Annotated in this window: 805 protein-coding genes, 6 tRNA genes, 6 rRNA genes, 3 pseudogenes, 1 CRISPR repeat array, 8 riboswitches and 2 other annotated features (1 of these 831 only partly in view); of the genes and pseudogenes, 607 read left to right on the forward strand and 213 right to left on the reverse strand. The window is 51.8% G+C overall.

All coding sequences use genetic code 11. The annotated features are described in order from the left end of the window. Nucleotides 1-18 precede the first annotated feature (18 nt). Nucleotides 19-1089 (forward strand): Gfo/Idh/MocA family oxidoreductase, encoded by a 1071-nt coding sequence (locus MKY59_RS02815; protein WP_339275878.1) that lies wholly within the window; start codon nucleotides 19-21, stop codon nucleotides 1087-1089. A gap of 37 nt (nucleotides 1090-1126) precedes the next feature. Here MKY59_RS02815 and MKY59_RS02820 read toward each other — a convergent pair whose 3' ends face one another. Both MKY59_RS02820 and MKY59_RS02825 read right to left on the reverse strand, forming a co-directional pair. Beyond that, the gene (locus MKY59_RS02820) at nucleotides 1127-1492 is read right to left on the reverse strand and encodes a hypothetical protein (protein ID WP_236417502.1); all 366 of its coding nucleotides are present in this window, start codon (nucleotides 1490-1492) and stop codon (nucleotides 1127-1129) included. A 119-nt stretch (nucleotides 1493-1611) separates the two neighbouring features. Then, on the reverse strand, nucleotides 1612-4173 hold the full coding sequence (locus MKY59_RS02825; protein ID WP_339275879.1) for a UvrD-helicase domain-containing protein: 2562 nt from the start codon (nucleotides 4171-4173) through the stop codon (nucleotides 1612-1614). A gap of 360 nt (nucleotides 4174-4533) precedes the next feature. On the opposite strand from MKY59_RS02825, the gene MKY59_RS02830 reads away from it, so the two are divergent. Then, a complete protein-coding gene (locus tag MKY59_RS02830) occupies nucleotides 4534-5331 on the forward strand; it encodes a zinc ribbon domain-containing protein (protein WP_236417501.1) in 798 nt (265 codons plus the stop codon). Between the two features lie 71 nt (nucleotides 5332-5402). Then, on the forward strand, nucleotides 5403-6209 hold the full coding sequence (locus MKY59_RS02835) for a helix-turn-helix domain-containing protein (RefSeq protein ID WP_339278311.1): 807 nt from the start codon (nucleotides 5403-5405) through the stop codon (nucleotides 6207-6209). A gap of 269 nt (nucleotides 6210-6478) precedes the next feature. On the opposite strand, the gene MKY59_RS02840 is transcribed toward MKY59_RS02835, so the two are convergent. Beyond that, entirely contained in the window at nucleotides 6479-7177 is a 699-nt protein-coding gene (locus tag MKY59_RS02840) for an NUDIX hydrolase (protein WP_339275880.1), read from the reverse strand. 80 nt (nucleotides 7178-7257) lie between these two features. Between MKY59_RS02840 and MKY59_RS02845 the strand changes: the two genes are divergently transcribed. Further along, complete coding sequence (locus MKY59_RS02845; RefSeq protein WP_339275882.1) at nucleotides 7258-7560, forward strand: hypothetical protein; 303 nt, start codon at nucleotides 7258-7260, stop codon at nucleotides 7558-7560. A 179-nt stretch (nucleotides 7561-7739) separates the two neighbouring features. Here the strand turns inward: MKY59_RS02845 and mscL are convergent, their stop codons facing one another. Continuing rightward, the gene (gene mscL / locus MKY59_RS02850) at nucleotides 7740-8240 is read right to left on the reverse strand and encodes a large conductance mechanosensitive channel protein MscL (RefSeq protein ID WP_339278312.1); all 501 of its coding nucleotides are present in this window, start codon (nucleotides 8238-8240) and stop codon (nucleotides 7740-7742) included. A gap of 237 nt (nucleotides 8241-8477) precedes the next feature. Further along, a riboswitch (purine riboswitch) is annotated at nucleotides 8478-8577 on the forward strand. Nucleotides 8578-8825: 248 nt separating this feature from the next. Between mscL and MKY59_RS02855 the strand changes: the two genes are divergently transcribed. After that, on the forward strand, nucleotides 8826-9413 hold the full coding sequence (locus tag MKY59_RS02855) for a xanthine phosphoribosyltransferase (protein ID WP_236417497.1): 588 nt from the start codon (nucleotides 8826-8828) through the stop codon (nucleotides 9411-9413). 1 nt (nucleotide 9414) lies between these two features. Then, complete coding sequence (locus MKY59_RS02860) at nucleotides 9415-10776, forward strand: nucleobase:cation symporter-2 family protein (protein ID WP_236417496.1); 1362 nt, start codon at nucleotides 9415-9417, stop codon at nucleotides 10774-10776. Between the two features lie 314 nt (nucleotides 10777-11090). Here the strand turns inward: MKY59_RS02860 and MKY59_RS02865 are convergent, their stop codons facing one another. The 3 genes from MKY59_RS02865 to MKY59_RS02875 all read right to left on the reverse strand — a co-directional run bounded on the left by MKY59_RS02865 (nucleotide 11091) and on the right by MKY59_RS02875 (nucleotide 14794). Further along, on the reverse strand, nucleotides 11091-11429 hold the full coding sequence (locus tag MKY59_RS02865; RefSeq protein WP_236417495.1) for a hypothetical protein: 339 nt from the start codon (nucleotides 11427-11429) through the stop codon (nucleotides 11091-11093). 172 nt (nucleotides 11430-11601) lie between these two features. Next, nucleotides 11602-13458: an IucA/IucC family protein gene (locus tag MKY59_RS02870; protein ID WP_339275884.1), complete on the reverse strand. Its 1857-nt coding sequence runs from the start codon at nucleotides 13456-13458 to the stop codon at nucleotides 11602-11604. Between the two features lie 22 nt (nucleotides 13459-13480). Continuing rightward, nucleotides 13481-14794 carry an MFS transporter gene (locus MKY59_RS02875; RefSeq protein ID WP_339275885.1) on the reverse strand — a complete coding sequence of 438 codons (1314 nt, stop codon included), beginning with the start codon at nucleotides 14792-14794 and terminating at the stop codon, nucleotides 13481-13483. Between the two features lie 235 nt (nucleotides 14795-15029). Between MKY59_RS02875 and sbnA the strand changes: the two genes are divergently transcribed. The 15 genes from sbnA to MKY59_RS02950 all read left to right on the forward strand — a co-directional run bounded on the left by sbnA (nucleotide 15030) and on the right by MKY59_RS02950 (nucleotide 35378). After that, nucleotides 15030-16043: a 2,3-diaminopropionate biosynthesis protein SbnA gene (gene sbnA / locus MKY59_RS02880; protein ID WP_339275887.1), complete on the forward strand. Its 1014-nt coding sequence runs from the start codon at nucleotides 15030-15032 to the stop codon at nucleotides 16041-16043. 25 nt (nucleotides 16044-16068) lie between these two features. Further along, nucleotides 16069-17091 (forward strand): 2,3-diaminopropionate biosynthesis protein SbnB, encoded by a 1023-nt coding sequence (sbnB, locus tag MKY59_RS02885; RefSeq protein ID WP_339275889.1) that lies wholly within the window; start codon nucleotides 16069-16071, stop codon nucleotides 17089-17091. 65 nt (nucleotides 17092-17156) lie between these two features. Beyond that, nucleotides 17157-18368 carry a type III PLP-dependent enzyme gene (locus MKY59_RS02890; RefSeq protein ID WP_339278313.1) on the forward strand — a complete coding sequence of 404 codons (1212 nt, stop codon included), beginning with the start codon at nucleotides 17157-17159 and terminating at the stop codon, nucleotides 18366-18368. Between the two features lie 41 nt (nucleotides 18369-18409). Next, nucleotides 18410-20254: an IucA/IucC family protein gene (locus MKY59_RS02895; RefSeq protein ID WP_339275890.1), complete on the forward strand. Its 1845-nt coding sequence runs from the start codon at nucleotides 18410-18412 to the stop codon at nucleotides 20252-20254. Further along, complete coding sequence (locus MKY59_RS02900) at nucleotides 20251-22191, forward strand: IucA/IucC family protein (protein WP_339275892.1); 1941 nt, start codon at nucleotides 20251-20253, stop codon at nucleotides 22189-22191. The genes MKY59_RS02895 and MKY59_RS02900 overlap by 4 nt, the downstream gene beginning before the upstream one ends. Before the next feature lie 129 nt (nucleotides 22192-22320). Next, complete coding sequence (locus tag MKY59_RS02905) at nucleotides 22321-23331, forward strand: iron-siderophore ABC transporter substrate-binding protein (protein WP_339275893.1); 1011 nt, start codon at nucleotides 22321-22323, stop codon at nucleotides 23329-23331. Nucleotides 23332-23552: 221 nt separating this feature from the next. Further along, nucleotides 23553-24554 carry an iron ABC transporter permease gene (locus tag MKY59_RS02910; protein WP_339275894.1) on the forward strand — a complete coding sequence of 334 codons (1002 nt, stop codon included), beginning with the start codon at nucleotides 23553-23555 and terminating at the stop codon, nucleotides 24552-24554. After that, entirely contained in the window at nucleotides 24551-25558 is a 1008-nt protein-coding gene (locus MKY59_RS02915; RefSeq protein WP_339275895.1) for an iron ABC transporter permease, read from the forward strand. Before MKY59_RS02910 ends, MKY59_RS02915 begins: the two co-directional genes overlap by 4 nt. A gap of 46 nt (nucleotides 25559-25604) precedes the next feature. After that, complete coding sequence (locus MKY59_RS02920) at nucleotides 25605-27215, forward strand: helix-turn-helix domain-containing protein (RefSeq protein WP_339275897.1); 1611 nt, start codon at nucleotides 25605-25607, stop codon at nucleotides 27213-27215. Nucleotides 27216-27440: 225 nt separating this feature from the next. Further along, entirely contained in the window at nucleotides 27441-29153 is a 1713-nt protein-coding gene (locus MKY59_RS02925) for a helix-turn-helix domain-containing protein (protein ID WP_339275898.1), read from the forward strand. A 42-nt stretch (nucleotides 29154-29195) separates the two neighbouring features. After that, the gene (locus MKY59_RS02930; RefSeq protein WP_339275900.1) at nucleotides 29196-30209 is read left to right on the forward strand and encodes an ABC transporter substrate-binding protein; all 1014 of its coding nucleotides are present in this window, start codon (nucleotides 29196-29198) and stop codon (nucleotides 30207-30209) included. Between the two features lie 24 nt (nucleotides 30210-30233). Then, complete coding sequence (locus MKY59_RS02935) at nucleotides 30234-31277, forward strand: iron ABC transporter permease (protein WP_236417480.1); 1044 nt, start codon at nucleotides 30234-30236, stop codon at nucleotides 31275-31277. Beyond that, entirely contained in the window at nucleotides 31274-32305 is a 1032-nt protein-coding gene (locus MKY59_RS02940) for an iron ABC transporter permease (protein ID WP_339275903.1), read from the forward strand. Before MKY59_RS02935 ends, MKY59_RS02940 begins: the two co-directional genes overlap by 4 nt. Nucleotides 32306-32309: 4 nt before the next feature. Next, nucleotides 32310-33926 (forward strand): alpha/beta hydrolase-fold protein, encoded by a 1617-nt coding sequence (locus MKY59_RS02945; RefSeq protein ID WP_339275905.1) that lies wholly within the window; start codon nucleotides 32310-32312, stop codon nucleotides 33924-33926. A gap of 213 nt (nucleotides 33927-34139) precedes the next feature. Next, on the forward strand, nucleotides 34140-35378 hold the full coding sequence (locus MKY59_RS02950) for a M48 family metallopeptidase (RefSeq protein WP_339275906.1): 1239 nt from the start codon (nucleotides 34140-34142) through the stop codon (nucleotides 35376-35378). A 125-nt stretch (nucleotides 35379-35503) separates the two neighbouring features. Here MKY59_RS02950 and MKY59_RS02955 read toward each other — a convergent pair whose 3' ends face one another. After that, the gene (locus MKY59_RS02955) at nucleotides 35504-35785 is read right to left on the reverse strand and encodes a transposase (protein ID WP_236417474.1); all 282 of its coding nucleotides are present in this window, start codon (nucleotides 35783-35785) and stop codon (nucleotides 35504-35506) included. A gap of 398 nt (nucleotides 35786-36183) precedes the next feature. Here MKY59_RS02955 and MKY59_RS02960 point away from each other — a divergent pair, with 398 nt between their 5' ends. The 8 genes from MKY59_RS02960 to MKY59_RS02995 all read left to right on the forward strand — a co-directional run bounded on the left by MKY59_RS02960 (nucleotide 36184) and on the right by MKY59_RS02995 (nucleotide 43346). Then, nucleotides 36184-36372: a hypothetical protein gene (locus MKY59_RS02960; RefSeq protein WP_236417473.1), complete on the forward strand. Its 189-nt coding sequence runs from the start codon at nucleotides 36184-36186 to the stop codon at nucleotides 36370-36372. 208 nt (nucleotides 36373-36580) lie between these two features. Next, nucleotides 36581-37342 (forward strand): type I methionyl aminopeptidase, encoded by a 762-nt coding sequence (gene map / locus MKY59_RS02965; protein ID WP_339275908.1) that lies wholly within the window; start codon nucleotides 36581-36583, stop codon nucleotides 37340-37342. A gap of 552 nt (nucleotides 37343-37894) precedes the next feature. Further along, a complete protein-coding gene (coxB, locus tag MKY59_RS02970) occupies nucleotides 37895-38947 on the forward strand; it encodes a cytochrome c oxidase subunit II (RefSeq protein ID WP_236417471.1) in 1053 nt (350 codons plus the stop codon). 32 nt (nucleotides 38948-38979) lie between these two features. Then, the gene (gene ctaD, locus MKY59_RS02975) at nucleotides 38980-40869 is read left to right on the forward strand and encodes a cytochrome c oxidase subunit I (protein ID WP_339275910.1); all 1890 of its coding nucleotides are present in this window, start codon (nucleotides 38980-38982) and stop codon (nucleotides 40867-40869) included. Further along, nucleotides 40866-41495 carry a cytochrome (ubi)quinol oxidase subunit III gene (locus MKY59_RS02980; RefSeq protein ID WP_236417469.1) on the forward strand — a complete coding sequence of 210 codons (630 nt, stop codon included), beginning with the start codon at nucleotides 40866-40868 and terminating at the stop codon, nucleotides 41493-41495. The genes ctaD and MKY59_RS02980 overlap by 4 nt, the downstream gene beginning before the upstream one ends. 3 nt (nucleotides 41496-41498) lie before the next feature. Next, a complete protein-coding gene (locus tag MKY59_RS02985) occupies nucleotides 41499-41819 on the forward strand; it encodes a cytochrome C oxidase subunit IV family protein (protein WP_236417468.1) in 321 nt (106 codons plus the stop codon). A 105-nt stretch (nucleotides 41820-41924) separates the two neighbouring features. Continuing rightward, nucleotides 41925-42848 (forward strand): cytochrome c oxidase assembly factor CtaG, encoded by a 924-nt coding sequence (ctaG, locus tag MKY59_RS02990; protein WP_339275913.1) that lies wholly within the window; start codon nucleotides 41925-41927, stop codon nucleotides 42846-42848. Between the two features lie 33 nt (nucleotides 42849-42881). Then, nucleotides 42882-43346: a DUF420 domain-containing protein gene (locus tag MKY59_RS02995; RefSeq protein ID WP_236417464.1), complete on the forward strand. Its 465-nt coding sequence runs from the start codon at nucleotides 42882-42884 to the stop codon at nucleotides 43344-43346. Between the two features lie 120 nt (nucleotides 43347-43466). Here MKY59_RS02995 and MKY59_RS03000 read toward each other — a convergent pair whose 3' ends face one another. Beyond that, entirely contained in the window at nucleotides 43467-43769 is a 303-nt protein-coding gene (locus tag MKY59_RS03000) for a hypothetical protein (RefSeq protein WP_236417462.1), read from the reverse strand. Between the two features lie 216 nt (nucleotides 43770-43985). Here MKY59_RS03000 and MKY59_RS03005 point away from each other — a divergent pair, with 216 nt between their 5' ends. The 6 genes from MKY59_RS03005 (at nucleotide 43986) to MKY59_RS03030 (ending at nucleotide 49824) form a co-directional block, all read left to right on the forward strand. Next, entirely contained in the window at nucleotides 43986-44696 is a 711-nt protein-coding gene (locus MKY59_RS03005) for a hypothetical protein (RefSeq protein WP_339275915.1), read from the forward strand. An 88-nt stretch (nucleotides 44697-44784) separates the two neighbouring features. Further along, nucleotides 44785-45186 (forward strand): GntR family transcriptional regulator, encoded by a 402-nt coding sequence (locus MKY59_RS03010; protein WP_236417459.1) that lies wholly within the window; start codon nucleotides 44785-44787, stop codon nucleotides 45184-45186. Nucleotides 45187-45193: 7 nt separating this feature from the next. Then, nucleotides 45194-46111, forward strand: coding sequence for an ABC transporter ATP-binding protein (locus MKY59_RS03015; protein ID WP_339275918.1), 918 nt, complete (start codon nucleotides 45194-45196; stop codon nucleotides 46109-46111). Continuing rightward, nucleotides 46108-47010, forward strand: a complete 903-nt coding sequence (locus MKY59_RS03020; protein ID WP_236417455.1) for an ATP-binding cassette domain-containing protein — start codon at nucleotides 46108-46110, stop codon at nucleotides 47008-47010. Before MKY59_RS03015 ends, MKY59_RS03020 begins: the two co-directional genes overlap by 4 nt. Continuing rightward, on the forward strand, nucleotides 47003-48298 hold the full coding sequence (locus MKY59_RS03025) for an ABC transporter permease (protein WP_236417453.1): 1296 nt from the start codon (nucleotides 47003-47005) through the stop codon (nucleotides 48296-48298). Before MKY59_RS03020 ends, MKY59_RS03025 begins: the two co-directional genes overlap by 8 nt. A gap of 305 nt (nucleotides 48299-48603) precedes the next feature. Next, a complete protein-coding gene (locus MKY59_RS03030; protein ID WP_339275922.1) occupies nucleotides 48604-49824 on the forward strand; it encodes a TraB/GumN family protein in 1221 nt (406 codons plus the stop codon). Nucleotides 49825-50069: 245 nt separating this feature from the next. Here MKY59_RS03030 and MKY59_RS03035 read toward each other — a convergent pair whose 3' ends face one another. Next, entirely contained in the window at nucleotides 50070-50570 is a 501-nt protein-coding gene (locus MKY59_RS03035; protein ID WP_339275924.1) for a MarR family transcriptional regulator, read from the reverse strand. A 506-nt stretch (nucleotides 50571-51076) separates the two neighbouring features. Here MKY59_RS03035 and MKY59_RS03040 point away from each other — a divergent pair. Further along, on the forward strand, nucleotides 51077-51523 hold the full coding sequence (locus MKY59_RS03040) for an SgcJ/EcaC family oxidoreductase (RefSeq protein WP_236417445.1): 447 nt from the start codon (nucleotides 51077-51079) through the stop codon (nucleotides 51521-51523). 422 nt (nucleotides 51524-51945) lie between these two features. Here the strand turns inward: MKY59_RS03040 and MKY59_RS03045 are convergent, their stop codons facing one another. Continuing rightward, the gene (locus MKY59_RS03045) at nucleotides 51946-52245 is read right to left on the reverse strand and encodes a sulfatase/phosphatase domain-containing protein (RefSeq protein WP_339275926.1); all 300 of its coding nucleotides are present in this window, start codon (nucleotides 52243-52245) and stop codon (nucleotides 51946-51948) included. A 391-nt stretch (nucleotides 52246-52636) separates the two neighbouring features. On the opposite strand from MKY59_RS03045, the gene MKY59_RS03050 reads away from it, so the two are divergent. The 23 genes from MKY59_RS03050 (at nucleotide 52637) to MKY59_RS03160 (ending at nucleotide 81469) form a co-directional block, all read left to right on the forward strand. Continuing rightward, nucleotides 52637-54220, forward strand: coding sequence for a histidine-type phosphatase (locus MKY59_RS03050; RefSeq protein ID WP_339275927.1), 1584 nt, complete (start codon nucleotides 52637-52639; stop codon nucleotides 54218-54220). A gap of 549 nt (nucleotides 54221-54769) precedes the next feature. After that, nucleotides 54770-56321: ribosomal RNA gene (locus tag MKY59_RS03055) — 16S ribosomal RNA — on the forward strand. A 320-nt stretch (nucleotides 56322-56641) separates the two neighbouring features. After that, nucleotides 56642-59566 (forward strand): 23S ribosomal RNA (locus MKY59_RS03060). Nucleotides 59567-59643: 77 nt separating this feature from the next. Then, nucleotides 59644-59760: ribosomal RNA gene (rrf, locus tag MKY59_RS03065) — 5S ribosomal RNA — on the forward strand. Together the 16S, 23S and 5S rRNA genes form the textbook arrangement of a ribosomal RNA operon. A gap of 197 nt (nucleotides 59761-59957) precedes the next feature. Next, nucleotides 59958-60440, forward strand: a complete 483-nt coding sequence (gene ybaK, locus MKY59_RS03070; protein ID WP_339275928.1) for a Cys-tRNA(Pro) deacylase — start codon at nucleotides 59958-59960, stop codon at nucleotides 60438-60440. 376 nt (nucleotides 60441-60816) lie between these two features. Then, nucleotides 60817-61806: a LacI family DNA-binding transcriptional regulator gene (locus tag MKY59_RS03075; RefSeq protein ID WP_339275930.1), complete on the forward strand. Its 990-nt coding sequence runs from the start codon at nucleotides 60817-60819 to the stop codon at nucleotides 61804-61806. Then, nucleotides 61799-62680, forward strand: coding sequence for a ribokinase (gene rbsK / locus MKY59_RS03080; protein ID WP_339275931.1), 882 nt, complete (start codon nucleotides 61799-61801; stop codon nucleotides 62678-62680). Before MKY59_RS03075 ends, rbsK begins: the two co-directional genes overlap by 8 nt. Beyond that, a complete protein-coding gene (gene rbsD / locus MKY59_RS03085; protein ID WP_339275932.1) occupies nucleotides 62677-63078 on the forward strand; it encodes a D-ribose pyranase in 402 nt (133 codons plus the stop codon). Before rbsK ends, rbsD begins: the two co-directional genes overlap by 4 nt. 14 nt (nucleotides 63079-63092) lie before the next feature. Continuing rightward, complete coding sequence (locus MKY59_RS03090) at nucleotides 63093-64574, forward strand: sugar ABC transporter ATP-binding protein (RefSeq protein ID WP_236420730.1); 1482 nt, start codon at nucleotides 63093-63095, stop codon at nucleotides 64572-64574. Between the two features lies 1 nt (nucleotide 64575). Continuing rightward, nucleotides 64576-65547 (forward strand): ribose ABC transporter permease, encoded by a 972-nt coding sequence (gene rbsC / locus MKY59_RS03095; RefSeq protein ID WP_236420731.1) that lies wholly within the window; start codon nucleotides 64576-64578, stop codon nucleotides 65545-65547. Between the two features lie 14 nt (nucleotides 65548-65561). Then, nucleotides 65562-66491, forward strand: coding sequence for a ribose ABC transporter substrate-binding protein RbsB (gene rbsB, locus MKY59_RS03100; protein ID WP_339275933.1), 930 nt, complete (start codon nucleotides 65562-65564; stop codon nucleotides 66489-66491). A gap of 176 nt (nucleotides 66492-66667) precedes the next feature. Next, complete coding sequence (locus tag MKY59_RS03105) at nucleotides 66668-68188, forward strand: spore germination protein (protein WP_339275934.1); 1521 nt, start codon at nucleotides 66668-66670, stop codon at nucleotides 68186-68188. A gap of 64 nt (nucleotides 68189-68252) precedes the next feature. Then, nucleotides 68253-69368: an endospore germination permease gene (locus MKY59_RS03110; RefSeq protein ID WP_339275935.1), complete on the forward strand. Its 1116-nt coding sequence runs from the start codon at nucleotides 68253-68255 to the stop codon at nucleotides 69366-69368. Next, nucleotides 69365-70564 (forward strand): Ger(x)C family spore germination protein, encoded by a 1200-nt coding sequence (locus MKY59_RS03115; RefSeq protein WP_339275936.1) that lies wholly within the window; start codon nucleotides 69365-69367, stop codon nucleotides 70562-70564. The genes MKY59_RS03110 and MKY59_RS03115 overlap by 4 nt, the downstream gene beginning before the upstream one ends. Nucleotides 70565-70599: 35 nt before the next feature. Beyond that, nucleotides 70600-70818 carry a hypothetical protein gene (locus tag MKY59_RS03120; RefSeq protein ID WP_236420736.1) on the forward strand — a complete coding sequence of 73 codons (219 nt, stop codon included), beginning with the start codon at nucleotides 70600-70602 and terminating at the stop codon, nucleotides 70816-70818. A 609-nt stretch (nucleotides 70819-71427) separates the two neighbouring features. Continuing rightward, entirely contained in the window at nucleotides 71428-72666 is a 1239-nt protein-coding gene (locus MKY59_RS03125; RefSeq protein ID WP_236420737.1) for a saccharopine dehydrogenase family protein, read from the forward strand. A 1-nt stretch (nucleotide 72667) separates the two neighbouring features. Then, nucleotides 72668-73795: a carboxynorspermidine decarboxylase gene (gene nspC, locus MKY59_RS03130; protein WP_236420738.1), complete on the forward strand. Its 1128-nt coding sequence runs from the start codon at nucleotides 72668-72670 to the stop codon at nucleotides 73793-73795. Nucleotides 73796-74130: 335 nt separating this feature from the next. Continuing rightward, on the forward strand, nucleotides 74131-77250 hold the full coding sequence (locus MKY59_RS03135; protein WP_339275937.1) for a GNAT family N-acetyltransferase: 3120 nt from the start codon (nucleotides 74131-74133) through the stop codon (nucleotides 77248-77250). 15 nt (nucleotides 77251-77265) lie between these two features. Continuing rightward, on the forward strand, nucleotides 77266-78135 hold the full coding sequence (locus tag MKY59_RS03140) for an amidohydrolase family protein (protein ID WP_339275938.1): 870 nt from the start codon (nucleotides 77266-77268) through the stop codon (nucleotides 78133-78135). 155 nt (nucleotides 78136-78290) lie between these two features. Beyond that, a complete protein-coding gene (locus MKY59_RS03145; RefSeq protein ID WP_339275939.1) occupies nucleotides 78291-79130 on the forward strand; it encodes a MerR family transcriptional regulator in 840 nt (279 codons plus the stop codon). A 45-nt stretch (nucleotides 79131-79175) separates the two neighbouring features. Then, nucleotides 79176-79307 (forward strand): hypothetical protein, encoded by a 132-nt coding sequence (locus tag MKY59_RS03150; protein ID WP_339275941.1) that lies wholly within the window; start codon nucleotides 79176-79178, stop codon nucleotides 79305-79307. A gap of 43 nt (nucleotides 79308-79350) precedes the next feature. Continuing rightward, nucleotides 79351-80439 carry a DUF418 domain-containing protein gene (locus tag MKY59_RS03155; protein ID WP_339275943.1) on the forward strand — a complete coding sequence of 363 codons (1089 nt, stop codon included), beginning with the start codon at nucleotides 79351-79353 and terminating at the stop codon, nucleotides 80437-80439. Nucleotides 80440-80617: 178 nt separating this feature from the next. Beyond that, on the forward strand, nucleotides 80618-81469 hold the full coding sequence (locus MKY59_RS03160) for a Cof-type HAD-IIB family hydrolase (RefSeq protein WP_339275945.1): 852 nt from the start codon (nucleotides 80618-80620) through the stop codon (nucleotides 81467-81469). 89 nt (nucleotides 81470-81558) lie between these two features. On the opposite strand, the gene MKY59_RS03165 is transcribed toward MKY59_RS03160, so the two are convergent. Further along, entirely contained in the window at nucleotides 81559-82917 is a 1359-nt protein-coding gene (locus MKY59_RS03165) for an MATE family efflux transporter (protein ID WP_339275947.1), read from the reverse strand. 167 nt (nucleotides 82918-83084) lie between these two features. Here MKY59_RS03165 and MKY59_RS03170 point away from each other — a divergent pair, with 167 nt between their 5' ends. The 10 genes from MKY59_RS03170 to MKY59_RS03215 all read left to right on the forward strand — a co-directional run bounded on the left by MKY59_RS03170 (nucleotide 83085) and on the right by MKY59_RS03215 (nucleotide 91531). After that, complete coding sequence (locus tag MKY59_RS03170) at nucleotides 83085-83819, forward strand: class I SAM-dependent methyltransferase (RefSeq protein ID WP_236420743.1); 735 nt, start codon at nucleotides 83085-83087, stop codon at nucleotides 83817-83819. A 142-nt stretch (nucleotides 83820-83961) separates the two neighbouring features. Continuing rightward, the gene (locus MKY59_RS03175; RefSeq protein ID WP_339275948.1) at nucleotides 83962-84540 is read left to right on the forward strand and encodes an RNA polymerase sigma factor; all 579 of its coding nucleotides are present in this window, start codon (nucleotides 83962-83964) and stop codon (nucleotides 84538-84540) included. Then, nucleotides 84537-85835: a hypothetical protein gene (locus MKY59_RS03180; RefSeq protein WP_339275950.1), complete on the forward strand. Its 1299-nt coding sequence runs from the start codon at nucleotides 84537-84539 to the stop codon at nucleotides 85833-85835. Before MKY59_RS03175 ends, MKY59_RS03180 begins: the two co-directional genes overlap by 4 nt. 66 nt (nucleotides 85836-85901) lie before the next feature. Further along, nucleotides 85902-86360: a DUF523 domain-containing protein gene (locus MKY59_RS03185; RefSeq protein ID WP_339275951.1), complete on the forward strand. Its 459-nt coding sequence runs from the start codon at nucleotides 85902-85904 to the stop codon at nucleotides 86358-86360. Nucleotides 86361-86505: 145 nt separating this feature from the next. Next, complete coding sequence (locus MKY59_RS03190; protein WP_339275952.1) at nucleotides 86506-87183, forward strand: NAD(P)H-dependent oxidoreductase; 678 nt, start codon at nucleotides 86506-86508, stop codon at nucleotides 87181-87183. 172 nt (nucleotides 87184-87355) lie between these two features. Continuing rightward, complete coding sequence (locus tag MKY59_RS03195; RefSeq protein ID WP_339275954.1) at nucleotides 87356-87730, forward strand: MarR family transcriptional regulator; 375 nt, start codon at nucleotides 87356-87358, stop codon at nucleotides 87728-87730. 137 nt (nucleotides 87731-87867) lie between these two features. Beyond that, nucleotides 87868-88449 (forward strand): NAD(P)H-dependent oxidoreductase, encoded by a 582-nt coding sequence (locus MKY59_RS03200; RefSeq protein ID WP_339275956.1) that lies wholly within the window; start codon nucleotides 87868-87870, stop codon nucleotides 88447-88449. A 115-nt stretch (nucleotides 88450-88564) separates the two neighbouring features. Beyond that, complete coding sequence (locus MKY59_RS03205; protein ID WP_236420754.1) at nucleotides 88565-88876, forward strand: ArsR family transcriptional regulator; 312 nt, start codon at nucleotides 88565-88567, stop codon at nucleotides 88874-88876. Nucleotides 88877-89044: 168 nt separating this feature from the next. Next, nucleotides 89045-90079, forward strand: coding sequence for an LLM class flavin-dependent oxidoreductase (locus MKY59_RS03210; RefSeq protein ID WP_339275958.1), 1035 nt, complete (start codon nucleotides 89045-89047; stop codon nucleotides 90077-90079). A gap of 300 nt (nucleotides 90080-90379) precedes the next feature. Continuing rightward, entirely contained in the window at nucleotides 90380-91531 is a 1152-nt protein-coding gene (locus MKY59_RS03215; protein ID WP_339275960.1) for an AI-2E family transporter, read from the forward strand. A 100-nt stretch (nucleotides 91532-91631) separates the two neighbouring features. On the opposite strand, the gene MKY59_RS03220 is transcribed toward MKY59_RS03215, so the two are convergent. Then, nucleotides 91632-92003 (reverse strand): metalloregulator ArsR/SmtB family transcription factor, encoded by a 372-nt coding sequence (locus MKY59_RS03220; protein WP_236420757.1) that lies wholly within the window; start codon nucleotides 92001-92003, stop codon nucleotides 91632-91634. A gap of 226 nt (nucleotides 92004-92229) precedes the next feature. Between MKY59_RS03220 and MKY59_RS03225 the strand changes: the two genes are divergently transcribed. After that, complete coding sequence (locus MKY59_RS03225; protein ID WP_339275962.1) at nucleotides 92230-94566, forward strand: heavy metal translocating P-type ATPase; 2337 nt, start codon at nucleotides 92230-92232, stop codon at nucleotides 94564-94566. A gap of 114 nt (nucleotides 94567-94680) precedes the next feature. Continuing rightward, the gene (locus tag MKY59_RS03230) at nucleotides 94681-95016 is read left to right on the forward strand and encodes an SdpI family protein (RefSeq protein ID WP_236420759.1); all 336 of its coding nucleotides are present in this window, start codon (nucleotides 94681-94683) and stop codon (nucleotides 95014-95016) included. Nucleotides 95017-95082: 66 nt separating this feature from the next. Here MKY59_RS03230 and MKY59_RS03235 read toward each other — a convergent pair whose 3' ends face one another. Continuing rightward, a complete protein-coding gene (locus tag MKY59_RS03235) occupies nucleotides 95083-95460 on the reverse strand; it encodes a glyoxalase (protein ID WP_339275964.1) in 378 nt (125 codons plus the stop codon). Between the two features lie 337 nt (nucleotides 95461-95797). On the opposite strand from MKY59_RS03235, the gene MKY59_RS03240 reads away from it, so the two are divergent. From MKY59_RS03240 to MKY59_RS03255, 4 genes are all read left to right on the forward strand, one after another. Further along, a complete protein-coding gene (locus MKY59_RS03240) occupies nucleotides 95798-96247 on the forward strand; it encodes a MerR family transcriptional regulator (protein WP_236420761.1) in 450 nt (149 codons plus the stop codon). Nucleotides 96248-96364: 117 nt separating this feature from the next. Continuing rightward, nucleotides 96365-97585 carry an MFS transporter gene (locus tag MKY59_RS03245; RefSeq protein ID WP_236420762.1) on the forward strand — a complete coding sequence of 407 codons (1221 nt, stop codon included), beginning with the start codon at nucleotides 96365-96367 and terminating at the stop codon, nucleotides 97583-97585. An 18-nt stretch (nucleotides 97586-97603) separates the two neighbouring features. After that, the gene (locus MKY59_RS03250) at nucleotides 97604-98026 is read left to right on the forward strand and encodes a universal stress protein (RefSeq protein ID WP_236420763.1); all 423 of its coding nucleotides are present in this window, start codon (nucleotides 97604-97606) and stop codon (nucleotides 98024-98026) included. A 79-nt stretch (nucleotides 98027-98105) separates the two neighbouring features. Then, on the forward strand, nucleotides 98106-99530 hold the full coding sequence (locus tag MKY59_RS03255) for an aldehyde dehydrogenase family protein (RefSeq protein ID WP_339275965.1): 1425 nt from the start codon (nucleotides 98106-98108) through the stop codon (nucleotides 99528-99530). 197 nt (nucleotides 99531-99727) lie between these two features. Here the strand turns inward: MKY59_RS03255 and MKY59_RS03260 are convergent, their stop codons facing one another. Next, entirely contained in the window at nucleotides 99728-100210 is a 483-nt protein-coding gene (locus tag MKY59_RS03260) for a GAF domain-containing protein (protein ID WP_236420765.1), read from the reverse strand. A gap of 191 nt (nucleotides 100211-100401) precedes the next feature. Between MKY59_RS03260 and MKY59_RS03265 the strand changes: the two genes are divergently transcribed. From MKY59_RS03265 to MKY59_RS03275, 3 genes are all read left to right on the forward strand, one after another. Beyond that, complete coding sequence (locus MKY59_RS03265) at nucleotides 100402-100698, forward strand: hypothetical protein (protein ID WP_339275966.1); 297 nt, start codon at nucleotides 100402-100404, stop codon at nucleotides 100696-100698. 184 nt (nucleotides 100699-100882) lie between these two features. Next, a complete protein-coding gene (locus MKY59_RS03270; protein WP_339275967.1) occupies nucleotides 100883-101458 on the forward strand; it encodes a GNAT family protein in 576 nt (191 codons plus the stop codon). Between the two features lie 49 nt (nucleotides 101459-101507). Then, a complete protein-coding gene (locus tag MKY59_RS03275; RefSeq protein ID WP_339278315.1) occupies nucleotides 101508-103019 on the forward strand; it encodes an MDR family MFS transporter in 1512 nt (503 codons plus the stop codon). A 162-nt stretch (nucleotides 103020-103181) separates the two neighbouring features. Here the strand turns inward: MKY59_RS03275 and MKY59_RS03280 are convergent, their stop codons facing one another. Then, nucleotides 103182-103649, reverse strand: a complete 468-nt coding sequence (locus MKY59_RS03280) for a MarR family transcriptional regulator (RefSeq protein WP_339275969.1) — start codon at nucleotides 103647-103649, stop codon at nucleotides 103182-103184. A 590-nt stretch (nucleotides 103650-104239) separates the two neighbouring features. Here MKY59_RS03280 and MKY59_RS03285 point away from each other — a divergent pair. Further along, nucleotides 104240-104581: a hypothetical protein gene (locus MKY59_RS03285; protein WP_339275970.1), complete on the forward strand. Its 342-nt coding sequence runs from the start codon at nucleotides 104240-104242 to the stop codon at nucleotides 104579-104581. 217 nt (nucleotides 104582-104798) lie between these two features. Beyond that, nucleotides 104799-105059, forward strand: coding sequence for a hypothetical protein (locus tag MKY59_RS03290; RefSeq protein WP_339275972.1), 261 nt, complete (start codon nucleotides 104799-104801; stop codon nucleotides 105057-105059). 429 nt (nucleotides 105060-105488) lie between these two features. On the opposite strand, the gene MKY59_RS03295 is transcribed toward MKY59_RS03290, so the two are convergent. Next, on the reverse strand, nucleotides 105489-105932 hold the full coding sequence (locus tag MKY59_RS03295) for a hypothetical protein (RefSeq protein ID WP_339275974.1): 444 nt from the start codon (nucleotides 105930-105932) through the stop codon (nucleotides 105489-105491). Here MKY59_RS03295 and MKY59_RS03300 point away from each other — a divergent pair. The 6 genes from MKY59_RS03300 (at nucleotide 105908) to MKY59_RS03325 (ending at nucleotide 110275) form a co-directional block, all read left to right on the forward strand. Continuing rightward, complete coding sequence (locus MKY59_RS03300; protein WP_339275976.1) at nucleotides 105908-106528, forward strand: MFS transporter; 621 nt, start codon at nucleotides 105908-105910, stop codon at nucleotides 106526-106528. The genes MKY59_RS03295 and MKY59_RS03300 overlap by 25 nt on opposite strands. A 206-nt stretch (nucleotides 106529-106734) precedes the next feature. Then, a complete protein-coding gene (locus tag MKY59_RS03305; RefSeq protein ID WP_339275977.1) occupies nucleotides 106735-107463 on the forward strand; it encodes an ABC transporter ATP-binding protein in 729 nt (242 codons plus the stop codon). A gap of 18 nt (nucleotides 107464-107481) precedes the next feature. After that, entirely contained in the window at nucleotides 107482-108729 is a 1248-nt protein-coding gene (locus tag MKY59_RS03310; protein ID WP_339275978.1) for an ABC transporter permease, read from the forward strand. A gap of 101 nt (nucleotides 108730-108830) precedes the next feature. Then, nucleotides 108831-109031 (forward strand): hypothetical protein, encoded by a 201-nt coding sequence (locus MKY59_RS03315; protein ID WP_339275980.1) that lies wholly within the window; start codon nucleotides 108831-108833, stop codon nucleotides 109029-109031. 17 nt (nucleotides 109032-109048) lie between these two features. Next, the gene (locus tag MKY59_RS03320; protein WP_339275981.1) at nucleotides 109049-109849 is read left to right on the forward strand and encodes an alpha/beta hydrolase; all 801 of its coding nucleotides are present in this window, start codon (nucleotides 109049-109051) and stop codon (nucleotides 109847-109849) included. Between the two features lie 39 nt (nucleotides 109850-109888). Further along, nucleotides 109889-110275, forward strand: coding sequence for a hypothetical protein (locus MKY59_RS03325; protein WP_339275983.1), 387 nt, complete (start codon nucleotides 109889-109891; stop codon nucleotides 110273-110275). Between the two features lie 120 nt (nucleotides 110276-110395). Here MKY59_RS03325 and MKY59_RS03330 read toward each other — a convergent pair whose 3' ends face one another. After that, nucleotides 110396-111667: an NAD(P)/FAD-dependent oxidoreductase gene (locus MKY59_RS03330; RefSeq protein ID WP_236420774.1), complete on the reverse strand. Its 1272-nt coding sequence runs from the start codon at nucleotides 111665-111667 to the stop codon at nucleotides 110396-110398. 286 nt (nucleotides 111668-111953) lie between these two features. Between MKY59_RS03330 and MKY59_RS03335 the strand changes: the two genes are divergently transcribed. From MKY59_RS03335 to mutY, 5 genes are all read left to right on the forward strand, one after another. Beyond that, complete coding sequence (locus MKY59_RS03335; RefSeq protein ID WP_339275984.1) at nucleotides 111954-113639, forward strand: ATP-binding protein; 1686 nt, start codon at nucleotides 111954-111956, stop codon at nucleotides 113637-113639. Nucleotides 113640-113820: 181 nt separating this feature from the next. Then, entirely contained in the window at nucleotides 113821-114255 is a 435-nt protein-coding gene (locus MKY59_RS03340) for a BrxA/BrxB family bacilliredoxin (RefSeq protein WP_236420776.1), read from the forward strand. Nucleotides 114256-114390: 135 nt separating this feature from the next. Next, the gene (nadE, locus tag MKY59_RS03345) at nucleotides 114391-115200 is read left to right on the forward strand and encodes an ammonia-dependent NAD(+) synthetase (RefSeq protein WP_236420777.1); all 810 of its coding nucleotides are present in this window, start codon (nucleotides 114391-114393) and stop codon (nucleotides 115198-115200) included. A gap of 347 nt (nucleotides 115201-115547) precedes the next feature. Next, nucleotides 115548-115970, forward strand: coding sequence for a holo-ACP synthase (gene acpS, locus MKY59_RS03350; protein WP_339275986.1), 423 nt, complete (start codon nucleotides 115548-115550; stop codon nucleotides 115968-115970). A 53-nt stretch (nucleotides 115971-116023) separates the two neighbouring features. Beyond that, the gene (gene mutY, locus MKY59_RS03355; protein WP_339275988.1) at nucleotides 116024-117283 is read left to right on the forward strand and encodes an A/G-specific adenine glycosylase; all 1260 of its coding nucleotides are present in this window, start codon (nucleotides 116024-116026) and stop codon (nucleotides 117281-117283) included. A 100-nt stretch (nucleotides 117284-117383) separates the two neighbouring features. Here the strand turns inward: mutY and MKY59_RS03360 are convergent, their stop codons facing one another. Next, entirely contained in the window at nucleotides 117384-117995 is a 612-nt protein-coding gene (locus MKY59_RS03360) for a superoxide dismutase (protein ID WP_236420780.1), read from the reverse strand. A gap of 412 nt (nucleotides 117996-118407) precedes the next feature. Here MKY59_RS03360 and MKY59_RS03365 point away from each other — a divergent pair, with 412 nt between their 5' ends. The 8 genes from MKY59_RS03365 to MKY59_RS03400 all read left to right on the forward strand — a co-directional run bounded on the left by MKY59_RS03365 (nucleotide 118408) and on the right by MKY59_RS03400 (nucleotide 125963). After that, nucleotides 118408-118833 carry a GNAT family N-acetyltransferase gene (locus MKY59_RS03365; RefSeq protein ID WP_236420781.1) on the forward strand — a complete coding sequence of 142 codons (426 nt, stop codon included), beginning with the start codon at nucleotides 118408-118410 and terminating at the stop codon, nucleotides 118831-118833. An 884-nt stretch (nucleotides 118834-119717) separates the two neighbouring features. Then, complete coding sequence (lepB, locus tag MKY59_RS03370) at nucleotides 119718-120311, forward strand: signal peptidase I (protein WP_236420782.1); 594 nt, start codon at nucleotides 119718-119720, stop codon at nucleotides 120309-120311. A gap of 166 nt (nucleotides 120312-120477) precedes the next feature. Beyond that, complete coding sequence (gene queG, locus MKY59_RS03375) at nucleotides 120478-122322, forward strand: tRNA epoxyqueuosine(34) reductase QueG (RefSeq protein ID WP_339275990.1); 1845 nt, start codon at nucleotides 120478-120480, stop codon at nucleotides 122320-122322. A gap of 15 nt (nucleotides 122323-122337) precedes the next feature. Then, the gene (locus MKY59_RS03380) at nucleotides 122338-123369 is read left to right on the forward strand and encodes an HD domain-containing phosphohydrolase (protein ID WP_339275991.1); all 1032 of its coding nucleotides are present in this window, start codon (nucleotides 122338-122340) and stop codon (nucleotides 123367-123369) included. A gap of 189 nt (nucleotides 123370-123558) precedes the next feature. After that, nucleotides 123559-123822: a YneF family protein gene (locus tag MKY59_RS03385; RefSeq protein WP_236420785.1), complete on the forward strand. Its 264-nt coding sequence runs from the start codon at nucleotides 123559-123561 to the stop codon at nucleotides 123820-123822. A 53-nt stretch (nucleotides 123823-123875) separates the two neighbouring features. Continuing rightward, nucleotides 123876-124469 carry a GTP cyclohydrolase I FolE gene (gene folE, locus MKY59_RS03390; RefSeq protein ID WP_236420786.1) on the forward strand — a complete coding sequence of 198 codons (594 nt, stop codon included), beginning with the start codon at nucleotides 123876-123878 and terminating at the stop codon, nucleotides 124467-124469. A 351-nt stretch (nucleotides 124470-124820) separates the two neighbouring features. Further along, a complete protein-coding gene (locus tag MKY59_RS03395) occupies nucleotides 124821-125669 on the forward strand; it encodes a lipoate--protein ligase family protein (protein ID WP_236420787.1) in 849 nt (282 codons plus the stop codon). 69 nt (nucleotides 125670-125738) lie between these two features. Next, entirely contained in the window at nucleotides 125739-125963 is a 225-nt protein-coding gene (locus MKY59_RS03400; RefSeq protein ID WP_236420788.1) for a hypothetical protein, read from the forward strand. A 111-nt stretch (nucleotides 125964-126074) separates the two neighbouring features. On the opposite strand, the gene MKY59_RS03405 is transcribed toward MKY59_RS03400, so the two are convergent. The 3 genes from MKY59_RS03405 to MKY59_RS03415 form a co-directional block, all read right to left on the reverse strand. Next, a complete protein-coding gene (locus tag MKY59_RS03405) occupies nucleotides 126075-126686 on the reverse strand; it encodes a hypothetical protein (RefSeq protein ID WP_339275993.1) in 612 nt (203 codons plus the stop codon). A gap of 133 nt (nucleotides 126687-126819) precedes the next feature. Beyond that, the gene (locus MKY59_RS03410) at nucleotides 126820-128121 is read right to left on the reverse strand and encodes a Fe-Mn family superoxide dismutase (protein WP_339275994.1); all 1302 of its coding nucleotides are present in this window, start codon (nucleotides 128119-128121) and stop codon (nucleotides 126820-126822) included. A gap of 165 nt (nucleotides 128122-128286) precedes the next feature. Beyond that, nucleotides 128287-129312 (reverse strand): alpha/beta fold hydrolase, encoded by a 1026-nt coding sequence (locus MKY59_RS03415; RefSeq protein WP_236420791.1) that lies wholly within the window; start codon nucleotides 129310-129312, stop codon nucleotides 128287-128289. A gap of 546 nt (nucleotides 129313-129858) precedes the next feature. Here MKY59_RS03415 and MKY59_RS03420 point away from each other — a divergent pair. Both MKY59_RS03420 and thiC read left to right on the forward strand, forming a co-directional pair. After that, on the forward strand, nucleotides 129859-130602 hold the full coding sequence (locus MKY59_RS03420; RefSeq protein WP_339275996.1) for an IclR family transcriptional regulator: 744 nt from the start codon (nucleotides 129859-129861) through the stop codon (nucleotides 130600-130602). Between the two features lie 127 nt (nucleotides 130603-130729). After that, a riboswitch (TPP riboswitch) is annotated at nucleotides 130730-130843 on the forward strand. 383 nt (nucleotides 130844-131226) lie between these two features. Next, a complete protein-coding gene (gene thiC / locus MKY59_RS03425) occupies nucleotides 131227-132963 on the forward strand; it encodes a phosphomethylpyrimidine synthase ThiC (RefSeq protein WP_339278316.1) in 1737 nt (578 codons plus the stop codon). A 150-nt stretch (nucleotides 132964-133113) separates the two neighbouring features. On the opposite strand, the gene MKY59_RS03430 is transcribed toward thiC, so the two are convergent. The 4 genes from MKY59_RS03430 to MKY59_RS03445 all read right to left on the reverse strand — a co-directional run bounded on the left by MKY59_RS03430 (nucleotide 133114) and on the right by MKY59_RS03445 (nucleotide 136406). Next, nucleotides 133114-133806, reverse strand: coding sequence for a hypothetical protein (locus MKY59_RS03430; RefSeq protein WP_339275998.1), 693 nt, complete (start codon nucleotides 133804-133806; stop codon nucleotides 133114-133116). Nucleotides 133807-133900: 94 nt separating this feature from the next. Then, entirely contained in the window at nucleotides 133901-134068 is a 168-nt protein-coding gene (locus MKY59_RS03435) for a hypothetical protein (RefSeq protein WP_236420795.1), read from the reverse strand. Between the two features lie 523 nt (nucleotides 134069-134591). Further along, nucleotides 134592-135380, reverse strand: a complete 789-nt coding sequence (locus MKY59_RS03440; RefSeq protein WP_339276000.1) for a zinc ribbon domain-containing protein — start codon at nucleotides 135378-135380, stop codon at nucleotides 134592-134594. Nucleotides 135381-135455: 75 nt separating this feature from the next. Further along, nucleotides 135456-136406 (reverse strand): YafY family protein, encoded by a 951-nt coding sequence (locus MKY59_RS03445; protein WP_339276001.1) that lies wholly within the window; start codon nucleotides 136404-136406, stop codon nucleotides 135456-135458. A gap of 83 nt (nucleotides 136407-136489) precedes the next feature. On the opposite strand from MKY59_RS03445, the gene MKY59_RS03450 reads away from it, so the two are divergent. From MKY59_RS03450 to MKY59_RS03465, 4 genes are all read left to right on the forward strand, one after another. Beyond that, on the forward strand, nucleotides 136490-137185 hold the full coding sequence (locus MKY59_RS03450) for a response regulator transcription factor (protein ID WP_236420798.1): 696 nt from the start codon (nucleotides 136490-136492) through the stop codon (nucleotides 137183-137185). Then, on the forward strand, nucleotides 137178-138275 hold the full coding sequence (locus tag MKY59_RS03455; protein ID WP_236420799.1) for a HAMP domain-containing sensor histidine kinase: 1098 nt from the start codon (nucleotides 137178-137180) through the stop codon (nucleotides 138273-138275). Before MKY59_RS03450 ends, MKY59_RS03455 begins: the two co-directional genes overlap by 8 nt. A gap of 94 nt (nucleotides 138276-138369) precedes the next feature. Continuing rightward, nucleotides 138370-139251, forward strand: coding sequence for a M15 family metallopeptidase (locus MKY59_RS03460; RefSeq protein WP_339276002.1), 882 nt, complete (start codon nucleotides 138370-138372; stop codon nucleotides 139249-139251). Nucleotides 139252-139286: 35 nt separating this feature from the next. Beyond that, a complete protein-coding gene (locus tag MKY59_RS03465) occupies nucleotides 139287-139832 on the forward strand; it encodes a VanZ family protein (protein WP_236420801.1) in 546 nt (181 codons plus the stop codon). A gap of 812 nt (nucleotides 139833-140644) precedes the next feature. On the opposite strand, the gene acnA is transcribed toward MKY59_RS03465, so the two are convergent. Then, nucleotides 140645-143359, reverse strand: coding sequence for an aconitate hydratase AcnA (gene acnA / locus MKY59_RS03470; RefSeq protein ID WP_236420804.1), 2715 nt, complete (start codon nucleotides 143357-143359; stop codon nucleotides 140645-140647). Nucleotides 143360-143721: 362 nt separating this feature from the next. Here acnA and MKY59_RS03475 point away from each other — a divergent pair, with 362 nt between their 5' ends. The 14 genes from MKY59_RS03475 to MKY59_RS03540 all read left to right on the forward strand — a co-directional run bounded on the left by MKY59_RS03475 (nucleotide 143722) and on the right by MKY59_RS03540 (nucleotide 158884). Then, nucleotides 143722-144723 (forward strand): amidase domain-containing protein, encoded by a 1002-nt coding sequence (locus MKY59_RS03475; protein WP_339276005.1) that lies wholly within the window; start codon nucleotides 143722-143724, stop codon nucleotides 144721-144723. Nucleotides 144724-144849: 126 nt separating this feature from the next. Continuing rightward, entirely contained in the window at nucleotides 144850-145950 is a 1101-nt protein-coding gene (locus MKY59_RS03480) for a D-alanine--D-alanine ligase (protein ID WP_339276006.1), read from the forward strand. 26 nt (nucleotides 145951-145976) lie between these two features. Further along, nucleotides 145977-146300 (forward strand): hypothetical protein, encoded by a 324-nt coding sequence (locus MKY59_RS03485; RefSeq protein ID WP_236420807.1) that lies wholly within the window; start codon nucleotides 145977-145979, stop codon nucleotides 146298-146300. Nucleotides 146301-146448: 148 nt separating this feature from the next. Next, complete coding sequence (gene uvsE, locus MKY59_RS03490) at nucleotides 146449-147450, forward strand: UV DNA damage repair endonuclease UvsE (RefSeq protein WP_339276007.1); 1002 nt, start codon at nucleotides 146449-146451, stop codon at nucleotides 147448-147450. A gap of 98 nt (nucleotides 147451-147548) precedes the next feature. Beyond that, on the forward strand, nucleotides 147549-148421 hold the full coding sequence (locus MKY59_RS03495) for an inositol monophosphatase family protein (protein ID WP_236420809.1): 873 nt from the start codon (nucleotides 147549-147551) through the stop codon (nucleotides 148419-148421). A 32-nt stretch (nucleotides 148422-148453) separates the two neighbouring features. Beyond that, nucleotides 148454-148738 carry a hypothetical protein gene (locus MKY59_RS03500; protein ID WP_339276009.1) on the forward strand — a complete coding sequence of 95 codons (285 nt, stop codon included), beginning with the start codon at nucleotides 148454-148456 and terminating at the stop codon, nucleotides 148736-148738. A 182-nt stretch (nucleotides 148739-148920) separates the two neighbouring features. Then, nucleotides 148921-150234 (forward strand): stalk domain-containing protein, encoded by a 1314-nt coding sequence (locus tag MKY59_RS03505; protein WP_339276011.1) that lies wholly within the window; start codon nucleotides 148921-148923, stop codon nucleotides 150232-150234. A 233-nt stretch (nucleotides 150235-150467) separates the two neighbouring features. Continuing rightward, the gene (locus MKY59_RS03510; protein WP_236420812.1) at nucleotides 150468-152252 is read left to right on the forward strand and encodes a sensor histidine kinase; all 1785 of its coding nucleotides are present in this window, start codon (nucleotides 150468-150470) and stop codon (nucleotides 152250-152252) included. Continuing rightward, on the forward strand, nucleotides 152227-153780 hold the full coding sequence (locus MKY59_RS03515) for a response regulator (RefSeq protein WP_339276013.1): 1554 nt from the start codon (nucleotides 152227-152229) through the stop codon (nucleotides 153778-153780). The genes MKY59_RS03510 and MKY59_RS03515 overlap by 26 nt, the downstream gene beginning before the upstream one ends. A 222-nt stretch (nucleotides 153781-154002) precedes the next feature. Then, a complete protein-coding gene (locus MKY59_RS03520) occupies nucleotides 154003-155295 on the forward strand; it encodes a sugar ABC transporter substrate-binding protein (protein WP_236420814.1) in 1293 nt (430 codons plus the stop codon). Nucleotides 155296-155441: 146 nt separating this feature from the next. Continuing rightward, nucleotides 155442-156347, forward strand: a complete 906-nt coding sequence (locus MKY59_RS03525) for a sugar ABC transporter permease (RefSeq protein WP_236420815.1) — start codon at nucleotides 155442-155444, stop codon at nucleotides 156345-156347. A 2-nt stretch (nucleotides 156348-156349) separates the two neighbouring features. Then, entirely contained in the window at nucleotides 156350-157189 is an 840-nt protein-coding gene (locus MKY59_RS03530; RefSeq protein WP_236420816.1) for a carbohydrate ABC transporter permease, read from the forward strand. Nucleotides 157190-157264: 75 nt separating this feature from the next. Next, the gene (locus MKY59_RS03535) at nucleotides 157265-158446 is read left to right on the forward strand and encodes a rhamnogalacturonan acetylesterase (RefSeq protein ID WP_339278317.1); all 1182 of its coding nucleotides are present in this window, start codon (nucleotides 157265-157267) and stop codon (nucleotides 158444-158446) included. 42 nt (nucleotides 158447-158488) lie between these two features. Next, nucleotides 158489-158884, forward strand: coding sequence for a sensory rhodopsin transducer (locus MKY59_RS03540; RefSeq protein ID WP_339276015.1), 396 nt, complete (start codon nucleotides 158489-158491; stop codon nucleotides 158882-158884). A 68-nt stretch (nucleotides 158885-158952) separates the two neighbouring features. Here MKY59_RS03540 and MKY59_RS03545 read toward each other — a convergent pair whose 3' ends face one another. From MKY59_RS03545 to MKY59_RS03560, 4 genes are all read right to left on the reverse strand, one after another. Next, a complete protein-coding gene (locus tag MKY59_RS03545) occupies nucleotides 158953-160155 on the reverse strand; it encodes a Ger(x)C family spore germination protein (RefSeq protein ID WP_339276016.1) in 1203 nt (400 codons plus the stop codon). Further along, nucleotides 160152-161633, reverse strand: a complete 1482-nt coding sequence (locus MKY59_RS03550; protein ID WP_339276017.1) for a spore germination protein — start codon at nucleotides 161631-161633, stop codon at nucleotides 160152-160154. Before MKY59_RS03550 ends, MKY59_RS03545 begins: the two co-directional genes overlap by 4 nt. Then, nucleotides 161602-162720: an endospore germination permease gene (locus MKY59_RS03555; RefSeq protein ID WP_339276018.1), complete on the reverse strand. Its 1119-nt coding sequence runs from the start codon at nucleotides 162718-162720 to the stop codon at nucleotides 161602-161604. The genes MKY59_RS03550 and MKY59_RS03555 overlap by 32 nt, the downstream gene beginning before the upstream one ends. A gap of 379 nt (nucleotides 162721-163099) precedes the next feature. Further along, nucleotides 163100-164071: a DMT family transporter gene (locus MKY59_RS03560; protein ID WP_339276019.1), complete on the reverse strand. Its 972-nt coding sequence runs from the start codon at nucleotides 164069-164071 to the stop codon at nucleotides 163100-163102. A gap of 175 nt (nucleotides 164072-164246) precedes the next feature. On the opposite strand from MKY59_RS03560, the gene MKY59_RS03565 reads away from it, so the two are divergent. Next, nucleotides 164247-165641 carry a PLP-dependent aminotransferase family protein gene (locus MKY59_RS03565; RefSeq protein ID WP_339276020.1) on the forward strand — a complete coding sequence of 465 codons (1395 nt, stop codon included), beginning with the start codon at nucleotides 164247-164249 and terminating at the stop codon, nucleotides 165639-165641. A 117-nt stretch (nucleotides 165642-165758) separates the two neighbouring features. Here the strand turns inward: MKY59_RS03565 and MKY59_RS03570 are convergent, their stop codons facing one another. Together MKY59_RS03570 and MKY59_RS03575 are read right to left on the reverse strand one after the other, a co-directional pair. Next, on the reverse strand, nucleotides 165759-167078 hold the full coding sequence (locus tag MKY59_RS03570) for a glutamate-1-semialdehyde 2,1-aminomutase (protein WP_236420823.1): 1320 nt from the start codon (nucleotides 167076-167078) through the stop codon (nucleotides 165759-165761). A 298-nt stretch (nucleotides 167079-167376) separates the two neighbouring features. Next, nucleotides 167377-168420, reverse strand: coding sequence for an LCP family protein (locus MKY59_RS03575; protein WP_236420824.1), 1044 nt, complete (start codon nucleotides 168418-168420; stop codon nucleotides 167377-167379). A 210-nt stretch (nucleotides 168421-168630) separates the two neighbouring features. Here MKY59_RS03575 and MKY59_RS03580 point away from each other — a divergent pair, with 210 nt between their 5' ends. From MKY59_RS03580 to bcp, 4 genes are read left to right on the forward strand one after another with little or no spacing between them, the layout of a single operon-like run. Continuing rightward, nucleotides 168631-169677 (forward strand): ATP-binding cassette domain-containing protein, encoded by a 1047-nt coding sequence (locus MKY59_RS03580; RefSeq protein ID WP_339276022.1) that lies wholly within the window; start codon nucleotides 168631-168633, stop codon nucleotides 169675-169677. A 1-nt stretch (nucleotide 169678) separates the two neighbouring features. Beyond that, on the forward strand, nucleotides 169679-170473 hold the full coding sequence (locus MKY59_RS03585) for an ABC-2 family transporter protein (protein ID WP_236420826.1): 795 nt from the start codon (nucleotides 169679-169681) through the stop codon (nucleotides 170471-170473). Between the two features lie 4 nt (nucleotides 170474-170477). Next, entirely contained in the window at nucleotides 170478-171263 is a 786-nt protein-coding gene (locus tag MKY59_RS03590; RefSeq protein ID WP_339276023.1) for an ABC-2 family transporter protein, read from the forward strand. A 42-nt stretch (nucleotides 171264-171305) separates the two neighbouring features. Next, nucleotides 171306-171770, forward strand: a complete 465-nt coding sequence (bcp, locus tag MKY59_RS03595; RefSeq protein WP_339276025.1) for a thioredoxin-dependent thiol peroxidase — start codon at nucleotides 171306-171308, stop codon at nucleotides 171768-171770. Between the two features lie 107 nt (nucleotides 171771-171877). Here the strand turns inward: bcp and MKY59_RS03600 are convergent, their stop codons facing one another. The 5 genes from MKY59_RS03600 to MKY59_RS03620 are packed head-to-tail and all read right to left on the reverse strand — an operon-like array spanning nucleotide 171878 to nucleotide 177147. Further along, entirely contained in the window at nucleotides 171878-173005 is a 1128-nt protein-coding gene (locus MKY59_RS03600) for an endospore germination permease (protein ID WP_339276026.1), read from the reverse strand. 43 nt (nucleotides 173006-173048) lie between these two features. Then, complete coding sequence (locus MKY59_RS03605) at nucleotides 173049-174143, reverse strand: endospore germination permease (protein WP_339276027.1); 1095 nt, start codon at nucleotides 174141-174143, stop codon at nucleotides 173049-173051. A gap of 17 nt (nucleotides 174144-174160) precedes the next feature. After that, nucleotides 174161-174397: a hypothetical protein gene (locus tag MKY59_RS03610; protein ID WP_236420831.1), complete on the reverse strand. Its 237-nt coding sequence runs from the start codon at nucleotides 174395-174397 to the stop codon at nucleotides 174161-174163. Between the two features lie 6 nt (nucleotides 174398-174403). Then, the gene (locus MKY59_RS03615; protein WP_339276028.1) at nucleotides 174404-175609 is read right to left on the reverse strand and encodes a Ger(x)C family spore germination protein; all 1206 of its coding nucleotides are present in this window, start codon (nucleotides 175607-175609) and stop codon (nucleotides 174404-174406) included. Nucleotides 175610-175629: 20 nt separating this feature from the next. After that, nucleotides 175630-177147 (reverse strand): spore germination protein, encoded by a 1518-nt coding sequence (locus MKY59_RS03620; RefSeq protein WP_339276029.1) that lies wholly within the window; start codon nucleotides 177145-177147, stop codon nucleotides 175630-175632. A 173-nt stretch (nucleotides 177148-177320) separates the two neighbouring features. Here MKY59_RS03620 and MKY59_RS03625 point away from each other — a divergent pair, with 173 nt between their 5' ends. Continuing rightward, nucleotides 177321-178571: an MFS transporter gene (locus MKY59_RS03625; RefSeq protein WP_339276031.1), complete on the forward strand. Its 1251-nt coding sequence runs from the start codon at nucleotides 177321-177323 to the stop codon at nucleotides 178569-178571. A gap of 64 nt (nucleotides 178572-178635) precedes the next feature. Here MKY59_RS03625 and MKY59_RS03630 read toward each other — a convergent pair whose 3' ends face one another. Then, nucleotides 178636-179292 (reverse strand): DedA family protein, encoded by a 657-nt coding sequence (locus MKY59_RS03630; protein WP_236420835.1) that lies wholly within the window; start codon nucleotides 179290-179292, stop codon nucleotides 178636-178638. Between the two features lie 336 nt (nucleotides 179293-179628). On the opposite strand from MKY59_RS03630, the gene MKY59_RS03635 reads away from it, so the two are divergent. From MKY59_RS03635 to MKY59_RS03660, 6 genes are all read left to right on the forward strand, one after another. Then, on the forward strand, nucleotides 179629-180837 hold the full coding sequence (locus tag MKY59_RS03635; protein ID WP_339276032.1) for a polysaccharide deacetylase family protein: 1209 nt from the start codon (nucleotides 179629-179631) through the stop codon (nucleotides 180835-180837). 93 nt (nucleotides 180838-180930) lie between these two features. Beyond that, on the forward strand, nucleotides 180931-181923 hold the full coding sequence (locus tag MKY59_RS03640) for a MoxR family ATPase (RefSeq protein ID WP_339276034.1): 993 nt from the start codon (nucleotides 180931-180933) through the stop codon (nucleotides 181921-181923). Further along, nucleotides 181920-183236, forward strand: coding sequence for a DUF58 domain-containing protein (locus MKY59_RS03645; RefSeq protein ID WP_339276036.1), 1317 nt, complete (start codon nucleotides 181920-181922; stop codon nucleotides 183234-183236). The genes MKY59_RS03640 and MKY59_RS03645 overlap by 4 nt, the downstream gene beginning before the upstream one ends. Then, nucleotides 183223-185550 carry a transglutaminase domain-containing protein gene (locus MKY59_RS03650; protein WP_339276037.1) on the forward strand — a complete coding sequence of 776 codons (2328 nt, stop codon included), beginning with the start codon at nucleotides 183223-183225 and terminating at the stop codon, nucleotides 185548-185550. Before MKY59_RS03645 ends, MKY59_RS03650 begins: the two co-directional genes overlap by 14 nt. A 435-nt stretch (nucleotides 185551-185985) precedes the next feature. Further along, nucleotides 185986-187524: a glutamine-hydrolyzing GMP synthase gene (guaA, locus tag MKY59_RS03655; RefSeq protein ID WP_236420840.1), complete on the forward strand. Its 1539-nt coding sequence runs from the start codon at nucleotides 185986-185988 to the stop codon at nucleotides 187522-187524. Between the two features lie 242 nt (nucleotides 187525-187766). Continuing rightward, entirely contained in the window at nucleotides 187767-188435 is a 669-nt protein-coding gene (locus MKY59_RS03660; RefSeq protein ID WP_339276038.1) for a hypothetical protein, read from the forward strand. 296 nt (nucleotides 188436-188731) lie between these two features. Here the strand turns inward: MKY59_RS03660 and MKY59_RS03665 are convergent, their stop codons facing one another. Next, nucleotides 188732-189655: an ArsR family transcriptional regulator gene (locus tag MKY59_RS03665; RefSeq protein WP_236420842.1), complete on the reverse strand. Its 924-nt coding sequence runs from the start codon at nucleotides 189653-189655 to the stop codon at nucleotides 188732-188734. A 327-nt stretch (nucleotides 189656-189982) separates the two neighbouring features. Between MKY59_RS03665 and MKY59_RS03670 the strand changes: the two genes are divergently transcribed. From MKY59_RS03670 to MKY59_RS03715, 10 genes are all read left to right on the forward strand, one after another. Then, nucleotides 189983-190966 (forward strand): family 43 glycosylhydrolase, encoded by a 984-nt coding sequence (locus tag MKY59_RS03670; RefSeq protein WP_339276040.1) that lies wholly within the window; start codon nucleotides 189983-189985, stop codon nucleotides 190964-190966. A 290-nt stretch (nucleotides 190967-191256) separates the two neighbouring features. Beyond that, entirely contained in the window at nucleotides 191257-192498 is a 1242-nt protein-coding gene (locus MKY59_RS03675; RefSeq protein ID WP_236420844.1) for an extracellular solute-binding protein, read from the forward strand. Nucleotides 192499-192610: 112 nt separating this feature from the next. Next, nucleotides 192611-193486, forward strand: coding sequence for a sugar ABC transporter permease (locus MKY59_RS03680; protein WP_236420845.1), 876 nt, complete (start codon nucleotides 192611-192613; stop codon nucleotides 193484-193486). 45 nt (nucleotides 193487-193531) lie between these two features. Beyond that, nucleotides 193532-194377 carry a carbohydrate ABC transporter permease gene (locus tag MKY59_RS03685; protein ID WP_236420846.1) on the forward strand — a complete coding sequence of 282 codons (846 nt, stop codon included), beginning with the start codon at nucleotides 193532-193534 and terminating at the stop codon, nucleotides 194375-194377. Between the two features lie 167 nt (nucleotides 194378-194544). Then, nucleotides 194545-194644, forward strand: a riboswitch (purine riboswitch). 177 nt (nucleotides 194645-194821) lie between these two features. Then, nucleotides 194822-196198, forward strand: coding sequence for an NCS2 family permease (locus MKY59_RS03690; protein ID WP_236420847.1), 1377 nt, complete (start codon nucleotides 194822-194824; stop codon nucleotides 196196-196198). 189 nt (nucleotides 196199-196387) lie between these two features. Next, on the forward strand, nucleotides 196388-196744 hold the full coding sequence (locus MKY59_RS03695) for a hypothetical protein (RefSeq protein ID WP_339276042.1): 357 nt from the start codon (nucleotides 196388-196390) through the stop codon (nucleotides 196742-196744). Between the two features lie 567 nt (nucleotides 196745-197311). Then, nucleotides 197312-198863 (forward strand): 16S ribosomal RNA (locus MKY59_RS03700). A 280-nt stretch (nucleotides 198864-199143) separates the two neighbouring features. Beyond that, nucleotides 199144-202069 (forward strand): 23S ribosomal RNA (locus tag MKY59_RS03705). A 141-nt stretch (nucleotides 202070-202210) separates the two neighbouring features. Further along, nucleotides 202211-202327, forward strand: a 5S ribosomal RNA gene (gene rrf, locus MKY59_RS03710). 347 nt (nucleotides 202328-202674) lie between these two features. Beyond that, nucleotides 202675-203682 (forward strand): ketoacyl-ACP synthase III, encoded by a 1008-nt coding sequence (locus MKY59_RS03715; RefSeq protein WP_339276043.1) that lies wholly within the window; start codon nucleotides 202675-202677, stop codon nucleotides 203680-203682. Between the two features lie 134 nt (nucleotides 203683-203816). Here MKY59_RS03715 and MKY59_RS03720 read toward each other — a convergent pair whose 3' ends face one another. Next, nucleotides 203817-205748 (reverse strand): amidase family protein, encoded by a 1932-nt coding sequence (locus MKY59_RS03720; RefSeq protein WP_339276044.1) that lies wholly within the window; start codon nucleotides 205746-205748, stop codon nucleotides 203817-203819. 368 nt (nucleotides 205749-206116) lie between these two features. On the opposite strand from MKY59_RS03720, the gene MKY59_RS03725 reads away from it, so the two are divergent. Further along, entirely contained in the window at nucleotides 206117-208246 is a 2130-nt protein-coding gene (locus MKY59_RS03725; RefSeq protein WP_339278318.1) for a DNA topoisomerase 3, read from the forward strand. Nucleotides 208247-208316: 70 nt separating this feature from the next. On the opposite strand, the gene MKY59_RS03730 is transcribed toward MKY59_RS03725, so the two are convergent. Further along, nucleotides 208317-209501 (reverse strand): AraC family transcriptional regulator, encoded by a 1185-nt coding sequence (locus MKY59_RS03730; protein ID WP_339276046.1) that lies wholly within the window; start codon nucleotides 209499-209501, stop codon nucleotides 208317-208319. A 228-nt stretch (nucleotides 209502-209729) separates the two neighbouring features. Between MKY59_RS03730 and MKY59_RS03735 the strand changes: the two genes are divergently transcribed. The 24 genes from MKY59_RS03735 (at nucleotide 209730) to MKY59_RS03850 (ending at nucleotide 234915) form a co-directional block, all read left to right on the forward strand. Then, nucleotides 209730-210647 (forward strand): ROK family protein, encoded by a 918-nt coding sequence (locus tag MKY59_RS03735; RefSeq protein WP_339276048.1) that lies wholly within the window; start codon nucleotides 209730-209732, stop codon nucleotides 210645-210647. 114 nt (nucleotides 210648-210761) lie between these two features. Further along, nucleotides 210762-210899 carry a hypothetical protein gene (locus MKY59_RS03740; protein ID WP_236420597.1) on the forward strand — a complete coding sequence of 46 codons (138 nt, stop codon included), beginning with the start codon at nucleotides 210762-210764 and terminating at the stop codon, nucleotides 210897-210899. A 125-nt stretch (nucleotides 210900-211024) separates the two neighbouring features. Continuing rightward, the gene (locus tag MKY59_RS03745; RefSeq protein ID WP_236420716.1) at nucleotides 211025-211288 is read left to right on the forward strand and encodes a DUF1294 domain-containing protein; all 264 of its coding nucleotides are present in this window, start codon (nucleotides 211025-211027) and stop codon (nucleotides 211286-211288) included. A 99-nt stretch (nucleotides 211289-211387) separates the two neighbouring features. Continuing rightward, nucleotides 211388-211822, forward strand: coding sequence for a universal stress protein (locus tag MKY59_RS03750; RefSeq protein ID WP_236420717.1), 435 nt, complete (start codon nucleotides 211388-211390; stop codon nucleotides 211820-211822). Between the two features lie 260 nt (nucleotides 211823-212082). Continuing rightward, nucleotides 212083-212184: riboswitch (purine riboswitch) on the forward strand. Between the two features lie 163 nt (nucleotides 212185-212347). Continuing rightward, the gene (purE, locus tag MKY59_RS03755; RefSeq protein WP_339276050.1) at nucleotides 212348-212833 is read left to right on the forward strand and encodes a 5-(carboxyamino)imidazole ribonucleotide mutase; all 486 of its coding nucleotides are present in this window, start codon (nucleotides 212348-212350) and stop codon (nucleotides 212831-212833) included. Further along, nucleotides 212830-214026 carry a 5-(carboxyamino)imidazole ribonucleotide synthase gene (purK, locus tag MKY59_RS03760; protein ID WP_339276051.1) on the forward strand — a complete coding sequence of 399 codons (1197 nt, stop codon included), beginning with the start codon at nucleotides 212830-212832 and terminating at the stop codon, nucleotides 214024-214026. Before purE ends, purK begins: the two co-directional genes overlap by 4 nt. Next, nucleotides 214023-215321 carry an adenylosuccinate lyase gene (purB, locus tag MKY59_RS03765; RefSeq protein WP_339276052.1) on the forward strand — a complete coding sequence of 433 codons (1299 nt, stop codon included), beginning with the start codon at nucleotides 214023-214025 and terminating at the stop codon, nucleotides 215319-215321. Before purK ends, purB begins: the two co-directional genes overlap by 4 nt. A 225-nt stretch (nucleotides 215322-215546) precedes the next feature. After that, the gene (locus MKY59_RS03770; RefSeq protein ID WP_339276054.1) at nucleotides 215547-216422 is read left to right on the forward strand and encodes a phosphoribosylaminoimidazolesuccinocarboxamide synthase; all 876 of its coding nucleotides are present in this window, start codon (nucleotides 215547-215549) and stop codon (nucleotides 216420-216422) included. A gap of 435 nt (nucleotides 216423-216857) precedes the next feature. Then, nucleotides 216858-217103 carry a phosphoribosylformylglycinamidine synthase subunit PurS gene (gene purS / locus MKY59_RS03775; protein ID WP_236420602.1) on the forward strand — a complete coding sequence of 82 codons (246 nt, stop codon included), beginning with the start codon at nucleotides 216858-216860 and terminating at the stop codon, nucleotides 217101-217103. Nucleotides 217104-217107: 4 nt separating this feature from the next. Beyond that, nucleotides 217108-217797: a phosphoribosylformylglycinamidine synthase subunit PurQ gene (gene purQ / locus MKY59_RS03780; RefSeq protein WP_339276056.1), complete on the forward strand. Its 690-nt coding sequence runs from the start codon at nucleotides 217108-217110 to the stop codon at nucleotides 217795-217797. Then, nucleotides 217775-220018, forward strand: a complete 2244-nt coding sequence (gene purL / locus MKY59_RS03785) for a phosphoribosylformylglycinamidine synthase subunit PurL (RefSeq protein WP_339276058.1) — start codon at nucleotides 217775-217777, stop codon at nucleotides 220016-220018. Before purQ ends, purL begins: the two co-directional genes overlap by 23 nt. Then, the gene (gene purF, locus MKY59_RS03790) at nucleotides 220003-221481 is read left to right on the forward strand and encodes an amidophosphoribosyltransferase (protein ID WP_236420605.1); all 1479 of its coding nucleotides are present in this window, start codon (nucleotides 220003-220005) and stop codon (nucleotides 221479-221481) included. The genes purL and purF overlap by 16 nt, the downstream gene beginning before the upstream one ends. Nucleotides 221482-221483: 2 nt before the next feature. Next, nucleotides 221484-221918 (forward strand): immunity 26/phosphotriesterase HocA family protein, encoded by a 435-nt coding sequence (locus MKY59_RS03795; RefSeq protein ID WP_339276059.1) that lies wholly within the window; start codon nucleotides 221484-221486, stop codon nucleotides 221916-221918. A 58-nt stretch (nucleotides 221919-221976) separates the two neighbouring features. After that, nucleotides 221977-223017 carry a phosphoribosylformylglycinamidine cyclo-ligase gene (gene purM, locus MKY59_RS03800; protein WP_339276060.1) on the forward strand — a complete coding sequence of 347 codons (1041 nt, stop codon included), beginning with the start codon at nucleotides 221977-221979 and terminating at the stop codon, nucleotides 223015-223017. Next, nucleotides 223017-223637 (forward strand): phosphoribosylglycinamide formyltransferase, encoded by a 621-nt coding sequence (gene purN / locus MKY59_RS03805; RefSeq protein WP_236420608.1) that lies wholly within the window; start codon nucleotides 223017-223019, stop codon nucleotides 223635-223637. The genes purM and purN overlap by 1 nt, the downstream gene beginning before the upstream one ends. A 240-nt stretch (nucleotides 223638-223877) precedes the next feature. Then, entirely contained in the window at nucleotides 223878-225425 is a 1548-nt protein-coding gene (gene purH, locus MKY59_RS03810) for a bifunctional phosphoribosylaminoimidazolecarboxamide formyltransferase/IMP cyclohydrolase (protein ID WP_236420609.1), read from the forward strand. A 409-nt stretch (nucleotides 225426-225834) separates the two neighbouring features. Further along, on the forward strand, nucleotides 225835-227100 hold the full coding sequence (gene purD, locus MKY59_RS03815) for a phosphoribosylamine--glycine ligase (RefSeq protein WP_339276063.1): 1266 nt from the start codon (nucleotides 225835-225837) through the stop codon (nucleotides 227098-227100). A gap of 503 nt (nucleotides 227101-227603) precedes the next feature. Continuing rightward, complete coding sequence (locus tag MKY59_RS03820; RefSeq protein ID WP_236420611.1) at nucleotides 227604-228929, forward strand: hemolysin family protein; 1326 nt, start codon at nucleotides 227604-227606, stop codon at nucleotides 228927-228929. Between the two features lie 83 nt (nucleotides 228930-229012). Further along, a complete protein-coding gene (locus MKY59_RS03825) occupies nucleotides 229013-230095 on the forward strand; it encodes a hemolysin family protein (RefSeq protein ID WP_236420612.1) in 1083 nt (360 codons plus the stop codon). Nucleotides 230096-230300: 205 nt separating this feature from the next. Then, nucleotides 230301-231254: a ring-cleaving dioxygenase gene (locus tag MKY59_RS03830; protein ID WP_236420718.1), complete on the forward strand. Its 954-nt coding sequence runs from the start codon at nucleotides 230301-230303 to the stop codon at nucleotides 231252-231254. A gap of 11 nt (nucleotides 231255-231265) precedes the next feature. Then, nucleotides 231266-231877 (forward strand): alpha/beta hydrolase, encoded by a 612-nt coding sequence (locus MKY59_RS03835; RefSeq protein WP_339278319.1) that lies wholly within the window; start codon nucleotides 231266-231268, stop codon nucleotides 231875-231877. 194 nt (nucleotides 231878-232071) lie between these two features. Then, a complete protein-coding gene (locus tag MKY59_RS03840) occupies nucleotides 232072-232950 on the forward strand; it encodes an alpha/beta hydrolase (protein ID WP_339276064.1) in 879 nt (292 codons plus the stop codon). A gap of 79 nt (nucleotides 232951-233029) precedes the next feature. Further along, entirely contained in the window at nucleotides 233030-234322 is a 1293-nt protein-coding gene (gene ilvA / locus MKY59_RS03845; protein ID WP_339276065.1) for a threonine ammonia-lyase IlvA, read from the forward strand. Next, complete coding sequence (locus MKY59_RS03850) at nucleotides 234322-234915, forward strand: GNAT family N-acetyltransferase (protein ID WP_339276066.1); 594 nt, start codon at nucleotides 234322-234324, stop codon at nucleotides 234913-234915. The genes ilvA and MKY59_RS03850 overlap by 1 nt, the downstream gene beginning before the upstream one ends. Before the next feature lie 90 nt (nucleotides 234916-235005). On the opposite strand, the gene MKY59_RS03855 is transcribed toward MKY59_RS03850, so the two are convergent. Beyond that, on the reverse strand, nucleotides 235006-235968 hold the full coding sequence (locus MKY59_RS03855) for a hypothetical protein (RefSeq protein WP_339276067.1): 963 nt from the start codon (nucleotides 235966-235968) through the stop codon (nucleotides 235006-235008). A gap of 271 nt (nucleotides 235969-236239) precedes the next feature. Here MKY59_RS03855 and MKY59_RS03860 point away from each other — a divergent pair, with 271 nt between their 5' ends. Beyond that, nucleotides 236240-239443 carry a copper amine oxidase N-terminal domain-containing protein gene (locus MKY59_RS03860; RefSeq protein ID WP_339276068.1) on the forward strand — a complete coding sequence of 1068 codons (3204 nt, stop codon included), beginning with the start codon at nucleotides 236240-236242 and terminating at the stop codon, nucleotides 239441-239443. A 162-nt stretch (nucleotides 239444-239605) separates the two neighbouring features. Continuing rightward, entirely contained in the window at nucleotides 239606-240493 is an 888-nt protein-coding gene (locus MKY59_RS03865) for an AraC family transcriptional regulator (protein ID WP_339276069.1), read from the forward strand. 120 nt (nucleotides 240494-240613) lie between these two features. Here MKY59_RS03865 and MKY59_RS03870 read toward each other — a convergent pair whose 3' ends face one another. Then, a complete protein-coding gene (locus MKY59_RS03870; RefSeq protein ID WP_339276071.1) occupies nucleotides 240614-241435 on the reverse strand; it encodes a hypothetical protein in 822 nt (273 codons plus the stop codon). Nucleotides 241436-241861: 426 nt separating this feature from the next. Here MKY59_RS03870 and MKY59_RS03875 point away from each other — a divergent pair, with 426 nt between their 5' ends. From MKY59_RS03875 to MKY59_RS03885, 3 genes are all read left to right on the forward strand, one after another. After that, complete coding sequence (locus MKY59_RS03875; RefSeq protein ID WP_339276072.1) at nucleotides 241862-242089, forward strand: hypothetical protein; 228 nt, start codon at nucleotides 241862-241864, stop codon at nucleotides 242087-242089. A 261-nt stretch (nucleotides 242090-242350) separates the two neighbouring features. Further along, the gene (locus tag MKY59_RS03880) at nucleotides 242351-243184 is read left to right on the forward strand and encodes an alpha/beta fold hydrolase (protein ID WP_339276074.1); all 834 of its coding nucleotides are present in this window, start codon (nucleotides 242351-242353) and stop codon (nucleotides 243182-243184) included. Nucleotides 243185-243342: 158 nt separating this feature from the next. Further along, on the forward strand, nucleotides 243343-244128 hold the full coding sequence (locus MKY59_RS03885; protein ID WP_236420629.1) for a class III extradiol ring-cleavage dioxygenase: 786 nt from the start codon (nucleotides 243343-243345) through the stop codon (nucleotides 244126-244128). Between the two features lie 134 nt (nucleotides 244129-244262). Here MKY59_RS03885 and MKY59_RS03890 read toward each other — a convergent pair whose 3' ends face one another. Further along, a complete protein-coding gene (locus tag MKY59_RS03890) occupies nucleotides 244263-244478 on the reverse strand; it encodes a hypothetical protein (protein ID WP_236420630.1) in 216 nt (71 codons plus the stop codon). 180 nt (nucleotides 244479-244658) lie between these two features. Further along, nucleotides 244659-245192, reverse strand: a complete 534-nt coding sequence (locus tag MKY59_RS03895) for a DoxX family protein (RefSeq protein ID WP_236420631.1) — start codon at nucleotides 245190-245192, stop codon at nucleotides 244659-244661. Nucleotides 245193-245544: 352 nt separating this feature from the next. Between MKY59_RS03895 and MKY59_RS03900 the strand changes: the two genes are divergently transcribed. The 4 genes from MKY59_RS03900 to corA all read left to right on the forward strand — a co-directional run bounded on the left by MKY59_RS03900 (nucleotide 245545) and on the right by corA (nucleotide 249778). Then, nucleotides 245545-246609, forward strand: coding sequence for a DUF3048 domain-containing protein (locus MKY59_RS03900; protein ID WP_339276075.1), 1065 nt, complete (start codon nucleotides 245545-245547; stop codon nucleotides 246607-246609). 266 nt (nucleotides 246610-246875) lie between these two features. After that, complete coding sequence (locus MKY59_RS03905; protein WP_339276077.1) at nucleotides 246876-247490, forward strand: DUF47 family protein; 615 nt, start codon at nucleotides 246876-246878, stop codon at nucleotides 247488-247490. Between the two features lie 13 nt (nucleotides 247491-247503). Further along, complete coding sequence (locus tag MKY59_RS03910; RefSeq protein WP_236420634.1) at nucleotides 247504-248502, forward strand: inorganic phosphate transporter; 999 nt, start codon at nucleotides 247504-247506, stop codon at nucleotides 248500-248502. A gap of 316 nt (nucleotides 248503-248818) precedes the next feature. Then, complete coding sequence (gene corA / locus MKY59_RS03915) at nucleotides 248819-249778, forward strand: magnesium/cobalt transporter CorA (protein WP_339276079.1); 960 nt, start codon at nucleotides 248819-248821, stop codon at nucleotides 249776-249778. A gap of 174 nt (nucleotides 249779-249952) precedes the next feature. On the opposite strand, the gene MKY59_RS03920 is transcribed toward corA, so the two are convergent. Both MKY59_RS03920 and MKY59_RS03925 read right to left on the reverse strand, forming a co-directional pair. Further along, nucleotides 249953-251038 carry a DNA alkylation repair protein gene (locus tag MKY59_RS03920; protein WP_339276080.1) on the reverse strand — a complete coding sequence of 362 codons (1086 nt, stop codon included), beginning with the start codon at nucleotides 251036-251038 and terminating at the stop codon, nucleotides 249953-249955. Between the two features lie 166 nt (nucleotides 251039-251204). Further along, nucleotides 251205-251816, reverse strand: a complete 612-nt coding sequence (locus MKY59_RS03925; protein WP_339276081.1) for a tyrosine protein kinase — start codon at nucleotides 251814-251816, stop codon at nucleotides 251205-251207. A gap of 456 nt (nucleotides 251817-252272) precedes the next feature. On the opposite strand from MKY59_RS03925, the gene MKY59_RS03930 reads away from it, so the two are divergent. Genes MKY59_RS03930 through MKY59_RS03940 form a run of 3 tightly spaced genes read left to right on the forward strand, consistent with a single transcriptional unit; the run spans nucleotide 252273 to nucleotide 253511 of the window. After that, complete coding sequence (locus MKY59_RS03930; protein ID WP_017690665.1) at nucleotides 252273-252563, forward strand: YerC/YecD family TrpR-related protein; 291 nt, start codon at nucleotides 252273-252275, stop codon at nucleotides 252561-252563. A gap of 4 nt (nucleotides 252564-252567) precedes the next feature. After that, the gene (locus MKY59_RS03935; RefSeq protein ID WP_339276082.1) at nucleotides 252568-253347 is read left to right on the forward strand and encodes a CbiX/SirB N-terminal domain-containing protein; all 780 of its coding nucleotides are present in this window, start codon (nucleotides 252568-252570) and stop codon (nucleotides 253345-253347) included. Nucleotides 253348-253358: 11 nt separating this feature from the next. Then, nucleotides 253359-253511 carry a hypothetical protein gene (locus MKY59_RS03940; RefSeq protein WP_339276083.1) on the forward strand — a complete coding sequence of 51 codons (153 nt, stop codon included), beginning with the start codon at nucleotides 253359-253361 and terminating at the stop codon, nucleotides 253509-253511. 1 nt (nucleotide 253512) lies between these two features. Here MKY59_RS03940 and MKY59_RS03945 read toward each other — a convergent pair whose 3' ends face one another. Then, the gene (locus MKY59_RS03945) at nucleotides 253513-254229 is read right to left on the reverse strand and encodes an NPP1 family protein (RefSeq protein ID WP_339276085.1); all 717 of its coding nucleotides are present in this window, start codon (nucleotides 254227-254229) and stop codon (nucleotides 253513-253515) included. A 485-nt stretch (nucleotides 254230-254714) separates the two neighbouring features. Between MKY59_RS03945 and MKY59_RS03950 the strand changes: the two genes are divergently transcribed. From MKY59_RS03950 to MKY59_RS03960, 3 genes are all read left to right on the forward strand, one after another. Then, nucleotides 254715-255596 (forward strand): diacylglycerol kinase, encoded by an 882-nt coding sequence (locus MKY59_RS03950; RefSeq protein WP_236420639.1) that lies wholly within the window; start codon nucleotides 254715-254717, stop codon nucleotides 255594-255596. 801 nt (nucleotides 255597-256397) lie between these two features. After that, entirely contained in the window at nucleotides 256398-258023 is a 1626-nt protein-coding gene (gene rlmD, locus MKY59_RS03955) for a 23S rRNA (uracil(1939)-C(5))-methyltransferase RlmD (RefSeq protein ID WP_339276086.1), read from the forward strand. A 353-nt stretch (nucleotides 258024-258376) separates the two neighbouring features. Next, complete coding sequence (locus MKY59_RS03960; protein WP_339276087.1) at nucleotides 258377-262825, forward strand: endo-1,4-beta-xylanase; 4449 nt, start codon at nucleotides 258377-258379, stop codon at nucleotides 262823-262825. 35 nt (nucleotides 262826-262860) lie between these two features. On the opposite strand, the pseudogene MKY59_RS03965 reads toward MKY59_RS03960, so the two are convergent. After that, a pseudogene (locus MKY59_RS03965) lies at nucleotides 262861-262974 on the reverse strand (IS3 family transposase); the annotation flags it as partial. Between the two features lie 555 nt (nucleotides 262975-263529). Here MKY59_RS03965 and cysD point away from each other — a divergent pair. Together cysD and MKY59_RS03975 are read left to right on the forward strand one after the other, a co-directional pair. After that, complete coding sequence (cysD, locus tag MKY59_RS03970) at nucleotides 263530-264429, forward strand: sulfate adenylyltransferase subunit CysD (protein ID WP_236420643.1); 900 nt, start codon at nucleotides 263530-263532, stop codon at nucleotides 264427-264429. Nucleotide 264430: 1 nt separating this feature from the next. Then, a complete protein-coding gene (locus MKY59_RS03975) occupies nucleotides 264431-266104 on the forward strand; it encodes a GTP-binding protein (protein ID WP_339276088.1) in 1674 nt (557 codons plus the stop codon). 180 nt (nucleotides 266105-266284) lie between these two features. Here MKY59_RS03975 and MKY59_RS03980 read toward each other — a convergent pair whose 3' ends face one another. Beyond that, on the reverse strand, nucleotides 266285-266491 hold the full coding sequence (locus MKY59_RS03980; protein WP_236420645.1) for a DUF2536 family protein: 207 nt from the start codon (nucleotides 266489-266491) through the stop codon (nucleotides 266285-266287). 244 nt (nucleotides 266492-266735) lie between these two features. Here MKY59_RS03980 and MKY59_RS03985 point away from each other — a divergent pair, with 244 nt between their 5' ends. From MKY59_RS03985 to MKY59_RS04010, 6 genes are all read left to right on the forward strand, one after another. Continuing rightward, nucleotides 266736-267263, forward strand: a complete 528-nt coding sequence (locus MKY59_RS03985; RefSeq protein ID WP_339276090.1) for a hypothetical protein — start codon at nucleotides 266736-266738, stop codon at nucleotides 267261-267263. A gap of 73 nt (nucleotides 267264-267336) precedes the next feature. Continuing rightward, on the forward strand, nucleotides 267337-267906 hold the full coding sequence (locus MKY59_RS03990; RefSeq protein ID WP_339276092.1) for a hypothetical protein: 570 nt from the start codon (nucleotides 267337-267339) through the stop codon (nucleotides 267904-267906). 284 nt (nucleotides 267907-268190) lie between these two features. Beyond that, complete coding sequence (locus tag MKY59_RS03995; RefSeq protein WP_339276093.1) at nucleotides 268191-269180, forward strand: tRNA-dihydrouridine synthase; 990 nt, start codon at nucleotides 268191-268193, stop codon at nucleotides 269178-269180. A 637-nt stretch (nucleotides 269181-269817) separates the two neighbouring features. Then, nucleotides 269818-270978, forward strand: coding sequence for a cobalamin-independent methionine synthase II family protein (locus MKY59_RS04000; protein WP_339276095.1), 1161 nt, complete (start codon nucleotides 269818-269820; stop codon nucleotides 270976-270978). A gap of 430 nt (nucleotides 270979-271408) precedes the next feature. Beyond that, nucleotides 271409-274780, forward strand: a complete 3372-nt coding sequence (locus tag MKY59_RS04005) for a HEAT repeat domain-containing protein (protein WP_339276097.1) — start codon at nucleotides 271409-271411, stop codon at nucleotides 274778-274780. 94 nt (nucleotides 274781-274874) lie between these two features. Further along, nucleotides 274875-275684 carry an AAA family ATPase gene (locus tag MKY59_RS04010; RefSeq protein WP_339276098.1) on the forward strand — a complete coding sequence of 270 codons (810 nt, stop codon included), beginning with the start codon at nucleotides 274875-274877 and terminating at the stop codon, nucleotides 275682-275684. 199 nt (nucleotides 275685-275883) lie between these two features. Here MKY59_RS04010 and MKY59_RS04015 read toward each other — a convergent pair whose 3' ends face one another. Then, entirely contained in the window at nucleotides 275884-276429 is a 546-nt protein-coding gene (locus MKY59_RS04015) for an NAD(P)H-dependent oxidoreductase (RefSeq protein WP_339276100.1), read from the reverse strand. Nucleotides 276430-276653: 224 nt separating this feature from the next. Here MKY59_RS04015 and MKY59_RS04020 point away from each other — a divergent pair, with 224 nt between their 5' ends. Then, nucleotides 276654-277055, forward strand: coding sequence for a helix-turn-helix domain-containing protein (locus tag MKY59_RS04020; RefSeq protein WP_339276101.1), 402 nt, complete (start codon nucleotides 276654-276656; stop codon nucleotides 277053-277055). A 257-nt stretch (nucleotides 277056-277312) separates the two neighbouring features. Beyond that, nucleotides 277313-278491: a DUF4317 domain-containing protein gene (locus tag MKY59_RS04025; protein WP_236420654.1), complete on the forward strand. Its 1179-nt coding sequence runs from the start codon at nucleotides 277313-277315 to the stop codon at nucleotides 278489-278491. Nucleotides 278492-278558: 67 nt separating this feature from the next. On the opposite strand, the gene MKY59_RS04030 is transcribed toward MKY59_RS04025, so the two are convergent. Next, a complete protein-coding gene (locus MKY59_RS04030) occupies nucleotides 278559-280364 on the reverse strand; it encodes a flagellin (protein WP_339276104.1) in 1806 nt (601 codons plus the stop codon). Between the two features lie 375 nt (nucleotides 280365-280739). Between MKY59_RS04030 and MKY59_RS04035 the strand changes: the two genes are divergently transcribed. The 8 genes from MKY59_RS04035 (at nucleotide 280740) to MKY59_RS04070 (ending at nucleotide 289267) form a co-directional block, all read left to right on the forward strand. Continuing rightward, nucleotides 280740-281444, forward strand: coding sequence for an ABC transporter ATP-binding protein (locus MKY59_RS04035; protein ID WP_339276105.1), 705 nt, complete (start codon nucleotides 280740-280742; stop codon nucleotides 281442-281444). A gap of 5 nt (nucleotides 281445-281449) precedes the next feature. Continuing rightward, a complete protein-coding gene (locus MKY59_RS04040) occupies nucleotides 281450-283783 on the forward strand; it encodes an ABC transporter permease (RefSeq protein ID WP_339276107.1) in 2334 nt (777 codons plus the stop codon). A gap of 112 nt (nucleotides 283784-283895) precedes the next feature. Further along, nucleotides 283896-284603, forward strand: a complete 708-nt coding sequence (locus tag MKY59_RS04045) for a DNA alkylation repair protein (RefSeq protein WP_339276108.1) — start codon at nucleotides 283896-283898, stop codon at nucleotides 284601-284603. Between the two features lie 99 nt (nucleotides 284604-284702). Then, entirely contained in the window at nucleotides 284703-285584 is an 882-nt protein-coding gene (locus MKY59_RS04050) for an aminoglycoside 6-adenylyltransferase (protein ID WP_339276109.1), read from the forward strand. Between the two features lie 60 nt (nucleotides 285585-285644). Further along, nucleotides 285645-285893, forward strand: a binding site (T-box leader). 52 nt (nucleotides 285894-285945) lie between these two features. Beyond that, the gene (locus tag MKY59_RS04055; RefSeq protein WP_339276110.1) at nucleotides 285946-286752 is read left to right on the forward strand and encodes a class I SAM-dependent methyltransferase; all 807 of its coding nucleotides are present in this window, start codon (nucleotides 285946-285948) and stop codon (nucleotides 286750-286752) included. A gap of 45 nt (nucleotides 286753-286797) precedes the next feature. Continuing rightward, nucleotides 286798-287241, forward strand: coding sequence for a GNAT family N-acetyltransferase (locus MKY59_RS04060; RefSeq protein WP_339276111.1), 444 nt, complete (start codon nucleotides 286798-286800; stop codon nucleotides 287239-287241). 40 nt (nucleotides 287242-287281) lie between these two features. Then, a complete protein-coding gene (locus tag MKY59_RS04065; protein ID WP_339276112.1) occupies nucleotides 287282-288136 on the forward strand; it encodes a GNAT family N-acetyltransferase in 855 nt (284 codons plus the stop codon). A 105-nt stretch (nucleotides 288137-288241) separates the two neighbouring features. Further along, nucleotides 288242-289267, forward strand: coding sequence for a phosphotransferase (locus MKY59_RS04070; RefSeq protein ID WP_339276114.1), 1026 nt, complete (start codon nucleotides 288242-288244; stop codon nucleotides 289265-289267). 96 nt (nucleotides 289268-289363) lie between these two features. Here MKY59_RS04070 and MKY59_RS04075 read toward each other — a convergent pair whose 3' ends face one another. Then, complete coding sequence (locus MKY59_RS04075; RefSeq protein WP_339276116.1) at nucleotides 289364-290356, reverse strand: DUF4003 family protein; 993 nt, start codon at nucleotides 290354-290356, stop codon at nucleotides 289364-289366. Nucleotides 290357-290427: 71 nt separating this feature from the next. Further along, nucleotides 290428-291369: an AraC family transcriptional regulator gene (locus MKY59_RS04080; RefSeq protein WP_236420663.1), complete on the reverse strand. Its 942-nt coding sequence runs from the start codon at nucleotides 291367-291369 to the stop codon at nucleotides 290428-290430. A 231-nt stretch (nucleotides 291370-291600) separates the two neighbouring features. On the opposite strand from MKY59_RS04080, the gene MKY59_RS04085 reads away from it, so the two are divergent. The 3 genes from MKY59_RS04085 (at nucleotide 291601) to MKY59_RS04095 (ending at nucleotide 295656) form a co-directional block, all read left to right on the forward strand. Next, a complete protein-coding gene (locus tag MKY59_RS04085; protein WP_339276118.1) occupies nucleotides 291601-292623 on the forward strand; it encodes a glycoside hydrolase family 88 protein in 1023 nt (340 codons plus the stop codon). Between the two features lie 12 nt (nucleotides 292624-292635). Next, nucleotides 292636-294837, forward strand: coding sequence for a 1,3-beta-galactosyl-N-acetylhexosamine phosphorylase (gnpA, locus tag MKY59_RS04090; RefSeq protein WP_339276120.1), 2202 nt, complete (start codon nucleotides 292636-292638; stop codon nucleotides 294835-294837). Between the two features lie 87 nt (nucleotides 294838-294924). Continuing rightward, complete coding sequence (locus MKY59_RS04095) at nucleotides 294925-295656, forward strand: SMI1/KNR4 family protein (RefSeq protein ID WP_339276122.1); 732 nt, start codon at nucleotides 294925-294927, stop codon at nucleotides 295654-295656. A gap of 340 nt (nucleotides 295657-295996) precedes the next feature. On the opposite strand, the gene MKY59_RS04100 is transcribed toward MKY59_RS04095, so the two are convergent. Further along, a complete protein-coding gene (locus tag MKY59_RS04100; protein ID WP_339276124.1) occupies nucleotides 295997-296392 on the reverse strand; it encodes a hypothetical protein in 396 nt (131 codons plus the stop codon). Nucleotides 296393-296963: 571 nt separating this feature from the next. Between MKY59_RS04100 and MKY59_RS04105 the strand changes: the two genes are divergently transcribed. The 5 genes from MKY59_RS04105 (at nucleotide 296964) to MKY59_RS04125 (ending at nucleotide 303377) form a co-directional block, all read left to right on the forward strand. Continuing rightward, complete coding sequence (locus tag MKY59_RS04105; protein ID WP_339276126.1) at nucleotides 296964-298331, forward strand: amino acid permease; 1368 nt, start codon at nucleotides 296964-296966, stop codon at nucleotides 298329-298331. Between the two features lie 382 nt (nucleotides 298332-298713). After that, a complete protein-coding gene (locus MKY59_RS04110) occupies nucleotides 298714-299616 on the forward strand; it encodes an SDR family oxidoreductase (RefSeq protein ID WP_339276128.1) in 903 nt (300 codons plus the stop codon). A 378-nt stretch (nucleotides 299617-299994) separates the two neighbouring features. Then, a complete protein-coding gene (locus MKY59_RS04115; RefSeq protein ID WP_339276129.1) occupies nucleotides 299995-302373 on the forward strand; it encodes an NdvB protein in 2379 nt (792 codons plus the stop codon). A 203-nt stretch (nucleotides 302374-302576) separates the two neighbouring features. Continuing rightward, a complete protein-coding gene (locus MKY59_RS04120) occupies nucleotides 302577-302996 on the forward strand; it encodes a hypothetical protein (protein ID WP_236420670.1) in 420 nt (139 codons plus the stop codon). A gap of 33 nt (nucleotides 302997-303029) precedes the next feature. Beyond that, complete coding sequence (locus MKY59_RS04125) at nucleotides 303030-303377, forward strand: hypothetical protein (protein ID WP_236420671.1); 348 nt, start codon at nucleotides 303030-303032, stop codon at nucleotides 303375-303377. 148 nt (nucleotides 303378-303525) lie between these two features. Here the strand turns inward: MKY59_RS04125 and MKY59_RS04130 are convergent, their stop codons facing one another. Continuing rightward, a complete protein-coding gene (locus MKY59_RS04130) occupies nucleotides 303526-304281 on the reverse strand; it encodes a GNAT family N-acetyltransferase (RefSeq protein ID WP_339276130.1) in 756 nt (251 codons plus the stop codon). A 185-nt stretch (nucleotides 304282-304466) separates the two neighbouring features. Between MKY59_RS04130 and MKY59_RS04135 the strand changes: the two genes are divergently transcribed. The 6 genes from MKY59_RS04135 to MKY59_RS04160 all read left to right on the forward strand — a co-directional run bounded on the left by MKY59_RS04135 (nucleotide 304467) and on the right by MKY59_RS04160 (nucleotide 309634). Then, complete coding sequence (locus MKY59_RS04135) at nucleotides 304467-305123, forward strand: SprT family zinc-dependent metalloprotease (RefSeq protein ID WP_236420673.1); 657 nt, start codon at nucleotides 304467-304469, stop codon at nucleotides 305121-305123. An 86-nt stretch (nucleotides 305124-305209) separates the two neighbouring features. Further along, nucleotides 305210-305596, forward strand: coding sequence for a DUF1801 domain-containing protein (locus tag MKY59_RS04140; protein WP_236420674.1), 387 nt, complete (start codon nucleotides 305210-305212; stop codon nucleotides 305594-305596). Between the two features lie 22 nt (nucleotides 305597-305618). Beyond that, a complete protein-coding gene (locus MKY59_RS04145; protein ID WP_339276132.1) occupies nucleotides 305619-305909 on the forward strand; it encodes an isochorismatase family protein in 291 nt (96 codons plus the stop codon). A gap of 171 nt (nucleotides 305910-306080) precedes the next feature. Then, the gene (locus tag MKY59_RS04150) at nucleotides 306081-307670 is read left to right on the forward strand and encodes a glycosyltransferase family 39 protein (RefSeq protein WP_339276133.1); all 1590 of its coding nucleotides are present in this window, start codon (nucleotides 306081-306083) and stop codon (nucleotides 307668-307670) included. Continuing rightward, complete coding sequence (locus MKY59_RS04155; protein WP_236420677.1) at nucleotides 307660-308253, forward strand: hypothetical protein; 594 nt, start codon at nucleotides 307660-307662, stop codon at nucleotides 308251-308253. The genes MKY59_RS04150 and MKY59_RS04155 overlap by 11 nt, the downstream gene beginning before the upstream one ends. 397 nt (nucleotides 308254-308650) lie before the next feature. Beyond that, nucleotides 308651-309634, forward strand: coding sequence for a phosphotransferase (locus MKY59_RS04160; RefSeq protein ID WP_339276134.1), 984 nt, complete (start codon nucleotides 308651-308653; stop codon nucleotides 309632-309634). Between the two features lie 86 nt (nucleotides 309635-309720). On the opposite strand, the gene MKY59_RS04165 is transcribed toward MKY59_RS04160, so the two are convergent. After that, the gene (locus MKY59_RS04165; protein ID WP_339276135.1) at nucleotides 309721-310287 is read right to left on the reverse strand and encodes a hypothetical protein; all 567 of its coding nucleotides are present in this window, start codon (nucleotides 310285-310287) and stop codon (nucleotides 309721-309723) included. 180 nt (nucleotides 310288-310467) lie between these two features. Continuing rightward, a complete protein-coding gene (locus tag MKY59_RS04170; protein ID WP_339276137.1) occupies nucleotides 310468-311469 on the reverse strand; it encodes a helix-turn-helix domain-containing protein in 1002 nt (333 codons plus the stop codon). Between the two features lie 309 nt (nucleotides 311470-311778). Here MKY59_RS04170 and MKY59_RS04175 point away from each other — a divergent pair, with 309 nt between their 5' ends. The 6 genes from MKY59_RS04175 to MKY59_RS04200 all read left to right on the forward strand — a co-directional run bounded on the left by MKY59_RS04175 (nucleotide 311779) and on the right by MKY59_RS04200 (nucleotide 319925). Further along, on the forward strand, nucleotides 311779-314472 hold the full coding sequence (locus MKY59_RS04175) for a glycosyl hydrolase (RefSeq protein WP_339276139.1): 2694 nt from the start codon (nucleotides 311779-311781) through the stop codon (nucleotides 314470-314472). A 69-nt stretch (nucleotides 314473-314541) separates the two neighbouring features. Further along, entirely contained in the window at nucleotides 314542-316452 is a 1911-nt protein-coding gene (locus MKY59_RS04180; RefSeq protein ID WP_339276141.1) for a beta-glucoside-specific PTS transporter subunit IIABC, read from the forward strand. Between the two features lie 157 nt (nucleotides 316453-316609). Further along, nucleotides 316610-317182, forward strand: a complete 573-nt coding sequence (locus MKY59_RS04185) for an RNA polymerase sigma factor (RefSeq protein WP_236420680.1) — start codon at nucleotides 316610-316612, stop codon at nucleotides 317180-317182. Then, nucleotides 317157-318002: a hypothetical protein gene (locus tag MKY59_RS04190; RefSeq protein ID WP_339276142.1), complete on the forward strand. Its 846-nt coding sequence runs from the start codon at nucleotides 317157-317159 to the stop codon at nucleotides 318000-318002. Before MKY59_RS04185 ends, MKY59_RS04190 begins: the two co-directional genes overlap by 26 nt. Continuing rightward, nucleotides 317983-318858, forward strand: a complete 876-nt coding sequence (locus MKY59_RS04195; protein WP_236420682.1) for an ABC transporter ATP-binding protein — start codon at nucleotides 317983-317985, stop codon at nucleotides 318856-318858. Before MKY59_RS04190 ends, MKY59_RS04195 begins: the two co-directional genes overlap by 20 nt. Next, entirely contained in the window at nucleotides 318855-319925 is a 1071-nt protein-coding gene (locus MKY59_RS04200) for an ABC transporter permease subunit (protein WP_339276143.1), read from the forward strand. The genes MKY59_RS04195 and MKY59_RS04200 overlap by 4 nt, the downstream gene beginning before the upstream one ends. A 414-nt stretch (nucleotides 319926-320339) precedes the next feature. Here the strand turns inward: MKY59_RS04200 and MKY59_RS04205 are convergent, their stop codons facing one another. Then, nucleotides 320340-320825: a hypothetical protein gene (locus tag MKY59_RS04205; RefSeq protein ID WP_236420684.1), complete on the reverse strand. Its 486-nt coding sequence runs from the start codon at nucleotides 320823-320825 to the stop codon at nucleotides 320340-320342. A 210-nt stretch (nucleotides 320826-321035) separates the two neighbouring features. Between MKY59_RS04205 and MKY59_RS04210 the strand changes: the two genes are divergently transcribed. Continuing rightward, nucleotides 321036-321962 (forward strand): copper amine oxidase N-terminal domain-containing protein, encoded by a 927-nt coding sequence (locus MKY59_RS04210; RefSeq protein WP_339276145.1) that lies wholly within the window; start codon nucleotides 321036-321038, stop codon nucleotides 321960-321962. Between the two features lie 201 nt (nucleotides 321963-322163). Here the strand turns inward: MKY59_RS04210 and MKY59_RS04215 are convergent, their stop codons facing one another. After that, entirely contained in the window at nucleotides 322164-322568 is a 405-nt protein-coding gene (locus tag MKY59_RS04215; RefSeq protein ID WP_236420722.1) for a CBS domain-containing protein, read from the reverse strand. A 148-nt stretch (nucleotides 322569-322716) separates the two neighbouring features. Between MKY59_RS04215 and MKY59_RS04220 the strand changes: the two genes are divergently transcribed. From MKY59_RS04220 to MKY59_RS04250, 7 genes are all read left to right on the forward strand, one after another. Continuing rightward, nucleotides 322717-324822, forward strand: a complete 2106-nt coding sequence (locus MKY59_RS04220) for a penicillin-binding transpeptidase domain-containing protein (protein ID WP_339276146.1) — start codon at nucleotides 322717-322719, stop codon at nucleotides 324820-324822. Between the two features lie 106 nt (nucleotides 324823-324928). Continuing rightward, nucleotides 324929-325057 carry a hypothetical protein gene (locus tag MKY59_RS04225; RefSeq protein ID WP_290371496.1) on the forward strand — a complete coding sequence of 43 codons (129 nt, stop codon included), beginning with the start codon at nucleotides 324929-324931 and terminating at the stop codon, nucleotides 325055-325057. A 185-nt stretch (nucleotides 325058-325242) separates the two neighbouring features. Then, a complete protein-coding gene (locus tag MKY59_RS04230) occupies nucleotides 325243-326481 on the forward strand; it encodes an FxLYD domain-containing protein (RefSeq protein WP_339276148.1) in 1239 nt (412 codons plus the stop codon). A 12-nt stretch (nucleotides 326482-326493) separates the two neighbouring features. Continuing rightward, a complete protein-coding gene (locus MKY59_RS04235) occupies nucleotides 326494-327642 on the forward strand; it encodes a trypsin-like peptidase domain-containing protein (protein ID WP_339276149.1) in 1149 nt (382 codons plus the stop codon). Nucleotides 327643-327765: 123 nt separating this feature from the next. Beyond that, on the forward strand, nucleotides 327766-328362 hold the full coding sequence (locus MKY59_RS04240) for a TetR/AcrR family transcriptional regulator (RefSeq protein ID WP_339276151.1): 597 nt from the start codon (nucleotides 327766-327768) through the stop codon (nucleotides 328360-328362). An 88-nt stretch (nucleotides 328363-328450) separates the two neighbouring features. Further along, entirely contained in the window at nucleotides 328451-329674 is a 1224-nt protein-coding gene (locus MKY59_RS04245) for an MFS transporter (protein WP_339276153.1), read from the forward strand. A 203-nt stretch (nucleotides 329675-329877) separates the two neighbouring features. Continuing rightward, nucleotides 329878-330045, forward strand: a complete 168-nt coding sequence (locus MKY59_RS04250; RefSeq protein WP_236420691.1) for a DUF3934 family protein — start codon at nucleotides 329878-329880, stop codon at nucleotides 330043-330045. A 74-nt stretch (nucleotides 330046-330119) separates the two neighbouring features. Here the strand turns inward: MKY59_RS04250 and MKY59_RS04255 are convergent, their stop codons facing one another. After that, on the reverse strand, nucleotides 330120-331181 hold the full coding sequence (locus MKY59_RS04255) for a hypothetical protein (RefSeq protein WP_339276155.1): 1062 nt from the start codon (nucleotides 331179-331181) through the stop codon (nucleotides 330120-330122). Nucleotides 331182-331513: 332 nt separating this feature from the next. Here MKY59_RS04255 and MKY59_RS04260 point away from each other — a divergent pair, with 332 nt between their 5' ends. From MKY59_RS04260 to MKY59_RS04270, 3 genes are all read left to right on the forward strand, one after another. After that, entirely contained in the window at nucleotides 331514-332137 is a 624-nt protein-coding gene (locus MKY59_RS04260; protein WP_339276156.1) for a deoxynucleoside kinase, read from the forward strand. Beyond that, nucleotides 332134-332790, forward strand: coding sequence for a deoxynucleoside kinase (locus MKY59_RS04265; protein WP_339276157.1), 657 nt, complete (start codon nucleotides 332134-332136; stop codon nucleotides 332788-332790). The genes MKY59_RS04260 and MKY59_RS04265 overlap by 4 nt, the downstream gene beginning before the upstream one ends. Nucleotides 332791-332998: 208 nt before the next feature. Next, nucleotides 332999-333478: a hypothetical protein gene (locus MKY59_RS04270; protein WP_339276158.1), complete on the forward strand. Its 480-nt coding sequence runs from the start codon at nucleotides 332999-333001 to the stop codon at nucleotides 333476-333478. A gap of 984 nt (nucleotides 333479-334462) precedes the next feature. On the opposite strand, the gene MKY59_RS04275 is transcribed toward MKY59_RS04270, so the two are convergent. The 5 genes from MKY59_RS04275 to MKY59_RS04295 all read right to left on the reverse strand — a co-directional run bounded on the left by MKY59_RS04275 (nucleotide 334463) and on the right by MKY59_RS04295 (nucleotide 337905). Next, the gene (locus MKY59_RS04275) at nucleotides 334463-335209 is read right to left on the reverse strand and encodes a MerR family transcriptional regulator (RefSeq protein WP_339276159.1); all 747 of its coding nucleotides are present in this window, start codon (nucleotides 335207-335209) and stop codon (nucleotides 334463-334465) included. 239 nt (nucleotides 335210-335448) lie between these two features. Further along, on the reverse strand, nucleotides 335449-336114 hold the full coding sequence (gene thiE / locus MKY59_RS04280; RefSeq protein WP_339276160.1) for a thiamine phosphate synthase: 666 nt from the start codon (nucleotides 336112-336114) through the stop codon (nucleotides 335449-335451). Further along, nucleotides 336114-336926: a bifunctional hydroxymethylpyrimidine kinase/phosphomethylpyrimidine kinase gene (thiD, locus tag MKY59_RS04285; protein ID WP_339276161.1), complete on the reverse strand. Its 813-nt coding sequence runs from the start codon at nucleotides 336924-336926 to the stop codon at nucleotides 336114-336116. Before thiD ends, thiE begins: the two co-directional genes overlap by 1 nt. After that, nucleotides 336923-337735 (reverse strand): hydroxyethylthiazole kinase, encoded by an 813-nt coding sequence (gene thiM / locus MKY59_RS04290; RefSeq protein WP_339276162.1) that lies wholly within the window; start codon nucleotides 337733-337735, stop codon nucleotides 336923-336925. The genes thiD and thiM overlap by 4 nt, the downstream gene beginning before the upstream one ends. Before the next feature lie 17 nt (nucleotides 337736-337752). Then, on the reverse strand, nucleotides 337753-337905 hold the full coding sequence (locus MKY59_RS04295; RefSeq protein WP_339276164.1) for a hypothetical protein: 153 nt from the start codon (nucleotides 337903-337905) through the stop codon (nucleotides 337753-337755). Between the two features lie 101 nt (nucleotides 337906-338006). Continuing rightward, nucleotides 338007-338106: riboswitch (TPP riboswitch) on the reverse strand. Between the two features lie 218 nt (nucleotides 338107-338324). On the opposite strand from MKY59_RS04295, the gene MKY59_RS04300 reads away from it, so the two are divergent. The 9 genes from MKY59_RS04300 to MKY59_RS04340 all read left to right on the forward strand — a co-directional run bounded on the left by MKY59_RS04300 (nucleotide 338325) and on the right by MKY59_RS04340 (nucleotide 348396). Continuing rightward, entirely contained in the window at nucleotides 338325-339200 is an 876-nt protein-coding gene (locus tag MKY59_RS04300) for a radical SAM/SPASM domain-containing protein (protein ID WP_236420700.1), read from the forward strand. 320 nt (nucleotides 339201-339520) lie between these two features. Further along, on the forward strand, nucleotides 339521-340189 hold the full coding sequence (locus tag MKY59_RS04305; protein ID WP_339278320.1) for a pectate lyase: 669 nt from the start codon (nucleotides 339521-339523) through the stop codon (nucleotides 340187-340189). Between the two features lie 191 nt (nucleotides 340190-340380). Next, nucleotides 340381-340490, forward strand: a riboswitch (TPP riboswitch). A gap of 212 nt (nucleotides 340491-340702) precedes the next feature. Continuing rightward, a complete protein-coding gene (locus tag MKY59_RS04310) occupies nucleotides 340703-341296 on the forward strand; it encodes an ECF transporter S component (RefSeq protein ID WP_339276166.1) in 594 nt (197 codons plus the stop codon). Then, nucleotides 341297-342772 carry an ABC transporter ATP-binding protein gene (locus MKY59_RS04315; RefSeq protein ID WP_339276168.1) on the forward strand — a complete coding sequence of 492 codons (1476 nt, stop codon included), beginning with the start codon at nucleotides 341297-341299 and terminating at the stop codon, nucleotides 342770-342772. Then, nucleotides 342747-343541 carry an energy-coupling factor transporter transmembrane component T gene (locus MKY59_RS04320; protein ID WP_339276170.1) on the forward strand — a complete coding sequence of 265 codons (795 nt, stop codon included), beginning with the start codon at nucleotides 342747-342749 and terminating at the stop codon, nucleotides 343539-343541. Before MKY59_RS04315 ends, MKY59_RS04320 begins: the two co-directional genes overlap by 26 nt. 140 nt (nucleotides 343542-343681) lie before the next feature. Next, nucleotides 343682-345946 carry a PQQ-binding-like beta-propeller repeat protein gene (locus MKY59_RS04325; RefSeq protein ID WP_339276171.1) on the forward strand — a complete coding sequence of 755 codons (2265 nt, stop codon included), beginning with the start codon at nucleotides 343682-343684 and terminating at the stop codon, nucleotides 345944-345946. 131 nt (nucleotides 345947-346077) lie between these two features. Beyond that, nucleotides 346078-346860 (forward strand): ATP-binding cassette domain-containing protein, encoded by a 783-nt coding sequence (locus MKY59_RS04330; RefSeq protein WP_236420705.1) that lies wholly within the window; start codon nucleotides 346078-346080, stop codon nucleotides 346858-346860. Next, complete coding sequence (locus MKY59_RS04335; protein ID WP_236420706.1) at nucleotides 346850-347518, forward strand: methionine ABC transporter permease; 669 nt, start codon at nucleotides 346850-346852, stop codon at nucleotides 347516-347518. Before MKY59_RS04330 ends, MKY59_RS04335 begins: the two co-directional genes overlap by 11 nt. A 41-nt stretch (nucleotides 347519-347559) precedes the next feature. Continuing rightward, nucleotides 347560-348396, forward strand: coding sequence for a MetQ/NlpA family ABC transporter substrate-binding protein (locus MKY59_RS04340; protein WP_236420707.1), 837 nt, complete (start codon nucleotides 347560-347562; stop codon nucleotides 348394-348396). Nucleotides 348397-348814: 418 nt separating this feature from the next. On the opposite strand, the gene MKY59_RS04345 is transcribed toward MKY59_RS04340, so the two are convergent. Further along, nucleotides 348815-350044 (reverse strand): nitrate/nitrite transporter, encoded by a 1230-nt coding sequence (locus MKY59_RS04345; RefSeq protein WP_339278321.1) that lies wholly within the window; start codon nucleotides 350042-350044, stop codon nucleotides 348815-348817. Nucleotides 350045-350875: 831 nt separating this feature from the next. Between MKY59_RS04345 and MKY59_RS04350 the strand changes: the two genes are divergently transcribed. Together MKY59_RS04350 and MKY59_RS04355 are read left to right on the forward strand one after the other, a co-directional pair. Then, a complete protein-coding gene (locus MKY59_RS04350) occupies nucleotides 350876-353596 on the forward strand; it encodes a glycoside hydrolase family 3 C-terminal domain-containing protein (RefSeq protein ID WP_339276174.1) in 2721 nt (906 codons plus the stop codon). Between the two features lie 102 nt (nucleotides 353597-353698). Continuing rightward, nucleotides 353699-355243, forward strand: a complete 1545-nt coding sequence (locus MKY59_RS04355; protein ID WP_339276176.1) for a glycoside hydrolase family 30 beta sandwich domain-containing protein — start codon at nucleotides 353699-353701, stop codon at nucleotides 355241-355243. A gap of 209 nt (nucleotides 355244-355452) precedes the next feature. On the opposite strand, the gene MKY59_RS04360 is transcribed toward MKY59_RS04355, so the two are convergent. From MKY59_RS04360 to MKY59_RS04375, 4 genes are all read right to left on the reverse strand, one after another. After that, a complete protein-coding gene (locus MKY59_RS04360) occupies nucleotides 355453-356241 on the reverse strand; it encodes a formate/nitrite transporter family protein (RefSeq protein ID WP_236420725.1) in 789 nt (262 codons plus the stop codon). Nucleotides 356242-356624: 383 nt separating this feature from the next. Then, nucleotides 356625-357035, reverse strand: coding sequence for a hypothetical protein (locus MKY59_RS04365; protein WP_339276177.1), 411 nt, complete (start codon nucleotides 357033-357035; stop codon nucleotides 356625-356627). A gap of 109 nt (nucleotides 357036-357144) precedes the next feature. Beyond that, nucleotides 357145-357366: a bacteriocin immunity protein gene (locus MKY59_RS04370; protein WP_339276179.1), complete on the reverse strand. Its 222-nt coding sequence runs from the start codon at nucleotides 357364-357366 to the stop codon at nucleotides 357145-357147. A 140-nt stretch (nucleotides 357367-357506) separates the two neighbouring features. Further along, nucleotides 357507-358499, reverse strand: coding sequence for a zinc-binding dehydrogenase (locus MKY59_RS04375; protein WP_339276181.1), 993 nt, complete (start codon nucleotides 358497-358499; stop codon nucleotides 357507-357509). A 164-nt stretch (nucleotides 358500-358663) separates the two neighbouring features. On the opposite strand from MKY59_RS04375, the gene MKY59_RS04380 reads away from it, so the two are divergent. The 4 genes from MKY59_RS04380 to MKY59_RS04395 all read left to right on the forward strand — a co-directional run bounded on the left by MKY59_RS04380 (nucleotide 358664) and on the right by MKY59_RS04395 (nucleotide 364201). After that, the gene (locus MKY59_RS04380) at nucleotides 358664-359554 is read left to right on the forward strand and encodes a LysR family transcriptional regulator (RefSeq protein WP_339276183.1); all 891 of its coding nucleotides are present in this window, start codon (nucleotides 358664-358666) and stop codon (nucleotides 359552-359554) included. Further along, nucleotides 359551-360651: a beta-eliminating lyase-related protein gene (locus tag MKY59_RS04385; RefSeq protein WP_339276185.1), complete on the forward strand. Its 1101-nt coding sequence runs from the start codon at nucleotides 359551-359553 to the stop codon at nucleotides 360649-360651. Before MKY59_RS04380 ends, MKY59_RS04385 begins: the two co-directional genes overlap by 4 nt. A gap of 577 nt (nucleotides 360652-361228) precedes the next feature. Then, the gene (ltrA, locus tag MKY59_RS04390) at nucleotides 361229-362521 is read left to right on the forward strand and encodes a group II intron reverse transcriptase/maturase (RefSeq protein WP_339276187.1); all 1293 of its coding nucleotides are present in this window, start codon (nucleotides 361229-361231) and stop codon (nucleotides 362519-362521) included. A 300-nt stretch (nucleotides 362522-362821) separates the two neighbouring features. Beyond that, nucleotides 362822-364201, forward strand: coding sequence for a discoidin domain-containing protein (locus tag MKY59_RS04395; RefSeq protein WP_339276189.1), 1380 nt, complete (start codon nucleotides 362822-362824; stop codon nucleotides 364199-364201). Between the two features lie 119 nt (nucleotides 364202-364320). Here the strand turns inward: MKY59_RS04395 and MKY59_RS04400 are convergent, their stop codons facing one another. Then, nucleotides 364321-365364 carry a PocR ligand-binding domain-containing protein gene (locus MKY59_RS04400; protein ID WP_339276191.1) on the reverse strand — a complete coding sequence of 348 codons (1044 nt, stop codon included), beginning with the start codon at nucleotides 365362-365364 and terminating at the stop codon, nucleotides 364321-364323. A 332-nt stretch (nucleotides 365365-365696) separates the two neighbouring features. Between MKY59_RS04400 and MKY59_RS04405 the strand changes: the two genes are divergently transcribed. The 5 genes from MKY59_RS04405 to MKY59_RS04425 all read left to right on the forward strand — a co-directional run bounded on the left by MKY59_RS04405 (nucleotide 365697) and on the right by MKY59_RS04425 (nucleotide 372390). Beyond that, nucleotides 365697-366836: a glycerol dehydrogenase gene (locus MKY59_RS04405; protein WP_339276193.1), complete on the forward strand. Its 1140-nt coding sequence runs from the start codon at nucleotides 365697-365699 to the stop codon at nucleotides 366834-366836. After that, nucleotides 366837-368612 (forward strand): dihydroxyacetone kinase subunit DhaK, encoded by a 1776-nt coding sequence (gene dhaK, locus MKY59_RS04410; RefSeq protein ID WP_339276195.1) that lies wholly within the window; start codon nucleotides 366837-366839, stop codon nucleotides 368610-368612. Between the two features lie 205 nt (nucleotides 368613-368817). Then, nucleotides 368818-369993: an alanyl-tRNA editing protein gene (locus tag MKY59_RS04415; RefSeq protein WP_339276197.1), complete on the forward strand. Its 1176-nt coding sequence runs from the start codon at nucleotides 368818-368820 to the stop codon at nucleotides 369991-369993. Between the two features lie 161 nt (nucleotides 369994-370154). Beyond that, the gene (locus MKY59_RS04420) at nucleotides 370155-371459 is read left to right on the forward strand and encodes a DUF1963 domain-containing protein (RefSeq protein ID WP_339276199.1); all 1305 of its coding nucleotides are present in this window, start codon (nucleotides 370155-370157) and stop codon (nucleotides 371457-371459) included. Nucleotides 371460-371514: 55 nt separating this feature from the next. Continuing rightward, nucleotides 371515-372390, forward strand: a complete 876-nt coding sequence (locus MKY59_RS04425; protein ID WP_339276201.1) for a PhzF family phenazine biosynthesis protein — start codon at nucleotides 371515-371517, stop codon at nucleotides 372388-372390. A 137-nt stretch (nucleotides 372391-372527) separates the two neighbouring features. Here MKY59_RS04425 and MKY59_RS04430 read toward each other — a convergent pair whose 3' ends face one another. After that, entirely contained in the window at nucleotides 372528-373100 is a 573-nt protein-coding gene (locus tag MKY59_RS04430; protein WP_339276202.1) for a GNAT family protein, read from the reverse strand. Between the two features lie 283 nt (nucleotides 373101-373383). On the opposite strand from MKY59_RS04430, the gene MKY59_RS04435 reads away from it, so the two are divergent. From MKY59_RS04435 to MKY59_RS04460, 6 genes are all read left to right on the forward strand, one after another. Then, nucleotides 373384-373839 (forward strand): GNAT family N-acetyltransferase, encoded by a 456-nt coding sequence (locus MKY59_RS04435; protein ID WP_236421049.1) that lies wholly within the window; start codon nucleotides 373384-373386, stop codon nucleotides 373837-373839. A gap of 268 nt (nucleotides 373840-374107) precedes the next feature. Further along, nucleotides 374108-375463 carry an amino acid permease gene (locus tag MKY59_RS04440; RefSeq protein ID WP_339276204.1) on the forward strand — a complete coding sequence of 452 codons (1356 nt, stop codon included), beginning with the start codon at nucleotides 374108-374110 and terminating at the stop codon, nucleotides 375461-375463. A gap of 166 nt (nucleotides 375464-375629) precedes the next feature. Continuing rightward, the gene (locus MKY59_RS04445; RefSeq protein ID WP_339278322.1) at nucleotides 375630-376346 is read left to right on the forward strand and encodes an endonuclease V; all 717 of its coding nucleotides are present in this window, start codon (nucleotides 375630-375632) and stop codon (nucleotides 376344-376346) included. Nucleotides 376347-376963: 617 nt separating this feature from the next. Further along, complete coding sequence (locus MKY59_RS04450; protein WP_339276206.1) at nucleotides 376964-378148, forward strand: polymorphic toxin type 30 domain-containing protein; 1185 nt, start codon at nucleotides 376964-376966, stop codon at nucleotides 378146-378148. Between the two features lie 2 nt (nucleotides 378149-378150). Continuing rightward, nucleotides 378151-378558: a hypothetical protein gene (locus MKY59_RS04455; protein WP_236421036.1), complete on the forward strand. Its 408-nt coding sequence runs from the start codon at nucleotides 378151-378153 to the stop codon at nucleotides 378556-378558. A gap of 154 nt (nucleotides 378559-378712) precedes the next feature. Further along, a complete protein-coding gene (locus MKY59_RS04460; protein ID WP_339276207.1) occupies nucleotides 378713-378913 on the forward strand; it encodes a hypothetical protein in 201 nt (66 codons plus the stop codon). Between the two features lie 282 nt (nucleotides 378914-379195). Here the strand turns inward: MKY59_RS04460 and MKY59_RS04465 are convergent, their stop codons facing one another. Further along, nucleotides 379196-380101 carry a LysR family transcriptional regulator gene (locus MKY59_RS04465; protein WP_339276209.1) on the reverse strand — a complete coding sequence of 302 codons (906 nt, stop codon included), beginning with the start codon at nucleotides 380099-380101 and terminating at the stop codon, nucleotides 379196-379198. A gap of 143 nt (nucleotides 380102-380244) precedes the next feature. Between MKY59_RS04465 and MKY59_RS04470 the strand changes: the two genes are divergently transcribed. Beyond that, nucleotides 380245-381288, forward strand: a complete 1044-nt coding sequence (locus MKY59_RS04470) for a 2,3-butanediol dehydrogenase (protein WP_339276211.1) — start codon at nucleotides 380245-380247, stop codon at nucleotides 381286-381288. A 98-nt stretch (nucleotides 381289-381386) separates the two neighbouring features. On the opposite strand, the gene MKY59_RS04475 is transcribed toward MKY59_RS04470, so the two are convergent. Both MKY59_RS04475 and MKY59_RS04480 read right to left on the reverse strand, forming a co-directional pair. Beyond that, complete coding sequence (locus MKY59_RS04475; RefSeq protein WP_339276212.1) at nucleotides 381387-381899, reverse strand: GNAT family N-acetyltransferase; 513 nt, start codon at nucleotides 381897-381899, stop codon at nucleotides 381387-381389. Nucleotides 381900-382026: 127 nt separating this feature from the next. Beyond that, complete coding sequence (locus tag MKY59_RS04480) at nucleotides 382027-382791, reverse strand: AraC family transcriptional regulator (RefSeq protein WP_339276214.1); 765 nt, start codon at nucleotides 382789-382791, stop codon at nucleotides 382027-382029. 196 nt (nucleotides 382792-382987) lie between these two features. Between MKY59_RS04480 and MKY59_RS04485 the strand changes: the two genes are divergently transcribed. The 6 genes from MKY59_RS04485 to MKY59_RS04510 all read left to right on the forward strand — a co-directional run bounded on the left by MKY59_RS04485 (nucleotide 382988) and on the right by MKY59_RS04510 (nucleotide 390877). After that, on the forward strand, nucleotides 382988-385309 hold the full coding sequence (locus MKY59_RS04485; RefSeq protein WP_339276215.1) for a beta-L-arabinofuranosidase domain-containing protein: 2322 nt from the start codon (nucleotides 382988-382990) through the stop codon (nucleotides 385307-385309). 78 nt (nucleotides 385310-385387) lie between these two features. Beyond that, nucleotides 385388-385963 (forward strand): Uma2 family endonuclease, encoded by a 576-nt coding sequence (locus MKY59_RS04490; protein ID WP_339276217.1) that lies wholly within the window; start codon nucleotides 385388-385390, stop codon nucleotides 385961-385963. Between the two features lie 327 nt (nucleotides 385964-386290). Further along, nucleotides 386291-387022 carry a hypothetical protein gene (locus MKY59_RS04495; protein WP_339276218.1) on the forward strand — a complete coding sequence of 244 codons (732 nt, stop codon included), beginning with the start codon at nucleotides 386291-386293 and terminating at the stop codon, nucleotides 387020-387022. 13 nt (nucleotides 387023-387035) lie between these two features. Beyond that, the gene (locus MKY59_RS04500; RefSeq protein WP_236421027.1) at nucleotides 387036-388724 is read left to right on the forward strand and encodes a VWA domain-containing protein; all 1689 of its coding nucleotides are present in this window, start codon (nucleotides 387036-387038) and stop codon (nucleotides 388722-388724) included. Between the two features lie 28 nt (nucleotides 388725-388752). After that, nucleotides 388753-389892: a toxic anion resistance protein gene (locus MKY59_RS04505; protein WP_339276220.1), complete on the forward strand. Its 1140-nt coding sequence runs from the start codon at nucleotides 388753-388755 to the stop codon at nucleotides 389890-389892. A gap of 223 nt (nucleotides 389893-390115) precedes the next feature. Further along, a complete protein-coding gene (locus MKY59_RS04510) occupies nucleotides 390116-390877 on the forward strand; it encodes an SH3 domain-containing protein (RefSeq protein WP_236421025.1) in 762 nt (253 codons plus the stop codon). A 115-nt stretch (nucleotides 390878-390992) separates the two neighbouring features. Here the strand turns inward: MKY59_RS04510 and MKY59_RS04515 are convergent, their stop codons facing one another. Further along, nucleotides 390993-391571, reverse strand: a complete 579-nt coding sequence (locus tag MKY59_RS04515; protein ID WP_236421024.1) for a TetR/AcrR family transcriptional regulator — start codon at nucleotides 391569-391571, stop codon at nucleotides 390993-390995. A 189-nt stretch (nucleotides 391572-391760) separates the two neighbouring features. On the opposite strand from MKY59_RS04515, the gene MKY59_RS04520 reads away from it, so the two are divergent. Continuing rightward, nucleotides 391761-392519, forward strand: a complete 759-nt coding sequence (locus MKY59_RS04520) for an SDR family oxidoreductase (RefSeq protein ID WP_339276222.1) — start codon at nucleotides 391761-391763, stop codon at nucleotides 392517-392519. A gap of 378 nt (nucleotides 392520-392897) precedes the next feature. Here MKY59_RS04520 and MKY59_RS04525 read toward each other — a convergent pair whose 3' ends face one another. The 4 genes from MKY59_RS04525 to MKY59_RS04540 all read right to left on the reverse strand — a co-directional run bounded on the left by MKY59_RS04525 (nucleotide 392898) and on the right by MKY59_RS04540 (nucleotide 395778). Beyond that, nucleotides 392898-393773 carry an IS3 family transposase gene (locus MKY59_RS04525; RefSeq protein ID WP_339278323.1) on the reverse strand — a complete coding sequence of 292 codons (876 nt, stop codon included), beginning with the start codon at nucleotides 393771-393773 and terminating at the stop codon, nucleotides 392898-392900. Then, nucleotides 393770-394087 carry a transposase gene (locus tag MKY59_RS04530; protein ID WP_236415676.1) on the reverse strand — a complete coding sequence of 106 codons (318 nt, stop codon included), beginning with the start codon at nucleotides 394085-394087 and terminating at the stop codon, nucleotides 393770-393772. Before MKY59_RS04530 ends, MKY59_RS04525 begins: the two co-directional genes overlap by 4 nt. A gap of 325 nt (nucleotides 394088-394412) precedes the next feature. After that, nucleotides 394413-395009, reverse strand: a complete 597-nt coding sequence (locus tag MKY59_RS04535) for a hypothetical protein (RefSeq protein ID WP_339276223.1) — start codon at nucleotides 395007-395009, stop codon at nucleotides 394413-394415. A gap of 289 nt (nucleotides 395010-395298) precedes the next feature. Beyond that, complete coding sequence (locus tag MKY59_RS04540) at nucleotides 395299-395778, reverse strand: GNAT family N-acetyltransferase (RefSeq protein ID WP_339276224.1); 480 nt, start codon at nucleotides 395776-395778, stop codon at nucleotides 395299-395301. Between the two features lie 307 nt (nucleotides 395779-396085). Between MKY59_RS04540 and MKY59_RS04545 the strand changes: the two genes are divergently transcribed. After that, nucleotides 396086-399538: a glycoside hydrolase family 2 TIM barrel-domain containing protein gene (locus MKY59_RS04545; RefSeq protein ID WP_339276226.1), complete on the forward strand. Its 3453-nt coding sequence runs from the start codon at nucleotides 396086-396088 to the stop codon at nucleotides 399536-399538. A gap of 165 nt (nucleotides 399539-399703) precedes the next feature. On the opposite strand, the gene MKY59_RS04550 is transcribed toward MKY59_RS04545, so the two are convergent. After that, nucleotides 399704-401290 (reverse strand): hypothetical protein, encoded by a 1587-nt coding sequence (locus MKY59_RS04550; RefSeq protein ID WP_339276228.1) that lies wholly within the window; start codon nucleotides 401288-401290, stop codon nucleotides 399704-399706. Nucleotides 401291-401510: 220 nt separating this feature from the next. Between MKY59_RS04550 and MKY59_RS04555 the strand changes: the two genes are divergently transcribed. The 3 genes from MKY59_RS04555 to MKY59_RS04565 all read left to right on the forward strand — a co-directional run bounded on the left by MKY59_RS04555 (nucleotide 401511) and on the right by MKY59_RS04565 (nucleotide 403553). Next, entirely contained in the window at nucleotides 401511-401984 is a 474-nt protein-coding gene (locus tag MKY59_RS04555; RefSeq protein ID WP_236421018.1) for a DinB family protein, read from the forward strand. A 57-nt stretch (nucleotides 401985-402041) separates the two neighbouring features. Next, nucleotides 402042-402521: a DUF4362 domain-containing protein gene (locus tag MKY59_RS04560; protein WP_339276231.1), complete on the forward strand. Its 480-nt coding sequence runs from the start codon at nucleotides 402042-402044 to the stop codon at nucleotides 402519-402521. A gap of 123 nt (nucleotides 402522-402644) precedes the next feature. Next, a complete protein-coding gene (locus MKY59_RS04565; RefSeq protein ID WP_339276233.1) occupies nucleotides 402645-403553 on the forward strand; it encodes an ATP-grasp domain-containing protein in 909 nt (302 codons plus the stop codon). Between the two features lie 362 nt (nucleotides 403554-403915). On the opposite strand, the gene MKY59_RS04570 is transcribed toward MKY59_RS04565, so the two are convergent. The 3 genes from MKY59_RS04570 to MKY59_RS04580 all read right to left on the reverse strand — a co-directional run bounded on the left by MKY59_RS04570 (nucleotide 403916) and on the right by MKY59_RS04580 (nucleotide 407180). Next, nucleotides 403916-404452: a GerMN domain-containing protein gene (locus MKY59_RS04570; protein WP_339276234.1), complete on the reverse strand. Its 537-nt coding sequence runs from the start codon at nucleotides 404450-404452 to the stop codon at nucleotides 403916-403918. Between the two features lie 33 nt (nucleotides 404453-404485). Further along, complete coding sequence (locus tag MKY59_RS04575; RefSeq protein WP_339276235.1) at nucleotides 404486-405880, reverse strand: N-acetylmuramoyl-L-alanine amidase family protein; 1395 nt, start codon at nucleotides 405878-405880, stop codon at nucleotides 404486-404488. Between the two features lie 703 nt (nucleotides 405881-406583). Next, nucleotides 406584-407180 (reverse strand): hypothetical protein, encoded by a 597-nt coding sequence (locus MKY59_RS04580; RefSeq protein WP_339276237.1) that lies wholly within the window; start codon nucleotides 407178-407180, stop codon nucleotides 406584-406586. A 952-nt stretch (nucleotides 407181-408132) separates the two neighbouring features. Here MKY59_RS04580 and MKY59_RS04585 point away from each other — a divergent pair. The 6 genes from MKY59_RS04585 to MKY59_RS04610 all read left to right on the forward strand — a co-directional run bounded on the left by MKY59_RS04585 (nucleotide 408133) and on the right by MKY59_RS04610 (nucleotide 411816). Then, nucleotides 408133-408624, forward strand: coding sequence for a hypothetical protein (locus tag MKY59_RS04585; RefSeq protein WP_339276239.1), 492 nt, complete (start codon nucleotides 408133-408135; stop codon nucleotides 408622-408624). 1 nt (nucleotide 408625) lies between these two features. Then, complete coding sequence (locus tag MKY59_RS04590) at nucleotides 408626-409108, forward strand: hypothetical protein (protein ID WP_339276240.1); 483 nt, start codon at nucleotides 408626-408628, stop codon at nucleotides 409106-409108. Between the two features lie 72 nt (nucleotides 409109-409180). Then, the gene (locus MKY59_RS04595) at nucleotides 409181-409654 is read left to right on the forward strand and encodes a hypothetical protein (RefSeq protein ID WP_339276241.1); all 474 of its coding nucleotides are present in this window, start codon (nucleotides 409181-409183) and stop codon (nucleotides 409652-409654) included. 44 nt (nucleotides 409655-409698) lie between these two features. Further along, entirely contained in the window at nucleotides 409699-410535 is an 837-nt protein-coding gene (locus MKY59_RS04600; RefSeq protein ID WP_339276242.1) for a hypothetical protein, read from the forward strand. A gap of 35 nt (nucleotides 410536-410570) precedes the next feature. Further along, complete coding sequence (locus MKY59_RS04605; RefSeq protein WP_339276244.1) at nucleotides 410571-411272, forward strand: hypothetical protein; 702 nt, start codon at nucleotides 410571-410573, stop codon at nucleotides 411270-411272. Nucleotides 411273-411318: 46 nt separating this feature from the next. Then, nucleotides 411319-411816: a hypothetical protein gene (locus tag MKY59_RS04610; protein ID WP_339276246.1), complete on the forward strand. Its 498-nt coding sequence runs from the start codon at nucleotides 411319-411321 to the stop codon at nucleotides 411814-411816. Between the two features lie 80 nt (nucleotides 411817-411896). Here the strand turns inward: MKY59_RS04610 and MKY59_RS04615 are convergent, their stop codons facing one another. Further along, complete coding sequence (locus MKY59_RS04615) at nucleotides 411897-412622, reverse strand: hypothetical protein (RefSeq protein WP_339276248.1); 726 nt, start codon at nucleotides 412620-412622, stop codon at nucleotides 411897-411899. A gap of 228 nt (nucleotides 412623-412850) precedes the next feature. Between MKY59_RS04615 and MKY59_RS04620 the strand changes: the two genes are divergently transcribed. Then, nucleotides 412851-413153 (forward strand): hypothetical protein, encoded by a 303-nt coding sequence (locus tag MKY59_RS04620; protein ID WP_339276250.1) that lies wholly within the window; start codon nucleotides 412851-412853, stop codon nucleotides 413151-413153. A gap of 800 nt (nucleotides 413154-413953) precedes the next feature. Here the strand turns inward: MKY59_RS04620 and MKY59_RS04625 are convergent. The 4 genes from MKY59_RS04625 to MKY59_RS04640 form a co-directional block, all read right to left on the reverse strand. Further along, nucleotides 413954-414874, reverse strand: coding sequence for a hypothetical protein (locus tag MKY59_RS04625; protein ID WP_339276251.1), 921 nt, complete (start codon nucleotides 414872-414874; stop codon nucleotides 413954-413956). Next, nucleotides 414871-417177, reverse strand: a complete 2307-nt coding sequence (locus MKY59_RS04630; protein WP_339276252.1) for an ATP-binding protein — start codon at nucleotides 417175-417177, stop codon at nucleotides 414871-414873. Before MKY59_RS04630 ends, MKY59_RS04625 begins: the two co-directional genes overlap by 4 nt. Nucleotides 417178-417207: 30 nt before the next feature. Then, nucleotides 417208-418485, reverse strand: a complete 1278-nt coding sequence (locus MKY59_RS04635) for a DNA cytosine methyltransferase (protein ID WP_339276253.1) — start codon at nucleotides 418483-418485, stop codon at nucleotides 417208-417210. A gap of 975 nt (nucleotides 418486-419460) precedes the next feature. Beyond that, the gene (locus MKY59_RS04640) at nucleotides 419461-419802 is read right to left on the reverse strand and encodes a helix-turn-helix transcriptional regulator (RefSeq protein WP_339276255.1); all 342 of its coding nucleotides are present in this window, start codon (nucleotides 419800-419802) and stop codon (nucleotides 419461-419463) included. A 142-nt stretch (nucleotides 419803-419944) separates the two neighbouring features. On the opposite strand from MKY59_RS04640, the gene MKY59_RS04645 reads away from it, so the two are divergent. From MKY59_RS04645 to MKY59_RS04660, 4 genes are all read left to right on the forward strand, one after another. Further along, complete coding sequence (locus MKY59_RS04645) at nucleotides 419945-420466, forward strand: hypothetical protein (RefSeq protein ID WP_339276257.1); 522 nt, start codon at nucleotides 419945-419947, stop codon at nucleotides 420464-420466. Between the two features lie 36 nt (nucleotides 420467-420502). Beyond that, nucleotides 420503-420880, forward strand: coding sequence for a hypothetical protein (locus tag MKY59_RS04650; protein ID WP_339276259.1), 378 nt, complete (start codon nucleotides 420503-420505; stop codon nucleotides 420878-420880). Between the two features lie 126 nt (nucleotides 420881-421006). Continuing rightward, a complete protein-coding gene (locus tag MKY59_RS04655; protein WP_339276261.1) occupies nucleotides 421007-421333 on the forward strand; it encodes a nucleoside triphosphate pyrophosphohydrolase in 327 nt (108 codons plus the stop codon). Continuing rightward, nucleotides 421317-423761, forward strand: a complete 2445-nt coding sequence (locus MKY59_RS04660; protein WP_339276262.1) for a DEAD/DEAH box helicase family protein — start codon at nucleotides 421317-421319, stop codon at nucleotides 423759-423761. The genes MKY59_RS04655 and MKY59_RS04660 overlap by 17 nt, the downstream gene beginning before the upstream one ends. 485 nt (nucleotides 423762-424246) lie before the next feature. On the opposite strand, the gene MKY59_RS04665 is transcribed toward MKY59_RS04660, so the two are convergent. Continuing rightward, complete coding sequence (locus MKY59_RS04665) at nucleotides 424247-424966, reverse strand: hypothetical protein (protein WP_339276264.1); 720 nt, start codon at nucleotides 424964-424966, stop codon at nucleotides 424247-424249. A gap of 83 nt (nucleotides 424967-425049) precedes the next feature. Between MKY59_RS04665 and MKY59_RS04670 the strand changes: the two genes are divergently transcribed. After that, nucleotides 425050-425823, forward strand: coding sequence for a hypothetical protein (locus MKY59_RS04670; RefSeq protein WP_339276266.1), 774 nt, complete (start codon nucleotides 425050-425052; stop codon nucleotides 425821-425823). 139 nt (nucleotides 425824-425962) lie between these two features. Here the strand turns inward: MKY59_RS04670 and MKY59_RS04675 are convergent, their stop codons facing one another. Beyond that, nucleotides 425963-426550, reverse strand: coding sequence for a hypothetical protein (locus tag MKY59_RS04675; RefSeq protein ID WP_339276268.1), 588 nt, complete (start codon nucleotides 426548-426550; stop codon nucleotides 425963-425965). Between the two features lie 441 nt (nucleotides 426551-426991). Between MKY59_RS04675 and MKY59_RS04680 the strand changes: the two genes are divergently transcribed. The 4 genes from MKY59_RS04680 to MKY59_RS04695 all read left to right on the forward strand — a co-directional run bounded on the left by MKY59_RS04680 (nucleotide 426992) and on the right by MKY59_RS04695 (nucleotide 428754). Then, nucleotides 426992-427615: a sigma-70 family RNA polymerase sigma factor gene (locus tag MKY59_RS04680; RefSeq protein WP_339276270.1), complete on the forward strand. Its 624-nt coding sequence runs from the start codon at nucleotides 426992-426994 to the stop codon at nucleotides 427613-427615. Between the two features lie 3 nt (nucleotides 427616-427618). After that, nucleotides 427619-427798: a YvrJ family protein gene (locus MKY59_RS04685; protein ID WP_236420984.1), complete on the forward strand. Its 180-nt coding sequence runs from the start codon at nucleotides 427619-427621 to the stop codon at nucleotides 427796-427798. Continuing rightward, nucleotides 427779-428048, forward strand: coding sequence for a helix-turn-helix domain-containing protein (locus MKY59_RS04690; protein WP_339276271.1), 270 nt, complete (start codon nucleotides 427779-427781; stop codon nucleotides 428046-428048). The genes MKY59_RS04685 and MKY59_RS04690 overlap by 20 nt, the downstream gene beginning before the upstream one ends. Before the next feature lie 205 nt (nucleotides 428049-428253). Continuing rightward, a complete protein-coding gene (locus MKY59_RS04695; RefSeq protein ID WP_339276272.1) occupies nucleotides 428254-428754 on the forward strand; it encodes a copper amine oxidase N-terminal domain-containing protein in 501 nt (166 codons plus the stop codon). A 201-nt stretch (nucleotides 428755-428955) separates the two neighbouring features. Here the strand turns inward: MKY59_RS04695 and MKY59_RS04700 are convergent, their stop codons facing one another. Further along, nucleotides 428956-430245, reverse strand: coding sequence for an MFS transporter (locus MKY59_RS04700; protein ID WP_339276274.1), 1290 nt, complete (start codon nucleotides 430243-430245; stop codon nucleotides 428956-428958). Between the two features lie 366 nt (nucleotides 430246-430611). Between MKY59_RS04700 and MKY59_RS04705 the strand changes: the two genes are divergently transcribed. Next, on the forward strand, nucleotides 430612-431901 hold the full coding sequence (locus tag MKY59_RS04705) for a galactokinase family protein (protein WP_339276276.1): 1290 nt from the start codon (nucleotides 430612-430614) through the stop codon (nucleotides 431899-431901). 155 nt (nucleotides 431902-432056) lie between these two features. Then, nucleotides 432057-432272, forward strand: coding sequence for a hypothetical protein (locus tag MKY59_RS04710; RefSeq protein WP_236420979.1), 216 nt, complete (start codon nucleotides 432057-432059; stop codon nucleotides 432270-432272). 429 nt (nucleotides 432273-432701) lie between these two features. Here MKY59_RS04710 and MKY59_RS04715 read toward each other — a convergent pair whose 3' ends face one another. Continuing rightward, nucleotides 432702-433247 carry a hypothetical protein gene (locus MKY59_RS04715; protein WP_339276279.1) on the reverse strand — a complete coding sequence of 182 codons (546 nt, stop codon included), beginning with the start codon at nucleotides 433245-433247 and terminating at the stop codon, nucleotides 432702-432704. 87 nt (nucleotides 433248-433334) lie between these two features. Between MKY59_RS04715 and MKY59_RS04720 the strand changes: the two genes are divergently transcribed. Together MKY59_RS04720 and tnpB are read left to right on the forward strand one after the other, a co-directional pair. Beyond that, nucleotides 433335-433700, forward strand: a complete 366-nt coding sequence (locus MKY59_RS04720) for a hypothetical protein (RefSeq protein ID WP_339276281.1) — start codon at nucleotides 433335-433337, stop codon at nucleotides 433698-433700. A gap of 285 nt (nucleotides 433701-433985) precedes the next feature. Next, complete coding sequence (gene tnpB / locus MKY59_RS04725) at nucleotides 433986-435179, forward strand: IS200/IS605 family element RNA-guided endonuclease TnpB (protein ID WP_339276282.1); 1194 nt, start codon at nucleotides 433986-433988, stop codon at nucleotides 435177-435179. A 273-nt stretch (nucleotides 435180-435452) separates the two neighbouring features. Here tnpB and MKY59_RS04730 read toward each other — a convergent pair whose 3' ends face one another. Genes MKY59_RS04730 through MKY59_RS04740 form a run of 3 tightly spaced genes read right to left on the reverse strand, consistent with a single transcriptional unit; the run spans nucleotide 435453 to nucleotide 439208 of the window. Next, a complete protein-coding gene (locus MKY59_RS04730; RefSeq protein ID WP_236420976.1) occupies nucleotides 435453-436616 on the reverse strand; it encodes a Ger(x)C family spore germination protein in 1164 nt (387 codons plus the stop codon). After that, complete coding sequence (locus tag MKY59_RS04735; RefSeq protein ID WP_339276283.1) at nucleotides 436613-438115, reverse strand: spore germination protein; 1503 nt, start codon at nucleotides 438113-438115, stop codon at nucleotides 436613-436615. The genes MKY59_RS04730 and MKY59_RS04735 overlap by 4 nt, the downstream gene beginning before the upstream one ends. Next, complete coding sequence (locus MKY59_RS04740) at nucleotides 438084-439208, reverse strand: endospore germination permease (protein WP_339276285.1); 1125 nt, start codon at nucleotides 439206-439208, stop codon at nucleotides 438084-438086. The genes MKY59_RS04735 and MKY59_RS04740 overlap by 32 nt, the downstream gene beginning before the upstream one ends. Before the next feature lie 201 nt (nucleotides 439209-439409). Here MKY59_RS04740 and MKY59_RS04745 point away from each other — a divergent pair, with 201 nt between their 5' ends. The 24 genes from MKY59_RS04745 to MKY59_RS04860 all read left to right on the forward strand — a co-directional run bounded on the left by MKY59_RS04745 (nucleotide 439410) and on the right by MKY59_RS04860 (nucleotide 467233). After that, nucleotides 439410-440300, forward strand: a complete 891-nt coding sequence (locus tag MKY59_RS04745; protein ID WP_339276286.1) for an NAD(P)-dependent oxidoreductase — start codon at nucleotides 439410-439412, stop codon at nucleotides 440298-440300. Between the two features lie 305 nt (nucleotides 440301-440605). Then, the gene (locus MKY59_RS04750; protein ID WP_339276287.1) at nucleotides 440606-441334 is read left to right on the forward strand and encodes a nuclease-related domain-containing protein; all 729 of its coding nucleotides are present in this window, start codon (nucleotides 440606-440608) and stop codon (nucleotides 441332-441334) included. A gap of 521 nt (nucleotides 441335-441855) precedes the next feature. Continuing rightward, nucleotides 441856-442776, forward strand: a complete 921-nt coding sequence (locus tag MKY59_RS04755; protein ID WP_339276289.1) for a hypothetical protein — start codon at nucleotides 441856-441858, stop codon at nucleotides 442774-442776. Nucleotides 442777-442957: 181 nt separating this feature from the next. Continuing rightward, nucleotides 442958-444733 (forward strand): histidine kinase, encoded by a 1776-nt coding sequence (locus tag MKY59_RS04760; protein WP_339276290.1) that lies wholly within the window; start codon nucleotides 442958-442960, stop codon nucleotides 444731-444733. Further along, nucleotides 444730-445800, forward strand: a complete 1071-nt coding sequence (locus MKY59_RS04765) for a response regulator (protein ID WP_339276291.1) — start codon at nucleotides 444730-444732, stop codon at nucleotides 445798-445800. The genes MKY59_RS04760 and MKY59_RS04765 overlap by 4 nt, the downstream gene beginning before the upstream one ends. 131 nt (nucleotides 445801-445931) lie before the next feature. Beyond that, nucleotides 445932-446903, forward strand: coding sequence for an ABC transporter permease subunit (locus MKY59_RS04770; protein WP_339276292.1), 972 nt, complete (start codon nucleotides 445932-445934; stop codon nucleotides 446901-446903). 11 nt (nucleotides 446904-446914) lie between these two features. Further along, entirely contained in the window at nucleotides 446915-447784 is an 870-nt protein-coding gene (locus tag MKY59_RS04775) for a carbohydrate ABC transporter permease (protein ID WP_236420967.1), read from the forward strand. A gap of 76 nt (nucleotides 447785-447860) precedes the next feature. Beyond that, a complete protein-coding gene (locus MKY59_RS04780; RefSeq protein ID WP_339276293.1) occupies nucleotides 447861-449519 on the forward strand; it encodes an extracellular solute-binding protein in 1659 nt (552 codons plus the stop codon). A gap of 432 nt (nucleotides 449520-449951) precedes the next feature. Further along, nucleotides 449952-450398, forward strand: coding sequence for a tellurite resistance TerB family protein (locus MKY59_RS04785; RefSeq protein ID WP_236420965.1), 447 nt, complete (start codon nucleotides 449952-449954; stop codon nucleotides 450396-450398). 62 nt (nucleotides 450399-450460) lie between these two features. After that, nucleotides 450461-451054: a TerD family protein gene (locus MKY59_RS04790; protein WP_236420964.1), complete on the forward strand. Its 594-nt coding sequence runs from the start codon at nucleotides 450461-450463 to the stop codon at nucleotides 451052-451054. A 76-nt stretch (nucleotides 451055-451130) separates the two neighbouring features. Continuing rightward, nucleotides 451131-451706: a TerD family protein gene (locus MKY59_RS04795; protein ID WP_339276294.1), complete on the forward strand. Its 576-nt coding sequence runs from the start codon at nucleotides 451131-451133 to the stop codon at nucleotides 451704-451706. A gap of 152 nt (nucleotides 451707-451858) precedes the next feature. Beyond that, nucleotides 451859-452440 (forward strand): TerD family protein, encoded by a 582-nt coding sequence (locus MKY59_RS04800; protein ID WP_236420962.1) that lies wholly within the window; start codon nucleotides 451859-451861, stop codon nucleotides 452438-452440. A gap of 29 nt (nucleotides 452441-452469) precedes the next feature. After that, on the forward strand, nucleotides 452470-453714 hold the full coding sequence (locus MKY59_RS04805; RefSeq protein ID WP_236420961.1) for a TerD family protein: 1245 nt from the start codon (nucleotides 452470-452472) through the stop codon (nucleotides 453712-453714). Between the two features lie 29 nt (nucleotides 453715-453743). After that, nucleotides 453744-454478 carry a TerC family protein gene (locus tag MKY59_RS04810; protein WP_236420960.1) on the forward strand — a complete coding sequence of 245 codons (735 nt, stop codon included), beginning with the start codon at nucleotides 453744-453746 and terminating at the stop codon, nucleotides 454476-454478. 217 nt (nucleotides 454479-454695) lie between these two features. Further along, nucleotides 454696-455820 carry an HpcH/HpaI aldolase/citrate lyase family protein gene (locus MKY59_RS04815; protein WP_339278324.1) on the forward strand — a complete coding sequence of 375 codons (1125 nt, stop codon included), beginning with the start codon at nucleotides 454696-454698 and terminating at the stop codon, nucleotides 455818-455820. Beyond that, nucleotides 455756-457156, forward strand: coding sequence for a phosphoribosyltransferase family protein (locus MKY59_RS04820; RefSeq protein WP_339276297.1), 1401 nt, complete (start codon nucleotides 455756-455758; stop codon nucleotides 457154-457156). Before MKY59_RS04815 ends, MKY59_RS04820 begins: the two co-directional genes overlap by 65 nt. 9 nt (nucleotides 457157-457165) lie before the next feature. Continuing rightward, a complete protein-coding gene (locus MKY59_RS04825; RefSeq protein WP_339276298.1) occupies nucleotides 457166-458317 on the forward strand; it encodes a cysteine protease StiP family protein in 1152 nt (383 codons plus the stop codon). Then, on the forward strand, nucleotides 458314-459141 hold the full coding sequence (locus MKY59_RS04830; RefSeq protein ID WP_339276299.1) for an HAD family hydrolase: 828 nt from the start codon (nucleotides 458314-458316) through the stop codon (nucleotides 459139-459141). Before MKY59_RS04825 ends, MKY59_RS04830 begins: the two co-directional genes overlap by 4 nt. Beyond that, nucleotides 459138-460178, forward strand: a complete 1041-nt coding sequence (locus MKY59_RS04835; RefSeq protein ID WP_339276300.1) for an ATP-grasp domain-containing protein — start codon at nucleotides 459138-459140, stop codon at nucleotides 460176-460178. Before MKY59_RS04830 ends, MKY59_RS04835 begins: the two co-directional genes overlap by 4 nt. A gap of 179 nt (nucleotides 460179-460357) precedes the next feature. Further along, nucleotides 460358-461137 carry a hypothetical protein gene (locus tag MKY59_RS04840; protein ID WP_339276301.1) on the forward strand — a complete coding sequence of 260 codons (780 nt, stop codon included), beginning with the start codon at nucleotides 460358-460360 and terminating at the stop codon, nucleotides 461135-461137. Between the two features lie 11 nt (nucleotides 461138-461148). Beyond that, a complete protein-coding gene (locus MKY59_RS04845) occupies nucleotides 461149-462252 on the forward strand; it encodes a toxic anion resistance protein (protein WP_236420954.1) in 1104 nt (367 codons plus the stop codon). 530 nt (nucleotides 462253-462782) lie between these two features. Beyond that, the gene (locus MKY59_RS04850; protein WP_236420953.1) at nucleotides 462783-463358 is read left to right on the forward strand and encodes a hypothetical protein; all 576 of its coding nucleotides are present in this window, start codon (nucleotides 462783-462785) and stop codon (nucleotides 463356-463358) included. Nucleotides 463359-463623: 265 nt separating this feature from the next. Beyond that, the gene (locus MKY59_RS04855) at nucleotides 463624-465408 is read left to right on the forward strand and encodes an ABC transporter ATP-binding protein (protein ID WP_339276304.1); all 1785 of its coding nucleotides are present in this window, start codon (nucleotides 463624-463626) and stop codon (nucleotides 465406-465408) included. Continuing rightward, nucleotides 465389-467233 (forward strand): ABC transporter ATP-binding protein, encoded by a 1845-nt coding sequence (locus tag MKY59_RS04860; RefSeq protein ID WP_339276306.1) that lies wholly within the window; start codon nucleotides 465389-465391, stop codon nucleotides 467231-467233. The genes MKY59_RS04855 and MKY59_RS04860 overlap by 20 nt, the downstream gene beginning before the upstream one ends. 70 nt (nucleotides 467234-467303) lie before the next feature. Here MKY59_RS04860 and MKY59_RS04865 read toward each other — a convergent pair whose 3' ends face one another. Continuing rightward, complete coding sequence (locus MKY59_RS04865) at nucleotides 467304-469289, reverse strand: DUF4832 domain-containing protein (RefSeq protein WP_339276308.1); 1986 nt, start codon at nucleotides 469287-469289, stop codon at nucleotides 467304-467306. A 634-nt stretch (nucleotides 469290-469923) separates the two neighbouring features. Between MKY59_RS04865 and MKY59_RS04870 the strand changes: the two genes are divergently transcribed. The 5 genes from MKY59_RS04870 (at nucleotide 469924) to MKY59_RS04890 (ending at nucleotide 475538) form a co-directional block, all read left to right on the forward strand. Next, nucleotides 469924-471024, forward strand: a complete 1101-nt coding sequence (locus MKY59_RS04870; protein ID WP_339276309.1) for a Gfo/Idh/MocA family oxidoreductase — start codon at nucleotides 469924-469926, stop codon at nucleotides 471022-471024. Between the two features lie 11 nt (nucleotides 471025-471035). Beyond that, a complete protein-coding gene (locus MKY59_RS04875; RefSeq protein WP_339276311.1) occupies nucleotides 471036-471926 on the forward strand; it encodes a sugar ABC transporter permease in 891 nt (296 codons plus the stop codon). Nucleotides 471927-471938: 12 nt separating this feature from the next. Continuing rightward, nucleotides 471939-472772: a carbohydrate ABC transporter permease gene (locus MKY59_RS04880; RefSeq protein WP_339276313.1), complete on the forward strand. Its 834-nt coding sequence runs from the start codon at nucleotides 471939-471941 to the stop codon at nucleotides 472770-472772. Nucleotides 472773-472840: 68 nt separating this feature from the next. Continuing rightward, complete coding sequence (locus MKY59_RS04885; protein ID WP_339276314.1) at nucleotides 472841-474184, forward strand: sugar ABC transporter substrate-binding protein; 1344 nt, start codon at nucleotides 472841-472843, stop codon at nucleotides 474182-474184. A 307-nt stretch (nucleotides 474185-474491) separates the two neighbouring features. Beyond that, entirely contained in the window at nucleotides 474492-475538 is a 1047-nt protein-coding gene (locus tag MKY59_RS04890) for a LacI family DNA-binding transcriptional regulator (protein ID WP_236420252.1), read from the forward strand. A gap of 126 nt (nucleotides 475539-475664) precedes the next feature. Here MKY59_RS04890 and MKY59_RS04895 read toward each other — a convergent pair whose 3' ends face one another. Continuing rightward, a complete protein-coding gene (locus tag MKY59_RS04895) occupies nucleotides 475665-476570 on the reverse strand; it encodes an AraC family transcriptional regulator (RefSeq protein WP_339276316.1) in 906 nt (301 codons plus the stop codon). 183 nt (nucleotides 476571-476753) lie between these two features. Between MKY59_RS04895 and MKY59_RS04900 the strand changes: the two genes are divergently transcribed. From MKY59_RS04900 to MKY59_RS04910, 3 genes are read left to right on the forward strand one after another with little or no spacing between them, the layout of a single operon-like run. Next, on the forward strand, nucleotides 476754-477401 hold the full coding sequence (locus tag MKY59_RS04900) for a carbohydrate-binding family 9-like protein (RefSeq protein ID WP_339276317.1): 648 nt from the start codon (nucleotides 476754-476756) through the stop codon (nucleotides 477399-477401). Nucleotides 477402-477456: 55 nt separating this feature from the next. Further along, nucleotides 477457-478305: a sugar phosphate isomerase/epimerase family protein gene (locus tag MKY59_RS04905; RefSeq protein ID WP_339276318.1), complete on the forward strand. Its 849-nt coding sequence runs from the start codon at nucleotides 477457-477459 to the stop codon at nucleotides 478303-478305. A 54-nt stretch (nucleotides 478306-478359) separates the two neighbouring features. Beyond that, nucleotides 478360-479373 carry a Gfo/Idh/MocA family oxidoreductase gene (locus tag MKY59_RS04910; protein ID WP_339276320.1) on the forward strand — a complete coding sequence of 338 codons (1014 nt, stop codon included), beginning with the start codon at nucleotides 478360-478362 and terminating at the stop codon, nucleotides 479371-479373. A 74-nt stretch (nucleotides 479374-479447) separates the two neighbouring features. On the opposite strand, the gene MKY59_RS04915 is transcribed toward MKY59_RS04910, so the two are convergent. After that, nucleotides 479448-481208 (reverse strand): bifunctional UDP-sugar hydrolase/5'-nucleotidase, encoded by a 1761-nt coding sequence (locus MKY59_RS04915; RefSeq protein ID WP_339276321.1) that lies wholly within the window; start codon nucleotides 481206-481208, stop codon nucleotides 479448-479450. 246 nt (nucleotides 481209-481454) lie between these two features. Here MKY59_RS04915 and MKY59_RS04920 point away from each other — a divergent pair, with 246 nt between their 5' ends. From MKY59_RS04920 to phnE (MKY59_RS04935), 4 genes are all read left to right on the forward strand, one after another. Further along, nucleotides 481455-482450, forward strand: a complete 996-nt coding sequence (locus MKY59_RS04920) for a phosphate/phosphite/phosphonate ABC transporter substrate-binding protein (RefSeq protein WP_236420246.1) — start codon at nucleotides 481455-481457, stop codon at nucleotides 482448-482450. 172 nt (nucleotides 482451-482622) lie between these two features. Next, complete coding sequence (gene phnC / locus MKY59_RS04925) at nucleotides 482623-483420, forward strand: phosphonate ABC transporter ATP-binding protein (protein WP_339276323.1); 798 nt, start codon at nucleotides 482623-482625, stop codon at nucleotides 483418-483420. Next, nucleotides 483417-484271 (forward strand): phosphonate ABC transporter, permease protein PhnE, encoded by an 855-nt coding sequence (gene phnE, locus MKY59_RS04930; protein ID WP_339276325.1) that lies wholly within the window; start codon nucleotides 483417-483419, stop codon nucleotides 484269-484271. The genes phnC and phnE (MKY59_RS04930) overlap by 4 nt, the downstream gene beginning before the upstream one ends. Continuing rightward, nucleotides 484268-485074, forward strand: coding sequence for a phosphonate ABC transporter, permease protein PhnE (gene phnE, locus MKY59_RS04935; RefSeq protein WP_339276327.1), 807 nt, complete (start codon nucleotides 484268-484270; stop codon nucleotides 485072-485074). The genes phnE (MKY59_RS04930) and phnE (MKY59_RS04935) overlap by 4 nt, the downstream gene beginning before the upstream one ends. Nucleotides 485075-485342: 268 nt before the next feature. Here phnE (MKY59_RS04935) and MKY59_RS04940 read toward each other — a convergent pair whose 3' ends face one another. Then, on the reverse strand, nucleotides 485343-486197 hold the full coding sequence (locus MKY59_RS04940) for an SDR family oxidoreductase (RefSeq protein ID WP_339276329.1): 855 nt from the start codon (nucleotides 486195-486197) through the stop codon (nucleotides 485343-485345). 240 nt (nucleotides 486198-486437) lie between these two features. On the opposite strand from MKY59_RS04940, the gene MKY59_RS04945 reads away from it, so the two are divergent. Continuing rightward, nucleotides 486438-487031 (forward strand): TetR/AcrR family transcriptional regulator, encoded by a 594-nt coding sequence (locus MKY59_RS04945; protein ID WP_339276330.1) that lies wholly within the window; start codon nucleotides 486438-486440, stop codon nucleotides 487029-487031. A 499-nt stretch (nucleotides 487032-487530) separates the two neighbouring features. Here the strand turns inward: MKY59_RS04945 and MKY59_RS04950 are convergent, their stop codons facing one another. Next, nucleotides 487531-490272: a chitinase N-terminal domain-containing protein gene (locus tag MKY59_RS04950; protein ID WP_339278325.1), complete on the reverse strand. Its 2742-nt coding sequence runs from the start codon at nucleotides 490270-490272 to the stop codon at nucleotides 487531-487533. A gap of 474 nt (nucleotides 490273-490746) precedes the next feature. Continuing rightward, nucleotides 490747-491223: an RNA polymerase sigma factor gene (locus MKY59_RS04955; protein WP_339276332.1), complete on the reverse strand. Its 477-nt coding sequence runs from the start codon at nucleotides 491221-491223 to the stop codon at nucleotides 490747-490749. A 253-nt stretch (nucleotides 491224-491476) separates the two neighbouring features. Here MKY59_RS04955 and MKY59_RS04960 point away from each other — a divergent pair, with 253 nt between their 5' ends. The 12 genes from MKY59_RS04960 to MKY59_RS05015 all read left to right on the forward strand — a co-directional run bounded on the left by MKY59_RS04960 (nucleotide 491477) and on the right by MKY59_RS05015 (nucleotide 510198). Then, a complete protein-coding gene (locus MKY59_RS04960; protein ID WP_236420239.1) occupies nucleotides 491477-492190 on the forward strand; it encodes a response regulator transcription factor in 714 nt (237 codons plus the stop codon). Beyond that, nucleotides 492187-493647, forward strand: a complete 1461-nt coding sequence (locus MKY59_RS04965) for a HAMP domain-containing sensor histidine kinase (RefSeq protein WP_236420238.1) — start codon at nucleotides 492187-492189, stop codon at nucleotides 493645-493647. Before MKY59_RS04960 ends, MKY59_RS04965 begins: the two co-directional genes overlap by 4 nt. Beyond that, the gene (locus tag MKY59_RS04970) at nucleotides 493644-494816 is read left to right on the forward strand and encodes a hypothetical protein (protein ID WP_339276333.1); all 1173 of its coding nucleotides are present in this window, start codon (nucleotides 493644-493646) and stop codon (nucleotides 494814-494816) included. The genes MKY59_RS04965 and MKY59_RS04970 overlap by 4 nt, the downstream gene beginning before the upstream one ends. A 190-nt stretch (nucleotides 494817-495006) precedes the next feature. Then, nucleotides 495007-497034: an AraC family transcriptional regulator gene (locus tag MKY59_RS04975; RefSeq protein WP_339276334.1), complete on the forward strand. Its 2028-nt coding sequence runs from the start codon at nucleotides 495007-495009 to the stop codon at nucleotides 497032-497034. A 7-nt stretch (nucleotides 497035-497041) separates the two neighbouring features. After that, entirely contained in the window at nucleotides 497042-498109 is a 1068-nt protein-coding gene (locus tag MKY59_RS04980; RefSeq protein ID WP_236420235.1) for an iron chelate uptake ABC transporter family permease subunit, read from the forward strand. An 81-nt stretch (nucleotides 498110-498190) separates the two neighbouring features. Continuing rightward, nucleotides 498191-499252 (forward strand): iron chelate uptake ABC transporter family permease subunit, encoded by a 1062-nt coding sequence (locus MKY59_RS04985; protein ID WP_339276336.1) that lies wholly within the window; start codon nucleotides 498191-498193, stop codon nucleotides 499250-499252. A 31-nt stretch (nucleotides 499253-499283) separates the two neighbouring features. Beyond that, nucleotides 499284-500114, forward strand: coding sequence for an ABC transporter ATP-binding protein (locus MKY59_RS04990; RefSeq protein WP_339276338.1), 831 nt, complete (start codon nucleotides 499284-499286; stop codon nucleotides 500112-500114). Nucleotides 500115-501242: 1128 nt separating this feature from the next. Continuing rightward, nucleotides 501243-501941, forward strand: a complete 699-nt coding sequence (locus tag MKY59_RS04995) for an ABC transporter ATP-binding protein (RefSeq protein WP_339278326.1) — start codon at nucleotides 501243-501245, stop codon at nucleotides 501939-501941. Nucleotide 501942: 1 nt separating this feature from the next. After that, nucleotides 501943-503310, forward strand: a complete 1368-nt coding sequence (locus MKY59_RS05000; RefSeq protein WP_339276339.1) for an ABC transporter permease — start codon at nucleotides 501943-501945, stop codon at nucleotides 503308-503310. 87 nt (nucleotides 503311-503397) lie between these two features. Beyond that, entirely contained in the window at nucleotides 503398-504474 is a 1077-nt protein-coding gene (locus MKY59_RS05005) for an efflux RND transporter periplasmic adaptor subunit (protein WP_339276340.1), read from the forward strand. Between the two features lie 661 nt (nucleotides 504475-505135). Continuing rightward, on the forward strand, nucleotides 505136-507313 hold the full coding sequence (locus MKY59_RS05010; protein ID WP_339276342.1) for a glycoside hydrolase family 6 protein: 2178 nt from the start codon (nucleotides 505136-505138) through the stop codon (nucleotides 507311-507313). 542 nt (nucleotides 507314-507855) lie between these two features. Next, nucleotides 507856-510198 carry a rhamnogalacturonan lyase gene (locus MKY59_RS05015; RefSeq protein WP_339278327.1) on the forward strand — a complete coding sequence of 781 codons (2343 nt, stop codon included), beginning with the start codon at nucleotides 507856-507858 and terminating at the stop codon, nucleotides 510196-510198. Between the two features lie 291 nt (nucleotides 510199-510489). Here MKY59_RS05015 and MKY59_RS05020 read toward each other — a convergent pair whose 3' ends face one another. After that, the gene (locus MKY59_RS05020; RefSeq protein WP_339276344.1) at nucleotides 510490-511107 is read right to left on the reverse strand and encodes a histidine phosphatase family protein; all 618 of its coding nucleotides are present in this window, start codon (nucleotides 511105-511107) and stop codon (nucleotides 510490-510492) included. Between the two features lie 330 nt (nucleotides 511108-511437). Between MKY59_RS05020 and MKY59_RS05025 the strand changes: the two genes are divergently transcribed. From MKY59_RS05025 to MKY59_RS05090, 14 genes are all read left to right on the forward strand, one after another. Beyond that, nucleotides 511438-511908 (forward strand): hypothetical protein, encoded by a 471-nt coding sequence (locus MKY59_RS05025; RefSeq protein ID WP_339276345.1) that lies wholly within the window; start codon nucleotides 511438-511440, stop codon nucleotides 511906-511908. Beyond that, nucleotides 511905-512924 (forward strand): CehA/McbA family metallohydrolase, encoded by a 1020-nt coding sequence (locus tag MKY59_RS05030; RefSeq protein WP_339276346.1) that lies wholly within the window; start codon nucleotides 511905-511907, stop codon nucleotides 512922-512924. The genes MKY59_RS05025 and MKY59_RS05030 overlap by 4 nt, the downstream gene beginning before the upstream one ends. A 12-nt stretch (nucleotides 512925-512936) precedes the next feature. Further along, a complete protein-coding gene (locus MKY59_RS05035) occupies nucleotides 512937-513677 on the forward strand; it encodes a glycerophosphodiester phosphodiesterase (protein WP_339276348.1) in 741 nt (246 codons plus the stop codon). Next, complete coding sequence (locus tag MKY59_RS05040; RefSeq protein WP_339276349.1) at nucleotides 513674-514693, forward strand: LacI family DNA-binding transcriptional regulator; 1020 nt, start codon at nucleotides 513674-513676, stop codon at nucleotides 514691-514693. The genes MKY59_RS05035 and MKY59_RS05040 overlap by 4 nt, the downstream gene beginning before the upstream one ends. A gap of 19 nt (nucleotides 514694-514712) precedes the next feature. Beyond that, on the forward strand, nucleotides 514713-515537 hold the full coding sequence (locus MKY59_RS05045) for an ABC transporter permease subunit (protein ID WP_236420223.1): 825 nt from the start codon (nucleotides 514713-514715) through the stop codon (nucleotides 515535-515537). A 40-nt stretch (nucleotides 515538-515577) separates the two neighbouring features. Then, nucleotides 515578-516618 carry an ABC transporter ATP-binding protein gene (locus MKY59_RS05050; RefSeq protein WP_339276351.1) on the forward strand — a complete coding sequence of 347 codons (1041 nt, stop codon included), beginning with the start codon at nucleotides 515578-515580 and terminating at the stop codon, nucleotides 516616-516618. A gap of 15 nt (nucleotides 516619-516633) precedes the next feature. After that, nucleotides 516634-517806 carry an extracellular solute-binding protein gene (locus MKY59_RS05055; protein ID WP_339276352.1) on the forward strand — a complete coding sequence of 391 codons (1173 nt, stop codon included), beginning with the start codon at nucleotides 516634-516636 and terminating at the stop codon, nucleotides 517804-517806. Next, entirely contained in the window at nucleotides 517803-518642 is an 840-nt protein-coding gene (locus MKY59_RS05060; protein WP_236420220.1) for an ABC transporter permease subunit, read from the forward strand. The genes MKY59_RS05055 and MKY59_RS05060 overlap by 4 nt, the downstream gene beginning before the upstream one ends. Nucleotides 518643-518868: 226 nt before the next feature. Further along, entirely contained in the window at nucleotides 518869-519909 is a 1041-nt protein-coding gene (locus MKY59_RS05065) for an AraC family transcriptional regulator (RefSeq protein WP_339278328.1), read from the forward strand. 138 nt (nucleotides 519910-520047) lie between these two features. Next, nucleotides 520048-521553, forward strand: a complete 1506-nt coding sequence (locus tag MKY59_RS05070) for an alpha-glucosidase/alpha-galactosidase (protein ID WP_339276354.1) — start codon at nucleotides 520048-520050, stop codon at nucleotides 521551-521553. A gap of 237 nt (nucleotides 521554-521790) precedes the next feature. After that, complete coding sequence (locus MKY59_RS05075) at nucleotides 521791-522978, forward strand: amidohydrolase (protein ID WP_339276356.1); 1188 nt, start codon at nucleotides 521791-521793, stop codon at nucleotides 522976-522978. Between the two features lie 152 nt (nucleotides 522979-523130). Continuing rightward, the gene (locus MKY59_RS05080; RefSeq protein ID WP_236420263.1) at nucleotides 523131-523901 is read left to right on the forward strand and encodes an amino acid ABC transporter substrate-binding protein; all 771 of its coding nucleotides are present in this window, start codon (nucleotides 523131-523133) and stop codon (nucleotides 523899-523901) included. A gap of 167 nt (nucleotides 523902-524068) precedes the next feature. Continuing rightward, nucleotides 524069-524728, forward strand: a complete 660-nt coding sequence (locus MKY59_RS05085) for an amino acid ABC transporter permease (RefSeq protein ID WP_236420218.1) — start codon at nucleotides 524069-524071, stop codon at nucleotides 524726-524728. Nucleotides 524729-524782: 54 nt separating this feature from the next. Then, nucleotides 524783-525538: an amino acid ABC transporter ATP-binding protein gene (locus MKY59_RS05090; protein WP_290371486.1), complete on the forward strand. Its 756-nt coding sequence runs from the start codon at nucleotides 524783-524785 to the stop codon at nucleotides 525536-525538. A 307-nt stretch (nucleotides 525539-525845) separates the two neighbouring features. Here MKY59_RS05090 and MKY59_RS05095 read toward each other — a convergent pair whose 3' ends face one another. The 6 genes from MKY59_RS05095 to MKY59_RS05120 all read right to left on the reverse strand — a co-directional run bounded on the left by MKY59_RS05095 (nucleotide 525846) and on the right by MKY59_RS05120 (nucleotide 530983). After that, entirely contained in the window at nucleotides 525846-526058 is a 213-nt protein-coding gene (locus MKY59_RS05095) for a DUF554 family protein (RefSeq protein ID WP_339276358.1), read from the reverse strand. A gap of 38 nt (nucleotides 526059-526096) precedes the next feature. Continuing rightward, nucleotides 526097-526390: a DUF554 family protein gene (locus MKY59_RS05100; protein ID WP_339276360.1), complete on the reverse strand. Its 294-nt coding sequence runs from the start codon at nucleotides 526388-526390 to the stop codon at nucleotides 526097-526099. 18 nt (nucleotides 526391-526408) lie between these two features. Further along, nucleotides 526409-527731, reverse strand: coding sequence for an amidohydrolase family protein (locus MKY59_RS05105; protein WP_339276362.1), 1323 nt, complete (start codon nucleotides 527729-527731; stop codon nucleotides 526409-526411). 86 nt (nucleotides 527732-527817) lie between these two features. Further along, nucleotides 527818-528426: a TetR/AcrR family transcriptional regulator gene (locus MKY59_RS05110; RefSeq protein ID WP_339276364.1), complete on the reverse strand. Its 609-nt coding sequence runs from the start codon at nucleotides 528424-528426 to the stop codon at nucleotides 527818-527820. A gap of 333 nt (nucleotides 528427-528759) precedes the next feature. Then, nucleotides 528760-529131: a CRISPR direct-repeat array (repeat unit 33 nt; unit sequence GTCGCACTCTGTATGGAGTGCGTGGATTGAAAT). Between the two features lie 123 nt (nucleotides 529132-529254). Beyond that, the gene (locus MKY59_RS05115; protein ID WP_236420213.1) at nucleotides 529255-530199 is read right to left on the reverse strand and encodes an EcsC family protein; all 945 of its coding nucleotides are present in this window, start codon (nucleotides 530197-530199) and stop codon (nucleotides 529255-529257) included. Between the two features lie 79 nt (nucleotides 530200-530278). Continuing rightward, nucleotides 530279-530983, reverse strand: a complete 705-nt coding sequence (locus MKY59_RS05120; RefSeq protein WP_339276367.1) for a hypothetical protein — start codon at nucleotides 530981-530983, stop codon at nucleotides 530279-530281. A gap of 611 nt (nucleotides 530984-531594) precedes the next feature. Between MKY59_RS05120 and MKY59_RS05125 the strand changes: the two genes are divergently transcribed. Together MKY59_RS05125 and MKY59_RS05130 are read left to right on the forward strand one after the other, a co-directional pair. Beyond that, complete coding sequence (locus MKY59_RS05125; protein ID WP_339276369.1) at nucleotides 531595-532260, forward strand: DUF6709 family protein; 666 nt, start codon at nucleotides 531595-531597, stop codon at nucleotides 532258-532260. Between the two features lie 347 nt (nucleotides 532261-532607). Next, a complete protein-coding gene (locus tag MKY59_RS05130) occupies nucleotides 532608-532907 on the forward strand; it encodes a DUF4190 domain-containing protein (RefSeq protein WP_236420261.1) in 300 nt (99 codons plus the stop codon). Between the two features lie 286 nt (nucleotides 532908-533193). Here MKY59_RS05130 and MKY59_RS05135 read toward each other — a convergent pair whose 3' ends face one another. Further along, nucleotides 533194-535380, reverse strand: a complete 2187-nt coding sequence (locus tag MKY59_RS05135; RefSeq protein WP_339276370.1) for a YhgE/Pip domain-containing protein — start codon at nucleotides 535378-535380, stop codon at nucleotides 533194-533196. Nucleotides 535381-535438: 58 nt separating this feature from the next. After that, entirely contained in the window at nucleotides 535439-536017 is a 579-nt protein-coding gene (locus tag MKY59_RS05140; RefSeq protein ID WP_339276372.1) for a TetR/AcrR family transcriptional regulator, read from the reverse strand. 251 nt (nucleotides 536018-536268) lie between these two features. On the opposite strand from MKY59_RS05140, the gene MKY59_RS05145 reads away from it, so the two are divergent. From MKY59_RS05145 to MKY59_RS05185, 9 genes and pseudogenes are all read left to right on the forward strand, one after another. Then, nucleotides 536269-536817, forward strand: a complete 549-nt coding sequence (locus MKY59_RS05145; protein WP_339276374.1) for a hypothetical protein — start codon at nucleotides 536269-536271, stop codon at nucleotides 536815-536817. A gap of 53 nt (nucleotides 536818-536870) precedes the next feature. Further along, nucleotides 536871-537221, forward strand: a complete 351-nt coding sequence (locus MKY59_RS05150) for a DUF4190 domain-containing protein (RefSeq protein ID WP_236420201.1) — start codon at nucleotides 536871-536873, stop codon at nucleotides 537219-537221. A gap of 783 nt (nucleotides 537222-538004) precedes the next feature. Continuing rightward, nucleotides 538005-538373, forward strand: coding sequence for a hypothetical protein (locus tag MKY59_RS05155; RefSeq protein WP_339276375.1), 369 nt, complete (start codon nucleotides 538005-538007; stop codon nucleotides 538371-538373). A gap of 277 nt (nucleotides 538374-538650) precedes the next feature. Beyond that, on the forward strand, nucleotides 538651-538908 hold the full coding sequence (locus MKY59_RS05160) for a hypothetical protein (RefSeq protein ID WP_339276377.1): 258 nt from the start codon (nucleotides 538651-538653) through the stop codon (nucleotides 538906-538908). Between the two features lie 740 nt (nucleotides 538909-539648). Beyond that, entirely contained in the window at nucleotides 539649-539849 is a 201-nt protein-coding gene (locus MKY59_RS05165; protein ID WP_339276378.1) for a hypothetical protein, read from the forward strand. 54 nt (nucleotides 539850-539903) lie between these two features. Further along, nucleotides 539904-540179, forward strand: coding sequence for a hypothetical protein (locus tag MKY59_RS05170; RefSeq protein WP_339276379.1), 276 nt, complete (start codon nucleotides 539904-539906; stop codon nucleotides 540177-540179). Nucleotides 540180-540688: 509 nt separating this feature from the next. After that, on the forward strand, nucleotides 540689-541282 hold the full coding sequence (locus tag MKY59_RS05175; RefSeq protein WP_339276380.1) for a TetR/AcrR family transcriptional regulator: 594 nt from the start codon (nucleotides 540689-540691) through the stop codon (nucleotides 541280-541282). Between the two features lie 175 nt (nucleotides 541283-541457). Further along, nucleotides 541458-542387, forward strand: a pseudogene (locus MKY59_RS05180) (MBL fold metallo-hydrolase). A gap of 106 nt (nucleotides 542388-542493) precedes the next feature. Continuing rightward, nucleotides 542494-543543: an aldo/keto reductase gene (locus tag MKY59_RS05185; RefSeq protein ID WP_339276382.1), complete on the forward strand. Its 1050-nt coding sequence runs from the start codon at nucleotides 542494-542496 to the stop codon at nucleotides 543541-543543. Between the two features lie 281 nt (nucleotides 543544-543824). On the opposite strand, the gene MKY59_RS05190 is transcribed toward MKY59_RS05185, so the two are convergent. Next, nucleotides 543825-545591 (reverse strand): HAMP domain-containing methyl-accepting chemotaxis protein, encoded by a 1767-nt coding sequence (locus MKY59_RS05190; protein WP_339276384.1) that lies wholly within the window; start codon nucleotides 545589-545591, stop codon nucleotides 543825-543827. Between the two features lie 421 nt (nucleotides 545592-546012). Between MKY59_RS05190 and MKY59_RS05195 the strand changes: the two genes are divergently transcribed. Next, nucleotides 546013-548079 carry a CotH kinase family protein gene (locus MKY59_RS05195; RefSeq protein WP_339276385.1) on the forward strand — a complete coding sequence of 689 codons (2067 nt, stop codon included), beginning with the start codon at nucleotides 546013-546015 and terminating at the stop codon, nucleotides 548077-548079. 350 nt (nucleotides 548080-548429) lie between these two features. Here MKY59_RS05195 and MKY59_RS05200 read toward each other — a convergent pair whose 3' ends face one another. Then, complete coding sequence (locus MKY59_RS05200) at nucleotides 548430-549347, reverse strand: EamA family transporter (RefSeq protein WP_339276386.1); 918 nt, start codon at nucleotides 549345-549347, stop codon at nucleotides 548430-548432. A 117-nt stretch (nucleotides 549348-549464) separates the two neighbouring features. Here MKY59_RS05200 and MKY59_RS05205 point away from each other — a divergent pair, with 117 nt between their 5' ends. The 7 genes from MKY59_RS05205 to mglC all read left to right on the forward strand — a co-directional run bounded on the left by MKY59_RS05205 (nucleotide 549465) and on the right by mglC (nucleotide 559150). After that, nucleotides 549465-550361, forward strand: a complete 897-nt coding sequence (locus tag MKY59_RS05205) for an AraC family transcriptional regulator (protein WP_339276387.1) — start codon at nucleotides 549465-549467, stop codon at nucleotides 550359-550361. Nucleotides 550362-550603: 242 nt separating this feature from the next. Further along, nucleotides 550604-552316, forward strand: a complete 1713-nt coding sequence (locus tag MKY59_RS05210; protein ID WP_339276388.1) for a response regulator — start codon at nucleotides 550604-550606, stop codon at nucleotides 552314-552316. Between the two features lie 29 nt (nucleotides 552317-552345). After that, the gene (locus tag MKY59_RS05215) at nucleotides 552346-554145 is read left to right on the forward strand and encodes a sensor histidine kinase (protein WP_339278329.1); all 1800 of its coding nucleotides are present in this window, start codon (nucleotides 552346-552348) and stop codon (nucleotides 554143-554145) included. Continuing rightward, the gene (locus tag MKY59_RS05220; protein WP_339276390.1) at nucleotides 554120-555271 is read left to right on the forward strand and encodes a substrate-binding domain-containing protein; all 1152 of its coding nucleotides are present in this window, start codon (nucleotides 554120-554122) and stop codon (nucleotides 555269-555271) included. Before MKY59_RS05215 ends, MKY59_RS05220 begins: the two co-directional genes overlap by 26 nt. Nucleotides 555272-555464: 193 nt before the next feature. Then, nucleotides 555465-556538, forward strand: a complete 1074-nt coding sequence (locus tag MKY59_RS05225; protein ID WP_236420194.1) for a galactose ABC transporter substrate-binding protein — start codon at nucleotides 555465-555467, stop codon at nucleotides 556536-556538. Nucleotides 556539-556609: 71 nt separating this feature from the next. Then, nucleotides 556610-558115 carry a sugar ABC transporter ATP-binding protein gene (locus MKY59_RS05230; RefSeq protein ID WP_236420193.1) on the forward strand — a complete coding sequence of 502 codons (1506 nt, stop codon included), beginning with the start codon at nucleotides 556610-556612 and terminating at the stop codon, nucleotides 558113-558115. Between the two features lie 15 nt (nucleotides 558116-558130). Beyond that, nucleotides 558131-559150 (forward strand): galactose/methyl galactoside ABC transporter permease MglC, encoded by a 1020-nt coding sequence (gene mglC, locus MKY59_RS05235; protein WP_236420192.1) that lies wholly within the window; start codon nucleotides 558131-558133, stop codon nucleotides 559148-559150. A gap of 177 nt (nucleotides 559151-559327) precedes the next feature. On the opposite strand, the gene MKY59_RS05240 is transcribed toward mglC, so the two are convergent. Further along, on the reverse strand, nucleotides 559328-559657 hold the full coding sequence (locus MKY59_RS05240; RefSeq protein WP_236420191.1) for a hypothetical protein: 330 nt from the start codon (nucleotides 559655-559657) through the stop codon (nucleotides 559328-559330). A 199-nt stretch (nucleotides 559658-559856) separates the two neighbouring features. Here MKY59_RS05240 and MKY59_RS05245 point away from each other — a divergent pair, with 199 nt between their 5' ends. Then, a complete protein-coding gene (locus MKY59_RS05245; protein WP_339276394.1) occupies nucleotides 559857-561431 on the forward strand; it encodes an ATP-binding protein in 1575 nt (524 codons plus the stop codon). A 91-nt stretch (nucleotides 561432-561522) separates the two neighbouring features. Here the strand turns inward: MKY59_RS05245 and MKY59_RS05250 are convergent, their stop codons facing one another. Genes MKY59_RS05250 through MKY59_RS05260 form a run of 3 tightly spaced genes read right to left on the reverse strand, consistent with a single transcriptional unit; the run spans nucleotide 561523 to nucleotide 565622 of the window. Then, nucleotides 561523-563346: an ABC transporter ATP-binding protein gene (locus tag MKY59_RS05250; protein WP_339276395.1), complete on the reverse strand. Its 1824-nt coding sequence runs from the start codon at nucleotides 563344-563346 to the stop codon at nucleotides 561523-561525. Then, a complete protein-coding gene (locus tag MKY59_RS05255; RefSeq protein WP_339276397.1) occupies nucleotides 563339-565147 on the reverse strand; it encodes an ABC transporter ATP-binding protein in 1809 nt (602 codons plus the stop codon). The genes MKY59_RS05250 and MKY59_RS05255 overlap by 8 nt, the downstream gene beginning before the upstream one ends. Before the next feature lie 40 nt (nucleotides 565148-565187). Next, entirely contained in the window at nucleotides 565188-565622 is a 435-nt protein-coding gene (locus MKY59_RS05260) for a MarR family transcriptional regulator (protein WP_339276399.1), read from the reverse strand. Between the two features lie 280 nt (nucleotides 565623-565902). On the opposite strand from MKY59_RS05260, the gene MKY59_RS05265 reads away from it, so the two are divergent. The 4 genes from MKY59_RS05265 (at nucleotide 565903) to MKY59_RS05280 (ending at nucleotide 568781) form a co-directional block, all read left to right on the forward strand. Next, a complete protein-coding gene (locus MKY59_RS05265; RefSeq protein ID WP_339276401.1) occupies nucleotides 565903-566832 on the forward strand; it encodes an NUDIX domain-containing protein in 930 nt (309 codons plus the stop codon). A 96-nt stretch (nucleotides 566833-566928) separates the two neighbouring features. Then, on the forward strand, nucleotides 566929-567420 hold the full coding sequence (locus MKY59_RS05270; protein WP_236420185.1) for an NADAR family protein: 492 nt from the start codon (nucleotides 566929-566931) through the stop codon (nucleotides 567418-567420). 5 nt (nucleotides 567421-567425) lie between these two features. Continuing rightward, nucleotides 567426-568322 (forward strand): TIGR02452 family protein, encoded by an 897-nt coding sequence (locus MKY59_RS05275; protein WP_339276403.1) that lies wholly within the window; start codon nucleotides 567426-567428, stop codon nucleotides 568320-568322. A 36-nt stretch (nucleotides 568323-568358) separates the two neighbouring features. Further along, nucleotides 568359-568781 carry a macro domain-containing protein gene (locus tag MKY59_RS05280; RefSeq protein WP_339276405.1) on the forward strand — a complete coding sequence of 141 codons (423 nt, stop codon included), beginning with the start codon at nucleotides 568359-568361 and terminating at the stop codon, nucleotides 568779-568781. Nucleotides 568782-568904: 123 nt separating this feature from the next. On the opposite strand, the gene MKY59_RS05285 is transcribed toward MKY59_RS05280, so the two are convergent. The 6 genes from MKY59_RS05285 to MKY59_RS05310 form a co-directional block, all read right to left on the reverse strand. Then, entirely contained in the window at nucleotides 568905-569855 is a 951-nt protein-coding gene (locus MKY59_RS05285) for an iron-hydroxamate ABC transporter substrate-binding protein (protein WP_339278330.1), read from the reverse strand. Between the two features lie 41 nt (nucleotides 569856-569896). Continuing rightward, complete coding sequence (locus MKY59_RS05290) at nucleotides 569897-570940, reverse strand: iron ABC transporter permease (RefSeq protein ID WP_339276406.1); 1044 nt, start codon at nucleotides 570938-570940, stop codon at nucleotides 569897-569899. Then, nucleotides 570940-571911 carry an iron ABC transporter permease gene (locus tag MKY59_RS05295; protein ID WP_339278331.1) on the reverse strand — a complete coding sequence of 324 codons (972 nt, stop codon included), beginning with the start codon at nucleotides 571909-571911 and terminating at the stop codon, nucleotides 570940-570942. Before MKY59_RS05295 ends, MKY59_RS05290 begins: the two co-directional genes overlap by 1 nt. A gap of 207 nt (nucleotides 571912-572118) precedes the next feature. Further along, entirely contained in the window at nucleotides 572119-573870 is a 1752-nt protein-coding gene (locus MKY59_RS05300) for an AraC family transcriptional regulator (protein WP_339276408.1), read from the reverse strand. A gap of 37 nt (nucleotides 573871-573907) precedes the next feature. After that, the gene (gene fetB / locus MKY59_RS05305) at nucleotides 573908-574657 is read right to left on the reverse strand and encodes an iron export ABC transporter permease subunit FetB (RefSeq protein WP_236420180.1); all 750 of its coding nucleotides are present in this window, start codon (nucleotides 574655-574657) and stop codon (nucleotides 573908-573910) included. Nucleotides 574658-574671: 14 nt separating this feature from the next. Next, nucleotides 574672-575418, reverse strand: a complete 747-nt coding sequence (locus MKY59_RS05310) for an ATP-binding cassette domain-containing protein (RefSeq protein ID WP_236420179.1) — start codon at nucleotides 575416-575418, stop codon at nucleotides 574672-574674. Nucleotides 575419-575630: 212 nt separating this feature from the next. Between MKY59_RS05310 and MKY59_RS05315 the strand changes: the two genes are divergently transcribed. Beyond that, on the forward strand, nucleotides 575631-576632 hold the full coding sequence (locus MKY59_RS05315) for a Gfo/Idh/MocA family oxidoreductase (protein ID WP_339276410.1): 1002 nt from the start codon (nucleotides 575631-575633) through the stop codon (nucleotides 576630-576632). A gap of 362 nt (nucleotides 576633-576994) precedes the next feature. Here the strand turns inward: MKY59_RS05315 and MKY59_RS05320 are convergent, their stop codons facing one another. Further along, nucleotides 576995-577828: a 1,4-dihydroxy-6-naphthoate synthase gene (locus tag MKY59_RS05320; RefSeq protein WP_236420177.1), complete on the reverse strand. Its 834-nt coding sequence runs from the start codon at nucleotides 577826-577828 to the stop codon at nucleotides 576995-576997. Then, on the reverse strand, nucleotides 577825-578604 hold the full coding sequence (locus MKY59_RS05325; protein ID WP_339276411.1) for a futalosine hydrolase: 780 nt from the start codon (nucleotides 578602-578604) through the stop codon (nucleotides 577825-577827). Before MKY59_RS05325 ends, MKY59_RS05320 begins: the two co-directional genes overlap by 4 nt. Nucleotides 578605-578984: 380 nt before the next feature. Between MKY59_RS05325 and MKY59_RS05330 the strand changes: the two genes are divergently transcribed. From MKY59_RS05330 to MKY59_RS05355, 6 genes are all read left to right on the forward strand, one after another. Further along, nucleotides 578985-579374, forward strand: a complete 390-nt coding sequence (locus MKY59_RS05330; RefSeq protein WP_236420175.1) for a GntR family transcriptional regulator — start codon at nucleotides 578985-578987, stop codon at nucleotides 579372-579374. Then, nucleotides 579367-580269 carry an ABC transporter ATP-binding protein gene (locus MKY59_RS05335; RefSeq protein ID WP_236420174.1) on the forward strand — a complete coding sequence of 301 codons (903 nt, stop codon included), beginning with the start codon at nucleotides 579367-579369 and terminating at the stop codon, nucleotides 580267-580269. Before MKY59_RS05330 ends, MKY59_RS05335 begins: the two co-directional genes overlap by 8 nt. Next, nucleotides 580244-582271 carry a hypothetical protein gene (locus tag MKY59_RS05340; protein WP_339276413.1) on the forward strand — a complete coding sequence of 676 codons (2028 nt, stop codon included), beginning with the start codon at nucleotides 580244-580246 and terminating at the stop codon, nucleotides 582269-582271. The genes MKY59_RS05335 and MKY59_RS05340 overlap by 26 nt, the downstream gene beginning before the upstream one ends. A gap of 290 nt (nucleotides 582272-582561) precedes the next feature. Continuing rightward, nucleotides 582562-583467, forward strand: a complete 906-nt coding sequence (locus tag MKY59_RS05345) for a hypothetical protein (RefSeq protein ID WP_339276415.1) — start codon at nucleotides 582562-582564, stop codon at nucleotides 583465-583467. Between the two features lie 106 nt (nucleotides 583468-583573). Then, on the forward strand, nucleotides 583574-583768 hold the full coding sequence (locus MKY59_RS05350; protein WP_339276417.1) for a hypothetical protein: 195 nt from the start codon (nucleotides 583574-583576) through the stop codon (nucleotides 583766-583768). Between the two features lie 22 nt (nucleotides 583769-583790). Beyond that, on the forward strand, nucleotides 583791-584618 hold the full coding sequence (locus MKY59_RS05355) for an alpha/beta hydrolase (RefSeq protein WP_339276419.1): 828 nt from the start codon (nucleotides 583791-583793) through the stop codon (nucleotides 584616-584618). A gap of 77 nt (nucleotides 584619-584695) precedes the next feature. On the opposite strand, the gene MKY59_RS05360 is transcribed toward MKY59_RS05355, so the two are convergent. Further along, nucleotides 584696-585886 carry a MalY/PatB family protein gene (locus MKY59_RS05360; RefSeq protein ID WP_339276421.1) on the reverse strand — a complete coding sequence of 397 codons (1191 nt, stop codon included), beginning with the start codon at nucleotides 585884-585886 and terminating at the stop codon, nucleotides 584696-584698. Between the two features lie 232 nt (nucleotides 585887-586118). Continuing rightward, the gene (locus tag MKY59_RS05365; protein WP_339276423.1) at nucleotides 586119-588116 is read right to left on the reverse strand and encodes a S9 family peptidase; all 1998 of its coding nucleotides are present in this window, start codon (nucleotides 588114-588116) and stop codon (nucleotides 586119-586121) included. A gap of 260 nt (nucleotides 588117-588376) precedes the next feature. On the opposite strand from MKY59_RS05365, the gene MKY59_RS05370 reads away from it, so the two are divergent. The 5 genes from MKY59_RS05370 to MKY59_RS05390 all read left to right on the forward strand — a co-directional run bounded on the left by MKY59_RS05370 (nucleotide 588377) and on the right by MKY59_RS05390 (nucleotide 591835). Next, complete coding sequence (locus MKY59_RS05370) at nucleotides 588377-589246, forward strand: aldo/keto reductase (RefSeq protein ID WP_339276425.1); 870 nt, start codon at nucleotides 588377-588379, stop codon at nucleotides 589244-589246. 175 nt (nucleotides 589247-589421) lie between these two features. Continuing rightward, on the forward strand, nucleotides 589422-589826 hold the full coding sequence (locus MKY59_RS05375; RefSeq protein ID WP_236420166.1) for a GntR family transcriptional regulator: 405 nt from the start codon (nucleotides 589422-589424) through the stop codon (nucleotides 589824-589826). Beyond that, nucleotides 589810-590508 (forward strand): ABC transporter ATP-binding protein, encoded by a 699-nt coding sequence (locus MKY59_RS05380; protein WP_236420165.1) that lies wholly within the window; start codon nucleotides 589810-589812, stop codon nucleotides 590506-590508. The genes MKY59_RS05375 and MKY59_RS05380 overlap by 17 nt, the downstream gene beginning before the upstream one ends. Further along, entirely contained in the window at nucleotides 590505-591242 is a 738-nt protein-coding gene (locus tag MKY59_RS05385) for a hypothetical protein (RefSeq protein WP_339276427.1), read from the forward strand. Before MKY59_RS05380 ends, MKY59_RS05385 begins: the two co-directional genes overlap by 4 nt. 92 nt (nucleotides 591243-591334) lie before the next feature. Next, nucleotides 591335-591835 (forward strand): hypothetical protein, encoded by a 501-nt coding sequence (locus MKY59_RS05390; RefSeq protein ID WP_339276429.1) that lies wholly within the window; start codon nucleotides 591335-591337, stop codon nucleotides 591833-591835. 113 nt (nucleotides 591836-591948) lie between these two features. Here the strand turns inward: MKY59_RS05390 and MKY59_RS05395 are convergent, their stop codons facing one another. Both MKY59_RS05395 and MKY59_RS05400 read right to left on the reverse strand, forming a co-directional pair. Continuing rightward, nucleotides 591949-592839, reverse strand: a complete 891-nt coding sequence (locus MKY59_RS05395; RefSeq protein ID WP_339276431.1) for a WYL domain-containing protein — start codon at nucleotides 592837-592839, stop codon at nucleotides 591949-591951. Further along, complete coding sequence (locus tag MKY59_RS05400) at nucleotides 592787-594142, reverse strand: WYL domain-containing transcriptional regulator (protein ID WP_339276433.1); 1356 nt, start codon at nucleotides 594140-594142, stop codon at nucleotides 592787-592789. The genes MKY59_RS05395 and MKY59_RS05400 overlap by 53 nt, the downstream gene beginning before the upstream one ends. Nucleotides 594143-594613: 471 nt before the next feature. On the opposite strand from MKY59_RS05400, the gene MKY59_RS05405 reads away from it, so the two are divergent. From MKY59_RS05405 to MKY59_RS05440, 8 genes are all read left to right on the forward strand, one after another. Beyond that, nucleotides 594614-595420, forward strand: a complete 807-nt coding sequence (locus MKY59_RS05405) for a nucleotidyltransferase domain-containing protein (protein ID WP_339276435.1) — start codon at nucleotides 594614-594616, stop codon at nucleotides 595418-595420. 42 nt (nucleotides 595421-595462) lie between these two features. Then, nucleotides 595463-596884: a 3' terminal RNA ribose 2'-O-methyltransferase Hen1 gene (locus MKY59_RS05410; RefSeq protein ID WP_339276437.1), complete on the forward strand. Its 1422-nt coding sequence runs from the start codon at nucleotides 595463-595465 to the stop codon at nucleotides 596882-596884. A 113-nt stretch (nucleotides 596885-596997) separates the two neighbouring features. Beyond that, nucleotides 596998-599580 (forward strand): polynucleotide kinase-phosphatase, encoded by a 2583-nt coding sequence (locus MKY59_RS05415; RefSeq protein ID WP_339278332.1) that lies wholly within the window; start codon nucleotides 596998-597000, stop codon nucleotides 599578-599580. Nucleotides 599581-599766: 186 nt separating this feature from the next. After that, nucleotides 599767-600291: a GNAT family N-acetyltransferase gene (locus tag MKY59_RS05420; protein ID WP_339276439.1), complete on the forward strand. Its 525-nt coding sequence runs from the start codon at nucleotides 599767-599769 to the stop codon at nucleotides 600289-600291. A gap of 238 nt (nucleotides 600292-600529) precedes the next feature. Continuing rightward, nucleotides 600530-600781: a hypothetical protein gene (locus tag MKY59_RS05425; protein WP_236420157.1), complete on the forward strand. Its 252-nt coding sequence runs from the start codon at nucleotides 600530-600532 to the stop codon at nucleotides 600779-600781. Nucleotides 600782-601052: 271 nt separating this feature from the next. Further along, on the forward strand, nucleotides 601053-602933 hold the full coding sequence (locus MKY59_RS05430) for an S-layer homology domain-containing protein (RefSeq protein WP_339276441.1): 1881 nt from the start codon (nucleotides 601053-601055) through the stop codon (nucleotides 602931-602933). Between the two features lie 15 nt (nucleotides 602934-602948). Next, nucleotides 602949-603464, forward strand: a complete 516-nt coding sequence (locus tag MKY59_RS05435) for a hypothetical protein (RefSeq protein WP_339276443.1) — start codon at nucleotides 602949-602951, stop codon at nucleotides 603462-603464. A 78-nt stretch (nucleotides 603465-603542) separates the two neighbouring features. Further along, nucleotides 603543-604073: a hypothetical protein gene (locus MKY59_RS05440; protein ID WP_236420154.1), complete on the forward strand. Its 531-nt coding sequence runs from the start codon at nucleotides 603543-603545 to the stop codon at nucleotides 604071-604073. Nucleotides 604074-604213: 140 nt separating this feature from the next. Here MKY59_RS05440 and MKY59_RS05445 read toward each other — a convergent pair whose 3' ends face one another. Then, nucleotides 604214-605134 (reverse strand): AEC family transporter, encoded by a 921-nt coding sequence (locus tag MKY59_RS05445; RefSeq protein ID WP_339276445.1) that lies wholly within the window; start codon nucleotides 605132-605134, stop codon nucleotides 604214-604216. 119 nt (nucleotides 605135-605253) lie between these two features. Here MKY59_RS05445 and MKY59_RS05450 point away from each other — a divergent pair, with 119 nt between their 5' ends. From MKY59_RS05450 to MKY59_RS05460, 3 genes are all read left to right on the forward strand, one after another. Next, entirely contained in the window at nucleotides 605254-605760 is a 507-nt protein-coding gene (locus tag MKY59_RS05450; RefSeq protein ID WP_236420152.1) for a mismatch-specific DNA-glycosylase, read from the forward strand. Between the two features lie 163 nt (nucleotides 605761-605923). Further along, on the forward strand, nucleotides 605924-606508 hold the full coding sequence (locus MKY59_RS05455) for a sigma-70 family RNA polymerase sigma factor (protein ID WP_339276448.1): 585 nt from the start codon (nucleotides 605924-605926) through the stop codon (nucleotides 606506-606508). Then, a complete protein-coding gene (locus MKY59_RS05460) occupies nucleotides 606489-608099 on the forward strand; it encodes a hypothetical protein (protein WP_339276449.1) in 1611 nt (536 codons plus the stop codon). The genes MKY59_RS05455 and MKY59_RS05460 overlap by 20 nt, the downstream gene beginning before the upstream one ends. Nucleotides 608100-608536: 437 nt before the next feature. On the opposite strand, the gene MKY59_RS05465 is transcribed toward MKY59_RS05460, so the two are convergent. After that, nucleotides 608537-609607 (reverse strand): LacI family DNA-binding transcriptional regulator, encoded by a 1071-nt coding sequence (locus tag MKY59_RS05465; protein WP_339276450.1) that lies wholly within the window; start codon nucleotides 609605-609607, stop codon nucleotides 608537-608539. Between the two features lie 178 nt (nucleotides 609608-609785). On the opposite strand from MKY59_RS05465, the gene MKY59_RS05470 reads away from it, so the two are divergent. After that, complete coding sequence (locus MKY59_RS05470) at nucleotides 609786-611105, forward strand: glycoside hydrolase family 125 protein (protein WP_339276452.1); 1320 nt, start codon at nucleotides 609786-609788, stop codon at nucleotides 611103-611105. A 74-nt stretch (nucleotides 611106-611179) separates the two neighbouring features. Here MKY59_RS05470 and MKY59_RS05475 read toward each other — a convergent pair whose 3' ends face one another. Both MKY59_RS05475 and MKY59_RS05480 read right to left on the reverse strand, forming a co-directional pair. Then, complete coding sequence (locus MKY59_RS05475) at nucleotides 611180-612235, reverse strand: Gfo/Idh/MocA family oxidoreductase (RefSeq protein ID WP_339276453.1); 1056 nt, start codon at nucleotides 612233-612235, stop codon at nucleotides 611180-611182. Between the two features lie 39 nt (nucleotides 612236-612274). Further along, on the reverse strand, nucleotides 612275-613162 hold the full coding sequence (locus MKY59_RS05480) for a sugar phosphate isomerase/epimerase (RefSeq protein ID WP_236420146.1): 888 nt from the start codon (nucleotides 613160-613162) through the stop codon (nucleotides 612275-612277). 127 nt (nucleotides 613163-613289) lie between these two features. Between MKY59_RS05480 and MKY59_RS05485 the strand changes: the two genes are divergently transcribed. Then, nucleotides 613290-614192, forward strand: coding sequence for an AraC family transcriptional regulator (locus MKY59_RS05485; protein WP_236420145.1), 903 nt, complete (start codon nucleotides 613290-613292; stop codon nucleotides 614190-614192). A gap of 292 nt (nucleotides 614193-614484) precedes the next feature. Here the strand turns inward: MKY59_RS05485 and MKY59_RS05490 are convergent, their stop codons facing one another. Next, nucleotides 614485-615168: a serine/threonine protein kinase gene (locus MKY59_RS05490; RefSeq protein WP_236420144.1), complete on the reverse strand. Its 684-nt coding sequence runs from the start codon at nucleotides 615166-615168 to the stop codon at nucleotides 614485-614487. Between the two features lie 347 nt (nucleotides 615169-615515). Between MKY59_RS05490 and MKY59_RS05495 the strand changes: the two genes are divergently transcribed. Further along, the gene (locus tag MKY59_RS05495; protein WP_339276455.1) at nucleotides 615516-616433 is read left to right on the forward strand and encodes a PD-(D/E)XK nuclease family protein; all 918 of its coding nucleotides are present in this window, start codon (nucleotides 615516-615518) and stop codon (nucleotides 616431-616433) included. A 139-nt stretch (nucleotides 616434-616572) separates the two neighbouring features. Here MKY59_RS05495 and ald read toward each other — a convergent pair whose 3' ends face one another. Together ald and MKY59_RS05505 are read right to left on the reverse strand one after the other, a co-directional pair. Then, the gene (ald, locus tag MKY59_RS05500; RefSeq protein WP_339276457.1) at nucleotides 616573-617706 is read right to left on the reverse strand and encodes an alanine dehydrogenase; all 1134 of its coding nucleotides are present in this window, start codon (nucleotides 617704-617706) and stop codon (nucleotides 616573-616575) included. 411 nt (nucleotides 617707-618117) lie between these two features. After that, on the reverse strand, nucleotides 618118-618402 hold the full coding sequence (locus MKY59_RS05505; RefSeq protein ID WP_236420141.1) for a hypothetical protein: 285 nt from the start codon (nucleotides 618400-618402) through the stop codon (nucleotides 618118-618120). A 367-nt stretch (nucleotides 618403-618769) separates the two neighbouring features. Between MKY59_RS05505 and MKY59_RS05510 the strand changes: the two genes are divergently transcribed. Beyond that, nucleotides 618770-620839: an ATP-binding protein gene (locus MKY59_RS05510; protein WP_339276458.1), complete on the forward strand. Its 2070-nt coding sequence runs from the start codon at nucleotides 618770-618772 to the stop codon at nucleotides 620837-620839. A 22-nt stretch (nucleotides 620840-620861) separates the two neighbouring features. Here MKY59_RS05510 and MKY59_RS05515 read toward each other — a convergent pair whose 3' ends face one another. Together MKY59_RS05515 and MKY59_RS05520 are read right to left on the reverse strand one after the other, a co-directional pair. Next, nucleotides 620862-622550 carry a sigma 54-interacting transcriptional regulator gene (locus tag MKY59_RS05515; protein WP_339276459.1) on the reverse strand — a complete coding sequence of 563 codons (1689 nt, stop codon included), beginning with the start codon at nucleotides 622548-622550 and terminating at the stop codon, nucleotides 620862-620864. Nucleotides 622551-622955: 405 nt separating this feature from the next. Then, complete coding sequence (locus tag MKY59_RS05520) at nucleotides 622956-623879, reverse strand: proline dehydrogenase family protein (RefSeq protein WP_339276460.1); 924 nt, start codon at nucleotides 623877-623879, stop codon at nucleotides 622956-622958. A 250-nt stretch (nucleotides 623880-624129) separates the two neighbouring features. Between MKY59_RS05520 and pruA the strand changes: the two genes are divergently transcribed. Together pruA and rpoN are read left to right on the forward strand one after the other, a co-directional pair. Next, nucleotides 624130-625677, forward strand: coding sequence for an L-glutamate gamma-semialdehyde dehydrogenase (gene pruA / locus MKY59_RS05525; RefSeq protein ID WP_339276461.1), 1548 nt, complete (start codon nucleotides 624130-624132; stop codon nucleotides 625675-625677). Between the two features lie 338 nt (nucleotides 625678-626015). Next, on the forward strand, nucleotides 626016-627317 hold the full coding sequence (rpoN, locus tag MKY59_RS05530) for an RNA polymerase factor sigma-54 (RefSeq protein WP_339276463.1): 1302 nt from the start codon (nucleotides 626016-626018) through the stop codon (nucleotides 627315-627317). Nucleotides 627318-627432: 115 nt separating this feature from the next. On the opposite strand, the gene MKY59_RS05535 is transcribed toward rpoN, so the two are convergent. Continuing rightward, entirely contained in the window at nucleotides 627433-628848 is a 1416-nt protein-coding gene (locus tag MKY59_RS05535; RefSeq protein ID WP_236420135.1) for an aspartate ammonia-lyase, read from the reverse strand. Nucleotides 628849-629178: 330 nt separating this feature from the next. Here MKY59_RS05535 and MKY59_RS05540 point away from each other — a divergent pair, with 330 nt between their 5' ends. Next, the gene (locus tag MKY59_RS05540) at nucleotides 629179-630456 is read left to right on the forward strand and encodes a methyl-accepting chemotaxis protein (protein ID WP_339276465.1); all 1278 of its coding nucleotides are present in this window, start codon (nucleotides 629179-629181) and stop codon (nucleotides 630454-630456) included. Between the two features lie 239 nt (nucleotides 630457-630695). Beyond that, nucleotides 630696-631550 carry a hypothetical protein gene (locus MKY59_RS05545; protein WP_339276466.1) on the forward strand — a complete coding sequence of 285 codons (855 nt, stop codon included), beginning with the start codon at nucleotides 630696-630698 and terminating at the stop codon, nucleotides 631548-631550. 195 nt (nucleotides 631551-631745) lie between these two features. Here the strand turns inward: MKY59_RS05545 and MKY59_RS05550 are convergent, their stop codons facing one another. Next, a complete protein-coding gene (locus MKY59_RS05550; RefSeq protein WP_339276467.1) occupies nucleotides 631746-632720 on the reverse strand; it encodes a ring-cleaving dioxygenase in 975 nt (324 codons plus the stop codon). 312 nt (nucleotides 632721-633032) lie between these two features. Between MKY59_RS05550 and MKY59_RS05555 the strand changes: the two genes are divergently transcribed. After that, nucleotides 633033-633818 (forward strand): TIGR02206 family membrane protein, encoded by a 786-nt coding sequence (locus MKY59_RS05555; protein WP_236420131.1) that lies wholly within the window; start codon nucleotides 633033-633035, stop codon nucleotides 633816-633818. A gap of 111 nt (nucleotides 633819-633929) precedes the next feature. On the opposite strand, the gene MKY59_RS05560 is transcribed toward MKY59_RS05555, so the two are convergent. The 3 genes from MKY59_RS05560 to MKY59_RS05570 all read right to left on the reverse strand — a co-directional run bounded on the left by MKY59_RS05560 (nucleotide 633930) and on the right by MKY59_RS05570 (nucleotide 636351). Next, on the reverse strand, nucleotides 633930-634721 hold the full coding sequence (locus MKY59_RS05560; protein WP_339276468.1) for an SDR family NAD(P)-dependent oxidoreductase: 792 nt from the start codon (nucleotides 634719-634721) through the stop codon (nucleotides 633930-633932). Between the two features lie 200 nt (nucleotides 634722-634921). After that, nucleotides 634922-635179 (reverse strand): YqkE family protein, encoded by a 258-nt coding sequence (locus tag MKY59_RS05565; protein ID WP_236420129.1) that lies wholly within the window; start codon nucleotides 635177-635179, stop codon nucleotides 634922-634924. Between the two features lie 521 nt (nucleotides 635180-635700). Beyond that, nucleotides 635701-636351 carry a peptidylprolyl isomerase gene (locus MKY59_RS05570; protein ID WP_236420128.1) on the reverse strand — a complete coding sequence of 217 codons (651 nt, stop codon included), beginning with the start codon at nucleotides 636349-636351 and terminating at the stop codon, nucleotides 635701-635703. A gap of 257 nt (nucleotides 636352-636608) precedes the next feature. Here MKY59_RS05570 and MKY59_RS05575 point away from each other — a divergent pair, with 257 nt between their 5' ends. Then, entirely contained in the window at nucleotides 636609-637832 is a 1224-nt protein-coding gene (locus MKY59_RS05575) for an MFS transporter (RefSeq protein WP_236420127.1), read from the forward strand. 125 nt (nucleotides 637833-637957) lie between these two features. On the opposite strand, the gene MKY59_RS05580 is transcribed toward MKY59_RS05575, so the two are convergent. Then, entirely contained in the window at nucleotides 637958-638317 is a 360-nt protein-coding gene (locus MKY59_RS05580) for a hypothetical protein (protein ID WP_236420126.1), read from the reverse strand. Between the two features lie 230 nt (nucleotides 638318-638547). Between MKY59_RS05580 and MKY59_RS05585 the strand changes: the two genes are divergently transcribed. Together MKY59_RS05585 and MKY59_RS05590 are read left to right on the forward strand one after the other, a co-directional pair. Continuing rightward, nucleotides 638548-638829, forward strand: coding sequence for a hypothetical protein (locus MKY59_RS05585; protein ID WP_236420125.1), 282 nt, complete (start codon nucleotides 638548-638550; stop codon nucleotides 638827-638829). Nucleotides 638830-638988: 159 nt separating this feature from the next. Beyond that, nucleotides 638989-640890: a HAMP domain-containing sensor histidine kinase gene (locus tag MKY59_RS05590; protein ID WP_339276469.1), complete on the forward strand. Its 1902-nt coding sequence runs from the start codon at nucleotides 638989-638991 to the stop codon at nucleotides 640888-640890. A gap of 63 nt (nucleotides 640891-640953) precedes the next feature. On the opposite strand, the gene MKY59_RS05595 is transcribed toward MKY59_RS05590, so the two are convergent. Both MKY59_RS05595 and MKY59_RS05600 read right to left on the reverse strand, forming a co-directional pair. Beyond that, nucleotides 640954-641196 carry an NHLP leader peptide family RiPP precursor gene (locus tag MKY59_RS05595; protein ID WP_236420123.1) on the reverse strand — a complete coding sequence of 81 codons (243 nt, stop codon included), beginning with the start codon at nucleotides 641194-641196 and terminating at the stop codon, nucleotides 640954-640956. A 35-nt stretch (nucleotides 641197-641231) separates the two neighbouring features. Next, nucleotides 641232-642182: a hypothetical protein gene (locus MKY59_RS05600; RefSeq protein ID WP_339276470.1), complete on the reverse strand. Its 951-nt coding sequence runs from the start codon at nucleotides 642180-642182 to the stop codon at nucleotides 641232-641234. Between the two features lie 292 nt (nucleotides 642183-642474). On the opposite strand from MKY59_RS05600, the gene MKY59_RS05605 reads away from it, so the two are divergent. After that, on the forward strand, nucleotides 642475-643206 hold the full coding sequence (locus tag MKY59_RS05605; RefSeq protein WP_339276471.1) for a hypothetical protein: 732 nt from the start codon (nucleotides 642475-642477) through the stop codon (nucleotides 643204-643206). A gap of 106 nt (nucleotides 643207-643312) precedes the next feature. Here the strand turns inward: MKY59_RS05605 and MKY59_RS05610 are convergent, their stop codons facing one another. Further along, complete coding sequence (locus MKY59_RS05610) at nucleotides 643313-644551, reverse strand: acyltransferase (protein ID WP_339276472.1); 1239 nt, start codon at nucleotides 644549-644551, stop codon at nucleotides 643313-643315. Between the two features lie 120 nt (nucleotides 644552-644671). Further along, nucleotides 644672-645691, reverse strand: coding sequence for an LCP family protein (locus MKY59_RS05615; RefSeq protein ID WP_236420119.1), 1020 nt, complete (start codon nucleotides 645689-645691; stop codon nucleotides 644672-644674). Between the two features lie 184 nt (nucleotides 645692-645875). Between MKY59_RS05615 and MKY59_RS05620 the strand changes: the two genes are divergently transcribed. From MKY59_RS05620 to MKY59_RS05640, 5 genes are all read left to right on the forward strand, one after another. After that, nucleotides 645876-646436, forward strand: coding sequence for an undecaprenyl-diphosphatase (locus MKY59_RS05620; RefSeq protein WP_236420118.1), 561 nt, complete (start codon nucleotides 645876-645878; stop codon nucleotides 646434-646436). A gap of 385 nt (nucleotides 646437-646821) precedes the next feature. Beyond that, on the forward strand, nucleotides 646822-648558 hold the full coding sequence (locus MKY59_RS05625) for a methyl-accepting chemotaxis protein (protein ID WP_339276475.1): 1737 nt from the start codon (nucleotides 646822-646824) through the stop codon (nucleotides 648556-648558). A gap of 318 nt (nucleotides 648559-648876) precedes the next feature. Next, nucleotides 648877-651798, forward strand: coding sequence for a glycoside hydrolase family 9 protein (locus MKY59_RS05630; RefSeq protein WP_339276476.1), 2922 nt, complete (start codon nucleotides 648877-648879; stop codon nucleotides 651796-651798). 75 nt (nucleotides 651799-651873) lie between these two features. Next, the gene (locus MKY59_RS05635; RefSeq protein WP_339276478.1) at nucleotides 651874-655143 is read left to right on the forward strand and encodes a glycoside hydrolase family 48 protein; all 3270 of its coding nucleotides are present in this window, start codon (nucleotides 651874-651876) and stop codon (nucleotides 655141-655143) included. Between the two features lie 646 nt (nucleotides 655144-655789). Beyond that, complete coding sequence (locus tag MKY59_RS05640; RefSeq protein WP_339276479.1) at nucleotides 655790-656596, forward strand: SH3 domain-containing C40 family peptidase; 807 nt, start codon at nucleotides 655790-655792, stop codon at nucleotides 656594-656596. 22 nt (nucleotides 656597-656618) lie between these two features. Here the strand turns inward: MKY59_RS05640 and MKY59_RS05645 are convergent, their stop codons facing one another. Continuing rightward, nucleotides 656619-656774 (reverse strand): hypothetical protein, encoded by a 156-nt coding sequence (locus MKY59_RS05645; protein WP_339276481.1) that lies wholly within the window; start codon nucleotides 656772-656774, stop codon nucleotides 656619-656621. A gap of 4 nt (nucleotides 656775-656778) precedes the next feature. Then, nucleotides 656779-657687, reverse strand: a complete 909-nt coding sequence (locus tag MKY59_RS05650; protein ID WP_236415372.1) for an ArsR family transcriptional regulator — start codon at nucleotides 657685-657687, stop codon at nucleotides 656779-656781. Nucleotides 657688-657862: 175 nt separating this feature from the next. Here MKY59_RS05650 and MKY59_RS05655 point away from each other — a divergent pair, with 175 nt between their 5' ends. Beyond that, nucleotides 657863-659371 (forward strand): alpha-N-arabinofuranosidase, encoded by a 1509-nt coding sequence (locus tag MKY59_RS05655; RefSeq protein WP_290371442.1) that lies wholly within the window; start codon nucleotides 657863-657865, stop codon nucleotides 659369-659371. 211 nt (nucleotides 659372-659582) lie between these two features. Here the strand turns inward: MKY59_RS05655 and MKY59_RS05660 are convergent, their stop codons facing one another. Then, nucleotides 659583-661328, reverse strand: a complete 1746-nt coding sequence (locus MKY59_RS05660) for an ABC transporter ATP-binding protein (RefSeq protein WP_339278333.1) — start codon at nucleotides 661326-661328, stop codon at nucleotides 659583-659585. A gap of 103 nt (nucleotides 661329-661431) precedes the next feature. Then, nucleotides 661432-663183: an ABC transporter ATP-binding protein gene (locus MKY59_RS05665; protein WP_339276482.1), complete on the reverse strand. Its 1752-nt coding sequence runs from the start codon at nucleotides 663181-663183 to the stop codon at nucleotides 661432-661434. 421 nt (nucleotides 663184-663604) lie between these two features. Between MKY59_RS05665 and MKY59_RS05670 the strand changes: the two genes are divergently transcribed. After that, nucleotides 663605-664525 carry an S-layer homology domain-containing protein gene (locus MKY59_RS05670; RefSeq protein WP_339276484.1) on the forward strand — a complete coding sequence of 307 codons (921 nt, stop codon included), beginning with the start codon at nucleotides 663605-663607 and terminating at the stop codon, nucleotides 664523-664525. Nucleotides 664526-664632: 107 nt separating this feature from the next. Here MKY59_RS05670 and MKY59_RS05675 read toward each other — a convergent pair whose 3' ends face one another. Both MKY59_RS05675 and MKY59_RS05680 read right to left on the reverse strand, forming a co-directional pair. After that, a complete protein-coding gene (locus MKY59_RS05675) occupies nucleotides 664633-666156 on the reverse strand; it encodes a glycoside hydrolase family 43 protein (RefSeq protein WP_339276485.1) in 1524 nt (507 codons plus the stop codon). A gap of 12 nt (nucleotides 666157-666168) precedes the next feature. Further along, the gene (locus MKY59_RS05680) at nucleotides 666169-667857 is read right to left on the reverse strand and encodes an ABC transporter substrate-binding protein (protein WP_236415368.1); all 1689 of its coding nucleotides are present in this window, start codon (nucleotides 667855-667857) and stop codon (nucleotides 666169-666171) included. 278 nt (nucleotides 667858-668135) lie between these two features. Here MKY59_RS05680 and MKY59_RS05685 point away from each other — a divergent pair, with 278 nt between their 5' ends. Next, a complete protein-coding gene (locus MKY59_RS05685) occupies nucleotides 668136-668999 on the forward strand; it encodes a helix-turn-helix domain-containing protein (protein ID WP_236415367.1) in 864 nt (287 codons plus the stop codon). 192 nt (nucleotides 669000-669191) lie between these two features. Beyond that, nucleotides 669192-670040 (forward strand): EcsC family protein, encoded by an 849-nt coding sequence (locus tag MKY59_RS05690; protein ID WP_339276487.1) that lies wholly within the window; start codon nucleotides 669192-669194, stop codon nucleotides 670038-670040. A 253-nt stretch (nucleotides 670041-670293) separates the two neighbouring features. Here MKY59_RS05690 and MKY59_RS05695 read toward each other — a convergent pair whose 3' ends face one another. Further along, nucleotides 670294-671565 carry an MFS transporter gene (locus tag MKY59_RS05695; RefSeq protein WP_339276488.1) on the reverse strand — a complete coding sequence of 424 codons (1272 nt, stop codon included), beginning with the start codon at nucleotides 671563-671565 and terminating at the stop codon, nucleotides 670294-670296. 424 nt (nucleotides 671566-671989) lie between these two features. On the opposite strand from MKY59_RS05695, the gene MKY59_RS05700 reads away from it, so the two are divergent. Beyond that, a complete protein-coding gene (locus tag MKY59_RS05700; protein WP_339276490.1) occupies nucleotides 671990-673768 on the forward strand; it encodes a phosphatase PAP2 family protein in 1779 nt (592 codons plus the stop codon). A 1083-nt stretch (nucleotides 673769-674851) separates the two neighbouring features. On the opposite strand, the gene queF is transcribed toward MKY59_RS05700, so the two are convergent. The 7 genes from queF to MKY59_RS05735 form a co-directional block, all read right to left on the reverse strand. After that, the gene (queF, locus tag MKY59_RS05705) at nucleotides 674852-675343 is read right to left on the reverse strand and encodes a preQ(1) synthase (RefSeq protein ID WP_236415359.1); all 492 of its coding nucleotides are present in this window, start codon (nucleotides 675341-675343) and stop codon (nucleotides 674852-674854) included. Between the two features lie 62 nt (nucleotides 675344-675405). Further along, on the reverse strand, nucleotides 675406-676182 hold the full coding sequence (gene queE / locus MKY59_RS05710; protein ID WP_339278334.1) for a 7-carboxy-7-deazaguanine synthase QueE: 777 nt from the start codon (nucleotides 676180-676182) through the stop codon (nucleotides 675406-675408). Nucleotides 676183-676231: 49 nt separating this feature from the next. Then, nucleotides 676232-676723, reverse strand: a complete 492-nt coding sequence (gene queD / locus MKY59_RS05715) for a 6-carboxytetrahydropterin synthase QueD (protein WP_339276491.1) — start codon at nucleotides 676721-676723, stop codon at nucleotides 676232-676234. After that, complete coding sequence (queC, locus tag MKY59_RS05720; protein ID WP_236415407.1) at nucleotides 676720-677400, reverse strand: 7-cyano-7-deazaguanine synthase QueC; 681 nt, start codon at nucleotides 677398-677400, stop codon at nucleotides 676720-676722. The genes queD and queC overlap by 4 nt, the downstream gene beginning before the upstream one ends. A gap of 387 nt (nucleotides 677401-677787) precedes the next feature. Next, nucleotides 677788-678495 carry an AIM24 family protein gene (locus MKY59_RS05725; protein WP_339276493.1) on the reverse strand — a complete coding sequence of 236 codons (708 nt, stop codon included), beginning with the start codon at nucleotides 678493-678495 and terminating at the stop codon, nucleotides 677788-677790. 18 nt (nucleotides 678496-678513) lie between these two features. Further along, on the reverse strand, nucleotides 678514-678780 hold the full coding sequence (locus MKY59_RS05730) for a hypothetical protein (protein WP_339276494.1): 267 nt from the start codon (nucleotides 678778-678780) through the stop codon (nucleotides 678514-678516). Beyond that, nucleotides 678768-678968 carry a hypothetical protein gene (locus MKY59_RS05735; protein ID WP_339276496.1) on the reverse strand — a complete coding sequence of 67 codons (201 nt, stop codon included), beginning with the start codon at nucleotides 678966-678968 and terminating at the stop codon, nucleotides 678768-678770. Before MKY59_RS05735 ends, MKY59_RS05730 begins: the two co-directional genes overlap by 13 nt. A 515-nt stretch (nucleotides 678969-679483) precedes the next feature. On the opposite strand from MKY59_RS05735, the gene MKY59_RS05740 reads away from it, so the two are divergent. From MKY59_RS05740 to MKY59_RS05750, 3 genes are all read left to right on the forward strand, one after another. Then, complete coding sequence (locus MKY59_RS05740) at nucleotides 679484-679651, forward strand: hypothetical protein (protein ID WP_236415353.1); 168 nt, start codon at nucleotides 679484-679486, stop codon at nucleotides 679649-679651. Between the two features lie 209 nt (nucleotides 679652-679860). Then, nucleotides 679861-680556 carry a hypothetical protein gene (locus MKY59_RS05745; protein WP_236415352.1) on the forward strand — a complete coding sequence of 232 codons (696 nt, stop codon included), beginning with the start codon at nucleotides 679861-679863 and terminating at the stop codon, nucleotides 680554-680556. A gap of 169 nt (nucleotides 680557-680725) precedes the next feature. Then, entirely contained in the window at nucleotides 680726-681691 is a 966-nt protein-coding gene (locus MKY59_RS05750) for a WYL domain-containing protein (RefSeq protein ID WP_236415351.1), read from the forward strand. Between the two features lie 34 nt (nucleotides 681692-681725). Here MKY59_RS05750 and MKY59_RS05755 read toward each other — a convergent pair whose 3' ends face one another. After that, nucleotides 681726-682394 (reverse strand): 3'-5' exonuclease, encoded by a 669-nt coding sequence (locus tag MKY59_RS05755; RefSeq protein WP_236415350.1) that lies wholly within the window; start codon nucleotides 682392-682394, stop codon nucleotides 681726-681728. A 539-nt stretch (nucleotides 682395-682933) separates the two neighbouring features. Here MKY59_RS05755 and MKY59_RS05760 point away from each other — a divergent pair. Continuing rightward, entirely contained in the window at nucleotides 682934-684760 is a 1827-nt protein-coding gene (locus MKY59_RS05760) for a proline--tRNA ligase (RefSeq protein ID WP_339278335.1), read from the forward strand. 469 nt (nucleotides 684761-685229) lie between these two features. On the opposite strand, the gene MKY59_RS05765 is transcribed toward MKY59_RS05760, so the two are convergent. The 3 genes from MKY59_RS05765 to MKY59_RS05775 form a co-directional block, all read right to left on the reverse strand. Then, on the reverse strand, nucleotides 685230-687032 hold the full coding sequence (locus MKY59_RS05765) for a 5'-nucleotidase C-terminal domain-containing protein (protein WP_339276499.1): 1803 nt from the start codon (nucleotides 687030-687032) through the stop codon (nucleotides 685230-685232). A 180-nt stretch (nucleotides 687033-687212) separates the two neighbouring features. Further along, on the reverse strand, nucleotides 687213-687629 hold the full coding sequence (locus MKY59_RS05770) for an ImmA/IrrE family metallo-endopeptidase (RefSeq protein ID WP_236415347.1): 417 nt from the start codon (nucleotides 687627-687629) through the stop codon (nucleotides 687213-687215). 42 nt (nucleotides 687630-687671) lie between these two features. Continuing rightward, complete coding sequence (locus MKY59_RS05775; RefSeq protein WP_236415405.1) at nucleotides 687672-688118, reverse strand: XRE family transcriptional regulator; 447 nt, start codon at nucleotides 688116-688118, stop codon at nucleotides 687672-687674. A 380-nt stretch (nucleotides 688119-688498) separates the two neighbouring features. On the opposite strand from MKY59_RS05775, the gene MKY59_RS05780 reads away from it, so the two are divergent. From MKY59_RS05780 to MKY59_RS06040, 53 genes are all read left to right on the forward strand, one after another. After that, complete coding sequence (locus tag MKY59_RS05780) at nucleotides 688499-688981, forward strand: ArpU family phage packaging/lysis transcriptional regulator (RefSeq protein WP_339276502.1); 483 nt, start codon at nucleotides 688499-688501, stop codon at nucleotides 688979-688981. A gap of 93 nt (nucleotides 688982-689074) precedes the next feature. After that, complete coding sequence (locus tag MKY59_RS05785; protein ID WP_339276504.1) at nucleotides 689075-690766, forward strand: GAF domain-containing sensor histidine kinase; 1692 nt, start codon at nucleotides 689075-689077, stop codon at nucleotides 690764-690766. Continuing rightward, nucleotides 690763-691491, forward strand: coding sequence for a response regulator transcription factor (locus MKY59_RS05790; protein WP_339276505.1), 729 nt, complete (start codon nucleotides 690763-690765; stop codon nucleotides 691489-691491). Before MKY59_RS05785 ends, MKY59_RS05790 begins: the two co-directional genes overlap by 4 nt. Nucleotides 691492-691722: 231 nt before the next feature. Further along, nucleotides 691723-692289: an NADPH-dependent FMN reductase gene (locus MKY59_RS05795; RefSeq protein ID WP_339276507.1), complete on the forward strand. Its 567-nt coding sequence runs from the start codon at nucleotides 691723-691725 to the stop codon at nucleotides 692287-692289. Between the two features lie 68 nt (nucleotides 692290-692357). Next, nucleotides 692358-692810: a VOC family protein gene (locus tag MKY59_RS05800; protein ID WP_339276509.1), complete on the forward strand. Its 453-nt coding sequence runs from the start codon at nucleotides 692358-692360 to the stop codon at nucleotides 692808-692810. A gap of 32 nt (nucleotides 692811-692842) precedes the next feature. Further along, the gene (locus MKY59_RS05805) at nucleotides 692843-693517 is read left to right on the forward strand and encodes a VOC family protein (RefSeq protein ID WP_236415336.1); all 675 of its coding nucleotides are present in this window, start codon (nucleotides 692843-692845) and stop codon (nucleotides 693515-693517) included. A 476-nt stretch (nucleotides 693518-693993) separates the two neighbouring features. Next, complete coding sequence (locus MKY59_RS05810; protein WP_339276512.1) at nucleotides 693994-695844, forward strand: DUF4127 family protein; 1851 nt, start codon at nucleotides 693994-693996, stop codon at nucleotides 695842-695844. Nucleotides 695845-696235: 391 nt separating this feature from the next. Further along, nucleotides 696236-697171 carry a hypothetical protein gene (locus MKY59_RS05815; RefSeq protein ID WP_339276514.1) on the forward strand — a complete coding sequence of 312 codons (936 nt, stop codon included), beginning with the start codon at nucleotides 696236-696238 and terminating at the stop codon, nucleotides 697169-697171. An 85-nt stretch (nucleotides 697172-697256) separates the two neighbouring features. Further along, a complete protein-coding gene (locus MKY59_RS05820) occupies nucleotides 697257-697457 on the forward strand; it encodes a hypothetical protein (RefSeq protein ID WP_339276516.1) in 201 nt (66 codons plus the stop codon). Beyond that, nucleotides 697457-698920, forward strand: a complete 1464-nt coding sequence (locus tag MKY59_RS05825) for a phage tail sheath subtilisin-like domain-containing protein (RefSeq protein ID WP_339276518.1) — start codon at nucleotides 697457-697459, stop codon at nucleotides 698918-698920. The genes MKY59_RS05820 and MKY59_RS05825 overlap by 1 nt, the downstream gene beginning before the upstream one ends. A gap of 328 nt (nucleotides 698921-699248) precedes the next feature. Continuing rightward, entirely contained in the window at nucleotides 699249-699656 is a 408-nt protein-coding gene (locus MKY59_RS05830; RefSeq protein ID WP_236415328.1) for a phage tail tube protein, read from the forward strand. A 138-nt stretch (nucleotides 699657-699794) separates the two neighbouring features. Further along, nucleotides 699795-700229 carry a hypothetical protein gene (locus MKY59_RS05835; RefSeq protein ID WP_339276520.1) on the forward strand — a complete coding sequence of 145 codons (435 nt, stop codon included), beginning with the start codon at nucleotides 699795-699797 and terminating at the stop codon, nucleotides 700227-700229. A 188-nt stretch (nucleotides 700230-700417) separates the two neighbouring features. Next, entirely contained in the window at nucleotides 700418-702214 is a 1797-nt protein-coding gene (locus MKY59_RS05840) for a hypothetical protein (protein ID WP_339276522.1), read from the forward strand. Between the two features lie 54 nt (nucleotides 702215-702268). Beyond that, nucleotides 702269-702898: a LysM peptidoglycan-binding domain-containing protein gene (locus tag MKY59_RS05845; RefSeq protein ID WP_236415404.1), complete on the forward strand. Its 630-nt coding sequence runs from the start codon at nucleotides 702269-702271 to the stop codon at nucleotides 702896-702898. Further along, entirely contained in the window at nucleotides 702895-703881 is a 987-nt protein-coding gene (locus MKY59_RS05850) for a phage portal protein (protein ID WP_339276523.1), read from the forward strand. The genes MKY59_RS05845 and MKY59_RS05850 overlap by 4 nt, the downstream gene beginning before the upstream one ends. Next, complete coding sequence (locus tag MKY59_RS05855; protein ID WP_236415320.1) at nucleotides 703874-704284, forward strand: hypothetical protein; 411 nt, start codon at nucleotides 703874-703876, stop codon at nucleotides 704282-704284. Before MKY59_RS05850 ends, MKY59_RS05855 begins: the two co-directional genes overlap by 8 nt. Beyond that, a complete protein-coding gene (locus MKY59_RS05860) occupies nucleotides 704277-704738 on the forward strand; it encodes a DUF2634 domain-containing protein (protein ID WP_339276525.1) in 462 nt (153 codons plus the stop codon). Before MKY59_RS05855 ends, MKY59_RS05860 begins: the two co-directional genes overlap by 8 nt. Before the next feature lie 3 nt (nucleotides 704739-704741). Continuing rightward, nucleotides 704742-705881: a baseplate J/gp47 family protein gene (locus MKY59_RS05865; protein WP_339276527.1), complete on the forward strand. Its 1140-nt coding sequence runs from the start codon at nucleotides 704742-704744 to the stop codon at nucleotides 705879-705881. 195 nt (nucleotides 705882-706076) lie between these two features. Continuing rightward, complete coding sequence (locus tag MKY59_RS05870; RefSeq protein ID WP_236415403.1) at nucleotides 706077-706637, forward strand: YmfQ family protein; 561 nt, start codon at nucleotides 706077-706079, stop codon at nucleotides 706635-706637. Next, entirely contained in the window at nucleotides 706637-707689 is a 1053-nt protein-coding gene (locus MKY59_RS05875; RefSeq protein ID WP_339276529.1) for a phage tail protein, read from the forward strand. The genes MKY59_RS05870 and MKY59_RS05875 overlap by 1 nt, the downstream gene beginning before the upstream one ends. 12 nt (nucleotides 707690-707701) lie before the next feature. Continuing rightward, nucleotides 707702-707986, forward strand: a complete 285-nt coding sequence (locus MKY59_RS05880; protein ID WP_339276531.1) for a hypothetical protein — start codon at nucleotides 707702-707704, stop codon at nucleotides 707984-707986. A gap of 50 nt (nucleotides 707987-708036) precedes the next feature. Next, nucleotides 708037-708168: a hypothetical protein gene (locus MKY59_RS05885; protein WP_339276533.1), complete on the forward strand. Its 132-nt coding sequence runs from the start codon at nucleotides 708037-708039 to the stop codon at nucleotides 708166-708168. Nucleotides 708169-708250: 82 nt separating this feature from the next. Continuing rightward, nucleotides 708251-708736 carry a phage holin family protein gene (locus tag MKY59_RS05890; RefSeq protein ID WP_236415308.1) on the forward strand — a complete coding sequence of 162 codons (486 nt, stop codon included), beginning with the start codon at nucleotides 708251-708253 and terminating at the stop codon, nucleotides 708734-708736. An 8-nt stretch (nucleotides 708737-708744) separates the two neighbouring features. Continuing rightward, nucleotides 708745-708924, forward strand: a complete 180-nt coding sequence (locus MKY59_RS05895; RefSeq protein WP_339276535.1) for a hypothetical protein — start codon at nucleotides 708745-708747, stop codon at nucleotides 708922-708924. 129 nt (nucleotides 708925-709053) lie between these two features. Beyond that, complete coding sequence (locus MKY59_RS05900) at nucleotides 709054-709482, forward strand: DUF6838 family protein (protein ID WP_339276537.1); 429 nt, start codon at nucleotides 709054-709056, stop codon at nucleotides 709480-709482. A 47-nt stretch (nucleotides 709483-709529) separates the two neighbouring features. Next, a complete protein-coding gene (locus MKY59_RS05905) occupies nucleotides 709530-709844 on the forward strand; it encodes a hypothetical protein (protein ID WP_339276538.1) in 315 nt (104 codons plus the stop codon). Next, a complete protein-coding gene (locus MKY59_RS05910; protein ID WP_339276539.1) occupies nucleotides 709845-711161 on the forward strand; it encodes a phage tail sheath family protein in 1317 nt (438 codons plus the stop codon). Between the two features lies 1 nt (nucleotide 711162). After that, complete coding sequence (locus MKY59_RS05915) at nucleotides 711163-711621, forward strand: phage tail tube protein (protein WP_145320645.1); 459 nt, start codon at nucleotides 711163-711165, stop codon at nucleotides 711619-711621. A 252-nt stretch (nucleotides 711622-711873) separates the two neighbouring features. Continuing rightward, nucleotides 711874-712296, forward strand: a complete 423-nt coding sequence (locus MKY59_RS05920; protein ID WP_236415298.1) for a phage portal protein — start codon at nucleotides 711874-711876, stop codon at nucleotides 712294-712296. A gap of 200 nt (nucleotides 712297-712496) precedes the next feature. After that, nucleotides 712497-714572 (forward strand): hypothetical protein, encoded by a 2076-nt coding sequence (locus MKY59_RS05925; protein ID WP_339276542.1) that lies wholly within the window; start codon nucleotides 712497-712499, stop codon nucleotides 714570-714572. Beyond that, nucleotides 714573-715274 carry a LysM peptidoglycan-binding domain-containing protein gene (locus MKY59_RS05930; RefSeq protein WP_236415294.1) on the forward strand — a complete coding sequence of 234 codons (702 nt, stop codon included), beginning with the start codon at nucleotides 714573-714575 and terminating at the stop codon, nucleotides 715272-715274. It abuts the gene before it with no gap. Nucleotides 715275-715290: 16 nt separating this feature from the next. Beyond that, on the forward strand, nucleotides 715291-716262 hold the full coding sequence (locus tag MKY59_RS05935; RefSeq protein WP_339276543.1) for a hypothetical protein: 972 nt from the start codon (nucleotides 715291-715293) through the stop codon (nucleotides 716260-716262). Between the two features lie 5 nt (nucleotides 716263-716267). Then, nucleotides 716268-716522, forward strand: coding sequence for a DUF2577 family protein (locus MKY59_RS05940; protein WP_339276544.1), 255 nt, complete (start codon nucleotides 716268-716270; stop codon nucleotides 716520-716522). Further along, complete coding sequence (locus tag MKY59_RS05945) at nucleotides 716519-716935, forward strand: DUF2634 domain-containing protein (RefSeq protein WP_339276545.1); 417 nt, start codon at nucleotides 716519-716521, stop codon at nucleotides 716933-716935. The genes MKY59_RS05940 and MKY59_RS05945 overlap by 4 nt, the downstream gene beginning before the upstream one ends. Next, complete coding sequence (locus MKY59_RS05950) at nucleotides 716928-717986, forward strand: baseplate J/gp47 family protein (protein WP_339276546.1); 1059 nt, start codon at nucleotides 716928-716930, stop codon at nucleotides 717984-717986. The genes MKY59_RS05945 and MKY59_RS05950 overlap by 8 nt, the downstream gene beginning before the upstream one ends. Next, complete coding sequence (locus MKY59_RS05955; protein ID WP_339276547.1) at nucleotides 717983-718528, forward strand: putative phage tail protein; 546 nt, start codon at nucleotides 717983-717985, stop codon at nucleotides 718526-718528. The genes MKY59_RS05950 and MKY59_RS05955 overlap by 4 nt, the downstream gene beginning before the upstream one ends. 1 nt (nucleotide 718529) lies before the next feature. Then, the gene (locus tag MKY59_RS05960) at nucleotides 718530-721091 is read left to right on the forward strand and encodes a hypothetical protein (protein WP_339276549.1); all 2562 of its coding nucleotides are present in this window, start codon (nucleotides 718530-718532) and stop codon (nucleotides 721089-721091) included. 12 nt (nucleotides 721092-721103) lie between these two features. Next, nucleotides 721104-721622 (forward strand): hypothetical protein, encoded by a 519-nt coding sequence (locus MKY59_RS05965; RefSeq protein WP_339276550.1) that lies wholly within the window; start codon nucleotides 721104-721106, stop codon nucleotides 721620-721622. Continuing rightward, nucleotides 721615-721758: an XkdX family protein gene (locus MKY59_RS05970; protein WP_236415278.1), complete on the forward strand. Its 144-nt coding sequence runs from the start codon at nucleotides 721615-721617 to the stop codon at nucleotides 721756-721758. Before MKY59_RS05965 ends, MKY59_RS05970 begins: the two co-directional genes overlap by 8 nt. 183 nt (nucleotides 721759-721941) lie before the next feature. After that, nucleotides 721942-722886, forward strand: coding sequence for a glycoside hydrolase family 25 protein (locus MKY59_RS05975; RefSeq protein WP_339276552.1), 945 nt, complete (start codon nucleotides 721942-721944; stop codon nucleotides 722884-722886). Between the two features lie 754 nt (nucleotides 722887-723640). Beyond that, a complete protein-coding gene (locus tag MKY59_RS05980) occupies nucleotides 723641-725293 on the forward strand; it encodes an ABC transporter substrate-binding protein (RefSeq protein WP_339276554.1) in 1653 nt (550 codons plus the stop codon). Nucleotides 725294-725680: 387 nt separating this feature from the next. After that, entirely contained in the window at nucleotides 725681-726685 is a 1005-nt protein-coding gene (locus tag MKY59_RS05985; RefSeq protein WP_236415275.1) for an ABC transporter permease, read from the forward strand. Between the two features lie 24 nt (nucleotides 726686-726709). Continuing rightward, nucleotides 726710-727606, forward strand: coding sequence for a nickel transporter permease (nikC, locus tag MKY59_RS05990; RefSeq protein WP_339276556.1), 897 nt, complete (start codon nucleotides 726710-726712; stop codon nucleotides 727604-727606). A 656-nt stretch (nucleotides 727607-728262) separates the two neighbouring features. Beyond that, nucleotides 728263-730143, forward strand: a complete 1881-nt coding sequence (htpG, locus tag MKY59_RS05995; RefSeq protein WP_339276557.1) for a molecular chaperone HtpG — start codon at nucleotides 728263-728265, stop codon at nucleotides 730141-730143. A gap of 292 nt (nucleotides 730144-730435) precedes the next feature. Further along, entirely contained in the window at nucleotides 730436-730984 is a 549-nt protein-coding gene (locus MKY59_RS06000; RefSeq protein WP_339276559.1) for a MarR family transcriptional regulator, read from the forward strand. A gap of 23 nt (nucleotides 730985-731007) precedes the next feature. Further along, nucleotides 731008-732474, forward strand: coding sequence for an aryl-sulfate sulfotransferase (locus MKY59_RS06005; protein WP_339276561.1), 1467 nt, complete (start codon nucleotides 731008-731010; stop codon nucleotides 732472-732474). 34 nt (nucleotides 732475-732508) lie between these two features. Beyond that, nucleotides 732509-733534, forward strand: coding sequence for an ABC transporter substrate-binding protein (locus MKY59_RS06010; RefSeq protein WP_236415269.1), 1026 nt, complete (start codon nucleotides 732509-732511; stop codon nucleotides 733532-733534). Between the two features lie 29 nt (nucleotides 733535-733563). Next, the gene (locus MKY59_RS06015; protein ID WP_339276562.1) at nucleotides 733564-734340 is read left to right on the forward strand and encodes an ABC transporter ATP-binding protein; all 777 of its coding nucleotides are present in this window, start codon (nucleotides 733564-733566) and stop codon (nucleotides 734338-734340) included. 13 nt (nucleotides 734341-734353) lie between these two features. Then, nucleotides 734354-735130, forward strand: a complete 777-nt coding sequence (locus MKY59_RS06020; RefSeq protein ID WP_236415265.1) for an ABC transporter permease — start codon at nucleotides 734354-734356, stop codon at nucleotides 735128-735130. 287 nt (nucleotides 735131-735417) lie between these two features. Next, nucleotides 735418-736833, forward strand: a complete 1416-nt coding sequence (gene dgt, locus MKY59_RS06025) for a dGTP triphosphohydrolase (protein WP_236415263.1) — start codon at nucleotides 735418-735420, stop codon at nucleotides 736831-736833. Nucleotides 736834-737031: 198 nt separating this feature from the next. Continuing rightward, nucleotides 737032-738048, forward strand: a complete 1017-nt coding sequence (locus tag MKY59_RS06030; RefSeq protein WP_339278336.1) for an MsnO8 family LLM class oxidoreductase — start codon at nucleotides 737032-737034, stop codon at nucleotides 738046-738048. A 278-nt stretch (nucleotides 738049-738326) separates the two neighbouring features. Then, a complete protein-coding gene (locus MKY59_RS06035) occupies nucleotides 738327-740039 on the forward strand; it encodes a methyl-accepting chemotaxis protein (protein ID WP_339276563.1) in 1713 nt (570 codons plus the stop codon). Nucleotides 740040-740080: 41 nt separating this feature from the next. Further along, a complete protein-coding gene (locus MKY59_RS06040; protein WP_339276564.1) occupies nucleotides 740081-741058 on the forward strand; it encodes an RsmD family RNA methyltransferase in 978 nt (325 codons plus the stop codon). A gap of 74 nt (nucleotides 741059-741132) precedes the next feature. Here MKY59_RS06040 and MKY59_RS06045 read toward each other — a convergent pair whose 3' ends face one another. Beyond that, nucleotides 741133-742089, reverse strand: a complete 957-nt coding sequence (locus tag MKY59_RS06045; RefSeq protein WP_236415258.1) for a D-2-hydroxyacid dehydrogenase — start codon at nucleotides 742087-742089, stop codon at nucleotides 741133-741135. Between the two features lie 238 nt (nucleotides 742090-742327). On the opposite strand from MKY59_RS06045, the gene thpR reads away from it, so the two are divergent. Further along, complete coding sequence (gene thpR, locus MKY59_RS06050) at nucleotides 742328-742891, forward strand: RNA 2',3'-cyclic phosphodiesterase (RefSeq protein WP_236415256.1); 564 nt, start codon at nucleotides 742328-742330, stop codon at nucleotides 742889-742891. 125 nt (nucleotides 742892-743016) lie between these two features. Next, on the forward strand, nucleotides 743017-743871 hold the full coding sequence (locus MKY59_RS06055) for a cell wall hydrolase (RefSeq protein ID WP_339276566.1): 855 nt from the start codon (nucleotides 743017-743019) through the stop codon (nucleotides 743869-743871). 275 nt (nucleotides 743872-744146) lie between these two features. Here MKY59_RS06055 and MKY59_RS06060 read toward each other — a convergent pair whose 3' ends face one another. Beyond that, complete coding sequence (locus tag MKY59_RS06060; RefSeq protein WP_236415252.1) at nucleotides 744147-745361, reverse strand: glycosyltransferase; 1215 nt, start codon at nucleotides 745359-745361, stop codon at nucleotides 744147-744149. A gap of 353 nt (nucleotides 745362-745714) precedes the next feature. Between MKY59_RS06060 and MKY59_RS06065 the strand changes: the two genes are divergently transcribed. From MKY59_RS06065 to MKY59_RS06080, 4 genes are all read left to right on the forward strand, one after another. Beyond that, a complete protein-coding gene (locus MKY59_RS06065) occupies nucleotides 745715-746296 on the forward strand; it encodes a TetR/AcrR family transcriptional regulator (RefSeq protein WP_236415250.1) in 582 nt (193 codons plus the stop codon). Between the two features lie 198 nt (nucleotides 746297-746494). After that, the gene (locus MKY59_RS06070) at nucleotides 746495-748780 is read left to right on the forward strand and encodes a YhgE/Pip domain-containing protein (protein WP_339276569.1); all 2286 of its coding nucleotides are present in this window, start codon (nucleotides 746495-746497) and stop codon (nucleotides 748778-748780) included. Between the two features lie 705 nt (nucleotides 748781-749485). Then, entirely contained in the window at nucleotides 749486-754084 is a 4599-nt protein-coding gene (gltB, locus tag MKY59_RS06075; protein ID WP_339276570.1) for a glutamate synthase large subunit, read from the forward strand. Nucleotides 754085-754312: 228 nt separating this feature from the next. Continuing rightward, the gene (locus MKY59_RS06080; protein WP_236415245.1) at nucleotides 754313-754471 is read left to right on the forward strand and encodes a hypothetical protein; all 159 of its coding nucleotides are present in this window, start codon (nucleotides 754313-754315) and stop codon (nucleotides 754469-754471) included. Between the two features lie 102 nt (nucleotides 754472-754573). Here the strand turns inward: MKY59_RS06080 and MKY59_RS06085 are convergent, their stop codons facing one another. Beyond that, the gene (locus tag MKY59_RS06085; RefSeq protein WP_236415243.1) at nucleotides 754574-754942 is read right to left on the reverse strand and encodes a helix-turn-helix transcriptional regulator; all 369 of its coding nucleotides are present in this window, start codon (nucleotides 754940-754942) and stop codon (nucleotides 754574-754576) included. A 389-nt stretch (nucleotides 754943-755331) separates the two neighbouring features. On the opposite strand from MKY59_RS06085, the gene MKY59_RS06090 reads away from it, so the two are divergent. From MKY59_RS06090 to MKY59_RS06205, 24 genes are all read left to right on the forward strand, one after another. After that, complete coding sequence (locus MKY59_RS06090) at nucleotides 755332-755766, forward strand: hypothetical protein (RefSeq protein ID WP_339276571.1); 435 nt, start codon at nucleotides 755332-755334, stop codon at nucleotides 755764-755766. Nucleotides 755767-755915: 149 nt separating this feature from the next. Then, nucleotides 755916-756668: a CpsB/CapC family capsule biosynthesis tyrosine phosphatase gene (locus tag MKY59_RS06095; RefSeq protein ID WP_236415240.1), complete on the forward strand. Its 753-nt coding sequence runs from the start codon at nucleotides 755916-755918 to the stop codon at nucleotides 756666-756668. Nucleotides 756669-756726: 58 nt separating this feature from the next. Continuing rightward, nucleotides 756727-757479: a Wzz/FepE/Etk N-terminal domain-containing protein gene (locus tag MKY59_RS06100; protein ID WP_236415239.1), complete on the forward strand. Its 753-nt coding sequence runs from the start codon at nucleotides 756727-756729 to the stop codon at nucleotides 757477-757479. Then, the gene (locus MKY59_RS06105) at nucleotides 757460-758134 is read left to right on the forward strand and encodes a CpsD/CapB family tyrosine-protein kinase (RefSeq protein WP_236415238.1); all 675 of its coding nucleotides are present in this window, start codon (nucleotides 757460-757462) and stop codon (nucleotides 758132-758134) included. The genes MKY59_RS06100 and MKY59_RS06105 overlap by 20 nt, the downstream gene beginning before the upstream one ends. A gap of 231 nt (nucleotides 758135-758365) precedes the next feature. Further along, on the forward strand, nucleotides 758366-759277 hold the full coding sequence (gene galU, locus MKY59_RS06110) for a UTP--glucose-1-phosphate uridylyltransferase GalU (protein WP_339276573.1): 912 nt from the start codon (nucleotides 758366-758368) through the stop codon (nucleotides 759275-759277). Further along, nucleotides 759274-759942, forward strand: a complete 669-nt coding sequence (locus tag MKY59_RS06115) for a sugar transferase (RefSeq protein ID WP_339276574.1) — start codon at nucleotides 759274-759276, stop codon at nucleotides 759940-759942. Before galU ends, MKY59_RS06115 begins: the two co-directional genes overlap by 4 nt. A gap of 25 nt (nucleotides 759943-759967) precedes the next feature. Beyond that, nucleotides 759968-760930, forward strand: a complete 963-nt coding sequence (locus MKY59_RS06120; protein ID WP_236415235.1) for a UDP-glucuronic acid decarboxylase family protein — start codon at nucleotides 759968-759970, stop codon at nucleotides 760928-760930. A gap of 4 nt (nucleotides 760931-760934) precedes the next feature. Further along, nucleotides 760935-762128, forward strand: coding sequence for a glycosyltransferase family 4 protein (locus MKY59_RS06125; RefSeq protein ID WP_339276575.1), 1194 nt, complete (start codon nucleotides 760935-760937; stop codon nucleotides 762126-762128). An 8-nt stretch (nucleotides 762129-762136) separates the two neighbouring features. Further along, a complete protein-coding gene (locus MKY59_RS06130) occupies nucleotides 762137-763423 on the forward strand; it encodes a hypothetical protein (RefSeq protein WP_339276577.1) in 1287 nt (428 codons plus the stop codon). 17 nt (nucleotides 763424-763440) lie between these two features. Beyond that, the gene (locus MKY59_RS06135; RefSeq protein WP_339276579.1) at nucleotides 763441-764610 is read left to right on the forward strand and encodes a glycosyltransferase; all 1170 of its coding nucleotides are present in this window, start codon (nucleotides 763441-763443) and stop codon (nucleotides 764608-764610) included. After that, nucleotides 764603-765685, forward strand: a complete 1083-nt coding sequence (locus tag MKY59_RS06140; protein WP_339276581.1) for a glycosyltransferase family 1 protein — start codon at nucleotides 764603-764605, stop codon at nucleotides 765683-765685. The genes MKY59_RS06135 and MKY59_RS06140 overlap by 8 nt, the downstream gene beginning before the upstream one ends. Nucleotides 765686-765722: 37 nt before the next feature. Further along, nucleotides 765723-766868: a glycosyltransferase family 4 protein gene (locus MKY59_RS06145; RefSeq protein WP_339276583.1), complete on the forward strand. Its 1146-nt coding sequence runs from the start codon at nucleotides 765723-765725 to the stop codon at nucleotides 766866-766868. Between the two features lie 32 nt (nucleotides 766869-766900). Beyond that, nucleotides 766901-767797, forward strand: a complete 897-nt coding sequence (locus MKY59_RS06150; protein ID WP_290371441.1) for a glycosyltransferase — start codon at nucleotides 766901-766903, stop codon at nucleotides 767795-767797. Then, nucleotides 767797-769182 carry an oligosaccharide flippase family protein gene (locus tag MKY59_RS06155; protein ID WP_339276587.1) on the forward strand — a complete coding sequence of 462 codons (1386 nt, stop codon included), beginning with the start codon at nucleotides 767797-767799 and terminating at the stop codon, nucleotides 769180-769182. Before MKY59_RS06150 ends, MKY59_RS06155 begins: the two co-directional genes overlap by 1 nt. Next, on the forward strand, nucleotides 769175-770137 hold the full coding sequence (locus MKY59_RS06160) for a polysaccharide pyruvyl transferase family protein (RefSeq protein WP_339276588.1): 963 nt from the start codon (nucleotides 769175-769177) through the stop codon (nucleotides 770135-770137). Before MKY59_RS06155 ends, MKY59_RS06160 begins: the two co-directional genes overlap by 8 nt. Before the next feature lie 36 nt (nucleotides 770138-770173). Then, nucleotides 770174-771565, forward strand: a complete 1392-nt coding sequence (locus MKY59_RS06165) for a sugar phosphate nucleotidyltransferase (RefSeq protein ID WP_236415221.1) — start codon at nucleotides 770174-770176, stop codon at nucleotides 771563-771565. Further along, entirely contained in the window at nucleotides 771562-772893 is a 1332-nt protein-coding gene (locus MKY59_RS06170) for a UDP-glucose/GDP-mannose dehydrogenase family protein (RefSeq protein WP_339276589.1), read from the forward strand. The genes MKY59_RS06165 and MKY59_RS06170 overlap by 4 nt, the downstream gene beginning before the upstream one ends. A gap of 39 nt (nucleotides 772894-772932) precedes the next feature. Beyond that, nucleotides 772933-773850: an LCP family protein gene (locus MKY59_RS06175; protein WP_339276590.1), complete on the forward strand. Its 918-nt coding sequence runs from the start codon at nucleotides 772933-772935 to the stop codon at nucleotides 773848-773850. Between the two features lie 14 nt (nucleotides 773851-773864). After that, on the forward strand, nucleotides 773865-774440 hold the full coding sequence (locus MKY59_RS06180) for a VanZ family protein (RefSeq protein WP_339276592.1): 576 nt from the start codon (nucleotides 773865-773867) through the stop codon (nucleotides 774438-774440). A 115-nt stretch (nucleotides 774441-774555) separates the two neighbouring features. Next, nucleotides 774556-775065: a hypothetical protein gene (locus MKY59_RS06185; protein WP_339276594.1), complete on the forward strand. Its 510-nt coding sequence runs from the start codon at nucleotides 774556-774558 to the stop codon at nucleotides 775063-775065. Between the two features lie 358 nt (nucleotides 775066-775423). Beyond that, entirely contained in the window at nucleotides 775424-775603 is a 180-nt protein-coding gene (locus MKY59_RS06190; RefSeq protein ID WP_236415212.1) for a hypothetical protein, read from the forward strand. Between the two features lie 32 nt (nucleotides 775604-775635). Continuing rightward, nucleotides 775636-776544, forward strand: coding sequence for an ABC transporter ATP-binding protein (locus tag MKY59_RS06195; protein ID WP_339276596.1), 909 nt, complete (start codon nucleotides 775636-775638; stop codon nucleotides 776542-776544). After that, nucleotides 776537-777319: an ABC transporter permease gene (locus MKY59_RS06200; protein WP_339276597.1), complete on the forward strand. Its 783-nt coding sequence runs from the start codon at nucleotides 776537-776539 to the stop codon at nucleotides 777317-777319. Before MKY59_RS06195 ends, MKY59_RS06200 begins: the two co-directional genes overlap by 8 nt. A 168-nt stretch (nucleotides 777320-777487) precedes the next feature. Then, the gene (locus tag MKY59_RS06205; RefSeq protein ID WP_339276598.1) at nucleotides 777488-778567 is read left to right on the forward strand and encodes an AI-2E family transporter; all 1080 of its coding nucleotides are present in this window, start codon (nucleotides 777488-777490) and stop codon (nucleotides 778565-778567) included. Between the two features lie 76 nt (nucleotides 778568-778643). Here the strand turns inward: MKY59_RS06205 and MKY59_RS06210 are convergent, their stop codons facing one another. Then, nucleotides 778644-779990: a hemolysin family protein gene (locus MKY59_RS06210; protein ID WP_339276599.1), complete on the reverse strand. Its 1347-nt coding sequence runs from the start codon at nucleotides 779988-779990 to the stop codon at nucleotides 778644-778646. A 302-nt stretch (nucleotides 779991-780292) separates the two neighbouring features. Between MKY59_RS06210 and cls the strand changes: the two genes are divergently transcribed. Then, nucleotides 780293-781732: a cardiolipin synthase gene (cls, locus tag MKY59_RS06215; RefSeq protein ID WP_339276600.1), complete on the forward strand. Its 1440-nt coding sequence runs from the start codon at nucleotides 780293-780295 to the stop codon at nucleotides 781730-781732. A gap of 342 nt (nucleotides 781733-782074) precedes the next feature. Then, on the forward strand, nucleotides 782075-782983 hold the full coding sequence (locus MKY59_RS06220; protein WP_236415201.1) for a YitT family protein: 909 nt from the start codon (nucleotides 782075-782077) through the stop codon (nucleotides 782981-782983). Between the two features lie 58 nt (nucleotides 782984-783041). On the opposite strand, the gene ligD is transcribed toward MKY59_RS06220, so the two are convergent. The 5 genes from ligD to MKY59_RS06245 form a co-directional block, all read right to left on the reverse strand. Then, nucleotides 783042-783932 carry a non-homologous end-joining DNA ligase gene (ligD, locus tag MKY59_RS06225; RefSeq protein WP_236415200.1) on the reverse strand — a complete coding sequence of 297 codons (891 nt, stop codon included), beginning with the start codon at nucleotides 783930-783932 and terminating at the stop codon, nucleotides 783042-783044. Between the two features lie 57 nt (nucleotides 783933-783989). Beyond that, a complete protein-coding gene (locus MKY59_RS06230; protein WP_339276602.1) occupies nucleotides 783990-784940 on the reverse strand; it encodes a DNA ligase in 951 nt (316 codons plus the stop codon). A 63-nt stretch (nucleotides 784941-785003) separates the two neighbouring features. Further along, the gene (locus tag MKY59_RS06235) at nucleotides 785004-786101 is read right to left on the reverse strand and encodes an endospore germination permease (protein WP_236415198.1); all 1098 of its coding nucleotides are present in this window, start codon (nucleotides 786099-786101) and stop codon (nucleotides 785004-785006) included. A gap of 222 nt (nucleotides 786102-786323) precedes the next feature. Beyond that, a complete protein-coding gene (locus MKY59_RS06240; RefSeq protein ID WP_236415197.1) occupies nucleotides 786324-787190 on the reverse strand; it encodes a VOC family protein in 867 nt (288 codons plus the stop codon). A gap of 326 nt (nucleotides 787191-787516) precedes the next feature. After that, entirely contained in the window at nucleotides 787517-788434 is a 918-nt protein-coding gene (locus tag MKY59_RS06245; RefSeq protein WP_236415196.1) for a Ku protein, read from the reverse strand. 157 nt (nucleotides 788435-788591) lie between these two features. Between MKY59_RS06245 and MKY59_RS06250 the strand changes: the two genes are divergently transcribed. The 7 genes from MKY59_RS06250 (at nucleotide 788592) to MKY59_RS06280 (ending at nucleotide 794769) form a co-directional block, all read left to right on the forward strand. Next, nucleotides 788592-788876, forward strand: a complete 285-nt coding sequence (locus MKY59_RS06250; RefSeq protein WP_236415195.1) for a hypothetical protein — start codon at nucleotides 788592-788594, stop codon at nucleotides 788874-788876. Further along, nucleotides 788876-789052 carry an H-type small acid-soluble spore protein gene (locus tag MKY59_RS06255; RefSeq protein WP_236415401.1) on the forward strand — a complete coding sequence of 59 codons (177 nt, stop codon included), beginning with the start codon at nucleotides 788876-788878 and terminating at the stop codon, nucleotides 789050-789052. Before MKY59_RS06250 ends, MKY59_RS06255 begins: the two co-directional genes overlap by 1 nt. Before the next feature lie 165 nt (nucleotides 789053-789217). Then, on the forward strand, nucleotides 789218-789703 hold the full coding sequence (gene tsaE / locus MKY59_RS06260) for a tRNA (adenosine(37)-N6)-threonylcarbamoyltransferase complex ATPase subunit type 1 TsaE (RefSeq protein ID WP_339276603.1): 486 nt from the start codon (nucleotides 789218-789220) through the stop codon (nucleotides 789701-789703). 1 nt (nucleotide 789704) lies between these two features. Then, nucleotides 789705-790556, forward strand: coding sequence for a tRNA (adenosine(37)-N6)-threonylcarbamoyltransferase complex dimerization subunit type 1 TsaB (gene tsaB / locus MKY59_RS06265; RefSeq protein WP_339276604.1), 852 nt, complete (start codon nucleotides 789705-789707; stop codon nucleotides 790554-790556). 14 nt (nucleotides 790557-790570) lie between these two features. Next, complete coding sequence (rimI, locus tag MKY59_RS06270) at nucleotides 790571-791086, forward strand: ribosomal protein S18-alanine N-acetyltransferase (RefSeq protein ID WP_236415191.1); 516 nt, start codon at nucleotides 790571-790573, stop codon at nucleotides 791084-791086. Then, the gene (gene tsaD, locus MKY59_RS06275) at nucleotides 791086-792141 is read left to right on the forward strand and encodes a tRNA (adenosine(37)-N6)-threonylcarbamoyltransferase complex transferase subunit TsaD (protein WP_236415189.1); all 1056 of its coding nucleotides are present in this window, start codon (nucleotides 791086-791088) and stop codon (nucleotides 792139-792141) included. Before rimI ends, tsaD begins: the two co-directional genes overlap by 1 nt. Nucleotides 792142-792646: 505 nt before the next feature. Continuing rightward, nucleotides 792647-792991, forward strand: a binding site (T-box leader). Between the two features lie 221 nt (nucleotides 792992-793212). Then, a complete protein-coding gene (locus MKY59_RS06280; RefSeq protein ID WP_339276606.1) occupies nucleotides 793213-794769 on the forward strand; it encodes a 2-isopropylmalate synthase in 1557 nt (518 codons plus the stop codon). 707 nt (nucleotides 794770-795476) lie between these two features. Here MKY59_RS06280 and MKY59_RS06285 read toward each other — a convergent pair. Further along, on the reverse strand, nucleotides 795477-797441 hold the full coding sequence (locus MKY59_RS06285; RefSeq protein ID WP_339276608.1) for an ABC-F family ATP-binding cassette domain-containing protein: 1965 nt from the start codon (nucleotides 797439-797441) through the stop codon (nucleotides 795477-795479). Nucleotides 797442-797786: 345 nt separating this feature from the next. On the opposite strand from MKY59_RS06285, the gene MKY59_RS06290 reads away from it, so the two are divergent. The 17 genes from MKY59_RS06290 (at nucleotide 797787) to MKY59_RS06370 (ending at nucleotide 814544) form a co-directional block, all read left to right on the forward strand. Further along, nucleotides 797787-798410 (forward strand): 5-formyltetrahydrofolate cyclo-ligase, encoded by a 624-nt coding sequence (locus tag MKY59_RS06290; protein ID WP_236415182.1) that lies wholly within the window; start codon nucleotides 797787-797789, stop codon nucleotides 798408-798410. Between the two features lie 16 nt (nucleotides 798411-798426). Continuing rightward, a complete protein-coding gene (gene moaC, locus MKY59_RS06295; RefSeq protein WP_290371440.1) occupies nucleotides 798427-798927 on the forward strand; it encodes a cyclic pyranopterin monophosphate synthase MoaC in 501 nt (166 codons plus the stop codon). Between the two features lie 37 nt (nucleotides 798928-798964). After that, on the forward strand, nucleotides 798965-799450 hold the full coding sequence (locus MKY59_RS06300) for a MogA/MoaB family molybdenum cofactor biosynthesis protein (RefSeq protein WP_236415180.1): 486 nt from the start codon (nucleotides 798965-798967) through the stop codon (nucleotides 799448-799450). 188 nt (nucleotides 799451-799638) lie between these two features. Then, nucleotides 799639-799887 carry a twin-arginine translocase TatA/TatE family subunit gene (locus tag MKY59_RS06305; RefSeq protein WP_236415178.1) on the forward strand — a complete coding sequence of 83 codons (249 nt, stop codon included), beginning with the start codon at nucleotides 799639-799641 and terminating at the stop codon, nucleotides 799885-799887. 78 nt (nucleotides 799888-799965) lie between these two features. After that, nucleotides 799966-800751, forward strand: a complete 786-nt coding sequence (gene tatC / locus MKY59_RS06310; protein WP_339276609.1) for a twin-arginine translocase subunit TatC — start codon at nucleotides 799966-799968, stop codon at nucleotides 800749-800751. 345 nt (nucleotides 800752-801096) lie between these two features. Then, nucleotides 801097-801378 carry a co-chaperone GroES gene (gene groES, locus MKY59_RS06315; RefSeq protein ID WP_236415176.1) on the forward strand — a complete coding sequence of 94 codons (282 nt, stop codon included), beginning with the start codon at nucleotides 801097-801099 and terminating at the stop codon, nucleotides 801376-801378. Between the two features lie 74 nt (nucleotides 801379-801452). Then, entirely contained in the window at nucleotides 801453-803084 is a 1632-nt protein-coding gene (groL, locus tag MKY59_RS06320; protein WP_236415175.1) for a chaperonin GroEL, read from the forward strand. Between the two features lie 539 nt (nucleotides 803085-803623). Beyond that, nucleotides 803624-804850, forward strand: a complete 1227-nt coding sequence (locus MKY59_RS06325; protein ID WP_339276610.1) for an MFS transporter — start codon at nucleotides 803624-803626, stop codon at nucleotides 804848-804850. A gap of 473 nt (nucleotides 804851-805323) precedes the next feature. Continuing rightward, nucleotides 805324-805812 carry a DinB family protein gene (locus MKY59_RS06330; protein WP_236415173.1) on the forward strand — a complete coding sequence of 163 codons (489 nt, stop codon included), beginning with the start codon at nucleotides 805324-805326 and terminating at the stop codon, nucleotides 805810-805812. 182 nt (nucleotides 805813-805994) lie between these two features. Continuing rightward, nucleotides 805995-806282 (forward strand): hypothetical protein, encoded by a 288-nt coding sequence (locus MKY59_RS06335; protein ID WP_236415172.1) that lies wholly within the window; start codon nucleotides 805995-805997, stop codon nucleotides 806280-806282. Nucleotides 806283-806352: 70 nt separating this feature from the next. Then, nucleotides 806353-806805 carry a hypothetical protein gene (locus tag MKY59_RS06340; protein WP_339276613.1) on the forward strand — a complete coding sequence of 151 codons (453 nt, stop codon included), beginning with the start codon at nucleotides 806353-806355 and terminating at the stop codon, nucleotides 806803-806805. A gap of 133 nt (nucleotides 806806-806938) precedes the next feature. After that, nucleotides 806939-807508, forward strand: a complete 570-nt coding sequence (locus tag MKY59_RS06345; protein ID WP_236415170.1) for a GNAT family N-acetyltransferase — start codon at nucleotides 806939-806941, stop codon at nucleotides 807506-807508. A 317-nt stretch (nucleotides 807509-807825) separates the two neighbouring features. Continuing rightward, a complete protein-coding gene (rhaD, locus tag MKY59_RS06350; RefSeq protein WP_236415168.1) occupies nucleotides 807826-808677 on the forward strand; it encodes a rhamnulose-1-phosphate aldolase in 852 nt (283 codons plus the stop codon). 329 nt (nucleotides 808678-809006) lie between these two features. After that, nucleotides 809007-810824: an APC family permease gene (locus MKY59_RS06355; RefSeq protein WP_339276614.1), complete on the forward strand. Its 1818-nt coding sequence runs from the start codon at nucleotides 809007-809009 to the stop codon at nucleotides 810822-810824. Nucleotides 810825-811128: 304 nt separating this feature from the next. Next, entirely contained in the window at nucleotides 811129-812094 is a 966-nt protein-coding gene (locus MKY59_RS06360) for a sugar ABC transporter permease (protein WP_339276615.1), read from the forward strand. Beyond that, nucleotides 812091-812915, forward strand: a complete 825-nt coding sequence (locus MKY59_RS06365) for a carbohydrate ABC transporter permease (protein WP_339276617.1) — start codon at nucleotides 812091-812093, stop codon at nucleotides 812913-812915. The genes MKY59_RS06360 and MKY59_RS06365 overlap by 4 nt, the downstream gene beginning before the upstream one ends. A 243-nt stretch (nucleotides 812916-813158) precedes the next feature. Further along, nucleotides 813159-814544, forward strand: a complete 1386-nt coding sequence (locus tag MKY59_RS06370; RefSeq protein WP_339276619.1) for an ABC transporter substrate-binding protein — start codon at nucleotides 813159-813161, stop codon at nucleotides 814542-814544. Nucleotides 814545-814786: 242 nt separating this feature from the next. On the opposite strand, the gene MKY59_RS06375 is transcribed toward MKY59_RS06370, so the two are convergent. Continuing rightward, nucleotides 814787-817390, reverse strand: coding sequence for a glycine betaine ABC transporter substrate-binding protein (locus MKY59_RS06375; RefSeq protein WP_339276621.1), 2604 nt, complete (start codon nucleotides 817388-817390; stop codon nucleotides 814787-814789). Next, the gene (locus tag MKY59_RS06380) at nucleotides 817387-818586 is read right to left on the reverse strand and encodes a glycine betaine/L-proline ABC transporter ATP-binding protein (RefSeq protein WP_236415161.1); all 1200 of its coding nucleotides are present in this window, start codon (nucleotides 818584-818586) and stop codon (nucleotides 817387-817389) included. The genes MKY59_RS06375 and MKY59_RS06380 overlap by 4 nt, the downstream gene beginning before the upstream one ends. A gap of 493 nt (nucleotides 818587-819079) precedes the next feature. On the opposite strand from MKY59_RS06380, the gene MKY59_RS06385 reads away from it, so the two are divergent. Next, nucleotides 819080-819655 carry a GbsR/MarR family transcriptional regulator gene (locus MKY59_RS06385; protein ID WP_236415160.1) on the forward strand — a complete coding sequence of 192 codons (576 nt, stop codon included), beginning with the start codon at nucleotides 819080-819082 and terminating at the stop codon, nucleotides 819653-819655. A 49-nt stretch (nucleotides 819656-819704) separates the two neighbouring features. Here the strand turns inward: MKY59_RS06385 and MKY59_RS06390 are convergent, their stop codons facing one another. Both MKY59_RS06390 and MKY59_RS06395 read right to left on the reverse strand, forming a co-directional pair. After that, nucleotides 819705-821321 carry a helix-turn-helix domain-containing protein gene (locus tag MKY59_RS06390; protein ID WP_339276623.1) on the reverse strand — a complete coding sequence of 539 codons (1617 nt, stop codon included), beginning with the start codon at nucleotides 821319-821321 and terminating at the stop codon, nucleotides 819705-819707. A gap of 159 nt (nucleotides 821322-821480) precedes the next feature. Further along, complete coding sequence (locus MKY59_RS06395; protein WP_236415158.1) at nucleotides 821481-822767, reverse strand: DUF5050 domain-containing protein; 1287 nt, start codon at nucleotides 822765-822767, stop codon at nucleotides 821481-821483. A 239-nt stretch (nucleotides 822768-823006) separates the two neighbouring features. On the opposite strand from MKY59_RS06395, the gene MKY59_RS06400 reads away from it, so the two are divergent. Then, nucleotides 823007-824020, forward strand: coding sequence for a Gfo/Idh/MocA family oxidoreductase (locus MKY59_RS06400; protein ID WP_339276626.1), 1014 nt, complete (start codon nucleotides 823007-823009; stop codon nucleotides 824018-824020). Nucleotides 824021-824054: 34 nt separating this feature from the next. Beyond that, on the forward strand, nucleotides 824055-825038 hold the full coding sequence (locus tag MKY59_RS06405; protein WP_339278337.1) for a Gfo/Idh/MocA family oxidoreductase: 984 nt from the start codon (nucleotides 824055-824057) through the stop codon (nucleotides 825036-825038). On the opposite strand, the gene MKY59_RS06410 is transcribed toward MKY59_RS06405, so the two are convergent. From MKY59_RS06410 to MKY59_RS06420, 3 genes are all read right to left on the reverse strand, one after another. After that, nucleotides 825029-825823 (reverse strand): MurR/RpiR family transcriptional regulator, encoded by a 795-nt coding sequence (locus MKY59_RS06410; protein WP_339276628.1) that lies wholly within the window; start codon nucleotides 825821-825823, stop codon nucleotides 825029-825031. The two genes, MKY59_RS06405 and MKY59_RS06410, sit on opposite strands and share 10 nt — an antisense overlap. 113 nt (nucleotides 825824-825936) lie before the next feature. Continuing rightward, a complete protein-coding gene (locus MKY59_RS06415; RefSeq protein ID WP_339276629.1) occupies nucleotides 825937-826782 on the reverse strand; it encodes an ABC transporter permease in 846 nt (281 codons plus the stop codon). Further along, nucleotides 826775-827737 (reverse strand): ABC transporter ATP-binding protein, encoded by a 963-nt coding sequence (locus MKY59_RS06420; RefSeq protein WP_339276630.1) that lies wholly within the window; start codon nucleotides 827735-827737, stop codon nucleotides 826775-826777. Before MKY59_RS06420 ends, MKY59_RS06415 begins: the two co-directional genes overlap by 8 nt. Nucleotides 827738-828068: 331 nt before the next feature. Between MKY59_RS06420 and MKY59_RS06425 the strand changes: the two genes are divergently transcribed. Then, nucleotides 828069-829901: an HSP90 family protein gene (locus tag MKY59_RS06425; RefSeq protein ID WP_339278338.1), complete on the forward strand. Its 1833-nt coding sequence runs from the start codon at nucleotides 828069-828071 to the stop codon at nucleotides 829899-829901. Nucleotides 829902-829908: 7 nt separating this feature from the next. Then, a complete protein-coding gene (locus MKY59_RS06430) occupies nucleotides 829909-830970 on the forward strand; it encodes a hypothetical protein (RefSeq protein ID WP_236415148.1) in 1062 nt (353 codons plus the stop codon). Nucleotides 830971-831135: 165 nt separating this feature from the next. Here the strand turns inward: MKY59_RS06430 and MKY59_RS06435 are convergent, their stop codons facing one another. Next, nucleotides 831136-833283, reverse strand: coding sequence for a serine hydrolase (locus tag MKY59_RS06435; RefSeq protein WP_339276632.1), 2148 nt, complete (start codon nucleotides 833281-833283; stop codon nucleotides 831136-831138). Nucleotides 833284-833434: 151 nt separating this feature from the next. Beyond that, on the reverse strand, nucleotides 833435-834709 hold the full coding sequence (locus MKY59_RS06440) for an MFS transporter (protein WP_339276634.1): 1275 nt from the start codon (nucleotides 834707-834709) through the stop codon (nucleotides 833435-833437). A gap of 136 nt (nucleotides 834710-834845) precedes the next feature. Between MKY59_RS06440 and MKY59_RS06445 the strand changes: the two genes are divergently transcribed. Then, nucleotides 834846-836678 carry an ABC transporter substrate-binding protein gene (locus tag MKY59_RS06445; RefSeq protein ID WP_339276636.1) on the forward strand — a complete coding sequence of 611 codons (1833 nt, stop codon included), beginning with the start codon at nucleotides 834846-834848 and terminating at the stop codon, nucleotides 836676-836678. A gap of 132 nt (nucleotides 836679-836810) precedes the next feature. Here the strand turns inward: MKY59_RS06445 and MKY59_RS06450 are convergent, their stop codons facing one another. Further along, complete coding sequence (locus tag MKY59_RS06450; RefSeq protein WP_339276637.1) at nucleotides 836811-838313, reverse strand: serine hydrolase; 1503 nt, start codon at nucleotides 838311-838313, stop codon at nucleotides 836811-836813. Nucleotides 838314-838554: 241 nt separating this feature from the next. Between MKY59_RS06450 and MKY59_RS06455 the strand changes: the two genes are divergently transcribed. The 6 genes from MKY59_RS06455 (at nucleotide 838555) to MKY59_RS06480 (ending at nucleotide 847281) form a co-directional block, all read left to right on the forward strand. Continuing rightward, nucleotides 838555-839787: a DUF4367 domain-containing protein gene (locus MKY59_RS06455; protein WP_339276638.1), complete on the forward strand. Its 1233-nt coding sequence runs from the start codon at nucleotides 838555-838557 to the stop codon at nucleotides 839785-839787. Between the two features lie 519 nt (nucleotides 839788-840306). Beyond that, a complete protein-coding gene (gene alr / locus MKY59_RS06460) occupies nucleotides 840307-841494 on the forward strand; it encodes an alanine racemase (protein WP_339276640.1) in 1188 nt (395 codons plus the stop codon). A gap of 267 nt (nucleotides 841495-841761) precedes the next feature. Then, nucleotides 841762-842043 (forward strand): ribbon-helix-helix protein, CopG family, encoded by a 282-nt coding sequence (locus MKY59_RS06465; protein WP_290371439.1) that lies wholly within the window; start codon nucleotides 841762-841764, stop codon nucleotides 842041-842043. 3 nt (nucleotides 842044-842046) lie between these two features. Continuing rightward, nucleotides 842047-842397, forward strand: a complete 351-nt coding sequence (locus MKY59_RS06470) for a type II toxin-antitoxin system PemK/MazF family toxin (protein WP_236415139.1) — start codon at nucleotides 842047-842049, stop codon at nucleotides 842395-842397. Between the two features lie 197 nt (nucleotides 842398-842594). Next, nucleotides 842595-844784 (forward strand): alpha-galactosidase, encoded by a 2190-nt coding sequence (locus MKY59_RS06475; RefSeq protein WP_339276643.1) that lies wholly within the window; start codon nucleotides 842595-842597, stop codon nucleotides 844782-844784. Between the two features lie 295 nt (nucleotides 844785-845079). Beyond that, nucleotides 845080-847281: a Tex family protein gene (locus MKY59_RS06480; protein ID WP_339278339.1), complete on the forward strand. Its 2202-nt coding sequence runs from the start codon at nucleotides 845080-845082 to the stop codon at nucleotides 847279-847281. A 124-nt stretch (nucleotides 847282-847405) separates the two neighbouring features. Here MKY59_RS06480 and cmpA read toward each other — a convergent pair whose 3' ends face one another. Together cmpA and MKY59_RS06490 are read right to left on the reverse strand one after the other, a co-directional pair. Next, on the reverse strand, nucleotides 847406-847552 hold the full coding sequence (cmpA, locus tag MKY59_RS06485; protein WP_236415136.1) for a cortex morphogenetic protein CmpA: 147 nt from the start codon (nucleotides 847550-847552) through the stop codon (nucleotides 847406-847408). A gap of 267 nt (nucleotides 847553-847819) precedes the next feature. Next, on the reverse strand, nucleotides 847820-848176 hold the full coding sequence (locus tag MKY59_RS06490; RefSeq protein WP_339276646.1) for a hydrolase/acyltransferase: 357 nt from the start codon (nucleotides 848174-848176) through the stop codon (nucleotides 847820-847822). Between the two features lie 117 nt (nucleotides 848177-848293). Between MKY59_RS06490 and MKY59_RS06495 the strand changes: the two genes are divergently transcribed. From MKY59_RS06495 to MKY59_RS06505, 3 genes are all read left to right on the forward strand, one after another. Further along, nucleotides 848294-848761 (forward strand): SprT family protein, encoded by a 468-nt coding sequence (locus tag MKY59_RS06495; protein ID WP_339276648.1) that lies wholly within the window; start codon nucleotides 848294-848296, stop codon nucleotides 848759-848761. A 143-nt stretch (nucleotides 848762-848904) separates the two neighbouring features. After that, nucleotides 848905-848980, forward strand: a tRNA-Asn gene (locus tag MKY59_RS06500). Nucleotides 848981-848987: 7 nt separating this feature from the next. Further along, a tRNA-Ser gene (locus tag MKY59_RS06505) sits at nucleotides 848988-849076 on the forward strand. 86 nt (nucleotides 849077-849162) lie between these two features. On the opposite strand, the gene MKY59_RS06510 is transcribed toward MKY59_RS06505, so the two are convergent. Continuing rightward, entirely contained in the window at nucleotides 849163-849855 is a 693-nt protein-coding gene (locus MKY59_RS06510) for a metalloregulator ArsR/SmtB family transcription factor (RefSeq protein ID WP_339278340.1), read from the reverse strand. A 156-nt stretch (nucleotides 849856-850011) separates the two neighbouring features. Between MKY59_RS06510 and MKY59_RS06515 the strand changes: the two genes are divergently transcribed. Next, nucleotides 850012-850662 (forward strand): flavin reductase family protein, encoded by a 651-nt coding sequence (locus MKY59_RS06515; RefSeq protein ID WP_339278341.1) that lies wholly within the window; start codon nucleotides 850012-850014, stop codon nucleotides 850660-850662. 170 nt (nucleotides 850663-850832) lie between these two features. Next, the gene (locus tag MKY59_RS06520; protein WP_236415130.1) at nucleotides 850833-851504 is read left to right on the forward strand and encodes an MgtC/SapB family protein; all 672 of its coding nucleotides are present in this window, start codon (nucleotides 850833-850835) and stop codon (nucleotides 851502-851504) included. A 13-nt stretch (nucleotides 851505-851517) separates the two neighbouring features. Here the strand turns inward: MKY59_RS06520 and MKY59_RS06525 are convergent, their stop codons facing one another. Further along, nucleotides 851518-852405, reverse strand: a complete 888-nt coding sequence (locus MKY59_RS06525) for a Cof-type HAD-IIB family hydrolase (RefSeq protein ID WP_236415129.1) — start codon at nucleotides 852403-852405, stop codon at nucleotides 851518-851520. 2 nt (nucleotides 852406-852407) lie between these two features. Beyond that, nucleotides 852408-853184, reverse strand: a complete 777-nt coding sequence (locus MKY59_RS06530) for a DeoR/GlpR family DNA-binding transcription regulator (protein ID WP_236415128.1) — start codon at nucleotides 853182-853184, stop codon at nucleotides 852408-852410. A 281-nt stretch (nucleotides 853185-853465) separates the two neighbouring features. Between MKY59_RS06530 and MKY59_RS06535 the strand changes: the two genes are divergently transcribed. The 4 genes from MKY59_RS06535 (at nucleotide 853466) to MKY59_RS06550 (ending at nucleotide 854506) form a co-directional block, all read left to right on the forward strand. Then, nucleotides 853466-853537: transfer RNA gene (locus tag MKY59_RS06535), tRNA-Glu, on the forward strand. A 180-nt stretch (nucleotides 853538-853717) separates the two neighbouring features. Then, nucleotides 853718-853793 (forward strand) — tRNA-Lys (locus MKY59_RS06540). Between the two features lie 17 nt (nucleotides 853794-853810). Further along, a tRNA-Leu gene (locus MKY59_RS06545) sits at nucleotides 853811-853893 on the forward strand. A gap of 196 nt (nucleotides 853894-854089) precedes the next feature. Then, nucleotides 854090-854506 carry a helix-turn-helix transcriptional regulator gene (locus tag MKY59_RS06550; RefSeq protein WP_236415127.1) on the forward strand — a complete coding sequence of 139 codons (417 nt, stop codon included), beginning with the start codon at nucleotides 854090-854092 and terminating at the stop codon, nucleotides 854504-854506. Nucleotides 854507-854613: 107 nt separating this feature from the next. Here MKY59_RS06550 and MKY59_RS06555 read toward each other — a convergent pair whose 3' ends face one another. The 6 genes from MKY59_RS06555 to MKY59_RS06580 all read right to left on the reverse strand — a co-directional run bounded on the left by MKY59_RS06555 (nucleotide 854614) and on the right by MKY59_RS06580 (nucleotide 859443). Beyond that, on the reverse strand, nucleotides 854614-855558 hold the full coding sequence (locus tag MKY59_RS06555) for an urease accessory protein UreD (RefSeq protein ID WP_339276651.1): 945 nt from the start codon (nucleotides 855556-855558) through the stop codon (nucleotides 854614-854616). Further along, the gene (gene ureG, locus MKY59_RS06560) at nucleotides 855491-856213 is read right to left on the reverse strand and encodes an urease accessory protein UreG (protein ID WP_236415125.1); all 723 of its coding nucleotides are present in this window, start codon (nucleotides 856211-856213) and stop codon (nucleotides 855491-855493) included. Before ureG ends, MKY59_RS06555 begins: the two co-directional genes overlap by 68 nt. A 40-nt stretch (nucleotides 856214-856253) precedes the next feature. After that, on the reverse strand, nucleotides 856254-856949 hold the full coding sequence (locus MKY59_RS06565; RefSeq protein ID WP_339276653.1) for an urease accessory UreF family protein: 696 nt from the start codon (nucleotides 856947-856949) through the stop codon (nucleotides 856254-856256). Between the two features lie 71 nt (nucleotides 856950-857020). Beyond that, nucleotides 857021-858739, reverse strand: coding sequence for an urease subunit alpha (gene ureC, locus MKY59_RS06570; RefSeq protein WP_339276655.1), 1719 nt, complete (start codon nucleotides 858737-858739; stop codon nucleotides 857021-857023). Next, nucleotides 858736-859122, reverse strand: a complete 387-nt coding sequence (locus MKY59_RS06575) for an urease subunit beta (protein WP_339276657.1) — start codon at nucleotides 859120-859122, stop codon at nucleotides 858736-858738. The genes ureC and MKY59_RS06575 overlap by 4 nt, the downstream gene beginning before the upstream one ends. Nucleotides 859123-859140: 18 nt before the next feature. Then, entirely contained in the window at nucleotides 859141-859443 is a 303-nt protein-coding gene (locus tag MKY59_RS06580) for an urease subunit gamma (protein ID WP_236415119.1), read from the reverse strand. 257 nt (nucleotides 859444-859700) lie between these two features. On the opposite strand from MKY59_RS06580, the gene urtA reads away from it, so the two are divergent. From urtA to urtE, 5 genes are all read left to right on the forward strand, one after another. Continuing rightward, nucleotides 859701-860951, forward strand: a complete 1251-nt coding sequence (gene urtA, locus MKY59_RS06585) for an urea ABC transporter substrate-binding protein (RefSeq protein ID WP_339276659.1) — start codon at nucleotides 859701-859703, stop codon at nucleotides 860949-860951. 147 nt (nucleotides 860952-861098) lie between these two features. Continuing rightward, the gene (gene urtB, locus MKY59_RS06590; protein WP_236415116.1) at nucleotides 861099-862004 is read left to right on the forward strand and encodes an urea ABC transporter permease subunit UrtB; all 906 of its coding nucleotides are present in this window, start codon (nucleotides 861099-861101) and stop codon (nucleotides 862002-862004) included. 20 nt (nucleotides 862005-862024) lie between these two features. Next, entirely contained in the window at nucleotides 862025-863116 is a 1092-nt protein-coding gene (urtC, locus tag MKY59_RS06595; protein WP_339276661.1) for an urea ABC transporter permease subunit UrtC, read from the forward strand. Continuing rightward, nucleotides 863079-863888 (forward strand): urea ABC transporter ATP-binding protein UrtD, encoded by an 810-nt coding sequence (gene urtD / locus MKY59_RS06600; RefSeq protein WP_236415112.1) that lies wholly within the window; start codon nucleotides 863079-863081, stop codon nucleotides 863886-863888. Before urtC ends, urtD begins: the two co-directional genes overlap by 38 nt. Continuing rightward, nucleotides 863866-864561, forward strand: coding sequence for an urea ABC transporter ATP-binding subunit UrtE (gene urtE, locus MKY59_RS06605; protein WP_236415110.1), 696 nt, complete (start codon nucleotides 863866-863868; stop codon nucleotides 864559-864561). Before urtD ends, urtE begins: the two co-directional genes overlap by 23 nt. A 25-nt stretch (nucleotides 864562-864586) precedes the next feature. On the opposite strand, the gene MKY59_RS06610 is transcribed toward urtE, so the two are convergent. The 3 genes from MKY59_RS06610 to MKY59_RS06620 all read right to left on the reverse strand — a co-directional run bounded on the left by MKY59_RS06610 (nucleotide 864587) and on the right by MKY59_RS06620 (nucleotide 866474). Then, a complete protein-coding gene (locus tag MKY59_RS06610) occupies nucleotides 864587-865243 on the reverse strand; it encodes a hypothetical protein (RefSeq protein ID WP_339276663.1) in 657 nt (218 codons plus the stop codon). A 62-nt stretch (nucleotides 865244-865305) separates the two neighbouring features. After that, the gene (locus tag MKY59_RS06615) at nucleotides 865306-865509 is read right to left on the reverse strand and encodes an XRE family transcriptional regulator (RefSeq protein ID WP_236415107.1); all 204 of its coding nucleotides are present in this window, start codon (nucleotides 865507-865509) and stop codon (nucleotides 865306-865308) included. Nucleotides 865510-865772: 263 nt separating this feature from the next. Beyond that, a complete protein-coding gene (locus MKY59_RS06620; RefSeq protein ID WP_339276665.1) occupies nucleotides 865773-866474 on the reverse strand; it encodes an urease accessory UreF family protein in 702 nt (233 codons plus the stop codon). Between the two features lie 389 nt (nucleotides 866475-866863). Here MKY59_RS06620 and MKY59_RS06625 point away from each other — a divergent pair. Next, nucleotides 866864-866946 (forward strand) — tRNA-Leu (locus MKY59_RS06625). 200 nt (nucleotides 866947-867146) lie between these two features. On the opposite strand, the gene MKY59_RS06630 is transcribed toward MKY59_RS06625, so the two are convergent. Beyond that, a complete protein-coding gene (locus MKY59_RS06630; RefSeq protein WP_236415104.1) occupies nucleotides 867147-867626 on the reverse strand; it encodes a glutathione peroxidase in 480 nt (159 codons plus the stop codon). 313 nt (nucleotides 867627-867939) lie between these two features. Then, a riboswitch (cyclic di-AMP (ydaO/yuaA leader) is annotated at nucleotides 867940-868100 on the forward strand. Between the two features lie 120 nt (nucleotides 868101-868220). Here MKY59_RS06630 and MKY59_RS06635 point away from each other — a divergent pair. Continuing rightward, the gene (locus tag MKY59_RS06635) at nucleotides 868221-868616 is read left to right on the forward strand and encodes a hypothetical protein (RefSeq protein WP_339276667.1); all 396 of its coding nucleotides are present in this window, start codon (nucleotides 868221-868223) and stop codon (nucleotides 868614-868616) included. 222 nt (nucleotides 868617-868838) lie between these two features. Continuing rightward, on the forward strand, nucleotides 868839-869522 hold the full coding sequence (locus MKY59_RS06640; protein ID WP_236415099.1) for an HAD family hydrolase: 684 nt from the start codon (nucleotides 868839-868841) through the stop codon (nucleotides 869520-869522). 106 nt (nucleotides 869523-869628) lie between these two features. Here MKY59_RS06640 and MKY59_RS06645 read toward each other — a convergent pair whose 3' ends face one another. Beyond that, nucleotides 869629-870921 carry an Nramp family divalent metal transporter gene (locus tag MKY59_RS06645; RefSeq protein WP_339278342.1) on the reverse strand — a complete coding sequence of 431 codons (1293 nt, stop codon included), beginning with the start codon at nucleotides 870919-870921 and terminating at the stop codon, nucleotides 869629-869631. Nucleotides 870922-871349: 428 nt separating this feature from the next. On the opposite strand from MKY59_RS06645, the gene MKY59_RS06650 reads away from it, so the two are divergent. From MKY59_RS06650 to MKY59_RS06670, 5 genes are all read left to right on the forward strand, one after another. Next, the gene (locus MKY59_RS06650) at nucleotides 871350-871769 is read left to right on the forward strand and encodes an organic hydroperoxide resistance protein (RefSeq protein WP_339276668.1); all 420 of its coding nucleotides are present in this window, start codon (nucleotides 871350-871352) and stop codon (nucleotides 871767-871769) included. 177 nt (nucleotides 871770-871946) lie between these two features. Further along, the gene (locus MKY59_RS06655; RefSeq protein WP_236415095.1) at nucleotides 871947-872192 is read left to right on the forward strand and encodes a zinc ribbon domain-containing protein; all 246 of its coding nucleotides are present in this window, start codon (nucleotides 871947-871949) and stop codon (nucleotides 872190-872192) included. Between the two features lie 162 nt (nucleotides 872193-872354). Continuing rightward, on the forward strand, nucleotides 872355-872633 hold the full coding sequence (locus MKY59_RS06660; RefSeq protein ID WP_236415093.1) for a hypothetical protein: 279 nt from the start codon (nucleotides 872355-872357) through the stop codon (nucleotides 872631-872633). A gap of 126 nt (nucleotides 872634-872759) precedes the next feature. Further along, complete coding sequence (locus tag MKY59_RS06665; RefSeq protein ID WP_236415091.1) at nucleotides 872760-873182, forward strand: thiol-disulfide oxidoreductase DCC family protein; 423 nt, start codon at nucleotides 872760-872762, stop codon at nucleotides 873180-873182. Between the two features lie 68 nt (nucleotides 873183-873250). Further along, nucleotides 873251-874117, forward strand: coding sequence for a DUF6612 family protein (locus MKY59_RS06670; protein ID WP_339276670.1), 867 nt, complete (start codon nucleotides 873251-873253; stop codon nucleotides 874115-874117). Between the two features lie 352 nt (nucleotides 874118-874469). Here the strand turns inward: MKY59_RS06670 and MKY59_RS06675 are convergent. Next, a pseudogene (locus MKY59_RS06675) lies at nucleotides 874470-874589 on the reverse strand (excalibur calcium-binding domain-containing protein); the annotation flags it as partial. 346 nt (nucleotides 874590-874935) lie between these two features. On the opposite strand from MKY59_RS06675, the gene MKY59_RS06680 reads away from it, so the two are divergent. The 11 genes from MKY59_RS06680 to MKY59_RS06730 all read left to right on the forward strand — a co-directional run bounded on the left by MKY59_RS06680 (nucleotide 874936) and on the right by MKY59_RS06730 (nucleotide 886210). Next, a complete protein-coding gene (locus tag MKY59_RS06680; RefSeq protein ID WP_236415087.1) occupies nucleotides 874936-875319 on the forward strand; it encodes a VOC family protein in 384 nt (127 codons plus the stop codon). Between the two features lie 170 nt (nucleotides 875320-875489). Next, the gene (locus tag MKY59_RS06685; RefSeq protein ID WP_339276672.1) at nucleotides 875490-876728 is read left to right on the forward strand and encodes a ParA family protein; all 1239 of its coding nucleotides are present in this window, start codon (nucleotides 875490-875492) and stop codon (nucleotides 876726-876728) included. Nucleotide 876729: 1 nt separating this feature from the next. Continuing rightward, entirely contained in the window at nucleotides 876730-877995 is a 1266-nt protein-coding gene (locus MKY59_RS06690; protein ID WP_339278343.1) for an ATPase, T2SS/T4P/T4SS family, read from the forward strand. Between the two features lie 48 nt (nucleotides 877996-878043). Beyond that, nucleotides 878044-878805 (forward strand): type II secretion system F family protein, encoded by a 762-nt coding sequence (locus MKY59_RS06695; protein WP_339276673.1) that lies wholly within the window; start codon nucleotides 878044-878046, stop codon nucleotides 878803-878805. 13 nt (nucleotides 878806-878818) lie between these two features. Beyond that, entirely contained in the window at nucleotides 878819-879688 is an 870-nt protein-coding gene (locus MKY59_RS06700) for a type II secretion system F family protein (RefSeq protein WP_339276674.1), read from the forward strand. A gap of 11 nt (nucleotides 879689-879699) precedes the next feature. After that, nucleotides 879700-879888: a Flp1 family type IVb pilin gene (locus tag MKY59_RS06705; RefSeq protein WP_339276676.1), complete on the forward strand. Its 189-nt coding sequence runs from the start codon at nucleotides 879700-879702 to the stop codon at nucleotides 879886-879888. Next, on the forward strand, nucleotides 879872-880546 hold the full coding sequence (locus MKY59_RS06710) for a TadE/TadG family type IV pilus assembly protein (protein ID WP_339276678.1): 675 nt from the start codon (nucleotides 879872-879874) through the stop codon (nucleotides 880544-880546). Before MKY59_RS06705 ends, MKY59_RS06710 begins: the two co-directional genes overlap by 17 nt. 95 nt (nucleotides 880547-880641) lie before the next feature. Continuing rightward, nucleotides 880642-882753, forward strand: coding sequence for a hypothetical protein (locus MKY59_RS06715; RefSeq protein WP_339276680.1), 2112 nt, complete (start codon nucleotides 880642-880644; stop codon nucleotides 882751-882753). Nucleotides 882754-882780: 27 nt separating this feature from the next. Beyond that, nucleotides 882781-883854 (forward strand): TadE family protein, encoded by a 1074-nt coding sequence (locus MKY59_RS06720; RefSeq protein WP_339276681.1) that lies wholly within the window; start codon nucleotides 882781-882783, stop codon nucleotides 883852-883854. Nucleotides 883855-883872: 18 nt separating this feature from the next. Beyond that, nucleotides 883873-884376 carry an A24 family peptidase gene (locus MKY59_RS06725; RefSeq protein WP_339276683.1) on the forward strand — a complete coding sequence of 168 codons (504 nt, stop codon included), beginning with the start codon at nucleotides 883873-883875 and terminating at the stop codon, nucleotides 884374-884376. 31 nt (nucleotides 884377-884407) lie between these two features. After that, nucleotides 884408-886210 carry a DUF6382 domain-containing protein gene (locus MKY59_RS06730; RefSeq protein WP_339276685.1) on the forward strand — a complete coding sequence of 601 codons (1803 nt, stop codon included), beginning with the start codon at nucleotides 884408-884410 and terminating at the stop codon, nucleotides 886208-886210. On the opposite strand, the gene MKY59_RS06735 is transcribed toward MKY59_RS06730, so the two are convergent. Next, a complete protein-coding gene (locus MKY59_RS06735) occupies nucleotides 886202-887101 on the reverse strand; it encodes a TIGR01777 family oxidoreductase (RefSeq protein ID WP_236415067.1) in 900 nt (299 codons plus the stop codon). The two genes, MKY59_RS06730 and MKY59_RS06735, sit on opposite strands and share 9 nt — an antisense overlap. 174 nt (nucleotides 887102-887275) lie before the next feature. Next, complete coding sequence (locus tag MKY59_RS06740) at nucleotides 887276-887743, reverse strand: DUF2621 domain-containing protein (RefSeq protein ID WP_236415388.1); 468 nt, start codon at nucleotides 887741-887743, stop codon at nucleotides 887276-887278. Between the two features lie 170 nt (nucleotides 887744-887913). On the opposite strand from MKY59_RS06740, the gene MKY59_RS06745 reads away from it, so the two are divergent. From MKY59_RS06745 to MKY59_RS06775, 7 genes are all read left to right on the forward strand, one after another. Further along, a complete protein-coding gene (locus MKY59_RS06745; RefSeq protein ID WP_236415386.1) occupies nucleotides 887914-889041 on the forward strand; it encodes a deoxyribonuclease IV in 1128 nt (375 codons plus the stop codon). A gap of 21 nt (nucleotides 889042-889062) precedes the next feature. Continuing rightward, on the forward strand, nucleotides 889063-889956 hold the full coding sequence (gene purU / locus MKY59_RS06750) for a formyltetrahydrofolate deformylase (protein ID WP_236415065.1): 894 nt from the start codon (nucleotides 889063-889065) through the stop codon (nucleotides 889954-889956). 476 nt (nucleotides 889957-890432) lie between these two features. Next, nucleotides 890433-892475 (forward strand): transketolase, encoded by a 2043-nt coding sequence (gene tkt / locus MKY59_RS06755; RefSeq protein ID WP_236415063.1) that lies wholly within the window; start codon nucleotides 890433-890435, stop codon nucleotides 892473-892475. A 53-nt stretch (nucleotides 892476-892528) separates the two neighbouring features. Further along, a complete protein-coding gene (locus MKY59_RS06760; protein ID WP_236415061.1) occupies nucleotides 892529-892846 on the forward strand; it encodes a pyrimidine/purine nucleoside phosphorylase in 318 nt (105 codons plus the stop codon). A gap of 176 nt (nucleotides 892847-893022) precedes the next feature. Then, a complete protein-coding gene (locus tag MKY59_RS06765) occupies nucleotides 893023-894378 on the forward strand; it encodes a glucose-6-phosphate isomerase (RefSeq protein ID WP_339276690.1) in 1356 nt (451 codons plus the stop codon). A gap of 167 nt (nucleotides 894379-894545) precedes the next feature. After that, a complete protein-coding gene (locus MKY59_RS06770) occupies nucleotides 894546-895178 on the forward strand; it encodes a YigZ family protein (RefSeq protein WP_236415057.1) in 633 nt (210 codons plus the stop codon). A 5-nt stretch (nucleotides 895179-895183) separates the two neighbouring features. After that, complete coding sequence (locus MKY59_RS06775) at nucleotides 895184-895786, forward strand: TetR/AcrR family transcriptional regulator (RefSeq protein WP_236415056.1); 603 nt, start codon at nucleotides 895184-895186, stop codon at nucleotides 895784-895786. 150 nt (nucleotides 895787-895936) lie between these two features. Here MKY59_RS06775 and MKY59_RS06780 read toward each other — a convergent pair whose 3' ends face one another. Further along, nucleotides 895937-896338 (reverse strand): secondary thiamine-phosphate synthase enzyme YjbQ, encoded by a 402-nt coding sequence (locus MKY59_RS06780; RefSeq protein ID WP_339276692.1) that lies wholly within the window; start codon nucleotides 896336-896338, stop codon nucleotides 895937-895939. Between the two features lie 310 nt (nucleotides 896339-896648). Between MKY59_RS06780 and cysT the strand changes: the two genes are divergently transcribed. From cysT to clpP, 8 genes are all read left to right on the forward strand, one after another. After that, nucleotides 896649-897464: a sulfate ABC transporter permease subunit CysT gene (cysT, locus tag MKY59_RS06785; RefSeq protein ID WP_236415054.1), complete on the forward strand. Its 816-nt coding sequence runs from the start codon at nucleotides 896649-896651 to the stop codon at nucleotides 897462-897464. Beyond that, nucleotides 897461-898258 (forward strand): sulfate ABC transporter permease subunit, encoded by a 798-nt coding sequence (locus MKY59_RS06790; protein ID WP_339276694.1) that lies wholly within the window; start codon nucleotides 897461-897463, stop codon nucleotides 898256-898258. The genes cysT and MKY59_RS06790 overlap by 4 nt, the downstream gene beginning before the upstream one ends. Before the next feature lies 1 nt (nucleotide 898259). Continuing rightward, nucleotides 898260-899324 (forward strand): sulfate ABC transporter ATP-binding protein, encoded by a 1065-nt coding sequence (gene cysA, locus MKY59_RS06795; RefSeq protein ID WP_339276696.1) that lies wholly within the window; start codon nucleotides 898260-898262, stop codon nucleotides 899322-899324. Between the two features lie 93 nt (nucleotides 899325-899417). Continuing rightward, nucleotides 899418-900485 carry a sulfate ABC transporter substrate-binding protein gene (locus MKY59_RS06800; RefSeq protein ID WP_339276698.1) on the forward strand — a complete coding sequence of 356 codons (1068 nt, stop codon included), beginning with the start codon at nucleotides 899418-899420 and terminating at the stop codon, nucleotides 900483-900485. 164 nt (nucleotides 900486-900649) lie between these two features. Further along, nucleotides 900650-901096: a hypothetical protein gene (locus tag MKY59_RS06805; RefSeq protein ID WP_236415050.1), complete on the forward strand. Its 447-nt coding sequence runs from the start codon at nucleotides 900650-900652 to the stop codon at nucleotides 901094-901096. A gap of 177 nt (nucleotides 901097-901273) precedes the next feature. Continuing rightward, a complete protein-coding gene (locus MKY59_RS06810; protein ID WP_339278344.1) occupies nucleotides 901274-902068 on the forward strand; it encodes an MBL fold metallo-hydrolase in 795 nt (264 codons plus the stop codon). Between the two features lie 92 nt (nucleotides 902069-902160). Continuing rightward, a complete protein-coding gene (locus MKY59_RS06815; protein ID WP_339276700.1) occupies nucleotides 902161-903090 on the forward strand; it encodes an RNA polymerase sigma factor in 930 nt (309 codons plus the stop codon). An 18-nt stretch (nucleotides 903091-903108) separates the two neighbouring features. Next, complete coding sequence (gene clpP, locus MKY59_RS06820) at nucleotides 903109-903690, forward strand: ATP-dependent Clp endopeptidase proteolytic subunit ClpP (protein WP_236415048.1); 582 nt, start codon at nucleotides 903109-903111, stop codon at nucleotides 903688-903690. 100 nt (nucleotides 903691-903790) lie between these two features. On the opposite strand, the gene MKY59_RS06825 is transcribed toward clpP, so the two are convergent. Next, entirely contained in the window at nucleotides 903791-905212 is a 1422-nt protein-coding gene (locus MKY59_RS06825) for a PLP-dependent aminotransferase family protein (protein WP_339276702.1), read from the reverse strand. A gap of 120 nt (nucleotides 905213-905332) precedes the next feature. Between MKY59_RS06825 and MKY59_RS06830 the strand changes: the two genes are divergently transcribed. Beyond that, the gene (locus MKY59_RS06830; protein ID WP_339276704.1) at nucleotides 905333-906265 is read left to right on the forward strand and encodes an EamA family transporter; all 933 of its coding nucleotides are present in this window, start codon (nucleotides 905333-905335) and stop codon (nucleotides 906263-906265) included. 99 nt (nucleotides 906266-906364) lie between these two features. Here MKY59_RS06830 and MKY59_RS06835 read toward each other — a convergent pair whose 3' ends face one another. The 3 genes from MKY59_RS06835 to MKY59_RS06845 all read right to left on the reverse strand — a co-directional run bounded on the left by MKY59_RS06835 (nucleotide 906365) and on the right by MKY59_RS06845 (nucleotide 908889). Continuing rightward, nucleotides 906365-906700, reverse strand: coding sequence for a DUF3139 domain-containing protein (locus tag MKY59_RS06835; RefSeq protein WP_339276705.1), 336 nt, complete (start codon nucleotides 906698-906700; stop codon nucleotides 906365-906367). A 295-nt stretch (nucleotides 906701-906995) separates the two neighbouring features. Next, entirely contained in the window at nucleotides 906996-907799 is an 804-nt protein-coding gene (locus MKY59_RS06840) for a Cof-type HAD-IIB family hydrolase (RefSeq protein ID WP_339276706.1), read from the reverse strand. Nucleotides 907800-907887: 88 nt separating this feature from the next. Further along, nucleotides 907888-908889, reverse strand: coding sequence for a lipoate--protein ligase (locus tag MKY59_RS06845; RefSeq protein WP_339276707.1), 1002 nt, complete (start codon nucleotides 908887-908889; stop codon nucleotides 907888-907890). A gap of 353 nt (nucleotides 908890-909242) precedes the next feature. Between MKY59_RS06845 and cobD the strand changes: the two genes are divergently transcribed. From cobD to MKY59_RS06900, 11 genes are all read left to right on the forward strand, one after another. After that, nucleotides 909243-910427: a threonine-phosphate decarboxylase CobD gene (cobD, locus tag MKY59_RS06850; RefSeq protein WP_339276708.1), complete on the forward strand. Its 1185-nt coding sequence runs from the start codon at nucleotides 909243-909245 to the stop codon at nucleotides 910425-910427. After that, nucleotides 910424-911224, forward strand: a complete 801-nt coding sequence (locus MKY59_RS06855) for an adenosylcobinamide amidohydrolase (protein ID WP_339276710.1) — start codon at nucleotides 910424-910426, stop codon at nucleotides 911222-911224. Before cobD ends, MKY59_RS06855 begins: the two co-directional genes overlap by 4 nt. 41 nt (nucleotides 911225-911265) lie before the next feature. Beyond that, nucleotides 911266-912246, forward strand: a complete 981-nt coding sequence (cbiB, locus tag MKY59_RS06860) for an adenosylcobinamide-phosphate synthase CbiB (protein ID WP_339278345.1) — start codon at nucleotides 911266-911268, stop codon at nucleotides 912244-912246. Further along, the gene (locus MKY59_RS06865) at nucleotides 912237-912929 is read left to right on the forward strand and encodes a histidine phosphatase family protein (protein ID WP_339276712.1); all 693 of its coding nucleotides are present in this window, start codon (nucleotides 912237-912239) and stop codon (nucleotides 912927-912929) included. Before cbiB ends, MKY59_RS06865 begins: the two co-directional genes overlap by 10 nt. A gap of 136 nt (nucleotides 912930-913065) precedes the next feature. Then, nucleotides 913066-913222: riboswitch (cobalamin riboswitch) on the forward strand. Nucleotides 913223-913435: 213 nt separating this feature from the next. Next, nucleotides 913436-914434 carry an ABC transporter substrate-binding protein gene (locus MKY59_RS06870; RefSeq protein WP_339276713.1) on the forward strand — a complete coding sequence of 333 codons (999 nt, stop codon included), beginning with the start codon at nucleotides 913436-913438 and terminating at the stop codon, nucleotides 914432-914434. After that, complete coding sequence (locus MKY59_RS06875) at nucleotides 914431-915477, forward strand: iron chelate uptake ABC transporter family permease subunit (RefSeq protein WP_339276715.1); 1047 nt, start codon at nucleotides 914431-914433, stop codon at nucleotides 915475-915477. Before MKY59_RS06870 ends, MKY59_RS06875 begins: the two co-directional genes overlap by 4 nt. Next, nucleotides 915474-916271: an ABC transporter ATP-binding protein gene (locus MKY59_RS06880; protein WP_339276717.1), complete on the forward strand. Its 798-nt coding sequence runs from the start codon at nucleotides 915474-915476 to the stop codon at nucleotides 916269-916271. The genes MKY59_RS06875 and MKY59_RS06880 overlap by 4 nt, the downstream gene beginning before the upstream one ends. Nucleotides 916272-916337: 66 nt before the next feature. Next, complete coding sequence (cobT, locus tag MKY59_RS06885) at nucleotides 916338-917423, forward strand: nicotinate-nucleotide--dimethylbenzimidazole phosphoribosyltransferase (RefSeq protein WP_339276719.1); 1086 nt, start codon at nucleotides 916338-916340, stop codon at nucleotides 917421-917423. Further along, on the forward strand, nucleotides 917420-917980 hold the full coding sequence (cobU, locus tag MKY59_RS06890; RefSeq protein ID WP_339276721.1) for a bifunctional adenosylcobinamide kinase/adenosylcobinamide-phosphate guanylyltransferase: 561 nt from the start codon (nucleotides 917420-917422) through the stop codon (nucleotides 917978-917980). The genes cobT and cobU overlap by 4 nt, the downstream gene beginning before the upstream one ends. Beyond that, complete coding sequence (gene cobS / locus MKY59_RS06895) at nucleotides 917977-918876, forward strand: adenosylcobinamide-GDP ribazoletransferase (protein ID WP_339276723.1); 900 nt, start codon at nucleotides 917977-917979, stop codon at nucleotides 918874-918876. Before cobU ends, cobS begins: the two co-directional genes overlap by 4 nt. Nucleotides 918877-918906: 30 nt before the next feature. Then, nucleotides 918907-920484 carry a cobyric acid synthase gene (locus MKY59_RS06900; protein ID WP_339276725.1) on the forward strand — a complete coding sequence of 526 codons (1578 nt, stop codon included), beginning with the start codon at nucleotides 918907-918909 and terminating at the stop codon, nucleotides 920482-920484. Between the two features lie 178 nt (nucleotides 920485-920662). Here the strand turns inward: MKY59_RS06900 and MKY59_RS06905 are convergent, their stop codons facing one another. After that, nucleotides 920663-922363, reverse strand: a complete 1701-nt coding sequence (locus MKY59_RS06905; RefSeq protein ID WP_339276727.1) for a methyl-accepting chemotaxis protein — start codon at nucleotides 922361-922363, stop codon at nucleotides 920663-920665. Between the two features lie 336 nt (nucleotides 922364-922699). Between MKY59_RS06905 and MKY59_RS06910 the strand changes: the two genes are divergently transcribed. Then, nucleotides 922700-922746: the 5' portion of an L-cystine transporter gene (locus MKY59_RS06910; protein ID WP_339276729.1), read on the forward strand. The gene runs 1351 nt beyond the window's last position; 47 of the gene's 1398 nt are visible here — the first part of the coding sequence; it begins with the start codon at nucleotides 922700-922702; its stop codon lies beyond the right edge, outside the window.

The raw sequence follows: 922746 nt of genomic DNA on the forward strand, positions 1-922746 counted from the left end.
AAGGGAGGAAGCGCGAGGATGAATACGGGCAAAAGGCTGCATATCGGCATGATTGGCACAGGCTCCATTTCGGATCTTCATCTTAGATACTATGCCCAGAACGAACAGGCCGTGATCTATGCGATCTGCGATCTGAACGAGCAGCGGGCTGCGGCAGCGGCGCAGAAATACGAGGCACAGTCGGTGTACACCGACTACCGTGAAATGTTGAAAGACCCTCATGTGGACGCCGTCAGCATCTGCACATGGAACAATACCCATGCCGATCTTGCCATCGCAGCTTTGGAAGCGGGAAAACATGTCTTGCTGGAAAAGCCGGTTGCCACCACGGTTGTGGATGCGCTGCGCATTCAGGAGGCGGTAAAGAAGAGCGGCTGCACCCTCGTCGTCGGATTCGTCCGGCGTTATGACAACAACATGCAGATGCTGCGCAGATTTGTGGAGGCCGGGGAGTTCGGGGAACTGTACTACGCCAAGGCTTCCCTTCTCCGAAGGCACGGGAATCCGGGAGGCTGGTTTGCCGACAAAAATCGCTCCGGCGGAGGTCCCCTAATCGATCTGGGCGTACATATCATCGACCAATGCTGGTACATGATGGGCAGGCCCAAACCGATATCGGTAAGCGGCAATACGTACCGGAAGCTGGGCAACCGGGCAAACGTAGAGCATCTTTCCTTTTACAAAGCAGCCGATTACAGTTCAGCCGTCAACGACGTGGAGGATATGGCCAACGCGATGATCCGATTCGAGAACGGCGCTTCGCTCGTCGTGGACGTGAGCTTTACGCTCCATGCTCGCAAGGATGAAACCTATGTGAAGCTGTACGGCGAGCGAGGGGGGCTCGAGCTCGAACCGGAGACGCTGATCGTTGCGGAGAAACACAATACGATCCTCAACATCGAACCGCAGACGGATCATTCCGGTCTTCATATTCACAGTGCGTTCCAGAACCAGATCGACCATTTCGTGGATTGCTGTCTGAACGGCACGGAGCCGATCAGCCCCATCGCCGATGGCGTGACTTCCACCAGAATGCTGTGCGGCATTTACGAGTCAGCCGAGAAGGGAAAAGAAATTCGTTTGGACTAAACGCATTCACTTGGAACTATTAGATATAGCCTGGAATCTACTTGTTCATCGGTGACTGTTCATAACCAGGGTCGTCATAGTCTGTATCCTGAAGACGGTCAAGCACATTCATCTCTTCAATGGCCTGACGGGTCGGCAGCGTTCCATGATGATGCAAAAAGGCGTACAGCAGGACTAGTCCATTCGCAAACCGCTCACTTGCATCATCGTGATCAGCCGACTTATAAGGTACGGGAGCGCGTTGCAGCGTGTAGGCATCGTCATTTTCCGCAAGATCCATCAGCTCCTCCAGCCTGGCCAGCTCTTCGTCATCCAGGACGACTTCGAAAGGCGTTGATTCGCTGCGGGACTGTTCGATGAGGTTATGGGTTACCGATACATAATAATGCTTTTTTTCGACCATCCTCGTTCAACCTCCATTCAAAAATGGAAAAAAGACGCTTTCCACTGTTAATAAACAGCGGAAAGCGTCATGAAACGAAATGAGAACGGAAGGGCAACGTCCTGAGCTCATTGTATAGTTTATCTGAAGCGTGCATCCCTTCCGGTAACGGGAACGCTGCGTGTGCCCGCCTCCATGGGGCCGGAGCACAAGGGGCATTCAGGCGGACCCGAGGCTGTTCTGCGCCCGGAGCTGCTGCGGGAGTGAGTGTCCGTCTTCTGCCGCAGCCACGCCTTGCACGTCGGCGAGCTGCATTTCCAGATCGCCACAACTTCCGTGCGTCCGCCGTCGCTTGATGTTCCACTATTTGTGGCGGATGCCGAAATGGAGGACGTGTTCTGCCGGACGCTTGGCGTACTGTAGGCTTTGTGATTGCGTACTTCCCCGCTTCGCCTGCGATCCTTTGGCTCCGGTGTTTCGGCATCGCCGCCGTTGATTTTGCGCCTGTGGATCATATCCCTTTTGCCGGAGTCTGCTCCGGAGCGAGTGGGAGAGGCGGAGCCGTTGCCATAGGATCTATGCGAGGAGCCATAAGCTCCGGAATCCGTGTTTTTGCGTTTGTCCGGCACGGTGATGCCGAACGCCTCCAGCAGAAAACGCGACACATCGGCAGGTTTGCCGTGGTGGCTGGCAGGAGAAGTCACGTACAGGTACTGCTTGGCACGCGTTACGGCTACGTAAGCAAGCCGCCGTTCTTCCTCGATCGCAAGCTCCAGGTCGGCAGCGGTTTGCTGCACGGTGAGGGCGGCCTTTTGATCATCGGGCAAATCTTGCCGGAGGGCCGAGCTATGCGGAATTATGCCTTCACTGGCGCCGATCCAATACACGCAGGGAAATTCGAGCCCTTTGGCACGATGGATCGTCATAAGCTGAACGGCATCGCTGTCCTCGGCCCGGCGCAATGTTTCCATTTCCCTATGCCTGCGGGACAGCTCGTCGGCGAAGCCGATGAATTCTTCGACGGTTTCGAAGCGTTTGGCTGCCGCTTCGAATTCGTCGAGCGTCTCCAGCATCGTTTCCCGGTAATGCGTAAATATGCTGGGGTCTCCGCTCTCCATGTATTTGTCGTAGAATTGGCGCCGCATTTCCTGAACGGCAAAGACCGGTTTCATTTTGCTGAGCGATTTGATCAGCTTGATGCGTTCCTTCACTTGTTCCTGCTGGAAAGGCTTCAGCTTATCCCATTTGGCCAGATGAATCAGCGGATACTTCTTGGCCTGCTGTTGTTCGGAGCGTTGAATCCACTCCAAGCCGGCATCGCGGGATACGTACAGCGGACCGAGCGCGCTGGGGAGTGCTTCCGCCGAACGGGGGTTGAGCGACAACCGCAGGTGATCCATCAGCGGCCGGATCAAGGACTGATCATAGAAGACAGGGGATGCGCCATGTTGAATGAAGGGCACGTCCTTCAATACCAGTTGCTCGAAAACGGCCCGGCTGCTGCTCGCGGTACGGTGAAGAATCGCAATGTCGCGGTAACGGAACATGCCGTCCTCGACCTGGCTGCACAATTGCTCGACGACCCAGGCAGCTTCCTCCTCGGCATTGGAGGGCGTTGCGAAGCGCGGTGCGTCACCGCGATGTCCGGCTGCTCGCAGCGTTTTGTGGCGCCTGCGTTTGTTGCGGGCAACAAGCTCGCTCCCAAGCCCCAGGATGCGCGCATCGCTGCGATAGTTGATGTCCAGCGTCACGATGCGTGCTCCGGGATAGACTTTATCGAACTCCAGAATCGATTCCTGCCTCGCGCCATTAAAGGTATAGATCGTCTGGTCGTCATCGCCGACAACCATCAGGTTGCGATGCGCCGATGCCAGCTTCTGCACGATTTCGTATTGAAGATGATTCGTATCCTGGAATTCGTCGACCATGATGTACTGGAAGCGCCTTTGCAAGGGCTCAAGGACGGCCGGATCGCGGAGCAAGGCGGCGGCACGCAGCAAAATATCGTCGAAATCCATTTTGTTCCGGTCCCGTTTCCATTCCTCGTATCCGATCAGCACACGTTTGGCGTCGCGTTCTTCCTGCGTTTTTTCGGGGAGGTCGGCCGTTGCGGAGCCTTGCATTTTCCAGGCGGACAGCATGGCAAGCAGGCTTTCTGGCTGGAATGCCTCACTCATGCCATATTGGCGCAAAAGCATTTTGATCACGGTGTGCTGGGCTCTTGGTTCGCCGAAGATGTCTTCTTGCGTGCCGTAGTGGCGAAGCAGCGTCAGCGCAAAGGAGTGGAACGTACGGGCCTGCACCGCTCTTGCGGCTGCCGGGCGAATGCCGGGCAAGGAGGCGATGCGGTCCTTCATCTCCGCTGCGGCTTTATTCGTGAACGTCACCAGCAGAATGCTGCCGGCGTGCACGCCGTGAATCGCCATCAGGTAGCCTGCTCTGGCTGCCAGCACCGTCGTTTTGCCGCAGCCGGCACCAGCGAGGGTGAGCAGCGGGCCTTTGTTGTGGCGCACAGCCGAAATTTGCGGCCCGTTGAGCCGGATGCCGGCTTCCTCCAGCGAACGGAAATAGGCTGCATCCGCCTCGTCTGCCCTGACGAGCTGCCTGCTTGTTTCCAGCGGCGCCGAGGGCGATTGCGGCAAGGAAGCAGCGGCGGTAACCCCCAGGGGACGGGGATAAAACGTTGAGTTCGGACTTAACATCATTCATCCACCTCGATATGATTCAGGGATCCGTGAAGATCCCGTTAAAAGTAATCCATTTGCCCTTTTCACAATCCCATTGTAAATTGGTATGATAGGGTTAGCCGCCCGAATGGGCGAACAGACAGGGCCAAAGCTTCATTATACCGAACGTATGGTCCTGACGAAAGCCCCCGATTTCATCCAAGCGGAGGAACGAAGGGCGTGGATGAGGTTTTGCGCAACTTTTCGCCATCACGTCGTATAAGTTATATGTCGGGGCGTGACGTACCTGCTAATGATGAATGGAAATGAATCTATCAAAGGCTTTTCTCGTTGAATCGAGCGATTCAACGTTTGACGGACGGAGGAGGAGATGTCATGAAATTGCTTCAACGTATCAAAAACGGAGCAAACCGCGCTACGGAACGCGCACAGCACGCGGTTGAAATTGGCAAATTGAACAATCAGATTTTGGGCTTGCAGGAGGAACAGAGAGTCCATTTTACAGATATGGGACGTATTTTTTACGAAGGCTACCGGGCGAATGACATGATCAATATCGAGAAGGACATGGTGGAGCTTTCGAATCTGTGCGATGAGCTTCAGGATGAAATCGACGGATTGCGTACCAAAATCGCGGAATTGAAGAACGAACGCTTATGCGAATGCGGTCATGTTGCCTCGCTGGATGCCAATTTTTGTCCGAAATGCGGACGCAAGCTTGGCGAGTTCAAGCCTGCTGCACAACAACAGGCTGATCCAGGATACCCATCTGCGCGCAACGAAGCTGCAGTGTCTCTGAGCAAGGAAAGCCCTGCCCCAGAGAATCCGAAATCGATGCCAGCGGAGGAGGAAGACCCGTACGAAGCGGCCATCCCTTCCATTGCCGATCTGGAGGAAGAGATGGAGTATAACGGCATGGATTTCACCCAAGAGGAGAAGGAAGCTTTCGATGCCGAGTGGGAGCGGCGCCGCGAGGAGGAAATGCAGCGCGAACGCGAGCGCCAGCAGGAATTGGACGAACGGATCAGGTATTGGAAGGAAAACAATCCGATTGTGGGCAACGTTCATGTGCAGAATGAGGTTGCCCGCGAATTGGTGAATTGCCAGATTTGCGCCTCGGAGCTGCCGAAGGGCTCCAAATGGTGCCCGCGCTGCGGAGCAGAACAGATTTGAAGCAGTAGAATGGCTGCTTCACAAAAGAGGAGAGGCAGCACAGGTTGTCGACAGCATGGGGGGACGGGATAATGGACCGACTGCTGCATCATATCCGTCATCTTGGCTTTACCGAGATGGAAGCAAAAATCATGGTGGAACTCGCCAAGCACGGTTCGGCTTCGGGTTATGAGGTTGCGAAACGCCTTGGCGTGTCCCGCTCGAACGTATATGCCGCGTTACAGCGAATGGAGCAGCGGGGCTTTTTGCTCCGCAGCGCCGGCGAGCCGGCCAAATACAGCGTGCTTGAACCCGAGGAACTGACGCGTCTGATCACCGAGCAAATGCGTTCATCGCTCGATTACGTGCAGAGCAGCATGCCTAGACATGAACCGGAACAGCCTGCTTTTTATAATCTCGAAGGTGACCGGAACGTGCTGGATGCGCTAAGCCTTAAGCTGGCCGAGGCGAAACACGAGATCGTGGTGGATCTTTGGTGGGAGGAGGCCGAGCTGCTTCACGTCGAACTCCAGCGCGCCGAAGAGCGGGGCGTACGCGTATTATGGTCTTGCGATGGCGGAGAGGGAGGTATGGAACCGCCTGTCCCGTGGGCATTTGATTCACTGGGTGGCATGAGCAATGGCCGGAGATTCACGCTGGTCGTGGATCGCCGCTGGAGCATGCTTGGCATGCGTGGGGAAGCATGCATGACTCAAGCCGTAGTCACGGCTCATCCGGCCATGACCGGTCTGCTATTGAACCATTTTGCACAGGCATTGGTTCTGTTTGAACTGGAACAGGACATGGGCGGGGAACTCGAGGCGCGATACGGACCGCGTTATGCCGATTTGGCTGCACGTTACTGGGGGGCATTTCCCGAAGGAAATTCGGGAAGCTGATCCATGCGAGATTAGGGGATGCTCTCGCTCAGGTAGGGAGCAGGGCGGAGCATCCGGACAGGTCTTGCGTTTTTCATATTTGAGGCTGCAACGAGGCGCTGCGATCGGCAGCGCCTTGTTGTATTATCGCCTTATGAAACAGGGAGGCTGTCGCACGAAGAAAGTATAACGCCATCCGGTTTCAGGGAACATAAACATCGGAAGTGAAACATATGCTGATCAGGCAAAATGAATTCGTCGAGCCATCAAAGCTCCCTATTTCTTAAGTCTTAAGGACAACCGGGCACATGATGGAGTGCTTCAAGGATCTCGGTATAATACGTGGTTCCATGAGGCACGAAATCGGCTGCGCGCACCTGGCGAATCACCCGCTTGAAGGGGAAAGCACTGCCGGACGCACCTTCATCTGCGACGGAGAGGGGCCCGTGGTCGCCGGAATCCTCGTATTCCGCCTGTATTCCGGTAGCTTTTACGCGGTCTGTCTGACCGCGGAACAAGGCAAGCAGCTCGTTTAAAGGAACTTCATACAGACTGTCCACTTCGCTGGCCTGGAGCGTATAGGCCTCGAGCGGTTGATCGACGCACAGGCCATAAACGGCGCTGATTTCGTTATCGATAAAAGGAACTCCGCGCACTTCGCCTTGCAATTGCTGTTTGACGGTAAGCAGGTAGGTCAGCGCTTCAAACGGAACCGCCACCCCCAGCTCCTCTTCCGGCTCCCGGCTGGCCTCGTGCAATTGCTCGCCGGCGGTGAGATGGCCTGCAGCCGTAATATCGTAACAGCCAGGGAACGTGTCTTTGGTATCACGGCGGCGCTGGAACAACACCATGCGCTGCTTCCCTTCGTCGCGCACGAGCCAGCAGTGGAAGGAGCGATGCCAATATCCTTGGGCATGGACTTCGTGGCGAGGTGCCGTGCCGATCCAATTTTGACGTTCATCGTAAATATCGAAACGTTCTGGGGTCATGAAACGTATCTCCTTATATAACAAGTTTAAAAGTTCAAAATTTCACAAAGTTTGCTTGACGATGAAAGGGGAAGGATTCCATGGAATGCATTGTACACTTTCAAGTGATTTATCCGCAACCTCAGGAGCGCAAAAGCCTGCGCGGCCTCATTTTTGTAGGGCAAGGCCAGGAACCGGCAAACAGCCAGTTGGCGAACATGTTTAAGGATATGGGATTCAACGTACGTTTGGAGGATGAAGAGCAGCTGCTGTTTAAACCGACGGACCCTGGAGCGGATTTCGAATTTATTCGCGTGACAGAACTCGATACAGGGGAAGAAGTATACAAGGAAGACCGTGATCTGAAGGCAATTCTGGAGCATCTCCTGCCACGTCGTTTCTAGAAGCGGGCGGCGTGGTTTTCCGGGGCACCCGTTCTCCGGTATACATATTCAGCAATGTTGAGCAGTATTGACGCAGACAGTAAGCCATAGTAAAAGGCCAAGCCCATACCGACGCTGCATACGCAACGTAGAGGACTTGGCCGGTTTTTTTCCCGCAGGAAACGCGCAGAACCTGTTTTTTAGGCCGGCGATCCGCTTCCTTCCACATCCAGATGGGACGTGCAGTGCGAGCAGCGCGTGGCCGCAATCGGGATTTCGGACAGGCAGTACTTGCATTCCTTGGTCGTTTTCGCGGGTTCGGGTTTCTTCTCTTCTTTACGTTTGAGCAAGTTAATGCCCTTCACCAGCATGAAAATGCAGAATGCCACGATGAGGAAATCGATAAGTACGTTGATGAATTGCCCGTAAGCGATGACCGTAGCTCCTAATTCATTCGCTTGCGCGAGCGTTGTAATGTCCTGACCGTTTGCCGTTTTGATATCAGGGTCCAGGTTAATGATTTTCTGGCTGAAATCGATGCCTCCAAGCAGTTTGCCGACAGGCGGCATAATGATGTCGTTGACGATGGACGTCACGATTTTGCCGAATGCCGCACCGATGATCACACCGACCGCCAGATCGATGACGTTGCCGCGTACGGCAAATTCTTTGAATTCTTTAAGCAAGCCTTTCAATCTCAGTTCCTCTCCTTTGACCGGCAAAATGCTGCCAGTGCTTATTTTCCCCATCCATTTCGCCCCAAAGCGAACTTCCGTTTACATATTGTACAAAAAAATGTCGCTGCCATCATCCTATTTCTACAATTTTAACGGGATTTCCGCAAATTACATGAAAATACTTCTTTATTTCACGGCGCCAATTCGGTATACTTCTAACATTGTCAGTTATGTATACACGTTTATGTTCCTTATGAACATTCAAAAGAATATGCCTTTACTCGTATATGTGCAGGAATAGGCCTGCATGTCTCTACCCGATCACCGGAATGATCGGACTACGGGAAGGAAACGCCGCATCATCGGGGTTGCTGAAACCCTTGGACTGCGAGGACGGAGCTGGGTTATCGGCTGCCGGCCTTCGAGTTCTGGATGATCCGTGCGTTTTGCCGACACGTTTTGACTTTGCGTGTTTGCAACAAGTCCGTCTTCCCGTCTCTGGTCCAATCCGCAGTGAGGAAGGCGGGCTTTTTGTTTTTCCCGTTCTCCCGGTGAAGGGTATGAGGCCGGCCGCACATCGCGAGGGCAATTACAGGGGGAAGCTTGCAAATGAAGTTGTTGAAGGACAAGGTGCGCCAGGAAGGCATTGTGCTGTCCAATCAGGTGCTGAAGGTCGACTCGTTTCTGAACCACCAGATGGACCCGGTGTTGATGAAAGAAGTCGGCAAGGAATTCACCCGCCGTTTTGAAGGGGAAAAGATTACACGGGTCCTGACGATCGAATCGTCCGGAATCGCGCCAGGCATCATGACTGCGCTGGAGTTGAACGTGCCGCTCATTTTTGCACGCAAACAGAAGTCGCTTACGCTGCGCGAGGATATTCTTGTAGAGAAGGTGTACTCCTTCACCAAGCAGGAAACCAATGAAATCACGGTAGCCAAAAAGTTCATGGAACCGGGCGACCGCGTGCTGATCATCGACGATTTTCTTGCCAACGGCGAAGCGGCATTTGGTCTGGCACGGATCGTGGAGCAGGTTGGGGCCGAGGTTGTGGGCATCGGCATCGTGATCGAGAAGGCGTTCCAGCCAGGCGGCCGTTTGCTGAAGGAAGCCGGATACCGCGTGGAGTCGCTGGTTCGCATCGGCGCCCTGTCGGACGGACAGGTCACGTTTGCGGATGAGGAGGGCACGAACTGATATGGCACGCGAACGTATCTTTCAAGGCCACCGTCATCCCATCCAAACGTTCTCGCTGGGGCTCCAGCATGTGCTGGCTATGTATGCAGGGGCCGTGGTGGTGCCGCTCATCGTCAGCAGTGCGCTCGGTTTTACGACAGAGCAGCTCACATACCTGATCGCGATCGACTTGCTTGCTTGCGGCGTGGCTACGCTGCTGCAGGTATGGGGAAACCGCTTCTTCGGCGTCGGGCTGCCCGTCATGCTCGGTTGTGCGTTTCAAGCCGTTTCGCCAATGATCCTGATCGGCATGAAGAGCGGAGTGTCAGCCATCTATGGCGCCATCATTGCCTCCGGATTGTTCGTGGTATTGTTCTCGGGATTGTTCGGCAAACTGATCCGGCTCTTCCCGCCTGTCGTGACGGGTTCAGTAGTAACCATTATCGGACTTACCCTGATTCCGGTCGCATTTAATGACCTGGGCGGCGGTCAGGGAGCCGAGGACTTCGGCAGCGGTACTCATCTGATCCTTGGTTTTGGCGTGCTGGTGTTCATCATCCTGATGACGCGTTTCACGACAGGATTCCTGCGTTCCATTTCCGTATTGGTCGGACTGCTTGCAGGCACGATTGCAGCCGGATTCATGGGCGCGGTCGATTTCGCACCGGTTCGCGAAGCGAGCTGGTTCCATGTCGTGCAGCCGTTTTATTTCGGGAAGCCGACCTTTGAAATCGTTCCGATTCTGACCATGATTCTGGTTTCCATCGTCAGCGTAGCGGAGTCCACGGGTGTGTTTATGGCGCTGGGCAAAATTTTGGACAGAGACCTTGACTCGAAGGATTTGGCGCGCGGTTATCGTGCCGAAGGATTGGCCATCGTGCTCGGCGGTATTTTCAATTCGTTCCCGTATACGACGTATTCGCAAAACGTAGGGCTTGTCCAGATGACCCGCGTCAAAACGCGTGATGTGATCGTTGTTGCCGGCGGATTGCTGGTCGTCATCGGATTCGTACCGAAAATCGCGGCGCTGGCGCAGCTGATTCCAGGTTCGGTTCTGGGCGGGGCGATGGTAGCCTTGTTCGGCATGGTTGTGTCTTCCGGCATCCGTATTTTGGGCACGCAAGTCGATCTGGGCCGTCATGAAAATCTGTTCATCATTGCCTGCTCCGTCGGGATGGGGCTTGGCGTAACGGTCGTTCCGCAATTGTTTGCGGGTGCGCCGGATTGGGCGCAAATCATGCTCGGCAACGGCATCATTGCCGGCAGCTTTACAGCCATTTTCATGAACCTGTTGTTTAATGGACTGGGTACAAAGGAATCTGCAGCCCGGATGGCCGAGAAACAGGCTGAAGGCATTCTTGGAGAAACGGGCAAATCGGCATAATCGTCGGGGAGCCTGATCGGGGAAGCCAAGCTGCATCTTGTTATATATGTTGAATGGTTAACCATGTAAATTCATGTGGTTAATCTCGCAAATGATATACAGCGTAAATCATGAATCTCATGAATGATTTACGCTGTGAATGATTCAGGTCATGAACCGCTTACGTCATGAACCACTACACCGAGAACATCGGCATCGGCTGCCATGTTTTCGGTGTTTTTGTTTTGGCTGGAAAACGTCGGGTCAGGTAATGAGGATGAACGGTTGGGGGCGTGAAATGTTGATATCCGATTTATTATGTTTACTCACCTAAATTAGAAATGACGCATCTGCTTTTCCGCAAAATCGCCGACCCATGGCAGCTTGAGCCATTTTCCCTGCAAGCTGGTGACCACCATGATGAGCCAAACGACCAAGCCCAGCATGGACAACAGCGCAGCCAGGAGCGCACCGAACAGGGGGAGAAAGGCAGACAGGACGTGGCCCACCATAATGATGCCGAACACGGTAACCGATTGCAGCGCATGAAAGAGAACGAACCGGCTCCGTTTCTCCACCGCCAGAAAGATGATGCCGCCTACAAAGGTAAACAGGTAACAGAGCATGGCTGCGATATTTTCATCCAGACCGCTTGACGATTTTCTGGAAGGCATTCCGGCCCAGCCTCCTTTGTCCTTTTTCTATAGGTTATGAGCGAGAGGGACAGAACTGAACCGTGATCTGATTGTTCCGAATAATTCAAGTTGCTGCCTTAGGTCTTTCCCTAGGTCCTTCCTTAAAACGTGAAGAAGCCCGTCTCCCTTTGGATGCAGGCTTCTTAGTATGCTATTCCTTCACCCGCATCGGGTTCGGAATATCCACGTATAACGGCGTTTCGCCCCGCTGATGGAATCGGCTGAGCAGATTGGCTTTCGCCGGAAGCGTGGGTACAGTGAGCAGGTCGCAGACGATGTGTTCCAGCAACGATCCGGGCAGTGCCTGTTCGCGAAGACGCTCCAGCGTTCGGCTTGCAATATGCCAGAAGGGCATCTCCGACTGTCCGGAGTAATAGGCCAAACGTTGTACGACATGGCTGAGATGATTGACGAAAAAATAATACTTCAAACGATGGCGCGCCTGCTCCTCCGAATACAGGACCGGGCTGTCCCTTTGGACGATCGTCCCGATCCAGCCCTGCTGCTCCGCAAGCTCCCGATTCACGCTGATGCCTTCCAGATCGCGCACGATGAAAGAGGACGGTTTGCCATCATGGAGGCGCAGCATCGAATTTTGCACATGCGCTTCCAGGCTGATTCCCGTTTCGGCGTAGAGCCGCAGCATCGGCGCGACGGTCAGCTCCGCATATTCGCGGAACCAGGCCTGCCAATCCGGCTGAAAATTTGTATCGACTTCTCCGCCTGAACCTGCCTGTTTGCTTTCCCGCACGGCGCGGAACAGAAGCGGTTCGCGTTCGCCGGGCAGCACCTCCATCAGCGAAGCGATGACGTAAGGTATGCCTTGGGCACTGCCGACCTCGTCGGGTGCTTCACGCACGATCATGGAAAAGCCGGACATCAGCTGCTCCCGTCTCGTCGGGGAAGAAGCTTGCGGCGGTTCCAGTGTACGATAGCCTTTTTCCAGCAAAATTTGAAAACGCCGGGACTGCCAACGTTCCTTTATACTCGCCACAATGCTCGACGCATCCAGCGTCCGCAGCAGCTGTTCCTCATTGTTCTCGCGAATGAAATTGGTGATCCGAATATGCAGGGAGAGCTTGTAGAAACACCGATCCTTCGGGTTCCACACCGTCCTGACCGATGAAGTGGGAACCACGGCAGGGCCCGTGCTGCCCAAATCGACCAGGTGCCCCTCTGCCAGTAACTTCTGCACCGATTCAAGCGAGCGCAAGTATCCTGCCTGCCAAGGGTGGCAAGGGAGCAATACGTAATGGCTGCGTTCCGACGGAAGAAGACGATGCGCGGCTTCCCTCATTTCGGCAGGGATCCAGGAAGCGTCCGATGCGCCGTCCGCGGGATCAAGCCAGTCTTCGCCGATCCATTCAGGCGCTGCGGCAAAGCAGCTGAGCGGAAATGTTACGCCATATTCCGGCGAATAAGCGAGCGAATCGGCAGAACTGAAGCCTTCAAGGCTTTTTGGCGTCGGATGGAACGGATGTCCGCACAACAAGGCCTGCTCGGCAGCGTTGAAGTCCAGACTGGCCGGAGGCCCGGACACGTAAGCATGCTCAAGATAGGATTCCATATGCTGCAGGCTGTTGGTAACCATCTGCTGCAACTCGATCTTTTGGGCCATGGCATCATGAGATGTTCCTTGTTGAGACAGCGCAATGTCGTCCAGCAGAAGGGCAACGGCTTCCTCAAAAGATAGCGCTTTCCAATCGTCCGGATGTTGTCGTTCAATTTCGGAGGCATACAGGTTTTCCCCATAAACGTGATGCCCGGCCAGCGAGCGGTGAAGCAGCGAACCGTAAACGATCTGTCCGATGGATGGGAGCTTAATGGCCAGCGATATGTTCGGTAGGCGAGAATCTGTGAAGTAAGGATCATGCTGTCCCGTTTCGCGCAAATAGGCGTTCAGTATCCTGCTCAGCATTTCGCGGCGAGCCAGCAGGGAAGGAGAAGGCGAGCCCTCCTCCAACCAAGCATGGCCTTGTAACGGGTCGATGAGTTGCTCTTTGCTCATGGTCAAGTCGTCCTTTCGTGATTTATTGGAGCGGCACCTGCAAGGGGGCTTGTCTTTCGGACACAGGGCTGCGCGGAACGAGGAATAGAGCTGCAACCATGACAAATCCCATGACGAGGTATACCGCCGATATTCCCCAAGCAGCGCCGATCCAAACGCCAAGCGTAGGTCCCGTGAGCTGCCCGACCATCAGCATGCTGTTGGTTGCGCCGATCCGGACGCCGCGGTCCGAGTCGGTTGACGACCGCAGCACGTTCAGCATGACGGTCTGAAGCAGGGCGCTATAGAAAAAGCCCTGCAGGAAGCGAATGGCGATCAGCCATGCCACGCCAAGCGGAAGTGTATGCGCCAGTACGCAAATTCCGCACAACAGAGCTGCCCAACGGAGATTGCGCTCGGGTGCATGCCGGTCGTTCCGCTTGCCCCACCAGGATGCGCCCACGAGTTCGCCGACGGAAGACATGGCCAGCAGCAGTCCGACGACAAGCGCCGCGGTGGACGACGGAATGAGCTCGCGGATGAATGGCGTAAACATCGTGAATGTTGCAAAATCGACCAGCTTGAACACGATTCCGGCAAGTACCAATCTTCTGGCTAACGGATGAAAAACAAGCGAACGGAACGCGTGTAGAATGCCGCCTTTGTCGGGCGGAGCTTTCGCAGCCGATTCTGTGACTGGAACGGATCGTTGAACTGGCGAAGCTGATCCGTCCGCACTTTTATCCGCAGAAAAAGGGATGGAAAGGCTCTTGCCCGGCTTAGCCGCACCTGCAAGCGAAGAGGCGGCCAGCAGGGCGAAGGCCATCGTCAATCCGGCCGTAATGAACAAGAGCGGGCGGCTTCCCCACGTATTGACGCAGATGCTGCCGAGCAGTGGACCGACGAGCAGTCCGGCTGCCGATGCCCGCTCCAGTCTGCCAAGCGCAAACCCTTGCTGCTTGGCGGGCGCATGCGATCCGACGAAGGCGCTGCTGGCATCGGATATGCCCCCGAAGGCCCCTTGGCAGAGACGGAACAAAAAGAATTGGAACGGCGTCTGTGCGATGCCCATCAAGAACATGCTCAGTGCCAGGCCGACAAGGGCGCGAACGACCATCCATTTGCGGCTCCACCGATCCCCGATTTTCCCCCAGAAGGGAGTGAGCAGGGCGTACGAAAGGGCGGGCGCAGATACGGACAGACCGGTCCACATCAGCACTTCCTCGGGGGTTCCCGCGTTCATGTGCTCCATGTAGTACGGAATGAACGGGCTGATTCCCGTCAGTCCTGCACTGGAAAGAAACCGTCCCCCGGAGAGGATGCGAATGCTCTGGTTCCAGGCTTTATGTGGCATCATTTTGCCGTTTCACCCACCCCGATTTTGGAAATTACAAGCAATTGCTGAACAGATTATCAAGAATGATTCTCAATGTCAATGCCGATTTTTGTGAAAAATTCTCTGTCGATTTTTCGGTTGACAGGAAAAAAAAGGGTATGCATAATAGGTCCTGCGTCCAAATGAGACTAATTATCATTATCAAAAACCCTGCATCTGGACGACAAAAAACTGCCCGGAAAGCTGGTGTAAACCTTTGGAACACAGTGTCCTGCAAGTGAAAAATCAGTCGCTCAACGTTGCCGATTCCATCCTGGATTGCATAGGTCAGACTCCACTGGTTCGCTTGAGTTCGCTATTTGGAGCAAAGGGGCCATCCGTCTATGCCAAGCTGGAGATGATGAATCCCGGCGGCAGCATGAAGGACCGTCCCGCAAGGTACATTATCGAGCAAGGGTTAAGGGATGGAACGATCACGCCCCAAACGCATCTCATCGAGAGCACTTCGGGAAATTTGGGAATCGGGTTGGCCCTTGCGGCGAAAAGGTATGGCCTGAAGTTCACCTGCGTCGTAGATCCGAAGATCACGTCAACGAATTTGCGGATGATCACGTATCTTGGCGCCAACGTGGACATGGTGAGCGAAGCCGACGAACACGGCAGCTATCTGCAATCCCGCATCCGCAGAGTCAAAGAACTGGCCAGCCAAGATCCCGCGGGATACTGGATCAACCAATACGCCAATCCGTTGAACTGGAAAGCCCACTACCACGGTGCCGGACAGGAAATCGTGGAACAGTTGAACGGCCGCATCGACGTTTTGGTTTGCGCGGTCAGCACGACGGGCAGCATTCTCGGGATTTCCCGGAGGGTGAAGGAAGCGAATCCGCAGGCCAGAATCGTGGCCGTGGATGCTGTCGGTTCGGTGATTTTCGGTACGCCATCCAAGCCACGGGAACTGCCGGGCATCGGTGCCAACCGGGTGCCGGAGCTGTTCAGTCCTGCCGAAATCGATCAGGTCATTCATGTGGATGACCGCGAATCGGTGCTTGGCTGCCGCAAACTGCTGGAGCGGGAAGGGATTTTTGCCGGCGGGTCCTCGGGTTCTTTGGTTGCCGCACTGGAGAAATTGTTGCCGACCTTGTCGGCGAATGCAAATGTGGTCACCGTTCTGCCGGACCGCGGCGAACGTTATCTGGATACCGTGTATGACGAACAGTGGGTAGGCCAATTGCCGCCAGGTCCGACCGTTTACCATGCAACCAACTAAATCGAACAAGGGAGAGAATGACGATATGAGTACCGTTCAACAGGAACACAGCCTTTTGTATTTAAATAAACAAGACATTATAGATCTCCAAGGGCTGCAATCAGAACCATATGTCAAAGCAGTTACCCGAGCGTTGGAGCTGCATGCCCGCAAAGATACTGTCCAACCGCTCAAGCCATACCTTCGGGTGAACGAAGAGACCGGGCATATCGCCGACCGGATTATCGCAATGCCCGCCTATGTTGGCGGAGATATTGCGATCAGCGGTTTGAAGTGGATCGGCAGCAAACACGACAATCCGCAAAAACGCCAAAAGGAACGTGCAAGCGCTCTTATCATCCTGAACGACCCCGAAAGCAACTATCCGGTTGCCGTGATGGAGGGCAGCATTATTAGCGGCATGCGGACTGCGGCGGTAACGGTGATCGGTGCCAGGCATTTGGCAAAAGAGGGATTCCGCGTCGTCAGCGTGATCGGCTGCGGCGTCATTGCAAAAATGCAGGCGATGTCGCTGCTGGAGCAATTCAGCTCCATTCGTGAGCTGCACTTGTTTGATCTGAATGCCGATACGGCCCGGAGCCTTGCGGACGAGATAAGCTCCCGCTTCGGCGATGTGGATGTACAAGTAGCCGTATCCTCCGAGCAGGCCGTTCGCAAGGCGGAAGTGCTGGTGACGGCAACGGTGGCTTCTGCGCCTCACATTCCTTACGAGTGGCTGTCCAAAGGCACGTTTGTAAGCAACATTTCGATCATGGACCTGCACAAGGACGCGTTTGTTCAGGCAGACAAGGTGGTGGTGGATGATTGGGACCAGTCCAACCGCGAGAAAAAAATCATCAACCAGCTGGTGCTGGAAGGCAGGTTCTCCCGCGAGCAGCTGCACGCCGAGCTCGGCGAGATTCTGATCGGAGCCAAGCCTGGCCGGGAGCATGACGACGAGATTATCGTACTGAACCCGATGGGCATGGCCATCGAGGATATTTCAAGCGCTGCGGAGATGTATGCCCGTGCGGTTGAGCAGGGGAAAGGAACGCGGCTATGGCTGTAAGTCGGCAGGAACCGAACGTAAGCTTTGAACAGCAGCGCGGGCGTATCCATGCCCACGTTCGCGAAATGAAGCAGCGGGGTCATGAACCGGTGTGCGCTTATATCCGGGACGTGAGTGCATTGGTTAGCCATGTACGTCAGCGCGTGCAATCGATGCCGCCGTCCAGCAGGCTGTTCTATGCCATCAAAGCAAACTCGGAAGAACATGTTCTAAGGGCGTTGGCTCCGGTGGTGCATGGCTTCGAGGTTGCATCACTCGGCGAGGTTGCGAAGGTTCGCGAGGTGTCGGCCGATATTCCGATCGTTTTTGGCGGCCCGGGCAAAACCGAAGCCGAACTGACCGGTGCCATCGATTACGGGGTACAGCTCATTCACGCGGAAAGCCTGCATGAGCTGAACAAGCTGAACGATCTCGCAGGAAAACGCGGCGTGACGGTATCCGTGCTGCTGCGCATCAACCTGAAAGGGCCGCTGCCCCAGGCCACGCTGGCGATGGGCGGACGTCCCACCCAGTTCGGCATCGATGAGGACATACTGCCGATCGTGGCGGAGCTGGCCATGGGGATGGAGAATGTCAGGGTGGAAGGATTTCACTTCCACTCGCTCTCCAACAACCTTGCCGCAGACCAGCATGTGAAGCTGGTCGAATATTATTGCCGACTTGCCCGCGAATGGGCCGCGCAATATGGTTTTCCTTTGCGGTATTTGAACGCGGGAGGAGGAATCGGCGTGAACTATGCGGATCTGGAACGACAATTCGAGTGGGAGGCATTCGTAGGGGAACTTGCTCCAATGCTGGACAGGGAATTGCCTCAAGGCACCACGCTGCTGTTTGAGTGCGGCCGCTATCTTACGGCATCCAGCGGTTATTATGCGACAGAAGTGCTGGACGTGAAAAAGAACCATGGGCGGACATATGCCATCGTGCGCGGCGGCACGCATCATTTTCGGCTGCCGGTGTCCTGGCAGCACAGTCACCCGTTCGAGGTGATCCGCGTGGAGGAGTGGCCGCATGAATACGCGCGGCCTGCGGTGTACGGGGAACCATTCACGGTTGTCGGGCAGCTGTGCACGCCGAAGGACGTGCTGGCAAGCGATGTCGTTGCCGGCGAGGTGCGCGTCGGGGACATTCTGCTGTTTCAATATGCCGGTGCTTACGGCTGGGCCATTTCGCATCATGATTTTCTCAGCCATCCCCATCCTGAGCATGTGTATTTGACTTCATCGCCGCAACAAGAGCATCCGCAGGAATCAGGGGAATCTGAGCAGAGCAGGTAGGCAGTGCATGACAAAAATTTGATCAGGGAGGTACCGCGCGCATGAATGGTTTAGCAGCATCGCTCGCCAGGTCCGACGAATGGATTCGGGTACGACGACGGGTTTTCAGGCAGCTTATCGAATCGCTGCTGTACGAGCAAGTGATTCAGGAGCCTGTCATTAAGGGGCAGAAAGAGGAAGAGTACGTGTTGGTAGGGAGGACAGAAAGAGGAGAACCGGTACAATACGCATTCAGGGCTGTTCGCAAAAAAAGCTTTGGCCGGATCCGCTTGTCCGAGCAGCCGATCCTGCGCATCACGCCTGAGGGGAGCGCGGAGGCGGAATCCTTGCCGCGCTTTCTGCTGGAGATGTCCGCCGGAATCGTCGGTACGACAGCAGAATTGCTCTCAAGGTTTGCGTCCGAGCTGGAGCAAACGCTGCTGAAGGACGCTCAAGCGGTTCGCTGGAGGTCAGGGCTGCCTGACCCGGAGACCCCGGACTACGACGAATGGGAGTCAGCCCTGATTGAAGGGCATCCATACCATCCTTGTTATAAATCGAGAATCGGGTTCACGCTGGAGGACAATATGGCGTATGGCCCGGAATTCCGGCCCGAATTCCGAATCGTCTGGTTGGCGATCCGCCGGGAAGCGGTCGTGGTCACGCTCTCGGAAACGCTTGGCACCTACGACGAGTTCGTGCATGAGGAGCTGGGTGAGGGTGAGCTGAAGAGGTTCGGGGAAATCGTACGAGAGACGTTGCCCCACGTCGATGCGAATGACTATGCATACGTACCTGTTCACCCGTGGCAGTGGGAACGGATCATATCGGCAGCCTGTCTGGATCAGCTTCACACTGGAGAGATCGTGTATCTTGGACAAGCCGGGGATATGTACCGTCCCCAGCAATCCATTCGCACGCTGACGAATGTTGCCGATTCGGGCAAGCCTTACGTGAAGCTGCCGATGAACATCGTGAACACGTCTTCGGGCCGCATTTTGGCGCAGCATACGATCATGAATGCGGCGCGCATCTCCGACTGGCTGGGCAGCATCGTGACGCGAGATGTCTTTCTGGGGCAAGAGCTGGGCCTGATCGTGCTGAAGGAAATCGCGGGCATTTCGTACCGCCACCAGAAGCTGCCGGAGCTGCTCGAACGAAACGTGTATGGCTCGCTGGGTGCCATTTGGCGGGAAAGCCTGCATCCTCGGCTCGGGGCGGATGAGACAGCTCTGCCGTTTAATGCGCTGACCCAGCTTGATCGCGAGGGAAAACCGATCATTGCTCCATGGGTGGAGCGTTATGGACTGGAGAGCTGGTCCGCTCAGTTGCTGCGCGTATCAGTAGTGCCGCTGCTTCACCTGCTGTATGCACACGGCGCAGGGCTGGAATCTCATGCGCAGAACATGATCCTCATCTTGAAGCAAGGCTGGCCGACTCGCATTGCGCTTAAAGATTTTCACGACGGCGTCCGCTACTGTCCGTCCTTGCCGCACCCGCTGGGCTATCCAAGCATCGAATATCCGCCAGCCAATCATCACGGGGTGAACCGCAATTCATTCGTGGAGAAGGAAGAGCCCGCCGAAGTGAAAGATTTCCTGCTGGATGCGCTGCTGTTCATCAACCTGACGGAGATTTCGCTTTTCCTGGAGAAGCATTACGGGTTAGGCGAGGAGGCATGGTGGGAAACGCTGGCCGGGATTATTCGGCGTTATCAGGAAAGGTTCCCGGAACTGCGGGAACGGTTCGAGCAATTCGACGTATTTTCGCCCGAGATCGAGATCGAGCAGTTAACCCGGCGGCGCATACACGCAGGTCCAGGAGATTGTGTTCAACGGGCAGCAAATCCGCTGCATGCATACAGGCCTGTACGGCAGAACGAACCTGTTGGAGGAGGGAACGCATGAGTACAGAAGCAGCATGGGAGGATTCGCAGACGAGTATGGGGGATATCAAGCCAAACCCGGAGAGGGCAGAGTCAGAAAGGCAGCTGCGGCAGCAAAGACTTTACTTCGAGGCACTATCCTCCCACCACTACCCAGCTGCCCGCAGGCGCATCTTCAGGCAGCTGGTCGAATCATTGCTTTACGAGAGAATTATCCAAGCAACGTCGACCGAGCAGGCGGATGGGAACACACTATGGACGCTGGAAGGCCGAGGCCTGAATGGGGAGCAAGTGCATTATTTCTGCAAAGGCAAAAGACATCTGACGTTTGGCCGCCTGCGGCTGACGGACGAACCGATCATGAGAGTGATGAAGCAAGGATCATGCCAAGAGCAGAAAGAGGCGGATTCCATCCCGCTTTTCCTGCTTGAAGTCGTCCGGGGAACCGGGGCTGATGAAGCAAAGCTGCTGCATTTTATCCGGGAGCTGGAGCAGACCTTGATCAACGATACGCTGGCTCGCCATGTCCGTTCACTGCGGCAGGCTGATCCCGTGCCGGTACACGATGAAGAGTGGGAGCAGCGGGTCATCGAGGGCCATCCCTATCATCCCAGCTACAAATCACGCATCGGCTTTCGTGTGGCAGATCAGCTGAAGTATGGGCCGGAATTCGGGAATGCCATCAGGCCGTTATGGCTGGCTGTCCGCAAAGAGCGGGTGCGTGTCAGTCGTTCAGCACAAGCACGAGTGATCGGATCTGCTAACAACGGGGAATGGGTACGCGAACAGATTGGGGAAGAGACGTTATCCCGATTTGATCGGTTCCTCCGCGAAAATGGAGCCCATGCCGCCGATGCGTACACGCTGATCCCCGTACATCCCTGGCAATGGGAGTCGGTAATCACCTCCGTATTGGCAGAGGATTTGCGGAATGGATACATCGTCCCGCTGGGGATCGGCGATCACGCATACACGGCACAGCAATCCATTCGTACGCTGGCGAATCGCTCCCGTCCGGATCTGGCTTCGCTGAAGCTGTCGCTCAGCATCATCAACACGTCCACGGGCAGGGTGATCGCGCCGCACACGGTACAGAACGCTCCCCTCATCACGGACTGGCTTCAGGGAATTGCCAGCGAAGACCCTTATCTAAGGGATGAACTGCGCGTCATCATGCTTGGCGAGATAGTCGGGGCCGCATACGATAACAGTCATGTTCCCGACATGCTCCAACCGGATGGTTACGGCGTATTGTCTTGCATCTGGAGGGAGAGCGTGTATGCGCAACTCGGAACGGGTGAATCGGTCTTGCCGTTCAACGCGCTCGCCACGCTGGATGCCGAAGGCTGCCCGGTCATCGAGCCATGGATCGGACGCTATGGCGCAGAAGCATGGTTGAACGATCTGTTGAATGTGTCAGTCCTTCCCCTTATTCACTGGTTGTTCGCCCATGGCATCGCATTGGAATCGCACGCCCAGAATATGCTGCTAATCCACGATGATGGCAAGCCCCTTCGGATTGCCCTGAAGGATTTTCACGACGGCATCCGTTTCAAGACAGATTTGCTGGCAGAGCCCGGTCGCTGCCCGGAACTGGTGGATGTACCGGAATACCACCGCAGAGTGAACGGCAATTCGTTCCTGGTTGCGGAAGAAGCGGAAGCAGTGCGCGATTTCGTGCATGATGCCTTTTTCTTTATCAACCTGGGCGAATTGGCTTTGTTCATGCAAGAGCATTACGGCATTCCAGAGCGGCATTTCTGGAACCGAATTCGCCGAATCATCGAGCAGTACCAGCACCGATTCCCGGAACATCAAGCGAGATACGAGGCGTTTTCTTTGTTCGAGCCGGAGATCGGAGTTGAACAGCTGACGAAACGGAGGATGTATCCGGATGACGAATTGAGAATGCATCAAGTTCCCAACCCGCTCTCTGAACCAAGCAATGTACTCTCTTAAATGCAGCCATTCAAAAAAGTATATGAGATCAACAGATTTTTGCATGGACATAATCCGGAAAAATGGGCTATTGTCTTAATAATGATAATCATTATTAATTAGCACGCAGAGAGGAGAATTGGGGGTCATATGGCAATGCAGGTAAAGAGACAAAACAAAGGCAAGTTATCTTGGGGACAATGGGCCTTGTTAGCGATATTGATGTTGGTACTGGCAGGTTGCGGGAATGCCGGGTCGGGTGCTGCAACGAACTCGGCAGTCGAAACGGGAACAACCGACACCAAGCAGGAGGAACAAGCTGCAAACGCAGTCGACACACGCACGATCACGGATGCGTACGGTGAAGTAGATGTTCCGGCCGATGCCAGCCGCGTCGTCGTGCTGGACATCGGTGCACTGGATAATTTGCTGCAACTGGGCGTGAAACCTGTAGGAGCGCCATCGATCCTGGCACCGGGCGAGCCGTACCCGGCTTATTTGCAAGGAACGGACGGCATCGAAAACATCGGTTCCGTCAACGAGCCGAATCTGGAAGCCATCGATGCTTTGAAACCGGACCTGATCATCGGCAATAAAGATACGCATGACGCCATTCACGATCAGTTGAAACAAATTGCGCCAACCGTTTTCGTTGAAACGCTTGGAGTGACCTGGAAAGAAAACCTGAAGCTTCATGCGGAGGCGGTAAACAAACAGGAAGAAGGCCAAAAACTGCTGGAAGGTTACGAGCAGCGCGCTGCTGAATTGAAAGCCGCATTGGCCGGACAGGATGCCAAGGAAGTATCGCTGATCCGTCCGCGTGAGGACAAAATCCAGATTTACCTGAAAGAAACGTTTGCAGGAACGATCATGGAGGATGCCGGAATCGTGCGCCCGGCGGCCCAGCAGGAGGCAGGCTTTTCGAAGGACGTCACCGAAGAACAGATTGCCGATCTCGACGGGGACATCATTCTCTGGTTCAATCGGGAGCAGGATGCCTTCGCCAAGTTGGAAAAAAGCCCGCTGTGGGCCACGTTGAAAGGGGTCCAAAGCAAGGCTGTGCATCCGGTCGATTGGGAATACTGGCTCAGCGGGCTGGGGATCCAAGCCGTGAACCAAGTACTGGACGATCTGAACCAATATGTGGCGAATCCATCATAAGGTTTGTCCGGTGCCGGTGTAATGAAGCCGCAGAATGACGTCTATAATGAAGGATTTTTATAGCATGCGCTCGAATTGGGTCGTCAACGTGACGATCCAATTTTTCTGCATCAACAGGCTGCTGTCATTGATTCCGTTTTATATAGAAGAAACTCGGATCTTTAATCATATCGTTACCTTAGAAATAGATCAGCTATGTGGGGCAAGAGGTGGATTTAACAATGAGGATGAATACAGGATTACGAGCGACGGGATTGGCCCTGCTGCTGGTTATGGTGTCTCTCGCATTTCTGGGCAGCATTATGTTTGGCATCGTGAAGGTCCCGCTGCGTTCCGTTATGGATGCGTTCTTTTCATTCGACGGTTCGCGCGAGCATTTGATCATCCGCAGCGTGCGTCTGCCGCGAGCGGTCATCGCGGTGCTGGTTGGGTCTTCGCTGGCCGTGGCCGGATGCATGATGCAGGCGGTGAGCCGCAATGCGCTTGCCGGTCCAGAGTTGTTCGGCATTAATTACGGTGCGGCACTGACCGCAGTGGTCGCATCGTTCTGGCTGGGTACGACTTCGCTGCAAATGTTTGCGTGGTCATCGCTGCTAGGTGCAGCGGTGGCAGGTTTGCTGGTATTTCTGCTCAGTTCTGCAGGCAAAGGGGCCATGTCGCCGATCAGGCTGGTATTGGCCGGTTCAACGTTGAATCTGCTGTTTGCGTCGCTGACGCAAGGCATTCTGATCATGAACGAGCAATCCCTGGATACGATGCGCTTCTGGCTCGCCGGAGCATTGACCGGAAGAGATATGGGTTTGCTGGTTCAATTGATGCCGTACATCGGCATCGGATGGGTTGGCGCGGCCATGCTTAGCAGGCAGCTGAATATTTTCGGACTTGGCGAAGAAGTAGCGCAAAGCCTTGGGCAACGAATGCTGCTGATTCGCGTGGGCTGCATTGCAGCGGTGGTACTGCTCGCAGGCAGTGCGGTCGCCATCGCCGGGCCCATCGGGTTCATCGGCCTCGCCGTGCCGCATATTGCACGGATGCTGGCCGGTGAGGACTATCGCTGGATTGTGCCGTTTTCGGCCCTGCTGGGAGCGCTTCTTTTGCTCGCGGCGGATATTGGCGCAAGATTCGTACTGCCGGGTCAGGAAATTCCGGTCGGCGTGGTAACGGCCTTTTTCGGGGCTCCATTTCTGATTTACCTTGCCCAAAGAAAGGAGAGACGTTCATGATCCCCGCTCATATTCGCAAACGTGCATCGTTGATCCTGATGGGCTTATTGTTTCTGAATGCAGGCGTGCTGGTGCTGAATGTCATGTTGGGCGAGCGCTCGATCCCGCCGATGGAAGTGCTGCGCAGCCTGATTGGAGCGGGTGACCCGGAGTATCATTTCACGATCTTCCAGCTCAGGCTGCCGCGTGTGCTAACCGGCTTTCTGGTCGGCTGCGGGCTCGCCCTCGCGGGCGCAGTGCTGCAGGTCATTACCCGCAATCCGCTGGCTTCTCCGGGTATAATTGGATTAAACGCTGGGGCGGCTGCGGCCGTGGTTGCCGTTATGGTACTGGTGCCTGCTTTCCCGATGCGGGCGATGCCATGGATTGCGTTCAGTGGAGCACTGCTCGCGGCTTCGGTCATTTATGGTCTGTCGTGGCGAAAAGGGGAGGCGGCTTCGATCTCGCGCATGCTGCTGATTGGCATTGGGATCTCCGCGATGGCCGGGGCACTGATTACCTATCTGTTAACGTTGGGCAAAATCTTTCGGGTATCCCAAGCTTCCGTATGGATGGCAGGCAGCCTGTACGGGCGAACATGGGATCATTTCTGGCCGCTGCTTCCTTGGGTACTGATCCTGTTTCTACTATTATTATGGAAGGCAGGCGTGCTGGATTCGTTCTTGCTGGACGTGCAATCTACGGCCGGTCTTGGCGTTCGGGTGGAACCGATGAAAATGCTGTTCATTCTGATCAGCGTTGGTTTGGCGGGAGCTGCGGTTTCGATGGCGGGCACCATCGGGTTCGTGGGATTGATGGCGCCCCATATGGCGAGAAGCATCATCGGCAGCCGAAGCCTGGTGCGATTGCCCGTTGCCGCACTGATTGGTGGGCTGATCGTCATGCTGGCCGACCTGGCCGGGCGGCAATGGTTCGCTCCTTACGAAATTCCGGCGGGGCTAATTACTGCACTTGTCGGCGCGCCGTATATGATTTATTTGCTGCTGGGCCGCAGGGCTATATAATGAAGGAAAAGAATGCAGTCTGACGAAAGGCGGGTGCATCCGTTCCATGTCATCTCTTTCCAACGAAGCCCAGCAGATCTATCTTTTGTCTTCCGTACGCAAACGCAGATTTCCTAAACGCAGCGGGGCCGGAAAGTTAAGGATTCCCGCATACATATTATGCTTCATTATCGAAGGCGAGGGCGTCATCGTGCTGGACGGAGCATTGCAAAAGGTGCGGCCATTCCAGCTGTACCTGCTCGTTCCGGGCATGATCGTCGATATTCCAGAGCAAGCAAGCACGTTTGAGTATTACGGTATTTGGTTCGATCCGATCCGTTTAACGAAAAAGCAAGGAGCTTACGAGGCACGGACTGCCTCGCCATTGGCAGGAGCGCTGTCACCCGGCATGCTGCCGGTTCATCAGCCGCAATCCATCCTGCAGGCCATGGTACAGCTGTACCAATTGGGCAAAAAAGAATCCATCCGCCATTCCTTTCAAGGAAGGATGCTGTTGGAGCAGCTGATTCATGACCTTGCCCAACAAGGGCCTGTACCGTCGGCCAAGGCCATGGATGAACGGATCGAGCGGAGCATCCTGTACATGAAGCGGAACTATCCCGGTAAAATCAGCATCGAACAGCTGGCCGAAGCGGCCGGCGGCATGTCGGCAGCAGCCTTTTCCCGGCTGTTTCGCCGAGAAACCGGCATGCCTCCGATCGAGTATTTAAGCAACGTGCGCATGGCCGAGGCCAAAGTATTGCTTAGCGCCAAGGACAGTCGCGTGAAAGAAGTGGCAGCAGAAGTCGGGTTTCGGAGCGAGTTTTACTTTAGCCGCATGTTTCAGCGAACCGTCGGCGTTTCGCCCACCCAGTACATGAAGCGAGGCATGCTGAAGGTAGCGGTGGCATCCTCCTTGAGCCTGGAAGACCACCTCAAATCACTGGGCATCGAACCGGTATGCGTTGTAGATTTGTTTCGTTACCCCGGGCAGAGCGAAGAACAGCATGCGGATCACATGAAAGACCAGCTTGCGCTGTTGCAGCAGTCCAGTCCGGATCTGATCATCGCCGACGATTATCATGCCGAGTTCCGGGACGAGTTCAAAAAGTCAGCTTCTCCGGTATTCCTTGACTTTGAAGTGTGGGATTGGAAGAGGAACTTTGAGCAAATCGCCGAACTTGTCCATCGGGAACGGGAAGCGTCCGAGATGCTGACAAGGCTGTATGTGCAGAGCGAAACGACCGGGCAGAAGCTGCGCGGCATGTTGGGAGACGAACGGCTGATGCTGATGCAGGTCAATCACCGGGCGATCGGCATTCAGGGCCGGGCGGGTCATCCGCTGAACGAATTGATTTATGGCGAACTGGCCTTGAATCACGGCGCACCGGCATCGGAGGAGCTGTGGCGGCTGGAGATGCAGCCGGAGGAGATTGCCATTCTGGAAGCGGAGCATGTGTTTATTCATCAGCATCATGTATTGGCTGGAAGCAGCGAACGTTATCAGGATCTGATGCGTACGCCCGCCTGGTCCGGCATGGAGGCTGTACGGCTCGGCCGCGTATATGAGATTCCGAACTGGTTTGCGATGAGCTGGACGCCGCTGGGCAGACAGCGCATCATGGTGGAGCTGCTGGACATGTTGAACGGCCGATGGCAAAGCGAAAACAGGAATTAAGCCGCGTTGAGTTCGAATCGAACAACGATGAAGAAGGACAGGTTGCAGCCTTGGTTGCAGCGCTGTTCTTTTTTGTGCTGGAAATGGCAAGGGAATGTACATAAAGCGTTGATTTTCATTTATAATGATAATGATTCTCAATCAACAAGAACTATACGAATCTATCTAAGCCGCAAATTTGTGGTTTCTATCATCGTTTATAACCATAGATCAGGAGTGTATGAAATGGAATTATCGCGAACCGGATCGTCGGCATACCCTGCACCAGCGCCGGAAAGGACGATTTATCTGCATCATGCCGAATTGGCGACCGTTGGACATGCCGGGCATTTGACCCAAATGATGGCTACCCAAACGACATTGATCATTCTGCTCGAAGGCCATTGCCATTTAAAGAAAAAAAACCGCAGCACGTTGATGAAGATGGACACGGTCTACACCTGTTATCCGGGCACGACCTTTGAATTCATCGGAAAAGGCGAGCCGTCGCTCGTCGCCATTCTGCGAGTGGAACTCTACCAGCCGTCAACGAGCCGGCCCGGAATGCTCGAATCGGCTTCGCAGCATATCTCCGCACTGCTGCCTGACGAAGCAGCGCATCCTGTTCCCGGGGCGGCGGGAGATTGCTGCAGATCCGTGTGCGCAATGCTTCGCTCGGGAGATCCGATCCAGCAGCTGCGGGCCCAGCTTCAGGTCATGGGGTTGGTGATCGATGCCGCTTCGGCGTGCTCCTCCGGTTCATCCATGCAGGCCAGCGGCGTCGAACGGGTCAAACATTACATGGATGAGCATCCGGAAGAACCGCTGAACTCAGGTAAATTGGCCGAGCTGGCCGGACTAAGCCCTAAACACTTTGCGGAACAATTCAAGAAACGATATGGAAAAAGCGCTCGCGAATATATCACGGAATTGCGTCTCGCCAAAGCCAAACGCCTGATGCTCCGACCCGGCCGAAAGCTGAAGGATGTCGCCCACGAGGTGGGGTACCAGGACGAGTTTTATTTCAGCCGGTTGTTCAAAAAAGAATTCGGCGTTTCCCCCTCAAGCTATATCGGCAAACGCAAGCACAAAATCGCCGCTTATGCATGTGCCTCCACATTAGGAACATTGCTCGCGCTGGAACAGCTGCCTTACTTGGCCCCGCTTCATCCCAAATGGACGAACTACTATTTGGAGAGATACGGGGACGACATCCCCTACCATCTGGAATATGGTTCAAGCGATTCGGCAGCACACCCGAACATCAAGCAGATCGCGGAGGCTGCGCCGGAGCTTATCGTATGTCCGGATTATGTTACCGGGACGGAGTATGAAACATTGAGGGATATCGCTCCGGTGTTCAAACTTCCTCCGGAAGGGCCGGGCAGTTGGAAACAGGGTTTGATTCAGCTTGGCACCATTTTGGGCCTGGAGGAAGAGGCATTGCAGTGGACTCGGGAGTTCGAGATCCGAAGCCAAAAGACAAGTCGCGCGATATCCAGCCTTCATGGGCGAAAGGCGGCCCCCTCCATTTTATTTGTGCGCATGATCCGAGGCCGACTGCTTGGATTTGACTCGGCGGGCACGCTCGATTACGTGTATAACGATCTCGGAATCCGGCGTCCGCGGTATACTCCGAGAGACGGCGACGAGTGGTCGCCGGTCACGTGGGAGCAGCTGCAGGCAGAAGACGTGGACTACGTGGCGTTGATGATTCGGCAGGACTCGAAAACGCTGGAGCAGTGGCAAGCACTCAGCCGGTCGCCCGAATGGCGGGCACTGCGAGTGGTTCGTCAGGATCGGGTATTCATGCTGTCCTCCAATCCGTGGCGCGAGTATTCTCCGATTGGTTTGGACCGGGCACGCCTGGATTTGTTTAACCATTTGAAGTCTGCCGGAAAAAAGTCCATGCCGAATCCTCCTGCAGTCTATGGAGAAGACATCGCAAACCGCTCATAATAAATGATAATGATTATCAATATTAGCGGAGGGGTCAACCAGATGAAAAAAGCAACGATACTTCTGCTGTCCACCATCATGCTGGGCATGTTGGCAGCTTGCGGAGGACAGAACAATACAAGCGGCGAGGCCCAGTCGGCAGGGCAGGCCGCACAGACGAAAACAACCGAGAATGCGGCATCGGGCGAGACCGCATCGGCGACGGCGGAGAGCGGCACACGAACGGTAAATTACCTTGGAACGGACTATGAGGTGCCTGCCCAGATCGACCGATATGTCATTACCGGTGCGCTTGAAGCGATGGAGGATTCCATTCTTCTCGACATCCATCCGGTAGGAGCCATTACTTCCGGAGGCAAATTCCCGGACATGTTCGCTTCCATCACGGATCAAGCGGAGTCGATCGGTGAGAAAATCACTCCGAACTTCGAGAAAATCCTCTCCTTGAAACCACAGGTCATTCTGGGAAGCACCAAATTCGAGGCAGCGGTATTGGACAAGCTGAAACAGATTCAGACCACCATTCCGTATTCCCACGTTGCAACCAACTGGGAAGCGAACTTGATGCTGCTCGGCGAGTTGAGCGGCAAACAAGACAAGGCCGCAGAGCTGATCCAAACCTACAAATCCGATCTGGAACAAGCCAAACTGACCGTGAACGAAACGCTCAAGGATAAAAAGGTCGTGCTGGTTCGTATCCGTGACGGCGGCATTTATATTTATGGACCCGACCTGTACTTCAACACGCTCCTCTATGGCGAGCTTGGACTGACGGTGCCTGATGCCGTTGCGGCTGCGGAAAAACAAGAACTGCTGTCCATGGAACAATTCGCTGCCATCAACCCGGACGTGCTGTTCATCCAGTTCTCGGAGGACGAGAATCCGGATAATACGGCCGCGCTTGAGGAGATCGAGAGCAATCCGATTTTCCAAAGCGTCAATGCCGTCAAGGAAAAGCAGGTGTACGTAAATATTGTGGACCCGTTGGCACAAGGGGGGACCGCATACAGCAAAATCCAGTTCTTGAAAGCTTTCATGGAAAAAGTTCAACCATAATGTCAGGGGTATGGGTATGATTCAATGTTAACTACCAAAACCATGGAACATCACGATTCGGGCTCCCGCAAAAACAGGCGGCTTGCGCTCCTGCTTGTTCTGTCTCCGGCAGCGGCGCTGCTGATCGTAACTTGTTCGGTTCTTTATGGCGCCAAGGATATTGCTCCGGATGACGTTTGGAATGCGCTGATATACTACGATTCAGGCAACGTGGACCACCAGATCATTCTGCATTCACGCATTCCGCGGGCAGCAGGTGCACTGCTGGTCGGCTTGATGCTGGCCATGTCGGGGGCTGTCATGCAGGGAGTAACCCGTAATGACCTGGCTTCGCCATCCCTGCTCGGAGTGTCGGACGGTTCGGTGTTTGCCGTTACGCTATGCATGATTTTGGTTCCAAACGTTGGCGGCTCGGGGCTGATCCTGGTATCGATGGCCGGATCGGCGCTCGGAGTTGCGCTTGTATTTGGCATGGCTGCGCTCATTCCACGAGGCAGCTCGCCCGTCACGCTGGCTATATTGGGGATCATTACGGGCATGTTCTTGAACGGTGTATCGGATGCATTAGCCATGTATTATCATATCCCGCAAAAAATCAGTTTCTGGTACAACGCCAGATTGTATCAAATGGAACTTGGAGAGCTGGAAATGGTTTGGCCATACGCCTTGGCAGGCATCATTCTCGTACTGCTTTTGTCCCGATACATCTCCGTGCTCGCGCTGGGAGAAGAGGTTTCGGCCGCGCTTGGGCAGCGGGTGCGGCTGATCAAAGGCATTTCGATGCTGGCAGTGGCTTTGTTGACCGGCATCGCGGTGGCTATTGCCGGCAAAATCGCTTTTGTCGGCCTGATCATTCCCCATGTGGCGAGAATGATCATCGGCAACGACTACCGGCGGGTCATTCCTCTATCCGGTGCGCTCGGTGCATTGTTTTTGGGACTGTGCGACATTTTGTCCCGCTTCATGAATTATCCGTTTGAGATGCCGATCGGGGTCGTGCTGGCGATCTTTGGCGTTCCTTTCTTTCTGTATCTGATTCGCCGCAGGAAGAAGGAGGTGGCATCGTGAGAAATGCAAAGAAAACGACGGCCGGTTATGCTGCCGTGATCGGTTGTACCTTGGCCGCCATTGCGGGCATGTTTCTTCTCGGACTGATGACCGGCGAGATGAAGCTTTCCATCGGCGACGTGTTAGGTACCTTATTGGGCAATCAAGGACAGTCGGACTATGATATCGTCATATTCCAGTTCCGCCTGCCTCGCATCGTACTCGGCGCATTGCTTGGGGCAGCTCTGGGCATGTCCGGGGCCGTCGTGCAGAGCCTGACGCGCAACCCGCTGGCAGACCCGGGCATTCTGGGCATCCATGCGGGCGCAGGCATGTTCGTTATCCTGTTCATGTTTGTCTTCCAGGACTTGATTCCGTCGACCGGACGGTTGGCGGTCATGCTCATGCCTCTATTCGGCGTCGCGGGAGGCGTGCTTGCGGCGCTGACGATATTCATGCTGGCGCGAAACAATGGACATCTTGAGCCGCAGAAGCTCATTTTGGTCGGGATCGCGGTGACGACGGGATTTTCGGCAGTGACGCTGTACATTTCCCTGAAGATGAATCCGCATGATTTCGAGCGGGCGGCAATGTGGCTTGCGGGAAGCTTGAATTCCGCCAACTGGATTTTCATCGTCTCCATTCTGCCTTGGATGGTTGTGCTGCTGCCGTACCTGTTCTGCAAAACGCGGGTGCTTGATCTGCTGCGGCTGGGCGACGACAATCTGATCGGACTCGGAATGTCCGTACAGCGGGAACGGAACTTGCTGCTGTTTGCCAGCGTGGGCGTAGTGACGGCTGGCGTGGCCGTGGCAGGCAGCATCGGGTTCGTCGGGCTGATCGCCCCTCATATGGCGATGCGGCTTACAGGACTCGCACACCGCAGATCACTTCCGATCAGCGGTTTGTTGGGCGCAGCGCTGGTGCTGATCAGCGACTACGTTGGCAGGACGGTATTTTCCCCGTCCGAATTGCCCGTCGGCGTTGTGCTGTCCATTGTCGGCGTCCCTTATTTTGTGTGGCTGATGTGGTCACGTTCACGGAGGTAAAATGATGATTGAAATGCAGCAGCTGGAGGTGGAGGGACGCAAGCTCACTGTTTTTCTGCCTCCTTCGTATGCCTTTTCCGGAAGGCCGTATCCCGTTGTGTACCTTCACGACGGGGCCAAGCTGATGATGAGCACGTTGAACTACATGTACAGGTTGTTCCGTGAAGGTTTGCTGGCAGAGGTGATCGTTGTTGGCGTGGATAGCGAAGCACGCAATGACGAATATACTCCCTGGCCAGCGCATGCCGCGACCGAAGGGAAAGAACCGTTTGGAGGTTTGGGGGGAAACTACGTCAATGAACTGGCGGATGTGATCAAACCCGAGATCGACCGCCTGTTCCGCACGGTTCAAGATGCCCGCTCGACGGGGCTGGTCGGTTATTCGCTCGGGGGATTGATTACGCTCTATGCCGCATATCGGAGGCCCGATGCTTTCGGCAACTTTGGCATGTTATCGCCATCGACGTGGTATGAAGGCATGCTGGAGTATGTGGAGCAGCATTCGCTGCCAAACCGGGAAATCCGCATGTACATTTCGCTTGGCAATCGGGAAGGCATATATAAGAGCAATATTCAGCAAAATGCGGTGGCAAACACACTGCAAGTGTATCATCGGTTAAGCGGGCAGCTGCAGGAAACAAATCGTTTGCGTTTGGACATTTTGGATGATGCAACGCATGATCTGGTTTTTATGGCACGCCAGTTCCCGGAGGCGCTCGGATGGATGTACGGGCATAAGGGTCGGCAGGTTACCATCAAGCCAAACGAAATCAGCCGCGGCATTGTCCATAAAGGAGATGCTATCGTTACGGGGGCGAGTCCTGCTTTGCCGGGCACGGAAACATGGGACATTCGTTCCATGCGCAATGGAATGCTCTACCGCATTTTCGTTCATCTTCCGCTCAAGCCGCCTCCACCTGAAGGCTATCCGGTTTTGTACACGGTGGACGGCAATGCCTACTTTGCTTCGTTGAACGACGCGATGCGATTGCAAACCCGCCATCCGAAAGGGCTGCCCTCCGGCCTGATCGTTGCCGTCGGTTATCCGGAAGATGGACCGTTCGTGGCGGAACGCAGGTTCAGGGATTTGACGGTCCCGGATCGGCAGCAGGGATTGCGTCCGGATGGTTCTTCATGGCCGGTAAACGGAGGCGCTGACACGTTTCTGGATTTCATCGAATTTGAATTGATGCCGCAGATCGAGGGCAGGTATCCGGTGGATACGCGTCAGCAAGCGTTGTTCGGCCATTCGCTGGGCGGTTTTTTTACGCTGTATACGCTCATGAGGCGGAATCACTTATTCCAGAATTACGTGGCAGGCAGCCCGTCGATCTGGTGGAAAGACCGCGTTTTGTTTGACATGCTGCCTGAATTTGAGACAAGGCTTCGGAACAGCCGGTTGGACTGCTCGCTGATGATCGGCATAGGGGGAGAAGATACCAAATTGCTGGCTAATGCGAAACAATTTTACGATCGGCTGGTTCCTTACGAGGGAAGCTCCATTCAGCGACTACGGCATCACGTTTTCGAGGGCGAGGGGCACATGTCGGTGCTGCAGCCGATGTTCAGCCCGATGCTCCGCTTCGTTTTTGCCAAAGAGGGCGAGAGATTGCGCATCTAAAATAAGTGGCGGCATGACACCGATAATACGAAAAACAATGCTCTGGTTCGGAATGATCCGAATCAGGGCTTTTCTAATAGATTAAGGTTGGAACGAGTTAACGTAAATGTGCAAAATGTTTGTAGTTCCCTAGATACTGTAAATCGATTGAAGTCGCTTATACAATGGTTTACAACATAAATGCCTATTAGGCGGCTTGGAGGGAAATGCATTTTGAATGACAGTGAATGGTATGTCTGTCCGGACTGCGGGCAAGACATCGAGGTCAATGAGGGCTATAAAGCCTGGTGCGAACATTGCAATTGGAACATTGCCGAGGAGGAGGAACAAGGGGAAACGGGCTGGCTCCGAACAATAAACCGGAAATTGGACGAACGTTTTTCAGGGCGCCTGCTCGATGAATTCAAGTATAGCGTAACCCGAGAGTTTCCATTGACCAAATATCGATTATATGCGTACATGCTGGCTTTAATTGTACATACATCGACGTTAGCCATCTTGGGCCTCGCGATTCTTTGTTTTGCCACCAATTCGACTTGGCTCGGTTTTTTGGGAATACTCCTTTTATTGCTATGGATTGCGGTAATGCTTCCTTATCGCAGGCGTTTGCCAGGAAGGGTTATTACGAAAGAGGATTATCCCGAACTTCATCAACTGATCGAAGAAATACGGCAACAATTAAACGCGCTGTCTGTGCACATGATTCGGGTAACTGAGGATTACAACAGTTATATTTTAAGCTGGAAGGGGAAAAGAAAGATTCTCGTGCTCGGCATACCGCAACTTGCTGCATTGACGACGGAAGAAAAGATAGCGATAATCAGCTTTCAAATGAGCCTGCTGGCACATCCAAATGCAGCCAAACACGCCTTTGTGGATCGGGCGATGAACCTCCTGCAATCTTGGCAGGATGCACTTGATCAGAGCGATAGCGGCATTTTGGCCATTCTTCTGTTTCCGCTTGTCATTCTGGGACAGGTCGTTGCTTTCTTTCTGGCGCTTTTTCAAATTCTGTTGATGCTGACCTTAAGGGATGAGATGCAGCGTTCCATCTACATTGCTGATTACGAAGCTTCACTGATCGCGGGCAGCCAGGCATGGAAGTCCCTGCTCCTGAAAGCAACCATGGAAGAGTTCTTTCTTACCACAGCTTTTCAAGTCGCAAAGTATCCGTATAGCAAGGAGTTGTATGAAGAATTCAGACAACGCATCGCAACGATTCCGCGCAAGGAAATGTTGCGCGCCGAACGGTTGCAGGAAATGCAAGAAGTACATAACGTGTTTAACCATCCTTCCGCAAAAAACCGCTTGGAAGTCATGAGGGAGCACTGGTGTTTTGCCCCATCATATCAGCCTGATGCAGCACAAGTAAAAAAAATTCAAGCCGAGTTTCATGATCTTGAACAGCGTTCCCAAAAGATTTTGTTAAGCCATCTTCGAGAGACTGGATAAAGGAGTACGGTAAAAGGGACATTGCTTTGCGCATGGCAAGCATGTCCCTTCATTGTTGCCAGCAAGACAACACTTGCCGTTGGAGCATTTGTTGTGCTGGTCTCGATAGCACGCCGTCTTCTAATCTAGCGGTCTCCCCGCTCCAAATGTCGGCGTGGATGCGTGATTTTACCCATTTTGTCCGTATCGTTTTCCTTAGGAACCAAGCGCTCATCCGTTCGGCCTTCATGATGGTTGTCAAACGCAAATTCGGTCAGTTTCCATTCGCTCTTGCCGAGCACGGGATCGGCGGGAAAATGTTGTCCGCGATGAAGATGTTCCTCGCGTCCGGCTTCATTAACGTAAACGCCATCCACTTCCACTTCTTCATGGGAAAGAGGGAGCATATCGTTTTCCTTGCGTTCCATGAATGGGCACCTCCTTGAACAAGGGGAATTTGACTCAAAATGATGTCCTTGATAATATCCCCCGAACAGTCAGGTGATATGCTTTGCAGAGAATGGCAAATAAAAAGCTCAAAAATTTCGCTAAAAAAATATAATGCGGATTAAACTTTTTGGGCATGGACACCGTTATATTTATTAGGGAGAAATCGTCAATTCGAAAGATGTTTCCGAATATGCTATAATAAGATCATGATTCGAACCGAATCATATCGGGTATTGATGTGTCAGGTGCTTGCTACGCAAAGTTCCCGACCAGAAGCTTGTTCAAGCCGCGTACACAACTTCATGAATGGCATTTAAGACTTATTCGGCGTTCCTAAACGGAGCATTCACTTTCAACGTTTTGGGAGGGAATTACTATGGCAACGAAAGGTCACAATGAGGTCAAAGAAAGTTTGAGGGAGATGACTCGGATTTTCCGTCCTAAAGATCCCAAAAAATTCGTGAAGGAGTATGTGAAGAAATACCGGATTACGGGTGGATACGAGGAAGAACTGACTTCTGTGGTCGAGCATGAGCTTGTCAAAATGGATTCTTCCGTATCCTGAAACGAACGACCATGAATACTGTTCCGAATATGAATAGAACCGTCTACCGGGCATCGGCTCCGGCAGACGGTTTTTTTTGTTGCTCACTGTTCATTTTGGCTGCTGATCTTGGCGGTAGCGTTCACGATTCTTGCCTGTGTGCTTTTAAGGGGCTGTGCCTCAGGTCTTCTGCATATATATGGAATTACAACATCGGCAGGAAGGATGAATGCAAGTGGACCCTATATTGAAGACCAAAGAGGAAATCGGCTATATGCAGGAAGCAGGGCGTATTCTGAGGAGCTGCCATGAGCAGATCGAACGATGGCTGGCTTCGAGAATAACGACGCTTGAAATCAACGAACGGGTCGAGGCATTTCTGGCAAAGCAGGGGGCCACGCCGGAGCAAAAGGGATATAAAGGATACCCGTATGCGATATGTGCTTCCGTAAATGATGTGGTATGCCACGGCTTTCCGGATGAGCGAGAGCTGGCCGACGGGGACGTCATCACCATAGACATGGTGGTCAACAAAGACGGATGGCTGGCCGACTCTGCCTGGACGTATGCCGTAGGCGAGCCCGGAAGGGTTTTGCGCAAATTGATGAAGCGTACGGAAAGGGCGCTTCATCGGGCGATTGCTCAGGCAGTACCGGGCAAAACGCTCGGGGATATCGGGAATGCCATTGAGCGGGTAGCCAGACTGCACCGGTATGGCATCGTGAAACCGCTCATCGGTCACGGGATCGGTCAGTACATACACGAACCGCCGAACGTGCTTCCTTACGGCAAACGAAGAACGGGAATGATGCTTACCGAGGGCATGGTCATCACGATCGAGCCGATTTTCACGAAAGGCTCGTCGGGAGCCGTGATCTGGGATGACGACGGTTGGACCGTACGCACGGCCGACGGCAGCGTCGGCGTTCAATACGAACACACCGTGGCCATTACGGCGGATGGACCGCTTGTGCTGACAGCTGGCAGTTAGGTTAGAGGCAGACCTTTGATCGTCGCGGAGCTTCACGCTGTTTTGCAGGTGATGCTGCAAATGGCGTGAAGCGGACAGGGAGGCGGGAAAAAATCTTTTGGGCCGCAGAAGGAACTGGAGTCCGCGAAAGCGAATTCCTTTTGCATAAAAGTACATTTTTTGAAACAGGATCGAAGTTGAGAAAAATAGCATGGCCTCACCGAATTATGGAAAATACTTTCAAAGTCAAAGGTTATAATTTATAACTGAAATCGTTTGCAAAACGAGTGGTGGTGCGGACTTTTTATAAATGTGAACAAAGTGTGAATATGTGTCCAAAGATTGACAAAATCATACCCTCAACTTATATTTAATAAGTGATTTGTCCATATAGAATGATTTGGAATAATGCGCAGACATACCCTTTGGAGGAAATGGAGGGAGCCATGGAAGCGTTATTTTTTCAAGTTCTTCCGTAAGATGGACAGGATTGTGGCTTCCGCCTGATGCGTTTTCTGGAGATTGTCAGGATGCCGCCATAATCTGCGAAAATGCCAAAGGTGAGGTGGATCAATGATGAAACAGTGGCAGGCCGCAAAGAGAATCGTCCCGTTAATCGCGATGTTGTCTTTGCTGCTCTCCGCATGCGGGCGGGAAGACTTGTCGGTAATGAAACCTCAGGGTCCGGTGGCGCAAAGCCAGCTCGATCTGATGAAGCTCTCCATCACGATTATGATTGTTGTGCTCATCATTGTGTTTGCGATTGCCGCTTACGTCCTGATCCGTTTCCGCAGGCGGTCCGGACAACAAGAAGTGCCCGAGCAGGTAGAAGGCAATTTCAAGCTGGAGGTCATTTGGACAGCCATTCCGCTCCTTCTGGTCGTTATTTTGGCCGTACCCACGGTCCAAACCATTTTTGCCCAAGGCGAGGACGCCTCCAAAGACAAAAATGCCATTCAAGTCCAAGTTACCTCGCATCAATACTGGTGGGAATTCACTTACCCTCAATATGACATCACCACTGCACAGGATCTCATCATCCCGACCGGGAAAAAAATCGCATTCGAATTAAAAACCGCAGACGTGCTTCATTCCTTCTGGGTGCCGTCGCTCGCGGGCAAAATGGACACAAACCCGGATGGAACCGTCAACAGATTCAGCTTCTCCGCACCAAACGAAGGCGTATACCGAGGCAAATGCGCCGAGCTGTGCGGCAGATCGCATGCCTTCATGGAGTTTAAGGTCAAGGCGGTAAGCCAAGAATCCTTCGACCGTTGGGTCAATGAAATGAAGGCGCCGGCCGTGCTCCCCGAAGATGCTCAGCTTGCCGAGAAATTCAAAACCAACTGCCTCTCCTGCCACGCGGTGGGCGATCAAGGCGGGCCGGTTGCTCCCAATCTCACCGGAATCGGCGGCAAGGAATCGGTAGCAGGGATTCTGCTAAACAAACGGGAAGGGCAGGAGGAAGGCAACCCGGTGCTCGACAACATGAAGGAATGGCTCCATGATCCTCAAAGCGTGAAGCCGGGCAATACGATGCCGAATCCGAAGGATCTCGGATTGACGGACGAAGAGATCGACGGCATTGCCGAATATTTGGCCAACTACAAATTGAACTATGAATAGAATAGCGGGGACGAAAGAGGGGGTATGGAACCTTGGCTCATGCTCATAGCGTCAAGCGCTACACGGGTTTAATGGATTGGATTACCACCGTCGATCACAAAAAAATCGCCATCCTTTATCTGATTGCCGGCGGGCTGTTCTTTGGCATCGGGGGGATCGAAGCCATTCTGATCCGGATTCAGCTGATGAAGCCGATGAACAACTTCGTATCGGCCCAGGTGTTTAACGAACTGATCACGATGCATGGAACAACGATGATCTTTCTTGGCGTCATGCCGATTATTTTTGCCATTATGAATGCAGTCATTCCGCTGCAAATCGGAGCGCGTGACGTCGCGTTTCCGTTTATCAATGCACTTGGCTTTTGGACGTTTCTCTTCGGCGGGCTGCTGCTGAATCTGAGCTGGATCATGGGCGGAGCTCCCGATGCGGGCTGGACGGCCTATACGCCTCTCTCCGGCAGCGACTACAGCGGGACGCACGGGGTCGACTTTTACACGATCGGGTTGCAAATTGCAGGTTTGGGTACGTTGATCGGGGGCATTAACTTTCTCGCGACCATCATTACGATGCGTGCGCCAGGCATGTCTTACATGCGCATGCCGATGTTTGCCTGGACGACGTTTATCACGTCGGCCATTATCCTGTTCGCGTTTCCGGCCATTACGGTCGGCCTCGTATTGTTGACGTTTGACCGGATTCTCGGAGCCAACTTTTTCGATGTTTCGGGCGGGGGAAACCCCGTGCTCTGGCAGCATATCTTCTGGATTTTCGGTCACCCGGAAGTGTACATACTCATTTTGCCGGCATTCGGCATCATTTCCGAGGTGATTCCGACCTTTTCGCGCAAGCGGTTGTTCGGATACAGCTCCATGGTGTTTGCAACGATCCTCATTGCGTTCCTCGGCTTCATGGTCTGGGCGCATCACATGTTTACGACGGGGCTGGGGACGGTTGCGAACGCGCTGTTTTCAATCTCGACGATGCTCATCGCGGTGCCGACCGGGATCAAAATCTTTAACTGGCTGTTTACGATGTGGGGGGGACAGATTCGTTTCACTGCGGCGAACCTGTTCGCCGTCGGGTTCGTTCCGACCTTTGTCATGGGCGGAGTTACGGGTGTCATGCTGGCTTCCGCGCCGGCCGACTTCCAGTTCCATGATACGTACTTCGTCGTGGCGCATTTCCACTACGTCATCGTGGGTGGCTTGGTTCTGGGCCTGTTTGCAGGGCTGCATTACTGGTGGCCGAAAATGTTCGGGCGCATCCTGAGCGAAACGCTGGGCAAATGGACGTTCTGGACGTTTATGATCGGCTTCCAGCTCACGTTCTTCGTACAGCATTTCCTCGGATTGATGGGCATGCAGCGCAGGATCGTTACGTATTTGCCGAACCAGGACTTCGACCTGTTGAACCTGGTCAGCTCCATCGGGGCATTCCTGATGGGCGTCGGAGTGATCCTGTTCCTGATCAACATCGTCATCACAACGAGAAAACCGGCGAATGCGCCAGCCGATCCGTGGGAAGACGGACGAACGCTGGAATGGTCCATTCCTTCGCCTCCGCCGGAATACAATTTCAAGCAAACTCCGCTTGTGCGCGGAATCGATGCCTTTTGGAAGGAAAAGATGGCCGGCCACAAAGAAATGACGCCTGCGGAGCCGGTAGGACCGATCCATATGCCGTCGGCTACGCCGCTGCCGTTCGTCATGTCCGTAGGCATTTTTATCGCCGGGTTGGGCTTCATGTTCAGCAAGGACGACTTTGGCAATGCGTTGATGAACGGGCTTTTCAACAATTACATCGTCGTCATTATCGGTCTTCTGATCACCTTTGGTTCGATGCTGCTGCGCTCGCTCTATGATGACCATGGCTGGCATATCGAACCTGAGGACCAAGACGGGAAGGGGGCTGCACTATGACAACTGCACATGTCGAAACGGCAGCAAACGGAAACCTGCCCCATGAGCCGGAGAAAGCCACGCTGGAAGGCCGCAACAAGCTGATCGGTTTCTGGCTGTTCCTCGGCGGGGAAACGGTATTGTTCGGCACGTTGTTTGCCACCTTCCTGGCCCTGCGCGGCCAGACGAACGACGGTCCGACGGCTAACGAGCTGTTTCACCTGCCGCTGGTGGCGGCGGCGACCTTCATCCTGCTTGTCAGCAGTTTGACCAGCGTATTCGCCATCCAGGCCATGCACCGCGGGGATCGGAACAAGCTTGCGCTATGGCTTGTTATCACGGTTGTATTGGGGCTTGGATTTCTGGGACTGGAAATCTACGAGTTCTACGAGTACGTGAAGCATAAGGAATTCGGCATGACCACGAGCGCGTTCAGTTCGGCATTTTATACGTTGGTCGGCTTTCATGGTGCCCACGTTGCTTTCGGTATTTTCTGGATCAGCATTCTGGTCGGGCAATTGTTCAGAAAAGGATTAACGGTGGTCACCGCTCCCAAAGTATACGTCTCGGCCATGTACTGGCACTTTATCGACGTCGTGTGGGTATTCATCTTTACGGTTGTGTATTTGCTTGGAAAGGTGGGGTAGCGCATGTCGGCACAGGATAAAACGGATCAGCATCCTGCAAAGCACCGTCACCGCATGGAAGGTCCGCAAAAACACGTCGTGGTATTCATATTTTCCGTTATTTTGACCCTGATTGCTTTTGCGGCCGTGAAGGCAGGCGGAGTTAACGCCACCTTTACCATTATTCTGCTGGTCGTCATGGCCATCCTGCAGGTGTTCGTTCAGTTGGGATATTGGATGCACATGAAGGATAAAGGGCATTTAATGCCCATCCTGTTCATGGCTTTTGGATTTTTCGTAGCGTTTACTTGTATTATCATGGCTCTCTATTGGGTCTGGTGGTAAAAAGAATGACGGCGGCGCGCCAAGCGCCGTCTTTTCCCCTTTCGGGCGATGCCCCCTAGGGGGAGCAACTCAACAACCATTAACGTTCACGGGGAGGATTCCCGTATGCTTGGATTGCAGTATTTCAGCTTCAGTGATCTTTGGAACCCGTTGGTGTTGGCGCTGTTTCTCGTTGTCGCGGCGGCCTACCTTGTGATCGTCGGTCCTTTCAGCGAGCGTGTCAAAGATGCCGAACCGGCGACGGGCACGCAGAAACTGCTGTTTCTGGTCGGATTGGCGGTGCTGTATCTGGCTCAAGCCGGCCCGTTCAATTTGCTCGGACATGTCATGTTTAGCTTTCATATGGTGAGCATGGCGCTGTCTTACCTCGTGGCGCCTCCGCTGCTTATGAAAGGGCTGCCGGTCTGGATATGGCGGCGAATCGCAAGGCGAATGCCGGCCAAATCATTATCGTTTCTGGCCCATCCCATTGTGGCCGCAGTTGTGTTCAACGGCCTGTTTTCGATGTACCATTTGCCAGTCGTTCACGATTACGTCATGTTGAATTTCACGGTACATCGTTTGTACTATATCGCACTTTTTGTAACTTCCATGCTGATGTGGTGGACGCTGCTTAATCCACTGCCGGAAGGCAGGCAAGCGTCAGGGTTGTCCAAAATGGGCTTCATCTTCCTGAACATGGTGCTGTTGACGCCTGCTTGCGGACTTATTATTTTTGCGCCGCAACCGCTCTACGCCACATATAGCGATCCTTCGGTATGGGCAGAGGCGATGCGATATTGCGTATCCACGGGTTCGTCGGCATTGCTAAGATCATTCGGCGGACCGGGTTTCTTTAATTTCTTGTCCTCGGCTCAAGAGGATCAGCAGGTAGGCGGCATTTTGATGAAGTTTATTCAGGAAGGGATTTTCATCTCCATGCTGGGTTACGTGTTTTTCCAATGGTATCGCAAGGAAAAGCGAGAAGATGATGACGACCCGCGTTCTTTGGACGGTACGGGCGAACCGTTTCATTCCGCGGCGAAATAACGCCAGTGATGTTGCAGCAAAGGGGGATTTGCGATGGATATGTATTTGTTGTTGCCCACGATCAGTACGGCTTTGATTGTCATCAGCGCCCTGCTGGTCGGCATCGGTTGGGTGCTGATCGTACGGGGCAAGCGGGAGGCACACCAATCGATGATGGTCGCCGGTGCCGTTGCCGCAGTATTGTTTTTTATCATTTACATGTCGCGTACCGTTTTTGTGGGGAATACGTCCTGGGGCGGCGATCCGGAGATGGAAGTGTTTTATCGGATTTTTCTGATTTTTCATATCATTCTGGCCACCGTTGCGGCGGTGTTCGGCATTTCAACCTTGGTGCTGGGATTCAAAAAAAAATTCAGTACCCATCGGCGCTGGGGCCGATTTACGTCCATGATCTGGTTTAGCAGCGCGTTGACCGGGGTCGTCGTGTATGTGCTGTTATATCTGTTGTATCCAGGCGGGCATACACGTCCCGTGTGGGAGACGATACTGGGAGCGTAGCAAACATGCATTTTCATTTATATGAAGTTTAAAAAAGGGCCGTATAGATTTGTGCACTTTGCATGCACAGATCGTACGGCCCTTTTTGGTACGGTGCGGGAAGAAACTATCCAGCCAGCATCAATCGCCGCCGCCTCCACCGCCATCACCGCCGCCGCTGTCGCCGCTGCTTCCGCTATCATGGCTGGAATGATGACCTGAATCCTGGGAGGAGGCATGATCATGATGATGGCTATGGCGATGATGCGAATCGTCCCCGAATAGGAAGGGTGCACCGGCACCGGAGTCGCTGTACGCCGAGTTGCGGCTGTCGTTGTCGCTGCGCCGCCTCTGGGCTTGATTGCGCGAAGAGCTCCATGCGATTAACGCGATGACAATGGCGATAAAGAGCACGACCGGTATGATTTGAAATAAACCATCCATTGGTAGAATCCTCCTTTCCGTAATCAGAAGTGTTGTTGATTTTATCATATCAGAAAGCTAACCCCAATTCCTGATTCAGGAAAAAAAGGGGTTGACGAGGCGAATGATGAGTCTGTATACTGTGTATATTGATATACACAGTAATCACAGTGGATCGAACTTAAGCACAACGGTTGCTTGATGTGTACAGACATGAGAGGAAAGGCAGGATATGGCATGGGCGCATGGAAACAGGCGTGGTGGTTAACAAGGAATGAGCAAAGCAAGGACCGCTTTCAATGGTTATGGAGTGCCATATTCATGATTTACTGCGGCGGTATGGGAGGGGTTATGCTGGTCGGGGAACAGGAAGTTCCGAGCGTTGTCTTTGACGGATATTTCATGATCATGCTTCCCTTTCAAGGCTTCTTGTTCAGCAGAAGATCTTTTCGCTACATCCAGGAAGACTCTTATACCCAGATGCTGATCTACTATCGCAGGCTGCCGATTTCCGCACAAGCCGTGATGTGGTCCAGATTGCAGCAGTCCTTGCTGGCATTCATCTATAACGGGATTTTCTTTTATGGCTCGTTGTATGTTACCCAATTGCATCACCAGGGTTTTCGTCTGGATCAGTACCTGGCTTTTGGCCTGACGTGTACCGGATTCGGATTCCTGATTACAGGATTCTATATTTACGGGGAATTTCTGCATAGCGGAAAAAAATATTTGCTGCTAAGCGCTTTTCAGGTCCCTTTGATCATTTTGTTGGTTTTCATCATTCATTTGACCGGAAATAACGGGTTTATGTCTGCCATAAAGATGAGCAAAACTTGGGGATTGCTTTCTCCGCTGATGTGGATCATGTTGGCCGTCGGATTGACGTCGTTATGGCTTCTCAGCAGGGTTACGCTAAAACAACTGATTAAAAGGGACTTAAGCATATAAATGAACACAAATAACTTGAGACATGTAAATGACGAACCGGCTCGTTCATGTGATGAACCGATGTGTACCAGAGAGCGGGGTGCAAGGCATGAATATACCGATTCAAATCAATGAAAACAGCGCTGAACCTTTATATCACCAAATTGAAAACCAGTTAAGGTCATTAATCATTACTGGCCAATTGGGGGAGGGAACACATTTGCCGTCCATTCGGGAGTTTGCGGGATCGCTGAATTGCAGCGTCATCACGGTTCGCCGGGTGTATCAGGACTTGGAGAACGAGGGATTACTGCGCACCAAGCAGGGAACGGGTACATTTGTTGCCAAGGTCGAAGCGGGGGATCGGGAAAATTATAAATTTACGGCGGCCAGGGATGCGCTGCGCGCTGCGGTTCAGGCAGGCAAGTCGGTCGGTTGCGATGAAGAAGAGATGCTAACGTTGTTTAAAGAAGTTGTCGCAGACGTTTACAATCCGAAGGCAAGGGAGTGATGTGCTGATGGAAGCTATGGCGGTTCAATTGAAGGGTGTCTCCAAAATGCGAAAGCGCAGAATGATCGGTCCGATTGACCTGAACATTCCGGAGGGGTATGTCGTGGCCATTCTCGGCCATAACGGATCGGGCAAAACCACGCTGCTGAACATGCTGCAGCAGATCGTGCTGCCGGATGCGGGCGAGATACGCTGGTTTGGCCAAACTCATGCTGGAGAACTGCCCCTTGACATCAAGCAGCAGATCGGTTTCGTGACCGACGGCGCGGTGGAAGAAAATCATGTGACTGCGAAGGATGCGGCCCGATTCCGTGCCTACTTGTATCCTCGCTGGGACATGGACCTGTTCAATCGGCTTATGGATGAGATGGAAGTTCCGCAGGACGTGAAGCTCATTAAACTCTCCAAAGGAGAACGCCGCAAATTTGAAATTGCTGCCGCTTTGGCCTCAAGGCCGAAATTGCTGCTGTTGGATGAGCCATCCTCGGGGCTGGACCCCTTTGCATGGAAAACGATGGTGGATCAGTTCCGCCGCTTCATGGAAAACGGGGACACCACCATATTGATTGCTACGCATATTGCCGATGAGGTGAAGCGATTAGCGGATTACATCATATTGATGAACCGCGGACAGTGCTTGGGCATCGCGGAGAAAGACGTCGTTCTCGACCAGTGGAGAGAGGTCTGGTACGAAGGGGACTTGAAGCCGGAGAGCATCCCGGGCGCCGTCGACTCGTACCGTGAAGCCGGCGGACTCATTCGGGTGATCACGACAAGGATCAGCGAAGCGCGAGAGCGACTGGATTTGGCCGAAGCAAACATTTTGAAAGTCCGGAACCTTGAGCTCGATGAGGTGCTGGAGTTTTGGATTGCCGGATACGCTCCGGCACAATGGAGATCACCGAAGGGAGACGATGAACGATGAATCGACTGGCATTGAGGCAAGTCGTCAAACAGTATGCAGACAAAACGGCGGTTAACGGAGTCACGCTTGATGTGGCTGAAGGTGAGATTTATGGCTTGTTGGGGGCGAATGGAGCGGGGAAAACGACGACCATGCGCATGGTATTGGGCTTGATTCACCCGGACGGCGGCGAGATTCGCTATAACGGCAAACCGTACAATGCGGAGCTGCAGCAAATCATGGGTTACCTTCCCGAGGAACGGGGGTTATATCCCAAAGTGAAGGTTAGCGAGCAGATCAATTACCTGGCACGTTTGCGCGGCATGAGCGGCAAGGATGCCGACAAAAGCCTGAAATACTGGCTCGAACGTTTCGAAGTGCCCGAATATTACGATAAGAAGATTGAAGAGCTTTCCAAGGGCAATCAGCAAAAAATGGGCTTCATCGCGGCCGTGGTGCATCGGCCTCAGATTCTGATTTTGGATGAGGCGTTCAGCGGTCTCGATCCGGTCAACGTAGAATTGCTCAAATCGACCGTAAAGGAGCTGCGCGATGAAGGAACGGCCATTCTGTTCTCCACGCACCGGATGGAGCATGTGGAAGAGCTTTGCCGCCGGATAACCATTCTCCATCGTTCCAACACGGTCGTTCAGGGGGATATCAAGGAGATCAAAGGCCGATATCCGCGCGAGCAGGTGTATTTAAGCACTACTGGCCAAGTGAATGGTTTGGAGCAGTTGTCTGGCGTCACCAAAGTGGACCGTACGGAGAACGGGTATCAGATCCGAATCGGACAAGCGGAAGCGGCTCAGGAGATTCTCAGGTTGGCCATGTCGCAGACGACGGTAGAACATTTTGAAATCAAGGAACCAACGTTGAACCAAATCTTTATTCGTGAGGTAGGTGAGTCGAATGAATAAGATGGGCACGATTGTCGGCTTTACGTTTAAGAATAAAGTCAAAACGAAGTCTTTTGTGGTCACAACCATAGTGCTTGCGCTTTTGATTTCCATCGGCATTAATATTCCGTATTTTATCAATATGTTTAATGGCGGCTCGGGCGGTGAAGGAACGAGTGCCAATCCAGTCAACATCGGTTTGTTGAGCGAAGGCCAGGATGAGATCGCGAGCAAGCTGCAGGCATTCTCCGCAGCGCAGGGAGATCAGGCTTATCGTTTCGTATCCGATGAAGGCAAGGATGAAGCCGCTTTGAAGGCCGACGTGGAGTCGGAATTGCTGGACGGGTATTTGAAACTGGAGCCTGCGACGAACCAGAGCTTCCCGCAGCCCGTACTCTATTCGGCAGAAGACGTCTCTCCGCAAATTATCGCTTCCATTGAAGCTGCCCTGCAGAGCGTGAAGTTGGATGTCATTACGCAGAACACGTTGACTGCAGAACAAAAGGCATTGATCAGCACACCCGTGAAGGTGACTGCGCAAAGTCTCGAGGCAGGCCAGAATGGCGCTGCTGAAGAAGGCGGCAACGGCATGAGTCCGATCAACTATGTTGTGGTTTACCTGCTGATCATCCTGTTGTTTACGTCCACGATGATGACGGGCAATATGATCGCTTCCGAGATCACAGCCGAGAAGAGCTCGCGAATCATGGAGATTTTGATCACGAGCGTGTCCCCGCTCAGCCAGATGTTCGGCAAAATCATCGGGATTTTCCTGGTGGGCATGCTGCAGATCGGCATTTTCGGAGCGGTGATCGCAGGGAATATCATGCTGCCTCACAATCAAGGCGTATTGAGCGAATTCAGTATGAACCTTAGCGACGTGAACGTGTCCGTCATTGTATATGGTTTGATCTTCTACATTCTGGGTTACTTCCTGTATGCCGTGTTGTTTGCGGCGATTGGTTCGATGGTAAGCCGTACGGAGGAGCTTGGGCAGGCGGTGCTGCCGATTACGATGCTGTCCCTGGCTTCCTTTTATATCGCGCTCTTTAGCATTTCTGCACCCGACATTTTGCTTTTGAAAGTAGCTAGCTTCGTGCCGTTCACTTCGCCTACGGCGATCCTGGTACGCATCGGGGCGGGCGTTGCGCCGACATGGGAGATTTGGGTATCGCTGGCCATTCTGGTCGTATCGATTCTGGCCTTTGGCTGGTTGGCGGCAAAAATCTACCGCACCGGGGTCCTGATGTACGGCAAACGCCCAACATTCAAGGAGCTTTTCAAAGCCATGAAGGCGTACAAAATTTAATATTGAAGACAGCATGCTTGTGCTTGGCTTGCTTGTTAACTGCTGCTGCTGTTTGCTTGCTTGCTTGCGGCGGCGCTTGCTGCCACTGCTGGCTGGATGCTTTCTGCGTGCCGCCATCACCACTGTTCCTCGTGTAAGCATGTGGTGGTGGACGGTTCGTGGAAGTTCGGGAGTAGGGAGACTCACGGGTCGAGGTTACTGCGCTGGAATCAAGTGGCACCAATCTAAATCTTAATCCGTAGTAACTTAAGTGTCTTATCATCATTTTTTTAAAATACTATATTCCTTAAAGGAGAGTACATAATATGAAAAACTGGAAACGCATGCTCTTGTCCCTGACGATCTCGGTCGGTTTGCTCGCATCTGCAGTGCCGGCGATGGCCGCGCCGCAGCAGACATCGGTGAAAGTGAATGACGAAACGGTTAAGTACACGGTGGGTGCACCGGTTAACGATAAAGGAACAACGCTTGTGCCGCTGCGCTCCACACTGGATGCCATGGACGTGAAGCTGACGACGGCAACGGATGATACGATTACAGCCGTGGTTAACGGCAAGACGATTACGCTGAAAAGCAAGCTTACGCGCATCAATGGCGTAACGTACGCGCCGATCCGCATCGTTGGAGACGCTGCAGGTTACGAAGTTAACTGGGATGCGAAGACGCGTACGGTATTGTTGGTTTCCAAAGGCGGGGCAACAGAAACCGTTCAGACCGGCGGACGCGGCTTTATGTGGGAAGTCGAAAGCAATGGTAACACGGTATATCTGGTAGGCTCGATGCATATTGCAGATGATAGCTTCTATCCGTTGCGTAAAGAATTTGAAGAGGCATTTGCCGAGGCGGATTATCTTGGAGTAGAGATCGATATCAGCAAAGCGGCGGATGAAGCTCAACAGAAACTGGTGCTCGATCTGGGATCGTACCAAGATGGCACAACGCTGAAGGACCACATCTCCAGCGAGACGTATGCTCAACTGGGAGAGATTTTGAAGAAAAACGGAATGGAGCCGAATGCGCTGGATACATTCAAGCCGTGGGTTGTAGAGAGCACGCTGGCAAGCCTGAAATCCATGAAAGCAGGTTATGAAGCTTCCGCCGGAGTAGATCTGTACTTCATTCAGAAAGCGATCGAGCGCAAACTTCCGGTCATCGAACTGGAGTCGTATGAATCCCAACTGGGCATGTTCAATAGCTTCTCGAAAGAGCTGCAAGAAAAAACATTGAAAGCGACATTGGACAATTTTGACGTGCTGGATGACAGCGTGGATCAAATGGCTGAAATGTGGAAAACGGGCAACGACGAGCAGCTGCTGGAGCTGACGAACAGCTTCTCCGATGACGAGGAATACAACAAAGCGATGCTGATCGACCGGAACATCGGCATGGCCGACAAGATCGACGGATACCTGAAAAACGGCAAAGGCGAAGAGTATTTCATTGTAGTCGGTGCAGCGCACTACCCGGGCGATCACGGGATCGTGAAGCTGCTGGAGGATAAAGGGTATAAAGTAGAGCGGAAATAAAAAACCAAAGGGCCGATATGGATAAATATCGGCCCTTTGGTTTTTTTTGAAGATAAACCTATTGTTTTTGCATATTTAGGTGCCCATTCAGGTGTTCCATGCTTTTTGAAGTAATATAGTTTGTTTATATATTCATTTAAAACTTTCTGAGGGCTCCTTCATTTCTCTAAACCAACGACGCCCGCTTTGTTTTCGAGATTATTATTTTCTGGCTGGTGCTTCTGGAGCACTAGCCTTTTTTACGGTTAATTGCTGTTGGAATCTTCCTGATTCTTCAATTTATCCATTTCAGCGAGCGTCATTTCGTTGCACTGGCGGATGAATTCAAGGATCAGAGACGTTTGCTGCTCATCGTACCGCGACAGGATCTGAAGTGTGGACTGCATAACCGATTGGAACAGAGGGGAAATTTCGGCGGAACGCCCTTCCGCAGGCTTGACCACCACTCGTCTACGATCGTTCGGATCTTTATCCCTGGTGACATAGCCGGCCTGCTCTAACCGATCGATAACATTGGTCACGGCGCCTGTCGTCAAACCGGTTAATTGGGCCAATTGTCCGGCGGTTACGGCACCAGTACGGTTTAAAAAGTCCAGACACTTGTGATCGGTCGCATTCAACCCCAATTTTTCCGAAATGAGCTGGTGAAGCATAACGGCTCGCGCGCTGTTTTGGCGCAATTCGTAAAGCAAAGCCTGTTGCGATGGAGATAGGTCATGAAACTCTAGGGAATTGCCTCTTGACATAGCGAAACCTCCAATATAAGATTAAATTATCTTAATTGATTAAGATATATAATGAATTAAGAAAATAAGTAAATTAAGAATTTTATGAAGTCAGTATATCACAATGCTAAATGACCGCAAATTATTTTTGACGAAGAACGGAGCAATTGGGGAATGGGGACGGCCGATTCACGTGTCTACCAGCCTGGTTCACGCCAACAAGCTGAATGAATCCGCTAACCTGACAGCCTAAGCGGCTTTGCACGGCTTCAGCCGCATGTTGGCGGTGGAGCTGGCAGCGGGATATTTTATAACGTGGGCATACCTGAACTGACGTGAACGGAATGGGTAACGCACGTGTTGCCGCAACAGATGCTCAATGATATGCGCGATCGTTTCCGACAGGACGATCGGGCACCCCGATGACGTCGCGAATCTGATCCTTTATCTGGGACGCCGCGAACAGTTTTGTCAATGGTGAAGAAATCCGCGTTACCGGCGGAAAATAACAATGAGGTGCGTGCATAATGATGGAAAATCGCAATGTACAGGGTGTAAGCGAGATCGAATATTTGTTTGAGAAGCTGAAGCTGGCCTGGGACAGAGGGGATGGAGAGGCCTATGGGGCCTGTTTCACGGAAGATGCCGACTATGTCACGTTTCAGGGGGAGCATCTGCAAGGGAGAAAAGCGATTGCCGATACGCATCAGCAGCTTTGGAACAGCGTGCTGAGAGGATCGACTTTGGAAGGCGAGATTAAGAAGATTCATTTCATTACGCCGGAGTTCGCCATTTTTCATGGATTGGGTACGGTCAAACTCAGATGGCAAAAGACAGCGCCGAAGAAAAGAGACTCCATTAACACGAATGTCGCCGTTAAACAAAACGGCGAGTGGAAAATAGCCTCTTTCCAGAATAGTCGAATTTCGGGTCCGGGCCTTATGCAAAAAATATTTACGAAGCTCAGCAAGTAACCCCTGCCTGTAGAGAGAAAGAGACGCATTGTTCGAAACCAGTGGATCGTCAACGGGGAAGTTTATCCGTATACGCCGACCTTTGTCGTCAAAGAAGGCGAGACCATTAAAACGATCTTTATCAATAAAAGTTTATCGGAGTATCCGATGCACCGTCAGACCTGAGAATGATATTTTAAGAAGACAGCCGGTTAATTCGTGAACTGCACCCCAATTGTTTAGACACCATCTAACAATTGAAGGTGCAGTTTTTTTGTCCAAATTTAATTTAGACTTGAAGATAGAAGCTATTCATCAATATTTATCAGGAATGAAGGGATTAAAAGCATTGCGAAATCCTTAAGTATTGATCATGAAGTCCTCCGTAATAAAGACGGTCTGTCTTCTTGGAAAGTACGTCGAGTCGATAGACGTTTTTCTTATTATTTGTTTCCTGGAATATATGCTCTGCCGTAACGGGCTTCCTCCGCCCATTTTGCCGATTCGATGCCTTCAACCGGACCGTGAAGCAGCGGGTCGTCAGTAGAGGACATCCATTGTTCCACTTTGGTACGAAGTTCCCGGGCTATCTCAGCATAATCGGGGTCGTCGATCAAATTGGTATATTCAAGCGGGTCCTTCTCCAGATCATACAGCTCCTCAGGCTCGTTGGGGACATAGAACTCTTCACGGACATCCGGCCCCGAGATGCTGCGGTGAATATCGACAGTGATTCTATCCAAGATCGTCGATTTCCAAGGGATAGCCCAAAACAAGATTGATAGCTCCAATCCCATTCAAATGGTAGCCCAAGCTGGCATTATTAAAGTTATGGTAATGGGGACCTCAATGCAAAGGGCACAGCCTCAAGAGCGGAAGCGTTGCAACTGATCCTTAATACTTTAAAGCTGAACTCCAAAATCAAAACGATGCTTGAACTTTTATAAAAGAAATGAAGAAGCACACAAGGCGCCTTGATTTGCAGGCGCTTTTTTCTTTTCTTCAACGAACGAGCAATTTTTTTAGAATTTACATAAAATTAACAATGTTTAAAATTGCAATGATAGTTCTCCCCTATAATCTGGTGAGCTGAAAAAGGAATCTAACATAAAGGGGACAGGCTAAGCCAACTACATGAAAAACATAAAAAAAATCGGAATTTCAGCAGCAGCACTTGCTTTGTTAACGTCTGTAGCGGTAATTGATGTTTATGGTGCGGGCTTTAAACGAACGATCGAGGTATCCGAGCAGTCCGTCAATGTGATCATAAATGGACAAAAGATGGAAGGAGAATCATTTCTCTACAATGGGGTAACCTATGTACCCGCGAGAGCGATCGGGGAAGCGTTAGGCAAGGAGGTAGGCTGGGACGAAAATACCCGCTCGGTGTTAGTGGGCCAGCAAGTGAATGATACGCAAGGGTACCGTGGGACCAAGACGCCATATCCTTTTAAGGAAACGACGTATACATCAGTTCCGGAAGGGTACAAGCCTGTGTTTGTCAATTATGTGGGAAGACATGGCTCCAGGCACTTATCTGCCTCCAAGTACGATAAAACGCTCTTGGAACTGCTCCAAATTGCTGAGAAGGATGGGCAGATCACCGAGCAAGGAAGAGAATTGAAAAATGAGATCGTAAAATTGATGGCAGTGGAAAAAGACCATTACGGTTTGCTTTCCGCCTTGGGTGAAGAAGAGCTGGAGGGGATCGGAGCCAGACTGGGTCAAAACTTTAAAGATATATTCAGTCCGGATAAAAAAATCATTGCACAAGCTACCTTCAAGGATCGGACGCCTCAGAGTAGAGACAACTTCTTGGAGGGACTTCAGAAAAGCCTGGGAGACGAAAACCTGGACATTCGTACATCCACCTTCGAAGAAGGGAAAGATCCGTATTTAAGACCATTCGACATCGCGACGAAATATAACGAATATGCAGAAGATGGGGAATGGGTAAAGCTGTTTGAGGAATACGCCTCACAGGAAACAGGCACGCGATATGCGAAGGAGCTTCTTTTACAATTCATTTCACCAAGTTTTTATGAAAGGTTGGAAGCCGGGGAGTTTAAGCTGAAGGATGATAAAGGAAAGGTTAAACTGAGCAACCCGACAGATGCCGCCTCCAATCTATATGAACTGTACATCATCTCTTCTAATTTAAAAGAGGAGGGTAATTTTGAGTTCGGCAAATATTTCACTACAAACCAATTAAAGTGGTATGAAAGCATCGACAATATCAACGACTTTTATGAAAAAGGACCATCCCTAACGTCGACTGATTTGCCACAGAATATCGTTGCGCCTTTAGTTAAAGAATTGATTAATTCCACAGACCAGTCTCTAATGGAAGGAAATACAGCTGGAGTCTTCCGGTTTGCCCATGCAGAAACCATCATTCCTCTTTCCTCATTCTTGGACATTAAAGGCGCTAATGTCAGCGTAGATGATCCGAAGGAAGTGAGTACAAAATGGGATGGTTCCGTCATCTCCCCGATGGGTGCCAATATCCAGTGGATCCTGTATTCCAACGGTAAAGATTATCTTGTTAAGATGCTGCGCAACGAAGAAGAAATTGCTTTCCCGATTGAAACGAATAGTTATCCGTACTACAAATGGGATGATGTCAAAGCATATTATGAAAATAAGCTGAAATCGGTTGGGGTAGATATGGACAGCAGTCTGGAAGATGATATTAAGCTGTTGCAAGAAAAGTTTTAACTGAGGTTATCATTATAGAGGGTACCAGGGGCTGCTAATGTTTAGCGGCCTCTTTATTAGATGTTCCACATACGATGAAGCTCACGGGGATGGAAACGATGATCGCCTGAGGCGGAGCATTTATGTGTTGTAATTTTATAGCTGGAGCATCGGCAAAATAAAGTTTTTTTGAGAAACCTATTTACAAGTGCTGAATGTCTATGGTATATTCTTATTCCGGCCAAGAAAACATCGAGAAACATGGTGCGGCAAGCAAAGCAAATAAGCTTCGAGAAAAGAAACTTAAAAAATTGCTTGCAAAGTTGGTTCGGGTGTGATAAGATATAAGAGTTGCTAAGGACAACAACTTAGTAACGAAAACGAAGTTTGATCTTTGAAAACTGAACAACGAGTGAGTAATGCGAAGGTTTTTGGTACATGTCGTATGACTGTATGAAAACCGGAGCAACATTGAGATATTTTATCTCGTCAGATTCAAATGAGCTAATCGCTCTTTTCAATACCTCAGATGATTTTCATCGCGATTAACCTCGTGACCGAAATTCATCTTTATTGGAGAGTTTGATCCTGGCTCAGGACGAACGCTGGCGGCATGCCTAATACATGCAAGTCGAGCGGAGTTGATAGGAAGCTTGCTTCCTTGATGCTTAGCGGCGGACGGGTGAGTAACACGTAGGCAACCTGCCCTCAAGCTTGGGACAACTACCGGAAACGGTAGCTAATACCGAATACTTGTTTTCTTCGCCTGAAGAGAACTGGAAAGACGGAGCAATCTGTCACTTGAGGATGGGCCTGCGGCGCATTAGCTAGTTGGTGAGGTAACGGCTCACCAAGGCGACGATGCGTAGCCGACCTGAGAGGGTGATCGGCCACACTGGGACTGAGACACGGCCCAGACTCCTACGGGAGGCAGCAGTAGGGAATCTTCCGCAATGGGCGAAAGCCTGACGGAGCAATGCCGCGTGAGTGATGAAGGTTTTCGGATCGTAAAGCTCTGTTGCCAGGGAAGAACGTCCTTGAGAGTAACTGCTCAAGGAGTGACGGTACCTGAGAAGAAAGCCCCGGCTAACTACGTGCCAGCAGCCGCGGTAATACGTAGGGGGCAAGCGTTGTCCGGAATTATTGGGCGTAAAGCGCGCGCAGGCGGTCATTTAAGTCTGGTGTTTAATCCCGGGGCTCAACCCCGGATCGCACTGGAAACTGGATGACTTGAGTGCAGAAGAGGAGAGTGGAATTCCACGTGTAGCGGTGAAATGCGTAGAGATGTGGAGGAACACCAGTGGCGAAGGCGACTCTCTGGGCTGTAACTGACGCTGAGGCGCGAAAGCGTGGGGAGCAAACAGGATTAGATACCCTGGTAGTCCACGCCGTAAACGATGAATGCTAGGTGTTAGGGGTTTCGATACCCTTGGTGCCGAAGTTAACACATTAAGCATTCCGCCTGGGGAGTACGGTCGCAAGACTGAAACTCAAAGGAATTGACGGGGACCCGCACAAGCAGTGGAGTATGTGGTTTAATTCGAAGCAACGCGAAGAACCTTACCAGGTCTTGACATCCCTCTGACAGGTACAGAGATGTACCTTTCCTTCGGGACAGAGGAGACAGGTGGTGCATGGTTGTCGTCAGCTCGTGTCGTGAGATGTTGGGTTAAGTCCCGCAACGAGCGCAACCCTTGATCTTAGTTGCCAGCACTTCGGGTGGGCACTCTAAGGTGACTGCCGGTGACAAACCGGAGGAAGGTGGGGATGACGTCAAATCATCATGCCCCTTATGACCTGGGCTACACACGTACTACAATGGCCGGTACAACGGGCTGCGAAGCCGCGAGGTGGAGCTAATCCTAAAAAGCCGGTCTCAGTTCGGATTGCAGGCTGCAACTCGCCTGCATGAAGTCGGAATTGCTAGTAATCGCGGATCAGCATGCCGCGGTGAATACGTTCCCGGGTCTTGTACACACCGCCCGTCACACCACGAGAGTTTACAACACCCGAAGTCGGTGGGGTAACCGCAAGGAGCCAGCCGCCGAAGGTGGGGTAGATGATTGGGGTGAAGTCGTAACAAGGTAGCCGTATCGGAAGGTGCGGCTGGATCACCTCCTTTCTATGGAGAATCGTCTTCTGCGATGAAGACATTCAAATAAGCAGCTCAGCTGCACACTTACTCACTCGTTGCTCAGTTTTGAGAGTTCAAACTCTCAAACACATGCTCGTAACTTTCGACCGACACATTCCGTGAACGGCCTGAAAGCAAGCGAGATTGTTCCTTGAAAACTGGATATCGAAACGAAAAATGCGAATTAGAACATTCCTTTTCGGATGAATGCTCATTCGGTTCAAGCAACCGATGAACAATCATCCTAGCTGAACTTGTGTCAACAAGTTTATATATTAGTGAAAACTGCATTGCTCATCCGAGCAATTGGTTAAGCTACTAAGAGCACACGGAGGATGCCTAGGCGCTAGGAGCCGATGAAGGACGTGGCGAACAACGATACTGCCTCGGGGAGCTGTAAGCAAGCTTTGATCCGGGGATGTCCGAATGGGGAAACCCAGCTGGCGTAATACCCAGTTACTCTTGTCTGAATACATAGGGCAGGAGAGGCATACCAGGGGAACTGAAACATCTAAGTACCCTGAGGAAGAGAAAACAACAGTGATTCCGTCAGTAGCGGCGAGCGAACGCGGAACAGCCCAAACCAGAGAGCTTGCTCTCTGGGGTTGTGGGACGTCTCACATGGAGTTACAAAGGAGCCGGTTAAACGAAGAGGTCTGGAAAGGCCCGCCATAGAAGGTAAAAGCCCTGTAATTGAAAGTTGGTTCTCTCCGAGACGGATCCCGAGTAGTGCGGGGCACGTGAAACCCCGTATGAATCCGGCAGGACCATCTGCCAAGGCTAAATACTTCCTAGCGACCGATAGTGAAGCAGTACCGTGAGGGAAAGGTGAAAAGCACCCCGGAAGGGGAGTGAAATAGAACCTGAAACCGTGTGCTTACAAGAAGTCAGAGCCCGATCTATGGGTGATGGCGTGCCTTTTGTAGAATGAACCGGCGAGTTACGTTCCCGTGCAAGGTTAAGGTGAGAAGCCGGAGCCGCAGCGAAAGCGAGTCTGAATAGGGCGAATGAGTACGTGGACGTAGACCCGAAACCGGGTGATCTACCCCTGTCCAGGGTGAAGGTGCGGTAACACGCACTGGAGGCCCGAACCCACGCACGTTGAAAAGTGCGGGGATGAGGTGGGGGTAGCGGAGAAATTCCAATCGAACTCGGAGATAGCTGGTTCTCCCCGAAATAGCTTTAGGGCTAGCCTCGGAAAACAGAGTCGTGGAGGTAGAGCACTGATTGGGTGCGGGGCCCGCAAGGGTTACCAAGCTCAGTCAAACTCCGAATGCCATAGACTTACTTCCGGGAGTCAGACAGTGAGTGCTAAGATCCATTGTCAAAAGGGAAACAGCCCAGACCATCAGCTAAGGTCCCCAAGTGTGTGTTAAGTGGGAAAGGATGTGGAGTTGCACAGACAACCAGGATGTTGGCTTAGAAGCAGCCATCATTTAAAGAGTGCGTAATAGCTCACTGGTCGAGTGACTCTGCGCCGAAAATGTAACGGGGCTAAACACACCACCGAAGCTATGGCTTGATCTTATGATCAGGGGTAGGGGAGCGTTGTATAAGGGTTGAAGGTGTACCGTAAGGAGCGCTGGACATTATACAAGTGAGAATGCCGGTATGAGTAACGAAAAGATCAGTGAGAATCTGATCCGCCGAAAGCCTAAGGGTTCCTGAGGAAGGTTCGTCCGCTCAGGGTAAGTCGGGACCTAAGGCGAGGCCGAAAGGCGTAGTCGAAGGACAACAGGTCGAAATTCCTGTACCACCGTAAATCGTTACGAGCGATGGGGGGACGCAGTAGGGTAGTGACGCAGGCTGATGGATGCCTGTCCAAGCAGTGAGGCTGGTTAGTAGGCAAATCCGCTAACCGTAAGGCTGAGCTGTGATGGGGAGTGAAAATTACAGTAGCGAAGGTCATGATCTCACACTGCCAAGAAAAGCCTCTAGCCAGATGAAGGTGCCCGTACCGCAAACCGACACAGGTAGGCGAGAAGAGAATTCTAAGGCGCGCGGAAGAACTCTCGTTAAGGAACTCGGCAAAATGACCCCGTAACTTCGGGAGAAGGGGTGCCCCGGTAGTGTGAATAGCACGAGGGGGCCGCAGTGAAAAGGCCCAAGCGACTGTTTAGCAAAAACACAGGTCTGTGCGAAGCCGTAAGGCGAAGTATACGGGCTGACGCCTGCCCGGTGCTGGAAGGTTAAGGGGAGCGGTTAGGGAGTAATCCCGAAGCTGTGAACCGAAGCCCCAGTAAACGGCGGCCGTAACTATAACGGTCCTAAGGTAGCGAAATTCCTTGTCAGGTAAATTCTGACCCGCACGAATGGCGTAACGACTTGGGCGCTGTCTCAACGAGAGATCCGGTGAAATTTTAATACCTGTGAAGATGCAGGTTACCCGCGACAAGACGGAAAGACCCCATGGAGCTTTACTGCAGCTTGATATTGAATTTGGGTACGATCTGTACAGGATAGGTGGGAGCCTGAGAAGCATGAGCGCCAGCTTGTGTGGAGGCACCGTTGGGATACCACCCTGATCGTATCTAGGTTCTAACCTGGTGCCCTGATCGGGTACGGGGACAGTGTCAGGTGGGCAGTTTGACTGGGGCGGTCGCCTCCTAAAGAGTAACGGAGGCGCCCAAAGGTTCCCTCAGAATGGTTGGAAATCATTCGAAGAGTGCAAAGGCATAAGGGAGCTTGACTGCGAGACCTACAAGTCGAGCAGGGACGAAAGTCGGGCTTAGTGATCCGGTGGTACCGCATGGAAGGGCCATCGCTCAACGGATAAAAGCTACCCTGGGGATAACAGGCTTATCTCCCCCAAGAGTCCACATCGACGGGGAGGTTTGGCACCTCGATGTCGGCTCATCGCATCCTGGGGCTGAAGTAGGTCCCAAGGGTTGGGCTGTTCGCCCATTAAAGCGGTACGCGAGCTGGGTTCAGAACGTCGTGAGACAGTTCGGTCCCTATCTGTCGTGGGCGTAGGAAATTTGAGAGGAGCTGTCCTTAGTACGAGAGGACCGGGATGGACGTACCGCTGGTGTACCAGTTGTTCCGCCAGGAGCACCGCTGGGTAGCTATGTACGGACGGGATAAGCGCTGAAAGCATCTAAGCGTGAAGCCCCCTCAAGATGAGATTTCCCAATTAGTAAGACCCCTTGAAGACGACGAGGTAGATAGGCTGGGGGTGGAAGTGCAGCAATGCATGGAGCTGACCAGTACTAATCGGTCGAGGGCTTATCCAAAAAAAATGCAGGTTCTAAGATCGTAAGTTTCGTTTCGAATCCAGTTTTCAGAGAGCAATCTCTGAATTGAAAAATCGTTTGGTGGCGATGGCGGAGGGGTTCCACACGTTCCCATCCCGAACACGACCGTTAAGCCCTCTAGCGCCGATGGTACTTGGACCGCAGGGTCCTGGGAGAGTAGGAAGCCGCCAAGCACTTCAAAAACACACTCGAATAATTTCGAGTGTGTTTTTTTATGTTCATTTGAGTGTGTTCATTTCCATACGATGAGGACAGCGATGTGGAGACCTGCTTCAAATTGGTCTAGATTTGTCTGGGTCCGTGAATTTTGAATGCCGGGGATGTGGAATACCGACAGCGATGTCCTATATAATAGGCTTTGGTGATGAAAATGGCTAAAAAAACGGACAAAACGAACGTAATGCGTATCCTCGACCAAATGAAGATCCATTACGAATATAACGTCTTCGACAACGAAACGCAGGATGTCTTTGAAGTGTCCCAATCTCTCGGTAGAGATCCTGCTTGCGTATTCAAAACGCTCGTGACCTCCAATCGTTCGAAAGAATACTATGTCTTCATGGTGCCGATCGAGAAGGAACTGGATCTGAAGAAGGCCGCCAAAGTGGCCGGGGAGAAGGCTTTGGAGATGATTCCTCAGAAGGAGCTGCTGCCTCTCACGGGTTATGTACACGGAGGCTGCTCGCCGATCGGCATGAAGAAGCCGTTCAAGACATATATCGACCAGACCGCAGCAGACGCGGAGCGCATTTATTTTTCGGGTGGGCGGGTTGGATATCAGCTTGGATTGCCGTTAGGCGACCTGCAAAAGGTCATCGACGTGTTTCCAGCGGATATTACTAAGGACTCCTAAACGGTAGCCTTAAGAAGCTCTCCTTTCCACGTATAAGTTTCTGCAATCTCATAAAAGTCTTGTTTTGCTCAAGCGGCCACGATCATTACTTCATTGAACAGTGGCCGGTTATTTATGATGAATAGTTTTCAGCCAGAATGCTTCCAGTTGTTTCATACCTTAGAGGCCAGGTGATGAGGTGTACCCCTTCATTTAATCGTGGTTTATTCGGCTTTTCAGCCAATATTCTTACGCCGGTCAGTCCTTCTGCATTTCCTATTTCAGGGAAAGGATTAGTGTTATCAATCGGTTTCTTCAAAAAAGGGGTTGTCACAGTAAACAAAGTGTGATATTTTTATGTCTGTAACCGGTTACACATTCAGAGGTGAAAAGTTCAATGACAACGATCAAAGACGTAGCGAATTTGGCTGGCGTTTCGGTAGCCACCGTATCAAGGGTCATTAATGAAAGAGGTTATGTTCATGCAGACACTCGCAAGAAAGTGGAGGATGCCATCAAGCAGCTGAACTTTTCTCCAAACGAGGTGGCCCGCTCTTTATACAAGCGCAAGTCCAAACTGATTGGCCTGCTGCTCCCGGATATTGCAAACCCTTACTTTCCGCAGCTTGCACGCGGGGTGGAGGACCGGATGCAGGAACAGGAATTCAGGTTGATTTTCGGAAATAGCGATGAGGATGAACAGAAGGAGCAGGATTACATCCAAACCTTTATTCAGAATAACGTCGTCGGCGTAATTTCTTCAACAAATTATCCTCATTCTCACATATATGAAAGCTTAAAGATCCCTGTCGTCTTCCTGGACAGGACCCCGTTGGACAGTCCGTCCGTATTTGCGGATGGCAGAGAAGGCGGCCGGCTGGCCGCCAGGGAAATTATCAAGCGGGGAAGCCGCCGAATCACGGTCATGCAGGGACCGGCACATATCAAACCTGCGCAGGACCGCTTCAAGGGCGCGATCGAGAGCATTCGCGAAGCCGGTTTGGATTATCGCGTAGTCCAGACCACGTCCTTTTCGATTAATGATGTGGGATTATGGGCGGAAGAGCTTTTTAGCAAGCATGGCGATACGGACGGGGTCATTGCCAGCAATGACATTGCGGCGATGGCAGTACTTCATGAGGCGCTGCGAATCGGCAAAAAAGTACCAGAAGACTTGCAGATCATCGGCTTCGACGATATCCCGATGAGCAGCCTGCTGTCACCGGCTCTATCGACCATCCGCCAACCGGCGTACGAGATGGGAAGGGAAGCGGCCGGTCTGCTGATCAATCTGGTAGAACAAGCGCCCATCGATACAAAACATATACAGCTGCCCGTCAGCTTCATTGAGCGGGGCACGACAAGAAAGGTGAATTCAAATGGCTAAAGTATGCGTAATCGGAAGCAGCTCCATGGATCTGGTCGTTACTTCCTCAAGACGGCCGGGGGCGGGTGAAACCGTCCTTGGCGACAGCTTCAAAACCGTTCCTGGCGGGAAGGGAGCCAACCAAGCGATTGCCGCGGCAAGGCTGGGTGCCGAAGTGTCCATGATCGGCCGGGTAGGCGACGACGCGTTCGGTACAGACATTTTGAACAACTTCAAAGCAAACGGTGTCGATGTGCAAAATGTGAAACCGGTTACACATATGGAGAGCGGAACGGCTCATATCATATTGGCCGAAGGTGATAATAGTATCGTGTTCGTGGAAGCGGCAAATCGCGAAGTGACGCCTGAATATGTCGACGAAGCGGCGAACGTGATCCGCAATGCCGACATCGTGCTCATCCAACAGGAGGTCCCGGAAGAAACGGTTGTTCGCGTCAGCACCATTTGCGCTGAAAGCGGGACTCCGCTGCTGCTTAATCCGGCTCCTGCGAGACCATTACCCGATGAGGTCATCAACAATGCAGCGTATATCACGCCGAATGAGCATGAAGCCGAAATCCTGTTTAAAGGCATGACGCCTGCGGAAGCGCTGCGGAAATATCCGAACAAATTGTTTATTACGGAAGGCAGCAACGGGGTTCGCTACTTTGACGGGGAACAAGAAATCGTCGTGCCGACGTACAAGGTGGAGGCAGTCGATACGACGGGGGCAGGCGATACGTTCAATGCCGCATTTGCGGTCGCTTTGGCGGAAGGCAAGCCGCTCCAAGACAGCGTTAGATTCGCGAACCGGGCTGCATCGCTATCCGTGACAAAGTTCGGGGCACAAGGCGGCATGCCGATGCGACACGAAGTGGAGGAAGGCCTGAAATGAAAAAGCAAGGAATGCTGAACAGCCATATTTCCAAAATACTGTCGGATTTGGGCCATACGGACATGATTGTGATCGCGGATGCGGGCCTTCCGGTTCCTGAGGGGGTTGCCAAAATCGATTTGGCGCTCAAGCTCGGAACGCCGAGCTTTCGGGAGGTCGTCGAATTGATCGCAGACGATATGGTCGTTGAAAAAGTGGTTTTGGCGCAAGAAATTAAGGAGGGCAACCCGGCGGCATTGCGGTTCGTTACGGAGACGTTCGGAAGCGAAGCCGTCGACGTGTCGGTCAGCCATGAACAATTCAAAGCGCTGACCAGGCAAGCCAAAGCGGTCATCCGCACGGGTGAAGCCACGCCGTATGCCAATTGCATTTTGCAATCGGGCGTCATATTCGGTTAAAGGGGGACGGCATCATGCATATTCGGATGCAAGGCATATATAAGGCGTTCGGCACCAATCAGGTGCTGAGCGGAGTGGATTTCGAACTGAAGGAAGGCGAGGTTCATGCCCTCATGGGCGAGAACGGGGCCGGCAAATCCACGTTAATGAACATTCTGATCGGCCTTCATCAACGGGATCAGGGAACGATCGCCATCGACGGCAAGGAAACGTATTTTTCCAGCCCGAAGGAGGCCGAGAAAGCGGGAGTTGCTTTTATTCATCAGGAGTTGAACGTTTGGCCGGAAATGACGGTGCTCGATAATCTTTTCATCGGCAAGGAGCTTACATCGTCAATGGGATTGCTGAATACGCGACAAATGAAAGCGCTTGCCAATGAACAGTTTGCCAAACTGTCCGTGCAAATCCCGTTGGAACGTCCGGCGGGGGAATGCTCTGTAGGCCAGCAGCAAATGATTGAAATCGCCAAAGCGCTAATGACCGACGCCAAAGTCATCATTATGGATGAGCCGACGGCGGCGCTTACGGAGCGCGAAATCCAGAAGCTGTTCGGCGTGATCGCTTCGTTGAAGAAAAACGGGGTGTCCATCGTTTACATCTCGCACCGGATGGAGGAGATTTTCACGATCTGCGACCGCATTACGGTGATGCGGGACGGCAAAACGGTCGATACCAAGCCGATCCCGGAAACGAGCTTTGACGAAGTGGTCCGGAAGATGGTTGGCCGGGAGCTTACCGAGCGGTATCCGTCCCGTCATCCTTCGTACGGCGAAGTGGTTCTGGAAGTGCGGAATGCCAGCAGCAAAGGTTTGTTCCAAAACATCAGCTTTACGGTAAGAGCAGGAGAGATCCTTGGATTTTCGGGGCTGATGGGCTCGGGGAGAACAGAAATCATGCGGGCGATCTTCGGACTGGACGGGATGGACAGCGGAGACATCATGATGCGCGGCAAAAAAGTGAACATCCGGAAGCCGGCAGACGCAGTCAAACACGGCATCGGTTTTATTACGGAAGACCGGAAGGACGAAGGTTTAGTGCTTGATTTCTCCATCCGCGAAAATATGGCCTTGCCGAACTTGTTCAGCTTCTCGAGCAAAGGATTCATTTCCGGACAAAAAGAACAGGATTTCGTCGACACGCTGATCAAGCGTTTGCAAATCAAGACGCAATCTTCGGAGACGGCAGCACGTAACCTGTCCGGGGGCAATCAGCAAAAGGTGGTCATCGCCAAATGGGTCGGCATCGGGCCGAGCGTACTGATTCTGGATGAGCCGACGCGCGGGGTTGACGTGGGCGCGAAACGCGAAATTTATCAGCTGATGAACGAGCTGACGGATCGGGGCGTCGCCATCATCATGGTATCTTCGGAGCTGCCCGAGGTGCTGGGCATGAGCGACCGGATTGCGGTCGTGCATGAAGGACGCATCAGCGGCGAGCTGGCAAGGGAAGAGGCAACGCAGGAAAGCATTATGACATTGGCTACAGGGGGAAAGTAACATGACAACAATGCAAGAAAACCAACCCGCCAAAAGCGGTTTCCGCTTGACGAATGTGACACAGAAACTGGGTCCGCTGCTCGGACTGATCATTCTTATTTTTATCGTATCGGTATTGAATCCAAGCTTTTTGGAACCGCTTAACATTTTGAACCTGCTGCGCCAAGTCTCGATCAACGCGCTGATCGCCTTTGGCATGACGTTCGTCATCCTGACTGGCGGCATCGACTTGTCTGTAGGCTCCATTCTGGCTTTATCCAGCGCATTCGTAGCCAACTTGATGTTGTCCGGTCTTGATCCGATCCTGTCGATCATTATCGGGGTAGCGCTCGGCGGCGTGATGGGTATGGTGAACGGGCTGATGATTACGAAAGGCAAGATGGCTCCTTTTATCGCCACATTGGCAACGATGACGGTATTCCGCGGATTGACGCTGGTGTACACGGACGGAAACCCGATCACGGGATTGGGCGACAGCATGCTGTTCCAACTGTTCGGCCGGGGTTATATGTTCGGTATTCCCGTACCGGCCATTACGATGCTGATAACGTTTGTCATTCTGTGGACGATTTTGCACAAAACGGCCTTTGGCCGCAAAACGTACGCCATCGGCGGCAATGAGAAAGCGTCCATCATTTCAGGCATCAAAGTGCATCGCGTAAAAATCATGATTTATTCGTTGGCAGGCATGCTGTCCGCGCTGGCAGGCGCAATCCTGACTTCCCGCCTGAATTCCGCGCAGCCGACGGCCGGCACATCGTATGAGCTGGACGCCATCGCTGCCGTCGTTCTCGGCGGAACAAGCCTCTCGGGCGGCAGAGGACGGATCGTCGGCACATTGATCGGGGTACTGATCATCGGCGTGTTGAACAACGGTTTGAACTTGCTCGGCGTCAACTCGTTTTATCAAATGGTTGTCAAAGGCGTCGTCATTGCCATTGCCGTCCTGCTGGACCGCAAGAAAACGGCTTAAGGAGAGAAATGAACATGAAAAAATTGACCATATTGCTTGTAAGCGTAATGATGATCGTTCTGGCAGGATGCTCCCTGGAGCCTCCAGGTTGGGCCAAGCCTGATGCTGCCGGGGGCAAAGAGCAGAAAAAAATCGGACTGTCCATTTCCACCTTGAACAACCCGTTCTTCGTTTCCTTGAAGGACGGCGTGGTGGCGGAGGCGGCAAAGCAGGGAATTCAAGTTATCGTAGTTGACGCACAGAACGACTCGGCCAAACAAACCAATGACGTAGACGATCTCATTCAACAGGGCGTAGATGCCTTGCTGATTAACCCTGCGGATTCCGCGGCGATCTCTACGGCGGTGCAATCGGCCAATAGTGTCGGCATTCCCGTAATTACGCTGGACCGTTCCGCAGACAAAGGCGATGTGGCAGCACTCGTTGCGTCCGATAACGTCAAAGGTGGACGAATGGCCGCAGAGTATTTTGTGGAGAAGTTGGGCGAGGGTGCAAAAGTTATCGAGCTTGAAGGTGTACCGGGAGCTTCGGCAACGAGAGAACGCGGAAAAGGGTTCCATGAAGTGGCCGACCAGAAGCTTAATGTAATCGCCAAACAGTCTGCCGACTTTGACCGCTCCAAAGGGTTGAACGTCATGGAGAACCTGCTGCAAGGAAATCCGGACGTACAGGCGGTATTTGCCCACAACGACGAGATGGCGCTTGGTGCCATTGAAGCGATCCAAAGCTCGGGTAAGGATATTCCGGTCATCGGGTTCGACGGCAACGATGACGCGATCAAGTCCATCAAGGACGGCAAGCTGACCGCAACGGTTGCCCAACAGCCTGCACTGATCGGCCAATTGTCGGTACAGGCAGCGATGGATGTGTTGAACGGCAAACAGGTGGAGAAATCCATCCCTGCCGAATTGAAGCTGGTAACCAGAGAAAACGCAGGCGAATAACAGCCCGAAGATCCCGTTTTGGACCCCGTGTCCGAAACGGGATTTTTGCATTTTCATGAGTGTGCATCTATTCCTTTCATTCCCTGAAATGAATAATTCGTGGATGGAACGCAAAAGATAGCGACACCTATAAATATCTCAACGACATCAGATAATGCATAACAGGGGGCATGAGGATGAGCACAACCATGGATTTGCTGTTGAATGAACCGTTTACGGGCAGCATGTCGGCCGACGAAGCGAGGCTAAGATCCATTTTCACAGGCTGTTCGGACATGGTGTTTCATGCGTTTACAACGGCAGCCCACACTCCTGTGTTATGCATTTATTGCGTTGGGCTGTGCGATACGGAAAGGCTCGAGCGCCAGGTATTGGCTCCGCTGCAGCAATCGGCGGCAAATGTCAGGATCACGGTTGGTGCTTCACATGAAACGACACATGGCACGACACATGGCACGACACATGGAACGCCCTCCGCTCTGGAGCATGATGAGACGATGAGGGGTACCAGCACTTCCGAAGCACCCATGTCGTCCGTGGAAATGGTGCATACCATGGGTCAGGCGGTACAGGCTCTTATGGACGGAGGGGCATTGCTTCTCATGGATGGGGAAACCTCGGGAACTGTATATCCGCTATACAAAACACCGAATCGAACGCCGCAGGAACCTGCCGCCGAATCGACGGTTCGCGGAGCACGGGACGGATTCACGGAATCGTTGGACGTAAACTTGTCTTTGGTGCGGAAACGAATCAAAACACCTTCGCTAAAGCTGAAAAAAATGACAGTGGGGGAATATACGAGTACGCAGGCAGCCTTGGTGTACGTGGAAGGCATTATCGATCCTTCCTTATTGAAGGAAGCGGAGTCCAGATTAAATCGCCTGAATCTCAAGGAGGTTCTTGAGAGCCAGTACATCGAAGAGGCGATCATTGACCAGAAACACTCGCCTTTTCCCCAAATGATGTCCACGGAACGTCCGGATGTGGTTGCATCGAATGTGCTGGAAGGCCGCTTTGCGCTGATTGTGGACGGCACGCCCTTCAGCCTGATCGCACCTGTCACATTATTCTCCATGCTGCAATCTCCGGAGGACTATTATCAAGATCAGTACATGAGCGTGTTTATCCGCTGGCTGCGGTATTTATTTTATGTCCTGTCGCTGCTGCTGCCCTCGGCGTACGTGGCTATCACGACCTTCCATCAAGAGATGATTCCAACGGTATTGATGCTGAGCATCGCAAAGGCAAGGGAGGAGATTCCATTTCCGGCACTGGTGGAGGCATTCATTATGGAAATTTCCTTCGAAGCTTTGCGCGAGGCAGGCGTCAGGCTGCCCAAACAGGTCGGTTCCGCAGTCAGCATCGTCGGGGCGCTGATCATCGGTCAGGCTGCGACGTCAGCAGGCATCGTGTCCGCCCCCATGATCATTATCGTAGCCATAACGGGCATCGCGTCCTTCATGATTCCGCGATATGCGGCCAGCATCGTTACGCGTCTGCTTCGTTTTCCGATGATGCTGCTGGCGGGCACACTCGGCCTTACGGGTGTGATGCTCGGCCTGATCCTCATCGTTATCCATTTAAGCAGTCTGCGTTCCTTCGGTGTGCCATATCTGTCTCCAGCAACGCCGACCTCAGTCCGCAGCCTCAAGGATGTCTGGTGGCGCCCTTCGCCCAAAGGTAGTCCGAAATGAATCGGCAGTCGCAGCGGTTTATACAGTTTAATTGCATACAGCATTCATGAAAGGGGCATTTGTTATGCTGACAGACAAAGGCAAAATATCGTCGGCACAATTGGCTTTCATGATTTTCCCGGCGATTCTGGCGACATCCATTTTGTCCGTGCCAAGCATGACGATGCATTTTGCCGGGCATGACATGTGGATTTCCCCGCTGATCGGAGCTGTGGTCGGACTTGCCGTCATCGGCATTTCCTTTGGTCTTCACCGGCTCTATCCCGGGCAAACCATCATGCGGTCAAGCACGCAAATTGCAGGATGGTGGGGCGGTAAAGCAATAGGCTTTATTTTTCTGCTCTATTTGCCGCACTTGACCGGCTTGATCATTCGCGAATACGGCGAGTTCATAGCAAGCAATGCGCTTCCCCGAACTCCGCTGTTTGTCGTGATGGGCACGATGGTTCTGGTGTGCGCGATCAATGTGCGGCTGGGCATCGAAGTGGTTGGGCGAACTTCGCAGGTGTTTGTGTCGATTCTGGTTATTCTGATGTGCCTGATCTTCATCTTGTTAATTGGAGAGCTTCATCTGGGCGAATTGCTGCCTTTCCTGGAGAACGGGATTGTTCCCATATTTAAAGGAGCCGTTGCTCCGGCCGCCTGGTTTAGCGAGTACATCGTGCTTGCCTTCCTGCTTCCCTATCTTGACGGGAAGAAGAATCCGGCCAGAACGATGATGTTTTCGCTTGTTTTGACAACAGGGGCCATGATTGTTACCAATTTGTTCTGCTTGTTCCTGTTGGGGGATTTGACGGACAGCTTTGCCTTTCCGTTTATGATTGCTGCGCGTTACATCACGATTGCCGATTTCCTGCAGCATATCGAGGCGGTTGTCATCGGCATTTGGATTTTCGGCATCTTCGTTAAAATCTCCGTGTTTCTGTACATATTCGCGACGTCCACGGCGGAATGGTTCGGCTTGGATAATTACAAACCGCTCGTATTCCCTCTTGCATTTTTATGCATGGTATTTGCATACTGGTTAGCCTCGGATGGCCTTGGAGTCGCTGGCCTCGTAAGCGCATCGGCCAATGTGTACACGATGTCTGTCCTATTGGTCCTCCCGGCCATGATTTACGGACTTGCACTGCTAAAGAACATGTTCAAGCGGACTCCAAGGGATGGCAAAAAAGCATGAAAAATAACGGGAGATTAAAACGATATGCAATCGTTCTAGTCGGTTTAGGCCTGTTGTTGGCCGGTTGCTGGGACCGGAAGGAGATCAATGATTTGGCGATCGTTCTTGCCACAGGCATTGACTATGAAGATGGCAGAGTGGAGCTGACGGCCCAGATTTTCATTCCCCGCAAAGCGAGTGGAGGAGCGGGCGGAGGCACAGGCGGAGCTGGAGAGAGCAGTCCGAGCGGGGTTACCATGGTGCGGACAGCCGAAGGAAGCACTATTGCCGAAGCATTGAACCGGCTGCAGCGAAAGGTCCCCCGAAACATGTTTTGGGGCCACTGCGAGGTTGTTGTCATCAGCGAAGAGGCTGGAAAACAGGGACTGCGGGAATATATCGATTTTTTGCTGCGATATCCGCAGTTCCGCGAGCACGCTTACGTTTTTTCCAGCGCAGAGCCGACCAAGGAATTATTGGCCCTGCTGGACCCGCTCGAAAGAAGCTCTGCCGAATCCTTGCGGGAGATGGCAAACATGGGGCTGGGCACGCGAGTGACCGTGCTGGATTTGGCCCAGTCCATCGAGGGCCCGAGCCGGTCAGCCATTTTGTCCCGGATGCTCATTCTTCCACCTGATCCTGGGCAAAGCAAACAAACGACGACGCCTTACATCAAAGGCCTGAGCATATACAAGAACGGCCGCTATGTCCGGACCGCCAAAGAGCCGCTTAGCATTGGGATGCTGCTGCTGTCCAACGAATTGAATAATATCATCATGCCGGTTGAATTGGAGCGGGAGAAGGGGGCGTTTTCCATCCGTCCTTTCGAAATGAAAACAGAACTGATCCCGCACGTCAAGGGAAAGGACTGGTCCATGGAGATCAAAGTCCGGTCAAAAGGAGAAGTCGTATTGAACACGACCAACGCCAACTTGACCGACCCTTCCAAGATGAAGGAACTCGAAAAGGCTTGGTCAGACAGGCTGAAGGCATTGGCGGAGGAAGCGCTTGAACTTGCCCAGCACGAGCTGCAAGCCGATCTGTATAAATTTTCGGTCGAATTTCGCAGGCACTATCCCGAGCAATGGAAAGAACGACATCGGCAATGGGACGCCGTTTTCTCGAATCTTGATGTGAAGGTCGACGTCCGCGCTCGCATTGCCCGCACGGGGAAATCGACCGATCCTCAAGGAATTACGGAACAAAGTGCCGACTGAGCACATATCCATATTGGGATGAAGGAGAAGATGCAATGAAATCAGCCTCGATGGTCGGCATCGTGCTGCTGGCAGCGGCCATAGTATATGGGGAGTGGAAAAACACCCCGCAGCGGCGGGAGAGATGGGTGGTTGCAGGCATTATGGCCGGAGCCGTGATTCTGTCCATCGTGCTTCTGCTGCTGCCGGGCATTCCCGGTCCCAGCCAGTTCGTAAAGTTGGTGTTCGGGCAAGTGGACCAATACATGAAATGAACATCGGTACTACATTCGGCGTGATTATGTCATATGCGTCTAAGAATGACGTCTTCGCTGGATAAAAATGTTTTTATAAAAATGACTTGTTTTTTTCCTCAGCGTCTGATATTGTATAACCTGTGATTTTGGAAAGCGGATATATCAACATTGAATCGGAACTTTCCAGCAGATAATTTTTGACCACTCCTCAAGAGTCTAGGCCATACGGACAGCCGGGTCAAATGCCGATTGGCAACGAAATGTTGCCTTATTGATTGAGTTAAAAGCTCAAATTTTATAAGTTGGTTACTTTACAACCAGTGCATCTGCACATCAACTTGTGAAACGGTCAATAAGAGTGGTAAAGGCGAATTATTTGCTATATAGACTCTGATCCAATATTGATATACATGAAGGAGCTTTCCGCCAGGAACATTCTACGGAATTTCTGTGGTCATGGAACGTGACGCCTTTTTAATGATGTATATCGACAAGCAAGTGTGATGATGCGCGATTAGGCCATTTTGCACTTGCTTTTTTTGTTGTGTTAGAAACGGAACTGGGAAAGCTAAATGAACTGGGTTCAAAACAAATCAAAAAAATTCACTTGGGTTAGGAGAATGGAAAATGGGTAAAGCACTAATCATCGGCGCGGGCGGCGTTGCTTCCGTAGCAGTTCACAAATGCGTTCAAAACAGCGAAGTTTTCGAGGAAATCTGCATCGCAAGCCGCACCAAATCCAAATGCGACGATCTTAAAGCCAAACTGGATGGCGGCAAAACAAAAATCACGACTGCGCAAGTGGATGCAGACAACGTTGAAGAGCTGATCGCCCTGATCAATGAATTCAAACCGGATATCGTCATGAACCTGGCTTTGCCTTACCAGGATTTGACGATCATGGATGCATGCTTGGCAACCAAAACACATTACATGGATACAGCCAACTACGAGCCGGAAGATACGGCGAAATTCGAATACAAATGGCAATGGGAATACAAGGAGCGTTTCGAAAAAGCCGGCATCACGGCGCTGCTGGGCAGCGGCTTTGACCCGGGCGTAACCGGCGTATTCTCCGCATACGCGCTGAAACATTACTTCGACGAAATCGAGTACATCGACATTCTCGACTGCAACGGCGGCGACCACGGTTACCCGTTTGCGACCAATTTCAATCCTGAGATTAACATTCGCGAGGTTTCGGCGAACGGAAGATATTGGGAGAATGGCGAATGGATCGAGACAAAACCTATGGAAATCAAACGTGTCTACGACTTCAAAGAAGTGGGCGAAAAAGACATGTACCTGCTGTACCATGAGGAGCTCGAGTCCCTGGCGAAAAACATTCCTGGCCTGAAACGCATCCGTTTCTTCATGACTTTTGGCCAAAGTTACCTGACTCACCTCAAAGCTTTGGAAAACGTGGGCATGACTTCGATCGAACCGATCGAGTTCGAAGGCAAACAAATCATTCCTTTGCAATTCCTGAAGGCGGTACTGCCTGATCCGGCGTCCCTCGGTCCTCGCACCGTGGGCAAAACGAACATCGGCTGCATTTTCAAAGGCAAAAAAGACGGCAAAGACAAAACGTACTACGTGTACAACGTATGTGATCACCAAGAGTGCTACAAAGAGGTTGGCTCCCAAGCGATTTCTTATACAACTGGCGTTCCGGCCATGATCGGTGCTGCCATGGTTATCACTGGCAAATGGAATAAACCGGGCGTATACAACGTGGAAGAGTTCAACCCGGATCCATTCATGGAAGAACTGAACAAATGGGGCCTTCCTTGGGTAGAAGACTTCAACCCGGTTCTCGTTGACGAACTGCCGGAAGAAGCAAAAGAATCGGAGCTTGTACGTTAAGATGCGGTTCGAGCAATTACCGACACCATGTTTTGTTGTTGACGAAGCACTGATCGAGAAAAACCTGAAAATCCTGAACGGTGTCATGCAGCGTACTGGCGCGAAAATCGTGCTGGCTCAGAAGGCGTTCTCCATGACGGCGATGTATCCGCTCATCGGAGAATACCTGAGCGGCGCAACCGCAAGCGGGCTGTACGAAGCTCGTTTGGGCCATGAGGAAATGGGCAAAGAGAATCATGTCTTTGCCCCGGCCTATCGCGAGGACGAGATCGATGAGATCATCTCGATCTGTGACCACATTATTTTCAATTCGTTTTCGCAGCTGGCGAAGTTCAAAGATAAGGCGCTTCAGGCTGGCAGAAAAGTAGGGCTGCGCATTAACCCGGAATGCTCGACCCAGGTCGGCCACGAAATCTACGATCCTTGTTCCCCGGGTTCCCGTTTCGGGGCCAAACACGAAGATTTCCGCGCCGAGCTGCTGGACGGTGTCTCCGGACTGCACTTCCACACCTTGTGCCAGCAAAATTCCGACGATCTGGAGACGACGCTGAACGCGGTGGAAGAGAAGTTCGGACAATGGCTGCCGCAAATGGAATGGATCAACTTCGGCGGAGGGCATCACATCACGCGCGAAGATTACGACATTCCGAGATTGGAAGCCTGCATCAAACGTATGCAGGAGAAATACAACCTGGAAGTATATCTGGAGCCGGGTGAAGCTGTTGCACTGAACGCGGGTTTCCTGGTCACTTCCGTATTGGATTTCCACAGAAACGGCATGGACATCGCCATTCTCGACACATCGGCGACATGTCATATGCCGGACGTACTGGAAATGCCGTACCGCCCACCGCTTGTCGGTTCGGGAGAAGCAGGCGAGAAGCCGTACCTGTACCGTTTGGGCGGGCAAACTTGCCTGTCTGGCGACGTGATCGGCGATTATTCGTTCGATCAGCCGCTGAAAGAAGGCGACCGTCTGGTATTCGAAGACATGGCGATCTATTCCATGGTCAAAACGAATACGTTCAACGGCATGCCGCTGCCAGCTATCGCTGTTCGCCGAAAAGACGGCGATTGCGAAGTGGTTCGCCAATTTGGCTATGAAGATTTCAAAACGAGATTGGCCTGATTTATTTTTTTCATTATACGACTCAGCGCTGCTCAGGCAGAACGGTGGATCAATGATCTCCGACAGCCTGCTTGAGCGCGATCGCATACCAACCGGATTCCTATATAGGGGTCCGGTTTTTTGTTGCAGGTCCATTTTTTCCAGAATTAACAAAAAGTTCACATAGAAGACACATGGCTCCTGTATAATTTTGTATGATAAAGGAATCAAGCTTCCATTCGAAGCTGCTCCATATATACGGGGACAAGCTTTAGAAGGATGGTTTGATTTTTTTACATACCGAACTTTCAGTCCGTATTTAAGCAAAAGCCATTTTTCTGGAGGTGAACGTTTGAATGATCAGTGCAAAAGAAGTGGAAATCGTTGAATATGAGCCTGCCTTCGCTGCTTCCGTCGCAAAAATGTGGAATATGAGCCAGGACAGCTGGGGAGGCGACAGCACGGTCCGGACGGAGGAACAAATCATCAAAGAACACCAAAATAGCCCGTACCTCCACGTTTTTTTGGCCATGGTTGACGACGAGGTCGTCGGATACTGCAGTTTCTCCCATTATAAAGAAGATCAAGGAGCGCTTTATATTCCATTGTTGAACGTGCGCCCGGATTATCACGGCCGCAAAGTCGGAAAACGGCTTATATTGCGCGCGTTGGACGAAACGATCAAACGAGGTTGGCCGCGATTGGATTTATATACTTGGGCTGGAAACACCAAAGCCGTGCCTGCGTACAAAAAATGCGGATTTTTCTGGGAACGGCGGGATGACACGACGCATCTCATGAACCTGATCCCTTCGGTGCTCCAGACCGAGGCCGTGAAGCATTATTTCGATGAACTGGATTGGTATGCCGATAGCCTGCGGGAGATCGTCATCAGCCCGGATGGCCGCCAAGAACGCGGATTCGATTACTTCACTTACGAATGGAGCAAAGGCTCCACTTACCTCAAAATGGAGTACGAGCGCACGGGGCGCGGATTGCGCCTCATTGAAACCGAGGACTATTTAATTGAAGCAAGCATTCCCGAGCAGCATGAGCTTCCGTTTGGCGCCCATTATCCCATCATGTACAAAGCCGTAAACAAAAGCGGCAAACCGCTCACTGTAGATGTGCAGAGCGTTAGCAATGCCGGGATCAGCTTTGACTTGCAGGAGAGCATGAACGTTGAGCAAACCGGAACCATTGAGGGTACTTATTTCGTGCAGCCTGTGGAGGAAGACCAGAATCCCTTCGAAACGCATCCGGTGGTGGAAGCCGAACTTCGGATCAATGGCAAACAAGCGACGTTCAAAATCGGAATTGAGCCCAAGTATCCGGTAAAAATCAAGTTTCATGCCCCACAACTGCCCCTGCATGCAGGCCAAACGTACAACCTTGACCTGACCGTGGAGAACGAATACGCGGCAGATGGCGTGTTTGAATTCGAGCTGCCTTCGGATGGTATTCTCGCCTTCGTGCAGCCGACCGTTCGGATCGCAGTTCCGGCCAAAGGCAGACAGTCGATCGCGGTGAAGGCCGAGCTGCTCGAATATGGTATCTGGCATCATAAGGTAGGCATTTACAGTATAACGGACAGCGAAAAGAAACGGGTTCATCAGCAAAAAACAAGCATCGTTTTTCAGGGGATCCATGCGGCCTTTGGCGGAGAAACGGAACAGGAATGGATGATTTCCAATGGCCTTTATTCGGTCCGGTTAGGAAAATCCCAGCCGATGATCTCGATTTATGGGGGGAACAAAGATGTCATTTCACTTGGTTTCCCAAGCTTTGGTTTGCCGTATAGCGATGCTTTTGAGAAGAAACGGGCAGCGCGCGTTGCTTGGCGGCATGAAGGTGCCATGATCATGGAAGCCGATTATGAGATTGCTTCATTTCATCTGAATCTCACCCTCGTTGTGCAGCTGCATAATAACGGCGTGATCAGCCGTCATTTTATCGTTCGTAACAGCGATGCTGCACCTGAGCGTACGGAACCCATATATATGAAGGAAAAATTTCATTTTGGCTTGGAAGGCGCGATTATTCCGTATCAGGGACAATATGTGGATGCAGGTCAAAGCCCGGATGCCGCCGACAAAGATTATTGGGAACTGACCCAATTCACCGAGAATTGGCTATATGCTAAACAAGGAGACCATACAAGAGGCATCACATGGCCTGAAGGCAGACAGCTCACCAGAGAAAATTGGCTTTACGGACTTGAACATGAACTGGGGCTGCTCCCTGCGGAGAACGTTGCTCAGACCGAACCGATTCGGATCGCCGTGGGGACATGGCAAGATTGGCGCGATTTCCGTGCATTTGCGTTGAAAGGCGAGAAGGACACCGATCTGCATACAACGGCACATCTGGAGCTGATCGTCAACGATCGCAATCCATTTATTCATGGAGAGGCTGCCGCCCGTATTGTGGAACGGAAAAATACACTGTTGGCTGGCGAAATTCACGTTTCGTCTGTAAAGGAAGGCATTGTCCCGGTATCGCAACTCGTGTATGAGGAGGAACAACGCACCGTTGTGGCTTTGCCGTTAAACGCGAAGCCTGCACTGGAGGCCGATATCGTATCCGTCCGGCTTGATATGGAAGATTACGAAGTGAAACGGCATCGTGCGGTATTTCCGGTCACGGGAGACGGCGTAATCCTCCAGACAGAGCCATCGGAGCATGGCGATCTATGCATGGCCGACAATGGCGTTCTGCGGATTAAAGCCAGTTCCGTGTATGCACCGGCGCTCTTCTCTCTGCAATATCACGGGCAAGAATGGCTGGAGTCTTCCTACCCGCAGGCCGGGCCGAAGTCGTGGTGGAATCCATGGACCGGGGGAATTACGGCCGGAATCATCGGCATGTCCGAATCGAGCCTGATGAAGGAACCTCGCGAGGTTTCGTTTGCGGAAATGAAGGATTCGGCGGGCAATGCTTGGTCAGGTATCCGAATGACGGTGAAGGTTACTCATCATGCCAAATATAAGGGGATCACGATGCACCATTACTTCCTTATGCTTCCCGGCGCGCCTGTGCTGGCATCGGTCGTTGGCATCGTTCAGCATACGGGGGCTCCGCTGCATCCGCTGCACCTGATTCATTATACCTCCTGCCAGGCAAGCCGGGATATTAAGGATTGCCGCGTATACGTTCAGGATCAGTCCGGGGAAGGGGTCGTATACAAGGCTGGCCGGGTTCAAATGGAAGTGAATAGCGCCAGCGGCATCATTCAATATGGATCACGGGAAAGGGAGCAGCGCTTGATGACCGTTTCCCATCCCGGATTGGAATCGGTGGAAACCGTAATCAATAATGAGTTATCCTTTTCCGTGAATATCGAAAAATTGTTCGTTCCGGATCGTCAAGGAAAAATGGGCAAACCCCATTTTTGCATCATCTCGGATCTGCCCGCAATGCAGGACGCCTACGCGGATTTGCAGGCCCTTCGTTTCGACGACGCCAACCTGAAATAGAAAGGATTGCATGGAATGAAAATCATTGATGCGCATATTCACTACTCCAACATTGCGGCGTTCAAAGAAACTGCACAGCTGCAGGCATCCATCGAATATACTTCGAAAGGCCTGCTGGAGGAGTTCAGGAACGCCGGCGTGATTGCCGGGGTAGGCATGGGCGTGACGGAAACGGAAGAAGGCTTGTTTCCAGACGCAGCAGCCCGCAATCCGATGCTTCTTGATCTGGAGCCGTTGTTGCCGGATAACATATACACATGCGTCGGCATCAATCCGCTAACCTTGCATCAGGATGGTCAAATCGAAGCGCTGGAGCAATCCCTGCGTTCCGAACGCGTGGTGGGGATCAAGTTATATGCGGGATATTACCATTTTAACGTCGGCGACGAGATTTACGACCCGGTATATCGCTTGGCTTCCGCTTATGAGCTTCCCATCGTCATTCATGGAGGGCTGACGTATTCGGATCACGGGTTGTTGAAATACTCCCATCCGCTCTCGATGGAAGAGACGTTCATGAAACACCGCAACCTGACCTTTATGATATGCCATCTCGGTGATCCGTGGGTGATGGATACGGCGGCTTTGCTCGAGAAAAATCCGAATCTTTATGCCGATCTGTCCGGCTGGATTGTCGGAGATGCGGCAAAGGTGGAACGATTGCAGCGCGAGCAGACGTACGTGGACCATTTCAAACGCGCCATCGTCTTTGCCGAGAAGTATGACCGTCTCGTGTTTGGCACGGACTGGCCGCTGGTTCCGCTTGAACCATATATTCGGTTCGTACAGAACCTGATTCCCGAGCAGCACTGGGAAGATGTATTTTATAACAATGCACTGCGCGTGTTTCCAAGACTTCAGCAGGCACTGGCGTCTAATGAATAGGCAGAACAGGGGTAATTAAAGATCATACCAACGAAACCGGACTCTGGCTTGTGAATGTCCGGTTTCGTTTTTTTGTGGTTCATAACTTGACCTTAGGTCAGACCTAAGGTATATGCTTGATTCGAATCCAAGGAAAACATTAGGAGGAGCAAACGGTGAAAAAGGAGATTACCATTAGCGAGCTTGCAAAACTGATGCGCGTGTCCGTCCATCAGATTCGTTATTTCGAGGAAAAGGGCGTGTTGTTTCCGGCTTACATGGACGACAATCAATATCGCATGTATGGCATGGACGAAATTTATCGGCTCGCACATATTTTGCTGCTGCGCAAAACGGGTTTGTCCGTGCAAGCGATCCGGGATTGGAGCGAAGAAGGAACCCCGGACGATATGCGGCGGTTGCTTCGGCAGTCTCTTTCCAGGATGGAAGCCGAGATGGAGCGATTGCGAACATTAAGCGGTTTTATCCACAAATTGTTGGACGAGAACGAGCGTTATGGGCAGGAGGCTTCTTTCTTCGAAGTTGTTCAGCGTGATCCATCTGTTCTGTCCTCGTGGTTCGAAACAGACATCGAGGCGGATGTCGATGCGCGCATGTTAGCCCAGCGGGCCAATCCGCTGCCAGAGCTGTTTGAAACGGACATTCATTACGTATATGAGGGAGGCCATCGCGTACGGCTGTGCACGGAAGTGCAAGACACGGACGGGGACGTGGTTCTCCCGGCTGGCGAATATTTGTCCTACAGGTTCTCGATTCATGACGAAGAAGGCCTGCAGCAACATTTTGACCAATTTCAGGACTTCGCTGACCGCAGCTCCCTTGTTCTAACCGGGCCGCAAATCCTTGTGGAGAGGTCGTATCTGTCACTGTTCACCCAAGAAAGCATACATTACGAGCTGCTAGCGCGAGTTGATCGCAGCGGCGGTGACGTTATGGAGCCCGGCACAGCACATTCATGGCGTGGTTGTTCGGCGAACGAGAATGGAATGAGATGATACATGAAGGTCTGGATTACTCGCAAGAAAGGAATGCAAAGACACATGAAAAAGAAATGGGGAATCGCGTTGTTGAACAGCTTATTTGCGCCAAGGAACATCACGCCAAAGGGGTACATGGATGAAATCGCAGATTTCCTGCAAAACCTTCATCCACACCAGAAAGTGCAGCCGTGAAACCGGATGTTCCGGGAACTTTTGATACGGGGAGGGATAGGATTTGAAACCGAAGCCGCCGAACGGAAGGATTGTCGGTCTGGATTTGGCGAGAGCCATTGCCATCATCGGCATGATCATCGTCAATTATAAACTGGCCATGGGAGCACAGGATGCAGGCCCGAATTGGTTGAGGATATCAACAGGGCTATTTGAGGGCAGGGCTTCCGCGCTGTTCGTGATCCTCGCCGGAATCGGGGTGTCGCTTATGACGGCCCGGGCGAGGACTTCCGGAAATGAGGAGCTGTTGAAGGCAAGCCGGAAGACGTTATACCGCAGGGCATCCTTTCTTTTCGTTGCTGGAATCAGCCTGCTGGGAATCGGCTGGAGCGCGGACATTCTGCACTACTACGCCTTATTTATTGCCCTGTCGGCGCACTTTCTCCGATTATCGGACAAAAAGCTGCTTGGATGGATGGTTTTTGTTCTTATAACAACGTGTTTTCAATTATTATATTTCGATTACAGTTACGGCTGGTCAGCGGATTACCATGAATATGCCGGGCTGTGGACATGGCCTGGATTCGTTCGCAACCTGCTGTTTAACGGATTCCATCCGTTATTTCCGTGGTTGGCGTTTTTTCTGCTCGGGTTGTGGCTCGGCCGGAAGGACTGGCTTATAAGGAAAGAGCCAAGAGGCCGCTTGCTCACAATTGCCGCGAGTACTGCGGTAGTGACTGAGTTCTGCTCCGGCTTTCTCGTTCGGAAATTGTCGTCTGGTTTGGGAGCTGAAGCGGCTCAGGCGCTGTTCGGCAGCAAACCAATGCCGCCAAACCTGATCTATGTCTTTGCCGCGGCCGCATGGGCACTGACTGTGCTTGCATTATGCATTCAATTGGCCGAGCAATGGAAGGACAGGAAGTCGCTCCAAGTATTGGCCAGCACGGGGCAGCTCTCCCTTACACATTATGTGGCCCACGTCGTGATCGGACTTGCCCCGTTTCAACTGCTGGGCATATTGGAGAATGGCAGCGTCATATTGTCGACCATTCATGCTTGCCTCTTTTACGCTGCCGCTGTCGCCTTTTCGGTGTATTGGAACAAACGCCATAGTCGCGGTCCGCTGGAGCTCTTGATGCGGAAATGGGAGTGACGGCAAAGAAGGGCACAGGGCTAACAAGACTAACCTTGACAATCCGTGGACAAACGGCTTGACTTGGAACGCGTTCCAGCCTGTACACTGGCCTTATGGAGCGTAATCGTCTGGTCGTCTTTTGGATCATGGAGACACTATGCTGCCATATCGCGTCTCAGAAGGGGGAAGTGCATTCATGAGTCAGGACAAGCGCAAAATCGTATTTATCGATATCGACGGCACCTTGGTCGGGGATGACGGTATCGTGCCGGAGTCGGCACAGCAGGCTTGCCGTGCCGCGCGGGAGAATGGACATTTATTATATTTGTGCACAGGGCGTTCCAAAGCCGAAATTTACGACGCCATATGGGACATCGGGTTCGATGGACTGATCGGCGCAGGCGGGGGATATGTCGAGATCGCCGGCACGCCGCTGTATCATAAAAAAGTGCAGCCGGAAGACGTACGCCGGATGGTCGATTTTTTCAACGAACACGATGTGGACTTTTATTTGGAATCCAACTCGGCCTTATATGCGAGCCGCAACCTCAAGGCCCGGCTGGAAAAGCTGATCTACGGCGATGTCGGGAACGATCCGGCGGCCCGCGAAAAAATGGAAAAAACGCCGCACCCGTTCATCGCGGGCTTGACGTATGGCGAAAGCGACTTGTACAAGGATGACGTCAACAAGGTGTCTTTTTTGGAAAGCCGGGTACCTTTCGAGCAGATTAAGAAACAATTTGCAGGTCAATTCGAGGTCATCCAATGCACGGTGCCGATCTTTGGCAAAGACAGCGGGGAGATGATGATTCCCGGCATTCACAAGGCGGTGGCCATCGCCGATTTGCTGGAGCACCATGGTTGGTCCGTGGAGGACACAATGGCGATCGGAGACGGCATGAACGATGCCGAGATGCTCGAATTTTGCAGCGTGGGCATCGCCATGGGCAATGCCAAGCCGGGGCTCAAGGAAATTGCCGACGATATTACGGACACGTTGGATAATGACGGGCTGTACAACAGTTTTGCGAAATATGGCCTGATCTAGTCTGAAATAGACATCTCAAAGAACCGTGACGGACGCGATGGTCATTGTCACGGTTTTGGGGACTTTGTCCCAGGCAGGGGATAAACCTCTTAATCGCTCATCGTTAAGCCCGTTAACCTTTCATGAGTTGAACGTTTGCGGTAATAGATGCCGATGGTCAGCAGGACAAGCATTTCGGACAGCGGCACTGCCAGCCATACGCCGGTAACCCCGGAAAATGCGGGCAGGATCGCGATCAGCGTAACCATAATGATCATTTCGCGCGCGGCCGTAATCCAGATGGCCATTTTGGCGTTGCCGACGGACTGGAAGTATGTGCTCATGACGAAGTTAATGCCCATGAACAGGTAAGCAAAGGTAAAGATACGCAGTCCATAAACCGCGTTGTCCATCACGTTCGCGCTGAAACTGCCGAAGATCTGCACAAAAAAGGATGCGCCGATCTGTACGACGACGAGCAGCAATACGCCGAACCCCAGCGCCGTGCCGGACGCGATCCGCAGCGTCAGCTTGACCCGGTCCAACTGTTTGGCACCATAATAATAACTGACCAGCGGCTGCGCCGCCGAAGCCAAGCCGAGGAAGGCCAGGAGCACGACGCCATGGATGTAGTTCAGCACCGTAAAAGAGGCGACGCCGTCCGTGCCTGCCAGCCGATCGAGCGAAACGTTATGGGCGACGGAAAAGACGGACATGCCCAATTCTGCCAAAAAGCTCGGGAACCCGATCAGCACGATGGCCATCAGCCATTTTTTGCTCCATTTGAAGCGAGTGAACTTGAGATGATTGTTTTTTCTGAGAAAATGGGTCAACAACACGAGCAGCGCCAAGGACGCGGAAATGATCGTACCCAGCGCAACGCCGCGTACACCCCATTCCAATACGTACAGCATGAGGTAATTGATGGCGATGTTTGCCGCGGCAAAGGTTATCTGCGCGTACATCGATGTTCGCGGACCTCCGTCGTTGCGCACGAAAATGGTCAATGCGTTTTCGATGGTGAACACGAATCCGAACAACAGGATGACGTTCATGTAATCGGCCGCATACGGGAACGTTTCCGCATTGGCGCCAAGCGCGTAGACCAGCTGCTCCCTCAACGAGAAGGCGGTCAGCCCGATCGCTGCAGTGGCGATCAGAATGATCAGAATGGATTTCGTGAAAATCCGTCTGGCGGAGAGAAGCTCTTTCTCTCCCATATAGTTGGAGTACAGCGTTGCGCCGCCCATCCCGATCCATAGCGACATGGCTACGAACAGCGTATAGACGGGCGAGGCGATGCCGATGCCTGCAAGCGCGGTGGAGCCGAGTTTGTGCCCAACCATGATGCCGTCGATAATAAAGTTGAATGCGATGACCAGCATGCCCAGGATGGAAGGCACGAGGTAGCTCAGGAAAGCTTTCTGTACCGATTGTTTTTCCAAGGGATGCGTCCATGTCGTGTTCATGATGACCTCCATTATTAAACTGAATGTTCATTCTGTTTATATTTATACTGAACGTTCGTTCTGTATTTTAGCATATTCAAATTTGAAGTGCAATTGTTCGAAATGTCTGCATTTTTTGTGGTAGAGTCAGGATAGAGTCCAAATGGTTGGAAAGGAACGAAATGATTATGAAAGAAAACAAGTATGATGAACCTTCCTTCTTCGCGAGTTATAGTGAAATGCCTCGTTCCAAGGAAGGATTGGAGGCAGCGGGTGAATGGCATGAGTTGCGCACCATGCTGCCCGTGCTGGCCGGGAAAAAAGTGCTGGACCTCGGCTGCGGTTTTGGCTGGCACTGTCGCTATGCGCGAGAGCAAGGGGCAGCCTCGGTGGTCGGCATTGATTTGTCTGAAAACATGCTGCGGCGTGCACGCGAATTAAGCGGTGATTCTGGGATTGAATACCGACGGATGGCTATTGAAGACGTAGGTCCAGAACTGGGGACGTTTGATGTAGTGATCAGTTCTCTTGCCTTGCATTATGTACAGCACCTGGCCCCCGTGTATGCTCGCATTCGGGAGTGCCTTCATCCCGGCGGGTGGTTGGTGTTATCTACCGAACATCCAATCTTCACTGCTCGCGCGGAGCAGGATTGGCATTACGGTCCACAAGGAGAACTGCAGCATTGGCCTGTCGATCACTATCAGGATGAAGGGGTGCGTGAAACTCATTTTTTGAGCGAACCGGTCCTGAAATATCACCGTACGCTAGCGACACAGTTGAATGAACTGATCCAGGCTGGCTTTGAGATTCGTCGGGTAGAAGAGTCCAAACCTTCACCTGAAATGATGGAGCGTGTGCCGGGCATGCGAGACGAGAATCGTCGTCCGATGTTTCTGATGATTGCTGCGACCAAATCATGAATTGTGTAGTTTGTATTTATGTCGGCTGTTTGCCGACCTTATAGGCCAGCATGTTCCGTATTTCGGATGGCTGGTCTCTTTTTTTTCTCAACGGGAACCGAAAGAGCTGCGCTGCAGTCTTATTGAATGAGGTGAATGCCAGTTGGATGTTCAATTTTTGGAGCAGGCCAGAGAGATCGACAATCACACGCTCAGCCAGATCATGGACGAGTACGGGAACGACGTGTGGAACTATGCCTACTTTCTGACGAGGAGTGCCGAACAGGCAGATGAGCTTTCGCAGGAAGTGTTTATTCGGGCTTACTTGGGCATCTCCCAATTTCGCGGGCAATGCTCGTTGAAGACATGGCTGCTGACCATAACCAGAAACACGACCTTTACATACCGAAAATCGAAGTTTTTTCGCAGCAGCCAGTGGGGAGGCATTTTGCCGATGGAAAACGGAGAAGCGGAAAGGGGCGGATTAATGTCTATTCCCGAAATGCAGGCGCATCCCTCCGCAGAAGCTGAAGCCATTCGGCGGGAGCATGTGCATGAAATCTGGGATGTGGTCATGTCTTTGCCGGACAAATTCAGGGAGCTGCTGCTGCTCCATCTGAAGTATGAACTGACGCTGGCCGAAATTGCGGAGATGCTGGACATCAGCATCGGGACGGCCAAATCAAGACTGTCGCGCGCAAAAGCGAAAGTACGGAAACGATGGGAGGAACGAGACGAATGAAGACAGGGAAGCGTGAAGAATGGGAAGAGGTGCTGAAGGGTGAGCCATTTGCAGGATCAGCGTTTACGGAACGCCACAAGCAGAGCGTGCTGCAGCGGGTAGCGGGAACGAAAGCAATTCAGGGACAAAGCGATGTCGATTCACCGTTTACCAAAAGCATGGAGAAGCTGAATTTGCCTGGTCCACGCAAAAGTCGCAAAAAAGGGTGGGTCGCAGCCATAACCGCAGCTGCCGCGGCGGCAGGGATTTTATTATGGAACGGACAGTACATGGAGTCTGTCGTTGAACGCCTTTATCCCGCTTCAGCCCTTTTATTGGCAGATGACGTGAATAAGGAGCTCCTGACCGAACCGATGAAAAGAACGATTGCCGTTACAATGAGGGATTATTTGGGCAAACAATTGGAAGTGACTATGGTAAGGGACGATACGGCATTTCCGAATGACTCGCATACCATTTACGTGCAGGCCGGGCAAAAAACAGATCACAATTATGCGGAGTTCTCAATTGATGCGGCTACCGGGGAAATGCAAAGCTGGACCCTAAGGGGGCAAATGGATGTCAGCCAGCTCGAACCCCGTTATTTGAGCCAGATTCCAGCCCTTCTCCAAGGCATAGGCAGTGACGGAACGATGAAGCCTTTGCAGGTGGACCGCTCGGCGCATATGTCCCCAAGCGAGGATGATGGGCAGCCGGAAGTGATGACTCTCGTAAAACTCGGAAATGAAAATGGTAAAGTCGAGGGGAGCATCATCTGGCAGCAGGATGAGGTGATATATGTTTCCGGGTCCATTGATCTTGAGAGAGCACCCAAAGAAGCCGTGGTTCGTGCCGAGCAAGCCGTTGAGGCGTACTGTGGTTACTCGGCGTTGCCATTAACAAGTATTGCGTACAATAAAAATATGCAGGACCATTGGAGCAAATGGGATCTAACCTTTGGGGAACGCTATCTTGTAACCTTGTTTGACGGAAAGTATGGTAAAGATGCTGAGGTCTCCATCTATGATATGGCATTGCATCCTGCGTTCAATAGCGATGCAAGGGAAGAAGCAAAGACCGACCAAGGTAAACAACGACTTAGGGATGTCCCTGAATCTACGATCAGGGAAGCCGCCGAGCCGATCATTAAAAACATGTTTCATGCGCCTTTGGAAGAATACAGCTTTTCTCAGGATGCGGACCATCCGGGACAAGGCACCTTTAAACTAGAGCAGGGAAACCAAGTTGTGGATGTGCTTCGCATAAGTTACGATGCCGAAGGCCGAATCACTTCACTCTCACGAAACCGCGAATGAACCTGATCTTGTGGTACAATTTTCTTAACAGGTTGGAAGTGAGTGCAATAAGGAGAGATTGGATCGATGAAATATTTAGTGAGCTCTTGTCTCGCGGGCGTTGCTTGTCGTTACAATGGTACGGCGAGTCTGGACGAGAAAATTCAAGAACTGGTGGAACGGGAAGAGGCTAAGATGCTGTGTCCTGAATTGCTTGGCGGTTTTTCGACCCCGCGGGAACCGGCTGAAATTATCGGCGGGAACGGCAGGGACGTGCTGGCAGGCACGGCCAAGGTGATCGAGAAGAGCGGCACCGACGTCACGGAGCTTTACGTCAAAGGCGCTTACGAAACGTTGGACTGGGCCCGGAAGCTCGGCGTGACCTGCGTGGTTCTGAAAGAGTTCAGTCCGTCTTGCGGCTCGCAGATAATCTATGACGGCACGTTCGGCAACGAAAAGATTCCGGGCGAAGGCGTGACAGCTGCTTTGCTTCGTCAGGAAGGGTATACTGTCATTTCCGAAAATGAATTTATGGCTGACCTATGAGCCAGTCGGTTTCAAAGGCCGTAAAGTATCAAAACATATACCTGGTAACATCAATGTGCGTACTTTCAATAAGGCATGATTCATTTTAGAATGATACTGTATCCCAATGAAACTGTACCCCAATAGATTAAAGGATGTGGAGAAAGTGGAATCGACGACACCATTAAATAGAAAAGAAGAAATTTTGAAGGCGTACCATTTCCGGCACGCGACCAAACGTTTTGACCCGAATCGCAAAATTTCGAAAGAAGATTTCGAATTCATTTTGGAAACGGGGAGGTTATCCCCAAGCTCCGTCGGCTCCGAGCCTTGGAAATTCGTCATCGTGCAAAATCCGGCGCTGCGCGAGCGCATGGTCGAGTTTTCGAGCGGCGGCAAAGGGCAATTCCCGACTGCGAGCCATCTCGTCGTTTTCCTGGCGCGTACGGACGTGCGTTATGACTCGGCGCATCTGGAATACATTTGCAAGGAAATCAAAGGCATGGACCAGGAAACCTATGAGCGCATTCCGGCAGCATACCGCACGTTCCAGCAAAACAAAGGCATTCTGGACAGCGAGCGGACATTGTTCGACTGGGCGTCCAAACAGACGTATATTGCGCTGGGCAACATGATGACCGCAGCAGCCCTCATCGGCATCGATTCCTGCCCCATCGAAGGATTCAATCAGGAGGAGACCCGCCGCATCTTTGCCGAGGAAGGTTTGCTGGAAGACGGCGTATGGGACGTTTCCGTCATGGCGGCCTTCGGGTATCGTGCAGAGGAACCGAAATACGGCAAAACGAGACAGTCGCTGGAGCAGGTTACGCACTGGATCGAATAAGCACCAGCATTCTTTATGTTTATGGAAGATAACAATACCTCCCAATCGTCCGCATCAAGATGGTTGGGAGATTTATATGAATAAGCTGCTTGAAAATGAATAGATATCTATGTATAATGAGGGCATGCCAAAATATAATGCAATCTCAATGATATCCCGGATCAGGGACCACGTGAACAAACGCATCGTGCAAGAACTGGAGCAGCAGGGCGTGAATGGCATAGTGCCATCCCATGGGGATATCCTGATCTTCCTTTATCGGGAAGAGGCCCTGTCCATCAAAATGCTGGCCGAGCGGGTTCATCGTACGCAGCCCACCGTGACCGTGCTTGTCAACAAGTTGGAGAAGCTGGGTTTCGTGGAGCGCAGCAAGAGTGCCGAGGACAGCCGGGTGACGATGATCCGACTGACTGAACAAGGAAGAAGGCTGGAGCCGATCTTCGTGCAAATTTCCGAACAGATTAAAGAGATGGTATACGGCGGTTTGACGGAAGAGCAAGCGGAACAGCTGGAAAACTTGCTCGGCAGCATCCTTCGAGAGATGTAATTTTTTTTGGTTATAAACATAGATGTCTATGTTTTGTAGGTGCAGATTTGAAACAAAGGCATGCTTTGCGGGGATTCATCCCGAAGAAGATGCGCACGCTATATGATAAATCATTTGAACTAATGGAGGGAATACTCATGAAACATCTGATCGTATATGCACACCCGCACACGGACAGCTTCAATAAAGCCATTCTGAATACTACGGTAGATGTATTGGAATCCAAGGGGCACGAGGTCGTCGTGCGCGATCTGTACGCGCTGAACTTCCAACCTGTATTGAAAGCCGAAGATACCCTAGCCATGCGTGCGGGACAGACACCCGAGGATATCGCTGCCGAGCAAAAATACATCACGGATGCAGACGTCATCACAATGATCTATCCTATATGGTGGACAGGGCTTCCGGCTATCATCAAAGGGTACATTGACCGCGTGTTTGCTTTTGGTTTCGCGTATGGAGCAAATGAGACGGGCATCGTCAAACTGTTGACAGGCAAAAAAGGGTTCATCATCAACACGCACGGTACACCGAAGGAAATTTATGACCAGATCGGCATGACAGACGCCTTGAAAATGACTTCCGATACAGGCATCTACGACTTTGTCGGTATCGAACCTGTTGGGCATATCCTTTTGGGCGGGGTCGGCAACGTGGACGAAGCGGCTCATGCAGCCATGCTGGAAGAGGTAAAACAAACCATTCAGGCTGCCTTCTAATCGAGGAGCAATACCTGTACAATAAAGAGATCAAAACATTGGGGCTATCCTGCGGAGGGTAGCCTGTTTGCCATAAAAGTTTGCAAATTAATCGAAAGGGGGTATAATCGTACCCATGGAACCAATACTCATTTACAAAGCATTGTCGAACGAAACGCGCAGACAAATTTTGGAGTGGCTCAAGCAACCGGAGGAGCACTTCTCGCCAGCGGAGCTGTCTACGCATCCCGATGGAGGGAAGAACGGAATCTGCGTGGGGACCATTCAGATGAAGGCCGGTTTGGCCCAGTCCGTCATATCCAGCTATCTGCTTACCATGCTCAAGGCTGGGTTGCTGTTGTCGGAGCGAAGAGGCCAATGGACCTACTATCGCCGCAACGAGGAGACCATCCGCGAATTTGCCGAATATGTGCAGCACAAGCTGTAAGCCGTACGCCGGAACGGAAGCACCCATGCTGGTGCGTAAGGGATTTCCGTCCGGATGCAGACGGCAGCGTGAGGAATATCAACTGCACTGGAAAGTTGTTTTTTTGCACCAATATATCTATATATCTGAATATACGAAATAACAATTCGGAAAAGGAGATTCGATATAATGACTACCGAAACCAACGGTTCGTTCAATAGAAAAACGATTCATGACGTTAAACTGTCCATTCTGGACCTTGCCCCGGTTACCGAGGGAGCGACGCCCGCAGATGCGCTGCGGAACAGCCTTGATCTGGCGCAGCACGCCGAACGCTGGGGTTATCACCGCTATTGGGTGGCAGAGCATCACAACATGCCGGGCATTGCCTCTTCCGCGACTTCGGTCGTCATCGGTTACCTCGCCGGCGGCACCAAGAGCATCCGTCTCGGATCAGGCGGCATCATGCTGCCGAACCATGCTCCGCTCGTCATCGCCGAGCAATTCGGCACGCTGGAATCGTTGTATCCGGGCCGGATTGACCTTGGCCTGGGACGCGCCCCGGGAAGCGACCGCCGCACAACGCTGGCGCTGCGCAGAGAGCTGAACAGCGGAGAAGATTTCCCGGAACTGCTCGCTGAACTTAGAGCTTATTTCGATGCATCGGCCACTTCCTATCATGCCCCGGTACGTGCCGTTCCTGGCGAAGGGCTGAACATTCCGATTTATTTGCTGGGTTCCAGCGATTTCAGCGCACGCCTGGCCGGAAGACTCGGATTGCCGTTTGCGTTTGCGAGCCACTTCTCCCCGGATTATACCCGGGTAGCGATTGAAGCATACCGCAGCAGCTTCCAGCCTTCGGACGTCTTGTCGAAGCCTTACGTCATCGCCGGCGTAAATGCCGTGCTGGCCGATACGGACGAAGAGGCGGAATGGCTCAGCACCACGCTGCTGCAGCAGTTCCTGAACATCATCCGCGGCACCACGGGTCTGGTCAAACCGCCAGCCGACATGGAGGGCAAATGGACGGATCGCGAGCAAGCGGCGGTAGCGCAAACGCTGAAAGCCGCGGTCAAAGGAGCGCCGGACACCGCGCGCGGCCAATTGGAACAGTTCATCGCCCAGACACAGGCGGACGAACTGATCGTGACGTCGATGATCTATGATCATCAGGCACGACTTCGTTCTTACGAACTGCTGGCCGGGCTGGCAGGCAAAATCTGATGAACTCTGCATTACGCGGCCCGTCTCTTTGGAGGCGGGTCTTTTTGATGCTTCTTTATGTCCGGCGGGCAGCTGCCCGGGAGGTATTTTTTTCAAAAGAGGAGAATGGGCACAAGACGCATTATGGGGTAAACTGGTAAGGGACGTTTCTTTTTGAAACGATCGAACGGCTGCCTTCGTATATACAGAAAGGTTTTTTGCATATGTTGGTTCGGACAACGTCTTCTTTGCGGGAACGATGTGAAGAAGCCTTTTTCGGCCTGAATTATGGGAGGATACATAAGAAAGGAAGACTTGCCTATGGAGCAACCACGCGTGTGGCCTGACCGATTCAAGCGATTTTTTCTGAATAACAAGTTTGTCCTGTTTCTGCTGGTTTTGTTGCTGATCGGACTGAATGTGATGGTGCTGAACAAAGTATCCTTCGTCCTTCATCCGTTTGCGGTACTTCTCAAAACGATCGTGCTGCCCATTATTTTGTCGGGAATTCTGTATTATCTGCTGAACCCGATCGTGGATCTGATGGAACGCTGGAAGATCGGTCGGGGGTGGAGTATCCTGATTCTTTATCTGGCCATTGCGGGCGTGCTCACGGTCATCATTTTGGCCGTCATTCCGGTGCTGCGCAATCAAATCATGGGGTTGATCGCCAACTTTCCGACGTACAGCGAGAACGTGCGCGTACAATTCGAGGAATTGACGGGCAGCCAGCTCTTTTACCAGCTGCAGGATGCCGTCAATTGGAATTCGACGGACTGGTGGAGCACCGTAACGAAGAAGGCAACCGAGATTCTGAACCATACCTGGACGCGTATTGGCGGGTTCCTGGGTGCGTTTACCGAAGTGGTGCTGTCCATCGTCACGGTTCCGTTCATCCTGTTTTATCTGCTGAAGGACGGCAAAAAGCTGCCCGGCAAAATTTTGTCCTTCCTGCCTGTCCAAAGCCGCCCCGGCGCGATGCACGTACTTCATGACATTAACCATCAGATCAGCTCGTTCATTCGCGGACAGATCATCGTCAGCTTCTGCATCGGCGTTCTGCTGTACATCGGTTATATGATCATTGGACTGGATTATGCACTCATTCTGGCCATCATCGCTTCGTTTACGAGCGTGGTGCCTTATCTCGGACCGGCCATCGCGATTACGCCTGCGTTGATCGTCGCCTTGGTGACTTCGCCGGTGATGCTGCTGAAGATGGTGGCGGTATGGACGATCGTGCAGTTGATCGAAGGCAAATTCATCTCGCCGCAAATCATGGGCAAAACGCTCAAAATTCACCCGATCACCATCATTTTCGTGATCCTGACTTCGGGCAACCTGTTCGGCGTCGTCGGCGTACTGCTTGCTGTTCCGGGGTATGCGGTGCTGAAAGTCTGCGTATCGCACGTATTTAACTGGTTCAAGGATAGATCCGGACTGTATGATCCGAAAGACGGCAACCCTGTTTAATTTTATTCGAACAACGGTGCCCTTATGAAACAAAAGCCCCCGCCAATCGGCTGATAGCCGAAGGGCGAGGGCTTTTGTTTGTTTCGCAGGCCGGCAGAGCCTAGCCGTGCTTGATATGCTGAAGCGTCTGCAGGAAAATCTGCTCGATATGTGTATCGTCCAGAGAATAAAACACGGTTTTGCCTTCTTTACGCCGTTTGACAATCCGCATGTTGCGGAGGGATCGCAGCTGGTGCGAGATGGCCGATTGTCCCATATCGAGCAGTACCGTCAGATCGTGCACACATAATTCCTTCTGCAGCAGTGCATCAATAATACGTAGGCGCGTCGGATCGCTGAACGCCTTGAACCAATCTGCCATTTCGGAAGACGTTTCCCGATCAATCAGCGAGGCACGAATGCCTTGCATATCCGCTTCTGTGCCGAAGCAGGTTGCGTCGCATTCAGCCGGGGCTTTGACTGGTTGTTCCATTTCTATCACCGCCTATGTTAACAACTATACATTCATTATATCCAAAAAACGCCTAAAGCGAAATCATTACTATTAGCATAATTTGGTTGGAAAATCAGCTCTCTTTGGTTGACACATATGAGCACGCGTGCATATAATGGGGTTAATTAAAACATATGAATGATTGCTCATATATAAACCGGTATACAATAACGATTGTTTTTTGTACAGCAAAGGGGAGATGGAAATGTCGACCGAACAAAGGCTTGTCAAAAGGGAACTGTTGCTGGACGGTTTGGATTGCGCGAATTGTGCGCTCAAAATTGAGAATGGAGTCAAAAAAATTCAGGGCGTCAGCGAATGCTCCGTCAATTTTGTCACGAAAACCCTATCAATGCACACGACGTCCGACATGGATGAGCAGGTGGTTGAAGAAGCGAAACGCAAAGTGCTGAGACTGGAGCCGCACATCCGCATCTCGGAGAAAGGGAAAGCTGCCGGACCGACGGCGGGCGGAGTGAACTCTGACCTTGCCGGCTATTCGCTGTCGAATCAGCATGCTCATGGGCATGAGCACGGGAGCTGCGAGGGACATGATCACGACCATCACCAAGGGCACGCGCATGACCATGGGCAAGGCCAAGCACATCAGCATGATGATTCCGCCGGACACGCTCATGCTCATGCAGGCCATGGCCATGCGGGGCATTCTCACGAGCATGGTGCAGGGCAGACCAAGGTGCTGCTGGCTCGCCTAGCAGCTGGTTCCGCGCTGGTTGCCGCCGCCGTTTGGTCTCCGCTGGAGGGGTGGGCACAGCTGGTTTTGTATATTGCGGCCTACCTGATCGCCGGCGGAGATATCGTGCTTCAGGCATTCAAAAACATGGTGCGGGGGCAAGTGTTTGACGAATACTTCCTGATGACCGTTGCGACGCTGGGCGCATTCGCCATCGGGGAATACCCGGAAGGCGTTGCCGTCATGCTGTTTTATCAGCTTGGCGAGCTGTTCCAAGGAATGGCGGTCAATCGTTCCCGCAAATCCATCCAATCGCTGATGGACATCCGGCCCGATTATGCCAACGTGTTGATCGGATCGGGCGATGAAACCAAACGCGTCTCTCCGGAAGACGTACGCATCGGAGACCGGATCGTCGTCAAAGCCGGAGAGAAGGTGCCGCTGGACGGCGTCGTCAAAGCAGGAAGCTCCATGGTGGATACGTCGGCGCTTACGGGGGAGTCCGTTCCCCGCGAGTTAGAGCCCGGCAGCGACGTGCTCAGCGGTTTCGTGAACAAAAACGGCATGCTGACCATTGAGGTTACAAAGACGTTTGGCGAATCGACGGTATCGAAAATATTGGATCTGGTGCAGAACGCAAGCAGCCGGAAGGCGAAAACGGAGCATTTTATCAGCAAATTCGCCCGGTATTATACACCGGCTGTCGTCATACTCGCTGCCCTGATTGCATTGGTCCCGCCGCTGCTCATTAGCGGAGCGACGTTCGCGGACTGGGTGTACCGCGCTCTGGTCTTCCTGGTTATATCCTGTCCGTGCGCCCTCGTCGTTTCCATTCCGCTCGGATTTTTCGGCGGCATCGGGGCGGCTTCGCGCAACGGCATTCTGGTGAAGGGCAGCAACTATTTGGAAGCCCTGAACGACGTGAAGCTGGTGGTGTTCGACAAGACGGGCACATTGACCAAAGGTGTCTTCAAAGTTACGGACATTCGTCCGGAAGGAGAGCGCACGAAGGATGCCTTGATGGAACTGGCTGCCATTGCCGAAGCTCATTCCAATCATCCGATTGCGGAATCGATCCGCGCTGCATGGGGGCAGGAGATTCGCACTCACGGCGTAGACGGATACGACGAGATTGCCGGACATGGCATCCGCGTTCAGGTCGATGGCCGCGAGATTCTGGCCGGCAACGCCAAGCTAATGAAGCAGGCGGGCATTCCGTATAAGGAACCCCAATCCGTCGGCACCATTGTGCATATTGCCGAAGAGGGGCAGTATGCCGGACATCTGGTGATTGCGGATGAAGTGAAGGACGATGCGGCTGAAGCGATCCGTTCCCTGAAGCAGCTGGGCATTCGCAAAACCGTCATGCTGACCGGTGACGCCAAAGCCGTAGGCGAAGCGGTGGGACGTGAGCTGGGCGTGGATGAAGTTCATGCCGAGCTGCTGCCCCAGCATAAGGTTGAGCGGCTGGAGCAACTTGAGGCGGAGAAACACGCCAAAGAGAAAATGATCTTTGTTGGCGACGGCATCAACGATACGCCCGTTCTGGCCCGGGCTGACGTCGGCGTAGCGATGGGCGGCCTCGGATCGGATGCAGCCATCGAAGCGGCGGATGTGGTCATTATGACGGATGAGCCGTCCCGACTGGCGAGTGCCATCCGCATCGCCAAGCGCACGCGGATGATCGTGTGGCAGAACATTGCTTTTGCGCTCGGGGTAAAATTGATTTTCCTGCTGCTCGGCGTATTCGGCATTGCCACGATGTGGGAGGCGGTATTCTCTGATGTAGGCGTGACCGTGCTGGCCGTGTTAAACGCCATGCGTGTGCTGCGGGTGAAAGACATTTGAAATGATGAAACATACCAGGCGGTTCTTCGTATATACGTAGGGCCGCTTTTTCGTTGATTGCGGCTGCAGAACATGCATGCTTGACGGGAGCAACAAGTCATAAGGGGGAGCAGTGTGGGAGGAATTATTGGAATCATCGTTGGCGTTTGTTTTTTTGTGATGGGGCTTATGTTGTACAAAAAACCGCCGAAACAAATCAACGGCATATACGGTTACCGTACGCCTCGTTCCATGAGCGATCTGGAGCTGTGGCATGAGGCGCAGCGATACAGCTCCAATTTGATGATGCAGTTCGGCGTAATCATGGCTGCATTTGGCGTGCTCGGATTTTGGTTTACCGACATGCAGGCTTTGGTGCTGAGCTTGGGTGCGATTATTTTTTACACGGTGAGAATGTTCATGAAGGTCGAAGGCCGCCTGAAAGAAATGCAGCAATCGAATAAGAAATAACGCCCGGCGCCAGCCTCGCCAAATCAGGAAAAGATCCGCACATAGCGGGTCTTTTTTTGCTGCCGATCAAGATGAATGCTCCATAAATTCGAGCCGATTGCCGAAAGGATCATTCACGTAGAACCGGGCTACACCTTCATCGGAACGAGCATCGTCATCAAGGATGTGAACATTTTGCTGGATGAGATGATCACGCAAGGCACGCAAACCCTTCACATAAAAGGCCGGATGTGCCTTCTTTGCAGGAACAAAGTCATTCTGAACACCGATGTGCACCTGCTGAACGCCGCATTGGAACCATACGCCGCCGCGCTTCTTTAAAATCTCGGGTTTCGGGATTTCATCCCAGCCCAATATTCCTGTGAAAAAATGGCGTACTTCGGGCTCGCAGCCTGCGGGAGCGGCTAATTGAACATGATCGATTCCTGAAAATAGAAATGACATCGTACGCCTCCTTGTTTTATTGGATGAAACAAAGTTTCATTTCATGGAATCATTATATATCTTTATGGATTATTTTTCCACAGACCACATTGATTTTTATCGGATAGTGTGGAGTGGCTCGGGTAAAATACGGATGTAAAAGATGAACCATAAAAAAATCTGAGGACAACAGCGATCGGAAGAGGATTCTAACTGTGCAGTGGATCTGCGTAAAGGTTGCTCATTCAACGTATGCAGATTTCAAACCAAAATCTTACGTTGACGTTAACGTTAGTTTTATATATAATTACATACATAACATTAATGACATATGAAATGGCAAGGTGAGGTGAAGGAAATGGATTTGTATAAGATTGATGAGGTTGCGAAGGAATGCGGCCTGACCAAGCGTACGATCCGATATTACGAAGAGATCGGCGTCATGCCTTCACCTCAGCGGACCGAAGGTGGTACGCGGTTATACAGCAGGCAGGATATCGATTATCTCAAAAAAGTCGTACGTGCCAAAGAGGTGCTTGGCTTCTCGCTTCAAGAGCTGCATGCTTATGTGGCCACGGCGGACGTGCTGAATGAACAGCGTTCTGAATATCGGCAATCGACGGAGGTGCGGGAGCGCATTGACAAGCTGGAACGCATCGAGAATACGTTGAACGACCAGCTGCAGTTGATTGAGCAGAAGCTGATCAGCATTCATGCCGTGCAAGGCGAGCTTCAGGAATTGCGCGAACGGGTCCGAAACGGGCTGCATCGACTGCGAGATGAAGAAGCTGCAATGTCGGATTCATAGTTTTTTTCAAAGCACCGGATGATCCGGTGTTGTTTTCGGGTTGACTGTTTCTGAAAATAGCGTGAAATTTTTCGTTTGTTTTCAAACCAATCTTTATCACTCAGGAGGGGTAATTTTATGAAAAGAGAATCTTCACTGCCGGACGAGCTGCCGTCATCGCGCGGAGGCTTGCTGTCCCAGCCGAGAGCGGTCTGGGCCGTTGCTTTTGCCTGTGTCATTTCCTTTATGGGACTTGGTTTGGTGGACCCGATTTTGCCGGCCATCGCCAACCAGCTGCATGCGTCCAAAAGCCAGGTATCGCTGTTGTTTACAAGTTATAACGCGGTGACCGGTATCGCGATGTTAATTACGGGCGTAGTATCCAGCCGGATCGGCGTCAAATGGACGCTGCTGGGCGGCATTCTGCTCATCGTTGCGTTCTCGGCACTTGGCGGCACGTCGGATACGGTCGCTACGCTGGTTGGGTATCGCGGCGGCTGGGGTCTTGGCAATGCGCTGTTCATCGCGACCGCATTGTCGGCCATCGTAGGATTGTCCACATCGGGCACGGCCAAGGCCATCATTTTATATGAAGCAGCGCTCGGTCTCGGTATTGCGGTCGGTCCGCTGCTGGGCGGCGAGCTTGGATCGATTTCGTGGCGCGGGCCGTTCTTTGGCGTGGCCGTCCTGATGACGATTGCGTTTATCAGCATTATGTTCATGCTGCCTAAAATGGCGAAGCCCAAAACGCGCAGCTCCTTGTCCGATCCGTTCAAGGCGCTCGGTTATCCGTCGCTCAAAACGTTGGCGATCACCGCGTTTTTGTATAACTTCGGGTTCTTTACATTGATGGCTTATTCACCTTATGTCATGAATTTGGATGAGCATGGTCTTGGTTATGTGTTCTTTGGTTGGGGACTGGCGCTGGCCATAACATCCGTATTCGTCGCACCGCGGGTGCAGCGACGTTTCGGTTCCGTACCGTCGATGAGCGTAATGCTCACCCTGTTTGCCCTTGATTTGCTGGTTATGGCGATCGGTACGGTTATGGGATCTCCCACTACCGTCATTGTTGCGGTTATCGTTGCGGGTATTTTCCTGGGTATCAATAATACGCTGATCACCACGGCCGTTATGGAAGCTGCACCGGTCGAACGGTCCGTAGCTTCTGCGGCATACAGCTTCGTTCGTTTCATGGGCGGTGCGCTCGCTCCTTGGCTGGCGGGCAAACTGTCCGAGTGGTTCCTGCCGGAAACGCCGTTCTATTTCGGGGCATTGATGGTTCTGGTGGGCGTGGTCGTATTGCTTGTTCGTCGTCGGCATCTGAGCGGCATCGATGATGCCATTACGCATCATTAATCGGGAGGAGCGAACATTATGCTGAAACGGATATTGGTTGCAGTGGACGGATCAGAACATGCACGGCGGGCGCTGGAGGCAGCGGCCGATCTGGCGGAAAGCCTGAAAGAGCCTGCACGGCTCACGCTTCTTCACGTCAATCCATCGGTATCCTTGAACGAGCCGGCGCTAGGCGTCGACCTGGATGCCCGGATTGCGGACGAAGGGCGGCAGGTGGTGGATGCACTTCAAGAACGGTTATCAAAACGGTCGGTGGCATATGAAACGCTTTTGACAGGCGGAGACCCCGTGGCTGAGATTTGCCGTGTTGCCGGCGAACAAGCATATGACTTGATCGTGATGGGAACCGGCGGCAAAAAGCGGCTTTCGGAAATGATTATGGGCAGCGTAAGCCATGGCGTGTTGAAGCAGGCGGTTTGCCCGGTGCTTACCGTCAAATAAGGTGGACTGAGTCTATATCGATCATGTAGTGTATAAATGGATGAGAATCGAGATGTGAATGCAGTGGGAGGGAGCAGCCATGAAAAAGCAACACCTTTATATTGGCGGCCAGTCCGTAGAGGCCGCAACGTATGAACCGCTGCACGCGCCATATTCGGGCGAGCAGCTTGCGGAGGTGGCTTCCGCCACGGCAGAGGAAGCCGAGAAGGCCATTGCGGCTGCTGCGCAAGCCAGCGCCGGGATGAGGCGGATGCCTGCGCATCAGCGCTCCGCCATTCTGTACCAGCTTTCCGTCCTGCTTGCGCAGCGGAAAGAAGAAGCAGCGCGCATCATTGCGCTGGAAGCGGCGAAGCCGATCACGGCCGCGCGGGCCGAGGTGGACCGGACCGTGGAGACGTACCGTTTTGCCGCCGAGGAAGCGAAGCGCTTAACGGGAGAAACGGTGCCGATGGATGCAGCTGCCGGCGGGGAAGGGCGCATCGGTTACACGGTGCGCCATCCGCTGGGCGTCATCGGCGCGATCACGCCGTTTAACTTTCCGATGAACCTGGTGGCTCACAAGGTGGGCCCGGCCATTGCGGCAGGCAATGCCATCGTGCTCAAACCGGCGGAACAGACGCCGTTATCCGCGTACTTCATTGCCGATCTGCTGAAAGAAGCCGGACTGCCTGACGGTGTGCTCAACGTCATCAGCGGCGACGGCAAAACGATCGGCGACGTGCTTGTGTCCGATCCAAGGGTGGCCCATATTACGTTTACGGGCAGCCCGGCCGTCGGCAAGAGCATCCGCAGCCAGGCGGGGCTGAAGCGCGTGACGCTCGAACTGGGCTCCAATGCGGCGGTAATCGTGGACCGGGATGCCGATCTGGATAAAGTCATCCCGCGCTGCGTAACCGGTGCCTTCACCAATCAGGGCCAGGTCTGCATCTCGTTGCAGCGCATTTATGTGCACCGTGGCATCGCGGAGGAATTTATCAAACGCTTTGCAGAAGCGGCTAGTCAGGTGATTGTTGGCGATCCGTTGAACCCGGATACCATCGTGTCCGCGCTGATTACGTCCAAAGACGTGCGGCGGGCGCTGGGGTGGATCGATGAAGCGAAGCAGGCTGGAGCGGAGCTGGTTGCGGGCGGAACGGCCGAAGGCGGCGTTTTGCGGCCAACCGTGCTGGTCAATGTTCCGCGCGATGCCAAGGTGTCCTGCCAAGAGGTTTTTGCGCCGATCGTGATCATCAATACGATCGATACGGTGGAGGAAGGCATTGCCCATGTGAACGATTCCGTTTACGGGCTTCAAGCCGGGGTGTTCACGAATGACATTCATACGGCGCTGCATGCTGCCGATCATATCGAAGCCGGCGGCGTGATCATCAACGATATTCCGACATTCCGCGTAGACCACATGCCCTACGGCGGCGTGAAGCAGAGCGGCATTGGCCGCGAAGGCGTCAAATACGCGACGGAGGAAATGACCGAGCTGAAATTTGTGGTGTTTAACAAACAATAACGCGGTCTCCCTGATGAAGCGCCAGCCGGAACGGGATCTTCCCGTGCTGCATAGAGTAAGATTGGGCGAGCAAAACATGGATGTGCACAGCAAAGAGCACGGACCTTGGCGGGTCCGTGCTCTTTGCTGTGGTTCGGCAATAAACATGATCATGGCGTTATTGCAAGGAATCTTCGGTCAGGCCGTTTGCAGCCGAATTACTGCAACTGTTCCGAGAGAAGCTTGACGGCTTCCTCCAGAAAGGCTCGGTCTTCGTCGTCGAACCGGTTTTTGAGCGGGCTATCGATATCGAGCACGCCGTACAGCTCCCCGTTTTTGAAGATCGGAATCACGATCTCGCTGTTTGAGGCCGCATCACAGGCGATGTGCCCGGGGAAGGCATGGACATCCTCCACGACAACGGTCCGTCGTTCCGAAGCGGCCGTGCCGCATACGCCGCGTCCAAGCGGGATGCGGATGCATGCCGGAAGTCCCTGGAATGGACCGAGTACAAGTTCTTTTCCATCATACAGATAGAAGCCGACCCAGTTGATGTCGGTCAAAAATACATTGAGCAGCGCCGCAGCGTTTGCCAGATTGGCAATGGCGCTAGGTTCATCGCGGATCAGTGCGCTTAACTGCCCTAGGACGGCGGTGTGCTGCTCGCTTCGCGTTCCTTCATAAGAAACGGCTTGAAACATGATGAATCACCCTCCCGAGCAAACATGAATGGACTTTAACTCAAAGATAGTGCAGTGCCTGCCGTTAGTCAAGCGGAGGATTACGGGATGTCAGCCAGGCGGCTTAAGGTGCGTGTTTGTTTCTTTGTCATCGGAGCAGGGTAATGAATTTGTAATCACGAAGGGCTGCAACCCGGGAAGGAGCTGGATTGATGCACGCAGAAGTACAGAATTTGTTCGTTCGCATCCAACTATTACATCTGGCCCAGGATCAGAATCTGACCGTCAGCGATACGCTGCCTATGCTGGAAAAGCGGGGTTATCGCATTGCGGAGAGAGAGATCCGGCAGCAGTTGGATTATTTGACGCAGGAGAACTTCCTGACGTCTCATGGGGAACAATGGAGCTTGACGGGAGCAGGCATCGAGGAATTCAAGGAAATCTCGGCGATGCTTCACCGGGTTAACGATGAAGTTCTGGCGAGCGGCAGCAAAGCGTCCGCGACCTGATGTTTATGCGGGAGAAGCAGACAGGCCCTCATTGTAACCGTAACAGCAACAAGACCGGACCGAAGGCGGGCCGGTTTTTTGGCTTGGACGCTTCTTTCTGTATGGATGGTTGCCATTCGGCCCAGGTTATGATTAGATGACTTAAGAATCTCATGGTTTGCAGAGAGGGATCGGAGTGGCTTATATGTACAGATGCAAAGGCAGAATTCCGGAGCTGGAGACCAGGCGGCTCCTTCTGCGCAAGATGCGCCGCCGGGATGCGGCCCAGATGTTTGAATGGTGGTCGGACCGCGAGGTTACCCGTTACATGAATCTTTCCCCCATGCTTGGGACAAGCGAGGCTGCGGACATGATTGCGCTCCTCAATCAGATGGCAGGCGAGGAGGAGGCCATTCGCTGGGGGATCGAACTCAAAGCGACAGGGCGCCTGATCGGCAGCTGCGGGTATAATACGTGGCAGCTTGGAGGCGCGTTCCGCGGCGAGATCGGGTACGAGCTGGGGCGCGAACATTGGCGGCAGGGTTATATGACGGAGGCGTTTTCCGTGCTGCTGCCCTATGGATACGAGACGATGGGCCTTAACCGGATCGAAGCGCTGGTAGATCCGCGGAACGTGGCTTCCGGCCGCTTCCTTTCACATCAGGGATTCACGCGGGAAGGACTGCTGCGGCAGTATCAGCATACGTCTACCGGTTACAAGGACATGGATATGTATTCCCTTTTATACGATGAATGGCTTCGGACCGGAACGACAAAATAAGAAAAACCAAATGTTACGAGAGAGAAGGGTTTAAGTGAGAACCGGAGAGTTGAAACGAAGCTTCATTCTGGCGGGGTTGCTGCTGGCCACGTTTTTGTCGGCCATTGAAGGCACGGTGATCGGTCCGGCGGGACCGACGATCGTTAGCGATCTTGGAAGCGTGCAGCTGCTCAGCTGGATCTTTACCGCCTATTTGCTGACCATGGCCGTCAGTACGCCGATCTTTGGCAAGATCAGTGATCTGTACGGGCGCAAGCTTGTATTTCTGATTGGCTGTACCTTGTTTTTGCTGGGATCGTTGCTTTGCTGCTTATCGCAGAACATGGAACAACTGATCGCTTTTCGAGCCATCCAGGGTCTGGGGGCAGGTGCGGTCGTTCCCGTAACGTTCACGATCATTGGTGACATTTACCGGATTGAGGAGCGGGGCAAAATTCAAGGCTGGATCAGTTCCGTCTGGGGAATATCGTCCCTGGTAGGTCCGCTTCTGGGAGGATACTTTGTCGATAATCTGGGCTGGCAGTGGATCTTTGGCTTCAACGTGCCGTTCGGCTTGCTCGCGATGTGGTTCGTGTTCCGCTATTTGAAGGAAGAGGTAACCCCTCGTTCCGCCAAAATTGACTATGCCGGAGCGGTTACGTTTACCGTTGGCATCACGGCTTTGCTTTTCGTGCTATCGGCAGGGGGGCAATACTATGCATGGGAATCTCCCGTTATTGTTGGTTTGAGCGCAGTCGCCGTCATTTTCTTGATCATGTTCTTCGTCGTGGAAAAGAGGGCTGCGGCCCCGATGGTCCCTTTGCATCTGTTCCGCATTCGGGACATTCGCGTAGCCAATGTTAGCGGCCTTCTGGCCAGCACGCTCATGATTGGCCTGACGAGTTATTTGCCGCTCTGGGTTCAAGGCGTCAGGGGGGGCAATGCGACCGAATCCGGCCTGCTGCTCGCCCCGATGTCGGTGGGCTGGCTGATCGGAAGCGTGATGGCTGGTCGCATGCTGTTGAAAATCGGTTCCCGGATGACCGCGTTGATCGGACTTGCAGGCATTGCGATCGGCTCCGGCGGGTTGTTTCTGGTAGGAGGGACTTCCCCGGACTATGTGTTGTTCGTGCTGACGTTCATCTATGGGCTTGGTTTCGGATTTGCGTTCACGATCTTTACGATCATTGCGCAATCCTCGGTAGGGTACCAGGAGCGCGGATCGTCCACGGCACTGCATACGTTCATGCGGACGTTGGGACAAACGATCGGGGCGGCGGCCTTCGGCACATGGTTGAACTACCGCATTTCCGCGTTATCCGCCGAACAGCATCTCGCCGATGCAGGTATATCGGATAGCGATATTAACCAACTGCTTGCCCCGCATGCGGAAGGAGCATTGTCCGACGAGAAGTGGGCTTTGCTGCGAGGTGTGCTGGAAGGAAGCTTGCATTCGTTATTTGTCATCATGTTTGTCATTGCGCTGATCTCGTGGCTGACCGCGTTTGCCTTGCGCAAACGGCTGGTCGTTCCGGAAGAAGGAGAGTCTTCGTCAAACGCAGCTTCCGGCCAACGTGCTTAAGCAAAAAGTTAAACGCCTTTTGGAACTGCGCCGACGCTGTGGGCTTGACGTGTTCCGAAAGGCGCTTTGATTTTCGGGTGAGATCCACCTTATATGGTAGGCTGCGGCCAATATTAAATGCAAAACAACCGGCTCTTAGAAACAGGGAGCCGGTTGTTTTGTTTATTTCAAATCGTTGCCCATGGTCCGTTCCGAACTTATTGTCAGTCTTTCCAACAGCTCCGAGAGCACCACCTTGTCTTCTTCGCTCAGTCCGCTGACTGCTCGGTTGATTTTATGGGCATAACCCGGAAAAATATCGTCCATGATCCGCTGGCCTTCTTCTGTCAGTTCCACGAAGATGATCCGTCTGTCCTGAGGACAGTGTTTGCGATGCAAAAGCCCTTTTTGTTCCAGTTTGTCGATCACATAGGTAACGTTCCCGCTCTGCAGCAGAAGCTGTGCACCTACTTGTTGAATGGGCTGAGCCCCCTTCATGTACAATACCTCAAGCACGCCGTACGCGGTGGGATTGAAACCATGCACTTTGCTTGTGGCTACCGTATGTTCATTCATGCTTTTGAACGTTTTGGCCAAGGTGCGGTACAGATGAAGAGAACGTTCGGTTCCGATTTCTTGTAATTCCAGCATACTGATCCCGCCTTTTCTAAAATGATTGATCCGTTGGGACGAGTACCTTATGGATGTAAAATATAATCCCAACTTTGATTGTCTTTACGTTAAACGATGGAGCCATGATTTTATTTTAAGGGTTGGATTCGAACAAAAACATGCGATATGTCACAAGATTTGCATTTTGAGCAATTCAAATTTGAATATTTTATGGAGGGCAAGTGACCGAAGATTCGGTCATTCTTTCTCCATTTGCTTGTGGTCTTCGGCAAGTAAATCATCCCTTCGTCCTGAGCATCTCATTCTCGGGAACGGGGTGCTCCTCATTTTCGATTCTTATAATGAAACCAGATTTAGAATTCGGGCGGGGAGTGGGAGGGAAACACATGATGCAGACACGGTTCTGCAGGGGCATTCGCCCCTAAAAATAAATCTGTCATTATTACGTTGATGGCAGCTCAGGCGATCTCCAATCTGGGAGATCAACGGCCAGGTTACGTTCGGATTTGGCCCACGCAGGTCAACGAGTAGCAGCACCATCTACATTTTGAAATCATTATCAATGGCAGAAAAGTAAATCCTTCTCTGTTTGTAGGGGGATAAGAAACATGCTAAATGAAAAGATCACTGTATGGGTAAGGGAACACGTACCTGGATATGAGGGTAAGATCTTGGGAGTTGCCCGACAAGGTGATATTTTTATTTTTCGGAATCCGATAGGTCATTTGAGCGATGCTGAATATCTGACATGCTATAAGCTGGGCAGAAGTGACTTTAAGAGCCGTTCAAGCGCTCTACAGAGCGTCAGTGGATTGAACAAGAAGGAATACCTAAACGGACTTTCTGATCGATTTATGCCCATTCTGGAGGCCTTTTGGTGGGAGGAGGGAGCAGATGTTGAACTATATTGGTCTGTGATGGAAAAGCAGGGTCGAGAGCCATTGCAATGATCTAATGCTATTTAATCGGTTCCTATGTCGTAAGGCCGGGGAGCTTAAAGAAAATGAACCGGCGAATGTTAGGCGAATCGATCAGGTATATGAGATGATTAAGGGTATTAGTAAGATATCTGAGGTTAGGGCCGGATCAGCCCCATAGAAACGGACTCTATATTTTCAAAACGGACGATCCATTTTTTAGAATTAATGTTTAAAAGGGGGAGAATGCATGTTCAAGGCATATAGATTTATAAGGCGTGGTGGAAAGTATCTTTCATCTGATCCATTAGAATCGGTAGCGGACGTTTACCAGTATGACCAAACTCATAAGGAGCAATATCCAGACGTCCGCATTACTGCCGATCATGACGAATTCATTGCTGTTCAAACACTAAATGGAATTATTGTCTTCCCGAAAAAATGGGCTTTGATGGAGGTCAAACACAAGTACATCGAGGCCCGTAAGTTTCAACTCAGACGTCTTAAATAGGCGTTGGAGCGGTCCGGGTTCCCCACTGAACGTAATATAGACTTTACTGTTCTTGCTGCACAGCAATATTTGACGGAGCTGTATGAAGGCATAGAAGGAGAGGATTAGTTTGGGGACCGGTCAACATTTTAACGAAAATATACGCTAAGGGCGTGTAGGAGCATGAATAGCCGATTTTTCCTACTCTAAGCCCGATGACGGCTAAACCTCATTAGCGGTCATCAATCAGGCCGGAAAGTGGGCCGATACGTGCGCTAAGGTCGTTAGGAATAGTGTGAATGCTTATCCGCTAATGCTTAGCGTATAAATCCGTTAAATTGTTGGCGGTACCACCCCATTCTTAAATAGCCTTACTGTAAAGTTATTCGCGTAGCATACATGCAAAAGCGGAATTCTGTAAAATCGGAATTTCGCTTTTTGTCAGTTTTTTTACCTTGCAGTTAATGAAGCAGGGGCGGAGGTTAATTCGATATCTTGCCATTGACCGTCAATTTGTGCCCTAAACTTTGCACGAACTACCAAAGTATACGTCCCGGGAGTCTTTAACTCTAGTACATTTTGTGGCGAGGGTACATACTCACCACCGTCATAACTATAACTGCCCCCCGATTGGATGGATGTGCTAATTCCAATACCATTTACTATCGAATTTTCTGTTCCATGATCTTTAGCCTTCCCTTTTTCATCAAAAAGAGTATAGGTAAACATATTTACTCCATGCTCCAATTGGATCGTACCTGTACCTTTATTCCGTAAGACGGCCTCTACAGTAAACGGTTCATTAATTTTGACCTCAGTTGGTGCATCTACATCCAGGAGGAAAAGCGGCTTATTGTTAGCTTCGTTAAATGAACATCCTGAAATTGTTGGCATCGGCCATTCTGTTTCTGCAATTCGCCGATTCGCAGACGGTAGTACTGTTCCGGCAAATCCCGGGCATTACCGGAGATTTGTTGGGGTGGTGCGTCGCTGCCAACGGCATCGGCATGCTGCTGGCCGCCATGGTTGTACTGAAGTGGAAAAGCGCAGGCCATGTGTTTAAGATGGGCATGGGCACATCGGTGCTCGGGGGTGTGATCGGCATGGCCGGCCTGATCGTCGGCGTATGGTCGCATGCAGGTTGGGAAACCAACCTGCTATTGACTTTATTATTTTGGATTGCGGGCATCGGCGTTGGATTTGCCGTCGTGCCGTTTCAGATCCTGCTGCAGGAGCAAACGCCCGAAGCGATGACTGGCCGCGTATTCGGAACCGTCGGCAGCGTCATGACGGCAAGCAATATTATGGGTCCCGTCGTTGGCGGGCTTCTGGTGACTTCGTTTGGTGTCGTGCTGGCGTTTGTGTGCTCGGGGATTCTGCTTACCGCGGTGGGCGTGTTATATTTGTTGATCCGGCGAATCAAGGGTGCCGGGGCCATGGAGCAGCCTGGTGTGAACGACTTGCAGCAGGAGATGCCGGATAGCATTTAGATGCACATATGCAATCACGACAGATTCATTCAGGCAGGGGTTCCAGAGCTCCTGCTTTTTCGTTGTGTTGGTGACGCAGACGGTTTCTCCCGTTTTCAACAAAGGACTGAAAAAGATCAAAATGATCAAAAATTCCTGCTGCAACTCAGGTACAATTAACAACGTATGATCTTCAAACTGGATTGATCAGACAGGAGTGAGGAGAATTGGAACAACCACTGGAAGATACAACGACAGCGTCAGTACTGGACGTACATATTGAGGAGGCCGGTTACGCGGAAGGAAAAACGACGATCCGTAACATCCGGCTCAACGTGATGCCCGGCGAACTCGTGGGAATCATCGGGCCCAACGGGGCAGGCAAAAGCACGACCATCAAAACGATGCTTGGCTTGCTGGAGTATGCCGACTATGAGGTAACTATTGGCGGGAACGGAAGGTATGCTTATATTCCCGAGCAGCCCGTTTTTTATGAATACATGACGTTATGGGAACACCTCGATTTGGCTGCCGCAGCTTACGAGATGGAGGAGGAAGTGTTTACCGCCCGGGCGCAGGATTTGCTTGTTCGGTTTGGCATGGAAAAGGTCAGGGATGATCTTCCCGGCAGCTTCTCCAAGGGCATGCGCCAAAAAATGATGCTGATGCTCGGTTTTCTTGCTTCGCCGGATGTCTATATTGTGGACGAGCCATTCATCGGATTGGACCCTCGGGCAACGAAGGATTTCCTGAAACTGCTGGATGACGAACGAAACCGCGGAGCGGGCGTGTTGATGTCCACTCACGTGCTCGATACGGCCGAACGCATCTGTGACCGAATCGTGCTCATTCATGACGGAAAATGCGCGGCGCAGGGCACATTGAGCGAGATACGGGCTGCGGCCGGATTGCCGGATGCCTCGTTATTGGATTGCTTCGATGTGCTGACGTCTTGACCGGAGAGGAGAAGGTTTATGGAAGGTATCGATAGATATACGCCCCTTCGTTTGTATAAACGCCGGCGCTCGGAGCATGTCAAGGAACAATGGAACAACTTGAAGCTGGTCGTGGATTGGACGGTGTGGCTGTACCTGCTGGTGCCAGGCTTGCTCTATTTCGGCGGCTGGTATTGGAGCATGTGGACGAAGCCGCTTCCCTCGTGGGCCGAATCGCTGCCATTACCTTTAATGGCGATGGGGCTGGAAGTGGTCATGCTGACGGGCGGCGTGCTGCTTTTTATGGAGGAAGCCGACATGCTGTTCCTGAAATCCCGGAGAACGTGGATGAAAACGTTAATTCGTCGAGGGTTATGCCGTTCGGGTGTGCTTCACATGATCAAAATAGCTGTGCTATTTCTTATGACGGCGCCTCTATGGTCGCGAGCCTATGTGATGCCCATGGGCCATATCATACTGCTTGCCTTGTGGACCGGCATTGCGGCCTTCGTTCAGGCGCTTTCCTTACATCTGATCCTGGTAAAATACGAGTCTTGGCGTCGATGGATTAGAGTACTGCCCTTAGGTGCGGCGATGGGATTCGTCTATGTGACGGCCACGCTGCGGATGCATGATCGGATGTGGGCGATCCTCCTGGGAATCCTTGGCGCAATGGCCGTACTCACGATGTTATGCCGAATCAGGCTTGAGCTGAAAAACACGTTTGAAGGAGATGTACGCGAGGACCTGAGGCGGCGGATGAAGCTGGCGGGAGTGCTGCTTAGCCAGGCTGTGACTGCGCCGAAGGCAACGCGAACCAAAACGTTCATTTTTCGCAAACCCCGCAAACTGCTGCGCAGCCGCAGCCTGTCCAGCAGAACCGCGGAAACGGCGTTTAAGGCGTATTTTCGAAACACGGCAAACACGAGGCTGTACGTGCAGCTCGCGAGTTTATCCGTCGCTGCGGTGGCCATTCCGCCTTTTCCCGCCAACGTCATCGTTTGCGGACTGTTGATCATGATGCTGACGGTGCTGTTCCACCGATCCTGGAATATGTTTGAAACATCGGACTATATTCAGTTGTTATCCTATGACCCCTACGTGTTGAACAGAGCGGGGGACATCATGGTACGCATGTTGTTTATTCCGGTAGGCTTACTGGTCGGATATGCTTTGGGGGCCGCCTGGCTGGGATGGTGGCAAGGTTTGCTGACGGCTGCTGCTGCCATCGGGTTCGGTTTTCTTACCCTGGAGGTGGGAGGATGGGTGCGCCGTACGAGAAGTTGATTCAGGCAGCACGTTATTTGAAAAAGGTAGCAATAATTGAACCGCAATCGTGTTCATGAAATAATTCGGAATATACCGTTTCTGATGGGAGGAGGTCCGATATGGATGCAGAGAAGGCGAGGGGAGGAGCAAGAGCAGGGGCCGGGCGAAAACGGATCGGTGAAACGCGAAAAATTTCCTTAACCTTGCCTGAAGAATGCTGGGATGAAATTGATCGTTGTTGCGGACGCGGAGACTATACGATATCCGAGGTTTTACGGTCCATCATTGAAGACCATCTCCAGCAGGCGGATTTACTTTGAGGGGAGAGGCAGGCCCTATGCGTGAAGAGCGATTCATTCAAGTGAATGATGGGCGTTTGTTTTCCAGCATGTCGGGTAAAGGCGAACCTCTAATTTTTCTCCATGGCAATTTCAATACACATGATATTTGGAGCGGCCAAGCCGAATTTTTCTCGGCAAAATATCGGGTGATTCGCTATGACCTCAGGGGTTATGGCCGCTCAAGCACCCCTGCTTCAAGGTTCTCCAATGTGGACGATCTGGACACGGTGATGAACTCTATGAACGTAACCCGGGCGGTTCTGATCGGATCGTCGTCCGGAGGAGGCATTGCCCTGGATTTTGCCTTGAAACATCCGGAACGTGTAAAGGCCCTTGTCTTGTCGGCACCCTTTATCAGTGGTCAACGAATGCCTGTCGGGATGATGTGGCATGGAATGAAAAACTACTTTGCCGTTCGTTTAAAAGGGAGGCATGCAGCCATTGAATCATTCATCAAGAGCGATTTTTGGCAGTACTTTATCCCGTCAGAGTCCAACAAAGCTGCCAGAGAGGCCGTATTATTTCAGCTGAGGAACTCTGATGTCTTTTGTCGCTTCGAACCCCGGTTGGCGATGCCCGTCCATCCGCCTGCAATAAGAAGATTACATTCGATCCAAGCGCCGACCTGTATGATTATCGGGGATCAAGACCATCCTTATAATATAAAATCAACTGATAGGTTTCACGCCGCATTGGACAACTCTTCGAAAGTGAGGATGGAGGGCTGCGGACACCTTCCCTTCATCGAACAACCGGAACTCTTCAATGAGAAGGTTTCCGAATTTCTGGAGGGCTGACGATGGGCGTGGGACCATCAGGCCAGGAGGATATCAGGAATGGTTGATCGCGAGCTTCAAGCGCATTTTGCGGATCGTTCTTCCATGGAACAGGCACATGCCATATTAAAGGAGTTGGGTTACGAACCGTACCAGTCGAAGACGGGACCGTTTCAGTTATGCGTCCCGACGGACCGGCAGGATGAACAGTCTGCCGTAGAGATCGTACAAGCCTATGGAGGCAGCGCGGCTTTTGCCGACACGACGGAAGGGCCGAGCATGTTTCAGGAAATTTCGATTCCCGCCCATCTCGTGAATGAGGACTGGGAAGAGGCATATGCTACAGGCCAGAATAATCACTACACTGGAGATGCACTGCAGAACAGGGACGAAGATCCGCCGTTCGATGATGCGGTCGACGGTTTCTCGGGGAGCGTCAAAGCGTAGTGGAGCGGCTTATGGTGGAATAAAGGGCATTCATTCGGCCCACATACGAAAAAAACCTCGAAGTTCACGAGCGTGAACATTCGAGGTTTTTTTGGCGTGTCCGGTTTGCCGAAGTCAATGTCAGTGAGTGCCGGCATGACGATAAGCGGCGGCATTCATACCTGCCGTATAACCGGTCGAGAAGGCAGCCGTGATGTTGTAGCCGCCTGTATAACCGTGAATATCCAAAATTTCGCCGCAAAAAAACAAGCCAGGCAGCAGTTTGGATTCCATCGTTTTCGGCTGGATTTCCTTGAGATTGACACCCCCGCCGGTAACGAAGGCTTCCTTGAGGGAGCGCGTCCCGTCCACACGAAACGTGAAGTTTTTCATGAGCCCGCATAATGCGGACAACATGCCTTTTGGAAAATGATGAACCGTGAGTTCGTCATCGATATTGGCTCGTTTCATCATGAGCGGAATCATGCGTTCGGGAATCCATGTCTTCAAAATATTTTTCACGGATTTACGCGCCTCCTGCTCCAACACCTGCTGCACCTGCGCTTCCAAGGCTCCAGCAGACAAGTCGGGGAAGAAGTCGATGCTCATCTCGACTTGTGGCTTGCCCGATTTAAGCTGCACCTTGCGGATGAACTGGCTGCAGCGCAGCGCGATCGGTCCGGATACGCCGAAATGGGTAAAAATCATGTCCCCCCGATGGGAGATGACCGTTTTGCCTTTGGCGTCTAGAACGGACAGCGCGACATCCCGCAACGATAAGCCTTGCAGCTCTTTGGACTGGATCCAGCTCTCCCCGGAAACGATAGGAACCTCCGTGGGGTAGAGCTCGGTGATCGTATGTCCTGCAGCCTCAGCCCAAGGATAACCGTCTCCGGTGGAGCCGGTTTGAGGGACGGATTTGCCGCCGGTAGCCACAATGACCGTGCGCGACGATATCCTTTTGCCGGATGCCAGCTTTACGCCCGACAATCTCCCGCCATCCAAAATCAGTTCCTTTACCGGTTCCCGGGTCCGGATTTCGACGCCGAGGGAGACGATTTTTCCGACCAGGGCATCCACGACCGTTTTGGCTTTATCGGATACGGGAAACATCCGGCCATTGTCTTCTTCTTTCAGGGCGATGCCCAGGCCTTCGAAGAAACGCATGATCCCCTGGTTGTCCAGGTTCTGGAAGGAACTATACAAAAATCGGCCGTTGCCGGGAATATGCCGAATCAATTCGTCGGTTTCCTTGGCATTGGTTACATTGCAGCGTCCGCCGCCGGAAATGCCGAGTTTGCGGCCAAGCTGGTCGCCTTTGTCCAGCAGAAGCACCGAGGCTCCATGCTCGGCAGCAGAAACGCAGGCCATAAGTCCGGCCGAACCGCCGCCGATCACAATGACATCATACATGTTCGATTCTCCTCTTTTTCGAAAAATAATGGTTTTAGTAAGAAAGGACGCGGGATTGCTCGCTTCCAACATAACGTAAACGAGATATCCGGAAGGAAATCCACTTTGATCTGATCATTCGCATGCATATTGCAAAATGCTGTCCTCTCCTGGCTTTTTATGCAACAATATTATTGTTTCTGCAGTTCTAACAAGCTAATAGAAGGGATATATTGTAATATACTGTCGCCTATGCTTTAATCAGAAATACATGGGGGAACGTGCAGGCGAGGAGGGAGATGGCATTGTGTTTGTATTGAAGGACATTCTTTTACAGGTGCTGCTGGCCGGGTCGGCCGTATTCCTGATTCCCTTATTCCATCTTGTGCTCGCCAGGCAAGCCGGTGCGAAGATGGGACGGACAAGTGCGAGTCTTGCCGCTGCGACGGCCGTTAGCATGCTGCTCTGCATGCTGTTTGCCCATGACGCAAGCCAGGCAGCCATTCCGATTTCGCTCGGCGTAGTTCCTTTCACGCTCGCCATGCTGTATGGCGGGCCAAGAACGGGTCTGATCTTGTCCTTTCTCCATATGCTCTTCTATTTCCTATTCGCTTATCCCTATCATTTGAACGAGTTTCTCCTTCAAACGGGTATTCTTTTCTATCCTATTGTATGGTTGTCCGCCAAACGATTCAAGAATTATGCGTTTTTCCGCAAATTGCTGCTGGTGCTGACACTCGCCATGGCGGAGATTGCGCTCGCCAGCATGCTAAGCATCCCGCTGATCGGCTCCAATGGCGACGGCATGATAGCAGAGTGGGTGTGGATCGCATTGGCTTACACAGGCGGGGCAGCAATCGCGGGCGGCCTTGGTTTACTCTGGCTTGAACATATTCAGCACCATGATGGTCTGGAACAGCGCTTGTCCGAAGTGCATCAGAAGTACATATCGGAGACGGAAAGACTTCATCAGATGTTGAACGCTGTTCCGCTCTCCATCGCTACGGTCGACAGGAATGGAACAGTCCAGTTCGTCAACGACATGATGAAACAAACGGCGAGGGAACAGCTTCCTTGTTCAACATCGAACGATCTGATCGGCAACCCGGTCAGCCAATTCGTCGAACAGACTCATGCTGAAAAAATGGAGCATAACATCCGCGAAGCGGTTACCCATGGAGAAGCGAACGGGTTGACCGTGCGCTACGGCTCACATGTCTTTCGGTCGCAGACGGTGCCGCTCTATGGATACGCGGCGGGGGCGCCAGGCGAGACTACCGGGGCGATGTTGGTCATCCAGGACATTACCGAATTGGAAATGCTGCGCAGCGAACTTGATAATGTGGACCGTTTAAGCCTGGTAGGGCAGATGGCGGCAAGCATTACGCACGAGGTCCGGAATCCGATGGCTGTCGTGCGCGGTTTTCTCCAATTAATGCAGGAAAAGAGTCCGGAGAGCTTGCATTATTATTATCGCATCGTCATGGAAGAATTGGATCGCGCCAACAGCATTATTAATGACTTTCTGTCGCTTGCACAGAACCGGATCGCGGAAAAAGAAGAAGCACAGCTGCACGATATCATTCACGAACTCATCCCATTGCTTTGGGCAGATGCCAACTTGCGCGGACAAAGCATCGAGCTTATGCTTGCTCATAATGTACCTAATCTCTATCTGAATACCAAGGAAATCAAACAAGTTGTTCTTAACCTGGCGCGCAACGGAATGGAAGCGATGGAGGAAAAGGGTGTGCTCACCTTGGAAACGACGTACGATGAAAAGCAGGTAGAACTTTTTGTGAGGGATACGGGACCTGGCATACCTCGCAGCAGCCGGGATAAGCTGTTTGAACCTTTTTATACGACCAAGCCGAAAGGGACCGGACTGGGGTTATCCATGTGCCACAGCATCGTGGAACGCCATCACGGCACTATTACGGTCGAATCGGAAGAGGGGAAAGGCACGGTGTTTAAAGTTACCTTTAAGCGATAGATTTGGGGCATAATGCGGCAGCGAACAAGCCATATTATCGAAGAGATGCCTTTTCGCGGGCGCTGTGCAATCTTGCTTTCATTGCTTGGGGATGTATAATAAGGATAACATCATTGTATCCATTTAACGAACAATGACGATGGACAATGGAGCTTATGATGACTATTAAGGAGTGAAACCAATGTCGATGTCATTCGATCAATACATGAAAGATATGGTTCAGCCGATGCGGGATGAGCTGACTCGTTTGGGAATTCAAGAACTGCGCACCCCGGAAGAAGTGGAAGCGAGCCTTCCGGATGCCAAAGGTACTACCCTTGTCGTTATTAATTCCGTTTGCGGTTGTGCCGCAGGACAATGCCGCCCGGGCGTAGCCGAGGCATTGCAGCATGACATTACGCCGGATCATCTGTATACGGTATTCGCCGGACAGGACAAGGAAGCCACAGCCAAGGCGCGTGAGTACTTTGCGCCGTATCCTCCATCTTCGCCCTCCATCGCTCTGATGAAGGACGGGGAGCTCGTGCACTTCATCGAGCGCCATCAGGTGGAAGATCGATCTGCAGGGGAAATCGCGGCTGAGCTCACCAGTGCGTTCGATCGTTATTGCCGTTAAAACGCTCCAGCAACGCCCCGCTCTTCGGAATACCGATGCCGGGGCGTTTCGTTTTGGGTAAATGGAGTTATTGAACCATGTGATTCTTATGAAGGAATCCGATTTGACTATTCTGGAAACGGGGTGTAGTGCACGATGAGTTTGCAACAACAGATCATCGCTGAATTGAAGGTTAAACCAAGCATTAATGTGGAGGAGGAAGTCCGCAAACGGGTGGATTTCCTGAAAACCTACGTCAAAAATTCGGGCACGAAAGGGCTGCTGATCGCCATCAGCGGCGGGATCGATAGCGCCGTGGCAGCAGGACTGTGCAAACTAGCTACCGATGAACTTACCGCGGAAAGCAACCAGGAGTACAAAACGCTGGGCGTATTTCAGCCTTACGGCGATCAACAGGATATTCAGGACAGCTATTCTGTCGCGAAGGCTTTTGATTTGAAGCATGTGGTCGAAACGAACATTGAAGATGCGGTGAACGAGATTGCGCTGGAAGTGGAGCAGGGCTTCAAGTCCATGGGCAGCCCGCGCCACATGACGCATCAAGGCAAAGGAAACGTAAAAGCAAGAACGCGCATGGTTATGCAGTATGCCCTTGCTTTTGAAGAGAACCTGTTGGTCGTCGGTACAGACCATGCGTCTGAGGCCATCACGGGCTTTTATACCAAATGGGGCGATGGCGCCGTGGATATCACGCCGCTGAGCAGCCTGAACAAACGCCAGGTTCGCCAGCTTGCGGCCCATCTGGGCGTGCCTCAGCCGATTTTGGACAAGGCCCCGTCCGCAGGATTGTGGGAAGGCCAAACGGATGAGAAGGAACTGGGTATTTCCTATGAGGCAAACAGCGACTATCTGGAAGGCAAACAGATCGATCCTGCTGCGCAGGAACGCCTGGAAGCATTCTATAAGCGCACGCACCATAAACGGAATGCCATTCCCGGCATTTAAGTTTTTTCCGCTCGACTTGGGCAAACCGGCTTGATCATCGTACTTACATGAACGACCAATGAACTCCAGACACGTTACTGCCGCTGTGGACGAAGATTTTCCGCTTCCGACAGCCGAGCAGCGTTGCTGGAGTTTGTTGTTTTTATGATCGACGGCTGAACGGATGCTGTGAATCTTGCCCGAACAGCCCCCCCAAGATGGAAGTTTTCGCCGATGGCCCCGGGTACTCGCATCTGGGCCTGCCACCTGCTACAATGGAATACGTGTTCGGATATCGAACGTAGGGACTAGCGAGAACATGTTGGTTATTGCACCACAGTATAAATGATTAAGCAGGTGAAGCACGGATGATACACGGAATCGGGAACGATGTGCTGGAGATCGGACGCATGCAAAGGCTGCTGGAAGGCGCGCGGGGCGAAGCTTTCCTGAACCGCATTCTGACGCCGGCGGAGCGGAGGATGGCCGCAGAACGGGGCAAACGCCGCACGGAGTTCGTTTCCGGAAGGTTTGCGGCCAAGGAAGCGGTATCCAAAGCATTTGGCTGCGGCATCGGACGAGTTATGGCTTTTACGGACATCGAAGTGCTGCCGGGTGCGCTAGGAAAGCCGGAAGCGACGTTATCTGCCGAAGCCTGGGAACGGCTGCAATTGCCGAAAGACCGACTTTATGCCATTCACCTGAGCATTACACACCAGACGGAGTTGGCTGCGGCGTTTGCCGTCGTGGAGCAGCTGCACGGACAAGAGCAGAGACCGAAGGATATTTAGGTGATCATGAAGGGCATGTTTATGGACAGGCGTGCAAATGAAAGGAAGGACTTATGGGTTTAATGGAACAGAAAAGACATTTCAGCATCAATCTGCTGGATTGGTATATGGCGAACAAGCGGGATCTGCCATGGCGGCGTCACAACAATCCGTATTTTACTTGGGTATCCGAAATCATGCTGCAACAAACCCGGGTGGATACGGTCATTCCGTATTTCAATCGTTTTATTTCGAATTTCCCGACCGTGCGGGCGCTTGCCGAAGCGCCCGAAGAAGACGTGCTGAAAAACTGGGAAGGTCTAGGGTACTATTCGAGGGCGCGCAACTTGCAAAAAGCGGCGCAGCAGGTCATGGAGCTGCACGGCGGAGAGATGCCGAGCGACAAAGCTTCGGTGTTCGCGCTCAAGGGCGTAGGGCCGTATACGGCCGGCGCGATTCTCAGCATCGCCTTCAACCAGCCCCAGCCTGCGGTGGATGGCAACGTCATGCGGGTGCTGTCCCGCTATTTCCTCATTGAAGAGGACATCATGAAGACGGGTACCCGGGTGTTGATGGAAGAGCTGGCGACCGAGCTCATCCCGGAAGGGCGAGCTCGGGATTTCAACCAGGCGCTGATGGAACTGGGCGCGCTGGTGTGCACTCCCAAGGCCCCGCACTGCCTGACCTGTCCGGTCATGGAGCAGTGCTCGGGCCGCATTGCCGGCAGGGAGCTGACCCTGCCGGTCAAAACGAAGGCGAAGCCGCCGCGCCCCGAGCAGCGGCTCGTCGCCTTGGTGGAAGGCCGCGGTGCCCATCGCGGCAAAGTGCTCGTGCGGCAGCGCCCGGATACGGGCCTTCTGGCCCGCATGTGGGAGCTGCCGCATGTGCTGGCGGCGCCCGCCGCTGCCGGCAAGGCGGCCAAGCCGCTCGCCGATGAGCCGGCCATGGCATTGCTGGCCGGCAGCCTGTGGGCGGAGGGCATTGCCGCCCGCCCCGAAGGCTTGGCTACACACGCGGAGCATGTGTTCAGCCATATCGTTTGGAGCCTGCAGGTGTACAAATGTACGCAGCAGGACCCGGGCAGCGAGCTTCCGCTGATTGCCGCGGAAGCCGTGGCCGCCTATGGCGAGCAGGCAGCGGCTGCTCAGGCGGCAAGCGGACAAGATGCTGGCGGCCTTGCCCGCGAAGAATCGCCGCTGGCGTTCGTCGGTAAAGGGGACGGCCAGACGTACCGCTGGATCGGTCCGGAAGATATGGACAAGCTGGCTTTTCCGAACGTGTTCCTCAAGCTGCTCGGTAATTATTTCGCGGGTGCCTACACCGTGCTCGAATAGGAAAGAGGCGTGCGTGCGTAAAGTGTCCGCTCGGATGGTTATAAAAAAAGAGCCTGACCGGCCATGCGACCGGATCAGGCTCTTTGTGCAATCACAGTGCTTATTTTGCAGCTGCGTAGCGTTTGTTAACTTCATCCCAGTTGATTACGTTCCAGAACGCGGAGATGTAATCAGGGCGTTTGTTTTGGTATTTCAGGTAGTAAGCATGCTCCCATACGTCCAAGCCCAGAATCGGAGTCAGACCTTCGAAGATCGGGCTGTCTTGGTTAGGCGTGCTAGTGATGGACAGTTTGCCGTCTTTGCCGACAACCAGCCATGCCCAGCCGGAACCGAAACGCGTTGTAGCTGCTTTCGCGAAATCTTCTTTGAATTTGTCGAAACCGCCCAGCTCGCTGTCAATTGCAGCAGCGATGTCGCCAGTTGGAGCGCCGCCGCCGTTTGGTCCGATGATTTCCCAGAACAGGCTGTGGTTGTGGTGACCGCCACCGTTGTTGCGAACCGCTGTGCGGATGCTTTCAGGTACGCTGTCCAGGTTGGCGAGCAGGTCCTCGAGGGATTTTCCTTGCAGTTCAGGAGCGTTTTCCAGAGCTGCATTCAGGTTGGTTACGTAAGTGTTGTGATGGCGATCGTGGTGGATTTCCATCGTTTGTGCATCGATATGTGGTTCCAGTGCATCGTTAGCGTAAGGAAGAGCCGGTAATTGAAAAGCCATAGTGTAATACCTCCTGAGTTTTAAGTTTTAAGGTGCATATGTAACAATACCCTTGCCATTATTATTAAACCGCATCCGAGCCAATTAATCAACATTTTTGTTTATTAAGTCCCTCGGGAAGTTGATCAAATGCATAATCCGCGATAACAAACATATTTTTCCCTATATGCAGAATTTTATGTGATATTGATTAAAATGAAATAGAAATAGAAACGAATTTTGATGTAAACGGTTACAATTAAGCGCTTTCAAAAGAAAATGCGTGTTTTATGGCGAAAAGTATGCTTTAATTGACGAAGAAGCGTTTTTTTCTCGTTTTTTGTCATAATACAAACATCGGGTTTTTGGTAAAAGGGGAACCCCTTTTTGTAAAACCTCATCAATCAAGCTAACGAAAAGGGAGATTTAAGACATGCACGTTCGTTCCTTTCAGTTGAGTGATGCAAGTCGTATGACGGAGCTGCTCAAGATTGCGCTTTCGGAAGATTGTTATGAGAACACGATGGGCCCGTTTGCCCGTCAATTGTCATGGGATTCCGAACTGATTATGGTTGCCGAGGAAGAAGGGGAACTCGTTGGGGCGCTGATCGGCACAATCGATCATAACCAAGGATGTCTCTATCGGATCGCGGTTCATCCGGACTATCGTCGCCAAGGAGTTGGCAAAAAACTAGTCGCGTCCATGGAACAACGGTTCCAACAGCGTAAAGTCAGCCAGATTTGGGTTGCGGGAGACGAGCATAACAAAGCGGCGATGCCTCTTTACGAAGCGATGGGCTATGGAGCCAATCAGATTTTGAGTGCATTCCAGAAGCTCAGCATCTTGTCCAAGGCGTAGTTTGAATGATTATTACAGATAACATAGCAGATTCACTTAAATATCGGGCATATCCTTTGGGCGCATTGGCGTAAAGGGTATGTCTTTCTATTTTTTCATCTCCTTATTGGTTCTCATCACCAATTGTCTCGTGCAAGCAAATGAAGTAGACTGAAATAGAGTATGCAATTGCAAATAAACCTATCAAATTGGATAAACTAATAGAACAACTCCTGTGCGTTTGCGTATATCCGTTGTTGGAACCGATGTTCCCTGATTGATGCGCATATCAACATGGATGGAATGTCTGATTTTTGAAGTCTGGCTCAATGGTGAAGTGCTCGGTGTTACCCGGTGAGCCGACGTTCTGAATTAAGGGTACATGTATTGTAAGGATCGTGGGATGCATGGTGGGCGGACGGAGTAACCGAAAAAAAATGTGGTGATCGTACGATCTCGTCATGGTTGCTCGGAGTAGAGGATCACTTCCAAATCTAACGAACCTGACGCGTCTTATTTGCAGTGAAATTGGACTCTTCGAGTCTTACGAACTTTAGACACTTTATTTCCCCGAGGATGGGGCGAATATCGTGTTCTTGACGCTAATAGCGTGTTTGAGGTTCGTTACATTTTCTGTGAGGGGGGAAGCCCCTCAATAAGGTGTGTGAGATTCGTTAGCGCCTGATATGCCGCCGCCAAAGTGACTCGTTGTACAAACGTAACGACAACATTTCAAATATGCGATACATTAACGTTCCTTGTAATTAAGGTTTATCATTCCAAAATACCGATGTGCCAATATAACTGCTATAAGCTGCCAGTACCTGATCCGTTCACCGCCTATTTGCGAACCGACAGAGCGCTTGTTATTTCAACACAAAAATTCATGAATGAGGTGACCTTTTGTGAATTCCAACCATCCATCTCCCCCGGAGCATCCTGCCGGGGCCGCCAAGCCGGGGAAAACCTCCGTATCATGGTTGGCCGAGCTATGGGATTGGACCAAAACCATCGTTGTCTCCTTTGCGATCATGATGGTGCTGAACCTGTTCGTTTTCAACCTGTCGATGGTTCAAGGGCAGTCCATGCAGCCTACGCTGGTGGAGCGGGATCGACTGTTCGTCAACAAAATCGTTTATGATTTCGGCGCGCCTTCGCGTTTTGACGTTGTTGTATTGCGCGATCCGAGCGATGGCATCGGCAAGAAGGACTTTTTGGTCAAGCGGATCGTCGGCATCCCTGGCGACACGATCGAGGTGAAGGACCATTATTTGTACGTGAACGGAGAACGGCAGTCGGAGAGCTACACCGATACCGAGGTGCAAGATCCGGATTTTGGACCGTTGACGTTGGAGAAGGACCACTACTTTGTCATGGGCGACAACCGCCATGAAGGGAAGAGCAAAGACAGCCGCATTTTCGGCAGCATTACGTCGGATGAAATCGTAGGCAAGGCGGAGTTCATTTTCTGGCCGTTTTCGGAAATCAAAAAGCTGTAAACAATTGGAAGGGAACTATTCATCATTTTGTGCGTTAAACCATATAACCGGGTTCATCCGAGCTTTTAGGCATATCCATGAACAAGAAGCGCCTGTCTCCCATCACGAGGCGGGCGTTTACCGTTTGCGCCAATGGAGTGGATCGGGAAGAAAAGAGGGAAGGTTTATGACAAATGTACAGACCGGGATGCCGCAGACAGCCTCCTATTGGGAGCAGTTGAAACAGGAGATCAAGGCGGCCGGACCCGGGCTGGGCATTGACGATATCGGTTTTGCATCGGCGGAGCCGTTTGTGTCGCTGAAGGCGATTCTGGAGCAGCACCGGGCCAAGGGTTATGAGTCGGGGTTCGAGGAGAAGGATATTGAAAAAAGAGTACGTCCCGCGCTCGAGGGCAGCGAGCCGGCCTCGCTCATCGCAATTGCGGTCGCTTATCCGTCAAAGATGGTCAATCCGCCCAAGTCGGAACCGGGCGCATATCGCGGCATTCTGGCCCGCTCCGCATGGGGCAGGGATTACCATCACGTATTGCGCGAGGCGATGGACAAGCTGGTAAATTTCATCCGCGAGCGGGTACCGGAAGCGATCATCGAGAGTATGGTGGATACGGGCGTGCTTGTTGATCGCGCGGTATCCCAGCGGGCCGGCATCGGCTTCAGCGGCAAAAACTGCTCGATCATATCGCCGAAATACGGCTCCTGGATCTACTTGGGCGAGCTGGTGACGAACATTCCGTTTCAGCCCGATACACCGGTTACCGAAGATTGCGGAGAATGCACGAAATGCATCGACGCCTGCCCGACAGGCGCGTTGGTCGGCCCTGGCCAACTGAATGCGCAGCGCTGCATTTCTTTTGTGACGCAGACCAAAGGTTTTGTGGATGAAGAGTTCATGCTAAAAATAGGCAACCGTCTGTACGGATGCGATACATGCCAGATCGTCTGTCCGAAGAATCGGGGCAAAAACTGGGATCACCATCCCGACCTGCAGCCCGATCCGGAGATTGTGAAACCTTTGCTGCTGCCGCTGCTGGATATGGGCAACCGCGAATTCAAAGAGCGATTCGGGCATACTTCCGCCGCCTGGCGGGGGAGAAAGCCGATTCAGCGCAATGCGGTCATCGCACTGGGGAATTTCAAGGACCAAAGCGCCGTACCCAAACTCACCGAGGTGTTGAAGCGCGATCCGCGTCCGGAGCTGCGGGGAACCGCTGCCTGGGCGCTGGGAAGAATAGGAGGAGAAGAAGCCATGAGAGCGATTGGGGAAGCTGCTGCTTACGAACAAGATGGGAACGTGCTGGACATGCTGCAGAAGGCCAAGGAACGATTGACGTCGTCCGCGTCCTTACCCGAGAAGCCACATGCCAAGCAAGTGAGCGACCATAAACAAGAGGAAGGTGTGACAGGTCCGACCGCGGATAGTAATTCTGCAAATGGAAATGCCGCGCCGAAGGCCAAAACTGAAGCAGCAGCGTGGAAGCCTTCCGCAGTAACCGGTTTGCACGGCAAACCTATTTATTACGACGAGGTCGTTACCCCGATAGGCACGTTGACGTTGTGTGCTACCGAGAAGGGGCTGTGCCATGTCGATTTTGGAGCCTTTCATGTGAGAGAGGCGCATCTTCAACAATGGGCGCGCACCTGGATCGGTGAGTACCGTTACGAGAAGAACGATGACAAGCTGCGGGAGGCTGTAAGGCAGGTTGGCGAATATTTTGCGGGCGAACGACAAACGTTCGATCTGCCGCTCGATTTGCTCGGAACCCCGTTCCAGCTACAAGTATGGCAAGTCCTGTCCGATATATCTTATAGAGAAGCCTTATCACACGAACAGGTTGCTGAAGCGATCGGCAGGCCGAAGGCTGTTCGCGCCGTACTGGACGCGATCAGCAAAAATCCGGTGCCGATCATCATTCCATGTCACCGCATTAGCGGCAAGGACGGCACCCTGCTCGGTTATGTAGGCGGTCTGCAAACCAAGGAGCAATTGCTCGCATTGGAGACGCAATCGTAAGAGCGGGGGACATGCATGAAATATGTAAACGTGGAGAGCGTGGAAGCGGGCGAGATTTTGGGCAAAACGGTATATTCAGGCAACGGCATGGTGCTGTTGTCGGCCGGTGTCCAGCTCACCGTATTCATGGTCAGTACGCTCAAGCGTATCGGCGCGACCATGCTGTACATCCAGGATGAAGCATACCAAGATGTGGATACGGAAGACATACTGGATGAAGCCACGAAACGGGCCATCATTCAAGAGATGAGCGTAACGCTTGAAGCGGTGCGTTCGGGAAAGGAATGGAGCCCGAAAAAGATCGCCGTCAGCATCGACAAGCTGCTGAACGACGTGTTGAGCGGCCGCGAGCTGTTGGTACAGCTGACCGACATTCGCTCCAAGGACAATGCACTGTACATTCATGCGATGAACGTGTGTTTGCTGTCTTCGGTCATTGGGCTGAATATGGGACTCAACTATAACCAGCTCAAGGACCTTGCCGTGGGCGCTTTGCTGCACGACATCGGCAAGGTAGCCGACGACCCGGGCGGCAAGCCCGCCGCCAACTCCTCTTTGCATCATACATGGCGGGGGTTTGAATTGATCAAAGCCAAGCGCGAGTTCAGCCTTCACACGGCCCATGTGGCATTGCAGCATCATGAGTGCGTTGACGGTTCGGGAATGCCCAGGGGCATCAAGGGCAAGGACATCCACACTTTCGCGAAAATCGTCGCGGTGGCGGACGTGTACGACAATGCCATCAACGGTTCGTCCGGACGGATGCTGCTGCCGCACGAGGCTTGCGAAGAAATGATGGCCATGTCGGGGCGCAGCTTGGACCGGGACGTGCTGATCGAGTTTAACCGGAATGTGTCCATCTATCCGAACGGAACGGCGGTGCGCCTGTCCACCAAGGAAACGGGCGTGATCGTCAAGCAGCATCGCGGGCTGCCGGGCAGGCCGGTCGTCCGCATTGCGCGCGGAAGCTCGCGATACGATCTGGATGTGGTCGAGGTGGACCTCGCCGTGCACACGACCGTGTTCATCGAAGCGGTGCTGGCCTAAGGCGGACGCGAATTCGCGCACTGAAATGCAGCTGGAAAATCCGTTTGCTCCATGCGTGCGGAAATGCTATGATACTTTCAGGAAAATCCGGACCGTGCATGCAGCAGGAATGGCTTGAAATGGCTTGAAACATCATGGTGCCGCACGGATCACGGGGCTTTCAGATTGCACATACAGAGGTGTCTAAGGATGGAAATTGTTATACCGATTATTACTCTGATTGTCGGTCTGGTCGGCGGATTTTTCATCGGGGTGTTTTATTTGCGCAAACAGCTCGAGAAAATGCAAAGCGATCCGGACATGCTTCAGAAGATGGCCAAGCAGATGGGCTACAATCTGAACGGCAAACAGATGCAGCGTGCCCAGCAAATGATGAAAAACCAAAAGCCTGGCATGAAACAGCCGCAGGCTCCGCAGCATCCTGCGCGTAAAACGTCAGGTCGCCGCAAATAATAGCAAGAAAAAGGGCTGCCCACCCGATGTCGTTTGAAAGGAGGCGTTTGGCAGTGGCTGGCGTTAAAGATTATGTGAATTCCAAAGTTATCGATAACCGGGAGAAGATCGAGTATCATATACAGCAGATTCTGAGCTTGATCGGTGAGGATACAACGCGTGAAGGGCTGCTTGAAACGCCTGCGCGCGTAACCCGGATGTATGAAGAAATTTTTGCGGGCTATGACGTTGATCCGCGCGAAGTGCTGGGCGTAACGTTTGACGAGAATCACGAGGAACTCGTCATCGTGAAGGATATCGTTTATTACAGCCAGTGCGAGCATCATATGGCTCCATTCTTCGGTAAGGTCCATATCGGATATGTGCCGAGCGGCAAAATCGTTGGCTTGAGCAAGCTCGCCCGCCTTGTGGAGGCGGTTACGCGCCGCCTGCAGGTTCAAGAGCGCATCACGTCCCAGATTGCCGACATCCTGAACGAAGTCGTGGAACCGCACGGCGTGATGGTCGTCGTGGAAGGCGAGCATCTGTGCATGTGTTCCCGCGGTGTCAAGAAACCTGGCAGCAAGACGGTGACGTCGGCGGTACGGGGTTCGTTCCGCAGCAATCAGGCCCAGCGTGCCGAGTTTCTTTCTTTGGTGAAAGAATAAGCCTAAGCCGTGCCGGACAAGCTGTCCTTGTACAGAGGGTATATCGTGCACAAGACCGCATTCCTTTCATGGAATGCGGTCTTGTTTTTGCATACAGGACCCGTTCTGTTCTTTTTGCCTCCCGATTGCCGGGTCCGGTAGACAACGATGGGCTGACCGCTCATCCCTGCTGGATTAATCACAGAAAGTGAAATACAATAAACAGGTCGTCAGGAATCGTTTGATCGGACGTGTTTACATGAAATATCCGGAAAGTCGCTGCACGGGCTCCGTTACAAATGAATCCAATATGGCATCGATATCCTTGGTTGAGGGAGGTCCTCCTTCATCCACCGTTGGGGGAATGTAGATATGGAAATTTCGCAGCTTTCGAATCTTGCGACCAAGCCGGACGTTCAGTCCAAGCGGGATTACGCTTCTCGTTTGCGCATTTGGGAAACGCCGCTGCTGCGTGCCGGGAGCGACGTGCTCGAAGCGTTTGCCTGGGAGGAGCTGATGTGCCGACGCGTGGGTGAAGGACACGCTCCACTTGCCCATATATGGCGTCATCCCGATGCGTTCGTAGCAGGCTTGCGCGACCGCCGGCTGCCGCTGGCCGTGGAAGCGATGGAGCGCATCAGGAGCGGGGGAACCTCGGTGTGCGTTCGGCCATCCGGAGGAGCTGCGGTTCCATTGAATCCGGGGGTTGTGAATATTTCGCTTATGCTGCCCAATCCGGGGCGCGATATTAACATTCACGACGACTTCCGGGAGATGGCCTCCATCATTGCCGAGTCGCTGCATCCGTGGACACGAAATGCCCGTACGGGTGAGATTGAAGGGGCATTTTGTCCTGGTGAATACGACGTGAGCGTAGAAGGCATGAAGTTCTGCGGCATTGCCCAGCGCAGGCAGGCCAAGGCTTACATTATTACGGCTTTCATTATCGTCGAAGGGCAGGGTGATGCTTTGGTGCAACAAGTAAGCCGGTTTTACCGGGAGGCCTCGGGAGGTGCCAAGGAGGGTTACCCTGAGGTTCGGCCAGGTACGATGGCGAGCCTGCAGGAACTGGCCGGAGTCCCTTCGGCCGCCATGTACACGGCTGCATTGGTAAGGACGTTGCGGAGCCGTTATGCCGCAGCGGAATCCTTTCCTGTTCCAAGCGTGGATCGCATGGACGTGAAGCGGATGGCAGAGCAGATGAAAAAGCGTTACGATTAGTATCCTTCGTTTGCCTTGGAATCGAGGCTAGGAGATGATATGATGTGTTTTCGAGAGGAGAGTGCCAATATGGAAACATTGAGATATACGTACGAATACGAAGTCGTGTCGACCGGTGAGAAATCCGAGTTCAGTCAGATGGCGACCAGCAAGGAAGAAGCGGCATCGTTGATCGTGGCGCGCATTGCCGATTTGGAATTCACGAGTGAAGACGATATCAAGCTGGGCGACCTGATTGCGATCAGCAAACAAGTCGGCGATAACTATGTGGCGTGCGAGGGCTGTGCTTCCTAAGAAAGCAAGGCCATCCATCGATGATCTAAAGGCAAGCGTTCCTTCAGGAAACGGCTTGCCTTTTTTGCATATCGACCAAATCATGAGCTTCCTTCGTTAAGGGAACATGCATTAATCGATATTGACGATTTTCCATTGATCTTCTTTGTTTTTCACAAAGAAATAGGTTAATCCGCTGTTCTCCACATTCCCCTCTGAGTCTTGGAGGGCAAACCGGACGCCAACCTGAATTTGTACTCTGCCGTCCATAGTGACTTTCTTGATGGTATCCAAATCATAAAACATATATTGAACGTTTTGTTTATCAAAGAATACCGAATGACGGCTGTAGCTTTCATGCAAGTGTTCAGCGAACTTCTCTTGATCTTGCGCGACAACCGCTTCAAGATTACTTTTCAGCTTGGTAATGATATCGTCATTGAAAAAGCTCTTTTTGAACGAATCAAAATCGATAAGTACCCCGGCCTCGAAGTCAGCCTCAGTCACATCATTGATCGTTCTTGTTGCAGCGTCGATCAACGTCTCGGTAGCTTCTGTAGGATGGTCCGCTTCTTTGGCTTGGCCCGTAAAAGTCTTGTTCGCAGAAGCTGCCTGGCTTGTTGGGTTGGCAGCTTCTTCTGCATTGGAGAGGGCCTCGGTATTTTCATCATTTGCACATGCGGATACAAGCAAGGCTCCTGCAATCCATGCAAACCATATGCTTCGCTTAAAAAATTTCAACAAATCTCTCATCCTCCCTTAGGGATATAAACGCGAAGAACGAAATGGAAGTTACGCGTATAGAAACAAAAGGGAGAATGAAAAAGAGAGGTATCTCGGCAGGCACCTGCCCGAGATACCTCTCTTTGCCTTTGGCTTAATATGGCGGCCATAACAGCTTGCGCGCCGCCTCATAGCGTTCGGCAACGGCAGGCCAATACACGACGTTCCACCAGTCTTCGATATATTTTTTGCGCTCGTTCTGATGTTTCAAGTAATAAGCGTGTTCCCATACATCGAGAGGGAGCAGGGGAACGATATCCATCTGCGAAAGGTTCTGGTGTTTTTCGGCTTGCAGTATTTCGAGTCTGTGGGCCCTCGGGCTCCAGACAAGCATGGCCCATCCGCCGCCTTCGACTTTGTTTGCGGCTTCCGTAAAGTGGTTTTTGAATGCTTCGTAGCTGCCGAAATCCCTTTTGATCTGTTCCGCAAGATTGCCGGATGGTTTGCCTCCGCCATGAGGGTTCATAATCGTCCAGAAGATGGTGTGCAGGTAATGCCCGGCCCCGTTAAACGCCAGCTCGCGCTCCCAGTGCTTGACTAATTCGAAATTGTTCCTTTTTCGCGATTCAGCCAGCTTTTTCTCGGCGGTATTCAGGCCGTCCACATAGGATTGGTGATGTTTGTCATGATGGATGCGCATCGTCTTTTCGTCGATGTACGGCTCCAGCGCATTATACGCATAAGGAAGCGGCGGCAAGGTATGGCCTCCAATGGGGACCGGCCTGGCTTGCACGGGCGTATGCGCAGTAACGTCGGATGCGGAGCCCGGGGAAGTCGAATCCGCGTCCATGCCGGGCGGGATGGATGGCGTAGAGCCTGCCGGCTGACCGGGCGGGGGAGAGGAGCTGCCTTTGGCCCCGGCAATGCCCGAATTTTCACTGCTGCGTAATTTCCCCGCTGCGCCTCCTGCATTTGCGATTTCCGCCTGGATCAGCGAGGAAAGCGACTCTCCTTCGGCATCGCGCATGATGCCGGACTTGCCGAGCGTATCCAGAACGCCGAGAAAGTATTCCGATTCGCGAATAAAGTGCAGAATGGCGGTTTTGGCAGGCGGAGCGGCCAGTATAGCGGCGCTTTGCTCGAGCAGGGCATACAGTTGCCGAATAAACTCCCGGGATTGCGTGCTGGCCGTGTTTACCAAATCCTCAAAGGCTCGCAGGATATAAGGATCTGGCGGGTGCGTGCCCGGCAACAGCTGTTTCAAAAGCCGGTTGGCGGCAGCCCCCGTGCTGGCAAAAGCGGCCTGCCATTCCCCGAGCAGCTTGACATAGGCGGGCTCAAGATCGGGAACAAGCGCCAGAATGATGATTGTATGCTCCTTCTCTTGTTCTTTCCAGAAACGAATTTCCTCCAGGATCCGCAGTGGAAGCAGCTTTCCATATTCATACCAGTTCATAACGGATTAAACCTCCTAATCACCGAATTTCGTCCCAAAAATATATTCGGATAACAGGCTGTCTTATGTATACGAAAAAAAAGAGCCCTCAAGAGGAACCCAAGAGGACTCGAATTTTCATGCAATTCCATGTTTCTGATGCATAGGCTTCAGTTGCGCTGATCGTCAATGGCTGCCGCCGGTATTCTGCACATCATCGTCGTCGGTGTTTGTGACATGACTGAGGAATGTGGAGACGCGTCGCAAATATTCTTTTGGATGCTCGCGGAAAATCAGCTCATGGTGCGCTCCGTCAACAATCCATTCCTCCGAATTGGCATTCGACTGGTTGGCGGCGAGCAGCTCCGCGATCGGGTAAGGCGCCTTCTCGTCTTCCGTTCCGTGAACGAAGAAGATCGGGAAGGGATAATCCTTCTTTTTGACTTCTTGGTACGGAATTTGCTGCAAGCCTGTGCCATTCAGGACAGGGAACAACAGGTTCAAAATTTCCAGCGTCGGCTGGCGCGGCAGGTCAATTTGATTATGGATATTATGGTATAGCGTATCCGGTTCCAGCAGAAACGTGCTGTCCAATATCATGGCGTCGACGTCCTGGGTTAACAGCCCTGCCTGCAATGCCGTACCCGCTCCCATCGAAAATCCCCATACGACGATTTCCTGGGCGCCGCGCTGTTTGGCGAATTGGATCGCTCCGAGCAATTGCTTGGATTCCGCCTTGCCGCCCGTAGCGACGGCTTTGTTGACCTGGGAGGCAAAACCATAATCGAACATCACCACGTTGAACCCAAGCTGATGGGCATAATGCGCCAAATCGTACATGGGCACCCAGGTTTCCTCCCGGTTGGCTCCGTATCCATGGCTGAAGATGATCGTTTTGTTTACGTCGGCGTCGGCAGGAATGTACCAGCCTTGCATGATGCGGCTTCCGTCGACGGCCGGGAACGTGATGTCTTCGTATTTCATGTTTTTGGCCTGCATCGGATTGGAAAAGACGGGGGCTACCGTAGGGTTGGACAGCACCCAAGCGATGTAGCCGTGAAGCGCGATGAAGCAAAATAACAGAAAAAATACAACGGAGAGCAGCAACGCCACGATAATATGTTTAAGCCGGATCAGCCTCGGAGACAGCGAAGAGGGCAGATCGGAAACTTTCGTTTGCAGCGGGGCCTCGCTCTGGGATGTCGGAAACATACATGCCCCTCCTTTGTTGAATCGGCTAAAGATGACGACGAATTCTCACTGACGATCATTTTCTCCAAAACTGCCCGCCGCCGGATTACTGGGGCGAAGAGGAGGAAAGAGTCAGATTATGTCGACATGACAAGTTCGGTTCCGTGAAAAAAACAGAGTTGGACGGTTATACTTATACCATTCAGGCATAAGCGAAAATATGAATTCGCTTTCGGAAAGTTATTCCAATAGGAACGAGAAAATGTGGAAACGCTCGTTCTTTTCCTCTTTGTGATGGCGAATAGACTTTTTTATTATCGTATGTTCCACCATAGCCAATGTCAATTCTTCAGGCGTATTTGTTACCTAATTGTTATATAGTTCTTTAGATGCATGGTTATTATTTCCTTTGAGTGCAAAATACAGGGGATGAAGTCTGATAACCTAGACCCCACGATACTTCTTCCGGTTCGAATTTAACGGGCATCGGTTTACAGATGGAATCGTTTCTCATATAATTTATGTAACCGAGTTTCATGTGATGAAACATGAGGAGGGCATTCTGCCATGGAGGACCGAAAGTTAACCGTCCGGGCTGTAGAACGGGCGCTGGATATATTATTGTGTTTTACGACCCGCAGCGATCTGGGATTGACCGAAATTGCCAGCCAGATCGGATTGCATAAGAGCACCGTGCATCGTCTCATGGCTACCCTGGAAGACCGGGGATTTGTGATCCGCGATGCGGCGACCGAGAAATACAGACTCGGCATTCGCATTTGGGAACTATCCGCGCATATGTCCCGGAGCGACGATCCCGCCATTTTGCTGCTGCCGGCGATGGAACGGCTGAGAGATCGGCTCGGGGAGACGGTGAGCTTGTATCTGCGCGACGGTGCCGAACGGATTCGGATACAGGCCGTACAGAGCGATCAGGCGATCCGCCGGGTGGCTCCCGTTGGCGCAAGGCTGCCGTTGTCCGTAGGGGCTTCCAGCAAGGTGCTGATGGCTTTTGCAAGCGAGGAAGACCGGGAAGAACTGATGAACGGCCCGGAATGGCCCGTATTCATCGATCCGCAGGCGTATTTGGCGCAGATGGCGGATATTCGGAACGCCGGCTACGCCACAAGTTACGAAGAGCGCGAACCGGGGGCTGCGGCGGTGTCCGTGCCCATTATGGGCCGGGATGGCCGGATCGCCGCCGCGTTGTCCGTATCGGGGCCTGTCAGCCGCCTTTCCCAGGAGACGCTCCATGAGTATGCTCCGGTCCTGAAAGAAGCTGCGGCGCAGATGGGACTTATGCTGGCCTGATCCGAAACGGCATTTTGGAAAATAAGGTTGTTTTTCCGCCATGTTTAGGCTAATCTGTAATGGACAGCCCAAGACATGGGCTGACTGAACTGAATAGGACGCAGCGGCAAAGTTGCCGCTAGCCGTCAAACGTTACTGGGGGAGTCCGAATTGTCCGGACTGAGACGGAATCGCATGAGATTCCGGACCCTTAGCACCTGATCTGGATCATGCCAGCGTAGGGAAGTAATCGGCGAAACAACGACGAGCATCGTCAATATGCCTTGAGTGAAGCTCCCCTGTGGGTAGACTTGCCGTGGCACGTTTGGCGATGAAGGATAAAGCCGGTTCCCTTGGGGAACCGGCTTTTTTAATGCAGTATCCGAGACATCACCGCATCTCCGTGGCATTCCGACAAGGTGGAGATGTGTGATGCGGCGGCCATGGTTGCCATGTTCCCGCCCGCCCTGGAGCTGTATCCGTGTTTTTGAATTCGCCCGTGCTGTACTTCCTTCATGCTTGGCCTGATGAACAGGTGCGCAGAATGAGCAATGCCGGACCATACCATGAGGAGGAGAACGAGCGATGAGTACAGGACACGAAACAGCGGGACAGGAAAACCATCGGGATACGGAAAAAGAAAGCATGGGGCGGCTGCGGCCTTTTCCGGGCAGCCGCAAGGTATACATTCAGGGCTCGCGACCGGACCTGTTGGTCCCCGAACGCGAAATTGCCCTTCATGACACAAGCACTCCCCAAGGGGTGGAGCATAACGAACCGCTCCGCGTGTACGATACGAGCGGTCCGATGACCGATCCGGATTATGAGGTGGACATCCGGACGGGCCTGCCCGCGCTGCGCAGGAAGTGGATTACGGAGCGCGAGGACGTTGAGTCGTACGAAGGCCGGTCGATTAAGCCGGAGGACAACGGCTTGAAGCCGGGCAGCACAAGAGCTGGAGCCGAGACGTATCCCGGCGTTACCGGGAAACCGCTGCGGGCACGGGAAGGGCGATGCGTGACGCAGATGCACTATGCGCGGAGAGGCATCATTACGCCCGAGATGGAATTCGCGGCCATCCGCGAAGGTGTGGAGCCTGAATTCGTACGGCAGGAGCTGGCCAGCGGCCGAGCCATTTTGCCTTCCAATATCAATCATCCGGAGAGCGAACCGATGATGATCGGACGCCATTTTCACGTCAAAATCAATGCCAACATCGGCAATTCGGCCGTATCGTCTTCCATTGAGGAAGAGGTCGAGAAGATGACCTGGGCCGTCCGTTGGGGAGCGGATACGGTGATGGATCTGTCCACGGGCAAAGACATTCACACCACCCGCGAATGGATCATCCGCAATTCGCCGGTACCGATCGGCACGGTGCCGCTCTATCAGGCATTGGAAAAGGTCGGAGGGGAGGCGGAGGCGCTGACGTGGGAGCTGTACCGCGACACGCTGATCGAGCAGGCCGAGCAGGGCGTGGACTACTTTACGATTCATGCGGGCGTGCTGCTCCGCTATATTCCGATGACTGCCAAACGGATGACGGGCATCGTGTCACGGGGCGGATCGATCATGGCGGCCTGGTGTCTGGCGCATCATCAGGAAAATTTCCTGTACACCCATTTCGAAGAAATCTGCGAGATCATGAAGCGGTATGACGTCGCCTTTTCGCTGGGAGACGGCCTTCGCCCGGGCAGCATTTATGATGCCAATGACGAAGCGCAGATGGCGGAACTCGCGACGCTGGGGGAATTGACCCAGATCGCCTGGAAGCATGACGTGCAGGTGATGATTGAGGGTCCTGGACACGTGCCGATGCACAAAATCAAGGAAAACGTGGACTTGCAAATGGAGATTTGCCAGGAAGCGCCGTTCTACACGCTCGGCCCGCTGACCACGGACATTGCGCCGGGGTACGACCATATTACGTCGGCCATCGGGGCGGCCATGATCGGCTGGTTCGGCACATCCATGCTCTGTTACGTTACGCCGAAGGAACATCTCGGCTTGCCGAACAAGGACGATGTGCGCGAAGGCGTCATCGCCTACAAAATCGCGGCCCATGCCGCCGATCTGGCCAAAGGCCATCCGCGTGCGCAGCGCCGGGACGACGCGCTTTCCAAAGCTCGCTTCGAATTCCGCTGGCGCGACCAGTTCAACCTGTCGCTCGACCCGGAACGCGCCATGTCCTATCACGACGAAACACTGCCTGCCGAAGGAGCGAAGCAGGCGCATTTCTGCTCGATGTGCGGACCGAAGTTCTGCAGCATGCGCATTACGCAGGATATCCGTGCATTTGCCGCGGAGAAGGGATTGTCGGAACAAGAGGCGGTTGCCGCAGGCATGCAGGAAAAGGCCGAAGAATACCGGATGCGCTCATAATGCCGGCCTTCTTGCGCGGTTGTCCGCGAATCCGTTAAATTGGCGTTATTTGTCTGTCCGCAACAAAACGGACAGGAGGAGAAGCAAAACAGCAAAAAGCAGTTCATCTCCCTATCTTGGGGAATGAACTGCTTTTTTGCATGTCATGTATCACAAGCCAGACTTTAGCTGCATATTCAATTCCCGTTGCAAATACGGTGCCAGAACGGAAAGGGGACTGTGCACGGTTATGCCGCTAGCCATCGTTACCCGTGCTGCCGCCGGAGCCATGGACAACTGGGCGGCAATCGGCGTCCAACCCGAATATCGTTCGGCATGCCGCATCAATCCCGCCTGAACGGCTGCCGCGTAACCTTCGCGGTCTCCGCGCATAATCAGCTCGAACGTGCCTGGCAGCAATACGCTCTTGGCTTGAAGGGCATGATTTGACGCTTGATGTTCCTCCTCCGGCTGTAAATGGCGCAAAAAGCGGTCCATCGTTCCTTGGACGGTGGATGGGTTGGTGAAGGCGAGCAAATAGGGCTTCGGCTGGCGCTGCATCATCGATAACAAGGGATCGTCGATGCCGATCACGGGAATGGAAGCGGGCAGGGTCTCCTGGTCCAGAACGGCCGTGAAGAGCGTGCAGGTGACGAGAATGGCATCGGCATGGCATCGGGCGATCCATTCCATCGTGCGGGCTACTTTGTCGCGGACGGTGTTTTCGGTGAAGTCTGCGTCGCTTTTGATCCGGTCTAGTCCCGGATCGACGTAGTGCACCAGTTCGACGTCATAGGCAGACAGCGCCTCCTCGATGAGTGCAATATTGGAATAATGGGCATGAAAGCAAGCGATGGTCATCATGAGGCATTCCCCTTTAGGATTGTTGCGGGAACCGTGTGAAGGTGCCGCGAACGTTTTAGCCCATTATAGAAACAGGAAGGGGGAATGTACAGCATTATCGCATGGATGGGGAGGCATTCTTTTTGGCCATTTTTTGCTGCAAAATGTCGTGGAAGGTCAACTCTTGGGTATCCCGGTTTTCTTTTTTCGGAGCGTTGACCGCTGCATTTCGCGGATACTGGTGATGGTATGGGATCATTTGCTGAATAGGCATGCGGATCATTCGGGTTCCTCCTTTTTGAGAACAGGTTATATGTAATATAAATATGATGATTTCAGAGCATGTTGATTGTTGTTTGCAAAATAGGCATATATGACTTGTTAGATGAAACAAGGGTGTGTAATGAACCTTTCCAAATCGGAATGTAGTGATTTTAACCCGATTTTCGAAATTGTAAACATTTTTAGCGATATTCAGGAGTAAAGGACCGTATATTAGGGGCGGTATATGGGAGCATGGGGCGGGGGGGTGTGCGGATAGTCCCGATCAAGCAAGACCAAAATGGGTCGAAAATAAGTCGTTTTGTCTGGTTGCATAGAAGGGGATAAGCGAACGAAATTGGTTCAATGGTCTGTAAGTACGGATAACAGAAGAACGGAAGAAGTGGGCGGCAGGGAATAGGGGAAATGAAACCGAATCGCATCATCGATGTGCAGGAAGGCGCACGCAAGGTGGGCGGGCAAACATAAAAAAAGCTGCCGGGACCCTTCCCGACAGCAAGCATGTTCAACATATTGCAGCCAAGTTATGAGCGTGGCCGGACGGCGATGTACAGTTCCGCCTGCATGTTCAGGGGATCGAGACTGCGTTCATCGTACAGCTCGAAGTCCCCGGTAAACGTGCGTTCGTCCCGGTTGTTCCAAGCCCATACAGCCCCCCAGGCTTCGCTGACCACTTCGGCCATGGGGCCTGTTCTGGTTGCAAATACAGCGTATGTCGCGGGCGGGATTTCAATGACTTCCAGATGGGGCGGCAGTGCATCGCCCGGTGCCAGTTCATGTCCAACCAGAATCGTGTATTCTCCGAGAACTCCATCCGCATAATCCGTGTAGCAGCCATAACGAGGCGTCGTGGCAGCAGGAAGGTCAGGCAAGCTCCAGTAACGCTCCCACAGCGCTTGTATGCTGCCTTTGCCGCTCATCTCCGCGCCATTGCTGGTTCTGGCGGTGACGCCGGCTAACCGTTTCGCTGGCAGGGTGACATACGTGACAGGCTGTGCCGAGGGAGATGCGTTATGCTCCTGCTTCAATTCGGCAGACGTCATCCCGGCTTGCGCGGATGCACTCCATCGTTTTAGGAAGGGAAGCTGATGGCGAAGCATCGATCGCGCGGACGGCTCGTCCATGCCTTCCTGAACGAGAATTGCGGTGCACATCTCAATCATGCCGTCCAGCGATATGTCCGGCTGCTCGAAACGCCCCTCCTTATAACAATAGATGCAATACTCGCTGGTGCTTTTCCCATCCATTTCGGTGCCCCACTGGGCAGCATTGCCGAGCGGCATTCCGCAGCTTTGACATACAGTCATGTTCATTGTAGTTCCTCCTTGTTTTTCTTCTATCGATCAGTCATAACCGAAGTATAAACGGAGGAACTGGACAGCTATCTGTCAAGTTTGCGGGGGGGTGGCATAATTTTGGGCGATCTGCACGGCGATCCGGCGTATGTGCTCGCGAATGTGAGGCGGCTCCAACACTTCGACGTCAGCTCCGAAGCTCAGGATGAAGCCATATAACCAGTTGTCTTCCGGGAACGCGACCTGGCTGATATAGTATCCTTGGCCATCCGGAACGACGTTTTCGATGCCGAACCATTCTTCGGCGGTATGCCGTGCCCGTGCATGGAAGCGGAGCGTGAGCCCCGTCTGGTTATCCGGAGCGGTCCATTCCTGCTGCCAGGGTTTGTCCTGCGGCTGAACGGGCCTGCGTTCGAAGCGGCCTTCAGTCAGCGCGACATCCCGCATGCGGACCAGCTTAAACATGCGAAAATCGTCGCGTTCATGGCAGAAGGCATACAGGTACCAGGAATGCCTTTTGAGCACCAGCGTGTGGGGATCGACCGTCCTGTGCGAATGGACGCCCTCTGCGCTGCAATATGTAAACGTGATGGAACGCAGCTGGTCGATGCCTTGCTCGATATGCCGCAATTTCTGCTGCAGCGCCTCGGAGTAAGTCCATGTGGAATAATCCACGATGAACCGGCTCGTATTGGCCTGAAAATCCCCGTTTCGGGATGCCGGCACGATGCTGCTCAGCTTCTCCATCAACAGATCGCGTGCCGTACTGGCATGGGCCGTCGAGACGCTCCGCAGCGCGGTTACGATCGAAGCCAGATCCTGATCGGTGAGCACGTTCCGGTCCAAACGATAACCTTCGGCCAGCCCGATGCCCCCGCTCGCTCCCTGATAGGTTACTACCGGAATGCCTGCCTGGCCCAGCGTATCAATGTCGCGGTAAATCGTACGAACGGACACCTCGAACGTGTCGGCCAAGTCTTTGGCCTGCACCCGGCCCCGATTGATTAACAATACTACGATGGCTAACAGTCGATCCAGTTTCATACATCTTTTCCTTTCCGAAGATTCAATGATCCAGCCAGTTGTGTTATATTGTTGAGCATCACATACATGGAGTGGAGTAAGCAATGAAGCGGATTACGATATTGGTTGCCGACGACGAAGTGGAGATTGCGGACCTGGTGTCCCTGCACCTCCAAAAAGAAGGATACCACACGATCAAGGCGTTCGACGGAAAAAGTGCCATTCAAGCGATTCAGACGCAAACGGTCGATTTGGCCATTTTGGATATCATGATGCCCGGCATGGACGGTTATGAGGTAACTCGCAAAATCCGCGAGCAGCATCATTTGCCGATCATTTTTTTAAGCGCCAAAACATCGGATATGGATAAAATTACGGGACTTGTCATGGGCGGGGATGACTATATGACCAAACCTTTCAATCCAATGGAATTGGTTGCGCGCGTGAATTCACAGCTGCGCCGTTTTCTGCAATTCAGCCAGGCTGCACCCGTCAACCGTTCGGTATTGGAGATGGGCGGGCTGGTCATCATGCCTGATCAGCACCGCGTCACGCTGTATGGCAAAGAGGTTGATTTGACGCCGAAGGAATTCGACATCCTGTATCTGCTCGCCAGCCATCCGAAACAGGTGTTCAGCGCGGAAAGCATCTTTGAGCAAGTTTGGGGCGAAGCCTATTACGAGAGCGGCAACACGGTGATGGTGCATATACGGACATTGCGCAAAAAACTCGGCGAAGAGATGGACAAAAACAAGTTTATCAAAACGATCTGGGGCGTGGGGTACACCTTTAATGAATAATCAAAAAAAACAAAGAAGCTTTCGCACCACGATGATTATGCTGCTTGGCCGGAGCATGCTTGTTTCGGGCGCGATTACCTACGGGGTGTACAAGCTGCTTCAGTGGTATTATTCCGGCGTCCGTGCAGAGGATACATTGGCCGATTACCGGCGTTTCATGAAAAGCGTGGGGGATATTTATTTTTTCATGATTTTGTTTATCCCGCTGGCGATTCTGTTTTTCTTCTGGTTCACAAGGTCTTACGTCTCCCATTTCAAGGAGATTTCGGAGGGAATACGTCATCTGGCCAATGGCGATTTTCAGCATCGCGTCCGGATTTCGTCCAAAGACGAGCTCGGGGCAATCGCGGAGGACGTGAACTTGGCCAGCCAAAAGCTGCGCGATGCCGTGGAACGCGGCGATTTTGCCGAAAGCAGCAAAGACCAGCTCGTGGTCAATCTGGCGCATGACCTGCGGACTCCGCTGACTTCCATTCTCGGTTATCTGGATCTGTTGATGAAGGATGATCAATTGACGGAGGAGCAGGCCAAACATTATACCTCCATTGCTTTCACCAAATCGCGGCGCTTGGAAAAGCTCATCGACGGGCTGTTCGAGATCACCCGAATGAACTACGGCATGCTGCCGATCAACAAGCAGAGACTGGATCTGAGCGAGCTGCTGCGTCAAATGAACGAAGAGATGTATCCCGTTTTCGAGAAAAATCATCTGACCTCCAGGCTGGACATCGAACCCGATCTGATCGTGCATGGGGACGGAGAAGTGCTGGCCCGCGTATTCGAAAATTTGCTCATGAATGCTGCCCGCCACGGCAGGGACGGATTATACGTAGATATTCGCGGCCGTACGGAAGGCGAGCAGGTGGTCATTCAGGTCGTTAACTATGGGGACAGCATCCACCCCGAAGATTTGCCTCATATTTTCGATATGTATTACAGGGGGGATCGGGCGAGAACGCTGCAGGAGGGCAGTACGGGGCTGGGGCTGTTTATCGCCAGAAATATCGTGGAACAGCATGACGGAGTCATCTCCGTGCATAGCGATGTGATTCACACGGCATTCGAAATTCGCTTGCCTGTTTTAAAGTAAGATCGGCGATTTAAGAAAAACTTTATTTTTGCCGCACTTTTTCTTAAATTGTTTCCACTATTCTTGGTATTACGAGAGAAGGGGGAACAACGTAATGAAAAAGTGGGGCTTTTTGATCGTCCTGATTGCGCTGGGGTATATTTTTCTGCGCTCTTCCGTGGCGATGCCCGACCAGGATCAAACGGGAGTGCCCGTCATGGAGCTGGGAGAAGCCGTGGACGGCTGGAGTGCTCCTGGACGGGAGATAACCCTGGATTTGCGGAACGACGTTTATCAAGGGGACTTGCTGCTCGTGAACAAGGAATATCCGGTACATGCCGAAGGCGTGCGTAAGGATATTGTCCGTTTGGCGGACGAGCGTGACTTGGATCGAGGATACGTGATTCTTGATCGGGACATTCAGCTGTCGCGCAAGGTGGCAGAGGCGTTCCGGCAAATGGTTGAAGCAGCCGCAGAAGAGGGTGTAAGGTATTTCCTGATCAGCAGCGGCTACCGGGATTTCGATAAACAACAGCAACTCTATGCGGAAAAGGGTTCCGATTACGCGCTTCCCGCCGGTCACAGCGAGCATAACCTGGGCCTTTCGCTGGATATCGGCTCGTCGCTGGGTGCGATGAGTGAAGCGCCGGAGGGTGCCTGGCTGCAGGAAAACGCGTGGAAATACGGCTTCATTCTGCGGTACCCCAAAGATAAGGTGAACATCACGGGCATTCAATACGAACCATGGCACTTTCGGTATGTAGGGCTTCCGCATAGCGCGATCATGCACCACAAAGACCTTGTGCTGGAGCAGTATCTGGAGCTGCTTCGGGAAGAGAAACGGATTGGGGTCGAATTGGATGGCATACATTACAGCGTAACGTATTATCCTGCCACGCCAAATGCCAATGTATTTATTCCCGAGAAGGGCGAATATGAGATATCGGGGGATAACATGGATGGCGTCATTGTGACGACCAGCAACGAAGAGCAGTAGAGCTAACATGAACGCAAGGTAAGGAGGTTGCAGAGATGAACGCAAAAGGATGGCACATCAAGATCATATGGGGAGCGGCTCTGTTTCTGTACCTGGTCGTATTGCTGAAACTGATCTTGTTCAAAGGAGGGGCGATCGATTTGAAGCATGTTGCGGTTCAGGTTATGGAGACGGTCAGGCGGCCGGATTTGCTGCACACCCGGTCCATGAATCTGGTACCGTTTCGGCAAATCGCGCAGGAATGGCACCAACTGTCATTGCATCATCCGGCTTCCGCCCTGAATCTGATCGGCAATGTCCTGGCTTTTGTGCCGCTGGGGATTTTCCTTTCTTTTATGCCGGGCGCGAAAAGGCTGTTCACGGCACTGCTCGCTTGCACGTTGCCGCTGCTGCTGAGTTTGGCGTTCGAGGTAACGCAGTTGCTGACAGGCATGGGTGTTTTCGACGTAGACGACCTGATCCTGAACAGCTTCGGCGGGGCGGCAGGTTATATGATTGCCGGAACGCTTGCGGCAATGGGGTCTGTTGTGCTTTCGTTAAGCAAGGTTGATGCCGGTGCGAAGAAATACAAGGAAACATAGGGCGCGATTGGACTTGTCGATACAGCCAAGTCAGACACATAAAAACATTGGGTGCAGGAGTTTGAACCTGTTTTCGGATAAGTGAACTCTTGCGCATGTTTGAACGATATTTAAATACCAAAAAGAAGCCCATGCTTGTGTTGCGTGAGCTTCTTTTTGGTGCAGGGGGACGGATTTCCTGCTACTGCATCGTCATACTACATTAGAGCTGATATGGTTGGCCTTCTGCATAGGTCCGTAAGGTCGGGCTGCGCGAGGGGGGGGGTGGTTGTTTTTTCCAGGAGAGAGCAGCTTATATGGCGAAATGGTAGATGCACCGCATGGACGCCACATACTAACGTCAGGTATGAACGCCGATTACGTAACGAACCTGAAGATTGCTTATTGGGGTGAATTGGCAAGCAAATCAGACCTAACGAATCGTAGACACGTTATTTCCTTGAAGTGGTTTGCAGAAGGCTGCTTTGACGTGAAATAGGGTGTCTGAGGTTCATTAGACGTGGATGGAAGCAAAATTCGTGTATATAAGGTGTCTGGGTTTCGTTAGAATACGTGGCGGCTGTTAGCAGGGATGGTAGCATTTCTTTTGCAGGATTCGTCCGAGTATATGGTGCCGAAGATTTTGTGGACTGGGCAAACGTCGAGAAGATCAATCAAAGAGGTTTATATTCCATAGAGGCTCCACCAAATGATGAGCATGTCGATTGGACCTTTCATTTTTGATACACCAAAGTATCATAAACAAACGCCCCGCTTCGTATGGTTGTACGAAGCGGGGCGCTTAAATTTATAGGTCTTAATGTTTTACAGCATTAACCTTTTTTCATCATTTGACGCAGCACTGTTTGCAGGATGCCGCCGTTATGGTAGTAATCCACGTCAACCATGCTGTCGAGACGGGCAATTACGGTGAAGTGGAACTGGGTTCCGTCTTCGCGGGTAACGTTAACCGTCAGTTCTTCACCCGGTTTCACGTCATTGCTGAGACCTGTGATGTCATATGTCTCGCGTCCGTTCAGACCGAGGCTGGACCAGCTTTGGCCTTCTTGGAATTGCAGCGGCATTACGCCCATGCCCACCAGGTTGCTGCGGTGGATACGCTCAAAGCTCTCAGCGATGACGGCTTTGACGCCGAGCAAGAAGGTGCCTTTCGCCGCCCAGTCGCGTGAACTTCCCGTACCGTACTCTTTACCTGCGATAACGATCAGGTTCTGTCCTTCGTCCTGATACTTCATGGAAGCATCGTAGATGGACATTTCCTCATCCGTAGGCAAGTATTTCGTAATACCGCCTTCTGTTCCAGGAGCAACCTGGTTGCGGATTCGGATGTTGGCGAACGTACCGCGCATCATGACTTCATGGTTACCACGGCGAGAGCCGTAGGAGTTGAAGTCTTTGCGTTCCACGCCATGATCTTTCAGATACAGTCCGGCCGGGCTGGATGGAGCGATATTCCCCGCAGGGGAGATGTGGTCCGTCGTTACGGAGTCACCGAGCAATGCCATAACGCGTGCGGAACGGATATCCGAAATGTCGGTCAGCGTATCGCCAAGATTTTGGAAGAACGGCGGGTTCTGGATGTACGTGGAGTTCGGGTCCCACTCGTACAATTCGCCTTCCGGTACGGAGATCCGGTTCCAGCGCTCGTTTGCCGTAAATACGTTCTCGTATTTGCTGCGGAACATATCGGCGTTCAGGGAGCTTGCGATCGCATCCTTGATTTCCTGGGAGCTAGGCCACAGATCTTTCAGGAAGACCGGCTCGTTGTTTGTGTCATAACCGATCGGATCGGTTTCGAAGTCGATGTTCACCGTTCCGGCCAATGCGTAAGCTACAACAAGCGGCGGCGAAGCCAGATAGTTGGCTTTGACTTGAGCGTGAACGCGTCCTTCGAAGTTACGGTTGCCGGACAATACCGCCGCTACCGTCATGTCGTTCTCGGCGATCGCTTCGCTGACTTCGTCCGGAAGCGGACCGGAGTTCCCGATGCAAGTTGCGCAGCCGTATCCGGCAACGTTGAATCCGAGCTTATCGAGGTATTCGATCAGGCCCGCTTTTTCCAGATACTCCGTTACGACGAGGGAACCTGGCGTCAAGCTGCTTTTTACGTAACCTGGTTTGGTCAGGCCGCGTTCAACCGCTTTTTTCGCCAGCAATCCTGCACCGAGCATAACGCTAGGGTTGGATGTGTTCGTGCAGCTTGTGATCGCCGCGATAACCACCGCACCTGTAGTCAGCTCGCTGGAAGAACCGTCCGGATGTTTCACAGGTACCTTTTGCGCGATCTTCTCTTCGGTCAGGCCATATCCGCCTTTGTCGATCGGCGTGCGGATGATGCTGTTGAAGCCTTCCTTCATTTGAGTCAGCTCAATGCGGTCTTGCGGACGCTTAGGTCCGGCAAGGCTCGGCACGACGGAGGCAAGGTCGAGCTCGATGACATCGGTAAACACAGGATCAGCCGTGCTGTCCGTGCGGAACATGCCTTGAGCTTTGTAGTATGCTTCCACGAGTTCAACCTGTTCGTCGGAACGGCCCGTGCTGCGCAGGTAGTTCAGCGTTTCGCTGTCAACCGGGAAGAAACCGATCGTTGCGCCGTATTCCGGTGCCATGTTGGCTACCGTTGCACGGTCTGCAAGACTGATGTTGGCAAGACCAGGTCCGTAGAACTCGACGAATTTGCCGACAACGCCTTTTTTACGCAGCATTTGCGTTACGGTCAGTGCCAGATCCGTTGCCGTTGCGCCTTCGCTCAGGCTGCCTGTCAGTTTGAACCCGATAACGTCAGGTGTTACAAAGTAGAGCGGTTGGCCCAGCATGCCTGCCTCGGCCTCGATTCCGCCGACACCCCAACCAACAACGCCAAGCCCGTTGATCATGGTGGTGTGGGAATCCGTACCTACGAGGGAGTCAGGGAATACAAGCGTTTCGCCATCAACCGTTTTCGTTGCAGCTACGGATGCGAGATACTCCAGGTTGACCTGGTGAACGATCCCTGTGGATGGTGGAACGGCACGGAAGTTGTTGAATGCCGTTTGCGCCCAACGCAGGAAACGGTAACGCTCTTCGTTGCGCTCGAACTCGACTTTAATGTTGTAGTCCAGCGCGTCGTTCGTACCGAAAGCGTCAACCATGACGGAGTGGTCGATGACGAGGTCAACCGGAACGAGCGGGTTGATTTGTTTAGGGTCTCCGCCTGCTTTTTTCACGGTGTCGCGCATGGCTGCAAGATCCACGACCACCGGCACGCCGGTGAAGTCCTGCAGGACGATCCGTGCAGGGATGAAAGGGATTTCCTTATTATTGTCACGGCCTTCTGCCCAGCCGGTCAATTGTTTGACATGGTCTTCGGTAATGGCACGTCCATCGAATTGGCGAACGGCTGCTTCGAGCAGCACTTTAATGGAGAAAGGCAGCTTGGAAAGATCGCCGTGGCCATTTTCCTGAAGAGCATCGAGACTGTAGTAGCGGTAAGATTTGCCTCCGACCTCAAGACTGCGGGCGGCGGAGAAATGATTCTTGGCTGACATACATGTACCTCCTTCAAATGTGCGGTGCGATGAAGTTGAACGTTCATTCAGCGGAAACAGGCCTTCATCCATCCATGTTTCCGGTTGGTAGTTTCATTAGATGAAACACAATTTCAAAATCGTAACTTTAGTTCTAAGTATACCGTTTTCACCTCTCCACGTAAAGGGCTTTTTGCCCGCAGCATCAGGTCCGCAAAAAGAATGTATGCGTTTTCCGCATGGAGGCTGGGAGCTTTGCCCATCGATGAATTCGCATTGATCCAAACATACAACGACACGTCCTTTCATATAGATGGAAGAAAGTATGTGTGCAAGCCGGGCGGTGCATATCCCGGAGCAGAACAGCCAAAGGGGGGCTAGGCTTGGAACGCGAATGGAAGAGTGCTTTATATGCTTACGTGAACGAATACAACCGCTGCGAGATCGATCACCGTGCCTTGAAAGGCGAGCAGGTCGTGATTGACGCGATATTTAGGGCGGAACGCGAAGAACGCATGGCCAGGCTGGAAGATTGGTATCGGATGCGCCGTGCCGTTCCTCTTCGCGGCGAAACCAGCGCCAAACTGGTGCGCACGGTGTCCGAGAGCCCGGAGGAGTCCGTGGTGGATGTGCAGCTGTACGTCAGGCTGTTTTATGCCAAAGAAGGCATTACCCATCGGGATGAACGGATCGAAAGGGAGAGGCTGACCTTTCAGCGGCATAACGGCAAGTGGGTAATTGCCCGCGTCGAACGGGAAGTTTCGGAACGCCATCCTGTCGGGGATAAGGTACCCTACCATCATGCCGATTTGCAGTCGCTCAATCTCCCCTTATTGAATCGGGAGGTGCTGGGACAAGGCAGAGGGGGCGTAACCAAACAGCGGGAGTATCGGAGGGATCTGGCCGTAGCCTATGCCGACCAATGGTGGAATTCAATCAATCCGGCTTATGAAGAGTTCGAGGTGGATTGCACCAATTATGTGTCCCAATGTCTCTTTGCAGGGGGAGCACCCATCAACTATACTGGTAAAAGGGAATCGGGCTGGTGGTATAAGGGCTATGTCAACGGCTCGGAAATGTGGAGCTACAGTTGGGCGGTATCGAACGCTTTGGAACGATATTTGACCCATAGCACGCGGGGGTTGACCGCAACGGTGGTCGAACGTCCCGAACAGCTGCAGCTCGGGGACGTCGTCCTTTATGATTGGGACGGCGACGGCCGTTACCAGCACAGCACCATCGTCACCGCATTTGACGCGGGCGGCATGCCGCTGGTCAATGCGCATACGGTTGCCAGCCGCCACCGTTTCTGGGATTACCGGGATTCCTACGCCTGGACCGAACGCACGACGTATCGGCTTTTCCATATTGACAGCGTATTTTAAGCAGGGAAAAGATGCTGCGGGTGCGGTGACGGAAACATCCAGGTCCGTTTAAAATATCTATTAGAATAACAACGATGCAGGGAATGCAAACTTAACGCATCGCGCACAGACAATCGGAGGTTACGCATGAGCATGGATAAATTGACAGTTGGCGTCGTTTACGGAGGAAAATCGGGAGAGCACGAGGTTTCGCTGCAGACGGCGTTTGCTGTAACGAACGCGTTTGATTATGAAAAATACGAGTTGGTTCCTTTCTATATTTCGAAGCAGGGATCATGGAAAAAAGGACCGGTGATGCACGCGCCTTTCAAACAAATCGAGGATCTGAAGCTGGAGGAGGCTGCGGGAGGAACGAAAGAAGCGCTGAACGCGCTGTTCGGACGCCTTTACGGAGGAGATGAGACTATAGACGTCATGTTCCCGCTGCTTCACGGAACGTATGGCGAAGACGGCACGATCCAGGGCATGTTCGAAATGGCAGATATGCCTTATGTGGGGGCTGGCGTGCTCGCTTCGGCGGGCGGCATGGACAAAGTGGTCATGAAAAAGCTGTTTGCGCAAGCCGGCATTGACCAATGTGCCTTTACCTATTTTAATGCAACGCAATGGAAACAGTCCGAGCATGAGATGATGCTGCAGGTCGAAGACCAGCTGGGTTATCCGTGCTTCGTCAAACCGGCGAACCTGGGTTCCAGCGTGGGCATCTCCAAAGCGCGCAGCCGCGATGAGCTGAAAAAGGCGGTCGAACTTGCGCTGCGTTATGATACCAAAGTGGTGATCGAAGAGTTCGTCGATGCGCGCGAGGTAGAAGTCAGCGTGCTCGGAAATGACGAACCGATGGCATCCGTGCCAGGGGAAATCGTCTCTTCCGGCGAATATTATGACTATGCCGCCAAATACATCGACGGACAATCGCAGATGCTGATCCCGGCTCCGCTGGATCCGGAAGCTGCCGATCGTGTCCGCGAAGCGGCACTGCAGGCGTTCCGCGCCATCGAAGGCAGCGGCATCACCCGCGCGGACTTTTTCATCCGCCGATCGGACGGGGCGCTGCTGATCAATGAAGTCAACACCATGCCCGGATTCACGCCGTATAGCATGTATCCACTGTTATGGCGGGAGACCGGCGTTTCCTATGCCGAGCTGCTGGACCGCATGATCGAGCTTGCCCTTGAACGTTACAAGAACAGACAGGCGCTCCAATTCGAGAGCGGCGTGAACGCATAACCTCAACCGAAAAGGAGAAATGTGGGATGGGCTTCCAGACAGAATTCAATTCCGTATGCAAATTCAAAAGCGAGCAGGAGCTGTTCGAGCTGCTGGAATACGGCCGCGGCAAAATGGTGAAGCAGGGCTTCCGGGTATTTCCCACCGGACAGAAGGTCATCGCCTATACCCCCGATAACGTGGCCGTAGCCATCGTCAAAATTTTGGCTTCCATTGCCGAAATCAACTTTCAGGGCCAGGAAGTGACGGAAGTCGAAATGCAGCTGATCCGCAAACTGACCGAAGAGGAATCGCGTATCCAGACGGCCCTTGCCGACGAGATGTTTTTCGGGGAGCACGCTCAGGACTAGCCGTAGATGAACTCCGTTTTTTCATCACCGGAAAAGGGAGAGATTAGCGTCCTCGTTTTAGGGTAAAACTTGGAGGTATACAGAGGAGGCATTGACGGCCTTCCATACCATTGAGTTATTTACCCCTGAACGAGAGGAAGGACGCTGCATGCTTGTACGTTTTGGATATGTGGCCATGTCCGTCATCGTCGAGAATGCGTCCCCTTCCCGCACGATGACGATGGCCAGCTTCAACAAAATCGGGGACCGGGAAGCAGCGATTCGCAAACTGGAGCGCATTGCGGCCGAGAACCTTCACAATACGCTGCGTTTGCTCAGACACAACAAGGCAAGCCGTATTCATGTTTACCGTTTCTCCTCCAAGCTGATCCCGCTGGCCACCCATGAGGATTTGAGCGACTGGGACCCGTTTCCGGCGCTGACGCATGAGTTCTCTGCCATTGGAGAGTTTGTGAAGGAGAACGGCATGCGCGTATCCTTTCATCCGGATCATTTTACGGTGCTGAGCACGCCGCGCAAGGAAGTGCTTCGCAACTCCGTTCGCGATCTGCGCCATCATGTTCGGATGTTTGAGGCCATGGGATTGGATGCAACCGCCAAAAACAACATTCATATCGGCGGCGCTTACGGGGACAAACTTGCGTCGGCCGAGCGCTTTAAGCAGCATTTCATGGAGTTGGACCCGGACATCCGGCAGAGGATCACGCTTGAGAACGACGATAAAACGTTCAATGCTCCCGAGACACTTGCCGTTTGCCAAACGCTGGGCGTACCTATGGTGCTCGACATTCATCATCAATGGGTGAACAACCAGGGCGAGAAGCCTTGGGAGCTGTGGCCAGGCGTGTTGGAGACGTGGCAGACGCCGCTGGCTCAAGCAGATGCCCCGGCGGACCGGCCTTTGCCTCCCAAAATCCACGTGTCGAGTCCCAAGAGCGAGAGGGACCCGCGCGGCCATGCCGATGGCGTGGAGTTGGAGCCTTTGCTGACGTTTTTGCGCCATATTGCCGCACGTACCCCTGCCCTTGACGTCATGATTGAAGCCAAACGCAAGGACGAAGCGCTGCTTCAACTGATGCAGAAGCTGGCAGCCCTTCAGGAAGAGGGGATCGAGTGGGTGGACGAGTCTACCGTCATCATACGTCCATAACGCCAAAAGGGGCCTGGGCGGCAAGAAACTTTGCGAACTGCGGGGCGTATACTTTTAACAAGACTATTATAGGTTTGCAGATTGATATAGAAAGTAGAGTGAACGCTTTGAATGAGAAGGAAAAAACGCCTTATGTCGTGACAAGCAAGAGCTATACTGCCGTGGCGATCAACGCCGCATCCAAGGCCGGAGAATGGATCAAGAGCCGTCTTGGCACGGTTGCCGAGCCTGGCACCAAATATTCACCGCAGGACTTGGTGACAGAGGTGGATAAAGGCGCAGAGCAGATGATTCGCCGGCTGATCCTGACGCACTTTCCCGATCATGCCATCTTGGGCGAGGAAGGTGTTGAACCGGGACCGGAGGCTTCGGCCAAAGCATTGAAAGAAGCGCAGGAGGAAGAATACCTGTGGATCGTCGATCCGGTGGACGGCACGACCAATTTCGTGCATGGTTTCCCGTTCTATTCGGTATCCATCGCCTTGGCCCATCGCGGAGAAGTGATCGTGGGAGTGATCTATGATCCCTCCCGTGACGAAATGTTCGTGGCGGAAAAAGGAAAAGGAGCCTACGTTCACGGTAACCGCATGAAAGTGTCGAATGAGCAGAACCTGGCCCAAAGTCTGATTGCCGTCGGCTTCCCGGCAGATCCTACATTTGCGCTGCCGCTGAACATGGCGGCAGTGCAGGCTCTTGCGCCTCAGGTACGCAACCTGCGCGCCGGCGGATCGGCCGCCCTGCATTTGGCATACGTTGCTGCAGGTCGTCTCAGCGCGTACACCGAAGTGGGGCTGAAACCGTGGGACATCGCGGCGGGGGCACTGCTCGTGGAAGAGTCCGGCGGCCGTGTGAGCGATACGATCGGAACGCCGTACCAGTTGTCCGTGAGTCATGTCGTGGCCAGCAATGGCGCCATTCACGATGCATTGACCGACGTGCTGAAGAAAGCACGCGCCACCGGTTTGGAATAATTAGACCGAATAAGAGAAAGGAGCGAAGAGCCATGGATGAATCCAAGGAGCTGGAGCAGCGATTGCGCGAGATGTTAACCGAAGGGGAGATGGAGGATTCCGACGATACGCGTGAGCGCGAGCGTCAGGTGCTTCCTCCCAAATATGAGGTTCGCATTCAGTTGGAACATGATCCGATCGTGGAAGAAACGTTGAAATATCGGAGCATCGCACGCGAAGTGGATGACCGCTACGATCGTTACCTGGAACGTGCGGATGGCAGCAAACGAAATTCCGATCATGGAACTACATCGGGGGAGCCCAAGAAGGGTTCTTGAGCCTGGTTCAAATGAAGCAACATGAAGGACAGACTTTCTCTTATGGGAAAGTCTGTTCTTTGGCGTGTTAAGCTTTTGGCGACAGGACTATTAAATAATGATAGAATCGATATATTGGAAAATGGGGCCATGATGGCCTCAACCTGGCACGTCTTTATTCTGAAAAGGAGTGGGATCCGAGAATGAAACATACACGTACATGGAGATACACGGCCGCCGGTATTACAGCGAGCATGCTGGCAGGGGTGCTGCTCTTCTCCTCTTCTTCCGCACCGGCATACGCTGCCGCTGCCAATGGGAACGGGAATGCATCCGGGCAGGCAGTAAGCGCAAAAAGCAGCACTGCTGCGGTCGCAGAACCTTTCCGCATCGTCACATTAGGGGATTCCATTACGGTAGGGTACGAACCTAATTTGAAAGACCTTCCATACGGTTACGTGGAACGTCTGCAAGAGCAAGGGTTGCTTCACGGACGTACGCAGACCGACAATTTCGGCATTGCCGGACTGAAGAGCACTGGACTGAAAAACTTCGTTGCCGCGATTCGCGCTGGCCAAACGATCTCTTCGGAGGCGATTCAACCGAGCTTGGCTGATCCGCGCGCAGGACAGATCGGAGCCAACGTTTCTGCCATTCGCGAGAGTCTGGCACAAGCGGATCTCGTGGCCATTACGATTGGCGGCAACGACGTTTCCGAGCTGCTTGGAACGGCGGATAAGCTGGACAACGAGGAATTGGAGGCCAAAGTAAAGGAACTGCTTGCCGCGTATACCAGCAATGTGAATGCGGTAATTCAGGATATCCATGCGCTTAACCCGGATGTTCGCATCGTGATCGCGGACCAGTATCAGCCGATGCCCGAAATCGGGGGCAAAGCGTTGTATGCCAAACTGATGGAGGCGGCTGCCGGTTTTACGACGACCATTGATGGGATTGCGGCCCAATCCGTCAGCGATGGCATCGATGTGAAGGTGGCACACGTTGCCAAGGAATTCGTCGGCGGTGAAGGCACGATGACACATATGATCAAAGATCGCGATTTCCATCCGAACCAGTTTGGCTATGAAGCCATTGCCAAAGTGTTCGCCGAAACGATCTGGGGCGATTACACCAAGCTGACCGCCCCGACGTCGGGTCAACCGATGAACATTATCGTGAGCGGCAAACTGCTGGATACCCCGTACAAACCGATCAATCGCGACGGCAAAAACTATGTGGCGATCCAGGATATTGTGAATGCCGTGGGAGCCGCTACCGTGTGGGACAACAAAACGTCAACCGCAACGATTACATATGGCGAACGTAAGGTGGCCGTAAAAATCGGCGCGAGCACCGTTCAGGTTAACGGAGCAGCCGTTGCGGTGGATACGCCTGCATTCCTGAACAAGGTAGGCAAGGAGTCCAAAACGTACGTGCCGCTGGCGATGGTTGCCGAAGGTCTTGGTTTTGACGTGCAATACGTAGCGAAGTTGAAAACGGTATTTGTGAATCCATAATCGGCCTCAGAGCAGGAAAATCCATGTTGATCTTAGAATCGGCATGGATTTTTTGCTGTTGGTCTATTTTTCGACCACACAGAGAATAACGCGTTTTTGTACGCCAGACTCAAAAAGTTGATTATTTATGTCTTGTCATTCGCTCATGGATGTGTAAATATGAAAATAAATTACAGTAAAGCGGAAAACATGCCAGATCACTGCACCCTTCTCCAATCAAAGGAGCGCTTTGAATGAGACAAATGAAGAACGCTTTCACGGCACTGCCCATTCACCACAAAACGATTCTTCTCATCGGATGTTTGATGCTGGTCAGCTTCACCTTCTATGTATCCGTCCTGAGTTACGTATTCAACATTTATGACCGCCAGATCTACGAGAAATCGTCCCAGGTCCTGAACATGTCTTCGGTGGGGATCGAAAACCAGCTGCGCGAAATCGCCAATCTGTCCTTCAAAGTGATGTCGGATGAACAACTGCAGCAGTACCTTCTGCAACTGGACAAGGCGGATACCGTGTATGCCCGAAATACGCTGCGCAAAAAAATTACGAACCGGCTCGTCGCGTATGCGGGTTCGGAGAAATACGTCTATTCCATGCTGTTTATCGATAACGACAACAATATCATGGCGGCAGGAAACCGGGAGGGCATCTCCAAAGATATGCAAACAGAGCTTGTCAGCCTTGGGGACAAACACGCCGGCTCCAATGCCTGGTACACGGGGGGAGATCGCCAGGCGAGACTGCTGTCCGTACGACAGGTGAAGTCATTCACCGGCGGGTTTACGCTGGAGAAGCTGGGCACCCTGATCATTCGCGTGCGGTTGGACCGGATCGTGCAGGACCAGATGCAGCACCCGGCCGAAGACTCGCAGCTCATGATCACGGACGGCAAAGAGGCCATATATCCGACGGAATCCACGGTGAGCGAGGAAGAAATTGCCGCCGAGCTTAACCGCACGCAGCCCTACGGCATCGCGACGTTCGAGCAGGGAAGGCATTTTGTGGCCCGCGCGAACTCTTCCTATACGAACTGGGTGTATTTGTACATGACCCCGTACGATCAGATGTTCAAGCAGATCCAATTTATTAAACAGCTGGTTACCGTCATTTTTATCGTGATTATGCTGACTGCATTGTTGGTCGGCGCGAAATTTTCCCGAAGCATTACCCAACCGATCGCCCAGCTGATTAAAAAAATGCGGAACATCGAAAAAGGCGATCTGGATAAACTGGAGGAAGCCGCTCTGGGAAACGTCCCCTTGTCGCCTCAGAACGAGGTCGGGCTTCTGCACCGAACGTTCAAAATGATGCTGCAGCGCATCCGGGAACTGATCGAGGAGAATTATGCGAAGCAGCTGGTCATTCGCGAAACGGAATTGAAAGCGCTTCAGGCGCAGATCAATCCCCATTTTTTGTACAACACGCTGGAGTCCATCAACTGGATGGCAAAGGTGCAGAAACAGACGCAAATTTCCGAAATGGTCGAAGCGCTCGGCTTTTTGCTGCGCAGCTCGGTCAACATGTCGGAGAAGTGGATTGCCCTGGAGAAGGAGCTGGACATCGTTCGCAGCTACGTGACGATCCAGCAAACGCGATTTGAGGAAAGACTCGATTTCGACATGGATATTGCACCGGAGGTGACCACGGCCCGGATCCCGAAGCTGACGCTGCAGCCACTGGTGGAAAACGCGATCCATTATGCGCTTGAGCCGAGCATTGATCCATGCCAAATCCGGATCAGGGCCAGGGCTGAAGGGGATAAGGTCGTGATCGAGGTGCAGGATGACGGACCAGGCATGACGCCGGAATTCATGGAACGGCTGCAGGAAGGACGAATCAAAACGAGAGGGCAGGGCATCGGATTATCCAACATTCAGGAACGGATCAGGCTGACCTTCGGGGACGAAGGCGAGATGATCGTGAGCAGCAGACCCGGCTCGGGAACCGTAGTATCGATCAGAATACCTTGGATCAGGGAGGACGATGACGATGTACAAAGTGATGCTCGTAGATGATGAACGCGTAATTCTGGAAGGCATTTCCCAGGTCGTGGACTGGGCTGCGGCCGGTACGGAGCTGGTGGGTACCGCCAGGAACGGAGTGGAGGCATTGGACAAAATCGGTCGATCCCAACCGGATATCGTCATTACGGACATTTCGATGCCGGGACTGGACGGTCTTGGACTGATTGAGAAGGCAGCAGAGGAGTATCCAGGGGTCAGATTCATTATGCTGTCAGGATACAAAGAATTTGAATATGCGCGCAAAGCGATGCAGTTCGGGGTGAAGCACTACCTGCTAAAGCCCTGCAACGAAAATCAAATCCATGATGCATTGACGGAGCTTCTCCAGGAGCATCAAGACGCCCGGGCCAAGGAGCATGTGGCCGGCCAGATGGAGCAGCGTCTGCAGCGCGTGCTGCCGCATGTGAAAGAGCAGTTTCTGCTGGAATTCATGACCAACCGCACTTATGGCCCTGTGGATCTGGAATATTATCAGGAGCTGTTCAATCTGAAGCTGGAAGACCAGCAAGTAAGGCTGCTGCTGTTCCGGATTGTGGATGAGCATGATTATAGCCATCTGTTCGCGATTAAAAACATCGCCAGCGACCTGCTGCCTCACGCACAGCTCAGCACAACGATTGAAGGCAAGCTGCTTCTGCTGCTGAAAGACTCCGAGGGACTGGAGGCATTGAAGGACAGCATCGAAGAAGTGCGTGCCGCCTTCAAAAGGTTATACAAATTGGAAGTGACAGCCGCGCTCAGCGGGGCCGATCGCATGATCGAGTCCCGCCGCCTGTTCCGCGAAGCGCTGCAATGCCTGAATCATCGCTTTTTTCTGGGGGAAGGCAAGCTGATTACGACGGATGACCTGCATTTGGCCGGTGAAGGCGACGGTCTGCACGTCGAACAGGATGCGGACCGATTGTGTCAACTGATCAAGTCGGGCCATACCGAGGAAGTCCAGGCCGAGGTGGAGCGTCTGTTTGAACTGCTGGCCGGTCGCCAGCTCGAAATCGGCGTCACCCGATCTTACGTGCTGCAGCTGTACTCGGCCATGATCCATGTGTGCCCGCCGGAGGAAGCTGCAGAGTTTACCCAGCGGATGGCATCCTTGCCCGAAGTGGATACATTGTCCGGCCTGAAAGGGTTTGTAGCCGAAAGCGCGGCCAGGCTGACGAACGGTTATTACAAAAACCATATCTGCCGCCAATCCTCTGCTGTGGAAAAAATGATGGATATCGTAGACCGCCACTTCGGCGAAGCTGATCTGTCCCTGAACGGGGTGGCGCATCAGATGCTCTACATGAACCCGGATTATTTGGGCAAAATTTTCAAAAAAGTGACCGGAGAGAATTTCTCCAACTATGTGAACCGTCTGCGGATTGAACGGGCATGCGACCATATCCGCCGGGGCGGAGATGTGAAAGTATTCGAGCTGGCCGAACTGTTCGGCTTTGGCGGCAACTCGCAATATTTCAGTCAAGTCTTCAAAAAATGGACCGGCATGACTCCGACGGAATTTCGGAGAACTTGCATCTAACACGAGGCCAACAAACGAATGTAGGCCATTTGTGGGAGGACGGACAGCTCCGGAGGGAGCCGGACGTCCTCCTCTGTTTTTTGAACCAACAAGACGGTTTTGTGTATTCAACTCTGTTCGTACTTTTGGGAAAATGACCTTATCAAGTTGGTGAAAGCGTTATCAGATTGAGCGGGGTAACCGATTCACCTCATACAATTCAACACAAAAGGGGAGATTGGCATGGTGAAAAAGGCAATATTCCTGATGATGGCTGCGCTGCTTGTATTTACGGCTGCATGCAGCTCCGAAGGGGGAAGCTCATCGGGCGGCGCGTCTTCGGACGGCTCGGTGAACCTTCGAATCGCTTGGTGGGGCTCGGATGCGCGTCACGAATATACGCAGAAGGTCATTGACCTGTACAAAGAAAAAAATCCGAACGTCAAAATCGACGTGGAATACGCCTCGTTCGACGACTATTGGAAAAAGCTCGCTCCACAGGCTGCCGCGAATCAGCTGCCTGACATCGTACAGATGGACATTTCCTACATCAGCCAGTACGCGCAGAACGGACAGCTCGAAGATCTGGCCCCATACCTGGGCAACCAGATCAAAGTCGATGACGTTTCCGAAAACGTAATCAGTACGGGAGTCATCAACGGCAAGCAATACGGCGTGCCTGCAGGGGTAAACGTATTGGGCTTCCAATACGACCCGGCCTTGTTGAAAAAAGCGGGCGTAGATGCCCTGCCTGAAAACATGACGTGGCAGTCGTATGAAGAGCTTGGTAAACAAGTTGCGGCCAAAGGCATGTATCTGGACGGCGGCGTGGCGCCGGACATTTTCTTCCACTACTTCCTGCGTACCAAAGGGCTGTCCCTCTATAATGCCGAAGGAACCGGCCTTGGTTACGATGACGACAAACTGTTCGTGGAATTTTTCGGATTGATGCGCCGCATGATCGAGCAAAAGGCTGCGCCTTCGCCGGACATCGCGAACCAAACGAAAGGCATTATCGAGGAATCCGACCTGGTTAAAGGTACAGGCATCGGTATTTGGCAGTGGTCCAACCAGTTCGTGGCGGTGCAGCAGGTCGCCAACCGTCCGCTGGAATTCGCGCCTATGCCGGGGCCGGACATGGAGAAAGGGCTTTACATGCAGCCAAGTATGTACTGGGCAGTAACGTCCAACTCCAAAGTGAAGGAAGAAGCAGCGAAATTCATTGATTTCTGGGTGAACGACGTTGAGGCCAACAAGCTGATCAAAGGGGAACGCGGTGTGCCGATTTCCGGCAACATCAAGGAAGCCATTGCTTCCGAGCTGAGCGAGCCGACGAAACAAGTATTCGACTTCGTGGCCGCGATGGAACCGAAGGCTTCTCCGATGAGTCCGCCGCCGCCGGTCGGATCGCCTGAAGTGATTGCTTCCCTTGCTGACGTTGTCGAGGAACTGAACTTCGGCAGAATTACGCCGGAGCAGGCAGCGCAGACGTTCCGCAGCAACGCAGAGTCCATTTTGGCCAACAACAAGAAGTAGTTGAACGATGTTTTGCCCGCACCCATCGCGGGGAGGATGGAATCGAAGGCTGCCCGCGAACCGCGGGGGCCTTTGCCCGTCCCGTCCCAGTCGAGATTGAGATGCAGGTGGGGACGGCAGGCAATCCATAAAGGAGGTTTGTTACGTTGAAGCGGTATACGTCGTTGCGCAATAACTTGACCGGATACGCGTTCATCAGCCCGTTCATTATCGGCTTTTTGGGCTTTACGCTGATTCCGATGTTCGTATCCCTGTACATGTCGTTTACGAGTTACAACCTGTTTACCTCTCCGCGCTGGATCGGCATGGACAATTTCACTAAGATGTTTTTCGATGACCCGAAATACTGGAACTCAGTGAAGGTCACCTTCCTGTACGTGTTCATCGGCGTGCCGCTGAGGTTGATATTCGCCCTCTTCGTGGCGATGATCCTGAATACGGGTTCCCGCATGGTCGGCACATACCGAACGTTGTATTATCTTCCTTCCATTATCGGGGGAAGCGTGGCCGTGTCCATCATGTGGCGCAACATTTACAGCAACGAGGGTGTCATTAACAGCGCATTGACGGCAATCGGGATCGGACCGATCAGTTGGTTTGGCGATCCGAATGCGGCGCTTGTGATGCTGATCTCCCTGTCCGTTTGGCAGTTTGGTTCCTCGATGCTGATCTTCCTGGCTGGATTGAAAAATATCTCGCCGGAGATGTACGAAGCAGCAAGCGTGGATGGGGCTAACCCAGTCAGAAAGTTTTTCCGGATTACGCTTCCGCTTCTGAGCCCCATCATCCTGTTCAACATGATCATGCAAACGATCAGCGCGTTTATGACGTTTGTGCCTGCATATATCATTTCCAAAGGCGAAGGCGGCCCGATGGACGGCACGATGCTGTACTCGCTGTATCTGTTCCGCCAGGCGTTCATGTTCAACAATATGGGATACGCTTCGGCCATGGCCTGGATGATGCTGCTCATGATCGGTGTATTGACGGCAATCCTGTTCATCACATCCAAGTATTGGGTCTTCTATGAGACCGAGGGAGGGAAGAAGTAACGATGGTATGGAGAAAAGTAAAGTGGCCGGTATATCACGTATTCGTTGCTGCCCTCGCCCTGTTGATGCTGTACCCGGTGCTGTGGATGCTGTTCAGCTCCTTCAAGGAAAGCCGCACGATCTTCGTGACCGCCGAATCATTGTTCCCGACCGAATGGATCTGGAGCAACTACGCGGACGGCTGGAAGGGAACGGCAGGCAGACCATTCATGCACTATATTACGAACTCGCTCGTTATCGTGGTGATCTCCACCATCGGTGCGGTGTTGTCGTCATCACTTATCGCTTTCGGATTCGCAAGGCTGAACTTCAGAGGCCGGGGCTTCTGGTTCGGAATCATGATGTTGACCTTGATGCTGCCGCATGACGTCGTGCTCGTGCCGCAATACATCATTTTCACGAAACTCGGTTGGCTGAACACGATTTTGCCGATCGTTGTCCCTACCTTTTTCGGGATGCCGTTCTTCATCTTCCTCATGGTACAGTTCATTCGCACCATTCCGAAGGAATTGGACGAAGCAGCCACGATTGACGGTTGCGGCAAGTTCAGGCTGTATTTGCAGATCATCATGCCATTGATCAAATCCTCGCTGGCAACCGCGGCGATCTTCTCCTTCTACTGGAGATGGGAAGACCTGCTCGGACCGGTGCTGTACCTGAATTCGCCGGATAAATACACGGTGTCGATGGCGCTCAAAATGTTCCTGGACAGCGAATCCGCCTCTAACTGGGGAGCGATGTTCGCCATGTCGATCGTCAGTCTGGTTCCGGTCGTTGCCGTATTTTTCATTTTCCAGAAACAGATTGTGCAGGGAATGAGCACCAGCGGGTTGAAAGGATAATGGTGAAAACGCAACCAATTTGATCAGGGGAGGTTGTTGCCATTGAATCAAACCGGAAGTGGCCAGAACGCTGCTGTGGCGACAGCGGCAGAAGGCGACAGCGGAAGGTCTGCCAGCTGGAAGTTCAACTTCGGCCCGGGTGCCGGCGTTAACGGGTATGTCAACGTTCGCGCCGACGCCCTGTATTCGGAAAAGGTAGGGTATGGCTTCGAACCGGGTTCGCTCGTTTACGAGAAGCGGCGAGTGCTGGAGAACGGGATAGGGACCGGTGGAGGACAAGGCACGGCAGGCCAACAGGCCGAGCTTCGTTCAAGCTTCTGCATCCCGCTCAAAGCCTCGTTTCTGGTGGATGTGCCGGATGGTACTTATCAGGTGCTATTGTTAACCGGGGATGCTGCCACGGAGACGATGACGAGGGTGAAAGCAGGAGAAGGCCGATTGATGCTGCCGACTGTTCGCACATTGCCTGGACAGTGCCAGGAGCTGCGCTTCTCCGTCGTTGTACGCGGCGGGCAGCTAAGGCTTTCATTTTCAGGTCCGGCTCCGCGTCTCAATGCATTGGAAATTACGCGGGCCGATCAGACGATGACGGTATTTCTGGCGGGGGATTCCACCGTCACGGACCAGCAGGAGAGCGGGTATCCGTATTGCGGATGGGGCCAATTGCTGCCCGCGCAGTTCAAGCATGACGTAGCCGTCGACAACCATGCCCATTCGGGGCGCAGCTCGCGCAGCTTTATCGACGAAGGGCGTTTGGACGCCATCCTTGAAAAGATCAAACCCAGCGATTTTCTGTTCATCCAATTCGGACATAACGATGAAAAGCCGGACCCCGCGCGGGGAACTGAACCTTTCACGACGTATAAGCAGTATTTGAAAAAGTACATCGATGCCGCACACGAGGCTCATGCCATCCCCGTACTCATTACGCCTGTTCATCGGCGCTACTTCGGGGAAGACGGGAAGCTCACCGATACGCATGGCGATTATATCGTGGCCGTGCGGGAACTGGCGGCGGAGGAAAACGTGCCCCTGATCGATCTCGCTGAGCGAAGCCGGATATTGTTCGAGCAGGCGGGCGTGGAGGGCAGCAAAGAGGACTTTATGTGGGTGCTGCCCGGTGAGTATTTGAATTTCCCTGGAGGCGTAGAGGATAACACGCATTTTCAGGAACGCGGGGCGCACCGTCTTGCGCAGCAGGTGGCGGAAGCCATTCGCGAGCTCCGTTTGCAGCCGCTGCAGATGTATTTGCGGTAAACAAACGTTAGCTTAACCAGCCCAAAGGAGGCAGACCAAATCATGACAGATCATGCAGAAACGGCAGTTCATGACGCGAAGGGGCATGTGTTTTGGGTCATCCCCGATGGTTATATTCCGCCGGAGAGCAGCGGCTCGCTCGAAAGCCACGAGAGCATTTGCGTGCTGAATACGGGAATCCAGGATGCAGAGCTGGAGATCACCATTTTTTTTGAAGATCGCGAGCCTCTGGAACACATCAAAGCCGTCGTCCCGGGACGACGAACCAAACATATTCGCACGGCTTCCCTTCAAGCGAACGACCAAACCATTCCGGCAGGCGTGCCCTATGCCATTACGGTATCCAGCAACGTGCCGATTATCGTGCAGTACAGCCGGTTGGATACAACGCAATCCGAATTGGCATTGATGAGCGTTGTTGCCTTTCCGATCGCATAAGCAGATTATCCCTGATGTACGAAGAAGGTTCCCATTCCGGATTTCCGGACAGGAACCTTCTTTTGCTTTCAGGAGGAGTTGTACTTGTACGTGCTCGCATTCATAATGTTTACCTGCACTTCAACCTTTCCCAATTTAAAATCGGTAACGGGATTTGCCCGGTTTCGGGCATGCTTCTTCCACAATTCCGGATTGTGGCGGTATAGATGCTCGGCTAGGCCGTAAGCGTCTACGCGGCGGGATTGGGCGATCTTGAATGTATGGCGGATATCCTTTTGAATTTGCTGCGCAGCGAGCCGTTCCATTTCCCGAACGGAACTTGGTTTCCCGTGATCTTCGATGATCGATCCGTTCACCAAAGTGGTAAGGTCAAAACGAATACCGTTCCCTTCCGGTACTGCTTTGACGATCGTGCGCGGATCGCGAAGCGAAAGCGAGAGGAGCGGTACTTTTTTGTCCTCGGCATATACGTATAAAGGGTACTGGTAGACTTTCCCGTATTTGACGTATCGGGCACCGAAAGCGTGCTGTTCCTCGATCCTTCCCTGATTATGTCCGCCTGAAACGACATAGAATCCATCCGTCTGAATCAGCGGAGGTTTTCGTTCCCCTTGGACCCATGTCGTATTCACGGAGGTGATCGAGGGAACGAGAATCGTTGAGGCAGGCTCGCGGAATCCGTCCAAAAGCTGGTGCAATCGTATAGGCTCAAAGGAAGAGTACTGCTTGTACAGCTTCATCGGCTCAAACAATTCGATGGTCTGCATGGACTGGTTCAAGAGAGCAGAGGGCGATAACACTTTGTTGATCTCTTCCTTTGTTCCATAAATCCATGGTGTATACCGTAACTGGCCCGAATGCAGCAGCGTGTCGAAAATATCGGTCAGTTTGCTGTTCAGTGCGTTCTCGCTCAGCACGATTGCTTTGACATGCGTCCATAATGTTTGCTGCTGCGAACTGCGATAGAGATCGTTGATAGCCATATTCAACGTTGTTCCTTTGCCTTGCCCGATCCAGATTTCGCTATCCTCCCGCTGGCTTGGTCCCTCCTGCTTGGCTATGCTCGAAAAATCTATGACTTGTGCATATGCGATATAGTGATCCTCTGCATAATCGATACCGAGGGCCGTAATGAAATTGATGCTCTGCACTTCCTTGGAATCCCAGCATCCAGATAATGGAAGGACTGCTGCACATAGAAGTACCAGAACAAGCACTTTAGATTTCAAAGGTTCGAAGCGGTTTATGAAACGGAGCTGCGGCTGCATCATGAAGAATCCTCTCCTGTACGCGTCGAGTCCTGCGTACGCAGGGCAGCCGGGCGGTTAACCCGGTCTTTGGAAGGCAGCATCGACACCGATTGCGTGAAATCTCCCGGGATGTAAGGAGAGACCGGGGATAGATAGGCAACGCCGTAACATTCCAACGAAGCGAGATGGACGAGCAGCACAAATAATCCGATCATGAAACCGTACAGGCCAAGAGTGGTGGAAAAGAGGAGCAAGAAAATGCGAACTTGGGACGTTACCCCGCTCAGCACCGTATTCACCAGAATGTAACTGGAGATGACCGATATCGCCACCGTGACGATAATGGTGGGGGAAGTAATTCCGGCGCGGATCGCGGCATCCCCGATAATCAGCCCCCCGACGACGCTGACCGTTTGCCCAAGGGCTCTGGGGAGCCTTCGGCCGGCTTCATTGAACAGTTCGAACATAAATATCATCAAAAATGCCTCCAGCGTGACGGGCAAGGGCAGGCCCATCCGCGTACCCGCGATGGTTGCCAGCAGCGGCAGGGGAACCTGCTCCAGATTAAAGCTGGTCAGCCCGATATAAAACGACGGAAAAAAACAGGCAATCAGCAGTCCGGCGATCCGCAAAATCCGCTCAAACGTCACGATAAAAAAAGGAGTGCTCTCATCCTCAGGGGATTTAAGCTGGTTAAAGAGAGTGGTCGGTGCAATGGTGGCGACCGGGGAGCCATCGAACATTACAGCAAACCGGCCGTTGAGCAGCGAGCTGACCACGTAATCGGGCCGCTCCGTGCTGTCCGTCAGCGGAAAGATGGTTTTCACGCCTCCCATCACCCCCCTCTCGATGACAGACGTGCCCATGAGGCCGTCAATCTTGATATGGTTTACGTTTCGCCGGGCCTCTTCCAAAATATCCGGATTGATGACGTCCTTAATGTACAGCAGGGCCACGGAGGTCTGGGTACGATCCCCTTGAACGAATTTTTCGTAACACATGGAGTCGCTTTTTAACCGTTTGCGGATGAGCGCGATATTTGTGCTGAGTTCCTCCGTAAAACCGTCCCGGGGACCTTTCACGGAGGATTCAATGGCCGATTCTTCGGGTGAGCGCCCCGGCACGGAAGCGATATCGAGACTGTATGCCGGTTGGCCGGAACCAAAGATCAGCAGTAACTGTCCGCTGAAGATGAGCCGGTTCATGTCCGGAATATTCCCGATATGGGCAATAGGGGTTAGAGCAAGTCCCAATTCAGTGGGCAGCGCCTTGCCGCTTTCCTGTGAAACATGCTCGATTCGTGGAACCACATACTGATTGATCTGTTTGAGGTCCGTCAGCCCTTCGCAATACACGAGGATCACGGGCCATTCAGGATGGAGTTCTCCCGAAGGATACCCTTGAACCACGACGTCCGCGCAGGCACGGAACGTTTCTTTCAGGGAACTGAGCAGGGATTCATGCGATTCAGCTTTTATCGTTTTCTGTTTCTGCTCCATGATGTTTCCTCCTTTGGGAACGTGAGCTGAACCAGGCAGTGATTGTGGCAAGAATGGCGAGGGTTCCGAGATACAGCATATTGGCAGGGAAAATATAATGAACGAGCCAGGACTCAAACGTGATGTCATTAAAGGGAATCAGCATGCTCATAAACATCAGGATCGTTAACGTGCTGATCAAGGCCACCTTTTTTCGAACGCTATTAATATGCCATATCTCCACCACGATATACATGGCGAGGGAGATTCGGGTAAAAGCTCCTGCGAGCCATTGGTAGATGGAGAAAAAATCGGTTTGGGCAATGTACTTTCCTAATGACGCGATTCTCCATTCTTCAAATGCCGGGTACCGCATCCGCGCAGCCTCAAAGGGGTCGAATTCGACGATAGCCCCGATCAGGGGGCCCAGCGTCAAACCTACCATGATGCAGGCCAGCAAGAGGTATTGCCACACTCGAATCCGCGATTTCAGATGCGGCTGGATGTACCAAATGAAGAGCAGTTCGAACAGACCCGCCAGACTATAGAGGGATCCTTTCAAAATAGGGGGCCATCCGTTCTCCAACAAGGGGAGCAGACGAGAATAGTCTTTGTATTGCATATTGACGATGGACACATAAAAACCGAGCAATACAACAAGCGGCAGCAGAAGGCCTGCCGTAAAGGCCATCGCGCGCATGCCTTTATAAGCGGTATACCCGCATGCTGCCATCAAGGCGATGCTTGTGGCGATTACGGGAGTGTCCTGCAAATAGTTGGTTTTGGCCCAGGTCGTTGTGTCATGAAGCGTGAAATAGATCACCGAGAGGAAAAACAGGCTATTGGTGATCTTCAATAGCAGGCCGACCGGTCTCCCGAGCCGGTCCGTAAACCATTCATGCAGCGTCTGATGCTGAAGATGGCGGGAGACGTAGGCCAACATAAGGACGAATAGCAAAAAAGGGCCTGCAGACACAAGCACTGATATCCATGCATCCCGCTTGGCTGCCGCCAGCAGGGCAGGGATGATCAGAACGTGGCTGATCAGGCCGACACTTAACATGATGAGCATCATGGCTTGCAAAAACGAAGGCTTCATCGGTTTCATGGGAGAGCACTCTTTTCCTGGATGAATGATATGCCGCTCTCAGCATTGTTAACGCGATGAAGCCATCTCATACCGTCAAACCGAATAAGAGAGGCGATTGCCTCCGGACCCCTGTTGCATTTCTTGCTATATAAACCACACTAAACAATCACACAGGGCACTCCGAGTGCAGTACCATCTTCCGATCTCTGTTATCCCCAGATTTATCCAAATGCCCTTTTGCTAAGGGGAAATCCGGTGAACAGCCTATGCTTCCGAAGCAGCTTTCTTTCAGAAAGCTTTTAGACCGCTTCGCTTCTCCAGATTGGTTCTGCCCCTCCGTTAACGTGTGTATCTTTTTTGCGGTTTATATAGCATCCGGCTTGACGCTCAAGTCTATTCAGCTCTGTGCGCTTCGTTCGGCATGGAGCGGAGATTGATGATTTGACGTGTTTGACCGCCCTTGTTTTTTGCCGCTTAAATTGGTGCCGAGCACGCCCGCAATGATGAGCAAGGCTCCGATGACATGGTACCCGCTGACCGGTTCATGCAAGATCCATGCTCCTCCCGCAATGGACACCAATGTGGACAGATTGCTGAATACGCTCATTTTGGACGCTTCAAGATGGGTGAGCGCGAAGCTGGACAGCAGCGTCGAGAACATGGTAGACAGTATCGCCAAATAGGCCAGTGCCATGAGGTATGTTCCATTTCCCAAAGGCTGGACATACTCGGCCATCGTACCTAAGTAGGCATGACGGACAAGGGAAACCGCGTTAAAGGCAAGGCAGCCGATCATCAAGGTGACCCAAGTGAGCTCCAGCGGTTTGTATTTTCGGGTCAAAGGCCGGGCCAACACTCCATACCCGGCGAAGGAGACGGTGGAGAGCAGGAGCAGCAGGATTCCTTTCACATTGCCGATGGACATTGATGCCCCCTTCATAGCAAACAAAAAGACGACGCCGGATACGGACAGCAGCAGAAACAGTTTTTGCGCCAGTGTTGTTCGTTCTTTCAGAAAGAGCGAAGCGAGAACAAGCGTAAACACCGGGACCAGTGCTTGGATAATGCCCGCTTCAGAGGAATTGGACGTGACGAGCCCGAACGTCTGGAAAGCAAAAAACAGGACGGGAGACAGCAGACCTAGCGGAATGATTCGCCATAAATCCTTGGCAGACAAGCGGATGCGCACCATGCCGAGCGCGATCGGCATGCTGACAACGATCAGGGAAAGAGCAAAGCGATGGGCTAACACGTCGAGCGGATGAGCGACGGCCACCGTCATTTTGGCAAACATAAAGGATAAACCGATAATCATGGCATATAAAACGGCTGCAACGTAAGCGTAAGCCCGGACAGACGTATGTTTCATGTGATTTCCTCCAATCGTGAGTGATTGCAGCTCGGACAGCGAAGTGCAATGCCAAACAAACTTCCGTCATCTGCAAGAGCATCTGTTGTATGATCGTTTTCAATATACGCCCTGACAAGGCGTGGTACAATGATGAAAAACATCGATTGTACCGGTACAGTTTAGGAGGATTTATGTGAAAAAATATGAAACCATTGCGCGATCGCTCGAACGATGGATGCAAGAGCAAACAGCACGGCAGGGACTGGGGAGTTGGAACGAGAGGGGCATCAAGCTGCCTCCCGTTCGATCGCTGGCCAAGCAGTATCAATGCAGCATCAGCACCGTGCTGCGTGCCTACGAATGGCTGGAGCGGCGCCATCTAGTGTATGCGGTCCCACAATCGGGATATTATGCGGTGCCTAATGGTGGAGGGCCGGAAGAAGGGAAATGGGAAGGGCCGCTCGATTTTGCTTCGGCCGCGCCGGATTCGCGCGTATTTCCGTATGCCGATTTTCGCCATTGTGTGGACCAGGCGATGGAGAAGAAACAAGCTGAGCTGTTTCGTTACGGCACCGACCGCGGTTTGCCCTCATTGATTGAATTGTTGGCCAAACAGTTCGCCGATTATCAGGTGTTCGCGCAAGCCGGGCAGATGTTTATCACGTCAGGGGTACAACAAGCGCTTGCGGTGCTTGCGCTCATGGATTTTCCGAACGGGAAGAGGCGGGTGCTGATCGAGCTTCCGGGCTATCACAACATGCCTCCCTTGCTGAAGGGGCTTAACGTACCCTTTGCCGGGGTCAAGAGAACGGTGGACGGTCTGGATTGGGAAGACCTGGAGCGGAGTTTCAAGGAAGACGATATCAAGTTTTTCTATGTGATGCCTCGCTTTCATAACCCGCTGGGGACATCTTTGAACGCCAATGAAAAAAAGAGGCTGATCCGCCTGGCGCAAAAGCATGACGTATATTTGGTGGAGGACGATTTTCTCGCCGATCTGGAGAGCGATTCGAAGCAAGACCCGTTGTGGTCTGCCGATACGGAAGGGCGGGTCATTTATTTAAAGAGTTATTCCAAAATTCTGTTTCCCGGGCTGCGCCTTGGCGTCGCCGTGCTGCCGCATGAACTTGTTCCGCTGTTCGGGGCCCATAAGAGAATGCTGGACATCGATACTTCGCTGCTGTCGCAGGCGGCGCTCGAAATCTATATTCGAAGCGGAATGTTCGCCCATCATGGCAAAGTGATTCGTGGCAGGTATGCCGCGCGCATGCGCAAGGTGCATGAGCAGCTGGATCGCTTCCCCGATTTTGCTCCGTTTGCGGAGGCGCCGCGTACCGGAGGAGAACATACGGTGCTGCCTTTGCCTGAGAGGATGCCTTTGGCTGTGCTGGTATCGCGCTTGGAGAAACGCGGCGTATTAGTGGATACAACGGAACGGTATTATCCGGACGCTTTGCGGCAGCAGGATAAAATGCTGCGGCTCAACATTTCCAACGTGCCTGGCCAGCGAGTTGCCGAGGGCATGGACATCATTCGCGAGGAGATCATGAAGCTGGACGCTGCTGGACAAAGAACGTCGAAAGGTTAAGGTGGCAGCGGACAGCGGCTCCAACATGTGCTTCGCTCGCAAAAACAAAGGCGTATGAGCAAACTGGACAAGCCAGTGTTCATACGCCTTGTTTGCGTTCAATGGGTCCGCCGTTCCCTACGCCTGTGCCATCGCTTTAAACGAAGCTTCGGCGGCTTCGATCGTTTGCTGCACATCCGCATCCGTATGCGCGGTCGTCAGGAACCAAGCCTCGTATTTGGATGGAGCGAGGTTGATCCCGCGATCCAGCATGTTGCGGAAGAACGCGGCAAATTGCTCGCCGTCCGTGTCTTGGGCTTCATCGTAGTTCGTTACCGGATGGCTGCAGAAATGGGTGGAGAACGCACCGCGAATGCGGTTGATCGTCAGGGCAATGCCGTGGCGGTCCGCAGAAGCTTGCAGGCCGGCCGTAAGTTCGGTCGCCAGACGTTCCATCTCGTCATACACGCCCTCGCCCTGAAGAACCTCCAGGCAGGCGATGCCTGCGGAGATGGAAGCCGGATTGCCAGCCATCGTTCCTGCCTGATACGCAGGGCCGAGCGGCGCGACTTGTTCCATCACGTGTTTTTTGCCGCCATAGGCTCCGATCGGCAGGCCGCCGCCGATGATTTTGCCCAGGGCCGTCAGATCCGGTTCAATCTGCGCATGGTTTTCCAATCCGGCATACGTCTGGGTGGAGCCGTAGTGGAAACGGAATGCCGTGATAACCTCATCGTAAATGACGAGCGAGCCATTGGCTCTGGCCATGGCGCAAAGGCCTTCGAGGAAGCCCGGTTTCGGCATAACCATGCCGAAGTTGCCGACGATCGGCTCAACCATAACGGCGGCTACATCATCGCCCCAGCGTTCCAACGCTTCTTTCAGTCCGTCCAGGTCATTGTAAGGCACCGTAATGACCTCGTGCGCAATGCTCGTCGGAATGCCGGCACTGTCCGGAATGCCCAGCGTCGATGGGCCAGAGCCTGCAGCAACGAGCACCAGGTCGGAGTGGCCGTGGTAACATCCGGCAAACTTCACGATTTTGTTGCGTTTGGTGTAAGCGCGAGCGACGCGGATCGTGGTCATGACCGCTTCCGTGCCCGAGTTGACGAAGCGGACCTTGTCCATCGAAGGAATGGCTTCCTTCAGCATTTTGGCCAGCTTGATCTCTAGTTCGGTCGGTGTGCCGTACAGCACGCCGTTGGCGGCCGCTTCCGCAATCGCTTGGGTAATATGCGGATGCGCATGCCCGGTGATAATCGGTCCGTAGGCTGCCAGGTAATCAATGTAGCGGTTGTCGTCCACATCCCAGAAGTGGGCGCCTTGAGCCTTTTTCATAAACACAGGCGAACCGCCGCCCACGGCTTTGAATGAGCGGGAAGGGCTGTTGACGCCTCCGACGATATGTTGAAGCGCTTCGTTGTATAAAACCTCGGAGCGGGAACGTGATGGATTCATGGAATAACTTCCTTTCGTAATATAGAAATATCGGTTTGCTTTTGATAAAAGTCATATATAACAATACCAGTTTGGCATGCAAGATCAAATGAAGATTTGCACAAAAATCAGGCGAAACCGGACAAAAACGTTTGTTGAAGCAGCCTCTGCGAAGGCAGAACGCTCCTAAGAAGTCGTTTCCACCTCCTTAGAATTCACCGATCCCGCGACAAACATGCTGAAACCAGGCGGAATACAGCAGCAAAAAAGGCAGCCGGATGGCTGCCTTTGGCAAAGCGTGATCTTGCATGGTGAACTTTTATTGTGCAGGCTGCCCGGTATCCTGATCATCACCGCTGGCCGTCTTGTCATTGGCCGCATCCTGGCTGTCGTTCTGCTCCACAGGCGGATGGATGATATCCTGCACATGCTGCTTCAATTTCTCTTCGCTCGTTACGGTCAGAACCTGGGCGCCGCCTGGCGTGCGCTCTTCTTTCAGCAAGTCCATGGGCGGAACTTGCTCGCTGCCGTTCATGCTGCTCTGGTACCCGAGTCCGCCGAGCTTCCACATGTCGGAAAGAGTCAGGTTCGTATCGACGTAAGGGCTGACCTCCTCCAAAATGCTAGGCAGCTTGGCAATCGTTGTGGTCGATTGCATTTTCGCCGCAACGGCTTTCAGAAATTCGCGTTGGCGCTCCGAACGCGCAAAGTCGGACATGGCGTCATGACGGAAACGCACATACATCAGGGCCGTTTCGCCGTCCAGGTGCTGATAGCCCTTCTTCAGGTCGATATCATATTCGTTGTTGTCGGCTTTACTCGTATAGTGCATGTCCTTCTCGACATCGAAATCGACGCCTCCAACCGCATCCACCAGTTTGATGAATCCTTGGAAATCCGTATACACATAATATTGGACAGGGATGCCCAGTAGGTCGCTGACCGCGTTCATGGCCACATTCGGACCATGGGTGATGGCGGTATTGATTCGCTCTTTGCCGTACCCCTCAATATTTACATAGGTGTCCCGCAAAATGGAAAAGAGATTGATCTTTTTCGTAAGCGGGTCAAGCGATACAACCATCATGCTGTCGGAACGGGGGACTTCGCCTTTCTTTAGTCCGCGCGCATCAACGCCCATCACGAGAATATTTACGGTATCCGTACCCTCCCATTTTGGCGGATCCGGCGTATTTACTTTTTCGACATTTTCAATGCCGGCAAACGGAGATTCGTCGCCTTCCTTTTGCAAGCCATTCAATTGATTCAGAATAGAACCGAAATAAAATGCCGCCGCTCCGCCAACAAGCAGGATGAAGGCGGCAAGAGAAATCCATATGGTTCTCTTCGTCTTTCTGGTCATGCTAGCTCTCCTTTGTATTCAAAATGAAAGAACAAAATAAGTCCAAACGCTGAATCAGACCGAGGTCTTCCGTTCAGTTCCCCTTCACGACAAATGCGAAAAGAGTGAAAACCTCGCAGATGATTAAAGCTTGCTGAATTTTGACTGATACCATTATAATTTCTTTTTGGGCTACAAGCAATTTCAACAAAATCCAAGTGAGGTATAAACATGCTGGCGATTGATGTCAAAGATTTGCGCAAGTCATTCAGCGTGCAGAAGAGCCGCGGCGGGCTCAAGGGCGCGTTTCAGGATCTGTTTGCACGTCAATACCAGGAAGTGTTGGCTGTAAACGATATCTCGTTTCAAATTCCGCAGGGCGAAATCTGCGGTTATATCGGAGAGAACGGTGCCGGGAAATCAACGACGATCAAAATGTTGACCGGCATTTTGATGCCTACTTCGGGACACATCTCGGTGGGCGGATACGTTCCCTATCAGGAACGCGAAAAATTCGTGCAGAACATCGGCGTTGTGTTCGGACAGCGAAGCCAGTTGTGGTGGGATATCGGGGTCATCGAGTCGTTCCATCTGCTGCGGAAGGTGTATAAAGTCGGAGAAGCCGATTTCCGCAAACGGTTGGACGAATTGGTTGAGCGATTGCAGCTGCAGGAACTGCTGAACCGTCCGGTTCGCAAATTGAGCCTCGGCCAACGGATGCGCTGCGAGCTGGTGGCTGCCCTGCTGCACAACCCGGGGATCGTCTTTTTGGACGAACCGACCATCGGCCTCGATATCGTCGTCAAGTCGGAAATCCGCGAGTTTTTGAAAGACATGAACAGAGAACATGGCACAACGATTCTGCTGACGACACATGACTTGCAGGATATTGAAGCATTGTGCTCCAGAGTGATCATGCTGGATGCGGGCAATATCATTTATGATGGCGGGCTTGATCATCTGAAGTCTCAGTGGGGGACGGAGCGCGAAATTCGCTTCAAATTCGGAAAGGCCTATCCGCTAAGCCGCATGCAGGAATGGACTGCCGAACTGCCTGTGCGCTGGACGGCGGAGAATGAATTGTCGGCTTCGGTTTGGATTCCGCTGGAGCTCAACGTGTCCGACGTGCTGGCCCGGGTAGTGGGACAAGCGGACATTACGGATATTCAAATCATCGAAACCAATACGGATGAGATTGTGCGCAGCATCTACCAATCCGGTTCTGCGGATCGCCCTGAAATCGCAGGCGCCGAGAACGAAGCGGCAGGTGTATCCTGAAATGAACGGCGCTTATCTTGATTTTATACGCATTCGTTTTCTGACCATGCTGGCCTACCGGGTCAATTATTATTCCGGTATTCTGATATATACGCTTAACATCGGCGTGTATTACTTCACCTGGCAAGCTATCTATGGAAGCAGCGGCGAGCTTGGCGGTTTCACGGCAGCTCAGATGACGACCTATGTGGCCGTATCCTGGATGGCCCGGGCGTTTTACTTCAACAATCTGGACCGCGAGATCGCTGCGGACATCCGGGACGGCACGATTGCGATCCAATTCATACGACCGATCAACTATGTCATGGTCAAAATGATGCAGGGGCTCGGCGAAGGCGTATTCCGTTTTCTGCTGTTCATGATTCCGGGGATGCTGATTGCGATCCTGCTGTTCCCGGTTGAACTTCCGACCGCACCGTCGGCATGGATTGGATTTCTGGTCATGCTGTTCTTCAGCTTCCTGATCAACTCCCAGATCAACGTCATTACGGGGCTGGCCGCGTTTTTCGTCGAAAACAACGAAGGCATGATGCGCATGAAACGCGTAGTCGTCGATTTGTTTTCCGGCCTGATCGTGCCAATCAGCCTGTATCCGGGCTGGCTGGCGGCCGTGATGAAGGTGCTGCCCTTCCAGGCTATTACCTATTTGCCAGGCTCCGTGTTTACCGGACGGGTGGAAGGCACGGGAATCTGGAACGTACTGGGCCTGCAAGTATTATGGTTCGTCGTGCTGTTGATTCCGATGGTGCTGATCTGGCGCCAGGCGCGCAAGCGTCTGTTCGTGCAAGGAGGGTGACGGAATGTACTATTTGGGACTTGTATGGGAATATTTGAAAAATTACATGAAAACAAGGCTGACTTATCGGGCCGACTTCTGGGTTGAAATCATATCCGATCTGCTCTTTCAGGCCACGAACCTGATTTTTATCTTTGTGGTGTTCCGACACACCGATAATCTTGGCGGCTGGAGCGAAAGCGAGGTCCTGTTCGTCTACGGTTATTTCATGGTGCCTTACGGCATTTTCAGCTGTTTCATCAACATGTGGGGGTTCAGCGAGCGTTATATCGTCAAGGGCGAGATGGACCGCATTTTGACCAGGCCGACTCACAATTTGTTTCAAATCCTGCTGGAGAACGTGGACCCGCCCGCACTGGTGGGATCGTTCATCGGACTTGTCATCATGGTTCTCAGCGGAGCCGAAATGGGACTGGTGCTGGAGTGGTGGCATATTCCGGCGCTTGCCATCCTCGCGATCAGCTCGGTGCTGATCTATGCCGGGATTTATACGGCTCTGACGTCGCTGTCCTTTTATTCGGATGCGCCTACGGGCATTTTGCCATTGATGTACAACATTCAGGGATACGGGCGTTATCCCGTAACCATCTACAATCGCGCCATTCAGGTGCTGCTCACCTGGATCATTCCATTTGCGTTCGTGGGCATTTATCCGGCGGCCTTGTTCCTGGACCGGGCCGAAATGCATCGGATGGCCTTGCTTACGCCTGTCATGGGAATCGTTTTTGGGGCCATCGGACTGACATTATGGAATTTTGGCGTGAAACGATATCGCGGCGCAGGTTCGTAACATGACACTGTCCGCATAAACGGATTGAAGGAGGAATGCAGAATGACAGTAACGGAAGGCATGCAGGTTCCCGATTTCGAGCTGCCGTCCAGCTCGGGCGAACGTGTGAAGTTATCCGATTATCGCGGACAACGCGTGCTGCTCTATTTTTATCCCAAGGACTTAACCTCTGCCTGCTCGCAGCAGGCCTGCGATTTTCGCGATCGACATGAGGAATTCCAGGGGATGAACACGGTGATTCTGGGCATCAGCACAGATCCGATGAAACAGCATGACAAATTCATCGCCAAATATGGGCTTCCATTTGTCCTGTTGTCGGATGAGGAGCACAGCGTGGCCGAACAATTCGGAGTGTGGCAGCTTAAAAAGATGTACGGCCGGGAGTACATGGGCATCGTCCGTTCTACTTTTCTGATTGACGAAGAGGGGAAGCTGTTGAAGCAATGGTCCAAGGTGCGCGTTAAAGGGCATATCGAAGAGGCGCTCGAGGCGGTAAAGGCGCTGTAGTCACATATCTTAAGTGAATCCAAAGGTCGTGGTTGCGGATCATTCCGTAAAAGCGGCCTTTTTGGCATGCACATCTTTCCAAGTGTTCTAGGAGCCGCAGATGGTATTTATCTGTCATAGCTTCCTTCAGAGCGCGGTGGTTTGCCAGAAATCTTTTTTCTGAACCGATGAATGAGCAGCAGGAATAGAGGAATGACCGTGCTTACGGTAATGTCCAATTCGAACCAGGCAGGCATGATCGTGAGCGTGTAAAATATGATGTTTGGCGCAATCAGCACGCCCATAGCAAAGAAAAGCAGCATGGACGGAAGAATCAGCGGCTTGTAATTCTGCATTTTGAAGAGCTGCGCGGTTCCCACGATGAATGCGAAGATATGCAGCATGCTTTTGAAATACGTGGAGATCAGCCAAGCGATTGCCATCAATGCTTCGATCCGTTGGAAAAAACGGCCTATGTCAATCTTTTGGGCGAGGATGTAGGAAACGTAGATGTTATGCTGCGTTAGCATGGGGCCAAGCACCAGCAGGGACACCAGCAGCAGCATGCTTAGAAGAATGCCGCCGAACAATGCGGAGGTTAACATGTCCCTTTGAAGGTGAGGCCCTTTCGAGATATAGGGAAACAGCATGGATAGTACGATCAATTCGCCATAGGAAGTAAAGGCCCCCCGAATAATTCCATCTACGAAAGAGAGCCAGGGAATGCCGAAATAGGGCTTTAAATGGGAAGGATCGGCTTGAGGGAGCAAGGCCAGGATTAAAATCAGCATGCCCATAACGACAAACGGCGCCAACAGTTCCGCGCTTTTGCCGATCGGTCCAAGCCCCTTGAGCATCCCCCAGGTCAGCGAAGCGATGAGCAGGATGATAATGGCCCGAATCGGGGTCTTGAGATAAATCTGGGTGGTCAAGAAATCGCCGACTTCCCGAATGCATATGGCTGCTCCGACGAGAAAGTAAAACAGGTAACAGACAGCCAAAGCGAACCCGAACCAGCGACCGAGTGCGATGTAACAAATTTCGATCAGCGTCTTCCCGGGATAAGCCTTGTACAATTTGAACATCAGCCATAGAATGCAACAACCGACGGGCTGGGCCAGCAGCGAGCAGATCCAGCCGTCTTGCTGTCCTGGATACGTAACCAAGGTCGGATAGATCAGGATCATGTCTCCGATCATGACCATAAAGGTAAGCACGGCAAACTGCCGAATGGTCAGCTTCTCTTTCATTTGCATGGGCCGTACATTCCTTTCGTTAAGCAAGGGTCAATGATAGGGTCTATGAATTTTTTCGCGATTTGCCCAGGTGAACCAGCAGAAGAAGGCCCGGCAAAAGGATGCCGATGGTTGTATCCCAGTCTACCCAGTAGGGAACGATGCTGATAACAATATACGTAATGCCGGGGGCGATCAGATTCGCCAAGCCGAAGATCAGCAGGGAGGATGGAAGGATGAGAAACCGGTACTGCTTCATTTTGAATATTTCCGCAATGCCTACCGTAAAGGCATAAAGGTAGACCATCGTTTTGAAATAGGTCGATACTAACCAAGATGAAGCCATAAGTGCCTCTATTCTTTGAAAAAAGTCGCCGATGTTTATTTTTTGCGACAAAACAAAGGAAGTATAAATGTTATGCTGCGTAAGGAATGCACCCAGCACAAGCATGGCGATGGTAACCAATAGAGCAAGTACGATATTGCCCATGCCTGCCGCCACAATCAGATCCCTCGTCCGGTTCGGTGCTGCGGCTGAGTACGGCAATAACATCAACACCGGGATCGTTTCGCCAACCGGATAAATGATGCTTACCAAGATCCCTTGGGCAAAAGATACGGCATTCGTATCCTGAAACGCTTTTAAATTGCTGGTATCGGATTTCGGCAGCAAGCAGAAGGTGAGCACCAATATAAAAACGATGACGATGGGAATCAGCAGCTCGCTGGTGCGCCCCATCGTCTCCAATCCGTTATACACTCCCCAGCCGATGGCGACGACAAACATAAGAATGACGACACGAATCGGCGTGTATTGAAAAATCTGGGTGGTCATGAAGTCGCCGACCTCCCGGGTGTAGGTGGAAGCGCCGAGGATAAAAAAGAACATGTAAAAACAGGAAATGAGCGTTCCCGGCCAGAATCCCAGCACACTGCGGCATATGCCAACCAAGTTCTGGTCAGGATAGGCCCTGCCGAGTTTGAGGAACATGGCCATCAGAGCCATGCTGACAGGGACGCCAATCAAGGCACAGATCCAGGCATCTTGTTTAGCATAAGAGGTCATGACCGAAGGGTAGATCATCATCATGTCGCCCACAACCATCATGAACACAAGGGTTGCCAATTGTCTTGTTCCAAGCCGTCCCCGTTCAAGCATTTTTCTCCCCCTCTTAGCTAGGTCCCGGTTAAGCGGGCCAACAACTGATTCACAGGCTCGTAGATCCAAATAACGATATTTAGCGGGCTGGGAAACTCCCACAAGTTGACGGCAATGACGGTGAATACGGTCGCCAGCAGCAGCATAACGCTGTAGACCGCTGTTTCCTTCCATTGTTTTTGTTTGATCAGCTTGGGAAGGTCAATCCATCCTATGATGCCTGCGGCAAGGATGGCAGATAATGAAAGGAGCATGTTTTCTCAGTCCTTTATTTCGTTTTTGAACGAGTTATCCAAAGCACCTACGCGTTTGATTTGTACATTCGATTCGAATTTCACCTCAAGATTTTCGAAGTATTTGTCCCAATCCTTTTCGATTTTTTTAAAATATTTGGGATTGGCATGGTAAACTTCCTGGCCGAATCCAAAAATGTCCACGTGGTATTTTCGACGAACCGAATTGACCGAGGTTTGCATAAGCTCCACGAGGCTCTCCTGGGATTGCTTCTCCAATTCCCGAATGGCCGCCATGGCACCGATCGACATGCCGCAATCGACCGAAGCGATGGACGAAATCGTTTTGACCTTGATATGGATAACCGGTTCACCCCCGACAATTTTAGCTTTGCGTTTGGTCTTGGAGCGCAGCGTTTTCAACGTTACGACGCCCTGGCTCGACGGGCAATCGACATGGCCGACCGTTGCCACAACGTTGTCGCGGATGTAATTGTACCCTTTGGATTCTTCTTCCGTTAACCACCCAATCAGCTTATCCCTTTTGAAAATGCCTAGTCCTGTTGAACTTAGCCGCGCGGGTGATCGAATGAATGAAATATTATCCTTACTGCCGCTATTTTCGCTATTGCCTATAACCTCAATCCCCGTAATGACGGGTTGTATGCCCGGGGAAATCATGGAGTCCATGAGTTTATCCCCTGTTACCGTCGTGGTAGGAGCCCAGGTTTTGGCGGACACGTCCAGCGAGTTGAATATTTTTTCAGCCGGGATATTATCCAAAGGGGTCAGCAGATCGAGAACTTTGGTTGCGGTCGTGTTTCTTGCGATCAAAACGTAGTAATCCGGTCGCACGGACGGTTCCCGCATCAAAGCCTCTGTGACATCGTAGATCCCCTGTTTTCGAGCGTACTCTTCTCCAAATACGAGTACACGTATGTGAGACATGAAAGTTTGCCTTGGACTTATCTCCGTAAGCTTCTGTATCGCTTCGAACAACGTTTTCGCAGTGGCTTGATATTGAGTCACAGGGGTACCTTTGGCACCGCCGGATTTGTTGGAAATTTCGTTCGGTACGACAACCTGAGCGCTGACCTTGATGAGCTCGCCTTCCATGTCGACGCCCAGCCCCAGCATAATGCCGAGTTCGTTGAGCTCCTGCCGATCCCAGCAGCCCGTGAGGAGAGGGAGCAGGACCACAAAGGAAAGAATCATACGCAAGCATCTGTTCATACGCCGATCTCCTGACTGAGTTATCGCTTCGTTGGTTTAGAAGATTCTCGTGTCACGTTTGACGTGCCTGTAGAAATAGGCCGGGTTCTCATACGGGACCAGGGAACACGAAAAATGGTATCCTTCAGGTCTTTCTGGACAAACGGCGCAAACGGGGACATGTACGGAACGCCAAATGAACGCAGGCTGCACAGATGGGTAACCGTAATAAGCAGCACGATCAGGATGCCGTAGAATCCGAAAGCTGCCGCGAACATCATCAGAACGAAGCGCAAAATGCGAACCGAGATCGATAACCCGTTCTCGGGAATAACGTAACTTGAAATCGCCGTGATGGACACGATGATGACCATGGCTGCCGAAACTACCCCTGCGTCTACGGCAGCCTGTCCGATTACGAGCGTACCTACGATGGATACGGCTTGCCCGACCGTCTTGGGGATGCGAATGCCGGCCTCGCGCAAAATTTCGTAGGTCAGCTCCATCAAAAGAGCCTCGATGAAAGCAGGGAAGGGAACCCCCTCACGTTGGGCAGCCAGGCTGATCAACAGATTGGTAGGCAGCATTTCCTGGTGGAAGGTCGAGATGGCAATGTAAAACGACGGTGCAAGCAAGGCGATAAAAAAAGCCAGATAACGAATCATGCGAATGAGCGTACTGATGTCCGCTCGCTGGTAATAATCTTCTGCCGATTGAAAGAAGTGCACAAACAAAGCAGGGACAAGCAGAACGAAGGGGGTCCCGTCGACAATGATGGCAACCCGGCCCTCGAGAAGAGCAGCCGATACGGTATCTGGACGCTCACTGTTATATAAGGTGGGAAATAGCGTCCTCGTTTTATCCTGAACCAATTCTTCGATATAACCGCCTTCCAGAATGCCGTCAATATCGATTTGATCGAGCCTGCTGCGCAGTTCTTTCACGACTTCCTGATCGACGGTATGCTCCAGGTAGAGGACGGCCACACGTGTTCTGGTCACCCGGCCAATCTCGCGTTCCTCGATCCATAATTGCGGATCGCGGATTCGTTTGCGGATCAAGGCCGTGTTGGTACGCAGATTTTCCGTAAATCCCTCCATCGGTCCACGTACGACGGACTGGGAAATGGGTTCGCCGACAGAACGGTCTTCCCAGCCTGCGGCAGCGATTCTCAATCCGCGTGTGGACCCTTCCAACAGCAGGATGGCACTGCCTGCCAGCAGTGCTTTCAGAACGTCATCCATGCTATCGATGAACAAGACGGTGCTTGCGGTTAACACGTCGTTCTGAAGATAAGTCAGATGTTCGTCATCCTTGGAAAATGAGGGCAGATCCCGCATTTGAAGCAGTGATTCCAGGATGGCGAGGTTAAGCACCTGCACATCCACAAGTCCATCGATGTATAGCAAGACGGAAGGCCATTTGTGCAAACTCTGCAATGGTCGGATCATTAAGTCGTTGCTGTGTCCCATGATGGTTTTGCAGTACTCCATATTTTCGCTCAAATTCCTGGAAATCGGGTGTGGTTCTTTTTCAGGGTTTTGCTTTGTGGCCCCCATTCCGTCCCTCCTCCCATACATCCTATATTTGCAAGTAGTATGACCGGGAATATTTCGAATTATGACAAAAAAAAGGATGAACGGCGTTGGTGGAGGAGAGGATTGCCTTTATTATTAATTTAGAATAATATCTAATTAGATGATTATCTATTTAATTTATTGAGGTGAAAAACATGTTGTTCCGCATTTCTGCAGTTCGTCTGTTGCGGGATGAACCAATGTATCGGCGTCTGTTCTTGGCCGGATTGTTGACGGGAATAGGCGACCGGTTCTGTCAAGTGGCCATGCTTGCCATAATTATTCGGATCACAGGTTCAGGAGTTATGCTCGGGGTAGCATTGGCACTGCGCGTACTGCCATTTTTATTGCTTGCTCCGGTCGGTGGTTGGCTGACGAAGTATTTTTCCCGCAGAAATATCATGCTGACCATCAATTGCATAAGGGTTCCCCTTGCTTTAGGGTACCTGCTGGTGCGTCAAGCAGAGGATTTGTGGATCCTCTATGTCGCAACGGCGCTGTTGGCTTGTGCAGAAGCTGTATATGCACCCGTACGCAAATCTGGAATTCCGCTGTTTGTTAGGTCGGAAAATTTACTAAGGGTTAATGCTTTGGAGCAGGTATTAAATGGTGTGGTATTGATCGTGGGCGCTCTTCTGGGCGGTATTGTCTCGACTGTTTTTGGCCCACAATCCGCCTTTGTGGGAAATGCAGCAGCATTCATGCTTGCATCAGGTTTGGTTCGCCGGCTGGATGATTCATCCGGATCAAAGCCAAATGAAGGCAGGGTATTGGATGATACGAATGTTCAAAAAAGAAATGGCTCGACTTCCGCGATCTGGCCGTTGATTCGTATGTCGATTCCGCTGCAGGTCATTATTGGGTTTGAATTGCTGGTTCCCGTAATTAATGGCATAGACAACGTCCTTATCTCGGTTTATGCAATCCAAGTGTTTGGGCTTGGTGATTGGGGAGTGGGGATGTTCTATTCTTCACTTGGCTTGGGGCTTGTACTAAGCAGTTTGTGTTCTCGATATGTCAGAGGAAGGTTGCTTGCAGGGGTTGTCATATGTTTGCTCATTGAAGGAAGCCTGCTCATGGTGCTGAGCGGGGCCCCGGGTCCAATAAGCGCCGTCATCATCTATCTATCGCTCGCTTTCATGTCAGGAATTGGGAATATATGCCTGGACACATTGCTTATGATCAAAGTTCCGGAGAAACATAGGGGAGTGATCTACGGTGTGGTGACGGCATGGAGCGGCAGTGTGCTTGGGCTCTCCATGTTCGGTGCAGGTGTTTTGCTGGAAAGGATGGACCCGCGCCAATTGGGTTTTGCGGGGGGACTCGGGTTTGCCGTGCTCGCGCTATTTTTGAGTGCGTATGCATGGATCCGGGATCGCCGGGTTTTTGGCAGGAATGAAGCGTAACGAAAAGGAGCCTGCACAGCATCTGGCGGCTCCTTTTCGTTACGGAACGGGCACACAGCGATGCCTATTCCGCGTTTTGTTTTTGTCTTTGGCGGACGGGAACGGACTTCCGCGCGAAGCGTTGCCCCAAAGCTTTGCGGTAACGGTAAAGCACGGCAGCGATCAGGACAAGCCCGATGGCTGCGACAATATAAGCGGTGTACTGATGCGCCAGCTTGAATACGGCACTCCATCCAGGTCCGAACAATTTGCCGATGCCGAGGAAAAGGACGACCCAGAATAATGCACCAGTATATGCATAGAGAGCGAACTTACGGAAAGAGATGGCCGCTATGCCGGAGAAATAACCGGTAAAGTGGCGGACTCCCGGGATGAAATATCCGATAAAGATCAATCCGTTGCCGTATTTGGAAAACCATTTTTGCGTTTTATCCAACTTGTCGGGTTTAAGGAAAAACCATTTTCCGTATTTCATTATAAAAGGCAATCCGGCCTTTGCCCCGATAAAATACGTGATTGTCATACCGATGGTCGTGCCGAGAAACGCAAGGATGGCGAGTATGCCGAAATCAAGCTGCCCTTTGTAAGACAAATAACCGGCATAGGCCATCGTTGTTTCTCCCGGGAAGGGAAGGGCGACGAACTCGAGCAACAGACCGAAAAACAAGACGCTGTATCCGTAGGATCCAAATAATTGCTGGATCTTATCAAGCAATTCCAATAGAGTTCACTCTCCTGAGATTCATATGAATCATGCTGCGGGGCGATAAGGCAACGATGGTTAGCAATAACTATATTTCATGCTACCGAATCTGCCGGCGAGAATCAAATACAGCTGCCAGGCTGCTGAAAATAAGTTTCATTTTTACGTCTTTTTTAGAAGCAGCCTCCATATAATTCTAACAAATCTGCTGAAGTCTAGCAGTAAAATTTCAATAGAATGCTGGAGGTTGATTCGATAATGGCGCATAGATCAAAAGGGGCAAAGATTCAAGAAGCGCGATTTCTCTATAATGCAGTACTTCTACATAAATCGGAAAGGTCCGGGTGGCGCCGAATGTTCTTTCGGTTAGTCATGACAATATGCATGGTTGCCTTAGGCGGAACGATGGGCGCATCATTCGTTTCTGCGGCTAAAGACAGCGATAGGGATAAAGTCGTCTATCTGAGTTTTGACGATGGCCCAGGCAAACATACTCCCGAAGTGCTGGATATTTTACGAAAGGAGAACGTGCCTGCCACGTTTTTTGTATTGGGGGAACAAGCGGAGCTCCATCCGAAACAGATTCGCAGAATATTGAAAGAAGGACATGCCTTGGGCAATCATACGTATAATCATCGATATAACGAACTGTACCGCGATTTTCAAACGTTCTGGGCACAGATCAAGCGTACGGAGGAAGTGATTCATGACATCACGGGAATCCGTCCTGATCTGGTTCGGGCACCAGGCGGTACTTACGGGCATTTTGACCAGAACTATTTCGATTTGTTGAAAAGAGGCGGGTATACCGTTATGGACTGGAATGTCGATAGCGGGGATTCCAAACGCAAAAACGTACCTGCCAAGGAAATTTTGCGCAATGCCACCCATGTCACAGCCGGGACAAACTCGGTGGTTGTGCTGATGCATGACGGTGGGGCGCATGCCGAGACCGTAAAGGCGCTGCCAGGCATCATCCAATTTTATAGGGATCACGGCTATCGTTTTGACGTCATGAGTTCTTCCGATCAGGAGCCTGTGCAATTTCGCGTGCATCCTAGCGAAAAATACAAGTCTCGCCAAGCTCCGAGCAAAACCTGGATTGCGCAGCATGTTGATCCGAATCGCCAATTGTGGACGACAGCGAAGAAGGAATTGAAGGTAGAAATCGGATTACTGACCGCTGAGCTCGGCCAGGATGAATTCCGCATGAGCGATCGGCAGATTATGGTTCCTCTGCGGCACTTTTTGAAAACGATCGGAGGCACCGCGAGTTGGGATGCGAAGTCCAGAACGGCAACGGTGTTATGGAAGAATCGAATGGTTCAAGTGGACCCCTCGGGCGGATGGATGACGACCAAACGATGGCATGATTCGGAGGAGCGCGCCGTCCAGGCTAAAGTCGAAATCCATGGAGGCACGATCTGGGTGCCGCTGCGCGAACTGCTGGAGCAGATGGGAGCCTCGATCCATTCCACGCAATCAACGGCTTCGGAGTGGGTGATCAAGGCGAGCCCGCCGCTCACTTCCATAGCATATTGGCGGTTCTACGACGTGATCTGAAGAATCCGGTTTATCCTTTCTACTTCCGGGCAACAATGAATCATAGATTACTATGGTTCAGAAATGCCAGTGGCAAGAAAGGTGGGAGAGGGCATGTCAACGATCCGGATGGAACATGATCATGCGGTGGAACTGCTGAATAGGGTGATGAAACGGATTGAGCAAGTCATTATTGGGAAAAGGAAGGAAATCGGGTACATTCTGACCGCCATGCTTAGCGATGGCCATGTTCTTCTGGAGGATGTGCCCGGCACGGGGAAAACGATGCTTGTGCGTGCCGTAGCCTCTTCGTTGGGCTGTTCCATGGGACGCATACAGTTCACCGCGGATGTCATGCCTGCCGACGTTACGGGAGTTTCCATCTATCATTCTGCGACCGGGGAGTTCCGCTTTCGTCCCGGCCCGGTGATGTCACACATCGTTTTGGCCGACGAAATTAACCGCGCGGCACCGCGAACGCAGTCCGCCCTGCTGGAGGCGATGGAGGAGCGCTGCGTTACCGTCGATGGTACAACTCATGCGCTTCCCCGACCTTTTTTGCTGCTCGCGACACAGAATCCGCTTCAGTTCGAAGGAACATATCGATTACCTGAAGCACAGCTGGACCGTTTCATGATGAGGATCGGTCTTGGTTATCCGGAGCCGGAGCAGGAAGTGGAACTTTTGTCCAGGGAGCGGAGCAGGGAACGGGTGGAGGGAATGAAGCCCGTCCTGCTGGCCGAAGAGGTGGTTGCGATGCAGCGCGAGGTAAGGCATGTACACGTGGATGCCGTCATTAAGCAATATCTTGTTGCCGTGGCCGTAGCTACCCGAAGCCATGCCGCCGTCAGGCTTGGAATCAGTCCGCGAGGAACGCTGGCGTGGATGACCGCGGTACAGGCACATGCTTATTTGCACGGAAGAAGTTATGTCGTTCCGGACGACGTGAAGGCAATGGCCGTGCCCGTCCTCTCGCATCGCATCCAACTGAAATCGCAGAACAGGACCGACGGAAGCAACGCCCAAGAGCAGGTCATTCGCGATGTGCTTTCAACGGTTCCCGTTCCCGTTCAGATGGCGGCGCAAGGAAGGGGACGGCGGTCATGACCGGGATTGGAGGGCGGCTGGTTCATGCGATGCTGGCAACTGCGTTGGTTGCCTTATATGTATGGCATGGCGGGAGATCGACTCTTTTTCTGGCTGCGATGGCGGTCATCATGTGGGTATATGGACTGCTGCTTCACATGCTTGGGCCACGTCGCATCCGTATTCGCAGGCATCTCCATTCCGACCGGATTGCCGTGGGGGACGTTGTCAGGGTGCGGGTTGAATTGGCATTCGATTGTCCCATCCCCCTGTTATGGATCGTTGTTTCTGACAATACGCCTGCCGGCATGCATCGAAAATGGTTCTTCCCTGGTATGAAAAGACATTTTTCATACGAGTATGAACTAAACGGGCTTCGCAGAGGGGTTCACTCATGGTCCCCCGGACGGCTTTACTGGGGCGATGCGTTCGGCTGGAACACCGCTTCTTCTGTAACGAAAGGAAGCGAACCGATCGTGGTTACGCCTGCGGTTGGAGACGGGACGGAGATTGAAGCAGGCAGCGGCTGGGCCGGTTCGGAAGATGGAACGGCGCACGATCCCCATACTACGGATAGCAGCGGTTTCGAGCTCCGCGAGTATCGGGAAGGCGATCCCCTCAGCCGGATTCATTGGAAAAGCTCGGCCAGAACAGGCAAACTGCATACATTCCTGCCGGAAACTTCGCCATGCGCTTCACTAGCTGTGCTTTTATATGAAGCAAGGACGGGATATCAGGCCCAAAACCGTGATCAGCACGATCATCCAGGGTTCGAACGGGCGGTGCAAATGGCTGCGCGCCGAATCCACGATGCCGACATGGGCCATATCCCGTTAAGGCTGTGGCTGGAGGGGAAGGAGCCCGGCATAGACGATGGTGATCGGCCATTCCCAAGGCACGCGGAGAGCGCTGAAGACAGTCTGGAACGCGCTTTGTACAGATTGGCCCATGCTCGCCTGGGTCGTTCGCCTGCCGGCCCTGACAGGCTGGAAACAAGGATGCTGGAAGACTTGCCTCAAGGTTCGGACATTGTTGTGTTTGCCGGCAAACCGGACCAAGCTCTTGTCGAATGGATTCATAGGGCGGCCGATGACGGATTTCGCGTGGAGCTGCATCTGACCGAGCACATGGCGGGAAACGTTTCTATTGGGCCGAATGAAGGTATCCGGGAAGTGAAACCTGGCCATGCAGACCCGTTAAAAGAAAATGCGAAATCCACCGAAACCTGGCTGGAACAGCTTAGGCTGTGCGGCGTTCGTATTGTTGCCGGGCCTGCCGTCAGCGGCAGCTTGTCTTTACCGGGAAAGGCGGTGGTCGTCGATGTGGGTGCGTGAACGAAAAAGCTCTGTTCTGCCATCATTCCCGGTTGGGGAGGTCGCTTGGCAAACGACCGGGGCCCGTCCGGAGCTTCCGATGGTCGCCTCGATCCCCTGGGCGTTCAGGCTGCCGATATCCGCTCTGGTGCTGATCCTTTCCATGGAGTGGATTCATCCGGTCACGTCCTCCGGACAGGAGGGGAGCGAGCGTTTTTTGAGCGTCATGTTCGGCATGTCGGCCGTGCTTCTCATGATGGGTTTGCTGCGTACGAGCTTGATGACGGGCATCGTGCTGCGAATCCCGGTTGTGCTGGTCTCGTTATCCCTGATGTATGGAGGGAATCACCCTGCAGAATGGGCATGGTCATATCCGGCAACGCTGAATGCGGATTTGGGCGCATGGATGGGAAGCGGCCGATTTAGCGCGATGAGCACGGAAACGAAAGGTTTGCTCATGCTCTGTGGATGGAGCATGCTGCTGGCTTCCGTGCAGTATCTCGTTTTGATGCGACGCAGCGTCATGCTGTTTGGCATGGGCACGATGCTGTATTTGCTATTGCTCGAAGCATTGGTGGGGTTCGATGCCTTTGGTTCCATCGTGCGGTCCGTCTTATGGTTGTTGAGCATTCAAGGTTTGCTGCAATTTTTGCGCATTACCGGCGGAGGGGGGGCATACCGCTGGCGGGCCAGAACATACGGTGCATGGTGCGGCATAGCGATGGGGTCCGCAGCGTTTCTTATCCTGGTATCAACGCTTCCCATCCAGTTGGGAACGGTGGCTCCGGCCGAACGGATCTCCTTGAGCCGAATGGCCGAAAGCCTGGCCAAATGGGCAGGATATGCTCCATCGGGAAGCATTCCTGCCTCCTTGTCCGTCACCGGATATGGTACGGTGGATGCACCGATGGGCGCGCCGTTAACCCAAGGAGAAGAGATTGTGTTCACGGCTCGCAGCCCTAAGGCAACCTATTGGCGGGGGGAGACCCGTTCCTTTTATAACGGAAATTCCTGGAGCGATGCGGAGCAGCGCTTCAAGCATGCCGATCCCTCAGGTCTGCTGCGGGTTGATGGCTGGGAAAATCAGGCTTACTGGACCCGTATCCGGCAAACGATCACCATGCAGCGGGAGTGGCGGGGTCCGAGCCCGCTTTTTACGGGAGGTGTTCCGGTTCGTTTTACCTTTCTGGATCGCAACAGCGGGCACGAACCGAGTGGCCGGGAATTGCTCTCTAATGAAGATACAGGAACGTTATGGCTGGCAGGGGCTGCCGGAAGTGCGGGCGGAGTGCAGGCATATACGGTGGATGTCATGATACCATCCGCTGCACCGGAACAGCTTCGGTCGCTTGTCGCCATGCATGGGAGCGGCGATCCTGCGCCAGTTCGCAGAACGTATCTTCAACTGCCGGACACGCTTCCGCAGCGCGTGCGTGACCTTGCATCCGACATCGTTCGGGAAAGCGAGACCCGGTATGATGCCGTTCAGGCGGTGAAAACGTATCTCGGTCAGCATGCGTCATACACGCTGGATACCCGCATGCCTCCGCGTGGAACGGATTTCGTAGACGATTTCCTGTTCGTGACCCATGCCGGGTATTGCAACCATTTCTCTACGGCGATGGTTGTGCTGCTGCGTGCGGAAGGCATTCCCGCGCGGTGGGTGAAAGGTTTTGCCCCCGGAGAACCGGATCCGCAGGTTCCGGATCGTTATGTTATCACCCAGGGGGATGCCCATTCCTGGGTGGAGGTGTATTTTCCCGGCGCGGGCTGGATTCCGTTTGAAGCAACGCCGGGATTCGGGCCGGCGCCAGGCGCTGATGCGGGCGCTGCGGCGGCCGCCGGGCAGCAGCCCGGCGAAGTTGCCCCGCCGCCGCAGGAGCATGGCGGCGGCATGGGCAGTGCGGGCGCGTGGCTGCACGCACGCGCCCGGGAGCTTGCCGCGGACCCGTGGCCCGCGGCAGCCCTTGCGGCAGCGGCGCTGCTGCTCGCCGCCGGCGCGTTCCGCATGCGGCGGCTTCGCCCCGCGCTGCGGCTGTGGCTGCTGCTGGCGTGGCCGCGCAGCAGCTTTCCGGACCGCGAGCGGCTGCTGCGCGCCGCCGCTCCGGTCTGGGCCGCGCTCGCGCGCCGGTACGGCCCGCGGCCGGAGGGCATGACGCTGCGGGAGTATGCAGCGTCTGCCCCCGTGGCCGCGGGCGCGGACAGCGCGGACGTCGCGCGGTTCGCAGCCGACTGGGAACGGCTGCTGTACGGGCCTGAGCGTCCGCTGCGCGCGGACAGCCTCGATTTCCTGCGCCGGGCGCTGCGCCTGGCCCGGCACCACCGGGCCTCCTGACGGGCAGGCGGCGCCAACCCGCCCCGGCCGCTCACATAGACCAAGCCGATCTCAGGCACACGTGGGGTCGGATGCGTAACACCTTAGGGGCGAAAGAGAGTTCGTGGTGTTTGTCACAGTCGTGAGCGTATATGTGGTAAAGCCGCAGCCTTAAGGCGGTATTTGCGCTTTGCTGCCGAGTTCAGTTGAAGATTAGGTTTCTGGACGCCTTGTGTCGCGTTTTGGCGCGAATGGGGCGTTTTTCCACGCAAGGATGAACAGAGGAAGGACAAGCGTGTCCATCGCAAAAATGTCCTTATCCAGTGGAGGTTTGTCCGTCCTGACGTTGCACGGCATACATACGCAAAAATGTCGAATAAAGGAGCTTCTCCTTTCCTTGACGGTATGTTTTGTCGTTGCGTATAATTAGTTTCATTAATTGAGGGAGGCACGGTAATGAACAAGCAAAATGAAATTGTGGTTGTCCTTGACTTCGGGGGCCAGTACAACCAATTGATCGCCAGAAGAATCCGGGATCTGGGCGTGTACAGCGAGCTTTTGCCGTACAACACACCGGCTGAGAAAATTGCGGAATTGTCGCCGAAAGGGATCGTATTCTCCGGAGGTCCATCCAGCGTGTACGCAGAGAATGCGCCGCACGTCGATCCGGCCGTTTACGATCTGGGACTTCCGATCTTCGGGATCTGCTACGGCATGCAGCTTATGGCGCAGCAGCTCGAAGGTAAAGTGGAGCGCGCCGAGAAACGCGAGTATGGTAAAGCAGACCTGGCATTTGCTCCGGGCGCTGCCCTGGCTAAAGGCATCGAAGGCGAGCACACGGTATGGATGAGCCATGGAGACCACGTCGTTACGCTTCCTCCAGGATTCAAACTGGATGCAGGTACGGAAAGTGCGCCAATCGCGGCGATGAGCAATGACGAGCGCAAATTGTATGCAGTCCAGTTCCACCCGGAAGTACAGCACTCCGTGCGCGGTAATGAAATGATTCGCAACTTCCTGTACGAAATTTGCGGTTGCGAAGGCAACTGGAGCATGGAAACGTTCATCGAGGATACCGTTAACGATATTCGCGAAAAAGTGGGCGACGGCAAAGTGCTCTGCGCGCTCAGCGGCGGCGTGGATTCTTCCGTTGTAGCTGCGTTGATCCACAGAGCGATCGGCGACCAACTGACATGTATGTTCATCGATCACGGTTTGCTGCGCAAAGGCGAAGCCGAAAGCGTTATGGAGACCTTTGTTGGCAAGTTTGACATGAAAGTGGTCAAAATCGACGCACAGGAACGTTTCCTGTCCAAATTGGCGGGCGTTGACGATCCGGAACAAAAACGCAAAATCATCGGTAACGAATTCATCTACGTCTTTGACGAAGAGTCCAAAAAATTCGATGATTTCGAATTCCTGGCTCAAGGTACGCTGTACACGGATATCGTAGAGAGCGGCACGGCTACGGCTCAAACGATCAAGTCTCACCATAACGTGGGCGGTTTGCCTGAAGACATGAACTTCAAATTGATTGAGCCATTGAGCGCTCTGTTCAAGGACGAAGTTCGCAAAGTGGGAACAGAATGCGGTCTGCCGGACGAAATCGTATGGCGTCAGCCATTCCCGGGCCCGGGTCTTGCGATCCGCGTGCTTGGCGAAGTTACGGAAGAAAAGCTGAAAATCGTACGGGATTCCGATTACATCCTGCGTGAAGAAATCATTAAGGCCGGACTGGGCCGCGAAATCTGGCAGTACTTTACGGCGCTGCCTAACATGAAGAGCGTTGGCGTTATGGGTGACGCGCGTACGTATTCCTACACCGTAGGTATTCGTGCGGTGACTTCCATCGACGGCATGACGGCGGACTGGGCACGTATCCCTTGGGACGTGCTGGAGAAAATCTCCGTGCGCATCGTCAACGAAGTGGACAACGTCAACCGGATCGTGTATGACGTAACGTCCAAACCACCTGCAACAATAGAGTGGGAATAGGTCATTAACTATTCATGTTGTTAAGTTCGGGACAAGCCCTGGTGCTCCAGGGCTTGTTTCGTGGACTAACATCGTTATTTCAGCCATAACGGCAACAATAAAGCGAAAAAGACTCTCTTTTATCTGCGTAATTTCAGCAGGATCGAAGGGAGTTTTTTTATTTTACTTTCAGATCCATTTAAGGTGGGGCATGTACACTAAGTACATCAACAACGAAAGTTGCTGAAAGGGGAACGACTCATATGAAGAACAAAAACAAAATGAACAAATGGACGATGGGTTTAAGCAGCGCAATGTTAGTGGTTATGTTGGCAGGCTGCGGAACGGCGGCACAAAATACAGAAACGGCATCAACGGACATATCGGCGACTGCGGCAGGGGCGACTGCGGCGGACAGTTCCAACGGAGCAGAGCAGACCTCGGAAGCGAGCGAGGGACAAACCGGACAAGAGGCGGCAACGGAGGTTCCAGGAACCATGCTGATGGGTAAAATCAAGTCCATCGATGGTCAAGCCATCACGTTGTACAAGTCTTCCCAGCAGCCCGGCGAAGGCGGCACGATGAATGAGGGAAAACAACCGCCTCAAGATGCACAGTCAGGAAACGCTCCGGCAGAAGGCGAAGAACCGCCAGCGGCGCCGGAAGGTGGGGAGGGACAAGGACTACCCCCGGGTGAGATGAACACAGAGGGTATGTTCACCGATGAGACGGTTGAAGTTGCCTTGACCGATTCGACAAAGCTTGTTTCGATGGTACAGGGAGAAGAGGGCGGAACCGAAAGTGAGATCAGCCCCGCCGATCTGAAGGAAGGGGACATCGTGAATGTCACCTTGGATGGAGACACCTGGAATGCTTTGGAGGTTCGAGTCGGCGGCGGATTCAGCGGGGGAATGCAGCCACCGGGTGCCTGATGGAAGATATTGCTCTGCAAGAAGGAAGTCCAGACTTAAGGAACATGATTTTTCCTAGGTATGTTATGTTTAACTAACTGAGCCTAATCAACCAGCAAAGGCCCTGACCACCGTTCTTGACGGAGGCAGGGCCTTGTTTCTGCATGGCGAAAAAAGAGTAAGTGATGATTTTCCCCTTAGAAAAGGGGATTCAAAAAAATCTGGGGATAACAGCGATCGGAAGATGGTACTGCACTCGCAGCGGCCTTGTGTGATTAATGAATGCGGTTTCTATATCATCTATTTCCCAAGAAGTATTACTCCGGTTTTTCCTCTTGCTGCGTGTAATACAGGCGGAAAATGATGTCCTGATTATGATTGCCGAAGCCTTGTCCGAAGAGGGTGACGCCGCCGATATGCTCGGCATCTTCCTTAACGGCGATGCGCAAGGACCAATAGCTGTTGCGTATACCGATATCGTCGATGCTCACGTCGGATAATTTGACGCCATCCATAAAGGTGCCTTCTTTTTTGATGATCAGATGTTTCAGCAGCCCGTACTGGTTGACGCTTTCGAACCACCATGGCGGGTTCAGCTTGCCTTTGCCTCCGAAATCCCCAGGGCTAGTCCACATGCCCACTTCGACCCCGTTCACGATAAACGTGATGTCCGAAGGCCAGTTATTGTTGGTCAGCGGGGCCTCCGAGGAAATTTCCATCGAAATTTCAAGCTCCTCCGGATTTTCATCCCCCATCAAATAATTCGGGATCTTGTATTCGATATAACCTTGGCCGAACCACAGGATTTTGGCTTTGAGCCGATCCGGGTCCAGGAAGTAGCGCGGATCGTCAAAGATGCCGATGATGGAATCCCGCGTGCATATGCCGCAAGTGGGTTTGATCTGCAAATCGGTGAAGTGGCCGACCGAAATTTCGGTTTTGCGGATCTCCCGCGGAATGACGTCTTTGGTCGGGAATGCGATTTCAAGAGTATCCATGTTAAGGGAGCAAACCTTTTGCGCGGCTCCTCCTTTGCCGGGGGCCATCGCTGACTCGACGACGCCGGCCTTTTCGAGTTTCTTGATATGCATGGTCATGATGGCGCTGCTAAGGCCGAGAGCTTCGGCCAGTTCTTTTATATTCATCGATTTTTTGGACAGCAGGTGCACGATTTGGATGCGCACGTTGCTGGAGAGTGCTTCAAAAATATGCAGGTTTTTTTCGTTCAGGTCGATTTTCAATGTTATTCCTCCGAACAGAAATGAACTATTAACATTATTGTGAATGTTAAACGTAGAATTTAATAATATCGGATTTCGAAAGCAATCACAAGAAAAGTTGAACGGTCTCTTTAAAGAAATATACCAAATATGTTGAAAAAAAACAAAAATTAATCAGAATGATTCGGAAAAATGTAAACAAATTCAAATCATTGGAGAGATTTTACCGTTAAGGCAATTGACACATCTTAGGATTGTATTTTAGTATTTAAGTGAATTAATCAATGTAAATGTGAATTAATAAACAAAAATGTGAATGGGTCTATTCACAGGACAGGGGATGACACGATGAGTACCGCACCGACAGAAACATCGTTTATTAATCCGATTATACCGCAGAGAGCCGATCCATGGGTATACAAACATACCGACGGATATTATTATTTTACCGGCTCCGTGCCGGAATACGACCGGATTGAAGTGAGGAGAGCCCGCACGATTCAGGAATTGGGCGAGGCCGAGCCTGTTGTGGCATGGCGCAAGTATGACAAAGGGCCGATGAGTGCCAACATTTGGGCGCCGGAAATCCATTTCGTGCAAGGCAAATGGTATATCTATTTTGCTGCAGCCCGCACCACGGAAACGGTTGAAGGCCTCTTCGACCATCGCATGTTCGTGTTGGAAAACGAATCGGCCAATCCGCTTGAAGGCGAATGGGTCGAGAAGGGACAGATCAAAACCAAATGGGAAAGCTTTGCCCTTGATGCCACTTCATTTGAGCATAAAGGCGTGCAATATCTTGTATGGGCACAGAAGGACCCTGACATTGTCGGGAATTCCAATCTGTACATCGCTTCCATGGAAAACCCGTGGACCCTTGGTTCGGAACAAGTGATGATTGCCGAGCCGACGCATGATTGGGAAAAGATTGGCTTTCTGGTGAATGAGGGAGCAGCGGTATTGAAGCGCAACGGAAAGATATTCATTGCGTTCTCTGCGAGCGCGACCGATCACAATTATTGCATGGGACTTCTTTATGCCGATGAGGACAGCGATCTTCTGGCGGCGGAAAGCTGGGTCAAGCTTCCGGAGCCCGTGTTCCAGACGAACGAGGAAGTGGGGCAATACGGACCGGGGCACAACAGTTTTACCGTATCCCCGGATGGAAGCCAGGATATTATCGTTTATCATGCACGCAACTACAAAGAGATCGAGGGCGATCCGCTGTATGATCCGAATCGGCATGCCCGCGCTCAAGTATTCGGGTGGGACGATGCGGGTTTCCCCGTATTCGGCATTCCTGTGCCGGACGGCCGTTCTTTTGAAGTGTAACGAAAAACACAGCAAGATTTATTCCAGCAAAGTGGAACAAAGTGGTTGACAATGAAAGCGCTATGAATTACGATAAATTCATAAAAACGTTAATCATTAATTTAAAGATTAATGTTTGGGTGGTCGGAGGGAGCACTCCTAGGCAAGCTTCCTCCATCCAGTTTCCAACGATAATGCAGGGTTATGTTTCAAGGGATTCCGATTGGATACACGCCCTGCCATATTCGTATGATATTTGAATGCGTTTACAGTTAAACATTTGGGATTGATCATTCTAGGGGGGTTCTTGTGTGAAACGTAAAAAAGGTTTAGTATCCATGGCATTTGTCTTGTTAATGGCTGTTGTGCTCGCAGGCTGCGGCTCGAACGACAAAAATACGATTACGTTCTGGACGCCATTGACGGGTGAAGATGGAGCGTACATGGATCAACTGGTCAAAGAATATAATGCCACCGAACCGGAAATCAAAGTAAAACATGTAGTCACTTCTGACATGTATACGAAACTGTCCACTGTAATCAACTCCGGCAAAGGTATTCCGGATCTGACAATTATCCACGCTGACCGCGTGCCTGGATACGTTAAGCAAAACGTACTGGAACCGATGACGAACGTGCTTGCCGGACAGCCGGAGATCAAGGAAGAAAATTACTTGCCGCAAGCTTGGTCCACGGGTAACATCGATGGCACGCAATATACCGTTCCTCTCGATATTCATAGCAACGTCATGTATTACAACAAAGACTTGTTGAAGAAATACGGCGTCGAATCTTTCCTGGACGACAACGTTGTGACCATCGACGAAATGCTTTCCCTGCAAGGGAAGCTGGATGAGGGGGACTATGTCGTCAATGATGCCCTGTTTGGTTGGGTTGTTCTGGGCCAATTGCAGAACGTCGGCGGAGACGTACAGAAAGACGGTAAACCTTCGATCAATACACCGGAAATGAAACAGGTTTACGAAAGCATCAAGAAAGTTGCCGATGCCGGCCTGATGACCCCATTCGGCGAAGATGGGTACTTGATGTTCCAATCCGGCAACGTACTGTTCTCTACGGACGGCACATGGAGTTCCACGGCGCATGCGGCCGTTGAAGGTTTGAACTTTGGCGTAACGAATGTGTACTCAACGACTGCCGATAAGTTTACGAACCGTTCTTCTTCCCACTTGTTCGCCATGATGAAGAATGAAGCAAGAACCGATGAGAAGGAGCAAGGCATCGGCAAGTTCCTGGAGTTCATCCGTCAGAATTCAATGGAGTGGGCGAAAGCCGGACAGACCGTAGCAAGTAAACAGGTCATTGAGAATCCCGAATACAAAAACTACATGCAATCGTTCTTCACATCTAACGATAAAGAAATCGAATCCCTTTACATTTACACGTATGAGTATTATCCATATATTGCAGAAGTCGTGGATAAATATTCCGTAGACATCGTTCGAGGCAATGTCGACCTCGATGAAACGCTGCAGACGATGCAAAAGGAAGTTGAAGACAAGATCGCGCAAGGCAGCAGCGGAGCCCAATGATGCCGGAACGACACAAATGGATGTGTGATGCGCACCCCGCCATTTAATTGCATTAAAAGCAATGTGCCACCTGGTTGGCGCATTGCTTTTCCCAAAGGAGAAATGAAAGGATATGAATAAACGATCTTTTGCACCGTTCCTGTTCGTTGGCCCTCACTTGATCCTGTTCCTGATGTTCATTTTGCTGCCGACGATTTACGGTATTTATGCTTCTTTCACGAAATGGAACCTGATCAACGATCCGGTATGGGTTGGATTGGATAACTATAAAACCATTTTATTCGATACCGAGTCCTCTTTCCACTTCCAGTTTTACAACGGTTTGAAGAACACATTGATCTTTGTGGTGTTAAGTGTGCCGCCTCTCATTATCATTCCGCTTCTGGTTGCGGTTGCCCTTGAGCATAAGAAGGTCAAGTTCAAAGGTTTCATGCAGGCCATTATCTACATTCCGGGTCTGATCTCCATTTCGGCGGCGGCCCTGATCTGGTCCCTTATTTTCAACAAGCAGTTGGGTATTACCGGGAATGTGTTCGGATCGGAAATATCCTGGGCGGCGAATCAGCCTTATGCATGGATTATTATTATCGTGATTTCAGTCTGGGGTGCCGTTGGTGGAAACATGATTATTTATCGTGCCTCAATCAATGGCGTTCCGGGTGATTTGTACGAGGCCGCCGAGATGGACGGTGCAGGGCCTGTGCGCAGATTTTTCAGCATTACGCTCCCTTCCATTCGTTTTCCGCTGATTTTCACGTTTGTCATGACGACAGCAGGGGCGTTTAACGTCTTCGGACAGCCTTTGATGATGACTAAAGGTGGACCGCAGCAGAGCACTCACGTGCTGATGATGTACATTCGGCAGCTGGCCTTTGGCTCCGGCGAATCGGTAGCCGGGATGGCTTCCGCGATGGCCGTGTTGCTTGGTTTGGTCATTCTGGTGATCTCCGCGCTGCAGTATTACGTGATGAACCGGAATGCCAATTAGATTGGCGGAATCGAACGTGGATAGGGAAGGAGCAGGTACAATACAATGGCGAAAAAAATAAGCATATCCAAATATATATCGTATCTCTTTTTGATCAGTATTTGCATCGTATGGGCTGTGCCCGTCATTTTCGGCATCACAACATCATTTCGTTCGCAGTCAGAGGTCGTATCGGCAGGTTTTAGTCTGCTTCCTAAAGAGTGGGACTTCGGCAACTATCTTGCCGTCTTGCAGAACACTTCAACCGCACCGATATTAAGATGGCTGGTGAACTCGCTTGTCATTGCCATTTCGCATACGGCGCTGGTCGTTTTGATCATTTCCCTTACGGGTTACGGTTATACGCGTCTCAAGTTTAAGGGAAGAGATGCCCTCTTCTTCACGCTGCTCGGCATTTCGTTTTTCCCTGGTGTCGTCAATCTGATTCCTTCATATAAAGTGATCGAAGCGCTGGGCTGGGTTAATACCGCCTGGGCGATGATCATCCCGGGGCTTGCGGGTATGGGGAATATCTTCCTCGTTCGTCAGTTCATGAAAGGCATTCCGCATGAATTGGACGAATCCGCCAAAGTGGATGGAGCAGGTGAGTTCAGAATTTACTATTCCATTATTTTGCCGCTCGTGAAACCGGTACTGATCGTCTGTGGTCTGTTCTCGTTTATCGGGTCTTGGAACGACTTCCTCTGGCCTGTTATCGTGTACACGGATGTCGAAAAAATGCCGATCACGGCAGGATTGCTGCTGCTGCAGGATATCTACGGAAACTACCGGATGATCGGACAATTGATGGGGTCTGCGATTTTGGCCATCATTCCGACACTGCTTCTGTTTATTTTTGCCCAAAAATATTTCCTTCAATCCATTAACCTCAATTCCGGGATTAAAGGGTAATGAAGCGATAACATTCATGCTTGGCTGTCGTGAATTACGGCAGCCTTTTTGGTGTTCTGTTCATATTTTTTGCTTGAACACGAACATTTGGTTTCGGTTTCAGTTTTAACATTCGTTTTTGTCATTGACAAATAGGGGACGCCGCTTCTAAAATAGTGATGGAAAACAAACAAATCGCGCATACTGTTCGTATAATCCCGGGAATGGGCTCGGGAGTCTCTACGAGATCACCCTAATGATCCTGCTACGAAGAGGAGAAGATGCGGCACCATGAATTCTGCATGCAATGCGTTACCATGCGCACATGGGAATTCTTTTTTGTCTCTTCATTAGAAGAGGAGTGCCGGTCTGACCAATCGGAACCCTGGGTGCTTAATCATATGCTCAGGGTCATTTGTCGTTTTCGAAATGGCTTCATTTACTCTAAGGAGGAGTTAGTAAAACATGGATCGGTTCTTTAAATTAAAAGAAAACGGAACGACCGTCAGAACGGAGGTTGTTGCGGGACTTACCACATTCATGACGATGGCGTACATCCTGTTCGTCAATACGTTGTTCCTTGGACAAGCTGGTGCCGGCATGTCGGACAATGCGGTATTTTTTGCGACTGCCGTCGGGGCGGGTTTGATGACCATTATTATGGGGTTGTTCGTTAACATCCCGATCGCGCTTGCGCCGGGTATGGGGCTGAATGCGTACTTCATGACCGTGGTTCTCAGTTCAAATGGAGCGATTACTTGGCAGGCTGCACTCGGTGCCGTCTTTATCTCGGGTATCGTATTCATTATTCTCACTGTGACCCGCATTCGCCAGATGCTGCTTGTTGCCGTGCCGCAAACGTTGAAGATTGCCATCACGGTCGGTATCGGTCTTTTCATTACAATTGTTGGTTTCAAATTGGCCAACCTGGTTGCAGTGACGGTAAACGTTGCGCCGGATGCTGACCTGAGCAAGCCTATTCCGGGCAGCAGTTTCAATTTGTCGCTGGGTAACTTCATCACGCATCATGATGCGCTGCTGGCATTGATCGGTCTTTTGCTGATTGCCGTATTAATGGTTATGCGGGTCAAAGGTGCGCTGCTCATCGGTATCGTGGCTACTACGCTGATCGGTATCCCGATGGGGGTGACCAACCTTGATGGTTTGTCCACTGCCAGCTGGTTGCCTAACTTCAGTGATCTGGCAGTGGGTCAGCTTGATCTGAAAGGCGCGATTAGCCTTGGACTGTTTGAGATCATTTTCATTTTTACATTTGTAGAACTGTTTGACACGTTCGGGACGATGGTGGGTACCGCGACACGGATGGGCATCATGAAAGACAAGAAAAAAGGCGAGAAAACGATCGGTAAAGCGATGCTCGTTGATGCTGTCGGTGTCAGCGCGGGTGCTGCGCTGGGGACGAGCACGATTACGGCGTTCGTGGAAAGTGCTTCGGGCGTAGAGGCTGGTGGGCGTACAGGCCTTACCTCGGTAACGACAGGTCTGTTGTTTATCCTTTCCTTGTTCATTGCGCCTCTTGCGCTGGTCGTACCGTCCGCTGCGACGGCTCCTGCCCTGATTATCGTGGGTGTGCTGATGATGAGCCAAGTGCGCGAAATTGAGTGGAATGATTTTCTGCAGGCGTTTCCGGCATTCCTGACCATCGTACTCATGCCTTTCACGGGCGGGATTGCGAACGGGATCTCGGCGGGGATTGTATCCTATGTCGTATTGGCAGTGTTCGGTAACCTGGTTACCGAACGCAAGGTGAAGATTCACTGGTTAATGTGGATATTAGCGATCATTGTGATTTGTCGCTTTGTATTTATGGGCGGGGAATAAAGATAATGAATTGAAGAAAGCGGAAGCGCGGGTGACCCGGGCTTTCGCTTTTTTTGTTGCTTTGCAGCTTGGTGCAGGATGTGCAGCGAGGAACTAAGCGCGGGGTTAGAGCCAGAGACACTTTGGGAGGTGATGATGAAATAGTATCTTCTATATAATAAGTAGACATTTTCAGTAAGGAGGCAAAGTATGAGTTACGATTTGATGGTATTTGATACGAAAGCTGCCCCGCAGAGCAGAGAGGGATTTCTCGCATGGTATGATAAACAAACAGAGTGGAGCGAAGGTCATACATACAAAGATATCGCTGTAAGTGCTGATCAACTTCAGCGTTTTTATGAAGATATGGTTCAAGTATTTCCGTCCATGGATGTGGATGACGAAACGTTTGAAGCGATGGAGGAGGAAGGGACGGACAATCGTTTAACCGAATACTCGATCGGCAGGCATATCATATATGTGGCATTTGCCTGGTCGAGGCAGAAGAGGCATATGAGACAGTGCGAGCGCTGGCAGCCAAACACCAAATCGGCTTTTTTGATGTAAGTGCTCGGAGGGGGGCATTATCAGGCTGTAGTTTGGGGAATGGCATAACAGTACGTAGAAGCTGTGTTTCTTGAGCGTTTGGATAGAAGGGAACTTTTGCGTCACTTTCATTACAGAGAAGGGGCAGGACAATCGGCATTGGTTTGATAATTAGGTTTGAGCTAAGGGGACATCTGATAAAAAGTTTAAAAAAACACTTGCATAATATTTATGTACATGGTATATTCTAATTCCGGCCAAGAAAACACCGAGAAACACACGGTGCGGCAAGCAAAGCAAATAAGCTTCGAAAAAGAAACTTAAAAAAAGTGATTGCAAAGTTGGTTCGGATGTGATAAGATATAAGAGTTGCTAAGGACAACAACCTAGTAACGAAAACGAAGTTTGATCTTTGAAAACTGAACAACGAGTGAGTAATGCGAGGGTTTTTGGTGCATGTCGTATGACTGTATAAAAACCGGAGCAACATTGAGATATTTTATCTCGTCAGATTCAAATGAGCTAATCGCTCTTTTCAATACCTCAGATGATTTTCATCACGATTAACCTCGTGACCGAAATTCATCTTTATTGGAGAGTTTGATCCTGGCTCAGGACGAACGCTGGCGGCATGCCTAATACATGCAAGTCGAGCGGAGTTGATAGGAAGCTTGCTTCCTTGATGCTTAGCGGCGGACGGGTGAGTAACACGTAGGCAACCTGCCCTCAAGCTTGGGACAACTACCGGAAACGGTAGCTAATACCGAATACTTGTTTTCTTCGCCTGAAGAGAACTGGAAAGACGGAGCAATCTGTCACTTGAGGATGGGCCTGCGGCGCATTAGCTAGTTGGTGAGGTAACGGCTCACCAAGGCGACGATGCGTAGCCGACCTGAGAGGGTGATCGGCCACACTGGGACTGAGACACGGCCCAGACTCCTACGGGAGGCAGCAGTAGGGAATCTTCCGCAATGGGCGAAAGCCTGACGGAGCAATGCCGCGTGAGTGATGAAGGTTTTCGGATCGTAAAGCTCTGTTGCCAGGGAAGAACGTCCTTAAGAGTAACTGCTTAAGGAGTGACGGTACCTGAGAAGAAAGCCCCGGCTAACTACGTGCCAGCAGCCGCGGTAATACGTAGGGGGCAAGCGTTGTCCGGAATTATTGGGCGTAAAGCGCGCGCAGGCGGTCATTTAAGTCTGGTGTTTAATCCCGGGGCTCAACCCCGGATCGCACTGGAAACTGGATGACTTGAGTGCAGAAGAGGAGAGTGGAATTCCACGTGTAGCGGTGAAATGCGTAGAGATGTGGAGGAACACCAGTGGCGAAGGCGACTCTCTGGGCTGTAACTGACGCTGAGGCGCGAAAGCGTGGGGAGCAAACAGGATTAGATACCCTGGTAGTCCACGCCGTAAACGATGAATGCTAGGTGTTAGGGGTTTCGATACCCTTGGTGCCGAAGTTAACACATTAAGCATTCCGCCTGGGGAGTACGGTCGCAAGACTGAAACTCAAAGGAATTGACGGGGACCCGCACAAGCAGTGGAGTATGTGGTTTAATTCGAAGCAACGCGAAGAACCTTACCAGGTCTTGACATCCCTCTGACCGGTGTAGAGATACACCTTTCCTTCGGGACAGAGGAGACAGGTGGTGCATGGTTGTCGTCAGCTCGTGTCGTGAGATGTTGGGTTAAGTCCCGCAACGAGCGCAACCCTTGATCTTAGTTGCCAGCACTTCGGGTGGGCACTCTAAGGTGACTGCCGGTGACAAACCGGAGGAAGGTGGGGATGACGTCAAATCATCATGCCCCTTATGACCTGGGCTACACACGTACTACAATGGCCGGTACAACGGGCCGCGAAGCCGCGAGGTGGAGCTAATCCTAAAAAGCCGGTCTCAGTTCGGATTGCAGGCTGCAACTCGCCTGCATGAAGTCGGAATTGCTAGTAATCGCGGATCAGCATGCCGCGGTGAATACGTTCCCGGGTCTTGTACACACCGCCCGTCACACCACGAGAGTTTACAACACCCGAAGTCGGTGGGGTAACCGCAAGGAGCCAGCCGCCGAAGGTGGGGTAGATGATTGGGGTGAAGTCGTAACAAGGTAGCCGTATCGGAAGGTGCGGCTGGATCACCTCCTTTCTATGGAGAATCGTCTTCTGCGATGAAGACATTCAAATAAGCAGCTCAGCTGCACATTTATTCACTCGTTGCTCAGTTTTGAGAGTTCAAACTCTCAAACACATGCTCGTAACTTTCGACCGACACATTCCGTGAACGGCCCGAAAGCAAGCGAGATTGTTCCTTGAAAACTGGATATCGAAACGAAAAATGCGAATTAGAACATTCCTTTTAGCTGAACTTGTGTCAAAACAAGTTTCAATAAAACGGTAGATTGCATCTTACTCTTTATGAGTAACATGGTTAAGCTACTAAGAGCACACGGAGGATGCCTAGGCGCTAGGAGCCGATGAAGGACGTGGCGAACAACGATACTGCCTCGGGGAGCTGTAAGCAAGCTTTGATCCGGGGATGTCCGAATGGGGAAACCCAGCTGGCGTAATACCCAGTTACTCTTGTCTGAATACATAGGGCAGGAGAGGCATACCAGGGGAACTGAAACATCTAAGTACCCTGAGGAAGAGAAAACAATAGTGATTCCGTCAGTAGCGGCGAGCGAACGCGGAACAGCCCAAACCAGAGAGCTTGCTCTCTGGGGTTGTGGGACGTCTCACATGGAGTTACAAAGGAGCCGGTTAAACGAAGAGGTCTGGAAAGGCCCGCCATAGAAGGTAAAAGCCCTGTAATTGAAAGTCTGCTCCCTCCGAGACGGATCCCGAGTAGTGCGGGGCACGTGAAACCCCGTATGAATCCGGCAGGACCATCTGCCAAGGCTAAATACTTCCTAGCGACCGATAGTGAAGCAGTACCGTGAGGGAAAGGTGAAAAGCACCCCGGAAGGGGAGTGAAATAGAACCTGAAACCGTGTGCTTACAAGAAGTCAGAGCCCGATCTATGGGTGATGGCGTGCCTTTTGTAGAATGAACCGGCGAGTTACGTTCCCGTGCAAGGTTAAGGTGAGAAGCCGGAGCCGCAGCGAAAGCGAGTCTGAATAGGGCGACATAGTACGTGGACGTAGACCCGAAACCGGGTGATCTACCCCTGTCCAGGGTGAAGGTGCGGTAACACGCACTGGAGGCCCGAACCCACGCACGTTGAAAAGTGCGGGGATGAGGTGGGGGTAGCGGAGAAATTCCAATCGAACTCGGAGATAGCTGGTTCTCCCCGAAATAGCTTTAGGGCTAGCCTCGGAAAACAGAGTCGTGGAGGTAGAGCACTGATTGGGTGCGGGGCCCGCAAGGGTTACCAAGCTCAGTCAAACTCCGAATGCCATAGACTTACTTCCGGGAGTCAGACAGTGAGTGCTAAGATCCATTGTCAAAAGGGAAACAGCCCAGACCATCAGCTAAGGTCCCCAAGTGTGTGTTAAGTGGGAAAGGATGTGGAGTTGCACAGACAACCAGGATGTTGGCTTAGAAGCAGCCACCATTGAAAGAGTGCGTAATAGCTCACTGGTCGAGTGACTCTGCGCCGAAAATGTAACGGGGCTAAACACACCACCGAAGCTATGGCTTGATCTTATGATCAGGGGTAGGGGAGCGTTGTATAAGGGTTGAAGGTGTACCGTAAGGAGCGCTGGACATTATACAAGTGAGAATGCCGGTATGAGTAACGAAAAGATCAGTGAGAATCTGATCCGCCGAAAGCCTAAGGGTTCCTGAGGAAGGCTCGTCCGCTCAGGGTAAGTCGGGACCTAAGGCGAGGCCGAAAGGCGTAGTCGAAGGACAACAGGTCGAAATTCCTGTACCACCGTAAATCGTTACGAGCGATGGGGGGACGCAGTAGGGTAGTGACGCAGGCTGATGGATGCCTGTCCAAGCAGTGAGGCTGGTTAGTAGGCAAATCCGCTAACCGCAAGGCTGAGCTGTGATGGGGAGTGAAAATTACAGTAGCGAAGGTCATGATCTCACACTGCCAAGAAAAGCCTCTAGCCAGATGAAGGTGCCCGTACCGCAAACCGACACAGGTAGGCGAGAAGAGAATTCTAAGGCGCGCGGAAGAACTCTCGTTAAGGAACTCGGCAAAATGACCCCGTAACTTCGGGAGAAGGGGTGCCCCGGTAGTGTGAATAGCACGAGGGGGCCGCAGTGAAAAGGCCCAAGCGACTGTTTAGCAAAAACACAGGTCTGTGCGAAGCCGTAAGGCGAAGTATACGGGCTGACGCCTGCCCGGTGCTGGAAGGTTAAGGGGAGCGGTTAGGGAGTAATCCCGAAGCTGTGAACCGAAGCCCCAGTAAACGGCGGCCGTAACTATAACGGTCCTAAGGTAGCGAAATTCCTTGTCAGGTAAATTCTGACCCGCACGAATGGCGTAACGACTTGGGCGCTGTCTCAACGAGAGATCCGGTGAAATTTTAATACCTGTGAAGATGCAGGTTACCCGCGACAAGACGGAAAGACCCCATGGAGCTTTACTGCAGCTTGATATTGAATTTGGGTACGATCTGTACAGGATAGGTGGGAGCCTGAGAAGCATGAGCGCCAGCTTGTGTGGAGGCACCGTTGGGATACCACCCTGATCGTATCTAGGTTCTAACCTGGTGCCCTGATCGGGTACGGGGACAGTGTCAGGTGGGCAGTTTGACTGGGGCGGTCGCCTCCTAAAGAGTAACGGAGGCGCCCAAAGGTTCCCTCAGAATGGTTGGAAATCATTCGAAGAGTGCAAAGGCATAAGGGAGCTTGACTGCGAGACCTACAAGTCGAGCAGGGACGAAAGTCGGGCTTAGTGATCCGGTGGTACCGCATGGAAGGGCCATCGCTCAACGGATAAAAGCTACCCTGGGGATAACAGGCTTATCTCCCCCAAGAGTCCACATCGACGGGGAGGTTTGGCACCTCGATGTCGGCTCATCGCATCCTGGGGCTGAAGTAGGTCCCAAGGGTTGGGCTGTTCGCCCATTAAAGCGGTACGCGAGCTGGGTTCAGAACGTCGTGAGACAGTTCGGTCCCTATCTGTCGTGGGCGTAGGAAATTTGAGAGGAGCTGTCCTTAGTACGAGAGGACCGGGATGGACGTACCGCTGGTGTACCAGTTGTTCCGCCAGGAGCACCGCTGGGTAGCTATGTACGGACGGGATAAGCGCTGAAAGCATCTAAGCGTGAAGCCCCCCTCAAGATGAGATTTCCCAGTATGTAAGACCCCTTGAAGACGACGAGGTAGATAGGCTGGGGGTGGAAGTGCAGCAATGCATGGAGCTGACCAGTACTAATCGGTCGAGGGCTTATCCAAAAAATGCAGGTTCTAAGATCGCAAGTTTCGTTTCGAATCCAGTTTTCAGAGAGCAATCTCTGGGCTTGAGAATAGGCTGTCCTTTAAGGGCTGATATTTTCTAGCAGCGATTTCAAGAAGCGTAGGCTTCGAAAAATCATGTTTGGTGGCGATGGCGGAGGGGTTCCACACGTTCCCATCCCGAACACGACCGTTAAGCCCTCTAGCGCCGATGGTACTTGGACCGCAGGGTCCTGGGAGAGTAGGAAGCCGCCAAGCGAAGAACCACTGCCGATGTCATCGGCGGTGTTTTTTTTGTTTAAACTAGCAGCCCAATAACTTAATTGGGCTGCTTTTTTTATTAAGAATCTTGTGCATCATTTGTTTTTGATGGAGCAGGACTCGGTCGTTGATCCTGTTCTGCAAACGGGTAATGCATGATCAGAGGCTCTTTAAGACATTACATATAATATTTATAAAGAGAACGTAATTTATCGTTGCTTCTTGGAATAGGTAACAGTATTGTAATGCCAATATGGCATGACTAATTAATCGATGATAATTTTAGTACCAGATACTAATAGTTGGTGCTATAATAGTGAAAACACACTAACGGAGGTGCTAGTATGTTGCAGTCAAAAGCTAAAATCACCGCATTTGGAACGTATGTCCCAGAGCGCATTCTGAGTAATGCGGATTTGGAAAAAATGGTCGACACAAACGATGAATGGATCGTTCAGCGGACGGGCATGAGAGAGCGTCGCATCGCAGCTGAGGATCAATTTGTTTCGGACCTTGCCGTCAAGGCGGTGGAGGATATGATTCAACGCTACGGGGCAGACGTTCAAGACGTAGATATGATTCTGGTGGCGACGAGCACGCCAGAGTATCCTTTTCCCAACACGGCTTCCAGAATTCAGGCAAAACTAAATATTCCGCAGACAGGAGCGATGGATTTAAGCGCAGCATGCGCGGGTTTTGTATATGGTCTGCAACTGGCAGACAGCCTGATTACGAGCGGCATGTACCGCAAAGTGCTTGTGGTCGGCACGGAGACGTTATCGAAAATTACGGATTACACGGATCGTTCCACGTGCATTTTGTTTGGCGATGGGGCGGGGGCATTTTTGTTGGAACGGACCGAGGGGAAAGGAAATTCCCTTGCAGCGTTGTCCGGAACGCAGGGAGAAGGCGGCATACACGTTTATAGCAGCGGGCTCTCTTCCGAAATGGACGGCGTATCTCTTCAGGGGAAGAATGGCAGTCTCGTGCAAAACGGCAGAGAGGTCTATAAATGGGCTGTGCGTCTGATCCCGGAACAATTGCCGAAATTGATTGCCAAAGCCGGATTGCAGGCAGAGCAAATCGACTGGTTCGTGCCCCACAGCGCTAACCTGAGAATGATCGAAGCGATGTGCGAGCGCGGCCCGATTCCCATGGAACGTACGTTGACCAGTGCAGAGTATCGGGGCAACACGTCGGCAGCTTCCATCCCGCTGGCCATCCAACTTGCCGTGGATGCAGGGAAAGTAAAACAAGGACAGCGACTTGCTTTATTTGGATTTGGAGGCGGACTAACTTATGCTGGCCTTGTGGTGGAATGGGGAGTTCCTGATTCGGCTCAGCAAAGCTAAAGATTGCATTGATTCGAGGAAAAATGAGTGTTAATGATCAAACAATGGTCAACTAAAAAAGTACACTTCACTGTGTTAAGAGTGAGGTGTACTTTTTTTATGGAATGATTTTGTAATTAGTCCGTCATAACAGTTTATGGCGTGAATTTGGGTGCTTGGCGGTGGTGCGTTCCTTGCTCGTAGCTGTACGCCAGCTTGATCAGCGTACCTTCATCAAAGGCACGGCCAAGGAATTCCATACCTACGGGCAAACCTTCGCTGGTGAATCCGGCAGGCACGGTGATCGCCGGGAAGCCGGAGAATGGACTCAACCGGTTGTTGCCGCCGGAATTTTGTCCTTCGCCGATGACGCCCGCAGCTTGCGTGGATGTAGGATAAATGATGGCATCCAGATGATGGTCGGCCATCACTTTCAACAAGGAATCGCGAGTCAGCTGCGTACGTTTCAGCACGATATCCTTGTATTCGGTCGTATCGAGCGTGGCTCGCGCATCTCTGGCTTTCATGGATTGCTCTTGGGACTTATCGAACTGACCGGAAGCGATGATTTCGGACAGGCTGTGGTAAGGAGCTTCGTCCCCCAGCGATTCCAGGTAGTCATTCAGTTGGAATTTGAACTCGTATCCGCTAAGGCTTGGATATTTGTTGATTTCGGCAAGGTTCGGGATTTGGATCGGCACAGCCGTCGCACCCAGCGACTCCAGTTCTGTCACGGCATGGTTGATGACGTCGGCCACTTCTTTTTCCTCGGCTTTGGTGCTAGGAATCAGCTCGGTGGCTACGCCGATGCGTGCACCCTTCAACCCGTTCACATCCAGATAATCCGTGTAGCTGGAAGGAATACGGCCGACGCTGTAGGCTGTGGACAAGTCCTTTTTGTCATAGCCAACCGTGGCGTCGAGCATGATTGCAGCATCGCTGACGGTGCGTGCCATCGGACCGCCCACATCCTGGGTCAGCGCAAGCGGAATGATGCCGTCACGGCTGGACAAGCCGATCGTTGGACGAATGCCGACCAGGCTGTTGAAGCTGGATGGGATCCGAATGGAACCGCCCGTGTCGGTACCCAGTCCGGCTGCGGCAAAGTTCGCGGCAATGGCTGCGCCCGTACCGCCGCTGGAACCGCCCGGATAGTGATCCAGTGCATAAGGATTCAGCGTTTGTCCACCAAGCGAGCTGGAGGTGGTGATGCCAAAGGCGAATTCATGCAGGTTGGTTTTGCCCAAAATGATGGCCCCGGCATCTTTCAAACGTTTGACTTGCTCCGCATCCGTGGAAGGCACGGAATCTTTCAGGCAAAGGCAGCCCGCGGTTGTCGGCATGTCGTTGGTATCGAAGTTGTCTTTGACCAGCACCGGTATGCCGTGCAGCGGTCCACGTGCGCCCTTCGTTGCGCGCTCTTCATCCAGAGCTTCGGCGATGTTCAGCGCTTCCGGATTCAGCGTCAACACGGCTTTGAGGCTGACGCCTTGATCATCGTATTTTTCGATCCGGTCCAGATACTTCTGAACCAGCTCTTTGGAGGTGATTTTTCCCTGCGTCATGGCAGCCTGAATCTCAGTAATCGTGGCTTCTTCCAGGACAAAAGGTTTGATGTAGTCATAAATGCGGTCTTTCAAGACGGCAACGTCATTTTCCGTTAATACCGCATTGGGCAGAAACAAGGATTCGGTGTATCCTTTCATCAGGCCCGCCTGGTTCAGGGCGCTTACGGCGCCAGCATAATCTGCATCATCCGGTACGTCCTTGAACGTCTCGGTCGCAGGCTCCAGCTTTAGCCATTGTTGCAGCGCCTTTGCCGCGTCCTTGCGTTTGACGGTTGTGCCCATAGGCGTGTGCATGGAAAAAGGAACGCCTGCAAGTGTTGCGGCTTCTTCCATCGCTTTTACAAAGGCTGCTGCCGTAGCAGGAGCTTTCCCAGCCGTTGCTGCTGCTGTTTTGCCCGCAGGTACGGTTGTGCTGGCCGCTGCCGATGGAGCCGGGCTTCCAAAACCGGTGGCGAGCACTGCGCCTGCAAGCAGCAAGGCTCCTGTTTTTTTCATCATGGCTGATTGTTGATAACTCATGCCTTCACGCTCCCTTTTCTGAAAAAATCTGAAGATGTGCGATGGATCGGTGATCTATTTATTGATCCATTCTAATTACATGTTAGATATTCTAACAACATTTATATTTATTCAAAAAAACGCATACATAATGTCGTTTAATCTGTCATTCTTCGAATAGCTTTGATTCTCTTTCACCTAAAATAAAGTTGGGATTCGCTGTTATTTGTAATGTTATCTAACATTATAGTGGTGGTAAAGATTTAGGAGATTGGAATAAGGAGAAGATGAGGAGGCAGACGGATGTTGTGAAATGTTATAATGGACAGGATGGGAAAAACACGCCCCGAACGGGGAATTATGTGCTTCACGGGAAAGGAAGAGATCGATTGAAAACGTTGGTGCTCGCAGAAAAGCCTTCTGTCGCACGCGAGATTGCCCGAGTAATGGGCGCGCGTGATAAACATAAAAGTTACTTCGAAGGTCCGAAATATATCGTAACCTGGGCGCTGGGCCATCTGGTCGGCCTAGCCGAGCCGGAGGATTACGACAAAAAGTATGCCACCTGGAATCTGGAGGATCTGCCGATTCTGCCGGAACGCGCCAAGCTGAAGGTGCTCAAGGAGACGAACCATCAGTACAAAGCGGTGCAGCAGCTCATGAAACGCCAGGATGTCGGCGAATTGATCGTTGCCACCGATGCCGCGCGGGAAGGGGAACTGCTGGCCCGCTGGATCATGCAGATGGCGCAGTGGAAAAAGCCGTTCAAACGGCTGTGGATTTCCTCCCAGACCGATAAGGCGATCAAGGAAGGTTTCGCTTCGCTGAAGCCGGGCAGCCAGTTCGACCGTCTCTATGAGTCTGCGCGCTGCCGGGCCGAGGCTGACTGGATGATCGGGCTCAACGTGACGCGCGCATTGACTTGCCGCTTCAATGCCCAATTGTCCGCAGGCCGGGTACAGACGCCAACGCTGGGTATGATTATGGACCGCGAAAATGAAATCAACCGATTCCGTTCCGAGGAATATGAGACGTTGACCGCGGACATGGGCGGTTTCCAAGCGACGTGGAGAGCTTCGGGCGGGGACGCGCGCATTTTCGACAAACAGCAGACCCAAGCGCTCAAGAAACGGGTTGAAGGCCGAGCCGGTGTGATTGCCCAAGTCAAAAAGAGCGAAAAAGTCGAGCCGCATCCGCTGGCTTACGACCTGACCGAACTTCAAAGGGATGCCAACCGGAAATACGGTTTCTCGGCCAAGCAAACCTCCAACGTGCTTCAACGCCTGTACGAGCAGCACAAACTGGTGACATATCCGCGGACGGACAGCCGTTACTTGACTTCGGATATGGCCGGCACGCTCAAGGAGCGTTTGGAGAGCGTGGCGGTGGGGCCTTATGCCGCGCTGGCTCGTCCTCTTTTGCGCAAAAGCTTGAATCTGACCAAACGCATTGTGGACGACAGCAAAGTGACGGATCACCATGCCATTATCCCGACGGAACAGACAGTGCTGCTCAACCAGCTGAACCCGGAGGAACGCAAGCTGTACGATCTGATCGTGCGCCGTTACATCAGCCTGTTCTACCCTGCGGCTAAATACGATTCGGTGGCAGTGACGGTAAAGGTTGGCGAGGATTCCTTCCATGTGAAAGGAACGACCGTGAAGGATAGCGGTTGGCGCGAGGTCTACGGGTCCGATTACACGGACGACGACGACGAATCGGCGGACGATTCGCTGGACCAGGAGCGTGCGCTTCTGCCGGAGTTGCACCAGGGCCAGAGCGTGACGATCCAGCGCTGCCACATCAAAAGCGGGCGCACCATGCCTCCGAAACGGTACACGGAAGCCGCGCTGCTGGCGCAGATGGAAAAACACGGACTCGGCACGCCAGCTACGCGCGCGGACATTATCGAGAAGCTGGTCAGCTCCGACACCATCGATCGCCAAGGCAACAGCCTGCACCCGACAGGCAAGGGCAAACAGCTGATCGAACTTGCTGCGCCGCAACTGCGCACGCCTGAGCTGACCGCCCGTTGGGAAGCCGAATTGGAGCGCATCGCGAGGGGACAAGGCAAGCCTGAGCCTTTCCTGCAGGGCATCCGCACGATGGCACGGGAGCTTGTATCGACCGTCAAGGGGAGCCAAGCCGAGTACAAACCGCATAACGTCTCAAACAGCCACTGCCCGGACTGTAATGCAAGGTTGCTGGAGAAGAAGGGCAAGCGGGGAAGGTTTCTCGTTTGTCCGACAGAGGATTGCGGTTATCGCCGTTCGGCAGAGAAACAGCTGTCCAATCGCCGTTGTCCGCAGTGCCACAAAAAGATGGAGCTGAAGGAAGGCAAAGCGGGAATGTTCGTGCGCTGCCTGCCTTGCGGCATTACCGAGGTGCTGGACAAGGACAAGAAACATGTGAACAAGCGCGAGCAGCAGAAGCTGGTGAAGCAGTATTCCAAACAGGAGAGCCTGGGTTCGAACCTTGGCGACCTGCTGAAAGCGGCGCTGGAGAAAAAGGGCGAATAGGTTTTAGACTAGACGCGGATCTACGCTCTTGGCCCAATAGGATGCATGATGCGGTCGGCCGCATTCGCCGTCAGGACGTTCTGGCGGCAAAGCGGTCGCGGTATTGTTTCGGCGTGACGCCTGCATGCTTTTTGAATATTTTAATGAAATAACTTTGGTCGTGGAAGTTCAACAGGGGATAAATCTCGCTGAGACGATAGTCGGTAAAAACGATTAAATGTTTCGCTTCTTCAATCCGCTGTTTTTGAATGAACGTCTTGAGAGCCTCTCCCGTCTCGTCCTTGAATTTCCTGGACAGATAGGAGGGGCTCATTTTGACATGCGCTGCCAGTGTGCCTAAATCGAGGTCCTCATACAAATGCTCAAGAACATACTCCTGGCACATCAGGATATCCCTGGAAAAATGGGCTCGCTGAACGCGTTCCACCCGTTCCGTGAATTCAAGCAGGATCTGTTCCAACACAGGCTGAATGGAATCGATGTGAGGCATGCTTTCCACGTATTGAATGAACGTGTCGCTAAGCGTCAGTGCCACTTCCGAATACAATCCCCCCTCAATCGCTGCGCGGGTGCCCATCGTAATGGCCGCGATGATGAGGTTTTTTTTGCTGCGCAAATTGTCGGTTTTGGACAAGGTCCCATAGATTCCGTCCATGTTCACATGCTGGTTCAAGTAACGGAGCATCTTGACTTTGTTCCCCAGACGGATTTGTTCGAAAATCTTTTTCTCTGCCAGATAGGACTTATGGTAAAGGCTGTTCTCCCTTTGTTCCATGAGCGATATCTCGAGCGCATCCGCTTTGTGTTCTTCGTTCGGAAGCTGATCGTCCTCCAGTCTTTCGTTGTACAGAAGATAGTGCAATAGCGATGCGGTATGGATCAGTTGTCCGGGATCGGGCGGCTGCAATATTGCAGGCTCCAGGTGCTGGTCCATCGGATGAGGGTCCAAAAACTTGCGATAATTAGGCCACAGGATGAGACGGCCCTCGCCCATTTCGTGAGTGGTTAGGGGCATGACGATCATTTGATCCGCCTGATTGTTGATATTCACCAATTGTATCGGTTTCCGGAACTGGACGGATTGGATGGAGTTCAGCAGATCGGCAGGCGCCTTCTTCAGGTTCGAACGGGAAATGCGAAACCCGCCGAAAGACCACAGCTCATCCGAGCCGGGATACATATAAAAGACGGGAACGCGAGTGGCGTTTGCAACCAATTGAGAGGCCTGTTCAAGGGAAGTGATGGAGATCGGCATAAGATTAGAGCCTCCTTGTATGCACGAAGTCGAAAAAACACCTTTTTTCGCAAATAAATACCATAAATATAAGAGAGATCATTTTATATTTCAAGGGGACGTGCCATGAAGGTTTGGATGTAAAGCCAACCTTGGATATCCGTGTGCAACAGTTTGCATGATATGACTTAAGAGATAAGTGATAAGTACCTTTTGAGCCTTGAACTTAAATGCGGGGAGTCGATAAAGATGTATTTGGTTGTGGACATTGGCGGTACATTCGTGAAATATGCGTTGATGAGTTCCGGAGGGGAAATCCTGCATAAAGATAAACGCCATGTGGGCAGAACAAACCTGCAGGAGCTGGAAGATGTGTTATATTCGGTAATTGACGCACAGGACCTGTCCGACATTAAGGGCATCGCCCTGAGCTGTCCGGGAACGGTCGATGTGGATACGGGCGTCATCTACCACGGGGGCAGCTTTCCGTTTTTGCATGAAGTGAATTTGCGGAAAATGATTCATGATCGATACGGAATCGAAGTGTCCATCGAAAACGACGGCAAATGCGCGGCCCTGGCCGAGCTGTGGCTCGGCAGCGTCCGCCATGTGAGCAATTCGATCGTGCTTGTCCTGGGCAGCGGCATCGGTGCGGGGATCATCGTGGACGGCAAGCTGCATCGGGGAGCGAACCTGTCTGCCGGAGAAGTCAGTTACATCATGAGCGACGTGGCTCCGGTGACGTGGGAGGCGACGTATTTTGGCCTGGAATGCTCGGCGGTGGAAATGGTGCGTACCATCGGCATGATGAAAGGGTTGGAAGACCCGACGGATGGCGAAGCCGTGTTTGAATTCATTGTGAACAAAGACCCTGAAGCGACAAAAGTTTTTGATAACTACTGCCTGAACGTGGCTGCACAGATCATGAATTTGCAATATGTCCTTGATCCGGACCTGTTTGCCATCGGGGGCGGAATCAGTGCCCAGCCTATCCTTATCGAGCGCATTCGGTGGGGTATCGACGAAATCAAACGAATCAACCCGTTCCATATGGCAAATCCCCAAATTACGGCCTGCGCATTCAGAAACGATGCCAATCTGTATGGAGCATTATATCATTTCATCGTGCAAAGGGATCTGAAGACGCGCAGCGCTCGGACATCATAACGCGTCGTTCGGAACTGGACGGGCTCAGGATAACGCAGCGGGGATGTACTGACCGGAACGTCTGAATAAGTTACCTCTTTTTCAGGAAACGTAACGGTGGGAGGTGACTTGCAAATGCCGTATCATAAGCCCGAAAAGATTCATAATCAGCAAAACAAAGACAGTATTAAGGAAGAAAGCATCGGTGCGCGCCCGCAAAAAGCAGGCAAGAGAGTGCCCAGCCTGAACGGGATCCCGAAACAGGAATCCTAGGATTGCATCTCGCGGCTCATCGGCTGCCCGTAAAAAGGAGAGGTCAAGCTTTGTAGTTTGGCCTTTCCGGGATTATAATGAGGGTACAGGGAGATGTCCCGGGTTAGGGGGGCCGCTTGCAACATATGCAAACCGGAATCATTGTATGGTTTATTTTCATTAACGTGGTCGGTTACCTCGTCATGTCGGATGACAAAAAAAGAGCCCAGCGCCGGAAGGACCGCACACCGGAACGAACGTTGTTCTTGCTTGCCTTTATCGGCGGAGCGTTGGGTGTATGGATCGCGATGTACCGCAAAAGGCACAAAACCAAACATCCCAGTTTCGTGATCGGAGTACCGCTGCTGTTGTTCCTGAATGCAGTCATTTATGGATATTTTCTTTGGTAGACAAGCGGGACCTACCGAGGCTAAGGGCATGTTGCCTGTGATTCAATCGCTTGCGCAAGGTTTAAAGGGTGTTACATAACAAGGAAGGGACGGATGTTCATGTTATTCTCCAAAATTTTGGTTGCCTATGACGGTTCCAAAGCTTCAAACAAGGCTCTTGATCGTGCCATCGAGCTGGCAAAGGCGTCACCGGGGGCCGTAATAGATGTCGTCCATGCCTATGATTTTCCGCGCGTATTTATCGGTGAAGGACTGGCACCGCTGCCGCCATCGCTCAATAACGATTATTACAATCTGGCGGTGCAGACGACGGATGAGGCGAAAGAGCGTATCAAAGCTGCAGGCGTGACGGCAAATGTCGACCTGATCCAAGGGGCCGCTGCCGAGGTGCTGCTGGATTATGCCAAAGAGAACGGTTCCGACGTGATCGTGATCGGCAGCCGGGGGCTCGGCGGGATTCGCGAATTCGTACTGGGCAGCGTAAGCCATAATGTCGTGCAGCATGCCCGGATCCCTGTTCTTGTCGTAAAATAATCGTTTGTTCAATAGTGGAAAACGCCTTGCGGCGTGTGGGCCGGCTTTCTTCCTTCATGGAGAAGCCGGCTTTTCCGTTTTTTTCATAAGATAGACTGGTTTGATGTGGCTCGTTCAGTAATTTCCGAACATTAGATTTGTCAATATGTTAAATGTTCGTCTTTAAGTTGACATTCCTTGTAGGGGATTGTTAGAATGTTAGATGTGTCGATCAGATGAAAAAATGGTCGAACTGGTGCGAAAGTTTGGATTCATAATTCAATGACGAAATGATATTTGCTCGTATAATGCCGGGGATAGGGCCCGGAAGTTTCTACCTGGGAACCGTAAATTTCCGGACTACGAGGAGATACGGCTGTGAGTCGCATGCATTCCGATGCGGACAGCAAGCCCCCTTTTGGTATGCCCAAATGCTGGCGGCGTATTTCCTGGAGTCCGGTGTCCGGAGAAAATGTGATGTTTTCGCGGGTAGCGGACTTTTTGTTGTTTTAAACCAAAACGATCAGACGGGAGTGGAGTGAATTCATGTCAGTTCAGGTTGCTGTGATCATGGGCAGTAAGTCGGATTGGGAGACGATGAAGCATGCGTGCGAGGTGCTGGACGAGCTAGGGATCGGTTACGAAAAAAAGGTGGTATCCGCGCATCGTACGCCGGATTTGATGTTTGAATACGCCGAGCAGGCGGCCGGCAGAGGCTTCAAAGTCATCATTGCCGGAGCTGGCGGAGCAGCGCATCTTCCAGGCATGGTCGCTTCAAAAACGATGCTTCCGGTCATCGGCGTGCCGGTGCAATCCAAAGCGCTAAATGGTCTGGATTCCTTGCTGTCGATCGTGCAAATGCCTGGCGGCATTCCCGTGGCCACCGTGGCCATCGGCAAAGCGGGAGCGACGAACGCGGGACTGCTGGCTGCGCAAATGATCGGGGCATTCGATCCGGAAGTGCAAAGCCGGAGCGAAGCTCGGCGGGAGCGCATCAAGCAGGAAGTGCTCGAAAGCAGTGATGAGCTATGAGCGGAACGGAAAAAAGTAAAAACGGATCGCAGCATCGGGTGATGCTGCCTGGACATACGACGATCGGCATTCTTGGCGGGGGCCAACTCGGCCGCATGCTAACGCTTGCCGGTACTGCAATGGGATATCGCTTCATTACGCTGGATCCGGCGAAGGACGCTCCGTGCGGGCAGGTAGCCCGGCAGATCGAGGCCGGTTATGCGGATGAAGGAGCGGCGCTGGAGCTGGCTCGCCAATGCGATGTCATCACCTATGAGTTCGAAAATGTGGATGCGGGCGTAGCTGCCCTGCTTGAAAGGGAATCCTACGTACCGCAGGGAAGCAGCTTGCTTTATACGACGCAGCATCGACTCCGCGAAAAGAGAGCCATTGAAGCTGCAGGGGTCCGCGTTGCCCCTTATCGCGAGATTACGAGCGCGGACACGATGCAAGCAGCGGTTGGCGAACTGGGCGTGCCTTGCGTGCTCAAAACCGTTACCGGCGGCTATGACGGCAAAGGACAGCGCGTTATCCGCGATGCGGCCCAGGCTTTGAAAGCCTATGAGGAACTTGCAGCCACGGGAGCAGAACTCGTGCTGGAGCAATTCATCAAGTTCGATTGCGAGATTTCCGTCGTGGTCGCGCGCAGCACGGCAGGAGAGATCAAAACGTTCCCGCCTGCGGAGAATATTCATGTGAACAACATTTTGCATGCTTCTATCGTTCCGGCGAGAGTCCCTGCCGACATCCAGCTGGAAGCGCAAAAATTGGCCGCCGCGGTCGCGGAATCGATGGAGGCGGTTGGGCTGCTCGCCGTCGAGATGTTTGTGGCGGCGGATGGAAGGTTGTATGTGAACGAGCTTGCACCAAGGCCGCACAACTCGGGTCACTACACGATGGAGGCTTGCGCCACGTCCCAATTCGAACAGCATATTCGCGCGATTTGTGGATTGCCGCTCGGGGATACAACGTTGCTTAGTCCGGTGGTCATGGTCAACGTACTCGGGGAACATCTGGAACCGATCATCGTGAGAACGGGCGCGCCGGATGCCGATGCCATTGAACTGGGTGTTATCCCCAAGCTTCATATATACGGAAAAACCGAGGCGAAAACAGGACGGAAGATGGGGCATGTCAATCTGCTTTGTCACGATGTTGAAGAAGGATTACAATGGATTGAACAAACTACGATTTGGAGGAATACAAATTCATGATCGAACGTTACAGCAGACCTGAAATGAGAGCCATCTGGACGGAAGAAAACAAATTCAAAGCATGGCTGGAAGTCGAAATTTGCGCATGCGAGGCATGGGCGGAACTGGGCGTCATTCCTAAAGAAGATGCAGCGCTGCTGCGCGAGAAGGCTACTTTTGACATTGACCGGATTTACGAGATCGAGCAAGAAACGCGCCATGACGTGATCGCATTCACGCGTACCGTATCCGAAAGCCTGGGCGATGAGCGGAAATGGGTTCACTACGGCCTTACATCCACGGACGTCGTGGACACGGCACTCGGCTATCTGCTCCGTCAAGCAAACGAAATCCTGGAGCGCGACATCGTGAACTTCATCGACATTTTGCGGGAAAAGGCACTGGCATACCAACACACGCCAATGATGGGACGTACGCATGGGGTACATGCCGAGCCGACGACGTTTGGTTTGAAAATGGCCTTGTGGCACGAAGAGATGAAGCGTAACCTGGAGCGTTTCCGCCATGCGGCAGACAACGTGCAGTACGGCAAAATTTCCGGCGCGGTAGGCACGTACGCCAACATCGATCCGTTCGTGGAAGAGTTCGTTTGTGCAAAGCTCGGTACGAAAGCCGCACCAATCTCGACCCAAACGCTGCAGCGCGACCGTCATGCGGAATACATGGCGACGCTCGCCCTGATCGCTACATCGCTGGACAAGTTCGCTACAGAAATCCGTGCATTGCAGAAGAGCGAGTTCCGCGAAGTGGAAGAAGCTTTTGCCAAAGGTCAAAAAGGTTCTTCGGCCATGCCGCACAAACGCAATCCGATCGGCAGCGAAAACATCTCCGGCCTGTCCCGCGTCATTCGCGGACACATGGTATCGGCATACGAGAACGTTACGCTGTGGCATGAACGCGACATCTCGCATTCTTCCGTCGAGCGCGTCATCCTGCCGGATGCAACGATGCTGCTGAACTACATGCTGAACCGTTTCGGCAACATCGTAAAAAACCTGACCGTGTTCCCGGAAAACATGAAACGCAACATGGAGCGCACGTATGGCGTGCCGTTCTCCGGCCGCGTCATGACGAAGCTGATCGACAAAGGCTTCAGCCGCGAGCAGGCGTACGATACCGTTCAACCGCGTGCGATGCAGGCATGGGAAGAGCAGCGTCAGTTCAAGGACATCGTGAAGTCCACACCTGAAATTACCGAGGCGCTGAGCGAAGAGGAAATTGAAGATGCGTTCAACCCGGCGTGGCACCTGAAACACGTCGACACGATCTTCAAAAAGCTTGGCCTTACCAACTAATTTAAAAATACAAGCTCATTATGAGTTCACGCAGAAACGGAGAAGGCAGAAAAACCTGAAGAAGCGAAGCGGTCGCCTTTATCCCCGGATTTTCACTTTGCAAAAGTGTGATTCGAAAAATCCGGGGATAACAGCGATCGGAGGGTGTTCTGCATTCGTAGTGGCAAGCGTGATTAAGGGAATGAGCTTATATGTTTACCATCTCCTGAAAGAAGGTGAGCCTTCATGGCGCTGTCCACTGCGGCAGATCTTGTTAAAGCTCCATTGTTGTATAAAGGCAAAGTACGCGAACTGTACGATCTGGGCGAACACTTCCTGATCGTTGTGACGGACCGGATTTCGGCTTTCGACTACGTGCTGGAGCCGGCGGTACCGGAGAAGGGCAACGTGCTGAACAAACTCAGCAGCTTCTGGTTTGAGCTGACGGGCAGCATGATGGAAAACCATGTCGTTCATACCGACGTAAGCCGATTGGGCGATATCGTAACCGAACCCGAATTGCTCAAGGACCGCATCATGGTTACCCGCAAAGCGGAACGCATCGACATCGAATGCGTGGTGCGCGGCTACATCACCGGCGGCGGCTGGAGACAATACCAGCAAACGGGCGAAGTCAACGGCATCAAGCTGCCGGAAGGCCTTCGCAAAAATGACAAGCTGGCGTCCCCGATCTTCACCCCGGCAGCCAAAAACGACGTGGGGCATGACGAGGATATCCCGATGGAGCGCATGAAGGAACTGGTAGGCGACGAGCTGGCGGTGGAGCTTCAGGAAAAAAGCCTGCGGCTGTACGAATTCGCCCGCGACTACTGCGATCAGCGCGGCATCATCCTGGCGGATTGCAAATTCGAATTCGGCATCGTGGATGGCAAGGTCATCCTGATCGACGAAATATTCACCCCTGATGCATCACGCTTCTGGGCAAAGGAAAACTACGCGCTCGACATCGAAATCGACAGCATGGACAAAGAACCGGTGCGTGCGTATCTGTCAGGCACGGATTGGGGCAAGAACAGCCAGCCAGACCCGCTGCCGCAAGAGGTGGTTGAGGCAACCACCGCCAGGTACGTCGATATTTACAACCGTTTGACGGCAAACTAAAGTTAATTGTTCTCAGCAATGTTCTTTCTACCATTACCGCCTAACGTAAAGGTTTAAGCCTTTTAAAGCTCGCATGGACTAGCGGAGGGACGGAATTGTTCTTAAAGGAGCGATAGTGTTCGCCTTTATCCCCAGGTTTCGACCACTATGCAAACCGCAAAAAAACATACACACGTTAACGGAGAGGCAGAACCAATCTGGAGAAGCGAAGCGGTCGCATTTATCACCGGATTTTCCCCTTAGGAAGGGGATCAAAAAAATCTGGGGATAACAGCGATCGGAAGATGGTACTGCACTCGCAGTGGCCTTGTGTGATTGATTAGTGTTGGGGGCAACAGCGATCGAAAGCCAAACTTCTCCGGAGCAAGCGCCAACGCCACTTTTAACAGCATAAAGCATTTATCCCGTTCATTACTGAGGAGGAACTGAAGGATTATGATCAAAGCAACCGTCTATGTCACTATTAAGCAAAGCGTACTCGACCCGCAAGGCGTGGCAGTTCAAGGAGCGCTGCATTCCATGGGTTTCAATGAAGTGGAAGCCGTAAGGATCGGTAAAGTCATGGAGCTGAAACTGGATACGAACGATCGTGTCGAAGCGGAAAGCCGTCTGAAAGTGATGTGCGAGAAGCTGCTCGCCAACACCGTTGTTGAAGATTACCGCTACGAATTGGAGGGTTAATCCCATGAAATTTGCAGTTCTTGTGTTCCCCGGCTCCAACTGCGATATCGATTGCTACAAAGCCGTGGAAGAGGCGATTGGTCAAGAAGTGGATTATGTGTGGCATACGGCAACGGACTTGTCTGCATATGATTGTATCCTTGTTCCGGGCGGTTTCTCTTACGGGGATTACCTGCGGTGCGGCGCGATCTCCCGGTTCGCCCCGGTCATGAATGAGGTAGCGAAGGCTGCGGCAGCAGGCAAATACGTGCTGGGCATTTGCAACGGGTTCCAAATTTTGACGGAAGCAGGCTTGCTGCCGGGTGCACTGATTCGCAACATGTCCCTGAAATTCCGTTGTCACGATACAGTATTGAAAGTGGCTAATGCAAATACGCCGTTTACCCGCGATTATGCGTCTGGCGAAGAGATCGTCATTCCGATCGCACACGGCGAAGGCAACTATTATTGCGATGAAGAAACGCTTGCCAGCTTGAAGGCGAACAACCAGATCGTCTTTACGTACGGCGACAACCCGAACGGTTCCCTGGCGGACATCGCGGGGATTTGCAACGAAGCAGGCAACGTGGTCGGCATGATGCCGCATCCGGAGCGCGCGGTGGATTCGCTGCTCGGCTCGGAAGACGGCAAACGTATGTTTACATCTATTTTGAAAGCATGGAGGGATCGACATGACGCAGCAGCTATCCGCTAAGGAGCCAACGGCAGAACAGGTCGCAGAACATAAACTATATGCACAAATGGGCGTATCCGACAGCGAGTACGAGCTGATCTGCGAGTTCATGGGACGCAAGCCGAACTATACCGAAATCGGCGTGTTCAGCGTGATGTGGTCCGAGCATTGCGCGTACAAAAACTCCAAGCCGCTCCTGCGTCGTTTCCCGACGAGTGGACCGCGCGTCCTGATGGGCCCGGGCGAAGGTGCCGGGATCGTGGACATCGGCGACAATCAAGCGGTTGTGTTCAAAATCGAGAGCCATAACCATCCTTCCGCGGTCGAGCCTTATCAAGGTGCGGCAACAGGCGTTGGCGGTATCATCCGTGACATTTTCTCCATGGGCGCAAGACCGGTGGCCTTGCTCAATTCCCTTCGTTTCGGCAAATTGGAGAGCGATCGCGTGAAATACCTGTTCGAGCATGTCGTTTCGGGTATTGCCGGATACGGTAACTGTATCGGGATTCCAACGGTAGCCGGGGAAGTGATGTTTGACGAAAGTTATGAAGGCAATCCACTCGTCAATGCAATGTGCGTAGGTTTGATCGATCACGACAAAATTCAGCGCGGCGTAGCCAAAGGCGTAGGCAACCCGGTGTACTATGTCGGTCCTCCAACAGGACGCGACGGAATTCACGGCGCAACGTTTGCTTCGGTGGAGCTGACGGAAGAATCCGAATCCAAGAAGACAGCGGTTCAGGTCGGCGACCCGTTCATGGAAAAACTCGTCATGGAGTCCTGCCTTGAACTGATCGACACTGGCATCGTGCTCGGTATTCAGGATATGGGTGCTGCAGGACTGACTTGCTCCAGTGCGGAAATGGCAAGCAAAGCGGGCAATGGACTTGAATTGTATCTGGATCAGGTGCCGCAGCGGGAAGAAGGCATGACGCCTTACGAAATGATGCTGTCCGAGTCCCAAGAGCGCATGTTGTTCGTCATCGAACCGAAGGATGAAGCGCAAGCGCTGGAAATCTTCGAGCGTTGGGGCGTCATCTGTGCGAAGGTCGGCAAAGTAACGGACGACGGCCGCCTCAAGCTGTTCCATCACGGCGAGGTTGTCGGCGACATGCCGGTAAAAGCGCTCGTGGACGAGTGTCCGGTATACGACAAACCATCCACGGTACCCGCATACTACGAGCAAAGTGCTTCCATCGACACGCTTCGTTACGACGAAGTGACGGACCTTGGCGGTGCGTTGAAACAAGTGCTGGCTTCGCCGACCGTGGCGAGCAAAAAGTGGGTGTATGACCAGTACGATTACATGGTGCGTACAAGCACTGCCGTTCGTCCAGGTTCGGACGCGGCAGTCGTAACCATTCACGGCACGCGCAAAGGCCTGGCGATGACGACGGATTGCAACGGACGTTACGTGTATCTTGATCCGGAAGTAGGCGGACGCATCGCGGTCAGCGAAGCGGCGCGCAACATCGTTTGCTCCGGTGCGGAGCCGCTGGCCCTGACGGACAACCTGAACTTCGGCAGCCCGGAGAAACCGGACATTTTCTGGCAGATGGAAAAAGCGGTGGACGGCATGGCTGAGGCTTGCCGCGTGCTCGATACGCCGGTAATTGGCGGTAACGTCAGCTTGTACAACGAAAATGCCAAGGGTGCCGTTTACCCGACGCCGGTGGTCGGCATGGTAGGTCTGGTGCATGACGTGGATCACATCACGACGCAAGGGTTTAAAGCTGAAGGCGACGTCATTCTCCTGCTCGGCGAGACCAAAGCCGAACTGGGCGGCAGCGAGCTGCAATACGTCGTTCACGGCACAACGGAAGGCCGTCCGCCGGAGCTGGACCTGAACAAGGAAAAAGCATTGCTTGGCACGGTGCTCGAAGCGATTCAATCCGGCCTCGTTCGCTCGGCGCACGATTTGTCCGAAGGCGGTTTGGCTGTAGCGCTGGCGGAATCTTGCATCAGCGGCAAGCTGGGAGCTCAAGTGAATGTCGAAACGTCGCTGCGCGGCGACCATGCATTGTTCAGCGAAAGCCAGTCTCGGATCTTGTTGTCGGCTGCGCCGGAGCAAGCCGGCAAGCTGGAAGCTTTTGTACGTGAACGCGGCGTTCCGGTTGCTGTCATTGGACGTGTTGAAGGAAGCAACCTGACGATTGAATTGAACGGAACAACAGCCGTGAATGAACCCGTAGGAGGTTTGACACAGGTCTGGGAGGATGCGATTCCATGTCTCATGAACTGACGACAGGACAATTGTGGACAGGCGATTATTACAACCAAGGGTCCGGCAAGGAAGGACTCGACAAATTGAAAGAAGAATGCGGCGTATTCGGGGTGTTCAAGCACCCTGACGCGGCTTCCCTTTCTTATTACGGACTTCATGCCCTGCAGCACCGCGGGGAAGAAAGTGCCGGAATGTGCGTCAGCGACGGCAATGAGTTTCATTACCATCGCGGCATGGGATTGGTCAAAGAAGTATTTACGAAAGACCTGATGCAGACGCTCAGCGGCGACATTTCCATCGGTCACGTCCGGTATTCCACCAGCGGCGACAGCAAGCTGACGAATGCGCAGCCCTTGGTGTTCAAGTATCGCGACGGCGATTTGGCGGTAGCCACGAACGGAAACATCGTGAACGCACCGACCATTCGGCGCGAGCTGGAACAGAGCGGTTCCATTTTCCAGACGACCAGTGACACCGAGGTGATCGCGCATCTGATCGCGCGGTCGCCAAAGGGCCTTGTCGAAGCAGCAAAAGATGCGTTCCAGCGCATCGTTGGCGGATATGCGTTCCTCATCATGACCAACGACAAGCTGTTGGTCGCTTCCGATCCGCACGGTCTGCGTCCGCTGACGATGGGACGTTTGGGCGATGCCTATCTGTTTGCGTCCGAGACATGCGCGCTTGAAACGATCGGCGCAGAATTGATTCGCGATATCGAGCCCGGCGAACTGCTGATCTTGGATGCGGACGGTTTGCACGAGGACCGTTTCGATCATCACAAGCACCGCAAGGCGCTGTGCGCGATGGAATATATCTACTTTGCGCGTCCGGACAGCGACATGAACGGGGCGAACCAACACGCGGCCCGCAAACGGATGGGAAGCCGCATGGCCCTGGAAGCGTTCGTTGATGCAGACCTGGTGACCGGCGTGCCGGATTCCAGCATTTCCGCAGCCATCGGTTATGCCGAGCAAACGGGCATCCCGTATGAGATGGGCATGATCAAAAACAAATATACGGGCCGTACGTTCATCCAGCCAAGCCAGGAATTGCGCGAGCAAGGCGTGAAAATGAAGCTCAGCGCCGTACGCCGCGTGGTGGAAGGCAAACGCGTAGTCATGATCGACGACTCCATCGTTCGCGGAACGACTTCCCGCCGGATCGTAAACATGCTTCGCGATGCGGGAGCTGCCGAGGTCCATGTGCGGATTACGTCGCCGCCGTTCAAGAATCCGTGCTTCTACGGCATCGACACGCCGGACAGCCGCGAATTGATCGCGTCTTCCCTGTCGGTGGAAGAGATTTGCCGCGAAATCAATGCGGACTCCCTGGCCTTCCTCAGTCCGGAAGGACTGATTGCATCGATTCAGGGCAACAACGAAAGTGATTACAAAGGTGGCTTATGCCTCGCTTGTTTTGATAACGACTATCCGACCCGTCTCGATTTCGGCGGCGAAGAGAAATTCGGCTGCAGCTGTTAAACATGTTGAAACGGATAACGTATCACGAAGGCGATATCTTCCTTCTTCCGATGGAGGACGGCCGCACGGCGATCTGTCAGGTCGTGTGCGCGCTCAGAGGTCGGTTCAAAAAGGCGTTTTCCTTTGGCGTGATTCGCATTCAGCCTGACGAAACCGCCGAGCTGAGGGACGGTGACTTCCTGCCATATACGTTCGGCAAGCGGCGGAGCAGCGTCATTTTCGCTTCGCCGGCCTATATCCGAAGTGGAGATTGGAGGATCATTGGCAACATTCCTCTGACGCAAGAAAAAGAACAACTGAAAGTGTTTGAATGCGCCGGGCATTTATATTGCGGGGATGAGTATGTTCGGCATTTGCAGCAGGAGGAGTACGGCAAGTTCAACACGCTGGGTGTGGCCGGTTTTGAATTGGTGCAAATTCATTTGTCAGGGATGTAACGGTGGCAAGAACGATTGGAAATGTGATCTATAGAACCAGATGAAGGGTGCGATGGTAGTGTCAGAAGCATACAAAAATGCCGGTGTCGATATCGCGGCAGGTAACGAAGCGGTAGAACGGATGAAAAAACACGTGAAGCGGACCTTCCGTCCGGAAGTGATGACCGACCTGGGGGGATTCGGCGCCCTGTTTGGCTTGAACAAAGACAAATACGAAGAGCCTGTGCTCGTATCCGGCACAGACGGTGTAGGGACCAAGCTTAAAATCGCGTTTGCCATGGACCGCCATGATACCATCGGGATCGACGCCGTGGCCATGTGTGTGAACGACATCGTCGTGCAGGGTGCGGAACCTTTGTTTTTCCTCGATTATCTGGCCTGCGATAAGGTTATTCCCGAGAAAATTGAAGCTATTGTGGCCGGGATCGCCGAAGGCTGCCATCAATCGGGTTGTGCGCTGATCGGCGGCGAAACGGCGGAAATGCCGGGCATGTACAGCGAGGGCGAGTATGATATCGCCGGTTTCACGGTAGGTATCGTGGACAAGGCAAAAATCATCAACGGCTCTGCGATTGCGTCTGGAGACACGGTGATCGGACTGGCGTCCAGCGGCGTGCACAGCAATGGATTTTCCTTGGTGCGCAAGCTTCTCCTCGAGAAAGCCGGACTTGGCCTTCAGGATCACATTGAAGAGCTGGGCGGCAAGCTCGGCGACGTTATTTTGGAGCCAACCAAAATTTACGTCAAACCACTGCTTTCCTTGCTCGAAAAAGTGAACGTCAAAGGCATGGCCCACATTACGGGCGGCGGGTTCATCGAGAACATTCCGCGGATGCTGCCAGGCAGCGTGAACGTGGATATCGAATACGGCTCTTGGCCGATCCTGCCGATCTTCGACTTGCTTCAGAAAACGGGCGACGTTTCGAACCGCGACATGTTCACCACGTTTAATATGGGAATCGGTCTCGTACTCGTCGTGAACGAGGCGGATGCCGCTCAGGCTCTGGAAGAGCTGAAAGCATCCGGAGAGGAAGCATACGTCATCGGCCGTGTAACTGAAGGGGATGCACGAGTAACCTTCACGGGAGCGGATGTTTAATGGCTCAATACCGCATTGCCGTATTTGCTTCTGGCGAAGGGACGAACTTTCAGGCCTTGGTCGATGCGGCACGGAACGGGGAGATCGAAGCTTCCGTTGACCTGCTGGTCTGCGACAAGCCTGCTGCACGGGTCGTGCAGCGGGCCGAAGAGGCGGGCGTGGCCTGCCATCTGTTTACGCCGAAAAACTATGCATCCCGCGAAGACTACGAAACGGAAATCGTGGATGTGCTGGAATCCCGAAACATCGATCTCGTCGTCCTGGCCGGCTACATGCGCCTGCTGACTTCCGTAATGGTGGATCGGTATGCAGGCCGGTTAATCAACATCCATCCGTCCTTATTGCCGGCTTTTCCCGGCAAGGATGCGATCGGCCAGGCAATGGATTATGGCGTGAAGGTGACGGGGGTTACGGTGCATTTCGTGGATGGAGGCATGGATACCGGGCCGATTATTGCCCAGCATCCTGTACCGATTTTGCCTGGGGATACGCCGGATTCGGTTAGTGATGCCATTCATGCTGCCGAGAAGCAGCTCTATCCTGAAGTGGTGTCCTGGTTCGCCCAAGGTTTGGTCCAACTTGAAGGCCGTCAGGTTACGATTCAATCACGAATGGATTAAACGGATAAGCGGACATTTTGGTACATTGACGCCGAATAAGCGCGCATCAGAGAAATGATGGATTTTTGCGCATTCTGCGGCGTCAGGATTTGATCATCGCAAGAAATTTCCCGTGAGTGGCGGTCTGTCTTCTATGAAAGCACGGCAATCGACGTTTTCTAATATTTCTCGGGAAATAAATCGGCTCACGTTTCACCAAGAAGCGCGTGAAGTCCGGAGACAATAAAGGAGGAGCAAATTGTGAGTATCAAAAGAGCGCTGGTCAGCGTATGGGATAAAACGGGCATCGTGGATTTTTGCCGCGAGCTGTCGCAAATGGGCGTGGAAATTATTTCGACGGGTGGTACAAGCAGCCTGTTGGCAGAGGAAGGCGTGCCTGTCATCGGCATTTCCGACATTACCAACTTCCCTGAAATTATGGATGGCCGGGTTAAAACCCTGCATCCGGCGGTTCATGGCGGATTGCTCGCAGTTCGTGACAACGAGGAGCACACACGTCAGATGGAGGAATTGGGCCTGGGCTACATCGACTTGGTCGTCGTGAACCTGTACCCGTTCCAACAAACGATTGCGAAACCTGACGTATCCTATGAAGATGCGATCGAAAATATCGACATCGGCGGTCCAACCATGCTTCGTTCCGCAGCCAAAAACCATGCTTTTGTCACCGTCGTCGTAGATGCGGGGGATTACGGCAAAGTATTGGAAGAAGTACGCGGCAATGGAGATACGACATTGGAAACGCGCAAACAGCTCGCAGCAAAAGTGTTCCGCCACACGGCGGCTTACGATGCCCTCATCTCCGATTATCTGTCCAATATCAATGGTGATCCGCTTCCGGAGCGCCTGACGGTGACTTACGAGAAAATCCAGGACCTGCGTTATGGCGAAAACCCGCATCAACAAGCGGCATTCTATCGCAAACCGCTGGCAGCAGCCGACACGCTTACATCTGCCGAGCAATTGCACGGCAAAGAGCTGTCTTATAACAACATCAACGACGCGAATGCGGCGCTGCAAATCGTCAAAGAATTTGAAGAGCCTGCGGTGGTCGCGGTTAAACACATGAATCCGTGCGGCGTGGGCGTAGGCGCGAGCATTTTCGAAGCTTACGGCAAAGCCTATGCGGCTGACCCGACTTCGATCTTCGGCGGCATCGTCGCAGCAAACCGCATTATCGACAGCGATACGGCCGCGAAGCTGAGCGAAATTTTCCTCGAAATCGTGCTCGCACCAGACTTTACCCAAGAAGCTCTCGAGATTTTGACGAAAAAGAAAAATATCCGCTTGCTCAAAACCGGCGAACTGAGCGCGGCGCGCCATCGCGAAAGCCAGTTCGTTGTAACCTCCATCGACGGCGGCATGATCGTGCAGCAAAGCGATGTTCACTCCATCGAAGCAACCGAGCTGCAGGTCGTGACGGATCGTGCCCCTTCCGAAGAAGAAATGAAGCAGCTGCTGTTCGGATGGAAAGTGGTGAAACACGTCAAGTCCAACGCGATCGTGCTTGCAGCGAATGACATGACCGTGGGCGTAGGCGCAGGGCAAATGAACCGTGTCGGCGCAGCCAAAATCGCGATCGAACAAGCCGGCGATCTGGCCAAAGGTGCCGTGCTCGCATCCGATGCGTTCTTCCCGATGGGCGATACGCTGGAGCTTGCGGCAAAAGCTGGCATCACAGCGGTCATTCAGCCGGGCGGTTCCATCAAAGACGAGGAATCCATTAAAGTGGCGAACGAATACGGCATTGCCATGGTCTTCACGGGCGTGCGCCATTTCAAACACTAGAATATAAACGTCACAATGAAGATGAACAAGCATTCCCGGCTTGTTCATCCTCATTTTCGGCTTAAGGTACGATGTCTGACGACACTAGCGGCCGAATGTGTTTGGACGGGGAACGAGTTGTTTACGAAGTGTACTTCTATATAAGTTGAACTAGACATTTACACGATAACGGAGAGGGCAGAAAGAATCTGGAGAAGCGAAGCGGTCGCTTAAAAGCTTTCTGTAAGAAAGCTGCATCGGAAGCATAAGCTTCACCGGATTTTCCCTTTGAAAAAAGGGGATCAAAAAAATCTGGGGATAACAGTGATCGGAAGATGGTTCTGACCACGTAGTGACTCCGTGTAAAAATCATCGGTTCAACTTATATAATTTGAATTGATCCTGTTATTTTCATGGAGGGGAACAACGAATGGATATATTGGTCGTAGGCGGCGGAGGCCGCGAACATGCCATCGTGTGGGCTTTGGCTAAAAGTCCCAAAGCAGGCAAAATTCACTGCGCGCCGGGAAATGCAGGCATTGCCGAGCTCGCCGAATGCCACCCGATCGCGGTGCATGAATTCGACAAGTTAACGGCACTCGCCGTGGAACTTCAAGTGGGCCTGGTGGTCATCGGACCGGATGATCCGCTGGCTGACGGCATCGTGGATGCGTTTGATTCGACAGGCATTCCCGTATTCGGCCCGCGCCGCAATGCGGCAGAGATCGAAGGAAGCAAAACGTTTATGAAGGATCTGCTGCACAAATACAGCATTCCGACGGCGGCGTACGAGAAATTCGACAATTACGAGCAGGCGCAGGCGTATCTCGATCAGCAGCCTGTCCCGATCGTCATTAAGGCGGACGGGCTGGCTGCAGGAAAAGGCGTAACGGTTGCCCAGTCCCGCGAGGAAGCGAACCAGGCGCTGCGCAGCATCATGGTGGACAAGGTGTTCGGCGAAGCCGGAGCCAAGGTCATCATCGAGGAATTCCTGGCAGGCCAAGAAATGTCGATTCTGGCGTTTGTCGACGGGGAAACCGTTCGCCCGATGGCGGCGGCCCAGGATCATAAGCCGGTATTCGACAATGACGAGGGACCGAACACGGGCGGCATGGGAACCTATTCGCCACTGCCGCATATCGCTTCCTCGATCATCGAAGAAGCGTTGGAAACGATCATCAAACCGACGGCCAAGGCAATGGTGGCCGAAGGACGCCCGTTTCGCGGGGTGTTGTTCGCGGGACTGATGATTACGCCGGACGGCAGACCGAAGACGATCGAGTTCAATGCCCGCTTCGGCGATCCGGAAACGCAAGTGGTATTGCCTCGCCTGAAGAGCGATCTGCTGGACATTTTCTGGGCTACCGTGCACGGCAAGCTGGCGGATATCGAGATTGAGTGGAGCGACGAGGCCGCTGTGTGCGTCGTGCTGGCATCCGGCGGTTATCCTGGCCCTTACCCGAAAGGCATCGTGATCGAAGGTCTGGATCAAGTACAGGATGCCGTCGTATTCCATGCAGGCACGGCTCGCGGCGAGAACGGCGAGTGGCTGACGAACGGCGGGCGCATTCTTGGCGTCGTCGGCTTGGGTGCGGACATCGCAGAAGCCCGGAACAAAGCATACACCGAGGCGGATCGCATCCGTTTCGAAGGCAAACATCAGCGTTCCGACATTGCGGCCAAAGCGCTGGTATAGTGAACGAAATGTGAAAGAAAGCCCAGAAGACAAAACGTGTCAAAAACGTTTTGCATCTTTTGGGCTTTTTGCATCGTATAGATAAGTTAAAGATGTTTGGCGAGTGATTGAGCCTTTTAAGTTCTAGAACCATAGGTCATATATATAAGAAAATATCTACATATAGCTGAGGAATTGTGAACAAAATAGTGAACGGATCGATGGAACATTGGCCCAAACCATAACGTGCAACTGGATGGTTTGGTGATGAACATGCTATACTACTCTGAAATAATGAATATGTTTTGGCGAGGAGGTGGATATCCATTGGGTAGGCGATACTGCATACTGTCGAGATGGCTGATCTAGGTTGGCCCCTATGACTTTTCGATTTCATATAGCTTGTAGAACCCATGGTGAAATATTTTTTGAATAATACAGCCTGTTCTTTGTTAACTTCATGAAGTTAACGGTTAGCGCTGTAACTATATCTGGAGGTGAATCCCTGTCTACCGGGGAAGTCATTGGACATAATTACCGTCATTAATTTGGCATTACTCATTTTTTTGATTGCAGCAACTGCATTTTTCGTAGCATCCGAATTCGCTGTGGTTAAAATTCGGCCGTCACGCGTGGATCAGCTTGTGGCTGAGGGGAACAAAAAGGCCGTGTTGGCCCGTAAAGTCGTTTCGGATCTGGATTATTATCTCTCGGCGTGTCAATTGGGAATCACGGTCACGGCACTCGGTCTTGGCGCTTTGGGTAAACCCGCGGTGGAGAGATTGTTGTACCCGGTGTTTGATTGGCTGAGCATTCCGGCGTCGTTCTCATCGGCAGCTTCCTATGCCATTGCTTTTATACTCGTAACCTTCTTGCACGTTGTTGTCGGGGAGATGGCACCGAAGACGCTGGCCATTCAGTTTGCCGAAAAGCTGACCTTGTTGCTTTCGCCGCCGCTGTATTGGTTCGGGAAAGTGATGTATCCGTTCATCTGGGCGCTCAACGGCGCTTCCCGCGTAATCCTTCGTATGTTCGGCGTCAAGCCGGCAGGGCATGAACAGGCTTACTCCGAAGATGAAATCAAGATCATCATGAACCAAAGCTACGAAGGGGACGAAACCAGCCAGACCAAGCTGGCCTATCTGGAAAATGTATTTGTGTTCGACGAGCGTGTCGCCAAGGACATTATGGTACCGAGAACCGAGCTCGTCACGCTGGATCAGAGAATGAATTATGATGATATTATTCCTTTATTGGATGAATATAATTATTCCCGTTACCCCGTCACCGAAGACGGCGACAAGGACCGGATCATCGGCGTGGTCAACGTGAAAAAGATTTTGCCTGACATGGTTGCCAGCAGGGAACATCAGCTTGTTGATTTTCTGCGCGAAATCCCATTTGTATCCGAGCTCACCAGCATCCAGGACGCCATGATCAAAATGCAGCAAGAGCGGGTTCATATGGCCGTTGTTGTTGACGAATATGGAGGTACGTCCGGGATTATTACGATGGAGGACATCCTGGAAGAGCTTGTTGGCGAAATCCGGGATGAATTCGATGCCGACGAGGTCGCGGACATTCAGGAAACCGGGGATCAAAAGTATCTGATCAATGGACGTGTGCTTTTGGATGAGCTGGAGAGGCAATTCGGCCTTCAGTTCGAAGGCAATGAAGAATTGGATACCGTCGCAGGCTGGATTCAGTTTCAAAAGGGTGTGCAGGTGGAGAACGGCGACATCGTGGTACAAGGCGAATATGTCTGGACCGTGGTCGAAGCCGACAACTTCCAGATCAAACAACTGATGCTGGAACGTGTGGCGAACGTTGAAGCCGAGCAGCAAGCCTGATCTTTTTCGGAATAATCACATGTTCACATTAAAAATACGATGGTAAAACTTTGGAGGTGAATCCCTCTGACGGAGGGAAATCATTGGACGGAATAATAGCGTTAAACTTATTTTTGGTCGCGGTATTCATTGGATTGACGGCGTTTTTCGTAGGGGCCGAATTTGCGATTCTGAAAGTGCGGATGTCCCGGATTGACCAATTGATTGCGGAAGGAAACAAACGGGCCGTCGTGGCGAAAAAGGTAGCCCATCAACTGGATTATTATTTGTCCGCGTGTCAATTGGGAATTACGATAACAGCTTTTGTTCTCGGCGCGCTCGGTGAACCCACCGTTGAGAAAATGCTGCATCCGCTGTTCGAGCGGCTGGCCGTGCCTGAGGCATTGGCGACCGTGCTTTCCTACGGGATTGCTTTGGCGGTAATCACGTTCCTGCACGTCGTGATCGGCGAACTTGCACCGAAGACGATGGCCATCCAGTTCGCGGAGAAAATGACGCTGATGTTTGCCGGTCCGCTTTACTGGTTCGGCAACATCATGAAGCCTTTCATCCATGCCTTGAACGGATCAGCACGTTTGCTGCTTGGCCTGTTTCGCATCAAGCCGGCCGGGCACGATACGGTTCACTCCGAAGAGGAGTTGAAGATGATCATGGCACAGAGTTATGAGAGCGGAGAAATCAATCAGACCGAGCTTGGTTACCTGAAAAACATCTTCGCTTTTGATGAGCGGCTGCTGCAGGAGATCATGATTCGCAAGGAAAAAATCGTTACGGTGGATAAAGAGATGCCGCTGGAACGCATGCTTGAAATTTTGAATCGGCATGAATATACGCGTTATCCAGTGACCGCGCCCGGCGATTCGAACCGTTTTGTCGGGTTTATCAATACGAAAGAGATGTTGACCAGCGTCGCCGCAGGGCGAGCTTTCGAGATTGATGCATATGTGCATGACATGCCCGGTTTCTCCGAACAGGCTCTGATCAGGGATGTCCTGATTCAGATGCAGCAGAGCCGCGTGCACATCGCCACAGTGCATAATGCAGAAGGGGATACGGTGGGTCTCGTGACGATGGAGGATATTTTGGAGGAAATCGTCGGCGATATTCGGGACGAATACGAACACAAGGATCTCGTGCAGCCTCCGAAAAAGCTTAAGTTGACGTAAAGTTGCGCCAATAAAATCAGGCTCTCGCATAAGGCGAGGGCTTTTTTTTGCGGATAAATCTTAATTTTAAAATAAATGCTTGCATTCTGAAGGAATATGGATTAATATGAATTTAAAGAATCTTAAATTAAAGATAAATAACAACAAGCCATTTGGTTCAAGCTAAGATAACCGATCCATATTAAACCAAACCAAGGGAGTGGAGATTATGTTCAGAACGGCAGGCATTCACCACATTACGGCATTCGTGAACGATGCTCAGAAAAATGTTGATTTTTACGCAGGTGTACTCGGACTCAGACTGGTGAAAAAAACGATTAACTTTGACGCGCCGGACGTGTACCATCTGTATTACGGAAACGAGAATGGGGCACCAGGCACGATCATTACGTTTTTCCCTCATCCTAATGCGATGAGAGGCATCATCGGCTCCGGCCAAACTGGCGTGACCGTTTATACGATCCCTGTGGGTGGTCTGCCATTCTGGGAAAAACGCCTCGCTTCCTTCGATATTCCGTTCGAACGCAAAACCCGGTTCGGCGAGCAGTATATTCGTTTCTTCGACAAAGGCGGTTTGCTGCTTGAGTTGGTGGAACGCGAAGAGGGCGCACCAAGCAAATGGTCGTTCAATGGCGTAACGCCGGAATATGCGATCAAAGGATTTGGCGGCGCGGTATTGTATACATCTGTACCGGACAAAACGATTCAAGTGCTGGAAAAAATGCTCGGTCTGGAACCAATCGGCGAAGAGGACGGCATCATTCGTCTGCGGGCGAGCGGGGACATCGGACAGATCATCGACGTCCAGTCCACCGGCATCCAGCGGGGCGTCGGCGGCGCGGGTACGGTGCATCACATCGCATGGCGCGCCAAAGATTACACTGAACATGAACAGGTGCAGAAACAACTTGATCAAGCCGGATATAATCCAACGCCAATCATTGACCGCCAATACTTCAATGCCGTCTATTTCCAAGAACCGGGAGGCATCCTGTTCGAGCTGGCTACCGATCCTCCAGGATTTGCAAGGGATGAGCCCCAGGAAAGCATGGGGACGAAACTGATGCTGCCTGAATGGTATGAACCGCACCGCGAGCAGATCGAACAGCTGCTGCCGCCGATTGAAGTCCGCGAATGGAAAGGAGATTCCCAATCATGAGTACAACTACGATGAAACATATCTATAAAGCAGGTTCCCGTCCCGATGCGCCAACGCTTCTTTTGCTGCATGGCACTGGAGGTAACGAAAATGATCTCATCGGCCTCGCAAGTCTTATCGCGCCGGGTGCAGCTGTCCTCGGGGTGCGCGGCAACGTCTCCGAGAACGGCATGCCGCGCTTCTTCCGCCGGTTGGCGGAAGGCGTATTCGACGAGCCGGACCTGATTGCACGGACCGCCGAGCTGGGTAGTTTCCTCGATGCGGCTGCCGAGGAGTACGGCTTTGACCGCGCCAACGTATACGCACTCGGATATTCCAATGGGGCGAACATTGCCGCGAGCCTGATGTTCCATCAGGCGGGTGTATTTAAGGGAGCCATCCTGCATCATCCGATGGTGCCGCTGCGCGGCCTGGAGCTGCCTGACCTGAACGGCCTGCCGGTATTCATCGGCGCGGGCGAGAACGACCCGATCGTGTCCAGATCGGAGACGGAAGAACTCGCTTCGCTGCTGAGCGGAGCGGGAGCTGATGTTGAGATCCATTGGGAGCGTCAAGGACACCAGTTGACGCGAACTGAAGCTGCTGCCGCTGCCGATTGGTTTAAGGCCCAAGCATCCTCTTGATCTGAATAGAGGAAAACTGCGAATACCGTAAATATCGAAACAGCCTGATCCGCACGGATCAGGCTGTTTTTTTACCGTCCATTTGGCAGCGCGTCTTGTCGTTGATTAGGGAATATTTTATAATGGATCAAATGATAATGATTTTCAATTAGAAGCGGCGAGCAGTGAAACGTCGAATGGGTGGGAGGAGAGCCATGGGTCATAATCCAAAGCTGCATTCGTTGGGAACAAGTTCGTTTATTACGACAAAGGATGGGCGCAAGCTTCATTATATGAGCAAAGGGAGCGGGGACCTGACGGTTGTATTCGAATCGGGCATGGGGGCCTCGCGATCGAATTGGGGATTGGTGGCGCCATTGGTCGCCGAGCATTGCCGGACAGTGGTATACGACCGGTCTGGCTTGGGCCGAAGTGACGCGGATTCCGAGGATCGCATTCTTCGCCGGCTGGCAGATGACTTGGGAGAGCTACTGTCGGCTCTTGGGCCTGGACCGTATATTCTGGTTGGGCATAGTTGGGGAGGACCTGTTGCGCGTACCGCAGCAGCGGCAGATTTATCGCGTATCAAAGGACTGGTGCTGGTCGACCCTTCGGATGAGCATTGCGGGCTGTACTTTTCCAGGTTGACCAAAATCAGTTTTGCACTGAACGGCCTGCTGCTGTCTTTCATGGCGCGCATCGGTTTGCTTCGGCGAATGGGCAGTGTCCTTGGCGAGACCCTGCCCGAAGACGTGAAACAGGACCACCTTTTTGAGGATTTTACGGTGCAGGCTGCACGAACGGCGGCAGCAGAAGCGAAAGCGTTTCTGGACGATTTGTCTTCGCTTCAGGTTGCTCCTCCCCGTCTGGGGAATGCGGAGGTCAGCATCATTTCGGGAACGAGGGCAGGAAAAGGCGAGCGCAAGATCAGGCCGGCGATTGTGGAGGCTCATCATCGGACCGTGAGCAAACTGCCGAATGCAAGGTGGATCGAAGCAGCGGAGTCGGGGCATATGGTGATATATACGGAACCTCAGTTAATCGTGGACGAAATTCTGCGCATGGGAAATGTTGCGGGTCTTGGCGCAGAATGAGCCAAAAGTGATACAATAATACGTAAATACAAACAATGCTTGCAGCTGCAAGCCAATATAAGCGGAGTGTGGATAAGAGATGAAACCATTGGAACAGGAAGCAGCGGGAACGCCAAGCTACGCCCGTGCCCAAGTCGGCATGGAAGACATCGTGCGCGCGCATCATGTGCTTCGCGAAGTGATTGTGAGAACGCCGCTGCAGCGGGACGCTGTATTGTCGGCCAAATATAACTGCAATGTGTATCTCAAAAGAGAAGATCAGCAAGTGGTGCGTTCCTTCAAGATCCGCGGTGCGTACAACATGATTCGCAGCTTGTCTCCGGAAGAACTGGAAAGAGGCATCGTGTGCGCAAGCGCGGGCAACCATGCGCAGGGTGTTGCCTTCTCGTGTAATGCGCTGGGCATTTTCGGGAAAATCTTCATGCCAAGCACGACTCCGAACCAGAAGGTGAAGCAAGTTCGACGTTTTGGCGGCAGCAATGTGGAAGTGGTGCTGACCGGCGACACGTATGATGATGCATATGAAGAAGCAATGCGTGCCTGCGACGAGCAGGGCATGACGTTCATCCACCCGTTCGACCAACCCAAAATCATTGCGGGCAACGGTACGGTAGCGATGGAAATCATGGAAAGCCTTGAGGAGAAAGCCGATTATGTATTCGTCACGATCGGCGGCGGCGGTCTTGCCGCAGGCGTGGGCACATATGTAAAGACGGTCAGTCCGGAAACACGCGTCATCGGCGTTGAGCCGCTGGGTGCTGCCTCCATGAGCGAAGCGATGTTCCGGAAGCAGGTCGTCACGTTGGACGATATCGACAAATTCGTGGATGGTGCTGCCGTTAAACGGGTGGGCGACCTCACCTTCGATATCTGCTGTGACACGCTGGACGACATCGTGAAAGTGCCGGAAGGCAAAGCCTGCACGACCATTCTGGAGCTGTATAACGAAAATGCGATTGTAGTCGAACCGGCCGGTTCGCTCACCGTGGCGGCTTTGGACCAGTACCGCGAACAAATCGCGGGCAAAACCGTCGTTTGCGTCATTAGCGGGGGCAACAACGACATCGACCGCATGCAGGAGATCAAGGAGCGCTCCCTGATCTATGAAGGGCTCAAATATTACTTCATGGTTAACTTCCCGCAGCGGGCCGGAGCTTTGCGCGAATTCCTCGTGGACGTTCTGGGACCCGATGACGACATTACCCGTTTCGAATATACGAAGAAACATGACAAAGAAAACGGACCTGCGCTCGTAGGCATCGAATTGCTGCGTAAAGAGGACTACCAGCCGCTGATCGAACGAATGAACCGCAAAGGCATCGCTTATACCGAACTGAACAAAAATCTGAACCTGTTCAACATGTTAATCTGATGAACCATTACGATCCGAACAGGTTGACTGACGGGGTACTGCGGGCTGCGGTCAAGGAAGACGCTGCACAGGTGATTCCGCTTTTGGTGCAAGCGATCGATGATATTGCGTACGCCTTGGCGGGCGAAGGGGATCACGAGCAGGCCATGCACATTTTGCGGCAGCTTTACGAGCAGGAGGACACACGAATCAGCTATCGCAACGTAACCGTGATGGAACGCGAAGGCCATGTTGCGGGCATTCTCGTTGCCTATGACGGCGGAGATGCGGACCGGCTCGATCAGTCGATTCTGAACCGCCCGGGCCGCAGCAAAGACGAGAAGTATCGGCTTGGGAAAGAAACCCGGCCCGGTGAATACTACCTCGACACGTTATCCGTGGACCAGGCCTATCAAGGGCAAGGCATCGGAAAGGCGCTCATGGCTGCTTTCGAAGAGCAGGCCAGGGCGCTCGGGCATTCGCGGACAGCGTTAATCGTGGAACGAGACAATGACCGGGCCAGAATGCTGTATGAACGGCAGGGGTACGTCAAAGACGACGTCTTAATCATTTCGGGTCATGAGTATGACCACATGGTCAAGCCGATCGAATAAACATTTGAATTCATGACGGGTACAAACAATAAAACATCGCCATGCGCCATAATGCGCCGGGCGATGTTTTTTTGAACCGCCAAGGATTCATCACTCCGAAGCCGGTACATGTTTTTCCAGCCAACGTTCCACCGCCGGTGTCTTTTCGAAGTTGGAAGCGGCGGCGACATCCAGGAAATCGGCGAGTTGTTCAAGAAACGGACTTTCTACGGAGGCGAGGCGTTCGATGACAGCCTTGTAACCTTTTTGAGCGTTTGCGGTCATTTTGTTGGTTTCATAGTCGAATAAAGGCGTGTTGATCAATCCATAGAATGTATATTGGGTGTAGCTGTCAAACAGGCTTTGCACTTGGGCAGACCGTTTGGAATCCGGATATAGTTTCAGGAAATGCTCCTGACTGAGTGCACGCAACAGCATCTCCTGGTATCCGATGAGCAAATCGCCGTCTTCTGCCGGAATTTTGCGTGTCTCGGCAGCCATGATGTTGATGTAATCGGCGATATCCGGTTTGACGTATTGGTTGTATTTTTGGAATGCAGCGTAGTTCATGATCGGGTACAGCGCGCCTTCCAGCATGATCAGCTTGTACCCGTTATCCCGTGCTTCCTGCAGCAGATTATACGCGGCAGCATCGTCGATCCGGCTCATGAGCTTGGTGAAACTGTCCCCTGTTCGGTAAGCTTGCAGCAGCTTGGCTTGAACGTTGGGAACCAGCATGCGGTCTGTCATGGGCGACAGCGCCTTCAGCCGCGCGTTCTCCAGTTGGAGCACCTTGAGCGAGGCGTGGTGGGACGTTACCCGTTTGATATTGGAGGCGAGATAGCGGTCAGCGGCGGGCAGGCCGTTCTTTTTTTTGAGCATGGATTGGTAGGTATTGTATATGGATGCGGATTGGCTTGCATGGGTCTTGTCCGTCTCATTGGACGTTGCGGCAGCGGCGATCCCCGCCACGGAAGCGAAACCGGGCTGCAGCATCAGAACAGCGGCTGTCACGGCGATGAGTGTACGCGTTGCACGGCCTTTGTCAGATAGAGTAGAGAAGAATGAAGGCATGGAACGGATCCTCCTGTTATTTTCAAGATGATTACTATAACCTTACCCAATATTTGAAATAGGTTGGTCTCGGAATGGTAACAAAATGTCTTGTTATTTTAACCTTTGAACGGTAGATGATGGAAGCGTGTTTCTGCCAAAATATTTTTTGGGCGGGATCGGAAACTTTTGGAGGGATTCGAACGTCTATGAATTGTACAGGTATAAATAGGAATTTTCCGACGAAAACAACGATACACCTTTCAATTAACGAGAGAATGGGGATACAGGTATGAAGAAAGCAGGAGGAAACCAAGTCAAAAAGGTGATGTCCGCACTGGCCGTTTCGGCCATGCTGATGTCCGCATTGCCAGCGCCGGCCATTGATGCCGCAGCACCGATCAGCATTTACATCAACGATTCCGCGCTAAAGGCGCCGCAGCCGCCGGTCATGAAGGCAGGACGGGTGCTCGTGCCGCTCCGGTCCATCTTCGAAGGGCTGGATGCCAACGTGCAGTATACCAACAAAACCAAAACGATCAAGGCGACCCGCGGCGATCAGGAGGTCATCCTGAAGCTTGGTTCCAAGACGGCTTACATCAACGGGGAGCTGACCTATCTTGACGTGCCTGCGAGCACGATCAAAGGCAATACGATGGTGCCGATCCGCTTCGTAAGCGAGGCATTCGGAGAAAAAGTGTACTGGAATTCCCGCATGCAGCGCGTGGATATCAAAACGACGACAACACCGCCGCCAGTGGATAACACTTCGTATGCTGCCTGGAACATTTATGGTACCGTATCCGGAAACAATGGGGATGGTCGCGATGTGACCGTAAGTTTTACGCGTCCTGCTTCCGAGAACGGGGTATCCGAATACCGCGTCATGCTGGTTAAAACGCGCGACGTCAACAGTTTTAACGAATCGGCTGCCACGGCGGTGCCTTCCAGCAATTACACGCGGGTCGTTCCGAACGGCACCAATCCGAAGCTGACGCTGAATGCGCAGACCCGTGACGTCAACGGCGATCTGCTCTCGACGACAGAAACCTATCGTCTGTACGTGCTTACGGTGGGCGGCAGCGGCAACAACTATAAAAACGCTCTTGCCTGGTCTTCGCAGGCGTTGAAACTGTCCAGCGTGAAGACGGAAGTTCAAGCGGTGAACAGCCTCAAAATTGCCGATGTAAGTGACTATGGTGACGGACGCGATCTGGAGATCAGTTTCAATCAGCCGTCCAACACGTCCAATATTACGTATTACCGCGCTTTTGTCGTTAAAGCGAAGGATGCGTCTTCGTTTAATCTGGCAGCAGCAAACAAGGTTTCGAGTTCCAACTCTACGATCATTTATAAGAACAACACGACATCGGTGACAAGCAAGCTGTCTTCCACGTCGCGGGATACATCCGGGGAATTGATCAAAAACGGCACGTCCTATGTGGTGTACATCATGTCGGTAAGTGCGAACACCGCATCGGCGGAAAGCAAATTATCCACCGTTTCATCGTCCCTGACACTGGGCGCGAATACGGCTGCCGCACCGGTCATTACGCAGGTTTTGGACAATTCCGATTATGGCGACGGCCGCGACATTCGAGTGAGCTTTAACCGGGTATCCGACGAATCCAAAGTTGGAAGCTACCGTATTTTCGTAGTGCGCAACTCCGTAGCCGGCAGCTTTAATTTGACCACGGCCAGCAATTTGTCATCCAGCCTCTATTATCAAGTGAACAAAACGGGCGGCAACATCACCGTCTCGCTGCCTTCCAACATGAGGGATACCAGCGGGTACAGCGTAACGAATTTGCAGGATTATCGCATTTACGTCATGGCGGTAGGCAACCAACAGAACAATTATACCAACGCGTTGTCTTCCTCGTCGTCGGTGTTGAGGCTGGCCACGAATGCCAATGCCCCTGCGGTAACCAACGTGGCGGTAGCAGACGTGAGCGATTACGGGGACGGCCGCGATTTACGGGTATCGTTCAATCGGCCTTCTAGTGAAGACAATATCGCTTCCTATCGGATCTATGTTGTACGTAATGGAAATACCGGCAGCTTTAATCTGAGTGCAGCAAATGCGTCCAATAACTATATCCAAGTGAACAAAACGGGCGGCAATCAATCATTGACGCTGCCGTATTACGCAGTAGATACAAATGGCTATACCCTGACTAATGGAGTAAGCTACCGCGTATTCGTCATGTCGGTGAGCACGAGCGGCAATACGAGCCAAAACGCGCTCTCCTCGTCATCGGCAAGCATTACATTATCGCAAAACTCAGCTATAGCAGCACCGACTAACGTGGTGGCTTCCGATGTGGGCGATAGCGGTAACGGCAGTGACTTGCAGGTGTCCTTTACTCGTTCCGTAGATGAAACAAATGTGAATCATTATCGCGTTTTCGTGGTGAAGGCGGATAGAGCCGGCAGTTTCAACCTGTCGACGGCGAATGCCATCAATAGTGCCAATTATACGTATGTGAGCAAAACCGGGAATAACCCGACTTTGAAGTTGTCCGGCACAGCCAGGGATACAGACGGTCAGGCGATCAGAAACGATGTGAGTTACCGTGTGTTTGTGCTCGCGGTCAATACCAATACATCGATTGCCAATGCCCTGTCCTCAGGGTCAACTGCGCTGACGCTGACGTCGGTTAAGGCCGTTTCGCCAGCAACCAATGTGAATGTGACCGTTAAAAATACAGGGCAGGCCGGTAATGCCTCCGATGTCACATTCAACTTCAGCAAACCTGCTGATGAATCGGGAATTTCGGGATATAAGGCGTTTATCGTTCCCGCAGGCCAGGTGAGTTCGTTCAATGTGGCCTCTGCGGAAAGAATCGGCAGCTATGTGGATATTGCCAAGTCGAATGCGGGGTCAGCTATTCAACTGAATAGCGGCCATGTGGATATTAATGGAGGCACATTGGTTCCTGGAACCAAGTACAACATTTTCGTCATGTCCGTTGCGGATAGTCCTGCTCGCACTTCTGTCCTGTCGGCTCCTTCCCAGGAGTTTACGATTCTTGCCAAAGCGGCAGAGCCGGTGGTTGCGGATAAGGTCTCGGGCGTTTCAGCTACCGTGAATAATGCGACGACTTCTATCGATGTAAGCTTCAACAGAGCAACGAATCAAACGGGGATTTCAAGGTACGACGTTTACCTCGTCAGACAAGGCGATACGTTGAATCTGGGCAATACCAACATCGCCGGAGCAGTGCAAACGAATAGCGAAAACCCTGCTTTTAACATAACAAGCAGCATGAAGGATTCGGAAGGCAGACCGATTGAGGCAGGAAAATCCTACTCCGTATATGTCGTGAGTGTCGCCAACGGGCAAGCAGCTACAGTGAGCTCCATATCGAGTCCTTCCAATTCGGTGCAGTTTCCTTCCGCCCCTGCCAATCCAGCAGGAAGCGGGAACAGCGATTCTCCGGCTCCCGCTATAACTCCGCCTGCAACTGCAGCGCCGGAATCCGGGACGCCTTAAGCCTCAAGTCAATTTATTCAAATACAATAAGCCCCTGTCCATTGGACGGGGGCTTTGTGCTGTAAAAGGGCCATACCCAAAACAGTTCCTGAAACGCTTGCGGGCGGTACCCCGCCGGGAGATAATAAAGGGAAAAGAGCGTGGCCCGAAAGGAAGGATGAAATGCTTGCATTTCGCTTGAGTAGGCTGCCGGATGCCCGGCTGCCTTTATATCTGTATTGCGTAGGTACCCATGAAGAGAGAGCGCTGATCAGAGCGGATGGCTTCCCGGTGTACCAACTGTTTTTGTCGCGGAGCGGAGAAGGGCAGCTTAACGTTTCCGGTGAGGGGACGTGGAAGGTAACCGCAGGACAATTGTTCGTGTTGGCCCCTGACAAGGGTTATGAGTATTGCCCGCGTTTCAAAACCGATTGGGAGCTGGGGTACATCGGCATCGGGGGCGATGCGGCAGCTTCCATCCTGCGGGCCGCAGGTTTGTTGCAATCGGGGCCCCGAACGCTGCATGATTTCGAGCAATTCTGGTCAAGAATGACGGCGCTATGGCACTCCTTGAATCAAGGTTTGGGACCGGATGCGTGTTGGGAAGTTTCGGCCATGCTGTACCAGCTCATTCTGGACTTGTCGCGTTGGATCGATGGGGAGCCAGAGAATGCAGCCAAGAGAACGGGACGGGTTGCCAAACCGGCAATCCAAGCAGGACTCCAGCATCTCGGCCAGTCTGACCCAAGGCAGGAGGCCTTTGACCGGGCGGTCGACTTGATGCATATGCATTACAGGGATGATTTGCTCCTGAAACATGTTGCGGAGGCCGTCGGCTATTCGGTGCAGCATCTTAACCGGATTTTCCATCAAAAGCATGGTATAACGGGACACCAGTACATGCAGCGCCTGCGTTTGCGCAAGGCGGCGGATTGGCTGAACGAGCATCCGCATGCCAGCGTGAAGCAGGCCGCCGAGACGATCGGCATGGAAGTGAACTATTTTATCCGCATGTTCAAGCGGGAATTCGGGGAGACGCCGGGAAGATCCCACAGCCACGCAAGAGAATGAATACGGCCTGCGAGAAAGAATATGAACACCTAGGTGGCATCGCAAACAAACGGGCGGACATCCGCGCCTCCTGCGGGATCAGAAAAGGCTGCCGAGTTCCCGGCAGCCTTCTTACAAACACTATAGCTTCTTGTTCCCGAAGATCGGTCTCAAGGTAAACAGTCCCGCCAAGCCGATCAGCAAGCTGACCCATGGCGGGAGCCAAAAGACCGGAAAGCTGTCACGCAGCGGGTATCCCACGAACAAAACAACGAGCACGATGGCGATATAGATCGCGATGCCGCGAAGATTGACTTGCGGACGGGTCGTCAGGTCAGCGCCTTCGTCATCCGGTCGCTCCGCCAGCCGGCGCAGCGTTTCCACGAGAGCGATGCCGCCTACAGCCGCGACGATCAGCGTGAACAGGCTGATGTGGCTGAACGGTTCCGTATCTCCGTCGGTCCAGCCCATGAACAGCCCTGCTGCGCCCTGCATCAGCAGTACGACCGAAATGGCCGCCCATGCGATCATGATATACCATTTGAGCGTACGTTTCGTTCGAGCAGGAGGTTCGGCATCGTCTTGTTCTCCATCGTTTTCCTCGTATTGCTCGGGTTCGGGCGTCCACGTTTGGCTCAGAGAGTTCTTCATGTTTCCGTACCGAGTTACGGGAGCTGTCGTCATTTCTTCCACGGTGCTGTCTTCTGCACCAAGGCGCGCAAATATATCTTTTTCCAGATCTTCGGCATATCGCGCGCGAGCGGACTCGCCGTTCTTCTGGGCTTGCACGATCGCTTTGCCTTCTTCGAGAATCCATTCTTCCTGCGTTTTCTCGTCAACAGGGGTTTGGCGCGCAATGTCGCTGATCTGGTTGTACAATTTTGCATTTTCGGGAGTCATTTGGCTTAGTTCGGTAATTTGCCGATTCTGTAATTCTTTAAGCTTCTTATAAGAAATCCTCAATGATTGCTCCTCCTGTCTAAACACGCTACGGTATCCGGGTTAGGCAACCCTGACGATATTTTAGTATACGGGAAGGGCTCTCATTTCGCAAAGTCATTCCTTATAGAAAAGCTGTTTGTGATTCACCCACAGGCCGATGAAGGCCAGTACGACACAGGTGCAAAGAAGTGTCAGTTTGCCGTGGCTGCGGATCCATTCGATGAGATGTTCCATGATTCAAATCCTTTCGCCCGAAATCACCGGGTTCGAAAAACCGGCTTCGTTGTCGCTTTCCGTTGATGTATAGAATTCCCGAAATACTGGCAGAGATATACCTGTACATGGAACGTATTGTATCAATATGGTGAAACGTGAATAAAGAACGGCCGCTTCCTGCACAATATAAGCAATTTCCAACAGAATTCAGGGATGGGAGCGTGCGACAGGATGAATCAGAATCATAGCGAATTGACCCGCCGGCTGCTGCTGAACAGCAATTCCCGAGGCGTCAAGGATGAAGTGATTCCTATGGGAGCGGAAGATGCCGAACTGGCTGGCGAATTAACGGAAGATGGCATCCATCAAGAAAGCATTTGGAGCAGTTTGGATGATGCGGCAGATGATTGGCAGGGACGGGTGGAAACGCATGAGATGTTCCGTCGGAGCTACGAGTAACCGGTAAGACTTCGGATCGGGTAGGGCCAGCTGACAAGCTGGCTTTTTTGCTATGGCCATAAAGTGATCCCGGATCGAGAATATTCAATTCCTGCAGGCCATTGCCGATAAAAGACGAATACAAAACCAACAAAACAAGCGATGCTTTCGTTGACTTTGTGCAGTGTACAATGATAATATACAGTTAACTTCTTTAATTCACATTAAACTCATCGGATTTATATATTATGAAATTGGAATTTGTGGAAAGGGGCAAGCGATATGGAGCGTCAGATCAGCATACGTCATGGGCAGGAGGAGCTTACGGCCACCATTCATTATCCGGTCGTTCAGGACATCAAGGAGGTTAACGCGCAGCAGAAACGCGTACCGCTCGCGGTGATCTGTCATGGGTTCGTGGGCAGCCGGATCGGCGTGGACCGCCTGTTCGTCAAGACCGGGCGCGAACTGGCCGAAGACGGGTATCTGGTTCTGCGCTTTGACTACATCGGGTGTGGGGAGAGCAGTGGCGAATACGGCGCGGAAGGCCTTGAATCGATGATTGCCCAGACGCGCTCCGTGCTGGATTATGCGGTAAACTGCAGTGACGTTGACCCTAGCCGCATCACCTTGATCGGACATAGCTTGGGCGGCGCGGTTGCGCTGTTGACGGCCATTCGCGATAAACGGGTCAAAAATCTCGTAATGTGGTCTGCCGTAGGCTATCCTTTCAACGATATTGTGAAAATCACCGGACGCGACGTGTACGATGATGGAGTGAAGCATGGTCATGCGGACTATTTGGGATACAAATTCACGCCGCGATTCTTCGAATCGCTCGCCGAGCATCAGCCGTTTCAGGAAGCGGTCAAATTCAACGGAGATGTTCTGGTCGTTCACGGCACGTCCGACGACGTTATCCCGGTGGATTATGCGTTTCTGTATCAAAAGGTATTTTGGATGCGTCAGGAAGGACGCTGCGACAAGGAGATCATTTTCCAGGGAGACCATACGTTCTCGTCCGGCAAAGAGCGGGAGCAGTTGATTAACCGTACCAGGGAGTGGCTTGGCGAACGCCAGAAGATCGAACAGGATTGGCAGCACTGGATGATCTGATTGCAGAGATGAAACAGGTCCTGAATGCATCAACAAGATGAATGGAGTGTATCACGGGCTCGGCTTGGCGGCTCCAGGGGATGTAAGCTTGGAAAAGCGCCTTCTTCGCGGTAAAATAGAAGAGTAACCATTCTATCCGTGTCTGGAGGTTGGCAGCAATGACATTACCCGCATTATTCATTGCACATGCTTCCCCCGCCCTGGCGGTGGAAAGCAACGACTACACTCGTTTCCTGAACCAGCTTGGAGAGAGGCTGCCGGCTCCGAAGGCTATCGTGGCATTCACGGCCCATTGGGATTGTCCCGAACCGTCCGTGACCATGGACGAAACGCATCGGACTTTGCATGACTTTTACGGATTTCCAGCAGATATGTATGATCTCGATTATCCAGCCCTTGGCATGCCAAGCCTGGCCAATGAGATTTGTGCGCTGTTTGCACGAAGCAACTTGCAGCATCTTCCGATCACCGGGCGTGGGCTTGATCATGGCGTATGGGTTCCGCTTTTGCATATGTACCCGAAGGCTAACATTCCGGTCGTGGCCGTATCCGTCGATTCCTTGCGTTCCCCGCAGGAGCAGTATGATATTGGTCGGATGCTGGAGCAGCTGAGGCATGATGACGTGTTGATCGTAGGCAGCGGGGGAATGGTGCATAACCTGCGTCTGCTTGGCGACAGCGAAGAACCGCAGGATTGGGCGGTGGAATTTGACGATTGGATGGGACAGCGGCTCGAGCAATGGAATACGAGGGAGCTGTTTCAGTACGACAAAAAAGCCCCGCATGCTCGCATGGCCGTACCTTCCTATGGAACGGAGCATCTGGCGCCATTGTTCTATGCCATGGGCACGGCAGATATGACGCGCAAGGCGAAAAGGCTGTTTCAAGCCTACTCCCACGGAACGCTTAGTCTGAATTGCTGGCAGTTCGGCGACGACGCATAACTTGGAGCAGACGACAGGGAATATGTGGAAACAGACCGCGTTGCGTAGGATGGACTCCAACAAAATGACATTGATCTTGTAAAAAGGTTCCGATCCCATTCATCAAGAAGGGCGGAACCTTTTTTGGCGTTGGATCAAGACTTTCGAATCTCGAAAAATTCGCAGTCGGTACGGGCGTGATAGGCGAGATCGCTTACGCTGGATTGAATGACGATGGTGTTGCTGTCAAAACGAATGATAATGCCGCCGGAATCGATCTGATGATTGTCTTTGAAAACACGAATTCGGTGCTGGCGATCCATCGCTTCCTGAAAATCGGCATCCGTCTCAAGACGGCGGTTAATGGCCATGTTTGCTGCTCCTTTGGCTTGTCTGGTATATGTTCATCATAATATGTCTTTCTACAGAGGGCAAATGCATACGGGTCAATCCATCTGCGTCGGGAGAAAGCTGGCCTTGGCGAAAGTAAGCTCGAATTCATAAAAAAGCCCTGCTCCGAAGTGGAGCAGGACTTCCGTATTATTTATGGGTTACGCTGTTTTTTGTGCGCTGCTTATGGTTGGTGTATCTTTTGGACCTTTGTTGCGAGTGAACAATCCGCGGAGGTAAGGCAGTACCCAACGATCCAGGCCGATTTTACCAGCATTTGCGCCAGCGACAACCAGGAAGATTTCCATCAGTACCAATTGGGCGTTCGTGCTCACGGTGCCCGAGAAGAGGAACGCGAAGTTCATGACCATTCCCATCAGCGCTGCCAGCGTTGTGAAGCATCCGAGGATGAGGCCGACACCGACGAGGAATTCACCGAGCGGGATCAGGAAGTCGAACAATCCTGCATTCGGAATCGCGAATTTCTCAAGGAACGTTCCCCACCAAGCTTGCACTGCGGGATGGTCACCCGTTGTTTTTTCCAAAGCGCCTTGCAGGAACCCGCCTGCCGCGAATCCGCCGGTCAATTTTTCCCAACCGTGGGTCATCCAGTCGTAACCGATGTAAACCCGAAGCACCGTCAAAATCCACATTGCCACTTTATTCTCTCTAAGCCATACGTTGAAGCTGAACATATAAACCACTCCTTCATGGGATGTATTGAATTTTTTTGTTTTTTGGTTTCTCTAAAGTGATCACCTTTGATGTCTTTATTGTATAGTTCCAACGTCATTTTGTTTGTGATTAAAATCACAATCTAATTCAAATTTTAAGTAAGGACGTTTTAGTTCACATTTTATCCACATTGTTGTTCGTTTCCTGCGTTTCATTTCAAAGATTCAAGGGTAGACAATCCCGCCTAAAGCGAAGACAAACCGGGCCGTCTGTGATTAAATGGAAAGAAATACGTGGTAATGGCGATCCGCATCGAGATTGGAGCACCCGGAAATGGAAGCCATATTTCAAACCATCGGGAGGGACCATCGATTGAAGTTATGGAAATGGAATAAAAGCAGAACAGCCGCGTCGCTGCTCATTGTCGCCTTGAGTCTGTCCGCCTGCCAAAACAAGGAGCTTGCGCAGCCGACGCCGGAGCCGGTGCCTGCTCCCGTTCAGGAAGAACAGGTGCCGGAAGAGGAGCCAGCGGCGAAGTTCAAGGCACCATTGACGGGGTTGCCCAGCGACGAAGCGATTACCCGCCGACCGCTGGCCGTTATGATCAACAATGCGCCGGCCGCTCGTCCCCAATCCGGGCTTAGCTCCGCCGACATTATCATGGAAGTGCTTGCAGAAGGCGGAATTACGCGGTATATCGCCATTTTTCAAAGCGAAGGCGCAGATGAAACCGTGGGACCCGTGCGCAGCATCCGTCCGTATCTAATAGAGCTGGGGGAGAGTTATGACGGAGTGCTGATTCATGCAGGCGGCAGTCCGGAGGCGTATTCCATTTTGCAGAAGCAGCAAAAGCAGCATATGGACGAAATTTCGAACGGGGGCCCCTATTTCTGGCGTTCTTCCGATCGCAAGGCCCCGCACAACCTGTACACTTCATCGGACAAGCTAAGGGAAGGCCTGCAGAAAAAAGGGTATGACCATGACAGCCTATCTCCGGTTTACCTCTACAATGAAGAAGGCTCTACGGCTGCGAGCGAAGAAGCAGCGGCGTTTGACGTGAAATATTTGCTCGATAGTTACCGCGTGACGTATGAATATGATGAAGTTAGCGGACGATATATGAGACTGGTCAACGGGAAGGCCGATGTGGATCAGGATAACGGCGAGCAGCTCGGTGCTGCCAATATCATCGTGGCGGGCGCCGATCACAAAGTGCTCGATAGCGTGGGCAGATTGTCCGTCGACGTGGATCAGGGCGGCGAAGCGATGTTGTTCCAAAAAGGAAAAATGATTCAGGGTCAGTGGGTCAGAAAGTCAGGGGATATTATTCGTTTTATTTATAATGGAAAAGAAGCCAATTTGATCCCGGGGAAAACGTTCATCTCCATCGTGCCGAATTCGCCTGATTTTGCAGGACACGTTCAAGTGAAACAATGAAAAACCGTATCGCAATGTCGAAAAATATAATGTCGAATAATGTAAAATAATGACTTTGGGTGGAGAAGTGTAAACGCAGTGTAAAATGTGAACATCATTTTTCCACTCTTTCCATATTATTAAGATTCATTTCAGAAATGTGTGATAAGAATATAAAAAAGGATCGCAGGTTTTGTACAAACCGTGAAACAAATATGATAAGATAGCAAAGGTTGTCATTTCATGTTTCAAGGTTATCAGCATTTTCTCGTAAAGGGGATAGAACGATGAAGTTTAAGAAGAAGGATATATTTTTCGAAACATTGGAGAATATGGCGGATACTGTCGTACAAGCGGCTGACTACTTCTCCCAGCATGTTTCCAACCTTCAGGATGTGACTCTGTTTACCAATGAAATGAAGAAATACGAGTCCAAATGTGACGACTACGTGCATACCATCATTATGGAGCTCAACAAAACATTCATTACGCCGATCGAGCGTGATGACATCATGGAACTGACAACAACCCTTGATGACGTATTGGACGGGCTTGAAGCAACGGCTTCCCGTTTCTATATGTACCAACTGACCGAGCCGGACGAATTCATCGTGCAGTTTGCGGAAATTTTGCGCCAATCTGCGTATGAAATCCAAAAGGCCGTTCATTTGCTGTCCCAGAAAAAATTGCTGGCGATCCGCGAGTATACGATCCGCATCAACGACCTGGAGAACCAAGGCGACGAAGTATTGCGCATGTGCATTAAACACCTGTTTGCCACGGTATCCGATCCGATCGAGTTGATCAAACGCAAGGAAATCTACGAGCGTCTTGAGACGACGACGGATGCTTGCGAAGACGTAGCGAATATGCTGGAATCCATTATCATGCGTAATTCTTAAGGAGCCATAGAACATGGAAACAACGATTTTGGTATTAGGTATAGTCGTCTTCCTTGCGCTGGCTTTTGACTTCATCAACGGGTTCCACGACACGGCGAATGCCATTGCAACGTCGGTGTCCACGCGGGCGCTCACGCCAAGACGCGCGATTCTTCTCGCGGCCGTGATGAACTTTGTCGGGGCGATGATGTTCACCGGCGTGGCGAAGACGATCGGGGGAAGCGTGACCGACCCCACGAAGCTGGACAACGGGATCGAAGTCGTCATCGCCACCTTGATCGCCGCGATCATCTGGAACCTCGTGACCTGGTGGTTCGGCATTCCGTCCTCTTCTTCCCATGCACTGATCGGTGCGCTTGCCGGCGCGGTATTGGTGGGAGCGGGATCGGACAAGGTCAAATGGAGCGGTTTTATCGATATTGTCGGAGGTTTGATTCTTTCGCCGCTGATCGCGTTCGCGATCGGTTACGTGGTCATGATTATCCTTAAATACATTTTTGCCAGACGCAGTCCGCATACGGTGAACAAAGGTTTCCGTACGGTTCAGATTTTCACGGCTGCATTGCAGTCGTTCACCCATGGTACAAACGATGCACAGAAAGCGATGGGGATTATCACATTTGCACTCGTGGCTGCCAAAGTCCAGGATCACCTGGAGGTTCCGCTTTGGGTCAAAATTTCTGCAGCTACCGCCATGGCCTTGGGTACATCCATCGGCGGATGGAAAATCATCAAAACGATGGGAACGAAAATTTTCAAAATTGAGCCGATCAACGGTTTTGCTGCCGATTTGTCTGCCGCTTCCGTTATTTTCACCGCAACTTTGCTGCACCTGCCGGTAAGTACGACGCATGCGATTACGTCGGCCATTCTTGGCGTAGGTTCCGCGAAGCGTTTCTCTGCGGTCAAATGGGGCGTGGCCGGGCGCATTGTCGTGACATGGTTCATCACCATCCCGATCTCGGGCCTCCTTGCAGGATTGTTGTACTGGATCATTTTCGACGTCCTTTAAAGGTAGAAGCTGTGAACAAAAATTTCCGCATGCCGCGGAGCGGCTGTTCATAACCGTGTGAATATCGGGATATGTGGACAATTTTTCATCAAAAAGAACGAACGCCTGTGCATGAACGTGTGGACAGGCTGGATATGTGGATAGCCATCCGTGGAATGATAAACCAAAAGCAAATAGATCCTGTGGATACAGGACGCTGTGGATAGAAATGAGAGAAGCCAACAGGGTTGGCTTTTTTTGTTTTGGTTTCGCACGGGACGTGCGGCCGTTCACGTTGTAAAATAACGTCAAGCCTATGAATAAGGACGTGATCAGCATGATTCGTACACTCGCCATTACGCGGGAACACCAGGTCTCCGTTAATCAGCCCCTCACAGACCTTATACTGGAAGACTATGCCTGGGTCTGGGCCGATTTCAGCAAGCCGACGGAAGAGGAGAGCCGTTTGCTGGATACCTATTTTCATTTCCATCCGCTGGCGATCGAGGATTGCTTGCATGTGCTGCAAAGACCCAAGCTCGATTATTACGATAACCTGCAGTTTTTGGTATTGCACGCGCTGAATCCGCAGACGCTCGAGGCCGAGGAAGTGGATCTGTTTTTGGGCTCCAATTTTCTGGTCTCCTATCACCATGGCGAGCTGAAGGAGGTCGATGAAGCATGGCAACGGATTTTGCAGCATGCCCACGAACGCACCATATGGGCACGGGGGCCGGTTGCAGCGGCGTATACCGTGATGGACAAACTGGTGGATCATTATTTTCCGTCCCTGTTTGCCATCGAAGACGAACTGGCCGAACTGGAAAACCGGGGCGGACAGGAATCGGTGGAAGAACTGATGAACCAGGTGTTCGACCTGCGCAGCCGCCTGCTGAAGCTCAGACGAACGATCGTACCTATGCGCGACTTGCTCTACCGGGTGGTCAACTCCCAGCATGTGCAGCGAACGGGTGAGCATACCGCGTATTTTACCGATATCTATGACCATTTGCTCAAGCTGACCGACATGATCGAGGCAGATCGGGAAATGACGGCAGACTTGCGTGACAGCTACATATCGCTGAATTCCAACCGGATGAACGCCATCATGAAAACACTCACGGTCATTACGACCATTTTCATGCCATTGACGCTGATTGCCGGGATTTATGGCATGAATTTTGCCTATATGCCTGAGCTGCAATGGAAATATGGGTATGGTGCCGTCATGCTACTGATGTTTGTGCTTGGCGGAAGCATGGTGGCCTGGTTTGTGAAGCGCGGCTGGTTCAAATGAATATCCACATGTGGACAAGTCGAAACGTTCCTCGAAGATATGCAGTGTTGATAAAAAAACGGAGTGTTGCCTGCTCCGGCGCGAGAAAGACATCTTCATAGACGAAGATGTCTTTTTTGTCGTCTGGATTTGTCGCGGTTGAGCCGTTTTTGGACGAACGATTACTGTACCACATTATTCGCCCAAGGTAAACGTGGTCGAAGCAGCGGGCTGTCCATTAACGAGGATCGTTAAGGTATGTTCGCCGGGATAGTAGACCCGTGTTGTAATAACCTTGAACGATTGTTTGGTGGCCACGCGGGTTGTTCCAGACGAGTAACTTTTGTCCGAACATTTGAAGCGCTTGGGCGCCTGTTTGCCGTTTGCTTTCATATAACCGATCTCATATTCGATGCGCAGCATCTGGGGCTGTCCGCTATCATTCAATACATGAAAGGAGAAATGAAGCTCATCCCCCACGGCGATGCTGTCCTTGGCAAGCTGCAGCTGTTCGATGCGGACGGCTTCCTGCTCATGGTAACCGAAGAGGGCCAGCGCTTTGGGGTGGCCCTTCTTCAACAGGGAACGGCAGGCATGCCGGACGATCCAATCCGTATGCGGATGCTTCCCGTGCCAGTCGGCGGCCAAAGCGAGAACAAGGTCCGGATGGTCCTTCGAAATGTCGTTCAGGTGATTGGCGACGCTTTTGCGAACGTATAACGATTCGTCCTGCTTCAGAGCGTTCAGAATAGGCAAGGCAGGTGTCGGATCGGCGATGAGCGATCGCAATTTGGAGCCCCAAGGCAGGCGGGGCCGGCTGCCCTCGCTGGCGAGCCTGCGAACATGCTCGTCGGCACTGCTCGTCCATTCCAGCATGCGTTTGAGCGTTTCTTCGGGGTACTTCTCGATAAACGGACGCACCGCGAACTCCGAACTGGAATAGGGTGTGAATGTCGCAAGATATTCCATGGACAGTTCGTAATGCTCGGGCGCAAGCCCGTTGACTTCGATGAAATCCGGCACGAACAGGCATTCCACGCCGCGCAAACGGGGGGCTGCCTGTTCGAGCACATGCAGCGCCTCGGCATAGTCGCCCGGCAGCACTTCGGTCATGGACAGGGCAACGCGCCGAATGCGCCCCTTGAATTCCAATTCGTCCCATCCTTCGGCGAATACCAGATCGCGGAAGCGATGCTGGTCCAATGCCGGGGCAAACTGCTTGAGCAGCATGCCTGTCCGTTCAATCAGGGCTGGGGTGTATTTGTCTTTGAATAGTTCCATGGGCCGCCTCCTTTTGCTTACCATCCAGTATAACCTAAAATCGGAGAAATGAGAACATCAGTTCTTTTTTTGTTGAGATAGGATGGATTGGGGGAGGCGAGCTGGCGAGGTCCGTGCAGCAAAAGGCATCCCCTTTCCAGGAAAGAGAGATGCCTTGGTATTGTCGTTAACGTTTGCTGCTCTTGGGACGACGTTTAGCGGGATTCGATTTCTGCCGGCGCGTGGTGCCCGATGATTTCTTGCCCGATTTGCGCTTGCGACGGCGGGGCGATGTGTAATCTTCGTAATCTTTTTCCGCGGCTGAACTGTCGTTGGTGGTTTTGCTCTTGCCGAAGGGAAGCATGCCCATGAACAGCTTCACCATCGGGGCCATCTGCTGAATGCTGCCGACGACTTTTTGCATTTTGCCAATGCCGCTTATGATGCCATCGATCCCGCCGAAGCGGTCAATCATTCCTTTGAGCTCGCCAAGGTTGGCCAGCGAAAAGCCGGTGCTGCCGGAAGCCGAAGAGTTTTGCACGGGTACCGCAGGGCCGGAAGATCCGGAACCGCCACCGTAAAACGATTCTCCCGGCGCGTTCTGCCCATAAGGCACGATGCTTGATGCTTCCGCTTGGCCGAATGAAAATTGGGGTTCGACACCCGGATACATGGACTGGGTCTCGCCATCGGTCAACGCACGCTGCGCCGGCGCGTAAGCGGAGGTATTCGCCCGATGATGCTTGGAAGACGGACGCTGCCGTGGCGCTGGCGGACGGTGATAATAATGCTGTGGCATACATGATCACGTTCCTTCTGTTATGGATTTTGAAATTGCGTTCCGGCTCCTTGGCCCCAAGAGACCAAGGGGACTGTCGATGCGGAACTCCCTTTTGCTACAATGTATGTCATTCGCGGAGAGACGGCGTAGGCGGATACCCCGAGAAACGGGATATTTGCGGATTTGGGCGCATGAAGCGCCACAGGGAGAAAAGCGCCGGAAGAGCAGTTTTGACACAAAATTGTAACAAATAGGATGAATGAAATCCTACATAATTCATCGGGAATAAATGGGCCAAAAAAGGGCGAAATCCCGCCTATGGCCTTGTATGTCCACTGAGAGTGGACATTTGTATGTTTGTAAGCGATAACATGTATTTTTTCTCTGTAGTGCGTGAAATCGTTAACGCTTGAAATACCAACTCATGCTGAGTACAATGAAGGTACACAGTAACCGCTAGGGGATGATAATAAAATGCAGCTGAAGAAGCTAAATGATAAAAGTATTGAACAACTATTCGAAGCGATTTTGACGTTGAAGGATATCGAGGAGTGCTACGTCTTCTTTGACGACCTCTGCACCGTAAACGAAATTCAATCCATGTCCCAGCGGCTGGAAGTGGCGCGCATGCTTGGCAAAGGAAACACGTATAACCAAATCGAAGCAGAGACAGGCGCGAGCACGGCAACGATCTCGCGCGTAAAGCGCTGCCTGAATTACGGCAACGACGGTTACAAGATGACGCTGGAACGTTTGGGACGCTAAGACGATGAAACCGGGCGTTCTCATCATCAGCCACGGTTCACAGGAACAGAGCTGGGTGGAATCCGTCGATGAGGCGATCTCCCGGCTGCAGCTGCCTGCGGCGCTGCCTGTTGAAGCCGGTTTTCTTGAACTGGTGGAAGGACGATTGATCCAGGACGGTATCGACCGACTGGAGGCAGCCGGGGCAACGGATCTGTTGGTTGTTCCCCTGTTTGTGTCGTCGGGCAGCACGCATGTAGATGAGATCGAGTATGCCATCGGCGCCAAGCCGGCGCCGGAGCGGGAAACCGATCTGGAGCCGTTTCGGGTCTCGGCAAGGGTACATTTCGGTTATCCGGTCGATAGCGATCCCGACATCGCCGTCATGGTATGGGACAAAGTAAAGCCGTTGTCCCGGCACCCGCAGGAGGAAACGATCCTGCTTGTCGGACACGGGAGCGTGCATGACGGATTCCGCCAGCGCTGGGAAGAAGGAATCTCCTCGCTCGCTGGGCGGGTAAGGGATATCAGTGGCGTAGCGCATGCGGATGTTGCTTTGCTTAATCCGGACAGCGTGCACGCCAAGGCAAAGTACTGGAGCGAGGAGCGGGGATGCCGCGTCATTGTGGCGCCGCTGTTTTTGAGCGCCGGTTATTTTACGATGAAGGCGATTCCCAATCGGCTTAAAGGGCTGGACTGCGCATACAGCGGGGAGACGCTGCTGCCGCATCCGCTGCTTGGCGGGTGGCTGGAACGCCAGATTGGGATTTTGCTGCAACGATGCCAGGAGCATCGGGAGACATGATGGTTCAATGAATGAATGATCGAATGAATGGCAAGCTTTTTGTTTCGCAGGCGACATGGAATAAAGGCTTTTTACGATATACGCATACACACGGAAAATCCCTGTCCTTCTCAAAGGCAGGGATTTTCCGCGTGCTCAGTATGGCGCGCTTCGGCGGCGAATGAGTCACTTGAACCAGGCTTTGGCCAGGTTGTTCACGAAATTGCTGTCATTCATGGGCACGTTGGCGCTGCCGAAGTCGGTAGTGTTCAGTGCATCTCTCGCTGCGGGGGTCAGGTCGTCCCAGCCGATTAGCGGCTGCTTTCCGCCAATGGTACCGTCCACGCCCAACTCGTGGTTGATCGGCCAAGTGCTGTTATACGTGATCAGGGGGCTGCTGCCGCTCATGCTGGTGCTGCTTGGTGCAACGTTGGTGAATTGGCCGTGGCCCGAATATGCGATGGACAGGACCTTCGGTTCGGGAACGGCGGGATTGTCTACCCAGACGACGATGCCTTCCCAATCATGCCGATGGCCAAGGCCGGGAGAAGGCGAATCTTTGGGGAAGTACCAGGCATACATGATGGCCCAGACGCCGTTGTACCAAGCCGAGCGGGAGTATACTTGCCCGGTGCTTTGGCTGCACTGCCCATTGGATGCGCCGCTGGTTTGCAATCCGCCGCTGGTGTTGCCTGCTGCATCGACTGCAGGGAAGGGCACGCAGCCATGATACACCTTCAGATAGGGCTGAAAGCGCTTGGCTGCCTGCTGCGTGACGGTTATCGGCGTCACTTCCGCAAAGCCGACGACCTGGTCGTGGCCGATCACGGCTGCGGATGCGGAAGGGATTACGGTGAAGGCGGCCATCATGGCCGCAAGAAGCAGCAGCGTTATTTTTTTCATGCACATCGCTCCTTCAATCTGCGTTATAATGTAAGATACTGTATTTCTACCGAAATCATAGCAACGATATGTCAATGGAGACGGGTAGTATTTTAAATTTAACGTAAATAAGACCGGGGGCTCAGGTTAAATCGCTGACGAGCGGGCAGAATGGATGATTGATTAAAGGATTTGAAAAAGGACGGTACGGCCTGATTCATCGGGCTGGAAGAGGGTTTATGTTGTGGAGATACATATCGGATAACGCAGGGAGACGGAGCCTTGAAAGGCTAGGACATCTTAACATTTGATGATATGATATAACATATTGGCTTTGGAATCAGATGGAATTCCTTGTGCATAGATATAAAAAGAATAATATATATTCGAACGGCATGAACGGAAATGTGTTGTTTCGTAAAATATGCGAAGGTACGGAATCTCGTGATGACAACGATGAGGCTGGGATCAGCTTCATGGATTATGTGGAATAGGTGGCGTATGGAATGAAAAGAGCTCGATTAATATACAATCCGACCTCCGGCCGGGAGGAAATGAAGAAACGTCTGGCAGACATTTTGCAGCGTCTGGATGAAGGCGGCATCGAAGCCTCGTGCCATGCGACGACAGGCGAAGGGGATGCGACCCGGGAAGCGGCGCTCGCCGTCGAGCGCGGGTATGACATGATTATTGCCGCAGGTGGGGACGGAACGCTGTACGAGGTCATCAACGGCATGGCCGAACGCGAGAACCGGCCGCCGCTCGGGGTGTTTCCGCTCGGGACGACGAACGATTTTGCGCGTGCGCTGGGCATTCCGAGGCAGTGGGAAGACTATGTCGATCTGGTGGTCAACCAGCAGACGCGTCCGCTCGATTTGGGCAAGGCCAACGACAGGTATTTTATCAATATCGCCGGCGGCGGATCGTTGACGGAACTGACCTACGAGGTACCTAGCCGCTTGAAAACGATGATCGGGCAGCTGGCCTACTACATGAAGGGCATCGAGAAAATGGCGAGCCTGTCGCCCCAGGAGCTCTACATCCGCGCTGAAGGGCAGGAGGATCTGCATGACGAGTTCATGCTGTTCCTCATTACCAACACGAACTCCGTGGGCGGCTTCGAGAAGCTTGCCCCGGGAGCGACGATCGACGACGGGCTGCTGGATGTGATCGCTATTCGCAAATGCAACCTGGCGGACATGATCCGTCTCGTGACGCTGGCGCTGCGCGGGGAACATCTGCACGATAAAAAGGTCGTTCATTTCCAGACGGATTATATGGAAGTGACATCGCCGGGATACGTGCAGCTTAACCTGGACGGTGAGCTTGGCGGCACGCTGCCTGCGACCTTCTCGAACCTGCGCCATCATCTGATGCTGTATCGGTAAAGGTGTTGGCCTCCTTAAGATTATATTTACCTCCCGCCGCCACCGTATCTATACTGGCAATGGCATTATGCCGCATCTAACCCTAATTCGGTCTAACAAGCTTGGGGATAGGGGACAGGGTAGTGGCGGAGTCGGTTGTAGGAGTGGATTGGTGCAGGCGGGACCGTGGTGAGTGGTGCAGGGGTGTGTTGCGAGCAGACCGTGGTGCGAATGTCGCTTGTAGAGGATGCGAAGGATAGTTATGGAGAATGGAAGGTGCCAGCGGGCTTTTCCAGTTGCCGCTTGTGGCAAGGATCGCGTATAATCTCATGGTGCCGCGCGAGTGGAATATGCAAGATATACGCGTGAGTGCGCATGAAGTACGTGTGAGATTTGCGTGAGAGTACGCATGAAGTGCGTGTGAAGACGCATGATGTATGCATTGATGAATGTATGGGGTATGCGTGGCAGGAGAATGGAGTAGGCCTAGTCTCGTTCAAGACAGCCGGGAACGGCTAACTAACCTAGGAAGCTTTATTTTGGCGAAAACGACGTTGCTGCTGCTCTAACGAACATCTGCGTCGCTATTCAGGCGGAAATGACTCGAAAACACGGTTGTGAAGCGGAATAACGTGTCTAAAGTTCGTTAGAATATCAGAAGACGGTTTTAGGCGTGAATAAGGTGTGTCAGGTTCGTTACAATTCGAGGACGTGAGATTAGCGTTGGGAATTGCCCTGAGGGTTATCGCTGGAATAGTAACGATAGAATCCCTTTGCCTACAAAGGCAGGGTCATATATGGATAGAAAGAAGTGAATGTACGTTGTCAAACAGTAACCGCAGCGGTCGTGGAAAAAGCCGCCGGAATTCGGCTGGCCCGCAAGGTAAAGGAAGCACAGCAGCGTCACGCCAGCCGCAGAAAACATCTCGTCAGACTACACGCCAGCAAACGAAGGAGGTGCGGCCACAAGGCGCATCTCTTTCTGCCGTTCGTCCGAAGGGGGGCGCGCGGAGCGCTCCGATCGAAGGGCTGCCTGTGAGCAAAAATGAAGAGACCGTCATTGACATCATCGGCATGAACCATGACGGCGAAGGCGTAGGCCACGCGAACGGGTACACGCTTTTCGTGCAAGGTGCGCTTCCGGGCGAAACCGTGCGCGTGAAGGTGCTCAAAACCAAAAAGCAGTATGGCTACGCCAAACTGCTGGAGATCGTGAAAGCCAGCGCGGATCGCATCGCCGCCCCGTGCCCGATCTACGATCAATGCGGAGGCTGCCAGCTTCAGCATATGAGCTATGCCGGCCAGCTGGCATGGAAGCGCCAGCTCGTCATCGACAATTTGCAGCGGATCGGCAAGCTGGACGTGCTCGTTGAGGGGGATGGCGCTGACAATGAGAGTGCAAGCGGGACAGGCATTCGCGTGCTGCCTACGCTCGGCATGGAGGATCCTTGGCGTTACCGCAACAAGGCACAGGTGCCCATGGGTGCGGTGGAAGGCGGCCTGGTGGGCGGTTTCTATGCCCGTGGTAGCCACCGCATCATTGATATGGAAGCGTGCCTGATCCAGCATGAGCACAACGACGAAGTGGTTGCCAAGGTGAAGGAAATCGGCAGCCATCTCGGCATCAGTGCATACAACGAGGAGACAGGCCGCGGGCTGCTGCGTCATGTCGTGGTCAAAAAGGCATTCCGCACAGGCGAGATGATGCTGGTGCTGGTCACCAACGGACGCGACATCCCGCATCGGGACGAATGGATCGGCAGCATTCGCGAAGCTTTGCCGCAAGTCGCGAGCATTTGCCAGAACATCAACAAAAAACAGACCAACGTCATCTTCGGCGACGAAACCCGCGTCCTGTGGGGCCGTGACGTGATCTATGATTATATCGGCGACGTGCAGTTCGCCATTTCCGCACGCTCGTTCTACCAAGTCAACCCGGTGCAGACCGAAGTGCTCTACGGCAAAACGGTAGAATATGCCGAGTTGACCGGCAAAGAGACCGTCATTGACGCGTACTGCGGCATCGGTACGATCTCCCTGTTCCTGGCGCAGCATGCGGATCAGGTATACGGGGTCGAGATTGTTCCCGAAGCCATCGAGGATGCCCGCAGTAATGCCCGCCTGAACGACATGCGCAACGTTACCTTCGAGGTCGGCGCTTCCGAGGACGTCATTCCGCGCTGGAAAGAGCAGGGCATCGAAGCCGACGTGATCGTCGTCGACCCGCCGCGCAAAGGCTGCGATCCGCGCCTGCTGGAGACGATCCTGGAGATGAAGCCGGAACGCGTGGTGTATGTGAGCTGTAATCCGAGCACCTTGGCACGCGACTTGCGCGTACTGGAGGACGGCGGGTATCGGACGCTTGAGGTGCAGCCGGTGGATATGTTCCCGCATACGGTTCATGTGGAGAGTGTAGCGGTGTTGGTATGGAATGAAACAGAGCACTAGAAAGAGAGCAATGTGCGAAAGGCTCTATGCCAGAAGACCGACGCATTAAAAGAAATGAAAGACGCTGGGTAAATTCCTTCCCAGCGTCTTTTTTGTCAGTTTGCTTCCTATGCACGGCAAAAAGATTCACGAATTTATCTCCCGCAGCCTGATCTGCGGAACGAAGAGCATCGTCTCGTACCCGTATCAAACTTTGTATAATTCTGAAATAATCTAGGATTCACCTTTAATTTGGAGTAAGATTTCTCTTTCATGAAGTGGTATTATCTGGGGAGAAAGGAGGCTGGTTACAGTAAATTATGTAAGCGCTTTACATGGTTTTTGAAAAATTTCATGTGGGGGGAATGCTTCGAATGAGGAAATCATTTAAGCGGGTCGTTTCCGGGTTGCTTGCAGCGGCTCTGCTTCTTCCAGGCGGCTTGGTTGCTCCGACAATCAGTGCAGCTGATCCAGTGGAATCTAATTCACAAATCGTTTACCAGGAAACGTTCCAGAATGGTCAAGGCAAGGCAGCTCAATCAGGCGGTGCCCAGCTGAGCGCTGTAACTGGCAAGCCGTTTGCCGGAAATGATGATGGAGCTGCTTTAAAAGTGAATAATCGATCCAATAACTGGGACGGCGTGGACCTCGCATTCAGTGACCTTGGTTTGGTGGTTGACAAACAGTATACTGTAACCGCTTCCGTTTATGTTGACGAAGATTCTGACGCACCTGCAGCCGGGAAAGCCGTCCTTGAAATTGTAACCAACAAGGGTGTCGCTGGCTCAGAGGCATACAATGGAATCAGCTCTTCAGATTTTAAAGCAGGAGAAGGTGTTTTACTGTCTGCAGATCTCTCCGTTACCAGTGTGGTCAATACAGCTCTGCGAATCAAGTCTGATGAAGCTGGGAAGGAGGTCCCCTTCTATATCGGGGATATCACGATCACCCAAGTAGCAACACCTGTCCAACCTGCTGTGATCCTGAACCAAAGCTTTGAAGATGGAAATACCGGAGGCTGGGGCAAGCTGGGCTGGGGATCGAGCGGGGATACTGCGGTCGTTGACGGCGTAGCCTCCGAAGGTACGAAATCTCTGAAGTTCTTCAACCGGGCTGATGAGAAGGCCGTTCCTGCTCTCGTACTTACTGGCAAGATGAAATCCGACCGTAAGTATGATATTTCCCTCAAGGTCAGACTCGATTCAGGTGAAGGCGAATTCCATCTGGCTTCCAAGATGGATTCTGAAATATTGCCCGATGATCAGAAGTATCCTTGGCTTATAGGGAATAAGCTTGTAACCGCTTCCGACTGGACTTTATTTGAAACCAAAGGCTACGAAGTCCCTTCTAGAACGAATGAGTTCATCATCTATGTTGAACCATCGGGCAATGCTTTAACCTCGGATATTTACATTGATGAAGTCATCATCACCGATGTGACCCCTGGTCAAACCGCACCAGAGATTGTGGATAAAACGGGCATCTCTGCAGACTTTGAGAATGGTCTGGATGGATTCAAAGCACGGAACGGCCGTGAAACGGTAGTCCTTTCCCAAGACGATAATCATACACCTGACGGCAAGCAAAGCTTGCTTGTGACGACTACGGCGCAATATGATGCAGCCTTGGTTGGTGCTGCCGGTAAAATGGCAAAGAATCACGAATACGAGCTGTCTGCATGGGTGAAAATGGCGTCTGGCCAAGCACCTACAACACTTCGTATCAGTGTTCAATATGCGGACAGCGGCTTTGCAAACGTTTCACAGAATGCAACCGTTACAGATCAAGAATGGGTACGCCTAACAGGCAAGTATACGCTCACCACTACTCCAAGCGTACTCAACGCTTATATTGAAACGGCAAACAATGACGGGGGCAGCCGTACCTTTTTCTTAGATGACTTTACTCTAAAATATTTAGGACCTGTAGCAGTCGCGCCTCCGATTCAAGAAAATCTTCCTAATCTTAAGGATGTTTACAAGGATGATTTCCTGATCGGCAACATTGTTAATCCGTCCACCTTTGACGAGACAAGGCTTAAGCTTCTGAAGAAGCATCACAATGTCGTTACGTTTGAGAATGATATGAAGCCTGATTATGCCTATGGCAAGGACAGAGAATTTGATTTCACCGCAGAAGATGCCCTTGTCCAAAAAGTAAAAGATGCAGGCCTTGACCTACACGGCCACGTGCTCGTCTGGCATGCGCAGTCACCTACATGGCTTCATACCGCAGCTAACGGCGAACCATTGAGCCGTGATGAAGCTCTGGCCAATCTAAGAACGCATGTTAAAACGGTCGTTGAGCACTTTGGTGACCAAGTCATTTCCTGGGACGTTGTCAACGAAGCCATGAACGATAACCCGCCTAATCCGGAAGACTGGAAAAATGCATTGCGTAATTCCGGCTGGCTGCAAGCCATCGGCCCCGACTTTATTGAGGAGGCATTCCTCGCGGCAAAAGAAGTCATTGATGAGAACGGCTGGGATATCAAGCTTTACTACAACGACTACAACGATGACAACCAGAATAAATCTACGGCCATCTACAGCATGGTGAAAGAGATCAATGAGAAGTACGCCGCCAATCACCCTGGCGAGAAACTGATTGACGGCATCGGCATGCAAGCCCACTATAATCTGGGCACCAGATTGGACAATGTCAAGATGTCGCTGGAGCGTTTCATTTCCTTGGGCGTAGAAGTCAGCGTGACCGAATTGGACATCATGGCAGGCACCAACTCTGCAATCACTGAAAAAGAAGCGAAACAGCAGGCATACTTGTATGCCCAATTGATGGATCTCTATAAGAAAAACAGCGAGCATATTCCGCGTGTCACCTTCTGGGGGTTAAATGACGGCACCAGCTGGAGAGCCGAGCAGAACCCGACCTTGTTCGATAAGAGTTTTCAAGCCAAAGAGGCGTTCTACGGGGTCGTTGATCCGGAGAAGTACCTGACGGAAAATCCACCTGAAGAGCTTGAATACAAGAAATCAACCGCTCACTATGGGACACCGGCTATCGATGGCTCCGTAGACAGCATATGGAGCAACGCTCCTGAATTGAAACTGGATACGAAGCAAATGGCATGGTCCGGTGCGACGGGAACAGCAAAAGTACTCTGGGATGACGACAATCTGTATGTGCTCGTTCAAGTCAGAGACGATCAACTGAACAAGACCAACCCGAATGCATGGGAGCAGGATTCCGTCGAAGTTTTCGTTGATGAAAATAACGGAAAAACGTCCAGCTTCCAAGACGATGATGGACAATACAGAGTGAATTTTGAGAACGTCGCATCCTTTAATCCCGCGGAAATCGCAGCAGGTTTCGAATCCAAAGTCGCTGTTGCCGGTACCAACTACACCGTTGAAATGAAGATTCCATTCAAAAAGGTTAAACCTGCGAACAATGCCAAAATTGGCTTTGATGCGCAGATTAATGATGCCAAAGACGGCAGCAGAATCAGCGTGAACGCATGGAACGATGCATCCGGTCAAGGCTACCAGGATACTTCCGTATTCGGTGAATTGACGCTGACTGGCAAACCTTCTTCCGGCGGCAGCAACGGTGGAGGCAACAACGGTGGAGGTAACCATGGTGGTAGTGGCGGATCGAGCTCAGGGACTACTCCGCAGCCCCAGCCTCAACCACAGCTGCCAGGGAACGATTCGGTGGTTGTACCGGTAATTAAAGTCGAAAATGAAACAGCCACAGCAACCATTTCGAGCGAGAGCCTGAATAAAGCCATTGAAAAAGCTTCTCCAGGTGAAAATGGCAAGAAACAGGTTGCCATCGAAGTGCCGAAGCAAGCAAATGCACAATCCTATGTTGTGCAATTCCCGACTTCAAACCTGCAAAGCAACAATAATGTTGAGTTTGTGCTTAAGACGGACCATGCAACACTTCAAATTCCGTCCAACATGCTTTCTAATATCACGGAACAAGCAGGCCAAGTCTCTATTCAGATTAACAAAATCTCGGCAGATCGCTTGAGTGCAGATGTTCGCGCTAAAGTGGGCAGCCGTCCGGTGATCGATCTAAGCGTAAAAGCCGGGGACCGTGTTCTGGCCTGGAACAATCCTGCGGCCCCTGTAACGGTATCCGTACCGTACACACCAGCTGCGCAGGAGCTTGTCAATACAGATCAAATCGTGATTCTACGCATTGATAATCAAGGACAGGCAACAGCGATACCAAACGGACGCTATGATGCTAAGTCCGGCTCGGTTGTGTTCAAAACAACTGAATTTAGCACCTATGGGGTGGCATACGTAACCAAGTCTTTTGCCGATGTGCAACATGTCCTCTGGGCAAAACAAGCAGTCGAAGCGATGGCTGCGCGCGATATTATTAAAGGCGTTTCCGATGACAGCTTTGCTCCTGCGGCTTCCATCACAAGAGCAGACTTTATCACCTTGCTTGTTCGAGCGCTTGAATTGAAGGGCTCGGACACGAACACGGCAGCTTTCAGCGATGTACAGCCAAACGCGTACTATGCACAGGCCGTGGCTATTGCCAAAGAATTGGGTATCGCATCCGGATTCGCAGATAATACATTCAAACCAGGCAGCAGCATTTCCCGTCAAGATATGATGGTTCTGACGGCGAAAGCCCTGAAAGCAGCTGGTAAGCAAACTGTCGGCAACGGAAATCTGGTTCCTTATTCCGATGCTGCAAGCATTTCCACTTACGCTGTAGATAGTGTAACATCCCTCGTAGGAAGCGAAATCGTCAACGGCAAAGATGGCAAAATTGCACCAGCCGAACCATTGACCCGCGCTGAAGCAGCGATGATTCTCTACCGGATCTGGAAAATGTAAGTGATTTTAAAGGATATCTCGAAAAATTAGGCAACTCATTGAAGCTGCTGTCTGTACTTTACAGGCGGCAGCTTTTTCAAATTCCATTGCCCTCGATCATGATTGTAGTATAGATCGCTAACCAACCGCTTCCATTTGCAGGTTTGGATCATACGATGAATGAGTTCAAATTTCAGCTTTACTGAAACTTTGGTAACTTTCGATTTTTTGCTTCATCCATTTCATGAATTTGCAAATACTCGATTCTATGCCAATATGGGGCGAACTGAATCCCGAGAGCCTATATAAACCGCACTAATCATTCACACTAGAGCACTGCGAGTGCAGTACCATCTTCCGATGGCTGTTATCCCCAGATTTTTTGGATTCCCCTTTTCTAAGGGGAAAATCCGGTGAACAGCCTATGCTTCCGATGCAGCTTTCTTTCAGAAAGCTTTTAGCGCACGCTTTGCTTCTCCAGATTGGTTCTACCTCTCCGTTAACGTGTGTTTGTTTTTTGTGGTTTATATAGAAACCGACTCAAAATCATTCGTTTACGCGCTTTTATTTAGGAGGGAGCCGCTACTCGATGCGGAATATCGTTGATCCAATACATAAACATCATAAATTTTACTTTTTTCCACTTTGCAATAAAGATGGAATCTGATAGGATAAGGTTATAAATACGATGGTTTTAGTAAGGATTAAAAGGAGGCCGCCTTGCCATGCAAGAACTAACACATCTGGATCAACTTGAGGCTGAAGCGATATACATTATCAGAGAAGTAGCAGCGGAGTGCGAGAAACCGGTCATGTTGTACTCCATCGGCAAGGACAGCTCGGTCATGCTGCACTTGGCCCTCAAGGCTTTCTACCCCGAGAAGCCGCCGTTCCCGTTCATGCATATCGATACAACCTGGAAGTTTAAGGAGATGATCGAGTTCCGCGACCGAAAGGCGAAGGAGTTCGGTATCGAGATGATCGTGCACTCTAATGAAGAGGCTATTCAACAAGGAATCAACCCCTTCGACCATGGTTCCGCATATACCGACATTATGAAAACCCAAGCCCTGAAGCAGGGATTGGACAAATACGGATTCACGGTTGCGTTCGGCGGGGGAAGACGTGATGAGGAGAAGTCGCGTGCCAAGGAGCGGATTTTCTCGTTCCGGAACAAGAACCACTCGTGGGACCCGAAGAACCAACGTCCGGAGATGTGGAAGCTGTTCAACACGCGAATCAACAAGGGAGAGAGCATTCGAGTCTTTCCGCTGTCCAACTGGACCGAGAAGGATATCTGGCAATACATTCGTCGGGAGAACATCGATATCGTTCCGCTTTACTCCGCGGACGTAAGACCGATCGTTAATCGTGACGGGCATATCATCATGGTGGATGACGAGCGGATGAAGCTTGAGCCTGGCGAGAAGGTAGAGATGAAGAAGATTCGCTTCCGCACGTTAGGTTGCTACCCGCTCACGGGCGGAGTCGAGTCCGATGCCGTTACGCTGGACGAGATCATTGAGGAGACATTGGGTGCGGTATCTTCCGAACGGACCAGTCGGGTTATCGACCAAGAAGCGGCGGGAAGCATGGAACGACGCAAACGGGAGGGCTATTTCTAACATGAAGAGTCTACTTAAATTCATTACCTGCGGAAGTGTGGATGACGGCAAGTCCACGCTGATCGGACATATGCTCTATGACGCCAAGCTGCTGTTCGCCGATCAAGAACGCGCGCTTGAGCTCGATAGCCGACTGGGAAGCCGAGGCGGCAAGATCGACTACTCGTTGCTCCTCGACGGCTTGCTGGCTGAACGCGAACAAGGGATTACGATCGACGTGGCTTATCGTTATTTTACGACGTCTCATCGTTCCTTCATCGTGGCGGACACGCCGGGACACGAAGAGTATACGCGCAACATGGCTGTAGGCGCTTCCTTTGCCGATCTAGCCATCATTCTGGTGGACGCTACCAAAGGCATCATTACCCAGACCAAACGCCATGCCCGGATCTGCGCCCTGATGGGGATCAAGCACCTCGTATTGGCTGTGAACAAGATGGATCTGGTCGGCTTCGACCAGAGGACGTTCGAGGCGATCAAGGAAGAGTTCATCCAAACGACGGCTGAATTGCAAATCAAGAGCATTCAGGTCATTCCCGTGTCCGCTACGGAAGGGGACAATATCACAACCAAGTCGCCGAATGCCCCTTGGTACGAAGGGTTAGCTTTACTGCCGTATTTGGAAAATATAGATATTCATACTGCCGATGATGCGAAGCCTTTCATGATGCCGGTTCAGCGTGTAAGCAGACCGGACCATACGTTCCGTGGGTTCCAGGGCCAGATCGAGGCTGGTAAGATTTCGGTCGGAGACGAACTCATGACTCTGCCAAGTCGGGAGAAAGCAAAGGTTAAACGGATTTTGGTGACGGACCAAGATCGGGATTCGGCTTATGCCGGCCAACCGGTTACGATACAACTGGACCGCGAAGTCGATGTCTCGCGGGGCTGCGTGCTCACGATGGACAATCAAGTCCAAGAAGCGGAAAGCTTCGTATCTACGATCCTGTGGATGGACGATTCCGTCCTGACTCCGGGCAAGCATTATTGGGTAAAGGTCGGAACGAAGACTCTTCCGGGCACTGTAACGGCGATTACCCATAAGATTGACATTAACACGGGCCATACCGTTCCGGCGGATCAAATTGTTAAGAACGAATTGGCCAAGTGTGAATTCACGCTGTCGGATCGCATCGTCTTCGATTCCTTCGAACACAATAAGAGCATCGGAGGTTTTATCCTTATCGATCGTGTCACCAACATGACGTCGGCTTGCGGAGTCATCGATGAAGCGTTGAAGGGAGACAGCCGATTTGCCACACCGGATACGGGGATCACGAGAGAGGTTCGCGCCCAGCAAAAAGGACAATCTCCGCTCACCGTCTGGTTTACTGGCTCGGATACGGCAGCTCTCGCCAAGGAAGTGGAGAAGCGACTAATGTCATCCGGTCACCATACGATGCTGCTTGAGAGCGTCGGGGGAGAATCGTTCCGCCGCACGGCGGAGGTGGCAAAGGTGTTGAACGACGCCGGCCTAATCACACTGGTATCCCATGATTCTATCAGTGCGGGCGAACTTGAGACAGCTCGAGAGATCATCGGGGGCAAAGGATTTATCGAAGTTAACGCGGACGAGATCGGCGGAACGTCCACCCAGGATGCCGCGAAATCCGTAGTTAAACGAGTCGTGAAATCCGTTATCGCTCACAGTCCTTCGGATAGCTACGACATTTAATAAGCATGTCAGATACAGCGGTTGCCGATCAGGCAGCCGCTTGTTTGTTTCGTCAAGATTCCTTTAGGTGGGGAGAGGGATCTCTGAATTTGCTTTATTGTGGGGACAAAAAACAATAAAAAACCGGATTGCTTTATTACGCATCAATTCGGTTTTTTTACTGTTCGACGTTCTGGTCCATCAATCTGCTGAAAAATGAACAACTGCACTATACAACATCTTGTCGCGAAGCGAGTCGAACGTCACTTGATGCTGGACCTGCTTCACCCGCAGCAGCAGAGCCTTATTCATTCCGATTCGGTCTTCAATCGCCCGTTCCAGTTCATGGAAGTCATAAGCCTGCAGGCATTCGACTTTGTCTTTGATCATATCCAATGAAATTTCCATAATATCGTTCAGACCTCCTCCATGTCACGATTTGCAGGTACAAAAGCCTGCCGAGCTTTTATTGTAGAGGAGCTTTTCCGGTTCGGCAAGAGCAAACGAAGCGAACAAAACGATGGAGGCGGTTGGGTTTCTATACTGAGGGTACCCAAGCGACAAGGTAGAATTATGCTTGAATAGTAAAAGTCGAATACTCCACCTTATGGTACAATGGACTTGGATCTAATATGAGGTCGTGACTATAAAAATGATTGATTTTCTTAAGAATAAAGGATTAAAGGCATTTTACGAAATATCGGCGATTGCAGAGCACCCAAATCTGTTATTCTCTAACGATAAAGAACAATACCATTCCGAGGCGCAGTTTAACCTTTATACCATCCAACATTTGAATAAGCTAATTAAAAAGAACAATATATCAATAAACGAATTACAACAGATTTTTGGCTTTATTGAGACGTCTTGGTCTGATTATTTGAGAAAATATTATCGAGGAAAATCGTTTGTCTATTATCTGTGGGCGGACGATCAGATTCCAGCATTCCGTTTTTCTGTCGTTTCTTATTATGAGGGTATAGAACTCCCCTTCAGATGTAGCTTAAACAAGGTAAATGACATGATTGAGGTTTTATCACTGTATGTCAACAAAGCTCAATTCGATGGAGTGACCACTCTTGAGTTAGATGATGCAGATGAAACGGATGAAGCTAGCCCTTCTTCCGACTCAGACAACGTTTATACGCTTACGGTGTATTCCAAGAAGATCATTTGTTGAAACAAGAGAACGCCAAAGAGTCACAAATACAAATACAAATACAGATAATAGGTCTTAAAACATAGGAGGGACCATGTCCTGGAGTAAATTGAAGCAAAATTTGGAGAGTTTCATCTCTCCTGCGTTAAATGAAAGGGTCGAATTTCGGGCAACCAGTTACCGTTATCTACCTGATAAATCCGGAAGTTGTTATCTCACTGTAGATAAAAAGAACGTGCTTAATATGAGTGATGCAACTAGCTCCATCCGTTGGTATAAGACAGAGCAGGAAATCAAAAATGATCCAGAACTCTACATCCCGATTAGCGTTGAAGACATTGAAGCGGTCCGAAAAGATGCCAAAGGCACGATTCCCGAGGATCGTCTAAAAGTCATTGCAAGAAGTCGGAAAATTTCAGAGCTTGCTAAAGAGCTTTTAGCCGCGCAGACCGCGTTAAGCAAATCCAATTTTACCGTTACAGCGACGACGTTCTTGTCGACTTCAATCGAGGAAAGCCTGGAGAGCAACGATATTTTACTGAATATTTTGGCTTTGGTGGACAAGCGAGTTGGCAAAAAGCGAATTTTAAATATGTCGGATAAGGTAAAATTAAAACATCCCGCTGTGCAGTATTTTTATGAGCTGCGGCGCAGTACGTTATGACAACAAACGTCTTTCATTGACGAGGCACATCGTGTCATCCATCGGTGGTAAGCAGGGAGGGGCGGCGCCCTTCCTTTTTTTGCGAGTTCATTGGGGAGTCTGCTGGTCTCTTGGGTATGATATACTCATTTAGATGTCTACCATATAACATATACCGTGACCGTCGTTTGAACTACGTTGCTAAAGCATGTTATAAGTGAAGATGAAGCAAGGGCATGAAGGGTTAATTTTTTTTATTTTCGAGGACAAAGAGTTGTCCTGATTTTTATAGAGGGGTTTTTGAGATGACGAACAATTTTTGGCGTGATTTGCCACGGCCTTTTTTTATACTGGCACCGATGGAAGATGTGACGGATGTGGTGTTTCGCCATGTCGTAAGCGCAGCAGCCAGACCGGACGTGTTTTTTACGGAGTTTGCGAATACAGAGAGCTATTGCCACCCGGAGGGGAATAAAAGCGTGCGCGGGCGTTTGACGTTTACAGAGGATGAACAGCCCATGGTCGCCCATATCTGGGGGGATAAGCCGGAGTATTTCCGTGAAATGAGTATCGGTATGGCGAAAGAAGGCTTTAAGGGCATCGATATCAATATGGGTTGTCCTGTAGCGAATGTAGCCGAGAATGGAAAGGGGAGCGGCCTGATCTGCCGTCCTGAAACTGCAGCGGAAATCATCCAGGCTGCCAAAGCCGGGGGACTGCCCGTCAGTGTGAAAACAAGGCTTGGCTTCACTGCCGTAGACGAATGGCGCGACTGGTTAACCCATATTTTGAAACAAGACATCGTGAATCTGTCCATTCATCTGCGCACTAGAGAGGAAATGAGCAAGGTCGATGCTCACTGGGAACTGATTCCGGAGATTAAAAAACTTCGCGACGAGGTGGCGCCAGATACACTGCTGACCATTAACGGGGATATTCCTGACCGTCAGACTGGCTTGAAACTCGCTGAACAATACGGCGTGGATGGCATTATGATTGGACGCGGTATTTTCCAGAATCCGTTTGCTTTTGAGAAAGAGCCGAAGGAACACAGCAGTGAAGAATTGCTTGGTCTGCTGCGCTTGCATCTGGATCTCTATGATCAATACTCAGCACAGGAGCCGCGTTCGTTCAGTCCTCTTGCCCGCTTCTTCAAAATCTATGTCCGTGGATTTCGAGGCGCAAGCGAACTTAGAAATAGCTTAATGAACGCTAAATCCACAAGTGAAGTGCGTACATTGCTTGATGAGTTTGGAAGCAAGGATGATGAAGGGGCGGAGGAACGTGGAAATTAAGTCTCCATTTTGAGATACGACGGGTAATTATAAAGGCTCCCTCGTTCCATTGATGAGCACATCAAGATTGAAATCCTCTTCCATGATGTTATAATAAGGGAAAGAACAGCTTATAATGCAAAGAGAGCCGTGCTGTAACACGACTCTCCGCGCAATAGCCGCTTTTAAGGGCGGTGGGCTTAACAAGAGGAACACGATCAAGTAGACCGCAACCTTTGCATGGGAGGGCGGTCTACTTGTGTTTATTGGACAGCAGCGCTGCAATCAGCGAACCAAAGGTTAGCATCAGCATCATCGCTTCAAACACTGTCACAAGGCATCACCTCCCTTCAGGGAGATTAGCCGACCGCCCATATCAGCCTTTCTATCGCGTAAGGATTATACCAAATATTTCTAGTCATTGAATAGATAAATAGCGCTAGTATAAATGTATTGTAATGTAATAAGAATTAATCAGGGGGGTAACAATGATCGGAAGATGGTACTGCGCTCGCAGTGGCCTGATGGGATTTATTACAGATTTATATAGTCCTTTCTTGCTATAGCTTTTAACTATAACTAGTTATGTTTTTTAAGTAATCCTACTAACCCTACTCTGCGTGATATGATAGCCATATACAACGAGGGGGTTTTTTACATGACTGATAAGTTCCAGATCGTAGGCAGTTTGTTGCGTCCTGAGGAATTGTTGAAATATAAAACGCAAATTGAGCATCGTGATGATATCCAATATCCGTTCTATGAAAACTTTGAAGGGTATGCGCAGTGCGAGGCGCAAGCCATTGAGCAGGTTGTAAAGAAAGAAATCGAGCATGACCTGTCGGTGATTACGGACGGCGAGTTCTCCAAATCGATGTGGCATCTGGATTTTGTGTGGGGCTTTGATGGCGTAGAGCGTTATATCGCAGATCATGGCTATTTTTTCAGAGATGTGGACGGCACATCGAAATATGAAACGCGCAAAGATATCGGTTTGCGCATTACGGGCGAGTTGAGCGGCAAAAATCATCATTTCATCCAAGTATTCAAACAGCTGCAAGAGACGGCTGGCGACCAGCAAACCAAGCTTTGTGTACCGTCTCCTTCCCATATTTTCGGTGAACTCTCTTGGTCGGATAACATTGGCGGCAAGGATGCCGTTTACCAGAATAAACAGGAGCTCAAAGAAGGTCTGGTGCGTGCATATAAGGAATTCGTAGAGGAGTTCGCTGCGGCGGGCGGCAAAATCCTGCAATTCGATGATTGCTTGTGGGAGCTGTTTGCGGACGACAACCCCAACTCTCCGTTTACAGGCGAGCATATCAATCAAGAGGAAGTGGCGGGGCTGGCCACTGAATTTATTGACATTAACAATACGGTGATTGACTTCGGCCATAGCCTGGGCTTGAAAATGTGGACGCATAACTGCCGCGGCAACTATGATTCCCGCAACATGGGCGGTGGATCTTACGCAAAAATCGCGAATCTGTTCCTGAAACAGTTGAAATATGACCGCTTCTTCCTGGAATGGGACGATGAGCGCGCGGGTTCGCTTGAAGCGCTGGAGGTGTTCAAGGACCGCCCTGAAACGGAGATTGTACTGGGGCTGCTGTCGTCCAAAACCAATACCCTTGACGATGAAGAGCGTGTATATCGTCTGCTGGACGAAGCATCCAAAATCATTGACAAGGATCGCTTGCTGCTGTCCCACCAATGCGGATTTGCGTCCTGCGATGGCGGTAACGAACTCAGCGAAGCCGAGCAATGGGCGAAAATCGACCAGGGTCAGAAGATTGCCAAGCAATACTGGGGCAACTAAGAAGCTGCAAAGAGATTTGTACCCTGCTGTTGCTGAATAAGTCTCTGTGGTTGTAACACTTTCTTGATCTGTGTCTGAACTTGAATAGCAAACTTGTTGAGCAAATAGAGGTGACTCGAAGGTCCGTGAAAGGGGCCGGAAGTCATCTCTATTTTTTATGCAGCGTTTCGGTCTGTCTGAGCAAACTTCATTGCACGTCCTTGCGTCATATATACTGCAAGAATTTATGGGAAAAACATTTGATCCGCCTATATGATTGAGGCTGCTCATAAGAGTCTAATCCACGGCATAAGCCTTCGCGAAACAAGGCCTTCAAACAGGAGAAGCCCGCGCTTGCGCAGAAGTTATAACCTTTCGAGCTTCTGTGCGAAATGATTGCACGGATGCTTTCATCCGGTTACAAGACATAGAAGGGAGAGATACACCCATCATGAGATTGAACCATAATCCGTTAGACAAAGAGCAAGTACTCAAAGAACTGGATTCGCTCGGTTACTCGGAAAGAATGAAGCACATTGCGCTTTTGGGACGTCAGCATCATGACGAGGCGGCGTATTCTGCGCTGCTCATCGCTTTACTGGAAAGCGGCACCGCCTATGAGGCGCATCTGGCTTTAAGCGGTGCCAGCGTGGTGAAGGATGCTAATGCGGTTTTGCTTGCCCTTGAGCATCCAAAAGCAGGCGTTAGAGGACGGGCGGCCGGGCTGCTGCCGGAAGTCGTTACAGATTCCAATTATTCGATCGAAGCCGCAATGGTTGCGCTGTCGTACCATGGCCGCCGTCAACTGCTGCGTAGCATCGTGAATACATATCGTCAGGATTGGGCGGAACGACTGCTGCCGCTCGTGCTTGCCCGGTGGGGCGCACAAGAAGCTTCGTTGATCTTGTCTGTATGCAGCGAGGAGATGGTTAGAAGCCGACTCCAGGAGCTTGGGTATGCGCTGCGAAATTGGCGGATCTTAACGAAGCGTTATCCCGAACTGGTTGCGGATTATTTGGAGAAATCTTTGCAGAACGCCACGCATCAAGAAAAGGCATATATATGGTGGAGACTTTCTTCCGCGATCGAAGTGCTGAGCGTCTCAAGACCGGCGGTCGTTCTGGAATGTGCGTTGAAGTACGGACCTACGGATACGATTCACCCCGTGCTCAAACGGCAATTGGGCATTCTGATTCAGACGAATCCCGAAGGCGTATTCGAGCTGCTGACCCGGGAGGAGGCACGAGGGTATCTTCTGAATCATGGCGTGCCTGCAGGCGTTTTAAAAAAGAAAAAATGGTTCACCGCAGCACAATGGACAACGCTGACAGTATTGCTCGCCGATCAACCCCTGCATGTTGCCAAGGTGCTGGATGCCCTTGCGCCGTCGTGCCGCGCGGCGATGTTTGATGCGGCATATCCGGAGAACGAGCGCAAGACGCGCGTTTTCCCAAAACAGTTATTGGACGTGCTGCCGCATCGACTGCGCGATAAAGAAGCCGCCCGCATGCTGGAACTGCGCGATATTCGGGATGATCGGGACAACATGCTCGAAATGACGGCGCGCCGATTAATTGCTCATTCTAGGGAGAAGCTGGAGCAAGCCGTGCAGGTGTCCAATGCGGATGAGCGTGCTGCGGCCTACGGGCATCTCATTCGAAGCACCGCTTTATCAAGGCGCGGGATGGATGAAACGCTGCGTTTCCTGACCCGGGTCAAAAACGACCAAGACCCGGTACGCAGCACGGTTATGGCGGAACTGTCAAACTGCCCCACACCCATGTTTACGGAAGAGCATATCGACGACCTGACTTTGCTGGTAGATAGCGTGATCGAGGCCAGAGATACGTCATATGGGACCAGGTCTGCCACGGAGAAGCTGGCTTTTGCCATACTGCGAGAACACGCATTGGAACCGGAGAGCGATCTGTTCCAGTTCGCCTTGAGAACGTTTGGAAGATTGGCTATGCGGGACGGGCAGTTTGCGCTCTTCTCCATGGACTGGGACAGCATGCCAAGCCGTGCACTGGAAACGTTGTTCGAGACGATTTATGCCTTTGGCGTGGAAGCCAACAAGCGTGAAAACTATAATGTGGTCCTGCGGATGGCTGGTTCGTTCGGCAAAGCGGTGGAGCGATTGCCCAAGCTTCAGCTTTTGCTGGAGGAACTGGTGTATGCCAAAACGGTGTCGACTCAGGCAGTCCGCTATTGGCTGCTTCCGTATAAAACGCGGGATGAGAGGGTCAGAGAACTGCTGGACAGAGATCCATCCTTTATCTCGTTCCACGACGTATTTATGCATCTGCACCTGAAGCGCCAGGAATGGCTCGACCCCTTCATCTCGGGGAAAGTGATCAAAGGCAAACACTTGTCGGGTAAAACGATTTATGTTGTGCCTGCCCATAACGGGTTTCATCGGTGGCTGCCGCGCCAGCAAAAGGCGCTCGCATCCCTGCTGGAGCGGGTGGCACTGGATGGCAAACGGAGTTTCCATGAACGTGCATCCGCGATGCGCAGCTTGGCAAGCATGCCCGATTATTGCTCCGATCAACTGGAAGTCCTGTTGCAGGACGAGGAAGTGCATGTTGTAGAAGCAGCGCTTTATGCCTATTCGTTGTGGGAAGAGCCGGAGCAGGCACTACCTGTGTTGTTGGACAACCTGGACGGAGACCGTGCTCGTGTCGCCATGTATTCGATCCCTAGATGCATGCGCAGGGTGAGCCCGGTGTTGTTGACGTCGCTGCTTTCGGACCTGCTGAATCGGGAGAAATTGAAAATTACGGTCAGAAAAGAGGCCATCCGGCTGCTCGGTGCTTATAAAAGCAGTGAGAGCATGACGCTTCTCATTCGCGAATACGAGAAACCGAATGTACACAAAGATGTAGTCATCGCCATAGGCCATGCCGCAAGACAATGTCTGGACGATGAACGCAGCTGGACCATGCTGGGCACCATGGCTTCTTCCCCGCAGCGGGACATCGCACGAAGTCTGCTGAACCAGCATTCCGGGGAGCTTCCCGAAAAGGATCGACCAAGGTATTTGCAGTTGATTACCGAAATCGCAGACCATGACGATGCCGTTGTTGCAAAAGCCGCTTTCCAAACGATGAGCCTTTGGGTAAACGGAAACGAAGAGACGATCGCGGCCTCCGCGGGCAAAGCGATCATTGATTTGGAGGACAATGCCAGGTGGAAAACCGCGCTGGATACCCTCATTGCGGCCTGCCGTGACGGAAAAGTGAATGATCAGGTCATCGGCGTCGGCAGGCAGTTGGCCGACACGGAGACAAAGGCAGAGTGGAACGCTGCCGCCGAGCGGGATGTTCCGGAGCGACAACGTTTGCTGGCATTGGTGGACAGGCTTGCCGCGCTGCCCCAAAATGCAAGGCGGGTGCTCATTCCCCTATATGTGGGCATGATCGATGTCCTCAAGTCCAAAGAAACGATGAAACCAGCCGTAATCAAGCTATATTTGGCGGTTGTCGAATGGAACCAGGCGGACAAGGCTGACGTACGGCTGGAACCGGTTATTCAAATGGCGGACACCCACCCGCATTTGTTGGATTACGCCTACAGACAAATAACGCAGGCAGTAAATGCCAGCAAGGCGTATTGGAGACCGGAGGCGATTCTGGATCTCGTGGACAGATTGCGAGCACGGCAGTCATTTGCGGCTCAGTATATCGGGCTTTCTTTGCTGAAGGCTGCCGGAACGGCGCTATTGTGGGATGAGGCTTGTGCTGACCGTTTGAGAGCTTACCGGAATCATGAGCATGAGGCCATTCGTTTGTCGGCATTGGATATTTGGACTGTGCTTGAGTAGAATGAACGGTACTTGGGCGGAACGGTTACACCATAGAATAATGGCCAACACGAGTGCCAAACTCGCATGATTTTCCGAAAGGGGGAGCGAGACGATGCTGTATCTAGGGAGCTTCAAACTTTCCCCGTATATCTCCAGCAATCCCAATATCTATCCCGATCATGTGTTCAAGCACATTGCAGGGGAGGTTCTTTTGTTTGACCGGATTACCGTATTATATGGCAGCAACGGCTCCGGCAAATCAAGTTTGCTGAATTTAATCGCCAATAAATTGGGAATTACGGGCTCTGAGCGAATGACCAGTTACGGCCACAATATTTATGCCCAGCGCTTTATTGAGGAAAGCAGCTACGAACTCGGGCATGATGATCAGGAACGTCGCATATACAAGCTTCCCGATGGGAGCCGGTACATCAAGTCAGAGGATATATTGTATGAAATCAAGAAAATACAGCAGTCCAGCGTGCTGCGCGAGGGATTGTTATATGAGCAGGCCGTACAGGGGAAGAGCAGGGAAGAGGTAGAGAAACTGGAGCAGTCGTATGAATTCAAAAAGCAAATGGCCAACATTCAATTCGCGCAGGAGAAATATTCGAATGGGGAAACCTCGATGCAGTTTTTTGAGGAATATTTGCTTCCCGGGCAGCTGTATTTGTTGGACGAACCGGAAACGTCGCTTTCTCCGGCGAACCAAATCAAGCTGGCAGAGCAGATGAACGATCTGGCGCGGTATTTCGATTGCCAATTTGTCATTGCTTCGCATTCTCCCTTTGTTCTCGGAACGCTTCATGCAAAGATCTACAATCTCGATGCCAAGGTTTTGCAGACGGCAGAGTGGTACGAACTGGACAATGTACGATTTTTTTATCAATTCTTTCATCAGCATCAGCGATTGTTCGAATGAAGAGGACCCGTGCGCATGGCGGGCGGGTTCCTCGCATAACGGTGTTTGAAACGGTAAGCGGCGCCGAAACAGAGCAACATAAAACATGGAGTTGCGGAGCATTTCCGTACCTCCATGTTTCATTCGCGATCATGGCTTTCCTGCAAATCTTAAATCAGATGAGCAGGGAGCTTTTTTTATCACAAATATCGAAAATGAATCAAGAAACGCTATATGGCTGGTATTTCAAAATATGCTGGACATACTGTTCGGCGCTTTGGTCGATGTGCTCATCGCTGGCTTGAAACGAAGACCCAAAGACGGCGAAATAGGGGAGCACCGACGCGCCCACATGTTTTGCGCTGGCTTTGAACGGAGCGATCACTTCATCCACGGTAAACGAAACCGAGCCCTCTGGCCGGTAATTTTCCTCTTTGTCGCCGATGGACAGGGCAAGCCCGAACCGTTTTCCTTGGAGCTTGTCGCCTTTTGATCCGTAAGCCCAGCCGTGCGCGAACACATCGTCGAACCATTTTTTCAATAACGGGGGATAACTGTACCAATAGACTGGGAATTGAAAGACCACATGGTCGTACCCTTCCAGCAGCTCTTGTTCTTTCGGAACGTCAACGTTCCAGTCGGGGTATGCTTTGTAAATTTCATGTATGGCAATATCGTCCGAATACTTCAGCAGCTCTTCTTTCCAGCGCCGATTGACCCTCGAAGCCTCTATATTCGGATGTGCCAAAATCACCAGTGTTTTCATCGTTCAAATCCTTTCACAGGCCAAAATTCAAATGTGTATTTGGATGTGCCTTGCCTCGTTTATTTGGAATAACCCCATTATGTTGCAGGTCCGTAGAAAAGAAAATACACACAATGAAGTAAGGTAGTTACCTCAAGGTATGTACTCGACTAGGGTGGTCAAATATGCAACAATAGAGGATCAGGCCCATGCGGTTAAGACCAGAATGAACGAGGTGTCCGTGCATGAAGCAATATCATTTAGGCATCGAGGCCACGCTGGAAATCATCGGGGGAAAGTGGAAGGCGCTGATCATCTGTTTGCTGATGTCCGGCGTCAAAAGAACGAGCGAACTGCAGCGGGGCATTCCGGGCATTTCGCAAAAGGTATTGATCCAGCAGCTGCGCGAGCTTGAACAGGACGGCATCGTCCAGCGCTACGTGTACCAACAGATGCCGCCCAAAGTCGAATATCGTCTCACGGAATACGGCGTGACCGCCAATCAGATCGTCGAAGTGATGTGTTCCTGGGGCAGGGAAAACATCCATATCCGGCAGCAGCGGGGCGAGCAGATCGTTTTGCTGGAGGATCAGGAGCAGAAGAATGGAGAGCCCGGACGCAGCGTTGTCAAGCCGCAAGATCGTTAACAAATTTTCGCTCAATAATTTATACTATATGAGTTGGACCAGACATTTACACGATAACGAAGAGGGCAGAAAGAATCTGGAGAAGCGAAGCGTTCGCATTTATCACCAGATTTTCCCCTTGAACAAAGGGGATCAAAAAAATCTGGGGATAACAGCGATCGGAAGATGGTTCTGACCACGTAGTGGCTCCGTGTAAAAATCATTCGTTCAACTTATACGATAAGCAAGAATATTTCTAAGGAGCTGCCAAACCTCATATGAACAAAAAAGAAATCGCGCATATTCGCAAGCAATTTAAGCTGGATCACGATTTACTGAATATTTACGATATTCTCAATGTCTATATTACGAAGGAAACCAATGAAATATATCACTGGGAGCGCCTGCCGTTCGAGCTGGTAGATCGGGAGAAGCAAGAACTGTACATGGGCAATTTCAAAAAACTGCTGACCGGCGAACTGGATCAGAAGTTGTTCGAGTTGAAGTTTCAGGAAGACGCGGAAGAACCGGCGCAAGTATTGCTCCACCAGGCACTCGTGACCGGCGATCCCGAGGAATGGCAGGACTTGATGCTGATGCTCGTGGAGAGAATGCTGGCGGATGCCAAGTATGAGCGGGATATGGTGGTCACGTTTGTGAAGGGACAGTACTATTTGCCGACCAAGGCCAGAAACGAGGCAACAGAAGAGAGCGAAAAGAACGAGGTTTTTGCCCATCCATTCATTCTGTCCAGCGTGAATTCGACGGAAAAACAAAAGAAGACGCTCTTGTTCGATTACGTGGAGCGAGAGTTCAGATATAATGTCATCGTGGATCCGATTATCAAGCTGAGCACGCCGGAGCAGGGGTTCCTGTATCCTAGCGTGACGGACAACTATTCCGACGTGAATCGCATTTTGTATTGTACGGGCAAATCGAATTTCCCGGACCCGCACTTTGTCGAACAGGTGTTGAACGGAGAAAGGTCCGTGACGGCCCTTGAAGAACGGGCGATCTTCGAAGATATCGTGAAGGAAGTAGCCGGCGAAGAGCTCGACGCAGCGACCATTGCACAGGTGTACGAGGAGATCAACCGGGTCATCGAAAGCAACGAAGAGGCGCATGAGGAAGAACCTGCGAAGCTGGATTTTAAAGACGTGGAGCGCGTACTGACCGCAAGCGGCGTAGAAGACGTGACGAGCGAAAAGGTGGAGCGTGCCTTCGAAACGATCGTGGACGACAGAAACTACGAAATGAAAGCGACCAGCGTCATGCCTAAGTTTACGTCCAAATCCATTAAAATCGAAACGAAGGTAGCCACGATCTCGGTGAGCCCGCAGGATTTAAGATATGTGAAACAGGTGAACTTTCAAGGAAAACGCTGCATCATGATCGAAGTCGACGAAGACGTCGCGATCGAAGGGTTTACGCTTGCTTCAGAGACGCTTTTAAGTTAATGGAATAGACACAAATACCCCTTCCAACCATGTGGAAGGGGTATTTGTGCGCAGATGTTCCGTTATTTTAATTTAATAACTGCAGTACGGTTTGGGGATTCTGATTGGCTTGCGCCAACATCGCTTGGGCGGCTTGAGTTAAAATATTGGATTTGGTCATACCCAACAATTCTTTGCTCATATCGGCATCACGAATACGTGACTCCGCCGAGGTTAAATGGATGGTGGAATTGTTCGTATTGTTTAACGCATGTTCCATTCGGTTCTGTAGAGCCCCGTATAGGCCGCGATAACTCGTCACTTTCTCCAATGCGCGGTCGGTTCGGACCAAAGACTGATTGGGATCTGCCGGTGGTAACAGTCCAATATCGGTGAGCCCCAAGCCTTCGGCATCTACATTGAAGAGAGGGATGTATACGGATTGGCCTTCGTTGGCTCCCGTTTGGATGTCGAGCTTGGGCGGTATATAATCGATATCCGTAATATCCGTAACTACGGTTGTTTCGATATGTTGGGTTACTTCCGTTTCACGGGTGAATTCGAACACATCCATGTTTAAGGAAAAAGGTCCGTATGAGAAACCCAAAGTGATGCTTGAACCGCCAGGGATCGTCAGATCCCAGTCAAAATGAACCTGAGGCTCTCCCCCCGCCGGATTATTTACCGTCAGCCCCGTCGGGGAGGTAAAACCAAGCGAATCGTCAAACGTGATGGATGCGTCTGCATCCGTTCCCGTCATAGTAAACGTGTTGCCGGATGGGGGAGTGATCACACTCGTACCGGCCAGAAATGGATTTCCGTTTGCATCATAGACAACAGAATCCACAGGCGGATTCATGAGGTTGCTCAGTTTAAAGCTGGAGTCCGATGAATCGCCATTATTAATGACATATTTAATTTCCATGGAGTTATCGGGCAAAACGGTTCGGAATCTCGTTATGGACAGATTGGTCCCGGGAAACGACATATAGTCCCAAGCCGGAACAGTTCCGGGGTTACTGCGTGAGGTATATTCCAGGGCTCTTGTGCTGCCGTTGACTTCAACGTTTTCGAATAATGAACCGTATACATCGGCAAAGCCTTCCGGACCGAAGCTGGTTTGGTTCGTGCCAACGGAATGCCAATAACTAGGTTCCGAATATTTAGGGTCATTGGACAGCATCAGGCTTTCATGGATCGTTGTTGTTGTATCTGTGACAGTGGTTGTGTTGGTGTCGACCGTATATTCGTTATACCCCTGTCTTGAATCCGGTGAAACGATCGGCGTAATGGTGCTGGTATTGGAATGTGTGCTGCTTGTTGCGGATGTCTGCGTGCTGCTTACCAGATGCCTTGGTTCTTCGGCCTCCCCCGGTCGTTTGTATACTACGGACTTATGTATTGTTGTCGTTGGAGGCGGATCACTTACGGTATGGACGGTATTGCTATTGGAACGATCGGCAAGTATTTCATAATCGTCTCTCGCCAATAAGTTGATGGTATTAAACTCTGTCTTTGTCGAAATGCTGTCGATTTCATTCGTAAGCTCACGTAATTCCTGGTCAATCATTTGCCGATCCTGATCGGTGTATGTATCGTTTAAGCCCTGTATGATCAGTTCTCTCTGCCTCTGCAAAATGCTGGTGATTTCATCGAGACCCCCCTCGGCAGTCTGGATGAGTGAAGTACCGTCCTGAATGTTTCTGGACGCTTGGTCCAAGCCTCTGATCTGTGCCCGCATCTTTTCGGATATCGCCAATCCTGCCGCGTCGTCGGCCGCTTTATTGATCCGCAATCCCGAGGATAATTTCTCCATTCGACTCGAACCGGCCTTCGAGCTTTCCTGCAATCTTCTTAGCGTATTTGAAGCTGCTAGATTATGTGAGATGATCATTTTTTTATACCTCGTTTTGAAATGGATATTCCAGATCTATTTTACCATAGAGCCATAAAATACGTCTAATGCTTCATGAAGATGAATGCCCGCAATCCCTTGGTGGATGGCGGTCTTTTTGCGTCCTACATAAACTGCCATATGTTCACACGTTAACGGAGAGGCAGGACCAATCTGAAGAAGCGCAGCGATCGGAAGATGGTGCTGTACTCGCAGTGCCCTAGTGTGATTGATTAGTGGGGTTTTAAACGAAATCCTTCTTGGGGCTGATGGAGGAATACATCCCTTGCCGGGTGTCTCATTTACCGTAGAGTGTAACATGGAGATAAAGCACATTGAGGCCGACAGAAAATTCAATGCGAGGAGAGGGATGCAGTGAAAACGTTCATCGAATTCAAGAAGGTGAGCAAGGAATACCACATCGGGGAAGTGCAGATCAGAGCTCTGGACGGGGCGGAATTTTCCATCGAGGAGGGAGAGTTCGTCATTATTTTGGGCGCAAGCGGTGCCGGTAAAAGTACGATTCTGAATATACTCGGCGGCATGGATACGGCTACCTCGGGTCAAGTGATCGTTGGCGATCAGGATCTCACCCAATCCAGCGAGAGAACTTTAACGGCCTATCGGGGCCATAAAGTCGGCTTTGTATTTCAGTTCTACAACTTGATCCCGAACCTGAATGCGCTGGAAAATGTCGAGTTTGCCACTGAAGTAGGAAGCAACGGGCTGAATGCCGCCGATCTTTTACAACAAGTCGGATTGAAGCATCGCATGAATAACTTTCCCTCCCAGCTCTCCGGAGGAGAACAGCAGCGCGTCGCGATCGCCAGAGCTGTTGCGAAAAATCCGCTGCTCCTGCTCTGCGACGAACCAACCGGCGCCCTGGATTACGTAACAGGCAAATCGGTCCTCAAGCTTCTTCAAGACGTGAACAGGAATATGAAAAAATGCGTCGTTCTGGTCACTCATAATTCCGCAATCGCTCCGATGGCGGACAAAATCATCCGGGTCAAGAGCGGGAAAATCGAAAGCGTAACGATAAACGGCAATAAACAAAGCGTTGAAAGCATCGAATGGTGATGATGATGACGAAATTAGCCGTGAAGCTGCTCAGGGACGTTAAACAATCATTCGTTCAATGTACCGCTTTGGCGTTGGTGGTCGCGGTGGGGGCGTTTTTCTATGCGGGGTTAAACAGCTACAGCACAGAGCAGCGTGCTTATATCGAAGCTTATTTCACGCAGCATAATCGAAGTGATTTGAACGTGGTTTACGATCATATTTCCAAAGAAGACGCCGCTCGGCTAAGCCAATTGGAAGGCATCGAGCGTATCGAAGCACGGTACACTACGGACGCAACGCAGCATGTCGAAGGGGATAAAACTTCGTTGAAGATCCATTCGATTCCCGCGGACAACCGGATCAATACCCCTAAGATCATCGAGGGGCGCATCCCCCAACAGAAAAACGAGATCATCGTGGATGCCCACTATGCCCAAGCGCATCATTATCAGGTCGGCGAGACGATTCATTTGGTGGCGAACGAAAGAGAGCTTGCGTTTACGATCAGCGGTTTGGTCGAAAATGTGGAATATGTGAAAAAAAATGCGACGCAAGACCATACCGCCTACGGATTTGCTTATATTCCAGAAGAAGCGATCGCCGAGGCTTCGGGTACAGGCCGCCTGTATTATAACGAATTGCTCGTTGATGCCAGCGAAGGCTATGACGTGGATCAGTTGGGCCAGGTCATCGAAGGACAATCCCAAAATCTTTCCTACTTGGACCAATTAAGCAAAGAGCGATCATTCGGTTACGCTCAGATTCATCAAACGATTTACAACAATGGCATGATGAGCAAGGTGATCCCTTTAGTCCTCTTTTTGATCTCAGCCATCATTCTGTTTCTTACGATGTCCAGGACGATCGATTCGCAGCGGCATCAAATCGGGATTATGAAAGCCTTGGGGGTCAAGGACAGAAATATCATGCTTCACTACATGGGATACCCCGTGCTCATAAGCATCGCAGGTTCGGTCATGGGATGTGTCATCGCCGCTGCGGTGTTCATTCCATTGGTAACGGCGTCCAGTGCAAGGTCTTATGCATTGCCTGGCATCTCCTATTCACTTTCATTCTTCTCGCTTATACCGCCCATGCTGATCTCCGCTTTGTTCGGGCTCCTGTCCGTGTACTTCAGCGGTAGAAGCATCCTGAGAGAGCGTGCAGCCCAAGCGATGCGTCCCAAACCGCCAAGAACGATGAAAAAGCTGTTTATCGAACGTTTTCCGGGGTTGTGGCGCCGGACGTCCTACAGCCATAAGCTCATTTTGAGAAATTTGTTTTTAAATAAACGAAAAGCGCTGGCCAGCTCCATCGGCATCGTTGCAAGCACCGTGCTGTTAATCACTGCATTAGGGACGCAGGCTGCCTTGCAAAAAATAGCCGACCAAATCGAAAAGGTACACACCTATGACTTCAAGGTCGATTATAAGGCGGATTCGTCTGCGGATACGGTGCAGCTGCCCTCCGGCATCAAACACCATTATTTTTTGTCCGCCCTGCCTGTTGAATTGGTAAAAGGGAATGAGAAGGAAAATGCCACGTTGATGGCAACGGAGAAAGAGAACTCTCTCATTCATTTCTATGACGAACACGGCAATGAAATTTTTCTGGAGGATCACGGGGCGCTTGTGCCCAAATCCTATGCAGATCGTTATAACATTACAGAAGGAGACACCATCCAGTTCAAGCTCACAGAACCGAAGTATCGGAACCAGACCGTGGATATGCAGGTTCTAAAGATTTCAGACCAATATAACAACCCGGCCTTTTACGTCACGCCAGCGTATTTGGACAGTTTGAACATCAGCTACAGCCCGACCTCGCTTTTGGTTCAAAGCGATCATGTTTCGAATCTTGCCGGCATCCGCAGCTTCTTTGAACAGAATCAGCAGGTGGAGAGCATTGCGGACAAGACGGACTTAAAGACATCGGCGGAATATATCATCAAACAAAACCGCTTTATGTTCATCATGTTTATCATCAGTGCCGTTCTGCTCTCCTTCGGCGCCGTATACACGATATCTTCCATCAACATTTACGAGCGGAAACGCGAGCTTGCCACGCTGAAGGTATTGGGTTACCCCAAACATAAAATAAACAGGCTTATCTTTGCGGAAAACGGGATATTAACCGCCTTTGCGGTCATTGCCGCCATGCCGGTGGGCATTTATTTTTATGCCATCGTGGTAAAGGCGCTGTCGAGCACCCATCAACAAATTCCGGATCAGTTGAGCCCTTCCGTCATACTGGTTTCCGCCCTCTTTGCCTTTTTGTTAACCGCGTTATGCAGCTTGTTGCTCAGGGTAAAAGTGACGAAAATCAATATGATTGAATCGTTGAAAAGTATCGAATAGAATGGTGAAAAGAAGAGCATACAAGGTCTGGACCAAGCAGCTGCATGTGGAAACAGGGAAGTGCGGCTGCTTGATTCGTTTTTTAACTATATCAATCAAGGAGCGTGGCTGCATGAATTTGGAAGAAGTGATGCAGGAGCTTGAGGCGCTGGGAAAGGAACGCACTAAAAAAATATATATGTCGAACGGTGCGCACGAACCGCTTTTTGGCGTAGCAACCGGAGCGATGAAACCGATCGCCCGCAAAATCAAAAAGGACCAGGCATTAGCCGAGCAGTTATACGCCACAGGGAACTATGACGCAATGTATTTTGCGGGCGTCATTGCCGATCCCCAAGCGATGACGGAGGCGGATTTCGACCGCTGGATCGCGGACGCTTATTTTTATATGATCTCCGATTACATCGTGGCCGTGACGCTGTCCGAGACGGATATTGCGCAGGAAGTGGCGGACAAATGGATTGCCAGCGGCGAAGAGCTGAAAATGTCGGCAGGCTGGAGCTGTTACTGCTGGCTGCTCGGCAACCGCCCGGACAGCGAATTTTCGGAAAGCAAGCTGAGCGGGATGCTGGCCAATGTGCAGGAGACGATCCATCAATCTCCCGAACGAACCCGGTATGCGATGAACAATTTCGTATATACCGTGGCCGTTTCCTACGTTCCGCTGCATGAGAAGGCTGTGGAAACGGCGAAAGCCATCGGTCCGGTCGAAGTTCAAAAGGACAAGCCCAAGAGCAAGTTCCTGAATGCTTCCGAAAACATTCAAAAAGCGGTGGACAAAAATCAGCTTGGCTTCAAACGCAAATATGTAAGATGCTAAGCGCAAATGAGCGCATAGATCATGAATGTAAATGAATGTGGATAAACACGCGCCGGGGGCGGTTCTGCCTCACCCCATTTCCGAAAGGAGGGATATCTCGTGAGAACGGAACAGGAGATGTTTGACTTGATTTTGGGCGTTGCCCGAAAGGATGAACGGATTCGTGCCGTGTACATGAACGGATCGCGTACGAATGCGAACGTGCCGAAAGATATATTCCAGGATTACGACATCGTGTACGTCGTCACGGAAACGTCTTCTTTTATACAGGATGTCACGTGGGTCGACGTATTCGGTGACCGTATCATGATGCAGGAGCCTGACAAAAACGACCTGCCGATCGGCATGGACCTGGATGTTCAACGTTCATACGGATATTTGATGTTGTTTGCGGACGGCAACCGGATCGACCTTCACATCGAAACGAAAGAAGCGATGCTTGACCGATACGGCAGCGACAAGCTGACCGTCCCGCTGCTGGACAAGGATGGCTGCCTGCCGGCCATTCCTGCTCCGACGGATCAGGATTATCATGTAAAGAAGCCTACGGAGGCGTTGTATCTGGGCTGCTGCAATGATTTCTGGTGGTGTCTGCAAAATGTGGCCAAAGGCATCTGGCGTGATGAATTGCCCTATGCGAAACAAATGTTCGAAACCGTCATCAGACCACGCTTGGATCAAATGGTGTCTTGGTGGGTGGGCACGAAACAGGATTTCCAGGTTTCCGTCGGCAAAATGGGGAAATACACGAAAACGTATTTGCCGGCATCGTATTGGCAGATGTACGAGCAGACGTATTCAAACAGCGACGATGAGAAGATGTGGGGGTCCGTCTCTGCGGCATGCGCATTGTTCAGGCTGCTTGCGAGAGAAGTGGCCGGGCATTTGGGCTACGTCTACAACGAAGCGGATGATATCCATATGAGCAAGTACCTGGAGCATGTAAGAAATTTACCGCGGGATGCGAAAGGAATCTATTGAAAGAAGTTGGGATTGACAGTCATAATATGGAAATTGTATACTTGCGTAAATTTCACATCGCAAAACGCTTGGATCGGGAATAGTACGGAAACATGCCGTTCAGAGAGCTGCCGCATCGGTGCGAGGCAGTCGGGGGGTTCCGGAAGCTCGCCCGGGAGCGGTAAGGCTGACCTCCGCAGGAGCAGGTCTTAACGGCTGCCGCCGTCATCGGCATGGAGATGATTCGCTGCTTTACGGTGACTCGAAGGTTCAGGAGAACGGCGAATCGAAGAAGAGTGGTAGCGCGAAGGGAAACCTGTCGCCTCTTTAAGAGGCGGCGGGTTTTTGTTTTTCCAACAATCCAAAAAGGCGGTAGGGGAGCATGAGCAATATTATCGATTATTATTCGCAATTTGACGAGTGGGGCAGGCTGGAGCGCGAGCCGCTGGAGTTTCGCATCAACTGGCATTACATGAGGCAGTTCTTGCCCGAGTCGGGACGCGTTCTCGATAATGGCGCAGGGCCGGGAAAATATGCGATGGAGCTTGCCCGGCATGGCTGCCAAGTGACGCTCTGCGACTTGACGCCGCGGCTGGTGGAGATCGCGGAAGCAAAGGCCGACGAACTGGGGCTCCGCGAACGGTTCGATGGTTTCCTTGTCCGCAATGCCGTCAACCTTGAAGGGCTGCCGGATGAGCGCTTTGATGCGTCGTTGATGATGGGGCCGCTGTACCATTTGCAACAGGAAGATGACCGTGCCCGGGCCGTGCAGGAGTTGTACCGCGTCACCAAAAAAGGAGGCATCATATTTGCGGCGTTCCAGAGCACGATGCGCATGACGCTGAACGCGCTGCAGCAGCCGCAGCATTGGAAGCCGCTGGAACGGATGGAGTCCATCCGGGCATTCCGCAGCTCGGGCGTTTTCGATCATGCCGATGAAGGGCGATTCACCGGCGCCTATTATTTCGACGTGCACGAGATTCGGCCGTTTATGGAGAGCCATGGCTTCGAAACGCTGGAGCTGATCGGCTCATCCAGCATCGGCCATCTGCTGAGCCGGGAGCAGCAGCATTATTGGGAGGAACGGGGCGAATCCGCCGAGCTGCTGGAGCTGCTGGTCGAAGCGGCCAAAGATCCGTCCATACTGGGCGTGTCCTCCCATTTGCTGTACATTGGTAGAAAGAAATGAGGATCGTTTGCTGATCTATATATCACCCAAAAAGGAGAATGAACGATGCATTATAAACAAGCAATGCCGCATGATTATGATTTGATTATGGAGCTGTGGAGCAAGTCGGTACAGGCAACGCATCCATTTGTACGTGCGGAAGACCTTCGGCAAATTCACGGGGAAATCCCTGCATATCTACCTCATCTTGATGTACGGCTATGGTATGCGGACAACGATGTTTGCATCGGGTTTTCCGGCGTACAGGGACATCATCTGGAGATGCTGTTTCTGGACCCGGAGTACACCGGCAGAGGGTATGGAACGCAGATCATGCGACGTTTAGTCGGGGAATCCGGTGTGACGAGCGTCGATGTGAACAAAGACAACGGTCCTGCGATCGCGTTTTACAAGAAAAACGGATTTGCCGTGGTTGGCGAGGAGCCTACCGATGGAGAGGGACGTCCTTACCCCATATTGCATATGAAACGGACGACGGGCATGGGCTAAGGCGGGACGCAATGGAAAGAAACCAGAGGAGAGTGGGAGCATGATTACGTACCGTTTTCTCGCAGGGACAAGCATTGAGGTTCTGCATGAGGCGTTTCTAAACGCCTTTGCCGATTATCAGGTGAACATGGACATGCCCTTGGGCAAATTCGGCGAGATGCTTCGCAGAAGAGGATACGAAGAAAATGTATCGATGGGAGCCTTCGCTGGCGAAACGTTGGTGGGGTTCGTGTTAAACGGGCTGCGGAACTGGCACGGGCAAACGACCGCCTACGATTTAGGCACCGGGGTACTGCAGGAATACCGCAGGCAAGGCTTGACCAACGAGATGCTGAAGCGGGTGAGCGCCAGGTTGAAGGCCGATTCCATAGGCGGTTACTTGCTGGAGGTGCTGACCACCAACGCGTCTGCAGTTGATTTGTATGTCAAGCAGGGTTTTGTCAAGACCAGAACGTTGAGTTGTTACCGTTTGGAGCGAAGCCGGCATATCGTACGAGCGACATGGGCGATCCGCGAGGTGGAGCCGTTTGATCCGGAGCGATTCGCGCCGTTTGCTGATTTTGATCCTTCCTGGCAAAATGCGTCTGACTCCATTAACGCCGTTCCGGAAGTTTTTCGTTATGCAGCGGCGTTGGATGGGGATAAGGTCGTTGGTTACGGGGTCATCGATCCCCGGTCGGGAGATGTTCCCCAAATGGCGGTACATCCGGATTACCGGCGCCGGGGGATTGGCGCGAGCCTGCTGGATTGGCTGGTCCACATCGCGGAAGCGCCAAGGATCAGCGTGCTGAACATAGAGAAGGATTGCCGCTCCATGAACGTTTTTTTGAAGGCGGCGGGATTTGAGGTATTTGCGGAGCAGTACGAGATGCTGCGGACCGATCCGCAAAAATGAATCCAGGCTGATCAAGGATTGATCAATACGTTTTCAGCGGGCCGGAAAGATCAATGTCATTTTTATGGTAGGCCATCATTGGCCGGTGGGAAGGAGAATTCCAAAATGGTGTATAACGAACCAACGGCTATGCGATCCGTGCTTAGCCCCAAGTATCTGAAACATGTTCTGGGTGGACAGTACAGCGTTGGGTGCTGGGATAACTGCACTTTTTGGCTGCGCGGATTAAACGATACGTATCGCGTTCAGACGGAGAAAGGGATATATATCCTCCGCGTATACCGTACCGAAGTGACGGAGGCGGATGTCCAATATGAGCTGTCTGTATTGTCTAACCTGCAATCCATGCTTGCGGCATCGCCGTATGCCGATGTGGCTGAAGCCATAACCAAAACAGACGAGAGCCAGCATACCGTGGTACATGCCCCCGAAGGGCCTCGCGTGGCCGTCTTGTTCCGCCATGTGGACGGGGTGGAGAACGTGCTGCGGGACGAGGCATCTTGTCATGCTTTCGGTCAGTCCGCCGCCGAACTGCACGCAGCGATGGATCGGGTGGAGGCGGAACTGCCGCGATACGATCTGGACCTGCGTTTTCTGATCGACGATCCGCTCGAACGGATCGTGAACTACATCGGGGAGCAGCATGCAGCGGCTGCCTTTCTCCGTGCGTTTGCGGAAGCTTTGAAAGGACGCATCGTCCATGCGGCCAGCCAAGGAGGCGGATTGGACTGGGGGCTGTGCCATGGCGACATGCACGGCAACAATAATGCGTTTCAGCAGGGCGGCAAGTACGTTCATTACGACTTCGAGTGGTCGGCGATGGGATGGCGTGCGTATGACCTTGCCCAGGTGAAAATTCGCAAGCGGCAAGCCGAGGAGGACAAGCCGACGCTCTGGCAGGCGTTCATGGCAGGGTACCGCTCCGTGCGCGATTTCTCTGCGGCAGATGAGCAAGCCGTCGACCTGTTTGCCATTGCCCGCAGATTTTGGGTTATGGGCCTCGATGTGGCATTTATCGAGAGCGACATGGGAGCACTCGACTATGGAGAGGATTGGCTGAACGACTTCGTGGAGGAATTCCGTAGTACGAATATCGTGCAGGAGCCAGGTCATTCAAACCCGTTGAGCTAAAGCAACAAATAACCAGAAATGCCCCGGGTGCCGTCCCGGGGCATTTCTGGTTTCATATGCTGTCCGAGTTACGGCCTGAACATTGCCGATTCCACATCAGTGGCTGCTGGACGATGCTGCCGCAGCTGCAGCCCCGGCGGCAGCTGCGGCCATGGCGGCCTGCTGCGCGATAAGCATCGTCGTAATGCTGGTCGACAAGCTTGTCGCAAGCACGCCGCTGCGCAGGTCTTCGACATGGTTGACGGCCGCGAGGGCAGCCGAAAACAGCAGCAGTTCCTGCTTGGTGACCGACCAGGTGCCGAACCCTTTCCGCGTGCGCAGCTCGTCAAAGGTCCGGCTTACGTCATCCACCAGCGTATCCTGTTTAACCGGCAGCAGAGAAAGCACGCCCAAGGTAGGCAGCAAATCTCCTTTATCCATCCGCAAGCTGCGCTGGCGGAAAGCGTCTTTCAATTCGAGCAGCCTGGTTCCGGCATGCGCCGAATCTTCGCCAAGCGTCAATACCTGGGTCAGGGCCTGCAGGCCATTGCCGATCGGGAACTCGCGCCGCAGTTCGGCATACAGCTCCTCCATGCGGATCACGGAGGCTTCAGGCTCAAGCTCGGAAAGGGCAAGCATGGCCGCGAAAATGTAATCGTCCTGTCCCGTGAGGAAGGCATGCTCCGCTTTCATCCGGTCGTAGAACGTTTTGGCCCGCCGGATGACGGCATCGAACCGCTCCTTCGGGGCATGTGCGGCAATCTGGTGGGCTGCGATGACCAAATAATCCGACGTTCTGAATTTGATTTCCTTCATCTGGTCGTAGACCGATAACGTATCGGTGAGCCGGGTTTCCTGATCCGGCGCAAGGGAGAGAAACGCGGCTAGCGTTAGCGATGAATTGCCCCTGAATGCCGAGAACAGGCGAGTGCTTTCCTTGATTCGCTCCAGATTGTGCCGGATGGCTTCGCAGTCGGCGGTTCTGTTTTCGGAAGCAAATAACAGGGCAGCCAAGCGATGAAGAATCGCGTTCTGCCATTTGAACTCTTTTTTGATGGCCTGGGTATTGGAAACGAACAGCTCGACTCGCGCCTCATGCTGCTGCTGCATGTGCAGACCTCCATTTCAAGGATGTTGTGTTGTAACCAGTGTAAAGGATATTCGGGTTTCGTACCATGATTTTACACCCAGCCCGTGAATTCCAGAATGGACGCTTTCGCGGATTGCGCCTCGGATTGGGCCCCTTTGCGCCATTGTTTGGGCGATTCGCCCATAAGCTTGGAGAAGCAGCGGTTAAAGCTGGAAATGGAACGAAAGCCGACTTGCTCGGAGATCGACAGAATGGAGGCGTCCGAGCTTTTCAACTGTTTGCACGCCTCTTCGATGCGGGTGCTGTTGAGGAAATCAAGCGGCGCCGTGCCCATGATGTCATGGAATTTTCTGCGGAAATGGGTCGTGCTCAAATGGCAGAGGTCAGCCAGATCGTCGACGGTCATGGGAGACATGTAGTTTTTGGCGATGTGTTCGAGCGCTGGAGTAATGACCAAATCGCCCTTCGGGCGGGATTCCGATTCGTGCTCTGTCCACGGGCCGCTGCTGGAATGGATGCGAAGGAGTTCGATGTACAAGGACAGCAACAAACCGTAGGCGCTCTCCTGGTAGTAGGCATTCCGCTGCTTCAGTTCCTCCACGGCCGAGGTGGCGAGCGCATGGACTTTGGGATATCGGTCTTTGCTCAAAATGCAGTTCGTTCCTTGCACCGCCCACAGATTCGGCTCGAAGTCGCTGTAGGCGTTTTTCAATGAGTGCTTGAAGAGGTCTTCAGGCGAAAAAAAGATGTAGGACCAGAGGCTGGCCATGCCCTGCGAGCTGTACGTCGTATGAGGAAGGTATCTGGGAATGAAGGTGACATCGCCGGCTTGGAAGGGAACGGATTCCCCTTTGATGTCCATGAAGCCGCCATCCGAATAACAGATGCCGATCTCGAGATGGTTATGGAAATGGAGATGCTCGCTTCGGATATCGGAAATCTTCCAGCGTTCCCCGCTTAACAGCAGAACCGGAAAATCGATGGGCAGGCTATAGTGGCGATATTCGATGACGGGTTTTTTCGGTTTGGGCATGTTCGGCTGCTCCCATGACGTTGATTTGGGTGAAGCGTATGCAAATGAACGTGATGTCAGATGAAACCGTGAAATCAAGATAAATGGTCGAAATTGCGCAGTTTTGTTGCGAATATGCTTAGATGGAGACTATTTTACTGCGTACAATGAAAGAAGTAAAGCGTTTACAAATATGGACGGACAGCTCTCAAGCGCCATTTGAGGGCGTGTGCGCATGAGAGGGGAATCACGATGATTCAATTGAAATATGATCGCGAGCAAATTCTGGGTGTCATCGACAGCGTCGCCAAAAAAACGCTGGCGATGGATTTAACGTGGGAATGGCCATGCGGGGTTGCGTATTACGGCGTATCGAGAGCCTACCAGACGACAGGGAACCAGGAGTATTTGGACAAGCTTGTCCAGTGGACGGACGAATACATCGAGCTGGGTTTGCCGAGCTGGACGGTCAATACGTGTGCGATGGGCCACATGCTGATCACGCTGTACGAAGAGACCGGTGACGAAAAGTATTGGAATATCGCACTGAGCAAAGTGGATTACATCCGCAACCATGCTCTCCGTTTCGGAGACAGCGTGCTGCAGCACACCGTTTCGGTTGCCAACGATTTTCCGGAACAGGCTTGGGCGGACACCTTGTTCATGGCGGCGTTTTTCCTGCTTCGCGTCGGCAGCAAATTGAACGATCAGGACATCATTCAGGATGCCTTGAACCAATATTACTGGCACATCAAATATTTGCAGGACCCGGGCACCGGCTTCTGGTACCATGGCTACAACAATGTGAACAAAGACCACATGTCCGGCTTTTTCTGGGGAAGAGCGAACGCTTGGGGCGCCTACACGATGTCTCAAGTCAAACCGCTGCTGAAGGACTGGTATTTGTATCCGCAATGCATGGACGTGGAGTGTTCGCTGCGGGACCAGCTGGCCGCCCTGAAGACGGTTCAGACGGAGAACGGGTTGTGGCGCACCGTATTGGATGACGAAGAATCCTACGAAGAAGTATCCGCTTCTTGCGGCATCGCGGCTGCGATGATCAACAACGGCAATCCATTACATACGAAGTACGCCCAAAAGGCGCTGGAAGGCATTTTGAACAACATTACCGAAGACGGCCGCGTACTGGGCGTATCGGGCGGAACGGCCGTAATGAAAGACCGGGAAGGCTATCGCAACATTCCGAAAGACTGGATTCAGGGCTGGGGACAGGGCCTGGCACTCGCATTTTTGTCCGACATGCTGAGAAAATAGGAGGGGTTCGCGATGTCCAAGCCGACCAAAGGGGCCTTTACGCTGCCGGGAGAATCCGGTTACGAGGCGCTGACGCTGGAATTGGCCGAACGCTGGGGCGCCGATGTCATTCGCGACAGCGACGGCACGCAATTGTCCGATGAAATCATCAACGCCGGATACGGCATTTATTCGACGATCTGCATCATCAGGGATCATAACGAATGGGCCTCCCGCCATTTGGATAAGCTGCAGCAATGTTTTTTGATCACGCATCCGAAGGTAGCTGTTCAGGATTACTTATCGATTTATATCATGGAGGATTTTTTCGTTGAGCAATTCAGGGTGAACGATTCCAAAGAAGCCTTCAAATACTGGCAGGTGTACGACAGAACGACAGGTCAGGAGGTGCCGCGAGAACAGTGGAATTACGAGCGTGAATCCGGAAACGTCGTTCTTACCGGCATTGTGCCTTGGCATAAATATACGGTCAGTTTCATGGCATACCGGATCTGGGAAGAAATTTCGATGTACAATCACACGACGAACGATTGGGACAAAGAGCATTTAATGCAGATCGATCCGATCTATCCCGAAGCGCAGGCATATTTGCTGAAATGGATGGAGGATTGGTGCGTGCAGCATCCGGAAACGACGGTTGTGCGGTTCACCTCCCTGTTCTATAATTTCGTCTGGATTTGGGGCAGCAATGAGCGCAACCGCCATTTGTTTACGGATTGGGGCTCGTACGATTATACGGTAAGCTCCAGGGCGCTGGATTTGTTTGCCCAACAATACGGGTATGCGATGACGGCCGAGGATTTCGTCAACGGCGGCAAATACCGCGTCAGCCACATTCCGGCCGAACGGCGCAAGCTGGACTGGATGGCGTTCATCAACGATTTCGTGATCGGCTTCAGCAAACAATTGATCGACATCGTGCATAAACACGGCAAGCTGGCGTACGTTTTCTACGATGACAGCTGGGTCGGCATGGAGCCGTACAACGATCGTTTCGAGGAGTTCGGCTTCGACGGCATGATCAAATGCGTGTTCTCGGGGTACGAGGCAAGGATGTGTTCGGGTGTCAAGGTGGATACGCATGAAATCCGTCTGCATCCGTACTTGTTCCCTGTTGGTCTTGGCGGGCTCCCGACCTTCAAGGAGGGAGGCAATCCAACGCTGGACGCCAAGAAATATTGGATTCAAATCCGGCGTGCCTTGCTCAGGGAACCCATCGACCGGATCGGACTGGGCGGATATCTGCATCTGGTGGAGCCTTACCCGGACTTTTGCGATTATATCGAGAAGATTGCCGACGAATTCAGGGAAATCAAAGCGCTGCATCGTCAAGGCAAACCTTATCGGATCCAAACGAAGGTTGCCGTACTGCATAGCTGGGGCAAGCTGAGATCATGGACGTTGTCCGGCCATTTCCATGAAACGTACATGCATGATTTGATTCACGTCAATGAGGCATTGGCGGGACTGCCGGTGGACGTGCAGTTCATCGATTTCGAGGATATCCGCCAGGGTGCGCTGGAGCATTGCGATGTCGTGATCAATGCGGGTACGGCCGGTTCGGCATGGAGCGGCGGAGAGCATTGGAAGGACAACAAGGTAGTCGATTTGCTGACGAAATGGGTGCATGGAGGCGGCACGTTGATCGGCATCAACCAGCCTTCGGCGGTGGAAGGGTACGATACCTTTTTCCGGATGGCACATGTGCTCGGTGTGGATGAGGACACGGGGGCCAGGATAGCTCACGGAAGATGGACGTACGAGGTAGGCGACGAGCAAGGTTTGGTTCCTGAAGGAGCTCATATCGCACCGAAAAACAACATCTATCTTACCGACGGATCGGCATCGGTCATCCATGAAACGAACGGTAAAATCGCGCTGTCCACGCATGCTTTCGGTAAAGGTAAAGGGATCTACCTGTCTTCGTTTGAATTCGGCTGGGAAAACGCAAACATGCTCTTCAACATCATTCGCCATGCCGGCAATGAGCCCATCGAGACGAAATATATGACGGATAACGTTTACACAGAATGCGCCTACTATCCGGACAGCAGCATCCTGGTGGCCATCAACAACAGCGACCAGATTCAACAAACGACCGTGGATACCGAGCATGGCTCACAGACGGTGAAATTGGAACCGTACGATACCCTGATCACCCGGTTGACGGGCAACATGGTTGGTGTGGGAAAGGGAACGGACTCGCGGTTATAATAGAAAAGAGGCTCAAGCTTAAGGCTTTCTGCCACGGCTTGGGTTCTTTTTGCTATGATGGCGATTTAATCCGTTGGGGGGATGAACTTGAAGGCGGCATTCGACGTATTGAACCGTGTGCTGGAAGGACACGTAGGTGCGGATGATTTCATTTCGGAGCAAGATCTATGCGAGCAGGAGCAGCGTTTGGGCATCCGGTTTCCGGACGTTCTGCGAGAATACTATAAAAGATTCGGGAACTGTCGATACATTACGCAGCATTGCAACAATCAGTATGAGCCAATGAGACTGCAGGAGACGTTTGTGCCAGGTCCCGATTTCTTTACGACGGACAAAGCGTTCCTGGTGTTCTATCAATGCGAGGAATCGGTGATCTACTGCGGTATCCGCTTAAGCGATGTATCCATGGAAGACCCGCCCGTGTATCTCTGCGCTTGGAACAATCCCGACTGGTCGCGGGAGAACGAATCATTGTCCAACTTTTTGGTGAGCAAAGCACTCGTACAGATGGCCGTGGAGGACAGATTGCCCTTTTGGGTTATTTTCGATGAAAACATGTGGCGGTTATCGGATTACCTAAGCTACTGGGAGATGGAGGGTGACGCATGCGAAATCAAAGAGACGTCATCCGTGCAGGCGTGGCGTATCTTCTATAGAAATCATGTCATCATTCTGTTTGAAATGTCCCTTGGGGATGACGATGAGGAACTATTGGCCGTGTATCTGGCATCGTTCGATCGGGAAAATATAGCTCGCATGGTGGACACGACCGGGCGGGCTCAAACGCTGCCTGAATACCGGAGCAATATCGTCGTATAGTGGAGTAATGTATTGCGGAATTTCGACGGAGGATCGCGGCTGAGTTGAGCTGGATGTAGTATATTTCGTCTCGGGAACATAGGAACCAGGAATGTGTATCATGTGTAACGAACATGAGCAGCCTTATTTGGAGGGAAATTCTCGAATACGGAGGCGAACGAACCGTGGGCACGCTATTTTGCAGCAATGGCATGTGTATTTCTCAATGGGCGGCGTTTAGCTTGCCTGATGTTCGTTAGCCCTCCATATTTGGCGAAATCATGCAATATAACGTGTCTGAGATTCGTTGGCGAGAGACGTAAACTTGCCATGGGGGAAGGTACAGCCCCGCTAGCTCGGATCAATTGAATGTAATCGTGTAGGATACCGAAGGATATGCGGCTTCCGATCCAGGCACGCGTTCAACCACGGTGATCAATGTTCCCGGTTCATAATAGCCGGAGCCGGTGTTGTAACTGGTACTGCTTATGACGACCGTACCAAGGTCCAGGGTGGTATTGTTGTAGCTCCAGTAGTAATGCAGTCGAAGCGTGTTTGGCGCGGACGTCGTTACTTTTACGCTTGTGCCGGACGTTTTGGCATTAGGGAGTATGTAGGCATACCCTTGGCCCGCGGTAAGTGTATTGGAGTAGCTGCCTCCGTAACTGACAATGGCAGGGTTGGCCGATGCGGTCAGACTGAACATCAACGAGATGCCCATAAACAAGGCAAACAATGCGGTGCTCCACTTTTTCATCAAACGCTCATCCTCTCCAAATAAGTGTTTCAAGTTTAACCAGGTGTAAACCAAAAACCTTTTCGAAACGGATCGGAGCAGCCTCCTTTTTTCGTTTTTTGATAGCGCTGACATGTTGACGTCTATAATATATACCATAAAATTACAGCTGTAAACAGGAAATGCGAACAGCAGAAAAAGACCGCGATTTGCGGTCGGGTTATGGTAAATCTCGTTAAATTTGCATTACAAAATGAGCATTACCATATGTATTGCGGCCACTCCCCCCCCAATGGATATACAATCGATCTGGAGAATACGTTTTTGAATTCATTGTGGGCATGCCCATTGGCTGACCTCGATCGGCTCGAACAAATGCGATATTTCATATGAAATGAGACTGTATTAGGTTCCAAACATTGGGAATGATTGTGGAAAGGAGGGGGTGCATGTACGCTTCCTCACATTCCTTGTTGTATTTCTCCGGCACATCTCGTACAATTTGGTGGAGCAATTCTGCATTGCGTTAAAACATAATAATGAGAAAGCAACATTACACCAAGAAAATGCACAAGAGAAGGGGAGTTTCGTTTTGGAATCGAAGGAGCTTTCACGCGGGCTGAAGCCCCGGCATGTGGAGCTGATCGCGCTGGGCGGCACGATTGGCGTTGGATTGTTCATGGGATCGGCGAGCACGATCAAGTGGGCAGGTCCTTCCGTGCTGCTGGCCTATTTGCTGGCCGGAATCATTATCTTTTTTGTTATGCGCATCATGGGGGAAATGCTGATCCAGGAGCCTGTGACAGGTTCGTTCGCCACATTCGCCCATAAATATATCGGACCGCTCGCCGGATTCCTGACGGCCTGGAGTTACTGGTTCCTGTGGGTTACCGTCGGCATGGCCGAAGTAACGGCGATCGGCATCTACGTCGGGTATTGGTTCCCGGACGTCCCGCAGTGGATTCCCGCGCTGGCCGGCGTGCTGATCATTGCGGCGGCCAACCTGGCGGCGGTGAAATTTTACGGAGAGTTCGAATTTTGGTTTGCGTTGATCAAGGTGGCAGCCATTTTGTTCATGATCGTGATCGGCACCGGGCTGATTTTCTTCGGCTGGGGGAACGGCGGAGAACCGATCGGCCTGTCGAACCTGGTCAGCCATGGCGGGTTTTTCCCGGGCGGGCTGAAAGGGTTCTTGTTTGCGCTATGCATCGTGACGGCGGCGTATCAGGGCGTTGAGATGGTCGGCATTACGGCGGGCGAAGCGGAGAATCCGAAGCATACGCTGCGCAAAGCGATCAAAAACATCGTATGGCGCATCCTGATTTTCTACGTGGGCGCCATCTTCGTCATCGTGACGCTGTACCCGTGGAACGAGGTCGGACAGACGGGCAGCCCGTTCGTGTTGACCTTTGCCAAGGTCGGGATCGTGGCTGCCGCAGGCATTATCAACTTCGTGGTGCTTACCGCGGCCATGTCGGGCTGCAACAGCGGCATTTACAGTGCGGGACGCATGCTCTACACGCTGGCGGAGAATGGCCAGGCACCGGCTTTTTTCAAAAAGCTGTCGAAAGGCGGCGTGCCGCGCAACAGCATCATCGTCACGATATCCCTGCTGCTGATCGGCGTGGTGCTGAATTATTTGATGCCGGACTCCAAGCTGTTCCTGTACATCTATAGCGCGAGCGTTCTGCCTGGCATGATGCCATGGTTCGCGCTGGCGATCAGCCAGTTTGGGTTCCGCAAGCGGTGGGGAAAGGACCTCGAAGAGCATAACTTCAAATCGAAGTGGTTTCCGATCAGCAACTACATCATCATCGTGTATTTGGTGCTTGTCATCATCGGCATGGCGTTTAATCCGGATACGCGCGTTTCGTTGCTCGTCGGTGCCGTCTTTATCGCCATTGTGTTTGTAGGGTATTTTGCGTTCGGCCTGGGCCGGAAAGGGCAAGACCGCTCTTAGAATGTTCAACGTCAGGGGCATTTCTATCGTCTCGCGGCAATGAGCGGGCCTCGCGTATGTCGCAATGCATAACCGCAACCGTATAAGTATTCCTCGAATGCACCTTTGGGAACCTCTTCGGGCCCAGGTGCCCTTCCGGGAATGCTTTTTTTCGTTCCAATGACATGTTGAAGGACTCACCTAAGTTCCAATGATGCTAACTCCGCAGCTGTGGATACTTGGCAGCGACTTGCTCTAGGATCATAGGACATAGGAAATGCTCCCCGAAGGGTTTAGATTTTTCGGATCAAGGTTACAAAAGGAGAGAGTGAGAACCTTGGAAACGTCACATAGGAAAAAGACCCCGAATACGAACACGTTATCAGTTTAGGAGGAATGGATCATGGCGAATCTGGATCAGTATACGATGCAGGACCCGACTACTCAGTATCCGAAGGCGACGAAAGAATGGAAGCAGCAGCAGGATGAACCCGGACTGCAGCGGGAGATGACGCCGATCCCCGATTGCGGGGAGAAAAGCTACCGGGGCAGCGGACGCTTGACAGGACGCAAGGCCGTCGTAACGGGAGCGGACAGCGGGATCGGCCGTGCGGCGGCCATTGCGTTTGCACGCGAAGGAGCGGATGTATTGCTATCTTATCTTCCCGAGGAAGAAGCAGATGCCAAGGAAGTCGTTACTTTAATCGAGGAAGCAGGGCGCAAGGCCATCGCGATGCCGGGCGACCTGAAGGACGAGGCTTACTGCGAGCAATTGATCGAAGCTGCGGTGGAGAAGCTGGGAGGCATCGACATTTTGGCCAATGTGGCCGGCAAACAGCAGTACGTGGAGCAGATCGCCGACCTGACGACGGAGCAGTTTGACGCCACGTTCAAAACGAATGTGTACTCCATGTTCTGGCTCTGCAAAGCCGCGGTCAAACATATGAAGCCGGGCAGCTCCATCATCAATACGTCTTCCATCCAGGCCTACAAACCGTCGCCGATCCTGCTGGACTATGCGACAACCAAGGCGGCGATCAATACGTTCAGCAAGGCGCTCGCCCAGCAGGTCGGCAGCAAGGGGATCCGCGTCAACGTTATTGCGCCCGGACCCGTATGGACGCCGCTTCAGGTGGTCGGCGGTCAGCCGGTCGAGAAGCTTGCCGAGTTCGGTTCCAATACGCCGCTCGGCCGTGCGGGCCAGCCCGCAGAAATGGCACCCGCATTCGTATTTCTGGCGAGCCAGGAGTCCAGTTACGTCAGCGGCGAAACGCTGAACGCCAACGGCGGAACGGTAAGTCCTTAAGGGCGTTCTCTCCAAGCGACGCATGAAAATGAATCGGGTTCACCACAACTCCCCTCTACCGTAAAGGCAGAGGGGAGTTTTTGGTTGCGGCCGTCTGCATGCCCAGCATTAAGGTTAAAGAACGACGTAACTGCCGAGCGTGGCTAAGGTGATCGTTTCCAACAACGCTTCGTCCTGGATTCAGAAACGATGGGAACGGAACAAGGGAGAAGCAATGGGTTTTATTTTTTGTAGGTGACTGTAAGCGTTAACGTGTTATAATGGACTATAGTTGTATACAAGTATTCTGAGTAAATTCTAAAACGTTTTCCGCCAGTCCTTGTTTATTTCCGTCTGTAAATCCGTTCATCTTATCCAAGCCGAAAGAGAGGAATTTCCATGATCAGACCATCGGAAGACCAGCAATATTACGAGTTGACCAGCCCAACGAGCCTGCCCAAAGCTTCGGGATTTTTGTGGAACGAAAAAATGATGATCCACATGAATTGCCGTGGGTACGCCGTAGCGCAATTCATGCAGCCGGAACCGGCCAAATATTCGCATGCGCCGAACCTGGAGGCCAAGACGTTCATGCAGCCGGAACAGCCGTATTATGCCCATCATCCGGGACGGTTCGTGTACGTAAAAGATGAAGTAAGCGGGGGCGTCTTTTCGGCACCGTATGAACCCGTGCGCAAACAGGCGGACAAATATGTCTTTTCCATCGGCAAGCATGATCTGCGTTGGCAAGTTGTAAGCGGTGACATCGAAGTGGAGATGGTTTTGACGCTGCCGAAGGCGGAGGCGATGGAGCTGTGGAGCGTGAAAGTGAAGAACCTGTCGTCCACGACGCGTAAGTTAAGCGTTTATCCGTATTTTACGGTGGGGTACATGTCCTGGATGAACCAGTCTGGCGAATATGCGGAGTCGCTGCAAGGCATCGTGTGTTCCTCGGTGACGCCATACCAGAAATACCAGGATTACGACAAAATCAAAACCTTTGCAGACAAAACCTTTTTGCTCGCAGATGAGCGGCCTGTCGCTTGGGAAGTTAACCAGGAAGCTTTTGAGGGCGAGGGGGGACTCCATGCCCCGTCCGCTCTTGAGGCCGACACGCTGGCTTGCGGAGACGCAAGATATGAGACGCCGACATGTGCCCTACAGTATCGACTGGAACTCGAAGCCGGGGCAGAGAAGGCGTATCGTTTCATCTTTGGCGCCGCCCACAATGAACAGGAGATTGGGCAGATTCGTCAGAAGTACTTTGTGGATGTAAACGGTCAAGGGATGAACGGTTTTGCTGCGGCCGGGCTGGAATATGCCGCCTATGTTGCGGAAGGTCAGGGAAATATCGAGATTAAAACACCCGATGAAGGGTTGAACAACTTCGTTAACCACTGGCTGCCGCGCCAGATGTACTATCACGGCCAAACGAACCGTTTGACGACAGATCCCCAAACCCGGAATTATCTGCAAGACAATATGGGCATGAGCTATATTCAGCCAAGCGTTGCGCGAGGGGCGTTTCTTACGGCACTTGAGCAGCAGAATGTCAGCGGCGCAATGCCTGACGGCATTATTTTGCACCCGGACGCCGAACTCAAATATATCAACCAGGTACCGCATACGGATCATTGCATCTGGCTGCCGGTATGCATGAGCACGTATCTGGATGAGACCAAGGATTACGGCATTTTGGATGAACAGGTCGGGTTTGCGGACAGCAAAGAGACGGCCACCGTTCTTGAACATATGCATCGTGCCATGCGTTGGCTAATTCAGGATCGCGACGACCGGGGACTGAACTACATCAACCAGGGCGACTGGTGCGATCCGATGAATATGGTCGGGTACAAGGGAAAAGGCGTATCCGGCTGGCTTACCATTGCTACGGCGTATGCGTTCAAGGTGTGGGCAAACATTTGCGAACAGGCAGGGCATGCGGAAGCAGCAGCCGAATTCCGGGAGGAAGCGGACAGAACCAACGAAATTGCCAATACGTATCTGTGGGACGGCAACTGGTATGCACGGGGGATAACCGACGACAACGTCGTATTCGGCATCAGCAAAGACAAGGAAGGGCGCATCTTCATCAACCCGCAAGGTTGGGCCCTGATGAGCGGCGCGGCTGATCCGGACAAACGGGAAAAGCTGATTCGCGCCGTGGAGGAACAATTGGAAACGCCATATGGCGTGGAAAAGCTGGCACCCTCCTTCACGGCGATGCGCGAGGATGTTGGACGCGTGACCCAGAAACATCCGGGCAGCGCGGAGAACGGAGCCGTATACAACCATGCTGCGGCGTTCTACATTTATGCATTGTATCTGGTCGGGGAAAAGGAGAACGCCTATCGTTTGCTGCGCAAAATGATTCCCGGTCCGGACCTGGACGATATCGTTCAACGGGGACAATTGCCTGTATTTATCCCGAACTATTACCGCGGTGCCTATCGCCAATTCCCGCGTACGGCAGGCCGGTCCAGCCATTTGTTCAACACGGGAACCGTCCCGTGGGTATACCGCTGCCTGATCGACGGGCTGTTCGGTTTGCAAGGCCATGCGGAAGGTCTGCTAGTGCGTCCACAATTGCCAGCAGACTGGAACGAGGCATCCGTGACGCGCAAGTTCCGCGGAGCGGTGCTGGAGGTGCAGATGAAGCGAAGCGAGAGTGTTCGCGAGCGGCAAGTATATGTGAACGGTAAGCCGATTGAAGGAGACGTGATCCGGGGGATTCAGGCCGGTGCCACGTATGACGTGTTGGTCAAGCTTCCGTTGTAGAGCGTCAGATTTACGTTATAAATACCCCAATGGGAAACATGGTGCACTTGGTGAAGACCAGATGGATTCATCAGGTGCACCTGTTGGGATTCGACATTATTTTCGGACATTTCCGAATGAAGGTAAATTATTGAAGTGAAGCAGGGTTTCACATATAATCAAAGAGATTCAAGAATTCGCATACATATTGGGGGAGATCATTCATGTTCGTAGGAAAAGGTTCAGTTCGTGAAATGTCCAATGATATCGACCGAGTCATTCGGGAAATCGACCAGATTACGCAATCCAAAATCGACCGGGTATCCGACAAAATCGACTCGGAATTGAACTCATGCGGCCGCGAGCTGTCCAACGCAGCAACAACCTTGACCCAGATTCGCCCATTGATCGACAGACTCGTTGCACAAGTGGGTCAGGATGCGCCGGATCACGTGCAAGTACTGGTTACATCCATCGCCCAAGAAGTGATGTCCAAAGTGATTGCGGCAGGCGGGAACATTGAAGAAGTCCAAAAGAACATCAAAGACGTGGACAAGCTCACCGATGAAATTGACAGCTTGACGGACGAAATCGATAAACTGACGAATAAAATCGACGAAATTACGGATAAGTATCAGAAATAAGCGGACATTTGAAAATGAAGGAGTGAATCCCTGATGAGCGAATATACTCCACCTGTGAGCCAGCCCAACTACATGTCCAATGGTTGGAACAATAAACAGGCCAAAGAAACGGCGATCAAAATCGATCACATTGCGGACAAAGCCAAGTTTGGCATTGAAGTACTCAGTACGGGACTCGTCGGCATCGATGCCCTGGAGAAGGAACTGATCGAGATGTCCCATGCTTCCCAGCCGCCTACCCAGGAGCAGATTCGCTCCTTGGCACATCGGCTGGATGCCCATCAGAAGCAAATTCAACAAGGTTTGGATCGAATTAAGGACATGATGACCGACATCGAAAAGGAAACGGATTCGTTTCAGCAGCCTCGTACGTCCTGGTAGTCGATGAAACGAAGATAAATAGAAGATAACGAAGAGAAGGTTATGTCGACCTTCTCTTTTTGATGTGGCGCGAAGAGAGGCCGCCGGTCTACGTAGGCCCAAATTTTTTATGAAGGAGCCGCCAGAAACCGGCCGAGGTCAATCAGAGCTATTTTTTTACCCGATACCAATAACGGTAGATCTCCTCGTATCCCAGCTTTTCGTATAACCGCCATGCCGGCGCATTGTCGGCAACGACCGCGAGGTAACTGAATTCGGCTCCTTGGGCTTTCCCCCAGTGAAGCAGGTGCAGGATCAGCTGCTCAGCCAGCCCTTGATTTCTGTGCTGTTTATCTGTCACGATATCATACAATCCGATATAACCGCGTTCGACGACTCCCAAGCCGCAGGCAACCACTTGATCGTTCACCAAAAGAGAGATGTACCCCGTCGTCGTGCGGATATTCGAGAGCATGCGTGTCATCGTAGAACCTTTTTTCTCGTCAACCGAATTGATTCTGCAAAAGGAATTCAGCCACGAATTTGTTGCATAAGTATCGATCCGTACATCAGAGTGCTGTGGCGTCTTGAGTCCGTCCAGGCTGCGAGTTTGAATGCTGGTCCGATCCAATAAGGAATACCCTTTCTCATCCAAAATGTTATCCAGATTTTCAGGATGAATAAATGGGGTGATTTTAAAGACGGTGGGTAACCCATTACGCTCGTACAATTGCTCACATGTTTTTATTTTTTCATGGATGTCGAGCGTGGAGGTGTATATGGGCTGTATGGAGTTGGCGCGTTTGGTGCATCCGTCCGCAAAGCGAAGCACCCATCCGTCAACAAACAGGGTGGACAAGGAAGGCCAGTGGCCAAGGGACAATTCCTCGATCATTTTGTGGGATGATGCGGCAGCGGGAAACATGGGATCGGCATACCTCCTGTTTTATAATGATAAATATACTAGTAAATAATAATACATATTATTGCATAAAAATTCAATTATGTGTACAAGCAGCTTTGAGTGCGAGGGCACGCGATATGAGGTACAATCAGGGTAGTCAGTACAGCGATGTGAACGGCATATTATGAACAGAAGTGGAGAAAACGATGTTTACGATTGAAGTGAAGGGCCAACTCATTCAGTGCCATCTGGAACTGGGCAAACGCAAAAAGGTATCCATCAGCCTGGACCTGCCCTACATGGTGACGATCAAGGCACCCAATGGCATCACAGAAGAGAAGATCGGAGAACTCGTGCGGCAGCACGGGGATGTCATTTTGCAGCGATCGGCCTTGATGCAGGAAGCGCTGGACGGACCGCAGCCTCGGACCTATCAGGACGAAGGAACGTTTATGTGGCTTGGCAAGGAGCATGCCTTGCATGAACTCATTGATGTGGAAGGTTTGGAAGAGGACGAGCTGCGGGTGCGTTTGAAAAAGTTTTATTTTGCCGAATGTAAACGGGTCATTGGGGAACGCATCGGTGCGTTTCAACAGGCGCTGAAGGTAAAGCCGAAGTCCATGGATATCGTGGAGTCGGCCACCAAATGGGGGAGCTGTAGTTGGGACAAAAAACTCACCTTTAACTATCGGCTTGCTATGGCTCCTGTAGACGTCATCGATTATGTCATCATCCATGAGCTGTGCCATATTCATCACATGAATCATGACCGTTCCTTTTGGCGGCTGGTAGGCAGCATAATGCCCGATTACGAGGAGAAGGAAGCGTATTTGCGAAGAAAAGGCCAGGCAATGACGCTCTAACAAACGGTATGATTGCATGGTGGAGCATCCAGTGAAAAATGACCTAAGTTTGATCCAATCACACTTTGTTAAGGAGGCACAGGCACATGACAGGGAAAAATCCAACCTCGGTTGAAGTCGACGAATATATTGCGGGATTCCCGCCAGAAGTGAAGGCCAAATTACAAACGATGCGTGAGCTGATCCGGGAGATTGCCCCGCAGGCGGAAGAGAAAATAAGCTACAAAATGCCGACGTATGCCCTGCATGGCAATCTGGTTCATTTTGCCGGATACGCGAAACATATTGGATTCTACCCTGCGCCGAGCGGGATTGAAGAATTCAAACAGGAGTTGTCGGCCTATAAAGGGGCCAAAGGCTCCGTGCAATTCCCGTTGGATCAACCATTGCCGGAAGCGCTGATCCGCCGCATCGTGGCGTTCCGGGTGAAGGAAAACGAAGAGAAGGCCCGGCAGAAGAAGCAGGGCAAGTAGTCGTCAAACAGACAGGTTGAGGATGGACAAGCGCAATCCGGCGCTCAAATCCTGGTTGCGAGATCATCAGGTGGAGCACATCTTTATCATTGGGTTCAACACGGAATATTGCTGTTTGTTTACGGCTATTGCGGCCGAGCATGAGGGTTTCAAGGTTACGCTGATCGAAGATGCGACAGGTACGGTAAATACGGCGGAGACGTATGAAATGCCGGGGCTCGACATTCAGGATTTCATCGGCTCGGTTCTGAATTGGTCCGGCTGCATCGAGGTTTTGTATGTAGACGAGTACCGAGAGTTGTACTCCAAATAATATCCGTTACATCAGGAATCGTTGGATCGGATCACTGGATAAAGACGAAATCCAGACTGCCTTCTTTCGTTGCGAAGGTGGTCTATTTGTGCGTGGCGCCGATTCAGCGATTTTTCAGCTTGAGCCCTTATAATACGTACCGAAATCCTGCATTCGAAAAGGAGTTTTGGCATGGCTAAGGTGATCCATAAGGGGCTCTATCTGATTCTTGCTTTGTTTATCGGACTGTTTATCGCATCAACCTTCGTCGTTCGGGCGCAGTACAATTATGCCGCTTACGGTGACAATCCGATTCTGGGATCGCAGCAATGGGGCATTTTCATCCCGCTCCTGATCGTGCTGTCGCTCGCCAGTGTGGTTATGTACCGACTGTGTCTGAAGCTGAACCGGTTTCGTCCAGTGGTCGTTATTCCTGTCGTGCTGCTGGCGTCCTCCGCCGTTCAGACCGCGATCATTTTTTGGTTTCCGCGCGTGCCGACGGACGATTCGCAGACGGTGCTTTCGCTGGCGATGGACATGCTGTATGACCAGGACTATTCCTCGTTTGATACGACTGGTTATCTGCACATGTTTCCGTTCAACTATTCGATCGTATTGATTTTGAAAACCTTGCTGTACCTATTTCCGGATAACTATCTGGTCATCAAGCTGTTTAACATTTTGTGCACGCTCGTAACGACGTTAATGATCTATCTCATCTATAAACAACTCCATGCCAAATCGGGCGGGCGTGATTACGGGGTTCTTGTCCTGGCAGCAACTTACCTGCCTGCCTTATTTATGAACAACTTGATCTATAACGATGTTATTGCCACCGCGCTGCTTACGTCGAGCCTGTACTTCCTGATCCGGTTCCTGAAGGAGAAAACGTACAAGTGGGTCGTCGCTGCCGCCATCTTGTTGGCCCTTGGCAACGACCTGCGCAGCATCGGCGCGATTGTGTTGATCGCGGCAATCCTTTGTATTCTTTTAAATATCAGGAGCCTTGGCTTCCAAAAATTCATGATTTCCATCGGCGTGCTCGCGCTTTTATTTAATGTCCCGGGGTGGACGCAGAAATGGGCACTGCAATCCGTCGTGAATGAGCCTGTCGGCGAAAACGCCGCTCCCGTCTATATGTGGTTGAACATGGGGATTAACCTGGAGCGCTTCGGGTTCTGGGATAACCGGGAAAGCTACGCCATCTACCAGAGAGAGGCGAATTATAACAAAGCCGAAAGTACGGTGTTGTTCAAGCAGGAGATCGAACGAAAGCTGTCGGAAGCCAGCGCGGGCGACCTTGTGAGGATGTATACGAAAAAACTCATTTGGACCTGGACCGAAGGAACTTACCAAATGGATCGGTACGGCATCGGCAATGGCAGTTCGTTTGGCATGGGCAGAGGTGGGGGCGGAATCGACGGTTCCTATAGTTATGCCACTGCCGCCACGGATTGGTTCCAAGGGGATTCGGCACCTCGAATCGGCATTTTGTGGGTGGTATACACCATGAACGTGCTGATTTATGTTTTCGTGCTCGTCCGGTTAATCGGCGGAATTCGGGCCAAGAGATATGACGAGGTTTCGTTGATATTGGTTATTCTCGGGTTTATCGGATTTTATTTGCTCTGGGAAATCAAATCGAGGTATCTTTTTCCGGTGTACCCGCTGCTGCTCGTGCTTGCTTATATGGGATTCAAAGATGCGCATGACTCGATATTCCGAAGAAAACTTGGCGGGGAACGCATTTCCCACGGAAAAGGTGATTCATATGCGAAGTAAAGCACTGTTCACATTGTTGATATCGGCCCTTATCGGCTGTTCCGTCCTGCTCACGGCTTGCGATGCCATCACGGCCCAGAATATTGAGAGAACCGGCGCTCCCGGTCAGGGAATGAACGGATTTCCCGGCATGAATGGCGGGGGTGGCATAGATGGTGGCGGCCAAGGCATGAGCAGAGGCGGCCGCATGAACGGCGGCGGAACGAATGGCCGAAACGGCGATGGTGCCGAAGCGATGCAAGGCATGATGGATGCCGACGTTACGGGTCGGATCGTCTCCATAGAGGGTGGCACGATTACGGTGGATCTGTTGGAACAGGAGCAAACGGATGCGACGTCCAATCAAGGGCGACAATGGAATCCGGCAGACGGAAATACAGGGCTGAAAGAAACCGGTGTAGAAATGAAAATCAGCGTCAGCGACGACGTTCAGATCAGTCGGGGGATGACCATGGGCGGTCCGAATAACCGATCCGACTCCAGTGACGACATGTCATTGTCCGACCTGAAAACAGGCGATGTCATTCGTTTATGGTACAAGGACAACACCGAAACGGCAGCACGAATCGTTGTTCAATCCTAGGTTGAGGTAATGGCCATTGCCATATCGATAACTTGTGGATTATTATGGAAGTAACTTTGTTTCCCGAAGGGAGTGAGCGTCATGAAACGACGGGCTAAGATGATGCCAAAAGCGACTACAATTAAGGTGATCGTGAACTGAATAGATGGGTGGACCGACGAGGACAGAACGAAGTGAAAGCTGCTTCGGTTGGTTATTTGGAGTCTGCCGAGATATAGGGATATAACTGCTCATTTTCCTGGTGTTGATGAGGTTTGTTTGCTTATGCATTTTGCAACTTCCTCGTGCATCACGAATTTTTAAGCCGCAGGCATAGCCTGCGGCTTTTTGCGCGCAAAAATAGTCGTTCGGACTTTGCAAGAAACCTACATTAAACGGTCAAGAAGGAGAACTGCCCATGCTAAAGTTAAAATATTTATTTAATAACACCGATCTCGCCGAGATGATCTTGAAAAATTGGAGTTACGATCCCGAGTCTCTGGACATGTTCCGGTATTACCGCATATCCTCTAATGCCGTATATCCGTTCAGGGACCAGGGAGAGACTCGCTTGCTTCGTTTCGCCCCGGTTCAGGAAAAAGATAAAACCAATCTATACGCCGAACTGGAGGTTCTCGTCTATCTTCGACAGCGTGACTATGGGGCGATGGAGGCGGTGCCTTCCCATGCAGGAACAAAGCTCGCGGAGGTCAGCACACCATGGGGCACGTACTACGCTTCCGTGTTCAAGCGGGTACCCGGCACGCAGCTGAGCAGTACGGTTCTAAGCGACCAGGCCATATACAGCTATGGTCAGGCGCTAGGCAAGCTTCATCAACTGAGCCGGGATTATACGCCGGTGCAGGCTAAACGCTGGAGTTATGCCGATGTGCTGGACTGGATGCAGGAGGTTCTGAGGGAATTTCCGGATGAGACCCATGCCGCTCATGAAGTGGAGTTGCTCCGTACACATTTGGCAGCATGGCCGGTGACCAAGCTCAATTACGGATGTATTCATTATGACTTTGAGCCGGATAATGTCTTCTATGACGAAGAAAGTCAGTCTTGTTACGCCATTGACTTCGATGACGCCATGTACCACTGGTATGCGATGGATGTGGAACAGAGTCTGGATAGTTTGCGTGATGAGATTGAGCCGGAGCGTTGGGAACAGGCAAAGCAGACGTTCATGCAGGGGTACTGGGCCGAATCAGGAGACTCCTATGACATGGAATCCATGTTCCCGGCTTGCAGGCGCTTTGCTAATGTGTATCGGTATGTACGTATGCTGCGGTCTGCGGCAGAACGGTGGACACATGAGCCGGATTGGATGAACGGCCTAAGATCAAGGCTGGCTGAACGGATGAAGGAAGCGGCGAAGGGATTTGGCCAGAGGATTTAAATTTAAAGTCGATCCCAAGAAAGAGCACAGGCTATTCCCGGTAAAAGGGAGGGGCTTGTGCTCTTTCTTTTCATGGATCATGAAATCTAGTACAGATTCAGATCAAAATCAGGCTCACACATATAATCAATCGGGTAGAGGTCGTCCCGAGCGGAGATCAACGCGCGGAAGTGGAGGTAGAGAGGACGAGGATGTTCCGCAACACCACCAACACGATCAGGAGCAAGCTCTGCTACCACGAAAACATCCTCGGCATTTGTGCATTTATAGATGACATTCTTTGGATTGCACACTTCCTCCATATAACTGTAAGTCATGACATGAAATGATCGGCCGCGCCAATTCGTCTTAATCACACTAAAGGACTGCGTCCGTACAAGATCAAGGTAACGCTCCAGCGGAAACGTATGCTCAAATTGAGTAATATATCCTTTATGATCCACATCAATCGTATATTCCACATCATAGCTTTCGTGAAATTCTTCCTTGTACGTTCCCTTCATCATCGTCATCGCATCAAAATGCGATCCGAAATTAAGGTCTTCTATGTAAGGGATGGCGATGAGTTCAGGATCAACATGATCGGTAATTTGGCTGTTGCTGGAAGCACCCTTGCTAAAGCGGGATGGCTGAAGTTCAATCGATCCAATCATACTTCCCGGAAAACCGGGACTGCAGCTTATTCGCATAGTCATCTCCTTCGTTGTTAGTCAGTAATTAGACGAACAGGTGAGCAGAAAGTTTCACCAGAATAAGGAAATGGAGATTCGTTATGGGTGCACAATACTCTATCGTCGAGCAACGACAGTGACTTTCGAGCCCTATACTCACCCTCATTCTTGTAGTTGGGTAGCGTGTTGTTCCCGATATTGCTGCGGCGTGATGCCGAAGTGATCCTGAAATTTTTTATAAAAAAAACTGAGGTTGCTGTGTCCCGTGCTGCTGGCAATGTCATAGATCGGGCGATCGGTATTCGCGAGCAGGAACGAACAATAGTTCAGTTTTTCGCTCTGGACCAGATCTTTGAACGTCTGGCCGGTCGTTTTTTTGATCAAGGTGGACAAATAGTTGGGATTGAAATTGAAATGGTCTGCGGTGGATGTAAGGGTGCAGTCCATATAATGATTCTCGATGTATTTCAGAATCTCGATGATCGTCACCTTGTTCTGCGTCAGTGTGCGGGGGCGATTCGTATCATACTGAAACACACGCAGCAGTTCATAAAAGATCAGGAGCATATAGGAATCCATCATTTCGGACGAGCCGAGGGACTGGTCATAATATTCACAGAGCAACTGTCTCATCAGGATGGGAATGTTGGCGTTATTCTCTGAGTGAAAAATAATGTAACGATTGTGATTCTGCCGATCCGAAATCGCGCTTGCCAGAAAGTGAGACAAAATGCCGTTGTTCGCCAACTTGCTCAGAAACGAAGAGGAGAAGTACTTCTTACGAATCAGGATGTTGATGATCACATCGTCCTCCGAAGTGGGCAGAATGGCGTGAGGCACACCTGTATCTACAATACAGATCTGTCCTTGCTTTAACGTGACCTTTTTTCCATTAATGATCTGAGCGCACTGACCCGAATACACGAAGCTGAGTTCAATAAAGGTGTGAATATGAAGCGGCACCTCGGCAAATCGCGTGTGTTTGGAAATCGTGATGTTGTCTTTTTCTGCAATCATGTCCTGAAACACATAGACTTCCTGTCCATCATGAACGATTTTTTTTAGTGAATCATAGGTGGCAGAGCGGGAGGATGGACGAGTCTGATAATGCAACTCCCTGTCTGTAAGTGTACGAAGCTTCACATCCAATTGATCATGGTTCATTTCTGGCGTCTCCATTCGGCTGAAGTTTGTAGGTAACCATAACATCTGAATTTATGATAGTCAATATGTACTGTTTTGATATTTCAGTCTTTATTTGAAAGCGCTATATTAAAAGTGTGAAACAGAATATTATCTTTATTTATGTTTATATACATCTGTTTTTGACGTATTTATAAGTTTTTATGCGCTTGTTTGTATTTGTATTTGGTTTTATCCGTCTTTCTATAATATGTAATTTTGATACTAATTTGAGTTAAATCTGATAGTAGACAACAAAGTTGTTCGCATTGCAGAAAGGAAGGATGTAGGGTGAGAAAGATTAACGAAGTATTGGAAAACCGGGAGGATAATTATATTCTGCCTTTCTTCTGGCAGCACGGTGAGGAGGAGCATGTACTGCGTGAGCATATGCAGGTCATAGACGAGAGCGGAATCAAGGCAGTTTGTGTGGAATCCCGCCCTCACCCGGATTTTGTCGGACCCCGTTGGTGGGCAGATCTGGACATTATTATGGATGAGGCGCGTAACCGGAACATGAAAGTGTGGATTCTGGACGATGCTCATTTTCCTACAGGATACGCGGCAGGAAGAATCAAGGCGGACTATCCCCAGTACCAGAAACAGTTTCTGAAAGTACATCAGCAGGATTTCGTCGGACCGCAGCTGCAGGCGGGAATTACGGTGAAATGGGCGCTGCAGCGACCGGGTCAGAGAGGCATTAGTGTTGGTGTGGAGCAAGTGAAGTCGGATCAGGGGAGCGAACCAAAGGAAGCCTTCTCGGCTAAAGATCGGATTGTCGGGGTAGTGGCGGCTTGCAAAACAGGTCCCGATGAGATTGATCCGGACTCCCTGGTTGATCTGACCGCACAACTGCACGAAGGAACGGTGTACTGGGATCTGCCGGAAGGGCGCTGGAGAATCTTCACGCTGGTTCTGACCTATGACGGAGGTGAGAAAGCAACCGAAGGATATCTCAACCCAATCGTACCAGAGGCGACGCAAGTACTGATTGATACGGTGTACGAGGCACATTATGACCGGTACAAGGCTGATTTTGGATCCACGCTGGCCGGTTTTTTCTCGGATGAGCCGAGGTTTGGCAATGTAAAAGGACCGTTGGCCTCCATAGGACGCATGGATATGATTCTTCCGTGGCGTGAGGATCTGCCTGACATGTTGAAGCAGCATATGCCGGATGAGGATGTGATTCGCTCGCTCCCCCTGTTATGGGCAAATGCAGGAGAGAAGGGCCATGAGATGCGCTATCGCTACATGGATCTGATCACCCGATTATACGCCGAACATTTTACGGACAGGCTGGGAGATTGGTGTCGCAGCCATCATGTAGAGTACATTGGGCACGTGATTGAAGACAATAACGCTCATGCGAGACTTGGTTATGGAGCAGGGCATTTCTATCGTAGTCTGTGGGGGCAGGATATGTCCGGCATTGACGTGGTGCTGCATCAGATTTTGCCGGGCATGGATGACGGCTATTACAAATCCTTCACATCAACCGGATGGGACGGAGAGTTCTTCCATTATGGGATGGCTAAAATGGGGACTTCACTCGGGCACCTGGACCCCAAGAAACAAGGACGGACCATGTGCGAGGTATATGGTGCTTATGGATTCGGAGAAGGTCTCAAGCTGATGAAATGGATTACAGACCATATGCTTGTGAGGGGGGTAAACCATTTTGTACCTCATGCATTTTCACCGAAAAAATACCCTGATCCGGACTGTCCGCCGCATTTATATGCCAACGGATATGACCCGCAGTATCGATATTTGCCAAAACTGACACATTACATGAACCGGGTAAGCCATCTGTTATCCGATGGGATGCATGTTGCGCCAGCGGCTATTCTATATCACGCAGAGGCCGAGTGGTCCGGAGAATATATGCTGTTCCAGAAACCAGCGAGAGAACTCACGCAGCATCAGATCGATTTTGACATCATCCCGGCTGAGCTTGTTGCTTCATCGCAGGTAGAAGGCGGAAAACTTCACATGAACGGAGAGCACTTCTCTGCCCTGATTATCCCTTATGCCGAGGCGTTGCCGAAGCATCTAATTGCTCAGCTTCATGCACATGTAGAAGCGGGTTTGCAGGTCTATTTCGTGGATGGACTGCCTGATCGCAGCAGCGAAGGGGAAGCTTGTGAAACCGAATTGTCAGTACTGGGTCAACATGAACGAGTAAGGATTGTTTCCATAGATGAACTTGCGGCACGGCTGTGGAGCGATGGCGTATATGAGATTTCCGTGTCTGAACACCAGCCGTACTTGCGTTACTATCACTATCGTCATGACGATGGCGATGTATATATGTTCTTCAATGAGGATCCGGCGAAAGCTATCGATACAACGATTGAAATTCCCGTGTTAGACGGAGTGAGCGAGGCTTTCATCTATGATGCTTTTGCCAATGCACTCTCCCCATTACAGGTTAGTATAGACGGGAACAAGCAGTCCTTCACTCTGAGACTTGAAAAGTATGAGTCTGTAATGATTGTGCAGGGTGCTGGACTGGCGGATCAGATTACAAAAGCTTCAAATACAGACCGTTCGTACCCGAAAGTGCAGGAGATCACGGGAGAGTGGAAACTTTCGTTGGCAACGGCCATGCAATACCCGGAATTCTCGGCGTTCGGGACGTGTACGGAACTTGCTTCTCTCGCCGTACCAGAGATGCTGCCAGACTTCTCGGGAACCGTAAAATATGAAATTGAGTTTGACATGGATGAAGTACCTGAAGCAGCCCGGCTGGTGATTAATGAGCCGTATGAAGTAGCTCAGGTTTGGCTGAATGGTCATGAGATCGGAACACGAATCTGTCCACCGTACGCGTACGACGCCAGCGGTTGTTTACAACCGAAGGGCAATAGACTTGTGATCGAAGTGACAAATACCCTTGTGAAGGAACAGCAAGACTTCCTGTCGCAATACTTGATTCAGGAACCGACAGGCATTGTAGGCAGCGTCTATTTACAATACTGAAAATGGATATGGATGAAAGTGTAAGAATGGATTGTTCATTCATATCGCACCTATAAGGAGTGATCAGGCATGGATCATCGTCAACTGGCAGCGGATGTGTTACGCAGTGTCGGAGGCAGAGAAAACATCAACAAGGTTACGCACTGTGTTACCCGTTTGAGATTTGAACTGAAAAACAGCAAAATTCCCAATGCCGAAGAAATCAAGAAAATGGATGGCGTGCTTACCGTCATCCAGCAAGGGGGACAGTATCAAGTGGTCATTGGGAACCAAGTCGTTCCCGTATTCAACGAGCTGTCTTCCCTTCTGGGAGACATGAGCAATACTGAATCGGGTAATGATGTACAAGGAGAGAAGAAGAGTCTCTTTGACCGCTTCACCTCCATGATTTCCGGTGTGTTCACACCTGTTATGGGAGCGCTTGCAGCAAGCGGTATTATCAAGGGGTTGCTGGCGTGTTTGTCTGCATTCGGCGTTCTAACCGCAACGGATGGAACGTACATCGTGCTCAATGCGATCGGGGATGCATTATTCTACTTCTTCCCGATTTTCCTGGGCAGTTCGGCGGCGAAATACTTCGGCCTGAATCAATATGTGGGGATGATCATCGGGGGCTCCATGGTCTACCCGACCTTGATGGCTTTTGTATCATCCGAGGAACAACTGACCTTCCTGGGTTTGCCAATGAATATGATGAATTACACATCATCCGTATTCCCGGCCATTGTAGCGGTGTGGATTGCATCCTTGTTGAATCGTGTCATCGAGAAGCGTATACCGCAAGGCTTCAAGTATTTTTTGGCTCCGTTTATCGTGCTTCTGATTACGGTCCCCCTGACCTTATTCATCATTGGCCCCGTGATATCGTACCTCAGTAACGGACTGGCCGATATTACGACAGCCATCTACAATTTCAATCCGATTCTGGCAGGGCTTGTGCTGGGTGGACCATGGATTCTCATTGTGATGTTCGGTTTGCACTGGGCCTTTATTCCGATCTTTATTAACAATATGGCAACAACCGGTTTCGATTCTCTTATGGGATTGCTGGCAGCGAATCAGTTTGCGATGGCGGGGGCCGCTCTGGCCTTTGGACTGAGAGCACGGGACAAACAGATGAAAACGCTGGGGATTTCCACCGGTGGTACAGCCTTGCTTGGTGTGAGTGAACCCGCCTTGTATGGCGTGCTGCTTCCTCAGAAAAAACCGTTAATCATGGCGATTATTGGCGGTAGTGTTGGTGGGGTCATCGGTGGGGCCTTTTTGTCCAAAGTCTATGCGTTTGCTCCGTCAGGTGTATTTGGTATTCCAGGTGCCGTCAATCCTCAAGGCATTGATGCAGGATTTTACGGTTATGTATTACAGATGGTGGTGGGTCTCGTTGTTGGTTTTATCCTGACTTATCTGTGGGGGTACAAAACCCGATCGGAATCTACGGAGTCTACACCCCAAAGTTCAGTAAATTCCGTATCCGTATCTGATGTTCGTGGACCAAATAACGATTCAGGTTCCCCCATACAAAAGGCAGAGATGACGGTACACAGTCCGCTGTCGGGCGAGGTGGTAGAACTGACCCGTGTCGCGGATGAAGCATTCTCCAGTGAAGCCATGGGAAAAGGAATTGCCATTATCCCTTCGGGTGGCACAGTGGTTTCTCCTGTTGAAGGTGTAGTAACCACCATCACCAAATCCAGACATGCGATTGCCGTCATTGGCAACGATGGTGTGGAGGTATTGATCCATGTGGGCCTGGATACCGTCAAGCTGAAAGGCGAAGGATTCACCCTCAAAGTGCAGGAAGGCGATCAGGTGAATGTTGGCGATGTAATGATGGAAGTGGATTTGGCAAAAATCAAGGAAAGAGGTTTTGAACTGATTACTCCGGTAATCATCACGAATTCTGGCAATTATTCATCGGTAAATCGAATTGGGGCAAGAAACATCTCTGCAGGTGCGCCAGTGATTGCGATAAAAGTATAGATTCATCCGTTGTATGATACATTAGTTTAAGATGAAAGATAATATGACTCCAAGCCTGCGACCTCGCGGGCTTTTCTGCATTCCGAATAAATACATAAATATTTTTGATCTTTTTTGATCGAGGCATCGTTAATTGAATTGAGGGGGTGAGGGAGCGTTGAATGATGAAGAGTTGATTCAGGAGATTCGTGAAGGCAGCCGGGCTGCCATGGAAGTGCTGGTGAAGCGGCATTATAAGTCGATATTCGCTTATGTGTACCGGAAAACGGGAGACTATCATACCGCTTATGATCTAACCCAAGAGGTATTCGTAAAAATGATGAAGTCGCTTGACAGCTACCGGGATAACGGAAAATTCAGTCACTGGCTGCTGAAAATTGCAGTAAATCATTGCCTGGATTATTTTCGGGGACGCGATTTCAAGCAACAACAGAGAGAAAGTGAGTTAACGGAAGAGGCGCTCCCTGCCAGCGAACACCAGAATGTATGGAACATATTCCATAAAAAGCTTCAGAACGAACAGGTCAGGCAGGCGGTATTAAGTTTGCCCGAGCATCAGAGGGACGCGGTGATCCTGAACTATTACAACGGATTGAAGATCAGGGAGGTTGCCGAGCTGACGGGAGCAAATGAATCGACAGTGAAGTCGCGCATACGCTTGGGCATAGCCAAATTAAGGGAAATTATTCTGGGAGGTGGACGGGATGAAACGAAGAGGACACGGAGATAAACGAAATCGGGCAATTGAATTGGAGATGGAGGAGTACAATGAAATTGCTTCTTATCTGGACGAGTATGCGGTCGATTTTCCATCCGAAATGGAGATCGACAGAATGATCAGGGCATTGGATGCCCATATGCCGGATCCGGCGAGCGTTCGCCCGAAACCATCATACGGAAGGCGGATGAGGGAATTATTCCAGCTTGTTCGGGGGGAGGTCGCGGTTTTTCACAAATCATACTGGTTGGTTTGTTCCCTGCTCCTGCTGCTCGGATTTTGGCTGGGAACACACAGTAAAATCGATCCTTACATGAGCGGTCTCGTACTGGTTCCCGTACCTTTTGTGCTTGGATTGCTGGAAGTATTCAAAGGCAGGGATCATGGGCTCATGGAAATCGAGCTGACCTGCAAAATTACGGCACAACAGCTGATGCTGACCCGTTTGATCGTTGTACTCGCAGCAAATATGGCATTTGTACTTCTCCTTATGCTAGCGATATCCGGTGGAACAGGCAGTTCCATCTTATGGAGCGGAGTCGGTCTATGGTACGCACAGCTGATGATCGCTGCCGGGGCCAGTCTGTGGTTGGCGATGCGTGTCAGGGGTGGAGCGGCTGTCAGTATCTTTCTGACGCTATGGTTCGGACTGATATGGCTGGCATTAAGTAATCCCAAATTCATTGCGCTAGTTCAATCGATCCAGCCGTCAGTACTTATAATCGCCGCCTTATGCGGAGTGATCCTGTTGAGCAGTCAGATCTACCAGATGGCGCGAAAATATACATCACAAGCGGAAAGAGGTTATTCCTTTGATATTGACCATGGATAATGTATCCAAGAAATATAGAAACAAGTGGGCAGTGAAATCGTTCTCGCTGGAGCTGTCCAGCGGTGGCGTTTACGGGCTGCTCGGACCGAATGGAGCGGGCAAAACAACGTTGCTTCGCATGCTTGTAGACATCTCCAAGCCGACGTCAGGACAGATTCTGCTGGATGGGCAACCCATCCAACAGATGGGGGACCGTTATCGCAGCATATTGGGTTATATGCCGCAGCGATTCGGATTTTACAACCGTTTCAGTGCTCATCGGTTTCTCATGTACATGTGTTCGCTCAAAGGGTTGAGTGTGAGTCAGGCCGGTGTTCGCGTGCAGGAAACTTTGCGGATGGTTGATCTGGAACAGCAGGCCCAGCATAAAATCCGTACGTTCTCTGGGGGCATGAGGCAGAGACTAGGCATTGCGCAAGCCTTGCTGAATGATCCGCAAATTTTAGTCCTTGACGAACCTACGGCAGGCCTTGATCCCAAGGAGCGTATTCGATTCCGTAACATTATCGGGGAGCTGGGAAGAGACCGGATTGTACTGTTATCGACGCATATTATCTCTGACCTGGAGTTCTCGTGCAAGGAAATGATTCTGATGAACGAAGGTCAACTGATCACCCGGAACACGCCGGAAGAGATCATGAACAGGATGCAGGGCAGCGTTTGGAAGGCAACGCTAACTCAGCAGCAGCTTGCCGAGCTTACCTCACATTTCAAAGTAAGCGGCTTGTCCTATCAATCGGATGGCATCGTAGCCAGAATCCTGGCCAAAGAACAGCCTGTACCGCATGCTGTACCGGAGACACCTCGCCTAGAAGACGTATATATGCACTATTTTGACGAGGAGGCGACATCGTGATTCGTTTAACCCAATATGAATTTGCTAAAATAATCACGCGTAAAAGCGTTTATCTGGCACTCGCCGGACTGCTTGTGCTTCTTGCTTTGTATGCCTGTTTCGGGCATCCCGGGCCATTGAACGGTACATCATACTATAAACCCTATGAAGGAGCCATTACGGAGGAGAAGGTTCAAGCTGCGCAGGATCAGAAGCAAAGCGAGGGTTACAGTGAAGAAAAGAATCAGAATCGATATGGCGTATTTTATGACATTTCCATATTTTCACCGGAATCCATCAAAAACTACGCCAGATATGATGACAGCGGGAATGTCATGAAGCGAACCGTAACCGTCTCCGAGATTCACTACAATAAACCATGGGGCTATCTGCTGGAATACATTGATCAATTTGGAGTGCTCTTTATGATGATCATCATTCTGCTCGGACTGGCGCCCGTATTTGCAGAGGAATATTCACGGGGAACCGCTGCATTACTACGCAGCAGCAAACGGGGAAGAAGCCAAATCGTTTCGGCTAAATTAATGGCCTCCATGTTATATGTCGTGCTATGCGTCATACTGTTTACAAGCGTCAATTTGTTGATCTACTGGTTAAGGTTTGGGAATTTGGCTGGAGCAGATACGCCTATCCAGAGTGTTGGGATGTATTTTCAGGGCTTTTACTATGAGTTCTCTCCTTATCGATTATCGGCGGTTCAGTATTATGGAGTACAGTTGGTCACTCACCTGGCAGGCAGTCTGGTCTTTGCATGTGTTGTGTTATGCGTTTCTGCGCTTAGTTCAACGTCGTTTGTTGCCATCATCATTAATGTTGCGATTGTAGGCGTGCCTTATCTGGCATTCGATGTGTTGAACTTCAACCCGGGATGGGCCAAGTGGATTGAGGAATTTTCATTCAGTACAATGATGCGTGTAACGAGGCTGTTCCAAACGCCGGCAAGCTATTCGGTATTTGGACTGGAGCTGTCCTATTTAAATTTGTATATGATCATCATGGGTGTAGTTACGATTGGCGTCGTATTTGGTACTTATCGTACATTCCGCACTCGCGAGGTTTTTTCTTGATGAACCCGCTATAGAAACCGCATTAATCAATCACACTAGGCCACTGTGAGTGCAGTACCATCTTCCGATCGCTGTTATCCAAAATAGTCCGCAATGTTTTGCGGGCTTCTTCTTTTCATGTTATGAGCAGAATGTGATGTTTCCAAACGTTCTTCGATTTTGATACATTGTGGATATACTTTTCGGAGGAGGAGGGCATCACTCGGACGCGGATGTTTATGAAATTCAAAGATTGAGCCGCCGGGAGGCAGAGGGAACATATGTCTTCAATGCCCCGAATGCCAGCAGCGCTCAGCTGTATACACACTATGGACAGCAGTTTGACATAGCACACGCGATTTCCGAGGTCGTCAGGCTCCGAAAAAGTACCTAATTTTCCCCATTAATAACAGTCAACAAGACTTCCACTAATCCCTAATCAATTAACGCAACTCTCCATGACTCATCTTTATTTTTTGTAAATGTTGTGGTGTGCATCTTAAGTTCTTTTTCATCTCCGCTTGTTCTGTAATAGAATACGATGTTAATTCTTCCGTTTTCGGAGGATTGGTCGATGATATAAGGTGTCCCGACAAATTCAAAGTCTTCATCGTTTTCTAGTAAAAACAGTTGACTATTCGCTACATCCTCTGAAACAAAACTATTTTTAAAGGCAGTTTTATTTTTCGCTGCCCATGCGGTTAAATTCTCTTTGAATAGGATGACGATATCTTGATATTTCTCATCATATTTCATTTCATCTAGTGAAAGTCCTTTTTTGAAGGGGCCCAGCTTATTGATATCTACTTCCTTTGGATCCTCAACCAGCACACTATTGCTTGGGTTCGTGTTCTCAGAGTTACTTCTACATGCCGTTAAGATCAAACAAACACACAAGATTGCAAAAGAAAAAATACGCATAGGAAAATCCCCCCAATAAGAGCTTCAAATTCGGAATCAACGGGACGTTCTTTGATGATAAAACTGCTCGAGATCGCAAATCTACCAAATAAACATTGATTTATATAATATAACACTGTATGAAAATGTATTATTTTATTTTTTTAAGTAACCTTATGTCTTTTTTCGCGTCTATAAATATAAAGATTGTAAATTTTGGGAGGTTTTCTAATGAAGAAATTAGCACTGTTTTCTTTGGCTGTTCTATGTTCTTCGCTGTTGGTACTTCCAACCAATGAGGCAGCTGCAGCTGTGCAAAGTTCAAAAGGAACACAGGTTGTTGTGAATAATAACGACTTAGATTCAAAAGAAATTCTCAACAAGAACAATCAGGTGTTTTTTAGCTTGACTTCACTCAAAAGTTTAGGTGGGTTAACGTTTTCCTGGAATAATACTACAAAGCAAGTGACAGTGAAGGGGGGCGACACAAACTTGCAGTTGACAATGAATAAAAAAGCAGCGCAAAAAAATGGAGCTTCGGTTTCATTAAGTACTGCTCCATTTATTCATAACGGTAAAACAATGATCCCCTTACGTTTTGTTGCAGAAGCGTTGGACGGTTCAGTAACATGGAATCAAAAAACCCAAACTGCATTTGTTTCGAAACCAAGCACGAAACTGCTGACTGATGTGAAGAGCAATGTTTTAAGCACAGCAAGAAATGCTGCGATTAATCTTCCTAGAGTTTCACAGCTCACGGAGGAATTTGAACCATCTATAGAAACAGCCAGTCTTCAATATTATTTTCCGAAAAATACAAAAGATCGATTCATCGAAGTCAATAATAATGTAATCCGTTATTATCAAATTACGAATAACACAGCTTACCTTAAGTGGCAAGCTTTCATTGGGGAAAAGGCCGCTACGCAGCAAAATCTTTATTTCATAAACGGCTCCTTTACAAAAGAGAACGGTTCATTGCCCAATTTCAAAGATACGACATTCGCCAGCTTTCGCTGGATGCCTCATATTACTTCTACTGGATATGGTTTAATCAATAAGGAGAATTGGAAGGATGTTGAGTTTAAAGAAGCTGAAGTTCCCGAAGCTGATCTGAAGGAAAACTATATTATTGTCGATATTCCTGAAGAAAAATAATTGGTAAAGTTATAACAACGACTGACCCGACTGACGTAATGGCAAAGAAATCTGAATACGTATAGCGGATATTTGTTCTTGTGAAATCAGGAAAGGTGATGCACTAAAATTTTATAATTATGATAAAAAAGGCAAGCAACAAGCGTTTTAGCTCGTTGTTTGCCTTTCGAATGCCCGGCGGTCGGGCTGTGTTCGATTCCATTAATCCGAAATGTTGCGTGTGTAGTATTCAATGATGTCTTTGCGCCGGATGATGCCGAGAAAAACCCGGTCCACATCGACGACCGGCACGAAATTCTGGTCTGCGGCAAGCGTCAGCATGTCTTCCATTTCAGCCTTGATGTATACGCATTCATTGTAGACCCGGTTTTTGATTTCATGCACCGGTACCTGGTCCATGTTATCGAACGTCAATCCGGGGGTGCTGCGCATCTTCCATAACAAATCGCCTTCGGACAGTGTTGCAACGTATTTTCCATCCTGGTCAATGACGGGAATGGCGGTGTAGTGCTGGGATTCAAGCTGCTCAATGGCTTCCTTCATGGAGGCGGAGGACTTGATATAGGCCACTTCTGCTTTGGGGAGTAAAAAATAGCTGATTTCCATCATCGGGCTCCTTTGCTGTAAATTTCGTACTTACATTATACACATATTATGTGATGTTCCGGCTAGGTCTAATGATAAATTCGTCATATTTGTTTCATTGTTTCTCGGGCTCAGGAATTCTATAGTGTATCATAGAGGTGATTTAACGATGAAATCGAAACGCAAACTGATGTACGGATTGCTGCCCATTCTGTTCGCAGGCGGGATCGGTATGTACCTATATATGCAGAGCAACAAGGCGCCGGAACCCAAACCCGAAGTCGTCGTGGAACAATACATAGATCATTTGCAAAAGAAAGAATTCGACCAGCTCTACGGCTTGATGACGCCAGCTTCGTTGGAGGCCTCCGGAATGAACCGGGAGCAGTTCGCGGAAAAGTATAACGCGATCTACTCCGGCATGCAGGTTTCGGCGGTCAAGGCAGAGCTGAAACCGCAGCCTGTGGCGGAAACGCCTCAAGACGGCGGCACAACGAGCGGGAAAAAGACTGAAGGAACGGAGGGGCCTGAACAGGATCCCAATACCTACAAGGCTGAATATACATTGCGATTGACCACCTTTCTGGGTGAAGTGAATGAAACGCAAAGCTTGAATCTGGTGAAGCAGGAGCTGGACGATGGCGGCAAGGTATGGCGGATCGAATGGCAGCCGTCCATGATCTTGTCCGATATGGTCAAAGGCAGCAAGGTGAGGGTGCGGACGCTGCTGCCGGAGCGAGGCGACATTGTCGATCGGGATGGATTGCCGCTGGCAACCAAGGGGACTGCCCTAGAGTGGGGCATCGTTCCGAGCAAACTGGGTGACGCCCCGGATCAGATGATTGCCAGCATCGCGCAGCACTATAACGTATCCGAAGATGCAATTAACAAGGCGATAAACCAGAGCTGGGTCAAACCGGACTATTTCGTGCCTATCGCCATGACGGACGATGAACGAATACCGGCAGCGCTGAAAGGCGTTCAAATCCAGACGAAAGAGATCAGGCAGTATCCATTGGGTGAAGCAGCCGCTCATTTGATCGGTTACGTGCGGAAGGTGACCCGGGAGGATCTGGAGAAAGACGCGGAAGGATACTACCGGGCGGAAGACTGGATCGGCAAGGCGGGTCTGGAGCAGTCATTGGAGAAGCAGCTGCGCGGGGAACGCGGAGGAGTGATCGAGATCACGGATGAGAATGGCAATATGCGTTCCGAGGTATTGCGCAAGGATGCCGTTAACGGGCAAAACATTCAATTGACGATTCGCACCAAAACGCAAAAAGAGCTCTATAAGACGTTATCCAGCGGCGGAGATGCCGGCGCGATGGTTATGATGGATCCAACGAAAGGGGATCTGCTCGCCCTGGCGAGCGCTCCTTCCTATGACCCGAACAAAATGGTTACGGGGTTGACGCAGGCGGAATGGGACGCTTATTCCTCGAATGAACAGCTTCCGTTCGTTAACCGGTTCACTAACCGCTATGCGCCCGGCTCAACCTTTAAAGCCGTCACGGCGGCGGCAGGTTTGATGGAGAAGGTAACTACGCCGGATAAGAGTCACGACATTGCCGGACTGCAATGGAGGAAGGATGCGAGTTGGGGAGGTTACTACGTAACCCGGGTCAAGAACGTCTCTCCGGTGAACATGGTGGATGCACTCGTGTATTCGGACAATATTTATTTTGCGATGGAAGCACTGGAGATGGGCAGCGAGCGGTTCATTGACGGCATTCGCAAATTCGGCTTTGGCGGCAATTTTGGATTGGACGAATTGTATTTGAAACCAAGCCAGTATGCCAACGAAAACAACAAGGAGCTGAAGTCGGAGGTATTGCTGGCCGATACGGCTTATGGTCAGGGTGAAATGTTGATGTCCCCCATTCACTTGGCCACGGCATTTACTCCCTTTGTGAATGAGGGGAAAATGGTGAAGCCGGTCCTGATTTCCGGGAAGGAAACGTCCGCTCCGGAAGTGGTCATCACGCCAGAGGCAGCTAATACGGTGAAAGATGCACTGGGCGAAGTGGTATCCCGGTCAGGAGGGACGGCCCATTCATTAAGCACGCTTCCGACCAAACTTGCTGCCAAAACCGGAACGGCCGAGCTGAAGGCGAAGAAAGGGGAACGCGGGCAGGAGAACGGATTTTTCGTGGTGTTTGATACCGAGCAGCCAAGCTTTCTGCTGGCCGCGGTCATTGAGAACGTAAACGGAAGGGGCGGCAGTCATCATGTCGTCGACAAGCTGAAGCCGTTTCTTGAGAAATGGAATGGATAAGCCGTGAGCCATCTCCCATGATGCATGATAATAATAGACAACGCCAAAAAACTTTCCGGGTTACCGGGAAGTTTTTTTGGTTTTCGCGACCAGGGTGCATTCACACGTGGACCGCAGCCGCCTGAACTTCAAAGCCCGTCAAACGGCACATGCCAATGTGGGACAGGGTGGCAATGCTTTTGCATTCAACGCCAATGAAGTCGGGGACATCCGGGTGCGTGCAGGACGGCAATAACAACGAAGAAGGAAAGGGATGCCGCTTTCGGGCGGGTCTCTTTTTTTGCTGCAGGATATGGTGCAATTTCCCTTTTTGCTATATGATAAATGTCGATTCGTGAAGTGTTGCAGTTAGCGGCGGTAGCATCAAGAAGCAAGCTTAGCATAGGATACATACGTTCTTTGGCAGATGGAGGGATTCGGGTGTATTGTCATGTGTGTGGGACCAAGAGCAGCCCCGGAGATGTCGCATGCGGAAAGTGCAAAACGAAGTTAATCAGCGCCAGTACCACGGAAGAGCAGATTTGGGCGGAAACGGCCGTCGGATTGGAAATGGGAGCAGAGTCCGCCCCATTGCTCTCCAGGCAGCAGTCTGCTCCCCAGCAAAGCGGGGGCTGGGTCGGCCGGACGTGGAGCATTCTCGTTCCACTGCTTCTGGCTGCGATTGTAGGAGCATTATTGACGTACTATTACAACCAGGAAAGCGCAGTGAACGATGAAGTGTTGACGTTGCACGAGCAGGCCGAGAAGGCGGCGTTGGAGGGAAAGTATGCGGAAGCGCTGAAGCTGCTTGATGCGGCCCTCGAAAAACGGCCAAACGTGGAAGCATTGACCGAGGATCGTCAGATCGCGGCGAAAGCCTTCAATCAGATGAATCAGTTGAAGCAGGCTGCCGAGAGCCTGAAAACCGGCAAGCTGTCGGAAGCGAGCAAAACGCTTCAAGCCGTGGCCAAAGCGCTCAAGGAGCGTGAAGAACCGGCATTCGACAACGTGCGCAGCGAACTCGGCAAGCAGCAGGTGACGCTGTCCGTGTTGAAAGTGAAAAAGGAAATCGACGGCCTGACTACAGTGTCTGCCCTTGCTGAAAAATTGGAGACCGTATCGGCCTTGAAAGGCAAAGAAGCTCAAGCGGTGCAAAAGCAAATTATCGACAAATTGGCAAGCATCAGTTATCAAGATGCAGAACAGCTGGTGAAGAAGAAAGACTTCACGGCAGCATTGCAAACGGTGGATCAAGGGCTTTCTTACGCGCCGGAGAATGAGAAGCTGACCGAATATCGGGAACGGGTTTTGAGCGAAAAAAAGGCATTCGAAGAGGCCGAGGCGGAGCGGATCCGGCTGGCTGAGCAGCAGGCGGCCGAAGAAGATTTGAAAAACCGTACGGCAGCGGTAAGCGTGCTGGATTTGCAAGCTGAACTCGACGAGTATGGCGATCTGTACATTGGCGGAACCGTCGTGAACAATGCCACCCGTCCGATCTGGTCGGTCGCGCTGACGATCGATATTTACAGCACCGACGGCTATTATATTGGCCAAACCGAAGCGTACGTGTACCCGGGCACATTGGCAGCCTCTGAACAAGGCAGTTTTGAAACGTATTACTACGGCGTGTACCAGTCGGCAAACGTGTCCGTGTCGGGTGCAACCTGGTATTTGGAATAGGAGGCATCGGACATGTCCAAACGAATATGGGGCACCATCATTGCCAGCGCGGTTATTATCGGTGCCGGGACTGCGGGGGTCTTCTACATTCACCATATTTCAGCCCAGCAGCTGGAGCAGCAGAAGCCGCGTCTAGCCGTGGTGCCGGTGAAGGAAGAGAAGGGTCAAGCGAAAAACGAATCGACCGCAGCTGCGCCAAAAACGATTAAACAGATCATTGAGGACAGTCAGAAAAAAGTCGTTACCATCGAGACCGACGGCGGACTTGGCTCCGGATTCCTGTATAACGAACAGGGAGATGTAGTGACCAATGCCCACGTGGTAGAGGGTTATACGGAGGTGACGATTCGTACCCTGAACCATGAAGAACTTACGGGCACGGTCATTGGCATCGGGGAGGAAACCGACGTCGCTGTGGTCAGGGTGCCTGGCCTGAAAAAGGTGAAGCCGCTCCCGATCGCCAAATCGAAGGCGGAGATCGGCGACGAAGTCTTGGCCCTCGGCAGCCCGCTTGGCTTTGAGAACACCGTGACAACAGGCATCATCAGCGGTCTGGGACGAAGCTTTGAGATCGACTCCTATATCTACAGCAATCTGTACCAAATCTCGGCACCTATTACCCATGGGAATAGCGGCGGGCCGCTTATCAGCGCGGAGACGGGCGAAGTGCTCGGCATCAATTCGGCCGTCGTTGAACAAGAGGGCGGGATCGGCTTCAGCATCCCGATCACCAGCGTGTTGAAGCAAGTGCAGGCCTGGTCCAGCGCAGGGTCCAATGCGGTGGCCGCAAAGACAGGCAAAGGCGATGCTTCGCAGACCAGTGTGGATGGGCAGCTTGCTGAGGACCTGGTGAAAGCTTTTTATGGAAGCCTTAATGCAGGGGATTACGTTACCGCTTATGCTTTTCTGGGAAGCGAGTGGCAGAGCGGGACCAGCTACACCAAATTCCGCGAAGGTTATATCAACACCAGCTATGTCACGATTGGCGAGGTTTCATCCGCCTCCAAGGGAGAGGAAGAGATGGAGGTCAAGGCCGTCATCACTGCGGATGAGCGAAGGGACGGCGAACTGGTGACGAGCAAATATAAGGTGACGTATCAGCTCGGTTACGAGAACGGACAGCTTAAAATTTTACATGGGCAAGGCAAAAAGATGAAATGAATGAAGAACTTCTTTATTGGGGAAAAGAGATATAACTCTTTTCTCCTTTTTGATTGCTTATATGAGCATGATTTGTTAAAATACAGAACGAACGTTCAGTATCAAGAAAGCGAAGTGGAGTCTATGAACAAGAAACAGCTTCAAACCGAGCAGACCAAACGCAAACTTGCGGAAGCCTCCAAGGCGCTGTTTGCCCAAAAGGGGTACAAGGCAACGTCGATCGAAGACATTGTCTCAGCCACAGGCAGCAGTAAGGGGAATATATACTATCATTTTAAAAGCAAGGAAGGCTTGTTCCTCTACCTCATTGACGAATGGAACCGGGAATGGGAGGAAAGCTGGGCTGCAAAGGTTCATATGTATCCTACCTGCACGGCCAAAATTTTCGGGTTGATGGAGCATCTGGTGATGGATGACATGAACCACCCGTTGACCAAGGCGGCGGATGAGTTCTTCACCGGGGAGAAGAAAGCCAACGATATCGAGGAACGGATCGACCAGATCATGAAGGACCATATTCAATTCAACCGAAACCTGATTCGAGAGGGCATCGAAAACGGGGAGTTCAAGGCAGACAATGTCGACCATCTGGCGATCCTCATGGAGAGCACCATCATCGGTCTGAGCCAGATGTCGCGCGGGATGGAGCCAGAACAGGCGCTTGCGCTGTATCATCAGGCGGCAGAAGTTATTTTGCACGGCATTTCAGTAACCAAATAGCCGACCTGACCTTATTATTACGTTCTAGCGATCAGGTCGGCGACTCAAACCAACGGATTTTTTCTAAGACATATGGAGGAAGCAAATCATGGCATTGTTAACACGAAACAGGGGCGCACTGCTGCTGTTGATGCTTAATATTTTTCTGGTGTTTACGGGCATAGGACTGGTCGTGCCGATCATGCCGGCATACATGGACCTGTTGCACATTTCGGGTACGACGGTGGGACTGCTCGTTGCAGCCTTCTCGTTTACCCAGTTTCTGTTTTCTCCCATTGCGGGCAGGTGGTCCGACGCATGGGGACGCAAAAAGATCATCGTCATCGGCATGTTGTTTTTTGCCGTTTCGGAGTTCATGTTCGGCGCAGTGAACGCGCCGGTGCTGCTCTTTGCTGCCCGGATGCTGGGAGGAATCGGCGCAGCGATGATTTTCCCGGCCGTCATGGCCTACACGGCAGACATTACGTCGGACGAAGAACGCGGCAGAGGCATGGGCCTGATCAATGCGGCCATCACGACCGGATTCATCATCGGGCCGGGGATCGGCGGTTATATTGCCGAATTCGGCATTCGCGTTCCTTTTTACTCGGCAGGGGTTGCCGGATTGCTGGCAGCGATCATTACATTGGTCATTTTGCCTGAATCGGTACGCCAAACGGCAGAACACAACGCACCGGCTGGGGCCAATGCGGTGAAGGAGAAAGGACCGGGCCTGGTTACCCAGCTGCTTCGATCCTATCGGGAGCCGTATTTCTTTAGTTTGATCATCGTTTTTGTCATGGCCTTTGGATTGGCTAACTATGAAACGGTATTTTCCTTGTTCGTCGATCATAAATTTGGATTTACAACGAAAGATATCGCCTTCATTATTACTTTTGGCTCGATTGCAGGGGCTGTGGTGCAGGTTGCGTTCATCGGATGGCTGCTGAATCGTTTTGGCGAAAAGTTGGTCATCTCGGTATGTCTCTTCTTCGTTGCGGTATTTATTCTGCTTACGTTGTTCGTTCATACGTACTGGCTGATTTTCGTCGTAACCTTTGTCGTGTTCCTGGGCATGGACATTTTGCGACCGGCGATCAGCACGCAGATGTCGAAGCTCGCAGAAGAGCAGCAAGGCTTTGTGGCCGGACTGAATTCGGCATACACAAGCCTTGGCAACATTGCTGGCCCAATCGTGGCTGGAGCGTTGTTTGACGTCAATATCAATTATCCGTACGTATCCGCGGCTGCGGTGCTGGCCGTCTGCTTCCTGCTCTCGATCCGATTGATGAGAGGCACCAAAGCGACGGGGCAACCGAAAGCGGAGATGTAATGCAATCATTCGATACATCGTTTGTTCAACGAGAAGAACAGGTCAGCTGCACGAAAGTGTAACGGACCTGTTCTTTTTTTGGAGGTAATGATGGCGATTTTTGTTATAATAAAAGTTGTTGAACTGAATAATATGGACTGGGTTGCCTAACAAGTTGCCAAGAACGATTATTTGAGCATATACGGGATCATTGGAGTGATAACATGAGCAAATCCAAAAAGGGCGGCACGGGTCGCGGTACGGGCAAAAAAGGCTGGAACCGTTGGCAAGCCAGCGCCAATCGGGCCAAAAGTGCCCCGAAGCCTTATAAAAGCAAAGGCACGAAGCGGAAGAACGAGGCCGGGGAGGCCGGAGGAACGACCGAGCGATAGAAAGCTGATACGTACCCCACATCAGAATAGTTAAAAAAGAGATCTGACTGGATTCCAGGCAGATCTCCTTTTATTTAATGTTGTTTAATGTCAAGTTCCTTATAAGTTTTTGTGTAGTTTTTGTAGTCCGCTTTAACACGCTCAAACCTGCTCGCAGGTGTATAAAAATAAATTTCGATAAAGTGGTCGGACGTTTCAAGAAACGTATCCAATTGTCCGATTTTGCGATTGTTTACTTCTTTATAGTACTCAATTTGGATTCCCTTTAATCCGTTGATCGTGACTGCTGCCGGTTTCGGTAGGGGATCAGATCCGGCTAGGCTATCAAGCAAGGGTTCATAAAAATCCTTTAGCTTTGTTTGCGAGTCAAATTCGTTTTTGGAATTACGGAAGATGACCAAATAATCTTGATTGGCCCCATTGCTTACCTCCAAGACGGACTCGGGATTTATTTTTTGTTTGTTTATTTTCCAATTGGAAGGTAATCGGATTTCGAAAGGCGAGAACATTCCTCCATTGCCATGAGGAGACAAATAGGGAGAAGAACTCATGATATCCGCGTTTGCTGGGTTATCGTTCATAATGCGAACGCTCTGAACCGCTTTTTCGAACAGCTTAGTATCCGAGGAATTAAGCGGAGACTTGGACGAGTATGAGACAATATTAAAGTGCTGTTCGCTTTCGAAAATGACGTAGATGTTTCCGAATACGGACCGGCCATTATCAATGTTGGCTTTCTTATAATATGCTTGATGCTCATTGATCTTCATGTTGCCCTTATCAATTTCATACTCTTTTGCATTCATGGATTCCTGTGTTTTATGTATGTTTTTTTCATATGTAGCTACATAATCTTGAAGTGAGGTGTCTGACGCGTAATCCGCGCGGTTCTTTCGATCAATGCGGAGTATTTTGGACTTATCGGCTGGAATGGCCTTTAGTAACGAGGGACTTTTGTAATCCGTATCGGTTCTCCAATCTGTAGGCAACGTGATGCTTACTTCCTCATACATCGAAAAAAGTGCATGCTCGGTAAAGGCCTTATCGCTACTGCCAGGCATGGTTGAGCAGCTGGTCAGGACGATCATGATAAATAGGATCAATGTTATTTGAATGGTTCGGTTATGAGACGACACGTCCGAAATCCTCCTTCTCCATTTTTCTTCAGATGATTCCTTAAGGTAAAGGGTTATTTTACCATTTAGAGAAAGGAAAGAGTATACATCTTAAGTATTACATTACACGTTTCTATTAGTTAGAAATTGTATAAATATGAAAAAATAATTACATAACTATGAATAACGTTGAAATGATTTGGAGAATGTTGTTAATCTTGTGCATTGGATATTAATGTTGAAAAAAATCCTCATAAAAATAAAACCGGGCTATTCGGAAGCTGTGATACAATAGGTGGGGTCTATATTAGAGACGGTCACACGCAAAAGGTATGAGGAGGAACAGGCACACAATGAACGCAGCCCCGTTTATTGCCGTGGAGGGTCCGATCGGAGCGGGGAAAACAACGTTGGCAACGATGCTTTCCCAAGAGTTCAACCTTCCATTGGTCAAGGAAATCGTAGAGGAGAATCCGTTTTTGGCTTCCTTCTATCAAAATATCGATGAGTGGAGTTTTCAGCTGGAAATGTTTTTCCTGTGCAACCGGGTCAAGCAATTGGAAGATACGGGCCTTCAATATATTGCCCAGCAAAAACCCGTTATTTCGGATTATCATATCTATAAAAACATGATCTTTGCGAGTCGGACGCTGAAGGGTCCGAAACGGGACAAGTATCGGCAAATCTATCATTTGCTGACCGATGACTTGCCGAAGCCCAATGTCGTCATTTACATCGAAGCTGAGCTGGACACGCTCATGTACCGCATTAACAAACGAGGCCGTTCTTTCGAACAGGACATGGACCCTGCATATATGGAGCAATTGATCGCGGATTACAAAACAGGCATGGCTGCGCTCGCGGCACAGCCCAACCCTCCGGCCATTCTGAAGGTAGATGCGGAGCAGCTGGATTTCGTGGAATACCCTGAACACTTCAGGCAGATCGTCAATCAGGTAAAGGAGTATATCATATGAATAAATACGGCATTCCGGCGAATGCGTTGATCACCGTGGCAGGCACGGTCGGCGTGGGCAAGTCCACATTGACCGCTGCCCTGGCCGAGCGGCTGAATTTCAAAACCTCCCTGGAACAGGTCGACCATAACCCGTACCTGGAGAAGTTTTATCACGATTTCGAACGATGGAGTTTCCATCTGCAAATCTATTTTTTGGCTGAACGTTTCAAGGAGCAGAAGAAAATTTTTGAACTTGGCGGCGGTTTCGTACAGGATCGTTCCATTTACGAGGACACCGGCATTTTTGCGAAAATGCATGCCGATCAGGGCACGATGTCTGCCACGGATTTCGAAACCTATAGCAGTTTGTTCGAAGCAATGGTGATGACGCCGTATTTCCCGCATCCGGATGTGCTGATCTATTTGGAAGGCAGCTTGCCATCGATCCTGAACCGGATTCAGATCCGCGGGAGAGAGATGGAAATTCAGACGGACCGTTCCTACTGGGAGCACATGCATGAACGCTACTCCGTATGGATCGACCAGTTCACGGCTTGCCCCGTGCTGCGCCTGAACATCGACGAATACGACGTGCACGACCCGGCCTCGCTGGACGATATTTTGAAACAGATTGCATCGGTCATTCAGCTGTCCCAAGCCACCAAAGCCTGATTGATTTCTCATCGTACGGAATGAAACCTCTTGCTCTACGTTGATGACACGTTATGCGTGGATTCGCGAAAGGCAGGAGGTTTTTTGTCGTTTAAGCTAGGCCTATAGATTTATATAGCTAGAAAAATGTTGAATTAAAGGATATCATGTGTTTTTATGTAAGAGGTGAATTCTGGAATTTTTATTAGTTTAGGAGGAGTTAAGGAAAGTGGAGAGTGAAAAAAGAATCAGCATTGTTTTACCCATCGTGGGCGCATTGATTGCAGCCATTCTGGGCGGAGCGTTATGGGCTGTCATAGCCGCGCAAACGGAAAAGGAAATCGGTTTAATTGCGATCGTGATCGGAGCGATGGCGGGATATGCCGTCGTGTTGTTCTCCAACAAACGAATTGCGACGATTCATAAGATCATTGCGGTCGTTTTTTCGCTCGTGGGCATTTTGCTCGGGAAATATTTCACCGCAACGTATTTCACCGCCGAGCTGTTCAACGATACAAGCGTGATGGATCTGGTGTTTACGGGTGAAATGATCTCCGCGTTCGCCGAAAACATTCAGGAGTATTTCAGTGATCCGCTGGATGCACTATTCATTTTGCTGGCCGTGGTATCGGCTTGGCGAATTCCGGGCCGTATGGCCAAAACGAGCTTGGCGTCGGAAGCATCTTCGGGGGAGGCGCCGAGAGCGTAACGTTTTCTACGGCAAGTCTATAGCTAGCGAGATAGGTATATGACGGAAGCGTATCTTCGGGGAATTTTTTGGTTGGCTATATAAAACGCAAAAAACCTATACACGTTAACGGAGAGGCAGAAGCAACCTGGACAGCGAAGCGTTCTAAAAGCTTTCTGAAGAAAAGCTGCAGCGGTGGGATTACAGCGATTGGAAGATGGTACTGCACTCGCGGTGGCCTTGTGTGATGGATTAGTGCGGTTTATATCGTTGGATAACGAAGGGATCACAAACCGGAGCGAATGGCGCATTCACCAGCGTTGTTTGCATTGCGGCCGGGAGTGTGAGACGAAGTTATGCTCGAAATGGCCTATATCATTAAACCAGTTCCGTAAATGGACGAAGAATACTGCAAAAAGGAGTGAATGGCACGGTGGAAGCACTACCGTGTGAATTCACTCCTTTTTCATCTCTAACGAATCTCAGGCACCTTATATGGCCGGAAAACGTGACTCCACGCGGCTAACGAACCTCAGACACGCTAATATGGGCAAAATGAAGTCTAAGCATATCATATCGGGCAAATAGCGTGTGCAGGGTTCGTTAGAGCACGGCAGCGGCCTAAATTGGCCAAATAGGGTGTGTCAGGTTCGTTACATTTCGGTGTACATGGGAATCCCCGAAAAGCGCGATGAAAAGCAGACGAAAGCATGATAAAAGGCATGGTTAATAGTACGACGAAAATGATGAGGACGTCCGCCGTTTGAGTCAACAGCCTGGGCCGGCAAAGGTGCATCGAAACGTTTCCGCGAACGAATCCTTTTCCTGCCTCTGTCCAGGCGCTGCCTTCAGCTTCACGAGCATCAATTTCCGCGACAGCTAGGGAGCGGGATCAAGCGAATGGACTTGGGTTGCGTCGACCAGCTTGCTCAACTTCAGGATCTGCTGCCATAGGCTATCGAGCAGCAGACTGTGGTACAGGTTGTAGGCCAGTAGGTTGGATGCCTATGGAGTCACCCGGTCGGCATACGCGGCCATCGCGTCACGCATAAATACGGCCAGCCCTTCGCCGAATTTGTCGATATTGCGGGTAAAACGCTCGTCGTCCACGTACATTTGTCCCAATCCGCGGAAAGCCTCCGGCGAATAACTTCCCATTTCGTTCAGGAAATCGTACCAAGCGGCAATCGCGGTTTGTGCTTCCTCGGAAGAAGGTGCCAGATGGCGTAATGCTGCGAGGTTGCGGTAAATTTCATTCATTCGCTCGCCCAGAGCCTGCTGCTCTTGCGGAGACTGTTGGCCCAAGCGGGCATGCGCCTGGTCTACTGCTTCATTTCCCCAGCGCTGCCGGGCCTCCTGTTCATATGGGTTCCGGCTGAAATCAAAGCCTTCGAATTGTTCTTTGGCCGTCATGTGAATCTCTCCTTTCCAGTGTTGAACGGTTTTATCGATCGTGGCTATCATACGATCGATCCGGTCCCGTCTTTCCAGTAAAATGCGGCGGTGCATTTGAAACGCTTCCTCCCGATCGAAGGAAGGGTCGCTCAGGATATCCTTGATTTCTTTTAAAGAAAAGTCGAGCTCCTTGAAAAACAAAATTTGCTGCAGCTTTTCCAGATTGGCGTCCGAGTACAGACGATATCCGGATGAAGTGGTTTCGTCCGGAGTCAGCAGCCCGATCTCGTCATAGTGATGCAGCGTGCGCACGCTGATTCCGACGAGCTCGGAGACCTCCTTTACTTTCATGGCCATGAAATCCAACCTCCTTACACCACCGATTGTACAGGGTCACGTTACGTGAGAGTCAACAGGGAAAAAAATGTTCCAGCGAAGCACTTTCAGCCATAAATTTTGGTTTATGGGTGTATCGCCGAAGCATTCGCGGTGAGCAGCCGCGCCAAACCGAAAGCAAGCTTGAGTGTATAACCCGGCAATCACCCGGGCCTTGGTGCGCGGGGTCTCATGATGTATGGGGATGCGCGTGTGCGCGGCTATGCCTGCATCCCGCGCACCACAGCCGCCAGCTCCGCAGCGGCTGCGCGCACGTCGGCCGCGCCTGCGACGGCGGAGATGACGGCCACGCCGTCAGCCCCCGCCGCCATGACGTCGGCCGCGGTATCGGCTGCAATGCCGCCGATACCGACCAGCGGAACCGCGATGCCTGCGGCGCGCAGTTCCGCAATCCCGGCGGGGCCCAGCACGGCATGGGCATCCGCCTTCGAGCGCGTCGGGTACATCGGCCCGACGCCAAGGTAGTCGGCGCCCGCCTGCACGGCACGGCGCGCCTCGGTCACGGAGTGGGCGGATACGCCAAGCATCCGCCCGGGTCCGATGCGGGCGCGCACCAGCGCCGCGTCCGCATCGTCCTGGCCGACGTGCACGCCGTCGGCCTGCAGGGCCACGGCCAGCTCCAGGTCATCGTTCACGATGAACGGGATGCTATGCTGGCCGCACACCTCGCGCAGGCGCTCCGCAAGTGCGATGCGCGCCGTGCCCGTCAGGGCGCCAGTTCCTTTCTCGCGGAACTGGAACAGCGTGATGCCGCCAGCAATAGCCTGGCGCAACACCTCAACCGGGTCATGGGTCGCATTCACACTGCCCATGACCAGATACAGCCGCATGGCGCGGCGCACCCTTTCCATGTCCAATCGTTCCATTACAACGCACCCCGCAATCTGCGCCCATACGCAAAATGGTTCGTCGGCCCATGGCCTGCACCGATGCCAAGCTCATCTTCAATCGCCGCCTGAATGAAAACGCGAGCCGTTTCCACCGCTTCAGGCACCGCCGATCCTTTCGCCAATTCAGCCGCAATCGCCGCCGAGAAGGTGCAGCCCGTACCATGGGTATGACGCGTCAGAACGCGTGGGTTCTCGAAATAATGAAAGGAATGTCCATCATACAGCACATCCACGACGGAGCCGTGATCGCCTGCATGGCCGCCTTTGATCAAGACGTAGGCAGAGCCCATCTGCACGATGCGCCGTGCCGCTTCTTCCCGCGAAGCCAAACCGCCAATGGACATGCCTGCGAGCAGCTCGGCCTCCGGAATGTTGGGCGTGGTTACCAACGCAAGCGGCAACAAATCCGAAATGAGCGTCTGCACCGCTTGCTGCTGGAGCAGGGGGGCACCGCCCTTGGCGACCATGACCGGATCGATGACCAGTTTGGGCCAGCGATACGTCCGGCATTTTTCCGCGACAATCCGGATTAGGTCCGCGCTGAACAACATGCCGGTCTTGACGGCGCCTGGATAGAGGTCGGTTCCGATCGAGTCGAGCTGCGCGGCCACGCCTTCGTTCGGAACAGCGAAAACACCTTGTACACCGAGGGTGTTCTGCGCAGTGATGGCGGTGATTGCACTCATGCCGTACACGCCGAGCTCCTGAAAAGTTTTCAGGTCGGCTTGAATGCCCGCGCCGCCGCCGCTGTCCGAACCGGCAATCGTGAGAGCTTGCGGGATCGTCATCGTGCACCTCCGGCAGCTTGCCGAATTTGCGACCGTTCTGTCACCAGTGCCGGCGTGACTTGTGCCAGTTGGTTCAGCAGCTCGATTTGGAAGCTGCCGGGACCTTGTTGTGCCGTTCGTTCTGCCGCTTGTTCGGCGGCTATGCCGTAGAAGGCCAGCGCTTCGGCAATGCTGTCTAATCGTTCGCGCCCAGGCTCCGCAATCGCGGCAAACGCCCCGATGACCGAACTCAGCAGGCACCCGGCTCCGGTGACACGGGTGAGCAGGGCATGGCCATTGCCGATCACGTACGTGGTTTCGCCGTCGGACACCACGTCTTCCTGACCGGTTACGGCTGCGATGCAGCCGAGCTGCTTAGCGGCACGCTCCGCAATGTGGATGCGGTCGCCTTTACCGTGTCCTGCATCCACGCCTTTAATCTCCCAGTTCTCCCCGATGACGTTGGCCACCTCGGCGACATTGCCGCGCAGCACGGTTAGCTGCAGTTCATGGACAAGCTTGCGTGCCGTTTCGGTGCGATAGGCCGTGGCTCCTGCGCCAACCGGGTCGAACACGATGGGCACGCTGTGGGTATTGGCTGCGCGTCCGGCAAGACGAATCGACGTCACGACGTCCTCATTCAACGTACCGATGTTAAGCACGACGGCTCCGGCCATTTTGGCAACGTCGGCGACCTCTTCATGAGCGTAGGCCATGAAAGGAGAGGCGCCCAATGCAAGCAGGCCGTTGGCGGTAAAAGGAGCTACGACAATGTTGGTAATGTTGTGGACCAACGGATTTTGGGTACGAACGCGTTCCAAATAGGACATATGTGAATGCCTCCTCATCAAGAATAGGTATTTCTGCGCGCTGGTTTCCGGATCGCAGGAAGATCAGTGAAGGGATGACTGGAAATAAATTCTGTCGCGGTGTGTTCGGCAACAACGATCGCATTGCGCGTTCTGGCATCTGCCCAATCGCCCGATGCGGCCCGTGACAAACAAAGCCCCTCCCATTTCCAAGGAAACGGGAGGGGCTTTTCAACGCAAATAGGGATACATGTCTAACGCAAGCCATACCCCTTGCATAATGTATTAATTGGTAAAGTCCGCTCCACTTCCCTACGCTGGTATGATCCAGATCAGGTTCAAAGGGTCCGAAAATCATTCGTCTCAGCCGTGAGGCTCCCCTAGTGACTGTTTGCAGCTTATGCAGTTGTGCATTCAGCATACCTCACAAGTGCGGATGGTGTAAATAGGACCCGGAGGGGCGAGATCCTTTCCGGCTGGAGCTGGAGAAATCCGTAAGTCGATTTACCTTGCTTGCGGAACCCGATATAATAATAAAGGCGCATTTTGGCCGCATCACGAATGAAGTCGGGAAGGGACTCATCCCCCTGACTGGAATGGGGACCACGCATTGAAAACGTTCAAAAAGGTTTATATAGAGATCACGAGCATTTGCAACCTGGCCTGCAGCTTCTGTCCGCAGACGAAGCGAGCCAAAGGATTTATTGATCCGGAAACGTTCAGCATGGTGCTGGATCAGATCAAGCCGCATTCAAGTTACATCTATCTGCATGTCAAAGGCGAACCGCTGCTTCATCCCAAAATCGATTTGCTGCTGGACATCGCCCATGAGAAGGGTTTCAAAGTGAATATTACGACGAACGGAACGTTGCTGCCGAAGACGAGACACAAGCTGCTCGGCAAGCCGGCGCTGCGCCAGATGAACTTTTCCCTGCACAGCTTCGACGGGCATGAGGGCTCCAAAGATCGCGAAGGGTACCTGAGCAACATCTTTTCGTTTGTGCATGAAGCGACGAAGCATAACGTCATCGTGTCGTTCAGATTGTGGAATTTGACGCAGGACAATTTCACGAATGCCCAGAAGCAGCGCAACCGCGAAACGCTCGATCACTTGGAGCGAGAATTCAATCTGGATTATAAAATCGAGGAAAAGGTCGTACCGGGCAGCGGCGTCAAAATCGCGCCGAACGTGTACCTGAACCAGGACCATGAATTTCAGTGGCCAAGCCTGGATGCGCCGGAGGATGACGGTAAAGGATTTTGCCATGCGTTGCGCACGCAAGCCGCGGTGCTTGTGGATGGAACGGTGGTTCCGTGCTGCCTGGACGGCGAAGGCGTCATTAATTTGGGGAACGTGCATGAACGTTCCTTCTCGGAGATTGTGGAAGGCGAGCGCGCCAACAATCTGTTCTATGGTTTTTCGAGACGCGAAGCGGTGGAGGAGCTTTGCCGCAAATGCGGATACCGCCAGCGGTTCGGTGCGTAGGATTGGATTTTGAATAAAAAGACGGGGACGGCTTGATTTCAAGTCGGCCCTTGTTGTCTTTCATCTGAAGGAAAATAAGGTAATTCCAGCACACCGAGAGTTAACAACGGCAGATGCGATGTTCGGAACGGGTACGGATAGGTCTCATTTTCTCAGAGCTGGCGTGAATGTCGGAGAGATGTGAACTACGGATTATTCTTGGAACGTTCCTTTCCTGATAGGATGAGGTTGCGGCCAGGACAAGCGGAGCTGTGCATCTGCGAGGCTTGCCGACAAACCGCCCGTAATGGGAAAATCCGATCGCCAAGGAGGAATTCATGATGAAAAAAATGTTGACCGTACTTTTGTCCGCCGGTTTGGCTGCCTCATTGTTTGCTGTGATTCCCGCAGCGGCAGCGCCCGAAATCGTCAAAACGACGATTATCGTCAAAAAAGGCGAAACGTACGACGGCAAGGGGAAAAGCGTGGCTGCCGATCCGAACACGTTGGGAGACGGAAGCCAGGCTGAGAACCAGAAGCCCATTTTCAGGCTTGAAGCAGGCGCAACCTTGAAAAACGTAGTCATTGAAGCTCCTGCTGCCGACGGCGTTCATTGTTATGGCAGCTGCAATATCGAAAACGTGACCTGGAAGGATGTCGGCGAGGACGCCCTAACCTTGAAATCCTCCGGCACCGTTAACATAACGGGCGGAGCGGCGTATAAGGCGTACGACAAAGTATTTCAGATGAATGCCTCGGGAACGATCAACATCAAAAATTTCAGGGCAGACGACATCGGCAAACTGGTGCGCCAAAACGGAGGCACCTCTTATCAGGTTACGATGAGTGTGGACAACTCCAACATCTCCAACGTCAAGGATTCGATTCTGCGCACGGACAGCAGCTCGACCGTCGGCAAAATCACCAATACGCGGTATTCCAAGGTGCCTACGCTCTTCAAAGGGTTCGCCTCCGGCAAAACGAGCCAATCGGGCAATACGCAATACTGAATCATCAGCGACGCGATTGCCAGAGAGTCATCTCTAATGTTCAAGAGTCTTGCCTGACCTTTGCGCCAACGATCGCGGATTCTACCGAAGGCATTCCTGTGATGGGGATGCCTTCACTATCGCTCGTGCATAAAAGGGAATGATTCGGGATTGCCACAAATACCCTTCTGTTGTACAGTATAACCATTGAAATAACGAAAGCCGGGAGCTCAATGAAGTTGGGCTGAGAGGGTGGCCTTGTGCCGCTGACCGTATCTGATCTGGGTAATGCCAGCGTAGAGAACCATTCGATCCATGATGGGGAAAATAAACACGCAATTCGTGCACACAACGTCTCATGAATTCGGCAGCATATCCTTTGCCTTATTCCTGAATGGGATAAGTGTGGGTTGTCCTGTTTATGTGCCATTTTCCGCCCATGTTTCGTCAACTGTACGCATGGCCTGCCCGATATCGGGGAGGCTTTTTTGTTATTTTCAAACTACTGATGATAAGAGAAGGGGAGTAGAGAAAATGGTAAATGCGGGGAGCAGCAGCAAATTAAGATTAACGGATATTTTGGTCACGATCGTGATTGCGGTTGTATTCGGGGTGATCTACAAAATATGGGGACCGACCTATGATCTGATGAAACCGTTCGGCGTGCATGCCGAGCAGATGATCTACGGCATGTGGTTCATGGCGGGAACGTTTGCCTTTCTCGTCATTCGCAAGCCGGGCGTTGCCATTCTGGCCGAGGTTGCGGCCTCCACGGTCAGCGCTTTCCTCGGCAGCGAATGGGGCATGTCCACGCTTGTATACGGGCTGCTGCAAGGGCTGGGCGCGGAAATTTTCTTTGCGGCATTCCTGTATCGGAAAACGAATTTGCCCGTGACCTGCCTGGCCGCCATCGGGGCAGGACTTGCTTCGCTCATACTGGATTACCAATACGGGTACATCGAGTCCCTCTCGACTTGGAACTACACCCTGTTTATCGGGTTCCGCCTGATCGGCAGCGCCGTGATCGCAGGCGTATTTGCCTATTATTTGGCGAAGGCACTGGAGCTGACCGGCGTGACCCGTACGTTAAGACCTGCATCGAAGCAGGATTACGAGGCATTGGATTAAATGCACAGGCAAGAATGCGTGCGGGAAACCGGGCTAGCAGCGGGCATCGTGAACTTGAGATGCAAATTCCCCGGGGAACAAGGCCTGTTGTTTCAAGGGCTCTCTTTATCGGTGAGCCAAGGAGAGAAGGTGCTGCTGCTGGGAGCAAGCGGATCGGGAAAATCCACGTTGCTGCAAATATTGAGCGGAATCATTCCGCATGCGGTGGAGATGCCCATGAAGTGTGACGACATTCTGGTGCCAAAGCGGGCAGGCATCGTGTTCCAGGACCCGGATGCCCAGTTCTGCATGTCGCATACGGATGAGGAGATTGCATTCGTGCTGGAGAACCGGAACGTTCCTCGGGAGCAAATGGCAGCGCGGATCGGCCTTGCTTTGCAGCAGGTCGGGCTGGCCTTCGAGGGCCATCGTGCTCCGATCCAATCCCTGTCCCAGGGCATGAAGCAGCGGCTGGCCATTGCTTCGATTCTTGCGCTGGAACCGGACGTATTGTTCATGGACGAACCGACGGCGCTGTTGGACGGGGAAGGCACGTCGCAGGTCTGGGATACGGTGAAACGGATCGCCCATAACAAAACCTTGATCATCGTGGAACACAAAATCGACGAAATCGTGGACTGGGTCGATCGGATCGTCGTGCTGTCCCCCGAAGGGCAGATCGCCGCGGACGGTCCGGCAGCGCAAATATTTGCGGAGCAGCGGGATCTGCTCAGGTCATATGGCATTTGGTACCCGGGCGTATGGGAGGAACAGGGACAGCAGGCAGGGAGCGCGGCAGGGCCTGAACCTGCCGTGCGGCAACGACTTCACGAGGAACCTGTACTGGAGCTGCGCGACGTCATCGGATGGCGGGGCAGCACCGAGGTGATCCGGGTCAACAAGCTGGAAGTCCGCCCCGGCGATTGGATCGGCGTCGTTGGAGCCAACGGTGCCGGCAAAAGTTCGTTGCTGCTGTCCATGATGCATATTCTGAAAACGACGGGGGACTATCGCGTGATGGGGAAACCCGCCGGCACGACGCAGCAGCTGGCGGAACGGATGGCCTTTGTGTTTCAGAACCCGGAATTCCAGTTCGTGACGAACTCGGTTGTGGACGAAGTGGAATTTTCGCTGCTCGGTACCGCAATGTCACCTGCAGAGAGGCAAGCAAATACGCTGGGCATGCTGGAGGAATTCGGGCTTGCGGCATTGGCAGACCGCCATCCGTATCAATTGTCCATGGGGCAGAAACGGCGGCTGAGCGTAGCTTCTGCCCTCATACGCGGCCAGCGCATCCTGCTGCTGGATGAGCCGACGTTTGGGCAGGATGCCCGCAATACGTTCGCGATGCTGTCAAGGCTTGACGAACTTAGACGGAAAGGGACGGCCATCGTGATGGTGACCCATGACAGCGAAATCGTAAGCAGGTACTGTACCCGGACTTGGAAGGTTGATGGAGGGAGGGTCATGGATGCAGCTGTCTTTTCCCCATCGTGAGACATGGCTTCATCACGTCAATCCCGGGTTGAAGATGGTCGTGCTGACGCTGCTGTTCATATACGTCATTTTCATCCACAATTTAAACGTGATGGCGAATACGGCCGTGGCAATGCTGTTGCTTCTGATCTGGAGCGGCCATCCATGGCGCAGGCTGCTCTTGTATGCTTCGCCGTTCATCCTCGTGTTTATCTCCACGTCGACGGGCATGATGATGTTCGGGAAAGGAGAGACGACGTGGTTCCGGTATGGCCTGATCCATGTGACCGAAGAGAGCTTCTATCGCGGCATGCATCTCGGTTTCCGTTCGCTCTGCATGGCTGCTGCCGGATTGCTGTTCGGTTTGACGACCCGTCCCGTCCGGCTGTTCTATTCCCTGATGCAGCAGTGGAGGCTTCCGCCTAAATATGCCTACAGCTTCCTCGCGGCAATGCGCATGATCCCGATTCTGCTGGATGAATTCCAAACGCTGCGGTATGCGATTCGCATCCGCGGCATGGGTGGCCGACGATCGCGCTGGAACATCTACGGAACCCTGAAACGTTATGCGATTCCACTGCTGGCCCAGAGCATTCGCCGCGCCCAGCGGATGGCGGTGGCCATGCAGGCGAAGGGGTTCGCCGAAGGCGCAAGCCGGACGTATTATGTTCCGGTCGGGTACTCCCGGACAGACACCTGGTTTCTTTTGTACATGGTCATCTCGTTCCTGCTGGCTTATCTGGCTGGCGTGGGTTACCCTTATCAACCGGAAATGGTGGATGTAAGGTAGGTCGCAGGAATTCCGGCAATGCACGCTTAGAATGATATGTCTTTTTGCAAACCGGTAACTTTTTGCCGGGTCCAAACGTCCTTATTTGGAAATAACTTCAATACAAAAAGGCGAAGACCTTGGTGAATGGAGGCCAAAACATGCGGACGAAAAGATATGGGCGGTTGGGAATCGCCGGGGCTGTGGCCGTAATCGCGGCCGGAAGCATCCTGTTGAACATGAATACAAAGGTCATGGGCGCGAAAAACGAGGGAGGCGCTCAGCAGGTACAGCTTGCTTCAGCCGCGTTCAAACGGGGAGACACCGTTGCGCTTCCCGCAAACGTTCCTTTGTTTTCGAACATAAAGGACAGCAGCGTGGCCGCCGATTTGATGAAAATCAAGAACTATACGGCAAATGGAGCTAAGTTGAAAGTGAATGCCGTCAAGGACGATTGGATTCAAAGCAAAGACGAGATCAACGGAGAGCAGTGGTTGCCGGCATGGTATGCAACGAAAGATGCGGCCAGCATCAAACCCGTTTCTCCGCGCACGTTCCATCTCCGGCCTGGAAGCAAGTTTTATCTTTATCCCGGCAGCGCTACGGTCTGGGATGCGGGACCTGCGCTCGAGAAAAAGGCGTTTATCGTCGCGCAGCAGGGGCAGTGGTACGGCGTTTCGCTGGCTCCCCGCATCTGGAACGCGGATTTTTATTCGTTCCGGCCGTCCATGCAATGGATTCAAGCCAAAGACGTGTCGCAGCAGGAGGATATCCCGGACGGGTGGATGAAGTCCGAATCTTCTCTGTCGACGGGCCAGGTGCGCCATCTGACGGATATTCTGATCCATAAGGGAGATACGGAAAGGCAGATCGCGAAGCGGCTTGGCGAACCGGATTGGACCGAGCATTCCCCGAACCTGAGCCAGACCGGCGACCCGATGCGAATAGGGGAAACGTGGCGATACGAGCATGAAGACGGGCAGGTGCTTTTGACGTTTACTCCGGAAGGCAAGCTGGAGAGAATGCATTGGAATTTGCCGCAGAATGGCAGCAATCCCGGGAAGGTTAGTGCAGAAACGGAACGCAGCGATCGTTATGAGTTTACGTCCCGGATGGATGGCAAGGCGCTGGCGGCAACGTTGCCTTGGGAGCCGGTATGGGTCAATCAAGGCGACATTAATTATACGTTCCTTCAGGCAGGGAATGAAGATGTTCTGTTGATCAAAGGCGATGACGGCGGATTCAGCGGTTTTTACCATGAAGGCTCCGTTTATGCACTGGATCGGCATACAGGCAAAAAGCTGTGGCAGATCAATACCGGCTTCGGCATGTTCCTGACAAAACTTGATGCAAGCCGCGAGTATGTGACGCTGTATGCCGACTATGATCCGGCTGAAAGAGATTACGTGCATCGGATACGTCATATTCGCCTGAAGGACGGGAAGGTGATGTGGGAGCGGACGGCCAAGCAAGGTTTCGAAGGTAACACGGTTACTGCTGCCGCGAATGTTGTGGTTGTGGAGGACCAGGTGCAATCGGACGGCAAAAAAGCCCGTACTACCGTACTGAATGCAAAGAACGGAAAAACATTGTGGACGCTGAACCTGAGCGGGGAATATCGCCTTTTGAACGAAGGAGCCGACGATCCTTACGTCCTGTACTGGAATAAAAATAAACTGGTTGCCGCAGAACCTTATACGGGCAAGGTGGTTTGGAGCAAACCGGCGAAAAAGTCGACGATCGACGATCCGCAGCACGATCCTTACTTCGACGGCATCCAACGGCTGGATCCTTTCGCTGCTGCTTCACAGGAGCGCTGGATGCTGCTGGATGATCAGTGGGTGTTGATCGACCTGAAGACCGGGGAGGAACAGGCGAAGTTCGCAGCCCGGAATGGGCAGCGTTTCGAGGTGTTGAACGACGGTCGTCTGCTCATCCGGGAAAACCAAAACGGTCAAAATTACGGAGATGTCCATGACTATAGCACGACATTATTCGACCCGAAAAGCAACAAAAAGCTATGGGCGATCGAAGGAAAGTTCGACCGTGGATTGGTGGAAGGGAATCGATTGTATGGCGTCTTGAACGGTTTTCCGGCGGCATTGGATTACGATTCGGGCAGCGTAGTGTGGAACGTCGAAGAGGAAGGGGTCGCGATTCCGATGCTGCTCAATCAGGGAAGCTACGTTCTTGCGGGCGACCAGCTTCTGCTGCCTCGGGGGGATGACCTGCTGGTACTGGACAAAAATACCGGAAAGATCGGCGGACGCATCCACGATATCGTCATGGGTACGCCGGAGCATCGGGATCGGGATGCCAAAAACGGCACGATGAACCGCATCGGCGATGACATTTATATCGGATCGGCCAATGGACGCTTCGGTCTCTATTCGGCAGACACGCTATCAGCGAACATCTCGCGCTAAGGCTTGTCTCCCGCCAAAGGATGATTTATTATAGATGAACAGGATTGCTCGCGCTCCGGTTATCGGCTGTGCGGGCTTTTCTCCATGTGTTCTGAAGAACCATGCATGATCCTATCGCGGGGGGAAGCTCCATGATTTCATTATACGGCGTGAGCAAGCGTTACAGCGAACGCGGATCTCGTACGGATCAAGGATTTGAAGCCCTCAGCGCAGTGTCGCTGGAAGTGGGCCAAGGCGAAATCCACGGCATCATCGGCTCGAGCGGGGCGGGGAAATCCACGTTGCTGCGCATGCTGAACGGGCTCGAGAAGCCGGACGAGGGCGAAGTGGTCGTGAACGGCCAGCGATTTACAGGCATGAACGAACGGGCGCTCCGAGAAGCTCGTCGATCGATCGGCATGATCTTTCAGCATTTCAACCTGGTCAGCAACCGGACGGTGATCGGCAACGTGTGCATGCCGTTGGAGCTTGCGCGCATGCCGAAATCCGACCGGGTTGCGCGCGGCTTGGACGTGCTGCGGTTTGTCGGCCTGGAAGACAAAGCCCGGCAGTACCCGGCCCAGCTAAGCGGGGGGCAGAAGCAGCGCGTGGCCATTGCAAGAGCGATTGCGAGCCGTCCGGACTTGCTTCTCTGCGACGAGCCGACGTCCGCGCTTGATCCGCAAACGACGAGCGGAATCATTGACTTGCTGCGTCATGTCAATGCATCGCTGGGCGTCACCGTCGTGCTCGTGACCCATGAGATGGAGGTAGCACGGCAGCTGTGCCATCGCATTTCCGTGATGCGGGAAGGACGGATCGCGAAGACGTTATCCGAGGCGGAGGTACGCAGCATTCCCGCTCCCGGTCCGGATATGCTCACCGCATTGCTGAAAGGTGATGCCTTAACGGGAGGTGGCAGGAATGATACCTGACATCGTGCTGCAATATCAGCATGAAATCTGGCAGGCGATTGGAGAGACCTTCGTCATGGTGGGCATTTCCATTGCGGCTGCCGTTCTGATCGGTTTGCCCCTTGGCACGCTGCTTTACCTGTTCAGGAAAGGACAGCGTTACGAGAATCGGCCATTATTCACGATCTTGGGGAGCCTGGTGAACATTATTCGTTCGTTCCCGTTCCTGCTGCTCGTGGTGTTCATGATTCCGTTCACGCGCATGGTTGTCGGCACGTCGATCGGCACGCTGGCCGCGACGGTGCCGCTGTCGGTGATTGCGATCGCCTATTATGCACGGCTTGCGGAGCAAGCATTGCTCGACGTACCCAAAGGCGTGCTGGAGGCTGCGGCTTCGATGGGGGCTTCGACGATGCAGTTGGTGTTCAAGTTCCTGTATGTCGAAGCACGCTCAAGTCTTGTGCTGGGCTTGACCACCGCAACGATCAGTTTCATTTCCTATTCCACGGTCATGGGGATCGTGGGGGGAGGCGGCGTTGGCGATTTTGCCATTCGTTACGGTTATCAGCGCTTTGAAACAGAGCTTATGGCATTTACGATCATTATCATGATCATCCTGGTCCAAGCGATCCAATATACGGGCACGCGGCTGTCCCGCTGGATTGACCGCAGATCGTGATCCAACAAACAGATTATTTACGAGAAGGGGTTATTACATTGATGAAAGCAAAATGGATGCTGCTTGTACTGGCACTGATGCTCGTGCTGGCCGGTTGCGGCAAAAAAGAGGAAACACCTGCGGCGGAAGGCAACGCAAACGGTTCTGACGCCAAACAGGAAGTGACACTGAAAGTAGCGACCCTGATTCCACCAATGACAGACGTGCTTGATATTGTGAAGCCTTTGCTGAAGGAAGACGGCGTGAACCTGGAAGTGGTGGTTCTGTCCGATAACGTGCAGCCGAACACGGCGCTTGCCAACAAGGAAGTAGACGCCAACTTCTTCCAACATGTGCCTTATATGGAGCAGTACAACGAAGCGAACAACGCTACCTTGGTGCCGGTTCAACCGATTTACAACGCGATTTACGGCGCATACTCCAAAAAGTACAAATCGATGGACGAGCTGCCCGAAGGCGCGACGATCGCGATCGCGAACGATCCATCCAACATCGGACGTTCCCTTGTGATGCTGGAGCAGAACGGCATTATCAAGCTGAAGGAAGGCGTTGGATTTAACGCTACCCAGGCCGATATCGTGGAGAACAAAAAGAACTACAAGTTTGAAGAGGTCGACCTGCTGATGCTGGCCCGCATGATGGATGACGCCGACCTGGTTGCCATGACCCCGGCTTACGCTAGCCCGCTGGGTCTTACGCCGAAGAAGGATGCATTGCTCACCGAAAAGGATGATTCCCATTTTGCAATTACGCTGGTTGCCCGGGAAGACAACAAGGATTCGGAGGCGATCCAGAAGCTGGCGAAACGCATGGCCGGCCCGGAAGTGAAAGCCTTCTTTGAAAAAAATTACGCGGATATCGCCATTCCTGCATTTTAAAAAAAGTGCGTCAAAGGCCCGAGCCGAATAGGCTCGGGCCTTTTTTTCGGGGTAAGTATTCATCAAATAACGAGAATGGGAGTCCTTGATGAGATGGCTACCGAATTGCTAAAGAACCTGACACACGTTATTTCACGGAAATGGGCCAAGTTTGTGCTCTAATGAACCTGTGACACGCTATTCCGGGGAAATAATCTTGTTTTTCCTGTTGTGACCGTAAATAGAGTGTCTGAGGTTCGTAAGGATTGGAAAAGGATGCAAAACGGCGAAATAAGGTGTCTGAGATTCGTTAGCACTCCGGGACAGAAATTGTCAACGCGTTCATTCTGCATTTTCCTCGTGATCGGAGAGAACCGTACAAAAGAAAAAAGCCGCAAGCGCGGCTCTCCTTAGGTAGATCATTGAAACTCGGGCCTCATTAAGCAGAGAAAGAGGTTGATTCCTTTTTAGCTGCCAGCGAGTTTTTAAGCCAGTGGGCACGCCATTTGGACTGCATGACCAGCACAAGCGCCATGGAGGCGGCCGCGATCAAGCTAAGGATGACAAAGCCCGGAGTATAGGATTGGTACGTGCTGTAGAGTTGACCGAGAATCAGCGGAAGGGCGTATCCCCCGATTCCGCCTGCCGCGCCGACAATGCCGGTCATCAGCCCGATTTCGTTGCCGAATCGCTGCGGCACAAGCTGGAAGACGGAGCCGTTCCCGGCGCCCAGACACATCATGCCCAGGAAAAGCATGACAACGACGACAGGCAATGGCGGCAGGAAGGACACGCCGATTAACATGATGCAAGCTCCCATGTACAGGTATGTCAGCATGCGGGTACCGCCGAGTTTGTCGGCCAGGAATCCGCCGACGGGGCGGAAGAAGCTTCCCGCGATGATGCAAAAGGTTGTAATATCGGCTGCATGCACCGCAGACAGGCCGTATTGCGTGTTGAAAAAGATGGTCAAATAGTTGGCCAGGCCGACGAATCCGCCAAAGGTGACGCAGTAGAAGGCGCAGAACACCCAGGCGTCACGCTGCTTCAACAGGCTGCTGTATTCGGACAGCTTTTTGGGAGCAGGCCGGTTGGGGCTGTTGCGGGCAAATAGGGAGAAAAAGACGAAGACGATTACGATCGGGATCAGTGCAAGGCCGAACACGATTTCCCAGCTGCCGAAATGGGTAGCCAATCGATTGGCAAAGAGGGTTGCGAGCACGGTTCCGCTATTCCCGGCACCGGCGATCCCCATGGCCAGCCCCTGATGTTCCTTAGGATACCATTGGCCGGCAAGCGGAAGCGCTGCGGCGAAAGATGCGCCGGCAATGCCTAACAGCAGGGCGACGACATACAGCTGGTTCAGGGAGTCGACCCACAGCCAGCCCAGCAGCAGCGGAATGACGGTGACGCCCATTCCGATCTGCGCAGTGAGTTTGGGGCCGATGTAGTCGGACATAAAACCTAACACGAGTCGAAGAATCGAACCGCCGAGGATGGGCAAAGCGACCAGGTTGGCTTTTTCCACCGGAGTCATCGGGTAATCCATCGCAATAACGACGGCGAGTGGGCCCAACATGCCCCAGATCATAAAACTGATGTCGAAATACAGGAATGCACCGAACAAAGTAGGCTTGTGGCCGCTTTTCCAAAAACTTTTCCTCTCCATCATCATTCATCGCTCCTCATCCTATTGATCATTCTCTAGTATTTTGTGATCCGTGCATGACTTCAGGCAGAAAAGGCCGCAATTCGTCCAGAAAGCTGAACGAGTTGCGGCCCCATTGCCGACAGGCGGTTCACGTCATTGTGCCCCGCACCTGTTATGATCACTGCACTGTGATTTTGATTCAAATTATAAAAAGTCTTGAATCATATGTCAACTAAAATAACATTATTTTTGAAAAAATTATATTTTAGTGATTCTTATGATGTTTCATGTGATGTTAAATGACATGAAAAGTAGTTGAGTGGATATGGGGATTATGCTTAGTGAACTACTCTGATTTACCTGGTAGTCAATGTTAGAGCTTCTTGGGATCAGCCAGCAGGATGACCGCCAATGTATCCGTTGTTGGAAAAGGAAGGGGGCTACATGTCGTTTGTTTATTCCAAATCGTTGAATTTAATAGAATAAAAAGGAGAATCGGGAATGGGACGATTCGGCTGTTTTTGCATTGGAGAAATTCAAGCAACAAAGGTTACGGAAATGTAATTAATTCGCTTTCTTTTCCTGTTAGATGCATTTTCGAAGGGGTGATTCGCAAGAACTAGATTGTTTAAACCCAATCGATTTCCAATTTTAAGGGGGTGAAATTTACGCTTGGGTCGGCTATCGTAAGAAAGTGATCGCTTGTCGGTGAACACGACTTTTCTCAGCGATGAGCAGGGGCTCATGATATGGGCAGGTTGGACAAAGCGAGCTTACATTTTCTTGTATACATGTATTCAAAATGTGCGCGAGGAAATGATCAAAGGAAGAGAAGGAGAGCATAACAACATGAACAGAAGCATCAACAGAGCTCTATCCCAACGCCAACGGCGATGGTTTACGATGATGATCATCGTTGCATTGGCAGTCATGCCGCTGCATGCCTATGCCTCGCAAGCGGAATCCAAGACTGACCGTCCATGGATGAACGCCTCCCTGAGTGCAGAGGAGCGCACGGAGCTGCTGCTCCAGGCGATGACGTTGGAGGAAAAGGTCAGCTTCGTTACTGGTAAGGTCAATAACTATTATGGTTTCTATAATGACGGCGTGGAAAGGCTCGGCATCCCTGCGCTGCAGATGGCAGACGGACCTGCCGGAGTGCGGGTGGCCAATCCGGATGTGCAGGATAAGAAATCCACCGCCCTCCCGGCACCGATTGCGCTTGCAGCGTCCTGGGATACGGAGCTGGCCGAAAAGTACGGAGACCTGATCGGTCAGGAAGCGCATGACACAACCCATAACGTGGTGCTTGGGCCGGGACTGGACATTGCCCGCACGCCATGGGGATCGCGCAACTTCGAATCACTTGGCGAAGATCCGCTGCTGGCTTCCGGGATGGGAGCGGCTTATGTAAAGGGAATTCAAAACAACCCGGTCATTGCGACAGCCAAGCACTACATCCTGAACAACCAGGAGACGGAACGTTTCACGACGAATGCGATCGCGAGCGAACGGGCCATTCAGGAAGTGTATGCACGTCCGTTCAAAGCGATGGTCGAGCAGGCGAATCTGGGAGCAGCGATGTGTTCGTTTAACCAGGTGAACGGTACATATGCTTGCGAGAACAAGGACATGCTGACCGACGTTCTCAAAAAGCAATTTGGATTCGAAGGCTTCGTCATGAGCGACTATGGCGCGAATTTCAGCACCGCAAAATCCGCGAATGCAGGTCTCGATCTCGAAACGCCAGGCGAACCATACGGCAAATGGGGCGACAAGCTGTTGGAAGCCGTAAAACAGGGCGAGGTCAGCGAACAGACGCTGGACGACAAGGTCAGACGGATTTTGCTGCAAATGTTCGAGAAAGGTCTCTTCGATCAACCGGTTCGCAATCAGCAGATCGATGCCAAGGCGGACGGTAAGAAAGCCCGTGAATTTGCGGAAGAAAGCATGGTGCTGCTGCAAAATGACAACAATGTTCTTCCGTTATCCGGCAAAAATCTCAAGTCGATTGCGGTCATCGGGCCCGATGCGGATACGTCGTCGGCAGCCGGAGGCGGCAGCAGTTTGGTCAACCCGACCTATACGGTAAGCCCGCTTCAGGGTATTCGCAACCGCGCGGGCCAAGGCGTCGAAGTCAACTATGCTGCCGGTACCGATCCGATCTCGGCAGGAGATGCGTTCAACGGTCCGGATGCGGTGCCATCCACGCTGTTATCGCCTGTCGATGCGGCACAAAGCGAAAGAAATGATAGTACCGAACATGCGGAAAATGGACTGCGTGCCGAATATTGGACCAATGCCAACATGGAAGGAAATCCTGAACTGGTCCGCATCGACCGGCAGGTGAACGTGAATCTCGGCTTCTATAACTACGAAGGCTTCAACGCGCAGTCGTCCAAGCTTCCCGTGACGCCAACGAAGTTCAATAGCAAGATGTCGGCACGCTGGACAGGTTCGATTACTGCCCCGAAATCGGGTGAGTATGCGTTATCCCTGACCAGTCTCGGCTCGGCGAAGCTGTATGTGGATAATCAACTGCTTGTGGACAATGAGGGGAAGGCTTTGGGAACAACGGAAAAGACGATTGCGCTCAAAGAAGGAGAGTCTCGCGAGATTCGGATCGAGTACCGCACGGACTTCCCTGTTCAGGCCAGCCATGACATGGGCGCCCAGGTTCGTTTCGGATGGAAGCCCGCAGAAGGCGCCGTGGATGCCCAAATGCAGAAGGCCGTCGAGCTTGCCAAAAAATCCGACGTAGCGGTGGTGGTGACCCGCACGTATGACAGCGAAGGGTATGTGGATCGGTCTGATCTGGAGCTGCCGAACAATCAGGAACAACTTATTCGCGAGGTAGCCAAGGCGAATCCGAAAACGATCGTTGTACAAATGAGCGGTCGCGCGGTCGAAACCGACTCCTGGCAGAACGAGGTGCCATCTATCGTTCAAGCCTGGTACGCAGGTCAGGAACAAGGAAATGCCGTGGCGCGCGTTCTCTTCGGCGACGTGAATCCGTCGGGCAAGCTGCCCGTAACGTTCCCGGCGGACGAGACGAAAACACCGGTGTCTACCGCGAAGCAGTTTCCGGGCGTGAACGGAGTCGGCAGCTATTCCGAAGGCATCTTCGTGGGTTATAAGGGGTATGAAAAAGAGAACCTGACCCCTGCGTTTGCGTTTGGGCACGGTTTGTCTTATACGAGCTTCGATTATCGCAATTTGCATGTGAAAAATAAGGGCAAGGGTGACAAGGCAACGGTTGAGGTATCTCTAAATCTGCGCAACACGGGTAAACGCGCCGGTGCAGAAGTGGTACAGGTCTATGTCGGCCCATTGCCTGCCCGAGCGGAGACGCCAAAGAAACAACTTGCGGGCTGGGCCAAAGTCGATCTGAACGCAGGCAAGCAGCAGCGCGTTCAGATCGAGCTGGACCCATCGGCGTTGTCCTACTGGGATGAAACGTCGAACAAGTGGGTGACGCCGAAGGGTAAAGTCCCTGTTTATGTCGGCAGCGCATCGGACGATATCCGCCTGACAGGCAGCGTGAATATCGGAAATGCTTCCGGCAAATAATCGGTGTTACGAATATGGAAATCAATGAAGTCGCGGCCGCCTGGTTGCGGCTTTTTCCACCCTTGGGAATCCGGGCGGAACGTATGGAAGGAGGGAGCAGCGATGTATCGGCGAACGAGAACTTGGATGGTAAGGGGTGGCATCGGTCTGTTGGTGGCGGGGTGCGCCGTTTGGCTGATGTGGGCATTCAGCCCTGCAGCCGTTCAGCCGCCTGCGCCGATGCCTTTGCCCGAAAAGAAAAGGATGACGGAGGCAGAGGTATGGCTGACGACAGGGGATCAGAGTCAGCTGCTGGCAAGGCAAGAGCCTCGGTCGTGGAAGCCCGTTGGGCCTGACGATGAGAAGAAACGCCAAAACGTCGCGTCCATTCGAGTAAATGCCGGGCAAGCTCATCAGAAGATGGAGGGGTTCGGCGCGGCCATGACGGGGTCATCCGTTTACCTGATCAACAGCCTTCCCCAAGAGCAGCGGGAAATGTTGCTGCACGAGCTGTTTACCGCAGAGGGATTGAATCTCAATATGGTACGGCATACGATCGGTGCATCGGATTATTCCGTGAATGCATCCGGAGAACCTTCAAGCTATACGTATGATGACGTCGAAGAAGGAACGGATTACGCCCTCGAACATTTTTCGATCGAACAAGATGAGGGAGTCGTAGCCATGCTGGAGGATGTTGTTCGGGTCAAGCCGGATGTGAAGGTCATGGGTACGCCCTGGACTGCGCCGGCCTGGATGAAATACGGCGAGCGGACGCATAACGGCTGGTACCTCAACTATAATGATCCTGGGGTGTATGCGGCTTATGCAGCATATTTCGTAAAATACATTCAGGCCTACCAGGCCAGAGGGGTGCCGATTCACAGCATCACGGTACAAAACGAACCGGAATTCACGTCGCCGAACTACCCCAGCATGAGCATGGGGGCAGCGGAGCAGGCGATGTTCATCCGGGATTATCTAGGTCCTGCCTTCATGGAGGCCGGGCTGGATACGCGCATCATAGCGTATGATCACAACTGGGACCAGGCCGTGAGGTATACGGAAGAGTTGTTTGAGGATCGCCGGACGGCAGCCTCCGTTGAAGGCTCGGCCTTCCACTGTTATGCGGGCGATCCGTCTGCAATGACTGAGGTCCATGACAGGCACCCGGACAAAATGATCTATGTGACCGAATGCAGCGGAGGCGAATGGAGCCCGGATTTCGGAACTAACCTGAGCTGGCAGATGTCCAACCTGATCATCGGTGCTGCGCGAAATTGGGCCAGCAGCGTACTGTTCTGGAATATCGCGCTTGATCCGCAAGGTGGACCGACCAATGGCGGATGCGCCAACTGTCGGGGGATGGTGACGATTGACCCGGAGAGCGGCAAGGTCGAGCGGAACGTGGAATATTACGCCATGGGGCACATCAGTCGGTATGTTCGTTCGGGAGCCGTTAGGGTGGAAACGAACCAGGAACCGGGCGTTTTGGAGAATGCGGCTTTTCGCAATCCGGACGGTTCCATGGTGCTGATCGCCAGCAATTCCGGACAGGATGCGGTGGCTTTCGAGATCGTGATGGACGACAATGCATTGCGTTACACATTGCCTCCGCAATCGGCGGCGACCTTTCGCTGGAAGGAAAACGGGACCGCAGCACGGTAATTCGATGGCGGCAAAAAAACATAATCGTGGTCACGCGCTGCGACAACGAGATCGAAGACATTCCGTGGAAGGGCTATCCTTGATATATCCGCCACGGAAGAGACGGAGGGAAGGCCAGTGACACTGCCTTCCCGTTGCAAAGCCCCGTGCAGCCTTTCCCTCTGAAGGGATAAGCTGCATGGGGCTTTGGCTTTCTTTTCAGACATCCATTAATGTTGTTCCTCATCCAGGAAAGGTTTGTTCACCGCATAATACATAAAGCCCATCAGCAGCACTCCGCCTACCAGATTGCCAAACGTGACCGGGACCAGATTGTGGAGCACGCCCTCGAACGAGATCGTTCCCGGATGGTTCAGTACCAGCGCAATCGCAAACGTACACATATTCGCCACGCTATGCTCATATCCCGAAATAAAGAAGCAGAACACGAACAGCATCATGGCAAACATTTTGGCGCCGTTTTCCTTCATGAACATCGGGATGAAAAACGCCAGGCAAACGAGCCAGTTACACAGAATTGCCCGGAAAAAGAGCTGCATTGCCGGAGCTTCCATCTTGTGTTCGACCACGCTCAGGAGGAAGCCGTTGACCTGGGACGAATCAAACAGTCCTGTCAGGTAGATCAGCAGCGCAAACACCGCCGCACCCATCAGGTTGCCCCCGTAACTCGCCACCCACAGCTTGACCACCTCTAACCAGCGTAGTTTCTTACGCAAAGCGGCATAGGTGTAATAGAACGTGTTTCCGGTAAACAGATCCCCGCCGCCGTAGGCGATGAGAATGATTGCTGCTCCAAACGTCAGTGCGGCCATCGGATAGGTCAGCGGAGATTGCTCCATATAGAAAAAATTGCCCGTCTTGAACGCCACGATGACCCCGAAGCCGATGAACATGCTGGCCAGCATGGAACGTGACAGATAACGGACCAGACTTTGTTTATATATTTTGTGCTTTTTTAATGCCAACTCTTCGACTTTGCGCAGACCTTCAGTTTCCATCATTCGCCTCCTGTACTTATGGGTAGTATTACATCTATTTACATATTTTTTGAACTTTCTATATTATAACGAAATTTATGGGAGAGGCACCTGTTACATATAAATAAAGGGTTGATTATATAGGTTCATATAATATGCGTGCAAACATTTTGCATTTATGTGCTAATTCTTAGCATCTTTTTCTTGGTTGAACAAAGTACCATGATAATCCGGATGATATCGATGATCGGTTGAACCTAAAATTTGGAGGGAGAAAGACATGAATGCGAATAAGATGCGGGTATTCTGAATGGCTGTAAATCAACGATTTAAAAAAGTATGGGGCATCGTACTCAATGAATGATAGAGCGCAAAGAGGCAGCCGCCAGGCCTGCCTCTTTGTACTATGATAGCGGAAAGGGGAACATGCAGCTTCGGAGAATTTCGGCCTTCAGTTCCTCGGATCGCTCTCGAGGAGCCAGCTCTTCCGCATAGGATCGCTCCAGTTTCTTCCGCATAAAGGTCTCGGCATGCGGGTTGGGGCGTGCGTGGAAGCTCTCCGCAAATTCCCTGTAAACGTCCGCGCTAAACGCCTTTTCCAGCACGCTATTAAGCAGTGGGCTGCCTGCATACAGCAGCGAGTCCGTTTCTTCGCACTCAAATTTCAAATACATGATGGCTTTCCGCAGGGCATTCAACTCGCCTTGGGTCAAGTATACGGGAGTGACTTCTTCTTCTCCGCCTTTGAATTGCTGTTCTGGAGCGCGATGTTTCGTTGGACGGTGGGAACTGTCTGAACCTCGGGATTCACTCATGCATGATCACCTCCTAGAGTTTGTCGAACTTCTTGTAGAAATGCCGGTCTTCCGGTTGGTGGTGTAGCGAATCATTGGACTCGGTCATATCGGTTCGCAACTCTAAACATTAAGGTTGTGTTGGCGGAAGGATGATTGGGCGTGCGGCTAACGCTTCCTCTACGATCTGTTCCGGAGTCAATTCACGGTCGTCCCAAAATATCAGGTTACTGATCGCAGGGTGTGGGACCTGACGTTCCAGTTCTGACAGCATGTCATCCAATTCGGGTTCGGTTCCTTCCGCATGCATCAATTTGCGTACCAATTCTACCAAATGGGTTCTATCGTTCATTGTGGGAACCTCCTTGTCCTGTTCCAAAATGCTCTAGCTATGTCAGTTGAACCAATGATTCTGCACGGAGTCACTACGTGGTCAGAACCATCTTCCGATTGCTGTTAAGCAACGGGAGCAAGAGTCATTGTCTATGATCATCAGTCGATCCGGATGGCGATATTACCGAACTGTTCGCCTTGGGCTATTCGTTCAAAAGCGCTGCGGGTGTTCTCCAGCGAATATTCGCGATCAATGACAGGACGAATATGATGCCGGCCGATATACTCCAGCATGTGTACATACTCTTCACGGCTGCCCATAGAGGTGCCCAGCAGGCTCACTTGCGGGAAAAAGATGGTACGGATCGGCACCTTCAGCTCATCGCCGGAGCTTGCTCCATACATGACGATTCGTCCGCCGGGGCGCAGCATTTCGAAATAACGGGAGAAGAGGCTCTGTCCGATGCTGTCCATAACGAGATCGACGGGTCCAAGCGCATTTTCTTGCTGCCAATCTCCGTGGCTGTCAAAGGCCTGGTTCGCGCTAAGACGCAGCGCTTCCGCACGTTTGGCTTCGCTGCGGGACGTCACCGTCACGCAGGCTCCGGCGGCCTTGGCCAGCAGCAGCGCCGAAGTGGCCACCCCGCCGCCGATGCCCGGAATGAGCACATGCTCGCCGGCAAGCAGGTTTCCGCGTGTGAACAGCGCGCGGTAGGCGGTCAACGTCGACAGCGATAATACGCCGGCTTCTTCCCAGCTAAGCATAACGGGTTTGGGCAGCGCATTGTCGGCAGGCAGCGTAATGCATTCGGCCAGCGTGCCGTGATCGGGCCCGCCCACAATGCCAGGCACGGCAGGCACATCGGCGGCGTGGTTCCAGCCCAACGTAGGGTGGATGATGACTTCGTCGCCTTTACGGAATGCATCTACGCCTTCCCCTATTTCTTCTATTATACCAGCTCCGTCCGACCCCGGAATGAGCGGTGAGTCCTGTGCGGTGCGATCGTTCATGATGAACAAGTCGCGATGGTTGATGCCCGCAGCCTTCAGACGAATTCGTACTTCTCCGTAACCAGGCGCTTTCGCAGGAGCTTCACTCGTATATTGCAGTCCTTCAAGGCCGTTTTTTCCAGTGTGATACATAGCTTTCATGGTCGTTCATCCTCCAGTGCATGTTCATTCGTCTAGCCCGTGATTGAAACTGAGGCTCATTGTACAGCCGACTGGCTTTGGCGTAAAATGAACAGAAACGAACGCAGATATCAAAAATGTTCATAGCAGATACCGGCGTGATTGTAGAAAGAAGGTGAACGCGCTTGGATGCCGGCGATTTGAACATTTTCCGGACGGTTGCCCGTGAAGGAAGCATCAGCAAGGCCGCGAAAACCTTGAACTATGTGCAATCCAATGTCACGGCGCGCATTCGGCAGCTGGAACAGCAGCTTCAGGTGCCCCTGTTTCATCGCACCAATCGGGGGATGACGCTAACGTCGGCCGGGGAAAATTTGCTGGGTTATGCGGATAAAATATTGCACCTGCTCGACGAAGCCGAAGAGGCTGCACGGGCGGGGACGACTCCAGCAGGACCGTTGCGGCTGGGTGCGATCGAGGCAGGCGCTTCCTCGTTTCTGACGCCGTTCATGGCGGAATACCAGGCGAGGTATCCGGACGTGCAGCTTTCCCTGATCACGGGCGGAACCCATGAACTGGCGCAAAAAGTCATTCGCCACGAACTCCATGGTGCCCTCGTATATGGGCCGATGGTTCATCCGGAGCTTGAGTACGTCAAGCTGTATGACGATGAACTGGTTCTGGTTGCCGGGAGGAGCATGCATGAATCGAACGGGCTGCCGGAGCTGCTGCATAAACCGATGCTTTTTTTCGAAGTAGGGTGCACGCATCGGACGCAGGCAGAGGCTTTTCTAAAGGAACATGGGGTTGAAGCTCCGAACATAACGTCTTACGGCACGCTCGATACGATTCTGAACGGAGTGTCGGCAGGCTTGGGCGTAACCCTTTTGCCGAGATGTTCCGTAATACGTGCTGAAGAACGGGGTGAACTTGTTACGGTCACATTGCCGGAACGTTATCGCAGGTTGGAAGCAGGGTTCGTCGTGTCGACGGGAGAGCGCCGGGCAGGGGCATTAGGGGCACTGGTTCGCATGTTGAGCCCACAACAGGAGGAGAAAAGGAGCGAAGAATCATGAGCAGTGAAACGTTGACGCTTGCGGACGCGTTCCGGCAGGCGGAATTCACGGTAGGCGGGAACGGACCGCGCAAAATCAAAGTGCTTCAGGAAGCGATATTACATCTGGATGGAGAAATGGACAGCGATCATTACGGCCGCGGCGAAACGATCGAGCAGTTCCAGCGGCAAATGGCCGAGGTGCTGGGCAAAGAAGCGGCCGTCTTCTTTCCGAGCGGCACGATGGCCCAACAGATTGCTCTCCGCATTTGGTGCGACCGCAAGGGCGTAAAACGGGTAGCGTACCATCCGCTGAGCCATTTGGAAATCCATGAAGAAGATGGATTGAAAGAATTGCATCAAATCGAAACCGTTCTGCTTGCGGACAAGGATCGGCTGATTCGGCTGGAAGACGTAACGGGCATGAACGAGGAGATTTCCTGTCTCCTGCTGGAGCTTCCCCAACGCGAGATCGGCGGGCAGCTTCCGCCATTTGAGGAATTGGAGGCGATCTCGGCGTACTGCCGGGAGCGCGGAATCAAACTGCATCTGGACGGGGCGCGCTTGTTCGAGATCACGCCATACTATCAAAAGACGCCGGCCGAGATTTGCAGTCTATTTGATACGGTATATGTGTCCTTTTATAAAGGGATCGGAGGAATCGCAGGAGCGATTCTGGCCGGGGAAGCTGACGTGATGCAGGAATCCAAAGTATGGAAAAGGCGTCATGGCGGGGATTTGATCGGCCTGTATCCGTACATCTTAAGCTCGCAATATTACTACAACAAACGTATTGGCAAAATGGGGCTCTATTACGAGCAGGCCAAAGAACTCGCCGCCCTGTTGAACGAGTGCCACGGCATCCGCACGCTGCCTGAGGTACCTGTATCGAACATGTTCCACGTGCATTTTGCATATCCCCCCGCCGAGGTCGAACCTGTTCTGGCCGAAATGTACCAGCGATTCGGGATCGGCATGACGCCGTATTTGAATAGGACGGACACCGGGTGTGTTTTCGAATGTTCGATCGGGGACCAGTACGAGACGGTTCCGCAGGACACCTTGCGTGCGGCGTTGAAATGGCTGGATGCGGAGCTGGAATTAAAACACACGATCTGATCGAAGAACCTATCCGTGTAACGGGTAGGTTTTTTTACATTGGGCGTGCCCAGCTAAGCACGCATCTTCTAGCCGGTGAAAGTCCGGTCGCAGGAGGGGCCAAGCCCCTGCGTAGCTAGGATACTTGCGTATAGCGAAATCTGTGCGCAAAAGCGTATCGACGAAAGTACCTGTCAGAGACAGGGCGAGCAACAAGCCAGGCTGTAACATGAAGTGAATCCTGCCGCGTCGTTAAAAAGGCCTCGCAAGAGGGACAAGAGGAAGCCGAGTCTCGCGAATGTGGACGAAGGCCATGGAAGCTGCAAAGAACTTGGAACGACAGCGAAGAATCCTCCGGCGTATAGGGAGCAGCATGGAATGAAAGAGGATGCAGTGAACTGGGGAGACCCTCCCCCACACGGATTTTTTTTTTTTTAGGAATTCGTAAAGAGACATTCTATAAGTCTAAAAGACGAAGTGAAACGTCTGTGGGAAGGGAGTCCGAGGGGCTCATAGTACCGAAGAACCCAAGGACAACATAACCTTGGGGAGGGAAGGAGCCCTGCTTTGTTTATGCTTTTGGAGGAGGTACGAGTGAGTGAATGCCAGACGGCTAACAACACCAAAGGAAAAAGTTCAACAACTCCAAGAAAAGCTAGGTCATGTGGCCAAGAAGAACAACAAGCGTAAATTCCATGCTTTGTACGACAAAGTCTACCGGTGGGATGTCTTGCAGGAAGCCTGGAGACGAGTGAAAGCGAACAAAGGAGCGGCAGGTGTAGATGCTGTGACGCTGGCTGACATAGAGGAACAAGGAGAACTGACTTTCCTCAAGGACTGCGAAGGAGCGTTGAAAGAAGGCAACTACCATCCACAGCCTGTACGGCGGCACTACATCCCAAAGAAAGATGGGAAGCAAAGACCGCTGGGCATACCCACCGTGCGCGATAGAGTCATCCAGATGGCAACGAAACTCGTGATCGAACCTATCTTTGAAGCAGATTTTGAGGATGTATCTTATGGATTTCGTCCGAAACGAAGTGCGAAAGGAGCGCTGGAACGAATTCGGAAAGCCTGCAACCGCAAAGGGAATTGGGTAGTCGACGTCGATATCCAAGGTTACTTCGATAACATGAATCAAGAGAAGCTCATGAAATGGGTACAAATGCGTATCAATGACAGGAGGATCTTGAAGTTAATCCGGAAGTGGCTTGAAGCGGGAATCATGGAAGAAGGAAACGTACGGCGTTCTGATTTAGGAACACCGCAAGGTGGTGTCATATCTCCACTGCTCGCGAATATCTATCTGAACTACTTTGACCGATTGTGGGAGAAACACGGAAGTGGAGTGGGAGAACTGACAAGATATGCAGACGATTTTGTGGTGGTCTGCAAAACCAAAAAGGACGCGGAGCATGCGTATGAACTTATACGCAGAATCATGGAACGTCTAGAGCTAACCCTGCATCCGACCAAAACCCGCATTGTAGGCTTATGGACGGGAAACGAAGGATTCGACTTTTTAGGGATGCACCACCGAAAAACGAAAGCAGAAACGTCGCAAGGGAAGGTATATTACACCACGCAGCAATGGTTAACCAAAAAGGCAGAAGAACGTATTCGTGGAGTCGTTAAAGAGCGATTATCCCCGCCAAGTATGCGATCCAGATCGTTTGCAGAACATGTGAAATGGCTCAATCTGAAGATTCAAGGGTGGAGAAATTATTATTACACAAGCTACAGCCAGAAGAGACTAGCAAAGCTGGATTGGTATATTTTGCAACGGTTAACCCGGTGGTACGCGAAGAAGAGACAACGCAGAAAATGGATGGGTTCAGTAGCTGAGGTTAAAAATATCGCCGCCCAATATGGACTAAAAACGCTGTTGTAATTTGCATGCCCATGAACGAAGAACATCGGAAAGCCGTATGAGGGAAAACCTCACGTACGGTTTGATGAGGAGGGGCTGGGTTTTGCCCAGCCTTTTACTCTAGAAATCGTCATTCCCGCCGAAGATGCACAATTGAGCACAAAAAAACCATGTTGTATTCTATGAAAACAGGTCATAGGAATCATGGAAGCCAAAGAATAGTAATGTAAAATACATATTATAAAGGTAATAAATACCATAAAGAAAGCGGGATTAAGGAGTGAATTGATCCGTTACAAATTTGATAGGGAGAGGATGAAAATGATGTTTACGAGACGTAAATTCGCATTAACTGTAATGTCTCTGGCCTTATCCGCAACGATGCTTGGAGGCGGGGCCTGGGGGCAAGCTCCGCAGGCAATGGCTGCATCTGACCCGGGGATTGCCGTCAACGCGGTTTTAACGGACATGCCAGCCGAATTGAAATCGTCCATTGAATGGGTGTATACGAATCGCATGCTCAAGGAAAACTCCGTCGGCCGAAAAAACTTGATCTATGACCAGATTTTCGCCGGGAAAGGAACGCTCAACTACGTCGTTCGCTGGCAATCGGCCAAAAACCTCACCTTGCAGCAGCGAAAAGACATCGAACGGATGCTTGGCCGCCAGATCAACAATTGGACCAAACACTTGCAGGGATACGATGGCTGGCCCTATGGAGAGATTGCTGTGAAAGTCGTCGGTTGGGCGGTCGCGAATCCAGCGCAGATTTTGGACAAACAATCCGGCGAGATCGTGTACACTACAACCACGGTAGACGAACTAAGCAAGTCCGATCCGCGAATTCCGGCGGCATTGCCGCACGCACCGAATGAATTGTCACGCTTCGAGCATTTCTCGAATCCGAATTATGCATATCCCGGCGGGCTGGACAAGCGTTTTGACATGTATTTGTGGGCAACGTCCAATTTCGGCGGTGGTGCCGGCGGTGACTGGGGGCAGCGCATGTCTGACGATTATATTCTAAGCACGGTCAACCAGAACGAGATCCAGATTACCGAACACGAGATCGGACACGGTTTCGGCATGCCTGATTTCTACGAGCCGCAGGACCGCCCGCCAGGAGGTTTCCCGGTGCCGACCATCATGTGGGCAGGCAACTCTCCCACGATTACGAATTGGGATGTCTGGCTGTTGAGGTATACATGGAGTCAACTTAAAAAGGATACGTCGCGGTTCCCGCTGGTACCGGCGGGAAATGAGCCTGTGAACGTAGCGAGCAATGCCAAGGTGTCTGCGTCTTATGTTTCACCCTGGGAAACGGTTGCAGCCCTAAATGATGGATATGATCCCTTGCATTCGAATGACCGGGCACATCCGGTATACGGCAACTGGCCGGAAACGGGTACGCAATGGGTGCAATACGATCTGGACCGTACGTATACCCTCAGCCGAAGTGATGTGTATTGGTTCAAGGATCATGGCGGCATCGATGTGCCTCGTTCGTACAGTATCCAATATTGGGACGGGAACGTATGGCGCGACGTGCAAAATGCCCAAGGCTTGGGTACGAATGCGGATGCATACAACACAACGACGTTTAGTCCAGTGAGCACGACGAAGATCAGGCTTCAAATCTCGGCGAACGCTCCGGCTTCTACCGGTATTTTGGAGTGGAAGGTCCTGGGGACGGCCCAATAATGCAATCCTGAATGATATGATTGGATAAGCCGAAGAGCGGCTGTGCAGTAACGGTTGCGTGCTGTGCAGCCGTTTTTTGCAGGGAAACCACCATTTTTGAAAATCCACGGATCAGGCAGCTAGTTTCGCTGCTCCTGAATGTATTTTCGATATAGTGCAGGTGTGATTTCTTCGTATTTTTTGAATGTTTTGATAAAATACCCGGATTCGTTGAATCCCAATTCGTCGCTGATTTGGGCGATTGGCATGTCGGTGACCTCAAGCAGCTGTTTAGCCCAATTGATTTTGAGGCGCGCCGCGTAGCTGCTGAAATTTTCGCCAGTTTCCTTGGCGAACAGTCGGCTGAAATAGCTTGGGCTCAGATGGCAGAGCTCGGCTGCTTTTTTGAGCGTCAGTTGTTCGTTTTTGTGGCTATGCATGAAGTCCAGCGCCGGTTGAAGGGCCGGGCTCGTGATGTCCACTGCTTTGGGACTGCTGCTCAAGTAAGCGTCAGCGATGGCATTGGTCATTTCCCGTTTGATCGATTCGATGTTCCGAATGGAGTAGCCGGGCAAAATGGTGGATAGGTTCAGCGACTCCTGCGTTCCGGATGCGGATGCCCTTTCGAACAATTCGACCAGCAGGTTTTTGTTCAGGGCTTCCTCCACGATGTAATTGCACAACAGAGACAACATATTGGAAATTTTGACGATCTCTTCGTAGGTCATGACCGGCAGCTGATCGTATTGTTCGCTTAATTCCGCGAGTTTGCGTTCATGCAGCCCGGGGTTCTGGGGGGAGACGATTTGTTCCAGGTCACGTGCGCTCTCGGGATTGGACAGCTTCACCTGTCCAGCCATGACCGCGCCGATGTATTTGCCATCAATCGTAATCGGAATCGCAATGTCGATGATATTGAAATGGCATGAATAGACGTAAGGCTCGTTCAACCGAACTGCTTCCAGGCCGCCGCGCGAGTCGCATTTTTGGCAGTAGGGCAGCAGTTCGGGATCTTGGCGTACGCTCTGGCAGAACGATTGGCAGCTGCTGTGGCCTGTAACGGGATTGCCTTTGTAGTCCACGGTCAGGATGGCCAGCTTGGTGACGGTGGCGAGCGAGTCCTGCAATCGCTTCCACTTATCGAGGTCGAGTATTTTGTTAATGTGCAAGTATTCCTTGATCATGGCGGCATGCCTCCATCGTTCACAGATTAACCGAGCCTTGGGCTGAATTCATATTAAAAAACAACTGAAAGGGTAATGTATATTAGGCGCCTTTTGTAATGAACACGCTCGAGGCAAAGATACACCTTCGCATGACAATAACATACCATCTTTCCGGCAGAAAGCAAAAAATTACGATTGCAAATTATAATTATTTGTTATCAAATTCCACTGTCAGTGCGATGCCCCTGTTATATATTGATAGTACAAGCCGGTCATTCAAATTTAAAATGTTATAACGTTCATGCGATGAAATATCAGCCATTCGAGTTATCCATAGGAGGTTTTTCGTGATGAGAAAAGCATTTATCAGCCCGACCAAATACGTGCAAGGTGAAGATGAGCTGTTGAACTTGGGGTATTTCGTGAAATCCTTTGGCGACTCCGCCTTGTTAATCGGTCATCCCGACGATGTCGCGCGCGTAAAGGAAAAATTGGATGCCACGGCAGCCAAGTTCGATATTACTTTTGTTGAAAGCGGTTTTAAAGGGGAGTGTTCCCGTCAAGAGGTGGCTCGGTTGCAGGACATCGCTCGTGAGCAAAAATGTACCTGCACGATCGGCCTCGGCGGAGGCAAAGCGATCGATGCGGCCAAATGCGTGGCTGAAGGCGAAGCCTTGATCATCTGTCCGACGATTGCGGCCACGGATGCGCCAACGAGCCATTCTGCCGTATTGTACACGCCGGATGGCGCGTTCGACGATTACGCGTATTTCAAACAAAACCCAAGCGTGGTGTTGGTGGACACAACCGTCATCGCCAATGCGCCGACGCGATTCCTCGTTTCCGGCATGGGCGACGCGCTGTCCACGTACTTTGAAGCGAGAGCTACGGCGAAATCTTATTCGCGCGTCAATGCCAGCTTGCCGATGGGCGCACGCGAAGGACTGACGCCGCCTGCATTCGGCACCAACGCAGCGCTGGCGCTGGCGAAGCTGTGCTACGAAATGCTTCTTCGCGACGGGGTAAAAGCGAAGGCCGCCTCCGACAGCAACATGGTTACTCAGGCGCTGGAGAACATCGTGGAAACGAACATTTTGCTGTCCGGGCTCGGATTCGAGAGCGGCGGCTTGGCTGCGGCCCATGCGATCCACGACGGATTAACCATTCTGGAGGGCACGCATCATTATTTCCACGGCGAAAAAGTGGCCTTCGGCACGATCGCGCAGCTCGTATTGGAAAACGCGCCGACCGAGGAACTGAACGAAGTACTCGACTTTTGCCTGGATGTGGGCCTGCCCGTAAGCCTGGCCGACATCGGCGTAGAGACGATTACGCAGGAAGAACTGCTGGAAGTCGCCGAAAAGGCATGCATTCCGGAAGAGTCCATCCATGCCATGCCGTTCCCGTTCACGGTGGCCGAGGTGGCCGGGGCGATTGCAACGGCGGACCGGATCGGTCGTGAATACAAAGCGCGCCGGGAGGCGAAATAAATGAAAAAAATTATCAATCAAGCCGAAAACGTCGTGCTGGAAATGTGCAGCGGGATCGCGCTGGCGCATCCGGAGCTTGAATTTTTGCCAAAGTACAAAGTGATCAAACGCAGAGAAGTTCAGGCGGACAAGGTCAGCCTGATCAGCGGCGGCGGCAGCGGTCATGAACCGGCACACGCCGGTTACGTGGGCAAGGGCATGTTGGATGCGGCCGTTTGCGGCGACGTGTTTGCCTCCCCGTCCCAGATTCAGGTGTACCAGGCGATCAAAGCGACGGCAGGCAGCAAGGGTACGCTTCTGATCATCAAAAACTACAGCGGCGACATGATGAATTTCAAAAACGCGGCCCACCTTGCCGAAGAAGACGGCATCGAAGTGCAGTACGTGAAGGTCGAGGACGACATTGCCGTACAGGATAGCTTGTACACGGTAGGACGACGCGGCGTGGCCGGCACGGTGCTCGTTCATAAAATCGCCGGGGCGGCGGCAGAATTGGGACGCAGTCTGGCCGAAGTGAAAGCGGTGGCCGAGCGCGCGGCGGCAAACGTGCGCAGCATCGGGTTTGCGTTTACGTCCTGCACGGTGCCTGCCAAAGGCACGCCGACGTTCGAGATTGCCGAGGACGAGATGGAATACGGCGTAGGCATTCACGGCGAGCCTGGCATTCGGCGCGAGAAAATCGCGACGGCGGATGAATTGGCAGGCCGAATGGTCGGCGCACTGCTGGCAGACTTGAAGCTGGATGCCGGAGAACCGGCGGAAATTGCGGTGCTCGTCAACGGTTTTGGGGCAACGCCGCTGCAGGAACTGTACCTGCTGAACAATGCGGTGCAGCGGGAATTGGCAGGACACCCGGCGCTGAAGGTTGCAGCAGCGTTTGTGGGCAACTACATGACCAGTATCGACATGGCCGGCGCTTCCCTTACGATTCTGAAGCTGGACGAGGAGCTGAAGTCGCTGCTGTTTGAGGAGAGCGAAGCGCCTGCATTCAAGGTGTCCGGTCCTCCCGCAGCGCCGGTTGTCTATACGGACGTGTTGGAATCTGCTGGGGGCTCTGGTGCAGAGACTAAGGTTTCCTTTGGGGTCCAGACCTCCGATGAAGCGGCCGTGATTCGAAACGAACGTTTTACGTTGGACAACGTCGTCTATTTGATCGACAAGATGAGCGAAATCATCATTCGAAACGAAGTACCGTTCTGCGAGCTCGACTCTCATGCCGGGGACGGCGACTTTGGCATGAGCGTGGCGAAAGGCTTCCGGCAGCTCAAGCGGGAATGGAGCCATATCGTGGGGGAGGAAAAGAAGGATATCGGCTCCTTCCTGGATGCATGCTCGCTCGTCATTATGGAACACTGCGGCGGTGCTTCCGGACCGATCTGGGGATCGGCATTCCGGGCGGCAGGCAAGGCCGTGGGCGACAAACTGGAACTGAGCGTTTCCGATTTCGCTGAAATGATGCAGGCTGCGGTCAAAGGCATTCAATCCACCGGCGAACGCTCCTTCGGTCGCGGCGCGGTCGTCGGCGACAAAACGCTGATCGACGCGCTGGTGCCTTGCGCCGATGCCTGGACGCAGAGCGCTCGGTCCGGCGATGACTTCAAGACCGCGTTTGCCAAAGGCGCGGCAGCAGCCGTGGACGGCGCGAAGAAAACCGAAGACATCGTTGCGCGCATGGGCCGTGCCGGTACCGTAGGCGATCGCAGCTTGGGCTATCCTGATGCGGGGGCGTATGCGCTCGGCGTCATTTTCACGGAACTGTCCGAGGCGCTTAAATAACGAATACAACATCGGTACGTTATTAACGAAACCGGGTAAGACCGTTCTGCATATGGACATGCAGAGCGGTTTTTTGCCGTCTTTTTCTCCTGAAATTGGCATGAGGGAATGCAATAGTGTAATCTTAGTTTAATGTAATTAAGCGAAGGATATTACGCAACATACACATATAGCCCACGTTGAACGAGAAGGGACAGAAGAGACGATGACGCACAAATTATATTATGACTCTGCATACACACGGGAGTGGCATACGCGCATTACAGGCAAAATGGACAAAGAGGACGGACTCTACGTGACGCTGGCCGAGACGGCGTTTTATCCGCACGGTGGCGGTCAGCCTTGCGATCTGGGACAAATCGGCGGAGTTGACGTCCTGGACGTCATTTCCGAAGGGGATGAGGTTTGGCACAAGGTGGAGCGTGCACTTGAGCAAGAGGAAGTGGATTGCCGGATCGATTGGGAGCGCCGGTTCGATCATATGCAGCATCATACCGGTCAGCATCTGCTGTCTGCCGTTACGTTGAAGCTGGCGGACGCAATGACGCTCAGCTTCCATCTTGGTACGGACTATGCCACGATCGACGTCGATTCGGCCGAACTGGGAACCGAGCAGATTGCCGCCATCGAGCTCGAGGCCAATACGCAAATTTACCGCAATGCCCGCATCGCCGCTTCGTGGGTTACGGCAGAGGAAGCGGCGAGATTGCCGCTCGTCAAACAACCGTCGGTGACGGAGAACATTCGCATCGTGGAGATGGAGGGCGTGGAATACAATGCCTGCGGCGGAACGCATGTCGCATCCACGGGCGAGATCGGCATCATCAAAATTTTGAAAACAGAGCGCGTGAAGGGCAGTACCCGCATCTATTTCAAATGCGGCTTCCGGGCGCTCGAAGAATTCGGCGCCGTGCAGCGCGTAACCCAAGCGATCTCCGCGAAGCTGAAGACGGGCAGGGACGAGCTGCTGGAACGTTTGGACAAGCTGGAAGCGGAGCAGAAGCAGCTTCAGGCCGAAATATCCGCGGTCAAAGCCGCGAATGATACATATTTTGCCCAGGAACTGCTCGCACAGCGTCAAGGGTTGATCATCGCGCAAGTGTTTGAGGACAAATCCGTCAAAGACATGCAAAGCCTGGCGACCAAGCTGACCGCCGAGCATGAAGGCATCGTGCTGTTTGTTTCGCGTTCCGAGGCCAAGGTTGTGCTCGCGCAGAAGGGTCAGCCGCATTGGGCGTGCGGAGCCTTTTTCAAAGGCAACCTGGGTGCGTATCAGGGCAAGGGCGGCGGCAGTGACAGCATAGCTCAGGCGGGATTCCCAAGCGTCGATGAGGCGCTTGCCTTCTTTGAATTCACCCGAGACCAATTGGGACACCATTGAGGCATAAAGGATATCAGGCAATAAACAGCATGGCAACTCGGGCACGCCACATCGTGGCGTGTTTTTTGCGCATCCATGGCTAGCAAGAATACTTCATCCTTCCCTCTGAGGCGTATGGTATACTCGTCCCTAGAAGATTTTACCTCAAGGAGGGTGATCCCATGGCGGAACGAATTCCGTGCGCAAGGGAAGGATGCGGCAATACCGTTTTACCGGCCACGGCGGCCAAAACCGGCGGCATTTGCATGCCGTGCAAGCAGGAGATTGAGCGGGAGGAACGTCGCAGGTACATCGAAGCAAATCGCCGGGACGTGAACCTGTACGAAGGTATTTCGGATCCGGTGGAGATTCTGAGCATCATGCATACCGATCAGCCTCGCGATCCGTTGATTTATTACCTCCCTTATGAACGTTCGAAAGAGCAGGTATATCTGTCATTGTCGGAACAAGAGCAGCTTCGCATGGCTGACCTTGCAATGGAAATGATCCAGGACGGTGATGGGGATACGGGGACGGAAATCCTGACGCTGCTATCGGGATATCACGATCTGCCCCTTACGGCATATTTGCCGGAATTGCTGGAATATGAAGTATATTATCCGGCCATATTGTTCCGAAGCGCGTCACCTTCGCTTCGGGATCAGCTGTTGCGAGAGGTCGAGACGGACGACGAGCACCGCAATCATTTGCTGCTGATGCTGGCTTATATCGGGGATGAGCGGGTTGTGCGGCAGTTCCGGGAATGGAGGCAGTCGCCGCCGGCGTGGAGAGATCGGCTGCATGTGCCTCCGGAGCATTATGCGATGGAAGGGGGCTGGGAGCTGACGGCCGAAGGAACGCGCAGAGATTTGTTTATCCAGCCGAGTTATGCTTTGTTTCGTGTACGGGAGCAGGGGAACGCGGCTGCTTTCGAACACGGCGGCCCTGTGCGGATGTTGGCGGTTAACTCGGCATGCTGTCCGTGGTGTAACGGGCCGTTAACCACGTTGATCGACCTGGATGCGGGGCACCCGGCATTGGCCGGTCTTTCCTGGAAGGCGGATCGGTTTGCCGCTCGGACCTGTGTCGTTTGCAGTTGTTATGGAACAGTGTATATGGAGATCGACGAACAAGGCGAGCCGGTCTGGAGCGAACATAATGTGATGCCGTACAGAGCGGGAGAGATGGACACGGATGATTATGATGGTTCATTCACTGCGGTAACGGACCAATTCCGAATCGCGCGGGAGCCCCGGCATCCGTTTCATGGCAGCGAGTGGGCGATGGAACCTTCCTTGTCCCAGATCGGCGGCCATCCCGGCTGGGTACAGGACGCGGAATACCCGAATTGTCCCTGCTGCTCAGCTCGGATGAAGGCAGTCGGCCAGCTTGATTGGGGAATGGTCGAGGAGTACGGTGAAGGCATGTACTACATATTTGCCTGCGAGCCATGCGGAATGACGGCTGTATCGTATCAGCAGAGTTAATTTGCGCGAATTTGGGAACATCAGCCTTTCAATGATGGGAGAGGACGAGCTTAACATGAAGGTGGAAGTATATACATTAAATGCGTTTGCAAAAGGGGATCGTGGCGGGAACCCGGCTGGCGTGGTGTTGGATGCTGCTGCGCTGGATGCTGCCGAAATGCAGCTCATTGCAAAGGAAGTGGGTTTCTCGGAGACGGCTTTTATGGAAAAGTCTTCGGTTGCGGATTACAAAATCCGTTACTTCACGCCCACGAACGAGGTCGATCTGTGCGGACATGCCACGATTGCCGCATTTGGACTGCTGCACTCGCTGGGTTTGGCAGAGGCGGAAACCTCCTGCACCATAGAAACGAAAGCCGGAGTTTTGGATGTCGATATCGGCGTCGATGGCCTCGTCTATTTGTCACAGGCTTTGCCGCAATTTTTTGAAAAGATATCCGCTGAGGAAATCGCCCCATCTTTGGGGGTGGATGCCGACGATCTGGAAGCAGGGCTGCCCATCCAGATTGTTTCGACGGGGCTGCGGGACATTTTGATTCCGATTCGCAGCAGGACACTCTTGAATAAGGTGCAGCCGGATTTGGACGCCATAACCGCCATTAGCCAAAAATACGATGTGGTCGGCTATCATCTGTTCGCGTTGGATACTCCAGACGATGCAGTCGCGGAATGCCGAAATTTTGCGCCGCTTTACGATATTCCCGAGGAGAGCGCGACAGGAACCTCCAACGGTGCACTGCTCAGCTATTTGTATAAATATGGTCAACGATCTTTGCGGAAAGCGGAGGATGTCACCTTCAGGCAAGGGTATTCCATGGATTGTCCTTCCGAAATCAAGGCCGGATTGCGTCTGAGCCAGGATGGGGAGATTAGTCAGGTTCGGGTTGGCGGTACCGTATCTGGCATCGTACGAAGGCATTTCATGGTATAAGCGGAATGAAAAAGGCCTGCTTGCAGCCCGCGTAACATGGGTGCAAACAGGCTTTTTTGCTGCCGCAAGGAAGAGTTAAAGCGCAGCGGGTGAGCTTGGAATGTGCCCGATCCATTCGCTGACTTCCGCATTCCTTGTCATGCTTTTCCCTCCATAGGGGTGGATTGACCGGCTTCCCACTCTTCGCGCAGCATACCCATCATCAGCCGGTCATATCGCTTGCCATCGCGGTATACGGCAGAACGAATGCGTCCCTCCAACTGAAAGCCGACCTTTTCGTATGCGCGGATGGCTCGTTCGTTGTACGCGATAACGTCCAGGCCGACCCGGTCCAGATTCATTTCGTAGAAAGCGTATCGCAGCATCAGTTGCAGCGCTTCCGTGCCGTACCCTTTGCCGCGATGTTCCGCAAGCCCGATGCCGATTGCGAGCTGACCCGTACGATTGTTCCACTCGATGCCATGGATGACGACAAAACCGATCAGTCGATCGTCTTCCCGCGTGCGCAACCGGAAATACACTTCCCGGTGTTTGGTTTCGCCTTCATCCTCAAGTTGTTTTTCCGAGAAAGGGACAGCGAGGTCGGTGTCCACGTTCCGCAGGTATTCGGGATCTTCATTCCATTGCAGCATAACCTGCACGTCTTCCGCGCGGGGAGCTGTCAATTTCAGGCGTTTGCCATAAAACAGATGCGGCGTTGTCAATGTCATGGGGTTCTCCTTTGAAATGGGGTTAGTAGTATGATTTCACCTCTGAACGACTGGCCGATATGTTAAACGTACGCAATAACCTCGCCCCTTTGCTGTGAGTTAGCTTCATCGTATTCGATCAGGGCGTAACTGGCAATAGGAACCGATTGACGTCACAGATGAATCTTGTGATAAAACCTGACATGGTAGTAAAATAGGAGAAAGTTGAAATTTGAACATCCGCGTTTCCGGCAATGATTGCAGGATATTCGGGTGGTATCATACGTTGGCAGGAGTGGTCGGATTGGAGATTCGGGTAGACGATTTAAGCGGAAATCAAGTTAAAGCATTGATCGCGGAGCATTTGGCAGGCATGTTTGCCGATTCGCCGCCGGAAAGCGTGCATGCGCTGGATCTGGAAGGATTGAAAAGGCCGGAGGTAACGTTCTGGTGCGCATGGGAAGGCGAAGAACTGATGGGCTGCGGTGCGATGAAGGAGCTGGATTCGCAGCACGGCGAACTGAAATCGATGCGTACGGCAGCGGCGCATTTGCGCAAAGGCGTGGCAAGGAACATCCTTGCCCACATTATCGAGGTGGCGAAAGAGCGGGGTTACAAGCGCCTCAGCCTGGAGACGGGATCGATGGATTCTTTCATTCCCGCACGGAAGCTGTATGAGGATTTCGGTTTCAGTTACTGCGGACCTTTCGCCGATTATGCGCCGGACCCGAACAGTGCCTTTATGACGAAAGAATTATAGACGGAGATGGAATAGACCGATCCGGAATGTGTTAAAACAAAAACGAATAGGCATTAAATGCGAATAAATGGGAGCTTTGCAATAATGCAGGGCTTTTTTTCATCTTTCCAATCGATCCTCCTTGACGTCTCAATGTGGGTGGTTTTGGATATAAAAAACTTACGTGCTGAGTCATGAATAATCGGGTATACTGGACATTATGTTGTTTAGCGCTTGAACGCCAAGAAGCTATGCAGACAGACGTTTTACTCGGGAGGACTTCAATTCAATGGCTCAGACAGAAGGAACATTGCAAAAAAAGCTTAAGGCAAGGCATATCAGCCTGATGGCCATGGGCGGCGTCATCGGAACGGGCATATTCAAAGGCAGCAGCGAAACGATCGGACTGGCCGGCCCCGGCGTCGTCATTACTTACATTTTCGCGGGATTGCTGTTGCTCGTGGTCATGGCCGCGATGGCCGAAATGGCCACCGTGTACAAAAACAAAAACATGAAAGACTTCATCCAGCAGGCCTTTGGCAGCAGGGTATCTTTCGTCATGGGATGGATGTATTGTTTCCTGTGGCTCTCCGTCTGCGTGATTGAGGTCATCGCGGCAGGCAGCTTCCTGCAGTACTGGTTCCCGGGGGTGCCGCTGTGGGTGCTCAGCCTGTTGTGTGCCGCGTTCATAATATCGGTCAACTTGCTCAGCGTCGGTGTCTTCGGCGAATTCGAATTTTGGCTGGCAGGGATCAAAGTAGCGATGATCATCGTCTTTATCGTGCTTGGCGCGGGGTTGATCTTTGGCATCATTCCGAGCGATAATACCCCCTATCTGCAAAATTATACCCAGTCCGGCGGCTTCCTGCCGAACGGCTGGTCATCGATTTTCTCGGCGCTGCTCGTAGTCATGTTCTCTTACGGCGGTTCCGAACTGATCGGTATGACCTTGACCGAGACGGAAAATGCGGAGCGCGTGCTGCCCAAAGTGGTGGGCAACCTGATTCTGCGCATCATGCTGTTTTTCACCTTGCCGATCCTTATTATTTGCGGGCTCATTCCGTGGAATGAACTTGGACCGGAGAGCAGTCCGTTCGTGCAAGTGCTTGCGTCCACCGGGTTGCCGGGCGCGGCACACATCATGAACTTCATTCTGGTGACGGCGGTGCTGTCCGCGGCCAATTCCGGTATCTACGGAGCATCCCGTATGCTGCATTCCATGGCCGTCGGGGGAGAAGCGCCGAAGGCGTTGGCCCGCACGAATCGCAGCGGCAGCCCGATCAATACGCTGCTGTTTTGCGCGGTCATTTTGCTGGCAGGCTCCTTGCTCGGACTGTTCGCCCAGGACCAGTTGTTCCGCGTGCTGCTGGCGGTGCCGGGCTTCGTCGTCATCCTGGTCTGGATCTGCATCGCGGCATCGCAGTTGAAGCTGCGCAAGCAATATCCCGTGCAGCCGACCTTCAAGCTGTGGGGATTCCCTTACATTACGGGAGCGGTGGTGCTGTGCCTTGGCGTGATCGCCATTATGTTTATTTTCGATGAGGGAAACCGGTTCAGCATCAGCATTTGTCTTGCGGTGTTGGCGGTACTGATCCTCTGGTCACTCTTACGTTTTCGGAAAACGAAGGGACGGCAAGCGGCGTAAGCAGCGAGCTGCAATCGTTGTATGGAAAGACAAGAGGTAGGCATTCTGACTTGGCGTCAGGGTGCCTTTTTGTTTTTTTGCGTGTAATGACAGTGTAGAATAGAGAGGATTAAGAGAACGTGAATGCACAATGAAAGGAAGGGAATGGGGAAAACTGATGAAAGCCATGGAGAAAATATTGCCGGATCAATGGACGGAGGAAACGTTCGATCAGATCCAGTTGGAATTGGTTCGCCACATTGAATTGGAAAATCGACTGGAGCAAGAGAACATTCATCTTGTCGCTGGCGTTGATCTTGCATATTGGGAGAGCGCAGGAACCACGCATGCCGTATGCTGCATCTGTGTCGTGGATGTTCGAACGCATGCCGTGCTGGAGGTGCAATCGCTGCGGGACGAGATCAAGGTGCCTTATATTCCGGGGTATTTGTCGTTCAGGGAGCTGCCGCTGATCATGGACACCTTCAAGCAGTTGGAGCACGATCCGGACATCGTCATGTTCGACGGCAACGGATTCCTGCACCCGCGGAATATGGGCATTGCCACGCATGCCTCCTTTTATATGAACAAACCTACGATTGGCGTTGCAAAGAGTTATCTGAAAATCGGCGACACGGACTATGTAATGCCCGCGGATAAGGCGGGAGCTTACACGGATATCGTCGTTGATGGCAGAGTATACGGGCGCACGCTGCGCACGCACCAGAACGTCAAGCCCGTGTTCGTGTCCTGCGGGAACTGGATCGATCTCGATACGGCCACCGGCATGGTGCTGGGGCTGGTCAATAAAGAGAGCCGATTGCCGATCCCTGTACGGCTGGCCGATTTGGAAACGAAGAAGTGCAGGGCTGCCGTTATGCGAGAGTCGGAGGCAGCAGAGTGAGCAGCAGGCATGAAGCGACTGTAGGTGAAAACTGACGCTGATCGTTTGATATGATCGCCCTGTGGAACTCTGACGAACATGACACACCTTATATAGTGTGTTTTGCCGTGTTGAATTTTCTAACGAACATCATCAGTCTTATTTGCGCGTTAGTGGTTAATATCTTTGCTTTGGAGATGAGATAACGTGTCTCAGGTTCGTTACATTTTCAATGGTACTAATTTGTGGCTCATAGTGCGTCTGATGTTCGTTAGAATTAAAAGTGAATAGAATAAGAGTATGAGAGATACATAAAATAGGAAAATCGCTAAACAACTTTGTGTCCGCGCTACAGTGTTTTTGGCTGAGGAACTGAGGGGTAATACGAACTACGAAGTACGAACTAGATAAATAAACCAACAGCCTCTACAAAATCATCTGTGTTCACTTTAAAATAATTGGCATATGTAAATTAGAATCGTAGAGTATCCTAACAATTCATCATTCATATAACAACGAAGTATAAATTCAGAATGAGGTACTACATAACGACGATAAAAGTAACACCTGAACATTTGTTATCTGTTTCAAAACAGTTTGCAGCAGCCCAAGGTCAGATTTTTTAGATGAACAGCAGCTTGAAACAACGGTTATTTGAAATTGAAAGGCAGTGGAACGGTAGCGCGAAGGAAAGATTTTATGTTGATTTTGTAGTTGCACAGAGGGTAATGGATAACTTCACTTCATTAACCCTATCGATTGCAAAAGAACTAGAAGGACATGCTGAGAAATTCAGATTGGCAGATCAGCAAGCGACACGATCTTATGACCCGAAGTGTGCGCCACCGCCGCCGGATGAGTGCAGGGCTCCTGAAGTGGATACTCGTAATGTATTTCAAAAATCGACTGACAGTTTGGCAGAGTTGGGTCGTACCTTTTTGCAATCTGCGGACGATCGATATCAAAAACGTTATGATAGTGTAGGTGGATTTCTGGATTACTGGACGTTCGGTATTCCGAGTGGTCTGGTTCAGGGATATGTAGACCGAGCAGATAAAGCTTTCAATTCTCCCAATGATACAGCCAATTGGCTTACATTCGGTATTCATGGCACAATCCGGGAGGCTACCTTTCCAACCAATGCCTGGTCTAGTGAGCACTGGGCTAATATGATAGGTATGGGAGGGATGTTGGTTGGAACCGGATATGCCTCTTCTTTAATTAAGCCGCATAATCTGCTAACTTCATCAGGAGGCGGCGTAAAAATAAAAGCCTTCAATCGTCCACCAGGTAAAGGACAAATGTTTAATGGATTTCAAGATCAACGTCTTCGAGTAATGGATAATATCGTCGATAGTAAGATGGTGAGGAAATCATCCAATGTGAAAATTTATTTGGAAAATGAAAGACTACTCTCAAAAAGTATTCATGAACATAAATTGAATATGAGCACAATTGTTGATAACGCAGGTAATTTCAATCTTGCTGAAGGAGTGCTAAATGGTGGGAGAATTAATGAAAGTTATTTGAAAGGATTGGTTCCTCCCGAAGGTGTTAATAAATTCAAGCCCGACCCTGGAATCATAGAGGAAGGATTTAAGTATAATTTTCTTTACGAGAATAAGAAGATAGAAATAAAATGGCATTCACCACAGCAAAATTTACAAGGTATATTGACGGAAGAAGAGCTTTTAACAAGTAATTCATATAATGGATGGACTGCACAAATTAAGATTGGCAAAAAGTACTTAGGCACAGATGGTAATCTATATAGAAACAATCAGCAAAATATAACTCATATACCTGTTAATATTGGAGGATAAGTATGAAACTTTCGGATTTTAAAAATTTACCTGATGTAATGTCCAAAGAAGATTTAAACAAACACTTTGAAGCTTACTTGGATTTGGTTGAAAACGTAGAGAAATTGGACAGCATAGACGTTTTAGAAACCTTATCAGAATTAGCTGATAGAAAGGTTTATACCCACGAATTATTGGAATTTAATCTACGATCAAGAGTAGATCATATTGTGCAAAAACTGTGGGATGTTTCATCTGCTGAGCTAGTTGATTATTATACTTATGTAGTTGTAAATCTGAATCTGGCAAAAAGTTATGAGTTAATGAAATCAGCGTTGAATATGGATTTGGACAAGCAAGTTAGGGAAATCATTGAAGAAACCATCGATGAAGTTGGAGCGGACATAGATATTCCTTATAAATCGAACTGAGTCATAAGCAAATGTCAACTATACAGTCCTATGCAACCTTTGAGGTAGAAAGCAAAGAAGACGTACAACGGATTATTAACAAGAACTAAAAATAACGACATTACTCAGAAGGCTTATTTACCTTGATCATTCCATTTAAAGGAGGAGGACTAACATGAGTGACAAGCTAACCATAATTAGCGACAGATTTCGTAAAGGAAAAACTGAGATTGAGGTAGAGGGACTTACTGTTGTGATCGATGGGACTATAAAACAAGTTTTTGATAAGATAAAAGTAGAAAAGGAATATGACAATTACACCGATATTCTTAGAGATGCGCTCATGCTTGGCCTAAATTCAATCATTAAAAAATGAACAGACTCTAACGCTTTTGGCGTTGGAGTTTTTTTGCCTAATGAGCCTGAATCGTCTATGGTGGTGTCGGATGCGGCAACGACTGCACTTGCGACCGCTGAGTCCGGCAAACATAGCATGAACCTTATGAAGAAACAGATGGAAAATATCTCGGATGTGTCGGATGGAGTAGTCTGCTGCTGTGGTGGCGCAAACCTCAGACATGCTGGAGCAGCAGACGAACGAGATGAGCGAAGCTGTGAGAAAAGTGAAGGTATAACAAGGAGCTTTGTGTTCGCATGATTACAGATGATCCAGCTCGATGGCCTGTCTGAAACGCCGGGCGAATCGTTCTGCGGCAGCGGCGACCTCTTTGGATTCCGTCTGCACGAAGCCGATTTGCATCTTGGGCTGTTCGATCTCGGCAATCTCGACCATTTTGACCAAACCTTCTTTCCACAGCGGATGCTGGTAAAAGGAGTAGTCGTGGCCGATTGTAGCCGCGATATTGTTTTTTAACACGGTACTGATGGCTTCGGAGTTATTGGTTTTGAACAGGATGGACAGTGGCCCGTAATCATACGTGAACTCCCGGAGAAAATCCTCGATGAAGCCATCCCGGTACAGGGCGAGTTTATGTTCTTTCAACTGGTCAGGCGTAACGCGCGACTGTTTGGCCAATTCGGACAGATGATGGGTGCATACGACGAGCTTGCCGGAATACATGGGCGTGAAATGCAGACCGTCGAATTCCCGCAGCTGCTTGGTGTAGATCGCGATAAAGCCCAGATGGGTTTTATTGTTGCGGATATCCTCAATGATCTCCATCGACCCTTTTTCTTCAATGGCAATGCTTAGCTGCGAATGCTCCCGCTTCATCTCTGCAGCAGACTGGACAAGATAAGGCATGACACTGGGGAAAGTAGCCACATGAAGCTCTCCGGTCAGGCAGGACGATTCGGCGTTCAGCGATTTCAATTCATCGATTCGTTGCAAAATGTCTAACGCTTTGGCAATAAATTGTTTGCCTTCAGGCGTGGGGTGGGTACCTTGTCTGGAGCGTTCGAACAGGGTCATCCCCAGTTCTTTCTCCAGTCGATGAACGGATTGGCTAATCGCGGATTGCGTGACATGAAGATGCTCCGAGGCAGCGGAGAACGATTGGGTTTTGGCGATTTCGACGACATATTCAAGCTGTTCCAGATTCATGATCTCATCTCCGTTTAGTATTAATACAACTAATGTTAACATTAATATCTATAAATATGAATAATACATGAACAGAGATATAATGAATAGACAAGCAGGACCTTCTTTTATTATAGACAACGTAGACAAAGGGGATGAACGTGATGAAAGCAGCGGTATGGTATGGACATAAAGACGTTCGCGTGGAAAATCGCGAGGTTCCGGTCGCTAAGGCGGGTCAGGTTAAGATTAAAGTGGAGTATGCCGGCATTTGCGGCAGCGACTTGCACGCTTATCACCATGGCGTAGGGATTCAGGAAGGCGAGAATCATCCGCTCTCGGGACAGAAAGCTCCGCTCACGCTCGGGCATGAGTTTGCAGGAACCGTCAGTGAACTGGGAGAGAATGTAGGCGGTATCAGCGTAGGCGACCGGGTCGTCGTAGAACCGCTCTATCATTGCGGAAAATGTGAGTACTGTATCCAGGGACGGTATAATCAATGTACCGAATTCGGATTCGTTGGGCTGAATGGCGATGGCGGTTTTGCCGAGTATGTAGTGGTCGAAGCCTATATGGTGCATCCGTTACCGGATAACGTATCCTTTGAGGAAGGCGCGCTTGTAGAGCCGACAGCTGTAGCTTTTCACGCGGTGCGTCACAGCAAGCTGAAAGTGGGGAACAAGGTAGCGGTATACGGAGCCGGTCCGATCGGTTTATTGACCATTTTGTCGGCCAAAGCTGCCGGTGCCTCTCAAATCTATGCCGTCGATGTGTTTGAGGAACGCCTGAACCTGGCAGCCCAATTGGGAGCGATTCCGGTGAACAGCGCCAAAGTCAATGCCACCGAAGTCATCCTGCAGCAATCGGGTGGAATCGACGTTGCATATGAAGCGGCTGGCGTGCAGCCAACGATGGACAGTGCTGTAGCCGTAGTCAAAAAAGGCGGGGAAGTTGTGGTCATCGCTGCGATTCCGAACCCGCTTCAAGTGAACTTCTTCGAACTGCTGGTCAAGGAAGCAAATCTGACCGCGACATTGGCGTATCGCCATATCTTTCCAGAGGTAATCTCGCTGATTGCAGAAGGAGCACTTGATGTGAAACAGGTCATCACCAAAAAGATCAAATTGGATGATATCGTGCAGGACGGCCTGGAGCTGTTGATGAGCGATAAGAGCCATGCGAAGATTTTGGTGGAGATCGGAGGCTAAGGTAAGAATTTAAAATAAAGTTGAATGATGCAAATGATGCAGCACTTCAACGAAAAGGACCGCTCGGGTGAGCGGTCTTTTTAACATGGATCCCTCCACTATGAATCATAACGGTAGCAGATAGCTTTGCCTCCATTCCCCTCAGAGCTGAACTCCGCATCCTCGACAAAGCCGAAACGTTCATATAATCGGATGGCATTCACCATCTGACCGCCCGTATATAGATAGACCGTATTTTTCCCCATGGCTTTGGCAGATTCCACGCATTTTTGGAGCAATGCCCGTGCAATCCCGTGCCCCCTCCACTCCGGATCGACGCCCAGCAAACGGATAAACGGATAATCGATCGGCAATTCAAAATTCGGATAGGCTCGGTGCGCCGTTTCGAACAATTGAACCGTGCCCACAATCCGGTCTTCGATCTTGGCAATCCACAATTCCGTCAGGTACGGATTGTCCACGGATTCCCGAATATCTTTCAAGTAGGCCTCCCATCGGTCCGCTTGTTCGAACGTCTCCCGATACTCGGCGTAACTCGCCACAAGGATATGTACAATGTCGTCGTGATCGGCTTTGGTGGCAGGATGAATCGAAATGGCAGCCGTTGTCATCGTTTATTCCCCCTTATCTTATGGGTTAAGTTAGAAATGTAATTATCATGCATTGTATCACAACCCATTTCATCGGATTCATTCAAATTTTCTATATGCGACTCAGTCATTTCTATAGACCAAGGCATTATCGATTGAGCTGCGTCGAGTACAAGTGATTGCGATATTCGGTCGGGGTGTTGCCCTCGTATTGCTTGAACATGCGCAGGAACAGCTTGTAATCGGAGAAGCCGCACTGTCCGGCAATTTCTTTCACGCTGGCATTGGTGTTCAGCAGTAGCTGTTTGGCTCGGCGAATCCGTTCCGTGAGAATGTAGGTTTTGAGTCCGACTCCCTTCTCACGCTTCACCATTTTGGAGATGTAGTCCTTGTTAAAGTTAAAATTCTCCGCGATCTGGCTCACCGTAATGTTCGTATGCAGATGAATGTCGACCCACTTGCAAATATGGTCCACAATCGCATTGTGCGGGCGATAATCGGCCTGGATGTTACGCTTCAGCTCTCGGAGCAGCAAGAGGGTAGCCGCATCGGCTTCCTCCGGTGAGAAGGACGACACATGCAGCAGCTGCTTGAACAGCTGATTCGCCATGGAAGGCACCTGAATGGTGGCATGCGTCGGAAAGTGCCGGAACTCTGCCTGCACGGCATCATAGTGAACCCAGTAGAAGCTGACGGGCGCGTCGCTGATGCGGTAGCCGTAATGGGTGCGGCCAGCTCTCAGGAACAGCAGATCATTGGCACGAACGACGAACCGCTCCTCTTCTTCCGCGATGTACATCTCACCTTCCAGCATCAAAATGATCTCGTGAACAGGCATGCTGCGCCGCATATGGCTCCAATTGCCTTCGGTGATGAACTTGCCGCACAGGTAATGTTCCAGTGACTTTCGCATAGGACGGATTTATCCACCTTTTCTTGGATTATGAGTCTGATGTAATTGTATTTTATTTGATAATATGGGGACATTCAAGCCATCAGGCGAACAGTGCAGCTTCGAGCGGATGGATGATAACCACGGATTTTACCCTTTATATCACAGGAGAGCATTTATACAGCCTGAGATTACATACCGAGAAGGAGTGAGCTTCATGATCGATACGAAAAAAGGATTTCTAGGTCCGGAACATGTTGACTTGTTGGATGGCATTTTTCAAACATCGCAGGAGGTCGGAGAACGGTATTTGCTGTCGCTGGACATCGACCGTTTTCTCGCTCCATGTTTCGAAGCGCACGGCTTGACTGCCAAAAAAAAACGGTACGCCGGGTGGGAAGCCCGCTCCATCAGCGGCCATTCCCTTGGACACTACATGTCGGCGCTCGCCGTCACCTACCAGGCCACAGGCCATGAAACGTTAAAAGAAAGACTGGATTACGCGGTCAGCGAGCTGGCCTCCATTCAGCAGGCAACGGGCAGCGGGTACATCGGCGGTTTGTCCGAAGAAGCGTTCCGTATTGCCTTTCGGGCAGAGCACATCGGCAGCTTCAATATTGGCGAATACTGGGTGCCTTGGTACAGCGTGCACAAAATCTATCGCGGACTGATCGACGCCTACAGATTGACGGGCAATGAAGAAGCGCTGGATGTCGTCGTACGCTTCGCCGATTGGGCCGTGGCCGGCATGGAAAAGATGACGGAAGAGCAGGTGCAGCACATGCTTCAATGCGAGCACGGGGGCATGAACGAGGTGTTCGCGCAGTTGTACGGGTTTACCGGCAAACCGGAGTATTTGGAGACGGCCGAACGGTTCACCCACCAAATCATCCTGAAACCGCTCGAACGCAGAATCGACGATCTTCAAGGCAAACACGCCAACACCCAGATTCCGAAGGTCATCGGCGCAGCCGAAATCTACAATCAGGACCCGGCGCGGCAGAGCTACCGGAGGGCGGCGGAGTTTTTCTGGAACACGACCGTCAATCATCGTTCCTACGTATTTGGCGCGACGAGCATTTCGGAGCATTACGAGGCGAAGGGCATGGAGAGCCTTGGCATCAAAACCGGGGAGAGCTGCTGCACGCACAACATGCTGCATTTGACGAAGCAGCTCTATGACTGGACGCCGGACAGCGCCTATATGGACTATTACGAAAATGCGATCTACAATCACATTCTCGGCACGCAGGACCCGGATACGGGACACAAAACGTATTTCTCCTCCACGCTTCAGGGCCATTTCAAAATTTACGGAACACACGACACCGCTTGGTGGTGCTGCACGGGCTCGGGTATGGAGAATCCCGGCAAATACGCCGAGGCGATCTACTTTGAGGACGGCGAGGACCTGTACGTGAACCTGTACATCGCATCCCGACTGGATTGGACTTCTCAAGGGCTGAACCTGAAGCTGGAGACCCGATTCCCGTATTCGGAAAAAGTAACCCTGACGATCACCGAGGGCAGCGCCCCGGTCAATCTCAAGCTGCGCGTCCCGGGCTGGCTGCAGGAGCCGATGACGGTGACGGTCAACGGGGACGAGGAGCAGGCCGTCTCCCGCATCGAACCCGGGTATCTCTCCCTGGAACGGACATGGTCCGCCGGAGATACCGTGACGATTGCGCTGCCGATGGCTCTGCGCAAATACACCGCACGCGACGATGCGCACAAGGTCGCGTTCCTGTACGGCCCGATCGTGCTCGCGGGCGCGCTCGGAAGCGACGGATTGCCGGAGGATACCATCATCGACGAGACGGCGCTGAATGCCAAGACGGCACCCGTGCCGGTTATCTGGACCGAGCAGGATGACGTGACCGAATGGATCAAGGCCGTGGACAAGGACCGATTGATCTTTGAACTGTCCGGCACAGTCACCTCGGACGGCCAAGCCGTGAAGCTGATTCCTTTTTACGACATCCATCATGAATTCTATACCGTGTATTGGCCATACAATGACGAGGGCAACGCGGTGGAGAAAGCGCTGAACGACATTACGATCGACCGCGTGGAGCCGGACGGCCAGCAGGACGAAATCGGTCACCGGATGGACAGCAACTGCCGCGAGACGACGTTCCAGGGATCGTTTGCGGACGGGCGCAACAAGATGGTTATGTGGCGCGAGGCGTATGGCGTGAAAGACGCTTACTTCAGTTACCAGCTTGCTGTGGAGGGGACGGCACCGAACTATCTATCCGTCGCATATTGGGGCGGTGACCATTCGCCGTTCGAACGGGACGGGTCGTTGTACAAACGGGAGTTCGAAGTGCTCGTGGACGGTATTGTAGTGGGCGACCAGCGCATTCATATGAATAAAATCGGGGAAGTCTTCCACGTGGCGTATGCGATTCCGGAGGAAGCGACGTCTGGCAAAGACAGTCTAACCGTCATGTTCCAGGCCAGCGGGGAGCAGGGCTGTACGGGTAAAGTCACCGAGGTGCGCACGACGAGAAGCAAACCGCAATCGCTTTTTTCCTGATCGTCGGTGATGATGAGGATGAGATCAGTTCAAGCCATGATAAAATGATGGAAAAGCGTCGCAAAAGGAGCTGATTTCATGGCAAAACCCGATCCAAACGGCATTTATAGCTTTCAGGATTGGCTGAGCTGGGAAGGATCATGGGAATGGATTAACGGAAGAGCACATGACTTGTCGCCTGCACCAGCTTCCTTGCATCAATTTGTCGTGGGAGAACTGCACTTTTCGCTGCGCACGTTTTTCCGAAACGATGCCTGCATGGTGTTTACGACTCCCTTTGACGTCTTTCTTAGCGAGAGTGGACAATTTGATTCGCCGGATCATGTGGTACAGCCCGATCTGTCGGTCGTGTGTTCGAAAGAGCAAATTTCCCGCCAAGGATGCAGCGGCGCTCCTTCGCTGATCATCGAAGTGTTGTCTCCATCGACGGCGCTGAAGGACTTTAATGAAAAGTTCAACTTGTACCAGAAGTACGGCGTGGGCGAATATTGGATCGTGGATCCCGGCAACCGAACCGTACATGTATATACGCTGGAAGAGGGGAGTTACCAGAGTCGCCAGTTGTTTACAGGACAGGATCTGATCCAATCCGTACTGTACCCCGGATTGAACATCTCACTCCCAAGCCTGTTCAGGCTGAACGACGAATCTTAGAAATTTCATAACGCTTGCGAATCCATAAATGCTTGCTAATGCCCTGACACTATCGTCAGGGCATTTTTTTGCAGGGGGATTATACAAAAAATGACACGCCTGCATCTTTTCTGCGTATTACCCATTACATATACTTTTTCTATAGCGGATTACTATGTTTTTCCTGCCTTGTTCCGCATCCCATTCCGTTCCCGCGTATTTTTACTTGTTGTCCTCATGAAATGGAAATGGGATAAGCCACTCTCACGTATATTTTGAATAAACGCAAAAACAAGCTTCGTTTGTCAGAAAGGACCACCCCTTTATGAAAGGAGGAACCGGATGCCCATGACGAGATACATAAAAATGCTGGGACTGATCGTTGGCCTCGCCGCACTGAACGTGCTGGTCTTTTCCCCGGGTTTGATCGGGCTTGGTTTTGACGGAGGCGCCTTTACGACCGCGCTTGCCGTAACCCTGCTCTTCGGCAGTGCAGCCGCGCTGCTGTATGGAAGCTATGCCCTGTTGTTCAGGCAGCCCGTCGCTTTGCCGGTGAAACGGATCGAAACTCACGAAGATTACGTCGAGGCGTTATCCTTTTACAGGCGAATCAAGGTGCTGCATGAAGATATAGCACTTGCCATGTCCCAGCTGAACCGGATGAAAAACAAGAAAGAAACGCTCATTAACGTATTGAACCAGCGCTTCGAACCCGGCGAACTGAGCTACCAGAAGTTTGCGGGCGTGGCTATGGAGGTCGAGAAACTGCTCTATCTGAACATCCGCAGCATCTTGAACCGGCTGAACGTGTTCGACAAAGCGGAGTATGCAAGCATGATGAAAGCGAAGCCGGCCGGGATGTCCGAGCAGCTATATCAGGAGAAAGCGAAGGTTTATCAGGATTACTTGTCCTACATGAAAAGCACGCTGCACATCAACGAGGAAATTTTGCTGAAGCTTGACCAGTTGCTGCTGGAAATCTCCCGCCTGGACGGCGTGGCAGCCGAAGAGATTGAACATATGCCTTGCATGAAGGAGATCGATCAATTGATCAGGCATACCAAACTATACAGACAGTGAGGGGTTGTGGAATATGGCGAAGAAGGGGAAGTTTTGGATCACCTCCATCGTAATGCTGGTGCTGGTGTTCGGCTTGGTTTATGCAGGCATTACGCTGACGTCCAACCTGGGCAAAACGGGTTCGCAAGTGAGCACTGAAAATGCGTCGAAGCAGCTGGCCAAAATGGTTGCGGACATCCATCCGGGCACGGCAGAGCCGGTAAAAGGGCAAATCGACCTTGACCCGGTGAATGTGGCGGACGCCCTGCCGGATATCTCGAAATTTCCGATCACGGTAGAAAGCACGACCAGTGATTACGTGGAAATCTTTTCGTCTCCGGAGAAATCGGGCACCGGCGTGGACGGTTGGCTGACGGAAGTGGCCGAGGCGTTTAACCAGGCAGGCATTCAAGTGGATGGCAAACCGGTATCGGTCAAAATACGCAACATCGCTTCCGGTACGGCCGCCGATTACATCAAGTCGGGGAAATACGTGCCTGATGCCTATACGCCATCGAACGAGTTTTGGGGCGAGATGGTCGCGGCGAGCGGGGTGAACACCGATATGGTCGCCCAGCGTTTGGTCGGCAACGTGCCCGGCATCGTCATCTCGAAAGCGAAATACGATGCGCTGGTGGACACCTACGGTTCGGTAAACGTCAAAACAGTGACCGAAGCGATTGCGAACAATGAGCTTTCCATGGGATATACCGATCCATTTGCGAGTTCGACGGGGCTTAATTTTCTCGTTACGGCATTGAACACCTACGATAGCGCCGATCCGCTCGGCGAAACGGCCATTCAAGGCTTCGAGAAATTCCAAGCCAACGTGCCGTTTACCGCGTCTACCACGATCCAGATGCGGGAAGCGGCCAAGTCCGGCAGGCTGGATGCGTTCGTGCTGGAGTATCAGACGTACGTCAATACAGCCGACCTGAAGAGCGGTTACGTGTTCACGCCGTTTGGCGTAAGACACGACAGCCCGCTCTATGCGCTCGGCCAACTGCCGGAGAACAAGCTGGAGATCATTCGCCAATTCGCCGCGTTTGCGGAAAAGGATGAATACCAGCGTTCGGCGGAGGAATTCGGCTTCAACGGCCTGCAGGATTACAAATCCGAATTGGCCACCATTGACGGCGGCACGCTGCTTGCAGCCCAGAAAGTATGGAAAGAAAAGAAAAACGGCGCCAAACCGATCGCTGCCGTGTTTGTCGCCGACGTATCCGGAAGCATGGATGGTGAACCGCTGAATCGGCTCAAGGAGTCGCTCCGCCAAGGGCAAAAATATTTGGGAACCGACAACAGCATCGGCCTCGTGTCTTATTCGAGCGGCGTAACAATAAATCTGCCGATTGCCAAATACGATACGAACCAGCAGTCCATGTTCGTCGGCACGGTGGACAGTTTGCAAGCAGGGGGCGGCACGGCAACGTTCGACGGCATCGCGGTTGCGATGAAAATGCTGGAGGATTACATGGTCGACAACCCGAACGTGAAACCGCTGATCTTCGTCCTGAGTGACGGCGAAACGAACGAGGGTCACACTCTCAAGGACATTCGCGATCTGGTGGAGACGGCTCAGGTTCCGATCTATACGATCGGTTATAACGCCGACATCAAGGCGCTGGAGAGCATATCGAGCATTAACGAGGCGGCGAGCATCAATGCGGATACCGACGACGTCGTGTACAAGATCGGCAACCTGTTCAACGCGCAGATGTAATTCAATCCATGAATGAGGGGGAACGCGGATGTCATTTTCGATGGAGATTCCGAGCACGAAGGAGATTCAGGCAGTCATTGAGGAGCAGGTGAAACCCGTGCCGGCCGAGGTGGCGGAGCTGCAGCAGATAGCAAGTGCCAACGTGGAGGCGATCATGTCCCTCGATTTCGATTCGCTGGAGAAACGCCAGGAAATTTTGCAGTCGATCGAAGGGTTCGGCATGAAAACGATGAGCAGCTCTTCTGAGAAAAACGCGTTGCTTCAAGTCTCCGTCGGACACCTGTCCAAGACGGGAGACGAGGGCGGGACGGTCGCCAAAGGCTTGACCGAGCTGCACATGCAGCTGAAAGACCTCGACCCCAGCGCGGTCGACTTTGCCAAGAGCGGATTCCTTGGCAAATTGTTTAACCCGCTGCGGGCCTACTTCCTGAAGTTCCAGAAGGCGGATGCCGTCATTGCGGACATCGTCGTCTCCCTGGACAAAGGGCGGGCGACGCTGCGCAACGACAATACGACGCTGGAGCTGGAACAGCAGACGCTGCGGGAGCTGACGAAGAAGCTGCAAAAGGAAATCCAGCTCGGCGTGCTGATGGACGAATCGATCGATGGACAGATCGAGGCGGCCAAAATCCGCGGCGAAGACCCGGAGAAGGTGCGTTTCATCACCGAGGAAGTGCTGTTCCCGCTGCGCCAGCGGGTGATGGATTTGCAGCAGATGCTGGTGGTCAACCAGCAGGGCATCATGGCGATCGAAGTCGTGATCCGCAACAATCGCGAGCTGATCCGGGGCGTGGATCGAGCGAAAAACGTGACCATCTCGGCATTGAAGATCGCCGTAACGGTAGCGAGCGCGTTATATAACCAGAAAATCGTGCTGCAAAAGATCGAGCTGCTGAATCAGACCACGAACGACCTGATCGCAGGCACGTCCAAAATGCTGAAGGAGCAAGGCATCGCGATCCAGAAGCAGGCCTACAATGCCAGCATTTCGGTGGATACGATGAAGCAGGCCTTCACCGACGTGCTGAGCGCGCTCGACTCGATCAGCCAGTATAAGCAGGAGGCGCTGCCGCGTATGCGTGAGACGATCAGCCAGTTCCGCGAACTGGCCGACACGGGGGAGAAGCAGATCCAGCGGCTGGAGAAAGGCCAGAAGCTCGGCTTGTAGTACGTTTAAGAAGCACGGCCCTGGACGATAAATGTGTTGATTTCGAATCTCGAATGCGACAATTCCATGGTCGGGATAATGACATTCCGGAGACGGCCCTTTGCGTGGGCCGTTTTTCATTCCCACCCCATATACAAAATTACCCAAGGGGATTACAATGAATGAAGCTCCTGCAGGAGCGGAGCAGTCGACTTTTTTTACATCATGAGCTGGAGGAATACGAATGAGGAGTTACAAGCTGTTTGCCCTGCTGGTGGGCATCTCCGTGGTTGTCAGCGGTTGTGGAGGGATTGAAATCACGATTAAGGAGGAAGGGGGCGGCACAAAGGCGGAAGAGGCCTCTCCGACGACGGTTCAGCAAGAGCCGATCAGCGGTGGGAAACAGCCCGAAGCAGTGCCTGAAACGACGGTTAAGCTGGCAGACGACAATGCGGCCAAGCCGAAGGAAGCAGATTCCGGAAACGTAGAGAAACCAAAGGAAGAAGCAAGCTATGCCGTAGAGGAAACGTCGGCCGAGCAGAGCATCGACTATATGAAGCCGACCTCTTCGGAAATCAATATGCGCGTAGCGCCGAGCATTCACGGACGTTCGGTAAAAGTGCTGTACAAAGACGAGGAAGTTGTATATTTGCATCGCAAAAATTACGATCCGACGGATGGCCGCACCTGGTATCAGGTAAGCACTGCCGACGGAAGCATCGGCTGGGTGAGCAGCAAAGTCGTCATGCAATCGGATGGCCGTTATTACGAAGGCGACACATCGGTATGGAACGAGGCAGAGTATTTGACCGTAACGGTGGCGCATGCCAATATGCGCGAAGTGCCTTCGATCAACGGGGCTGCCGTAGCCGTCGTGGACAAGGGTGACCGTTTGGAACATTGGGGCGGCTCGGTGTATGATCCGACGGATGGACGCACTTGGTACGAAGTATGGACAAGCGGCGGGAAGTACGGATGGATCAGCGGCAAAGTCATCGACCGGTAGGAAACCGACATTACATATTATAGAAGCTACGGACGGTTGAGCAGAGCATACTCTGCCTCAACCGTTTTTGTTTTGGATGTACAAGTTGGAGGAGCTGCAAGAAAGAAATGCACGGTTAAGCTTCAGGGGACTTCATGTGTATAATTTTGAACAGCTCGTTTGCCATGTATTCGGGCGTGTGCCTGAAATCCTGGCGAATCCATTCAAGGATCATGCCGAAGATGGCATGCGACTGATAACTGGCCAGCAGTTCATGATTGATGTGATCCGGGAAAATGTCGTTGAGATCCTGCAGGGCAAGATCGCGCAGCACATTGCAGATCATCTCTTGAAAATGGGATGAAGCATCCGATTTCACGACAAGGGTATAGAAGGGCGCATGTTGGTGAACATGCTTAAAGATGGTGATGGCCGAAGACGGCATGGCATGGACTTGAAAGGCATCTTTGTCCCGATACGGCTCGCGAAAGGAAGTGACCAGATCCTGAACGACATCCTCGATCAGTTCGTTGAACAGATCCTCCTTATACTGATAATGTCTGTAGAAGGTGCCGCGATTCAGGTCCGCGAGCTGCACGATGTCCGTAATGGAAATTTCCTTGAAAGGTTTCTTTTGCATCAGAGCGATCAAGGCGTCCTTGAGGGCGGCCTTCGATTTTTTGATTCGGCGGTCCTGTGCCGGGAGATCAGACATAGTGCATGCTCCTTTCAACCGTTTTTTTGACGAAAAAGTACAATATGGGCACCATATGTTCGATAACGTACATTCCGGCCCTCGTTTACTGATTGAATGGCTTAGCCATGACTTATTATACTAAAGACAAGAGTTAATGAACATTTGTTTGTTAACTTTATGTAAACGAATACAGGGAGGAAGATCCATATGAGACTTGAACATAAAGTAGCGGTAGTTACTGGCGCAGGCTCGGGCATGGGCAAAGCGATTGCGACATTGTATGCGCAGGAAGGCGCCAAAGTGGTCGTGTCGGATATCAATGAAGGCACTGCTCAAGCGGTGGTTGACGATATCAAGGCGAGCGGCGGCGAAGCGATCGTGGTTGTAGCCAACGTAGCGCAGGAAGACGACATCCAGAGGCTGATCGATACCGCGGTGAGCACGTACGGTACGGTGGACATTCTGGTTAACAATGCGGGCATCATGGACGGCATGGAGCCAGCCGGGGAAATCACCGACGAGCAGTGGGATCGCGTCTTCGCGATCAACACAACCAGCGTAATGCGCGCAACGCGCAAAGTGCTGCCGATTTTCCTGGAGAAACAAAAAGGAGTGATCGTTAACGTCGCATCCGCAGGCGGGCTGTTTGGCGGTCGTGCAGGCGCGGCTTATACGGCTTCCAAACACGCGGTGGTCGGTTTTACGAAAAATACGGGATACATGTACGCTCCCCAAGGCATTCGCTGCAATGCGATTGCACCGGGCGGCGTAGAAACGAATATCAGCGCTTCGATGAAAAGCTTCAGCCCGTTCGGCGGAGGCCGCCAGCAGCTCGGCATGGCCATCAACCCGCGCTTGGGCAAGAGCGAAGAAATCGCGCAGGTGGCTTTGTTCCTCGGATCGGACGAATCCAGCTTCGTGAACGGCACCGTGGTCACTGCGGACGCAGGATGGACTTCGTATTAAGTTTTGGTTGGGCAAGGGCTGTTTCGCGTAAATGCGCACAGGCTGTGCCGGTGATGGATTAGCTCATGGTGCTGGTGACTGAACAGGCTGCATAACGGATGATTGAATAACCTGTATGTTAGAACGAAGCGACTTCCGCCGACGGGTTTGCAATTGGCGGGAGCGCTTCTTTTTTGTGCGATGAAGCTGGCTGCAGCGTGTTAAAGCAAGCTGCCGATGATCTAACGAACATAGCGCACTTTATTCGGGCATGTATGAGGCTATTCCCCGGCTAACGAACATGAGCAGTCTTATTCGGGTGAAGATCGCCGGCAGAAGCACGTTTTTGATCCAATAACGTGCCTCATGCTCTTCTGTCAATAAAGTGGACACTCTCGTTTATGAGGTTTTTTGGTAATACTGTTGCTCGAATTCCCAAGGAGACAGGTAACCCAGTGTACTGTGTGAGCGTTTGCGATTATAAAAGAATTCCAAGTAGCGATATAGTGTTTCATAGGCTTCTGCCTTCGTTTTAAATCTAGGGATGCGATAGATCAGTTCTCGCTTCAATGTGCTGTGAAAGGCTTCAATACAAGCATTGTCATAGCAGTTTCCAGGCCTGCTCATACTCGCTTTCATCCCATACTGTTCCAACTTGCGTCGATACTCCTTGGAAGCATATTGTGCTCCACGATCAGAGTGGTGGATGAGCCCTTTTGCTGGCTTTTTCGCAGTATAGGCCTGGTTTAATGCATCCATGACGAGATCAGTGGTCATGCGGTCGCTCAGCTTCCAACCTACAATTTGCTTGGTATACAGGTCCAAAATGCTGGCTAAATACAGTCTGCCCTGACGGCATGGGATATAGGTGATGTCTGCGACCCATTTTTCGGCCGGTTTTGAAGCTGAAAAGTCTTGCTGGAGCTCATTAGGCGCTACCGGAAACGTATGTCTGGAATCCGTTGTACACACTTTAAACTTAAGCGAAACACAGGAACGAAGTCCGTTTTCGCGCATGATGAAGCCGACCGTACGCTCCGATACGACCCAACCTTCTTTTAAAAGTTCATTGCGAATACGAGGACTACCATACCTCGAATCCGAGTCATGATAGTGCCACAAAATTCGATTCGTAAGGCGTTTCCTCCGCTGATCTCGGTTGGATGGTGCAGCCAAACGCCATTTGTAGTAGCCACTCCGAGACACTTGCAAGACCTTGCACATCTTCTCCACTCGAAAGTCGGAGCGATACTCTTCGATGAATTGGAACCTCAGTTCTTTTCCTTGCTGAAGATGTGCAGCGCCTTTTTTAGGATAGCCAGTTCTTCTTTGAGATCTTCAATTTCACGGTCTTTCCGGCGTTGTTCTGCTTCATTTGCTCGGAGTGTTTGTTCGAGATTTCGGATCTTTTCAGGATGGTTGACGTTTTCCTGATCGAATTGCCGGTACTTAGTCATCCATTGACTCAGCGTACTTTTAGGAATATTTAAATCTTCCGCTACATCGGATAGCGTCTTTGTTTGCTCCTGAATGTACTTTACCGTTTGTTTCTTAAATTCTTCATTGTAACGTTGCCGTTGTTCTCCCATGCCGTGGACACCTCTTCTTTCGTTAGGTCTATTATTTCTGTTCCTTAACGATGTGTCCACTTTTTATTCTAGCTGCATCAGGTTCATTACATTTTCAAACATGCAAAATGGTCTCCGATACCGTGTCTGAGGTTCGTTACAGTTTCACCCTGAGAGAATTCAAGCTTGCGTAACGCACACCTGTGACAAATAACGGGCTTCAGTTTCCTCCCAGCACCATTCTTGCTGTTTTGTATGGCGCCATTCATTTCGCTCCATGTTGAAACGACGCCAACGAAAAACCCGCCTGCATGCAGACGGGTTTTTCCATTCAGTCCTGTATGGATTACAGATCGAATCCCAATTTGTTGGCATATTTGATGAATTCCTGGTTGGATTGCTCGATCAGTTTGGCACCTGCGGCCAATTTGTCGTTGCCTTGTTTCAATTGGGTGCTGTTCACTTTCGTTTTGGAAACGGACTGTTTGAACAACTGATATGCTTCAAGCTGCGTGTAGCTGCCTTTGACCAGTTTGGCATGGATTTTTTGCAGCTCGGCGTTCTTCGGTTTGATCAATTTCAGCTTGGACACATACTTTGTATAGTTAGGAATGGCCGTATTGTTCAACTTGAGGAAAATGGATTTGCGGTTGGCCGACGTAATGGTCATTCCGCCTTTGAAGGAATTGAACGCTCTTTCCTCGTATACGGCAGCCGCTTCCAATTGATCGATATAGTCGAGCAGGTCGGCTTCGTCCGCCGTAAATTCAGGTTCATCTACAGAAGTATCTTCCCCTGCGGGATCCTCAGTCACTGCGCTGTTCTCATCGTAGTATACAGGAGTGGTGTCGCTTGCTGCAGAAACGGAAGCTCCGGTTGGAAGCACTGCGCCGCCCAGCAAAGCAAAGCTCATCATCAAAGAAAGCAACCAAGATTTTTTCACGATTGTAATTCCCCTTATCTATATATGTGATTATTTTCTATTACATAAACTAACATGAGATCACAAAATATGACAGGAATTGATTGCCAATAGCCTTCATAAATTTTCCTTGTTTACGGTATAAATACGAATCCGAATGCCTTGCAATGATGAGAAGGAGGGCGGAAACCGGAATTATTAGGTATAAGGTTGGGCAAATATATTGATTTATGAACATCCGTTCCCGATCAGAATGATGAAATTAGTCCCAAAATCTTCGCTTTATATGAAAAAAGCACTGATTTTCCATTTACGTGAGTTCTTTTATATACCAGGCATCGCATGCATTATGCTCGGACTCCTCCAAGCCTTGCTCCAAAGGTCGGAAATCGTACTTCACGTACAGGGCGTTCGCCGCCTCCAGTTTGTCGAAGGTTTCCAGATAGCAGTAACGGTAATGCGCTGCGGCAAAGTCCAATGCAACGTTCATCAGTTGTTTGGACAGCCCTTTGCCTTGGGCTTGAGGAGAGAGGTACAGCTTCTGCAGTTCGCAAATTTCTGGATTTTGGCCGAACGGGCCGATGCCGACGCCGCCTGTGACCTCGCCCTGATCCGTAACGAGCACCCAATATTTGGCCAGCGGGATTCGTTCGTAATATTGTGCCAGGCTGCCAAGCTGTGGGTCAAAATAGGCGGTTCCGGGCATGTTCAATCCGAAGGATTCCAGCGAACGTTTGATGATCTGCTCCATGGCCCGGTTATCTTGTTCTTCAATCTCGCGTATGTGCATCGTTTCATCCCTCGCATCTGTTGTAATCATGGCCAAGTGCATGTGTCTGTGCGGCTTCATGTTTAAGGATTTTATTCTACTGCCGGCCATCCCCTCAGTCAATCGCGGAGGGGAGATTTACAGCTTTTCGTGATTCAATGCACTATTGTCAAAAAAACTTTGTTTATTGCCCCTACAAAGTTCGTTCTAGTGGTATAATCGGTACGAGCAGCAAGATTTCCGAACATGGAATGGTTCATTCTCGGTGCAGTAAAAGTATATTTATGTAAACGTAACCATAACAACTTCAGGGAAGTGAGAATTCACGATGAACCAAAGAACCCTTTTTAATGATGGATGGCAATTCGCCAAAAGCAGCTTGGCAGTCACGGAGCCGGCAGGACTGGCATTCGAGCAGGTAGAGCTTCCGCACGACTGGCTGATTTACGATTCGCAAAATCTGTATGAGGACAGCATCGGCTGGTACCGCAAAACGTTCCAACACAAAGATGAAGGGAAGCAATTGCTGCTTTGCTTTGACGGGGTGTATATGGATTCTTCCGTATATGTGAACGAACAGCTTGTGGGAGAATGGAAATACGGTTATTCCGCGTTTGAGCATGAAATCACAGAGGCGCTTGTGGAGGGCGACAACGAAATTGTCGTCAAAGTCGTTCATCAGAGCCCGAACAGCCGCTGGTACTCCGGTGCGGGCATTTACCGCAACGTCTGGTTGAAAACGCGTGACCGCAACCATATCGAGAGCCACGGCATTTATGTCTCGATCCGCAAACAGGAAGAAGACTGGCGCGTCGAAGTCGACACGGACGTGAACCTGCATCAGGATGCGGAGCTGACGCATACGATTATGAGGGATGGACAGGTCGTGGCGACAAGCAGCGCAGCCATCTTCGTTCAAGCCGGGGAGGCGGGAGCACGGAAAAATGAGCAGCAGCTGACCGTAGAGCAGCCCGAGCTGTGGAGCACGGAGCAGCCTAACTTGTATCAACTCGTGACGGAGCTGCGTTTGACGGGTAACGGCAATGATGGCCATTTGATCGAATCGATCACGCAAAACATCGGCTTCCGCGAAATTTCGATGGACCCGAACGACGGTTTCCGCCTGAACGGCGTCAAAATGAAAATGAACGGCGTGTGCGAGCACCACGATCTCGGCGCGCTGGGCGCGGCATTCAACCTGACGGCATTGCGTCGCAGATTCAAGCTGCTGCAGGAGATGGGCGTCAACGCGATCCGCACCTCCCATAACATGCCTGCCAAGGAATTCATGGATCTGGCGGACGAGACGGGCATGCTCGTGGTGTCCGAGGCGTTCGACATGTGGGAACGGGCGAAGACGCCGTACGACTATGCGAGATTTTTCCCGGAATGGGCGCATGCCGACGTGAAAAGCTGGGTGACTCGCGACCGTAACCATCCAAGCTTGGTGATGTGGAGCATCGGTAACGAAATTTACGATACGCATGCCGACGAGCGCGGGCAGGAAGTCACCCGCATGCTGATGGACTACGTGCTGGAATTCGATCCGAAGCAGAACGCGGGCGTAACGATCGGTTCCAACTACATGCCATGGGAAAACGCGCAGAAATGCGCCGATATCGTGAAGCTGGCCGGCTACAACTATGCCGAGAAATATTATGACCAGCATCATGCCGAGCATCCGGACTGGATCATTTACGGCAGCGAAACGGCCTCGGTCGTGCAAAGCCGCGGGGTCTATCATTTCCCGTTCGAGCAATCGATCCTTGCCGACGATGACGAGCAGTGCTCCGCGCTTGGCAACAGCACGACGAGCTGGGGGGCGAAATCGCCGGAGTTCTGCATTTTGGCCGAACGCGATACGCCGTATTCCCTTGGACAGTTCCTGTGGACCGGATTCGATTATATCGGGGAGCCGACGCCGTACCATACGAAAAACTCGTATTTCGGCCAGCTCGACACGGCAACGTTCCCGAAAGATTCCTACTATATTTATCAGTCCGCCTGGACGGATTACAAAAAAAGCCCGATGGTTCATCTGCTCCCGTATTGGGACTTCAACCCCGGGCAAATCATCGACGTACGCGTAGCAAGCAATGCGCCGAAGGTCGAGCTGCAATTGAACGGCCGCTCCATCGGCACGTTCGATATCGACCATGCGCACGGCAAACAACTGGTCGGCTGGTGGAAAGTGCCTTACGAGGAAGGCGAACTGAAAGCGATCGCTTATGACGAGCAAGGCAACGTCATTGCGACGGACGTACAGCGCTCATTCAAGGATGCCGCCAGCATTCGGCTGCAAGCGGATAAAACCGAGTTGACCGCAGACGGCACGGACCTGATCTTCGTCGAGATCGGGGCGGACGATGCCGCAGGCCATCCGGTGCAGAACGCGAACAACCGCGTGAACGTGAACGTGACCGGCGCTGGCCGCCTGCTCGGTCTGGACAACGGCGACAGCACGGATTACGACCAGTACAAGGGCCTCAGCCGCAGATTGTTCAGCGGCAAGCTGATGGCGATCATCGGCGCGACGAACGAGGAAGGCCCGATCCGCATCGAGGTAACATCCGAAGGACTGGAGAGCGCCGTGGCCGAATTCACCGCGATTGCGGGGCCGGAAGCAGCAGATGGCGATGTACAACGCTCGGCGTCTGCTTCGACTTTGACGAGCAACCAGGAGTATCCTGTCGTTACGGGCGCAGCCCGAGAAATTCCTTTGCGCAAAATCGAGATCATCAGCCAAGCCGGACAACAATTCGATCCTTCGACGCAGGAGATGGTGGTCCAAGCGAAGCTGTATCCGGAGAACACGTCCTACCGCGATATCGAGTGGGCGGTCGTCAACGATGCAGGCATTGAATCCAACATTGCGCGAGTCGAAGCGAACGGACTGGAAGTGAAGGTGTTTGCCCTCGGTGACGGCGAGTTCAGACTGCGGGCAACGAGCAGCAACGGCACAGACAAAACGAAGCTGATCTCCCAGCTGGAATTCAAAGCAGCGGGACTAGGAACGGCATATAAAGATCCGTACGGCTTTATCTCGGGCGGTTTATACGACGATACGAAGGGCGAAGTCGGCAACGGCAACGAACGCGGCGTGGCGACGAGCCGTGATGGCGAGACGCACGTATGCTTCCGCAACATCGATTTCGGCGCTTATGGTTCGGATACGATCACGATTCCGATTTTTGCGCTGTCGAGCGAGGAGTATTTCCTGCAAATCTGGGAAGGCATGCCAGGCGAGGAAGGCAGCGAGCTGCTGGCCGATGTCGTGTACCAGAAAGAAACGAAGTGGAACGTGTATCAAGAGGAGACGTATAAGCTGAACAAACGTCTGCAGGGCATCACGTCGATCTGTTTTGTGCTGAAGCAGAAAATCCATATCAAAGGATTCTCGTTCGAACGGCAAAGCCGGGCGTACGAGCAAAACACGGCCGCTTCCTGCGACCATCTATATGGGGATACGTTCACGATCCAGGGCGATTTCGTCGAAGGCATCGGGAACAACGTTTCGCTGGAGTTCGACGCGATGGACTTTGGCGCGGAAGGCACGTCGAAGCTGGTCATCCACGGCCATTCGCCGATCGATAAAAACACGATTCACATCCGTTTCTCCGGAGTGGACGGCCAGATGAACCAATTGGTCGAGTTCACGCAATCCGCAGGCTATGAGGAGCGCGTGTTCGAGCTGGAGAAGGTGACGGGCGTGCAGAAGGTGACGTTCATCTTCCTGCCGGGCAGCAGCTTCGATTTCGGCTGGTTCCGATTCGAGAAATAAGTGGAATGAAAAGACGAACCATCCTTTCCTTTCACGGTCCGAAACCAGGTCGGGATGCTCATGGACGGTTCGTGAAGCATAACTAAACCAAATCCCCTGTGGGGGGCGCGTAAAGCCGTGTCGGCCTAGCGTCCTCACAGGGGATTTTCGCGTGGATCGGCACCGTCAGTGGGGAACGTCAATGGTCAGTATATATCGCTGTGCATCCCAATGAACGGTTAAACCAAGCGCTTCCAGCGCTTCATACGGCAATGTGGTTGCTCCGGAGTAACTGCCGACGGGCTCCGGCAAAGGAACGATTTTGTCCTTGATTTTTCCGTCAATCGTCACGTGGAACTCTGTATCTCCCGGGCGGATCGTGGCTTTGGCGTCGCCAAGGACAAGCGAATAATAATCGATGGAGCCATCGTTGCTGCGATGGACAGCGAAGGCAGCACCCAACGCGGCAGCAACCGCTTTGGCGGGCAGTTGGACCGTCGCTGCAGTCGCAACCGTCGCATAGGGTGCTTCCAGCAGTTGGCCGTTGATGTAAACATCAGTGCCAAGGGGAGCTTGAATGGGAGTGTATGTCATCCCGCCTGGTGAAGTTGCAGGTCCGCCGGCTTCCTGATTTTTGTTGCCGCCCCAGCCCCAAATCGATCCTGCTGCATCCAAGGCAAGGGCATGATACGTGCCTGCCGAAATGTCGGCGATATTGGATAAGCCGTTCACTTTGCCTTGTTTCCCCGTAACGGTGCGAGAGCCGTAAGTATGGACATCTCCAGAGGTCGTCGCCAATAATACATAGCTGGCATTTGCATCAATGCGGCTCAGTGTCAATTCGGGATGAAAGGCGGTGACTTTGCCCTGAGCGTTCACTTGCCATGCCTTGCCCTTGGTATCCATCGCGTAGAGATTGTCATCTCCATAGGTTATGGAACGTACGTTGGATAGACCTTTCACTTTTACAGGGGAGGAAGGCGCTGTTCCCGGCGTTCTTGGTTCATCCCAACGCCACACTGTACCATCTTTTTTGACGGCATAGGCCGTGGATTCAGCCGCTACGATGTAGGTTATGTTAGCAAGCCCTTTGACGGTTGTTGGCTTTCGAGCTTTCTGGGCTTCGATCTCATATGATGCAATCTGCCATGTATACACGGTACCGTCTTCGCGCAGGGCCATGTTATAGTGACCGCCAGTTGAGATCTGCTTCACATTGCTTACCTGATCGACTTGAGTCAGGCCTTGAATTCCACCCCACTCCCACACGCTCCCATCCTCCCGAAGCGCAGCCTTGTTAGAAGAGCCCGAAGCGGAAATGGCGATAATGTTCTCCAACCGGGGAATACGGATGGGACTGTACGTATTATAATATCGTACCTTGCCCGTCGCGCCGAGTTCTCCCCACAGGTTGCGTCCCCATGCCCAGACGGTGCCGTCGCTGCGCAGGCCAACGGAATGGTAGTGAGCCCCTTCGACGGCGGTGTAATGCAGGTTGTCTCTGGCCGTTGATGCCGCTGCTGCTTCATTCGCCGAGCTTGGAGCCGAGGATGTGGGAGCCGGCATAGCAGGCGGGATTGGCGCAGGTGCAGCGGCAGCAGCCCCGGCAGGCAGGCCGGCGGATAACAGTACCGCTGCAAGCGTTGCGGCGGTCAGGGCGCGCAGCGTGGAAGCCGGGCCCATTTCCTTTCGCTGGTTCGAGCCCGCGTCACTGGTGACGGGGAATGAAACTTGATGTTGATCCGAATGACTGGATGGATTCCTCCAGCGCATATTGTCGCCTTCTTTCATATGGGATGATTTAGCGGATTTTGCATTCTTCCTTCTAAACGTATGTGAGAGGACGAAAGTTACGGGAGTGAAGGGGCACTTTTGGAGAGTTGTCGGATAAGAGGCATGGATCAAGCCTTGCTTTTTTTTGTGCTGCAATACGTATAAAATGGAAATATTCCAATGATTTGAAGAGCGGATCAGGAGAATGGGGGATGGAGCTATGAAATACCAGGAAGAGGTACTATGGAATCAACTTCGGGATGTGCGGGAGTTTACGGTCCACGTATGTCTTGAGATTGATCCTGGGCAGGTTCATGTCGTGCCTGGAGGGTTTAACAATTCAATCCTGTGGAACGTGGGACATATCGTGCTGGATCAGGATACGTGGTTTCATTACCTGATACACGATCAGGCGGAAGTTCCGGCGAGTTATCAGCATTTTTTTGGATATGGGACAAGCCCGGAAACATGGGCGGATGAGCCGCCATCCTGGGCAGAACTTATGGAGCAATTGATCGCTCAGCCCCGGGTACTGGAAGCGAAATTCAAAGGCCGTCTGGAGGAATCGCTGCTCCGGGTGAGCGAACTGGGCATGAGCACGATCGGGGAAGTCATACCGCGCACGTTATATCATGAGTGGTACCATCTGGGCGTGATCCAATCCATGCGGAGGGTGATTGGGTCGGTCCAATGAAGCGAACTTCTGGAACATTTTAGGAACCCCAAACGTTATTGTCCATGAGGTGATGTTATGGAAAAGAAGAAGACCGTTCTGATGCTTCTGCTCTTGGCGATCATGCTGCTAACGGCCTGCGTGGCCAACGTGCCTGATGCTCCCGAAACCCCTAAAACGGCTTTGCCGGCAATCACGGATCCGTATACCCCTGAGCACGCGAAGCAGAACGGCGATGTCGTTAATTTGCACGGCCAGGTGACGAACCAGGAACGGTGGGAACAATTCATGGACCAAGTCCATGCCAAACAACAGGACCAGGTTCGCGTAACGATCTACACGATCGAAGGCGATCCGATCATCTATGAACTGAATTATGATGGTACAGCTATACAGTACAGCTATGACAATACGAGGGACGCCTACGCCGGAAAAGGCCGGATCGTGAACAATGCTTGCCAGGGCATCGGCACCATGAAGGCGGAGCAGGGCGGAGAATTTTACATTCTTACTGGTTGCGAAAATGAAGACTACGCGTTTATGCTGCCAAAGTTATAACATGCCAAGTGCTTTGGTATAGAAAACAATCGTTTGTTACGGACGAGTAAAGCGTAGGATCTATGAGACCGATGAAATGCATATGCAAGTTATAGAGAAATGGCAGTTGGGAGGGGGAGAGACATGTTGATCCTATTTGGCAGTTCACCGCTGGATGAACGAAAGGTGGACGAAATGTATGAAGAGGAATATGCTGCCGCTGCAAAGGCTGGCTTTGAGGTAGGGCTGGTGAATCTGGAGCAGCTCATGGCGGAACAGAGTCCAGCTCGTGCTGTGAAACGGCTGCCGTCTGCAAGCGATCGGGAAGACGTGTTATATCGCGGGTGGATGCTGACACCGAAAGATTATGCCATGTTATACGAGGCGCTGCTGGCTAAAAACTTGAAGTTAATCAACCGGCCCGAGCAATACAAGCACTGTCATTACCTGCCGGAATCGTACGCGAAAATCCAGGAATATACACCGAAGTCGACATGGCTGCCGATCGGAGAGGTCAAAGAAACGGAAGATGCCGTTCAACATGCGGTCAGCGCATTCGGGCAGCGCCCGATCATCGTAAAGGATTACGTCAAATCCCGTAAACATGAGTGGAACGAAGCGTGTTACATCCCGGATGCATCCGATGCGGAACGGGTGGCCGAAGTGGTGCGGACCTTCGTGACGCGGCAGGGCGACGACCTGAACGAAGGCCTTGTTTTCCGGGAGTTTGCGGAATTGGAGTTTCTTTCCTACCATGCTCGCAGCGGCATGCCGTTGTCGCGGGAAATGCGGGTCTTTTTCCTGAAAGGCGAGCCTGTCTTCGTCTCGAACTACTGGGAAGCCGGCGAGGACGGCGAATTTGCGGAGGTGCTGGATTCGTTTCTGGACGTGGCCCGGTCGGTAGAAAGCCGCTTTTTCACGATGGACTTCGCGAAGCGGAAGAACGGTGGCTGGATCATCATGGAGCTGGGCGACGGGCAAGTTGCCGGGCTGCCGGATGGGACGGAGCCGCAGGCGTTTTATGCAAGCTTGCGCAAGGGGATGGAGAAGTAGGTCGATTACGTTGGGGTAAAAAAAAGATACTGAACGAAGATGAACCATTGACGGATGTTGCACATCCAAGATTCGCTGAATCCAAGATACAATTGGCAATCCTCGGATAAGAGCCCCTGAACGGGCAGACCTTAAAGGACGAAGAGTCTTATAAGGTCTTTTTTTCGTTTAACTCGGGAGATGCTGTTCTTCGTCATTTCAGCGTTATCCTCCACGCCAGTATAAGTTAAAAAAAGATCCGACCAGTAATGTACTGGCCGGATCAGTCATGGAATAAAATCACGATGACAACGCAAATGAGGCTGGTTATCCTTACGGATCAATGTCTACGATTTGCGGGAAGACTTAACGGGAAAATCAAGTCAATTTCGGTTCATGGGGTGCTCCAGTTCGGCATGCCCCATTAAACTTTCCGCTGCATTTCCGTCTACCAGCAGATCGATACTCGTCACTTCCTCGAACTGAAAAAACGTCTCCTTGAGGGAATCCAAGGCTAAAAGCTCACCGCTAGCCCCCAATGCCGCGTCTTCCGGGATATGGACATCTAAAGTCAGCACCCCTTGATCGAACGTGGATGACAGTAAATCAATCTTGTTCCACAGGGAGATGAGTTCGGTTTGATCGCTGCTTTGGAGAGCGGCAAACGTTTGGCTGTACTTATCGGAGTCGTCTTCAAACGTAATTTCCTTCGTACCTTGCTCCAGTTGAGTTAGTTGATCATCCACGTAATATACCTTGATTTCTTGAGTTTGCTTATTCTCCTGTTGCTGTTCCGCCGGTGAAGTGCCTGCAGGATTCGAGGCCTGCACCGGGCCGGAAGAGGTAGGTTTGGTGCCGCATCCTGCTGCCACCAAGCTGATTGCACAGACTACGAGTGCGAGCTGAATTCCTTTTTTCATAGAAGCACATCCTCTTGATTTATTCGCTGGCTTTTATAGGTTCAGGTACTCTTTAATCCCGTCAACGATGGCTTGAGCGGCCTTGTCTTGCATGCTCTCCGACATCATCGCTTCTTCTTCATCTTTGTTGCTTAAAAATCCGATCTCCAGAAGAACTGCGGGCATGGTGGTTTCTCGAATGACTTGAAGATTGCCATTTTTGACGCTGCGATCTTTGAACCCTAAAGCCTCGATCAAATGTTTGTGAATAATGTTTGCTAACTCTTTACTGCTTGCACGCTGGTAATAAAACGTCTCGGTACCGCTTACCTGAGGAGACCCCTTTACGCTATTTCCGTGAATGGATACAAAAACATCCGCATTAAGATCGTTAGCCAGTTTAACTCGCTCCGAACGCGTAGGATATACATCCGTTTCTCGCGTCATAATCAATTCAATGTTTGGTTCTTGTTTCAACAGGGCTTGTACCTTTAGACCTAAAGCAAGAGTGAAATTCTTCTCGGGTTTGTTCGTAAAGCTTATGGTGCCCGGGTCGCTTCCCCCGTGTCCTGGATCAATAACGACGACTTTCTTGCCATCCGTGACAGGGGTTGCAGGCGTTGGGCCGTTGACCATGCTCAAATCAAGGATGAATTTGCCTGCAACGTATTGTTGAGAATAATTAACCGCACTGACATTATTTAATTCAATGACGATTCGGACTTGAGCCGGATCATTTTTGAATAGGGAGTAGCGTACCTCGCTAACATTCGGACTGTCGCTCGTATCCAATTTGCCCATCGAACCTACTGGCAGCACTTGCCCCATATTACCAAAATCCGTAGAAGGAAAATCCACAACAATCCGCTCGGGATTTTTTAACGTGGTGATGACCGGCGTCACTTCCTGATCCATAGAAACGACAAGTTGATTGTTCGCATAGTTTATTTCATGAACAAGGTTCGTTGTCCCTTCATTCCCATTACCATTCGAAGGAGAGGACGGGACGGAGGCAGTGTTGGTTAGAGTGACGATCTTTTCTTTGTTATTCCAACCGACCCGAAGCCCCATTTCTTCACTAACAAAACGTAGAGGAACAACAACCGTGTTCTTGATCATTTGGGGAGCGATGTTAAGCGTTACGTTGCTGTTCTCGACGATGGCTTCCTGTTGTCCTACGGTCAACGAAATCGCTTTGGACCCCTGTTGAATGCTCACATTCTGTGTTTTTTGGTCCCAGTTCACATTGAATTTCAAATTTTCGGCAACGACGCGGATGGGAATCATGATGTTGTTTCGTACATTCACGACTTCAACGTCATTGGGCAGGGTTAGTTCCTGGCCATCCAAAATAATTTTCGTTTGATTTGCAGCTGCGTTGGTTTGAACGGGAAGCAGAAAAAGCATCAGTATACTAAACCACAATAACATAAGTATAGATTTCTTCATTTCACACCTCTGTTTTAAATTAGCTTACTATATGAACATTCGGCTGTTTGGATCGAAACTTGAACAATAAACAAGCTATCAGCAATTTCTCTATTCTAAGGAATCACAGCAAGGTTATCTTCATAAGAAATCGAATCGTTCTACACACGGAGCTAGGGACAGACAACACACGTCTGCGGGATCAAACCATCACCTCCCATGACCCGCAAGTTCATTGAAAGCCGAACAATCGGACCGGCAAACACCTGATTATTACATTGTAAATATTTATACATCATCATCCTGTGAATCCGTGAAATTACTTTGTTGGAACTACATCTTATTTACAATGATACCAAGATAACCTTTCGCTCACTACTATCAACGCTTTTAGAGACAAAATAGTTACCATATGATATGGATTTGATACAAAATTCTTCAAATTCCGGGTCGTTTAGTACGAGTCAGTCCGGCGGGTAAGAAAAAAAATTACCCCCAATCCTTTCAACGAAGGGTACGTTATGTCAGAAAAAGAAGTATTAGTTGCAGACCTACTCATTGAGCACTTGATGAAGTATTGAAAGTCTAATACTTTATTTTCGGCTCTTACATGAGGTTGGACCGGAATGGATGGTCCAATGACGAAAAGGGATGCCTACGGTCACGATGGCGTGACGCGGGCATCCCTTTTCATCTTGCGCAGCAAATTTTAGGCGCTGAGGAATTATCTCTGTGTAATCACCTGATTGCCAAAGTCGGGGTCGATCTCGTCCGCTTGGACAAGCCATTTTCCGTTCTTACGGACGAGGGTCAGGCGGCCTTCCAAAGGAAGACGTTCGCTTTCCCCGTTTTGCCGGGTCAGGATCAAGTCGACCGTGTAATCGAAATCCACGTAGTTTTCCGCTTCCTGATAGAGTTCGAAGGTCAGGTTCTCCGGTTTCATCGAAACTTGCTGCACGCTCGCAATTCGGAACGTTAAGACACCGTAGCTTGTATTACCCGGTTTGTCGGTGTAATTATCCGCGTATAGAGGTTCCATTTCTGCAAGGCGTTTCATCATGGCCTCGTCCTCCAAAGGCGTCTCCGGGATCTCGTCGATCGTATACTCTTTGGTTTTGTACGTCTCCGCTGCCTTCATGGCTTCGGCAATTTCTTGTTCATCCATCGACGTATCCGGGGTAACATCTGGCTGCTGCGTCTCCGATTGTTTCAAAGCGGGCTCTGCTTCTTTATCCGTCGGGGGACCAGTTGAAGTGCATCCGCTTATGAGTGCGACGGACAACAACGTTAATCCCAAGAGCGATGAGAAGTTTCTCGGCATTCATATCTCTCCCTTCTAGTTGAGGGTAATATTACCATATGATAGTTGGGATTCAAAATGAAAGGATGACACAAGATGGAGTCGCCTTAAACTACTTAAATTCGTAAATAGCCAGAATGATAATCGCAATTAGCGCTATGAGGAAAAAAATAGCAAGTGCAATTAAAACACCGTAACCCAGTACGGAGGCTAACTTAGTGACTATTTTTTTCATAAAAGACAACCTTTCTATTTAAGGTGAAAAGGTGCTGACAGCTGGGGAAGCTAGTGTTTCTTATTTCATTCACATCCATACTCAACAGAACGATAACCTTAATTTGTAAGTTGGTACTTAATATATAAACCGCAAAAAACATACACACGTTAACGGAGAGGCAGAACCAATCTGAAGAAGCGAGGCATTCGCATTTTCACCGGATTTCCCCTTTGAAACAGGGATTTGAAAAAATCTGGGGATAACAGCGATCGGAAGATGGTACTGCACTCGCAGTGGCCTAGTGTGATTGATTAATGCGGCTTCTATTGTAATAACAACTTGATAAAGAGTTTAGTTTCCCATACCACCAAAAGAGTGACTCTGAATTTTGATTGCTCCACAAGAGTAAGCCTGTTGAGGAGATTACGCGAATATGTAGGTACGGTAGTCAACAAGCATTGTTTATTTACGGACTAGAAGTCATGGGAAAATGCAACGCAGGGTCGATTCCAGTAAACAAACTGACTTGTTAAAATTTAGATATCATTCAAGTTCAGTTTGGCGGTGAAGAGGGCAGTCAAGAAATGAAAGTTTGAACAAGAATGATCGTTTTTTAGTCTGTAATTTTATTGAATCCGAAACCTATAAGGATTAAATGGGAGACGGGGATTCATGAATTTGAATTAACCATAAAATTATTATTTAGGTGATCGGATGTCCCTAGATCTTGATGTAAGAATAACGAGAACCATTCATATGAATGAATTGAAGAAAGAGCTATCCAAAGAAGCTGTCAGACTTTTAAAGGTAGAGACGACTCCTGAAGTCACCATTAAACAGGTTTTAAGCGGGCAAAGAGTTGATCTTGGTGATACTGCTCTTTTTGAGGAGAGTCAAGCGTATGCAGTCGCATTTAGAGGGATGGAAAGCGAGGTTGGATTGGCGTTTACTTATCTAGATCCGACCCTTCCTTATGTGGACGAAGAGGAATCTGGATTTTGGATGGGAGTCATGGTACAAGGGGAGCGTGAACCTGTCGAGTTTGCATTAGTTGCTATAATTGCGCGATCTGCTGCCAAAATCAGCGGTCCTGCTTCTGAAATTATTGATGAACGCAAGTTTTGGAGCAGCCAGCGCGTGAATCATTATCACGATTTTGTAAACGATATTGAAATCGGAGATCGGTTTGATCGTGTGGAACAAGCTAGCAAGGAGTTTTATTCCAAATTGCCTAAGGGAGACCTTTAGAATGAGCTCGATCATTTTTTTGAAAAATATAGAGAACTATTCTCCCGAACATGCGTTAGAAGCATTTAAGCAGGCCGCTACGAAAGCAGGCATGTTTTGCATTTTAACAAGGACGAAGTCAAGCGATGGTCGATTTGTATTTGGCGAAGGAACGTTATCGGAAGTGGATGAGGCTGCATTTTTAAATACGGATAACAAAGAGCATCTAAAGTACTTCACATTCAATATCAATCCAGTGGATGAAGACTCATATGACAGCTTCACTTGGCTAACACAAAACGAAAAGTATTTTTGGGCTATCGATATCGAAAATATTAAAGATGACTACGCGTTTATTTATCATTTTGTTATAGCGTATTTTAGAGATCATCCTGAAGATTACCTATGGTTTGATGATGCGGATTGGTGTTATACGGCTAAGGACCTCATTATGTTAAGTAACATGCCTTACAATCCGCTATGGTCCAGTGAGAAAATCGTGTGAGAACGTCGGAATTTAAACTTTCGATTGGATCATGAATGGGAAAGCGTACTTGTTATTACTAAGGAGGGAAAAATGGGTATTTCTGCACATATCCTTTTCAAAAAAGGAAATAGCATTGAAATAAATGATTTAGTATTTCGATTAGATGAGTTATGCAAGAACGAAGGAATGTTCTACAGCCACACCCTGAATAAAGTAGACGATGCCGGAAAATTAAAATACTGTGAATACTGTGTTAGCGATATTCCATTAAATGAAAGTTATGATAGGCAAATTTGTTTTGGAATCGCTGATGAACCGTATCCGCATAAACTTGTCGATTTCGATTGGGATTCTCCCCCACAAGAGTATTTTAAAACGTTAGTTTCTGGCGATTTTGTGGACAACGAAGATTTATTATTCAAATTTCTATATGCATTCCTCAATGAATTCCCCACCGCTACGGTTTGGATCGAAGAAGACTGGTTCTACACATTGGCTGATCTGAACAAACTTAGGGATAATGATGTGGATCATTGGTGTTATGTTAATCCAAGGGATTGGTGAACAAGAGTGTTTCTGTATATTCTTGAAGATCGCAGGAGGGATGCATGGAATACTCTTTGAAGATAAATGGAGAGAAAGTTGACGTTGTACGTTTGAAAGTTTATTTGGAAAAGCAGCAGCTTGAATTTTGTGATTCTGTGAAATATATCGATTCAAAGGTTGTTGAAGAAATCATCTTAGACATCGGCTTGAGCATAAGCATTTTTGCGAATATTTTACCGACGAATCATCCTGGCTATGCTTATGAAACGATGTTTCTGGAAGAGGACTTTGAGTATCAAGAGACAGTATCTTTTGATCTGAATCCGTCAGGAGATTACGAGACAGCTTATAGGACCATGTATAAAATTTGTTTTGCGATCCTTGAAATGTTCGAAGCACAAGGCATTTTGCATCATGTATCTGGTGATGAGATATTTCTCCATAAAGATGGTCAGTTTCTATTTAACGAGGTGTATATGAAGTGGTTGAACGAGAATTATCGCGGTCTTCTACGGGACCGCCAATCCAACATTCACATCCATTTGCCTTCAAACAAAGAACTGGAAAAGGCGCTTGACGAAGATACCATTACTAATGAAGTTTTGGCCCTTTGCATGCAGAATTACAGTTATAGAATCGTGGTTATGGCCATGTTCAAAGCGATCGAAAGAAATTATTGTGACCAGGGGATCATTGAAAGATTATCTGAACTAAGCGTACGTTTGGAAGATCATAAATTTATCGGACCTTGGCAAATAGGGCATGTGGCTTTAGCGACATTAGCGTTGTTGGATAACCAACATGCCAACGATAAATTCAACGAACTTCATGGAAGATTGAATGAGCAAGATCGTTTTTTAGTCCAACATTTCATTGATTCTGAAGTGTACAAAGATTAAGCGGGCAGATCGTCAGACCCGGAGGGAGCCATGTCATGTCTCGATCCAATATCGTCATTTATACGGAGGAAGAGCTAAGTATTGAAAAATGGCGCGGCGTGTTGTCCAAGTTCAATGCTGTAGATCAACAATCGAACTGGGGGATGGAACGCGCGGGCAGTTGGATTTGGGTGAACCACTACGTTCTTGAACACAATGAAGAAATCAGGGACATCTGGCTGGACATTTCTCGGGATGCCTTGGCAGATTCAAAGAAGCGTGAAATGCAAACAGCTATATTTGTACAACCAAGCAGAGATCGAAATGCAGTGTTCTTTGCCTTATCTTTTTGTAAAGAGATATACGCTATTCTTGATAAAAGGAAAGAGGTATGCATGTTCCATGCCGAAAGCGGATTATTCTGTAATGATCAAATTGAAAATCTGACATTCTTGAATACCTCGCAATTCTATGATAAAAGGCAAACCAACAGTGAGACTATCCATTGCATGCTTCAATGTTTAACTGAAGAATTCAAGGCTGGAATCGAGTGTATTGTCGAAGATGGAGGTTGGGACGGGGAAGAGGTGCAGTATGCCGATTTGTTTCAAAACCTTTTGACAATGAGAGCTGAATTGGAGAAGGAACAGAATGCAGGGATTGTGCCTACCATCAACGAAGAATTGAAAAATGTGGACAAGCTGATCTTGGAGCTAATGAGATTGGATCAAGCTAAGTTGTTGGGTGATTGCACATAACACTTCTGAAAGCTCTTGAGGGGATTACTAGTCCGAGGTGAAAAAGATGTACCTGGATCAAGCCATTCTCAGATTGAATAATATAAACTGGAGTTTAGTTGGTACAGTGTCTAATATAGAAGATGCGGACGTAGGCTATGAATTTATGAGACGGCTAGCTAGCTTTTTTAAAGAGACACAACTTGCCCCTAAACCGCCAGGTCTCGCCAATGTAGCTAACTTACTTGGTGATTCCGAAGGAGAAATGGAGATAGCAGCACTTTGCAATTCAGATGTTATTCAATTTTTGTCCGAAGATAACAGCATACAAAGAATGATGCAATATTACCTGCAATTGGCAAGGTACGCAGACAAAAATCCTGATGTACATCGATATATAAGCATATATGACCCTTTAATTACTCTTTTGGAAAGGGGAGGCGTCTTTAGTATTACACTACGTGAACTAGTGATCAAAAACGGTGGGACATATCCTTTAAATGGATGGTACGAACGATTTTTTGATAAAGCTCCACTGGATGGTTTGAACAAAAAAGGGCAATGACCCGAATTGTCGCAAAACAGAAGCGATGTACCGCAAGCGTAATGAAAGCAAGGCAGGGTGGGGACAGACAATTTGTTTTTTTAAAAGTAAGGTCCTTCATCGTCAAGTTCTGGAGACTGCCACCAGTAAAAATCACGATACACTAAATCCGTTGTCAAATATAACAACATGGAGTGATCACTCTTATCATTAATGGTCAGTTCATATTGAGAAACTCCAATATCATCAGAATCATTAAGCGCTGTGATCCATTGCTCCATTTTAGGAACCAGACTATTCACCTCTGAGATTTTCGCTGCGAGCACGATCGAGGCCATTTTTCCACCCAGAACGTTATCCTTAACTTCTGTCGATTCCACAATCACACCGTTTGCCTTCGATTCACCATATATAGCGTTCTGGACTGATTCAGAATCGAGCGTTCCTGCAATTTTAGATGAGAAATCGGGTATTCGAGTAATGTCATTAGAAACACCGTTGTAAATCGATTGACCATTTTTTCCTGTGATCGTGAGATCAACATTTTTGATTTGTGAGGTTCCATTGGCCCCACTTCTTACTTCATTCCGAATGGTTCGGATGGCTTTAATATCGTCTATGGTTGCTTTTTCTGAGGTAGATGCTGATTTTATTTCCAACTTTAAATAGCTTTCTTGAGTGGTGATTTTAGAAATAGCCACCCCTTCCTTAACAAGTTGAGCTTGGATTAATGGGGCAGGACTTTCAGCAGAAATGGAGTTCATGTAAAACGCGCCACTTAGGGCGATAACGGCCGCTGCGACAAGAAACCATTTTTTATTTCTCATGTTTATTACCCACCTTATGAAAGATTAACGGCCAACAGCCCCGGTGATATGCATGACTGATCTTGCTGATCGCTCATAAATCTAAACGGTCCCATCTGTGCATTTGTTACATAATTAGCGAGTGAGATCCACAGTGTTTTCGAAGATTTTTTCGGAAAAGGGTTCAGAATGTCTAGTTATCGCAGTTGTTAGCAACCAATCAATGGTTGGTGGGACGATTTCGAAAATATGCCACCAGGATTAAAGGATATCGAATTGGATGAATGGATTACGGATGAGAGCCGTAAAGAAGTTTTTATAAGCATATTAGACGACGTAGAAAACGAGGGAGAAGAAACGCTGAAACCTGTTGCAGTTATAGTGATGTTCCGTTTTAATGATAATTATGATAGGCAAATTTGTTTCAGAATTGCTAATGAACCATACTCGTATAAACCTAATTATTTTACGGACCTATTCCGGATAAAAATTAAACAATTCTTTGATAATTTGGTGAACAACAAAGATTTTTTTATTCAATTTTTAGTGTAAAGCCTAATAGAAGTGAGGAAATGGCTGAGCAGGTTTTAGTCTAGGGTTTTGTTTGTATACAAACACTTGTTCTGGTTATATAATGAGGTTACAACTATTTCCATCTTGCTGATAAACGATATAAATTCCTCTTTTAATGGTTTGATGAAAGTGAGTTCGAATAGAATATTGCTAACGAGTTATAAAACGAGGTTGAGCCGAAATATCAAGATTTTGGTTAGGTTCCTAGTCAAGTGGTTATAGTTTTGATGTTTTTAATCTCAATATAGAAGATAAATACCTTAGATTAATGCAAATTGGATCTGTTCACGAGATGTCCTTAGTAAAGTTAAGTTTATTAGGGAAGAGGTTAATTGATCGATTCATGATTAACGATTCACTTAGGTAATAGGAGGTTAACACTGATGAGAATCTACTTTTTTTAGTTGAAGTGGAATGAAAGAAGCCACATAATTTGATTTCTGCACCTTATATATTGTTAAGGCGATCTACAGAAGCAAAAACCCGGCTCGAAGGAATAATCCAACTTAGCCGAGTCTATAATCATAGAGTATTGAGCATAAAGAAGATATTGAATAAAGAATAATAAGGAGTACAATCCTAATACAATTGAGGTGGGGAAATGAAAACGATATTATTTGTTTGCCCTAAATGTACTGAATGTAATACCTTTAATGTTGAGAATAATGTATATAGTTTGGATGATTTGAATAATAATTGGTTTATTTGCAAAAGATGTTTTCTTATAAGTAAGATTGATGAATGGAGATCGGTTAATAAGGCTATAGCTCGACTTAGAATTAACTTTGAAACTCGTAAGTAATAATTTGGAGCAAATCTTCAAAATTGGCCCTATGCTTTTTTATATCTCTTCGTATAGTGGTGCAAAATTCATCATTAATTATTATATTTTCACCTGTTAGTTCACTTTTGATAATTTTAGTTCCCTCATTAATAGTTTCTGTGGCATGTGCTAAAATATTCCGTTTTTTTATAATATCATTGTTGTAAGTATCAAGAGTTTGTTTATAGCCGACATATCTCTCGTCCTTTGCTTTTTGTTTTAATAGGCGTTGTATTGCACACATTCTGTCATATGAAGTGAGTTCCTCTAAGAATGAAGTAATTGGTTCCTTCTCCATATTCCTCAAATCATTGAGTTTTTGTGAGCGGTTCTCTAGGGTTTTTGTAATTAGTGTTTGAATATTTTTTTGGGAAGAAGACTCGTCAAAACTTAATAATAGATGCTTTATTACCTCAATCATTAGTGAATCCAATTCACTCGTTTCAGCCATCAACAATCCTCTCATGGCATTAACATCTTGAAATTTTCTGATAGTTAAATTTATCAAATCTTTAACCTTAGGAATTAAATTTTCTATACCAACCGAAACAGAAACACGTTCTATCCATTTTTCTTGCTGCATTATGTTGTTTATCTCATGTTGGTTTCCTGAATAAAACAAAACCTCTGTATAAATTTGGTTTCCGCGAATTCGATCAATTAGAATTTTCCCAGTTTCATATTCTCCTAAGTTAAGATCAGTTAGTATAAGATCATATTCTTCTTGTATTAATTCATCCAAAAATTGTCCATTTTTTTCATGAACTACAGATGGGGCAAAACCAAGTGACTTCAAATAAGATTCAACATTTTCTTGATAATCTTCAATTAAATCATAATCATCCTCAAACCATAAAATTTTATAACCTATTTTCATTTCTTAACCCCCAGTATGAACTCAGCGCCATTCTCTATACTATTATTAATTCTTACTGATCCACCTATTTTTTTAAAAATTTCTTTTACATGGTACAAACCTAATCCGGATCCATCAGTAGTTGTAAAGCCAAAATCAAATATCTTGTCCATAATATTGTTAGGTATACCTTTACCATCATCTTTAAAATGTATTTCTAAATTGTTTTCATTCAGTTTTTCCCAGGTTACTGTTATGTTCTTAGCATTTGCTTTGAAAGAATTATTTAAGAGATTATCAATTGCAATAATAATCTCTAAGGGGCGAAAATCAAATTCAAATTTAATATCATTATGTTGAACTATGTTTACTTTTAATTGCTGATTGTTAATTTTTAAATCTTTATATTCTTCATAGACGTTTTTTAAGTATTCATTAATAAATTGGACTAAATCTTTTTTTATTGTTCTAGAAGTGAGGTTGAAATTGGCTTTTGTCACGAATTTTGAGATTGTAGAAATTTTACTGTTTTCTATGCTTATTATATTTATATGTCTAAACAATTGTTCTTTTGGTGCTCCTTCTATTATTTTTTGTTTTAAAGTATCAATGTTTTTGTTTATTCTGACTGTAGAATGATTAATTTGATGTTGTAGGCTTATTAATTCTTTTGTATCCGTGTTAACTGTAGATTTCAAAAATAGATTCTGACTAATTGTACTTTCAAGTTCTTTTCTTGTTTTGTCTAATTCAAATTCTTGTCTATCGATTTGTAAATTGATTTCTTTACGTTCAGTATTCAATTTCTCAAATTGCTTTTCAATAAGTTTTGCTTGTTTTTGTAAATCTTTGTCGTTTGAGATAAGAGCTTGTTGATTAAGTTCCTGTATAACTTTAGTTGCGCTATTATTTTGACTTTCTTCGAGTAACTCTAAAAAATTGGGATTATAATCAACTTCGACAAAATTATCCGAACGGGAAAGCTGCTTGATAGTATCAAGAATTTCATTTTTTACATCTTCTGGGTTTAACGCAGGTTGATAGTCTACATCTTCTTTTCTAGCTTTAAAAGGTTCTCCCCAACGAATTATATCAACAACATATTTTTCTAGTCTCCGTAAAGTTCTTTCAATAAAAAAATCAACTAAGTTATCATAACTTGTATTTTTTACAAGTCCTCCATCTCTACTAGTAGTTTCCTTGAAATCTGGATTATCTCCAAAGATTTCAATTCTACCAATCAGGTCTCTGGTTCCTAAGTAACGGGCATATCCTTGTGCTTTTCTTCTATCTAACTTTAGAGGATCCTCTCCTTCTTCGCCAAAAGGATAGATTCGAAATCCATTTTTATACAAGAAGACAGAGCCATAACTTACTGAATCGATCCCCATAGCTCTCTTAAAGTTTACTTTTGCTGATCTATTTAAGAAAAATAATTTTGATTTTATATGCGAGATGCCATAAGAGTTTTTCTCAATTATTTTATAGATGTATTCTCCTCTATCTCGAAGAGTAGTTGAAATATATCTTCCATCTTCGGAAATTTCTGTTTCAATAGAAGTAGACTTCAAATCCAGTGTTTCAAATATTATGTTTTTAACAGGGCCATTGACACGATCTCTTTCTTGCATTTTCAAGTTGTCATTTAGAAGTTCTTCAGGAACTATTATTTCTATTTTAAAGTCATCAGTATTTTGTTGATTTGGATTTATTAGTTTTTCCAGTGATTTTTTTAAGTTAAGTATTTTGGAACGATTCCATGTATCTCGTAAATTAGATATTTCTAGAATAGTACCGTGGCTAATGTCGTATTCAGATGTATCAAGATTAGCATGCTGAACTCTTACGTCTATGAATTCTTTTTTAGGATCTGTCTCGAATTTTTCCCAGTCAACCTTAATATTTTCAATCTTTGCATTTGGTTTATTTTTTATTGTTGTCATATTTAAAAGACTTCCTAGTCTGTCACATGAGAATCTTCCCACACCCTTTGCCCCGGCGAAGAATCGCTTGTTTTCAAGTTTAGACCTGTAATCATCGTTAATTGCTTCATCAATATCCTCACTGCCGTCGCTTTTCGCAGAGTAAGCAACAAACAGCCATTTATTATCGATATCGTTTATATCCATTCCTTTACCATCATCAACAATTATTATCTTAGAGAAAGAGGTATAGATTCCTTGAAAAATGATTCTCACATTTTTTGCTTTTGCATCAAATGAATTTTTCACCAGCTCAAAAATCGCTATATATTCATCAGTTATCAGTTCTTTTCCAATTAGACTTTTTAGACCGGAACTAATTTTAAAGGAACGCATACTCATGTTTTCACTCTTCTTTTTTTAGTTTTTTGATTAGTATTGTAAAGCAAGTGTTTCATTGTAATTAATGAGGTTTGTTTTTTCGGCTTTTTCTATTTGTTTTAATGCCTTCATAATTTCTTTAGCAATTGAGTAAGCAAAAATAGGAGGTACTGCGTTTCCTACCTGAGTATACTGAGGGGTTTCAAATTTGCGTCTATCACCACCAGTTGTTCTGTTTCCTACAAATTGGAAACTATCATCAAAAGATTGAATTCGTGCTAATTCTCGTACTGATAATATTCTTGGATTTTTCAAATCGTAGTGAATAATATCATCTGGTAAGGTTAAAACAGTAGGAGAAACTTGATTTTGGTGAAGTTTAAAGCACCTGTATTTTTTTGTGAAATGTTTTTCATATTCATCCGTAGTAAGTCTTTCTAACAGTCCTTCAATTCCTTCTCCTGGCTTTAGTAAACTAAATCTTTCTAATGTGTTTTTTTTATGTCTTGAGGCAACATGATTACTCAATTTAGTTGAAGGTATGGTATCTCCATTGATATTTGGAGTTAATCCGGATATTAATTTTTTTTGATATTCGGTTTTTTTATAACGATTATCGTATGTTTCTTTGTTCTCCCCCATTTTAAGAAAGCGTAGATCCGAAATTGCATCAGATACAGTAATAATAGTATTTTGTGCTTTGGGGAATTGAGGCTCAGGGACTAAAGGATAAAACACATCACGTATTTTTTTTGCCCTATAACCTAGGAAAATAACTCTAGGTCTGTTTTGAGGAACACCATAATCTTTAGCATTTAATAATTTAAACTTTACTTTATAACCTAATTTTTCGGATTCAGATAGAATAATGTCAGTGACTAATTCGTTATTATATTCATCATTAAAAAGCCCGATAATCTTATTTATTCGATAAGATAGGATTCCTTCAACGTTTTCCATCACGAAATAATCTGGGTTACTCAAACTTACTACTCTTAAATATTCTAAAAAGAGGGTATTTCTTTCATCCGATTTATCTCTTTTTCCACTTAGACTAAATCCTTGACAAGGTGGGCCACCTATTACAACAGATATCTTAGTGTCCGAAGCAAAGTCATTAAAAGTATCCCTTGAAGATAACGTTCTGATATCTCCATTAAAAAATCTCAAGTTTGAATATCCTAATTGTTTATGTCTATTAATATATGTTTGGGCTGCTTCTTGACTATAGTCAGTGGCTAAAGGGATATTGAAACCTGCACGTAAAAAACCTTCAGACATTCCTCCTGCACCTGAGAATAAATCAAGTACATTATACGTTTGTGTCATTTCCTCACCTATCATATTATTTTGAGAATATTAAAATACGTTTATGTTTTTAAGTAAATTGATTTTTTTCAGGACTTAAGCATCTTTAATAGTCTAGTATTCTTAATTTTCATGTTCTATATAGGTGGCCTCAAATTCTTTATTCACATTTTTCGCTAAAGTGAATAAAGATCATTCCTCTACTTCGTTCAATTTGTCCTATGTAGGAAAGGTCGAATCACCCTTCTCTCCAAGAGCTTCTTGGGAGAAGCCTTGTTCTTTACGGAATGCTCAAATTTTCGCACCAGCTTAATTAAGGATGTTTGATCTACGTTCAAGATATTTATATTACCTCTCTATGTTCAAAAGTGTAGACAAGTTTGTTAAAGGTAAACATCAAACGAAGGATATAATTCATTAAAATGATATTTATAAGTTTTAATCTTGGTAGGGTGTTAAAAATTGAGAATGATTGTTAGTAACAAATTAGTAACAATTGTAGTCAATTATATAATCACAACCTTAAAGCCTTGATTACGTAGCTTCTTGAAAATAAAAATGATCAGGGGTATAAGGCTAGGATGCTGGCAGGCTTTGCTTGGAATTGGGCCGCTAATAAAGAAGGTAACCGGAATGGAGAGATCCCGGATGTGACGATATAAAGAGCATGATTTTGCCTTGCCGTGGAATGCACGGTCAATATCAAATACTTGATCTCTACATGAAAGTGGAATAGATCAGGTAGGATGTGTTAATACTTCTCAGGGCTTTAAAAGTGATTATGTTGGCATTATTATAGGAACTGGTCTGATATTTTATACATATAATATGGAAACGAGGACTTAGTTTAAAAATGAGGAGTTAACCAAACTTGTCAAAAATATTTATTAAATGATGGATTATTTACGGAGCAAATAGTAGCAACATGTACTGAGATTTATTCAAATTAGAGACAAAACCTATCCTTCCATTTAGTAAGATAGGCTTTATTGCTCTTCACATTAATATTCCTTTTATAACATTTTTAGCTACGCGAATATTATCTGATGAAGAGTCTCTTAGAAGTTGCACAATTTCTTTTATTTCTTTCTCATTCTCAGTTACCTCAAAGTCCTCATCAATATAAGCGAAAAGCTGTATTAAATTAACCTCAAGTGACTCAGCGATTTTCGCCAAGTTCATCAAAGAAACGTTCTTTTCTCCACGTTCGATCTGTCCTATGTATGAAAAATGAAATCCGCCTTTTTCTCCGAGGGATTCTTGTGAATACCCTCTTTCTTTGCGTAATGCGCGAATTCTGGCTCCAACCAGCTTCAAAACTTCTCTGTCTTCGTTCATGGTATTCACCTCTCTATGTTCAAAAGTGTAGACAAGTTTCTTCAAGGTAAACACCAAATAATAAATACAAAAAGATATTTTGATTACTATAGGTATCATTTTATTGTATAATACTGGTATTAACTCTTTTGGAGGGATGACAATGGCAACAAATTGGTCAATATCCGATGCACATTGTGTTCACCATTTGGATTGTACCTCAATTTCGCCAGACCCTGATAACTACATACAACCCAAATTCAATCAAACTCAGGCTGACCACACGCTACATACTAAAATTATGGACTATCAAAAACTTGCTCAGTACCACATCAAACTTGCTACTATCATGCGAGATCACCATCAATTTAAAACCTGTCTGATTCTCTGCGATTGGGCTCTTGCCTCCATGATCAAGGCGTTATATATCCAAAAGTATTATTCAGCGCACCCACCCAAGGAACTTACTATGAACGAAATCTTGCCTCTAGTACATACAGACACCGACCCTGGATTAGAAATAGCGTTGTTCATCGGCACGATGCAATTTATGTCATCCTTGGAGGACTACTCACATGAACAGCCACTGGAGCTAAAGAACATCAAAAGGCTTGTCCAACGAACAGAAGAAATATTAGAGGAGCTATCCACACGAATGATGAATAATTCACCCAAGTTATCTTAAAGGGAATTATCGTAAGAACAGGAATGGGGGATTAAAATGGGAAAGTATGTATCTGTTAGAGGTTGGTTAGAGTGTGATGAACAAACTGTGCATGAGGTCAGAAAGATTCGGGATGACTATACCGAGAAATATAATGATGCTTTACTGGACAAAAGCAAATTAGAAATGTACCAGTCAGGTTGGACTTTTCCAGAGACACAAATCAATTGGACAGCTTATGTATTTTATGGGGCCGATATTAGAGAGTATTATCTTGATTTTATGAGAAAGCAACTATCAGAGATGGCTGCCATTTCGGACATAACGGGGTATTTTCTAATCGATGATCACGATGGAGAGAAAAATCTGTGTTGGCAAATCTCCGATCATAAATTGATTGAAAATGAGCAAGAGAATATAACTTTCAATAAGTAAATTAACAGTACCTACTACTTTACAGAATTAACTGACTTCCTTCCCATGGCAGATGGTATAATGGCAAAAAGGGAGATTTTGGCGATAAACCTGAATACTCTCATCTTAGAAAGGATGTCATACCTTATGCCTACATACAACAAATTGGTGCGGGATAAAATTCCGCATATTATTGCATCTAGCGGGAAAGAATCCCGCACACGCATCTTGGACCCGGAAGAGTACAAGCAGGAGCTGCGCACGAAGCTGCGCGAGGAGTCTGACGAATACTTTAGCGCAAAGAACGATCAGGAAGCATTGGAGGAACTCGCCGACATGCTGGAAGTAATTCGTTCTCTAGCTGAGGTGCACGGCGCGAATGCGGCACAGCTGGACAAGCTGCGGGCGGACAAAGCAGAGGCGCGCGGTGGATTTCAGGAACGGGTGTATTTGATCGATGTCGACGAAGCTTAATGTCAAACTGATTACCGACAATCTAGCAGATGAACTGATTGCCCGGGTGCATATCGCATCCGGGATTTATATCATGACCTCGTTTATTATGGAATCCGGGGTAAAGCTGCTGGCTCCGCATCTTAAACAGGCTGCCGAACGCGGAGCAGAGGTGCGGATGCTTGCAGGGGACTATTTATATATTACGCAGCCGAATGGTCTCAGGGCGTTGTGTGAAGTGGACCCGCGGATCGAGGTTCGGCTATGGCGGAGCATGGGGACATCGTTTCATCCGAAAGCGTATCTGTTCGATCACGACAATGGCGAAGGATTGCTGATTGTCGGCTCGTCCAACTTTTCGTTTACAGCCCTGAAGACAGGATATGAATGGAATCTTGCGATGAATGCGGAGGCAGAGCCATATACGTTTCAGATGGCCTTGGACAAGTTCATGCAGAGTTTCTACCATGAGACGACTCTACCCGTAAATCCCGATTCGATCGCGTTGTATGAAGAAGAGTATGAGAGATATCACCAGCGGAACCCTGAACTGATCCAGCGCATCACCGAAATGGAGGAAGCCGAGATCAGGGTGGGACATGTCGAGGAAACGGAAGAGGTAGCCACAACGGTGTCTCTTGTACCGATTCAGCCGCGTTTCGCACAGATCGACGCATTAGAAGCTTTGCATAGCACCATGGAAGAGCAGTACGACAAAGCAATGGTTATTATGGCGACCGGGCTTGGGAAGACGTATTTGGCAGGATTCTTCGCTGAGCGGTTTAAGCGTGTGTTATTCGTGGCGCATCGGGAAGAGATTTTGAACCAGGCGAAAAAGTCATTTCAGCAGATCATGCCTGACCGCAGCCATGGCATTTACAACGGGCAGCATAAGGATGGCGAAGCCGACTGCGTTTTTGCCTCTATTTACACCCTCAGCATGCAGAAGCACCGAAGCGCATTCGAACCGGATGCGTTTGACTTGATCGTGGTAGATGAGTTCCATCATGCCGCAGCCAAAACGTACATCAATGTCATCGAATATTTCCGTCCCCAATTCCTGCTCGGCATTACGGCAACGCCGGACCGACTGGATGGCAAAGATGTCTATGCGCTGTGCGATGGCAATGTGGCGTACCAGATGCATTTTATCGAAGCAATCCGGAGAGGATGGCTGTCGCCGTTTCAATACTATGGCGTATTCGACGATACGGATTATTCGCAAATCCGCTGGATCGGGACGCGTTATGATGAAGAGCAGTTGATGGCGGCTCAGCTCCACGAGACGTATGCCGAGAAAATTTACGCTGCTTGGATGGAGCATAAGCAAACGCGCACGATCGGTTTTTGTTCTTCGATCCGGCAGGCGAACTATTTGGGGGAGTATTTCCGAGCCCAGGGGGTAAACGTGCTCAGTTTGCATTCCCGTACGACGGAAATGTCCCGTGAAGAAGCGATAAGAAAGCTGGCCGAGGGCGAATTGGATATTGTGTTTACCGTAGATCTGTTCAACGAAGGAACCGACATCCCCAGCGTGGACACGCTGCTGTTCGTGCGGCCGACGGAGTCGTTGACGATCTTTACTCAACAGGTGGGCCGAGGGCTGCGTCTTGCCGAAGGTAAGTCTCATTGCGTCATTATTGACCTGATCGGGAACTACCGCAATGCGGATGTGAAGCTGAGTCTGCTGGATGCGCGTGCAAACGAGGATTCGGATGAGAAAAGGGTTGATTCTGCCATCCCGCAAGTCCCGGCCAACTGCGAGATTCATTTGGATACGCGGGTGGTCAACCTGCTTCAGGAGCTAAGCCGCAAGCGGCTTCCGCGCCGGGAGAAGCTTCATAAGGACTTTTTGGACGTGAAGCAAGAGTTGGGCCGCATCCCTACGTACCTTGAGCTGCATCTTATGGGACAATCCCCGAGCATTGGGTACCGGAGCGAATTCGGTTCGTATGTCGGTTTTCTGCATTGGGCCGAGCTGCTATCTGCCAATGAGATCAAAGTCTATGTACGGCAGGAGCTCTGGCTGAAAGACGTGGAGAAGACGCTTATGAACAAAAGCTATAAAATGGTCGTGCTGCTCTACATGCTGGAGCGTGGCGAGGAACGTTGGCTCGATCCGATTACGCCGAGCGAGGTGGCTTCGTTTTTCCATAACTATCTGATAGAGAAAGAGTATCGGAAACGCAAGGACTTTGCGGACAAAGACAAGCTGTCGTTATGGGAATGGAATGAGAAAACCGCAGCGAAGGTAGAGAAGCTGATAGCCGATATGCCGATGTCCAAGTGGGGCGGGGCCAAAGGAAGCATGACCCGTTTCGAAGACGGCGTTTTTTCATTGAATATTCAGGTTCATGATGACGCGGAACGCAAAATATTATATCAATGGACGAAGGACATTTGCCTGTATCGATTGCATGCGTATTTCGAACGAGGCGTGCAAGAGTAGAAAGAAAGATTTAATCTATATAAACCGCAAAAAACATCCACACGTTAACGGAGAGGCAGAACCAATCTGAAGAAGCGAAGCGGTCGCTTAAAAGTTTTCTGTAAGAAAGCTGCATCGGGAGCATAAGCTTCACCGGATTTTCCCTTTGAAAAAGGGAATTCGAAAAATCTGGGGATAACAGCGATCGGAAGATGGAACTGCTCTCGCAGTGGCCTAGTGGGATTTATTATTGCGGTTTATATAAATAGTGAAAGTCTCGGAAATCCCCATTTAAACAAATTCACCATAACCAAGCCCGATCTTCGTTTCTCGAAGGTTGGGCTTTTTTCCATCTAATCTATTTCCAATTTGTTTACGAATAGTTACAATATTGGTTTTCTTCTTTGCGGCTTTGATACCGAACTGAAACCCCAATCGGAATCCCGTATTATATAATGACTTAAATTGGAAAAACACCCCAATGAGGGGTGTCCCGCCTGATACGCTTAGAAATTGGTCGAGTACGACAATCCGAAGGACGAAATATTATAGCTTTTGCCATGCACTGTCCCCGAACCGTTGCGGATCGCCGTTCTGCGGGCGATGGGGTCAGAACCTTTGACGCCTTTCAAGACGGAGTACAGACGGTCTTTGTCAGGGTAGCGGCCCGTTTCGCCGGAATTTCTCCAAGCTTTCTCAAGCGACGTGATCTCGGAAATAATCGAGCTTTCGCCATCAAGGCTCCAGGACTGAACGGCATGATCGAACAGGAAGGCAAGGCCTTGCGTGCTCACGATGCCGAATTTTCCGGCGAAGGCAACGGCGCGATCCAGATAACTTTGAGCATGCTTGCGCTGCAATGCCTGGTTTGCCGATTTGGCGCCCATCGCTTCGAACAGGCTTTTCCATTCAGAGACGACCCCGCCGCTGCTTGTAGAGATGCTGTCCCCCCAAGCAATCTGTTGAGTCTTCGTTTTGTTGAGGACGACGTCTTTCAAGGTTGCTGCCTTGGTGGTGCCGAATATGCCTTTGAACTCGGTTTCGTTGTTCTGGATATACTCCTTCAGCAGCGGTTGCAAGCTGCCCTGGCCAAAATTGTACTGGATGATGCCGAAGGATAACCCTTGCCCGTCAAAATTGCCGCTCAGGTTGGAGTAACCGTTGTTACCCTCAAAGAATCCGGTGTTTCTCAACAATTTGTCTTTCAAGCTGTCTGTCAGTGCCATGTGCTTCATCTCCTTATGTTTGGGAATACTCATAAAGCGAATGAAGTCTGGCGTAAAACAACCTGGAATGGAGAAAATGTTCGATGAAAAAATATGCCCTTGCTTTCTTGGTCTTCTTTATGATTGGTACAGGGAGTCTGATCTGGGTCTATACAAGCACCATGACAACAAGTCAGGCCGCCGAAACAAGCGCGGTACACATGGAACGACTTGGGTCCGGATCTGACGACTCAGCAGCGGCTTCTTTGCCTGATGTCGTGGAATTCAAAAACGATGATACATCCCTCAAAGTACGGCTTAACGACATCCCGCAGTATAAGAAGTATCTGTTGAATGAAGAAAATACTGAAGCAGAGATTACACGCACGGAGTTTGTGAAGCTTCCTGTAGCTACTGCTGAAACGTATGCGATGTTGAAGTATAGCTGCGGAACCCAAGCGTGCTCCACGATCCTGATCCGAACCGATGGCGAACATACCGATAGTTTAACGATGCCTGTTGGCATTTTTCAGGATTACAAGCTGTCTCCCGATCATGATAAAATGCTGTTTCGGTATGCCAACGATGAAGGCGGTGTGGTTGTCCGGCACATTATCGTTGCAGTGGATTTAGACTCCTTTAAAGTGATTCGATATGCATCGCCTGATCTTGAAAAGCAGTTCATGTTGAAGCCGACATGGCCAGTCCTGTCTTATGCATGGATCAACAACGATCGATTCGATCTCGAAACGGCAGCCCTGGATACCAGTGATTTTAACGCGATCAAAGACTGGTTATCCTCGGAACGTCGCAAGATCAAGAAGGTGGAGATTCAACTGGATGATAGCCATCAGTTAGATGAGTTTCCTCGTGAATAATAAACATTCCATGCAGCAAAAAAATCGATGAAAGGACGTTGGCCCTTGCCCGGGCTGATGTCCTTTTTTAATTGCATTAGCTTCTTTTCCTTGTTCCCAAGGTTTAGCGATCTACGGGTTCACACGTTCTTACGCTTATCTATTCTGCAACGAACTGTTTACTGTTTTTATTAAAGCTATATGTTGTAGTTAATGTATCGCCTTGTCCTTCTGTATTTCTCGTGGTTACGACCAGCTTTTCGCTTTCATTATCGGGAGTACTCGTTTTTTCATAATTGATCGTTTCCTGAATTTTTTCAGCATTTTTAAATGTGATTGCAAATGCTTCTCCGCTTTCTTTATCAATGCCAAAAGCATAAGAATTATACCCTCTTGAAGAGGTATATTCAGGAGTGAGCAGGAAAACGTCCATGGCTTCAAAGCTGATTTTCTCGAAGGAAATAGGTTGGTCAGAAGGTTGAATAAACACAAGTTGCTGTAGTTCTTTTATTTCTTTTATCTCTTCATTATGTTTGTAAATCACGGAGTAATTACCTTGATAAAAGAAGTCTCCTTCACTCCCTAGAACACTTGGTGTAGTGACATGGCCAATCGCTTCTTTTCCTTTGGAAACAACATATAACTCACCGTGATCTGTATCTATCCGGGCTCGAACAGTCGGATGTTCTTGATGGGAATCAATTTTAACTACATTAGCATAGGGCGATTTTGGATTTTGACTTTTCAATTCACTGCTCTTATTCGTCTCCGTCGATGTACTCTCGGTCTGATCTATAGGCTTTTCTGAACTCTCAGTACCACATCCGGATAACAAAATACTTACTGCAGCTATGGAGCTTAGGACAAACGAAGGTTTCTTGAAAATTATTGAAATCGCTTCCTTTCTAAATGCTCGTGTATTTTACAAAGATGATTTTACATCATCTATAACCCATAGAAGTGGATAACATGTAATTTATTTCTTAAAAAGGAGCAACTTACGAACAGACGTGCCGCTAGCGGAAAATGGGTTACCAAGATGCAAATAACTTCGTCTGCTGCTTATTTATTTTGTACATAATGGAAAAAAATATAGTATAATAAAACGAACAGATGTTCTTATTTTGGTTGTTTTTAAGGGATTGAATTTCGCCTTCTTATATATAAAGAATGAAGGAGGGGGAGTCGGATGAGCACCCTGGAAAGACATCGCGATTACGTCACACAAACATGGAGCGCACAGTTTGAAGAGTACAAACAGCAGCATCCCGCGTTATTTACGAACCGGGTCGTTGCCACCTTTTTTGAGCAGGAAAAGCACCAAAGGCTGTTAATCCAGTCGATCAGAGGCGAGGAGGGGAAGGAAAAAGAACTGAACGAGTCGTTTCGGCGTTATTTGTTCCAATACCGGTTCATTACGTACATTACGCTTTCGCTCAAATTCATGAGTTTGGATCAGATGAGGCGCAATCAGCGTTATGCCACCCGCAATGTGCTTATCTATGACAAACCATCCGCGGAGGATTCGGACACGCGACTTGGGGAAACGATAACTGCATATCAAGCTTCATATGAAGCCCCGATGACGGATGAGCAGACGATTCGGTTCAGGGGAGGTTTTGAGAACGAACAGGTGGAGTCGGCATTTGAGCGGTTGACGGAAAAACAGAAGAAAGTGACGACATTATATTACGGACAAGGATATTTCGATCATGAAATTGCCAGCAGTCTTCAGGTCAGCCAACAGGCTGTAGCGAAGACGAGAAACGCGGCATTGAAAAAAATGAAAACGATACTGGCGAGAGGGGAATAAGCGATGGACCAAAGTTCTATTTCGACGCTAATCGCAGGGATCAGTCAAGTCGGTTTCCCCATTATGATCACGTTGTATTTGTTCACACGATTCGAAAAAAAGCTGGACCAGCTTTCCCTGAACATAGGGAATCTGATCGAAGTCATCAAAGCGGTGATTAAAGATGAATCCAGGAAACATTGAGTTCTATGATGAAGTTCAAAAAGCACAGCGTGGTGATCGGGATAGCATGCTGCGCATCATCAACGCCTTTCAACCGGTTATTCAGAAGATGAGGAGCGAGGTCAGACCGCAGGAACGGGACGATCTGTCCCAGACCATTGTGGAAGGGTTGATCGTCAAAATCATGAATTATAAGCTGGATCAGGTTCCGACGTATGCGGAGTTCTGCAAACAACTGTTTCTTACGGAACAATCCGATGGTTCTTCTTAAAGGTAGAGGAGAGTCTGCTTCGGTCCAACCCATGCAGTTTGGAAAATACATAGGAAGTAGGGAGGTTGCGGCCCTGCTTTCCTTTGTTTTGTTGTTATGATGAGTTAAGGGGTCTCCATGATCATCATGATGAAACAAAACGCCGTATAATCCCGTTTATAAAGGAAGACAACCATGGATGGAAATCATAGAGAGGAGGCGTAACATGAAAAAAGTGTATTATATGCTGCTCGCTGCACTTTGCGTGGTCACGGTGGCAGGCGCCGCGTATGCAGCGAAAGCAAAAGCGTCCAACGCCGGCACGGGAAAAGCTTCTCCGTCGTACACGTTAAAGGTCAACGGAAAAATCGTGGAGCCGGACGGCCACGCTCTTTCGCCCTATGAAGTACAAGGAGCGGTGATGGTTCCTTTGCGCCAAACGGCAGAGGCGTTGGGGTACACCGTAAGTTGGATGCCGGCAGAGAAGGCGGTTCGCGTGGAAGACGGCATTCAATGGGCGTTGGTGAAAAGCGGCAGCCAAGCGGTTCAATTTACCGGGAAATTGAAGATCATTAACCTGACGCAAGAAGTGGATCTACCCGCGCCGGTCCAAACGCATAAAGGCGTTACGTATGTGCCGGCTTCCTTGTTTGGGCCATTTTTCAACGAGGTGGTCGTGAAGGACGGCAGCGTGTCCATTTCGGCACAAATGTCGACCATTCAATGAGATTTCCCTTGGAAAAAGGGAATTTGATAAAAAATCTGGGGAATAACAGCGATCGGAAGATGGTACTGCACTCAGAGTGGCCTGGTGTGATTTGTGATTTGCGGTTTATATAGGTACGCAAATCAAACCTTTGATGATTCGCTCCAGGCAGCAGCGAGAACTCAAAGGTTTTTGGCTATGCACGATGGATGATTATTCGGATCACATTCGTGAGGCGTGGTTAGTTTGTTCGGAATAACCTCTTAAATTCACCGCAAACAACAAGCAGGAGAGCAGGTAGACTGCGCTCAGCAACAGATAGGGCAGCTGCAAGGAGAGTTCCCGATCCAGCCAGTTTTCGCTAACCCGGACCAATAATCCGCCGAGAAACGTACCGATGGCGCTAATGCCGAACGAAAGAAAACGAAACACGCTGCCTACTCGGCCCAACAGCTCATTGGGCACCGAACGCTGCAGGATGGAGGAACGGATCACGTTGTAAACGACGATGAAAAAGGCCGCGCAGAAGTACAATGCCCCCACGGCATAAGCGTTCGTAGTAAGGCCCACCAGACCATAGATTACGCCCATGCTGAGTACGCATAGCAAGATAAGCTGCTTGGCGTTCCAACGGTTGCGCATCCGGGCTACGGCCTGGCTGCCGATAATGCTGCCCACGGTGGCAATAGCAATGAGCATGCCGAACGCATGCGGTTCGAGATGCAGCACTTCCCGCACGAAAAAGATTTGCGTCGACAAAATGACGGCATACATCAAGGTCACGGTAACCGATAGCAGTGCCAAGCCGCGAAGGAAACGATCCTGGATCACGTACCGAATGCCTTCCCCAAGCTCCCGCCGCCAGTTGGTCATGGGCCGATCAGGCTTGGAGGATTGTCCATGCTCCGGCGCAGCCGGTACATCGAGATTGGCGGTTTGCCCTGGTGTGAAGGTCCCTTTCAATCCGATCAGAAGCAAGACCGCGACAACCGCTGTAACCGCATCGATGGCAAAAGGAAAGACGATGTGCAGGCCGAGAATGAACCCGCCCAGCGCCACGCCCAGAATGTCGCTCGTGATCAGCTGGCCTGCGGTAAACTGGCCGTTAGATTTTTCCAGTTTGCGTTCATCCACGATCTGTGGAAGGATCGTCTGCACGGTGCTGTCGAAGATGACCCGGCTGACGCCGATGCCGAACATAAACAGGGCCAGCGCCGGAATGCTGATCCATCCGCTCCATACGCACAAGGTCATGAAAACAAGCAGGACCATGCGGACCATGCCGGCACCGACCAACAGGTGTTTGCGTGAATAGCGATCGATCAGGACGCCGATGGGCAAACTGAAAAGCAGCCAGGGCAGACGTAACGCGGTCATCGTGATGGACGCATACAGCGTATCACTGGTGAGGGTGGAAATCAGCCAAGGCACTGCCGCTATGGTGAGACCGTCCCCCAGGAACGTGATGGAGAACGCGGCAAAGAGCTTGGCGTAGTTCGTTTTGGTTTTCATCAAGACCTCCCATGTTCAAAAGTATGTATCCCATAAATGAGGCTGCAAGTCCCAGTTTCCATTAAATACAAATTTAGTGGATATCGGGAAGGCATTCAAGTGCTTTTTCCGTGCAAGGACACCTGTTCCATTCCCCGAAGGCAGCTTCCGGAAGCTGCCGGACCGTCGCCTAGAGGTATGTTCTGGACCATAAAGTCCCCTTTCGGACACATCTTTCAAAAAACGCTTACAAATTTCAAAACTGCCCTACCTTTTCCCTTCGGAAGCTGAGATAATGGGGGAGGTAAACGCGATATTTTTTCGACCAGAACAACATGGATAATCCAAAACTATACCGCTTACATATGAAACGGGAGGAATACACAGATGACACAGATCACAGAGATCATCAGATCGGCAAAGGGACAAGCGTTGCTGGCCCAAATGTACGGAGCGCAGCACGTCGAGGAGCAGGCGGCACGTTACGAGAAGCTGGATGCGTCGTTCCGGCAGCATTTTGGCGCACAGGACGGAGTGCAATTATTCAGTTCGCCAGGACGCAGCGAGATCGGCGGCAACCATACGGACCATAACCACGGGAAAGTGCTTGCGGGCAGCATTACGCTGGATACGATTGCAGTGGCCGTGCCGACGGACGACGCCGTGATTACGTTTTATTCCGAGGGATACGACAAAAAGTACGTCATCGATCTGGCGGATTTGAAGCCCAACAGCGAAGACGATGGAACAACCGGGCTGATCCGCGGCATGGCAGCGGGCTTCGTGGAGTTCGGATACAACGTTGGCGGGTTCCAGGCGGACATCTCCAGCAACGTGTTTTCGGCGTCCGGCGTGAGCTCTTCCGCATCGTTCGAGATGCTGATCTGCACGATACTGAACCATTTTTACAATGAAGGCCGATTGGATGTCGTGACGCTGGCGAAGATCGGACAGTATGCGGAAAATAATTTCTGGAACAAACCGTCCGGCTTGCTTGATCAGATGGCATGTGCGTACGGCGGACTGATCTCGATCGATTTTGCCAATGCAGCCGAGCCTGTGATCGAACCTGTGAACTGGAACTTCCAGGAGAATGGTTATTCTCTGGTCATCGTAAATACGGGCGGCAACCATGCCGACCTGACCGAAGATTATGCCTCCGTGCCGAACGAAATGAGAGCGGTGGCCGAGGCGCTCGGCGGAGAGTACGTTCGCGATATTTCGGAGGAAGACATCTACGCCAAGCTGCCTGCGATACGCGAAGCGGCCGGGGACCGGGCGGTGCTGCGCGCGCTTCATTTCCTGGAAGAGAACAAACGCGTGGACGGTCAGGTGCAGGCTCTGCGCGAAGGACGTTTCGCAGACTTCCTGTCCCTGATTACGGCATCGGGCAACTCCTCGTGGAAATGGCTGCAAAACGTATATCAGAGCGGTGCCGTGCGCGAACAGGAAATCTCGGTCGCGCTTGCGCTGACGGAGAACTATTTGGCCCAATTGGGCGATGGCGCGTGCCGCGTTCATGGCGGCGGTTTCGCCGGCGTTATTCTGGCGATCGTGCCGAACGACAAGGCCGAAGAGTACATGAACTGGATGCGCGGCATGCTGGATACGCCGGTCATCGTGGTCAACGTGCGCGAACATGGCGCAATCTGTTTGAATGCCGTACTTTCGGCATAATCCATAATTATATCGCATCGTCCGATCAGAGCGGTTTTGGACTGGTACTTTCCAGTCCAGGCCGTTTTTTCGTTAAGTTGCTTCACTGAGGCAAGGGGGACGGGCGGAATAGGGATGTGGTATGCTCGGGGATTTTTACCATAGGGTGACAAGCGATGATTCCGACGATCTACGAAATGCAGAATGCGTGCGTGCTGGCAGATGGGGGAACGGTATTCCCTGTATCGCTCGTCATGGAGCATCCTGCTCAGATCATTCCGATGGCCGATGTGAACGTCCGTTGGCATGATGCTGAATACGGGATCGACAGCGGAGAGGGCCTCTTTTTGCAGCCGACCGGAATGAATCTTGAAGCGGCGGTGCAGGCCTAACGAACATCAGGAACCTTATTTCGGGGAAATGGACAGTCCCGAATTTCTAACGAACATCAGCGAGCTTATATGCACCAAAGTAGGCGATCCGGAGCTGATTTTGCACGGATAACGTGTCTCAGGTTCTTTAGAAATGATCGCAGGCACAAACAGGCCAAATAAGACGTGTCAGGTTCGTTAAGCCAACTCCGATTCTGGTAACAACAGCCTATACCCATCCAATGAGCCACAGCTCTAATTGGAATGATACGGTGACTATTTTCCTGTTTTTGGATGACCAGCTACCTTGGCGGGTATAGATGATCTATAATAGGGGACCGAGCGGGTTGTCGGGGGTTATGTTACAAGATCAGCGCATGTGCATGCAAAAACAGATTAGACGGGAATGCACCATACCCACCTAATCTGTTCATGGTCGAATCCAATCCGTCAACGGACGGAGTTGGATGATTGGGATTCGCCGCTCAGCGTCTGAACCTCTTCCCGAATATAGCGATGATAGTCGTTGAAGCTGTTGATGTGTTGCAGCGCATCCGTTTTAGACGATTGGATCTTGATGCTGCCGTCGTTTGCGACCTTTTTCATTTGGGCAAGAACAGTCTGGGAGCCCAGGATGTCGCTGGACATCTCTTGAATACGCTGCAAAAGGGCAGGATGTCCCTGGTATTGCAGCATTTCAGCCAACGGCCGCATTTCCTCCAGCTTCTGGCTGGAACGATCGAGCACGGTCATGACGCGATCCTCGTCGGTGCGGGCGCTTAGGGACACCATGCGGTGAATGTGGTCTTTCTCCATGCGCTCCAGCGCTTCCAGGTGGGAAGCTTCCAACCTTTTCAGATCGCCGAAACCTTCGGGCTGGACAACGTCCGCGTTATTTGCCAATGGGGACGGGCTGCGGTCTGTGTTCGTACATCCCCAGAGCAGCGTACAGCAGACGATTACTGCTCCGGCAGTCAACCATGTTCTGGATTTCACCTTGGTCACTCCCTCAATATCTTCCTGAACGTAGTATGAACCGCATAATGGAAATTATGCGCGCGGGACCGAAAAGGAGGAAATGAGATGAAGCTATACGAGCATCCCCTGATCCGCTGGGGAATCACGCTGTTGTACCCGGCAACAATCTTTTGGTTTAGCAGCTTCGGGCCAATCCTGCATTCATGGGAGGGACCCATCGTCTTTGGGGTTGCGTTTTGTTTTTTGTGGAAGGGGATCAAAGAGTTTTTCATATCCACCGCACTGACGTGGTTGGTCGCCATCCCATGCTGGTGGTATTTTATCGAGGTTCCCAAACCTTCCGCCGGAGCGGAGAATTTTGCGGCGCATTTGTGGCTGATCGTACTGGTCTACGTAGGCGTGGTCATGCTCCCGCAGCTGTTGATCCTGACTACGCGCATGAGGATCATGCAGTATTACAACATGCAGTGAGTTAGAGCATGGCTAGGTGCAGATGACTTTTTCCAAGCTCGAAGGGTTAACTCAAGCTATGAAGCGATGCCAGGCCGGGTTCTAATGAAGTTTTGCAAGTTGTGCAAGAGCATCGGGAGGTACATATGAGCCAGAGGAAAAATGAGAAATTGTTCGTTTATCGTTGCAGGCGAGAAGACCCCCTTCTCAAAAGCGTCAGCTTTAGGTGAAGGATGAATCGCCATTTTTTTTCATTCAGAACCGAACATATGTGCTATAATAACTGCAAGAACGGAGGTGTGTGGCATGCTCTTCCATAAAGCATACAAGTATCGGATCTACCCCGATCGTACACAGCAGCAGTCGATCCATCAGATGTTTGGATGTTGCCGTTTTGTGTTCAACTATTTTCTGGGACAATGGAAGGATACGTTTGACGCCACGGGCAAGGGCTTGTCGTACCATACTTGTGCCACGCAGCTTCCAGATCTAAAGCAAGAACATCCTTGGTTGAAAAAAACAGATAGTATTGCCCTACAATCGGCTGTTCGGCATGTAGCCGATAGCTTTGATCGTTTTTTCAAGAAGCAGGCGCTGGCTCCACGTTTCAAAAACCGTAAACATCCAGTGCAAAGCTACACTACCCGATACACCAATGGAAATATCGCTGTGAATGGAAATAAGCTGAAGCTCCCCAAGCTGGGGTGGCTGCGGTTTGCAAACTCCCGCCCCTGTGAAGGACGCATTCTCTCGGCGACGGTACGGCGAAATGCCGCGGGGAAGTATTTTGTTTCGCTCGTCTGTGAAGTGGAGATGGAGCCCTTGCCGGGTAACGAAAAATCGGTAGGGATCGATCTGGGACTTCAAACGTTTGCGGTATCCTCCGAGGGTATGCGGGATACTCATCCGAAAGCCTGGAGCCGGTATGAAAAGAAGTTGGCGAGCTGGCAGCGGAGGCTGGCCCGGCGTACGAAAGACGGTTCCAACTGGCAAAAAGCCAAACGGAAGGTCGCCCTGATCCACGAGAGAATGGCGAATATCCGCCATGACTTTTTGCATAAGCTGTCCACCAAGCTGATTCGTGAAAACCAAACGATCAGTATCGAGGACTTAAAGGTGTCTAACATGCTCAAGAATCACAAGCTGGCCAAATCGATCGCCGATGCGTCCTGGAGTGAGTTCAGAAGGCAGCTCACGTATAAAGCGGAATGGTACGGGCGTACCCTCAAGATTGCGAATACGTTTGCTCCGACAAGTCAAACCTGCCATGTATGCGGAGCGCTACACCGAGAGGTGAAAGATCTTTCGGTACGGCAATGGGTGTGCCCATCCTGCGAGACCCTCCATGATCGGGATGTCAATGCAGCCCGAAACATTAAGGATGTTGCCATATCAATCGTCATATCGCCCGAGAACTGTGGGGACCACAGGGATCGCTTGGTCCACTTCGAACCAAGGGGTTCGATTACCCAAGAATCCCCCACTTCAAGCGAAGGCTAAAGTGGTGGGAGTGTTCAATGCGGGATTTGTTATCAGGCCGGGAGATTCAAGTCCCCTTATTGGGTTATACATGTTCCGTGGCTCTGGCCGATGGCCAGCCTGCTGGTTACCAAGATCGATTCGTTATTCCATGCCTGATGATCTTTGCGGTCCATGCCATAACGTTCCGTCCCAAACGAATACAACACCCCCTGTCATGGCCTGCGTCCAATGAATATGGGGGTGTTTTGCTATTCCTGGATACCGAGCCGATCCGGTATCAACAGGATGAAGCTATACTTTTCTTTTATATTTTCCGGTATATGGGATCGTCAGGTGAATGTCGAGTTTCCGGATGGAGTCTTCATCGATGATCAGCCTGCTCCCGTCGTTGGACAGCTTGCGCCATAGCTTCGGATGTTGGCGGTACAGTTCTTCTTCCAGCCCGAAGATGTCGATCCCTCGCTTCAAGCCGTGGCGGTAGGTTTGCAGTATCTGCTCCCGCAGCTTGACCTCGCTCATCGCGACCATTTCGTCATACGAGATAGGCACCAGATATTCGTACAACGCGGTCAGGTACTTGGCTTTGATATCAAACGCAACGTGGTTTCCTTGAACGATCGGTTTGATTTTGATCTTGGGCAGACCAACGCTTAACGCGCCGTAGATTTCGCCGTCCTTTTGCAGGAGCAGGGCAGCCCTTCTCATGTCCTTCCGCAGCCAATGATAGCCCGGAAGCTGGCTATGGGGGAAATACTCGAACGAGGAACCCGACTTTTCGAAAAATGCCCCTTCGATATAAAACAGATCTTGCTTCTTTTCGTTCTCCGTCCAATGGTTGTCATTCAGCGCGATACATGGCAAATAGGTGGTCGTTGCCGGATCGTTGTGCGTGGCGATCAGCTGAAAGCCGAGCACTGGAGGAAAAAGGGATTCTTCCATGTAGCTTGGCAGCGGATTATGGAGAATGCTGTCCAGCGGACTCAAGTTGTAGATGGATGTTGCGCTCAAAATTTTTTCCAAAGGCTCCCGCGTGCCGTATACCCAGACCGTATATCTGGATTCGGGAAAACGCCCCACCATATCAAAAACTTCTTTAATATGTTTGCTGGTCAACACGCTCTCGGCCATGACGATGGAAGTGACGTGCCCCCACGCGATGTGCAGCTGGGATGTTCGGAACAGCTCGTTCAGGGCAAGACTTAGCGTTTTGCCTTCGGCATGGCCGACCCATACGGGAGGCGGCGAAGACGTTTTGCCGGAACCTTCGCTTTTGGCGATGCTTGAAAAATCCAGGGACTGCATGTATAGATGGTACATTCCGTCTTTGTAGTCGATGCCGAATGCTTTGGCGTAATCCACTTGTTGAATTTCGAATGAACTCCAGCACCCGCTTGTAAGAAGACACAGGGACAACGACACCATGCCAAGCAAACTTCTGCGCAGCATATGTTTCATGGCCGCTTTCCTTTCTTGTTCGGCTCCTGTGTTTCCAGATAGACGGGCCTGCGTTTGTTGAACCCTTTAGGCAGCTTGAAGAGCGCCGCGACGGCTTGTTTGAAATTCAGCGGAGTCAATGGCGTCAAGTAGGGAATGCCGAACGATTTGAGGTCTGTCAGGTAGATCAGGAACAGGATCAGTGACAGGATGAATCCAAAAATGCCCAGAGAAGCGCCGAGCACGTAACAAAGGAAACGCAGTATAAGGACGGAACTGGTCATCACCTGGTTGACGACGGTTGCTCCGGCGACGACGGTGACCGCAATGACGACGATCATCAGCGGCGAGACCATGCCGGCGCGGATGGCCGAATCCCCGATGATCAGGCCGCCAACGACGGTCAGCGTCTGCCCGATCGCGCTGGGCAAACGTACCCCGGCCTCCCGGAACAGCTCCATCAACAGCATGATCAGGAACATTTCCACACCGGATTCCATAGGCAGCCCCATCCGTCCGACAGAGATGGTGGCGACGAGCGGAAACGGAAGCTGATCCATATGGTACGAAGTCAGCGCGATATAGAAACCCGGAAGGAAGATCGTGGTCAGCAGGCCAAAAAAGCGCAGCAAACGCCCCGTGTTCACCGACAGGAAAGGGAAATTGGCATCCTCCGGCGATTTGAGCAGCAGGAACAGGTTCACCGGACCGATAATGACGCTTGGGTTTCCGTCCACGATCAGAATAAAACGTCCGTTGAGCAAGCATTCGGCGGCAAAGTCAGGTCGCCCCGTATAATGGGTTACCGGGAACAGCGTGACTTTTGAGGGAGACAACAATTCTTCCAGTTGGTTGGCGGTGATAAGCCGTTCGGTCTTGATATGCCGAAGACGGTTCTGGACATGTTCGATGAGTTCCGGATTGGCGATGTTTTTGAGATACATGAGCGCGACCTTCGTCGGGGACCGCGTGCCGATGACTTCGAAGTTGCAGGCAAGCTGGGCGGTGCGCACACGCGAGCGGATGAGGGCCACATTGACCGCGATCGGTTCGATGAATCCGTCTTTGGCTCCGCGAATGGATACCTCGGTCGAGGACTCGTCCGGGGTACGGGTCGGCATATTCGAGATGTCGATGCTCCATATCGCCTGCAGGGAAGGGATTGCGATGAGCATGTGGCCTTCAAACACGCGAACGGACATCAGTTCGGTGCCGAAAGCCGGGTCCTGCAAATCAAGGCGCGTCCACTGGATGCGCACGGCTTTTTCGATATCCGAAACGCGAAGGAAGCGGGTATCCTCGTAGGCATCGACCATGGCGGGCAGAATGGTCTCTTGGATCTCCTTGCTGTTTACCATGCCGCTGCAATAAACCATGACGATTTGGGCAGGAGCGTCCCCGATCATGTGGCTGGCGATGATTACGTCGTCGGAGCCTGAGAAGAATGTTCGCAGGTTATGTTCGTTCAACCGGAATGGTTCGGCGCGGTTATTTGTGTTGGATGGAGTCGTGACTGCCATGATCCGGTACCTCCTTGTCCTTTCGGTGTATGAGCGCTGCCAGGGTCAACAGAATCGTTACGATGGACACGTAAGCGAGCATGGCCGGAAACTGAATGTGTTTTACGTAATAGTCGACATAGTCGATCCGCCACCATTGCATGGCCATTGCGCTCATCATGCAGGCGATGGATAAAATGGCGATGTATCGTTTCTTTGGCTTGCGAATATCCAGAAGGTCCACCATTAAGTAAATGGAGATGGCAAGTCTGGCAAAGGAACCGCTAAGCCATTGGTAAATGGATAGAAAATCAACGTGCTGCAAAAGCTTGCCGATGTTCACGAGCTTCCACTGCTCATAAGGGCTGATGCGCTGCTTGGCGGCTTCCTCGGGACCGAATTCAACGATGGCGCCGATTGTGGGCCCGATGGCCATGCTGAGAATGAACAAACCAAGCAGCAATAAATGCCACCAGCGGATCTTGCCCCGGATGTCATGCTGGAACAGCATGAGAATCCAAATCTCCATCAATCCGGCAAGGGAATAGAACATGCCTCTCCAGACAGGCTCAAATCCGTTTTCCATGAGCGGGAACAGCAGGGAGTAGTCCTTGTACTTCAAGTTGGCGGACGCGACAAAATAACCCAGGAGAATGACGAAGGGCAGCAACAGGCTGGAGGTCATGGCAATCGAGCGAATGCCCTTGGCGGCAGACCAGGCGGCTACGAGCGCTCCGCCCCCGGCCAGAACGTATGGCGGAGTGAACTGAAGGTAGGTCGACACCGTCCAGTTGGTCGTTTCATACAGCGTATGAGTGCCCAAGGACAGCAGCAGAATGACGGCGGTAATCCGAAAAATCCATGAAGGAATGATGCCGAATTCGCGACTGATCCAGTCCGTCAATCGCTGACCCCGAATTCGGCGAACGATAATGAACAGCATGCAAAGGAACAGCATGAAGAGCGGCGCGGCAGCCACGACGGAAAGCCAACCGTCCCTTCCTGCCGTTTCCAGGATCGCCGAAATGGACAAGACGTGGCACACGAGGCCGGCACTCAGCAAAATGATGGAAAAGGACAACCAGATGGTAATCTGGTTTTTGGAGTGGTTCAAGGACGCAGCCTCCTTTCGAAAGAGATCAAGGAAGTATGCGTTAGGATGTGCAGCATATGGAATTTCAATTCCTGCATGATGTATTTAATGTGGAGCGGCTGCAAAGGATGGACGGAAGCGGCCAAAAGCTATAACATTGAACTAAGCAAGTGTTGAACAAGCATCCAAGCAAAACATAGAGAAAATGGGAGGAAACCTGCGATGATCCATTCGAAAACACCTGGCGAGACGCATGTCGGATTTATCGGTACGGGCGTGATGGGCAAAAGTATGGCCCGACATATCCAAAAGGCCGGTTATCCACTTCATGTGTACACCCGAACCGCTTCCAAAGCGGAAGAGCTGGTGAAGGAAGGTGCCATCTGGCATGATACGCCGGCGAGCCTTGCCGCCGCATGTGATGTTGTCATTACCATGATCGGGTACCCGAAAGATGTGGAAGAGATCTACCTGGGAGAGAACGGTTTGCTGGACAGCGCCAAATCCGGAACGTTTTTGATCGATATGACCACCTCCAGCCCGCTGCTCGCTGAGAGAATCGCGGAAGCTGCGGAATCGAAAGGGCTGCATGTGCTGGATGCGCCTGTATCGGGCGGCGATATCGGAGCCCGCGATGCAAAGCTGTCCATCATGGTTGGTGGTAAAAGGGAAGATTTCGAAGCCGTACGTCCGTTGTTCGAGTGCATGGGAACCAATATCGTGCTGCAAGGAAAAGCAGGGGCAGGCCAACATACGAAAATGTGCAACCAAATTGCCATTGCTTCAGGCATGATGGGGGTGTGCGAGGCGTTGGCGTACGCCAGAACGTCCGGGTTGGACCCCGAAAACGTGCTCCAAAGCATTGCTACGGGAGCAGCGGGCAGCTGGTCGCTCAGCAACCTGGGTCCCCGCATGATTGCAGGCGACTATGAGCCTGGATTTTTCGTGAAGCATTTTATTAAAGATATGGGCATTGCACTGGAGTCTGCCAAGGCCATGGGCATGAAAACGCCTGGATTGGCGCTGGCTGAGTCGCTGTATCAGGAAATAGCCCGGAACGGACTCGACGAAAAAGGCACTCAGGTGTTATATACGTATTACTTGCAAGCTTAAAGATTAGCAAGGTCTGTTTTCCGAAAGCATCTTGAACTGGAAAATGAATTGCATCTCTAAAAACGTGTCCTTATAAAAACATGAGGACACGTTTTTTCGCACAAATATGAGTCAAAAGTCACAAAATTGTTTAAATATTCATAGGTATGCGTAAAAAAACCGGGCAAAATCGGAAATTCCCCTTTAATTTTGCCGCGAATCATCCGAAATAAGAAATGAAGGATCTACATACGGTTTGCTCGAATGTATTTACATAATAAACCAGTTTTTCATGATTCATATTCCCTATAGAACGGAGCTTGCCCATGTTCAAGAGAATCCTGTCTCTGTTCAAGACGCAACCAGCGCCGGCCGACAGTGTCGCGGTTTCGACACGTTCGCTCAAAGAAAGCGCCCCGGCAGCATTAAGACGTTCCCGCAGCCGGCGAAAGGGCATCGATTCGGAATGGTTAAGTGCCATCGAGGAGCCAAGAACGGCCGAGCGGTTAAACCTTCTGCCGGATGGCTACAAACACCTGAACGACCTGCTTGTGCCCAACTCCAAGTCCCGTTCGGGATATTCGCAGGTGGATCATGTCGTCATTGGCCCGAGGTGCGTATTCGTGATCGAGACGCGCAGCATGACGACAGGGGAGATTCGCGGCGGTCGGCGGGATGCCAATTGGACGGTCAGCACCAGCAAAGTCAAGATGTACAACCCGCTCATGCAGCATCGGGGACATGTTCAGGCCATTCAGGCGCACCTCGGCGATTACGCAGGCATACGAATCGTCTCCGTCGTCACGTTTACGAATCGCTGCCGCATTAGCGTAGACCCGGATGTCCGTTACATGCAATCCGATGAACTGGTCGTCTACGATCACGAGTTGGTAGAAACCATCGTTCGCAAAACGGAAAAACTGGAGACCGAATCTACGGGAAAGGGATATTCGGAACAGGATATTCAAACGATTCATGAGTTGTTGTGCGCGGCCAATGCAACGAACTCCGAGATCCGTGCAGAGCATATGGAGAAAGCCAAAGGGATCAAATAAGCTGGGCATCAGCGCCATTCTCTTCAAGGAGAATGGCGCTTTTTTTAGACTATATAAACCGCAAAAAACATGCACACGTTAACGGAGAGGCAGAACCAAACTGAACAAGCAAAACGGTCGCTTAAAAGCTTTCTGAAAGAAAGCTGCATCGGAAGCATAGACTGTTCACTGGATTTTCCCTTTGAAAAAAGGGATTCGAAAAAATCTGGGGATAATAGCGATTGGGAGATGGTACTGCACTCGTAGTGACCTAGTGTGATTTACTATTGCGGTCAACGAAGCTCGATTTGAATGTCGATCGCTGAAAACGCGGTCTGTTTTTCTCTAAAGAAAGGCTTGGGCAAGGGTTATCTTATGTAATTCTAATGATCCATGCAATGAAGGAAAGGCCACCGAAAGGCACGGGTACATCGTCTGATATCCTCTGCTAGCAAACTTATGATAGAATGTACACCATGTTTTGGGTATGAACCATGCTTGTTATATGAAAGTGCGTACAACCAAGGACAAGGGGAAGATGAATGATGCAATGGAATCGATCTATCCGTTTAATTGCGGTGGTCAGTGTGCTGGCCGTCATGCTGACAGCATGCGGAGGGAAGGCAAAGGAGACGGATTCGTCTGCTGCAGGGCAAGGCGGGGCAGCAACGGCAGCCGAAAGCTCGAATTCGCCTGCAGCGGGAAATGGAGATTCGCAAGATGTATCAAGTACGTCTGCAGGCACATCCGATTCGGGAACCGGGACTGCGGATGCTGCTGCAGATCAAGGGAAAATCGGCTTTGATTCAACCCTGGAAGAGCTGCAGGAGAAGTACGCAGACCGTCTTGGATACATACGCGTGCCACTGTCCAATCACCCGGTCCGCCGGGTTAGCCAGAACGATGCAAAAAACATTAACATCGCCAATTACAGCGATGCCGTGGTGGATATGAATACGGGCATACCGATTCATAGCGATTCCCAGCGTCTGATTGACGATGCTTTTCCGTTTTTTACAACGGCACAGGCGCCTGATGTCTCCTATGTGACCTGGGAGGAAGCAACCAATTTGGAGCGGGCGATGGTCAAAACATTGTTTATATCCCGCGAGGGGCTGCTGCTTACCGAGAAAGCCATGAACGACAAGGATTACGCCAGCAGCTCGTTCAGGGATTCCATGAACTTTTTTGAGACTGCGGCGAAATTTGATTCCATGGCTCCCGTCGCCCAGCATCCGTATGACATTACGTTAAGCGAGCATTATGATAAGGCACGTCAGGCATGGGGCAGGTTGGCCGCCATCGATCCGGAACAGGATGAGACGGCCTTCGCAGAGACCTACAAGGAAGCAAGAACCGCGACCAACAATGCCATGGGTTTGCTTAATATTTTGCTGTCAACGAATGAGCAGGAACGTTTGGAGAACGCACTGGCCGAGCAGGAAGATACTGCGACTCCATAAAATATACCCAACATAAACGGCTCTGACCGAAGATGACACGGTCGGAGTTTTTCTGTTTTTTTGGGAAGGGGTATGGTATCTTTTTACAAGAAAAGCCATGAGGCTCGGAGCAGGGGGATCGGTGCTGATGCTTTGGCGAGGACGTTTTTGGAAACGCTTTAAATTCAGGACGAAGCTGATATTGATTTTATCTGTGGCTACGGTGGTCATCTCGGGATTGACGGGGCTGATCACCTATCGCATCCATATCGACTTGTTTAACGAAGAAGTCAGCCGCCAATACGGATTGACGGCAGAACAGGTGCTGGCGAGGCTCGATTCCAGGGTGAACGACATGTACAAGGTGACGGATTACATCACGCTGAACCCTTCGGTGAAGAACGCCATAAAGGACCAGGTGGCAGGCATTTCCTCGTACGACCAGATGAAGCTGGAGGACGAGTTGGATGACCAACTCTATCAGGTTCGTCTCGATGCGCCGGAAATTATGGGAATCCGCATTTACGACCTGAAGGGAAATATGTTCAATCTTGGCACGTTTGCCGGCTCCTTTCAACAGATGGACCCTGCCTTTTTGGCGGATTTCGTTCATAAGCTGGAGGGAACGGGCGGAGAGTATGTCTGGAACCGCCTGAATAAGGATGCCTTCGCGCAGGAGGAGAAGTCGAACTGGATTATGGCCGGGCGATTGATGAAATCGGTGGACCTGGAAACCTATGGCGTAATGCTGATTTTGTTCAACACGTCCTTGTTCGAATCCTATCTCAAAGACCTGCGCCTGAACGAGGATGTGGCGGCTTATTTGCTGGACGGGAACGGAGAGATGATCTACGCGTTTCGCAACCAGGATGCCGATCCACCGCCGCTTACCCGGCTGAACATGGGAGCCACGGAGATCCGGGACGAAAACGGGACGACCCATTTGTACACGAAACAGACGTCGGACAAAGCCAAGCTGACGCTGGTGAGCAAAGTGTCCCTGGCCCAGATCCAGCAAAAAGGCAAAATCATCGTGCAGGTGGCCGTCTTTTCGGCGGCGGCCAGCGTGCTGTGCTCCTGGATCATCATCACGGTCGTCAGCCGCAGATTATTGCGCCCCTTGGCCAGACTGGTCCATGCGATGAAGCGGGTGAGGGACGGAAGGTTCGATACGCGCGTTCCCGTCGAGACGTCGGATGAGCTGGGATTCATCGGGGAACGGTTCAACGCGATGGCTTCCCGGATCGATACGTTGATCCATGAGGTGTATGAGCGCGAGTTGAGCGAGAAGCAGGCGGAACTCAAAGCTATTCAGGCCCAGTTGAATCCGCATTTCATGTATAACACGCTGAGCATGTTTTTCTGGAAATTTTATATGCTCGGGGACGAGCAATCCGCCCGCTTGGTCACGGCGCTGTCCGAAATGCTTCAGTATACGTTGGAGCCCGTCCATAAGATGACCACGCTGGAGAACGAAATGACGTTAATCAACCATTATGTGCAGATTCAACAGGCGCGGTATCCCGAGGAATTATCGGTCGTCATTTCCGTGCCGCCGAATCTGCATCACTGCGAGATGATCCGGCTGCTGCTGCAGCCTGTTGTGGAAAATGTCTTTGTGCACGCATTTGCAAACCAAAAGAACAACCGCCATTTGCACATTCGTGCCCGGATGAAGGATGCGCAACCAGGCGAGCCGGAGATGCTTATCATCGAAGTTGAGGATAATGGTTGCGGCATGGATGAAAGGACGATCGAGCGCATTATGGCTCCGATGGAAGAAGCCGGGGAAGAGCGCCAGCATATCGGCATGCGCAGCGTTCTCCGGCGCATCGAATTGATTCACGGGGAGCCTTACGGGGTTCAGATTGAATCCGGCGGCGCGCGGCAGGGAACGCTGATTCGTCTTTGCCTGCCGTACCTGACGAATCAGGTGGAAGGGGAACATATCGAACAAGGAGGCGAGACGATACAGTGAATGGACGTATGCTGGTAGTCGATGACGAAGCCTTGATCCGTCAGGGCCTGGTTCATATGGTAGGCAGCAATCCGCTGGGCTGGGAAGTCGTTGGCGAGGCTGCGGACGGGGAGGAGGCTATGCAGGCCGTGGATCGCTGCTCGCCCGATTTGATCATCACGGACATCAACATGCCGGTGATGAACGGGTTGGACTTGGCCGAGCGTCTTCATGACCGCGGCCAGGACGTCATGATCATCATTTTGACCGGATACCGGGAATTCGAGTATGCACAGCGCGCCATTCGTTATGGCGCCATTGAGTTTCTGCTCAAGCCGTTCTCCCTGGACGAAGCGTGCCGGGTGCTGCGCAAAGCGTACGACAGGTTTCGCCGCAAGCAAGCCGATTTGCACATCATGAACCAATTCAATCAACAGGAACGGATCGAACGATGGAAGACGGAGTTGACGGGGCTGCTGCTCAGCAGGCAGCTTGAGACCCTGGAGGCGCGTGTCGGGGAATGGCTGGACGAGGCCTCGCGCATGCCGCTGCCGGATGGCAAAGCCGAAATTCACAGGCTGCTGCAGATCATGGAAGACATGCTGACGCAGCACTTCAATTTCAGGGAGCCTGCGGATGGCGCTGCCAGAGGAACGGATCCATTACTATGGATGCACTCCATGCCGGAGGTGGTGGCGTGGTCCCGCCGAAAGGGCGAGGAGTGGCTGCACCTGCTGGAGCGCCTCCTGAGGGAACAACAGGATCATGTCGTTACGCGGGTCATGAACTACGTCGACGTGCACTATGCTGGAAGCTGCACGCTGCAAACCGTCGCCGCCCACGTCCATGTGACTCCCAACTATCTCAGCCACCTGTTCAAAAAGGAAACCGGCGAAGGATTCAGCCAGTATGTCAGCAAGCTGCGGATCGAGAAGGCCAAGCTGCTGCTTCAGAACACCCGCCAGAGCATGGCGGCCATCGCGGAACAGACCGGGTTCGATAATTCGAGCTACTTTACGACCGTATTCAAACAGTTGACCGGGTTATCTCCGCGGGCCTATCGCAAGCAGCATGGCCGGGAAGGATAGGCAGAGCTCCCCAAGCGGGAGCTTTTTTTGCGTAGAAATTTGATAAAGGATCGGTAAATATCGAATGTTTGCGCTTACATAATTTTCTACAATACAGCTATGTACACAGCAGCCGAGAGAGGAGGAGGCATATGAAAGGGCAGCTTACCGCAGGACCGCCCGGATTTCAAACGCCCGAGAGCGAAGTAAGAGAACGAATTCGGCAGCAGCGAATCAGACGATTCAAAATGAACATTCCGCTGATCCTGATGTTTTTGCCTGTGGTCCTGTTTTACCTGATTTTCCGATATGCCCCGATAGGCGGGCTGGTCATCGCCTTCAAGGACTACAATTTCTACGATGGCCTCTGGAACAGCCCTTGGGTAGGATTCCTGCATTTTGAAACATTGTTCAGCGACCCGCGCACGGTGGAGATTATCCGCAATACGCTGTTCCTCAGCCTGCTCAGCATCATCGTGGGTTTTCCGATTCCCATTGTGCTGGCGATCATGCTGAACGAGGTCAAGAACATGGCGTTCAAACGGTCGGTGCAAACCATCGTGTACATGCCGCACTTTTTCTCCTGGGTTATCATCGCGATGATGATTATGACCGTATTCTCGCTGGAGAATGGCATCGTCAACCGCTGGGTCGAAGCATGGTGGGGGGAACCGTACCCGTTCATGTACAACAAAGGCTCCTGGATCGCCGTATTCGTCGGCTCGGGCATCTGGAAGGACATGGGCTTCAACGCCATTATTTTTTTGGCGGCACTGACGACCATCGATCCGAGCCAATACGAGGCGGCGCAGATGGACGGGGCAAGCAAATTGCGGCAGATCTGGCATGTGACGCTTCCGGGCATCCGATCCACGATCATCCTGCTGCTGATCCTGTCGATGGGACGTGTCATGGAGGTCGGGTTCGATCAGGTCTACATGCTCCAGAACTCCAACGTCAACGAGGTCGCGGACGTCATCAGCACGTACATTTACCGTACGGGGCTTCAGGGAGCGCAGTTCAGCCTGACCACGGCTATGGGATTGTTCGAGTCGCTGGTTGCGTTCATCCTCATTTTTTGCGCCAACTATATTGCCAGAAGATTTAACGAAGGTTTGTGGTGAGGAGGGGGAACGTGAGAACGACCCGTGGAGAAAAAATATTCTACATCGTCAATTACGCGCTGTTGTCGCTGGTCGCCCTGAGCTGCATCCTGCCCTTGCTCAATATCATAGCGTTGTCGCTGAGCGACGCCAGGGCCGTGCTGTCGGGCCAGGTGGGACTGTGGCCGGTCGATTTTACGTGGTTTTCCTATCAAAGCCTGCTAACGGGCACCCCGATCCTGAACGCGTTCTGGAACAGCGTGGAAATCACGCTGATCGGCACGGGACTCAGCATGGCCGTTACGATCATGGCGGCTTATCCGCTGTCGCGCAGGCATTTTTATCACCGCCGCTTTTTCACGATGGCGATGGTGTTCACGATGATTTTCAACGGGGGCTTGATTCCCACCTATCTGGTCGTGCAGAACCTGGGGCTCGTAAACAGCTACGGGGCACTGTGGTTGCCGGGATTGGTAAGCACGTACAATATGCTGATCATGCGCTCGTATTTCGAAAATTTGCCCGGCGAAGTGGATGAGGCGGCACGCATCGACGGCTGCAGCGAGCTGGGACTGCTGTTCCGCATCGTGCTGCCGTTATCCAAGCCGCTGCTGGCGACGATTGCGCTCTTTTACGGCGTCGGCTATTGGAATTCGTTCATGAGCGTCATGATCTATATCAACGATACGTCGAAGTACAACATGACGGTGCTGGTCCAGAACATGATCATGTCCAATCTTAACGTGCAGGATTTCACCGATCCGACGATGATTTCCAACCTGACGCCGGAAGGCATCCGGGCTGCCGCGGTCATCGTAATGGTGATTCCGATTCTGGCCGTGTATCCGTTTTTGCAAAAGTATTTCGTGAAAGGCGTCATGCTTGGCTCCATCAAGGGCTGATGTGATGTTAATGAATCGGCATTCGGTTGTTCAGGCAGTTTCGTTTCATATCATACAAAGAAAGAGGGTCTGATCTATGGCGGTTTCGATCAAGGCATGGTTGAAGTCGGGGCTTGTACTCGGCTTGATTGGCGGAGTGCTGGCAGGCTGCGGCGGCGGAAACGGGGAAGGCTCGCCGGCGGATGGGGAAGGAGCGCGCGGCAGCATTACGTCGACGATCTATGACCGCGGGGCGGTGCCGAGCGGCATGGGTACGATCGAGGACAACATGTGGTCCAAATGGATCAACGAGAACGGTCCGGTGAACGTAAAATATACGGCCGTTCCGCGCTGGGAATCGCAGTCCAAGCTGAATGTGCTCTTTGCTTCCGGCAGCGCGCCGGACGTCATTTTCGAATTCGGGACGCCGATCCGCAACACGCTGTTCAATCAGAAGCAGCTGATGCCGCTGGATGACCTGATCGCGAATTCGAGCGTGGAATACAAAGCGCTGCTGGAGAAATATCCGCAGCTTAGGAAGGCAGGCATCAAGAGCGACGGCAAGCTGTACGAAGTCGGCCGCATGAACGAGGTGTTTCCGTTGACCAGCTTTTTCATCCGCGAGGATTGGCTGGAGAAGCTGAATCTGGACGTGCCGACGAACGAGGCAGAGATGCTCGCGGTGGCCAAGGCGTTTGCGGAACAGGACCCGGACGGGAACGGCGTGAAGGATACATACGGCATCGGCGGCCTGCAATTCGGGGATACGGCCGGACTGTTCCGCTACATGTTCAATGCCAACTGGGTGAACGTGGAGAACGGCGAGCTCGTCGTTGGGCCGAACCACATGAAAGAGGCGACGGCCTTCAAACGCGCCCTGTACGAGGCGGGTGTAGTCGACAAAGATTTCCTTACCGACAAGGACGGCGCCAAGTCCAAACAGGATTTCCTGAACGGAAAAATCGGCATGTATGCCGCGATGACTTCGGATTATACCGGTTTTGCCGCCAAAGAACTGGATACATTGATGCAGAACGTTCCCGAAGCAAAACTGAAGGTCATTGCGCTGCCGTCAACGTCGGTGGGGCAGTACACGATGGTCTGGAACAACCCGGTGCAAATGACCGCCGTGGTCAATGCCCGTGCCAAAAATCCCGAAGCCGTCATGCAGTACATCGATTTCCTGACCAAAACCGAATCGGGCCGGACCTTCAAGAACGGCTTTGAAGGCACGCATTATACGCTCAACGAAGAAGGCTGCCCGCGGATCTCCGACCAGGAGAAATACAAGCAGGAAGTCAGCTGGGCCGGAGATTATTCCATGCTGTACAGCCGGCTGGAAGAAGGCAAATGCGGGTACACCGAGATGCTGTTCAGCGACGATATTCCGTCGCAGAAGGAAGGTCTTCGCCTTTTCAAGGAAGCGCGGGAAGTGTACATGAGCGATCTGCCGGTCGGCGAGGGAGTCACGCATTCGGAGCATATGCCGCAATTGCCGAAGGAGCTGCAGGTGAAGCTCACCAATGTAACGACGGCGATTAACGACATTTATACCCGCTCGATCATCGGCGGCAGCAAATATACGGTGGAACAGGCCGACACGGAAGCCCGGCAGAAGTGGGCGCAGGGAGGCGGTCCTGAAATCGAGGCCTGGTACAAGGATTGGTGGAGCAAGGAGAAGGACAATGTGCTGGTATGGGACGATTTCTACGAGATTTATCAGCAGCAGCAGGCGGATTTTGAGAAAGCGAAGTAATCTCGCACAGCCGGATCGGCTAACCTTCGCATGGAATTCTTCGGAGTGTCAGGACCTCTCTCTTGCGAGGCGTAGAGGAACGGAAAAGCAGAGTACAAATGGGAGAAAGCAAATGTGCCTGGGCTGCAATGCCCGGGTTATTTTGTTTCATGTACATTGTAGTTCTTTTTTCTTATGATGAAATCATGGGGAGAAATCATGCGAAATACATATTGGGGTATTGTGGAAAAAAAGTCGAAATAGGATGTCGTTTTCGTTACACAGAGAGTAATGAGAGTAATATTTTACTTTTATATGTAGAAAAATGACAAAAAAAAGAGTATAGTAGAGGAATAATTTAACTTTGATTTCTATCATTTTTTAGATGAGAAATTGCATGTTTTAATCTCTTGAATTTTCGTAAATATGAAAAAAGGTAGATGGAGGATCAGGATGAGCTCTTTTCGTAACTGGTTGAATACAGCTAAACAGGGACTTGAGGACCAAGTCAAAAAGTTTAAAAACAAAGATTTTATGGATGCCGTTGTTGCTGGCTGCGCATTGGTAGCGTTTGCGGACGGCACGATCGACGCATCGGAGAAGAACAAGATGGCCGGATACATCAATTTGAGCCAAGAATTGAAAGTATTCGACATGGCTGTCGTGATCGAGCGTTTCAATTACTACGTGTCTAACTTCGAGTTTTCACCGCAGATCGGGAAACAAGAGGCATTAAAAGCGATCGGCAAGTTTAAATCCAAACCTGAAGTTGCTCGGGTCATTGTAGGTGTGTGCAGCGCCATTGGTGCAGCAGACGGGAATTTCGACGATCAGGAACGGCAAGTTGTAGCCGAGATATGCACGGTGCTTGGTCTGAATCCAGGCGAATTCAACCTTTAATACAGGCTGAAAGACAGACTTCGGGATGGCTTTGAATCATTATTGAAAGGAGGTGAGTATCAGTGGCTGGAATCAGTCTGGTTAAAGGACAGAAGATTGACCTGACCAAAGGAAAGACAGGCCTGACTCACATCATTGCCGGATTGGGATGGGATCCTGTCGTGGCCCGTGGTTTTTTCGGAAGAAAGAAACAGGCGGACATCGATTGTGACGCCTCGGCCATTTTGCTTGACGATCAAGGCAGGTTAACGAAGGAGAGCAATCTCGTTTGTTTTCATAATAAGCAGAGCGCATGCAGATCCGTCGTTCACAGTGGGGACAACCTTACCGGCGAAGGCGAGGGAGATGACGAGCAGATCAAAATCAACCTGACGGCCGTTCCTGCCGATGTGCACAAAATTCTCATTGTGGTCAACATTTATGATTGCATCAACCGTAAGCAGGATTTCGGAATGATCGAACGTGCCTATATCCGTATTCTCGATGCACGGGGCTCCGAGGAGCTTGTTCGATTTAACCTTTCTGAGAGTTATGCCGGCAAGACGGCTCTCATTTGCGGAGAGTTGTATCGACATAATGGCGAATGGAAGTTTTCCGCAATCGGTGAGGGTGATCATGCGGTACATATCGATGAGTTGGCCCGCCGTTATACGTGATCATACAATTTTAGTTTGGATATAGAAGGTTGATAGCATTGGTTCAAACATTATATTCGAAGCGGAGATGAGAATAATGGCAATCAATTTGTCAAAAGGTCAAAAAGTGGATTTGACGAAGTCCAACCCCGGCCTGACCAAAATCACGGTTGGACTCGGTTGGGACACCAACAAGTATGATGGCGGTAAAGATTTCGACCTGGACGTATCCGTGTTCTGCGCGAATGCGGCAGGCAAAGTGGAAGGCGAGAAAAACTTTATCTTCTTCAACAACCCGCAAAATGAAAATGGCTCCGTTGTACATACGGGCGACAACCGTACCGGAGAAGGGGACGGCGATGATGAGCAAATCAAAATCGACCTGCCGAACGTTCCGGCTAACGTCGAGAAAATCGCGTTCACGATCACAATCTATGAGGCGCAAGAGCGCAACCAGAATTTTGGTCAAGTATCCCGTGCTTATGCCCGGATCGTAAACGAAGCGAACAACGAAGAGTTGATCCGTTTTGACCTGGGAGAGGACTTCTCGATCGAGACAGGCGTTGTGGTCGGCGAATTGTATCGTCACAATGGCGAATGGAAGTTCAGCGCGATCGGCAGCGGCTACAAGGATGGTCTGCTGGGGCTGACTCGTGATTACGGTTTGCAATAAGTAAGGAGCCGTCCGCGAGACTTATTCTGTGAAGCGTTTTTTTCAGGGATAAAAATCGAGGATGAGGATTTATTTCGTAAGACTGTTTGATGCAGGAGTTCCGTTTTTTGGATTCCTGCATCACGAATTTTAAGGGAAGGTAGGTATGAATAATGACAATCAGTTTGGCAAAAGGACAGAGAATCGATCTTACAAAGACAAATCCGGGTTTGACGAAAGTTGTCGTCGGATTGGGCTGGGATACGAACAAATATAGCGGCGGTGCCGATTTTGACCTTGATGCTTCCGCATTTTTGTTGCATGAGGACGGCAAAGCCAAAGGCGCGGATGATTTCGTATTCTACAACAACCCTACAGGCGGAGCCGGCTCCGTTACCCATACAGGAGACAACCGTACGGGTGAGGGCGAAGGCGATGATGAGCAGATTATCGTTGATTTCAGCAAAGTCCCTGCTCACATCCAGCGGATCGGCATTACGGTAACGATCTATGATTATGAGGGCCGTGGCCAGAATTTCGGTCAAGTTTCGAACGCATTCGTGCGTGTTGTGGATGCCTCGAGCGACCGCGAGGTGCTGCGTTTTGATCTTGGAGAGGATTTCTCCACGGAAACCGCAGTGGTATTCTGCGAATTCTACCGCTCAGGCATCGATTGGAAATTCCAAGCCATTGGCAGCGGGTTTGCCGGCGGTCTCGCGGCGCTCTGCAAAAACTACGGTTTGGATGCGCAGTAAGGAAGAACTGACAGGAAAGGTGATTGACTATGGCTGTAACTGTCGTTAAAGGGCAGAAGGCGGACCTGACCAAGACCAACCCGGGACTTGCGCGAATGACGGTAAGCATCGGCTGGAATTCGTCTTCTTCGCTTGATCTGGATACTTCCGCATTCCTGTTGGGGGCGAACGGCAAAGTATCCGGCGATGCGGATTTCATTTTCTATAATCAGCCGTCCACGGAGTTCATTACGTACAAAGACGCGGCAAACGCTCCTGCCAAGAAACAGTTCGACATCGATCTAAGCCGCATTCCTGCCCGGATCGAGAAGATTGCGTTCAGTTTGACCATCTATGATGCCGATTCGAGAAATCAGAACTTTGGACAGGTACAGAACACCTTTATCCGCTTTTCCAATGCCGCTAATGGGCAGGACGTATTGAACTACGATCTGGACAGCGGTTTTACGGTGGAAACGGCGATCGTGATCGGAGAATTGTACAGGCATAACGGGGAGTGGAAGTTCAACGCGGTCGGTGCGGGATTTGCCGGAGGACTGAATGCGTTGTGCGGAAATTTCGGGGTGGATGTTGATAGCAGTTCTTCCTCCTCGCAACCGGTACCGCCAGCACCGATTCCTCCTGCTCCGCAGCCTCCAACCCCTCCCGCACCGCCGCCTCAGCCCAAGCCGGAATTGAATCTGAGCAAAATTGAGCTGAAGAAAAAGGGAGATTCCATCAATCTGAAGAAAAACGCGGGCGGACTTGGCGAGATTCTGATCAATCTGAACTGGAACCAACAGACAAGCCGCGGGCTGTTTGGACGCAGCAAAGGTGTAGATTTGGATCTCGGCTGCCTGTACGAAATGAAGGATGGGAGCAAAGGGGTTGTTCAGGCCCTGGGAGAATCCTTTGGTTCACTGAATCGCTTCCCGTATATTGCTCTGGATGGCGACGATCGTACCGGATCGGTCAAAACGGGCGAAAATCTTCGCATTAATGGTGCACGCATATCCGAGATTAAACGGATTCTTGTATTTACGTACATTTATGATGGAGTTGCCAACTGGTCCCAGGCCGACGGGGTAGTCACGATATACCAAAAGGACGGTCCGGATATTATCGTTCGGATGAACGAGTATGGCAGTTCTCATGGCATGTGCGGCATAGCCATGTTCAGCAATCAAAATGACGAGACGTTCAGCATTGAGCGGATTGTCGAGTTTTATCCAGGACATCGCGATCTGGACCGGGCACATGGCTGGAACATGCGCTGGACAGCCGGAAGTAAATAACATTTTGAATTAGCGGAGGCCGCCTTTTCATGTTTAGTGATTTTTTTAGAAGCATTAGCGAGAATTACGGGCATTTCTTCTCCTGGACCGAGATCGTAGCTACATTATCCGATCCGGTGAGCTGGGGGATTATCGGTACATTGATCTTGCTTGAAGGATTACTGTCTGCCGATAATGCGCTGGTGCTCGCGGTTATGGTCAAGCACTTGCCGAAAGACCAGCAAAAACGGGCCTTGTTCTACGGTATTCTTGGAGCGTACATTTTCAGGTTCATTGCCATCGGTTTGGGTACCTTCTTAGTGAAGTTTACGCTGATCAAGGTGCTTGGAGCACTATATCTCCTGTATATCGCGTACAAAGGCTTGTTCAAATCGGAAGCGGAAGAACAGCAGGAAGGCAAGCAATATTCCTTCTGGAGAACGGTGCTTATGGTCGAACTGATGGACATTGCATTCAGTATTGATAGTGTCATTGCAGCGTTCGGCGTCAGCGAACAAATCTGGGTTCTCTTCCTTGGAGGCATCATCGGGGTTCTCATGATGCGTGGAGTGGCACAAGTATTCTTGCGCCTGATTGACAAGTTTCCCGAACTGGAGAAGGCGGCATTCATTCTGATTGCCATCATTTCGGTCAAGATGATGCTCAGCGCATTTGGGGTTCACATCCCGAACGTTGCGTTCTTCTCGCTGTTGATCGCAGTGTTTGTTGGAACGATGATTCTCAGTTCGATTCGAAACAAAAAACAAAACAAAAGCCAGGTTTAATAACCTGTTCACACAAAGATCAAAATTTATCAATCCCTCCGTCATCTTGGAGGGATTGGTTTTTATACTCGGACGGAATCGCAAACAGTGCAGATCGCCTCAAGCTACAGAGCAAGGAGAGGATATTTTGAAATACTTCAGTTTTTTGAACCCGGACGAGGAGGCCTCCCTCTTCTATTCTTCACCAGAACCGTTCGATCGTCTGACATCAAAAGACATGCTGGCCTACGCTGTCGGAGCCGCCCTCTATATGCCGGCCACGCGTCCCCATATTGCGGACGATATTTTAAGCGGCAAACACGAAGGGTTAACGACCATTATTATGGATCTGGAAGATGCTGTAGGGGATGGGGAGGTTGAATTGGCGGAGCATCGTCTAGCACAATCCCTTTCCCGAATTCAAGAGGATCTGCATACGGGAAGGTTGCTTCCGGAACGGCTTCCTTTGCTTTTTGTCAGAGTTCGTACACCGGAACAGCTGGAACGTCTTCTTGAAGTGCTTGGAAATCGGGTATCCCTGCTAACGGGCGTAGCTTTGCCGAAATTCGGGGTGGATAATGGCCAAGCTTATCTCCGTCTGATCCGGGAATATAATCGTCAGAAATCTTCTGAATCCCCGGTGTTGTATGCAATGCCCATCATGGAAACGGCCGAAATCATCTACCGTGAGACTCGTTGGGAAACGCTGGTGCATCTTAAACGTATTATTGATGAATATGCGGAATACGTGCTGAATGTCCGGATCGGTGCTACCGATTTTTCTAGCTTGTTCGGTTTACGGCGCAGTCCTGAGATAACGATCTATGATGTGGCGATCATCCGGGATTGCATTGCGGATATCATCAATCTCTACGGACGCACAGACGGTGGATACGTCATATCCGGACCGGTCTGGGAGTATTTTAGCCAACGGGAAAGGATATTCAAACCACAGTTGCGCCAGACTCCGTTTGAAGAAACGTTGGGCAGAACGGGCCGGAGTTTGAGAATGAAATATATCACTAACTCGATGGATGGATTGATGAAGGAAGTGATGTTGGACAAGGAGAACGGCATCGTCGGCAAGACGATCATCCACCCGTCACACATCAAGCTTGTACAGGCTATGTACGTCGTAACGCATGAAGAATATATGGATGCTCAAGAGATCATTGCGCGGAACGACGGTACTTTAGGTGTTTTCAAAAGCATTTACACCAACAAAATGAATGAAATCAAACCACATTTAAGTTGGGCTCGTCGTATTTTAATCCGATCAAAAATATATGGGGTGTTACATGAACAGCAGCACTATGTCGGGCTCTTGCCCAAGCACCAGCACTCATACGTTTCCTATTCTTGATACGTTCAGCGTGACGGTCGAAGCTGCGCACAATCCGCTGCAGATCCCGTTGGAATGCCTGTTTTCCATGGCCGCCCGGATCAACAAAAAGCGCTCTTTTCTGTTTGTGAGCAAGGTACTCGGCAAACATATTCCCGTTAATCCGTACAGTTCGTTGCTGAGCGGAGCGGCACTTGCGGTATTATTATATGAAGATTGCGTGCAGGGAGCGGATGAACGGATATCCGAATGGAAGCGGCAGATATTCAGGGGGATCACGGATGCTGACCATGCGCAGCAAGCTTACCAAGTTTTGCTTGATGCGGGCATGCTTTTGCCGGAAAAGGTTCGTTTCGTCGGGTTTGCGGAAACGGCTACGGCTCTTGGGCACAGCATGTATGAGATGTTCAAGGAGCAGGCGACGTATATCCATTCGACAAGGGAATATTTCCCGGATGTGAAGCCGAATATCCGATTCGAAGAGGAGCATTCCCATGCTACCGCTCATCGCTGTTACGCTCTTGAAAGGGAAGCACTGGAAGGCACAGGGCCTCTTGTTCTGGTGGATGATGAAATCACTACAGGCAATACAACGTTAAATATTATACGGGACATCCAGCGGCAGTATCCGCGTTCCAGGTATTACATTGCATCCCTGCTTGACTGGCGAACCGAGGCAGATGAGCGCCGATTCGCCGAACTGGAAGCCGAGCTGGGAATCGAGATTATTCCTTTGAGTTTGCTTAAAGGCAAGTTCTGGGTACAAGGAGAACCACGTTTAGAACCAATGAAACCGATCCGTCACGACGCTGAACGCACGAATATCAACCACATATCCGTAGCGGACAAGCTGGACTCCGTCATCATGGAATCCGCGGATTCGGAAGGACGCCGCTGCTCCGGCCCCTATGTCAGAATGACGGGAAGGTTCGGGATCCAATCGGCTGATAATGCTAAACTGCGTTCGGATCTTTCCGATATCGCCCAGGTGTTGCGCCAACGGCGAAGAGGAGAACGAACACTGGTCATGGGCACCGGGGAATTCATGTACATTCCAATGAGAGTTGCGGCGGAGATGGGAGAAGGGATTTATTATCAATCGACTACCCGCAGTCCGATTCAAACGATCGACAGACCTGACTATGCTGTTGTTGCCGGAAAGAGCTATGCTTCGCCGGAGGACCCGACCGTGATGAATTATATCTATAATGTAGTGCCAGGGCAGTACGAAGAAATTTTTGTCCTGGTTGAGAGACAGATGCCGAAGGAACGCATGCAGCCGATGATCGATGCATTGTCGGGCCTTGGATGTGAGCACATCCATATGGTGTACTGCGGTATTTCAGAGGAAGGATGAAGCTGGGGCATGAATGTATCCGTTATTGAGCAAGTCATGCAGCGTAAGGTGAACCCGCCTGTACCGATGGGGAGTTATGACCCGTCTGACGTTGTTTTTCTGTTAAAGGACCTAAGTAATGTGAATTTGGAAAAAGAGACCGAGGAACGTGAACATGCCATTCAATCAGGCGTGCATTATTCGGAAATGCTGCCTGTGGAATATCACCCTACGGATGAATATATAGCTTTGTTTCATGAAACGCTTGAACACTCCGCCGCGAAAGTGGCTTTGGCTGCCGCCACGGTAGCCGAGATGATTTTGCGGAAGCAGGGGCCGCCACCGGTTCTGGTATCGCTTGCGCGCGCAGGGACGCCGATCGGCATTTTGATCAAACGCTACATTAAAATGAAAACGAATCGGGATCTTCCCCATTACAGCATTTCGATCATTCGTGGCAAAGGCATCGACGAGAATGCGATTCTTTATATTTTGCAGCAGCATGGAGCAGATGCCAGACTGCAATTCATTGATGGATGGACGGGCAAGGGGGCGATACGCCATGTTCTGATGGACGCTTGCCGTATGCTGGAGGAACGCTACGGAATCAGACTCGATGACGATCTGGCCGTGCTTGCAGATCCGGGACAATGTTCCGCCACCTATGGCACGCGAGAGGACTACCTCATTCCAAGCGCCTGCCTGAATTCGACCGTCTCCGGATTAATGAGCCGGACGGTTCTGCGGGACGACCTGATCGGACCGGAGGATTTCCATGGTGCCAAGTGGTACAAGGAGTGGTCCGAATCCGATTTGTCCCGGCATTTCGTCGATAGAATATCCAGCTGTTTCGCCGAAGTGTCGGATTTGGCGCAGCGGCAGGCAGAAGACGCGCTGCTGCATCCCCCTGCGGTGACTTGGCAAGGCATGAAGGATATCCGTTCCATTCAAGAGGCATTCGGCATTGATGACGTCAATATGGTGAAGCCCGGAATCGGGGAAACCACCAGAGTGCTGCTGCGGCGTGTTCCATGGAAAATCCTCATTGATTCCCCCGATAATCCGAATTTGAAGCACATCATGCTGCTTGCGAAGGATCGTAACGTTCCTGTGGAAGTATTTCCCGGACTAACGTACTCCTGTTGCGGAATCATTCAATCGGTTAAGGGGGGCGGAGAATGATCTATGCCAGCGATTTGGATCAGACGTTGATCTATTCCCGCCGCTCGATGGGAGTGTCGGAAGAAACCCCTGGGCTTGTGCCTGCGGAATGGATTAAGGGGGAACTGTCCGCTTATATGTCTGAGGTTGCCCTGAGGCAGCTTCAGTCGCTTGCAGAAGAGGTTACCTTTGTCCCGGTGACGACCCGGACAGTCGAACAGTATAAGCGGATCGTTATTTTTCAACAAGACCTCTTGCCGTCCTTTGCCATCACCAGCAATGGTGGAAATATTCTGGTCGACGGACTTGTTGATCAAACGTGGCATAAGCGTGTTCGGGCCAGGCTGATGGAAGAGTCCGCAGCGCCCGAAGAAGCGAGACGACTTATTGAACCCATACTGAGTACGGACTGGGTGGCCGGAGAACGATTGTGCGACGGGCTGTTCTACGCATACGTCATTCATCGGAATCGCATGCCGCTGGAGGCAGTCATGGAAAAGATCGAACAGCTTGGGCGCTTGGGCTGGGAAGCTTCCATTCAGGGGCGCAAATTATACCTTGTTCCCTCGGCGGTGAACAAGTGGGATGCCGTGGCTTATGTGCGAGAGCGCGTTGGAGACGGGCCGGTCCTTGCCTCAGGGGATTCTTTGCTGGATCGCTGCCTCCTGGATGCTGCCGACTATGCGATAGCCCCTCGGCATGGCGAGTTATATCGGGAGAAGCAGCGCCATCCTGAACAAATCCCATATCGTTTTACGGAACAAGCCGGCATATTTGCGGCAAACGAGATCGTGGATTATGTACGGACAACACATCAAGCATTGACGGGAGAGGCTGCCTCATGAGCAAAGTGCGCATTTATTTTAATCGCTGGTTCTCGGTTGCATATCACTACATGAATTTGATCCGTAACAACGAGGATGGGATGCCGTTCGAAATTTACGGCACACATTCCGATCCTGGAAATATGGCGCTGCAGGGATGCGATTATGCGGAAGTGGAACCGAAAGTCACTGGAAGGGAATATGTAGATTTCTGTCTGGACTTTTGCCGCCGACACCAAATTGATGTCTTTATCCCTCGCTGGAACATGCTTGATATAAGCAGGCATGTGCACCTGTTCGAAGAGATCGGCACCAAAGTCATCGTTTGCACGGATACAGAGCTTTTGGAGCAGCTTATGGAGAAGGACCGGTTCTACGAGTCCGTCCGGGAGAAAGGAATCATGAGCATTCCCGAGTACTTCACGGCAAGCAATGCCGCTGAGTTTCGGGAAGCGTACGAAGCCCTTTCTGCCCGTGGGCACGAAGTATGCTTCAAGCCCTGCAACGGGGAAGGCGGGGTGGGCTTCCGGGTGATCGATAACAGCAGGGATCGATTGCAGGAGCTGTTCGGCCATGCGCAGAACCGCATTTCTTACCAAGACGCGCTTGATGCGTTCTCCTCGGTGGAATCTTTCCCTAAAACGATGGTGATGGAACGGTTAGAGGGCTACGAGTACAGCATCGACTGCCTTGCGGGCGGGAATGGAGATCTGCTCGCCGCCGTGCCGCGCCGTAAGGCAGGCGGACGTTTGCGATTGCTGGAGGAGCATCCCGAACTGCTGAAAATTGCGCAGGATGTGGCGGAGGCATACCGCATTCCTTACAATTTTAACATCCAGATGAAATACCGCGGAGACGTCCCCAAACTGCTGGAAATCAATCCGCGTATGTCGGGTGGCCTGCATGTATCCTGTCTATCGGGAATCAACTTTCCGTATTTGGCCGTAAAGCTTGCTTTGGGATACGAAGTTGGGCCTTTGCAGCCGAAGTACGGCATTCTTGGCAGCCATGTCGAACAGCCGCTGGTTATTGATCCGGGAAAGGTTGTTGGTACTTAGGGCTGCTTTCCATAGTTTGACACTTTCTGAACGGTTTTTTTATAATATCAGAAAGCTTGCACCTCGAAGAATAGGCATCCTGATATTGCAAGAAAATCTACGACTAAGGGCGGTCTGTCTACTGAGAGGGTGCGTCGCGGTTGGCGTTGCAGGTGCTGTTATAGTCAGGAGGACTAATCATGTTACGGAAAACAAAAATCGGATGGGGAGCGCTAATCGGATATGTCGTCGCTGCGGTCAGCAGTCCTTTTGTTCCCGAATTTGTGTCCTGGGCCATTCCCGCAGTGACCACATTGGTTGCCGGAATGTTACCGTCTGCTGCATCCCGGTCACGGAGTGCTTCCCAAGATGCAGCTCGCCTGAATGATGATCGTCGTGGAAATCGTGCCAACCAAAAGAACTTGCAGGATTGGCAGCCAGGTGGAAGCACGGACAATGGGGAGCTTCAGAGAAGCCCTCAGGGACAAGCGGGTGATGGTCAGCAAACAGCAGCTTCGGTCAGATTCGGGCAGGAGCCCCCAGCTCAAGACCAGGGAGCTGCCGAAATCAGTAAGCTTGATCCCGTGTTTGGTCCCGTCATCGAGTACCTTGAGGTTCTGGAAGACATGGTTATTTCCGAAGGGCAAAAGAATGAACTGGACAACGAAATCGTTGAGAAGTCCTTGGCATTATTCGCGCGTTTGCAGCGTGTCATTCCTGCTCTGAACGAGTTGAATAACGGGGATATTAACCATATGGTGCGGCGATTGATTCTAAAAGACCTGAACGGATTAATCAATCCGTTCTTGCGCCTGAGCGGCGAGGCGAAACGTACGAACCGGCGAACATTGCTGGGCGGTTTGAAGGATGTGGATTCAAAAATATCCGAAATTGTATCAACCATCGAGCATAAAGATCTGATGGAGCTGCAGAACAAGGCAGAGCTGATTCATCAGCGATACAACGGATCGGAGCTATAGGAGGGAACGACATGGCTACGGAATTGCTTCAATTAAAACAGGAAGACGAGCAGCGCATACAACAGGAGGCAGCTCAGCTGATCCAAAAGGTGGCGCAGAGCGATGCACTCCAACTGGACACGCTTATGGATGATATCGGCAAGCTTGGCGTCAAGACGCAGGAAAAGGCAGGGCAGACGCTCAAGCTTCTGGATCGGCCCGTGAACGATCTGATGTCAGGCAACCGAGCTGAAGTGTCCAACATGATCCTGAAACTGCGCGATGAATGCGAGAGCTTGCAGCAGAGCAAAAACGTAAGTTTTGTTGGAAGGCTGCTGCGTAAGAGTCCGCTCAAAAATTACGTCTACCGATACCAATCGGTGCGCAAAAATATCGACAGCATCATCAACGGCCTCCGGGACGGGAAGGATAATCTTGAGGAAAATATCGTAAACATGCGGCAGCTGAAGCGCTCCTCCATGCAGGAGATTTACAATATTCAGACGAAGATTGCCTTCGGCAACCAATTGAAGGCATTGTTCGAGGCCGAGATTGCCAAACCGGAGAACGAAACGCGCAGGCCACATCTCGAACGTGGATTGCGTAAAGTGGTTACCCGCATACAGTCCATGACGGAAATGATCATGCTGTACAACCAGGCTATTGCCGCTACGGACATCATCAATGACAACAACGACAAGCTCATTGATTCGGTCAATAACGCGATCGACAAAACGGCCAACCTGATCACGGTATCCGCGATGATTGCAATGGCGCTCAATGATCAAGAGAAGGTCATTAATGCCGTAGAGGCGACCAACAAAACGATCGAGGATCAATTCAAGGAAAATGCAAGGCTGCTGCGCACGACGACGGAACGGACCAACGATCTGTTGTCCAAGCCGGCCATGTCCATCGAGTCGGTGAACCAGGCCATCGGCGATCTGATGTCTGCACTGGATCTTTCCGAGCAGTCCAATCGCAGAATTATCGAGAGCTGCAACGATTATACGGCGAAAATGACGGCGCTTAACGCTAAAATGAGTGAGAGATTGGCTCTGGAAGGTTCCAGCCAACAAGCCATTCGGAGCGCGGGACAGCCGGACCGCAGTGCCATCCAGTCTTTTTTGGACTAATTCACCATCTATATAAACCGCAAAAAAGATACACACGTTAACGGAGAGGCAGAACCAATCTGGAGAAGCGAAGCGGTCGCATTTATCACCGGATTTCCCCTTAGAAAAAGGGAATTTGAAAAAATCTGGGGATAACAGCGATCGGAAGATGGTACTGGACTCGCAGTGCCCTGTGTGATAGTTTAGTGCGGTTTATATAATAACCAAATAACTAAAATCAAGTTTGAAGAGATGTCTCACCGTGAGGCATCTTTTTTGTATATGTTGGACAGGCAGCGGAAATAATGGCATACATCGAATTTCTTCGCATACATTCTGGTAAGGAAGAAGGATCGCCACTTTTGCGGGAGGGATCATACGATGTTACCTATCATTATTGCCGGTATTCTGCTAGTTCTGATCGTGGTAGCCAGCAGTGAAAAGGCAGAGTCTATTGCAGAGTTGAATGAACGCTAATGAACTATATTTTTCAAGCATGGTTTGATAGAATATAGGTAAACTTTGGGAGTTCATGAAGGAGTCTGCTTAAGATGCTGGAGTTTTCATTCGAGATTATTGACGAGACCAAAATTAACATTCAGTACAGGTACGGCAGCGAGATGTTCAACTTTAATTTGTTTTGGACGCAAGAAGGCTGGACGCTGCATCCGTTCGACGGCATTCTGATCGAAAACCGCGACATGTGCCGGCTGATCGTGTCTGAATTGCTGAAGAACAAGGATTTTCATGTCATGCTGGCCAAGGAAAAAATCATGTTATCCCAATTGCGGACCACGATTAACCTGGATCAACCGGATGTTTATGAAGACCGACTATCCGATCGCAGGTTGGGAGACCGTTATGACGAGGATGACGAACTTATGCGATACATAGAGAATCATACTTTTGATGAAGTGCTGCAGCTTGAACTGGAGCAGATTCGGTCACGAGTGGATTTTTTCCAGCAAATCATTCAGCGCATGTTCATGGAAGGCATTGGACCGGAGGATGCTGACTTTGCCAAGGTACAAGCCTTGATTCGCATTTATAAAGAGACTGGCGAGAAGTTTGAGCGCATGAATGGTTATGATCCGGGTTACGGGGACCATGACCGCAGAAGATGGTAGACATACTATGAATAATGAGGCCTGGGCGGCATGATTGCCCGGGTTTTTCTTTTTGCAAGGAGGCGTTCTTGGCGTCCATTTCAGGGTAATCATGATAGGGGAAGAAGATATTGGCGGTTCATTCGTGCAAAATGCGCTATAATAGCCGTATTGGGTACGTGAAATTTTACATAGATTACAAGAAAGGGAACGAACGGAGCGGCTATTGTAAATTTGACGTGTGCTTGGGCAAAGGAACAAGCCCTCCGGGCTGGAGGTATGGATAATGATCAAGCTGTTGGTTTATCTGAAAAAGTACCGAGTCGCCGCGATTGCAGCCTTGGTGATGATGCTGATTGAGCTGACCGTCGAATTGGCCCAGCCTTATCTGATCTCCAAAATCATTGACCACGGGATCCAGCAGGGAGATCTGTCGGTCGTTTGGCTGTGGGGCGGCGTATTGGTAGGCAGTGCCGTCGTGGCCTTCGCCGCGGGCATTGCGAGTTCGTTTTTTGCATCACATGCGAGCCTCGGGTTTGGTTACGACTTGCGGGAGAGACTATACGGCAAAGTGCAGTCGTTCACGTATTCGGTATTCAACCGTTTTGCGACCTCATCGCTGATCACCCGTCTAACCGGGGATATCACCCAAGTACAGGACACGATATTCATGAGCTTGCGCTTCATGACGAGGGTCCCGCTGGTTGTGATTGGAAGCGTTATTATGGCCGTGGTGGTCAATGCGAAGCTGGGGCTGCTGCTGGTCGTCATGGTTCCGGTGCTGCTGCTCTGCGTGGTGTATATGATCAAAAAAGCAGCGCTGCTGTTCCGCAACGTGCAGCGGAGGCTGGATGCCGTTAACGGCGTCATCCAGGAAAATCTGACAGGCATTCGGCTGATTCGGGTATTCGTGCGAATGGGCCATGAGATCGAGCGCTTTGCCGGATTCAGCGGCAAGCTGATGAAAGGCACGATCTCCGCGCTGCGCCTGACGGAGACAACGATGCCGTTCATGCTGCTGGTCATGAACCTGTGCATCATCGCCGTCCTCTGGTTTGGCCGCCGGGACATCGCCGTGGGCCATGCCAGCGTGGGCGAAGTGGTTGCCGTCATCAACTATTTGCTGCGAACCATCGGCGCGCTGTCGGCATTATCGTGGATTCTCGTCACGTTCTCCAGAGCGAGCGCATCCGCGCAGCGGATCCATGAGGTGCTGGACACGCCCGAAGACGGCATCGATTCGGTGATGGCTGGGCAGCCAGGAGCGACGCCGCATGCAATTTCCAATGCTGTGGGTACCGGGAAGAGAGCTGCCGTTCGGGGCGCAGTCGAATTTCGCGACGTTCAGTTCCATTACCCGAACAGCGACATCACGGTGCTGTCGGACATCAGTTTTACGGCCAAGCAAGGCGAACGGATCGCGATTATGGGGGCCACCGGTTCCGGCAAGTCGACGCTGGTGCAGCTGATTCCAAGGCTGTATGCCCAGGATCGGGGCATCGTTCGCATCGACGGCACGAATGCCGACGAGTATGACGTGACGGCCTTGCGGGGAGCGATCGGATACGTTCCGCAGGAGGTTATTCTTTTTACGGGTTCCGTGAAGGATAATATTGCCTGGGGACGGGAAGACGCTACGCTGGAGGAGATCCAGGAAGCGGCCCGCCGCGCCCAGATCCATGAAACGATCGAGAAGCTGCCGGATGGTTACGATACGATGCTAGGCCAGCGCGGAGTCAATTTGTCCGGCGGGCAGAAACAGCGCTTGTCCATCGCCCGCGCGTTGATTCGCCGTCCAAGCATTCTTATTTTGGACGACAGCACCAGCGCGCTGGATGTGGCCACGGAAGCCAAGCTGCTGGATGCGCTGGAGGAGCTCTCGTGCACCACCTTCATCATTACGCAGAAAATCAGCTCCACCACTTCGGCCGACCTGATCCTGCTGCTCGATGAGGGCAGGCTGATCGGACAAGGCAAACACGAGGACCTGATGGAATCGTCCGAGTTATACCGCCGCATCCATCAATCACAATACGGGGAGGGTACGCCGCATGTTCAAAGCATTCATTGAACCTTTCCGCCAGCCGCCGCCCCCGGTTGACCCGAACGTTTTCCGGGAAGGCGGAGGCCGCAAGCCCAAAGCGAGGGCGAAGAACTGGTCAGGCACGTTAAGCCGGGTCTGGGCATATCTGGCGCGGCGCAAAGTCAAGCTGGGCATGGTGCTTCTCATGGTATTGGCCAGTTCGGCCCTTGCTTTGCTTGGTCCCTACATGGTCGGCATGGCCGTGGACCGTTATATCTCCGGTGACGCGGGGGAAGGCGGCTGGACGTTGTTCCTGCTGGCATTGGCAGCAGTCTATCTGCTTTTCTCGCTGACGTCCTGGCTGCAAAACATCTGGATGATCGAGGTCGCCCAGGAAACCGTGTACCGCATGCGTTACGACTTGTTCTCCCACTTGCACAAGCTGCCGATCCCGTTCTTCGGCAAGCGCCAGCAAGGCGAGATTATGAGCCGGGTGACGAACGATATTGAAAATGTGAGCGGTACGCTGAGCAGCTCGGCTATCCAAATTTTCTCCAGCGTGCTTACGCTGCTCGGGACCTTCGGGGTGATGGTCTGGCTGAGTCCGCTGCTCACCCTGTTGACGTTTACGGTGGTGCCGCTGATGGCCCTCGGCATGCGCTGGATTACACGCAGAACCGGGCCGCTGTTCAAGGAGCGCCAGCGCAATTTGGGTGAATTGAACGGATATATTGAAGAAACGTTATCGGGGCAACGGATCATTAAGGCATTTTCCCAAGAGGAACGGGTTATTCGCGGCTTCGAGGAACGCAACATGCGAATCCGCATCTCGGCGTTCTGGGCACAGACGATATCCGGTTTCATTCCAAAGCTGATGAACGGTTTGAACAATCTGAGCTTTGCCATCGTGGCCGGGATCGGCGGCATTTTGGCTATCCAGGGTTCGGTGACGGTCGGCGTCATTATCATCTTCGTGGAATATGCCCGCCAGTTTACGCGTCCGCTGAACGATCTCGCCAACCAGTGGAACACGCTGCTGTCGGCGATTGCTGGCGCAGAGCGCGTGTTTGAGGTATTGGACGAAGACGAGGAAGCGAAGGATGAAGGCGCGGCGGTATCCTTGGAGCAGGTGCAGGGTGCGGTCCGCTTCGAGCACGTTTCCTTTGGATATGACGAGGGGCGCAGCATTCTGCACGACATCAGCTTTGAGGCAAAACCCGGCGAAATGATCGCGCTTGTCGGACCGACCGGCGCAGGCAAAACGACGTTGATTCAGCTGCTGTCCCGCTTCTATGACCCGACAGGTGGCCTGCTTACCGTCGATGGCCGCGACATTACGACCATTCGGCGCGAAAACCTGCGCTCGCATATGGCGTTTGTGCTGCAGGATTCGTTCCTGTTTCAAGGCACGATTCGCGAGAACATCCGGTTTGGCCGTCTGGATGCCACCGATGAGGAAGTCGAGGCGGCTTCCCGTCTGGCCAATGCCCACTCCTTTATCGTGCGCATGAAGGACGGCTACGATAAAGTGCTGCAGGACGGAGGCAGCGGCATCAGCCAGGGCCAGAAGCAGCTGCTTGCCATTGCGCGTGCGATTCTGGCCGATCCTTCCATGCTTGTGCTGGATGAAGCGACGAGCAGTATCGATACCGTGACGGAGATCAAAATCCAGGAGGGATTGCAGCGGCTGATGCAGGGACGGACCAGTTTCGTTATTGCCCACAGGCTGAATACGATCCGGCAGGCTGACCGGATTTTGGTGCTGAAGGACGGGCGGCTGCTGGAACAAGGATCGCATGAGCAGCTGCTTGCACAAGGCGGGTTCTATAGCGAGTTGTATTACAGCCAGTTGCGGAAAAAGGCATTGCAATAAGGAGAATGCGAAAAAGAGCAGGGTTCTGAGGCATAATGTCCTCTGATCCTGCTCTTTCTTGTCTATCCGTTTACTTGGTTACACTGCTGAGTTTGTATGCGCCGTCCGCGAGCCTGTTCGTATTCGCAAAATCCACCCCGGGTTTATTCGTTGCCGGATCGATGATCGCGATGGCGATGTCATAGGTGCCTGAGGCCAAGCCCGATACGGGGATGGAATCGGTCAGCGTGTAGCTGCCCGTTTTCCAAGTGGTCAAGTTCGCTGACGTTGTCTTTTTGGCAACGACCGTATTTCCGCTCCGCAGCTGAATTTCCACCGCCCATGCAAACGGGAAATGCTGCACGCCTTTATTTTCGATCTGAATCGTTGGCGTAAACGTGTTCCCGGTAATGGTGGAAGGATGGGAGATTTCCTTCACCACGAAGTGGTAACCCATGCGTTTCTTCAAGGCATCGATATTGGCTTGAAGCGCATGATTGAGCGGAAGGGACGCCGGCGAGTTGGGTCCTAGCCAGCTTGGTTTGCTCAGCTCGGTTTGGCGCAAAGTTTCCGTATATCCGCTGCCGCTGGTCAATGCGGCAAGCATGCCGGAAGCGCCCCCGTAGAATTCGCCGCCCGAGATGCGCGTCTCCCAGAAGTTGGCGTGTGCGGGCTGCTGCTGGCCGATATCATCCCAGTACCCGTTCTGAGTGCCGGTGTACCAACCCCAATCCGCATCGAAACTGTCCTTGTGTCCAAACACGTCGTTGAACATGCCCATGATCATGCCCTTGTTGTTGGTTTTCGCCAAAGCGATGCTGCGGCGGATCAAGACCTGCATCTTGTCCTCCTTGCCGGCAAAAGCGTCAATGTAATGCTGCACGTAAACGTTCGAAACGGCATTGGGAGGGAAAACCCCGGTGTAATTGGTTTCGCCATTGGGGCCTACATAAGGCCAGGTATGGAACTCGCCCCAGTGACCAAGAGAACCGATCTGGATGAACGCAACCGGGCGATCATTGGTATTATAGTGTGCCGCAATGGCCTCGATGGCCAATTTATGCCGTTCCTGGAGATAAGAAGAGCTGTAATTCGGCGAAAAGCCCGTATTGTTCCCTGTGCCCATACCTCCGGTTTCGTCGCTGTAAGGTGTTCCGGGCGATTCCCCGCGCGCGACCATATCGTTGTAAAGCCAGTCTGGAATATCGCGGTGAGCTTGACCGGTCGGGCTGTCCAGAATGAAGCGCAGCACCACTTTGACGCCCTTGTTTTTCCAGTAGGCAAAATGATTCGTTGCTTCGATTGCGCTGAAGTCATACGTTCCTTTGACGGGCTCCAGCTCCTTCCAGGTAACCCCGGCATACACCAGTCTGTGTGGCTGTGCATAGTCGGTGGATTTGGCGGAAGGGGCCCAGCCTTTGAATGGATTGTTAAGCGGACTAACGAGCTCCAGAGGGTACGCGACCGTTTCATTGCCGGAACCGCCTTCGGAACCGGAGGTCAGCGAATAGCCTGGCAGCGCTTGGCCTGCTGCCGGCAGTCTGGCCGTATCTGAACCGTTATCAATGTAACCGACCCGAACCGTGCTGCCTGCTCCGACCTGCAGGGTGGCCAAAGGAATGGCAACCTCGATGACGGAGGAATTGCGATAAAATTGGGAATTCGTCAATGTTGCGGCCGAATTCCAAACCCAATCGGTGCCGCTGCCGCCATAACGGTATAGTCCTTGATTTTCAAGCAGCCATTCGACTCCGGTGGCCGCCCAGCCGGACGCTTGGTATCCTGTCGAGGCATCGTTATCGGCATTAATCCAGAAGTTTCCCATAGTCGTACTCAAACCTGAGCCCTGAACGAGCAGGTACAAATTTGTCCCGTCATGGGTTGCTTTAAGCGTCTGAGCCGTGCCTGATTGGCTTGCGAGCGCAGCAATTCCGCTCCAGTCGCTGACGTTGCCATCAATGGTGATCGTGGCGGCAGAAGCTTTTGGAGCAGCACCAGGCAAGAACAGGGTGAACATGAGAATGAGAGCAAAAACCAATCCGATGGTCCGTTTGCTTCGGTTGAACAATGTGTTCATGGTAAACCTCCTAATACGGAATGTAGGTTATTCGCTTACGCTTTCTCGTCTTGATGTCGTTCATAAGGTGGGAAAAGTAGTTTGCTTCAGTCAAAAAAGGCGGAGGAATAGTGACGTTTCATGTCATGGTAATGGCAATCATAGGGGATGAGGCATGAAAAATTAAAATAAATGTTTGCGGCAAAAACATAAAATGATCGTTGCGATCGACGGGATCCACGTCTACATTGCATTATAGGGGAAGACTGGAAGAGATTCAATCCAAAATTTCTCAAACTATTCATGTATTTTCCCTGAAAATGTAAGGTTGTTTTCGGAAAAGTGATGTATATATCAAAAGAAACATTGATTCAATTTTGCCGCAAAAATATTGGATTTCCCTTAAATTATATAATACAATAAATAAAATGTAAACGCTTAACACGCTATGAATAAACAAATATCTTCCTGTGTTATTAATAAAATGATTGAATTTTATTGCCGCAAAGATAATTTAAAATTTAGCCAAAAACGATTGACAATCATTCTGAACTATTTTACTATCGATACATATTCAATCCCTTGTTAGCTTTGTTGACATCATTATCGCTTTAAGGCTTTTGCCGCAAATTTATGAGTAACGGAGAGTGTGAGCATGGATAAGATAAAAATGGGTTTTATCGGCGTTGGGGATATGGGGTCGCATCATTGCATCGGTTTTGATCGGCTTGAGGAGAGCGAAGTCCGTTATGTTTGCGACATGAACGAAGCGAATGTGGAGCGAACGCTGGCCGAGCTCAAACACAGCCGTCCGGTCGTGGTGAAGGATTATCGGGAATTGCTGCAAAAAGAAGATCTGGATGCCGTCGTCATCAGTGTTCCCAACTATTTGCACCGGGAAGTTGCAGTAGCTTTCCTGGAGGCAGGCAAGCATGTATTTCTGGAAAAGCCGGTAGCCCATACGATCGAGGATTGCGATGCCATCATTCAGGCTGCCGAGACGGCAGGGCGCACGCTGCAGATCGGGCTGGTGTACCGATATTCCAATCTGTACCGACGGATGGCGAGAGAACTGGAGAGCGGACGCCTTGGCGACGTGAAATTGATGTGGTGCAAGGAGTTTCGCGATCCTTTCCCGCCTGCGGACTGGTTCTACGACAAATCCAAATCCGGCGGTGCGATCGTCGAGAAGGACTGCCACCATTTCGATATTTTCAATTGGATGATCCAGGCGAAGCCGGTACGCGTTTTTGCCTCCGGGGGACAACACGTTATGAAGCAGGGTGAGCCTAACTTGATTCGGAACTCTTACAGCCACTACGAGCCCAAAGAAATTTCGGATACATCGATCGTGGACCATGCCTTTATCACCATTGATTATGATAACGGCAGCAAGGCCAATCTGGGCCTGTGCATGTATTTGAAACCGCGAAATCTGATGGGTGAAGGACTTGAGATCGGCCTCATCGGAGAGAACGGCGGCCAGATGGTAGCCCGGAACGACAAAACGATTGATATCGTAGGAGGGCAGGACTGGACCAAAGACCATCTCGACATTGACGTGGCTTCCGATTCCATCATGGGCGGGCATACGGGAGGGCAGACCCAGCGCATAGATTTTTTGAAATGCGTACGGGAAGGAAAGCAGCCGTTTGCCAGTGCGCAGGTCGGACGCGACGCTCTGTTGATTGCCCTCGCGGCAGAGAAATCGATCATTGAAGAACGGTATGTATACTTAGAAGAAATTTCCGGCTGAGGGGTGTCATCATGAATGGACTGAGAAAATATGACACGCTGCTGTTTTTCCTTTTCATCCTGCCCTGGATCATTGGGTTTATCACCTTTTTCATGATTCCTTTCGGAACCTCGGTTTTTTACGCGTTTACGGACGCGAGACTTCCCGGAGCCACTCAATACAATTTTGTCGGCTTTGACAATTTTATGCACATGATGGATGACCCCGTTTTTTTTAAAAGCTTGCTGAACACCCTCTATTTTGTCGGATTCGGCGTTCCCATCGTGACGGCGGGCATGCTTGGCCTGGCGATGCTGCTCAATTTCAATGTCAGAGGCATCGCGCTGTTCCGCACCTTCTTTTATTTGCCCACTTTAGTTCCCATCGTAGCCACGGTCATCATCTGGCGGCTCGTATTCAATTCCGAATTCGGCATTCTGAACGGCGTGCTCGGGGCGCTTGGCATGGGCAAAGTGGATTGGATCGGCGGCGAACATACGATCAAGCCCGTCATCATCATGCTGCAGGTCTGGATCTCCGGCAGCGGCGTACTCATTTTCCTGGCGGCGCTGAAAAACGTGCCCAAACATTTGTATGAAGCTGCGGCCATAGACGGCGCCAGAGGCGTTCGGCGTTTTTTTCACATTACCTTGCCGATGATCAGTCCCTCCATCCTGTTTGTTATCATCATTCAGACGATGTACAACTTTCAGATGTTCACGGAAGCGCTGCTGCTTTCCAAGGGAGGACCGAACTACGCTGCTTATACGTTTGTTTACAATATCTACAAATCAGCCTTCACCGACCTGAAGTTCAGCATGGCGATGTCGCAGTCGATTTTCCTGTTCGCGCTGATCTCGCTGGCGACGCTGATCCTGATGAAAATTTCGAACCGCTTCGTCTACTACGAGGGAGAACGTTAGGAGGAGAGCAATATGAGCAGCCGCAAAATCGTGGCAAAAGCGTCCCAATATACATTGCTTATCGCAGCTTTAATGCTGTTTGCAGGACCATTGGTGTGGATGCTGTCGACCATGCTGAAAACCAAGGCTGAGACGTACAGGGTACCTCCTACGGTCTTGCCGGAGAAATTCAGTCTTGAAGCTTTTGAACGGTTGTTCGCCGTACAGCCGATGATGTGGCACTGGATACAAAATTCGTTGTTCATCTCGTTTTTCGTTGCGGCGGGAGCTGTGGTGTCCAGTTCTCTTGTCGCTTACGGATTCTCGCGGTTTGCTACCAGATACCGGAATATTCTGTTTCCCATCGTGCTGGTCACGTTAATGATTCCCCCGTCCATCATGATGATCCCCTCATACGTCCTTTTTACCAAGCTGCATTGGATCGACACCTGGTTGCCGCTCATCGTTCCATCCTGGCTTGGCGGAGCCTATTACATTTTCCTGTTCCGGCAATTTTTCATGACCATTCCCCAAGAGCTGGACGAGGCGACTTATCTCGACGGCGGCAATCGCTGGACGGTATACGCCAGAGTGATCATGCCGCTATCCAAACCGATTATCATGACAACCATTATTTTTGCCTTCGTGAATTCCTGGCTCGATTTTCTGGGGCCGTTCCTTTATATCAAAAATGCGGAAATGTTCACGCTGAGCGTCGGACTGCAACTGCTGATCGGCCAGACCAGCCAAGATCTGCCCGCGCTTGCCGCGGGAGCATTCATCAGCATACTGCCGATTGGCCTGCTGTATCTGTTTGCGCAGCGTTATATCGTCGAGGGGGTGGTGCTGACGGGCACCAAGGGGTAAACGAACTGTCGGTTTTCCGGTTTTTGCATCGCCATGACTTTTCGATTAGACGTAAAGGGGAGTTGTATATGAGAACAAAGGGCAAACGGCTGTTTAATGTGTGGGCACTTGTGCTGGCGGCGATGATGGTCATCAGTGGATGTGGAAGCGGGGGATCTTCCGAATCCGGGAGTTCTGCCGAAGGCGGCGGCACTCCGGGCGAACCTGTAACGATAACGTACTCCCAGTGGGGAACGGCAGAAGAGCTGCACCGGACGCAGGAACTTCTGGATCAATTCATGAAGGCGAATCCGGATGTGAAGGTCAAGCTGGAGGGCAAGGATTGGGGCAGCTATTGGGATGGGTTGACGGCGAATGCAGCCGGGGGCACGCTCCCCGACGTGTTCAAAACCAGTTACGCCTACGTGGAGAAATACGCCGAGCTGGGTATTTTTAAGGAATTGGACGGACTGCTCGCCGAGAACGGGTTCGATCTGAACAATGTGGACAAAAGCCTGCTGGGGCTTCACCAATATCAGGGCAAACAAGTATCTTTGCCGATCGATGCCAATGTCATCGTATGGTATTACAACAAAGACATGTTTGAGGACCCTGCGACGAATCCTCAGCAAGCAGCGGTACCGTCACTTGAACCGACGTGGGATGAAATTGCTGATATAGCCACCAAAATGACGCTGGACAAAAACGGGAAAACTGCGGCCGAATCAGGGTTCGATGCCAACAACATTGTACAGTGGGGCATGTCCGTTTCGCCAGGGTCGACGATGGACTGGTTCCTGGAGCCTGAGCTGTGGTCCAACGGCGCGAAGCTGGTGAATGACGACGGTTCCCTTGCCCTGGATACACCGGAAGCGAAGGAAGTGCTGAATTATTTCATCGATCTGACCAAAAACAAAAAAATCAACACCACCCCTGCTCAGATTGAAGGGTTGGGAGGCCAGGTCAACCTGGCGATCACCACGGCAAAGGTGGCGATGAATCCGGGCGGAAGCTGGAACACCACCAACTATCAGGAGGCCGGAGTGAACTACGGCATTTCGTATTTGCCGAAATTCAAAACGAATCAGACCGTGGTTCAACCGGCAGGCATTGCGATCAGCGCGAACACCGCGCATGAAGAGGCCGCCTATAAATTGCTCGCATGGCTTGCCGGCCCGGACGGACAGACCGAACTGGCGAAGCAAGGATACTCCATTCCGGCGAATAAAGCGGCAGCGGATGCGTATATCGCCACCGTCGGAGAAGACAATAAGATATTCCTGGATGCACAGCAGTACGGCATCGTTTCGCCGTTCACCACGAAGAAAACCGATCTGGTATGGACATATGGCGAACAGTCGCTGAAGCTCCCCCTTGCAGGGGAAGGCGACTTGGATGCGGCGCTTCAGGATCTGGCGTCCAAGATGCAATAATCAGATCGTGATGAAACTATTCGTTCAGGAGTAAATATGGGATTGGATTCAAATGTATCGATGTAGGCAAAAATACTGGAATAAGCGGCAGTCCCGGGTCCGACCCGGGCTGCCGTCTTCATTTGCGAGAAACGGTTCCGTTGCTTGTGGGGACGCGAGCCATGGTGGCATGCATGACGTCACGTTGACTTCTTTCAAACTGAAATATAAGATTAAATTTGCCGCAAATTTGTGTTAAAATGGACAAAATTGCCCCAATCGAGTTGGGGCTTGAAATAGAATGACAGATGAAGGGTTGGGACTTCACATGGCTAGATTGAAGGATATTGCAGACCGGGTGGGCGTTTCGATCTCTACCGTTTCACGCGTGATGAAGAACGACGCGAACCGTTCCGTCAGTGATGAAACCCGTAAAAAAATATGGGATGCGGCAGAGGAACTCGGATACCGTTCGCAGCGACCTGCCAAGAAAAAAAAGCTGGAGCCCAAAACGGCGTATGCGATCGGTTGCGTGGTTGCGATGCCGCAAAATAAATATAACAGTCCGTATTTTTCGGTCATTATGGAAGGCATTGAGAAACAGCTGACAGATCTGGGCATGAGACTGGAGTTCGTGTACAGCATTGAGAAGGATGGAGATACGCTGCAAATGCAGGCTTTGGTCAAGGAGCATCGGATTGACGGCATGATCGTCGTAGAACGGATCGACCCTGAAGCCTACCGCTGGATCAAGGCTAATGTTCGTTCGGTGGTCGGAGTGGATATCACCGATCCGGATATTCCGGTCGTTGGTTACGATCGGGAAGCGGCGGCCAGGGAAGCCGTCAAACACCTGATCGACCAGGGACATCGGCAGATTGCGTATATCGGGGGAGCGGAGTACAAAAATGATTTTCGCGCGGAAAAACGTTTCCTTGGTTATCGGCGCGCCATGCAGGAAGCCGGTTTGACGATTGATGATGATTGGGTCATCGATGTGAAATGGGATGTATCGCTCAGTTACGAACTGACCAAAAAGGCGTTTGCCAACAATGCGGGCAAGCCAACCGCCATTTTTGCTGCCAGCGACATGATGGCTATTGCAGCCATGCGAGCGGCTACGGAACAGGGTCTCCGGATTCCGGATGACATTGCTTTTTTTGGCGTGGACAACATCGAAATCTCCGAATTCACCTCGCCTCCGTTGTCCACGATCCACGTACCCAAGCTGGAAATGGGCATGTTCGCCGTGAAACAGCTGCTCGACTATTTGGAGCATCAATACGAAGTAGCCGTGAAAATGATCATTCCGTATCGCTGCATATTTCGGCAGTCTTCGAACGGTAAACGCGATCATTCTTCTTCGACGATTTAGGCGGTGTGCGGGATACGCCAGCTTGGCATCGTTCATTGGTTTGAAACGCATTATCCAGAAACGAGCTTTTTGCCCGGGGGCAGGAAGCTCGTTTCTTCTTATGAGGCGCCTTAAGATCGGCCTCTTTTACAGCATTCTGGACAGCTTCCGGTATTCGCGGGGAGAGATGCCCTCGTGTTTGGTGAACAGGCGGCTGAAATAGTGAATGTCCGGATAGCCGCTTCGGGCGCCGACCATTTCGATGGAGTCGTCGGTTTCCCGCAGCAGCCTGCGCGCCTCGCGCAAACGGATGGACTGGATATATTCGTTAGGGGGAATCCCGGCCACTTGTCGGAACAATTTGGCCATATGATCCACGCTCAGGTTCAATTGTTTGGCCATGCCGGTATTGGTCCACTTTTCTTCGGGACTCGTCTCGATCTGTTTCATGATCTCCAACAGCTTGTCGTCATGAACGGATGCGTGGCGGGGTGCGCTAACCCAGGATGAACGGAGCAATTGGGTCAACAATTGCAGCATCAATGCTTTGCATGCCAGCTCATAACCCGGGGGACGCATCGTGAATTCATGCACAAGTTGCTCCATAAGCTGTACTGCGTAAGGAGAGGGAGTATAAATGGGAGTCGAAGATAACGGTTTCATCCCTTCGGCGCAGGCTTCCGCCGCGAACTTGTGGGCCTGCACGTTCTCTTCGTTTACGACCATGTCGGCTTCGGTCTGGATGGTCGATTCATTGAAGAAATCAAAGTGAATGCCAATGAAGCGTGCCTCGGGGCTGGAGACGACTTCGTTCTGGTGGTGGATGCCTGAAGGCAAGACGATGAGTTGTCCCGCTGTCAGCGCATAACGTTGATCATACATATAGGTTGCTGCCTCGCCCTGGCTTACATACAGCAGCTCGAAATCGTACAGCCGCCGTTTCGCCAGCTTGCCCGGGGGCAGGCTCTGGAACTGGGCATAGTGGACGCTGGGAGACCACTCCCCGTAATTCGCGATGCGTTTCAGCGGATAACCATTTGGTTGGGGAGGCATGGAAGGTTCTCCTTTCAGGATAAATTGGTGATAAAAAAATAGGCTGGAATTCAAACGGAATCGTGCAAAAAATCTCTTGATTCCCTAAATAAAAAATGGTGCGGAACATCTATAATACAAGTATTATCACATGTTTGATGAAGAGAAACAATGTCACGGATTTATTTAAAAAGGGGATGAGGCATGGTGGGCTTCCCGGTAGTCGCATCCAGATATGTCTATTGCTGCAGACGATTGGAGAACACCTTGTTCCAAAGCGGCCCTCCCGTTGTGAGGGACTGGGAACGGTGCGAACCGCTGGAACTGGTGGATACGGTGACTGGCAAGCCTGCGCGTCAGTCTACGGAAGTGCGCATGGGCTGGAGTCCCGAGTATTTGCATATCCGGTATGTGTGCGAGGATGATCATGTCGTTTCCGATTTCGCGGAACGTGATCAGCCGCTCTACGAGCAGGATGTGGTCGAACTGTTCATTGATGAACAGGGAGACGGCAAGCAATACATGGAACTGGAGGTCAGTCCGCGCAACGTTGTGTTTGATGCGTTCATTCGTCATGAAGGTGTGGCTTCAGGGATAAGAGCGGATATGAACTGGAGCATGGAGGGAATTCAGACGACGGTGGAGTCGGATGATCGCGGCAATTTGGTGTATTCGATCCATATTCCTGCCAGCAATTTCGAGTCACCTTTAATGGAAGGGACGTGTTGGAGAGTTAACATGTACCGCATTGACGAGGATATACGGGGAACGAGGGAGTATCAGGCCTGGCAGCCTACCGGCGCCGTCAATTTTCATTTGCCTGATCGATTCGGCTTTGTTCGATTCGTATGACGATCCAATCGTAAGGCCGCCGTTATTTGCATCAATTACAGGAGGGGATTGGGGTATGAAAAAAGGAATAAACATTTGGTCGTTTCCGGAAAATGCATCTATTGCGGATTGCATTCAGACGGCCAGCCGGGCAGGATTCGATGGAATTGAGCTTTCGCTGAATGGAGAAGGCGAGCTGAGCCTGTCCGCGTCGGATCGCGAAGTCCGGGATATTCAGGGACGACTGGAGGAAGCCGGACTAGAAATTGCCGGACTGGCCACGGGACTGTATTGGGATTATCCGATGACCAGCGCCCGGCCCGAAATTCGTGCGAAAGCGCTTGACGTATGCAAAAAACAGCTTGAGCTTGCCTCGGCTTTGGGCGTGGATACCATTCTCGTCATTCCCGGTGCCGTCGGCGTCGATTTTATTCCGGATAGCGAAGTGACCGATTACGAAGTTGCCTACGAACGGGCTCAGGAAGCGATAGCTCATTTGCTGCCTTATGCGGAGAGTGCCGGGGTGTCGATCGGCATCGAGAATGTATGGAACAAATTTCTGGTGTCACCGCTTGAGCTGAAGAGCTTCATCGATGGATTCGATTCCCCTTATGTCGGCTCCTATTTCGATGTGGGTAATGTGGTGCAGGGCGGATACCCGGAGCATTGGGTTCGCATTTTGGGTCACCGGATCAAAAAGGTGCATTTCAAGGATTACCGCCGTCAGGCAGGGGGATTGCACGGCTTTGTGGATCTTCTGGCGGGTGACGTGAATTATCCGGCGGTGATGGAAGCGTTGCGCGCGATCGGTTACGATAACTACGTGACTGCGGAGATGATTCCGGCGTATACGCATCATTCCAATCAGATTGTATTTAACACATCCCAAGCGATGGATGCCATTCTGGGCCGCTCTCAGATATAAATACGGGTAACTACGTGTTATCGAACTTACATTTTCGATCGGGAGGCAGAATTTATGTTGAAAGTGGGATTGGTCGGTTTTGGTTTTATGGGACGGATGCATTTCGACAATTATGTACGCCTGGCTTCGGAAGGGGAGCCGGTGGAGTTGGTCGCCATCTGCGACTTGAGAATCGAGGAACTGAAAAGCGGAAAAGCATCCGGTAACATGGCCACGGAGCAGGAAGTATACGACCTGTCAGCCTATCGCCTGTATGATGACATCGCGACCATGCTGGAGCAGGAGGAACTGGATATCGTTGATTTGACGCTGCCAACACCCTTGCATGCTGAGATTGCGCGTTCAATTCTGAACAAAGGCATTCATGTGCTCTGCGAGAAACCGGTGGCGCGCCATTCGGCAGATGGCTGGAAAATGGCGGAGACGGCCCGGCAGACGGGGCGAACGTTGATGATCGGGCAATGCCTGCGTTTTTGGCCGGCATATGCTTACCTGAAATCTGTGGTTGAAGACGGCCGTTATGGCGCGGTAACCGGAGGTTATTTTTTCAGAGGTTCAGGTGCGCCGCAGGACTGGTTTTTGGATGGGGAAAAAAGCGGCGGCTGCATTCTGGATATGCACATTCATGACACGGATATCGTGCACTGGCTGTTCGGCAAGCCGGATCGGGTATCCACGCTGGCCCGGAACGTCATTCCGGGAAGCGGTTACGATGCCGTCTCCACACATTATGCATACTCGGACGGCAAAGTCCTCAATGCTCAGGCGGACTGGACGTTGGGAGGCGATTACGGTTTCTCGATGACATATCGCGTGAATTTTGAACAAGGCAATCTGGTATTCGAGAACGGCGAGTTAAAGGTCAACCCGAATAACGCACCAGGGTTCATTCCCGAGCTTTCACCAGAATCGGGGTATTACCATCAGCTCCAGTATTTTATTCGTTCCGTGGCGGAAGGCACATCTGTTGCAACATGTACACCGGAGAGCGCCGTCGGTTCGCTCGAAATCGTCGAAGCGGAGATACGTTCAGCCGATGAAAGGGGAGCGTGGATTAAGGTAGGTTAGCTTCCTGTACATCTGCGTTTAAAGGAAAAATAAAGAGCAGAGCCCGAATTCGGGTTCTGCTCTTTCATTATGAATCATGATCCGTTTGTGCTCCCGCCAACCACCATCCAATTGTCGGGCTGTTGCACCGTTAACGGCCGATGTCTGCGAACATATTCTTCGACCAAAGCGGCCATGTCCGTCGCGCCTTCGTGCAGCACCTTTTTCCCAGGGTACATCGCGTAATCGCCGCCGCCGGCAGCGCGGTAGCTGTTCATAACAACAGAGAATGTATCTTCAGGGCCGATAGGAGTTCCGTTGCGTTCCAGTTTGACTACGCGGCTGCCCATCGGTTTGGAAATATCCAATTCATATTCGATCCCTGCCCACATGTCGTAGTTGTAATGCTGCGGCTTGGGATCGATATAGGCCGGATTAACGACGACCTGACCACCCGCATCGAGCACAAAGTAACGCGCGGTTTGCTCCAACGCTTCGCGGATGTCCTGCCCGCTGAGCTCAAGCACCGTCAAGGTATTCGGGTAGATGAAATTGGACAAAACATCCCTGACCGTGATGCGTGCACCGAAGCCGCGCGCTTCCTCGCTCAGCAGCGCCGTATTCGACACCTGCGCGCCAGTAGCATCCATTTGAACCCGATGTACGAAATCGATGAACGGATGGGCGGCCAGTCTCACGGTCGTGGCATCTTTGATGGTCAGATCGCCATGTACTTCACCGATCGGCTGGTCCAGCCATGCCTGAGTCAGGCTTTCCAGCTGTTCCGTCAAACGCAGGACGGTGGCATCTGCCTCCAGGCCGCTTTCGCTCGAATGAAGCAGACGAGCTGCTTTATCCGTGATCTGCCAGCGCCCCTCGGCATGTTGCTCTAACTGCACCGATACTTGGCCGACGGCATGGCCATTGAATCCAGGTTGGATGACGGTGACGCCATGCACTTGGCCCGTCAGCTCGCGATGCTGGTGTCCGGTTAACAATACATCGATGCCTTCGATGTCGCGGCAGATGGCGTAAGCCTGATTTTCCCCGGTAAGCCGCTCGGCAGGTTCACCTGTTTCAAGATCGCATTCGAAGCCTCCATGGTAACTGACCACGAGCACGTCCGGTTGTTCCTTTTGGCGAATATGGTTCACCCAGACACGGATCGTTTCCAAAGCGTCAACGAAGTGCAAACCTTCGATGTTTTTCGGATGCTCCCAGTTGGGAATGTAGTGGGTGGTGGCGCCAAGAATGGCGACTTTTACGCCTGTCGATAACGTTTTGATCCAATAAGGCGGGCCGAATGCCGGAATGGCTGCCCCTGCAGGAGCAGATGGCGGTATTAACGAATCAGAGTCCCCATAAGCATGGATGACGATGCGTTCATCGTCGTACGTAAGGTATTCCGGTTGATCCGTCTCATGTCCCTCCCAAGGAAGTCCAGCATTGTCGTCCGGCTGCGGGCTCCTTGCAAAACCGATATTGGCGGACAGCCAAGGGAAGCGGGAAGCTTCCACCGCTTTGCGCAGCATGCCTTGTCCATAATTGAACTCATGGTTACCCATGACCGCAGCATCGTAGCCGAGCTCATTCAATACATGGATGAAAGGATGCGTCGAATCGGCTTCGTTGAATGCGGCGGCATAGGAAGCAAGCGGAGAGCCCTGCAGCAGATCGCCGTTATCGATCAGCAGCATTTCGGGCGAAAGCTCCCGTTCCCGGCGGATCAAGGTGGCGAGATGGGCGAGACCGGCTTGGCGCGGGGCATTTGTATTGTACTGAATGGGGCGAATGGCCCCGTGAAGGTCGCTGGTAAACATGATGTCGACACGGGCCGTGCGGTTGGATGATGTCATTTTACAATCTCCTCTAGGGTATAAAATGGGCAGGTTCGATCACGACGTGATTCCGTTTCTGTTGCATTTCGAGATGGAGCCGGTTCGGTGACGAGCCATAATGAGGCTATTCTAACAGATTCTAAACGGGCTGACAGCCTGACAAGAAACTTTACAAAACTCCAAATTTCGTTTCACATCACCCTAATCATTGACAACTATAGTAGACAAGTATTGAAAAATAGAAACTCTTTGGAGGGTGTTCGCTTGAAGAAGTCTGCATTATTTTTACCATTGTTGCTTGTCATTCTGCTATTAAGTGCTTGTGGGTCAAACGCGGGTACAACTACAGATTCCGCTAACGGAACAAATTCGAGCTCGAATGCGGCCTCCGGAACGTCCTCAAACGAGGCAGACACAGACAAAACTGCCGAAGGTTACGTTCCTACCGAACTGACGGTGCAATTCGTACCATCCCAAAACGCGGATACGCTGGAAGCAAAAGCTAAACCGCTGGAGAAGCTGCTTGGCGACAAGCTGGGCATCCCGGTTAAAGTCAGCGTATCGACAGACTACAACACCATCATCGAAGCCATGGCTTCCAAAAAAGTCGATGTCGGTTTTCTGCCTCCGACAGCTTACGTGCTTGCTAAAGAAAAAGGCGCTGCACAAGTTATCCTGCAGGCGCAGCGTTTTGGCGTGAATGATGAAACAGGTGCTCCGACAGAGGATTTGGCCGATTCCTATAAATCCATGTTTATCGTGAAGAAAGATTCGCCGATCCAATCCATTGAAGATTTGAAAGGCAAAAAAATCGCTTACCAGAACGTAACTTCTTCCGCAGGTTATGTATGGCCGGCAGGTCTGCTGCTGGATAAAGGCATCGATCCATTGAAAGATGTAACGCCAGTTACGGTAAAAGGGCATGACCAAGGCGTTATCGCCGTATTGAACGGCGACGTTGATGCAGCGGCGATTTTCCAAGATGCCCGCAACACGGTTTCCAAAGACTACCCGACCGTATTCGAAGATACGCGTGTACTGGCGTTCACAGAGCCTATTCCTAACGACACCATCGCGGTACGTACGGATATGAACGCTGACTGGTCCGCGAAGCTGAAACAAGCTTTCATCGACATCGGTAAAGATCCGGAAGGTCATGAGATCATCAAAGAAATTTATACGCATGAAGGTTATGTAGAGTCCGACGACAGCAAGTTCGAAATCGTTCGTCAATACGGCGAAAAAGTAAAAACCGAGTAGTTTTCGATCACGTAGACGATTGAAAATCATCCGATTGTCATTCGCTTCTATCCCATGAGACAGATGTATTCGCAGTGCGGACAGGCCAGTTCAGCGTGACATACGCTGCGCTGGCTTGTCCCGTTACTGCTGCCCTCCGATAGATCCCATTATAGAAAGAAGGATTAGCGTAATGATCGAGCTTCATAACGTCACCAAAATGTACGCGAATGGTACGAAAGGCCTCAACAATATCAATCTTACCTTTGAACAAGGCGAGTTCATCGCGGTCGTGGGATTGTCCGGTGCGGGAAAATCGACGCTGCTGCGTTCCATTAATCGTCTCCATGATATAAGCGAAGGAGAGATTCTGATTAATGGCAGTTCGATCACCAAAGCGCAGGGCAAGCGATTGCGCATGATCCGGCGCGATATCGGCATGATCTTTCAGAGCTTCAATCTCGTGAAACGATCGAGCGTGCTTCGTAACGTTCTGGCAGGACGCGTTGGTTATCATTCCACGCTGCGCACCATCCTGGGCCGTTTTCCAAAAGAGGATACGGAGCTTGCATTCCAGGCTTTGGAACGGGTGAACATCGCGGAGAAGGCTTATTCCCGTGCGGACCAGCTGTCCGGCGGACAGCAGCAGCGGGTGGCGATTGCACGCGTACTTGCACAGGAGGCCAAAATCATTTTGGCCGACGAACCGGTTGCCTCGCTTGATCCGCTCACAACCAAACAAGTGATGGATGACTTGAAACGCATTAATCAGGATCTCGGCATCACGACCATCGTCAATCTTCACTTTATCGACTTGGCGAGGGAGTATGCCACGCGCATCGTTGGCTTGCGTGCAGGCGAAGTCGTGTTTGACGGTCCGGTGGAAGAGGCCACGGATGAGCGTTTCGCCGAAATCTACGGCAGACCGATTCTCGCCGACGAGTTGTTGGAGAAACAGCATGTATCCGAGCAGGGAGAAGTGCTGGTATGAAGGGGCAGGCCAACGCTTCACTTCACCAACCACGGACAAGAGCGGGAAAGGAGCCGGGTTTGGGACCTAATCAGGTTGTCAACCGCCCCAAACCGCCGGGGCGCACCAAACATCTGCTCACCGTAATCATCATTTTGCTGTTATTGTGGGCCAGTGCCAAACAAACCGATGCCAGCTTTAGTGAACTCATCGAAGGGTTTCCTAATATGTGGGATCTGCTGAAGGAAATGTTTCCGCCACGCTGGACCTACTTCGACAACATTGTGCAGGGCATGCTGGAAACGATTCGCATGGCTTTGATCGGCACCACCATCGGTGCCATCATTGCGATTCCGGTATCGATCATTTGTGCGGGGAACCTGATGCCGAGCCGCTGGATTTATTATCCGGCCCGTTTCGTGCTGAACCTGATTCGTACCGTGCCTGACCTGCTCTTGGCCGCGCTGTTCGTCGCGGTGTTCGGTCTGGGACCGATCCCCGGTATTTTGGCCCTTGCCGTGTTCTCGGTCGGACTGATTGCGAAGCTGACTTACGAAACGCTGGAAACGATCGATAAAGGACCGCTGGAAGCGATGACCGCCGTCGGCATGAACCGGATCCAGCTCATCGTGTATGGGGTCGTGCCACAGCTGGCTGCCCAGTTTACTTCCTATGTCCTGTATGCCTTTGAGATCAATGTGCGCGCGGCGGCTATCCTTGGACTGGTAGGCGCAGGGGGCATCGGACTTTATTATGAGGCAACGCTTGGATTCCTGGAGTATGACAAAACGAGCGTGATCATTCTGTTTACCCTTGCGATCGTCCTCATCATCGATTATGTAAGTACTAAGCTGCGGGAGAAGTTGCTATGATGAAAAATGAAACAAGCGCCATCCGGCGCAAACCACGAAAGAACCCGCTTCGCTGGGTCATCGTGCTGCTGTTGATCCTGGTATATGCCTGGGCATTGGCAGGCGTGCCGTTTACCGGCCTCAAGGATACGGCCGGCCAGATCATGAAGGCGATCGTAGCCGGGATTTTCTCGCCGGACTGGAATTTTGTCTATTTGCCGGAAGGCGAAGATTTGCTGCGAGGATTGCTCGACACGCTGGCGATCTCGATTCTGGGAACGGTCATTTCGGCCGTGCTGTGCATTCCGTTTGCTTTTTGGTCCGCCCGAAACATGAGCCGGTTTCGCGCAATATCGGGGGCAGGCAAGATGGTCCTGAGCTTCATTCGCACTTTTCCCGAAATCATCATGGCTTTGCTGTTCATCAAGGCCGTGGGACCGGGTTCTTTCGCGGGGGTCCTTGCACTCGGGCTGCATTCCATCGGGATGCTGGGCAAGCTGTTTGCCGACGAAGTGGAAAATATCGATTACGGTCCTTCCGAAGCGTTGCTCGCTTCCGGGGCCACGCGCATGCAGCAGCTGTGGTTTGCCGTGCTGCCGCAGGTGCTGCCTGGATTCCTCAACTATACGTTGTACCGGTTCGAGATCAACGTACGTTCCGCAACCATTCTGGGCGTCATTGGGGCAGGGGGGATCGGCACGCCGCTGATCTTTGCGCTCAGCACGCGGAACTGGCCGCGCGTCGGCATCATTTTGCTGGGCATCATCGTGATGATCACGATCATTGACCTGATTTCCGGTTACATTCGCAAGAAGCTGGTGTAAATCAGGGTCGAGAAATAAGCGTTTAATGGAAGTGCTCGATAGTTCAGTGCTATGCTTGATTCCGTGCAAAGTACATGAAGGAATCAGGAGTGCAGTTACGTCGGTCAATAAACATGGCCGTGGCAACTGCACTCCTTTTTATATAAGTATCAACAACTCACACCTTGTCATTAAGTTGAGGGCTGTGCTCGAATGATTGTTCATTGTTCCTGCTATAGCATCCAGGTTCTCATCACTTTTTTTCCAAACAGTCAGTGTTAAGGTGTTATTACGAAATCGAGTCTTTCAAAAAATCCGTAAAACTCACCGGCGATCTTCCAATCAGGTTTTCCAAAGTGGGATCGGTTTGCGAGAAATCTCCCTGTCGACTTGCCTGAAACATCCCCGTAAGCATGCCGACCATCACTTCCGGCAGTCCTCGGGATACCAAGTGGTTCCGATATTCATCATCCGACACGACCATTCGCCGAATCGGTCGATCCAAGACCTTGGAAGCAATCGCTGCGATTCGATCCATGTCAATCGCTTCGGAAGCCGTAAGGTGGGGAGTTATTCCTTCATATCTCTGCTCTGTCAGGATTACCGCTGTGGCTTCAGCCAGGTCGGAATGGGTGGTCCAGGCAACAGGACCATCTTCCGGAGCAATCAATTCCCCTGTTTTCAAGGCATCACCCATCCACATGATTGCTGATGCGGCATAAAAGCCGTTTCGCAGCGACGTAAAAGCCAGTCCTGAAGATTTTAGCATCTCTTCTGTAGCAGCATGAACGTCCATGGGAGAAAAATGCGACGTTGCAGATGAAAACATTTGGCTAGTATACAACAGTCGACTAACGCCAGCTTTCTTTGCCGAGTCGATTGCGGTATGATGCTGACGAACAGCAGCTTCCCCCAAGGAGTGGGACGAGATCATAAGAACTTGAGACGCTCCCTCAAAGGCGTGAAGAAGACTCTCGGAATCATCGAAATTTCCTTGCCGAACACGAACTCCGCGTTCTTTTAGATCTTGTACCGTGTTCACATCACGGACACTTACACCAATATCCCCGGCTGGAACACGCTTGAGAAGTTCTTCTACGACATTCCGACCTAATTTTCCATTCGCTCCAGTAACAACAATCATTTATGCACTCATCCTTTCGTTCGCAATTCAGATAGAGATTTTCTTGTTATACGATTTGGTTTGTGCAATCATAATCGTATAAGTGCATGTTTCAAAAAAGTGACTTTTTGAACAACCTCTTAAGTAAAAGATAAAAGGAATAAGCCCGTGCAAACAACCTGCAAAAAGCTGTTTGTGTTGTGTTCCCAACATTTTTGTCCTTTTGTCTGTTATTTGAGTTCAAGAGAAAGAGGGGATAAGATGTCGGTAAATCCCGAGGATCCGCGTGTTAAAAGAACCCGTCAATTGTTCGTGCAGGCTTTTAACGATTTGGTTGAGAAAAAGAGAAACGTCTATTCCATTTCTGTGCACGATATCACGAAACAAGCAACCGTAAATCGAACAACGTTTTATGCGCATTTTCAGGATAAATATGATTTTCTTGAATATTGGATGACGGAAAAGTTCCAGAAGACTATAAGGGATAGATTGCCGGAAGGAACAAGTTGCAATGCGGGCAATTTGCGAATCCTTATTCAAACCATACTCGATTTTCTTTTGCGGTTTCATCAATGTAGTACGCCGGGAGACAAGCAGTTTGAAGCGATGTTTGAAAATATCATGCATCAGGATCTTCATCGACTCCTGCTTAAACGGATAAATGAAGTGGACACACTGAGCTTTTCGCAAGAAAAATTGGAAGCTATGGCACTCGTTATCAGTTGGGGCATATTCGGATCGGCTTTGCAGTGGAGCCGGAACCCTCAAGACCGCTCAGTGGAAACGACGTTTGAAGAAGTTATAGAGGTTATATCGGTCCAGTTGGCCCCTTTTTGGGAGCAAACAGCCAGCTAAAGACACGCCTCATTGACCGATGTCGAGACAACGCGTTTGGGTTATAAATCGGACTTATGATAGTATGCGTTAATTGGTTGAAAAGGGTGGAGTATGGGGAGCAAAGGGGAGAACGGTCTACGGATGATCGGGTAACCGCGAGCGCTAACGAACATCACACGTCTTATTCGGGCGATATCAAGCTGATTCCGGCGCTAACGAATCTCAGACACCTTATTTGTGGATTTCAGGGTCGTGGTACATGGGTTTGGCTGAAATAGCGCTCCTCAGGTTCGTTACCATTTCAAGAAGGCCTGATAATCCCGAATAAGGTGTGTCGGGTTCGTTACAGGTACGAGAAAAAAACCGAAACGGGAACTGGCCAATAAGGCCGTGTCCGGTTTCGGTTTTTGCGTTGAGGCGTTTCATGCGGAGGCGAGGCGTAACACGTGGTGAAGCGTCAAATACGTGGGCTTCTCATGCGAGGGGCATGCGCCAATGCTCTCTTTACCAGAGGCAATTAGCTAGCCAAAGGCAACGCTTTTGTGACTTGAACCGTAATTGTTTCGGTGCTTGTCACACCGGCTGAATTCACCAGCTCAGCACGGTACGTGTACGTTCCGTTGGCACGACCGGACAGTTCGGTTACCGCGCTTTGCGCAGAAGGCGTTGCTGCATTCAGCGCTTGCGTGTCGATCAACACATCGTTTTCATAGAGACGGTATTCCGTGGCATTGGTTCCCCACCACAGATTCATGGTGACTTTGTAGCTGCCGTCTCCATCCCAATTGTCCTGGGAAAGCACGGCTTTGCCTGGAGCGGCATTGGCTACGGTCACGGTCAGCGTCTGGCTGCGAGTCGTGCCTTTGTCGTTCGTCAACTCAGCAACATACGTGTAAGTACCGTTCGATTTGCCTTGAATTTTCGTTTCGGCAGTTTGAGCCATCGGTGCATTGTAAGTCAGCTTTTGTGTGTCGATCAGCACGCCGTCTTCATACAGCTTGTAGCTGGTTGCATTCTCGCCCCACCACAGGTTCATGCTCACCGTGTACGTGCCTTCAAGCAGTCCGTTGGCATGGCCGTTGTTGTGGGAAAGCACCGGTGTACCCGGTGCCCCCGCTGCTGGAGTCGTTGGTTCCTGTTCTTCTTGCTCAGCCGGAACAAAATCGTCCAGGCTTCTTGGTTTCAACTGGAACACATCTTTGAAAATAGCGGATACGCCAGTGATGGAAATTTTGTCGCCTTCCGCATAAGGGAAGGAGGACTGGCTTACACCAGTGCGCGTATCCACGCGGATGTGCGTGCTTGTGCCGTCTGCAGCTACCGCGTCAAACTCAAAGGAGCCTGCAGGCGCGGCGCTGACGATATTTTGAATCGTCACGTCTTTCAGTTCGAGCAGCTGCCCTTGATTGTCTGCCGTTACCGTTTGAGCCTCTACTGGAGCGGGAATGGAAGCCGTTCCCGTTTTCTCGATGGCAACGATATCGGTCAATTCAAACTCGGTATTATACAGCGTCGATGCCGCAGTAATTTTCACGACATCGCCTGCATGATAACCGCTGGCACTTTGAAAGACGTACAATCCGCCGGTTTCATCCTGCATGTAAAAGGCTTGTCCGCCGAATGCGCCCGGCTCGGTCGTGATTACGCCTTCCACGGTCACCGTGGAGCCGATGGCTTTGGCACGTGCTTCGGCAATGCTGATTGGTGCCGGGATCGGTCCTTCTTCTCCCGGAAGCGGTTCGGCCGGAACGTTGGCGATCGTCACGGCATTCGTGATCAGGTTGCCTCCGTTCAGGCGCAGGCGCAGGTTGGCTGCACCGGAAGTGCCCGGTTTGATGCGCACGTTCAAATCCTTGATGGCACGGCCTTTGCTGTCGGACGTCACGCTGAAGGCCGAGCTGTATCCATAGGAGGTCGGCCAAGTGCCGCTCTCGTTCTGAACCATGGCTACTTGCGTACCGCCAGCCAGGTAGATCCCTGCGCTGAAGCCGGATACGGTCGTATTGGCAGGCATGTTTTCAACGACGACGCGAATTTGGAAGTCTTCTGCGTTAGGCAGCGTATCCTGCTTCACGAAGCTGTATGTGGCGTTTGCGCTGGAGGCAGGTCCGCCGTACGAGCCTGGTTTGAAGGTGGAACGGTCATACCATTTGTATCCTGCAGCAGGTGCGGCCCATGGTTCTGCCTGAGGCTCCGTGGACAGGGCAGGTGTTTCGAACGGCAGCAGTGCCGTAGGGTTGTCCAGTTGCAGGCCGGGAACCTGCGTCAGACTGGTGTAGCTTTCCTGCGTAGCGAGCCAGTTCACCATGTTGACGAGCAGCGCGGCATCGTCCACTTCTTTGAAGCCGTCATACGTTGTTTTGCGTGCGCCTGTTTCTTCACGCAAATATTTCGGAGAAGCATCCTCAACCGGGGAAGAGTCACCGATGAAGCCGGCTTTGCCTGCACCAAGTTTGGATACGGCTACGTAAGGACCTTCTTCAACGCCGCCGCCGTTGTAAACGCCTTGGTCAACCGCATTTGGCCAAGCTGCGTTTGTTTTCGGCAGGTATACGATCCCTTTGGCTTGCGTCGGATCGGTGATCGCAAGCGTGGACCCAGCGTGCATCGCTACTGCAGATACGCCTTCCGTAATGCCGAATGCCTGATCGGCAGGAACGATGTTCGTCGCGTTAAGGTCGCCGAGCGCGTTGTAACGGAAACGGACGCCGAAGTTCTCGGACAGCCAGTCCGTGCTGGTCACGTCTTTCATGGCTTCCGAATTGCTTTCCTCGGCGCTCATGCCTTTGGTTGGATTGCCGAATGCGCCGCGGCGGTAACCGTTAATGGCTTCGGAACCGTCCCAGCGGTTTTTGTTGCGGTCGGCATTGTAATGGTCGCCGATGAAGAAAATGCTGCCGCCGTTTTCGACGTATTGCTTCATGGCTGCCTGTTCCGATGTTTTATATGGAATGTTAGGCTCTGCGACGACGAACACGTTATAATCCTTCAGATCGTCATACGTGATGGGCGTCGTTTTGCGCAGTTCTTTGACATCATAGCCTTCGTTTGCAAGGCCATTGGCAAAATCGGAGAAACCGCCGTCAATAACCCAGTCCGCAGCGCCCGCCGTTTGAGCATGGGTATTGTCGAACAATACCTTTTTACCTGCATTTTCATTGACAACCTTGGCCTGAATGAAAGGAGCCGGGTCGGTCGGACCCTCTGCATGTACCGATGCATTGGCATCCCATAATCCGAATTGAAGCGGCAAAGCCATGGATACGGCCAGAAACGCTTTTACCCCTTTTCCTCTCCAATTTTTCCAGTTAGCCAACCAAAATCCCTCCCAAAAATTAGTGGATTCCACAATCCGTTCATAGTTTAACATCCAAAATCTCACATCGTCATAACAATATGTAAAAACATGGTCATAAATTGTTAAAACAGGTCTTATGAACCACTGAAGGGCCGTCTATGGCGACATGTACACCATTGAAAATAGGAGGGATTATCGCAGAAAACAAAGGAAATTGGAATGAATGAGAGAAATACACGGAATGGGGTGTTTCTTTGGAATTGCATTCCTGTGGTCCAATGGGGGACGTTATCCGTCTGGATTATACGAAAATGAGGAAATATGGGCTGCAAGGGATAGGCGCTTTTTCCTGGTTTCCCGCAGCCTGAATGGAAGACTCGACGCGAAAAATGCTTTTCCGCGATGCAAGATGACGATTTTTGTAAAAATGGACCGCTAGGAGATGATCTTGGCGCGGATCCGGTTGACGGCGTGAAAGACCGAAGATTTGATCATGCCCTCACTCCGGTTTACCAACTGTGCTGTCTCTTTAACCGAGAAACCGTGAATCAGGCGCAATTTCAATATTTCGCGATGCTCCGTGTTGGTGACAAAAGAGACCAGTTCATCGACGCCATCGTCGATTTCAAGCCCGTATGTATCACAATGATAGGTAGGCATATCTAGCTTGCTGTCGCGTCTGTGCGTCCGGGTACGCTTGCGGAAGGTATCCATGGCGAGATTGCGGGCAATTCTTTTTAGATAATAGAGGATTCGATCCTCGGGAACGTCGGCCTTGCTTTGCAGCAGCCGGATGAAACATTCCTGGGCGGCATCCTCCGCATCTTGCGGATGTTTCAAGATGTTGTACAGATACTGAACGATTTCGGATTTATATTGAAGATAGACGTGGCTGATGTCGATTGGATTCATGGGGCGCTCTCCTCTGGTGTATGTTCTTGGCCGTGCCTTGCAGTTGAAATCCATTATATCGGCACCATGTTTCCAAAAAGGACGAGGTTGTATCGGAGTTGTAACATTTGAGCGATGGGGCTGGTCAAGTTTGGGAACTGGCGACAGAATAAAAGAAGAAGCTGGGTGAAAAGGAACGTTTCACCGCAGCATGGTTAGGGTTGAAGCCCGAATCGGGGCAGACGATAAATAGACAGGGAGATTCTGAAAGCATATGAGACCTAAACGGATTTTGATCATTGAAGACGAGGAGGGCATTCGCGACATTTTATCGTATTCGCTGCGCAAGGAAGGTTTCGAGATTCATGAAGCGGCGACCGGCAGAGGCGGACTTTCACAACTGGAACAGCACCAGCCGGACCTGGTATTGCTGGACCTGATGCTGCCGGACATGAGCGGATTCGATATATGCAGGCATTTGTCCGTGACGACCCGGACGCCGGTCATCATGATTACGGCCAAGTCGGACATGCTGGACAAGGTGCTCGGCATGGAGCTTGGGGCAGACGATTATATCACGAAGCCGTTCGACATTCGCGAGGTTGTGGCGCGCATTCGTGCCATTTTCCGCCGCATCGGGCTCATCGGCGAGACGATGGAACAGCCTGTCCGCGAGGCGACGCGCCTTGGCAGGCATATCGAAATTTACCGGGACGAGCGCGAAGTGTGGAAGGACGGCGAACGCGTGCTGCTGACCAACAAGGAGTACGACCTGCTGATGTTTCTTGTGGAACATAACCGCAAGGTGTTTACCCGTTCCGAGCTGCTGGACAAAGTGTGGGGATTCGAATTTGCCGGGGATACCCGCACGGTGGACATCCATGTGCAGCGCATCCGAAAAAAGCTGGATCAAGGCCACGCGGCTGCTTCAATCATCGAAACGGTATTCGGGGTGGGATACAAGCTTGATACCCAGGTGCAGGCATGAGATGGACGATCCAGTTCAAAATGGCAGCCTTGTTTGCCGTGATCGTATTCATCGGATTTGCGGCCCTGCTGCTTGTGTTCAACAAAGTGAGCGAGGACAACATGTACCGCGAGATCGACGAAGATATGGTACAGTTTAAAAAAAACCTGGATATCGCGGTCAATCAATATTTTTTGCTGAAAAATAAACGCATGAACGAAAACGCCATCGAATCCAACGTGGACGACATGGAAAAGCAAATCGGCTTGTCCATCGGGGGTGAGATCGACATCTACCGGGCAGACGGTTCATCGTTCAAATATCCGGCAGGCGATGTTCAGCCGAGCCTCATCTACCGGGCGGATGTGGAGGCGGCGATGAAATCCAACATTGCCTACGGCACCCGGATTAATAAAGGGCATGTCACGGCCAGTTTGTCCGCGCCCTTGATTAGCGAAGACAAGGTGGTCGGCATCATTCGTTTCCAGAAGGATTATTCGAGCCTCTATCGGCGCCATCTACGCTTTCAGGATACGATCAGCGCTTTTGCGATCATAATCTTTGTTTTTGTGTTCTTGGGATCGATTCTGATCTCTCGAAGGATGACGCAGCCGATTCGGGTGCTCACGCAGCATTCGAAGGCGGTGGCGCAAGGCAGCCTCAATCCGGACATCGAGGTGCAGACCCGGGACGAGATCGGCGAGCTGGCCGTCAGCTTCTCCAATATGATTCGGCGGATTCGGCAGCAGATCGATGTTATCGAACGCGAACGCGACGAGGTGAAACAGGTTCAGGAGCGCAGCAAGGTTTTTTTCGATAATGTAACGCATGAATTGAAGACACCGCTCACGACGATTCTGGGATACGCCCAGATTTTGCGGGATAACGGATTTACCGACAAGGCTTTTTTCGAAAAGGGATTGAATTACATCATCAACGAAAGCCGTCGCTTGAACACGATGGTTGTCGACATTTTGGAAACTTCCGTAGCCGCCGCCCCGGGGCAGACGTTCCGGTTCGAGCGGATCAACGTATCGGCCGTTCTGAAGGAAGCCTGCGACGATATGTCGTTCAAGGCGGCCAAGTACAACATGACGGTCAAGTCGGAGCTGGAAGATCCGCTGTATATGCAGGGGGACGGTGACAAATTAAAGGAAGCGTTTCTTAATGTGCTCGATAATTCAATCAAATACGGATACGTAAATTCGATAATTACAGTGAATGCGTTCCGGATCGGCGGCGAAATCGCCATTTTGATCCGCGATCAAGGGGAAGGGGTTCGAGAAGAAGCGCTGGAGCGCATCTTCGAGCCGTTTTATCGTGAGAATGACGTCAACCGGGAAGAAAAGGGCAGTGCGGGTCTCGGCTTGTCCATCGTCAAAAATACGATTGAGCACCATGGAGGGCAGGTCAAGATGACCAGCGTGTTGGGCAGGGGGAGCGAAATGAGAATATTATTGCCGGAGCAGCGCCCATGAACAAAGGGTGGAATTGGTTAAAAGACAAGCGAGACATCGTCCTATTAGCCGGGATGCTGGTTGCGTTCGTAGGCGGGCTGTACGGCATCGGCAGCTTGTTCGGTATCGTGTCGGCCAAACCGAGATTGGTCGTCCTGCCCGAGAGCCGCGTAGGCGGGGCGCTTGCGCTTGCGCCGGAGCCGGATTCGTCCTTTCGGCTGGAGTCGGCGAGCAAACAGCAGAACGATTTCCCGATGTTCGATTTCCGGGTTGCCGAGCAGAATGCCATTTTTTTGAATCGGTTTCGCGCTTCCTATTCGGGCGTCAAGTTGTCGATGTTATACATGGATGACAATCATGTGAAAGATATCGCGACAAACACCGATTTTGGCATGGCCCTTAGCCCGGACGGCACCAAGGTTGTGTACAGCCGCTACGATGAGAGAAACAAGCCTCAACTATACGCATACGACTGGAAAAAGGGAACGCACCGGAAGCTGAAGGATGACCATGCCTACTGGCGCGAATTCATCGGAGACGATGTGTACGTCGCCTATGATGATGATCAATATAAAAAGGTCGACCTTACCACAGGCGATCAGGATTCGATCATTACCCATGATGAATTGTCCTCGCGTGTGTCAAGGCTCGCCGGAAATACGGCTTCGAAAGACGTTTTGACCATGCCGGAAAGCGTTGCGGTCAGCAAAGACCGACGTTTTTTCTATGTTACGGTCCAGTATGGAGAGAACAAAGAGGGTATTTACCGGATGTCGCTGAAAGACGGCGAGCAGGACGAGCTCCTGGCCAAGACCGAGTACATTCAGGAGTTCAGTGTATTGAATAATGGCAGCATCGTTATGTTGGGCGAGGTGAACGGCACGCACGGGTTATATTTGTACAAGCCGGAGAACAAGGAGTTCAAGCTGCTTCACAAAGGGGACATTTACGGATTCGGCATGGATGAAGACAGGTCGAGGATCGCCTATTTGGACGTGCTGGACAATCAGGAAGGGCAGAATGAGCTGCATGTGGCTTATTTGAAAAACGGGGCATTATCCTCGGATACGGTGATCTACCGCAACATTCAGGATTTCTACAAACTGCTCTGGTCCGGGGACAGTCTGTTTGTCGGAGGCAGCTCCATGGACATGAGCGAAATCTATCGTTTTACGTTCCGGGTATGGTAGGGGCAAATGTAGTAGAAGATAGCAATGATGGGGGTTCCCGTCTGAAAGCAAACGAGCTTTCCGGCGGGAACCTTTCAACTTCTTAATGAGAATTGTTTTCAATTATAATATAATGGGTTGTGGATTCAATGCCATGACCAGACACACAAGCGTATGCTTCTGCATCAACATAGAGGAGGTGAAACGTGCAATGCAGGCGAGCCAGCCATTGCTCGTTTGGAGCCATTCGCATATCCATGTTTTGGACATCCGCCACATTGTGCGGGATCAGGGGGAAACGGGCGCGCCGTACCGGCTGCCGGCCAATTGCTTTTTGTATGCAGTGAAGGGAGAAGCGACGATCCATCTCGGCGATGTGCGCCGGCAAGTCGAACGCTTCCTTATATTGCACGGTACCAAAGGGAGTATTTTGGTGATAGACCGGGTGGAAACCTGCTTCGAATATTACCTGATCTTTTACGGGGCAACCTTGCCGGAACTGCTGAAGCAGCGGTTGCTGCCAGGCAAGGATCGGCAAGGCGCTTATTATCAAAGCTACAGCGTAGCGCCGGTATCCTCGTCCGTATTGCTGCATCAGGTGCAGGAGATGAGGGCTGCCTGGGAAAACCAGTCCCGGGACAAGCTTCAGCGGATTCGCGTCAAATCGCTCATGTACCAGTTCGTGTACGAGGTTCTGCAGCAGGCCAATACCAGCGGTGCGCTGCTTGTTCACGACGATCTGGTATCCCGGGCCATCCAGTACATGCATGCCAATTATACCCGTCACATCACGCTGGAGGAGCTGGCTGCGAAGCTGTATTGCAGCACGCGCCACTTCTCCCGGATTTTCAAGAACGAGACCGGAAAAAGCCCGATCGAATACATCATTCATCTGCGGATTGCGAGATCGAAGGAGCTGCTGGTCGGCACGGATGCGACGCTTCAGGAAATCGCCGAAAGCATCGGCCAGCCTGACAGTTATTATTTCAGCAAAATGTTCAAAAAACACGTTGGCGTATCCCCTCTGCGCTATCGAACCGAACATAGATATAGCCCCACTTGTCCATATTTGCCATCCGGGATGGCACGATATGACATGGGAGATCCTTTTTTGGCGCAGTACAGTATTGATAAGGATTATCATTCTTATTTAGATGCTAAAGAGGGGGCTTCATCCATGTTCCGCAACAAAAAGTGGGCAGCAACGATGCTGCTTTGTTTTACAGTAGCGCTCAGCGCTTGCTCGACGGGAAATAGTGGTTCGGGCGGAGCGGCCGGGAATGCGGCAGACAACCAAAGCGGGTCCGTCACCCAGCAAACGGCAACAACGCAATCCGCATCAGGGGACACGGCGGCATCCCAGCCTTATCAAGCTTCCATTGAAACCAAATTTGGCAAGGTGGATATTACGGCCGAGCCGAAGCGTATCGTAGCACTGGGGTGGGGAGATGCGGAAACGGCTCTCAGCCTTGGCGTGGAACCGATCGGTGCCAGCGACTGGGTGGCCTTCGGTGGCGACGGCGTAGGGCCTTGGCTGGAGGGCAGTTACCATACAGCACCAACGATCATTGGAACGTTGGAGCCGGACTATGAGCTGATCGCGAGCCTGGAGCCGGATTTGATCCTTGACGTGAAATCGTCCGGGGATGAGGAGCGCTACAAACGTTTGTCCGAGATCGCGCCTACCCTCGGCATTCCGGAAGGAGGGGACCGTTACAAAACATCCTCCGAAGACCAGCTGCGCATGATTGCCAAGGCGCTCAACAAGGTGGATGAAGGCGAAGCGCTGCTGGCCCAGGTCAATGACGCATTTGCGAAAGCGGCGAGCGATCATCCCGAATTTGCCGGCAAAACGGCAGTGGTCGGGTCCTATCAATCCAGCGGGTTCGGGGCGTATGTTACGGGCAGCACGCGCATCGACTTCATGAAACGTCTCGGCTTCGTGACGAAACAGGAGATCGAAGAGACGGAAAGCGCCAACTTTGCGATCAAAGTGGCAGATGAACGCCTCGAGATGCTGGATGCGGACCTGACGGTCATTGTACCGATCGGTGTGGAGCCAAATGCGGTCACCGAGCAACCGCTGTTTCAGAAGATTCCTTCCGTAGCGGATGGCCGGGGATTGGTGCTGGATCGCGAAACATCGCGCGCATTCTCGACGGGAAGCATTCCTGCCTTGCTCTGGACCGTGGAACATCTTGTTCCGCAGCTCGCAGACGCGTTGAACGGGAAGGAGTAATCCATTGATGGCATCATCCAGTCGTTCCATGAAAAAAGGCAGGCCGGAGGAAGCCAGACACGCGCAAAACACGAAAGCGGCAGTGACAAGGACGGCAGGGCTGCTCGCCCTGCTGATCCTGCTCGCGGGCGGCGTGGTGATCAGCCTCATGGTTGGCGCCAAGCCGCTTTCTGCTGTTACCGTATGGGCAGCGTTGACCGCTCCTGACGGAAGTTACGATCATACAGCCATACTGGAGGCACGGGTGCCGCGCACGGTGCTCGCCTTGGCGGTGGGGAGCGCGCTGGGCTTGTCCGGTGCGCTTATTCAAGCTTTTACGCGGAATCCGCTCGCCGATCCGGGCATATTGGGCGTCAACGCCGGGGCAGCGTTCGCCGTTGCGGCTGGAATAGGCCTGTTCTCGGTGACGAGTATGACGGGATACATGTGGTTTGCCTTTGCGGGAGCGCTGCTGGCTACGATGGCTGTGTATGTGATCAGCGGCGGCGCAGGGAGAGTCTCGCCAACGCCGGTGCAGATTACGCTGGCAGGCGTGGCGATCGGGGCGGCGTTAAGCGGGATCACGACCGTGTTTCGCATGCTGAACAGCGAGGCGTTTTCCCAGATGCTGCAATGGAGCGTCGGTTCTCTGGCGAGAAGAAGCCTGAGCGATCTTTGGCCCGTGTTGCCGTTCATGATCGTTGGCGTGCTGCTTGCCCTCGCCGTATCGCCGGCGCTTAATGCCGTGGCTCTTGGAGACGAAAGGGCTGCGTCAATGGGCGTGCACATTCAGCGGACCCGGATCATCTGCCTGATCGCGGTTACCCTTCTGGCTGGCGGAGCCACCGCCGTCGCCGGACCGGTCGGGTTCCTCGGACTGATGGTACCGCACTGCGTGCGCTGGTTCGTCGGTCCGGACCAACGGTGGATTTTCCTCTATTCGCTGGTGGCGGCACCGCTTCTGCTGCTTGTGTCGGATGTCCTTGGCCGGGTCGTTATGCCGCCTGCCGAAATTCCGGTAGGCATCATTACGGCATTTCTCGGCGCACCGATCCTGATTCTGTTGATTCGAAGAAAAAAAGCAAGCGGCCTGTAGACCAGACCAATGCCATTAAGTTCGACTTATCTTCATGACATTGTCTATAAACGGGTTGGCATGATAAAGGGGATGAGACGATTGCGACCTGTTCAAGCCGGTCGCCGCGAGTGGGCAGTGACTTGGCCGATCAAGATCAGGCTGGGGGTCAAGGCGCTGCTGGCTACCCTGGCGATGCTCGGCATCGTCATCGCGCTCGGCGTTCTTTCGCTGATGGTGGGCACGATGCCGGTAAGCGTGGCAGATGTGTTTCGGGCCATAATGGGCCATGCCGAGGGTATGGTGCGGACCGTTGTGGTGGAGTGGAGGCTGCCCAGAGCCGTTGCCGCCATGGTGTTTGGCGCAGCGCTCGGAGCGAGCGGGGCGATCTTCCAGTCGCTGACCAAAAATCCGCTCGGATCGCCAGACATCATCGGGTTCAGCTCCGGTTCTTATACGGGGGCGCTGCTGGTGCTGCTGGGCACGGGAACCGTATCCTTTGCGGCTGTAGCTTCAGGAGCGATTCTGGGCGGAATCGGCACGGCCGTGATCGTGTATGCATTGGCTTTTCGCGGGGGCTCCAAGGGATTTCGCCTGATCATTGTCGGGATCGGCATATCCGCCATGCTGGGCAGCTTCAACTCCATGCTGCTTCTGCGCAGCGACCCGGATGCGGCGTTTGCGGCCGCGGCGTGGGGCGTCGGTTCATTGAACGGCGTTAGTTGGGAGCAGGTGCTGCCTGCATCGGTTGTGGCGGTTGTGCTTCTTTTGGGTGCGATGTTACAGACAAGGCCTTTGCGAGAAATGGAGCTGGGGGACGATACGGCCAAAGCGCATGGCGTTGCGGTGGAAAAAAGCCGTTTTCTGCTCATTGCCACGGCTGTGGCCTTGACGGCCGTGCCGACGGCAGTGATGGGCCCGGTATCCTTCGTTGCGCTGGCTGCGCCGCAGATGGCCAAAAGGCTTGCCGGAGCATCGCACAGCTTGATGCCTGCCGCAGCCATGGGTGCATTGATGATGCTGGGCGCCGATTTTGCGGCGCAGCGGCTGATACGCGGAACGGTGTTTCCGGTCGGCGTTGTAACGTTGTCGCTGGGCGGATTGTATCTGGTGTGGCTGCTGTTCATGCAGGCGAGAAAAAATGGGTCCGGTTCAGGCAAGTAGGTTGGAGAGGAAGGGGACGAATCCGGTAATCATGACAATTTCCGAACATATAAAAACGGGACACGGCGCGGCGGCTGCCTCGCCACTGCGGGCCGAAACGTTAAGTGTCCAATATGACAAACGCACGATCATCGAAAGCCTGTCGGTCACGATCCCGCTGAATTCGTTCACGGTCATCATCGGTCCGAATGCCTGTGGAAAGTCCACGCTGCTGCGGGCGCTGTCCGGCCTGCTGAAGCCGGAGCGCGGGCATGTGATGCTGGACGGGAAGGAGCTTGCGACGTATAAAGCGAAAGAGGTCGCCCGCCGATTGGGGCTGCTGCCCCAGACGGCCATCGCCCCTGACGGCATTGCGGTAGCCGATCTGGTTGCTCGTGGCCGATATCCGCACCAGAGCATTTTCAGGCAGTGGACGGAAGCAGATGAACAGATTGTTGCAGGGGCCATGGAAGCTACGGGCACGAGCAGCCTGGCTGGGCGGCTGGTGGACGAACTCTCCGGCGGCCAGCGCCAGCGAGTATGGGTCGCGATGGCCTTGGCGCAGCAAACGCCATTGCTGCTGCTGGACGAACCGACGACGTTTCTGGACATCGCGCATCAGATCGAGCTGATGGAACTGTTCACGGAGCTGAACGCGGACGGGCATACGCTGGTGGCGGTGCTGCATGATTTGAATCATGCGGCCAGATACGCCACACATCTCATCGCCATGAAAGACGGCGCCATTGTGGCGCAGGGAGATCCGCGGGACATCGTGACCGAGGCGCTGGTCGAGGAAGTGTTCGATTTACCTTGCAAAGTCATCGAGGATCCGGTGACGGGCACGCCGCTCGTCGTGCCTGTTGGCAAACGTCGGGCGTAATGCAGGACATAGGCTCTGTATGTGGCGTCAAGCGGGAAAAAGCAACCCGATTCACTGAAACGCAACGGCAGTCGCGGTTCTTTTTTTGATACATAACGTTAAGAAGTTGAAGGTTGACCTGTACGTCATGAAAGTGGCGCGGGTCGACCTTTTTTTATGGGTATAGGAAGAGGTGATGACAAGTCTAACGGAAGGGCAAAACGGCTGTGGGCTGTGGGCAAAACGTTGTGGCAAGATGCAAGACGCTGTAGACAAGATGCTGTAGGCCAGATGTTGCTGGCAAGATGCTGTTGAAGACGCTGTAGGCAAGACGTTGTAGACAAAACGCTGTGGATGAAGACGCAGCTTGAAAACCACCATGCCGATTATGGCGTAACGAACCTGACACACGTTATTACGCCTAAATGAGCCCTTTTTTGGCCTGATTTACCCTAAATAAGACGCCGGAAGTTCGTTAGAATTCCATAAGGGCTGAAATTTGCGGAATAAGGTGTCAGAAGTTCGTTAGAGTTCAAGAGTGTAGCACATTGGGGGAGAGCACCCAAGAAGTATCTAAGGAGCACCCTAGAAGCACCCGATGCGACAAACAGTACGAACCAGGAATACCAGCAAGACGCACAAATAAAGAGCACCATCAAAGAACACCACCAAAGAACGCCAACAAGGATCACCTGCACATACTTGGGTTCGCCTAAGGAAAAAGCGTCTCCTTTGCAAGAGGGCCTATCCTCACCGAATCGCATCCTGCCTTAATATCATAGCTTTCAGGCATTATTGCCAAACTTGTAAGAGAGCGGGCCAATAAAAGATTCTCCCTCCAAGATTGCAGAAGGCTACTCTAGTTGTGTAATGGCAACATAGACCCTCCTACCTCAACGCCCCTCCCATGTACGCGTCATCCCCATATGTTACAAATTGGATACATCCACCGTCAGGACGGATACAACTCGCCACTATAATCAAGGTGTACATAACGATGGGAAACCCATCCGCACGTCTGCGAACTATCGGAGTTCGCCAGAGTTTTTCCGGTTGCCGGTCCCGGCGAGGAGAGAAGTTGAGGTAAGGCGAGGTAAGGAAAGGAAAGGAAAGGAAAGGAAAGGAAAGGAAGATGAACGATTGGCAGCAATGTTACGGGTAGAACAGGTATCGCACGCATTTCGCAACGCCAAGGAAAGTGTGCCGGTGCTTCAGGATATCAACCTCACGGTGGAAAAGGGAACGATGGTTGCGCTTCTCGGCAGCTCGGGCTCCGGCAAATCAACCCTGCTTAACTTGATGGCCGGGCTGATGAAGCCGGACCAAGGCAAGATCTGGATCGCCGATCAGGATATCGTGCGGCTGGGCGAGAACCGGCTGGCCGAGTTCCGGCGCAGTCATATCGGTTTTATTTTCCAGTCGTATGAACTGCTGTCCAACCTGACGGTACGCGAAAATGTGGAGCTTCCGCTTGTGTTTATGGGTGTAAGCCCATCCAAGCGCAAAGCCAAAGCGTTAAGCCTGCTGGAACAGGTGGGGCTCGCCCCCAAGGCTGCTCTGTTCCCCTCCCAGCTATCCGGCGGACAGCAGCAGCGCGTCAGCATCGCGCGTTCGCTCATTACCGAGCCGTCGGTTATTTTTGCCGATGAGCCGACAGGGAATTTGGATACGGAGACGGAGGAAGAGATCATTACCATTTTGCAGCGGTTGAATCGGGAAATGCAGACTACGTTCGTCATCGTGACCCATGAGGCGGAAGTCGCTGAACAGATGCAGGTCGTGCTGACGCTTCAGCAGGGACGTCTCGTTCGCGAAACCGTGCAGCAAGCCGGAGTAAAGGAGAAGTAACGTGAGAATTTGGGATGTAACCCGCATGGCATGGGGGCAAATCGTTCGCAGGAAAGTGGTGACCCTGCTCTGCATGATCGGCTTGTCCATCGGCTCGGCCGCAATGATCATTGCGCTCAGCGTAGGGCAATCCATTCAGGCGTATAGCGAGCAAACGCTAAATGCGAATTACAAGATGGACGAAATCACGGTCACGCCGAATGAAGGCATTCGCACCGGCGGCGCGAGCCGCCAGACCTCGACGTTTGAACGGGGCGCGTTGACGCCGGAGAAAATCGGAATTATCCAGCGGCTCCCGCACGTCATCGCCGTAGCTCCAATGCTGAAGCTGGACATGGTGGAGATGGTACTGCCCGACGGACGAAGCTCTTATGTGGAGGCGATCGGCACGGAGCTCGGGACGCTGGGCGGATTCGGATACAAGTATGCGCAGGGAAGCGGAGCGGCGGGTGGCGGACGAACAGCCGTTGCAAGTTACGGGGCAACATTCGGACTCGTCGACCCCAAAGTGACGCAAAAATTGTTCGAGCAGTTGAACAACGATCCATATAACAACGACCTGCTCCAGCAATACATGGAGATGGCGTCCAAGCAGGACAAGCTCGTGCAGGAACGGGTGCAATTCAGGTACGAGGATATGGCGAATCCCGGCAAAAGCAAAACAAGCGGCTCCGTGCGGGTGACCGGGGAGCTGGCTCAGCCAACGAACATGAGCGGCGAAAGCGCCCAGAACGATAAAAAAATATATATGCCGCTCGATACGGCGCGTGCGCTGCAGGATGAGCTCGGCATGCAGCGGGCGGACGGAAAGGCCGCCGCCCGCCTGAATTCCGCCTTGGTCAAAGTCGAGGACAAACGTTATGTTGCCCAAGTGGAACAACAGATCCAGAAGCTGATGCTGAATACGGAAAGCAACCTGTTCCAGGAAGAGGCTTTGGCAGGCCAACTCGCGATGTACCAGAAGGCAGCCATCGGCATCGGCGGCTTCATCATGGTGCTGGCGTCTTTGTCGATCATCGTGGCGATGATCATGTCGACCCACCAACGCCGCAAACAGATCGGCGTAATGAAGGTGCTGGGCGCCAATCTGTGGCAGGTACGCCAGATGTTCATTGCCGAGGCAGCCATGCTTGGACTGATGGGCGGCTTGGCCGGCGTAGGCATCGCGTTTGCCGCGCTTGGCGGCGTGAACGGCCTGCTGGAAAGCCAGATGGCCGACCAGCAGAACGGGCCGATGACGGTGATCATTCAGCAGTCGGCCTTGCCGCAGGGCATTTTGTTTGCCGTCCTGGTAGGCATCGTTTCGGGCATCTACCCGGCCATCAGCGCGTCACGAACCAATGCGCTTAGCGTGATCAAGTCAGGATGACCAAGCTCCGGCTCAAGCTCAAGCTCAAGAGCGGATCATGCACAAGGTCCGGCCAATCACTTTATCAGCGAAAGGGAACATGCAGCAATGAAAAAATGGATCAACGTCATCGTAACCGTGGCGATTATGGCAGGGGCGGGTTACTGGCTATATGAGAAATACAAACCGCAGCCGGAGGCTCCCATCGAGGTTCCGCCGCCGATTACGTTCGAAGTGACCCGGCAAACGATGACCCAGACGATACAGGTAAAAGGAAAGTCGGTCTACACGGACCAGACGGACGTTTTTGCGCCATACGCCGCAAGCATCAAACAATGGAACGTGAAGAACGGGCAGCAGGTGAAGAAAGGAGACGTGCTGTTTACGCTGGATACTTCGACGCTTCAAACGGAGGTCCAGCAGCTGCAAAGCGATCTGGAGAAGGCGAAGCTGGAAATCGAAATCAATCAGGTGACCATGGATCAAGCCGACATGAGCGCATCGCTCGGCGTAACCGAGGAAGAACGCAAAAAGGCGTTTGCCGACCGGGAGAGTAAACGCATGACCAATGAGCTGAACCAGAAAGCAATCGCCTTGAAAGAACAGGAAATACAGAAGAAGCAAGAGGTCATCGGCAGGGCGACCGTGTACGCTCCGGCATCGGGCATCTTTCAGTTGAACGATTCCGACACGAAGACCCGCATGGTCAGCGAAGGCCAGTCCGTAGGCAGCATCACGAACACGTCCAAGCTGCAATTCGTGGCGGTCATCGGCGAAGAGGAACTGTTTACGCTCAAACCCGGCATGCCGGTAAAGGTCCGCATGACGGCCAATAAAGAGCCGGAGTTCACGGGCAAGGTGAGCAAGGTATCCAAATTCGCCCGCAAAGGCTCCGACGCCGACCTCAAGCAGGCATCCCAGTTCGATATCGTCATTGACCTGAAGCCGGATGCCCGGATGTATGGCGGAGTCAGTCTTGAGGGAGAGATCGAAACGGCGCGCAAGGACAAAGCCACCGTCGTTTCAAGCCTCGCCATCATGCGCGATCAAGCCGAACCTTACGTGCTGCTCGACAAAGGAAACGGGCAGACCGAGCCGCGAACCGTGAAAACCGGCATGGAGTCGGGGGACCAGACCGAAGTGATTAGCGGATTGAAGCCGGGGGATATGGTGGTTTTACCTTAACAGCAATGAATCTAGTAGGTGTCGAGCATGGCATCTGCCGAAAAATAAGGACAAGCCGGGCAAAAAGAACCGTTTTTGCCCGGCTTGTTTGTTGCCGCTGATTTTCTTCTAAAAAATATAAAATATTTTAATTAATTCAATTTACAGTAATATTTTCATAGGGTATAATCGATTCAAAAGGAGGTGAACATGTCGTGTAAGGTTCAAACGAGCGAAACCGCCAGATCATGTGCTTCCATTAACTTCAATTTAGTAAGCGCTTACTCGCAGCCGGTCAACCACCTCATCACGAATACCCGCAATCACCCTCAGAGCAGCATCCACATTTGCCCATTTCTTTGCATCGGTTCGGTTTTACTTACAGAATGCGACGAAACAAAGCATCGCTAATCTCCTTTCAGTGCCTGACCTTCAACGTTTCATTTATCCATCGAGAGCTCCTGTATACGTAGACGAACTTTCCGGCTTGTCCAACTTGCCATGGAATCGTTCGATCCATCGCATGGTTCATAAGCAAGCATTATCAAATTGTTTACGGAGGTGTGCCTGCCAATACCCATCCATACATCAGGGCGTTCTCTACCGGGCATGTTCATCTTGCCGACCCAGAGGATCAGTCATGAGGTAACATCCAATCCAAAAGGAGAAAGGTGGAATTATAATGGCAAAGAGGAAAACGATACCGGGAAGCCCGGCGGGAAGGAAAAAGCTGTTCCGCAAGAGCGTCAAACAAGTGCTTGCAGGAGCTTTGCTGGCTGCGGGCATCTTCCCGGGCATGACTGCGGACACGATCCGGGCAGCGGAGGCGCATGTGGACAATCCGTTCGTAGGTGCCACCGCGTACGTCAATCAGGATTATTCGGCCCTGGTGGACACGTCGATTGCACAGACGTCCGACACGGCGCTCAAAGCCAAGATGGAAACGGTAAAATCGTATCCGACCGCCGTCTGGGTCGATCGCATCGCGGCAATCTATGGCGGTGCCGACAATGCGGGCCGCAAAAGCGTGGAGCAGCATCTGGACGCGGTCCTCGCGCAGAAGCAGCCCGGCGTGCCGATTACGGCCACGTTTGTCATCTATAACCTGCCTGGCCGGGATTGCCACGCGCTGGCCTCCAACGGCGAGCTGCCTTTGACGCAGGCTGCGCTTCAAACGTACAAAACGGAGTACATTGATGTGCTCGCCGATATTTTTGCAGACCCGAAATACCAGGATATCCGCATCGTCGCGGTCATTGAGCCGGACAGCTTGCCGAACCTGGTCACCAACCTGAGCACGCCGGCCTGCGCGCAAGCGAGTTCCACCGGCATCTATGAAGAGGGCGTGCAATACGCGATCAATAAACTTCATGCCATTCCAAACGTATACAACTATCTGGACATTGGCCATTCCGGCTGGCTCGGCTGGGACAACAACCGTACAGGAGCCATTACGCTCTATACCGATGTTGTGCAAGGAACGACGTCCGGCTTGAACAGCGTGGACGGCTTCATTACCAACACGGCCAACACCACGCCGCTGCATGAGCCGAACCTGCCGAACCCGGATCTGAACATTGGCGGCCAGCCGATCCGTTCATCCGATTTCTACGAATGGAATCCGTATTTTGACGAAACCGATTTTACCGCCGCCCTCTATAACGGGTTTGTGCAGGCAGGCTGGCCAAGCAGCATCGGCTTCCTGATCGATACGAGCCGCAACGGCTGGGGCGGGCCGAATCGGCCTTCCACCGCGTCGGGCAGCAATATCAACACCTACGTCGACTCCGGACGCGTCGATCGCCGCGACCATCGGGGCAACTGGTGCAACAACAGCGGGGCAGGCATCGGCCAGCCGCCGCAGGCAGCACCGGGGGCCGCTCATCTGGACGCCTATGTATGGGTCAAGCCTCCGGGCGAGTCGGACGGTTCCAGCTCCGCCATTCCGAACGATGAAGGCAAGGGCTTCGACCGGATGTGCGATCCCACGTTCGTCACGCGGGACGGCGTTCTGACGGGCGCGCTGCCGAATGCACCGATTTCCGGGCACTGGTTCCATGACCAATTCGTTATGCTCGTGCAGAACGCGTTTCCGGTGATCCCGGCGAGCAATGGCGGCGGATCTACGCCGGGCAACGGCGAAACCGCGCCTTCGGCACCTGCATCATTGACGGCGACTGCCGGCAACGGTCAAGTGACTTTAAGCTGGAGTGCGTCTTCCGGAGCAACGAGTTATCATGTAAAACGCGCGACGAATGCATCGGGACCATACGCAACGGTGGCCGCGAACGTGACTGCAGCATCGTACACGGATACGGGCCTGACCAATGGTACGACGTACCATTACGTGGTGAGCGCGGTGAATGCGGCAGGCGAGAGCAGCCCTTCCGTCGCCGCGACGGCAACGCCGCAGAGCGTGGTCGTTCCCACATGTGATCTGGTGGTGCAATACCATGCAGGAGATACCAATGCGGCCGATAATCAGATCAAACCCTATTTCAATATCAAAAATACGGGAAATACGGCCGTAAACCTGAGCGACTTGAAGCTTCGCTATTACTTTACGAAAGAAGGCAGCGCCGCGATGGATTCAGCCATCGATTATGCCCAGATCGGAGGCAGCAACATCCAGCGCACGTTTGCGGATGGGTATGTGGAGCTCAGCTTCACGGCAGGGGCAGGCAGCATTCCTGCTGGCGGACAATCGGGGGATATCCAGCTGCGGATGTACAAAACAGACTGGAGCAATTTTGACGAAACCGACGATTATTCCTACGATCCGACCAAAGCCTCTTATCAAGATTGGAGCAAGGTAACTCTTTATAAAGACGGAAGCCTGGTATGGGGCATTGAGCCTTGAGGCTACTGCCGAGGCAGTGCTCAGCGTTTTGAAAGAGCTTGGATAACAAGGACAAAACCGCGATCCTCTGGCAAGGAGGATGGCGGTTTTTCCTTTATTTCAAATTTTAAACACTGAATAGTGCCTATTTTGCACTGAAAATTAACTATATTGAGACAGGAACGGGCTCTATAATAATAGCCGATGGGCAGATCAAAAAGTATGCTCTAACCATTTCGTCAGGTTGCCAGGGATCAGGCTTGGCAGCGGGGTCCGAAGGATGAAAGGGGGATCGGGGCGAGTATCTGCGGCAGACGTATGCTGCGATGCAAAGAAAGGATTTTTTGATTTCAAGCAAAATGTAAGCGTATCCATCCGAAGATGAATGAAATCTGGCTGATTCTTCAATAGAGCGGCCAAACGTTCCAAAGCTTGATCATGAAGCTGCTGCAGCATCACCGATTCGGTCTAAGGGAGAGTGAAGGTGGATGAATTCGGAAAGACACATGTCAAGGTTTCAGAACAAGGTATCGCCATTGTACTCAAAACGTGGAAAGACACGCATGCCTTTGGCGGCAAAAGTGCTTTCCTCCGCGCTTAGCGCAGCTTTGCTTCTGGCAGGCACTTCAGGAATCGCCGGGGCGACAGCGCCATCCGTTAGCGGTTCGGCTGATGTTGAACTGCAATCCAACAAAGGAGGCGGTCAGGTGAAAAGCATTCAGCTCGAATACCTGGATCGGGGGCTGGTCGCCGCATCGACATCCGAGGGTGTGTTTCTCAGCTGGAGGCTGCTGGCGGACGAAGCAACGGGATACAGCGACAAGGGGTTGACGGGAACGGACTTTAACGTTTACCGCGACGGCAAGAAGATCGCGACCGTAACGGACAGCACCAATTATGTCGATCCGGCAGGCAAAACGTCCTCCAAGTACCAGGTCGCCGCCGTGAACTCCAAAGGCAAGGAAAGCAAAAAAAGCGATGCCGTCAAACCTTGGGCCAACGGATATATCGATCTGCCATTGCAGAAACCTGCCGATGGCGTGACTCCTGCCGGAGAAGCCTATACGTATTCCGCCAATGACATGAGCGTCGGAGATGTGAACGGCGACGGCCAATACGAGTTTTTCGTCAAATGGGATCCATCCAATGCCAAGGACGTTTCGCAAAAAGGATATACAGGCAGCACTTACGTCGATTGTTACACGCTGGACGGGCAGCTGTTGTACCGGATCGATCTCGGGGTCAACATCCGTTCGGGTGCTCATTATACGCAGATGCTCGTTTATGATTTCGACGGGGACGGCAAGGCTGAATTGATGTTCAAAACCGCTCCCGGCACCAAAATCATCAAATACAACAAAAAAGGCAAAGTCACTTCCGAGAAATACATCACCCTGCCGAAGGAGGACCGCAAAGCGGGCTATTCGAACGAGGATGATTACCGTCTGAGCGCAAAAGGATATTACGATCATGTAGTGCAGATGTTCCGGAACTGGCACAAGCACGAGGAAGTCGTCAACGGGAACTGGCCTGCCACGCTGGAGGAAGCCTTCGGCATCGAGAAAAAGTACACGTATCCTCTCTCCCAGCAGGATGCGGAGAGCTTGGCCGACTACTTTATGGACGTGTACGCGCCGGAACGGAGCGCACGGAACGATCTGCGCACGTTTGAAGGTTTCATCCTGAACGGGCCGGAATACGTGACCGTCTTTGAAGGCGAATCCGGCAAAGAGCTGCAGACCGTACCTTATGAACCGGAAAGGCATGACGATGGCCTGATGTGGGGCGATTACGCGATGGCGCGCATCGAACCCGGCAACCGGGTAGACCGGTTCCTGGCAGGGGTGGCGTATCTGGACGGCAAGAAGCCTTCCGCTATTTTCGCGCGCGGATACTATACTCGCTCCACAATGGTCGCCTACAACTGGGATGGCAAGAAACTGAAGAAGGAATGGAAGGTGGACAGCGGCTGGACGCCGATGAAAAATCCGTTCAACGACGGGCCTCATGGCGTAGACGGCACAGATCCGCAGTACGGTTCGATCACAACGCAGGGAGCCCACTATTTCAGCGTGGCCGACGTGGACGGGGACGGCAAGCAGGAAATCGTGTACGGCTCGGCCACGATTGACCATGACGGCAGCGTCTTGTACAGTTCCACCGACGTCATGCCGCCGGAGAGCGCTGCGCCGGGGACGGTGGCCCGCTTGGGACACGGCGACGCGATTCATGTGGCGGACATCGATCCGGCTCGGCCGGGGCTCGAAATTTTCATGGTGCATGAAGGCGGCCCTTGGGCTCCGTACGGTTATTCGCTAAGAGACGCCAAGACCGGCGAAGTGATCTATGGCGGGTATACCGGCAAAGATACCGGACGCGGCATGGTCGGCGACGTTGATCCGACGCGCCGGGGCCTCGAAACGTGGGCCGTGGGACTGTGGACAGCCGATGGCCAGAAGATCAGCGATACGGCTCCAGGTACCAACATGAGCATTCGTTGGGCAGGCAACATGACGACCCAGATCGTGGACGGCGCGATCGACGTGACGCCGACGATCAAGGATTGGACGCGCGGCACGCTGCTCACCGCCACGGGCACGCTGACGAACAATCATACGAAAGGAACGCCGTCGCTCGTGGCGGACATTTTCGGCGATTGGCGCGAGGAGATGCTCGTTCGCACGGCAGACAGCTCCGCGATCCGTATCTATCTGAGCACCGAGCTAACGGATCGTAAGCTGTACACGCTGATGCATGACGCGATGTACCGTGTGGGCATCGCCGGCCAGAACAGCGGCTATAACCAGCCTTCGTATCCGTCGTTCTACATGGCTTCGGACATCGACTGGTCGAAGATACCGCTGCCAAAGTTCCATACGCCAGGAAAAGGTAAAGGCGACAAGTAAGTAAGGTAACCGGTAAACGAATCTCCAATAAGGCAAGGAAAGACAAAGGCTTTGACGGACCACGAACTGCTTGAGGCAGGCATCTCGGGTCCCGTCAGGGCCTTATTTTCGTTTTTCCAAGAAACAGGCTCACATTGCTTTGCCCCAAGGGTTAACAATAACGAAAAACTGAATACGCGCTGCATCGCAAGAGCCGCAGAATTCATGCCTGACATTGCTCGTGAGATTTCGCCCATCGCGGTTCGCCGCTTGGACGAACGTGAAGCCAGTGAATTTCATTCGCAGAAGGATTCATGACAGATGTGAAACGGAAGCAAAGTCCGACAGGCGATACCGTCCGTTGTCATGAATCAGCCGCGTGATGGAGCACTCCGGCACAAGCTGGCTCTGCTTGGCGATAAACGCATCGTGCCAAACGTTCAGCTCATCTTCGGAGAACAAGTGAACCAGCAAATCAGTGATCAAGCCACCATGCGTAACAATAACAATATTGCGATCATCATCGGATGATGCAGCCGATACGGCACCAAGCTCGTTCAGGCATTCGGCGAACCGCATCCCGGCCTGCCGGGCGGAGTCGCCCACCGGTGGCGCATAATCGGGATCGCGCGTGCAGCGGTCCCACATCTCGACGAATTGCTCCAGCGTCTGGCCGGGCAGATCCCCCCAGTTTGCCCGCTCTCTCAGGCGTACGTCCTCCATCAACGGCGCTTGGATCCGTGCAGCAATGCAGTCGGCCGTTTGCCGCGCCCGCCGGAGCGGACTGGTTACGATGAGGTCAGTGGGCATTGGAGCCAATATGCGTGCGACGGCTTGGGCCTGCCGTATGCCTTCGGCGGTAAGGGGAACGTCACCGATCGCCTGCTCTTTGAGCCCATGCCTGACCAGATAGAAAGTATGGGTAACCATGAAATAACCTCCTTTACAAATATAACAGGATTCATGAATTTTAAATTAGACGATTGTCTAATTATATGATTAACTAATTTATGTTTGCAATCCTGAATATTGAAGACCAGCGCGCATCTTCTCCTTCTTATGCAATGCCACCTGATAATCACGCGGCGGGTTAGAACAAGTTCGAAGCGTTCTCAGGCCCCCAATTTTCTGTTCTCCCTTTTACAAAAGCTTAACATCGTGATGATACCGGGCTAATCCTTCCTCCGTAACATAAGTGGCATGTGGGATCGTTCCCACTGTGGGAACGATCCCACATCACGGCAAGGGAGGATCATCCCCATGAACCTGATGGACATCCAAGGACGCGTGACTCCCGAACAATCCGGGACGCATCTTCGAATTCCTTTTCAATTAACGGCGGATGCCGAGCGCTTGAACATCCGATTCGCGTATTCCCCGAAGGTGCTGGAGGATCGCGAGCGAGCGCTCGCTTTGCTGGAAGCCAGTTTTGCCAAACATGTATTGCCGGATCAACAGGAACGGGCAGCGGCACGGGCCGAAACCTATTTGCCGTTAAGCAATCTGATTACCGTCTCGCTGGATGACGAGCATCAATATCGTGGAGCATGCCATAGGCATGACCCTGTGCAAGAACTGCACCTATCTGAGCATCATGCATCCCCAGGTCTTGTTCGTGGGTTGATCAAGCAAGGACGCTGGACAGTGACGCTTAGCATCCACAGCATCGTGACGGCTGTGTGCGATTATCGCCTGGAAGTCTGGACGGATGAAACGGAGGTGCAGGCATGAAATGGCTCGCCTGTGAGCTGCATACCCATACGCTGCACAGTGACGGAAGTCAGACGCTGTCCGAACTGGCCGCGGGAGCAAGCAAGCTTGGCTTCGACGCGATTGCCTTGACGGATCACAATACGATGTCCGGTCTGGCCGATCGCAAAGACATCGCTAAGGAGCATGGGCTGCTCATTATTCCGGGCATGGAGTGGACAACGTTCCACGGACATATGGTCACGCTTGGACTGGATGCATATGTGGATTGGCGGACCGTAGACAAGGACGGCATTTTGGATGGCATTGCAGCCGTCCACGAACAGGGCGGCCTGGCGGGGCTTGCCCATCCTTTTCGAATCGGAAGTCCGGCCTGCACCGGCTGTTATTGGGAGTATGAGATCAAAGACTGGTCTGCCGTCGATTACATCGAGGTTTGGTCCGGGACCTTTGCCCCGATCCAACACAACAATCAACGGGCATTCGCTTTATGGAATGACAAGCTGAACGAGGGCTATCGCATATCCGCTACTTCCGGCCGCGACTGGCATACGCAGGCCGACACGACGGATCCGCTGTCCGTGACGTATTTGGGTATTCCGGACGATGCCGATCCTGACGAGGAACAACTCGTCCAGGCCCTGCGCCGCGGACATGTCTCCGTAACGGTCGGTCCGCTGCTGGAGTTAGGCATCAAAACCGGCGGTACCACTTATGATCTTGGAGCGATCATTCCGGCACATCCACCGGATGCACACGGTGGCAATTTCGCCATCGCATCGGTGTCGATCGATTTCTCGGTCAGGCCGGGTCGATGGACGCTGCCGGGACGAACCTGCAAGCTGGTGCTGCAGTCCAATCTGGGCACGGAAGTTACTCGTGAGGTGTATGCACCCGAAAGCCATGCGCGATTGGAGCCATGCGAATTGAACATTCCTGATACCACTGGCCGAAGGTGGATCAGGGCCGAATTATGGGGCAGCGTGCAGGGTGCTTATATGCTGATCGCATTTACGAATGCCATTTATTTTGAATAGGAGTGCATGCAGATGAAGCCTTTTCCATGGGTAACCGCACACACGGGATGTATGGGCATGCCGGAACATTCGGAGGAATCGCTGCACGCGGCGCTTGCGCTGGGGGCGGACATCTACGAAGACGACATACGTGTGACGCGGGACGGCGTGCTCGTGCTCGCCCATGACGACGAAGTGGTGCTGGCAGACGGCAACCATGGCAGCATATCCAGCTTGACGCTGGACGAACTGAACGCCGGCTTGCTGCAGCCGATTCCCCTTTTGGAGCCGATGCTGCGGCAGATCGGAGCCGCGGGCAAAACGATGAATCTGGACATTAAAATGCCGGCCAGCCTGGAGCCTGTCTTCCATATGTTAACCCGGCTGCAAATGACGGACCAAGCTTTCCTGAGCGGCTGCGAACATGAATTGGCCATGGAGGCCAACCGTTACGGAAACAACGTCCCCAAGCTGCTGAACGTAAACGTGGACAGCTTCCGAACGCTTGATTACGCGGAGGCCGTCAAGCAAGCATGCCATGAAGCAAGGTCGGCGGATTGCTTTGGGCTGAACATGCCCTATGTATTGATCCGCCCGGAACTAATGGAAACGGCCGAGCGCGAACAGCTGAAGGTCTACGCATGGACCGTGACCGACGCAAGCGACATGGCCAGGCTCGCCGGGCTGGGCGTGGCGTCGATCACGACGCGGAACGTGGCCGGGCTGATGGCCGTCAAGGCGCGATGGAATGAAGCGAAGGAGAAACGCGATTGAATACCAAGCTGAATCACAGTTTAAAGGAGCTGGCGCAGCTGGCCGGCGTGTCGAAGTCCACGGCTTCGCGCGTCATCTCCGGCAAAGGCTACGCCAGCCCCGAGGTGCGCGAACGCGTGCTGAACGCGGCAGAGAAGCTGCGTTATAAACCAAACGCCGTCGCCAGGGCGATGGTGACGAAACGCACGAACAACATCGGCGTCATCGTGTTTCGCGAGACGCTGCCGATCGTGTCCCATCCGCTGTATGGCAAAATCATCGATGCCATTCTCATGGCGTCCGAAGCGAGAGGCTACTCCGTTTTCCTCAAAACCGACAAGGAAATGTCGCTTCGTTCGACCGACTACATGCTGGAGCAGCGGGTAGATGGGCTGATTCTGGTCAGCCGGTTGCGTAAAAACGTCATTGATTACGTGAAGAAATTCAACATTCCGTATCTGATGGTCAACGGGTCGACGGACGATCCGGAGGTCATTCATCTGGTCAGCAACGACGAAGAAGGCGGGGGACGCGCGGCGGAATATATGCATGGGCTCGGCCATCGCAGGTTTTTCATCCTGTCGGGCCCCGGTGCGCACCGAAGCCACTCGCTGCGGTTATCCGGTTTCCACAAGCGATTGCTGCAGCTGGGCGTATCCGGGGAGGAGGACATTTTCATTGCCGAATCTCCCGAATCCCATTTCGATTACGGTGTCCGGCTGATGAACCAGCATTACGACGCATTTCGTGCAGGCGGATACACGGCCTTGTTCACGACGAACGACATGCTGGCATTGGGTGCGATGAAGGTGCTGCTGGAGCACGGGGTACGGATTCCGGACGAAGTCGCCGTGATGGGGTATGACAACATTGAGCTTGGCGCGATGTATTCGCCGGCATTGACGACGGTGAGCGTGAATGCGGCAGGCATCGGCCTGGATGCGGTCGACATTCTCGACCGGTTGATCGGCGGGGAGAAGGACGTGCCCCCGCTGGTCGAATATGACAGCGAAGTCGTGATCAGGCAGTCTACTTGAAGTGGATGGAGGGGAAAACATGCTGTGGTATTGGAAAGCGGTCGGCCTCAGGCGGATTGTGGAATTTGTGCTCCTGACGATCTTTGCCGTGTTTTTTGCCGGACCGCTGCTGAATTTGCTCGTGCTGGCGTTCAGCGAGAAATGGAACTATCCGGACGTTCTTCCGCAGGTATGGGGCTTTAAATGGTGGAACTTCGTGCTTGCCAAGGACGATATCGTCTCGTCTATTTCCTTGTCGTTCCTGATCGCGACGCTGGTTACGGCGTTATCCATCGTGCTGTGCATTCCGGCAGCCTATGCGTTTGCCCGGATACAGTTTCCGCTGAAGCGTATGTTCCTGTTTTCGTTTCTGCTGACCAATGCGTTTCCGAAAATGGGACTGTACGTATCGATCGCGGTGCTCTTCTACAAGGTGGGGTTGATGAATACGCTGCTAGGCGTTGTGCTGATCCACATGATCAATGTGCTGATGTTCATGACCTGGATTCCGACGGCTGCATTCCGCAACGTACATGCCGCCCAGGAAGAATCGGCGAGGGACGTGGGAGCGACGCCGTTCAGGGTGTTCCGCAGCATCACGCTGCCGATGGCTATGCCGGGAATTCTCGTCGCATCGGTGTTCACGTTCCTGCATTCGTTGGATGAAGCTCAGGGCACGTTCCTGGTCGGCATTCCCGATTTCAAAACGATGCCGATCGTGATGTATTCGATCATTTCCGATTTCCCGAGCAGCGCGGGAGCGGTGTTCTCCATCATTTTGACGCTGCCAACGATCATTCTTCTGATTGCCGCGCAGCGGCTGGTTAGCGCGGACGTGCTGGCCAGCGGATTCCAGGTGAAGTGACGGGGCGGAGAGCTTCATGACAGAAAGGGGCAACAGCATCATGCAGTTGAAGGTACAGGAATTGACCAAACGTTACAAAACCGGTGACGGCGTCAGCGGAATCAATCTGGAAGTGGCAAAAGGGGAACTGGTCACGCTGCTCGGTCCTTCGGGCTGCGGCAAAACGACCGTGCTGCGCAGCATCGGCGGCTTTCTGGAGCCGGACTCGGGCGACATTCTCATCGAAGGACAGAGCGTCATCAAGCTTCCGCCGGAGAAGCGGCCCACATCGATGGTATTTCAGAGCTACAATCTGTGGTCCCACATGACGGTGTACGACAACCTGGCGTTTGGGCTGAAAATTCGCAAAATGCCCAAAGCCGACATTCGCGCTGCCGTATCGGATGCGCTCCAGCTCGTTCGCCTGCCCGGCTACGAAAAGAAATATCCGTCGCAATTGTCAGGCGGTCAGCAGCAGCGGGTCGCGCTGGCCCGATCACTGCTGCTCAAGCCGGCGGTTTTGCTCCTGGACGAGCCATTCTCGGCGCTCGATGCCAAGCTGCGGCACGAGATGCGGGAGGAGCTGCGCGAAATCCAAATGCAGACCGGACTTACGATGGTGTTCGTTACCCATGATCAGGAAGAGGCTTTGTCCTTGTCCGATCGCATCATCGTCATGAACAAAGGGAACATCGAGCAGATTGCGAAGCCGCAGGAAATTTACGATGAACCTGCATCGCTGTATGTCGCCAGCTTTATCGGCAAAATGAACTTTTTGGAGGGGGTGGCGGATGAGCAGAACATCCGTGTCGGGGAAGCCGTTTTTCCGAATGACAAACATCTGCGCGGAAAGGTAACGGTAGCGGTTCGACCGGAAGACGTGGGCATCCACGACGGATTGCAGGGACAGGGAATGTTGGCCGGCAAGATCAAACACATCATGATTCTGGGGCACTACGCCGAGGTGACGGTCGATCTGGCCGGCTTTGGCAGTCTGCGGACGTTTCAAACGAAGGAAGCGACGCAGCAGTTGCGAATCGGCAAAGACGTTCAAGTATCGATCACCCGATTGACCGGATATCCGGAACTCGTAACCCAATAACGGAGGCTGAAAAAAATGCGCACAAAAAAAACCTGGTTAACCATGTTCTCTTCAGTGATGCTGTCTGCTGTCATGCTGGCCGGATGCGGAAACGGCGCTTCGAACACCGCTGCGTCGTCCGAAGGCGGTTCATCCACGGCCACAGCGGCCGAAACGACGACTTCGTTCAATTTCTATTTTACCGGATCGCAAAACGTGAAGGACCTATGGGATACGCTGGTTCCGATGTTTGAAGAGAAAAATAAGGAAGTCGACGTGAACCTGGTCTATATTCCGTCCGGAACGGGTGCCCAGCCAACCTATGATCGCATCATGGCGGCCAAACAAGCGGGCAAAGGCTCGGGCGACATCGATCTGTATGAAGACGGCATCGCCGTTGTTTCCCAAGGCATCAAGGATGGCGTATGGTCCCAGCTGAGCGAGGGCGACATTCCGAACATCAGCAAAGTCAGCGCGCAAACGATGAAGGACGTCGAAAACTATGCCGTTCCATATCGCTCTTCCGCCGTGGTACTCGCCTATGACAGCACCAAAGTGGCGAACCCGCCCAAAACGATGGACGAGCTCTTGCAATGGATCAAAGCCAACCCCGGCCAGTTCGCTTACAATGATCCGTCCACCGGCGGTTCTGGCAGCTCTTTCGTACAGACGGTCGTGTATAAGGACCTGCCCGAAGAAGACATCCACAACAGCGATCCGGCAGTGATGGAAAAGTGGGAATCCGGTTTTAACACGCTGAAAGAATTGGGCCAATACGTGTATGGCGACGGCATCTATCCGAAGAAAAATCAGGGCACGCTGGACCTGCTCATGAACGGCGAGGTGTCGATCATCCCGGCATGGTCCGACATGGTGCTGCAGCAGATCAACGAAGGCCTCCTGCCGGATACGGTCAAAATGCAGCAGATCACGCCAGGCTTCAACGGCGGACCGACATACCTGATGGTGAACGGCGAATCGGACAAGAAGGAAGCGATCAACCAGTTTATCGATTTCGTGCTGTCTCCTGAAGCACAAGAGGTTATCGTGGATAAAATGAACGGCTTCCCTGGCATCGAGCTCTCGAACATGTCCCAGGACATGCAGAACAAATTCAACGGCGTATCCGACGGGTTCCGCACGTTCAACATCGGCGACCTGAGCACCGAGATGAACAAACGCTGGCAGAATGAAGTTGCGGCGCAATGAGTAAAAAAACGAAACAGGCGATCGCAGGGCTCGCCATGGTCCTTCCTTCTTTTGCCGTCCTGCTGTTCGTGGTCATCATTCCGATCATCCAGTCGCTGATCATGAGTCTCAGCAATGGCGAGGGCGGCTACGATCTCAGTCGGTATCAGATGTTATTTACCGATAAAGGCATGCGGGCCAACATCATCTTTACGCTCCGCATCACGCTGATCTCCTGCGTGCTTGTGCTGCTGGTCAGTTATGCGCTTGCCATCTACATGCGGTTCAACAACGGCCGGATCGTGGAGATGATTCGCAAAACGTACATGATTCCTTTGTTCATTCCGGGCGTCATTGCCAGCTACGGGCTGATCAACCTGCTCGGCAACCATGGCTGGCTGGCACGGCTGTTGGACGGCACGGGCATTGAGCTGCCGCGGATCATTTTCGACGAAAAGGGCATCATCATCGCCAATCTGTGGTTCAACATTCCGTTTACGACGATGCTGCTCAGCTCCGCGCTGGCGAGCATTCCGTCCTCGGTCATCGAGAGCGCAAAGGATGTGGGGGCAGGCAAACTGAAGCTGTTCGTTCGTTTCATTCTGCCGCTGACCTACAAGACGTTTCTGGTGGCCGTGACGTTTGTGTTCATGGGCGTGATCGGGTCGTTTACCGCACCGTTCCTGATGGGCGCCAATTCCCCGCAAATGCTCGGCGTGTCGATGCAGCAGGTGTTTAGCGTATTCCAAGAGCGGGAGCAGGCTGCGGCCATGGCCTTCTTCTCGTTCCTGCTCTGCTCGGTCATGGGGGCGTTCTACATCCGGTCGATGTCGCAGGAGGAAAACGCCAAGGCTTGATATTGTACTATGCATCGTTTCATGAAGCGTGACCCAGTTAGAGAGCTCATCAGCCAAAATAGGATAAACGCTCCGCTCCGGCTTCCCCAATGTGCAGTGATGCATGTTGGCGGACAGCCGGAGTTTTGCGTTATACGGACAGCCGCGATGGGTCCAAACCTGCTACAATGGAGCCATGACGATATGGCAGAACGGACGGGGAGGTTAGGATATGGAACAGGGAAAGTTGAACGGGAGTTTGTACCAGCCGGAGCTGCGCGCGGGAGACTGCGGTCCGCGTTTTTACGCCTACTACTACAAGCAATGGGACGATTACGAAATGTCCCACCATGTTCACGATTCGACCGAAATCATGTACATCATATCCGGCATGTGCAGAGTGGACGTCAAGATGCCGGACGGCAGCACGGAACAGGCGGTGTTGAAAAAAGGACAGTTCATCCTGCTGGATGCGGGCGTTCCGCACCGATTGCTGGTGCAGGACGGCGTGCCCTGCCGGATGCTTAACGTGGAATTCGGCTTTGCGCCCGCAGCGCCGGGCCAGCCTTCGATTCGCCAGCTCGCGCGGGAAGAGCAGGAGGTCGCAGCTCTGCTCGACGGAGCGTCTCCTTATCTGGTGCTGCCTGACCCGGAAGAGGTATACCACATCATGAAAAGCCTGGTGCTGGAGCTGGACCAGCGCGGCTTGGCTGCGCAGGAACGGCAGGATCGAACAGGCGCCGCCGCGTCCGCAGCGCCGAGTCCGCTGCGCGTGCTTGCGCCCGAAGAACGCTCGCAGCATCGCGAAGCCCGCAACCTGCAGTTTCCCGAACAGGGCACGTTAGTGCGCACGCTGTTCGTCCAGCTGCTGGTTCGGGTGGCCCGCCTGCGCGGGGAGCAGCGCCGAAGCGCGCTTGACCAGACCGAGCTGTACGTGAAGCGCACGATCGAGTTCATGCATCAGAACATGGACCGCAGCATTCAAATGAAGGAGATCGCCGCAGCCGTCAACCTGCATCCGGGGTATTTGCACCGCATCTTCCGCAAGCATGCGGGACGAACCCCTGCCGATTACCTGACGATGCTGCGCATGGAAAAGGCCAAAATGCTGCTGCAGCAGACCGACATTCCCGTATCGGAAATCTCGGATTACGTGGGCGTGGGCAGCCGCCAATACTTTCATATGCTGTTCAAAAAACATACGGGGCTGACGCCGCTGGAATTCCGGGCATCCATGGAGCGCCATGTTAGCCATTATCCGGATGGCAGCCATGCGGAGGGGGAATGAAAAGTGAGGATTTTTGACACCCTTTCCGCAAACAGGTCATGATTTTGATAACGCTTCCCCGAAAGGCATTGCTACAATGGACTCATGTGGTGAAACAATAACCGAAGCAGTGTCTTCGGACAATGGGAGGACATGGGCATGTCGTTTAAAGTGGCCTTTATCGGGGCAGGCAGCATCGGATTCACGCGCGGATTGTTGCGGGATCTGCTGACCGTGCCGGAGTTCAAAAACATCGAGGTGGCGTTCTGCGACATCAACCAGCATAACCTGGACATGGTGACCGAGCTGTGCCAACGGGATATTCGCGAGAACGGACTGGACATCCAGATTCAACCGACGACGGACCGCAGAGAAGCGCTCAAGGATGCCAAGTACGTGCTGTGCACGATACGGGTAGGCGGGCTTGAAGCGTTTGCGACCGACGTGGACATTCCGCTCAAATACGGGGTGGACCAGTGCGTCGGGGACACGCTGTGCGCGGGCGGCATTATGTACGGGCAGCGCGGCATCGCCGAGATGCTGGACATCTGCAAGGACATTCGCGAGCAGAGCGCGCCGGACGTGCTGCTGCTCAACTACTCGAACCCGATGGCCATGCTGACTTGGGCCTGCAACACATACGGCGGCGTGCGCACGATCGGTTTGTGCCACGGGGTACAGCATGGGCACCATCAGATCGCAGAAGTGTACGGGCTGGATAAAAAGGACGTCGATATCGTCTGCGCGGGCATCAACCATCAGACGTGGTACATCAAGGCGTCGCACAAGGGCGAGGACCTGACGGCAGGTTTGCTTGAAGCGTTCGAGAAACATCCGGAGTACAGCCGGACCGAAAAGGTGCGCATCGACATGCTGCGCCGCTTCGGGTATTACAGCACGGAATCGAACGGCCATCTGAGCGAATACGTGCCTTGGTACCGCAAACGTCCGGACGAAATTCAAGACTGGATCGACCTGGGCAGCTGGATCAACGGGGAGACCGGAGGGTATTTGCGGGTATGCACGGAAGGACGCAACTGGTTCGAAACCGACTTCCCGAACTGGATGAAAGATGAGCCTATGCGTTTCGTTCCGGAAAAACGAGGCGAAGAGCACGGTTCGTACATTATCGAATCGCTGGAAACGGGACGCGTATACCGCGGGCATTTCAACACTGTCAACAACGGCGTGATCTCCAACCTGCCGAATGACGCGATCATCGAAGCGCCGGGCTATGTCGACCGCAACGGCATCTCGATGCCGCATGTCGGCGATCTGCCGCTCGGCCCGGCAGCCGTATGCAACGTCAGCATTTCGGTACAACGTCTGGCGGTAGAGGCCGCAGTGCATGGCGATGACCAGTTGCTGCGTCAGGCATTCATGATGGACCCGCTCGTCGGCGCGGTATGCAATCCGAAAGAGATTTGGCAAATGGTCGACGAGATGCTGGTCGCACAGGCGAAATGGCTGCCGCAATACGGCGAAGCCATTGCAGCGGCGAAAGAGCGGCTTGCGGCAGGCAACCTTATTCCGACGAAAGCATACGAAGGCGCAGCGCGGCTCAAAGTGAAAACGGTGGAAGAGATGCAGCAGGACCGCGATGCCGCCAACAAAAACGCGGGCGAGTCCGACAAGGGCAAAGATCGCGAAAAGGTACAGCAATAAGATACAGCAATAAGGTGAACTATAAAGTGAATCTATGAAGTGAAGCGATAAGATGAAGCAACAACATCACTAAGCTTCATGATGCAAGGCGCAGCCGTTAGACGAGGGAGTCTGGCGGCTGGGCTTTTTTTGCATGTGAAAATCGATTATACAAAGCGCGCAATTTGGATTATGATGGAATAACCAAGTAAGTTAATGTGTTTACATATAATAGCGATTTAATCTAGGAGGATGATAATGATGTCAACTATACCTGAACCATTGACCACCGAACTGATCGAGCAAGCTATTGCCTGGCGCAGGCATTTGCACCGGCATCCCGAGCTTTCGTTTCAGGAACATGAAACGTCCCGGTACATCGCCGGCATATTGGAATCGTTCGGCGGACTGGAGATCAGCCGCCCTACGCCGACAAGCGTCGTTGCCAAGCTGATCGGCGCCCATCCGGGCAAAACGCTGGCTCTGCGTGCAGACATCGACGCATTGCCGATTGAAGAGGAAGCGCCGATCGAGGACGCTTCCCGCAATCCGGGCGTCATGCATGCCTGCGGGCATGACGGGCATACGGCCACGCTGCTGGCCGTGGCCAAGCTGCTTAGCGCGCGAAAGGAGCAGCTTCGCGGCGAGATTCGCTTTATTTTCCAGCATGCGGAGGAAATGCCGCCAGGCGGGGCAAGAGAACTGGTCGCGGCAGGCGTCATGGACGGGGTGGATTGGGTCGTGGGCGAACACTTGGCTTCCCTGCTGCCTGTCGGTCAAATAGGCATTGCCTATGGCGAAATGATGGCTTCGCCGGACAACTTCACGATTCTTGTCAAAGGGTACGGCGGACATGCGGGATCTCCACATAGGGCGGTGGACGTCATCGCCATTGGCGCCCAAATCGTGACCAACCTGCAGCACATCGTGTCCCGGAATGCCGATCCGCTGGAGCGCCTCGTGGTATCCATTGCCCAATTTACCGCAGGGGCCTCCCACAATGTCATTCCGGATCAGGCGATCATCAAAGGAACGGTACGGAGCTTCAGCACGGAAGTGCGGGAAGAGGCCGAAAGACAGATCGAGCGCATCGCCGGCGGAGTCGCTTCGGCCCATGGAGCGAGCATCGAGCTGGATTACGTGTACGGCTACGATCCGGTCGTGAATGACGAGGGACTGACCCGTACGATTGAAGCGGTGCTGGTGGAAACGTTTGGCCGGGACGCCGTCGTTCATCAACCCCCATCCATGGGCGGCGAGGATTTCTCGGCGTATCAGCGCGTCGTTCCAGGGACGTTTTTCAATATCGGCGCAGGCAATGTGGATAAAGGCATCGTGTATCCCCATCATCATCCCAAATTTATGATTGACGAAGAAGCGCTGCAGAACGGCATATTGGCTTTCGTTAAAATTGCGGAACATTTGCTTGAGTGGAACCGGGATTAGTCAAACAATGTTCAACATCTGGATATGCAGGATAGGATTAACCTTGCGAATCTCTCGACTCTTTTTCCATGCTATGTTATTATAAAAACTCTGATAACGTGGTAACGAGCTAAAGCGTTTTGCTGGCTATAGACATGGAGGGGTAAGAAATGATGAAGAAAAAGGGAATCGTACTGTTACTGATCAGCATGTTCATCGTTGTACTCGCGGGCTGTTCGGGCTCGGCAAGCAAAGACGACAATACCATCGTCGTAGGCATCGACGACAAATTCGCTCCGATGGGTTTCCGTGACGAGCAAAACGAAATCGTAGGTTTCGATATTGATTATGCCCGCGCGGCCGGGGAGAAAATGGGTAAAGAGTTCACGTTCCAGCCGATCGACTGGTCTTCCAAGGAATCCGAGCTGAACAGCGGCCGCATCGACCTGATCTGGAACGGATACACGATCACGGACGAGCGCAAGGAGAAAGTCCTGTTCACGAAGCCGTATCTGGAGAATAGCCAGGTGGTCGTGACGCTGGCCGATTCGCCGATTACGAAGCTGGACGAGCTGGACGGCAAAAACGTCGGTCTGCAAGCATTGTCCTCTGCGGCAGATGCACTCGCGGCAAGCCCGCTGAAAGACAAAGTAAAAGCTTCCGAATTCAAGGATAACGTACTTGCCCTGACCGACCTCAAAACGAAACGCCTGGATGCCGTCATCATCGACGAGGTTGTAGCAAGATACTACATGTCCAAAGAAGAAGGAACGTTCAAACTGCTGGACGAATCGCTCGCTCCCGAGCAATATGGCGTTGGCGTGAAGAAAGGCAATGAAGCACTGTTGAACGAGCTGCAAAAAGCCCTTGACGAGATGAACGCGGACGGCACGGCTGCCGAAATTTCGAACAAGTGGTTTGGCGAAAACAAGGTGCTGAAATAACAGGTTTGATCCGATCCACTTAGAATCGCAAAGGACCTGACAATATCGATTGAACGGCATGGCCTGAATCCTTTATGCCGCCGTTCACTACCAAGTGACCCCGTATTTCCGATGGAGGCAATGCCTTCGGTGGAGTGCGGGGTCAACAGATTAGAGGAGATTGAATCATGAGCTGGGATTATATATCTACCGTATTAAAACCGATGCTGGATGGGGCGCAGACAACGATCATCATGTTTCTGGTCGCGATCGTATTGTCCGTGCCGCTCGGCTTCGGCATAACGCTGGTCATGCGCAGCCGCTTCAAACCGCTGGCCTGGCTGGCGCACGCGTACGTTTACGTCATGCGCGGCACGCCGCTGCTGCTGCAGGTGCTGTTCTTCTGCTTCGGCCTGCCGCTGCTGCCGGTGATCGGGGAGCATCTGGTCTTCGACCGCTTCGTTTCCGCAGCGATTGCGTTTGTGCTGAACTATGCCGCATACTTCGCGGAAATTTTCCGGGGCGGCCTGCTTTCCATCGACAAAGGACAGCAGGAAGCGGCGCAGGTGCTGGGGCTTAGCCGCTGGCAAACGATGACGAAAGTCATCGTTCCGCAGATGATCCGCGTGGTGCTGCCGGCAACCGCCAACGAATCGATTACGCTGGTGAAGGATACGGCGCTTTTGTACGCCGTGGCCGTGCCGGAGCTGCTGTATTACGCGCAGGCGGCGGTCAACCGCGACATGCAGCTGATACCGTTTTTCTTGGCGGCAGTCATTTATTTGGTGATGACCCTTGTGCTGACCGTTCTGTTCAAGCTGTTGGAGAAACGTTACTCGTTTAAATAAAGCTGCGGCGCAGAGGCCGCACTCAAAATCAATCCGTTAAAGGACTGTCTAAACATGTCACATATCATAGAAGTCAACCAATTGAAAAAATCGTTCGGCACGCTGGACGTCCTGAAGCAGGTTTCCTTCAGCGTGGAGCCGGGCGAAGTCATTGCCGTCATCGGACCGTCGGGCTCCGGCAAAAGCACCATGCTGCGCAGCCTGATCCATCTGGAGGAAATTACGGGCGGCACGATCCGCCTGCAAAATCAGGTGCTGGTTGAGGACGGACGTTACGCTTCCGGTGCGGACATTCGCAAAATGACCGACCGGATGGGCATGGTGTTCCAGCATTTTAACCTGTTCCCGCACCTGACCGTGCGCGCGAATCTGGAGCTGGCGCCGAAGACGCTGAAAAAAGAAAGCAATGCCGCTATTCGTAAGCGCAGCATGGAACTGCTGGACAAGGTAGGGCTGGCGGACAAGGCCGATACCTATCCGGGCAATCTTTCCGGGGGACAGAAGCAGCGCGTGGCCATCGCCCGCGCCCTCATGATGCAGCCGGACATCCTGCTCTTCGACGAGCCGACCTCCGCGCTCGATCCCGAGCTGACGGGCGAAGTGCTGCGGGTCATCAAACAGCTCGCCCAGGAAAACATGACGATGATGATCGTCACCCATGAGATGAGCTTTGCCCGCGACGTCGCGGATCGCATTTTCTTCATGGACAACGGCGAGATCGCCGAATCCGGTACGCCGGAGCAAATTTTCGGCAATCCGCAGCTGGAGCGTACGCGTACGTTTTTGCAGCGGGTAGAGCTGGACGCCTAAGCCAGGCTGCACATCATAAAGAGCGAAATCATGCCGGACCACGAGGGGACCGGAAGATTCGCTCTTTTTTGCGTTGACGATACGATGTATGCTGATCGTAATTTACGCTGCAGTCTTCCGCGAGCGCTAACGAATCTCACACACCTTATGTGGGCCGTTTTCGTGGTTTGCAGCACCTAACGAACCTGAGAAGTCTTATGCAGCGTAATTTGGGCCGTTCGGGCGTCATTTCACCATAATAACGTGTCTCAGGTTCGTTACGATTCAACGTGAGCTTTATTCCGCTCAATAGAGTGCGTCACGTTCGTTACAGCAAAAATACGGGGATGAACAAGGCAGGCAGCAGGTTCAACACGTTGATTTTTGTAATGTTCAGAATGTTCAAGCCGGTGCAGAGCGCAAGAATGCCGCCAATGATCGTGATTTCGTTGATCACGCTGGTCGTCATGTATCCGGAAATGAAATCTGCGGATAAAAATACTGCTGTTTCGATAACAAACAATATAAGTGATGTGAGCATGATGCCGATTCCGAAAGTGGAAGCCAGAATGAGCGCCGTCATCCTTCATTCAAACGGCCCGCCGAGAACCGGGCCATCAGTTTATCCAACCTTTTTTCGATATTTATAAGCTGACCGATGATCCCGCCAAGCGTGAGGAAAATGATAAACATGACTTGAAATTCGCTGGTGGAAAGGCTGTTCATCGTTGTGCTGATGCCGATGATCAGGGCGCTGACGCCGATCACCTGGTTCAGGATGGATTTGTAGCTCTCATGGATGAACCTTTTGGAGATGGCTCCGATCGTGCTGCCGCATATCATCGAAAAACAATTGATCCATATTCCAAGCATCGTGTTCACTCCTGAGGATTACCACACCGAATTTAGAAGTTGGTCGACTTCCGGGATTCGGGTGACGGATGGGGTTGGGATAAGATTGCCGTTGACCATGACCATGTTGACGTCCGACAAGGCTTCGATACGCTCCAGCGGGTTATGCTCGAGGACGATCAGATCCGCGTTTTTGCCGACTTCAAGCGTACCGGTAAATTCATCCACGCCCAAAATGTTTGCATTGGTTCGGGTAGCCATCTCGATGACCTGTGCCGTGCTCAGACCGGCCTGTCTCATGTAATGGTCGAGTTCTCTCCACATGTCGTAATGCGTAACGAACGGCATCGCGGCATCGGTGCCGACACCCATCGTAATGCCGTGTTCAATGGCTTGATGCACACTTTTCAACATGGATGTGTAAACCAGCCTGGAGTTTTCCTTCACGGTTGCGCTCACCTTTGTGACACTGGTGTCCAAGGAGGCCGACGGATAAGCGGCTTGCAGGGTCGGGATCAGGGCCGTGTAACCGTTCAGGGCATTGGGATTGTTTTTATACAGGCCGATGATTTCGTCATCCATTTCCGCGCCGTGCTCGATCGTGTCGACGCCGCCTTTTAACGCCACTCTGACACCTTCCGTGCTCTCCACATGGGCAGCGACCCGCAGCCCGATTTTGTGCGCTTCGTCGCAGATCGCGGCTACTTCGTCCACCGTCATTTGCAGGCGGCCCGCTTCGCCGACCATTTTGGCATCGGTCACCCCACCGGTCACGCAAATTTTGATCAGATCCACGCCGTGTTTCACATTGAGGCGCACGTTTTTGCGCGCCTCCCATGGGGAGTCTCCCACCAGAGCGAGGTAGGGTGCGCCGTGTCCGCCCGTGACGCTCAGGAAAAACCCGGATACAAGCAAGTTCGGGCCAACGAACGTGTTGGCGTTGATTTCATCGCGGAGCGCCACATCGGTGTAGAAAAATTCGCCGACGCTGCGCATCGTGGTCACCCCGGCATGCAGAGCCGTCAGCGCATTGCGTTTCATGCGTTTTATCAGCACGTTTTTTCCGAATTTCGTGTTCAAAATGTGGTTGTACGCAAATTGCAGCATGCCTTCGCTGGCGGACAGCGTGAACGGTTTGCCGTCTGCGAACAGGTGAACGTGGGCATTGATCAACCCTGGCATGACATATTTGCCCGCAAGGTCGATCATTTCATAATGGGCGGGGATGTCCATTTCGTGTTCTTTGCCGATCTGTTGAATGCGTCCGTGTTCATCGACCAGAATGGTCATATTTTTGGCCAAACCTTGATGCTGGTCGCCGTGGATTATATTGCCGTTGGTGAGCGCATAGGCCTTTGTCATCATAAAATCCTCCTTGAATGCGATGTATAATGAATGAATAATTCATTTTTGGAGCGAAAAAAAGGGCAAGGCATGTCCGGCTTTTTTTACTCGTTCAAGCTTTTCATACCGTGCAGTCTGTAAATGCTCAACGCTTCGAAAATACGTCTGCGGCTGTCGTCGCTCATCTCTCTTTTCAGCAGATCCAGATTCATGTCGATGACATTGTGGGCGATGATGTTGAGCATGACCATGTTTTCTTCGTGGCCGATTTCGTAGCGTTTATACCGATCCTTGAGATAGGCCTTTTTGGTTTCGATCATCAGGTCGACCAGTTCGTTTTTCGCGTTGGTGTATGTGGTGCCTTTGTTTTTTTCGAAAATGATCACGATCTGTTTGCTGTACTTCGTCAACACGTCCACTTGAGCCTGAAACAGGGCAGACCGCTCCTCGCTGTCGGCGCCGTCGAAAAAATGCTGATTATCGAAATGAATTGTCTCGACCAGCACGTTTTTCAGGTATTCCACCAAGGTGGGCGGCACGACGGAGTAGAACAGATCCTTTTTGTTTTTGAAATAGGTGTAGATGTTGCCAACGGAAATGTTGATCTCGTTCGCGATATCGCTCATCTTGGCGTCGACAAACCCTTTTTCGAAAAATACCTTTAACGCGGCATATTCGATTTCTTTTTTGACTTCGTCTTTTTTGGACTGCAATCGGAACGTCTCCTTAAAAGTGAATGGTTAATTCGTTATTAATGTAGTCCTATTTTTGAGGTTTGTCAAATGGCCGGATGTTGGAATGGGGAACAGAGGATATGTGAGGCAGTGTGTTGTGTGCTGTGGATGGCGGGATTCATGCGGTTGTGTTATCATTGGTGCGAATGCCAAGCTCACATGAATTTCCTGGGAGATTCGCACCTCGAAAATTGTCGAAAAACGCCTAATTTGTGACCTTTTGGCAATGAGGAGGGATGTTTTGATTTAGAGAAGGTACTGAAGGAAAGTTCATTTTTTGAAGTGGACGCAGTTTATACGTTATTTTTCGCTGTCGCACTCTGTATGGAGTGCGTGGATTGAAATACGCCAATCTACACAATCTGATGATCATCACGTTGTCGCACTCTGTATGGAGTGCGTGGATTGAAATGGATATCACCCAAGGCATTTACCTTGAGTGACTTGTCGCACTCTGTATGGAGTGCGTGGATTGAAATAGCCCAGTCAGCTACAACAGCGTTAACCCGCATGGCGTCGCACTCTGTATGGAGTGCGTGGATTGAAATCAAAAGCCCGACTTGACGAAGAACAGAATCGCCGTGTCGCACTCTGTATGGAGTGCGTGGATTGAAATTTCAGGGTTGCTGTCACCTTGACGGCATCAATCGGGTCGCACTTCGTATGGAGTGCGAGAGTTATAGTGCATAAGGGGTAGGTCCCTAAATTACAACGAAAAAAGCCCGGCATATGCCGAGCTTTTTTGAGTCAGGATCAATGCGGGTTTCCGGCTAAAGATAAATTCGCCGTAAAGCTATCCCTCTGCAGTTATACCGGAACTTCCTGTAGTCTTTTCACTTCCAATTGAATGAAATGATGGACATGATCCTGTCCGTATTTGTTGTCCAGATAAAGCTTGCGGAAATAATTTTTGGCATTGGTGTGGTTCATTTGCTGAAAAGCCAGGTTAAGTCCTGCATTAAGAACGGCACCTGCAATGGGCACGATCATGCCCAGTTCCTTTTGCGTGATGACGACGCCTAATCGCTCAGCAACCTTTTGCACGAGCCGGATGAGTTGGGGACAGGATTTTTCGATGACTTCGGCGGTCAATTCCCCAGCCAGTCCTTCGGCAAACTTGGTCGCTGCCCTCACTTCGGAAAAGGCCAACGATTTGGCTGCCAGAAACCCTTCATCCGAAGCCGACGATGTTGGCGCCATCGCCGCCAAGACATGCGGAATATTCATCGGATCCGCCGTGGAGTATCCATACGAAGCAGCGATTTGGCTTACATGCCGGGACATCAGCGTCATGGAGGCGGTCACGTCAGCTGCGACGGTCACTGGAAGCAAGAGTCCGCCTGAAAGAGTTGTTGCCATTCCCAATGCTGCACCCTCCGCCGTAACCAAAAAACCGTTGCTGACATCAAACGTATCTGCCACGATATCCATCTCTTTTAATGGCAAGCGTCGGATCTCCTCTAGACCGGCAATGCGGATATTGTGTTTTTTCATGTATTCTTTGCGAATGGCATCTTCGCTGGTCAATGCCTTGGCCATTTTGATCGTTCCCCGCAAAGAAGACTCAATCGTGGAGTCGATGCGGGTGATGGCTTTTTTGATCATCTTGCTATTGGATGAATGGGCGGCTTCCATGAGCTTAGACACGGGTTTTCCGGCGACTTCAAGCGCAGCTTGGACTGGATTGACCGAAACTTGGCTTTTGGCCATTTCCCCAATGACAAATTGTTCGTACTCCGTAAAGGTCGGCATGATGATTTCCCTCCAGTACAATCGAATGATGATTCCACGCCAACAGCGGACATCTCAAGTCAAAAGCATCCGCCTGGGTTTAGGCTTTGTAGTCTGGGTTATGCTGTTCGTATCCCCCATTTGGACGGTTCACGCTGGTATCCCCGTCGCCATCCCTGTAGTACCCCTCGACGTGCGTGCCGTCTGCGCGCTCATAACCTTCGACATAATGAGGTTCAACGTGGTGAGTATTCGGATTTTCGATCGAAGCGGCACCGGTCTGCTCGACATTTGCTGTCGCCGTTGTATGTTCAATAGGCGCTGCATGACTTGGGTCGCTTTCGGCTGCAATTTCACCTATGCCATCTGCACCATCCGCCACGTCAAGTATGCCGACTGCAATGACACTCACCGCCGCGGCAGTAACCAGTCCTTTGGCACCGTGCTTCACGCGATCCATATCCTCATCCTTGATGCCCGTAACGACATCTTTGCCGTTGTTGTAGACGTATTTGGCAGAAGCAACGACGCCTTTGGCGGTATCAGACACAGCGCCACCAATGTCGTTCAAGCCATGATCCACCGTGGCTCCATCGTTTGTAATTACCCCTTTAGCGACATCATATACACCGCTGGCAAGATCGCCCACCGTGCGTCCGGTATGTACGGTTGCTTTTTCAACGCCGTTGCCGACTTCTTTGATATATTGGCTGCCTGTGACTTCACCAACAACCCGGACGGATCCGCCGAGCACTCTGCCTGTAACTTTTCCCGCGAATTGCCCCAAATCTTTTAGAAAGCTCATATTGTCATTCTCCTTAGACACACGTTAGGTACTCAAAGTATGCGTTGTTTTTCTTATTCATAATTGTATTATATACGGATATAAGGGGAAAAGCGGCGCAGGGATTTGGAAATTTAGGTACGAACCCCATGCTCACATGAATTTCCCGGGGGATTCGCACCTCGGAATTTGTCGAAAAGATCGTTTTCGTGACCTTTTGGCAATGGATTTGCTCCATTAGTTGAGTGATGTATAATAAAAAAGATGAAGTTACGTAACGATTGTTCCGATTGACACATTTGTTACTTCATTTTTTGCTGTCGCACTCCGTATGGAGTGCGTGGATTGAAATAAATCTCTATCAAGCGAGGTGCAGCAGCTCAATGAAATCGCACTCCGTATGGAGTGCGTGGATTGAAAGCCATGCAGCTCCATCACTTTTACCTGTCGCACTCTCTATGGAGCGCATAACAACAGAAAACCTGGAATGCGACAAAGATGCGTAAACGATTGTTTACGCATCTTTGTGTTGTTTCATATGTGGTTGTATCAAGACCAATTCTTCATATTTTTCCCTGATTGACCGATAACTACTATGAAGTAGATGAAATAATTGGGAAGGGGAGAATTAATTGCAAGAACAATATGCTTTAGAGAAGAAGAGAGTCATACGTGGCTTTCTGATTGCAGCTGTGTTGGCCACACTCGTGCTCGGAGGTTTTATCGTCTCGGGTTTGGTCAACAACGCGAAGTATGCGGAGGGGCCCAGAGATTTGAACCATTTGGATCCTGGAACCCTAAAGGCAGGGGACTACGTCGAGGTACAGTTCGAGAAGATGCACCAAGCTTTTGCCAGGTATTATATGCAGCGGGAAGGAAATGATCTGGAGGTGAATCACTACCTGTATTACATCTATCCTTATCAAGAAAAAGGACTCATTGTGCAAGTGCTCGCACAACATTCATCCCGATACGACCAGCTTGCGTATTCTTCGAATAATGGCGAACTGTCTGTGGATACCACGATATACAACACGGGCAGTATGCAAAAGATAGACCCCGAGATTAAGGGGCACGCCACTGAATATATGAAGGAACTTACGGGTACCGAAAAACCATTCGAGGAAGAGTTCTGGCCTTATATGCTTAATTTGGACATTCCTAAGGAAATTGGAGAGGATCAGTCGTCGTTCATACTTCAAATTCTGGGAGGCATTTATCTAGGCATTATGCTATTGGTCGGTCTAATCGTACTCGGAAGATTGAGTGTGCTGAAGCATAAATACCGTCAGTATTAATACATAAGATTGGGCAAAATAGCGTTGTAATAAGCGTGAGCTGATTCAACTGTGATTGCAAAAATCCTCCAAATCATGTGATCTGAAATAAGAAAGAGCCCAAAAACCCGGGGATAACCTCGATCCGAATATGTTTTTGACTGTTGGTGTGGTCACATATAAAATGACTTGTTCAACTTCTTTACAGGGCCCCATAAGAAAATTTTTACGAAACCCTTAGCATTTACAAAATATGGAGTATGATTATACGCACGATCAAGTATAATGGTAGTCAATGAAATGAATGGGGAGGATTTACCTTGGAACATCGTCAGAATGATTGGGATCAGAATTTTCATGATCCACTCATGCCACCGCCACCACCATATATGCCGCTGAAAACGAATGGCAAATCGATTGCCGCACTCGTTTTGGGGATATTGTCCATCATGATTCCATACCTTGGATTTTTGATCGGGATCGTTGCCATCATCTTTGCAGCACTGGCCCTCAAAGAACTCAAGGTTCGCATGGAGCAGGGGAAAGGGCTGGCCATCGCCGGTCTCGTCTGCGGAATCATCGGTACAGCGATTTATGCCATCATTATGTTGATTCTTCTCATTGTCTTCTTCGCGGCAGCTGCCGGAAGCAGTTATTACGGCTACTAAAGCCCCATTGAGAGATGGAGTCGGCCATTCTGATTGCATGGTCATACTGACATCTTAGTTTGGATGATAAAAAGACGGTCTTCAGGTCATTTGCGGATGATCTGTAGATCGTCTTTTTTTGGCGTGGTAAGGGAAGATGAGGCAGCATCCAAGCGATGAAAGTCAGTTACATTTCAAAAAAAGCAAGGCCGTACATGAAGCATCACCCTCCAACGATTGGACCGAGTTGGGCGAACATTTCATGCATGCCTTGCTCTATTAACGATTGGACGTTTAAAGGGAAAACCTAAGCATGAAACGCCGCTTCACCTTGAACTTGTTTGACGTTCCCTGTACGGTGTTTCATGAAATACGCAAACGTGGCACCAAGGCCGATGACGGCAAAAATGCACATGATCCCGAGTTGATCCCAGGCTACGCCGAACAAGCCGCTGCTAATGATCGCTTTGTAGCCTGTCACCGAATAGGTCATCGGCAGCCATGGATTGAAGCCTTTCATCCAATCTGGAATGAGCTCCAGCGGGAAGGTTCCGGCACTGGTGGTCAGTTGGAATATCAACATCAGAATGGCGATGAAACGTCCCGGGTTATCCAGCCAGGTCACCAGCGCTTGTATGATGAACATGAACGTCAAGCTGGTCACAAAGCTGAACAGCAGGAAGAGCGGAACGCTTTGGACCTCCAGCCCGAGTCCGTAAAGCACAAGCAGGGAGGCCAGCAGCGACTGCGCCGCGCTCATGAGGCTGAATGCCAGCGTTTTGCTGACGAACCGATTCCAGCTGCTGGCTTCAGCCACGGCGCCGTCACGCACCGGCACGACCAGTGTGGCGATCAGCGCACCGACGAATAGACCCAGGGACATGAAATAAGGCGAGAATCCCGTACCATAGTTCGGAACTTCATTATATTTCTGTTCTTCGACCTGAACCGGCTGCGCGTACATGGATACAAGTTCATCTGTTTTGGTGACGCTGGACGTTTCCTCTGCTGCTTCATTTAGCTTGTCGGCAAGCGTACCCGATCCGTCAGCCAGCTTGACGGTGGCATCGTTGAGTTTGCCCGCGCCTTCATCCAGTTGGCGGGAGCCGTCCGCAACCGTTGCGATGCCTCCAGCGAGCTGCTGCACGCCATCGGTGAGCCGACCGGTGCTGGCGTTTAACTGTCCGGTGCCCTGAGCGAGCTTTGCTCCACCCGCCGCGGCTTCGGCCAGCTTGGCGTTGAATTGCTTCATATTGTTCGCGAGCTGATCCTGCCCATCGGCCAGCTGCGATACCCCTTGCAGCAATTGCTCCTGGCCCTGCACAAGCTGCGAACTGCCCTGATGCAGCTGCTGTTGGGCAGCTTCCAGCGTCCGGCTGCCTTCAACGAGCTGCTGCCCGCCCTGATAAACCTGCTCGCTGCCTGCGGCAACGGCCTGGCTTGCGGCGAGCAGCTTCTGCACTTCGGGGGTTGCCGCCAGTTGCGGGCTGCTCTGCGCGAGCTGCTCGAGCCCTTGGGCCACCGCTTTCGCGCCTTCGGCGACTTGGCCGCTGCCCGCCACCGAGGCCTGTAGTCCGGCGGTGAGCTTCGCCGCGCCTTCCTCGGACGAGGCCAGGCCTGCATCGAGCTTGGCTGCGCCGTCACGCGTGGCATTGGCACCGCTCAGCAGCGACTGGCCTCCGGCGGACACTTTGGCGGCTCCTACCGTCAGTTGGTCTCCCGCTTCGGACAACCGGGACAAACCGCCCGAGAGGGTAGATGCAGCGTCATGCAGTTTGCCGACGCCTTGCGCCAATTGTTTCGCGCCGGTTTGCAGCGTTTGCGAACCGTTTTCCAGCTCGCCCGCGCCGCTGGCGAGCTTCGCCAGATTTTCCTTGAGCGTGGTTGCGCCGTCATGCAAACGGGATGCGCCGTCGCTCAACTGTCCGGCACCGTCCCCTGCATCTGCCAGTCCGTTCGAGATGACGGCTACCTGGTCGAGCAACGTTTCCGTATAGGTTTCCGTGACTTTGGCGGACACTTTGGCTTTGATCTGTTTTACCGCCGTTCCCCCGATCTGGCCTGCGAGAAAATTGTATCCTTCGTTTGGTTCATAGATCAGTTCGGCAGGCTCGGGATGATCGTCCATCAAAGTGGTTGCACGGGCGGAGAAGTCCTCGGGGATTACGATCGTCATATAATACGCGTTATCCTTCATGCCCTCGTCGGCCTGTTCGCGTGAGACGAACTGCCAGTTGAAGTCATCGCTTTTCTTCAGCTCGTCGACCAGATTCTGCCCGACTTCCAGCGTTTGCTCATTGTAAGTTGCTCCTTGGTCATTGTTGACCACCGCGACAGGCAGTTCGTTCATTTTGCCGTAAGGGTCCCAGAAGGCTTCCAAAAACATGCCGCTGTACAGCACCGGTATAAACAGCACAACGATAATCGGTATGATTACTTTCGGTTTTCTGAGGGCGGACCCGAGTTCCCGAAAAAACACAGTCATTGATTTCATGATGTTCTCTCCCCATCGTTTCTTGTTCTCTCTATATGGATTGCATGCGCGGGTTCCTCTAAGTCGGGGATAGTCCGTTCTTGAGGAACGGCCCGACAAATGCCTTAATCTGCTCCTTATGGAGCGCAGGATGCACTTTGTTCCAATCGGAGGCCAGGGTGACGTACAGCTTAAACAGCACAAATGCGACGATCTTCGGGTCCTCCTGCCTGATCTGTCCCAATGTCATTGCACGTTTGACCTGCCGCTCCAAATATTCGAGGATCGCCGTTTCCACCTTTTGCAGCCCTTCCTTCGCCTGCGGCGTACCGAAATCATGAACCTCCTGAAAGAGCTTCAGCAGCAGCTCGTGCTCCTGCCTGTACTCCAGCAAAGCATCCATGCTCTCATGCACATTGTCGAGAAAAGAGTGCTCTTCTTTCACGGTTTGCTCCGTAATTCGTTTCATGTCGGCAATGATGGAGTGCAAAATTTCGCGGAACAGCTCTTCTTTGTTTTCGAAAAAATTGTAAATCGTGCCTTTGCCCACATGCGCCAGTCTGGCCACTTGCTCCATGGTCGTTGCCTTATAGCCAAACAGGGAGAAGGATTTCTCCGCAGCGGAGACGACCTGCTGCCTTCGGTTGATATCGGCCATGCATATTCACCTCCTTGTCAGAAAGGATGTTGATCTCATGTACTGTTGTACCTGATTTATGGAATTGACCAATTTACTATATCGGTCATTTGGTCGAATTAACTGTAGCATCTGGACCAGAGATCCGCATGTGATGTTCGTCATACTTTTGGGAGGTAATAGAGGAAATGGGGAAATGAAAAGAGGGAGTAACAATAATGTCATCCACCTATTGGGTGATTATGGTACTTTTTGTGAATAGGGGGGACGTCATGAAAAGGTTAGGCATTTGGCTGCTGCTTGGTCTCTCGTTGACAGGCTGCTATGGTGAGAAAGAAGCGACGGAAACTTCCCGTCTTGAGGGGATCGGCAGTGAGGCAGGTCGTGTAGATGAGCTGGAACAACTGCGGAATGAAAATGCAAAGTTAACGCAGCAATTAGAAGCGCAGGATGCTGGTCTGGTGAATGAAGAGGAATTGCAGGGGAACATCCGGGAGACGATGAATCTGGCATTCAAGCTGATTTCCGCCATGGAAAACGAGGACTATGCTTACATGGAGTCCGTGGCTTCTTCTCATGTTGACATCCTCAAAGCGCAAAATTCGATCCGCTTTGAAGACGGCGAGCATAAATACGAAACGGCATTTCTGAAGAACGTCCGTCCGGGAGATTTGGAGTTCAGAGGGTACCATCAGGAAGAAGCGAATCGCTCTGTTCTCATGCTGGCTCGGCTCTATGATGAAGGGTACGCGGAGTTGGTATTCAATTACATTCGTGCCGAAGATGGGGGCTGGCAGTGGGATGGTTTCTTGACGAACTGAATATCAGTACCCTAGTAATGGGGGTTATTGAAGAGAAGTAGGGAGGGTTTACTTTGGAACAGCATCAACCTGGTTGGAATCAGCATAGATTAACCCCACCTCCGCCTTATGGACCAAAGACGAACGGTAAATCCATTGCCGCTTTGGTCTTGGGCATATTATCGATCATCACTCCGTACGTGGGGCTCCTGATCGGCATTGCTGCCATTATTTTTGCGTCGTTGTCTCTTAAAGAGATCCAACGCAATCTGGAACAAGGACGGGGAATGGCCATTGCGGGCCTGGTATGCGGCATCATCGGCACGCTTATTTATGCGATACTGTTTGTGCTACTTTTGTTTATGGTCTTTTTGTTCAACGAGGTATCCATGTCGGGTGGTGACGTGGGGATTATAGGGATGTAAGGCAGGATTGCTACAACTCAGACAAAGGTTGATTCAGTCTGTAATCAGGTGCGAATCTCAAGCTCACATGGTTTTCCTAGGGGATTCGCACCTCAGAATTTGTCGAAATTTAGCAAATCATAACCTTTTGGCAACACCTGTCGCAGGAAGTTAGCATGAATAGGGGGTATTGATCATTGGAAGTTGCGGAATAACGTGTTAAATTGTTTAGGAGAAAGACATATACGTCTTTTTTCGCTGTCGCACTCCGTATGGAGTGCGTGGATTGAAATTTGCAGCCTAGATTGATTACATTAGAGGGTCACTGGTCGAACTCCGTATGAAGTGCAGGGATTAAATAGAAGAGAGTTTTGAGTTGCCATATTCTCTATTAAAGTAGGGATACTACGAAGTTATATACATGAAATAAAAACTCACCTCGTACCCATGTTACACAGGGATACGAGGTGAGTTTTTTGTGTTAGATAGAAATGAATGAGATATGAAATAAAATCTATCTGCAAAAGATCCAGATAAAAACATATTGATAAATGGAATAATAATCAATATAGTGTTATTAAATGTAAATAATGAGGAAGGGTATGTCGAGCTTATATGAAGGATCTGAACTTGACTCGACTGTGACACTACTCAGAATTGCTTATGGTTTAAATAACTGGAGCGAAATAATTGTACTAGGCCAAAACACTATATGATGAATCCATAAGAATTTACAATTTAAACATGATAGTTGGATAAGGGGACTTCGGAGAATTACATACGGATCGGGCGCTTGTTTATTATATGGGCTATGCTCTACTGATGCGGGGAATAGCTTATCAAAAGTTATTGGAATTTGATAAAGCCAGAGAATGTATTAAGGGTTATGGCGATTTTAAATGGTTAAGAATCACAGATGCAGAAACGATAGATGAAATTAAATATTATACAGAAATCTCTAAAGTTAATTTGATGGTGTTGGATTTATTGGAAGGTAAAATAGAGGTTTTAGATGAATATTTAGCATTTATACTGCAAAGTGAGGACGAGTTGGTTTCTGGGCTCTTAACGCTACTTGAGGCAAATCGATTAAGCGGATTGCCTATAAAGAATTTGGAAAGTTTATTTGAAAAAAAATACAGGTCATTGACTGGAAGAACATTTCTGATGTAGATGCCTCATATTATCTACAATACAGCTATGAACTAGCAATGTATTACGGAAGGAACGGGAGAAACGCCCAAGCAGAACGAGTACTATTAAATTGTGCTTCAAATCATTCATAACTATGTTGGTCTAAGTTGGATAAGAGTTTCTATAAACGAAGAATAACAAACACAGCTTTGACGTGCCTGCGCATGCTCTCCCTGCTTTGATTAAATCTAGCTGATTCCACAGCCCCATTACCTTGTACATGGTATAATCTTCCCTAGTTGGGAGGTGAGTCAACATGGATAGGGGAATGCTAAAAAAGTACAAATATGGAGCGATTTTGGCTGGCGTTGCTACATTTCTTTTTGCGTTCGTTTACGGGAAAGGAAACTGGTTGTCCTTTCTCTTGGTATTTGTTTGTCTTTACTGCGTTTTTATGTATTATTATAAAGAGCATCAAATCAACAAAGTAATTTCTACAGAAGACTATGAAAAAGAAAAGTTGCCCATAAAGCTCACTACGATAAACAAGTTGAGATTTTTATGGGGGGGTTAAGCACTCACCTAGGGGTGCTTTTTTTGATGTCCAATATTAACAAACCAATTAGTTTGAATTAGATTGATTATGACAGAGTAAACCCACTAGAATCGTGTGCAAACACTAAGCGTATAAATCAGATGTGTTCTGATCAGCCTAGTGGTTCCTGTCATTCACATAACAATAGGCTAGAGTAATAACCTGTGGTATAATATCCCTATCAACAGATTGGCTAATATGGGCGGTCGGCTAGTCTCCCGGAAGGGAGGTGATGCCTTGTGACAGTATTTGAAGCACTTATGCTGATGCTAACCTTTGGTTCGCTGATCGTAGCGCTACTGTCTAACAAAAAGAAATAGACCGCCCTCGGCAAAGGTGACGGTCTAAGTCTGCTACCTGTGTTCAGCCACCGCCCTTAGAAGCGGCTGTTGTAAAGAGTAGGGATGTTCGCGCATCCCTACTCTTTTTTATTGTATCCTTGTTGACTATAGTTTAGCACAGTTTGATGCAAAAGTTAACTCTTTGCTGGTAATTATTGTCGCTCAGTTTTATGCAGAAAGGGAGATGAAAATGAAGGAAATCAAGTAAAACCGATTCGTCCAACAAAAGTCATTGTTAACAGTGAACAAGAGTATAGAGATTTTGTTGACTTTGCCCATGGCGTGAATCAACCGTATGACCCAATCATTGAGAAAGTACGTGAAAGGCTCAAAAATCATGTTCGCATACCTAGAAGGGGAAGCATTGAACATCGCCTTATGCAAGAACTGGCGAACGGCTATCCAAATTTTAAGAATGCTATTGCTCGTGAGTTGGTTGACACTTACAATATCGATCCTGACCTAGCTACTAAATATGCTTTCATGCCTGAAATTGATAAAGAAATCATGGAAGATATTGCATGGCACAACATATGGGGCCAGAATATTGGGCTGATTCGGCAATGGATGAATTTGTGAGGTGACTTGGTGTGCTTGCTTTTGAGGTGGTTAAATGAACATTGTGGATGTGACATGGATAAGGCGATGCGGGGAGATGTGAAGGAGCTAGAGAAAATGGAACAACACTTTGAACTGGAAACACAAAGAGTGCGGGAGCAATTGAAAATGAAGAATAGAATTAAAATTTCTGACAAACCATTAACTAGATCCAAACTAGCCAATCCACACTCAAATGTTCCAATGTCTGAACGATTAGCAAAAAGAAATTCGATTGATCTCGAGACAACCACATTGTTGTTGATGTTAATGATGGTTTTGCAAGGATTATTCCAATTGATACTACTATAACTACCTACATAGAAAGTGAATACACAGAGTAATTTCTCAAAGAGACAAACAGTAAGCCATCTGAAGCAGCAATAGAACGAAACAAGCAAGCACAAGCATTGTTACGTAGATTACAACGGTAAGGAGACATATGAAGACCCAAATGGCTTCCACTCCAACACTTGAAGGAAAGACACTAAACGTTTGCTGGACTCACTCCAAAGTAAGCCAACTGAACGATCACGCGAGGTCTTGAGTTTGCATCGGAGACACACTGCCTGCGAGTTGCACTTTCAATGTCTTCATACTGTCATTTGCAATTGGAACAATATAGATAAGACCTTTATTCAAAGTGAAAGCAAATGAGTGCGATCATGCAAATTATCAGCAAGCCGTCGCACTCCGTATGGAGTGCGTGGATTGAAATCTAATATTGCCATCAGCCACTTTAATGGTTGGAGTCAGCAGCAAGCCGCTCAATAAACAGGAATTTCTCGTGAACGTGTCTCAATGGATTTGACTTTAATTGAATGATCGTTTATTATTCAGCCATGAGATATAAGGACAAAAATAAAAATGAAGCTATTTTTCAAGCAACCATTCAACTTTTGAACGAGATCGGCTTCTCTGAAATTTCCATGTCTAAAATTGCCAAACGGGCTCAGGTATCACCAGGAACGATTTATGTTTACTTCGAAAACAAGGAGGACATGCTGAGGAAGCTGTTTTTGAACGTCGAGCAAAAGATTAGTTCGAGTATGTTCCAGGGTGTCCATCATCCAATGCCGGTCAAGGAAAGATTTGAACGGATTATGAGCAACTATATTGAATTCATTCTTAACCATAAAGATGAATTTCTCTTCTATGAACAATTTTGCAATTCACCGCTTGTCGAAAATTTGTTTCTAGAAGACTCCAGTTTGATGTTCCAGCCTTTTTATACATTGATTGAGGAAGGCAAAGAACAGAAGTTGCTTAAAGATTACGATACCATGCTGCTATTAGTTTTGATTTATGCTCCTGTTACCGAACTGGCCAAGCAATATTACAGAAAAGAATTTGAATTTAATGATAAAAATGTGAAGGACTTGATTCAATCGAGTTGGGACGCTGTTAAAGCATAAGAGTCCTTCTTTTTTTAATTTTAAAATGAATGAACATTCAATTTTTTATTAATTTCAATAAACCATTTGAGAGTTGATACCTATGTCCAGTAAGAGAAGAACGGAATATCAAACATCCAAAAACTTCGTAAACGGGAGATTTAAATATCCTGTTGAAACGCGTGTCGATTATAGCATGAAGGCTTTACTCCCAATCCTTCGGCAATATATCAAAGGCAATCCTAGGGCACGGCCGAAAGAAATACTCCCGGTACAGCGAATCGTCACACCTTTATCAAAGGAAGATGTTAATAAAACGGCAGTTACATGGCTCGGGCACTCTACATCGTTAATTCAGCTGGATGGACAGCTGTTGCTGTTAGATCCGATATTCGAGCCCTATTCCTCTCCTTTCAGGTTTGGCGGCAGACGTTATAGCGAACAACTGCCCATTGAAATCGAAGATCTGCCGCAGATTGATGCGGTGCTCATCTCACATGATCATTATGATCATCTGGATTACCGGTCGATCCGGAGATTAAAGGATAAAGTGAGAACATTTCATGTTCCCCTTGGGGTTGGCAGTCATTTGGAAAGATAGGGTGTTGCTCCTGAGAAGATTGTGGAGCTTGATTGGTGGAAGGAAGCCAGGTTTGAAGGTCTGAAATTTCGCTGTACACCGGCAAAACATTCCTCGGGACGAGGTGTTTCTAAGCAAAATACCACATTGTGGTGTTCGTGGATTATCGAAGGAAAACATACAAAGATATTTTACAGCGGGGATAGCGGCTACGGTCCTCACTTTAAAGAGATAGGTAATCATTATGGTCCTTTTGATCTGACACTATTCGAGGCCGGACAATACGACAACAGCGGGTGGTGGCCACTGCATATGCTCCCCGAGGAGACGGTTCAAGCCCACATTGAACTTCAAGGTAACTTATTGCTCCCGGTTCATTGGGGCGCATTTACACTCGCGTTCCATGACTGGGATGAACCGATCAAACGTGTTCTCAAGGCTGCGTCTGAAAGAAACGTTGTCATCGCGGTACCTCGCATAGGCGAAAGTGTTGAGATTGGTTCTTCTGAAATACCGTCGGTTCCATGGTGGAGAGATATTAATTAAAGGGGATGATTCATGAAAAAAGCGGCGTATCCACGAAGATCATTTTCTTATAAAAAATGATAGATTTTCAGTTTGAAAAAAGAATAACGATTATTAGGAGGCATATATGAAATACTATTTCTTAGGAAAAAGCGGATTACGCGTCTCGGAGCTTGCCCTTGGCACCATGACTTTCGGTACGGATTGGGGATGGGGCGCAGGCACGGATGAAGCCCAGAACATGCTGGACATTTATCTCGACCGGGGTGGAAATTTTGTCGATACGGCCAGTGGATACACGAACGGAAGCTCGGAAAACATGTTGGGTGAAATTTTGGGCGAGCGTCGTAAGCGCATCGTGCTTGCCACGAAATATACGATGAATACGCATCAAGGCGACCCGAATGCAGGCGGAAATCACAGAAAAAGCATGATTCGCTCGGTTGAAACAAGTTTGTCGCGAATGAAAACGGATTATATCGACCTGCTGTATCTACACTCCTGGGACAACACGACGCCGGTTGAGGAAGTGCTGCGCGCTATGGATGATCTTGTACGAGCGGGCAAGGTGCTTTATGTAGGGATATCGGATACGCCGGCCTGGCAGATTTCGCGGATGCAGACGATCGCCGACCTGAGAGGGTGGTCGCCTCTGGTTGCCCTGCAAAATGAACACAGTCTGATCGAGCGAACGTCGGAAAGAGAGCTCACTCCGATGGCTCAGGAGATGGGGCTTGGGGTTGTTGCCTGGTCGCCGCTGGCCAACGGTCTTTTGACCGGAAAATATTCAAGAGAGGATTTGCAGCAGCCAAGCAAGGAATCCGAAGGCTGGAGCTCGCGGGTAACCATGATGGCTAACCATGGTATGCTGAATGAGCGGGTATTTAATATTGTGGATGAAGTCAAAAAAGTAGCAGATGAAGTGAATGCTCCGGCAGCGCATGTAGCGTTGGCATGGCTGAGAGCACAATCGTCCGTGACATCCATTTTGCTGGGGGCAAGCAAAGCCGGACAGCTTGAAAGCAATTTGGATATGCTTGATGTGCAGCTTACGGAGGAACAACTGCAAAGGCTCGACACGGTAAGCGCGATTGAGCTCGGCTTTCCTCATAAATATTTAAATGATCCCGCAAATCTGTGGGGAGTCTTTGGTGGCGTAGCCGTCGAGCGCCGCTAAGATATGTCCAAACACCTTCAAGTGATGGTTACCATGTCGTGGGTATTCAATTTCTTTGGTCATCCCGAGTGCAAGGTTTAAACTTTGAAGCTGATAAAGCTAAGCTCTAATCTTCCTTGTCCCGATCGTACCCTGCAAGAACGTATGAATTGTACAACCTACTCAGTCGCAATTCCCAGGCACCAGCAACCAACAAAAAAACCAAGGCATCGAGTCAACAACTCAGATGCCTTGGTTTTTTGCGTAATAATGGTCTTCTTTTTTGGTCGGTTAGAAACTGATCAGTTTCCTTTTACCTTAAAGAACGAAATCAGTTCCTGCAGCTGCTCCGAAACCGCGGACAGCTCGTCGGAAGCCGTGACGATGGAGGCCATGGAGGCTTCCTGCTCGGCCACGGATTGCTCGATCTGTTTCGTGCTGCTTGCCGCCTTGCTGACGCTCGAGGACAGTTCATCCGCCGTGGCGGACATTTGCTCCGTGCTGGCCGAAATTTCTTGGGTGGAGCTGGAGATGTCCTGAATCTGATTGGCGACTTTGCCCGTCGCAGACAGGATATCCTCGAAGAATACGCCGGTTTCGCTAGTCACGCTCATCCCTTTTTCAACCTCTTGGGAACCGAGCTGCATCGCTTCGGCCGACTGCAAGATGTCTCTCTGGATCTCGTCGATCAGAGCACGGATCTGCGTGGCTGATTCCTGAGATTGTTCTGCAAGTTTCCGGACTTCTCCGGCCACCACCGCAAATCCTCTGCCTTCTTCGCCGACGCGCGCCGCTTCGATGGAGGCGTTCAGGGCAAGCAGGTTGGTTTGCCCGGCAATGTCGGTAATGATATTGACGATGCTGCTAATCTCGTTGGAACGATTCTCCAGGGATTGGATGGACGCGTACGTGTTCTGTACCGCGCCGGATATCAGGCGCATCTGATCAATGACTTGCTGCATGATCTCATGGCCGGAATTGGAGCGCTGCTCCATGGTCAGCGCTTCGTCGGCCGCGTCTGCCGAGCTGCTGGCGATCGTCTGCACCACTGTGGACATTTCGGTCATGGCACGGGCGCTTTCTACGGTAGCCAGATTTTGTGAGCGGAGTCCCGCAGAGATTTCCCGGATGTTGCTGCTGATCGATTGAATGTTTTCGTTGTTCGCGGCTGAGATCTCCAACAGCTTTTTGGACGAGTCCGAGAGGTGGCCCGACGTCGTTTTTACCTTGAACATCGTGTTGTTGATGCGTTCGATCATCGTATTGAATTTTTCGTTGATAATGCCTAGATCGTCCCGCCCCGTTGGAATGGATACGTCCAGGTTGCCCGTGCTGACTTCTTCGATGCCCTTCATCAGGTTGCGGATCGGACGCAGCGTCTTTTTCAACAGAACGTACTGAAGCACCATGAACAGGAGCAGGAAGCCGATAAGGAACATCAAACCGTATGTAAGCAGTTTGTCCAGTCCTTTCGGAACTGCGCTGGCATCTACGTCGAAAAAGAGAGCGGCGTAAATGGATCCGTCGGCATTGTTGATCGGATACATCAAGGTGGTCCATGTTCCATATTCATCCGTATAGAAATCGCTGAAGGCCGGTTTGCCGTCGATCTTCATTTGTTCCAGGACAACGACGTTATTTTCGGGAAGAGGGTACATGGCGCCTGCGGCCAGATTGCTCTCCTCAAAGGGCTCCAACAAATTGGTAGGAACCGCAATAATGGACGTGCCGTTACCTTGCTCCAGTTCCGAACCGAAAATGTACGCTTGCGCGATGTTTGGATAAAACTCATGGATGGAGTCCAGATACGTTCTAAGTTCCGATTGTACGGGACCGGAATAACTTTTTTCGTTGACAGCCTCGGCGACTTTGCCGGTGTCCAGGTCGTTGTACCATTTTTCGGTAATGACGGTGGCCTGGTCGTGCAGCTGTTCAACCAAAATACTTTTTTGCAGCTGATATGCTGCCGTAATCAGGATTATACCGATCAGCGTGATGCTGCCGAACGAGATGATCAGGTTTTTTGCGAAAAATGGAAGGGTACTCCATCGAAACTTTGCAAACAACATGGTTCACTCCTCTTAGTTTGTATTTGTCGAATTTTCATGTTTGTGCAATTTGCTTATTCCTATCCATGATGGAAGTATTATACGTGTTCATATTATATTTCCCATATATTTCATTTGGAGGGGGTATATTTAACTAAAATAAGCTGTACAAACATGAGGCATTCATGAAATATATCGGATGCTGAGTGACTTTTATGTTAGTTTTGGAATGAAAAGGGTGCTAAAGGACCAACATTTGGAACGCATTTTCCGCGTTTCTTTCACATTTATGTTTATTAATGAATATTTGCGCAAATCTCAGGTATTAAATTTACAACGATTAATCTCCTCATCGATTTAAGATTCATTCAAGGTTTGTCTCCTAGACTGGGTATATAAGCCAATGTTTTGCTTACAGAAACCAAAAGGGAGGACTTGATTCGTGAATAGGGTCATGAAACGTTTTGCAGCTGCGGCACTGTCGCTGTCGATGGTTGCGGCGCCTCTGGTATGGACGTTGGGAACGTCGACCGCCTATGCCGCGGAAGAGGGAAGCACAACATCCACGCCAGCGTATTCTTCGCTGTTTGAAGGAGACCGCGTGATCGATGTGAAGGTTACGATCAGTGATGAGGACTGGGAGAGCATTCTCGCCAGCCCGATGGACAAGGAATACAAAAGCGTAAGCGTGGAGGTAGACGGCAACAAGCTCGATAACGTTGGTTTTTCCACCAAAGGCAACATGACGCTGAGATCGGTAGCCTCTATGGAGGATTCGGACCGTTACAGCTTCAGACTGAAGTTCGACAAATACGATAAAACCCAGACGCTGCTCGGATTGGACAAAATGGTGCTGAACAACAACTACACCGACCCGTCTTACTTGCGCGAATACCTGCATTATGAGGCACTGCGCAGCATCGGGATGGACGTGCCGGAAACGACGTTCGTCAACCTTTACATCAACGGCGAGTTGTTCGGATTTTATACCGGGGTCGAGTCGGTAGACGACAGCTACCTGGAACGGAACTATGGCGAAGGATATGAAGACGGCGTTCTGTACGATACGGAAGAGAAAAGCTATTTGCAATATGAGGAAAATGAGGAGTACAGCACCCTGACAAAGGATTTGGGCTCCGACAAGGACAAAACAAAGCTCAAAAACTTCATTAAAGTGCTGAATGACATGCCGGATGGCGAAAAAGGCGAGATCGAGAGCGTACTGGACGTCGATTCCGCGCTCAAATATATTGCAGGGAACGTTGTATTCGGCAACTATGACAGCTACAACGGGGACAAAGGGCATAACTACATGTTATACGGCGACGCCAACGGCAAATTCAGCGTCGTGCCGTGGGACTTTAACATGTCTTTCAACGGATACTCCGCTGGAGGCGGTGGACGTGGAACGACAGGCACCACCGCAACAAACACAAATGCAACGACCGCATCCATAGATGAACCGGTACTGGGGATCAGCATGGATAGCGTGCCAATGATCAGCAACCTGCTGGCCGTGCCGGAATACAAAGCGAAGTATCTCGGCTACGTGAATGAGCTGACCGATTACCTTGAAGGCATTCAAGACCGGATCGCCGATCTTTCCGACCTGATCCGTCCGTATGTGGAAGCCGATCCAAGCAAGTTCTACACGATGGAACAGTTCGAGTCCAACATTACGTATTCCGCAAATGCTGAAGGAGAGGGAAGTATGGGCGGATTCGAGGGCATGACGCCTCCTGAAGGGTTTGAAGGCATGACACCTCCGGATGGCATGACGCCGCCGGAAGGATTCGAAGGCATGACGCCTCCGGATGGAACGACAGCGCCGACGAGACCTGACGGTACGGCAAGCGGAACGGCGGATGGCAGCGACGAGGCGGCGGCTGCCGGGGATAACGGCAGCACGGCAGGCAGCATGCCAACGCCTCCGCAAGGCGGTTTCGGCGGCGGGCAAGGCATGGGTAACATGGCAGCCGGCTCCTTGACCACCTTTGCGCTCAACCGCCTGGCCAACCTGCAGGAACAGCTTGGACGCGAAGTAACGCCATTGCCGGAAACGTCCGATGGAGCAAGCGAATCAACGGGTACGGATGCTTCTTCCGGTACGAGTGCAGGAACAGCTGCGGGCAATGCTTCCTCAGGTTCAACGAACAAGGATATTTCCGTAACGCTGGACGGCAAAACGGTGTCGTTCCCGAATCAGGCACCGATTCTGAAAAACGGAAGAGTTATGGTTCCTGTGAATTCGATCCTTGAAGCGTTGGGTGCGAAAGTCACTTGGGACAAAACTGCGAAAACCGTAACCGCCGAGCTGGGTGAGCAAACGCTGGTCATCAAGATCGGCAGCAGTGCAGCCACGCTAAACGGCGCATCGCTGGAACTCGGCACACCGGCCATCCTTCAGAACAAACGCACGCTTGTGCCGATTCGCCTCGTTACCGAGGCATTGGGAATGAAAGTGGACTGGGACAAGACGGCTTCGCAAGTGAGCCTGACATCCAAGTAAGCAGCTTGTGAAAAGAGCAGGGACGTTGATGCAATGATGCATCAACGTCCCTTTTTGGGCTGACGAACCTCAGACACGCTATTCGGTCATCTTTGGGTGTATTTTTTCGCTAAAGAACTTCAGACACCTTATTCGGCTCAAAATGAACCAGATGAACGCGATGTGTTCGGTATAACGCCTCTCATGTTCGTTAGAATTCGAACTGCTCGAAATGACGCCTAATAAGACGTCTCAGGTTTGTTAGGCATGAATGCCTTCCCCGGCTGCGAAGCTCCTGCTCAAAGTTCAGCAGAAGTGCACCGCATCAACCCAAGCAGAACGAACTTCACGACATCGGTCTGCGCATACGCCTATCCCGTCGTTGAGGTGGTCGATTCCGCCGGTTTGTCGGCAGCCATAAAAGCAACGATGATCAGAATGCACGCCGCGCCGATCCACTGGAACAGGCCGAAGGGGTCATGCAGCCAGAACACGGTCGTGATCACGGCGGCGAGCGGTTCGAGACTTCCGAGCAAGCTTGTTTCTTTGGGGGCGAGGTAGTTCAGGCTTTCGACATAGAACCAGAACGCAAGCATCGTGCCGAACAGGATGACGAAGGCCAGATACAGGTAGGCATCGCCCGTCAGAAGTCCTTTTTCGATCCGCCACGGCGGGTGAATCAGGGAAAGGGCAGAACCCCCGATCACCATCGACCAACCTACGATGACGAGCGAATCGAACTTTTTGAGCAGCGGAATGGCATACAGCGTGTAAAAGGCGGCCGCGACGCCCGACAATATCCCCCATACGATGGCTGGCGTGGGAACGGACAACTGGGAGAACGAGCCGTTGGTCAGGAGCAGGAAACATCCGGCTAGCGCCAGCGATACCGTGATTCCATCCCTGGGCGTCAGCTTGGCCTGTCTGCTTATAAACAGGTACCCGATAATCATAACCGGTGACAAGTATTGCAGCAGGGTAGCTACGGCGGCATTGCCTTCTTTGATCGAAGCCATGTAAGTGTATTGGACGGCAAGCATGCCGATCAGTCCAAAGATGAGCAGACGCAGCGCGTCTTTCCAGTGGGTCCAAATGGACCAGATTTGGCCGCGATTGCGGTTAAAGCCTTGAATGGACAGCAGCAATACGCCTGCCAGGAGCAATCGCACCGCGACGAACCAATTCACGTCCACGCCGTAGTGCTGGAACAGTTTTTTGGCCACGGTGCCGCCAATACCCCAGAATACGGCCCCTGTAATAATGTAAAATAATCCTTTTCCCCGATGCATGTTCATCTCTCCATCATGAATGTAAAAATAGTATGTTATATTGTAGATATTAAAAGGAAACGACTGAATATTATACTCGAATCGGATGAAGAAATATAAATATATTGAGGTAAAGGGATGCAAATCATGGATTTTCAAATCGACCCCAATTTAAGGGAACTGACAGAGCATCGCACGATCGTGCTGCCGCTTGCATGTTACCGGACGACCATTCGCAAACATATGCAGGAACATATTCCGCTTCACTGGCACGAAGAGTTTCAATTTGTCCGCGTGATGAAAGGGCAGGCTGATTTCCGGGTGCAGGATAAGCATGTTCGTCTGGGTCAGGGAGAAGGTTTGTTTATCAACAGCGGTTGTTTGCATATGGCGACGGATGAACATCGGACGGGGTGCGTATATATCTGCCTGAACGTAGCGCCATCGTTTGTGGTGTCCCAAGAGCTCTATTCGGCTTACGTTTATCCTTACATGCAAGCGACCAATCTGCCTTATGTACGTTTGAATGCAGAAGAGGAGTGGGCTGAAGCCATCCTGGAAGCCATTGTTGCCATTCATCAGCTGGTGGAGCAGCGCCCGGCCCATTATGAACTGGACATTACCGCAAATCTCGCCCGCTTGTGGAAAAACCTGATCGCCAACGGATTCCCGCTGGAATACGAACAGGCAGAGATGCTGAGAAACCGGCGCATGAAGGCGATGCTGGACTGGATTCACCGACACTATGCCCAGAAAGTGCTGCTGGACGATATCGCGCGTGCAGGGCAGCTAAGCCGGTCCGAATGCTGCCGTTATTTCAAGCGAATGCTCAAGAAATCACCGCTTCAATACGTCATGGACGTCCGCATTCGGCAGAGCCTGGTGTTGCTCCAGCAGCCGGAGCGCAGCGTTACGGATGTCGCCTATCAGGTGGGATTCAACAGCACCAGTTATTTCATCCAGCAGTTTCGCCAATCGATGAACATGACACCCATGGCCTATAAAAAGTCCACGCAGAACGGTCTTTCTTCCTGACAAGGCTTGCTGGATCAGGCGGTTAAGCTAAGTAGCATGTTGGAAGTGCATAACGATTCATCCATGCGCAGAGTATGGATATTACGAAGTCATCCTTGATGGGTGGCTTTTTGGCCTGTAATAAAGTAAGCGGTTACAAAACAAGGCCGATATTGTATAGTATGATGGCAAGCTTGAGCCGTTGAGACATATATATAACTGCCTGGGCACATGCCCTGCTTGAATAAAAAGGAGGAATCCCGATGTACCGGGTGCTGCTGGTTGACGATGAAGAGGATGTGCGGGAAGGTTTGGTCGTGGAAGTGGACTGGGAAGCACTGGATTTGCGGATCGTTGGTCTTGCCGAAAACGGAAGAGAAGCGCTGGAAATGGCCGAACGGGTCGAGCCGGACATCGTGGTGACGGATATCAGCATGCCGTTCATGGACGGTCTTGAGCTGGCCCGCAGGTTAAGGGAGCGCAATCCGCTCGTCAAAGTCGTCATTCTGACCGGATACGATGAATTCGATTACGCCCGGCAGGCTGTTTCGCTGAGCGTGGATGAATATTTGCTCAAACCGTTTTCTGCCGCGCATCTGGCCGAACTGCTCACCCGCCTGCGCGGACAAATGGCCGCCGAGGTGGCAGAACGCGAAAATGTGCAGCAGCTGCGCGAACATTACTATGCCAGCCTGCCTTTGATGCAGGCCGACCTGATGGCGACCTTGCTTCATCGGCGGAAGCCGCCGGCCTACATTCACGGCAAGGCAGAGCAATGCGGGCTGGATCTGAAGGGCATCCGTTACGGCGTATCCGTGGTAACCCTGCATACGGACGGCAAAACGCCGAAACAGTCCCTGAACGCTTCTTCCCTCAAGTCAGATCAGCGTGAAACAACGGAAGAAGTTCAGGCATCTGCCGCGGGCGCCATACGGGACTCGGAAGACGGGGAGCTGAAGCAGTTCGCCGCCTTGAATGTTGCAGCAGAAGTATGGGCAGAGCATGAAGCAGGCCATGCGTTCATTCATCAGGAGGCCATTGTGCTGCTGTTCGTCGACCGGTGGGGCGGAGAGGATGGCGAGAAACGACAGCAGCAGGCGCTCGAAAAGGTCATTCGCAGCATCAACCACTATTTGCGCATGCAGGCTACGATCGGTTCTGGAGCTTTGGTGCAATCGCTGGACCAAGTGAAGCACGCTTACGAGGATGCGCTGCTGGCGCTGGATTACCGGCTTGTGCCGGGAACGGACCCGCTCATCTATATCGGCGACGTGGAGCGGCAGGCGGCTGGCAAGCTGCGCTTCGACGAGTTGAAACAGCAGGCGCTTACGCGCTGTCTGAAGGCAGGCACGCAGGATGAACTGGATGAGGTGCTGGACATCATTTTCCGGGAAATTACAGCCGAACACGGCCGCAGCGACATCCAGCTCTATTTGATCGAGGCGTTGACCACGGTTTGGAAGGCGGCGCAGGCCTCCGGGGAACAAATGGAGGATATCTTCGGAGCGGGATTCCAGCTGTACGCCGATCTGTTCCGGCTGCCCGGTCTGCCGGAAGCCCAGGGCAGGGTGCGCGAAGTATGCGCCAACGTCCAGAGACGGATCGCCAGCGGACGCCAGCATGCATATAAGGATATCGTGGAGCAGGCGCTTGCGTTTACGAAGCAGCACTATGCCGACCCGGAGCTGTCCATCCAGAAGGTATGCGGGCATCTGCACATCAGCTCCGGTTATTTTTGCGCCATTTTCAAAAAAGAAGTGCAGCTGACCTTCCTGCAATACCTGATGCAGATTCGCATGGAGGCCGCGAAAGAGTTGCTTCGTTCCACGGATCTGAAGTCGTTTCAAATCGCCGAGCAGGTCGGTTTTGCCGAGCCGAACTATTTCAGCTTTTGTTTTAAGAAACATATCGGCATCTCTCCCAAGGAATATCGTAAGCAAGCATCCTCCTCTTCGGACGGAGGAAGGATGCCATGAGGAGCTTGGCAGGCTGGATCGGACGCCGCATGCTCCGGGTTCGCACCGGGCTGCAGTCCTTTGCCTGGAACAGCATCGGTGCCATCATCATGCTGTCCTTTTCCGCGTTCATCGTGCTTGTGCTTACGATCATGTCGATGCTGCTCTACGACAAATTCGCGCAAACGGCCGAACGCAGCGCCGAGCTGAGCACGAAACAGATCGTGGACCAGGTCAGCTACAATCTGGAGGATTATGTCCGCAGCATGTCGCATCTGTATCGCGCGATCGAGGAGCATATGCTGCGGGATGGCACCTGGGAAGGCGAGCAGGTCGACAAACAACTCGACACCTTGCTTAGCAGCAGGGAGGATATCCTGTCCATCACACTGCTGGATTCGGACGGTCGTCTGCTCAAAAACAGGCCTGCGGCCGCACTGAAGCCGAGCGCCCACGTCACCCAGCAGGGGTGGTTCCAATCCGCGCTGCGGGTACCCGATCATTTGAGTTTTTCGTTGCCGCACATCCAAAACATGTACGAAGGTCCCTATCGGTGGGTCGTCTCCATGAGCAAAGGCATTACCGTTCAGCGGAACGGACAGGAGCAGCAGGTCATCCTGCTGGTGGATATCAACTTCAAACAGATGGACGAGCTGAGCCGCAGGGTCAGCCTTGGACAGCGTGGATACGTATACATCATCGACGAAAGCGCTGGCAACATCGTGTATCATCCCCAGCAGCAATTGATGTACATGGGGCTGCGCAGCGAAAACATCGAACAGGCGCTTGTGGCCACAGGCAGCTACGAAGACGAAGCGGACGGCCAGAAAAGGCTGAACACGGTCAAATCCGTCCCCAATATCGGATGGAAAATAGTGGGCGTTGCCTATCTTGACGAGATGCTTACAACCCGGCAGGAAGTCGGCGGGTATATGGTTCGCGTGCTGGCGGTGGTGCTGGTGCTCGCCGTTCTCGTATCCCTTATGCTTTCCGCCAGCTTAACGCGGCCGATCCGGCGCATGGAACGCAAGATGAAGGCGGTGGAACTCGGCGATTTCAACGTGGAACTGCCCATCGAAGGTCCGCTGGAGGTGGAACGGGTATCGCGCCGTTTCAACCTGATGGTGCACAAAGTCCGTACGCTGATGGATGAAATCATCCGGGAACAGGAGCAGAAACGGCGTTTGGAGCTGGAAGCGCTGCAGGCGCAGATCAATCCCCATTTTCTGTACAATACGCTGAATTCGATGGTGCGCATGGTCGGCATGAGCCGCAACGAAGAGGTCGTCACGATGATCACCTCGCTGTCGCGCTTGTTCCGCATCAGCCTCAGCAAAGGAAAAACGATCATTACGGTCAAAGAAGAGCTGGAGCATGCCCACCATTATTTGACGATCCAGCAGATGCGGTTCAAACGCAAATTCCGCTTCACTTTAAACGCGGACGACGATACGCTGGACTGCCTGACACTGAAGCTGCTGCTGCAGCCGCTCATCGAAAATGCGATCGTGCACGGCATCGAATACGACATGGACGAAGGGCATATTGAAGTACGCGTATATCGGGAAGCGGATTGCCTGGTGTACCGAATTACGGACAATGGCGTCGGCATGAGCGAGGAGCAGCTGCGTGCGTTGGCACAAGGATATCCCATAGCGAGAAGCGGCGCGGGTTCGGGTGTTGCTGTGCGCAATGTGCACGACCGGATTCGGCTGTATTACGGCCATGCTTATGGATTGGAATATGCAAGCGAGCTGGAGGAAGGCACGACGGTTTGGATTCGCATTCCGGTGCAGCGGGTACCAGAGGAGGGAGAAAAGCAGGATGATCAGAAAAGAACGATGGCTTAATGCGGTTTGGATCAGAAACCTCCTTCGCAGACGCCGGCTTGCGCTGACGGCGGCTGCGGCATGGGGTCTGCTGCTGATCAGCACCGCCTGCGGCGGCATATCCGGCAGCAGCAGTTCCGGTTCAGCGCCGCTGCGCATTGCGCTGATTACCCCCGCCGGCGCAGGCGAGCTGGCGCAGGCGATCCGGCTGGGCGCCGAGGCCGCGGCCAAAGAAAGCGGAGCCGCGCTGGTTGCGGTGGAGGCCTATCCGCCGGCACAGCCGACCTCGGGAAGTGCCGTGTCCGATAAGGTCGGCACAGGTGCAGACGCCTCGCGCGCCAAGGGCCATGCCGTGTCGGCGGACACCGGCATGTTAACCCTTGAGGAGCGGGAGCAGGCGCAGATCGAAGCGGTCGCACGCGCTTTGAAGCAAGGGGCATCCGCGCTTATCGTGGACCCGATGAGCGAGCATGCGCTGACGGAAATGGTTCGTCAGGCGGCAGAATCCGGCGCGGCGGGGACAGCGGTGCCCGTCATCGTGCTGAACGATGAGTTTCCGGTCGAAGGCATTGCCAGCGTCATTTCCATCGATCATGAAGACGCTGGACGCCAGGCAGGCGAAGCGATGGCGGAATTGCTCCATGGCTCGGGAACCGTCGTTTTGCTTGGCTCGGACCCTTTGAACCATCCGGGCCTTGCACGGCGGGAGCAGGGCATTATGGAGGCGCTGGGATCATATCCGGAGATTGAAGTGCTTCCGGCAATTTCATGCGGCACGCGGGAGGAATGCGGGCAGAAGACAGCCCGGATGCTGGACCGAAACCCGGTGAACGGCATCATCGCCCTTCAGGAGATGGCCTCCCTTGGCGCGGCGGATGAGCTGAATCGGCGCGAATCGGCGGCGGAGGTGAACGTCGTCGCCTTTGGTAGCGAGCAGCAGCAGCTTGCGCAGCTGCAGGAAGGCGTTTTCCAGCAATTAATCGTACAGAATGGCTTCAGCGCGGGATATCTCGGGCTGAATCAGGCGGTGGCCAGACTGCGTGGCGGCCAGACCCAGACGCGCGTCACGCTCGAAACCAAGCTTGTCGGCACGGACAATATGTTCTGGATGGATAACCAGAAGCTGTTGTTTCCTTTTGTGCAATGAACGGGGCGGGATTTCATGTCAGGCTTGTCGGTGACGGGACACGTTCCGCAGAACATGAAGGAACGACGTCGAACTGGTGAATTGAGGAAGATTTCGATAAAACGGATGAAGATATTGTATTCGCATCGGATGTAAACCCTTTCATAATAAAGGCATCGGGTTAACCGAATGAAATTGGGGGAGGTCATCAGGGATGAAGAAAACATGGATGACGCTGCTGGTTACTGCAATGATGGTCGTGGCGGCAGGTTGCAGCAGCGGCGGTGGAGAGAGTGCGGGAGGCAGTACCGGTACCGACACGGGCGGCGACAAGACGGGAACGGAAACGGTCGCAGAGACGCCGAAGATCGGCGTGGCCATCTACAAATTCGACGACACGTTTATGACCGGCGTGCGCAATGCCATGACCGCCGCGGCCGAAGGCAAAGCTGCACTGGACATCGTGGACAGCCAGAACGCACAGCCGACGCAGAACGAAAAAGTGGACCTGTTTGTATCCAAAAAATACAACGCGATGGCCGTCAATCCGGTAGACCGGACTGCTGCAGGTGTCATCATCGACAAAGCAAAAGCAGCGGACATTCCCGTCGTATTCCTGAACCGCGAACCGGTTGCGGAGGATATGAACAAATGGGATAAAGTGTACTACGTTGGCGCCAAAGCGGAGGAATCGGGCACGATTTCCGGCCAGCTCATCGTGGATTACTGGAAAGCGCATCCCGAAGCGGACAAAAACGGCGACGGCAAGCTGCAGTATGTCATGCTGAAGGGCGAGCCGGGCCATCAGGATGCCGAGCTGCGTACCAAATATTCGGTGCAGGCGATCCAGGATGCGGGCATCGAGGTCGAGGCGCTGGCTGAGGATACGGCGATGTGGGACCGCGTCAAAGGACAGGAAAAAATGCAGGCATTTCTTGCGTCCCATGGGGACAAAATTGAAGCCGTGCTGGCGAACAATGACGACATGGCCCTCGGCGCGATCGAAGCGCTGAAGGCGGCCGGATATTTCAAAGACGGCAAAACGATGCCGGTCGTCGGCGTGGACGCAACGGCTCCGGCGATTCAGGCGCTGCAGGACGGCACGATGCTCGGCACGGTGCTGAACGATGCAAAGAACCAGGGCGCGGCAACCGTGGCGCTGGCTTCGGTACTCGCCAAAGGGGAGACGCCGACCAAGGAAAATACGGGCTATGACATTACGGACGGCAAATACGTCTGGATCGCTTACAAAAAAATTACGAAAGACAACATCGCCGACGCCCAATAATAATGCACAGCAGGGACGTCCGCCGTGAGGGGACGTCCCTTTTTGCCAGGCTATGGAAGGGGAGAACAAGCATGAAATCGCCGTATCTGCTGGAGATGGACGGCATATCCAAGGCGTTTCCCGGCGTGCAGGCCTTGAGCCAGGTGACGCTGAAGGTCAAGCCGGGAACGGTGCATGCCCTGATGGGCGAGAACGGGGCGGGCAAGTCCACGCTGATGAAATGCCTGTTCGGCATGTATCGTCCCGATGAAGGCATGATTCGCATTGATGGAGAACAGGTGCAGATTTCCAGCTCCAAAGCTGCACTTGAGCACGGCATATCCATGATTCATCAGGAGCTGAATCCCGTCCCGCACCGTCCGGTAATGGAGAACATTTGGCTTGGCCGATTTCCGATGAAGGGCTGGTTCGTGGACGAGAAACGCATGTATGACGACACGTTGGCCCTGTTCAAAGATCTGAACCTGGACATCGACCCGAAGGCCCAGACCCGGACATTGTCCGTGTCTAAAATACAATCGGTGGAGATCGCCAAGGCGGTGTCGTTCCATTCCAAAGTCATCGTCATGGACGAACCGACGTCCTCCCTCACCGGCAAGGAAGTAGAACAGTTGTTTGCGATCATCCGGGAGCTGCGCAGCCGCGGGGTGTCGATTATTTACATTTCGCACAAGATGGAAGAGATTCTGACGATCTCGGACGAAGTCACGATCATGCGGGACGGCTTCGTGGTGGGCACGTGGGAAGCGAAGGACTTGACCACGGATCTCATTATTACGCGTATGGTGGGCCGCGATCTCAGCGAGCGTTTCCCCGAGCGGAACAATATCCCCGGCGACGTCATCCTGAAGGCGGAGGGACTGACTTCCATTCATCCGCATTCATTTAAGGACGTGTCGTTCGAGCTGAGAAAAGGCGAAATTCTCGGGATCGGCGGCCTTGTCGGGGCGCAGCGCACCGAGCTGATGGAATCGCTGTTCGGCTTGCGCGGACTTGCTTCGGGCACGATCTCGATCCATGGGCGGAAGGTGAGGATCGGTTCCCCGGCGGCGGCGAAACGCCACAATATCGCGCTGTTGACGGAGGAACGGAGGGTTACGGGCATTTTCCCGGTGCTGTCGGTGTACGAAAATACGATCATTGCAAGCCTTGGCCGCTACCGGAATCGCCTTGGGCTTTTGGACGAGAAGAAGGGGCGCGAGGAAGCGTACGAGCAGACGCAAAAGTTCAAAACCAAAACGCCTTCGGTTAACACGCTGATTCGAAACCTGTCAGGCGGTAATCAGCAGAAGGTGCTGTTGGCCCGCTGGCTTCTGACCGACCCGGAAATTTTGCTGCTTGACGAGCCGACGCGGGGCATTGACGTCGGGGCGAAATTCGAAATTTACACGATCATTACCGAGCTTGCCAGACAGGGCAAAAGCATCATCATGATCAGCTCGGAGATGCCCGAACTGATCGGCATGTCGGATCGCATCATGGTCATGAGCGAAGGGCGCATGACCGGGATCATCGACGGTGCCGATGCCACGGAGCAGGAAATCATGAGACTGGCCGCGCAGCAGCGCATGGCTTAGTCGGGAGGGAAACCGATGAACACACCAATCGTGAACCAGGTCAAGCAATACGTGACGCAGCGGGCCATCTTTATCGTGCTGATCCTGCTGGTCGTCGGCATCGCCATTGCCGATCCGAATTTCCTTGCATTCTCGACATTGCGAGACATTTTGCAGCAGTCGTCCACTCGGGCCATCATCGCGCTGGGGGCGGCATTCATTCTGATTACGGGCGGCGTCGATCTTTCTGCAGGCCGGGTCGTCGGCCTGACTGCCGTGGTCTCGGCATCCATGCTGCAGGTGGATGAGTACGCCAACCGTTTCTTTCCCGACCTGCCGCATTTGTGGGTAGGAATACCGATCCTCGTGGGCATCGTGGCCGGTTTGGCCGTTGGCTTGGTCAACGGCATCATCGTGGCGAAGTTGAACGTGCCGCCGTTCATTGCTACGCTCGGCACGATGGTGGCGGTATATGGACTGAACTCGATTTACTTCGATACCGAACCGAACCAGTCGCAGCCGATCGGCGGGCTGCGTCCCGATTTTACCGTTATCGGTTCCGGGTATATCGATTTGGGCGGAGGGTACTCGATCCCGTACATCGTGTTGATCGCCATAGCGATCGCCCTTGTCTGCTGGGTCGTGTTCAACAAAACACGTCTCGGCAAAAACATGTACGCCATCGGCGGCAACATTCAAGCCGCACATGTATCCGGCATTCACGTTGCACGCAACCTGGTGGCGCTGTATGCGATCGCGGGTGCGTTGTACGGACTCGGCGGGGTGCTTGAGGCCGCCCGCACCGGTGGTGCCACGAACAACTACGGCAACATGTATGAGCTGGATGCTATTGCCGCTTGCGTTGTCGGCGGCGTATCGACCGCCGGAGGGATCGGCACCGTGCCCGGCGTCATGGCAGGGGTCCTCATTTTCGGCGTCATCAACTATGGTCTGACCTTTATCGGCGTGAGTCCGTATTGGCAGCTTATTATCAAAGGTTTGATTATCGTCGCCGCCGTTGCGTTCGACATTCGCAAATACGTAGCGAAAAAATAGCTGGATGCACATTCATGCCTTCGTTATACCTAAATATTAGGTCCGGATGATCAAGATAGCCATGGATTGAAACACCTGCATATCAAAAAAGGCGAAATTCCATCCCGGAATTCCGCTTTTTTTGCCTGCTGCTCGGTATGATTTCCGTTTATGCGGCTGGCCTTCCATCCATAACTCTCAAAAGAACCAATCCAGGATGAGGATTAGGGGGCCGATCAGGCAAAAAGCCAGCATTAGCCCGGACAGATAATAGGAGAGACCTGTTCCGTAATGAGAACGGTGCTTGCGCGCAAGCCAGAAAGCCGGAACCCAGAATATCGCAGCTGCCAGGAAGGGATAATGCAGTCCTTGGTTGCCGTTACTGTACACAGGCACGCCCATAAAATGAAACAGGTGATGACTGAAGGAAATGTGATCATGGCCTGTAGGCAGATTGAACAACAGTCCCAGGAAAATGATCAGGAGCGAAAGCGAGCCGATACCCAGTTTTTTGTGTTGAAGCGTCATGAAATCACCTCAATACATATATTACCATAATGTGGTGCAACTTTGCCTGAAGCTTGCGGTTGTGCATGATTACGAATTTGCCCATCTTCCAATAATCGACAACATTAGCTAATCATACTCGATATAATACATGTGAATGAGGTGTTAGGTAGAAGCATTTATGGTCAAAGGGGGCGAGGCGGGTTTGCTGAGCTATAAGATGAAAATGATAATTTTTCCGGTGGGATGTTTGCTTGTGATCCTGTCCTCTTCTTACCTGGGATACACCTCCAATCTCCGGCTTACCATTTTGGCCGGATTGATCTTTATGGCAAGCATCTGTGCAGAGCGGAAATATCCGGCATTGCGTTTGGTGCAATGGATTTTTCTGGGGACATTCCATTATTTCAGCGAACTGGACTGGTGCAGCCTGCTTTACTACATGCTTATTTTGTCGATGATCGAGAATAAACAGCGTGTCACTCACACGCTGCCGATTTCCATGCTGCTGATGTTCCAATATACCATAATTCGGCTCAGTTATACGCCGACAGGCTCTTACACGGCATTAGTTTCGTTGTTTGACATATTAACGGTAATCGTCGTTATTGTTTTGTACCATACGTTGACCAGAAGCGAGGCGGAAAAACGCCAATTGCGGGAACGAAACTTTTTTCTGGCCCAGCATGACCCGCTGACAGGTCTTTTGAACTATGAAGGATACATAACCGCATTGAATCGGACCGCTGCGGAACAACGTCCGTTTTTGCTGATTTTGCTCAGTATTCAGAATTTGAACGGCTTTCATCGAGATGGTGAGGATCATTGGAGCACTGTCATCAAAAATATCAGCGTTAGCATTACGCAAGCGTTCCCGGAAGCAGCGGGCATATCCCGATACTCCGGGGACCGGTTCGCGATCATTTTGCCTGAATTGCAGTGTGCCGAACATGTCAAAGAACGGTTAAGCCACCTGCTTGATGCGGACTTCGGTCCATTGCAGGTGGTCTACAGCATTGCCGAATATCCAGGCACCGCAGAGTCATTGCAGCAATTCATTACGATCGCGGAGGACGGGTTGCTTCAGCAGCAGCGCAACAAATGGATACAGAGCGAGGAAGAGCTTTTCCGCTCCGAAAGGCTGCGCGCGGTAGGCGAACTCGCGGCCGGCATGGCTCACGAAATTCGAAACCCGCTGACAGCGATTCGGGGCTTTCTTCAGTTGTCCCGCGGACAGGCCTATAACATTGCTCCGTGGTATGAAGTCATCATGAGCGAGGTTACGAGGGTGACGGATCTCACGGCCGAGTTTTTGCAGTTTTCCAAGCCTCAGGCCAAACATATGAAACCGGAACAGGTCGCTCACTGCCTGGAACGGGTGATGTCGCTGACCGAATCGGACGCTGCTTCGCGGGGGCATCGCATGTATTTGAATATGGTGAACGAGAACATCGTCGTCAACATGGATCGGGACAAAATCGTTCAGGTGCTGATCAACCTGATCCGCAACGCATTTGAAGCGATGCATGACCCGGGCGAGGTGCATATCGAACTCTTGCATGCGCCGGAACAGGTGCTGATCTCGATTACGGATACGGGCAGCGGCATCCCGGAGCAGGCCCTGACGCAAATTTTCAATCCGTTCTATACTACCAAGGAAGAAGGGACCGGGTTGGGACTGGCCCTCTGCCAGAAGATCGCGCAGGATCACGCCGGAAAAATTACCGTGCGGAGCGAGGTCGGCATCGGATCTACGTTTACGCTCCATTTGCCGATTGTGGCCGGAGTCTCCTGAAAGGAAACCGAATAACGCCGCATCCGATTCCAAGAGAAATCGGTGCGGCGTTCGTCACGATCTTTTTATGGGCAGATGAAATCAGCTAATTTTAGCTGCGCTGGCTTTGATGAAGCTGATAATAGAATCCGTGTTGGCGCATGAGCTCATCATGCGTTCCCCGCTCCGCGATTTGGCCGGCATCGATGACGAGAATCTGGTCCGCCTCGCGTATGGTGCTCAGTCGATGGGCGATCACAAAGCTGGTTCGTCCCTTCATCAGCGTGCGCATCGCCTCTTGAATCTGCAGCTCCGTGCGGGTATCGATGCTGCTGGTCGCCTCATCCAGAATCAGGATGGCCGGATCGGCCAGAATCGCCCTCGCAATCGTCAATAGCTGCCTCTGCCCCTGACTGAGATTTCCCCCGCCGGCCAAAATCGGCGTATCATACCCATCAGCGAGCTTGCGGATGAATCCATGCGCATTGGCGAGTTTGGCGGCCTGGATAATCTGCTCATCGGTGGCATCAGGTTTGCCATAAGCGATGTTGTCCCGAATCGTGCCTGAGAACAGGTAAGCATCCTGGAGCACTATGCCGAGCTTTTGTCGCAGATGGTCCTTATCAAGCCCGGTGATGTCTTGGCCGTCAATCGTGATTTTTCCGCCTGTAATGTCATAGAATCGGGGCAGCAGATTGATAATGGTCGTTTTGCCTGCCCCCGTAGGCCCCACGAGGGCAATCATCTGGCCGGGTTCGGCCGTGAAGCTGACCTCTTTCAATATTTCCTTCCCGGGATCGTATCCAAACGATACGTGGTCGAATACCACTTTCCCATTAATGCGCTCCAGTTGTTGATCCTGTGCCTCTTCATACTCTCCCGGCGTATCCATGATTTGAAAAACGCGTTCTGCGCCCGCAATGGCCGCTTGAATCAGATTGTACTGGTTCGCGAGATCGTTGATCGGGCGTTCAACCTGTCTGGAATAAGCGAGGAAGCTGACGATCAGGCCGATCGACGTCAGATCGTGATAAGCCATCCAACCGCCTACGGCCGCCAAAATGGCGAAACCGATATTGTTCATGACATTCATGGTCGGACCGACAAGGCCGGATACGGTTTGTGCCTGCGTGCTTGCCGTACGGAGCTTATCATTCAATTCCTTGAAATGTTTGCGCGACTCCTCTTGTCGATTATAGGCCATGACGGCCTTTTGCCCGGCGATCGTTTCCTGGGAAAAACCGTTCAGCTCGCCAAGCAGCTTCTGCTGCGCCGTAAAATGTTTGCGCGTGCGGGAGGCGATCATTTTCGTGGCAAACATGATCAGCGGCACCGTCACCAGGCTAAGCAACGTAAGGCGAATATCCAGCGCCACCATAATGGACAATGATCCGACCAGCAAAATGGCGCTGGACATCAGTTGGGTCAAGCTCTGGTTCAGCGTGGTCGAGACATTATCGATGTCATTGGTGGCCCGGCTCATCAGATCCCCGCTCTGGTTCCGGTCAAAAAAGCGAATGGGCAGCTGCTGCAGCCGGGAAAACAAAGCCTGACGCAAATCTTTGACCGTCAGCTGGGAGACCCCGATCATGACATAGGACTGGCCCCATAACATGAGCGATGACAGGACGTATACCGTCAGAAGCAGCAGGCAGTCTTTGAGCAGTCCGTCCGTCAATTTGGGCACGATGTGCTCATTTACGGTACGGCCAAGCAAGTAGGGACCTGCCAGATTCAGCAGGGTGCCCAGCGCCGTGAGCACAAGCGCGGCGATGACGCCTTTTCGCTGGCGGCCCATGTAGGACCAGATGCGAAGCAGGGTGTGCCCGGCATTTTTGGCGCGCACTTTGGGCAGCGGCATACGGCCTGGGGGACCGCCTCTTCCGATCGGCGGCATAACATGCTGCTGGTTCGGTGTATCTGCTGTTTTAGCCATACTGCACATCCTCCTTTCGCTGCTGGGAATCATGGATCGCCTGATAATGCGGCGAACATTCCAGCAATTGCTCATGGGTGCCGCTGGCCACGATCCGTCCTTCGTCCAGCACGTGAATGCAGTCGGCATCCATCACGGAGGAAATGCGCTGTGCGATCAGCAAGGTGGTCCGGTCCTTCATGAGCGATTTCAAGGCCCGCTGGATGCCGGCTTCCGTGCGCAGATCGACCGCGCTTGTGCTGTCATCCAGAATCAGCACGTTCGGCTGCATCAGCAATGCACGGGCGATCGAGATCCGCTGTTTCTGTCCTCCGGACAGGTTGACGCCGCGCTGGCCGAGCTCTGTGCCATAGCCGTCTTTCAGCTTGGCGATGAAATCGTCGGCTGCGGCGGCCTTGGCGGCGGTTCTCATTTCCGTCTCCGTCGCGTCCGGCCTGCCGAAGCAAATGTTGTCCCGGATGCTGCCGCTGAAGAGCACGGCCTCTTGAAGCACGATCGAGACTCGGCGGCGCAGTTCTTCCAGGTTCCAGTCGCGAACATCGGTGCCCCCCACGAGCACCTCGCCTTGCGTTGCATCATAGAGGCGCGGGATCAGCTGCACCAGCGAAGTTTTGCCCGAGCCGGTGGAACCGAGCAAGGCGACCTTCTGCCCGGGTTCAACCGTAAACGTGATGCCGGACAAGGCATCCGCACCGTCATAACGGAAGTGAACGTCTCTGAATTCGATTCGGCCTGCGTCCGGGTTATGCGTAGGTAAGGAATCACCCTTACCCTGAGGTGTCCTTGAGGCTGCGGCTTCTGCCGCAAGCGGATGCACCCTGGACGCTGCTGAAGAATCGGAGTTGGCTGATCGGATGTCAGGCTCGGTGTTCAGCACTTCATTAATCCGCGCGGCAGATACTTTGGCGCGGGAGAAGCTCATCATCATCATGCCGATCGACGTCAGCGAAGAGAGCACAACGGTAACATAGTTGATAAATGCGATCAGATCTCCTGCAGCCAATCCGCCGCTGGTCACCTGGAAGCCCCCGAACCACAGCACGGCCACGACGGTGGCGTTCAGCATCAGGTTTAACACGGGAACGTTCAGGGTGACGATGCGCCATGCTTTGACGGCCGTGTTGGTATAGTCCTGATTGGACTCGTTGAACCGTTCCTTTTCCAGCTTGGCTCGCGCAAACGCCTTGACGACGCGAATACCTGCCAAATTTTCCTGAAGCACGGCATTCACTTTGTCCAGCCTTTCCTGAACGCCGGCAAACAGCGGATAGGATGCTTTGATAAGAACGTACAGCAGGATGAACAGCACGGGCATGGTCACCAGCAGGATCAGGGCCAGCTTGACGCTGATCGTAAACGCCATGATCACGCTCCCGATAATAAGCATCGGCGAACGAATGAACATGCGCAGCAGCATCTGCACGAACGTCTGCATCTGGGTAATGTCGCTGGTCAGGCGAGTGATCAGCGAGCCTTGCTGGAATCCGTCCAGGTTGCGAAAGGAAAACGTCTGGATATGGTCGAACAGCTCCTGGCGCAGGTCGCTGCCATATCCGACGGAGGCTCTGCTGGAGAACAGCGTGCAGCCTGCACCGCCGACCCAACCGATTAATGCAAAGGCAAGCATAAGCAGTCCCGTGCTTACGATGTGGGACAGGTTGCCTGCCAGCACGCCATGGTCCACGATGCTCGACATCAGCTTTGGTTGAAGCAGGTCCATGGCTACCTCGAGCACCATCAGCAGCGGTGCAAGAATGGCCGCCGTTTTATAGGGGGCCAAATATTTTTTGAGCGTCCACAAGTAGATAATCACCTCATAAAATTTGAATTTGATGAATGAATCAAAGCTCCTTGAGATTCTGCACCATGCGCTGCACCAGCGAAGACATCAGCTCCGTTTCCTCGGGCGTAAATCCTTTGCGCGCATGGCGTTCCAGTTTCTGAAAGGCTTCCCGCAAGTCACGAAGGGCCGCATGGCCGAGATCGGTGAGATACACCCGCAGACTGCGCAGATCGTTGGGGTCCGGTTCGCGTCGCACATATCCGGCGGCTTCCATGCGTTTCAGCATGACGGTAACGGTGGCGGGGGCACGATGAAGCTGTTCGGCCAGGCTTTTCTGGGTTTGGCCGTCTTCCCGTTCCAGCTTGAAGAGCAGGGGCGGTTGGCCGGGGTACAATTCCGGGTGGTTCGTCAGCAATTCGTGGACCATGTATCGCTGCAATTTGACGAGTTCGGACATCTGTCCCATTAACCGATCGTTTCCGGCAGGTTTCATAATAGCTCCCATCCTTTTAATTAGTCGACTAACTAAATAATAAGTTTGGTTTGACATATGGTCAAGTGAAAACGCACCCAAAAGCGAAAAAATGCCAGAAACCTTACTTGCACTCTAGGGAGAACACTGGTGTTTTGTACCATAGTTTTGGAATGTAAAGATATCGAGAATTGGAAAATTTGACAGCCGGAAGAGAGGTGTGTTAATTTGTTAATATCATTTTGTTAATAACAAATTGTATATAACAAAATACGATGTTCGTGGATTGGGGTTTTCGCTTATGGAGCATGAAGAGAAATTCGAAGGAAAAGAGCTGGACCGCGGCGATCATGAACGAATGAGCGAGGAACAGTTTCTGGCGTCGTACGATGCGGCCGATTATGAGCGTCCCTCGGTAACGGTGGATATGCTGGTGTTTACGGTGCGCAGCGAAGTTCAGGAAAATTACCGGAAGCTCGCCGAGCCTGCGCTCGAACTGCTGCTCATCCGCAGGGGAGGGCATCCTTTCATGGGCCAATGGGCACTGCCGGGCGGATTCGTCTCCATGCAAGAGTCGCTGGAAGATGCCGCAAGACGGGAGCTGCGGACGGAGACCGGACTGGACGATATCTATCTGGAGCAGCTGTATACGTGGGGCGACGTGGATCGCGATCCGCGCACAAGGGTCATCAGTTGTTCGTATATGGCGCTGGTGGACAGCACGGAATTGGAGCTTGAGGCCGGGGACGATGCGAGCGAAGCCGATTGGTTTCGCCTGCAGGAGAGGCTGCTGGAGGAGAAGCGGCATATTCATGAGCGTGGACGCACGTTGGAGCGCAGGGTACAGCTGGTGCTGACGAACGGCACGGAGGAGCTGACGGCGATCGTTGAAACGAAGGAAATGACGTCGGGAAGGGTACAGAGCAGCAGCATGAAAGTCGTGCAAACGGACGGCATTGCCTTTGATCACGCACAGATCATTCATTATGCGCTGGCTCGACTGCGCTCCAAGGTGGACTACACGGATATTGCGTTCAATTTGATGCCTGAAACGTTCACGCTGACGGCATTGCAGAAAGTGTATGAAGTCGTTGGCGGCAAAAAGTGGTTACCTGCGGCATTCCGGCGCAAAATCGCCGATTGGGTCGTCGAGACGGGCGAATATGCGGATCATGGGGGACATCGTCCTTCCCGTTTATACCGGTTGAACCCGGAACGGGAAAACATGTAGACCTGTTCTCATGAACTCTCAGGAACGGTGATGAGCGTAGGACAACCGCACAGAGTATGAGATCAGCAAATCGTTCAAGCAAAGGGGGATAAGAGTATGAGCAAAGAGAGCAAAGAGAAATTTACGTTTTTTTGGCGGACGGCTTCCCCGTTCTCGCAGTGGCATCCCGCCCGTTTCACGGTAAACGGCACGAGCTACTCCAGCGCGGAGCAGTACATGATGCATCAGAAAGCACTGCTGTTCGGGGATCAGGCCATCGCGGACAATATTATGAAGGCAAATTCTCCTTCGGTCCAAAAAAGGCTGGGCAGGCAGGTGGCGGGCTTCGACCAGGCTGTATGGGAAGAACACTGCAGGCGCATCGTTTACGAAGGCAACTACGCCAAATTCACGCAGGACGAACAGCTGCTGAAGGCCCTGCTGGATACGAAGGGAACCACCCTTGTGGAAGCAAGCCCGGATGACCGCATCTGGGGCGTTGGGCTGGCGGAAGAAGACCCGCGAATTCGCAATCGAAGTACATGGAGAGGCAGCAATTGGCTGGGTGAAATTTTGACCCGGCTGCGAGAAGAACTTATAGGGAAGTGATCGAGATGAATACAAACCATAATGGTCTGAAAAGTATGGGACAGCGTGCGGGCCGTGCACGCATCGCGCAAGAGACGTTAGCGATTCTGGAGGCAGGCGAATACGTGAATGGCTATGATCGCCGGGTGAGCATTGCCGCGGATCTGCAAGAGGCCATTCGAAATTCGGTGTTGTACCGACCGGAGGAATTGCCAAAGGTGAGCGAGCAAGTTCATGCGATGCAGGCGGCCAATTCCACCACTTCGGCAGGATTATCGCATATCGAAGTAACCGGGGAAACGACGCTGGCTGCGGCAGCTCGTCTGGTCGTAGGCGAAGGACGACAGGACGCGGCCTGCCTGAACTTTGCTTCGGCCAAAAATCCGGGCGGCGGTTTCCTTGGCGGGAGTCAGGCCCAGGAGGAAAGTTTGGCAAGGGCTACGGGTCTGTATCCATGCATTGCCCAAATGCAGGAAATGTACGAGTTTAATCGTAAACTCCGAACCTGCCTGTACTCGGATCATATGATCTATTCCCCTGGCGTTCCGGTCATTCGGGATGATGAAGACCGTCTGCTCGACCAGTATTATGCTTCCGCGTTTATCACGGCACCTGCGGTCAATGCAGGCGTCGTGAAGGAACGGGGCGAGGCGGATGACGAACGGATTGAAGCCGTGATGAAACAGCGTATTGCCTATATTTTGGACGTCGCTGCAGGGCATGGACATCGCACGATGGTGCTTGGGGCATACGGATGCGGCGTTTTCCGAAACGACCCGTCCAAGGTGGCCGCTTATTTCCATGACGTGTTGATTGGTCAAGGATACGGGAATCTGTTTGACCGGATCGTATTTGCCGTGTATGACCGCAGTCGCGGTCAGCAAACCTTAAAGGCTTTTCAGGAACGTTTGGCCAAAGCCTGACGGATTCGGATTCATGCCCGGAGGAGGGGAACCGCGATGGAATTTCGCGAAATACAACAAGACCTGTTTGCCATGGATGACCGTTACGTTTTGGCCCACTGCATTTCGGCGGACGCCCGGATGGGGGCAGGCATTGCCGTACAGTTTCGGCAGCGGTTCGGTCTGGAAAACTTGCAGGAACAGGCCAGGATCGAGCCATTGGAGATCGGGCGATGTTACCGCGTCGGCCGTACTTTGAACCTGGTCACAAAGGCTAAGTTTTCGTACAAACCGACGTATGCTTCCTTTACCCAAGCCGTAGAGTCCATGAGGGATGTCTGTCTCGAAGAGGGGATCGAGAAATTGGCCATGCCGCAGATCGGCTGTGGGCTTGACCGATTGAAATGGGAGAAGGCTAGCGGCATCATTCGCGATGTTTTCGCCGATACAGATGTCGAGATCGTGGTGTGCAGTCTATGACTCGAGGCTCAAAACAACAAAACCTCTGCTCCGCGAGGGGAGGGAACGTGCTTTTTGCATACGCGTTGCACATTTCCCGCCGCTTCCGGAGAGAGGTTTTTTGTGTTTTCATTGGCCCTGCTGTTATTTCGAGAACATTTCTTTGGCTTCATCCATCGCCATCTGGTTGCCGATGGCGGAGTAGTCGAGCCATGGCTGGGCGCCGATGGTGTATACATGTCCCGCTTTGACGGCTTTCAGGCCTTGCCAGATCGGATTGCTTTGCAGCTCGGCGAACATGTTTTTCGCTTCGTCATCCGAATTCACCACAACGAAGATGGCATCGGCATCATAGTCCGGCAGCACCTCGCGAGAGATGACCTGATAGGGCTTCGAGGCATCCATATCGGTAATCCCGTTGGCCGGGGTCAATCCGAGATCGTCAAACAGGATCGGTCCCATTGGACGAGCTGTACTGAATACGCGCAATTCCTTGGCGGTCACGCGAATGGCCATGACTTTGCCGTCGCCGATTTTGTCATGGATGAGCGATTTCACTTCTTCCGTTTCCTTGGCGTAATGGTCGATGAACGCATCGGCTTCTTTTTCGCGGTTCACCAGTTTGCCTATGGCTTTCAAATGGTCGTGCCATGTGCCATCATCGAGATTAAAGACGTGAACCGGCGCGATTTTTTCGAATTTGGCTTGATCGTCGCCGGAGAATTCCTCATCCAGGTAGATGACATCCGGTTTCAAAGCGAGCAGGGCTTCCATATCGGGGTCTTTGACCGGGCCCAGGGGCGTCGTGTTCTGCAAACGGTCGGCTACATGGGACAGGAAGGCTTTGGCCTCGCCGCCAATAACTGAACCAACGGGCGTAATGCCCAATGCGAGCAAGTCGTTGGTCAGGTGGATCGACATGGACGCGATGCGTTGTTCGCCGGTGGAATCGGAAGCAGGACGGTCACCCGCTTGTCCCGAGGAGGCATTGGAAGAACGGTTGTCGGCAGCGTTGGTTGACGTGCCTGCATTGCCGCATGCCGCCAGCAAAAGCAGCAGGACGGCGCATATGGATAACATCAGGTTTTTCTTGATCATGGATATTCGAAATCTCCTTGGTTTCATTGGAATAGGGGTTAACGCGTACGGACGAGTAAATACAGGAAATAGGGTGCGCCCAGTGCAGCAACGACAATTCCGGCAGGAATCGCATTGGGCTGAAAAAGGGTTCTCCCCACCGTATCGGCTGCGACGAGAATGACCATGCCGATCAATCCGGCAGCCGGAATCAAGTGGCGATGCATCGGGCCGACAAGCCTCCGTGCCAGGTGCGGAGCCGCAAGCCCGATGAAGCCGATGCCTCCCGCCATCGACACGCTGACGGCCGACAAGGCGACCGTGCACAAGAGCAGCCATATGCGCTGGGATTTTACGGCCGTGCCGATTCCCGTGGCGGCGGCATCCCCAAGCCCTAGGGCGTCCAGTGTTTTGGAACGGCTCCAGACGTAAGGGATGCACAGCAAGATCCAGGGGAGCAGGGCGGCGACGTGGACCCAGTCCCTTCCCCAGACGCTTCCCGCCAGCCAGCGAGCCGCGAAGGAGTAGGTGTCCTCATCGAGGCGCAGGGACAAATACAGCGTCAGCGCGTGAAATCCAGCCGCAACGGCGATTCCCACCAGAATGAGTTTGATGGGGGATACCCCGTTATGGCGATCATAGGCGAGCAGCATGATGATCAATGCCGAGAGCATGCCTCCCGCAAAGGTAAAGAGCGGGATCAGCAATGCGACAGAGCTGTCCATCGAAAAAGAAAGGCTGGCGAACGCCATCAGGCCCAGCGCTGCACCCGCGTGAATGCCCAGAATGCCCGGATCGGCCAGCGGATTGCGCGTGATGCCCTGCAATGCAGCACCCGCCACGCCAAGACCAGCTCCGGCGAGCACGGTGATCAGAATGCGCGGCAGGCGATAATCGAACAGTACGATATGGTCCGCCTCTGAACCGCCGCCAAACAGGGTTTGCAGCACCGCCATGGGCGACAGGCGAATCGTGCCTGTGTTCAGGCTGACGATAATGACGACACAGGCGATAGCCAACAGGATCAGGCTGACCGTAATGGATCGTCGTGTGCGCGAAGCGGCGTTCTTTTGGTTTTGATTTTGGTTTCGGTTTGGGTTCACTATAAGGCCCTCCTTTCCTTACGGGCCAGAAAGAGGAAAAACGGCACGCCGACAAAGGCGACCATGATGCCCACGGCAAGTTCCTCCGGCGGATTGACGATGCGTGATCCGAGATCGGCCAGCACCAGCAGAATGGCTCCGAGCAGCGAGGACATCGGAATGATGAGCCGATAATCGACGCCAACCAGTTTGCGGGAAATATGCGGAATGACCAGTCCGACGAAACCGATGGAACCGACGGCAGAGACGGACACGCCTGCCAGCACGACCACGGCGGCGAGCGCAAGCATCCGCGTCCAGCGCAGGCGGATGCCCAGGCTGACGGCAGCCTCTTCCCCGAGGGACATCAGCGATATGCGGCGGGCCAGCGGCATGGTAAGCAGCAGCGTGATCAGCAATACCGGAACGATGAGTTTGACATGCCGCCACTCCATGCCGCCAAAGCCGCCCGCATACCAAAATGCAAGGTCCTGGCTGAGGTCGAAATAGATGGCGATGCCTGCACTCAGGGAGCTGAGCATGGCCGCGACGATGGCCCCGGCCACCGTGAGCCTGATCGATGAAAGCCCGCCCGGCGCAGCCGAGCCAAGTATGAAAATAAACAGCGTGCTCAGGACCGCGCCGACAAAGGAAATGCCCATCAGCCAGGCATAAGGCAAGCCGGGCCACAGGGCAAAGCTGAGCGCCACCATAAACGATGCGCCGGCATTGATGCCGAGCACGCCCGTATCCGCAAGCGGATTGCGGGTGATGCCTTGCATGAGCGCACCGGCAACGGCGAAGGCAGCGCCGACGACAGCCGCGGCAATGACCCGGGGCAGGCGCAGCTCATGGATGATCTGATGGGGCGTCAGCGCCGGGTTATATTGAAATATGGCTGCCCACACCGTTTCCAGCGTCAGCGATTTGGCTCCAAGCGAGATCGAGACGAACAGGATCATCAGCAGGACGGCGAGGGCAGACAAGAACATCAGTCCAACCGTTGTCGCATTTCTGGACGAGTTGGGCTTCCGATTTGGCCAAGCAGGATGTTGGATGCGGGTCACTCCTTTGTTGCCAGCACAACGAAGCATTGCTGCTGTTATTGATTATCATTATCAATTAGAGATCATTATAAAATCTTAATTCATGCCCGTACATGACATAAATTAAGATGTTCGGGATGGACATTTTTCAGATTACATAATCGGTGCTTTGCCCGTCAACAGCTGAACGGCCTCATCCAGCTGGAGGTTGATGGAATAAGGAGCATACACCACCCACGAATTCCAATCAATGACATGCACGCGCCCATGGCGTACGGCAGGATGACGCTGCCAGCGCGGATCGGCTGCAAGCTGCTGCAGCACCGTTGCGCGGCCCTGCATGGAGGTGATGGCTACGATCAAGATGTCCGCTTCAAGGCCATCCCATTCGCCGGGGGTAAAGGGCAACCAGTTGAAGCCGACGCCCGTCGGTTTGCCTGCCAGTTCAGCCCGGATTCGATCGGGCGGCGTCAAATGCAGGCTGCGGTAGAACACATGGCCGAAATTGCGGTTGCTGTACATTCGCGGTCCTTTGTCCGTCAAGGTGCAGACGGCTACGGCAGCCTGTCCCCACGTCTCCCGGATGCGTTTGCGGGCGCGCTCCGCCTTGCGGTCATGACGTTCGAGCCATTCCTTTGCGGCATGTTCACGGTCCATGATGCCGGCTATCGTTTGCAGATGGCCGAACATGTCCGTTTTGTTCCAGGGAATGGTGATGATCGGCGCGATGTCCCCGATATGTTCCAGCGCTTTGGCCGCAGCATTGTCCTTGGTCAGAATTAGGTCGGGCTTGACGTCAAGGAAGGCCTGGCGTCCTTGTTCCCAAGGCTCGTGAGCATGGAACGGCAGGGTTAGCGATTTGGGCAAATGGGGCAGCTGCCCCTGGATTTGCGCCGCACAGGGAGTGATGCCGAGCGTTATCAAATGATCCGTATATGGATAAGACAGGGAGACGACGTTTCGATGCACTTGTTTGACATAGATGGTCGGTGCGAATCCCGAGTGGCTGCGGAAGCGGCGGCTGAAATAAAATTCGTCCCGGTATCCGACGCTGCGCGCAACGTCCCGAATGCGCAGGTCCGAGGTCAGCATGAGCTCTTTGGCACGATTCATCCGCAGATGGGTCAGGTATTCAATAGGGTTTTTATGCATCCGGCTTTTGAACAGCTGGGAGTAATACGATGGATGCATGCCTGCAATGTCGGCCAGTTTCTCCAATTTGATCTCGTGCATGTAATGATCTCGCATGTACTGCATCGTGGCATGGAGCCAAGCATCCGGTTGTTCCTGATCGTGAGCAGGGGCATCCGATTCTTCCTGGGCCCACAGCATGCATAACAGATCGGTGATCAGCCGTTGGCGTTTGAATTCACCCAGTTCGGCATTTTCCGCCAATTGGGAGGCGATGCGCTGTATGCCGTAAAAAGGACCCCGAATCCAGCCTTTTACCGGAAAATCGGACTCCCGCTCGTAAGTGCGCCTTGCATCCGTCTTTTCGATTGCACGGAACAGATCGAAAGCAAGCACGAATATCTCTAGTTCTTGGTCCGCATCGCCGATCAGCTTCAGAGGGGCTCCCGGGGGGCAGAGGTAAGCCGATTTGCGGGCGACCGATTTTTCCGCGCCATCCACGATCAGCTTGCCTGAAAATTTATGCAGATAAATGAAAACATGCCGTTCCGGGAAAGGATTGCTCCAATCGATGCCGGAGTCGTTCGCGATGCGTACCGCTTGGCGAAGTTCGATCAGGGCATTGGCCAGGAATGCGTCCAGATCGGGTTGAACCAAGGCTTCCGGCGTACTCTTCGATTCGGTGTGCCGTCTGGATGCATGTGACGAATGGGAAACGGAAACGGCCAATCCGGAGGAATCAGCTCCTAAAGAATCAGGTTGGTTAGTAAACATGAGCGAATCCTCCTCTCGAAAAATGGATGAAAGCCGATTATAGGGAACGCAACCGCATATCGGAAGTGAACCATTGCCTGTATGTCAGCAAACTTAGAATGATGCTGGTAATCGCGGCGGAGCTGGTAAAGGCAAACACGATCAAAATCTGATACCGTACTGCTTCAACAGGGTCGGCGCCGGCAATGATCATGCCTGTCATCATGCCGGGAAGCTGAACGAGACCAACGGTTTTCATGCCGTCGATGGTTGGAATCATGCTTGCTTTGACCGCACGCTTCAGCACGTCCTGGAAAGCACGTCTGGGGGCAGCTCCAAGAGCGAGCAGCGTTTCGATTTCGCCTTTGGACGTCTCGACTTCGCGTTTCATCTGGTTCAAGAACAGTCCTGCAACCACCATCGCATTGCCGATGGTCATGCCGCTGAGCGGAATGATGTATTGCGGCGTCGGCTCCACGATGTGCAGGCCAAGCAGCAGTCCCATCATAAGCATTTCCGTCACGGCGAGCGAAATGGCAATATGCAGGCCGACCCGTCGCAGTCCTTTGCCGCGTTTGGCAGCATTGAACGAGGCGACCATAATCATGAAAGCGACGATGGCCACGATGAGGATCGGATGATCGGTATTGAATATGAATTGCAGCACATAACCGACAAGCAGCAGTTGAACGGCCGAACGAACCGTGCCCACGGCAATGTCGCGTTCGAGCCCGAGCTTTTGCCATACGGAGACGAGCATGGTAATCATGATAAACACAACCGTGAAGCTTAATGCAAAGATGGACATAAGTGCACCACTCCTTAATCTGCCTTCAGGGCGGAATCGGATTGTGAAAGGTATTGCCGGGCAGGCTCGGTTTCCGGCGCGGCAAAGAATCGGGTCGTGGTCTGGCGCTCCAGCAGCGTGTGATTGCCCATGAACCAGACGGTGTCGCTGAAGGAGCGGGCTTGTTCCTGGTCATGGGTGATCCATACCAGCGAAGTTCCTTCCTGCTTGCTCCACCTTGTGAGCTGAGCTTCCACGAGCTTTGCGTTGACCAGGTCCAGAGACGCCGTAACCTCGTCCAGCAAAAGGATTTCGGGACGCAGCAGCAAGGAGCGGATCAGCGCGACGCGCTGCTTTTCCCCGCCCGACAGATCACCGGCCCGCTTGTGCAGATCAAGCCCGGCAAGCCCCATGCCGGCCAGCAGCTCGACGGCGAGTTCTTTTTCATACGGTTTGCGATGCAGCAGATGCACGGTTTTCAAATTATCCTCCACGCTGCCTGCGAGCATTACCGGTTGCTGCGCGACATACGTCATGCGCATGCGCCAGTTTCGGGGATCGGAGGCGCGATAGGAGATGCCATTATACAACATGTCGCCTTCGCTGGGCGCGTCTAGCAGGCCGAGGATGCGAAGCAGCGTGCTTTTCCCTTGACCGGAAGCGCCCAGTACAGCGATCCGTTCGCCTTGATCGATCGCGGCCTCAACGCTGCTGAACAGAAGGCGCTGCTCTTCGGTGCCGATCACTTTGGCCAACTGATGGATGGATACTAATGTAGACAAGCCGCATACGCCCTTTCCAACATGATGTTAATCATCTTAGCAAAAATGATGAGCAATGAAAATCGCCGTCCGTGACGGCTTCGGAAAGCAACTGCAACAAAAGGTTGTTTTTGGTAAGATAAAGGGGAGTCGTCTTCGACTTGTGCCATAAGGGGTGGAATCATAATGTTGAACATCCGTATTTCGATGATCCATGACAAGGAGGATATATCATGACAGACACGGCCGGACGAAATCAAGTAAATTGGGGCATTATGGGTACAGGCTGGATTGCTTCCCAATTTGCGAAAGATCTTGCCCATGCGGGAAATGCGGCGAAATATGCCGTGGCTTCGCGCTCGGAGGAAAGTGCAGCCCGATTTGCGGGAGAGCATGGATTTGAACGCAGTTATGGTTCGTACAACGAAATGCTGCAGGACCCGGAACTGGATATCGTTTATGTCGCGACGCCGCATCCGTTTCATAAAGAAAACGTGCTCGCCTGCCTGGAAGCCGGAAAAGCGGTGTTGTGCGAGAAGCCGTTCACGATGAATGCCCGCCAACTGGAGCAGCTGGTTGAAACGGCGCGGGAGAACAAGCTTTTTCTCATGGAAGGCATGTGGACCCGTTTCCTGCCGCCCGTTGTACAGGCTAAACAATGGATTGCCGAAGGGAAGATCGGCGAGGTACGCCTCGTAAAGGCTGATTTTGGTTTCCGGATCGGCTGGGAACCGGAGAGCAGGCTGCTTAATCCGGATTTGGGCGGAGGCGCTTTGCTGGACGCCGGCGTGTATCCGGTTTCATTTGCGTCGATGATTTTTGGAGAGCAGCCACAGAATGTGTGGAGCACGGCCCATATCGGCGAAACCGGCGTGGACGAGCAGTTCTCGGTGTTGTTGTCCTACCCGGGCGGGCGCTCGGCTTCGCTGAATGGCGCGGTGCGGCTCAACCTGAGCAATGAAGCGGTCATTTACGGTACCGAGGGTTACATTCGTTTGCCATTCTTCCTTGCAGGCAAAGAGGCCTATTTGCACCAGAACGGTCAGGACGAACCGAAAACGTTTAAAGATGATCGGACTTGCATCGGTTATGCTTTCGAGGCTGAGGAAGCCGGTCGCTGCATCTTGGAAGGGCGCACGGAGAGCACGGTCATCCCGCTGGAAGAATCGCTGGAAATCATGAAGCTGATGGATACCATTCGCGGTCAATGGGGATTACGTTATAAATTTGAGTAAATGTCGGGTGCGAAGTGCACGCAGACGGTAGTCATGAGTTTTGAAATGAGTGCTGGGGTTGCTCCATTTTTTTGAAGTGGACGCAGTTCCAGCACTTGTTTTATAAATCAGAGCTCTAGCGAACCTCAGACACTTTATTTTGCAGATTTTCAATGATGAAAATGGCTAACGAACCTCAGACACCTTATTGGAGACAAAATGAGCAATTCGGACCCGAATTCCGGTAAATAGGGTGTCTAAAGTTCGTTAGAAATAATGTTGGCGAAATGCGGTCAAATAAGATGCGTCAGGTTTGTTAGAATATACAACGTTTATAGGAAAGGGCTGGAGTGACCACTTATGTCATTCCAGCCCCATTTTGTTTAATTGCGCAGCAGATTTAGATCAAATTCGGGAACAAGCCCTTCCTTCATGGCCCGCCCAAGCAGGGCAGTGATCGCGCCGTAACCGTCCTCGCCCAGGTTGGCGCTGAACTCGTTCACGTACAGGGCGATATGCTGGGCAGCGACGTCGGGGTCCATCTCCTGGGCGTGCTCCATGACGTATGCCTTGGATGCCTCCGGATTGGCCCAGGCATATTCGACGGAAGCACGAGCCCATCCGGCCAAGGCTTGCACATCCATGCCGCGGCGCGCAATGATGGCGCCGAGCGGAATCGGCAGGCCTGTATCGCTCTCCCACCAGCTGCCGAGGTCTGTCATCAGTTTCAGCCCGTACGTTGGATACGTGAAGCGGGCTTCGTGGATGACGAGGCCGGCATCGATCTGGCCGTCGCGGACTGCAGGCATGATCTGGTCGAACGGCATGACGACGATTTCGCCGACGCCGCCGGGAACATTCTGTGCCGCCCATAACCGGAACAACAAGTAGGCCGTTGATTTTTCGCTCGGAACGGCAACGCGGCGTCCGGACAAGTAGGCCGGATCGGTTGTTCCGTTTGCGGTCAGCACGAGCGGTCCGCAGCCTCGGCCAAGCGCGCCTCCGGCAGGCAGCAGGGCATATTCGTTCAGCACGTATGGCAGCGCGGCGTAGGAAATTTTCAATACGTCCGGGCCGCCTGGATTGGCAGCCAGACCGTTGGTGATGTCGATGTCGGCATAGCGGACGTCCAGCTCGGGCGCGCCCGGAATCAGGCCATGCACCCAGGCATGGAAAATGAATGTGTCATTGGGACAAGGGGAAAAAGCGATTTTCATGATGTAAGTACCTCCCTGAGAATGGAACTGGCGGTTTGGAGCGCATCCAGGGCATCCTTGATGCGCCATGCGTCGCGGTCGCGCGGGCCGACCGCGTTGGAAATGCCGCGCAGCTCGAGCACGGGGATGCCGAACCGCGCGGCCGCCGTAGCCACGCCGAAGCCCTCCATGCCTTCGGCGGCGGCATCCGGCACGCGGCGCAGCAGCTCCGCGGCCATTTCGGCCGTTCCGGTCGCCGTGGACACGGTGACCGCGGTGCCGCCGCTGGCCGCGTGCCCCGCACGCTCCAGCGCCTGGCGCAGCCGGGCGGCGAGCGCAGCGTCCGCCGCCACCATGGACGAGCCGAATCCGAGCTCGTCCACGCTGAGGAAGCCGTCTGGCGTCTGCGAGCCCAGATCGGCTGCAACGATGGCGTCGGCTACCACGAGGGAGCCGACGGCGGCCCGGCCGGGAAAGCCCCCGCCGATGCCCGCGCTAACCACCAGCGCATAGGGCGCCGGTGGGTTAGCGGTTCCGGCCGGGCTGCCCGGTCCGGGCACTGCTGCCGCGGCCGGCGAAGCATAGGCCAGCGCAGCGGCAGTGCCCGCTGCGGCGGAGGCGGGGCCGACCCCCGCAGCGATCACTTCGAAGCGCGCGGCGGCGTTGTCGCCCAGACCGCGCAGCACGGCATCCTTTTCCGCGTCGACGGCGGTGACGATTAATACGCGGGGCACGGAAGCGCCTGGTGCTTGAGCGGTTTGTCCTATATGAGTCGAAGCTTCATTTGACGAATTCATCGATGGTTCTCCCTTTTAGACTGAAATAGTCGTATTTGGACAGTACACGTCATGCCGGAGTGCATGTCCTCTACTCCATATTAACGGAATCCAAAAGCGGAGAACAACCTTGAAGCGTATGAAATTCCATGGAATTCTGCCAATCGCCGCAAATTGCGAACCTGGTCAAAGTAAAATGTTATGTTACTTTATTCATATTCAATCTTAAAAATAACGCGATTCCGATGAGAAGTCAAAAGTTAAGGTTGACATACTGTATGGGGTGTACTAATAATAATAGTACAGTTAATACACTTGAATCGTATCCATCCAATCCGGCTCTGAATTCGGCAGCAGCATTGGGTGTAGGTGTATTACCTATTTCAGAGAGGAGGTGCGGGATGTTCGAATTGGATGTGCGCAGCCGTAAGGCGATCTATGAACAGCTGGTCGATAAATTCAAAGAAATGATCGTATACGGCGTTCTCAAACCCGATGAGCAGCTTCCTTCCGTGCGCAGTCTGTCGACCGAACTGACGGTGAATCCGAATACGGTCCAGAAGGCTTACCGGGAGCTGGAACGCGAAGGTTTCATATACTCATTGCAGGGAAAAGGGAGCTTCGTATCATCGTCCGTGGAACATCCGAATACAGCCATGAGGGATGAAATCAGAGCGTCTTTGGTAAAACTGATCGCCGAAGCCAGCTATGCGGGCTTGACCAAGGCGGATATTGCGCTTCTATTCCAGGAGGCCATGGCCCGGATTGAAAAGGGGGAGCCGAATGATTGAACTGAATCAGGTCATCAAGGCATTCGAGCATGAGAAGGCCGTTGATGGCGTAACGATGCAGGTACATAAAGGATCGATCTACGGATTGCTCGGTTCCAACGGCGCAGGCAAAACATCCCTGCTTAAAATTCTGGCAGGCATTTATCGCCAGGATCACGGTACGGTCCGGATCGACGGCAGGGAGATTTATGAGAATCTGGACCTGAAGGATCGCGTCATCTTTATGGCGGATGCTCCCTATTTCTTTCCCCAGTCTTCGATTATGCAGATGGCTTCCTTCTACCGCAGCGCGTATCCGCGTTGGAACGAGGAGCGCTTCGAACAGCTCGGCCATGTATTCAAACTGGACAGGAAACGCAAGCTGCACCGCATGTCCAAAGGCATGCGCCGCCAGGCCGCTGTCTGGCTCGGACTCAGCTGCATGCCTGACGTTCTCCTCATGGACGAACCGATCGACGGACTTGATCCGGTCATGCGGCAGCAGATCAAAAACCTGTTGTTCCAGGAAGCTGCGGAGCGTCAGGTGACCATACTGATTTCATCCCACAATTTGCGCGAAATCGAGGACCTGTGCGACCATGTTGCCATCATGCACAAAGGCCGCATCATCGTGGAACGCGATTTGGACGACCTCAAGGCCGACACGCACAAAATACAGGTGGCTTTCCGCGATCCGGCACATGCCGATGCGCTTGACGGGCAGCTGGAGATTTTGCACGAAGAGAAACGCGGCAGCGTCTCGCTGTTTATCGTCAAGGGGAATCGCGACGAAGTGACGGCCAGCTTTCGGGCGTTCGAGCCGTATCTGCTGGATGTGCTGCCCTTGACGCTGGAGGAAATATTCATTTATGAAATGGAGGATGCGGGGTATGACATTCAACCGATTGTACTTTAACCGGGGCATCCTGATCCAAAATTTCAGGCAGCACGGCTGGATCGGCATTTTATATCTGTTTGCGCTGCTGTTTGCCGTGCCGCTTCATATTGCCACGGAATACAGGGAGGTGCCGCAGGAGATCGCAAGCCTTTTCCTGGTCAATGGCGAGGCGCAGCTGTTATTTGCGATCACTTTTCCGGTTGTTGCCGGACTGTTTATTTTCCGGTATCTGCAATCCGGTGGACCGGCGGATCTGTTCCACAGCCTGCCTTTGCGCCGCGAGCATCTGCTTACGGTCAATCTGTTCAGCGGGTTCATCCTGCTTCTGGTGCCGATCTGGTTGACCGTGGGCATAACAGGGTTGGTGTGGGCCGCGCAGGCGGAACCGGCGTTTATTTTTGGCGCTGCAGAGATATGGATGTGGGGCCTGAGCATGACGATTTATACCCTGTTCATGTTCATGTTGACCGTAGCGATCGGCATGTGCATCGGGCAAACGGTCCTGCAAGGCCTTACGGTATATGCCATTTTGTTGCTGCCCGTCGTCGTTTGGGGCGTTTTCGAACTTCATTTGCAGCATTATCTGCTTGGTTTTCCGAGCGAAGCCATCGGACGTTACGCCGAAAAAATATCGCTTGTGACACGGGTGGCTTCGATCAGCAGCGTTCCCCCGTACACGATTGAACTGACGATATACGGAATTCTGACCGTTATATTCATTTTGCTCAGCTACGTGTTATATGCACGCAGGAAAGTTGAATCGGCTACGCAAGCTGTGACGTTCCGAATCGTGAAGCCGGTATTCCGTTTTGGGTTCATGTTCACGCTGGTGCTGATCGGTGGAGCTTACTTTGAAGTGATCTCTCCTGAGGGCTCATCCGGTTGGGGTATCATGGGATACGTTCTAGGCGGTATTGTCGGTTATATTGGAGCCGAAATGATCATTCGCAAAACCTGGTTGATTTGGGACACAAGGCTTCTGCCCCAATTTGCCGTTTACGGCATCGTGGCAGGACTGATTTTGTACGTGCCGGTCGCCGACTGGAACGGTTATGCTTCCAGAGTGCCTGAGCCTGAAAAGGTTCAGAGTGTCAAGCTTGGCGGGGATTATTACGTTTATGTAGACGGCGTGTATCTGAAAAGCGATGACAGCCACTTATACTCCGATAATCCGGAATATATTGGCGCCGTCCTGGCACTTCATGAAAAAATCGTTACGTCGGATCTTCCGCTGCCGGCCAACTCGTCGAGCATGGATCGTCTCCGTGATGAAACGGTGATGATCAATTACCAATTGGATAACGGCAAAACCATGCAGCGCAAATACCAGATTCCCGAAGAGGAATTCAGGCAGGAATTGAAGGCGATCAAAGAGACCGACGAGTATAAACGCGTCGCGTATTCTACCGATTTGCTGGATGGGGACGTGCGAAGCATCGGTTTGAGTTCCAACGTCAGCGGAAACCGCAAGGCCTATATCAGTAATCCCGGACAGATCCGCGAATTCAAGGCCTTGTTGAAGCAGGATGTCCTGAATCAGACTTATGACGATCAGTTAACGCCATGGAGTCCGAAATTCAACGTCGAGGTTTATGCACTGTCCGACGCTGCATCCATAAACCAGCAGGTACCCATGACGTATTATGAAATTAAGCCGAGTTACAAACAAACCATCGAATGGCTGAAGCAGCATGGGCAGTACGAACAACTTGAGGTATCCCCCGATGAAATTTCGTCCGCGCAATTTGTGAAAGAGGAGATCAACAGTCCGGGCAAGTTCAAATGGGTGTATGCAGAGGAAAACTTTATGAATGGAAGTCCCGATGGCAGCAAGCAGGTCGCGACCAATAACAAAAAGATCATCGGCGACTTGCTGGAGCGCCAGCGTTCGGCATTTTATACCGATCAGGACGTCGTCTACCACATCAAGCTGAACGTCGATCGGGGCGAGAGCATCTACATGATGCTCAAACAGGAAGATTTGACCAAGGAAATGAAAGAAATCTTGGCTGAGCAGTAACCCATGAAGGCTCCGGGAAGGGTTCTCCCGGTCATGGGCTGCTCCAACCAGGCTTGACTGCAAGAGTGGTATGGAATATATTAGAAAAAGATGATCGTGATTCGCCGCCAAACAAATATGAAGGCGAATCATGGCAATGAACGGCTTATGGGGAAGCACCCGTATGACACAGGTAGTAATCGCACACCTGTCATGCGGGTGTTTTTTTGTTGTTTAATACTGCCGATTCATTGCAGCTGGAGCAATTCATGCTCCCATTTCAATACTTCTATCGGGGAGGACGAGAGCTAATGAAAACGTTGAACGGGAATGCACGTACGGCTGTATCGAATCATCGCTCAATCAAGGGCAAGGAGGCAGGTAAACCGCGTGTTCGCCGCATGATTACCGTCTGCGCGGCATGGTTTGTGCTGTTTGGCCTGACGATGTTCGTTTGGCCGCCCACCGGTGCCGAGGCTTCGGGGCTTGAGCTGAGCCCGACCTATCAGAAAGCGTGGGACAAAGTGCTTGGGCAAGCGGATGCAAAGACGAGCTCCGCCTTGAAAGAAGCATACGGGCATGCGGGAATGTGGGTAGCCCGGAAACAGGCATGGGAGCAGAAAATCAAGGTGCTCCATGCCGCCAATGCAGCCGAGGCGGATCGGTTGCGTTTGGCAATCCGACAGACGGATGCAGCCAAACTGGACGGACTTCTAAGCGAGGTGAAGCAAACAGAAGCACGTTACGCTCCGATGTTTAAGCTGTATGAAACGCTTAACAAACAGCTTAAGGCAGCCCGTGCGGCAAAGAACAAGGAGTGGACCGCTGCCATCCGGACACAGGTGGAGAGCATGAAACCGGTCGTGCAGCTGGCAAGACAGGACATTCGTGGGAAGAAACAAAAACTGGCTGATGCACGCAAACAAAAAAATGCAAAAATGAAACAGCTGCGAAGCGGGCTTGCGAGCGCCGACACCGTCAAAAAACAGATTCAAACGGCCAAACGGCAGGCAAGCTCTTCCAAGGAACGGTACTCCAGCGCCCTGCAGAGGTTGAAGCAGACGATGAAGACAGGACAGGCTGCCCGAACATTAACCGATGCCAAATCATTGGCCACCGCCGCTGAGAATTGGTCGGGCTCGCAACAGCGGATTCATGAACTGGAGCTGAAGGTGACGGCTGTTTACCAGAAGGTAAAACAGCAGTTAAGTTCTTGAACGATACGCTGCAGAAGGCGAAGCGAAGAAGAACAGATGTGACCGCGGAAACCTAAGGGGCTGCCTGTGCGTAAACAACTTTGAATGTTAAGGAACGCTTCAAGGAATGAATTGGGGTGAAGCTTTTGCAGTCAAAGTTGAAATCGAGTCCACGGGATCGGCCTATGTTTGCAAGGAAAATGCTTTGGCTTCCGGCATTGGTTTTGGCATTGTTCACCGTGGGACTCTGGGCTATGGGACACATCACACCGAAGGTAAATGTTTTGTTGATGAAGTCTGTTATGCGCCTTGCCTCTCCTGACCATGGATTGGATGAACGCTTCATGAAAGGAGCGGGTGTTTCACGCTTGCAAGATGTCGTTTATGGGCAAGAGCATGACAATAGCACGCTCGACGTGTATTATCCAACCGAGGCGAAGAAGCGGCTGCCCATCGTTGTATGGATCCATGGCGGCGGCTGGGTTATGGGGGATAAAGGACAGATTGCCCATTATGCAGCGGAACTGGCGAAACGGGGTCACGTCGTCGTCAGCATGAATTACGCACTGGCGCCCCAAAAAAGATATCCCTCGCCTGTCATGCAGGCCAATCAGGCGCTTGCTTACGTGAAGGAACATGCAGCCGAGTTTCGCGGCGATGCATCCAAACTGTTCTTGGCCGGCAATTCTGCGGGTGCGCAGATCGCCAGCCAGATGGCAGCCGTGATCACGAACCCGTCCTTGGCCAGGTTGATGGATATTCATCCCGCCGTTGATGCGGAACAATTAAGAGGGGTGCTTCTGTACTGCGGTCCGTACAATCTGAGCACGGTCGGCCAAACCGGATTCCCGTTCATGCGCACGTTCCTGTGGTCGTATACGGGCATGAAGGATTACGAGGAATATCCGCGCTTGAACGAGATGTCCGCGGTATTGCAGGTTACGAAGGATTTTCCGCCTGCATTTATTACATCGGGGAATAAGGACCCTTTGACGGTTCAGTCGGTCGAGCTTGCCCAAGTGTTGAAACGGCTGGAAGTGGAGACCGAAACGCTCTTTTTTTCGGCTTCAACGGCCAAGCTGGGCCATGACTATCAATTTGCGCTGGACACGGCCAGCGGCAAACAGGCATTGCACGCCGCAGCGCGGTTTATCGAGAAACATAGCCAATGAATGCGCGGCCTTCGTATAACGTGGGAAACCCGCCATTTTCCGGTATGGAGATGGCGGGTTTCCCATTCTGAGTCCACTTACTTCGAGGATTCCAGTCGACGTATAAGTGCATGAAGCCTGCGCATCGCTTCTTCCACCGTGGAACGTGGACAGGCCACGTTCATCCGCATGAATCCGTCCCCCTCGGAACCGAAGGCAGTGCCGTTATTAAAGGCAAGTCCTGCCTCATTCAACAACAGGTCAACAAGCTGCTCCTGGGGAATGCCCAAGGCACGAAAATCGAGCCACAGCAGGTAGGTTGCTTCCGGGAGATGAACCCCCACCTGCGGCAAATGTTCGGAGACATATTGCTGCACAAAATCCATGTTTCCTTGGACATACATGAGGCAGTCGTCCAGCCAGTCTTCGGCACCGTTATATGCCGCTTCCGTGGCGACGGCGCCAAAGGTGCTGATGCTTGATAGCCCCATCGTTTGCACGCCTTGGCTGAATATTTCGCGAAGCTTGGCATTCGGAATAATGATGTTGGAGGTGCTAAGCCCCGGAATGTTGAACGTTTTGCTTGGGGCTGTGCAAATGATGCTTCGCTCGGCGATCTCGGCCGAAACCAGCGAAAGCGGAGTATGCGTTCCGCGTTGGTGCACAAGGTCGGCATGGATTTCGTCCGAAACGATGAGCACGTTGTATTGCAGGCATAGCTCGGACAGTTTTTCCAATTCCTCCCGTGTCCAAACCCGTCCAACCGGGTTATGCGGGCTGCACAGAATTAGCATTTTGACACGTCCGGTTTGCAGGCAGGATTCCAGTTGCTCCAGATCCATGGAATAATGGCCGTTTTCCAGTTTTAACGGGTTGGTCATCAGTTCCCGGTCCTGGCCGCGCACTACCTGGTAAAATGGCGCGTATACCGGGGTTTGGATAACGACGGCATCTCCCGGTTCGGTGAAACGCTGCACCGCAATGCTCAAAGCCGGCACAATTCCCGGCGTAAACACGATCCACTCGTCCTGAATGTGCCAGCCGTGACGTCGCTGCATCCAGCCCCGCACAGCCTCGTGATAATCACGGGTACGCACAGTATAACCATAGACCCCATGCTGCACGCGGCGTTGGAGTGCCTGTACGACAGATGGCGGCGCAGCGAAATCCATGTCTGCGACCCACATCGGCAGCGCGTCCGCAACGCCGAATATTTCCTCCAGCGCATCCCATTTTTCCGAACCGGAGGCAAGCCGATTAATCGGTTCGTCAAATGTATTCTTTTTCAATGGAAAATCCCCCTTCAAATCCGTTCTTGCGACACTAATCGACAGACTATTATCTGATAAATTCGTCGATTGCGCAACCGTCTCCCATAGGTTTAGGTCATTCCTGTATCTGCAAAATCGAGGGGATTTATTCGCTTGTGCGGCATTACAGGGCGCCAAAAAAACAACCACCGCAAGGCATCCTCCGAAATATAGGAGATCAGCCGTGGTGGTTGTTCATCTTGCCGATATTTTATAAATGCTCGTTAAACCAGCCGACGATGTGTTCCAGCCGCCGCACTCTCAGGTACGGATTGCCGCCGCGGGACAGTTCGTGATTCGCGCCGGGAAAGCGGACCAAACGCGTCTTTTGCCCGCGTCGCTTCAAGGCGATGAATAACTGCTCTGCCTGTTCGATCGGGCAGCGGAGGTCTTGCTCTCCGTGCAAAATCAGCAGCGGCGTTTGGATCTGTCCCACATAAGCAAGAGGGGAGTGCTTCCACAGCTTTTCCGTATCTTCCCAAGCGTTGCCGCCAATCTGGTCTTCCGTGAAATAGTATCCGATATCGCTGACTCCGTAGAAGGAGAGCCAATTGGAGATGGAGCGCTGCGTAACTGCGGCCTTGAAGCGGTTCGTATGCCCAACGATCCAGTTGGTCATGAAGCCGCCGTAACTGCCTCCCGTTACGCCCAATCGGGATTCGTCGATGTACGGGTATGCGGATAAAGCGTAGTCCAAAGCTTCCATCAAATCGCGATAATCCCCGCCTCCGTAATCCCCGCGGCATGCGTTAACGAACTGCTGCCCATAGCCCAAACCGCCACGAGGGTTAAGGTAGACGACGGCATAACCTTGCGCGGCGAGCATTTGGAATTCATGCATAAACGTGAAGCCGTACATCATGTGCGGACCCCCGTGGATCTCCAAAATGGTTGGCACTTTGACGTCCTTGGTCGTATGTGCGGGTTTCATGATCCATCCCTGCAAACGCAGTCCGTCCGAAGCATCGAACCAAAACGTTTCAGGAGTGCAGACACCGATTTCTTTCCCCAATTGCGGGTTGCTGCAAGTCAGTTGCACAGGCTCCTGTTCCGATGCTTTGCTGTGTTCGTACAGATAAATATCACCCGGATTCAGGACATCGGCTTGAGCGGCAATGATCGATCCGTCAGGCAATTCCGCGAACTGATAAATTTCCTTTTCCGCAGGCAGCAGGTATTCCCCATGACGTCCATCCAGCGGGAATCGGGCAACGCGTACGCTGCCATGAACGGTGGCCAGGCACAAAATCGTTGAGCCATCCCGTGTATATACCGGTCCGGTCGTGGTAAGTGTTGATCGCATGTCGCCAACGATGGCATGACCGAGCTGAACATCCCAATCCTTGCTCACACAGCGAAGTTCCCCACCTGAAGCAGGAAGGACATATAACTTGGTGAGCGTGGCATTGCCATAAGAACGGTCGTTGGCAAACAGCGCGATGGACCCTGAATCCGGCGCAAAGGCCAAACGGCTGAATTGATAGCCCTCCGGCGTCAGTTGCTGGACATCCGAACCGTCCGGACGGGCAAGGTAAACATGGTTAGTCATTGAAAAGTCGTTGTTGTCCTCGCCCGCCTTTGGCATTTGGGTGATCCAGGCGATGCTGGACCCGTCGGGTGACCATGCATAGTCAGCCACATCGAAATGGCCGGAAGTGACCTGCCGGGATTCGCCTCCGTCTACAGGTATAACAAAGAGGTGAGCTCGCTGCCCATTCCACAACCCGCTGGCATCGGATTTCATCCGGATTCGATCCACTACGAGTTCCCGCAGCGGTTTGTCCGGTTCATCCGCATCCTCTCCGGCTCCCGTATCCGGTTTTACGGATGATTTCACGAGCAAGGACGAACCGTCGGGCGACCAGCACAGGGAGCTGACACCCTGTTCAAGGTGCGTGACCCGAATCGCCTCTCCGCCATCGGCAGCAATCAGCCACGCTTGGGTTTTGCCTTCATGTTCCCGCAGAAAGGCCAGCCGTGTTCCATCCGGCGACCAGGCAGGCGAGTGATCACGCGTACCTGAGGTGAATGGCCTCTCTTTGAGCTCATCCAGTTCCAAAAGCATCAAGCGGGATACATAGCCATCCTGCTGCTCATTGACCCTGCGGCTAACGTAGACAAGCCGAGTGCCATCGGGAGAGGGGATTGGGTCATGGACCCATGTAATCTGATATAGATCCTCCGGCGTAATGCCACGCTGTTTGCTCAATGTGTCTCCTCCTGCCATTGTTTTATTTTCCTGACCTTTCCATTTATCATAAATCAATGCGCCGACCTGGACAACACTTTAAAATCAAGTAAAGTTTGCGGAAAAGGAATTGCTCACGGGGTGCCGAATCCTAGAAGATATGGCTTGAATGCGGTTGATTTCGATGAAATTCCGCCATGGCGCTGGAAAAGCGTATAGGGTCATCATTCAATCCAATCGTCCAATATCGCTCTGAACAGGCGGGAAAAGGAGGAAGACACATGACCAGAAACAAAGCAGAAGCACGAACGGTGCGGCTTCCTGATGGAACGGAATTGCCGGCCATCGGGCAAGGCACTTGGTATATGGGCGAAAGCATCCATCAACGTGATGATGAGGTGAGAGCGCTGCAGAGCGGACTGGCGCTGGGCATGACGCTGATCGATACGGCGGAGATGTATGCCGACGGTAGAGCGGAAGAAGTGACGGGCGAGGCTATAAAGGGCCGTCGGGACGAAGCATTTATCGTTTCGAAAGTGTATCCCCATCATGCCGGTCGCAAGCACATGCAGACTGCCTGCGAGAACAGCCTGAAACGGTTGAACACGGATCGGATCGACTTGTATTTGCTGCATTGGCGCGGTCATATACCGCTGGAAGAGACGGTGCAGGAATTGGAGCGGCTGAAGAAGTCCGGCAAAATTTTGCGTTGGGGCGTCTCCAATCTGGATACGGAAGACATGGAAGAATTATGGCGCATACACGGCGGAGAACAGTGCGCTGCCAATCAGGTGCTGTACCATGCCGCTTCGCGCGGGATCGAGCATGATTTGCTGCCGTGGCAGCGGGAGCGCCTCATCCCCGTAATGGCTTACTGTCCTCTTGCCCAAGGGGGACGATTGCGCCGGGATCTGTTGGAGCACCCGGTCATTCGGGATATCGCCTCGGCCCGATCGGTGCGACCGGCCCAGATTGCGCTATCCTGGGTTATACGAGACGGTGACGTGCTAGCTATTCCGAAAGCGGTGCAGCCGGACCATGTGGCAGACAATGCCGCCGCGATGGACATCGTCCTGACGGCTGAAGAATTGGAACGGATCAACGAGGCTTTCCCCGCACCGGGGCGCAAAGTCCCGCTGGATATGGTCTAGTTCTTTTTTTGAACATCAATGGAACAGGAAATGATTGAAGGGCAGATGTATGCATCTGCTCTTTTTTCATGGGTGCGAACTGCTTTTTATTGAAAATTAGAAAATGGGCTTTACAGTAATAGAATACCAGTGTACTATGTAACTAACACACCGTTACAGAAAGGAGAGACACGATATGGCTATGGAATTTGACAATAACTTGCCGATTTATTTGCAGATTATGCAGCATATCAAAAAACAAATCGTGACCGGAAAACTCAAGGCCGGCGACAAGATTCCTTCGGTTCGCGAGCTTGCGGCGGAATTGCAGATTAATCCCAATACCGTGCAGCGCACGTTCCAGGAGCTTGAGCGGGAAGAAGTGGTGGAAACCAGGCGCGGACTGGGCAGATACGTGACTAGCGAGGAGGCGAAAATCATGACGATCAAAAAAGAGATGGCCGGCGAACTGTTGGAGCGGTTCCTGACCGGCATGCAGGAGCTTGGCATCGAAGATCGGGATATTGTGGCCATTGTGGCGGACGCCGTTGCCGAAGGGCAGCAGGGAAAGGGAGGAACTGGACATGAGCAGCATTCTTGAACTAAGCAATGTCAGCAAAAACTATGGCAGCAAAAGGGCGCTTCGCGATGTTTCGCTGCGCATTGAACCCGGCAAGATCGTCGGTTTGTTGGGCAGCAATGGCAGCGGCAAAAGTACGCTGATGAAGCTGGCTGCAGGTCTGCTGCATCCGAGCAGCGGAACGATTGAGATCAACGGCAGGCCCGTTGGACTGGAAACGAAAACCTTGGTGTCGTTTATGCCGGATCGGCCCTTGACCGAAAGCTGGATGAAGGTGCGTGATGCCGTGGCTTATTTCCGGGATTTCTTTCCGGATTTTGATGAAGCAAAGGCCCGTGAAATGCTTGCTTTCATGAAGCTTGATGCCGGGGAACGGGTACGCAATCTGTCCAAAGGCATGAATGAACGCCTGCAGCTGACCTTGGCGCTTTCCCGGAAAGCACATCTTTACTTGCTCGATGAGCCGATCGCAGGGGTGGACCCGGTGGCCCGTGGCAAAATACTGGATGCCATCGTCAAGTTCTACGACGAAGATAGCAGTCTGATCATATCGACGCATCTTGTCAGTGATATCGAACGGATCTTCGATGAGGTTGTATTTATACGTGAAGGCGAAATGTTAATGAAGGAAGAGGTGGAGACACTTCGTCTCCAGCACGGGAAAAGCGTGGATGACATGTTCAAGGAGGTATATGCGGAATGATGACATTGCTGAAATACGATTTTAGAAAAAACCTCAACAGGTTGCTTGCCTCGCTCGTGGTATTGGCCGCGATTCAGGTTGCTATGGCGCTTTTCTTCCCAGCGCAGCAGGAGATTTTGGCGGTATTCAGTTATGTTGGCGTGGGCGTAGCCATCTTCATCAAAGTCATCCGCACCTATCTGTCCAACCTGAGATCGTACAGTCGAAGGCTTGTACCGGTACATGGATTGTCCCACGTCCTGTCACCGTTGTTGTTCGGCACGATATGCGGACTGGTTTTGCTTGGTTTGGCCGCCATTCATTTCTATATTTATAAAGCAGCGCACGGTACGCCAGGCCTCGGCTACTTTATTGAAATGATGGGATTTGGGCCTTCGAAGGTGGCCGCGATTATCCTTTTTGCTTGGTGGGTCGCGATGTTCATGGCCATTACGATTTTCCTGTCGATTTCCATTGCAGGGGCGTTCCGCTGGAAAACCGGCCCTTGGATCGGCATTCTTGCGTTTTTCGTGTTAACCAACGTGGTTTCGTGGCTGGATAACATCATTTTCTCGGGACGGATCAATCCGATGGATGTTTTCGTTGTAACGGAAAGCAGCAGCGAAATTTCCATTGTCTCCACGAATTTTGGCTGGGATTCGATGGTGTGGGGCCATATCGTCTTTGAAGTGGCGTTGGCTGCCATCTTTGTGGGTGTGACGGTTTATCTTAACCATCGGAGGGTGGAAGCCTGAGTGAATGAAACCATTCCCCCTCTTATACGTAAAAAATGATATATTGTCTTTTTTGGCAGAAATGTTAATTTTGTCGCATAAGGAGGGGGATCATGGAACTTTACTTCAGGGATAACTTCTTCAATGCCGGTTATACGGAGATCATGAATCATGCACAGGAACAGGCCGGTTATTTGGATCTGAAAAGCGCATGGGGTTCATCGCTGGATGTTTACGACCGATCCGGCCTGGCGTGCAGCGGGAAATTCCGCATGCTCAGCAACCGATGGGAGATCGATCGCGCGGATGGGTACCCGCTCGGCGTGCTGAGGGCCAGATTCAGTTTCTTCAGCAAAAAGTACGAATACGATGCCGGGCAGCGCGGCATATATGACGTGAATGCGCCTGCGTTTTCCCAGGATTACGAGATCGCGGGCACGGATGGAAGCGTGGTTGCGCGCTTTCAGCGAACGAGTGGATGGTTCAGTTCGGGCGCTTTTATGCTAAGCAATACATCCGATCAGCTCGATAGCTATGAATTGGTCGCCGTGGTCATGGGCGTACATGCTATCAACAAAAGACGTAACTCGGCCGCATCCAGCAGCAGTACGTAGCATCATAGCGTATTTACGGAGCGGCCATGAAGAAAAGCCCTGGCATAGAGCAGGGCTTTTTGGCATGTTTTCCGTTCGGTATGGAGAGTGGGCTGAGCCTTCCCAAGGATATGCTAAACGCTGCCGCTGATTTCCTTTTTTTCAATGGAGCTGTTGTTCATGCCCCTGGATTTCCTATCCTTTTCATTGCCGATCTCCTCCATGTCACTTTCGGCATACCGAGCCAATACTTTGGCTGCCGTTTCGGACATGCGTCCACGTAAGACCTCATCCTCGATGATGCGTACGCGTTTGCCCAGAAAGCGCATTTTGGATAGGACATAATCGATTTCGCCGCGAGGCACGCTAAGCTCAGTCCGATAAGTTTGTGTAGGCTCATCGTACGTGACTTGTTTCTCGAAGCAGGAGAAGGCGTACAGAATACGCGACAATTCGGGGTTGTATTCAGGCAGCACTTCAATGGTGATGCTTGTTTTTCGGCGGTCGGTCAACAGGGCAATCTGCCTGTTGTAGCGGCCGATATCTTCAGGGTTCAACTCCACGGGCTCTATGGCCACGATGCTGTGCAGTTTGGTAGCCATCAGTTTGCGATAACGCGGAGCGTACCACAGGACATACCATTCCTTTTTGACCATGGAATATTCGAGGCGATACGGGTATCCCAGCTGATCATGGCTGACGCGCCCGTGACGCACCCGGCCTGTCAGCCGGAAGCCCTGCCGCTTCAGCAGCATCTCGCGCAGCGGTTTCAACAGCGGATGATGGACGCTGGCTTCCTCGCTTTTTGCTTTTTCGGTCAAATACTCGCCAAGGTGCATGTCTTGCTCCCCGTCCAGCATGTGCACCAGCTTCTCGCGTGTCTGCGGGGTCAGCGCGCCTTGCGCCGACGGGTGATCCAGCATCATGCGAAGCCAGGCGCGTTCCTGCGCCGTCCAGGTAAACAGTCCGGTTTCATTCAGCTTCGTCATCATCTGGTAATTGAACATTTTCTCGAACAGGTTCATAATACGCCGCAATCTCCTTCCATTCCTGGATCATTTCCTGCCGCAGCCTGCGCGGCTCCAGCACTTCGCAGCTGGAACCGAAGCTGCGCAGCCATGGCTTGATTTCCGTTGTGCCGTTGACCTGGATTTCGTAGAGGAAAGATTCGTCCGTTTCCGGCGTGATCGTTCCCCATTGTCCTTGCAGCCGAACGCGATCCAGTATGAAATTGCGTTCGTTGTGCAAAGGATGGAAGAAACGTACCTTTACCGTTACCGGTTGGCCCGTGTCCACAAGCCAGCTATAGCGGCTAAGTTCTGCCCATTCCTGCTTCAGCCGACTCATGTATTTTTCTTCGATGTCATCCTGTTCCTCCAGTTGGGTAATGCCTTCCATCCGGAATTTGACGAATCTGCGTCTTCCCTGATAGCCGATGACATACCATCGTCCGTACTGGTGGTCGTATACAATCTCCAGCGGGATGATGCGATTGAGCCGTCCGCCCGATTCGCGCTCGAACAACGGATTTGTATTCTGCGAGCTGTAACTGGACGGTTTTTTGGGCGAGTAGTATATGAACTGTACCCTTTTGCGCTCCCGGATGGCAGCAAGGAGAGGATACAAATGGGCTTCGTCGAGAATGCGCGAGTAATAATGATACTTGTAAATGAACGGGTCCATCGCTTCTTCTTGCGGATAACTCGCGGCAATGGCCTTTTTTAGACTGTCGCGCAGCAGGTAGCCCTGTACCGACGGAACCTGAGTATTCGCCATAATATCCACAAAATCGTACAGCTCCAGTTGTTCCTCTGCCGTCAGTTCCGTCAGCGCGTCCTGTTCCAGCTTGTAGCGATATGGCCTGCCGCCGGGCTGCTTGCGAATGACCCCGACTTCTTCCAGGTATTTCAGGTCGGAACGGATCGTTTTTTCGTCGGGCAGCGCCATGTCTTCAGGCATTCCCTCGCAGCAAGCATCCAGCAGCTCCATGGCAGTAAGCGGTTCATCCTGAAGGGCATGCAAAATAACGGATAAGCGCTGTACCTCGGTTTCTTTCATCGATTTGGCCCGGTACAGAAACAGCAACAGAGGCTCTGCGGAATCCCCGTATTGGAACCGGATGAGGTCTGCTATTTCGACTCCTTGTTCAGGCGCGCTTTGCTGCTCTGCGACGGTTTGCACGATTTCCTTTAAACGGCGGGTCGTTTTGTCGAACGTATGTATAGATATGCCAAGTCTCTCTGCGTATTGCTTGCGGCTGTAAGCCCCGCTTGTCAGCGAGAGCATGCGAAGAAACTGGATTTCCTTGTCAAAGCTTTCTTTGGCCATGCGTTTCACTCCCCAATGGCTTATGTCGGGTGGGGCCGACCCGAATGCCCGACGTTGCCTGTTTGCTGCTGTTTATCCTCTATTGTAACAGGCTTCCCGGCATGTTTCATGAAAGAGTGCCCATATTGTAAATATTGAAACTGCATTAATCAATCACACTAGGCCACTACGAGTGCAGTACCATCTTCCGATCGCTGTTATCCCCAGATTTTTTTGAATCCCCCTTTTCTAAGGGAAAAATCCGGTGATAAAGGCGAACGCTTCGCTTCTTCAGATTGGTTCTGCCTCTTCGTTAACGTGTGTATGTTTTTACAGTTTATATAGATGCATTTAACGGACATCTCGCCATACTTTCGCCATGTTCCCTCACGCGCGCGCGAGGCATAATGATGAGGAAGAGCCAGTGAACGATGAACCATTGAAGCACGAACCATTGAAGCACGAACCATGGTGCGGAAGGAGTTGAACTAGATGAACATGAACATTCAAGAAGAGATGAAACACACGATACGGCAGGAACTGGAGCGAATCGAACGGGACGAGCAGGTGAAAATCATCTATGCCTGCGAATCAGGCAGCCGTGCATGGGGTTTTCCCTCGCAGGACAGCGACTACGATGTGCGTTTCTTATACGTCAGGCCTTTGGAATGGTATCTCTCTATCGAAGAACAGAGGGATGTGATCGAAGTTCCGATCAGCGATCAGCTCGACATCAATGGCTGGGATTTGCGCAAAGCGTTGAAACTGTTCCGCAAGTCAAACCCGCCGCTGCTGGAATGGCTGCAATCCCCGATCCAATACGATGAACGGTATAGCGTAGCCGAACGTATTCGTGGGTTGTCGCCGCTTACCTTTTCGCCAAAGTCATGCATGTACCATTACCTGAACATGGCCAAAGGGAATTTTCGCGATTACTTGCAGGGCGAACGCGTCAAGATCAAAAAGTATTTTTACGTGCTGCGGCCATTGCTGGCCTGCGGTTGGATCGAACGCCACAATACGATGCCGCCGATGGAATTTGGGCAGCTCGTAGAAGAGTTAATTCCGGCAGACACGCTTTTATACTCCGAAATTACAGAGTTGTTGCGGCGAAAGAAATCCGGCGACGAGCTTGATCTGGAGCCCCAGCTGCCGGCCATTCACTCCTTTCTGAAGGAACGGATCGCGTGGTATGAACAGCGTGCAGCCGCCATGGCCCATGAAACGGTCGTCGATGTTGCCGAGCTGGATCGTATTTTCCGTGCCGCGCTGGATGAGGTATGGGCAGCATCGGAGTAAATTCGAGCGGTACATCAATGAATTGCAAGGAGGCGAATTTGAATGCATCTCATGATCAGGGCTAGCGGAGACGGCGCGGGTGCCGTTTCGCATTTGCTCGCCAAACATCCGCAGAACGTCTATGATCGGACGGACAAAGGCGTTCGCGTCAGAATGGTGTACACCAGGGACGAAGAGAACGATACAGAAGTGTTGATTCATGCCGAGCCGGACCCGGTGGATTTGGTTAAAGGCACGCCGGAAGGCTACGATATCACGCAATATATCAATGACCGGGAGTTTGTGACGAGCAGCTTGTTTTGCTCCTACATTCGCTCTGCACTCGGAACTGCATTAAACGGCAAACCGAAGGAGCCTTATCTGCAGTGGGTGGAGCATCCGTTTGACCTGGAGCTGACCTTTGGCCCGGTTGCCTCGGATCTGCCGGATAACGTGGTGGAAGGCTTATTTTCTCATGTCGGGTATGAGGTGTCCGTGGAGCGCGGCGAGTTATCCTATGCGTTCGAGTTGAAAAAAAGAAGCACGGTGCGCCGCATTTCCCTGCGCGGGAAAGCGACGGTACAGAATGCCCTGCGCCAGTTGTTCGTACTGATTCCGGTGTTGGACGATTACAAGCACTATTTCATCGGAGAGGACGAAATCGATAAGCTGAGACGATACGGCAGCGGGTGGTTGGACGAACATCCGTTGAAGGAACTGATCGTGCGCCGCACGTTGAGGTTCTCCGATCTGATCCGGCAGTATGAACGAGTTGCCGGGCCAATTTCGGCAGTGCGTGCAGTAGAGCAGAAGGAGGAAGGCCCAGACATGGAAAGCCCGGACATGGAATCGCCCCAAGAGCGGCCTGTTCGCTTGAATGAGCTGCGCTACCGGACGATTGTCGATATGGTGGCCGAGCTTCCGGCACGCAAGCGCATCGTGGACATGGGTGCCGGGGAAGGCAAGCTGTCTGCGCGGCTGGCCTATATGGCCGGCGTGGAATCCATTCTGGCCGTGGAACCTTCCGGACAGTCCCGCCTGCGAGCCATGGAACGCTTCGCGAAGCTGGAGGAGCGCAGGGATGTCGTCGCTTTGCCGGAGGCCGTGATTGGATCCCTGTTTTATTTTGACGAACAAATGCAAGACCAGGACGTCATGATATTGTGTGAAGTCATCGAGCATGTCGAGGAGTATCGCCTTAGCGGCATCATGGAGATGCTCTTGCATGATTATCGGCCTAAAGCGCTTATCGTAACAACGCCGAATCGAGAGTATAATGCTGTCTACGAAATGGAGCAGGGGAGCATGCGGCATCACGATCACCGATTCGAGTGGAGCCGGGCTGAGCTGGCCGAACGCTGCAAGGCATGGACACGAAATAGCGGCTACACCTACGACATCCGGGGGATCGGGGAAGAAGCAGCCGGTTTCGGGCAACCGACACAGTTGGTGATCTTCACGCAAGGAAAGGAGCGGAACGCATGAAAGAGGATCGGAACACAGATGTCCTGAAGAAGGAAAGAGGGACAGACAAAGATACAAACAAGGATCAAGCTGACGCAAAATCAGTGGATAGGGCACATCACCGCGTGGTTCGCATGCCGCATGCGGGCATCGTCGTGCTGGTCGGGCCATCGGGCAGCGGCAAGACGACGCTGCTGCGGCGGCTCGTTGCCGAAGGTGCCCTTCTGTCTACCGAGGCGGTATCTTCCGACCAGTTCCGCATGCTGATCGGAGACGACGAATACGTGGATTGGCGGAACCGTCCGCGCAGTGAAGCCGACGTCATTTACGCGGAATATCAGCAGGTATCGGCGAAGGCGTTTGAAGCACTGGAGTCGCTTGTCGGCATGCGCTGCCGTTTGAACAAGCTGACGTGGATCGATGCCACGCATCTGTATCCGGAGGACCGTCAACGCTTGGTGGATATTGCCCGCAAGGCGCATGTGCCGGTTATTGCCGTTGTGCTGGACATTCGGGAACAGGAATTGCTGGCGCGTGATGCCGGAAGGGAACATCCGCGCGGACGCCAACGGGTCAAGCAGCAGGTGCAGCAATTCAAACGCACGCAGCGCGGAGTTCGCGAAGACGGCTTTGATGCGGTGTATGTCTTGAAGCAGCCGGACGATATTGCGTTTGTCCGGGGAGAGAACCCGTTGATGGTCGACATCGGCACAGGAATCGATATCATTGGCGACATCCACGGCTGTTACGACGAAATGATGGAGCTGATCGAAAAGCTCGGTTATGTAAATCGCGACGGGGATGGGCTGTTTCGCCATCCGGAAGGCCGCAAGCTGGTCTCGGTAGGCGATGTTACGAGTCGTGGACCGAAGTCTCTCCCAAGCCTAATGTTTTGGCACCAACATTGTGCCGCAGGACTTGCTTACATGGTGGACAGCAACCATGGCTGGAAGATCGCGCGTTATCTGGATGGGCGCAACGTCACGCTTGGCCACGGCGACGAATTGGTCGAGCAGGAATTGCGTCGGTTTGAAGAAGAGCGCGGCGAAGAAGCGGCTCGCCAATTCAAAGACGCATTGAAGCATTTTTTGCAGGAGGCTCCCTCGCATCTCGTATTCACCCGAAACGGCATCAGGCAAGTGGTTGTTGCCCACGCAGGCATTCGGGATCACTTTATCGGCAAACAGTCGGCTCGCATCCAGGATTACTGCCGGTACGGCGACGTGGAGGGCACGGACGCTGCGGGACGGCCGGTGCGCAAGGATTGGTACGTGGACCACAAATCCGGCGAGTGCATCGTGTGGGGTCATGATCCGAGGCCTTACCCCACCATCGTGAACGATACGGTGAACATCGATCAGGGCGTGGTATTCGGCGGCATGCTGACCGCATGGAGGATGCCTGAGCGGCAAGCCGTCAGCGTTCCCGCGCGGCAGGATTACGCGGGGGACCCGGACAGCCCGCTGCGGCGCTGGGAACGGCGGCGGTTCGCCGCGCCGAATCTGCGCAAGTTCACGGAAGGCTTCGCGGTTCAGACGGGCTCGCGGATGAATGTCTCCATTAACGGGGAGCAGGCGAGAGCCGCGATCGATACGTTCTCGCATTTTACCGTACCGCTCGAAGAATTGGTGTATGTGCCGCCTACGATGAGCCCGCCGCCCGGAACCTGCTCCGTCGATGGGTATCTGGAGCATCCACGCGACGCATTTCAGTATTACCGGGCACAGGGAGTGACCCGCATGGTAGCCGAGAAAAAACATATGGGCAGCCGGGCAGTGCTTCTTCTATTCCGGGATGAAGCGGCAGGGCTGCAATGGGTGGGAAGGCCGATGCTGGGCAATATCGTGACGAGGTCAGGCAGATCGTTCTTCGACCCGGAGACGGAACGCGAGGTGCTTTCCCGATTGCACGCGGATCTTCGGGCGAACGGTTACTTTGAACGGCACTCCACCGAGTTTGTGCTGCTGGACGCCGAAATCGTGCCATGGAACCTGAAAGCGCGTGAGTTAATTTCGTCCCAATATGCCCATGTGGCCGAGGCGGCCATGATGGATCGGGACGTATTGCTGGATCAGTTGGGCAAAGCGCTGGCTGCCGGCCGGCATGTGGAAGACTGGGTCCGGGAAACGGAGAGAAAACGCGAAAATGCGGGGCTGTTCCGTGACGTGTTCCAGAAATACTGTTGGGACGTGAATGATCTAAACGATATCGCAATAGCTCCATTTCATGTGTTAGCGCATAGCACCGGAACGTTCTGGGACAAGTCGCACGAGTGGCATATGGAGCAGGGACGCGAACTGGCCGGAATGTCTTCGCTGATCGGAGAGACGGAGTATCGCGTCATTACGAACGAAGCCGAGGAAGAGGAAGCTGTCCGCTGGTGGGAAGAAATGACGGCAGAGGGGCATGAGGGAATCGTGATCAAGCCGGACAGGTTCCGTGCGTGGAACGGCGACAAAATGCTCCAGCCTGCGATCAAAGTTAGGGGGCGTTCCTACCTGCACATCATCTATGGCATGGATTATCTGGCCCCCGACAATCTGGAGCGTCTTCGCAAACGAAGAACGTCCAGAAAGGAGCGTCATGCGCTGATGGAAAGCGCGCTGGGCATGGAAGCGATCGACCGCTTTGTTCGCCGTGAGCCTGTAGAACGCATTCACGAGTGTATATTGGCAGCGCTGGCGCTCGAATCCGAGCGGATCGATCCGCGATTGTAGCGGATGCAGGCAAGTTTATGGGAAAGGGGCCTTGCAAGCTTGCCTTTTTCTTCATGTGATGATTTTCCGGAATGCTGCTTGATAATCACTGTTTTTTTGAGATTGATTCCCGTTGTTCAAAGGTCTTCATCGTCGGATAAACCTGGTTATATTCGTTGATTTGGCGCGAGAGAGGAAGGGAAAACGATGTTCAAAGTGGTGGAAAACGAGTTGGAACTGGTCATGTTTAATGGGATCTGGACTACGGTTTGGGCCGAGAAAGGGTATGAACTGGAATACTCGAAACAATTTCTGGAAAGATATGTCGTCATCACGGAGGAGGGACGCTACGTCGGGACGGCGGAAATCAAGCCCTTTTCCCGAGAAAGTAATATCAATGAAGTATGTGATTTCCAAGATCATCCGCTGATCGCCAATGGTTCCGGGGCGGTTGCCGAAATTGACAAGCTGGCCGTATTATCCTCGCACCGCGGGCCTTATGTTGCCGAACTGTTGTCGGCCGCCGTACAGTTTGCGGAATTTCACCGTTTGAATTGCTTTGTTGCGCTATTGGAACCGATGCTGATCCGAGCGCTGCGAATTTCGTACCATGTTCCCGTAGAGAGGCTTGCGGACCGGATTTTGTACAAAGGGGGGGATGTCATTCCCGCGATTGTTCATGCCGAGGAGGTGTACACTCATCGCAGTCGTTATTCGTGGTTGATTTCTTAAGGCGGACGGCAGGATGAATGGATTCATGTTGAGCGATTGTTTATAAGGAAACCGTTTCAGGGAACGGATCGCCATCCAATCATAGGGACGTTGGTCCGGTTGTGGAAAGGCGAGACCGGGATATTCCGGATACCCAAACGAACCAAAGCCCTATATGATTACCCCCTGATCTGGGAGATAATGATAATGAGCATGTTTTTATTGAAATCTCAGTTAGTAACGATAGGGGGTAACCTGCATGGCATCCATGATTCTGCTGGTCAAACAGGCGGAGGACGATGAGAAGGTTATTTATCGATTCGGGCCGGATGAGCGCAAGATGGGACTTATCGAAATGAATAAGATCAAAGAAAGCGTCAAGGAATTGGAGCCGGTCCGGGTCGAGGGCGTCAATTCAAGCTTTTATTTCAATCGGGCAGCGCAGCGGCTGGTTCGGTATTTGTTTAGGGAAGGCGGGAATTTTCCCGATCGAACGACGTTTGAGTCCTGATTCTTTGCGGCAGGGGGATCACTTCCTTGCAGCTGCCATGTTTTTTGTACACGATCATGAGAAGTTCACATGGATCCTTCGAGGGTTACATGTGAACTTTTTTGCGTTTTTACGCATGTTTGGAATTTGTTTAGAACGGGTTTGTTAAAGTGGGGTTATTGAACTAATAAAATTCAGGACTAAGGTAGTGTTTTCATGATCTGTCATCCTGCTGAATAGTAGGAATGACCTTCATGAACCTCCGATCTGTTGTCGAAGGGAGACAATATTTGTGAACAAGTGGCTTCTGCGTACGACGCTCAGCGTCACCCTGCTCAGTCAGCTTCAGGCGCCTTTTGCTTCCGCGCAAGCGTCGGATCTGCTCTTTTCCGACATTCATCAGGCATCCAATTGGTCATTGGATTCGATTGCCTATTTGAATGAAAAGGGCATTACCCACGGATACGATGACGGAACGTACAAACCGCGCAAACCCATCACCCGCCAGGAAGTGGCCGAACTGCTTGTGCGCGCGCTGCAGCTTCCAACGAGTGCATCGTCGGTAACATTGCCTTCAGACGTTCGTCCGTCCAGTTGGTCTGCCGACAGCATTCAGCGTGTGCTGAACCAGGGATTGATGGGGCGTCCCGATGAGCCTTTTCGTCCTACGGACGTCGTTACCCGGGAAGAGCTGCTGTCGATTTTTGTCCAAGCAACCGGAGTGAAGGGGGAAGGAAAGACTGCGCTGCCTGAAGGTGAAGTAAGCTCTCCCGAGCGTAAACAAAGCATTGAAACGTCTCTGGAGCTTGGGTTGCTGCAAGGGGACGGCCGCAAGCTGGATTTGAACAAACCGACGGAACGGCAAGAAATCGCGGTCTTTTTGACTCGCTTGCTGGAGGCCCTTCAGGAACCGCAAAACCGTGAATTGGAGCTGACGTTCGTAAACGAAAGCATCGTTCGCATCGGTGCCTTCCAATATCCGGTGACGGATGACATGAAGGCACTCTTTACCGCAGGCAACAAAGAGCTGCTTTCCGGTTCGACATTAAAGGTAAAGCTGACCTCCGGTTTCAAGATTCAGGAGATCGTGGATTTGACCGTGCCTGCCTCCAAAAGCAATTTGACCCTTGATGGCGGCGGTCTCCGCGTTTCCGGCAATATCACGATTTTGGGAGACCACATCAAGCTCCAGCATTTGACCGTTGCAGGCAAAATCGTCGCCGGAGGAGCACCTAAAACGTCATTGGAGCTGCACGACGTGACGTCGAATCAACTGGAGCTTGCCACGGCTTCCCAGCTGAGCTTGACAGGAAATTCTTCAATTCAATCTTTGACGGTGAGCCAGACTGCCGTTGACGGATCTTCGATCGTGTTGAAAGAAACCGGCGAGATTAACGACATTATCGTTCCGGACAAACGGCTTGTGCCGAACCTGGTCAAGGATTATGGCATTAACCAGGGCAAAATTCAGCTCATTAATGGACAACCCCGGGAAACGCAAACCGCTGCTTCCGGCGGATCGGGCACCAGTAGCAGTTCTGGAAGCAGCAGTTCCGGGAGCGATAGCAATTCCTCGGCCCCGGTAATCCCAACGATTAACAAAATACAAGAGGTCGACAAAGCGTACGTGCTTCCTGCTCAAGTGTCCGTGCGTTTGGACGGCAACACGACGGTAAACCGGACAGTGGCCTGGACCGCGCCTGAAGGCGTGCAAATTACGGATGGTGCGGTTCACATCAAAGTGCCGGGAGTATACGTACTTTCGGGCAAGGTGGAAGGGGTAGCGGAGAAGGCTCAGCTGAAGCTGGATGTCAGGCTGCCGTTGAAGCTGACGATCGGGAACGAGAACTCCAACATCGTTGTGACAACGCCAGGCGAAGCCAAGACCATCACTTTCACATCGGAGCCTCTCCTTGAAGTGGCCAACAACGTTGAGCATATAAGCTACCTGTTCCAATGGACGGATGAGAACGGCGAACCTTCCAGTCAAGCGAAGTTTATTCGTGCGGAAGGGTATGAGTACGAGAAGCTGGGGAACGGCTGGCTGCTTACCAAAACAGACGATTCTCCGACGACTTCCAAGGAAACGTTGTCCCTTCAAGTGGAATTTGGCGAACCGGGTACCTACAGCGTGAAGATTACTGCCGTTAAGCATGAACATCATGAATACTAAAGGAGTGTTAATTCAATGAAAACGACCAGATTTGTAAAGGTTTTGTTGCTTTCCTCGGCATTATTGATGATGGCTGCCCCTACGTATGCTGCTTCATCCCAAAAGGTATCCAATACGGTTTCGGCCACATTCACGGTCAAACCCGTGACACCTAGCTTTGTGCTGAAATGGGTCGGCGATGATGAATTGTTGGACACACTTTCGCCTCAAACTGTTAATAGCGGGGACAGCAGGAATGTAACCGTTCGCGCGATCACCTCTCAAGTTTATACAAACGTCGAATTGAAGTTCACCATAACTCGTACCGACGGTACAACCATGCAGAATGGTGACGTGGAACTGGCCGGGTACGTTGAAGGTTCCCTTGGAAATGCTGAAACAGGAAGTGTGAATGGCATCGGAGATCTGGTGATTTTCTCTGATTTTTACCCTTCGATTTCTACGCCAGGCCAAGACTTCAAGTATAATCTGAAATTCAACACTGCTGGCGAGTATGTGATCAAAGTTGTAGCCATAAAAGTTCCTTCTTAAAAGTGAGTACCGATTCAAATCATATACCGTGTGAACATCGAATTCACCGTCAAATCATGAAAAAGGAGATCAAATCCAATGAAAACCCCTGCATTCATAAAAGCGTTGTTGTTGTCTTCCGCCCTGTTTACCATGGTTGCCCCCGCCTATGCGGGAGCAGCGCCATACATCACTCTTTCCAACGAGATCACCGCTACGTTCAAGGTAAATGCTCCGGAAGAACCTACATACATGCTGAGCTGGATCAACTCGAGCGGCGCTGAAGTCAATGTACTCCCGACTCAAGAGGTAAACGCAGGAGAAGAGAAAGAACTGACGCTGCGTGCCACCGTGAGCCAAAATTATGACAATATTCGTTACGAGTTCAACATCACCAGAACAGAAGATAATACCTATGTGGAAACGAATGACGATGTGACTGTGTATCAAATGATCAATAATGAGGCAGTAAAATTGAATGGTTTTACACAAAACGGAGTGTTCTACGCCAGCTCCAACAAATTAGCCACAGTGACCAGCCCGTCCATGGATACTACATTCAAAGTGGTGTTTAACAAGGCCGGCAACTATAAAATAGAAGCGGCAGCCTATCAAGAAGAAGCTCGCTAATCGAAGATCCAGCGATCTGGATGCATACTTGCAATACTCAACCCAAAAACCTGTCCGGCTTTTAAATACCGGACAGGTTTTTGGGTTGAACGTTTTTGGTTTAGATCTATGAAAGGAGGATCGTAGTCGAATCCATATGCTCAGAACGTTCTTGCAAACGAGATCAGCGCAGTAATCGTGATGATGTTCAGCAAGGTGGAGATCAGCACGGTCTGAGCCGCGAAATCCGGTTCGTTGTCATATTCCTCCGCCAAAATGGAGGCGTTGACGCCGGTCGGCATGCCGGAAGCGATGATCAGCGCCTGGGCGGCGACGCCTTGCATGCCCAGAAGCAGCACGATGGAGATGCCGATGGCCGGACCGATCAAGAGGCGCAAAAATGTGCTAATATACACATCAAGGCGATACAGCCTGATCGGATATTTGACGATCTGGGCACCCAGCGTCAGCAGCGCGACGGCGACCATGCTTTGCTGCGCGTACGTGAGCGGCATGGACAGGAAGGTCGGCAGCGGAACATGCCACATCTGGAATAGAAGGCCGAGCAGCAGCGCATAAGGCACGGGCATTTTCAGAAAGCCGATGATGACCGCGCGGTAATTGCCTTTGAGCTTGGCCCCTTGGATCGACAGAACGCCGAACGTAAAGGTGAGCAGCGATTGCAGCGACATGACGAGGGCCTGTATGGAAGAGGCCAGCGGATCGCCGCGGAACACGAGCGCATTGATCGGCAGCCCGTAATTGCCTGCATTGTCCAGCATGATGCTGTTGTTGAAGGCGGCTTTCATGCCTTTATTCAGTTTGAGCGCCCGGGAGACTGCTGACCCGAGAACATATAGAACGATGACGTAAATGGCGTAAAACAGCGTAACCGTCCCGAGCAGCTCGCCCGACATGTCGGACTTGTACATGCTCATGAATACGGCGGCGGGAGTGATGCAGTAAAAGTTGATTTTGGCGAGGGTGTATAAATCGAGCTTAAAGATCTTTTGCATCCAGGACCCGACTCCGATCAGGAGAAAGACGGGCAGGACGACTTCCAGTATGATGTCAAAAATCATCGAGTTCAGCTTCCTTTTTCATGGGGATTCAATCCGGTTTCGAAAAACACTTTACTCATTATATCACTTCATGCATATATCCGAGGACGCAATTTAAAAAATGAAACGGAGGGTAATTTATGGCTATTCCGGACCATCTCGATTATGGCTTGTCCATTCTGTTCATCGGTTTTAATCCAAGCCTGACGTCTGGCGAAACGGGCCATCATTACGCTTATAAAGGAAATCGTTTCTGGCGCATTCTCGAACGCTCGGGCTTGACTCCGCGTCTGTATGCACCGGAAGAGGACGGAGATTTGCTCAAGCTGGGGTATGGATTCACAAATATCGTGGCCCGTCCCACGAGAGGTGTAGAGGATATCACGCGCGAGGAGTATGCGGAGGGACGCCTCATTTTGAAACAAAAGCTGGAGGAATACCGGCCGCAAGTGGCCTGCTTCGTCGGCAAAGGCGTATACGCCCAGTACAGCAAACGCGGGAAAACGGATTGGGGATTTCAGGACGACCCGGTCGTACCGGAAATCCATGAGTTCGTTGCCCCCTCCTCCAGCGGGCTGGTACGCATGTCGATGGATGAAATCGTGGCCATTTATGCGCAGCTTAGCGAGTTTGTGGCTGGGAAATAACAAGCAAATAACAAGCGGCATCTGTCTTTCGAATTCACCCCAAACGCACTCTTTGCGGGAAAGGGTGGATTCTTTTTTTTTTGCCAAAGTGAGAAGTTTCAGGGGGAGAGGACGTCTATAGAGTACAGAACCATGCATGGACGCTGTAGAGAAGGGGGATACAATGACACAGCATATGCCTGAAATCCCGGAGGATGAGCTGGTTCGGCGCATTGTGGCGGGGGAGAAGCAGCTGTTTGCCATAATTGTGGACCGGTACAAAAATAAAGTGTTTGGCCTTTTGCGCGGAATGGGCGCGAGCCATCAGGATGCGCAGGATTTGGCGCAGGATGTGTTTATCCGTGTTTACCGGTATTTGGCGACCCGGCGGGAAGGCTCGAGCTTTTCGGCTTGGATCTACACAATTGCGGTGAATCGGATGCGCGATTTCATTCGCCAGCAGAAACCCGTTATGGTCGCAGATGCCCTGGAACTGGTGGAGGCTGCCGAGGAGGGAACGCCGGAAAAAACGGTGCTGCAGCAGGAGATGAAACGCGAGATCGTGCAGCAGCTCGATCGATTGCCGGAAGCGTATCGCCTCGTATTATTGCTGAAGTACACAAATGAGCTGAGTTATGAGGAGATTGCTCGCATTACGGGCATGAATCAGCTCCAGGTGCGCAATGCGCTGTATCGTGGCAAAAAAGCTCTAAGAAAACAAATGGACCGCAAGGGAGGTTTATCGATAAATGAAGCCTATTCCAAGTGAAGAGGACCGGCAATGGCAGCGTGTTTTGTTTCATGAACAGCCGGATTCGGAGTTTACGCTGCGCGTCATGGAGAAGCTGGATGCGATATCCATCGATAAAAAGGAGCAAGGGAATCCGATTGGAGCGCAGATCAAGCTTCCCGGAAAAAGGATGAAACGTGCAGCCGTTTCCGCAGCGGCGCTGCTGCTGCTGGTTGGCGGAGCGTGGTTTGCTTGGGAGTGGGTGCAGCAGCAGCCAGCTGCGAGAAGTACGATCAATGCGGTAAATCCGCCACTCCCCGATATACCGGTACCGGATGAATTCAGGATCAACAATCTGGTCAATGATTATAAGCGCCTGCAACCGCTCGGAATGGTCGTTAATCCGAATATCCGGATTGAGGATCAGGGTTATACGCTGCAAATCGAAGAAGTGCTGGTGGATCGTTCACGGATTGTGCTGACACTTCAAGGGTTTGCACCGGATGGAAGAGGACCCATTTATATTACACCAGACCCTAGCAGGATCCATATCACGGATGAGAAGGGAGAATCCGTGGTCTCCGAAGTAGAGGTAAATATACAAAGCTTGAAGTACAGCCAGTTTGTTTTTCAGCTGCATGATGACGTTCCGGATCGGATTGTGGTGCGAGGGGAACTGAATCACCTTAATGTAGGCAATGTATATGATGCGAAGAGCCGAACGTATACCGATGAAACGGCCTATGTCGATTGGAGCTTTCAATTTGGAATCGATCTGACCAAAGCCAAAACATATGCCGTGCAGAAGGCAATGAACGAAAGCTATGTGACGCCGGAAGGGCTTCGTTTGCAAATGAAGCAGTTGCTGCAAACGCCAACCGGGACACGTCTTGATCTGGATATAAGCCTGAACGATAAGCTTCTTGCCAAGGTGGGAGAGGGTTGGGAAAACCAAGTGGAGATTCTGTACCATCTGGAGATCCCGGCTACCCAGGAATATCGAATATTCAACGGCAGCCGTAGCGGTGCGCGTAAGGCAAAATACAGCCTTCGCGATACGACCGGACTGAGTGGGAATGGCGGCGTGCTGAAGCTGTCGGAAATGTGGGACCCCGAATTCGTCACATTAGGCGCGGGACCGATTCGTTTCGTACTGGACGGGTACACCTTGCCTGTCAAAGATGAGAAATCAATAGAGATTGATTTGGACCGGATCCGCGAGCAGCCGGTGAAATTTGAACAGTCTGGGGATGAGCTGGTGCTGAGCGACTATGGGTATGGTCACGTCCGGGTATCTGGTAACCAGCCGATAAGTGTATTCGATGATAGGGGGGATCTAATTCTTGAAGGTTCAGGCTCGTTCTGGCAGAAAGAAGCACAAGCCGATCACTGGGTCGCAGTAGACGAGCATGGCGAGCAATACCCAGTGGAAATCGCCGGAACCTCTACTGCTTCTGAATATGGTGGAAAATTTGTTTCGGCGAATCTGAAGTACGTTATTCGGGGATTTTCTCAAAACAAAGGCACCAAACTGACCTTGAAGCGCACCTTGGAGACTCATGATTATCAAGACGTCGATTGGGAGGTGGAGCTTCCTTCATCGGAGCATCTGCCTTGGTTGAATCAATGAGATCGGATCATGACGATGTCTGCCGGGGATTGAATTGTGTAGATTGGTAGATAACGATGCTCCGAATGCGTTAGGGCAGTGTCTGAGAAGCTTTGCGCGTGAAACGGATCAGGCTTTAAAGAACCTGACGCACGTTATTAAACGAATTTTCAGGGAAAGAAATTTCTTGCGAATCACAGACACGCTATTGGCGTGAAAATGAAGTTCCTGGCGCTCAAATGGCCACAATAAGGTGTCTGAAGTTCGTAAGAAATTCAATTTTCCAAAATGACCCGAATAAGATGTGTGAGGTTCGTAAGAGTCAAAATGGAGATGTAGAGACAAAGGAGCGAAAGCTTCCGGCACTGTTGTCCGGGAGAATTTCGCTCTTTTTTGTTGTTGAAGGTTCAGCATACGGCAAGTACCCATACCCCCGAGCCGAGCCCGTATGCTAGAAGCTACGCGGAGTCCCTTGGGATCAGGTTGGTGGACAGCATAATCGTTTCCCTCGGCGAACCGGGCCGCTCCATGCGGCGCTGCAGCGATTCGATTGCACGCTGCCCCAGCTCTTCCTTGCACAGGTGAACCGTTGTCAGGGGGGGAATCGCAGAGGCGGCCGCGTGTACGTTGTCGATGCCGAGCACACGGCAATCGCCCGGCACGGAGAAGCCCATGTCCTGCAGTTTGCGCATCCATCGCATCGCAATGTCGTCATTGACGCCAACCCAGGCGTCCGGACGCTCTGCTTCAGGCAGCTGGCGAAACTCGCGGGCCAACTGTTCAAGCCAATCACCGTGCTCATAAGGAATGCTCCATTCGCGCAGCGCTGCGGTCACGCCATCTTGTGCTTGCGCCTGCTTGACCATCAGCTCCATGCCCATTCTGCGCTGGGCAAAGCTGGTGGCCCGGCCGTCGTCGGTGATCAGCCCGATTCGTCGGCAGCGGACGGACAGCAGGTATTGTGCGGCGGTCATGCCCGCCTCCAGGTTGTCATGGCTGACGGTGTCGCAGTTCAGGAGCGGATCATGGTGATCCACCAGAATGAGGGGGCGTCCCGTTTTCGACAGCCGCTTCATCACGGTATGCGGGAATGCACCCATGACAACGATCCCTGCGCAATGCGTCCAGTCGAGGTGCGGAGCGAGGGCTTGCTCCGGCGATAGGCGGTCATCATCGGCAGACAGTGAAGGCGAAACGATAGCATGATGCCATCCCCGTTCATCGCAGGCAGATATCATGCCGGACAGCACGCGCTGCCAATAATGCGGCTCGCTGAGATTGGATTGGTTCATGCAGATCAGGGCAAACAGCGGGCTCGATGGCCTGTGAAGGTCTGCTCCTGCATTGGCTATCGGCGTGGACGTAATGCCTGGCGTGTGTTGGCGATATCCGAGCGTTCGGGCTAATTCGAGCACGCGTGCGCGCGTTTCTTCGCTGACTCCCGATTTGCCGCCGAGGGCACGGGATACCGCATATTTGGACAGTCCGAGCTGGTCGGCCAGCGTTTGGATGGAAATTTTTCGTGACATGGCAAGGCTCCTTCATCGAAGAAAGTGATGTGAACGGCATGAACAATTGACGGACGTGTACATACATAGTACATTACAAATATAATAACGTTATTATAATTTAACATAACAAAAATAACAATATACATCCGCTCCACCTAAAAATCCAACCTAATTCATCCCAAGGGAGACGATATCGATGGAACAGTTCAGATTACCGCAGATTGCCATGCCGCGGCTGGAGCTGCCGCAGGCCGTACAAGATGTTTTGACTCAAGCGGAAGAGCGGTTGCGGGACAGGCCGCGATTGCTCCAGCAATTCCGCAACTGTTTTCCGAACACGCTGGAAACGACGACGAAGCTGCTGGACGACGGCACAACGTTTGTCATTACGGGGGACATTCCCGCGATGTGGCTGCGCGACTCGGTGGAGCAGGTGATGCACTACGTCCCGTTTGCCAAAAAGGATGCCCAGCTGCAGCGCATCATTGGCGGCTTGGTCAAACGGCATATGTTTTATGCCGAGATCGATCCGTATGCCAACGCGTTCAACGAAACGGCAAACGGCTGGCACTGGGATGCCAACGATGAGACTGAAATGTCCCCATGGGTATGGGAGCGGAAGTTTGAGCTGGATTCCCTCTGTTTTTCGATGCGGCTCGCATATGCGTATTGGCGGGAAACGGAATTGACGGACATCTTCGACGAACGCTTCAAACGGGTGATGGAAATGACGGTAAAGCTGTGGCAAACCGAGCAGCGGCATGCGGAACGGTCGCCCTATCGTTTCATGCGGCGCAATTGTCCTGCGCATGATACACTGCGCAATGAAGGGCTCGGCATGCCGGTCAATTATACCGGAATGATCTGGTCGGGCTTTCGCGCAAGCGACGATGCGTGCGATTTTCACTACAATATTCCGGCCAACATGTTTGCCGCCGTAACGTTGAAACAGATGGGAGAAATCGCAAGATGGGTATTCCGGGATGAACGGCTTGTGGGGAGGATGGCATCCTTGGAGGAGGAAATCCGGCATGGCATCGCGCTGTACGGCACCTACAACCATCCGGTATATGGCAAAATCTATGCTTATGAGACCGACGGCTACGGCAACTATTGCCTGATGGATGATGCGGGCACGCCCGGATTGATGTCCATTCCGTATTTCGGATACGTGCCGGCGGACGATCCCGTTTATCGGAATACGCGGCGGTTCATCCTCAGCAAGGAGAATCCGTTTTATTTCGAAGGGAAAGCAGCCAAAGGCATCGGCAGCCCGCATACCCCCGAGGGTTATATCTGGCATATGGCACTGTCCATGCAGGGGCTTACGGCAGAGACTGACGAAGAAATGCTGGAGATGATCGGAGTGCTGGAAAGCACCGACGCAGGAACCGGGTACATGCATGAAGGTTTTGCTGCGGATGATCCGTCCACGTTTACGAGACCGTGGTTTGCTTGGTCGAACAGCCTGTTTGCCCAGCTTGTGCGCAAGGCAATGGATAAGGGGATTTTATAGCTGCGATAAAACAGGCCCACATCGCGGTGAATCCGCTGAAAGGGCCTGTTCTTTATTGTATTGAAAATCTATGCCTATACGCTGCCGAGCAGGTCAGCAATCCATACCTTTTGCCCGATGCGTGCGCTTTCCAGAGAGCCGAGCACCATGGCCATGCTGTACTGGTTGTCGCTGCAATGCGTTTCCGGCAAACGTCCGGTTTCGAGCGCGTCGAACATATCTTCCAGACAGCCGTGGTGTCCGGTTTTGTCCATGGCAGGAATCACGCCTTCAATTCGTTCGGCAGGCTGGAAAAAGGTCAGTTTCCCGTTCTCGTCCAAACGTTCCGTTACAACAGATTCTGCGTAAATCTCGTCGTGTCCGTTCCAGATGGCCGACCCTTTTTCCCCGATAACCCGCCAGGATGCTTCCCACGATGTGGGCGCGCCTTGGGCACACCATGAACCGCGGTAATTGAACACCGAGCCGTCGGACATTTCAAAAATGCATAAGGCCATGGCATGGCCCTTATACCACGAACCGGGAGGGTTGAATTCATGGCAGTAGACCGACACCGGATCGGCGCCGAGAATGAACCGGGCCTGATCGAAGGTGTGAATGGCCATGTCCAGCAGCAGCGGGCTGTCCATGATTTCACGGAAGCCGCCAAAATGCGGCCCGAGAAAGAAGTCTGCCCCGGCATAACCAACCTTGCCGATCGTGCCGTCCGCGATCAGGCTGCGATACGCCCGTATGCGCGGATCGAAGCGCCGATTTTGCATGACGGCTTGCAGCTGTCCCGTTTCGCCGGAGAGGCGCACGATATCCCGGCACTCGGGGATGGTTTCGGCCAACGGTTTCTCGCCGAACACGTGGCAGCCTTGCCGCAAGGCAGTCATGGCAATGTTATAGTGGCTCGACGGTATCGTCACGTCGAAGACGATATTGGCTCCCGTAGCTGCAATGGCTTCGTTGATATCGGTGAACGTGGGGCAGTCCAGCCCGTGTCGGCCTGCAAGCGCAGCCGCCTGCTGCGGTTGAAGGTCCACCAATCCGACGATGGCCGTATCCGGCCTTTGCATGGCATAGTCGACCCAGGTACCTGACATGGCCCCGCATCCCGCCACGATGACCCGGTAACGTTCGTTCATGCGATCATCTCCTTTGTACACGATGGTTTCAAGTCGACGTTACACGGGGTTTGGCACAAAGCTTCCCCCGCGACAGTGCTTCAAGTAGTTCAGCGCGTGCACCTGCCCGGTCATCTCCAGCTCGCCCTTGTAAACCGGATCATGCCAGCCTTCAATATCGATGGTTCCCTCGTAACCGTGCTGGCGCAAAATCGTGATGATATCCGACCAGTTGGTATCCCCGAAGCCTGGTGTGCGGTGCCAGACGAATTCATGCGGTCCATGAACGCCATGTTCCTTCACGACATCCCAAGCAATGGTTGCATCCTTGCCGTGCACATGAAACACTTTATGCGCCCATTTGCGCAGTTGCGGGATCGGGTCGATCAGGCTGACCATTTGGTGGCAAGGCTCCCATTCCAGCCCGACATGCTCGTCGGGAACGGCATCGAACATCATTTCCCAAGCGGTTGGATTATGGGCGATATTCCAGTCCCCGCTCTGCCAGGTTCCGCCCATGTCGCAGTTTTCGAAGGCGATCCGCACGCCCCGGTCGGCAGCGCGTTTGGCCAATTCGCCGAAGACTTGCTTGAATTTGGGAATGGATTCGTCGATCGGACGTCCGGTCAGGCGGCCGGTGAAGCCGGAGACGATGGCTGCCCCGAACAGATGGGCATGGTCGATGGCCCGCTCCCAGCTCGCCAAGGTGTCGGCATTGTCTCCTTCTCCCGTAAGCGGATTGCCGAACACGCTGAGCGCCGAAATGACGACGTCATGTTCGTCGACCAGTTCGCGAACGCGTTTGGCCGTCTCAGTCAGGTCCACGGTTCCTGTCGTCTGCCAGAAGGTCAGGTTGAACGATTCGAAGCCGTGCGGCAAAATTTGCGGAATGACTCTTACGGCGTCCGCGCCGCCGACAAGCGTGCCTATGCGCAATGCTTTATTCATGGTTGAATTCACTCCAATATTGGCTTATAGTCTTCGTGACACACTCATTATAGCGGTGCATTTGCCGAATGGCTCTAAACGATCTTGTGCATTATTAGTCCGATTTTGTGGGGGAAGGGGAACATCGGTGACTGAGTTGAAAGCGCTTCACGAAAAAACGCGGATGGATCACAAATCCCACCCGTTTCAGCTTTTCCAGAATCGATGCGCTGACAAGAAGGCAGGGGAATGCATATTGTATTTGCATTGGCACGAGCATTTTGAATTCATCGTGATGCGCAGGGGGGAAGCGCAATTCCATATCGACAGCAGGCCGTACACGGCGCGGGCCGGAGAAGTTCTCGCTATTCCTGCAGGAACGCTGCATGTCGGCTACGCGATGAATGACGGCGACGTGGACTACGATTCCGTAGTCGTCAACGCCGCCTTGTTTCAGGACTTCATCCATGACCCGGTGCATATCGGATATGTCGCGCCATATCTGGAGGGAAGGCTGCGTTTTCCGGTCAAACCCGCCGAACAGGATGAAGAATGCGCGCGCATCTACAGTCTGATTCACGAAGCGATCGAAGAGATGACAGAACAGCCGCCCGCTTACCAGCTGATGGTCAAATCCAAGCTGTACGCGCTGTTCACGATGCTGGCTCGCATGTTTTTGCCGCAGCAGCTTCCGAGCAAAGGGGGCGGTTCTTATTTTCCGAACAGGGAACGTTTCAAGCAGCTGATCGAGAAGATCGAGGCCGATCCCGCAGAGAGAGTATCCGTGGCCGAAGCCGCCGGCCAGGTCGGCCTGAATACGTATCATTTTTGCAAAATGTTCAAAAAGCTGACCGGGCGAACGTTCGTTGAATACGTTAACGGCTGCCGCATGATGCTCGCGGAGCGGCTTCTGAAAGAGAGCAGTCTGACGGTCACGGAGATCGCCGCACAGGTCGGCTGCGACAATGCCAATTATTTTACGAAGCTATATAAGAAATACAAAGGCGTGCCGCCATCGCGGGGACGTCAGGCAGCGGAGAATGGAAGCTGAATCTGGCCGTCCGTTTGCTTCTGCCGGCTCCTCTAACGAACCGTAGACACCTTATTCTGCCCGAATCGCCACGCTTCAAAATGTAACGAACTTCAGCCACGCTATTTGGAGCAAAATGCCACAAACCGCGCTTTCCAACCACAGATAACGTGCCTCAGGTTCGTTACCATTTCAAATGCTCCAATACATGCCCTATAACGTGTCTCATGTTTGTTAGGGCTAGTGCCGAACCATAACATAAAACATCCCCCGACATGGAGGTGGGGGGGATGTTTTGGCTGCGGATGCTACTTCATTTCAGAAATCGCGAAAACAGGCGATTGGCCTTCTTTGACAAGTCCTCCAATTTGATATTGGCCTGATCCAGTTGGTTGTAGGCCCATTTAATCGTCTGCAGCATGCGCGGGGAGATCGGGGTGCCCTCAATGCGTGGATACACGTTGTAATAGGCCCAGACGAGATGCTCCCAGCGGTTGTCATTGCCGTCCTGGATATATTCCGAGACATCGAGTACCTTGGCTCGCCCGTTTTGGAGCAGTACGTTTTTCAAATGGATGTCGCGGGGGTTCAGCCCCCGTTCTCGGACCGCTGCACGTGCGGCGTCCACGTCGAGCATGACCTGCTCGGGTACAGGGATGCCTTGCTCCAGGCACTCCAGCAGCGTTGGTCCGGCTTCATGGCTGATTACGATCATGTTGGGGCCGCTGCCGTAATAGGTAGGAAAATAGGGCAGGCCGCGAAGCCGCTCATAGACTTTTTTTTCATGATCGAGCTTGTCCAGAGCATGATCCGAGTACACTTTGAAGGCGTATTGCGGCAACCCGTCATAGGCAAATACGGCTGCATCCGTGCCTGTGCCGATGCAACGGACGCCTTGGGCGCGCCCGATAATGTCGACGAGTTCGTTCCGGTCGCTTCCGATGACCCGGATCTGCTGCAACGCTTTTTCTGCCTGGAACCAATCGGGTTGATTCATGGGTGGTGCCTCCTTTGGGATATTGCCTGCAATCTATCTCATGCGGTTCACTGCGCAATTTCAGTGGTGATGAACGTATATTAACGATACGAATGAAATCCGAAACGGTTCCGATTCGAACCGGGGACGCTTTAGACAGATGACCAGCTAGCTTGCGGCGTTTTTGCCTGGTCCCTTATACTTGGTGCAGCAGCAGTTTTACATAAACTGCAATCACAAATCACACTTCAGAGATTGGTTCTGCCTCTCCGTTAACGTGTGAATGTTTTTTTGACGTTTATAGATGTTGTCCCGATCCATAAGCATCGAATGCACAAAAGTATAATCGCAGAAAGGTAGAATAAATCATGGCACAATATCCGCAGTGGTCTTATTCGCAGTCGCGGGCCAATATGTTCGATGAGTGCCTGCGCAAATATTATTATCATTATTATGGTGCCCACAATGGCTGGAAGACCGATCAAGCCGATGATATGACGGTCCGCCTTTATCGTTTGAAACAGCTTAGCAATCTGTATCTCGTCTTTGGTGACCTGGTGCACCGGATGTGCGAATCGGCCGTGCGCAGCAGGGATGAAGGACGGGAAAGGCCGCGCGTGCCTTTTCTGGAACAGACGATGCGCAAGCTGCTGAATGAGGCGTACCTGCAGTCGATGGACGCGGAGCAGTGGAGGCAAGATCCCAAAAACCGGGTTATGCTGTCCGAAATGTACTACGGGGACGACACGCTCCAGGAGCGGATCGGAACGATCAAAGAACGCATTACCGCCTGTGTGAACAGTCTGTACGATACGTTGACCTGGGAAGACTTGGCGCGCGCAAGCACGCAAATTCTGGAGATCGAGAAATGGGATACGATGATGCTGCACGATACGCGGGTGTACGTCAAGATGGACTTGTTGTATCGGAGAGGCAACGGCAACATCGTGATCGTGGATTGGAAAACGGGCAAGGAAGAAGATTTCTCGGACCAGCTCCTGCTGTATGCCGCATATGTAAGAGAGCACTATCGGGTGCCGCTGGAGCAGATCGAGCTGCGGGTGGAGTATCTGCTGAACGGAACGTACAAGCAATATGCAGCTACGCAAGAGGATTTGGCGAGGGCGGAGGAAAAAGTCGGACGGTATATCGAGGAGATGAAGTCCTGCGTGGCGGACGAGTATTACAACAGGCCAAAAGACATTTCGTTCTTCACCCCGATGCCTTCGCGCCGGGCTTGCCGGGATTGCAATTTCCGCGAGGTATGCAGCGAACGCGTGATGTGAATTCAAACGGCCATTCCACATACCATGATGCATGCGAAAGAAACCGAAGCGCCAGCCTGGACCACCCACGGTCCGGACTGGCGCTTCATGCGTTCCACAGCCGGCAGCGGACTGCCATGTGGAACGGCAAGCGGCAAGATTACTGGACGTCGGCGCCGTCTTGCAGCGCCTGTCCGGGCGGTACATAGGCGTGCCCGAGATCGCGGGCAACCGCCTCGTACGTGATATGTCCATTCAGCGCGTTCACCGCGCTGCGAATGGACGAACTGCCGCGAATCGCGGCGGCTGCACCCTGGTTTGCCAGCTGCAGCGCATAGGGCATGGTGGCGTTGGTCAGCGCCACCGTGGAAGTACGCGGAACGGCGCCAGGCATGTTCGCCACCGCGTAATGCACGACGCCATGTTTCACATAGGTCGGATGGTCGTGAGTGGTGATGTGGTCGATCGTCTCGACGATCCCGCCCTGATCAATCGCCACGTCCACGATCACCGAACCGGGTGCCATGGCGGTGACCATCTGCTCGGTGACCAGCTTGGGCGCTTTGGCGCCCGGAATCAGCACCGCGCAGATGAGCAGGTCGGTTCCGGCCACGGCGGCCGCAATGTTGGACGGACTGGATACCAGCGTCTGAATCTGGTTGCCAAAAATATCGTCCAGCTGGCGCAGCCGATTCAGATTCAGATCGAGGATGGCGACGTCCGCTCCCAGCCCGATGGCGATTTTGGCCGCATTGGTGCCCACCGTGCCTCCGCCGATGATCGTAACCTTGCCGCGGCTCACGCCGGGCACGCCGGAGAGCAAAATGCCTTTGCCGCCTTTGGGTTTCTCCAGCAGTTGGGCACCGATCTGGGCTGCCATGCGCCCGGCGACCTCGCTCATCGGCGTGAGCAGCGGGAGCGATCCGTTGACTTCAAGCGTCTCGTAGGCCAAGGCCGTCACTCGGCTCTGCACCAGCGCAGCGGCCAGTTCGGGCTCTGCAGCCAAGTGCAGGTAGGTGAAGAGAATCAGTCCGGGACGGAAGTATTCGTACTCGCTGGCCAGCGGCTCCTTCACCTTAAGAATCATGTCGGCTTCCGCCCATACCGTCTTGGCCTGTGCCGTCACGACCGCGCCTGCGGCCTGATACTCGCCGTCGGTAAAGCCGCTGCCGAGTCCCGCACCTTGTTCAATGACCACCTGATGGCCGGCCCGGACGAAATCAGCGGCCCCGGCAGGGGTAATGGCAACGCGGTTTTCATTGTTTTTGATTTCTTTGGGAATTCCGATTCTCATAGCCATGCACCTCGTCCATGATAAGGTTGTTCGCTTACACGTTTAAGTGTATGAATAGAATGGCCGTTTGTCACCTTGCTTTATGTCTAATGTTTTGCAGGAAGGATTCAACATTTGCCGAAAACATCATTGAGGACACTTGTCCTCGGTGAATAAATGTGAAAAAATGACATTACAGAGGTAATTGCCATGGAACGATGATCGAAAGGTCTGATCCGCATCAATGTCATTCTCTTGCACGGACAAGCCGAAACAGAATCGATGTAAACCTGGATGGAAGGTTGCGAATGGAGGCTGCATGCATTCCTTTGACATGGGATGGAGAGGATGGATCGGTCCAACATGTTTGCCTTTCAAACCGTCTGTTAGGTGAAGGCACATGCATGGACCGTACGGAAATCGCGTAATGGTTTAATAATTTCTGCTGACTCGGCGAATCTGGTCAAAATCCGGTTTCGGTATGGCGGAGCGGAACTGGGACCGGCGGCCCCGGAATAGTTTCGGCTGATTTGCGAAAGGGGCCAGCGTTAACGAATCGGGGGCAACCAAACGGTATGGGGCAGTTTCGCGCTCGGCAGGGACGGGGTGTTTCATTGATTCGGATGCTGCGGTATGTTGGCGAAGCCATTCATGAAGGGAATCACTGCTGATTCCGAGTTGTCCGCTCAGATTACAGATGTCGAGTTGTTTTCTCACATAAATCCGCCTTTCTGGAATATCGGGCTAATGGGCTTGAAAGGAAGCGTGATCATATGGCTGCGGCTCAATAGTTTCAACTCCGTGCAGCATGCAGCGACAATGAGGGAGTTGGTCTCGACTGGTACAGACACGAACTTCGGCTATAAGCGTTCGGTCTCCCGGAACCTTCGATCGGCGTTTATTTACATGAAAGAACGGAAACGGCTGGTGAAAAAGCGCTTTCCCGTTGATGTCTGATGTTATTTTCTATAAATTGGCTTTTATCGAAATTTTATCATTTGCAGTGTCGTTGTGCGTCTCAATATAGTCTCAATTTTAGATGAAATGATTGTAAAAGTATCAGGACTCAGTACGGAGGCTACGGATGGAAAACAGTGACGAGAGACGGTTTGACAGCCACTTTGATCATGACAAACGTTTTGTTGGACGAGCGAAGGAATTGAAGTTGTTGAATCGCTGGTTTGGCGATCCGGGAGCACCCCTTACCATTTTTTCGGTGACGGGTATGGGGGGGATCGGGAAATCCTCGCTGCTGTCGGAAATGCTGGAGATATCCCGTGACCGGGGAGCAACGGCCATCTGGATGGACGGCAGGTCCTGCGGTCCGACGCCTTCGATCTTTTTGGAATACCTCTCTTCAACGATCGGACTGGAGATGATGGGGAGCGAAAGCGAGTTCGGTCCGCTGCATGTTCTGACTCAAGCCTCGGCTCGGAATAGGCTGGTGATTGCCGTGGACAATTATGAAGAGCTGGCTTTGCTGGAGCATTGGTTCATGGAAGTGTTTGTCTCCAAGCTGCCGACCAGCGGCGTATTGATCGTGCTCGCTTCGCGCCCAGAGCCTGTGCTGACATGGAAATCGCACCCCCGCTTGCAGCAGCTTTTTGTGCGGATGCCCTTGCAGCATTTTACGGATGAGGAAATTACGGCATATATTGCAGGGGCAGGATTGCCGAACCGAAGCGTTGAAGGCAAGATAGCGCGCATGACGGACGGCCATCCGCTGGGGCTTGCCTTGGCGGTTGAGGCAGCGGACCAAAGCCGGGATGTGCCGTTATCCGAGTGGACGGAAATGTCGCACGCGATCAGCGCCAGGCTGCTGCTGGAGCTGACGTCGCCGCGGCTGCACCCGATGATCGAGGTGCTGACGCTTCTGGAAACCGCAAATCAGGAAGTGTTGTCCGCCGTGCTGCAATCCGAGGTGACTACCGAGGAATATCACGCCCTGCGGCGCATGTCTTTTATTCGTTCCGGCCCGAACGGTTTGGCCTTGCATGACATGGCAAGAATTCATCTGCTTCGGGACTTCAGGCAGCGTGAACCCCGGCGCCTGCAGCAGATGCGTGTACGGATCGCCAATCTGTTAAGGCCGCTGCATGAAAAGGCGAGATCGCATGATCAGCGGCAAATCGCAAGAAAGATGCTGCTGTTATGCCAGGAATCGATGCTGCAGCATCGCCAATACGCAGACGTGTCGGCGGATGCCTTGTTTACGCCGATGGAAGTGATGCGGACCGAGGATTTGCCTGCGCTTCAACGTTTGATGCAGCATTGGACCGAGTATAGCGTGGAGCCTTGGCAGGCGCCTCCTTACAGACCGTTTTTGGATGAGTTGGCCGAACGTTATCCGGAAGGAATTGTGCTCATGCGGGACAGGTCGGGTGACCCGATCTCCATGTTTATAACCGTGCTTGTGCATCGGGAGAGCAGCAAGCTGCTGATGAAATATTTTCCTGTCGAGATGCAGGAGTGCTTCACCCCCGAAGAGCTGGATTGCGACCCGGACGAGACGGATACGCATTATGCCGTTATGGTCACGGCAAAAAACGATGTGAGGGGATACACGCGGGAAGAACTCGTCGGATACATGTGCCTGGACCGGCTGTCCCTGCTTGGCGATGGGACCAGGGTTATGCTGGTGGCGACCAATCCGTATCTTAAACTGTTTTTGCAGAGCATCGGCTTTCAAATGAGAAAAACCCGAAGCCGCGTTTGTGATTTGTATGACCAGCCTGCGGATGTCATGTACCTGGATTTTCGCAATGGCCGATTCGGAGATTGGGTGATGTCACTGCTGAATCCGGAAACGGAGAACGGGAAGTTTCATCAGAACGCTGCGGACGAGAAACGCCGGGCCTGGTCCGAGGCGGATATGCGTAAACTGTTGTCCAACTTGCATTCCCCGGCAGATTTGCAGGAATACGCTGCGCAAATGAAAGACATGAAGGATGGCATGCAGCTGCAATTGCATATTCTGGACATGCTGGAGGGAAGAAAGCCGGGGATTAGCGATCAGGACCAACGATTGCTGCATGCCCACTATTGGACGCATGCCGGCAATCCGACTGCCGCGGCAGAGGCTTGCTCCATGAGCAGGGCCACCTTTTATCGCCACCTGCGCAATGCGTTGATCCGGTTGGCGCGAATGATATAGATGGACAATCCGAAGAGGCCGGTCACAGACCGAGCCTCTTCATGCGGTTATAGAGCGTTGCCCTGGAAATGCCGAGCCGCTTCGCCAGCATACGTTTGTTGCCTCCAACCGTTTCCAGGCATTGGAGCAGAAGATCCGATTCGTATGCATCCATCTGCTTTTTATAGGCCAGGGGGGAGACTTCGAAGAGCAGACCTTCGTTTCCGGCTTGGTTTGTATCACGCACGGCCCCGGCCGAATGGAGAGAGGACCGTGCTGGCATGGATCGAAGCGGCATGCTCCCTTCCGTTGTGGACGGTTTCGGATCCATGGAAGCGGTGAGGGATTCCGGCAAATATTCAGGCCTGACCTCCCCGTCCGTCGTCAGGATGGCAATGCGTTCGATCACGTTTCGGAGTTCCCTGACGTTTCCGGGCCAGTCATAGCTGAAGAGCATCTTGAACACTTCCGAAGGGAGCGATTCGATATGGCGGTTGTATAGCAGGGAAAACTCTTGAAGGAATGTCCGCGTCAATTCGTATATGTCTTCCTTGCGCATGCGCAGCGGAGGGATGACGAGATTGATGACATTCAGACGATAGTAGAGATCTTCCCGAAACTGGTTGTTCGCAATCATGCCTAACAGGTTTTGATTGGTAGCGGCGATAATCCGGCAATTGGCCTGCTTCATGCGCGTTCCGCCAACGGGAAAGTAACTTTTCTCTTGCAGCACGCGCAGCAGCTTTACCTGAAGCTCCAAGGGCATTTCGCCGATTTCGTCCAAAAAGAGCGTGCCTCCGTCGGCAAGTTCAATTTTCCCCTTTTTACCTTTGGGGTCAGCACCGGAAAATGCCCCTTTCTCGTATCCGAACAACTCGCTCTCAAATAAGGAAGCGGGTATGGCACCGCAGTTAATGGCAATAAAAGGTGCAGTCTGCGGTTCGCGCAGGTCATGAATGGCTTTGGCGAACAACTCCTTGCCTGTTCCGCTCTCCCCGAGAATAAGCACGGTAGCCGAGGTTGTACTGATCTTGCGAATCGTTTCCAGACACTGCTTCAGTCCCGGACTGCTGCCCTTGATTCCCGCAAACGGATCGGAATCGGGGCGCAGACGGGCGACCGTCTTCTCCAAATGCTGGACTTTGGATGACATATGTAACAATTCCTGGTGCAGGCGAATTTCAGTGGTGATGTCTACTTCGGCCGCAACCGCGCCCACGATGCATCCATCGAGCACCACTGGACGCGCGTTGATGAGGGCAAACAGATCGGGCCGGGGCTGATGCTGTTTGCGGTAGACCGTTTCGCCGGTATACAACGTTTTGAGCGACTGAAGCCGCTCAGGCGGGAAGAAGTCTGCAGCCGGCTGCCCGACGATGTCTTCTTTGCGGATGGAAAAAACGTGCTCGGCACCGGACGTCCAATACGCCACCTTCGCTTCTTCATCGATCAGGGTCAGCGCTGAACCTGCGGTTTCCAACGTGGTTTCCAAATAAGCCTCCAGGAGGCGATGAGCCTGCAGCATGTGCTGCAAAACATCCGCTGAGGCAATATATCCCTGCGGCGGGCCTTCGTCTTGAATCAACAAGTAAGGACTCTCATTGAAACAGGCAATAACCTCGGCCCAATTTGCAGAAGAAGGGATTGCAGGCAGGGGGAGGGAAGGATCCCGATCCCACTTTCTCAGGTCTGTCCGCAAAAGGGACATGAGGTCAGGAAGCAAATGTTTCATCGGTTTCACCTCAGTCGAAGCATCACGATTAGACACGTTACTGTTGCACTGGCCAAATTGCAATGCGCATGATGGTTGAGAAATAATCGTTGCACATATTATATCGCTTAAACCAACTGGTGTATATATTTTTTGACATGGAGCGTAGGGGTTAAAGGAAGACACTCACGAGTGGATTGGAATGGCAAACGGTTTCATTGAGGTTCAAGTTAAGAAACATTACATTTTGGTGTGATTCGTATAATCGAATATAAGGTTGAGGTGTCCTGAATTTTGGACATTTCCATGCTGGGATGCTTATTTTTTTTGACATTGCGTCAAGCTGGCGTTGCGTGCGGTCCCCAATCGAAAAAAACCATGCGGCCCCCAAAAGTGGACCACATGGTTTTCCTTTAAAGTCTTCGTCTATCTGAACATGTTTTTAACGACCATCCAGAGATTTGCCGGTTTCTCGGCCAGACGCCGCGTGTAATACGGGTACCACATGGTTCCATAGGGAACGTAGCAGCGAACGCGATACCCTTCCCGAGCGAGCCGCTCCTGTTCGTTCATGCGCAGTCCGTATAACATTTGAAACTCGAATGCATCGGGAGAGATGGCGCGGTCTTTGGCGTACTGTTTGGTCCATGAAATAAGTTGATCATCGTGAGAGGCAACCGCCGTATAGACGCCTTGGTCGAGATGCTGGCGAATCATGGATTTGAACTGTTCCATGACCTCGGAGGCGTTCTGATAAGCTACTGCGGCAGGCTCTTTGTATGCCCCCTTAACGAGGCGGAGCTTGATGCCTTCACGGATCATGTCCCGCGTATCCTGCTCGCTCCTGTGCAAATAGGCTTGCAGCACGGTCCCCGTGTTATCGAGCCCTTCTGCGTGAAGACGGCGAACGATGTCCAAGGTAGCCTGGGTAAACGGGCTGTCCTCCATATCGATCCGCACGAAAAGATCATGCAGCTTGGCCTCGGCGGCCACCGCACGGATATTCCGATATCCCTCTTCAGGATCAAGTGCAAGGCCCATCTGGGTTGGCTTCAAAGACACGTTGGAGTTGACGCGATAGCGCGTGATGCCCTCCACGAGCCGAATGTATTCGTCCCGGTACAAGGCTGCCTCGCTCAAACGGGTAATGCCCTCCCCCAGATGGTCCAATGTGGCCATAATGCCTTTGTTGTTCAGGATGCGAATTTCTTCGAGAGCTTCATCCAGCGTGCTGCCTGCGATAAATTTGCTTGCCAGCCTTTTGCCGTATTTGACGGACAGACGCTCGATGGTTTTATTGCCTGCGACGGTCAGCAACGTTTTGCGGTACATTTCCGTTCCCATACTCATGGGGGCTTCCTCCTTATGATCATACTGCATATGCTTTGATACGAAGCAAGAAACATGCCAAATGCTGCAATCCAAAAAAATAATCATTCCCCCGATTGGAGTTGGCACGGAACTTGCTACATATATTGGGTGATAAGCAAAACGCATGGCAATCCAGGATATATAAGCCGCAAATAATCAAAACACACGTTAACGGAGAGGCAGAACCAATCTGGGCCTGCGAACCCAACATTTGAAGGAGGAATCATTCATGAACATTCCTTTTGTTAACGAACCGTTCACGCCATTTAGCATCCCGGCCAATAAGGAAGCATTCGAACAAGCGCTGCGCAAGGTGGAATCCGAACTCGGAAAAGACTATCCCCTTATCATTGGCGGGCAAAAAATAACGAGTCCCCGTAGGTTAAACTCCGTGAACCCGGCCGCCAAGGATCAGGTCGTTGGCACCGTTTATCAGGCAGACCGGGAACTGGCGGAGCGGGCTGTCCAGACGGCTGCCGAGACGTTTAACCGCTGGAAGCATACCGATCCGAACGAACGCGCACGGTATTTATATAAGGCAGCAGCGATCATGCGCCGCCGCAAGCATGAGTTTTCCGCCTGGATGGTATATGAAGCGGGCAAAACATGGCCTGAAGCAGATGCGGACACGGCCGAGGCCATCGATTTCATGGAATTTTACGCCAGGGAAATGCAGCGCCTCAGCGAACCCCAGCCCTTGACCCGCATTGCAGGCGAAGACAATGAGCTGTCGTATATCCCGCTAGGCGTAGGCGTCGTCATTCCGCCGTGGAATTTCCCGCTCGCCATCATGGCTGGCATGACGTCGGCCGCGTTCGTTTCCGGCAATACCGTCGTTTTGAAACCGGCCAGCACTACGCCGGTAATTGCGGCCAAATTCATGGAACTGCTGGCTGAAGCGGGCGTGCCGGATGGCGTCGTGAATTATTTGCCGGGGCCGGGCAGCGAAGTGGGGGATTATTTGGTCGATCATGCGTTAACGCGTTTCATCAGCTTTACGGGCTCCAAAGATGTCGGTTTGCGAATCAATGAACGCGCAGCCCGCACGGCGCCGGGACAGAAATGGATCAAACGGGTGATTGCCGAAATGGGAGGCAAGGATTCCATCATCGTGGACGGCGAAAGCGATCTGGAGCTGGCTGCGGAATCCATTACCGCATCGGCGTTCGGGTTCTCCGGCCAGAAATGTTCCGCGTGTTCCCGTGCCATCGTTCATAAAGATGTATATGATGAAGTGCTGCGCAAAGTGATTGAGCGGACGAAGAAGCTTACGATGGGCAGTCCGGTTGAAGCAGGAAGCCATGTGGGTCCCGTCATTGACGACAAGGCCTACGCCAAAATCAAGGAATATATCGAAGTGGGCAAACAAGAAGGACGATTGATGCTCGGCGGGGAAACAGGGGATGTCCAAGGTTATTTTATCGAGCCAACCATCATTGCCGATGTCGATCCGCTCGCCCGAATTGCGCAGGAGGAAATTTTTGGACCCGTGCTCGCCTTTATTAAGGCAAACACATTTGAAGAGTCGCTGCAAATAGCGAACAATACCGATTATGGCCTGACAGGTGCGGTTATCTCGCGTAATCGTGAACATCTGGAGCTGGCGCGGCGCGAGTTTTTTGCAGGCAATCTGTATTTCAACCGGAAATGCACGGGCGCATTGGTAGGCACCCATCCGTTCGGGGGATTCAATATGTCAGGGACGGATTCAAAAGCAGGCGGCAGAGATTATTTGCTGCTTTTCACGCAGGCGAAGCTGGTGTCGGAAAAATATTAAAAGGAACTGCGATTCGAACTATATAGGTTGAACTAGACATTTACACGATAACGGAGAGGGCAGAAAGAATCTGGAGAAGCGAAGCGGTCGCTTAAAAACTTTCTGAAAGAAAGCTGCATCGGAAGCATAAGCTTCACCGGATTTCCCTTTGAAAAAAGGGATCAAAAAAATCTGGGGATAACAGTGATCGGAAGATGGTTCTGACCACGTAGTGACTCCGTGTAAAAATCATCGGTTCAACTTATATAGAGCCGACATTGCTTTTATGTTACCATTTCCAGAACATGCAGCCTGATCATGATGCCAAAGCTGCCGAGCGGTGCTAAGGGGGAAAACGTATGTTAGGTGTTAAGTTGTTACAGGAACAGCGTTTTCGGCTGGCCATTACGCCTGAGATGAAACGGTCCTTTCATTTGCTGACGTTGTCCAATCAGGATTTGGTCCGTTATTTGCTGGATGCAGCGGATGCGAATCCGCTCCTTGAAGTCGAAGGACACTCTGCGCCGCTGGCCCGACTTCCGCGGAGCATGGATCGCAGGAAGCACGATGGCTATGAACCGTTGCTTCAGGCGCGTGGGGCTGAACCCACGTTGGAGCATTTCCTGGCCGCCCAAGTGCGTTTGCTGGACCTCCCGCCCGCGCTAACGGCCACAGCGGAATACCTGGCTGGCTGCGTGAACGACGACGGTTATCTCGCGTTGGACCTGACGGAAGCAGCATCGGCGCTCGGCATATCCGTGGATGAGGCGGCTGAAGGGCTCGAGGTTCTTCAATCGCTGGACCCGGCAGGCGTGGGGGCCCGCAGTCTGCAAGAATGCTTGCTGCTTCAGATCAGGCGCGCCTCGATCGTTGATCGGCATGCCGAGCGGATGGTGGAAGCGGGTTTGTCAGAGCTGGTTCCTTTCCATCCGGGAAAAGCAGGGGCACGACTCGCGATGACTGCAAGCGAAGCCAAGTCCGCCTATGATTACATTACGCGGCTTGATCCCAAGCCTTGTCGTTCCATCGGCTGCACCGCACCTCCCCATTACGTTATTCCGGATGCTGTTGCGGAGCTGCGTGATGGCGAAGTCCGCTTGGAATTCCACTCGGCCGGAAACCTCCGCATATCGATGAATGAAGCGTGTTCTCGCTGGGTCAGGCAAGGAGGTACGGGCGAGATTTGGGCGGAACGGGCCGCAGAGGCGCGGGCGATCATTCGCAGTGTGCAGCTTCGGCGCAAAACGTTGATGCGTGTTCTCGCTGCGGTGATGGAAGAGCAGGAGCTTTTTTTGCATCAAGGGCCGTCCGGTCTGAAGCCGCTCAACTTGGCGATGATTGCGGAGAAGATCGGCATGCATGAATCAACGGTGAGCCGTGCCGTTCAAGGGAAATATATCCGGACGCCGCATGGCATGTTTGAATGGAAGGCCTTTTTTGCCACGGCCATCGGAACAGACGATGGGGATCGAACATCTGCCGCGGCGGCCAAATGGCGGTTAAAAGAATTGATTCGCATGGAGCAGGCCGATCGCCCGCACTCGGACAGCCGATTGGCGGAGCTGCTTGCCGGGGAAGGCATCGTCGTCTCGCGCAGAACGGTGGCGAAGTATAGGGAGGAGCTCCGGATTCTGCCTTCGCGTGAGCGCAAACGCCGATAATAGGCGCGCTCTTATCCCGTTTCCGAAACAAATAGCCCCTGCGAACCGGGTTGACGGCGCAGGGGCTGTTCTTTGTTTACATCGGATTGAATACATCCACGTCAGTAGAAACCTACTACATGTTGCGCAGGAAACGTTCTCCAGCGATTCCTGGCGTGGTCATTTGCTCCGGATGCAAAATCTCTTCGAGCTCTTCCGGCGTCAACAGTCCGCGCTCCAGGATGATTTCTTGCAGGGTTGCGCCTGTTTTCAGCGCTTCTTTCACGATTGAAGCCGCCACGTCATAACCGAGATGCGGATTGAGAGCAGTAATGACGCTGAAGCTTTGCTTCATAATTTGCGCGCAGCGTTCGCGGTTCGCTTCCATCTCTTCCACGGCATATCGCGTGAATACGTCGATGCCGTTATTCATAATTTTCAGCGATTGCAGCAGGTTGAAGGCGATCACGGGACCCATAACGTTCAGCTCGAATTGTCCGGCTTCGCATGCCATGCAGATCGTGTGATCGTTTCCCATCACCTGGAATGCCACCTGGTTGATCACCTCGGCCATCACGGGATTGACTTTGCCCGGCATGATGGACGAGCCCGGCTGGCGTGGAGGCAGGCGAAGCTCGTTGAACCCGGCACGCGGGCCGGAGGCCATCATGCGGATGTCGTTGCAGATTTTGGACAGGTTGACCGCACAGACCTTGAGGGCTGCGGACAGCTCCATGTAGGCATCCGTATTTTGAGTGGCGTCGACGAGATCGTCGGCCGTTTTCAGTTTCAACCCGGTCGCTTCGGATAAATGCTCCGTCACTTTGGCGATATATTCAGGTTTGGCATTAAGCCCCGTTCCAACCGCGGTTGCGCCAAGGTTGATGGTTAACAAGCGTTGGTTCGCATATTCCAAGCGTTCCATGTCTCGCCCGAGCACTCGTGCATACGCGCCGAATTCTTGCCCCAGACGGATCGGAACCGCATCCTGCAGATGGGTACGTCCGACTTTGACGACATCATTGAATTCCTTCTCCTTCTTGAAGAAGGCATCCTGAAGGCGTTTCATCGTGGCAAGCAGCGTTTCGGACAGCTGATAGGCCGCGATGCGCAAGGCCGTCGGAATGACGTCGTTCGTGGATTGGGACATGTTCACGTGGTTGTTCGGGTTGCAGTGGAAATAGTCTCCTTTGCTCTGCAGCAGCAGCTCGAGTCCGCGGTTGGCCAAAATTTCGTTCATATTCATATTCATGGAAGTGCCTGCACCGCCCTGAATGGAGTCAACAATAAAATGATCCAGATGATGGCCTTTCATCATTTCTTCGGCAGCCATGACGATGACGTCGCCGATTTTGCGCGGCAGCATCTTGAGTTCCATATTCGTTACCGCAGCAGCCTTTTTGACGGCGGCCAGGGCGATGACCAGTTCCCTGTGCACCGCGACTCCGGTAATCGGGAAGTTCTCGACCGCCCGTACCGTCTGAATACCGTAATAGGCATAAGCAGGAATTTCTTTTTCACCGATAAAATCTTTTTCGGTTCTAGTGGACATTTTGTTCGCCTCCAGTGGCATCCAATAATTGGTGGACCTCGGCATTGCCGAAGCGCACTCAGTATATCATTTAAGCAAAAAGGTTGCCAATCTAAAACATTTTACGCATTTTGCCGATAAATAATTAAAATTATAAATAATCATTCGAGATGTGTGACATCAGCTTTGGACGGGCTCGAAGTGCCTTGAATGCCGCGGATGATAGCGCAATCATTATTTTGTTCGAAAAAGGCGTCGGGGAGGGTGATTTCAACGTTGTCAGTGATATATGTTACATGTTTTCTGGTTATTAACTGGTAATCTAGGAAAAAAGGACTAAGAGGTGCGAGGATGAAGTGGACTTTAGGCGCAAAAACGGTCGCAGGTTTAGTACTGATCTCGGTTATTACGTACGGAACTAGCGCTTTTTTTATATTCTTTCTGAAGGATTGGTTTGCATTTAATATTCCTGATTGGTTATATATATCGATCGTGCTGATCCTGGGGGTATGCTGGAACGGAATACTGGGTTGGGGCGCTTCCCGCTGGTTGACCCGTCCGATCAAACATTTGGCCACCGCTGCCAAACAAGTCTCTTCGGGCGATTTGACCGTCACGATCCCGAAGCGGCAGACACAGGATGAAATCACGATTCTGTACGATGCGTTCGGGGGCATGGTCAGCAATCTGAGGGATATCGTCAACGATATTGCGGAAAGCACCCGCACGACTTCGCAAAACGCCCAGTCGCTCAGCGAAGCGATCACCCAAGCGGCTGCCCAGATCGAGATGATGTCCGATGCCGTTGACCATATCGCCGTTGGCGTCGAGCAGCAGAAGGTAACTTCCCGTCAATCGCTCGCGATGGCCGATGAAATGCTGACGGATTTTCAGGACATGCACGGCCAATCCGTGAGCATGACCGATCTGTCGGGGCAGATGGAACGTTCGGTGGTTCAAACGAAAGAGACGTTTTCATCGTTGATGAACGGCATGGAGGAACTGACTGCTTCCCATGACCGTTCCAGAGAAATCATGCTGCTGCTTGAAAAGGAAGCGTCCGATATTGAAGTTATTACTCAATCCGTTAAGAACATTGCGGAAGAAACCGGGCTGCTTGCCCTTAATGCTTCCATCGAGGCTGCGCGCGCGGGCGAGGAAGGTTCAGGCTTTGCGGTCGTTGCCCAGCAAATTCGCAAGCTGGCAGATGAGAGCAAGCAGTCCGTGCACCGGATCAACGAATTGATCAGCCGCGTGCAGCAGCGAATTCGGGATACCGCGCAGTTGATTCACGTCCAGCACGGGCTGGTCGTAAGCGAATCGCAGCGTACCGTGACGGTGGACGAGACGCTGCACGTACTTACGGGCGCGGTGGAAGTGTTCATGCAAGGGGCCAACAAGATCGGCTCCCAGATTGCGGAACAGACCTCCAGGGTAGAGCAAACCCATGGCCATGTGAAGCAAATCCAGGGGAAAGCAAGTTCATTCTCGGATGAAGCGAAACGAATCATGGATGCGGCACATGAAGAAACGGCGATCATGCAGGAGATTTCTTCATCGGCCGAAGAACTGAGACAATTGACCGATCGTTTGCTGGACAAAACGAAAGCATTCCGGATGCAGCCTTGAGCTGATCCGGGGTGCTTTTTTTCTTGATTCGTGCCTGTTCAAAGAGACGTCTTTGACGGTGATTTTCCCTATTTTTAGCCAATATTTTGCTTGTCATGCTAAAACACGAACATTCTTTCGTGAAAATGAATATATGTAAAGTTTTTTTTATGAAACATTAACAAATTCGCAACGTGTGGGCTATAAATGACTATATAATAAGGTAGTATTCAATGAAAAATATGAAGGAGCCCAGCATATTGAAAACTTGGACAGGTATCCTGCTGATGATCGTTTTGGCGGTAGCCATAATTAGTGCAGTATCGACTGCTCACTCTACGAACGAACAGGCTGAGCAGCTTCCCATAGATAACCCATCAAGCCAGGCCGAAGCGGTCGCGGCATCCAATATAGATAATGACAGTGACAATGACGAAGAAGCTTTACTCCACTCCAATGAAATTCTCCAAGACACGGACAATGTTTCGATTGCACCCGAGAATGAAAACATTCGATTATACCCTATGCAGGTTGAAGGTTCTGGATATATCTATAACGGCATTACATTAGAAGTCAATGGAAAAGAAAAGCATTTTCCGGCCTGGAAAGCAGAGGGAGGATCGTATAAACCGGAAGTCCATGAGCTGGATCTGAATGGAGACGGACGGAAAGAAATTTTGGTGCTGCTCACGGCAGGCCACGGGACAGGCGTTTATTTGGGAAAAGCTTATATTGTCGATCCGGATACGCTGACAGAAATGAACATGCAGCCATTGGAAGAGGTCGTGCAGCAGCATGTTGCTTCCCGAGTCAACGTTACTCCGGGGAAAGTGGATATCAACGTTGATATCGACGGGAAACCTGCCGCGTCCACCCGTTTGGAGGAAGAAACGGAAGGCGTGGATTACAATCAAGAACTTGAATTTGGCAGTGTCGTGTACTACAGCATCGATCAAGATCGATTGACCGTATCCGCTTCGGGAGCATATTCCTTTGGCATGTACGGCGGGGAACTGCGTTTTCGTTATGAGTTCATGGACGGGCAGTGGAAGGCAACCGGACTGGATTTCAATTCAGACACGTATGAAGAGGAGTACACGCAATCGTTTGATTGATGTTTGCCAGGTGAATGACAAAGAAAACAGAAATAAGAGGCTGAAAAAAAAGAAGGACAACAGCCTCTATTTGTGCTGTCCAGAATTGCCGCAAGCGAGCGGCTTTATGAAGAAGAAACACCGCTGGCATCCCACATTCCCGGGACATCCCCAGGGCTGTCGAATGGCAGCGGTCAGAGCTTGAGAGCCGTGATTTTATCGAATGACGGTATCGAGCGGTTTAAGATGAGCTTCGATGGAGGCTCTCCGGTCTTCAAGGAATGGAGGCAGAGCCAACGATTCCCCGAGAAACTCGAACGATTCGTCGGTACCGAATCCGGGACCGTCCGTAGCGAGTTCGAACAGGATGCCGTTCGGTTCACGGAAATACAAGGAGCGGAAATAATGCCGGTCAACGAACCCGGAGTTGGAGAATTGGGATTGGCGCACCCGTTCCACCCATTGTTTCAGCTCTTCTTCATTGTCTACGCGGAAGGCAACGTGGTGCACGCTGCCGCGGCCGGGACGTTCGATCGGCAGGTCACTGCGTTCCTCCACATGAACTTCGGAGCCGCTGCCGCCTTCCCCGGATTCAAACACAAGCACATCCGGTTGTCCTGCCACAAAAGCAGGGAAGGAACCTTTCAGACGGAAGCCCAGCAGATCGGTGAGCACGCCTGCCGTAAGTGAAGCGTCTTCCACGGTAAGTTGTACCGGCCCCAGGCCAACGATGCCGTATTCCGCAGGCACCGGACTGCGATCCCATGGTTTGCCTCCGGCAACGCCCGTATTGTTTTCGTCCGAGACGAGGATCAAACGCTGGTTTTCGAAATCGGTGAAAGCAAGCGTCAATCGGCCGGCGCGCTCCGTGATGTTGCCGTGATTCACGTCGTATTCGTCAAAACGCTGCAACCAGTAGTCCAGTGCCTTATCGTTTGGGACGCGGAGGGAGGTGGCCGAGATGCTGTTTACTCCTTCGCGGGTTTGCCCGGCCATCGGCATTTCGAAAAAGGTTAACTCCGTGCCGGGATTTCCGATTTCATCGCCGTAAAACAGGTGGTACATCGTTACATCGTCCTGATTGACGGTTTTTTTGATCAGTCTCAGTCCAAGAACCTCGGTATAGAAGCGATAGTTGGCTGCTGCTTTTGCGGTTAATGCGGATACATGGTGCAGTCCTTTGATTTGCATGATGGAATCCTCCTTGGGATCGGTATTTTAACATTGGAGATTGAAAAAGATCTGATTTGTTTGGATTCAAATTGTGTTTATATTATAGTAACTTACTTAAAGTTTGTTTGTTCTGAATTTATCTTAACATAAAGATAATTAAAGCGCAACACCCGATTGTACGAATGTCATAGACATATTGCATCAACGATGCCACAATGGTTGAATGTAAAAAAAGCCCATTATATAAACTGCAAAAAACCATACAGACGTTAACGGAGAGGCAGAACTAATCTGGCGTTATATAGGCCAATAGAAAGGGGCGTAATCATAATGGCTGATCCGAAGTGGCTTGATCCATTTGATGAGGCACCGTTCATCATGTTTTCCTGGCCACACTTGTGGGCAGTGTTCGGCATTGCTGCTGCGATCGGGTTGTTATATGTGTTGAAATCCAGATTGAGGGCATGGTCCGAAAAAAAAAGGAAGGTCCTCCGAATCTGCATGGCAGGCATGTTGTTGTCCATGGAAATCATGCTTCAGTCATGGTATGGCTATGGCGGGGTATGGAGCCCGCAAACGTCCCTTCCGCTTGAGCTGTGCAGCTTGACCTTGCTGCTGTCCGCCGTCCTGCTGCTGACACGAAGCAAATGGCTGCATTCCGCATTGTTGTACGCCGGGATCGCCGGAGCCATGATGGCGATCGTGACGCCCAACCTTGGTTATGCGTTCCCGCATTTTCGCTTTATTCAATTTTTCACTGCCCATGGCCTTATTATTCTTGCTTTGCTTTACATGACTTGGGTGGAGGAGATGCGTCCGGGCTGGAAGTCAGTCATAGGTTCGATCTGTTTTGTAAATCTGGCTGCCCTGGCCGTGTATATTGTTGATGTGATGCTTGGTGCCAATTACATGTTCCTGCGCCATAAGCCCGATACGGCTTCAATCCTGGATGTGTTCGGTCCTTATCCGCTGTATATCTTGTGGGAGGAAGGATTGGCCGCTGCCTTGTTTGCGCTCATGCATGTGCTGCTGTTTGCCATACCGGACAAGATCCATCGTATAAGAAACGCGAATCCGGCAGAAAAAAGGGGAGCCCGGCTTTCCGAAACACGTTAAAGAAAAATCCCGCCGTACGCCGGAAGGCGACTGCGACGGGATGAACGAAAGATGGGATAACGGCAAGAAGCCGCACTAAAATGCCGATATGCAATTGAAGCGATAGGAGGCTTACCCCCGGAGCAGCGACTCCGCCCCGTCCACGTATATGCGCGTGCCGGTGACATGGGACGCTTCATCGGAAGCCAGGAAAAGCACAACGTTGGCTACCTGCTCCGAGGTTCCGGGCTTGCCTTTCAGCGGATGCTCGTGGCCTTCCGGAAACTGGACGGGAATCTGCACTTCTTTCAGGTCATCCGAAGGATAGGTATTGTCATCGATGTTGGTGTCAATCGCGCCGGGACAGACGGCGTTTACGCGAATGCCATAACGCGCAAGCTCCAGGGCGGCCATTTTGGTGAAAGCCGTTTGCCCCGCCTTGCTGGAAGCATATGCCGAGAATCCGATGCCCGAAAATACGCGGTTGCCGTTGATCGAGCTCGTAATGATGATGCTGCCGCCACGCTCCTTCATGTGGGGGATGGCATATTTCACCGTGGCGAACGTACCGCGCATGTTGATATCCATCGTCTGGTCCCAATCGTCCATCTCCATCGTTTCGATGGGGGCCATCGTGCCGTTAATGCCGGCATTGGCAAACACGACGTCGATGCGGCCCGCCATTCGGGCAGCTTGGTCGATCGCTTGGCGGACTTGGTCCGGCTTGGACACGTCGCACTCCAGCACATGGGCTATGCCGCCGATTTCTTCAATGCTCCTTTTTGTTTCCTCCGCGTTCTCCGGGGTCCTGTCCAGCATGAATACTTGAGCGCCTTGTTCCCCGAATTTGATGGCCGTGGCCTGGCCAATGCCCGAACCGCCTCCCGTGACGATCGCGACTTTATCCTTTAGACGTTCTGTCATCGTTCATTCTCCTCCCTGAAATGACGGTTTATCCCTATTTACCCGGCGAGAGAGGCATGAAGCAAAAAATGAGCGTCAAAAGAAACATTAAAACGAACCATCACAAAACGATCATCACAAAACGATCCATCTCAAAAAGACAGCGTCCCGGGACGCTGTCTTGTTTGTAGCATAAGAGCCATCGGCCTTCGCCATGGCGTCTATTTATGTTTTTTCCAATCCAAGGAGCTGTTGTTCAGCAGGTACTCGAAGTCGTTCTCCAGCCGTTTCTGTTCCGCTTTGCGTACTGCTTCCGCTTCCTGGCGTTCCCGTTCTTTGCGTTCCGTTTCCGCCGCCTTGGCCTCATCGGCCTGTGCTTTGAGCTTTGCCAGCACGTCGCTGCTCAGAAGGTCTTTCAGCGTTGCTGGTTTATCTTGGGCTGCCTTTGGGGCAGGGGAGTGTTTTTTGGATTTGGCCATGGGAATCGATCTCCTTTCAAAAACATACATCAGTATGGCATGCAGACACCCTGTTGCAGGGTAGTCATTATAGTATATCAGGTTCGCAAAATCCGTTCCATGGAGCAGGCGAAAAAGCAGGAAAGTGGAAGCTTCAGCGCGAATGAAAAAGGGTATAAACTCATATATTATTACCGATACTTCGACTATTCCCTGGTGAAAGGAGTCGTTGGTCGTGGAAATGAACCGCAGTTTATTGAAAGGGCTTGCATGGGGGTGTGCCTTCAGCATCCCGCTGTGGATGGCGATTATCGGTTGGGTGCTTATGCTCAGCCATATGTTGTAGGATGCTGCAGAACCATTTCGAAGCACAGGAGAGCCAGCATTACGGGTTACGGGTTATGGATATCATTACATGCATGAAAAAACGTAAAGCGAGGGTTTTGGCTTTGATAAATGTAAACGCTAACAACGAAAAAGGGACGAAACGATAAAGCTCTGCCTTCCGCACATCGGCGAGGGGCAGAGCTTTATACGTTCAATTAAGGCATTTTGACCGGTTCAGGGTATTCGAGCCCATGGGTGTCGACGGTCACCTTTTTCATGACTTGATCCTGAAGGGGCTTGTCCTTCTTGTCTCGTTCTTGAGCAGCGATGGCATCCACGACCTCCATGCCTTCCGTTACTTTACCGAAGGTAGCATAAGCGTTGTCTAAATGATCGGCATCTGATTCCATAATGAAAAACTGAGAGCCTGCCGAATCCAGATCATTCCCGCTTCGCGCCATGGAAATGACGCCGCGCGTGTGCTTCAGATTGTTTTTATGGCCGTTGGACGTAAATTCGCCTTTAATGGTATATCCCGGCCCCCCGGTACCATTTCCGTTCGGATCTCCGCCCTGAATCATGAAGCCCGGAATGACGCGATGGAAGATCGTTCCGTCGTAAAAGCCTTTGTTCGCCAGCGAGATGAAGTTGTTCACCGTATTCGGCGCGATGCCCGGGTACAGCTCAATGACGATTTTTTGTCCATCCTGCATCTCGATGGTTGCCACCGGGTTCGGGCCTTCCGGCTCGACCGGTTCGGGCGTTTCGGCTGCGCCGCTGGATGCGCGCCCGCAGCCGCTAATGATGATAAGCAACAACGCCAGCATCAGCGAAGTTGCCGTCGTTTTTTTCAATCGACCAAACATGAAGACGTTCCTCCCTGCAATGTGCATCGTCGGGGTTCTGACAGTAAGGCCTGTCGTCATCCACAAACTATCATACCTTTTTTGCCGCCGAAAAGGCAATCGATGGCATAGACGCAGACTATAAAGGATGGCCTTCATGGGAGGATGGGTGTAAAATAAGGGAAATGCTTCCTCAGGCAGGGACGTACGGGTCTGTACCGTTCGCTCCAGCATATGCGGCAGTCCCGGCGTCGGCAAAGGAAAGGACGTGCAGGGATATGAACTTCTCGTGGAAGCGCAATCTGGTTATTTTGTGGATAGGGGTGTTTTTTTGCAGCACGGCCTATTCCATCTCCATTCCGTTTCTGCCCTTGTTTCTAAGTCATGATCTGGGCGTTCGGAATCATCTGGAGTTCTGGTCAGGGCTTGCCTTTGGCATCACGTTTCTGGCCAGTGCGCTGGTGTCGCCCTTCTGGGGGTCACTCGCCGACAAGTACGGTCGCAAGCCGATGCTGATCCGGTCGGGATACAGCCTTGCGGTCTTGTATTTGATCAATTATTTCATTCAGGACCCGTATTCGCTGATCGTCGTTCGCACGTTTCAAGGGCTGCTGGCCGGTTTCGTCCCGGCAGCGATAGCTCTGGTAGGCACCAATACGCCAGAAGAAAAAACGGGGTATGCGCTCGGCATCATGTCGACCTCCGGAGCGACGGGCGGCATCATCGGGCCGCTCATCGGCGGTGTGGTCAGCCACTATTACGGCAATCGAAGCGCGTTTTTGTTTTCGGCGATCGTGGTCCTTATTTCGGCCCTGATTGCTACCTTTTGGGTCAAAGAACAGAATTTCAACCGGAACAAGGCGCGTTCCCATGTCATGGATGACATTCGCGAAGCGAGAGCCAATCGCGTGTTCATAACGGTGCTCGGCATGATGGGCATATGCACGTTCTCGGTCATGATTCTGGAACCGCTGCTGACCGTGTACGTCATGGAAATGGGCGTACAGCCGGACCGGGCTTCGCTCAGCTCAGGCATCATTTTCTCGGCCGTGGGAATTGCAACCGTGATCATGGCCCCGAAATGGGGGAAGATCGGTTCCCGCATCGGTTATGGCAAAGTGCTGATCATCGGACTTGTAGGGGGAGCCGTCGGGAATCTGCTGCAGTTTTTCACGACGGGTTACGTAGGGTTCGGCATATTGCGGTTCGTGTACGGTTTGTTCTTCGCAGCCGTATTCCCGGCGATCAATGCCATGATCGTACAGGTAACCGAGCCAGGGTTCCGCGGCAGAGCCTTCAGCCTGAACCAGTCTGCTTCCCAGATCGGGACGATGGCCGGGCCGCTCATCGGCGGCATGCTCGGCGGATGGCTGCCCATTCGCTGGATCTTCGTCATCAATGGAGCTGCGCTGCTGCTGACGGCGATTGCCGCCAGATGGTCCGGACTGGAGCGAAGGCTGCCTGGTGCCGACAAGTCTTCATCAGATAAGGTTTCAACGTAATTCGGCGAATCGGAAACGGTATGTTTGAACGAATGAAAAAACTGACACAACCACTGGATGTGTCAGTTTTTTTGGGCGTTTATACGGCAAACGGTATTCTCCAATTACAGCGGGATTCCGATGCGTTACGAAGGCGAAGCTCCGCCTGCACCATTGATGAGATCCGTGCCATGGGGTGCATCCGGATCAGGTGCGGCGGGGTCTACCGGACTGTTCGGAAATAGTGTATCCGCGTCGGGAACGGATTCCAGGACAGGCTCTGCGGTGCGTGACTCAAGCTGCTCTTCATGCTGGTCGTTCAATCTCTGAACTCTGGAAACTTTGCGGGACGGATCATCTTCCATTTGGATGCGTTGTCCGGTACCTTCATCCAAAGCTTCCATTTCTCCGGATGGCATTTCAATTTCAGGGGGAAAGTCGCGATAACGTTGGTAACGGTCGTAGACACGGTCGCTTTCGTTATTCCCGGTCGGTTGATCTGGCATCTTCATCAACTCCTTGCGGCAAATTGGCGTTCTTGTTTTGTATTACCCTCAAGCGCAGGGATGCAATCCCGCCAAGTTATTATTTCCGGGGAAGCGTGAATGAAATACCGCGCTTGAATATCCAACGGCGGCCAGCCATAAACGGCATTAATGGTTGTATAAGGACGATTTTGCAGATTTTTGTCTTTTGTCTGTGATATCATTAAACGTAGCAAAAAGGAGGGCTTGGTTTGGATTGGTTTACGCTAGGCAATATGATCGGTCGGATCAGGATCGGGCAAAAGGCGTCAACGCCAGGGTTCTCGCGAACCGTGATCCGGCGTCCGGACGGGCTGTTCTGGGTCGGCGGCATCTGGGCAGGACAAGTCGTGCAGGTCCGCGATTTTCTTTTCTCCGACATATGGACCATCTACGAAGATGAAGAAACGGAGCAGTGGCTGGAATTTCGCCAGCGCCATGAGAAGATGGAGCGCGAAATGATTGAAAACCAGTATGAGGATTTAAATGGATAACCGAATTGGAGAGATCATCTCCAAAATGGAAAAAATATATATTTATACTAAAATGTGATTTTTTCTACCGACTTTAGAAGGTGACATCTTCACATATGGCGAATGATAACATGAAGCAAAGAAGGGGAGATAGAAAATTAGAACTTTGAGGTGCTGTGAATGAAAAATGTGCCCAAAGCAATCATCGTCCTATGGATCGGATTGTTATTTTTCATGGTCTGGCCACTTGGTACGAGCGCGGCGGCTGTTCAAGAGAATAACCGTTCTATTCCCGTTACGATGTGGGAGATTAAATGGGGAAATGTGAATGACCAAGGGTTTATTAGCGAAATCAGCGGTCTGGATGACGTGTGGGAGAGAAGAGGTTCAGGCCGAATGGATTACGAATCTTCGGGGCAGCCCACCCAATCCTTATGGACTCGTCTTACGATCCCGGAATTGAATGAGGATAGCCCGGCTATACGTTTCGAGAACATTAAGGGCCAGCATATCGTCATGTATTTGCAAGACCGTAAAGTGTATGAAAACTATCATTATAATTATGACAATAATGCCGTTTTACTTCCCCTCAATCAAAGCAATTCGGGTGATCGGCTCTACATATGGTCCGAGAACAGCAATGGTCGTTTGGGCATTCAAGGCACTGTGGAAATTGGACGATATACCGTTTTGCAGGAGAAGTACATTCACAGCGGGCTGCTCGATGTCATTCTCGGAGCAACGTTCCTGTTTACGGCAATTACGATGGTGAGCTGTACGTTCTTTTTTGGGAAGTTTCATAAAGGCCTGTGGATTTCGCTATGCGTTGTCATGGGATCCATCGGAATCATGATTATTACGTATTCGCCATTTCTATACACGTTCTATCAAAACCAAGGCAACCTCTATTCCGTTTTGTTTGATACGGCCATGCTGTCAGGCATGCCTGCATTATGTTATTTCTTCGAACAGATTATCGGGAGAGGGCCGTACGGCGTATTTACCAAATTGAGAAAGTTCCAACTGGTGTACTCCATCATTGCCATCCTGGCATTGAGCGTTTATTTTGCTTCCGAGGGGCAGGTGAACTTGCTCTACGTGATTCTGGTGCAAAAGGGGAACGGAATCGTGCTCGTCGTTTTGCTCACTTTGCTGATGATCGGCACGGTCTCCAAAGCGATGCAAAAGAACAGGGAAGCCATCATGCTCGCGGCAGGTTTCGGTACGTTTGCTTTGGTGAGCGTTGCGGAACTGTTATGGTTTTACCAACGCGGCGGAGCATATCACCTCACATGGTGGAAATGGTCCATGGCGGCGTTTATCGTATCGCTTATTGCCATTCTGGGCAGCCGGTTTGCCGAAAAACATACGAAGGTGATTGAATACTCCAAGGAACTGGAACTGTTCAACAACGAATTGCAGCGTTCGGAGAAAATGGAAATCATCAGCGAACTGGCGGCTTCCGTGGCACACGAAGTCCGCAATCCGCTACAGGTAACGAGAGGTTTCCTGCAGCTGATGACAGAACAGGAAGACCATATAAATAAAGGATACGTGAGAATCGCCCTGGAAGAGTTGGATCGTGCCTCGGATATCATTACCGATTTCTTGACGTTTGCGAAGCCGGAATTCGATCAGATTGCCTCGCTCAACATCGCTGAAGAATTCGATCATATCGAAGGCATTCTTGTACCCATGGCGAATCTGGAGGGCGGGAAAATTACGACGGATATTCCGCCAAACCTCTGGATTCGGGGCAATTCCTCAAAGTTCAAGCAAGCCTTTATCAACATCATCAAAAATAGCATCGAGGCTCTTCAAGGACAGGGTCAAATTGACATCTGGGCGTATGCGCAGGACGGCGTCATCAAGGTCCATGTCAGGGATAACGGGGAAGGAATGGACGAAGAAGCATTGCATCGTCTGGGTGAACCCTATTTTTCGAACAAAATTAAGGGGACAGGCCTGGGCATGATGGTGACGTTCCGTATTGTAGAGGCTATGAACGGACAAATCTCGTTTACAAGCACTAAAGGGGTAGGGACAGAAGCGGTTGTATCGTTTGCCGAGTTCGTCAGTTGACGAGCCCGGCAGAGGGTACAACCTTTTTTTGTCCGCTACCCCTGGATGATCAGAATGGGAATATTAATCTCTCCAAGGTCCGCAATTTACATCATAATTGACTTTGGAGGGATTTGGAGGAATAACGAGCACATAATCGTTTTGTTGTTCTTCCACCGTACGGATTTTCACGTTGTCCGGAATCTCAATGCCGAATGCCTCGCGCAAAGCTTGCTTTGGATTGGCATGCAACTGCTGTCTGAACTGCTCGTCCATCCACGCTTTTTCAATAATATCCTCACGCATTGTTTTTTCTGATACCATCATTGTGAACATTCCCTTCCCATTTTGGATTGTTTGGATCATGATTGTTGACTGGCATGAATCAGATACGAAAAGCCGCCTTGCATTAACGATTTTTTGTGGGCCTCCACCTCTTCAATCGCTTGATCCAAGGCAGAGCATAAAAAAAGGTTGAACGACCGGAGTTGCGGAATCCAATCGTTAGACGATGTAAGAGTGTAATGATGCCAGGCAATGTCTGCATAGGACTTCATAAACCGGGAATTGTACGTGTTGCGAATAACCTGCTCACTTACGGGATATGCCGGGTAATCCAGCTTCATGGCCGAAGATACGTGCGAAAGGAAGCTGTTGTAATTCCCATGCTCGGCATCTTCATTGAAATCCGTAAAATCGTCGGTCATCTGAAGCGTCATCAGCGCAATGTCAAGGTCGGCGCATAAGGAAGGAATCCGTTCCTCTTGTTCCAGCAGCAGAAGAGAACCTGCGGCTCCGAGCAGTAAAGGTGCGGCCTTTTGCGCATTCCGAAGCGGATTGATGCCAAAGGGGTCCGACATCGTTTCTTCCGTGACGCCGGTCGACCATTCCATGACATATTGTCTGTAATAACTCCAGAATAGGGACGTGTTGCCAAACAATTCACGGTATATGCCCAGCGCATCGACGTAGTACAGATTTCCGAGCGCCAGCTTGAGTGTGATATCTTCGGGACGCTGATCCATAATTTCATCCTGGATCAGAAAATACAACATATGAATCAGACAGGCTGTGCTTAACTTGTGTGCGGTCTCTGCGGGAAGTCTGCCGGGGCCGGCGTGTTGCATCCACAGAGGGATGATGTAACCAATATAGCTGTGCCCGCTATCCCGCATTAAGGGATTGGCCAATTTGAGCTGTTCCCCGGCATAATGGGATATCGGTCCGGGATAGTTTTGCACCAGCTGCTCGGCGGCAGCGAATACCACCTCCACATCGGATCTAAACGGATCAAACCATTCTCTCCGCATCATTGGATTACGTCCTTCCTGCTTGAGTGAATTCAAGGACTATTTGACTAGATCTTGGAGTTAATCCCAGTATAGCGGAAAATATTTGAAAAAAATAGGTTTTTTTGTGATGAATTGTGAAAAATATGGTGACATTTAAGGCGTTATGGCAGTAATTGAGGACTCTCAAGCCTATTTTGGATCGAAACATGCAAAATGTTGGAATAAAAAAAAGGATAATGGGACCAAAATAGAGAGAGAGGCTTTGCATGACATTTTGTTACGAATCCATGTGTACACGAAAGGTAGGATGGACATGAAAATAAATGAAAAAAAATGGCTGGCTGGCTTCATGGCGGCTGGGCTGTTCTTTGCGGCTGGAAATCTGGTTTCGGCCAACGCGCCAGCCGTTCAAGGGGGCAGCGAGCATGTAGCCCCTGCATCCTCGTTTACGGGTGAGAAGGCTCCATGCATGCAGGCCAGTCATGGTCTGTTCATGATTGGCGAAACAGCGGACCTGCTCGACGTGGGACTCAGGGAGCTGAAGGAGCAAATGGAGCAGGGGAAAACGCTGGCTCAGATCGCGAAGGAACGCAAAGGCTGGAGCGAAAGCCAATTGCTCGAGAAATTGAAGCCGACACTGTCTCAGAGACTGGACAAAGCCGCGAACGAAGGCTGCCTGACGAAAGAACAGGCGGCGGCAGCCAAACAGTCCATGGATCAGAAGCTGCTGAAAGTCATTCGCACGCCACTGAAGGACTTGCGGCGTGAGTTTGCCGGTATTGCAGGCAAAAAGCCGCCCATTAACCACAAGGTCATCGCCGAATTTATCGGCATTACGCCCGAAGAGCTGCAGAAGCAGCTGCAGAGTGGCAAATCGTTGGCCGAAGTGGCCAAAGCTCACGGGATAAGTGAGACCCAACTGATCGACAAGCTGAAGGAGCAGTTAACGGATGATCTTCAGCGATTGGTGCACCGCAAGGGATGGGCGCGCCCTGCACCCCATGACCGCGCTCCAGGGCATCCCGCTGGAGCGGAAGCAAAATAAATAATAAGGTGTGAAGGAACACTTACGCCCATATGTAATCAGGCTGCCCAGCGCTTCATGAATGCGACGGGGCAGCCCTTCTTTTTTTATGCCAATGCGCGTTGCTTCAAAGATAAGGTTTGGCAACCGGGCGATCGGATCGCGGCGTGCCGTGAGTTGGCTCACCATTGGAACGGTTTCGCTTGGAATTGGTGGGATTCCCCTTGTTCAAGCCGGTCAAATAGCGCGCTCCGGGCAAACGCGATAAGCCGCGGCTGATGCCAAGTGCTGCCACCGCCGTCAAGGCAAAGGATAACAGCGTCATCGGCAAATGCCATCCAGCCAACTGCAGCGGCCGGGTCACGTACGCAATGCCGTAAATAACAAGTGCATGAACGAGATAACCGCCGAATGAATAACGGCCGATCCAGGCCAGCAGGCGCTGAAACCGCGTGTTCTGGCCGCGCAACAGGACGAGAAAGCCATACAGCATCAGCATTTGGGCCATAATGATGACAAAGGTCGTCGGTTTCAGGTAGGTCGAGATGTTCAGGTTCATCGTTTCGCCAGAACCTCGAAGCACGTCGTAACCAAGCCACACATACATACCAATGAATACACAGATCGTATAAGGGAGGGCGCGTACGGTCCGGTGACGCCAATCATCGACCGACCAGGCACATACGGCGCCCAGCACAAAATAAAACCAGTACATCATCCAGGAATAAGATCGATATTCCAGCAAAAACGACCAAGGCCGCGACCATGCGGCTGTCCACCCGGCCATATCATAATAGGACCATTTCATCAGCAGGGCATAACATGCCGCAGCTGCCAGAACGAGAAGAGCAACCCACTTCCCCCGGCTTAGTCTTCGGGCAGCGGAGATTCGCTGTTCGATCAGGTCCGTACCATTGAGAAAGAGAGGGAACAGCAAATAGAATTGAAAAATCATGATGATAAACCAGAGGTGGTATCCCGTTTGCGGAATAACCAGTTCACGCAGCAAACTTGTGACATCCAGCGAATCTGCCTGCCAGAATTGAGGCGTAAAGATGCGAACCGCAATCCAGTAAATTCCCGTCCAGACGATGAACGGAACGAAAATGTCCCCGAAACGTTTGCGAATAAAGCGGCCGTAATCCGGTTTGGCATGACGATGATGATAGAACAGCAGCACACCTGACAAAAAAACAAACGTTGGCGTGCCAAAACGCGTCAAATGATAGATCATGGCCAGCATGACGGAATCCGGCTGTTCAATGTCCGGGCGGTAGATGTACTCGGCAATGTTATGCTGCATGACGATCGCGAGAAAAGCGAGTCCCCGCAGCTGCGTCCATTCTTCGATACGTGTTTTGCCCATCCATACTCCCTCCTTGTCGCCGTTTCATCATTAAAGCGTACCTGCTCAACATTAAGCCCGCATTAAATGGGGAAAAGAGGCAAAAAAAGACGGCTTATCGCCGTCCGTCAGGGTTGTGTTTCAATTTGTGGTTTTGGTTTCTATTTCAAGTTCGCTTTCAGAATCAGTCTCTGTTTGCGTCTGCTGCTGCGCATCTTGATCGAACAAATCCTGAATGTAGGCTTGCAGCTTGTTGACATCCACGCCCAGAACCTGAGCGGAGCCCGCCATTTCGTTGGTCAGCAGCTTATACGGAGGGATCTGCTGTTTATCAATCTCGTTGACATTAATGTCAAATCCGAGCGCAGCCAGCTTCAGCATCTGGGTCGGGCTGAGATCCGTCTCGATGTACGGAGCCACCGCTTCCAGAATTTCCGGCACTTTGAATAGCGAAGAGGTGCTTTGCAGCTTTTTGGCCAGCTCGGTCATAAAGATCCGCTGCCGCTCGGTACGGGTAAAGTCCGATGTGGCGTCATGCCTGAAACGCACGTATTGCAAAGCCGTTTTTCCGTCCATATGCTGAAGTCCTTTCTTCAGATCGATATCGTACATATGCTTGTCGGCTTTGCTGGTGTAGTGCATGTCCTTTTCCACGTCGATATCAATGCCGCCGACCGCATCCACGAGCGCGATGAAACCGGTGAAATCGGTGTAGACGTAGTGCTGGATCGGGATGCCCAGCAGATGGCTTACGGTTTGTTTGGTCAATTCGGCTCCGCCATAGGAAAACGCGGCGTTCAGTCGGCTTTTGCCATGCCCCGGAATGTCGACATAGGTGTCGCGCAGCACGGAGAACAGATGGGCGGTTTTGGTGACCGGATCAATGGAAGCGACCATGACCGAGTCCGATCGGCCTGCATCATCTCCGCGGGAATCGCCCCCAAGCAGCAGGATGTTCACGCGCTCTTTGCCTTCCCATTTCGGTATAGCGGTTTCTGGCGCATTCTCTGAGCTGCCTGTCTCCGTAGAAGCCGTTGGGGTGTGCGAGGCCGTCGATATGCTATTGGCAAAATGAGCGATCGAATATCCGTAGTAAATGATGATTCCCGTTACGGCAAGAGCCAGGGTCAGAGCGGTCCCCCATAACCATTTCTTCAGCATGAAATTTCACCTTTCTATCGTTGAACTGATATGTAACCCCAACTATTTTAACAAAAAGTAAGAGGAATGTCCCCTTTGATTTCGAATGTTAGGTATTACGGGCATAAATTTGACATTTCGTTGGTGAATCGATAAAGTGTAAAAAATAATCGAGCTTGTTGTAAATGGAGTGTGAAATAATACCGTGAATCAATCTGTCTTCGACTGGATTAACCAATTTGCCGATCATGTACCGCTATTGGACTGGTTCATGATGACGTCGGCTGAATATGCAGCATGGGTCATGATCGCCCTGCTTGTCATCGTCTGGTTTATGGGCAACCCTGCCAAACAGCGCATCGTTTTCTATGCGTGTGTGGCATCCATTCTATCATTATGTCTTGCAAAGTGGGGGATTTCGCCGATCGTGGACCATCCAAGGCCATTCGTCGAAGGCCACGTGAACCAGCTTATTCCGCATGTGCCCGATCCGTCGTTTCCCAGCAAACATGCATCCTTTGTATTTGCGCTTGCGGCAGCTTCCTTTTTTATCGGGCGGCGATTTGGATGGTGGATGCTGCTGCTCGCTGTGCTAACGGGCGTGTCCCGCGTATATGCGGGCGTTCATTATCCTGGCGACATTTTGGGCGGTTTCCTATTGGGGAGCCTGGTCAGCGTGGCATTGATCGTGACGCGCAATTATACGAAGTCGGTCCCTGATTTTTTCATCAAATGGCATCGCAAAGTTTTTCGCTATATAAGTTGAACCGATGATTTTTACACGGAGTCACTACGTGGTCAGAACCATCTTCCGATCACTGTTATCCCCGGATTTTTTTGATCCCCTTTTTTCAAAGGGAAAATCCGGTGATAAATGCGACCGCTTCGCTTCTCCAGATTCTTTCTGCCCTCTCCGTTATCGTGTAAATGTCAGGTTCAACCTATATAGTTTTGTAGAGGAGGAGCGGAGCCATCATCGAATAGGGTAAAAGCAAAAGCTTGATGGATGCTGGCCAGGCCAGTAACCTCAAGTTTTTTTGAGTTTTGCGGAAGTTATATGAAATTTGAAAAAATATCGAATGGCTTCTCTATAATCGTTGCCGATTTTTGTCGATATACTATAGGTATGTATCAGTTAAGGAGTGGGAGCCATGAAGGATGCCGGGGGAACGGCACAGAACAGATTTAAATTAACGATTCGCATGAAATTGTTAGCTGGATTTTTAATCGTGGTAGGTTTACTGGCATTTGTAAGCGTGTATGCCCTGACCCAGATTCACAACATGTCAAAGAAAGCGGATGAGATTGACAAGACGTGGATGCCTGTCGTTACTCTTCTTGGGGGAATGAACGGGGATGTGTCGGATATCGAAAGGCTGGCACTGGGGATCATTGTGGAACAGGACGCGAGCGAGAACGCCAAAATGGCTGAAACGCTCGACCAGCTCCAGGAGGAGCTCAAGGGAAAGAACGAACAACTGAAAACGTATCTTTCGGGGAGTGAAGATGCGCTGAAGATGTACGAGAAGTACATCACGAATTACAATGCCTATATTGAGAAAATGCCTGCTTTCATCAAGTTGGGCCGGGAGAACAACTATGAAGAGTCAAGCCGATTGCATAGGGAAGCGTACCCGTTCTGGTTTACGGCAAACGAGACGATTATGCAATTAATCAGTTCGGGAAATATGGCGTCCGAAGCAGCAACCAGTTCTTCGGTTGAATCGGCGGAATTTGCGTTTAACGTGATCTTGGTTGTGACGATCGTTTCGTTTGCGCTGGCGATGTTCATCGCTATCTTTATTTCGATTATCATTTCAAAACCGATCAAACAAATGAATGAAGCGGCCATGCGTATTGCGAGCGGTGATCTTACAGGCGAAACGATCGTCCTCAAAAACAGGGACGAGCTCGGCACGCTCGCCGGCTCATTCAATACGATGACGACGAACTTGCGCGTCATGATCGAATCGGTGGCGACGACCTCGGAACAGGTAGCAGCCTCTTCGGAGGAACTGCTCGCCAGCGCGGAGCAAAATACGAAAGCATCCGAGCAGATTTCCGAAACCGTGGAAGAGTTGGCCGTAGGTACGTCCGAGCAGGTGAACCTCGTCAAACGTTCGTCCCAAGCCATGAGCGAGATGGCGATCGGTTCGGAACAAATCGCGCAGTTGGCGACGAGCGTATCCACATCGGCCGTGGATGCGGCCAACATGTCTGCCGAGGGCAACATGATCATCAAGGAGGCCGTAACGCAGATGGCTTCCGTGCGTACTTCGATTGCTTCGTTATCCAAACTGGTGACAGGCCTTGGAGAACGTTCGGCCGAGATCGGCACGATTACCGAAGTCATCAACAACATTGCACGCCAGACGAATCTGCTTGCTCTGAATGCGGCCATTGAGGCAGCCCGGGCGGGAGACCATGGACGCGGTTTCGCGGTCGTTGCCGGCGAAGTGCGCAAGCTGGCCGAAGAGTCTTCGCTGTCGGCGCAGCGCATCACGGATCTGGTACACCTGATTCAGTCCGATACCGAGCAAGCCGTAGAAGCGGTGAAAGTAAACAGCAACGAAACGGAAAGCGGCATCGAAGTCGTGACGGCGGCCGGGGATGCATTTGAACAGATTTCGAATGCCGTCAGCAAAGTTGCCGGCGAAATTCAGGAAGTGTCGGCAGGTGCAGAGCAGATGGCAGCGAGCACCGACGAAGTCGTCAAATATGTGGAACAGGTGTCGGCCATCGCGGAGGAAGCTTCCGGCGGTGTGCACAATGTATCTGCAGCCACGGAAGAGCAGTTGGCCTCGATGGAAGAAATCGCATCTTCGGCAGCTTCCCTGTCGAAGATGGCCGAAGAACTGCAAGAACAGATCAACAAATTCAAAGTATAGTTCCGGTGCCTTATCCCGAGCCCTTGTTTAGCGGCGCGGGATAAGGTTTTTTTGCATGCCTGATCCAGGTCACAACAATGTTATTCCGGAAGTCACCAAAGCTTATATTGCATCCGGTGCAAAAGACTATAATGGAAATTAATGGTGGAAAAACTTGGAGTCACGCCATGGAAAGGAGCGGTTTAAACAAACCTCGACATGGGGCAATCGAACAATACGAAAGACGGAGGAGTTGAATGGTTGGAGATGAAGTCAAGCTGGCGTAAACGTCTCGTTATGTTGGCGTTATCGGCAGGACTGTTGACAGGAGGTACATTCATGCATGGGTTGACGGACAGAGCGGATGCGGCCGCAAATGGCCACAACTATGCAGAAGCGCTGCAGAAGGCGATTTATTTCTATGAAACCCAGCGTTCCGGAACTTTGCCGGAGTCGAACAGGGTAGAATGGCGCGGCGATTCGGGCTTGAGGGACGGGGCCGACGTCGGCGTGGATCTGACCGGAGGTTGGTACGATGCCGGAGATCACGTGAAATTCGGTTTGCCGATGGCATACTCTGCCACGATGCTCGCCTGGTCTGTGGTAGAATACCGCGAAGGATACGAACAGGCCGGTCAACTCGAGGAAATCAAGGATAACATCCGCTGGGCGACGGATTATTTTATGAAAGCGTACACAAAACCGAACGAATTATGGGGACAAGTCGGAGCGGGTCAAACGGACCATGCCTGGTGGGGACCGGCCGAAGTCATGCCGATGGATCGCCCGGCATTTAAAATCGATGCCTCTTGTCCGGGCAGCGACCTTGCGGGAGAAACGGCGGCGGCACTTGCGGCATCTTCGATCGTTTTTGCGGCGGATGATCCGTCGTATGCCTCCAGATTGCTGCAGCACGCAAAGGAGCTCTATCATTTTGCCGACACGTATCGGGGCAAATATTCCGACTGCATTACGGATGCGCGAACGTTCTACAATTCCTGGTCAGGGTACGAAGATGAACTGGCATGGGGAGCGACATGGCTTTATCTGGCAACAAATGATAACGCTTACTTGTCCAAGGCGATAGCCGCAACCGATGCATGGCCCTCGACCGGAGGGGCATACAACTGGCCATTTACATGGACGCATGGTTGGGACAATAAAAACTATGGTGCCCAAATTTTGCTGGCACGCATCACGTCTGGGCTGAACATGCCCGAAGCGGCAAGGTTCATCCAATCCGCGGAGCGTAACCTGGATTATTGGACGGTCGGAACGAATGGGCAAAGGGTGAGATACACGCCTGGCGGCCTGGCCTGGCTGGACCAGTGGGGATCGCTTCGATATGCGGCGAATGCGGCTTTCATTTCGTTCGTATATTCCGACTGGGTGAATGATCCGGCGAAGAAAGCGAGGTATCGGGATTTTGCCGTCTCGCAGATCAATTACATCCTCGGCGACAATCCGCGTCAAGGCAGTTACGTCGTCGGATACGGGCAGAATTCGCCGCAGCATCCGCATCATCGCACAGCCCATGGTTCATGGGCGAACAGCGAAAACATTCCGGCATCCCATCGCCATACCTTATACGGCGCGATGGTGGGTGGGCCTGATGAATCCGACGGTTACACGGACTCCATTTCGGATTATGTAAGCAACGAGGTGGCGATCGATTATAATGCAGCGTTTACGGGAGCGCTTGCCAAAATGAACCTGTTGTTCGGGCAAGGCGATGAACCGTTGGCGAATTTTCCGGAACCCGAAGAAAAGACGGATGAATATTTCGTCGAGGCATCCATTAAGGCCGAGGGCCCCGATTATACGGAGATTCGGGCATTATTGAACAATCGCTCCGCGTGGCCTGCCAAAATGGGAGACCGGCTGTCCTTCCGTTATTATCTCGATCTGAGTGAGGTATACGACGCAGGGTATACGGTCGCCGACGTTCGCGTGACGACGGCCTACAGCGAGGGAGCAGCCGTATCACAGCCCATCGTCGTTGATGAGGCTCGCCGAATCTATGCCGTAACGGCGGATTATAGCGGGACCAAGCTTTACCCCGGCGGCGAGGGGCATTATCGGAAAGAAGTGCAGTTTCGCATCAGCGGACCGCAAGGTGCATGGAGCGCGGCCAACGATCCGTCCCATTCGGGATTGGCAGCCGGGACTCCGCAAAAGAGCGCGCATTTGCCGGTATACGATGCCGGACGGCTCGTTTACGGCCAGGAACCGGGCGTCTTGCCCGTAACGGTCCCGTCTGCGCCAGCTTCGTTGCAGGCTGCTGCAGGCCAGGGCCAGATCACCTTGAGCTGGACGGCTTCCGCAGGAGCGAGCTTTTACACCGTCAAACGTGCCGAGGCAGATGGGGGCCCGTACACGGCAGTGGCTGCCAATGTGAACGGAACGACCTATACGGACACCGGGCTGACGAACGGCAAGACGTATTACTACGTCGTAACCGCCGTAAATGCGGCAGGCGAATCCGCTGCGTCGGCGCAGGCATCGGCTGTGCCGCAGGCAGGCAGCGCCTTGCCCGGCGCGTTCACGCTCGTAGGGACGGCAGGCGATGCGCAGGCGGTACTGGCCTGGGCCGCTTCGGACGGCGCGGACAGCTATGCGGTGCAGCGGCGAACGGGGAGCGGGGCATTTGAAGAGGTGGCGGCAGGGCTGACGGCATTGACTTATACGGATGCCGCCGCCGTGAACGGTACGACGTACACGTACCGGATCGCCGCGAGCAACGGCAGCGGCCAGACGCTGTCGAACGAAGTGACGCTGACACCGACCGCGTCTCCGGCTGGGACGGGAACGCTGGAGGTGCAGTACCGCAATGGCGGGGCGGGAGCGAGCGGCAATGCCATTACGCCGCAGTTCAATTTGAAGAACACCGGCACCGAAGCGATCGACCTCAGCCAAGTGAAGGTTCGATACTATTTTACGAAGGACGGCAACGTGGACATGAGCTTCTGGTGCGACTATGCCCAGATCGGCAGCATTAACGTGGAGGCTGCCTTCATCGCGCTGAACCCGGCGAAGGGCAATGCGGATACCGTGCTGGAGATCGGCTTCAAGCCGGGAACGGGCAGTCTGGCACCAGGCGCGGAGACCGGCGTGATCCAGGGACGGTTCTCCAAAACGAATTGGGCGAGCTTCGATCAGACCAACGATTACTCATACGACGGGGCAATGACGGGCTTCGCCGCCTGGAACAAAGTAACGGCGCATATCGACGGCATAAAGGCCTGGGGCATTGAACCATGAGACAACAGATTGCAGTCAGCAGGGAAAACAACATCGATTCCATTCTATTTCCAAGATTACAGGGAGGTATGTATCATGTTGAAATCAGCTGCGAAAAAAAGCCTGGCGGCCATGCTGGCCGGAACGGTCATGCTCACCGGGTATACGGGACTTTGGGCAGGCCCGCAAACGGTTTTTGCCGAAGAGCAGTCTTTGCAAGCGGAAGGAATCAATGAAGCGCGCTTCATGGAGCTGTACGGACAGTTGAAAGACCCCGCCAACGGATATTTCTCTCCGGAGGGCATTCCTTATCACTCTGTGGAAACCCTGATCAGCGAAGCGCCGGATTATGGGCACATGACGACTTCCGAAGCGTACAGCTATTGGTTGTGGCTCGAAACGATGTATGGGCATTTCACGGGTGACTGGTCCAAGCTCGAGGCCGCGTGGGACAACATGGAAAAATACATCATTCCCGTCAATGAGGGCGATGGCAAAGAAGAGCAGCCTACGATGAGCCACTATAATCCGAACAGCCCGGCGACATATGCTGCGGAGAAACCTTTTCCGGACCAATATCCGTCAGAATTAAACGGGCAATACCAGGCCGGAAGGGACCCGCTGGACGCAGAGCTGAAATCCTCCTATGGCAACAACCAGACCTACCTGATGCACTGGCTGCTTGACGTCGATAACTGGTACGGCTTCGGCAACCTGCTGAACCCTTCTCATACGGCAGCGTACGTCAATACGTTCCAACGCGGGGAACAGGAGTCCGTCTGGGAAGCCGTTCCGCACCCGTCTCAAGACGACAAATCGTTCGGCAAAGCGGGTGAGGGTTTCATGAGCCTGTTCACAAAGGAGAACCAGGCACCGGCAGCGCAATGGCGTTATACCAATGCCACCGATGCGGATGCCCGCGCGGTTCAAGTACTGTACTGGGCGAAGGAAATGGGTTACGACAACCAGGCTTATCTCGATAAAGCCAAAAAGATGGGCGATTACCTGCGTTACGGACTGCATGATAAATATTTCCAGAAAGTTGGAAGCGCCAAAAACGGCAGTCCGGCCGCAGGTACGGGCAAAGACTCCAACATGTACCTTATGGGCTGGTACACCGCTTGGGGCGGCGGTTTGGGGCAGGGCGGCAATTGGGCTTGGCGCATCGGTTCCAGCCATACGCACCAGGGGTACCAAAATCCGGTCGCATCTTATGCATTATCCGATCCCGCTGGCGGCTTAATCCCGAAATCGAGCACGGCCAAAGCGGATTGGAATGCTACGCTGAAGCGCCAGCTTGAATTCTACACTTGGCTGCAATCCCATGAGGGAGCGATCGGCGGCGGCGCTACCAACAGCTACGGAGGTGCCTATAAAGCTTATCCGTCCGGAACGAGCACGTTCTACGATATGGCATACCAGGAAGCGCCGGTATACCGCGATCCGGATTCCAATACGTGGTTTGGCATGCAGGCTTGGTCGATGGAGCGCGTAGCGGAGCTGTACTACATTCTTGCGCAGAACGGCGACCTGAGCTCGGAAAATTTCCAGATGGCGAAAAAGGTCATTTCCAAGTGGATTGACTGGTCGAAGGATTATGTTTTCGTCAATGAACGTCCGGTGACGGATTCCCAGGGATACTATTTGGATGATTCAGGACAGCGCATTCTTGGCGGCACGAACGTGCAGGTAGCAACCACGCCAGCGACGGGAGAGTTCTGGATTCCAGGCAGCCAGGAATGGACCGGGCAGCCGGATTCATGGACCGGTTTCTCTTCTTACACGAACAATCCAAATTTCCGCGTAACGACCAAAGACCCGTCGCAGGATGTTGGGGTACTGGGCAGTTACATCAAAACGTTGACCTTCTTCGCGGCGGCGACCAAGGCAGAGCATGGCGCATTTAGCGCCCAAGGCCAAGAAGCGAAGAATTTGGCGGAGCAATTGCTGGACACGGCGTGGGACTACAACGACGGGGTAGGGATCGTTTCCGAAGAGGTGCGCAAAGATTACTTCCGCTTCTTCGCCAAAGAGATCTACCTTCCGGCCAACTGGACGGGATCATATGGACAGGGCAACGCGCTTCCGGGCACGGGCAGCATTCCTTCCGATCCTGCAAAGGGAGGAAATGGCGTCTATATCGGTTATTCCGATTTGCGTCCAAAAATCAAGCAGGACCCGGCTTGGGCATACCTGGATAACCTGTACAAGGCGTCCTACAATCCGGAAACGAAACAATGGGAAAACGGTGCGCCAACCTTTACGTATCACCGTTTCTGGTCCCAAGTGGACATGGCGACAGCTTATGGCGAATTCGAACGTCTTCTTGGCGACGGCAGCGGCCCGGAAACCGAAGTTCCTGCTGCGCCAAACGGTTTGACGGCCGCCGGCGGCAGTGAACAGGTTGTTCTGAACTGGAACTCCGTTTCGGGAGCGAATTCTTACACCGTCAAACGTGCCGAGGCAGATGGGGGCCCGTACACGGCAGTGGCTGCCAATGTGAACGGAACGACCTATACGGACACCGGGCTGACGAACGGCAAGACGTATTATTACGTCGTAACCGCCGTAAATGCGGCAGGCGAATCCGCTGCGTCGGCGCAGGCATCGGCTGTGCCGCAGGCAGGCAGCGCCTTGCCCGGTGCGTTCACGCTCGTAGGGACGGCAGGCGATGCGCAGGCGGTACTGGCCTGGGCCGCTTCGGATGGCGCGGACAGCTATGCGGTGCAACGGCGAACGGGGAGCGGGGCATTTGAAGAGGTGACGGCAGGGCTGACGGCATTGACCTATACGGATGCCGCCGCCGTGAACGGGACGACGTACACGTACCGGATCGCAGCGAGCAACGGCCACGGCCAGACGCTGTCGAACGAAGTGACGCTGACACCGACCGCGTCTCCGGTTGGGACGGGAACGCTGGAGGTGCAGTATCGCAATGGCGGAACGGGAGCGAGCGGCAATGCCATTACGCCGCAGTTCAATTTGAAGAACACCGGCACCGAGGCGATCGACCTCAGCCAAGTGAAGGTTCGATACTATTTTACGAAGGACGGCAACGTGGACATGAGCTTCTGGTGCGACTATGCCCAGATCGGCAGCAGCAACGTGGAGGCTGCCTTCATCGCGCTGAACCCGGCGAAGGGCAATGCGGATACCGTGCTGGAGATCGGCTTCAAGCCGGGAGCGGGCAGTCTGGCACCGGGCGCGGAGACCGGCGTGATCCAGGGACGGTTCTCCAAAACGAATTGGGCGAGCTTCGATCAGACCAACGATTACTCGTACGACGGGGCAATGACGGATTTCGCCGCCTGGAACAAAGTAACGGCGCATATCGATGGCGTAAAGGCCTGGGGCGTTGAACCGTAATGTACTGCCTCATCGGAAAATAATGAAATAAAGGAAATGGGCCGGAGAGAAACTCCGGCCTTTTTTGCGACTATATAAACCGCAAAAAAATAAACACACGTTAACGGAGAGGCAGAACCAATCTGGAGAAGCAAAGCGTTCGCTAAAAGCTTTCTGAAAGAAAGCTGCATCGGAAGATGGAACTGCACTCGAAGTGCCCTAGTGTGAACGATTAAGTGCGGTTTATATAAGTACATTGTCATATTCAATCGGCGAACGCTGCTGCGGAATGAAGGAGGAATGGGGAAAAGCACGCCAAAATGCTGCGATTTACGTGTAGTAATGTTTACCACTTATGGAATTTGAAATTAAAATATGGGTCATATGAACCATCATCTTCATCCATGAATGAAAAGAGTGCATTGCAGATCCAAAATCGCCGCAGCTCAAATGTTTACAATATTTTAACCTTTTGAATAAGACGCCCGGCGAGGCATCCGAATCAAAAATATGGAGACATGCCCTGATTCTTAGTGCTCAAATCAGCCTGAAGCAATACAGGACTTTGGACTGATGATCGTTCTGGACAGCGCCTTTACAATGGGGCAAGCCCGGTAGGATTACGGACCAGGTTAAAATTCTGTAACTTCAGGAGGAAAACGACATCATGAATTGGAAAAGCAAAATCATTACGGCAAGCGTAACGGCAGCGATGTTGATGGGAAGTCTGACGACTGGAGCATTCACGGCCCAGGTATCGGCAGCTACGATAGAAAATTCCAAAGCCAAGATCATCCAGGGAGTGAACATGCGCACGTCTCCTTCGACGTCTGCAGGCGTCGTACGTCAATTGCCTCAAGGCGAGACGGTAACCATTTTGGGCACGTCCGGTTCGTACTGGTACAAGGTACAGGATTCCAGCAACCAGACAGGATACATATCTTCTTCATCCAAATATACGCAAATGGTCAGCAGCAGCGGCGGCAACAGCAGCACAAGTTCTTCGGTAGCGGGCAGCAGTTCAGTTACCGGTAGCGAAGCCGTGGAAAAAGTGATCGCCGCAGGCATGAAATATTTGGGCACGCCTTACAAATACGGGGCAGACCGCAACAGTACGGCCGCGTTTGACTGCTCCAGCTTCGTTCGCCGGGCATTCATCGATGCGCTGGGCATCACGCTGCCGGCAGACTCTCGCAAACAGGGCGACTATGTCAAAGCCAAAGGAGCGGTTCAAACCGATTGGACCAAGCTGAAGCGCGGCGACCTCATGTACTTTATGTCCTATAAAGGAACCAAGGCTTCCGCATATTCGGGCGTGAACAAATCGACGGCCAGAATTACGCATACCGGCATCTATCTTGGAGACGGCAAAGTGCTGCACACGTATTCGAACGAGGGCGGCGGCGTAACGGTCAGCGACATTTCCGGCAAGCACTGGGAATATCGTTTCCTGTTTGGCGGAAGCGCGCTGTAAATCAGACGCAGCGAGACAAATATTAACAAAGCAGCTGTTTGGATTGAAGCTGCGCGTCACTGCGGTGTTTATCAATGATTTTTACATTGGACAACACCGCATGGCGTGCAGCTTTTTTGATTTTGGCGCCAACCCGTATCGAATATCTCCCTCCACTCTCCCGCAAGTTTGCACTCAAAGACCTACTCTTGGTAATACACCCGAAATAAAATATCCTGATTGTAATTGCCGAATCCTTCCCCGTACAAGGTGAGCCCGCCAACATGCCGTGCATCCTCTTCGACCGACAGGCGCAGCGTCCACTGATTGCGTTCCACGGGGATATCGGATAACGTGACGCCGGACATCAGCTGGCCGTCGATGAACGTTCCCTGCTCCGTAATGCGCAGCACTTTCAGCATGCCGTATTGGTTGACGCTTTCGCTCCACCAATCAGGCGTAAATACGCCGCGGCCGTTTCCCGAGTCACCAGGGCTCGTCCAGTCCCCAAGCTTGATGCCATTCAACGTAAACGTAATGTCGGAAGGCCAATTGGGGTTGACGGAAGGCGCTTCGGACCCGATCTCCAGCGAGAGTTCAATCGCTTCCATGTGCTGCCCGGCCAAAATGTAATTCGGGATTTTGTATTCCACGAATCCGCGCCCGAACCATAGAATGTGGGCATGCATGCGTTCCGGATCGAGAAAATATCGTGGATCGTCGTATTGTCCGATAATATGGCTGGAGGTGGCCAGGCCGCAAGTAGGATATACATCAAATTGCGTATAATGCCCGATGGGAATCGCCACCTCGTGCACCTTGCTTGAGCTCCCGCTTTCCTGCGGCATCGAGATGCCGATCCAGTCAACGGCAAGGCTGTTCATTTTATGGGTGCCGCCGTCCTTGCGGACCATTTTGGATTGAATGATGCCTACATCCTGCAGTTTGCGCACATGCATCGTTACGATGGCGCTGCTCAAACCGAGCGCGGCTGCAATGTCCTTGACGTTTTTGGGGCTTTCGGCAACAAGCCGGATGATCTGCAGACGGACTTCGCTGGCCAGTGCCTCATATAGGGGCAGCCATTCTGCATCGGTATTTGCTCTGATCACAAAGGTCCCTCCAATAGATGTGTTTAGGATTAATTTAAACATAAATTCAAAGAATAGGATAACATTTTCAAAATTTAGTGTTGAAATTAAGCTTAACATCGATTTTAATATAAATATGAACATTGATCCATAGGTTTTAAATTAATTTTTCTATTAATTTAAGGAGTTGAACTTTATGGTGCAAAAAGCAAAAATGACGGTAGACAAGGATTTCACGATTGGAGAAGTGGATAAGCGCTTATACGGTTCTTTCATTGAGCATCTGGGTCGTGCCGTATATGGTGGTATATATGAGCCTGGCCATCCTGAGGCTAACGAAGCGGGGTTCCGCAAGGATGTGCTGGAATTGGTCAATGAACTGCAAGTTCCGATCGTGCGTTATCCGGGAGGCAATTTTGTATCCGGTTACAATTGGGAGGATTCCGTAGGTCCGGTCTCCGAACGCAAACGCAGGCTGGAATTGGCTTGGAGAACGATCGAAACGAATGAATTCGGGTTCAACGAATTCGTGGATTGGGCGAAACAGGCCAATACCGATGTGATGATGGCGGTCAACCTGGGAACGCGCGGTGTGGATGCGGCCAGAAACATCGTGGAATACAGCAACCATCCGGGAGGCTCTTATTACAGCGATCTTCGTATCAAGCATGGTTACAAAGAGCCGCATAACGTTAAAACATGGTGCCTTGGCAACGAAATGGATGGTCCATGGCAGATCGGCCACAAAACTGCGGTGGAGTACGGACGAGTAGCTCTGGAAGCGGCCAAGGTCATGAAATGGACCGATCCTACGATTGAACTGGTTGCCTGCGGCAGTTCCGCGATCGGCATGCCGACATTCCCGGAGTGGGAAGCAACCGTCCTGGATCATACATATGATCACGTGGAATATTTGTCCCTGCACCAGTACTACGGCAATGCCGCGCAGGATACGCCGACGTTCCTGGCCCGCTCGCTGGAAATGGACCGTTTCATTGATACGGTCAAAGCGACTTGCGATTACATCAAGGCGAAAAAGCGCAGCAAAAAGACGATGTTCCTGTCCTTTGACGAGTGGAACGTATGGTACCATTCCAACGAAAGCGACAAAAAGCTGGACCCATGGCAAATCGCTCCGCCGCAGCTGGAAGACGTATACAACCATGAAGACGCTTTGCTTGTGGGCTGCATGCTGATCAGCTTGTTGAAGCATGCGGATCGCGTCAAAATGGCTTGCCTCGCGCAGCTCGTCAACGTTATCGCGCCGATCATGACCGACAACGGTGGCGCAGCGTGGAGACAGACCATTTTCTATCCGTTCATGCATGCTTCCGTGTTCGGTCGCGGAACCGCGCTGGTGCCGCTGATTCAATCGCCGAAATACGATACCAAAGAAATTACGGACGTTCCTTATCTGGAAGGCATCGCGGTGCATAACGAAGAAAAGGGCGAAGTGACGGTATTTGCGGTTAACCGTCATCTGGATGAAGCGCTGCCGCTGGAAGTGGATCTTCGCAGCTTTGGCGAGTGCACGCTGCTGGAGCATATCGTACTGGAAAGCGATGATCTCAAAGCGGTCAATACGGCTGCAGAGCCGAACCGCGTAGCTCCGCATAACCGCGGAGGAGCACAGGTATCGGGAAGTCTGGTTACTGCAAGCCTGTCCAAGGCTTCGTGGAACGTGATCCGACTGAAAGTACAATAAAAGATGGCATGTTAGCGGGCGGGGAAATCATCAAACGTTTATTAGGTTCATAATCAACGAAAGCGTTCAGGTGGAGTGGTGTCCATTTGAACGCTTTTTTGTCGGTTGGTCCGGAATGTAAAGAGCCCAACCGGACATTTCTCCAGTTGAGCTTGCTACATTTCCTGTCGTTTTCAACAGTGTAATTGGGCATCTGCCCGTCTGCATGGGTTTAACTCGAAACGGCCTCGTCGTTACCCGCTTCCCGTGCATGCGCGACCAATTGGGCATATACGCCTCTGGCCGCAAGCAGTTCCGCATGGGTGCCTTCCTCCGCAATTTTGCCATGCTCCATAACGATGATCCGGTCGGCATGCATGATCGTGGACAGGCGGTGGGCAATGACAATGGTCGTGCGCCCTTTGGACACGGATTCCAGCGCCTGCTGTACGAGCAGTTCGGTATGCGAATCCAAATTCGCCGTAGCTTCATCCAGGATCAGCACCCGAGGCTGGAATACCACGATCCGGGCGAAAGAGATCAGCTGACGTTCCCCGGCGGACAGGCCGCTTCCGCGTTCGGAGAGAAGGGTATCGTATCCTTCAGGAAGCCGGCGGATCATGGCATCGGCGCCGACGAACCGGCAAGCTTCGATGGCTTGCTCCCGCGTAATGTCTTCGCGAAACATGCGCACATTCTCGATAATGGAGCCGGAGAACAGGAAGGGTTCCTGCTGGATCAAGCCGACGATTCGATGAAGCGTGGCCTGCGGAATGTGCCGAATATCGAAGCCGTCAATGTCAATGCTGCCCTCGTTAACATCATAAAAGCGATTCAGCAGGGAGATCAAGGTGCTTTTGCCGGCTCCGGTCGTGCCCACAATGCCGACCATTTCCCCGGGATAGAGATGCAGGTCCATGTTTGAGATGATCGGCTGGCCAGGCTGGTATCCGAAGGAAACATCGTTGAAATCGATCTGTCCCATCACTTGCTTTGGTTCAAGCTTGAAAGCTTTGGCCGGTTCGGGTTCGGCGACCTCCGGTTTCGTGTCCAGAATGTTTGCGATCCGCTCCATGGAAACGGTGGCCGACTGGAACGTATTCCATTGCATCGTGATTTGGTTGATCGGTTGAAAGAACTGCCGAATGTAACTGATGAAGGCATAGAGCACGCCGACTTGCAGCGATTCGTTCAATACGGCCCGCCCGCCAAGCCAGACCATCAGCACCAGTGCCGCATTGCCCAGAATGTCGAATGTGCGGTTGAAAATGACATGGGAGCGTGCTTGGCGAATGTTGGCTTGAAGGTGCTGCAGATTTTTTTCCCCGAATCGCTGCTGTTGTTCTTTCTCCTGATGAAAAGCCTGAATCAGAAACATGCCTGCGAGATTTTCGGCAGTGAATGCGATCAGACGCGCAAACCTTGTTCTGGCGTTCTGATACACTTTACGCAGATTGCTGCGGAACAAGATCGCAACAACGGCAATGACAGGCAGCACGGCCAGGGAGTAACCCGCCAGCACAGGGTCCAGTTGGAACATGAACACGAGGATCAGCACAAGCATCATGCCGTCCCTGATCAGGCTGAGCAGAACTTGGGTGAAGAAACTGCTGATCGTCTCGGTATCGCGAGAAACGTTGGTGACGAGACTGCCGATGTGATACCGATCGAAGAAAGACATCGACATGCGTGTGATGTGGTGAAAAATGTCTTTCCGAATGCGGGAAACGATGCTTTGGCCGACATGCTGCAGCAAATTGTTTTGCACGTAGGTGAACACAAAGCCGGTTATGGCGAGAACCAGGTATACCGCAGCAAGCTGCATAAGAAAACCGGTACTTGTGTTCCCGATGGCCAAATGGTCGTCTATGGCGATCTTGACCAAATAGGGCTGCAGCAGATCAGCCAGAATGCCCAGCAGCGAGCAGGCAAAAATGCCAAGAAAGGCGAGCCTGTGCGGCTTGGTATAGGTCATCATCGATTTGAAGGAGGTCCGCTTGTCGGATGCGTCAGACGCTCTGGAATCGCCTTTCGCCGGAGACGATGCATGCTGCTCGGCAGTCATCGGGTCAGGCTTCCCGCTATGTCGTTCGGTCATGGTACAATCCCTCCTCTTGCAAACGATAGGTCGCCGCATACAGCCCTTCTGCAGCCATAAGGTCCGCATGGGTTCCCTGTTCGGCAATCCGTCCCTCGTCCAGCACGATGATATGGTCGGCATGACGGACCGCGCTGATTCGGTGGGACACGATCAATGTCGTTCTGTCCTTGCCCAGCTTGCGCAAGCCGCGCACGATGCCGCTTTCGGTGACGGCATCGACCGCGCTCATGCTATCGTCGAGGATGAGCACTTGAGCCTGTTTGATCAATCCCCTGGCGAGGCTGGTGCGCTGGCGCTGCCCGCCCGACAGGGTAAGCCCGCGTTCGCCCAGCTTGGTGTCAAATCGATCCGGGAACCGAATGATATTTTCGTAAATCATGGCCTGCTTGGCGCTATGCTCTACCGTATCCATCGGTAATGACCGATCGCTAAAAGCGATGTTGTCGCGAATGGTCGTGCTGAACAGGAACCCGTCCTGGGGCACATAGGCAATACAGGCGCGCAAGCTTTCCAGGGATATTTTGCGGATGTCGGTTCCATTGATGCGGATGGTTCCGGCAGGAGGCTCGTACGTGCGCAGCAGCAATTTGACGAGCGTGCTCTTGCCCGAACCGGTTTTGCCTACGATACCGACCGTCTGCCCGGCGCGAATGTGCAATTCCACGTTCTGCAGGACGGGGGCAGGGCTGCCGGGGTAGGCGAAGGACAGGCCGCTGATGGATATGTCCCTGATCGAGCGAAGCGACTTGGCATTCGCAGCTTCCTGAATGTCGGGCTCTTCCGCCAACAGGTCGTTTACCCTTTCGAGAGAGGCCCCGGAACGCTGCATCGTGTTGATGACATTGCCAATTTGCTGCAGCGGTCCGATAATCATGCGCAGATACAAGGTTAATGCAACGAAACTGCCGAGCGTAATGGTATGCTGCATCGTCATGATCCCGCCTACAAGCAGGGAAACGACGAGAGATAACGATCCGAATAACGGAAGAAGCGCTTGAAACAAGGAGGACATGCGCACGAGGCGCAATTGTTTGCTCCGAATGGCATCTACCGCCATACCGAACCTTGCGCGGGCCTGATCTTCCACGGCAAACGTTTTGGTCACGCGGATGCCGCCGAATTGTTCCTCGGCCGATTCGGTCATGTCGGCGAGAGCTTCCTGCACGTCACGGGAGCGCTTACGAATTCGCGGGCCAAAATGGACGACCAGAAACGGAATAGCCAGCAGCGGCAGCACGCTGATCATCATCAAGGACAGCGGGATCCCGCTGAGCAGCATCATGATGATGCAGGACAATAACAGAAAGGTTGCATTGGTCATGGTGGTCACCCCGTTGGAAATGGCCTCGCGAACGGAGGTGACGTCGTTCATCACGTAGCTAAGCAGTTTGCCGTTGCCCTGTTTGGAAAAATAGTGCTCGCTTAGTTCGGAAAACTTGCCGAAAATGCGTTCGCGGGTCATGAATTCGAACCGGCGTCCCAGCTTCATGATCATGAACTGTCCGGTTCCGAACGACACGTTGTACAAAATAGCCACCGCCAGCAAGATGATGCTGTACCTCATCACCGTATCCATATGCAGGCTGTTCTGCATGAGTTGGTCCGTGAAGCTGCCCAAAATGCGGGGCAGGGAAGCCTGCCCGACATTGGAGGCGATAATCAGGACCACGGCCACCGCATATACGGGCCATTGGCTGATCACGTAGCTTCGCAGCAATTCTCGTTTGGACATAGGCATGGTTCTCCTTTGTTGAATTCAAAGATATCGATGCAGAGCGTAGAAAAGGGCCGACACCCGAATCAAGGTGTCATGCCCTTTTACTTTATGCGAACGAATTCGAAGATTATCCGTATATGAACGGATTTCCGTATGCCGATCGACGAAATCAGTTCACTGCACGACATGCAGTCGATAGGTAACGTCCGTTGACGTCCTTTCATGCTAACAACTACTATTGTTGCGCTATTGAGGAGCAATGTCAATGAAGCGGAGCAAGCTGATGCATTAGAGTTTTGCGTTGAATGTTCATATAACATCATTTAAACCATATGTAAACCGGAATGTACAGGTTTGGTGAAACATTTTGAAGCAAGGGGCCGTCTGTAGGGTGAAGGTTGGCAATCAGGTTTAAACTACTATCGGAGGTGTCAAAATGAAACATAAAAAAGGATTGGCAGCGACACTCGCTCTTTGCGTATCATTGACGGCGGGAGGTGCATCCGTGCTCGCATTCTCGGACCTGCAGGATGAAGGACAGAAAACGATCGTGGATACGCTCAAATCCAAAGGCGTCGTAAACGGGGTGACGGCGGATCTGTTCAAGCCGAATCAGGCGTTATCCGAACCGCAGGGCATTCAGTTGATCGTCAAAGCATTTGGTTTGAAAAACGCGTACGCATCCCCTGCGCAAAGCAAAATCAGTCCTGACACTTGGTATGCGGATGCCGTGCAAGCTGCGACCCAGAATGGATTGTCCATTCCCGTAGAAGTGAATCCGCAGGCCAAAATGACGCGCGAACAGTTCGTGATCCTTCTTCAAGAAGGGATTGCCACAACGGGGAATTATCCGGTCATTATGAGATATAACGTCGTGAATGATGAAGACAGCATCGGTGAGAATGCCAAATCCGCCGTCCAGAACCTGCTCAACATGAACATCATCCAGCTGGACAAAGACGGGAACTTCCGTCCGGATCAGCCGCTTACCCGCATGGAGGCCGCAAGCATGATTTTTAACGCACTGGAATTTATTGACCAGTTTGGAAACGGAGGCTCCACAGAGCCTGCACCGGTGGATCCGGGAGCGGGACAGGCGGGTATCGTGCCGACGGTAACAACGACGAAAGTGGACGACAAGACGACCAAAGTGAAGCTTTCTGCCGAGATGCCGCACCCGGGCTACGGATTGAAAATTGATGACGTCAAACTGGAAAAGGATGGACGTGCCATCGTGCTGTATTCGATCGTTCAGCCTGACCCGGACAAAATGTATCCGATGGTCATTACCAACGTCACGGCCGAAACGAACATCCCGTCCGGATACACTGCCGAAGCACAACCTTCGGGCAAATAAGCAGCGTGTAATTCCTGAAAGCCATAAAAAAAGAAGAACCCACCGCATCCAGTTCATATGGACGGTGGGTTTTGTTATGTCGTGCGATCCCGACATCCGTTTACAGATCAGGACGGGGAGCTCACGGTCGGTTCGTAGTCGAACCAGTCGAACCGGGCAGGCGTGCCTTGGCCGCCCGGGCTGGTGGCGTACATTCCGACGATGACGCCGGTGAAGCCGCCCGCTACCTCTGTGGAGAGCAGGTGGGTTTCGCCGGAGCCGAGCTCGACCCATTCACGGTCATTCGTGCAGATGGAAAAGGCGAAAGCGTCAGGCTCGGCCTGGACCCGAAGGACGAGGGGACCTTGGCCGCAATCCAGCGCGTATTCGGTACGCATGGAGCCTACGACCCGCCGAAGCACGACCGATTTGCGTCCATCGACCAGCCTGATGCCCAGATCGTAATGATAATTCCGGTTCATGAATACCGACAGGCCTGCTTCTTCTCCATGCTGCCGGGGTTCGAAATCGAGATGCGCTTCGATGCGGCACGAAAAATGGCTCAAGCGACGTCCGATGAAGGCTGGGCTTCCACCGGCGTCAAGGGATAACGGGTTACCGTGGAGGACGAGGTGTCCCGGCTGTTCCATTAGCGACCAACTTCCCGGGGCCGGATTCCGGAGGAATAACCAGTCCATGCCAAGTTTCGGCTGATCGAAGTGATCTCGCGCGGGCGGATGCGGCCACTTTGCTTCGGCAAGCTGCGGCCCGTCCATCTCGGGATCAATGCGTCCGTCATGGCCGATGATCGGCCAGCCCGCTTCCGTCCACGTGACCGGGGCCAGAAACGTTTCCCGACCAAGGTGATGGCGAAGCGGATAGGACGGGGGACGGATGCCGAGACAGACGGCCCACCAGCTTCCGTCCTGAGCCTGCACCAGGTCGGCGTGCCCGGTCGCATGGATGCTGCTCTTCATGCTGCGGTTCGACAAAATCGGGTTGTGGGGACATGGTTCGAACGGGCCGTACGGATCATTGCTTCGCGCGATCGTTTCCATGTGGCCATACTCCGTTCCACCTTCGGCGATCATCAGATAGTACATGCCGTTGATTTTGTACAAATGTGGCGCCTCCGGAGCGGCACCCCCGGTTCCTTTCCAAATCAGACGGCTTTCGGTCCGTTTGTTGCCGGTATCCGCGTCGATTTCGCACTGGTAGATGCCTTCGCCCTCATCACCATTGCATGCCGACTGAAAATATACCCGCCCGTCATCGTCGAAGAGGAGGGACGGGTCGATGCCGTCTTGTGCGACAAACATCGGATCGGACCATGGCCCTTCCGCATGCCTGCTGCGTACAAAGAAGTTGCCGCCGTCGCTGACATTGGTCGTTGTCATGTAGAACCAGCCTTCATGATGGCGGATCGTTGGGGCATAGATGCCGCCCGAGGTCCAGGCCCGGTCCAGCGGCAATTGCTCCGGCGTGGTCAGGCAGTGTCCGATTTGCCGCCAGTTCACGAGATCCCGGCTGTGGAAGATCGGCACTCCCGGATAATATTCAAACGTGCTCGTGACCAAATAATAATCTTCGCCTACCCGGCAGACGCTGGGATCTGGATAAAAACCGGGAATCACCGGATTGGTATATTTCATCTTGCGCTGCTCCTATTCATTCCAAAGTTTTACGCGATCCTGCACGTATTTGGTGAAGCCCTGTTCCATTTTTTCGACGCCTGCGTTGATCAACTGCTGCTGGTAATCGTCCCAGATGGCATCGAATTGCTCGGGTTTGGACATGACCGCCTGCGGAATGACTTTCCACGTAATGTCCTTCACTTTGTTCTCGATGACCTTAATTTCATCGTCGGACGGCACAGAGATATTCCAGGCGGCTCCCCAAGCTTTGGGCGGGAAGTCTTTTTCGTTCGGGAACAGGTCCATCCAGGTGGTTGCCCCGTAGGCTTTGAGCGTTTCTTTGTCGGCATCGGTGTAGTTGTTCACGATTTGTTCCGGGAAATTTTTGGTGAAATAATTGCCTGTGGAATCTTGAACGCCGTCTCCATAATGAGCGCCGAGGTTCGTGTACAGTCCAATGCCGGATTCCCGGGTAAACGGGATGTTGTCATTGACGATACGCTGCTGCACGTCGTCAGGCACAATGCGCTTGCCGTCTTTCATTTCGTACTGCTTGCCTTCGACGCCCCAATAATTCAGCACCTGTCCTTCTTCGGAAGCGAGGAAATCGAGAAACTGGATGGCCCGAACCGGATCTTCGTTGGCCGTGGTGATTCCGACGCCCCAGCCGGCCATGAACCCGGTCGATTGGTAACGGTTGTCCTTGTATTTGTCCGATAACATGACAGAGTAGTGGCCATAGGTCTGGTCATTCATTCCAGCGGCTTTCAATGACTTTTCGGCATCGCTGTATCCCCAGTCGACATCGATCAGGCCGATGACCCGACCCGAAGCGATTTTCGCTTGGTATTGGTCATTTTTCTGCACAAAGGATTCCGGGTCGAGCAGTCCGGTGTTGTACATATGGTTCAGCCATTTGAAGTATTCTTTCTCGCCTTCGGTGCGGAAGTGGTAAGAAGCTTCATGTGTTTCCGGATCGATGTAATATTCGCCGTCCCCGGATTTGCCGGTCGTTTCGGCTGCCGGGTTGGTCACCGAAATCTGGATGCGCCAGTCGTCCGCATTCAACGTCAGGCCGATGTTTTTGTTGCCGTTTTCGTCGGTCGGATGTTTTTCGAGATAGTCGCGGATGACGTTTTCATAGTCTTGCAACGTTTTGATCTCCGGGTAACCGGCTTCCTTGACCGCCCGATGCTGCAGCTCGAAGCCGCCGCCAGCCACGAAATTCACGCCGTCGATGGCAGAGTAGGTAGGAATGACATAGATGGATGGATCGTCGTTGCTGTAGCGCAGCCGTTTGATCTGATCGCCGAACAGCTTTTTGAGATTGGGGGCATGCTCCTCGATCAGATCGGTCAGATCCAGCATGGCTCCGGCATCGACGAGTTTATCGAGATCGCCTTTGGGACTGATGAGATCGGGGTATTCCCCGCTGGCCGCAATCAGTGCCAGTCGTTGCGCAGGATCGGATATGGCGAATTCGGCATTCAGCGTCACGCCCGTCTTTTTGGTGATTTCCTTGCCGACGTCGTCCTGCATGTTGTTCCAGTTCGGATTATTGTCCGCGCCAAAGAACGTGAAGGTAACCGGATCGGAACCGTCTTTGCCGGCAGTTCCGGTCGTTTGGGCATTCCCGGAACTGCCGCAGCCTGCGAGCAGGCTTAGCGAAAGAACCGCTGCAACCGACAATGTTGCCGTTTTTCGAATCTTATTTGTCATGTTAACCCCCCTGAGGATAATGGTTGATAAAGCCCAAAGATCGGTGGAGCCGAGCTATTGCGTGCGCTTTCAAGAAGGCGCTGCATGAGCGTCATCTTCATGCCAAGGCTTTCGGAACACGGTTCGGGAGCCTCTTGCATCTCTCTTTTGCGCCTGCTCCATAATGGCTTATGAAGCATATTCTAACGTTTTCCTGATGCGTGAAACCTTGATTATTCGGTCGTGGAGTAGCATGATATAGACATGGTTCCAATCTATGAATTTCGGAGGAAAGACCAGTGAGCAACGCATATTTGAATTGGTTTACAACCGACCAGCATTTTCCGTTCTACATTCAATATGGGGGACATGACGAGGATACCGATCTTCATCGGCATGTCGATTTTTCGGAGCTCGTGATCGTGTTGAAGGGAAATGCAACGCATATTGTGCATACGGAAGAGTCTTTCATCAAAAAAGGAAACGTGTTTGTTATTAACGGGAGTACCCCGCACGCATACAAAGATCCGCATGACTTCAACATCTGCAATATCATGTACAGGCCTGAGATGCTGGCGGCGGCAGGGCCGGATCTGCGGACGTCCAACGGATTTCAGGCATTGTTCGTTTTGGAACCGCTTTACCGGAAAACGCACCCGTTTCCCAGCCAGCTCGCGCTGCCGATCTCGGACATGGAGTATGTCTCTTCGTTGGTTTCGGTCATGATCGGGGAATATCACGAGAAGCAGCAGGGACACCAAACGATGCTGATGTCGCGTTTCATGGAACTGGTCGTCTATTTGTCCAGGCAGTACGATTCTCAGGAACAGGGGAATGATAGCAACACATTGATGCATTTGGCGAATGCGGTCTCGTATATTGAAGATCACTACGTCGAGCCATTGTCGCTGGAGGAGATTGCAGAGAAGTCTGGCATATCGGTGAGACATTTGAACCGTATTTTTCGTACCCATTATCAAATGACGCCCATTTCCTATTTGCAGCGTCTGCGCCTGGACAGGGCAGGCACCTTGCTTAAGCACACAAACCTGTCCATCACGCAAATTTCATATGAATGCGGCTTCAATGACAGCAACTATTTCACCCGCCAATTTACCAGGGCGCATGGCATCTCCCCCAAGGCCTACAGGCAGAGGCAATAATCTGGGTTCGGATTTAAAAGGTTAGGACATCTGAAATCCAACAAGGGAACCGAGTCGGTTTCGTGTTGATGACTACTGCCCGATGCACGATTTGCATGTGTCCGGGGAATCATGCAAAAGCAACCAATCCCATGTTTTCTGCGTATGAGGTATATGTTAGTTGATCAAAGAAATAATGGGGGACTGTCATAGATGGAAACACGCGAACAACTGGATCAGGAATTGGAGCAGATCCTGAAGTGGGAGAAGGAGCAGAAGGCGCTGTTTATTTGGGATAAACTCGGTCGTTTGCCGTTCGTCATGCTCGATAAGGTGATGCCCAAAGCGCTGAAAGAGAAGATCGGAACGGCTTTGAACGATGTCGGACAATACGTGCAGCACGGGGGCAAGTTTCTGGTGCAGAAACAGAAAGTAGCCAAGCTGCTGCAGGAAGAGGCCGAAAAGTCGGGATATGTCATGAAGGATGTTACAGTGACCGAGGTAGAACAAGAAACGGATTCGCAGGCAGACGGCCAGATCCATAGCGTAGAAGGGCTGCCGCTTGAAGTACTTGACCGCGTTGCGGACAGCATTACCGAGAGCCGGGCGAAGTTTGCGGCAGCGCAGGGGGCAGCGACGGGAATCGGGGGCATCGTGACCATTGCAGCCGACATTCCTATGGTCATGGGCATGTCGCTGAAGGTGCTGCAGGAAATGGCGTTATGTTACGGTTACAATCCGGACGATCCGCAGGAACGCATTTTTATCGTAAAATGCCTGCAATTTTCGTCGGCCGATATCGTAGGCAAAAAAGCGATTATCGATGAGCTTGCCGATTACGACAATCCGGAGAAGCAAGTAGAGGTTATTTCTCAGATGCAGGGCTGGCGGGAAGTGTTTCTCTCGTACAGTGAATCTTTCGGCTGGAAGAAGCTGTTCCAGCTCATTCCGATCGCAGGCATGCTGTTCGGCTCGATCAGCAACAAGGGCACGATCCAGGACGTGGCGGAAGCCGGCAAGATGCTGTACAAGAAGAGATTGATATTGCAGCGATTGAAGTGAACTATATAAACCGCATGCTTTCGAAGCAGCTTTCTTTCAGAAAACTTTAAGACCGCTTTGCTTCTCCAGATTGGTTCTGCCTCTCCGTTAACGTGTGTATGTTTTTTGCGGTTTATATAACAAATATGATTTTACTGGAGTTTAATGAAAAACGCCTATTCCGTTGATGACAACGAAATAGGCGTTTTTTGGATGTGCTTACGCGATGCGACGAATCTTCATGGATTAAAGAAACTGTGACACCCTAAGTTTCTTATTCTTCGCTGCCGTTTTCTTCCGCCCAACGTTTCAGCACCTTATCCGAAGGCAGCAGGAAGGTCAGAACCCCGATCAGCGGCAGGAAGCTGCAAAATTGCATGACCGTGGATACGCCGAGGGCGTCGATCCAATTTCCAAGCACGAGTGCGCCGAGCCCGCCCATGCCAAAGGCGAGACCTGTGATCAAGCCGGATACCGTCCCGATTTTGCCCGGGATCAGCATCTGTCCGTAAACGACCGTGACCGAGAAGCTGGACAGGATGATGAAACCGATGATCGCCAGCAATACGCCCGTCCAGAACAGGTTGGCGTACGGCAGCAGTAACGTCAGCGGAGCAGCGCATGCCATGGACAGGAAGATCATGTTGCGTTTACCGAAACGGTCGGACAACGGTCCGCCAAAGAAGGTGCCAAGTGCACCCGCGGCCAGGAACATGAAGATGTAAATCTGCGCATCCTCTGTGGACAGGCTGAAGCCTTCTTTCAAATAGAAGGCGTAATAACTGCCGATGGCCGCGTTGTACAGCGAACGTACAAAGACGAGGATGATCAGCAGGGTAATGGCTGCCGCAATTTTTTTGCGCAAGGCCGGGTTTGGCGCTCTGCGTGCAGCCGCCTGCTTACGCATGTAACCGGAACCGAGCATGCGCCCGTACCAACGGGCGATATAGATCTGTACCGCGATGCCAGCTGCGGCAATGCCGGTGAAACCGATCGCTCCGAACAGGCCGAACGGGATGAATATCCAGCGCGTCAGCAATGGGGCCAGCGATTGCCCGGCATTACCGCCTACCTGGAAGATGGACTGGGCGAGCCCGCGACGCTGTCCGGCGGCCATGTTGGATACCCGGGAGCCTTCGGGATGGAAAGCGGCCGAGCCCAAACCAACGAAAATGACCGAGATCAGTACGGCGGCATAATCGTCCGCAAAGGCAAGCAGCAGCATGCCGGTAAAGGTAAAGCCCATACCGATGGGCAAAATGGAAGGGGTAGGCCTTTTGTCCGCAAACCAGCCGACGACGGGCTGCATGATGGATGCGGTGAAGTTGATAGCGAACGAGATCCATCCGATCTGAGTATAACTCAGGTGCATGGAATCCTTCAGAATCGGGAAAATCGCCGGAATGACGGACTGGATGGAATCATTGAACAGATGCACCAGACTGATGGCGATCAAGATCCGGTACACGGTGCGCTGGGCATCCGATCCGGGGTCGATTTTGGAACGGACGCGGCCGTCCTTGGATAAAGAGGATTGCATAGACATGTACAGTTCTCCTTTAGGTCACAGTCGCTGGGGATCTATGCCTTCTATTCTGAGATACTTACTCATATTGTTACATAATAGGATAGATTGAGGGCACCGACAAGAGAAAATAATAACCGGATCCATCGATCAACCGAGGGATGCGCATAGGGTTGATTTTACATTAACCAAACATTTCTTGTGTTTGACCCAATGACGACGGGCATAGCCGAATGCACGGGCAACGATATATTTAATTAGGAAGCTTGCCTTTGAAGGGGCAAATTTCGCTGTGTGTCTGTCCATACAAAACCGCAGGGGATTTAACAAAAAGAAGATTTTGGCTTAACAAACGTGCGCTATGATTTTTAACGGACAACTTGTTGATTCATTACATCATGTGCCCGACAAGGTGCAAAAAGACGAGAGAGGATTTGATCGAATCATGAAATCTTTGAAAAAACAAGCTACTGTAGCGTTATTGGCTATGCCTTTACTGTTAAGCTCCGTGGGGGCGGGGTACGCCAACGCTGCAACGGGTTCTTTTAACGTGGACCCAGCGCCCGCACCAGCCTGGGGATATTTCGTGGACAACTACAAAAACAACAAAACCGATAACCAGACGCTGGAGTCCAATCCCGCACTTGGTATTTTGTCCGGCTTCTCCGACCTTTGGAAAACCGGCGATGCCTGGAATACAGGAAGCAAGCTGAACGAAAGCATTCTGGATCTTAATATTCGCAAAGTATTCAATACATATATGCGCCGCACGGCCGAACAAGCGGAGAAAGCGTACCTGGATGACCGCCGCAGCCAAAGCTACAGCGTCATTGACGGTTTCGGTCCTTATGCCGATACGTATCGTGCCAAAGCTAAAGCGGAAACAACCGTCAAGGAAGTTGCTGCCGATGCAACGACAACGAAGTACAGTGACGAAGGAAATGGCGCAGGGGACGCTGAATCCAGCCTGGGCAAAGTGGTAAGCTTGGTGAACACGCTGCGTGGCGAATATTCGTCCGGCAATCCGTCCAAATATTATTTCCAATATCCGCGTCCATTCCGTTGGGTGGATAACTCGCTGGTCGTAAACACGCTTCTTCCGGTACAAAGCAATGAGCCTGAAAAAGACGGCGGTTTCCCGAGCGGACATACCAATGCGGCTTACCTGACCGCTTTTGCGTTTGCGTATGCTGCGCCTGAACGTTATCAGGAAATGCTGACGAATGCGGCTGAGCTCGGCGAAAGCCGTGTCGTTGCAGGCATGCACTCCCCGCTGGACGTCATGGGTGGACGCGTATTGGCCACAGCGCTGTCGGCGGCGATTCTGTCCGATCCGGCGAACAGCGAACTGAAGCAAGCGGCTTACGAGCAAGCACAGCGTGAACTGATGAACACAGAAGTTAAAGGTCCAGATGCATACGGCGATTATGACGCCAACAAAAAGAAATATACCGAACTGCTGACGTTCGGTTTCCCGCAAATCGATTCCAAAACCGAACCGATGGTGGTTCCCAAAAATGCCGAGGTGCTGCTGGAAACGCGTCAGCCGTACTTGAACGATACCCAGCGCCGTGAGGTACTCGCTACGACAGGACTGCCTTCCGGTTATCCGCTGCTGAATGATCCGGAAGGTTGGGGACGCCTGAACCTGTTTGCCGCGGCAGATGGTTACGGCGCATTCATGTCCGACGTTACCGTGAACATGGATGCTTCCAAAGGCGGCTTCAATGCTGAAGATTTGTGGCGCAATGATATTTCCGGCGAAGGCAAGCTGACCAAACAAGGTACGGGCAAGCTGACGCTTAGCGGAAACAACACTTATTCCGGCGGCACTGTGTTGGAGGAAGGTACGCTTGAGGGTGCTTCGAAAACGGCATTCGGTACGGCGAGCGTCACCAACAACGGCGGAACGATCGGTGAAGAGGTTGAAGGCCGGTTCGTGATTGGCGGCGACTTCAAACAATCCGCCAAAGGTACGCTGGAGCTGAACATCAGCAGCAAAAACGACGTATTCCAAGTGGCGAAAAACGCTACCCTTGGCGGCAAGCTGCAACTGAACTTCACGGATGGTTACGTGCCGGCGAACGGCGCCACGATCATGACGTTCGGCCAAAAAGCGGCTGGAACGAAGTTTGCTTCCGTGGACGTTTCCGGACTGCCGAGCGGCGTAAAAGCAAGCGTGGTTTACAAAGCAAACAGCGTTGTGCTGAAAGTGAGCAAATAAGAGGTTTAGGGTATGGTGGCAGATTCGTTCCCAGCGGGATAGAAATGTTAAGCGGAACCAGGTGACTGCACAGCCTATATAGGTTGAACTAGACAATTACACGATAACGGAGAGGGCAGAAAGAATCTGGAGAAGCGAAGCGGTCTAAAAGCGGTCTAAAAGCGGTCTTAAAGCTCTCTGAAAGAAAGCTGCATCGGAAGCATAAGCTTCACCTTTTCCTTTTGAAAAAAGGGGATCAAAAAAATCTGGGGATAACAGGGATCGGAAGATCGTTCTGACCACGTAGTGACTCCGTGTAAAAATCATCGGTTCAACTTATATAGAGCTAAATCGAGAGAACCCCGGAAAATGATCCGGGGTTCTTTTTGTATTGCGTGTTAAACGCGACGTTGACGAGGAATGAAGTAACTGTAACAACTGGTATGGCGGTAAGGCTTTCATGACACGAAAGCTGTGGTAGTTGGTGATAAGGTAACGCCGCCTGACGAAGCAATTAAAGGTATTGAGGTTACGATTGCAATGAAGGCATTGGTGGGTTAACGGCAGCTGCTTGAATAAACACCATGGTTCCTATGATAGTAACAAAGTTAGGACAGCAAAGGCCGCAACGACAATGATGTCCCTAATGCGTGAAGCTACGGATGTAACGAACATGAGACACGTTAATCAGCCCAAATGGAGGCTTTTCAAGGTCTTACGAACCTCACACACCTTATTTGGGTGAAATTGGACCCGAGGTACGTAAATTATCTTAAATAGCGTGCCTGAGGTTCGTTAGCCAACCATATGCCGGAAAACCTCCATATAACGTGCCTGAAGTTCGTTAGCTGTCTATACACCAATAATGTGCCTGAAGTTCGCTCGCGCGGTCGACCATTGCGATATGTGGGCATTGTGCCGATCTATATTAACGTTCCAGCTTTGCCGTATCCGATGCGATAAACGCAAAAAAGGAGCGATTCTTCCCCGCAGGGTGCGGGAGAATCTGCTCCTATGTTAGAGATCCGTGATGCCAACGGGCTGAATCACCCTTGAAGGGGGCACCGAGTGCTGGGTTTATGACTAGTCGCCTAAGTTTACCTCTTAACGGTTATCGACCGTTTCCGGGTACATGTCATGGTTCAACATGCGGTGCTCGGCCATCTGCTCGTATTTCGTCCCCGGTTTGCCGTAGTTGGTGTACGGGTCGATGGAGATGCCGCCGCGCGGCGTGAATTTGCCCCATACTTCGATATAGCGCGGGTCCATCAGCTTGATCAGATCGTTCATAATGATGTTCACGCAATCCTCGTGAAAATCGCCATGGTTGCGGAAGCTGAACAAATACAGCTTGAGCGATTTGCTTTCTACCATTTTGACGTCGGGAATGTAGCTGATATAAATGGTGGCAAAGTCAGGCTGGCCCGTGATCGGGCACAAGCTTGTAAACTCCGGGCAGTTGAATTTCACGAAGTAATCGCGGTAGGGATGTTTGTTGTCAAAGCTCTCCAGAATGCCAGGATCGTATTCAAACGTATATTTCGTGCCCTGGTTGCCCAGCAGCGTCAAGTCTTGCATCTCGTCAGGTTGTCTCATTGTCGTTCCGTAACTCCTTTAGGTTAAAATCCATATATTTAATCGATAGCCTGTTCATTGGGCTACACGCCGCGTTTATTGCCCCATACGAGTGTATGAAGCTGCGGCAGCACGCGAACGTCATTCAACGTCTCGGAGCCGCTCACCTTGTCAATCAGCCACTCGTAGCGTTCGAGCAGGGAGGAGGCAAGGTCTGCTGTATCCGCTGACGAGACGTCAGGATTCCCGGTTTGCAAAAAGAGAGCTGTTCCCGGATACCGCTCATGCACGCGCCGGGCATAGTCCAGGTCTGTCTCGTCAAAAATGACGATTTTCAGACTCATGCTGCGGTTCGCTGGACGCAGCGCCAGCCGCTGAACCAGATCATCCAGCACGCCCCAGTCCGTCTCCATGCCGGAGCTGGGTGGCTTCGGCGAGACGGTGACTTCGTCAATGTCCGCCAGCCAAGGCTGCCAGCGCGAGCCCTGCGTCTCTACCGCCGTGCGGATGCCCTGCTCGCGCAGCAATTGCACCAGCCCGCCCAGCGAAGCAAGCAGGGCGGGGTTGCCGCCGGAGATCGTGACGTGCGAGAAGCGGGCGCCGCCGATGCGGCGCAGCTCCTTCAGAATCTCCTCCGGCGCCATCATTTTGATCTGGTCCTTCCCGGTGCCGTCCCAGGTAAAGGCCGAATCGCACCAGGAGCAGCGGTAATCGCAGCCTGCGGTGCGCACAAACATCGTTTTTTGCCCGATGACCATGCCCTCGCCTTGAACGGTCGGCCCGAAGATTTCCATGACCGGAATGCGTCCCCCGCGTCCGCCATTCGCAGACCTGCTTTCCGGTTCGGGACGTGAGTCCATCATGGCTGGCAAATCCTGGGTCATGTCTGCTGACGCATGCTGCAGGAGGTTATCCATCGATCATCCACTCCCGTCTCGCTTCCGCGTAGCTGGTAGGTGTCTCGTACAGACGAACGAATTCGGTTCGTCCCCCTTCGGCGAGGGATACATAAGGCTCCGACTGCAGCGCCAGTTCCATTTGTTCGAACAGCCAGACGACCATGTTTTCGGCCGTGGTGTTCATCAAAGGTAGGGTCTCGTTCAAGTATTGATGGTCGAGATACCCTTCCATGCGGGTTTTCCAAATGTCTTTGATATGTCCAAAATCAACGGTAAGCCCGGTTTCCCCCGGATAACCGCTGATGCCAAATACGACTTTGTACGTATGTCCGTGCAAGTTTTTGCATTTGCCTTCGTAACAGTGCAGGTGGTGCGCGGCGTCAAAGGTAAACTCTTTGCTGACCAGCACCCGTTTCCGATGATAGCGAAGCTGTGCAGGCAAAATGTCTTCGTCGATCCGCTGCAGCCGCTCGACGATGCGGAACGTCCCCGGCTCTCTCATCGATGATCCGCCCCCGGTGTCCCTGTTTGGGTGCGTTGTTCGAGATAACGATCCAATCCGGCTCTCCGCAGCTTGCATGCCGGGCACTCGCCGCAGCCATCGCCAATGACGCCGTTGTAGCAGGTAAGCGTACGTTCGCGCACGTAATCGAAGGCGCCGAGTCGATCGGACAGCTCCCACGTTTGGGCTTTGTCCAGCCACATCAGCGGCGTATGGATTACGAACGGGTAATCCATCGACAGGTTAAGCGTAACGTTCAGCGACTTTACGAAGGAATCCCGGCAATCCGGATATCCGCTGAAATCCGTTTCGCATACACCGGTGACCAGGTGACGCGCACCTTTTTGTTTGGCCATAATCGCGGCGAAGCTGAGGAACAACAAATTCCGTCCATCGACGAACGTGCTGGGAAGCTCGCCTTCCTCATGCGTGATCTCCACATCCGTGCGGGTCAGCGCGCTTGGCGCAAGCTGATTCAGCAGACTCATATCGAGCACGGTCTGCTGCACGCCCAGATCGTGTGCGATCGCCGCCGCACATTCGATCTCCAGTTTGTGCCGTTGACCATAGTCGAAGGTGACGACTTCAACTTCGGCAAACTGCTGTTTAGCCCAGAACAGGCAGGTGGTGCTGTCCTGGCCGCCGCTGAATACAACGACTGCTTTTTCTTCGTTCAACATAAAAAAACCTCTCCATCTTCTTAAGATCGATTCAGGCCAAAAGCCTGCATCGTCGAAGAACAGAGAAGTTCATGAACTGGCATCCATCAAAAAACACACCTTCCCGCAAACAAGCAAAAAAATGCCTGCGAAAAAGTGATCTTAGTTTTTTACATACAGATTTATCTGTCACCATGCGGTTTCAGACGTTGTTCTGTACGCAGCACATGCGGCCGTCAGGCCTGAAATGCGCTGTAGAGGGAGTTCGCGAACCTCTCCCATGCCAAGCGGCATGGATTTTCTTCTTCAATTGTCCGGTTCAGTATAACACAATTTCAACCTTGCAGCACATGTTCTGCAGCGATCCAACATTTGACTGTCTGAAGCGGTTCGACAGGCCGGCGCTTATTTAATCAGAATGTTGCCGAACGGAATGACTTCTTTCAAGATTCGTTTGAACAGGCCATCGCCATCGTTGACGTCCCGTTCCAGCCTGTGGTTCTCGCGGCCTGCCTGAAACAGGACAGGGCCGTGTCCCGTCATTTTCCAATGATAGTTCATGTGTTGGCTGGCCAAGTGGTTGCCGTATACCGTCAGTTCCAGATGAGCATTTTCAGGATAGGCAATAACGCTGCCTGCATCCACGTACAAGGGAGCGGTGGGGTGCAGTTCCTGTTGGCACACTTGTCCCTGGGTCAGCAGACCGATTTTGCCGTGGCCGGAAAACTTCATTTTCACGGCGTCCCGGGTGATGAACATATTTTTGATCTTCTGGATTTTGGTGTGCATGGTGACGCCGTCCGAATAAAAGAACAGATGGCGAAAGTCGTAGAGCAGGTCGCTCTCGGCCGTCAATTCCACTTCCTTCATGGTGAAGCCGGGCGGGAGTGCAGCCACAAACTGGCAAGGGCCGGTGATTTCGGACTTGATCAGCTTTTTTTTGCGGTACATGCCGGAGATGTTCATGAATTTGTCGTTGCGGCTGCTGCTTGGCCCTCGAAAGGCGACGATTTGTTGGGGGTGTAAAATATGAAGCCGGTCTTCGGGCGTAAGCGAGAACTTCAACACTTGACCGGCCCCGTCCGCTTCGACCGTGTTGAGGTTAATGTGCATGTCGTGGCTCCCTATTCTTTATATTCGGCCTGAACGGCGACGCATCCCCCAACGCATCACGCGAATCAGGATGAAATACCCCAAGATGAGACAAACGGCAGTAATGACTGTGGTTTGAATGCGTTTGGCGGTGACATTGCGAGCGTTCTGCTGATCTTGAAGCTCGCTGACCATTTCGGTCAGTTTCTGGTTTTGGGCGACCAGCTGCTCATTTTGGGCTTTGAATGCCTCGACATTGGCCTCAGCTTGTCCCAACTGCGCAGAGGTTTCGTTCAATTGTTCCAACGTTTGCGATAGCTTTCCTGCAGAGCATTCACTTCTCCCGGGAGCTCCGATACCCGTTCCCAACTGCTGTATATGTCTGAAAAGATGTTGGCATGTGCCGCATTTACGGTGTGCGTAAACGAAAACGCCATGATCGCGCATGCAGCGAGCAAAATTCGAAGGGTTCCGTGTTTCGACCGTTTGGGCATAGAGGCACCTTCTTTCGATTAAAATCGGTATATTCCGCGTTTCTTGGTACGGAAGGAAAATCACTATTACATTATACGTCAAAATCGGCGCAATGGGTTCAGTACTTCCTTCAGTCCCCAGTGAATTTTTGTGTTTGATCCTACGGATTTTCGGGTAATGGACATAGTCGGCCCCGGCGGCTGATCATTAAATGATTAACCGCGTTTGCGTATCTGCTTTTCCCTTGGCGAAAACGCCGCTATATATGTTGAACTAGACATTTACACGATAACGGAGAGGGCAGAACCAATCTGGAGAAGCGGAGCTAAAAGCTTTCTGTAAGAAAGCTCCATCGAAAGCATACGCTTCGCATTTATCACCGGATTTTCCTCTTAAATATGGGGATTAAAAAAATCTGGGGATAACAGCGATTGGAAGATGGTACTGCGCCCGCAGTGGCCTAGTGGGATTTATTAATTAAGGTAACGAACAAAATATAATCATTTTCACATTGAACGAAAAGGAGCAGAAATCGATGCATACGACAGAACACACAGCACCTACCAAAAAAATAACCATTACCGTCAACGGAGAACCGATTGGAAGAGATTTGATCATAGACAGCATCACCTACGTTCCCGTGCAGAACGAACAAGACGGAAGGTCGCGAGGCGAATGGAGAGAGCGATCCGACTCATTGTAAAATTGGGACTTGGCAACAGATAGAACGGAAAAGCTTGGCTGGAGCCAAGCTTTTTTTGGGTCAAATTCTGTCGCATTTCGGCGGTTTTAGGCGAAGGGGAAAAAGTTTGTGGAAAAAAATGAAGGGAACATATGTTCCGTGACAATATAGTGTCCATTTACCCTGATAACTTAGAAGATAATACATATAAATCGGGGGAGAGACTACCAGTGAACTCAGTCTTTGAAGTAAGTTATTCGTGGAACAGAGAGGCCATTCCGACGGGGGGAGCCGACCCCGTATATATGTTGATTGAATGGCGCAGCGGTGCCTTAGCCAAAAGACCCAGAAAGACGGCACCCAAAATCGTGTCGCGTGACTTGGAATTGTTGCTCAAACCGGAATTCGGAGTTCGGCTTAAGGGAGTCTATGGTTGCCGCTCCAAGGAAACGGATATTGGCTGGGTTCTCAGGTTAGGTGACGTCTACAAAGGCGAAAGCAAAAAAATACTGCTTGAATTCGCGATGTCTCCCCGACTTTCGGGAAAGGTGCCTGTTTGCTCGGCGTATTGGAGCACCCGGAAATTGAAGCAAAGCCAAAGGGTATTGCTGCGAAGGGAACAATTGTACATCCAATACACAAGCCATCTGGGCATGCTGCGCCAGCCGGATAATCCGAAGGTTGAAAAAAGCATCAAGCTCAACGAAACGGTGCCTTTGATCAAACAAGCCTTGCGCGCTTATGAACGGGGGCGTATACAAGAGGGAAGCGATATTTTGCGCAGGCATGCAGATGCCTTGTTAATCGAAGCGGTGCGCAAACAAGATATCGAATATTACGAGGAGGCCGAGATCGTCGAGAAGCTGCGTTGCCATTATGGAATGACTTATGCAGACTTGCCGCATGACAGACGCGAAAACGCGTAATAGGGAGGCTGAAAACAACGTTGGCCTGACTGATGAGGAAATGGTTGTATCTACATAGATAATAAAGGTGAATATAATAAACAGGTCGAATGTACTTAACAACATAACGAAATATTAATAGAGGTTGTGTTGAATTTCATTGAAACAACATCATGGAGGGCCGGCAAAAATGACAGACCGACTGATCCGATTAATGCGCATTATTACTCTGGTGCAGGCCAAGCCGGGAATACTGGCGCGAGAACTTGCGGAGCGGTGCGAAACAACGGAAAGGACGATATATCGCGACATGGAGGCCCTCAGTGCAATGCACATTCCCATAGCCAACATGGGACATGGGAGGGGATACATGTTTATCAGCCAATTTGCCATGTACCCTTTGAACTGGTCTGATGAAGAAACCCAAGCCTTTATGCACCTTGCTGACGTCATGGAGGATATTCGGCCTTTGCTGAAGCCGGCATTCGAGAGCGCTTATGAGAAAGTGGTGGCGTCAACCCAGAAAAACAAGAAGGAACGCGTAGCATGGTCCGAACAAATCGGCAATCTGTTCAAGGTCGGCATGCCTGTTTCACAATACGACGACCAGACAGAGGAAACGGATGATACGCTTGTCAGATTGTTCGAAGCCTGCATTTCGCAAAACACGGTCGAAGCGGAATATGCTGTTCAGCACGCCAAAGCGATGGTTCGAATTGACCCGTATTGCCTCATCCCTCGCGAGTATCGGTTTGATTTGCTTGCTTACTGTCATTTATCGGAGGGATTAAGACGTTTTCAGGTCAACCGCTTGAGGAAAATCCGGGTGATGTCACGCACGTTTCGAAAGGATGATTATTTGTTTAAATCGTACTTCCGGATGCCTTTGGCTGAACGGGGTACGGAATGGATTTCGTTCAGAATTCGATTTTCCCCCGCTATTGCCGATCAGGTATCACAGCAACCGTTCCTCGTACGCCCGGCGGTCACGAAGGAATTGGACGGTTCCCTTTTGCTTGAAACCGCGGTTAGCGATGATCAGGCCTTTTTGGGTTGGCTCGCCCAATACGGGCCCGACGCCGAGATTTTGGAGCCTGAAAACTATCGGAAAATGATGCAGGAACGCCTCAGGCAATGGCAGCGGTTATACGGATAAAATCAGTCCGATGCCTGGGTCGTTCCCCTTTAGCTTACTCTTTCGATTTGAAGAGATGGGCCAGATTACCGAAAGGGGATTCTTTCTCATCGTCTTCGTGGCTGGAATAAACGACTTTCGACACCAGTCCTTCGTCATCCGCAGCACAATTCGTCTCCAATGCAAACCGATCGTACTGATGAATGAACACCTTTGCCGTATTGATGGCATCGTCCAAAGCCCGGTGCTGTGTTCCGTCGAACTCGATCCCGCAAAGCTCCAGAGCTTGGGCAAGGCCCATCTGCCGGAATTTTCCCTCCTTCCGCGTCGTGCGCGACCACTGTTGTTGCAAATCATTATGGTTTTTGATCCAGGCGACGTCCAGCCCATGGGTACGGCAGTGTGAAATCAGTTTGCTGCGATCGTCCGGCCCCCAGGAACACATATAATACGTTTCGTTGCCCATCCAGGCAATGAATGGTTTGATCGCTTCCGGAAACAGAGGGGCGGCATCGATATCCTTTTGCGTAATCCCCGTAAACTGAACCGTATCTGTGGAAAGAACGGATTTGTTGGAAGGTCTGACGTAGGAGTGGAACGTATCGGCAATATACAGGCCGTTCTCTCCCTCGGAAACTTTGACTGCACCGATATCGATAATTTCAGAGGAATAGCGGGCATTTCGGCTAACCGTAAATTCAAGATCATAAATGATATATGGCATGGGGTTGGCTCCTTTTACACATCGTTCTATTCAGAAAGCTTGGACCATAGAGAATCCGGATTCGTATAAAGTCTATAGATGTTACGATACTCTCATCCGATCGATGATGCAACACGCCTGTAAAATAATATGATGTGGTACGTAATCAAGGCAATGATCGCGGCTCTGGCGTCATTTTTGGAATAACGGTTGACAAAGAATTACATATGCACTAATGTGATCAAAAATGAGAACAGCGAACAACGAGGACATGATTGCGTTCCCCGGCATCAACAGAGAAGAAACCGCCTGGTGAGAGGTTTCTGCTGCCGCAGCGCAATTCCCGCCTCGCCAGCTGCGGTGGAGAACGCCTTCGGGCTGCAACCATTGCCGGGAGAGCCCGTTATGATCAAGAGGACTGCGCCGTGTTTAAAGGCTCCAGTCGAATAAGGGTGGTACCACGACACATTCGTCCCTTGACGAGTGTGTCTTTTTTGTTTTGCCCGGGTTCCCGGGTTTGGTTTGTGCATCGCAAAATAATAATAAGAGGTGTATGTATGATGCGTCAAAGTGAATTGTTAGCTCCAACATTGCGAGAAGCGCCAGCTGAGGCGGATGCAGTCGGTCATCGTTTACTATTGCGCTCCGGGATGATCCGCCAGCTTGCGGCAGGCATTTACAACTATTTGCCGCTTGGAAGGCGTGTTCTGCTGAACGTCGAACGGATTGTGCGCGAAGAGATGGATCGGGCTGGCTGCCAGGAAGTGCTGATGCCGATCATGCAGCCGGCGGAGCTGTGGGAGCAGTCCGGCAGGTATTCGCAGTACGGTCCCGAATTGATGCGTTTCAAGGATCGTCAAACAAGGGAGTTTGCATTGGGCCCGACCCACGAGGAAGTGGTGACAGCTATTGCGAGGGATGAGGTGAATTCTTATCGCCGCTTGCCGTTCACCTTATACCAGATCGGCACGAAATTCCGGGATGAGCGCCGTCCGCGATTCGGCCTGCTGCGCGGCCGGGAATTCCTGATGAAGGATGCGTATTCCTTTGCATCCAGTTGGGATGAGCTGGATGTGACGTATCAAGCGATGAACAAGGCGTACACTCGCATTTTTGAGCGCTGCGGACTGGATTATATTTGCGTTGAGGCGGATGCGGGCACGATTGGCGGCCAGGGCGAAACGCATGAATTCATGGCGCTGGCGGAAGTGGGCGAAGATACGATCGTTACCTGCAATCACTGCGGTTATGCGGCCAATCTGGAAAAAGCGGGATACAAGTCACTGTCTTCGGAGAATGTAGCGGAGGTTTCGGCGGATACGTTCATTCGCGAAGTGTTGGCCTACATTGCAGCGGATGATAATAGAGGGGATTCCGTCGAACGGACGACGAATGGGGTTGATGTGAAAACATGGAAGGAGAACGGGAAAGAGCCTGTCAGGGTGCATACGCCGAATATTCGTTCCATTGCCGAGCTTTGCGCGTTTACGGGCCAAGGGGCTGAACGCATGATCAAAACATTGCTCTATCGGGCCGACGGCAGGCTGGTTGCTGCACTTGTTCGAGGGGATCACGAACTCAACGACGTTGCGCTTAAACAGGTTTTGGGTGCAGAAGAACTCGAGCTTGCCGACGAGCAGGCATTGGCGGAACATGCCGAGCTGAAAGTGGGCTTCCTGGGTCCCATCGGCCTTGGCCTTCCAATCATCGTGGATGCCGACGTGGCCTCCATGACATGCGCGATCGTAGGCGCCAATGAAGTGGATTATCATTGGGTGGGCGTAAGGCCGGGCCAAGACTTTGCGTTGGAGCATGTCGATCACATTCGTTTTGCCGCGGAGGGTGATGCGTGTCCGGCATGCGGCGAGCCGCTTGCATTTACGAAGGGCATTGAGATCGGCCATATTTTCAAATTGGGCACGAAATACAGCGAGGCAATGGGGGCCTCTTTCCTAGACCGGAACGGCCGTGAGAGCGTGCCGGTGATGGGATGCTACGGCATTGGCGTATCGCGCCTGGTGGCCGCGATTGCCGAACAGCATGCAGGCGAAAACGGGATACGTTGGCCGGCAGCCGTTGCTCCGTATCAGGTGCACCTGATTCCGCTGAACTGGAAGGATGCGGCGCAGCGTGAGCTTGCCCTGAAACTGGAGCAGCAACTCGCGGATGCCGGGTATTCGGTTCTCGTTGATGATCGGGAGGAACGGGCCGGCGTAAAGTTTAACGATTCGGAATTGTTTGGCTTGCCTGTGCAAATCGTCATCGGACGTGGAGCAGCGGAGGCTAAAGTGGAATTGGGGTCGCATGCTCTTGCAGCATCCGGCGTGACGGGCAGAATCGACATGAGTGCTTCAGAGGCCTTGAATTATGTAAAAGAGCAGTTGTAGTCCGGTTCGGTGCAGCCGGAAATAATGTTAGGACCGAATAATTTGCGATAGGTTGAAACTACTGCCAAACGGGACAATTGACATGCTGATTTCAAGCATTTTTTAAGACTAAATAACTAAAATTTTAATTTTTTGGTTTTCTTTTGTCAGTCGACTGATCAAATGTTTTATTTCGGCCAAACATGATGAAATGGTGTTGTGTATTTATGTAACTGAATGGCTGGTCATCGAGTGGTTTCCTTTCGAAGTTACCGCATCACCTCTGGAAAGTGAAACAATTGAGCCATAGTTCATGCCCCTGCTCCATTATTTCATCGTTGGGAAATTTCGAGAGCAGGGATTCATTTTCCACCCTCTAAAGAAAAAGGATGTCTCGCCATCGACCGCGGGACATCCTTCTAGTTTTTGAAGCGTCTCCTATTCGGGGTCATCAATGAATGCCGAGGGAGACGTTAACTTAACGTATTTCTTAAGAAGCCGCAGGCAGCTTCAGTTTTTGTCCTGGATAAATCCAGTGAGGGTTTTTGAGACTGTTCAGTTTTTGCAGAGCTTGCCAAGTTGTGCCGTGTTTCTTGGAGATGGAGTACAGGGTATCTCCGGATTTAACGACATATACGTTGGCTGGTGCCGGTTTGGCTGGTGTTTCCGGTTTGCTTGGTTGCGGTTTCGTCGGCTCTGGTTTAGGCTCGGTCGGAGCAGGCTCTGGCGCTGCCGGTTTTTCCGGCTGCACAGCAGGAGCTTTTGCTTCTTCTTTGATACGCCCATCGGTTTTGATATTTACCGCGCCAAGCTTTTGCATGTAGTTGATCAATGCTTCATCCATTGCGCCGTACATGCCGGAGATGGAATATTTGGTGAACATGGTGTACTCGTCCCCGCCTACCGCTGTGAAGTCATTGGTAGCCAGCTTGTAAGTAGCTTCCGGATCAAGGGCTTTGCCGCCTACCGTCACGGAGTGAACACGGTTGCCTTTGTCCGCAGAAGCATCGATGCTGAACTTGATTCCGGATACTTGCGGGAAGCCGCCGCTTGGCTCAGGATAAGAGGCTACGCCGTTTTCCAGTGCTGCAAGGATATCCGCACCTTTGACATCGAGCGATACGACTTGGTTGCCAAAAGGAAGAACGGTGATGATGTCACCTTTGGTTACAGTACCTTCTTTGATGGAAGCGCGAATTCCGCCGCCGTTGGTCAATGCAATATCTGCTTGGGCAACGTCGCGAAGCGCATCGGCGAGCAGGTCGCCCAGATTGGATTCGCCTGCGCGAACTTGCGCACGTTCGCCGTCCAGGTGTACCGCCGTATTCGCTACTTCTTCTTTAAGGATAGGCTCTTGTTCTTTTTGGATGGAGCTGACCAGAGCAGCTACCTTTTCATTGGGTTTGATGTCTTTGGCTTCGGTTTCGTCAATCAGCGTGGCTTGCTTTTTCGTCACTTTGCCGCCGTCTACCCACAGGTCGATCACACCTACATAGTTGGTGTATTCACCGGCACTTGCAATCAGCGTTCCATGGTCGGATACGAGGCCGTCCTGCAGAACGGTGTGACTGTGTCCGTCGATGAATACGTCAATGCCAGGCACTTCTTTTACCACTTTGAAGCTTGTATCCGTACTGGAAGCGTCTTGTCCAAGGTGGCCCAGCACAACGACGACATCCACTTTGCCGCGAATTTCATTCACAAGCACTTTTGCTTCGGCAGCAGGGTCCGTAATATCGAGCCCTTCCACGTTTTTCGGATTTGTTTTGTACATCGTTTCCGGCGTGGTCAGGGCGATAATCCCGATTTTGACCCCGTCCACTTCCTTGATGATGTATGGATCGAACAGACGAGTTCCGTCTTTTTTCTTCACGTTGGCGCTGATCATCGGGAAATTCATCATATCCGCCAGCTCAAGCAGACGTTTGGAGCCGTAATTGAACTCATGGTTGCCCGGAACGATGGCTTGATAGCCTATTTCGTTCATGACTTTGACGATGCTCTCGCCTTCGACCAGTGTGGCGAAGGTTGTTCCGTGAACGGCATCGCCGGCATCAAGCAGAAGCGTGTTGGGATTTTCGCTGCGATACTTGTCCGCAATGCCCGCAACTTTGGCAAATCCCATGGCCGGTGAAGCTTCAACAGCACGCGCGTGCGTGTCGTTCGTATGTAGAATCGTAATGTGTTTGCCCGTGCCGGTAGTTGTGTCCGTTGCAGCCGCGGCAATACTTACGCTGCCAAACAGCAAACATACCGTTAGCAGAAGTGAAACGTAAGTCTTCCAGATTTTCATATGAATCCGTACCCTCCCCAAATAATAATCTAACTAAGCCGGACCCGGCTCACGTCATATTTTAACAGACTATATTAAGGAAATCTCGCGATTTGCGTAAAAATACATAACCTGAAGATGACATCTGTCCGCCTTTATCGACCGGCAGTCATTATTTTGGAAAATGGAGACCGTATGTTCTTAATGTGGGTGAAAAAAATGCTGCGCTTCACGGGGCAAGCCTGTACGCAGACAAAATTTTTCGAGCGGTTCATCCGGCTCGGGGGTGGTTCCAAAAGTCAGCAAGGCGATGGCAAACCGGTTGGCTTGCCTCTCCAGTTTGCCGGGAGCAAAGTAAGAATGCTCCTCCAGGAAAAAGCGGTTGATTCCCTTATGCAAACGGTCGTGCCCCAGCTCATGGGCGCATACGAAACGCTGCCATTCCGGAGGCAAATCGTTGTGTATGACGATAAATCTGCGCCGCAGCTTTCGGAAGTAGAGCCCTTTGGTCGATTTTCCCAAATTGGTGAACCGAATCTGTATGCCCAAGGCCCTGGCAATGCTGAACGGGCAGTTCGTCCGGTGTTTTCGAATCAGCTTGTTTACGATGTCATCCATATCAAACCACCTGCCGCAGGATTTGGTATAGGGTGCAGTGCTTCATTGGCGATCGTCCGGCTCGTTTGGCTTCTTGCGTTTGTTCATTTTTTTGGCCTCCCAGAATAGCCCGGTAAGCACGTCCTTGATTCGCTTTTTGTCTTCGGCATCGAGCGGAATGCCGTCGAACATCAGATCATCTTCCTCTTCCAGCATCTTTTTGAAATCCCTGCGGTCCTTGTAGGTTGCCCACTCGGGTGCATCGGCCATTCCGGGAACAGAGCCTGTTTCTTCGATATATCCTGCTCTTTGCATCATGTCGGGGTAGGATGCCGATAGCGCGTCAGCGAGCTTGCGAATCGTTGCAGGTTTGGGAACGCCCCGGACGCCGTTCTCGATTCGTGAAATTTGCGAATTGCTAATGCCGGCGGCATCGGCGAGTTGGTTGATGCTGAACCCTTGCTGTTCCCGGAGATGTTTAAGGTACGGACCAAATGCGTGTTCCACAATTCATGCCACTCCTTTTATATAGGGAATCATTTGTTGCAAATAATATAACGCATTTAATACCTTAAGGTAAAGGAATAAGATATTTTGATGCCAAAAGGCAAAGAAAACGAGAGAATGGCTTTAGTTATGTCTGCAAAATGAACGGATATGAGGGTTTACTCTGCTCTCCAGAAAGTGGTATTCTCAAATAGAAATACGAACAATATGCGAACACAATGTAAATTATAAGCTATTTTTCCCTGTTTGTGTAGTGCGATTTCACCGGAACGGGCGACCTATGCCGTGTTCCAAAAGGCAATGAAATCGCCGGAATTTGGGTGTTGCATTCATGGTGGAACAGAAGAACTCTAATTCGAGAGGTTAACTAGGAGGGAACGAATATGGAAATGACATTGCCTGAATTGGATCGACGGAAAACGCAGGCCGCGGTGGAAGCGGCTTTGGAAAAATACCGCATTTATAAAACGGTCGCTTTTGAGGAGCGCGAGGCGATGGTGACGGCCAGTTATACGGCTCGATTTCATGGCGCAACCAATGTTACGGGCGATTCGACGGCCCGAACGGCGATCCATAACGTGGACGTGCGGCGGGCAAGGCAGGCATACTGCGATACGATCGAAACGATTGTTTCAAGGCTGAGCGAAAAGGAACAAATTCTCGTGACCGAAAGATATATGAAGGATGACGATGTTTTTGATTACAAGGTGTACAACCACGTGTTCGATCCGCCCGTAAGCAAAGATACGTATACGAAAATCCGCACGCGTGCGTTCTATAAAATGGCGCTCGCGCTGGCTGACCGCGGCCTGATCAACATGGATCCGCTGGCCTCATCCCGTGCGGAACGCAAAAAACTCGGCTGAACGCTGCCGGTGCTGCGGAAACTTCCATAACCTCCGCCGATTGTATACAATAATTGAATGATTACTCGGGGAGATAGGAGGGAGCAAGCCGGAATGTCGGAACAAGCCGGAATCAGGGAAATGTACACGCTCAAGACGATTGCCGAGACGCTGAACACATCGAATGATCTTGGAGCGATGATGGATACCGTCGTAGGCAAGCTGCTTGAATTGACCGGATTGACTGCCGGATGGGTATTTCTCATCGGGGAGCGCGGCAGCTACCAATGCATCTCTGACGAACATGTGCCGCCTGCGCTTAAATATCGCGGCGGGGAACCGATGCGCTGCGGTACCTGCTGGTGCGTTAACCGATTTTGGGACGGCCGCCTGGACAACGCCGTCAACATCCTGAATTGCAAACGGCTGGAGAAGGCTGCCTTGCATGCATGGGGAGATACGCAGGACATCACGCATCATGCGACCATACCGCTGAGATCGGGGGAAAAGCTGCTCGGACTGCTGAACGTTGCTGCACCGGGCAAGGCGCATTTCAGCGATAGCGAGCTCGCATTGCTGCAGGCGGTGGCCTATCAGATCGGCAGCGCGCTGGAACGGATGAGATTATATCGCGCAGAGCAGCGAAGGGCTGACCTGTATTCCAAGCTGGGCGAGTTCGGCAATGCCATGGGACAAGTCGTAAACGAAGCCGCAGGATCGGAAAATCTGGCCGGAACCGCCATCCGGCTGATCGGAAAATATTACGATTGGCCCATGATCCTTTTTCTTGTCCGGGAGAGCAAAGATTCTATCATCCAGGCCGATTATGTTCGCGGTTCAGGCATGCGTCTGCGGAAACGCCTTTTGTTGGAATCGGAGGCGGATATGCTTCCCGGCATGTTTGAACGCGAGACTTCAGCCGTGCTAAGCCAAGAGGAGATTGTCGCGATTGGAGCCGGCGGTGCGTTGGAGGCCGCATTGCCTGAACTTAGAGCAGGTGCGGTTGCTCCTGTTACATACGGAGCGTCGGAGGAGAAGGGATTGCTGGTGATCGGCAGAGATACGCTGAATGACGATGTACAGGCCGACCTGGAGGTATTGGAGGCGCTCGCGGACCATATCGGAACCGCATGGGAAGGAATGAAGCTGGCCGAACAGCGGCGCGAGCTGGCTCGGCTGGAGGAACGGAACCGACTGGCCAGGGATTTGCATGATTCGGTCAACCAGATGCTGTTTTCGCTGTCGCTGACGGCACAGGGGGCGGAGAGCATGCTGCCCGACTCGCCTGAGTGGGTACTCATCCGAGACGCCATGCAAGATATCCGCTCTCTGTCCAGGCAGGCGCTGAAGGAAATGCGGGCATTGATTTTGCAGCTCCGGCCAGCCGGGCTTGAGCGCGGGATGCTTGAGGCATTGCGCGAATATGGCACAGGGCAGGGGCTGATTGTGAGCGCCAGCTGTACCGGTATGCGATCCATGCCGCGCAGTATCGAGGAAGGGTTATGGCGCATCGGCCAGGAGGCGCTGAATAACGTTCGCAAACACGCCGGAGTAAGTGCTGTCGACATTAGGCTGGAACTGGACGCGGAACAGGTGATGCTGACGATTAAGGATAAGGGGAACGGCGGGGCCAAAAAGCGTGGCGGGCAACCGCCGGGATCGCTGGGTCTATCCATCATGCGGGAACGGGCCGAGTCGCTCGGCGGCCGATTGGAGCTGACCAGTTCGACGCGCAAGGGAACTTCGGTGAAAGCGGTCATTCCTCTTCCGCCCGAACCGATCCTGAGTCAGGAGGAACATCGATGAAGATTCGAATATTGCTTGCGGACGATCATACAATGGTGCGCCGGGGGCTGTACCTGTTTCTGGCCACGCAGCCTGACATGGAAGTGGTTGGCGAAGCGGCAGATGGTTTGGGTGCCTTGGAGAAGGCGGGCCTGCTCCGTCCGGACGTGGTGTTGATGGATTTGCACATGCCTGGATTGAACGGAATTGAAGCATCAGCCCGTTTGCGGGCCGATGTGCCGGAGAGCAGGATCATTGTGCTTACGTCGTTTTCGGATCAGGATCATGTCGTGCCTGCGGTACAAGCCGGGGTGAAAGGGTACCTGTTGAAAGACATCGAGCCGGAGCAGTTGGCCGCAGCCATACGAAACGTGCATGCAGGCAAGGTCGAGCTCCATCCGGCTGCAGCGGAACAGATCATGCATATGCTCGCTTCTTCCGAGGTGCCCATGAACGGGGCGGGATCGCTGCCTGTTCAGCCTAACGTTCAGGAAGCAGCGGATTTCCCGGCCAAACCGGCGATGGATAGCAAAGAAGCCGATCACGGCCTGAGTCTTCTCACCCGGCGCGAGCGCGAAGTATTGGCATTGATCGCGCAGGGCATGAATAACCGGGACATCGCCGCCAGGCTGGTCATTACGGAAAAAACGGTAAAAACCCATGTCAGCCATCTGCTGGACAAATTGGGTCTGGCCGACCGCACGCAGGCTGCCGTGCTGGCTGTTCGCAACGGGTGGATGGACTGACGCGTTAGGCGGGCAGATTCCGCAATAAACTACGACCAAAGTCGTAGAATTTTTCCAAGCTCAACCGAGAGGTTGAGTTTTTTTGTGTGGAAAGTTACATCCATATACTGACGATCCGAAAGCGTTGTTGACTGTAGAATAAGAAGAAAGAATGGCATAAAGCAACATGAAAGACCTAAAAAACCGAGATTTAAACATCCAATTTGCCTCGAACTTGAAGGAGTGAGTGATATGAACGTTTTGGTCATCACCGGCAGCAACCGAAAGCATGCAACCAGTACGCGTTTGGCGGAGTATGCGGCTCAATTGATCCGTGAAAAAGGGCATGATGCCGTCCTGTTTAACTTGTACGAAACACCTCTTCCGTTCTACGCACCGGACGAAAAAATGGAGGACAACACCCATGTCGCCGAGTTGAAAAGCCGCATGCTGGAAGCCAAAGCCGTTATTTTGGCTACGCCGGAGTATCATGGCAGCATTAGCGGCGTGCTCAAGAACGCGCTTGATCATCTGGGTCAGTCCTATTTTAGCGGCAAACCGGTCCTGTCCATCAGTTCATCCGGCGGGGCGGTAGGCGTCAGCTCCTTATTGCAGCTGCAAGCCATCGTCCGCAATCTGCACGGCATTAATGCGCCGGAATGGATCTCGATCGGGGGTTCGCAGCGGCGACGATTTGAGGCGACCTATGACGGATATGAAGAATACGAAGCAAGTTCGGACATTGAGGAACGTGTGCAGCGCGTCGTCGGTTCGTTCCTGCAGCTTGCGCAGGCGCTGAATCCGGATCAGAAACCATGATATAAGGTAAAGCTCGCAAATTGACCGAAGATCTTGATGACAAAATTATACGAGGAAGCAGGGATCCCATGATTAAAGGCATTTTTGAAACCCATCTTAACGTAACCGATTTGGAAAGGTCCCATCGATTCTATGAGCAGGTCGTTGGATTGACGTTTGCCTACGGGCAGCCCGAGCGGGGAAGAAGCTTTTATTGGATCGGCGGGAAAGGCAAGGCGATGCTGGGACTTTGGCAGAAGGACCCGTCCGAGGTGCTGCGTCAGCATTTTGCGTTTGAGGTATCGCTCGAGGACATGAAACATGCAGTCGATTATTTGGAAGGCCGGGGCATCAAAACGCGTAACTTCCTGGAGGATGATATCGGCGATCTCTACGTATTCGGCTGGATGCCTGCCGTATCGGTATATTTTACAGACCCGGACGGCCATTCGCTGGAATTCATCTCGATGCTGCCTGACGAAGCCAAACCCGAGCTGGGCATGGTGCCCTGGAAAAAATGGGAGCGAATGCACGGACGTTGATATTTTACAACATTCGAGGAGGAGGAGACAGCATGATTATTGAAGAAGTCCGGTTATATACGGCACATATGAAAGAAATGCGGCATTTTTACGAAAACGTGCTTGGCCTGCCGGCGGTGACGATTACGTCGGATTCGTTTTCGCTGCAAATTGGATGGACGCGCATGGTTTTCGTGGAAAGCCCGGCGGCCTATGAGCCGTTTTACCATTTCGCCTGGATGATTCCGTCAAACCGCTTCCGCGAGGCGAAGGCTTGGATCTCGGAGCGTACAACGCTGAATGTTCACGAGGGCCGGGATGAAACGTATTCCGTCAATTGGAACTCCCATTCCCTGTACTTTGAGGACCCTTCCGGCAATATTCTGGAGCTGATCGCGCATCATACGGTTCTGAACGAAAGCGATCATGCCTTCGGGGCAGGGGATTTGGTTAGCGTATGCGAGATTGGGCTGGTGAGCGAAGACGTATCCCAATCCGTGCTTGAACTCGGTCGGCAGGGATTGGAGCCTTGGCGTGAGTGGAGCGATACCTTCGCACCGATCGGGGACGTCAATGGTTTGTTCATCGTGGTGAAAAAGGAACGCATCTGGTTCTTCTCCGATAAGCCGGCGCAAATTTTCCCAATGACCGTGACCATTCGAGGTGTGGGCGCGATGCATCTGGGAAGCTGGCAGCAGCTGAAGGAACAGCGGACGATCGAAAAATAAAATAGGTGGAAAAGGGAGGGCACGGCTTGATTCGTCAAGCAGGGGTCCTCCTTTTTTTATGCAAAATCCTGCGTTTTTCCGACTTGCCCCCGACGATATTCGTGCACAATTCAGGCGTCAAAGCGGCAGCGCCAGCGCGGAAAAAAGGTAAGATGGATTTATCCGATCGGCAGGGATGAAGGCATTCCTTAGCTTTTCGGGTAGTAATAGAAGAAAATATTGATTATATAAGTTGAACTATACATTTTACACGATAACGGAGAGGGCAGAACGAATCTGGAGAAGCGAAGCGTTCGTTTAAAAGCTTTCTGAAAGAAAGCTGCATCGGAAGCATGGGTTTATCACCGGATTTTCCCCTTGAACAAAGGGAATCAAAAAAATCTAGGGATAACAGCGATCGGAAGATGGTTCTGACCACGTAGTGGCTCCGTGTAGAAATCATTCGTTCAACTTATATAGACAGGAGGTTTCATGATATGAAAACAGTAGTGTATGTTCCGCTCGATGATCGTCCGGCAAATCTGGATGACGTCATCGTGCAAGGAAAAGCAGCCGGTCTCCATATCGTTGCACCGAACCTGAACGATATTGAAAATCGGCTGGACTCGGAAAAAAGCGTGGATGGAACGATGCTGCTTGGTACATCGACCCCGACGTACGGCAAACCGTCCCAAATTCGCGATTTTATCCGAAAGCATGCGGCAGCGGCCGACGGATTCGTTATTTCTGCCGATATGCTGGCCTATGGCGGATTGATTGGCAGTCGTCAGTTGCGCGACCACGGCGGGGCGAATTACCCGGATTATGATGCAGAAACGACAGCGCTGCTGGACGTGATCCGGGAAATTAAGGAGAATTATCCGCGCAAGCCCGTTTACGTGATGGATACGATCATGCGGCTGGCGACGACGTCCTTTGCGGATGGTTTGACGTTGGACGCCTATAATGAGTCCCGCACCTTAATGCAGCAGCCGCGCAAGGCGTTCACGGCGTTCGAGGATATTATCGCAGGGTACAACGTGTCGCCGGACGGCGTGGAGTATGGGGACACGACCTATTTTGACAAATCCCGGTACTATAACACGAGACAGCATAAATTCAAAAGCAATCGTTACATTCTGGAACGTTTGGCACGTGAGGGATATATCGATTTCCTAGCGGTCGGCGTAGACGACGCCAACACGCAGGGTGTGCAAATCAATGAAATCCGCTATGTGGAGCAGCGCATTAACGAATGGCTGGGCGGAATCGACGGGCAAAACCCGGAACGCGCCATCATTTTGCCTGACGCGGATGGACTGGGGCATTCCCTTGTCGCCCGCATGGCGAACCAGCTTCATCGCAGGGGAAAGAAGACAACCTATGGCGTCACGTATTACGGGCCGCACGGCTCCACGATCATCAACACGTATGAATACATGGACGTGCATCAAAATTTGGTCCGGCATGTGGACATTGTCGGCGGCAAGCTGGTGACAGACTCCGCTTCTCCCGAGGTTGAGGCAGAAACGGAAACGGCCGCCGCAAGCGTAACCAGGGAGAGCGGAGTCGGTAATCCGGGTAACGAAACGGACGGATTCAGCGTAGACAGCGAACTGGATCGGATGACCGGCCAAAGCGCGGGAACGGCGAAGCATCGGTATCCCGATCTTTCGATTATTGCGATCACGGCCGAAAATCGGATTCAAGAGGCCATGGCCCATCTTGCTTCGAACGGCGAAAAGGGTGTACCGACCCTCGTGATCGATTTCGTGGGCAAGGGGCCGGCGAATCCGGCTGTAGCCGAAGCGCTGCTGGATTCGCCGCATACTGGGAAACTGCTCGGTTACAGCGCATGGAACACGCCGGGCAACAAAATCGGCATGGCCGTGGGCATGGGACAGTCCCGATACGCTTTTTTGACCACAGAGTCGCATCCGCGGGCGCTGGCCAAAGCGATGGATGCGCAGGGGTCCCTGCTCTTCAAACGTTTCCTAAAAGATTACTATTACAAGGCGGTAGCCATCGCCGATATCCGGACCTATTCCAGAGCGCATGCGCTGTACACCAATGTGGCGACGTTATCGGACCAGAACATGCTTCTGTTCAATTCGGCTGAGGACTACGCGTATTTGCAGCGGCTGCTGCGCGACCTGATGCAGACGCACACGGCAGCGCTCGGAGCCAAGCCGGCCTTTGCCGCCGGAAGTAAGGCCATCTTCCGAATTTGCCATGGCGACGCTTTTTATGCGGAATATCTCCGCACGGAGCTGGCATACGACAATCCGGATTTTATCTGGTGGCGTGCGTTCGAAATTACGTTAAGCCCTCAGGCCAAGCTGAAGTAAACCCAAGAACCTTGTTTTCCGCAGTACTGCGGGAGACGGGTTCTTTTTTTTGGTTGATCATAATATCGATTTTCCCCTTCCGCAAAGCGTCGTCTTTTTTCCGCCGATCCGCCTGCCGAATCCGCACGGAAGTCGGACGGAACACCATCCGCGCTAGGAACGGAACGGTGTAAGATTGTATTATCGGATCAATAGCAAACGGGCACCACCGAAAGCATATACGCTAAGTATGAGGACCAGCCGGCGGCTGGTCTTTTTCATGCGGTGAGGTTGCCTAACTGTTGATCCGGTACCAAACCAATGCAAGGAGTGAGCCTCCAATGCCCCTTGTTGCTGCGCAATGGGGATTAAGCCAAATCGGCAGCCGAAAGGGGAGAAAACGCATGCAGACATGCAATACAGTATGAGCGATGAAGCATATACAGCAGGCAACCCGGGATCCATGGATACGGGAAACGTCGGCTCGTTGAGCGCACGAATCAGGCAAACCCTCAAGCGCAGACTCGCGGAGGAGATTCCTGCCTGGAACGGTCGTGTCGGGGATATCCCGGCCCCGGGAGAAGTGTTAAGCGGACCTTGCGCGGTGGTTGCTTTTGCCGAGGAGGTGCCGAAGTCGGCCTGGGCGGGTTATCGGCGTATCATCCACGTTTACCCTTATGCCCGTTCGGAAGACGGAGGCGCGGAACAGGTGGAGGCTTGGTCAGCGCAGCTGATCGCAGCTTTACATCAGGCACGGCTTGAGGATGACGAGGGCGGCGCGTTCACCTGCATCTATGTCGGCTCGCGGGAATGCGACCGTATCGATCAGGCCTCCGGCATGATTACGCGCAGCTTGCGCTTCGCCGTTTACGTGCCGGAACCGGCCGATCACGCTCCGGCTATTCCGTCTGATCCGTGGATGCAGGCGATGCTGGATTGGACGAGCAAAGAGCTTGGCAAGGATTGGGCGGTGTATGCGGATGTATGGCCGCGAGGCTACGAGAACCAAACCGTTTTGTGGCGGCTGGCTGGAAGCAGCACGTCTGCGTCAGGGACGAATGCACTGGAACTGCGCAAGCAATGGATCGGCCACGTCGTGGCATCGGGGGAAGAAGAGACTCGGCTTGCCGTTACCCGGCTGGTGGAGCAGCTTGGCGTACAGGCGCGCATTCCTTTGTCCATTGCGGGTGATAAGCGGTACGCGACTGTGGATGAAGTCTCCGCAGACCTGCAGGCAGATGCCTACCTGAACGGCCAGATCCGGTTGACGCTCCAGCAGCGCATTCGCCGATCTGTGGCAGATGCACCGCTGATGCAGGCAATTCATCACAAACGCGTGCTGGAATAGTCCCGGTGGCGAGGGACTTCAGCTTCATGAATGCGCAGCGGATCAGGCACGCAATAAAACTTTTGGATAACGAGGTGAGATGCCCATGGCAGGCACGGTCAAAAAAAATGCGCAGGCAGCCCCGAAGTATACGCGGGCGGAACTGATGAATCATGCGGAAGCCCTCTTTGCCGTCAAGGCTGAGGTGCTGCATGGTGCGCTGTTTGAAGCGGCGCAGCAAACATTTTCCATTCAAGAGGTTCAGGAAAGCATCGATCAATTTATGAAAGCGAAGGTGAACGGATAATGGCAGGCGGAACTTGGGAGCAAACGAATCGTCCGGTACTTCCGGGCTTGTATATGAATTTTCAGGCGGCAGCGGCATCGGCCATTCAGGCCGGATCGCGGGGGACCGTCGTTGTTCCGGTCAAGGCGAACTGGGGCCCGGCAGGCACGTTTGTGGAAGTGGGCAGCGAGGCGGCGATCGGACAGATTTTCGCGGCAAACGCCTTGGATAACGGGACGGCCTATGCGTCCTTGAAGCTGGCATTGTTGGGCGGGCCGAAGAAGTTATTGGCATACCGCGTAACCGGGGAAACGGCGAAGGCGGCAAGCTTGGTGCTGAAGGATGGCAGCGATGCGGACGTGCTGCAGCTGGCTGCCAAATATCCGGGCGATCGCGCCAACGGTTTCTACGTGACGATTCAGCCGGGCGTCATCGACAACACGAAGCATGAGGTGCGTCTGTTTGAGGGCAACAAAATGCTGTATGCCTTGCTGACGGCAGACATTTCGGCCGCGGCGCTGGCCGAGCAGATCAATGCGGATGAGAGCAATCTGTGGATTACCGCACAGGCGGTAGGCAATGGAACGGGCACGGTAGCGACGGTGTCGGGAGCTGCTTTCAATGGCGGTGTGAGCGGCAACGAAAGTATTGCCAATGCGGATTACATTGCTTTGCAAGCGGCGCTGGAGGGACAAACGTTCGATGTGCTCGCCCTGGATCATGCGGCGGATGCGTCTTTATTGGCGAGCTTTGCAGCGTGGGTGAAACGTGTGCGCAGCGAAGGCAAACCGGTGATGGCCGTGTTTGGCGGTTCTTCCGCGGACGATACTTCGGCGAGCGCGGCGCAAAAGGCGGCAGCGCGCTCCCTCACGCTGAACCATGAAGGCGTCATTAACGTGGGGACGGGCGTACGTTTGGGCGACGTTGATTACAGTTCGGCGCAAACCTCTGCGTACGTGGCGGGTCTGATCGCCGGGCAGCGTTTGAACGAATCGACGACGTATGCCGCGACTCCGTTTGATGATGTGACGCGCAAATGGACGCGTGCCGAGCAGGAGCAGGCCGTGCAGAACGGGGTGTTCATTTTCATCCATGACGGCCGTCAAGTGAAGGCGCTTCGCGGTGTGAACACGCTGGTTACGCCTGAGTCGGGTCAAAACAATGCCTGGAAAAAAATCCGTTCGATCCGCGTGATGGATGCGATTAACACGGATTTGCAGCGTTCCGCGGAAGACAGCTACATCGGCAAAGTGAACAATACCGAGGAAGGACGCTTGGCGCTGATTTCGGCCATGAAGTCCTACCTGGGGCTATTGGCGCAAAGCAATGTGATCGAAGCGTCCGGTTACGATGTCGTGCTCGACCCGACATATTACGGCGACTCCCCGGTATTCAAACCGGAGGCGGATCAGGTGTACCTCCAGTGGAATGTGAAACTGACCGATGTGATGGAGCAGTTGTTTGGCACATTTTATGTGCAGTAATTGGCGTTGGGATTAGGGCGTGGCGAACCTTATACCACGAGACTGATCGCCGAGGGAACTAGATGGAGCAGTCGAATTTTTAACGAACCTGAAGCACGTTATTGGCTCCAAATCGATGTGGTTGGCACTTTAACGAACCTCAGACGTCTTATTTGCCCGAAAACGGGCGTTGTTGCTTGTTTCCGGCCCGAATAGCGTGGCTGAGGTTCGTTACATTGTGGCATGCGTGATTTATCTCCAAATAAGGTGTCTACGGTTCGTTAGAACTACACAAATGAATCAACGAAGAGGTGTGGAACCTCAACATATAACCAAGGAGGAATTTTACATGTTGGATGCATCAAGAGTTATTCTCGGTACCCACGGTCAGCTGCATATCGATGGCGTGTGGCAGACCAATATCAACAAACTGGAGGCCAGCGTGGAGATCGAGAAGCGCGAGCTGAACCTGGTCGGCAACGACTGGAAGGTGCACAAAAACGGCGCCAAAAAAGGCACCGGCACCATGACCGGTTACAAAGTGACATCGGACATGATCGTGCGCGGTTTTACCAAATTCGAAATTATTTCCTCGCTGAACGATCCCGAGTCCTATGGTCATGAGCGGGTGCTGCTGAAAGGCTGCATGGTCGACAAAATCCAGTTGGCCAACTGGACGGCCGGCGAGGAAGTGCCGGAGGAGACCGGTTTTACCTTTGAAGGATTCGATCTGCTTGATCCGATTGTAGCCAGATAATTCGAGCGGAATGTGAATGGGCTGGGACGTTTCCCGGCCCTTTCATTGACCATGTGTAAGAGATGAGAAAGTGTGCTGGTGAATGGATCAAGTTGAAGCATTGAATTTATACACAGTCAAAAAAAGGAGCTAACAACCATGAGCGTAAACGAACATTTGTCGGAAGAACAGATTTTGGACCAGCTGTTTGAAGCAGCCGAACGGCTGCCGGAGGAAAACGTGCGCATTCAGCGCCTGGATCTGCTGCTGACCCTGCGCGGCCTGACGTCCTCGAAGGTCGATCAGATCCGCGAACGCTGCACGATCCGCAAAACGGTCAAAGGCCGTACCGAGGAAAAAGTAGACACGGAGACATTCAACGCGCTGCTGATCTCGGAAGCGACGGTCAAGCTGCAGGTACGCAGCCTGGAATTGTCCGGCTGGGGAGACAGCCGCATCACTGGACGCATGAAGCTGTCCGGCGGGGAGCAGGCGGTTCGCCGCATGCTGCTGGCAGGCGAATTGGATGCGGTCGGCGACAAGGTACTGGAGCTGTCCGGCTTCGGCGTGGAGATTGAAGACCTAAAAAACTGATTCACTCCGGCGGAATGACGACGTATCTGTATCATATGTGGGTGCGCCATCATTTGCGTCCCGGAGAGTTCTGGGCACTGCCAAGAGGAGAGCGTTCATTGCTGCTCGCTTTTAGTGAAGAGGAGATGAACGCTTTGGCCGCGACGGCCAATCGATAGAGGAACAACGATATGTCAGGAGGTGAACGAATGGCAGAAACGATTATTGGTTTGTCCCAATCGAATGCGCAGATGCGAACGACGATTCGTTATCTCGACCAAATTCAGCGTTCCACGGATCGGTTGGGCCGAACGCGATATCAGAGTTTGATCAAGACCAACAACGAGTTGCGGACAACTGGGCGACGTTTGGAGAGCATTTATAGCACGGCGGTACGATTGAGCAGGTTACGGATTATGCCGAAGATCGGTTTAATCGATGAACTAAGTCCGGCATTAGATCGTGCGCTTGCGAAGCTGAACAGTGTGCGCGGACAGATGGTGAAGGCATCCGGAACGGTGTTGGTTGACGTAAAGCAAAAGGTTGAAGTGGAAATGGGCAAAATGGGTAACAGCATAATTAATCATACAACTTTTAATAATGCTATGAGTACAACTACCAGTGCTCCAAGTAGTTCAGGTAGTTCAAATCCAGGATGGATGGACTGGACTACAAATGCCAATAACGCCGTCCTTAGTCCTTTGAACAATGCTACTGACTTAATAATAAAGTGGGGGGGCGGTTTGAAAAAATTATTTTCAAAAAATGATAAAAATGGATCTAACTGCAACTGTTGTTGTGGTGGCGGCTCTTTAGTCGGTTCAATCAAGAACCGTTCAAAAGGGGGAAGGGGAGGAAAGCCAACAGGAGGGAATAGTTCGGGTCGTAATGCCAGCAACAAGGGTGGCCGATCAGAACAAGCTCGACAACAAAATAATAAAGTGACTGTTAGGACAGATGCTGGTGAAAAGAAAACGATCATTACAAAGACTACTGATAAAATGATGGATGATGCAGTTAGAGATTTTCGACGACAAAATGATAAATCGCTAAAAATAGGCAAAGGAATATCTGGACTTACTTCCGGCATTATGTCAGGCTCACCGCTGGATATGATGTCTGGGAACGGCATGTTCTCCAAAATAAGCAATGGTCTCGCTAAAGGTGCAGGAAAAATGCTAGGTCCGCTTACCATGGTCGCCAGCGTGGCCAATATTGCCACCGCTCCCCCCGAAGAGCGTGGACGTGCCGTCGGCTCCATGATCGGTGGTACGGCAGGAACAGCGATCGGCAGCGCGATCGGAAGTGTATTGCTGCCAGGCATTGGAACCTGGGTTGGCGGTGCGGTTGGGGGCTGGGCTGGCAGTGAAGTCGGCGGCTGGATCGGAGATAAGGCGAAAGACATCGGAAACTTCATGTCCAGTGCAACCGAAGGCGTGGGAAATGCTTTGTCCGGCGCGGCTGATTTTGTGGCCGAAAAGACGAAGAACATCTTCGGCGGAATCACCGAGTTCTTTGGCGGCTCTAAGAAAGAAGAAGCTCCTGCGGTGACGCCCCCCGCTTCCGTACCTTCACAGCCAATGCCAGCTCCGCCATATATACCAGAAGCTCTTTCGATAACCGGTCCGAAAGCCTACTTGTCCGGCATGGGCGGCGGCCCAACGGCGGCGGCACTCGCTGGACCGAACCTGATGCAAATGCAGGCCATGGGCATGGGTACAGGTGCAGGTGCAGGTGCGCAAGCACAGGCCGCGGGCAACGGCACACCATCCACGATGACCGTGCAAATTTCCGAGGAACAGATGAGCAGTCTGGCTGGTTACCTCACCGATTTCAAAACTGAGGTCACCAACCAAGTCTCTGTCAACGTGCCTGCGGGAGCGGTGCAAGTGACGGTGCGCGAAAACGCGATCGATTACGATGCCCTCGCCCTTCAGATCGGGGGACGCCTCTCGAATGAATTGCGCCGTGCCATGGAAAATCGCCGATCAACGGTGATGGCTTAAAGTGGAAGGAGGTCAATCATGGCATTCATTGAAGATACACCCGAAGGTTTGGACATGCTCTTTACCTTGAAGGACGGATCGACCACTTTCGAGTTTCCGGTCAATCCGGAGGAGGTAAGCATATCCCGTTCCAAAGGGTACGAAACGATCAACATGCTGGAGCATGGCGAGTTTGATTTTGCGATTGGGGAGAAGGTGAAGGAGATCACCTTCTCTTCTTTTTTTCCGAAAGAACATAACCGATCCTTCTGCCAAACGACGACGGTTCCCGATCCGCGTGTGGCGATGAACGTACTGAATACGTTCCTGGTGTCCAAAAAACCGCTGCGCTTCATTATCTCGAACACAGGCGTGAACGTACCGGTATACTTGGTCACCCTGAACACCACCTTCCGGGGAGGCGAGCCGGGGGACATTTATTTCGACCTGACCCTCCGCACTTGGCGGGATTCGAAAGTGGAGAAGCTGGGTGCAGGAAGGGCGAGCAAATCATCGTCCTCCCGGACCGACCTGAAAAAAAACAGCAAAACGTATACCGTCAAATCCGGTGACTCGTTATCGAAAATCGCCAAGCTGGAGCTGGGAAGCAGTTCAAAGTGGAACGAGATCTACCAGCTCAACAAAAAAACGATCGGCAACGATCCTAACCGAATCAAGCCTGGGCAAAAGCTGGTGCTGCCATGACGTACAAAGTCATTGTCGAAGACAAATACGATGTCACCAAGCTGGTCGAGACGATTACGCTTAAGGATTCGCTCGACCAAATTGCTTACCAAGGCAATGTCCGGTTGGCAGTGTCAGCAACTTCCGGTTTGCCTGCGATATCGCCGGGCATGGCGGTGCGGATCAGCGGGGTTCCTTTTGGCGGCACAGGTATGGCGACGTTGCTGCATCCCGCAGTCATTTGGGAGGCGGAAAGCTCGAACGGCAGCGTCAAACGGTTATCCCTGACGATCTACGACCGGATGATCTATCTGGAAAAATCGGAGGACGAGTTTCTGCTGCCCAAAGACCAAACGGCCACGCAGCGGCTCAAAACGTATGCAAAAGAGTGGAAAATCCCATGCGCCACGCTGCCGAATACGGCGACAAAGCTTAGCAAAGCGGTGTACCGATCGCAGACGATCCTGTCGATGATCTATGCCGATCTGAAAGAGACGGCCAAATCGGGCGGGGACATGTACCATCCCCGGATGACGCCTGCCGGGCTGCAGCTGTTCAAGGTGGGCAGCAATGCCAAAGTGCATGAACTGGACCGGCTGATCGACCTGTCGCAAATGCGTACATTGGAGGGCGCGGTAACCAAAGCAAAAGTCATGGCAGCCTCCGAGTCCAGCAGCGGCAAGGAAGTTCCCTCCAAGGTGCTGGCGATCGAGGAACAGGGTATTGCCGAACTCGGTACGCTGCAAAAGCTGTTCCAGGACGATCAAGTCAAAACGGCAGCGGCCGCCAAAAAGCTGGCCAAGAGCAAGCTGACCGGCATCCAGGAGACGTTTACCGTGACGGCGCCGGACATCAATACGATTCGAGCCGGAGACGCGGTGCGCCTGAAAGGGATAAAGCTGATCGTTATGTCGGTCAGCCGGGATTTGTCGGCAGGTCCGGGCACGATGACGCTGGAACTCGGCACGGCCGAACTGGTGAAAAGGAGGTATTACCTTGAATAAAGATGATCCGTATGGACATTTTGCCGATGTGATGCGCGGCGCGATGAGCAACCATACTCGCCAGGCCGTCAGCGGCCTGGGCGCGGTGCTGGGCACGATCACGTCGTCCGGCGTGAAGCTGGACGATTTCAAACATGAGGTACAGGACTATTTCGTGGCCGAATACCCCGGCACTTTGGAGCTGCCCGAGCGTGAAACGACGGGTTCAATCTCCGGTATCAGCGAGGTGGCGAACGGCGGAACGACGAGCGAGGGACGCTTTCTTTTGCAAAAAGAAGAAGTGGAAGAGGCGATATTATCCCTGGGAAAAGGGATGAAGCCAGGTGACCGGGTGCTCGCGATGCGGGTGAACGGCGGCAACGACGTCGTGGTGCTGTGCAAGGTGGTGAGTGCGGGTGCCTAGTTTATTTCCGGAAATCGGGATGGTGTGGGGCGATGAAGAAGATTGGTCCGGCCAGGAGGCGGAGTCGGTAGAGGTGCAGTTTGGCCGAAGCTGGCGTTTCGATTACGATGCCGGGGAATTCGTGCTGACGCCGAGCGGCAAAGTTGCCGCGGCAGACGGTCATGAAGCGTGGGTGCAATGGTGCAGCAAAGCGGTGCGCACGCCACGATACCGACATGTCATTTATTCGCGCAATTACGGCTCGGAGCTGGAGGACCTTATTGGTGGTGGCGACAGCCGGGGCGTGGTGGAAAGCGAAATCGTTCGCATGGTGACGGAAACGCTGCTGGCCGATCCACGCACGGAGACGGTGGACCAGTTTGCGTTTGATTGGGAACGGGAAGTGTGCCGATTCTCTTGCCGGGTGACGAGTGTGCAGGAAGAGTCAATGATTTTGGAAAGCGAGGTGATCTGACGGATGGCAGAGTTTCCGAATTATTTGGAAGAACAGACCGAAGAGCAAATTATGCAGCGCATGCTGGATCGGTTGCCCGTCGATTTGGATAAATCGGAAGGATCGTTCCTGTGGGATGCGCAGGCACCGGTGGCTTTTATGCTGTCGGAGGCGGCAGTTTGGGCGCAAGAGCTTTTGCGGCGAGGGTTCGCGAGTACGGTGGCAAGCGATGACCCGAATTTCCGTGCAGAGGAGCTGGACCTGCGGGCAGGCGAGCATGGCATTACGCGGCGTGCAGCGGTGGCGGCACAGGGAGTGGTGCGTTTTGCGGGAACGCCGGGCAAAGTAGTGCCTGCAGGCACCGTTGTCGCTACGCTCGCGGACGAGATTTCGGGCGAAGCTTCGCTGGAATATGAAACGACAGGCAGTGTGGAGCTGGATGCGGATGGTTCTGGAACCGTGGGCGTGCGTGCATTGGTTGCTGGAAAAGAGAGCAACGTGCCCGCAGGCACGGTCGTTGTGCTATCCACGCCTGTGAGTGGCGTGACGTCCGTGGTGAACCCTGATGCGATCAAGGGCGGCGCGGATATTGAAACGGATATGGCGCTGTTGGAGCGCTTTTATGCCAAGGTCCGCAACCAGGGGACGAGTGGCAACAAGGCGCAATACATCCAGTGGGCGAGCGAAGTGCCCGGCGTAGGCGCGACACGCGTCATTCCGCTCTGGCAGGGGCCGGGCACGGTTGGGCTGTATTTGCTCGACACGGACAAACGGGCGGCTGGCCCGGATCTGGTGCAGGCGGTGCAGCAGTATATCGATCCGACGCAGGATGGGCAAGGCGAAGGCGCTGCGCCCGCAGGACCAATCGTTAGCGTGATGCCGGCCGAGGAAGTGCCGATGAACATTGAAGTCAAACTGACGTTGGCGAGTGATGTCACATTGGCGGAAGTAAAGGAGCAGATCGAGCGCGGGGTGACCGCGTATTTGAAGCAGCTTGCTTTTGCCGATCCATTGGTGCGTTACACCCGCATCGCCGCGATTCTGCTCGACATTCCACCGATCATCGATTATGCGGAGCTGACCGTGAACGGCATGAGCGACCAGAACATTGAAATGACGCCAAGCCAGGTTGCTGTACTTGGGACGGTGGACGTGCATGAGTAAGGTGCTCGGGGAGCAGCAGATCATGGATGACATGTGGACAGCGCTGGAGATGCAGAAGGAATTTTCAAGGCAGGACTCTGGCGGAGCGGAAGGAGGTGGCCGGATGTGAGTGCTGCTGTGATGAGTGACGAAATGGATGGCAAGAGCAAAGATGCTGCTGTTCAGAGTGAAGGGATTGCCTTCAAAAGCGTAGATATTTCGAGTGCCAAAGGGCGTGAGCTTTTTTCCTATCTCCCCGGGTACTATGAAACTTCGCGCGTAATGCGTGCCGATATGCAGGCCAAGGGTGCGGAGATGGACATGCTGTACCAAGCGCTGGAGGAAACGTTGGACCAATTTTTCGTGCGGACGGCGACGTGGGGGCTGGACTATTGGGAGCAGGAATTGGGCATTGAGACAGATCGTCTTAAGCCCGTGGACCAACGACGCGCTGTAGTCGAATCGAAGCTGCGCGGTGCAGGAACGTTTTCGGGCAGGCTCGTGAAAAGTGTAGCGGAAGCTTATGCGGGCGGCAAGGTGGACGTGACGTTTCAACCGGAGGCGTGGAGTTTTACGGTGAGCTTTGTGGACACGATGGGCATTCCGCCGAATATGGAGGATCTCAAGCGAGCTATCGAAGAACTGAAGCCGGCTCACATGGCTGTCGAGTATGAGTACCGTTATCTGAACTGGGATGATCTGGACCGCAAGCAAGTGACATGGGATGAACTGGATGCCGCGTCATTGACGTGGAATGAACTGGAGGTGTGGGCGTAATGCCAATGAAAACGGATCGTTTGAAACTGCCGCTGCCTTTGGGGAACGAGAATGTGACCCGGGAGAGCATTAATGCAATTTTTGAAAAGATTGATGCGGGTGTTGCGACGCAGGAGGAACTCGACAAAGCGGTTAGTGAGATGGATATTCCGGATGCGTCGCTGACGCAAAAAGGGAAGGTGCAGCTGTCGAGCAAGACAAATGGGACATCCGAGACGCTGGCGGCGACGGAGAAGGCGGTTAATGTTGCATTTGCTGAAGCGCAATCGGCAAAGCAGCTTGGAGTTGAGCAGAAAGCCAATGTGGTTGCCGCTCTCAACTCCATTGGGGTAGCGGCATCCACAAGTGAGTCATGGGCGCAGCTCATTACCAAAATGGCATCGGTGATACGGGCCACGGGTAATGCTACGGTTGGACAGGTTTTGGCCGGGGCAACGTTTAGCAATGCGAGTGCTAACGGACTTATCGGAGCGATCCCAAACCGTAGTGCCCAAAGTGCCCACCAATTAGCTAAATTGACAGAGGTGTGGGCCGGGGATCGTGCTTTTATGATGCCTCCTGACGGCTATTATGATGGTCAATCGTGGGTGTATGCCCTTACGCCCGATCTACAACCAGCAAATATATTGGCTGGCAAGAACATTTTAGGTGTGGCAGGGACAGCCGCACCGGGAATTGCTCCAGGAGAGACTCCACTATTTAGCTTTGTGGGGAAGAATATTCTAAAGTGGCCACCAGCAGATACATGGGTAAGCTATTATCGAATAACTTTTGCTTTTGCTGGAAGGTATCGGATATCCTATACAACTAATCCTGGTGGGGGAATAGAGTCCCATCGTTACAGATGTAATATCTTTTCGGGAGGAGTTCCGATAGGGACAGAAAGGGTAACAAGCTCTTTTCAGGGAGATATAACATACACCGAAGACCTAGACATTAGCGCAGGACAGGTGATCGAGTTTAGGTCTAGTTGTAACTATGCGAGTAGACCGTTCGAGATGAAAGATATCTATGTTCGGTCGGCTATCGGATTCGTAGGTGTAGAACTATAAGAGGTTAGTCCAGTGATTAAAATTCAGTACGAGAATCAGGAAGATCGCCAAAGTATTTTGGATGAGTACAAGGACAAATTTCTGATTGAGGATCAAGTGTTGACCGAAGGAAAATTCTTGATTTTTTCAGATACTAAACCAATACCGCCTATTGTTTATATCAGCGTACCACTGGAAGAATTTGAATCTTTGAAGCGAGAAAGCACACTCCTGAAAGCACAGAGCAAGGCACTTGCGGAACGAGCTGCTTTCACAGATAATGTTATCGCTGAAATAGCAATAGAGGTATATAAATGATCAAGCGTGTATTATTCTGATTGCTTCTACGCTTAGAAGGAGAGGATACGATGGTAGCAATGTTCTTCTCGCAGCATATTATTTTCGGCATTACAGAGTATAAGACAGCTCCTGCTTCTCTTCGTGAACAAGTTGGCGCTATTCTGATCGAAAGTGGAGTTGAATTCCTAATTGAGAAGTAAAGAGCGTACCCAAGTAGTGCGCTATTTTTTTATCTCTGGAGTAATCAGGGGAATTATCCTATTAAAGAGGTAGGAGATTATAATGGAAAACTTCATTAAATGGCTCCTCGCCTTCCTCACCAGCACCGCCACCTACTTCTATGGAGGCTGGTCAGGCGTACTAGGTGTTCTGCTCGTCTTCGTCATCCTCGATTACGTGACCGGGATGGCGGCGGCTGCGGTGGAGGGCAGGTTGGAGAGTAATGTCGGCATATTCGGCATTGCGCGCAAGGTGTTTATTTTTGCCATGGTATCGGTGGCTCATCTGGTGGACGGTGTCCTGGGAGACGGACATATGTTCAGGGATGCGGTCGCCTTTTTTTATATCGCGAATGAGCTGTTGTCCATCATCGAAAACGGGGGCAAGCTCGGCGCACCGATCCCCCCGGCGATCCGTCAGGCGATTGAGGTGCTGAAGGGCAAAGGGGGCGAAGGGTTAGCTCCCACAACCCAATCTTCAAATACCAAGAACGCTTCGAACGCGGACAGCGAAAACAAAAACAACGATGCCTCTACCACAAACCAATGACTCTCGCGATGGAAAAGACCAAACCATCCGCCGTGAACCATGCGGTGCAGAATGCCTATTCTTGGCTGGACGGTAAAGAGAAGAGGGGCAGCGCCCCCAAAGCATCGTCTTTTTTCCGCCCAAGCCTCGGCATCTTTTCGCAGAAACTCAAACCTTCCACCATCCGCGCTAGGATCGAAAAGGTGTAAAGTTATATTATGGCATAACAAGGAAGTTAGCCGTGAACATATCAGCACAATCAAACATCCAAACATCAGCAGACCGGCAGACAAGCTGGTCTTTTTGTTGTCCTATGAATATCGCAAAGGAGGTGAATCATGTTTACTGAAAAACTAACGGCTGCCGTCGTCAACGCGCTCTCGCTGAAATTTCCGGATATGCCGATCCGTCCCGCAGCTTCTGCCAAGGAGATTTCCACGGATGTGGAGGCGATCGAATACCGGTTGTTATCTGCGCAAATGACGCGAGAACGCAGCGATCGTTTTGTGCAGTCGTACGCTTACGAAATGGTCTGGTCCACAACAAAGGATATACGAGCCGGCTTGCCGGACGAGCTGTTTGAGGCATTGGAGACGGTCGATGTGGAGGGCACGCCGTATCGGGCGGCGGAATTGCGCTGGGAAGGCCGGGAAGACGGGCTTCCGCGCATGATGGTGTATTACACTGCACGCACAAGCAAGGCATCTCCGCCCGTGGTTGTCATGCAACATTTGGACTCATCCTCTGCCTTGAAAACAGCAACATAACGAGGAATGAGGGATGCACAATGAAAACGATGGGAGGTGTCCTGGCCATGTTTACGAAAAAAGCTCAGGAGCAGAAAAGCTCTAATCCAAGCACGCAAGCAGCCCAACTCAATCCAAGCAATGAACCCATTGCTGGCAATCTGTCTGACCAACAAACTGTTTCGGAGCAGCTGCCCGGAGTGAACCCAACGGATCCGGCAGTTCGGCCGCCTTCGTTCAGCAAAGCGCAGTTTGCTCACGCAGAGCATTTTACCCGGATTGAACGGGATATTTTGATGGCCATGCTGCCGGAACACGGAACATGCACCATGGAAGAAGCGAAACAAACCATTCACCAATTCAAACTCAAGGAGGCGCAATAAATGGCTGGAGGAACATGGACAACGCAAAACAAGGTACGCCCTGGCGTATATATTAACTTTGCATCGGAGGGATCTTTGCCGGGCACCGTTGGAGAACGGGGGACTGTAGCGCTCGCTCTGCCACTGTCCTGGGGACAAGCAGGCAAAATAATGACGATCCAAGCAGGGGAGGACGTGCAGTCCAAACTCGGCTACGACTGGACCTCTCCTCAACTGCTGCTCATTCGCGAAGCGCTCAAGCGCGCCCAAACGCTGCTGCTCTACCGATTGAACGCAGGCACCCAAGCCAAAGCCACGCTCGATAACCTGACTGCTACAGCCAAATTTGGCGGTAAACGAGGGAATGATCTGAGCATTGCCATCGCCGCGAACATTAACGATGCAGAACAATTCGACGTCACCACCCTTCTAGGCAGTAAAGAAGTGGACAAACAAACCGCTGCGACGATCGGCGAACTGGTTTCCAACGATTACGTCGTTTTTGCCGGGACAGGCGAACTAACGGCGACGGCAGCTCTTCCGCTTACCGGCGGGGAGGATGGGACGGCAACGAACGAAGCGCACGCAGATTTCCTCGCTGCACTGGAAGTGCTTGATTTCAATACGGTCGGCCTGATCTCTGAGGACAATACGCTGAAATCCGTATACACGTCCTACATTCGCCGTTTGCGTGAGACGGAGGGCAAAAAGGTGCAGCTGGTCGTGTCCAACTACCCGGCTGCCGACCATGAGGGCGTGATCAGCGTACGCAACGGCGTTGTGCTGTCTGGCGGGACGGAGCTGTCCGCGCAGGAAGCGGTGGCTTGGACGGCTGGCGCGACAGCCGGAGCAAACATCAACGAATCGCTGACGTTCCGTGCCTATGACGATGCGGTGGACGTCAATGGCCGATTGACGCATACCGAGACGGAGGCTGCTCTGCGCAATGGCGAGTTCGTGTTTACGGCGAGCAGCAACCGGGCCGTCGTGGAACAGGACGTGAACACGTTCCGCTCGGTAACGCCGGAGAAGGCGCGCCATTTTGCGAAAAACCGCGTGGTACGCGTCCTTGACGGCATTTCCAATGACCTGAAACGGATCTTCGAAGCGTACTTCATCGGCAAAGTGAACAACAACGAGGACGGCCGCAGCCTGTTCCGCTCCCAGTGCGTGACGTACCTGAAGCAGCTGCAGGACATCGGTGCCATCCAAAATTTTGACTCCAATGCAGACATTACGGTTGCGGCAGGCAACGAGTCGGACAGCATCGTGATCGACGTTGCCGTGCAGCCTGTGGATTCGGTGGAAAAAGTATATATGAAAGTGAAGGTGGCTTAAGATGGCATTTTTGAAAGCAAGCGATACGATTTCCGGCCAGGAGGGCCGCGCATACGCAACGATTAACGGACAGACGGAAGAGATGTTCTACGTCAAAACGCTTGAAGCTACGGTAGAGAAACAAAAAGCCGAGGTCAAAACGCTGGGCCGCCGCGGCGTGCAGCATAAAGCAACCGGGTGGTCCGGTTCCGGCTCGATGACGATTTTCTATACGACGTCCCGCTTCCGCGAGTTGATGCTGCAGTACATGCAGAACGGCGTGGACACGTACTTCGATATCGAAGTCACCAACGAGGACCCTTCTTCCACGATCGGCAAGCAAACTGTAACGCTGAAAGGCGTCAATCTGGACAGCGTGATCATGGCGTCGCTGGATACCGAGTCCGAGGCGCTGGAGGAGGAAGTAAGCTTTACTTTTGAAGATGTGGACATGCCGGTGTCGTTTAATTTGCCGAAGTAAGATAACCACCCTTTGAGTCGAAAAGAAAATCACTTCAACTTCATGCTGTAAAGCAGCCTGGAAAAGTGAATGTATAACCCAACGTACCCGCCATGATAGACGGGTTATTCGTCGTGCCCAGCATGAACAGCCATTTCCGCTGACGATGCTGGGTTTCTTTTTAGAGGAGAGCAGCGGGTCTGCTCTCTTTACAACCACAGTCCAACAGGTGCACGAATTGCAGCGGGACTATTTTCTGAGGAGGAACCATTCATGAGTGGATTGAGTATGTTTTTTGCGCAAAATGCAGCTTCGGAGGCAACGGTCGATTTCGTCGTGTCCCCGCGTTTCAAAAATGAGGACGGCGAGCCGGTCGCTTGGAAACTGCGCAGCATGACCGAGGACGAAAACCAGGAGTGCCGCAAAGCGGCCACTCGCAAAGTGAAAGGCAAAAACGGCGTTTACACGCCTGATATCGACGCCAATGATTACATGGCCCGCTTGATGACGGCAAGCATCGTCTACCCGGATCTCAAAAACGCGGAGCTTCAGCGTTCCTACGGCGTCATGGGCGCGGAGTCGCTGCTTCGCAAAATGCTGCTTCCGGGCGAGTTTGCCACCTTGGGGGAGCAGGTGCAGAAGCTGAACGGCTTCAACCAGGACATGAACGATATGGTGGATGAAGTAAAAAACTGATTAAAGAGGGCGACCCGGAGGCCAACCTGGCCTATTACGCCCTCCATGAACTGAAGATTCTCCCCCATGAGCTGATGGCGCTCGCTCCAAGGGAGCAGGCGGCTATCTATGCCATGATCTCTGTTCGGGTAGAGGAGGAGAAGAAAGAACGCGCCCGTAGCCGTACCCGCAAGAAATAACAGGGAAAGGAGGAGAAGAAGATGTCTGATACAAGAATAGACGTGATCAACCCTCCGTCAATAAACAATTTGATCAATAATTTGAATCTGGTACAAGTAAAAACGACTGAAATCCTAAATAATTTCAACCAGATCAATCGGATTAATCTCAACCAATTCAACCAGACCAATATATCCAATCATTTTAATCAAGTGAACCAACAGTTGAATGTAACGATTAACCTGATGGACAAACTGGACGACGCCGCTGATGATGCGGGGAAATCTCTAAGTGACAACCTCAGCCAATTATCCAAATGGCTTCAAATGGTGAAGTCCGTCGGGAGCGTTGTACTAAAAGCTGCTGCTGAGGAAGAAGATTGGAAGTATCGTTACATGATTGCAGCGGAAGATCCGGATCTTGGAAAGGGTGCTTATCATAAGGTTCGGGATCAAGCATTTAAAGGCGGACAAAATGTGAACGATTCGCTTCAGTCTTCACTAGGTTTCCTACCCCTGGTACAAAATATGGGCCAGATTGAACAACTGAATGAGTTGTCCAAACGTCTAAGCGTGCTGTCTCCGGATGGGAAAAGCCTGACAGATGCCTCATCTGCATTAGTCAGTGCTATGAATGGAGACAATTCGAATTTGGCATCTGATTTTAATGTTTCCGAGGGTGCACTTGACAATGCTGGTTTGGAAGGATTCATCGAGACCAGGGATTTGGATGGTTTTATACAGAAAATGCAGACGGTGCTTGAGATGCAGGGGTATACCAAGGAGGCATTCGATACGATGCTCGATTCGCCGCTTCAGAAATGGACGGGGATCGTGAATCAATTTAATGCTGTATTAGCCGAATTGGGAACGAAAGCATTAGAAGTTTTATCACCTGTATTGGATCAATTAAGTGAAGCATTTAGCTCGGGGCAATTCAGTAGTTTTACGGAGTGGATTGGTACAGCCTTTGCCATGATTGCACAGGTCATCGCTTTCATCTTGCAGGGGGTTATCGCTTTTGCCACCGTCGTTCAGGAAAACTGGGATTTGATTGCGCCGATATTAACGGCTATTGCCCTTGTATTGCTTGCAAACATCATCATTCAGTTGAGTGTTGTCATCGTGCAGGTACTGGCGCTTGCCGGTGCTTGGTTACTATTAAACTGGCCAATCTTATTGGTTATTGCGGCAATTGCTGCAGTGATAGCGATACTGAATTTATGCGGTGTTTCAGGCACGCAGATCGTCGGATCAATCATTTCTGTATTTCTGATGTTGTTCGAAAATATTCGAGTGAAAATTGCTATGTTGTGGAATCTATTCGCTTCTTTGGCTGAGTTCCTCATCAATTTATTTATTGATCCGGTGTATGCCATCAAGAAACTATTCTATGATCTTGGAATGTTCGTGCTTCAAACCTTGTACAACGTAATGGTAGGAATCGAAAGTTTCCTGGGCAAGGCTGTGGGTGCTATTGGCAAAGTTGCTTCATTCATTAATGACACGTTCGGCACCAATCTTGACGTCGTTTCTGAAGCCGATATTAATATCGGAAGCAAAAAGGTAAAGGAATGGATGAATACATTAGAATCCATGGCTCCGGAAAGCGATAAAGACGTTGTATCTTTGTTCAGGATGGATAGTGAATTCGATCCGAATGCTGGAGATAAAGGGCAGCAGCTGGCTGAGGATTTCTTTTCCAAATTTTCTGTCGACGATACCGTTTCAGATGGTGGTTTTCCTGGTAATTTTGGCGATGGTTTCAAACCAGAGACCCCTACAATGCCAGCCGTACCATTAGCACCAACAGCCCCATCCGTGCCGACCATGCAAATGCCCAACAACACAAGCAACATCAACAAAATCAACAATGTCGGCAAGGTCGATCAGATCGGGGACGTGTCGGGCACGGTGGACGTGACGAGCGAGGACCTGAAGCTGATGCGCGAGTTGGCTGAAATGCAGGCTATCCAACGTTTCGTCAGCCTTACGCCGACCGTGCAAGTGACGACGGGGGATATCAACAGCGGCCACGACATCGACAGCATCATTACGAAAATCACCGATGGCCTGAACAGCCAAATCGTCTCCAGCGCACAGGGGGTATATGGATAAATGGACTATTACATTCAGCTCAGCTACAACAACCGCGCGGAATATATGTACTTTCCGGTCAACCCGGAGACGATCGAGTTTGCGGATGCGCTGGATGGCAGCACGCATGACGTGACCGGAATCGGGGAGATCAATGTCATCAAATCGCCTCGTTTAAGGGAAGTGAGTTTTAGCGGTATTTTTCCGGCCGATTACAGTCCTTACCATATTTATTACGATGCCAGACATTCTTCTATTAAAGAGCAATACTACGACGATCCCTATGAATACGTGAAAAAAATCATTCGCTGGATGCAGACGGGCAAACGAGCCAGATTGTTCTACTCAAGCGCCCGCTACACGATCAACATGCCCGTGTCCATCGAGAGCTTCGACTGGAAGGAAACGGCCGGGCAGGTCGGCGACATTCAATACGATATCAAGCTGAAGGAATACAAGTTTTATTTGCCCAAAAAGGTGGAGCTCGTCAAGAAGAATGACGCGAAACAGGCATCTGCCGCCAAAACGAAGGATGAAACGACGCGCTCGGACGAAAAGGTGCAGCCGAAAACGGTGACGCTCAAAGCCGGTGATTCGTTATGGTCCATAGCCAAAGCCCATCTGGGAGATGGTGCGCGCTGGAAAGAACTGCAGAAGCTGAACGGCATCCAAGATGCTCAGATCAAACGCCTCCCGATTGGGCTTGTACTCAAGCTGCCTTGAAAGGAGGGAAACGAAAATGAAACACCAGCTGCTGCTGGATAACAAGCAGGGACAGGTATGGGACATTACCGGGATCGTGACGGACATTACGCACAAAACGTCGCGCATCGGCAAGCCCGCGTCGCTGGAGTTTACGCTGATCCGGAGAAAGCATAACCCTGGCGCATCATTTACTTATGAAAACGGTTATGTTGTCAGATATGTATCCGACGATATCGGCGTTTTCTATGGGTACATTTTCTCGGTAGACAGCGGCAAGGATGAGACGGTCTCCATTAAAGCATACGATCAGACCCGGTATTTGACGGCGAACCAAACGTATCAGTTCCTGAACGCAACCGCAGCGGACGTGATCCGCCGGATCGCGACGGATTTTCAGTTGAAAATGGGGGACCTTGGAAAACCGGAGTACGTCATTCCGCGCATGCTTTTCGACAATAAAAAGCTGATCGACATGATCTGCGAAGCGCTGGACCGTACTCTCATTTACAGCGGCAAAAACTATATTTTCTACGACGATTTCGGCCAATTAGTGCTCCGTGAACCGGAGCAGATGCCCTACGGCTTCGTGATCGGGGATGGGAGCCTGCTCACCGATTATTCGCATTCCCGCTCCATCGACGACGAAACGTACAATAAAATCAAGCTTTATCGCGACAACAAGGAGACAGGTAAACGGGAGACTTATGTCGCGCAGAATTCAAGCAGCGTCCGGCAATGGGGGCTGCTTTTTCTATATCAGAAGCTGGATGACGACCTGAACGAAGGGCAGATCAACGAGATGCTGAACACGTTAATGACCTTGCGCAATCGGGAAACCCAAAAGCTGAAGGTGGATGCGCTAGGCGACTTTCGGGTGAGGGCAGGGACGTACGTCAATATTCAGATCGAAGATTTGCAGATTAATCAATATTTTCTGGTGGATGAATGCACTCATAAGGTGGAGGGCGGGATGCATACCATGTCGCTGGATTTGAAGGTGGTGTAAACGCAATGCTGGATGTCATCAAAAAGGCGGCGGTGGCCGCCGTGGATGCGCGTGTTCCCGTACAGGTCATGTACGGAACCGTGACGAAAACCGGACCGCTGGAAATCACGGTGGAGCAGCGGCTCGTTTTGGAGGAACCGTTTCTCGTGCTGCCCGAATCGATCGTGAATAAAGCATGGCAGACGGGGGATCAGGCAATTCTGCTGCGCGTACAGGGCGGAGACAGCTTTGTGGTGCTGGATCGGCTGGTGAAAGCATGATTCCGCAAGGGGCACAGATAACGGAGTCGAAGGACGATGTGGCGCGGACTGCTGCGCCCAGCAAAACCTATGAGCTGGATCTGGCAGGAGGCCGAATCGGGAGATTGGGCACGGATGGCCGGGAGGCCGTCAAGCAAGCCATCCATAAGGCTTTATCTACCCGCCGTTATGAATACCTGATCTATTCATCCGATTACGGCATGGAATGGTCACCCGAGGGACTTGCCGATCGTTCCATGGTGGAATCGGAGCTGGAACGATGGATTCGGGAGGCGCTGATGCCGGATGACCGGATCACAGAGGTAGGGGATTTTCGATTCCGCCATGAGGGGGATCAGGTGACGGTTTCTTTTACCGCCCAAACGGACTTCGGCAGCTTGACGGAGGAACTGGAGGTGAACGTGAATGTATGAGCAACAAACGTATGAAACGATTTTGAACCGCATGCTGGACCGCGTACCGGAGGGCATCGATAAAAGGGAGGGCAGCATCATTTATGATGCGTTGGCCCCTGCCGCCGTAGAAATGGCGCAGATGTATATCGAGCTGGACGTGAACGCGAATTTGAAATTTGCGGATACGGCTACCGGTGAATACCTGGATCGGGCAGTGGCTTGGTCAGGCATCTCACGTAAACGTGCGACACCGGCACGGTGGGTTGCTTCTTTCAAGAACAGCCAGAATCAGCCGGTGGATGTGGAACTGGAATCCCGGTTTTCCATGGGAACGCGCGTGTATGTGGCCGTGGAGCGGCTAACGGCGGGGCAAGTTGTGCTGGAGTGCGAAACGGCCGGCGCGATGGGCAATGAATACAAAGGAACGCTGCTTCCGATCGATTATATTCCGGATCTGGCCGCTGCGGAAATGGTGCTTCTGCTGGTGCCCGGTGAAGACGAAGAGACGGATCAGTCGCTATATGACCGTTATCAGGACAAGGTATCTCGCCCGGTAACGAGTGCGAACCGCTATCAATATGAGCTGTGGGCGCGAGAAATTGCGGGTGTGGGTAAAGCCCGGGCATTTCCGCTCTGGGATGGTCCCGGAACCGTGAAGGTTGCATTGCTGGGCAATGACATGCGCCGTCCCGCCGAATCGGTGATCGAAGAAGTGCAGACTTATATCGATCCAACCCAAGATGGCATGGGGGAAGGTGCAGCGCCGATCGGCCCTGTCGTTATGGTGGTTGGCGCAGAAGAGATTCCGATCGATGTCGAGGTCAAAGTGACGCTTGCTGCCGGATCTACGCTGGAGGGGATCAAGACCTTGATTCAGGAAGGCGTAACGGCGTATTTGAAAGGGTTGGCCTTCGATGATCCGCTGGTGCGCTGGACCCGAATCGCCAACGTCATCATGGACATTCCGCCCGTGATCGACTACAGTGATTTGCTTATTAACGGAGGGACCAGCAATGTGGACATTGCGCAGGATGCGGTGGCCGTGCTCGGCACGGTGAAGGTGTCATGAGCCGCAAGCCTGACTTGATGACATACCTGCCCCCGCTGTATGAGCAGGTGGTGGAGATGAAGCTGCTTGCCCGGACCGAGGGCGAGGAATTGGGGCAGCTGTTGGATGGCGTGGACAGCGTGCTGGATCAGTTTTATCCCGAGTCGGCGACGTGGGCGCTTGCGAGGTATGAGCAGGACTTGCATATCCCGGTCAATCCGTTGAAGCCCGCGGATCAGCGCCGGTCGGTCATTATTTCGAAGATGCGCGGCAGCGGCAAGGTGTCCGGATCGATGCTGCGCAATGTGGCGCAGGCGTATGAGAGCGGCGGCATCGAGGTGTCCGTTTTGCCAGGGGAGTATGCGATCCTGATTCGCTTCGTGGATACATATGGCTTGCCGCCCAATCTGGATGATCTGAAGGCGGCCATTGAAGAGATCAAACCGGCACACATGAGCGTGGAATTCCATCTGCGCTATTTGACGATTGCCGAAGTCGAAAGCATGACGCTGAGCGAGATCGAGCAGACTCGGCAGGATAAATTCATGGGAGGTGGCGCTTGAAATGAGTGAGCCGAAAACACCGAATCTTGCGTTGAATCAGATCGACCGTTCTTCTCCGGCAACGACGTATTTCGATCTGGACCGATATCTGGATCAGAACTGGGGCAAGGTGGACGATTTTGCAGGCGAGATTAAGGAGCAAGTGGATGAAGTAACAAGTAAGGCGGACGGTCTAAAAGAACGTCTGGATACGGAGCAGCGCAAATCGGTTACGCTGAAGCCAGGGCTTCAGGTGATTGAAGCAGAGCGGGCGTCGGCTTTTAGGCTGGAAGGGCTGAAAGGCCGGACGTTGGTGAATTTGTTGGGGCGTGATGGTGGATTTGAAGGGTACAATAATTGGGCAATCGGGGCTATGTCAGCAAGCCTTGATACGACGACATATGCTGAAGGCAGTACGAGTTCTTTAAGAGTAACTCTCGCGTCCGAAAACAGTAACATCAACCGGACAATCACGACCGTTATCGGAAAAAAATATGTGTTGATTGCTGATGTGAAAAATGTATCCTCTGAGCGAGCGCATGTTTCGATTAATGCTTTAGTTGACGGAAACAAAGTAATGAGTGACTCTTTTGACACCTCGTTTGTTAGTTTCACTGCAACTGCAGCTGCTCACACGATCGCAGTTGTTGGCAGCGGTTCTCCGGGGCAGACTTTCAACGTCGATAACGTACGTTTGTATGAAGTCAGCACTGAAGAGTACAACGCATTGGGCAGCATGACGCCGACACAAGTTAGCGCTAAGTACCCGTATACGGAAATGATAACAGGAGTTAAGAATCCATATGCGATCCGATATGGCGAGAATCTGTTGCCACCGTTTTATGAGTGGACTTCAAATTACACTAATGATAAATGGACAATATGGGGTCCATATACTGCACAGCTCCGCCCTTCGGCCCCGACTTTCGCTATCTCCATGCAGTGTGAAATTACATTAGCACCTAATACTAAGTATACAATAAGCGCCGAACAGACTGATGGGGCAACATTTTCTGTTATTGATATAACGCACAATACCGCATTGGTAGATAACACGACAAATACGACTACGTTCACTACCGGGAGTACCGGGGCCATCCGAGTATACATTTCCTCGTATCTTGCAAGCGGAGGTATCGGAGGAGCGCTGTATACATTTAGAAATTTAATGTTGACTGCGGGTGACAAAGCACACCTGTTCAAACAACGAGAGGATGCCATGCTAGCACTTCAAACGGAGCTGTATGCCGATCCAGCCACCGGAGCCAACCCGGATATGGTGTTTGAGCGGGAGGGGCAGTATTTCAAGTTGGTGAAGTGGCATAAGGTTGTACTGGATGGGAGCAAAATTATAACCCTTATACAAGGGAACAATACTGGGTATAAGACTATTTATCCCAAGGTAGAAGGTGTTAATTATGACTATTTTTCTATGGATGCGGCCGTTGCTGTTAAATCAGACGGGAAAATTTTGAAATGGGGGTCTCACGAAGCAGCTGCAGATGCATGGGCGGTTGATAAACTCAATAAGAACCTTGCTATTTCTGTTTCCGCTGAGGATAGCGGATGGGGAGACGCCTACACACCTACAGCCGATGAGATTAAGGCGTATTTCATGGGATGGCGAATGTATGATGGTTTGGCTGGAGGTACACCTTACAATGGGACTGGCACGAAATACTGGCATAAGCTTTCTGACGGAACCAGCACCCCGGGAGCGGGAACCACTACGTTACCAACAACACCAGCACCGAACTACACGCCGTACCAACTCCTATACCAGCTTGCTACGCCAGTCGTCGAGCCGATCACGTCTGAGGGACAATTGACGTTCTTCGAGGGTGATAATCAGGTTGAGCTAGGTACGGGAATTGTGTTGCGGGAGGGAGTAAAGCCCGCAAGGTACGGAGATTGGGCTGTGGTTAACTATACGTATGATGGTAATCATGCACTGTTACAAAATAAAGCCGATGTAATTAAGTCTGTCTATAAAAACAGCAAAAAAATATCTGACTACTTGATTACACGTAGACCCCAGGTATCTTATGGTAACGAGTATATTGGAATACCTTGGACCGACTTTGATTCTACTGACCTATATAATGTCACATACCTGATGCTTGCCAAGTATCCGACTGCCAGCTTTGACGGAAGTTATGCCGAGAACGAAAAGGCTCTGCTGTTGGATGCTGTTAGAACGCTTCAGAAGAACACAACACGGATCTCCGTTCTTGAGAGCAAGAAGGCCGAGAAGGATATTCCTGCATGGATAAAGCCTACATTGCTAAATGGGTGGGTTTCATACAATGACGGTAATACGACGAGATATTTCAAAGACAGCCAGGGATTTGTACATGTACAAGGGATGGTAAAGTCTGGGGCTGCTGGACAACCCATCTTATTGTTACCAGCAGGATATCGCCCGGGGCAAACGCTAGAGACAATCACAAACGCATATACCGGAACCGATGTGGTCACTCCAAATATAGAAATTAGTTCGAACGGAACTATAATCCCGTTTGGTGTTACCGCACCAGCCTGGCTCAGTTTGGATAATATAAAACCATTCCTAGCCGAACAATAAAGGAGGGATCACATGAAAGCCGTACCTAAAGTAAATACAGACGGTCTCTATATCGAGGACGTGTTAGTGGACGATGCCTTTTCCGGTGTCGTCCCTTTTTATGCTGGATCTGTACGAGCCGAGTTGAATCCGGAAACCGAGCTGCGAGAAACCCCGGAAGCGGAAGAAGAACAGAAACCGGAGATTGCCGGATATCTAATCGGTGTACCTGTGCCTGCGGGGCTATTCCGGCCACGCTTTGACCTAGCAGCTTGGGAAGCATACCAGGAAGCATTGAAAGATAGACCGCAGGAACAGCTTCCAGACCTTTGGGCTGAGGGGCTAAGCCAGGAAGAAATTGACGAACTGACCAAGCCGCAGCCTATGAATCCTTCCGAAATGGACAAGATCGGGGAGCAGCTGGTTCAACGCGAACTGGAGGCATTGGAATTGAAACAACAAAACGAAGCTTTGGGCGCACAAATCGTAGGTCTGGAATTGCGAGTATTATCCATGGAAATACAACCGAAGGGAGACGGGGCAAATGTTTAATTCTGATTTCGAAAGACTCCAATATTACTATGAGAAAAAGTGGGCAAAAGAACAACAACTCAAGCAGTATGTTTCCTTTGGCGTTATTTCGAGTGACCAATATGAGCAGATTACAGGAAAAAAGTACGAGATATGAGTATTTCTATGAGTGTTTCTCGGACATATTTTAAGAATATAGTACCTAAACCATAGAACTTACTGGTTCCCTGCACCATAACCCAACATACCCCAAACCGGGACATGCATACAAGCCAACCTATCGCTCCACGCATCAACTATAGTACAAACGGCGATATGCCGCATAAAGGAAGTGAGACACATGCAGACGAGAAGCTCGGGCAACGCGCAGGGCATTGACGTATCCCGGTACCAAGGCAGCATCGACTGGGCCAAAGTGAAGGCAAGCGGCATGACGTTTGTGTTCATCAAGGCGACCGAGGGGCAGACGTACACCGATCCGAACTTCCAAACCAACGTGAAAGGCGCGCTGGCGGCGGGCATGCTGGTCGGAACGTATCACTTTTTCCGGGCCACATCGACTGACGGAGCCAAAGCCGAAGCTGCGCATTATGCCAATACATTGCAAAAAGTGGGCGGAGCCCAGACGCTGCAGCTGCCGCCCGTCATGGACTATGAGAACAACCCCGGCAATCTGAGCAAAGCCCGGATCAACGCGGTGGCCAAAGCCTTTCTGACCGAATTGGAGCGACTCACCGGGCGCAAACCGATCATTTATACAGGCAATTCCTTTGCCGGCAATTTCGATGTCTCGCTCGGAGCGTACGATCTATGGATCGCGCGTTACAGCACGTCCCGTGTGCCGGACGGCCAACCGGCGTGGAAGCGCTGGACATTCTGGCAGTACACGGACTCGGGTAAAGTAGACGGCATTAGCGGCAACGTGGACATGAACGAGTTCGAGGGATCGGCCGCAGAGCTGCGGGCGAGATATGCTCCGGCAACCGTGCCGATACCAACCCCGACACCGTCCAATCCGAATCCGCCATCCAATGCAAGCGAACCGCCGAAAGGAGATGAACCGATGACAGCCGAGGAAAAAGCAGCGTTTGATGCGCTCAAAGCACAGGTAGACCGCCTCCAGGCACGTCAGCAGATGGAGGTTCCGTCATGGGCGAAAGCGGCCGTGGATGCTGCACTGGCGTATGACACGAAGAACCCGCTGTTCAGCATCGAAAATGGGGCGAGCTATGATTTTTATCGTTTCATTACGGTGATGCACCGTCGGGGTTTGTTCAAAAAATAACGCGGCATGCACGCTGAACACAGTTCCAAATGCCGGCGGAAAGACGTCTCTCCACCAATGGAGCAGGCGTCTTTTAGTTTTTACAAAAAGGTGAAACGGCGTATTCCAAACCCAACTCCAATTCCAATTGCCAGCTCTCCCAAACTCGCAATGGAAACTGTCCAAAAGTTGTACCATTTTCGCATTTTGTGTAAGGGAATTTGACATAACGCATAAAGTGAGGACGAATATCCACAAATCTCTTGTCTAAATGATCAATGTAATGTAAAGTAAAGTACACAAAATTGTTTTATCCCCTACAATGTTTTACACAAACCCTCTTACCATGACATCACCTTAACATTGCAAAGTTATTGGAATGTCGTCCCGTTGGACATGTTCACACCTCAGCGATCACGCAGCCATTTCGTACGTTCCGTTTATACACACCAATTTACTTGAACACTTCCATTTCCCGGTTTGTTACTATTGCTGCATCTAATGGGCAATTCGTTTTCCCTTTAGGAAAAGTTATTTTCAATCCCCAAAAATCGCTCATGCAGACAGAATCGTTTATTTCCTGATCTTCTGTTAACCATCACTATGCTTATGTTAATTGACCTTTGTTCAATTTTTTACAACCTTATCGTTCATGGTGCCACTCCATTTAGCGGTATCACAGGCATTCAAAGCCTATAAAGATACATATCGATTTCATGCCTTTGGTCTATGCGGCAGCGCGCAAAATTTTGAGACGGGAAAGGGTGTTGGTTGTATGAGGAGCAGAAAAAAATGGTTATCCGGCTTGATGATGCTGGCGTTAAGTACGGTGGTCGTTTTGTCGGGATGTACCGGGGGAGAGAGCGGACAGAACAAGCCTGCACCTGCGGAAGGCAGCGACCCGCCGACGGAAACGGCTGTCCAGGATACGATGATTATGGGACGCGGCGGAGATTCCGTGTCGCTGGACCCGTCGATCGTGACGGATGGGGAATCGCTGAAGATCGGGCACCAGGTGTTCGATTCATTGCTCGATTACACGGAGGGCGGCACGGAAGTCGTTCCGGGGTTGGCGGAGAGCTGGGAAATTTCCGAGGATGGTTTGAAGTATACGTTCAAGCTGAAGTCTGGCGTGAAGTTCCATGACGGCACCGATTTTAATGCCGAAGCGGTTGTGTTCAACTTCAATCGTTGGGGCGATCCGAACAGCGAGTTCAAATTCGAGGGCGATTCCTTCGACTACTACGATTCGATGTTCGGCCCGCCGGAAGGAAGGGTGATCAAGGAAGTGAAGGCAATCGACGAAACGACGGTCGAATTCACTTTGAACCAGCCGCAGGCGCCATTCCTGCAAAATATCGCGATGACGCCGTTTGGCATTGCCAGTCCAACTGCGGTGCAGGAGAAAAAGGAAAACTTCAAGAACGAGCCGGTGGGCACGGGACCGTTCGTCTTTGTGGAGTGGAAGCGGAACGATTCCATCACTTTGGACAAAAATCCAAACTACTGGAAAGAAGGCCTGCCGAAGCTGAACAAGGTGATCGTGCGTTCCATCCCGGACAACACGGCCCGATTCAACGCCTTGCAGAACGGCGAGATCGACGTCATGGAAGACCTGAACCCGGACGATCTGTCGATTCTGGAATCCAACGCCGAGCTGCAAAAAATCGAACGTCCGCCATTCAACGTGGCCTATCTCGGCTTTAATTTCAAGAAAAAACCGTTCGATAACGTGCTGGTACGCCAAGCGCTCAACCATGCGGTGAACAAGCAGGCCCTCATCGATGCCTTCTTTGCCGGACAGGCGCAGCCTGCCGTGAACCCGATGCCGCCGACGCTGTGGGGATATAACGACGCCATAGAGGATTATCCGTACGACCTGGAAAAAGCGAAAGCGTTGCTGGCGGAAGCGGGCTATCCGGACGGTTTGCCTAATCCGATCACGTTCTATGCGATGCCGGTATCCCGGCCGTACATGCCGGATGGGCGCAAGGTGGCCGAAGCGATCCAGGCGGATTTCGAAAAAATCGGCGTGACCGCCAACATCGAATCCCCGGAATGGGCGACGTATCTGGATGATGCGAAGGCTGGCGAGAAGGACGACATTTACATGCTCGGCTGGACGGGCGACAATGGTGACCCGGACAACTTCCTGTACACCTTGCTGGACAAGGATGCGATCCCCGGCAACAACCGCAGTTTTTACGTGAACGAGGATTTGCACAAGCTGCTGACCGACGCTCAGAAAGAGACGGACCAAGAGAAACGGGCCGAGCTTTACAAACAGGCGCAGGTCGTCATTAAAGAAGACGCGCCGTGGATTCCGCTAGTGCACACGACGCCGATTCTCGCAGGCAAAGCTAACCTGAAGGGCTTTACGCCTTCGCCGCTGGGCAGCGAATCCTATGCCAATGCCTACTTTGAATAACAAGTTTCGCAGCTATATAGGTTGAACTAGATAAATACACAAATACGGAAGGGTCAGAAAGAATCTGGAGAAGCGGAGCGTTCTAAAAGCTATCTGAAGGAAAGCTGCATTGGAAGCATAGGCTTATCACCGGATTTTCCTCTTTGGAGAAGAAAATCAGTAAATCTGGGGATAACAGCGATCGGAAGATGGTACTGCACTCGTAGTGGCCTGTGTGATTGATTAGTGCTGTTTATATAGCTAGCGCATAACCGAATCATCCAAGAGTGCAGGCGGGCCTGCCATGCTTACCAGAACCGACACCCGGAACCAACATCTCAAGCCATGCAGGCCTGGTGGGCGCTTTTGAAATCCAACTAGCCACAAAGCAAAGGCGGTGAATGAGGATTGAGCAGTTACATCGTCAAACGTGTACTTGTACTGCTGCCCGTGCTGCTCGGCATGAGCATCATCGTGTTTTCCATAATCCATGCGATCCCCGGCGATCCGGCCGAAACCATCCTGGGGCAAAAAGCGACCGAACAGTCCAAACAGGCGCTCCGCGAGCAGCTTGGACTGGACAAGCCCTGGCTTCAACAGTATTTCGCCTATCTTGGCGACCTGTTACAAGGCGACCTCGGCACATCCATCCGCACCAAGGTACCCATTGCCCAGGAAATTATGCCATATCTGACGGCCACGCTGGAGCTGACGATGGCAAGCATGCTGTTTGCAGTTATCATTGGGGTCAACGCCGGGATTATCAGCGCATGGAAGCACAATTCCTGGTTTGATTACTGCTGCATGGTCATTGCTTTGGTCGGGGTTTCGATGCCGATCTTTTGGCTGGGATTGATGGAACAATGGCTGTTCGCCAACCAATTGCAATGGCTGCCTTCCATCGGCCGTATGAACCCGCGCGATCCGGTGGATGCGGTGACAGGCCTGTACGTGCTCGATACGATGATCGCCGGGCGCTGGGACCAGCTGTGGACGGTCACCAAACATTTGATTCTGCCAAGCATCGCGCTGGGTACGATTCCGATGGCGGTCATCGCGCGTATGACGCGCTCCAGCATGCTGGAGGTGATGAGCTCGGATTATATCCGGACGGCCAAAGCCAAAGGGCTCGGTCCTTTTTTCGTCGTATACGGGCATGCGCTCAAAAATGCGTTCATTCCGGTGCTGACGGTTATCGGCATTCAGACGGGCTCGCTTCTGGGCGGCGCGGTGCTGACGGAAACGATCTTTGCCTGGCCGGGCGTCGGCCGTTATATATATGAAGCAATCAGTTCAAGGGACTATCCGGTCATTCAGAGCGGCATCTTGATCATTGCGTTCTTTTTTGTCGTCATCAACCTGATCGTGGATCTGCTGTACGCCGTCTTCGATCCGCGCATCAACTACAAATGAAGCTGAACCGAAAGGAGATGCCGCATGGCCAAATTATCGACGAATACCGGGCATGCATTTGAGGCGGCAAACGTGCCGAAATCCGGTCCATGGCGGGATGCCTGGCGAACGTTTCGCCGAAATCGGCTTGCGCTGGCGGGACTGGTCATTATTACGGTTTTTATTGTGCTGGCATTTCTGGCCCCGGTGATCGCGCCCTACGATTATAAGGAACAGGTGCTGGCAGACCGGTTGCAGTCGCCTTCGGCCGGGCATTGGTTCGGGACGGACGATCTCGGGCGCGACATCTTTTCGCGGGTGCTGTATGGAGCGCGCATATCGCTGTGGGTCGGATTTTTCTCGGTCATCGGTTCGATCGTTGCGGGGGCGCTGCTGGGATTAATCGCGGGATTTTACGGCAAATGGGCCGACATGATCATCTCGCGCCTGTTCGATATTTTGCTGGCTTTTCCGGGCATTCTGCTGGCGATTGCCATCGTGGCCATTCTCGGACCTTCCTTGCAAAACGCTTTGCTTGCCATCGCCATCGTCAATGTGCCGACATATGGGCGATTGGTGCGCTCCCGTGTCCTCAGCCTGCGGCAGGAGGAGTTTATCACGTCCGCGCGAACGCTAGGGGCCGGCAATAGCCGGATTTTGTTCCGGCATATCCTGCCGAACAGCCTGACGCCCCTGATCGTGCAGGGCACGCTGGGCATCGGCACGGCCATTATCGAAGCCGCCGCGCTCGGCTTCCTGGGCATGGGCGCCCAGCCGCCCGACCCCGAGTGGGGCAAAATGCTGTCCGACTCGCGCCAGTTCATCCAAAAGGCGCCGTGGACGCTCATTTTTCCCGGCTTGTCCATCATGCTGACGGTGCTGGGCTTCAATCTATTGGGAGACGGCCTGCGCGACACGCTCGATCCCAAAATGGTGAAGTAGGTATCGTGAGAGTTGGGCTGGTGATGTCGTTTGAAGTGGTGGTAAACAGCAGCGAAGTTTGTTGTATCGGCAGCGGTGCACCGTGTGAGTGAGTGGTGTGCTTCATATAGAAAAGGTTGCATTAAAAAATAATGCCGGGAATTGACGAATAAGGGGTGGTCGCATTGGAGACCAGCCCTTTTGACGCGTGATGGACAACCGGCGAAATTTAACGAACATTAAACGTCTTATTAGGGCCAAAAGGCACACTCCCACACGCTAACGAACCTCAGTATCGTTATTCGGGGTGCCAAGGCACCAAACGATCGATTTTCGGCCGATTAAGGTGTCTCAGGTTCGTTACAGTTTGCAAGCGCTCGATTTCTCTATAATAAGGTGTTTAATGTTCGTTAGAATCCAGGGCGGTCTGGCGGGTTGCAGAAAGGGAGAGCGTTTTTCGCCCATCAATCCGCGCTCCACCCACCTTTTCGTCTAAAAACCACTCGCCAGGTTGACACCCAAATTTCCCATATGTTATATAAAAGAAAGGGATTAGCACTCCAATGTAACGAGTGCTAACAGTTAATCGTTGCCATCGTTGCATGAACTGCGATACGATGGGCCAGGGCATAGTCCCAAGCCAACCATTTCCTATTCTGAAAGGAGACCCATTCTTCATGACCAAGAAACAGTTTCAGGCGGAATCCAAACGTTTGCTGGATATGATGATCAACTCCATTTACACTCAGCGCGAAATTTTCCTGAGAGAATTGATCTCCAACGCCAGTGACGCGATTGACAAAATATATTACAAAGCCCTCACTGACGATCAACTCGTCTTCAACAAAGAGGACTATTACATTAAGCTTACCATCGACAAGGACAACCGCACGCTGACCATTACGGATACAGGCATCGGGATGACCGAGGAAGAGCTGGAAAACAACCTCGGCGTCATCGCGAAGAGCGGCTCCCTGGCGTTCAAAAAAGAGAACGAAGCGAAAGACGGCCACAACATCATCGGCCAATTCGGCGTAGGTTTCTATTCTGCGTTCATGGTGGCGGATAAGCTCACCGTCACGAGTAAAGCGCTGGGCAGCGACCAGGCGTGGAGATGGGAATCCGAAGGCGCGGACGGATACACGATCTCGCCGGCCGAGAAAGATTCCGTCGGCACGGAAATCGTGCTGACCATCAAAGCGAACACCGAAGAAGACTCCTACGACGAGTTTCTGGAAGAGTATCGCCTGAGATCGATCATCAAGAAGTACTCCGACTTCATCCGTTATCCGATCAAAATGGACATTACCAGTTCCCGTCCGAAGGAAGGCGCGGAGAACGAGTTCGAGGAGTATACTGAAGAACAGACGATCAACAGCATGGTGCCGATCTGGCGCAAAAACAAAAGCGAGTTGACTGAAGAAGACTACAACAACTTTTACATGGAGAAGCGTTACGGCTTCGACAAACCGCTGAAACACGTGCATATCAGCGCAGACGGCGCGGTGGTGTACAACGCGATTCTGTTCATTCCCGAGCATACGCCGTTTGACTACTACACCAAGGAATACGAAAAAGGGCTGGAGCTTTACTCCAACGGCGTGCTGATCATGGACAAATGCGGCGACTTGCTGCCGGACTACTTCGGCTTTGTGAAAGGTATGGTCGATTCCGAGGACCTGTCCCTGAACATCTCCCGCGAAATGCTGCAGCATGACCGCCAGCTCAGCCTGATTGCGAAAAACATCAAAAACAAAATCAAGAGCCAGCTGCTCAGCATGCTCAAGGACGAACGCGAGAAATACGAGAAGTTCTACGAGGCATTCGGCCGCCAGTTGAAGTACGGCGTATACAGCGACTACGGCACGCACAAGGACGTGCTGCAGGATTTGCTAATGTTCACGTCTTCCAAAGAAAAGAAATTGGTGAGCCTGGACGAGTACGTCTCCAGAATGCCGGAAGACCAGAAGTACATCTACTACGCAACTGGCGAATCGGTGGAACGCATCGAGAAGCTGCCGCAGATCGAAGGCGTGCTGGATAAAGGATACGAAGTCCTGTACTTCACCGACGACATCGACGAGTTCGCGATCAAGATGATCATGAGCTACAAGGAAAAAGAATTCAAATCCGTGTCCAGCGGCGACCTGGGCATCGAAGACGCGGCGGGCGAGAACGAGAAGGACGCTTCCGAGAACGACAACAAAGAGCTCTTCGAAGCGATGCAGGCCCAACTGGCAGGCAAGGTCAAATCCGTTAAAGCCTCCAAACGGCTGAAAAGCCATCCGGTATGCTTGTCCGCCGAAGGCGACCTGTCCATCGAGATGGAGAAAGTGCTGAAAGCCATGCCGAACAGCCAGGACGTGCAGGCCGATAAAGTGCTTGAAATCAACGTGAACCATGACGTGTTCAAATCGTTGAAGGAAGCCTTCGCGCAGGATCAGGACAAATTGAAGCTGTACACCAGCTTGCTTTACAATCAAGCTTTGCTGATCGAAGGTTTGCCGATCCAGGATCCGGTAGAGTTTACCAACGATATTTGCAAAGTGATGGTATAATACCACGAGCGGAAGCGGCAGGACGAGGATGTCCTGCCGTTTTTGCGTTTAATGATGTGCAGCCAACATGAAATATTTTGTTTTAAAACATACTTGACAGGTAGGGATAAGGGGTTTATAGTTATCTCAAACCTTCAACACTAATTAAATGAACAGTGAAATAATGTTGAGCTCATTGGACCGCCAAAGGCTCCTGTATACCAACCCGATTAGGGGTGGTATGCCGGATGCCTTTTTTTATTGCCCAAAACCGACCAGAGAGGCCGAATTTATGGAAAGGCAGGCAAATTGAATGGAAAAAGAGACTTGGGAACAGCTGACGCGGGCGGATGACCTGTTCCGCAAAATGGTGCGCAGATTCGTGAAGGAACGGGACCGCGTCAGCGTGGAGGGCGTGACATTGCCTGCCATGCTGATCCTGCAAAAGATCATTCGCGACGGTGAGCAGCGGCTTGGCGATCTGGCCGAACAGATGGATTTCACCTCTGGCGCGATCACTGCGCTCAGCGACAAACTGGAAGCGGCCGGGTATACGGTGCGCCGCCGCAAGGAGGACGACCGCCGTACGGTACTGCTGGACATCACCGCCAAAGGGCGGGAGATGGTGGCGCGCAACAACAACATCGGTGACCGATGTATCACGCTTCTGTTTCAAGGATTCACGGCAGAGGAGCTGGAGCAGCAGAGCCGTTTCTACGAACGGATTTTTGCCAATCTGGAGGGGTTCTCCGAAACGCTGCTGGGGCTGGCCGAACAGAATGCGGCAGTTCCGGTGCCTGTGGATCAGGAACAGAAGCAGAAACCGTCACGAAGCAATGACCAAAATTATTTGAGTTATTAACGAACATATAAGGAGCGATCACTATGGGACATTCAACGATTTATCCGACAGGAGCAACGGTGTATCAGCCGGAGAAGGCTTGGAGCGGTTATACGATTTTTCAAGCCGGGGACGAGGGCGTTGTTTTGATCGACATGAACGGCAGGGAAGTGCGTCTGTGGAAAGGCTTGATCGGTTTCCCGGCCAAATTGTTCCCGGGCGGTTACGTGCTCGGCAGCACCGGGCGCCGAGATCCGAAGTTCGGCATTCAGGATAACCTTGACCTGGTGCAGGTGGATTGGGACGGCAACATCGTTTGGAAATACGATGGCTACGAACATATCGAGGACCCTGGATACGAGCCGCTCTGGTATGCAAGACAGCATCATGACTACCAACGGGAAGGCAATCCGGTCGGGTACTATGCTCCGGGATTGGTACCGAAGGTGGGCAGCGGCACCACGCTGATCTTGTCCCACAAAAACGTGAACAATCCGAAAATTTCCGATAAACCGCTGCTCGATGACACGATCCTCGAAGTGGATTGGCAGGGAAATATCATCTGGGAATGGGCTGCGAACGAGCATTTCGAAGAGCTGGGCTTCGATGAAGCTGCTCGCAACGTATTGTTCCGTGATCCGAATACCCGTTCGTTCGGCAATCTGGGAGGGGGCGTAGGCGACTGGCTGCACATCAACTCCGCATCTTATGTCGGCCCGAACCGCTTCTATGATGCCGGGGACGAACGTTTCCATCCGGACAATATCATTTGGGATGCGCGCGAAGCGAACATTATCGCGATCACCGACAAACGAACAGGAAAGATCGTCTGGCAGCTTGGGCCGGACTACTCCCTTCCCGAAGTGAAGCATATCGGGTGGATCATCGGCCAGCATCATGCCCATATCATCCCAAGAGGCCTGCCGGGCGAAGGCAACCTGCTTGTGTTCGACAACGGCGGCTGGGCCGGATATGGCCTGCCGAATCCCGCTTCCCCATATGGACTGAAGTCGGCGGTACGCGATCATTCCCGGGTGCTGGAGATCGATCCGGTCACGCTGGAGATCGTGTGGCAGTATACCCCGGCGGAAGCGGGATTTTCGGTGCCGACCGATTCCTATAAATTTTATAGCCCGTATATCAGCTCGGCCCAACGGCTCGCCAATGGCAATACGCTCATTACCGAAGGTTCGAACGGACGACTGTTTGAGGTGACGCGCGAGCACGAGCTGGTGTGGGAATACATTTCGCCGTATTGGAACACGCGCAACACCAACATGGTGTATCGTTCTTACCGGGTTCCCTATAACTGGGTGCCACAGCTGGACAAACCGGAGGAAGCGGCGATCGAACCGATCCGCGTAGAGGATTATCGCGTCCCTGGAGCCGCGCCCAGAGGAGCGGAATCGGTCGTGAACGTTGCGGCTACGCTGCCATTTGTCGAGGAAGCCGCCTGCGTAGCTACTTCGGGCGACGTCAAATCCGATGAAGACGGGCAGGCAAACGAATAGGCAATCATTCCAATAGACGAAGAGGTGGGTCCTCGTGAAAAAAACATTCATTCATACATCCATGCTGCTCCTTGTAACGGCAATGCTGGTGCTGTCCGGTTGCGCTCCGGGAGAAAAGGCTGAAGCCCAAACAGGCGGTGCTGAAACAGGCGGGGCCAAGGTGAAAATCCGGATTGCCGATACGGCAAGCAACCCGACGTTTCGCGTCGGTATCGCCAAAGGATTCTTTGCAGAGCAAGGCATTGACGCTGAGAGCATTACGTTCGGCACACCTGCTGAAGGTGTCAACGCCTTGTTCATCAACCAGGTCGATATTGCATACGGCGCGGACTTTCCCGTATTAAACGCCATATCCAAGGGCGACTACTCCATCATCGCCTCGGCCGGGCAGGCAACGGATCAGGCGGCCGCGGCCTGGAAGCTGTACGTGAACAACGACATCCAATCTGCCGCCGATCTGAAAGGCAAGAAGCTGAGTTTTCTGCGGGGCACGTTCATTCCGTATCTATGGGATGAATATTTGAAGGATAACGGCGTGGCGGTTCAGGACGCCACGCAGGTGGGGCAGGGCTCTTTTGACGAAGCATACATTGCGTTGAAGCAAGGCGATTTGGATGCGTCTTGGGTCATCGGTTCGGCGCTGACCGACAAATTCGATGCACTGGACAACGTGCACCAACTGACGGATATGTCGCAAACGTCGGTGCGGCTGGGCATGGGGCTTGTGGCGAGCGATGCATTCATCGAATCGAACCCTGAAGCGATTAGCGGTTTCCTGAAGGCGCTCAGCCAAGCTTCGGAATATGCGCAGGCCCATCCGGATGAAGTGGCCGATTTGCTGTACAAGGAAACCAAGCAGCCGAAGGAAGCAACGCTGAAAGATCTGCCGATCAATCCGTGGGAGGTCGGTTTCACGCAAGCGGCCTATGACAGCCTGGCTGGCCAGAAGCAATACATGGTCGATAACGGCATCATTCAACAGGATTTCGATCTCGGAAGCAAATTGAATCTGGAACCGCTGCGCAGGGCGCTGCCGGACCAGGTCACTTACGGAAAATAGATGAATCGTATATGAAGGAGGGCTTGCATATGTCAACATCGGCGACGGTATCGGCCATTGAGATCGAGCAGCTTCGCAAAAGCTACAACGACGTGGCGGCAGGGGATGTCCATTATATTATCAAAGACGTGAACCTGGTCATTCGGGGAGGAGAGTTCTTTGTCCTGCTTGGACCGAGCGGCTGCGGCAAATCGACGCTGCTTAACATGATCGCAGGGTTTGTTTCGAAATCGGGCGGACAGCTGAAGGTCAATGCACGGGAGGTCGTCAAACCGGGCAAAGACCGGGCCATGGTGTTCCAGCAGGCGGATTCCTCGCTGTTCCCATGGTTGACCGTCAGGGAGAACGTGGAATTCGGCCTGCGCATGGCACATGTGCCCAAGGGAGATCGCCGGGCGATATCGGATCGGTTCATTGCGATGGTTGGCTTGAGCGGCCACGAATCCAAATTTCCGAGAGAGCTGTCCGGCGGCATGAAACAGCGCGTGCAGCTTGCCCGGGTGCTGGCAAACGATCCGGCCATCCTGTTGATGGATGAACCGTTCGGCGCGCTCGACGCGATGACGCGCCGGACGATGCAGAAGGAACTGGTCAACATTTGGCGGGAGACGAACAAGACGGTTATTTTCGTCACCCATGACATTCAGGAAGCGCTGCTGCTCGGCGATCGGATCGGCATTATGTCTGTGGGGCCATCCTCCAACATTACGGATATCTATGACGTGAATTTGCCTTATCCGCGCAATATCGCCTCCGAGGAATTCGGGGCGCTCTATGAGCGGATCGGCAGCCATTTTGGGGAATAGGAGGAAGGATGCCATGAAATGGTTGGAACGCAAATGGGTAACGGTCCCGATATTGTGGTTGGTCGTGCTCGGCATCTGGCAGACGGGGGCGTTGATCTACGGACCGGACGTCATTCCCGGACCGTGGGCCACCGTGCTGGGAGCCAAGGAATTGATTGCCGACGGCACGCTGGTGCATTACATTGCCATCAGTTTTCAACGCGTGCTGATCGGATGGGTTCTCGGCAGTCTGATTGCCATTCCGATCGGACTGCTCATCGGCCAGGTGCACGTCATTCGCGTGTTCGCAGAGCCGTTCCTGAACTTTATCCGCTTTATTCCGCCGATCGCGTTTATTACGTTGTTCCTGGTCTGGTTCGGCATTGGCGAGCAGTCGAAGATCGCGCTGATCATGTATGCGACCTTTTTTATCGTCATTCTTAATACGTTAACCGGCGTGCTTGCCGTGGAGGAAGACAAAATCCGATCCGCCCGCAGCATGGGCGCTAGTGAGTGGCAGATTTTGCTGCATGTGGTAGTACCGGCCACAACGCCATATATTTTTACCGGAGTAAGGCTCGCCATGGGGACTTCTTACATGGCCATCATCGGGGCGGAGATGATTGCTTCTAATGAAGGTGTCGGTTATCTGATCTGGAATTCGCGTCTCTTTTTCCGCACAGACTGGATCTTCGTTGGTTTGATCTGCCTGGGCTTTATGGGGTTTGCCACCGACAGGCTGTTCAACTGGTTTGGGCGCAGAGCCCTCCGCAGATACGGCGTCGTCAGTTCGCCGGCATGGAAAAGGTAAGCTCCTCCGAGTTTGGCACAAATGATCACATGGGCGACTCGCAGACGACACGGTTTGCGGATCGCTTTTTTTGTGCATTGGCTGTAATCAACGTACCATGGCATGAGTTGTTTGTACGATGGAAGGTGCACGCATGATAGACTGACAGGGTATAATGGAAGGAGATGAGTGTATTTCACAAAATGATGTGAGAAGAGATGACAATCTCAGATAGGTTTTGCTTTTCGAAACCGCTGATGTTGTGTATAATCACTCAAAATAGAGACAGTCGGCTAGGAGTGATCAACATGCAATGGAACGATCTGAGAGAACATAGACAGTATCCCGAGCTTGCGAAACAGGATGGTGCCCGAGCGGCGTATGAACGGGACTATTCCCGCTTGATCCATTCGCCTACCTTTCGCCGTTTGCAGGGTAAATCGCAGGTATTTGGCGCAGGAACGGGCGATTATTACCGGACGCGCCTGACCCATTCGCTGGAAGTGGCGCAGATTGCGCGCGAAGCGGCCCGCAGCCTGTTGCGTCGGTATCCCGAGGTGGATCTGGGACAGGCGGACAGCCCTGGCCTGATCATCGATTCGGAAGTGGTGGAATGTGCGGCGATCGCGCATGATTTCGGACATCCTCCGTTTGGGCATAAAGGGGAGGAAGTGCTGGATGGCATTTTGGATGATCTCATCAACGCCGAGGTCAAACGAATCATGAAGAAAAGCCGTGGCGCCAAATCGCCGCAGCAGGAGCCGGAAATCCGGGCCGAGCTAAAACGCAAGTATGAGCATTTCGAGGGAAATGCACATAATTTCCGGCTGATCATGTTTTTGGAAAAGCGCGAAGATATCGACGGGCTGAACCTGTCCGACGCGGTGCTGCTCGGCATCAACAAGTACCCGTACCCGGGCACGGAAAGCAAGAAGGGCATGTATCACCATGAATGGCAGTACATCCGCGAGGTGCGGAACCGCTGGGATATCCCGGCAGGCAAAAAAACGCTGGAAGCGCAGCTCATGGACTTGTGCGACGACATCGCGTACTCTGCGCATGATTTGGAAGACGGCATCAAGGCCGGCAAAATCGAGGTGCATGAGCACTTTTTGCAAGATCCGCACATCAAAAAGCTGATCGTGGACAAAATTACGACGCTGGAGGATTCGTTCTGGAGCGGCTGGACCCGCGAAGCGATTGCGCAAAAAGTAGATGAGGTGCTGGTGACGTTCCTGCGCGTCTGGAATGAGAAAATGCCTTTCTGCGAGCATGATTATTCGCGCACCCGCCGCGAGGTCAAGGCGTATTGGGTCAGTCTCTTCGTGGGCAGCCTGGGCGTCATCGATGACGGGGATTGGAAGAAAGTAACCTTCGTGCGCGAAGGGACCGAGGATCTCGACATGCTGCGCACGGTGAGTGTGCTGAAAAGCTTTGCCTGGGTAACGATGATTCGCGACCTGCGGGTACAACGGCTGCAGAAACGCAGCGAATGGATGATTAAGCGGCTGTGGGATGCGTTCCTTGATCCCGAAACGTCGAAATCGATCATTCCTTCCGATTGGCTGCAGCGCTATGAGAAGGATCAGGCCAAGGCACAGCCGATCTGGACTTGGGAGCATATGGTGATCGATTACATCGCGGGCATGACGGATGCCTTTGCCGAGAAAATATATAATGAATTGTACGGACTGAAAGTGGGCTCCATTTACGATCTGGACTAATCTGCTGCCAACAGCATGGGGCGGTTGTATGCTGCGAGGGAATTGCACAAATGCGAATCAGTTTGGAATTAATTGCGCAAATGCGAATATGGTTGAACTCGTTGCATAAATGCGAATGTGCTTGAGATCGTTGCACAAATGCGAATGTGTTTGAAGTTCAGTATGGGAGGAGGGAACGATTTGACTCTAGACAGATCTGTGGAGGCAGAAAGAAGTACTGGCGAGAGCGTTCGCGAGAAGGCTCGTCTCGGCGTGCTTGACCTGGTGCCGAGGCTGGGCGGAGCGTCGGCAGAAGAGGCGCTGCGCCAGGCCGTCATGTTGGCGCAGCATGCCGAAGCATGGGGGTATTCGCGGTATTGGACGTCGGAGCACCACGATATGGAGGAGCTGGCCTCGGCATCGCCGGAGGTGCTGCTTGCCCATGTGGGGGCGCTGACCAAGAGCATCCGCCTTGGTTCCGGGGCGGTACTGCTGCCGCATTACAGCCCGCTGAAGGTCGCCGAATCGTTTCGGCTGCTGTCTGCGCTTTACCCTGGACGCGTCGAGCTTGGCCTCGGCCGGGCCCCTGGCGGAGGTCCTCATGCGGCGATGGCGCTAAGCGGCAATTATTTGCAGCACGTATCAAAGCTTCCGGAATCGTTAACCGCCCTGACCCAGCTGCTCGAGGACCGTTATGCTTACGAGGAGCATCCCGTACGGGCAAGACCGATTCCGGGCAAATCGCCATCCTTGTGGATGCTGGGCACGAATATGAAGAGTGCCGAATATGCGGCGCGTTTCGGCATGGGTTACGCCTTTGGCCAATTCATGAGCGATACGGACGGCCTGGAGGCGGTTCGTCGTTATCGGGATGGATTCATCCCTAGTGCCGACCGGACAGAGCCAGAGGTCATGGTTGCCGTTAGCGTGCTGTGTGCCGAGACGGAACAAGAGGCGCTCGATTGGAGCATGGAGATGGAGCGGAAACGTCAATCCCGCGGAGCCGATTCGAAAGCAGTCCCTTCGGCTGATGAAGCTCCCCCTTCCGGAGGACAAGGCCCGAAACGGCATTATGCCGGTACGGCGGATCAGGTATGGACGGAGCTGAAAGGGCTCGCAAGCCGGTTGGGAACCCATCAGCTGCTTGCCGTCACGGGCGGGCCGGATTATGAACGCAGACTGTCTTCCTACCGATTGTTGGCTGAATGCGTGTTTGCTCATTCATGCAAGGCTTAACGATCCATTTTCAGGCAACCGGATTGCCGATTTGTGATACTATTAGAGGAGCTGCAGGACGCGATTTCCCGTGTGCTGCAGCTCTTTAACATGCAGGCATAGATTTAACAAAACCAAGCATGTCTTGCAAAATATCATGTTATAATTTTTTGCGTCTATATATTCATGAAAAAAATATGAATATATGTTTTTTTGCAAGATGACCATAGTAGGGTAAATCAATGACAAAAGGTTCGAAAACGAATTCATGGCCACATCAAACACAAGGGGGAAACCAAATGTTCGGCAGATTCAGGATCAAGAGCATCGGCCTGCGCATCAGCATCGCGTTTTATCTGTTACTCCTCTGTTTAATCGTTCTAAGCGTCACGGTGATTGGCCGCTTGAATTCGATGGAGGCGAATACGAACGATATAACGGACAAATGGATGCCGGCGATCCAGCAGATCAACCATCTGAATTATACGACAGAGCATATCCTGTCGCTCAGCTACCGCCATTTTGATGCACGGGCAGAGGAAAAGAAGTCATTGTCCGAAGAACGGACCACATATATACGCGAAACGGCCCAGACGATCAAAATTTATGATCAGAAGGCGAAAAGCGATGAGGAGCAGCAGCATTGGTCCGATTTCAAAGCCAAATGGGAGGCCTACCTTAAACTGAACGTGCAGGCGATCAAGCTAAGCGATGAAGGACAGACGGAATTGGCGAAGGAAGTATCTGAAAAAGGGGCTGCCTCTTTCGATGATTTGCAGGTGAACCTGAATTACCTGGTGGAGTATAACCGGGAACAATCGGATATCGCTGCGGCGCGAACCATCCGCATCGTGCAGGATGGCAGAATCACCATCATGCTTGGAGTGCTGGCCATGATCCTGATTACCGCCGTGTCCATCCCGATCATTCGCTCGCAGGTCGTCAGACCGCTTCTCCGGGTGATCAGCGCGGTTAAACTGATTGCTGAAGGCCAATTGAATGTGCAGGACGTACATACCAAATACGAGGATGAAGTGGGCGCTTTGGCAAAAGCCGTGAATGTAATGAAAAGCAATCTGACGTCCATGGTCTTGAACGTCAGACGGATCGCGGAGTCGGTCAATCGTCAGAGCATTGATCTTACGGTTGCATCCGAGGAGGTCAAAATCGGCAGCAGGCAAATCGCCGCAACGATGGAAGAGTCGGCCAGGGCGGCCGAAAGCCAGGCGATGACTGCCGTGGAATCGACACGGGCGGTGACGGGGCTGAACAGCCATATTCAACAGCATGCCGAGCAGGGACGGCGGCTTCAGGCCATGTCGGATCAGGTGCTTGAGCAAGGTTTGAATGGCCGTATGGTGATGGAGCAATCGGTGCAGCAGATGCGGCTGATCGCCGGTACCGTCTTTGCTTCGATGAGCAAAATGGAACAACTGGATCGAAAAAACGAGGATATTTCCAAGTTGGTCCAGGTCATTCGTGACATTGCCCGCCAAACCAATCTGCTTGCATTGAATGCCTCGATCGAGGCTGCGCGTGCAGGTGAGAGCGGACGAGGGTTCGCGGTTGTGGCAGCAGAGGTGCGCAGCCTGTCCGAAGCCGTTCAAGCCTCGGTGGAGGAGATTACGGCCATTACGGAAGATATTCAACAGGATTCGCAGGGTGTTGTGGCAGAGCTGCGCCTGGGCGTGCAGGAGACGGAACGCGGACAGGAACAGGTTCAGGCGACGGGCGAATTGTTCCGGAACATTAGCGAATCGGTGGAAAGCATGGTCGTTGTGATCGCCAAGATGACGGAAGGCCTGAAGGGCATGCAGGAAGCCAGTGCAAGGATGAACGGGTTCAGTCAACAGATTTCGGCGGTCTCCGAGCAAACGGCAGCGAGCGTGGAGGAAGTATCGGCTTCGGCCGAGGAACAGGTGAGCTCAATGGAGACGATCAGCGGCAATGTTCAGCAATTGAAGGCGTTGTCCGGCGATCTGCTCACTTCCATCGAAAAACTGAAAATATAATCTTCTTATTATAGAAGAAGCATGAAGGACGGATAAACATTGTGAAAGAGAAGCTTGCCGATGGCGGCGCCAATACCCCGTATTTGTATACTTTTGCCTGTCATGAAAACGAGCGTGAAATTTGTGCGCTTGAACTGGAAACGATGCTGCTTTCCGGAGTAGAAATGGATGATTCTGCCCGCTCTTATGTGCGCTCCGCGATTCGCATTGCACCTGGGCGAAGCCCGTTTATCCGGGGCAGGCTGGATATCATCGCCGAAAAGAGAACGGTGTCCGAACTGCAGCCGATCGCTGCAGCAATTCGTCTGGCCGAGGGTGAGACGTTCAAGGTGGTTTGCTTGAAAGAAGGGGACGACATGCCCGATTTCGGGCAAGCGCGTTTGTTGGAAAGGGAAATCGGCATGTGCATTCGCGGAACGGCTAGGATGAAACACCCAAAAATGACTTTTGGCCTAATACAGGCTGGCGGAAAATGGCTCTTCGGTCGATGGACGGAAGCAGACCGGGATTGGTACGATCACCGGCATAAGCCGCAAAATTACTCCACAGGGCTCCCTGTCCATCTCGCCAGGGCGCTTGTCAACATTGCGCTTCCCGAAACGGAAAACCGCCGTTTGCTCGATCCGTGCTGCGGGATGGGCACGGTGATGATCGAAGCTTTATCGATGGGCATCGAAACCGAAGGCAATGATCTGAACCCGCTTGCGGTTCAGGGGGCCCGGGTCAATCTGTCCCATTACGGCTACGATTCGGAACTCGTTGCACTCGGGGACATGAACGACCTCCAGGGAAGATACGATGCGGCGATTCTGGACATGCCGTACAATCTTTGCTCGGTGCTGCCGGATGAGGAACAACGGATGATGCTGACGAGCCTGCGCCGATTGTCGGGAAGAGCAGTCATCGTTTCCACCGAAAGGGTGGAACATCGCCTGGAGCAGGCGGGATGGAGGGTGCTGCAGCATCGAACCGTCAGAAAAGGCACGTTTATCCGTCACGTCTGGTTGTGCAGCGAATAACGACCAAATAAAAGAACCTCCGATCCGAAGGCAGGACGCCGCAGCGGATTCGGAGGTTCTTTGTGCTGCCTGATTCAATACTTGTGCTCGTAATCCACCAGATTGCGGTGCAAAGACCCGTCTTCCAGATACGTTTGCAGGTTATCGATAAAAATATCCAATGCCCGGTCGGTGTATAGCTCCGTGCTGCCGGCAATATGCGGCGTGATCAGCACGTTCTCCTTGCTCCACAACGGATGGTCGGCGGGCAGCGGTTCTTCTTCAAAGACGTCCAGTGCCGCGAAAGCCAGTGATCCGTTATCCAATGCGCGAAGAAGGGCGGCGGTGTCCACGCTGGGACCGCGTCCCACGTTGACGAAGCATGCTCCCGGTTTGCAGCGCGCGAACGCGGCATCATTGTATGCATGATGCGTTTCATCGGTAAGCGGCAAAATGTTAATGATGTAGTCGCCCTGTGCCAACGCTTCGTGGAAGCCGGACATATCGTACATCCGATCCACATGGGGAGCGTCCTTGCCTGAACGGCGCACGCCAATGACTTTCATGCCGAGGGCCTTGAGGATTCTCGCGGTTTCCGTTCCGATTTCCCCGACGCCGGCGATGACGGCCGTTTTGCCATTCAATTCGGGCAGCGGCTTGCCTGGGGATGTCCATTCGGCATGCTGTTGATGCAGCATAGCTTGTCTTAACCAACGGCTATGGGAAAGCATCATGCCCAAAATGATTTCGGTGATGGGAACAGCATGTACGCCGTTGGCGCTGGTGACCCGAATGTTCTTTTGTTCCAATTGGGCAAAGGGAAGGCTGTCGACACCCGCGGACCACACCTGAATCCACTTCAACGGACTGTCCTGCGACAAAACGTGTTCAGTGATCAATGGGGACCAGCCGACAATGATCTCGGCTTCCGCCAATTGTTTGGGATCCAGTTCTTTGGCTTTGCCGACAATGAGCGAATAACCAGGTGCAGCATCCGTAATCCGTTGTTTCTGTTCCTTGGATAATGTTGGAAAACATACGATTTTACCCATGATTGCCCTCCTGAATTTGAATGTAGTCTGATTTAATTTTAACAAATTTGAGCAGAATGTGCAGAGAAGGCAGGTATGAAGCCTCATGAATATCGCTCTGTTCTATGTCAATCTGGACGTAGGCGACTTGAAAGAATCTCTTTGAATATGGAATAATAGATCATACTTTAGCGGGGTGGATACAATGAGTAATGATTTACATAATAGTTTTGGTGGTGTTTCCCATGGGAGGGAAAGATTGTTCACAGCGATTCGTTTGCCGTCCAAACTTCAGGAATTTCTTCGGTTGGAGGCGGAATGGGCGCAGACCAGGCTCGATTTTCGCAAATGGACGGATCATAGGGACTACCATATTACCTTGCAATTTTTGGGAGATACGCCTTCTGCCGAAATCGGGAAGTTGAAGAAAGTGCTGAGGGAGGCAAGCTTGGCATTCCAACCGTTTTCCTTGAACATATCCGACTGGGGGACATTCGGGCTTGAACGTGCACCGAAGGTTTTGTGGAAGGGTGTTAGCGGAGACGTGGAGCGATTGCACTCTCTGCAAAAACATATCGTGGAGTCAACGGCCCAACTGGGTTTTCAGGCAGAGCTGAGACCGTATCGCCCGCACATCACGATGGCGCGCAAATTCGTGGGTCAGGTTCCAGAACATACGCAAAATGGTATTTTTGACCTGCTCCCTGGACATTCCTCACCTGTGAATTCATGGACGGTAGATGGGTTTGTACTTTATGTGACAAGGCTTGGACAAATCCCCATGTACGAGGTCGTGGATACGTTTTCATTTTCCTGTAAATAAGTATTTTTACATAAAATCACATTGACATTACGTTTATCCCTATGTAATATTAGCCAACGTTATTCAATTTCTTTTTTTGAGGTTACTTAGTTTAGGGAATTGCTGCGACAGGAGGAATCTTCGAGATGGATCTTATAAACAAAAATCGTTGGGTAGCACCGATGTTATCTGTGCTGCTTGTGTGCATATTGGGGGTAAATTTAGTTCAGGCATCCGGGAAATGGAATGAGGCGAGTGAAAGCAAACAAATGAGCGAAGTGGCGGCGCCAGGGCCTGACGGACAATCCGTTGCCGCAGGAGATAGGCGAGTGATGGAAGACAGGACCAGTCTGTCCGCAAGCACGTCCCTCCAGTCCGATTGGAAACATGCGACACCTGCGCAAAAATGGTTCACGACTGCCTTGGACAAGCAGGAGAAAGAGGAAGCCAAGGCCAAACGACAGGTTCAGGCTGCAGCTCAGGCCAAAGCGAAGAAAGAAGCTGCGTTAAAGCTGGCCGGAACGAAAAAGGCCAAAGCGGCTGCTGCAACGACAACTCCCCCCCACAAACTATACTTTACGCGGACCAAACTGCTCAGTCAGGAAGACCGGAAATCAGCCACCTGGTCGTATACTGTGTCCGATAAAGAGCTGTTTCTGCTGCAGAAAATCGTCATGGCAGAAGCGGAAGGCGAACCGTACGAAGGCAAAGTGGCAGTGGCCAACGTTGTCTTGAACCGGCTGCGGTCAGCCAATTTTCCCGATACCATTCACAAGGTTATCTATCAAAAATCCCAATTCAGTCCTGTGGCTAACGGGCGCCTGGATCGCGTAACTCCGAACGAGGAGTGTGTCAGGGCCGTGAATGCCGCGTTGAATGGAACGAAGGAAGTACCGGATAATACGTATTATTTTCTTTCGTTGACGCTGGCGGACGACTTGACGGTCGCCAAATCGCAGAAAAAAGTCAAGACCATCGGAAATCATACTTTTTATAAATAAAGGCCCTTTAATTCTGCAAACAGGCAGGGTAGTTCACTACTCGATGTTTTTTGCAACGATTTTCCCTCGGGAAAAAAGCGAATTTGCAGGGCGTTATTTCGAATATTCACCGTTAAGTATTTCCTTTTTTGCGGTAGTTATTCGGTGATCGTTCATTAAAATGACAAGGTCCCCGTCCATGCTGATGGACGAGGACCTTATTTATCTGTACAAATTTATTTCGTGCATATTCTTCTAACGTCCTCTCAGATCGATTCTAAGGGGTCATAGAGAGGTTAATACGGCAAACGGGTACCTGACAAAGATCTGGCTGTAATTCCGGCTGAAACGAGCTCCTTGGGCGCTGATATGAATTCTGCCGCCATCGGGAACAATAAGTCATGAACCGTTTGGGCACAGCACGTCGGATCATAGCTTTGTGTTTTCGGAGAATGAATCGTTTTCTGGCTTGAAGGCTCTGGCGATAACGTGCCTCCCGTGCTTAATTGCCCGAAATAATTCGCGATGACTTCAGGTGAGTGAATGACTTGGCCGTATCCTGCTTGTACGAAATACTCGCAATTCTCCTCTTCCTGTCCGGGAAGGGGCGGCACGAACAGCATGGGCAATTTTTTGGCCATCGCTTCCGTGCAGGTCATGCCGCCAGGCTTCGTGATGAGCACGTCGGACGCATCCATCAGCTTGCTGACTTCCCGGGTGTATCCGATAATGCGGATATTGGGATGCTGGAAGCAAGGCATTTCCTTCATTTTCGCCATCATTTTGGCATTGCTGCCCAGACAGAAGAGCAGCTGGATGCGATCTGCCCAGGATGCAAGCGACTTTAGATGGTCTTCGTCAAAGGAGAGTCCCCATCCTCCGCCCATGAGCAGGGCCGTGGGCATTTGCTCCAGGCCAAGCTCGCGCCGGATCAGCGTTTTGTCGCCCTGCTCCCAAAAATCGGGATGCACGGGAATGCCTGTGACCCGAATGCGGGCCGGATCAACGCCGCGAATTTCAAGCAGTGCTTTGACCTGAGAGGTAGGGACCAGAAAATGGTTTACTTCAGGCGTAATCCAGGTACCATGGGCATCGTAATCCGTGACAAGCGTATACAGCGGAATGTTGAGCCCCTGGCGCTTGAGCCGGGAAATGACCGCATTCGGGAAAGGATGGGTACAGATCACGGCATCCGGCTTCAATTGGGAAATGACCTGGGCCGTCTGCGTATAAAAAATGCGGTGCAAAGCAAGCCTGGTGAAGCCGTTCAGCGATTTATTATATTGTGTCCGGTAAAGCAGGCTGACCAGCTTGGGCTGGACGGACAACGTCTTGCGGTATGCCGAGAAGATCAGCGGAGCCATCGTAGGGTTAAGAAACTTTCCGAGTTCGATGACGCGGCTATGAACCTGGGGGTTGAGTTGTTTGATGCCGCTCGCAAGTGCATGGGCGGCTTGAGTGTGACCGGTGCCGAAACCTTCCGATAGCAAGAGTACTCTTGGTTTTCGCATGAGTTCACCTTTATTCATAAGTTTTCATATATAACGATTATCGCTGTGCCTAAGGCTTGTTACTACATGGATATACAGTGGAATGATGAATGATGTTCATTCATTAATGTTTACACGTTTTTACGATTCTGATACCACTAGACTTCATGTCTGCCCGTGTTGAGTATGACACCATAACTATAGACGACGACAGGAACGGTTTCCACTGCATTTCGGTTAAAAAAAATTAACACAAATTTGGGATGTTAGTCTTGCAATCTGTTCAATATGGTGGTATTGTAACTTTTGACCGAATGACTAAATTGTATTTTTGGTCATTCATAAGTGGAATAACATGCAAAGGAGGGGGAGAGATGGCTCCGATCGACCGGAGACAACAGGTGATACAGGCGGCTGCGCAGTCGTTTTCCATGTTCGGCTATAAGGCAACCACGATGGATCAGGTGGCGAAGATCGCTAATGTCGGCAAAGGGACGATCTACACTTTTTTCACGAATAAAGAGCAGTTGTTCGACCAGATTCTGGTGGAAGTGATCCAGGAAATGAAGAACATTGCCCACAGGGAGGTTCACCGGGAGAGCACGTTTTTTGATAATTTGTTTCGGGTGCTGGACTCGTTGCTGGAATTCCGACGCGATCATGAGCTGCTTGTGAAGCTTTCCCAGGAGTTGAAGGATTTCGGGACGCTGCAGGCCAAGGACGGCTTGGAAAAAGTAGAGAAGGTCATTTCCGACTTTTTGGCCAGTCACTTGGAGAAGGCAAAGGAGCGCGGGGAAATCAAGGACTGCGATCCGAACATCGTGTCTTTTATGATGATCCGCTTGTACATTGCGCTGACCTCGGATTGGAACAAACAGCATGAACCTCTTGGCAAAGAGGAAATCAAGAATCATTTTCGCCTTTTTTTAATGGAAGGAATTGCTGCAGCAACGTAAACCATACTTGTTCTATAATAGTAGAATGACGTTTGAGGAGCATGATCCATGCATAGGTTGCGGCAGTGAGGCTTGTCGGGAGACAGGTTGTTTTTTTGCTCTGGATTGACCGTTTGGGGAAAGTGGTCATTCCGTATTTCTGAAAATTTCATAATAAGTCCTGCTCCATGAGCAGAGAGAAGTAAGGGGAGAAACCAATTGAAATCATTATCCGTGTTTTTCAAGGATGTGGGATCGGCCGTGAGAAACCCGAAGGTGTTGATCCCCGTCATTGCTGTCATGTTTATTCCTATTTTGTATAGCGGTATCTACCTTGCCGCATACTGGGACCCATACGGTAAAGTGGATCAGATGCCGGTTGCGGTGGTCAATCTCGACAAAGGAGCTGAGCTTGAAGGCAAATCCCTTCATATCGGCAACGATCTGATCGACGAGCTCAAAAAGAACGATGACTTCAAGTGGGACTTTGTATCCGCGGAGCAAGCCAAAAAAGGCATTCAGGATGACAAGTACTACATGCAGATCACGATTCCGCAAAATTTCTCGTCCCAGGCGACAACGCTGCTGGACGACAAACCGCAGCCTGCGGAGTTGATCTACGAGCCGAACGGCAATTACAGCTTCGTCGGTGCGCAGATCGGCAAAACGGCCATCAAGGACCTGAAATCGAAGGTGTCCGCCAAAGTGACCGAGGCCTATGCGGAAACGCTGCTCGACAAGTTCTCCGAAGTATCGGACGGATTGGCTGATGCAGGCGAAGGCGCAGGCAAGCTGACGGACGGTGCTGGCGAACTGGACGACGGCGCAGTGAAGCTCAAGGATAATTTGGCGAAGCTGGCCGACGGGACATTGGAACTCCAAAAAGGATTGTCTCCGCTGAGCGATGGCGTCAGTGCGCTGCATACCGGCGCAAGTAAGCTCGAAACAGGAACGGCGAGCCTGGTGTCCGGATTGAATCAACTTCACACAGCGGCCCAAACGCAGCTGCAAAGCGGTGCGGACCAGTTGAAAGAAGGCAGCGACAAGCTGGCTGCAGGACTTAAGTCCTCCCTGGATGGAACGAGCAAGCTGCAAACCGGGCTCCAATCGTCCGAACAGGGAAGCGCCCAGTTGTCCGAAGGGCTGCAAAGCGCAGTGGAGGGCAGCAGCAAGCTGTCAAACGGACTGCTGTCTGCGGTGGACGGCAGCGAAAAGGTGGCCGGCGGAGCGAAAAGCGTTGCCGACGGCTTGAAGCAGCTTGCGGCGTCGAATCCGGAACTGGCCGCAAGCGAGGATGTGCAGAAGCTGGTGGCTGCAAGTGAGGCCGTAGCCGACGGCAGCGCGCAGCTGCACGAGAGCGAGCAGCAGCTGGCCGCAGGGGCAGCGCAATTGCATGAGGGCAACCAGAAGCTTGCCGCAGGAGCTGCCCAATTGCATGACGGCCAGAAACAATTGCTTGCCGGTGCAGACCAACTGGTAAACGGTCAGCAGCAGCTGCTGACAGGAGCCGGTCAACTTAGCCAAGGCGGCGCGAAGTTGTCCGACGGGCTGAAACAATTCACCGCCAAGCTGGGCGAAGCCGCGAGCGGCGGCACGCAGCTGGCGGACGGTGCCAAACAGCTGGGTACAGGCACAAGCGCGCTGCAAACGGGTGTGAGCAAGCTCAGCAACGGTGTCAGCACGCTGACCGATGGATCGAAACAGCTCGGCGATGGTGCAGGCAAGCTGTCAAACGGCTTGTCCGAACTGAAGGACGGTTCTAGCGAGCTTGCCACCAAACTGAATGACGCTGCCGACAAAACGTCGGAAGTGAAGAAAACGGATGATGTGGTTAGCATGTTCGCCGAACCGGTGAACTCTTCGGAGAACGAAGCCGAAGGGGTATCCAACTATGGTACCGGACTGACGCCGTTCTTCCTGTCGATCGGGTTGTTCGTTGGATCGCTCATTTCCACGATCATTCTAAAAATGCGTGACACGTCCGTGCCGAACGCATCCGGTTGGAGCCGGTTTGTCAGCCGTACACTTGTCTTTGGTGGCATGAGCGTGTTCCAGTCGGTCATTGTGGCCAGCTTTATGCTCTATGGTCTCGGTCTGGAAACGCACAGCGTGCCGCTGTTCTACCTGTTCACGATCATTACGGGCCTGACCTTCATGTTTATCGTGCAGGCGCTCGTAACCTGGCTCGACCTGCCTGGGCGTTACGTGGTCATCCTGCTGCTGGTATTCCAGTTGGCGGCAAGCGCCGGAACATTCCCGGTGGAATTGATTCCAGGCTGGCTGCAATCGTTCAGCCCTTGGCTGCCGATGACGCATAGCATCATGGGCTTCAAAGCCGTCGTTTCGAGCGGCAACTTTGACGTGATGTGGCATCAGGCCGGAATACTCGCCATCTATGCGGGTGCATCGGTGCTGCTCACATTGGGCTTCTTCCTTTGGAACGGCAAACGTCGCACGAAAAAAGCGGCGGAAGCAGCGGAATCGGGTCAAGTCGTGACGGCATAATATTGAAGTGAACCGGAGTTTGGAACCGGCCTTTGGTGGTTCGTTCGAAACCGGGATGTGAAAGTGGTTGAAAAACGATCAATTCACTATCAAAATTATGCAATATAGTGTACAAAAAGTGCAAATAGCTTATGCCCCCTAAAAAGGGCATAAGCTATTTTTGCATAGGATTGCATGCCTGGCGCGCGATTTGCTGGACCGCCGGATCCGATTTTGGCGAAAAGAGGGGGAAATGCAGGCCCCATATGGAATGTTTTTCTTTTGTCAGCAGATAAAATCAGTTGTACTCTTGCGCGAAATGTGTATAATTATTCGAAAAAGAGTTGGATTTTAGCGTTACCGCACTAACGCTTCACTGCAAAACAATTCTTATCAGAGGTATTAAAAAGTTTAAATTGCGCTGATGTTAGGTCGGTGTTAAAATGATAGAACTTATTAAACACGTCGCTCCATTTTTAACGGCCATGCCAGTGGCCGAAAATGCCAATCATCATGCATTCGTGCCCGCCCGGGCCGCGGACGGCATGTAACCTTCAAGGCATATACCGAACTACGACAGCGCTCTTGAATCGGACGGCCATTGTGCCGCCACTCCGCAATTTTGGCAGGCACTTGCATCAAGTTGCCGGCTCCTCCCGTCTCAATGTTGCTTGTCGCCAAAGTCTGGATCTCCGAAATACTTCATTAATAGAAAGGTTGCGTTCCATGAAACAGATCGGATTACCACCCAAACAGGGTCTGTATGACCCGCAATTCGAAAAAGATGCATGCGGAATGGGCTTTGTGGCCCATATCAAAGGTGTAGCTTCACACGATATCGTTAGCCAGGCGCTGACCATGCTCAGTAACATGGAGCACCGTGGCGGACAGGGCAGTGAACCGAATTCCGGTGACGGAGCCGGTATTTTGATCCAGATTCCTCATCGCTTTTTTGCGAAGGAGGCGGAACGTCTCGGTTTTGCTTTGCCAGAACAAGGACATTATGGCGTAGGCATGCTCTTCCTTTCCCATGATCCGGCCATTCGCGGCGCCCATGAGGAAAGCCTCAAAAAAATCATTGAAGAAGAAGGCCAAACGGTGCTCGGATTCCGCGATGTGCCTACCTACGATGGCATGCTGGGTCGTTCCGCGCTTGCAGCGAAACCTCATGTCCGTCAGGTATTCATCGGCAAGTCCGAGGACATCAAGGACGAGATGGCTTTCGAGCGCAAGCTGTACGTCATTCGCAGACGCGCGGAGCTGGCGATCCGTTATTCGCCTGAGGCGCAAGCCGGCGATTCCTTCTATCTGCCAAGCTTGTCTTGCCGCAAAGTGGTATATAAAGGAATGCTTACGACAGAGCAGGTCGGAGAATTTTACCTGGATCTGCAGGAGGACCTGGTGGAATCCGCGATCGCGCTCGTGCACTCCCGTTTCAGCACGAACACGTTCCCGAGCTGGGAACGCGCGCATCCGTACCGCTTCATGATCCACAACGGCGAGATCAATACGATGCGCGGCAACGTGAACTGGATGCATGCTCGCCAGTCGCTGTTCGAGAGCGAAGTGTTCGGCAGCGACATCGACAAAGTGAAACCGATCATCAACCCGGACGGCTCGGATACCGCGATGTTCGACAATACGCTGGAGTTCCTTTATTTGAGCGGACGTTCCCTGCCTCAGGTGGCCATGATGATGGTACCGGAGCCGTGGAGCACGGATGAAGGCATGGATCCGGCCAAAAAAGCATTTTATGAATACCACAGCACGCTGATGGAGCCATGGGATGGACCGGCGGCGATGGGCATCACCGACGGCGTGCAAATTTGCGCAACGCTGGACCGCAACGGTTTGCGTCCTGCCCGTTATTATGTAACGAAAGACGACCGCATTATTTTGTCCTCCGAGGTAGGGGTACTGGATATCGCACCGGAAGACATCCTTTACAAAGACCGTCTGCGTCCTGGACGGATGCTGATCGTGGATACGCAGGAAGGACGCATTATCTCCGATGAGGAAGCAAAAACGAAAATCGCGGCTGAAAATCCGTACCAGGCATGGCTGGACGAACATCTCGTAGACCTGAAGGAACTGCCTGAAGCGCCTGAGCTGCCGGAGCCGAAGCATGATAACGTGACCCAGCTGCAGCTTGCGTACGGTTATTCCTTCGAAGAACTGCGCAAAATTCTGGAGCCGATGGCGTCCACCGGAATGGAAGCGACAGGTTCGATGGGATACGATGCACCGCTTGCGGTGTTGTCCGATCGCCCGCAGCGGTTGTACAACTACTTCAAGCAGATGTTTGCCCAAGTCACGAACCCGCCGATCGATGCGATTCGTGAGGAGATCGTAACCTCGACGGCAACGACCATCGGGCCTGAGCGCAACCTGCTGAACCCGGAACCGGAGAGCTGTCGTCAGATTCGTCTCGAGACGCCGGTTCTGTCCAACGAGGATTTTGCGAAAATCCGCCACGTCCGCCGTCCGGGCTTCCGCTCGATGACGATTCCGATCTTCTTCGCGGCGAAAGAAGGCGCGGAAGGATTGCGCAAAGCGATGGACCTGCTCTTCGAAGCAGCGGATCGCGTTATCGATAAAGGGCACAACATCCTGATCCTGTCGGACCGCGGCGTGGATGCGGAAAATGCGGCCATTCCTGCATTGCTTGCCGTTGCCGGTCTGCACCATCATCTGATCCGTCAGGGGACAAGAACGAAAGTCAGCATTTTGCTGGAATCGGGAGAACCGCGCGACATTCATCACTATGCCCTGCTGCTTGGCTATGGGGTAAGCGCCGTGAACCCGTATCTGGCATTCGAAACGCTGGATGACATGATCCGCCAAGGCATGCTGCGCGGCATCTCGCATGAGAAGGCGGTTAAAAACTATATTAAAGCGGCGACCAAAGGGGTTATTAAAATCCTGTCCAAAATGGGGATTTCCACGATCCAGTCCTATCGCGGAGCACAAATCTTCGAAGCGGTCGGTTTGAAATCCGATTTCGTAGACCGCTATTTCACCTGGACGCCTTCCCGGATCGGCGGGATTGGCTTGGAAGAAGTCGCTGCGGAGGCGCTTAGCCACCACAACCGCGCGTTTACGGAGAAGGACGGCAATGACAAAGTGCTGGATTCCGGCGGTGAATACCAATGGCGCAATGACGGGGAGGAGCATCTGTTCAACCCGCAAACGATCCACACGCTGCAGCACGCCGTTCGCACCGGTGATTATAAACTGTACAAAAAGTATTCCAAGCTGGTACAGGGCGAGAACGAGCAAATGCTCACCATCCGTTCCATGCTGAAGCTGAAACCGGTCGGTCCAGCTATTCCGCTGGATGAGGTTGAGCCGCTCGAAGCGATCATGCGTCGTTTCAAAACGGGAGCCATGTCTTTCGGTTCCATCAGCAAAGAGGCGCATGAGGACCTCGCGATTGCAATGAACCGCGTCGGCGGCAAATCGAACACGGGCGAAGGCGGGGAGGATCCAGCACGTTTCGTGCCGGATGCCAACGGCGATTCCCGTCGCAGCGCGATCAAGCAGGTTGCGTCCGGCCGATTCGGCGTAACGTCCAACTACCTGGTCAATGCGGACGAAATTCAGATCAAAATGGCCCAAGGCGCGAAACCGGGCGAGGGCGGGCAGCTGCCTGGACGCAAAGTGTATCCTTGGGTTGCCGAGGTCCGCGGATCAACGCCTGGCGTAGGTCTGATCTCTCCGCCGCCGCATCACGACATCTACTCCATCGAGGATTTGGCGGAGCTTATCTATGATCTCAAAAACGCCAACCCTCGCGCGGAAATCAACGTGAAGCTGGTATCCGAAGTGGGCGTAGGAACGATCGCGGCCGGCGTAGCCAAAGGCCGTGCAGACATCATTCTCGTCAGCGGATACGATGGGGGTACAGGTGCGTCACCTCAAGGCTCGATCCGCCATGCGGGCATGCCGTGGGAGCTTGGCTTGGCCGAGACACACCAGACGTTGATGCTCAACAACTTGCGTGATCGCATCGTGCTGGAGACCGATGGTAAAATGCTCAATGGTCGTGACCTTGCAGTTGCGGCTCTGCTTGGAGCCGAAGAATACGGATTCTCGACGGCACCGCTCGTGGCGCTGGGATGCATCATGATGCGTGTATGTCAAATGGATACTTGTCCGGTGGGCGTGGCCACGCAAAATCCGGAACTGCGCAAAAATTATATGGGCGATCCGGCCCATGTCGTAAACTTCATGCGTTTCGTCGCCGAAGAAATGCGCGAAATCATGGCAGAATTGGGCTTCCGCACGATCCAAGAGATGGTTGGCCGTACCGACTGTCTGGAAGCTGCGGATGCCGCGGACCATTGGAAGAAAAAAGGCGTGGATCTGTCCGTGCTGCTGCACGTGCCGGAAATGCCGGAAGGTTCTGCGCGCTACCGTACGCAGTTCCAGAACCATGGTCTGGAAGAAACGCTGGATATGCAGCAGCTGCTGCCGCTGGCGCAGCCTGCGCTCGAATCCGGGCAACCGGTGGAAGGCGTGCTGCCGATCACCAACGTCAACCGTGCCGTCGGAACCATTCTGGGCAGCGAGGTTACGCGCAAGTATGGTCTTGCCGGACTGCCTGAGGATACCATTCAATTCAAATTCATCGGCTCTGCGGGACAAAGCTTCGGTGCGTTTATTCCAAAAGGCATGACGATGACGGTTGAAGGGGATTCCAATGACTATGTAGGCAAAGGACTGTCCGGAGGCAAACTGATTGTGATGCCTTCTCCGAAAGCGACATTTGCGGCTGAGGAAAACATCATCATCGGCAACACCGCCCTGTATGGAGCAACCAGCGGGGAAGCGTACATTCGCGGAATCGCCGGCGAACGCTTTGCGGTTCGTAATTCGGGGGCTAACGTCGTCGTGGAAGGCGTGGGAGACCATGGCTGTGAATACATGACCGGTGGGCGCGTTGTCGTGCTCGGCGATACAGGCCGTAACTTTGCGGCAGGAATGTCCGGAGGCATAGCATACGTTTATGATCCGAAAGGCACATTCTTGCAGCGGTGCAACCTGGAGATGGTTCTGCTTGAACGTGTGGAAAGCACGGAAGAGAGTGCCGAACTGCGCGGCATGATCCAGCGCCATGTGGCCTTCACTGGCAGTGAAGCGGGTCAGCGCATTCTGGATCAATGGCAGTCATCCCTGGCTGACTTCGTTCGTGTCATTCCGAAGGACTTCAAACGCATGACGGAACAAATTGAGCGTGCACAGGCTTCGGGCCTGACGGGCGAAGCTGCGCTGCTGGCCGCTTTCGAAGCCAATATGCGTGAGCTTGCTCGAACCGGAGGCTAAGCCGTCCGTTTATATTCAAACATTTTGCTTCATTATATAACCGAAAATAAAAGCAGGAGCCTAACGACAACGCGATTGGTGTCGTTAGGCTCCTGTTTTGTTTTCGACAAAATTAGAACCACCCTCAAAAACGTTCTCGCCACAAGACGACAACATAGATATGGCAACTCAAGTATAATAAGAACAGTTTTGGAGTCAGGAAAGTATAGTAAAGAGAGGGTTAGCGGAATGAATATGAAGCATCCACACAGTCGCAGACCTAGACCGACAAAAGGCAAACCGGTGGAAACTACCAAGCTGGACATCACCAAGGTGTTGCTGCAATGCGGGATCAAACCTGAACGCTGGGAACAATTCGTATCCTCCGCGACCGGCAAGCGTTCTTGACCGCAATGACATACATGGATCGGAGGGAAATAAAGAAGAGACGAAAAAACCCAGGTACCGAAAAAGATCATCTTCATCGGACTGGGTCTTTTTATTTGTTCCTCATTTCATGCTGCGTTCCATCCGGACAAAAGCAATAAAGCGACGGGCCTCTTCTTCGGTAAGAGGTTTACCGTCGATCATTAAATCGAAACGATCCAGCACTTCCTTGTCCGATAATTCAAGGGAGTCCACGAATTCCCGCACATCTTCGTCCATCACCACATCCGTGTGTTGCGTGCGGCCAACGAGATAATCGATAGATACCCCAAAGATATCGGCAAGTTTGGTTAAGACTTCAAAATCGGGTTTGCGACGATTCTTTTCATAGTGAGAGAGAGCAGCTCTGGTGATATGAATGGAGCTCGCAAGTTCTTCTTGAGTAAGTCCCCGCTGTTCCCTTAATTCAGCAATGCGATTTCCGTAATTCATAAGCTTATCCCCCTGAACGCCAAGTCAAATAATTTTCAACGATCCCAAGCCATTATTTTGATCAGGGCAGCTATCTGCAATACGTCGAACAAGATCCGGCATTCCGATCAAGCCAATATTTATCCCGGGCCCAGTTCGAAAAAGTAATATCTTCCCATGGATTCTGACCAAATATAGTTCTGTCTAAGGACATCTCATATTGTCGTATATCAAAAGAACCATGTCCAAATACCGCTTGACATGATACTTATTGTATCGTAAATTGAACCTATAGAGTTACGAAATGTATCATTTGGAATAATTTAAGTGTAACCAAGCTGCCTGCACAATATACATCCGGCAAGATGCGTCATATTGCGGGCTATCCCATCCTTTAAAGGAATGAAAACATGGAACCAATGTTAAGCGAGTGGGCCAAATTGGAACTAAACGTTCATATGTACATTCACGCGTTTCAAGGCAAACAGGTAGAACGAAAGCGGCGTCCAGTTATGCTGCTCGGCATGGATACCAAGGAGCTCACGTTCCTTAGCGATCTAGACCTGCCCATCTCACCGGAAATGGTGATCGGATTGGACGTGGAAGATCATCATGCGTGCTTGCGGCTTCAAGCCGTACTTCAATGGAAGCAGCCGTTTGGAGAGCTGATATTGTATCATTCAAAGCTGCATATTCAGCAAGAGCAAGCACTATATATAACAGGACAGTTAAACAACATGCTTCGAGATGTGCAGTTTCCGGTTGTTCCGCGAGATCCGTATGAAAAATCGCCGCAACCCCCGATTACTGCGAAAAACATCCATTACATCGATTTTACCATATAAAGTCGAAGGCAATCTAAACATTTTCTAAACAAGCATTACTTAACGCCATTTTACTATATTTTATGTCGTTATGCATTAGTTCTTTAACACCAAAACAATTGCGCAAGAAATACGGGGCGAGGAGGAGCATACATTGAGGAAGTTTGGTTATGGTTGAAATACACTGCCACATTTTATTCGGTCTGGATGATGGTCCCTTCCATGTGGAACAATCCGTCGCTATGGCCGAGAAGGCGGCAGTCTCCGGAATTACCTCCATTATTGCCACTCCGCATCACTTGAACGGGCATTATAATAATGACCCGATTGTGGTCAATCAGGCAGTGAAACTGCTTCAGGAAGAGCTGGGAGAGCGTAATATTCACCTGGAGATTCGCCCCGGACAAGAGATCAGGGTACATGACAACCTGATCGATGACCTGTACGCCGGAAGATGCTGCACGCTGGCCGGAAGCCGTTACATGCTGCTGGAATTGCCCTTTGACCACATTCCCCCGAAGTTGTCCGACATTTTATATGAACTCAAAATGGCGGGCATTGTTCCGATTCTTGCTCATCCGGAAAGAAATCGCGTTTTGCTGCGCAAGCCGAAATTGTTAGCAGAGTATTTGAGGCAAGGTGGATTATGCCAGCTTACATCCCAATCGTTCACGGGGCTTTTCGGGCGGAAAGTTCAGAAATGGTGTTTTCATTTTTGCAAAGAAAACGGATTTCATTTCATTTCATCGGATGCTCATGACATTCAAGTGAGGACGTTTGCATTGCGAGAGGCTTATGCACTAATTGAACGTAAGTTTGGGCACAGATTCGTTCAAGTTTTGCAGGATAATGCAGGTTCATTATGGTGGAACAGAAGAGTGAAGGGCGAAAAGTTAACCCGAAGACGAAGGTTCCTGTTTTGACAACCAGCGGCAAGGCCATCAGGTGAATTAAAAAGCAGATTTGAATGGAGGAAATGGCGTGGAACTTAAAGAGTACATGAAGATTTTGCGTAAACGAATCTGGATCATTGTCACATTTGTGTTGGTTGCCTGCGTAGGAGCTGGGGTGAAAAGTTATTTCTTTACTACTCCTATATATGAAGCGAACACCAAATTAATCGTGAATCAGGCGTACAATACGGATGGAGTGCCTAGTCTCGATATTTCTTCGATTCAGACGAATATAAAGGTGATTAGTTCATACATGGAAATCATTAAATCTTCAGCCATCCTCGATAAAGTGGTTACTACATACCCCGATCTTGGTTTAGACGCGAATCAACTGCTTCGTAACATCAAGGTATCTACCGCAAACGAGTCTCAAGTGATGAACTTGACCGCCCTTGGAGTGTCCTACGAAAAAGCCGCTAAAACAGCGAATGCCGTCGCGAAGGTATTTCAAAAACAAATCCCTACTATTATGAAGGTCGACAATGTGACAATTCTAAGCGAGGCCAAACCGACAGAAGTGTCCAAACCTATTAATTTCAATCCAACGATGAATATTATGGTCAGCTTTTTTGTTGGTCTCTTGCTTGCTGTAGGTTTTGTGATTTTATTGGAATATTTGGATGACACGATTAAAACGGAAGATGAGCTGGAGAAGGAGCTTGGTATCCCGGCCCTTGCCGTGATCTCCAAGATTAGAAAAGAGGAAGCACGTGCATCTAAGCTAAATTCGGCACATCCAAAGAAAGTAGGTGACGGTCAGTATGCCACGGCAAACCAATGATAAAGGCGGCCTCATTACGATGGCTAACCCGCAATCCAACTCGTCGGAGGCATATCGTAAACTGCGGACGAATATTCAATTTTCGTCCATCGACAGCCAGATCAGAACGATTATGATTGCTTCCGCGATATCGGGCGAGGGCAAGACAACAACGATTGGGAATTTGGCCGTAGCCTATGCGCAAGTAGGGAAGAAAGTGTTACTTATGGATACCGATCTGCGGAAGCCGGCAGTGCATCGAATGTTTAATGTGCCGAACCATATTGGCCTGACGAGTGTATTGTCGAGTCAATACCAAATCACGGAGGTTCTGAGGGAGACCGGTGTTGAAGGACTGCATGTGCTTACATCTGGTCCAATTCCTCCTAATCCTTCGGAAATGATCGGATCGCGAAAAATGCTCGCGTTGCTCGAAGATTTGAAGGAAGAGTATGACGTTATCCTATTTGATACACCTCCTGTGTTAGCCGTATCAGATGCACTGATTATCAGTTCCTTGGTGGATGGAGTCATTCTTGTAGTGAGTGCGGGCAAAGTCAAGAAAGATCTCGTCAAAAAGGCTAAAGCTCATCTGGAACATGTTAATGCACGTATACTTGGAGCGGCGCTGAACAACGTTCAGCTATCCAAGGGACAGTATGGCGAGGATGCTTAAAAGGTAGTGTCGTCTGACAGTCCATTCAATCGTCGTTATTAACATTTCCAAGGTCATGTCTACTATACCTCTATCAAGGTAGACACTCGGTCACACTGTGGGTAGTGTACCTTAGACGTTCATCGTCGAGGGTGTGATGTGAGGTAGGGTTAAATGCCCAATCAAATAATCATCTTTTATGTTGTTATGAAATCTAGTTTCATAAAAATATTAGAGGATAGGGTGGTTTTTATGAGTAGAGTTAGGAAAGCAATCATTCCTGCGGCGGGTTTGGGAACCCGATTTTTGCCTGCCACGAAGGCGATGCCTAAAGAAATGCTCCCTATCGTAGACAAGCCAACCATTCAATACATTGTAGAGGAAGCCATTGCTTCAGGGATCGAGGATATTATCATTGTGACAGGTAAAGGCAAACGTGCCATTGAGGATCATTTTGACAGTGCGTTCGAGCTGGAGCAGAATTTGCTGGAAAAAGGGAAACACTCCTTGCTTGAAGAGGTCAAAAAATCCTCTAACGTTGATATTCATTACATACGACAAAAGGAGCCTCTAGGTCTCGGGCATGCCGTCTGGTGTGCGCGGAACTTTATTGGTAATGAACCGTTTGCCGTACTGCTTGGCGATGATATTGTTGTTTCTGACGTACCTTGCACCAGACAGTTGATCCAGCAGTATGAGGAGGTTCAACAAGCGGTTCTGGGTGTGAAAACGGTGAGTCCAAGCGAAACATACCGTTATGGTATCATTGATCCTTTGCATACGGAAGGCCGATTGTCCTCGGTTAGCAGCATGGTGGAGAAGCCACCTCTGGGCTCGGCTCCCTCCAATCTGGCCATTATGGGCCGTTACATTTTGACGCCGGATGTATTTCGGTATCTGGAAGCGCAGCATATCGGCGCTGGGGGAGAAATCCAATTAACAGATGCACTACAAAAGTTGAATGATGATAGGGGCTTATATGCCTATGATTTTGAAGGAACTCGTTACGATGTGGGAGAGAAGCTTGGTTACATTCTGACCACGCTTGATTTCGCACTGAACAATGCAGAACTTCGTGCGCCCGTACTAACCGCCATTGAAGATATCTTGATGAGAGAGCATTTGAAACATCGTATGCTTGTGGGTGGAGGGGATAGTCTGTGAACCTCTCAGGACCGGAATATGTAGTAAACCGTGAAGCTGCCGTGCAAGAGGGAACTGCAGCAGTCCTGGATCAGACTTGTTCCCGGCGAGTTGGAGGTTATGCGGATTTCTGGAAACCGTTTATCGATGTCATGGTAGCAGCCGTACTGTTGCTCGCCGTTTCACCTGTGATGATCCTTGTAGCTATTATGATCAAACTCGATTCTCGAGGACCCGTTCTATTTCGCCAGGATCGCTATGGAAAGAATGGTACGAAGTTCAGCATTTATAAATTCAGAACCATGTATACGGATGCACCCAAATACAGTGTTTCTCCTACAAGCAGTCTAGACCCGCGGATAACCCGAATCGGCAGAATCCTTCGCAAGACGAGTCTGGATGAATTGCCGCAGCTGTTGAATATTCTTAAAGGAGAAATGAGTTTTATCGGGCCGAGGCCGGAGATAAAAACGATTGTTGAGCAAGAGTACACCGAGCTGGAACGCAGACGGTTTATTGTGAAACCGGGAATAACCGGCTTGTGGCAGGTCAGTGAAGCGCGCAAAGAGCCAATTCACCACAATCTGCAGTATGATTTCCATTATATTTCGAATATTTCCTTGAGCATGGACATCAAAATTATCATTCAAACCCTACGTGTCATGATTAAAAGCAATACGTTTTGACCTATTATAATGGAGCGTGATCGGATTGAAACATATCGTTGTGACGGGCGCAGCCGGGTTCTTGGGTTCACATCTCGTCAAATCTCTGGTTGGGCAAGGCCATCGTGTTACCGGATTGGATAATCTGTCCACCGGCGTTATATCCAATTTACAAGAGGTGGCGGAAAGCCCCCTCTTTTCTTTTGTCGAAGCGGATGTTACCGTTCCTGCGTCGTTGAGTTTTCTAGACGATGAGCCGCTGGATGAAATCTACCATCTTGCATCACCAGCTTCGCCCAAATTTTATCAAGCCGATTCTTTGGGTACAATTTGGGTCAACACACAAGGGACGTATCATATGCTGGAGCTTGCTCGCCTCAAAGGTGCACGGTTCCTCTACTCCAGCACAAGTGAAGCTTATGGTGATCCGGAAGTGCATCCGCAGCCTGAAAGCTATCGTGGTTACGTGAACACATGGGGACCACGAGCTTGTTACGATGAGTCCAAACGTTTAGGTGAAGTGCTCTGTTACGAATATTATACGAAGCATCAGGTAGCCGTGAGGGTAGCTCGCATTTTTAATACGTATTCTGCGGGGTTGCGCAACGACGATGGTCGGGTAATTTCGAATTTTGTGACCCAAGCGCTGACTGGTCGAGATATTACCGTATATGGGGATGGTTCGCAGACCCGGTCATTCTGCTATGTGGACGATAACATCCAGGGATTGCAAAAATTGATGGCATCGGATCAGGCAGAAGGGGAAATTGTAAACATCGGTAACCCATCCGAATACAGCGTGCTTGAAGTGGCTCACCTCGTTAAGCGGCTTACACAGTCGGAGAGCCATATCGTATATATGCCTTTGCCTCAGGATGATCCCAAAGTCAGAAGACCGGTCATTGACAAAGCCAAAAAATTGCTGGATTGGGAGCCGAAAATCGGTCTGGAAGAGGGGCTCGGTCGCATGATCGAACATTATCGTTCCATGCTGCTGGGGACGACCTGATCCTATGGCCAAAGTATTAATTGCCCACAGCCTCTATCCGCCGAACATCATTGGGGGGGCTGAGGTGTCCACCCAAATCCTGGCACAGACGTTGCGTCGTCGATATGAAGTTCAAGTCGTGACCGTTGGCCGGCATAACGACAGAAAGGTCCAACTCGACCGTGTGAATGGAATCGATGTATTCCGTTTGCCTTATAACAATCAGTACTGGGTTGGAGATATCGAGAGGCAATCATCGGTGGCAAGTAAAGTCATGTGGCGCATTCAGGATATATTCAACCTGAGGCAATATCGGCACATTAAAGAGATTCTTGTCCGCGAAAGGCCCGATCTGGTCCATACGCAAAATCTACCAGGTATTAGCTTGGCGATCTGGAGAGCTGCCCGTGAGCTGAATATTCCGGTTGTACATACGCTTCGGGATTACTCTTTGATCGAACCGATTGGTATTTCGGTTTATTCCAAGATCTATAGAGTCTTTTCACGAAAATCCAGTCAAACGATCTCGTCCGTCATTGGCATTTCCGGCCATATTCTTGGGACTCACACCGGACTTGGATTTTTCGAGGGCTCCAGCAAACATGTCGTACACAACATTGTAGAAAATGATGCAGATGCGGCAGAGCTATACGAACAGAAAAAAGTGAACGTTAATGGCCCGCTCCATATCGGGTATTTTGGCCAACTTACCGAAGTGAAGGGCGTTCAGTATCTGATTGAGGCATTCAAGGAGCTTGGGCCAGATATTGCAGGTCAACTGCATATTTTTGGCGAAGGTCCTCTGCTTTCTTCCTTACAACAATCCGCAGCCTCGGATAATCGCATCAAATTTGAAGGGAAAATTGCCAAAACGGAGATTGCCAGACAGATGGCAGCGATGGACCTTGTCATTGTCCCTTCGATTTGGGGGGAGCCATTTGGAAGAGTGGTCATTGAATCCTATCAAGTAGGGACACCGGTGTATGCATCGCGTGTCGGAGGAATGGTGGAAATTTTGCTGGATGCGGACGATTTTTCGTTTGATCGCCAAAGCTCAGAGGCGATCAAGCAGTCCATTTTGCGATATTTTCATTTGAGTGAGGAGCAGAAAGAAAAAATAAAAGAACGTTGCTATGACCACAGCCAGACCTTCAATGAATCTTATCTTCTCTCTAACCATGTGAATATTTACGATAAGCTGATCAGACATGGGGGTTAAACATATAGATGGCATCTATAGAGATGGGAAGACCCGTATATGGGATATCTTTGGTTGAACCTAAGCATTCGCTGTTGAAGCTTTCAATCCATGCTTTGTTAGTATACTTGGCATGTTATGGACTAATTTCTATATATGTCGACAATATCATTGTTCGTTCTCTCAAAGATGTGGGAATGTCCTTGTTGGCCATTTATGCTTTAAGCAAAGTGTATCACGAGCAAAGAACATTTATCGTACCCTTTCTATTTTTGCTAGGATCTATATTTTTCTTAGGTTCATTGAATTTGTTGCTTGGAGGAAGTTTCGTTGCGCTGATTTATGGATTCAAGATTACCTTTTTGCCGATGATGATGGTATTCATTGGCATGTTAATCGCTAAATTCAATGCTGTGGAGTTGTTCGCTAGAACAAATTTGTTCATCCTGGTCCTTCTCATTATAGGCTGGCTTATTCAATATTCGCTTGGAATAGAGAAGCTGATCTCGCTTGGATTCGTCTATGGCGTAAATATAAAAAATTATTTTGAGGGAGTACCGCGTCTACCCTCGATCACCTATTCACCAGACGGATATGCTTATGCCTTGTTGATTTCAGGACTAATTGCCGAGAAAGTCCGTTTGGCAAGAAACTATCGAATAATTCGCCTATCGATTCAGCTGCTTACGATTAGTTTTTTGTTTATGTCTACCATTCGTTCTGCGTTGGTCTTATGGGGAGTGTATCAGATTGTCATGTTCCTCCTCCATATGCGTCAGTACAACAAACGCAACTTGTTGTTGTTGTCCAGCGTGTTTTTCCTGCTTCCGGCGGCAACTGTGCTTGGGGTACAAGTTTTGAACAATTACAACTTATTGTCAGTTACGTCTATGCTGGACCGTTTTCAGAACTGGGGATATGGTTTAACCTCGCCCTTCACGATGCACGGGATGATTGGGAACGGCATTGGCGCCGTGGGAGCTGCCAGTCGCCGAATGAATATGATTGGTCTACAATCCAGAGATTATGCCGTGGATAGCCAATTCTTCTCTTTTTATGAGCAAATAGGATTGATTGGGGTCATGTATATATCAATCTTATTTTTGTGGATAATGCACAGTCTCATAAAGCGAATGAAGCAGCTGCCTGTGACTGATCGCATGAAGTTACCGCAAACCGCGATCGGACTTGTTGTAGGTGTAGCAGCAGCAAGTGTTACAACGAATGTACTTGAGATGTTTCCTTCAAACGTCTTTCTTTGGTTATTTGTAGGTGCAGCCTTGTACCAGCATCGGAAAACAGAGGAAATACCATAAAGAATGGGTGAGCAAAGTTGAAGATTTTGCATATCGGCGAATATGTTGTTGGTGGAGTGGCGACATACATGAACGAAGTTGTCGCTTATCAACGAAATTATTTTGATGTTCATTTACTTTTAAGTGACTATAACTCGGCTTCTGATTTCGATTTAGAACCCGAACGCATTTGTCGGTATACCTATAAGCGTCATCCTAAATTTTTCTTCTCTGCCATGAAACAGATCTACCAAAACATACAAAGAATTCAACCGGACATTATCCATGTCCACAGTTCGTTTGCAGGCATGCTTGTAAGAGGTTTGTTTTTTATTACTCGGCGCAAAGCTAGCGTGATTTACTGCTCACACGGCTGGTCCTTTCTAATGGACACCAAGCAGTGGCTTAAAAAAGTTTATTTCATGATCGAGAAGATCCTCGAGTTCAAAACCGACTGTATCATTAATGTCTCGAAACGTGAATTGGAACAGTCCATTCGATTTGGGATGTCCCCTTTCAAATCTAAATTAGTCTACAGCGGAATTAGCGAGAGACAGAGGAATGTGTCACTCGATCATCGACATTCGGAATATCGGTCATCAGAAGAATCTTCAAGCATTCAGCTTTTATTCGTAGGTCGTTACGATTGGGCCAAAGGGTTGGACATCCTGTTGGATGTATTCCAACAGCATCAGCATTTACAGCAGCGGATTACATTAAGCGTAGTAGGTGAGCCTGTACTAGAAGATGATCATCATTTACATTTTTCGGATAATGTCATTCAAATAGGGTGGGTGAATCACGAGGAAATCGATGAATATTACCAGAAGTGTGATGCGGTTATTATGCCTTCCCGATGGGAGGGATTTGGTTTGACGGCTGTGGAGGCGATGAAGAATAAAAAACCCGTGATCGTCAGCAATCGTGGAGCATTGCCGGAATTGATAACACATGGAATGAATGGTTACGTCTTTGATATAGATCAGTCCGACGAGCTGCCCGATTTGCTGATGCAATTGGACAAAACCACTTTGGCGGAAATGGGAAACAAAGGTTATGAGATTTACAAAGAAAAATTCAGTTCTGTAAGAATGAATGAAGAAATAGTAAACATTTATTATGAAGTATCCAATATGCGGGGTAAAATTCCGGCTCCTACAACGAAGCATGCGAAATTTTCGGAGAGAATGGGAGAAGTGCATGATTAAAATATATATGAATGCCCGATTCTTGACCCAGACCGTTACAGGGGTACAGAGGTATGCCATAGAGCTCGTGAAAGAAATTGATAGGTTGATTGACCAAGGCGCTATTGACTCAAAGCAATATCAATTTCATCTTTTGTCACCTAACAACGTAATAACGAAACTTGAACTTAAACATATCAGTCATAGAGTTGTCGGTAAATTGAAAGGTCACCTGTGGGAACAGTTCGAACTTCCTTTCTATTCAAGAGGGGGAATGCTGATCAATATGTGTAATACGGGGCCTGCTTTCAAAAAAAACCAAATCGTCACCATTCATGATGCTGCCGTATTTAGCTCCCCGGAAGGTTTTTCCTTTGCCTTTCGTAATTGGTACAAATTTTTGTTGGCACGTTTGGGGAAGTCCTCAAAGAAAATAATTACGGTATCTCATTTCTCCAAAAAAGAATTGATCCTCAATTGCAAAATAGAGGAGGAGAAGATTGCAGTGACTTATTTGGGGATTGATCACATCCATCGTATACAGGCGGCACATGGAATTATAGAGAAATATCAATTACACAGTCCGTATATTTTAGCGGTGTGCGCAATGAATCCCAATAAAAATTTTAAAATGATTTTTGATGTAGTGCCTGAACTTGAAGGCCATGATTTAAAGGTTGTTATTGTAGGGTCTAAAAATAGCAGAGTGTTCGGAGAGCAAGATACGCCTCATTTCGATTCCGTACATTGGCTGGGGTATGTATCCGATGAAGAATTACTTGCTTTATACGAGCATGCTGCCGGTTTTATTTTCCCTTCGCTGTACGAAGGCTTTGGTTTGCCCCCGCTCGAAGCAATGGCGCTCGGATGTCCCGTCGTTGTATCTTCCCGCGCTTCCATTCCTGAGATATGCGGCGATGCTGGATTATATTTTAATCCCCTTGATCCTAAGGAGGCTGCCGCACGTTTGATCGAGGTTACATCAAACTCGGAACTAGGTCAAAGATTGTCCGATAAGGGCAGGGAGCATTCGGCGTTCTTTACTTGGAACAAATGCGCCAAAGATACCGTCAACATTATCATGAATGCGGTATGAGCAGGTTGGCTGCGTTCTTTCGAGGGAGATGACGAATATGAACAAAGTATTTGTAGCGATTGATTTTCCTCCTGAAAAAGGCGGAATTCACGATTATGCTTACGGGCTTATTTCACAGATGCCTGCGGAAGAGACCACGGTTCTGACCAATAAAATAAAGGATTCGGCACAATCAAGCCAGTTTGACCAAAGTGAAGGATTCGAGATTATCCGCAAGCGCATTTTCTGGAATTCGAATAAGGTGCTCTTGCTTATATCCCAGCTGATCTTATTGATACAGTTAATCCTGCTAAGATGGCGCAAAAAAACGAATGAAATTCATTTCATTAATGTGTTTCCGGTAGGAATTGCTGGTCCAATTATGAAAACCTGTTTTGGTGTAAAGTACTTCACTTACGTTCATGGTCTGGACGTTATGGGAATGCGCGGCAGCAGGTTTTTTCCTCTGTTGATGACTATATTGCGGCGTTCCGACAAGGTTATTGCCAACAGTCAATATACACGCTCTAGACTTGTGGAGCTAGGCATCAGAGAAGAACAGATTGTGATTATTCCGCCAGGCTTGAATATTGGGAAGCTGAAGGGAGCCGTTGGCCACGAGGTAAACGTCAGGAGTAAGTATGGTCTGCAGGATAACAAGGTCATGATTACCGTTTCCAGATTGGTTGAACGTAAAGGTCACGACATTACGCTTCGTGCCGTTCGTCAAGTCGTGAAGCGAATTCCGGATCTGAAGTACGTTATCTGTGGGGAAGGACCTTACCGTAGTGAACTGGAACGTTTGGTCCAGCAATACGAACTGGAGGATGTTGTTGTTTTTACAGGGGGGATCCCTGACCATGAGCTTCGTCAATTATACCAATGTTCCGATCTGTTTATCATGCCCAGTCGTGATATTAAGGAAAAGGGTGACGTTGAGGGGTTTGGCATTGTGTTTCTGGAGGCTAACTATTACCGGTTGCCGGTCATTGGCGGCAATAGCGGAGGGATTCCGGACGCTGTCAGGGACTCTGTTACCGGTTATCTGGTTGATCCTTTGAATGAAAAGGAAATTGCGGATCGAATCGAACAATTGGTGATGGATGAAGATCTTGCAAGGACGCTTGGGGATAACGGATATGATTGGGTTATCAATCATTGCCTCTGGTCGCATCGAGGCCAGCTGCTAAGGCAATTGGCTTAAACGCAAAATATTGCAAATTTCGGGGTGAGGACATGAGGGCGTCAGTAGCCATATGTACGCATAACAGAGGGAATGACACCATGCAGGCTGTGGATAGTGTCTTGAGAGGAGACACGGAACAGAGTGAATTTGAAATTTTGGTCATAGATAATCGTTCTACAGATAATACCAAGGAATTGTTTGATTCCATGCAATTTCCTTCGAATGTAAGATATATTTTCGAACCCCAATTAGGATTGTCTTATGCAAGGAACAGGGCAATTGAAGAAGCGAAAGGTGAATTTATCCTGTTTTTGGACGATGATGCTCTTGCTTTTCCATCCTGGATCGATGAAGTCCTAAAAATATTCGATAAGGATCCTGCGATCGGTTGCGTTGGCGGAAAGATCATCCCTCTTTGGGAAGGAGGCAAGCCGGACTGGATACCGGACGATATCGTGAGTTTGTATACGGTTATGGATTTTTCAGATCATGTAGTAGAGATGCAGGCTCCACATATCCCGTTTGGCGCGAACGTATCGTTCCGGAAAAACATATTCGAGAAGATCCAGCCGTTTCGAGTGGATTTGGGACGCGTAGGAACTAACTTGATGTCAAGTGAAGAGAGCGAACTGATTAGCCGTGTCCGATTAGAGCACAAAATTTATTACAGTCCGTTTGCGGTCGTAGAACATAAAATTTCTAAAAGTCGATTGAACAAACGCTGGCTGTTAAGACGGATGTATTGGCAGGGAATCAGTGACGCAACGCGGTACAGAAAAAGTGCGTGGGGAATCTTCAAACATGTGATAAGAATTGCACAGGCACTGGTGCTTATGTTGCTTTCGGTGAACAATGTAAAAAAAGTAACTAGCCAAATGGTCAAAATTTCTTATCGCAATGGCACGATCGTGGGTTCATTTCGGAAAAGCAAAGGGATGAACGCCTGATGAGCCTAGTCGCTGCAAAGTCCCCAAGATCGAACAGCATGCTCCAAACGATTCTCATGACCAGTTTTGCGAACATTGCCATTATGGCTGTAACGACGCTTACTTCCATCCTGACCGCTCGCATGTTCGGAGCTGCGGGGAAGGGGGAACTGGCCGCCGTGCTGTTCTGGCCGGCGTTTTTGTCTGGTATTGCGGCATTCGGGCTGCCGACATCGTTGATTTATAACGTGAAGAAGAACCAAAATCAGCTCTCAACCTATATTGGCATGAGCTTTGCAGTTCAGCTGCCGATCAGTCTGATCATCGGAATCGTCAGCTGGATCGGAGTCTCTTCATGGTTAACCGGATATTCGGATTCGGTAGTATCTTTAGCGAAATGGTATACGGTTCTTATGGTTCCTGTTCTGCTTTTGACAGGTGTCTTGGCCGCAGCCGCCCAAGGCACGGAACGATTCCATGTATACAATTTGTCGAGGCTGCTCGTTCCTTTGATCAATCTTCTGGGGCTGGTAGCCTTGTGGATCGCAGGAACGCTGACCGTAGAGCGGGCCATTATTGTCAGTCTGGCATCTTCGTTTCTTGTACTTGCGGTCTACATGTATATGATGAGAAGCCAAATCCTCGACTCGGCTGGCCAATTCATGCACCGATTCAAGGCTTGCGTGCACTTGTTCAGTTACGGCATTCGGGTGTATGGCGTTGAATTGCTAGGTACGCTCTATACCCAATTCGACAAGATCATCATTGTAGCATTGCTTACTCCACGCGATTTTGGCCTGTATTCCGTCGTGTATGCTCTTTCGAGAATGTTTAATGTCGTACAAAATGCGATAACCAACGTGATCTTTCCGAAAGTGGCAGGCATGGAAAAAGAACGGGTATTGCTGCTGGTCGGCAGAGCTTTTCGAATCAGCATGGTGCTGATGACGATTATAGTATTGCCAAGCATGTTTATTGGTCGTTTTTTTATTGGTCTCCTGTTTGGGCCGGAATTTTTGCAGGCCAGCGGCGTCTTCTACTTGCTTTCACTTGAATGCATCGTAGGCGGAGGTTCATGGATTTTGGCCTCGGCGTTTAATGCGCTTGGGAGGCCAGGGGTCATCGTGCTGAGACAGGTTATTGCGCTATCCGTGACGATTGCGCTATTTTTTGTGCTTACGCCCACGTTTGGCTTGCTGGGGATTGCAATTGCCTTGCTCGTCGGCTCATTTGTTCGTATCCTGATGTCCCTGATATCGATCTCCATTCTGTTCAAGCTGCCCTTGCATAGCATGATCTATGATTCCAAGGATATCCCGTTCTTGAAACAAACCTTCAGAGAGAAAAATCCATTCAAAGGAGCTCGGAAAGATGCCAAACGTGCAACGGACTCATCCCATGGATGAGCTGAAACAACGGCTTTCACAGCTTTTGGAGGCGATCCCTCCAAAATCAAAGATCTTTTATTTGGACTATCCGGTCTATAGCAATGGCGGGGACCTGCTAATTATGAAGGGGGCGTTGGCTTTTTTTAAAAGCAATGACATCCAAGTCACAGATTCGTATAGCGTACACGATTTTCACGAAGATGTCAGGATCCCCGAAGACCATATCATTGTGATGAGCGGAGGAGGGAATTTCGGCGATTTATATGATTCGCACCAAAGACTCAGGGAACTTGTAGTCCAAAAGTATCCAAGAAATAAAATCGTCATATTGCCCCAAACGATTTTCTACAAGGATGTAGCCAACCTGCAAAAGACCGCAGAACTATTCAATCGGCACAGTAATCTGTATGTATATACTCGGGATGAATCTTCTTATAAGCTGGCGACCACATATTTCACCCGCGCTCACGTAGGGCTTCTTCCGGATATGGCGCATCAATTATGGAAGATTCAGACCCCGATCACCGCGAAAAAGGCGAAACTGAACTTCTTGAGAACCGATATTGAAACCAACGCAGAACAGTCGGATATCGTTGTCCAAGGCGACACTGTAGATTGGGCATCATTGTATAACAGATACGAGAAAAAGATGATATTTTTGATGGCGAACGCTCTCCGTAAACGAAGAGCAAGAAAGCTGCTGCAGTTTGCTTGGAACGTGTACAGCGACTACCTGGTACGCAAGGCTGTTCGGCTCTTCGCCCAATACGAAATGATTCATACCTCCCGGTTGCATGGACATATTTTGTCCTGCCTGATGGCAAAGTCAAATATCTTGATAGATAATTCGTATGGAAAGAATTCAGGCTACTACCAGCTATGGACACATGAGGTGAACACGGCGAATATGGCCGGCTCCGCCAAAGGCAATATGTCCTTGGATCATGGATACAAAGAAACCGTCACGGTTTAAAAAAAGGGATAAAATAAGGAGTGAAGTGACTACGTTATGAGAATCGTACTTCTTTCCGGCGGGTCCGGCAAACGGTTATGGCCGTTGTCCAATGACACACGCTCCAAACAATTTCTGAAAGTGCTGGAAGGCCCCAATGGGCAGGCCGAATCGATGGTTCAGCGTGTATGGAGACAGCTGCAGCATACCGGGTTAAGCGAATCGGCCACTATTGCAACAAGCAAACCTCAGGTTGAGATTTTACGCAGCCAATTGGGAGAGGAAGTGGACCTCGTTGTAGAACCGGAGCGCAGAGACACCTTCCCGGCTATTGCATTGGCAGCCGTGTATCTGTATTCGGTCAAGGGTGTCAGCCTGAATGAGACTGTGGCTGTACTTCCGGTAGACCCCTATGTGGAAGAGACCTTTTTTCATAAAGTGACCGAACTTGAGTCCATACTAAACCAATCCGAAGCGGAACTGGCTTTGATCGGCGTCAAACCGACATATCCTTCCGAAAAGTATGGGTATATCATTCCCGGCCCCAAAGAAGTGGAGAATGAGCATGCTCCATATACGAAAGTATTGCGTTTCCAGGAGAAACCCCGCGAAGCCGAAGCGGCAGAGATGATTCAACAATCTGCGCTTTGGAATTGCGGGGTTTTTGCATTCAACCTGAATTACCTGATCAATCTCCTGATTTCCCTTGAACTACCCATCCAGTACGAGGAGATGCTCAAGCAATATGACAGGCTGGAAAAAATCAGCTTTGATTACCAGGTTGTCGAGAAATCCGGTCACATTGTGGTCACCCCATACGATGGGTACTGGAAGGACCTCGGCACATGGAACACACTGACGGACGAAATGAGCACCAATATTGTTGGGCCGGGCGTCATGACCGGAAATTCGATCAACACTCATCTCATCAATGAATTGAATATCCCCGTATGCGTGCTTGGCGTATCCAATCTCATTGTGGCAACGAGCCCGGATGGCATTCTTGTCAGCGAGAAAGAGGCCAGCCCCCAGGTCAAAGAGGTATTGAAAGACCGCAATGACCGGCCCATGTACGAGGAGCGCCGCTGGGGTTGTTACCGGGTGCTGGACTATACGCGAAATGCGGACGGCGATGAGGTGTTGACGAAACGCATCGTGATCGGTGCCGGCAAAAATTTGTCCTATCAGTATCATTTGAAACGGAATGAAGTGTGGACAGTTGTGTCGGGTCAGGGAGAATTCATACTTGACGGCGACCTGATGAAAATTTCCCAGGGGGACAATATCGTCATCCCGTTAGGGTGCATGCATAGCGTAAAAGCTGTAACCGAGCTTGAAATCATTGAAGTGCAGATGGGCAGCGAATTGGTGGAAGAAGACATTGTCCGCATCGAGACGGAATGGGCTGAAATTATCCAAAATTGCGTGAACTGGGGGAGAAGAAGATGAACATAGCGGTGATTGGAACGGGATATGTCGGTCTTGTGTCAGGAGTATGCTTTTCGGAAATCGGCAACAAGGTCATCTGCGTGGACAACAATCAAGCCAAGGTTGATATGCTCAATGACGGCGGCGTGCCGATCTACGAGCCAGGTCTTCAAGAACTGATGCAATCCAACATGAAAGCAGGCCGATTATCCTTTACGTCGGATATTGCCGAAGCCATGGACCAATCCGATATCATTTTTATTGCGGTAGGCACGCCTCCCCTGCCAAATGGAGAAGCCAATCTGAGTTTTGTTGAGCAGGTGGCGCTGGAAATCGGATCCCACATGAAAAATTATAAAATCGTGGTGACCAAAAGCACCGTCCCCGTCGGCACGAATGATCGCGTGAAAGACTTGATCAGCAGCATCAGCGGTCAACCTTTTGACGTGGCTTCGGTCCCTGAGTTTTTGCGGGAGGGGTCGGCCGTAAAGGATACGCTGCATCCGGATCGCATCGTGATCGGAACGGACAGCGATCGGGTCATCAAAACGCTCAAAAAGCTTCATCGTCCGTTAACGGACAATATCATCATCACGGACATCCGCTCTGCCGAAATGATCAAATACGCATCCAATGCTTTCCTGGCAACCAAAATTTCGTTCATTAATGAAATTTCGAATATTTGCGAAAAAGTAGGCGCTGACGTCACTCGCGTGGCCGAAGGCATGGGGTATGACAAACGGATCGGATCCGCCTTCCTGAAGGCGGGAATCGGCTATGGTGGTTCATGCTTTCCCAAAGATACCCAAGCCCTGATCCAGATTGCGGACATGGTTGATTACGATTTCCGCTTGTTGAAGTCCGTCGTGCAAGTCAACCAGGACCAACGCTTTCAAGTCATTCGCAAACTGGAAGAGGCTGCCGGGTCGCTCCAAGGTAAAACGATTGGCATTTGGGGACTTGCATTCAAACCGGACACGGACGATGTGCGGGAGGCGCCGGCAATCGATATCATCAACTATCTTCATGATGCCGGGGCAGTCATCAAAGTGTATGATCCGATCGCGATGCCTAACTTCCGCAAAGAAGTCGAAATTGCTTCGATTCAGTGGTGCGAAGATGCTTTGCAGGCAGCGAGGGATACGGATGCGTTGTGCGTGTTGACCGAATGGAAGGAATTTTCCAAAGTTGATTTGCAGGACCTGGTCCATGTGATGAAAGAACCCATTATGATTGATGGACGCAATCTGTATGGCCCGGAACAAATTCTGGCATCAGACCTGCAATATTATTCGGTTGGCCGTCCGGGGCTGGTCCGCATTCAAGGAAAAACAGCGGCAATCATTTAACGAGTTCATCCACAATCGAGTATGAGCGAGGGCAAACTTATGAAAAAGTGGCTAAAAATCACCATATGGACGTTTTCCCTATTGATTCTGGGCACGGCGGGGTATGGCATCTACCTGTATCAGTCCGTTAAGTCCACCGCTGAGCAAATCTATGAACCGCGCAATCCGGTCAAGCCGGTATCCATTACAGATAAAGGTGGAGGCCTTCCGGTAGATCTAAACAGCAAGGAGCCGTTCAACGCGCTGATTCTTGGGGTAGATGAGAGACCCAATGATTCGGGACGATCCGATACAATCATTGTATTAAGCGTCAACCCGGCCAAACACAAGGCGCTTTTGTTCAATATTCCGAGAGACACCAGAACGGAGATTGTCGGACATGGCACAGAGGACAAAATCAATCATGCGTATGCGTTCGGTGGAGTGGACATGTCGATTCGAACCATCGAACAATTTTTGGGCATTCCGATCCATTATTACATGAAAGTGGATATGGAAGGGTTTGCTCGGATTATCGACCTGGTGGGTGGGGTCGACGTGAATAATCCATTTGCTTTTGATTATGACGGGATGCGCTATGAGAAGGGGAATATCCATTTGGACGGTTCGGCTGCCCTCGGTTACTCAAGAATGCGTTATGATGATCCAAAAGGAGACCTTGGGCGCAATGAAAGGCAGCGCGAAGTGTTGAAAAGCGTGTTTCAAAATTCGCTGCAGGTTTCAAGCGTCATGAATTTGCATTCGGTGCTCGAAGAGTTGGGAACCCATGTCAGAACCGACCTGACATTTGATGAAATGAAAGAGCTTTTGTTCGAATATCGCAGTGATTTGGGAACGATCGACACGGTTGAAATTCAAGGCAAGGGCGAAAAAATAGACGGCATTTATTACTATATCGTGGACCAGGCCGAACGGGACCGGATTCGTGGAATTCTTGAGGAATACGCAGAAAAATAACGTGCAGAGGGCTAATGAAAGTGGTGATACCCATCATTGCAGAGGAGGGTGCTCGCAAAAAAAGAAGGCGAGTCAAAAGCAACGGTTACAAGCGCCGGAGAACGTTCGGTTATATTCTGTGGTTATTGTTTATCCTGGGCTGGATCATGCTGATCTGGTCCTTCTCCATGCAAACCTATCAACAGCAGAGCATTCAGCCTTGGTTGCACAGCTGGGCAGAACATTTGCGGTTGAAAATATCGTTTCCGGACATTGCCTTCCATTACGGTGATCGTTCTTACTCTTTAAGGCAGCAGCCCTACGAATTTGTCGAATTTATGTTCCGGAAGACTGCGCATCTGTTCGTGTATGCTGTCCTGGGGATATTGGTCTATGCGAGCTTGCGTTACAGGAACGTGCATTGGGCCAAATGTGCAATGATCTCATTGATCGTCGTTGCAGCCATTGCAGGCACGGATGAGTACATACAGCAGTTTTCCAAGGATCGAACTTCATCTGTTCGCGACGTTGGAGTGGACCTTCTTGGGGGCGCAGCCGGCATTTTGATCTGGGTGGGGGGCAGGTCCCTTTTTAGGAAAAAGCGGCAATAGGCTTCGATCGTTTGTCCTGAAGCAACGATGATTTCCCAGGAAATGCGCACAATGCTCCTTCTACTTGTCCTTCATTCATCATAAGTATGAATGAAGTAGATAAGGGGGAGCCTGCATGCTGCGAAAAAGAAACCGGATGATGCTGCTTCAGAAGATCGGTTTTATTGCCGTTGTAGTCGTGTTGATCTGGCTGATCGGCCGAACGCTTCCAGCTCTTTTCAAGGCAGCTGCACCGGAAGAGGCAGTAGCTCTCGTTCAACAATTTTATGAATATGAACAGGCTGGGGATTTCGGCAGCTCGTGGGAGCTGTTTCATCCGTTGATGAAGGAGCGTTTCTCCAAAAGCGCTTACTTGCAATCCAGAGCGCACATCTTTATGCAGCATTTTGGAGTGGAAACCTTCGATTTGGAGGTGGGGAAGCCTGAACGCCAGTTTGACGTTGTTATTGTCGGCGGAGCCGAACCTTTCGATGAAGCTTATCGGGTGAAGGCTACTATGAAGTATGAAGGGACTTTTGGCCAGTTCAGCATTGACCAGAATTGTTACGCAGTGAAAGACGGAGATGAGTGGACGATGCTTTGGTATTATCCGCAAAAAGAGGCTGAACGTGAGGGGAACGGATAATCGCTTGTTGTAAGGATGGATCATCTTCAAAAAAAGCAATTGATATGCATCTATATATTGCATCATAATGTAACATTTTTCTCTCCTGAAAGCTCCATAAATGCGAGACTTTGGTCGCATTTATGGAGCTTTTTTTGTGTTTTATTTGCCTTTTATGCCTGCAAGCCCTTGACAATAGTTCGTATGTCCAGTAAATTACGACTTAGATACAAAATGTATCAAATTTCTGCGCCTAACGACAAAAAACTGGGACGTTCATAAGCTCATGCGAGGGGAAGGAATTTCATTGATCGAATCGAGCCGCTTTTACTGTGTCAGCTGTGGGATCATTGTGTCGGTTGCTGGAGGCTTCGTCGAAATGAAAGAAAAAGGCTGCAGGAGGGATCAGGTTTTTCGCACCGGCTTCTACCGAAGTGAAATGCCGCTTGGATGCTGCGAAACCTGCCTGAATCACGGGAAAAGTCAAGGGATCAACCAATTCTCAGGACAATATGACAAAAATTATGATACACTGGATTCATATGAAAAGCGGGCTTGAGAGACCAAGCCCGTGAAATAGGGAGGTATGACATGCAGCAGGAGCCGGTAGTGCGCATACAGGGCGTCAGCAAAATCATCTCTTCCCGAACGTTGGTGAGCGACCTGACCTTGGATATTCCTCCAGGCCAGGTTTTTGGCTTTTTGGGCCCCAATGGTGCGGGGAAGACAACGACCATTCGCATGATGGTTGGATTGATGTCCATTAGCAAGGGAGATATTTTCATCTCCGGGCATAGCGTTAAGGATGAATTCGAGAAGGCTGTGGCCAACGTGGGAGCCATTGTGGAAAATCCGGAAATGTACAAGTTTCTGAGCGGATATCATAACTTGGTGCATTTTGCGCGAATGTCCCCGGGAGTTACGAAAGAAAGAATTGATGAAGCCGTTGCGCGTGTAGGGCTCACTGCCCGCATCCACGACCGCGTCAAAACGTACTCCCTGGGCATGCGTCAGCGTCTTGGGGTTGCACAGGCCATCCTGCATAGACCCAAGCTGCTCATTCTGGACGAGCCGACCAACGGACTGGATCCGCAGGGAATTCGCGAATTAAGGGATTATTTGCGGCAGCTCAGCCGTGAAGAGGGTACGACCGTCTTTGTTTCCAGCCATTTGCTGTCCGAAATGGAGCTGATGTGTGACACGGTAGCCATTATTCAGAATGGCAAATTGGTCGACGTAAGAAACCTCAGAGCAGAAGCGGAAGCCGACGCCATGGCAGAGATTGCGTTCGAGGTCGATGATGTGCAGCGGGCCGTCATGCTGGTGGACGGAGCTGTCGTTCAAGGACAGGCGCTCGTTGTCCGTCTGACACGGGAACAGATCCCGGCCCTGAATGCGAAATTGGTCGGGGAAGGCATTCACGTTTACGGCATTCGTCATGTGGCGGCAACGCTTGAGGATCAATTTTTGCAAGTAACCGGAGGTGGGGGCATTGGGTAACTTCGGAAATCTGGTGATGAACGAAAACATGAAAATCTATCGCCGTGCCCGCACATGGATCATGCTGTCCATTCTGGCGGCATTGGCATTGTTCATGCCCGTCCTGTTCAAGGAAGGCATCGGCGCAGAGAACATGTCTGCCTTGGAAGCGGCGCTGACGACCGTTCAGTTGTTGTTTTTCCTGAATACAATCTTCTCGGTTGTGATCGCCGCGGAGACGGTTGCCGGTGAATTTACGTGGGGCACGATTAAACTGCTGCTCATTCGTCCATGGTCGCGAAGCAAGATTCTGGCATCCAAATACGTTAGCGTGATCGCGTTCAGCGTGCTCAGCACATTGATCCTGATTTTGCTGACGCTGGGCATGTCGTTCATTCTCTTTGGCGGCGGAGGCAATGTGACAGCGGGGGATGCTTGGGCGATGTGGGGATATCAATATGTGGACCTGTTCATTACTCTGGCCATCGCTTTCATGGTTTCTTCGGTATTCCGTTCCGGCGCGCTTGCGATCGGGCTATCGCTATTCATTATGTTCACGCAGGGCATTTTCTCGCTGATCTTTAGCCCGGAGCGTTACGGCTGGGCCAAGTACATTCTGTTCAACAATATGGACCTTAGCAGATACATGACGGATTCCTCGGAACTGAGCTTGTTTGGCGGCGGATCTTCAGGCATGACACTCGGATTTTCCGTAACGGTCCTCGCTGTATATTACATCGTATTCATGGTTATATCGTGGGTCGTATTCACAAGAAGAGATGTGGCAGGCACATAAGCCTGCCTCTTTTTTTTGCCTTTTTTTGCGATTTTGCCGACGGAAGCGGAACGCCTGCTATGTGGCATGGCCCGGATTTTGGGGTACATAGGTAGTACGCGTACATAAAAAAAGCGGATGACCGCCGATGGCCTCTCGGCCGGGCAGCATATGGAGGGAGTGAACCCGTTGATCAATCACAAATTTTATCGGATTTGCTCGGCAATCCTGCTGCTGCTGCTCATCGTATATTTGGGGGATAAAGTAAGCTTCATCTTTCGTCCCCTGACGTCACTGCTGCACATCGTGATCGTACCGCTGCTCGTAGCGGGTTTTTTCTATTATTTGCTCCGTCCGCTGGTGGATTTCATGGAAAATCACAATATCAAGCGTTCCATCGCGGTGCTGCTCATTTATACCGCCATCGCCCTCGTATTGGGTGGTTTCAGCGTGCTCGTTTGGCCTTCGCTGAGGGAGCAGCTTTGGAATTTCGTTGAAGATACGCCTTCGCTGGTAACCTCGCTAAGCAACCAATTGGGGGAACTGAAGAACAACCGTTTCTTGTCCGCATACCTTCCCGACGACGGCGAGATATTGGCTAAAATTTCGGATTACCTCAGCGAGGGAATCACGCAAGTGTCTGATTACGTCTCGGGGTTGTTTACGGTAGTATCCAACGTGGTCATCGTGCTCGCGACGTTTCCGATCATGCTGTATTACATGTTGAAGGAAGGCAGCAAATTCGGGACGAACCTGACGATGCTGCTGCCAAGGGCCTATCGCAAGGACGGGGAAGAGGCCATTCATGAAATTGACGAGGCGCTGAGCGGTTATATCGTGGGCCGCGTTATCGTCAACGTGGCGTTAGGCATTCTGATGTACATCGGGTTTGTCATCATCGGCCTGCCCTATGCGCTGCTGTTGACCGTAGTATCCGTTATCCTGAACTTCATCCCGTACGTTGGGGCGCTGCTTGCAGCGGTGCCCGTTGTGATCGTAGGGTTCATCGAATCGCCTTCGATGGCGATCTGGTCGCTCGTGATCATCGTGGTCGCCCAGCAAATCCAGGATAATCTTATCTCGCCTTATGTCTATGGGAAACAGTTGGATATTCACCCGCTTACAACGGTCATTCTGTTACTGGTAGGCGCCGATCTGTGGAACATTCTGGGCATGATCATCATTATCCCGCTCTACATGATCCTCAAGATCATACTCAGGAAGCTGCAGCAGCGGGTGGTGGAAGAACGGGCGGAGCATCCCAGCTGAGGAAAGAAAGGCACAGCAAAAGAGCAATCCCTCAAGGGACTGCTCTTTTGCTTGCCCTGCAAGGGCATGGCGCGGATTATGCTTCCGCGTGTTCATCGTTGGTATATCCGGGAAGCGTGATCGCTTCTTTCGGAACAACCGCAACTTTATAGAAGCGATTTTTATCCTTTTCCAGCAGGACAAAGGTCAAATTCTCGAATTCGTATTCTTCCTGCTCGTCCATTTCCGGGCGATGACTGTAAAGCCAGCCGCCGATCGTGTCCCATTCATCGGCATCCAGGTTCGACATGAACATGTCATTGACCTTGGACAAGGACACCTTGCCGTCCAGGATCACATAGTTCTCGTTAATGATTTGAATATCCTCGACTTCATCCGCATCGAATTCGTCACGGATCTCGCCGACGATCTGTTCAAGCACGTCCTCAATCGTTACGATCCCCGAGGTGCCGCCATATTCGTCGACCAGGACGGCGATGTGCACGCCGTCTTTTTGCATTTTTTTCAACAGGTCCTTGACCGGTGTTGTTTCATGCACGGCCGACACGGGCTGAATCAGGGAAGACAGATCGACGGGGGCATCGTTGCCATACAATTCCAGGAAAAATTGCTTCGTATTGATGATCCCGATGATATCGTCCTTGCTCTCGTTCACGACGGGAAAACGTGTATATTGTTCCTGGCGAATGATATCCAGGTTTTCTTCGTTTGTTTTATTCAAATAAAGGCAGACCATGTCTGTTCGGGGTACCATGATTTCTTTGGCCAGCATTTCATCAAAAGCGAAGATCCGGCTCACGTAACCAAATTCGCTTTGATTGATTTTGCCGCTTTCGAAGCTTTCGTTAATAATAATCTGCAATTCTTCCTCCGAGTGTGCTTCTTCATGCTCGGAAGCGGGTTTGATGCCGAATAGCTTGACCAGTTGATTCGCGGAGCCGTTCAACAGCCAGATAAAAGGATACATAATTCGGTTGAACCAGATGATAGGTCCCGAAGTCAGCAGCGCAACGGTTTCGGCTTTGCGGATGGCAATCGTTTTAGGAGCAAGCTCACCTACCACGACATGCAGGTAAGTGATCGTTACGAACGCGATCACGAACGACAGAAATCCTGCAATGGCTTCAGGGATGCGCATCGCTTCGAACAATGGATGAAGGAGGCTTTCTACCGTCGGCTCACCCAGCCAACCGAGTCCCAGCGACGTAATCGTAATGCCGAGCTGGCACGCGGACAAGTAACCGTCCAGGTTGGCAACAGCCTGTTTGACGGCCATGGCTCGTTTGTTTCCTTCCGCAATCATTTGGTCGATCCGGCTTGAGCGGACGCGAACCAATGCAAATTCCACTGCGACGAAAAATGCCGAAAACCCTATCAAAATCGCAACCAATACTAAATTTAACGCATACCTCTCACTGTCCATTCACTACTCTTCTCCTTTGAAGTAATAAGTTTTAACGAATATTATATCGAATTGCGAGGCAAAAGACCACTTTTTGGGTCACATTTATATGTATGGGACAACACAGTCATAACAGACATCCCGGCGTTTCCATTCCAGCGTGATGGTGCTGCGGGCGGTTTGGACCGCGGTTTTCTTGTCCAAAATGCTGTTATGGGTAAAACCGTTATGGGGTAACCATGATTACCTCCGGGAAATGTTGTCAAAGCTAGGGGAATTGAACGTTGGGCAGGCAGGATGCTCGTCGCCGAGGGGGAGGTTATATGTTCTGGTTGGTCATTATTTTACTCATATTCATATTTCAAGCTGCAACGATCTTGCTGCTGGAGTTTCGTAATCCGGCCAAGGCGGTCGCCTGGTTGTTTATTTTGTTTTGCGTGCCCTTGATCGGATTCATCGTGTATTATTTCGTGGCCCAGGATTACAGAAAACGCAAAAAACTGCGCAGGGGCGGCTCGCGCATTTTTCGGGCAATCCGGGGAAGGTTATGGACCCAGGCTGCCATCGTTGAAAGGATCGACCAGATGCCTGAGGGCCGGTTTCAGAACCAGCAGCGGTTGTTCAATTTGTTGACCCGGCTCTCGGAAAGTCCGATTACCGGCTGCAACCGGAGCCGGGTGTTGACCAATGGGCAAGAGACGTATGCTGCCATGCTCAGCGAGATGGAAAAAGCGCGGCATCACTTGCACGTGGAGTTTTATATTTTTCGGGATGACGTCATCGGGGCCCAATTCCAGAACGTCATGATCCGCAAGGCTCGCGAAGGCGTGAAGGTGCGGTTCATCTGCGACGGTCTCGGAAGCCATGCCCTTAGTCGGGACTTTTCCGAAAAGCTGCGGCAAGCCGGGGTTGAATTTCACTTCTTCCTCCCGCCGATGATCGCCACGATCGATCGGAGCATCAACTATCGTAACCACAGGAAAATCGTCATCGTGGATGGCAAGGTGGGGTTCGTGGGCGGGATCAACGTGGGTGACGACTATTTAGGCCAGTATCCGAAAATGGGACATTGGCGGGACACGCACGTCCAGCTCGAAGGGGACGCCGTCTATTTTTTGCAGAATACGTTTTTGAATGACTGGAAGCTGGCCTCCGGCGAACAAATTGCCGAACCCGGGTTATCCGAGCTGTTCCCGCTGCATGATTGCCAAGGAAAGGAGCGCGTTCAAATATTGAGCAGCGGCCCGGACCAGAATTGGGATGCCATTCAGGAGATGTGTTTTAGCGCCATGTCGGTGGCATGCGACCGCATTTACCTCACAACCCCCTATTTTATTCCCGACCCTGCGCTATTCGAGGCCCTTAAAACGGCCGCCGTCAGCGGGGTGGATGTGCGCATTCTCATTCCTTACCAATCGGATTCCTTGCTGGTTCACCTGGCCTCGCTTTCCTACGTGGAGGAACTGCTTCTTGCCGGGGTACGGTTTTTCCAATACCGCAAAGGATTCGTGCATGCCAAAGTAATGATCGTGGACGATTTGCTGGCTACCGTCGGCACGGCCAATATCGACATGCGCAGTTTTTTTTGCAACTTTGAACTGATGGCGGTGTTGTTCGATGCGGAGCCGATAACCCGGTTATTGGAGGATTTTAAGCAGGATCTAAGCGAAAGCAGTGAAATCGAGATCAAGGCCTTTGTACGGCGTTCTTGGCGACAAAAAGGGATGGAAATGCTGTCTCGGATGCTTTCTCCGCTGCTTTAGCCGTTTTAGACCTGATTTCACGAGATAAATTCACTTTTTGTGAATTTATCTCTTTTTTTCTAACTATTTTGCTCAAATTTGATCTTTTATGATATAATGGTGATAACAAATGATGTCTTGGCGAAGGAGGGGGAGTCTGAATGATAGCAGGCTCCCTTTTGCTCTTTTTTGGCAATTGCCATCGGAATTAAGACATTTTGAATCCATTTCATATAGCTTTTAGTTGCTCTTCAGGGTGCGTATAAAGTCCAACCCATTTGTTGTTTTATATGTAGACCCCCCGTGCAGTAGTTAAATGATTTATGAAATGGATTCACATACTGACCAAATGGGGGGGAAAGCATGTCCAATGTAACAGTTAAAGAAATTACATCCAAGCCGGACCGCAGCGTGAAAGGCTCTGTGTTCACATTGAAGCTTCTGCAGCGGATTGTCATGATTCTCATTGGTGCGGTGCTAATGGCCGTCGCACTGGAAGTGTTCCTGGTGCCCAATGGCGTTATTGATGGAGGGGTTACGGGCATTTCCATCATGGTGTCGGAACTGACCGGCTTGCCACTCGGGATTTTCTTGACACTGCTTAACTTGCCGTTCCTGTTACTCGGATACAGACAAATCGGCAAAACGTTTGCCTTGTCCACGCTGCTGGGGATCGTGGCCATGTCAATCAGTACCACGTTATTGCACCATGTTCCCGCATTGACTCCGGGCGAGCCTTTACTTGGCGCCGTATTCGGCGGACTGATTCTTGGCGCCGGCGTCGGCCTGGTCATTCGTTCCGGCGGATCGCTGGACGGAACCGAGATCGTGGCCATTCTGCTCAGCGAGAAAACCCCGCTGTCCGTCGGACAGATCGTGCTGTTCATCAACATCTTTATTTTTGCGGCTGCAGGCTTCGTGTTTGGCTGGCCGAATGCGCTGTACTCCATGATCGCCTACTACATCGCAATGAAGCTGATCGATATCGTGAACGAAGGGTTGGAGCAATCCAAATCGGTTTGGATCATTAGTGAAAAATATCGCGAAATCGGTTCGGCCCTTACCGACCGCCTTGGTCGCGGAGTTACGTTCCTTGATGGAGAGGGCGGTTTTAGCGGCGATGAGAAGAAAATCATTTTTGTCGTCATCACCCGTCTGGAGGAAGCAAAGATGAAATCCATCGTTGAGGATTGGGATCCGCATGCGTTCGTAGCCATCGGCAACATTCATGACGTGAAAGGCGGACGCTTCAAGAAAAAGGGAATTCATTAGCGGTTATGTCCGCGTACATCGATAAAATAGCCGATATCTGCACATATGCAGGTATCGGCTATTTGGATTGGAGGTGCTTCAGTATCAGTTCTACCGGCTGAGGATCGATTGCGGCGATCAAATCGCCGGTCTTCTGCAGGCGTTCCAGAATATTGAGCAAATGAAAAGCTTTGACGGACACGTTACTGCGAACCTCATCCCAGGTCAATGGCGTGGACACGGTCCCTTCGGGCTTGGAACGGGGCGTATATGGGGCTGCCAGCGTTTTTCCGCCATAATGCTGCAGGTAATCGAAATAAATCCGATCTCCGCGATCCTTTTTGAGTCGCTCCAGCGTGAATAGGTCGGGATGCTTCTGGGTGACGTATTTCCCGACGAAGTGGCCGATCATCCGAAGCTGATCAAACGTCACTCCTTTCCGAATGGGCACGATGATCTGTACCCCTGTGGCACCGGACGTTTTGGCCACAGATTGCAGTCCGAGAGAGGAGAGGGTTTCGCCAACGATCAAGGCAGCCTCCATGATGCGAGGTTCTTCCTCCAGCGAAGGGTCCAGATCGATCATCCATTCGCACGGGAGCGTGCTGCCTACGGCATGTAATGAGGGGTGAAACTCCAATGCCGCGAGATTGCCAAGCCATAGCAGTTCGGGCAAACCGTTCATGACGACGTAACGGATGCCATCGTGCATTTCGGTATGCACAAACTCGGGCACCGGTTCGGGCACGTTTTTTTGATAAAAAAATTCACCGCCCGCACCGTGCGGATAACGAATGGTTGTAAGCAGGCGCTGTTTGGTATAGGGGAGCAGGAACGGGGCGAGGCCGGCCAGTTTTTGCAGGTACATCGCTTTGGTGATCCCCACTTCGGGCCACAAGGGTTTGTCGGGATTGGTAATGGTCAGTTCGACGCCTTCTACCGTAATTGTCCCTTTTATGGGTGAAGCCATATTCGTACCTCCTCAAAAGTCATGGGCGATTTGTCGATCCGTGCCATCTGCGGCCACTTACGTTTGGAGTTGATCCGCAGAGCATTCTTCCCGGGTGACCTCGGCGAATGCCTGGATGCTGGGATGTCTTAGCGTCCGATGGTGGGTCAGCTCCATATACTGCACCCTGACGCCAATCTGCGGCTGGATCCAGGTTGTTTCGGCGCTTCGTTCGGGTCTGTTGCTGAAGGGTCGTTCCTCCCTGACGAGCGGCGCCACTTGTCGGGTCAGATCGCGCCATGCTTCGGAATTCAACCTGCCGGTGCCGACATGACCGATATAGACGAAATGAGGGCCGTCATACACTCCGACGGCGACGGCATTGACGATGCCGTCCCTGTACGTAACCCCGCCGATCATGGCGTACAGGTCATGCATGATTTTTACTTTTTGCCAACGCGCGTCCTTGCCCTGTATGCCGTATGTGCTGCGCAGATCCTTACAAACGATGCCTTCCATCCGGTGTTTGCGCATGACGGCAAGCAGCGTGTCCGGATCGTCCGTATTCGCGACTTCCTGCACATGGGGGGAAGGGATCAGAACGTCGTGAAGCAATCGCTGCCGGTCCGCGAGCGGCTGGTCGGTTACCCACCGTCCGTTGCAGTACAAAATATCGAATACCATGTACGCGATCGGAAGCTGATGAACCATTTGGGAGATGACGTCCGGTTTGCTCATGCGATCGCGCCGCAATACGTGATAGAAGGAAGGAGTACCGTTTTCCGGATCAAGGGAAATCACTTCTCCGTCCAGAATATAGGTTTGTGCCGAACAAAGATTGCGCTTGACGGTCAATTCCGGATATTGCAGCGTTCGCTCATGCCTTCGACGGTTAAACAATTTCAAAGCGTCCCCATCCTCATAGGCCAGCATGCGGACGCCATCCCATTTGATCTGGGCGATCCAGTCGGGGCCGGTCGGGAGCTGCTCCTTCAATACGGGTTCAAATGGTATGATCGGGGGTAACATGGGGTGAGCCTCCTTTCGACACGGGCTGCCTTGCAAAAGATGCTTGAGCATTCGTTGCAGATATCAGCTTTTTCGCAAGCGTCTCCTAAACTGGTGAATCAGAAGCAGCAGCACAGGCAAAACAATGCCGCAGGTGATATCCCAATCGATCCAATACGGGATAATGTCTTTAAGATAGAACTCTTCGTCGGGAGCAACCAGGATGGACATGGAGACTGTCATTAAGGCTCCCGGCAAAATGAGGGGGCGATGGCTGGATATTCGAAACAGGGAAGACAGCCCCATAAGAAATCCATATAGGAACAGTATGCCTTTGAAAAATACGGCGATCATCCAGACAGAGGCGATGAATGCCTCGATTCGTTGCAGGAAGTTGCCGATGTTTATTTTGCGCGACAGATTGTAGGCGGGAAACCATTGATGCTCCGTCATAAAGGAACCCAAGACAAGCAAGCACATGGTCAACGTAAGAGTGAGCCACAATCCGCCAAAGATGCCGGCCAGAAGAACATCCTTTTTCAAATTCGCTCCCTGGTTGGCATAGGGGAACACCATCATGAAAATGCATAGCTGGCAGTAGGGGTAGGTCAATACGGCAAAGATTCCTTTCAAAGGGTCAAGCAAGCCATGAGCTAGGATTGGCGTAATATTGTTCAGATGGGCTTGAGGCAGTATACATACCGTCAAAATAAGCAAAAACAGCAGGACCAGCGGCAAAAAAAGCTCTGCACCTCGTCCTATGCATTCAATGCCACAGATTAGACCCCATGCAAGCGCACCGACAAAGAGCAGGTTTAAGGCAAAGAGCGGAGATTGGCGCATGATATTCGTAGTCATGAAATCGCCAAGTTCCCGCACAAAGGTGGAAGCGCCGATCAGGAAATAGAACAAATAAAAGCAGCTGACAACGGCGCCGAACCATGGACCAAGCTTTTGCAGCGCATGCTGTATCAGATTCAATTGCGGCTGCGTTGCATGGAGCAGCAGCATGATAGCGAGAATGCCGGTGCCACCTGCGACCCCGAGCAAGGCGGATAACCACGCATCTTCGTGCGCATACGACGTGATCATGGACGGAAACAAGAGAATTTGTTCTCCGATCGTGCACATGAATAGCAATGCAGCAAGCTGTCTTACCGTCAAACGCCCATTTTCAAGCATACGGCTTCTCCTTTGCGGGTATATCCGGTTATTCCTATATTCTTTGCCAAAGAGACCAATATTATGAGGCCAAGTTCATTTGACCGATGAAGAACGCTGCATGGCCGCGCTAAAAGGCCCGAACAGGATCTGCTCTTCAAATAGGAAGAGGCAATCCCGTTCGGGCCGTTATAGGTTTATGCGCTAGAGTCGAGGGCGGAGCCGAGTTGGCGGGCAATCATTTCAGTTTGCTGCTGTCAGGCGAATGCGAATGTTTTGCGGATCGACGGTCCACCAGATCGCCCCGTCCTGTTCCACGGAGGCCCCTTCCTGACGAAGATGCTGCACGGCCGCATCAAGCTCGGCCTTTCCGTCGTAAACGATCGTGAAGTAGTCGATGCCTGTTCCGTTTATCGGCGTGACGGGCGCTCCGACGCCCGCCCACGTGTTCAACCCAAGGTGATGATGGTATCCTCCTGCCGACACGAACAGTGCCGAGCCGCCGAAACCACTCGTAATATCGAACCCGAGCAATCCGATATAGAAAATGCCGGAATCCTGCAGGCTCCGCACGTGAAAATGCACGTGGCCGATCACTGTGCCCGCCGGAAGGCCCTTCCAAGGGAGATTTTCGGAAATGGCGAACAGGCCTTCCACGTCAACGGGGTCGGTTGCCATAATGTAGTTGTTTTTCTCATCCCGTTGCCACGTATCGCGAGGACGATCCGCGTAGATTTCAATCCCGTTGTTGTCCGGGTCGGAGATGTAAAGCGCTTCGCTGACCAGATGATCCCCTTGTCCGATCTCGATGCCATGGGCAGCAAGGTTGCGCAGAGCGAGACCGAGCGATTGACGGTCAGGCAGCAAAATGGCGAAATGATACAAGCCGGCAGAAGACCTCGGGCGGGTGATGCTTACGTCGGCAGGCTGCTCCAGCCGCAGCAGCGAGGTTTGGCCGTCAGCGGTCAATGTGGCGACACGGTCGTTCCGTTCCAGCAGCTTCAGCCCGACCACTTCGGTGTAAAACCGGATCGAACGGTCGAGATCGCTGATTCTGATGCTGACCTCGCCGAGTCGTGTCGATGCGGGAATTTGATAATCGGTTGTCATTGGGATACCTCCTCGGAATATAAATGATGCTTCATCAGCATTCATATGATTATGGATCAAAGTACGGTTGTTGAAAGGATGATGGATCGACGTTTATTCAGGGCGGATCTGCGAAGAAAGGCCTTGCGAATCCATTTTGCTGTAAATTGATAAATAAGTTACTTTTCATAAGTTAATATAAAATATAAATAAACTTTCGTCAATCCATATCTGATCCTAGCCATCCGGCAAAAACGACGAACGAAAAAAAAGCCGGCTCAATATGGCCGGATTGGCGAAAATGGACGAGATGCAAGTTAGGATATGGAAGGGCAGGGTGTGACGAGTTATGTTTTCGGTTTGGCTGCGCTTTTTTTGCGTTTGCCGGCAGCGGGCGTTGCCGCAGGTTCTTCGTTTCCGACGGCCGCTTGCGCAGCGGTTTTCTTTGGCGCCCGTTTCTTTGGTTTGGCTGTCGCGGTACCGGGATCGGCCGGGATCGGTTTGACGGCTTCGATGCTTGCCTGCAAAGCAGCCATCAAATCCATGACGTTGGCCTCCGGTTTGGCCGGAGCGATTTTGATTTCTTCGCCCGCAACCTTGTGATTGATCAGCTCCACCAGTTTATTGCGGTAGTCGTCCGTGTACTTTTCAGGCTCAAACGGGGTTGAAAGCTGTTCGATCAACAGTTTGGCCATCGTCAGTTCCTTCTCGTTGACATTCTGGTTCTCGGGCAGGCCCGGCACCTGGGAAACCGGGCGAATTTCATCCGGATAGAAGATGGTTTCCATGGAGAGGCAGTCCTCAAGCACGCGAATGGCCGCCAGGCTGCTCTTGGAGCGGATGGAAACCTTTGCAATGCCGATCTTGCCTGTGTCGTGCATGGCTTTCATCAAAAGCTGATAGGCATTGCCTCCAGCCTGATCGGGGGAAAGATAGTATGTTTTTTGAAAATAAATCGGATCGATTTCGGTGAGGTCTACGAAATCGATGATCGTGATCGTTCTGTTCGAGGCGTCATTCAAGGCCTCCAGCTCCTCTTTTTCGAACAGCACGAATTTTCCCTTTTCATATTCATAACCTTTGGTGATGTCCTCCCACTGGACTTCGACTTCACAGGATGGACATTTGCGGACATAAGCGAGCGGACTCCCGCAGACTTTATGAATGTAACGCATGGAGATGTCTTTGTCCTCGGTGGCCGAGAACATTTTGACAGGCACGTGCACGAGCCCGAAGCTGATGGCCCCTTTCCAGACGGTATGCATGGGACAGCCCCTTTCCGATAGAAACTTTTAATAGCAGTATGGGCATGTAAGGGCTTGATCATCCCTGCGGCGACGATTTTTGTATGCTTGGGCTGCATTCGGGGATGATAAGTGTGCATGCCGTAAGCTGTGCCTATGAAGACAAGGGAGGTGTCCTATGAATCAACGACGGGATGATGAACGTGCGCATAAATACGCCTTTACACCGTACCCGCTAGTAACTACAGATAGCGTTGCAGGAACCCAAGTGAACTGGGAGGCAGTGACGTCCACGGACGAACCGCTTGATCGCGAGTCCTACATGCTGGACATAGACCGGATGGTGAACGAAGGACTGGGCGGCGGCCAAGTTACGGAAGACAACGGTTATATCGGAGATAGCACGACGGACAGCATGACACCCGAACCCCATGATGTGGAAGGAGAGTACGATCCATTATGATGGATGCCAAACGAGCAAAAGCCATCTTCGACTCCAAAGATACCATTGCCGTGAGTTTGGATGGCGAGCCGGTCTGGATCGAACATGTGGATGAAGCGAACGGCATGGCGACCGTGCAGGTCGGCAGCGATCCGCTGAATACGCACACCGTTTCGGTTGATCGGTTGAAAGAGTAGACATCGGGCGACACATAAGCATACAATGATTTCAAGGGCCGGTGCCGTCAAGCACCGGTTCTTTGGCTTGGTCGGTCCTTCGGTGTTGCGGGGGAAGAAGGGGACCGATATAATAGTCTTCAAAGTGAACTCGGGCGGCTTGGACCGCCAAAGGTGGGGCGTATATTGAATCTGAAGCATGAGCAGTGGGTGTTCGAATCCCATGGCATTGCCGATACCGAAGCGCTCGCGTCCGCAATTGCAGGACAGGCAACCGCCGGAATGGTGATTGCGCTGGACGGCGACCTGGGCGCGGGCAAAACGGCGTTTTCGCAAAAATTCGCATGGCATCTCGGCGTGCAGGACGTGGTGAACAGTCCCACGTTTACGTTGATCAAGGAATACGAGGGCCGATTGCCCCTGTATCATATGGACGTGTACCGGATATCGCTGGAGGAAGCGGACGAGCTTGGACTGGACGAGTATTTCTACGGAAATGGCGTAAGCCTGGTGGAGTGGGCGAGCATCATTCCCGAACTGCTGCCGGAAGCGCACTTGCATATCCAGATCGAGACGACAGGTCCGGAAGACCGCAAAATTACGCTCGATGGATACGGCGAAACCTACGCTGCCCTGTGCAGGCAGTTCAGAGAGAATGGAGTGTTCAGTTAATATGGAACAATTGCAGCAAAAAGGGGGGCGGCGGTTTCTTGCTCTCGATACGTCCACCGCAATGATGGCGGCTTCCGTCATGGAAGAGGAAGCGCTGCTGGAGGAGCGAAACGAACGGGCAGACCGCAACCATTCGGTGCATGTGGTGCCGGTGATGGAAGAGCTGCTGCAGGCCAGCGGCACCCGAACGGGCGAGCTGGACGGCATTGCCGTAGGCATCGGTCCAGGCTCGTACACGGGCATCCGCATTGCGGTGACCGCGGCCAAGACGCTTGCCTGGGCTTGGGACATCCCCGTTGCCGGGGTGTCCAGCCTTCAGGCGATCGCTTGGGGCGGCTGGCACGCAGGCCTCGCCGCCAAGGCGGAAGCTGCGGCCGAGGATGCCGCAGCGGCAGGGCTTGGCGGAACGCCATCCGCGGACCAGGACGGCACAGGTGCCGCCCCTGTCCACTGGATCGTTCCGCTCGTGGATGCGCGGCGCGGCCAGGCCTACACCGCGCTGTTCGCCGGCGCCGGAAGCGCTGCGCCCCGGCGCCTGGAGCAGGATGCCATCCGCAAGATGGACGGATGGCTGGAAACGCTCGCCGCCCGCATCGCGGAGGCGGCGCCCGAGGAGCGGCCCGTCGCCGTCTGGTTCGTCGGCGAGACGGGGCCGCATGCAGAGGCAGCGGCGGGGCTTCGCTGCCCGGCCGGGACGGCGATCCAGCTCGTGCCTTATGAGCTGGAGGGCCGTTGGATCGGGCGCCTCGGCGCTGCCGCGCTGCTTGCAGGCCAGCATGACGACGTGCATGCGCTGGTGCCGAACTACACCCAGCTGGCAGAGGCGGAAGCCAACCTGCTGCGCAAAGGTTGAAGGAGGGCTTGCGAATGGACAGGCTGGAGGGGCAGCAACCGGATGAAGGGCTGCAGTTCAGGCTGATGACCATGGACGACATTCCGGGCGTAATGGTCATCGAGCACGAAGCGTTCACCTTGCCGTGGACGGAAGAAGCATTCCGCAATGAATTGACGCATAACCAATTTGCCAAATATATGATCATGGAATATGAAGGCGCTCCGATCGGATACGCCGGCATGTGGACGATTATGGATGAGGCCCATATTACCAACATTGCCGTCCGCAAGGCATACCGGGGACGCGGGCTGGGAGAACGGCTGCTGGACGAACTGATGAGAACGGCCGCATATCTCGGCATGGAGCGAATCACGCTGGAAGTCAGGGTTTCGAACCATGTTGCCCAGAACCTGTATGCCAAAAAAGGATTTGAATCCGCAGGTCTTCGCAAAGGATATTATTCCGACAACCAGGAGGATGCGATGATCATGTGGGCCAATCTGCCGCCCGTGGACCGCGATGAAGAGGAAGGAAGCGTAACGGATTAATGAGCGAACACAATGAAAGTCAACTCTCGGCCCCGGCCTACATTCTTGCGGTCGAGACAAGCTGCGACGAAACGTCCGTAGCGGTGGTCAAGGATGGATGTGAAGTGTTGTCCAACCTGATCTCGAGCCAGATCGAAACCCATAAGGCATTTGGCGGCGTGGTGCCTGAGGTCGCTTCCCGCAAACATGTGGAAGTCATTACGCTGATGATGCAGGAAGCGATTGAGAAATCAGGCATCCGTCCACAGGATTTGAGCGCGATTGCGGTTACGCAGGGTCCGGGTCTCGTAGGCGCTTTGCTGGTGGGCATCATTGCGGCGAAAACGCTGGCGATGGCTCTGGGCAAACCGCTGATCGGCACGCATCACATCGCCGGGCACATCTACGCCAACCGGCTGACGCAGGAGCTGCAATACCCGGCCATGGCTTTGGTGGTATCCGGCGGTCATACCGAACTGGTGCATCTGGAATCCGAAGGCAGCTTCAAACTGATCGGGCGCACGCGTGACGACGCGGTAGGGGAGGCCTATGACAAAGTGGCCCGTGCCCTGGGTTGTCCCTATCCCGGCGGACCGCATGTGGACCGGATGGCCCATGAGGCGCATGAAGCCGTGCCGCTGCCGCGGGTTTGGCTGGAAGCCGACTCGTACGACTTCAGCCTGAGCGGGCTGAAATCGGCCGTGCTTAATGCGCTCAACCAGGCCAAAATGCGAGGCGAGACGCTGGAGCCTGCCGCAGTGGCGCGAGGGTTCCAGGAGGCCGTCGTTGAGGTGCTGGTAGAAAAAGCGGTGCGGGCCGTGCATCAGTACGGTTCCCGTCAATTGCTGCTGTGCGGCGGCGTGGCTGCCAACCGTGGTTTGCGTACTGCGCTGCAGGAGCGCTGTGCCAAGGAGGGCCTTCAGCTCCTTATTCCGCCGATGGAATATTGCACGGATAATGCGGCGATGATCGGAGCTGCCGCTTATCTGAAATTCAAACGCGGAGAGGACATGAACTACGATGCCAAGGCCGATCCGGGCCTTTCGTTGGAGGCATGGTCGGTCCGCGCCGTTTAAGCTTTTTGGACTTTGCGGGTTGACACCTGCTTGCAAAGCATGTATATTAAAACCAAATTTAAACAGGGAAACGCAATGAACAGGATCATTAGGGATATTCCGGGATCAAGAGAACTGCGGGTTGGTGCAACGCAGTCGATGGAAGCCTGAAGCTCGCCTGGAAGCGGAATGATGGAAGTCGGGAAGTGTTTGCAATGTGTGATGTTGCTCGCTTGTCCAGTACATCGTTACGGGTTGCCTCCGTGATGGGGCCGTTGTTGAAGGTTCATGCCGAATGCAATGATATTCTGGTACATGAACGCTTTAGCAGCACTGAGGTGGATTTTCGCAGTCTCGGCATAGTTATGGCGTGTGGACGCATACGCGGTAACGGGCTGATGGCACGGAAATCAACAAGAGTGGTACCGCGTATGGGTGAACAGCCTGTCGTCTCTTGAATGAGATGGCAGGCTTTTTTTGTTACTTATAACGATGCGAAACGCAATTCATGTGGAAACGAATAACGATAAAGGTAATGAACGGGAGCAGTAGGACGAGGGTGGTGTACAGAGAGCTGCGGGGTGGTGCAACGCAGTCGCCGAATCGTGCGAATCTCGCCCGGGAACAGAGCCGTGGAATCATGGAACAGGTTGCCTCCGAAACTGATCGGGCAGCAGGAACCATAGGGTACATGGCAACGGCTAACCCCCGTTACAGGGTGGTTTTCGGTCAGGCTAGCGCTTGGATTGGCAGCGGAGTTGCGCTGCTGCAAGTGCGGGCATGACCGGGACGCGAGGTGGATGCTTCGGGGATTTCCTGAACATCAAACAAGAGTGGTACCGCGGAGGGAGAATAACCCGCCGTCTCTTCTAGAAGAGATGGCGGGTTATTTGTATTTGCTGCCGGCAGCAGGGGTGGGCGCAATTTAAGGAGTTAGAAGGTTAAGCCATGGCAGGATGGAAGGAATAATCGAAACGCAAGTCGACGTGCGTTTCGGCATAAAGGTAGTAGAGTGAATCGGCAATAAACGAACAGGCGCCGGGTCGCCGGGAACGGCACCGGTCAATTAACTATCGATGGAGGATGTGGACGATGACAACACCACAGCATAAACGGATGATCGAAATTTTTGATACAACGCTGCGCGACGGGGAACAGGCGCCGGGAGCGAGTCTCCAGCCTGAACAGAAGATTGAGCTGGCACACCAGCTGGCTGCACTCGGCATTGATGTCATTGAGCCTGGATTTCCGATTTCGAGTCCGGGCGAGTTCGCGGCGGTGCAGGCGATCTCCCGCCAATTGCAGCAGGTTGAAATTTGTGGATTTGCCCGCGCGGTGAAGCAGGACATTGATGCAGCCGTCAAAGCGACTGCAGATGCGGCTAAACGTCGGATTCACCTGTTCATTTCCTCTTCCGATATCCATATCGAGCATCAACTGCGCCGCCCGCGGAGCGAAGTGGTTGCAACGGCAAGGGAAATGGTCGCCTATGCCCGTCAATTCACGGACGTGGTAGAGTTCACGGCCATGGATGCCGCGCGCACCAAAATCGATGACCTGATCGAAATGGTCGAGGTCGCGATTGAAGCCGGGGCAAGCATTATTAACCTGCCAGATACTGTGGGATATGCGCTGCCACATGAGTACGGAGAGATGTTTCGCCGCGTGCGTGAAGGGGCCAGAGGCGGCGATCGGGTGCGATACAGTGCGCATTGTCACAACGATCTCGGACTGGCCGTAGCCAACAGCTTGGCAGCAATCGCCAACGGGGCCTCCCAGATCGAAGTGACGATTAACGGCGTGGGCGAGCGGACGGGCAATACGGCGCTTGAGGAACTGATTATGGCATTGGAAACGCGCGGCGACGCCATTGGGGCGACGACGAACATCAAACTGAACCAGCTTTATGAGACTTCGCGCCAGATCAGTCGTGCAATGCATTTTCCGATTGCTTACAACAAACCGGTCGTGGGACGCAACGCTTTTCAGCATGAGTCTGGCATTCATCAGGACGGCCTGCTGAAAAACCGCAATACGTATGAAATCATGGATCCGGAAGCGTTGGGCATTCCGCGCAGCATGATTATTCTTGGCAAGCACTCCGGGCGTCATGCCTTGAAGGATCGCGTCCGAAAATACGGTTTCGAACCGGATGAGCAGCAGTTGGAACGTCTGTATGAAGTGTTTAAGGAAACGGCGGATCAACAAAAGGTAGTAAGCGATGATCAGCTGCTGCAAATGGTCAGCCAAACGATGAACATTCCGGCCCAGGATTACGAATTGCTGGAGCTTCAAGTAACGGCGGGCAGTATGACCGACCGGGTAGCAGCAGTGCGCATTCGCACCAGTGCCGGGGAACAGACGTATTCCGCCATCGGTGGCGGTCCCGTGGATGCGGCGATCAAGGCGATCAGTCAGAGTATTGCCGAGGATATCTCCTTTGTGGACATGGAAATCCAAGCTCTCAGCGGAGGCGCCGGTGCTACAGGAGAAGCTGTAATTACCGTGGAGCGCGCCGGACGCGAGTTCAAGGGAACGGCGACGCATCAGGATATCGTAATGGCGGCTGGCCTTGCGTATGTCGCGGCATGCAACGCAGCCGGTTTGAAGGCGGAATCCATGGAAAATGCACAAACCGTGCATGCATAGGTTCTAGGTTCTAGATTCACTGGGGAAGAAGCAATCCGAGGCAAAGCCGGCTTGATGGCTTTGCCTTTCTTTTTTTCGGGTACGTTCCTCGTATAGTAAATGCATGCGGAAAATAAGGCGTAATTTGGCATCGAAAAGAGTGAGGCGTTCCGCACAAATCATGCTTATCTCTGATATGTCGTTCTATTTAGTCTTTTTCAGCGGAAGGAAACGGATGTGAGCTGAAATGATAAATGTCAAGATGTGATTATAGTTATGCACATATTCAGTGAATTTTGTGGATAATCCTGTTGAAACCTTCCCTGTCTTGTTTTCGAAACTAAAAGGTTTTAGGGGATATTTAAGGAGTGAATTGTCCACAACGATGTGGATAACGTGGATAAGTCGGTGGATAAATATGGGTTTTGTGCGATTAAGCTAAGTGTGCAGCCATTTTCCTGCAAAATGACGTATGGTTTGTAGACGGAGGGTTTGTGGATAAATCGTCGGTTATTCGCTGAAAAAAATATTCCAGGATTCGATGGTTTCGGACAACGGAATTCCCCAAATGTTTTGGCGGCTTCATATCGTAAATTCAAAAAGCTGACTCCGCAAAGGAATCAGCTTTTTTGGGTAATGCGTATCATGGAGATTCGCCGGATGCATTCCCGACCGGACCGGCAGGTTGGGCCGCCGATATCCTTAGGGTTCTTCTAGGGATAATATGCCTATTCCATTGCCAGAGCTTCCCACTCTTCATAGGCTTCGGCGAGTTGTGTTTTGAGATCATCGGTTCTGGCCTGAAGCTCCTGCAGCTTCATATAATCCTGATACACTTCTGGTAAAGCCATCTCAGCCTCGAGTCCGGCGATTTCCGTTTCCAGCTCGGTGATCTGTTTTTCCAGTGCTTCTTGTTTGCGCTGGCGGTTTCGCTCCTCGCGTTTCGCCTGTTTGCCGGCTTCAAAGGAAGCGGCGCCCGAATCTTCGGAAACGGCTGCGCGAGATTCTGGACGGGAGGCCTTTCTGGCGGACGCTTGCGCCGACTGCGCCTCCGCAGCTTCGCGGGCAATGTCCTCCAGTTCCTGTTTTTTCTCGACGTAATCGTCGTAATTGCCCAGATAATGCTCCGTTCCGTTTGGATGCAGCTCCACGATCCGTTCCGCCATTTTGTTCAGGAAGTAACGGTCATGGGAAATGAACAGCAGTGTTCCTTCGTAATCGATAAGGGCAGATTCCAGTACCTCTTTACTAAACAAGTCCAAATGGTTCGTCGGTTCGTCGAGAATGAGCATGTTGGCTTCCTTGAGCATGAGCTTGGACAGGGAAACGCGAGCCTTTTCCCCGCCGCTGAGCGAAGAAATCCGCTTAAGCACGTCGTCGCCGCTGAACAAAAAGTTGCCCAGCACCGTCCGGATTCGGGATTCCTCCATGTGCGGGTACGCGCTCCATACTTCCTCCAGTACCGTATTGGTTGGAGTAAGGCCGGTCTGTTCCTGATCGTAATAGCCGATCTGAACCTTGGTCCCCCAGTTGATCTTGCCGCTAACCGGGCGCAAGCTGCCGGTGAGGCACTTCAGCATCGTGGATTTCCCGATGCCGTTCGGCCCGATCAGGGCGACCGTTTCGCCGCGGCGAAGATCAAACGATACGTTGCGGAACAGCGGAGAGGCTTCGTCATACGCCGCCGAAAGTCCATCGACTTGCAGCACCTCCTTGCCGGACATGACCGCTGTCTCGAAAGAAAAGTGGGCTTTTTTCAACTCGCCCATCGGCTTGTCCAGCCTTTCCATCTTTTCGAGCGCCTTGCGGCGGCTTTGGGCGCGTTTGGTCGTGGAAGCACGCACGATGTTTTTCTGGACGAAATCCTCCAATTTGGCGATCTCGTCTTGTTGTTTCTCGTATTGTTTCATTTGGCTTTCATATTCGGCGGCCTTCAGCTCCATGTAGCGGCTGTAGTTGCCCGTATATTTTTTGGAGCGGTGGCGCTCGATTTCAACGATATTCGTGACGAGACGGTCCAGGAAGTAGCGGTCATGGGAAACAACGAGCAGAGCGCCCGAATAACCGCGCAAATAATCTTCCAGCCAGGTGAGCGTTGGAATATCGAGATAGTTGGTCGGCTCATCCAACATGAGCAGATCCGGGGCCTGCAGCAAAATGCGGGCCAGCGCCAGTCTCGTTTTTTGCCCGCCGCTCAGCGTCGAGATCGGGGTGTCCGGCGAAAATTCGCCGAATCCCATGCCGTGCAGAATGCTGCGGATGCGCGTTTCCATCGCGTAACCGCCCTGGTCTTTGAACCAGTCGGATTTGCGGGCGTAGCGCTCGAGCAGGTCGGCGTATTTTTTTTCGTCCTCCATTTGGGCCGGGTCTGCAATATCCAGCTCCATCTGTCTCAGTTCTGCCTCCGCCTGCGTCAGGTGGGCGAATACGTTGATCATTTCTTCCCAGATGGTGCGTTCGGATTGCAGGCCGCTATTTTGGGCGAGATAACCGAGCGTCGTTTCCTTGGACCGGAAAATTTGCCCTTCGTCATAGGACATTTCTCCGGCGATGATTTTGAGCAAAGTCGATTTGCCCGCACCGTTCACTCCGACGAGTCCGATGCGTTCGCGTTCCAATATTTGCAGGTTTACGCCGTCCAGAATCGGATCGACACCATAACGTTTAACAATTCCGGATACTTGAAGCAGCATAGGTTATAGTTCCTCCATTACGTTCCAGTTCTTGATTAGAGACTGCGACGAAATAAAGTACCTCTAATTTCTTCGCAGCTTCTTAGGCAACTGCTTTCCAGTTTACATGAAAAACAGAACAAATGCACTGATTGACAACGGCCGGGCGTGTAGTCTTTTTGGTCAATCAATGATAAACTGAAACAAGGCATGTTAAACGATGATGGTTTTGCAGAATTTTTGCAGAAAATAAATGAGTAACTTCAAAATATTCAACAAGATGACAGCATGTCATGACGCATATACATGTTTTGCTTGGATTCAAGAGCCGCTTTCATGTGATCAAACAGGGGGTATTTCAGGGACATGCAGGATCAGACGCAGCAAAAGAACGAGCTTCGTTCAAGGCTCAGAAAGAGCCGAGACCTGTTGGACGATTCCATTCGGCGCCGGGCTATGGCCGGAATTGAAGAATGGACCCTGAGAGAACTCGAACGTCTTCGCCGGGAAAAGGACAAGCTGATCGTGTTCAGTTATTTGTCATATCGGAGCGAGGCGTCTACGGCATTCCTGTTTGAAGAGGGATGGAAGCGCGGCGATCTCATGCTTGCGCCGAAGGTGCAGGCGAACCCGCAGCGGATGGAACTGCGCAAGGTAGAGGGAATGCAGGACATCGAGCCCGGAGTATGGGGCATTCCCGAACCGAACGAGGAATGCGGGATTTATCCGCCCGAACAGTGGCCGGATATTGATTTTATCGTCGTGCCCGGACTGGGGTATGATCGTCAGGGAGGGCGCATCGGTTATGGCGGCGGTTACTATGACCGTTTCGCTGCCATGCTCTCGGCCCAAAGCGCGGCGGCCGGCAAACGGCCGCTGCTGGCCGGATTCGTGCTTCCCGGTCAATTGCAGGACGAAATTCCGATGGAGCCGCTTGACTTGCGGCTCGATCTGCTGATCATGGCAGAAGGGGTCGTACATATCGAATAAAAAGGTTGTGATCGCATTGAATTCAGATTCGGCTCGTGGAGGCGCCGAAGGGCAGCTGACCCATTTTAATGAACAGGGGCGTGCCCGAATGGTCGACGTTTCGGCGAAAGAAATTACGGTGCGGACGGCAGTTGCCGTCTCCAAGGTGACGATGAACCCCGCCACATTGGAAGCGATTCGCGCTGGACGCATCGGCAAAGGAGACGTTCTTGCGGTGGCTCAGATTGCCGGCATTCAGGGTGCAAAGAAAACGTCGGACTGGATACCGATGTGCCATCCGCTGGCCCTTACCGGGGTTGACATTCGTTTCCGGGACAACGGCGTGGATGAACTGCATATCGAAGCCGTCGTCAAGACCGAAGGCAAAACCGGCGTCGAGATGGAGGCACTTACTGCCGCCTCGGCTGCGGCATTGACGATCTATGACATGTGCAAAGCGTTGCAAAAAGATATGATTATCGGCCCGACGATGCTGAAGTCCAAGACCGGAGGCAAAAACGGGGATTTCAGCCGATAAGGAAAAATTATTTTCATAGAGGAGAAGGGGGATCTATATGGTGTGGAGAACAGCAATCCTGACAGCCAGCGACAAGGGAGCCCGCGGAGAGCGCGAAGATACTAGCGCTCAGGTTATCCGGGAGCTTGTGGAGGAGGAACTGGGCGGGGAAATCGTGGAATACCGCATCGTTCCTGATGAACCTGATGAGATTATCGCGGCGCTGATTGAGATGACGGATTATTTCCATGCCGATCTGGTGTTGACCACCGGCGGCACGGAGCTTGCCATTCGCGACATTACCCCCGAAGCGACAAGGCGTGTGATCGAACGCGAGGTGCCTGGCATGGCTGAAGCGATGCGATATTCGGTCATGAAAAAAAATCGGTCAGCCATGCTGTTTCGGGGCGTGTGCGGCATTCGCGGACGCACGTTAATTGTGAACCTTCCAGGAACGCCGAAGGGCGTGCATGAACATCTGGCAGCAATCATGGACCAGCTTCCCGAGGCGTTGTTGATGGTCACGGGACAATTCCGGCAATAATCGTGCATGAACTCCAAACGTGGATGTTAAAAAATGCTTTTCCGAGAACTCTTTCCTGCATTTAATGGGTTATGTAAGTGGTTACATTGTGATATGATGGGGGTAATTGGCAGCAATGCCATAGAACGTTCGCAATCTGGTCAACTACTAAATGTAACAATCCGAACCTGAATGGAGGAGGAATGACCATGTTAAGTTCCATTGGACCGACGGGATTTATTTTGCTTGCTGTCATTGCGCTGCTGTTGTTTGGACCGAACAAGCTGCCGGAATTGGGACGCGCGGTAGGACGAACATTCCGCGAGTTCAAAGAGGGTGCGCGCGACATCATCTCCGACGATGAATCGAACAAGCATAAGGAGCCAGAGAAGGCGAAGCCGGTTGCTTCCGATAGCGCCGCTCCCGAGAAAACTGGTCAGCAGCGCCTGCCGGAGTAGTACCTGAGGACTTGAACGAGAAATCCCTTCCGGCAGGAAGGGTTTTGTACTTTAAGCTGGCTGCAAAGGGGGACGGACATGACGAGGCAGAAGCAAGAAATGACCATGGGTGAGCATTTGGGCGAGCTGCGCAGGCGGCTGATTTACGTGCTTGGCATATTTATGCTTGGTCTGGTGGCCGGATTTTTCGTTGCCGACCCGGCGTATCGTTATTTAACGAAGGCGGAGTCGGCTCAGGGCTTCGTGCTGCATGCCTTTTCGTTCTGGGACGGAATCGGCATTTACATGAAAATCGCCGGGCTGTTTTCGCTTGTGATTACGCTTCCTTTTACGGTGTACCAGATCTGGAAATTTGTCAGTCCAGGGCTTCGACCCGTTGAACGCAAGGCCACGCTGAAATACATCCCCTATGTGCTCATATTGTTTCTGGTGGGACTGGCCTTTGCGTATTACGTCGTATTCCCGATGGCGCTCGCATTTACTTCCTCGATCACGGAAAAAATGGGGTTAGTGGAAACCTACGGCATGAAACAGTATTTCAGCTTCCTGTTCGGCATCGTATTGCCGGTATCGTTGCTGTTCGAGCTGCCGCTGCTGATCATGTTCCTTACAGGACTGCGGATCCTGAATCCATATCGGCTGCGCAGGATGCGCAAAGTATCTTATTTCGTGCTCATTTTTATTGCGGTAGCCGTGACGCCGCCGGATTTCATTTCCGATCTGCTGGTCATGATTCCGCTTTTGTTGTTGTACGAATTCAGCGTGTTTCTGTCTTCCATCGTTTACCGCAGGCAGCTTGCGGCCGACGAAGCGGCAGAGTCGCGTTACGTTCGCGCAGGGAATGCCGAGGGCGCAGGCCAATGAATGGCTTGTGCCTTTTGCGTGATTTGAACTCGGGGTGAAGTCTATTATAAAATGTGGTTACAGGACAAACTGGCATATTTTGTTTGGTGGATGGATACAATGGTGAAGTGCTTTTTACGCCATGTTTCTTTTGCGGACAAGTTGGTATACCAGCGCCCTACAGTATGCAGTGCGCAGATGCCGGTCTTTGTAAAAGTTCGATTGATTTCATGAAAAGGACTTGAAATCAGTCGGCAAGTTGAGTATCATAAAGTTGGTTGTTAGCACTAAACACTGTCGAGTGCTAATACATATGGCTACAACCTATGAAGAACCTTATATAATTTCAAAAGGAGGCTATTTTTCATGATCAGACCTTTAGGTGAACGCGTATTGGTAGAACCATTGGAGCAAGAGCAAACGACTTCTTTCGGGATCGTACTTCCGGACTCCGCGAAGGAAAAACCGCAAGAGGGTAAAGTAATCGCTGTTGGTTCCGGTGCGTTGAAAGACGGAGTGCGCGTAGCTCTGGAAGTAAAAGAAGGAGATCGCGTAATCTTCTCCAAATATGCCGGAACAGAGATCAAATACGAAGGTAAAGAATATTTGATTATGAAAGAGAGCGATATCCACGCGATTCTCGACTAATTCATAATGTAATCGGATCACCGATCAATATAGCATGACAAGATCAAAACATATACTAGGGAGGTTTTCTTAACATGGCTAAAGACATTAAATTCAGTGAAGACGCTCGTCGCTCCATGCTTCGTGGTGTGGATGCATTGGCTAACGCAGTGAAAGTAACCCTCGGTCCTAAAGGCCGTAACGTGGTTCTGGAGAAAAAATTCGGAAGCCCGCTCATCACCAATGACGGCGTAACGATCGCAAAAGAAATCGAACTGGAAGACGCATTCGAAAACATGGGTGCTCAACTGGTTAAAGAAGTAGCAACCAAAACAAACGACGTTGCCGGTGACGGTACGACGACTGCAACTGTATTGGCTCAAGCGCTGATCACAGAAGGTCTGAAAAACGTAACTGCTGGCGCCAGCCCGATCGGTATCCGCAAAGGGATCGACAAAGCGGTTAAAGCGGCTGTTGCCGAACTGCAATCCATCTCCAAACCGGTTGAAGGCAAACAATCCATTGCTCAAGTTGCTGCGATCTCCGCTGCTGACGAAGAAGTTGGCGAACTGATCGCCGAAGCGATGGAAAAAGTGGGCAAAGACGGCGTTATCACTGTTGAAGAGTCCCGCGGATTCGCGACAGAGCTGGAAGTGGTTGAAGGTATGCAATTCGACCGCGGTTACATCTCCCCTTACATGATCACAGATACGGACAAAATGGAAGCTGTTTTGGATAACCCGTACATCCTGATCACGGACAAAAAAATCTCCAGCACACAGGACATCCTGCCATTGCTCGAGAAAATCGTTCAACAAGGCAAACCGCTCGTTCTGATCGCTGAAGACATCGAAGGCGAAGCGTTGGCGATGCTGGTGGTGAACAAACTGCGTGGAACATTCAACGCGGTTGCCGTTAAAGCTCCTGGCTTTGGTGACCGTCGTAAAGCCATGCTGCAAGATATCGCAGCTCTGACTGGCGGTCAAGTGATCACGGAAGAACTGGGTCTGGACCTGAAAACCGCTTCGGTGGATCAACTGGGTACAGCTCGTCAAATCCGCGTAACGAAAGAAAACACAATCGTTGTTGATGGCGCTGGTAACAAAGCGGACATCGATGCACGCGTGAGCCAAATCCGTACGCAACTGGAAGAAACCACTTCCGAGTTCGACAAAGAGAAACTGCAAGAGCGTCTGGCTAAACTGTCCGGCGGCGTAGCAGTAATCAAAGTTGGTGCGGCTACTGAAACAGAATTGAAAGAACGCAAACTGCGCATCGAAGATGCCCTGAACGCAACTCGCGCTGCGGTTGAAGAAGGGATCGTATCCGGTGGTGGTACTGCGCTCCTGAACGTATACAATGCGGTTGCGGCAGTAAGCCTGTCCGGCGACGAGCAAACCGGCGTAAACATCGTGCTGAAAGCACTGGAAGCGCCAATCCGTACAATCGCTGCGAACGCTGGCGAAGAAGGTTCCGTCATCGTTGAGCGTCTGAAAAAAGAGCAAGTTGGCGTAGGTTACAACGCGGCAACTGGCGAGTGGGTGAACATGATCGAAGCAGGTATCGTTGACCCTGCGAAGGTTACTCGTTCCGCACTGCAAAACGCTGCATCCGTAGCGGCTATGTTCTTGACGACAGAAGCGGTGATCGCTGACAAGCCAGAACCAGCTGGCGCTGCCGGTGCTCCTGACATGGGCGGCATGGGCGGAATGGGCGGCATGATGTAACATGAGGACTGAACCCTTGCGTAGCAAGGATTTCTCCTCAGGATAACCCTGATTGCCCATATTGTGTTAAATAAAAGGCACCATAGAGTAGATATCTACTCTATGGTGCCTTTTATTTTTAGAGGGTTTTTATGGATAATATTTCCGGCTTTGATCTTAATGCATCAGTCGGAAGAGATGCTCCCTCTGCGACAAAAGGGACAAAATCTGTTTAGGTTGACATCTAAAGAACTCCATGGTAACATTCAACTCATTAAATAAGAGGAGGCACGTTATCTATGACACATTCCATGCGTATTCGATAAGCTGGCAATAAAAAAGCGGATTTTTCTTCCACACAATTGTGGGCTTTTTTTGAGCTGCTTATTTTTACGTATGGTGAGACATAGATTACGATCTGGATAGCTTATTTTGGCTATGCCTTGTATCGCCGTGTCCTAATTCGTGATGAATGCAGATCTAAGCCCGCATAGTGGTTTGGATCTGTATTTTTTATTGCCGAAAACAAATAACCAATAAAAGATACAGGGAGAATGAATATGAATACACAAAGATGGAAACGTAGTTTCTTTACGATATGGGCCGGCCAGGCCATTTCACTCATTACAAGCGCCGCCCTGCAAATGGCAATTATTTGGTATCTTACAGACACGACAGGATCTGCAATGGTGCTCGCTATTGCAACTATGGTAGGGTTTTTGCCTCAAGCTATCTTGGGTACCATGATCGGAGTATTGGTTGACCGTTGGAATCGAAAGCTGGTCATGATCGGAGCAGACCTTATGGTTGCTGCCGCAGGTGTGGCCTTGGCAGTGGTCGCACTTACAATCGAGCTACCAATATGGGTAGTAATGCTCGTCTTATTAATTCGTAGTATTGGTACCGCATTTCACACACCTGCTTTGAGTGCAGTGACGCCGTTGTTGGTTCCAGAGGATCAACTGACGAAGTGCGCGGGATACAGCCAATCGGTACAGTCGGCAAGCTATATTATCAGCCCTGCAATCGGAGCTTTTCTATATTCGACATGGGAGCTGAATGCCATTATTCTCATCGATGTGTTGGGTGCATTGATCGCTTGCACCACGGTGGCGGTCGTGACTATACCTAATCAAAAGCTGCAAGCAGAAAGTGCCACAAGCAACTTTTTTGAAGAAGTCAAAGATGGCTATCGTGTACTAAGAGAATCGAAGGGATTATTCGCATTGCTTTGGATCGGTGCGCTGTATGCATTTGTCTTTATGCCAATCAATGCCTTGTTCCCATTAATGAGCATGAGCTATTTCAAAGGCACGGCCACCCATGCTTCTATTGTGGAAATCGCCTTCGCAGCAGGCATGCTGGTAGGCGGCTTGTTGCTTGGGGCATGGGGCGGATTCAAAAACCGTGCGCTGAGCATCGTGTTTTCCATTTCATTAATGGGGAGTGCCTTATTCATTTCTGGCCTATTGCCGATCAATGGCTATCTCGTTTTTGTTCTATGCAGTGTCTTGATGGGCTTATCCAGTCCGTTCTATAACGGTGTACAGATGGCGCTCATACAGGAGAAGATTCAACCTGAGTATTTAGGGCGGGTATTTGGCCTGCTGGGTAGCCTAGTATCCTTTGCCATGCCGATCGGATTGATCGTGTCCGGTATTTTCGCGGATCGAGTTGGCATTAACATGTGGTTTCTGTTATCGGGGGTTGTCATCATCGGAATTGCCATACTATGTGCATCTCTTCCCTCCATCCGAGAATTAGACAAAAAAGCTGAAAGGGACTAATACGATGAGATACATGCATAGCTACTTCTTCATATAGTCCTCCCTTCCTAAATCACAGGCGATCCTGCGAACAAGAAAACTGTGAATTCAGAAGGGGGTAACAATAATGAATGCATTGATTAACGCAAAAGAATCATAACAGCTAGTATGGTGCTAATTGGTGTGTTCTATGGATCACATCTCCCCTCTTTTTTGATCCAAATTTCATGTGGATTTCAGAATCATTTAAGGTTCGGGCTTTAATATATATCTTGTAAACCCCTTCTCGTGTGAAAAATAGATGTGTGATTGGCCCTGTCGGATCATCCGGCAGGGCACTTTTTTTGTTTATGGGTTTACGCGCTTCGAGTGCAGTATGGTATCATTTTATATAAACCGCAAAAACTTCCACATGTTAACGGAGAGGCAGAAATAAAACGGTTTTCATTCACTATACTTTTGATTAATTTGAACCTGAAAAGGAGAGGTTGTTCATGAGTGGAACGTTTCAAGTAAGGGATCATTTGTTGCGAGAATTGGAGTTAGGCATCAGAACAGGAGCGTCGCTGATTCGTTTGATTCGTCCCGAGGATTGGGCGTACCGTCCACAGGATAATATGCGCTCCTTGGTCGAGTTGGTTCACCATTTTGTGCAAATCACCGCATCCGATCTGGCAATCATGCAGGAAAAGTCCGAATCCGAGGTAGGAGAGGTCGAGAATCGGCTGTCCGGTATGCAGGACGTTGAAAAGGTTGAAGCGGCGTTGTGGGGGAATTTCGAGGCGTACAAGGATTACATCGTTTCGCTAAGCGAAGAGGATTACCTCAATCGTTCCACGAAAGCATTCTACATGGAGCATGGGCACCTTCAAGCCCAATGGCAGATTGAGACGTTGACTCATGTGTTTCATCACCGTTCACAGTTGTACAACTATTTGAAACAGCTTGGACACGAATTGAACTTCTTCATGCTGTATGCCTAAGCACGCCGATTTACAATCTATCCATAGCTGCAAGCCACCGGATAAGCCGGTGGTTTTTTTATTAATTTTATTATAAATCTAGCAGGTCTATGAAAAATGGACGTAACGACACGTGCATTTACCGCTGCAATTATAGATTCGGCGCATAGAATGCATTATCAAAACAAGAGGAGGTGAGTTCGATGGCCATCCTTTTACCACAACAAACTTACGCCCTTGCCGCAAACGTCGGCAGATCGTATTACGAGAGCCTGGCGGGAGGTATCAACGCCAGCGTGACCGTGAACAACGTTGGACCTGCATCAATAAATCTGGTCATTACGCGTGTTGATGGTCCGAGTGTGACGTTTGCAATCCCTGCGGGAAACGGTCTTACGATTACCGTTAATGGGTTGCTCGTGGCTGGTTTGTTGACGACTGCGCTCGGCGCCGCTACCGGCACGATTCAAGTGGCAATTGCCGAATTCTGATTTGAATGGTGTATAGGTAGACAAGCAAGTCCCTGCACGGACAAGTTCCGGCAGGGGCTTGTTTTTTTGGTTGAAACTCAAGGATAATGAACAAATCACAACGGTCAAATATGAGGGCAATTGGAAGAACGATAAAAAAGAGGGACAAGGAACGTTATTAACTACAGATATCACGGTTCAAGGCGAAATGATGGGAGAGAGTCTCCAAACCGGAATCTTTGCCAAAGACAAGTGGATTAGCGGTTATGAGGTGGAGCATTTTTTGATGGCAGATCCCCCTTATAATTTTACATATAAAGATTCGAATAAGACCATTCGAGTGATGGGAGACACCGGAGGCATTCTTACAGGATTAAAGGAAGGCTATTTCTTCGCTTTTACTTATCAGAAAGGCAAGATCTATAAGGATGTGGGCGTTGGCGATGAGTTTGACCAAAAACAATTTGCCGCTTTCATTAAAACCATCGAAAAAGAAATCAAACCCGTCATTGATCGATTTGAAAAATTGGCAAGATCATTGTAAAACGTGAAGGGCCGTCCTGATGGCATGCGCCAATCGAATTGTTGATGAACCACTGTTTATTCTGCCTGGAATCGACGTAATTTTTGGTATAGACAGCCGTTCACGGCTGCCGAAATAGTAGGAGGGATTCTTTATGGAACGTACTGTTTTTCTTGAAACGGAACGCTTGGCGTTCTCGACCTGGACCAGAGAGGATTATGCGCTCGCCGCATCGTTATGGGAAGATCCGGAAGTGGGCAAATGGATCAGCAGCAAAGGTTATTTAAGCGAGGATGAGGTGGAGGCACGCCTCGAACAGGAAGTAAAACGCGAACAGGAGCTGGGGATACAATATTGGCCCATCTTCGAGAAAGAATCAGGCCAGTTTGTAGGGTGCTGCGGCCTTCGTCCGTATAAAGATCGAGAGCGGGTATTCGAGCTTGGTTTTCATCTAACCCGGGATCAATGGGGAAAAGGCTACGCCACGGAAGCGGCCAGGGCGGTGATTGACTATGCCTTCACGCAAAAGGGGGCAGAAGCGTTATTTGCCGGTCATCATCCGGCTAACGACGGTTCCGGGAAGGTGCTTCGCAAACTTGGCTTCACTTACCAGGGCGAGGAATTTTATGAGCCGACGGGCAAGATGCACCCTTCATACATCTTGTTGAACAGCGATAAGCAATCTGAACGGGTTGGAGATCGTGGCCGGGTGGGTTATAGTTAACATTGTTTTTATGCTTTTTTTATGTCGTTTTCAGCTTCTATTAAGGTAGCGGGGGTAAGATAGATTTTGTAAACCCCTTCTCGTGTTAGATAGATGTGTGACTGACCTCGTCGGATGCCGACGAGGTATTTTTTTATTCGTTTTTCAAAAAAACGTCAAAAAACAAAAATAAACAAAGATAAATAAAACAAAATAAATAATGAGACGATTGACTTATAAAGATAAACAAAGGTATAATGAATGTGAAAAAAGGAACGTATTACTCCGTGAAGTGCCGTGAATTTTCATTCGATGAACAAATAAAGGAGAGAACGATCATGAACATGATCTTTAAGCATGACCCCGCGCAAGTTGCCGGCTGGGACATTCCATTTGTCCGCGAAATGGCGGAAATTACGCAGCATATGTGGAAAAACGGCTGGGATGAACGCAATGGGGGCAATGTCAGCTATTTACTTGATGAGGAAGAAGTAGCCAGGTATGTCGATATCCATCAGGTGCTTCGCACGATCAAACCGGCTTTTTCGGTCGAAGAATTGGCAGGAAAATATTTTATCGTTACCGCTTCGGGCAAATATTTCAAAAACGTGCTTGCCGATCCCGAAAGCAATCTTGGACTGCTGCGCGTATCGCAGGATGGACAGCAGCTGGAAGTGCTGTGGGGCTTCAAGTCAGGAGCAAACCCGACGAGCGAATTGCCGACGCACTTTATGAGCCATATCGAGAGATTGAAGGCAGACCCGAATCATCGGGTCGTCATGCACAACCATGCAACCAACGTGCTTGCAATGACTTTTATCCATGAGCTTGACGAGAGCCGATTCACCAGAACGCTGTGGCAGATGTGTACCGAATGTGTGGTGGTATTCCCGGATGGCGTCGGCATCATCCCTTGGATGGTACCTGGTTCGAACGAGATCGGCCAGGCGACTGCGGAAAAAATGAAACAATTTCACGCCGTCATTTGGCCGCAGCATGGCATCTTTGGTACAGGCACAACGATTGACGAAGCGTTTGGTTTGATTGAAACGATCGAGAAGGCGGCACAGGTATACATGCTTGTCGCAGGCCATGAGATCAAACAACGCATCACGGATGAACAGCTTGCCAACCTTGCGAAGGCTTTTGGGGTTACGCCTCGGCCGGGCATTTTGAATGTGGCCCTGTAATCCTCGAGGAACTCGTCTGAACGAAAATTCAGGCGTTCTTCAGCACTCGAACAGCATAGATTTTTCCAGAATGGCAAACAATACGCTAGGATGGTCTTCGGTGAACGCAAAAGCCGAAGGCCATTTTTCATTTTCAGGCAAGCAAACGTCGTTTTGGTCCAAAAAACTCTGATTTGTGCATAAAGAACGGCTTTGTTATTCATTATTGAATCGTAGAATGCATTATCGCGCGCTGGCGAATCCCGGGTGAAATGACATATTGTCATCGGCACGGCGATTTTGCATAATAACAATGCTCCACACATGAAAGACGGAAGGAAGTCATGATTATGTTTGGCAAAATGAAAAGAGTCCTGATCGGCAAACCGATGAAATCCACTGAATTGGATGCGGAAAAGCTCGGGAAATGGAAGGCGCTCGCCATCCTTTCCTCCGATGCGCTGTCTTCCGTAGCCTACGGCACGGAACAGATTTTGCTGGTGTTGATTGCGGCCGGATTCGCCGCCTTATGGTATTCGGTGCCTATTTCCCTGGCTGTTCTCGGACTGCTCGTCATATTGATTTTTTCATATCGCCAAACCATATTTGCATATCCAACGGGCGGCGGCGCCTATATTGTGGCCAAGGATAATCTGGGCACAACGCCGAGCCTGATTGCAGGGGGATCGCTGCTTGTCGATTACATCCTGACGGTGGCCGTCAGCTCGTCCGCAGGCACGGACGCCATTACGTCGGCATTTCCTGCGCTGCATGATTACAGCGTGATCATCGCGCTGGTCATGATTTTGTTTTTGACGATCATGAATTTGCGCGGGGTTACGGAATCGGCCTCGGTACTGGCGATCCCGATCTATCTGTTTATTTTCTCCATCGCGATATTGATCATCTCGGGGGGCATCAAATATTTTACGGGCGGGGTTCATGCGGCCGCTCCCGAGTTTGGAAACACGTTATCCCATGTGAGCCTGTTTCTGCTGCTGAAGGCGTTCAGCTCGGGCTGCTCAGCCTTGACCGGCGTGGAGGCAGTCAGCAATGCCATCCCGAACTTCAAACAGCCTGCCGAGAAGAACGCCGCCGGCACGCTTATGCTTATGGGATGTATACTGGGGGCCATGTTCATTGGCATCACCTTGCTAGCTTTTGCTTACGGAGTGAAGCCTGACCCCAAAGCAACGGTTATTTCCCAAATCGCCGAATCTACATTTGGACGGGGAACGATGTATTTTATCATTCAGGGTGTGACTGCGCTCATCTTGTTCCTGGCGGCGAATACGGCATATTCCGCTTTTCCGCTGCTGTCCTTCATGATGGCCAAGGATAAATATATGCCGCATGCGTTCATGGTCCGGGGCGACCGGTTGGGCTTTTCGAACGGCATCATTTTTCTCAGCGTCATGTCCGCCTTGCTCGTCGTTGGGTTCAAAGGCAACACGGAAAGCCTGATTCCGCTGTATGCGGTCGGCGTATTCATTCCGTTTACGCTGTCGCAGCTTGGCATGATGATCCGCTGGATCAAAGTCAAACCAAAGGGCTGGGGCGTCAAACTACTGGTCAATACGATCGGCATGCTGACCACGCTTTCCATCACGCTGATTTTTATTTTCACCAAATTCACGCAAACCTGGTTCATCTTCATTTTCCTGCCCCTGGTGGTGTACGTGTTCATGCGCATTCATCGCCACTATTGCAACATTGCGGACGAATTGCGAATCAACATTGCGGAGGAGAAACCGATCCCGAAAGGTAACACCATCGTGATTCCGGTAGCCGGCATTACGCGCGTGGTCATGAACACGATTAGTTACGCAAAGACGATGTCGGATAACGTGGTGGCGCTGTACATTGGCTTTGACGATGAAGCGATTCGCAAAATGGAGCGGAAGTGGGAAGAATGGAACCCCGGCGTACGGTTGGTCGTGGTCAAATCCAGATATCGCAGCATCATGGGCCCGCTTAAAAAATTCATTGATACGGTGGAATGGAAAACGGCAGAAACGGACCACATCACCATTCTGATCCCGCAATTCATTACAAAGCATTGGTGGCAAAACGTGCTTCACAACCAGACCAGTTTCATGATTCGCGCATACCTGATTAATTACAAGGATGTGATCGTAACGACAGTGCCATATCATCTTCATCGATAAACATGAGTGATGTCGTAGTTTGTAAAAACGGTTCATTCGGATTCGACCTTGCTGATTTATCTTCCATTTACAATGCAAAACCGCTCCGGCTCTGCTTATTCAGAGCTGGCGCGGTTTTTTTGTTCATGTCCGCAGAACACATATGTCCTTATTTTATCCATGATTTAGTAAATGTTACAGTTGATCGTTAACATGAACTTGATTTAGGAGAAATTGTCCGGTGACATTTTCCTCTTAGACTAAAAAGCGGGGTTATAAGCTTAACTTCATATCGAAAGCGTAAATCAAGGGGGAAGACCATCCGATGAGTGAGCTTGACAAACGGATCAGCTTGCCAACGTCCAGAGCACGCGTTTCCGAGGCAGCAGAACAGCGGCGCACGGCTTCGCTCCGCGTGCAACGACTGCGTGAGAACATGCTGGCTTATGGTTTCTTGGCGCCATCGCTGCTTCTGTTTGCGGTGTTTCTGTTTTATCCGATGTTCAAGTCCGTGTATTTGAGCCTTCATTCCACGGATCCGACCGGGCAGATTGCAGCATTTGTCGGGTTGGACAACTTCAAGGCCGTGTTTCAGTCGGGATTGTTCTTTCAAGGAATGAAAGTAACGCTGTTGTTTGTTCTGTTGACCGTACCGACAGGCATTTTTGCTGCACTTGTTCTGGCGGCTCTTACGCACAACCGCTTTAAGGGCATGCGCATGTTTCAATTCGTTTTTTCACTCCCGGTAGTACTGTCCGTAGGTTCGTCTGCGGTCATCTGGAAGTTTCTGTTTCACCCGACGCTTGGCATGCTTAACTACCTTCTTGGCAAGGCAGGCATCGAACCGATTCCGTGGTTAACCAGCCCGGACTGGGCGTTGTTCTCCATTTCCATCATGACCATCTGGATGAACCTGGGCTTCAACTACATTATCATTTCCAGCGGATTGCAGGGCATTCCGGACGAGATCTACGAAAGCGCCAAGATCGATGGGGCCGGAGCGCTGCTCACGTTTAGGAAAATATCGATGCCGCTGCTGTCGCCCACGCTGTTTTTCGTGACTGTAGTATCGATGATCGGTGCGTTCCAATCGTTTGGCCAGATCAACATTCTGACCCGTGGCGGTCCGATGGACAGTACCAACGTATTCGTATATTCGATTTATCAAGAAGCCTTTATCAATTTCCGTTTCGGGACAGGCAGTGCTCAAGCGCTCATTTTGTTTGCCGTGATCATGCTGCTGACGCTGATCCAGTTCAAGTGGGTGGAAAGGAAGGTGCATTACCAATGAAAGCGTCGTGGACGACCAGAACGCTGCTGTACATCGTGTTGACCATCTGCGCTGCGTTGGTGCTGTATCCCGTCATGTACACCTTTTTCATGGCCATCATGAGCCCGGAGGATGCCAGTGCGTATCCGCCGCACATCATTCCGCAATCTGTGGATTTGTCCAGTTTCGCCGAAGTGTTCGAGATCGTGCCGATCGGTTCGTTTATCGGAAACACGTTTCTCGTCTCCGGCGTTACGATGCTGGGACAGCTCGTTACGGCGAGCATGGCGGCTTATGCTTTTGCCAAAATGCAATTCAGGGGCAAAAACATCATGTTCAGCCTGTTCGTGGCCACCATGATGATTCCGTGGGAAGTGACGATGATCCCCAACTATCTGACGGTCCGCAGCTGGGGCTGGCTGGATTCGTACCAAGGATTGACCGTGCCGTTTCTGGCTACGGCGTTTGGCACGTTTCTGCTCAGACAGTTTTTCATGCAGCTGCCGAAAGAATTGTTCGAAGCGGCCAGAATCGATGGCTGCGGCCATGTTCGTTATTTCATTTCCCATGTGCTTCCCTTATCGCGTCCGGCACTTGGCACCCTGGCGATCTACTCGTTTCTGAACATGTATAACTCGTATTTGTGGCCATTGCTTGTCACGAACACTCCGGAAATGCGCACCGCGCAAATCGGGATCTCCATGCTGGAATTTCAGGAATCGACGTCATGGAATCTGGTGTTTGCAGGAACGGCATTGGTCATTCTCCCATCGTTATTGCTGTTGATTTTTGGCTTGAAGCAGCTGGTACGCGGAATGGCCGCCGGTGCGCTCAAGGGTTAATAAAAATAAAAAAATGGGACGTTCAACAAGGTGCGGCTATAAGCCAGGAGTAGTGGAGAAAACGAGATCGATTCTGAAGAAGCGCGAGCGTTCGCCTTTGTCTCCGGATTTCATGCCGAAGCAGAAAATAAATCAGGGAAATCTGGAGACAACAGCGATCGGAAGAACGATTTCGATTCGGAACGGCTACTCGTGCTGGCTTCCAAGCTTTGATTTTGAACGGGCAAAAAAAGGAGAGAGAACATGAACAAGAACGTACGTATGAAAAAAAGAGGAACGTTTGCACTCATGCTTGCAGCACTCATGTTGGTCATTTCCGCATGCGGAGGAAAAACGGATACGGCCACTACGTCCGGAGGTGCCCAAGTAGATACGGCTGCGGCATCTAACAACGAGCCGATTCAATTGACCTGGTGGCATTCCATGTCGGGATCAGGGGAGAAGGCGATCAACCAGCTTGCCTCCGATTTCAACGCCAGCCATCCGGACATTCAGGTCAAAGCGATCTATCAGGGCAAATACGACGAAAGCTTGAACAAACTCAAAGCGTCGATGGGATCGGACAGCGGTCCGGACATTATCCAGGTGTATGAAATCGGCAGCAAATTCATGATCGATTCCGGCATGATCACGCCGGTGCAGCAGTTCATCGACAAGGAAAACTTCGATCTGTCCAAGCTGGAACCCAATATTATTCGCTATTACACCATCGATGGCAAGTTGAATGCGATGCCGTTTAATACGTCCAACCCGATTCTGTATTACAACAAGGATGCCTTCAAAGCAGCCGGACTGGACCCGGAAAACCCGCCAAAAACATACGAAGAGTTCGAACAAGCGGCCAAAGCGCTGTCCCAGAACGGCAAGCCCGGAGCTTCCATGGCGATCTACGGCTGGTTCATGGAGCAGTATTTTGCCAACCAGAATGCAGATTATGTTAACAACGGCAACGGAAGAACCGAAGCGGCGACCGAATCTTTGCTGAATTCCGAAGCTGGCGTGAAAACATTGACGTGGTGGAAAAAAATGATCGACGACAAAACGCTGGCCAACCTCGGACGCAACACGGATGATACGTCAGCGGCCTTTGCCGCGGAGCAGATCGGCATGACGCTGGACTCAACGGCTTCCTTGCGTGGTATTGTGGAGAAGGTTGGAGGCAAATTTGAACTGGGAACAGGATTCCTGCCGCGCCCATCTGATGTAAAAGAAGGCGGCGTTGTCGTTGGCGGAGCCAGCCTGTACATCATGAACAACAAATCCGAAGCCCAGCAGCAAGCGGCATGGGAGTTCATCAAGTATTTGGCAACACCTGAAGTGCAAGCGAACTGGAGTGTGGCGACAGGATACTTCCCTATTACGACAGCAGCCTACGACCAGCAAGTATTAAAGGATAATATGGCGAAGTACCCGCAATTCCAGACAGCAGTCGACCAACTTCACGCTTCCGTGGATTCGACGGCAACTTCCGGCGCGGTGATGGGCGTTTTCCCCGAAGCCCGTCAAATTGTCGAAGGCGCGATCGAAGCCGTGTTGAACGGTCAAGGCACACCTCAGGAAGCATTGGATACGGCGGCGAAGCAGATTACGGAGAAGATTGCACAGTACAACGCAACGGTGAAAAAATAAGCAGGTTGAAAAGAAGGATGGATGTGGCAGGCAACAACAGGTTTAATCCGCTTGCGGAGGCAACGCGTGCGGAAGTGGTTACGCTGCTGATGTCTGCAGCAGAAATGCAGAATTAACCGTAAGTGAATTTAGAATGTACCGATATAAAGTCGAACGATGCAAAACAAGCTGCTCCTGAATAGGAGCAGCTTGTTTGCGTAATCAACGAAGAATATATGCATAATGGCTTTTTGCATAGCGGATTATTGCTTCAAATCTTCAATGGAACTGATGTTCATATAGCTTGGAACGACGAGGCCCGTACGGACGCCGGTCATGTTGGTGCCGAGATCGTCCAACTGGTCTTTGTACTTGGCCCAGTAATCGGCATGCGTCAGCGGCAGCCAGGCTGCCGGGGAAGCGTCCACATCCCCGGTGGCAACACCGGTCCACATCGGTCCAGGCTCTACTTGCAGTGCGGTGACTTTATAGCCCAGATCGTTTTCCAAAACGTATTTCAACAGATTGGTGCTGGCGATTTCCGAATCCCATGCAACATATCCAAGGCGGAACGTATCCCCCTTGACGGGAGTCAACCCTTTGGTCCATTCGGCGATTTGCTCGGGATGTTTGCCGGCATAATCCTTTGCTGCTTGCTCAGGTGTGGTGCCGTCCTGGATCGCAATCATCATTTCGCCCATTTGGTCTGACGTCCAATTGAAGCGGGACAGGAATTCGTAGGCAACCGGATGATCGTCCTTCAGGCCTTTGCGGGCAATCGTATGAATTTCTTCAGCATCCCCGTACACTTTATCCGGATCATCCAAATATTTCAGATCATATTGATTGAACATCCAGTGCGGCGTCCAACCGGTAACGATAATCGGCTCCTCGTTTTTGTAGGCTTTATCCAGCGTCGCCGTCATAGCGGCACCGGAGCCTTCAACCAGATTCCAACCGGTCAGCCCGTACGTTTCGATCGCGCTGGCGGTAGACTTCATGATGCCTGCTCCCGGATCGATACCGATAATCTGATGGCTGACTGCATCTCCTACATTCGCTGCTATGTCCGCATTGGCAGGAGCGGAGGCGGAGCCGGACGAAGCGGCTCCTGTCTCCAGATCTTCAATCGAATTGACATCGGTCATATACGATGGGACGACAAGGCCGGTACGGACGCCAGTCATGTTGGCGCCAAGGTCGTCGACCTGGTCTTTATAACGCGCCCAATAATCGGCATGGGTGAGCGGCAGCCATGCGGCAGGCGAAGCGTCGACATCTCCGGAAGCAACGCCGGTCCACATCGGTCCTGCTTCGACTTGAAGCGCATTGACTTTATAGCCGAGTTTGTTTTCCATGACGTATTTCAGCAAATTGGTGCTCGCGATTTCGGAATCCCAAGCGACGTAACTCAGTTTGAACGAATCTCCATTTACCGGAGCAAGGCCTTTCGTCCACTCATTAATTTGATCGGCATGTTTCTCTGCATAATCTTGCGCCGCTTGCTCGGGAGATGTGCCGTTCTGAATGGCAATCATCATTTCGCCCATTTGGTCCGAGGTCCAATTGAAGCGGGTCAGGAATTCATAGGCAACCGGATGATCATCCTTCAGGCCTTTGCGGGCAATGGTATGAATTTCCTCGGCATTGCCAAACGATTTTTTCGGATCTTCCAAGTACTTCAGGTCGTATTTGTTGAACATCCAGTGCGGTGTCCAACCGGTAATAATGAGCGGTTCTTTGTTTTTATACGCTTTGTCGAGCGTGGCCGTCATGGCAGCACCCGATCCCTCAACCAGCGTCCAGTCGGACAAGTGGTAATCCTCGATCGCTTTGTTCGCGGATTTCATGATGCCTGCCCCAGGGTCGATACCGATAATTTGGTAATTAACCTCGTTACCAACCGTGTTAGCCGATGTATTCCCCCCGGCAGACGTATTTCCACCAACGAAATATTGGGAGAATCCGGCAATGAGCACGACCGCTGCGGCAGCTACCGTTATCCACGCTTTTTGCTTCGACGATACGCGGGAAGACTTCTTCCGGCCAGGCATAAACAGGTTTTGTGTAAATCGGTCCAGCACGATGGCCAGCACCACGACGGCAAGCCCGGCTTCGAAACCTTTACCGATCTGAAGCTGCGTCACGGCCCGGTATACCTCTGCACCGATGCCTTGCGCACCGATCATCGAGGCGATCACGACCATGGACAGCGACAGCATGATCGTTTGGTTGACCCCCGACATCAGCGTAGGCAGTGCCAGCGGAAGCTGCACCTTGAACAGCTTTTGCCCGGAGGTGGAACCGAACGCATCGGCCGCTTCCACCAGTTCGCCAGATACTTGGTTGATCCCCAGATGGGTCAAACGAATCGTTGGCGGAATGGCGAAAATGACTGAAGCGATAACCCCTGGAACGACGCCCAGGCTAAAGAACGTAACAGCAGGCAGCAGGTAAACGAAGGCAGGCATCGTCTGCATGAAATCCAGCAGCGGAGTGATGATGCGTGCCGCCGTTTTGCTGTATGCCAGCCATATTCCGATCGGAACGCCCAACAGGATCGAGATCAGGCCCGAGGTAATGACAAGCCCCAGAGTGTCCATCGATTGGGTCCAATACCCGAGGTTTTCGATCAGCAAGAAACCGATGATGGTGAAAAGGGTAAGCGGCAGACGGCCTACCAGATAGGCCAATACGGCCAAGATGGCAATGAACAGCAGCGGATGCGGGAGCAAAAACAATCCCGAAAAGAAATCGACAACCGCTCCGATCACCGTCGATATGACATTGAACAGGCCGGAGAGCGAATCGCTCATCCAGTCGACAATGGCTTCAATCCACGATGCCAGTGGAATTTTCGGTATCATTCTCCGGGCACCTCCTCTTTCGTTACTTCACCGCTCAACGCACCAAGCAGGGCTCCCCGAACGATGACGCCTTGCAAGCGGCCGTTTTCGTTCACGACGGCAAGAGGCACCTGGGAAGAGCTTGTAATTTCAAACAGCTCGTGAATCAACGTTTCCGGCGCAACCTGCGGCCCGTCGGTAATCAGAATATCATTGAGCGTTTTGTTTTCGCGCATGGCACGCGAAGCGTCCTCCGCGGTAATGACGCCGAGCAGCTTTTTCGCCCGGTCAATGACGAACAGGTTGGAAATGCCTCGTTCGCGCATCAATTCGAGTGCAACGCGCGGACCGCGGTCCGGCGTAATCGTTTCGGGCCTGCGCATGACGTGGGCAGCCGTGAGGACTTTGGACAGATCCACGTCTTCGACGAAGCGGGCCACATACGAGTTGGCCGGTTGAATCATGATTTCTTCCGGAGTACCGATCTGTACGACGGCGCCGTCTTTCATGAGGGCAATCCGATCGCCGATGCGCAGCGCTTCGTCCAAGTCATGGGTGATAAAGATGATCGTTTTTTTCATTTTATCCTGAAGCTCAATCAATTCATCCTGCATATCCCGGCGAATCAATGGATCGAGTGCGCTGAACGCTTCGTCCATGAGCAGTACTTCCGGATCGTTAGCGAGTGCGCGAGCCAGACCGACACGCTGCTGCATGCCGCCGCTCAACTCATCGGGCATTTTGTCTTCCCAGCCCTTAAGGCCAACCAGCTCCAATGAGGTTTTGGCTTTCTCGCGGCGTACGCTTTTGTCCACCTTTTGGACTTCAAGGCCGTACTCCACGTTTTCCAGCACGGTGCGATGAGGGAAGAGCGCGAATTTCTGAAATACCATGCTGATCGTCTTCCGGCGTACTTCGCGAAGCTGTTCCTTGTTCATTTTGCGCAAATCCTTGCCATGAACGAGAATCTCTCCCGACGTCGGTTCGATCAGACGGTTAAACATGCGAACCAGGGTGGATTTACCACTCCCGGACAGTCCCATAATGACGAAAATCTCTCCTTGGTTAATCTCCATGTTGACCCGGTTGACACCAACCGTAATTTGTTTCTCTTTAGCCAACTTTTCCTTGCCCCAACCTTGTTCAAGCAGTTGCAATCCTTGTTCGGTGTGGGGACCAAACAGTTTGCTTACGTTCCTTACTTCAAGTATGGTCAATTGCCTTCACCCCTTCTGATGTGTTGTGCACTTCGAATGGCCTGCAGCTATACGCAAGCCCATACACTTGCGAGCCTAGCCACGAAATCCGGTTTTGCTTTGGCTTCCCGTCTTTCTGGGTAACGTTAATATTCTAACAAATAAACAAACTGTATATCAAACGAACAAACAGTACATAATGTTTGTACAGTAAAAACTGTACAAAGTTTCTCTCCGAAATGCTCCCTGATGCTCATTATTATGGCAAATAAGGCTTCTTTACATTTGATAAGGCAACTCCTACAATAGACAATGAGCTGAATCTAAGCTTTTTTTGGGGTTATACAATAGTCATGGGCACAGCAATATGGAAATCTGCCCTTAACATGCATTCGGTATTGTTGCTTCTGGCATATAGAATGTCCTGTCGAATGCATTCCCATGTAAGCTGGATGATTTCCGACATTGCATTGATTTTGCCAAGACTGGAATGTTCAGAATGGAGGTTGCAAGCATGAGCTTGGACCATTTGCAAGAAGAACAGCAGGCAACCGTTCTTAAAATTCGTAAGCGCGTCATTGAAGCCATCGGGCGCAACATGGATTTATACGGCGTTACGCTGTCCACGGGACACTTGTATGGATTGCTTTTTTTTGCAGACAAACCGATGACCCTTGATGATATGGGCCGGGAAATGGAAATGAGCAAAACGAGCATGAGCACCGGCGTACGGAATCTGCTGGATCTGAAAATGGTAAACAAAGTGTGGAGCAAAGGTTCGCGAAAAGATTTGTATGAGGTCGAATATGATTGGTATCAAACATTTACGGATTATTTCGTCATTAAATGGAGAAAAGCGGTCGAGAGCAACCTGCAGGTGTTTCGCAAGTCGATCGAGGAATTGAACCGGCTCGCGGATACGCTGAACGAAGAGACGGATGCGGAGCTTCTGCGTATTCTGGAACAGGACAGGGGCAAAATGCTGCAAGCGGAAGCTTATTATAAATGGTTGGATCGCCTGATTGATGCCATGGAGGATGAAGAGATATATAAGCTGGTTCCGCGTGAGGAAGTCAAAGATCGGTCCTAGCGCACACGAAAAAGGCACTTTCCGTTCAAAGGAGAGTGCCTTTTTTCATTTAATAGGCCTGAAAGAGTGCTACATGTCGGTCAGCCAATTGTTCAAGTTCGTTTAGAATTTGCTGGCGGCCCGAAGGGGTTCGGCTCATTCGCATCCAGTCCTGGATCTCGTGTACGCTTCCCTGAAGAACGGCTGGAGATCGGTTCCAGGCCGCAGTTTGTTTTAGGCGTCTGAGCATTTTCTCGCTGCCCGCCTGTTCAGGAGAGCGGAGCAGCAGCAAATGATCTGTGTCCAGCAAAGGAATACTGTCGGCCGTGTATTCAACCCATGCATGAATGTTGGGCTGGGTTAAGCTTGCAGGCTGCAGGCAAAGACGATGATACAGCAGTTCGTTCAGCGGGTGCTCCAGGCCGCCTTGGATACGAATGCAATAGGGCGTGATTTGCAGCACCGTTACACGTTCCCTGCCGAAATGCTGCCGGAGCCTTTTGCTCACATCCAGTGCGCGAAATTCCAATTGTTTGAGATTTTGCAGGGCTCGTTCTTCTTGCCCCGCCAATTCGGCGATACGCCAGTGGGTCTCCTTCCAGTCCAGCGACGGGTCGATGAACACGGTAGGCGCGATCATTTTCAGTTGATCCCGAAAGAAGCTGTGGTTATGGTCTGCGATGATCAGATCAGGTTTGGTCCGACGCAATCGATCAAGCAGCCCAATAAGCTGACGAGATTGATCGACGTCGCCTTGTTCCCGTTCCTTAGAGACGCCGAGGGCTGCTGCCGCTTCCAGTCCAAGGGAGGAAAGATGATCCTGGAGATGGCTGGTGGAAACCGTGGCTATCTTCAATTGTCTCCTCTTCATATATAAACTTGGTGCCATGCCGAAGCTCTGCTTGAATTTGCGGCTGAAATAATATTCATTGCCATAGCCTACGGACTCGGCCACGTCCTTGATGGTCTGTTTGTCCTGGCTCAATAATCGTTTGGCCTCGTCGATCCGCATCCGGTTCAGGTAGTCGGTGGGAGACATGCCTTTGGCCTTCTTGAAGCTGCGTGAATAGGAGCTGGCGGTCAATCCTGCCATTTTGGCCAGTTGTTCCATGCTGATTCCTTCGCTCATATATCGTTGCATATATGCAATGCTGCGTTCCAAGGAAAGATCAACCTTCTCAAGGTTGTCTTCCAAACGGTGTTCCGACAAGTGCTGCAGCAATTCATGCAGTTGGCTGTGGACGCTGATGCAGTGCTCTTGTTGCCGTGTCCCGTGATAAGCTTCATGGAGCCGAATGAAACGCTGCACGGATTGGGACTCATGACGCACGCGCAGCCTCCCGGTCGGCCAGTGAAGCGGAAACTCGGGATGGGGGAGCATGTGCCATTCACCGCGTACCTGCTTCAGCCTTACGGTGTTCATGCTCAGCAAAATGCACTCCATCGGAGTACGGGAAGCCGCTTCGATCGTTGTGCCTCTTTCCAGGAAAAATAAATGGTTGGCCTGAGCCGTATGTACCTTATCATTCAATACCAGAAGACCTTCTCCTTGCAAAACAAGACAAAGCATGGGCCGGGTTACGGCTTGTTCGCGCAAACGGAAATTCTCCCCACGGCGTACACGGCACATGGATGAGAGAAGCGGCAGTGATGAGGTTTTGGAAATGAAGGGAAGCTGTTCAGTCATACGGACCATCCTTTGATTTCATTTTCTTAATGATAACAATTATCATTCTCAAATGGAAGGCGTTTTTAAGTTTTATTGCCGAACTTAGCCCCGGAAAAACAAAAATACCCTGAACACGGATGGTTCAGGGTATCCTTCATGGATCGAGATCAGTCTTCTTTAGTTAGGCGTTGCCAACAAAATGCGGTCGGCGTACACTTCGCTGAGCACTTTTTTGCCAGTGCCGTTCGCTTGCACATGGTAAAGGCGGAACTGATCATCGGCATTCAGGTAAAATACGCCTGGAACTTCGTTGCCGAATTGATAATAATCCCATTCTTCCCCGGCCAGCTTGGTCACTTTGAGCGCCGTATTCACGGCGTAAATGCCATTATAGTTGGAGATGTAGGCCAGCGTTGGCGAAGCGTTCGTCAGTTGTGAACCGAGAGAGTTCACGCCGCTGAGGTTGAGGTTGGCCGTTTTGGTAACTTTGCTGGCCGATACCGTTTTGCCGTAGGCTTTTTTGTCCGCATCGATAATGATGACTTTGTCCGTACCGACCATCGTTGTTTCACGCACGCTTTTGCTGTGAAGCTGCATCGTTTTGCCCGCCGTGGTCAGTGCAAAGGCTTTGCCTGTAGCATAGTTGTAATCCTTGTTGCTGTCCAGCTTGATGCCTTTGTTGTAAACGTAAAGATTGCCTGCCCAACCGCCGGAATAAGCGGCATTAACGTCCAGCTTCGCCTTCGGATTGACGGCTTTGCCTTTGCCGGTGCTGTAGTTGACGGAATACATAACGACGGCGTTGGTCGAGTAGACCGTTTCGTACTCATCGGTATTGACCATCATAAGCAGTGCGTTTTTGGTTGAGTTGATGAAATAGCTGTCTTCCACGGCGCCCGCTGCAATGGATTGAACGGAACCGCTGCCGTTTGTAGCTTTGGAAGCAACGTACGTTTTGCCGTTAATTACTGCATTGTAGTAGACTCTGCCTTTGCTTACATATAACAGAGGGAAGTCCGTATTCGCCCGGTCGGCGATTTTTTGGACCGTGGATGGAGCGCTGTTTCCGTTGGTACGGTAGATGGCACCCTTGGAATCAAGATAATAAATGAAGCCGTTATCCGTAGCGTAGTCGAGTACGTCTTCAGCAAAAGTTTCGCTCTCGTCCTGCGAGCCGTCATTTTTCACCCGGTGCAGCGTCGTGGACGTTGCAGTTTCCGTGTAATAGAGGTAGGAGCCGGCTGCTTGAAGCCCAGATCCTTTAAAGTCGAGCAATACTTCCGTCGTGCCGGAACCGTCTCCGGATACTTTGTAGAGCACGCCATCCGAATCGTAATATACCGTTGATTGGCTAAGGGATGCCGCTTGCGCTTTACCTCCACTTACCAGTGCTGCTGTGGCAAACAGGGAAACCATCAGCACGGCACACATCGTTCGTTGCAGTCGCAAAGACCATTTTTTCATAGACCCATCTTCACCCTTCGTTCGCAATGTATGTATATAATACCTTAAAATATATCGGTAATCTATGGAAAAAATGTTAGAGCAGCGCGGGAAATGTTTTTGGAATGAAATTCGATTTCATTCTGTTGGACACATATAGAGAATCTATGCACGCTGCGGCCAATACCTTCCGAAAGCATTCCCCGAACCGACCCCGTGCTGGTACCATGGCGATATCAAGCGAATAAGGAGTGAAGCGAATGATGAATATCGCCATGATTGGGTTCGGAAACGCGGTCGTAAACTACCATTTGCCTTACTTGGCAGGGAGAGAAGGGATTAAAGTAAAAACGATCTTCCGCCGGGAGGAGGACCGCGTCGGGGATATGGAGCGTGAAGCGTATTATCCGGATATTGCATTCACGAGCGACTTGAACGCCGTATTGTCGGATCTGGACATCGAATTGATCGTTGTGGCGACCCATGTGGACAGCCATTTCGAATATGCCAGACTGGCGCTTGAACATGGCAAGCATGTGCTTGTGGAGAAGCCTTTTGCCTCCACCTCGGGAGAAGCGCGCCGTATTTTTGAGCTTGCAGAACGGAAAAACCTGATTGCCATGGCCAATCAGAACCGCAGATTCGATGGGGATTTTCTCACGTTGAAAAAAGTTATGGAGAGCGGCAAACTTGGCAGCATCGTTGAAATTCAATCGCACTACGATTATTTCAGGCCAGCCTGGGTCAAACCGGGATTCACCATGCTGCACGGATTGGCCGTGCATCCCATCGATCAGCTGATCTCCCTGTTCGGCAGGGCAGACCGGATCGATTACGATGTCCGCAGCCTTGCTTATCCGGGCGAATCCGATGATTACGTGGACATTGATTTTCGCTACGGCAAGGCCAAAATGACCGTCAAGTGCAGCCTGCTCGTCAGCATCGAGCATCCCAAGTTCGTCGTTCACGGCGACCGGGGCAGCTTCGTCAAATACAGCAGCGGCCACCAGCACAAGAACGAGCATGGACCGACCGTCGTTTCGTTTGAGCCGGAGGACGAAGCCAATTGGGGAACGCTCCGTTATGTCGACGATGATGGGAATTCCCGCACGGAAAAGGTTCCGTCGGAAGTAACGGATTACGGCATCCTGTATGAACAGCTTCTCGCGGCAATACGGCATGGGACAGACAAGCCGGTCAAGGATGACGAGGTTCTGTACGTCCTGGACATTTTGCAGCAAGGGGTAGAAGTGGCCAAACAGGCCCAAACATAAATTATTATGAATGATCAGGAGTGAAGAGAACATGATGAACATTGCAACGATCGGCACCGGAAGCATCGTGGATGCCATGTTGGCAGCGATCAGCGAAGTGGAGAGAGTAACTTGTACCGCGATGTATTCGCGCAAGCGGGAGACGGCTCAGCCTCTTGCCGACAAGTACGGGGTGGATTCTGTTTATACCGATCTGGAGGCGCTGTTTGCTGATACAAATGTGGATGCCGTATACATCGCTTCGCCGAACAGCCTTCATTATGAACAAGCATACCGGGCAATGGAGCATGGCAAACACGTCATTTGCGAGAAACCGTTTGCGTCCAACCTGGTCGAAACGGAATCGCTCATCGCCCTTGCCAAACAGAAAAACCTGTTCCTTTTTGAAGCGATCTCCAACATCCATTTGCCGAACTACGCGGCGGTGCAGGAACAATTGCTCAAGCTGGGCCATATCAAATTCATTCAATGCAACTACAGCCAATATTCCCGAAAATACGACCAGCTGTTGGCAGGCGAGACGCCGAACGTATTCAATCCGCAATTTTCCGGCGGGGCGATCATGGACATCAACATCTACAACATTCATTTCGTCATGAAAATGTTCGGTGCTCCGGAATCCGTAACCTATACGGCGAACAAACACGCCAACGGGATCGACACGTCAGGCGTAGCCGTGCTGCAATATCCCGACTTCATTGCGGAATGCGTGGGCTGCAAGGATACGAGCAGCATGAATTTCGTGCTGATTCAGGGCGAGAAGGGATATCTCCAGGTCGTCGGCGGCGCCAACGGTTGCCGGGAAATCAAGGTGCAGATCGGCGAGAAAACCGAAGAGCTGAACCGCCAAAACCGGAAGAACTGGTTTTACTACGAGTGGGAGACGTTCCGGGACATTTACGAAAGCGGAGATCAACAGCGCTGCCATGAACTGCTGGCGCACAGCCGATCCGTCATGAGCGTGCTGACGAGTGCACGGAAGGACGCAGGCATTCGATTTGCAGCCGATCAGGCCTGATTATCGGACTCGTCGATGCTGCACATGTACAGGATGTCGAAGATGTACATGACGGAAAGCATGGAGGACATCTTGCTAAGCCGCAGTTGGTCGCTATATGCGTAAGTAAGCAGCGTTTCATCACATTGCTTTGCCAACGTCGAATCATTGTTGCCGGTCACGGCAATGACGTTCATCCGTTTGCCGCTCAGAAGGCTCGCCGCTTCAATCATGGCAGGATTCTCGCCGGTATGAGAGATGACAAAGGATACCGTAGCCGATCCGGCGTGCACGGTATTCAAATAGTGCCTGTTCGGCGTATTGTGGGCAATGGCAGGCAGGCCGAGTTCATTCCATTTGGTACAGGCCTGCCGTGCCACGTCATAGTTCACGTCGCTTCCGTAAATATCGATCCGGCTGGACTGTTTCAGCGTCCTCGCGATGCGCTCGATCACGGCGCCGTTCAACATCCGCCGCGTCTCGGCGACGGCTTGCTGATACAGGTATGGCACGGATTCGATCGCGGTTTGCACGTTCCCGAACTCCGGCGTCTGCACCTCTGGCGATGCGATGGCGGAAGGGGCCTGCACGGTTTCGAGCGCCAGCTTCAACTGAAAGTCCGGGTACCCTTTGGTACCCAGTTTTTTGCATAAGCGGACAATGGTCGATGAACTTGTAAAGGTTAAATGAGCCAGCTCCTGGGCCGTGGAATGGAAGACGGCTTCGGGATGCTGGAGGATATAATCCACGATGTGTTTTTCCTGTGTCGTTAAATGCTGCGCGTATTTCATTTGAAGAAGTAACATGGGTTCCAATCCTCTCCGTCGTCTTGCCGTCTCCAGCTTCATGTCCCCTTATCATACCGCGCCTCATGCAGTTTCTCAATCAAGTCCAGGCGCGGGACATGTCGGTCCCGAAGTCAGATCTGGCTCTCTGCAAGCTGCTGGCGACGATTCCACATTGAGACAAGGCGCAGCAGCACGAAGCAAAGGCACAGCAATACCGCACCGATGACGGCGAGCAGCCAGGGACGAAGCAGCAGCATGCCCGTAGCCTGGGCACCGATCAGGGCGAGCAAGGGGAGAACGACGACGCCCCCCAATTGGTAAGCCTCCTGGAACCCCCGTACTTTGGCCGAAATCAGCACATTGAGCAAAATGACGACCAGGCTGGACAGCGGAATCACCCATAAGATCAGGAGGATCCAATTCAGGTTGGGGAACATGATCCGTCCAAACATCGGATACATGATCACATTGGCGATCACGCCGAAGATCAGAAAGGTTGCCCATGATAAAACAATAGAAGGAATCAGGGCAGCCAGCACCTTTGCCGTAAATAACGTGTTCATGCTCACAGGCGTGAATAGAAGTCCTTCCAGCGTTTTACGCTCCTTCTCGCCGGCAAAGCTGTTCGCCGTCAGAATGCTGGACGCCATTACCGGAATGATGAGAAACAGCGGGGCAAACATATAAAGGGCCAAATAATAGACGATCCGTTGATTATCGGTCGCCATATGCGCGAGCTGAGGGATCTGTCCCGAAGCGGTCAAGGCATCGAGCGTGTCCAGGACCGCCCCCATATTACCCAGCTCGCGCAGATCCAGGCGCGAAGCCAGCCATAATAAAGCTGCGGGCATCGCTACTCCAATGATGAGAGGCACGATCAGCATCGGCAGCCACAGTTGTACACTGGCGGTAATGGCGCGTATGTCTTTACGGACCAGTGCGCGAAGCGCCCGGTTTTGGTGAGCGTTCCTATTCATGACGGTGAGCCTCCCTTATGGAAAAATAAACACTCTCAAGGTCGCTGTCCATAATCTTGGACTGATAAACCTCGCCAATTCCGGTTAACGTTCGCAGCAATCGCGGTATTTGTTCGCGTGACTCCAATTGGAATATGGCTTTACGAGGCGTCAGGATTTCCAGAGAGTACCCCGGCAAGTTGAATGCTTGCCACCCGCCTGGCAGGTCGGCTTCGATTTCCACTTTGGGCCGCCCCAGATAACGGTTTACGATGTCTTCCTCGGTGCCTTCCTCTACTTTACAGCCGTTCTCCATGAAAATGTAATGATCGCATACGGCCGACAATTGGGACAGTACATGGGAAGACACAAGGATCGTGATGCCTTCCTCCCGATTGAGCCGTCGGATGATGCCCAGCACCATCTGAATTCCATCCGGATCGAGACCGTTCGTCGGTTCGTCGAGAAACAGAATGGAGGGGGAGTGGAGCAGCACTCGGGCCAGTCCCAGCCGTTTTTTCATGCCTGTGCTGTACGTGCCTACTTTCCGATCTACATATTCCGAAAGCTCGAAAAGAGCAACAAGTTCATCGATACGTGCGGCGGCCTGTTTGACGCCGAAAACCTCCGCAAAAAAAAGCAGATTATCCCGGCCGCTCATATTTTCGTACAATCCGCTCTGTTCCGTCAGCGTGCCGCACATGGCCAGCACCTTCTCCGCATCGATTGACGGGTCCAAACCGCCAATGTTGACTTTGCCTGTGGATGCACCGAGCACCCCGTTCATAATGCGAATCAGCGTGGTTTTACCCGATCCGTTGGGGCCGATGAGCCCTGTCACGCTGCCCTGCTTGATCGTGAAGCTGACATCGTTCAGCGCCCGATGGATCTCGAATTGTTTGGAAATATTGCATACCTCGATCATGATGTCACCGCCGTCTTCCCGACCTGCCCGATGGTTGTGTTGGTTTTGCAAGAACATAATCGGGTATGATCTGAATTTTAAAATAGTACGTTTAGGACCCGATTTTCGTTCAAATGGAAAAAAGATCGACTTTGTCCTTCTATAGTCCCAAAAAAGCGAACATTTGCACGTATTTTCCGGCGCTAAATCGGGTCTCAAGTTCGTTTTATACGGGTGCCGTACCATGTATCCTTGTTATAAGAGGCATTCTTCATGTTGGTGGGCATCCATTTGCTTTGAGCGCTTCATGAGCATAAGAGACGTCTCAAAACGAATTATTTCGTCTAACACATCGGTTTAAACATGGATGCATCGGTGTGGAGGATTCGGGAAGGTGAATCGTATGGCATCATCCAATGAGTACCGCTTTCAGGTCAATCTGAGCGGCATGATCCAGATTTTATCGAATCATTTATACAGCAGCCCCAAAGTGTTTCTGCGCGAACTCATGCAAAATGCGACCGATGCGATTACGGCACGAAGCGAGGCGGAGCCGGGCCATCGGGGCGAAGTCAGCGTGGAACTGACCGGAACGGGAACGGAGCTGACGATGACGGTGCAGGATAACGGAATCGGGTTGACCGAGGCCGACATCCACGAATTTCTGGCCATGATCGGGCAGTCGTCGAAGCGTGGCCGCCAAGCGCTGCTGGACGGGGAAACTTCCTTTATCGGCCGTTTCGGCATCGGACTGTTGTCATGCTTCATGGTGAGCAACGAAATCGTGATGCTGACCCAGTCCGCAAAGGGCGGGCCTTCCATGGAATGGCGCGGCAAGCCGGACGGCACGTACACGATTCGCCGGTTAGACACGTCATTGTCGCCAGGGACGAAAGTGTATCTTCGGTGCACTCCCGAAGGGGCAGCGTATTTCGATGCAGAGTACGTCAAGGAGTCGCTATTTTATTATGGGGCATTGCTGCCTTACCCGGTTACCTTGCAGCATGAAGGGCAGCGGCATGTGATCAACGCCGAATCGCCCGCATGGCTGGCGAACCCCGAACTCGCTGCAGGACGCAAATCCGAGGTGCTTGCATTTGGCCAACGTTTGCTGGGGGAACGGTTCGAGGAATTCATTCCGCTGACAACAGCGTCCGGACGCACAGCCGGCATTGCATACGTACTGCCGCATGCCGTAAATCTGAACGCCAAACGTTCGCACCGGGTGTACCTGAAACGAATGCTGGTATCGGAGAAGGCGGAGAACATTTTGCCGGATTGGGCCTTTTTCGTCAAATGCCTGATCTGGACGGATGAATTGCAGCCCACCGCTTCCAGGGAGCATTTCTACGAGAACGATCAATTGGAACAGGTGCGTTCGGAACTCGGTGACGCGATTCGGGCAGGCCTTGCGAATATGGCTGCGAACCATCCGGAACGGCTGCAGAAGCTTATTCGTTTGCATGCGTTGTCCATGAAGGCGTTGGCGGTGCAGGATCAACAATTTTACGCCATGGTCCATCGCTGGCTGCCATTCGAGACAACAAGGGGACACCGGGAACTCGGTGAACTGTTGGACGAGGAAGAGACGTTGTATTATACCGGGTCCGTGGATGAATATCGCCAGATCCATCATGTGGCGGCAGCACAATCCATGCTGGTCGTGAACGGTGGTTATATCTATGACAGCGACCTGATGGCGGCCCTGCCTTTAGCGGTACCTTCCGCGCACACGGAGCAGCTTCAGCCGGACGAGGTTTCGATGAAATTCATCGACGTGCCTCCGCATGAGCGGGACCGATATTACGACGCTTTGCGTCTTGCCGATGCCGCTTTGCAGCGTTTCCGGTGCCGGGCAGAAGTCAAAGGCTTCAAACCGAGCGACCTTCCCGTCCTGTTCACGCTGTCCAAGGAAACTTCAACGCTCCGCGCATTGGAAAAGGCGAGCGAGGAGAGCACGGACTTGTTCTCTTCGGTGCTGGGCTCATTGTCTACAGCGATGAATTCGGCGGGGTACTCCACGCTCTACTTGAACGTGAGCAATCCGGTCATCCAGCGTGTGCTTACGTCGCCTGATCCCCAGATGACACCGCTGGCCATTGAGATGTTGTACGTGAATGCGCTCATGATGGGCCACTACGCGATGAACCGGCAGGAGCATGCCGTGCTTAACCAAGGCATCATTCGCTTCATCGATTGGGGTTTGCAGGCCAACACGAAAGATAAGGGAGAGTGAGTCGGCGATGAGTCTGGAAATGGACATGGATTTCGAAGATTTGATGATGGAGGCGCACGGTTTGCCGAACGGTGCGGCCAAGCTTGGGCTGTTGGAGGAAGCGGCGAGGATCGCAGATATCAACGGCATGGAAGAAGAGGCATACGAAGCGCGAGCAGAAATCGTGGAGACGGCTACGTTCTGCGGTTATCCGATGAAGGCGCTGATCGCTTTTTCCTGGCAGCTGGGCAAGTTCGACGGCGACCCGGAGCGTTACGACGAGGAAGAACTGATGTGGTCCTACAAATGGATTCTCGGCACGATTTCCAACTTCCCTGAAATATCGCGCGAAAAAATCATGGAGCTTCTGGAGGATTTCGGTCGCCGTTTCCGCTCTTTCGGTTACAGCGAACGATCGTACCTGTACTATCGGTTCATGTTGTCCATGGATTTGGGCGACTTGGAAGAAGCTACGCGCTGCCTTTCCAAATTCACGGCGGCCGACAGTGATTACATGAGCGATTGCGCGGCCTGCGAACAGAATGAAATCGTACGATATTGGAATTTGATGGGTGACGACGAAAAGGCAATCGAAGCGGCGAAGCCGATTCTGTCGGGCAGAATGTCTTGTGCCGAGATTCCGCATCTTACATTGTCGCGCCTGTTGATGCCGCTGTATCGCCTGAACCGGCAGGGAGAAGCGGACAAACACCAGAAAAAAGGCTATCGTCTGACCAAAGGAAACAAGGATTTCGTGAAGTGTTTTGGCGAGCAAATGGGATACCTGGCACGTACCAATCCTGCGGCAGGCATCGACGTGCTGGAACAGACGGCGCCACTGGCGGTGGATCACGAAGATCCGACGGCCAGAATGATATTTTACGCCAATGCCGCAGCTCTGCTGAAGCGCTGGGCCGATGAATCCCAAGGCTATCGCCTGCGCCTTCCGACATCGTTTCATTACGATGGCGATGCCTCCGATTTGCAAGGATTGGCTGACGTATTCGCCAAGGAAGCGGAGACCATTGCGGACAAATTGAATCAACGGAACGGAAACCGGCATGTATCCGCATTGATCGCCAACATTTAATTTTACCCTCGAGCGGGGCAGCGTATGCCCTGATCATACAAGAGAACAGGCTTGTCGAAGGACGACGGTTTCGCCCTTCGAACAAGCCTGTTTGGTCATGTTCTATACATCGTTTGTTCCCATTTCTATTGCTAAGAGCTGGCACGCAGCATCTGCTTCCTGGAATCAGGAAGCAGCGGCCTCTTCGGCCGGCTGCTGCTGTTTCATCAACTCGGACACGATCTTGTCGGTCGGCTGCGTGAACAGCTGGTACATGATCGCCGCTTCTTCCTGACGGATCAACGGCTTGCGGGGAAGGACATCGACCGATCCATCCTCCAGAACCTTCACTTCCGGTCCGTGAAGGCCCAGCGCAACCATCATGCGGATGGCAGGCGCAGCCCATTCGTCGATATGTCCGGCCAGTCGGATATCTTCAAACAGTTCGGCAGGATATTGCTTTTGCAGCGAGCGCCATACCATGACCATCGCTTCCTGACGGGTAATGGCCTGGTCCGGCTTGAATTGCTTCGAATCGGCTCCGGTGATCATGCCGGCCTCATAACCAAGCTGAATGTAACCTGCTGCCGGATGGGTAGCCCAATCGCTGTCTGCAGGAGGGGCCGTTTTGCTGGCAGACAAGCCGCTCATTTTCAGCACGTCTTCGATGAATTCGGCGCGGGTCACCGTATTTTTCGGTTGGAAAGCCGCGTTTTTGTCATTTTCGTAATGTCCGAGGGATTGCAGGCCATAGATCGCCTCGGCGTAAGGGCTGTCCGGACGGACATCCCGGAATCCTTGGGCTTTCTCGCCTTTTTTCTCATAACCCATCGGGTTGAGGTAAGGCTCTTTCATATAAACGGTACCGTCGGCATTCTCCTTGAAGGCGGTAAATTGCCCGGTGATCTCGTCCTTGAACAGATGGTCTCCGACCTGAATCAGCGTGCGCGGCCCGAGGAATGCATCCGAGATGCTCAGTTTTCCAGCCTCTTCGCCCCCGCCGTTCAATTTGCTGACGATCGTGCTGAGACGCAGGTCGGCATACAGACCGGTAAAGCGCTGCAGCTCTTCGCCCGATTGCGGCGTGAACGGTTCAAGCTTGGCCGTTTCTGCGTACTGCGGGAAGAACGTTTGGATAAAGGCCGGGTAGAACAGGTTGCGCAAAGCTCCGGTTTGATTGTAAGTCAGGAAGACACCCGTATTTTGCTCAGGAATAAAGAAGAGATAAGAGCTGAAGCCGGGCAGGTCTCCTGCCTTGGTGATGATTTTGGAACTGCTCCCTGCTCCCGGAAGCTGAAATGGCGCTTCGAATCCGTAGGTCGTATTGGGCAGCAGCGGATGAATCGATGAGCGGTATTGCTCCATACTGTTGATGGTGGATTCTTTCCATACGCGCTGATCATCCTTGATCCCGCCATTCAGGAAGGCGATCATGAAGCTGCCGATATCCTCGGCCGTGGACAGCATGCCGCCTTGCGGCATCGGCGTCGGGGAGAGCGTGTATATGTCAAGCGGCTTGCTTGTCGCGTCATAGCCCGTCGCCAGTTGTTTCTGGCGTTCGCCATTCAGCAGGAAGCTGCTGTGATCCATGCCGAGCGGCTCGAAAATATGCTTTTGCATATAGGTCTCGAACGGTTCGCCGCTCACATTCTCCACGATCATGCCGAGCAGCAGGAACGAAAAGTTGTCGTACATGTAGGAGCTCCCCGGTTCGCGAACGACAGGGGGCATGTGCTCTTTGGCGTAATCCTCCATCGATACGATTTTCTCGAAGTCCGCGTGAAGGTCTTCCTGCTGAGGATCGCGAATCTCGAAACCTGTTGTATGGGTGAGCAGATGTTCAACGGTTACGGGTTTGTCGAACGGATTTTTGAACTCCAGCCCTTTAACGTAAGTCTGAAAATCGGCCTGCAAATCGACTTTCCCTTGTTCCGCCAGCTGCATTACCGCTGCAGCCGTAAAGGTTTTGGAGACGGAGGCAATCCGGAAAAGCGTGCTCTTGGGATTAACGGCCGTCTGGTTCTCGGCATCGGCGTAACCATACCCTTTTTCAGCCAGAATCTTGCCGTCCTTGACAACAACGACGGATGCTCCGACGTATTGGGCCTGTGCTTCAGGCGATGCAAAAAACTTGTCTAAAAACGAGGTTGCCGATTCCGCCGTCAGCGCGGTGGCTTTGTTTTGCTGGGACGCTGCGGTGGCAGCCTGTCCCGGCGTTTGCGCGGTTTCCGCATGAACCGCCGGCGTCCATAAGCTGAATGAAAGCATTGCAGCCATGAGCGCGCTGGTCAGTGTAGTGGCTTTGAAGCGATTCCTTCGTGTGGATTGATGCATGTAAACACTCCCTTGAATTGGTTTGGGAAATCGTTCCTTCATGTGTATTACGTCCAAATCCCTGGATTGGTTCACGTAAATTTCTCGGGAGAAAATCAATCGTTGTGCAAGAGTGCGCGGCTGGCGTCCACAGCGTGATTCTTTTTTGCGTTTATGACGCCATCGTTCCGGACGATGAATTGCCTGAATTGCCTGAATTGCCTGAAGTGAACGTTTGGCGATCCAGCGAACTTCGGAATAAGCAGAGCGCTCCCAGTCCCATCAGCAGATACAAGCAAGCCATCGCGTATGAGGGCAGAATCGCGCCGATGGACAAACCGATGCTTCCCATTAAGGCGGCAGCGTTGTAACTCATGCTGTCGGCGGCCATATAGGCTGCACGGTTCGTATCGGGGATCATGCCGGCCAAAAGGACTTTTTGGACGGGCGAATACATCAGTTCGCCGATCGTGTAAACCACCGCAGCCGCAATCAGAAGCATCGCCCAGTTGCTGACGGCGAGCAAGGCGAAGCCCGACGTATACAGCACCATGCCAACCGTCATGACAGACCGGGAAGAATAGCGATGCATCCACTTGGAAAAGGGCAGGGCGATGAGCGCTACAAGGACGGTGTTGATAGCCAAAACGAAGCTGAACATTTGCAGTCCCGTGATGTCCCAGTGAAACAGCTGGGCGCTGAATTCATTTTTCAGGCGCACGGCGATATACTTATCCAATTGAAATTCAAGGGCTACGGCCAATACGGTTGCAGCAAAGAATGTCATGAAACGCCGATTGCGGAGCACATCTCCATACGTGGAGAACATGCTGCTCCGTTTGCGCGAAACGGGAACATTGGAATGGGAGTGTGTTTCCATCGTTTCGTGAATCAAGGTGACAAGAATGGCCAGCGTTGCCACGCTTTCGGCGAGTACCAGCCCGAACAGCAGGAATCGGTTGGTTTCGAACAGCAGGCCGCCCATCAAAGCGCCGAACGTGATAGCCACGTTCGTGGTCCAATATTGAAGGCCGTAAACATACTGGCGTTCCCGTTCGCTGCTGACATCCACGATCATGGCATTGGCAACGGGAATGCTAACTCCCGAACTTACGCTGCTGAATGTAAACATGATGCATGTCAACCAGACGGAGTCCAGCCAAGGCGAGTTGGCCGCCGCCATCCAGAACAGGGCGAAAACCTGTATGCATTGGGCGGAAACCATCAGTTTTTTACGTCCGATCCGGTCGGACCAGTACCCAGCCCCCAGGCTCACCAGCATGGATAGCAAAATATTGGCGGTGAGCAATAGCCCGGCCCAACTCGCTCCCAGTCGAACGCTCAGGTATATGGCCATGAACGGCAGGATGGATTTTTGCGTCAGATCGGTAAAAAAGTCGGTGATGATGCGAATTCGGATGTTGCGATGCAAATCGGAGTACTTCATGGTATGCGTTCCTTCCTTGGGTCATATTGATTTCCCGAGTATAATGGATGAAAACCTGAAGAAAAACCGTAAAAGCATCGAGTTTAATTTCGTATTTTATTTGAGTCAGGGGAAAGGCAGGAAACGTTCAGTGGACATGATCGATCATTATCTTCGGTTGCGTTTGAAGTTTTCGAATGTAGCGGATGGGGAGAGTTGTGCGAGTACGACTGGAGAGCTTGCCGATTGCTTGTGCTGCACGATGCGCAATATGAACTTGATCATGAACAGGTTCATGCGGGAAGGATGGGTCGAGTGGAGCCCGGAGCGAGGGAGAGGCAAGAAATCAAAGCTTGTGTTCCGCTATCCTCTGCGGGCGGCCGCGGGAGAGAGGTTTGAGCAACTCATGCAGGGCAACAGGCTCGATGAAGCCTATGAGCTGGCGTCGCGTCTGCCTTTTGCGATTCGAAACGATGTGCTGCAGCGACTCGGCGATCACTTTGGCTTTCGGTCTGCGGTGGGTAGCGAAGGCAGAATGGATACGCTGCGCATTCCCCAAGAAACGCCGTTCGTGACGCTTGATCCAACGCAAGTGGCCATGTGGGCGGAAGCCGGAATCGTGGGAGAAGTGTTTGACAGGCTGGTACGTTACAATGCCGAACGGGAGCGCTGCGAACCGAGCCTGGCCATTGCCTGGGAGAGCAATGCGGCTGGGACGGAATGGACCTTTTATTTGCACAAGGGCGTGCGCTTTCACCATGGCAAGTCCTTGGATGCGGAGGACGTAAAATATACGTTCGAGCGGATTGCGGCAGACCGCAGTAATCCGTGCAGATGGTTGTTCGGGGATATTGCCGGCATTGTTGCCTACGACGAGCTCACGGTACGATTCCGGTTAAGCAGGCCCCATTTCATGTTTCCGGACTTGATGAGCAGCATCGCTGCCTCCATTTTGCCGAGAGACGTAGATTTCGATCCGTTAAATCCGGTTGGAACCGGTCCGTACCGTTTGGTTCGCAACGATCCGCAGCTGCTGGCGTTAGACGTGAATCCTTGGTATTTCAAAGGGCGTGCTTACATTGATCGGGTTGAGTTATGGCAGCTTCCTCGGCTTCCTTCAGGGGAGCCGTTGGTGGAATCGGCCATTAAGCGGGACATGTTTCCCGATGGTCAGGGGAGAGCCGTGCAGTATGAAGCGCAGGGCGGAGTTTTTATGACGTTTAACATGCGCAAGCCCGGGCCGCAGCAGGACCGCAGATTCAGGCTTGCGATCAGATATTTGTTAAGCCGGCAAGCGTTGAATAACGAGATGGGGGACAAGAATACCCGGATTGCCTATAGCCTGTTTCGCGGTCGCTTGGAGGAACAGTCTGCAATGAGTCCCATGGATGATGAAGGTGTGGATGGATCTTTGGCGAGGGCGGCAACGTTGCTGCGTGACAGCGGGTATGCGGGGGAAACGGTGAGCGTCTGGGTGGAGGACGGCCATAAATTGCAAATCGACATGGCGTGGTTTGCCGATCGGTGCGAACGCGTCGGACTAAAGATAAACATCGTGCCCGGCGATGTGGTCAAGGCGGTCTACCACCACGATTTCGGAGAGCATGACCTGATCTACACGGGGGAGTTGTTTGATGAACATGTCATGTTAAGCCTGCTGACCATGTACACGTTTCGAAACACGTTGTTCCTGATTGCGATGGACGATGCGTGGCGGGCAGCACTGGCGCTTCAATGCAGTAGGGTCGTCGGCATTCGGGACGAGGACGAGCGGATGCAAGGATGGATCGAGCTGGAAGAAATGCTGATCCGCGAGGCACTGCTGCTGCCCATGTACAGTTTCCGGGAAGAGCACACCCACCATGCATCCTTGCGAGATTACAGGGTGGTCGGTTACGGGATGCCGGACCTGAGGCGATTATGGGTGAAGCGCAGCCCGGATGCCGAAAGCAGGCAGGAGAGCTATCCGGCGTATATCCCGTTATGGTAATGAATCACTGGATGGATACCCCGCTTATGATTTCGGTTGTGGTTTATTTGAAATATGAAACCGGAAGTACATATATAGATGATTTTGGGCATCAAAAAGGGGCTCGGCCAGAGCCCCATCGTTTTTCGCGGTTCAGGATTGCTTAGGCTGTTTGACAAATACAATCGGCTTCGTGCCGGGTTCCATCAGCAAGGGAATAGAAACCGATTGTACATGCCCGTCCTCGCTAACTTCGAACGTCGCTGTCACCGTTAACCCCAATAACGGAAGCTCCACCGAAAATGTTTCGTTTCCGGAATAGGTCATCGGCATTTCCAGTTGGTTAAAATAGGTTTCCAGTCCGTCTTCCCGACGGCGAACGAATAGCTCGCCATACCCGGGGTTAACATAAACGCCTTCATAGGCAGATCCATGCCGTTCAAGGGTGAACGATGTTGGCGTCTCCTCTTTGTCGGTTTGTTCCGGCTCCTTGCTTGTGGAAGTGATGGCACTAGGAGCGATGGCATCCGTATCCTGTTCGGCCGGTTCGCCGCCCATGATTTTACGCATTTTGCCGCTCCAATCGACGACATCCAGTTGAAGCAGTAAATCCACGACGCGGAACGACGCCGTGTAAGGCACCACGCTGCCTTGCGTATTGCTGAGCGCAACGATTCCGATGTTTTGTTCAGGCAGAAAGGCCACTTGGGAAGCAAAGCCGTCAATGGCTCCGCCGTGATGAATCATCATATGTCCGCGATAAGGCTCGATGAACCAACCGAGACCATAGGTACACACAGGCATTTCGCTGCCTTGGAATGGAGAGTCGCATGGCATGTGCGGCGTGTGCATGACGGCAAATTGCTCTTTGGAAATTAAGGACTGGCCGTCGAATTGTCCCTGGTTCAGCTGGAATCGCAGCCAGGCGATCATGTCGTTCAGGTTGCTGTTGATGGAGCCTGCAGGGCCAATAGCGTCGATGTTGCGGAACGGCATGCGCTCTAACTTCCCGTCTTTCTCTATATACGGATAGGCGTAGTCTTCCTTTTGCTGCATGTCCTGAACCGAAAATACGCTGGACGCCATGCCTAACGGATCCAATAGGTACTGCTGAGCGAACTGTTCCCATTCGGTTTCTTTGATGTGTCCCACGAGATAGCCAGCCGCCATATAGATCAGGTTCTGGTACTGCCATTTGTTTCTGAAATCTTCATTGGGTTCCAGATACTGCAAAGCGTAGATAAGCTCTTCTCTCGTACGGCCCGAATTGTACCAAGCCATTTCATGTCTCGGCAGGCCGGAGCGGTGGCACAACATATCTCGGATGGTCATACGTTCCGCAGCCATGGAATCAAACATTTGGAATTCTTCCATATACGTTTTAACGGGGGTATCCCATTTCATCAGCTCCTGATCGACAAGCTGTGCTGCCGTAGCTGCGGTGAATGCTTTGGTGCTTGAACCGATGGCAAAGAGTGTTTCAGGTGTAACCTCACTTTTGGATTCTACGTCGCGGTAACCGTAGCCTTTTTTCCAAATGATTTCATCGTTATGTATGACGGCTATGGCCAAACCGGCCGTTTTCCATTCCTGCAGCTGTTGGATGATATATTCGTCCAATCCGTCGAGCAATGTGGAGTTCGTTGCGATAGACATCTCGAATCCCTCCGTTTACATGAATTTGTTCCCCACGTCCACTATGCCTCTTCCCATTGGAAATTGCATCCTTCCCGAGACCGATTTGTGCCTGATCACCGACAATACGAAAAAGGATGAAGGCTTGTCAAACCAGTCCGCATAAATCGAACAAGTCCCTCATAGACATGTACTAATCAAGTAGGGGTTCTGCCGAACGCACAATCCCGAAGTGAAAACATGTGCTAAAGGGGATGATGTCATGCGCCGAATATCATGGATGCTTGCCATGGTATTGGTTTTCTCGGTCTTGCTTGCCGCTTGCGGGAAAAAGGATGCGGCAGCCGTGGTCAAAGATTTGAATGAAGTCGTGGGTGAGATGAAAAGTTATCAGGGATCAGGCGTCATGACGCTACATACCGGAGACACGCCGCAGCAGTACAAGGTCGAGGTATGGCATCAGAAACCGTCTTATTATCGCATCGCGCTCACCAACGCCAAAAAGGATATTACCCAGATCGTGCTCCGCAACGACGAAGGTGTCTTCGTGCTGACGCCAAGCCAGAACAAAAGCTTCCGTTTCCAGAGCAATTGGCCGGACAACCAGGGACAAGTTTATCTGTATGAAACGTTGATTCGCAGCATTACGGGAGATTCGACCCGTCAGTTCTCCGATGAAAAAGAAAGCTATGTTTTTGATGTGGCGGCCAGCTACAACACCCCAGCGCTCGTCCGTCAAAAAATATGGCTCCATAAAGGCGATTACGCGCCACAGCAGGTGGAAGTATCGGATGCCAGTGCGAACGTCGTCGTAGACGTCAAATTCGACAGTTTCAAATTCGGAGCCGAGTTTGGCAAGGACGCGTTCGACATGCAGCGCAACATGACGGCTGCCACGGGAGAGAAAGGACAGAACGGTACCAGCACCGGCGGCACAACAGAAACGGAAAACGGTAAGACGCAGGATGGCCAGAACGCAGGTAACGAGCAGGCTAATCCGCAAACGGCACCTGGCGAAGGTGCGGCATCCGAATCGGGAGGAACGTCCGTGGATGGTCAAACCGGCGTCTCCGAAGGAAATCAGACAGGAGCCCAACAGCCGTCTACCGGCAATGAAGGCGCGGAAGAAACGACCAATGCCTTACCGGAAGACGCGGGAAGCTTCGGTGTCATCGAGCCGACATATGCTCCGGAAGGCGTCAAGTTCAAGGACGATCAAATTTTGGATGAGTCGGAAAATTACTCGGTCATGCTGCGTTACGAAGGAATGTACAATTACACCATTTTTGAAGCAAGACCGCAGGACCGGGCCGTATCGCTCGCGCCATCGACGCTTATTGATCTCGGATTCACCGTCGGCATGTTAAGCGGAGATGCGCTGCAGACGCTGACATGGATGAATGACGGCATTGAATACCGGATTACGAGCAGTGACCTGCCTGTTCCTGAGATGGTGAAGATCGCCACGTCGATGCAGGACCAGTCGGGTAAATAGGTCTGAGGGTATAGGAGATTTGTCATTAGGCATGCTAAGAAGCATCGGGGAGTGGTTCTCCGGTGCTTTTTTTGGGTTCATAATATAGACTTCGTCCGGATTTTTGAAAGTGTGACGTGATGGAGAAAAGGTATTCATCCGCTTAGGACAGAAATCGGCGCTATTTTTTCCAGCAGGCCACACTCGCGATCCGAAACCCGCATATAATTGAAAGTATGGGTGTATTGAAACCAGCATCCCGGTTAAATGCAATTGGGGAATCATTACCATGCTCTGGAAAAAGGAAGGGCCGCTCCACATTGAAGCAGGCACGCTTACGAGCAGCCAGAAACGGGTATGTGTATAAGGGAGAGGGCGGATAAAATGCAAGCAGGCGAGAGGCGCCCTTCCTGTGAAACCCCACCCGTTTTCAGCCGTGCTGCCTTCGTATTCCGTCGTTGATTTGACAGTCACATGCTTGGGCATTACGATGGAAACTGACATGAGGCGGATTAAGAAGATTGGAGAAGGTGAAAGAACGTGCAACGACAATATCGGCCGACCCAAGCGGAAATTAACTTGGACCATCTGGACAGCAACGTAGAAGCTTTCCGCGCGGCATTGCCGCAAGGCATGAAGCTGCTCGCATGCGTCAAGGCAAATGCCTATGGCCATGGTGCAGTGGAGACGGCCAAAGAACTGGAACGAATCGGCGCTGATTATCTGAGCGTTGCTTTTCTGGACGAAGCGCTTGAATTAAGGCAGCATGGCATTACATTGCCGATTCTTGTATTGGGATATACTCCGCCGGAAGGCATCGTGGAGGCTTGGAAGCATAACGTGACCATCACCCTGTTCAGCAGGGAGGTGCTCGAGGCCATTCGCAGTCTGGACCCGGGCCTGAGCGACCGCAGGCTCAAAGTGCACATCAAGATCGATAGCGGCATGGGCCGATTGGGCTTGCTGCCTGGGGAAGAAGCGGTGGCTTTCGTCCAGGAAGTGGCCGATTTGCCGCAGGCAGAGCTGGAGGGCATGTTTACCCATTATGCCAAAGCAGACGAAGAAGACAAAACGTATACCCTGGAGCAGTATCGACGGTTTCAAGGCGTGGTGGATGCGCTGCGAAATCAGGGATGCACCATCCCGATCTTACATACGGCGAATAGCGCAGCCGCGATCGATTCTCCCGGATTGTCTTATGACATGGTACGGGTCGGAATCAGTCTCTATGGGCTGTATCCATCCGCCGAGGTGAATCATCAGGCCGTGAAGCTTTCGCCGGTATTGACGCTGAAAACCAAAACGGTTCTGGTCAAAACGCTGCCGTCCCATTGGGGCATCAGCTATGGAACCCGTTATGTAACGCAGGACAATGAACGAATAGCGACACTGCCGATCGGTTATGCAGACGGATTCTCCCGAATGCTGACGGGCAAGGCGCAGGTGCTTATACGCGGTCGCCGCGTTCCCGTTGTCGGCACGATCTGCATGGACCAATGCATGGTGTCGCTGCAAGCTTTCGCGGAAGAAGCGGAAGACATTCAAGCCGGCGAAGAGGTTGTTCTCATCGGCCATCAGCATGGGGAGACCATTTCCGCAGAGGAGGTCGCTTCCCAACTCGGTACCCTCAACTATGAGGTGATTTGCATGCTCGCGCATCGCGTTCCGCGCGTATATACACGCGGTGGAACAGAAGTTGCCAGCATCAACCCCCTTTTGACAACCTAATCATTCGCAAGGTTTATATTTCCAGCAAAGTTTTTTCCGAATCGGCAGGAATAATGTCATCCCGTCCCGAAATCTTATCTTTGGAACGATCCGAGGATGTAAATCCTGTAAAAGGATGTCTGACCTGTACGAATAATGCCTGCCCGGTTTATAATGGAGTACAGCATACTTGATATACTGGGGGCATATATATTCCTTTGTATAAAAGTTCTGGAAAAACGCAATACTGGAACACAATGGCGAATGGTTTTTGGGGGTGGAAGAAAGGTGGCCAACTTGCAAAACACCAAGCGGATCATGATCAGTCTGCCTGATCATCTTCTGCAGGAAGTGGATGGCATCGTCGCGATGGAGAATTCCAACCGCAGCGAATTGATCAGGCAGGCCATGAAGCTGTATTTGACAGAGCGGAAAAAGCGTTATATTCGCGAGTCGATGCAGCGCGGGTACATGGAGATGGCGAAGATTAATCTAACCATGGCATGCGAGGCCTTTCACGCGGAGGAAGATGCGGACAGCACTCTGGACCGCTTAGTTAGCGGGGTGTAGACATTGATCGTAAAACGCGGTGACGTTTTTTTTGCGGATCTTTCTCCCGTTGTTGGTTCCGAGCAAGGCGGGGTCAGACCGGTTCTGGTGATCCAGAACGATATCGGCAACCGATTCAGTCCAACCTGTATCGTGGCGGCCATTACCGCCCAGATTCAGAAGGCGAAGCTGCCGACGCACGTCGAGATTGATGCGGAGGCACATGGGTTTGATCGGGACTCGGTGATTTTGCTCGAACAAATACGGACCATTGACAAGCAAAGGCTGACCGACAAGATTACCCATCTTGACGAGGAGACCATGAAGCTGGTCAATGAGGCATTGCAGATCAGCATAGGGCTGATCGATTTTTGAAATGCGGTTCCCAGGAAGAACACTATCATAACCGCAGTTTGTTAAGGGAGCGTACGGCCGTCTTAGAGAGGGCTGTGCGCTCTTTGCATGTCCAGCTTCATCAAGCGTTGTGAAAGCGTAGAACAATTAAAGGGTTTTCGCTATAATGGTACCGGAGAAACCGTTTACGAGAAAGATATACAGAGTGGAGGAAGCATATGAGCATTTTGATCAATCCGGACAAGCTTCAGTTTCATCTGCAGACCCGCAAGGCAAGCTACGTATTTCAGGTCATGCCTTCGGGGCATTTAGTGCATCTGTATTACGGCAAAAAATTGCGAGACACCGATCTGGGCTGGCTTCACGTTCGCACGGAACGGGCATCGTTCAGCCCTAACCCCGTGCCGGAAGATCGCACCATTTCATTCGATACATTGGCGCAGGAACTGCCGGTATATGGAACGAGCGATTTCCGCCACCCGTCCGTACAGCTGCAGCTGGCCAACGGATCGATGATTACCGAGTTTACTTATGTCGGTCATCGATTGGAGCAAGGCAAACCCGTGCTGGAAGGCTTGCCAGCGACTTACGTGGAATCGGCCGATGAAGCCGATACGCTTGTGATCGAGCTGGAAGATCGCGTGGCAGGCGTGCGCATCGAGCTTTCTTACACGGCATTCGACAAGTTCAACGCGATTACGCGTTCCATGCGGGTCATTAATGACAGCGCTACCGCGGTAAACCTCGTGCGCGCGCTCAGCATGTCCGTTGACTTTCCGCATGACCGATACGAACTGCTTCACCTATCCGGTGCGTGGACGCGCGAGCGCGACGTGGTGCGCAGAGCGCTGGCTTCCGGCATGCAAGGCGTGGAGAGCCGCCGCGGTGCGAGCGGCCATCAGCAGAACCCGTTCTTGGCGCTGCTGACGCCGGGCACCGACGAGGATCATGGCGAGGTGTACGGCTTCAGCCTTGTCTACAGCGGAAGCTTCACGGCGCAGGCTGAAGTGGATCAGTTCAAAACCACCCGCCTGTCCATGGGCATCAACCCGTTCGATTTCAGCTGGAAGCTGGACTCCGGGGAAGCGTTCCAGACGCCGGAAACGGTTATGGTATATTCGGATACCGGTTTGGACGGCATGTCTCAGTCCTTTCATGAGCTTTATCGCGAACGACTGGCGCGCGGCCGGTTCCGCAATGCGGAGCGCCCGGTGCTCGTCAACAACTGGGAAGCGACTTATTTCGCTTTCAATGCGGACAAGATTGAGCAGATCGCCCAAGCGGGCAAGAAGCTCGGCATTGAGTTGTTCGTCTTGGATGACGGTTGGTTCGGCCATCGCGACAGCGACAATTCCTCGCTGGGTGACTGGTTCGTGGATAAAAGCAAGCTGCCCGCCGGCCTGGAGGATCTGGCCAACCGGGTGACCGGATTGGACATGCAGTTCGGGCTCTGGTTCGAACCGGAAATGGTATCGCCGGACAGTGAGCTGTATAAGGCCCATCCGGATTGGTGCCTGCATGTTCCTGACCGTCGCCGCACCGAAGGCCGACAGCAGCTCGTGCTGGATTTCTCCCGCCAGGACGTGCGTGACGAAATTGTTCGCATGCTCAGCGACGTTCTGGGCTCTGCCCCGATTTCCTACGTGAAATGGGATATGAACCGCAACATGACCGAAGTGGGTTCCGCATTGCTGCCAGCAGATCGCCAGCGCGAGACGGCTCACCGCTACATGCTTGGATTGTACGACGTTATGGAACGCGTCACGTCTTCGTTCCCGCACATTTTGTTCGAAAGCTGTTCGGGCGGCGGCGGCCGTTTCGATCCGGGCATGTTGTATTACATGCCGCAAACATGGACCAGCGACAACACGGATGCCATCTCGCGTTTGCGCATCCAGTACGGAACGAGCCTCGTATATCCGGTAAGCTCGATGGGATCCCATATTTCTGCTGTTCCGAATCACCAGGTTAACCGGATCACTTCCCTGGAAATCCGCGGGCATGTAGCCATGTCCGGCAACTTCGGATACGAACTCGACCTGACTCGCTTCACCGAAGAAGAGAATGAAATCGTGAAGGCACAGGTCGAGTTGTACAAGGAAATTCGCGGAACGATCCAGTTCGGTACGTTCCGTCGTCTCCTCAGCCCGTTCGAAGGCAACGAAACGGCCTGGATGTTCACGTCGCCGGACGGAAGCGAGGTTGTCGTCTTTTACTTCCGCGTGCTGTCCGAGCCGAATGCGCCGCTGCAGCGCCTGAAGCTGAAAGGGCTTGATCCGGAAGCGGATTATCGCTTGAAGGGCGGGTCCGAAACGTTCACCGGAGATGCGCTGATGTATGGCGGCATTGCGGTTGGTGCAGCCAAAGGAGATTACCTGAGCGAAATGTTCCGCTTCGAACGTGTTTGAGGCTTAAATTAAACCATCCGATCCTAACAGGGCCGAAATGCATTGGAAGATGTGTTTCGGCCCTTCTTTGCGGTCGCCGGGAAAGGGATTGGGGTTGGTTCTGAGCTGTAAGAACTTGCTATGCGCACGATTGCTGGAAATCTGCACGGAATTTTGTGATAATATAAAAAAGGGAAACCTGTTCAAGTGGCAGGTTACATATGGGATTACAGCAGCGCGGCTGCCCCGAACATAGCCTGATCTGTACGATTCAGGAAGGAAAGAGGGATTGGATTTGTCTGAACAGGAAACGGTTATGGAAATGAATGAAGAGAAAATAAAGGCTGAACGCCATGAACGTATTGTAAAACAAGTTGCGAAGGAACTGTCGTTATCGCTCAAACAGATCCGTACAACCACGGAGCTGCTGGATGAGGGGAATACGATTCCGTTTATTGCCCGTTACCGCAAAGAAATGACGGGCGAGCTCGACGAAAACCAGCTGCGGCAGATTGAAGAACGCATCGTATACCTGCGCAACCTCGAAGACCGAAAAGTCGAAGTCATCCGCATTATCGAAGAACAGGGCAAACTGACCGAGGATTTGAAAACGTCCATCACGAAGGCGGTCAAATTGCAGGAAGTGGAAGACCTGTACCGACCTTATCGCCAGAAACGCAAGACACGTGCCAGCGTGGCGAAGGAGAAAGGTTTGGAGCCGCTCGCGGCCTGGATCTGGGCTCAACCGAAACAAGGGAACGTGGCGGAGGAAGCCGCACGTTACGTGAATGCCGAGCTTGGGGTGGACGACGCGGATGCCGCACTCCAGGGAGCCAAGGATATCCTTGCCGAGAACGTGGCCGACGATGCAGCAATTCGCGCCTGGATTCGCAGATATACGCTTGATCATGGCATGCTGACTTCCGAAGCGAAAGATGCGGAACAGGAATCCGTGTACGAGAACTACTATAGCTATCGCGAGCTGGCCAAAAAAATGCCGCCGCACCGGATTCTGGCCATTAACCGCGGAGAGCGCGAAGGCATTCTCAAAGTCGGGCTGGAAGTCCAGCCGGAGTCGGCCCATCGGCACATGGAAGGCCAGATCATTAAAGGCGCTTCCGCCGTGCAGGATATTTTGCGCGCCGTCATCGAAGATGCCTACAAACGGCTGATTGCTCCTTCAATCGAACGCGAGGTCCGGGCAGAGCTGACGGAGAAGGGCGAGGCCCAGGCGATTTCCGTCTTCTCGGCCAACCTGCGCAACCTGCTGCTGCAACCGCCGATCCACGGCAAAAGCGTGCTGGGCGTGGACCCGGCATACCGGACCGGCTGCAAGCTGGCCGTTGTGGACGATACGGGCAAACTGCTTGAGGTTGCCGTCACGTACCCGACGCCGCCGAACAACAAAAAACGCGAAGCTGCGGAAGTCTTCCATCGCATCATTAAACAGTACGACATCGGTCTGATCGTCATCGGCAATGGTACGGCATCGCGCGAAACGGAACAGTTTGTTGCCGAGATCATTCAAGAGAACGGGGACGACAACCTGGTATACCTGATCGTCAACGAGGCTGGAGCGAGCGTATACTCCGCTTCCAAACTCGCCCAGGAGGAGTTCCCGGATCTGGACGTGGCCGAACGGAGCGCTGCCTCCATCGCTCGCCGGGTACAGGATCCGCTGGCTGAACTGGTCAAAATCGATCCCAAAGCGATCGGCGTCGGACAGTATCAGCATGATGTTTCCCAGAAAGTGCTGGAGGAGAGCTTGAAAGCTGTCGTCGAATCGGCGGTCAACCATGTCGGGGTCGACGTCAATACGGCTTCGCCTTCGCTGTTGTCCTACGTGGCTGGCGTGAATGCGACCATCGCGAAAAACATCGTCAAGTTCCGTGAAGAGAACGGACGCTTCTCGAATCGCCGCCAGCTGCAGAAAGTGCCGCGTCTGGGCGCGAAAACGTATGAGCAGTGCGTCGGCTTCATGCGCATCGGCGAAGGAGACAATCCGCTGGACCGCACCCCGATTCATCCTGAGTCCTACAAGGTGGTCGACCAGTTGTTCGCCGAGCTGAACATCGGTCTGGACAAGCTGGGCAGCAAAGAATTGTCGGAATTGCTCTCCCGGCAAAATCCGGAGCAATTGGCTGCCAAGCTGGGCGTTGGCGTGCCTACGCTGCGCGACATTTTGGACAGCCTGCAGCGTCCGGGCCGCGATCCGCGCGAAGAGATGCCGCTGCCGATTTTCCGCACGGACGTCCTGAAAATCGAAGATCTGGTTCCAGGCATGGAACTGCAAGGTACGGTGCGCAACGTGATCGATTTTGGCGCTTTCGTAGACATCGGCATTAAGAGCGATGGGCTTGTCCATATTTCGCAGCTTAGCAACGGGTACGTCAAACATCCGATGGATGTCGTATCCGTAGGCGATAATGTGACGGTGTGGGTACTTCACGTGGATGTCAAAAAAGGCCGCGTTGGACTGACCATGAAAAAGCCGGCTTCGGCTCAGCAGTCCTCATGATCGGCACACCACGCACAGAGAACAGCCTTCCCTTTCCGGGGAGGCTGTTTTTGTCATGTATGGGCTTCGTTGTGTTCCGCGACCGGTCCGAACGAAAAAGCGGGCTGCGCCCGTGAAGGGCTCGTCACATTTCACTGTCTGCGCTGCGAGATACGCTGCTATTGCTCGGTTTGTTCCGATAAAAGAACCAGCATTCGTTCAGGAGTTTGATCTGGCGGCTATCCTTTTTGTGGAATGCCCGCATCAGTTGATTGCAAAGCCATTGGGGCAAGGGTATCTCCTCCTCTTGCGTTTTCATCTGTACGTTAGCATATGTGGCTATAGCCTGACCCGTGCGGAATAACCCGGGCATGAACGTTGGAAAATTCAATGCCAGCATAGCTCCTTATAGCTGCTCGGTTCAGGTGAAAGCTTTTCTTGGAGTTCATGCATACAAGATGAGCGACGTTGGGCCATACAGCGCAAAAAAGCGCATCCTCCGGTTGGGGAAAATGCACTTTCAGGTTGGGTATTCTGCCTATGGGTGTATACGAGTCGATCAGAGCGCTTCGGCTTCTTCCTCGTACCATTGCTCCAATTGAGCTTGCAGCGCACGAATTTCGGTGAGCAGCGCAATCAACGGGTAATGGTTCTCTTTCAATCTGGCAAAACTCTGCTCCAGCGCGTTGATGTAATCCATCCCGGAAACGATCACCCATTGCTCGCTCAGCAAATCAAGATTGTCGCATTCCGCAACGGCCCGAGGCAGTTCGGGTACATCTGCAGCCGTGAGTTTGTCGATTTCCTTGTGCAGGCGCAGATTGAGCGCACTCAATTGATAGGCATAATCGGCCGGCATCTCCACAAATTGCAGGTGCCCTGCCTGTTGCAAAATGACGTAACGCATTTTCGGCATAACGAGTCGTAGCTCCCCTCATACATTCTACTTGACAGTGTAGCCCACGAAACGGTTACAATTCAAGGGTATGCTTGCAAACAAAAAGATTGGCCTGCACCAAAGGAGAGGAAATCAGTGGAGAATGACGAATTGCAGCAATGGATCGAGCAGGTGTCTCTGGAGCACTTTGGAGTCCCGTTTACGCATGAGGCGCTATTCAATCCTCGTTTGTCGACGACGGGCGGACGATACATGCTGAAAAGCCACCGGATCGAGATCAATCCTCGTCAGCTTGAAGTGCACGGACGGGAAGAGGTCGAAAAAATTATCAAGCATGAGCTGTGTCACTACCATTTGCATATCCGGGGGCGCGGTTATCGTCATCGGGATCCGGAGTTCAAGGCATTGCTGCAAAAAGTGGGAGGTTCCCGGTTCTGCCAGTCCCTGCCGGACGGGATGGGGAGAAAGACGCTGCCTTATCGCTATAAACTGGTTTGCAAAAGCTGTGGCACCGAATACTTGCGTAAACGCAAAATGGACCCGAAGCGTTATCGCTGCGGACGCTGCACGGGAAAGTTGGAGCTGCGCGACATGCCGTCATGATTGCAGAGCGCGTATACGGACACAAGAAGAAGCGGAAGTTGTCTCATAAGAGAAAAATGCTGCAAAAAAATGTTTAAAACAGTGTCAACGTTATTGACTTGGCAAGCCAATCATGTTAAATTATTTTTATCCACTAAAAATATTCCCTGATAGCTCAGTTGGTAGAGCACTCGACTGTTAATCGAGTTGTCACAGGTTCGAGTCCTGTTCGGGGAGCCATTTCTTTGGAGAGATACCCAAGTGGCTATAAGGGGACCCTCTGCTAAGGGGTTAGACTGCGTAAGCGGTGCGAGGGTTCGAATCCCTCTCTCTCCGTACTGAATATACAAAATACAAATCCTCTTCACGTGAATCGGTTAACGATTCCAGTGAAGAGGATTTTTTAGTTTCTTATTTTTGATTCAAAACATGATTCCGAGCACGTTTGACAAGCCTTGTTTGCCTTCTTCCGTCACTTCGACGGCACGGCTGCCTGTTTTGCGGCGCGTCCATCCAAGCTCCGCCAGTCGCCGTTCCAGTTGATCACCGAGCAAGCCGGAGATATGGAACCTGCGTTCGCTCCAATCCAGGCACTTGCGTGCGATTGCTCTGCGCGTTCCGGATCGATGCGAAAGGTCGATTCCGAACGACTCAAACCATTCATATCCTTTCGTTGGAATGTGATAATCCTTGTTCTGGCCATCGTCCACGATATAGCCTTTCTGCAACAAGGCGTCGCAGAGGGCGATACCCAACTTTCCGGCCAGATGATTGTAACAGGTGCGGGCGGAACTGAGCTGTTGCAGCTGATCGGATTGTTTGAGGGAACGTACGGAGACAGGGGGGGCGATGCTTGCCATCGTTTCGATCAAAAAGGCAATGTCATGACTGGCCAGGCGATAATACCGATGCCTTCCCTGACGTTCCACAACGAGTAATCCGCCTTCTACCAATTTGGCCAGGTGGTTGCTTGCGGTTTGGGGAGTCACCCCCGCCATATAAGCGAGTTCGCCGGCAGGCAATGCTCTCCCGTCCAGCAAGGCTTCCATAAATACGGCACGACTGGGGTCCGCGATTAATGATGCAATCGCTGAAATATTAGGGTATGCATTCATACTTCGATGATAACTGAACAATTGCCGTATTACAATGCAATCAGGCACGAAAAATCTGCCCCGAAGGTCGGATGCATGTTGTCGCTATGAAAGAAGTCGTTTTTGAAGGATGGAATGGAGGAAGGATACATGGGACATCGCTACCTGAAGGATCATATGGAGCATAACAACAGCTGTGAAACCAGGACTTTTCATGAAAAATCGGTGGAGCTTCATGAAGTGATCCGCCCGAATATTTTATATTATGGCACACCCGTGCTGCTGCTCAGCACGCTGAATGAGGACGGGTCAACCAACATATCCCCGTTATCGTCGTCATGGGCTCTGGGAGATTGCGTCGTGCTTGGGTTAGGCGTTCAAGGGCAGGCTTTCGATAACTTGAGCAGGCATAAGGAATGTGTTATTAATTTGCCGGATGCCACCTTATGGAGACAGGTTGAGCTTTTGGGAAAGTATACAGGCAAAAGTCCGGTTCCTGAGGAAAAAGCGGAAATGGGATATCGATTCTGCTCGGACAAGTTCGAGGCTGCGGGGTTTACGTCACAGCGTTCGGCAGAAGTTCGTCCTGATCGGATCGCCGAATGCGCGCTCCAAATCGAAGCCTCGGTGCAGCATATTCGCATACCCCAACATACGCCGTTTATGGCGATTGTTGAAGCTAAGGCGCTAATGGTACATGCCCATCCGGGGATCATCTCTGCTCAGGACCATATTGATCCGGAAAGATGGAATCCGCTTATTTATAATTTTCGGCACTACTACGGACTCGGGGAGAAGCATGGAGAGAGCTTTAGGGCGAGGAAGTGATCGGACGTAAGAAAGAAGAGAGGGCGGGGGCCGACGAAGGTCCTCGTCTTTTAAGTATTTTGAAAATGGGGTAATTAGTAAAGGATAATGAATGTAAGCATATACATACTTGAGATGGGATGTCCGCCTTGTTGGCGTTGTTTCGAGATGATACGAAAGGATGGATGGCGATGGAATGGGAATATTTGATGCGCGTGGTCCTCGCCGGTCTGTGCGGTGTGTTCATTGGATATGAACGGAAAAATCGGATGAAAGAAGCGGGGATCCGCACGCATTTTGTCGTTGCTGTAGGTGCAGCGCTGATGATGGTTGTATCCAAATACGGATTCCAGGATCAATCCGGCTGGACCAACCTGTCGCTGGATCCTTCCCGGATTGCGGCACAAGTGGTAAGCGGGGTCGGATTCATCGGCGCCGGCATGATTTTTACGCAGCGCCAAACGGTGCGTGGACTCACCACGGCCGCAGGCATTTGGGCAACGGCTGGCATGGGTCTGGCCATGGGCGCGGGATTATATTGGACGGGTGCCGGAGTGACGCTGCTCATCATCATTGCGCAAATGCTGCTCCATCGGCAAGCGCGCTGGCTCGTATCCGCCAGGTCGGAAACGTTGACGATCCGTTTGGATCAGGAAGGGGCTGCGCTCCAGAGCGTCTTGTCCCTGCTGGGGCAAGAGGGGATTGCGGTGACGGGTTTCCGGGCAGAAAAAGAAACAAGCGCAGGTCTCCTTGGAGAGACTACGCTTGAGTTTGTCGTTAAACTGCCGGGTCCTTATCAGGGAGAACGGCTGCTTGCATTGCTTTCCGATGTGCCGCATGTGCGTTCCATCGAGCTGAAATAGCCGGGGTTAAAGGTTAAATGACGGTTTCGGGACGGGAAATCGTTTTGCCGTCAAGCACGCAGTGAATTGCATGCGCAACGCCGTTTTCCACGTTGGTTAACGTTATGGCATCGGCCAGATCCTGAACTTCGGCCACGGCATTGCCCATGGCAATGCCAAGCCCGGCCATTTCGATCATGGACACATCGTTGAAGTTGTCGCCGATGGCTGCCGTGTCGCTCATGGAAACGCCGAAGTGCTCGGCGAGCTTTGCCAAGGCATTTCCTTTGGAAACGTCGGGATGCTGCATTTCGAAGTTGTGTTCGGCCGACACAACCATGGCTACGTCCGATCGGGAGGCGAAGTGCTCGCGTCCTTTTTTCAATTGAAGCGGGTCAAGCGAGAAGGCCATGATGTTGTAAATGAAAGCCTCAGCCGGAATGTCCTGATGAGAATTGACGCGGAAATGGTCCTTTTTGGCATAGTGTTTTTTAATGCCGGAAATCATATGTTTAAGGTTTTCGTCAGGAGTCGTGTCGAGCAGGCGTTCCATGTCGGCCATGATTTGCGCATGGTGGTTGGAAGGGGCGTAGATGCCCTGTTGGGTAGAGGCTTCGTAATAAATTTCGTTCTCCTCCAGCCATTTCATGACCGATGCTGCCGTTTCGCGGTCCAGCGGAAGATGGAAAATGCGCTCGCCGTTCTCGTCATGGATGGTGGCGCCGTTGGATCCGATGACAGGGGTTTTGATGCCGCCATCACGGCTAATGTTGATCACGTCGGAATAGACGCGGCCGGTGGCAATCGTAACTTCAAGCCCTTCTTGTTTGGCGCGCTGAATCGCAGCCGCATTTTCGGGACTCACCTGGCTATTGCGGTTCAATAACGTTCCGTCCAGGTCGGTTGCAAACAATTTGATCATACTTACAGCTCCTTTTCTTTGATGGGTTCAGGAATGAGAATCTCGACTTGTTGTTCTTCGAGGAAAGCCAGCCAGTCTGCGGAAGGCCATTGATTCGTGATCAGCACGTCCACGAGGGACCAGTCGGCAAAGCGGTATCCGTATTGCCTGTCAAATTTCGAATGATCGGCAAGCACGATCACCTGTTTGGCTGCCTGCATCATTTGGTATTTGATTTTGCCTTCTTCTTCAGAGGCGCTGAAGCCCTGCATGGTAAGGCCGCCAATGCCGATGAAAGCTTTATCTACATAATAGCGGGATAACGTTTCGATCACGGAGGCGCCATAAACATAGCGTTGATCCTTGTTGATCTTGCCGCCGAGCAGGCGGATATCCACTGCGGCATGGTTGGAGAGCAGATCGGCCGAGTGCATGGAGTTGGTGATGACCGTGCAGGATTTGCCGTTCAGATTCTCCGCACAGGCCTGAACCGTGGTTGAAGAATCCAGAATGATAATTTCGCCTTCGCGCACAAGCGCTGCCGCGAGTTTTCCGATGGCGCGTTTATCCTCGGAAACATGGAGCAGGCGTTCCTTGTAAGATTTGAATTCGAGTGGAGGCGAGGGAAGAATTGCGCCGCCGCGCGTGCGGATGATGGCCTCCTGCTCTTCAAGCTTGATCAGATCCCTGCGGGCCGTATCTCGGGATACGTCGAACAGGGTTACGATCTCGTCCGCGGAAATTCGGCTATGCTTGCGAAGATGCTCGATAATGAGCTGCAGGCGTTCTTCTTGAAACAAACAAGATGCCTCCTTAATGGGGATGACTAATTTATATAATAGTTCAATTATAAGTTTTTATAATGATATTTGCGATGTTATAAGTTATTATAAGTGATTGTAAGGTTTTTTAATAAGGTTTTTACATATTCAGTGGTTGCGGATAACACTAATGTGGATTGAAGTAGAGCGAATATGTTTGTTTTATGTCATTAAAATTTATTTTTCAAAAAAAGTGTTGCACACCTCTTGAATTCTATGATATACTCTATCTTGTCGCCAAGAACGACAGAGTTTAACAAGGCCCGTTGGTCAAGGGGTTAAGACACCTCCCTTTCACGGAGGTAACAGGGGTTCGAATCCCCTACGGGTCATTGCAATTCCATTGCAACACAAGGGGTGAGAACCCCAAAGGTTCGTCGGAGGATAAGCCTCGTTAGCACAGACTTCGCAGTCTCGAACGAAGTGAGAGTATCCCCTACGGGTCATTGCTTCACAAAAGGTCATTGCTTTTCCATAAGTGATATGGCGCATTCGGTGAAGTTTTACAGCAAGAGCCATTAGCTCAGTTGGTAGAGCACCTGACTTTTAATCAGGGTGTCGAAGGTTCGAGTCCTTCATGGCTCACCAGTTTTACATTTGAATATGCGGTCGTGGTGGAATGGCAGACACGCTATCTTGAGGGGGTAGTGGGCGTACGCCCGTGGAGGTTCGAGTCCTCTCGACCGCATACATAAGTATTAACGAAGACAGGTTTTCATGTGTATACATGAGAGCCTGTCTTTTTTATTTTTGTACAACATGCTTAGGGGTGGGCTGAGTGATCAGGCAGATTGTGGTATAATATTGTTTAATGTGTGGCCCATGAGATGATGGAAAGCAGAGCAGAGGGATTCATGATTACTAAGGTTGGAAGGCGGTCTTGTATGCAGTCGATCTATGAACGAATTGAACAACTGATTGCCGAAAGGGGAATGACCAAGAAGGCGTTCTGTCAGCAGCTGAAGATCAGCACGGGCAATCTGGGGGATTGGAAGCGCGGCAAGTCTATTCCGAGTACGAACAAGTTGATCGAGATTGCGTCGTTTTTCGATGTGAGCCTGGATTGGCTTATGATCGGACGGCCGTCGAAGGAAGCGATGGTGCGGGAGAAGCGGGAGGATTATTTTTTTGACGTATTGCGGCAACTGGATTGCCAGGACAACGAATTATCGACTGAAGAACAGTCTTTCATCAGCGAATATATTGAATTTACCCGGTATCGCAAGGCCAAGGAAGGTCGTCATTCCGGGGATGGCTTCCTTGAAAAGAAAGAGGATCGAACGGAAGATGAATCGATCTGAATCATAAAAACCTCTGAACAGGTCAACACGACGTTGATGCTGTTCAGAGGTTTTTTTCGCTGTTCATGCCCGGATGCGTATCTGCCTGTCGCATCCTATCATCCGAGTTATTTGCGGAAAGGAGGCATTTCGCTGCCGAGCAGCACCGGGCGAACCGCATTCCAGAGAAGCAGGCATTGCTCCTGCAATTCCCAGGCGGCCATGCCAAGCATGCGGACGCCGATTCCGCTGGCGGCAAGCATGCTCGCACCGGCCAGGATGCGGCTTCCGTGCGGCAATCTCTGCCTAACCAGTTCTAATTCAGCAGAGCCGAGTCCGGGAGCGATCATCCACAATGCGGCCGTATGGGTGTAATGCATCAATGCGGCGGACTCGGTTGGATCGTCCCGCTCCGGGGCGAGGCCGAATCGGTCCCAGACGACGATCTGCTTGCCCAACCGGATATCGGTCAGGCTGTCGTAACGTTGGAATTGGAACAGTTCCCCGCGATGAACGCGCCCGGCAGCCCAAATATCCGCATACGCCAGAACGGCGTTTTCTCGCAGATCGAACCTGGTGGTAAGTGTGGAAGAACTGCCTTTGAACGGAATGACGCCTTCCGGAAAGTATTCCAGAACGGCCCCTTGTTCCAGCGTGAAATGATGCTTCACGGAGGATGGCAATGAAGGCGTGGGGTGCAATCGGGTTGCGGACGTGCTGCTTAACATGACGTGGGTACCTTCCCCGAGATGCCATTCCGAATGGTATACGTCCCCGTTCAAAACGCCAGGCGAGACATCCGATGTATACACGCATAACCCGTTTCCGCCTCCGTGAGGGCGGAAGGAGCGGCTGAACCGGAGCGGGGCGCTGTAATAGCGGTCGATCATGACCGTTCTCCCGCCCTGAAGGGCAAAGCCGGCCCGAAGCTCGCTGCGGCGCGTGATGGCGCCTGTTATCGGCTGCTCTGGTTCGGGCCCGGTTGCCTGCATCTCCGGAACGGGATCAATGAGTGTGTGCCGAACCGTGGTCATGGCTGTGCGAATGCAGATGCGCAGCGGCAGCATCGTCATCCATGTATTGGTGTTCGAGCCAATGCACGATCTCGGATACGCCTTCGCCGCTCATCAGATTGGACATGACATAAGGGCGGCCTTCACGGACGCGTTCGGTATCCTCTTTCATCACTTCGAGACTGGCGCCGACGTAAGGAGCGAGGTCTGTTTTGTTGATCAATAGCAGATCGGAACGGGTAATGCCCGGACCGCCTTTGCGAGGCAGTTTTTCCCCTTGCGCCACATCGATGATGTAAATGAATACGTCGGCCAGTTCCGGACTGAATGCAGCCGACAGGTTATCTCCGCCGCTCTCGATGAAAATCAACTGCAGGTCGGGAAAACGTTCGATCAGTTCATCCACCGCCTCGAAATTCATGGAAGCATCTTCGCGGATCGCGGTATGCGGGCAGCCGCCTGTTTCGACGCCGATAATGCGCTCGGGTGCCAAAGCGTTCTGACGCAGCAAAATTTCCGCATCTTCCTTCGTGTAGATGTCGTTCGTGATGACGGCGATGCTGTAACGGGTGCGAAGCGCCTTGGACAGTTTTTCCACAAGGGCGGTTTTGCCCGATCCTACAGGACCTCCGATTCCGATTCGCATGGGACGGCTGCGATCAAAAGCTTTGCGCTCCCACTCCGGATGATGCGTATGATTTGCTCCTCCACACATAACTGACTCCTCCTTGGATAATGGATATGGATAAAAGATTTCAGGACATGAACAGACGGGCAGGCAGTGTTTCATGCTGCATGGCGTAAATTTCCTGGGCGATGCCGAAGCTGTGCATCTGCTCGGGAGCCTCGAGCCGGAGCTTGCTCCATTCGGATTCAATGTCGTTCAACAGCTTGTGAATGAGCATCTGCGCTTCGGTCTGGCCGATCGGCAGGAGGCGCAAGGCGCTGTTAACGTATGCGTTGACACTGGTGTACAAATGCCCCGTCACTGCCTCGTCCAACCCGATTTCCAATCGATGGTTAATGTATCCGTGAATCGTTGTGATTCCGCAATAGGCGCCATGGTCCCGCACCGCTTCGTCGATCAGGGAAAAGTCCATCCACGGGTATAAGGATCGCGCCAGCTTCAGCAAGCGTTTGCCCATTTTATGCCCGCTTTCTCGTATCTCGCGCGGTGCGCGTTGGGCGTGAACTTGTTTGTCGATCAGGGCGAGCAAGCCGGAATCCTCCAGATCGATCGCCTGATATACGCCTTTGATGGCAAGTCCGTCAAACCTGACGAGGCTGGAATGCAGCTGGCTGCGAATGAATTGTTCCAGCTGGGCCGTCGTTTGAATGGTGCCGACATGAGTATATGCTTCCAGGCCGAACGAGTGGGAAAAACCGCCGATGGGCAATGCGGAATCCAGCAGTTGCACATAACGCAACAGTTTGGTGCCGTGATGCATCATAAGTCGATGCCCTCCCCGAAAGTAACGTTTCATCTATTGATCCCGCCAACCTCCGTGTATGCGCGTGAGGATCAGAACATGAAATATCGCTGTGCCATGGGCAGTTCTTCCGCCGGTTCGCATGTCAGCAGCACCCCGTCGGCCCGTACCTCATAGGTTTCGGGGTCCACTTCGATGACCGGGGTCACATCGTTGTGGATCATGTCCTTTTTGCTGACCGAGCGGCAGCCTTTGACCGCTTCCACGCGTTTGTTTAATCCGAGGGCTTCTTTGATGCCGGCCTCTGCTGCTGCTTGGGAAACGAACGTGATCGAGCCTTTGGCCAGAGCGCCGCCGTAGGAACCGAACATCGGCCGCCCGAATACGGGCTGCGGTGTCGGGATGGAAGCGTTCGGGTCGCCCATTTGGGCAAAAGCGATCATGCCGCCCTTAATGACCATTTCCGGTTTGACTCCGAAATAGGCAGGGCTCCAAAGGGTGAGATCGGCCAGTTTTCCGGCTTCGACGGAACCGACAAGGTGGCTGATGCCGTGGGCAATGGCCGGGTTGATCGTATATTTGGCCACGTACCTTTTGATTCGGTCGTTGTCGGAAGGCGAGCCTGCGGATAATTCCAGCTTGCCGCGTTGTTTCTTCATTTTGTCGGCGGTTTGCCAGGTGCGAATAATGACTTCTCCGACACGTCCCATGGCTTGGGAGTCCGAACTGATGATGCTGAACACGCCGAGGTCATGCAGAATATCCTCTGCAGCGATCGTTTCCGGACGAATCCGCGAGTCCGCGAAAGCAACGTCTTCCGGAATCGACGGGTCCAGATGGTGGCAGACCATCAGCATGTCGAGGTGTTCCTCTACCGTATTGCGTGTGTAGGGACGTGTTGGATTGGTTGAAGAGGGGATGACATAAGACTCTCCCGCTGCCCGGATGATATCCGGTGCGTGCCCGCCGCCGGCGCCTTCTGTGTGGTAGGTATGAATGGTTCTGCCTTTGATGGCTGCCAGCGTGTTTTCCAGGAAACCGGTCTCGTTCAACGTATCCGTATGGATAGCGACTTGCACGTCGTGCTTGTCTGCGGCCGTAAGGCAGGCGTCGATGGCGCTTGGCGTCGTTCCCCAGTCCTCATGCAGCTTGAGCCCGATGGCCCCGGCTTCGATCTGTTCAACGAGCGGTGCGATGCTGGAGCTGTTTCCTTTGCCCAGAAAGCCGATATTCATCGGAAAAGCTTCTGCGGATTCGAGCATGCGATGAATATGCCATGCTCCAGGCGTGCACGTTGTCGCTTTTGTGCCGGTTGCCGGCCCCGTCCCGCCGCCGATCATCGTGGTTACTCCGGAAGAGAGGGCGGTTTGGATTTGCTGGGGGCAGATGAAATGGATATGGGTATCGATGCCTCCTGCCGTCACGATGAGGCCTTCTCCGGCAATGATTTCCGTGGAGGCCCCGATCATCAGGGACGGATGGACGGCGTCCATCGTATCCGGATTGCCGGATTTGCCGATGGCGCAAATCAGGCCGTCCCGAATGCCGATATCGGCCTTGACGATGCCCCAATGGTCGATAATGACGGCGTTGGTAATGATGGTATCCGGCGTGCCGTCAGTGCGCAGTGCCGAGGCGGACTGCCCCATGCCGTCGCGGATCACTTTGCCGCCGCCGAATTTGCTCTCGTCGCCATAAACGGCGTAATCGTGTTCAATCTCGGCCCAAAGCTCCGTATCCGCCAGACGGATGGCATCCCCTGTTGTGGGGCCGAACATGGAGGCGTATTGTTCCCGGCTCATTTTTTTCAAGAGGGATCGCCTCCGTTGTTCGCAGGGTCGGCAAAGGTTTGCAGGAAAGCGTTGAGCTTCCCGGGATCGGGGGGACACGCCAAGGAGCCTTCGGTCAACCCGTTAAAACCGTGAATATGCCGTGTGCCGCCAAAGGTAGTGAGTTCGACGGGTTTTTCTTCTCCGGGTTCAAACCGGACCGCCGTACCCGCCGGAATGTGAAGCCGATGCCCGAAGGCTGTTGCGCGGTCGAAGTCCAGGGAGGCATTCACTTCATAGAAGTGTACATGCGAGCCCACTTGAACGGGCCGGTCGCCACGGTTCAATACGATAAGTTGGAGCGTCGGGCGGTCGGGATGACACACGATGTCGTCCTGTTTCAATCGGTATTCACCAGGAATCATGGCATTCTCCTGCCTTTCTCAACGTATGGGTTCATGCACGGTAACCAGCTTGGTTCCGTCGGGGAACGTGGCTTCGACCTGTACCTCGGGAACCATGTCGGGGACGCCTTCCATGCAATCCTCGCGAGTCAGGATCGTTCCGCCATACCGCATCAACTCGGCTACGCTCATCCCGTCCCGAGCGCGTTCCATCAGCTCGGAAGTGAGCAGTGCAATGGCTTCCGGCACGTTCAGCTTCAAGCCGCGGGTTTTGCGTTCACGGGCGAGGTTGGCAGCTACGGTTATCAGGAGTTTTTCTTTTTCCTGTTCTGTCCAGTGCAAGGCAATCCGACCTTTCCCTTGATTATTTCTGATGTGAACGAAATGATATCGTGTTAAATATACTCACACAGGTGGTGTTTTTTGTCAATAACCTTCTGGAAATCTTAGAAATATGCATGAAACGGAACGGTTGAAATAAAATTATGTTAGATTTATTGACATACGAAGTCGGAGCAACCATAATTTGGAGCAACGAACATTTTAGAGCTGTGAGTCCGTAATGTTCGTCAATAGACCAAAAAAGGGAGTGCAGGCTATTGAAAAAGAGTTCGTTCAAATGGTGGGGCATGTTGCTAGGGATGGTCATTGCTTTGACGGGATGTGTAGAAGGGGGAGAACCTCCGCAGTCGGCAGCGACCTCCGGAACAGGCGAAGCGGTATCCGCGGATGATACGATCAAAGTAGGCATTCTTCATTCTTTAAGCGGAACGATGGCGATCAGCGAGGTGTCGGTGAAGGATGCCGAGATGCTGGCCATCGAAGAAATCAATGCGGCAGGCGGCGTGCTTGGAAAGCAGATCGAGCCGGTCGTGGAAGATGGCGCTTCGGATTGGCCGACGTTTGCGGAGAAAGCCGGAAAGCTGCTGCAGCAGGATAAGGTGGCTGCCGTGTTCGGAGGGTGGACTTCCGCCAGTCGCAAGGCTATGCTTCCGGTATTTGAACAGAACAACGGCTTGCTGTTTTATCCCGTGCAATACGAAGGTTTGGAATCTTCCCCTAACATCTTTTATACGGGGGCCACAACCAATCAGCAGATCGTTCCTTCGGTTACGTGGTTGCTTGAGAACCGGGGCAAGAAGTTTTATCTGTTAGGCTCGGATTACGTATTCCCGAAAACGGCCAATCAAATCATTAAAGCCCAGCTTGAAGCCGAAGGCGGTGAAGTAGTGGGTGAGGAGTACACGCCGCTGGGGCACACCGACTACAGCACCATCATTAGCAAAATCAAAGCGGCACAACCTGACATTGTATATAACACGCTGAATGGCGATAGCAATGTGGCGTTCTTCAAACAATGGAAAGATGCCGGAATGACGGCCGACAAGATGACAACGTTGTCCGTGAGCGTGGCTGAAGAGGAAATTCGCGGCATCGGCGCGGATGTGCTGAAAGGTCACTTGGCGTCATGGAACTATTATCAAACGACCGATACGCCGGAAAATGCAGCGTTTGTGCAGAAATACAAAGAGAAGTACGGACAGGACCGGGTCACCGCCGATCCGATCGAAGCGGGTTACGTTGCCGTTTATTTGTGGAAAGCCGCCGTTGAAAAAGCCGGAAGTACGGATGTGGAGAAAGTCAGAGAAGCTGCCAAAGGGCTGGAATTCGATGCACCGGAAGGGAAAGTGACAGTGGATGGCGAGAATCAGCATATTTACAAAACAGTGCGCATCGGAGAAGTGCAGGAAGATGGACAGTTCAAGGAACTGTGGAATTCGGGCGATCCTGTCAAACCGGATCCTTACCTGAAAACGTATGAATGGGGAGCTTCGCTCAGCAGCCAATAACATTAAAGTAACTGATTATTGCCTTCTTTAGTGTGGATGAGGGTGATGAATACACCCTTATTCCGCATCGAATTAAAGCGGTGTCGCGTTATTCAAGAGCGGTTCACAGCCATTATGGAAAGCCTTATCGCATGGGGAGTGAGAAGTATGGATATGTTTATTTTGCAACTGTTCAACGGCCTGAGCGTGAGTTCGATCCTGCTGTTGATTGCGCTCGGGCTGGCGGTTACATTCGGGCTCATGAACGTCATTAACATGGCGCATGGCGAATTGATCATGATTGGTGCCTACGCCACGTACGTGACGCAAAATTTGTTTGTGTCCTATGCCCCTGCAGGGTGGTTCGAGGCGTACTTTATCGTGGCACTGCCTTTGGCGTTCGGCGCTGCCGCCTTCGTCGGCTGGCTGCTTGAAGCGGTGCTGATTCGCCACTTGTACGGGCGGCCTCTGGATAGTTTGCTGGCGACCTGGGGCGTGGGCATGATGCTGCAGCAGCTTGCCCGAACGATTTTTGGAGCGCCTAATGTCGGGGTGTCAAGCCCATCCTGGCTGAATGGCGGGTGGGTTGTCTCGGAAGGTATCGTATTTCCGTACAAACGGCTGTTTATCATTGCGTTGGTGATCGTTGTGTTGCTCTGTATGTATCTTTATATTTACCACACTTCGTCGGGGCGGCGCATGAGAGCGGTGATGCAAAATCGAAGCATGGCGGGCTGCCTGGGCATATCGACCAGACGCGTGGATGGATTGACGTTCGCCATAGGCTCTGGAATTGCGGGCGTTGCAGGCTGCGCATTGACGCTGATCGGTCCGATCGGACCTTCGCTGGGCACCTATTACATCGTCGATGCTTTTATGGTCGTCGTGTTGGGCGGCGTGGGCAAATTGGTCGGCACCGTACTCGGCGCGCTGGGGATCGGGGTGTTCAATACGCTGTTCGAGACGTATACTTCGGCTTCGATCGGCAAAGTGCTTGTCTTTGCATGTATTGTTGCTTTCCTTCAATGGAAACCACGCGGCTTTGTTGCAGTGAGAACCCGGAGCTTGGATTGATGCGAAAAGGGGGTTAACTTATGCAGGTACTTCTCAAGTCAGGCAACGCGAAAATGAAGATCGTCTGGGCGGTCGCATTGCTCCTGATGTGTCTTGCACCGCTCATTTCAACCGAATTTCGGCTTAGCCTGCTGGCTAAGTTTCTTGCGCTCGCCATTTTGGCCATAGGGCTTGACCTGATCTGGGGATATGGCGGAGTGTTAAGTCTGGGGCATGGGGTGTTTTTCGGGCTTGGCGGATACGCGATGGCCATGCACCTTAAACTTCAGGCGAGCGGCACGTCGCTGCCTGACTTCATGGGGTGGAGCGGGCTGCGCGAGCTGCCTTGGTTTTGGGAACCGTTCCGGTCATTTCCGGCGGCGGTTGCGCTAGGGATTTTGCTCCCGGCCTTGCTTGCCTTTGTGCTCGGCTGGTTCACGTTTCGCAACCGGATTTCGGGTGTCTATTTTACGATTCTTACTCAAGCGCTGGTATTGATCACGGTTACTCTTTTTGTGGGCAAACAGGAGTGGACGGGAGGCACGAACGGCATTACCGGATTTTACTCGATCTTTGGGTTTGCGCTGCACTCGCCAGGAACGACGATCGTGTTGTATTATGTCACGCTTGCGGTGCTGGTGCTGGCCTACGTGCTTTGCAGGCGCGTGGTCAACAGCCGTTTTGGCCAAGTGCTGGAGGCGGCGAGGGACGGAGAGAACCGGGTGCGTTTTTTGGGATACGATCCCGCGGGTTACAAGACATTATCCTTTGTGTTGTCAGGGGCACTGGCAGGCATCGCCGGAATGCTGTTTGTGCTTCAGGTAGGCATTATCTCGCCTTCCATGATGGGCATTGTTCCTTCCATTGAAATGGTGCTATGGGTAGCTCTTGGCGGACGGGGGACGCTGATCGGAGCCGTTATCGGGGCAGTGGTGCTGAATGCGGCCAAAACCGGGATCAGCGAGGCTTATCCGGAAGGTTGGTTATTTGTTCTCGGTGGATTATTCGTCACTGTTGTTCTGTTCATGCCGAATGGGTTGGTGGGCGTATATCGCCGCCTGGCCCGAATGATGAAGCGGAGAGGAGAGGTTGCTCATGTCCCTGTCAGTCAGGAAAAGCCGGAAGTCTATTGAACCGGCAGCCGTGCTGGAAGCCAAAGATGTCACCGTTGCGTTTGGAGGTTTCGTGGCGGTTAACGGCATGAATTTGAAGCTGCATGAGCAGGATTTGCATTTCTTGATCGGACCGAACGGGGCGGGCAAAACGACGATGCTTGATGTCATCTGCGGCAAAACCAAGCCGGTTTCCGGAGGTGTCACCATGCATGACGGTACGGAATTGACGCGGTTGAAAGAACATCAGATCGTCCGCAAAGGCGTCGGACGCAAATTCCAAGCACCGTCCGTTTTCGCGGGGTTGACGGTTCAGGAAAATCTGGCGCTGGCGGCTGAAGTGCGTCGTTCACCGTTACAGGCTTTGGGGATTCGGCGCCATGGGAAGATGAAACCGGCGATGGAACGAGTCATCTTGCAGGTAGGGCTGCAGGATCGTGTCCATGCCCGTGCCGGAGCGCTGTCCCACGGAGAAAAGCAATGGCTGGAAATTGGCATGTTATTGCTGCAGGAGCCTCGGGTGTTGTTGTTGGATGAGCCTGTTGCCGGCATGACGGATGAAGAAACGGATAAAACGGGTCAACTTCTGAGGGGGATTGCACGCGAGCGTTCAGTGGTCGTGGTCGAGCATGACATGGAGTTTGTGCGGAATTATGCGGCGAAGGTGACGGTCATGCATGAAGGCAAGCTGCTCAAGGAAGGCACGATGGAAGAGGTGCAGGCAGACCCGATCGTGGCTGAAGTCTACCTGGGCAAAAGGAGGGATGAGCATGCTGTCTCTGCAACGCATTGAATCCGGCTATGGCGAGTCGAATGTATTGCGAGGGGTGAATCTTGAGGTTCGACCCGGACAGGTCGTGTGTCTCATGGGGCGGAACGGGGTGGGCAAAACCACGCTGATGAAAACGTTGATGGGCTTGCTCAAAACGCGGAAGGGCAATATCCTTTGGCAAGGGAGGGACGTGACCTCTTTGGATTCTGCGAAAAGGGCGAAGGCTGGCATCGGCTATGTGCCTCAGGGGCGCGACATTTTTCCGCAATTGACCGTTAGGGAGAATCTGCTGCTGGGGCTTGAATCGGCCCCTGGCAGAAGGAAGGAGTTCCCGGAAGATGTACTGGCCATGTTTCCTGTGCTGGAAACGATGTATGGCCGCCAGGGCGGCGACCTGAGTGGAGGCCAGCAGCAGCAATTGGCATTCGCCAGAGCGTTGGCATCCAGGCCGGGCTTGCTGCTGTTGGATGAACCGACCGAAGGCATTCAGCCTTCCATTGTGGAAGATATCCGCCAGGCTATACTGGGGATCAGGGAGAAAGGTGACATATCCGTGTTGTTGGTCGAACAGAGCATCGACTTTGTCCGAGGCGCCGCGGATTATATTTACGTCATGGACAAAGGCATGATTGCGCTGCAGGGTTCTCCGAACGAGCTGGATATGTCCCAATTCGAGCACCATCTGTCGGTATAGGCTGAGGGTTGGGGAATCCCGGGTGTCAGGAGAGTCTGTTGAGTCTGTTCATGTACTCCGGATATAGCCGCCGGATGCAGTCGGGGCAAATGTCGTGGGTGAATTCGGCGTGGGTGTGCTTCTCCAAATAACTCTCAATGGAGTTCCAATGGTCCTGATCATCCTTGATTTGCTTGCAAACGGCACAGATGGGCAACATCCCCCGCAGTGTACGTACTTCCGCCAAGGCTTGCTTCAATTGCAATTCCGTCTGTTTATGTTCAGTGATGTCTGTGTGTGCGATCAGGGAGAGATCGAGGCAGCGTGAAACAGATGTCTGAATGAGAGGGGTGAGTTCCATGCGAAACCACCTCTTCTTTGCGTCCCGATGTACGGGGATCTCGTAAGCGATGCTGCTTTCCGCAGGTTGGCGAATGTGCTGCAAATGCCGAATGATGGCCGTTATGCGTATCGATTCTTCCTGAGGGACCGAAGACCTTAACCATTGAAGGTAGTGCGGGAGCTTCTCGGGATGCATCCGGTTGGTGGATGAATGCGGCTTGGGTCCGTTTCGGCGTTGTCCGAGGTCTTGAAGCCACGCTTCGTTGCAGCTTCGGATGTTCCAATGTTGGTCCACGATGACAAGCTGATGGCGCATGGACTGGAAAGACAATCTTTCCAGTTCGGTGACGGTAAAACTCATGGGATAAGATCCTCCTTGTAATATAGGATAATGGCATTGATTGGAGAAAAAGGTCGAAAAGGTCAGCGCAGCTCGTCCGGAATTTGCAAAATGTCTGCGACCTGATGGCGGAATCGGGTTGCTTTTCGCGTTCCGTGAATGAGATTGGACAGGCGGTATGGCGGGATACCGTGTATTTCGCAAAATGTTTTCTGATCCATTTGCAGTTCGGTCAGCCTTCGTTTAATTGCCCAACCAAACGGCGTCACCGGTTTCTTTTTGTTCAAAAGGGTTCACCTTCAGTTCAACATAGTTTTCAGCAGGCTTGTTGTGTTGTAGAATGGATGTAAATGCGAGCTGTATGGATAATTATATACGTATTTGCGTCATGTAACAATTAAAAAAGACGTAAAAAAGTTCTATTTTTAGTGTTTTATGACGAACTTGCGTATTTTTTAGTCTTTATGCAAGAAAGGTAAAAGCACGCCGGCTGGGGACGGCGTGCTTTTTTTGGCATGTGGATGAAGTTGGAGGAGAAAAGAAGGCGAGTTTATGCCCTGAAAGCGTGGAGGCCTGCTCCAAGCATGTGGAAGCTGGGGAAAAGCGATTTGATGGACGTCGGGACGGAAGGGGAAAGTCCATCGGTAGAGGAAGCGCTGACCAGTGCCCATTCCTGGTCAAGGTCTGCGGCCAGGCGTGCAGACAGTTGTTGGCTTGCATCGCCGTCCAGGGCAAGAGTTCTGGCGGCTTCGGTTATGCACGCGCTCATGGCTGAGTGGAGATAACCTTGTACAGCGTCCTCGACGGGAATGCCGAGGTGGTGATTGACCCATGCGTGGACTGTCGAGAGGCAGCCGACGGATTCGTATTTGGCTAAAGTGTCTTCAAGCGGAGAAAAATCAATCCATGGATGGAGGGCGTGTGCGAGTTTGATCAGCCTTTTGCCCATGGAGCTCGCTTGCTCTCGTTGGTTGGCAGGGGTGCGCTGTACATGTACGAGTTTGTCGATTAGTGCCAGCCGCCAGGTGTCGTTTTGGTCGGCGGCACTATAGATGCCTTTGATGGCCATCCCTTCAAGGCGGGTGATGCTGGGATGCATCTGACAACGCATGAACGATTCGAGATCAGCAGCATTGCGAATGTTCCCATCCTGGATGTGCGTATCCATGCCGAAGAAATGGGTGAAGCCTCCGACCTGGATAGAGGAATCAAGCAGTTTGACATAATCGAGCAGCTTATTTCCTCGGTTCACCATTTTCGCCTCCTATGTTCATTTTGTGTCATATAATATGACTTTGTTGTAGGTTCCAAATCACTTATATCGGTAAAAATCCGAATTATATGATATATATATTTACACAAATGTCTGCGTTTTGTCAATGGTAAGCTGTATTTTTGATTGGTGAAATAAAATATGTTATTTTATTATCCTTTTCGTGTTAATGTTATGTTATGTAATTGTTCGGAATTGCTTCAGAACCGAAAATAAAATGATGGCGAAATGTTCAAATCAGATACCATCTTATGCAATATGATGTTGGAAAATGACGATACATTCGGCACCAAAATTTAATGTTAAAAATAGCTTTACTTTTCCTTTGAAACCCTGTATAATCATTTTTGTTGCCGCTAATACGACATGCGGTCGTGGTGGAATGGCAGACACGCTATCTTGAGGGGGTAGTGGGCGTACGCCCGTGGAGGTTCGAGTCCTCTCGACCGCATTATAATGAAGTAGAACAAAAGAAGCATTCCGATCATCGGAATGCTTCTTTTTTTGTTTTCTGCAAAAAGGCATAAAAAAGCCGTGCTGCATCACCGATTTTTCGAAAAGCCTTTCCGGGCTGCAACACGGTTCTTCAAGGGGATGACCTTATGAAAAATGAATGCATCGTGACATCAATCCATCTCTGTTGAAATGTTGTTATTGATGCAGCAGCTCCGCAATATCGGCTTCAATCTGATCAGGCGTCGTTTGGGGAGCATAACGTTTGAGCACGCGGCCGTCCCGGTCGACCAGAAATTTAGTGAAATTCCATTTGATGGCCTTCGAACCTAGCAGGCCTGGCGCTTCCTTGGTCAAATGCTGAAAAAGAGGGTGGGCGCTGCTGCCGTTCACGTCGATCTTCTCGAACATCGGGAAGCTGACGCCATAGTTCATCTGGCAAAATTCGGCGATGTCGTCGGAAGAGCCCTTTTCCTGAGCGAACTGGTTGCTTGGAAACCCCAATACTTCGAAATCGCTGTTCTGGAACTTGTCATACAGCTTTTGCAAGCCTTCGTATTGCGGGGTTAGGCCGCATTTGCTCGCAGTGTTGACGATCAGCAGGACCTTGTTGCGGTATTGGGACATTTCGACTTCCTGGCCACGAAGCGTGTTCACTTTGTAATCGTAGATGGACATAATATTCGCCTCCAAATGAGTAGTATCGATGCGGTGATCTTTTTATATCTCTATTATATTTGATGCAATTAATTAATGCAAAATTATAATTGGAATCATTTGGGATGCCAGTGTCTTGTTTCTTCCTTTCCGTTATCATGTGGAATTTCTACCAGAGCGAGAATTAGATAGTTTAAACGAGAAAGGTGGAGATTAGTACATATGTAAGCGATCTCATTAAAGCAAAGTGCCATAAATCCGCCTTTTCGGAGAGCTGCACCGACTTTACACCGACTTGTCAGGGGTGTATGATTCATATCGATAACATGAACGATGTTTTTAATCGCTGAGTTTCCGTTCCGGTCGGAATGGAAAACGGGGGAACCAATCGGATGCGATGCATCTATGGGGTGAATTTTCCGGCTATGCCGGAAATAGGGCGACTCTCGCGCCCGAATCCGTCAGCTAACCTCGTAAGCGTTAAAGGGAGAGGCAACAAGCCGTACGTTATTCGTGGCGAATGTTATTTGTCATGGATTGAAGAAGCGTTCGGGCGGCCTTGGTCCCCCACGCTTCTTTTTTGTTGTCTTTTCACGTCAGAGGGAGGAACGAATAATGGATAACGAGATGGTTTTGGTCACGGCCCCGAATGAAGCAGGGCGCAAATTTGTGAAGCTGTTGATGTACAAAAAGGTACCTTTTGCCGTGCTGACGAACAGTGCGGGCGAAGAACGCAAATTGCGGCGGATCGGCGTAGAGAACGTCATTCGCATGAATACGGCATCGGCGCAAAAGTGGTTTCTGCCGCAGGGAAATGTGGGCAATGTTTTTATTTTTGAGAACAGCCTTAATCTCACCTGCCGCTATCTGCAAATCTGCAGATCGTGGACATCCAAGACGTTGTGCGTCATTACGGAACAGAGCCATCCCAAAGGCATTTATCGCGGTATGGGTGCCGATCGGATCGTGTATTCGATGAATGGAGAGGTCGGATTTCTGCTCAACAGATAAGGGCGGGCTGTTGGTGATTGATCCGATGTTAGGCGGCTGTTATAATTAGCTTAATTATATGTGTGAAAAACCAAGAAGACTCTTTCTGGATACGGGTCTTCTTTTTTTAATGTTGGAAGACGGGCCTGAAAACAGCGACCTTTTGAATGGTAAAAGATTCGCCGGATGAGGCTCGCGTTGATGATTGGGAGGATGCGTTCAAGGTGAGCAAGGAGGAGTAACGTGCCGGATATTGGTGGTATCAAATGGTTGTTTTTTGATGTTGGGGATACGTTGGTGGATGAGTGGGAGCCGGTGGACGACATCATCGGCCAGTTTGTGCGGGAAGCCCGAATGCTCGGGTATCATGTGAACATCGAAAAGGTGCGCGAGATCTTTGTCGAATGTTACAGCAAGTACGAGCAGTGGCCGATGCGGGTAGCTATTCGTACCTTGATCGATCATGAGGAGCACCGGGCACGGATTCAGGAAAAACTGAAGTTCCGGAAGGAGCTTGAGCATCCTTTTGCTGCTGCGGAGCGTGTGCTGCATGCGTTATCCGGCCGTTATCGGATCGGCATCATTGCCAATCAAAGCCTGGGCACGGAAGAGCGGCTTGAAAGGTATGGCTTGCGCAAATACGTGGACGTCCTGGCATGCTCGGCAGAAGAGGGCGTATCCAAACCGGATCCCGGATTATACGCGGTAGCGTTGAAGCAGGCGGAATGCGAGCCTGATGAGGCTGTTATGATTGGGGACCGAATCGATAACGACATCGTTCCGGCAAGCAAACTGGGCATGCGCACTGTACGCATATTGCAAGGTTACGGAAGGTTTCAGCCTGAACGCTCGGCGGACGAGCAGCCGGACTGGACGGTTGAATCGCTGGAGCAGCTGCTGCCGCTGTTTTTGCCTGGCGAGGATTAGGTTTCATTAATAGTTACATTATAATGCTGTGTTCATCCTCCGTTTCATCGAAGAAAAGGCTGATCGTGCAGGCACTCCGGTGCTTGCGACGATCAGCCTTATTTTTTTAGAGGAGTGCGAAAGTCTGGATAATGAGGTACACGTTCAGGACGACGATGATACCAGCAATAAACCAGGATGCTATTTTCAGCCATGGTTTGTTGGCAAACTCGCCCATGCTTTTTTTATCGCTCGTAAACATGACCAGCGGGATGACGGCAAACGGCAGCTGCAAAGACAAAATGACCTGGCTCAGAATGAGCAGTTCCTCGGTACCGTGTTCGCCGGCAATGGCGGTAACGATGACGGCCGGGATGATGGCAATAAGCCGTGTAACCAGCCTGCGCAGCCAGGCGGGAATCCGGATGTTCAGGAAACCTTCCATGACGATCTGTCCGGACAGGGTTCCTGTCAGCGTGGAATTCTGGCCGGAAGCAAGCAGGGCAACGCCGAACAGAACGCTTGCGATCGTTGTGCCCAGCAGCGGCGTCAGCAGGTGATAGGCATCGGCGATTTCGGCGACCTGCGTCATGCCTGCACTGTGGAAAACGGCCGCCGACACGATCAAAATGGCGGCATTGATGAACAGGGCCAGCGTCAAAGCGATCGTGGAATCCATGGTGGAGTAACGGATTGCTTCTCTTTTGCCACGGGATGTCTGCTCGATCTGGCGGGTCTGTACGATGGACGAATGCAGATACAGGTTATGGGGCATAACGGTAGCCCCGATGATGCCGATCGCGATGTATAACATGGCTGGGTTTTGCAAAATTTCCGCGCTGGGTACAAAGCCGTGCAGCACTCCGCCCATGTCCGGTTTGGCGAGAAACAGATCGATGCCGAAACAGAGGGCAATGGTGGCCATCAGCACGATGACGAGCGTTTCAAGGGCCCGAAAACCTTTGTTTTGCAAAAGCAGGACCAGCAGCACGTCCACTGCGGTAATGATGACGCCATACAGCATTGGAATGTTAAACAACAGTTTCAGGGCGATGGCCGACCCGATCACTTCGGCGAGATCGGTTGCAGCGATCGCGAGTTCGCATAACAACCACAGCATGATGACTACAGGCATGCTGAACCGTTCGCGGCAAGCTTGGGCAAGGTCGCGTCCGGTAACGATGCCGAGTTTGCCTGCGAGTGCTTGCAGCACAACGGCCATCAGATTCGAAATGAGGATTACCGACAGGAGCGTATACCCGAATTGCGAGCCTCCCGATATGTCGGTCGCCCAGTTGCCGGGGTCCATATATCCGACGGCAACCATGTAACCCGGGCCGACGAAGGCGAGGAATTTTTTCCACCAGGCCGCGTTTTTGGGCACTCTCATGGAACTATGGGCTTCCCCGAGGGAAGGCATCGCGCCTGCTGCTGCAAGCTGTTCGGCTGAGGAGGTGTGGAATGGATTTCTTTTGCTCATGGAATCATCACCTGACTTTTAATGGATTTAATAACGATTATCTATAGTTTCGATGAAATGAAGGTTTGGAATGACGAGAAGCTTATGTCCGAAAAGATATGTCGTTGTTTACATTGTACACCCTCAAATATTTTTGTCTAGTGCAACTTTTATGTAAAAGGACAATTTTTCTGAAGTGGCGCCAAACAAAAAAGAATGGATAGGAATAGTTGGCGGCTTGCAAAGAAGGCGGGCGGTGTTTCAGACGATAGGTTAACCCATTCGATGCTGTCAGAACCGGAATAGCGATGAATAACGTTTCAAAACGACTCAGCGGTTTAATTGGAACATAAGCGATAATACTAACCATGTTAAAGGAGAGATCATCGATGCAGGCTTTATATACGGCAACGGCAACAGTTAAAGGCGGACGCACGGGTTCGGTAGCTTCTTTGGACGGAGTGCTCAAACATGAGCTCGCCATGCCTAAGGAATTGGGCGGATCAGGCGGTGAAGGTACGAATCCGGAGCAGTTGTTTGCAGCAGGTTACGGAGCCTGTTACGAGAGTGCGCTGGCCAATGTGGCCCGTAAGGCAGGAGTGAAGCTTGGGGACGTCGTCGTCACCAGCAACGTTTCGATCGGCAAAGACCCGGAAGACGACGGTTTCAAGCTGGCGGTCCGACTCGACGTCAATATGGAAGGAATCGAACGCAGCCAAGCGGAGGAGCTGGCTCGCAAAGCGCATGAATTTTGTCCGTATTCCAAGGCGACCCGGGGCAATATCGACGTTGTGTTGAACGTGGTATAACGCTGGGCGAACTTTAACATCGGATCCGAATCGGGGGCTCTGCCGCAATCCGGCAGGGTCCTGTTTTTCAACAATAAGCATTTCATAGCAGGAAATGGCATGATGCATATCGTACTCTTTTACATAAACCCAAACCTGTCTGATCCGACGTCCAGAAAAGAAGAGGGGGAACGCTTGATGAGTATTGAAGAAATGATTGAGCGCCGGTTCGTATGTTCGAAATGTCGGGGGACGGATTGCGACATCAAGGAAGTGTCCATGTCGGGAGCAGGACTCAGCAAAGTGTTCGATATCCAGCACAACCATTATTTGTTCGTCTCTTGTTCTTCCTGCGGTTATGTCGAGGTGTTTGACCCAAGCGTGTTGAAAGGCAAAAAGCAAGGCCAGGTCGGGACGATTCTGGATATTTTGTTCGGGGGTTAATGAGGCTTCCCGTGAGAAGATCCGGTGCGCCCGCGTTTCTGATATGGAGATCCCGGCAATGCGGCATGGCAGGCGAGTTGACATTAAGCTAAAATTTCTTTAATATGTTTGAGTACTGAGAAAGCTAATGCAGGAACAAATTTGAATTGACAGGTGATCTCCATGTCTTATAGACCGAGCATTGCAACATTGCAAATCGCGAGCAAAAACGAAAAAGACGGATTGTACGAGTTTACGATGAAATTGGTGGACGGCACCCATTGCCGCGTGTTCTATTCCCGTACTCCGGAATGGAAATTGACCAACATCAGCCGTCTGCAGAAAACGCCTTGTCCAGTATGCCGCAAAGATTTCATTTGCAAATGCATGGACCAGTATGCAGCAGACCTCCATCAACAAATGATGGATGACCAGTGGGTAGAAAAGGCAATTGCCGAGTAATTGCCGGGCAGATACGAGCGTGGGCGCAAGCCTGCGCTCTTTTTCTATATGAACGGAAGAACATGTACCTTTAAATGCATCGCGAGCGGTGCACAGCTTCTATAATAGCTGGAGGAGATTGAGAAAATGTCCGAACATGAATCGAAAAAACGACAGGAGCATCCCATCGTGCTTGTGGACGGCGTATGCCACTTTTGTCAGGGAGTCACCAAATGGATCATCAAGCGCGACCCGAAAGGAAAGTACCATTTCGCCTCGCTTCAATCGGATGTGGCCAAAAGATTGCTTGAACAAGGAAGGCTTCCGGTCGATCGCATGGATACATTCGTGCTGATTGAAGACGGGAAGTATTACACGCGGTCTACTGCCGCGCTGAAGCTTGCCAAAGGCCTGAAGTTTCCTTACCCGCTGCTGTATGGATTCGTGATCATACCAAGGCCGCTGCGTGATGCGGTATATGGCGTCATTGCCCGCAATCGGTACCGCTGGTTCGGCAAGGATGAGACGTGCATGCTTCCTTCACCGGACATCAAGGATCGTTTTCTGTGAAATGGGTTTGAAATGAGGAAAGACAGGGTAATGATTGGGGAAATCAACCATTTTGGAGGTATAATCATTTGAAGAAATGGACGACAGTACTTATCGGGGCATGGATGGCACTAAGCTTGGCTGCATGCGGAGGTCAGGCGGGAAGCAATGATGCATCAGAAACAGCGGCAAACAACGATCCAACGAGCAATAATGCCGCAGTAAATGAACAGGAAGCGGCGGTTCCTACGTTGGACGAATTGATTGCAAAATCGAGCGAAGCTTCGAAGACACTAAAGAGTTTTTCCTCCGAAGCAAGCATTGAGCAGAACATTAGCGTCGAAGCCGGCGAACAGAGCCAGGAGCAGCAGTTAACGACAAGCATCAAGATGGACGTCATCAAAGATCCATTGACAGCTTACCAGGAAATGAAAGTGGAAATGCCCGGTCAGGAAGCGCAGACCATCAAGCAGTATTTTACTAACGATGGCATCTATTCGCAGGTGGGCGAACAGTGGGTGACCATTCCGGAAGAGCAAACCCAGCCGCTGATCGAGCAAATGAAAGCAAGCGTCAATCCGGAACAGGAGCTGGAGCAGTTCAAATCGATCACGGAAGACACGAAAATTACGGCCGAGGGCGACAACTATGTCATCAACGCTACGGTGTCCGGGGACAATGTGAAGGAGCTGGCCAAATCGGTTCTGGAGCAAAACGGGGCAGACCCGCAAATGCAAACGATGATCGATCAAATGGACATCACCAGCATGACCATGAAATACATGGTCAACCAAGAAACATATTTGCCAACGGGAACAGACCTCAACATGGTCATGAACATGGAGCAAGAGGGTCAGAAGATGAAGATGGACATGAAAATGACCAGCACGTACAGCAACCACAACACCGTGGAGAACATCGAGGTTCCTCAGGAAGTGCTGGACAGCGCGAAGTAACGAGTTGAATCAATCCGGAAGGTTTAGAGATGCATCCCTTTAAGGAGAAAGCGCAAGGAAATGTACGTTTTGCGCTGCTCTGCGAGGGGTGTTTTTCGTATTTTCTATGCTTTCTGCCTGCAACGTTCCGGATGGTTTGCGGACATAAAAAGCACCCCGATCCGGAGTGCTATATATGGTATATGCTTCTCGTTCGATGATCCGTCTAGAGAAGTATACAAGTTGTTCGAGGTTTTTCTATCCTTGCTTGAGACCAGCTATGTATTCAGGTGCAACCTTAAGCCAGCTTTGTTCTTTGTGTTTTTCAACTTTAGGCTGAAAAACGGGGACGGATACTTAGGACCTTGTTTACTTATTTCTTTTCACAAGCTACGCCGTCTCCGTCTCGATCCAAGGCTTTACGGTATCCTGGCTCTCCTTTATAAAGCGGTGCTTTCCCGGCTTTCCTCACGGCAGCACAGTTTTTGTAGTACACTTTTTTCGCTTCAACTTTAGGCATAGCTTGCACTGAAACATTGGCAACCAGAATAGCAGCTAACACGGTAAAGACCAATTTTTTTTTCATCCTTCATATACTCCCTTCATCGTTTAAGTGAATTACAAAGCTATTTTACCAAAAAGAAGGTTATCGAACTACAGGTTATAACAAAGAAAAAGGAAACTTATTCAATCAGCAGGGTTTGTGTTGTTTGAGCAAACCTCGGGTCTGGCGAAGAATCATTATGTTATGCTATGGTATATTCTATCGGCTTGAACATCATGTTTGCATAACCCGAGGGAGATCCGGCAAGGGAAAGAAAGAGGAGGGGGAAACGGGAATGATTCATTTTTCGCATATTCACCACGTCAGTTTGGCCGTGCGCGACCTGGAGGTTGCAAAGCGGTTTTACTCGGAGGTGCTTGGACTGCAGGAGATCGAGCGTCCACCTTTCCGTTCAACGGGCACTTGGTATGCCATCGGCAGCCAGCAGCTTCATCTATTGCAGCATCCGCAGGGGCATACGCTGCGGGAGGGCGGCATCGATACGACGGATGGCCATTTCGCGATTTGGGTGAAGAGCCACAAGGAAACGTTGGAGTGGCTTGAGAAACAGGGGGTCGAATACGAGGCCAGGCCGGACAGCGTTGCCGGATTTGCGCAAATTTTCATATTGGACCCGGATCGAAACATTATCGAGTTCGGCGCTCCTTACGGCTCGTAAAAGGGAAGCGTAATTTCCGGTTTTTCACAAATCACTTGATCATCCAGAAATTGTATGATATATTATCGATAAATTCATAGCACGTGACGGAAGCACCGTCCTTACATTGCATGCGGTTTGTGCGATTGTATGGGCGGTGTTTTTTGTGCTTTTCGGGGAGGGAAGGCATATTGGGTGTTCTGAAGGCGGTTCTTGCTTCCGGGGACAAAGAGTATATTGATGCCTGGCTGGATTATGTGCGGGAAAGCGCATATGCCGCGGATATCCGTTTTACGGCGTTTTCGAATGAGGAAGCTTTCAGGGAGTACATGTACGAACAGGTGGACAGGGAGATGCCTGATCTGGTCATTGCGGAGCCTGCATTTCTGCAGCCCTGGCTGGAACGGGCGAAACATGATCGAGAAATCCCATGGTTGATGCTTGGGGAAGGAAAGGAAGGGGTACAGGAAGAGAAGCTTCTGGCAAAGTATCAACCTTTGCCTGCACTGCTGGATGCGGCCTTGAATGCCTGCCGCCAACCACGGCGGAAGAAACAGCTGAAGGCGGGTCGCGGCACCCTTTTGGCAGGAGTGGTATCGGCTTCCGGAGGCTGCGGCAAAACAACGGTAGCGATGCATTTGGTCAAACAATTGGGTGTTGCGGGATATGCGGTGCTGTATCTCAATCTGGAGACGCTGGACAGCACCATGCCGTTTCTGGAGAAAGGCTTGTTGCGGAGCCATCCTCGGTATGCCGAAGCGGAATCGGGTTTGTCGCGGCTGCTATACGACCTGAAGGCTGGCAAGAAGCATTCCGGGGCTAGAGGGGAGAAGCAGAATGCTTCAGCCAAACAGGGAGGGGCTCTGGACGATTATGTGTTTCGCCATGACGCATTGAAGGCAGACATGTTTTGGCCGCCGAACAACCGCAAAGAACTGCTGCAAATGTCCTGCGAGGACGCCAAAGCGCTGATGCAGCATGCCGTGGATTGCGGTCGGTATGACGTGATCGTCACGGATGGCGACTCGGGTTGGGATGGGCGCAGCGAGGCTGTATTTGAAGCGGCGGACACGCTTGTATGGCTCGTTGAGGACGAACTTGCCTCCATGTACCGCTGGGGAGAATGGATGAGACATATGGAACGAATTCATCCGGAACGTTACGAGAGCGTGATGGAACGTGCCAGGTTTGTAGCCAACAAGGTCCAGGGCCGCATGATAAATGCCCTTCCCCGTGCTGATCTGCGACTGGACGCGATTCTTCCGTGGATTCCTTCCTGGAAACAGCTCAGTCAAGAGGAAGTATTGCTCAGTTCTCCGATCTTCCAGCGTGAAATCAGGCAGGTATGCGCCATGCTGCTGCCTGACGAGGATGACCATTCGCGGATCAAAGGACTCGCTCCTTCAATGGCGGAGGTACGCCATGGTTAAAATGATCGTCCCGGAACGTGAAGACCTGTTTCAGGCCATGCGCAATGAAGTCAGGGCAGGTTTGAACCTGACTTCCGCTGCCGGAGACGAGGAGCTGTGGCAATCCATTGAACGCAGGGTGCTGTCCGACGCTCAATTGGAAGAACTGACTTCAGGGGAAAAACATGCCTTGGTCAAGCGGCTGTATGATTCGTTTCGCGGACTGGACATTTTGCAGCCGCTGGTCGACTCTCCGGAGATCACGGAAATCATGATTAACAGCCATAGGGAGATCTTCGTGGAAAAGGCCGGGGAGGTAGAGCGCGTGCCATTGGAATTCGAATCCACGGAGCGGCTTGAGGATATCATCCAGATGATCGTTGCTGGCGTCAACCGGATCGTGAATGAATCGTCTCCCATCGTCGATGCCAGATTGAAGGACGGATCAAGGGTCAATATCGTTTTGCCCCCAATCGCACTTAAAGGGCCAACCATGACGATCCGGAAATTCCCGAGCGAGCCGATGAGCATGTCGGACCTGATTGATAAAGGAGCATTGCACGAAGAAGCAGCAGAACTGCTGCAGCAATTGGTCCGCAGCAAATATAACATTTTCATCGGCGGCGGAACGGGCTCGGGAAAAACGACGTTTCTTAATGCGCTGTCCCAGTTCATTCCTGCCGATGAGCGCATTATTACGATCGAAGATTCTGCCGAGCTGCGGATCGTGACCGTGCCCAACCTGGTATCGCTTGAAACGCGCAATGCCAATACGGAAGGCAAAGGGGAAATTTCGATTCGCGACTTGATCAAGTCGTCGCTGCGCATGCGTCCCAACCGGATCGTGATTGGGGAGGTTCGGGGAGCGGAAGCGTTGGATATGCTGCAGGCTATGAACACCGGGCATGACGGATCTTTAAGTACCGCCCATGCGAATAATGTGGCTGACATGATCAGCAGACTGGAGACGATGGTGCTTAGCGGCGCCGATCTGCCTATTTCCGTTGTGCGGCAGCAAATCAGCTCGGCCATCGATATTTTTGTTCATTTGTCCCGGCTTCGCGACCGTTCCCGCCGCGTAACGGAAATCAGTGAAGTTGCAGGCATGCATGAGGGGGAAGTGATGCTTCATCCGTTGTTCCGTTTCCAGGAGCAAGGAGAGCAGGATGGAAAGATTGTCGGTGGTCTTGTTCAAGTGGGGAAGTTAAAGCAAGTACATAAAGTGCAGATGGCGGGTTATGGAGAATGGTTGGAGGAGTACGCACAGCGAAACCCGATTCCTGGCTGAACAGGTCATATAACAACGTAAATAAACTACTAATCAGAGGTGGTTTCGGTGGATGAAGCCAAACAAACACTTACGGATTATACGACATTGGTGTTATCTCGAAGGCAGCGCTGGAGCTGTATTGGGATCAGCGGACTGTTGTTCTTTGGGGTAGGTCTGTTGTTCTATCATCACTGGATTGCCGGGATTGTGCTGGCAGTCGGGGCTCTCGGGGTGCCCCGTTATTGGACCAAAGTGCTGCTGGACCGCAGAAGAACGACGCTCGGCCTGCACTTTAAACAAGCGCTGTATGCGTTGTCGTCCGCGCTTGCGGCGGGAAAATCGGTAGAGAACGGCTTCCGGGAATCCGTCGAAGATTTGCGCATGCTCAATCCGGAAACGGATACGGATTTGATTCGGGAATTCACGATATTGCGCACCCGGATGGAGTACGGCCAACCGATCGAAGAAGCGCTGCAGGACTTTGCCGATCGTGCCCGGATCGAGGATATCACCAATTTTGCGGACGTGTTCATTACTTGCAAGCGGACAGGCGGCGATCTGGTCGAGGTGGTGAGACGCACGTCAGCCGTGATCGGGGAGAAGCTGGATATCCAGCAGGATATCATGGTTGCGGTGGCCCAGAAACGGTTTGAATCCAAGGCAATGTTCGCCGCACCGTTCATTTTCCTCCTTTTTTTGAATTTCACCGCCAAGGACTTTATGGCACCGCTCTACAGCGGCATGGGGTATCTGATCTCTACCGGAGCTTTGGTGATGCTTGCCGGCTGTTATTTGTGGATCACGCGCATTATGGATATCAAGGTATAGGGGTGAGATCGAAATGTTGATACCCGTATTTGCAGGCGGAGCGCTGTGTTTGGGATGGATCGTGCTCGATCGTGCCCGGGGAAGGGCGTATCGACATTTGCGCAAGCTGGACATGCCCGGAATCAGGCTGAAGCAGCTGCATGGTCCGTTTCTTTTTTTGCTGGAACGATTCGATGCGGTACGAAGATTGCCTGTGTTGATGTTTCGCATGCAGCATGCCATTCAGAAAATATACGGCGTCCAGCACAGCGGCGAGAAAACAATGCTTTATTGTGCCGAAATGCTGGCGTATGCATGGCTGATGCTCATATTGGGGTGCCTGTTGTCATTGATTGAAGGCATCGGAATCGGGGGAATGGCATGTGGACTGATTATGGCAATGCTGCTGCCCTTTGCGCTTTACAGAGACCTGAATTCCAAAGTGCAGCGCAGGGATCAAGACATGCTGATGGAGCTGCCGGAACTGTTGAACCGGATCGTGTTATTGGTCGGCGCGGGAGAAACGGTTCAGCGATCCATCGTACATTGCGCAGCCAGTCAGGGAAATCGGGATCATCCTTTATATAACGAACTGCGCAGAACCGTTGCGGATTGGAATAACGGATATTCGTTTCACCAGGCTTTCGAGCAGTTCAGCCGACGCTGCGGGGTTCAGGAGGTCACGATTTTTACGACGACCGTACTGCTGAATTTCCGGCGTGGAGGAGGTGACTTTGTGTTGGCGCTGCGTGATCTTTCACACGTACTGTGGGAGAAGCGTAAGGCAGTCAGTCGGGCAAGGGGAGAGCAGGCCTCTTCCAAACTGGTGTTTCCGATGGTGGTGATCTTTTTCGCGATCGTGGTCATGATCGGGGCACCTGCTTTTATGATGATGAATATGTAGGAGGAATCGGCATGCTGGAATGGACACGAGGAAAAATCGAAGGATTTTGGAAGGAAGAAGATGGTTTGGGGACGTTGGAACTGATCCTGATTATTGGCGTCATTATTATCATCGCTCTGATTTTCAAGGATCAGATCAAAGCTTTGGTAACGAGGCTGCTTGGTCAAGTCAGCGATAAAAGCAATGAATTTTTCGAATAGACGATTCAGGAACGATGAGGGGAGCTTCACCATCGAAGCCTCCCTGGTCTTTCCTGTGCTGCTCTTTGTGTTGGCATTGCTATTGTTTTTTGGCATGTACATGTACCAAAGAACGTTTCTGAATCAGCATGCCTATGCCGCTTCGGAGCGAGCGGCCTACAGTTGGGACAACAGCCACAAAAAAGCCTTGACCGGCGAGTACGCTGTTTCAGATGTTGACGGTTTGTATTGGCGTTTGAAAGATGATCAGTTATTGGGCGCTTTATTCGGCTGGGCGGGAGCCGACAACGTGACTAAGGTTTCCATACCAGCTAGCGAGGGAGAAGGGCTTGCCGAGCAAAAATTGGCTCAAGCCGTACAGGGCATGCCCTCCGGCATGACCGGCACGATCGAATACGCGAATTCGCTGCTGCAACGGAAAGTCACGGTCCGTCTTAACCAGGTTATTTCATTGCCGTTGCCTTCTTTTCTCTTTGATTCGGGCGATGAGGTACAAACTGAAGGTGCTTCCGCCGTGGTTGAGCCTGTCGAGTTTATTCGAACGGTGGATTTGGCCCGCTATTACGCTGCTAAGTTTAAAAGCAGGGGCGGAGCGGCCGCAGAAGCAGCAACAGAAGCGGGGCAAGTCATTCAGCATTTCGGGAACGGCAAAAAGTAGCAAAGGAGGAGGCTCTGCTGTTCAGAAAAAGAGATGGCGAATCAGGGGCAGTCACCCTGTTTTTAATATTGATTCTGGCGGGGGTGTATATGTTCATGGCGGTATTTATCGATTATGCGCGCATTGCGGCTTTCAAGGTACAGGTTGAACGGATGACGCATGCTGCGATGAGGTCTGTAATGTCGGCATATGACCCTGCGCTTCGGGAATACGGGCTATTCGGATACGGAGATAGCAGCGGGGAAAATATGATGGCCAAAGTGCTGAACGATAGCGTGAAACCTTCGGCGGTGAAGGACGCCTTTCCCATTCTTGATATTCAGTGGGACACCACTTCTCTTGGCATGGAACGAGAATTGGGCAAGTATGCCATCTTCAATCGACAAATCCAGGAAGACATGAAGTACCGGGCTCCCGTCGACTTTACCCTTGAAGTGATCAACCGCTTCAAACCGATGTCGGGAGAGATGAAGGAAGCGGCTCATACGGTGGATTTGCTCAAAAAACTGCAGAAGCTGTACGACAAGCGCGAGGCACTGCTGGACGAGGCCATCGAAATACAGGAACAATCCGCGGCGAAGCTGAAGGGCCTGCCGGAACTTGTCATGAATCCGCCAAACGGGGCCATTTACGACGAAATGCTTGAGGAAGCGCCTGTTACTGCCGCCGAGGCTGCAGCACGTTATACCGACTTCTGGAGCAAAAAAACAGCAGATGAAGGACTGCCGCTTCTGGAACAGCAATATATATCGGAGTTGGGGCGATATCGTTCGGGCGTGAACAATGTAGTGATGGGGATTAGCGCTAGCATGCAGTCCTCGACCCAAGCGCATCAGACGAACTTGCCGGAGGCGATCACCAAAATCGAAGAGGCCCGCAGCATCAATGAAGAAATGAAACGGGTCATTGCCGAAGGGCAGAATCGTCTGCAGAATGCCGACTATGACAAAGTGGGCAGTTCCGATTTGCCGGGCCAGAGCCCCGGCTCCACCGGAAACGGAAACGAGGCGCGAGATACACGTTCCCTTGCTTCCGAACTGGTGAGGGAGGAAGGTCTGTTTGACCGATTGGGTGAGCGTGTCAGCGCGCAGACATCTGACTTTACTCAAGTAAGACAGGCTGGCGTAGAACTTAACAACCAGCTTCGCAACGTGACTTCCCAGCACGGTGTTCCGATTAAACAGGCAGTCAGACAAGCCAGCCAAGCGACGGAGCGTTATATGGACAGCTTTGTGCGCAATGGCGCTTCCAATGTCATTCTCCAGAGCAAACGCGAGCTGGAGAGCGGTCGCGGGTCCGATGCGCAGCGCAAAGCCAATGACAAGGAGTCCAAGAGCAAATTGAAGGAGGTCCGGCGCGTGTTGGCGCGGATCGAAAACGGCGGTTCGGCTTCGTCGGAGGCTTTCAAATCGTTGGAGAAGTTTTACAATGCCAACATTGCATTTAATCAGGCGGGCGCCAGTACCTCCGAAAAGGCGGGAATCGCAGGTGATCCGTACGAGTCCGGCGGCAATGCGATGAGCGGCATGGACAGCTTGTTCGGGGGCATGTCAGGCCTGCTCGAAAATCTGGGAGATGAGCTGTTTCAGAATGAATATGCTTTGGCTTACTTTAATTCGATGGATTTCGGGCAATTGCTCGGATGGACCGAAGGGGATGGAGGAGCGGATGACGTATTTGACTTGAAAAATCAGGAGTTGGAATATATCATCTACGGCTTTCACAACTCTTCAGGCAACATCGCTGCGGCATACGCGGAAATATTCGGTATAAGGCTTGCCATTCGTACGGCAGAGGGATTGATCGAAAACAGCAAGCTTGGGAATCCGCTGCTTGTATTGTCTGCCGCCATACTGCATGGCATTACTCATGCCATCAAAGACATGCTCACATTAGCCAAGGAAGGCAGCGTAGAGTTGTCCAAAATGATCAAGATCAAACTTACATACCGGGATCATCTTCGCCTGTTTTTGTTGATGCATAGCAACAATGAACGCAAATTGTCCAGAATGCTCGCTTTGATCCGATGGAATACCGGGGTGAATCCGGAGGAAAAGCAAACCTATGCAGCGGGATCGACGCGCAGCAGTATCAGATTATGGTTTTTGCCTGGCGTTGTGCGAAGCATAGGGGCCGTAATGGGCAGTGAGGAACAGGTGGAAGACGGACGATTGTTCGTGGAACGCCGAGCGGATTATTCCTATTAAATTTAATGATGATTCCATGGAGGGAACATGGACAAGCAACTCCATCGAAAGCAGCAATTTCAGCAGTCGGGCAAGGCATGGCGAATGAGAGGGAAGCTGCACTTGCGCTGGACTCTTACGATTTGGCGGAAGAAGGATCAAAGGAAATCATTACGGGCAAACATGCCAATGGCTCCGTTGCCCCAAGAGCAGGGGAGCATCGTTTTGGAGGCTTCGTTGGTGCTGCCGGTATTTCTCTTCTTCGTCATGTTCCTTATATATATCGTGCAGATGACGCTTATTTCCACTTCATTGCAAAGTACGGCGGGCGAGGCGGTGAAGCAATTGGCTGCCCAGATCTATCCGGTCTCACTCGCGTTCTCGCCCGGCGATTCGGCCGGAGGCGGGGAGGGAGGGGGAGGCTGGAAACTGCCAGGGCTGTCTCTGGAGGAGTGGGCGGAAAAATATGCTTCTTCACTTCCCGAGCCTCTCAACGACTGGGTTCGAGCGGCAGCCGCCCGCGGCGAACAGCCTTTACAGGAAATCAAAACTTCCGTTTTGGAATCGGTGCTTGATCCAACGGTAAAACCGATGCTTAAACCTTTCATTAATGAACGTGTCCTTGATTATGAACGAATTCACGTGAACGGTATTTCCGTTCCCGATCTTCGCAATAAGCAGAATCCTTATTTTATGGTGGAATTGAGTTATGAGCTTCCCGTTAAGGTTCCTTTTTTGGGCAAATCGTTACGTATCCAGGCTGCCGCGGCCGAACGTGCATGGATTGGAGATACGGGAGAAGGCTCTGGCGGCTCCGGTGAGGGGGCTAATTCGGCAAGTTCAGCAGCGGTTGTATTGTCCAAACCGGAGCCGGCGTACGTTGGCAACAAAGCCACGGTGAAAGTCAAGGTGGACCCCGGGATAAGCGCGAACCTTACGATTTTTTACAAATCCGGCCAGAGCACGGCCAAACACATCGGTTGGGCCACGGCGGACGAGAATGGTGTCATCGAATGGAACTGGTTCGTCGGCACCAGGACGACGGAAGGCACATGGACGTTTGTGGTCGAGACGGCCGATGGCGCAGTGACCGAAACCAGTTTTGACGTGGCATCCAAATGATTGAAGGGAGGGCGGAGCATGGAATGGTTTTATCTGGTTTGCGGCCTGGTCGTAATGGCAGCCTTCGTCACCGATATTCGGTCGATGAAGATTCCGAATCGTCTCACCTTGCCTGCGATGTTGGTGGGGACGGCGGCACATGCCGCTTGGGGCGGCTGGGATGGCTTGTTCTTCTCGGCCGCGGGATTTGCCGTATGTTTTGCAGTTCTGTTTGCGATGTATGCCATCGGTGCCGTGGGCGCGGGGGATGTGAAGCTATTCGGTGCAATCGGGTCCTGGACCGGGCTGTTGTTCGGCATTCATGTCGTCGTTTATTCCGTGTTATATGCGGGCGCGATCGGGCTTGTCATTGTGTTGTTCCGAAAAGATGCGGCAAGGCGATTTCGCAGCATCGTTGGCGGCCTGGCCGGCTTCTTCCTATTGGGTTCGATCAGGCTGGTCGGCAAGGGGAAAACGCTGAAATTTCCGTTTATGCTGGCGGTATTGCCCGGATTTGTCAGCACTTATTTATATTTGATGTAGATCGGCTGAGGAAGGAGGAAGGAATAGAACGATGTTTGGATTGACGAGGGATTTTGTTCGCAACGGCGGTGTGTTCATGGTGCTGGAGAGGCCCGATGGGTTGCGGATGGACGAGTTAAGCAGCGTGCAGGTCGGAATGCTGGCCTCCAATCGCATTGCAAGAGTGTTGCCGGTCCATATCCGCGAAGTGGATCTTAAGGTGACTCTTCAATATGATATCGCGGGATTCAAGATGCTCTCTCATGCGTTGAAGACGGAAAAGATCAAACTTCACGTGCTGTACGGATTGTTGTTCCAGATCGCAGACACGCTATTGGAGAGCAGGCAATATATGCTGGAGTCATGCAAGTTTATTCTGCAGGAGGATTATTTGTTCGTTAACGGGTCGCTCGATCAAGGGGGAATCGGCATGATTTACGTTCCGATCCAGGATGCAGCCCAGACAGATATACCTCAGCAATTTCGGGAGCTTGTTATCCGTTTGATGGCCCATGTGCAGCAATTGCAGGGTGAAGGGATTCAGCGCGTGCTCCAGTTATGCCATGAAGAGAGCTGGGATATCAGGCACCTTCGGGAGCTGTTGCTGGAATTGTATGCGAACGGGCAAAAAAGCGAGGATGATCCAGAGAAGACAACTGCGTCCTCCGTTCATCCGGCTGCCGTGTCCGGAATGGAGGCGAAGCTTCATGTTGTGTCCCATGGCACGCATCAAGGTTTGGAATCGGAGCCGGAGTCTTTCCTGTTCAAACGCAGAGGCATAATGTCTTCAGCTTTGGAAACGGGACAGCCGCAGCCCTTTTTGTCGCGATCCGGCGAGCGTTCTGCCGTAGAATCGGAGAAGCCATCCAACCATGACTCGAAGAAGAGGATGTTCAAGCGAAGCTCTGTGGATTCAGGTGAGGACCAGAACCTTGAGACGGACGTGGATGACGAAGGTAAAGATGCGGGGTCTGCCAAAGTGACATACATCGCTTTGGGCTGCATGGTAGGCATGGCTTTGATATGGAGATTCATTTACATGGAACAGCCCGGACAGATGGAAATGATGGTATCTTCCGCTCTGAGCATCATCCTGCTTGGGGCAGCAGTATGGGCGTGGAAAGGGCGAGGGAGGTTTTCGTTTCCTGCCCTGGGTAAACGCCAACGGGAAAGCGGCGGCGAAGAAGAGATGTTTCAGGAAAGCTGGCGTTGGAACAATCAAGCAGGCCATGCAGGTCCGTTTGCAGCCCGCCGAAGCGATGACCCCAGCAAGTTGCAAGATCCATTGCCGGGGTCAGACGCCGCCCCGGAAAGTCCGCATCTGAACACGAATGTTCATCGCATGGATATGCCGTATAATCGTCGGCAGGGAAGCATGGTACAGGATTTGCCGCACCCGCATTTTTCGGACAAAGAACAGTTACAGGATTCGGCAGCATCCACAGAGAACAGCATGCGTTTTGACGTGTCCAGAGAAGCTACCGTCAATTTGCAATCCATGAAAGAAGCCGGCGGCTTCAAAGGCGCAGACACGGGACTGCCCCTGTATTATTTGGAGCGTAGATCCCCTGCAGGGGAGCCGGGCGAGCGGATGGACATAAGGGGAGCCTCGTTTGTTATTGGAAGGTCGGCAGACATGGTACAGTGGGTTGACGCAGCGGTCGGAGTATCCCGTGCGCATGTTGAACTCAGCAGGAACAAAACCGGTTATGCCATTAAAGATCTCGGTTCCGTGAACGGAACGGTCCTTCAGGGGCAGCTGCTTGCCCCTTACAAGGAATATCCGCTCCATGACGGAGATTCCTTCATTTTGGCAGAGTCCGTCTACACCTACCGAGCGGTCCAATCAGTGTAATTTAAGGTCTTCCAACGCTTCTTGCAGCGTCGGATAAGTGAACAGGAAACCCTGATCCAGCGCCTTTTGGGGAATGACGCGCTGCCCTTGCAGCACAAGCATAGACATTTCCCCTACCAGTGCCTGGATCAGGAAGCCCGGTACCGGAAACCAATGAGGCCTGCGAAAGACCTTTCCGATGGTTTTTCCAAATTCGTCATTCGTTACCGGATGCGGTGCAGCCGCGTTTACCGGACCGGAAATGGCTTTGTTTTGCACCGTGAAATCAATAAGCCTCACCATATCGTGAATATGAATCCAGCTCGTCCACTGCTTGCCGCTGCCCAGTTTGCCGCCAAATCCAACCAAGTAGGGCAGCTTCATGAGTGGAAAAGCCCCTTTGTGACCCAACACCAGACTGATCCGGATGAAGGCAAGCCTTGTGCCTTTAATTTCCTTGGAGGCGGCTTCCCAGCGTTCCGAAACGCGTGCCGGAAAATCCGCTGCATGAAGGGGACTGTCCTCGTCAAAGGTTTCCGTTGCCGATGTTCCATAGATCGCCATGGCAGAAGCCTGCACGACCACCTCCGGTTTGCGTTCAAGCGAAGACACGAGGCGGGCCACCTTGGCTGCGGTCGTTACGCGCGACTCCAGAATCCGCATCTTGGCGCTGCCCGTCCAGCGTTGATTCAACGTTTCTCCCGCAAGATTAACCAACGCATCGAAGCCCTCCATACGTTCCGGCTGAACTTCAAGCTGTTCCCAGGATACATATTCCAGATTCGGATATGCCGCTCGTTTATTTTCCGGCAGCTTTCGAGTGATGATCATGATATGGTGATTGGACTTCAGCCAGTAATCCGTCAATGCGCTTCCAATAAATCCGGTTCCGCCGCAGATGGCTATTTTCATAGTGGGCACTCCCTTTTGCGTATCTATCGCAGGTATTCAACAACAACGATCATTGGAAAAAAGCCCCGATCGGTAAGAATGAACTGAAACTTGACCTGCCGGAGCCTGTGTGGGATTCTATTCGTTTATCATGAGGAGTCACCAAAAGCGACGTTCTTAAAACCTTATCCTTTTTCATTTGTTCATCAAATGTTCGTAACGCGAATAATCAATTTCGTTTTTTTGCAAAAAACGGACAAGAAACTTATTGTCCCGCTTGGGCGTGGCGATAATATATCCCTTGATGCAATGGTCGCGGGTGACTTCGGAAGCTTTGCTTTCGATGGCGATTCTGCCGATTTCAGCCGCAATGGAATGCTTCGCGATGTCCCTGAACGGTCCGGGCACCGGCTCCACCAGCTGATCCAAAAAGGCTTTGGCGTCGTCCGTCCATAAATGCCGGCTGGTTTCGACCCAGTGATTTTGCCAATCCAGCTTGGACTTGCCGTCCGCTTTGGGCAATACCTTCAGAAATTTGCGCATCATAAAAAAACCGCCGATACACATGCTGCCTAACAGGATGACTGTCCAAAATGCGATCGTGTTCATAAACCAGTTGCTGGGCGAGCTGCTAGCCAGCGTCAAAACAAGTGGATCGAACATCACTGTAAAAGGTCACCTCGGTTCATTGAATTTTGCGAAAGAAACCCTCCGCTACCCATGTTCCGGAATGCTGTTAAAAATAGCCTGTATTCCGAATTATATCGCATTTCTAGATTTATTTCGATAATCGCGTTAGAATAGGGGATAACTCAAACAAAGGGGGATGAATGATGCTTAAAATAGGCTCTCACGTGTCCTTTTCGGACAAGGGATTATTGAGTGCAACGAATGAGGCGTCCTCGTACGGCTCAAGTTCGTTTATGATATATACGGGTGCTCCGCAGAATACGCGCCGCAAGCCCATTGAATCCATGTTCATCGAAGAAGGCAAACAGGCCATGCAGGCTGCGGGCATGGATGAAATCGTAGTGCATGCGCCGTACATCATTAACCTGGGCTCTTACAAAGAAAATACGTACGAGCTGGCCGTCAGCTTCCTGCAGGAAGAAATTCGGCGGACGCATGCCATCGGCGTGAAAAATATCGTGCTGCATCCCGGTGCTTTCACCGACAAGGATGCGCATTACGGCATTGAGCGCATTGCTCAAGGCCTGAACGAGGTGTTGGACGGCGTGAAGGAGACGGATGTCAATATCGCTCTGGAAACGATGGCCGGCAAAGGTACGGAGATGGGACGCAGCTTCGAAGAGATCGCACAGATTATCGAAAAGGTCAAGCATAACGAACGATTGACGATCTGCATGGATACATGCCATATTCACGATGCAGGCTACGATATCGTGGGAGATTTGGACGGCGTGCTCGAACAATTCGACAGCATCGTCGGACTGGATCGCATTGCCGTCATGCATATCAATGACAGCAAAAATCCGGTGGGCGCACGCAAGGACCGCCACACCCCGATCGGCTCGGGATGGATCGGGTTCGAAGCGATTAACCGGGTTGTGCATCACGAGAAGCTTCAGGGGCGTCCGTTCATTCTGGAAACCCCGTGGATCGGCAAAGATGCCAAGACGCAGCGCCCGATGTATGAGGTGGAAATCGCTTTGCTGCGCGGTGATGTTGCCGGCCGTTTCGGCCAGTCATTTTTGGCTGAAGTCGAGCAGCTGCATCACTTCTTCGAAGGCAAGGAAATCAATCCGCGCTCTTATATTCTCGATGTATGGAACTTGCTCAAAAATGATGCCAAAGCCAAGAAGGCCGATCCGCGCGAGCCGCTGGAGCGCCTGTACGACATGGTGACGGAATCTGCCCTGTTCCCGGATTTGAGCGAGGAACAACTGAATCATCGTTTGATCGCCTGGCTGGCCGGCAAAGAGCTGCTCGTCACGGCTTAATTTAAGGAGGAAAAGTACCCGATGGAGATTCATGCCAAACAATTACGTCCTGATCAACAAAACCGCGCCGACCGGGCGCGGATGCTCATTTCCTGTCCGGATGGACCCGGAATCGTAGCAGCCGTATCGCATTTCCTGCACCAGCACGGTGCAAACATCGTTCAGTCCGACCAATATACGATGGACCCGGCCGGAGGCATGTTTTTCATGCGCGTCGAGTTCGATCTGCCGCAATTGTCTGACAATTTGAACAAGCTCGAGACAGACTTCGCCGAAGTGGCAGGCAAGTTCCGGATGGAATGGACGTTGACGGCGGTGAGCCGCAAAAAGAAACTCGCCATTTTTGTATCCAAGGAAGACCACTGCCTGGTGGAATTGTTATGGCAATGGCAGGCCGGCGACCTGGATGCCGATATCGCCCTGGTCGTAAGCAACCATTTGGATATGAAAGATTACGTGGAATCTTTCGGTATCCCGTACCATCACATTCCGGTTACCGCAGAGACCAAGCCCGAGGCGGAAAAACGCCAGCTGGAAGTCATCGGCGACGATATCGACGTGATCATTCTTGCGCGTTATATGCAAATCATCTCGCCAACGTTCATTGAACATTATCGCAACCGGATCATTAACATTCATCATTCGTTCCTTCCGGCGTTCGTCGGCGGCAAACCGTATGCTCAGGCATACAAGCGCGGCGTAAAAATCATCGGAGCGACGGCGCATTATGTTACCGAAGAATTGGATGGCGGACCGATTATCGAGCAGGATGTGCAGCGTGTAAGCCATGGTGACGACGTGAACGAATTGAAACGCATCGGACGCACCATTGAACGCGTCGTGCTGGCACGGGCAGTGAAGTGGCATGTGGAGGACCGGGTGCTGGTTCACGAAAATAAAACGGTCGTTTTTTAACCTTATAGTTTAGTGCTGTGCAGGATTAATCTGCAATTGTAAAGCCATGCATAATGGCTGTTGAAGGCGGCTCCCGTTCATTGAGAGGGGAGTTCGTCTTTTTTTATGGCATTGTTCCACAAAGAGTATGGTTTTCCGGTTTCGGGTTATACTTCATCCGATGGAAGCATGGGGCGATCCGAGTTGTGGAGGAATGTAAGGGGATCGGCATGGCCTGGGCAAATTTGGTATATGGCGGGCAATTTGCGCCCCAAAGCTGAGCGGAAGCCACTTTCACGATCTCCAACGACCGAATTTCCCTGTTCGCCGAAAAGAGGTTATGGAAAAGCGCCTCGCCAAGTGATACAATACAAAAGTGAATAAGTCAAAATGAAACACTCAAGCGGATTTACTTATTGTTATATACGGTTTGCTTGTATGATGAGAGGGATTCGCTTGCGCACCCGACTTATCTAAAGACATGAGGAGGACAAACCATGACTGACAAGAACGAAGCGATTCAAAAGGACGTAAACAGCACAATCGACAACCTGTCGATCACGACGGTTCGTACACTGGCGATTGACGCCATCGAAAAGGCAAAATCCGGACACCCGGGCATGCCGATGGGTTCCGCTCCGATGGGATACCAGCTTTTTGCTAAAACGATGACACATAACCCGGCTCACCCGACATGGGTAAATCGGGACCGTTTTGTGCTGTCCGCAGGACATGGTTCCATGCTGCTGTACAGCTTGCTGCACCTGAGCGGTTACGACCTGCCTATGGAAGAACTGAAACAATTCCGCCAATGGGGAAGCAAAACGCCTGGTCACCCGGAATTCGGGCACACTGCGGGTGTTGATGCTACGACAGGACCACTCGGCCAAGGGATTGCAATGGCTGTAGGTATGGCTATGGCTGAAGCACAACTCGGCGCAACCTACAACAAAGACAATTTTGATGTAGTTAACCATTATACGTATGCGATCTGCGGCGACGGCGACTTGATGGAAGGCGTATCCCATGAAGCGGCTTCGCTTGCCGGACGCCTGCACCTCGGCAAACTGATCGTATTGTTCGACTCCAACGACATCACGCTGGACGGCGAATTGAACCTGTCTTCTTCCGAAAGCATCGCGAAGCGTTTCGAAGCATACGGCTGGCAAGTGCTGCGCGTTGAAGACGGCAACGACCTGCCTGCAATTGAAAAAGCAATCCAGGAAGGACAAGCGGAAAGCATTCGTCCTACACTGATCGAAGTGAAAACCGTGATCGGTTACGGCAGCCCGAACAAACAAGGTAAAGGCGGCCACGGCGGTACGCACGGATCCCCACTGGGTGCGGAAGAAGCCAAACTGACCAAAGAATTCTATAAATGGGTATACGAAGAGGACTTCTACGTGCCTGCTGAAGTTCGCGACCATTTCGCACAAGTGAAAGAGCGCGGCATCGCGGCAAACAAAGCTTGGGACGAGAAATTCGCCGAGTACAAAAAAGCATACCCTGAGCTGGCAGCTCAGTTCGAATCGGCAATCAGCGGCGAACTTCCTGAAGGCTGGGATCGCGATCTGCCTAAATACGCGGCCACAGACAAAGCGGTATCCACACGCGTGGCATCCGGTAACGCCCTGAACGGTCTGGCACCTAACCTGCCTTATCTGACAGGCGGTTCTGCCGACCTGGAAAGCTCCACAATGACACACCTGAACAACATCGCCAACTTCACGCCAGAAGATTACTCCGGCCGCAACATCTACTTCGGTATCCGCGAGTTCGGCATGGCTGCTGCGATGAACGGTATGGCATTGCACAGCGGCGTAAAAGTATTCGGAGGTACGTTCTTCGTATTTACCGACTACCTGCGTCCGGCTGTACGCCTTGCAGCTCTGATGGGTCTGCCTGTAACGTACGTTCTGACTCACGACAGTATCGCTGTTGGTGAAGACGGACCGACTCACGAACCAATCGAGCAATTGGCTTCCTTGCGCATCATTCCTAACCTGACGGTCATCCGTCCGGCTGACGGCAATGAAACTTCCGCAGCATGGGCTTATGCGCTCGAAAACAAAAACAACCCGGTTGCGCTGGTGCTGACTCGTCAAAACCTGCCGATCCTCGAAGGAACGGTAGAAGGCGCACGCGAGAACGTAAAACGCGGTGCTTATGTTGTGTCTGATGCGAAAGACGGCAAAGCCGTTGCTCAAATCATCGCTACAGGTTCCGAAGTGCAGCTGGCTGTCAAAGCTCAAGCCGCGCTGGCTGAAGAAGGCATTCAAGTTCGTGTCATCAGCATGCCGAGCTGGGATTTGTTCGACAAACAAGACAAAGCATACAAAGAATCCGTCCTGCTGCCTGATGTCAAAGCACGTCTGGCGATTGAAATGGCTCACCCGATGGGTTGGGAAAAATACGTTGGCGACCAAGGCGACATTCTCGGAATCAGCACATTTGGTGCATCCGCGCCTGGAGACCGCGTCATCGCAGAATACGGCTTCACTGTGGAAAACGTGGTTAGCCGCGTAAAAGCATTGCTGTAATAACCACAGCGCTTAAGATAACGTCTATTTAACTTCAGGGGGAGCGGGTACGAATGTCACAGTTTGATCAAGTCAGCGTTGTTAAAAAGGCCAACATTTATTATGAAGGCCAAGTAACCAGCAGAACGGTAATTTTGGGAGATGGCAGCAAAGTCACTCTGGGCATCATGCTTCCAGGCAGCTACGAGTTCGGTACGGATTCCCGCGAAATCATGGAGATTCTGTCCGGCGACCTGAGAGTGTTGCTCCCGGGCGAGGAAAACTGGCTGGAGATTCAAGGCGAAGCCACATTCCATGTGCCTGCCAATTCCAAATTCAAACTGGAGATACGCAGCGTTACCGATTATTGCTGCTCGTACCCGGCGGAATAACACAATAAGGGTAAGCAGGGCCTTGCGAGCAAGGTCCGGTTTACCCTTTTTACTTCGTTTGCCGGATGACAAAGTTGGTTTCGCAAGCTTGTCAGCCCCGTGGATTTGCAGTATCCTAATGCTAAGTTGATTCATTGAAACGGACCAAACACATATAATCAGGAGGGTTTAATATCATGGCTAAAAAAGTGACCTTTGACTACAGCACTGCCCTGCAATTTGTAGGCCAGCATGAAGTGGATTATTTTGCTGAACCGATCCGCCTGGCACATGAGCAGCTTCATAACGGTACAGGAACGGGTTCCGACTATCTGGGATGGATCGACCTGCCAACCGCTTACGACAAAGAAGAGTTCTCCCGCATCCAGAAGGCAGCCGCCAAAATCCAAAGCGACTCCGATGTACTGATCGTAATCGGTATTGGTGGTTCTTACCTTGGTGCACGCGCAGCGATCGAAATGCTGACACACTCCTTCTACAACAATTTGCCAAAAGAAAAACGCAAAACGCCAGAAGTTTATTTTGCAGGCAACAACATCAGCTCCACTTATGTGAGCCATCTGCTGGACCTGATCGAAGGCAAAGACTTCTCCGTGAACGTCATTTCCAAATCCGGTACAACAACGGAGCCAGCAATTGCTTTCCGGATCTTCCGCGCTGAACTGGAGAAAAAATACGGCAAAGAAGAAGCTCGCAAACGCATTTATGCAACAACGGACAAAGAGCGCGGCGCTCTCAAAAAATTGGCTAATGAAGAAGGTTATGAGTCCTTCATCATTCCGGATGACGTGGGCGGACGCTATTCCGTGCTGACGGCTGTCGGATTGCTGCCAATCGCGACTGCAGGCATCAACATCGAAGAAATGATGCAGGGCGCGGCTGACGCTTCCAAAGAATACAGCAACCCGAACGTAGCCGAAAATCAAGCCTACCAATATGCAGCCGTTCGTAATGCGTTGTATCGCAAAGGCAAAGGCACGGAAATTCTCGTAAACTATGAGCCATCCTTGCATTTCGTGTCCGAGTGGTGGAAACAACTGTACGGCGAGAGCGAAGGTAAAGACTTCAAAGGCATCTATCCTGCCTCCGTCGACTTCTCGACAGACCTGCACTCCATGGGACAATTTATCCAGGAAGGCAGCCGCAATATCTTCGAAACCGTAATCCAGGTTGCTGAAGTGGCGGAACACATCTCTATCGAAGCCGATCCGGACGATCTGGACGGACTGAATTTCCTGGAAGGAAAAACGATGGATTTCGTCAACAAAAAAGCATTCCAAGGAACGTTGCTGGCGCATACGGACGGCCAAGTGCCAAACCTGATCGTCAACATTCCGGATATGACTCCATATTCGTTCGGTTATCTGGTATACTTCTTTGAAAAAGCATGCGGCATTAGCGGATATCTGCTGGGTGTCAATCCTTTTGACCAACCGGGCGTTGAAGCTTACAAGAAAAACATGTTTGCATTGCTGGGCAAACCAGGCTATGAAGAAGAGAAAGCAGCGCTGGAAGCGAGACTTTCCGAATAATTCATCGTTTTGCTCATATAGATTGGTTATAAAGGATGGAACAGCATTCCGGATTTAGGCAGCTTCGGCTGCCGAGGTCCGATGTTGTGAACACAGGGCAGTTCGTCCGCGTTTACGCGGGGAACTGCTTTGTTGTAAAATGGATCAAATCAGAAAGTTGGAACGACATGCTTGAACGTTATCGTACGGTCCGCGGACCGGGAAACAAGGAAATCGTCATAAAGAAGTCGCGTTTCATCGGGCATATCATGCCGGTGGAGACTGAAGAGCAGGCCATTGCTTTTATCGATGAAATCAAGAAAAAACATTGGAATGCTACGCATAACTGTTCAGCCTACATGATTGGCGAGCGGGATGAGATTCAGAAGCAGTCCGATGACGGCGAACCGAGCGGTACGGCGGGCAAGCCGATTCTTGAAGTCATCCGGAACCAGCAATTGAAAAATGTGGCCATCGTCGTCACGCGTTATTTCGGGGGAATCATGCTCGGCGCCGGTGGGCTCATCCGTGCATACACGGATGGTGCGGTTGCAGCCATCGAAGCAGGAGAAGGAATTACGCGGGTTCTGCATCGCGAAGTATTCGTGGAGCTGGATTACACGTGGCTGGGCAAAGTGGAGAATGAATTAAGGAGCCGGGAAGTCCGTACAGGTGAAACGAGTTTTACCGATAAGGTTACGTTGACTTGTCTTCCGCCGGATAGTGAGACCGAGGCATTCATCGCCTGGATCACGGATTTGACGCAAGGGCAATCCCGGGTCACGGAGGGACAGCGGCTTTATTTTATTGAAGGGGAATAAAATATATGGCTAGAAGAGCAGTCGAACAGGAGTTGTCGAGGGAGCGGATACTGGAGGCGGCGAGGCATCTTTTTATAACCAAAGGATACCGCGCCATTTCGATGCGGAGCATCGGCCAGCATCTGGGCTATAGTCATGGGTCGCTGTATTACCATTTCAAGGAAAAGGCAGAACTGTTTTATGCCATCGTGGTTGAAGATTTCAACCACTTGGGACATCTGCTGCTGCAAGCCATGGTCAGGCCTAGAACGAGCGAGTTGACCAAAGTGGAGCAGATCATGATGGAGTTCATTCGTTTTGCGCTGGAAAATCCGTATCAGTATGAGATCATGTTTATGATTCGGGATGAGGAATTATTGTCTTATTGCAGGACGGAGCAGGGACGCTGCTTCGAATTGTTTGCCTCCATTGTGCGCCAATACATGAAAGAGGAAGGCTGCCCGGAGGAAGACATTCAATGTGTGCCAAGGACATTGTTTCTGTCGATGCATGGATTTATCTCTTACTATATACAAGACCGATTGACGTTTGCCGAGATCGAAGCAGCAGCTCTGACACATGTAAAAGTGTTATGCCGCAATCTTCAACACCAGCCTGGCGTCCAATAATGGCGCTTTCGTCACACTTCATACTTCAGGGCGGTGAATTGTCATAACATTAATTCTTTATTACGTTATCTTACGAAAGTTAATATGCAGAAAAGAAAAGAGCAGGCGGTTTATGGCCCGAATGAGGGCGGACCGCCTGTTCGTGTTTGTTCAGCCCTCCATGATTTTGATGAAATATTCCCTGGAACGAGGTCCGTCGAATTCGCAAAAGTAAATGCCTTGCCAGCGACCCAGCAGCAACCGCCCTTCATGAATGATGATCGTTTGTGAAGGTCCGGTCGTTATGGATTTAAGATGGGAAGCGGTGTTTCCTTCAGCATGCAGGTATTGCGGATGCTCCCAAGGGTAGACTTCATCCATGCGCAGCAGCACGTCGTGTTTTACGTCAGGATCCGCATTTTCGTTGATGGCAATGCCTGCCGTCGTGTGCGGGCAGTAGACGAGCACGGTGCCGTTCTGCACGCCGCTTCTGCGGACAACCTGCTCAACCTCGCGCGTAATATCCTTCATTTCGTCCCGTCTTGTTGTGGACAGATTCATCGTTTGCAGCATGGTGGTGACACTCCTTTTCATTTACATATCCACGATTTGAAATGGTTTGCTTATAAGAAAGATCATCTTTATTACATACTCAAATTGTACCTTAATCCAGAGCGTTGAAACAAACCGCTGAACCCCAGCAATTCTTCTCGAAAAAGCATTGACGACCTGTACTGTAAACTGGTAAAGTATCAGATAAGTCAAAACCAAGTAGACTAATGGGAATAATATTAAAGGAATAAAAACCAACTAAGGGAAATCGTTGTATTCAGCGGAAAGAGCGCCGACCGGAGTAAGCCGGAGGCTGGGAGGGAATGCAGTAATGAATACCGTTCTTCGTCATAAAGGATGGACTTGGGGATTCCGCAGTACCGTATTGTTGTATTTCATAGTGTTGATCGTGCTTCCGATCATTGGCGTCTACGTGAACTCATTCTCTGAGGGATGGGCCAATTTTGCGGAAAGCGTGATGGACCCGATTGCCTGGAAAGCCGTGCTGTTGACTATACGGCTGGCGGTGATTGCTACGCTGATCAACGTGGTTATCGGCACGATGGTTGCCTGGGTGCTCACGCGTTACCGTTTCTGGGGCAGATCGCTGCTTAACAGTCTGGTGGACCTGCCTTTTGCACTCCCGACGGCGGTGGGCGGATTAATGATCATGCTGCTGCTCGGTCCGGTAAGCGCCATCGGCAAGTTGGCCGAATCGCTCGGGTTCCAAATCGTATTTCATCAGCCGGCCATCGTCATCGCGATGACGTTTGTGACCTTTCCTTTTGTCATCCGTGCGGTTCAGCCTTTGCTGGAGGAAATCGATCCTTCTGAAGAAGAAGCGTCCTATACGATGGGAGCATCCAAGGCCCGTACCTTTATGCAGGTGATTCTGCCATCGATGCTGCCGGGCATGATTAGCGGAGGCATGCTCGCTTTCTCCAGAGCCCTTGCCGAATTCGGGGCCGTCGTACTCGTGGCGGGAAACATCCCGGGCAGAACGCTGACCGCCTCCGTATTTATTTACGGGGAAATCGAGAGCGATAATCCGACCGGAGCGGCAGCCGTCTCGGTGCTGCTGTTAACACTGTCATTTCTGATCCTCTGGCTGATCAATCTGGTGCAGATGCGGGGGAGAAGAAGATGAGAAGACTGTTGATCGGACTTACCTTTCTGGTATTCATTATTTTGCTGATTATTCCGCTTGGACGGATTATCATCGGTGCATTCGAAGATGGTTTCGGAGGATTGCTGGATGGGCTGCTGCGGCCTGAAGCGCTGCATGCGCTAATGATGACAGGGCTGGTCGTGCTCGTTGTCACGCTGCTGAACACGTTGTTCGGCATCATGATGGCGATCTATCTGGTTCGTGCAGGATGGCTCAGCGATCGGATCAAAGGTTTGCTGAACAGCATCGTGGACCTGCCATATGCCGTATCGCCTGTCATCGGCGGATTGATGATTGTATTGCTGCTCGGACCGAACAGCATCATGGGCGGTTTTTTTGAGGGGATCGGTTTCAACGTGGTCTACGCTTTCCCCGGAATGGTCATTGCGACGCTGTTCGTCACGTTTCCGCTCATGGTCCGCGAGGTGATGCCTGTGCTGCAGGAATTGGGTTCTCAACAGGAAGAGGCTGCATCTACCCTGGGGGCATACAGCTGGCGAACCTTCTGGAGCGTGACCTGGCCTTCGATCCGCTGGGCCGTCATTTATGGGCTGGTGTTGACCGTGGCCCGTTCTCTCGGCGAGTTCGGGGCCGTGCTTGTCGTATCCGGCAATATCATGAACAAAACGCAAACCGCAACAACGCTTGTCTATCAGGACGTCGAAAACTTCAACGTTTCGGCCGCCAACGGGGTGGCATTGGTTCTCGTAACGTTTTCCGCATTACTACTGCTCATCATGGAATGGGCCAAGAAGCGAAAGGAAGTGCATTGAGATGCATGTTGAGGTTCGGAATCTGAACAAACATTTCGGTCAGTTTCATGCGGTCAAGGATGTTTCGTTCGATATTGCCAAAGGTCACTTGATCGGCCTGCTCGGTCCGAGCGGCGGAGGCAAAACGTCGATTTTGCGCATGCTGGCCGGCCTCGAAAGCCCGGACTCCGGAGAGATCCGTTTTCACGGAAACGTGGTGAATCATTTGCCTCCACAGGAGCGCGGCATCGGATTCGTATTCCAGAATTACGCGTTATTCAAGCATATGACCGTATTCGATAACATCGCTTTCGGGCTCAAGGTCAAAAAGACGCCCAAAGCGCAAATTCGAGATCGGGTCATGGAGCTGGTCGAGCTGACCGGACTCAAAGGGTTCGAGCAGCGTTATCCGCACCAGTTGTCCGGCGGACAACGCCAGCGCGTGGCGTTTGCGAGAGCGTTGGCGCCGGAGCCGCAGCTGCTTCTGCTGGATGAGCCGTTCGCCGCCATCGATGCCAAGATCCGCCAGGAGCTGCGCTCTTGGCTGAGAGAGCTGATCGAGCGCGTAGGCATTACGTCCATCTTTGTTACCCATGACCAGGATGAGGCCATTGAGGTGGCGGACGAGATCATGATCATCAGTCAGGGACGGGTCGAGCAGAAGGGCACGCCGTGGGAGATTTACAAAAACCCGCAGACCCCTTTTGTGGCTACGTTTATCGGCGAATCGACCGTGGTGGAGAATGCTGCCGAGCTTAAAGGTTTTGAACGAGCGGCGCAAGGAGAAGCTACCCGGGCACTGATTCGTCCGGAATATATCGAGATCGGTCTCGAGAACGAATTCACGATGCTGTCGGCAACGGAAAAAGGTACCGTAAAGCATCTTCATTTCCGTGGCAGCGAATGGATGGTTGAAGTGGAAGTGCGAGGCCACAAGCTCATTACGTACCGCTCGTTGGAGAAAACAACGCTGGAGATCGGGCAGGAGATCCGGGTGCTGGTGCATCGGGCCTATCTGTTCAACGATTCGGACAGCTGGGTTGTGGAAAATGCGCTCAAGGAAGATCCGATGCCGGTCATGATTTAGGGATGAATGATTGCTCGGTTCAAGTAACCGATCGACAATCATATGTGATTGCAAGCAGTCAACTAAGCTGAATTTTGAAAAGAGGGACTGTACATGCAGACCAGGAAAAAAAGCATCGCTCTGGTATATGCCGCATTGTTATTGTTGTTGGTCTGCGCGCTGGCAGGTTGCAGCAACCGGCAGGAAACAGGCGAAGCAGCGGATGGCTCCTCCGCAGAAGCGAAATCGGATACGCTGGTCATTGGGGCATACAGCGTCGTCAAAGATGCCATGGCGGAATTGCTGCCGAAGTTTCAGGAGGAATGGAAGGCCAAGACGGGCAAAACCGTTCATTTCCAGGAATCCTACGAGGCTTCGGGCACACAGGCGAGAGCCATCGTGGGCGGATTCGAGGCGGATGTTGCGCTTTTGGCCATGGAAGGCGATGTTGACAAGCTGGTCAAAGCGGATCTGGTGCAGCCTGAATGGAAGCAGTCACCTTACAACGGCATGATCACGCGTTCCATCGTGGTGTTGGGCACGCGCGAAGGAAATCCGCTCGGCATTCAGGACTTTGAAGATTTGACGAAACCCGGCGTCAAGGTGCTGTATCCTAACCCCAAAACGTCAGGCGGAGCCCAGTGGGACATCAATGCCATTTACGGCGCTGGATTGAAACAGTCGGAGGAGCAGGAAGGCAAGAAAGACCCGGCGGCCGCGAAGGCGTTTCTGGAGAAGGTACATCGAAATGTGGAATCGCTGGACAAGAGCGGCCGGTCGTCGATGGCAGCCTTCGAATACGGCGTGGGCGACGTCATCGTAACATACGAGAATGAGCTGCTCGCCCGGATTGCCAAAGGAGTAAAGTATGATATCGTGGTGCCGAAAGATACGATCCTGATCGAAAATCCGGCGGTCGTCGTGGACAAATACGCGGACAAAAACGGAAAACGCGAGTTGGCGGAAGCTTTTGTGGCCTATCTGCGTACACCAGAAGCGCAGCGCATTTTCGCCAAGCACGGTTTTCGTGCGGTCGACCCTGACGTTTTTGCGGAGACGGCATCCGAATTCCCGGTTCCCGAAGGTTTGTTCGACATCGACTACCTTGGCGGATGGGATGAGGTTCGGAATACGCTGTATTCCAAACGCGGCGTATGGTACCAGGTGCTGGCAGGCCTATAGAAGCGGCAGTCGGATCATACCGGATCATCATGGAGCCTCCAGCACCTCGCTGGAGGTTTTGTCGTTTGGCTGCGGTCGGGGCATTTTTTGTACCTGACGGAACGAACAGGCTATAATGAATCGGGACGATGAACATAGCGTTATTACAGGAAGGTGTGAATGGAATGAATACTGAAGTCAAATTATCACAAAGCACGGCGATCCGCGTGGAGCATGCACGCATCAACGGCATGTCGGATGCGGCCATACTGGAGGCGATTCGGACGCAGAACGCGTCCGGCTTCGATACAGTGGCTGACGATTATTACGTGTACGACGAGTTTCTGTCCTATGCTGCAGAGCATGGCGAGCGTCTGGAAGAAGCCGTGAAGGACGGGTACCGAATGACCTTTAATACTCGTGGTGGACTCGGCATTTGGCTGGAGAAAGCCTTTGGTTTGAAGGCCGATCAAGACTTCACCGTAGGAGAAGGCATCGTGACCGGTTTGCGCCTGAAGCCGGAACAAGCCGAAATACTGGCACGGCGATTGGCAAGCAATTGGATCGTCGCGGAATCCGTGGACGTGCCCGCAGGAAAGGAGCTTACGCTGAAACTGCGCGCCTTGGCATAGTCTCAGGTAACGGCAAGCAGCAATACATAGCAAGGTTATTCGCGAAGAGTCAGAGGATCATCCCGATGCGGAAGCGGTACCGCATCAGGGTGGTCTTTTTTTGCAAAAAAGCGAGGATGACATATAATCAACAGTAGTTAAGATGGACGTGACGAGAGGGGAATACGAATGAGTTGGATGAATCGGATGACATTTGTAGGCACAGGTGATGCGATGGGCGTTCCGCGCGTATATTGTGAGTGCGAGATTTGCATGGAAGCCCGGAGCACAGGCGTCAACCGGCGCAGGCGATCTTCCGTGCTGCTTCACGGTACAGATGATGAAAGAAGGATCCTGATCGATTGCGGACCGGACTGGCGGTCCCAGATGGAAGGGCTGGGTCTCCGAATGGTGCATACGCTGCTGATCACCCATGCGCATTTTGATCATATCGGAGGTTTGCCGGAATGGGCCGATGCATGCCGCTGGCTTGGGGTTAAAGGACGGTTGTATGCACCGCGCGAGGTTATTGCGGTCATTCAAGGTCAATTTCCGTGGCTGTCCAGGCATATGGACTTTCTGGAAACGGATGAGGGCATTGAGCTGGGTGGATGGAAGATTTCCTCCTGGAAAGTGTGCCACGGCAAAAACGGATATTCTTATGCATATCGATTGGAACGGGAAGGATACCGCTGGGCCTATTGCTCCGATGCCATCGATTTGAAGCCGAACGAAAAGGAACTGCTGCATGATCTGGACGTGCTGGTGCTTGGAACGAGCTTTGTGCACGAGCAGGCGGAATTCTCCACACGCTCGGTGTACGACATGCGCGAAGCGCAAGAGCTGCTTGACGAGGTGAAGCCTAGGCATGCATATTTCACCCACATGTCCCATGATGTGGATCTAAGGAAAGATTACGGCTTGCCTGGCGGTATTACGCTGGCTCGCGCAGGAATGACCATAACGTTGGATAAGGAAACGGAACCTTGTTGAAAAAAAATCGCTAATCTGCGTATCCTTTGCGGACCGCTGTTCGTTTACAAGATGTAAGACCAATCAGGAACCAACAAAGGGGGGCCCCTTACATGGCCTTTGTGAAGTCCGTCGATTGCAGAATCAACAGACCACTTGATGAACAAAAGCGAAATGCCAACCGAATTATGAACCATGGCACCAAACCGATCACAATGTCTGCATTTTCTGGCGATCCGGGAATTTCGACCGGGAATGCGCAGCAGGAGACAGGCATAAACCAAGCGCCAGCGGCAAGTCTGACCGAAACGCTTGGTTCACTGTATGCCTATTGCATGACGCTGACGGGTTCCGTCTGGGAGACGGAAGATCTGGTGCAGGAAACATGTCTTAAAGCATGGTCCTCCACATATGCCGGGCAGAAGGATGCAAACCCGGAAATGAACTGGGAGGCCTATCTGGTCCGCACGGCGCGTAATACGTGGATTGACCAGCTTCGCAAGCGTGCACGCTTGTCACGGAAGCTGGACAGCCTGAAACCGCTGCTTGCGGACACGGAGCACGAAGAACGATTTGAAGACCTGGAGCTGGCGGTCCGTCTGCTGGTCAACGGGCTGCCGCCATGGCAAAGGGTCATTTATATGTTAAGGGATCTGTTGGGATATACGGCGGCAGAGACAGCGGATTTGCTGGATACGACGGAGGGAGCGGTCAAAGCTGCCCTGAGCCGGGCTCGAGCCGCGCTTGCAAAGATCAGGCAAAGGCTGCATGATTCGGGTTCCGACGATCCGTCGACCGGCCCGGATTATGGATTGCGGGAAGATGAGCAAGGCGCAGAGCAGCTGCGCAGCTATTTGAGGGCGTTCCGCACCGGCGATGCCGTGGCGCTAATCGATCTGTGCCTGAACCGGAGCGATGACCCGATGGCCGTCGCCGGCACGATTTTGCAGGCTCTGCCGTCTCAAACGATGCAGCCCGTGCTGCATGGCCAGGATGTTCCGCGCATGTTTGGGGCAGGCTTGGCCGTCTGCATGGTTGCATAAACCGAGGAGGCGACAAGCATGAACGTAGTACCATACGTAGTGGAGCAGACAGCCCGCGGAGAGCGGAGCTATGATATTTACTCCCGATTGTTGAAAGATCGCATTATTATGGTGTCCGGGGAAATCGAGGACCAGATGGCGAATGCCATCGTGGCACAGCTGTTGTTTCTGACCGCAGAGGATCCCGACAAAGATATCCAAATGTACATCAACAGTCCGGGAGGCTCGGTTACAGCCGGGTTCTCGATTTATGATACGATGCAGTTTGTGAAACCCGATATTTCCACGATCTGCACAGGCATGGCGGCCAGCTTTGGCACGATATTGCTCGTCGGAGGCACCAAAGGCAAACGGATGGCACTGCCGAACAGCGAGATCATGATCCACCAGCCGCATGGCGGCACGCGGGGCCAGGCGTCGGATATGCTGATTCATGCGAACCGGATCATCCAGCACCGCCAGCGTTTGAACCAACTGCTGGCAGATCGCACGGGCCAGCCGCTGGATCGCATCGAGAAGGATTCGGACCGGGACTACTTCCTGACTTCGGCGGAAGCGGTGGAGTATGGATTGATTGACAAGGTGATTTCCGGAACCTGATCAAGGAACGGAGACGCTTCAACCATAACAATAACCCGAGGGGTCGCGATAACCGGACCATTCGGGTTATTCGTTTATCGTGCAGAGCAAGCAGGACGTTTCATGCTTTCCGGGCAATCTCGATGAGCCGACCCATGCCTTCGCGGATTTGCTGTTCGTGCGCGTAGGAGAAGGAGAGCCGCAGCTTGCGGCTTGCGCTTGCGTCAGAAGGGTCGAACACCGTGCCTGGCACGAATGCCACCGAATGCTCCATGCATCGGTGCAGCAAACGGCCCGTATCGATGCCTTCCGGCAGCTCTGCCCAAATATTAAGCCCGCCTTCCGGTTTGGTCCAGACCCAATCCGTTTCCAGCAGGCATTGCTCCATCACTTCCATGCGCAACTGGATCGCGGTCCGCAGCTTGGAGAGATGCTGGTGCATGCGCGGCGATTGGAAATAGCGGAGAAACAGCTTCTGGTTGAGCAGCGGGGAGCCGTTATCCGCCAGCGTTTTGATGGCCAGCAGCCCGGGCATGAAGCGCGGCCGGCACATGATGGCCGCGATGCGCAGGCCCGGTACGACATATTTGCTGTAGCTGCGAATGTACAGCGTATGTCCGGTCGTATCGTAGGTGAAAATGGGCGGCGGCGGTTTTTCGCCGAAATAGATGTCGTAGGTGCTGTCGTCCTCCAACAGGAAACAGCCGTACTGTTCTGCCAATTCCGGCAGCTGTTTGCGCTGCTCGGCCCCGATGTTCAATCCCGTCGGATTCTGGAACGTCGGCGTCAGGTAGAACAGCCGGGGTTTCTCTTGGCGCATCAGCCGTTCGATCTGTTCCATGTCATAACCCTCGTCATGCATGTCCGCAAAAACCAGTCGCGCCCCTTGCTTGCGAAAAATTTCCATGGCGGGGCCGTAGGTCGGCCGTTCCACCATGACACGGTCGCCGGGCCGGATGAGGCTGCGCGCAATCAGGTCGATGGCTTGCTGCGCGCCTGTCGCAATCAGCACTTCATCCGCCGAGACAAAGAATCGTTCCTTTGCCGTCAAATGGGCGGCGAGCGCGCTTCGCAGCTCCAGATCGCCCTGAATGGTCGAGTAGGTTCCGAGCAGCCGCGGATATTGGTCCAGCAGCTCCCGCATCAGCTCTCCCCAGTAAAGATTGGGGAGAAGGGCCGGATCGATCAGCGATTTGGAAAACTGGAAGTCTGCTTCAAGCGACTGTACCCGCGCGAGCGAATCCCAATGCAGCCACGCCGAAACGGCAGGGTCATCCGCCTGGTCGGTCACCGGAGCGGGATCGGCCGGGCTGACAAAATAACCCGCTTTGTCTTTGACATATACATGTCCGCGCTCCTTTAGCTCCTGATAGGCTTTGAACACGGTCAGCCGGTGAACGCCGAGCTGTTCGGACAAGCTGCGTACGGAAGGCATCTTTTCATGTTCGGCCCATTCACCGGCTTCGATGCGAACAACAAGATAATGCACGACTTGCTCATACAGTTTCAGACTGTTATCAGACATCAAAATGGCTTTGCTCAACCCGCCCACGCTCCTTTTGCAGTCCATTGTAACACCAAACGGCAGATCACTGTTCTGTTTTCTTCATTCTGTTCTGTTGACGGTAAGGTATGATGGTGAACAGTTGAAGGAGGGGCTGGCATGGTAGCGGCAGCATTTGCGATAATGTGTTTGATTTTCGGTACGACGTTTTTGGCGATCAAAATTGGCGTGGAGGCAGGGCTTCCGCCTTTTCTGTCCGCAGGACTGCGGTTTGTGGCCGCCGGAGCGCTGATGTTTGCATGGATGTGGATGAAAGGACGCGTGAAGCTCTCCCTGTTGTGGCGGAAAGAAATGCTGTTAACAGGCATGGGATTGACCTTCGGCACATTTGCGACGCTGTATTGGGCTGAACAATATGTCAGTTCCGGCGTGGGGGCCATTTTGTCGGCGACGGGGCCGCTCATGATCATGATTATGCAAACCGCGCTGTTACGGCAAAAAACATCGCTTCGCATCGTGGCGGGGTACTTAGTCGGCTTTGGCGGGGTGGTGCTGGTCGTTCTGCCAGGCATATCGTTCGGGGGAGGTGCATTGTGGCTCTTGGGCTGCATTGCCGTTTTGGTGGGAGAATTATGTTATTCGGCAGGGGCGTTATATTCGAAAAAGGTCATTAACCAGTTCAGCGACAGCGATCCGGTGGCCATCAATGCCGTGCAAATGATGTACGGGGGCGTGCTGCTTTTGGGACTCTCGGCTGTAACCGAGCCTTGGAAGATGAGCATAAGCACCTTGGATTGGCAGCCTGCCATCCTGTCCCTGTTATATTTAACGGTGATCGGTTCAATGGTGGGGCACAGTCTGTTCTATTGGATCATGTCGCGCACCAATCCGCTGTTCCCGGCGACCTGGCTGTATATCTCCCCGCCGATCGCCGTTGTTCTGGGGGCTGTGCTCTATAACGAGCATGTCAGCTGGATGACGTGGACGGGCGTCGTGCTGATCGTTTCCGGCCTGCTTGCCATGAACGACAAGGTCATATCCGCATTGCGAGCAGGGATTCAAAAAGTACAATTCAAAGCACGGGTTGGATGATAGCAAAACCCTTATAAGCTATTGTCCGCGTAGAAAAGCCCTCTCCTATTTGTTCACAAAGATAGGAGAGGGCTTCTGCGTTTCCGGTGGAGCGCTTGACTAAGGTTGAACAGGTTCAAGGTGTTTATATGAATAATCGGGATTTACCCCATTTACGGGTGCGCTATTATATTGAAATATAGCACCATTCTCTTTTTTATAGAAATATCTTGCGTTTGGTTCATCTTTGAATATGACCTCGGTGTTAACGAGCGGCGCTTTGCCGAAATGGGTGTCAATGGCTAGAATGTCTGCCTTGCTGTATCCCTTGACGTCAACGAGATAGGCTTGTACTTCTGCTTCCCTACTTCTTTGAATATTCCATAAAAATGCAAATATTCCAATAATCAAAGCAAACAACAGGAAGATAACTAATTTTCCTTTGCTGATTTTCATGACTCTATCACCTCTATGGATAAATCATACATGTTCAATCGGCACAGGAAAAGAACTTCTATGGGGCGGTACAAGCGTAGATCCCCTTACCTATATCCGGCCTTCCGAAATTTTGAATTCCAGTCAGGTCATTACGACCGCTGTGTTTTATCGATAAGACCCGAAAAGATCTGTTCAAAGGGGAAACAGCCTGATGCGCGCTGCGCATTTCAGGCTGTTTTTGTTGGATAAAGTAAATGGCCCCGATTGCTGTAGACAATCGGGGCCATGAAAGGGAAGATGTTCTGCCGGGCGATTATTCCGCGTTCAGCACAAACTTCTCGATAACGTGTTTTACGCCGTCTTCGTTGTTGCTCAGCGTGATGTAATCGGCCAGTTCTTTCAGTGCAGGAATCGCATTGCCCATGGCCACGCCTAATCCGGCAACTTCCAACATTTCATGGTCGTTCCACGAGTCGCCGATGGCGATGCACTCGCTGAGCTCGTGGCCGAAATGCTCGGCCAGGAAGGTCAAGGCATGTCCTTTGGTTCCTTCGCGGTGCATGATTTCCAGGAAGTACGGTTTGGATTTGGTGATGTGCACCTCAGGTCCGAGCAGTTCGCGCAGATCTACGGCCACTTTATCCAAGTAATCCGGCTCGTCGATGATCAACAGCTTCGGCGTTTTCTGCTCGATCACTTTAATGAAGTCCGGTTCAATGTGGTACTGCGTGCCATTCAGTTTGGCATAATCGCGCAGCTTGTCGTTTTCTTCGCGGGCATACAGCTTGTCGTCGATGTACGTTTGCAGGTGCAGATTATGCTCCAGGCAGTAGTCGAACAGCTTGCGGGAAGCGTCTTGCGGAACATAGCGCTCATAGAGCACATGCTCATCCAGCAGGTTTTTGACCAGGGCGCCTTGATACGTGATGATCGGCACGTTCAGCTTCGTTTGGCGTGCCAACGCTTGAGCGGAGGCGTAAGCGCGGCCGGTGGCCAGCGTAACCACCACGCCGTGAGCAACGGCTTGCTCCAATGCGGTTTGCGTGGCAGGGGTCACTTCTTTGTCGTCGTTGATCAGGGTGTCATCGATGTCGATGGCGATCAGTTTGTAAGTCATCCGGTTTCTCTCCTTTTTATCTGTGCATGATGAGGTGAATCGAATCTGACAGTATCGCTTTTATTTTGCAGGGCGATGCATCATTGTTCTACTCTTCCAGGAAAATCAGGCCGATGAAATCTTCCAGCTCCAGGTTGCCGAAGTAATGCTTGACGTCGAGGTCCTTGATAGCTTCCCGCACGTCGCTTTCCTCGTAACGCTTGCCGCGCAGCATGTCCTCAATGTCCGCCACGTCGCCTACGCCGAAGAAATCGCCGAAGATTTTAATGTCTTCGATGCGTCCGTCCTTGATGTTCATGCGCAGATCGATGATGCCGACAGGGAATTTGCGGGAATGCTTCACATTGCTTTCCGGCGACTGGCCGTAGTTCCAGTCCCAGTTTTTGTAGCGCTCGGCAGAGATTTCGTTGATTTTCTCCCAGTCCTTCTCGGTCAAATGGTATTGCGGAACTTCGTTAGGCTCCATACCGAAAATGTGGCGCAGCAATTCGCCGCGGAACGCTTCGATCGTCATGTCGCTGCTCATCAACTCGCGAATGTTGGCGACGCGGCTGCGGACCGACTTGGTGCTTTTGGATTTGAACTTCTCGGGATTGACGTTCAGGGAAGCCTGTACGTGGTCCAGGTTCAAGTCGAACATCAGCGTGCCGTGACTGAACATGCGGCCGCGGGTGGAGAACTGAGCATTGCCCGAAATTTTGCGTTCGCCCACCTGCAGGTCGTTCCGTCCGGTCAATTCGGCGTTGACGCCAAGTTCATGGAGCGCTTCGACGACAGGCTGGGTGAATTTGCGGAAATTGTGGAAGGACTGGCCGTCATCCTTCGTGATGAAGCTGAAGTTGAGATTGCCGAGATCGTGGTAAACGGCGCCGCCGCCCGACAGACGTCTCACGACTTGAACGTTGTTATCCTGAACGTACTCGATGTTGATTTCCTCAATCGTGTTCTGGTGTTTTCCGATGATGATGGAAGGGCGGTTGATGTAGAACAGCAAATAACTGTCGTCCATCGGCAGATGCTTCAGGATGTATTCCTCGATGGCGAGGTTTACCGAAGGATCCGTGATGCCCTGGTTGTCGACAAACAGCATGGTCATTCCTCCATTAATGTATGTGAGGGAGAAGTCTCCCTTATGTAGTGATTCTCGCGGAACCGAAGCTCCTCTACTATCATATCAGAAAGTATCGTAAACCGCGCATGGCTTTCAGAAATTACCGGAAAACTTCTCTTGAACAGCCGTTGCGATAAGAATCGCCATACGCTTAACGTCTCCATCGGTTCGATGCGAAAAAGAAAACGACCGGCGATATCATATTTTGTTATTTTACACCGAATCATGTAAAAACACGCAAAGAAGCAGGCTCAGATCGGACAATTCGGCGTTGACCACACCTTGCCCGGACGCCATAATAAACAGGATACATAGAAAGGATGACGGACAGAATGACCGATATCATTGAAGTTTTCGGACATGGCGGGGACGTGGAGACGGCCGCATCCCGTTTCGGGGGAGATCCCGCCGATTTTCTCGATTTTAGCGCAAACATCAATCCCCTGGGTCCGCCGCCGGAAGTGCTGCGTGCATTGGAACAGGGTTTGAATGCGGTGCTGCGCTATCCCGATCCGGGACATCGCGCGTTGAAATCCGCTTTGGGCAGCAGGCTGGGAGTCGCTCCGGATTGTATATCCGTAGGCAACGGCGCGGCGGAGAACATGGCCTTATTGCTGCTTGGACTGGCTCCCCGCAGGGTGGGAACCGTGGAACCGGGCTTTTCGGAGTATGCCGCTCTATCCCGGCAATTCGGAGCAGAAGTGATCAGCGTTCGTGGACGGCAAGAGCTGGATTGGCGGGCCGAGACGGAGGACATCGAACGATTGCTGGAACAGGTGGACATGCTCTTCCTGGGCCAGCCGAATAACCCGAACGGCGTGCAGTATCCGGTAGCCGTACTGGAACGTTTGGCTCTCAAGGCTGGGCAAACGGGTGCGATGCTCGTCGTGGACGAAGCCTTCATGGACTTTATTCCGGCGGAGAAGCGTCACTCGCTTGCGGCAAGGCTGCATGAATTTCCGCAGGTTGTCATCATCCGCTCCATGACCAAGTTCTATGCGATACCCGGACTGCGTCTGGGTTACGCCTTGGGACGGCCTGAACTGATCGAGGCAATGACAGCCAAGCAGGTGACGTGGAGCGTCAACGGCCTTGCGATGATTGCCGGGGAAGCCTGCCTGCGCAGCGGAGAGTCGTTCGAACGGGAAACGTTGCGGCAGATTGCGCTGGAACGCAGGCGGCTAAGTGATGCTTTGCAAGGATACGGCTGTGAGGTAACGCCTGGAGAGGCCAACTTCCTGCTCGTTCGTTTGCCCGACCCGTGGACTGCTGCCACCATGCAGGCGGCGCTTGGCGGGCAGGGCATCCTCATCCGCAGCTGTGCGATGTATCCGGGTCTTACGGAGCGTCATGTCCGCATTGCGGTTAAAGACGAGCCGTCCAACAAACGGTTGATCGAAGCGCTGGGCTGTGTAATAACCGCCCAAACTTCGAAAACGGAGGAACCGGTCGGGACGGATGAGCAGATCGAAGCTGTACCCGACCCGGTTCAAAAATCGGGGGGTGGCGTCCAATGACATTGCCGTTTCGCGACGTGGAGGGCAACCTTGCCGCGGCGGGGACCGCTTATACTTCTGTGACTTGGCCGGGCCTCCGCGTTACGATTCATGAGCGTCATGTCAAAGCGTCCGTGCCTTCTCCCGTGCCGGCCCTGTCCAGCGCGATCGTTGGCGGAGGCATGACGGAGCTGGACCGCGTGTTCAACATTTACGTCGACAAGCACTACCGCTGTGATGATCCTCTGAGGGACATCGAACGGCTGCTGGCCGAATGGCAGGAGCCGCGTGATCTGTGTTCCGGTTTGCTGACAGCGGTCAAGCTGCAGCATACGTCCATTCAGGAATGGGACGGATCGGATTTCGGACTGCTGTGCTGCACAACCGCAGGTGTGTCCAATGCTGCCCGTGCCGGTTCGGACCGGCTCGTCTTTGATGCGTGCGGTAACGAAGCGGAGGAGAATTCGATCCGGGACGCCGTTTATGTGCCGGGCACCATCAACATCATGTTGTGGGTGAACGGGCGCATGACGCCGGGAGCAATGGTCAATGCCGTACAGACTGCTGTGGAAGCAAAAGCCGCGGCGCTGGCCGATTGCGGCGTGCGTGACGCCGACAACGGACTGTCGGCGACGGGGACAACGACGGATGCCATCGTGCTCGCCGTCCGGCAGGATCATGCAGACAAACCTTTGGTCCAATACGCGGGTACGGCAACGGTCATGGGCGCAGCCATCGGCAGACTGGTGTATGACACTGTGAAAGAGAGCCTTGAGGCAGGGCAATGGGTACGGCGGCAGGAGGGGGAACCGCGATGACAAACATATTCGCGTTCGCTTCTTGGCCGATATGGACCGCCATGACGGGTGCCTGGGTGCTGCTGGCGGCATACATCGTCGATCGCTGCATCGGTGATCCTCGCTGGATTCCCCATCCGGTCATCGGCATGGGCAAAGGCATTACGGCTTTAGAACGATGGATCCGTGCTAAGGTTCATTCGGATCAAGGGCTCAAAAAGGCCGGATTATGGTTCCCGATCGTGATTGCCGGCGGCGCTTTTATTTTGACATGGTTGCTGCTCATCGTACTGGGCCTGATCCATCCGCTGCTTGCCGTTTTGGCTGAAATCCTGTTGATAGCGACCACCATTGCCTCCAAAGGATTGAAGGATGCAGGCATGGAGGTTTATCGCCATTTGGCACAAGGCGACCTTCCGGGAGCCAGACGTTCGCTCGGCATGATCGTGGGCAGGGATACCGAGCATCTGGAGGAACCGGAGATCGTGCGCGGGACGGTGGAGACGGTGGCCGAAAACATCGTCGATGCCATCGTCTCCCCGCTGTTCTATGCGCTGCTCGGCGGAGCTCCGCTAGCTATGGCCTACCGTGCGGTCAACACGCTGGATTCGATGGTCGGTTACAAAAACGAGAAGTACCTGCATCTCGGCTGGGCCTCGGCACGTCTTGACGATTGGGCCAACTGGATTCCGGCGCGGATCACGGCCTTATTGCTCATCGCGGGTGCCTGGGTCATGAAGCTGGATGCAAGGCAGTCGGCACGCATGGTCTCCAGGGATGCACGATTGCATCCAAGTCCGAACAGCGGGTTTCCCGAGTCGGCTGTCGCCGGGGCGCTCGGCATTCGGCTTGGCGGGCACAATGTTTACCATGGCGTAGCTTCATTTCGTGCATATATGGGTGAGCCCACTCGTCCAATGGAGGCCGAAGACATCGTGCGCACGTCGCGCTTAATGTTCTGGTCGGCCGGATCGTTCGTACTGCTCTGCATCTTGGTGAATCTTCTGGTTTGGTTCTGCGGAGGCTCGTTGTTATGGACATGATGACAAGACGGGGAGAACCACAAGATGAGCAAGGGACATACGATGGATGGGAAAAAGAATTATGGTTGGTTCGTCATGGCACGACGGCATGGAACACGGAAAAGAGGTACCTTGGGCATACCGATATCGGTTTGCAGCCTGAAGCGGAGCAGGAATTGGCCTCACTGCGCGTGCAGTTGGGCGGCATCGAGTGGAGAGCGGTCCATAGCAGCGATCTGCTTCGCTGCCGTCAGACGCTGGAACGGATCGCGCCCTTGCACGCAGGGCAAGCCCACATGGACTCCCGGCTGAGAGAAATCCATTTTGGCGAATGGGAAGGGCGTACCTATGAGGAACTCAAGCATTTGGCCCGTTACCGGGAATGGATCGATTCACCGCAAACGGTAACTCCGCCCGGCGGGGAATCGTGGTTATCGTTTGCGGCCCGGATTGATGATTTTTTGAATGAAGTAGTATGGACGGAACCTCGGGATGAGAGAACTAGCGATTCAACAACAGCGCAGACGAAAGAACTGGTCATTGCGCATGGCGGGGTCATTCGTTACATGCTGACTCGCCTGCTGCCAGGTCAGTCGTTCTGGGACGTTTCGGTCATTCCGGGGCAAGCGATCCGGCTTCAATTGGAACGTTCGCCTGACGGGTGGAAGGCGATCCGTCTTTCTTTTCCCGAAATCGGGTTGTAAGCACGGTCGATATCACCTATAATCACAACAGAAGTGTGGCTTCGGTACAAGCATCGTTTCAAGAGCTGGCGAAGGCGTTCGGCAGCAGATGCACACCCACTTGAATGGTGATGCAATATCAACGACCATGGGACCCGTTACTCCCGAAAATCACGGCGTCCGTTCGGACGATCCGGAGAGGGCAAACGGGTAAAACAGGGGAAGCCGGTGCAAATCCGGCACGGTCCCGCCACTGTAATCCAGCCGATTCGGCGTGGAAAGTCAGGTTGCCTGCCCAGGGCGTTTAACCATCGGTGTTCCTTCGAGGAAAGGACAGCGTTTCGGGCAATGCTCCATGCATGCGGCCTTGTGCTGTCGTGCGCGGATCGCCATATGCGAGACGTTATCCCTGATCCTGATCGCAAGGATCGGGGATTTTTTTTCAAGAAACGGCCATTCAAGGGACAGACACGGGCGGAAGCACAGTCTTCGATCTACCAAACACAGAAAAAGGGGAGAATCCAATCATGAGATTCACGACATGGAAAGGCATGGCGTCCCTGCTGAGCGCAGCGATGCTGACATTCGCTCTCGCAGGATGCGGAGCGGCAACAACGAACAACGAAGGAGGCGCAGGCACGCAGCAGCCGGCACAGGGGCAATCCCAGGAACAGGCGCAGACGGACCTTAAAACGCAGTATCCGCTCACGGTGACCGATGCAACGGGCGAGTCGTTTACGTTTGAAAAGGCGCCGACAAAGATCGTCTCCGTATCGCCAGCCGAAACGGAATCGCTGTTCGCGCTCGGATTGGACGAGCAGATCGTGGGCGTATCCGATTTCGACGATTATCCGGAAGCAGCGACGACAAAACCGAAGATGGGCGGCGTGTCCAAGCCGAACGAAGAGTCGATCATTGCAGCGGATGCCGATCTCGTGGTAACGGGGATTTCGATGAGCGAGGAAGCCGTGAAAAAGCTGCGCGACTTGGGTATCACCATTTTCAAAACAGACCCGAAATCGGTCGATGACGTAATCAACAACATCGAAACGTTCGGCAAAATTACGGACCGTCAGGCAGAAGCCCAGAAATTGGCCGCACAGATGAAACAAGATGTGGCTGACGTGACGGAAGCGGTCAAATCGGTGAAACCGGAAGACAAGAAAAAAGTGTACGTGGAGTTCTCCCCAGGCTGGACTGTGGGCAAGGGAGAGTTCATGGATGAAATCATCACGCTTTCCGGTGCTACGAACGTCGCTTCCGACATGACAGGCTGGAATGAAATCAACGAAGAAAACATCATCGCCGCCAATCCGGATGTGATTTTGTACGCGGACGACGTGGTGGAAGACTCCAAAACACTGGATCAAATCATCAAGGCCCGCAGCGGTTGGGATCAAATTACAGCCGTCAAAAACGATCAGGTCATCGGTTTGGATGCCAACCTGCTGACTCGTCCAGGTCCTCGCGTGACCCAAGGTTTGAAGGAAGTGGCCAAGGCGGTCTATCCTGACTTGTTCCAATGAGCCGCAAACTTGCAGTGTACGGCACAGCAGGCATGGTGCTGCTTGTCCTGACCGTGCTGATCTGCACCGGCATCGGCTCGGTCTCGCTGCCGATCCGGCATATTGCAGGTATTATTCTGCATCACGTTCCATGGCTGGGTGACCGGATCGTTCCGGATTGGACGACTGCAGCGGAACAGATCATATGGAAGGTACGCCTTCCGAGGGTGCTGCTCGCTGTTCTCGTCGGCGCAGCATTAGCCGTGGCCGGCGCTGGATTTCAGGGCGTACTGCGCAACCCGCTGGCCGACCCGTTCACCCTTGGCGTATCGTCCGGAGCGTCGGTGGGGGCAGCCGTGTTGATCTTTTTCGGCCTGCAATATGCGCTGATCGGCGTCTGGACGCTGCCGTTGGTTGCTTTCGTGACCGGAGTGCTGACATTGTGGTTTGTGCTGGCTTTGGCGCGCGAAGGCCGCAAAATCCCGACGCACAGCCTCATTCTTGCCGGCGTGGTGATGCAGAGTTTCCTGGGAGCGGTCGTATCCTTCCTGTCCACCATGTCCAAACAAACGATTAACGAAATTATATATTGGACGATGGGAAGTCTGGCACTGCGTGGATGGTCGTATACGGCCATCCTTTTCCCATATTTCCTGCTTGGTTTGCTCGTGCTGTGGAGCCAAGCTCGTTCATTGAACATTTTGGCGCTGGGCGAAAGACAGGCTGCCCACATCGGCGTTCGCGTCGACCGATTGAAGCTGACGGTGCTCGGCGTGGGTACGCTGCTGACGGCTGGGGCCGTCTCGGTGTCGGGCGTGATCGGTTTTGTCGGTTTGGTCATTCCGCATATGCTGCGGCTGATCGTCGGCCCGGATTACCGTCTGCTGGTGCCGCTCTCCGCCATAGGCGGTGCGATCTTCATGGTATGGGCCGACACGATTGCCCGTTCCTTGCTGGCACCGACCGAGATTCCCCTCGGCGTCGTCACGGCATTTGTGGGAGCACCGTTCTTCGCCTACCTGCTGCACCGCAACAAAAAGCTGCAAAAGGGGATGATGCCGTGAGCGGGAACCAATCTCTGATCGAAGTGAAGGGCGCAAGCAAAAGCTATGGCTCCCATCATGCCCTGCATGACGTGAACTGGAGCGTCCAGGAAGGGGAATGGTGGGGCGTGGTCGGTCCGAATGGCAGCGGCAAATCCACTCTACTGCAGTTGGTGGCTGGAACCGAACGCGCGAATGCGGGCAGCATCCTGTTGGAAGGGAAAAGCATTGCTTCGTACGGTCGCAAAGAGCTGTCGCGCATGATTGCGGTACTGCAGCAGGACGGGCTGCCCTCGATCTCGTATCCTGTAAGGGATGTGGTGGAGATGGGGAGGTACCCCTACCAGAACTGGATGGGACGCGATTCGGCGGATGGGGAGGCCATCGTGGAACGCGTGCTTGCTGAGCTGGAGCTGACGGAACTGGCGGATCGTCCGCTGAACGCACTCAGCGGGGGACAGCGGCAGCGGGTAGCGCTGGCCAAAGTGATGGCACAGGAACCGCGGCTGCTGCTGCTGGACGAACCGACGACATTTCTGGATATCCAGTACCAGCTGCAATTCATGGAATTGCTGTCTGCATGGCGTAAACGGAATCGCATTACCATCGTGGCCGTGCTGCATGATTTGAATCTGGCGGCACAGTTTTGCGATCATATGCTGGCATTGCGTGATGGAGCATGTGCCGGAGCAGGAACGCCTGAAGCGCTGATGACGGAAGATCACATCCGGAAGCTGTTTAGGGTCGATCCGGCGATGGTCCGGCATCCTGACAGCGGTCTGCCTCAATTGCTGCTGCGTCGTAAACCAGAGTAGCATCATTGCAATTATAGTCGGGCTGTCATGGTCCTAATTCTAGTATAGAAGGAAGTGCTGGATGGAATGGAAAACGAACAGCTGCTGATGCAGCTCATCAATAACATCAAAGGGATTGACGCTCAAGCGGCCGCAAAAGCATCAGCTCATGTGGATATGCTGACGAAGCCGCCGGGAAGCTTGGGCAAACTGGAGGAACTGGTCATTCGGCTCGCTGGCATGACAGGTGAGGTGCGCCCTTCGTTTGAACGCAGATCCGTCATCGTTATGGCTGCCGATCATGGCGTTGTCGAGGAAGGCATCAGTGCGTTTCCGGCAGAGGTGACGCCGCAGATGGTGATGAATTTTTTGGCGGGCGGAGCGGCGGTGAACGTGCTCTCGCGCCATGCCGGTGCGGAAGTCGTGTGCGTTGACATTGGCGTGAATGCAGACCTGAAACATCCGGGTCTCGTTTCGCGGAACATTCGCAAAGGCACGGCCAATATGGCCAAAGGGGCAGCGATGACCCGCGAACAGGCCATTCAGGCCATCATCACGGGCGTGGACGTGGTCCATGCGGAGGTTGAAAAAGGCTCGCGTCTTTTCGTTACCGGCGAGATGGGCATCGGGAACACAACGGCCAGCGCGGCCGTTGTATGTGCCTTGACCGGCATTGCACCTGCTGCGGCGGTAGGGCGCGGAACGGGCATGGATGATGCGGGCGTACTGCGCAAGGCGGCCGTGGTCGGGCAAGCGCTGAGCGTGAATGCGCCGAACGGCGACGATCCGCTCGACGTGCTCTCCAAAGTAGGCGGTTTGGAAATCGCCGGACTTGTCGGCGTGATTCTTGCGGCAGCCGCCCATGGCTGTCCGGTCGTCGTGGATGGCTTCATTTCTACGGCAGCCGCGCTGATCGCAAGCCGGTTGGCTCCGCTGAGCAAGGAGTACATGATCGCCTCCCATACATCCCACGAGAACGGGCATGCGGCCCTGCTGCGCGAATTGGATCTGAAGCCGATGCTGGACCTGGACATGCGGCTCGGCGAAGGCACCGGCGGCGTGCTCAGCCTGCACCTGATCGATGCGGCGTGCCGTATCCTTAATGAGATGGCTACCTTTTCAAGCGCAGGCGTCTCGGACGGATCTTCAGCTCAAGGAGAGGGAACACGATGAGCGTTCTTGTGACAGGCGGCGCGAGAAGTGGCAAAAGCTCGTTTGCGGAGCGTCTCGTCATGCACCGCTCTTCGGAAGCTTGGTATGTCGCCACGGCTCAAGCCTATGATGACGAGATGCGGGAACGCATCCGCATGCATCAGAAGCAACGCGAGGCTGCCGGGTATTTATGGCATACGGTGGAGGCGCCTCTGGATTTGCCCGAATGGATCTCTCAGATGGGCCAGTCCCGTGCAGGTACTTCCGCGCCAACCGTGTTGGTGGATTGCCTGACGTTGTGGCTTTCGAATGAATTGCTCGCGCATGAGCATGATCCTGAATCAGTACTGCAAGCACGAATGGATGCCCTGGTAGAGGCGATTCGCGCGTATCCCGGCTTGCTTGTGCTGGTAACCAACGAAGTCGGCGACGGCATCGTGCCGGAGTATCCATTGGGACGAAGATACCGGGATCTGGCGGGCATATTGAATCAGCGGGTTGCCGCAATTTGCCGCGAGGTGTTCCTGGTTACCGTAGGTATTGCCGTTGAGTTGAAAAGCAGGGAGTACCGCTTATGAGCAAAGGCAGCAGCGCCAATCCATATGGCAAAAAACAGGCGGCCGCCGCCGCTTTTCAGTTTCTGTCCCGTTTTCCAGTCCGGATGCAGCTTGATTTTGCTCCTCCTTTGTTAAGGGAAAGCGTGGTGTATTACCCGCTCGTCGGGGCGGCGATCGGCCTTGCCGTCTGGCTTGGCGGAGCCTTGTTCGGCACAGTGCTGCCGGCCCTGCCCGCCGCTGTGCTGACCTTGACGCTGTGGGTGTGGCTCACTGGCGGATTGCATCTGGACGGCTGGATGGATACGGCGGACGGGCTGCTCAGTTATCGCAGCCGCGAACGCATGCTGGAGATCATGAAGGACAGCCGCGTCGGTGCCATGGGCGTCATTGCCTGCGTGCTGCTGTTGATGATGAAAGCGGCGCTGCTGGCCGATTTCATTGCCCAAGGCCGCTGGGCATACGTGCCGCTATTGATTTTGCCCATGATTTGGAGCCGTTGGTTCATGGTATGTGCGATATCGGGCTGGCCGAATGCCCGTGCTGATGACGGCTTGGCCGCATTGTTTGCCGGCTTGGGCGAACGGAGAGAACTTCGGCGGGCAACGGCGCGTGCTGCTTGGCTAACCGTTGTGGCAGGTTTAATTGCGCTTGTCGCCGCGTGGTATACTCAGCCTCATCATGGCCTGATCGGTGGCGGCATGTCGGGACATTCGTGGTGGCTTTATCCGGTGCTCGCCGTCATGCTGTTGCCGCTGGCGTGTCATTTGCTCGGAAGATGGGTTGCCGGGCGGATCAGCGATCGGTTGGGCGGTTTGACCGGGGATACGTACGGAGCAATGAACGAATTGCTGGAGACGGCGCTGTTGATTGGGTTAAGCCTGCTGCAGGGCTTGTTCTGGGCTTCGTTTGCAAACTGATTGATCATGATGAAAGCCGGGGTGGGAAAGATGGTAGAAAAAGAGGTACATACAGCGCCGGTCATCATGCTGCAGGGAACGGCCTCGGATGTGGGCAAAAGCGTCATTACGACGGCATTGTGCCGCATTTTCAAGCAGGACGGTTTCCGTCCGGCACCGTTCAAGTCGCAGAATATGGCGCTGAACTCTTATGTCACGCACGACGGCAAAGAGATCGGGCGGGCGCAGGGCGCGCAGGCCGAGGCTTGCGGAATCGAAGCTACAACCGACATGAATCCGATTCTGATCAAGCCGGTTCGGGATATGCATTCCCAGATCGTGGTTCATGGCGTGCCTTTTGCGCAGATGAGCGCTTCGGATTATCGGCAGCACTTTTTGCCGGAAGCCAAGCGGACGGTGCTGGAGGCACTTGATCGCCTGCGGTCGGTTTACGACATTGTCGTGATGGAAGGCGCAGGCAGCCCGGCGGAAATCAACCTGAAGGACCGGGATATCGTCAACATGAATCTGGCAGGTTGGGCGGATGCCCCGGTCATCCTGATTTCGGATATCGACCGCGGCGGCGTGTTTGCTTCGATCGTGGGCACGCTGGAATTGCTCGAGCCTCACGAAGTTCAGCGCATCAAAGGCTTTATCATCAACAAGTTCCGCGGCGATTTGTCCCTGCTGCAGCCGGGACTGGACTGGCTGGAAGAGCGGACAGGCATTCCGGTGCTCGGCGTGCTGCCTTACGTCAGGGACATTCAGATCGAGGCCGAGGATTCGGTGGTGCTCGATTCGCTGCGCCACGGCAAATCGGAGCACAAGGAACTGGATCTTGCAGTGATCCGTTATCCGCGCATTTCCAACTTTACCGATTTTGATGCCTTGTCGAAAGAGCCGGACGTCAATGTCAGGTTCGTGACTTCTCCGGAGGAACTTGGACAGCCTGACGCGATCTTGTTGCCAGGCACCAAAGACACGATTGGCGATCTGGAGTTTTTGCGCGAATCGGGTTTGGAGCAAGCCATTGCCCGTCACGTAACGCGCGAGCATGGACAGCTTGTAGGCATATGCGGCGGGTACCAGATGCTGGGTGAGCATCTCAAGGACCCGTTCGCCGTTGAAGCGGGGCAGGTACAGGAAGCAAAGGGACTCGGATGGTTGCCGTTGTCGACCACGTTCCTCCAGCGGAAACAGACGGTAAGGGCAGCGGGACAGGTGCTGGAACAGCATCCCATTCGGCTTGCGAGCCATGAAAGTACGGATACCGCATTGCCGGTTGAGGGGTATGAGATCCATATGGGTGTCACTGAATGCAACCGGCCTGATCAGGTCACCGCATTGTTTGAAATCCAACATGCCGACGGTCAACCATTCATGGAGGGCTGGGGTACGAAGGACGGCAGAGTGTGGGGAACGTATCTTCACGGCCTGTTCGAGAGCGACCGCTTCCGGCGAGCCTGGCTGAACGGGCTGCGCGAAGCCAAAGGGCTCGAATCGCTGGAGAAGACCTATAGCGCCAGGGAGCAGAAGGAAAAGGAATTCGATCGGGTCGCAGACTCGGTGCGTTCGGCTTTGGACATGAAGCGGGTTTATGAAATCATGGGCATGGGAGAGAAGGCCTGACTGGTTGAAGATCGGTGCATGATCATTTTCTCGCAATCATAACGGCATGAAAAACACCCCCATAGGTGGCGCTGCCTTGTACCGGCAAGCGGCTCCCATGGGGGTGTTTATAGTTGCATATCCGACTATACTGGTTCATATGATTCAGCAATGAACCGACAGGGTGAGTTATAGAGAGTTAGTCGATTTTGAATTTCTTCATGGCAGCCTGCAGTTCGACAGCCTGTTCATGCAGATGACGAACCGTATTGGCATGGGAATCCATCTCGCTGAGCTGGGTTTCCGCCGTGGCAGCAATCTGCTGCATGCTCTGACGGGCCCTGGACGTAATCTGTGCCGTTTCTTCCACGGAGGCGCTGACTTCTTCAGCTCCTGCAGATACCTGTTGGGTAGAGGAAGAAACGTTCTGGATGGTCAGATTGACGTTTTGGATCAATTCGTTCAGTTGTTTGAATGCGGCCCCTGCCTGCTGCACGACTTGCGTTCCCGATCCGACTTCTTCCGTCACGCGATTCATGGCACTCACCGAACGCTCGGCATCTTCCCGAATGGTAGCCAGGTAATCCGAAATTTCCTCCGTGGCTTGTTTCGATTGCTCGGCAAGCTTGCGAACCTCGCCGGCAACGACGGCGAATCCGCGCCCGTGCTCGCCTGCGCGCGCCGCTTCGATGGAAGCGTTGAGGGCCAGCATCTGAATCTGTTTCGTAATGACCGAGATCGAGGTAACGATCGTACCGATTGCGATGGAACGTTCATTCACGGTTTCGACGTAACGAAGCGATTCGGTAGCGGTCTGGCCTACGCGCTCCATTTGCTCGACCGCATCCTGAGCCAGCCGGTTTCCGTTGACGGCTTCGCCGGCCGCATCGCCGATCTGTTCGGAAACCTCGGCAGACGATGATGCGATATACATGATGCCTTGCGTGATTTCTTCCATGGCCCGTGCATTTTCGGAGGCGCTGGAAGCGATGCTCTCACTGCCTTTCTCGGCTTCCACCGCAGAGCGGCTGGAGTTTTTGACCATGCCTGACATGGACTCGACCCGCTGCAGCAGGTCGTTGGAGCCGTCGACGACTTCGGAGGAAGTCGCAAGCGCATGGCTGATCATTTCTTTCAGATTATGGGTCATCACCTGGAAGCTTGCAGCCAATTGGGCAATTTCATCTCTGCCTTTGATGTTGAGCTCTGTCGTAAGATCGCCTTGCGCTACCTGTTTGCTGTGCTGAACGAGCTTGATGATCGGCGTCGTGATTCTTTTGATCAGGCTGCTGGAAATGAGCCATCCCAGAACGATGACAAGTGCAGTAATGCCCAGGCACAGCCAGAAAATTTGGGAGATCTTGCTCTGGATAAACTCGGCATCCATGCTGACGGCCATGACCATATTACCGCCCGAGATCGGAATGAATGCCGCTTTATGTACGCCAAAGGCATCGTTATATACGGAGCTGATGGCAACGTCCTTGTTCTGCACCGCCTCTTCCATGGCATTGACGACGTTGACCGAATCCCCTGTTTTCATACCCGATGCCGTATTGGCGATAACGACCGTTGCCGTGCCATCCTTCAAGGCTACGACGTAGGCCGCGTCCAGATTATGCTCTTTGGCTTTTTGGGTCAGGAATGATTCGACCGTTAACGCTGCGCCGTCCGAGCCCGAGCCCCCGCTTTGGATTTGCGACAGTTTGGAGGCCGACGTGTTTTTATAGATATCATGGACCGACGTATCCAGCACCTTGTCGAACTGAGGCATCACGTAGCTTTGGATAATGTTCATGGAAACAAAATAAAAACTGATGCTGAACAACAAAGAAGCAACCAGCAATACAAGGAACAGGGTACTTCTTATTTTCCCGGCAACGGTGCGATTTCGAAACATAAGATCATCCTTTCACGTCATGTTCTTTGACACAAACGCTTTTCCGTATGGTCAAGACCTTCTTCCTAATAAAAAGAGGCCTAAAGTTTGAGTTGGGACATCATGGGAATAAGCGGATATACCTATATTACATAATTAACCGGAGGTTGAATACAATAATTTTCATCAGCGTTCAACTTTTTTTCAGAAATAACGGGATTAATTACATACATGTTACATTTAAATAATAAAAACCTACCAGAATAGTTTGTTTTGTAGTATGATGGATTACGCCGCTTCATGAAGCTTAGCCGGGTTGCCCGGCAATGAATTATTTTTCAAGGGAGGATTCAAGCAATGAGTACTTTTCAAATCATTCTGAACGTAGCGGTTATGCTCGTTCT

The organism is Paenibacillus sp. FSL W8-0426, from assembly GCF_037969725.1.
In the GTDB taxonomy this organism is placed as follows: Bacteria; Bacillota; Bacilli; order Paenibacillales; family Paenibacillaceae; genus Paenibacillus; species Paenibacillus hubeiensis.

What these genes read in the sequence shown, in the direction of transcription:
- MKY59_RS02815 (WP_339275878.1), top strand. Translation starts at nt 19, where the DNA reads ATGAATACGGGCAAAAGGCTGCATATCGGCATGATTGGCACAGGCTCC.
- MKY59_RS02820 (WP_236417502.1), bottom strand. Translation starts at nt 1,492, where the DNA reads ATGGTCGAAAAAAAGCATTATTATGTATCGGTAACCCATAACCTCATC.
- MKY59_RS02825 (WP_339275879.1), bottom strand. Translation starts at nt 4,173, where the DNA reads ATGTTAAGTCCGAACTCAACGTTTTATCCCCGTCCCCTGGGGGTTACC.
- MKY59_RS02830 (WP_236417501.1), top strand. Translation starts at nt 4,534, where the DNA reads ATGAAATTGCTTCAACGTATCAAAAACGGAGCAAACCGCGCTACGGAA.
- MKY59_RS02835 (WP_339278311.1), top strand. Translation starts at nt 5,403, where the DNA reads ATGGACCGACTGCTGCATCATATCCGTCATCTTGGCTTTACCGAGATG.
- MKY59_RS02840 (WP_339275880.1), bottom strand. Translation starts at nt 7,177, where the DNA reads ATGACCCCAGAACGTTTCGATATTTACGATGAACGTCAAAATTGGATC.
- MKY59_RS02845 (WP_339275882.1), top strand. Translation starts at nt 7,258, where the DNA reads ATGGAATGCATTGTACACTTTCAAGTGATTTATCCGCAACCTCAGGAG.
- MKY59_RS02855 (WP_236417497.1), top strand. Translation starts at nt 8,826, where the DNA reads ATGAAGTTGTTGAAGGACAAGGTGCGCCAGGAAGGCATTGTGCTGTCC.
- MKY59_RS02860 (WP_236417496.1), top strand. Translation starts at nt 9,415, where the DNA reads ATGGCACGCGAACGTATCTTTCAAGGCCACCGTCATCCCATCCAAACG.
- MKY59_RS02865 (WP_236417495.1), bottom strand. Translation starts at nt 11,429, where the DNA reads ATGCCTTCCAGAAAATCGTCAAGCGGTCTGGATGAAAATATCGCAGCC.
- MKY59_RS02870 (WP_339275884.1), bottom strand. Translation starts at nt 13,458, where the DNA reads ATGAGCAAAGAGCAACTCATCGACCCGTTACAAGGCCATGCTTGGTTG.
- MKY59_RS02875 (WP_339275885.1), bottom strand. Translation starts at nt 14,794, where the DNA reads ATGATGCCACATAAAGCCTGGAACCAGAGCATTCGCATCCTCTCCGGG.
- sbnB (WP_339275889.1), top strand. Translation starts at nt 16,069, where the DNA reads ATGAGTACCGTTCAACAGGAACACAGCCTTTTGTATTTAAATAAACAA.
- MKY59_RS02890 (WP_339278313.1), top strand. Translation starts at nt 17,157, where the DNA reads ATGAAGCAGCGGGGTCATGAACCGGTGTGCGCTTATATCCGGGACGTG.
- MKY59_RS02895 (WP_339275890.1), top strand. Translation starts at nt 18,410, where the DNA reads ATGAATGGTTTAGCAGCATCGCTCGCCAGGTCCGACGAATGGATTCGG.
- MKY59_RS02900 (WP_339275892.1), top strand. Translation starts at nt 20,251, where the DNA reads ATGAGTACAGAAGCAGCATGGGAGGATTCGCAGACGAGTATGGGGGAT.
- MKY59_RS02905 (WP_339275893.1), top strand. Translation starts at nt 22,321, where the DNA reads ATGGCAATGCAGGTAAAGAGACAAAACAAAGGCAAGTTATCTTGGGGA.
- MKY59_RS02910 (WP_339275894.1), top strand. Translation starts at nt 23,553, where the DNA reads ATGAGGATGAATACAGGATTACGAGCGACGGGATTGGCCCTGCTGCTG.
- MKY59_RS02915 (WP_339275895.1), top strand. Translation starts at nt 24,551, where the DNA reads ATGATCCCCGCTCATATTCGCAAACGTGCATCGTTGATCCTGATGGGC.
- MKY59_RS02920 (WP_339275897.1), top strand. Translation starts at nt 25,605, where the DNA reads ATGTCATCTCTTTCCAACGAAGCCCAGCAGATCTATCTTTTGTCTTCC.
- MKY59_RS02925 (WP_339275898.1), top strand. Translation starts at nt 27,441, where the DNA reads ATGGAATTATCGCGAACCGGATCGTCGGCATACCCTGCACCAGCGCCG.
- MKY59_RS02930 (WP_339275900.1), top strand. Translation starts at nt 29,196, where the DNA reads ATGAAAAAAGCAACGATACTTCTGCTGTCCACCATCATGCTGGGCATG.
- MKY59_RS02935 (WP_236417480.1), top strand. Translation starts at nt 30,234, where the DNA reads ATGTTAACTACCAAAACCATGGAACATCACGATTCGGGCTCCCGCAAA.
- MKY59_RS02945 (WP_339275905.1), top strand. Translation starts at nt 32,310, where the DNA reads ATGATTGAAATGCAGCAGCTGGAGGTGGAGGGACGCAAGCTCACTGTT.
- MKY59_RS02955 (WP_236417474.1), bottom strand. Translation starts at nt 35,785, where the DNA reads ATGGAACGCAAGGAAAACGATATGCTCCCTCTTTCCCATGAAGAAGTG.
- MKY59_RS02960 (WP_236417473.1), top strand. Translation starts at nt 36,184, where the DNA reads ATGGCAACGAAAGGTCACAATGAGGTCAAAGAAAGTTTGAGGGAGATG.
- map (WP_339275908.1), top strand. Translation starts at nt 36,581, where the DNA reads ATGCAAGTGGACCCTATATTGAAGACCAAAGAGGAAATCGGCTATATG.
- coxB (WP_236417471.1), top strand. Translation starts at nt 37,895, where the DNA reads ATGATGAAACAGTGGCAGGCCGCAAAGAGAATCGTCCCGTTAATCGCG.
- MKY59_RS02980 (WP_236417469.1), top strand. Translation starts at nt 40,866, where the DNA reads ATGACAACTGCACATGTCGAAACGGCAGCAAACGGAAACCTGCCCCAT.
- MKY59_RS02985 (WP_236417468.1), top strand. Translation starts at nt 41,499, where the DNA reads ATGTCGGCACAGGATAAAACGGATCAGCATCCTGCAAAGCACCGTCAC.
- ctaG (WP_339275913.1), top strand. Translation starts at nt 41,925, where the DNA reads ATGCTTGGATTGCAGTATTTCAGCTTCAGTGATCTTTGGAACCCGTTG.
- MKY59_RS02995 (WP_236417464.1), top strand. Translation starts at nt 42,882, where the DNA reads ATGGATATGTATTTGTTGTTGCCCACGATCAGTACGGCTTTGATTGTC.
- MKY59_RS03000 (WP_236417462.1), bottom strand. Translation starts at nt 43,769, where the DNA reads ATGGATGGTTTATTTCAAATCATACCGGTCGTGCTCTTTATCGCCATT.
- MKY59_RS03005 (WP_339275915.1), top strand. Translation starts at nt 43,986, where the DNA reads ATGGGCGCATGGAAACAGGCGTGGTGGTTAACAAGGAATGAGCAAAGC.
- MKY59_RS03010 (WP_236417459.1), top strand. Translation starts at nt 44,785, where the DNA reads ATGAATATACCGATTCAAATCAATGAAAACAGCGCTGAACCTTTATAT.
- MKY59_RS03015 (WP_339275918.1), top strand. Translation starts at nt 45,194, where the DNA reads ATGGAAGCTATGGCGGTTCAATTGAAGGGTGTCTCCAAAATGCGAAAG.
- MKY59_RS03020 (WP_236417455.1), top strand. Translation starts at nt 46,108, where the DNA reads ATGAATCGACTGGCATTGAGGCAAGTCGTCAAACAGTATGCAGACAAA.
- MKY59_RS03025 (WP_236417453.1), top strand. Translation starts at nt 47,003, where the DNA reads ATGAATAAGATGGGCACGATTGTCGGCTTTACGTTTAAGAATAAAGTC.
- MKY59_RS03030 (WP_339275922.1), top strand. Translation starts at nt 48,604, where the DNA reads ATGAAAAACTGGAAACGCATGCTCTTGTCCCTGACGATCTCGGTCGGT.
- MKY59_RS03035 (WP_339275924.1), bottom strand. Translation starts at nt 50,570, where the DNA reads ATGTCAAGAGGCAATTCCCTAGAGTTTCATGACCTATCTCCATCGCAA.
- MKY59_RS03040 (WP_236417445.1), top strand. Translation starts at nt 51,077, where the DNA reads ATGATGGAAAATCGCAATGTACAGGGTGTAAGCGAGATCGAATATTTG.
- MKY59_RS03050 (WP_339275927.1), top strand. Translation starts at nt 52,637, where the DNA reads ATGAAAAACATAAAAAAAATCGGAATTTCAGCAGCAGCACTTGCTTTG.
- ybaK (WP_339275928.1), top strand. Translation starts at nt 59,958, where the DNA reads ATGGCTAAAAAAACGGACAAAACGAACGTAATGCGTATCCTCGACCAA.
- MKY59_RS03075 (WP_339275930.1), top strand. Translation starts at nt 60,817, where the DNA reads ATGACAACGATCAAAGACGTAGCGAATTTGGCTGGCGTTTCGGTAGCC.
- rbsK (WP_339275931.1), top strand. Translation starts at nt 61,799, where the DNA reads ATGGCTAAAGTATGCGTAATCGGAAGCAGCTCCATGGATCTGGTCGTT.
- rbsD (WP_339275932.1), top strand. Translation starts at nt 62,677, where the DNA reads ATGAAAAAGCAAGGAATGCTGAACAGCCATATTTCCAAAATACTGTCG.
- MKY59_RS03090 (WP_236420730.1), top strand. Translation starts at nt 63,093, where the DNA reads ATGCATATTCGGATGCAAGGCATATATAAGGCGTTCGGCACCAATCAG.
- rbsC (WP_236420731.1), top strand. Translation starts at nt 64,576, where the DNA reads ATGACAACAATGCAAGAAAACCAACCCGCCAAAAGCGGTTTCCGCTTG.
- rbsB (WP_339275933.1), top strand. Translation starts at nt 65,562, where the DNA reads ATGAAAAAATTGACCATATTGCTTGTAAGCGTAATGATGATCGTTCTG.
- MKY59_RS03105 (WP_339275934.1), top strand. Translation starts at nt 66,668, where the DNA reads ATGAGCACAACCATGGATTTGCTGTTGAATGAACCGTTTACGGGCAGC.
- MKY59_RS03110 (WP_339275935.1), top strand. Translation starts at nt 68,253, where the DNA reads ATGCTGACAGACAAAGGCAAAATATCGTCGGCACAATTGGCTTTCATG.
- MKY59_RS03115 (WP_339275936.1), top strand. Translation starts at nt 69,365, where the DNA reads ATGAAAAATAACGGGAGATTAAAACGATATGCAATCGTTCTAGTCGGT.
- MKY59_RS03120 (WP_236420736.1), top strand. Translation starts at nt 70,600, where the DNA reads ATGAAATCAGCCTCGATGGTCGGCATCGTGCTGCTGGCAGCGGCCATA.
- MKY59_RS03125 (WP_236420737.1), top strand. Translation starts at nt 71,428, where the DNA reads ATGGGTAAAGCACTAATCATCGGCGCGGGCGGCGTTGCTTCCGTAGCA.
- nspC (WP_236420738.1), top strand. Translation starts at nt 72,668, where the DNA reads ATGCGGTTCGAGCAATTACCGACACCATGTTTTGTTGTTGACGAAGCA.
- MKY59_RS03135 (WP_339275937.1), top strand. Translation starts at nt 74,131, where the DNA reads ATGATCAGTGCAAAAGAAGTGGAAATCGTTGAATATGAGCCTGCCTTC.
- MKY59_RS03140 (WP_339275938.1), top strand. Translation starts at nt 77,266, where the DNA reads ATGAAAATCATTGATGCGCATATTCACTACTCCAACATTGCGGCGTTC.
- MKY59_RS03150 (WP_339275941.1), top strand. Translation starts at nt 79,176, where the DNA reads ATGAAAAAGAAATGGGGAATCGCGTTGTTGAACAGCTTATTTGCGCCA.
- MKY59_RS03160 (WP_339275945.1), top strand. Translation starts at nt 80,618, where the DNA reads ATGAGTCAGGACAAGCGCAAAATCGTATTTATCGATATCGACGGCACC.
- MKY59_RS03165 (WP_339275947.1), bottom strand. Translation starts at nt 82,917, where the DNA reads ATGAACACGACATGGACGCATCCCTTGGAAAAACAATCGGTACAGAAA.
- MKY59_RS03170 (WP_236420743.1), top strand. Translation starts at nt 83,085, where the DNA reads ATGAAAGAAAACAAGTATGATGAACCTTCCTTCTTCGCGAGTTATAGT.
- MKY59_RS03180 (WP_339275950.1), top strand. Translation starts at nt 84,537, where the DNA reads ATGAAGACAGGGAAGCGTGAAGAATGGGAAGAGGTGCTGAAGGGTGAG.
- MKY59_RS03185 (WP_339275951.1), top strand. Translation starts at nt 85,902, where the DNA reads ATGAAATATTTAGTGAGCTCTTGTCTCGCGGGCGTTGCTTGTCGTTAC.
- MKY59_RS03200 (WP_339275956.1), top strand. Translation starts at nt 87,868, where the DNA reads ATGAAACATCTGATCGTATATGCACACCCGCACACGGACAGCTTCAAT.
- MKY59_RS03205 (WP_236420754.1), top strand. Translation starts at nt 88,565, where the DNA reads ATGGAACCAATACTCATTTACAAAGCATTGTCGAACGAAACGCGCAGA.
- MKY59_RS03210 (WP_339275958.1), top strand. Translation starts at nt 89,045, where the DNA reads ATGACTACCGAAACCAACGGTTCGTTCAATAGAAAAACGATTCATGAC.
- MKY59_RS03215 (WP_339275960.1), top strand. Translation starts at nt 90,380, where the DNA reads ATGGAGCAACCACGCGTGTGGCCTGACCGATTCAAGCGATTTTTTCTG.
- MKY59_RS03220 (WP_236420757.1), bottom strand. Translation starts at nt 92,003, where the DNA reads ATGGAACAACCAGTCAAAGCCCCGGCTGAATGCGACGCAACCTGCTTC.
- MKY59_RS03225 (WP_339275962.1), top strand. Translation starts at nt 92,230, where the DNA reads ATGTCGACCGAACAAAGGCTTGTCAAAAGGGAACTGTTGCTGGACGGT.
- MKY59_RS03235 (WP_339275964.1), bottom strand. Translation starts at nt 95,460, where the DNA reads ATGTCATTTCTATTTTCAGGAATCGATCATGTTCAATTAGCCGCTCCC.
- MKY59_RS03240 (WP_236420761.1), top strand. Translation starts at nt 95,798, where the DNA reads ATGGATTTGTATAAGATTGATGAGGTTGCGAAGGAATGCGGCCTGACC.
- MKY59_RS03245 (WP_236420762.1), top strand. Translation starts at nt 96,365, where the DNA reads ATGAAAAGAGAATCTTCACTGCCGGACGAGCTGCCGTCATCGCGCGGA.
- MKY59_RS03250 (WP_236420763.1), top strand. Translation starts at nt 97,604, where the DNA reads ATGCTGAAACGGATATTGGTTGCAGTGGACGGATCAGAACATGCACGG.
- MKY59_RS03255 (WP_339275965.1), top strand. Translation starts at nt 98,106, where the DNA reads ATGAAAAAGCAACACCTTTATATTGGCGGCCAGTCCGTAGAGGCCGCA.
- MKY59_RS03260 (WP_236420765.1), bottom strand. Translation starts at nt 100,210, where the DNA reads ATGTTTCAAGCCGTTTCTTATGAAGGAACGCGAAGCGAGCAGCACACC.
- MKY59_RS03265 (WP_339275966.1), top strand. Translation starts at nt 100,402, where the DNA reads ATGCACGCAGAAGTACAGAATTTGTTCGTTCGCATCCAACTATTACAT.
- MKY59_RS03270 (WP_339275967.1), top strand. Translation starts at nt 100,883, where the DNA reads ATGTACAGATGCAAAGGCAGAATTCCGGAGCTGGAGACCAGGCGGCTC.
- MKY59_RS03280 (WP_339275969.1), bottom strand. Translation starts at nt 103,649, where the DNA reads ATGCTGGAATTACAAGAAATCGGAACCGAACGTTCTCTTCATCTGTAC.
- MKY59_RS03285 (WP_339275970.1), top strand. Translation starts at nt 104,240, where the DNA reads ATGCTAAATGAAAAGATCACTGTATGGGTAAGGGAACACGTACCTGGA.
- MKY59_RS03290 (WP_339275972.1), top strand. Translation starts at nt 104,799, where the DNA reads ATGTTCAAGGCATATAGATTTATAAGGCGTGGTGGAAAGTATCTTTCA.
- MKY59_RS03300 (WP_339275976.1), top strand. Translation starts at nt 105,908, where the DNA reads ATGAACATCCTGAAATTGTTGGCATCGGCCATTCTGTTTCTGCAATTC.
- MKY59_RS03295 (WP_339275974.1), bottom strand. Translation starts at nt 105,932, where the DNA reads ATGCCAACAATTTCAGGATGTTCATTTAACGAAGCTAACAATAAGCCG.
- MKY59_RS03310 (WP_339275978.1), top strand. Translation starts at nt 107,482, where the DNA reads ATGGAAGGTATCGATAGATATACGCCCCTTCGTTTGTATAAACGCCGG.
- MKY59_RS03315 (WP_339275980.1), top strand. Translation starts at nt 108,831, where the DNA reads ATGGATGCAGAGAAGGCGAGGGGAGGAGCAAGAGCAGGGGCCGGGCGA.
- MKY59_RS03320 (WP_339275981.1), top strand. Translation starts at nt 109,049, where the DNA reads ATGCGTGAAGAGCGATTCATTCAAGTGAATGATGGGCGTTTGTTTTCC.
- MKY59_RS03325 (WP_339275983.1), top strand. Translation starts at nt 109,889, where the DNA reads ATGGTTGATCGCGAGCTTCAAGCGCATTTTGCGGATCGTTCTTCCATG.
- MKY59_RS03330 (WP_236420774.1), bottom strand. Translation starts at nt 111,667, where the DNA reads ATGTATGATGTCATTGTGATCGGCGGCGGTTCGGCCGGACTTATGGCC.
- MKY59_RS03340 (WP_236420776.1), top strand. Translation starts at nt 113,821, where the DNA reads ATGTCGATGTCATTCGATCAATACATGAAAGATATGGTTCAGCCGATG.
- nadE (WP_236420777.1), top strand. Translation starts at nt 114,391, where the DNA reads ATGAGTTTGCAACAACAGATCATCGCTGAATTGAAGGTTAAACCAAGC.
- acpS (WP_339275986.1), top strand. Translation starts at nt 115,548, where the DNA reads ATGATACACGGAATCGGGAACGATGTGCTGGAGATCGGACGCATGCAA.
- mutY (WP_339275988.1), top strand. Translation starts at nt 116,024, where the DNA reads ATGGGTTTAATGGAACAGAAAAGACATTTCAGCATCAATCTGCTGGAT.
- MKY59_RS03360 (WP_236420780.1), bottom strand. Translation starts at nt 117,995, where the DNA reads ATGGCTTTTCAATTACCGGCTCTTCCTTACGCTAACGATGCACTGGAA.
- MKY59_RS03365 (WP_236420781.1), top strand. Translation starts at nt 118,408, where the DNA reads ATGCACGTTCGTTCCTTTCAGTTGAGTGATGCAAGTCGTATGACGGAG.
- queG (WP_339275990.1), top strand. Translation starts at nt 120,478, where the DNA reads ATGACAAATGTACAGACCGGGATGCCGCAGACAGCCTCCTATTGGGAG.
- MKY59_RS03380 (WP_339275991.1), top strand. Translation starts at nt 122,338, where the DNA reads ATGAAATATGTAAACGTGGAGAGCGTGGAAGCGGGCGAGATTTTGGGC.
- MKY59_RS03385 (WP_236420785.1), top strand. Translation starts at nt 123,559, where the DNA reads ATGGAAATTGTTATACCGATTATTACTCTGATTGTCGGTCTGGTCGGC.
- MKY59_RS03395 (WP_236420787.1), top strand. Translation starts at nt 124,821, where the DNA reads ATGGAAATTTCGCAGCTTTCGAATCTTGCGACCAAGCCGGACGTTCAG.
- MKY59_RS03400 (WP_236420788.1), top strand. Translation starts at nt 125,739, where the DNA reads ATGGAAACATTGAGATATACGTACGAATACGAAGTCGTGTCGACCGGT.
- MKY59_RS03410 (WP_339275994.1), bottom strand. Translation starts at nt 128,121, where the DNA reads ATGAACTGGTATGAATATGGAAAGCTGCTTCCACTGCGGATCCTGGAG.
- MKY59_RS03415 (WP_236420791.1), bottom strand. Translation starts at nt 129,312, where the DNA reads ATGTTTCCGACATCCCAGAGCGAGGCCCCGCTGCAAACGAAAGTTTCC.
- MKY59_RS03420 (WP_339275996.1), top strand. Translation starts at nt 129,859, where the DNA reads ATGGAGGACCGAAAGTTAACCGTCCGGGCTGTAGAACGGGCGCTGGAT.
- thiC (WP_339278316.1), top strand. Translation starts at nt 131,227, where the DNA reads ATGGGGCGGCTGCGGCCTTTTCCGGGCAGCCGCAAGGTATACATTCAG.
- MKY59_RS03430 (WP_339275998.1), bottom strand. Translation starts at nt 133,806, where the DNA reads ATGATGACCATCGCTTGCTTTCATGCCCATTATTCCAATATTGCACTC.
- MKY59_RS03435 (WP_236420795.1), bottom strand. Translation starts at nt 134,068, where the DNA reads ATGATCCGCATGCCTATTCAGCAAATGATCCCATACCATCACCAGTAT.
- MKY59_RS03440 (WP_339276000.1), bottom strand. Translation starts at nt 135,380, where the DNA reads ATGAACATGACTGTATGTCAAAGCTGCGGAATGCCGCTCGGCAATGCT.
- MKY59_RS03445 (WP_339276001.1), bottom strand. Translation starts at nt 136,406, where the DNA reads ATGAAACTGGATCGACTGTTAGCCATCGTAGTATTGTTAATCAATCGG.
- MKY59_RS03450 (WP_236420798.1), top strand. Translation starts at nt 136,490, where the DNA reads ATGAAGCGGATTACGATATTGGTTGCCGACGACGAAGTGGAGATTGCG.
- MKY59_RS03455 (WP_236420799.1), top strand. Translation starts at nt 137,178, where the DNA reads ATGAATAATCAAAAAAAACAAAGAAGCTTTCGCACCACGATGATTATG.
- MKY59_RS03460 (WP_339276002.1), top strand. Translation starts at nt 138,370, where the DNA reads ATGAAAAAGTGGGGCTTTTTGATCGTCCTGATTGCGCTGGGGTATATT.
- MKY59_RS03465 (WP_236420801.1), top strand. Translation starts at nt 139,287, where the DNA reads ATGAACGCAAAAGGATGGCACATCAAGATCATATGGGGAGCGGCTCTG.
- acnA (WP_236420804.1), bottom strand. Translation starts at nt 143,359, where the DNA reads ATGTCAGCCAAGAATCATTTCTCCGCCGCCCGCAGTCTTGAGGTCGGA.
- MKY59_RS03480 (WP_339276006.1), top strand. Translation starts at nt 144,850, where the DNA reads ATGAGCATGGATAAATTGACAGTTGGCGTCGTTTACGGAGGAAAATCG.
- MKY59_RS03485 (WP_236420807.1), top strand. Translation starts at nt 145,977, where the DNA reads ATGGGCTTCCAGACAGAATTCAATTCCGTATGCAAATTCAAAAGCGAG.
- uvsE (WP_339276007.1), top strand. Translation starts at nt 146,449, where the DNA reads ATGCTTGTACGTTTTGGATATGTGGCCATGTCCGTCATCGTCGAGAAT.
- MKY59_RS03500 (WP_339276009.1), top strand. Translation starts at nt 148,454, where the DNA reads ATGGATGAATCCAAGGAGCTGGAGCAGCGATTGCGCGAGATGTTAACC.
- MKY59_RS03505 (WP_339276011.1), top strand. Translation starts at nt 148,921, where the DNA reads ATGAAACATACACGTACATGGAGATACACGGCCGCCGGTATTACAGCG.
- MKY59_RS03510 (WP_236420812.1), top strand. Translation starts at nt 150,468, where the DNA reads ATGAGACAAATGAAGAACGCTTTCACGGCACTGCCCATTCACCACAAA.
- MKY59_RS03515 (WP_339276013.1), top strand. Translation starts at nt 152,227, where the DNA reads ATGTACAAAGTGATGCTCGTAGATGATGAACGCGTAATTCTGGAAGGC.
- MKY59_RS03520 (WP_236420814.1), top strand. Translation starts at nt 154,003, where the DNA reads ATGGTGAAAAAGGCAATATTCCTGATGATGGCTGCGCTGCTTGTATTT.
- MKY59_RS03530 (WP_236420816.1), top strand. Translation starts at nt 156,350, where the DNA reads ATGGTATGGAGAAAAGTAAAGTGGCCGGTATATCACGTATTCGTTGCT.
- MKY59_RS03540 (WP_339276015.1), top strand. Translation starts at nt 158,489, where the DNA reads ATGACAGATCATGCAGAAACGGCAGTTCATGACGCGAAGGGGCATGTG.
- MKY59_RS03545 (WP_339276016.1), bottom strand. Translation starts at nt 160,155, where the DNA reads ATGATGCAGCCGCAGCTCCGTTTCATAAACCGCTTCGAACCTTTGAAA.
- MKY59_RS03550 (WP_339276017.1), bottom strand. Translation starts at nt 161,633, where the DNA reads ATGGAGCAGAAACAGAAAACGATAAAAGCTGAATCGCATGAATCCCTG.
- MKY59_RS03555 (WP_339276018.1), bottom strand. Translation starts at nt 162,720, where the DNA reads ATGAAACCGATGAAGCCTTCGTTTTTGCAAGCCATGATGCTCATCATG.
- MKY59_RS03560 (WP_339276019.1), bottom strand. Translation starts at nt 164,071, where the DNA reads ATGAAACATACGTCTGTCCGGGCTTACGCTTACGTTGCAGCCGTTTTA.
- MKY59_RS03570 (WP_236420823.1), bottom strand. Translation starts at nt 167,078, where the DNA reads ATGAATCCATCACGTTCCCGCTCCGAGGTTTTATACAACGAAGCGCTT.
- MKY59_RS03575 (WP_236420824.1), bottom strand. Translation starts at nt 168,420, where the DNA reads ATGACCAGAAAGACGAAGAGAACCATATGGATTTCTCTTGCCGCCTTC.
- MKY59_RS03580 (WP_339276022.1), top strand. Translation starts at nt 168,631, where the DNA reads ATGCTGGCGATTGATGTCAAAGATTTGCGCAAGTCATTCAGCGTGCAG.
- MKY59_RS03585 (WP_236420826.1), top strand. Translation starts at nt 169,679, where the DNA reads ATGAACGGCGCTTATCTTGATTTTATACGCATTCGTTTTCTGACCATG.
- MKY59_RS03590 (WP_339276023.1), top strand. Translation starts at nt 170,478, where the DNA reads ATGTACTATTTGGGACTTGTATGGGAATATTTGAAAAATTACATGAAA.
- bcp (WP_339276025.1), top strand. Translation starts at nt 171,306, where the DNA reads ATGACAGTAACGGAAGGCATGCAGGTTCCCGATTTCGAGCTGCCGTCC.
- MKY59_RS03600 (WP_339276026.1), bottom strand. Translation starts at nt 173,005, where the DNA reads ATGCAAATGAAAGAGAAGCTGACCATTCGGCAGTTTGCCGTGCTTACC.
- MKY59_RS03605 (WP_339276027.1), bottom strand. Translation starts at nt 174,143, where the DNA reads ATGCTTGAACGGGGACGGCTTGGAACAAGACAATTGGCAACCCTTGTG.
- MKY59_RS03610 (WP_236420831.1), bottom strand. Translation starts at nt 174,397, where the DNA reads ATGCTCCTTTCATTATCTGCCATCCTTGCCGCAGGCATCATAGGATGG.
- MKY59_RS03615 (WP_339276028.1), bottom strand. Translation starts at nt 175,609, where the DNA reads ATGAACAGATGCTTGCGTATGATTCTTTCCTTTGTGGTCCTGCTCCCT.
- MKY59_RS03620 (WP_339276029.1), bottom strand. Translation starts at nt 177,147, where the DNA reads ATGGGGGCCACAAAGCAAAACCCTGAAAAAGAACCACACCCGATTTCC.
- MKY59_RS03625 (WP_339276031.1), top strand. Translation starts at nt 177,321, where the DNA reads ATGTTGTTCCGCATTTCTGCAGTTCGTCTGTTGCGGGATGAACCAATG.
- MKY59_RS03635 (WP_339276032.1), top strand. Translation starts at nt 179,629, where the DNA reads ATGTTCTTTCGGTTAGTCATGACAATATGCATGGTTGCCTTAGGCGGA.
- MKY59_RS03640 (WP_339276034.1), top strand. Translation starts at nt 180,931, where the DNA reads ATGTCAACGATCCGGATGGAACATGATCATGCGGTGGAACTGCTGAAT.
- MKY59_RS03645 (WP_339276036.1), top strand. Translation starts at nt 181,920, where the DNA reads ATGACCGGGATTGGAGGGCGGCTGGTTCATGCGATGCTGGCAACTGCG.
- MKY59_RS03650 (WP_339276037.1), top strand. Translation starts at nt 183,223, where the DNA reads ATGTGGGTGCGTGAACGAAAAAGCTCTGTTCTGCCATCATTCCCGGTT.
- guaA (WP_236420840.1), top strand. Translation starts at nt 185,986, where the DNA reads ATGAACAAGCAAAATGAAATTGTGGTTGTCCTTGACTTCGGGGGCCAG.
- MKY59_RS03660 (WP_339276038.1), top strand. Translation starts at nt 187,767, where the DNA reads ATGAAGAACAAAAACAAAATGAACAAATGGACGATGGGTTTAAGCAGC.
- MKY59_RS03670 (WP_339276040.1), top strand. Translation starts at nt 189,983, where the DNA reads ATGAGTACCGCACCGACAGAAACATCGTTTATTAATCCGATTATACCG.
- MKY59_RS03680 (WP_236420845.1), top strand. Translation starts at nt 192,611, where the DNA reads ATGAATAAACGATCTTTTGCACCGTTCCTGTTCGTTGGCCCTCACTTG.
- MKY59_RS03685 (WP_236420846.1), top strand. Translation starts at nt 193,532, where the DNA reads ATGGCGAAAAAAATAAGCATATCCAAATATATATCGTATCTCTTTTTG.
- MKY59_RS03690 (WP_236420847.1), top strand. Translation starts at nt 194,822, where the DNA reads ATGGATCGGTTCTTTAAATTAAAAGAAAACGGAACGACCGTCAGAACG.
- MKY59_RS03695 (WP_339276042.1), top strand. Translation starts at nt 196,388, where the DNA reads ATGAGTTACGATTTGATGGTATTTGATACGAAAGCTGCCCCGCAGAGC.
- MKY59_RS03715 (WP_339276043.1), top strand. Translation starts at nt 202,675, where the DNA reads ATGTTGCAGTCAAAAGCTAAAATCACCGCATTTGGAACGTATGTCCCA.
- MKY59_RS03720 (WP_339276044.1), bottom strand. Translation starts at nt 205,748, where the DNA reads ATGAGTTATCAACAATCAGCCATGATGAAAAAAACAGGAGCCTTGCTG.
- MKY59_RS03730 (WP_339276046.1), bottom strand. Translation starts at nt 209,501, where the DNA reads ATGCCGATCTCCATCACTTCCCTTGAACAGGCCTCTCAATTGGTTGCA.
- MKY59_RS03735 (WP_339276048.1), top strand. Translation starts at nt 209,730, where the DNA reads ATGTATTTGGTTGTGGACATTGGCGGTACATTCGTGAAATATGCGTTG.
- MKY59_RS03740 (WP_236420597.1), top strand. Translation starts at nt 210,762, where the DNA reads ATGCCGTATCATAAGCCCGAAAAGATTCATAATCAGCAAAACAAAGAC.
- MKY59_RS03745 (WP_236420716.1), top strand. Translation starts at nt 211,025, where the DNA reads ATGCAAACCGGAATCATTGTATGGTTTATTTTCATTAACGTGGTCGGT.
- MKY59_RS03750 (WP_236420717.1), top strand. Translation starts at nt 211,388, where the DNA reads ATGTTATTCTCCAAAATTTTGGTTGCCTATGACGGTTCCAAAGCTTCA.
- purE (WP_339276050.1), top strand. Translation starts at nt 212,348, where the DNA reads ATGTCAGTTCAGGTTGCTGTGATCATGGGCAGTAAGTCGGATTGGGAG.
- purK (WP_339276051.1), top strand. Translation starts at nt 212,830, where the DNA reads ATGAGCGGAACGGAAAAAAGTAAAAACGGATCGCAGCATCGGGTGATG.
- purB (WP_339276052.1), top strand. Translation starts at nt 214,023, where the DNA reads ATGATCGAACGTTACAGCAGACCTGAAATGAGAGCCATCTGGACGGAA.
- MKY59_RS03770 (WP_339276054.1), top strand. Translation starts at nt 215,547, where the DNA reads ATGGCGCTGTCCACTGCGGCAGATCTTGTTAAAGCTCCATTGTTGTAT.
- purS (WP_236420602.1), top strand. Translation starts at nt 216,858, where the DNA reads ATGATCAAAGCAACCGTCTATGTCACTATTAAGCAAAGCGTACTCGAC.
- purQ (WP_339276056.1), top strand. Translation starts at nt 217,108, where the DNA reads ATGAAATTTGCAGTTCTTGTGTTCCCCGGCTCCAACTGCGATATCGAT.
- purL (WP_339276058.1), top strand. Translation starts at nt 217,775, where the DNA reads ATGACGCAGCAGCTATCCGCTAAGGAGCCAACGGCAGAACAGGTCGCA.
- purF (WP_236420605.1), top strand. Translation starts at nt 220,003, where the DNA reads ATGTCTCATGAACTGACGACAGGACAATTGTGGACAGGCGATTATTAC.
- MKY59_RS03795 (WP_339276059.1), top strand. Translation starts at nt 221,484, where the DNA reads ATGTTGAAACGGATAACGTATCACGAAGGCGATATCTTCCTTCTTCCG.
- purN (WP_236420608.1), top strand. Translation starts at nt 223,017, where the DNA reads ATGGCTCAATACCGCATTGCCGTATTTGCTTCTGGCGAAGGGACGAAC.
- purD (WP_339276063.1), top strand. Translation starts at nt 225,835, where the DNA reads ATGGATATATTGGTCGTAGGCGGCGGAGGCCGCGAACATGCCATCGTG.
- MKY59_RS03835 (WP_339278319.1), top strand. Translation starts at nt 231,266, where the DNA reads ATGAAACATATCTATAAAGCAGGTTCCCGTCCCGATGCGCCAACGCTT.
- MKY59_RS03840 (WP_339276064.1), top strand. Translation starts at nt 232,072, where the DNA reads ATGGGTCATAATCCAAAGCTGCATTCGTTGGGAACAAGTTCGTTTATT.
- ilvA (WP_339276065.1), top strand. Translation starts at nt 233,030, where the DNA reads ATGAAACCATTGGAACAGGAAGCAGCGGGAACGCCAAGCTACGCCCGT.
- MKY59_RS03850 (WP_339276066.1), top strand. Translation starts at nt 234,322, where the DNA reads ATGAACCATTACGATCCGAACAGGTTGACTGACGGGGTACTGCGGGCT.
- MKY59_RS03855 (WP_339276067.1), bottom strand. Translation starts at nt 235,968, where the DNA reads ATGCCTTCATTCTTCTCTACTCTATCTGACAAAGGCCGTGCAACGCGT.
- MKY59_RS03860 (WP_339276068.1), top strand. Translation starts at nt 236,240, where the DNA reads ATGAAGAAAGCAGGAGGAAACCAAGTCAAAAAGGTGATGTCCGCACTG.
- MKY59_RS03865 (WP_339276069.1), top strand. Translation starts at nt 239,606, where the DNA reads ATGCTTGCATTTCGCTTGAGTAGGCTGCCGGATGCCCGGCTGCCTTTA.
- MKY59_RS03875 (WP_339276072.1), top strand. Translation starts at nt 241,862, where the DNA reads ATGAATCAGAATCATAGCGAATTGACCCGCCGGCTGCTGCTGAACAGC.
- MKY59_RS03880 (WP_339276074.1), top strand. Translation starts at nt 242,351, where the DNA reads ATGGAGCGTCAGATCAGCATACGTCATGGGCAGGAGGAGCTTACGGCC.
- MKY59_RS03885 (WP_236420629.1), top strand. Translation starts at nt 243,343, where the DNA reads ATGACATTACCCGCATTATTCATTGCACATGCTTCCCCCGCCCTGGCG.
- MKY59_RS03890 (WP_236420630.1), bottom strand. Translation starts at nt 244,478, where the DNA reads ATGGCCATTAACCGCCGTCTTGAGACGGATGCCGATTTTCAGGAAGCG.
- MKY59_RS03895 (WP_236420631.1), bottom strand. Translation starts at nt 245,192, where the DNA reads ATGTTCAGCTTCAACGTATGGCTTAGAGAGAATAAAGTGGCAATGTGG.
- MKY59_RS03905 (WP_339276077.1), top strand. Translation starts at nt 246,876, where the DNA reads ATGAAGTTTAAGAAGAAGGATATATTTTTCGAAACATTGGAGAATATG.
- MKY59_RS03910 (WP_236420634.1), top strand. Translation starts at nt 247,504, where the DNA reads ATGGAAACAACGATTTTGGTATTAGGTATAGTCGTCTTCCTTGCGCTG.
- corA (WP_339276079.1), top strand. Translation starts at nt 248,819, where the DNA reads ATGATTCGTACACTCGCCATTACGCGGGAACACCAGGTCTCCGTTAAT.
- MKY59_RS03920 (WP_339276080.1), bottom strand. Translation starts at nt 251,038, where the DNA reads ATGGAACTATTCAAAGACAAATACACCCCAGCCCTGATTGAACGGACA.
- MKY59_RS03925 (WP_339276081.1), bottom strand. Translation starts at nt 251,816, where the DNA reads ATGCCACAGCATTATTATCACCGTCCGCCAGCGCCACGGCAGCGTCCG.
- MKY59_RS03930 (WP_017690665.1), top strand. Translation starts at nt 252,273, where the DNA reads ATGCAGCTGAAGAAGCTAAATGATAAAAGTATTGAACAACTATTCGAA.
- MKY59_RS03935 (WP_339276082.1), top strand. Translation starts at nt 252,568, where the DNA reads ATGAAACCGGGCGTTCTCATCATCAGCCACGGTTCACAGGAACAGAGC.
- MKY59_RS03940 (WP_339276083.1), top strand. Translation starts at nt 253,359, where the DNA reads ATGAATGATCGAATGAATGGCAAGCTTTTTGTTTCGCAGGCGACATGG.
- MKY59_RS03945 (WP_339276085.1), bottom strand. Translation starts at nt 254,229, where the DNA reads ATGAAAAAAATAACGCTGCTGCTTCTTGCGGCCATGATGGCCGCCTTC.
- MKY59_RS03950 (WP_236420639.1), top strand. Translation starts at nt 254,715, where the DNA reads ATGAAAAGAGCTCGATTAATATACAATCCGACCTCCGGCCGGGAGGAA.
- MKY59_RS03960 (WP_339276087.1), top strand. Translation starts at nt 258,377, where the DNA reads ATGAGGAAATCATTTAAGCGGGTCGTTTCCGGGTTGCTTGCAGCGGCT.
- cysD (WP_236420643.1), top strand. Translation starts at nt 263,530, where the DNA reads ATGCAAGAACTAACACATCTGGATCAACTTGAGGCTGAAGCGATATAC.
- MKY59_RS03975 (WP_339276088.1), top strand. Translation starts at nt 264,431, where the DNA reads ATGAAGAGTCTACTTAAATTCATTACCTGCGGAAGTGTGGATGACGGC.
- MKY59_RS03980 (WP_236420645.1), bottom strand. Translation starts at nt 266,491, where the DNA reads ATGGAAATTTCATTGGATATGATCAAAGACAAAGTCGAATGCCTGCAG.
- MKY59_RS03985 (WP_339276090.1), top strand. Translation starts at nt 266,736, where the DNA reads ATGATTGATTTTCTTAAGAATAAAGGATTAAAGGCATTTTACGAAATA.
- MKY59_RS03990 (WP_339276092.1), top strand. Translation starts at nt 267,337, where the DNA reads ATGTCCTGGAGTAAATTGAAGCAAAATTTGGAGAGTTTCATCTCTCCT.
- MKY59_RS03995 (WP_339276093.1), top strand. Translation starts at nt 268,191, where the DNA reads ATGACGAACAATTTTTGGCGTGATTTGCCACGGCCTTTTTTTATACTG.
- MKY59_RS04000 (WP_339276095.1), top strand. Translation starts at nt 269,818, where the DNA reads ATGACTGATAAGTTCCAGATCGTAGGCAGTTTGTTGCGTCCTGAGGAA.
- MKY59_RS04005 (WP_339276097.1), top strand. Translation starts at nt 271,409, where the DNA reads ATGAGATTGAACCATAATCCGTTAGACAAAGAGCAAGTACTCAAAGAA.
- MKY59_RS04010 (WP_339276098.1), top strand. Translation starts at nt 274,875, where the DNA reads ATGCTGTATCTAGGGAGCTTCAAACTTTCCCCGTATATCTCCAGCAAT.
- MKY59_RS04015 (WP_339276100.1), bottom strand. Translation starts at nt 276,429, where the DNA reads ATGAAAACACTGGTGATTTTGGCACATCCGAATATAGAGGCTTCGAGG.
- MKY59_RS04020 (WP_339276101.1), top strand. Translation starts at nt 276,654, where the DNA reads ATGAAGCAATATCATTTAGGCATCGAGGCCACGCTGGAAATCATCGGG.
- MKY59_RS04025 (WP_236420654.1), top strand. Translation starts at nt 277,313, where the DNA reads ATGAACAAAAAAGAAATCGCGCATATTCGCAAGCAATTTAAGCTGGAT.
- MKY59_RS04030 (WP_339276104.1), bottom strand. Translation starts at nt 280,364, where the DNA reads ATGATCATCTCACATAATCTAGCAGCTTCAAATACGCTAAGAAGATTG.
- MKY59_RS04040 (WP_339276107.1), top strand. Translation starts at nt 281,450, where the DNA reads ATGACGAAATTAGCCGTGAAGCTGCTCAGGGACGTTAAACAATCATTC.
- MKY59_RS04045 (WP_339276108.1), top strand. Translation starts at nt 283,896, where the DNA reads ATGAATTTGGAAGAAGTGATGCAGGAGCTTGAGGCGCTGGGAAAGGAA.
- MKY59_RS04055 (WP_339276110.1), top strand. Translation starts at nt 285,946, where the DNA reads ATGAGCAATATTATCGATTATTATTCGCAATTTGACGAGTGGGGCAGG.
- MKY59_RS04060 (WP_339276111.1), top strand. Translation starts at nt 286,798, where the DNA reads ATGCATTATAAACAAGCAATGCCGCATGATTATGATTTGATTATGGAG.
- MKY59_RS04065 (WP_339276112.1), top strand. Translation starts at nt 287,282, where the DNA reads ATGATTACGTACCGTTTTCTCGCAGGGACAAGCATTGAGGTTCTGCAT.
- MKY59_RS04070 (WP_339276114.1), top strand. Translation starts at nt 288,242, where the DNA reads ATGGTGTATAACGAACCAACGGCTATGCGATCCGTGCTTAGCCCCAAG.
- MKY59_RS04075 (WP_339276116.1), bottom strand. Translation starts at nt 290,356, where the DNA reads ATGCAGCAGCAGCATGAGGCGCGAGTCGAGCTGTTCGTTTCCAATACC.
- MKY59_RS04080 (WP_236420663.1), bottom strand. Translation starts at nt 291,369, where the DNA reads ATGCCCAAACCGAAAAAACCCGTCATCGAATATCGCCACTATAGCCTG.
- MKY59_RS04085 (WP_339276118.1), top strand. Translation starts at nt 291,601, where the DNA reads ATGATTCAATTGAAATATGATCGCGAGCAAATTCTGGGTGTCATCGAC.
- gnpA (WP_339276120.1), top strand. Translation starts at nt 292,636, where the DNA reads ATGTCCAAGCCGACCAAAGGGGCCTTTACGCTGCCGGGAGAATCCGGT.
- MKY59_RS04100 (WP_339276124.1), bottom strand. Translation starts at nt 296,392, where the DNA reads ATGAAAAAGTGGAGCACCGCATTGTTTGCCTTGTTTATGGGCATCTCG.
- MKY59_RS04110 (WP_339276128.1), top strand. Translation starts at nt 298,714, where the DNA reads ATGGCGAATCTGGATCAGTATACGATGCAGGACCCGACTACTCAGTAT.
- MKY59_RS04115 (WP_339276129.1), top strand. Translation starts at nt 299,995, where the DNA reads ATGATCAGACCATCGGAAGACCAGCAATATTACGAGTTGACCAGCCCA.
- MKY59_RS04120 (WP_236420670.1), top strand. Translation starts at nt 302,577, where the DNA reads ATGTTCGTAGGAAAAGGTTCAGTTCGTGAAATGTCCAATGATATCGAC.
- MKY59_RS04125 (WP_236420671.1), top strand. Translation starts at nt 303,030, where the DNA reads ATGAGCGAATATACTCCACCTGTGAGCCAGCCCAACTACATGTCCAAT.
- MKY59_RS04130 (WP_339276130.1), bottom strand. Translation starts at nt 304,281, where the DNA reads ATGTTTCCCGCTGCCGCATCATCCCACAAAATGATCGAGGAATTGTCC.
- MKY59_RS04135 (WP_236420673.1), top strand. Translation starts at nt 304,467, where the DNA reads ATGTTTACGATTGAAGTGAAGGGCCAACTCATTCAGTGCCATCTGGAA.
- MKY59_RS04140 (WP_236420674.1), top strand. Translation starts at nt 305,210, where the DNA reads ATGACAGGGAAAAATCCAACCTCGGTTGAAGTCGACGAATATATTGCG.
- MKY59_RS04145 (WP_339276132.1), top strand. Translation starts at nt 305,619, where the DNA reads ATGGACAAGCGCAATCCGGCGCTCAAATCCTGGTTGCGAGATCATCAG.
- MKY59_RS04150 (WP_339276133.1), top strand. Translation starts at nt 306,081, where the DNA reads ATGGCTAAGGTGATCCATAAGGGGCTCTATCTGATTCTTGCTTTGTTT.
- MKY59_RS04155 (WP_236420677.1), top strand. Translation starts at nt 307,660, where the DNA reads ATGCGAAGTAAAGCACTGTTCACATTGTTGATATCGGCCCTTATCGGC.
- MKY59_RS04160 (WP_339276134.1), top strand. Translation starts at nt 308,651, where the DNA reads ATGCTAAAGTTAAAATATTTATTTAATAACACCGATCTCGCCGAGATG.
- MKY59_RS04165 (WP_339276135.1), bottom strand. Translation starts at nt 310,287, where the DNA reads ATGATTGGATCGATTGAACTTCAGCCATCCCGCTTTAGCAAGGGTGCT.
- MKY59_RS04170 (WP_339276137.1), bottom strand. Translation starts at nt 311,469, where the DNA reads ATGAACCATGATCAATTGGATGTGAAGCTTCGTACACTTACAGACAGG.
- MKY59_RS04180 (WP_339276141.1), top strand. Translation starts at nt 314,542, where the DNA reads ATGGATCATCGTCAACTGGCAGCGGATGTGTTACGCAGTGTCGGAGGC.
- MKY59_RS04190 (WP_339276142.1), top strand. Translation starts at nt 317,157, where the DNA reads ATGAAACGAAGAGGACACGGAGATAAACGAAATCGGGCAATTGAATTG.
- MKY59_RS04205 (WP_236420684.1), bottom strand. Translation starts at nt 320,825, where the DNA reads ATGCGTATTTTTTCTTTTGCAATCTTGTGTGTTTGTTTGATCTTAACG.
- MKY59_RS04210 (WP_339276145.1), top strand. Translation starts at nt 321,036, where the DNA reads ATGAAGAAATTAGCACTGTTTTCTTTGGCTGTTCTATGTTCTTCGCTG.
- MKY59_RS04215 (WP_236420722.1), bottom strand. Translation starts at nt 322,568, where the DNA reads ATGGAAATCAGCTATTTTTTACTCCCCAAAGCAGAAGTGGCCTATATC.
- MKY59_RS04220 (WP_339276146.1), top strand. Translation starts at nt 322,717, where the DNA reads ATGAAATCGAAACGCAAACTGATGTACGGATTGCTGCCCATTCTGTTC.
- MKY59_RS04235 (WP_339276149.1), top strand. Translation starts at nt 326,494, where the DNA reads ATGTCCAAACGAATATGGGGCACCATCATTGCCAGCGCGGTTATTATC.
- MKY59_RS04240 (WP_339276151.1), top strand. Translation starts at nt 327,766, where the DNA reads ATGAACAAGAAACAGCTTCAAACCGAGCAGACCAAACGCAAACTTGCG.
- MKY59_RS04245 (WP_339276153.1), top strand. Translation starts at nt 328,451, where the DNA reads ATGGCATTGTTAACACGAAACAGGGGCGCACTGCTGCTGTTGATGCTT.
- MKY59_RS04250 (WP_236420691.1), top strand. Translation starts at nt 329,878, where the DNA reads ATGAGCAAATCCAAAAAGGGCGGCACGGGTCGCGGTACGGGCAAAAAA.
- MKY59_RS04260 (WP_339276156.1), top strand. Translation starts at nt 331,514, where the DNA reads ATGAACGCAGCCCCGTTTATTGCCGTGGAGGGTCCGATCGGAGCGGGG.
- MKY59_RS04265 (WP_339276157.1), top strand. Translation starts at nt 332,134, where the DNA reads ATGAATAAATACGGCATTCCGGCGAATGCGTTGATCACCGTGGCAGGC.
- MKY59_RS04275 (WP_339276159.1), bottom strand. Translation starts at nt 335,209, where the DNA reads ATGGCCATGAAAGTAAAGGAGGTCTCCGAGCTCGTCGGAATCAGCGTG.
- thiE (WP_339276160.1), bottom strand. Translation starts at nt 336,114, where the DNA reads ATGGAACGATTGGACATGGAAAGGGTGCGCCGCGCCATGCGGCTGTAT.
- thiD (WP_339276161.1), bottom strand. Translation starts at nt 336,926, where the DNA reads ATGACGATCCCGCAAGCTCTCACGATTGCCGGTTCGGACAGCGGCGGC.
- thiM (WP_339276162.1), bottom strand. Translation starts at nt 337,735, where the DNA reads ATGTCCTATTTGGAACGCGTTCGTACCCAAAATCCGTTGGTCCACAAC.
- MKY59_RS04305 (WP_339278320.1), top strand. Translation starts at nt 339,521, where the DNA reads ATGAAAAAAATGTTGACCGTACTTTTGTCCGCCGGTTTGGCTGCCTCA.
- MKY59_RS04310 (WP_339276166.1), top strand. Translation starts at nt 340,703, where the DNA reads ATGGTAAATGCGGGGAGCAGCAGCAAATTAAGATTAACGGATATTTTG.
- MKY59_RS04315 (WP_339276168.1), top strand. Translation starts at nt 341,297, where the DNA reads ATGCACAGGCAAGAATGCGTGCGGGAAACCGGGCTAGCAGCGGGCATC.
- MKY59_RS04320 (WP_339276170.1), top strand. Translation starts at nt 342,747, where the DNA reads ATGCAGCTGTCTTTTCCCCATCGTGAGACATGGCTTCATCACGTCAAT.
- MKY59_RS04325 (WP_339276171.1), top strand. Translation starts at nt 343,682, where the DNA reads ATGCGGACGAAAAGATATGGGCGGTTGGGAATCGCCGGGGCTGTGGCC.
- MKY59_RS04330 (WP_236420705.1), top strand. Translation starts at nt 346,078, where the DNA reads ATGATTTCATTATACGGCGTGAGCAAGCGTTACAGCGAACGCGGATCT.
- MKY59_RS04335 (WP_236420706.1), top strand. Translation starts at nt 346,850, where the DNA reads ATGATACCTGACATCGTGCTGCAATATCAGCATGAAATCTGGCAGGCG.
- MKY59_RS04340 (WP_236420707.1), top strand. Translation starts at nt 347,560, where the DNA reads ATGAAAGCAAAATGGATGCTGCTTGTACTGGCACTGATGCTCGTGCTG.
- MKY59_RS04345 (WP_339278321.1), bottom strand. Translation starts at nt 350,044, where the DNA reads ATGGAGAGGAAAAGTTTTTGGAAAAGCGGCCACAAGCCTACTTTGTTC.
- MKY59_RS04350 (WP_339276174.1), top strand. Translation starts at nt 350,876, where the DNA reads ATGAACAGAAGCATCAACAGAGCTCTATCCCAACGCCAACGGCGATGG.
- MKY59_RS04355 (WP_339276176.1), top strand. Translation starts at nt 353,699, where the DNA reads ATGTATCGGCGAACGAGAACTTGGATGGTAAGGGGTGGCATCGGTCTG.
- MKY59_RS04360 (WP_236420725.1), bottom strand. Translation starts at nt 356,241, where the DNA reads ATGGAAACTGAAGGTCTGCGCAAAGTCGAAGAGTTGGCATTAAAAAAG.
- MKY59_RS04365 (WP_339276177.1), bottom strand. Translation starts at nt 357,035, where the DNA reads ATGAGTGAATCCCGAGGTTCAGACAGTTCCCACCGTCCAACGAAACAT.
- MKY59_RS04370 (WP_339276179.1), bottom strand. Translation starts at nt 357,366, where the DNA reads ATGAACGATAGAACCCATTTGGTAGAATTGGTACGCAAATTGATGCAT.
- MKY59_RS04375 (WP_339276181.1), bottom strand. Translation starts at nt 358,499, where the DNA reads ATGAAAGCTATGTATCACACTGGAAAAAACGGCCTTGAAGGACTGCAA.
- MKY59_RS04385 (WP_339276185.1), top strand. Translation starts at nt 359,551, where the DNA reads ATGAGCAGTGAAACGTTGACGCTTGCGGACGCGTTCCGGCAGGCGGAA.
- MKY59_RS04395 (WP_339276189.1), top strand. Translation starts at nt 362,822, where the DNA reads ATGATGTTTACGAGACGTAAATTCGCATTAACTGTAATGTCTCTGGCC.
- MKY59_RS04400 (WP_339276191.1), bottom strand. Translation starts at nt 365,364, where the DNA reads ATGATCAAGGAATACTTGCACATTAACAAAATACTCGACCTCGATAAG.
- MKY59_RS04405 (WP_339276193.1), top strand. Translation starts at nt 365,697, where the DNA reads ATGAGAAAAGCATTTATCAGCCCGACCAAATACGTGCAAGGTGAAGAT.
- dhaK (WP_339276195.1), top strand. Translation starts at nt 366,837, where the DNA reads ATGAAAAAAATTATCAATCAAGCCGAAAACGTCGTGCTGGAAATGTGC.
- MKY59_RS04415 (WP_339276197.1), top strand. Translation starts at nt 368,818, where the DNA reads ATGACGCACAAATTATATTATGACTCTGCATACACACGGGAGTGGCAT.
- MKY59_RS04420 (WP_339276199.1), top strand. Translation starts at nt 370,155, where the DNA reads ATGGCGGAACGAATTCCGTGCGCAAGGGAAGGATGCGGCAATACCGTT.
- MKY59_RS04425 (WP_339276201.1), top strand. Translation starts at nt 371,515, where the DNA reads ATGAAGGTGGAAGTATATACATTAAATGCGTTTGCAAAAGGGGATCGT.
- MKY59_RS04430 (WP_339276202.1), bottom strand. Translation starts at nt 373,100, where the DNA reads ATGACATTGACAACGCCGCATCTGTTTTATGGCAAACGCCTGAAATTG.
- MKY59_RS04440 (WP_339276204.1), top strand. Translation starts at nt 374,108, where the DNA reads ATGGCTCAGACAGAAGGAACATTGCAAAAAAAGCTTAAGGCAAGGCAT.
- MKY59_RS04445 (WP_339278322.1), top strand. Translation starts at nt 375,630, where the DNA reads ATGGAGAAAATATTGCCGGATCAATGGACGGAGGAAACGTTCGATCAG.
- MKY59_RS04455 (WP_236421036.1), top strand. Translation starts at nt 378,151, where the DNA reads ATGAAACTTTCGGATTTTAAAAATTTACCTGATGTAATGTCCAAAGAA.
- MKY59_RS04460 (WP_339276207.1), top strand. Translation starts at nt 378,713, where the DNA reads ATGAGTGACAAGCTAACCATAATTAGCGACAGATTTCGTAAAGGAAAA.
- MKY59_RS04465 (WP_339276209.1), bottom strand. Translation starts at nt 380,101, where the DNA reads ATGAATCTGGAACAGCTTGAATATGTCGTCGAAATCGCCAAAACCCAA.
- MKY59_RS04470 (WP_339276211.1), top strand. Translation starts at nt 380,245, where the DNA reads ATGAAAGCAGCGGTATGGTATGGACATAAAGACGTTCGCGTGGAAAAT.
- MKY59_RS04475 (WP_339276212.1), bottom strand. Translation starts at nt 381,899, where the DNA reads ATGACAACGGCTGCCATTTCGATTCATCCTGCCACCAAAGCCGATCAC.
- MKY59_RS04480 (WP_339276214.1), bottom strand. Translation starts at nt 382,791, where the DNA reads ATGCGAAAGTCACTGGAACATTACCTGTGCGGCAAGTTCATCACCGAA.
- MKY59_RS04485 (WP_339276215.1), top strand. Translation starts at nt 382,988, where the DNA reads ATGATCGATACGAAAAAAGGATTTCTAGGTCCGGAACATGTTGACTTG.
- MKY59_RS04490 (WP_339276217.1), top strand. Translation starts at nt 385,388, where the DNA reads ATGGCAAAACCCGATCCAAACGGCATTTATAGCTTTCAGGATTGGCTG.
- MKY59_RS04495 (WP_339276218.1), top strand. Translation starts at nt 386,291, where the DNA reads ATGACGAGATACATAAAAATGCTGGGACTGATCGTTGGCCTCGCCGCA.
- MKY59_RS04500 (WP_236421027.1), top strand. Translation starts at nt 387,036, where the DNA reads ATGGCGAAGAAGGGGAAGTTTTGGATCACCTCCATCGTAATGCTGGTG.
- MKY59_RS04505 (WP_339276220.1), top strand. Translation starts at nt 388,753, where the DNA reads ATGTCATTTTCGATGGAGATTCCGAGCACGAAGGAGATTCAGGCAGTC.
- MKY59_RS04510 (WP_236421025.1), top strand. Translation starts at nt 390,116, where the DNA reads ATGAGGAGTTACAAGCTGTTTGCCCTGCTGGTGGGCATCTCCGTGGTT.
- MKY59_RS04515 (WP_236421024.1), bottom strand. Translation starts at nt 391,571, where the DNA reads ATGTCTGATCTCCCGGCACAGGACCGCCGAATCAAAAAATCGAAGGCC.
- MKY59_RS04520 (WP_339276222.1), top strand. Translation starts at nt 391,761, where the DNA reads ATGAGACTTGAACATAAAGTAGCGGTAGTTACTGGCGCAGGCTCGGGC.
- MKY59_RS04530 (WP_236415676.1), bottom strand. Translation starts at nt 394,087, where the DNA reads ATGGGAGAACAACGGCAACGTTACAATGAAGAATTTAAGAAACAAACG.
- MKY59_RS04540 (WP_339276224.1), bottom strand. Translation starts at nt 395,778, where the DNA reads ATGCACATACGCGAGATTGAAGAACAAGATAACCGGGCCATGGAGCAG.
- MKY59_RS04545 (WP_339276226.1), top strand. Translation starts at nt 396,086, where the DNA reads ATGAACCAAAGAACCCTTTTTAATGATGGATGGCAATTCGCCAAAAGC.
- MKY59_RS04550 (WP_339276228.1), bottom strand. Translation starts at nt 401,290, where the DNA reads ATGCGCTGGAGGAATCCATCCAGTCATTCGGATCAACATCAAGTTTCA.
- MKY59_RS04555 (WP_236421018.1), top strand. Translation starts at nt 401,511, where the DNA reads ATGAAATACCAGGAAGAGGTACTATGGAATCAACTTCGGGATGTGCGG.
- MKY59_RS04560 (WP_339276231.1), top strand. Translation starts at nt 402,042, where the DNA reads ATGGAAAAGAAGAAGACCGTTCTGATGCTTCTGCTCTTGGCGATCATG.
- MKY59_RS04565 (WP_339276233.1), top strand. Translation starts at nt 402,645, where the DNA reads ATGTTGATCCTATTTGGCAGTTCACCGCTGGATGAACGAAAGGTGGAC.
- MKY59_RS04570 (WP_339276234.1), bottom strand. Translation starts at nt 404,452, where the DNA reads ATGAAAAAAGGAATTCAGCTCGCACTCGTAGTCTGTGCAATCAGCTTG.
- MKY59_RS04575 (WP_339276235.1), bottom strand. Translation starts at nt 405,880, where the DNA reads ATGAAGAAATCTATACTTATGTTATTGTGGTTTAGTATACTGATGCTT.
- MKY59_RS04580 (WP_339276237.1), bottom strand. Translation starts at nt 407,180, where the DNA reads ATGCCGAGAAACTTCTCATCGCTCTTGGGATTAACGTTGTTGTCCGTC.
- MKY59_RS04585 (WP_339276239.1), top strand. Translation starts at nt 408,133, where the DNA reads ATGAATGAATTGAAGAAAGAGCTATCCAAAGAAGCTGTCAGACTTTTA.
- MKY59_RS04590 (WP_339276240.1), top strand. Translation starts at nt 408,626, where the DNA reads ATGAGCTCGATCATTTTTTTGAAAAATATAGAGAACTATTCTCCCGAA.
- MKY59_RS04595 (WP_339276241.1), top strand. Translation starts at nt 409,181, where the DNA reads ATGGGTATTTCTGCACATATCCTTTTCAAAAAAGGAAATAGCATTGAA.
- MKY59_RS04600 (WP_339276242.1), top strand. Translation starts at nt 409,699, where the DNA reads ATGGAATACTCTTTGAAGATAAATGGAGAGAAAGTTGACGTTGTACGT.
- MKY59_RS04605 (WP_339276244.1), top strand. Translation starts at nt 410,571, where the DNA reads ATGTCTCGATCCAATATCGTCATTTATACGGAGGAAGAGCTAAGTATT.
- MKY59_RS04610 (WP_339276246.1), top strand. Translation starts at nt 411,319, where the DNA reads ATGTACCTGGATCAAGCCATTCTCAGATTGAATAATATAAACTGGAGT.
- MKY59_RS04615 (WP_339276248.1), bottom strand. Translation starts at nt 412,622, where the DNA reads ATGAGAAATAAAAAATGGTTTCTTGTCGCAGCGGCCGTTATCGCCCTA.
- MKY59_RS04620 (WP_339276250.1), top strand. Translation starts at nt 412,851, where the DNA reads ATGCCACCAGGATTAAAGGATATCGAATTGGATGAATGGATTACGGAT.
- MKY59_RS04625 (WP_339276251.1), bottom strand. Translation starts at nt 414,874, where the DNA reads ATGAAAATAGGTTATAAAATTTTATGGTTTGAGGATGATTATGATTTA.
- MKY59_RS04630 (WP_339276252.1), bottom strand. Translation starts at nt 417,177, where the DNA reads ATGAGTATGCGTTCCTTTAAAATTAGTTCCGGTCTAAAAAGTCTAATT.
- MKY59_RS04635 (WP_339276253.1), bottom strand. Translation starts at nt 418,485, where the DNA reads ATGACACAAACGTATAATGTACTTGATTTATTCTCAGGTGCAGGAGGA.
- MKY59_RS04640 (WP_339276255.1), bottom strand. Translation starts at nt 419,802, where the DNA reads ATGAACGAAGACAGAGAAGTTTTGAAGCTGGTTGGAGCCAGAATTCGC.
- MKY59_RS04645 (WP_339276257.1), top strand. Translation starts at nt 419,945, where the DNA reads ATGGCAACAAATTGGTCAATATCCGATGCACATTGTGTTCACCATTTG.
- MKY59_RS04650 (WP_339276259.1), top strand. Translation starts at nt 420,503, where the DNA reads ATGGGAAAGTATGTATCTGTTAGAGGTTGGTTAGAGTGTGATGAACAA.
- MKY59_RS04655 (WP_339276261.1), top strand. Translation starts at nt 421,007, where the DNA reads ATGCCTACATACAACAAATTGGTGCGGGATAAAATTCCGCATATTATT.
- MKY59_RS04660 (WP_339276262.1), top strand. Translation starts at nt 421,317, where the DNA reads ATGTCGACGAAGCTTAATGTCAAACTGATTACCGACAATCTAGCAGAT.
- MKY59_RS04665 (WP_339276264.1), bottom strand. Translation starts at nt 424,966, where the DNA reads ATGGCACTGACAGACAGCTTGAAAGACAAATTGTTGAGAAACACCGGA.
- MKY59_RS04670 (WP_339276266.1), top strand. Translation starts at nt 425,050, where the DNA reads ATGAAAAAATATGCCCTTGCTTTCTTGGTCTTCTTTATGATTGGTACA.
- MKY59_RS04680 (WP_339276270.1), top strand. Translation starts at nt 426,992, where the DNA reads ATGAGCACCCTGGAAAGACATCGCGATTACGTCACACAAACATGGAGC.
- MKY59_RS04685 (WP_236420984.1), top strand. Translation starts at nt 427,619, where the DNA reads ATGGACCAAAGTTCTATTTCGACGCTAATCGCAGGGATCAGTCAAGTC.
- MKY59_RS04690 (WP_339276271.1), top strand. Translation starts at nt 427,779, where the DNA reads ATGAATCCAGGAAACATTGAGTTCTATGATGAAGTTCAAAAAGCACAG.
- MKY59_RS04695 (WP_339276272.1), top strand. Translation starts at nt 428,254, where the DNA reads ATGAAAAAAGTGTATTATATGCTGCTCGCTGCACTTTGCGTGGTCACG.
- MKY59_RS04700 (WP_339276274.1), bottom strand. Translation starts at nt 430,245, where the DNA reads ATGAAAACCAAAACGAACTACGCCAAGCTCTTTGCCGCGTTCTCCATC.
- MKY59_RS04705 (WP_339276276.1), top strand. Translation starts at nt 430,612, where the DNA reads ATGACACAGATCACAGAGATCATCAGATCGGCAAAGGGACAAGCGTTG.
- MKY59_RS04710 (WP_236420979.1), top strand. Translation starts at nt 432,057, where the DNA reads ATGATTCCGACGATCTACGAAATGCAGAATGCGTGCGTGCTGGCAGAT.
- MKY59_RS04720 (WP_339276281.1), top strand. Translation starts at nt 433,335, where the DNA reads ATGAAGCTATACGAGCATCCCCTGATCCGCTGGGGAATCACGCTGTTG.
- tnpB (WP_339276282.1), top strand. Translation starts at nt 433,986, where the DNA reads ATGCTCTTCCATAAAGCATACAAGTATCGGATCTACCCCGATCGTACA.
- MKY59_RS04730 (WP_236420976.1), bottom strand. Translation starts at nt 436,616, where the DNA reads ATGAAACATATGCTGCGCAGAAGTTTGCTTGGCATGGTGTCGTTGTCC.
- MKY59_RS04735 (WP_339276283.1), bottom strand. Translation starts at nt 438,115, where the DNA reads ATGGCAGTCACGACTCCATCCAACACAAATAACCGCGCCGAACCATTC.
- MKY59_RS04745 (WP_339276286.1), top strand. Translation starts at nt 439,410, where the DNA reads ATGATCCATTCGAAAACACCTGGCGAGACGCATGTCGGATTTATCGGT.
- MKY59_RS04750 (WP_339276287.1), top strand. Translation starts at nt 440,606, where the DNA reads ATGTTCAAGAGAATCCTGTCTCTGTTCAAGACGCAACCAGCGCCGGCC.
- MKY59_RS04755 (WP_339276289.1), top strand. Translation starts at nt 441,856, where the DNA reads ATGATGCAATGGAATCGATCTATCCGTTTAATTGCGGTGGTCAGTGTG.
- MKY59_RS04770 (WP_339276292.1), top strand. Translation starts at nt 445,932, where the DNA reads ATGAAAGGGCAGCTTACCGCAGGACCGCCCGGATTTCAAACGCCCGAG.
- MKY59_RS04780 (WP_339276293.1), top strand. Translation starts at nt 447,861, where the DNA reads ATGGCGGTTTCGATCAAGGCATGGTTGAAGTCGGGGCTTGTACTCGGC.
- MKY59_RS04785 (WP_236420965.1), top strand. Translation starts at nt 449,952, where the DNA reads ATGAGCTCTTTTCGTAACTGGTTGAATACAGCTAAACAGGGACTTGAG.
- MKY59_RS04795 (WP_339276294.1), top strand. Translation starts at nt 451,131, where the DNA reads ATGGCAATCAATTTGTCAAAAGGTCAAAAAGTGGATTTGACGAAGTCC.
- MKY59_RS04800 (WP_236420962.1), top strand. Translation starts at nt 451,859, where the DNA reads ATGACAATCAGTTTGGCAAAAGGACAGAGAATCGATCTTACAAAGACA.
- MKY59_RS04805 (WP_236420961.1), top strand. Translation starts at nt 452,470, where the DNA reads ATGGCTGTAACTGTCGTTAAAGGGCAGAAGGCGGACCTGACCAAGACC.
- MKY59_RS04810 (WP_236420960.1), top strand. Translation starts at nt 453,744, where the DNA reads ATGTTTAGTGATTTTTTTAGAAGCATTAGCGAGAATTACGGGCATTTC.
- MKY59_RS04815 (WP_339278324.1), top strand. Translation starts at nt 454,696, where the DNA reads ATGCTGGCCTACGCTGTCGGAGCCGCCCTCTATATGCCGGCCACGCGT.
- MKY59_RS04820 (WP_339276297.1), top strand. Translation starts at nt 455,756, where the DNA reads ATGAACAGCAGCACTATGTCGGGCTCTTGCCCAAGCACCAGCACTCAT.
- MKY59_RS04825 (WP_339276298.1), top strand. Translation starts at nt 457,166, where the DNA reads ATGAATGTATCCGTTATTGAGCAAGTCATGCAGCGTAAGGTGAACCCG.
- MKY59_RS04830 (WP_339276299.1), top strand. Translation starts at nt 458,314, where the DNA reads ATGATCTATGCCAGCGATTTGGATCAGACGTTGATCTATTCCCGCCGC.
- MKY59_RS04835 (WP_339276300.1), top strand. Translation starts at nt 459,138, where the DNA reads ATGAGCAAAGTGCGCATTTATTTTAATCGCTGGTTCTCGGTTGCATAT.
- MKY59_RS04840 (WP_339276301.1), top strand. Translation starts at nt 460,358, where the DNA reads ATGTTACGGAAAACAAAAATCGGATGGGGAGCGCTAATCGGATATGTC.
- MKY59_RS04845 (WP_236420954.1), top strand. Translation starts at nt 461,149, where the DNA reads ATGGCTACGGAATTGCTTCAATTAAAACAGGAAGACGAGCAGCGCATA.
- MKY59_RS04850 (WP_236420953.1), top strand. Translation starts at nt 462,783, where the DNA reads ATGCTGGAGTTTTCATTCGAGATTATTGACGAGACCAAAATTAACATT.
- MKY59_RS04855 (WP_339276304.1), top strand. Translation starts at nt 463,624, where the DNA reads ATGATCAAGCTGTTGGTTTATCTGAAAAAGTACCGAGTCGCCGCGATT.
- MKY59_RS04860 (WP_339276306.1), top strand. Translation starts at nt 465,389, where the DNA reads ATGTTCAAAGCATTCATTGAACCTTTCCGCCAGCCGCCGCCCCCGGTT.
- MKY59_RS04865 (WP_339276308.1), bottom strand. Translation starts at nt 469,289, where the DNA reads ATGAACACATTGTTCAACCGAAGCAAACGGACCATCGGATTGGTTTTT.
- MKY59_RS04870 (WP_339276309.1), top strand. Translation starts at nt 469,924, where the DNA reads ATGGATAAGATAAAAATGGGTTTTATCGGCGTTGGGGATATGGGGTCG.
- MKY59_RS04875 (WP_339276311.1), top strand. Translation starts at nt 471,036, where the DNA reads ATGAATGGACTGAGAAAATATGACACGCTGCTGTTTTTCCTTTTCATC.
- MKY59_RS04880 (WP_339276313.1), top strand. Translation starts at nt 471,939, where the DNA reads ATGAGCAGCCGCAAAATCGTGGCAAAAGCGTCCCAATATACATTGCTT.
- MKY59_RS04885 (WP_339276314.1), top strand. Translation starts at nt 472,841, where the DNA reads ATGAGAACAAAGGGCAAACGGCTGTTTAATGTGTGGGCACTTGTGCTG.
- MKY59_RS04890 (WP_236420252.1), top strand. Translation starts at nt 474,492, where the DNA reads ATGGCTAGATTGAAGGATATTGCAGACCGGGTGGGCGTTTCGATCTCT.
- MKY59_RS04895 (WP_339276316.1), bottom strand. Translation starts at nt 476,570, where the DNA reads ATGCCTCCCCAACCAAATGGTTATCCGCTGAAACGCATCGCGAATTAC.
- MKY59_RS04900 (WP_339276317.1), top strand. Translation starts at nt 476,754, where the DNA reads ATGGTGGGCTTCCCGGTAGTCGCATCCAGATATGTCTATTGCTGCAGA.
- MKY59_RS04905 (WP_339276318.1), top strand. Translation starts at nt 477,457, where the DNA reads ATGAAAAAAGGAATAAACATTTGGTCGTTTCCGGAAAATGCATCTATT.
- MKY59_RS04910 (WP_339276320.1), top strand. Translation starts at nt 478,360, where the DNA reads ATGTTGAAAGTGGGATTGGTCGGTTTTGGTTTTATGGGACGGATGCAT.
- MKY59_RS04915 (WP_339276321.1), bottom strand. Translation starts at nt 481,208, where the DNA reads ATGACATCATCCAACCGCACGGCCCGTGTCGACATCATGTTTACCAGC.
- phnC (WP_339276323.1), top strand. Translation starts at nt 482,623, where the DNA reads ATGATCGAGCTTCATAACGTCACCAAAATGTACGCGAATGGTACGAAA.
- phnE (WP_339276325.1), top strand. Translation starts at nt 483,417, where the DNA reads ATGAAGGGGCAGGCCAACGCTTCACTTCACCAACCACGGACAAGAGCG.
- phnE (WP_339276327.1), top strand. Translation starts at nt 484,268, where the DNA reads ATGATGAAAAATGAAACAAGCGCCATCCGGCGCAAACCACGAAAGAAC.
- MKY59_RS04940 (WP_339276329.1), bottom strand. Translation starts at nt 486,197, where the DNA reads ATGATTGTTGTTACTGGAGCGAATGGAAAATTAGGTCGGAATGTCGTA.
- MKY59_RS04945 (WP_339276330.1), top strand. Translation starts at nt 486,438, where the DNA reads ATGTCGGTAAATCCCGAGGATCCGCGTGTTAAAAGAACCCGTCAATTG.
- MKY59_RS04950 (WP_339278325.1), bottom strand. Translation starts at nt 490,272, where the DNA reads ATGGCTTTGCCGCTTCAATTCGGATTATGGGATGCCAATGCATCGGTA.
- MKY59_RS04955 (WP_339276332.1), bottom strand. Translation starts at nt 491,223, where the DNA reads ATGAATCCAATCGACATCAGCCACGTCTATCTTCAATATAAATCCGAA.
- MKY59_RS04960 (WP_236420239.1), top strand. Translation starts at nt 491,477, where the DNA reads ATGAGACCTAAACGGATTTTGATCATTGAAGACGAGGAGGGCATTCGC.
- MKY59_RS04965 (WP_236420238.1), top strand. Translation starts at nt 492,187, where the DNA reads ATGAGATGGACGATCCAGTTCAAAATGGCAGCCTTGTTTGCCGTGATC.
- MKY59_RS04970 (WP_339276333.1), top strand. Translation starts at nt 493,644, where the DNA reads ATGAACAAAGGGTGGAATTGGTTAAAAGACAAGCGAGACATCGTCCTA.
- MKY59_RS04975 (WP_339276334.1), top strand. Translation starts at nt 495,007, where the DNA reads ATGCAGGCGAGCCAGCCATTGCTCGTTTGGAGCCATTCGCATATCCAT.
- MKY59_RS04980 (WP_236420235.1), top strand. Translation starts at nt 497,042, where the DNA reads ATGGCATCATCCAGTCGTTCCATGAAAAAAGGCAGGCCGGAGGAAGCC.
- MKY59_RS04990 (WP_339276338.1), top strand. Translation starts at nt 499,284, where the DNA reads ATGACAATTTCCGAACATATAAAAACGGGACACGGCGCGGCGGCTGCC.
- MKY59_RS04995 (WP_339278326.1), top strand. Translation starts at nt 501,243, where the DNA reads ATGTTACGGGTAGAACAGGTATCGCACGCATTTCGCAACGCCAAGGAA.
- MKY59_RS05005 (WP_339276340.1), top strand. Translation starts at nt 503,398, where the DNA reads ATGAAAAAATGGATCAACGTCATCGTAACCGTGGCGATTATGGCAGGG.
- MKY59_RS05010 (WP_339276342.1), top strand. Translation starts at nt 505,136, where the DNA reads ATGGCAAAGAGGAAAACGATACCGGGAAGCCCGGCGGGAAGGAAAAAG.
- MKY59_RS05015 (WP_339278327.1), top strand. Translation starts at nt 507,856, where the DNA reads ATGCCTTTGGCGGCAAAAGTGCTTTCCTCCGCGCTTAGCGCAGCTTTG.
- MKY59_RS05020 (WP_339276344.1), bottom strand. Translation starts at nt 511,107, where the DNA reads ATGGTTACCCATACTTTCTATCTGGTCAGGCATGGGCTCAAAGAGCAG.
- MKY59_RS05025 (WP_339276345.1), top strand. Translation starts at nt 511,438, where the DNA reads ATGAACCTGATGGACATCCAAGGACGCGTGACTCCCGAACAATCCGGG.
- MKY59_RS05030 (WP_339276346.1), top strand. Translation starts at nt 511,905, where the DNA reads ATGAAATGGCTCGCCTGTGAGCTGCATACCCATACGCTGCACAGTGAC.
- MKY59_RS05035 (WP_339276348.1), top strand. Translation starts at nt 512,937, where the DNA reads ATGAAGCCTTTTCCATGGGTAACCGCACACACGGGATGTATGGGCATG.
- MKY59_RS05045 (WP_236420223.1), top strand. Translation starts at nt 514,713, where the DNA reads ATGCTGTGGTATTGGAAAGCGGTCGGCCTCAGGCGGATTGTGGAATTT.
- MKY59_RS05050 (WP_339276351.1), top strand. Translation starts at nt 515,578, where the DNA reads ATGCAGTTGAAGGTACAGGAATTGACCAAACGTTACAAAACCGGTGAC.
- MKY59_RS05055 (WP_339276352.1), top strand. Translation starts at nt 516,634, where the DNA reads ATGCGCACAAAAAAAACCTGGTTAACCATGTTCTCTTCAGTGATGCTG.
- MKY59_RS05060 (WP_236420220.1), top strand. Translation starts at nt 517,803, where the DNA reads ATGAGTAAAAAAACGAAACAGGCGATCGCAGGGCTCGCCATGGTCCTT.
- MKY59_RS05070 (WP_339276354.1), top strand. Translation starts at nt 520,048, where the DNA reads ATGTCGTTTAAAGTGGCCTTTATCGGGGCAGGCAGCATCGGATTCACG.
- MKY59_RS05075 (WP_339276356.1), top strand. Translation starts at nt 521,791, where the DNA reads ATGATGTCAACTATACCTGAACCATTGACCACCGAACTGATCGAGCAA.
- MKY59_RS05080 (WP_236420263.1), top strand. Translation starts at nt 523,131, where the DNA reads ATGAAGAAAAAGGGAATCGTACTGTTACTGATCAGCATGTTCATCGTT.
- MKY59_RS05085 (WP_236420218.1), top strand. Translation starts at nt 524,069, where the DNA reads ATGAGCTGGGATTATATATCTACCGTATTAAAACCGATGCTGGATGGG.
- MKY59_RS05090 (WP_290371486.1), top strand. Translation starts at nt 524,783, where the DNA reads ATGTCACATATCATAGAAGTCAACCAATTGAAAAAATCGTTCGGCACG.
- MKY59_RS05095 (WP_339276358.1), bottom strand. Translation starts at nt 526,058, where the DNA reads ATGCTCACATCACTTATATTGTTTGTTATCGAAACAGCAGTATTTTTA.
- MKY59_RS05100 (WP_339276360.1), bottom strand. Translation starts at nt 526,390, where the DNA reads ATGCTTGGAATATGGATCAATTGTTTTTCGATGATATGCGGCAGCACG.
- MKY59_RS05105 (WP_339276362.1), bottom strand. Translation starts at nt 527,731, where the DNA reads ATGACAAAGGCCTATGCGCTCACCAACGGCAATATAATCCACGGCGAC.
- MKY59_RS05115 (WP_236420213.1), bottom strand. Translation starts at nt 530,199, where the DNA reads ATGCCGACCTTTACGGAGTACGAACAATTTGTCATTGGGGAAATGGCC.
- MKY59_RS05120 (WP_339276367.1), bottom strand. Translation starts at nt 530,983, where the DNA reads ATGAGCTTTCTAAAAGATTTGGGGCAATTCGCGGGAAAAGTTACAGGC.
- MKY59_RS05130 (WP_236420261.1), top strand. Translation starts at nt 532,608, where the DNA reads ATGCCACCGCCACCACCATATATGCCGCTGAAAACGAATGGCAAATCG.
- MKY59_RS05135 (WP_339276370.1), bottom strand. Translation starts at nt 535,380, where the DNA reads ATGAAATCAATGACTGTGTTTTTTCGGGAACTCGGGTCCGCCCTCAGA.
- MKY59_RS05140 (WP_339276372.1), bottom strand. Translation starts at nt 536,017, where the DNA reads ATGGCCGATATCAACCGAAGGCAGCAGGTCGTCTCCGCTGCGGAGAAA.
- MKY59_RS05145 (WP_339276374.1), top strand. Translation starts at nt 536,269, where the DNA reads ATGAAAAGGTTAGGCATTTGGCTGCTGCTTGGTCTCTCGTTGACAGGC.
- MKY59_RS05155 (WP_339276375.1), top strand. Translation starts at nt 538,005, where the DNA reads ATGGGCTATGCTCTACTGATGCGGGGAATAGCTTATCAAAAGTTATTG.
- MKY59_RS05160 (WP_339276377.1), top strand. Translation starts at nt 538,651, where the DNA reads ATGGATAGGGGAATGCTAAAAAAGTACAAATATGGAGCGATTTTGGCT.
- MKY59_RS05165 (WP_339276378.1), top strand. Translation starts at nt 539,649, where the DNA reads ATGCAAGAACTGGCGAACGGCTATCCAAATTTTAAGAATGCTATTGCT.
- MKY59_RS05170 (WP_339276379.1), top strand. Translation starts at nt 539,904, where the DNA reads ATGGATAAGGCGATGCGGGGAGATGTGAAGGAGCTAGAGAAAATGGAA.
- MKY59_RS05175 (WP_339276380.1), top strand. Translation starts at nt 540,689, where the DNA reads ATGATCGTTTATTATTCAGCCATGAGATATAAGGACAAAAATAAAAAT.
- MKY59_RS05185 (WP_339276382.1), top strand. Translation starts at nt 542,494, where the DNA reads ATGAAATACTATTTCTTAGGAAAAAGCGGATTACGCGTCTCGGAGCTT.
- MKY59_RS05190 (WP_339276384.1), bottom strand. Translation starts at nt 545,591, where the DNA reads ATGTTGTTTGCAAAGTTTCGATGGAGTACCCTTCCATTTTTCGCAAAA.
- MKY59_RS05200 (WP_339276386.1), bottom strand. Translation starts at nt 549,347, where the DNA reads ATGCATCGGGGAAAAGGATTATTTTACATTATTACAGGGGCCGTATTC.
- MKY59_RS05205 (WP_339276387.1), top strand. Translation starts at nt 549,465, where the DNA reads ATGCAAATCATGGATTTTCAAATCGACCCCAATTTAAGGGAACTGACA.
- MKY59_RS05210 (WP_339276388.1), top strand. Translation starts at nt 550,604, where the DNA reads ATGTACCGGGTGCTGCTGGTTGACGATGAAGAGGATGTGCGGGAAGGT.
- MKY59_RS05215 (WP_339278329.1), top strand. Translation starts at nt 552,346, where the DNA reads ATGCTCCGGGTTCGCACCGGGCTGCAGTCCTTTGCCTGGAACAGCATC.
- MKY59_RS05220 (WP_339276390.1), top strand. Translation starts at nt 554,120, where the DNA reads ATGATCAGAAAAGAACGATGGCTTAATGCGGTTTGGATCAGAAACCTC.
- MKY59_RS05225 (WP_236420194.1), top strand. Translation starts at nt 555,465, where the DNA reads ATGAAGAAAACATGGATGACGCTGCTGGTTACTGCAATGATGGTCGTG.
- MKY59_RS05230 (WP_236420193.1), top strand. Translation starts at nt 556,610, where the DNA reads ATGAAATCGCCGTATCTGCTGGAGATGGACGGCATATCCAAGGCGTTT.
- mglC (WP_236420192.1), top strand. Translation starts at nt 558,131, where the DNA reads ATGAACACACCAATCGTGAACCAGGTCAAGCAATACGTGACGCAGCGG.
- MKY59_RS05240 (WP_236420191.1), bottom strand. Translation starts at nt 559,657, where the DNA reads ATGACGCTTCAACACAAAAAACTGGGTATCGGCTCGCTTTCGCTCCTG.
- MKY59_RS05245 (WP_339276394.1), top strand. Translation starts at nt 559,857, where the DNA reads ATGAAAATGATAATTTTTCCGGTGGGATGTTTGCTTGTGATCCTGTCC.
- MKY59_RS05250 (WP_339276395.1), bottom strand. Translation starts at nt 563,346, where the DNA reads ATGGCTAAAACAGCAGATACACCGAACCAGCAGCATGTTATGCCGCCG.
- MKY59_RS05260 (WP_339276399.1), bottom strand. Translation starts at nt 565,622, where the DNA reads ATGAAACCTGCCGGAAACGATCGGTTAATGGGACAGATGTCCGAACTC.
- MKY59_RS05265 (WP_339276401.1), top strand. Translation starts at nt 565,903, where the DNA reads ATGGAGCATGAAGAGAAATTCGAAGGAAAAGAGCTGGACCGCGGCGAT.
- MKY59_RS05270 (WP_236420185.1), top strand. Translation starts at nt 566,929, where the DNA reads ATGAGCAAAGAGAGCAAAGAGAAATTTACGTTTTTTTGGCGGACGGCT.
- MKY59_RS05275 (WP_339276403.1), top strand. Translation starts at nt 567,426, where the DNA reads ATGAATACAAACCATAATGGTCTGAAAAGTATGGGACAGCGTGCGGGC.
- MKY59_RS05280 (WP_339276405.1), top strand. Translation starts at nt 568,359, where the DNA reads ATGGAATTTCGCGAAATACAACAAGACCTGTTTGCCATGGATGACCGT.
- MKY59_RS05295 (WP_339278331.1), bottom strand. Translation starts at nt 571,911, where the DNA reads ATGTTCTTGTCTGCCCTCGCCGTCCTGCTGATGATCCTGTTCGTCTCG.
- MKY59_RS05300 (WP_339276408.1), bottom strand. Translation starts at nt 573,870, where the DNA reads ATGTTTACTAACCAACCTGATTCTTTAGGAGCTGATTCCTCCGGATTG.
- fetB (WP_236420180.1), bottom strand. Translation starts at nt 574,657, where the DNA reads ATGTCCATCTTTGCATTAAGCTTCACGGTTGTGTTTATCATGATTACC.
- MKY59_RS05315 (WP_339276410.1), top strand. Translation starts at nt 575,631, where the DNA reads ATGACAGACACGGCCGGACGAAATCAAGTAAATTGGGGCATTATGGGT.
- MKY59_RS05320 (WP_236420177.1), bottom strand. Translation starts at nt 577,828, where the DNA reads ATGAAAATCGCTTTTTCCCCTTGTCCCAATGACACATTCATTTTCCAT.
- MKY59_RS05325 (WP_339276411.1), bottom strand. Translation starts at nt 578,604, where the DNA reads ATGAATTCGTCAAATGAAGCTTCGACTCATATAGGACAAACCGCTCAA.
- MKY59_RS05330 (WP_236420175.1), top strand. Translation starts at nt 578,985, where the DNA reads ATGTTCGAATTGGATGTGCGCAGCCGTAAGGCGATCTATGAACAGCTG.
- MKY59_RS05335 (WP_236420174.1), top strand. Translation starts at nt 579,367, where the DNA reads ATGATTGAACTGAATCAGGTCATCAAGGCATTCGAGCATGAGAAGGCC.
- MKY59_RS05340 (WP_339276413.1), top strand. Translation starts at nt 580,244, where the DNA reads ATGACATTCAACCGATTGTACTTTAACCGGGGCATCCTGATCCAAAAT.
- MKY59_RS05345 (WP_339276415.1), top strand. Translation starts at nt 582,562, where the DNA reads ATGAAAACGTTGAACGGGAATGCACGTACGGCTGTATCGAATCATCGC.
- MKY59_RS05350 (WP_339276417.1), top strand. Translation starts at nt 583,574, where the DNA reads ATGAATTGGGGTGAAGCTTTTGCAGTCAAAGTTGAAATCGAGTCCACG.
- MKY59_RS05355 (WP_339276419.1), top strand. Translation starts at nt 583,791, where the DNA reads ATGAAAGGAGCGGGTGTTTCACGCTTGCAAGATGTCGTTTATGGGCAA.
- MKY59_RS05370 (WP_339276425.1), top strand. Translation starts at nt 588,377, where the DNA reads ATGACCAGAAACAAAGCAGAAGCACGAACGGTGCGGCTTCCTGATGGA.
- MKY59_RS05375 (WP_236420166.1), top strand. Translation starts at nt 589,422, where the DNA reads ATGGCTATGGAATTTGACAATAACTTGCCGATTTATTTGCAGATTATG.
- MKY59_RS05380 (WP_236420165.1), top strand. Translation starts at nt 589,810, where the DNA reads ATGAGCAGCATTCTTGAACTAAGCAATGTCAGCAAAAACTATGGCAGC.
- MKY59_RS05385 (WP_339276427.1), top strand. Translation starts at nt 590,505, where the DNA reads ATGATGACATTGCTGAAATACGATTTTAGAAAAAACCTCAACAGGTTG.
- MKY59_RS05390 (WP_339276429.1), top strand. Translation starts at nt 591,335, where the DNA reads ATGGAACTTTACTTCAGGGATAACTTCTTCAATGCCGGTTATACGGAG.
- MKY59_RS05395 (WP_339276431.1), bottom strand. Translation starts at nt 592,839, where the DNA reads ATGAACCTGTTCGAGAAAATGTTCAATTACCAGATGATGACGAAGCTG.
- MKY59_RS05400 (WP_339276433.1), bottom strand. Translation starts at nt 594,142, where the DNA reads ATGGCCAAAGAAAGCTTTGACAAGGAAATCCAGTTTCTTCGCATGCTC.
- MKY59_RS05405 (WP_339276435.1), top strand. Translation starts at nt 594,614, where the DNA reads ATGAACATGAACATTCAAGAAGAGATGAAACACACGATACGGCAGGAA.
- MKY59_RS05410 (WP_339276437.1), top strand. Translation starts at nt 595,463, where the DNA reads ATGCATCTCATGATCAGGGCTAGCGGAGACGGCGCGGGTGCCGTTTCG.
- MKY59_RS05415 (WP_339278332.1), top strand. Translation starts at nt 596,998, where the DNA reads ATGCCGCATGCGGGCATCGTCGTGCTGGTCGGGCCATCGGGCAGCGGC.
- MKY59_RS05420 (WP_339276439.1), top strand. Translation starts at nt 599,767, where the DNA reads ATGTTCAAAGTGGTGGAAAACGAGTTGGAACTGGTCATGTTTAATGGG.
- MKY59_RS05425 (WP_236420157.1), top strand. Translation starts at nt 600,530, where the DNA reads ATGGCATCCATGATTCTGCTGGTCAAACAGGCGGAGGACGATGAGAAG.
- MKY59_RS05435 (WP_339276443.1), top strand. Translation starts at nt 602,949, where the DNA reads ATGAAAACGACCAGATTTGTAAAGGTTTTGTTGCTTTCCTCGGCATTA.
- MKY59_RS05440 (WP_236420154.1), top strand. Translation starts at nt 603,543, where the DNA reads ATGAAAACCCCTGCATTCATAAAAGCGTTGTTGTTGTCTTCCGCCCTG.
- MKY59_RS05445 (WP_339276445.1), bottom strand. Translation starts at nt 605,134, where the DNA reads ATGATTTTTGACATCATACTGGAAGTCGTCCTGCCCGTCTTTCTCCTG.
- MKY59_RS05450 (WP_236420152.1), top strand. Translation starts at nt 605,254, where the DNA reads ATGGCTATTCCGGACCATCTCGATTATGGCTTGTCCATTCTGTTCATC.
- MKY59_RS05455 (WP_339276448.1), top strand. Translation starts at nt 605,924, where the DNA reads ATGACACAGCATATGCCTGAAATCCCGGAGGATGAGCTGGTTCGGCGC.
- MKY59_RS05460 (WP_339276449.1), top strand. Translation starts at nt 606,489, where the DNA reads ATGAAGCCTATTCCAAGTGAAGAGGACCGGCAATGGCAGCGTGTTTTG.
- MKY59_RS05465 (WP_339276450.1), bottom strand. Translation starts at nt 609,607, where the DNA reads ATGTCACGAAAAATTTCCATCCAAACGCTGGCCGACCAGCTCGGACTG.
- MKY59_RS05470 (WP_339276452.1), top strand. Translation starts at nt 609,786, where the DNA reads ATGGAACAGTTCAGATTACCGCAGATTGCCATGCCGCGGCTGGAGCTG.
- MKY59_RS05475 (WP_339276453.1), bottom strand. Translation starts at nt 612,235, where the DNA reads ATGAACGAACGTTACCGGGTCATCGTGGCGGGATGCGGGGCCATGTCA.
- MKY59_RS05480 (WP_236420146.1), bottom strand. Translation starts at nt 613,162, where the DNA reads ATGAATAAAGCATTGCGCATAGGCACGCTTGTCGGCGGCGCGGACGCC.
- MKY59_RS05490 (WP_236420144.1), bottom strand. Translation starts at nt 615,168, where the DNA reads ATGAATCAACCCGATTGGTTCCAGGCAGAAAAAGCGTTGCAGCAGATC.
- MKY59_RS05495 (WP_339276455.1), top strand. Translation starts at nt 615,516, where the DNA reads ATGGCACAATATCCGCAGTGGTCTTATTCGCAGTCGCGGGCCAATATG.
- ald (WP_339276457.1), bottom strand. Translation starts at nt 617,706, where the DNA reads ATGAGAATCGGAATTCCCAAAGAAATCAAAAACAATGAAAACCGCGTT.
- MKY59_RS05510 (WP_339276458.1), top strand. Translation starts at nt 618,770, where the DNA reads ATGGAAAACAGTGACGAGAGACGGTTTGACAGCCACTTTGATCATGAC.
- MKY59_RS05515 (WP_339276459.1), bottom strand. Translation starts at nt 622,550, where the DNA reads ATGAAACATTTGCTTCCTGACCTCATGTCCCTTTTGCGGACAGACCTG.
- MKY59_RS05520 (WP_339276460.1), bottom strand. Translation starts at nt 623,879, where the DNA reads ATGAGTATGGGAACGGAAATGTACCGCAAAACGTTGCTGACCGTCGCA.
- pruA (WP_339276461.1), top strand. Translation starts at nt 624,130, where the DNA reads ATGAACATTCCTTTTGTTAACGAACCGTTCACGCCATTTAGCATCCCG.
- rpoN (WP_339276463.1), top strand. Translation starts at nt 626,016, where the DNA reads ATGTTAGGTGTTAAGTTGTTACAGGAACAGCGTTTTCGGCTGGCCATT.
- MKY59_RS05535 (WP_236420135.1), bottom strand. Translation starts at nt 628,848, where the DNA reads ATGTCCACTAGAACCGAAAAAGATTTTATCGGTGAAAAAGAAATTCCT.
- MKY59_RS05540 (WP_339276465.1), top strand. Translation starts at nt 629,179, where the DNA reads ATGAAGTGGACTTTAGGCGCAAAAACGGTCGCAGGTTTAGTACTGATC.
- MKY59_RS05550 (WP_339276467.1), bottom strand. Translation starts at nt 632,720, where the DNA reads ATGCAAATCAAAGGACTGCACCATGTATCCGCATTAACCGCAAAAGCA.
- MKY59_RS05555 (WP_236420131.1), top strand. Translation starts at nt 633,033, where the DNA reads ATGGCTGATCCGAAGTGGCTTGATCCATTTGATGAGGCACCGTTCATC.
- MKY59_RS05560 (WP_339276468.1), bottom strand. Translation starts at nt 634,721, where the DNA reads ATGACAGAACGTCTAAAGGATAAAGTCGCGATCGTCACGGGAGGCGGT.
- MKY59_RS05565 (WP_236420129.1), bottom strand. Translation starts at nt 635,179, where the DNA reads ATGGCCAAATCCAAAAAACACTCCCCTGCCCCAAAGGCAGCCCAAGAT.
- MKY59_RS05570 (WP_236420128.1), bottom strand. Translation starts at nt 636,351, where the DNA reads ATGTTTGGTCGATTGAAAAAAACGACGGCAACTTCGCTGATGCTGGCG.
- MKY59_RS05575 (WP_236420127.1), top strand. Translation starts at nt 636,609, where the DNA reads ATGAACTTCTCGTGGAAGCGCAATCTGGTTATTTTGTGGATAGGGGTG.
- MKY59_RS05580 (WP_236420126.1), bottom strand. Translation starts at nt 638,317, where the DNA reads ATGCCAGATCAACCGACCGGGAATAACGAAAGCGACCGTGTCTACGAC.
- MKY59_RS05590 (WP_339276469.1), top strand. Translation starts at nt 638,989, where the DNA reads ATGAAAAATGTGCCCAAAGCAATCATCGTCCTATGGATCGGATTGTTA.
- MKY59_RS05595 (WP_236420123.1), bottom strand. Translation starts at nt 641,196, where the DNA reads ATGATGGTATCAGAAAAAACAATGCGTGAGGATATTATTGAAAAAGCG.
- MKY59_RS05600 (WP_339276470.1), bottom strand. Translation starts at nt 642,182, where the DNA reads ATGATGCGGAGAGAATGGTTTGATCCGTTTAGATCCGATGTGGAGGTG.
- MKY59_RS05605 (WP_339276471.1), top strand. Translation starts at nt 642,475, where the DNA reads ATGAAAATAAATGAAAAAAAATGGCTGGCTGGCTTCATGGCGGCTGGG.
- MKY59_RS05610 (WP_339276472.1), bottom strand. Translation starts at nt 644,551, where the DNA reads ATGGGCAAAACACGTATCGAAGAATGGACGCAGCTGCGGGGACTCGCT.
- MKY59_RS05615 (WP_236420119.1), bottom strand. Translation starts at nt 645,691, where the DNA reads ATGCTGAAGAAATGGTTATGGGGGACCGCTCTGACCCTGGCTCTTGCC.
- MKY59_RS05625 (WP_339276475.1), top strand. Translation starts at nt 646,822, where the DNA reads ATGAAGGATGCCGGGGGAACGGCACAGAACAGATTTAAATTAACGATT.
- MKY59_RS05630 (WP_339276476.1), top strand. Translation starts at nt 648,877, where the DNA reads ATGCATGGGTTGACGGACAGAGCGGATGCGGCCGCAAATGGCCACAAC.
- MKY59_RS05635 (WP_339276478.1), top strand. Translation starts at nt 651,874, where the DNA reads ATGTTGAAATCAGCTGCGAAAAAAAGCCTGGCGGCCATGCTGGCCGGA.
- MKY59_RS05640 (WP_339276479.1), top strand. Translation starts at nt 655,790, where the DNA reads ATGAATTGGAAAAGCAAAATCATTACGGCAAGCGTAACGGCAGCGATG.
- MKY59_RS05655 (WP_290371442.1), top strand. Translation starts at nt 657,863, where the DNA reads ATGGTGCAAAAAGCAAAAATGACGGTAGACAAGGATTTCACGATTGGA.
- MKY59_RS05660 (WP_339278333.1), bottom strand. Translation starts at nt 661,328, where the DNA reads ATGATGACCTATACCAAGCCGCACAGGCTCGCCTTTCTTGGCATTTTT.
- MKY59_RS05665 (WP_339276482.1), bottom strand. Translation starts at nt 663,183, where the DNA reads ATGTCCAAACGAGAATTGCTGCGAAGCTACGTGATCAGCCAATGGCCC.
- MKY59_RS05670 (WP_339276484.1), top strand. Translation starts at nt 663,605, where the DNA reads ATGAAACATAAAAAAGGATTGGCAGCGACACTCGCTCTTTGCGTATCA.
- MKY59_RS05675 (WP_339276485.1), bottom strand. Translation starts at nt 666,156, where the DNA reads ATGAAATATACCAATCCGGTGATTCCCGGTTTTTATCCAGATCCCAGC.
- MKY59_RS05680 (WP_236415368.1), bottom strand. Translation starts at nt 667,857, where the DNA reads ATGACAAATAAGATTCGAAAAACGGCAACATTGTCGGTTGCAGCGGTT.
- MKY59_RS05690 (WP_339276487.1), top strand. Translation starts at nt 669,192, where the DNA reads ATGGAAACACGCGAACAACTGGATCAGGAATTGGAGCAGATCCTGAAG.
- MKY59_RS05695 (WP_339276488.1), bottom strand. Translation starts at nt 671,565, where the DNA reads ATGTCTATGCAATCCTCTTTATCCAAGGACGGCCGCGTCCGTTCCAAA.
- MKY59_RS05700 (WP_339276490.1), top strand. Translation starts at nt 671,990, where the DNA reads ATGAAATCTTTGAAAAAACAAGCTACTGTAGCGTTATTGGCTATGCCT.
- queF (WP_236415359.1), bottom strand. Translation starts at nt 675,343, where the DNA reads ATGAGACAACCTGACGAGATGCAAGACTTGACGCTGCTGGGCAACCAG.
- queE (WP_339278334.1), bottom strand. Translation starts at nt 676,182, where the DNA reads ATGGACTCACGTCCCGAACCGGAAAGCAGGTCTGCGAATGGCGGACGC.
- queD (WP_339276491.1), bottom strand. Translation starts at nt 676,723, where the DNA reads ATGAGAGAGCCGGGGACGTTCCGCATCGTCGAGCGGCTGCAGCGGATC.
- MKY59_RS05725 (WP_339276493.1), bottom strand. Translation starts at nt 678,495, where the DNA reads ATGCACATTAACCTCAACACGGTCGAAGCGGACGGGGCCGGTCAAGTG.
- MKY59_RS05735 (WP_339276496.1), bottom strand. Translation starts at nt 678,968, where the DNA reads ATGCCCAAACGGTCGAAACACGGAACCCTTCGAATTTTGCTCGCTGCA.
- MKY59_RS05740 (WP_236415353.1), top strand. Translation starts at nt 679,484, where the DNA reads ATGCATACGACAGAACACACAGCACCTACCAAAAAAATAACCATTACC.
- MKY59_RS05750 (WP_236415351.1), top strand. Translation starts at nt 680,726, where the DNA reads ATGACAGACCGACTGATCCGATTAATGCGCATTATTACTCTGGTGCAG.
- MKY59_RS05755 (WP_236415350.1), bottom strand. Translation starts at nt 682,394, where the DNA reads ATGCCATATATCATTTATGATCTTGAATTTACGGTTAGCCGAAATGCC.
- MKY59_RS05760 (WP_339278335.1), top strand. Translation starts at nt 682,934, where the DNA reads ATGCGTCAAAGTGAATTGTTAGCTCCAACATTGCGAGAAGCGCCAGCT.
- MKY59_RS05765 (WP_339276499.1), bottom strand. Translation starts at nt 687,032, where the DNA reads ATGAAAATCTGGAAGACTTACGTTTCACTTCTGCTAACGGTATGTTTG.
- MKY59_RS05770 (WP_236415347.1), bottom strand. Translation starts at nt 687,629, where the DNA reads ATGGATGACATCGTAAACAAGCTGATTCGAAAACACCGGACGAACTGC.
- MKY59_RS05780 (WP_339276502.1), top strand. Translation starts at nt 688,499, where the DNA reads ATGGAAATGACATTGCCTGAATTGGATCGACGGAAAACGCAGGCCGCG.
- MKY59_RS05785 (WP_339276504.1), top strand. Translation starts at nt 689,075, where the DNA reads ATGTCGGAACAAGCCGGAATCAGGGAAATGTACACGCTCAAGACGATT.
- MKY59_RS05790 (WP_339276505.1), top strand. Translation starts at nt 690,763, where the DNA reads ATGAAGATTCGAATATTGCTTGCGGACGATCATACAATGGTGCGCCGG.
- MKY59_RS05795 (WP_339276507.1), top strand. Translation starts at nt 691,723, where the DNA reads ATGAACGTTTTGGTCATCACCGGCAGCAACCGAAAGCATGCAACCAGT.
- MKY59_RS05800 (WP_339276509.1), top strand. Translation starts at nt 692,358, where the DNA reads ATGATTAAAGGCATTTTTGAAACCCATCTTAACGTAACCGATTTGGAA.
- MKY59_RS05805 (WP_236415336.1), top strand. Translation starts at nt 692,843, where the DNA reads ATGATTATTGAAGAAGTCCGGTTATATACGGCACATATGAAAGAAATG.
- MKY59_RS05810 (WP_339276512.1), top strand. Translation starts at nt 693,994, where the DNA reads ATGAAAACAGTAGTGTATGTTCCGCTCGATGATCGTCCGGCAAATCTG.
- MKY59_RS05815 (WP_339276514.1), top strand. Translation starts at nt 696,236, where the DNA reads ATGCAATACAGTATGAGCGATGAAGCATATACAGCAGGCAACCCGGGA.
- MKY59_RS05820 (WP_339276516.1), top strand. Translation starts at nt 697,257, where the DNA reads ATGGCAGGCACGGTCAAAAAAAATGCGCAGGCAGCCCCGAAGTATACG.
- MKY59_RS05825 (WP_339276518.1), top strand. Translation starts at nt 697,457, where the DNA reads ATGGCAGGCGGAACTTGGGAGCAAACGAATCGTCCGGTACTTCCGGGC.
- MKY59_RS05830 (WP_236415328.1), top strand. Translation starts at nt 699,249, where the DNA reads ATGTTGGATGCATCAAGAGTTATTCTCGGTACCCACGGTCAGCTGCAT.
- MKY59_RS05835 (WP_339276520.1), top strand. Translation starts at nt 699,795, where the DNA reads ATGAGCGTAAACGAACATTTGTCGGAAGAACAGATTTTGGACCAGCTG.
- MKY59_RS05840 (WP_339276522.1), top strand. Translation starts at nt 700,418, where the DNA reads ATGGCAGAAACGATTATTGGTTTGTCCCAATCGAATGCGCAGATGCGA.
- MKY59_RS05845 (WP_236415404.1), top strand. Translation starts at nt 702,269, where the DNA reads ATGCTCTTTACCTTGAAGGACGGATCGACCACTTTCGAGTTTCCGGTC.
- MKY59_RS05850 (WP_339276523.1), top strand. Translation starts at nt 702,895, where the DNA reads ATGACGTACAAAGTCATTGTCGAAGACAAATACGATGTCACCAAGCTG.
- MKY59_RS05865 (WP_339276527.1), top strand. Translation starts at nt 704,742, where the DNA reads ATGGCAGAGTTTCCGAATTATTTGGAAGAACAGACCGAAGAGCAAATT.
- MKY59_RS05875 (WP_339276529.1), top strand. Translation starts at nt 706,637, where the DNA reads ATGCCAATGAAAACGGATCGTTTGAAACTGCCGCTGCCTTTGGGGAAC.
- MKY59_RS05885 (WP_339276533.1), top strand. Translation starts at nt 708,037, where the DNA reads ATGGTAGCAATGTTCTTCTCGCAGCATATTATTTTCGGCATTACAGAG.
- MKY59_RS05890 (WP_236415308.1), top strand. Translation starts at nt 708,251, where the DNA reads ATGGAAAACTTCATTAAATGGCTCCTCGCCTTCCTCACCAGCACCGCC.
- MKY59_RS05895 (WP_339276535.1), top strand. Translation starts at nt 708,745, where the DNA reads ATGGAAAAGACCAAACCATCCGCCGTGAACCATGCGGTGCAGAATGCC.
- MKY59_RS05900 (WP_339276537.1), top strand. Translation starts at nt 709,054, where the DNA reads ATGTTTACTGAAAAACTAACGGCTGCCGTCGTCAACGCGCTCTCGCTG.
- MKY59_RS05905 (WP_339276538.1), top strand. Translation starts at nt 709,530, where the DNA reads ATGTTTACGAAAAAAGCTCAGGAGCAGAAAAGCTCTAATCCAAGCACG.
- MKY59_RS05910 (WP_339276539.1), top strand. Translation starts at nt 709,845, where the DNA reads ATGGCTGGAGGAACATGGACAACGCAAAACAAGGTACGCCCTGGCGTA.
- MKY59_RS05915 (WP_145320645.1), top strand. Translation starts at nt 711,163, where the DNA reads ATGGCATTTTTGAAAGCAAGCGATACGATTTCCGGCCAGGAGGGCCGC.
- MKY59_RS05920 (WP_236415298.1), top strand. Translation starts at nt 711,874, where the DNA reads ATGAGTGGATTGAGTATGTTTTTTGCGCAAAATGCAGCTTCGGAGGCA.
- MKY59_RS05925 (WP_339276542.1), top strand. Translation starts at nt 712,497, where the DNA reads ATGTCTGATACAAGAATAGACGTGATCAACCCTCCGTCAATAAACAAT.
- MKY59_RS05930 (WP_236415294.1), top strand. Translation starts at nt 714,573, where the DNA reads ATGGACTATTACATTCAGCTCAGCTACAACAACCGCGCGGAATATATG.
- MKY59_RS05935 (WP_339276543.1), top strand. Translation starts at nt 715,291, where the DNA reads ATGAAACACCAGCTGCTGCTGGATAACAAGCAGGGACAGGTATGGGAC.
- MKY59_RS05940 (WP_339276544.1), top strand. Translation starts at nt 716,268, where the DNA reads ATGCTGGATGTCATCAAAAAGGCGGCGGTGGCCGCCGTGGATGCGCGT.
- MKY59_RS05945 (WP_339276545.1), top strand. Translation starts at nt 716,519, where the DNA reads ATGATTCCGCAAGGGGCACAGATAACGGAGTCGAAGGACGATGTGGCG.
- MKY59_RS05950 (WP_339276546.1), top strand. Translation starts at nt 716,928, where the DNA reads ATGTATGAGCAACAAACGTATGAAACGATTTTGAACCGCATGCTGGAC.
- MKY59_RS05955 (WP_339276547.1), top strand. Translation starts at nt 717,983, where the DNA reads ATGAGCCGCAAGCCTGACTTGATGACATACCTGCCCCCGCTGTATGAG.
- MKY59_RS05960 (WP_339276549.1), top strand. Translation starts at nt 718,530, where the DNA reads ATGAGTGAGCCGAAAACACCGAATCTTGCGTTGAATCAGATCGACCGT.
- MKY59_RS05965 (WP_339276550.1), top strand. Translation starts at nt 721,104, where the DNA reads ATGAAAGCCGTACCTAAAGTAAATACAGACGGTCTCTATATCGAGGAC.
- MKY59_RS05970 (WP_236415278.1), top strand. Translation starts at nt 721,615, where the DNA reads ATGTTTAATTCTGATTTCGAAAGACTCCAATATTACTATGAGAAAAAG.
- MKY59_RS05975 (WP_339276552.1), top strand. Translation starts at nt 721,942, where the DNA reads ATGCAGACGAGAAGCTCGGGCAACGCGCAGGGCATTGACGTATCCCGG.
- MKY59_RS05980 (WP_339276554.1), top strand. Translation starts at nt 723,641, where the DNA reads ATGAGGAGCAGAAAAAAATGGTTATCCGGCTTGATGATGCTGGCGTTA.
- nikC (WP_339276556.1), top strand. Translation starts at nt 726,710, where the DNA reads ATGGCCAAATTATCGACGAATACCGGGCATGCATTTGAGGCGGCAAAC.
- htpG (WP_339276557.1), top strand. Translation starts at nt 728,263, where the DNA reads ATGACCAAGAAACAGTTTCAGGCGGAATCCAAACGTTTGCTGGATATG.
- MKY59_RS06000 (WP_339276559.1), top strand. Translation starts at nt 730,436, where the DNA reads ATGGAAAAAGAGACTTGGGAACAGCTGACGCGGGCGGATGACCTGTTC.
- MKY59_RS06005 (WP_339276561.1), top strand. Translation starts at nt 731,008, where the DNA reads ATGGGACATTCAACGATTTATCCGACAGGAGCAACGGTGTATCAGCCG.
- MKY59_RS06015 (WP_339276562.1), top strand. Translation starts at nt 733,564, where the DNA reads ATGTCAACATCGGCGACGGTATCGGCCATTGAGATCGAGCAGCTTCGC.
- MKY59_RS06020 (WP_236415265.1), top strand. Translation starts at nt 734,354, where the DNA reads ATGAAATGGTTGGAACGCAAATGGGTAACGGTCCCGATATTGTGGTTG.
- dgt (WP_236415263.1), top strand. Translation starts at nt 735,418, where the DNA reads ATGCAATGGAACGATCTGAGAGAACATAGACAGTATCCCGAGCTTGCG.
- MKY59_RS06035 (WP_339276563.1), top strand. Translation starts at nt 738,327, where the DNA reads ATGTTCGGCAGATTCAGGATCAAGAGCATCGGCCTGCGCATCAGCATC.
- MKY59_RS06045 (WP_236415258.1), bottom strand. Translation starts at nt 742,089, where the DNA reads ATGGGTAAAATCGTATGTTTTCCAACATTATCCAAGGAACAGAAACAA.
- MKY59_RS06055 (WP_339276566.1), top strand. Translation starts at nt 743,017, where the DNA reads ATGGATCTTATAAACAAAAATCGTTGGGTAGCACCGATGTTATCTGTG.
- MKY59_RS06060 (WP_236415252.1), bottom strand. Translation starts at nt 745,361, where the DNA reads ATGCGAAAACCAAGAGTACTCTTGCTATCGGAAGGTTTCGGCACCGGT.
- MKY59_RS06065 (WP_236415250.1), top strand. Translation starts at nt 745,715, where the DNA reads ATGGCTCCGATCGACCGGAGACAACAGGTGATACAGGCGGCTGCGCAG.
- gltB (WP_339276570.1), top strand. Translation starts at nt 749,486, where the DNA reads ATGAAACAGATCGGATTACCACCCAAACAGGGTCTGTATGACCCGCAA.
- MKY59_RS06080 (WP_236415245.1), top strand. Translation starts at nt 754,313, where the DNA reads ATGAATATGAAGCATCCACACAGTCGCAGACCTAGACCGACAAAAGGC.
- MKY59_RS06085 (WP_236415243.1), bottom strand. Translation starts at nt 754,942, where the DNA reads ATGAATTACGGAAATCGCATTGCTGAATTAAGGGAACAGCGGGGACTT.
- MKY59_RS06090 (WP_339276571.1), top strand. Translation starts at nt 755,332, where the DNA reads ATGGAACCAATGTTAAGCGAGTGGGCCAAATTGGAACTAAACGTTCAT.
- MKY59_RS06095 (WP_236415240.1), top strand. Translation starts at nt 755,916, where the DNA reads ATGGTTGAAATACACTGCCACATTTTATTCGGTCTGGATGATGGTCCC.
- MKY59_RS06105 (WP_236415238.1), top strand. Translation starts at nt 757,460, where the DNA reads ATGCCACGGCAAACCAATGATAAAGGCGGCCTCATTACGATGGCTAAC.
- galU (WP_339276573.1), top strand. Translation starts at nt 758,366, where the DNA reads ATGAGTAGAGTTAGGAAAGCAATCATTCCTGCGGCGGGTTTGGGAACC.
- MKY59_RS06125 (WP_339276575.1), top strand. Translation starts at nt 760,935, where the DNA reads ATGGCCAAAGTATTAATTGCCCACAGCCTCTATCCGCCGAACATCATT.
- MKY59_RS06130 (WP_339276577.1), top strand. Translation starts at nt 762,137, where the DNA reads ATGGCATCTATAGAGATGGGAAGACCCGTATATGGGATATCTTTGGTT.
- MKY59_RS06140 (WP_339276581.1), top strand. Translation starts at nt 764,603, where the DNA reads ATGATTAAAATATATATGAATGCCCGATTCTTGACCCAGACCGTTACA.
- MKY59_RS06145 (WP_339276583.1), top strand. Translation starts at nt 765,723, where the DNA reads ATGAACAAAGTATTTGTAGCGATTGATTTTCCTCCTGAAAAAGGCGGA.
- MKY59_RS06150 (WP_290371441.1), top strand. Translation starts at nt 766,901, where the DNA reads ATGAGGGCGTCAGTAGCCATATGTACGCATAACAGAGGGAATGACACC.
- MKY59_RS06155 (WP_339276587.1), top strand. Translation starts at nt 767,797, where the DNA reads ATGAGCCTAGTCGCTGCAAAGTCCCCAAGATCGAACAGCATGCTCCAA.
- MKY59_RS06160 (WP_339276588.1), top strand. Translation starts at nt 769,175, where the DNA reads ATGGATGAGCTGAAACAACGGCTTTCACAGCTTTTGGAGGCGATCCCT.
- MKY59_RS06165 (WP_236415221.1), top strand. Translation starts at nt 770,174, where the DNA reads ATGAGAATCGTACTTCTTTCCGGCGGGTCCGGCAAACGGTTATGGCCG.
- MKY59_RS06170 (WP_339276589.1), top strand. Translation starts at nt 771,562, where the DNA reads ATGAACATAGCGGTGATTGGAACGGGATATGTCGGTCTTGTGTCAGGA.
- MKY59_RS06175 (WP_339276590.1), top strand. Translation starts at nt 772,933, where the DNA reads ATGAAAAAGTGGCTAAAAATCACCATATGGACGTTTTCCCTATTGATT.
- MKY59_RS06180 (WP_339276592.1), top strand. Translation starts at nt 773,865, where the DNA reads ATGAAAGTGGTGATACCCATCATTGCAGAGGAGGGTGCTCGCAAAAAA.
- MKY59_RS06185 (WP_339276594.1), top strand. Translation starts at nt 774,556, where the DNA reads ATGCTGCGAAAAAGAAACCGGATGATGCTGCTTCAGAAGATCGGTTTT.
- MKY59_RS06190 (WP_236415212.1), top strand. Translation starts at nt 775,424, where the DNA reads ATGAAAGAAAAAGGCTGCAGGAGGGATCAGGTTTTTCGCACCGGCTTC.
- MKY59_RS06195 (WP_339276596.1), top strand. Translation starts at nt 775,636, where the DNA reads ATGCAGCAGGAGCCGGTAGTGCGCATACAGGGCGTCAGCAAAATCATC.
- MKY59_RS06210 (WP_339276599.1), bottom strand. Translation starts at nt 779,990, where the DNA reads ATGGACAGTGAGAGGTATGCGTTAAATTTAGTATTGGTTGCGATTTTG.
- cls (WP_339276600.1), top strand. Translation starts at nt 780,293, where the DNA reads ATGTTCTGGTTGGTCATTATTTTACTCATATTCATATTTCAAGCTGCA.
- MKY59_RS06220 (WP_236415201.1), top strand. Translation starts at nt 782,075, where the DNA reads ATGTCCAATGTAACAGTTAAAGAAATTACATCCAAGCCGGACCGCAGC.
- ligD (WP_236415200.1), bottom strand. Translation starts at nt 783,932, where the DNA reads ATGGCTTCACCCATAAAAGGGACAATTACGGTAGAAGGCGTCGAACTG.
- MKY59_RS06230 (WP_339276602.1), bottom strand. Translation starts at nt 784,940, where the DNA reads ATGTTACCCCCGATCATACCATTTGAACCCGTATTGAAGGAGCAGCTC.
- MKY59_RS06235 (WP_236415198.1), bottom strand. Translation starts at nt 786,101, where the DNA reads ATGCTTGAAAATGGGCGTTTGACGGTAAGACAGCTTGCTGCATTGCTA.
- MKY59_RS06240 (WP_236415197.1), bottom strand. Translation starts at nt 787,190, where the DNA reads ATGACAACCGATTATCAAATTCCCGCATCGACACGACTCGGCGAGGTC.
- MKY59_RS06245 (WP_236415196.1), bottom strand. Translation starts at nt 788,434, where the DNA reads ATGCATACCGTCTGGAAAGGGGCCATCAGCTTCGGGCTCGTGCACGTG.
- MKY59_RS06250 (WP_236415195.1), top strand. Translation starts at nt 788,592, where the DNA reads ATGAATCAACGACGGGATGATGAACGTGCGCATAAATACGCCTTTACA.
- MKY59_RS06255 (WP_236415401.1), top strand. Translation starts at nt 788,876, where the DNA reads ATGGATGCCAAACGAGCAAAAGCCATCTTCGACTCCAAAGATACCATT.
- tsaB (WP_339276604.1), top strand. Translation starts at nt 789,705, where the DNA reads ATGGAACAATTGCAGCAAAAAGGGGGGCGGCGGTTTCTTGCTCTCGAT.
- rimI (WP_236415191.1), top strand. Translation starts at nt 790,571, where the DNA reads ATGGACAGGCTGGAGGGGCAGCAACCGGATGAAGGGCTGCAGTTCAGG.
- tsaD (WP_236415189.1), top strand. Translation starts at nt 791,086, where the DNA reads ATGAGCGAACACAATGAAAGTCAACTCTCGGCCCCGGCCTACATTCTT.
- MKY59_RS06280 (WP_339276606.1), top strand. Translation starts at nt 793,213, where the DNA reads ATGACAACACCACAGCATAAACGGATGATCGAAATTTTTGATACAACG.
- MKY59_RS06285 (WP_339276608.1), bottom strand. Translation starts at nt 797,441, where the DNA reads ATGCTGCTTCAAGTATCCGGAATTGTTAAACGTTATGGTGTCGATCCG.
- MKY59_RS06290 (WP_236415182.1), top strand. Translation starts at nt 797,787, where the DNA reads ATGCAGGATCAGACGCAGCAAAAGAACGAGCTTCGTTCAAGGCTCAGA.
- MKY59_RS06300 (WP_236415180.1), top strand. Translation starts at nt 798,965, where the DNA reads ATGGTGTGGAGAACAGCAATCCTGACAGCCAGCGACAAGGGAGCCCGC.
- MKY59_RS06305 (WP_236415178.1), top strand. Translation starts at nt 799,639, where the DNA reads ATGTTAAGTTCCATTGGACCGACGGGATTTATTTTGCTTGCTGTCATT.
- tatC (WP_339276609.1), top strand. Translation starts at nt 799,966, where the DNA reads ATGACGAGGCAGAAGCAAGAAATGACCATGGGTGAGCATTTGGGCGAG.
- groES (WP_236415176.1), top strand. Translation starts at nt 801,097, where the DNA reads ATGATCAGACCTTTAGGTGAACGCGTATTGGTAGAACCATTGGAGCAA.
- groL (WP_236415175.1), top strand. Translation starts at nt 801,453, where the DNA reads ATGGCTAAAGACATTAAATTCAGTGAAGACGCTCGTCGCTCCATGCTT.
- MKY59_RS06325 (WP_339276610.1), top strand. Translation starts at nt 803,624, where the DNA reads ATGAATACACAAAGATGGAAACGTAGTTTCTTTACGATATGGGCCGGC.
- MKY59_RS06330 (WP_236415173.1), top strand. Translation starts at nt 805,324, where the DNA reads ATGAGTGGAACGTTTCAAGTAAGGGATCATTTGTTGCGAGAATTGGAG.
- MKY59_RS06335 (WP_236415172.1), top strand. Translation starts at nt 805,995, where the DNA reads ATGGCCATCCTTTTACCACAACAAACTTACGCCCTTGCCGCAAACGTC.
- MKY59_RS06345 (WP_236415170.1), top strand. Translation starts at nt 806,939, where the DNA reads ATGGAACGTACTGTTTTTCTTGAAACGGAACGCTTGGCGTTCTCGACC.
- rhaD (WP_236415168.1), top strand. Translation starts at nt 807,826, where the DNA reads ATGAACATGATCTTTAAGCATGACCCCGCGCAAGTTGCCGGCTGGGAC.
- MKY59_RS06355 (WP_339276614.1), top strand. Translation starts at nt 809,007, where the DNA reads ATGTTTGGCAAAATGAAAAGAGTCCTGATCGGCAAACCGATGAAATCC.
- MKY59_RS06360 (WP_339276615.1), top strand. Translation starts at nt 811,129, where the DNA reads ATGAGTGAGCTTGACAAACGGATCAGCTTGCCAACGTCCAGAGCACGC.
- MKY59_RS06365 (WP_339276617.1), top strand. Translation starts at nt 812,091, where the DNA reads ATGAAAGCGTCGTGGACGACCAGAACGCTGCTGTACATCGTGTTGACC.
- MKY59_RS06370 (WP_339276619.1), top strand. Translation starts at nt 813,159, where the DNA reads ATGAACAAGAACGTACGTATGAAAAAAAGAGGAACGTTTGCACTCATG.
- MKY59_RS06375 (WP_339276621.1), bottom strand. Translation starts at nt 817,390, where the DNA reads ATGATACCGAAAATTCCACTGGCATCGTGGATTGAAGCCATTGTCGAC.
- MKY59_RS06385 (WP_236415160.1), top strand. Translation starts at nt 819,080, where the DNA reads ATGAGCTTGGACCATTTGCAAGAAGAACAGCAGGCAACCGTTCTTAAA.
- MKY59_RS06390 (WP_339276623.1), bottom strand. Translation starts at nt 821,321, where the DNA reads ATGACTGAACAGCTTCCCTTCATTTCCAAAACCTCATCACTGCCGCTT.
- MKY59_RS06395 (WP_236415158.1), bottom strand. Translation starts at nt 822,767, where the DNA reads ATGAAAAAATGGTCTTTGCGACTGCAACGAACGATGTGTGCCGTGCTG.
- MKY59_RS06400 (WP_339276626.1), top strand. Translation starts at nt 823,007, where the DNA reads ATGATGAATATCGCCATGATTGGGTTCGGAAACGCGGTCGTAAACTAC.
- MKY59_RS06405 (WP_339278337.1), top strand. Translation starts at nt 824,055, where the DNA reads ATGAACATTGCAACGATCGGCACCGGAAGCATCGTGGATGCCATGTTG.
- MKY59_RS06410 (WP_339276628.1), bottom strand. Translation starts at nt 825,823, where the DNA reads ATGTTACTTCTTCAAATGAAATACGCGCAGCATTTAACGACACAGGAA.
- MKY59_RS06415 (WP_339276629.1), bottom strand. Translation starts at nt 826,782, where the DNA reads ATGAATAGGAACGCTCACCAAAACCGGGCGCTTCGCGCACTGGTCCGT.
- MKY59_RS06425 (WP_339278338.1), top strand. Translation starts at nt 828,069, where the DNA reads ATGGCATCATCCAATGAGTACCGCTTTCAGGTCAATCTGAGCGGCATG.
- MKY59_RS06430 (WP_236415148.1), top strand. Translation starts at nt 829,909, where the DNA reads ATGAGTCTGGAAATGGACATGGATTTCGAAGATTTGATGATGGAGGCG.
- MKY59_RS06435 (WP_339276632.1), bottom strand. Translation starts at nt 833,283, where the DNA reads ATGCATCAATCCACACGAAGGAATCGCTTCAAAGCCACTACACTGACC.
- MKY59_RS06440 (WP_339276634.1), bottom strand. Translation starts at nt 834,709, where the DNA reads ATGAAGTACTCCGATTTGCATCGCAACATCCGAATTCGCATCATCACC.
- MKY59_RS06445 (WP_339276636.1), top strand. Translation starts at nt 834,846, where the DNA reads ATGATCGATCATTATCTTCGGTTGCGTTTGAAGTTTTCGAATGTAGCG.
- MKY59_RS06450 (WP_339276637.1), bottom strand. Translation starts at nt 838,313, where the DNA reads ATGTCTATCGCAACGAACTCCACATTGCTCGACGGATTGGACGAATAT.
- MKY59_RS06455 (WP_339276638.1), top strand. Translation starts at nt 838,555, where the DNA reads ATGCGCCGAATATCATGGATGCTTGCCATGGTATTGGTTTTCTCGGTC.
- MKY59_RS06475 (WP_339276643.1), top strand. Translation starts at nt 842,595, where the DNA reads ATGAGCATTTTGATCAATCCGGACAAGCTTCAGTTTCATCTGCAGACC.
- MKY59_RS06480 (WP_339278339.1), top strand. Translation starts at nt 845,080, where the DNA reads ATGGAAATGAATGAAGAGAAAATAAAGGCTGAACGCCATGAACGTATT.
- MKY59_RS06490 (WP_339276646.1), bottom strand. Translation starts at nt 848,176, where the DNA reads ATGCCGAAAATGCGTTACGTCATTTTGCAACAGGCAGGGCACCTGCAA.
- MKY59_RS06510 (WP_339278340.1), bottom strand. Translation starts at nt 849,855, where the DNA reads ATGAATGCATACCCTAATATTTCAGCGATTGCATCATTAATCGCGGAC.
- MKY59_RS06515 (WP_339278341.1), top strand. Translation starts at nt 850,012, where the DNA reads ATGGAGCATAACAACAGCTGTGAAACCAGGACTTTTCATGAAAAATCG.
- MKY59_RS06520 (WP_236415130.1), top strand. Translation starts at nt 850,833, where the DNA reads ATGGAATGGGAATATTTGATGCGCGTGGTCCTCGCCGGTCTGTGCGGT.
- MKY59_RS06525 (WP_236415129.1), bottom strand. Translation starts at nt 852,405, where the DNA reads ATGATCAAATTGTTTGCAACCGACCTGGACGGAACGTTATTGAACCGC.
- MKY59_RS06550 (WP_236415127.1), top strand. Translation starts at nt 854,090, where the DNA reads ATGCAGTCGATCTATGAACGAATTGAACAACTGATTGCCGAAAGGGGA.
- MKY59_RS06555 (WP_339276651.1), bottom strand. Translation starts at nt 855,558, where the DNA reads ATGACGATGCTGCCGCTGCGCATCTGCATTCGCACAGCCATGACCACG.
- ureG (WP_236415125.1), bottom strand. Translation starts at nt 856,213, where the DNA reads ATGTGTGGAGGAGCAAATCATACGCATCATCCGGAGTGGGAGCGCAAA.
- MKY59_RS06565 (WP_339276653.1), bottom strand. Translation starts at nt 856,949, where the DNA reads ATGATGCATCACGGCACCAAACTGTTGCGTTATGTGCAACTGCTGGAT.
- MKY59_RS06575 (WP_339276657.1), bottom strand. Translation starts at nt 859,122, where the DNA reads ATGATTCCTGGTGAATACCGATTGAAACAGGACGACATCGTGTGTCAT.
- urtB (WP_236415116.1), top strand. Translation starts at nt 861,099, where the DNA reads ATGGATATGTTTATTTTGCAACTGTTCAACGGCCTGAGCGTGAGTTCG.
- urtC (WP_339276661.1), top strand. Translation starts at nt 862,025, where the DNA reads ATGCAGGTACTTCTCAAGTCAGGCAACGCGAAAATGAAGATCGTCTGG.
- urtD (WP_236415112.1), top strand. Translation starts at nt 863,079, where the DNA reads ATGTCCCTGTCAGTCAGGAAAAGCCGGAAGTCTATTGAACCGGCAGCC.
- urtE (WP_236415110.1), top strand. Translation starts at nt 863,866, where the DNA reads ATGCTGTCTCTGCAACGCATTGAATCCGGCTATGGCGAGTCGAATGTA.
- MKY59_RS06610 (WP_339276663.1), bottom strand. Translation starts at nt 865,243, where the DNA reads ATGAGTTTTACCGTCACCGAACTGGAAAGATTGTCTTTCCAGTCCATG.
- MKY59_RS06630 (WP_236415104.1), bottom strand. Translation starts at nt 867,626, where the DNA reads ATGTCCATCTACGATTACAAAGTGAACACGCTTCGTGGCCAGGAAGTC.
- MKY59_RS06635 (WP_339276667.1), top strand. Translation starts at nt 868,221, where the DNA reads ATGGATAACGAGATGGTTTTGGTCACGGCCCCGAATGAAGCAGGGCGC.
- MKY59_RS06645 (WP_339278342.1), bottom strand. Translation starts at nt 870,921, where the DNA reads ATGCCTTCCCTCGGGGAAGCCCATAGTTCCATGAGAGTGCCCAAAAAC.
- MKY59_RS06650 (WP_339276668.1), top strand. Translation starts at nt 871,350, where the DNA reads ATGCAGGCTTTATATACGGCAACGGCAACAGTTAAAGGCGGACGCACG.
- MKY59_RS06655 (WP_236415095.1), top strand. Translation starts at nt 871,947, where the DNA reads ATGAGTATTGAAGAAATGATTGAGCGCCGGTTCGTATGTTCGAAATGT.
- MKY59_RS06660 (WP_236415093.1), top strand. Translation starts at nt 872,355, where the DNA reads ATGTCTTATAGACCGAGCATTGCAACATTGCAAATCGCGAGCAAAAAC.
- MKY59_RS06665 (WP_236415091.1), top strand. Translation starts at nt 872,760, where the DNA reads ATGTCCGAACATGAATCGAAAAAACGACAGGAGCATCCCATCGTGCTT.
- MKY59_RS06680 (WP_236415087.1), top strand. Translation starts at nt 874,936, where the DNA reads ATGATTCATTTTTCGCATATTCACCACGTCAGTTTGGCCGTGCGCGAC.
- MKY59_RS06690 (WP_339278343.1), top strand. Translation starts at nt 876,730, where the DNA reads ATGATCGTCCCGGAACGTGAAGACCTGTTTCAGGCCATGCGCAATGAA.
- MKY59_RS06700 (WP_339276674.1), top strand. Translation starts at nt 878,819, where the DNA reads ATGTTGATACCCGTATTTGCAGGCGGAGCGCTGTGTTTGGGATGGATC.
- MKY59_RS06705 (WP_339276676.1), top strand. Translation starts at nt 879,700, where the DNA reads ATGCTGGAATGGACACGAGGAAAAATCGAAGGATTTTGGAAGGAAGAA.
- MKY59_RS06710 (WP_339276678.1), top strand. Translation starts at nt 879,872, where the DNA reads ATGAATTTTTCGAATAGACGATTCAGGAACGATGAGGGGAGCTTCACC.
- MKY59_RS06715 (WP_339276680.1), top strand. Translation starts at nt 880,642, where the DNA reads ATGGCGGTATTTATCGATTATGCGCGCATTGCGGCTTTCAAGGTACAG.
- MKY59_RS06720 (WP_339276681.1), top strand. Translation starts at nt 882,781, where the DNA reads ATGGACAAGCAACTCCATCGAAAGCAGCAATTTCAGCAGTCGGGCAAG.
- MKY59_RS06725 (WP_339276683.1), top strand. Translation starts at nt 883,873, where the DNA reads ATGGAATGGTTTTATCTGGTTTGCGGCCTGGTCGTAATGGCAGCCTTC.
- MKY59_RS06730 (WP_339276685.1), top strand. Translation starts at nt 884,408, where the DNA reads ATGTTTGGATTGACGAGGGATTTTGTTCGCAACGGCGGTGTGTTCATG.
- MKY59_RS06735 (WP_236415067.1), bottom strand. Translation starts at nt 887,101, where the DNA reads ATGAAAATAGCCATCTGCGGCGGAACCGGATTTATTGGAAGCGCATTG.
- MKY59_RS06740 (WP_236415388.1), bottom strand. Translation starts at nt 887,743, where the DNA reads ATGTTCGATCCACTTGTTTTGACGCTGGCTAGCAGCTCGCCCAGCAAC.
- MKY59_RS06745 (WP_236415386.1), top strand. Translation starts at nt 887,914, where the DNA reads ATGCTTAAAATAGGCTCTCACGTGTCCTTTTCGGACAAGGGATTATTG.
- purU (WP_236415065.1), top strand. Translation starts at nt 889,063, where the DNA reads ATGGAGATTCATGCCAAACAATTACGTCCTGATCAACAAAACCGCGCC.
- tkt (WP_236415063.1), top strand. Translation starts at nt 890,433, where the DNA reads ATGACTGACAAGAACGAAGCGATTCAAAAGGACGTAAACAGCACAATC.
- MKY59_RS06760 (WP_236415061.1), top strand. Translation starts at nt 892,529, where the DNA reads ATGTCACAGTTTGATCAAGTCAGCGTTGTTAAAAAGGCCAACATTTAT.
- MKY59_RS06765 (WP_339276690.1), top strand. Translation starts at nt 893,023, where the DNA reads ATGGCTAAAAAAGTGACCTTTGACTACAGCACTGCCCTGCAATTTGTA.
- MKY59_RS06770 (WP_236415057.1), top strand. Translation starts at nt 894,546, where the DNA reads ATGCTTGAACGTTATCGTACGGTCCGCGGACCGGGAAACAAGGAAATC.
- MKY59_RS06775 (WP_236415056.1), top strand. Translation starts at nt 895,184, where the DNA reads ATGGCTAGAAGAGCAGTCGAACAGGAGTTGTCGAGGGAGCGGATACTG.
- MKY59_RS06780 (WP_339276692.1), bottom strand. Translation starts at nt 896,338, where the DNA reads ATGCTGCAAACGATGAATCTGTCCACAACAAGACGGGACGAAATGAAG.
- cysT (WP_236415054.1), top strand. Translation starts at nt 896,649, where the DNA reads ATGAATACCGTTCTTCGTCATAAAGGATGGACTTGGGGATTCCGCAGT.
- MKY59_RS06790 (WP_339276694.1), top strand. Translation starts at nt 897,461, where the DNA reads ATGAGAAGACTGTTGATCGGACTTACCTTTCTGGTATTCATTATTTTG.
- cysA (WP_339276696.1), top strand. Translation starts at nt 898,260, where the DNA reads ATGCATGTTGAGGTTCGGAATCTGAACAAACATTTCGGTCAGTTTCAT.
- MKY59_RS06800 (WP_339276698.1), top strand. Translation starts at nt 899,418, where the DNA reads ATGCAGACCAGGAAAAAAAGCATCGCTCTGGTATATGCCGCATTGTTA.
- MKY59_RS06805 (WP_236415050.1), top strand. Translation starts at nt 900,650, where the DNA reads ATGAATACTGAAGTCAAATTATCACAAAGCACGGCGATCCGCGTGGAG.
- MKY59_RS06810 (WP_339278344.1), top strand. Translation starts at nt 901,274, where the DNA reads ATGAATCGGATGACATTTGTAGGCACAGGTGATGCGATGGGCGTTCCG.
- MKY59_RS06815 (WP_339276700.1), top strand. Translation starts at nt 902,161, where the DNA reads ATGGCCTTTGTGAAGTCCGTCGATTGCAGAATCAACAGACCACTTGAT.
- clpP (WP_236415048.1), top strand. Translation starts at nt 903,109, where the DNA reads ATGAACGTAGTACCATACGTAGTGGAGCAGACAGCCCGCGGAGAGCGG.
- MKY59_RS06830 (WP_339276704.1), top strand. Translation starts at nt 905,333, where the DNA reads ATGGTAGCGGCAGCATTTGCGATAATGTGTTTGATTTTCGGTACGACG.
- MKY59_RS06835 (WP_339276705.1), bottom strand. Translation starts at nt 906,700, where the DNA reads ATGAAAATCAGCAAAGGAAAATTAGTTATCTTCCTGTTGTTTGCTTTG.
- MKY59_RS06840 (WP_339276706.1), bottom strand. Translation starts at nt 907,799, where the DNA reads ATGACTTACAAACTGATCGCCATCGACATCGATGACACCCTGATCAAC.
- MKY59_RS06845 (WP_339276707.1), bottom strand. Translation starts at nt 908,889, where the DNA reads ATGCTGTTTGTCGACAACCAGGGCATCACGGATCCTTCGGTAAACCTC.
- cobD (WP_339276708.1), top strand. Translation starts at nt 909,243, where the DNA reads ATGACCGATATCATTGAAGTTTTCGGACATGGCGGGGACGTGGAGACG.
- MKY59_RS06855 (WP_339276710.1), top strand. Translation starts at nt 910,424, where the DNA reads ATGACATTGCCGTTTCGCGACGTGGAGGGCAACCTTGCCGCGGCGGGG.
- cbiB (WP_339278345.1), top strand. Translation starts at nt 911,266, where the DNA reads ATGACGGGTGCCTGGGTGCTGCTGGCGGCATACATCGTCGATCGCTGC.
- MKY59_RS06865 (WP_339276712.1), top strand. Translation starts at nt 912,237, where the DNA reads ATGGACATGATGACAAGACGGGGAGAACCACAAGATGAGCAAGGGACA.
- MKY59_RS06870 (WP_339276713.1), top strand. Translation starts at nt 913,436, where the DNA reads ATGAGATTCACGACATGGAAAGGCATGGCGTCCCTGCTGAGCGCAGCG.
- MKY59_RS06875 (WP_339276715.1), top strand. Translation starts at nt 914,431, where the DNA reads ATGAGCCGCAAACTTGCAGTGTACGGCACAGCAGGCATGGTGCTGCTT.
- cobT (WP_339276719.1), top strand. Translation starts at nt 916,338, where the DNA reads ATGGAAAACGAACAGCTGCTGATGCAGCTCATCAATAACATCAAAGGG.
- cobU (WP_339276721.1), top strand. Translation starts at nt 917,420, where the DNA reads ATGAGCGTTCTTGTGACAGGCGGCGCGAGAAGTGGCAAAAGCTCGTTT.
- cobS (WP_339276723.1), top strand. Translation starts at nt 917,977, where the DNA reads ATGAGCAAAGGCAGCAGCGCCAATCCATATGGCAAAAAACAGGCGGCC.
- MKY59_RS06900 (WP_339276725.1), top strand. Translation starts at nt 918,907, where the DNA reads ATGGTAGAAAAAGAGGTACATACAGCGCCGGTCATCATGCTGCAGGGA.
- MKY59_RS06905 (WP_339276727.1), bottom strand. Translation starts at nt 922,363, where the DNA reads ATGTTTCGAAATCGCACCGTTGCCGGGAAAATAAGAAGTACCCTGTTC.